At 64.5% G+C, this 915299-nt stretch carries 843 protein-coding genes, 6 tRNA genes, 6 pseudogenes and 1 riboswitch (2 of these 856 cut by a window edge); of the genes and pseudogenes, 380 read left to right on the forward strand and 475 right to left on the reverse strand.

Translation table 11 applies throughout. The features are described 5' to 3' along the window. From KY496_RS09150 to KY496_RS09175, 6 genes are all read right to left on the reverse strand, one after another. On the reverse strand, positions 1–208 hold the start of the coding sequence (locus KY496_RS09150) for a 3-oxoacid CoA-transferase subunit A (RefSeq protein ID WP_219864551.1). Its footprint begins 440 nt before the window's first position; only the first 208 of its 648 coding nucleotides appear in the window; its start codon is at positions 206–208; its stop codon lies beyond the left edge, outside the window. Beyond that, on the reverse strand, positions 205–1407 hold the full coding sequence (locus tag KY496_RS09155) for an acetate/propionate family kinase (protein ID WP_071362126.1): 1203 nt from the start codon (positions 1405–1407) through the stop codon (positions 205–207). The genes KY496_RS09150 and KY496_RS09155 overlap by 4 nt, the downstream gene beginning before the upstream one ends. 4 nt (positions 1408–1411) lie before the next feature. Continuing rightward, on the reverse strand, positions 1412–2350 hold the full coding sequence (locus tag KY496_RS09160) for a phosphate acetyltransferase (protein ID WP_219864552.1): 939 nt from the start codon (positions 2348–2350) through the stop codon (positions 1412–1414). A gap of 11 nt (positions 2351–2361) precedes the next feature. Beyond that, positions 2362–4761 carry a DUF3141 domain-containing protein gene (locus tag KY496_RS09165; RefSeq protein WP_219864553.1) on the reverse strand — a complete coding sequence of 800 codons (2400 nt, stop codon included), beginning with the start codon at positions 4759–4761 and terminating at the stop codon, positions 2362–2364. A 446-nt stretch (positions 4762–5207) separates the two neighbouring features. After that, positions 5208–5666 carry a hypothetical protein gene (locus KY496_RS09170; protein WP_184238268.1) on the reverse strand — a complete coding sequence of 153 codons (459 nt, stop codon included), beginning with the start codon at positions 5664–5666 and terminating at the stop codon, positions 5208–5210. 12 nt (positions 5667–5678) lie between these two features. Continuing rightward, positions 5679–6218: a lysozyme gene (locus KY496_RS09175; protein WP_005666679.1), complete on the reverse strand. Its 540-nt coding sequence runs from the start codon at positions 6216–6218 to the stop codon at positions 5679–5681. Positions 6219–6343: 125 nt separating this feature from the next. Between KY496_RS09175 and KY496_RS09180 the strand changes: the two genes are divergently transcribed. Then, a complete protein-coding gene (locus KY496_RS09180; protein ID WP_005666678.1) occupies positions 6344–6835 on the forward strand; it encodes a type VI secretion system tube protein Hcp in 492 nt (163 codons plus the stop codon). 431 nt (positions 6836–7266) lie between these two features. Here KY496_RS09180 and KY496_RS09185 read toward each other — a convergent pair whose 3' ends face one another. The 15 genes from KY496_RS09185 to flhD all read right to left on the reverse strand — a co-directional run bounded on the left by KY496_RS09185 (position 7267) and on the right by flhD (position 19817). Then, the gene (locus tag KY496_RS09185; protein WP_005666676.1) at positions 7267–8481 is read right to left on the reverse strand and encodes an EAL and HDOD domain-containing protein; all 1215 of its coding nucleotides are present in this window, start codon (positions 8479–8481) and stop codon (positions 7267–7269) included. A gap of 32 nt (positions 8482–8513) precedes the next feature. Next, positions 8514–9155, reverse strand: a complete 642-nt coding sequence (cheZ, locus tag KY496_RS09190) for a protein phosphatase CheZ (RefSeq protein ID WP_005666675.1) — start codon at positions 9153–9155, stop codon at positions 8514–8516. Position 9156: 1 nt separating this feature from the next. Continuing rightward, on the reverse strand, positions 9157–9555 hold the full coding sequence (gene cheY, locus KY496_RS09195) for a chemotaxis response regulator CheY (protein WP_005666673.1): 399 nt from the start codon (positions 9553–9555) through the stop codon (positions 9157–9159). A gap of 141 nt (positions 9556–9696) precedes the next feature. Next, positions 9697–10761, reverse strand: a complete 1065-nt coding sequence (locus KY496_RS09200; RefSeq protein ID WP_005666672.1) for a chemotaxis response regulator protein-glutamate methylesterase — start codon at positions 10759–10761, stop codon at positions 9697–9699. A 23-nt stretch (positions 10762–10784) separates the two neighbouring features. Beyond that, on the reverse strand, positions 10785–11384 hold the full coding sequence (gene cheD, locus KY496_RS09205) for a chemoreceptor glutamine deamidase CheD (protein ID WP_005666670.1): 600 nt from the start codon (positions 11382–11384) through the stop codon (positions 10785–10787). Between the two features lie 15 nt (positions 11385–11399). After that, positions 11400–12254 (reverse strand): CheR family methyltransferase, encoded by an 855-nt coding sequence (locus KY496_RS09210; protein WP_005666669.1) that lies wholly within the window; start codon positions 12252–12254, stop codon positions 11400–11402. An 80-nt stretch (positions 12255–12334) separates the two neighbouring features. Beyond that, a complete protein-coding gene (locus KY496_RS09215; protein ID WP_005666668.1) occupies positions 12335–12838 on the reverse strand; it encodes a chemotaxis protein CheW in 504 nt (167 codons plus the stop codon). Between the two features lie 12 nt (positions 12839–12850). Beyond that, the gene (cheA, locus tag KY496_RS09220) at positions 12851–15028 is read right to left on the reverse strand and encodes a chemotaxis protein CheA (RefSeq protein ID WP_184238266.1); all 2178 of its coding nucleotides are present in this window, start codon (positions 15026–15028) and stop codon (positions 12851–12853) included. Positions 15029–15076: 48 nt separating this feature from the next. Continuing rightward, entirely contained in the window at positions 15077–15442 is a 366-nt protein-coding gene (locus KY496_RS09225; RefSeq protein WP_005666664.1) for a response regulator, read from the reverse strand. A gap of 68 nt (positions 15443–15510) precedes the next feature. Next, positions 15511–16059: a hypothetical protein gene (locus KY496_RS09230; RefSeq protein ID WP_005666662.1), complete on the reverse strand. Its 549-nt coding sequence runs from the start codon at positions 16057–16059 to the stop codon at positions 15511–15513. A 26-nt stretch (positions 16060–16085) separates the two neighbouring features. Beyond that, the gene (motB, locus tag KY496_RS09235) at positions 16086–17015 is read right to left on the reverse strand and encodes a flagellar motor protein MotB (RefSeq protein ID WP_219864554.1); all 930 of its coding nucleotides are present in this window, start codon (positions 17013–17015) and stop codon (positions 16086–16088) included. A gap of 52 nt (positions 17016–17067) precedes the next feature. Next, on the reverse strand, positions 17068–17922 hold the full coding sequence (motA, locus tag KY496_RS09240) for a flagellar motor stator protein MotA (protein WP_005666659.1): 855 nt from the start codon (positions 17920–17922) through the stop codon (positions 17068–17070). 147 nt (positions 17923–18069) lie between these two features. Continuing rightward, entirely contained in the window at positions 18070–18876 is an 807-nt protein-coding gene (locus KY496_RS09245) for a trans-aconitate 2-methyltransferase (protein WP_219864555.1), read from the reverse strand. Continuing rightward, positions 18833–19432, reverse strand: a complete 600-nt coding sequence (gene flhC, locus KY496_RS09250; protein ID WP_071362117.1) for a flagellar transcriptional regulator FlhC — start codon at positions 19430–19432, stop codon at positions 18833–18835. Before flhC ends, KY496_RS09245 begins: the two co-directional genes overlap by 44 nt. 67 nt (positions 19433–19499) lie before the next feature. Next, on the reverse strand, positions 19500–19817 hold the full coding sequence (gene flhD, locus KY496_RS09255; protein WP_005666655.1) for a flagellar transcriptional regulator FlhD: 318 nt from the start codon (positions 19815–19817) through the stop codon (positions 19500–19502). Between the two features lie 600 nt (positions 19818–20417). Between flhD and kynU the strand changes: the two genes are divergently transcribed. The 8 genes from kynU (at position 20418) to KY496_RS09295 (ending at position 26545) form a co-directional block, all read left to right on the forward strand. After that, positions 20418–21692 carry a kynureninase gene (kynU, locus tag KY496_RS09260; protein WP_219864556.1) on the forward strand — a complete coding sequence of 425 codons (1275 nt, stop codon included), beginning with the start codon at positions 20418–20420 and terminating at the stop codon, positions 21690–21692. A gap of 12 nt (positions 21693–21704) precedes the next feature. After that, on the forward strand, positions 21705–22553 hold the full coding sequence (gene kynA, locus KY496_RS09265; protein ID WP_184238258.1) for a tryptophan 2,3-dioxygenase: 849 nt from the start codon (positions 21705–21707) through the stop codon (positions 22551–22553). 59 nt (positions 22554–22612) lie between these two features. Then, positions 22613–23764 carry an acyltransferase gene (locus KY496_RS09270; protein WP_219864557.1) on the forward strand — a complete coding sequence of 384 codons (1152 nt, stop codon included), beginning with the start codon at positions 22613–22615 and terminating at the stop codon, positions 23762–23764. Next, complete coding sequence (locus tag KY496_RS09275; protein ID WP_219864558.1) at positions 23754–24302, forward strand: alpha/beta hydrolase; 549 nt, start codon at positions 23754–23756, stop codon at positions 24300–24302. Before KY496_RS09270 ends, KY496_RS09275 begins: the two co-directional genes overlap by 11 nt. Further along, complete coding sequence (locus KY496_RS09280; protein ID WP_005666646.1) at positions 24299–24826, forward strand: GNAT family N-acetyltransferase; 528 nt, start codon at positions 24299–24301, stop codon at positions 24824–24826. Before KY496_RS09275 ends, KY496_RS09280 begins: the two co-directional genes overlap by 4 nt. Next, positions 24823–25221: a GFA family protein gene (locus KY496_RS09285; protein WP_005666645.1), complete on the forward strand. Its 399-nt coding sequence runs from the start codon at positions 24823–24825 to the stop codon at positions 25219–25221. Before KY496_RS09280 ends, KY496_RS09285 begins: the two co-directional genes overlap by 4 nt. 7 nt (positions 25222–25228) lie before the next feature. Next, positions 25229–26125, forward strand: a complete 897-nt coding sequence (gene yddG / locus KY496_RS09290; protein WP_005666643.1) for an aromatic amino acid DMT transporter YddG — start codon at positions 25229–25231, stop codon at positions 26123–26125. A 132-nt stretch (positions 26126–26257) separates the two neighbouring features. Then, positions 26258–26545 carry a DUF3325 family protein gene (locus KY496_RS09295; RefSeq protein WP_040776157.1) on the forward strand — a complete coding sequence of 96 codons (288 nt, stop codon included), beginning with the start codon at positions 26258–26260 and terminating at the stop codon, positions 26543–26545. A gap of 52 nt (positions 26546–26597) precedes the next feature. On the opposite strand, the gene htpG is transcribed toward KY496_RS09295, so the two are convergent. Next, the gene (htpG, locus tag KY496_RS09300) at positions 26598–28517 is read right to left on the reverse strand and encodes a molecular chaperone HtpG (protein ID WP_219864559.1); all 1920 of its coding nucleotides are present in this window, start codon (positions 28515–28517) and stop codon (positions 26598–26600) included. Positions 28518–28718: 201 nt separating this feature from the next. Between htpG and KY496_RS09305 the strand changes: the two genes are divergently transcribed. Continuing rightward, entirely contained in the window at positions 28719–29210 is a 492-nt protein-coding gene (locus tag KY496_RS09305; RefSeq protein WP_005666638.1) for a VOC family protein, read from the forward strand. 5 nt (positions 29211–29215) lie between these two features. Here the strand turns inward: KY496_RS09305 and KY496_RS09310 are convergent, their stop codons facing one another. Continuing rightward, positions 29216–30625 carry a PLP-dependent aminotransferase family protein gene (locus KY496_RS09310; protein ID WP_219864560.1) on the reverse strand — a complete coding sequence of 470 codons (1410 nt, stop codon included), beginning with the start codon at positions 30623–30625 and terminating at the stop codon, positions 29216–29218. Positions 30626–30737: 112 nt separating this feature from the next. Between KY496_RS09310 and KY496_RS09315 the strand changes: the two genes are divergently transcribed. The 4 genes from KY496_RS09315 to KY496_RS09330 all read left to right on the forward strand — a co-directional run bounded on the left by KY496_RS09315 (position 30738) and on the right by KY496_RS09330 (position 35077). After that, entirely contained in the window at positions 30738–31658 is a 921-nt protein-coding gene (locus KY496_RS09315) for a DMT family transporter (protein ID WP_219864561.1), read from the forward strand. Positions 31659–31733: 75 nt separating this feature from the next. Beyond that, positions 31734–32195 (forward strand): RidA family protein, encoded by a 462-nt coding sequence (locus KY496_RS09320; RefSeq protein ID WP_219864562.1) that lies wholly within the window; start codon positions 31734–31736, stop codon positions 32193–32195. A 162-nt stretch (positions 32196–32357) separates the two neighbouring features. Beyond that, on the forward strand, positions 32358–33551 hold the full coding sequence (locus KY496_RS09325) for a PLP-dependent aminotransferase family protein (RefSeq protein ID WP_005666631.1): 1194 nt from the start codon (positions 32358–32360) through the stop codon (positions 33549–33551). Between the two features lie 212 nt (positions 33552–33763). After that, positions 33764–35077: a diguanylate cyclase gene (locus KY496_RS09330; RefSeq protein ID WP_219864563.1), complete on the forward strand. Its 1314-nt coding sequence runs from the start codon at positions 33764–33766 to the stop codon at positions 35075–35077. 182 nt (positions 35078–35259) lie between these two features. On the opposite strand, the gene KY496_RS09335 is transcribed toward KY496_RS09330, so the two are convergent. Both KY496_RS09335 and KY496_RS09340 read right to left on the reverse strand, forming a co-directional pair. Next, positions 35260–36870, reverse strand: coding sequence for a glycerol-3-phosphate dehydrogenase/oxidase (locus KY496_RS09335; RefSeq protein ID WP_219864564.1), 1611 nt, complete (start codon positions 36868–36870; stop codon positions 35260–35262). After that, a complete protein-coding gene (locus tag KY496_RS09340; protein ID WP_219864565.1) occupies positions 36867–38474 on the reverse strand; it encodes an FAD-binding oxidoreductase in 1608 nt (535 codons plus the stop codon). The genes KY496_RS09335 and KY496_RS09340 overlap by 4 nt, the downstream gene beginning before the upstream one ends. Before the next feature lie 88 nt (positions 38475–38562). Here KY496_RS09340 and KY496_RS09345 point away from each other — a divergent pair, with 88 nt between their 5' ends. The 5 genes from KY496_RS09345 (at position 38563) to KY496_RS09365 (ending at position 48089) form a co-directional block, all read left to right on the forward strand. Then, positions 38563–39603 carry an AraC family transcriptional regulator gene (locus KY496_RS09345; protein WP_219864566.1) on the forward strand — a complete coding sequence of 347 codons (1041 nt, stop codon included), beginning with the start codon at positions 38563–38565 and terminating at the stop codon, positions 39601–39603. 253 nt (positions 39604–39856) lie between these two features. Next, entirely contained in the window at positions 39857–42019 is a 2163-nt protein-coding gene (locus KY496_RS09350) for a TonB-dependent siderophore receptor (protein WP_219864567.1), read from the forward strand. Positions 42020–42029: 10 nt separating this feature from the next. Next, entirely contained in the window at positions 42030–43910 is a 1881-nt protein-coding gene (locus KY496_RS09355) for an arylsulfatase (protein ID WP_219864568.1), read from the forward strand. Positions 43911–43925: 15 nt separating this feature from the next. Continuing rightward, positions 43926–44912: an SUMF1/EgtB/PvdO family nonheme iron enzyme gene (locus KY496_RS09360; RefSeq protein ID WP_373889481.1), complete on the forward strand. Its 987-nt coding sequence runs from the start codon at positions 43926–43928 to the stop codon at positions 44910–44912. A 96-nt stretch (positions 44913–45008) separates the two neighbouring features. After that, a complete protein-coding gene (locus KY496_RS09365) occupies positions 45009–48089 on the forward strand; it encodes a sensor histidine kinase (protein ID WP_219864570.1) in 3081 nt (1026 codons plus the stop codon). On the opposite strand, the gene KY496_RS09370 is transcribed toward KY496_RS09365, so the two are convergent. Next, complete coding sequence (locus tag KY496_RS09370; protein WP_219864571.1) at positions 47975–48748, reverse strand: YoaK family protein; 774 nt, start codon at positions 48746–48748, stop codon at positions 47975–47977. The genes KY496_RS09365 and KY496_RS09370 overlap by 115 nt on opposite strands. Before the next feature lie 147 nt (positions 48749–48895). Here KY496_RS09370 and dapC point away from each other — a divergent pair, with 147 nt between their 5' ends. The 7 genes from dapC to KY496_RS09405 all read left to right on the forward strand — a co-directional run bounded on the left by dapC (position 48896) and on the right by KY496_RS09405 (position 56856). Then, positions 48896–50110, forward strand: coding sequence for a succinyldiaminopimelate transaminase (dapC, locus tag KY496_RS09375; RefSeq protein WP_219864572.1), 1215 nt, complete (start codon positions 48896–48898; stop codon positions 50108–50110). 43 nt (positions 50111–50153) lie between these two features. Beyond that, positions 50154–50978 carry a 2,3,4,5-tetrahydropyridine-2,6-dicarboxylate N-succinyltransferase gene (gene dapD / locus KY496_RS09380; protein ID WP_219864573.1) on the forward strand — a complete coding sequence of 275 codons (825 nt, stop codon included), beginning with the start codon at positions 50154–50156 and terminating at the stop codon, positions 50976–50978. Between the two features lie 80 nt (positions 50979–51058). After that, positions 51059–52210, forward strand: a complete 1152-nt coding sequence (locus KY496_RS09385; protein WP_208277835.1) for a PilT/PilU family type 4a pilus ATPase — start codon at positions 51059–51061, stop codon at positions 52208–52210. Positions 52211–52352: 142 nt separating this feature from the next. Beyond that, positions 52353–52712 (forward strand): ArsC family reductase, encoded by a 360-nt coding sequence (locus KY496_RS09390; protein ID WP_219864574.1) that lies wholly within the window; start codon positions 52353–52355, stop codon positions 52710–52712. Next, the gene (dapE, locus tag KY496_RS09395; protein WP_219864575.1) at positions 52709–53845 is read left to right on the forward strand and encodes a succinyl-diaminopimelate desuccinylase; all 1137 of its coding nucleotides are present in this window, start codon (positions 52709–52711) and stop codon (positions 53843–53845) included. The genes KY496_RS09390 and dapE overlap by 4 nt, the downstream gene beginning before the upstream one ends. Before the next feature lie 32 nt (positions 53846–53877). Continuing rightward, positions 53878–54771, forward strand: a complete 894-nt coding sequence (gene prmB, locus KY496_RS09400) for a 50S ribosomal protein L3 N(5)-glutamine methyltransferase (protein WP_219864576.1) — start codon at positions 53878–53880, stop codon at positions 54769–54771. A gap of 78 nt (positions 54772–54849) precedes the next feature. Continuing rightward, the gene (locus KY496_RS09405) at positions 54850–56856 is read left to right on the forward strand and encodes an ATP-binding cassette domain-containing protein (RefSeq protein ID WP_219864577.1); all 2007 of its coding nucleotides are present in this window, start codon (positions 54850–54852) and stop codon (positions 56854–56856) included. Between the two features lie 2 nt (positions 56857–56858). On the opposite strand, the gene KY496_RS09410 is transcribed toward KY496_RS09405, so the two are convergent. The 3 genes from KY496_RS09410 to KY496_RS09420 form a co-directional block, all read right to left on the reverse strand. Next, positions 56859–57386, reverse strand: coding sequence for a chemotaxis protein CheW (locus tag KY496_RS09410; protein ID WP_219865090.1), 528 nt, complete (start codon positions 57384–57386; stop codon positions 56859–56861). Between the two features lie 106 nt (positions 57387–57492). Further along, on the reverse strand, positions 57493–59409 hold the full coding sequence (locus tag KY496_RS09415; protein ID WP_219864578.1) for a flagellar assembly protein A: 1917 nt from the start codon (positions 59407–59409) through the stop codon (positions 57493–57495). A gap of 280 nt (positions 59410–59689) precedes the next feature. Further along, positions 59690–60055, reverse strand: a complete 366-nt coding sequence (locus KY496_RS09420; protein ID WP_229520486.1) for a hypothetical protein — start codon at positions 60053–60055, stop codon at positions 59690–59692. Positions 60056–60255: 200 nt separating this feature from the next. On the opposite strand from KY496_RS09420, the gene ompR reads away from it, so the two are divergent. The 4 genes from ompR (at position 60256) to KY496_RS09440 (ending at position 63195) form a co-directional block, all read left to right on the forward strand. Next, positions 60256–61023 carry a two-component system response regulator OmpR gene (ompR, locus tag KY496_RS09425; protein ID WP_219864579.1) on the forward strand — a complete coding sequence of 256 codons (768 nt, stop codon included), beginning with the start codon at positions 60256–60258 and terminating at the stop codon, positions 61021–61023. Further along, a complete protein-coding gene (locus KY496_RS09430; RefSeq protein WP_005666591.1) occupies positions 61023–62396 on the forward strand; it encodes a sensor histidine kinase in 1374 nt (457 codons plus the stop codon). The genes ompR and KY496_RS09430 overlap by 1 nt, the downstream gene beginning before the upstream one ends. Before the next feature lie 267 nt (positions 62397–62663). After that, entirely contained in the window at positions 62664–62963 is a 300-nt protein-coding gene (locus tag KY496_RS09435; RefSeq protein WP_081589899.1) for a type II toxin-antitoxin system Phd/YefM family antitoxin, read from the forward strand. Then, positions 62938–63195 (forward strand): Txe/YoeB family addiction module toxin, encoded by a 258-nt coding sequence (locus KY496_RS09440; RefSeq protein ID WP_005666589.1) that lies wholly within the window; start codon positions 62938–62940, stop codon positions 63193–63195. Before KY496_RS09435 ends, KY496_RS09440 begins: the two co-directional genes overlap by 26 nt. Before the next feature lie 81 nt (positions 63196–63276). Here KY496_RS09440 and KY496_RS09445 read toward each other — a convergent pair whose 3' ends face one another. From KY496_RS09445 to KY496_RS09465, 5 genes are all read right to left on the reverse strand, one after another. Continuing rightward, complete coding sequence (locus KY496_RS09445; protein WP_219864580.1) at positions 63277–64245, reverse strand: threo-3-hydroxy-L-aspartate ammonia-lyase; 969 nt, start codon at positions 64243–64245, stop codon at positions 63277–63279. A 112-nt stretch (positions 64246–64357) separates the two neighbouring features. Next, positions 64358–64891, reverse strand: a complete 534-nt coding sequence (locus KY496_RS09450) for a hypothetical protein (RefSeq protein ID WP_071362088.1) — start codon at positions 64889–64891, stop codon at positions 64358–64360. Continuing rightward, positions 64888–65340: a hypothetical protein gene (locus tag KY496_RS09455; protein WP_071362087.1), complete on the reverse strand. Its 453-nt coding sequence runs from the start codon at positions 65338–65340 to the stop codon at positions 64888–64890. The genes KY496_RS09450 and KY496_RS09455 overlap by 4 nt, the downstream gene beginning before the upstream one ends. A gap of 89 nt (positions 65341–65429) precedes the next feature. Then, entirely contained in the window at positions 65430–66419 is a 990-nt protein-coding gene (locus KY496_RS09460; protein WP_219864581.1) for a 2-hydroxyacid dehydrogenase, read from the reverse strand. 34 nt (positions 66420–66453) lie between these two features. Beyond that, positions 66454–67086: a transcriptional regulator gene (locus KY496_RS09465; RefSeq protein ID WP_219864582.1), complete on the reverse strand. Its 633-nt coding sequence runs from the start codon at positions 67084–67086 to the stop codon at positions 66454–66456. A gap of 143 nt (positions 67087–67229) precedes the next feature. Between KY496_RS09465 and KY496_RS09470 the strand changes: the two genes are divergently transcribed. Beyond that, positions 67230–67610 carry a hypothetical protein gene (locus KY496_RS09470; RefSeq protein WP_005666579.1) on the forward strand — a complete coding sequence of 127 codons (381 nt, stop codon included), beginning with the start codon at positions 67230–67232 and terminating at the stop codon, positions 67608–67610. A gap of 15 nt (positions 67611–67625) precedes the next feature. On the opposite strand, the gene KY496_RS09475 is transcribed toward KY496_RS09470, so the two are convergent. Next, positions 67626–70565 (reverse strand): bifunctional diguanylate cyclase/phosphodiesterase, encoded by a 2940-nt coding sequence (locus tag KY496_RS09475; RefSeq protein ID WP_219864583.1) that lies wholly within the window; start codon positions 70563–70565, stop codon positions 67626–67628. A gap of 256 nt (positions 70566–70821) precedes the next feature. Here KY496_RS09475 and KY496_RS09480 point away from each other — a divergent pair, with 256 nt between their 5' ends. From KY496_RS09480 to KY496_RS27115, 4 genes are read left to right on the forward strand one after another with little or no spacing between them, the layout of a single operon-like run. After that, positions 70822–71640: a DUF2092 domain-containing protein gene (locus KY496_RS09480; protein WP_005666575.1), complete on the forward strand. Its 819-nt coding sequence runs from the start codon at positions 70822–70824 to the stop codon at positions 71638–71640. Between the two features lie 14 nt (positions 71641–71654). Continuing rightward, positions 71655–72134 (forward strand): hypothetical protein, encoded by a 480-nt coding sequence (locus KY496_RS09485; RefSeq protein WP_219864584.1) that lies wholly within the window; start codon positions 71655–71657, stop codon positions 72132–72134. Then, positions 72131–72634, forward strand: a complete 504-nt coding sequence (locus tag KY496_RS27110) for a hypothetical protein (protein ID WP_229520487.1) — start codon at positions 72131–72133, stop codon at positions 72632–72634. The genes KY496_RS09485 and KY496_RS27110 overlap by 4 nt, the downstream gene beginning before the upstream one ends. Then, positions 72635–72964, forward strand: a complete 330-nt coding sequence (locus tag KY496_RS27115; RefSeq protein ID WP_229520488.1) for a hypothetical protein — start codon at positions 72635–72637, stop codon at positions 72962–72964. 42 nt (positions 72965–73006) lie between these two features. Here the strand turns inward: KY496_RS27115 and KY496_RS09495 are convergent, their stop codons facing one another. After that, the gene (locus KY496_RS09495; RefSeq protein WP_071362080.1) at positions 73007–73855 is read right to left on the reverse strand and encodes a MipA/OmpV family protein; all 849 of its coding nucleotides are present in this window, start codon (positions 73853–73855) and stop codon (positions 73007–73009) included. 232 nt (positions 73856–74087) lie between these two features. Between KY496_RS09495 and KY496_RS09500 the strand changes: the two genes are divergently transcribed. Continuing rightward, complete coding sequence (locus KY496_RS09500) at positions 74088–74474, forward strand: DUF1622 domain-containing protein (RefSeq protein ID WP_219864585.1); 387 nt, start codon at positions 74088–74090, stop codon at positions 74472–74474. Between the two features lie 49 nt (positions 74475–74523). On the opposite strand, the gene KY496_RS09505 is transcribed toward KY496_RS09500, so the two are convergent. From KY496_RS09505 to KY496_RS09530, 6 genes are all read right to left on the reverse strand, one after another. Beyond that, positions 74524–75306: a hypothetical protein gene (locus KY496_RS09505; RefSeq protein ID WP_005666566.1), complete on the reverse strand. Its 783-nt coding sequence runs from the start codon at positions 75304–75306 to the stop codon at positions 74524–74526. A 188-nt stretch (positions 75307–75494) separates the two neighbouring features. Beyond that, on the reverse strand, positions 75495–76331 hold the full coding sequence (locus tag KY496_RS09510) for a PhzF family phenazine biosynthesis protein (RefSeq protein WP_005666564.1): 837 nt from the start codon (positions 76329–76331) through the stop codon (positions 75495–75497). Positions 76332–76359: 28 nt separating this feature from the next. Beyond that, on the reverse strand, positions 76360–77514 hold the full coding sequence (locus KY496_RS09515) for an MFS transporter (RefSeq protein ID WP_005666562.1): 1155 nt from the start codon (positions 77512–77514) through the stop codon (positions 76360–76362). A gap of 180 nt (positions 77515–77694) precedes the next feature. Next, positions 77695–79752 carry a glycoside hydrolase family 97 protein gene (locus tag KY496_RS09520; protein ID WP_005666561.1) on the reverse strand — a complete coding sequence of 686 codons (2058 nt, stop codon included), beginning with the start codon at positions 79750–79752 and terminating at the stop codon, positions 77695–77697. Positions 79753–79765: 13 nt separating this feature from the next. Next, complete coding sequence (locus KY496_RS09525) at positions 79766–81145, reverse strand: alpha-amylase family glycosyl hydrolase (RefSeq protein ID WP_219864586.1); 1380 nt, start codon at positions 81143–81145, stop codon at positions 79766–79768. A gap of 17 nt (positions 81146–81162) precedes the next feature. Further along, positions 81163–84024, reverse strand: coding sequence for a TonB-dependent receptor (locus KY496_RS09530; protein ID WP_005666557.1), 2862 nt, complete (start codon positions 84022–84024; stop codon positions 81163–81165). Positions 84025–84183: 159 nt separating this feature from the next. On the opposite strand from KY496_RS09530, the gene KY496_RS09535 reads away from it, so the two are divergent. Continuing rightward, positions 84184–84834, forward strand: coding sequence for a response regulator transcription factor (locus KY496_RS09535; protein ID WP_229409785.1), 651 nt, complete (start codon positions 84184–84186; stop codon positions 84832–84834). Next, positions 84827–86209: an ATP-binding protein gene (locus KY496_RS09540; protein ID WP_219864587.1), complete on the forward strand. Its 1383-nt coding sequence runs from the start codon at positions 84827–84829 to the stop codon at positions 86207–86209. Before KY496_RS09535 ends, KY496_RS09540 begins: the two co-directional genes overlap by 8 nt. Before the next feature lies 1 nt (position 86210). Here KY496_RS09540 and KY496_RS09545 read toward each other — a convergent pair whose 3' ends face one another. Together KY496_RS09545 and KY496_RS09550 are read right to left on the reverse strand one after the other, a co-directional pair. Next, positions 86211–87101, reverse strand: a complete 891-nt coding sequence (locus KY496_RS09545; protein ID WP_219864588.1) for an alpha/beta fold hydrolase — start codon at positions 87099–87101, stop codon at positions 86211–86213. 49 nt (positions 87102–87150) lie between these two features. Continuing rightward, positions 87151–88485, reverse strand: a complete 1335-nt coding sequence (locus KY496_RS09550; protein ID WP_229520489.1) for a serine hydrolase — start codon at positions 88483–88485, stop codon at positions 87151–87153. A 322-nt stretch (positions 88486–88807) separates the two neighbouring features. Between KY496_RS09550 and KY496_RS09555 the strand changes: the two genes are divergently transcribed. Continuing rightward, a complete protein-coding gene (locus KY496_RS09555) occupies positions 88808–91303 on the forward strand; it encodes a TonB-dependent siderophore receptor (RefSeq protein ID WP_219864590.1) in 2496 nt (831 codons plus the stop codon). Between the two features lie 169 nt (positions 91304–91472). Beyond that, positions 91473–93785 (forward strand): bifunctional diguanylate cyclase/phosphodiesterase, encoded by a 2313-nt coding sequence (locus KY496_RS27365; RefSeq protein ID WP_219864591.1) that lies wholly within the window; start codon positions 91473–91475, stop codon positions 93783–93785. On the opposite strand, the gene KY496_RS09565 is transcribed toward KY496_RS27365, so the two are convergent. Then, positions 93782–94678: a LysR family transcriptional regulator gene (locus KY496_RS09565; protein ID WP_219864592.1), complete on the reverse strand. Its 897-nt coding sequence runs from the start codon at positions 94676–94678 to the stop codon at positions 93782–93784. The genes KY496_RS27365 and KY496_RS09565 overlap by 4 nt on opposite strands. Before the next feature lie 109 nt (positions 94679–94787). On the opposite strand from KY496_RS09565, the gene KY496_RS09570 reads away from it, so the two are divergent. After that, entirely contained in the window at positions 94788–95990 is a 1203-nt protein-coding gene (locus KY496_RS09570) for an MFS transporter (protein ID WP_219864593.1), read from the forward strand. 20 nt (positions 95991–96010) lie between these two features. Further along, on the forward strand, positions 96011–96811 hold the full coding sequence (gene dkgB / locus KY496_RS09575) for a 2,5-didehydrogluconate reductase DkgB (RefSeq protein ID WP_219864594.1): 801 nt from the start codon (positions 96011–96013) through the stop codon (positions 96809–96811). Positions 96812–96971: 160 nt separating this feature from the next. Here the strand turns inward: dkgB and KY496_RS09580 are convergent, their stop codons facing one another. Then, positions 96972–97685: a glutathione S-transferase gene (locus KY496_RS09580; protein WP_219864595.1), complete on the reverse strand. Its 714-nt coding sequence runs from the start codon at positions 97683–97685 to the stop codon at positions 96972–96974. A 177-nt stretch (positions 97686–97862) separates the two neighbouring features. Here KY496_RS09580 and KY496_RS09585 point away from each other — a divergent pair, with 177 nt between their 5' ends. Next, positions 97863–98135, forward strand: a complete 273-nt coding sequence (locus KY496_RS09585; protein ID WP_157225554.1) for a hypothetical protein — start codon at positions 97863–97865, stop codon at positions 98133–98135. Positions 98136–98165: 30 nt separating this feature from the next. On the opposite strand, the gene KY496_RS09590 is transcribed toward KY496_RS09585, so the two are convergent. Beyond that, on the reverse strand, positions 98166–98348 hold the full coding sequence (locus KY496_RS09590; RefSeq protein WP_005666539.1) for a hypothetical protein: 183 nt from the start codon (positions 98346–98348) through the stop codon (positions 98166–98168). Positions 98349–98919: 571 nt separating this feature from the next. After that, positions 98920–99348, reverse strand: a complete 429-nt coding sequence (locus KY496_RS09595) for a hypothetical protein (protein ID WP_219864596.1) — start codon at positions 99346–99348, stop codon at positions 98920–98922. A gap of 72 nt (positions 99349–99420) precedes the next feature. Between KY496_RS09595 and KY496_RS09600 the strand changes: the two genes are divergently transcribed. Beyond that, positions 99421–100679, forward strand: a protein-coding gene (locus KY496_RS09600) for an IS3 family transposase (protein WP_373889476.1) whose coding sequence is annotated in 2 segments (ribosomal slippage) — positions 99421–99751 and positions 99751–100679 — 1260 coding nt in all. Because the reading frame shifts where the segments join, the coding sequence is not laid out codon by codon here. Positions 100680–100713: 34 nt separating this feature from the next. On the opposite strand, the gene KY496_RS09605 is transcribed toward KY496_RS09600, so the two are convergent. After that, positions 100714–101106 carry a type VI secretion system tube protein Hcp gene (locus KY496_RS09605; RefSeq protein WP_219864597.1) on the reverse strand — a complete coding sequence of 131 codons (393 nt, stop codon included), beginning with the start codon at positions 101104–101106 and terminating at the stop codon, positions 100714–100716. Positions 101107–102012: 906 nt separating this feature from the next. On the opposite strand from KY496_RS09605, the gene KY496_RS09610 reads away from it, so the two are divergent. Both KY496_RS09610 and KY496_RS09615 read left to right on the forward strand, forming a co-directional pair. Continuing rightward, complete coding sequence (locus KY496_RS09610) at positions 102013–102918, forward strand: DUF535 family protein (RefSeq protein ID WP_219864598.1); 906 nt, start codon at positions 102013–102015, stop codon at positions 102916–102918. A gap of 59 nt (positions 102919–102977) precedes the next feature. Beyond that, positions 102978–103075, forward strand: a riboswitch (TPP riboswitch). An 81-nt stretch (positions 103076–103156) separates the two neighbouring features. Then, positions 103157–105298 carry a TonB-dependent siderophore receptor gene (locus KY496_RS09615; RefSeq protein ID WP_005666535.1) on the forward strand — a complete coding sequence of 714 codons (2142 nt, stop codon included), beginning with the start codon at positions 103157–103159 and terminating at the stop codon, positions 105296–105298. A gap of 274 nt (positions 105299–105572) precedes the next feature. Here KY496_RS09615 and KY496_RS09620 read toward each other — a convergent pair whose 3' ends face one another. From KY496_RS09620 to KY496_RS09630, 3 genes are all read right to left on the reverse strand, one after another. Beyond that, positions 105573–107261, reverse strand: coding sequence for a class I SAM-dependent DNA methyltransferase (locus tag KY496_RS09620; RefSeq protein ID WP_005666533.1), 1689 nt, complete (start codon positions 107259–107261; stop codon positions 105573–105575). Positions 107262–107288: 27 nt separating this feature from the next. Next, positions 107289–107945, reverse strand: a complete 657-nt coding sequence (locus tag KY496_RS09625) for a hypothetical protein (RefSeq protein ID WP_005666532.1) — start codon at positions 107943–107945, stop codon at positions 107289–107291. A gap of 912 nt (positions 107946–108857) precedes the next feature. Then, a complete protein-coding gene (locus KY496_RS09630) occupies positions 108858–109727 on the reverse strand; it encodes an HDOD domain-containing protein (RefSeq protein ID WP_229409783.1) in 870 nt (289 codons plus the stop codon). 397 nt (positions 109728–110124) lie between these two features. Between KY496_RS09630 and KY496_RS09635 the strand changes: the two genes are divergently transcribed. After that, positions 110125–112398 (forward strand): TonB-dependent receptor domain-containing protein, encoded by a 2274-nt coding sequence (locus KY496_RS09635; RefSeq protein ID WP_219864599.1) that lies wholly within the window; start codon positions 110125–110127, stop codon positions 112396–112398. A gap of 21 nt (positions 112399–112419) precedes the next feature. After that, positions 112420–113571: a hemin-degrading factor gene (locus tag KY496_RS09640; protein ID WP_219864600.1), complete on the forward strand. Its 1152-nt coding sequence runs from the start codon at positions 112420–112422 to the stop codon at positions 113569–113571. A 3-nt stretch (positions 113572–113574) separates the two neighbouring features. On the opposite strand, the gene KY496_RS09645 is transcribed toward KY496_RS09640, so the two are convergent. The 3 genes from KY496_RS09645 to KY496_RS09655 all read right to left on the reverse strand — a co-directional run bounded on the left by KY496_RS09645 (position 113575) and on the right by KY496_RS09655 (position 116988). Next, positions 113575–114096, reverse strand: coding sequence for an AAA family ATPase (locus KY496_RS09645; RefSeq protein ID WP_219864601.1), 522 nt, complete (start codon positions 114094–114096; stop codon positions 113575–113577). After that, positions 114093–114695 (reverse strand): nicotinamide riboside transporter PnuC, encoded by a 603-nt coding sequence (gene pnuC, locus KY496_RS09650; protein ID WP_005666521.1) that lies wholly within the window; start codon positions 114693–114695, stop codon positions 114093–114095. The genes KY496_RS09645 and pnuC overlap by 4 nt, the downstream gene beginning before the upstream one ends. Positions 114696–114849: 154 nt before the next feature. Beyond that, the gene (locus KY496_RS09655) at positions 114850–116988 is read right to left on the reverse strand and encodes a S46 family peptidase (RefSeq protein WP_219864602.1); all 2139 of its coding nucleotides are present in this window, start codon (positions 116986–116988) and stop codon (positions 114850–114852) included. A gap of 159 nt (positions 116989–117147) precedes the next feature. Here KY496_RS09655 and KY496_RS09660 point away from each other — a divergent pair, with 159 nt between their 5' ends. Next, positions 117148–118449 (forward strand): diguanylate cyclase, encoded by a 1302-nt coding sequence (locus tag KY496_RS09660; protein ID WP_219864603.1) that lies wholly within the window; start codon positions 117148–117150, stop codon positions 118447–118449. Here KY496_RS09660 and KY496_RS09665 read toward each other — a convergent pair. The 10 genes from KY496_RS09665 to KY496_RS09710 all read right to left on the reverse strand — a co-directional run bounded on the left by KY496_RS09665 (position 118442) and on the right by KY496_RS09710 (position 135203). Continuing rightward, positions 118442–119254: an EcsC family protein gene (locus tag KY496_RS09665; protein WP_219864604.1), complete on the reverse strand. Its 813-nt coding sequence runs from the start codon at positions 119252–119254 to the stop codon at positions 118442–118444. The genes KY496_RS09660 and KY496_RS09665 overlap by 8 nt on opposite strands. Before the next feature lie 38 nt (positions 119255–119292). Then, positions 119293–120261, reverse strand: a complete 969-nt coding sequence (locus KY496_RS09670) for an HDOD domain-containing protein (protein ID WP_219864605.1) — start codon at positions 120259–120261, stop codon at positions 119293–119295. 51 nt (positions 120262–120312) lie between these two features. After that, positions 120313–121746, reverse strand: a complete 1434-nt coding sequence (locus tag KY496_RS09675; protein WP_219864606.1) for an efflux transporter outer membrane subunit — start codon at positions 121744–121746, stop codon at positions 120313–120315. Further along, complete coding sequence (locus KY496_RS09680) at positions 121743–125012, reverse strand: efflux RND transporter permease subunit (RefSeq protein ID WP_219864607.1); 3270 nt, start codon at positions 125010–125012, stop codon at positions 121743–121745. Before KY496_RS09680 ends, KY496_RS09675 begins: the two co-directional genes overlap by 4 nt. Then, a complete protein-coding gene (locus KY496_RS09685) occupies positions 125009–128104 on the reverse strand; it encodes an efflux RND transporter permease subunit (protein ID WP_219864608.1) in 3096 nt (1031 codons plus the stop codon). The genes KY496_RS09680 and KY496_RS09685 overlap by 4 nt, the downstream gene beginning before the upstream one ends. A 37-nt stretch (positions 128105–128141) precedes the next feature. Continuing rightward, complete coding sequence (locus KY496_RS09690) at positions 128142–129479, reverse strand: efflux RND transporter periplasmic adaptor subunit (RefSeq protein ID WP_219864609.1); 1338 nt, start codon at positions 129477–129479, stop codon at positions 128142–128144. A gap of 249 nt (positions 129480–129728) precedes the next feature. Then, on the reverse strand, positions 129729–131585 hold the full coding sequence (gene sppA / locus KY496_RS09695; RefSeq protein ID WP_219864610.1) for a signal peptide peptidase SppA: 1857 nt from the start codon (positions 131583–131585) through the stop codon (positions 129729–129731). 17 nt (positions 131586–131602) lie between these two features. Next, the gene (locus tag KY496_RS09700) at positions 131603–133087 is read right to left on the reverse strand and encodes a sodium:solute symporter (protein WP_219864611.1); all 1485 of its coding nucleotides are present in this window, start codon (positions 133085–133087) and stop codon (positions 131603–131605) included. A 92-nt stretch (positions 133088–133179) separates the two neighbouring features. Beyond that, positions 133180–133611, reverse strand: a complete 432-nt coding sequence (locus tag KY496_RS09705; protein WP_005666503.1) for a hypothetical protein — start codon at positions 133609–133611, stop codon at positions 133180–133182. Between the two features lie 110 nt (positions 133612–133721). Beyond that, positions 133722–135203: an NYN domain-containing protein gene (locus KY496_RS09710; RefSeq protein WP_219864612.1), complete on the reverse strand. Its 1482-nt coding sequence runs from the start codon at positions 135201–135203 to the stop codon at positions 133722–133724. Positions 135204–135475: 272 nt separating this feature from the next. Here KY496_RS09710 and KY496_RS09715 point away from each other — a divergent pair, with 272 nt between their 5' ends. Both KY496_RS09715 and KY496_RS09720 read left to right on the forward strand, forming a co-directional pair. Further along, the gene (locus tag KY496_RS09715; RefSeq protein WP_219864613.1) at positions 135476–137407 is read left to right on the forward strand and encodes an ATP-binding protein; all 1932 of its coding nucleotides are present in this window, start codon (positions 135476–135478) and stop codon (positions 137405–137407) included. Between the two features lie 81 nt (positions 137408–137488). Further along, positions 137489–137914: a hypothetical protein gene (locus tag KY496_RS09720; RefSeq protein ID WP_005666497.1), complete on the forward strand. Its 426-nt coding sequence runs from the start codon at positions 137489–137491 to the stop codon at positions 137912–137914. A 2-nt stretch (positions 137915–137916) separates the two neighbouring features. On the opposite strand, the gene KY496_RS09725 is transcribed toward KY496_RS09720, so the two are convergent. Beyond that, positions 137917–138333 carry a DUF1810 domain-containing protein gene (locus tag KY496_RS09725; RefSeq protein WP_005666494.1) on the reverse strand — a complete coding sequence of 139 codons (417 nt, stop codon included), beginning with the start codon at positions 138331–138333 and terminating at the stop codon, positions 137917–137919. Between the two features lie 65 nt (positions 138334–138398). Between KY496_RS09725 and KY496_RS09730 the strand changes: the two genes are divergently transcribed. The 3 genes from KY496_RS09730 (at position 138399) to KY496_RS09740 (ending at position 140459) form a co-directional block, all read left to right on the forward strand. After that, positions 138399–138620 (forward strand): DUF3820 family protein, encoded by a 222-nt coding sequence (locus KY496_RS09730; RefSeq protein WP_071362040.1) that lies wholly within the window; start codon positions 138399–138401, stop codon positions 138618–138620. 73 nt (positions 138621–138693) lie between these two features. After that, positions 138694–139092, forward strand: coding sequence for a response regulator transcription factor (locus tag KY496_RS09735; protein ID WP_005666489.1), 399 nt, complete (start codon positions 138694–138696; stop codon positions 139090–139092). Positions 139093–139142: 50 nt separating this feature from the next. Then, the gene (locus KY496_RS09740) at positions 139143–140459 is read left to right on the forward strand and encodes a hypothetical protein (RefSeq protein WP_005666488.1); all 1317 of its coding nucleotides are present in this window, start codon (positions 139143–139145) and stop codon (positions 140457–140459) included. Positions 140460–140475: 16 nt separating this feature from the next. Here the strand turns inward: KY496_RS09740 and KY496_RS09745 are convergent, their stop codons facing one another. Beyond that, the gene (locus KY496_RS09745; protein WP_219864614.1) at positions 140476–142758 is read right to left on the reverse strand and encodes an ATP-binding protein; all 2283 of its coding nucleotides are present in this window, start codon (positions 142756–142758) and stop codon (positions 140476–140478) included. Between the two features lie 222 nt (positions 142759–142980). On the opposite strand from KY496_RS09745, the gene ribA reads away from it, so the two are divergent. The 3 genes from ribA to KY496_RS09760 all read left to right on the forward strand — a co-directional run bounded on the left by ribA (position 142981) and on the right by KY496_RS09760 (position 146250). Beyond that, entirely contained in the window at positions 142981–143676 is a 696-nt protein-coding gene (gene ribA / locus KY496_RS09750; protein ID WP_005666484.1) for a GTP cyclohydrolase II, read from the forward strand. A 73-nt stretch (positions 143677–143749) separates the two neighbouring features. Next, positions 143750–145219, forward strand: a complete 1470-nt coding sequence (locus KY496_RS09755) for a serine protease (protein ID WP_005666483.1) — start codon at positions 143750–143752, stop codon at positions 145217–145219. Beyond that, positions 145216–146250 carry an FHA domain-containing protein gene (locus KY496_RS09760; protein ID WP_219864615.1) on the forward strand — a complete coding sequence of 345 codons (1035 nt, stop codon included), beginning with the start codon at positions 145216–145218 and terminating at the stop codon, positions 146248–146250. Before KY496_RS09755 ends, KY496_RS09760 begins: the two co-directional genes overlap by 4 nt. Before the next feature lie 38 nt (positions 146251–146288). Here the strand turns inward: KY496_RS09760 and KY496_RS09765 are convergent, their stop codons facing one another. Next, positions 146289–148739: an ATP-binding protein gene (locus KY496_RS09765; protein WP_219864616.1), complete on the reverse strand. Its 2451-nt coding sequence runs from the start codon at positions 148737–148739 to the stop codon at positions 146289–146291. 130 nt (positions 148740–148869) lie between these two features. Here KY496_RS09765 and KY496_RS09770 point away from each other — a divergent pair, with 130 nt between their 5' ends. From KY496_RS09770 to KY496_RS09780, 3 genes are all read left to right on the forward strand, one after another. After that, positions 148870–149940: a sensor histidine kinase gene (locus KY496_RS09770; protein ID WP_229520491.1), complete on the forward strand. Its 1071-nt coding sequence runs from the start codon at positions 148870–148872 to the stop codon at positions 149938–149940. Beyond that, on the forward strand, positions 149928–150653 hold the full coding sequence (locus KY496_RS09775; protein ID WP_219864618.1) for a LytTR family DNA-binding domain-containing protein: 726 nt from the start codon (positions 149928–149930) through the stop codon (positions 150651–150653). The genes KY496_RS09770 and KY496_RS09775 overlap by 13 nt, the downstream gene beginning before the upstream one ends. A 79-nt stretch (positions 150654–150732) precedes the next feature. Beyond that, positions 150733–151953, forward strand: coding sequence for an acyltransferase family protein (locus tag KY496_RS09780; protein ID WP_219864619.1), 1221 nt, complete (start codon positions 150733–150735; stop codon positions 151951–151953). On the opposite strand, the gene KY496_RS09785 is transcribed toward KY496_RS09780, so the two are convergent. Next, complete coding sequence (locus KY496_RS09785; RefSeq protein WP_219864620.1) at positions 151954–152541, reverse strand: phasin family protein; 588 nt, start codon at positions 152539–152541, stop codon at positions 151954–151956. It abuts the gene before it with no gap. Positions 152542–152738: 197 nt separating this feature from the next. On the opposite strand from KY496_RS09785, the gene KY496_RS09790 reads away from it, so the two are divergent. Then, positions 152739–153551, forward strand: coding sequence for a hypothetical protein (locus KY496_RS09790; RefSeq protein ID WP_219864621.1), 813 nt, complete (start codon positions 152739–152741; stop codon positions 153549–153551). A gap of 48 nt (positions 153552–153599) precedes the next feature. Here the strand turns inward: KY496_RS09790 and KY496_RS09795 are convergent, their stop codons facing one another. Continuing rightward, positions 153600–154511 (reverse strand): ion transporter, encoded by a 912-nt coding sequence (locus KY496_RS09795; RefSeq protein ID WP_219864622.1) that lies wholly within the window; start codon positions 154509–154511, stop codon positions 153600–153602. 33 nt (positions 154512–154544) lie between these two features. Next, complete coding sequence (locus KY496_RS09800) at positions 154545–155099, reverse strand: NADPH-dependent FMN reductase (protein ID WP_005666471.1); 555 nt, start codon at positions 155097–155099, stop codon at positions 154545–154547. 292 nt (positions 155100–155391) lie between these two features. On the opposite strand from KY496_RS09800, the gene KY496_RS09805 reads away from it, so the two are divergent. After that, complete coding sequence (locus KY496_RS09805; protein WP_005666469.1) at positions 155392–155751, forward strand: NADH-quinone oxidoreductase subunit A; 360 nt, start codon at positions 155392–155394, stop codon at positions 155749–155751. A 6-nt stretch (positions 155752–155757) separates the two neighbouring features. Further along, the gene (locus KY496_RS09810) at positions 155758–155943 is read left to right on the forward strand and encodes a hypothetical protein (protein ID WP_005666467.1); all 186 of its coding nucleotides are present in this window, start codon (positions 155758–155760) and stop codon (positions 155941–155943) included. 36 nt (positions 155944–155979) lie between these two features. Here the strand turns inward: KY496_RS09810 and KY496_RS09815 are convergent, their stop codons facing one another. From KY496_RS09815 to KY496_RS09945, 27 genes are all read right to left on the reverse strand, one after another. Continuing rightward, complete coding sequence (locus KY496_RS09815; protein ID WP_005666464.1) at positions 155980–156288, reverse strand: hypothetical protein; 309 nt, start codon at positions 156286–156288, stop codon at positions 155980–155982. Positions 156289–156290: 2 nt separating this feature from the next. Continuing rightward, positions 156291–157571, reverse strand: coding sequence for an MFS transporter (locus KY496_RS09820; RefSeq protein ID WP_219864623.1), 1281 nt, complete (start codon positions 157569–157571; stop codon positions 156291–156293). A gap of 53 nt (positions 157572–157624) precedes the next feature. Further along, positions 157625–158146 carry a 2-C-methyl-D-erythritol 2,4-cyclodiphosphate synthase gene (ispF, locus tag KY496_RS09825; RefSeq protein WP_005666461.1) on the reverse strand — a complete coding sequence of 174 codons (522 nt, stop codon included), beginning with the start codon at positions 158144–158146 and terminating at the stop codon, positions 157625–157627. A 19-nt stretch (positions 158147–158165) separates the two neighbouring features. Beyond that, entirely contained in the window at positions 158166–158903 is a 738-nt protein-coding gene (gene ispD, locus KY496_RS09830) for a 2-C-methyl-D-erythritol 4-phosphate cytidylyltransferase (protein ID WP_005666459.1), read from the reverse strand. Then, on the reverse strand, positions 158900–159613 hold the full coding sequence (locus KY496_RS09835) for a hypothetical protein (protein WP_219864624.1): 714 nt from the start codon (positions 159611–159613) through the stop codon (positions 158900–158902). The genes ispD and KY496_RS09835 overlap by 4 nt, the downstream gene beginning before the upstream one ends. Positions 159614–159618: 5 nt before the next feature. Then, positions 159619–160176 carry an NUDIX domain-containing protein gene (locus KY496_RS09840; protein WP_219865092.1) on the reverse strand — a complete coding sequence of 186 codons (558 nt, stop codon included), beginning with the start codon at positions 160174–160176 and terminating at the stop codon, positions 159619–159621. Positions 160177–160295: 119 nt separating this feature from the next. Next, on the reverse strand, positions 160296–160622 hold the full coding sequence (locus tag KY496_RS09845) for a DUF2818 family protein (protein ID WP_219864625.1): 327 nt from the start codon (positions 160620–160622) through the stop codon (positions 160296–160298). Between the two features lie 9 nt (positions 160623–160631). Further along, the gene (gene nuoN / locus KY496_RS09850; protein WP_005666451.1) at positions 160632–162146 is read right to left on the reverse strand and encodes an NADH-quinone oxidoreductase subunit NuoN; all 1515 of its coding nucleotides are present in this window, start codon (positions 162144–162146) and stop codon (positions 160632–160634) included. 6 nt (positions 162147–162152) lie between these two features. Then, on the reverse strand, positions 162153–163655 hold the full coding sequence (locus KY496_RS09855) for an NADH-quinone oxidoreductase subunit M (protein ID WP_005666449.1): 1503 nt from the start codon (positions 163653–163655) through the stop codon (positions 162153–162155). A gap of 22 nt (positions 163656–163677) precedes the next feature. After that, on the reverse strand, positions 163678–165792 hold the full coding sequence (gene nuoL, locus KY496_RS09860) for an NADH-quinone oxidoreductase subunit L (protein ID WP_005666447.1): 2115 nt from the start codon (positions 165790–165792) through the stop codon (positions 163678–163680). A gap of 39 nt (positions 165793–165831) precedes the next feature. Then, positions 165832–166140, reverse strand: a complete 309-nt coding sequence (gene nuoK, locus KY496_RS09865) for an NADH-quinone oxidoreductase subunit NuoK (RefSeq protein WP_005666445.1) — start codon at positions 166138–166140, stop codon at positions 165832–165834. Beyond that, positions 166137–166817: an NADH-quinone oxidoreductase subunit J gene (locus KY496_RS09870; protein WP_005666444.1), complete on the reverse strand. Its 681-nt coding sequence runs from the start codon at positions 166815–166817 to the stop codon at positions 166137–166139. Before KY496_RS09870 ends, nuoK begins: the two co-directional genes overlap by 4 nt. Positions 166818–166840: 23 nt before the next feature. Next, positions 166841–167329 (reverse strand): NADH-quinone oxidoreductase subunit NuoI, encoded by a 489-nt coding sequence (nuoI, locus tag KY496_RS09875; protein WP_005666441.1) that lies wholly within the window; start codon positions 167327–167329, stop codon positions 166841–166843. A 10-nt stretch (positions 167330–167339) separates the two neighbouring features. Beyond that, positions 167340–168431 (reverse strand): NADH-quinone oxidoreductase subunit NuoH, encoded by a 1092-nt coding sequence (gene nuoH, locus KY496_RS09880; RefSeq protein ID WP_005666438.1) that lies wholly within the window; start codon positions 168429–168431, stop codon positions 167340–167342. Beyond that, on the reverse strand, positions 168431–170773 hold the full coding sequence (gene nuoG / locus KY496_RS09885; RefSeq protein WP_219864626.1) for an NADH-quinone oxidoreductase subunit NuoG: 2343 nt from the start codon (positions 170771–170773) through the stop codon (positions 168431–168433). Before nuoG ends, nuoH begins: the two co-directional genes overlap by 1 nt. Before the next feature lie 21 nt (positions 170774–170794). After that, positions 170795–172090 (reverse strand): NADH-quinone oxidoreductase subunit NuoF, encoded by a 1296-nt coding sequence (nuoF, locus tag KY496_RS09890; RefSeq protein WP_005666435.1) that lies wholly within the window; start codon positions 172088–172090, stop codon positions 170795–170797. Beyond that, complete coding sequence (gene nuoE / locus KY496_RS09895; RefSeq protein ID WP_005666433.1) at positions 172087–172563, reverse strand: NADH-quinone oxidoreductase subunit NuoE; 477 nt, start codon at positions 172561–172563, stop codon at positions 172087–172089. Before nuoE ends, nuoF begins: the two co-directional genes overlap by 4 nt. A 21-nt stretch (positions 172564–172584) precedes the next feature. Beyond that, on the reverse strand, positions 172585–173838 hold the full coding sequence (locus KY496_RS09900) for an NADH-quinone oxidoreductase subunit D (protein WP_005666431.1): 1254 nt from the start codon (positions 173836–173838) through the stop codon (positions 172585–172587). After that, positions 173838–174431, reverse strand: a complete 594-nt coding sequence (locus tag KY496_RS09905; RefSeq protein WP_005666430.1) for an NADH-quinone oxidoreductase subunit C — start codon at positions 174429–174431, stop codon at positions 173838–173840. Before KY496_RS09905 ends, KY496_RS09900 begins: the two co-directional genes overlap by 1 nt. A gap of 18 nt (positions 174432–174449) precedes the next feature. After that, the gene (locus KY496_RS09910; RefSeq protein ID WP_005666428.1) at positions 174450–174926 is read right to left on the reverse strand and encodes an NADH-quinone oxidoreductase subunit B family protein; all 477 of its coding nucleotides are present in this window, start codon (positions 174924–174926) and stop codon (positions 174450–174452) included. A gap of 3 nt (positions 174927–174929) precedes the next feature. Further along, complete coding sequence (locus KY496_RS09915) at positions 174930–175289, reverse strand: NADH-quinone oxidoreductase subunit A (RefSeq protein WP_184239390.1); 360 nt, start codon at positions 175287–175289, stop codon at positions 174930–174932. 173 nt (positions 175290–175462) lie between these two features. Beyond that, a tRNA-Leu gene (locus KY496_RS09920) sits at positions 175463–175547 on the reverse strand. 302 nt (positions 175548–175849) lie between these two features. Beyond that, entirely contained in the window at positions 175850–176314 is a 465-nt protein-coding gene (gene secG, locus KY496_RS09925; RefSeq protein ID WP_005666424.1) for a preprotein translocase subunit SecG, read from the reverse strand. A gap of 101 nt (positions 176315–176415) precedes the next feature. After that, a complete protein-coding gene (tpiA, locus tag KY496_RS09930) occupies positions 176416–177174 on the reverse strand; it encodes a triose-phosphate isomerase (RefSeq protein ID WP_184239392.1) in 759 nt (252 codons plus the stop codon). A 160-nt stretch (positions 177175–177334) separates the two neighbouring features. Next, complete coding sequence (locus KY496_RS09935) at positions 177335–178321, reverse strand: NAD(P)H-quinone oxidoreductase (RefSeq protein ID WP_071362014.1); 987 nt, start codon at positions 178319–178321, stop codon at positions 177335–177337. 72 nt (positions 178322–178393) lie between these two features. After that, a complete protein-coding gene (locus tag KY496_RS09940) occupies positions 178394–179344 on the reverse strand; it encodes an MYG1 family protein (protein WP_219864627.1) in 951 nt (316 codons plus the stop codon). 72 nt (positions 179345–179416) lie between these two features. Beyond that, on the reverse strand, positions 179417–179935 hold the full coding sequence (locus KY496_RS09945) for a hypothetical protein (protein ID WP_219864628.1): 519 nt from the start codon (positions 179933–179935) through the stop codon (positions 179417–179419). A 241-nt stretch (positions 179936–180176) separates the two neighbouring features. Here KY496_RS09945 and KY496_RS09950 point away from each other — a divergent pair, with 241 nt between their 5' ends. Next, positions 180177–181481 (forward strand): SGNH/GDSL hydrolase family protein, encoded by a 1305-nt coding sequence (locus KY496_RS09950; protein ID WP_219864629.1) that lies wholly within the window; start codon positions 180177–180179, stop codon positions 181479–181481. Between the two features lie 4 nt (positions 181482–181485). On the opposite strand, the gene KY496_RS09955 is transcribed toward KY496_RS09950, so the two are convergent. Continuing rightward, positions 181486–182109 (reverse strand): tetratricopeptide repeat protein, encoded by a 624-nt coding sequence (locus tag KY496_RS09955; RefSeq protein ID WP_071362011.1) that lies wholly within the window; start codon positions 182107–182109, stop codon positions 181486–181488. 24 nt (positions 182110–182133) lie between these two features. After that, positions 182134–182922, reverse strand: a complete 789-nt coding sequence (locus KY496_RS09960; protein ID WP_005666407.1) for a GIN domain-containing protein — start codon at positions 182920–182922, stop codon at positions 182134–182136. 276 nt (positions 182923–183198) lie between these two features. Here KY496_RS09960 and KY496_RS09965 point away from each other — a divergent pair, with 276 nt between their 5' ends. The 3 genes from KY496_RS09965 (at position 183199) to KY496_RS09975 (ending at position 186405) form a co-directional block, all read left to right on the forward strand. Beyond that, positions 183199–184584: a pitrilysin family protein gene (locus KY496_RS09965; protein ID WP_229520492.1), complete on the forward strand. Its 1386-nt coding sequence runs from the start codon at positions 183199–183201 to the stop codon at positions 184582–184584. A 10-nt stretch (positions 184585–184594) separates the two neighbouring features. Beyond that, a complete protein-coding gene (locus tag KY496_RS09970; protein ID WP_219864631.1) occupies positions 184595–186004 on the forward strand; it encodes a pitrilysin family protein in 1410 nt (469 codons plus the stop codon). A 119-nt stretch (positions 186005–186123) separates the two neighbouring features. Further along, the gene (locus KY496_RS09975; RefSeq protein WP_005666401.1) at positions 186124–186405 is read left to right on the forward strand and encodes a PAAR domain-containing protein; all 282 of its coding nucleotides are present in this window, start codon (positions 186124–186126) and stop codon (positions 186403–186405) included. Between the two features lie 6 nt (positions 186406–186411). On the opposite strand, the gene KY496_RS09980 is transcribed toward KY496_RS09975, so the two are convergent. Further along, positions 186412–187224, reverse strand: coding sequence for a TOBE domain-containing protein (locus KY496_RS09980; RefSeq protein ID WP_219864632.1), 813 nt, complete (start codon positions 187222–187224; stop codon positions 186412–186414). Positions 187225–187325: 101 nt separating this feature from the next. Between KY496_RS09980 and modA the strand changes: the two genes are divergently transcribed. The 3 genes from modA to modC are packed head-to-tail and all read left to right on the forward strand — an operon-like array spanning position 187326 to position 189830. After that, on the forward strand, positions 187326–188069 hold the full coding sequence (gene modA / locus KY496_RS09985; RefSeq protein WP_219864633.1) for a molybdate ABC transporter substrate-binding protein: 744 nt from the start codon (positions 187326–187328) through the stop codon (positions 188067–188069). A gap of 4 nt (positions 188070–188073) precedes the next feature. Continuing rightward, a complete protein-coding gene (gene modB, locus KY496_RS09990; protein WP_219864634.1) occupies positions 188074–188757 on the forward strand; it encodes a molybdate ABC transporter permease subunit in 684 nt (227 codons plus the stop codon). Continuing rightward, entirely contained in the window at positions 188754–189830 is a 1077-nt protein-coding gene (gene modC / locus KY496_RS09995) for a molybdenum ABC transporter ATP-binding protein (protein ID WP_219864635.1), read from the forward strand. Before modB ends, modC begins: the two co-directional genes overlap by 4 nt. Positions 189831–189948: 118 nt before the next feature. Here modC and KY496_RS10000 read toward each other — a convergent pair whose 3' ends face one another. The 11 genes from KY496_RS10000 to KY496_RS10050 all read right to left on the reverse strand — a co-directional run bounded on the left by KY496_RS10000 (position 189949) and on the right by KY496_RS10050 (position 202830). After that, positions 189949–191850 carry a response regulator gene (locus tag KY496_RS10000; protein ID WP_219864636.1) on the reverse strand — a complete coding sequence of 634 codons (1902 nt, stop codon included), beginning with the start codon at positions 191848–191850 and terminating at the stop codon, positions 189949–189951. Beyond that, positions 191847–193232 (reverse strand): sensor histidine kinase, encoded by a 1386-nt coding sequence (locus KY496_RS10005; RefSeq protein ID WP_219864637.1) that lies wholly within the window; start codon positions 193230–193232, stop codon positions 191847–191849. Before KY496_RS10005 ends, KY496_RS10000 begins: the two co-directional genes overlap by 4 nt. Then, on the reverse strand, positions 193229–194257 hold the full coding sequence (locus tag KY496_RS10010; protein ID WP_219864638.1) for an ATP-binding protein: 1029 nt from the start codon (positions 194255–194257) through the stop codon (positions 193229–193231). Before KY496_RS10010 ends, KY496_RS10005 begins: the two co-directional genes overlap by 4 nt. Next, positions 194245–194712: an anti-sigma regulatory factor gene (locus tag KY496_RS10015; RefSeq protein ID WP_184239411.1), complete on the reverse strand. Its 468-nt coding sequence runs from the start codon at positions 194710–194712 to the stop codon at positions 194245–194247. The genes KY496_RS10010 and KY496_RS10015 overlap by 13 nt, the downstream gene beginning before the upstream one ends. Next, entirely contained in the window at positions 194712–195068 is a 357-nt protein-coding gene (locus tag KY496_RS10020) for an STAS domain-containing protein (protein ID WP_005666383.1), read from the reverse strand. The genes KY496_RS10015 and KY496_RS10020 overlap by 1 nt, the downstream gene beginning before the upstream one ends. 10 nt (positions 195069–195078) lie before the next feature. Next, positions 195079–195942 carry an STAS domain-containing protein gene (locus tag KY496_RS10025; protein WP_219864639.1) on the reverse strand — a complete coding sequence of 288 codons (864 nt, stop codon included), beginning with the start codon at positions 195940–195942 and terminating at the stop codon, positions 195079–195081. A 129-nt stretch (positions 195943–196071) separates the two neighbouring features. Continuing rightward, positions 196072–199257 carry an efflux RND transporter permease subunit gene (locus KY496_RS10030; protein ID WP_219865093.1) on the reverse strand — a complete coding sequence of 1062 codons (3186 nt, stop codon included), beginning with the start codon at positions 199255–199257 and terminating at the stop codon, positions 196072–196074. Between the two features lie 34 nt (positions 199258–199291). Further along, a complete protein-coding gene (locus KY496_RS10035) occupies positions 199292–200482 on the reverse strand; it encodes an efflux RND transporter periplasmic adaptor subunit (protein ID WP_219864640.1) in 1191 nt (396 codons plus the stop codon). After that, positions 200479–201720, reverse strand: coding sequence for a TolC family protein (locus tag KY496_RS10040; protein ID WP_219864641.1), 1242 nt, complete (start codon positions 201718–201720; stop codon positions 200479–200481). Before KY496_RS10040 ends, KY496_RS10035 begins: the two co-directional genes overlap by 4 nt. An 80-nt stretch (positions 201721–201800) precedes the next feature. Then, entirely contained in the window at positions 201801–202142 is a 342-nt protein-coding gene (locus KY496_RS10045; protein WP_005666373.1) for a DUF2946 family protein, read from the reverse strand. A gap of 145 nt (positions 202143–202287) precedes the next feature. Beyond that, positions 202288–202830 carry a LysR substrate-binding domain-containing protein gene (locus KY496_RS10050; RefSeq protein WP_267877519.1) on the reverse strand — a complete coding sequence of 181 codons (543 nt, stop codon included), beginning with the start codon at positions 202828–202830 and terminating at the stop codon, positions 202288–202290. A 13-nt stretch (positions 202831–202843) separates the two neighbouring features. Here KY496_RS10050 and KY496_RS10055 point away from each other — a divergent pair, with 13 nt between their 5' ends. Beyond that, positions 202844–203443: an SDR family oxidoreductase gene (locus KY496_RS10055; protein ID WP_219865094.1), complete on the forward strand. Its 600-nt coding sequence runs from the start codon at positions 202844–202846 to the stop codon at positions 203441–203443. 48 nt (positions 203444–203491) lie between these two features. On the opposite strand, the gene KY496_RS10060 is transcribed toward KY496_RS10055, so the two are convergent. From KY496_RS10060 to rpsO, 4 genes are all read right to left on the reverse strand, one after another. Then, on the reverse strand, positions 203492–203872 hold the full coding sequence (locus tag KY496_RS10060; protein WP_219864643.1) for a hypothetical protein: 381 nt from the start codon (positions 203870–203872) through the stop codon (positions 203492–203494). A gap of 2 nt (positions 203873–203874) precedes the next feature. Beyond that, entirely contained in the window at positions 203875–204285 is a 411-nt protein-coding gene (locus KY496_RS10065) for a hypothetical protein (RefSeq protein ID WP_005666367.1), read from the reverse strand. A gap of 161 nt (positions 204286–204446) precedes the next feature. Beyond that, on the reverse strand, positions 204447–206549 hold the full coding sequence (pnp, locus tag KY496_RS10070; RefSeq protein WP_005666366.1) for a polyribonucleotide nucleotidyltransferase: 2103 nt from the start codon (positions 206547–206549) through the stop codon (positions 204447–204449). A gap of 176 nt (positions 206550–206725) precedes the next feature. Then, positions 206726–206995 (reverse strand): 30S ribosomal protein S15, encoded by a 270-nt coding sequence (rpsO, locus tag KY496_RS10075; RefSeq protein ID WP_005666365.1) that lies wholly within the window; start codon positions 206993–206995, stop codon positions 206726–206728. A 186-nt stretch (positions 206996–207181) separates the two neighbouring features. On the opposite strand from rpsO, the gene KY496_RS10080 reads away from it, so the two are divergent. Together KY496_RS10080 and bamE are read left to right on the forward strand one after the other, a co-directional pair. Next, a complete protein-coding gene (locus KY496_RS10080) occupies positions 207182–207673 on the forward strand; it encodes a hypothetical protein (protein ID WP_219864644.1) in 492 nt (163 codons plus the stop codon). A gap of 5 nt (positions 207674–207678) precedes the next feature. Next, positions 207679–208164: an outer membrane protein assembly factor BamE gene (bamE, locus tag KY496_RS10085; protein WP_219864645.1), complete on the forward strand. Its 486-nt coding sequence runs from the start codon at positions 207679–207681 to the stop codon at positions 208162–208164. A 3-nt stretch (positions 208165–208167) separates the two neighbouring features. On the opposite strand, the gene KY496_RS10090 is transcribed toward bamE, so the two are convergent. The 10 genes and pseudogenes from KY496_RS10090 to KY496_RS10135 all read right to left on the reverse strand — a co-directional run bounded on the left by KY496_RS10090 (position 208168) and on the right by KY496_RS10135 (position 218535). Then, entirely contained in the window at positions 208168–209088 is a 921-nt protein-coding gene (locus tag KY496_RS10090) for an alpha/beta hydrolase (protein WP_219864646.1), read from the reverse strand. Position 209089: 1 nt separating this feature from the next. Further along, on the reverse strand, positions 209090–209956 hold the full coding sequence (pssA, locus tag KY496_RS10095) for a CDP-diacylglycerol--serine O-phosphatidyltransferase (protein ID WP_005666359.1): 867 nt from the start codon (positions 209954–209956) through the stop codon (positions 209090–209092). Between the two features lie 130 nt (positions 209957–210086). Further along, complete coding sequence (locus KY496_RS10100; RefSeq protein WP_219864647.1) at positions 210087–210857, reverse strand: SIMPL domain-containing protein; 771 nt, start codon at positions 210855–210857, stop codon at positions 210087–210089. A gap of 248 nt (positions 210858–211105) precedes the next feature. Then, a complete protein-coding gene (gene ilvC, locus KY496_RS10105) occupies positions 211106–212122 on the reverse strand; it encodes a ketol-acid reductoisomerase (protein WP_005666356.1) in 1017 nt (338 codons plus the stop codon). A 97-nt stretch (positions 212123–212219) separates the two neighbouring features. After that, positions 212220–212711: an acetolactate synthase small subunit gene (ilvN, locus tag KY496_RS10110; protein WP_005666354.1), complete on the reverse strand. Its 492-nt coding sequence runs from the start codon at positions 212709–212711 to the stop codon at positions 212220–212222. Continuing rightward, complete coding sequence (locus tag KY496_RS10115) at positions 212711–214438, reverse strand: acetolactate synthase 3 catalytic subunit (protein ID WP_219864648.1); 1728 nt, start codon at positions 214436–214438, stop codon at positions 212711–212713. Before KY496_RS10115 ends, ilvN begins: the two co-directional genes overlap by 1 nt. A gap of 472 nt (positions 214439–214910) precedes the next feature. Further along, positions 214911–215786 (reverse strand): ABC transporter permease, encoded by an 876-nt coding sequence (locus KY496_RS10120; protein WP_219864649.1) that lies wholly within the window; start codon positions 215784–215786, stop codon positions 214911–214913. Next, positions 215786–216636 (reverse strand): annotated as a pseudogene (locus KY496_RS10125) (ABC transporter ATP-binding protein). Before KY496_RS10125 ends, KY496_RS10120 begins: the two are co-directional and overlap by 1 nt. Before the next feature lies 1 nt (position 216637). Further along, positions 216638–217642 (reverse strand): ABC transporter substrate-binding protein, encoded by a 1005-nt coding sequence (locus tag KY496_RS10130; RefSeq protein WP_219864650.1) that lies wholly within the window; start codon positions 217640–217642, stop codon positions 216638–216640. Between the two features lie 17 nt (positions 217643–217659). Next, the gene (locus KY496_RS10135) at positions 217660–218535 is read right to left on the reverse strand and encodes a TauD/TfdA family dioxygenase (protein ID WP_219864651.1); all 876 of its coding nucleotides are present in this window, start codon (positions 218533–218535) and stop codon (positions 217660–217662) included. A 218-nt stretch (positions 218536–218753) separates the two neighbouring features. Between KY496_RS10135 and KY496_RS10140 the strand changes: the two genes are divergently transcribed. From KY496_RS10140 to KY496_RS10160, 5 genes are all read left to right on the forward strand, one after another. Further along, a complete protein-coding gene (locus tag KY496_RS10140) occupies positions 218754–219326 on the forward strand; it encodes an RNA polymerase sigma factor (protein WP_005666345.1) in 573 nt (190 codons plus the stop codon). Next, positions 219323–219739 carry a DUF3619 family protein gene (locus KY496_RS10145; protein ID WP_005666344.1) on the forward strand — a complete coding sequence of 139 codons (417 nt, stop codon included), beginning with the start codon at positions 219323–219325 and terminating at the stop codon, positions 219737–219739. The genes KY496_RS10140 and KY496_RS10145 overlap by 4 nt, the downstream gene beginning before the upstream one ends. Beyond that, positions 219736–220560 (forward strand): DUF3106 domain-containing protein, encoded by an 825-nt coding sequence (locus KY496_RS10150; protein WP_005666343.1) that lies wholly within the window; start codon positions 219736–219738, stop codon positions 220558–220560. Before KY496_RS10145 ends, KY496_RS10150 begins: the two co-directional genes overlap by 4 nt. Continuing rightward, positions 220547–221083 (forward strand): RDD family protein, encoded by a 537-nt coding sequence (locus KY496_RS10155; RefSeq protein ID WP_219864652.1) that lies wholly within the window; start codon positions 220547–220549, stop codon positions 221081–221083. The genes KY496_RS10150 and KY496_RS10155 overlap by 14 nt, the downstream gene beginning before the upstream one ends. A gap of 91 nt (positions 221084–221174) precedes the next feature. Continuing rightward, positions 221175–222176 (forward strand): SDR family oxidoreductase, encoded by a 1002-nt coding sequence (locus KY496_RS10160; RefSeq protein ID WP_005666340.1) that lies wholly within the window; start codon positions 221175–221177, stop codon positions 222174–222176. Here KY496_RS10160 and KY496_RS10165 read toward each other — a convergent pair. From KY496_RS10165 to KY496_RS10240, 16 genes are all read right to left on the reverse strand, one after another. Further along, positions 222170–223819, reverse strand: a complete 1650-nt coding sequence (locus tag KY496_RS10165) for a choice-of-anchor I family protein (protein ID WP_219864653.1) — start codon at positions 223817–223819, stop codon at positions 222170–222172. The genes KY496_RS10160 and KY496_RS10165 overlap by 7 nt on opposite strands. A gap of 67 nt (positions 223820–223886) precedes the next feature. Next, positions 223887–224393, reverse strand: a complete 507-nt coding sequence (locus KY496_RS10170) for a hypothetical protein (RefSeq protein WP_071361978.1) — start codon at positions 224391–224393, stop codon at positions 223887–223889. Between the two features lie 12 nt (positions 224394–224405). Then, positions 224406–225092 (reverse strand): RNA pseudouridine synthase, encoded by a 687-nt coding sequence (locus KY496_RS10175; RefSeq protein WP_219864654.1) that lies wholly within the window; start codon positions 225090–225092, stop codon positions 224406–224408. After that, positions 225092–226126 (reverse strand): low-specificity L-threonine aldolase, encoded by a 1035-nt coding sequence (gene ltaE, locus KY496_RS10180; protein ID WP_040776425.1) that lies wholly within the window; start codon positions 226124–226126, stop codon positions 225092–225094. Before ltaE ends, KY496_RS10175 begins: the two co-directional genes overlap by 1 nt. 4 nt (positions 226127–226130) lie before the next feature. Beyond that, the gene (locus tag KY496_RS10185; protein ID WP_219864655.1) at positions 226131–227012 is read right to left on the reverse strand and encodes an SAM-dependent methyltransferase; all 882 of its coding nucleotides are present in this window, start codon (positions 227010–227012) and stop codon (positions 226131–226133) included. A 7-nt stretch (positions 227013–227019) separates the two neighbouring features. Then, positions 227020–227361, reverse strand: coding sequence for an ISC system 2Fe-2S type ferredoxin (gene fdx / locus KY496_RS10190; RefSeq protein ID WP_005666331.1), 342 nt, complete (start codon positions 227359–227361; stop codon positions 227020–227022). Between the two features lie 77 nt (positions 227362–227438). Further along, positions 227439–229328, reverse strand: a complete 1890-nt coding sequence (hscA, locus tag KY496_RS10195) for a Fe-S protein assembly chaperone HscA (RefSeq protein ID WP_219864656.1) — start codon at positions 229326–229328, stop codon at positions 227439–227441. Between the two features lie 92 nt (positions 229329–229420). Next, positions 229421–229936 carry a Fe-S protein assembly co-chaperone HscB gene (gene hscB / locus KY496_RS10200; protein WP_219864657.1) on the reverse strand — a complete coding sequence of 172 codons (516 nt, stop codon included), beginning with the start codon at positions 229934–229936 and terminating at the stop codon, positions 229421–229423. A gap of 3 nt (positions 229937–229939) precedes the next feature. Further along, on the reverse strand, positions 229940–230263 hold the full coding sequence (iscA, locus tag KY496_RS10205) for an iron-sulfur cluster assembly protein IscA (RefSeq protein ID WP_005666326.1): 324 nt from the start codon (positions 230261–230263) through the stop codon (positions 229940–229942). Positions 230264–230292: 29 nt separating this feature from the next. Next, positions 230293–230685 carry a Fe-S cluster assembly scaffold IscU gene (gene iscU / locus KY496_RS10210; RefSeq protein ID WP_005666324.1) on the reverse strand — a complete coding sequence of 131 codons (393 nt, stop codon included), beginning with the start codon at positions 230683–230685 and terminating at the stop codon, positions 230293–230295. Positions 230686–230707: 22 nt separating this feature from the next. Continuing rightward, positions 230708–231964: an IscS subfamily cysteine desulfurase gene (locus KY496_RS10215; RefSeq protein ID WP_071361973.1), complete on the reverse strand. Its 1257-nt coding sequence runs from the start codon at positions 231962–231964 to the stop codon at positions 230708–230710. A gap of 19 nt (positions 231965–231983) precedes the next feature. After that, on the reverse strand, positions 231984–232460 hold the full coding sequence (gene iscR, locus KY496_RS10220; RefSeq protein ID WP_005666320.1) for a Fe-S cluster assembly transcriptional regulator IscR: 477 nt from the start codon (positions 232458–232460) through the stop codon (positions 231984–231986). Positions 232461–232663: 203 nt separating this feature from the next. Continuing rightward, a complete protein-coding gene (locus KY496_RS10225; RefSeq protein ID WP_219864658.1) occupies positions 232664–233446 on the reverse strand; it encodes a uracil-DNA glycosylase in 783 nt (260 codons plus the stop codon). A gap of 79 nt (positions 233447–233525) precedes the next feature. Beyond that, positions 233526–234275: a PEP-CTERM sorting domain-containing protein gene (locus KY496_RS10230; protein ID WP_219864659.1), complete on the reverse strand. Its 750-nt coding sequence runs from the start codon at positions 234273–234275 to the stop codon at positions 233526–233528. A gap of 438 nt (positions 234276–234713) precedes the next feature. After that, complete coding sequence (gene maiA, locus KY496_RS10235; RefSeq protein ID WP_184239448.1) at positions 234714–235358, reverse strand: maleylacetoacetate isomerase; 645 nt, start codon at positions 235356–235358, stop codon at positions 234714–234716. A gap of 43 nt (positions 235359–235401) precedes the next feature. After that, on the reverse strand, positions 235402–236427 hold the full coding sequence (locus KY496_RS10240) for a fumarylacetoacetate hydrolase family protein (RefSeq protein ID WP_219864660.1): 1026 nt from the start codon (positions 236425–236427) through the stop codon (positions 235402–235404). 92 nt (positions 236428–236519) lie between these two features. Here KY496_RS10240 and KY496_RS10245 point away from each other — a divergent pair, with 92 nt between their 5' ends. Together KY496_RS10245 and KY496_RS10250 are read left to right on the forward strand one after the other, a co-directional pair. After that, positions 236520–237419 (forward strand): LysR family transcriptional regulator, encoded by a 900-nt coding sequence (locus KY496_RS10245; RefSeq protein WP_005666313.1) that lies wholly within the window; start codon positions 236520–236522, stop codon positions 237417–237419. Between the two features lie 52 nt (positions 237420–237471). Further along, complete coding sequence (locus KY496_RS10250; RefSeq protein WP_005666311.1) at positions 237472–238053, forward strand: gamma-glutamylcyclotransferase; 582 nt, start codon at positions 237472–237474, stop codon at positions 238051–238053. Here the strand turns inward: KY496_RS10250 and KY496_RS10255 are convergent. Beyond that, positions 238034–238600, reverse strand: coding sequence for an AAA family ATPase (locus KY496_RS10255; RefSeq protein ID WP_229520493.1), 567 nt, complete (start codon positions 238598–238600; stop codon positions 238034–238036). The genes KY496_RS10250 and KY496_RS10255 overlap by 20 nt on opposite strands. 186 nt (positions 238601–238786) lie before the next feature. On the opposite strand from KY496_RS10255, the gene KY496_RS10260 reads away from it, so the two are divergent. Beyond that, entirely contained in the window at positions 238787–239404 is a 618-nt protein-coding gene (locus KY496_RS10260; protein ID WP_005666309.1) for a DUF5710 domain-containing protein, read from the forward strand. 8 nt (positions 239405–239412) lie between these two features. Here KY496_RS10260 and KY496_RS10265 read toward each other — a convergent pair whose 3' ends face one another. The 6 genes from KY496_RS10265 to KY496_RS10290 all read right to left on the reverse strand — a co-directional run bounded on the left by KY496_RS10265 (position 239413) and on the right by KY496_RS10290 (position 246825). Next, positions 239413–240654, reverse strand: coding sequence for an MFS transporter (locus tag KY496_RS10265; RefSeq protein WP_307160570.1), 1242 nt, complete (start codon positions 240652–240654; stop codon positions 239413–239415). 210 nt (positions 240655–240864) lie between these two features. Continuing rightward, entirely contained in the window at positions 240865–242040 is a 1176-nt protein-coding gene (locus tag KY496_RS10270; RefSeq protein WP_229520494.1) for a PA0069 family radical SAM protein, read from the reverse strand. Positions 242041–242098: 58 nt separating this feature from the next. Then, positions 242099–242713 (reverse strand): tRNA-uridine aminocarboxypropyltransferase, encoded by a 615-nt coding sequence (locus tag KY496_RS10275; protein WP_219864662.1) that lies wholly within the window; start codon positions 242711–242713, stop codon positions 242099–242101. Next, positions 242695–244077, reverse strand: coding sequence for an efflux transporter outer membrane subunit (locus KY496_RS10280; RefSeq protein ID WP_219864663.1), 1383 nt, complete (start codon positions 244075–244077; stop codon positions 242695–242697). The genes KY496_RS10275 and KY496_RS10280 overlap by 19 nt, the downstream gene beginning before the upstream one ends. Next, positions 244074–245150, reverse strand: a complete 1077-nt coding sequence (locus tag KY496_RS10285) for an HlyD family secretion protein (RefSeq protein WP_005666303.1) — start codon at positions 245148–245150, stop codon at positions 244074–244076. The genes KY496_RS10280 and KY496_RS10285 overlap by 4 nt, the downstream gene beginning before the upstream one ends. Before the next feature lies 1 nt (position 245151). Then, the gene (locus tag KY496_RS10290) at positions 245152–246825 is read right to left on the reverse strand and encodes an MFS transporter (RefSeq protein ID WP_184239470.1); all 1674 of its coding nucleotides are present in this window, start codon (positions 246823–246825) and stop codon (positions 245152–245154) included. Positions 246826–247023: 198 nt separating this feature from the next. Here KY496_RS10290 and KY496_RS10295 point away from each other — a divergent pair, with 198 nt between their 5' ends. Next, positions 247024–248298 (forward strand): dienelactone hydrolase family protein, encoded by a 1275-nt coding sequence (locus tag KY496_RS10295; RefSeq protein ID WP_219864664.1) that lies wholly within the window; start codon positions 247024–247026, stop codon positions 248296–248298. A 164-nt stretch (positions 248299–248462) separates the two neighbouring features. Beyond that, positions 248463–249656, forward strand: a complete 1194-nt coding sequence (locus tag KY496_RS10300) for a triacylglycerol lipase (protein ID WP_005666300.1) — start codon at positions 248463–248465, stop codon at positions 249654–249656. A 10-nt stretch (positions 249657–249666) separates the two neighbouring features. Here KY496_RS10300 and KY496_RS10305 read toward each other — a convergent pair whose 3' ends face one another. Further along, a complete protein-coding gene (locus KY496_RS10305; RefSeq protein ID WP_184239474.1) occupies positions 249667–250206 on the reverse strand; it encodes a DUF2325 domain-containing protein in 540 nt (179 codons plus the stop codon). A gap of 97 nt (positions 250207–250303) precedes the next feature. Beyond that, on the reverse strand, positions 250304–252211 hold the full coding sequence (locus KY496_RS10310; protein WP_219864665.1) for a PAS domain-containing sensor histidine kinase: 1908 nt from the start codon (positions 252209–252211) through the stop codon (positions 250304–250306). 237 nt (positions 252212–252448) lie between these two features. Between KY496_RS10310 and KY496_RS10315 the strand changes: the two genes are divergently transcribed. Together KY496_RS10315 and KY496_RS10320 are read left to right on the forward strand one after the other, a co-directional pair. Beyond that, positions 252449–254692: an ATP-binding protein gene (locus KY496_RS10315; protein WP_219864666.1), complete on the forward strand. Its 2244-nt coding sequence runs from the start codon at positions 252449–252451 to the stop codon at positions 254690–254692. 11 nt (positions 254693–254703) lie between these two features. After that, a complete protein-coding gene (locus KY496_RS10320) occupies positions 254704–255159 on the forward strand; it encodes a response regulator (protein ID WP_219864667.1) in 456 nt (151 codons plus the stop codon). Here KY496_RS10320 and KY496_RS10325 read toward each other — a convergent pair. Beyond that, positions 255141–256790, reverse strand: a complete 1650-nt coding sequence (locus tag KY496_RS10325; protein ID WP_219864668.1) for a response regulator — start codon at positions 256788–256790, stop codon at positions 255141–255143. The two genes, KY496_RS10320 and KY496_RS10325, sit on opposite strands and share 19 nt — an antisense overlap. A gap of 189 nt (positions 256791–256979) precedes the next feature. On the opposite strand from KY496_RS10325, the gene KY496_RS10330 reads away from it, so the two are divergent. Genes KY496_RS10330 through KY496_RS10340 form a run of 3 tightly spaced genes read left to right on the forward strand, consistent with a single transcriptional unit; the run spans position 256980 to position 258211 of the window. Further along, positions 256980–257270, forward strand: coding sequence for a hypothetical protein (locus KY496_RS10330; RefSeq protein WP_005666294.1), 291 nt, complete (start codon positions 256980–256982; stop codon positions 257268–257270). A gap of 60 nt (positions 257271–257330) precedes the next feature. Further along, on the forward strand, positions 257331–257771 hold the full coding sequence (locus KY496_RS10335) for a YeeE/YedE family protein (protein WP_219864669.1): 441 nt from the start codon (positions 257331–257333) through the stop codon (positions 257769–257771). After that, entirely contained in the window at positions 257768–258211 is a 444-nt protein-coding gene (locus KY496_RS10340; RefSeq protein WP_005666292.1) for a DUF6691 family protein, read from the forward strand. The genes KY496_RS10335 and KY496_RS10340 overlap by 4 nt, the downstream gene beginning before the upstream one ends. A 334-nt stretch (positions 258212–258545) precedes the next feature. Here KY496_RS10340 and KY496_RS10345 read toward each other — a convergent pair whose 3' ends face one another. The 7 genes from KY496_RS10345 to KY496_RS10375 form a co-directional block, all read right to left on the reverse strand. Next, the gene (locus tag KY496_RS10345) at positions 258546–258803 is read right to left on the reverse strand and encodes a PAAR domain-containing protein (RefSeq protein ID WP_219864670.1); all 258 of its coding nucleotides are present in this window, start codon (positions 258801–258803) and stop codon (positions 258546–258548) included. A 31-nt stretch (positions 258804–258834) separates the two neighbouring features. Further along, positions 258835–259971 (reverse strand): T6SS immunity protein Tli4 family protein, encoded by a 1137-nt coding sequence (locus KY496_RS10350; RefSeq protein WP_229520533.1) that lies wholly within the window; start codon positions 259969–259971, stop codon positions 258835–258837. A gap of 11 nt (positions 259972–259982) precedes the next feature. Next, on the reverse strand, positions 259983–260216 hold the full coding sequence (locus tag KY496_RS10355) for a hypothetical protein (protein ID WP_005666287.1): 234 nt from the start codon (positions 260214–260216) through the stop codon (positions 259983–259985). A 31-nt stretch (positions 260217–260247) separates the two neighbouring features. After that, positions 260248–261393 carry a T6SS immunity protein Tli4 family protein gene (locus tag KY496_RS10360; RefSeq protein WP_219864671.1) on the reverse strand — a complete coding sequence of 382 codons (1146 nt, stop codon included), beginning with the start codon at positions 261391–261393 and terminating at the stop codon, positions 260248–260250. Between the two features lie 81 nt (positions 261394–261474). Next, positions 261475–262620, reverse strand: coding sequence for a T6SS immunity protein Tli4 family protein (locus KY496_RS10365; RefSeq protein ID WP_219864672.1), 1146 nt, complete (start codon positions 262618–262620; stop codon positions 261475–261477). Then, the gene (locus tag KY496_RS10370) at positions 262617–264449 is read right to left on the reverse strand and encodes a hypothetical protein (protein ID WP_219864673.1); all 1833 of its coding nucleotides are present in this window, start codon (positions 264447–264449) and stop codon (positions 262617–262619) included. Before KY496_RS10370 ends, KY496_RS10365 begins: the two co-directional genes overlap by 4 nt. Next, positions 264446–267055, reverse strand: coding sequence for a type VI secretion system Vgr family protein (locus KY496_RS10375; RefSeq protein WP_219864674.1), 2610 nt, complete (start codon positions 267053–267055; stop codon positions 264446–264448). Before KY496_RS10375 ends, KY496_RS10370 begins: the two co-directional genes overlap by 4 nt. A 158-nt stretch (positions 267056–267213) precedes the next feature. Here KY496_RS10375 and KY496_RS10380 point away from each other — a divergent pair, with 158 nt between their 5' ends. Beyond that, positions 267214–268404 carry a hypothetical protein gene (locus KY496_RS10380; RefSeq protein ID WP_219864675.1) on the forward strand — a complete coding sequence of 397 codons (1191 nt, stop codon included), beginning with the start codon at positions 267214–267216 and terminating at the stop codon, positions 268402–268404. On the opposite strand, the gene tssG is transcribed toward KY496_RS10380, so the two are convergent. Genes tssG through tssE form a run of 3 tightly spaced genes read right to left on the reverse strand, consistent with a single transcriptional unit; the run spans position 268368 to position 271807 of the window. Then, positions 268368–269498, reverse strand: a complete 1131-nt coding sequence (gene tssG / locus KY496_RS10385) for a type VI secretion system baseplate subunit TssG (protein ID WP_005666281.1) — start codon at positions 269496–269498, stop codon at positions 268368–268370. The two genes, KY496_RS10380 and tssG, sit on opposite strands and share 37 nt — an antisense overlap. Continuing rightward, positions 269462–271312 carry a type VI secretion system baseplate subunit TssF gene (gene tssF, locus KY496_RS10390; protein WP_005666279.1) on the reverse strand — a complete coding sequence of 617 codons (1851 nt, stop codon included), beginning with the start codon at positions 271310–271312 and terminating at the stop codon, positions 269462–269464. The genes tssG and tssF overlap by 37 nt, the downstream gene beginning before the upstream one ends. 21 nt (positions 271313–271333) lie before the next feature. Next, complete coding sequence (gene tssE / locus KY496_RS10395) at positions 271334–271807, reverse strand: type VI secretion system baseplate subunit TssE (RefSeq protein WP_219864676.1); 474 nt, start codon at positions 271805–271807, stop codon at positions 271334–271336. Positions 271808–272006: 199 nt separating this feature from the next. On the opposite strand from tssE, the gene tssK reads away from it, so the two are divergent. Then, a complete protein-coding gene (tssK, locus tag KY496_RS10400) occupies positions 272007–273338 on the forward strand; it encodes a type VI secretion system baseplate subunit TssK (RefSeq protein WP_005666277.1) in 1332 nt (443 codons plus the stop codon). Between the two features lie 329 nt (positions 273339–273667). Here tssK and KY496_RS10405 read toward each other — a convergent pair. Then, positions 273668–273743: transfer RNA gene (locus KY496_RS10405), tRNA-Asn, on the reverse strand. 143 nt (positions 273744–273886) lie between these two features. Between KY496_RS10405 and purT the strand changes: the two genes are divergently transcribed. The 3 genes from purT to KY496_RS10420 all read left to right on the forward strand — a co-directional run bounded on the left by purT (position 273887) and on the right by KY496_RS10420 (position 276064). Further along, positions 273887–275101: a formate-dependent phosphoribosylglycinamide formyltransferase gene (gene purT / locus KY496_RS10410; protein ID WP_219864677.1), complete on the forward strand. Its 1215-nt coding sequence runs from the start codon at positions 273887–273889 to the stop codon at positions 275099–275101. Positions 275102–275217: 116 nt separating this feature from the next. Continuing rightward, on the forward strand, positions 275218–275685 hold the full coding sequence (locus KY496_RS10415) for a penicillin-insensitive murein endopeptidase (RefSeq protein ID WP_081589892.1): 468 nt from the start codon (positions 275218–275220) through the stop codon (positions 275683–275685). 7 nt (positions 275686–275692) lie between these two features. Beyond that, the gene (locus KY496_RS10420) at positions 275693–276064 is read left to right on the forward strand and encodes a hypothetical protein (RefSeq protein WP_157225550.1); all 372 of its coding nucleotides are present in this window, start codon (positions 275693–275695) and stop codon (positions 276062–276064) included. 45 nt (positions 276065–276109) lie between these two features. Here the strand turns inward: KY496_RS10420 and KY496_RS10425 are convergent. From KY496_RS10425 to KY496_RS10440, 4 genes are all read right to left on the reverse strand, one after another. Next, positions 276110–276185: transfer RNA gene (locus KY496_RS10425), tRNA-Asn, on the reverse strand. Between the two features lie 66 nt (positions 276186–276251). Beyond that, complete coding sequence (locus KY496_RS10430) at positions 276252–277010, reverse strand: alpha/beta fold hydrolase (protein WP_071361936.1); 759 nt, start codon at positions 277008–277010, stop codon at positions 276252–276254. Between the two features lie 86 nt (positions 277011–277096). Continuing rightward, positions 277097–277172 (reverse strand) — tRNA-Asn (locus KY496_RS10435). A gap of 114 nt (positions 277173–277286) precedes the next feature. After that, on the reverse strand, positions 277287–278498 hold the full coding sequence (locus tag KY496_RS10440) for an amino acid aminotransferase (protein ID WP_219864678.1): 1212 nt from the start codon (positions 278496–278498) through the stop codon (positions 277287–277289). Positions 278499–278605: 107 nt separating this feature from the next. Between KY496_RS10440 and uvrB the strand changes: the two genes are divergently transcribed. Next, a complete protein-coding gene (gene uvrB, locus KY496_RS10445) occupies positions 278606–280702 on the forward strand; it encodes an excinuclease ABC subunit UvrB (RefSeq protein ID WP_229520496.1) in 2097 nt (698 codons plus the stop codon). 145 nt (positions 280703–280847) lie between these two features. Here uvrB and KY496_RS10450 read toward each other — a convergent pair whose 3' ends face one another. The 19 genes from KY496_RS10450 to ndk all read right to left on the reverse strand — a co-directional run bounded on the left by KY496_RS10450 (position 280848) and on the right by ndk (position 301416). Further along, a complete protein-coding gene (locus KY496_RS10450) occupies positions 280848–282854 on the reverse strand; it encodes a PAS domain-containing protein (RefSeq protein ID WP_219864679.1) in 2007 nt (668 codons plus the stop codon). Between the two features lie 97 nt (positions 282855–282951). After that, a complete protein-coding gene (locus KY496_RS10455) occupies positions 282952–283584 on the reverse strand; it encodes a PEP-CTERM sorting domain-containing protein (protein ID WP_184239702.1) in 633 nt (210 codons plus the stop codon). Positions 283585–283688: 104 nt separating this feature from the next. After that, a complete protein-coding gene (locus tag KY496_RS10460) occupies positions 283689–284285 on the reverse strand; it encodes a MarC family protein (protein ID WP_005666267.1) in 597 nt (198 codons plus the stop codon). Between the two features lie 128 nt (positions 284286–284413). Next, positions 284414–284953, reverse strand: coding sequence for a phosphoribosyltransferase (locus KY496_RS10465; protein ID WP_005666264.1), 540 nt, complete (start codon positions 284951–284953; stop codon positions 284414–284416). A gap of 24 nt (positions 284954–284977) precedes the next feature. Further along, positions 284978–286294, reverse strand: coding sequence for an adenylosuccinate synthase (locus tag KY496_RS10470; RefSeq protein ID WP_219864680.1), 1317 nt, complete (start codon positions 286292–286294; stop codon positions 284978–284980). A 3-nt stretch (positions 286295–286297) separates the two neighbouring features. Further along, entirely contained in the window at positions 286298–287452 is a 1155-nt protein-coding gene (locus KY496_RS10475) for an ATP phosphoribosyltransferase regulatory subunit (protein WP_219864681.1), read from the reverse strand. A 253-nt stretch (positions 287453–287705) separates the two neighbouring features. Next, positions 287706–288584: a protease modulator HflC gene (gene hflC / locus KY496_RS10480; protein ID WP_005666260.1), complete on the reverse strand. Its 879-nt coding sequence runs from the start codon at positions 288582–288584 to the stop codon at positions 287706–287708. Then, on the reverse strand, positions 288584–289870 hold the full coding sequence (hflK, locus tag KY496_RS10485) for an FtsH protease activity modulator HflK (RefSeq protein ID WP_005666258.1): 1287 nt from the start codon (positions 289868–289870) through the stop codon (positions 288584–288586). The genes hflC and hflK overlap by 1 nt, the downstream gene beginning before the upstream one ends. Before the next feature lie 3 nt (positions 289871–289873). Beyond that, positions 289874–291085, reverse strand: coding sequence for a GTPase HflX (hflX, locus tag KY496_RS10490; protein WP_081589930.1), 1212 nt, complete (start codon positions 291083–291085; stop codon positions 289874–289876). A gap of 32 nt (positions 291086–291117) precedes the next feature. Continuing rightward, on the reverse strand, positions 291118–291357 hold the full coding sequence (hfq, locus tag KY496_RS10495) for an RNA chaperone Hfq (RefSeq protein ID WP_005666255.1): 240 nt from the start codon (positions 291355–291357) through the stop codon (positions 291118–291120). A 158-nt stretch (positions 291358–291515) separates the two neighbouring features. Further along, entirely contained in the window at positions 291516–292853 is a 1338-nt protein-coding gene (gene der / locus KY496_RS10500; protein WP_005666254.1) for a ribosome biogenesis GTPase Der, read from the reverse strand. Positions 292854–292861: 8 nt separating this feature from the next. Then, positions 292862–294016, reverse strand: coding sequence for an outer membrane protein assembly factor BamB (gene bamB, locus KY496_RS10505; RefSeq protein ID WP_219864682.1), 1155 nt, complete (start codon positions 294014–294016; stop codon positions 292862–292864). Positions 294017–294100: 84 nt separating this feature from the next. After that, positions 294101–294787, reverse strand: a complete 687-nt coding sequence (locus tag KY496_RS10510; RefSeq protein ID WP_071361926.1) for a tetratricopeptide repeat protein — start codon at positions 294785–294787, stop codon at positions 294101–294103. Between the two features lie 47 nt (positions 294788–294834). Beyond that, positions 294835–296184, reverse strand: a complete 1350-nt coding sequence (hisS, locus tag KY496_RS10515; protein ID WP_219864683.1) for a histidine--tRNA ligase — start codon at positions 296182–296184, stop codon at positions 294835–294837. 66 nt (positions 296185–296250) lie between these two features. Continuing rightward, positions 296251–297570: a flavodoxin-dependent (E)-4-hydroxy-3-methylbut-2-enyl-diphosphate synthase gene (gene ispG / locus KY496_RS10520; RefSeq protein WP_005666247.1), complete on the reverse strand. Its 1320-nt coding sequence runs from the start codon at positions 297568–297570 to the stop codon at positions 296251–296253. A gap of 21 nt (positions 297571–297591) precedes the next feature. After that, on the reverse strand, positions 297592–298668 hold the full coding sequence (locus KY496_RS10525; RefSeq protein WP_071361924.1) for a RodZ domain-containing protein: 1077 nt from the start codon (positions 298666–298668) through the stop codon (positions 297592–297594). 49 nt (positions 298669–298717) lie between these two features. Continuing rightward, positions 298718–299539 carry a type IV pilus biogenesis/stability protein PilW gene (gene pilW, locus KY496_RS10530; RefSeq protein WP_219864684.1) on the reverse strand — a complete coding sequence of 274 codons (822 nt, stop codon included), beginning with the start codon at positions 299537–299539 and terminating at the stop codon, positions 298718–298720. Further along, positions 299539–300708 carry a 23S rRNA (adenine(2503)-C(2))-methyltransferase RlmN gene (gene rlmN, locus KY496_RS10535; RefSeq protein ID WP_005666242.1) on the reverse strand — a complete coding sequence of 390 codons (1170 nt, stop codon included), beginning with the start codon at positions 300706–300708 and terminating at the stop codon, positions 299539–299541. The genes pilW and rlmN overlap by 1 nt, the downstream gene beginning before the upstream one ends. 282 nt (positions 300709–300990) lie before the next feature. Beyond that, positions 300991–301416 carry a nucleoside-diphosphate kinase gene (gene ndk, locus KY496_RS10540; protein ID WP_219864685.1) on the reverse strand — a complete coding sequence of 142 codons (426 nt, stop codon included), beginning with the start codon at positions 301414–301416 and terminating at the stop codon, positions 300991–300993. 269 nt (positions 301417–301685) lie between these two features. Between ndk and KY496_RS10545 the strand changes: the two genes are divergently transcribed. Beyond that, positions 301686–302372, forward strand: a complete 687-nt coding sequence (locus tag KY496_RS10545) for a Bax inhibitor-1/YccA family protein (RefSeq protein WP_219864686.1) — start codon at positions 301686–301688, stop codon at positions 302370–302372. Positions 302373–302418: 46 nt separating this feature from the next. Here KY496_RS10545 and KY496_RS10550 read toward each other — a convergent pair whose 3' ends face one another. From KY496_RS10550 to KY496_RS10590, 9 genes are all read right to left on the reverse strand, one after another. Further along, positions 302419–304011, reverse strand: a complete 1593-nt coding sequence (locus KY496_RS10550) for a PQQ-dependent sugar dehydrogenase (protein ID WP_219864687.1) — start codon at positions 304009–304011, stop codon at positions 302419–302421. A gap of 34 nt (positions 304012–304045) precedes the next feature. Further along, on the reverse strand, positions 304046–305959 hold the full coding sequence (locus KY496_RS10555; protein ID WP_219864688.1) for a PAS domain-containing sensor histidine kinase: 1914 nt from the start codon (positions 305957–305959) through the stop codon (positions 304046–304048). 105 nt (positions 305960–306064) lie between these two features. Further along, positions 306065–307477 carry a 23S rRNA (uracil(1939)-C(5))-methyltransferase RlmD gene (rlmD, locus tag KY496_RS10560; RefSeq protein ID WP_219864689.1) on the reverse strand — a complete coding sequence of 471 codons (1413 nt, stop codon included), beginning with the start codon at positions 307475–307477 and terminating at the stop codon, positions 306065–306067. A gap of 147 nt (positions 307478–307624) precedes the next feature. Next, positions 307625–308665: an RNA polymerase sigma factor RpoS gene (rpoS, locus tag KY496_RS10565; protein WP_219864690.1), complete on the reverse strand. Its 1041-nt coding sequence runs from the start codon at positions 308663–308665 to the stop codon at positions 307625–307627. Between the two features lie 7 nt (positions 308666–308672). After that, positions 308673–309533, reverse strand: coding sequence for a peptidoglycan DD-metalloendopeptidase family protein (locus KY496_RS10570; RefSeq protein WP_005666231.1), 861 nt, complete (start codon positions 309531–309533; stop codon positions 308673–308675). A gap of 55 nt (positions 309534–309588) precedes the next feature. Continuing rightward, the gene (locus tag KY496_RS10575) at positions 309589–310455 is read right to left on the reverse strand and encodes a protein-L-isoaspartate(D-aspartate) O-methyltransferase (protein ID WP_219864691.1); all 867 of its coding nucleotides are present in this window, start codon (positions 310453–310455) and stop codon (positions 309589–309591) included. After that, positions 310452–311201, reverse strand: coding sequence for a 5'/3'-nucleotidase SurE (surE, locus tag KY496_RS10580; protein ID WP_184239724.1), 750 nt, complete (start codon positions 311199–311201; stop codon positions 310452–310454). Before surE ends, KY496_RS10575 begins: the two co-directional genes overlap by 4 nt. Before the next feature lie 632 nt (positions 311202–311833). Beyond that, positions 311834–314353, reverse strand: coding sequence for a tetratricopeptide repeat protein (locus KY496_RS10585; protein WP_219864692.1), 2520 nt, complete (start codon positions 314351–314353; stop codon positions 311834–311836). Positions 314354–314361: 8 nt separating this feature from the next. Further along, entirely contained in the window at positions 314362–314970 is a 609-nt protein-coding gene (locus KY496_RS10590) for a toll/interleukin-1 receptor domain-containing protein (RefSeq protein ID WP_005666225.1), read from the reverse strand. Between the two features lie 177 nt (positions 314971–315147). On the opposite strand from KY496_RS10590, the gene KY496_RS10595 reads away from it, so the two are divergent. Next, a complete protein-coding gene (locus tag KY496_RS10595) occupies positions 315148–316122 on the forward strand; it encodes an NADPH:quinone oxidoreductase family protein (protein WP_219864693.1) in 975 nt (324 codons plus the stop codon). 17 nt (positions 316123–316139) lie between these two features. On the opposite strand, the gene KY496_RS10600 is transcribed toward KY496_RS10595, so the two are convergent. Together KY496_RS10600 and KY496_RS10605 are read right to left on the reverse strand one after the other, a co-directional pair. After that, on the reverse strand, positions 316140–318188 hold the full coding sequence (locus tag KY496_RS10600) for an ATP-dependent DNA helicase (RefSeq protein WP_370660078.1): 2049 nt from the start codon (positions 318186–318188) through the stop codon (positions 316140–316142). Positions 318189–318219: 31 nt separating this feature from the next. After that, complete coding sequence (locus KY496_RS10605) at positions 318220–318420, reverse strand: YdcH family protein (RefSeq protein WP_005666222.1); 201 nt, start codon at positions 318418–318420, stop codon at positions 318220–318222. A 181-nt stretch (positions 318421–318601) separates the two neighbouring features. Here KY496_RS10605 and KY496_RS10610 point away from each other — a divergent pair, with 181 nt between their 5' ends. After that, entirely contained in the window at positions 318602–319387 is a 786-nt protein-coding gene (locus KY496_RS10610) for a PP2C family serine/threonine-protein phosphatase (protein ID WP_005666221.1), read from the forward strand. On the opposite strand, the gene KY496_RS10615 is transcribed toward KY496_RS10610, so the two are convergent. The 6 genes from KY496_RS10615 to KY496_RS10640 all read right to left on the reverse strand — a co-directional run bounded on the left by KY496_RS10615 (position 319384) and on the right by KY496_RS10640 (position 327332). After that, on the reverse strand, positions 319384–320073 hold the full coding sequence (locus KY496_RS10615) for a hypothetical protein (RefSeq protein ID WP_005666219.1): 690 nt from the start codon (positions 320071–320073) through the stop codon (positions 319384–319386). The two genes, KY496_RS10610 and KY496_RS10615, sit on opposite strands and share 4 nt — an antisense overlap. A 14-nt stretch (positions 320074–320087) precedes the next feature. Beyond that, positions 320088–321185, reverse strand: a complete 1098-nt coding sequence (zapE, locus tag KY496_RS10620) for a cell division protein ZapE (RefSeq protein ID WP_005666217.1) — start codon at positions 321183–321185, stop codon at positions 320088–320090. 82 nt (positions 321186–321267) lie between these two features. Continuing rightward, a complete protein-coding gene (gene lpdA, locus KY496_RS10625) occupies positions 321268–322704 on the reverse strand; it encodes a dihydrolipoyl dehydrogenase (RefSeq protein WP_184239732.1) in 1437 nt (478 codons plus the stop codon). A 15-nt stretch (positions 322705–322719) separates the two neighbouring features. Beyond that, positions 322720–323073, reverse strand: coding sequence for a PspC domain-containing protein (locus KY496_RS10630; RefSeq protein WP_109346952.1), 354 nt, complete (start codon positions 323071–323073; stop codon positions 322720–322722). Between the two features lie 60 nt (positions 323074–323133). Continuing rightward, positions 323134–324393, reverse strand: a complete 1260-nt coding sequence (gene odhB, locus KY496_RS10635) for a 2-oxoglutarate dehydrogenase complex dihydrolipoyllysine-residue succinyltransferase (RefSeq protein WP_184239734.1) — start codon at positions 324391–324393, stop codon at positions 323134–323136. An 83-nt stretch (positions 324394–324476) separates the two neighbouring features. Next, positions 324477–327332: a 2-oxoglutarate dehydrogenase E1 component gene (locus KY496_RS10640; protein WP_040776094.1), complete on the reverse strand. Its 2856-nt coding sequence runs from the start codon at positions 327330–327332 to the stop codon at positions 324477–324479. Positions 327333–327654: 322 nt separating this feature from the next. On the opposite strand from KY496_RS10640, the gene KY496_RS10645 reads away from it, so the two are divergent. Genes KY496_RS10645 through KY496_RS10665 form a run of 5 tightly spaced genes read left to right on the forward strand, consistent with a single transcriptional unit; the run spans position 327655 to position 332104 of the window. Then, positions 327655–328365 (forward strand): PepSY-associated TM helix domain-containing protein, encoded by a 711-nt coding sequence (locus KY496_RS10645; RefSeq protein WP_005666209.1) that lies wholly within the window; start codon positions 327655–327657, stop codon positions 328363–328365. Positions 328366–328390: 25 nt separating this feature from the next. Then, positions 328391–328903 carry a DUF2271 domain-containing protein gene (locus KY496_RS10650; RefSeq protein ID WP_219864694.1) on the forward strand — a complete coding sequence of 171 codons (513 nt, stop codon included), beginning with the start codon at positions 328391–328393 and terminating at the stop codon, positions 328901–328903. A 29-nt stretch (positions 328904–328932) separates the two neighbouring features. Continuing rightward, positions 328933–329748, forward strand: a complete 816-nt coding sequence (locus tag KY496_RS10655; RefSeq protein WP_219864695.1) for a DUF4198 domain-containing protein — start codon at positions 328933–328935, stop codon at positions 329746–329748. A gap of 38 nt (positions 329749–329786) precedes the next feature. Next, a complete protein-coding gene (locus tag KY496_RS10660; protein ID WP_229520497.1) occupies positions 329787–330764 on the forward strand; it encodes an FAD:protein FMN transferase in 978 nt (325 codons plus the stop codon). Further along, positions 330761–332104 carry a sulfite reductase subunit alpha gene (locus KY496_RS10665; protein WP_219864697.1) on the forward strand — a complete coding sequence of 448 codons (1344 nt, stop codon included), beginning with the start codon at positions 330761–330763 and terminating at the stop codon, positions 332102–332104. Before KY496_RS10660 ends, KY496_RS10665 begins: the two co-directional genes overlap by 4 nt. Before the next feature lie 59 nt (positions 332105–332163). Here the strand turns inward: KY496_RS10665 and KY496_RS10670 are convergent, their stop codons facing one another. Continuing rightward, complete coding sequence (locus KY496_RS10670) at positions 332164–332547, reverse strand: KGG domain-containing protein (RefSeq protein WP_005666199.1); 384 nt, start codon at positions 332545–332547, stop codon at positions 332164–332166. 706 nt (positions 332548–333253) lie between these two features. On the opposite strand from KY496_RS10670, the gene KY496_RS10675 reads away from it, so the two are divergent. The 13 genes from KY496_RS10675 to KY496_RS10735 all read left to right on the forward strand — a co-directional run bounded on the left by KY496_RS10675 (position 333254) and on the right by KY496_RS10735 (position 349373). After that, complete coding sequence (locus tag KY496_RS10675; protein ID WP_219864698.1) at positions 333254–333640, forward strand: hypothetical protein; 387 nt, start codon at positions 333254–333256, stop codon at positions 333638–333640. A gap of 59 nt (positions 333641–333699) precedes the next feature. Continuing rightward, the gene (locus KY496_RS10680; RefSeq protein WP_229520498.1) at positions 333700–334503 is read left to right on the forward strand and encodes an alpha/beta fold hydrolase; all 804 of its coding nucleotides are present in this window, start codon (positions 333700–333702) and stop codon (positions 334501–334503) included. A gap of 111 nt (positions 334504–334614) precedes the next feature. Continuing rightward, on the forward strand, positions 334615–336381 hold the full coding sequence (locus KY496_RS10685; protein ID WP_219864700.1) for a GMC family oxidoreductase: 1767 nt from the start codon (positions 334615–334617) through the stop codon (positions 336379–336381). A gap of 87 nt (positions 336382–336468) precedes the next feature. Beyond that, the gene (locus KY496_RS10690; protein ID WP_005666189.1) at positions 336469–337824 is read left to right on the forward strand and encodes an MFS transporter; all 1356 of its coding nucleotides are present in this window, start codon (positions 336469–336471) and stop codon (positions 337822–337824) included. Positions 337825–337828: 4 nt separating this feature from the next. Continuing rightward, entirely contained in the window at positions 337829–340852 is a 3024-nt protein-coding gene (locus KY496_RS10695; protein WP_219864701.1) for a molybdopterin cofactor-binding domain-containing protein, read from the forward strand. Then, positions 340849–341667: a xanthine dehydrogenase family protein subunit M gene (locus KY496_RS10700; protein WP_005666187.1), complete on the forward strand. Its 819-nt coding sequence runs from the start codon at positions 340849–340851 to the stop codon at positions 341665–341667. Before KY496_RS10695 ends, KY496_RS10700 begins: the two co-directional genes overlap by 4 nt. Then, positions 341664–342257 carry a (2Fe-2S)-binding protein gene (locus tag KY496_RS10705; protein ID WP_005666186.1) on the forward strand — a complete coding sequence of 198 codons (594 nt, stop codon included), beginning with the start codon at positions 341664–341666 and terminating at the stop codon, positions 342255–342257. Before KY496_RS10700 ends, KY496_RS10705 begins: the two co-directional genes overlap by 4 nt. 39 nt (positions 342258–342296) lie before the next feature. After that, complete coding sequence (locus tag KY496_RS10710; protein ID WP_219864702.1) at positions 342297–343856, forward strand: AMP-binding protein; 1560 nt, start codon at positions 342297–342299, stop codon at positions 343854–343856. After that, complete coding sequence (locus KY496_RS10715; protein WP_219864703.1) at positions 343853–345319, forward strand: UbiD family decarboxylase; 1467 nt, start codon at positions 343853–343855, stop codon at positions 345317–345319. The genes KY496_RS10710 and KY496_RS10715 overlap by 4 nt, the downstream gene beginning before the upstream one ends. After that, a complete protein-coding gene (locus KY496_RS10720; RefSeq protein ID WP_219864704.1) occupies positions 345316–345930 on the forward strand; it encodes a UbiX family flavin prenyltransferase in 615 nt (204 codons plus the stop codon). The genes KY496_RS10715 and KY496_RS10720 overlap by 4 nt, the downstream gene beginning before the upstream one ends. A 31-nt stretch (positions 345931–345961) precedes the next feature. Then, positions 345962–346768, forward strand: a complete 807-nt coding sequence (locus KY496_RS10725) for an enoyl-CoA hydratase/isomerase family protein (protein WP_005666182.1) — start codon at positions 345962–345964, stop codon at positions 346766–346768. Positions 346769–346782: 14 nt separating this feature from the next. Further along, positions 346783–348234: an aldehyde dehydrogenase family protein gene (locus tag KY496_RS10730; protein ID WP_219864705.1), complete on the forward strand. Its 1452-nt coding sequence runs from the start codon at positions 346783–346785 to the stop codon at positions 348232–348234. 38 nt (positions 348235–348272) lie between these two features. Beyond that, positions 348273–349373, forward strand: coding sequence for a porin (locus KY496_RS10735; protein WP_219864706.1), 1101 nt, complete (start codon positions 348273–348275; stop codon positions 349371–349373). A 19-nt stretch (positions 349374–349392) separates the two neighbouring features. Here KY496_RS10735 and KY496_RS10740 read toward each other — a convergent pair whose 3' ends face one another. Continuing rightward, a complete protein-coding gene (locus tag KY496_RS10740; protein ID WP_219864707.1) occupies positions 349393–350328 on the reverse strand; it encodes a LysR family transcriptional regulator in 936 nt (311 codons plus the stop codon). A gap of 147 nt (positions 350329–350475) precedes the next feature. Between KY496_RS10740 and KY496_RS10745 the strand changes: the two genes are divergently transcribed. Both KY496_RS10745 and KY496_RS10750 read left to right on the forward strand, forming a co-directional pair. Further along, positions 350476–350940: a DUF421 domain-containing protein gene (locus tag KY496_RS10745; protein WP_005666178.1), complete on the forward strand. Its 465-nt coding sequence runs from the start codon at positions 350476–350478 to the stop codon at positions 350938–350940. A 166-nt stretch (positions 350941–351106) separates the two neighbouring features. After that, positions 351107–351709, forward strand: a complete 603-nt coding sequence (locus KY496_RS10750; RefSeq protein WP_071361886.1) for a CHRD domain-containing protein — start codon at positions 351107–351109, stop codon at positions 351707–351709. Here KY496_RS10750 and gluQRS read toward each other — a convergent pair. The 4 genes from gluQRS to KY496_RS10770 all read right to left on the reverse strand — a co-directional run bounded on the left by gluQRS (position 351681) and on the right by KY496_RS10770 (position 354604). Beyond that, a complete protein-coding gene (gluQRS, locus tag KY496_RS10755; RefSeq protein ID WP_219864708.1) occupies positions 351681–352616 on the reverse strand; it encodes a tRNA glutamyl-Q(34) synthetase GluQRS in 936 nt (311 codons plus the stop codon). The genes KY496_RS10750 and gluQRS overlap by 29 nt on opposite strands. 4 nt (positions 352617–352620) lie before the next feature. Beyond that, the gene (locus KY496_RS10760) at positions 352621–353112 is read right to left on the reverse strand and encodes a nuclear transport factor 2 family protein (protein ID WP_083415322.1); all 492 of its coding nucleotides are present in this window, start codon (positions 353110–353112) and stop codon (positions 352621–352623) included. Between the two features lie 76 nt (positions 353113–353188). Next, positions 353189–353596 carry a nucleoside diphosphate kinase regulator gene (gene rnk, locus KY496_RS10765; protein WP_005666172.1) on the reverse strand — a complete coding sequence of 136 codons (408 nt, stop codon included), beginning with the start codon at positions 353594–353596 and terminating at the stop codon, positions 353189–353191. A gap of 333 nt (positions 353597–353929) precedes the next feature. Next, a complete protein-coding gene (locus tag KY496_RS10770; protein ID WP_219864709.1) occupies positions 353930–354604 on the reverse strand; it encodes a thiol:disulfide interchange protein DsbA/DsbL in 675 nt (224 codons plus the stop codon). A gap of 201 nt (positions 354605–354805) precedes the next feature. On the opposite strand from KY496_RS10770, the pseudogene KY496_RS10775 reads away from it, so the two are divergent. Both KY496_RS10775 and KY496_RS10780 read left to right on the forward strand, forming a co-directional pair. Next, positions 354806–354991 (forward strand): annotated as a pseudogene (locus tag KY496_RS10775) (helix-turn-helix domain-containing protein); the annotation flags it as partial. A gap of 324 nt (positions 354992–355315) precedes the next feature. After that, the gene (locus KY496_RS10780) at positions 355316–355666 is read left to right on the forward strand and encodes a hypothetical protein (RefSeq protein WP_219864710.1); all 351 of its coding nucleotides are present in this window, start codon (positions 355316–355318) and stop codon (positions 355664–355666) included. 76 nt (positions 355667–355742) lie between these two features. Here KY496_RS10780 and gltA read toward each other — a convergent pair whose 3' ends face one another. The 7 genes from gltA to KY496_RS10815 form a co-directional block, all read right to left on the reverse strand. Further along, positions 355743–357044, reverse strand: coding sequence for a citrate synthase (gene gltA / locus KY496_RS10785; protein ID WP_184239774.1), 1302 nt, complete (start codon positions 357042–357044; stop codon positions 355743–355745). Between the two features lie 95 nt (positions 357045–357139). Next, entirely contained in the window at positions 357140–357418 is a 279-nt protein-coding gene (locus tag KY496_RS10790) for a succinate dehydrogenase assembly factor 2 (protein ID WP_005666165.1), read from the reverse strand. 262 nt (positions 357419–357680) lie between these two features. Beyond that, on the reverse strand, positions 357681–358391 hold the full coding sequence (locus KY496_RS10795) for a succinate dehydrogenase iron-sulfur subunit (protein WP_005666164.1): 711 nt from the start codon (positions 358389–358391) through the stop codon (positions 357681–357683). A 51-nt stretch (positions 358392–358442) separates the two neighbouring features. Beyond that, the gene (gene sdhA, locus KY496_RS10800) at positions 358443–360221 is read right to left on the reverse strand and encodes a succinate dehydrogenase flavoprotein subunit (protein WP_005666162.1); all 1779 of its coding nucleotides are present in this window, start codon (positions 360219–360221) and stop codon (positions 358443–358445) included. 2 nt (positions 360222–360223) lie between these two features. After that, complete coding sequence (sdhD, locus tag KY496_RS10805) at positions 360224–360592, reverse strand: succinate dehydrogenase, hydrophobic membrane anchor protein (protein ID WP_005666160.1); 369 nt, start codon at positions 360590–360592, stop codon at positions 360224–360226. Between the two features lie 3 nt (positions 360593–360595). Beyond that, the gene (gene sdhC, locus KY496_RS10810) at positions 360596–361021 is read right to left on the reverse strand and encodes a succinate dehydrogenase, cytochrome b556 subunit (protein ID WP_005666158.1); all 426 of its coding nucleotides are present in this window, start codon (positions 361019–361021) and stop codon (positions 360596–360598) included. A 269-nt stretch (positions 361022–361290) separates the two neighbouring features. After that, entirely contained in the window at positions 361291–362055 is a 765-nt protein-coding gene (locus tag KY496_RS10815) for a GntR family transcriptional regulator (protein ID WP_005666157.1), read from the reverse strand. 320 nt (positions 362056–362375) lie between these two features. Between KY496_RS10815 and KY496_RS10820 the strand changes: the two genes are divergently transcribed. The 4 genes from KY496_RS10820 to acnA all read left to right on the forward strand — a co-directional run bounded on the left by KY496_RS10820 (position 362376) and on the right by acnA (position 367822). Further along, positions 362376–363365: a malate dehydrogenase gene (locus KY496_RS10820; protein ID WP_219864711.1), complete on the forward strand. Its 990-nt coding sequence runs from the start codon at positions 362376–362378 to the stop codon at positions 363363–363365. A gap of 85 nt (positions 363366–363450) precedes the next feature. After that, complete coding sequence (locus tag KY496_RS10825) at positions 363451–364440, forward strand: CoA ester lyase (protein ID WP_005666155.1); 990 nt, start codon at positions 363451–363453, stop codon at positions 364438–364440. A gap of 8 nt (positions 364441–364448) precedes the next feature. Next, on the forward strand, positions 364449–364994 hold the full coding sequence (locus KY496_RS10830; RefSeq protein ID WP_005666153.1) for a hypothetical protein: 546 nt from the start codon (positions 364449–364451) through the stop codon (positions 364992–364994). Between the two features lie 119 nt (positions 364995–365113). Then, positions 365114–367822 (forward strand): aconitate hydratase AcnA, encoded by a 2709-nt coding sequence (gene acnA, locus KY496_RS10835; RefSeq protein ID WP_219864712.1) that lies wholly within the window; start codon positions 365114–365116, stop codon positions 367820–367822. Positions 367823–367954: 132 nt separating this feature from the next. On the opposite strand, the gene KY496_RS10840 is transcribed toward acnA, so the two are convergent. The 6 genes from KY496_RS10840 to KY496_RS10865 form a co-directional block, all read right to left on the reverse strand. Continuing rightward, entirely contained in the window at positions 367955–368212 is a 258-nt protein-coding gene (locus KY496_RS10840) for a PAAR domain-containing protein (protein WP_219864713.1), read from the reverse strand. Between the two features lie 22 nt (positions 368213–368234). Continuing rightward, entirely contained in the window at positions 368235–369914 is a 1680-nt protein-coding gene (locus KY496_RS10845; RefSeq protein WP_219864714.1) for a phospholipase effector Tle1 domain-containing protein, read from the reverse strand. After that, positions 369911–370531: a DUF3304 domain-containing protein gene (locus KY496_RS10850; RefSeq protein WP_219864715.1), complete on the reverse strand. Its 621-nt coding sequence runs from the start codon at positions 370529–370531 to the stop codon at positions 369911–369913. The genes KY496_RS10845 and KY496_RS10850 overlap by 4 nt, the downstream gene beginning before the upstream one ends. Positions 370532–370587: 56 nt before the next feature. Further along, a complete protein-coding gene (locus tag KY496_RS10855; protein ID WP_005666143.1) occupies positions 370588–371415 on the reverse strand; it encodes a DUF4123 domain-containing protein in 828 nt (275 codons plus the stop codon). After that, positions 371412–374069 (reverse strand): type VI secretion system Vgr family protein, encoded by a 2658-nt coding sequence (locus KY496_RS10860; protein WP_219864716.1) that lies wholly within the window; start codon positions 374067–374069, stop codon positions 371412–371414. The genes KY496_RS10855 and KY496_RS10860 overlap by 4 nt, the downstream gene beginning before the upstream one ends. Positions 374070–374227: 158 nt before the next feature. Then, positions 374228–374911: a Fe2+-dependent dioxygenase gene (locus tag KY496_RS10865; protein WP_040776078.1), complete on the reverse strand. Its 684-nt coding sequence runs from the start codon at positions 374909–374911 to the stop codon at positions 374228–374230. A 397-nt stretch (positions 374912–375308) separates the two neighbouring features. Here KY496_RS10865 and KY496_RS10870 point away from each other — a divergent pair, with 397 nt between their 5' ends. Further along, a complete protein-coding gene (locus KY496_RS10870) occupies positions 375309–376562 on the forward strand; it encodes a DUF2863 family protein (RefSeq protein WP_005666138.1) in 1254 nt (417 codons plus the stop codon). Positions 376563–376568: 6 nt separating this feature from the next. On the opposite strand, the gene KY496_RS10875 is transcribed toward KY496_RS10870, so the two are convergent. Continuing rightward, positions 376569–377543: a LysR family transcriptional regulator gene (locus KY496_RS10875; RefSeq protein WP_219864717.1), complete on the reverse strand. Its 975-nt coding sequence runs from the start codon at positions 377541–377543 to the stop codon at positions 376569–376571. 134 nt (positions 377544–377677) lie between these two features. On the opposite strand from KY496_RS10875, the gene KY496_RS10880 reads away from it, so the two are divergent. After that, on the forward strand, positions 377678–378421 hold the full coding sequence (locus KY496_RS10880; RefSeq protein WP_219864718.1) for an SDR family oxidoreductase: 744 nt from the start codon (positions 377678–377680) through the stop codon (positions 378419–378421). Positions 378422–378432: 11 nt separating this feature from the next. On the opposite strand, the gene glf is transcribed toward KY496_RS10880, so the two are convergent. The 6 genes from glf to KY496_RS10910 form a co-directional block, all read right to left on the reverse strand. After that, on the reverse strand, positions 378433–379587 hold the full coding sequence (glf, locus tag KY496_RS10885; RefSeq protein ID WP_005666133.1) for a UDP-galactopyranose mutase: 1155 nt from the start codon (positions 379585–379587) through the stop codon (positions 378433–378435). 205 nt (positions 379588–379792) lie between these two features. Further along, complete coding sequence (locus KY496_RS10890; RefSeq protein WP_219864719.1) at positions 379793–380962, reverse strand: serine hydrolase; 1170 nt, start codon at positions 380960–380962, stop codon at positions 379793–379795. Continuing rightward, on the reverse strand, positions 380962–381438 hold the full coding sequence (locus KY496_RS10895) for a CYTH domain-containing protein (protein ID WP_219864720.1): 477 nt from the start codon (positions 381436–381438) through the stop codon (positions 380962–380964). The genes KY496_RS10890 and KY496_RS10895 overlap by 1 nt, the downstream gene beginning before the upstream one ends. Before the next feature lie 4 nt (positions 381439–381442). Then, positions 381443–382564 (reverse strand): M14-type cytosolic carboxypeptidase, encoded by a 1122-nt coding sequence (locus tag KY496_RS10900; protein WP_005666127.1) that lies wholly within the window; start codon positions 382562–382564, stop codon positions 381443–381445. 139 nt (positions 382565–382703) lie between these two features. Continuing rightward, a complete protein-coding gene (locus KY496_RS10905; RefSeq protein ID WP_005666125.1) occupies positions 382704–383108 on the reverse strand; it encodes a hypothetical protein in 405 nt (134 codons plus the stop codon). 149 nt (positions 383109–383257) lie between these two features. After that, positions 383258–383584, reverse strand: coding sequence for a KGG domain-containing protein (locus KY496_RS10910; protein WP_005666123.1), 327 nt, complete (start codon positions 383582–383584; stop codon positions 383258–383260). 341 nt (positions 383585–383925) lie between these two features. Between KY496_RS10910 and KY496_RS10915 the strand changes: the two genes are divergently transcribed. From KY496_RS10915 to KY496_RS10925, 3 genes are all read left to right on the forward strand, one after another. Continuing rightward, a complete protein-coding gene (locus KY496_RS10915; protein ID WP_005666121.1) occupies positions 383926–384861 on the forward strand; it encodes a hypothetical protein in 936 nt (311 codons plus the stop codon). A gap of 183 nt (positions 384862–385044) precedes the next feature. After that, positions 385045–386064, forward strand: a complete 1020-nt coding sequence (locus KY496_RS10920) for a glycosyltransferase family 2 protein (RefSeq protein WP_219864721.1) — start codon at positions 385045–385047, stop codon at positions 386062–386064. A 4-nt stretch (positions 386065–386068) separates the two neighbouring features. Next, positions 386069–386668 (forward strand): HAD-IIIA family hydrolase, encoded by a 600-nt coding sequence (locus tag KY496_RS10925; RefSeq protein ID WP_005666117.1) that lies wholly within the window; start codon positions 386069–386071, stop codon positions 386666–386668. Positions 386669–386708: 40 nt separating this feature from the next. Here the strand turns inward: KY496_RS10925 and KY496_RS10930 are convergent, their stop codons facing one another. Next, positions 386709–387437, reverse strand: a complete 729-nt coding sequence (locus KY496_RS10930; RefSeq protein WP_184239788.1) for a cation transporter — start codon at positions 387435–387437, stop codon at positions 386709–386711. Positions 387438–387498: 61 nt separating this feature from the next. Between KY496_RS10930 and cadR the strand changes: the two genes are divergently transcribed. Beyond that, complete coding sequence (cadR, locus tag KY496_RS10935; protein ID WP_005666113.1) at positions 387499–387906, forward strand: Cd(II)/Pb(II)-responsive transcriptional regulator; 408 nt, start codon at positions 387499–387501, stop codon at positions 387904–387906. A gap of 21 nt (positions 387907–387927) precedes the next feature. Here the strand turns inward: cadR and KY496_RS10940 are convergent, their stop codons facing one another. Further along, on the reverse strand, positions 387928–388197 hold the full coding sequence (locus KY496_RS10940) for a hypothetical protein (protein WP_184239790.1): 270 nt from the start codon (positions 388195–388197) through the stop codon (positions 387928–387930). Positions 388198–388447: 250 nt separating this feature from the next. Here KY496_RS10940 and KY496_RS10945 point away from each other — a divergent pair, with 250 nt between their 5' ends. The 3 genes from KY496_RS10945 to KY496_RS10955 all read left to right on the forward strand — a co-directional run bounded on the left by KY496_RS10945 (position 388448) and on the right by KY496_RS10955 (position 394253). Beyond that, positions 388448–389467 carry a transporter gene (locus tag KY496_RS10945; protein ID WP_219864722.1) on the forward strand — a complete coding sequence of 340 codons (1020 nt, stop codon included), beginning with the start codon at positions 388448–388450 and terminating at the stop codon, positions 389465–389467. 129 nt (positions 389468–389596) lie between these two features. Next, positions 389597–391312 (forward strand): FAD-dependent oxidoreductase, encoded by a 1716-nt coding sequence (locus KY496_RS10950; RefSeq protein ID WP_219864723.1) that lies wholly within the window; start codon positions 389597–389599, stop codon positions 391310–391312. A 112-nt stretch (positions 391313–391424) separates the two neighbouring features. Then, positions 391425–394253 carry a PAS domain S-box protein gene (locus tag KY496_RS10955; RefSeq protein WP_219864724.1) on the forward strand — a complete coding sequence of 943 codons (2829 nt, stop codon included), beginning with the start codon at positions 391425–391427 and terminating at the stop codon, positions 394251–394253. Positions 394254–394472: 219 nt separating this feature from the next. On the opposite strand, the gene KY496_RS10960 is transcribed toward KY496_RS10955, so the two are convergent. The 22 genes from KY496_RS10960 to KY496_RS11065 form a co-directional block, all read right to left on the reverse strand. Continuing rightward, the gene (locus tag KY496_RS10960) at positions 394473–395594 is read right to left on the reverse strand and encodes a tyrosine-type recombinase/integrase (RefSeq protein WP_219864725.1); all 1122 of its coding nucleotides are present in this window, start codon (positions 395592–395594) and stop codon (positions 394473–394475) included. After that, positions 395591–395809: a DUF4224 domain-containing protein gene (locus KY496_RS10965; RefSeq protein WP_219864726.1), complete on the reverse strand. Its 219-nt coding sequence runs from the start codon at positions 395807–395809 to the stop codon at positions 395591–395593. The genes KY496_RS10960 and KY496_RS10965 overlap by 4 nt, the downstream gene beginning before the upstream one ends. A gap of 9 nt (positions 395810–395818) precedes the next feature. After that, positions 395819–396007, reverse strand: coding sequence for a hypothetical protein (locus tag KY496_RS10970; protein WP_219864727.1), 189 nt, complete (start codon positions 396005–396007; stop codon positions 395819–395821). Beyond that, complete coding sequence (locus KY496_RS10975; protein WP_219864728.1) at positions 396004–396672, reverse strand: hypothetical protein; 669 nt, start codon at positions 396670–396672, stop codon at positions 396004–396006. The genes KY496_RS10970 and KY496_RS10975 overlap by 4 nt, the downstream gene beginning before the upstream one ends. Next, the gene (locus KY496_RS10980) at positions 396665–396967 is read right to left on the reverse strand and encodes a hypothetical protein (RefSeq protein ID WP_219864729.1); all 303 of its coding nucleotides are present in this window, start codon (positions 396965–396967) and stop codon (positions 396665–396667) included. Before KY496_RS10980 ends, KY496_RS10975 begins: the two co-directional genes overlap by 8 nt. Positions 396968–396976: 9 nt before the next feature. Continuing rightward, positions 396977–397225: a hypothetical protein gene (locus tag KY496_RS10985; RefSeq protein ID WP_219864730.1), complete on the reverse strand. Its 249-nt coding sequence runs from the start codon at positions 397223–397225 to the stop codon at positions 396977–396979. Next, entirely contained in the window at positions 397203–397889 is a 687-nt protein-coding gene (locus KY496_RS10990; RefSeq protein WP_229520499.1) for an HNH endonuclease, read from the reverse strand. The genes KY496_RS10985 and KY496_RS10990 overlap by 23 nt, the downstream gene beginning before the upstream one ends. Then, positions 397886–398086, reverse strand: coding sequence for a hypothetical protein (locus KY496_RS10995; protein ID WP_219864731.1), 201 nt, complete (start codon positions 398084–398086; stop codon positions 397886–397888). Before KY496_RS10995 ends, KY496_RS10990 begins: the two co-directional genes overlap by 4 nt. Continuing rightward, complete coding sequence (locus KY496_RS11000) at positions 398080–398283, reverse strand: DUF551 domain-containing protein (protein ID WP_219864732.1); 204 nt, start codon at positions 398281–398283, stop codon at positions 398080–398082. The genes KY496_RS10995 and KY496_RS11000 overlap by 7 nt, the downstream gene beginning before the upstream one ends. Continuing rightward, a complete protein-coding gene (locus KY496_RS11005) occupies positions 398280–398669 on the reverse strand; it encodes a hypothetical protein (RefSeq protein ID WP_219864733.1) in 390 nt (129 codons plus the stop codon). The genes KY496_RS11000 and KY496_RS11005 overlap by 4 nt, the downstream gene beginning before the upstream one ends. 2 nt (positions 398670–398671) lie before the next feature. After that, complete coding sequence (locus KY496_RS11010; protein ID WP_219864734.1) at positions 398672–399187, reverse strand: hypothetical protein; 516 nt, start codon at positions 399185–399187, stop codon at positions 398672–398674. A gap of 3 nt (positions 399188–399190) precedes the next feature. Then, positions 399191–399433, reverse strand: coding sequence for a hypothetical protein (locus KY496_RS11015; protein WP_219864735.1), 243 nt, complete (start codon positions 399431–399433; stop codon positions 399191–399193). Between the two features lie 2 nt (positions 399434–399435). Next, positions 399436–399699: a KTSC domain-containing protein gene (locus tag KY496_RS11020; RefSeq protein WP_219864736.1), complete on the reverse strand. Its 264-nt coding sequence runs from the start codon at positions 399697–399699 to the stop codon at positions 399436–399438. Positions 399700–399728: 29 nt separating this feature from the next. Further along, a complete protein-coding gene (locus KY496_RS11025; RefSeq protein ID WP_219864737.1) occupies positions 399729–401399 on the reverse strand; it encodes a YqaJ viral recombinase family protein in 1671 nt (556 codons plus the stop codon). 26 nt (positions 401400–401425) lie between these two features. Then, complete coding sequence (locus KY496_RS11030) at positions 401426–402271, reverse strand: recombinase RecT (protein WP_219864738.1); 846 nt, start codon at positions 402269–402271, stop codon at positions 401426–401428. A gap of 114 nt (positions 402272–402385) precedes the next feature. Continuing rightward, positions 402386–402622, reverse strand: coding sequence for a hypothetical protein (locus KY496_RS11035; protein WP_219864739.1), 237 nt, complete (start codon positions 402620–402622; stop codon positions 402386–402388). Beyond that, complete coding sequence (locus KY496_RS11040; protein WP_219864740.1) at positions 402619–402870, reverse strand: hypothetical protein; 252 nt, start codon at positions 402868–402870, stop codon at positions 402619–402621. Before KY496_RS11040 ends, KY496_RS11035 begins: the two co-directional genes overlap by 4 nt. Before the next feature lie 399 nt (positions 402871–403269). Further along, entirely contained in the window at positions 403270–403467 is a 198-nt protein-coding gene (locus KY496_RS11045) for a hypothetical protein (protein ID WP_219864741.1), read from the reverse strand. Continuing rightward, positions 403464–403808 carry a hypothetical protein gene (locus KY496_RS11050; protein WP_219864742.1) on the reverse strand — a complete coding sequence of 115 codons (345 nt, stop codon included), beginning with the start codon at positions 403806–403808 and terminating at the stop codon, positions 403464–403466. The genes KY496_RS11045 and KY496_RS11050 overlap by 4 nt, the downstream gene beginning before the upstream one ends. Before the next feature lie 435 nt (positions 403809–404243). Further along, entirely contained in the window at positions 404244–404741 is a 498-nt protein-coding gene (locus KY496_RS11055; RefSeq protein WP_229520500.1) for an SEC-C metal-binding domain-containing protein, read from the reverse strand. A gap of 227 nt (positions 404742–404968) precedes the next feature. Continuing rightward, positions 404969–405310: a hypothetical protein gene (locus tag KY496_RS11060; RefSeq protein WP_219865186.1), complete on the reverse strand. Its 342-nt coding sequence runs from the start codon at positions 405308–405310 to the stop codon at positions 404969–404971. Positions 405311–405580: 270 nt separating this feature from the next. Further along, positions 405581–406336, reverse strand: coding sequence for a helix-turn-helix transcriptional regulator (locus KY496_RS11065; protein ID WP_373889478.1), 756 nt, complete (start codon positions 406334–406336; stop codon positions 405581–405583). A 91-nt stretch (positions 406337–406427) separates the two neighbouring features. Here KY496_RS11065 and KY496_RS11070 point away from each other — a divergent pair, with 91 nt between their 5' ends. The 33 genes from KY496_RS11070 to KY496_RS11230 all read left to right on the forward strand — a co-directional run bounded on the left by KY496_RS11070 (position 406428) and on the right by KY496_RS11230 (position 432252). Continuing rightward, on the forward strand, positions 406428–406625 hold the full coding sequence (locus KY496_RS11070) for a helix-turn-helix domain-containing protein (RefSeq protein ID WP_229520501.1): 198 nt from the start codon (positions 406428–406430) through the stop codon (positions 406623–406625). A 93-nt stretch (positions 406626–406718) separates the two neighbouring features. Next, positions 406719–406964, forward strand: coding sequence for a hypothetical protein (locus KY496_RS11075; protein WP_219864745.1), 246 nt, complete (start codon positions 406719–406721; stop codon positions 406962–406964). Between the two features lie 48 nt (positions 406965–407012). Continuing rightward, positions 407013–407189, forward strand: a complete 177-nt coding sequence (locus KY496_RS11080; protein ID WP_219864746.1) for a hypothetical protein — start codon at positions 407013–407015, stop codon at positions 407187–407189. After that, positions 407186–407389: a hypothetical protein gene (locus tag KY496_RS11085; RefSeq protein WP_219864747.1), complete on the forward strand. Its 204-nt coding sequence runs from the start codon at positions 407186–407188 to the stop codon at positions 407387–407389. Before KY496_RS11080 ends, KY496_RS11085 begins: the two co-directional genes overlap by 4 nt. Next, positions 407386–408264 carry a DNA adenine methylase gene (locus KY496_RS11090; RefSeq protein ID WP_219864748.1) on the forward strand — a complete coding sequence of 293 codons (879 nt, stop codon included), beginning with the start codon at positions 407386–407388 and terminating at the stop codon, positions 408262–408264. Before KY496_RS11085 ends, KY496_RS11090 begins: the two co-directional genes overlap by 4 nt. Then, positions 408261–409181: a YdaU family protein gene (locus KY496_RS11095; RefSeq protein ID WP_219864749.1), complete on the forward strand. Its 921-nt coding sequence runs from the start codon at positions 408261–408263 to the stop codon at positions 409179–409181. Before KY496_RS11090 ends, KY496_RS11095 begins: the two co-directional genes overlap by 4 nt. Next, positions 409135–409836 carry a hypothetical protein gene (locus tag KY496_RS11100; RefSeq protein ID WP_219864750.1) on the forward strand — a complete coding sequence of 234 codons (702 nt, stop codon included), beginning with the start codon at positions 409135–409137 and terminating at the stop codon, positions 409834–409836. Before KY496_RS11095 ends, KY496_RS11100 begins: the two co-directional genes overlap by 47 nt. Positions 409837–409888: 52 nt before the next feature. Further along, positions 409889–410365: a hypothetical protein gene (locus tag KY496_RS11105; protein ID WP_219864751.1), complete on the forward strand. Its 477-nt coding sequence runs from the start codon at positions 409889–409891 to the stop codon at positions 410363–410365. Beyond that, positions 410362–410544 (forward strand): hypothetical protein, encoded by a 183-nt coding sequence (locus tag KY496_RS11110; RefSeq protein WP_219864752.1) that lies wholly within the window; start codon positions 410362–410364, stop codon positions 410542–410544. The genes KY496_RS11105 and KY496_RS11110 overlap by 4 nt, the downstream gene beginning before the upstream one ends. Continuing rightward, entirely contained in the window at positions 410541–410915 is a 375-nt protein-coding gene (locus tag KY496_RS11115; RefSeq protein WP_219864753.1) for a hypothetical protein, read from the forward strand. Before KY496_RS11110 ends, KY496_RS11115 begins: the two co-directional genes overlap by 4 nt. Positions 410916–410960: 45 nt before the next feature. Continuing rightward, positions 410961–412157 carry a hypothetical protein gene (locus tag KY496_RS11120; protein WP_219864754.1) on the forward strand — a complete coding sequence of 399 codons (1197 nt, stop codon included), beginning with the start codon at positions 410961–410963 and terminating at the stop codon, positions 412155–412157. 608 nt (positions 412158–412765) lie between these two features. After that, positions 412766–413194 (forward strand): hypothetical protein, encoded by a 429-nt coding sequence (locus tag KY496_RS11125; RefSeq protein WP_219864755.1) that lies wholly within the window; start codon positions 412766–412768, stop codon positions 413192–413194. Beyond that, complete coding sequence (locus tag KY496_RS11130) at positions 413181–414698, forward strand: hypothetical protein (protein ID WP_219864756.1); 1518 nt, start codon at positions 413181–413183, stop codon at positions 414696–414698. The genes KY496_RS11125 and KY496_RS11130 overlap by 14 nt, the downstream gene beginning before the upstream one ends. Further along, positions 414698–416806 carry a hypothetical protein gene (locus tag KY496_RS11135; protein ID WP_219864757.1) on the forward strand — a complete coding sequence of 703 codons (2109 nt, stop codon included), beginning with the start codon at positions 414698–414700 and terminating at the stop codon, positions 416804–416806. The genes KY496_RS11130 and KY496_RS11135 overlap by 1 nt, the downstream gene beginning before the upstream one ends. Next, positions 416799–417104: a hypothetical protein gene (locus KY496_RS11140; RefSeq protein ID WP_219864758.1), complete on the forward strand. Its 306-nt coding sequence runs from the start codon at positions 416799–416801 to the stop codon at positions 417102–417104. Before KY496_RS11135 ends, KY496_RS11140 begins: the two co-directional genes overlap by 8 nt. Continuing rightward, a complete protein-coding gene (locus KY496_RS11145; protein WP_219864759.1) occupies positions 417094–417531 on the forward strand; it encodes a hypothetical protein in 438 nt (145 codons plus the stop codon). Before KY496_RS11140 ends, KY496_RS11145 begins: the two co-directional genes overlap by 11 nt. Positions 417532–417642: 111 nt before the next feature. Beyond that, positions 417643–418590 carry a hypothetical protein gene (locus tag KY496_RS11150; protein WP_219864760.1) on the forward strand — a complete coding sequence of 316 codons (948 nt, stop codon included), beginning with the start codon at positions 417643–417645 and terminating at the stop codon, positions 418588–418590. A gap of 9 nt (positions 418591–418599) precedes the next feature. After that, the gene (locus tag KY496_RS11155; protein WP_219864761.1) at positions 418600–419544 is read left to right on the forward strand and encodes a DUF5309 domain-containing protein; all 945 of its coding nucleotides are present in this window, start codon (positions 418600–418602) and stop codon (positions 419542–419544) included. Positions 419545–419593: 49 nt separating this feature from the next. Continuing rightward, positions 419594–419911 (forward strand): hypothetical protein, encoded by a 318-nt coding sequence (locus KY496_RS11160; RefSeq protein WP_219864762.1) that lies wholly within the window; start codon positions 419594–419596, stop codon positions 419909–419911. A gap of 7 nt (positions 419912–419918) precedes the next feature. Further along, a complete protein-coding gene (locus KY496_RS11165; protein ID WP_219864763.1) occupies positions 419919–421643 on the forward strand; it encodes a glycoside hydrolase family 55 protein in 1725 nt (574 codons plus the stop codon). Between the two features lie 8 nt (positions 421644–421651). Beyond that, on the forward strand, positions 421652–422287 hold the full coding sequence (locus tag KY496_RS11170) for a hypothetical protein (protein WP_219864764.1): 636 nt from the start codon (positions 421652–421654) through the stop codon (positions 422285–422287). A 17-nt stretch (positions 422288–422304) separates the two neighbouring features. Beyond that, positions 422305–423162, forward strand: a complete 858-nt coding sequence (locus tag KY496_RS11175; RefSeq protein WP_219864765.1) for a hypothetical protein — start codon at positions 422305–422307, stop codon at positions 423160–423162. After that, positions 423159–423677 (forward strand): hypothetical protein, encoded by a 519-nt coding sequence (locus KY496_RS11180; RefSeq protein ID WP_219864766.1) that lies wholly within the window; start codon positions 423159–423161, stop codon positions 423675–423677. Before KY496_RS11175 ends, KY496_RS11180 begins: the two co-directional genes overlap by 4 nt. Before the next feature lie 7 nt (positions 423678–423684). Then, positions 423685–425250 (forward strand): hypothetical protein, encoded by a 1566-nt coding sequence (locus KY496_RS11185; RefSeq protein ID WP_219864767.1) that lies wholly within the window; start codon positions 423685–423687, stop codon positions 425248–425250. After that, positions 425251–425520: a hypothetical protein gene (locus tag KY496_RS11190; RefSeq protein WP_219864768.1), complete on the forward strand. Its 270-nt coding sequence runs from the start codon at positions 425251–425253 to the stop codon at positions 425518–425520. It abuts the gene before it with no gap. A gap of 33 nt (positions 425521–425553) precedes the next feature. Next, positions 425554–426861, forward strand: coding sequence for a hypothetical protein (locus KY496_RS11195; RefSeq protein WP_219864769.1), 1308 nt, complete (start codon positions 425554–425556; stop codon positions 426859–426861). Positions 426862–426870: 9 nt separating this feature from the next. Beyond that, positions 426871–428118: a hypothetical protein gene (locus KY496_RS11200; RefSeq protein ID WP_219864770.1), complete on the forward strand. Its 1248-nt coding sequence runs from the start codon at positions 426871–426873 to the stop codon at positions 428116–428118. Beyond that, a complete protein-coding gene (locus tag KY496_RS11205; RefSeq protein ID WP_219864771.1) occupies positions 428118–430253 on the forward strand; it encodes a hypothetical protein in 2136 nt (711 codons plus the stop codon). The genes KY496_RS11200 and KY496_RS11205 overlap by 1 nt, the downstream gene beginning before the upstream one ends. A gap of 136 nt (positions 430254–430389) precedes the next feature. After that, the gene (locus KY496_RS11210; RefSeq protein ID WP_219864772.1) at positions 430390–430635 is read left to right on the forward strand and encodes a hypothetical protein; all 246 of its coding nucleotides are present in this window, start codon (positions 430390–430392) and stop codon (positions 430633–430635) included. 5 nt (positions 430636–430640) lie between these two features. Continuing rightward, the gene (locus tag KY496_RS11215; RefSeq protein WP_219864773.1) at positions 430641–431102 is read left to right on the forward strand and encodes a D-Ala-D-Ala carboxypeptidase family metallohydrolase; all 462 of its coding nucleotides are present in this window, start codon (positions 430641–430643) and stop codon (positions 431100–431102) included. Positions 431103–431198: 96 nt separating this feature from the next. After that, a complete protein-coding gene (locus KY496_RS11220) occupies positions 431199–431594 on the forward strand; it encodes a DUF1353 domain-containing protein (RefSeq protein ID WP_219864774.1) in 396 nt (131 codons plus the stop codon). After that, positions 431594–431791, forward strand: a complete 198-nt coding sequence (locus KY496_RS11225; protein WP_219864775.1) for a hypothetical protein — start codon at positions 431594–431596, stop codon at positions 431789–431791. The genes KY496_RS11220 and KY496_RS11225 overlap by 1 nt, the downstream gene beginning before the upstream one ends. A gap of 107 nt (positions 431792–431898) precedes the next feature. Then, a complete protein-coding gene (locus KY496_RS11230; protein ID WP_219864776.1) occupies positions 431899–432252 on the forward strand; it encodes a hypothetical protein in 354 nt (117 codons plus the stop codon). A 7-nt stretch (positions 432253–432259) separates the two neighbouring features. On the opposite strand, the gene KY496_RS11235 is transcribed toward KY496_RS11230, so the two are convergent. The 3 genes from KY496_RS11235 to KY496_RS11245 all read right to left on the reverse strand — a co-directional run bounded on the left by KY496_RS11235 (position 432260) and on the right by KY496_RS11245 (position 434753). Beyond that, complete coding sequence (locus KY496_RS11235) at positions 432260–432580, reverse strand: hypothetical protein (protein ID WP_219864777.1); 321 nt, start codon at positions 432578–432580, stop codon at positions 432260–432262. 116 nt (positions 432581–432696) lie between these two features. Then, positions 432697–432773: transfer RNA gene (locus tag KY496_RS11240), tRNA-Pro, on the reverse strand. Between the two features lie 90 nt (positions 432774–432863). Beyond that, entirely contained in the window at positions 432864–434753 is a 1890-nt protein-coding gene (locus KY496_RS11245; protein WP_219864778.1) for an MFS transporter, read from the reverse strand. A gap of 267 nt (positions 434754–435020) precedes the next feature. Here KY496_RS11245 and KY496_RS11250 point away from each other — a divergent pair, with 267 nt between their 5' ends. Then, the gene (locus KY496_RS11250) at positions 435021–435200 is read left to right on the forward strand and encodes a hypothetical protein (protein ID WP_005666101.1); all 180 of its coding nucleotides are present in this window, start codon (positions 435021–435023) and stop codon (positions 435198–435200) included. Between the two features lie 57 nt (positions 435201–435257). Here the strand turns inward: KY496_RS11250 and KY496_RS11255 are convergent, their stop codons facing one another. Together KY496_RS11255 and KY496_RS11260 are read right to left on the reverse strand one after the other, a co-directional pair. Then, on the reverse strand, positions 435258–436577 hold the full coding sequence (locus KY496_RS11255; RefSeq protein ID WP_005666099.1) for a homoserine dehydrogenase: 1320 nt from the start codon (positions 436575–436577) through the stop codon (positions 435258–435260). A gap of 39 nt (positions 436578–436616) precedes the next feature. Next, the gene (locus KY496_RS11260) at positions 436617–437840 is read right to left on the reverse strand and encodes a pyridoxal phosphate-dependent aminotransferase (protein ID WP_184239804.1); all 1224 of its coding nucleotides are present in this window, start codon (positions 437838–437840) and stop codon (positions 436617–436619) included. A 131-nt stretch (positions 437841–437971) separates the two neighbouring features. Between KY496_RS11260 and KY496_RS11265 the strand changes: the two genes are divergently transcribed. The 7 genes from KY496_RS11265 to KY496_RS11295 all read left to right on the forward strand — a co-directional run bounded on the left by KY496_RS11265 (position 437972) and on the right by KY496_RS11295 (position 444368). After that, positions 437972–438346: an Mth938-like domain-containing protein gene (locus KY496_RS11265; protein ID WP_005666095.1), complete on the forward strand. Its 375-nt coding sequence runs from the start codon at positions 437972–437974 to the stop codon at positions 438344–438346. 188 nt (positions 438347–438534) lie between these two features. Continuing rightward, positions 438535–438999 carry a peroxiredoxin gene (locus KY496_RS11270; protein ID WP_005666093.1) on the forward strand — a complete coding sequence of 155 codons (465 nt, stop codon included), beginning with the start codon at positions 438535–438537 and terminating at the stop codon, positions 438997–438999. Between the two features lie 263 nt (positions 439000–439262). Next, entirely contained in the window at positions 439263–441095 is a 1833-nt protein-coding gene (locus KY496_RS11275; RefSeq protein WP_219864779.1) for a PhoH family protein, read from the forward strand. Between the two features lie 151 nt (positions 441096–441246). Next, complete coding sequence (locus KY496_RS11280; protein ID WP_219864780.1) at positions 441247–441603, forward strand: YciI family protein; 357 nt, start codon at positions 441247–441249, stop codon at positions 441601–441603. A gap of 95 nt (positions 441604–441698) precedes the next feature. Beyond that, entirely contained in the window at positions 441699–442097 is a 399-nt protein-coding gene (locus KY496_RS11285; protein ID WP_219864781.1) for a YciI family protein, read from the forward strand. Next, on the forward strand, positions 442094–443368 hold the full coding sequence (locus KY496_RS11290) for an RNA polymerase sigma factor (protein WP_219864782.1): 1275 nt from the start codon (positions 442094–442096) through the stop codon (positions 443366–443368). The genes KY496_RS11285 and KY496_RS11290 overlap by 4 nt, the downstream gene beginning before the upstream one ends. Before the next feature lie 109 nt (positions 443369–443477). Next, entirely contained in the window at positions 443478–444368 is an 891-nt protein-coding gene (locus tag KY496_RS11295; protein WP_219864783.1) for an MBL fold metallo-hydrolase, read from the forward strand. A gap of 64 nt (positions 444369–444432) precedes the next feature. Here KY496_RS11295 and KY496_RS11300 read toward each other — a convergent pair whose 3' ends face one another. From KY496_RS11300 to rpsF, 7 genes are all read right to left on the reverse strand, one after another. Further along, positions 444433–445443 (reverse strand): inorganic phosphate transporter, encoded by a 1011-nt coding sequence (locus tag KY496_RS11300; protein ID WP_071361852.1) that lies wholly within the window; start codon positions 445441–445443, stop codon positions 444433–444435. A 22-nt stretch (positions 445444–445465) separates the two neighbouring features. Continuing rightward, the gene (locus KY496_RS11305; protein WP_005666076.1) at positions 445466–446092 is read right to left on the reverse strand and encodes a DUF47 domain-containing protein; all 627 of its coding nucleotides are present in this window, start codon (positions 446090–446092) and stop codon (positions 445466–445468) included. A gap of 90 nt (positions 446093–446182) precedes the next feature. Further along, complete coding sequence (locus KY496_RS11310; protein WP_005666075.1) at positions 446183–447580, reverse strand: replicative DNA helicase; 1398 nt, start codon at positions 447578–447580, stop codon at positions 446183–446185. Between the two features lie 109 nt (positions 447581–447689). Continuing rightward, positions 447690–448142, reverse strand: coding sequence for a 50S ribosomal protein L9 (gene rplI / locus KY496_RS11315; RefSeq protein ID WP_005666073.1), 453 nt, complete (start codon positions 448140–448142; stop codon positions 447690–447692). A 38-nt stretch (positions 448143–448180) separates the two neighbouring features. Further along, positions 448181–448471, reverse strand: coding sequence for a 30S ribosomal protein S18 (gene rpsR, locus KY496_RS11320; protein ID WP_219864784.1), 291 nt, complete (start codon positions 448469–448471; stop codon positions 448181–448183). 31 nt (positions 448472–448502) lie between these two features. Continuing rightward, on the reverse strand, positions 448503–448793 hold the full coding sequence (gene priB / locus KY496_RS11325; RefSeq protein WP_005666070.1) for a primosomal replication protein N: 291 nt from the start codon (positions 448791–448793) through the stop codon (positions 448503–448505). Between the two features lie 41 nt (positions 448794–448834). Then, complete coding sequence (rpsF, locus tag KY496_RS11330) at positions 448835–449227, reverse strand: 30S ribosomal protein S6 (RefSeq protein ID WP_005666068.1); 393 nt, start codon at positions 449225–449227, stop codon at positions 448835–448837. A 284-nt stretch (positions 449228–449511) separates the two neighbouring features. On the opposite strand from rpsF, the gene lexA reads away from it, so the two are divergent. After that, positions 449512–450141 (forward strand): transcriptional repressor LexA, encoded by a 630-nt coding sequence (gene lexA, locus KY496_RS11335; RefSeq protein ID WP_005666067.1) that lies wholly within the window; start codon positions 449512–449514, stop codon positions 450139–450141. A 47-nt stretch (positions 450142–450188) separates the two neighbouring features. On the opposite strand, the gene KY496_RS11340 is transcribed toward lexA, so the two are convergent. From KY496_RS11340 to accD, 7 genes are all read right to left on the reverse strand, one after another. Continuing rightward, positions 450189–450905 carry a tetratricopeptide repeat protein gene (locus KY496_RS11340; protein ID WP_219864785.1) on the reverse strand — a complete coding sequence of 239 codons (717 nt, stop codon included), beginning with the start codon at positions 450903–450905 and terminating at the stop codon, positions 450189–450191. A 120-nt stretch (positions 450906–451025) separates the two neighbouring features. After that, on the reverse strand, positions 451026–452267 hold the full coding sequence (locus tag KY496_RS11345; RefSeq protein WP_219864786.1) for a cystathionine gamma-synthase family protein: 1242 nt from the start codon (positions 452265–452267) through the stop codon (positions 451026–451028). 3 nt (positions 452268–452270) lie between these two features. After that, the gene (gene purF / locus KY496_RS11350; RefSeq protein WP_005666063.1) at positions 452271–453794 is read right to left on the reverse strand and encodes an amidophosphoribosyltransferase; all 1524 of its coding nucleotides are present in this window, start codon (positions 453792–453794) and stop codon (positions 452271–452273) included. 64 nt (positions 453795–453858) lie between these two features. Continuing rightward, a complete protein-coding gene (locus KY496_RS11355; RefSeq protein WP_005666062.1) occupies positions 453859–454347 on the reverse strand; it encodes a CvpA family protein in 489 nt (162 codons plus the stop codon). Between the two features lie 14 nt (positions 454348–454361). Next, a complete protein-coding gene (locus KY496_RS11360; RefSeq protein ID WP_219864787.1) occupies positions 454362–455327 on the reverse strand; it encodes an SPOR domain-containing protein in 966 nt (321 codons plus the stop codon). Positions 455328–455354: 27 nt separating this feature from the next. Next, positions 455355–456653, reverse strand: a complete 1299-nt coding sequence (gene folC, locus KY496_RS11365) for a bifunctional tetrahydrofolate synthase/dihydrofolate synthase (RefSeq protein WP_219864788.1) — start codon at positions 456651–456653, stop codon at positions 455355–455357. A 79-nt stretch (positions 456654–456732) separates the two neighbouring features. Beyond that, positions 456733–457605 carry an acetyl-CoA carboxylase, carboxyltransferase subunit beta gene (gene accD, locus KY496_RS11370; protein WP_071361846.1) on the reverse strand — a complete coding sequence of 291 codons (873 nt, stop codon included), beginning with the start codon at positions 457603–457605 and terminating at the stop codon, positions 456733–456735. A 370-nt stretch (positions 457606–457975) separates the two neighbouring features. Here accD and KY496_RS11375 point away from each other — a divergent pair, with 370 nt between their 5' ends. Continuing rightward, the gene (locus KY496_RS11375; protein ID WP_005664362.1) at positions 457976–458989 is read left to right on the forward strand and encodes an IS110 family transposase; all 1014 of its coding nucleotides are present in this window, start codon (positions 457976–457978) and stop codon (positions 458987–458989) included. A gap of 148 nt (positions 458990–459137) precedes the next feature. Here KY496_RS11375 and KY496_RS11380 read toward each other — a convergent pair whose 3' ends face one another. The 13 genes from KY496_RS11380 to KY496_RS11445 form a co-directional block, all read right to left on the reverse strand. Continuing rightward, entirely contained in the window at positions 459138–459410 is a 273-nt protein-coding gene (locus tag KY496_RS11380; protein WP_219864789.1) for a hypothetical protein, read from the reverse strand. 279 nt (positions 459411–459689) lie between these two features. Beyond that, on the reverse strand, positions 459690–460490 hold the full coding sequence (gene trpA, locus KY496_RS11385; protein ID WP_219864790.1) for a tryptophan synthase subunit alpha: 801 nt from the start codon (positions 460488–460490) through the stop codon (positions 459690–459692). 73 nt (positions 460491–460563) lie between these two features. Then, on the reverse strand, positions 460564–461820 hold the full coding sequence (gene trpB / locus KY496_RS11390) for a tryptophan synthase subunit beta (RefSeq protein WP_219864791.1): 1257 nt from the start codon (positions 461818–461820) through the stop codon (positions 460564–460566). Beyond that, complete coding sequence (locus KY496_RS11395; RefSeq protein WP_005662686.1) at positions 461786–462496, reverse strand: phosphoribosylanthranilate isomerase; 711 nt, start codon at positions 462494–462496, stop codon at positions 461786–461788. The genes trpB and KY496_RS11395 overlap by 35 nt, the downstream gene beginning before the upstream one ends. Positions 462497–462516: 20 nt before the next feature. Further along, on the reverse strand, positions 462517–463317 hold the full coding sequence (gene truA, locus KY496_RS11400) for a tRNA pseudouridine(38-40) synthase TruA (protein WP_219864792.1): 801 nt from the start codon (positions 463315–463317) through the stop codon (positions 462517–462519). Continuing rightward, a complete protein-coding gene (locus KY496_RS11410) occupies positions 463314–466373 on the reverse strand; it encodes a FimV/HubP family polar landmark protein (protein WP_229520502.1) in 3060 nt (1019 codons plus the stop codon). The genes truA and KY496_RS11410 overlap by 4 nt, the downstream gene beginning before the upstream one ends. A gap of 236 nt (positions 466374–466609) precedes the next feature. Then, entirely contained in the window at positions 466610–467737 is a 1128-nt protein-coding gene (gene asd, locus KY496_RS11415; RefSeq protein WP_219864793.1) for an aspartate-semialdehyde dehydrogenase, read from the reverse strand. A 27-nt stretch (positions 467738–467764) separates the two neighbouring features. Then, the gene (gene leuB, locus KY496_RS11420) at positions 467765–468835 is read right to left on the reverse strand and encodes a 3-isopropylmalate dehydrogenase (RefSeq protein ID WP_219864794.1); all 1071 of its coding nucleotides are present in this window, start codon (positions 468833–468835) and stop codon (positions 467765–467767) included. A gap of 13 nt (positions 468836–468848) precedes the next feature. After that, positions 468849–469496, reverse strand: coding sequence for a 3-isopropylmalate dehydratase small subunit (gene leuD / locus KY496_RS11425; RefSeq protein WP_219864795.1), 648 nt, complete (start codon positions 469494–469496; stop codon positions 468849–468851). Between the two features lie 38 nt (positions 469497–469534). Further along, complete coding sequence (locus KY496_RS11430; protein ID WP_005662697.1) at positions 469535–469657, reverse strand: entericidin A/B family lipoprotein; 123 nt, start codon at positions 469655–469657, stop codon at positions 469535–469537. Positions 469658–469700: 43 nt separating this feature from the next. Continuing rightward, entirely contained in the window at positions 469701–471101 is a 1401-nt protein-coding gene (gene leuC, locus KY496_RS11435) for a 3-isopropylmalate dehydratase large subunit (RefSeq protein WP_219864796.1), read from the reverse strand. 248 nt (positions 471102–471349) lie between these two features. Further along, positions 471350–473230: a chemotaxis protein CheA gene (locus KY496_RS11440; protein ID WP_219864797.1), complete on the reverse strand. Its 1881-nt coding sequence runs from the start codon at positions 473228–473230 to the stop codon at positions 471350–471352. Beyond that, positions 473230–474105 (reverse strand): protein phosphatase CheZ, encoded by an 876-nt coding sequence (locus KY496_RS11445; protein ID WP_219864798.1) that lies wholly within the window; start codon positions 474103–474105, stop codon positions 473230–473232. The genes KY496_RS11440 and KY496_RS11445 overlap by 1 nt, the downstream gene beginning before the upstream one ends. A gap of 378 nt (positions 474106–474483) precedes the next feature. Here KY496_RS11445 and KY496_RS11450 point away from each other — a divergent pair, with 378 nt between their 5' ends. From KY496_RS11450 to KY496_RS11475, 6 genes and pseudogenes are all read left to right on the forward strand, one after another. Continuing rightward, entirely contained in the window at positions 474484–474951 is a 468-nt protein-coding gene (locus KY496_RS11450) for a universal stress protein (RefSeq protein WP_005662701.1), read from the forward strand. Positions 474952–475041: 90 nt separating this feature from the next. Beyond that, positions 475042–475398 (forward strand): annotated as a pseudogene (locus KY496_RS11455) (response regulator transcription factor); the annotation flags it as partial. 106 nt (positions 475399–475504) lie between these two features. Continuing rightward, on the forward strand, positions 475505–476956 hold the full coding sequence (locus KY496_RS11460; protein ID WP_219864799.1) for a site-specific integrase: 1452 nt from the start codon (positions 475505–475507) through the stop codon (positions 476954–476956). Beyond that, the gene (locus tag KY496_RS11465; RefSeq protein ID WP_219864800.1) at positions 476953–478860 is read left to right on the forward strand and encodes a hypothetical protein; all 1908 of its coding nucleotides are present in this window, start codon (positions 476953–476955) and stop codon (positions 478858–478860) included. The genes KY496_RS11460 and KY496_RS11465 overlap by 4 nt, the downstream gene beginning before the upstream one ends. Next, on the forward strand, positions 478857–480896 hold the full coding sequence (locus tag KY496_RS11470; RefSeq protein ID WP_219864801.1) for a hypothetical protein: 2040 nt from the start codon (positions 478857–478859) through the stop codon (positions 480894–480896). Before KY496_RS11465 ends, KY496_RS11470 begins: the two co-directional genes overlap by 4 nt. Beyond that, on the forward strand, positions 480880–481281 hold the full coding sequence (locus KY496_RS11475; protein ID WP_219864802.1) for a hypothetical protein: 402 nt from the start codon (positions 480880–480882) through the stop codon (positions 481279–481281). The genes KY496_RS11470 and KY496_RS11475 overlap by 17 nt, the downstream gene beginning before the upstream one ends. A gap of 300 nt (positions 481282–481581) precedes the next feature. Here the strand turns inward: KY496_RS11475 and KY496_RS11480 are convergent. Continuing rightward, positions 481582–482356, reverse strand: a pseudogene (locus KY496_RS11480) (IS5 family transposase). 376 nt (positions 482357–482732) lie between these two features. On the opposite strand from KY496_RS11480, the gene KY496_RS11485 reads away from it, so the two are divergent. From KY496_RS11485 to KY496_RS11510, 6 genes and pseudogenes are all read left to right on the forward strand, one after another. Continuing rightward, on the forward strand, positions 482733–484070 hold the full coding sequence (locus KY496_RS11485; RefSeq protein WP_219864803.1) for an AAA family ATPase: 1338 nt from the start codon (positions 482733–482735) through the stop codon (positions 484068–484070). After that, complete coding sequence (locus KY496_RS11490; RefSeq protein ID WP_219864804.1) at positions 484070–485029, forward strand: DUF4435 domain-containing protein; 960 nt, start codon at positions 484070–484072, stop codon at positions 485027–485029. Before KY496_RS11485 ends, KY496_RS11490 begins: the two co-directional genes overlap by 1 nt. 270 nt (positions 485030–485299) lie before the next feature. Further along, positions 485300–487012, forward strand: a complete 1713-nt coding sequence (locus KY496_RS11495) for an ATP-dependent endonuclease (RefSeq protein WP_219864805.1) — start codon at positions 485300–485302, stop codon at positions 487010–487012. Continuing rightward, complete coding sequence (locus tag KY496_RS11500; RefSeq protein WP_219864806.1) at positions 487005–488441, forward strand: UvrD-helicase domain-containing protein; 1437 nt, start codon at positions 487005–487007, stop codon at positions 488439–488441. Before KY496_RS11495 ends, KY496_RS11500 begins: the two co-directional genes overlap by 8 nt. A 186-nt stretch (positions 488442–488627) precedes the next feature. Then, a pseudogene (locus tag KY496_RS11505) lies at positions 488628–488933 on the forward strand (response regulator transcription factor); the annotation flags it as partial. 421 nt (positions 488934–489354) lie between these two features. Continuing rightward, on the forward strand, positions 489355–490149 hold the full coding sequence (locus KY496_RS11510) for a Crp/Fnr family transcriptional regulator (RefSeq protein WP_040774805.1): 795 nt from the start codon (positions 489355–489357) through the stop codon (positions 490147–490149). 61 nt (positions 490150–490210) lie between these two features. Here KY496_RS11510 and KY496_RS11515 read toward each other — a convergent pair whose 3' ends face one another. The 15 genes from KY496_RS11515 to KY496_RS11585 form a co-directional block, all read right to left on the reverse strand. Next, positions 490211–490966, reverse strand: a complete 756-nt coding sequence (locus tag KY496_RS11515) for a hypothetical protein (RefSeq protein WP_219864807.1) — start codon at positions 490964–490966, stop codon at positions 490211–490213. A 102-nt stretch (positions 490967–491068) separates the two neighbouring features. After that, complete coding sequence (pdeM, locus tag KY496_RS11520; protein ID WP_071361831.1) at positions 491069–491719, reverse strand: ligase-associated DNA damage response endonuclease PdeM; 651 nt, start codon at positions 491717–491719, stop codon at positions 491069–491071. Beyond that, positions 491716–494187: a ligase-associated DNA damage response DEXH box helicase gene (locus KY496_RS11525; RefSeq protein WP_219864808.1), complete on the reverse strand. Its 2472-nt coding sequence runs from the start codon at positions 494185–494187 to the stop codon at positions 491716–491718. Before KY496_RS11525 ends, pdeM begins: the two co-directional genes overlap by 4 nt. Next, on the reverse strand, positions 494184–495818 hold the full coding sequence (locus KY496_RS11530) for an ATP-dependent DNA ligase (protein WP_219864809.1): 1635 nt from the start codon (positions 495816–495818) through the stop codon (positions 494184–494186). Before KY496_RS11530 ends, KY496_RS11525 begins: the two co-directional genes overlap by 4 nt. Next, on the reverse strand, positions 495811–496848 hold the full coding sequence (locus tag KY496_RS11535) for a ligase-associated DNA damage response exonuclease (RefSeq protein WP_219864810.1): 1038 nt from the start codon (positions 496846–496848) through the stop codon (positions 495811–495813). The genes KY496_RS11530 and KY496_RS11535 overlap by 8 nt, the downstream gene beginning before the upstream one ends. A 9-nt stretch (positions 496849–496857) precedes the next feature. Continuing rightward, complete coding sequence (locus KY496_RS11540) at positions 496858–498570, reverse strand: ATP-dependent DNA helicase RecQ (protein ID WP_219864811.1); 1713 nt, start codon at positions 498568–498570, stop codon at positions 496858–496860. A gap of 460 nt (positions 498571–499030) precedes the next feature. After that, positions 499031–500599, reverse strand: coding sequence for an alkyl hydroperoxide reductase subunit F (gene ahpF, locus KY496_RS11545; protein ID WP_005662711.1), 1569 nt, complete (start codon positions 500597–500599; stop codon positions 499031–499033). A gap of 103 nt (positions 500600–500702) precedes the next feature. Then, complete coding sequence (ahpC, locus tag KY496_RS11550; RefSeq protein ID WP_005662712.1) at positions 500703–501266, reverse strand: alkyl hydroperoxide reductase subunit C; 564 nt, start codon at positions 501264–501266, stop codon at positions 500703–500705. Between the two features lie 235 nt (positions 501267–501501). Beyond that, complete coding sequence (locus tag KY496_RS11555; protein ID WP_071361826.1) at positions 501502–502713, reverse strand: hybrid sensor histidine kinase/response regulator; 1212 nt, start codon at positions 502711–502713, stop codon at positions 501502–501504. Continuing rightward, a complete protein-coding gene (locus tag KY496_RS11560; protein WP_005662714.1) occupies positions 502710–503315 on the reverse strand; it encodes a chemotaxis protein CheB in 606 nt (201 codons plus the stop codon). The genes KY496_RS11555 and KY496_RS11560 overlap by 4 nt, the downstream gene beginning before the upstream one ends. Next, complete coding sequence (locus tag KY496_RS11565; protein ID WP_051205044.1) at positions 503312–504103, reverse strand: protein-glutamate O-methyltransferase CheR; 792 nt, start codon at positions 504101–504103, stop codon at positions 503312–503314. Before KY496_RS11565 ends, KY496_RS11560 begins: the two co-directional genes overlap by 4 nt. Positions 504104–504138: 35 nt before the next feature. After that, positions 504139–507621 carry a response regulator gene (locus KY496_RS11570; RefSeq protein WP_219864812.1) on the reverse strand — a complete coding sequence of 1161 codons (3483 nt, stop codon included), beginning with the start codon at positions 507619–507621 and terminating at the stop codon, positions 504139–504141. A 174-nt stretch (positions 507622–507795) separates the two neighbouring features. Next, positions 507796–510333: an excinuclease ABC subunit UvrA gene (gene uvrA / locus KY496_RS11575; RefSeq protein ID WP_219864813.1), complete on the reverse strand. Its 2538-nt coding sequence runs from the start codon at positions 510331–510333 to the stop codon at positions 507796–507798. A gap of 78 nt (positions 510334–510411) precedes the next feature. Further along, the gene (locus KY496_RS11580; protein ID WP_219864814.1) at positions 510412–511659 is read right to left on the reverse strand and encodes a glycosyltransferase; all 1248 of its coding nucleotides are present in this window, start codon (positions 511657–511659) and stop codon (positions 510412–510414) included. A 17-nt stretch (positions 511660–511676) separates the two neighbouring features. Beyond that, a complete protein-coding gene (locus KY496_RS11585) occupies positions 511677–512213 on the reverse strand; it encodes a pyridoxamine 5'-phosphate oxidase family protein (RefSeq protein ID WP_219864815.1) in 537 nt (178 codons plus the stop codon). Between the two features lie 420 nt (positions 512214–512633). Between KY496_RS11585 and KY496_RS11590 the strand changes: the two genes are divergently transcribed. Beyond that, positions 512634–515216, forward strand: coding sequence for a P-loop NTPase fold protein (locus KY496_RS11590; protein ID WP_219864816.1), 2583 nt, complete (start codon positions 512634–512636; stop codon positions 515214–515216). 47 nt (positions 515217–515263) lie between these two features. After that, a complete protein-coding gene (locus KY496_RS11595; RefSeq protein ID WP_219864817.1) occupies positions 515264–517768 on the forward strand; it encodes a hypothetical protein in 2505 nt (834 codons plus the stop codon). 4 nt (positions 517769–517772) lie between these two features. Here KY496_RS11595 and KY496_RS11600 read toward each other — a convergent pair whose 3' ends face one another. Together KY496_RS11600 and KY496_RS11605 are read right to left on the reverse strand one after the other, a co-directional pair. After that, positions 517773–518255: a DUF1854 domain-containing protein gene (locus tag KY496_RS11600; RefSeq protein WP_184240356.1), complete on the reverse strand. Its 483-nt coding sequence runs from the start codon at positions 518253–518255 to the stop codon at positions 517773–517775. Continuing rightward, positions 518256–520535 (reverse strand): ABC transporter ATP-binding protein, encoded by a 2280-nt coding sequence (locus KY496_RS11605; protein WP_081589822.1) that lies wholly within the window; start codon positions 520533–520535, stop codon positions 518256–518258. Positions 520536–520830: 295 nt separating this feature from the next. On the opposite strand from KY496_RS11605, the gene cphA (KY496_RS11610) reads away from it, so the two are divergent. Further along, positions 520831–522999, forward strand: a complete 2169-nt coding sequence (cphA, locus tag KY496_RS11610; RefSeq protein ID WP_219864818.1) for a cyanophycin synthetase — start codon at positions 520831–520833, stop codon at positions 522997–522999. Positions 523000–523022: 23 nt separating this feature from the next. After that, positions 523023–525602, forward strand: coding sequence for a cyanophycin synthetase (gene cphA, locus KY496_RS11615; RefSeq protein ID WP_219864819.1), 2580 nt, complete (start codon positions 523023–523025; stop codon positions 525600–525602). Between the two features lie 51 nt (positions 525603–525653). On the opposite strand, the gene KY496_RS11620 is transcribed toward cphA (KY496_RS11615), so the two are convergent. Next, on the reverse strand, positions 525654–526301 hold the full coding sequence (locus KY496_RS11620; protein WP_005662732.1) for a hydrolase: 648 nt from the start codon (positions 526299–526301) through the stop codon (positions 525654–525656). Positions 526302–526539: 238 nt separating this feature from the next. Here KY496_RS11620 and KY496_RS11625 point away from each other — a divergent pair, with 238 nt between their 5' ends. Together KY496_RS11625 and KY496_RS11630 are read left to right on the forward strand one after the other, a co-directional pair. Next, the gene (locus KY496_RS11625; RefSeq protein ID WP_219864820.1) at positions 526540–527322 is read left to right on the forward strand and encodes a MaoC/PaaZ C-terminal domain-containing protein; all 783 of its coding nucleotides are present in this window, start codon (positions 526540–526542) and stop codon (positions 527320–527322) included. Continuing rightward, the gene (locus tag KY496_RS11630; RefSeq protein ID WP_219864821.1) at positions 527319–528218 is read left to right on the forward strand and encodes a hypothetical protein; all 900 of its coding nucleotides are present in this window, start codon (positions 527319–527321) and stop codon (positions 528216–528218) included. The genes KY496_RS11625 and KY496_RS11630 overlap by 4 nt, the downstream gene beginning before the upstream one ends. Before the next feature lie 32 nt (positions 528219–528250). Here the strand turns inward: KY496_RS11630 and KY496_RS11635 are convergent, their stop codons facing one another. Together KY496_RS11635 and KY496_RS11640 are read right to left on the reverse strand one after the other, a co-directional pair. Further along, positions 528251–528709 carry a hypothetical protein gene (locus tag KY496_RS11635; RefSeq protein ID WP_219864822.1) on the reverse strand — a complete coding sequence of 153 codons (459 nt, stop codon included), beginning with the start codon at positions 528707–528709 and terminating at the stop codon, positions 528251–528253. 10 nt (positions 528710–528719) lie between these two features. Continuing rightward, a complete protein-coding gene (locus KY496_RS11640; protein ID WP_051204999.1) occupies positions 528720–529253 on the reverse strand; it encodes a lysozyme in 534 nt (177 codons plus the stop codon). A 130-nt stretch (positions 529254–529383) separates the two neighbouring features. Between KY496_RS11640 and KY496_RS11645 the strand changes: the two genes are divergently transcribed. After that, on the forward strand, positions 529384–529878 hold the full coding sequence (locus KY496_RS11645) for a type VI secretion system tube protein Hcp (protein WP_184239344.1): 495 nt from the start codon (positions 529384–529386) through the stop codon (positions 529876–529878). Positions 529879–529915: 37 nt separating this feature from the next. On the opposite strand, the gene KY496_RS11650 is transcribed toward KY496_RS11645, so the two are convergent. Genes KY496_RS11650 through KY496_RS11660 form a run of 3 tightly spaced genes read right to left on the reverse strand, consistent with a single transcriptional unit; the run spans position 529916 to position 533560 of the window. Further along, a complete protein-coding gene (locus KY496_RS11650) occupies positions 529916–530812 on the reverse strand; it encodes a pirin family protein (RefSeq protein ID WP_219865103.1) in 897 nt (298 codons plus the stop codon). Between the two features lie 34 nt (positions 530813–530846). After that, entirely contained in the window at positions 530847–531746 is a 900-nt protein-coding gene (locus KY496_RS11655; protein WP_005662745.1) for a LysR family transcriptional regulator, read from the reverse strand. A gap of 50 nt (positions 531747–531796) precedes the next feature. Further along, entirely contained in the window at positions 531797–533560 is a 1764-nt protein-coding gene (locus tag KY496_RS11660; protein WP_005662747.1) for a monovalent cation:proton antiporter-2 (CPA2) family protein, read from the reverse strand. 282 nt (positions 533561–533842) lie between these two features. Here KY496_RS11660 and KY496_RS11665 point away from each other — a divergent pair, with 282 nt between their 5' ends. From KY496_RS11665 to proX, 4 genes are all read left to right on the forward strand, one after another. Next, positions 533843–534709, forward strand: a complete 867-nt coding sequence (locus KY496_RS11665; RefSeq protein ID WP_219864823.1) for an AraC family transcriptional regulator — start codon at positions 533843–533845, stop codon at positions 534707–534709. A 349-nt stretch (positions 534710–535058) separates the two neighbouring features. Beyond that, on the forward strand, positions 535059–536294 hold the full coding sequence (gene proV, locus KY496_RS11670; protein ID WP_219864824.1) for a glycine betaine/L-proline ABC transporter ATP-binding protein ProV: 1236 nt from the start codon (positions 535059–535061) through the stop codon (positions 536292–536294). Continuing rightward, entirely contained in the window at positions 536291–537403 is a 1113-nt protein-coding gene (gene proW / locus KY496_RS11675; RefSeq protein WP_184239341.1) for a glycine betaine/L-proline ABC transporter permease ProW, read from the forward strand. Before proV ends, proW begins: the two co-directional genes overlap by 4 nt. A 17-nt stretch (positions 537404–537420) precedes the next feature. Continuing rightward, the gene (proX, locus tag KY496_RS11680) at positions 537421–538470 is read left to right on the forward strand and encodes a glycine betaine/L-proline ABC transporter substrate-binding protein ProX (RefSeq protein ID WP_184239339.1); all 1050 of its coding nucleotides are present in this window, start codon (positions 537421–537423) and stop codon (positions 538468–538470) included. 74 nt (positions 538471–538544) lie between these two features. On the opposite strand, the gene KY496_RS11685 is transcribed toward proX, so the two are convergent. The 3 genes from KY496_RS11685 to KY496_RS11695 are packed head-to-tail and all read right to left on the reverse strand — an operon-like array spanning position 538545 to position 540026. Beyond that, positions 538545–538868, reverse strand: coding sequence for a hypothetical protein (locus KY496_RS11685; RefSeq protein WP_005662756.1), 324 nt, complete (start codon positions 538866–538868; stop codon positions 538545–538547). Continuing rightward, a complete protein-coding gene (locus KY496_RS11690; protein WP_005662758.1) occupies positions 538865–539482 on the reverse strand; it encodes a T6SS effector amidase Tae4 family protein in 618 nt (205 codons plus the stop codon). The genes KY496_RS11685 and KY496_RS11690 overlap by 4 nt, the downstream gene beginning before the upstream one ends. Further along, positions 539475–540026, reverse strand: a complete 552-nt coding sequence (locus KY496_RS11695; protein ID WP_005662760.1) for a PAAR domain-containing protein — start codon at positions 540024–540026, stop codon at positions 539475–539477. Before KY496_RS11695 ends, KY496_RS11690 begins: the two co-directional genes overlap by 8 nt. Positions 540027–540750: 724 nt before the next feature. On the opposite strand from KY496_RS11695, the gene KY496_RS11700 reads away from it, so the two are divergent. From KY496_RS11700 to KY496_RS11735, 8 genes are all read left to right on the forward strand, one after another. Beyond that, positions 540751–540993 (forward strand): hypothetical protein, encoded by a 243-nt coding sequence (locus KY496_RS11700; RefSeq protein WP_219864825.1) that lies wholly within the window; start codon positions 540751–540753, stop codon positions 540991–540993. A 168-nt stretch (positions 540994–541161) separates the two neighbouring features. Further along, positions 541162–541641, forward strand: a complete 480-nt coding sequence (locus KY496_RS11705) for a hypothetical protein (RefSeq protein ID WP_219864826.1) — start codon at positions 541162–541164, stop codon at positions 541639–541641. Beyond that, positions 541641–542018, forward strand: a complete 378-nt coding sequence (locus tag KY496_RS11710) for a hypothetical protein (protein WP_219864827.1) — start codon at positions 541641–541643, stop codon at positions 542016–542018. The genes KY496_RS11705 and KY496_RS11710 overlap by 1 nt, the downstream gene beginning before the upstream one ends. Beyond that, complete coding sequence (locus KY496_RS11715; RefSeq protein ID WP_219864828.1) at positions 542018–542284, forward strand: hypothetical protein; 267 nt, start codon at positions 542018–542020, stop codon at positions 542282–542284. The genes KY496_RS11710 and KY496_RS11715 overlap by 1 nt, the downstream gene beginning before the upstream one ends. A gap of 593 nt (positions 542285–542877) precedes the next feature. After that, on the forward strand, positions 542878–543120 hold the full coding sequence (locus tag KY496_RS11720; protein ID WP_219864829.1) for a hypothetical protein: 243 nt from the start codon (positions 542878–542880) through the stop codon (positions 543118–543120). Between the two features lie 200 nt (positions 543121–543320). After that, positions 543321–543629, forward strand: a complete 309-nt coding sequence (locus tag KY496_RS11725) for a hypothetical protein (RefSeq protein WP_219864830.1) — start codon at positions 543321–543323, stop codon at positions 543627–543629. Beyond that, a complete protein-coding gene (locus KY496_RS11730) occupies positions 543629–543964 on the forward strand; it encodes a hypothetical protein (RefSeq protein WP_219864831.1) in 336 nt (111 codons plus the stop codon). Before KY496_RS11725 ends, KY496_RS11730 begins: the two co-directional genes overlap by 1 nt. Before the next feature lie 62 nt (positions 543965–544026). Next, positions 544027–544530 carry a hypothetical protein gene (locus tag KY496_RS11735; RefSeq protein WP_219864832.1) on the forward strand — a complete coding sequence of 168 codons (504 nt, stop codon included), beginning with the start codon at positions 544027–544029 and terminating at the stop codon, positions 544528–544530. A 28-nt stretch (positions 544531–544558) separates the two neighbouring features. Here KY496_RS11735 and KY496_RS11740 read toward each other — a convergent pair whose 3' ends face one another. From KY496_RS11740 to KY496_RS11885, 30 genes are all read right to left on the reverse strand, one after another. Next, on the reverse strand, positions 544559–544948 hold the full coding sequence (locus KY496_RS11740) for a hypothetical protein (protein ID WP_219864833.1): 390 nt from the start codon (positions 544946–544948) through the stop codon (positions 544559–544561). 133 nt (positions 544949–545081) lie between these two features. After that, a complete protein-coding gene (locus tag KY496_RS11745) occupies positions 545082–545342 on the reverse strand; it encodes a hypothetical protein (protein ID WP_219864834.1) in 261 nt (86 codons plus the stop codon). Between the two features lie 257 nt (positions 545343–545599). Then, positions 545600–545875, reverse strand: a complete 276-nt coding sequence (locus KY496_RS11750; RefSeq protein WP_219864835.1) for a hypothetical protein — start codon at positions 545873–545875, stop codon at positions 545600–545602. Next, a complete protein-coding gene (locus KY496_RS11755) occupies positions 545872–546342 on the reverse strand; it encodes a hypothetical protein (protein ID WP_219864836.1) in 471 nt (156 codons plus the stop codon). The genes KY496_RS11750 and KY496_RS11755 overlap by 4 nt, the downstream gene beginning before the upstream one ends. Positions 546343–546466: 124 nt before the next feature. Next, positions 546467–546754 carry a hypothetical protein gene (locus tag KY496_RS11760; RefSeq protein WP_219864837.1) on the reverse strand — a complete coding sequence of 96 codons (288 nt, stop codon included), beginning with the start codon at positions 546752–546754 and terminating at the stop codon, positions 546467–546469. Positions 546755–546766: 12 nt separating this feature from the next. Next, positions 546767–547567 (reverse strand): glycoside hydrolase family 19 protein, encoded by an 801-nt coding sequence (locus tag KY496_RS11765; protein WP_219864838.1) that lies wholly within the window; start codon positions 547565–547567, stop codon positions 546767–546769. A 58-nt stretch (positions 547568–547625) separates the two neighbouring features. Further along, entirely contained in the window at positions 547626–547880 is a 255-nt protein-coding gene (locus KY496_RS11770; protein WP_219864839.1) for a hypothetical protein, read from the reverse strand. A 67-nt stretch (positions 547881–547947) separates the two neighbouring features. After that, positions 547948–549633 (reverse strand): helix-turn-helix domain-containing protein, encoded by a 1686-nt coding sequence (locus KY496_RS11775; protein WP_219864840.1) that lies wholly within the window; start codon positions 549631–549633, stop codon positions 547948–547950. Positions 549634–549759: 126 nt separating this feature from the next. Further along, complete coding sequence (locus KY496_RS11780) at positions 549760–550293, reverse strand: hypothetical protein (protein ID WP_219864841.1); 534 nt, start codon at positions 550291–550293, stop codon at positions 549760–549762. 8 nt (positions 550294–550301) lie between these two features. Continuing rightward, on the reverse strand, positions 550302–550862 hold the full coding sequence (locus KY496_RS11785) for a hypothetical protein (protein ID WP_219864842.1): 561 nt from the start codon (positions 550860–550862) through the stop codon (positions 550302–550304). A 761-nt stretch (positions 550863–551623) separates the two neighbouring features. Continuing rightward, entirely contained in the window at positions 551624–552184 is a 561-nt protein-coding gene (locus KY496_RS11790; RefSeq protein ID WP_219864843.1) for a hypothetical protein, read from the reverse strand. 65 nt (positions 552185–552249) lie between these two features. Continuing rightward, entirely contained in the window at positions 552250–552657 is a 408-nt protein-coding gene (locus KY496_RS11795) for a hypothetical protein (protein WP_219864844.1), read from the reverse strand. A 108-nt stretch (positions 552658–552765) separates the two neighbouring features. After that, a complete protein-coding gene (locus KY496_RS11800) occupies positions 552766–553215 on the reverse strand; it encodes a hypothetical protein (protein ID WP_219864845.1) in 450 nt (149 codons plus the stop codon). Positions 553216–553325: 110 nt separating this feature from the next. Continuing rightward, positions 553326–559484 (reverse strand): LPD38 domain-containing protein, encoded by a 6159-nt coding sequence (locus tag KY496_RS11805; RefSeq protein WP_219864846.1) that lies wholly within the window; start codon positions 559482–559484, stop codon positions 553326–553328. 83 nt (positions 559485–559567) lie between these two features. Continuing rightward, complete coding sequence (locus KY496_RS11810; RefSeq protein WP_219864847.1) at positions 559568–561220, reverse strand: hypothetical protein; 1653 nt, start codon at positions 561218–561220, stop codon at positions 559568–559570. A 95-nt stretch (positions 561221–561315) separates the two neighbouring features. After that, on the reverse strand, positions 561316–563217 hold the full coding sequence (locus tag KY496_RS11815) for a hypothetical protein (RefSeq protein ID WP_219864848.1): 1902 nt from the start codon (positions 563215–563217) through the stop codon (positions 561316–561318). A gap of 35 nt (positions 563218–563252) precedes the next feature. After that, positions 563253–564845: a hypothetical protein gene (locus tag KY496_RS11820; protein ID WP_219864849.1), complete on the reverse strand. Its 1593-nt coding sequence runs from the start codon at positions 564843–564845 to the stop codon at positions 563253–563255. 77 nt (positions 564846–564922) lie between these two features. Beyond that, positions 564923–567148 (reverse strand): hypothetical protein, encoded by a 2226-nt coding sequence (locus KY496_RS11825; RefSeq protein ID WP_219864850.1) that lies wholly within the window; start codon positions 567146–567148, stop codon positions 564923–564925. A 7-nt stretch (positions 567149–567155) separates the two neighbouring features. Further along, entirely contained in the window at positions 567156–567614 is a 459-nt protein-coding gene (locus KY496_RS11830) for a hypothetical protein (RefSeq protein ID WP_219864851.1), read from the reverse strand. 44 nt (positions 567615–567658) lie between these two features. Next, on the reverse strand, positions 567659–568864 hold the full coding sequence (locus KY496_RS11835; protein ID WP_219864852.1) for a hypothetical protein: 1206 nt from the start codon (positions 568862–568864) through the stop codon (positions 567659–567661). Positions 568865–568876: 12 nt separating this feature from the next. Further along, complete coding sequence (locus tag KY496_RS11840; RefSeq protein WP_219864853.1) at positions 568877–569530, reverse strand: hypothetical protein; 654 nt, start codon at positions 569528–569530, stop codon at positions 568877–568879. 41 nt (positions 569531–569571) lie between these two features. Continuing rightward, the gene (locus tag KY496_RS11845; RefSeq protein WP_219864854.1) at positions 569572–569988 is read right to left on the reverse strand and encodes a hypothetical protein; all 417 of its coding nucleotides are present in this window, start codon (positions 569986–569988) and stop codon (positions 569572–569574) included. Positions 569989–570042: 54 nt separating this feature from the next. Next, the gene (locus KY496_RS11850; RefSeq protein ID WP_219864855.1) at positions 570043–570444 is read right to left on the reverse strand and encodes a hypothetical protein; all 402 of its coding nucleotides are present in this window, start codon (positions 570442–570444) and stop codon (positions 570043–570045) included. 74 nt (positions 570445–570518) lie between these two features. Then, a complete protein-coding gene (locus KY496_RS11855; RefSeq protein WP_219864856.1) occupies positions 570519–571640 on the reverse strand; it encodes a N4-gp56 family major capsid protein in 1122 nt (373 codons plus the stop codon). 252 nt (positions 571641–571892) lie between these two features. Continuing rightward, positions 571893–572972: a hypothetical protein gene (locus tag KY496_RS11860; RefSeq protein ID WP_219864857.1), complete on the reverse strand. Its 1080-nt coding sequence runs from the start codon at positions 572970–572972 to the stop codon at positions 571893–571895. Positions 572973–573023: 51 nt separating this feature from the next. Next, positions 573024–575222 carry a genomic island protein gene (locus KY496_RS11865; protein WP_219864858.1) on the reverse strand — a complete coding sequence of 733 codons (2199 nt, stop codon included), beginning with the start codon at positions 575220–575222 and terminating at the stop codon, positions 573024–573026. A gap of 38 nt (positions 575223–575260) precedes the next feature. Further along, positions 575261–576724: a terminase large subunit domain-containing protein gene (locus KY496_RS11870; RefSeq protein ID WP_219864859.1), complete on the reverse strand. Its 1464-nt coding sequence runs from the start codon at positions 576722–576724 to the stop codon at positions 575261–575263. A 7-nt stretch (positions 576725–576731) separates the two neighbouring features. Beyond that, entirely contained in the window at positions 576732–577469 is a 738-nt protein-coding gene (locus tag KY496_RS11875; protein WP_219864860.1) for a hypothetical protein, read from the reverse strand. Between the two features lie 152 nt (positions 577470–577621). Then, positions 577622–578149, reverse strand: coding sequence for a RusA family crossover junction endodeoxyribonuclease (locus tag KY496_RS11880; protein ID WP_219864861.1), 528 nt, complete (start codon positions 578147–578149; stop codon positions 577622–577624). A gap of 398 nt (positions 578150–578547) precedes the next feature. Further along, positions 578548–578931, reverse strand: a complete 384-nt coding sequence (locus KY496_RS11885; RefSeq protein WP_219864862.1) for a hypothetical protein — start codon at positions 578929–578931, stop codon at positions 578548–578550. Positions 578932–579103: 172 nt separating this feature from the next. On the opposite strand from KY496_RS11885, the gene KY496_RS11890 reads away from it, so the two are divergent. From KY496_RS11890 to KY496_RS11945, 12 genes are all read left to right on the forward strand, one after another. Continuing rightward, complete coding sequence (locus tag KY496_RS11890; protein ID WP_219864863.1) at positions 579104–580081, forward strand: plasmid recombination protein; 978 nt, start codon at positions 579104–579106, stop codon at positions 580079–580081. A gap of 189 nt (positions 580082–580270) precedes the next feature. Next, complete coding sequence (locus KY496_RS11895; protein WP_219864864.1) at positions 580271–581257, forward strand: hypothetical protein; 987 nt, start codon at positions 580271–580273, stop codon at positions 581255–581257. A 143-nt stretch (positions 581258–581400) separates the two neighbouring features. Further along, positions 581401–581871 carry a hypothetical protein gene (locus tag KY496_RS11900; protein WP_219864865.1) on the forward strand — a complete coding sequence of 157 codons (471 nt, stop codon included), beginning with the start codon at positions 581401–581403 and terminating at the stop codon, positions 581869–581871. A gap of 14 nt (positions 581872–581885) precedes the next feature. Continuing rightward, positions 581886–582533 (forward strand): hypothetical protein, encoded by a 648-nt coding sequence (locus KY496_RS11905; protein WP_219864866.1) that lies wholly within the window; start codon positions 581886–581888, stop codon positions 582531–582533. Positions 582534–582544: 11 nt separating this feature from the next. Further along, positions 582545–582964: a hypothetical protein gene (locus tag KY496_RS11910; RefSeq protein ID WP_219864867.1), complete on the forward strand. Its 420-nt coding sequence runs from the start codon at positions 582545–582547 to the stop codon at positions 582962–582964. A gap of 10 nt (positions 582965–582974) precedes the next feature. Then, positions 582975–583562 (forward strand): hypothetical protein, encoded by a 588-nt coding sequence (locus KY496_RS11915; RefSeq protein ID WP_219864868.1) that lies wholly within the window; start codon positions 582975–582977, stop codon positions 583560–583562. A 20-nt stretch (positions 583563–583582) separates the two neighbouring features. Next, positions 583583–584026 (forward strand): hypothetical protein, encoded by a 444-nt coding sequence (locus tag KY496_RS11920; protein WP_219864869.1) that lies wholly within the window; start codon positions 583583–583585, stop codon positions 584024–584026. Between the two features lie 39 nt (positions 584027–584065). Then, the gene (locus KY496_RS11925; RefSeq protein WP_219864870.1) at positions 584066–584386 is read left to right on the forward strand and encodes a hypothetical protein; all 321 of its coding nucleotides are present in this window, start codon (positions 584066–584068) and stop codon (positions 584384–584386) included. Next, positions 584383–584637 carry a hypothetical protein gene (locus KY496_RS11930; RefSeq protein ID WP_219864871.1) on the forward strand — a complete coding sequence of 85 codons (255 nt, stop codon included), beginning with the start codon at positions 584383–584385 and terminating at the stop codon, positions 584635–584637. The genes KY496_RS11925 and KY496_RS11930 overlap by 4 nt, the downstream gene beginning before the upstream one ends. Before the next feature lie 67 nt (positions 584638–584704). Beyond that, a complete protein-coding gene (locus tag KY496_RS11935) occupies positions 584705–585127 on the forward strand; it encodes a hypothetical protein (protein WP_219864872.1) in 423 nt (140 codons plus the stop codon). Between the two features lie 28 nt (positions 585128–585155). Continuing rightward, positions 585156–585917, forward strand: coding sequence for a hypothetical protein (locus KY496_RS11940; RefSeq protein ID WP_219864873.1), 762 nt, complete (start codon positions 585156–585158; stop codon positions 585915–585917). Between the two features lie 135 nt (positions 585918–586052). Beyond that, entirely contained in the window at positions 586053–586619 is a 567-nt protein-coding gene (locus tag KY496_RS11945; RefSeq protein ID WP_219864874.1) for a hypothetical protein, read from the forward strand. Between the two features lie 123 nt (positions 586620–586742). Here KY496_RS11945 and KY496_RS11950 read toward each other — a convergent pair whose 3' ends face one another. Together KY496_RS11950 and KY496_RS11955 are read right to left on the reverse strand one after the other, a co-directional pair. Next, positions 586743–587039 (reverse strand): hypothetical protein, encoded by a 297-nt coding sequence (locus tag KY496_RS11950; protein WP_219864875.1) that lies wholly within the window; start codon positions 587037–587039, stop codon positions 586743–586745. 43 nt (positions 587040–587082) lie between these two features. Next, a complete protein-coding gene (locus KY496_RS11955; RefSeq protein ID WP_219864876.1) occupies positions 587083–587586 on the reverse strand; it encodes an LPD29 domain-containing protein in 504 nt (167 codons plus the stop codon). Between the two features lie 228 nt (positions 587587–587814). On the opposite strand from KY496_RS11955, the gene KY496_RS11960 reads away from it, so the two are divergent. From KY496_RS11960 to KY496_RS12005, 10 genes are all read left to right on the forward strand, one after another. Then, positions 587815–588162: a hypothetical protein gene (locus KY496_RS11960; protein WP_219864877.1), complete on the forward strand. Its 348-nt coding sequence runs from the start codon at positions 587815–587817 to the stop codon at positions 588160–588162. 169 nt (positions 588163–588331) lie between these two features. After that, positions 588332–588817 carry a DUF3780 domain-containing protein gene (locus KY496_RS11965; protein ID WP_219864878.1) on the forward strand — a complete coding sequence of 162 codons (486 nt, stop codon included), beginning with the start codon at positions 588332–588334 and terminating at the stop codon, positions 588815–588817. Positions 588818–588953: 136 nt separating this feature from the next. Beyond that, entirely contained in the window at positions 588954–589739 is a 786-nt protein-coding gene (locus KY496_RS11970) for a DUF4942 domain-containing protein (protein WP_219864879.1), read from the forward strand. 547 nt (positions 589740–590286) lie between these two features. After that, a complete protein-coding gene (locus tag KY496_RS11975; RefSeq protein WP_219864880.1) occupies positions 590287–590517 on the forward strand; it encodes a hypothetical protein in 231 nt (76 codons plus the stop codon). 132 nt (positions 590518–590649) lie between these two features. Then, a complete protein-coding gene (locus tag KY496_RS11980) occupies positions 590650–591135 on the forward strand; it encodes a DUF3780 domain-containing protein (RefSeq protein WP_219864881.1) in 486 nt (161 codons plus the stop codon). 691 nt (positions 591136–591826) lie between these two features. Beyond that, positions 591827–592087, forward strand: coding sequence for a hypothetical protein (locus KY496_RS11985; protein WP_219864882.1), 261 nt, complete (start codon positions 591827–591829; stop codon positions 592085–592087). Positions 592088–592689: 602 nt separating this feature from the next. Continuing rightward, positions 592690–593022, forward strand: coding sequence for a hypothetical protein (locus KY496_RS11990; RefSeq protein ID WP_219864883.1), 333 nt, complete (start codon positions 592690–592692; stop codon positions 593020–593022). Positions 593023–593096: 74 nt separating this feature from the next. After that, the gene (locus tag KY496_RS11995) at positions 593097–593456 is read left to right on the forward strand and encodes a hypothetical protein (protein ID WP_219864884.1); all 360 of its coding nucleotides are present in this window, start codon (positions 593097–593099) and stop codon (positions 593454–593456) included. Continuing rightward, positions 593456–593671, forward strand: coding sequence for a hypothetical protein (locus tag KY496_RS12000; RefSeq protein ID WP_219864885.1), 216 nt, complete (start codon positions 593456–593458; stop codon positions 593669–593671). The genes KY496_RS11995 and KY496_RS12000 overlap by 1 nt, the downstream gene beginning before the upstream one ends. A gap of 223 nt (positions 593672–593894) precedes the next feature. After that, positions 593895–594245 (forward strand): hypothetical protein, encoded by a 351-nt coding sequence (locus KY496_RS12005; RefSeq protein WP_219864886.1) that lies wholly within the window; start codon positions 593895–593897, stop codon positions 594243–594245. Between the two features lie 4 nt (positions 594246–594249). Here the strand turns inward: KY496_RS12005 and KY496_RS12010 are convergent, their stop codons facing one another. Further along, on the reverse strand, positions 594250–594711 hold the full coding sequence (locus KY496_RS12010) for a hypothetical protein (RefSeq protein ID WP_219864887.1): 462 nt from the start codon (positions 594709–594711) through the stop codon (positions 594250–594252). A 294-nt stretch (positions 594712–595005) separates the two neighbouring features. Between KY496_RS12010 and KY496_RS12015 the strand changes: the two genes are divergently transcribed. Then, complete coding sequence (locus KY496_RS12015) at positions 595006–595635, forward strand: hypothetical protein (protein WP_219864888.1); 630 nt, start codon at positions 595006–595008, stop codon at positions 595633–595635. Between the two features lie 6 nt (positions 595636–595641). Here KY496_RS12015 and KY496_RS12020 read toward each other — a convergent pair whose 3' ends face one another. The 4 genes from KY496_RS12020 to KY496_RS12035 all read right to left on the reverse strand — a co-directional run bounded on the left by KY496_RS12020 (position 595642) and on the right by KY496_RS12035 (position 598653). Then, positions 595642–595887 (reverse strand): helix-turn-helix transcriptional regulator, encoded by a 246-nt coding sequence (locus tag KY496_RS12020; protein ID WP_219864889.1) that lies wholly within the window; start codon positions 595885–595887, stop codon positions 595642–595644. A 77-nt stretch (positions 595888–595964) separates the two neighbouring features. Continuing rightward, a complete protein-coding gene (locus KY496_RS12025) occupies positions 595965–596567 on the reverse strand; it encodes a helix-turn-helix domain-containing protein (RefSeq protein WP_219864890.1) in 603 nt (200 codons plus the stop codon). Next, positions 596551–597102 carry a hypothetical protein gene (locus KY496_RS12030; RefSeq protein WP_219864891.1) on the reverse strand — a complete coding sequence of 184 codons (552 nt, stop codon included), beginning with the start codon at positions 597100–597102 and terminating at the stop codon, positions 596551–596553. Before KY496_RS12030 ends, KY496_RS12025 begins: the two co-directional genes overlap by 17 nt. 12 nt (positions 597103–597114) lie before the next feature. Beyond that, positions 597115–598653 (reverse strand): tyrosine-type recombinase/integrase, encoded by a 1539-nt coding sequence (locus KY496_RS12035; protein ID WP_219864892.1) that lies wholly within the window; start codon positions 598651–598653, stop codon positions 597115–597117. A 360-nt stretch (positions 598654–599013) separates the two neighbouring features. Here KY496_RS12035 and mutS point away from each other — a divergent pair, with 360 nt between their 5' ends. Then, positions 599014–601647: a DNA mismatch repair protein MutS gene (gene mutS / locus KY496_RS12040; protein ID WP_219865104.1), complete on the forward strand. Its 2634-nt coding sequence runs from the start codon at positions 599014–599016 to the stop codon at positions 601645–601647. Further along, positions 601647–602603 carry a hypothetical protein gene (locus KY496_RS12045; RefSeq protein ID WP_184239262.1) on the forward strand — a complete coding sequence of 319 codons (957 nt, stop codon included), beginning with the start codon at positions 601647–601649 and terminating at the stop codon, positions 602601–602603. Before mutS ends, KY496_RS12045 begins: the two co-directional genes overlap by 1 nt. A gap of 46 nt (positions 602604–602649) precedes the next feature. Here KY496_RS12045 and KY496_RS12050 read toward each other — a convergent pair whose 3' ends face one another. Further along, complete coding sequence (locus KY496_RS12050; RefSeq protein ID WP_005662765.1) at positions 602650–603183, reverse strand: peptidylprolyl isomerase; 534 nt, start codon at positions 603181–603183, stop codon at positions 602650–602652. Between the two features lie 77 nt (positions 603184–603260). Between KY496_RS12050 and KY496_RS12055 the strand changes: the two genes are divergently transcribed. The 3 genes from KY496_RS12055 to KY496_RS12065 all read left to right on the forward strand — a co-directional run bounded on the left by KY496_RS12055 (position 603261) and on the right by KY496_RS12065 (position 605447). Next, positions 603261–604382, forward strand: coding sequence for a cupin domain-containing protein (locus tag KY496_RS12055; RefSeq protein WP_219864893.1), 1122 nt, complete (start codon positions 603261–603263; stop codon positions 604380–604382). Between the two features lie 14 nt (positions 604383–604396). Continuing rightward, positions 604397–604876 carry a hypothetical protein gene (locus KY496_RS12060; RefSeq protein ID WP_184239260.1) on the forward strand — a complete coding sequence of 160 codons (480 nt, stop codon included), beginning with the start codon at positions 604397–604399 and terminating at the stop codon, positions 604874–604876. Positions 604877–605168: 292 nt separating this feature from the next. Further along, positions 605169–605447, forward strand: a complete 279-nt coding sequence (locus tag KY496_RS12065) for a hypothetical protein (protein WP_081589823.1) — start codon at positions 605169–605171, stop codon at positions 605445–605447. A gap of 136 nt (positions 605448–605583) precedes the next feature. On the opposite strand, the gene bamC is transcribed toward KY496_RS12065, so the two are convergent. The 8 genes from bamC to KY496_RS12105 form a co-directional block, all read right to left on the reverse strand. Then, the gene (gene bamC, locus KY496_RS12070) at positions 605584–606786 is read right to left on the reverse strand and encodes an outer membrane protein assembly factor BamC (RefSeq protein WP_005662770.1); all 1203 of its coding nucleotides are present in this window, start codon (positions 606784–606786) and stop codon (positions 605584–605586) included. Positions 606787–606832: 46 nt separating this feature from the next. Further along, positions 606833–607711 (reverse strand): 4-hydroxy-tetrahydrodipicolinate synthase, encoded by an 879-nt coding sequence (dapA, locus tag KY496_RS12075; protein WP_219864894.1) that lies wholly within the window; start codon positions 607709–607711, stop codon positions 606833–606835. A gap of 53 nt (positions 607712–607764) precedes the next feature. Then, positions 607765–608334: a bifunctional 2-polyprenyl-6-hydroxyphenol methylase/3-demethylubiquinol 3-O-methyltransferase UbiG gene (locus tag KY496_RS12080; RefSeq protein WP_229520536.1), complete on the reverse strand. Its 570-nt coding sequence runs from the start codon at positions 608332–608334 to the stop codon at positions 607765–607767. Positions 608335–608365: 31 nt separating this feature from the next. Then, complete coding sequence (locus KY496_RS12085) at positions 608366–609019, reverse strand: site-2 protease family protein (protein WP_071361793.1); 654 nt, start codon at positions 609017–609019, stop codon at positions 608366–608368. Between the two features lie 63 nt (positions 609020–609082). Beyond that, the gene (locus KY496_RS12090; protein ID WP_005662778.1) at positions 609083–609706 is read right to left on the reverse strand and encodes an L-threonylcarbamoyladenylate synthase; all 624 of its coding nucleotides are present in this window, start codon (positions 609704–609706) and stop codon (positions 609083–609085) included. Between the two features lie 18 nt (positions 609707–609724). Next, entirely contained in the window at positions 609725–610600 is an 876-nt protein-coding gene (htpX, locus tag KY496_RS12095; protein WP_005662780.1) for a protease HtpX, read from the reverse strand. Positions 610601–610704: 104 nt separating this feature from the next. After that, positions 610705–611817 (reverse strand): PHB depolymerase family esterase, encoded by a 1113-nt coding sequence (locus KY496_RS12100; protein ID WP_219864896.1) that lies wholly within the window; start codon positions 611815–611817, stop codon positions 610705–610707. Position 611818: 1 nt separating this feature from the next. Beyond that, entirely contained in the window at positions 611819–612250 is a 432-nt protein-coding gene (locus tag KY496_RS12105) for a hypothetical protein (RefSeq protein WP_005662784.1), read from the reverse strand. Positions 612251–612532: 282 nt separating this feature from the next. Here KY496_RS12105 and KY496_RS12110 point away from each other — a divergent pair, with 282 nt between their 5' ends. Together KY496_RS12110 and KY496_RS12115 are read left to right on the forward strand one after the other, a co-directional pair. Beyond that, entirely contained in the window at positions 612533–612991 is a 459-nt protein-coding gene (locus tag KY496_RS12110) for a hypothetical protein (protein ID WP_005662786.1), read from the forward strand. Between the two features lie 3 nt (positions 612992–612994). After that, complete coding sequence (locus tag KY496_RS12115) at positions 612995–614926, forward strand: RiPP maturation radical SAM C-methyltransferase (protein WP_219864897.1); 1932 nt, start codon at positions 612995–612997, stop codon at positions 614924–614926. Between the two features lie 92 nt (positions 614927–615018). Here KY496_RS12115 and KY496_RS12120 read toward each other — a convergent pair whose 3' ends face one another. Both KY496_RS12120 and KY496_RS12125 read right to left on the reverse strand, forming a co-directional pair. Further along, positions 615019–615852 (reverse strand): 3',5'-nucleoside bisphosphate phosphatase, encoded by an 834-nt coding sequence (locus KY496_RS12120; RefSeq protein WP_219864898.1) that lies wholly within the window; start codon positions 615850–615852, stop codon positions 615019–615021. Positions 615853–615915: 63 nt separating this feature from the next. Next, positions 615916–616776 carry a LysR substrate-binding domain-containing protein gene (locus tag KY496_RS12125; protein WP_219864899.1) on the reverse strand — a complete coding sequence of 287 codons (861 nt, stop codon included), beginning with the start codon at positions 616774–616776 and terminating at the stop codon, positions 615916–615918. 80 nt (positions 616777–616856) lie between these two features. Between KY496_RS12125 and KY496_RS12130 the strand changes: the two genes are divergently transcribed. Further along, positions 616857–617924 carry a nitronate monooxygenase family protein gene (locus tag KY496_RS12130; RefSeq protein ID WP_219864900.1) on the forward strand — a complete coding sequence of 356 codons (1068 nt, stop codon included), beginning with the start codon at positions 616857–616859 and terminating at the stop codon, positions 617922–617924. 251 nt (positions 617925–618175) lie between these two features. Here KY496_RS12130 and KY496_RS12135 read toward each other — a convergent pair whose 3' ends face one another. Beyond that, positions 618176–618721, reverse strand: coding sequence for a FlgO family outer membrane protein (locus KY496_RS12135; RefSeq protein WP_229520503.1), 546 nt, complete (start codon positions 618719–618721; stop codon positions 618176–618178). Positions 618722–618725: 4 nt separating this feature from the next. Next, the gene (locus KY496_RS12140; protein ID WP_219864901.1) at positions 618726–619421 is read right to left on the reverse strand and encodes a hypothetical protein; all 696 of its coding nucleotides are present in this window, start codon (positions 619419–619421) and stop codon (positions 618726–618728) included. A gap of 418 nt (positions 619422–619839) precedes the next feature. On the opposite strand from KY496_RS12140, the gene KY496_RS12145 reads away from it, so the two are divergent. From KY496_RS12145 to KY496_RS12155, 3 genes are read left to right on the forward strand one after another with little or no spacing between them, the layout of a single operon-like run. Next, positions 619840–621075, forward strand: a complete 1236-nt coding sequence (locus tag KY496_RS12145; protein ID WP_219864902.1) for an efflux RND transporter periplasmic adaptor subunit — start codon at positions 619840–619842, stop codon at positions 621073–621075. Between the two features lie 44 nt (positions 621076–621119). Beyond that, positions 621120–621818: an ABC transporter ATP-binding protein gene (locus tag KY496_RS12150; protein WP_219864903.1), complete on the forward strand. Its 699-nt coding sequence runs from the start codon at positions 621120–621122 to the stop codon at positions 621816–621818. After that, the gene (locus tag KY496_RS12155; protein ID WP_219864904.1) at positions 621815–624247 is read left to right on the forward strand and encodes an ABC transporter permease; all 2433 of its coding nucleotides are present in this window, start codon (positions 621815–621817) and stop codon (positions 624245–624247) included. Before KY496_RS12150 ends, KY496_RS12155 begins: the two co-directional genes overlap by 4 nt. On the opposite strand, the gene KY496_RS12160 is transcribed toward KY496_RS12155, so the two are convergent. Then, on the reverse strand, positions 624240–625121 hold the full coding sequence (locus KY496_RS12160) for an alpha/beta fold hydrolase (RefSeq protein WP_219864905.1): 882 nt from the start codon (positions 625119–625121) through the stop codon (positions 624240–624242). The genes KY496_RS12155 and KY496_RS12160 overlap by 8 nt on opposite strands. Before the next feature lie 140 nt (positions 625122–625261). On the opposite strand from KY496_RS12160, the gene KY496_RS12165 reads away from it, so the two are divergent. Together KY496_RS12165 and hslO are read left to right on the forward strand one after the other, a co-directional pair. Next, positions 625262–625786, forward strand: coding sequence for a gamma carbonic anhydrase family protein (locus KY496_RS12165; protein ID WP_005662807.1), 525 nt, complete (start codon positions 625262–625264; stop codon positions 625784–625786). Positions 625787–625789: 3 nt separating this feature from the next. Beyond that, complete coding sequence (gene hslO, locus KY496_RS12170; protein ID WP_005662809.1) at positions 625790–626758, forward strand: Hsp33 family molecular chaperone HslO; 969 nt, start codon at positions 625790–625792, stop codon at positions 626756–626758. Positions 626759–626921: 163 nt separating this feature from the next. On the opposite strand, the gene KY496_RS12175 is transcribed toward hslO, so the two are convergent. Both KY496_RS12175 and abiEi read right to left on the reverse strand, forming a co-directional pair. Then, entirely contained in the window at positions 626922–627836 is a 915-nt protein-coding gene (locus KY496_RS12175; RefSeq protein WP_219864906.1) for a nucleotidyl transferase AbiEii/AbiGii toxin family protein, read from the reverse strand. Continuing rightward, positions 627829–628368, reverse strand: coding sequence for a type IV toxin-antitoxin system AbiEi family antitoxin (abiEi, locus tag KY496_RS12180; protein ID WP_005662812.1), 540 nt, complete (start codon positions 628366–628368; stop codon positions 627829–627831). Before abiEi ends, KY496_RS12175 begins: the two co-directional genes overlap by 8 nt. A gap of 310 nt (positions 628369–628678) precedes the next feature. Between abiEi and KY496_RS12185 the strand changes: the two genes are divergently transcribed. Further along, positions 628679–629194 carry a Dps family protein gene (locus KY496_RS12185; RefSeq protein ID WP_005662814.1) on the forward strand — a complete coding sequence of 172 codons (516 nt, stop codon included), beginning with the start codon at positions 628679–628681 and terminating at the stop codon, positions 629192–629194. Between the two features lie 60 nt (positions 629195–629254). Here KY496_RS12185 and KY496_RS12190 read toward each other — a convergent pair whose 3' ends face one another. The 5 genes from KY496_RS12190 to KY496_RS12210 form a co-directional block, all read right to left on the reverse strand. Further along, entirely contained in the window at positions 629255–629539 is a 285-nt protein-coding gene (locus KY496_RS12190; RefSeq protein WP_005662816.1) for a hypothetical protein, read from the reverse strand. 9 nt (positions 629540–629548) lie between these two features. Continuing rightward, positions 629549–629908, reverse strand: a complete 360-nt coding sequence (ftsB, locus tag KY496_RS12195; RefSeq protein ID WP_005662818.1) for a cell division protein FtsB — start codon at positions 629906–629908, stop codon at positions 629549–629551. Between the two features lie 73 nt (positions 629909–629981). Further along, positions 629982–631268: a phosphopyruvate hydratase gene (eno, locus tag KY496_RS12200; protein WP_005662820.1), complete on the reverse strand. Its 1287-nt coding sequence runs from the start codon at positions 631266–631268 to the stop codon at positions 629982–629984. 86 nt (positions 631269–631354) lie between these two features. Continuing rightward, positions 631355–632209 (reverse strand): 3-deoxy-8-phosphooctulonate synthase, encoded by an 855-nt coding sequence (gene kdsA / locus KY496_RS12205; protein ID WP_219864907.1) that lies wholly within the window; start codon positions 632207–632209, stop codon positions 631355–631357. Then, positions 632206–633894 carry a CTP synthase gene (locus tag KY496_RS12210; RefSeq protein ID WP_005662823.1) on the reverse strand — a complete coding sequence of 563 codons (1689 nt, stop codon included), beginning with the start codon at positions 633892–633894 and terminating at the stop codon, positions 632206–632208. The genes kdsA and KY496_RS12210 overlap by 4 nt, the downstream gene beginning before the upstream one ends. 288 nt (positions 633895–634182) lie before the next feature. On the opposite strand from KY496_RS12210, the gene KY496_RS12215 reads away from it, so the two are divergent. After that, the gene (locus KY496_RS12215) at positions 634183–635916 is read left to right on the forward strand and encodes a methyl-accepting chemotaxis protein (protein ID WP_219864908.1); all 1734 of its coding nucleotides are present in this window, start codon (positions 634183–634185) and stop codon (positions 635914–635916) included. Positions 635917–635970: 54 nt separating this feature from the next. Here KY496_RS12215 and KY496_RS12220 read toward each other — a convergent pair whose 3' ends face one another. Further along, complete coding sequence (locus KY496_RS12220) at positions 635971–636522, reverse strand: hypothetical protein (RefSeq protein WP_219864909.1); 552 nt, start codon at positions 636520–636522, stop codon at positions 635971–635973. 215 nt (positions 636523–636737) lie between these two features. Between KY496_RS12220 and KY496_RS12225 the strand changes: the two genes are divergently transcribed. Continuing rightward, entirely contained in the window at positions 636738–638126 is a 1389-nt protein-coding gene (locus KY496_RS12225; protein WP_184239229.1) for an MFS transporter, read from the forward strand. Between the two features lie 20 nt (positions 638127–638146). Continuing rightward, entirely contained in the window at positions 638147–640492 is a 2346-nt protein-coding gene (locus KY496_RS12230) for a GH36-type glycosyl hydrolase domain-containing protein (protein WP_219864910.1), read from the forward strand. A gap of 1 nt (position 640493) precedes the next feature. On the opposite strand, the gene KY496_RS12235 is transcribed toward KY496_RS12230, so the two are convergent. After that, entirely contained in the window at positions 640494–642275 is a 1782-nt protein-coding gene (locus KY496_RS12235; protein WP_219864911.1) for a family 16 glycosylhydrolase, read from the reverse strand. Between the two features lie 245 nt (positions 642276–642520). Continuing rightward, positions 642521–643039: a gluconokinase gene (locus KY496_RS12240; RefSeq protein WP_219864912.1), complete on the reverse strand. Its 519-nt coding sequence runs from the start codon at positions 643037–643039 to the stop codon at positions 642521–642523. Positions 643040–643341: 302 nt separating this feature from the next. On the opposite strand from KY496_RS12240, the gene KY496_RS12245 reads away from it, so the two are divergent. The 4 genes from KY496_RS12245 to cynS are packed head-to-tail and all read left to right on the forward strand — an operon-like array spanning position 643342 to position 646999. Then, entirely contained in the window at positions 643342–644736 is a 1395-nt protein-coding gene (locus tag KY496_RS12245) for a CmpA/NrtA family ABC transporter substrate-binding protein (protein ID WP_219864913.1), read from the forward strand. Between the two features lie 18 nt (positions 644737–644754). Continuing rightward, positions 644755–645630 carry a nitrate ABC transporter permease gene (gene ntrB, locus KY496_RS12250; protein WP_219864914.1) on the forward strand — a complete coding sequence of 292 codons (876 nt, stop codon included), beginning with the start codon at positions 644755–644757 and terminating at the stop codon, positions 645628–645630. Continuing rightward, positions 645620–646516, forward strand: coding sequence for an ABC transporter ATP-binding protein (locus tag KY496_RS12255; protein ID WP_219864915.1), 897 nt, complete (start codon positions 645620–645622; stop codon positions 646514–646516). The genes ntrB and KY496_RS12255 overlap by 11 nt, the downstream gene beginning before the upstream one ends. Before the next feature lie 33 nt (positions 646517–646549). Beyond that, entirely contained in the window at positions 646550–646999 is a 450-nt protein-coding gene (cynS, locus tag KY496_RS12260) for a cyanase (RefSeq protein WP_219864916.1), read from the forward strand. A gap of 16 nt (positions 647000–647015) precedes the next feature. Here the strand turns inward: cynS and KY496_RS12265 are convergent, their stop codons facing one another. Continuing rightward, the gene (locus tag KY496_RS12265) at positions 647016–648044 is read right to left on the reverse strand and encodes a LacI family DNA-binding transcriptional regulator (RefSeq protein WP_219864917.1); all 1029 of its coding nucleotides are present in this window, start codon (positions 648042–648044) and stop codon (positions 647016–647018) included. Between the two features lie 222 nt (positions 648045–648266). Here KY496_RS12265 and KY496_RS12270 point away from each other — a divergent pair, with 222 nt between their 5' ends. Continuing rightward, on the forward strand, positions 648267–649889 hold the full coding sequence (locus KY496_RS12270) for a PAS domain-containing methyl-accepting chemotaxis protein (RefSeq protein WP_219864918.1): 1623 nt from the start codon (positions 648267–648269) through the stop codon (positions 649887–649889). On the opposite strand, the gene KY496_RS12275 is transcribed toward KY496_RS12270, so the two are convergent. Then, entirely contained in the window at positions 649890–653090 is a 3201-nt protein-coding gene (locus tag KY496_RS12275) for an error-prone DNA polymerase (protein ID WP_219864919.1), read from the reverse strand. A gap of 90 nt (positions 653091–653180) precedes the next feature. Beyond that, positions 653181–655322 carry a hypothetical protein gene (locus KY496_RS12280; RefSeq protein WP_219864920.1) on the reverse strand — a complete coding sequence of 714 codons (2142 nt, stop codon included), beginning with the start codon at positions 655320–655322 and terminating at the stop codon, positions 653181–653183. A 321-nt stretch (positions 655323–655643) separates the two neighbouring features. Between KY496_RS12280 and KY496_RS12285 the strand changes: the two genes are divergently transcribed. Both KY496_RS12285 and KY496_RS12290 read left to right on the forward strand, forming a co-directional pair. Continuing rightward, a complete protein-coding gene (locus tag KY496_RS12285) occupies positions 655644–657812 on the forward strand; it encodes a serine/threonine-protein kinase (protein ID WP_219864921.1) in 2169 nt (722 codons plus the stop codon). Continuing rightward, positions 657812–658390, forward strand: coding sequence for a hypothetical protein (locus KY496_RS12290; protein WP_219864922.1), 579 nt, complete (start codon positions 657812–657814; stop codon positions 658388–658390). Before KY496_RS12285 ends, KY496_RS12290 begins: the two co-directional genes overlap by 1 nt. A gap of 11 nt (positions 658391–658401) precedes the next feature. Here KY496_RS12290 and KY496_RS12295 read toward each other — a convergent pair whose 3' ends face one another. Further along, positions 658402–659940 (reverse strand): sigma-54 dependent transcriptional regulator, encoded by a 1539-nt coding sequence (locus KY496_RS12295; protein ID WP_219864923.1) that lies wholly within the window; start codon positions 659938–659940, stop codon positions 658402–658404. A 227-nt stretch (positions 659941–660167) separates the two neighbouring features. Between KY496_RS12295 and KY496_RS12300 the strand changes: the two genes are divergently transcribed. The 4 genes from KY496_RS12300 to KY496_RS12315 all read left to right on the forward strand — a co-directional run bounded on the left by KY496_RS12300 (position 660168) and on the right by KY496_RS12315 (position 664625). Then, positions 660168–660959, forward strand: a complete 792-nt coding sequence (locus tag KY496_RS12300; RefSeq protein WP_219864924.1) for a PhzF family phenazine biosynthesis protein — start codon at positions 660168–660170, stop codon at positions 660957–660959. A 156-nt stretch (positions 660960–661115) separates the two neighbouring features. Further along, a complete protein-coding gene (locus tag KY496_RS12305) occupies positions 661116–663494 on the forward strand; it encodes a TonB-dependent siderophore receptor (RefSeq protein ID WP_229520537.1) in 2379 nt (792 codons plus the stop codon). Positions 663495–663614: 120 nt separating this feature from the next. Then, the gene (locus KY496_RS12310) at positions 663615–664391 is read left to right on the forward strand and encodes a hypothetical protein (RefSeq protein ID WP_219864926.1); all 777 of its coding nucleotides are present in this window, start codon (positions 663615–663617) and stop codon (positions 664389–664391) included. An 84-nt stretch (positions 664392–664475) separates the two neighbouring features. Then, on the forward strand, positions 664476–664625 hold the full coding sequence (locus KY496_RS12315) for a hypothetical protein (protein ID WP_005662852.1): 150 nt from the start codon (positions 664476–664478) through the stop codon (positions 664623–664625). Positions 664626–664677: 52 nt separating this feature from the next. Here KY496_RS12315 and KY496_RS12320 read toward each other — a convergent pair whose 3' ends face one another. From KY496_RS12320 to KY496_RS12340, 5 genes are all read right to left on the reverse strand, one after another. After that, positions 664678–665808 (reverse strand): branched-chain amino acid ABC transporter substrate-binding protein, encoded by a 1131-nt coding sequence (locus KY496_RS12320; RefSeq protein ID WP_229520504.1) that lies wholly within the window; start codon positions 665806–665808, stop codon positions 664678–664680. A 60-nt stretch (positions 665809–665868) separates the two neighbouring features. Further along, the gene (locus KY496_RS12325) at positions 665869–667209 is read right to left on the reverse strand and encodes an ATP-binding protein (RefSeq protein ID WP_184239206.1); all 1341 of its coding nucleotides are present in this window, start codon (positions 667207–667209) and stop codon (positions 665869–665871) included. Next, positions 667206–667868 (reverse strand): response regulator transcription factor, encoded by a 663-nt coding sequence (locus tag KY496_RS12330; protein ID WP_005662855.1) that lies wholly within the window; start codon positions 667866–667868, stop codon positions 667206–667208. The genes KY496_RS12325 and KY496_RS12330 overlap by 4 nt, the downstream gene beginning before the upstream one ends. A gap of 42 nt (positions 667869–667910) precedes the next feature. Continuing rightward, positions 667911–669443, reverse strand: coding sequence for a Do family serine endopeptidase (locus KY496_RS12335; RefSeq protein WP_184239204.1), 1533 nt, complete (start codon positions 669441–669443; stop codon positions 667911–667913). 224 nt (positions 669444–669667) lie between these two features. Further along, a complete protein-coding gene (locus tag KY496_RS12340; protein ID WP_005662858.1) occupies positions 669668–670138 on the reverse strand; it encodes an Hsp20 family protein in 471 nt (156 codons plus the stop codon). A gap of 220 nt (positions 670139–670358) precedes the next feature. Between KY496_RS12340 and KY496_RS12345 the strand changes: the two genes are divergently transcribed. The 3 genes from KY496_RS12345 (at position 670359) to KY496_RS12355 (ending at position 674484) form a co-directional block, all read left to right on the forward strand. Continuing rightward, entirely contained in the window at positions 670359–672272 is a 1914-nt protein-coding gene (locus KY496_RS12345; protein WP_219864927.1) for a M61 family metallopeptidase, read from the forward strand. Positions 672273–672455: 183 nt separating this feature from the next. After that, a complete protein-coding gene (tyrS, locus tag KY496_RS12350) occupies positions 672456–673697 on the forward strand; it encodes a tyrosine--tRNA ligase (protein ID WP_219864928.1) in 1242 nt (413 codons plus the stop codon). 49 nt (positions 673698–673746) lie between these two features. Then, positions 673747–674484 carry an AAA family ATPase gene (locus KY496_RS12355; protein ID WP_005662864.1) on the forward strand — a complete coding sequence of 246 codons (738 nt, stop codon included), beginning with the start codon at positions 673747–673749 and terminating at the stop codon, positions 674482–674484. A gap of 13 nt (positions 674485–674497) precedes the next feature. On the opposite strand, the gene KY496_RS12360 is transcribed toward KY496_RS12355, so the two are convergent. The 3 genes from KY496_RS12360 to KY496_RS12370 form a co-directional block, all read right to left on the reverse strand. Continuing rightward, positions 674498–674866 (reverse strand): hypothetical protein, encoded by a 369-nt coding sequence (locus tag KY496_RS12360; RefSeq protein ID WP_219864929.1) that lies wholly within the window; start codon positions 674864–674866, stop codon positions 674498–674500. Between the two features lie 69 nt (positions 674867–674935). Further along, the gene (locus KY496_RS12365; protein WP_219864930.1) at positions 674936–675541 is read right to left on the reverse strand and encodes a flavodoxin family protein; all 606 of its coding nucleotides are present in this window, start codon (positions 675539–675541) and stop codon (positions 674936–674938) included. Next, positions 675538–676023: a DUF2938 domain-containing protein gene (locus KY496_RS12370; protein WP_005662869.1), complete on the reverse strand. Its 486-nt coding sequence runs from the start codon at positions 676021–676023 to the stop codon at positions 675538–675540. Before KY496_RS12370 ends, KY496_RS12365 begins: the two co-directional genes overlap by 4 nt. An 83-nt stretch (positions 676024–676106) precedes the next feature. On the opposite strand from KY496_RS12370, the gene KY496_RS12375 reads away from it, so the two are divergent. Then, positions 676107–676550, forward strand: a complete 444-nt coding sequence (locus KY496_RS12375; protein WP_219864931.1) for a helix-turn-helix domain-containing protein — start codon at positions 676107–676109, stop codon at positions 676548–676550. Here the strand turns inward: KY496_RS12375 and KY496_RS12380 are convergent. From KY496_RS12380 to KY496_RS12410, 7 genes are all read right to left on the reverse strand, one after another. After that, positions 676539–678173 carry a DNA polymerase Y family protein gene (locus KY496_RS12380; protein WP_229409698.1) on the reverse strand — a complete coding sequence of 545 codons (1635 nt, stop codon included), beginning with the start codon at positions 678171–678173 and terminating at the stop codon, positions 676539–676541. The two genes, KY496_RS12375 and KY496_RS12380, sit on opposite strands and share 12 nt — an antisense overlap. Next, the gene (gene imuA, locus KY496_RS12385) at positions 678103–678810 is read right to left on the reverse strand and encodes a translesion DNA synthesis-associated protein ImuA (protein ID WP_005662877.1); all 708 of its coding nucleotides are present in this window, start codon (positions 678808–678810) and stop codon (positions 678103–678105) included. The genes KY496_RS12380 and imuA overlap by 71 nt, the downstream gene beginning before the upstream one ends. 111 nt (positions 678811–678921) lie before the next feature. After that, entirely contained in the window at positions 678922–679959 is a 1038-nt protein-coding gene (locus KY496_RS12390; protein WP_005662878.1) for a DUF2955 domain-containing protein, read from the reverse strand. 2 nt (positions 679960–679961) lie between these two features. Further along, on the reverse strand, positions 679962–681134 hold the full coding sequence (locus tag KY496_RS12395) for an HlyD family secretion protein (RefSeq protein WP_005662880.1): 1173 nt from the start codon (positions 681132–681134) through the stop codon (positions 679962–679964). Beyond that, the gene (locus KY496_RS12400) at positions 681131–682696 is read right to left on the reverse strand and encodes an efflux transporter outer membrane subunit (RefSeq protein WP_219864932.1); all 1566 of its coding nucleotides are present in this window, start codon (positions 682694–682696) and stop codon (positions 681131–681133) included. The genes KY496_RS12395 and KY496_RS12400 overlap by 4 nt, the downstream gene beginning before the upstream one ends. Positions 682697–682698: 2 nt before the next feature. Then, the gene (locus tag KY496_RS12405; RefSeq protein WP_219864933.1) at positions 682699–683844 is read right to left on the reverse strand and encodes an AI-2E family transporter; all 1146 of its coding nucleotides are present in this window, start codon (positions 683842–683844) and stop codon (positions 682699–682701) included. Between the two features lie 24 nt (positions 683845–683868). Beyond that, a complete protein-coding gene (locus KY496_RS12410) occupies positions 683869–684651 on the reverse strand; it encodes a 3-hydroxybutyrate dehydrogenase (protein WP_219864934.1) in 783 nt (260 codons plus the stop codon). Positions 684652–684827: 176 nt separating this feature from the next. Between KY496_RS12410 and KY496_RS12415 the strand changes: the two genes are divergently transcribed. The 5 genes from KY496_RS12415 to KY496_RS12435 all read left to right on the forward strand — a co-directional run bounded on the left by KY496_RS12415 (position 684828) and on the right by KY496_RS12435 (position 693440). Further along, positions 684828–685247 carry a DUF86 domain-containing protein gene (locus KY496_RS12415; RefSeq protein ID WP_005662888.1) on the forward strand — a complete coding sequence of 140 codons (420 nt, stop codon included), beginning with the start codon at positions 684828–684830 and terminating at the stop codon, positions 685245–685247. Between the two features lie 126 nt (positions 685248–685373). Further along, the gene (locus tag KY496_RS12420) at positions 685374–685958 is read left to right on the forward strand and encodes a DUF2760 domain-containing protein (protein WP_219864935.1); all 585 of its coding nucleotides are present in this window, start codon (positions 685374–685376) and stop codon (positions 685956–685958) included. Continuing rightward, on the forward strand, positions 685955–687811 hold the full coding sequence (locus KY496_RS12425; protein WP_219864936.1) for an Hsp70 family protein: 1857 nt from the start codon (positions 685955–685957) through the stop codon (positions 687809–687811). Before KY496_RS12420 ends, KY496_RS12425 begins: the two co-directional genes overlap by 4 nt. Further along, positions 687808–690621, forward strand: coding sequence for an Hsp70 family protein (locus tag KY496_RS12430; RefSeq protein WP_219864937.1), 2814 nt, complete (start codon positions 687808–687810; stop codon positions 690619–690621). The genes KY496_RS12425 and KY496_RS12430 overlap by 4 nt, the downstream gene beginning before the upstream one ends. A gap of 98 nt (positions 690622–690719) precedes the next feature. Next, positions 690720–693440, forward strand: a complete 2721-nt coding sequence (locus KY496_RS12435) for an HAD-IC family P-type ATPase (protein WP_219864938.1) — start codon at positions 690720–690722, stop codon at positions 693438–693440. Here KY496_RS12435 and KY496_RS12440 read toward each other — a convergent pair. Continuing rightward, positions 693433–694098 carry a class I SAM-dependent methyltransferase gene (locus tag KY496_RS12440; RefSeq protein ID WP_219864939.1) on the reverse strand — a complete coding sequence of 222 codons (666 nt, stop codon included), beginning with the start codon at positions 694096–694098 and terminating at the stop codon, positions 693433–693435. The two genes, KY496_RS12435 and KY496_RS12440, sit on opposite strands and share 8 nt — an antisense overlap. Positions 694099–694212: 114 nt before the next feature. Here KY496_RS12440 and KY496_RS12445 point away from each other — a divergent pair, with 114 nt between their 5' ends. The 3 genes from KY496_RS12445 (at position 694213) to KY496_RS12455 (ending at position 697174) form a co-directional block, all read left to right on the forward strand. Further along, on the forward strand, positions 694213–694854 hold the full coding sequence (locus KY496_RS12445) for a DUF4230 domain-containing protein (protein WP_071361739.1): 642 nt from the start codon (positions 694213–694215) through the stop codon (positions 694852–694854). A 78-nt stretch (positions 694855–694932) separates the two neighbouring features. Then, positions 694933–696048, forward strand: a complete 1116-nt coding sequence (locus tag KY496_RS12450) for an alpha/beta fold hydrolase (protein ID WP_184239171.1) — start codon at positions 694933–694935, stop codon at positions 696046–696048. A gap of 181 nt (positions 696049–696229) precedes the next feature. After that, positions 696230–697174, forward strand: coding sequence for a tripartite tricarboxylate transporter substrate binding protein (locus KY496_RS12455; protein ID WP_229410137.1), 945 nt, complete (start codon positions 696230–696232; stop codon positions 697172–697174). Between the two features lie 66 nt (positions 697175–697240). On the opposite strand, the gene KY496_RS12460 is transcribed toward KY496_RS12455, so the two are convergent. After that, positions 697241–698836 carry a mechanosensitive ion channel family protein gene (locus KY496_RS12460; protein WP_219864940.1) on the reverse strand — a complete coding sequence of 532 codons (1596 nt, stop codon included), beginning with the start codon at positions 698834–698836 and terminating at the stop codon, positions 697241–697243. 192 nt (positions 698837–699028) lie between these two features. Between KY496_RS12460 and KY496_RS12465 the strand changes: the two genes are divergently transcribed. Together KY496_RS12465 and KY496_RS12470 are read left to right on the forward strand one after the other, a co-directional pair. After that, positions 699029–700054, forward strand: a complete 1026-nt coding sequence (locus KY496_RS12465; protein ID WP_229520506.1) for an SDR family oxidoreductase — start codon at positions 699029–699031, stop codon at positions 700052–700054. 350 nt (positions 700055–700404) lie between these two features. Beyond that, positions 700405–701070, forward strand: coding sequence for a PRC-barrel domain-containing protein (locus tag KY496_RS12470; RefSeq protein WP_005662923.1), 666 nt, complete (start codon positions 700405–700407; stop codon positions 701068–701070). Between the two features lie 628 nt (positions 701071–701698). Here the strand turns inward: KY496_RS12470 and hrpA are convergent. Further along, positions 701699–705760, reverse strand: coding sequence for an ATP-dependent RNA helicase HrpA (hrpA, locus tag KY496_RS12475; protein WP_219864941.1), 4062 nt, complete (start codon positions 705758–705760; stop codon positions 701699–701701). A 54-nt stretch (positions 705761–705814) separates the two neighbouring features. On the opposite strand from hrpA, the gene argA reads away from it, so the two are divergent. Then, positions 705815–707128 (forward strand): amino-acid N-acetyltransferase, encoded by a 1314-nt coding sequence (argA, locus tag KY496_RS12480; protein WP_040774841.1) that lies wholly within the window; start codon positions 705815–705817, stop codon positions 707126–707128. Positions 707129–707166: 38 nt separating this feature from the next. Then, a complete protein-coding gene (locus tag KY496_RS12485) occupies positions 707167–707439 on the forward strand; it encodes an oxidative damage protection protein (RefSeq protein ID WP_005662929.1) in 273 nt (90 codons plus the stop codon). Between the two features lie 59 nt (positions 707440–707498). On the opposite strand, the gene KY496_RS12490 is transcribed toward KY496_RS12485, so the two are convergent. Both KY496_RS12490 and rpiA read right to left on the reverse strand, forming a co-directional pair. After that, positions 707499–707801: a hypothetical protein gene (locus KY496_RS12490; protein ID WP_219864942.1), complete on the reverse strand. Its 303-nt coding sequence runs from the start codon at positions 707799–707801 to the stop codon at positions 707499–707501. A gap of 13 nt (positions 707802–707814) precedes the next feature. Continuing rightward, positions 707815–708492, reverse strand: a complete 678-nt coding sequence (rpiA, locus tag KY496_RS12495) for a ribose-5-phosphate isomerase RpiA (RefSeq protein WP_219864943.1) — start codon at positions 708490–708492, stop codon at positions 707815–707817. Positions 708493–708680: 188 nt separating this feature from the next. Here rpiA and KY496_RS12500 point away from each other — a divergent pair, with 188 nt between their 5' ends. The 4 genes from KY496_RS12500 (at position 708681) to KY496_RS12515 (ending at position 713083) form a co-directional block, all read left to right on the forward strand. Continuing rightward, a complete protein-coding gene (locus KY496_RS12500) occupies positions 708681–709898 on the forward strand; it encodes an efflux RND transporter periplasmic adaptor subunit (RefSeq protein ID WP_219864944.1) in 1218 nt (405 codons plus the stop codon). Continuing rightward, on the forward strand, positions 709895–710632 hold the full coding sequence (locus tag KY496_RS12505) for an ABC transporter ATP-binding protein (RefSeq protein ID WP_005662937.1): 738 nt from the start codon (positions 709895–709897) through the stop codon (positions 710630–710632). The genes KY496_RS12500 and KY496_RS12505 overlap by 4 nt, the downstream gene beginning before the upstream one ends. Beyond that, entirely contained in the window at positions 710629–711852 is a 1224-nt protein-coding gene (locus KY496_RS12510) for an ABC transporter permease (protein WP_229520507.1), read from the forward strand. Before KY496_RS12505 ends, KY496_RS12510 begins: the two co-directional genes overlap by 4 nt. Positions 711853–712153: 301 nt before the next feature. Beyond that, entirely contained in the window at positions 712154–713083 is a 930-nt protein-coding gene (locus KY496_RS12515; protein WP_219864945.1) for an IS5 family transposase, read from the forward strand. A 118-nt stretch (positions 713084–713201) separates the two neighbouring features. Here KY496_RS12515 and KY496_RS12520 read toward each other — a convergent pair. Together KY496_RS12520 and KY496_RS12525 are read right to left on the reverse strand one after the other, a co-directional pair. Next, positions 713202–713426 (reverse strand): annotated as a pseudogene (locus KY496_RS12520) (cupin domain-containing protein); the annotation flags it as partial. A gap of 12 nt (positions 713427–713438) precedes the next feature. Then, a complete protein-coding gene (locus KY496_RS12525; RefSeq protein ID WP_229409764.1) occupies positions 713439–713756 on the reverse strand; it encodes a helix-turn-helix domain-containing protein in 318 nt (105 codons plus the stop codon). On the opposite strand from KY496_RS12525, the gene KY496_RS12530 reads away from it, so the two are divergent. Together KY496_RS12530 and KY496_RS12535 are read left to right on the forward strand one after the other, a co-directional pair. After that, positions 713743–714510: a dipeptidase gene (locus tag KY496_RS12530; protein ID WP_219864947.1), complete on the forward strand. Its 768-nt coding sequence runs from the start codon at positions 713743–713745 to the stop codon at positions 714508–714510. The genes KY496_RS12525 and KY496_RS12530 overlap by 14 nt on opposite strands. Positions 714511–714808: 298 nt before the next feature. Beyond that, positions 714809–716479: a methyl-accepting chemotaxis protein gene (locus KY496_RS12535; protein ID WP_229520508.1), complete on the forward strand. Its 1671-nt coding sequence runs from the start codon at positions 714809–714811 to the stop codon at positions 716477–716479. Between the two features lie 207 nt (positions 716480–716686). On the opposite strand, the gene KY496_RS12540 is transcribed toward KY496_RS12535, so the two are convergent. Then, the gene (locus KY496_RS12540; RefSeq protein WP_184239154.1) at positions 716687–717616 is read right to left on the reverse strand and encodes a LysR family transcriptional regulator; all 930 of its coding nucleotides are present in this window, start codon (positions 717614–717616) and stop codon (positions 716687–716689) included. 107 nt (positions 717617–717723) lie between these two features. Here KY496_RS12540 and KY496_RS12545 point away from each other — a divergent pair, with 107 nt between their 5' ends. From KY496_RS12545 to KY496_RS12560, 4 genes are read left to right on the forward strand one after another with little or no spacing between them, the layout of a single operon-like run. Beyond that, on the forward strand, positions 717724–719067 hold the full coding sequence (locus KY496_RS12545) for a CitMHS family transporter (protein ID WP_267877525.1): 1344 nt from the start codon (positions 717724–717726) through the stop codon (positions 719065–719067). Between the two features lie 31 nt (positions 719068–719098). Continuing rightward, a complete protein-coding gene (locus KY496_RS12550) occupies positions 719099–720442 on the forward strand; it encodes an acyclic terpene utilization AtuA family protein (protein WP_184239345.1) in 1344 nt (447 codons plus the stop codon). Position 720443: 1 nt separating this feature from the next. After that, complete coding sequence (locus KY496_RS12555) at positions 720444–720743, forward strand: hypothetical protein (RefSeq protein WP_184239153.1); 300 nt, start codon at positions 720444–720446, stop codon at positions 720741–720743. 53 nt (positions 720744–720796) lie between these two features. After that, positions 720797–721888, forward strand: coding sequence for a porin (locus KY496_RS12560; RefSeq protein ID WP_005665988.1), 1092 nt, complete (start codon positions 720797–720799; stop codon positions 721886–721888). 3 nt (positions 721889–721891) lie between these two features. Here KY496_RS12560 and KY496_RS12565 read toward each other — a convergent pair whose 3' ends face one another. From KY496_RS12565 to edd, 3 genes are read right to left on the reverse strand one after another with little or no spacing between them, the layout of a single operon-like run. After that, entirely contained in the window at positions 721892–722458 is a 567-nt protein-coding gene (locus KY496_RS12565; protein ID WP_219864950.1) for a Rhs element Vgr protein, read from the reverse strand. Between the two features lie 15 nt (positions 722459–722473). Then, positions 722474–723097 carry a bifunctional 4-hydroxy-2-oxoglutarate aldolase/2-dehydro-3-deoxy-phosphogluconate aldolase gene (gene eda, locus KY496_RS12570; protein WP_184240489.1) on the reverse strand — a complete coding sequence of 208 codons (624 nt, stop codon included), beginning with the start codon at positions 723095–723097 and terminating at the stop codon, positions 722474–722476. A gap of 31 nt (positions 723098–723128) precedes the next feature. Then, positions 723129–725048: a phosphogluconate dehydratase gene (gene edd / locus KY496_RS12575; protein ID WP_219864951.1), complete on the reverse strand. Its 1920-nt coding sequence runs from the start codon at positions 725046–725048 to the stop codon at positions 723129–723131. Between the two features lie 229 nt (positions 725049–725277). On the opposite strand from edd, the gene pgi reads away from it, so the two are divergent. From pgi to KY496_RS12590, 3 genes are all read left to right on the forward strand, one after another. Next, positions 725278–726921: a glucose-6-phosphate isomerase gene (gene pgi, locus KY496_RS12580; RefSeq protein ID WP_219864952.1), complete on the forward strand. Its 1644-nt coding sequence runs from the start codon at positions 725278–725280 to the stop codon at positions 726919–726921. Between the two features lie 18 nt (positions 726922–726939). Beyond that, on the forward strand, positions 726940–727836 hold the full coding sequence (locus KY496_RS12585; protein ID WP_229520509.1) for an SMP-30/gluconolactonase/LRE family protein: 897 nt from the start codon (positions 726940–726942) through the stop codon (positions 727834–727836). An 86-nt stretch (positions 727837–727922) separates the two neighbouring features. Further along, positions 727923–729011: a PHB depolymerase family esterase gene (locus KY496_RS12590; protein WP_219864953.1), complete on the forward strand. Its 1089-nt coding sequence runs from the start codon at positions 727923–727925 to the stop codon at positions 729009–729011. Positions 729012–729023: 12 nt separating this feature from the next. On the opposite strand, the gene KY496_RS12595 is transcribed toward KY496_RS12590, so the two are convergent. Next, positions 729024–730469, reverse strand: a complete 1446-nt coding sequence (locus KY496_RS12595) for a methyl-accepting chemotaxis protein (protein WP_219864954.1) — start codon at positions 730467–730469, stop codon at positions 729024–729026. A 259-nt stretch (positions 730470–730728) separates the two neighbouring features. Here KY496_RS12595 and zwf point away from each other — a divergent pair, with 259 nt between their 5' ends. The 6 genes from zwf to tal all read left to right on the forward strand — a co-directional run bounded on the left by zwf (position 730729) and on the right by tal (position 737461). Then, complete coding sequence (zwf, locus tag KY496_RS12600; RefSeq protein ID WP_005665964.1) at positions 730729–732198, forward strand: glucose-6-phosphate dehydrogenase; 1470 nt, start codon at positions 730729–730731, stop codon at positions 732196–732198. Between the two features lie 27 nt (positions 732199–732225). After that, the gene (locus KY496_RS12605) at positions 732226–733080 is read left to right on the forward strand and encodes an SIS domain-containing protein (protein ID WP_219864955.1); all 855 of its coding nucleotides are present in this window, start codon (positions 732226–732228) and stop codon (positions 733078–733080) included. A gap of 80 nt (positions 733081–733160) precedes the next feature. Then, on the forward strand, positions 733161–734879 hold the full coding sequence (locus tag KY496_RS12610; RefSeq protein ID WP_219864956.1) for a S41 family peptidase: 1719 nt from the start codon (positions 733161–733163) through the stop codon (positions 734877–734879). A gap of 101 nt (positions 734880–734980) precedes the next feature. Continuing rightward, the gene (locus KY496_RS12615; protein ID WP_219864957.1) at positions 734981–735979 is read left to right on the forward strand and encodes a hypothetical protein; all 999 of its coding nucleotides are present in this window, start codon (positions 734981–734983) and stop codon (positions 735977–735979) included. Positions 735980–736007: 28 nt separating this feature from the next. Further along, entirely contained in the window at positions 736008–736505 is a 498-nt protein-coding gene (locus KY496_RS12620) for a GAF domain-containing protein (RefSeq protein ID WP_005665956.1), read from the forward strand. A 26-nt stretch (positions 736506–736531) separates the two neighbouring features. Continuing rightward, positions 736532–737461, forward strand: coding sequence for a transaldolase (tal, locus tag KY496_RS12625; RefSeq protein ID WP_219864958.1), 930 nt, complete (start codon positions 736532–736534; stop codon positions 737459–737461). A gap of 59 nt (positions 737462–737520) precedes the next feature. Here tal and KY496_RS12630 read toward each other — a convergent pair whose 3' ends face one another. Further along, positions 737521–738138 carry a TetR family transcriptional regulator gene (locus tag KY496_RS12630; RefSeq protein WP_184240476.1) on the reverse strand — a complete coding sequence of 206 codons (618 nt, stop codon included), beginning with the start codon at positions 738136–738138 and terminating at the stop codon, positions 737521–737523. Positions 738139–738305: 167 nt separating this feature from the next. On the opposite strand from KY496_RS12630, the gene KY496_RS12635 reads away from it, so the two are divergent. The 3 genes from KY496_RS12635 to KY496_RS12645 are packed head-to-tail and all read left to right on the forward strand — an operon-like array spanning position 738306 to position 744255. Then, on the forward strand, positions 738306–739628 hold the full coding sequence (locus KY496_RS12635) for an efflux RND transporter periplasmic adaptor subunit (RefSeq protein WP_005665950.1): 1323 nt from the start codon (positions 738306–738308) through the stop codon (positions 739626–739628). Positions 739629–739651: 23 nt separating this feature from the next. Beyond that, entirely contained in the window at positions 739652–742810 is a 3159-nt protein-coding gene (locus tag KY496_RS12640; RefSeq protein ID WP_219864959.1) for an efflux RND transporter permease subunit, read from the forward strand. Beyond that, positions 742807–744255: an efflux transporter outer membrane subunit gene (locus KY496_RS12645; RefSeq protein ID WP_005665946.1), complete on the forward strand. Its 1449-nt coding sequence runs from the start codon at positions 742807–742809 to the stop codon at positions 744253–744255. The genes KY496_RS12640 and KY496_RS12645 overlap by 4 nt, the downstream gene beginning before the upstream one ends. 113 nt (positions 744256–744368) lie before the next feature. Here the strand turns inward: KY496_RS12645 and KY496_RS12650 are convergent, their stop codons facing one another. The 4 genes from KY496_RS12650 to KY496_RS12665 are packed head-to-tail and all read right to left on the reverse strand — an operon-like array spanning position 744369 to position 750526. Further along, positions 744369–744629, reverse strand: coding sequence for a PAAR domain-containing protein (locus tag KY496_RS12650; RefSeq protein ID WP_081589879.1), 261 nt, complete (start codon positions 744627–744629; stop codon positions 744369–744371). Continuing rightward, positions 744622–746022 carry a T6SS immunity protein Tli4 family protein gene (locus KY496_RS12655; protein ID WP_219864960.1) on the reverse strand — a complete coding sequence of 467 codons (1401 nt, stop codon included), beginning with the start codon at positions 746020–746022 and terminating at the stop codon, positions 744622–744624. Before KY496_RS12655 ends, KY496_RS12650 begins: the two co-directional genes overlap by 8 nt. Continuing rightward, positions 746019–747758 carry a triacylglycerol lipase gene (locus KY496_RS12660; protein WP_219864961.1) on the reverse strand — a complete coding sequence of 580 codons (1740 nt, stop codon included), beginning with the start codon at positions 747756–747758 and terminating at the stop codon, positions 746019–746021. The genes KY496_RS12655 and KY496_RS12660 overlap by 4 nt, the downstream gene beginning before the upstream one ends. Positions 747759–747781: 23 nt before the next feature. Continuing rightward, the gene (locus tag KY496_RS12665) at positions 747782–750526 is read right to left on the reverse strand and encodes a type VI secretion system Vgr family protein (protein ID WP_229520511.1); all 2745 of its coding nucleotides are present in this window, start codon (positions 750524–750526) and stop codon (positions 747782–747784) included. 267 nt (positions 750527–750793) lie between these two features. Between KY496_RS12665 and KY496_RS12670 the strand changes: the two genes are divergently transcribed. Continuing rightward, entirely contained in the window at positions 750794–751636 is an 843-nt protein-coding gene (locus KY496_RS12670; RefSeq protein ID WP_219864962.1) for a hypothetical protein, read from the forward strand. A 3-nt stretch (positions 751637–751639) separates the two neighbouring features. On the opposite strand, the gene hemW is transcribed toward KY496_RS12670, so the two are convergent. The 5 genes from hemW to KY496_RS12695 form a co-directional block, all read right to left on the reverse strand. Beyond that, positions 751640–752875, reverse strand: coding sequence for a radical SAM family heme chaperone HemW (gene hemW / locus KY496_RS12675; protein WP_219864963.1), 1236 nt, complete (start codon positions 752873–752875; stop codon positions 751640–751642). 1 nt (position 752876) lies between these two features. Next, positions 752877–753467 carry an RdgB/HAM1 family non-canonical purine NTP pyrophosphatase gene (gene rdgB, locus KY496_RS12680; RefSeq protein WP_005665933.1) on the reverse strand — a complete coding sequence of 197 codons (591 nt, stop codon included), beginning with the start codon at positions 753465–753467 and terminating at the stop codon, positions 752877–752879. A gap of 61 nt (positions 753468–753528) precedes the next feature. Further along, positions 753529–754260 (reverse strand): ribonuclease PH, encoded by a 732-nt coding sequence (rph, locus tag KY496_RS12685; protein ID WP_005665932.1) that lies wholly within the window; start codon positions 754258–754260, stop codon positions 753529–753531. Positions 754261–754285: 25 nt separating this feature from the next. Then, positions 754286–755212, reverse strand: coding sequence for a PP2C family serine/threonine-protein phosphatase (locus KY496_RS12690; RefSeq protein WP_219864964.1), 927 nt, complete (start codon positions 755210–755212; stop codon positions 754286–754288). Between the two features lie 2 nt (positions 755213–755214). After that, positions 755215–756213: a serine/threonine-protein kinase gene (locus tag KY496_RS12695; protein ID WP_184238963.1), complete on the reverse strand. Its 999-nt coding sequence runs from the start codon at positions 756211–756213 to the stop codon at positions 755215–755217. A gap of 94 nt (positions 756214–756307) precedes the next feature. Between KY496_RS12695 and KY496_RS12700 the strand changes: the two genes are divergently transcribed. The 4 genes from KY496_RS12700 (at position 756308) to KY496_RS12715 (ending at position 760615) form a co-directional block, all read left to right on the forward strand. After that, positions 756308–757195, forward strand: a complete 888-nt coding sequence (locus KY496_RS12700) for a YicC/YloC family endoribonuclease (protein ID WP_005665927.1) — start codon at positions 756308–756310, stop codon at positions 757193–757195. A 163-nt stretch (positions 757196–757358) separates the two neighbouring features. After that, complete coding sequence (gene gmk / locus KY496_RS12705) at positions 757359–758006, forward strand: guanylate kinase (RefSeq protein ID WP_005665925.1); 648 nt, start codon at positions 757359–757361, stop codon at positions 758004–758006. A gap of 82 nt (positions 758007–758088) precedes the next feature. Beyond that, positions 758089–758292 carry a DNA-directed RNA polymerase subunit omega gene (gene rpoZ, locus KY496_RS12710; protein ID WP_005665923.1) on the forward strand — a complete coding sequence of 68 codons (204 nt, stop codon included), beginning with the start codon at positions 758089–758091 and terminating at the stop codon, positions 758290–758292. A 79-nt stretch (positions 758293–758371) separates the two neighbouring features. Then, positions 758372–760615 carry a bifunctional (p)ppGpp synthetase/guanosine-3',5'-bis(diphosphate) 3'-pyrophosphohydrolase gene (locus KY496_RS12715; protein WP_005665921.1) on the forward strand — a complete coding sequence of 748 codons (2244 nt, stop codon included), beginning with the start codon at positions 758372–758374 and terminating at the stop codon, positions 760613–760615. A gap of 147 nt (positions 760616–760762) precedes the next feature. Here KY496_RS12715 and KY496_RS12720 read toward each other — a convergent pair whose 3' ends face one another. Both KY496_RS12720 and greB read right to left on the reverse strand, forming a co-directional pair. Beyond that, a complete protein-coding gene (locus tag KY496_RS12720; RefSeq protein WP_219864965.1) occupies positions 760763–761356 on the reverse strand; it encodes a biliverdin-producing heme oxygenase in 594 nt (197 codons plus the stop codon). A 28-nt stretch (positions 761357–761384) separates the two neighbouring features. Then, complete coding sequence (gene greB, locus KY496_RS12725) at positions 761385–761951, reverse strand: transcription elongation factor GreB (protein ID WP_184238970.1); 567 nt, start codon at positions 761949–761951, stop codon at positions 761385–761387. Between the two features lie 111 nt (positions 761952–762062). Between greB and KY496_RS12730 the strand changes: the two genes are divergently transcribed. The 13 genes from KY496_RS12730 (at position 762063) to KY496_RS12790 (ending at position 776600) form a co-directional block, all read left to right on the forward strand. Then, positions 762063–763181, forward strand: a complete 1119-nt coding sequence (locus KY496_RS12730) for a sensor histidine kinase (RefSeq protein ID WP_219864966.1) — start codon at positions 762063–762065, stop codon at positions 763179–763181. Further along, positions 763178–763825 carry a response regulator transcription factor gene (locus tag KY496_RS12735; RefSeq protein ID WP_005665914.1) on the forward strand — a complete coding sequence of 216 codons (648 nt, stop codon included), beginning with the start codon at positions 763178–763180 and terminating at the stop codon, positions 763823–763825. Before KY496_RS12730 ends, KY496_RS12735 begins: the two co-directional genes overlap by 4 nt. Before the next feature lie 134 nt (positions 763826–763959). Next, positions 763960–765588: a GGDEF domain-containing protein gene (locus KY496_RS12740; RefSeq protein WP_219864967.1), complete on the forward strand. Its 1629-nt coding sequence runs from the start codon at positions 763960–763962 to the stop codon at positions 765586–765588. Positions 765589–765650: 62 nt separating this feature from the next. After that, positions 765651–766883, forward strand: coding sequence for a flagellin lysine-N-methylase (fliB, locus tag KY496_RS12745; RefSeq protein WP_005665911.1), 1233 nt, complete (start codon positions 765651–765653; stop codon positions 766881–766883). A 321-nt stretch (positions 766884–767204) separates the two neighbouring features. Continuing rightward, complete coding sequence (locus KY496_RS12750) at positions 767205–768656, forward strand: flagellin (protein WP_005665909.1); 1452 nt, start codon at positions 767205–767207, stop codon at positions 768654–768656. A gap of 85 nt (positions 768657–768741) precedes the next feature. Further along, positions 768742–769089 (forward strand): flagellar protein FlaG, encoded by a 348-nt coding sequence (locus KY496_RS12755; protein ID WP_005665907.1) that lies wholly within the window; start codon positions 768742–768744, stop codon positions 769087–769089. 179 nt (positions 769090–769268) lie between these two features. Further along, positions 769269–771908, forward strand: coding sequence for a flagellar filament capping protein FliD (gene fliD, locus KY496_RS12760; protein WP_219864968.1), 2640 nt, complete (start codon positions 769269–769271; stop codon positions 771906–771908). A gap of 22 nt (positions 771909–771930) precedes the next feature. Continuing rightward, positions 771931–772383, forward strand: a complete 453-nt coding sequence (gene fliS / locus KY496_RS12765; protein ID WP_005665903.1) for a flagellar export chaperone FliS — start codon at positions 771931–771933, stop codon at positions 772381–772383. 5 nt (positions 772384–772388) lie between these two features. Further along, positions 772389–772727, forward strand: coding sequence for a flagellar protein FliT (locus KY496_RS12770; RefSeq protein WP_229409760.1), 339 nt, complete (start codon positions 772389–772391; stop codon positions 772725–772727). A gap of 15 nt (positions 772728–772742) precedes the next feature. Beyond that, entirely contained in the window at positions 772743–773876 is a 1134-nt protein-coding gene (locus tag KY496_RS12775; protein ID WP_219864969.1) for a flagellar hook-length control protein FliK, read from the forward strand. Further along, positions 773869–774228, forward strand: a complete 360-nt coding sequence (locus KY496_RS12780) for an EscU/YscU/HrcU family type III secretion system export apparatus switch protein (RefSeq protein ID WP_005665898.1) — start codon at positions 773869–773871, stop codon at positions 774226–774228. The genes KY496_RS12775 and KY496_RS12780 overlap by 8 nt, the downstream gene beginning before the upstream one ends. Beyond that, complete coding sequence (locus KY496_RS12785; protein ID WP_219864970.1) at positions 774221–774970, forward strand: flagellar brake protein; 750 nt, start codon at positions 774221–774223, stop codon at positions 774968–774970. Before KY496_RS12780 ends, KY496_RS12785 begins: the two co-directional genes overlap by 8 nt. An 82-nt stretch (positions 774971–775052) precedes the next feature. Further along, positions 775053–776600, forward strand: a complete 1548-nt coding sequence (locus KY496_RS12790; protein WP_184238988.1) for an HD domain-containing phosphohydrolase — start codon at positions 775053–775055, stop codon at positions 776598–776600. A gap of 57 nt (positions 776601–776657) precedes the next feature. On the opposite strand, the gene KY496_RS12795 is transcribed toward KY496_RS12790, so the two are convergent. Further along, complete coding sequence (locus KY496_RS12795) at positions 776658–777284, reverse strand: response regulator transcription factor (RefSeq protein WP_219864971.1); 627 nt, start codon at positions 777282–777284, stop codon at positions 776658–776660. Positions 777285–777443: 159 nt separating this feature from the next. Between KY496_RS12795 and KY496_RS12800 the strand changes: the two genes are divergently transcribed. Then, positions 777444–777893, forward strand: coding sequence for an Rrf2 family transcriptional regulator (locus KY496_RS12800; protein WP_005665891.1), 450 nt, complete (start codon positions 777444–777446; stop codon positions 777891–777893). 37 nt (positions 777894–777930) lie between these two features. On the opposite strand, the gene KY496_RS12805 is transcribed toward KY496_RS12800, so the two are convergent. Next, entirely contained in the window at positions 777931–778833 is a 903-nt protein-coding gene (locus KY496_RS12805; RefSeq protein WP_219864972.1) for a LysR family transcriptional regulator, read from the reverse strand. A 106-nt stretch (positions 778834–778939) separates the two neighbouring features. On the opposite strand from KY496_RS12805, the gene sugE reads away from it, so the two are divergent. The 3 genes from sugE to KY496_RS12820 all read left to right on the forward strand — a co-directional run bounded on the left by sugE (position 778940) and on the right by KY496_RS12820 (position 782225). Then, positions 778940–779260, forward strand: a complete 321-nt coding sequence (gene sugE, locus KY496_RS12810) for a quaternary ammonium compound efflux SMR transporter SugE (protein ID WP_184238993.1) — start codon at positions 778940–778942, stop codon at positions 779258–779260. Between the two features lie 392 nt (positions 779261–779652). Beyond that, positions 779653–781764, forward strand: a complete 2112-nt coding sequence (locus tag KY496_RS12815; protein WP_219864973.1) for a protein kinase — start codon at positions 779653–779655, stop codon at positions 781762–781764. A gap of 50 nt (positions 781765–781814) precedes the next feature. Continuing rightward, positions 781815–782225, forward strand: coding sequence for a hypothetical protein (locus KY496_RS12820; protein ID WP_219864974.1), 411 nt, complete (start codon positions 781815–781817; stop codon positions 782223–782225). On the opposite strand, the gene KY496_RS12825 is transcribed toward KY496_RS12820, so the two are convergent. Further along, positions 782199–783710, reverse strand: coding sequence for a sigma 54-interacting transcriptional regulator (locus tag KY496_RS12825; RefSeq protein WP_219864975.1), 1512 nt, complete (start codon positions 783708–783710; stop codon positions 782199–782201). The two genes, KY496_RS12820 and KY496_RS12825, sit on opposite strands and share 27 nt — an antisense overlap. Before the next feature lie 308 nt (positions 783711–784018). Between KY496_RS12825 and KY496_RS12830 the strand changes: the two genes are divergently transcribed. Beyond that, on the forward strand, positions 784019–785380 hold the full coding sequence (locus KY496_RS12830; protein WP_219864976.1) for a hypothetical protein: 1362 nt from the start codon (positions 784019–784021) through the stop codon (positions 785378–785380). A 62-nt stretch (positions 785381–785442) separates the two neighbouring features. Continuing rightward, complete coding sequence (locus KY496_RS12835) at positions 785443–785670, forward strand: hypothetical protein (RefSeq protein ID WP_184239002.1); 228 nt, start codon at positions 785443–785445, stop codon at positions 785668–785670. 114 nt (positions 785671–785784) lie between these two features. Here KY496_RS12835 and fliE read toward each other — a convergent pair whose 3' ends face one another. Then, positions 785785–786162, reverse strand: a complete 378-nt coding sequence (gene fliE, locus KY496_RS12840; RefSeq protein ID WP_005665880.1) for a flagellar hook-basal body complex protein FliE — start codon at positions 786160–786162, stop codon at positions 785785–785787. Positions 786163–786351: 189 nt separating this feature from the next. Between fliE and fliF the strand changes: the two genes are divergently transcribed. The 14 genes from fliF to KY496_RS12910 all read left to right on the forward strand — a co-directional run bounded on the left by fliF (position 786352) and on the right by KY496_RS12910 (position 798915). Continuing rightward, positions 786352–788052, forward strand: coding sequence for a flagellar basal-body MS-ring/collar protein FliF (fliF, locus tag KY496_RS12845; RefSeq protein ID WP_219864977.1), 1701 nt, complete (start codon positions 786352–786354; stop codon positions 788050–788052). Continuing rightward, positions 788045–789049, forward strand: coding sequence for a flagellar motor switch protein FliG (gene fliG, locus KY496_RS12850; protein ID WP_005665878.1), 1005 nt, complete (start codon positions 788045–788047; stop codon positions 789047–789049). The genes fliF and fliG overlap by 8 nt, the downstream gene beginning before the upstream one ends. Beyond that, a complete protein-coding gene (locus tag KY496_RS12855; RefSeq protein WP_005665877.1) occupies positions 789049–789789 on the forward strand; it encodes a flagellar assembly protein FliH in 741 nt (246 codons plus the stop codon). The genes fliG and KY496_RS12855 overlap by 1 nt, the downstream gene beginning before the upstream one ends. Then, positions 789789–791213 carry a flagellar protein export ATPase FliI gene (gene fliI / locus KY496_RS12860; RefSeq protein WP_184239149.1) on the forward strand — a complete coding sequence of 475 codons (1425 nt, stop codon included), beginning with the start codon at positions 789789–789791 and terminating at the stop codon, positions 791211–791213. Before KY496_RS12855 ends, fliI begins: the two co-directional genes overlap by 1 nt. A gap of 36 nt (positions 791214–791249) precedes the next feature. After that, positions 791250–791693 carry a flagellar export protein FliJ gene (gene fliJ / locus KY496_RS12865; protein ID WP_219864978.1) on the forward strand — a complete coding sequence of 148 codons (444 nt, stop codon included), beginning with the start codon at positions 791250–791252 and terminating at the stop codon, positions 791691–791693. Positions 791694–791700: 7 nt separating this feature from the next. Continuing rightward, positions 791701–792975 (forward strand): flagellar hook-length control protein FliK, encoded by a 1275-nt coding sequence (locus tag KY496_RS12870; RefSeq protein ID WP_219864979.1) that lies wholly within the window; start codon positions 791701–791703, stop codon positions 792973–792975. Between the two features lie 199 nt (positions 792976–793174). Continuing rightward, positions 793175–793699, forward strand: a complete 525-nt coding sequence (fliL, locus tag KY496_RS12875) for a flagellar basal body-associated protein FliL (RefSeq protein WP_219864980.1) — start codon at positions 793175–793177, stop codon at positions 793697–793699. A gap of 23 nt (positions 793700–793722) precedes the next feature. Next, positions 793723–794706, forward strand: coding sequence for a flagellar motor switch protein FliM (fliM, locus tag KY496_RS12880; RefSeq protein WP_005665871.1), 984 nt, complete (start codon positions 793723–793725; stop codon positions 794704–794706). A 61-nt stretch (positions 794707–794767) separates the two neighbouring features. Further along, positions 794768–795211: a flagellar motor switch protein FliN gene (gene fliN / locus KY496_RS12885; protein ID WP_005665870.1), complete on the forward strand. Its 444-nt coding sequence runs from the start codon at positions 794768–794770 to the stop codon at positions 795209–795211. An 83-nt stretch (positions 795212–795294) separates the two neighbouring features. Beyond that, complete coding sequence (fliO, locus tag KY496_RS12890) at positions 795295–796092, forward strand: flagellar biosynthetic protein FliO (RefSeq protein WP_229520513.1); 798 nt, start codon at positions 795295–795297, stop codon at positions 796090–796092. Beyond that, positions 796082–796819, forward strand: coding sequence for a flagellar type III secretion system pore protein FliP (gene fliP, locus KY496_RS12895; RefSeq protein WP_005665868.1), 738 nt, complete (start codon positions 796082–796084; stop codon positions 796817–796819). The genes fliO and fliP overlap by 11 nt, the downstream gene beginning before the upstream one ends. Before the next feature lie 10 nt (positions 796820–796829). Continuing rightward, on the forward strand, positions 796830–797099 hold the full coding sequence (gene fliQ / locus KY496_RS12900; RefSeq protein ID WP_005665867.1) for a flagellar biosynthesis protein FliQ: 270 nt from the start codon (positions 796830–796832) through the stop codon (positions 797097–797099). Between the two features lie 7 nt (positions 797100–797106). After that, complete coding sequence (gene fliR, locus KY496_RS12905) at positions 797107–797952, forward strand: flagellar biosynthetic protein FliR (protein WP_005665866.1); 846 nt, start codon at positions 797107–797109, stop codon at positions 797950–797952. Positions 797953–798003: 51 nt separating this feature from the next. Next, positions 798004–798915 carry an alpha/beta hydrolase gene (locus KY496_RS12910; RefSeq protein WP_219864982.1) on the forward strand — a complete coding sequence of 304 codons (912 nt, stop codon included), beginning with the start codon at positions 798004–798006 and terminating at the stop codon, positions 798913–798915. On the opposite strand, the gene KY496_RS12915 is transcribed toward KY496_RS12910, so the two are convergent. Next, complete coding sequence (locus KY496_RS12915) at positions 798912–799874, reverse strand: bifunctional helix-turn-helix transcriptional regulator/GNAT family N-acetyltransferase (RefSeq protein WP_005665864.1); 963 nt, start codon at positions 799872–799874, stop codon at positions 798912–798914. The genes KY496_RS12910 and KY496_RS12915 overlap by 4 nt on opposite strands. A gap of 208 nt (positions 799875–800082) precedes the next feature. On the opposite strand from KY496_RS12915, the gene KY496_RS12920 reads away from it, so the two are divergent. After that, a complete protein-coding gene (locus KY496_RS12920; RefSeq protein ID WP_157225466.1) occupies positions 800083–802110 on the forward strand; it encodes an AsmA family protein in 2028 nt (675 codons plus the stop codon). Here the strand turns inward: KY496_RS12920 and flgL are convergent, their stop codons facing one another. The 11 genes from flgL to flgB form a co-directional block, all read right to left on the reverse strand. Next, the gene (gene flgL / locus KY496_RS12925) at positions 802111–803334 is read right to left on the reverse strand and encodes a flagellar hook-associated protein FlgL (protein WP_219864983.1); all 1224 of its coding nucleotides are present in this window, start codon (positions 803332–803334) and stop codon (positions 802111–802113) included. A gap of 25 nt (positions 803335–803359) precedes the next feature. After that, entirely contained in the window at positions 803360–805327 is a 1968-nt protein-coding gene (gene flgK / locus KY496_RS12930) for a flagellar hook-associated protein FlgK (RefSeq protein ID WP_219864984.1), read from the reverse strand. Between the two features lie 90 nt (positions 805328–805417). After that, positions 805418–806371, reverse strand: a complete 954-nt coding sequence (flgJ, locus tag KY496_RS12935; RefSeq protein WP_005665860.1) for a flagellar assembly peptidoglycan hydrolase FlgJ — start codon at positions 806369–806371, stop codon at positions 805418–805420. 15 nt (positions 806372–806386) lie between these two features. Then, a complete protein-coding gene (locus KY496_RS12940; protein ID WP_005665859.1) occupies positions 806387–807499 on the reverse strand; it encodes a flagellar basal body P-ring protein FlgI in 1113 nt (370 codons plus the stop codon). Positions 807500–807514: 15 nt separating this feature from the next. Beyond that, positions 807515–808168, reverse strand: a complete 654-nt coding sequence (locus KY496_RS12945; RefSeq protein WP_219864985.1) for a flagellar basal body L-ring protein FlgH — start codon at positions 808166–808168, stop codon at positions 807515–807517. A 10-nt stretch (positions 808169–808178) separates the two neighbouring features. After that, on the reverse strand, positions 808179–808961 hold the full coding sequence (flgG, locus tag KY496_RS12950; protein ID WP_123067758.1) for a flagellar basal-body rod protein FlgG: 783 nt from the start codon (positions 808959–808961) through the stop codon (positions 808179–808181). A 64-nt stretch (positions 808962–809025) separates the two neighbouring features. Next, positions 809026–809766, reverse strand: coding sequence for a flagellar basal-body rod protein FlgF (gene flgF / locus KY496_RS12955; RefSeq protein ID WP_219864986.1), 741 nt, complete (start codon positions 809764–809766; stop codon positions 809026–809028). Between the two features lie 175 nt (positions 809767–809941). Then, positions 809942–811492 (reverse strand): flagellar hook protein FlgE, encoded by a 1551-nt coding sequence (locus KY496_RS12960; protein WP_219864987.1) that lies wholly within the window; start codon positions 811490–811492, stop codon positions 809942–809944. A gap of 39 nt (positions 811493–811531) precedes the next feature. Further along, the gene (locus tag KY496_RS12965) at positions 811532–812248 is read right to left on the reverse strand and encodes a flagellar hook assembly protein FlgD (protein WP_005665853.1); all 717 of its coding nucleotides are present in this window, start codon (positions 812246–812248) and stop codon (positions 811532–811534) included. Positions 812249–812262: 14 nt separating this feature from the next. Beyond that, on the reverse strand, positions 812263–812664 hold the full coding sequence (gene flgC, locus KY496_RS12970; protein ID WP_005665852.1) for a flagellar basal body rod protein FlgC: 402 nt from the start codon (positions 812662–812664) through the stop codon (positions 812263–812265). A 9-nt stretch (positions 812665–812673) separates the two neighbouring features. Beyond that, entirely contained in the window at positions 812674–813090 is a 417-nt protein-coding gene (flgB, locus tag KY496_RS12975) for a flagellar basal body rod protein FlgB (RefSeq protein ID WP_071361649.1), read from the reverse strand. Positions 813091–813255: 165 nt separating this feature from the next. On the opposite strand from flgB, the gene flgA reads away from it, so the two are divergent. The 4 genes from flgA (at position 813256) to KY496_RS12995 (ending at position 816293) form a co-directional block, all read left to right on the forward strand. Continuing rightward, positions 813256–813957: a flagellar basal body P-ring formation chaperone FlgA gene (gene flgA, locus KY496_RS12980; protein WP_071361648.1), complete on the forward strand. Its 702-nt coding sequence runs from the start codon at positions 813256–813258 to the stop codon at positions 813955–813957. Positions 813958–814074: 117 nt separating this feature from the next. Next, complete coding sequence (flgM, locus tag KY496_RS12985) at positions 814075–814389, forward strand: flagellar biosynthesis anti-sigma factor FlgM (protein WP_005665849.1); 315 nt, start codon at positions 814075–814077, stop codon at positions 814387–814389. 3 nt (positions 814390–814392) lie between these two features. Continuing rightward, on the forward strand, positions 814393–814863 hold the full coding sequence (locus KY496_RS12990) for a flagella synthesis protein FlgN (RefSeq protein WP_071361646.1): 471 nt from the start codon (positions 814393–814395) through the stop codon (positions 814861–814863). 248 nt (positions 814864–815111) lie between these two features. Then, positions 815112–816293 (forward strand): diguanylate cyclase, encoded by a 1182-nt coding sequence (locus KY496_RS12995; RefSeq protein WP_219864988.1) that lies wholly within the window; start codon positions 815112–815114, stop codon positions 816291–816293. Between the two features lie 175 nt (positions 816294–816468). Here KY496_RS12995 and KY496_RS13000 read toward each other — a convergent pair whose 3' ends face one another. Continuing rightward, positions 816469–817353 carry a LysR family transcriptional regulator gene (locus KY496_RS13000; protein WP_184239037.1) on the reverse strand — a complete coding sequence of 295 codons (885 nt, stop codon included), beginning with the start codon at positions 817351–817353 and terminating at the stop codon, positions 816469–816471. Between the two features lie 115 nt (positions 817354–817468). On the opposite strand from KY496_RS13000, the gene KY496_RS13005 reads away from it, so the two are divergent. The 10 genes from KY496_RS13005 (at position 817469) to KY496_RS13050 (ending at position 832981) form a co-directional block, all read left to right on the forward strand. Beyond that, on the forward strand, positions 817469–818584 hold the full coding sequence (locus tag KY496_RS13005; protein WP_219864989.1) for an NADH:flavin oxidoreductase: 1116 nt from the start codon (positions 817469–817471) through the stop codon (positions 818582–818584). A 97-nt stretch (positions 818585–818681) separates the two neighbouring features. Further along, positions 818682–819119 carry a hypothetical protein gene (locus KY496_RS13010; RefSeq protein ID WP_219864990.1) on the forward strand — a complete coding sequence of 146 codons (438 nt, stop codon included), beginning with the start codon at positions 818682–818684 and terminating at the stop codon, positions 819117–819119. 142 nt (positions 819120–819261) lie between these two features. After that, positions 819262–820605, forward strand: a complete 1344-nt coding sequence (locus tag KY496_RS13015) for a chloride channel protein (RefSeq protein WP_219864991.1) — start codon at positions 819262–819264, stop codon at positions 820603–820605. A gap of 513 nt (positions 820606–821118) precedes the next feature. Then, positions 821119–822150: a DUF4214 domain-containing protein gene (locus KY496_RS13020; protein WP_219864992.1), complete on the forward strand. Its 1032-nt coding sequence runs from the start codon at positions 821119–821121 to the stop codon at positions 822148–822150. A gap of 171 nt (positions 822151–822321) precedes the next feature. Then, positions 822322–824187, forward strand: a complete 1866-nt coding sequence (locus KY496_RS13025; RefSeq protein ID WP_219864993.1) for a glycosyltransferase family 2 protein — start codon at positions 822322–822324, stop codon at positions 824185–824187. Positions 824188–824202: 15 nt separating this feature from the next. Continuing rightward, positions 824203–826536, forward strand: coding sequence for a glycosyltransferase (locus KY496_RS13030; protein WP_219864994.1), 2334 nt, complete (start codon positions 824203–824205; stop codon positions 826534–826536). Positions 826537–826650: 114 nt separating this feature from the next. Next, entirely contained in the window at positions 826651–828987 is a 2337-nt protein-coding gene (locus KY496_RS13035) for a glycosyltransferase family 2 protein (RefSeq protein ID WP_219864995.1), read from the forward strand. Beyond that, on the forward strand, positions 828984–830729 hold the full coding sequence (locus KY496_RS13040) for a glycosyltransferase family 4 protein (protein WP_219864996.1): 1746 nt from the start codon (positions 828984–828986) through the stop codon (positions 830727–830729). Before KY496_RS13035 ends, KY496_RS13040 begins: the two co-directional genes overlap by 4 nt. Before the next feature lie 30 nt (positions 830730–830759). After that, positions 830760–831944: a polysaccharide pyruvyl transferase family protein gene (locus KY496_RS13045; protein WP_219864997.1), complete on the forward strand. Its 1185-nt coding sequence runs from the start codon at positions 830760–830762 to the stop codon at positions 831942–831944. Continuing rightward, positions 831941–832981: a phytanoyl-CoA dioxygenase family protein gene (locus KY496_RS13050; protein ID WP_219864998.1), complete on the forward strand. Its 1041-nt coding sequence runs from the start codon at positions 831941–831943 to the stop codon at positions 832979–832981. Before KY496_RS13045 ends, KY496_RS13050 begins: the two co-directional genes overlap by 4 nt. Before the next feature lie 171 nt (positions 832982–833152). Here the strand turns inward: KY496_RS13050 and rfbC are convergent, their stop codons facing one another. The 5 genes from rfbC to KY496_RS13075 all read right to left on the reverse strand — a co-directional run bounded on the left by rfbC (position 833153) and on the right by KY496_RS13075 (position 839459). After that, a complete protein-coding gene (gene rfbC / locus KY496_RS13055) occupies positions 833153–833698 on the reverse strand; it encodes a dTDP-4-dehydrorhamnose 3,5-epimerase (protein WP_219864999.1) in 546 nt (181 codons plus the stop codon). Beyond that, entirely contained in the window at positions 833698–834591 is an 894-nt protein-coding gene (gene rfbA / locus KY496_RS13060) for a glucose-1-phosphate thymidylyltransferase RfbA (RefSeq protein WP_219865000.1), read from the reverse strand. The genes rfbC and rfbA overlap by 1 nt, the downstream gene beginning before the upstream one ends. Then, a complete protein-coding gene (gene rfbD, locus KY496_RS13065; protein ID WP_219865001.1) occupies positions 834588–835493 on the reverse strand; it encodes a dTDP-4-dehydrorhamnose reductase in 906 nt (301 codons plus the stop codon). The genes rfbA and rfbD overlap by 4 nt, the downstream gene beginning before the upstream one ends. After that, positions 835490–836566, reverse strand: a complete 1077-nt coding sequence (rfbB, locus tag KY496_RS13070) for a dTDP-glucose 4,6-dehydratase (RefSeq protein ID WP_219865002.1) — start codon at positions 836564–836566, stop codon at positions 835490–835492. Before rfbB ends, rfbD begins: the two co-directional genes overlap by 4 nt. Before the next feature lie 316 nt (positions 836567–836882). Continuing rightward, a complete protein-coding gene (locus KY496_RS13075) occupies positions 836883–839459 on the reverse strand; it encodes an EAL domain-containing protein (protein ID WP_219865003.1) in 2577 nt (858 codons plus the stop codon). 309 nt (positions 839460–839768) lie between these two features. Between KY496_RS13075 and KY496_RS13080 the strand changes: the two genes are divergently transcribed. Next, a complete protein-coding gene (locus KY496_RS13080) occupies positions 839769–840818 on the forward strand; it encodes a M35 family metallo-endopeptidase (RefSeq protein ID WP_219865004.1) in 1050 nt (349 codons plus the stop codon). Positions 840819–840844: 26 nt separating this feature from the next. Here the strand turns inward: KY496_RS13080 and KY496_RS13085 are convergent, their stop codons facing one another. The 9 genes from KY496_RS13085 to KY496_RS13125 form a co-directional block, all read right to left on the reverse strand. Then, entirely contained in the window at positions 840845–841348 is a 504-nt protein-coding gene (locus KY496_RS13085) for a hypothetical protein (protein WP_208279123.1), read from the reverse strand. 99 nt (positions 841349–841447) lie between these two features. Then, positions 841448–842203, reverse strand: coding sequence for a flagellar motor protein MotD (motD, locus tag KY496_RS13090; RefSeq protein WP_219865005.1), 756 nt, complete (start codon positions 842201–842203; stop codon positions 841448–841450). 14 nt (positions 842204–842217) lie between these two features. After that, positions 842218–842961 carry a flagellar motor protein gene (locus tag KY496_RS13095; protein WP_219865006.1) on the reverse strand — a complete coding sequence of 248 codons (744 nt, stop codon included), beginning with the start codon at positions 842959–842961 and terminating at the stop codon, positions 842218–842220. After that, positions 842943–843671, reverse strand: coding sequence for an RNA polymerase sigma factor FliA (locus tag KY496_RS13100; RefSeq protein ID WP_005665822.1), 729 nt, complete (start codon positions 843669–843671; stop codon positions 842943–842945). The genes KY496_RS13095 and KY496_RS13100 overlap by 19 nt, the downstream gene beginning before the upstream one ends. Before the next feature lie 46 nt (positions 843672–843717). Next, positions 843718–844539 carry an antiactivator of flagellar biosynthesis FleN protein gene (locus KY496_RS13105; protein ID WP_219865007.1) on the reverse strand — a complete coding sequence of 274 codons (822 nt, stop codon included), beginning with the start codon at positions 844537–844539 and terminating at the stop codon, positions 843718–843720. Next, positions 844532–845908, reverse strand: coding sequence for a flagellar biosynthesis protein FlhF (flhF, locus tag KY496_RS13110; RefSeq protein ID WP_219865008.1), 1377 nt, complete (start codon positions 845906–845908; stop codon positions 844532–844534). Before flhF ends, KY496_RS13105 begins: the two co-directional genes overlap by 8 nt. Before the next feature lie 822 nt (positions 845909–846730). Continuing rightward, entirely contained in the window at positions 846731–848848 is a 2118-nt protein-coding gene (gene flhA / locus KY496_RS13115; protein ID WP_219865009.1) for a flagellar biosynthesis protein FlhA, read from the reverse strand. A 21-nt stretch (positions 848849–848869) separates the two neighbouring features. Then, positions 848870–850045, reverse strand: a complete 1176-nt coding sequence (gene flhB / locus KY496_RS13120) for a flagellar biosynthesis protein FlhB (protein WP_184239095.1) — start codon at positions 850043–850045, stop codon at positions 848870–848872. Between the two features lie 129 nt (positions 850046–850174). Next, on the reverse strand, positions 850175–851461 hold the full coding sequence (locus tag KY496_RS13125; RefSeq protein ID WP_184239097.1) for a glycosyltransferase: 1287 nt from the start codon (positions 851459–851461) through the stop codon (positions 850175–850177). A gap of 271 nt (positions 851462–851732) precedes the next feature. Here KY496_RS13125 and KY496_RS13130 point away from each other — a divergent pair, with 271 nt between their 5' ends. Then, a complete protein-coding gene (locus KY496_RS13130) occupies positions 851733–852911 on the forward strand; it encodes a hypothetical protein (protein ID WP_219865010.1) in 1179 nt (392 codons plus the stop codon). Positions 852912–852934: 23 nt separating this feature from the next. Here the strand turns inward: KY496_RS13130 and KY496_RS13135 are convergent, their stop codons facing one another. The 3 genes from KY496_RS13135 to KY496_RS13145 all read right to left on the reverse strand — a co-directional run bounded on the left by KY496_RS13135 (position 852935) and on the right by KY496_RS13145 (position 855976). Beyond that, positions 852935–853927: a fumarylacetoacetate hydrolase family protein gene (locus KY496_RS13135; protein ID WP_219865011.1), complete on the reverse strand. Its 993-nt coding sequence runs from the start codon at positions 853925–853927 to the stop codon at positions 852935–852937. A gap of 55 nt (positions 853928–853982) precedes the next feature. Next, a complete protein-coding gene (locus KY496_RS13140) occupies positions 853983–855068 on the reverse strand; it encodes a phospholipase A (RefSeq protein WP_229409757.1) in 1086 nt (361 codons plus the stop codon). Between the two features lie 191 nt (positions 855069–855259). Continuing rightward, positions 855260–855976 (reverse strand): pseudouridine synthase, encoded by a 717-nt coding sequence (locus tag KY496_RS13145; protein ID WP_005665810.1) that lies wholly within the window; start codon positions 855974–855976, stop codon positions 855260–855262. Positions 855977–856211: 235 nt separating this feature from the next. Here KY496_RS13145 and KY496_RS13150 point away from each other — a divergent pair, with 235 nt between their 5' ends. After that, a complete protein-coding gene (locus KY496_RS13150) occupies positions 856212–856634 on the forward strand; it encodes a hypothetical protein (protein WP_157225465.1) in 423 nt (140 codons plus the stop codon). 350 nt (positions 856635–856984) lie between these two features. On the opposite strand, the gene KY496_RS13155 is transcribed toward KY496_RS13150, so the two are convergent. The 4 genes from KY496_RS13155 to KY496_RS13170 form a co-directional block, all read right to left on the reverse strand. Continuing rightward, positions 856985–857980, reverse strand: a complete 996-nt coding sequence (locus KY496_RS13155) for a S49 family peptidase (RefSeq protein ID WP_005665809.1) — start codon at positions 857978–857980, stop codon at positions 856985–856987. Between the two features lie 27 nt (positions 857981–858007). Then, the gene (locus tag KY496_RS13160) at positions 858008–858385 is read right to left on the reverse strand and encodes a Rieske 2Fe-2S domain-containing protein (protein WP_005665808.1); all 378 of its coding nucleotides are present in this window, start codon (positions 858383–858385) and stop codon (positions 858008–858010) included. Between the two features lie 16 nt (positions 858386–858401). Next, complete coding sequence (locus tag KY496_RS13165; RefSeq protein WP_005665807.1) at positions 858402–859061, reverse strand: HAD-IIIA family hydrolase; 660 nt, start codon at positions 859059–859061, stop codon at positions 858402–858404. 61 nt (positions 859062–859122) lie between these two features. Continuing rightward, entirely contained in the window at positions 859123–860106 is a 984-nt protein-coding gene (locus KY496_RS13170; RefSeq protein WP_005665806.1) for an RluA family pseudouridine synthase, read from the reverse strand. A 691-nt stretch (positions 860107–860797) separates the two neighbouring features. Between KY496_RS13170 and KY496_RS13175 the strand changes: the two genes are divergently transcribed. The 3 genes from KY496_RS13175 (at position 860798) to glp (ending at position 867139) form a co-directional block, all read left to right on the forward strand. Then, positions 860798–863998: an Rne/Rng family ribonuclease gene (locus KY496_RS13175; RefSeq protein ID WP_219865012.1), complete on the forward strand. Its 3201-nt coding sequence runs from the start codon at positions 860798–860800 to the stop codon at positions 863996–863998. 133 nt (positions 863999–864131) lie between these two features. After that, a complete protein-coding gene (gene moaA, locus KY496_RS13180; RefSeq protein ID WP_005665803.1) occupies positions 864132–865244 on the forward strand; it encodes a GTP 3',8-cyclase MoaA in 1113 nt (370 codons plus the stop codon). Positions 865245–865255: 11 nt separating this feature from the next. Then, a complete protein-coding gene (gene glp, locus KY496_RS13185) occupies positions 865256–867139 on the forward strand; it encodes a gephyrin-like molybdotransferase Glp (RefSeq protein ID WP_219865013.1) in 1884 nt (627 codons plus the stop codon). A gap of 74 nt (positions 867140–867213) precedes the next feature. On the opposite strand, the gene rmuC is transcribed toward glp, so the two are convergent. Genes rmuC through KY496_RS13205 form a run of 4 tightly spaced genes read right to left on the reverse strand, consistent with a single transcriptional unit; the run spans position 867214 to position 872574 of the window. After that, positions 867214–868533 (reverse strand): DNA recombination protein RmuC, encoded by a 1320-nt coding sequence (rmuC, locus tag KY496_RS13190; protein ID WP_005665801.1) that lies wholly within the window; start codon positions 868531–868533, stop codon positions 867214–867216. A gap of 8 nt (positions 868534–868541) precedes the next feature. Then, positions 868542–868955 carry a group II truncated hemoglobin gene (locus KY496_RS13195; protein ID WP_005665800.1) on the reverse strand — a complete coding sequence of 138 codons (414 nt, stop codon included), beginning with the start codon at positions 868953–868955 and terminating at the stop codon, positions 868542–868544. A 57-nt stretch (positions 868956–869012) separates the two neighbouring features. Further along, positions 869013–871544, reverse strand: coding sequence for an ABC transporter permease (locus KY496_RS13200; protein ID WP_005665799.1), 2532 nt, complete (start codon positions 871542–871544; stop codon positions 869013–869015). Between the two features lie 22 nt (positions 871545–871566). Beyond that, positions 871567–872574: an adenosine deaminase gene (locus KY496_RS13205; RefSeq protein ID WP_005665798.1), complete on the reverse strand. Its 1008-nt coding sequence runs from the start codon at positions 872572–872574 to the stop codon at positions 871567–871569. Between the two features lie 74 nt (positions 872575–872648). Between KY496_RS13205 and KY496_RS13210 the strand changes: the two genes are divergently transcribed. The 19 genes from KY496_RS13210 (at position 872649) to KY496_RS13300 (ending at position 894694) form a co-directional block, all read left to right on the forward strand. Then, the gene (locus tag KY496_RS13210; RefSeq protein ID WP_157225464.1) at positions 872649–873047 is read left to right on the forward strand and encodes a hypothetical protein; all 399 of its coding nucleotides are present in this window, start codon (positions 872649–872651) and stop codon (positions 873045–873047) included. Between the two features lie 126 nt (positions 873048–873173). Then, the gene (locus tag KY496_RS13215; protein WP_005665796.1) at positions 873174–875096 is read left to right on the forward strand and encodes a PrkA family serine protein kinase; all 1923 of its coding nucleotides are present in this window, start codon (positions 873174–873176) and stop codon (positions 875094–875096) included. Between the two features lie 180 nt (positions 875097–875276). After that, a complete protein-coding gene (locus KY496_RS13220) occupies positions 875277–876548 on the forward strand; it encodes a YeaH/YhbH family protein (RefSeq protein ID WP_005665795.1) in 1272 nt (423 codons plus the stop codon). Between the two features lie 49 nt (positions 876549–876597). Beyond that, entirely contained in the window at positions 876598–878124 is a 1527-nt protein-coding gene (locus KY496_RS13225) for a SpoVR family protein (RefSeq protein WP_005665794.1), read from the forward strand. A 913-nt stretch (positions 878125–879037) separates the two neighbouring features. Further along, on the forward strand, positions 879038–879700 hold the full coding sequence (locus tag KY496_RS13230) for an energy transducer TonB (RefSeq protein WP_005665793.1): 663 nt from the start codon (positions 879038–879040) through the stop codon (positions 879698–879700). A gap of 85 nt (positions 879701–879785) precedes the next feature. Further along, entirely contained in the window at positions 879786–880727 is a 942-nt protein-coding gene (locus KY496_RS13235; RefSeq protein ID WP_205289006.1) for a MotA/TolQ/ExbB proton channel family protein, read from the forward strand. Between the two features lie 3 nt (positions 880728–880730). After that, the gene (locus KY496_RS13240) at positions 880731–881150 is read left to right on the forward strand and encodes a biopolymer transporter ExbD (protein WP_005665791.1); all 420 of its coding nucleotides are present in this window, start codon (positions 880731–880733) and stop codon (positions 881148–881150) included. A 75-nt stretch (positions 881151–881225) separates the two neighbouring features. Beyond that, positions 881226–881660: a biopolymer transporter ExbD gene (locus tag KY496_RS13245; protein ID WP_005665790.1), complete on the forward strand. Its 435-nt coding sequence runs from the start codon at positions 881226–881228 to the stop codon at positions 881658–881660. Between the two features lie 70 nt (positions 881661–881730). Further along, positions 881731–882960, forward strand: a complete 1230-nt coding sequence (locus KY496_RS13250; RefSeq protein ID WP_005665788.1) for a tetratricopeptide repeat protein — start codon at positions 881731–881733, stop codon at positions 882958–882960. 195 nt (positions 882961–883155) lie between these two features. Beyond that, positions 883156–884127, forward strand: a complete 972-nt coding sequence (locus tag KY496_RS13255) for a bifunctional riboflavin kinase/FAD synthetase (RefSeq protein ID WP_219865014.1) — start codon at positions 883156–883158, stop codon at positions 884125–884127. A gap of 99 nt (positions 884128–884226) precedes the next feature. Next, positions 884227–887124, forward strand: a complete 2898-nt coding sequence (gene ileS, locus KY496_RS13260; protein WP_219865015.1) for an isoleucine--tRNA ligase — start codon at positions 884227–884229, stop codon at positions 887122–887124. Positions 887125–887205: 81 nt separating this feature from the next. After that, positions 887206–887742 (forward strand): signal peptidase II, encoded by a 537-nt coding sequence (gene lspA / locus KY496_RS13265; RefSeq protein WP_071361599.1) that lies wholly within the window; start codon positions 887206–887208, stop codon positions 887740–887742. 17 nt (positions 887743–887759) lie between these two features. After that, positions 887760–888980, forward strand: a complete 1221-nt coding sequence (gene coaBC, locus KY496_RS13270) for a bifunctional phosphopantothenoylcysteine decarboxylase/phosphopantothenate--cysteine ligase CoaBC (protein ID WP_184239115.1) — start codon at positions 887760–887762, stop codon at positions 888978–888980. 19 nt (positions 888981–888999) lie between these two features. Then, entirely contained in the window at positions 889000–889449 is a 450-nt protein-coding gene (gene dut / locus KY496_RS13275; protein WP_005665781.1) for a dUTP diphosphatase, read from the forward strand. 18 nt (positions 889450–889467) lie between these two features. Continuing rightward, entirely contained in the window at positions 889468–890562 is a 1095-nt protein-coding gene (locus KY496_RS13280) for a M48 family metallopeptidase (protein ID WP_005665779.1), read from the forward strand. A 123-nt stretch (positions 890563–890685) separates the two neighbouring features. Then, a complete protein-coding gene (locus tag KY496_RS13285) occupies positions 890686–891681 on the forward strand; it encodes an XdhC family protein (protein ID WP_005665777.1) in 996 nt (331 codons plus the stop codon). A 94-nt stretch (positions 891682–891775) separates the two neighbouring features. Then, positions 891776–892684 (forward strand): DMT family transporter, encoded by a 909-nt coding sequence (locus KY496_RS13290; RefSeq protein WP_040775270.1) that lies wholly within the window; start codon positions 891776–891778, stop codon positions 892682–892684. After that, positions 892684–893562 carry a DNA-3-methyladenine glycosylase gene (locus tag KY496_RS13295; protein WP_184239117.1) on the forward strand — a complete coding sequence of 293 codons (879 nt, stop codon included), beginning with the start codon at positions 892684–892686 and terminating at the stop codon, positions 893560–893562. Before KY496_RS13290 ends, KY496_RS13295 begins: the two co-directional genes overlap by 1 nt. A gap of 79 nt (positions 893563–893641) precedes the next feature. After that, the gene (locus KY496_RS13300) at positions 893642–894694 is read left to right on the forward strand and encodes a glycosyltransferase family A protein (protein WP_219865016.1); all 1053 of its coding nucleotides are present in this window, start codon (positions 893642–893644) and stop codon (positions 894692–894694) included. Positions 894695–894736: 42 nt separating this feature from the next. On the opposite strand, the gene KY496_RS13305 is transcribed toward KY496_RS13300, so the two are convergent. Beyond that, positions 894737–895150 (reverse strand): T6SS immunity protein Tdi1 domain-containing protein, encoded by a 414-nt coding sequence (locus tag KY496_RS13305; protein ID WP_005665771.1) that lies wholly within the window; start codon positions 895148–895150, stop codon positions 894737–894739. 206 nt (positions 895151–895356) lie between these two features. Next, a tRNA-Met gene (locus tag KY496_RS13310) sits at positions 895357–895433 on the reverse strand. Positions 895434–895619: 186 nt separating this feature from the next. Between KY496_RS13310 and KY496_RS13315 the strand changes: the two genes are divergently transcribed. The 5 genes from KY496_RS13315 to KY496_RS13335 all read left to right on the forward strand — a co-directional run bounded on the left by KY496_RS13315 (position 895620) and on the right by KY496_RS13335 (position 900033). Continuing rightward, positions 895620–896201: an NUDIX hydrolase gene (locus tag KY496_RS13315; protein ID WP_005665769.1), complete on the forward strand. Its 582-nt coding sequence runs from the start codon at positions 895620–895622 to the stop codon at positions 896199–896201. Between the two features lies 1 nt (position 896202). After that, positions 896203–897021 carry a leucyl/phenylalanyl-tRNA--protein transferase gene (gene aat, locus KY496_RS13320; protein ID WP_005665767.1) on the forward strand — a complete coding sequence of 273 codons (819 nt, stop codon included), beginning with the start codon at positions 896203–896205 and terminating at the stop codon, positions 897019–897021. A gap of 63 nt (positions 897022–897084) precedes the next feature. Next, positions 897085–897813 carry an arginyltransferase gene (locus KY496_RS13325; protein WP_005665766.1) on the forward strand — a complete coding sequence of 243 codons (729 nt, stop codon included), beginning with the start codon at positions 897085–897087 and terminating at the stop codon, positions 897811–897813. A gap of 109 nt (positions 897814–897922) precedes the next feature. Then, positions 897923–898984 carry a quinone-dependent dihydroorotate dehydrogenase gene (locus KY496_RS13330; RefSeq protein ID WP_219865017.1) on the forward strand — a complete coding sequence of 354 codons (1062 nt, stop codon included), beginning with the start codon at positions 897923–897925 and terminating at the stop codon, positions 898982–898984. 2 nt (positions 898985–898986) lie between these two features. Beyond that, a complete protein-coding gene (locus tag KY496_RS13335) occupies positions 898987–900033 on the forward strand; it encodes an aldo/keto reductase (RefSeq protein WP_219865018.1) in 1047 nt (348 codons plus the stop codon). A 52-nt stretch (positions 900034–900085) separates the two neighbouring features. On the opposite strand, the gene KY496_RS13340 is transcribed toward KY496_RS13335, so the two are convergent. From KY496_RS13340 to KY496_RS13375, 8 genes are all read right to left on the reverse strand, one after another. Beyond that, positions 900086–900832, reverse strand: a complete 747-nt coding sequence (locus KY496_RS13340; protein WP_219865019.1) for a hypothetical protein — start codon at positions 900830–900832, stop codon at positions 900086–900088. A gap of 292 nt (positions 900833–901124) precedes the next feature. After that, on the reverse strand, positions 901125–902054 hold the full coding sequence (locus KY496_RS13345) for a CysB family HTH-type transcriptional regulator (RefSeq protein WP_219865020.1): 930 nt from the start codon (positions 902052–902054) through the stop codon (positions 901125–901127). Then, positions 902051–903124, reverse strand: coding sequence for a sulfate/molybdate ABC transporter ATP-binding protein (locus tag KY496_RS13350; protein ID WP_005665761.1), 1074 nt, complete (start codon positions 903122–903124; stop codon positions 902051–902053). The genes KY496_RS13345 and KY496_RS13350 overlap by 4 nt, the downstream gene beginning before the upstream one ends. Before the next feature lie 19 nt (positions 903125–903143). Continuing rightward, positions 903144–904049, reverse strand: a complete 906-nt coding sequence (gene cysW, locus KY496_RS13355) for a sulfate ABC transporter permease subunit CysW (protein WP_219865021.1) — start codon at positions 904047–904049, stop codon at positions 903144–903146. Next, positions 904046–904915: a sulfate ABC transporter permease subunit CysT gene (gene cysT / locus KY496_RS13360; protein ID WP_219865022.1), complete on the reverse strand. Its 870-nt coding sequence runs from the start codon at positions 904913–904915 to the stop codon at positions 904046–904048. The genes cysW and cysT overlap by 4 nt, the downstream gene beginning before the upstream one ends. Positions 904916–905032: 117 nt before the next feature. Next, entirely contained in the window at positions 905033–905806 is a 774-nt protein-coding gene (locus KY496_RS13365) for a sulfite exporter TauE/SafE family protein (protein ID WP_005665757.1), read from the reverse strand. Between the two features lie 208 nt (positions 905807–906014). Continuing rightward, a complete protein-coding gene (locus KY496_RS13370; protein WP_005665756.1) occupies positions 906015–906653 on the reverse strand; it encodes a peroxiredoxin in 639 nt (212 codons plus the stop codon). A 56-nt stretch (positions 906654–906709) separates the two neighbouring features. Further along, complete coding sequence (locus KY496_RS13375; RefSeq protein WP_040775263.1) at positions 906710–907096, reverse strand: diacylglycerol kinase; 387 nt, start codon at positions 907094–907096, stop codon at positions 906710–906712. Positions 907097–907247: 151 nt separating this feature from the next. Between KY496_RS13375 and KY496_RS13380 the strand changes: the two genes are divergently transcribed. Then, positions 907248–908033, forward strand: coding sequence for an IclR family transcriptional regulator (locus tag KY496_RS13380; protein ID WP_184239129.1), 786 nt, complete (start codon positions 907248–907250; stop codon positions 908031–908033). Between the two features lie 7 nt (positions 908034–908040). On the opposite strand, the gene pbpG is transcribed toward KY496_RS13380, so the two are convergent. The 3 genes from pbpG to KY496_RS13395 all read right to left on the reverse strand — a co-directional run bounded on the left by pbpG (position 908041) and on the right by KY496_RS13395 (position 910969). Beyond that, on the reverse strand, positions 908041–909198 hold the full coding sequence (pbpG, locus tag KY496_RS13385) for a D-alanyl-D-alanine endopeptidase (protein WP_370659800.1): 1158 nt from the start codon (positions 909196–909198) through the stop codon (positions 908041–908043). Between the two features lie 167 nt (positions 909199–909365). Next, on the reverse strand, positions 909366–910064 hold the full coding sequence (locus KY496_RS13390; RefSeq protein WP_219865024.1) for a nitroreductase: 699 nt from the start codon (positions 910062–910064) through the stop codon (positions 909366–909368). Further along, entirely contained in the window at positions 910061–910969 is a 909-nt protein-coding gene (locus KY496_RS13395; protein WP_051205040.1) for a DMT family transporter, read from the reverse strand. The genes KY496_RS13390 and KY496_RS13395 overlap by 4 nt, the downstream gene beginning before the upstream one ends. A gap of 317 nt (positions 910970–911286) precedes the next feature. Here KY496_RS13395 and KY496_RS13400 point away from each other — a divergent pair, with 317 nt between their 5' ends. Then, positions 911287–911871, forward strand: a complete 585-nt coding sequence (locus tag KY496_RS13400) for a phasin family protein (RefSeq protein WP_005665748.1) — start codon at positions 911287–911289, stop codon at positions 911869–911871. A 102-nt stretch (positions 911872–911973) separates the two neighbouring features. Here KY496_RS13400 and KY496_RS13405 read toward each other — a convergent pair whose 3' ends face one another. The 4 genes in view from KY496_RS13405 to KY496_RS13420 are tightly spaced (at most 26 nt apart) and all read right to left on the reverse strand, a layout consistent with a single transcriptional unit that may run on beyond the window. Then, positions 911974–912696, reverse strand: a complete 723-nt coding sequence (locus KY496_RS13405; RefSeq protein ID WP_219865025.1) for an ABC transporter ATP-binding protein — start codon at positions 912694–912696, stop codon at positions 911974–911976. Further along, the gene (locus KY496_RS13410; protein ID WP_184239132.1) at positions 912696–913466 is read right to left on the reverse strand and encodes an ABC transporter ATP-binding protein; all 771 of its coding nucleotides are present in this window, start codon (positions 913464–913466) and stop codon (positions 912696–912698) included. The genes KY496_RS13405 and KY496_RS13410 overlap by 1 nt, the downstream gene beginning before the upstream one ends. A 26-nt stretch (positions 913467–913492) precedes the next feature. Further along, positions 913493–914704 carry a branched-chain amino acid ABC transporter permease gene (locus KY496_RS13415; RefSeq protein ID WP_005665745.1) on the reverse strand — a complete coding sequence of 404 codons (1212 nt, stop codon included), beginning with the start codon at positions 914702–914704 and terminating at the stop codon, positions 913493–913495. A 16-nt stretch (positions 914705–914720) separates the two neighbouring features. Further along, positions 914721–915299: the 3' portion of a branched-chain amino acid ABC transporter permease gene (locus KY496_RS13420; RefSeq protein ID WP_184239136.1), read on the reverse strand. It continues 351 nt past the right edge of the window; 579 of the gene's 930 nt are visible here — the last part of the coding sequence; its start codon lies off the right edge, out of view; its stop codon occupies positions 914721–914723.

Below are 915299 nucleotides of genomic sequence, written 5' to 3' on the forward strand. Positions count from 1 at the left end.
TGCGCACGGCCCCGGCCGTGACCAGCTTGCCAATGCCACGGCCTGGGGTGGCGGTGTCGTTCGCGATCACGGTCAGCTCGCGCTTGCCCTGGCGCGCCAGTTCGTCGACCACCCGCTGCGGCGTGCCGACGCCCATGAAGCCGCCGATCATGAGGCTGGCCCCGTCCGGTATCATGGCGACCGAGTCCTCCAGCCTGACCGTTTTCATGCCGCCGCCCTCACTGCTTCCTTGCGCACGACTGCTCTCGTATGGCGCGCGATCATCAACTCCTCGTTGGTCGGAATCACCCAGGCCGAGACCTTGCTGCCCGCCGTGCTGATGCGCGGCCCACCGGCCGCATTGGCGGCCGGCTCGAGGTCGACCCCGAGCCAGCGCGCCGCGCGGCAGACCCGTTCGCGGATCAGCGCCGAATGCTCGCCGATGCCGGCGGTGAACACCAGGGCGCCGATGCCCTCGGTGGTGGCGGCCAGCGATCCGAGTTCGCGGCCGATGCGGTAGACGAACAGGTCGACCGCGAAGCGCGCCCGCGCATCGTCGCTGTCCAGCAAGGTCCGCATATCGCTCGAGATGCCCGACACGCCGAGCAGGCCCGACTGCTTGTAGATCAGGTCTTCGATGGCGCGCGCATCCATCTTGAGATAGTCGATCAGGAACAGCACCACGCCCGGGTCCAGGTTGCCGCAGCGGGTGCCCATCGGCAGGCCGTCGACGGCGGTGAATCCCATGGTGCTGGCCACGCTCTTGCCGCCCGCCAGCGCGCACAGGCTCGAGCCATTGCCCAGGTGCGCCACCAGGGTGGCGCGGGCGGCGCCCAGCTCCGGATAGGCCGGCAGCACCGACGCGATGTATTCGTACGACAGGCCATGAAAGCCATAGCGCCGCACCCCCAGCCTGGTGATGCTGTCCGGCAGCGCATAGGCCTGCGCCACCTCGGGCTGCGCGCGGTGGAAGGCGGTGTCGAAGCAGGCCACTTGCGGCAGGTCCGGCCGCGCATCAAGCAGGGTGCGGATCGGCGCCAGGTTGTGCGGCTGGTGCAGCGGCGCGAGCGGCGTCAAACGGTCGAGCGCTTCGATCACGGCCGGGGTGACGAGCGCCGCTTCGGTGAACTGCACGCCGCCATGCACAACGCGGTGGCCGACCGCCACCAGCCGGTGCTCTGCGCGGTGGCTGCGCAGGAAGTCGCCGATGTAGTCGGTCGCCTCCTGGTGTCCGAGCGCGGCGTCGGCTTCCCAGCGCCGCTCGCCGATCAGCGCCCCGTCGGCGTCCTTCGCGCTGAATTTCGCCGCATTGTAGAGCCCTTCGACCTGGCCGTGGAGCACGAGCTCGGGTTCGGCCGGGCCGGCGTCGAAGGCGCGGAACTTGATGCTCGACGAGCCGGCGTTAAGCACGAGAATGAGGTCGGCCATGGCGTCACCTCACCGGCTTGCCGCTCTCGCGGCGCGCCTTGACCACCAGCGTGGCGACCGCGCACGAGGCCAGCCGGGTCACCATCGAGTCGGCGCGGCTGGTGAGGATGATCGGCACCCGCGCGCCGAGGACGATGCCGGCCGCATCGGCGCCGGCCAGGAAGGACAGGCTCTTGGCCAGCATGTTGCCGGCCTCGAGATCGGGCACCAGCAGCACGTTGGCGCGCCCGGCGACGGGCGAATCGATCTTCTTGATCCTGGCCGCATCCGGGTCGATCGCGTTGTCCAGGGCCAGCGGGCCGTCGACCAGGGCGCCCTGGATCTGGTGACGGTCGACCATCTTGCACAGTGCGGCCGCCTCGACCGTGGAAGGCACTTTCGGGTTGACGGTTTCCATCGCCGACAGCACCGCCACCCGCACTTCCCTGAACTGCAGGGCGTGCGCGAGGTCGATGGCGTTCTGCAGGATGTCCATCTTTTCTTCCAGCGTCGGCGCGATATTCACGGCGGCATCGCTGATGACCAGCGCATCGGCATACCCGGGCACGTCCATGACGAAACAGTGGCTGACGCGGCGCGCGGTGCGCAGCCCAGTCTCGCGCTTGACCACCGCGCCCATCAGCTCGTCGGTATGCAGGCTGCCCTTCATCAATGCTTCGGCTTTCCCTTCGCGTACCAGCTCGACGGCCTTCGCCGCCGCCGCATGGCTGTAGGCCGCCTCGACGATCGGCACGTCGCCGATCCGCAAGCTGTTCTCTTGCGCCACCGCCTCGATCCGTGCGCGCGGCCCGACCAGGACCGGCGCGATCAGGCCGATCCGCGCGGCTTCCAGCGCGCCGGTGAGCGAGCTGGCGTCGCAGGGATGGACGACGGCGGTCGGCAGCGGCGGCAGTTCCTTGCAATAGTCGATCAGCCGCTGGTATTTCTCGTGCTTCGGTTCCATGTCGGGTCCTTTCAATGAAGGCGCGTGGAGGTCGGCGCGTCGGGGACAGTCCGGAACGCGGGCCGCTCGCCGGCCTGGCCATCGGGTTCGCCCTTGTGTTCGCCCTCATGTTCGTCACTGAGCAGCGCATGCAGCCGCTCCACCATGGCCAGCTGGGCGCCGGTCGGCGGCGTCGCCTGCACCCGCTCGTCGGCCATCAATTCGTCGACCAGGTGCAGCAGCCGTTCGCGGTCGCCACGGTCGCGCAACAAGGTCGGCAAGGTGGCGATCGCCTTCTCGGGCTCGTAGCTGGTGATGATTTCCTGCTCGCCGCGCAGGCGGCGCCACTGGTCGAGCGGCACGTCCGGCAGATAGTCGGCGTAGTCCTGCGCCAACTCCTTGCGCTTGACCAGGCGCGACAGCGGCAGCAGCGTGCCCTGTTGGGCGCGCAGGCTGGCCAGGCGGGCGAAGGCCTCGGCATAGCCGCCCTCGGCGATCGAGTCCAGCGCTTCCTGGACGTAAGGCAGCGCGCGCGCATCCTGCGTCTCCGGCGCCGCCTGCGCCGGCGTCCGGTCCGCCAGGTAGAGCGAATACATGTTCGCGTAGATGCTGAAGAAGCCCGCTTCGGTGGCGGCGTCGCGCACGGCCCGGTACAGGTCCAGCGACGCACTGGTCAGCTCGGCGCCGGCGTCTTCCAGGCGCCGCCAGGGGTCGCCTTCGCCCAGTGGGTGGCGCTGCTCCCGAACCAGCCGCGCCGCCGGTTCGAGCCACGCCATCCAGGGATTGCGGCTCGACAGCGCCCAGTTCTGCACGCGCAAGGGATGGAACACGCGCAGCAGGCGCGCGCTCAGGTCGTTGGACATGGCCTTCACCAGCGGCTGCACGAACAATTCGTAGCCGCGCTGGTTGAAGTCGGAGAGCGCCGCCACCGCCTCGAACGGCTGCTCGTCGACGCGGTTGAAGCGATTGAACTGGGTGCTGACGTCCTCGAGCCGGCGTTCGTGGAAAGTGACCTCGTATTGCGGCTTGCCGTCGGCGCTCCCGTCCCTGGCTTCGGTGATCTGCATGCCGTACAGCCCCGGCGGCAGCAGCTCGACTTCATTGAGCACCGATACCAGCTGCGTGTATTCCTTCTTCGCCACCTTGCCGGAGACGAAAATGCCGAGATGGCCGATGTCCTGGTGCAGCAGGCCCACGATCACCTGGCCGCGCGCCTTGATTTCCTCGGTGCTGCCATAGATGTCGGCCACCCAGTTGAAGGCCTGCTCGGGCGGCGTGATGTTGTCCCCCATCGACGCGAACAGGACGATCGGCATCTCGATGGCGCGCAGGTCGAAGGCCTGGCCGGTATGGCCCTTGACGTCGCCGGACCATAGCTTGTTGCCGACGAACAGGTTACGGGTGATGAATTCGATCTCTTCGCGGTTCAGCAGGTAATAGGTGCCCCACCAGCGCTCGAAGTCGAGGTAGCGCGCCGGTTCGGTGTCGGCCTGCCGGTACACCTTGTAATACTTGTCCCACAGCGAATTGGCCGGGTTCAGGTTTTCGAAGTTCTGCACCAGGTGGGCGCCGTCGAACACGCCGTTGCCGAGGTCGGCGACGAAGGAGGACAGCCACGTGCCGCCCAGCATCCCGCCGGCATAGCGCATCGGATTGTCGCCCTCGCCTTCGTTCCAGGCGCCGCTCACGTACGACATCGGCGCCCCGTTGATGAGGAGCGGCCCGGTATCGTCGGGGCTGGACGCGGCCAGCATCATCGCCGCCCAGCCCCCCTGGCAGTTGCCGATGATGGCCGGTTTCTCGCTGGCCGGGTGCAGCGCGCGCACGTGTTTCACGAACTGCCCCTCGGCGCTGCACACGTCCAGCAACGTTTGCCCGGGTTCCGGGTCGCGGAAGAAGCTGACGAAGTACACCGGATGGCCGGCGCGCATCGCCACGCCCGCCTGCGAATCGTCCTTGAAGCCGCCGATGCCGGGGCCATGGCCGGCGCGCGGATCGATGATCAGATAGGGGCGCTTGGCGGGGTCGAGCGTGACGCCGGCCGGCGGAACGATCCGCAGCAGCGCATAGTTGACCGGCCGCGCGAAGCCGCGCCCGTCGAGGACGGTTTCGTAGTCGAAATGCAGGACCGGCGCCGATCCCTTCGCCGCGCGCTCGAGGAAGTTGTCTCCGCGCTGGCGCAAGGTGTCCCAGAACAGGATGGAACGCTGGAAGGCGTCGACCGCATAATGCTGGTACGACCAGGGATTGAGTCCGGCCATCCAGGCCGCAGGCCCAACCTTGGCGTCCGGGACCTTGTCGCCCGCCGCCTCTTCCACCGCCGCCCGGGCGCGCTGGCCGAACTGCGCCAGCGCGGTCTTCACGCGCTTTTGATGGATGAGACTGATCTTGGTGCCGATCTCATGGCTCCGTGCAAGGTGCTTAGTGTCCATGTACGAACCTCAAAGGGAGGAAAGCCGTTGCTCGGGAAACGAAGGTGCGTGCCGCTTGATCCGCTGCAGCTCCCATTCTCGGCTTATCTGATCAAGCCACAATCAGACCATGGTCCCACTTTGCCGCCGCTTCATGGCGGTTGCGGGCGGGCCGGTGCGCCGGCTGTTCAGCCGAAAAGTATGGGAGTGGAAGTCGCACGCGCCCTGGACACGTCGGGCTGCGGATAAGTGATGGCACGGATGGGAAGCAGTGTCAGCTCGCTGCGAATCCGTCCTTACAATTAGATGTCCGCGATGGCTAACTACTCGCATCGAACGCTCAGGATTCGGCCTTATCGGGGAACGCGCCGAATCTGTGCGATGAGTCTTTGAACTGATACTGAAAATTATTTCGCCGGAGCATCTGGAATATTTGCGCAGATACCCGGCGCAATGCAAGCCGCTGATTACTTCCTTACTCGCACGGCATCAAAGAACCAACCGTCCCAGAATATAACAAGCCTGTTCCGATTTCTAATAAAAACTGAGGTGCAACTAATTTCAACAACCGTAACCGGATTGGGGAGTTTGAGCCCTTCGACGGTTGAGTTAAATGCTTTACGCAAGTATAGGGTCGGCTCAACTTTCTTTGCTTCAAACTCGGTCTCTCCGCAGTCCTCCTTACCGAACGCGACTTTATCTTTCCCTATCGTAAAAATTTGGCCGACTAGCTGCGCTGCCTCACGGTCATCGAGAGAGGTGACATTAGCGCTATCAATCGGCTTGGTAAATCGCCATTTACCCGTTACCATACGTTCTATCGAGTCTGAGGCTTTGACTGAAGGCGCTGCCACAAGAACAAGTAACAAGAAGAATTGCAGAATACTGGCGCGTCGGATCAAGGGTAAAAGTCGAAGCAACGACATTTGCAGTTCTCCTTAGTTGCGAGTGGCGGTGGTGGCTTTCTCGTTCCGGAATGGCGCGCTCTCTTCAGCACGTCTCTTGATAAGTCCAGGAGCTATCACGCGCTTTTTTCTGCCTTTCTCGACTACCGTGACGTTAATCAGTGACGACATATTGTTGGCGGCTCCGGCAAAATCTCCACGATTCACATATCCGAAAGTTTTGCTGGCGCCGGTTGCTCCCGTGTTATAAGCGAGACTGCAAAGCGCATCAAACTGTGCCTGATTGAGTTCGACTCTAATATTGCGGTGAATGATTGCCTCGGTCTCTGCAATCTTGCGTTCGAATTCCTGGTCAACCATTTCGACCGATACCTTCTTTTCCAGCTCCTCTTTTGTGCAAACGCCCTTGTGAGCGAGAATGCCTACTCCCCAAGTGCAATGCCCCTTGTTTTTCCCCATATCATTGTAATATCGATATATCGCCTTTTCAGTTGCTCGGAGGCGAGCGCGCCCCTCAGGAGACATTCTCATTTTGGCAGTAGGCCTTACGGGGGCGGGCTTGTTGCTAGTCATATTTCGCTCCATAGTGATGGAGATAATCAAGCTATCATTACGGACGAAAGAGCTATTGACTCTGCACAAGTGGACCCGGCATTAGCTGAGGCAGCATAACAGGCTCAACAAACACCGGAGGAATCATGGCAATCGATGTTTATCTGCAAATCGATGGGATTAAGGGCGAGTCGCAGGATGACAAGCATAAGGATTGGATTGAGTGCGCGTCGGTGAACTGGGGACTCATTCAACCCCGCAGCGCAACCGCATCGACCGGCGGGGGCCATACGGCAGAAAGAGTCGAACTGGAAGAAGTCACGTTCAGCAAAATGGCGGACTTGTCGTCGCCAATTCTTATGCAGACCTGCGCAATGGGAAAAACCATACCAAAAGCCAAGTTCGAATTCATGCGCGCCGACGGGAACGGAAATCCAATCAAGTATTTCGAAATCGAACTGGATAACGTTCTCATCGGCGCCATTTCGCCCGGCATCGAAGCCGGTGCGATTTTACAGGAGCATGTAAGCCTGAAATTCTCCAAGGTAAAATGGAAATACACTCAACAGAAGATCGGCGGAGGCGGAGGTGGCTCGACTGTCGGCGGGTGGGATTTAGCGGCTAATAAAGTCGCGTAAGCAGGGAGTATATTAGAAGGCCCGGAATGCTCCGGGCCTATTTGCTTCACCACCTTCGATTTGTCACGAAGCAAAGAAAAGCGCCCCGGCGAGAGTTTTCGGGGCTTTTTATTTTCACTTCGCGAACAGCATCTTACTTACACATGTAGAAACTGCTTAAAAGCAGATGCAGAGAGTTTTCCACCGAGTAGCCCTGGCCCAGTGAAGAGGGCATGAGGGGGAGGAGCGATGGGTAACTCGCGCCGGGGTCGCGCTGCCTCATCCGTGCCGCCCACGGCGCGGCAATCGACCGCGAAAGCGGCGCGAGCGAGAGCGAGCGTTCTCGCCCCAGCGAGAAACGGCGGGGGGCGCTGGTGGACGACATCCAGCCCCAGCGGCATTCGCCTTCAGTGGGACGCAGCCCGGGGCGACCGGAAGCCCTTGGTCAAACGCTAGTTGTCGACTGCCACGCTCTGCGCCCAGGCCAGCGCCGACAGATGGGCCTGGTTGACTTCGGAGGGCGTGATCGCGAGCGCATCGGCCAGCGACGCCACCAGGTTCGAGTTGAGCTCGCAGGCTTCGGCCAGCGCCAGGTAGGGCCCGTACGGCCCTTCGCGCCGCGTCAGCGCCTGCACCACCCCGTCGGGCAGCTGGATGGTCTCGAGCACCTGCTGCATGCTCAGCCCCAGCAGCCGGTCGAGCAGCGAGAACATGCCGGCCACGAACAGGTTCTCCGCCTCGCCCTTACCCAGATACTTTTGCCCCAGCAACTCGGCCAGGCGGCCGCGCACCACGGCGGTTTCCATCAGCACCGGCGAATAGCCGCTCGAGCTGGCCGTGGCCAGCAGCAGCACCAGCCAGCGGTACAGCGGCGCATAACCCAGCAAGGAAATCGCCTGGCGCAGCGACTGCACTTCGCGCCCGGCGCCGAAGCCCGCGGTATTGATGTAGCGCAGCAGCTTGTAGGTCAGGGCCGGGTCGCGTTTCAGCACGCTTTCGAGCTTGGGCACGTCCTCGTTATTCTGGACCAGCTGCATCAGCTGCAGGATCACGTTCTGGGTCGGGTTCATGCCCTTGACCGGATTGCCCGGCCGCGGCGTCAGGTGCAGCTTGCCCACGAAGGCGTCGAGCCCGAGCGCGGCGCAGGCGTCGAAGTCGGCCCAGGTGCCGACCGGCCGCCCCACCATGCGCAGCGACGAATGCTTGGCGGCGGCGTAGGTGCGCGCCTGGTCGGCGACATTGGAACCGGTGAAGCGCACCTCGAGGTAGGACGCATACGGCGCCAGGTTGCGCCCCAGCAGGTTGATGTCGCAGCCGCGGATCGCCACCCCGACGCCGCCCGCGCGCACGGCTTGCACGGCGGAGCGCACATCCTGGTCGGTCAGCTGGCGGATATCGAAGGCGAGCACAGTGCGTTCCGGCGGCAGCGCGTGCAGCGCGTCGGTCGACAGCATGGCCGGCACGGCATCCAGGAACAGGATCTTGTCGCGCAACAGCCAGCCATGTTCCTGGTGGTTGACGTGTTCTGCCACGAAACCGACCAGCCCTTCCAGGTCATGGTCGGTGGGAATGCGTCCGTCGTGCTGCTGCCACGACAGCTCATAGCCGAGAACGCGCTGCTTTGGATCGAGCAGCGGTTCGCGGACGATGAAGTTGGTGCGATGCATGAAGACGCCGTAAGTGAATGCGCGGCGCCGGTTCAGAACCCGAGGCTGTCGAGCAGATCGTCGACCTGCCCCTGGTTGGCCACGACTTCGGTGCCGGTCGGCTTGATCTGCGGCCCGTTCAGCAGGCCGTTGTCCAGCTCGCGCTTGATCTCGCTCGGCGCGAAATCGATCAGCACCTGCACCAGTTGCTTCTCGAGGTTTTGCGCGATGCCGGTGATGCGGCCGATCACCTGGCCGGTCAGGTCCTGGAAATCCTGGGCCATCATGATGTTCATCAGCTCGCCGCGTGTGGCGACCGCGCCGGCCGCCGACTCGTTCAGGCTGGCGATCGTGCGCTGGGCCATCGCGCGCCATTCGGCCTCGCTGGCGCCCTTGTCGAGCAGCGCCTGCCAGCCGTCCGACAACTCGGCCGCGCGGGTCTCGATGGCGTCCTGCAGGGGGCCGGCCGCGTCGGTCGCGTCCAGCACCTTCTTGGCCGCCTGTTCCGACAGGCGCGCCACGTAGTCCAGGCGGTCGCGCGCATCGGGGATGTCGCTCGCCGCCTTCTCGATCAGCTTGTCCAGTCCGAGCCCGCGCAGGCTTTCATGCAGCGCGCGGGTCATGTGGCCGATCCGGCTCAGCACCTCTTCGTTCGAGGCGGCCCCGGCGTCGAGCGCCGAGTTCATCTCACCCATCTCAGGCTCCGGCTTTGTCCAGTTTCTCGAAGATCTTGTTCAGCTTCTCGTCGAGGGTCGCGGCCGTGAACGGCTTGACCACGTAGCCGCTGGCGCCGGCCTGGGCGGCGGCGATGATGTTCTCCTTCTTCGCTTCCGCGGTCACCATCAGCACCGGCAGCTTGGCCAGCGCGGGATCGGCACGGATGTTCTGCAGCATGGTCAGGCCGTCCATATTCGGCATGTTCCAGTCCGACACCACGAAGTCGAACGATTCGCTGCGCAGCTTGGCCAGCGCCATCACGCCGTCTTCTGCCTCGTCGACGTTGGCATAACCCAGTTCTTTCAACAGATTCCGGACGATGCGGCGCATCGTCGAGAAATCGTCAACAACCAGGAAACGCATCTTTGGATCAGCCATGAATAACTCCGTTTGAATCTTATACTGTGGTTTGTTGGGTGAGCTGCCCTGGTGGGCTCGATAACAGGCTCAAGAATAGCATTTTTGTTGCCTTACGGCGATAAAATAGCCCCTAAAGCCTGTCACCAGTTCTAATTCGGATCAAACACGCAACGCCCGGCCGCCCTGCGCCGCCAGATGGTCGAGCACCATGCGCGGCAAGGCCGGCAAGGGGCCGACGTCGTGGGCGGCGCCCAGCGCGATCGCTTCGCGCGGCATGCCGAACACGACGCAGCTGGCTTCGTCCTGGGCGAAGTTGTGGGCCCCGGCCTGGCGCATCTCGAGCATGCCGGCCGCGCCGTCCTTGCCCATGCCGGTCAGGATAACACCAACGGCGTTTTTACCGGCCGCCTGCGCGGCGGAGCGGAACAGCACGTCGACCGAGGGACGGTGGCGGTTGACCGGCGGCGACTGTTCGATGCGGGTCATGTAGTTGGCGCCGGAGCGGGTCAGCAGCAGGTGCGAGTGGCCCGGCGCGATGTAGGCGTGGCCGGGCAGCACCCGCTCGTTGCCGGCGGACTCGACCACACTGATCCTGCACAGCGAGTCGAGGCGCTTGGCGAAGGAACTCGTGAAACCCTCCGGCATGTGCTGGGCGATCAGGATGCCCGGGCAGTCGGACGGCATCTGCATCAGGAATTCGCGGATCGCTTCGGTGCCGCCGGTCGAGGCGCCGATGATGATCAGTTTTTCGGAAGAAATCAGGGGACTCCTCAGGGCCGACAGCGGCGCGCTGGGCACCGAGGGCGTGCGCGAACGCGGCGCGATGCGAGCGCGCGCGGCGGCGCGGATCTTGTCGGCGATCATGTCGGCATACTCGCGCATGCCGGTCTGGATCGAGATCTTGGGCTTGGTCACGAAATCGACCGCGCCCAGCTCGAGCGCGCGCATCGTGATTTCCGAGCCGCGCTCGGTCAGCGACGACACCATCAGCACCGGCATCGGCCGCAGGCGCATCAGCTTTTCCAGGAAGTCGAGGCCGTCCATCTTGGGCATCTCGACGTCCAGGGTGAGCACGTCGGGGTTATGCTTTTTGATCAACTCGCGCGCGACCAGCGGATCGGGCGCGGTGGCGACCACTTCGAGGTCGGGCTGGGAATTGACGATCTCGCTCATCACGCTGCGGATCAGCGCCGAGTCGTCGACGATCAGCACCTTGGTCTTCATGCTTATTCCTTTCAACTAACAGGTCAGAACAGGTCGATGGCGCCGCCGACGGGTTCGACCTTGAGTCGCTTGGCGTAGTCGAGTTCGCGCTTGGCCAGCGTGTCGTTCTGGGTTTGCATCAGTTTCTTGACCAGCACCTTGCCCGTGCGCGGGAAGAAGAACACCTTGCGCGGGTAGATGTCGTTCAGGTCTTCGGCCAGCACCGGGATGCGTTCGGTCTTCAGGAACTGCATCACGAAGGCGGCGTTGCGCTCGCCGACGTTCATCGCCGTGAAGCCGCGCAGCACGGCGCCGCCGCCGAATACCTTCGCTTCAAGGTGTTCGCGGCGGGCGCCGGCCTTGAGCAGGTCATTGATCAGGATCTCCATCGCGAACGAGCCGTAGCGCATCGAGGCCGAGACCGGGTTGCTGCCGGCGTCCGCCCCCCCATCGGGCAGCATGAAGTGGTTCATGCCGCCCAGGCCGGTCAGGCGGTCGCGGATGCAGGCCGAGACGCATGAGCCGAGCACGGTGGCGATCAGCATGTCCTTGCCGGTATAAAAATACTCGCCCGGCAGGATCTTGGCCGCATCGACGTTGAAGGTGCGGTCGTGATAGAGATTGGTGGCGAACTGGCTGTTCATGGTCGTCCCACGCCTTCAGGCACTGCGTCCATCGAGTTCATACACCGTCTTGCCGCGCAGGCGCAGCGCGTCCGACACGTACAGGAAGTTCTCGGAGTGGCCCGCGAACAGCAGCGCATGCGGCTTCATCAGCGGCACGAAGCGGCCCAGGATCTTGCGCTGGGTCGGCTTGTCAAAATAAATCATCACGTTGCGGCAAAAGATGGCGTCGAACTGTCCTTCCAGCGGCCAGCCGTCGGCCAGCAGATTGAGCTGCTTGAAGGTGACCAGGTTGCGCAGCTCGGGGCGCACGCGCGCCATGCCCTCGTGGGCTCCTTTACCCTTCAGGAAGAAGCGGCGCAGGCGCTCCGGCGACATCTTGTCGAGCCGCTCCATCGGGTACACGCCATTCGAGGCGGTCGACAGCACATTGGTGTCGATGTCGGTGGCGACGATGTGCACCGGCGGCGTGAGCGTGTTGAAGGCCTCGCAGGCCGTCATCGCGATCGAATACGGCTCTTCGCCGGTGGACGCTGCCGAGCACCAGATCGTGAGCGGCCGCGTGTCCTTCTTGCGCACCGCGACCAGGTGCTCGAGCAGGAGCGGAAAGTGATGCGCCTCGCGGAAGAACGAGGTCAGGTTGGTCGTCAGCGCATTGGTGAACGATTCCCACTCGCGGTCCATGCGGCCCGCTTCCAGGTCGTCCAGGTAGGTGGCGAACGACTGGATGCCGGTCGCGCGCAGGCGCCGCGCCAGGCGGCTGTAGACCATTTCCTGCTTGCTGTCGGCCAGCGAAATGCCCGCGCGCTGGTGAATCAGCGCACGCACCCGTTCGAAGTCACGGCGGGTGAAGTCGAATTCCTTGACCGTCTCTGTTTTCTGCTGCGGCACGTTTGTTGCCTTATGAATGCTGGTTGGTCCGCGCCGTCATGGCGCGGTCCGGATGGTTGGTGCTGCGTGCCGCCGCGAAATCAGGCGGCCAGCTTGTCGATCAGGCCCATTTCGCCCGACGACATCAGCTTGTCGATGTCGACCAGGATCAGCATGCGCTCGTCGACCGTGCCCAGGCCGATCATGTAGTCGGAGTTGAAGGCGGTGCCCATCTCCGGCGCCGGCTTGATCTGGTCGGCGGTCAACGTGGTCACGTCGGACACGCTGTCGACCACCATGCCCATGATGCGGCCACCGATGTTCAGGATGATCACGACGGTGAACTGGTCGTACACCGGGGTGCCCAGGTTGAACTTGATGCGCATGTCGACCACCGGGATGATGATGCCGCGCAGGTTGATCACGCCCTTGATGAATTCGGGCGCGTTGGCGATGCGGGTCACCGCTTCGTAGCCGCGGATTTCCTGCACTTTCAGGATGTCGATGCCGTATTCTTCCGAGCCGAGGGTAAAAGCCAGGAATTCGTTGCCGGCGCCGTCGTTCGCGGTCCCGTCAGCCGAGGTGGTGTTTGCCAGGTTGGACATGGGATTTCCTTCTTATTGAGTAAAAATTGATGGGACGACGGGGTCGTCGGCCAACTGACGCGACGAGCGCACCAGCGCCGCCACGTCGAGGATCAGGGCGACGCCGCCGTCGCCCATGATGGTTGCGCCGGAGATCCCGGCCACTTTGCGGTAATTCGCTTCCAGGTTCTTGACCACCACCTGCTGCTGGCCCACCAGCTCGTCCACGAACAGCGCCGCCTTCTTGCCCTCGGTCTCGAGGATGACGACGATGCCGTCGCTCGGCTCGCGGTGGCGCGGCTCGATGTCGAACATCTGGTGCAGCGGAATCAGGGGCAGGTATTCGCCGCGTACCTTCAATACGCGCCCGCGCCCTGCGATGTCGCGCACGTCTTCGGGCGCCGGCTGCAGCGACTCGACCACGAAGGACAGCGGCAGGATATAGATCTCGTCGCCGCTCCTGATCGACATGCCGTCCAGGATCGCCAGGGTCAGGGGCAGCGAGATCGAGATCGTGGTGCCGAAACCGGCCGCCGAACGGATGTCGACCGTGCCGCCCATGGCGGTGATGTTGCGCTTGACGACGTCCATGCCGACCCCGCGGCCGGAGACGTCGGTGACCACTTCGGCGGTCGAGAAGCCGGGCGCGAAGATCAGCTGCCAGACTTCCGAGTCCGTCATGTTATCGGACACCGCCAGGCCGTTCGAGGCCGCCTTGGCCAGGATCTTCTCGCGATTCAGGCCGCCGCCGTCGTCCGCCACTTCGATCACGATGTGGCCGCCCTGGTGGCCGGCCGACAGGAACAGGCGCCCCGCTTCCGATTTGCCGGCGGCGACGCGCGCGGCCGGCATCTCGACGCCGTGGTCGATCGAGTTGCGCACCAGGTGGGTCAGCGGATCGACGATGCGTTCGATCAGGCCTTTATCGAGTTCGGTGGCGGCGCCGTGGGTGATGAAGTCGACCTTCTTGCCGAGTTTGCCGGCCAGGTCGCGCACCATGCGCGGGAAGCGCGAGAACACGAAGTCCATCGGCATCATGCGGATCGACATCACGGCCTCTTGCAGCTCGCGCGTGTTGCGCCCCAGCTGGCTCACCGACGACAGCAGGCGCTCGTGCAGGATCGGGTCGAGCACATTGCTGCGCTGCTCGAGCATGGCGTTGGTGATCACCAGTTCGCCGATCAGGTTGATCAGCTGGTCGACCTTCTCGACCGAGACCCGGATCGACGACGATTCGTTCTTATCGTCCTTCTTCGCGGCCTTTTTCTCGGCGCTCAGTTCGGCCAGGTGCTCGACCATGTTTTGCGCCTGGGCCGAGATGCTGGCGGCCACGGGTTCCGGCGGGGCGGCAACGATGCCGGCCGCGGCGCGGATCTGCTCGATCGGCTGGAAGAAGCCATAACCGAGATCGTCTTCCGACAGCTCGCCGCCGGCCGGGCTGATATCGTCGTCGGGACCGAAGAAGCCGTAGCCCTGCGCATCCTCGATGCGCTTGCGCTCGGCCGCCTCGATCGCGCGCTGTTCCGGCGTGAGCGCCGGCGCCTCGAAGATCTTCAGGTCGTCCGGGTCGAGCACGAAGGAGCAGATCGCGATGATGTCGTCCAGGCTCTCGTGGGTGGTGATGATCAATGCCGTGCGCCCGCCCTCGAGCGGCGCCACCGAGACGCGGCCCATCAGGCCGAGTTCATCGACCAGGGCGTTGATGTCGCGCTGGGCCACCTGCGGCAGTTCGATCTTGTAGCGGTGCGCGCCTTCGATCTGGTGCTCGGTGCGCGGCTGGGCCGTCAGGTAGGACGGCGCCACCACCGGCGCGGCCGGCACCAGGCCCTCGGCCAGGTCGTGCAGGGCCATGCGCACGTTGGCGATGGCCTCGTTGTCGACGTGCGCCCCATGGCGGTGGCCGTCGAGCTGCATCTTGAGCCCGTCCTTGGCCGCCAGGAAGGCGTCCACGTGGTTCGAGGTCAGCGCCATCTCGCCCTTGCGGATGCGGTCCAGCAGCGACTCCAGCACGTGGGTCACGTCGCACATGTCGGTCAGGCCGAAGGTCGATGCGCCGCCCTTGACCGAGTGGGCGGTGCGGAAGATCGCGTTCAGGTCTTCCGCATCGGGCGCGGCGACGTCGACGCCCAGCAGCAGGCGTTCCATTTCGGCGAGCAGTTCTTCTGCCTCGTCGAAAAAGACCTGGTAAAACTGGCTGATGTCGATGGTCATGATGCCGTCCGCTCGAGTGAAAGCATGGTCAGGGCGTCGCGCATGGCGTCAGCCGATCACTTTTTTGACCACCTCGATCAGGCGCTGCGGATCGAAGGGCTTGACCAGCCAGCCGTTGGCGCCGGCGGCGCGACCCTTGTTCTTCATCTCGTCCGACGATTCGGTGGTCAGCATCAGGATCGGCGTCTTGGCGTAACCCGGCAGGGTACGCAAGGTTTTAATCAGCTGCAGGCCGTCCATCTTCGGCATGTTCTGGTCGGTCAGCACCAGGTCGACGTTCTGCAGCTTCGCCTTGTCCAGGCCATCCTGGCCGTCCACCGCTTCCACCACGTTGTAGCCAGCCGCCTTGAGGCTGAAGGCCACCATCTGGCGCAGCGAACTGGAATCGTCGACCGCGAGAATCGTTTTTGCCATTTTATGCTCCTGCTATTTTGTATCCGGCTCCGCGCCGGTTGAATTATTCGTTAATACGCCGACAGCGCTCAGAACAGCTCGACGTCGCCGCTTTCCAGGTGTTTCTGCTCGACCGAGCGGCGCAGCATGCTGCGCAGTTCGAGCGACTGGATCGCCAGCGCCATGCTGACCTTGCCGAGCCGGTCGACGATCTCGTCGCTGTCGGTCTCGGGCGCGATGTCGGCGCCATGCTCGCTGAGCGTGCCCAAAAAGTCGCGCAGCCCCGCCACGCGCCGCAGTGTACGTTCAATCAGTTGCGCCGTCATGTCCTGGAACTGCATGCTGGTGATCGCCGTGTTCACGTGCGCGCCCACTTCGGACGACATCGACGACAGCAAGGATCGATCTTCAAGCGATAGCGCACCGCCCTCCAGCAGCCGCTCGATCGCTTCCTGGCGCGCGCCGACCGCCGTGTGCACCGCCATGAAGCTGGCGGTCAGCTTGTCGATCGCTTCTTCCAGCAGCAGTTCGGTCTGCAGCAGGTCGGTCTCGACCTCGGTCAGGTGGCGCCGCCCGTGCATGGACACGCCCGACAGCAGGCGCTTCACATGCGAACCCAATATTTTTTTTCTTGTCATTTCACTCTCTCCAGTCCTGCCCTGGCTTACTTTGTCACTGCTTCCAGCGTGGCGGTGGCCGCCGCTTCGGCATCCGCCGGCACGTCCAGCGTCGCCGCGTCGCGCCGCACCGCGTCTTCGGTGCGCTTGTTCATGACGATGATGCTGATGCGGCGGTTGACCGGGTTGAACGGGTCCTTCGCATCGAGGTGGGCGGCCGAGGCCAGGCCCACCACGCGCAGCACCTTGTCGTCCTGCAGGCCGCCCAGCACCATCTCGCGGCGCGAGGCGTTGGCGCGGTCGGCCGACAGTTCCCAGTTGCTGTAGCCGGCGTCGCTGTAGTACGGCGTCGAATCGGTATGGCCCGAGATCCCGATCTTGTTCGGCACTTCGTTCAGCACCATGCCGATGATGTGCAGGATTTCCTTGGTATATGGCTGCAGCTCGGCCTTGGCCAGCGCGAACATCGGACGGTTCTTCTCGTCCACGATCTGGATGCGCAGGCCTTCGCTGGTGATGTCGAGCAGCAGCTGGTTCTGGTACTTCTTGAGCATCGGGTTGACCTCGATGGCCGACTCGATGCGCGCCTTCAGCATTTGCAGTCGCTGCCCTTCTTCGCGCGCCAGCGCGGCCTTGGCCGCCTGCAGGTCGTAGGTCTTCTTCTCGGGCACCGAATCGCCGCGCTTGACCTGGCCCTGGGTACGGGTCAGGTCTTCGCCGCCGCCCTTGATCACCGACGACGAGTCGCCCGAACCGGAGCCGCCCGCCATCGCCACCTTCAGCGGCGTCTTGAAGTATTCGGCGATGCCGACCAGGTCGCCCTTGGCGGTCGAGCCCAGCAGCCACATGAGCAGGAAGAACGCCATCATCGCGGTCACGAAGTCGGCGTAAGCGATCTTCCAGGCGCCGCCGTGGTGGCCGCCGGCCACCTTCTTGATGCGCTTGACGACGATGGGCCGCGCGTTGTCGTCAGCCATGCGCGCCTCCCTTCATGCAGCCGGGGGTGAAATCGAATGCGGTCATCGCGGCTTACTTCTTCTTCTTGATGTGCTCTTCGAGCTCGGCGAAGGTCGGGCGCTCGGTCGAGTACAGCACCTTGCGGCCGAATTCGACGGCCAGGGCCGGGGCATAGCCGTTCAGGCTCGCCAGCAGCGTGACCTTCACGCACTGGAACATCTTGGTCGATTCCTCGAGCTTCTGTTCCAGCACGCTCGCCAGCGGGGTGACGAAGGCGTAGGCCAGCAGGATGCCCAGGAAGGTGCCGACCAGCGCCTTCGCGATCAGGATGCCCAGCTCGGCCGGCGGCAGGCCGACCGATTCCATGGTGTGGACCACGCCCATCACCGCCGCCACGATGCCGAAGGCCGGCAGGCCGTCGCCGACCTTGGCGATCACGTGGGCCGGCACGGCGCCTTCGTGGTGGTGGGTCTCGATCTCGTTGTCCATCAGGTTTTCGATCTGCATCGCGTCCATGTTCCCCGACACCATCAGGCGCAGGTAATCGGTCATGAATTCGATGATGTGATGGTCGGCCAGCACCGCCGGATACTTGGAGAACAGCGGCGACGATTCAGGCGCCTCGATGTCGCCCTCGATCGACATCAGGCCTTCCTTGCGCACTTTCGACAGCACGTCGAATTGCAGGGCCATCAGCTCCATATACATGTCTTTGGTGAACTTCGAGCCCTTGAAGACACTCGGCAAGGCCTTCATGGTGGCCTTGATCGACTTGCCGTTGTTACCGACAAAGAAGGCGCCAAAGGCGGCGCCGCCGATCATCAACAGCTCGATCGGCTGCCACAGCGAAGCCAGGTGGCCGCCGGCGAGCGCAAACCCGCCGAACACGCAGGCGCAGACGATGATGTAACCAACAATCACTAACAAGGGATTTTGCTCCAGAAAAGCCTGTTCCGACCTCGTCCTGAGGACCCGAAACCGGTAATTTCAGAAAAAGTTTATTCAGGGAACTACTCTAGCTGGAGAATGGTCCACGGGCAAGTAAAACCACCCCGAATACTCACCATTTGTCGCCTAAAAGTCCCACATGTACAGCGCCGGCCCGTCTGTGGCCGGATGGATAACGCGGCTCGGCGGCCGGTCTTCGATGACGAATTCGTAACTGAAAAGCGTCGACCCGGGCCGCATCTCGCGCGCCGCCTTGCGCCACAGCGCGCTCATCGCGGCCGGCGACAGATAGGCGAACACCGCGTCGTAGTCGCCGAGGTCGAGTTGTTCGTAGTCGCCGCGGATGAAGCGCGCGCGGCTACGGGTGGCCAGCGCGCGCAGGTGGCTGGCCAGCCAGGGCAGCGGCGCCAGCTCGATGCCCTCGAAGCGCGACTCCGGCCGGCGCCGCTGCAAGTCGAGCACCAGGCCACCGATGCCGCTGCCGATGTCGATCACGCGCACCGGCCGGTCTTGCGGCAGCGCGTCCGCGACCGCCGCCCACACCTTGCGTCCGGACGGGTAATACGGCACTTGCGTGCGATAAGTCGACCAGTACAGCAATAACAGGAGCAGGAAGACGGCGAGAAAGGCGACCGGCGGAAGTTCGAGCGCGCTGGCGCCCGGCAACGCCAGCGGAAAGCCGAACTGGATCGCGCGCCACCAGCTGGCCAGGCCGCGCCACCAGGACAGCAGCGCGGCCAGCACGCCCTGCACCAGGGCGACGTGCCAATACGACAACATCAAGCCGCTGCTGGCGAGCAGGTAGACGATGGCGAGCGTGAGTGGAAAGGCGGCGACCTGGATCAGGAGCGCCCGGACCGCCGGATAGCGCAACAGACGCGGCGCCAAGTCAGGCGCTGTCCCGGCCGGCGGAATCCTCGTCGTCGGCCGCATCGGCGACGGCGCGCTCGGCCGCCTCGCGGGCATCCTTGGCCTTGCGGGTCTTGCCGGCGCGCGAAGGCATGTGGCACAGGCCGCACAGGTAGTCGGCGTTCAGGTCGAGGGCGTTGACGATGAACTTGCCCTGGCAGCGGCTGCACGGGGCCAGCAGCAGCATGCCGCTCTGGAAGAAACGCACCAGGGTCCAGGCGCGCGTGAGCGACAGCAGCGGCTCTTCGCCCGGCGCCGGCGGCATCTGTTCGAGGTAGAGTTGATAGGCCTTCATGACGGCCTGGATGCCGGAGGCGCCGGCATGCTCCACCAGGAACTGGTGGATGTTCATGAACAACGAGGAGTGGATGTTCGGTTGCCAGGTCAGGAACCAGTCGGTGGAGAACGGGAGCATGCCCTTGGGTGGAGAGACACCCTTGAGCTCCTTGTACAGCTTGAGCAAGCGTTCGCGCGACAGCGAGACCTCGGTTTCCAGCAACTGCAGGCGTGCGCCCAAATTGATCAGTTCGATCGCGAGCTGGATTTCCTGCGCTTCGGATACGACGCTTTTTTTGCTCATGGTTTGTTGCTCATCCGCTGCTCCCAGCCTGTTCGGCGCGGCCCCACCAAGTGGCCGCTGGCAGGGATTATACGATCTCTTCGACCGGCTGGCCCGCCATCAGGATGGCTGCGTGCGATTGCGCCAGGCTGCGTTCCTTGGTGTGGCTGGTCAGCATGCCCAGGATCGCGGTGTCGTCGAAGCGGAAACGGGCCAGCATCATGTTGCCGCCGGCGAGCTTCAGGATCTGGGCATTGCTCATGCCTTCGATCAGGTCGGCGATTTCGGCCGACACGCCCAGGCGGAAGATGGCGGTGACTTTGTCGGCACGAATCATCTGCTGGGCCAGCATCAGGTAGCTCAGGTTTGCGTCGCGAATCTCAGCCATCATGTCGTTCATCGTCATCTTCTCTCTCCGTTAGTTGTTTCGGCGCTGTTTGTGTTGCCGACGAGATAGATTCTGACTGTGGGGAAACTTTTCAGGAATTGGACAAAACCTGTATTTTGGGTAGGCGAACGACGAGATGGAGCCGTAGGAGTTTGTCTGACAAACGCCTCTGGCTCCCTATGAAAACCCATGAAAAAACCGGGCTGAAATGGCGCCGGGAAGCGCCTTGATCTGGGTCTACGTCAGACGTCGTCTGTCGCAGAATCACTACAGGTTTTGCTGAATTTACTGCTGGAAACTCAGAATTTTCAGCTTTGTCGTGGCTGCGAGTGTCGCTTTTATGCACTCCACTCATCCATTAACGGCAGCCCGACGACGGACTTTAGGGCTGTTTGAAAATATTTTTTAATATTTTTTTCGACGCCTTGCCGCCCTTCTGACTCGTTATCGGACAGCTCATCAGGAACTTTAGGGTTGGCTGCAAAAAAATTTCAAAATTTTTTCGTCAAGACATTTAATGTCGTAACAGCAACATCCAGCTGTCGACGCAAGCTGGAACTTGCTACACTGCCGACCTGCGCGCATTCTTGAAGCGTCAACTATTCATATGGGACCGGCATGACCGCACCAATCCTCACCCGCGCCGATTGCCTGGCGCGCGACGCGCTCGACCCGCTGGCCGGGTTGCGCACCCGCTTCGACCTGCCCGACGGGGTCATCTACCTGGACGGCAACTCGCTCGGCGCCCGCCCCCGCGCCGCCCTGGGCCGCGCCCAGGACGTGGTGGCGCGCGAATGGGGAACCGACCTGATCAAGAGCTGGAACAAGGCCGGCTGGTTCGACATGCCGAAACGCCTGGGCGATCGCCTGGCCCCGCTGATCGGCGCCGGACCCGGCGAAGTGGCCGTCACCGACACCACCTCGCTCAACCTGTTCAAGGCGCTGGCTGCGGCGCTGCGCATCCAGTCCCAAGGCGCCAGCGCGGCCCGCCGCGGTGACGACCGCCGCACCATCGTCACCGAACGCAGCAACTTCCCGACCGATATCTATATGGCCGAGGGCCTGAGCCGCTGGCTGGAACGCGGCTACCGGGTGCGCCTGGTGGACAGCGTGGACGAGATTCCGGCCGCGCTCGACCACGATGCCGCGGTGCTGATGCTCACCCACGTCAACTACCGCACCGGCCACCAGCACGACATGGCCACGCTGACCGGCCTGGCGCACGAGGCCGGGGCGCTGGCGGTCTGGGACCTGGCCCACTCGGCCGGCGCGGTGCCGGTCGACCTGCGCGCCGCCGACGCCGACTTCGCCGTCGGCTGCACCTATAAATACCTGAACGGCGGACCGGGCGCCCCGGCCTTCATCTGGGTGCCGCAAAGACACCAGGCGGGGTTCGACCACCCGCTGTCGGGCTGGTGGGGCCATGCCAGCCCGTTCGCGATGGCGCCCGCCTTCGCCCCGGTGGCCGGCATCGGGCGCGCGCTGTGCGGCACGCAACCCATCGTCTCGCTGGCGCTGGTCGAGTGCGGCCTCGAGATCTTCGAGGCGACCGACATGGCGGCGGTGCGCGCCAAGTCGCTGGCCTTGACCGACCTGTTCATCGGCCTGGTCGAACGCCGCTGCGCCGGCCATCCGCTGGGCCTGGTGACGCCGCGCGAACACGCGCGCCGCGGCAGCCAGGTGAGCTTCACCCACCCGCACGGCTATGCGGTGATGGCGGCCCTGATCGCGCGCGGCGTGATCGGCGACTACCGCGAGCCCGAGATCATGCGCTTCGGCTTCACGCCGCTGTATACCAGTTACGCGGACGTCTGGGATGCGGTCGAGATCCTGAAGGACATCCTGGACCGCAACGACTACGACGTGGCCGCCGCGCGCGGCGCCGTCACCTGACAAGGCGCCGACATGAACAAGGAACAGAACGAGGGCCAGCCGGCCGAATGGCATGGCGCAAAAATGGACTTCCGCGAAGCCATGAGCTACGGCGACTACCTGGGCCTGGACCAGATCCTGAACGCCCAGCATCCGCGCTCGCCGAATCACAACGAGCTGCTGTTCATCATCCAGCACCAGACCAGCGAACTGTGGATCAAGCTGATGCTGCACGAGCTGCAGGCGGTGCGGCGCCACATCCGCGAAGGCAACCTGCCGCCCGCCTTCAAGATGCTGGCGCGGGTGGCGCGCATCATGGACCAGCTGGTGCACGCCTGGGACGTGCTGGCCACCATGACCCCGCCCGAATACACGGCGATCCGCCCCTACCTGGGCGCCTCGTCGGGCTTCCAGTCGTTCCAGTACCGCGAACTGGAATTCATCCTCGGGAACAAGAACCCGGCCCTGCTGGCGGTGCACGAGAAGGCCCCTGACGCGCATGCCATCCTTGCGCGCGAACTGGCCCTGCCCTCGATCTACGACGAGGCGGTGATGCTGCTGGCGCGCAGCGGTTTCGCCATCGACCCGGCGCGGCTCGACGCCGACTGGACCGGGCCGACCCGCGCCGACGACTCGGTCAAGGCGGCCTGGCTGCAGGTGTACGGCGACACCTCCCGCCACTGGGCGCTGTACGAGCTGGCCGAGAAGCTGGTCGACCTGGAGACGGCGTTCCGCTTCTGGCGCTTCCGCCACGTCAGCACGGTCGAGCGCATCATCGGCTTCAAGACCGGGACCGGCGGCACCGCCGGCGTGAGCTACCTGCGCAAGATGCTGGACGTGGTGCTGTTCCCGGAACTGTTCGCGCTGCGCACCGAGCTCTGACTGCCGGCGGCGGACCGGTTGGCGTCGCCATCGGTCCGTTTTGCATTAATATAAACGCCATGCGCGCCGCCCCCTCCCCACTCGACCAGCCGTTCTCGGTCTACCTCGACCTGGTCCGCTTCCTGGCGGCGCTGGCGGTCGTGGCGATGCACGTGCGCCAGTTCGGCCTGGTGGAAGCGCCCGGCGCCGACCACCTGACCCTGTTCGGGCGCGAGGCGGTGATGGCCTTCTTCGTGCTGTCGGGCTTCGTGATCGCCTATACCACCGCGCAGCGCCGCCCGAGCGCGCGCGAATACGCGCTGGCGCGCGCCGCCCGCATCTATTCGGTGGCGCTGCCGGTGCTGCTGCTGGCCTTCGCCTGCGCCAGCCTGGTGCGCGGCCACCTGATGACCGGCATGGACCTGCATTACCAGCTGGCCAAGCCCTGGCTCTACATCCCGTTCCACCTGCTGTTCCTGGGCGACCTGTGGGCCCTGGCCGAAGTGCCGCCCTGGCTCGGCCCCTGGTGGTCGCTCAACTACGAGGTCTGGTACTACGTGCTGTTCGGCGTCGCCTGCTACGTGCGCGGGCCGTGGCGCTTGCCGGCCCTGGGCCTGGTGCTGGCCGTCATGGGCATCAAACTGTGGCTGCTGCTGCCGGTCTGGCTGGCCGGGGTCGCGCTCTACCACTGGCAGGCGCGCCACGCGCTCCCATGCGCCCTGGCGCGCCTCGGCTGGATCGCCAGCCTGGTCCTGCTGGTGCTCTACGAAGCCAGCGGGATCGAGGAAACCCTGCGCGCGGCCGGCCGCGCTTCCTGGCTCGGACAAGCCTTCACGCTCGGGAATGCCGACCGCTTCCTGGCCGACTACGTGTTCGGGCTGATCGTCTGCCTGAACTTCGCCTGCGCGCGCTTCGCCCGCTTCGACGCCCTGCTGCGCTGCGCGGCGCCGATCCGGCGCCTGGCCTCGTACACGCTGACGCTCTACCTGTCGCATGCGCTGGTGCTGATCGCCTGGCCCGCGCTGTATCCGCATGACCCCGGCAGCATGATGGATCTGCTGGCCCTCGGCCTGGCCGTGGCCGTCGCGACCGCCGTGCTCGGCATGCTGACCGAGCAGCGCAAGGACGTGTTCCGGCGCCTGCTCGCGCGCCTGGCGGCGGCGCTGTGGCGCCCTGCCCGGCTGGCTCCCGCCTGCGCTGCCCCCATCAAGGAGAAGCAAGATGAAGTGTGATGTCCTGATCCTGCCGGGCCTGTGGAATTCCGGCCCGCGCCACTGGCAAACGCTGTGGCATGAACGCAACCCGCACTGGCGCCGCGCCGCGCACCGCGACTGGACCAATCCCCATTGCGACGAATGGGTGGCCGAGCTGGACGCCGCCATCGCCGACTGCCAGGGCGCGCCGATCCTGGTGGCGCACAGCCTGGGCTGCATGCTGGTCGCGCACTGGGCGCTGTCCGGCTCCCCGCTCAAGGTGGCGGGCGCCTTCCTGGTCGCGCCGAGCGACGTCGAGGCGGCGACGTATCCGGCCGACCTCAATTGCTGGGCGCCGATTCCGCTGCAGCAGCTGCCCTTCCCCAGCGTGGTGGTGGCCAGCGCCAACGATCCCTTCGCCAGCCTTGACCGCACGGGCGCCTTCGCCGGCGCCTGGGGCAGCCGCCTGGTCGAGATCGGCGACGCCGGCCACCTGAATGCCGATTCGGGCCATGGCGACTGGCCCGAAGGCCTGCGCCTGCTGGAGCAGTTCTGCGACGAGGTCTCCAGCACATGACGGTCCTGCACAGCGCAAGGCTGCGCTTCGAGCCGGTGACCGATGCGCACTACGACGGCATGCGCCTGCTGAACGGCGATCCCGAGGTCATGCGCTACATCAGCGGCCAGGCCGAGACGCCCGAGGAAACCCGCGCCGTCATCGCCCGGGTCAAGGCGCGCTGGGAGACGATCGGCTACTCATGGTGGAATTTCATCGAACATGACACGGGAGAACTGGTCGGCGCCGGCTGCATCCAGCACCTGGCGCAAGACCCCGCCAACCCGCACGAGATCGGCTGGCGCCTGCGGCCCGACCGCTGGGGGCGCGGCTACGCCATCGAAGCCGCCGAGCGCATGGCGCGCTTCGCCTTCGATGAACTCGAGGTCCCGCTGCTGTGCGCGATCTGCGATCCCGGCAACCTGCGCTCGGCACGCATCATGGAAAAACTCGGCATGCGGTTTCGTGGCGAGGAAGTCTGGCATGGCCGTCCGACGCTGGCGTACGAGATCGGCCGCGCCGCGTGGCAGGCGCGCCAGGCATGAAGACCTACCACGGAAGCTGCCACTGCGGCGCGGTGCGTTACGCGGCCGACATCGACCTGGCGCTCGGCACGGTCAAGTGCAACTGCTCGATCTGCAGCAAGATGCGCTTCTGGGCCGTCCAGCTCGCGCCGACGGCCTTCCGCCTGCTGCAGGGCCAAGGCTTCTTGCGCGAATACCGCTTCCATACGCGGCGCGACGGTCACCACTTTTGCGGCGAATGCGGCATCAATGTGTTCTCGACCGGCGCTGCGCCGCGCTCGGGTCCTTTCGTGGCCGTCACGGTCGCCAGCCTGGACGACCTGCCGGTCGCCGATCTGCTGGCCGCGCCGGTGCGCCATATCGATGGACGCAACGACAACTGGATCACGCCACCGGCCGAGATCCGCCACTTATGACGTAAGCATGCGCAGTACGAGCAAGACCACGCGGGCCACACTGATCGGCCTGCTTGCCATCCTGTTGTGGAGTTCCATCGTCGGCCTGATCCGCGGCGTGAGCGCGAGCTTCGGCGCCACCGGCGGCGCCGCGCTGATCTATACGGTCGCCTCGATCCTGCTGCTGCTGACAGTCGGCCCGAGCAAGGTGCGCGCGTTTCCGCGCGCCTATCTGGTATGGGGCAGCCTCCTGTTCGTCGCCTACGAGATGTGCCTGGCGCTGTCGATCGGCTACGCCAATACCAACCGCCAGGCGATCGAAGTCGGCATGGTGAACTACCTGTGGCCGGCCTTCACCATGGTGTCCGCCATCGTGTTCAACGGCCAGCGGACGACCTGGCTGATCGCTCCCGGACTGGCGCTGGCGATCGGCGGCGTGTGCTGGGTGCTGGGCGGCGACGCGGGTCTGGACCCGGCCGCGATGGCGGCGAACGTGCGCGACAACCCGCTCAGCTATGGCCTGGCCTTCATCGGCGCCCTGATCTGGGCCAGCTACTGCACCGTCACCGCGCGCATCGCCAACGGCAGCAATGGGGTCACGCTGTTCTTCATGCTGACCGCCACCGCGCTGTGGATCAAGTACCTTGCGTTCGGCGGCGAGCCGATGCGGGTCGACCTGCGCGCGCTCGTCTACCTGGCGCTGGCCGCCGCGGCCATGGGCTTCGGCTATGCGGCCTGGAACGTGGGCATCCTGCACGGCAACGTCACGGTCCTGGCCGGCGCCTCGTACTTCATACCCGTGCTGTCCGCCGCGCTGGCGGCGCTGGTTCTGCAGACGCCGCTGTCGCTCGCGTTCTGGCAAGGCGCGGCGATGGTGTGCGCCGGTTCCATTCTATGTTGGCTGGCCACACGCAGAAAGGCCTGAGCTTGCATATTGCATAAAGTTCACATATATATCATGCTGCGAATAATTCTCATTTGCATTCTCACTAATCTAAGGGGGCTCGATGCCGTCGCTGCTTGCCACGCTGTTCGGCCTGTCCGCCTCGCCGCGGCGGTGACCGGCTTCCTGGCGCTCGGGCTGGCGATGGAGCGCCACTGGCGCGATGCCCGCGGCGCCCAAGCGCTCGGCGCGTTGGCCCTGCTGGTGTCGCTGCTGTACTGTCGAGCGTTGCGCGCGCAGGGATACGGCTTCGTGCCGTGGATCGGCTGCCTGACGGCGGCGGCATGGATCGCGATCGGCCTGCTGTCGCATGACGTGGCGATAGCGACGCGCGCGGCGCGCCTTGCCGCTGCCGCGGCGGCGCTGGGCGGCATGGCGGCGCTGGCACTGCGCTTGGGATGAAAAAAAGCCGGGACATCGCTGTCCCGGCTTTCTGTTTACCTCGCGCTCAGGCTTATTTGCCGCCCGCCAGCAGCATCTCGTTCAGGCGCTTCACGAACGAGGCCGGATCCGCCAGGCTGCCGCCTTCGGCCAGCGTCGCCTGGTCGAACAGGATGTGCGACCAGTCGGCGAAGCGCGCGCCGCTCGCGTCCTCGTACTTCAGGCGCTGCACCAGCGGGTGGTTCGGGTTGATCTCGAGGATCGGCTTCGACTCCGGCGCTTCTTGCCCGGCGGCCTTCAGCATGCGCAGCAGATTGCCCGACAACTCGTTTTCGTCCGCCACCAGGCAGGCCGGCGAGTCGGTCAGGCGGAAGGTCACGCGCACGTCCTTGGCCTTCTCGCCCAGGGCGCCCTTCATGCTCTCGACCAGCTCCTTGTAGCCGGCTTCGGTTTCGGCGTGCTCCTTCTTTTCGAGCTCGTCTTCCAGCGCGCCCAGGTCCAGGCCGCCCTTGGCGACCGACACCAGTTCCTTGCCTTCGAACTCGGTGAAGAACGACAGCATCCACTCGTCGACGCGGTCGGTCATCAGGATCACCTCGACGCCCTTCTTGCGGAAGATCTCGAGGTGCGGGCTGTTCTTCGCCGCCTGGTAGTTGTCGGCGGTGACGTAATAGATCTTGTCCTGGCCTTCCTTCATGCGGCCGACGTAGTCGGCGAACGACACGGTCTGCTCGGCCGAGTCATTGGCGGTCGAGGCGAAGCGCAGCAGCTTGGCGATGCGGTCCTTGTTGGTGGCGTCCTCGCCGATGCCTTCCTTGAGCACCTGGCCGAATTCCTTCCAGAAGGTCGCGTACTTGTCCTTGCCGGCCTGTTCCTCGGAGTTCGCCATTTCCTCGAGCATGCCCAGCACGCGCTTGGTCGAGCCTTCGCGGATCACGCGCACGTCGCGCGACTCCTGCAGGATCTCGCGCGAGACGTTCAGCGGCAGGTCGGCGGAGTCGATCACGCCCTTGATGAAGCGCAGGTAGGTCGGCATCAACTGCTCGGCGTCGTCCATGATGAACACGCGCTTGACGTACAGCTTGATGCCGCCGCGCTTGTTGCGGTCCCACAGGTCGAACGGCGCGTGCGCCGGCACGTACAGCAGCTGGGTGTATTCGCTGCGGCCTTCCACCCGGTTGTGGGTGTAGGTCAGCGGGTCCTGGAAGTCGTGCGAAACGTGCTTGTAGAACTCGTGGTACTGCTCTTCGGTGATGTCGTTCTTCGAGCGTGCCCACAGCGCGCTGGCCTGGTTCACGGTCTCGAGTTCGTCCTTGAGAACCGTTTCTTTCTTCTCTTCGTCCCACTCTTCCTTCTGCATCACGATCGGCAGCGAGATATGGTCGGAATACTTGCGGATGATCGATTTCAGCTTCCACGACGACAGCAGCTCTTCCTCGCCTTCGCGCAGGTGCAGGATCACATCGGTGCCGCGGCCCGTCTTCTCGATCTGCTCGATCGAGTAGTCGCCCTCGCCGCGCGATTCCCAGCGCACGCCCTGCTCGGCGAAGGCGCCGGCGCGGCGGGTATTGACGACGATCTTCTCGGCCACGATGAAGCCCGAGTAGAAGCCCACGCCGAACTGGCCGATCAGGGCCGCGTCCTGCTGCTGGTCGCCCGACAGCTTGCTGAAGAATTCCTTGGTGCCCGACTTGGCGATGGTGCCCAGGTGGGCGATCACCTCGTCGCGGCTCATGCCGATGCCGTTGTCCGAGATCGTGATGGTTTTCGCATCCTTGTCGAACGAAACCTTGATCTTCAGTTCATGGTCGTTGCCGTACAGGGCGTCGTTGTTGATCGCCTCGAAGCGCAGCTTGTCGGCCGCGTCGGACGCGTTCGAGATCAGTTCGCGCAGGAAGATCTCCTTGTTCGAATACAAGGAGTGGATCATCAGTTGCAGCAGCTGCTTTACTTCTGCCTGGAAGCCAAGGGTTTGTTTTTCGGCGTTCGCCATCTTGTTCCTCGTTAAAAACATGGGGTTGGTCAGACTCGGAGGCATATAAGGATGCCAGGGAGGATTTCAAGAGGTCTTTTTGATAAGAAATAGGATGAACTGAAGAAAATCGCACTTTCATGCATCCGCCATGTCGAATCCTGCCCCGCCCATTCGTCGTGGAGATGGCAGCACCCCATCCACACAACCCAGGAGAACACCATGAACCAGGCAGTGCGTCCCATCCCGGAAGGCTACCGTACCGTCACCCCGCACCTGGTGTGCGACAAAGCGGGCGAAGCGATCGACTTCTACAAGAAAGCGTTTGGCGCCGTCGAGCTCGCCCGTATGCCCGGACCGGACGGCAGGATCATGCATGCGGAGCTGCGCATCGGCGACTCGGCCATCATGCTGGCCGACGCGTTTCCCGAATTCGGCAGCCAGGGCCCGCTCGCCCTGAAGGGCTCGCCCGTGACCATCCATTTGTACGTGAACGATGCCGACGCCGTTTGGGCTAGGGCGCTGGAAGCCGGCGCCCGGCCGACCATGGAACTGGCCGACATGTTCTGGGGCGACCGCTACGGCCAGGTCGCCGACCCGTTCGGCCACCTGTGGTCGATCGCCACCCACAAGCGCGACATGACGGACGAGCAGATCATGGAAGCGATGCGAGACATGCAGCCCGGCGATTGTCCCGCCCAGCAGGCCGGCTGACCCGGTCAGCCGGCCCGCGCCTCGAGAAAACGCCATACGGCCGGATCCTGCAGCGCCGCCAGGTTCAGCCGCATCCGGGTCGACGGCTGCTGGCTGGGCGAGAACAGGCTGCCCGGCGCCAGCAGCAAGTCCTGCCGCATGGCGCGCGCGGTGAGCGCATTGGTGTCGGCGCCGACGTCGACCCACAGGAACATCCCGGCCGCCGGGGCCGGGTCGACCCGCATCCCGAGCGCCTCGAGCCGGCGCAGCGCGCCCGGCCGCGCCGCATCCAGGCGGCCGCGCACGCGATCGAGGTGCTTGCGGTGGTGGCCCTCGGCCAGGATTTTATAGACCACGCGCTCGCCGATGTCGCTGGTGCTGAGCGTGGCCAGCATCTTGCGGTCGGCCAGCAGCGCGGCCCGTTCGCGCGAGGTGGCGACGAAGCCGACCCGCAGGTTGGCCGCCATCGACTTCGAAAAACCGCCCAGGTAGATCACGCGCCGCAAGCCGTCCAGCGCGGCCAGGCGGGTGGCGCCGCCCGGGTGCAGGCCGCAGTAAATGTCGTCCTCGACCACCAGGAAGTCGTGCTGCTCGGCCACGCGCAGCACCTGGAAAGCCTTGGCCGCCGACACCGAGGTCGAGCTGGGATTGTGCAGCACCGAGTTGATGACGAACAGGCGCGGGCGATGCAGGGCGGCGAGCTCCTCGAGCCGCGCCAGGTCGGGGCCGTCGGCCAGGCGCGGCACGCCGACCACCTTCAGGCCCATCGCCGCGAACGAACCGAACATCAGGAACCAGGCCGGATCGTCGACCAGCACCGTGTCGCCCGGCTGGCAGAACGCGCGCGCCACCAGGTCCAGCGCCTGGGTCACGCCCAGCGTGGTCACCAGCTGCTCGGGCGCGGCCTCGATCTCGAGTTCGGCCAGCGTCCGTTGCAGCTGCTGGCGCAATGGCAAAAAACCGTGCGGCAAACCGTAATTGAGCAAGCCGTCGCAGTTCTGGCGGCTGAGCGCGCGCAGCGCATTGGCCACCGCCGCGCCGTCGAGCCAGTCGGCCGGCAGCACGCCGGAACCCGGCGCCAGCCCGAGCGGGGCCTGGCGGAACATGCTGCGCACCAGCCAGGCGATGTCGAGTTCGGCCGGAACCGGCGCCGGCTGCGATGACGGCGGCTTGTGCGCCGGCGCCTGGCGCTCGCGCACGAAGAAACCGGCGCCGCGGCGCGATTCCAGGTAACCCTGCGCCACCAGCCGGTCATAGCTGGCCACGACGGTGAACGGCGACACCCCGTGGCTGGCGGCGAAGCGCCGGATCGAGGGCATGCGCGCGCCGGGGCGCAGCAGGCGCTCGTCGACGCGCGCCGCCACCGCGCTCACGATCTGGTCGGCCAGTGGCGCGCCGGCGTCGCGCGCCAAGGCGAAGGCGAGTGTATCGGTCATTTCACCACCACAGTCGGCAAATTATCGGTAGAAGTGTACTGGGACTGTATTGGTCCGTGCGGCTAGGATAGACCCACTGCCGCGTTGCCGCAAGCCCGACCAAGGACAACCGATGACCACCCTCGCCCGCCCCATCCCGACCGCCAGCCGCGACGAAGCGCGCGGCATGCTCCTCGGCCTGGCCGGCGTGGCGATGTTCAGCCTGACCTTGCCGTTCACCCGCATGGCGGTGGCCGAACTCGATCCGCTGTTCATCGCCCTCGGGCGCGCGCTCGGCGCGGCGCTGCTGGCCGGCCTGTGGCTCGGATGGCGCCGGGCCCCGCTGCCGCCGCGCGCCGCGCTGGCGCCGCTGGTCCTGGTGGCGCTGGGCGTGGTGATCGGCTTTCCGCTGCTGAGTTCGATGGCCCTGCGCTGGGTGCCGGCCACCCACGGCGCGGTGCTGGCCGGCCTGCTGCCGCTGCTGACGGCCCTGTACAGCGCCATGCGCGGCGACGAGCGGCCATCCGCCGCCTTCTGGCTGGTAGCCGTGTTCGGCGCGGCGCTGGTGATCGCATTCGCCCTGTCCCAGGGCGGCGGCGCCCTGCACCTGGCCGACCTGCTGATGTTCCTGGCTGTTGCGGCCGGCGCCGTCGGCTATGCCGAAGGCGGCAGGCTGGCGCGCACCCTGGGCGGCCCGGAAACGATTTCGTGGGCGCTGCTGCTGGCCCTGCCGCTGGTCGCGCCGCTGCTGGCCTGGCACTACATCCCGCGGCCGGAGGCGTTCGCCGGCGTCGGCGCCGCGGCCTGGGCGGGGCTGGCCTATATGACGGTGTTCTCGATGTTCGTCGGCTTCTTTTTCTGGTACCGCGGCCTGGCCCTGGGCGGGATCGCCCGGGTCGGCCAGGTGCAGCTGCTGCAGCCCTTCATGAGCCTGGTCGGCGCCGCCCTGCTGCTGGGCGAACCGCTGACCCTGCACGACAGCCTGTTCGCATTGGCCGTGATCGGCGTCGTGTTCGCCGGACGGCGGCTGCAGGTGCGGCGCCGGCCTGGCTGACCGAGCCGTTCGATGTGCATGGTCCCCGCTCGACGTACAATACCGGCTTCATTCACGCAACTTATGGAAAACACCATGTCCGTCTACGACAAACTCAAGGAACTGAACATCACCCTGGAAGCGCCGGCGACCCCGGCCGCGGCCTATGTCATGTACGTCCGGACCGGCAACCTCGTGTTCATCTCGGGCCATATCGCCAAGAACAAAGATGGCAGCATCAATGCCGGCATCCTGGGCCGCGACAAGACCACGGCGGACGGCCAGGCCGCCGCGCGCTCGGTCGCGATCGACCTGATCGGCACCCTGCAGGAAGCCGTGGGCGGCGACCTGAACCGCGTCAAGCGCATCGTCAAGCTGATGAGCCTGGTCGCGTCGACCCCGGACTACAACGAACAGCATCTGGTCACCAATGGCGCCTCGGAACTGATCGGCGAGGTGTTCGGCGACGCCGGCAAGCACGCGCGCTCGGCCTTCGGCGTCGCGTCGCTGCCGCGCGGCACCTGCGTCGAGATCGAAATGATCGTCGAAGTGGCATAAAACAGCCAATCAGGCGGCAACTACCGGCGTTAATTTGTCTTCAATTCAATTAATGTTGTGCCCTCGGGTGGGGCTTACCCGGCTCCATTCGCCGACAGAAGCCGCCTACCGGCGTGTTTTATAATGGCCCGGCACGACCGTGCCCCTTCCTGTGAGAGAAGTATGAAAATCGAAAACCCCAATCCCATCCAGTGGCAGTTCTCGGAACGCGCCCAGCAGCTGCAGAGCTCGTTCATTCGCGAGATCCTGAAGATCACCCAGCGTCCCGAGATCATCTCGTTCGCCGGTGGCCTGCCGTCGCCAGCCACCTTCCCGGTCGAGCGCATGAAAGCCGCTTACGACAAGGTCCTGAGCGACAACGGCAAAGTGGCGCTGCAATATGGCCCGACCGATGGCTACGCGCCGCTGCGTGAGTGGATTGCCGGTTCGCTGTCGACGGAAGGTTCGACGATCCTGCCGGAACAGATCCTCATGACCTCGGGTTCGCAGCAGGCGCTCGACCTGCTGGGCAAGGTGCTGATCGACGAAGGCAGCCGCGTGCTGGTCGAGACCCCGAGCTACCTCGGCGCGCTGCAGGCGTTCTCGGTCTACCGTCCCGAGTTCAAATCGGTCGACACCGACGAACACGGCCTGGTGCCGTCGTCGCTGGAAGGCATCGCGCAAGGCGCGCGCATGCTGTACGCGCTGCCGAACTTCCAGAACCCGACCGGCCGTTCGCTGTCGGTCGAGCGCCGCCAGGAACTGGTGGAAACCTGCGCCCGCCTCGGCGTGCCGCTGATCGAGGACGATCCCTACGGTTCGCTGAGCTACAAGGGCGCGCCGAGCCCGAAAATGGTCGCGATGAACCCGGACGGCGTGATCTACATGGGCTCGTTCTCGAAGGTGCTGACCCCGGGCATCCGCCTGGGCTACGTCTGCGCCCCGCTGCCGCTGGTGCGCCGCCTCGAGCTGGCCAAGCAGGCGGCCGACCTGCACACCGCCCAGCTGACCCAGATGGTGGTGCACGAGGTCGTCAAGGACGGCTTCCTGGACCAGCACATCCCGACCATCCGCCAGCTGTACGGCGACCAGTGCCAGGTGATGCTGGACGCGATGCAGGAACACTTCCCGGCCGGCGTGAGCTGGACCAAGCCTGAAGGCGGCATGTTCATCTGGGTCACCCTGCCGCAGCAGATCGACGCCATGAAGCTGCTGGAACAGTCGCTGGCCGCGCGCGTGGCCTTCGTGCCGGGCGCGCCGTTCTACGCCAACGACCCTGCCACCAACACGCTGCGCCTGTCCTTCGTGACGGTGCCGCCGGAGCGCATCCGCGAAGGCATCGCGGTCCTCGGCAAGCTGATCGCCGGCATGCTGTAAGATCCCACGGGGCCGCGAATGCGGCCCTGTTTCTTTGTCGACGGTCAGTCGATACCGGTATCAGCCTGCCTGGGCAATACCGGCGCAATGGCGGGTCAGTTGCGATAGTGCAACAATTGCATCAGGTAGTGGATTTTAGGCAAGGTGTGTGTCCAAAATCTCCGTGTAAAAGAGTATGATTCATCGACACTGATGAGGTCTGCCCGCCACCGATGATGCATCCTGCCCTAGCGCTCGCCGCACCGGCGCGCCAATCCGCGATTCTGATCGTCGACGACGCTCCCGACAGCCTCGGGCTGCTGCAGGACATGATGCGCCAGCAGGGCTACCAGACCTTCGTCGCCAATACCGGCAAGCGCGCGCTCGACATCGCCACCCGCATCCAGCCCGACCTGATCCTGCTCGACGTCATCCTGCCCGACCTCGACGGCCTGGAAATCTGCCGCCGCCTGAAGCGCCAGCCCGACACCGCCCACATCCCCGTCATTTTCGTCAGCGCCTGCGGCGAGACCGAGGACATCGTCGCCGGCTTCGACACCGGCGCCGCCGACTACATCGCCAAGCCGGTGCGCATGGCCGAGGTGTGCGCCCGCGTGCGCGCCCAGCTGCGCCTGCGCAGCAGCAGCGAAAGCCAGAAGCAGCAGGCCGAGCGCCTGCAGCTGATCGTCGACGGCATGGACGAGGGCCTGATGCTGGTCGACTGCGAGGGCCGCGTGGTGTACGCCAACCCGGCCTGCGAACGCTTCCTGTCGCAGCCCAAGGAAGTGCTGGAAGGCGAGCTGCTGGCCGACCTGGTCGAGCCGCCCGCCGCCTGCGACTACGCCGACTATTTCTCCCGCCCGCTCGACGCCGAGGCGACCGCGCGCTGCCGCGGCACACGCGAAGTGCTGGTGCGCCAGTCGGACGGCACGATGCGCGCGATGGACCTGAGCCTGTCGCCGGTGGCGGGCGGCGAAGCGCTGTTCGTCGCCCTGCTGCACGACATCACCCACCACAAGCAGTCCGAGACGGCGCTGCAGCGCGCCGCCCTGATCGACCCGCTCACGCGCATCGCCAACCGCCGCCACTTCGACGCCTTCCTGGACAAGGAATGGCAGCGCGCCATCCGCAGCGGCCAGCCGCTGTCGCTGATCGTGCTCGACGTCGACCATTTCAAGGGCTACAACGACAGCCTGGGCCACGCCGCCGGCGACGCCTGCCTGCAGGCCATCGCCGAAGCGCTGCAATCGCATGCGATGCGCCCGACCGACCTGGCCGCGCGCTACGGCGGCGAGGAATTCGTGGTGCTGCTGGCCGACACCGCGTCCAGCGCGGCGGCGCGGCTGGGCGAGGCGATCCGCGCCCATGTCGAGCGGCTGGCGATCCCGAATCCGCGCGCCGAAGGCGCCGGCGTGGTGACGGTCAGCATCGGCGTGGCCTGCATCGTGCCGACGCTGTTCAACGATATCCGCTCGTTCTTCATCTCGGCCGACCGGGCGATGTACGAGGCCAAGGCGCGCGGGCGCAACCAGGTGGTGGCGGCGTAGGCGGGGGCGGCGTGGGAGCAGGCGCGGGGTGGGATGGCGCATTGACATCCGGCGCCCACATTCGATACCAGGCACATAATCATGCGCGACTCACATTACCCCCAATCCGGCGCCCCGATCGTCTTCTTCGATGTTGAAACCACTGGCCTCTGCGCCAACAAGGATGTGATCATCGGGCCCGGTCAGGCGACAGGCGGAACCCCGTACTGCTTGCCCCACTCGGCCAGGTAGCGCCGCTCCTGCGCTTCCCAGCGCGCATCGTCCCAGCCGAGCTCCGGCTGGCAGATGGCGCGGATGCGCGTCATCTGATCGAGGCCGCCGTTGGGCAGCTGAATGCCGAGCCGGGTGCGGCGCAGCAGCAGGTCGTCCAGCTGGTAGACCTGCTCGGAACGGGCAGCCCAGCGCAGCTCGGCCCACAGGGTCTGCGTGCCCGGGATGCATTCCAGCTCGCCCTTGCGCGCCGCCAGCAGCAGCGGCTTGGCCTGGGCGCCGTAACGGCCGGCCAGCCGGCGCAGCACGCCGGGCGGCAGGTCGTGGCGCGCCGGCACCGACACCCGCGCGAACACCGGCCCGCGCTCGGCGCGCAGCTGCCAGCCGGGCAGCTGCTGCGACACGTGGCGCAGCACGTCGAGGGCGATCGCGCGGAAGGTGGTCAGCTTGCCGCCGGCCACCGAGACCAGGCCCGGCTCCGACCACACGAAATGGTCGCGCTTTTCGGACGACGGCGCGCCAAGCTGGCCGCCGTCGATCACCGGCCGCACGCCCGCGAAGGTGGCGACGACGTCCTGCTCGCTCAAGCCCAGCTGGGGGAACTGGGCGTGCAGGGCCGCCATCAGGTAGTCGAATTCGGGACGGGTGATGCGCGGCTCGGTGTTCAAACCCTGCTCGTGGTCGGCGTCGGTGCCGACCAGGGTCACGCCTTCCCATGGGAAGGCGAACACGGGCCGGCTGTCGGCCGGGTGCAGCAGGCTGACCGCCTGCGCCAGCGGCAGGCGCCGGGCCGGCAGCACCAGGTGGCTGCCGCGCAGCGGCCGCAGGCGCGGCGCGCGATCGGGCTTAGTGCTGCCTGCCTTGCCGCCTGCCTTGCCGCCTGCCTCCCCGCCCGCCGCGCCGCCGAGCAAATCGGACCAGGCGCCGGTGGCGTTGACCACCACCCGCGCGCGCACCGCCGTCTCGGCCTGGCTGCGTTCGTCGCGCAGCATGGCCCCGTGCACCTTGCCGCCGTCGCGCACCAGCGCCTGCACGGTCACGTAGTTGCAGGCGACCGCGCCGTGGGCGCGCGCCTCGTCGATCACGCGCAGCACCAGGCGCGCGTCGTCGGTCTTGGCGTCGGTGTAGCGGATGCCGCCGGCCAGGCTGGCTTCCGGGCTATTCGGCGACGGCATGCGGGACGATTCCGGGCGTTCCCAGTGCGGCTCGCGGCGGCCGGCCAGCACGTCGTACACGCGCAGCATGGAAAGAAATCCCAGCCGCCGCTTGACGTCTGTACCATGGTCGGCAAAGGCGAAGCCCTGCGGCTCGACCAGTCCGGGCGCCGCGCGCAGCAGCGACTCGCGCTCGCGCACGGCGTCGCGCGTCAGGCGCAGGTTGCCGGAAGCCAGGTAACGCAGGCCGCCGTGCACCAGCTTCGACGAGCGGCTCGAGGTGCCCCAGGCGAAGTCCTTCTGCTCGACCAGCAAGGTCTTGAGGCCGCGCCGCGCGGCTTCGAGCAGGATGCCGGCGCCGGTGATGCCGCCGCCGATCACCAGCAAGTCCCAGTCGCGCCCCGGCGGAAAGACGTTGGCCCCGCTCATGGCGTCACCAGCTTGCCCGGGTTCATGCGGCATTCGGGGTCGAAGTGACGGAACAGCGCCCCCATCGCGCCCAGCCCCAGCTCGCCCTTCTCGGCCGCCAGCCACGGCGCGTGGTCGACGCCCACGCCGTGCTGGTGGCTGATGGTGCCGCCGCAGCCGACGATCGCGCTCGAGACGCGGTCCTTCAGTTGGCGCCAGCGCGCCAGGTCGGCCTGGTAGTCGCCCGCCAGCCGGTAGACGAAGGTCGAATACACGCTGGCGCCCTGGGGATACAGGTGCGACAGGTGGCTGTAGGCGTGCACGCGCTCGCCGAACGCCTCCAGCGCGGCCGCCGCGGCCTGCTCGATCGCGGTCACCGCCTGCGTCACGTGCGGCCAGTCGAGCGCCGTCTCGACCGTGTCGATCGCGTAGCCCTGCTCCCAGGCCGCGTTGCGCAGGTAGACGCTGCGAAAGCGGTTGCGGCGCCAGCGCTCGCCCAGCGCGCGTCCGACGTGCACGCCGTGCAGGCGCCGCGCCAGCGCCACCGCCGTGCGCAGCGCCTCGCACGCCTGGCCCCTGGCGCCGCTGGCGCCGACCAGCAGCATGCATTTGGACTGGCCGCAGCCGCGCCAGCCCAGGTAGCGCTCCAGCAATCGCACCCGGCGACCATGGCCGGCCAGCGCCAGCATGGTGCGCGTCTCGCCGGCGTTCGACAGGCGCAGCATCGACAGTCCCAGGCGCGCCTGGGCCAGCATGCGCGCCGCCTGCACCGCATGTTCCCAGTCGGGGAAGAACAGCGCGTGGAAGGCTTCGTGCTCGGGCAGGCGGTTGATGCGCACCACGGCGTGGGTCAGCACGCCCATGCGGCCCTCGGAGCCGAGCACCATCTCGCGCAGGTCGATGCCGCTGCTCGAAGCCGGAAAGGTCGGGATGTCGAGGGTGCCGGACGGCGTCTCGATGCGCCCGCCCGCGAACATCTGCTCGATGCGCCCGTAGCGCAACGACTGCTGCCCCGACGAGCGGGTGGCGATCCAGCCGCCGAGCGTGGAGTATTCGAACGATTGCGGATAGTGGCCCAGGGTATAGCCGTGGGCGCGCAGCTGGGCTTCGAGATCGGCGCCGGACACGCCGGCCCCGAAACAGGCCAGCTGCGCCTCGCGGTCGAGCGAAATCATGGCGCGCATGCGGCACATGTCGATGGAGAGGCTCGGGCGCAGGCCGCCGTTGGAACTGTGGCCCACGTCGAGGTGGCCGGCCACGCTGGTGCCGCCGCCGTAGGGGATGACGACCGCGTCGTGCAGGGCGGCGAAGGCCAGCAGTTCGCGCACCTGCGCGCCGGATTCGGGAAAGGCCACGCCGTCCGGCACCTTGCCCAGGCGGCCGTGGCGCAGGCGCAGCCAGTCCGGCAGGCTCTGTCCATGGGCGTGGCGCGCGCGCGTGGCGCCGGTGGCGTCGATCAGCGGATGGGGCGGCAGGCGGCCAGGGGGCAAGCCGGCGCAGGCTTGTTCGAAGGTCGCGTCCTGCGGGGCCGTCCCCCGGCCCAGCCGTGCGCCGAGGAAGGCTCTGGCCTCTCCTTCGAGCTGCACCGTAATCGACTCGTCACCCCAACCGTTCCAACGCCGCATCAATGACTTTCCGTTATACTTCGAGTTGCTCTTTTTATCACCTCAAATAGCACATTAAAGTCGCTCCCGCCAACCGTATTGCGCTTTCATGACACAGCCTTGCTCAATCACGCCACTGCCGCCCGATGACGCGCGCGTGACCGGTTCCTATCTGCAGCCCCTGCTGGAAACCGCCCTCGAGCGCGGCCTTGCCCTGCCCGTATTGGCCCAGGCCGCCGGCCTGGCCGCTGGCGCACTCGATCCGCTGCCCGAGAGCCTGCCCGCACGACGCTACATCGGCTTGCTCGAAGCCGGCGCGCGCCTGGCGAACGATCCGTTCTTCGGCCTGCACGTGGGCGAAAAAGCGCGTCCGGCCACCTACAGCGCCTACGGCATGCTGCTCCTGGCCTGCAACAGCTTCGGCCATGCGCTGGAGCTGACCCAGCGCTACGAATCGCTGGCCCACGACCTGGGCCGCAGCCGTCTGGCGCAGCATGGCGCCCAAGCGCATTACGAGTGGATCAGCCACTATCCCGACGCCACCCGGCACCTGGTGGAAAGCGTGTACGCGGGCATTCGCGTGTTCGGCAGCTGGCTGGCCGGGCGGCCGCTGATGCCGCTGGCGCTGCGCTTGCGGCATCCCGACCCGGGCCACGGCGACGCCGAATACCGGCGCGTGCTGGGCATCGCGCCGGAGTTCGGCGCGCCGCTGAACTGCGCCGCCGTCGATGCCGCCCTGCTGGCGATGCCGGTGCCGAACGCCGACACCAGCGTGTACCCGCTCCTGCTGCACCACGCCGAACGGCTGCTGGAAGAACGCGCCGCGCGGCAAGAACCCATCGTAGCGCGCGTGCGGGCCGCGCTGCTGCCGCGCCTGGCCAGCGGCGAGGCGCGGCTGGCGCCGGTGGCGGCCGAGCTGGGGCTGTCGGCGCGCACCCTGCAGCGCAAGCTGGCCGATGCCGGCTCGAGCTTCCAGCAGGTGCTCGATGCGGTGCGCTACGGCCTGGCCCAGGACTACCTGCGCCGCCGCGAACTGGGCCTGGTCGACGTCGCCTTCCTGCTCGGCTTCCGGGAACAGAGCGCGTTCACGCATGCGTTTCGCGAGTGGAGCGGCATGAATCCGGGCGCATGGCGCGAGCAGGCCGCGTGAACACGGTTCATGCCGCATCTTATTTCCGCATATCGATCATCGTAATCAATCGTTCTACACGCAGCGTGTAGAACTTACCATGCCAACTCATCAACGCGTCGCCGTTACCCACGGCGCGCTGCATCGGCTCGCATGCCCGCCCGGATTCGCTGCACGCAAGCGCCGGGCCCGCGGCCCGCCGGACCTTCGAACCTGCCACATCCGTATGGTGCGACGTCCTGCAACAAGCCCTCGATAACGACAGGAACTCATCATGCAAAATCTTACCCAGCCGCGCCGCAGGCGCCTCGGGCTGATCGTCGCTGGCGCATTGGCGGGCGCCGCGCAAGCGAATGCGCAAGGTCCGCTCGCCGCTCCCGACGCCGCCAGCGTCGAACCGCTGCAAGTGCAGACCGTGACCGTCAACGGCGAGCGCGCCCGCGACGAGCGCGGCGCCCTCGGGGCCCTCGGCAACCGCTCCGACCTCGATACGCCATTCGCCACCGCCAGCGTCTCCAGCCAGCAGATCGAGGATCGCCAGATCGCCACGCTGGGCCAGGTGTTCGCCGACGACGCCTCGGTCAGCGCGCAGGGCGGCACCTACACCCAGGCCGCCCACGCGGTGAACGTGCGCGGCCTGCGGCTCGACTTCACCAACGGTTTCAAGATCGACGGCCAGCCATTCCAGATGTTCGGCGTCGAGCTGCCCCTCGAAACCGTCGAGTCGGTGCAGCTGCTCAAGGGAGCCTCGGGCTTCCTGTACGGCTTCGCCGCGCCTGGCGGGATCATCAACTACATCACCAAGAAGCCGACCAGCGAGACGCTCCTGAGCGCCGACGTCGGCTGGTCGAGCGCGAGCCTGAAACGCGCGCACGTCGATGCGGGCGGCCGCTTCGGCGCCCAGGGCCGCTTCGGCTACCGCGCCAACCTGGCGCGCGAGGAAGGCGGCACCTATAACGGCGCCGCACTGGAACGCCAGGCCGCCTCGCTGGCCGTGGACGCGCGCCTGACGAGCGACCTGACCTGGAGCGCGAACTTCCTCTACCAGGAGCGCGACATCGACGGCGCCGTGCCGACCGTCTCGCTGCAGAACTACCCGGCCCGGACCGGCCTGCCGGCGCCCGTGGACGGCCGCAAGGACCTCGGCGCCTATGACAGCTCCTACTACAACTCGACCTTGTGGATGGGCGCCACGGCGCTCGACTGGCGCATCGGCCGCGCCTGGCAAGCCAGCCTCAGCTATGGTCACACCGTCAAGCGCATCGACAGCGCCAACGAGACGCTTTATCTCAGCAACCAGCGCGGCGACTACAGCAACCGGCTGGCGCCGTTCTACCGCCCGAACCTGACCTATGACGCGCTGCAGGCCAGCGTGGAAGGCAAGTTCGATACCGGCCTGCTGCGCCATCGCGTGACCTTCGGCGCCGGCTACCAGACGCTCGAACGCACCCTGAATCCCGAATCGAACCTCAGCCTGTTCGGCCCCGCCACCGTCGGCAACCTGTACGCGACGCCACCGGTGCTGGTCGACACCTCCACCTTCGACCGCAGCATCTTCTACAAGATCTCGGAGTGGACCCACAAGTCGGTGTTCGCCAGCGACACCATCGAGTTCGGCGACCACTGGTCGGTGCTGCTCGGCGCGCGCCATGTCGACTACGAAAACCTGAACTGGAACGCGCGCGGCGCATCCACCTCGCGCTACAACAAGAAGCCGCTGTCGCCGAGCGCCGCCCTGCTCTACCAGCCGACGTCCTACGCGACCGTCTACGCCAGCTACGTCGAGGCGATGGAAGATGGCGGCACGGTCGGCACCACCTATGCCAACGCCAACGAAGTGCTGGCGCCGCTGACCAGCCGCCAGGCCGAACTCGGCGTGAAGGTCGACCAGGCCGGCTGGGGCGCGAACGCGGCCCTGTTCCGGGTCAAGCGCGGCGCCGCCTATGCCGACTACGGCAGCGATCCGCGCGGCGTCTACACGCAGGGCGGTGAACTGAGCTACCGCGGCCTGGAAGTCAACGCGCGCGCCGACCTCGCGCGCTGGCTGAAGGCCAACGGCGGCGTCACCTGGCTCGACGCCGAGTACAAGGCCACCAGCCCCGCGTTGATCGGCAACCGGGTCGAAAGCACGCCGCGCCTGCAGGCGGTGCTGGGCCTCGAAGCGCGGCTGCCGCAGGTCGACGGCTTGTCGCTGTACGCCAACGCCAGCTACCTGGGCGAGCAGGAAGCCAACAGCGCCAACACGATCCAGGTGCCGTCGATCGCCCTGTTGCACGCGGGCGGCGCCTGGCGCACCCGCGTCCAGGGCCGCGACCTGACCTTGCGCCTGCAGGTCAACAACCTGGCCGGCAAGGATTACTGGTATTCGGCGGGCTCGAACTCGCTGCAGATCGGCGCGCCGCGCACGGTCTCGTTCAACGCCCGCATCGACCTGTAGGAGGAACACCATGAAAACATCGACACCCGTGCTGGCCCTGGTCGCGGCAACCCTGCTCGCGGCCTGCCACTCCGCGCCCACGCCGACCCTGCAGGCCAGCGCGCAGGGCGCGCCGGCGGCGCCTGCCGCGCCTGCCAAGCGCCCCAACATCCTGTTCATCATGGCGGACGACCTGGGCTACTCCGACATCGGCGCCTTCGGCGGCGAAATCGACACGCCGAACCTCGATGCGCTCGCGCGCGACGGGCGCGTGCTGTCGAACCACCACACCGGGCCGGTGTGCGCGATCACGCGCGCGATGCTGATCTCGGGCACCGACCACCACCTGGTCGGCATGGGCTCGCAAGGCGCGCCGCGCGACGAGCGCAAGGGCGCGCCCGGCTACGAGGGCTACCTGAACGAGAACGCGCTGTCCTTCGCCGACCTGTTGCAGGACGCCGGCTACCATACCTATATGGCGGGCAAATGGCACCTCGGCTTCGGCGACGGCCGCGGCAAGACGCCGGACCGCTGGGGCTTCGAGCGCAGCTACGCGCTGCTGCCGGGCGCCGCGCGCAACCACTTCGGCAAGGAAGCGCCGGACGCGCGCAACTACGTCGAGGACGGCAAGCACGTGCAGCCGGGCGCCGGCTTCTACTCGACCGACTTCTACACCGACCGCCTGATCTCCTACATCGACGCCAACCGCGCCGACGGCAAGCCGTTCTTCGCCTACGCCGCCTACACCTCGCCGCACTGGCCGCTGCAGGTGCCGGAGCCGTACCTGAGCAAGTACAAGGGTCGCTACGACGCCGGCTACGACGCCATCCGCCTGGCGCGCATCGAACGCATGAAAAAGCTGGGCATCATCCCGGCCGACTTCACGCCGTGGGCCGGCGCACCCGACAGCCCGGTGCGGGCGCCCGCGTCGCCCAACAACGACACGCCGGAAGCGCGCTATGTCAACGCGCTCAAGGGCGCGGCCGAGGGCCACGCCGACCACGGCCAGGGCCGGGTCGACAAGCAGTGGGACAGCTTGACCCCGCTGGAAAAGAAGGCGCAGATCCGCTACATGGAGATCTACGCCGGCATGGTCGACAACCTCGACCACAATATCGGACGCCTGGTCCGGCACCTGAAGGACATCGGCGAATACGACAACACCTTCATCCTGTTCCAGTCGGATAACGGCGCCGAGGGCTGGCCGATCGATTCGGGCGCCGACCCGAAAGCCACCGACGAGGCCAATGCCGCGCCCGAGGTCTATGCCAGGCTGGGCACCGACCAGGTCAAGCGCATCCAGTACGGCCTGCGCTGGGCCGAAGTGAGCGCAGCGCCGCTGCGCAACGTGAAGAGCATGCCGCACGAAGGCGGCGTCTCGACGCCCCTGATCGCCAAGCTGCCCGGCCAGCGCGGCCCCGCCACGCCGGCGCCGGTGCTGCACGGTTTCACCCACGTCACCGACAACGCCGCCACCTTCCTGGCGCTGGCCGGCGTCACGCCGCCGCACGAGCCCGCGCCGGCGGACATCGACCCGGCGTCGGGGCGCGACCGCAACGCAGGCAAGGTGGTCTACAAGGGCCGCAACGTGTATCCGGTCACCGGCACGTCGCTGCTGCCGCTGCTGCAAGGGTCAAACATCGGCCAGCGCGGCCTGCCGGCGGCCGGCGAAGCCTATGGCCGCGGCTATGTGTTCAGCGCCGACGGCCGCTGGAAGGCGGTCTGGATCGAGCCGCCCCACGGTCCGCGGGATGGACACTGGCAGCTGTTCGATATCCAGGCCGATCGCGCCGAGAACAATGACCTTTCGGCGCGCCACCCGGACATCGTGGCCCGGCTGGTGCAGCGCTGGAAAGACTATATGGCGCAGGTCGGCGGCGTGAATCCGGTGCGTCCGGCCAGCTTTTACTAGGACGGCGACATGCGCATGACCGAATGCCTGCTGGCGCTGGCCGGCGCCGGCGCCCTTGCCAGTGCCGCGCTGGCGGTGACCGATGCCAGCCCGGCGCCGCCCCTGGCGAAGCTCGGCACCGAGACCCTGTGCGCGGCCGGGACCGGCCTGCCGCCGGGCTGGGGCCGGGATGCGCGCGCCGGCATGGTGCGCCTGGCCGACGGGGAATTCGTGTTCGGCAGCCTCGCGGGCTATCCGGACGAACGCCCGGCCAGCACCGCGCGCCACAAGGTCGACGGCTTCTGGATCGACCAGACCGAGGTCACCAACGCCCAGTTCGAACGCTTCGTGCAGGCCACCGGCTATGTGACCGAGGCCGAGCGCGAAGGCGCCGCCGTCGTGTTCGACACGCCCGATGCGGCCGAGCTGCGGCGCCGTCCCTACGCCTGGTGGCGCTATGTACGCGGCGCCAGCTGGAAGGATCCGCACGGCGCGCAGGCGCCGGCCCCGAACGCGCCGGTGACGCTGGTCACCCAGGCCGACGCCCTCGCCTATGCACGCTGGCTGGGCCGCGACCTGCCGACCGAGGCGGAGTGGGAATACGCGGCCAAGGCCGGCCGCGACGACGCCGGGCTCGATGGCGCGCCGGTCGATGCGCACGGCCGTCCGACCGCCAACTACTGGCAGGGGCCGTTCCCGCTGGCCGACAGCGCCCAGGACGGCCACGCCGGCCTGGCGCCGGTCGGCTGCTACGCCGCCAACGCCTTCGGACTGCACGACATGATCGGCAACGCCTGGGAATGGACCAAGGATGGCTACAGCGGCGCGCGCCAGCCGCACGCGAACGGCGACACCGCCGTGGCGGCGGCGCGCCGGCCGGCCGCGCCGGTCGTGATCAAGGGCGGCTCGTTCCTGTGCGCCCCGACCTACTGCCTGCGCTACCGCGCCTCGGCGCGCGAATCGCAGGAAGCCGACCTGGGCGCCAGCCATATCGGCTTTCGCACCGTGCTGCGCGATGCCTGAGAATGGCGCGGGATGAATCGGAGGACATGATGTCACCAGGCGCCTGAACGGCCCCGACGACTGGACCGGCAAGCATTTAGCTGCAACAATTCGGGAATGAGTATCATTTACCGATTCCACCTGTGGCTGCGCACGACGCTGGTCGTACTGACCTGCGCTTTCGCGCCGGCCGCCCTCGCCCTCGACCCGGCCATCGCGCTGGACGGCTATCGCCATGAACGCTGGGGCGAGCTGGAAGGCGCGCCGCGCTACGTCGACGCGCTGGCGCGCAGCCAGGATGGCTGGCTGTGGGTCGGCAGCCGTTACGCCGGCCTGCTGCGCTTCGATGGCCTGCGCTTCCTGCCGTTCGAGACGGCCGACGGCAGCCGCCTGCAAAACAACAATATCAGCGCGCTGCGGCCCGGCCCCGGCGGCGAACTGTGGATTGGGCACGGCAGCGGCGGGCTGAGCGTGCTGCGCAAGGGACGTTACCGGCACCTGCTCACGCCCGAACAGAGCGGCAGCGTCTTCGCCATCTCCCTTGGCGCCGATGGCGCGCCCTGGATCGCCGGCTGGCGCGGCCTGTTCCGGGTCGAGGGCGATCGCGTCGTGCGCATCGGCCCGGAACTGGGCTACGACGCCGTCCGCGCCGAATACGTGCTGGCCGACGGCGCCGGCCGGGTCTGGGCCACCGACGGCGCGGCGCTCTACCTGCGCGAGGCCGGCGCCCAGCGCTTTCACAGGCTGCGCGCGGTGCGCGGCGATGCGATGCTGCTCGAGGCGCGGGACGGCAGCGTATGGCTGGTGCTCGGCAAGCAGTTCGAGCGGGTGGCGCCGCCGTCGCCGCGCAGCGTGCCCTTTCAACCCGGCAGCGCCAACACCTACCAGTCGCTGTTCGACCGCGACGGCAACGTCTGGTCCGGCAACTGTCCGGTCGGCATTTGCGTGCTGCGCCCGGCCGACTGGCAGCGCGGCGGACGTTTCACGCCGGTTGGCGCCGCCGAGCGGCTCGACCAGTCGTGGCAGATGACCAGCCTGTCGGTGCTGGCGCTGATGGAAGACGGCGACGGCAGCATCTGGGTCGGCACGCCGTCGGGACTGGAGCGGCTGCGCGACCACGCCGTGCACATGGTGCCGCAACTGCTCGACCGCGGTATCTCCCACCCCGCCCGGCACCCGGACGGTGGGATCGTCGCGGTACGGGTCCAGCGACTGGACGGTACGGCCGGCCTGGTGCGCCTCGAGAACGGCAGGGTAAGCGACCTGCCGGACTCCATCGCCACCCACGTGCTCGACCGCGCCCCCGACGGCACGCTGGTGCTCGGGGGCCGGTACGGCATCGAGCGGCACGGCCGCGCGGGCGTCGAGCGCATCGCGCTGCCGCCCGCGGTCAGCGCGGCCGCCGACAGCATCCGGCCCCGGCGCCTCACCGCCGGCAACGACGAGATCTGGCTCTGGACCGGGCGCATGGGCGCCTGGCATTACCGCAACGGCGCCTGGACCCGGCCGCCGGTCAAGGAAGACCAGCCGCAGGAAGTGGCGTTCGACGCCGCCGGCCGCAGCTACCTGGGCCTGCACGGCAACCGCCTGCACATCGTCGACGGCGAGACGGTGCGCGAGTACGGCGCCCAGGATGGACTGGATGTCGGCAAGTTCAGCCTCATCGTGCCGGGCACGCCCTTGGTGGTCTCGGGCGAGGATGGCATGCAGGTCCTGGAAGGCAACCGCTTCCGGCGTCTCCCCGTCGCCGCGCCGGACGGCATCGGCGCGGCCAGCGGCATCGTCACCGACGCCGCCGGCGTGCGCTGGATCAATGCCGAGCGCGGCATCTACCGCGTCACGCTTGACGACTGGACGCGTTCGATGAACGACCTCGGCGCCCCGCTGCGCGGCCGGCTATTCGATGCCGCCGATGGCTACCTGGGCGGCGGCGTGTCGCGCCTGCTGTCGCGCACGGCCGCGATGGCCAGCGACGGCACGCTCTGGTTCGCCGGCGAGCGCGGCCTGGCCTGGATCGATCCGCGCAAGACCGCGCCCAATCCGGCGACGCCCGCGGTGGAGGTGGTGGCCGTCTCGAGCGGCGCGCGCCACTACGGTGCCGGCGCGGGATTGACACTCGACCAGGGCACCGAGAACGTACAGATCGACTACACGGCGCCCAGCCTGCGCATGCCGCAAAAGGTGAGCTTCCGCTATCGCCTGGCCGGCAGCCAGGACTGGGAAGAAGCCGGCACGCGGCGCAGCGCCTTCTTCCAGCGGCTGGGGCCCGGGACGCATACGTTTGAAGTGATGGCCATCAACGAGAGCGGCGTGGCGGGTCCGGTCACGAGCCTGGCCTTCCATATCCCGCCGCGCTGGTTCCAGACCTGGTGGTTCCTGGCCGCCTGCCTGCTGGCCATCGTGCTCATGGCCGCGTGGACCTACCGGCTGCGCACCCGGCGGCTGGCCGAGCGCATCGAAGGCGAGTTGATGGCGCGCATGCGCGAGCGCGAATCGATCGCCCGCTCGCTGCACGACACCTTCCTGCAGGGCGTGCAGGGGATGCTGCTGCGGATGCACTCGGCGCTGACCGGGCTGCCGGCCGACAGCCCGGTGCGCGCCGAGCTCGAGCGCGTGCTGGAAGACGCCGAACAGGTGCTGGAAGAAGGCCGCGACGAAGTCCAGGGCCTGCGCCAGGGCTTCGCCAACATCGACGCATTCTGGCAGGGTCTGGTGCGCGACGTGGAGCTGATCCTTCCTGGAGGAAGCCAGCGCCTGGCGCTGGCGGCGGCGCCGGGATCGGTCGACCGGTTGCCGGTGCGCCTGCGCCGCGACGTGCATGCGATCGTACGCGAAGCCCTGGTCAACGCCCTGCGGCATACACCCGGACCGGTCCGGCTCAGCGCCGACGCCGGCCAGCGCGACGTGACGCTGACCGTCGGCGACGAAGGAAGCGGCGGCTGCGCCATGGACAAGCCAGGCCACTTCGGCCTGCAAGGCATGCGCGAGCGCGCGCTCCAGATCGGGGCCAGGCTGCGCATCGACAGCGGCCCCGCGGGCACCCGGATCACGCTGGCGATTCCGGTCGGGCCGGACCAGGCGGATCAGGCGTCGCGCCCCGTCCCGCCCTGTCCGCCGAGCACGCGCACGGCATCGTCGACCACCGGCACGATCGCCAGCACGCACAGGAAGGCGGCCAGCGGCACGGTCGACAGATAGCCCAGGTGCTTGAAGCCCAGCGCTCCCACCACGCCGCCCAGACAGAACGCGCCCAGCAGCGACAGCATCAGCAGCAGGCGCCCGAGGTTGGCCGTGACTTTCGGCTGGCGCAGCGGGCCGTCGGCGTTCCAGTAGGCCATCTTGCCCAGCTCGATGCCGATGTCGGTCACGATGCCGGTCATGTGGGTGGTGCGGATCTCGGCACGCGAGACCTTGGTGATGACCGCGTTCTGCAGCCCCATCATGAAGCACAGCAGCATCACGGTCAGCGGAATGAAAAAGGCGTCGATCCCGGCCAGGCGCGCGCCGAGGATGCCGAACACCAGCAGAAGCACGGCTTCAAGCAACAGGGGCAGCGCAAAGCCACTATGGAGGCCGCGGCGCCGGATGTAGTTGACCAGGATCGCGGTGCAGGCCGCGCCGAGCAGGAAGCTGAGCAGCGCGCCGAGCGCGGCCAATACCAGGTCGGTCTCGCCCAGCACCAGGTGGTCGGCCGCGCTGGAGACGATGCCGGTCATGTGCGAGGTGTATTCGCGCACCGCCAGGAAGCCCCCGGCATTGATGGCGCCGGCAACGAAAGCCAGCGCCACGCCCAGGTGCCGGTTGGCGCCGGGCGTGCGTTCATGTCCTGTCAGGCTGCGCGCGTAACTGATCGGCACGGCGGATGGCTCTCCAGAAAAATCGCTGGTCGGTAGACGATTAATGTTACCGCAAATCACTTGCCGCACGCTCGAACGTTCTTCCATTCATAGAGCTATAATAAAAAATTATCGAAAAGCGCACACCGTTGTGCGCCCAAGACTGCCGTGAATCCCCATCTCGACAAGCTCCATCCTTACCCGTTCGAAAAGCTGCGCCAGCTGTTTGCCGGCGTCACCCCGAACCCGGCCTATTCCGCGATCAGCCTGGGCATCGGCGAACCGAAGCATCCGACGCCGGCCTTCATCGAAAAAGCGCTGACGCATTCGGTGGCCGGCCTGGCCAACTATCCGAGCACGGTGGGCGGCGAGCCCCTGCGCGCGGCGATCGCCGGCTGGCTGGAACGCCGTTACGGCATCCCGGCGCTGGACCCGGCCACCATGGTGCTGCCGGTGAACGGTTCGCGCGAAGCGCTGTTCGCGATCGCCCAGTGCATGATCGACGCCTCCAGGCCGGATGCGCTGGCGATGTGCCCAAACCCGTTCTACCAGATCTACGAAGGCGCGGCCTACCTGGCCGGCGCCGCGCCGTACTTCGTCAACTCCGAACCCGCGCGCAACTTCGCGCCGGATTACGGCAGCGTGCCGGAAGACGTGTGGCCGCGCGTGCAGCTGCTCTACGTCTGCTCGCCCGGCAACCCGACCGGCGCCACCCTGTCGCTGGACGACTGGCGCCAGCTGTTCGAATTGTCCGACCGCTGGGGCTTCCTGATCGCGGCCGACGAGTGCTATTCCGAGATCTATACCGGTTCGGCGCCGCCGCTGGGCGCGCTGGAAGCGGCGCACCAGCTGGGAAGGAGCGGCGGCGAGCAGCCGTACCGCAACCTGATCGTGTTCTCGAGCCTGTCGAAGCGCTCGAACGTGCCGGGCATGCGCTCCGGCTTCGTCGCCGGCGATCCGGTGGCGATGAAGAAATTCCTGCTGTACCGCACCTATTGCGGCGGCGCGATGTCGCCGCCGGTGCAGGCGGCCTCGATCGCGGCCTGGAACGACGAGCAGCACGTGATTGAGAACCGCGCGCTGTACAAGGAAAAATTCGCCCTCATCACCCCGCTGCTCAAGGGCGTGATGGACGTCGAGCTGCCCGACGCCGGCTTCTACCTGTGGGCCGACGTGCGCCGCACCGGCCTGTCGGATACCGACTTCGCACGCCGCCTGTACGCCGACTATAATGTGACGGTCCTCCCGGGCAGCTACCTGGCGCGCGAAGCGCACGGCCAGAATCCGGGGCGCGATCGTATCCGCATGGCCCTGGTGGCCGGCGTCGACGAAGGACTGGAGGCGGCGAACCGCATCGTCCAGTTCTGCCAGGGCCTGAAATAACGGCCCACGAATACCTGTTTTCATTTCAACCAAGACCAGCATCATGACCCAACAACTGCAAACCATCATCGACACCGCCTGGGAACAGCGCGCCGACATCAGCCCGAACAACGCCAGCGCCGAGGTGCGCGACGCCGTCGCCCACGTCCTTGCCGGCCTCGATGACGGCAGCCTGCGCGTGGCGCAGAAGGACACCGGCAGCTGGGTCGTGAACCAGTGGATCAAGAAGGCCGTGCTGCTGTCGTTCCGCCTCGAGAACAACGTGCCGGTGGCCAGCGGCGACATCCAGTTCTACGACAAGGTGCCGACCAAGTTCGCCGACTACACACCGGAAGACTTCGCGCGCGGCGGTTTCCGCGTGGTGCCGCCGGCCGTCGCCCGCCGCGGCAGCTTCATCGGCAAGAACGTGGTGCTGATGCCGTCCTACGTCAACATCGGCGCCTACGTCGATGAAGGCACGATGGTCGACACCTGGGCCACCGTCGGCTCCTGCGCCCAGATCGGCAAGAACGTCCACCTGTCGGGCGGCGTCGGCATCGGCGGCGTGCTGGAACCGATGCAGGCCAACCCGACCATCATCGAAGACAACTGCTTCATCGGCGCGCGCTCGGAAATCGTCGAAGGCGTGATCGTCGAAGAGAACTCGGTGATCTCGATGGGCGTGTACATCGGCCAGTCGACCAAGATCTACAACCGCGAAACCGGCGAAGTGACCTATGGCCGCGTGCCGTCGGGTTCGGTCGTGGTGTCGGGCAGCCTGCCGTCCGCCGACGGCAAGTACAGCCTGTACTGCGCGGTGATCGTCAAGCGCGTGGATGCGCAGACGCGTTCGAAGACCGGGATCAACGAGCTGCTGCGCGGCGTTTAAGCTGGCTGGACGCGTTGGCGGCTTCGCCGCCGACGCATCCAACCGGCCCCGGAATACCCGAAACAAACGGAGACGATGCGATGGCCATGGACCGCCTGTTCCAGCTGATGAAAGAGAAGAACGCTTCCGACATGTTCTTCGCCGTGAACTCCCCGGTGCACATCAAGATCAACGGCGCGCTCATCCCCATCAACCAGCATCGTCTCGAACCCGAGAACATCCTGTCGCTGCTGTCCGAGGTCGCCACGCCCGAACAGCTGCTCGAACTCGAACGCGACAACGAATTGAACATGGGCGTGTCGGTCCCGAACCTGGGGCGCTTTCGCCTGTCGGCCTTCCGCCAGCGTGGTTCGATCTCGGCCGTATTCCGCTTCGTGCCGGCCGACATCCCGCCGCTGGGCGGGCTCGGCCTGCCGCCCGTGCTGTCCGAACTGATCATGGAAAAGCGCGGCCTGCTGCTGGTGGTCGGCGCCACCGGCTCCGGCAAGTCGACCACCATCGCCGCCATGCTCGACCATCGCAACGAACAGCGCACCGGCCACATCCTCACGCTCGAAGACCCGATCGAATATCTGTTCAAGAACAAGAAATCGATCGTCAACCAGCGCGAGATCGGCAGCGACGCCAGCAGCTTCGGCATCGCGCTGAAGAATTCGATGCGCCAGGCCCCCGACTGCATCCTGATCGGTGAGATCCGCGACCGCGAGACGATGGCCGCGGCACTCGCTTATGCCCAGTCCGGCCACCTGGTGCTGGCCACCCTGCACGCCAACAACAGCTATAACGCGCTGAACCGCATCATCAGCTTCTACCCGATGGAAAACCGCGCCGCCCTGCTGCAAGACCTGGCCTCGAGCGTCAAGGCCATCGTCTCGCAGCGGCTGGTGAAATCGGCGGCCGGCGGCGCGCGCCAGGCGGCGGTCGAAGTGATGCTGAACACCCGCTACATCGCCGACCTGATCGAGAAAGGCGAGATCGGCCAGATCAAGGAAGCGATGGACAAGAGCCTGTCGCCCGGCTCGCAATCGTTCGAGGGCGCGCTGTTCAAGCTGGTCAAGGATGGCCTGGTGACCCAGGACGAGGCCCTGGCCAATGCCGACTCGGCCACCAACCTGCTGTGGCTGCTCAACAATGGGCCGGAGAGCCAGGTCCAGCAGACGCAAGAGCAGGAGCGGGAAAAACCGGCGGCGCCGCAGGGCGCCTCGTTCACCGAGTTCACGCTCAACTCCTGATCCGGCGCCCGATGTCCCAGGCGGCGCGCCCGTCCGCCTCATCTGTGTACAATCGGCCGAAGCACCTTGTGCGCCGCCGCGCGCATACACTATCCTCACGCCTTTTCGAACGACCACGCCGCCCCGGCGGCCAAGATTACCCATGACTACGACTCTCTACGGCATCCCCAACTGCGACACCGTCAAGAAGGCCCGCACCTGGCTGGCGGACAACGGCCACGACTTCACCTTCCATGACTTCAAGAAACAAGGCCTGAGCCGCGAACTGGTGCAGGGCTGGCTGAAGGACCTCGACTGGGAAACCCTGGTCAACCGCAAAGGGATGACCTGGCGCAACTTGTCCGATGAGCGCAAGGCGCAGATCACCGACGCAGACAGCGCAACCGAGCTGATGCTGGAAAACCCGTCCGTCATCAAGCGCCCGGTCCTTGCCGGCGTCGGCCCGGTCTCGGTCGGCTTCTCCGCCGACCAGTACGCCAGCAAGTTCGAGGGCGCCAAGTGAAGCCTTCCCGCACCCTGCTGCTGACCGAAGAGCTGATCGCGCTCGATTCGATCACGCCGCACGACAAGGGCTGCCAGCAGCGCCTGATCGAGCTGCTGGCGCCGCTGGGCTTTCGCTGCGAGACCATCGAGTCGAACGGCGTGACCAATCTGTGGGCGCGCAAGGGCAGCGAAGCGCCAGTATTCGTGTTCGCCGGCCATACCGACGTGGTCCCGGCCGGCCCGCTGCACCAGTGGGAATCGGAACCCTTCGTGCCGACCCAGCGCGACGGCAAGCTGTATGGACGCGGCGCCTCGGACATGAAGACCTCGATCGCGGCCATGGTGATCGCCTGCGAGGAATTCATCGCGCACCACCCCGACCACAAGGGCTCGATCGCCTTCCTGGTCACCAGCGACGAGGAAGGCCCGGCCGTCGACGGCACCGCGGTCGTGGTCGACCTGCTGGAAGAACGCGGCGAGACGCTCGACTACTGCCTGGTCGGCGAGCCGACCTCAAACCACGTGCTGGGCGACACCATCAAGAACGGCCGCCGCGGTTCGCTGTCGGGCCACCTGGTCATCAAGGGCATCCAGGGCCACATCGCCTATCCGCAGCTGGCGCGCAACCCGATCCACCAGGCCGCGCCGGCGCTGGCCGAGCTGACCGCCGAGGTCTGGGACGAAGGCAACGAGTACTACGCGCCGACCAGCTGGCAGATCTCGAACATGGCGGCCGGCACCGGCGCCACCAACGTGATCCCGGGGCAGCTGACGATCGACTTCAACTTCCGCTTCTCGACCGCCAGCACCGCCGAGGGCCTGGAAGCGCGCGTGCACGCCATCCTCGACCGCCATGGCCTGGATTACGACCTGGAGTGGACGCTGTCGGGCCAGCCCTTCCTGACCGAAAAGGGCACGCTGTCGGACACGATCTGCGGCGCCATCAAGGAAGAGCTGGGCGTGCAGGCCGAACTGTCGACCACCGGCGGGACCTCGGACGGCCGCTTCATCGCCCGCATCTGCCCCCAGGTGATAGAATTCGGGCCACCGAACGCCAGCATCCACAAGATCGATGAACATATCGAGCTGCGCTACATCGATCCCCTGAAGAACATCTACCGCCGCACGCTCGAACGCCTGCTGGCTGCCTGATCGGGGCGCTGAACCAACACGAGAACAAGACCATGACCAACACCACCTTCAGTACGCCGCGCGACCTGCTGCGCTATGCCGTCACCCGCTTCAACGGCGCCAAGCTGTTCTTCGGCCACGGCAGCGCCGAGGCCTTCGACGAAGCCGCCTACCTGATCCTGCACACCCTGAAACTGCCGCTGGACCGCCTCGAGCCCTTCCTCGACGCCAGGCTGCTGCCCGACGAAGTGCTGCAGGTGCTGGCCGTGATCGAGCGCCGCGTCACCGAGCGCGTGCCGGCCGCCTACATCACCAAGGAAGCCTGGCTGGGCGAGTACCGCTTCTACGTCGACGAACGCGTGCTGGTGCCGCGCTCCTTCATCGCCGAGCTGATCCCGCAGCAGTTCAGCCCATGGCTGACCGACCCGGACGGCGTCGAGAACGTGCTCGAACTGTGCACCGGCAGCGGCTGCCTGGCGATCATGGCGGCCGACATCTTCGAGAACGCCGTGGTCGACGCGGTCGACATCTCGAAGGATGCGCTGGCCGTGGCCGAGCACAACATCCGCGAATACAAGATGGAAGGCCGGGTGAACCCGATCGAGTCCGACCTGTACGAGAACGTGCCGTTCAAGAAGTACGACCTGATCATCTCCAATCCGCCGTACGTGAATTCGGAATCGATGCGCACCCTGCCGCCGGAGTACCTGAACGAGCCGCAGATCGCGCTGGCCGGCGGCGAAGACGGCATGGACCTGGTGCGCAAGATCATCGCCGGCGCCGCCGAGCGCCTGACCCCGGACGGCATCCTGGTGGTCGAGATCGGCAACGAGCGCGAGTTCGCCGAAGCCGCCTTTGGCCACCTGGGCCTGACCTGGCTGACCACCAGCATCGGCGACGATGCGGTGTTCCTGCTGACGGCCGAGCAGCTGCAGACCGCGCAGTAAGCGATCCGGTCATCTATCCGTGGGGTGGACGGCTTGCCGTCCACCCCACTTTGTCATCCAATTATTCAGCGCCCCACCATGATCCGTATCCAGAACGTCAGCCTGATGCGCGGCACCAAGCCGCTGCTCGTCGACGCCGACCTGACCCTCAACCCGGGCGACAAGATCGGCCTGATCGGCGCCAACGGCGCCGGCAAATCGAGCCTGTTCGGCCTGCTGCGCAACGAACTGCATCCGGACCAGGGGCAGATCGACTTCCCCGCCAAGTGGCGCATGGCCTATGTGGCGCAAGAGACCCCGCCGCTCGAGCGCGCCGCGCTCGACTACGCGATCGATGGCGACGTCGGCCTGCGCAAGTTGCAGGCCGAGCTGGAAGAGCTGGAATCCCACCCCGATGCCGACGCCCACGGCATGCGCCTGGGCGAGCTGCATGCGGCGCTGGCTGACGCCGACGCCTATACCGTGCAGTCGCGCGGCGAGCAACTGTTGCTGGGCCTGGGCTTCTCGCTGGCGCAGATGAACCAGCCGGTGGCCAGCTTCTCGGGCGGCTGGCGCATGCGCCTGAACCTGGCGCAGGCGCTGATGTGCCCTTCCGACCTGCTGCTGCTCGACGAACCGACCAACCACCTGGACCTGGACGCCATCATCTGGCTCGAGGACTGGCTCAAGCGCTATCCCGGCACCCTGATCATCATCTCGCACGACCGCGACTTCCTGGACGAGATCGTGAACGTGGTGGTGCACATCGACGACCGCAAGCTCAAGCGCTACAGCGGCAACTACTCGGCCTTCGAGCGCCAGCGCGCCGCCCAGATGGTGCTGCAGGCCTCGGCCATCGAGAAGCAGCAGCGCCAGCGCGCCCACCTCGAATCCTTCATCAACCGCTTCAAGGCGCAGGCCACCAAGGCGCGCCAGGCGCAGAGCCGGATCAAGGCGCTCTCGAAGATGGAAGAACTGGCGCCGCTGCGCGCCGCCGCCGAATTCTCGTTCGAGTTCCGCGAGCCGCTGGCGGCCCCGAATCCGCTGCTGGTGCTGGAAGGCGTCGACGCCGGCTACCCGCTTCTCGACGCGCACGGCGACAAGGTCGGGGCCAAGACCATCGTCAACCACATCGACTTTTCGCTGCAGATCGGCCAGCGCATCGGCCTGCTGGGCGTGAACGGCGCCGGCAAGTCGACCCTGATCAAGACCGTCGCCGGCGAACTGGCGCCGCTCACCGGTCATGCCACACTCGGCAAGGGCCTGTCGATCGGCTACTTCGCCCAGCACCAGGTGGAGATGCTGCGCCATGACGAATCGCCGCTGTGGCACCTGGCGAAGATCGCGCCGACAGTGCGCGAACAGGAGCTGCGCAACTTCCTCGGCAGCTTCAACTTCCCGGGCGATATGGTGACCAGCCCGATCAAGCCGTTCTCGGGCGGCGAAAAGGCGCGCCTGGCGCTGGCGCTGATCGTGTGGCAGCGCCCGAACCTGCTGCTGCTGGACGAACCGACCAACCACCTGGACCTGGAAACGCGCGAGGCGCTGACGATGGCCCTGGCCCAGTTCGAGGGCACGCTGGTGGTGGTGTCGCACGACCGCCACCTGCTGCGCGCCACCACCGACCAGTTCATCATCGTGGCCGACGGCCGCCTGCAGCCCTTCGACGGCGACCTGGACGACTATAAGGACTGGCTGTTCAAGACCAAGCTGGGCAAGGGAGGCGACGCCCTGCCCGGCCAGGCCGCGCCGGCGAAGGCGGCCCAGCCGTCCGCCAGGGCCAGCGCGCCCGCGCCGAGCCCGGCGGCGTCGCCGGCCGAGCGCAAGGAACAGAAACGCCTCGAAGCCGAAGAGCGCCAGCGCCTGGCGGCCCAGCGCAAGCCCCTGGAAAACCGGGTCAAGCGCCTGGACGAGCAGATGGCCAAGCTGAGCGCCAAGAAAGCGGCGATCGACGCCGAGCTGCTCGATCCGGCGATCTACGAAGCGGCGAACAAGGATCGCCTCAAGACGCTGGTGGCCGACCAGGCCTTCGCGGCGCGCGACCTGGAAGCGCTCGAGATGGAGTGGCTCGACATCCAGGAGCAGCTGGAAGCGTTGACGGCGTAAGGTCAGGCGGCCCGCAGCGGCCGCCGCGGCGACAGCGACATCAAGCGATCGATGTCGATCAGCACCACGCGCCGCCCATCGATGCGGGCCATGCCGATCAGGTAGCCCGCGCTCGGCGCGCCCGGCAGGGGCTGCACCGCCTCCGGGCGCACATGCACGATGCCGGTCACGCTCTCGACCACCATGCCGACGATCCCGCTCGACAGGCGCAGGATGATCACGTCGGTATCCGGCGCCGACCGGCCTGGCCCCGTACCCGCGGCCTGGGCGCCGCCCGCGCGCATGTCGACCACCGGCATGATCACGCCATGCGACAGCGCCACGCCGCCGATGATTTCGCCGTCGGCGGCGAAGCGTTCGAGGGATCCCAGCAGCTTGAGCTCCTGCACGCGCGCGCAATCGAGCCCGTATTCCTGCCCGTCGAGCATGAAGCTGAGGAATTCCCGTGAGGCGCTGCTGCGCGGCGCCGGGTAACGGGGGACAGAAGCGCAAGGGGCTGAAGCGTGAAGCATGCTGGGCGAGGTGACCATGGCGGATCCTTTATGGGTGCGATCACCATCGTATGCCTCGTCCCCGGCGCTGATGTTGACTGTAGTCAACTTCAGCCTTGGACGCGTCCCGCGCCGCGGGACAAATTCAGGACGCGGCCTGCGCCTCTGCCGCGGCCATGGACGTGTCCCACGACCAGGCGCCCTCGCAGCCCGCGTGCAGCACTTCCGCGCCCTTGGTGTCGCGCAGGCGCAGCTTGATGTCGCGCGCCGTCATCTCCCACACGCAGCCCAGGTCCGGTTCGTAGGGCAGCGCCAGCACCTGCACTTCGCCCGCCAGCATGCCGAGCGCCACCCCGGCCGCGCCGACCCGCTCGAAGCGCTGGGCCTCGAGCCGTTTCAACAGCGCCATGCCGGCCTCGCGCTCGCCGTCGAGCGACTTCGCTTCTTGCGACAGCCGGCCCAGCTCCTTGAGCGCCGGCGCCACGCTGGCCGCCAGGCGCCGGAACTGCGGTTCCTGTTCCGGCGTCAGCACCAGCTCGCCCTTGCGCAGGCGCGGCGCGATCAACAGGTATTTGCGCATCTCGGGCTGGCCGGTGAGGGTTTCCATCGCGCTGCGCCGCTGCGCCGCCAGTTGACCGAACTGGTCCACCCGTTGGCGCACCTGCGCCAGCGCCGCGTCGACGCGCGCGCAGTCCGGGCGCAGCAGCCAGGCCAGCATCTCGCCCTGCTTCCACGGCCCCGCGCGGCCGATCGCCACGCGCCGCCCGGCGATGGCGCTGCCCTCGGCATGCGCCACCTCGACCTCGTCGCCGATGATCTCGCAGTTGATGGCGGTCTCGATCCGGATGCGCGCGCCCGAGATCACGCAGTTTTCGGCGCGCTCGAGCCGCACCTCGCCCTTGGTCGCCTGGATCGTCGCCTGGGACGCGACGCCCAGCACCCGCACGCCGCCATCCAGGTTGCGCGCGCTGCCGCCGACCAGGTTGCGGCGCAGGAGGATCGCGCCGCGGCGCGCGACCAGGTGGCCATATACGTCGCCGTGCACGGTGATGCTCTCGGCCTCGATGATGCGCTGCTCCTGGACTTCGCCGAATTCCTCGTAGTCGCCCGCCAGGTGCAGGTTGCCGGTGGTCCTGGCGCTGACGCCGTCGCGGCTGACGATCTTGTCGGTGATGGCGATGCGGCTGCTCTTGGGGTCGACGCTCAGGAAGCCGTCCTGGCGCGCGACCAGGAACTCGCCTTCCGGCGCCAGCTCGACCGTCGTGCCGTCGGCCGCATAGGTGGCCAGGTCGAGGTCCTTCGCCACCTCGGGCGCGATCGGGATGCCGTTCAGGTCGAAGCCGGGACTGCCGCTGGTCCGCGGCACCTTGCGCAGCAGGCGCGTGCCGGCCGCCACCTGCGGGAAGCGGTTCTGGAAGCTCATCAGGTCGAGCTTGCCGTTGGCGAGCTGGCGCGGGGCATCGCTGCGATGCAGGTCGCTGGTGACCTCTTCCACGCGGGCATCCATGCCGGGCAACGGCTCGAGCCGGCGCGCCACCACGTAGCGACCGGCCGCGCCGCTCTCGATATGGCTGCGGATGGCTCCGACCTCGGCGCCGAAGCGGATGCCCTTCGCCCACATGTCGGCGACGAACTCGTCGACGTCGAGCCGGGTCTGGCGCTCGCCGCCTTCCTCGTCGCGCTCGAACACGGGTTCGAAATAGTATTCGGCCTGGCCGTCGGCGATCTTGACCGAGCGGTACAGGGCCTGGCGCTGCGGCGTGAACGGCACGATGTCGGCCGCGATGCGCACTACGGCCCGGCCGGCCGCATCGCGCGGCAGCTCCGGCCCGTGGCCGTACAGGGCCTTGATCAGGACCGGATAATCGAGGCCGGCCAGGTAATGGCTGGAGCGCAGGATGCCGTCGACCGCCGCCACCAGCGTGGTGCCGAGCACTTCGGGATCGGCATACACGCCGTCGTCGCGCCTGGCGATGCAATGTTCGGGCCCCGTCGAGTCGAAGCGGACGGCGGGCGCCGCCGTGGCGGGCGCTGCATCGGGTAGTACGGCAAGGTCGGACACGTTCACGCTCCACTTGGCGATAAATGTTGGCGACGCAGACCCTGCCAACAGTAAGGTGGACGTAAAGATAGCATGTTGCGCAATCTAAATAAACATATGGCAACTAGATTTCTAAAAAGAAAATTTGTGACGCGACCGACACCATTGCCCAGCTGGGCATTTGTGCCCGGATCCGGCAAAAACGCACGAGGTACGCCAGCATGACGCCTTGGGAAATGTCAAATTCCAGAAACGACAACGGCGCCATCGGCGCCGTCGTTTTACATTGCAAGCCGCATACTCAGCGGCGGCGGGCGTTCGGATAGAGTTCCGAACCTTCCTTGATCTGGCGCCGCAGGTCGCGCCGCTCGTCCGGCGACAGCCGGCCGCGACGGCGTTCTTCACGGGCCGCGTCGGCCTGCGCCTCCATGACGCGACGGTCCTGGTCGCGCATCTCGTAGACGCGCGTGTCTTGCTGGGCCTGCATTTGATAACGGTCGCGCAGCGCCGCTTCGTCGCGGCGCGGATCGCGCTCCTGGTTCTGCGCCAATGCGCTGGCCCCGGTACCTGCCAGCACGCAGGCGATCACACCAAGGCGCGCAAGCCGGGCGAGCCGGCCGCCATTGGCGCCGAATCCTGCTGGTTTGTCGTTGTGCGCGTGGTTCATGGTGTTCCTCTTCCGCGATGCCTGATAAACGGATAAGCTGTGTTGATCACTTGTCGCCAGTGTAGGTGCATACCGAAAGCGGAGTAAGACTTATTGGGTAAAGTTTGTAACACATTGTAATGGCTGGGCTGAGTCGTGCATCCGCCCTACCCATAAGAAGTTACCATAGCGACATTCATCTGACAATTCTGGACAGTTTTATGACTTCAACGACTTCGAACAATAACGCGGGTGCGGGCGCTGCATCGGGCCACTCCGCCAAGATCATGGTCGTGGACGACGACGTGCGCCTGCGCGACCTGCTGCGCCGTTACCTGACCGAACAGGGCTTCCAGGTCGTCACCGCCGAAAGCGCGCCGGCGATGAACAAGCTGTGGCTGCGCGAGCGCTACGACCTGCTGGTGCTCGACCTGATGCTGCCCGGCGAGCACGGCCTGTCGATCTGCCGCCGCCTGCGCGGCGCTGGCGACCAGACCCCGATCATCATGCTGACCGCCAAGGGCGAGGACGTCGACCGCATCGTCGGCCTCGAAATGGGCGCCGACGACTACCTGCCCAAGCCGTTCAACCCGCGCGAGCTGGTGGCCCGCATTGGCGCCGTCCTGCGCCGCAAGGGCCCGGACGAGATCCCCGGCGCGCCGTCCGAAACCCCGCAGACCTTCGAGTTCGGCGACTTCGTGCTCGATCTGGGCACGCGCACGCTCAAGAAGAATGGCGAGACGGTGCCGCTGACCACCGGCGAATTCTCGGTGCTGAAGGTGTTCGCGCGCCATGCGCGCCAGCCGCTGTCGCGCGAGAAGCTGATGGAACTGGCGCGCGGCCGCGAATACGAGGTGTTCGACCGCTCGCTCGACGTCCAGATCTCGCGCCTGCGCAAGCTGATCGAGCCCGATCCATCGAGCCCGCTGTACATCCAGACCGTGTGGGGCCTGGGCTACGTGTTCATCCCTGAAGGCCAGCCGCGCTAGTGTTTACCCCGATCGCCCAGGCGCGGCGCGCCCTGCGCTTCGCCTGGTTCAAGAGCGGCCTGTTCTGGCGCACCTTCTTCCTGATGTCGGTGCTTACCGCGGCCTCGATGCTGGCCTGGATCGGCATGATCAGCGTGTTCCAGCGCGACAAGCAGGTGCAGCAGACGGCGGAGCTGGTGGTGTCGGTGGTGACCATCACCAAGGCCGCGCTCACCCACTCGGCGCCCGACCTGCGGCGCGAGCTGCTGCTCGAACTGGTGTCGAACGAAGGCATCCGCATCTTCACGCTGGAAGACACGGACGTGGTCGACCCGCCGCCGCACAATCCCCTGATGCCCGAGATCGCCGCCATCGTGCGCGAACGGCTGGGGGCCGACACGCGCTTCTCGAGCGGCGTGAACGGCGTGCCGGGCTTCTACATCAGCTTCAATATCGAGGACGACAAGTACTGGCTGATGCTCGAACGCGAGCGTCTGACGGGCCTGACGCGCGAACAGTGGCTGGGTTGGGCCGTGGTGGTGGGCCTGCTGTCGGTGCTCGGCGCGGCGCTGATCTCGAGCCTGGTGAACCGCCCGCTGGCGCGCCTGACGGCCGCCGCGCGCGCCATCGCCAAGGGCGAGCGCCCCGTGCGCCTGCCCGAGAAGGGCTCGCAGGAGATCATCGAGGCCAATCGCAGCTTCAACCAGATGGTGGAAGACCTGGCGCAGGTGGAAAAGGACCGCGCCGTGATCCTGGCCGGCATCTCGCACGACCTGCGCACGCCGCTGGCGCGCATGGGGCTGGAGGTCGAGATGGCGAATCTCTCGACGGAGGCGCGCGAAGGCATGCAGTCGGACATCGCGCAGATGGACGCCATCATCGGCCAGTTCCTGGACTACGCCAAGCCGACCGAGGCGGCGACCTTCGTGCCGGTGAACCTGTCCGAGATGCTGTCCGACGTCGGCCGCGAGGCGGCCCGCATCCCCGACCTGCACGTGAAGACCGACCTGATGCCGGGCGTGCACGTGATGGGCAACGCGACCGACCTGCGGCGCGTGATCAACAACATCATCGAAAACGCGCGCCGCTACGGCAAGACGCCGGGCACCTCATGCACCGACATCGACATCGTGCTGCGGGTGAAGGCCACGGGGCACGGGCGACGCGCCGTGATCGAGATCGGCGACCATGGTGTCGGCGTGCCGGCGGACCAGATCGCACAGCTGATGAAGCCCTTCACTCGGCTGGATAGCGCGCGCGGCCAGGCGAATGGCGCCGGGCTAGGCCTGGCGATCGTGGAGCGCGTGCTGACCCGGCATAACGCGGGGCTGGAAGTGCGCAATCGCGAAGGCGGCGGGTTCTTGCTGCAGGTGGCGTTGCCGCTGGCGGCGTGATCTGCTCTATTTCCTTGCCATCTCCGAAAACCGCGCTATACTCCTACATGTACAACTTATCGTACATGTATATCCTTTCGATAACACGCTTACAACTATTGCTAACGCCTGCGAATACTGCTGACGCCTGCGACCACTGCTCACGCCTGCGATTATTGCTACCAACGACCTTTGCTAACGCCTGCGACAACTGCTAACGCCCGCGATCATTGCTTACGCCTGCGACTATTGCTAATGACTACGACTATTGAGCGATTGGAGTAATACATGAGAATCATTAACTTTTCCGATGCTCGCAACAGTCTTCGGACCGTCATCGACCAAGTGGTTGAAGATGCTGACGTCACCGTCATCTCGCGCCGCGATGCGCCGGACGCGGTCGTCATGTCATTCGATCACTACAGCAGTCTTATGGAGACTGTGCATTTGTTGAGCTCACCGGCGAATGCGGCTCACCTCGCCAAGTCAATTGCACAGGCCCGCTCTGGTCGAGCGCAGCATCGGGAATTACTCGATATATCCGACGCTGAGGAATCGCAACATGCGCCACTTGAAGTTCACGGATGAAGGCTGGGATAGCTATATTTACTGGCAGACGCAGGACAAGAAGACGCTCAAGCGTATCAATGATTTAATCAAGGATGTTCAAAGAGACCCCTTTGCGGGAATAGGCAAGCCCGAAGCCTTGAAACACAGCCTCAGTGGTTGCTGGTCACGGCGAATAGATGAGACGAACCGCCTCGTCTACGAAGTGCAGGATGAAGAGTTGATCATCCTGTCCTGCCGCTACCACTACTGATCACCAAGGGAGCAGATATGCTCCCTTTTTTCTTGCCGGTCTGACCTCCAGTAGAACTCACGACCGTTTCGCAGAAGTCAATCAATCGCCGATCAGGCTCGCAAACCGCCCGAGATCGATATTCCCGCCACTAATCAGGATCCCGACCTTCTTCCCTTTCAGCTGTTCCTTCATCCTGCGCGCCGCCGCGAAACCGAGGCAACCGGTCGGCTCCACCACGATCTTCATGCGTTCGGCGAAGAAGCGCATGCAGGCCACCAGCTCCTCGTCGCTCACGGTGAGGATGTCGTCGACGTCGCGCTGGATGATCGGGAAGGTCAGCTGGCCCAGGTGCTGGGTCTGGGCGCCGTCGGCGATGGTGCGCGGCGTGTCGATGTGGACGATCTCGCCGGTGCGCAGCGACTGCTGGCCGTCGTTGCCGGCTTCCGGCTCGACGCCGTACAGCAGGCAGCCAGGGGACAGCGCGCGCGTGGCCAGCGCGGAGCCGGACAGCAGGCCGCCGCCGCCCAGGCACACGAAGAAGGCGTCCAGCGGACCGACTTCCTCGAACAACTCCTTGGCCGCCGTGCCCTGCCCCGCGATCACGTCGGCGTGGTCGTAGGGCGGAATCAGGGTCAGGCCGTGCTTCTCGGCCAGCTCGCGACCGATCTGCTCGCGGTCTTCGGTGTAGCGGTCATAGGTCACCACGGTGGCGCCATAGCCGCGCGTGGCGGCGACCTTCGCGGCCGGCGCATCCTGCGGCATCACGATCGTCGCCGGCATGCCCAGGATCTTGGCCGACAGCGCGATCGCCTGCGCGTGGTTGCCTGATGAGAAGGCGACGACGCCGGCGCGGCGCTGTTCGGGGCTGAACTTCGCCAGCGCGTTATAGCCGCCACGGAACTTGAAGGCCCCCATGCGCTGCATGTTCTCGCACTTGAAGAATATCTCGGCGCCGAATTCCTCGTTGACGGTGCGCGAAGTCAGCACCGGGGTGCGGTGGGCTACGCCCAAGATGCGCTCGGCGGCCTGGGCGACGTCTTCGTAAGTGGGGAGCAATGCTGCGGTCATGGCGCAATCCTTTCAGGTCACTGCGGTCGGTTTAACGATTCATCCAATATTGGACATATTATCCAAACATGGATGAAGCGTCAAACCACAGCGATCTCCGGTCATGCCGTCGCTACGGCCACCAGCGGAGGATGTTCAACACGCCCGTCAGCCACGTTTTCCCGGTCTTCCCGATCCTGGGTCCGTTGCCCGGTGGCGCGGCCGGCGGGATGTCGCGCAGTGCCTGGTCGACCAGTCGGTTGCGTTCGCGCGCCCGCCGCACGAAGTACACCGACGCCCAAAGGAATAGCAGCAAGGCCGCCAGCGCCGCCCAGCCGCCGAAGACCAGCAGCGCGCCGAAGACGATGAACGGGCCGAACCAGTACAGGGCCCAGGCCTGTTCGCGCGCGACATCCCAGGCCGATTCGGCGAGCACGACGTCCGGGGTGGACAGGTCACGCCAGCCCACGATCTTCTGCCAGTTGCCCTGCTCGACCAGTGCGGCCGCATAGCGCGAACCATCGCGCGGCACGGTGCCATCAAGGAGCGTGACGCTGTAATGCTTTTTGCCGCCGCTTTCGAAGCTGAAGGTGCCTCCCTGCACGTCGAACACCCGATCAAACGTCACTTGGACGATATGGGCGAAATCTTCCAGTCGGGCAGTCATGGCCTCACCTCCGTATCGACAAAAGCATCGGCGCCCCGCAAGATCTTTGCGGCCCGGCGGTTGCGCGTCACGGCCCGCCCGGCGTAGGCAACAGCACCCAGCAGCACCAGCACCGCCAGCGACAGAAAAGCTTTCGATGCGCCGGGTTTATCCGCAACGGCGAACACGCCCGGCACTAGCGGAGCCACGAGAGGCAGTGGCTGCGTGACGGCCGCCAGCGAGCTTCGCCGCAGCGTCACTTTCGACGTGGACAGGTCGCGCCAGCCGACCACCGTTTCCCAGTTGCCGCGCTCGTGAAAAGCGACCGCATAGGTCGCGCCTTCGCGCGGAATGCCCAGGCCGAGGGCGCTGACGCCGTAGACGGGCCAGCCGCCCTCCTCGAAACTGAATTCCTTGAGGCGCTGCCGGACGTCGAACACCCGGTCGAAACGAACCCGCTCTACATGCATCTGGCTTTCCTCGTGACTGGCAATGCCGAGAACCGTAACGCACGCAAGCCTCGCCTGTCCAGCCCACGAACGAAGTCATGCGCCCTGCATCAATCCGGAATCCGATTGACCAGTTCCTCTCCCCGCTCGAAAGCGCCGATGCTGTCGATGGTCGTGCGCATGATCTGCCCGATCGCCTCGACAGTGAAAAATGCCTGGTGGCCGGTCACGATCACGTTCGGAAACGACACCAGGCGCTGGATCACGTCGTCGGTGATGATGGTCGACGACAGGTCCTGGAAGAACAGGCTCGCTTCCTGCTCGTAGACGTCGATCGCCAGGCCGCCCAGCTGGCCGGTCTTGAGCGCCTGCACCGCGGCCTCGGTGTCGACCAGGCCGCCGCGGCTGGTGTTGACCAGCACGCAGCCGCGCTTGACCCGCGCCAGCGCCGCCGCATTCACGATGTGATGGGTCTCTTCCAGCAGCGGGCAATGCAGGGACACCACGTCGCTGCAGGCCAGCAGCTCGTCGACGCCGATATAGCGCCCGCCCAGCGCCTCGAAGGCCGGCGTCGGGTAACGGTCGTAGCCGACCAGGGTGCAGCCGAAACCGGCCATGATGCGGGCGAAGATGGTGCCGATCTTGCCGGTGCCGATCACGCCGACCGTCTTGCCGTGCAAATCGAAACCCATCAGGCCGTCGAGATCGAAATTGCCTTCGCGCGTGCGCACGCTGGCGCGCGCGATCTTGCGGTTCACGGCCAGCAGCAGGCCGACCGCGAACTCGGCCACCGAGTTGGGAGAATAATCGGTGACCCGCACCACCGCGATGCCCAGTTCGCGCGCGGCGTGCGCATCGACGTGGTTGTAGCCGGTCGAGCGCGTCGCCACCAGGCGCGTGCCCTGGCTCGCCAGGATGCCCAGCACCTCGGCGTCGACGGTGTCGTTGACGAACACGCAGACCGCCTCGCAGCCCTTGGCCAGGATGGCGGTCTCGCGGCTCAGGCGGTCTTCGAGGAAGCGCAATTCATGGCCGGCTTCGTTGGCCTGGGCCAGCATGGTCTTGTCGTAGCGGCGGGCGCTGTACACGGCTGTCTTCAAGAGTGACTCCCCTGATAAGTGGCACCGCTGAATTCTATTTAATGTCGTTGTAAGCCGTCGCCCGCGAAATGCCGAGGTGGCCGGCCGCCACTTCCATCGCGCGCCGCACTTCGAGATAGCCGCCCTCCTTCAGCTCGCGCATCAGCGCGCGCCGTTCGTGCGCCTTGAGCAGCTGGGGCGAGGACGCCAGCCGCGCAGCAAAGGCGTCGATGCGGCGCCGGATGGCGTCGGCGTTGGCCGGATCGAGCGACTCGCCCACCGGCGCCTCGCCCAGCGCATTGAACTGTTCCAGGATGCCCTGCATCGAACGGAACAGGGTCAGGTCGACGTTCAGGCACAGGGCTGCGACATAGTTGCCGTCGGCGTCCTTGATGCCGATCGAGGTGCTTTTCGCCGGGCGGCCATCCGGAAACTGGTTCGGATAATTGGCGACGACTTGCGGGTAGGCGCTGTCGGCGATGCGCGCCAGCCCCAGCTCCGTGGCCGGATCGCCGGCGGCGCGGCTGGAGAGATTGTTGTGGATCGCCAGCACCGCATGGCCGGGGTCGCGCAGATCGTGCACCACCACTTCGCAGAACGGGGCGAAGGTCTGGGCCAGGCCCTCGGCGATGTGCCGGACCTGCTCGATGAGCGCGGACTCGTCCTTGCTTGGCAATGTCTTGGTCATGCTGGACATTTTATCCAAGACTGGCGGTTCTGTAAAAAACGACGGCGCGCAGGCCTACACCGCCACGTGAAGTGGCGAACAGAAGCGTAGTGATGCAAGGAAGACAATGAAATCCCGAACATGGATCCGTCCAGGAGCCAATCATGAAGCGTCAACTGAGCATCTGCCTGCTGGCCGCCGCCGCGATCGCCGCGCCGAGCGCCTATTCCGACACCGTCATCGTCAAGTGCATCGACGACGCCGGCCGCGTCACCCTCACCGACCGCCCTTGCGAAGCCGGCGCCGTCACCGTGCGCACGGCCAGCATGCCGTCCAGCGAGGGCGTGACCCGGCTTGCTCCCTATCCGCTGGCGGCGCGTGCAGACGTGCTGCCGCCGCCGCGCGAGCTGCAGCGCCGCGCCGTTCCGATGCCGCGGGTCAAGGCCGAGCCGCTGGCCAGCGACGTCGCCACCCTGAAGGCGGCGCGCGCGCAGTTCCTGCTCGACGACGTGGGCAGCAGGGAAACCCTCGCCGGCCTCGAGTGATTCAGAGCAGCCGGCTCAGTGCAGCCTGCTCACGCTGGCCAGGTGCGGCGCCGGAGGATTCTCCAGCTCGCGCAGCAGCTCCAGCAAGTCCTCGTCCCTGATGAAGCCGGCGCTCGAGCGTCCTTCCAGTAAACGCTCGGGCGGCATCGAGCGCGCCACCACATAGCCCTGCACGTAGTCGACGCCGATCTCGTGCAGCGTCTGCACGGTGGCCGCGTCTTCGGCCCATTCGGCGATCGTCTTCATGCCCAGGTTGACGGCCAGGCTGACGATGGCTTCGACGATCGCCACGTTGGCCGGGTGGGCGTTGATGTTGACGATGAAGTTGCCGTCGATTTTCAGCACGTCGGCCGGCAACTCCTTCAGGTACGAGAACGAGGTGTAGCCGGCGCCGAAGTCGTCCAGCGCCACCTTCACGCCGAAGCTGCGCACCTGGTCGATGAAGCGGCGCGTGTTGTCCAGGTCGTGCAGCGCCACGCTCTCGGTGATTTCCAGGCACAGGCGGCTGGCCACGTGCACGTAGCGGCCCAGGATATCGAAGGTGTCCTGCACGAAGCGCTCGTCGTTGAGCGAGGCTCCCGACAGGTTCATGCACACGAAGCGGGTATTGACCAGGTCTTCGGTGTGCTCGGCGATCCAGGCCAGGGTGGTGGTGAGCACCCAGCGGTCGATCATGCTGGCGCGCCCGCTCTTCTCGGCGGCGGCGATCACGGCGCCGGCCGGCACCACGCGCCCATCCGCCTCGCGCATGCGCAGCAAGACTTCGAAGTTCATCGATTCGTGCGGCGCGCGCAGCGACATGATCGGCTGCATCTCGAGCAGCAGGTTGTCGGTCGCGTCCGGGCCGGACAGGCGCTCGACCAGGTCCAGTTCGGCCGCGCGCTGGCGGAAGGCGTCGGCGCCGCGTTCATACACCACCAGGCCGTCGCCCAGGCCGGTCTTGGCTTCGCGGCAGGCGCGGTCCGAGGTCGACACCGCATCCTTCATCGGCATGCCCGGCACCACCTCGATCAGGCCGACCGAGGCGCGCACGTGGAAGGCCTTGTCGCCCACCCGGTACGGGGTGTTGCCGAGGCGGTCGACGATGCCGCGGCAGATGATCGAGGCCAGCGGGATCGCCGTCTCGGGCATCACGATCACGAATTCGTCGCCGCCCACGCGGCCGATCTGCTGGCCACCGGCCAGCATCGTGCCCATCCGCTCGCACACCTGCTTGAGCACTTCGTCGCCCGCCGCATGGCCGAACAGGTCGTTGATCAGCTTGAAGCGGTCGAGGTCGACGTAGGCCAGCGCCATCGGCCGCCCGGCGGCCAGGCTGGCGGCGGCGCCCGAGAATTCGCGTTCGATGCCGCGCCGGTTGTAGACCTTGGTCAGCGGATCGTTGTTGGCCATGAAGCGCAGCTGCTCGGTGGCCTTGTGTTTTTCGGTGGTGTCCTGCAGCACGCCCTCGATGCGCGAGCGCGCCAGGGTGGCGCTGACCAGGAAGCGCTGGTTGCCGTCGCGGCTGGCCAGTTCCATCTCGGCCTCGGACTTGGCATGCACCTGCTCGTGCAGGTTGGCCCAGCTGGCTTCGGTGAAGAACTGGCGCCAGGCGGTGCGGCCCGGCGCGAAGCCGCTCATGCCCAGCATCTTCTGCAGGGCCGGATTGACGCTCAGGAAGTGGCCGTACATATCGAGCGTGAACAGGCCGACCGGCATCGCCTGGTAGGCGTGCTCGAGCTCTTCCTGGGCTTCCTGGCGCTTCTCGGTTTCCATCCGCATCTGCTCGGCCACGGCCAGCGCCGCCAGCAGGCTCGACGCGAGCGCGGCGGTGACGCTGTTGATCACGCCCAGCAGCTCGCGCATGCCGAGCGCGGCCGACAGGACCTCGGCCAGCGACGCCAGGAAGGTCACCGCGAACGAGGCCGCGAACCAGGCCGCGACCCGCGTGCGCGATTCCACGATGATCTTGAACAGGCCGACCGTCATCAGGGAGAAGCAGCACACCAGGATGCCCCACAGCAGCGGCAGGTACATGCCATACGGCAGCAGCATGGCGGCGGCCAGCATCGGCATGCACAGCCACTGCATGACGCGCATCGGCAGCAGGTAGCGCATCTCGGCCAGGTGCTCCTTGAGCAGCGCCTGGTACAGGGTCAGCGTGGCGATGCCGTACAGGGTGATCGTCACGGCGCGGCTGCGCAGCAGCCATTCGGAAGGCACGGTCTGGCCCAGCCACTGGATGTCCCAGCCGGCCGACAGCGCGCCCACGCGCAGGTTCAGGATCAGCCAGCCGGCGAACAGCACGTACACCGGCTGGCGGTTGATCAGGGCCGTGATGATGATGAACAGGGCCAGCACGATCATGCCGCCGTCGAGCAGGCCCGATTTGCGGTGGTATTGCTTGACCGACAAGGCGAACTGATCGGCCGGCCATTGCAGCACCGACAGGCGCGCCGGGCCCGAGAAGGTGGCGCGGCACAGCAGCTGGCGCGGCAGCGGCGCCAGGCGCATCGCGAAACCGGCCTTGTCGGCGCGCAGGGCGCCGTCGTCCGTGCTGCGGGTGGCGGCGCCGAGGGGCTCCAGGGTATTGGCATTCCAGCAGCCGATGTCGAGCGCGTGGCGCGACGGGAATTCGATCACCTGCTCGCCGGCGCGCGGCATCGGCTCGAAGACGAACCAGACCGGCGCTTCGGACAGGTGGGTATCGTGGCTATTGATCAGCGGCGTGGCGCGCGCCAGGGCCAGCGCGTCGCCTGGCGCCAGCGCCGCGGCCCGGTCGACCGTGACGTGCATCGCAAGCGGCACGTCGCCGCTGGTGCGGTATTCGTCATGCCAGAAGACGAGCGCGATCAGCGAGACGACGCCGATCCCGACCGGAATCAGATAGTAGGCAAATATCTTCAGGACCAGCTCGACAGCCGCATGGAGCGCGGCCGGCAGCGTTGCACGGAGCTGATGATTGACGTTGGGCATGGACGATCTTGGGTGGCACTGGTGGCCCGGCGCGACGAGCGGCGGGCCATTAAAGCGCAAGGATACCGCTTTACGCTAGTGCCGTCATGCAATTATTAGGCCAGCCAGGGCGATTTCACAACGGTTTGTCATTGACAGTAAGGCTTAGGTCCGATTGCGCGCCTGCCGCGTCGATGGCTCACTAGTGCCATGGCGGCCGGTCGCACGGCGCATCAAACGGCCCGGCGTAGTCTGTTCGCAAACGAAAGGAAAGTCTATGCGGGCTGTCCCGATCCGATTCCTGTGCGCCGCGGCCTGGATGCCGCTGGCCTGCCTGGCGGCGCCGCAGAACGCGCCACCGGCGCAGTCCACCGCGCCGGCCCCGCCCCCAGCCCCGGCCCCGGCCGCGCAGCCCGATCTCGAGCCCGAGGCCGTTTCCGCCCTCGGCGCCATGGGCGCCTACCTGCGCACCCTGCCCGCTTTCGAAGTCGTCGGCCGTGCCACCACCGAGACCGTGATGGACGACGGCATGAAGCTGCAGTTCGACAGCACGGCGAACCTCAGGGTGCGCCGGCCCGACCGCCTCCAGGTCGACGTCGCCAACGACCGCAAGCAGCGCCAGATCTTCTATGACGGCAAATCGGTGACCGTCTACGGCCAGCGCCTCAAGTACTACGCCACCGTCGCGGCGCCGCCGACCCTGCGCGAGACCGTCGACGCGCTGGGCACGAAATACGGCATCGAACTGCCGCTCGCCGACCTGTTCTATTGGGGGACGGAACAGGCGCCGGTGTCCGACATCCGGGCCGCGCATTACATCGGCCCGGCGACGGTCGGCAGCCTGAAGGCCGGGCACTACGCCTACCGCCAGGAAGGCGTGGACTGGCAGGTCTGGATCCAGGACGGCAAGACGCCGCTGCCCCTGAAGCTGGCGATCACGGCCAGCGGGCAACCGGGCGAACCGACCCATACGGTGTGGCTGCGCTGGAACCTCGCGCCGCGCTTCACCGATGCCACTTTCTCCTTCCGGCCGCCGCCGGGCGCGATGAAGATCGCGCTGCAGACGGCCGACGGCAAGGTCGCGTCCATCAAATGAACGGGGGAGAACCCATGCCGCTCACTCCAGGACATCGGCGCGTCATCGGTGTGCTGCTCGCGCTGGCGGTCGTCCTCATCGCCTACGAGGCCGCCGCCCAGCGTGGCGCGGGACGCGTCGGCGGCGCGGCGGTCAGCCGCAGCGGGAGCGCCCAGGTGCATCGCGGCGCCTATGGCGGCAATTACCACGCCTCGAGCAGCGTCAGCCGCACCTCGGTCAACGGCCACGCCAACGTCAACCGCAACGTCAACGTCAACCGCAATATCAATGTGGATGTCGACCACGATTACTACCGCCCCGGCGCGGGGCTGGCGGTGGCCGGCGCGGTGGCGGTGACGGCGGCGGCGATCGGCTCGGTGGCATATTCGATCCCGTCGTCCTGCGTGGCCGTGGTCCGGGCCGGGGTCACCTACCAGCAGTGCGGCAGCACCTGGTACCAGCCGCAGTACGCGGGCACCAGCGTGAACTACGTCGTGGTCGCGCCTCCAGGATGAGAACGAGGCGCGCTTGCGCGACGGCGGCCGGCCTGGCCTGGCTCTCCTGCCAGCCCGTCCGCGCGCAGGAGGAACAAGAGCTGGCCAGGAAGCTCGCCAATCCCGTGGCCGCGATGATCAGCGTGCCGCTGCAATCCAATTATGACCGGCACGATGGTCCCACGCGCGATGGCCGCAGGTACACCATGAACGTGCAGCCGGTGGTGCCCGTCACGCTCAACCCGGATTGGACCCTGATCAGCCGCACCATCGCGCCGCTGGTCAGCCAGCACGACCTGGCGCCCGGCGCCGGCGGCCAGCACGGCATCGGCGACATCACCCAGAGCTTCTTCATCTCGCCGTCGCGGCCCGCGGCGCACGGCATCGTCTGGGGCGCGGGGCCCGTGTTCCTGCTGCCCACCGGCAGCGAGAGCGCGCTCAGCGCGCGCCAGTGGGGCATCGGCCCGACCGGCGTGGTGGTCAGGCAGCACGGCCCGTGGACTTGGAGCCTACCCCGGTAGGTGGGAGGCTCTCATGGCGCGCTGGCCAATCACATCTGGTCCTTCGCCGGCCATGACGACCGGCCGAACGTCAGCGCCACCTTCGTCCAGCCCTTCCTCAACTACACCACCAGAACCGCCTGGACCTTCGGCATCAACACCGAGTCCAGCTACGACTGGAAGCAGGAACAGTGGTCGGTGCCGGTCATCGTCACCGCCAGCAAGCTGATCAAGGTCGGCCGGCAACCGATATCGATCGGCGCCGGCCTGCGCTACTGGGCCGACAGCCCGAGCGGCGGGCCGCGCGACTGGGGCCTGCGCCTGAGCGTGACCTTCCTGTTTGCCAGGTAGGCGATGCGCCGGCGGGTTCGAAAGCCCGCCGGCATGCCATTCTCAGAACAGGTAGGAGAACGCGATCCCCACCGTCCACTGGTCGGCGTCGCCACGGCCCTCCACCACCGGGCTGTCCTTGGCGTCGTCCAGCAGCCGCTCATAACGCCCGCCGACCGTCATCAGCCATTCCGGGTTCAGCTGGGTCGTCAGGCTGAAGGGAATCTTGATCGAGGTGACCGACGGGTCGGGGTCATAGGGCACGCCGAGCCGCTCCGGGTACAGGAAATCGTCGCCGCCCCCGACGCCGAAGTACTTGCGGTTGAAGTCGTTACTGGCGAAGAACAGGCCAAAACCGATGCTGCCGATCAGCTGCATGCCGGCGACCGGCTGCGGGAAGGGGTGGATGTAGTTGACGCGCACGTTGCCGGTGGCGCCGTTGTACACATTATTGGTGTTGCCGACCACGTCGGCGCTGAACACCAGCTTGTGCATCGGCTGGCCTTGCGTCAGCGGCATGTGATAGGCGACGAAGGCGCCGATCTCGGTGGCCGTGGCGACCGGACGCATGCGCGAGACGATCTCGTCGTCGACATCGTCGTCGCGCCGCATGCGCCAGCGAATCAGCGGACCGGCGCGCCAGTCCTTGCGCGGCACCAGGTTGGCCATGATCTCCGGACCGAGCACCCGGACGTAGCGGTCGGATCCGAAGTTGTAGTGCAACACCGGCGCCACGGCGGCCTGGTAATCGGACGAGCCGTAATAGTCGGGCACCGCGAACACACCCAGGCCCACCAGATTGCGTTCCTCGAGTAACTCGACTGGGAGCACGTCTTGCGCCGCGGCGAGCGGTGAACAGAGCAGCGCCGCGGCGATGGCGAGGCTGCGGGGGCTGTGCGTGAATGTCTTCATGACTGACCTCTCGGAGCTAGGGGGTGGAACATCAGGGCCGCCCCGGCGCCATTCGCCGGTGCGCTTCGCACTGCTGATGGTGTGTAGACAGTCGGCGCCGCGTTTTGTGCCCCTGCCTCGTCAAGAACGTCGTGCGTCGACAGCGCTACGGCCAAGGTCCACTACCGCGCGCACCCGCAGAATGCTTATGATCGTGACTGGCCCAAAATGAAAGAGCGGGATGGAAGCGCTGGTGCATGCGACCGCCGGCTGGATCGCGCTCGCCCTCGACGCGCTCGCGGTGCTGACCGTGGCCGCCGGCGCGCTGGAGGCGCTGGCGCGCGTGCTGGCACTGTGCCTGCGGGGCGCCGCCACGCCGGCGCGGGTGCACGCGGCCTTCATCGGCTTCGGCGACTGGCTGGTGGTCGCCCTCACCTTCCAGCTTGCCGCCGACATCGTCGGCACCACGATCGCGCCCGGCTGGGACGAACTGGGACGGCTGGCCGCGATCGCGGCCATCCGCACCTTCCTCACGTTTTTCCTGGACCACGACCTGGCCCGGGCCCTCGCACGCGAGCTGGCCGAGCAGGAACGCAACGGGGCGCAGCCCGTCAAGGCTGCGCCCCGCGATCCCGGCTGACGGCGTCACCGCCGGACCGGAACACGATCAGGAGAGAATCAGTCGAACATCAGGCGAACGCCAGTTCGACGCGTGGCCGGCTGGCCGGCGGCAACGGGCGCTGCGGCAGCGCCAGCGATGACGGCGCGACCGGACCGACGTCGATGTCCGGATGGTGGGTATTGAAGAAGAAGTTCAGCATCGGGTGGCGCGCCTCGGCCCAGCGCTGCTGGAAGGTGGCGATCTCGAACGCCATGATGCGATGCGGGATATTGCCCACGTGACGCAGCGGCACCAGACCCAATTCAGGGAACACGTCGACGAACATCAGCTGATCGTATTGCCTGTCCACGGGTGGACGGCCGGTCGCCACCGAGTAATCGATAGCGTTGTCTTCGCAATACATGAAGCAGGCCTTGATCAGTGCAATCTTGACCATGCGGCCGACCCGGCCTTCGTCGATGCCGAGGCGGGTCGCCTCGACCAGGCGCTTGCCCTGCAGCCAGGCGGGCAGGACGATCGATTCCTCGACGCCCAGGGGGCGGTAGAGGTTGGTGCGGATGCGGGTGCTCCCGATCGGCGTGCCGTCCAGCTTGGACTCGGCCAGCAGGACGATGGTGTCGGCATCGTAGTCGGCCGCCTCGGGCTGCGCCAGGCTGCGGGCGAAATCCGGGACATGGCGGGCATAGGCGGCGTGGCGGATGCGCACGGCCTTGAGAAGATCCGCTTCGGTTTCTACCCGGCGGACGGTGAACGGCAAACGCTCGATCGCGCCTCCAGCGACCGGCGCGCGCGCGGTGCGCGGACGGGTCGCTTTCGGGGGGGTGAACACGGCTGCTGGAAACAGCTCCATGGCGGTACTCCTGGTTGGTAAGTTGAAACAGGTTTGGTCTGGATCAAATTATCAATCCGCTCACGGAAATTCGAACTGTTGAGCAGGCGTGCTTTTTGCCCTCTATTTAATAGTAAGTACACCAGTAGTTTTATGACAAAGTTGTTGGCTTTGCCCAACGAAAACCACCAGAAATCACAAGTATTGCTTTACATCAACCTCGCCGTTCCTGACACGCGGATCGAACCGCCCGCCTCGTCGCCGATCTCGGCCGTCAAACGCGAACGCGCGCCCATGTCTTCGCCCTGGACGATCTCGATCCGTCCGCCATGCGGCCAGCCGATGTCGCGCAGGTAGCCGGCCAGTGCCGCGGTGCCGGCGCCGGTGGCCGGATCTTCATAGACGCCGCCCGAGGCGAAGGGATTGCGGGTGTGGAATAGCTGCGGATGCTCGGCCCAGACCAGTACAACCGTCACCAGGCCGTGTCCCAGCATCAGCGCCCGGCCGGCGTCCAGCTCGTAGCGCATCGCCGCGAGCAGCGCGCGGCTCGACAGCGCCAGCACCAGGTGGTCGGCGCCGCCATGGGCCAGCGCCGGCGCGATGCGCGGATCGAGATCGGCCCGGGTGTAGCCGAACAGCGCCAGCGCCGCATCGACCAGTTGCGGCTCGGCCGCCCGGCTCCAGGTCGGCGGCGACTGCAGCGCCGCGTGCACCCGCTCGCCCTCGCGCCGCCCCTCGACCGTGATGCTGGCCGCGTTCAGGGTCAGCGCGTAGCGGCCGTCGCCGTGGGCGCGGGCCAGCGCGGCGCCGAGGGCGATGGTGGCGTGGCCGCAGAACGGCACCTCGGATTCGGGCGAAAAATAGCGCACCCGCCAAGCCTCGCCCTCCGGCGCGGCGAAGGCGGTTTCCGAGAACCCGACCGCGTGCGCGATCCGGGCCATCTCGGCGGCCGGCGGCAGGGCGGCGCCGATCCAGACGCCGGCCGGATTGCCGCCCTGGCCGTTGTCGTCGAAGGCGGCGATGCGCTGGATGTCGTTCAGGTTCATGGCAATCTCCCTTGGTGAATGCACGATACTACCGCTTCGCCCCTTCGATCTTCGGCAGCAGCGCCGCCATGATGCCCAGCAGCGGCAGGAAGGACGCGATCCGGTACACCTGCTCGATGCCGTGGATGTCGGCGATATGGCCCATGGCCGCCGCGCCGACGCCGCTGATGCCGAACATCAGGCCGAAGAAGATGCCCGAGATCAGGCCCACCTTGCCCGGCACCAGCTCCTGGGCGAAGACGACGATGGCCGAGAAGGCCGACGACATCACCAGCCCGATCACGACCGACAGCACGCCGGTCCAGAACAGGTTCGCATACGGCAGCATGATGGTGAACGGCGCCGCGCCCAGGATCGAGAACCAGATCACGCGCTTGCGGCCGATCTTGTCGCCGATCGGGCCGCCGGCGAAGGTGCCCGCGGCGACCGAAGCCAGGAACAGGAACAGGTAAAGCTGGGCGGTGCCGACCGGCAGGTGGAATTTCTCGATCAGGAAGAACGTGTAATAGGTCTGCAGGCTGGCCATGTAGATGTACTTGGAGAAGACCAGCAGCGCCAGCACCACCAGGGCCTGGACCACCTTCTTGCGCGGCAGCTTTGGTCCCGCGTGCTGCGCGGCCTTCTTGACCATGTTCATCAGGTGGTTGCTGTACCAGCGGCTGACGCCGACCAGCACCGCCACCGCGACCAGCACCAGCAGCATGAACCAGGCGATCTCGCCCTGCCCGCGTCCGACCACGATGGCCGCCGCCAGCAGCGGTCCGAGCGCCGAGCCGGCGTTGCCGCCGACCTGGAACAGCGACTGGGCGAAGCCGAAGCGCCCGCCCGAGGCCAGGCGCGCCACGCGCGAGGCCTCGGGGTGGAAGGTCGAGGAACCGATGCCGATCATCGCCGCCGCGGTGAGCAGCATCGGGAAGCTGCCGGCCCAGGCCAGCAGGCCGACGCCGAGCAGGGTCACGCACATCCCGGCCGGCAGCAGGAAGGGGATCGGACGCCTGTCGGTGTACAGGCCGATCCAGGGCTGCAGCAGCGAGGCGGTGCACTGGAAAGTCAGGGTGATCAGGCCGACCTGGGCGAAGGTCAGGTCGAATTCATGCTTCAGGAGCGGATAGATCGACGGCAGCACGGCCTGCACGCAGTCGTTCAGCAGGTGAACGAAGGCGACCGAGAACAGGATTTGCATGACGGTGCCGGAAGCGGCGGGGGATATCGTGGAAGGTGAAGACGGTGATGTGGACATGGGACGACGGACTCGGATTGCGCCAACGCGGTATGGACAATCCGACAGCATATGCCAAATCCGCCGAACGCGCAGGGCCGGTGCTTCCGGTCCATGCGCGTTCGCGTCGTGCGCGACGTTCCGTTACTTCACGGGCACAAGGCGAATCGCCTGCCCACCGCCCGGCGCCAGCACCATCTTGATGGTGTCAAGGCTGGTGACGTTGCGCTTCTCGATCACGATGTCGAAGCGGCGCTTGTCGTCGCGGTAGTCGGCGTTGTCGCCGTCGCGGTAGATCTCGGCCACGTAGGTCTTGCCGGCGTCCAGGAAGTCCAGCTTCAGGTCCAGCGTGCGCCTGGCGCCATCGGTCACCGAGCCGACGTACCAGGCGCTTGACGCGCGGTCCTTGCGCGCGATGGTCACGTATTCGCCCACCGCGCCGTGCGGCACGCGGGTGTCTTCCCAGTCGGTCGGCACGTCCTTGATGAACTGGAACGGGCCCGGATAGCGCTCGTAGTGCTCGATCAGGTCGGCCGCCATCACCACCGGCGAATAGATCACGACAAAGTTGGCCAGCTGCTTGGCCTGGGTGGAGTTGAACGGCTTCTTGTCCTTGCCCTCCAGGCTCAGGATGCCCGGCGTGTAGTCCAGCGGGCCGCTCAGCATGCGGGTGAACACCAGGTTGGCCTCGTGGTCGACGCTGTTGACCGGATTGCCCCAGGCGTTGTACTCGACGCCGCGCGCGCCTTCGCGCGAGATCCAGTTCGGATACGTGCGGCGCAGGCCGGTGTCCTTCACCGGCTCATGGGTGTTGATCGCGATCTTGTAGCGCGCCGCCTCCTCGACCACCTTCTGGTAGTGGCGCACGCCCTCTTGCGAATCGGTGTAGCCGAAGTGGACCTTGCCGTTCTTGCCCATGAACTGGGCCGCGCCGCCGTCGGTCACGTAGCCGGTCTTGATGCTGTCCACGCCGTGTTTCGCGTACAGCTTGAAAGCCGCGTCCATCTGCTTCTCGTAGTGCGCGACATTGCCGCCGGTCTCGTGGTGACCGATCAGGTGCACGCCCTTCTTGCGCCCATAGTCGGTCACGGCGGCGATGTCGAAGCTCGGATGCGCCTTCGTGAAGTCCATGTCGGCGCCGTTGCCGGCCCAGTCGCTGTCCCAGCCCGGGTTCCAGCCCTCGACCAGCACGCCGCGGAAACCGTTCCTGGCCGCGAAGTCGATGTAGCGCTTGGTGTACTCGGTGGTGGCGCCGTGTTTCGGACCCGAGGCCCACGACTTGGTTTCCAGGTGCATGTCCCACCACACGCCGACGTACTTCGACGGCTTGACCCAGGAGACGTCGCCCAGCTTGTTCGGTTCGTTCAGGTTCAGCACCAGGTCGGACATGTACAGGCCGGCCGCGTCGTCGGCGATCTGCATCGTGCGCCATGGCGTGGTGAAGGCGCCGGTACGCACCACCGGGTTGCCGGTGGCGGACGGGGTCAGGTGCGCGCGCAGGCGCTGGCCCTCGACCCGGCGCAGCCACATCGAGGCATAGTCGACCAGGGCCGCCTCGTGGAAGGCGATGTGGGTGCCGTTCTCCATGCGCACCGTCATCGGGGTGTTGGCCATGCCCACTTCACGCAGGGGCGACTTCTGGATCGGGTATTCCAGCGCCCAGACTTCGCCCGCCTGCTGCCACCAGGCGGTGGCCGGCTGCGCGACCACGAACTCGGTCAGCTCGTCGGCGATGTGCAGCGCGCGGTTGTTCGGCTGCTTGGGGAACTCGTAGCGGAAGCCCAAACCGTCGTCGAACACGCGGAACACGATCGCCAGGCGGCGGCCATCGTTCTTCTTGACGTCGACCCGCATCTGGCGGTAGTGGTTGCGCACCGTGCGGCGCTCGCCCCAGGGCTGCTCCCAGGTGCTGTCATGGTCGGTGACCACCTGGCGCTCGATCTTGAAGCCCGAGTCGAGCGGCTTGTCGCTGCCCAGCACGAAGCCCAGGCGCGACGGCGCGATCACCTGCTGGCCCTTGCGTTCGACCTGGTACGACAGGCGTCCGTCCGGCGCGACCTGCACCGACACGTTCAGCACCTTGCCCGGCGACTCGACGCTCGCGCTCGTCGCATCAAGCGCGAAGGCGCTCGAGCTCACCACCATGCCCAGCACCACGCAGCAATGCGTGGCCAGGCTGACATTCATGAATCTGGAAACCATATCTCTCCTTGTTTTACTTCACCAGCACGCGGTAACTCCACGGTGCCATTTCAACATCAAGCGATCCGCCCACCTCGACCTTCGCGCCGGTGGCGAAGTCGCGGTACGACCCGTGATGCAGCGTCTTGTCGAAGCTCGCCTTGACCGGCTTGTCCGACAGGTTCAGGGCGACGAACACCTTGTCCTTGTCGTTGGCGCGCACGAAACTCAGGACCTGGGCCGGCGCATTGTTCGGCACCTGCACCATCCGCGCGCCGTATTCGCCGTTCCACAGCGCCGTGTTCTGTTTCTTCAATGCGATCAGCTTCTTGTAGAGCGCCGTGTAGGGCGACGCCTTCCACTCGATCGGGTCGCGCTCGAAGAAGGCCAGGCGCTTGGTGTTGCCCGCTTCCTGGCCGTTGTAGACCAGCGGGATGCCTTCGCTGACGAAACTGAACACGATCGCCGCGTCGACCGCCGGGCCGAAGGCTTCGAACTCGGTGCCGTCCCAGGCGTTCTTGTCGTGGTTCGTCGTGTACAGCATGCGGTAGGCCTGGCGCGGATAGAACTTCGCGTTCCAGGCGTAATACGCGTGCAGGCGGGTGGCGTCCGAACGGCCGCGCGCGATGTCGTGCAGCGCGTCCCACCAGGTCCAGGCATAGCTGGCGTCGAAGGCGTCGCGGTGCATGTCGCGGCTCTCCCACTCGGCCAGCATGAACACCGGCTTGATCGCGCGCAGCTCGCGGCTGGCGTGGTCCCAGAAGTCCTGCGGCACCAGTCCGGCGGCGTCCACGCGATAGCCGTCGATGCCGGCCTCCCGCACCCAGAACTTCATCGCATCCGTCATATAGCGGCGCAGTTCGGGCTTGCCGTAGTCGAGGTCAATGATGTCGTCCCAGTTGAACCAGGGCGTCGGCTGCGGCTTGCCATCGGCGCCCCTGGCGTACCACTCCGGGTGCTGCGTCATCAGCACGTTGTCCCACGAGGTGTGGTTGCCGACCCAGTCGATGATCACGCGCTGGCCCAGCGCATGGGCGCGCTCGACGAAAGCGCGCAGGTCGGCCATCGTGCCCAGCTCGGGATTCACGGCGCGGAAGTCGCGCACCGCGTAGGGACTACCCAGCGACCCCTTGCGCTTGACTTCGCCGATCGGGTGGATCGGCATCAGCCACAGGATGTCGACGCCCAGCTCCTTCAGACGCGGCAGCTGGCCGGTCGCGGCCTTGAACGTGCCTTCCGGCGTGAACTGGCGCGTATTGATCTGGTAGATGGTGGCGTTCTTCGTCCAGTCGGCATGCTGGAACTGGACGTACTCCCGCGGCTGATAAAGATCGGCGGCCGGCGCCGCCAGCGCCGCCGGCGCGGCGGCCAGCAGCGCCAGCGTGGCCAGGGCATGGACAAGAACGGGTTTCATGGGCAGTCCGGTCATGGTCAGAACTTGTAGTTGAGACCCGCCGAGTAGGTGCGGCCGAAGGTGACGGTGTTGGTGTACACCGTCGGATCGCTGGTGTACTCGCGGAACGGTTCGTTGGTCAGGTTATGCCCTTGCAGGAACACCGACCAGCCCTGCAGCATGCCGCCCCGGAAATCGTAGGACACCTGGGCGTCGGCAATCGTCTCGCCCTTGATGAAGGTGAACTGCGATTCGCTGCGGTAGTCGAGGATCTGGCCGATGAAGCTGGAGCGGCGGTAGGCCGCCAGCGACACCTGCAGGCCGTGCTTCTCGTAGTACAGGCGCAGGCTGGTCACGTTGCGCGACAGGCCCGGCAGGCCGATCTCGGACACCGCGCCGTTGAACACCGGCGCATTGCTGCCGGTGACGAAGGCGCTGGTCGGCAGGCGCACCGAGGAATCGGTATGCGAATGGTTCACCTGCACGCCGAAGCCATCCAGCGCGTTCACGACCAGGCCGAACGGCAGGTTGGCCGACAGCTCGATGCCGCGCATGATGCCGCCCTCCCCGTTCTGCGGCATGGTCAGGAAGCCGATCGTCGAGCCGGCGTACTGGCCGGTGGTCGGCAGCGGCGTGCTGGCGCTGGTGTACTGGGCGAAGTCGAACATCTGCGGCGCATTGATCACGTAGTTGTCGAGCTTCTTGTAGAACAGCGCGGCGCTGACATAGCCCTTCTTGCCGAAGTATTTTTCGTACGACAGGTCGAGCGCGCGCGCTTCATAGGGCTTGAGTTCCGGATTGCCGGCGAAGCCGGTCAGCGCCGGGTCCTCGGCGGTGGCGCTCTGCAGGCCGAAGTTCATGCTGGCCTTCAGGTTGTCCAGGTTGGCGCGCGAGACCTGCTTGCCGGCGCCCAGGCGCAGCAGCTGGTCGTTGCCCAGGTCGAAGGTCAGGTTCAGGCTGGGCAAGACCTCCGTGTAGTCGACGCCGCCGGTCTTGACGACCGCCGGGCAGGTGTCGGTGGTGATGCCGGTGCAGTTGGCCAGGTCGACCTGGTTGCCGCTGGCGCGCTGGCGGGTGTCGACCACCTGCACGCCGATATTGCCGCTGTACGGCAGCGACATCAGGGTGCCGTCGAGTTCGCCCATCAGGTAGGCGGTGGTGACCTTCTCGCCCACCGTCCAGTCGCGCGCCAGCACGGTGGCGTCGACCCAGCGGTTCAGTTCATACAGCGAGCCCAGGCTGCCGGTCGGATCGAACGAGGCGACCGGGATGCCGGTCGGGCCGGCGACCTCGATGCCGCTGCCCGGCATCGGGATGCTGGCATAGCCGTCGCCGCCGCGCACCGACAGGCGGCCCTCTTCGCCCAGGCGCGACTTGTCGCGCTTGGTGTAGTTGACGCCGAAGCGCACCGCGGCCAGCGGGCCCCAGTCGGTGTCGCGCTCGGCCGACAGGCGCACCGCCTGCACCTTGTCGTCGATGGTCGGCAGCGCCAGGTAGCCGGCCTGCGGCGACAGCGGGCCGCCGCCCCAGCCGGCGACGTCGGTCAGCACGGCCACGTTGCGGTCGGCGTAGTTCAGGCTCGGGCTGTAGCGCACGTCGGCGAAGTTGTTGCCGTTGAAGCCGCTGTAGCTGATCGAGCCGAGCTGGCTCTCGGGCGTGTTGCCCGGCTGGCCGGCCATGGTCTCGAAATTGCTGATGCGCTTGGTGCCCTTCGAGTACGACAGGTCGTTCACGATGCGCCACTCGCCCACCTTGAGCTCGTTGTTCACGCCGAGCGACAGCAGGCGGTCCTTGTTCGAGAACAGGTGATTGCGCACGTCGCCCTTGTAGTTGCTGAAGGTGCCGGCGGTGACGATGCCGTTCTCGATGGTGGCGTCGGTGAGCACCGCGTTCGGATCGTAGATGCCGGTGCCGCCGACGATCGCGCCTTCGAGGCCGGTCTTCTTGGTCGCCTCTTCGCCGCGCGAGTAGAACGCGTCGAAGGTCGAGCGGAATTTGTCGTTGGGCCGGAACTGCAGGGTGACCGAGGCGCCGTCGCGCTCGGCCTTGCGGCGCGAGGTCTCGGCCATGAAGCCGTTGATCGCCTTGACGGTCTGGCCGTTGTAGTCGATGTCGGCGGTGTTGGCGCCCCAGCTGTCGAATTTGAGTTCGCCGCCGTTGTCCTGCTTGAACGAGGTGAGGCCGACCGACAGGCCCAGCTTGCGGCCGAAGTACTGGTCGACGTAGGTCAGCGTCTTGCGGTGGCCCGAGCCGAGGTCGGAACCGGAACCGAAGCCGATGCGCTCCTTGCGCGCATTGGCGGCGAACATGCGCTTGCCGAAATCGAGCGGGCGCAGGGTGCGCAGGTCGATGGTCGAGGCCAGGCCCTGGCCGATCAGGCTGGCGTCCGGCGTCTTGTACACCAGCACGCTGCCGGTCAGCTCGGACGGGAACAGGTCGAATTCGGGGCTGCGCGCATCGCTGGTGGAGGCCTGCTCGCGGCCGTTGAGCAGGGAGCCGTTGAAGGTCGGCGACATGCCGCGCACGCTGACCTCGGTCGCCTTGCCGTTGATCTTGCTGCGCTGGGTGGTCACGCCCGACAGGCGCGAGATCGACTGGGCGACGGTGGTGTCGGGCAGCTTGCCGATGTCTTCGGCGGACACGGCTTCGACAATCGACGTCGCGTTGCGCTTGATCTCGATGGCCGCCTCGATGCCGCGCCGGATGCCGGACACGTTGACGGTGGCGATCGGCGCCTCGCCCGAGACGGTCGCCGCGGGCCGGACCGCGTCCTCGGCGTCCTGGGCGCCGGCTTCCTGCGCGTGCAGGGGCGCCGCCATGGTCATCAACAGCGCACAGGCGCCTGCAACCGGATGCAACTGGAAAAGCTGGCGCCGCGCGCCATCCCGACGTGTCGTCATGTCTGTCTCCTGATTATATTTATTCCAACTTGGTGTTGGTTGGATGCGATGGTCCAATATCACGCGGGCGGGGTCAACGCATGCGCTGAAGCGAATCTGAAGATTCACCAAAGCCCTGTCGCTACGCCGCGCTGGTAAACTCGCGCCATGAAAATTCTCATGATCGAAGACGATCTCGCCATCGGCCAGGCGCTGTTGTCGGTATTCCAGGACGAGGGCCACACGGCGGTGTGGCTGCGCCTCGCGGCCGACGCCGGGGCGCGCATCCGCGACGAGGCCTTTGACGCGGTGGTGCTCGACCTCGGCCTGCCCGACGGCGACGGCAACGACCTGCTGCGCGCGTTGCGCGCCGACGGCGTGCGCCTGCCGGTATTGATCATCAGCGCGCGCGACAGCCTGCAAGACCGCCTGAAGGGCTTCGACCTGGGCGCCGACGACTACCTGATCAAGCCGTTCGAGATCCCCGAGCTGCTGGTGCGCCTGCGCGCCATCGTGCGCCGCAGCCACGGCACGCTGGAAGAGAACCTGTGGACATCGGGCGACATCGTGCTCGACGAAAACCGCATGGCGGTGACGCGCGGCGGCCAGCCGGTCACCCTGTCGAAGACCGAGTTCGCGCTGCTGCTGACGCTCATGAAGCAGGCCAACCGGGTATTGACGCGGGTCGAGCTGGAGCGGCGCGCGCTGCCCGCCGGCGAGGGCCAGAGCCAGACCCTGGACGTGCACATCTTCAACCTGCGCAAGAAGATCGGCGAAGGCGTGATCCGCACCGTGCGCGGCGTCGGCTACATGGTGCAGCAGGATGCTTAGGCGGCTGGCGAACCGGCCGTCGTCGCTGTTCCAGCGCCTGATGTTCAGCTTCACGGGCGTGATCATCGGCGTGGCCATCATCGGACTGGTGTGGGTATTCCTCGAGGCCAAGGCCACCCAGCGCAGCCGCACCTTCAGCGAGAACAAGGCTCACACCGCCAATATCCAGGCCCACCTGTCGGACGTCGGCCCGGATGTGGCGCGCATGCTGCCGGTATTGGCGGAGATCGAGGCGAACCGCGTGCGCATGTTCCAGGAACTGGATTACCACTCGCACGTGCGGGTGCGCGTCTGGCTGCACGGCCGCCTGATCTACAACTCGGCGCCGCAGTGGCCCGACCGGCTGCCCGAAGTCGCCACCCGCGACGCCTATTCCTGGGTGCGCTGGGAAGCGCACGACAAGGCCCAGGACATCCTGGTCGAGCGCAGCCACGAAGTCGACGACGAATGGATGTTCTCGATCGGCGGCGTCGGCTTCCTGCTGTCCTCGACCATCTTCAGCCTGCCGCTCCTCCTGATTCCCGCCTGGCTGATCGTCGGCATTGGCCTGCGTCCGCTGCGTTCGATCGCGTCAAGCATCGCCCAGCGTTCGGACGGCGACCTGACGCCCCTGCCCGATTCCATCTACCGCGAACTGTCGCCGCTGGTGGACGCGATCAACGGCCTGATGGCGCGCCTGTCGCAGCGCATCGAGCACGAACACGAGTTCCTGACCGACGCCGCCCACGAGCTCAAGACGCCGCTGGCGGCGATCCAGATCAATGCCCACGTGCTGCTCAGCCGCGCCGGCAGCGAGATGGCCGAGCGCTGCGCCGAACCGGCGGCCGGCCTGCGAAGCGGCGTGGCGCGCGCCACCCACACCGTGCACCAGCTGCTGGCCCTCGAGCGGGCGCGCGCCGAGCCGCAGGTCGACCATCCCTGCCCGCAGACCGACGTCGCCGAGTTCGTGCGCGACCGGGTGGCGGCGGCGGCCCACCTGGCGGTGCAGCGCAATATCGAGATCGAGTTCCACGCCGATGGCGACGGCAGCGTGCCGCTGCACCTGGAAAGCATGGCGTCGGCCGTCGATAACCTGATCAGCAACGCGATCAAGTATTCGCCGCAGGACAGCCGCATCGCGGTGCGCCTCCACCGCATCGGCCACATCTATCGGCTGGCGATCGCCGACCAGGGACCGGGCATCGACCCCGACCTGCGCGACAAGGTGTTCGAGCGCTTCTACCGGGTGCCGGGACAGGAGCAGTCGGGCAGCGGCCTGGGACTGGCGATCGCCGAACGCGGCGCCGCGCGCAACGGCGGCATCATCGTGCTGTCGGACGGCGAAGGCGGCCGCGGGTTGACGGCGACCATCGAGTTCGCGGGCGCCGCCGCCTGAGTCACTCCCCGAGGAACGGCAGCACGCGCCCGAGCAGCAGCTCGGGCGCTTCTTCCGCGATGTAGTGACCGCAGGGCAGCGCCCCGCCCTGCACGTCGTCCGCCACGCGTTTCCACTCCGCGATCGGCTCGAAACAGCGCCCCACCACGCCCTGCTCTCCCCACAATGCCAGCAGCGGCATCGTGAGCTTGCGGCCGGCGGATCGATCAAACCGGTCGTGTTCGAGGTCGATCGTGGCGGCGGCCCGGTAATCCTCGCAGATGCCGTGCGCCGCGCCCGGCAGCGCCAGGCAGCGCTGGTATTCGCGCAGCGCGCGCGGATCGAACGGCGCCAGGCCGGCGCTGCGCTTGCCCATCACGTCGCGCACGTAGGCGGCCGGGTCGGCCTCGATCAGGCGCTCGGGCATGGGCGCCGGCTGGATCAGGAAGAACCAGTGCCAGTAGGCGCGCGCGAACGCTTCCGAGGTCTGTTCGTACATCGCCAGGGTCGGCGCGATATCCAGCAAGGCCATCCGCTCGACTGCCTGTGGATGGTCCAGCGCCAGCCGGTGCGCCACGCGCGCGCCGCGATCGTGGGCCAGCACCTTGAAGGTTTCGAAGCCCAGCGAACGCATGACGGCCAGCGCATCGAGCGCCATCGTGCGCTTGCTGTAGTTGGCGTGATCAAGCGCCCCTTGCGGCTTGCTCGAGTCGCCATAGCCGCGCAGGTCGCAGGCGACCACCGTGAAACGCTCGGCAAGCTGGGGCGCGACCTTGTGCCAGATCGCGTGGGTTTGCGGGTGGCCGTGCAGGAGCAGCAAGGGCGGGCCCTCGCCGCCGACGATGCCATTGATAGTGACCAGTGGGTCGACTTCGACCCGCAAGGCGCGGAAATCCGGGAACAGTGCTGTCATCTTGCCTCTGCCAGTGTGAAGATTCGTAGGCTACCACCAGGACTATACGTCACTCCGGCAACAGCTCGACATTCTCGATCTCGCCGGCCTTGTTGAGCGAGAACTTCATCGTGACGTCGTCATGCGCGAAGCGCGCGCGGTAGACATACAGGCGCTTGCCGTTCTTCTCGCCGCGTTCCATCGGCTGTACCTCGGACAGCTTGCCGAAGTCCCGCATGTCCGCCCGCACCCAGCCCATGAACTGGGGCGAGAAGAATTCCCTGGCCGATGCCGACAGCCCGGGTGGCTGCTCACCGCGCTCGAAATAAGCCAGGATCTCTTTCGCGCGCGCGGTGGCTGCAGGCTCGGTGTCGGCGATCGGATGCTGCACCAGGGCCGGCAAGACCATGCGGGCGACCTGGTTGCCGATCTTTTCCACCGGCGCCGAGGTCGAATTGGCCAGCACGATCACGGCGAGCCGGTCGTCGACGAAGCGGTGGATCACGCTGCGAAAGCCCTGCCAGCGGCCGTTGTGCCAGACGCGCCGGTGGCCGTTGACCGGTTCCAGGCTCCAGCCGAAGCCATATGGCTGGGTGCTCCCGTCCTTGAGGGTGACCGGCGTCCAGCTGGCCTGGCGGATGCGCGCGGTCAACGGCTTGTCGCCATACAGCGCCAGGTCCCACAGGGCCAGGTCGTGCGCCGTCACGTACAGGCTGCCGTCGGCGGTGGCGTTCATCGTCGGCGATACCCATTCCTGGTTCTTGACCTGCCCGTCCACCAGCTCGTAGCCAGCCGCACGATGCGGCACGATATCGCGCTCGCTGATCACGCGCGCCGACATGCCCAGCGGCGCGAAGATCCGCTCGCGCAGCTGGTCACCATAGAACTTGCCGCCGACCTTCGTGCACAGGTAACCGAGCAGCTGGTAGCCGACGTTGCTGTATGCCCAGTCTTCACCCGGCTGGAAATCCAGCGGCAGCGCGCCGGCGATCGCGATCATTTCGTCGTCCGTGTAATCCTTGCGCAGGTCGATTTTGTCGCCCGGGTCGGCCAGGCCCGAGGTATGCGTCAGCAGGTGGCGCACGGTGACCTTCTTCCAGGCCGGCGGCGTGTTCGGCAAGTGGCGCGCGACCGGGTCGTCGAGCCCGAGCTTGCCATCCTCGACCAGCAGCATGACCAGCGCGGCCGTGAACTGCTTGCCGATCGACGCGGCCTGGAACAACGTCGCTGGCTTGACCGGCACCTGGTGTTCGAGGTTCGCCAGGCCATATGCCTGCTCGCGGACGATCTTGCCATCACGCACGATCGCCAGGCTCAGGCCAGGCGTCTGGCTGCGCTGCATTTCCGCCTTGATGAAGTCATCGATGGGATCGGCGCGGCCCCATGAAGAGGCGAGGAAGAGCAAAACGGCTAGCAATGTCCACAAACGCATAGGGTATCCTCGGTCAATTGGATGGAGTGAATTACTTCCCAACAGTAGCATTTAACATTGCCATGCAATAGCAACATTCTTACATGAAGATAAATTCATGCGCACCGCATGAGCTTTGATTATGCATTCCACATGTTCTTACATAAACCTGACATTTCGATAATTGTTGTAAAGATGCACGGCGGCGGTTTTAACGAATTGACACCATGAATGGTGCTGCGCAGTATGGACCAGAGGCAACCGCCTCGCCCTTTCCCAGGACCACCGCCGTAGAACAAAAAAAGGAATCAGCACCATGCAGAAAGCCAGGACGGAAAAAACAGCACTAGCTCTCGCCATCGCCGCGCTGTGCGCGGGCGCCGCCCATGCCCAGGAGGCCGCACCACAGGCCGAGACGGCCAGCAATGCCGCCACGGTCGTGGTCACCGGCACCCGCGTTGCCAACCGCACCGCGCTCGACACCGCCGCGCCGGTCGACATCATCTCGTCCGACACCCTCAAGAATGCCGGCAGCACCGAGATGAACCAGGCGCTGTCGATGGCCCTGCCCTCGCTGAACTTTCCGCGGCCCTCGCTGACCGACGGCACCGACACCATCCGTCCCGCCACCCTGCGCGGCATGGCGCCCGACCAGACCCTGGTGCTGGTCAACTCCAAGCGCCGCCACGCTTCGTCGCTGGTCAACGTGAACGGCTCGATCGGCCGCGGTTCGGCGGCGGTCGACCTCAACACGATCCCGACCGCGATCGTGAAATCGGTCGAGGTGCTGCGCGACGGCGCTGCGGCGCAATACGGCTCGGACGCGATCTCGGGCGTGGTCAATATGCGCCTGCGCACCGACCGCGATGGCGGCGAAGCGAGCGTCACCTATGGCGCGCGCAAGTCCGAATACGATTTGTGGAACGATGTGGCGCCCGCCGGCGGCACCTGGAGCGGCCCGGATTCGCGCAAGCGCACCGACGGCCAGACCGCCACCGTCAGCCTGTGGAAGGGCCTGGCCCTGGGCGAATCCGGCTTCCTGACCATCGCCGCCGAATACCGCGACCAGAACCGCACCGAGCGTGGGGGCTACGACATGCGCCAGCAGTACCCACGGGTGAACGGCGCCTTCGATCCGCGCGAGAACACGATCGACCGCTTCAACGCCTGGACCGGCGAACCTGACCTCGACCAGGCCACCTTGTTCGCCAACGCCGGCAACAACCTGGGCGGCGGCGTCAAGGTCTATGGCTGGGCGAGCTACCAGGACCGCGACGCCACCTCGTCCGGCTACTTCCGCCCGCCGCAAGACGCCCGCAACATCCTGTCGATCTATCCGGACGGCTTCCTGCCGCTGATCTCCCCCACCGTCAAGGACTTCTCGATGACGGGCGGCGTGACCTGGCAAGCCGGCCAGTGGGACATGGACGCCTCGCTCGGCTACGGCAAGAACAAGATGGAGTACACGATCGAGAACACCCTGAACCGCTCGCTGGGACCGACCAGCAAGACCGAGTTCTACGCCGGCGGTTATTCGTACGACCAGGCCGTGTTCAACCTGACCGGCGTGCGCAGCATCGAGCTGGCATCGCTGTCCTCGCCGCTGAACGTGGCGGTGGGCGTCGAGGCGCGCCGCGAAGGCTATGAGCTGTTCGCCGGCGAAGAGCAGTCGTGGAGCTATGGCGGCGAGGTGCTGCCCAACGGGACGCCGGCCGCGCCGGGCGCCCAGGTGTTCCCGGGCTTCCGCCCGGCCAACGAGGTCGACGCCCACCGCAACGCGGTTGGCGCCTTCATCGACCTCGAAGCGAACGTCACGCCCGAGCTCCTTGCATCGGCCGCGGTGCGCGCCGAAAAATACTCGGACTTCGGCAACAGCGTGGCCGGCAAGCTGGCGCTGCGCTACGATTTCAACAAGGCGTTCGCGCTGCGCGGCGCGATCCAGAACGGCTTCCGCGCGCCGTCGCCGCAGCAGCAGCACTTCACCGCGACGTCCACCAACTTCATCAACGGCATCCCCTACGAGATCACGACCTTCAAGCCGTCCGATCCGGTGGCGGTGGCCCTCGGCGCCAAGCCGCTCGACGCCGAGGAATCGGTCAACGCCTCGCTCGGCGCCGTGCTGCGCCTGGGCGGCGTGAGCGTGACGGTCGACGCCTACCGCATCGACATCGACGACCGCATCATCCTGTCCGAGAACCTCACGCAGGCCAATGTGCGCGACTACATCGCCAGCCAGGGCTTCATCGGCGTGGGCGGCGGGCGCTTCTTCATCAACGGCGTCGACACCACGACCAAGGGCGTGGACGTGGTGGTCAACTGGGCGCACAACGCCGGCGCGGCGGGCCGCTTCGACTTTACGCTGGCCGGCAACTTCACCGACACCGAGGTGACCAAGGTGCCGGTGACCGAGCAGCTGTCGAGCCTGAGCCCATCGCCAGTCCTGTTCGACCGCGTCAACGTGCTCTCGCTCGAGAAGGGCCAGCCGAAGAACAAGATCAGCGCCAACGTCGCTTGGCGCCTCGGCCCATGGGGCGCGACCCTGCGCGCCACGCGCTATGGCGAGGTGCTGTCGCCGGGCACCACGGCGGCCTTCGACTTCGAGCTGGGGGCCAAGACCGTGGTCGACCTGGAGGGACGCTACGCCGTCACGCCCAAGCTGACCCTGGCCCTGGGCGCGGACAACGTCTTCGACCAGTATCCGGAAACGCTGCCGCCGGCGCTCAACACCACGGGCAATACGCCGTTCTCGACCTATGCGCCGTTCGGCCGCTCGGGTCGGTATATCTACGGGCGCGCGACCTACGCGTTCTGACCACGAGCACGGTATGGGCGGCAGCCGCTCGCGGCCTCGCCGCCCATGTGCACGGAAATCGCGCCGCTGTTCAATTGAACGCCCCAGTAGCGGCAGAGCTGGTATGATGTTTCCATAAGACAATGCTCATTGTCATAATGAAATCATCCCCTCTCAAGCGAAAGTAATCATGCTGGCTCACGACGATGTCGCGCAGTGGCGCGCACGTGTTTTCACGTCATTGATGTCCGTCGTCCTGGTGCTGGCCCTGATCGCGGCAGTGCCCAGCGCGGCGCTGGCGGTCTACCGCGACATCCCGGCGGTAGCCCTGATGGACACCGCCGCACTGGCGTGGATCCTGGCGATCTGGCGCATGGATCGTCTGGCCTACCGGACCCGCGTCCTGAACTTCCTGGCCATGCTGTACGGCGTAGGCATCGGTTCGATGCTGGCGGCCGGTGCGATCGGCCTGTTCTACCTGCTGGCGGCGCCCGCGCTGGCCGCCGTCCTGCTGGGTACGCGGCAGGCGATCGCCGCGCTCGCGCTCAGCGCCGCCACGCTCATGGTGCTCGGCCTGACCGGACAGACCGACATCCCGGTCGGCCACTATGCGCACGATTCGCTGCCCAGCGTGCTGATCCTGACCCTGAACTTCACCTGCGTCGGCGGCCTGATCACCCTGAGCTGCGGCACCCTGCTCAAGGGCCTGGCCGGTTCGCTGAAGGACGTGCGCACTTTCGCCGGCTCGCTCGAAGAAGGCCAGAGCCTGCTGCGCGCGATGAACGGCGAGCTGCGGCTGACCTCCGCCGCGCTGGCGGGCCTCAACGAGATGGTATTGATCGTCAAGGTGGACGACCGTCCCGGCGCCATCCAGCCCATCATCTTCGCCAACCGCGCTTTCGAGCGCCGCAGCGGTTATCGCGCCGACGAGATCGTCGGGAGCAGCATGCGCATGCTGGACGGGCCCGACACCGATCCGGCAGTGGTGGCGCGCATCGTCGAGGCCATGGGCAGGCGCGAGCCGGTGTCCGCTGAGCTGGTGAACTATTCGAAGTCGGGCGAACCGTACTGGGTCGAGATCGACATGGTGCCGTTCGCCGGCGCAGGCGGGCCGATCACGCACCTGGTGGTGGTGGGACGCGACATCACCGAGCGCCGCCGCTCGGCCGACGCGATCGAGCAGCTGGCCTTCTTCGACGTGCTCACCGGCCTGCCGAACCGGCGCCTGCTGATGGAGCGCCTGCACGCGATGGTGGAGGGGGCGCACGCGGGCCGCGGCCTCGGCGCGGTGCTGTACATCGACCTCGATAATTTCAAGAGCGTGAACGATGCGCGCGGCCATGCCACCGGCGACGCCCTGCTCAAGCACGTCGCCGCCCACCTGGTCGACGCGGTGCGCGAAGGAGACACCGTGGCCCGCCTCGGCGGCGATGAATTCGTCATCCTGGCCGCGAATCTCGGCAGCGACGGCGCGTCCGCCACCGCCGCCGCCCAGGATCTGGCGCAAAAGGTCGGCAAGGCGCTGCGCCGTCCGGCCATGATCGACAACCAGGTCTACCATTCATCGGGCAGCATCGGCGTCGCACTGCCGCTGCGCCAGGGTCAGACCACGCACGACCTGCTGCGCGAAGCCGATACCGCGATGTACCACGCCAAGGCGGCGGGTCGCAACGGCGTCGCGCTGTTCGAGACCACGATGCTGGCGGCGGCCGAGAACATGCTGACGCTCGAGCGCGACCTGGCCGATGCGCTGGCGCGCAACGAACTGGCGCTGCACCTGCAGCTGCAGGTCGACCCCGCCGGCGCGCCGGTCGGCGCCGAGGTGCTGCTGCGCTGGCGCCGCGCGGACGGCGTGCTGGTGCCGCCCGATGTCTTCATCCCGGTCGCCGAAGAAACCGGCCTGATCGTGCCGCTCGGCGCCTGGGTCCTGCGCCACGCCTGCCTGGCATGGCGCGAGCTGGAACGCGCCGGCCATGCGCTGCCGCTGTCGATCAACGTCAGTCCGCGCCAGTTCCGCCAGCCCGATTTCGTCGCCATGGTGCGCGCGGTGGTCCAGGAGACGGACGTGCCGCCGCGGCAGCTGATCTTCGAAGTGACCGAAGGCCTGCTGGTGAATGACATCGACGACACGGTAAGCCGCATGCAGGAACTGGCGCACATGGGAATCCGATTCTCGATCGACGACTTCGGCACCGGCTACTCGAACCTGGCCTACCTGCGCAAGATGCCGCTGTACGAACTCAAGATCGACAAGGGCTTTATCCGCGACATGCCCGACGACAGCAACGGCACGGCCCTCGTGCAATCGATCCTGGCGATGGCGGGCCAGCTCGGCCTGCGGGTCGTGGCCGAAGGCATCGAGACCTCGGCGCAGGCGCGCTTCCTGGCCGAACACGGGCAGCCGTGCATGCAGGGCTACCTGTTCTGCCGTCCGATGCCGCTGCAGGACCTGATCGAACGCCTCGCAAGCGCCGAGGTGGGCGCCGCAGACTCCCTGGCCTAGGTGTCGAGCACCTCGCCCAGCCTGCGCGCGAGGAAGTCCACCAGCGCCGCCACCCGCGGCGCCAGCGCGCCCTGCTTGTAGAACACCGCCCATACGGGCTGGGTCCACGGCAGGGTGTGCTCTTCCAGCACCGGCGCCAGGCGCCCCGCCGCCAGGTCCGAGCGCACCAGGAATTCGCCCACCGATGCGATGCCTGCCCCGTGCAGGGCCAGGTGGCGCACCGTCTCGCCGCTCGAGGCCAGCACCTGCGGCGTGACGGTCCAGCCCTCGCCGCCGGCATGCAGCAGCGGCCAGGTGTTGAGCGAGGCCGGCGCCGTGAAGCCCACGGTGCGATGCAGCGCCAGCTCGGCCGGCTCGCGCGGCACGCCGTACTTGTCGATATAGGCTGGCGCCGCCACCACCCGCAGCCTGCCGCTGCCCAGGCGCCGCGCATTGAGCGTCGAATCGGGCAGCGCGCCGATGCGGATCGCCAGGTCGGCCCGCTCCTCGATCAGGTCGACATAGGTTTCGCCGCTGGTCAGCTCCAGCTGGACCAGCGGATACGCCTCCAGGAAATCGGGCAGCAGGGGCGCCAGCAGGTGGTCCAGGGCCGGGGTCGAGGCATTGACCCGCACCAGGCCCGAAGGCTGCGACCGGCGCGCCTGCGCCTCGGCCTCGGTATTGGCCAGGTCCTGCAGGATGGCGCGGGCGCGCTCGAGCAGCCAGGCGCCTTCTTCGGTCAGTTGCAGGCGCCGCGTCGTGCGGTGCATCAGCGTCATGCCAAGGCCATCCTCGAGCCGCGAGATGGTGCGCGAGACTCCCGATGGCGTCTGCCCCAGGCGTTCGGCGGCGGCCGAGAACGAGCCGGAATCTATGACGGCGGCAAATACAATCAAGGCGTCTACATCGATCATTATTGACTCGGAGTCAAAAGTCCATTGTACAGCGGCCTATTTTTCCTTGCACCCTGGCACGGCACACTGCATGCCTGGCTCCAGCCACGTCAACAACAAGGAGAATCACATGCCACTCGCACTCTGGGCGCTCACCTTGAGCGCCTTCGCCATCGGGACGACCGAATTCGTGATCGTCGGCCTGATCCCCACCATCGCCGCCAGCCTGGGCGTCTCGGTGCCCTCGGCCGGCCTCTTGGTCAGCCTGTACGCGCTGGGCGTCGCCATCGGCGCGCCGGTGCTCACCGCCCTCACCGGCAAGCTGCCGCGCAAGCACCTGCTGCTCGGCCTCATGGTCCTGTTCACGCTCGGTAACCTGGTGGCCTGGATGGCGCCGAACTACGAAGCGCTGATGGCCGCGCGCGTGCTCACCGGCCTGGCGCACGGCGTGTTCTTCTCGATCGGTTCGACCATCGCCACCAGCCTGGTGCCGAAGGAGAAGGCCGCCAGCGCCATCGCGCTGATGTTCACGGGTCTTACCGTGGCGCTGGTCACCGGCGTGCCGCTCGGGACCTTCATCGGCCAGCACTTCGGCTGGCAGGCCACCTTCCTCGCCGTGTCGCTGCTGGGCGTGATCGCCGTCATCGGCAGCGCCATCCTGGTGCCGTCGACTATCGCGGGCAGCAAACCATCGAGCCTGCTGACCCAGCTCGCGGTGCTCAAGAAACCGCGCCTGCTGCTGGTGTACGCCATGACCACGCTCGGCTACGGCGGCAGCTTCATCGCCTTTACTTACCTGGCGCCGGTGCTGCAGGAAGTCTCGGGCTTCGCGGCGTCGACCGTCAGCCTGGTGATGCTGGTGTATGGCGTCTCGGTCGCGGCCGGGAATATCTGGGGCGGCAAGCTGGCCGACCGCCATGGCCCGGTGCCCGCGCTGCAGATCGTGTTCGCCCTGCTGGCCGTGGTGCTGCTGGCACTGACCTTCACCGCGCCGAGCAAACCGCTCGTGTTGATCACGGTGCTGGCCTGGGGCGCGGTCGCCTTCGGCAACGTGCCCGGCCTGCAAGTCTATGTTGTGCAGCGCGCCGAGCGCGACGCGCCGCAGGCGGTGGACGTCGCCTCGGGCCTCAACATCGCCGCCTTCAACGTCGGCATCGCGCTGGGCGCCTGGGGCGGCGGCCTGATCGTCGCCCACCTCGGCCTGATGGCCACGCCCTGGATCGGCGCCCTGGTCGTCGTCGGCGCCCTGCTGCTCACGACCCTGGCCGGCTGGCTCGACCGGCGCGAAGGCGCGCCGGCCAAGGCCGTGCGCAGCGCCGCCGCCACCCATTAACTCATTTCAAAGGACACATCATGAAGATGCCACAACTGGGTCTCGGGACCTTCCGCCTGCAAGGGCAAGCCGCGATCGACTCGGTCGCAACCGGCCTGGAACTGGGCTACCGCCACATCGACACCGCCCAGATCTATGGCAATGAAACGGAGGTCGGCCAGGCGCTGCGCGAATCCGGCGTGGCGCGCCGCGAGGTTTATCTCACCACCAAGATCTGGACCGAGCACCTGGCGGCCGACAAGCTGGCCGCCAGCCTGAAGGACAGCCTGCGCAAGCTGGGCGTCGAGCAGGTCGACCTGACCCTGGTCCACTGGCCCTCGCCCGGCGCCGCCGTCCCGGTGGCCGAGTCGATGCAGGCCCTGCTGGCGGCGCGCGACGCCGGCCTCACGGGCGCGATCGGCATCTCGAACTTCCCGGTGGCGCTGATGCGCGAGGCGATAGCCGCCGTCGGCGCGGAGAATATCGCCACCAACCAGGTCGAGCTGCACCCCTATCTGCAGAACCGCGGCGTGGCCGACTTCGCGCGCGCGGCCGGCATCCACGTCACCGCCTACATGCCGCTGGCCTATGGCAAGGTGATGAGCGACCCGGTGGTCAAGGAGATCGCGCGCCGCCACGGGGCCACGCCGGCCCAGGTGACGCTGGCCTGGCTGCTGGCCAAGGGCTACGCCGTGATCCCGTCGTCGACCAGGCGCGAGAACCTTGCGAGCAACCTGCGGGCGACTGAACTCGTGCTGGGCCGGGAGGACAGCGCCGCCATCGATGCGCTCGACGATGGCGCTCGCCTGGTCAGCCCGGATTTCGCCCCGGCCTGGGATTGATCAGAGCCTATCCCGGTAGGTGTGGGGAAGCTCGTGGCGATGCATGGCTGGCGTGGGCAAGGCGCGAGGAGGCCGCATGGCAAGCCATGCAACGACGAGCAACGCAGCCCACGTCTGCCAGGCGCGCCAGGAGCGACTCACACCTACCGGGGTAGGCTCTTTACTGATCCAGCTCCGGATAGCGGCGGAAGATACCTTCCTCGTTGAACGGGATGCGCCGTTCGGACGCCAGGTAGGCGGCGATGTTGGGCCGCGCGGCCACCCGGTCGCGCAGGCTTGTCAGCACCGGATGCTCCTGCTCGATCTTCTTCATCGCGTTCGGAAAGGCATAGCGCAGGCCTTCGATCACCTGGAACAGCGACAGGTCGGCGTAGGTCACCTTGTCGCCCGTGAGGTAGTCGCGCGGCTCGGGGTTGGACAACAGGCGCGCGAAATAGGCCATGAACTTGGGGATGCGCGACTCGACGAAATCGGCCGAGCGGCGCAGCGCCTCGGGCTTCTGGTCTTCGTAGTACAGCGCGGACGCGATCGGGTGATGGGTGTCGTGCGCCTCGGTCACCAGGTCGGCGATGGTCAGCTGCAGCTGGTGCACCCACAGGCGGCCCGGGTCGGTGCGCGGCGCCAGGCCGTGCTGCTCGCCCAGGTAGAGCAGGATGTTGGCCACCTGGCCGATGACCAGCTCGCCGGCCTTCAGGAAGGGCGGCGCGAAGGCCGGATATTCCTCGACGTCGAGCGCCGCCATCAACAGGTCGACCCCGCCCTCGCGGCGCGCCACGTCGACGTAGTCGGCGCCCGCTTCTTCCAGCGCCAGGCGGACGAATTCGCCGCGGCCCTGGATGCTCGGCCAATAGAATAGCTTGTACGGTTCCACCATGATAAATTTCTCCGATGTCTTCAGGTCGGCCCATGGTATCCGCAGTAGACCGTACACGATGCACGGCATGGTTGATACTGCTGAGGGCGTCGTAAGTAGCGGCAATTGATCGGACTGCTAGCGTCACGACACGGAACCACCAAGAGAAATAGTTGCTCGGAATGCAAATTTGGTTCTTTGAAGAGACTGTCGAGCCTCGTACAATCGACGCTCCATAACTCATCAGGAGGTCTCTCGGTTGATCTCAAAGAATCCCAAGCAGCAAACGCCGAACGCATCGCCGAACAGTTCCTGCTGGTTCGCAAGCAGCTTGAACATAGAGTGGAAGAGGCCGATCTGAATGGCATTGCCGCGACGTTGACGGCGGCCCTGTGGTCGAGCGATGAAGGGGCGAAGGCTAATGGTCTGACAAAGGGTAAGCTTATCTACCTTGCCCCACCTCGCGGTTGATTGCTCGTACTTGAAGGGCAGTTACCAATATCAGCGGTGACGGCCCCGAAACATCAACACCAATGCGGTGAGAATGCCCGAGCCGAAAAACGCGTAGAAGATGATGCCAAATGCCTTTTCAACGTTCATTCCGGGGTCAAGGAAGAGTATTGAGATATAGACAATTGCCACCGCTAAGAGTGCGACGCCAAATGAAATTAGCATGGTTCTCATGCGAATGGCTCCGCAATAGGGCAATTGAAATACTGTCCGGCTTTACTGCCGCCTGCCCGTACAACTTCTTCCGCAAAGGACGTGCAGTTATGCGCCACGCGTACAGGACGTTATTGCATTCGATCCAGTTGCGGTGCCGCTCGTCTTCGGATTCCCCATTGATGCCTCCACTATAAGGATTCAACGGTGATTCTTGCCCGAACAAGAACAATGTTGGCAGGTGTCAAAAAATACGCGAGGAAGCTCAACAAGACGATTGCTTATGAGCCGGTAATATAGATTGACGGTTGCACCATGATAAATTTCTCTCGTGTCTGTAAGCGGGCCATGGTAGCTCTAGCGGCCTGCGCACGCTGCACGGGACACTGTTAAAGCTCTCTACCGAGGTCATATCAGCGGTGGCGATCCCTTAGCGTCAATAGCAGTGCAGTGAGGACTACCGAGCCGAGAAACGAGCCAACGATCAGGCTATAAGCTGTGTCGAGATTCATCCTCGGAGCAAAAATGATGATCGAAGCCCAGACAAGTACAGCTATCAACAAGGCGCTTAGGAGTGAAATGAATGCGGTTCTCATGCGAATGGCTCCGCAATAGGACAGTTGAACATCTGATAGGCGTTGCTACCGCCTGCCCGCACCACGTCTTCCACAAAGGAAGTGCAGTTGTTCACTATCCCGCCCCAGAACCAAGGCTTATCGATGAGTTCATGCAGCTTGTCACGCGCACCCTTAGGGTTGGGCAGTTTGATATCCCAGCGGCGAATCTCACGCTTGTTGTTCTCCTTTAAGTACCGCATGTAATTACTTTCAGGGATGAACTTGGGCAAATTGTATGGGCCAGCGATATGGACATACCAACTCCAACTTTCACCAACATGGAGAAGAGTATGGCCGCATTTGTTGAGCTTATGACCCGAAACGATGACAGCACATACGTGCCGCCAGTCAGATAGTTCAAGCGGGCTGATAAACATTGATGCGCCCTGGTAGGGGGTGGACATAGTGAGATAGCCCCTTGATTCACCAGACACAGTCGATGTTGTATCCTTACGGATAGGAATAAGACTGTGAGTATGACTAGTAACAAGCAAACCATCGAAGTCGTGACGGTGTCCGAAGAGCGACGCCGGCGCTGGTCAGTGCAGGAAAAGGCTGCGCTGGTCAAGGAAACGTACGAGCCAAGCATGAGCGTATCGCTGGTGGCCCGCAAGCACGGCATCAGTGCCAGCCAGCTGTTCAACTGGCGCAAGCTCGAGCGAGAAGGCGCCTTGGTCGCGGTGCATTCTGGTGAATCGGTCGTGCCGGCCAGTGAGCTGGCAGCGGCACGCGCCCAGATCGCACAACTGCAGCGCATGCTGGGCAAGAAGACGATGGAGGCGGAGATCCTGCGCGAAGCGGTCGAGCTGGCTCGCGAAAAAAAGTGGATTGCGCGCTCACCCTTATCGGACAAGGACGGGCAGTAAAGCCTGTCTGCGTTGTCCTCGGTGTAGCGCGCTCGCACGTGATTGACCTTCTTGCCCGACCTGCAAACTGGGTCGACAAGCGCACCATCGTCAAGCTTGATCCTGTCGCTGACGCGATGATTGCCGACGCTGTACGCGCCGAGATCACCGCGCTGCCGACCTACGGCTATCGCCGTGCCGGCGCCTTGGTGAATCGTACGCGCAGCTTGATAGGTCTGCCGCCCGTAAATCACAAGCGCATGTACCGCGTGATGAAGCAGCAGGGTTTGCTGCTGCCGAAATCGCCTAGGCGTAGTGACAGCGGCCGTGCTCACGATGGCAAAGTTTTGGTTAAGGAATCGAACCAGCGTTGGTGCTCTGATGGCTTCGAGATTGCCTGCGACAACGGCGAAGTCGTGACTGGCGTTTTCATGAAGGACTGCTGCGACCGCGAGATCATCGCGTGGCGTGCCTGGATTGGCCGCGGCCTGCCTGGCGAACCGGTGCGCGACATGATGATCGAGGCCGTGGAAACGCGTTTTGGTAGCACCGATGTGCGGACAATCACTGTTGAATTCTTGAGTGACAATGGCGGCGCTTTCCGGGCAACTGAAACGCACGCCTTGGCCCATGAGCTGGGCATCAAGCCGGTGCATACACCAGTGAACAGCCCGCAGTCGAATGGCATGGCAGAGAGTTTCGTGAACACGTTTAAACGCGATTACGTCGGTTGCATGGACCGCATTAGCGGCGCTGCCGTGCTTGCCCAGTTGCCCGATGCCTTCAGGCACTTCAACGAGGTGCATCCGCACTCGGCACTTGGCTATAAATCGCCACGCATGTTTAGGAAAGAGCGACGCCGTCAGGCTCTGGAAACTGACGCTAACTGAACATCAGGCTGTGTCCGGGAATAGCGGGGCAAGATCACGCAAGCTGGACCCTCTCAGTAATGATCCCGCCTTCGCCACTATCTGGCTTGATGCTGGCGATCATTACGCTTTCCAGTTCGATCTTAAAGTAAGGGATGGGCTTGCCGTCGCCGTCTGCCCTCATGAACTCAAAGCAGGCTTTCGGGATAGTCTTGCCAGTTGCACAAGTTTGCAGGAGAACGGGCGAGGCTAAGTCAGCAAGCTTGCTGAAGCTGATCGGGTAAAGGTCGGCTCGCCCGGTGCTATGCCCGCCTGCGGTCGAAACGACATCGGCTCTTGGCTGGTGGACTGCATAGACGACGTTATTTACTTCGATCCAGTTGCGGTGCCGTTCGTCTTCCGACTCGCCATTAATGCTTTCGATCTTGAGGTATGCGTCGTTCGCCATGCTGTTCTCCGTGTCGTTGAGCAAGTCGTAACGATTCTGATCGGATGCGCCCGGCAGAGCTTGTTACTGGTCAGCACGGCAGTAGAACGGGATCAATAGAAGTTGATGTATTGGCAAGCCCATTTCTGGAATCTTGAAATTATCTAAAAATTTTTTGGCAACTTGACCCTGTCGGACTTTCTCCAGCCCGAATCTGAAAAAGTATTCAGAAGGCCGATTCTGAAAAGTAGCGCGAGCGACTGCCCGAGTGAATGCCAGTAATGACGTAGATGAACGCTCCTGTTATCAAATTTAAATATCCGATAGGAAGCGCTTAGAAGGCCGCTGACGGGCTTTTTGGCGGGATGGTGGGGTGTGAGGGTCCACCCCGTTCGTTTACTGTAGGACTGCTCTAAGCCGCCTGTGCGGCTTTCATGAGACGAGAGACGGTTGACTTATGCCATTCACCGCCATTCACTTGCAGGGCTGCTAACGCATCCTTGGTCCGCTGGCCGACCAGGCGTCGCTCTTGCTCTCCCACTGCGGCGTGAATGTGCAGAGTGAACGTATCAACATCAACGCCGTGCGTAGCTGTGTAGAACGGCACTCACACGCCAGCTGCTTCCTCCATTGCTGATTGGTTTCGGCGCATTATCGATGATGAATGAAGAAGCGTAACGCGCGGCAAACATGGTAGTCTTGTCGTGCATGCCTAAAAACAACCATAAGTCAACACGTCCAGAGAGAGTCCCATGACAGATCACGCCAGCCTTGGTTCCCAAGCACTGTTTGCACTTCGTCCGGGCACGAGTTAGCAATTCGGCAGATAATTGCAAAACGGAATTATTTCTTGCTCTTGCCGGGCGTGGCCAACCATCGCGCGCAGCCCGGCAAGGCAACGTCCCTTTACGCCGAATGGAGCGCTCGATGATCTTCGCTCGTCTCACCCAACGCTGGCATGCGCTGCGCTACTGGCGCGAGCACCAGTCCCTGTCCCGCCTCAAGCTGGTGCACCGCCTCGAGAACGCGCCCGCCGACGACCTGTTCCGCCAGGTGAGCGGCCGCGACTACCTGGCCCGCGGCATGAAAGTGCGCGAGCGCATGCGCTGCGTGCTGGCCCACTACCGCTTCGAAGAGGCCACCTTCAACAGCGCCTACCGGCACGCCGCGCACCACGGCGGCCTGGTCCTGTGGCAGCACCGGGGCGAGCAAGAGGGTGACGAAGGCAACTTCATCATGCGGCTCGAGCATGCGCCGCGCATCGACCCGCAAGGCGAGCTGACGCTGTCCCTGATCGTCGACGGCACGGTGCTGCACCGCCTGTCCTGGACCTGGGTCGAGGGCGCGGTGGTGGGCGTCGACCTGCCGATCGTTCCCTTCGTCACCCGCAACGCCGGCCTGTGGCGCGATGCCGGCGGCGCCTTCGAGGCCTTCGAGCGCGTGTTCCCCAACAATTCGCCGAGCTTCTTCTGCTTTGCCGCCCTGCAGGGCGCGGCGCAGGCGCTCGGCTTCGACCGGGTGGTCGCGGTGCGCAGCAGCGCCCACGTGGCCTACGAGGCGGCGCAAGACAAGGCTTTCGAGAACGCCTACGACGGCTTCTGGCGCATCCTGGGCGGCGTTGATCTGGACGCGCGCAGCTTCGTGGTTCCGCTGCCGTTCTACCTCAAGCCATTGCAAGACATGCCATCGAAGCACCGCAAGCGCGCGGCGCAGCGGCGCGAGCACTGGCGCGCCATCGGCGACGCGGCGCGCGCCGTGCTGCTGCGCCATATGGCGACGCCGGCCGTCAGCGAGCCTGCGGCGGCCGAGGCGCCGTCGACCGCGAAAGCCTGAGCGGCGCCGCTCGAACAGGTTGACAGATTCACCACGGCCGCGCGGGCCGTGATACACTCGCGATTCGCTAGGGGTCCTGGAACGCTGTTCCGGGTGAGAGATACCCTTCGTACCTGATCTGGATAATGCCAGCGAAGGAAAGCGCAAAGCAGCATCCCCATTCGTTTGCCCTTCCCCCACGTTGGCTCCGGCTTTGATAAAAGCGGCGCGCCACGCTGCGCGCGAAAAAGAGCAAACCATGACATTCACCTCGAAGCACACCATCCTCGCCTGCGCCATCGTGCAGGCGTTCTCCCTGTCGTCCCAAGCCGCCGCGCAGGACGCTGCGCAGTCGGCCATATCGTCGGTCGTCGTCACCGGCAGCAAGTGGATCGCGCTCGATCGCGCCAGCGTCGGCGGCTTCTCCGACGTGCAGCTGCTCGATTCCCCGGCTTCGATCTCTTCGATCAGCCAGGGCCAGATGCAGGACCTGTCGATCCGCAGCGCCACCGACGCCGCGCGCTACGACGCCTCGATCGGCGACGCCTACAATGCGATCGGCTACGCCGAGCAGTTCTCGATCCGCGGCTTCGCGCTCGACAACGCCACCAGCTACCGCAAGGACATGATCGCGATCTCGGGCGACACGCAAATCCCGCTCGAGAACAAGGAACGCATCGAAGTCTTGCGCGGCCTGGCCGGCCTGCAGGCCGGCGTCGCGGCGCCGGGCGGGATGATCAACTTCGTCACCAAGCGCCCGACCAGCGCCCCGCTGCGCCAGGCCACGGTAGAGGTGCGCGAGCGCGGCACCGTGTACGGCGCGGTCGACCTGGGCGGCCGCTTCGCGGACCGCCGCTTCGGCTATCGCATCAACGCCGCAGCCGAAGACCTGAAATCCTACGTACGCGGCGCCGACGGCGAGCGCCAGTTCGTGTCGGCCGCCTTCGACTGGCAGATCACGCCGGACGCGCTGTTCCAGATCGACCTCGACCACCAGCACAAGTCGCAGGTCACGGCGCCGGGCTACCAGCTGATCCGCGACGAAGTCCTGCCGACCGGCGTCTCGCCCAAGACCCTGCTCAACGACCAGCCGTGGACCAGGCCGGTCGACACCGACAGCAGCAATCTCGGCCTGCGCTTCGAGTACCGCCTCAGCGACGCGTGGAACGCCACCGTGAGCGCCAACAAGCATTGGTTCAAGCGCGACGACTTCACCGCCTTCCCCTACGGCTGCAGCAACGAGGGCGACGGCTACTATCCGGGCTACTGCTCGAACGGCGACTACGACGTGTACGACTTCCAGAGCACCGGCGAGCGCAAGACGCCGTGGGGCCTGCAGGCGATGCTGCAGGGCCGCTTCGCCACCGGCGCGGTGCGCCACTCCCTCACCATCGGCGGCTCGTATGCCGAACGCCATGACAGCTTCGGCGAATACGTCTACGACTACGTCGGCTCCAGCAATATCTGGAACCCGAGCGTCGTGCCGCCGGTATCGGGCGACCGCGTGACCGGCCCCGTGATGGAGCGCCGCGCCACAGAAGAGCGCTCGCTGTTCGTGCAGGACGTGCTGACCTTGTCGCCGCAATTGACCTTGCACGCCGGCGTGCGCTACGTGAAGCTCAAGCTCGACGCGCTGGAAGAAATCGAAGGCGGCTGGGTGCACACGAAGGATTCGTTCGCGCTGCCGAACGTGGCGCTGGTGTACGCGCCGGCGCGCGACTGGCGCGTGTATGGCTCGATCAGCCACGGCTTGCAGTACGGCGGCATCGCGCCGATGGAAACCAGCAACCAGAACACCGCCCTGCCGCCGAGCCGCTCGAAGCAGCTGGAGTTCGGCGTCAAGCGCAACGTCAACGAGCAGCTGGCGCTGTCGGGCGCGCTGTTCGAGATCCGCCAGGGGCTGGAATACACGAACGCCGCCAACACCTTCGTGCGCGCCGGCGAGCAGACCCACCGCGGCGTCGAGCTGTCGGCGATGGGCCGCGCCACGCCAAACCTGAACTACAGCCTGTCGCTGATGGCGCTCGACACCGACCAGAAGGACACGGGCGACGCGTCGACCGAAGGCAAGCGCGTGACCAATGTGCCGGAGCTGCGCACCACCGCCTGGATCGAGTACGCGGTGCCGCAGGTGGCGGGGCTGAAGCTCGACGCGCAGTGGCAGTATTCGGGCAACAAGGTGTTCGATCCGGCCAATCGGGTGAAGGTGTCGGCTTATCACGTGGCGGGCTTCGGGGCGTCCTACCTGCTGCGCGCGGGTGGACTGAACACGATTATCCGCGCGCGGGTCGACAATGCCTTCGACAAGTTTTATTGGCGTGATGTGACGCAGTCGCTGGGCGGCTACCTGCTGCCGGGGGCGCCAAGGACGTTCAGGCTGTCGGCGCAGATCGATTTCTGATCTGGTGAGCTTGCCTCATAACTAAATTAGTCATGAGGCAACGTACGACTAAATTCCACGATAGCCAGTTGACGATATAAATTCAGAATCTCAGGAATCTCGTCATCATCGTGTGGCTTGGCCTAACGCAATCTATGTGCTGCGCCATGCATTGCAAAGCAGGAAAATGATCAATGAGATCTGAAAAATTTGCCGCAACTACAACAAATCCACCACACCCGCGTGGCCAATTTCAATTCCAGATTAAATCAACCACCACCACAACCAAAATTCTTTAAGTGCAACGCTGCACATGCACTCTCGAAGTTATTCCAATTTCGCCCCCCTCAAACTTTACCGCTATCAAATTCTCGACATATTGGCTTAAATCCGCCATTACCTCTATTTCAGCGCAATTTGTCTGCCTCTGCAGGCGCATCTCCAAGTCCAATCGCACAAGATAGCTGTTGAGCGTAGATATTTCCGCGTCGCTTAATATCCTAATATCTGGAATTTCTATACTAAGGAGGTCGTTCGGTTGAAATTTCAACAACCCACCGCCAAGAACCCTTAGATGATCTACAAATCTCTGCTGTATTGGCGAAGAGTTGAGCAAACAAACCATCGCCGCCAATTGGACATCGGTGAGGTTATCAGGATAAATACAATGATATGTAGTCAGATTTACTGCGGAGCTACGATTCCAAATAAACCGCACTTGACCACGACCGAATGACGCCGCCCATATTGGGGCAGGCGCGCGCTGCTCATTTTTATACCAAGGACGACGTCTAGCAAGCAGAAAGCGTTTGTGGAATCCCTTTCGTTCGCCCTCCTCGATATATTCTTCTTCGGCGGGAGATATGTCACCGGAGAAATTCACCAATTTCGTTCGCGCGCCAAACGCTGCAAGATCTTTTAGATCTTGGTCTGAAAATATCACCCCTAAAACATCCTTCGCATTTCCAATACATGGGAGCAGATTAGAATGTGAAATTCTCGCTTTTGAAACTTCGCCATCTGTCAGATGAAAAAATTCATTAGCTCCAGTTGCCAGACCACGTTTTGTTTTTGCTATTGTGGATAAATTAATTAGGGAATCATTTTTTTTAGATGACCTACCAAGCAAAATAGAGTTCCATTTTGGAGCTGTTTCCAAATCCTTCCACAGGACAGTCCGTGCTTCGATTAGTTCAATTTGATCAGAATAATGTTTAACAACGAACTCCTCATCTGCAACTTTGTTGTTATCGAATAATAAAACAACGGAAGTAGTAATCGCACCATCAATATGGTGACCGTGCTCATCGAGATAGAGTATTTCTTTTACAATGCGACGATCAATCAGGTATTCACGAAAACATCGCGCCGCATTCGAACTCATCCAATCAGCTGGGACCAGCACAGCCGCACGCCCTCCTTCGGACAACAGCCTGCAGATTTCAAATAAAAATAAAATGTATAAATTGCAAGCCTTCGAAATAGAAATGTTATTTCGAAAGCCTATTTCCTCATATATATTTTTTTCATATGAAATATCGTGATGTCTTAAATACGGAGGATTTGCAAGAATCCCATCGAATTTTTCCCTCATGTTTAGAAGGAGAAAATCGGCATGTAAAAAGTTACACGAAAGATGAGCTGGAGCAGATTTTCGCGCCAATTGCATTGGCGAAAGATCAATATCTACACAGGTCACCTTTGATTCGATGACAAATTCGCCTACTGCTCGAAGTAGTACGCCTGTTCCTACAGACGGCTCAAGAATATTCTTTGGATTAACGCTTGCAACCCAATCAGCCATCATTACGGCAATCGGTCCAGGGGTAAAAAACTGTCCAAAATGTTGACGGCGCTCTTCGCCTGTATGCTCAATATACGATTTTTCGGGCGTTAAATTATTTTTCGGATCCCATTGGATCTCTAAATGCTTAAATTCCGCCACATTTGCCAAACGAACTTTTTTCTCACCTGCTCTTGCCATTCCCACATCCAGATCCGTCTCAATATATTAGAGTGGCAACTCATCAAGCTTAGTTTTTCTGACTTTTTTCTGGTCTGCCACCTCTATAGCGCGCTTTAATTCGTCAACAAATTCGTCATTAGTCCTAATTATCGCATTGTTTATATTCTTATATTGGCTCGACTGAAGGTTCGCATTATTACTAGGATTGACGTATATATCAGGAAGCCATGCGGTCGGAACGACGGAAACGTTTACGAGTGATACACTCATATCAACGTTAAAACGAAGCGAAACTGTCGCAATGAATAGCTCATGAGTTGGATTCGTCTCATAGAACTTTAACAAGCCTCTGGCCTTGGAAATGTCATCCTTATTAGTTCGACCACCTTCAACAGCTGACTTGATATTAACATAAATCGGGTTGGAAAATCCTTCCAAGTGAATCTCAAAGTCGTAGACGCCGACTTCACTGCCAGGAAGTCTGATATTCAATATGCCAAACTCGTGCCCATGCTTCTTGAGATTTTGCGTAATCAGTTCTTCAAGTATGCGCCAAACGCTTCTACCTTTTCCTGCCGTCCCCCATCCATACGGGAATTGCTCTGACGTCCCAACCTGAACATTGCTTATTTTCTTAATTAATCCTTTTAATGCCACCTCTAACGAAGCTCGAACAGCCACTGTTACATTTAGATCATTCATAATTTTCTGATGTGAGAGATGTATGTTTAACACCAACGCGTATCACGCCCTCAATGGGGTATCATTCCGTTTTGCGTGGCCAGGACGTGAGGTTAATATCGCCCACGCAATAACTACAACCATCAATAGCATAGGAAATCACCATTGCCGTAGAGTCACGCAACATGCCTTTGAGATCAGTCTATTTCGCATTACTATAGTTTATGGAGACGCATTCTCTCATGTCGAGACATGAACGCGCCCGTCTGAACCATATTAAATAACCTCATGGCCGATAGTTTCACGAAAGGCACCTTCTCAAGCAACAAAATTAATATAATTAAACCAATATCTAGCCGCCGAAAGCGTCTCAAGTTAACAAGATGGTATTTATCAATGCAGATGGCAAACATCCATTTTCAAGCGCGCATGCTTGAGTAATCGATTTCGGCAACCTTGGTTGAATAACAGCTTTTTTTTGGCTCTGTTACATTAATCTATCATTACCGAATTATCGTCAGGTATCAATACATTAGCTTAGACATGTACGGACCCGGAACGAAAAACATTGACCAGTCACTAGCGTGATAAGTACGAATTTCTAAATCAACGTCGTGCGCCTTGCGCCAAAAAGGTGATTAGACGACTCTTCGATCGGAGGCTACCCTGGGCGCTGTTTTCGTCCCGATTGCTCCAATGAGTGCCACTGAGATTATAGTGGCTTTAGCCATGTCCCACTAGCGTTTCCGCGTTCTTTGCCACGAGAGCAAGTCTTACGTTGTGTCAAAAACCACGGAGTCAAGACGAGGATCTAAGCTAGCTAGCCAACAGAAAACAGCGTCACCTCCGAGCACCACGTCCGATGTAATATTTACAACTCTCTAAACTTGCGTAATGTTAACGATAGATTAGCAGGCACTTAATTCGCGTCGCTCAGTCCGACAAGTCACTCAGCTTGCCCAAACAACGCCGCTGGAAGCCATTGAGCCCCTTCGTAACGAGCGTATCGTCGTCATGGATCACCTCGGCATCGAGCAGCAACCGCAGCTTGGCGATGCGGTCGCCCTGTGCCAGCGCCTGCGCCAGGTGCGAGCCATCCGCTTCGCCAGCCTGCTCGATCGCCTCGACCACTTCGGGCGGGAAGTCCCAGTGGTTGGCGATCACCGACGACAGCTGGCGGCTGGCCGCGAACAGCGCGACGCCGAATTCGCTGGAGCCGGGCACCCTGCCTTCGCAGATGCGGTCGGCCACCTGGAAGGCGACCTGCAGGCCCAGGTTCTGCATCAGGCCGGCCAGGTAGGATTCGAACACGCCGGCCGACAGGCCCGGCGCCATCACGCTGGCGGCGAATGCGCAGCGTTCGGAATGCTTCCACACATTGGGCGCCACCTGGCGCGCCACGCCCTGCACCTTGACCCGCACCAGCGGCCGGAACGCGATGCGCGCCAGCAGCATGCGCAAGCCGTTCAGGCCGAGCATCGTCACCGCGCCTTCCAGGGTCTCGATCGGCGTCACCGGCCGGTAATAGGCGCTGTTGGCTTCGCGGATCACTTCGGCCACCAGCACCAGGTCGCGCCCGACCTGGGCCGACAGTGCGCCGGTCGAGATGTTTTCGTCGGACAGCGCGGTGAGCAGCTGCGACACGAGCTCGGGGATGCGCGGCACCAGGCCGGAGGCGCAAACCGGATCGGCCGCCAGCGAACGGACCTCGGCCAGGATCTGCGCTTCCTGCTCGGGCTGGGCGTTGAAGCCGCTGGACGCGGTGAGCCAGCGATAGAAGGTGGCATGGACGTCGTTCGCCATGTCCTCGTCGTGTTCGATCGTCGCCGCCGCGCGGACGCTTGCCGCAGCTTGTGTCTCTTTTTCTGAACCGCCCAAAAAGCGTCCTATCCAGTTTTTCATAGCGCCCCGCCGTACGTTCGAATCCAATGATTGTAATGCCTTCTAGAAACAAATAGTCATGAGGAGGTAAACATTTATTGTTCGTAACGACATCGAACCTCGGTTCGTATCTGCGCCCTATGCGCTCGGTCAAGAAATCGCTGTCAAAAAGTCGAACGACCTAGCTGCAAATGATAATGATTATCATTTAGTATATATCGCAAATGAGAATCATTCTCATCAAAGAGCCCGTTTGAGCACGCCTGCCTGCGCACGCGTGCCGGGCGGAGCATGTGCAACCCCTCTTGACTGGACCACCATGGCAGCAACCCTACCCGGCTTGCGACGACGCCCCGCGCTGTTCGCCAGCACCTTCGCCTGCGCCTTCGCCACCCAGGCGCTGGCCTTTGATGCGCCCGCCGCGCTTGACGCAAGCACTCCGCTCGACCCCATCGTCATCACCGGCCAGCGCCTCGACAAGGCCGGCACCGTGACCGTGCTCGATGCGGCCGCCCTCACCCGCCAGGGCGTGACCGACATGCAGAACATGGCGCGCTATGCGCCGCTGGTCAGCGTGCCGGGCGCCGCCAGCGGCAGCGGCAACGTCTGGGACGGCGCCGGCAATACCGGCTTCAATATCCGCGGCGTCGAAGGCAACCGGGTGGGCCTGGACCTGGACGGCATCGAACTGCCCGAGGCCGCGCCGAAGCCCGACGCCTCGACCCTGAACGGCTTCGGCGTCGGCCGCGACTATGTCGATCCCGAGACCTTACGCTCGGTGACCATCCAGTCGGGCACCGCGCCGGCCGGCGCCGGGGCCCAGGGCCTGGGCGGCAACGTCTCCTTCGTCACCAAGGCGCCGGAAGACTACGTCAGCGAAGCCCGCCCCACCTATGCCGAATACAAGTTCGGATCGAACCGCGCCAACGACATGCGCATGCACGCGCTGACCGGCGCCGCGCAGTCCGGCGCACTCAAGGCGCTGGCGGTGCTGGTCCACCGCGACGGCAAGGAACTCGACTCGACGGGCAGCGCGCCGCTCAACCCGGACGACTGGGATTCGGACGCCCTGCTGGCCAAGCTGTCCTGGACGCCGTGGAGCGGGCACCGCTTCACGGCGACGATCGACGCCTTTCGCGCCGAGCACGACCGCGAATACGACAACAAGCAGGGCGCCCTCTACCCTGAAGGCGCGACCCAGGCCGGGCGCACCCGGCGCGACCGCTTCGGCATCGACCACCTGTTCCAGGGCGCCGGCGCATGGTTCGATACGCTCGAGAGCCGACTCTACATCCAGGACAGCGAAGTCGAAGACGTCACCAGGGCGCGCTACATCACCATGGGCCAGCCGGTGCTGCGCCATATCGCGACCAGCTTCGACAACCGCAGCGTGGGCTTCGCCAGCAACGCCAGCAAGCGGCTGGGCAGCCACGACCTGGCCTATGGCATCAATGTCGAGCAGACCGACACCGCGCGTCCATGGCGCGAAGACCGCACCGTCGTCAACAGCGGCGCCCAGCAGGTGACCAACAAGAACCGCATGGCCGACATGCGGTCGTTGCGCTTCTCCGCCTTCGCGCGCACCGACGTCGCCCTGTCGTCCTGGGCCAGCATCACGCCCGGCCTGCGCTACAACTGGCGCGAACTCGAGCCCAACAGCACGGACAACTACGCGATCGGCATTCCCAACGCCAGCCGCGAGCTGAAAAAGGAAACTGACAGCTACCTCACGCCGAGCCTGGGCTTGACCGCGCAGCTGGCGCCGAACCTGGAAACCTACCTGCAATACAGCCGCGGCACCCGCCTGCCGACCGCCGCCGAACGCACCGGCACCTACGATTCGCTCAGCTACACGGCAGTCGGCAACGCCTACGCGGTGATCGGCAATCCGAACCTGGACAAGGAAACCAGCAACGCCTTCGAGCTGGGCCTCAAAGGTCAGGTCGCGCGCGGCCTGCGCCTGCATGCGGCCCTGTTCAATACGCGTTACAAGAACCTGATCGAATATGCCTCGCAGCCGGCCGATCCGGTCAACTACCCGAACATCACCTTCGGCCTGTTCCGTCCCGAGAACGTCGGCAGCGCGCGCACCTGGGGCGGCGAGCTGACGCTCGACGCCGACCTGGGCCAGTGGAATCCATCTTTCAAGGGCGGCAAGCTGACCCTGGCGAGCGGCGTCCAGCGCAGCAAGGCGAAGAACAGCCGCACCGGACTGGAAAGCGAGCTGGCCTCGACCCTGCCGAAAAAGACCAGCCTGATCGCGGCCTGGATTGACCCTGCCCAGCGCGGCGGCATTGCCTTCGCCGCGGTCCATACCCGCGCCAAGCAGGCCGAACGCGACGTGATCGGCGGCGTGAACACGACCTTCTTTGCGGTCCCGTCAAGCACCGTGCTGGACCTGACCGGATACTGGAACATCAACGCGCACGCGTCGATCACCGCCGGCGTGTACAACCTGGCCGACAAGAAGTACTGGGACTACGCCTCGTCGCGCAGCCTGCCGGCCGCCACCACGGCCATCACCGCGGCCGACATCGAACGCCAGGCGCGCCCCGGGCGCCATGCGGCCGTCACCCTCAAGCTGGTCTATTGAACGAACAAGGAGAACACATTCATGAAACTTACCTGCCACTTCCTGGCCGCCGCCATCGCCCTGGCATTGGTCCCGGCGCAAGCCGCCCCGCAACTGGCGCAGCAGTGGGCCGAACTGAAGGCCAAAGAACCGCGCCTGCAGACGCGCGACGCCGCGCGCCAATTGAAGGTATCCGAGGCCGAGCTGCTCGCCACCGGCATTGGCAGCACCGTGGTGCGCCTGAAGGAAAGCGACCATGCGCCGCGCGAGATCATGCGCCGCGCCCTCGACCTGGGCAAGGTGATGGCGCTCACCCGCAACGAGAACGGCGTGATCGAGACCACCGGCGTGGCCATGCGCATCCCGAAGCAGGCCGAGAAAGGCAGCGCCGACGAGGCCGAACGCGAAGCGCGCAACCTGAACATCGCCGGCGGCTACCTCGGCGGCCCGATCGACCTGCGCTTCCAGTTCGCCAAATGGAAGTACGCCTTCGCCGTGACCCAGCCCGGCCGCGACGGCGCCATCAACCGCAGTCTGCAGTTCTTCGACGCCAGCGGCAACGCCGTGCACAAGCTCTACCTGCGCGACGACGCCAATGTACCGGTCTTCGACAAGCTGGTGGCCGACTTCCGCCATCCGAGCCAGAACGCCCAACTGGATGTGGCGCCCGTCGCGCCAAAGCCCGCCGAAAAACCCGACAACGCGGTCGACGTCAAGGAATTCCAGACCGTCTGGCAAGAGATGACCGACGTCCACCAGTTCAACCGCATCGTGTCGGAATTCGGCCTGACGCGCGAACAGGCGCTGCGCCTGGCCCCGGGCGGCGTGGTGCAGAAAGTGGCGCCGCAGGCGGTGCGCAAGCTGCTCGGGGATGCGGCGAAGAACGGGGTCGCGATCATGGCCTTCCTCGGCAATGGCGCACTCACGCAGATCTACAGCGGCAAGGTGAACAAGGTGATGGCGGCTGAAGGCTGGTTCAATGTGCTCGATCCGGACTTCAACCTGCACCTGCGCGACAGCGCGTTCAGGAGCGGCTACGTGGTGCGCCGCGCCGGCGTCACCTCGGTCGAGTTCTTCGACGACCAGGGCGAGCTGGTGGTGACCTTCTTCGGCGTGCGCGAGCGCGGCAAGCCGCAGCCGCAGTCGTGGCTCGACCTGGCGGCCAGCCTGCCGAAGGCATCAGCTCCGGGCTGACCTTCAGGGCTGGCCGAGCAGCCCTTCGACCTGCCGCATGCGATGCGGCAGGTCGCCTGCCAGCAAGGTGTAGGCGATGCCGCGCGCGGCCAGCGTCTCCACCAGCATCCGGTGCACCATCTGGCGCACCTCTTCCGATTCGCGCTGCAGGCCGTCCGGCTCCCACGGGGTGTCGGGCGCGGTGACGAAGGTCCAGGCGTAGTCGTGGCGCGCGTCGAGCGCCGCCAGCTGCGCATCCACCCTGCCCCAGTATACGCGGCTGTACAGCGCCGTCATCAGGGGCGTGGTGTCGCAAAACAGCAAGCGGCTTGCCTCGGCCGCCGCGGCATCCTCGCGCGCACGCTGGGTCAGCGCGATGCCATACTGATCCTCCTCGTGCGGCACCCTGCCCTGCGCATCGACGAATTCGCGCAGGTATTCGGGCACCCACAGCGTGCCGTAGTGGCGCGCCAGGGCCTCGGACAAGGTCGACTTGCCGGACGACTCGGCGCCGAGGATGGCGATGCGAGCTGCCTCGACACTCATGCGCGCTCCCGCGCCAAGGCAGCCCAGGTGCGCAGGCCGGCGATCGCCAGCAGCACGAACACGCCGTACAGCACGGCGGTCAGCACCAGGCCCTTGTACAGGTAGAGGCCGACGTACAGGATATCGACCGCGATCCATACATGCCAGTTCTCGACCTTCTTCTTCGCCAGCAGCAGCTGGCCGACCAGGCTGCCGGCGGTCAGGAAGCCGTCCGCGTGCGGCACGTCGGTGTCGGTGAAGTTGTCGAGGAAGGTCGACAAGAGCACGAAGCCCGCCAGCCAGGCCGCCAGCGACCAGGCGCGGCCGCCCGGTTTCAGGAAGGTAGGGAGCAGCGGCGCCGTACTAACTCCGGCAGCGCCGTGCAGCCACTGGTACCAGCCCCAGACCGAGGCCGCGATGAACACGAATTGCAGCCCCATGTCGCCGTACAGGCGCGCGTCGTAGAACACCACCGCATAGGTTGCGGATGAGGCGATCGAGAACAGCCAGGCCCAGTGCTTCTGGCGGATGTTGAGCACGACGGTGGTGACCGCCAGCAGGAAGGAGATCAATTCCAGCGGCGAGGTCGCGAGACCGGCGATGACGAGGGGTTCGTTCATTCTTGTTGGCGGAAAAACCGTCGTCCCCGCGCAGGCGGGGACCCAAGTGCTCTCGGCGCAGTCGCAGCGCTGGCAAACTTGGGTTCCCGCCTCCGCGGGAACGACGTGCAAGGTGTACGTCAGGGTGACAGTACACCACGTGGCAACGTCCCGATTACTTCTTCGGATACTTGATCGTCATTTCCTTGAGCAGGTTGTCGGCATGGTCGACTTCCTTCATCACCCACAGCATGTAGCGGATGTCGACGTGGATCGCGCGCGTGATGGCGGTGTCGAAGTACCAGTCCTTGGTGATCGATTCATAGGTCGAATCGAAGTTCAGGCCGATCAGTTCGCCGTTCTTGTTCATCACGGCCGAACCGGAGTTGCCGCCCGTGGTGTCGGCGCTCGACAGGAAGTTGACCGGCACCGTTCCCAGCGCCGCATCCTTGAACACGCCATAGCGCTTGGCCTGGATCGCTTCCTTGAGCGGGGCCGGCACGATGAACGGATCCTTGCCGGTCTCCTTTTCCAGGATGCCTTCGACCGTGGTGAACGGGCCCTTGACCAGGCCGTCGCGCGGCGAGAACGGCGACACGGTGCCGTAGGTCACGCGCAAGGTCGAGTTGGCGTCCGGGTAGACCGGTTTGCCCTGCGATTTCTTCCATGCGATCACGGCCGCCATGTATTGCGGGATCACGCGTTCGAGGTTGCCGTCGATCTCGTTGCGGCGCTCTTCCAGCGCCATGCCGGCGTCGTGCAGGCGCACCGCGAGCGCGATGAAAGGATCGTCCGACTTGCGGAAGGCGTCGGCGTCCTTGCCGATCCAGGCCAGGCGCGTGGCGGTATCCGACAGCTGGCTGGCCTTGTACATGCCAGCGAGCGCATCCTGCGCCGGCAGCAGCGCGTCCACGCCTGGTGGACGGACCTTGGCGTCGATGCCGGCGTAGCGCGCGAGGGCCGCGGCGTAGCGTGCCTGGTCCACCTGCGGCACGAACGACTGCTCCAGGCGGGTCAGGCGCGCCTTGATGAAGCCGAGGTCGCGTTCCTGGTAGCCGCTTTCGCGCTCGGCGTCCGGCTTGCCGCGTTCCAGCGCCAGGCGGTACAGGGTACGCGCGCTCTTGAGCAGGTCGCTGTGGGTGGCTTCGAGCCAGGCGGCTTCCTGGCGCTGCAGCGCCATGTCCTGGGCGATCACCGCGTCCAGTTCGGACAGCAGGCCGGCGTTGCCGTCCGCATGCGCCTTCTGCCAGGCGCGGAACTCGGCATCCTGCACGTCCTTGATGGCGGTGATGTCCTTGCGCGCGAAGCCGTCGAGCAGGCCCCTGGTCTTCTTGAGCACGTTGTTCAGGCCCTTGTCGACGCTCGCATAGCGCACGGTCCAGGACGGATTGCCCTGGGTCGCGGCGGCGATCACCGACAGGTCGGCGGTGATGCCCGCGGCCTTGGCCGGCAGGTCGACGTCGCGCGCGAAGCGGATCTCGCTCGGCAGCTTGTAGCGGCTGGTGCGGCCAGGATAGCCGGCCAGCAGGATAGGATCGCCGTTCTTCAGGCCCTCGGCCGAGACGACCAGGAAGTCCTTCGACTTGTAGGGCACGTTGTCGGGCGACGGGTCGGCCGGACGGCCGTCCTTGCCGACGTAGGCGCGGTAGAAGGCGTAGTCGCCGACGTGGCGCGGCCACTCGTAGTTGTCGATGTCGCCGCCGTAGTTGCCGATGCGGTCGGACGGCGCGTACACCAGGCGCACGTCGCGGATCATCAGCTGCTTGATGCGGTAATACTCGAGGCCGCGGTGGAAGGCCGGCACCGAGCAGCGCGTCGATTTGTCGGTTTCGCATTCGGCCACCAGGGCCTTGATGCGCGACTGGACCAGCGCGTGGCGCTCGCGGCCCGATAGGGACGGATTCAGGCCCTGGAGCACGCGCCCGGTCACGTTCTCGACCTTCTCGGTCACGTACACCAGCGTGTTCGGGCCGCCCGGCAGTTCGTCGGCGCGGGTCTTGGCCAGGAAGCCGTCGACGATGTAGTTCTTCTCGGCGCTCGAATTGCGCTGGATGGCGCCATAGGCGCAGTGGTGGTTGGTCACCACCAGGCCGTCGGGCGACACGAAGGACGCCGAGCAGCCGCCCAGCGAGACGATCGCGCTCATGGGATGCTTGCCGAGGTCGGCCAGCTTCTCGGCCGGCATGGTGATGCCGATGCGTTTCAGTTCGGATTTCAGTTGCGGCAGCTGGTGCGGTTGCCACTGGCCTTCGTCGGCGAAGGCGGCGCTCGCCGCGCCCAGGAGGGCGACGGGCAGGACGATCGATTTGAACAAGACAAGTCCTCGAGGTGAAAAAAGCAATGCGCGAGTATAGCCCCGTTGGGTGATGCCCGTGCGATTTTCTGGGGTATTGACGGCCGTCCCGGCGGCGTCAACATCACGTCATATTGGCGTGGCAAGATGTCACATCATGCAGAAAGAAGGCAGGCAGACATGCGCACCGAGGCCCCCCTGTACCGACACCAGGTCCTCTTCCTCTCCCAGAGCTTCTTTATCAAGGACAACCGCGCCGAATTGCTGCTGCACGCGCACAAATACGATTTTGACATCCGTTTTTTCAGCGAAGCGGCCGAATTCACCGCCGCCGTCGCGGCCGACCGTGGCGCCAGCCTGTTCGTGATCGACCTCGACGCCCTGCACAATATGCAGGCCGACCTGCACGACAGCCGCAAGACCCTGATGCTGGGCGAGCTGCTCGAACGCCTGCCGCCCGGCCATGAATACGTCTACCTGCAGTCGAGCCGCCAGGGCAGCCGCTTCCTGCTCCAGCAACGCCTGGTGGACAGCAACTGCCTGGCCTATGCCGAAAAGCCGATCGCCAACGACGTCCTGGTCGACAGGCTGTTCAACCTGTTGGCCCGCACCGGACGCGGCGACCCGGTGTCGCTCGTTTACCTCGGCGCGCCGGGCGACCTGGATACGGCGGCGCTGCTGGCGCAGCGGGTCGAAGTGGTCCATCACCCGGACGCGACCACGCTGCACCTGCGCGTCAAGGAGCTGCAGCCCGACCTGGTCGTGATTCTCGATGACGAGTACCGGCGCCTGGACGCGCTGGCGCGGGTCATGAAGAAGAACATCGAGGCCGATCCGGTGCGCGAGATCGTGCTGCTCCAGCGCCGCCCCGACGATGCGCTGGCGCGGCGCGCGCTCGGCGACGGCTTCGACACCGTCCTGCAGGCCAGCGGCGGCCTGGTCGAAGCGCAGCTGGCCAGCCGCGCCGCCAGGATCCGCGTCAGCAAGGACCTGATCGGCAAGGACCGCGCCACGGGCCTCCTGAACAAGGTGGGCCTGCAGCGCAAGACGCAAGACCTGATCCGGCAAGCCACGCTCGAGGGCAAGCCGCTCGCCTTCGGCGTGATCGACATCGACAAGTTCAAGACCATCAACGACACCTGGGGCCACCACTTCGGCGACATCGTCATCAAGCGCCTGTGCCTGTGCCTGGCGCCGCGAATGGGCGAGCGCGACCTGCTGGCGCGCTTCGGCGGCGAGGAATTCGTGGTCGTGTTCTGGGACTGCGCGCTCGACGCGGCGTGGCGCCGGCTCGACGCGCTGCGCCAGGCCTTCGGCGCGGTCGGGTTCCAGGTGGCGCCGGGCGAGGCGCGGCATTTTTCGTTCAGCGGCGGCCTGGCCGCGTTCCCCGAGCACCGCAGCGAGAACGCGCTGTTCCTGCGGGCGGATGCGATGCTGTACACAGCCAAGGAGACCGGCCGCAACAGGATTTGCTCTACATGAGCAATCCCGTCGTCTCGTCGGCCAGCACGATCGCTTCGTATTGTCGTCGCACCATCCCCTCGCCATACAGGCGCTCCAGCCGCCGCACCGCGAAATGCCCGCGGCTCATGTTCTGGAAATGGTCGACGAACAGCAGGTTGATGGTCGCGCCGCCCACCGCGCCCAGGGCCGGCACCAGCATCGCGGCGCCTTTTTGCGTCACGTGCACCTGGAAGCGCGCCGCCACCGTGGCGATCAGGCGCAGCAGGGCCGGCGTCGTGGCGGCGTTGGCCGACCTGGCCGCCAGCGCCTGGGCGGCGTCGCTCACCGCCCGCGCCAGCGCGATGCGCATCGCGAAATAGCCGGAATCGGCGGCATCGTCAGCGCCGCCCGGTCCGCCCATGGCCAGCACGCGCAGGCATTCCAGCCGGGTTTCGACATCTTGCGGACGTTCGCCATTGGCGCGCGCGATCTCGGCGATCGAGCGCAGCATGATGACGGTGGACAGCGGCAGGTCGACCAGGAGGCCCGGAAGGCCGAACACGCCGCCCACCCCGCCCGACACGCTCGCCGCGAACTTGTGCAGGCGCGGGTACGATGCCTCCTTGCCGCCGTCGGGCAGCGTGGACAGCGCTCCCGTCATCGCATACTGCAGCGCATGCTCGGTGGCCTCGCCCACCCGCTTTTGCCACGGCGCCGGCAGGCGCTCGATGGCCGCTTCGATCGGCGAGCCGACCAGGTTGCTGATGCGCGCGGCCAGGCCGGGGGTCTCCAGCAGGCGCTTGGCCTCGTGCAGCTCGGCCAGGTGTCCGGCAGTCATGTTCATGGCGATTTCCTCTCGAAAAAACGCGATGCAATGCAGCGTTAGCCCGGCAAATCGGTCAACTTGCCCAGGCAACGGCGCTCGAAACTGTCCAGGCCTTCGGTGACCAGCGCATCGTCCTCCAGCACCACGTGGGCGTCGAGCAGCAGCCGCAGCTTGGCGATCCGGTCGCCGCGTTCGAGCGTGCGCGCCAGTGGCGAGGCATCCGGCTGGCCGACGCCGGCGATGCCTTCCACCACGTCGGGCGGGAATTCCCAGTGGGCGGCGATGGTCGACGACAGGCCGCGGCTGACGTCGAACAGGCGCCGGCCGAAGTCGCTGGAGCCGGGAATCTTGCCGTTCTCGACCGCCCGCTCGGCCAGGCGGAAGGCCACCACCAGCCCCAGGTTCTGCATCAGGCCGGCCAGGTAGGCTTCGAACACGCCCGCGCCCAGGCCCGGCGCCATCAGGCTCGAGGCCAGCGCGCATTTCTCGGACTGGTTCCACACCAGCGGCGCGGCGTGGCGCGCGAAGCCCTGGTCGGCCATCCGGATCAGGGGCCGGAAGGCGATCCGGGCCAGCAGCATGCGCAGGCCATTCTGGCCGATCATCATGAGGGCGGCGTCGAGCGACTTCACCGCCTGCAGCGGCCGGTAATAGGCGCTGTTGGCCTCGCGGATCACCTCGGCCACCAGCACCAGGTCCTGCTCGACCTGGCGCGCCAGGTCTCCGGTCGAGACCTCGTCGTCGGCCAGGTCGCGCAGCAGCTTCGGGATCAGCTCAGGGATACGCGGCACCAGGCCGCTGGCGGCCAGCGGGTCGGCGGCCAGCGTGCGCACCAGGTCGAGGATGTGTTCCTCGACCTCCGCTCCGGCCTGGTAACCGCCGGATGCGGTCAGCCAGCGGTAATAGGCGGCGTCGACCTGGACGCCGTAGTCTTCCCCGAGCTCGTCCGCCTGCGGGGCGGCGCCGGCGGCGGCGTCAGGCGCCTTGTCGGCGCCGCTCAACATGCGATTAATCCAGTTTTTCATGGCGTGTGCCTGACTATCGATAATCGCAGCATTGTAATGCCTCATGCATGCTTACTGCACGACGCTAGCCAGCCTTTGTTCCTGCCAGCCGCCGCCCAGCGCCTGGATCAGCGACACCGCCGCCGTCTGGCGGTCGGCCTGCACCTGCACCAGCGAGCGGCGCGCGCTCAGGGCCGTGACCTGGGCCTGCACCACCTCGGTATAGCTGACCTGCCCCGCCTTGTAGCGGTTCAGGATCTGCTCTTCCACCAGGCCGGCCGCCTCGGCCGCCTCGGCCCGCAACTGCTGCTGCTGTTCCAGCACGCGGGTGGCGGACAGGCCGTTCTCGACGGCGGCGAAGGCGTCCAGGGCCACCTGGCGGTAGCGCGCCACGGTCGCCTGGTGGCGCGCCTCGGCGCCTTCGACGCTGGCGCGGGTGGCGCCGGCATTGAAGATGGTCTGGGCCGCCGACAGGCCGAACGACCAGGCCGCGGCCGACGCCGAGAACAGGTCGCCCACCCGGCTCGTGTTATTGCCGTAGGAAGCGGACAGGCCGAAATTCGGGAAGTAGGCCGAGCGTGCGACGCCGATGTCGGCATTGGCCGTCGCCACGTCGCGCTCGGCGGCGGCGATGTCGGGACGGCGCTGCAGCAGGGTCGAGGGCACGCCGACCGGCACGTCCGGCACCGACACATGCCATGGCGCCGGCGGCAGCGAGAAGCTTGAGGGGGTCTGGCCGACCAGCACCGCGATCGCGTGCTCGAGCTGGGCGCGCTGGTTCTGCAGGCCGAGCGCTTCGCTGCGCGCATTGGCGAGCTGGGTCTGGGCCTGCAGCACGTCGGAGCGCGCCGCGATGCCGGCCTCGAAACGGTTCGAGGTGATCTGCAGCACGCGCTCGTAGCCTTCGATGGTCGTGGCCAGCATCTCGCGCTGGGCGTCGGTCTGGCGCAGCGAGAAGTAGTTGATCGCCAACTCGCCCTGGGCCGCAAGGACCGCGCTGGCCAGGTCGGCGGCGGTGGCCTGGGCACTGGCCTCGGCGCCGGTCACGGCATTTCTCAGGCGGCCGAACACGTCCGGTTCCCAGCTGGCGCCGATCTGCAGGCGGTATGCATTATCGGCGCTGCGCTCTCCCCCGCCGGCGCGATCCGCGCCGGCGCCCAGCGACACCACCGGGAACAGCGAGGCGCGCTGCTGCGCCACCAGCGCGCGCGCCTGGGCGTAGTTGGCGACCGCCACCGCCACGTTCTGGTTCGCGGCCTCGACCTGCCTGGCCAGCCGATCGAGTTCGGGGTCTTCGAACAGGGTCCACCAGGGGCCGCGCTCGAGCGCGTCGGCCGGCACGGCCGGCACCCAGCCTGCGGCCTCCTTGTAGGCGCCCGGCAGCGCCGCACCGGCGGCAAGCGGGTCCGGGCGTTCGTAGGCCGGACCGACGGCGCAGCCGCCTAGGACCAAGGCAAGGGCAAGCAGGGAAAGACGGAATGGAAGCTGTTGTCGCATAGTGGTCATGGTTTGGCCAGTGACGGACCACCTTCGTCTTCATGAGGGTGGCGCGTCAGATTGTGTTCATCGGGTTTGCGCGTGCGCAGCTTGTCGAGCAGGACGTAGACCACCGGCGTGGTGAGCAGGGTCAGGAGCTGGCTCGCGACCAGGCCGCCGATGATGGCGATGCCCAGCGGGCGGCGCAACTCCGAGCCTTCGCCGAAGCCGATCGCCAGCGGCAGCGCGCCCAGGGCCGCGGCCAGGGTCGTCATCAGGATCGGGCGGAAGCGCAGCATGCAGGCCTCGCGCACCGCCTCGGTCGCGGAGAGGCCGCGCGCGCGTTCCGCTTCGAGCGCGAAGTCGATGATCAGGATCGCGTTCTTCTTGACGATGCCGATCAGCAGGAACACCCCGATCAGGGCGATGATCGAGAACTCCATCTTGAACAGCAGCAGCGCCAGCACCGCGCCGACGCCGGCCGACGGCAGGGTCGAGAGCACCGTCACCGGGTGCACCAGGCTTTCGTACAGGATGCCCAGCACGATATAGATAACGATGATCGCGGCCAGGATCAGGAGCGGCTGCTCCTTGCTCGACTCTTGCGCCGCCGCCGCCGTGCCCTGGAAGCTGCCGCGCACATTGATCGGCATGCCGATGTCGGCCTCGGCCTGGCGCACCGCGGCCTCGCCGTCGGTCAGCGAGAAGCCCGGGTTCAGGTTGTACGACACCGTGGTCGCCAGTTCCCCGTCCTGGTGGTTGACCGAGGTCGGTGTGGCGCTTTCGGCGAAGCGCGCGATCGCCGAAAGGGGCACCATGGTGGCGGCGGCGCTGGCCAGGGCCTGCCCGCCGGACGGGTCGCGCGCCGCGGTGAGATAGGCGGTCGACGAGGTCGAGGCGCCGGCGGCGCCGGCGGCGGCGGCCGTGCCGGTGCCGGTGGAGACCGCGCTCGAGGCCCCGCCGGTCGGCCGCGCCGGGACGTAGACGTCCTTCAGCGCTTCGGGCGACTGCGCGTATTTCTGGGCCACGCCCATCACCACGTGGTACTGGTTCAGCTCATCGTAGATGTTCGCCACCTGGCGCTGGCCGAAGGCGTTGTACAGGGCATTGGTGACGTCGCGCGTGGTGATGCCCAGGCGCGCCGCCGATGCCTTGTCGATCGTGACATAGGTCTCGACGCCGTTCTCGGCCTGGTCGGTGTCGACGTCCACCAGCGCCGGCTGCGCCTTCATGGATTCGGCCAGGCGCGTGGCCCACACCTTGAGGTCTTCGGCGTTGTCGCTCTTGAGCGTGTACTGGTAGGTCGAGTTGCTGGAGCGCCCGCCCATGCGCAAGTCCTGCACGGGATTCAGGAAGATCGTGATGCCGGTGACCTTCGCCATCTGCGGACGCAGGCGCGCGATCACGGCCTGCGCCGCGACGTCGCGCTCGCCCACCGGTTTGAGGTTGACGAACATGAAACCGCCGCCCGCGCGCCCGCCGCCGGTGAAGGCGACGACCGTGTCGACCGCCGGATCCTTGCGGATGATCTCCACCAGCTGGTAGATCTTCTGCTGCATGGCCTGGGACGAGATGCTCTGGTCGGCGCGGATGCCGCCATTCATCTGGCCCGAGTCCTGCTGCGGGAAGAAACCCTTGGGGGCGCTGGAGAACAGATAGACGTTCAGCCCCACCGTGAACAGCAGGATGATCATCACCAGGAGTTTACTGTCCAGCGCCCAGTCGAGCGCATGCTCGTAGACGCGCAGCACGCGCGCAAAGCCAGATTCGGACCAGCGCGCGAGGCGCCCCGGCTGCTTGTCCTTGTCTTCCTTGCGCAGCAGCCAGGCGCACATCATCGGCGTCGTGGTCAAGGAGATCACCAGCGAGATCAGCACCGCCGCCGACAGCGTCACCGCGAACTCGCGGAACAGGCGTCCCACCTGCCCGCCCATGAACAGCAGCGGAATGAACACCGCCACCAGCGACAGCGAGATCGACAGCACCGTGAAGCCGACCTCGCGCGCGCCCAGCAGCGCGGCCTGCATGCGGTCCATGCCGTTTTCGATATGGCGCGCGGTATTTTCGAGCACCACGATGGCGTCGTCGACGACGAAGCCGGCGGCCACCGTCAAGGCCATCAGCGACAGGTTGTTGAGCGAGAAGCCGAGCGCGTACATCACGCCGAAGGTGCCCAGCAGGGACACCACGGTGGCCACCGCCGGCACCACGGTGGCGCGCAAGGACCGCAGGAACACGCTGACCACCGCCACCACCAGCACGATCGACAGCACCAGGGTGAACTCGATCTCGTGCAGCGAGGCGCGGATCGAGTTGGTGCGGTCCGAGGCCACCGCCAGGCTGATGTCGCCCGGCAGCTGCGCCTGCAGGGACGGCAGCAGGTCGCGGATCCCGTCCACGGTCTCGATCACATTGGCCTCGGGCTGGCGCGTGACCAGCACGATCACCGCCGGCTGGCCGTTGAACAGGCCCAGCGTGTACACGTTCTCGGGACCGTCGAACACGGTGGCCACGTCCGACAGGCGCACGGCGGCGCCGTCGCGCCAGGCCACCACCAGGTCACGATAGTCGCTGGCGCTGCGGCCGTCGCCGCCGGCCGGCTGCGAATAGATCTGCAGCCGGTTGCCGTTGCCCTCGATCTCGCCCTTGGGGCGGTTCGGATTGCTGGCCTGGATCGCGGCGCGCACGTCTTCGCTCGAGACGCCATAGCGGTTCATCGCATACGGCACCAGCTCGACCCGCACCGCCGGCAGCGAGCCGCCGCCGATTTCCACTTCGCCCACGCCCTTCACCTGGGCCAGGCGCTGCTGGACCAGGTTCGACACCGATTCGTAGATCTGGGCCGGCGACTTCGTCTTGGAGGTCAGCGCGAGAATGATCACCGGCGCGTCCGACGGATTGGCCTTGCGATAGGTCGGGTTGCTGCGCAAGGTCGCCGGCAGGTCGGCGCGCGAGGCGCTGATCGCCGCCTGCACTTCGCGCGCGGCGGCGTCGATCTGGCGGTTCAGCTCGAACTGCAGGTTGATGCGGGTCGAGCCGGTGCTGCTGCTCGATGTCATCTCGTTGACGCCGGCGATCACGCCCAGCCGCCGCTCGAGCGGCGTGGCCACGCTCGATGCCATGGTTTCCGGGCTGGCGCCCGGAAGCGAGGCCGACACCGACACGGTCGGATAGTCGACCTGGGGCAGCGGCGCCACCGGCAGCACGAAATAGGCGCCGATGCCGGCCAGCGCCAGGCCGATCGTCAGCAGGACCGTGGCGATCGGGCGCTCGACGAAGGGGCGCGACAGGTTCATGCGCCCGCCCCTTCGGTTTTGTGCGGCGCCTTGCCGGTCCAGCGCCGCGCGGTGCGGTCGAAGGCCAGGTAGATCACCGGGGTGGTGAAGAGGGTCAGCAACTGGCTCAGGATCAGGCCGCCGAAGATGGCCAGGCCGAGCGGCCGGCGCAGCTCGGCGCCTTCGCCGGTGCCGAGCATCAGCGGGATGGCCGCGAACAGCGCCGCCAGCGTCGTCATCAGGATCGGGCGGAAGCGCAGCAGCGCGGCCTGCCTGATCGCCACCAGCGGCGACTTGCCCTCCTCGCGCTCGGCCTCGATCGCGAAGTCGATCATCATGATGGCGTTCTTCTTGACGATGCCGATCAGGAGGATGATGCCGATGATGCCGATCACGCCCAGGCCCTGGCCGCTGACCCACAACGCCAGCAGCGCGCCGACGCCGGCCGACGGCAGGGTCGACAGGATGGTCAGCGGGTGGATGTAGCTCTCGTAGAGCACACCCAGCACGATGTAGACGCAGACGACGGCGGCCAGGATCAGCCACAGCTGGTTCGACAGCGAGGCCTCGTAGGCGCCGGAGGCGCCGAGGAAGGTCATGCTGACCGAGGCCGGCATGCCGATCTCCTCGGCGGCGGCGCGGATCGCGCTCACGGCCTGGCCCAGCGAGGCGCCGGAGGCGGTGTCGAAGCCGACCGTCGCCGCCGGGTACTGGGCCACGTGGATCACCTGCAGCGGCGCCTGGCGTTCGCTGATGGTGGCGATCGCCGACAGCGGCGTCGGCTGGCCGGAACCGGTGCGCAGCTGCAGGCGGCCGAGCGCGGCGATCGACATCTCCTCGTCCTGCTGCGCCTCCAGGATCACGCGGTACTGGTTGGTCTCGGTGAAGATGGTGGACACGATGCGCTGGCCGAAGGCGCTGTACAGCGCGTCGTCGATCGAGGCGGCCGTGATCGACAGCCGCGACGCGGTGTCGCGGTCGATGTCGATGAAGGCGGCGGCGCCCGTCGCGCCGGCATCGGTGATCGCCGTGCGCAGCTCGGGCAGGCTGCCGATCTTCTGCGTCAGCCGGCGCGCCCACTCGTTGACGGTGTCCTCGTCCGCGCCTTCGATCGACAGCCGGTACTGGGTCGGGCCGCTTTCGGCGTCGATGGTCAGGTCCTGGGTCGGCTGCAGGAACAGCTGCAGGCCCGCCACATTGGCCACGCGCTGGCGCAGGCGCTGCATGGTCTCGAGCTGGTCGCCGCGGTCGGCCTTCAGGTTGATCAGCATGGTGCCGGTATGCAGCATGGTGTTGTTGGCGGCGTCGACGCCCACGTAGGACGCCACCGAGGCGACTTCCGGGTCAGCCATGATTTGCCGCGCCGCTTCCTGCTGCAGTTTCGCCATGTCGGTGTACGAGATCGATTGCCGCGCCTGCACCCGCGCCTGCAGCTGGCCGGTGTCCTGGGTCGGGAACAGGCCCTTCGGGATGACCGTCCACATCAGGGCGGTCAGGACCAGGGTACCCAGCGCCACCAGCAGGGTCAGGCCCTGGCGCTTCAGGACCCAGCCGAGCATCACGTCGTAGCGCTCGATGACGCGGTCAAAGAAGGCCTGGAACCGGATGGCGAACCTGCTCGGCTTTTCTTCCTCGTGGCTGCGCAGCCAGCGCGCCGACATCATCGGCACCAGCGTCAGCGACACCACGCCGGAGATCAGGATCGTGATCGCCAGCGTGACGGCGAATTCGCGGAACAGGCGGCCGACCACGTCGCCCATGAACAGCAGCGGGATCAGCACCGCGATCAGGGACACGGTCAGCGAGATGATGGTGAAGCCGATCTGGCTGGCGCCCTTGATCGCGGCCGCCATCGGTTTTTCGCCCTTTTCGATATAGCGCGCGATGTTCTCGATCATGACGATCGCGTCGTCGACCACGAAGCCGGTGGCGATCGTCAGCGCCATCAGCGACAGGTTGTTGAGGCTGTAGCCGAGCAGGTACATCACGCCGAAGCTGCCGATCAGCGAGATCGGCACGGCGAGACTGGCGATGATGGTCGCGCGCAGGCTGTGCAGGAAAGCGAAGATCACCAGCACCACCAGCACCACGGCCAGCAGCAGTTCGATCTGCACGTGCTTGACCGAGGCCCGGATGCCGGTGGTGCGGTCGCTCAGCACGTCCATGCGCAGCGCCGTCGGCAGGCCGGCCTGCAGCTCGGGCAGGCGCGCCTTGATCGCGTCCACGGTGGCGATCACGTTGGCGCCCGGCTGGCGCTGGACGTTGAGGATGATCGCCGGCTTCATATTGGCCCAGGCGCCCAGGCGCACGTTCTCGGCGCTGTCGACCACCTTCGCCACATCGAGCAGCTTGACGGGGGCGCCGTTGCGGTAGGCGACGATCAGGTTTTGATAGTCGGGGACGGTGACCAGCTGGTCGTTGGCATTGATCGCATACGAGCGGGTCGGGCCGTCGAAACTGCCCTTGGCGCTGTTGGCGTTGGCGGCGCTGATCGCGGTGCGCAGCGTGTCCAGCCCCAGGCCATACGACGCCAGCGCCTCGGTATCGGCCTGGATCCGCACCGCCGGCCGTTGGCCGCCCGACAGCGAGACCTGGCCCACGCCCGAGACCTGGCTGATCTTGAGCGCAAGGCGCGTGTTGACCAGGTTCTGCACCTCGGTCAGTGGCAGGGTGTCCGAGGTGATGGCCAGGGTCAGCACCGGCGCGTCGGCCGGGTTGACCTTGGCGTAGACCGGCGGCGCCGGCAGGTCGGTCGGCAGCAGCGAGCCGCCGGCGTTGATCGCGGCCTGCACTTCCTGCTCGGCCACGTCGAGCGTCTCGCCCAGCGCGAACTGCAGGGTGACGATCGAGACCCCGGCGGCGCTGGTGGAACTCATGCGGGTCAGGCCGGCCATCTGGCCGAACTGGCGCTCCAGCGGCGCGGTGACGGTGCGCGCCATGACCTCGGGACTGGCGCCCGGGTACAGGGTCTGCACCTGGATGGTCGGGAAGTCCACCTGCGGCAGCGCCGACAGCGGCAGGAAGCGGTAGCCGACCAGGCCCGACAGCACGATCGCCAGCATCAGCAAGGCGGTGGCGACCGGGCGGTTGATGAAGGGAGTGGAAGGACTCATCGGATGCTCCCCGCGCGTTCATCGCGGCGCCGCAACATCATTGCTGCGCTCCCTGGGCCGGACGGCCTGTACCCTGACCACGACCCTGGCCCTGGCCCTGCCCCTGGCCGCGCGCGCCGGCGCCGGCCGGACGATCGCCCGGCAACACCACGCTGGCGCCGTCGCGCAGGCGGTCGGCGCCTTCGGTGATCACCTGCTCGCCCACCTTCAGGCCGCTGGCGATCTGCACCTTGTCCACGGTCGCCTGGCCGCGCTGGACGATGCGCAGCGCCACGGTGCGCGCTTCCGGATTCAGGACATACACGAAGTCGCCGTTGGCGCCATGGCGCAGCGCCGTCACCGGCACCACCACCGCGTCGCGCAGGGTGTCGACGGTCAGGCGCAGGTTGACGAACTGGCTCGGGAACAGCTTGTTGTCGCCATTGGCGAAGCGCGCCTTGGCGCGCACGGTGCCGGTCTGGGTGTCGACCTGGTTGTCGAGCGCGATGAAGCTGCCGGTGGCCAGCGCCTCGGTGCGGGTGCGGTCCAGCGCGGTGGCCGGCAGCTTCGCGTCCTGCGCGATGCGTCCCTGCAGCGTCGGCAGGTGGTCTTGCGGCACGGCGAATTCGACGTCGATCGGCGACAGCTGGGTGATGACGGCGATGCCGGTCGCATCGCCGCTGCCGACCAGGTTGCCCACGTCGACCGTGCGCAGGCCGACGCGGCCGCTGATCGGGGCGCGCACCGTCGCATAATCCAGGTTCAGCTGGGCCGTGCCTTCGGACGCCTTGTCGGTCATCACCGTGCCTTCGAGCTGCTTGACCAGCGCGGCCTGGGTATCGACTTCCTGGCGCGCGATCGAATCCTGCTCGAGCAGGGTGCGGTAGCGCGACAGCATCAGGCGCGCGCTCTCCAACTGGGCTTCGTCGCGCTGGCGCTGGCCGCGCGCCTGCAGCAAGGCCATCTCGAACGGGCGCGGGTCGATCGTCGCCAGCACCTGCCCCTGCTTGACCAGCTGGCCTTCGGTGAAATGGATCTTCTGGACCACGCCCGAGACTTGCGGACGCACGGTGGCGGTCGCCGCGGCGACCACGGTGCCGAGCGCGTCCAGGGTCACCGGCAGGTCGGCCTGCTGGGCGGTCGCCACGCCGACCGTGGTGGCCGGGCCGCCCCGTCCACCCGGACCGCGCCCGCCGCCCGGGCCGCCGGGGCCGCCGGCCGCCATCCCCGGCCCGCCCGCGCCACCGGGGCCGCCCGCCGGCTGGTGGGTGAGCCACCAGGCGAGGCCGCCCAGCGCCACCATCGACAGCACGGCGATCACCCCGCCGATGAGGCGGGCGCGCCGGGTGCGGGCGGGACGGTCGGTGATTGGATGGGGCGGGAGATGCTGGTCCATGCTTGTCCTTGTTCTATAGATTTGATACTTGCGCAATACGGGTCACAATGACTTTAGCATGGCCGTTTCACTCACAATGTTTCGTAACGTACATTGCTCTTCCACTGAAACCGTGCGTTTCCACCCGCCTTAACGCCGATTTACACAGTTCGCCCCTATTTAGGCGACGTAAACCAAAAACGGGCGCGAGATTCCGCTCGCGCCCGCCGAAACACTGTATTAATCAGTTACAAACTGCTTACAAGACGCTCACCAATTGCCGCAGAAGCAATGGGCCACCGCCGCGAACGGCTTGCGCTCCTGCGTCAGTTCGGACAGGAAGGCCATGTCTTGCGCCACCTGGCCGACCGGGCCCGCCGGAATCGCCTGTTCGACCAAACCCAGCTTGACCTGGATCGTCATCGCCTGCGCCGCCGAGGCGCCGGCCATCTGCAGGAAGCGCTCCACGCGCGTGACCGGACGCTCGACGTAGACCACGCGGTAATCCTTGGCCAGCTTGGCGCGGCCGGCGGCCGAGGCCAGGGCGTCGTTGTAGCTGCCCAGGCGGTCGACCAGGCCGCGCTCCTTGGCCTGGGCGCCGGTCCAGACGCGGCCCTGCCCCACTTCGTCGATCTTCGCCTGGGTGGTCTTGCGCGCCGCCGCCGCCTTGCTGGTGAAGTCGGCATACACGTTGTTGATGCTCTGCTGGACCAGCTTCTCGAAACGCGGGTCGAGCGGACGCAGCGGATTGTAGGCATCGGCCAGCCAGGTGGTGGTCACGCCCTCGGTGCGCACGCCCAGCTTGTCGGCCACCTTGTCGGCGGTCGGCAGCAGCGCGAACACGCCGATCGAGCCGGTGATGGTGGCCGGGTCGGCGATGACTTCGTCGGACGCCATCGAGATCCAGTAGCCGCCCGACGCCGCCACGCTGCCCATCGACACCACCACCGGCTTGCCGGCGGCGCGCGTCAGCTCCAGCTCGCGCCGGATCAACTCGGAACCATAGGCGCTGCCGCCGGGAGAATCGACGCGCAGGACCAGGGCCTTGATCGAATCGTCTTCGCGCGCCTGGCGGATCAGGTTGGCCGTGGCGCGGCCGCCGATCACGCCGGGGCCGCCGGCGCCGTCGGTGATGGTGCCGGCGGCCACGATCACGCCGACCGCGTCGCCGAAGGCTTTCTGCGGATGGCGCGCCAGGTATTCATAGAAGCTGATCTGGCGGAACGACTTGATGTCTTCTTCGTAGACGCCGCGCTTGACCATCAGCGCGCGCAGCTCGTCGCGGGTCTTGAGGCCGTCGACCAGCTTGGCCTGCAGGGCGACCCTGGCGGCGCTGCCGCCGGCCGCTTCCATGCGCTCGGGCAGCGTGTCGATCATGCTGGCCAGCGCTCCGTCGGGCAGCTTGCGGTTCTTTTCGACCAGGCCGGTGTAGCCGGCCCACATCGCGTTGTACAGGTAGGCGTCGGCCTCGCGCGCGGCGTCCGACGGGCCGTTGGCGATATACGGCTCGGCCGCGCTCTTGTAGGTGCCGACCTTGACCAGGTTGACCGTCACGCCGACCTTGTCGAGCGCGTCGCGGTAGTAGTTGCGGCGTCCGCCGAAGCCCTCGATCAGCACCATGCCCATCGGGTGCACGTAGACTTCGTTGGCGTGCGAAGCGACCAGGTAGCGCTTCTGGTCGTACTGGCCGCTCCAGGCCACGACCGTCTTGCCGGCCTTCTTGACGCGCTCCACCGCAGCGCCGAACTCGCGCAGCATGGCCATGCCGCCGCCGTTCATCTCGTCCAGCAGCAGCACCACGCTGGTGATGTTGGGGTCGCGCGCGGCGTTGTCGAGCACCTGGGTCACGTCGCGCAGGCGCACGGTGCGCTTGCTGTCGCCGCCCACGTTGTCGAGCACCGTGTCGCGCAAGGTGGTCTCGTACTGCTCGACCAGGTCGCCCTTCACCTCGACCACCAGCGCCGTTTTCTCGGACAGCGGCTTGACGCCGCCGCCGAAGAACATCGCGACGATCAGGACGAGGATCAGCAGGAACAGCAGGTTGAAGAAGGTGCGGCGGGTCACGTCGAGCGCGGTCCACAGGAACACGAACCCGCGCCGCAACGCGCTCAGGGGCTTGAAGGCCATCGAAACTCCAGTCTAGGTCAAGGAAGCGGTCGGGCGACCTGCCCGTCCCCGGCGACGCCAGGGACGCGATGCGAGATCGCATACAAGCCGGCAAACACCAGTATGCCGTTAATCAACAGTAATTCCAGCCCGAGGCGGTAAGCGCCGAGCAGATAAGCCTGATTGTACTCAAGGATCGCGCACAGGACGGGCGCGCCGATCGTTACCAGCGGGACCAGGCGGTCGTTCGGCATGCGCGCGGTCAGCATGCCGAAGGCGAACAGGCCGAGCAAGGGGCCGTAGGTATAGGCCGCCAGCTTGAGGATCACGCCGATCATGCTCGGGTTGTCGGCCGCCTTGAAGCCTAGCACCAGCAGCAGGAACAGGAAGGCGAAGCCCAGGTGCACGCGGCGGCGCAGGCTTTCGGCCTGGGCCTGGGTCAGGTCGGTGCGGCGCTTGATGCCGAGCAGGTCGATGCAGGTCGACGAGGTCAGCGCCGTGATGGCGCCGTCGGCGCTCGGGAACAGGGCCGAGATCAGGGCGATCAGGAAGATGATCTGCAAGGCCGCCGGCAGGTGGCCCATCACCACCGCCGGGAAGATCTTGTCGCCCGTGGCGGTCACGCCCACCAGCGGCGCATACAGGTACAGCAGGCCGCCCAGGAACACGAAGGACAGCAGCACCACGACCAGCACCGCGGTCAGGGTCAGCATGTTCTTTTGCGAATCCTTCAGGGCCTTGACCGAGATGGTCTTCTGCATCATTTCCTGGTCCATGCCGGTCATGGTGATCGTGATCAGGGCGCCGGCGATGATCTGCTTGAGCCAGAAATTGGGGCTGTCGACGTCATGCGTGAAGACGTTGGCCAGGCCCTGCGACTGCATCTGGTTCAGGCTTTCCGGGATCGACATGTTCAGTTCGCCCAGCAGGATCCAGACGCACGCGAACAGGCCGAACAGCATGCAGCTGGTCTGCAGGGTGTCGGTCCAGACGATGGTCTTCACCCCGCCCTGGTAGGTATACAGCAGGATCATGCCCAGCACGACCAGGGTGCTGAGCCAGAACGGCACGCCCAGGCTGTCGAGGATGATCGCCTGCAGGATGTTCACCACCAGGTACAGGCGCGCGGTGGCGCCCAGCAGGCGCGAGACGATGAAGAAGCCGGCGCCGCTCTGGTAGGCGCGTCGCCCCAGGCGCACGTCGAGGTAGTGATAGATCGAAGTCAGCTGCAGGCGGTAGTACAGCGGCAGCAGCACGTAGGCCACGGCGATGTAGCCGATCACGTAGCCGATCACGATCTGGGCATAGCCGAAGCCGTCGACGCCGACCGCGCCCGGCACGCTCACGAACGTGACGCCGGACAGGGTGGTGCCGACCATGCCGAAGGCGACCAGCATCCAGTTGCTGCTCTTGTTACCGATGAAGAAGCTGTCGTTGTTGGCGCCTTTCGAGGTGGCCCAGGCGACGCCGAGCAGCAATGCGAAATAAGCGATGAGGATGCAGAAGAGGAGTAGCGGGGACATGGGATGCCGAGGTTGACGTTTCGCTCAGCAATATACACCCTGCGCCGCGCTGGCCCAAGGGCCGGCGCTCAGGCACGCCATCGATCCGCCGCTCAGATTTCTTCGCCGCGCACCCGCGTGAAGGGGCCGATGCAGGCCTCGATCGAGGCTTCGGCGCACAGCAGGAACAGCGTGCCGGACGGATGGAAGCGCACGAAATGGGTGGCGTTGGCGCCCGGCTTCATGACGTTGCCGGAGCAATCGGGCTTGCCGTTGTCCTTGGTGACGCGGTCGGTCAGGCGATAGAAGCCGTCGGGATCGGGCTCGTTGGGGATCGTGTAGACGCTCTCGGAAATCTCGGCGGCGCTGGTGACCAGCGTGGTGCCGTCGGCGCGGAAGCGGTAGGTTTCGAGGCAGTGGGTAGCGGGCACCGCGAGGCGCCAGATGCCGAGGATCGGATGGTCGGCGGCCGGGCCCTTCTGCGCCAGCGCCGGCGGGCAGGCGCCCAGCAGGGACAACAGCAACAGGCTGGCAACTGTGCGCATGGCGGGCTCCTTCGCGGCCGGATGGCGCCTGCCCGGGGCCGGACAGGCGATGCCATTATTGCATCGGCGCGGCGGGGATGGCGCACGCGCCATCCCTCCCCTTCGACGGATCAGCCGTTCTCGGCGCCGGTCTTCGGCTTGGCCGGGCGGCGCGCGCGCGGCGCTGCCTTGCGCGCCGGCGCCTTGTGGGCCGGACGGGCCGTTTTCTTGCGCGCCGGCTTGGCGTCGTCCTGGGTTTCGTCGCGGGTCTCTTCCGACACCGGCTCGGCTTCCGGCTGTGCGGCATCGGCCTTGGCTTCGGCTTCGGCCGCTGCCGGCACGGCGGCGGCCTCCTCGGCCACGACCGCCAGCGCGGCCTGTTCCGCCAGCTTCTTGGCGGACGGCTTGCGCGGCGTGCGGCGGCGTTCCTTGACCGGGGCCGCTTCGGCCGGCGCAGCTTCGGCCGGCGCTGCGTCCTGGGCGGCGGGCGCTTCCGGCTCGCTCACGAACAGCGTCGGCTGCGAGGCGGGCTGCCCGAGGGCCTCGGCGTCGGTCACGACCGGTTCCAGCAGGGCCGGGATCGGCGCCGAGGTCGGCGCCGCTTCGGCGCGACCACCCTTGCGGCCACCGCGGCCACGGCCCCGGCGGGTGTCGGGCTTGGCCGCTTCTTCGGCCACGCCTTCGACCGGGGCGATGGCATCGACCAGGTCCTGGACCACGGCGTCCGGCGCCTGGGCGACATCCTGCGCGGCAGTGTCGACGCTCGGGACCAGGGCCGGCGCGTTGGCGCTGCGGTAGACGTAGGTGCCCGACTTCTCGTCGCGGCCGAACTCGAACAGGCCGCGGGTCTGCGCTTCTTCGAGCAGGTTGCCGAAGGTGCGGAAGCCGTAATAGGTCTCGGAAAAGTCCGGACGGCGGCGCTTGAGGGTATCTTTCAGCAGCGAAGCCCAGATCTTGCCGGTGTCGCCGCGCTCGGATACCAGGGCGTCGAAGGTCTCGACCACCATGTCCAGCGCCTGCACCTTGCGCGCCTCGAGTTCTTCCTTGCGCTTGTCGTCGCTCGCATTGGGGCGCCGCGTCGACTGGCCCTTGCGCGCCTCCTGCTCTTCCTTGCGCTTGGCGGTGGCGCGGTTCTTTTCGCGCACCAGGTCGTCGTAGAAGATGAATTCGTCGCAGTTGGCCACCAGGAGGTCGGAGGTCGACTGCTTGACGCCGACGCCGATCACCTGCTTGGCGTTCTCGCGCAGCTTGGAGACCAGCGGCGAAAAGTCGGAGTCGCCGCTGATGATGACGAAGGTATTGACGTGCGACTTGGTGTAGCACAGGTCGAGGGCGTCGACCACCAGGCGGATGTCGGCCGAATTCTTGCCCGACTGGCGCACGTGCGGGATCTCGATCAGCTCGAAGTTCGCCTCGTGCATGGCCGCCTTGAAGCCCTTGTAGCGGTCCCAGTCGCAGTAGGACTTCTTGACCACGATGCTGCCCTTGAGCAGCAGGCGCTCCAGCACCGGCTTGATGTCGAATTTCTCGTAGTTGGCGTCGCGCACGCCCAGTGCGACGTTTTCGAAGTCGCAGAACACCGCCATGCTGATGTTGTCGGAAGATGAGGCCATGAGTTGTTGTTTTCTGGTAATAAGTGGACAAGCTAACGGCGATTATACGCAACCGCCGGGGCTTTTCACCGTCCCGCTTGCTCACATGCCCGCGCGCATTGGCGCGCCACCGTTTCCATGCCGGCATCCGGCGACGTTCCGACTTGTTTCATTCGACGAAGCAAGGCATTTACCAATCGTGCATACAAGAAGCGTGACCGCTTCAATTGTACGTTTAACACGCCCGCTTCTGCCCTATAATTCCGGCTCCTTCAACCGGTTTTCGGGCGACGATGCTCTCTGCCACCCTGTTCGAGTCAGCCTTCAACAGCTCGCCCTTCGGGCACTACCTGCTGTCGCCCACGGCTGACGCGATCATCCTCGCCGTCAACGATGCCTTCCTCAAGGCCTCGTCGCGCACCCGCGAGGAACTGCTCGGGGTCAGCCTGTTCACGGCCTTTCCCGGCAACCCCGACGATCCGGAAGATACCGGCGAAGCCGACCTGCGCGCCTCGCTCGCCAAGGTGCGCGCGACCGGCCTGCCCGACACCCTGCCGGCGGTGCGCTATCCGATTCCCGTGGTGCTGCCCGATGGCCGGACGGTGTTCGAGGAACGCTTCTGGACCTCGACCAGCACGCCGATCTTCGGCCCCGGCGGCGAACTGACCTGCATTTCGCACAGCAATAACGACGTCACCGCCCAGGTGCGCTCGGAGGCGGCCGTGCGCGAAAGCGAGAAGCGCTTCCGCGCGCTGACCAATGCGACGGCCGAAGTCATCTATCGCATGAATCCCGACTGGACCCAGCTGCGCCATCTCGAAGGCCGCGGCTTCCTGAAGGACACGGACGACGCCAACGGCCTCTGGCTCGAAGAATATGTCCCGCCCGAGGACCAGGGCCGGCTGCACCAGGAGATCGCGCGCGCCATCCGCGACCGCTCGGTGTTCGAGCTCGAGCACCGGGTGCGGCGCGCCGACGGCAGCAGCGGCTGGACCCTGTCGCGCGCGGTGCCGATGTTCGACACCGCCGGCGAGGTCTACGAATGGATCGGGGCCGCCAGCGACATCACCGAGCGCAAGGCGGCCGAAGAAAAGCTGCGCGAGGCCGACCGCCGCAAGGATGAATTCCTGGCCATGCTGGCGCACGAGCTGAGAAATCCCCTGGCGCCGATCGGCGCCGCGGCCGAGCTGCTGCAGCGCATGAAGCTGGACGAAACGATGATCAAGCGCACCAGCCAGATCATCGGGCGCCAGGTCGGCCACATGACGGCGCTGATCGAAGACTTGCTGGACGTCTCGCGCGTCACGCGCGGCCTGGTGCAACTCGACAGCGAGCCGCTCGACGTCGGCGCCGTGCTGCACGAGGCGGTGGAACAGGTCATGCCGCTGATCCAGGCGCGCCGCCACGACCTGGCGTTGCGCCTGCCGCCGCCGGGCACGCTGGTCGCGGGCGACCGCAAGCGCCTGGTGCAGGTGGTCGCCAATCTTCTCAACAACGCCGCCAAATACACGCCTGAAGACGGACGCCTCGAGGTCGCATCGTTCATCGACGCCGAACGGCGCCTGTGCATCGACGTCGTCGACAACGGCATCGGCATGGCGCCCGAGCTGGCGGCGCGCGCCTTCGAACTGTTCGCCCAGGCCGAGCGCTCGTCCGACCGCTCCTCGGGCGGCCTGGGGCTGGGCCTGGCGCTGGTGAAAAGCCTGGTCGATCTGCATGGCGGCGCGGTCGCCTGCGACAGCGCCGGCCCGGGCCGCGGCAGCCGGTTCTCGGTCTGCCTGCCGCTGCTCGAACGCCAAAGCGACGCCGCCGCCCCGCCCTGCGACGAACCGCGCAGCGCCGCGCCACCGGGCTCGCTGCGCGTGATGGTCGTGGACGACAACGTCGATGCGGCCGTCACCCTGTCGATGCTGCTGGAGTCGGGTGGGCACCAGGTCGCGGTGGAGCACGATGCGCTGCGAGCGCTGGAATGCGCGCAGCAGTTCAGTCCCCAGGTCTGCCTGCTCGACATCGGCCTGCCCGGCATCGACGGGCTCGAACTCGCGCGGCGCCTGCGCGCGCTGCCGCAAGCGGCCAACGCGCTGCTGGTCGCGGTCACCGGCTACGGCCAGGCGCGCGACCGCGACCAGATCCTCGGCGCCGGCTTCGACCACCACCTGGTCAAGCCGATCGACACCGGGCGCCTGTACGCGCTGCTGGAAGGCGTGGCCGCGCCGGCCGCTTGAGCGCCGCGCGGCCTTCCCCGATCGGCGCCGTGAGGCGATAATGCCGCGCATTTCAATCGGCAATCATTCGACCATCTCATCATGCAAGCACACAAAGCCCATTACCTGCAGCTGCGTCCCCACGACGCCCTGCCCGACCTCAAGCATCTGGCGCCGTTCATGGCCGTGGTCGTGATCGACGACGACAGCGACGAGATGTGGCGCTGGGACGTCGCACGCTGGCTGGTCGATTCCGGCTGCCGCTACATGCTGGCCTGGGGCAAGGAATGCGCGAGCTGGAACGAGGCGGTCGAGGATGCCGCCCTGGAAGCGTTCGACTACGAAGACGTCGCGCCGGAACAATCCGTGCTGACGACGGCGCACGAGGATGAGGACCTGGACGAAGTGTTCTGGTTCGCGCGCCACCGCGCCAGCCACCCGGCGCTGCGCTTTTCCACCGCGGTGATCCTGCACGTGGCCATGCGCGGCCGGCCCGACGAACTGCTGGCGCAGTTCGCCGACGCCTGAAGCTACACCCGCGCCAGCGTTTCCGGGTCGGCCTCGCCGTCGAAATACTTGTCGATGCAGGCCTGGAACACGGCTTCGTCGGGCGCCACGTCGGCGAACAGGGTCATCGACGAGCGGAATTTCAGCTCGTCCGGATGGCCGAAAATCTCGTGCGCAGTCGGCCCGTCGAGCGCGGCGACGATGCCGGCGCATTCGCGCAGGCGCCGGCCCAGCACCGGATGGGCCAGGTAAGCCGCCGCCTCGTCCTCGGAGCCGATGGCATAGCGCTGCGCCATCTCGCTGCTGCCCAGCCCCTTGAACTGCGGAAAAACGAACCACATCCAGTGGCTGCGCTTGTGCCCTGCCCGCAATTCGGCCAGCACATTGGCGTAGACCGGCTCCTGCGCCTCGACGAAGCGCGTCAGGTTGAAGTCATCCATGATGTTTCCCTCCCCTCGTCACCGAAATGCTACAACGCCGTCGTTGTTTGCTAAAGTGCCGCACGATGAACGCCGAACACCTCTCCCTCCTCCTCGTGCGCGAAATGCCCTACGGGAAATATAAAGGCCGCAAACTGGCCGACCTGCCGGGCCATTACCTGGGCTGGTTCGCGCGCGAAGGTTTTCCACGCGGCGAGCTCGGCCAATTACTGGCCCTGATGGTCGAACTCGACCACAATGATTTGCGCGGCCTGCTCGATCCGCTGCGTGGACCGTCGACTAGGTGATACCCTCTAGCAATACACACGCCAATATCCTCCTGGGCATCGGTATAATCGAACATTCAACGAAGAATCCGCCATGCTCAACGAACACGCTCCCGCGCCCCTGGTGCTGGTGGTCGAGGACGACGACCACATTGCCCAGGTATTGCGCTTCATGCTCGAACGCCAGGGTTACCGCGTCCTGCACCTGGCCGACGGCCGCGCCGCGAGCGAGTACGTGGCCGCCAGTCCGGAAATTCCCGACCTGGTGCTGATGGACGTGATGCTGCCCCATCTCGACGGCTTCGAGATCGTCGCCCTGGCCCGTGCGCGCGCCGAGTGGGCGGCGGTGCCCATCCTCATGCTGACCGCCAAGAACACCGAGCGCGACACCGTGCGCGCGCTCGACGCCGGCGCCAACGACTTCGTTAGCAAGCCGTTCCAGCCCAACGAATTGCTGGCGCGCGTGCGGCGCCTGCTGTTGCCGGCCGCCTGAGTATCCCTAAGCGGGCGCTGCGAATCGTCCGGCTCGCTTACACTCGGGGCATGTCGCGCTCCATTTTCCTGCTTCCGCTTCTGCTGTCATCGCTGTCCTTGCCGGCCCAGGCCGCCACCTTGCTGCTGTGCCCCGGCGCTCCGCTCGCCTCGCCCGGCGCCGTGACCGAGGACTACACCACCGCCATGGGCGCCCGCATGCGCGCCATCGTCACCGAAGCGCCGGGCAAGCCCGATCCCGGCTGCCGCGCCGTGCCGCTCAAGGTGGCCGCCAGCGGCGTCCAGGCGCTGCACTTCCTGCCATTGGACGCGGCGCCGGGCGAGACGATCCTGCTGCGCGGCGAACAAAGCGGCAAGGAGTTCACCGTCACCGGCCACACGCTGGGCGCGCCGCCGCCCCTGCCCGCCTCGCAGCCGGGCCTGGCCACGCAAGCCCCGCTCGACGCCGCCGACGTGCGCCGCCGCGCGCCGCGCGCCACCTGGGCCTGGAGCCCGAACGCCTGGCGCGAACGCGCCGACGCCATGCTCGACTGGGCCGCGGAGCAAGGCATGGGCGAATTGTTCATCAACGTGCCGGTGCGCGCCGGCACGGTCGCCGAGCCGCAGGCATTGGCGGCCTTCGTGCGCCAGGCGGACAGCCGCGGCATCGCGGTGACCGCCTTCGAGGTTGGGCCGGACCTGATCCTGCCGACCGCGCGCGCCGACGCCGTCGGCCGCATGCGCGCCTATGCCGCCTATAACGCGCAGGCCGGCGCGCGCGCGCGCCTGAAGGGCGTCCAGTTCGACGTCCAGCCCCAACTGCTCGATCCCGACAAGCTGCCGAAGGCGGCGCGCGACAACCATTACCTCGACCTGCTGGCCGCGCTGCGCGGGGCCGCCGGCACGATGCGGCTCGAGGCCGTGGCGCCGGCCGCCTGGAGCGGCGAGGACGCGCTGCTGCGCGGCCTGGCGCGCCATGTGGATGCGCTGACGGTGCGCACCTACCGCACCGACCCCGATGAGATACGGCGCCATGCGGCGCCCTTCCTGGACTGGGGTGTCCAGCACGGCAAGCGGGTGCGCATCGCGCTCGAGGCCGGACCGGCCGGCGCCGGCGTGGAACGCCAATACCGGCGCCTGGGGCCGGGCGCCAAAGGCGACCTCTTGATGTTCGACCTCGACGGCCAGAAGGTGCTGATGCTGCTGCAGGTGCCCGCGGCCCAGGACGAGGCGCAGGCCTACGCGCTGGCCGACCGGCGCGAGATCGCCGGCTCGGCCACCACCTTCCACTTCGACAAGCCCGCGCTGATGCGCCTGCTGCCGCGGCTTGAACAGTCCTTTGGCGCGTGGAAGAGCTTCGGCGGGATGGCGGTGCACGCGCTGCGCTAGCGCGCTCGCGCGCCAGTCACCCCAGCGGCAACTCCACCGTAAACCGCGTCCCCAGCCTGGCCCGGGTCTCGAAGCCGATCGTGCCGCCGTGCTCCTCGACGATCGCCTTGCTGATGCTCAGCCCCAGCCCGGTGCCGCCGCGCTGGCGCGTGTCGTGGGCGTCGGCCTGGGCGAAGCGTTCGAACACGCGCGCCTGGAACGCGGGCGGGATGCCCGGCCCCTCGTCGGTCACGCTCAGGCGCGCCCAGCCCGGCCGCTGCGCCAGGCCCACCGTCACCGTCTGGCCGGACGGCGTGAACTTGATCGCGTTCGACAGCAGGTTGCTCAGCACCTGCACCAGGCGGTCATGGTCGATCGCGGCCTGTACCCCTTCGGCGCCCGGCGGCAGGTCGAGCCGCAGCGTCACGCCGGCCTGGCGCGCCTGGCCCTCCATCGCCTCGGTCGCGTGCCGCAGCACCGGCGCCAGCGGCTGCACGCTGCGCCGGTATTCCATCTGGCCCGCCTCGATCTTCTGGATGTCGAGCAGGTCGTTCACCATCCGCATCAGGCGGTCGCAGCTCTGGCTGGCGATGTGCAGCAGCTTGGCCACGTCCGGCGGCAATTCGCCGGCCATGCCGGTGTCGAGCAGCGACAGCGAGGCGTGGATCGAGGTGAGCGGCGTGCGCAGCTCGTGCGAGACGGTGGACACGAATTCGCTTTTCATGCGCTCGACCTTCTTGCGCTCGGAGATGTCGTGCAGGAAGATGCTGAAGAAGGCATCCGCGCCCTCGCCCGCCAGCGCCACCGTGGTCTCGACCGTGAATTCCGCGCCCTGGCGGTTGACCACGATCCGCTCCAGGCGCCGGTCATACGAAAACGCCGCGCCCTGGTGGAAGCCGCGCAGCGCCTTGGCGATGCTGGCGCGGTAGCGCTCCGGCAGGATCATCTCGGCCAGCGGCCAGCCGACCGCCTCGTGGCGGCTCCAGCCGAACATGCGCTCGGCGGCCGGATTCCAGTCCAGGATCATGCCGCGCTGGTCGGCCGCGATGAAGGCGTCCTGCGCCGCCCCGACGATGGTGGCCATGCGCTGCTCGCTGGCGCGCACCGAGGCCAGCGCGCGTTCCAGTTCCAGGGTGCGCTGCTCGACCCGCTGTTCGAGGGTGTCGTTCAGCGCCTGCAGCTCGGCGCGCCGCTGCACCAGCGCCGTCACCAGCGCATTGAGCGCGCCGGAGAGCTGGCGCACTTCGGTATACCCGCGCCGCGCCGGCACCAGCTCCTGGCTGTCGCCGCGGCGCAGGCGGTCGGCCGACGCGGCCAGGGCCTGCAAGGGACGCGTGATGCGGCGCGCCAGCAGCAGGCCGGCCAGCGAGAACAGCAGCGCCAGCGCGGCGCCGCTCCACAAGGCGCGTGCACGCAGCTCGCGCACCGGGCGATAGGCGTCCTCGAGGTCCTGGCGCACCAGCACGTGCCAGCCCAGGCCCGGGTAGTCGCCCACCGCGCGCGTGGCGGCGTAGCCGACCAGATAGTCGCGCCCGTCGTCCCAGCGCTCGGCCGCGTAGCCGGTGCGTCCCTGGCGCGCCTCGCCCAGGCTGGCCAGGTCGACCCTGGTGTCCTGCAGGCCTTCGGGGCCCAGCAGCACCACGCCTTCGGCGCTGACGATCAGGGCCTGCACCCGGTTTCGCGCCTGCACCGGGGCGATGATCGAGCGTTCGACGTCGCGCGCCCACTCCCACGACAGGTGGGTGCCCAGCACGCCGGCCGGCTTGCCGTTCGCGTCCAGCCAGGGAAAGGCGACGTCCACGAAGCGGCGCGGCTCGCCTTCCTGCACCGGCAGCAGCTTGGCCAGCAGCACCGCCTCGTGCACGTCGCCGACGTAGGTGCCCTTCAGGGCATTGATGAACCACGGCCGCTTGGCCACGTTCTTCCCTTCCAGCAGGCCGCGCGCCTCGACCAGGACCGTGCCGTCCAGCGCGGCCATGCCGATCCATTCGTAGTAGCCGTAGGTCGACTGCATGTCGCCCAGGATGCGGCGCCGTTCGGCATGCGAGGTGCCGGGCGCCATCAGGTCGCTGCGGCGCGCCATCAGCCGCACCTCGCGATAGCGCTCGTACATGCCGCGATCGAGCTTGTCGGCGGTCTGCATTGCCATCTCGCCCAGCCCGCTGCCGATGCTGCTCTTGACCTGGTCGGTGGCGGCGCGCTCGACCACCTCGACCAGCAGCAGGGTCAGGACCACGGTCAGCGCCGAGAACGCGAGCGCGAGCCAGGCGCCGAGGCCGCGCGGGCTCAAGCGATGCAGGAAAGGTCGGGAATGCGGCATGGAGGCACCTGGGACTATCGTTAATACGGAGCGTACCACGGTGACAATGGTGCTTGGCAATACGAAACTTGGTCATCCGCGCAGCTCGACCGTTCGCCAAGCGCTCTCCGCCTCCTGGCGCAGACGCCGCCCGGGGCCGGCGAAAAGCGGGTGATTCCGCACGGCCATGCCCGATTTCCGGTAAACTTGACGGCTATAAGTACATCGATTGGAAACACCGTCATGCAAGCCACCGCCGCCCTCACCCCGCCTTCCCTGCTGGACTATGCCACCTCGTGCGCGCTGCCGACGCCGTGGGCCCAGTTCACGCTGCACGCCTGGGTCGAGCCGGCCACCGGCAAGGAACACCTGGCGATGGCTCTGGGCGACCTGTCGACCGGCGAGCCGGTGCTGGCGCGGGTGCACTCCGAATGCCTGACCGGCGACGTGATGTTCTCGCAGCGCTGCGACTGCGGCGCCCAGCTCGAAGGCGCGCTGCAGCGCATCGCCGAGGAAGGCCGCGGCATCCTGCTCTACCTGCGCCAGGAAGGCCGCGGCATCGGCCTGGTCAACAAGATCCGCGCCTACCGCCTGCAGGAAGCCGGCGCCGACACGGTCGAGGCCAACCTGCAGCTGGGCTTCCATGCCGACGCCCGCAACTACGAGCTGTGCCGGCCGATGCTGGAACAGTTCGGCATCAAGTCGGTGCGCCTGATGACCAACAACCCGCGCAAGATCGACGCCCTGAACCGCATCGGCGTCACGGTCGCCGAGCGCGTGCCGCTGCTGGTCAACCGCAATGCCTACAACAACAGCTACCTGAACACCAAGCAGGCCAAGCTGGGCCACATGATGGCGCCGCTGACCGCCGTCGAACAGGGCGAAAAGGCACTGGTCGAACCGGCCAATACCCCTGAATCGACGCCGACATTGCCGTAAACGTGCGCTAACGCGCGCAACGCTCGTTGATCCAGTGGCAAGATAGTATTTCATACTGCCATCAAACTATTGCATGAAACGAGCTGTCCTGGCACTCCTGCTGACCTGCATCGCCGTCGGCGCCGCCCTCGAGGCGACGTCGCCGCCGGCCGCTGCCCAGCCCCAGCCGCAGAATCTGGCGCAAACGGCGCCGCGCGCGAGCCAGAACACGGCCGGCGTCGGCACCGGCGCCGCCATCGGCGCGCCCCAGATGCCGGTCGATACCGCGCCCGCGGCCACGCCGAACGCGCCGCTGCCGGGCGAGACCGAGGCCCAGGACGCCCTGCCCGAGCCTTCGCTGGCGGCCCAGGACCTGTACGATTCCGCACGCGGCGACCTGCTGCAGATCCGCATGCTGCTCAAGAACGGCCGCACCCAGTCGACGGTCGGCTCGGGCTTCCTGGTCGGCACCAGCAACCTGGCGCTGACCAATTACCACGTGGTGTCGCAGATGGCGCTCGACCCCGCGATCTATACGGCCGAATACATCGACACCGACGGCAATACCGGCCCGGTCGAGCTGATGGCGGTCGACGTGCTGCACGACCTGGCCGTGGTGCGCATCAACCGCAACGGCAGCGGCTTCTTCAAGGTGCCCGAGCAGCCGGTGCGGCTGCGCCAGGGGCAGCGCCTGTACTCGCTCGGCAATCCGCTCGACCTGGGCTTCGCGATCTCGGAAGGGGCGTATAACGGCGTGCTCACGCGCAGCTTCTACGATCGCCTGATCTTTTCCGGCCCGATCAACTCGGGCATGAGCGGCGGGCCGAGCGTGACCGCCAGCGGCACCGTGGCCGGCATCAACGTCTCGCGCCGGCGCGACGGCGAATCGGTCAGCTTCCTGGTGCCGGTCAAGCATGCGCAGGAGTTGCTGCGCAAGGTGGCCGAGCAGGCCGCCCCGCCGGCCGACTTCAATCCGCTGATCGGCAAGCAGCTGCTGGCGCACCAGGGCAATATGGTCGACAAGCTGCTCGAGGAACCCCTCACGCTCAAGGGCATGGGCCAGTACCTGGTGCCGGTGCGCGAGTCTGGCGAGGTGCGCTGCTGGGGGCGTTCGAATGCGCGCGGCGCGGTCTACAGCACCGACTCGATGAGCTGCGTGATGCAGTCGGCGGTGTTCGTGTCGGATGTGCAGCAGACCGGCAACGTGGCCATGACCCACCAGTACATCCGCAGCGGCACCATGGACCCGATGCGCTTCGCGACGCTCGCCAGCGACACCTTCCAGGTGAACAACCTGGGCAGCACCGGCGACCCGCGCCTGACCAAGCCGTTCTGCACCGAGCGCTTCGTGCATACCCGGACCCTGCCGCTGCGCGCCGTCACCTGCGTGCGCGCCTATCGCAAGTTCGAGGGCCTGTACAACTTCACCCTGCTCACGGCCAGCACCGACGCCTCGCAATCGAGCCTGCAGAGCCGCCTGGACGTGTCCGGCGTCTCGTATGAAAACGGCCTGCGCGTCACGCGCGCCTACCTGGGCGCCTTCGGGCGGAGTGGACGGCGATGAGCGAGCACACCAGCCAGCCATTGGACAAGCCGACGGGCGCGCCGACCAGCGCGCCGATAGGCGGGCCAATGAGCGCCGAGTCGCTGCGCGGCCCGTGGACCATCGAGACCCTGGCCCGCAACGGCGAGGTGCTGCACCGCCACCGCGTGGCGGCGCTGCCGATCCGCATGGGCCGCGCCTACGACAACGACTTCATCGTCGACGACGATTACGCGGCCGCCCACCACGCCGTGGTCGAAGCCGGGCCGGATGGCCGCCTGCGGCTGCGCGACCTCGGCAGCCGCAACGGCATCGTGCACAAGAGCCGGCGCATCAAGGACGAACTGGCGCTCGACGGCGACACCGTGGTGCGCATGGGCCACACCTCGCTGCGCATCCGCGGCGCCGCGCAGCGGGTCGCGCCGGAGATGGTCGATCGCACCATGCACGGCTGGGAAGGCATGCTGCCGGGCGGCGCCGGCATCGTATTGGCCGTGCTGGCGGCGCTGCTGGTGGCCTGGCTGACCGACGCCAGCAACGACCTGGAGCGCTATGCCCTGTTCCCGGCCGCGGCCAGCGGCATCGGCCTGGCCTGGGCCGGCCTGTGGGCCTTCGGCAACCGCCTGTTCGGGCGCCGCGCGCGCCTCGGGCGCCACCTGTTCATCTATGGCTGCGCGCTGGCGGCGCTGGTGGGCCTGCGCCTGCTGGCCAGCGTGGTGGCCTATGCCTGGTCGCTCGAATGGCTGACCGCGTATGCCTCGCACGCGGCGGTGGCGACGGTGGCGGTGGCGGTCTACTTCCACCTCGCCACCGTCACGCCGCAGTACCGGCGCCGGCTGCGCCTGGCCTGCGGCGCGCTGGCGCTCCTGGTGTCGAGCCTGATCCTGGCCGGGAACATGCAGCGCCACGGCCGCACCGCCGACGAGCTGTACATGCCGGTGCTGCTGCCGCCCGAGCTGCGCGCCAGCCCGGACGTGCCGGTGGCCGATTACATCGACCAGGTGGGGGCGATGAAGAAGGAGATCGACGCCGAGCGTAGCGGTGGCAACTGAATGGCAGCTGAGCGGCAACTGAACGGTAAGCGGGCGCGCTAGCCGAGCTGGCCCAGCAGCCGGCTCAGCGTCCCGGCCGCGATCGGCTTGGTGAAGTGGTGGTCGAAACCGGCTTCGCGCGCGCGCAACTGGTCTTCGCCGGAACCCCAGCCGGTCACGGCGACGATGACCGTGCGCGCCAGCGCCGGCAGCGCGCGCAGCCGCGCCGCGAGCTCGTAGCCGTTCATGCCCGGCATGCCGATGTCGAGGAAAGCGATGTCGGGCGTGAAGTCGCGCACCAGCGCCAGCGCGTCGCGGCCATTGGTCGCGCTGCGGATCTCGTGGGCGTTCATCTGCAGCAGCAGCGACAGGCTCTCGGCGGCATCGGTGTTGTCGTCCACCACCAGGATGCGAAAACTGCGGCGCGGGACCGCGCGCTGCTCTTGGCGCGCCTCGGACAAGACCTCGTCCGGCCCGGCGCCCGGCCGCGCGCCGAGCGGCAGGCGCACGGTGAAGGTGCTGCCCTGGCCGGCGCCGGCGCTGTCCACCTCGATGCGGCCGCCGTGCAGGGCCACCAGCTGGCGCACCAGTGACAGCCCGATGCCCAGCCCGCCCTGGGCCAGGCCGCCATGGTCGCCGACCTGGCTGAACATCTCGAAGATCGCCTCACGGTGCTCGGGCAGGATGCCGACGCCGCTGTCGCTCACCGCGACGATCGCCATGCCCGTGGCCTCGCCCGCCGCCCCGCTCGCGCCCTTGCTCACGTCGAGGCGGATGTCGCCGCCGGGCGGGGTGTACTTGGCGGCATTGGTCAAGAGGTTGCTCACCACCTGGGCGACGCGGATCGGGTCGATGTCCAGCAACAGCGGCTCGTGCCAGAGCCGCACGTCGAGCCGGTGGCGCGCGCCCTGGATGACCGCCGTGCTGGTCTCCACCGCGCTCGTCACCACCCGGTTGAGGTCGACCAGCTGCTTGCGGATCTCGATCTTGCCGCTGCTGACGCGGGCGACGTCGAGCAGGTCGTCGACCAGGTGCGACAGCTGGTGGGTCTGGCGCTCGAGCATCTCGCGCACGCGCGCCAGGGTGTCCGGATTGTCGGCGCGCAGGCGCATGATCTCGAGGCCGGTGCGGATGGTCGCCATCGGGTTGCGCAGCTCGTGCGCCAGCACCGCCAGGAACTCGCTCTTGCGCCGGCTCGCCTCCGAAGCCTCGCGCGCCAGGCGCCGCATGTCTTCCTCGATGCGCTTGCGTTCGCTGGTGTCGCGAAACACCAGCGCCACGTGGCGCGCCTCGGGCGCGCCGATGCGCGAGGCGTTGACCTCGAACCAGCGTTCGAGCTTGGGCGAATATTCCTCGAACAGGATCGATTCGCCGGTGCGCGCCACCGCGCCGTAGCGTTCCAGCCAGACCGATTCGAGGCCGGGCGCCAGCTCGTGCACCGAGCGTCCCTTGGCGTCAAGAATGCCGCTCTGGATCGCGAACATCGGGTTCACTTCGATGAACACCAGGTCGCAGGGGGCGCCGCCGGCGTCGAATTTCACTTCCAGGATGCAGAAGGCTTCATCGACCTCCTCGAACAGCTTGCGGTATTTTTCCTCGGACTCGCGCAAGGCCGCCTCGGCGCGCTTGACGCGGTCGATGTCGGTGACCACCGAGACCTGGCCGTTGACCTGTCCATCGGCATCGCGGATCGGCACCGAACTGATATGGGTCCAGACCTCGCGACCGTCGTCCTCGCGGTACAAGGCCTCCATGCCCGGCACGACGCGCTCGCCGCGCAGGGCGCGGGCGCCGGGAAAATCCTCGCGCGCCACCGGCGCGCCATCCTCGTCGAATATCGTCCAGCGCGCGAAGCCGCGCTCATCGCGCGACGGCATGCGGCGCGTCGGCAGGTAACGCTCCATCGCGTCGTTCGCCAGCACGATCACGCCGCTGGCGTCGCTGACGCCGACCCCGACCGGCAGGCTGTCGAACAGGGCCGACAAGCGCGCATCGCTCGCCCGCCGCGCCTGATCGGCGCGGCGCGCCTCGAGCACCCGGCCGGTGGTCTCGAAAGCGGTATGAACGAAACCGCCCGCCACGCCGTCGAGGCCGCGCAAGGGCACGTAGGATGCGGCGAACCAGCGCTGGCATTCCTGGTCTCCCGGCGGCAGCGTCACGCACAAGTCCTCGACATGGCCGGGCCGTCCCGCCATGGCGGCGTCGGCCAGCGGCTTGACCTCGGGCCACATGGTCGGCATGACCTCGCTCAGCGGCCTGCCGAGCGCGCCCGGATGGGCATGGCCGAGCAGCGCCGCATAGGCGTCGTTGTACAGCATCAGGTAACGCTCGCTCCAGCACACCAGGGTCGGATGGGGCGCATCGAGCATCAGGTCGAGCGCCACCCGCAGCTCGACCGGCCAGCCGCCCGGCTCGCCCATGGGACTCGACGACCAGTCATGGGCCGCAAGCAGGGCCCGCATCTGGCGCCGGTTATCGGCATCGTCGCTGTGGTGACCAGGAATGTTCATGGCCCATTGTCGCACGATGGGCTTGCAGGCACGGCAATGGTCACCAATTGTCACATTTACCACGGCGCGCCGTTTTGACAAGCGTGGGCCGATGCACGATGATCGGGTCTTTCTCAGATGGAACCCATCCGTGCCCTCTTTTTCACACCGCGCAAACCGCAGCCTCATCGTCGCCGGCATTGCCTGGATGCTGTTCTGGAGCCTGATGGTGCTGGTCGCGCTGGAAGACTATCGGCGCGACGGCGGCACGGCCCTATGGCAACCGGTGTTGTGGGAGACCTCGTCCGCGGTGGTGGCGACGCTCCTGTTCCTGGTCCAGCGCCGGTCAAGCAGCGGCGACGATGCGCTGGTCGCCACGCCCCGGCGCTGGTTCGGCCGGCAACTTCGCTGGCTGCCGCTGTACTGGTTCGGCTTCACGCCCATCGTGTTCGCGATCCGGCACGGCATCTATGCGCTGGCCGGCGTCCGCTACGAACACCAACCCTGGTCCGACGTCTTCGTCTACGAGGCGCTCAAGATCTCGGTGTTCTTCGGCCTGTTCACGACGATCGGCTTCGGCCTCCTGTCCTACCGCGAAATGATGAAGGAGCGCGTGCGCGCCGAGCAGGCCGGCGCGCTGCTGCGCGAAGCCCAGCTCGAACGCCTGACGCGCCAGATGCAGCCGCACTTCCTGTTCAACGCGCTGAACACGATCTCTTCCCTGATGCATACCGACGTGGCGCGCGCCGACGCCACGCTGGTGCGCCTGGCGGACGTGCTGCGCGCCACCCTGGCGCTGGGCGAGCGGCCGCAGGCGCGCCTGCGCGACGAGCTGCGCCTGGCCCAGGGCTATGCGGCGGTGATGGCCGAGCGCTTCGAGGGACGGGTGACGCTGGCGTGGGACGTCGACCCGGCCGTGCTTGACGTGATGCTGCCCGCCATCAGCCTGCAACCGCTGCTCGAGAACGTGTTCAAGCACACCGTTGGACGGCGCCGCGAGGCGACCGCGATCCGGGTCGCGGCCGCCGTCGACGGCGGCGCCATGGTGCTGCGGGTCGAGGACGACGGCGGCATGCTGGAAGAATCGAGCGCGCCCGGCATCACGGTGGCCAACCTGCGCACGCGGCTGGCCGCCCTGCACGGAGAACACGCGAGCCTGGCCTTGGTCGCATTGGCGCCGGCTGGCGTGCGCGCGGAAATGAGGCTGCCATGCACGTGCTGATCGTCGACGACGAACGCCCGGCGCGCGACCGGCTGCGCCGCATGCTGGCTTTGGCGCCAGGCATCGCGTCGGTGCGCGAAGCGGTCGATGGCGTCGAGGCCCTGCGCATGGTCGAGAGCGAACGGCCGGATGCGCTGCTGCTCGATATCGAGATGCCGGAGCTCTCGGGCATCGACCTGGCCGCCTCGCTGCCGGCGCCGGCGCCGCTGGTGGTGTTCGTCACCGCCCATGAGGATTATGCGCTGCGCGCCTTCGACAGCGAAGCGGTGGACAATCTGCTCAAGCCCTTCGACCAGGAACGCCTGCACCGGGCGCTCGAACGGCTGCGCGCGCGCCTGGCGGCGCCAGTGCAGGCGGCATCGCCGCCGCCCAGTCCCCCGCGCCAGTTGCTGGTGAGCGAACGCGGCGCGACGCGCGTGGTGCAGGTGGCCGATATCGAGTGGCTCGAGACGGCCGACAACTATGTGGCGCTGCACACGTGCGCCGGCGCCCCGCTGCTGCGCCAGACCCTCGGCGCCCTGCTCGGCCAGCTGGGAAGCGCCTTCATGCGCTGCCACCGGCGCGCGGCGGTGCGCCTCTCGGCCATCGACCGCATCGAGCCGCTCGACAAGGGCGATTGCGAACTGGTGCTGCGCAGCGGCGCGCGGGTGCCATGCAGCCGCCAGCACCGCCCCGCCCTGCTCGCACGCCTGGACCCGGCTCGCCCCACGTAAGGCCCGGTTCGCCCCCTGGCGCTGGCAGCGATCCCGCCTGCGCGCGATGCTGGCGTCTCCATCATCACCAGAGCGCGCCATGCAGCCAACCACTTCCGCCGGCAATCACCGCCTGTATTTCCTCGACTGGGTCCGCATCCTGGCCTTCTTCGTTCTGATCGCCTACCACGTGGGCATGTACTACGTGAGCTGGGGCTGGCACGTGAAGAGTCCGCATGCCGGCGCCGGTCCGGAACCGTTCATGCTGCTGTCCTCGCCGTGGCGCCTGAGCCTGCTGTTCTTCGTGGCCGGCGCGGCCTCGCATTTCTTGCTGCGCAAGATGGCGCCGGGGACCTTCGTGCGCCGGCGCAGCCTGCGCCTGCTGCTGCCGCTGCTGTTCGGCATGCTGGTCATCGTGCCGCCGCAGCCCTGGCTGGAGGTGGTCGAAAAGCTTGGCTACGCCGACGGTTTCATGGCGTTCATGCGCCTGTACCTCGTCGGCTACGGCGGCTTCTGCCAGGACGGCTGCCTGGTCTTGCCGACCTGGAACCACCTGTGGTTCGTCGCCTACCTGTGGGTGTACACGCTGGTGCTGGCCGCCTGCGCGGCATTGCTGGGCAACGCCCGCATCGAGGCGCTGGCCGCGCGCAGCGCCGGCATGGTGAGCGGCTGGAAGCTGATCGCGCTGCCGGCGCTGTTCCTGGCGATCGTGCGCATCCTGCTGGCCGACCGCTTCCCGGGCACCCACGCCCTGGTCGACGACTGGTTCAATCACGCCACCTACCTGCCGATGTTCCTGCTCGGCGCCCTGGTGGCGCGCAGCCGCCCGGTGTGGGAACACATGGAGAGCGTGCGCTGGAGCGCCCTCGGCATTGCGCTGGCCGGATGGGCCGCGCTCGTGGCCTGGCACGCCGCCCCGCACCATGAACACAGCGCGCAGATGATGGCGTTCTGGGTCCCCGTGATGCGTTGCGTGTATGCGCTGTGCGCCTGGAGCGCCATCGTCGCCGCCTGCGGTTTCGCGCGCCGCCACCTGGACCGCGACGGGCCGGCGCGCCGCTACCTGACCGATGCGGTGTTCCCGGTCTATATCGCGCACCAGACCCTGATCGTCGTGATGGCGCATGCTTTCAAGCCGCTTAACCTGGCGCCCGGCGTCGAGGCCCTGCTGCTGATGGTCCTGACCGCGACCGGCAGCTTCGCGCTGTACGAAGCCGTGCGCCGTATGCGCTGGGTGCGCCCGCTGTTCGGCCTGGCGCCAGAGGCGAGAACGGGAGGCATGCCGCCCCTGGCGCACGGCCAGGCGACGGCGCCGCGCTGATCAGTGTGTCGCCAGCGCCTGGCGTCCCTGCTGGCCGGCCTGGAGCGCCTGCGTGGTCTGCTGGGCCGCCTGCTGGCTGGTCTGCTGGGCCGGCTGCGCCGCGCCGTCGGCGCGCGCGTTGCCTGCACCATCGGCGCGCGTGAACGGGTCGGTCATGGTGCGCAGCGCCTCCTGCTGGCTACGAATGCCGCGCTCGGTTTCCTCGGCCGAGGTGCGCGCCACCTCGTCGACCACGGCGCGCGCGGTGCGGGTGGTGGCCTGCACGTGCTGCTCGGCCACGCGCGCCAGCTCGACCTGGGCGTCGGTGGCCAGGCGCGAAATGTGCTGCTGGTAGGCGCGCAGCTTTTCGGTGGCCGGCTGGGCCCGCGCCGAGGCCGCGCCCAGCAGTTCGGACTGGCGGTCGACATTCAGCACGTGCTGGCCGGCCAGCGTGGTCTCCTCGAGCATGGTCTGGGCCAGCTGGATGTTGAGTTCACACATCTGCTGGAAGGAACGGAACAGGGATTTGGACATGTCGTTGACGAAGGCGGTCTGGGCGTCCAGGTGGGTGCGCACGGCCGGCGTCACGGATTGCGGAAACGGATACATGCAAAGCCTCTCTTTGAGTGGAATTGAACGTGAAATGAATGAGTCGCGTGCCTGGGCACGAACAACGAACATTAAAGCGCTACCGTTCCTGCACAGTTGAGGTGCACCAAACGTGCAGGCTCCCTGATATTCGGGCTGGCCCGATCCTTGCATGTCAGAAAGCACCCTGGATTCCAAGGGCTTTGTGGGAGGTAAAGATGATTGGACAGAACGATGTAGTCGAATTCGCGGGCACGCCCGGGCGCACGGTCCGCGTGCTGTGGATCGACAAGCCGCGGGCGCTGGCCTGGACCTATCAACTGGGCAGCCATGCGGCCATGCCCGAGCCGACGCCGCTGGCGGTGCTGGAAGAAGCGCTGGCGTCCGGCCAGGCGCGGCGCCTGCTGGTCGACCCGTTCGCGGCGGCGCCGCCGCGCGAACCGGTGCCGCAGGGCTACCTGAACCTGCAGGCCAAGGCCTGGTCGGCCGTGCGCGCCCTGCACGCCGACCGCCACGCACTGGTCGATCCGCGCCAGCGCGCCACGCTGATGGCCGCCTACGCCGCCGCCCACGGCATGTCGAAATCGAGCATCCTGCGCTACCTGCGCCGCTACTGGGAGCGCGGCCAGACGCCCGACGCCCTGCTGCCGGACTACGGCAATTCGGGCGCGCCGGGCCGCACCCGCGCGGTCACGGCCGGCATCAAGCGCGGACGCCCGCGCAAGGGCGCCGGCACCGGCACCAATGCCGACGAGCGGATGCGCGCGATCTTCCGCGCCGCCGCCGCGCGCTATGCGGCCAGCCATGACGGCTTCTCGCGCCGCGCCGCCTATCGCCAGATGCTGGAGGACTTCTTCCAGGACGTCGACGCCGGCGCGCTGCCCAGCTTCGGCCAGTTCAATTACTGGCTCGAGCGCGACGCCGCCGTCCCGCCGCCGGTCACGCTGGCGCGCCCGGCGCCGCCGCGCCCACCGGTGCATGCACCGATGCATGCACCGTCGCGGTTCACGCAGCACGCCGCCATGGCCTGAGCGATCGCGGTGCACCGCACGCCGTCATGGTGCGCGGTGCGCGTAGCGCTACCCTTGCGCCGGCGCCAGCGGCGCGCCGCAATCCTTGCAGAAGCGGGCGCGCGGATCGTGGTCGCCGCTGCCGCAGGCGCCGCATTGGCGCGGCGTGCCGCGCGGGGCGTGGCGCGACATCTTCTGCGACGTCATCTCGGCCGAGACGATCCCCGTGGGCACCGCCAGGATGCCCCAGCCCAGCAGCACCATGAACGAGGCGATCGCCTTGCCCACCGGCGTGTGCGGCACGATGTCGCCGTAGCCGACGGTGGTGATGGTCACCGTGGCCCAGTACATCGACATCGGAATGCTGGTGAAGCCGTTCTCCGGCCCCTCGACCACGTACATCACGGTGCCGAGGATCAGGATCAGCATCAGCACCACCGACAGGAACACCATGATCTTGCGCCGGCTGGCGACCAGAGCCTCGCCCAGGCGCGTGTATTCCTCGATGTACAGGGTCAGCTTGAAGATGCGGAATACGCGCAGCAGGCGCAGGATGCGCACGTCCAGGAACACCTGGCTGCCGGGCAGCAGCAGCGACAGGTAGGTCGGCAGCACCGACACCACGTCGATGATCCCATAGAAGCTGCGCGCATAGCGCAGCGGGCGCTGCACGCACACCAGGCGCGCGATGTATTCGATCGTAAACAGCAGCGTGAAGCCCCATTCGAGCACCGAGGTCACGCCAGAATACTGGCTGTAGATGGCCGGCACGCTGTCGAGGATCACGACCAGGATGCTGAGCAGGATCAGGATCACCAGCACGATGTCGAAACGGCGCCCGGCCGGGGTGTCGGTGCCGAAGATGACGTCGAACATGCGAGCGCGCCAGCCGTCCGGCGGCCGGCCCAGCAGCGTGGGCAGGTCGCGCGGCGGCGTCGGCACGAACTTGCTGTCGATCTTGCTGTCGGTCGCGCGGATCATCTGGGGTGAAGTCCCGCCGGCGAAGGCGAACCCTTATCTGGCATGCTGCTCCACCCAGGCGGCAAAGGCGGCCATGAATTTCTGGAAGAAGGCGCGCGACGATTCGTCGACCAGCTCATCCCCCTCGTACTTGCCGGCGACGCCGCCGACATAGGCTTCCGGCGCCGGCATGGTCGGCATGTTCAGGAACGGCAGCATCTGGCGCAGGTGGTGGTTGGCGCCGAAGCCGCCCAGCGCGCCTGGCGAGACGCTGACGATGGCGCAGGGCTTGTCGGCGAAGGCCGCCTTGCCGTAAGGGCGCGAGCCGACGTCGATCGCGTTCTTCAACGCGCCCGGCACCGAGCGGTTGTATTCAGGGGTGCAGAACAGGATGCCGTCGGCCTGGCGGATGGCGTCGCGAAAGGCCGCGAATGCGCTTGGGGGCGGATCGGTCTCGTCGTCCTCGTTATACAGCGGCAGGTCGCGCAGCTCGACGATCGCGAGCTCGAGTCCTTGCGGCGCCAGCGCGATCAGGCTGTGGGCGACGCGGCGGGTGTACGAGTCCTTGCGCAGGCTGCCGACGAGGACGGCGATTTTTTTCGAGGCCATGATATTCCTTTATTGGATGAGGTCGTTTTGCCAACCTCCGATGATAGCGGCTTTCGTTCGCGCGGTGCGTCGCACACGGAAAACACCTGTAAATACCCTCGTAAACACAGCAACTGCATGGTAACTGCACGGAAATGCCTGGTTGGCAACAGGATCATATCCAGTTAGAATCGGGCCCGACCTTGCCCGTCGGGGCCGCATGCGATGCCGGACCGACACGGCGCAGCGTTCCAGGAAGGAACACCACACTACCGACTTTATCAACCCACGCGCCTGATCGCGCAGCAGAACCATGAACCTCGAAGAATACTTCCCCGTCCTCATGTTCATCATCATCGGCATCCTGGTCGGTGTCGCGCCCCAGGTCCTGGGCCGCGTCCTGGGGCCGCATCGCCCCGATGAACAGAAGCTGTCCGCCTACGAGTGCGGCTTCGAGGCCTTCGGCGACGCCCGCATGCAGTTCGACGTGCGCTTCTACCTGGTCGCGATCCTGTTCATCCTGTTCGACCTGGAAGTGGCCTTCCTGGTGCCGTGGGCGGTCGTCGTCACCGATATCGGCTCGACCGGTTTCTGGGCCATGATGGTGTTCCTGGGCCTGTTGACCATCGGCCTGGCCTATGAGTGGAAAAAAGGCGCGCTGGACTGGGACTGATCGGCCATGGACGCCATGCTGTTCGTGAACCTGGTGATCGGCATCGGCCTGCTCGACGCCGCCTGGCGCTCGCACAAGAACGCCAGGCCGCGCACGGCGGCGCTGCTGGCGACCATCGCCGGCGCCGGCATCGCCCTGAGCCTGTTCGTGCTGGCCACCGGGACCGGCGTCCCTCCTCCCAGCGTCGACTAGACCGCGACGGCCGCGCTCCGCGGCCTTTTTTCTCGCCTACAGCCGCAGGCGCCGGTACATCTCCAGGAAGCGCTTCACCTGCGGCTTGCTCATGACGGCCACCGGGTCGCCATGCCAGGCATACAGGAAAGGCTCGCCGCCCTGGCGGTCGGAGATGCGCACCGACAGCAGGAAGCGCGTGCCCAGGGGATAGCGCGCCGTGTCGAGCAGGCTGCGCGAACACTGCACCCGCATATCGGTCGCGAAGGCTTGCCCCGACACCGGCCGGATGCGCGGCTTGCCGGTGCGCGCATCCAATGCCGATTCGACCGCCACCTCGCGGTAAGCCCAGGCGTCGCGCGCCACGCCTAGGCCCCCGCCAGCTTGGGCGGGCGCACCACCGCCGCTTCGCGGATCGGCAGGTTCACCAGGGCCGCGGCCAGCGCCAGCGCCATGTCGGCATACCACATCCAGCTGTAGTCTCCCGTGTGCACGATGGCCAGGCCGCCCAGCCAGGCGCCGAAGAAGCCGCCGATCTGGTGCGACAGCAGGGTCATGCCGAACAGCGTGGCCAGGTAGCGCACGCCGAACAGCTTGCCGACCAGGCCGGCCGTCGGCGGCACGGTGGCCAGCCAGGTAGCGCCGAGCGCGGCGGCGAACAGGTAGAAGGTCCATGCGGTCTTCGGCGCCAGCAGGTACAAGGCGACCAGCATGGCGCGGCTGGCATAGATCCAGAACAGCAGCGACTTCATGCGGTAGCGCGAGGCCAGCATCCCGGCGCCCAGGCTGCCGGCGATGTTGAACAGGCCGATCAGGGCCAGCGCCGTGGCCGAGACGCTGGCCGGCAGGCCGCACAGCGCGACTTCGCCCGGCAGGTGGGTGACCAGGAAGGCGATGTGGAAGCCGCAGGTGAAGAAGCCCAGGTGCAGGCAGATATAGCTGCGGTCGCGCATGGCCTGGCGCAGCTGCTGGCCCAGCGAGATCGAAGGCGCAGCCGGCTGGGACGCGGCGGGCGCGGCGCCGGCAGCACTAACGGGAGAAGCGGCGGCGGCTTTCCTGCCGCGCAGCGGCCAGGCCAGCGGAATGGTCAGCAAGGTGGCGGCGGCCATGGTGAGCATGGCCCAGATCCAGCCGGCGCCGGCGATGATCGCGCCCATCAGCGGCGCGAACACGAACTGGCCGAAAGAGCCGCCGGCGTTGATGAAACCCGAGGCGAACGCGCGCCGCTCGGCCGGCAGGCGCTGCGCGGTGGCGCCGATCAGGATCGAGAAGCTGCCGGCGCCGGCCCCGGCCGCCGAGAGAAAACCCATGGTCAGCAGCAGCGCCCACTGCGAATCGACGAAGGGCGTGGCGGCGGTGCCCACCGCCAGCATCAGGCCGCCGAGGGCGATCACCCTGCCCGGCCCGTACTTGTCGGCGACGGCGCCGAAGACCGGCTGGGCCGCGCCCCACATCAGCTGGGCCACCGCCATCACGAAACTGATGCTGGCCACGCCGAGCCCGGTCGCGGTGTTCAGCGGCGACAGGAACAGGCCGCTGGTCAGCCGCGCGCCCATCGTGATCATCATGATGGCGCTGGCGACCAGGATCAGGGTCCAGGCCGCGCGCGGAGATGGATCGAACGGCGGTGTCGGGTTGGCGTTGGTCATCAGGCAATTATAGATTGCCTTTTCGACCTTTGCCGAAGCCCGTCAATACCGCTTCAAGACGCCTCGTTGGCGGCCCGGATCAGCAGCGCGGTCGAGTGCGCCGCCATGCCCTCTTCGCGGCCCAGGTAACCCAGCTTCTCGTTGGTCTTGGCCTTGATGTTCACCTGCTGCGGCGACACGCCCAGGTCTTCGGCGATGCGCGAGACCATCAGCGGAATGTGCGGCGCCATCTTCGGCTGCTGGGCGATGATGGTGGCGTCGATATTCCCGATGGTGTAGCCCGAGTTCAGCACCCGGTGCGCGACTTCGCGCAGCAGGGTGCGCGAATCGGCGCCGGCGAACATCGGGTCGGTGTCCGGGAAATGCTTGCCGATGTCGCCCAGCGCGGCCGCGCCCAGCAGCGAATCGATGATCGCATGCAGCAGCACGTCGGCGTCGGAATGGCCCAGCAGGCCCAGGCGGTGGGGAATGGTGACGCCGCCGACGATCAGCTTGCGGCCTTCGACCAGCGCGTGGTTGTCGTAGCCGGTGCCGATGCGAAACGGAGGATGGGGGTTGTAGGATGCGAGTGCCATGGTATGTGGTTCGTGTCGGTCAAATGGTGGAATCGAGCGCCAGGTACATCTCGGCGATGCGGATGTCGGATGGCAGCGTGACTTTCAGGTTGCGCGGATGGCCTTCGACCAGTCGCGGGGCCAGGCCCAGCGCCTCGACGGCGCTGGCGTCGTCGGTGATCGCGGCCGGGTCGAGCGCCGCGTCGAGCGCGCGGCACAGCAGCGCGTAGGAAAACATTTGCGGGGTCTGGGCCAGCCACAGCCCGTCGCGCGGGACGGTGGCGACGCCGTCGTCGCCCCGGCGCTTGACGGTATCGACCACCGGCAGCGCCAGCAGGCCGCCGGCCGCGTGGTCGCCGGTCTCGACGATCAGGCGTTCGATCAGCGCGGCGTTCAGCCCCGGCCGGGCGGCGTCGTGCACCAGCACGCGGTCTTGTGCGCCGAGCACGCCGGCCAGCGCATGCAGGCCGTTGCGGATCGACTCCATGCGGGTGGCGCCGCCGCAGCGCAGCACGGTGACCCGGCTGCCCGGCTCCCTTGCGTCGGGCAGCACGCCGTCGATGAAGGGGTCGTCCGCGCTCACCACCACATAGGTGTGGGCGATGAGCGGGCTGGATAGAAACGCGTCGACCGTGTGACGCAGCATGGGCTTGGCGCCGATGGCCAGGTATTGCTTGGGACTGCCGGCCGCCATGCGGGCGCCGACGCCGGCCGCCGGAATGAGGGCGACATGCTGCTGCACTGCCGTGTTCGTTTCGTTTGCTTGTTCGGTGGTCATGAACTGCTTCGTGATGCCTGTCTAAGCAAAGACTGTACCTCACCTGCGCAAACCTTGCCCAGGCGGGCGTATTCCTGCGGCGTATCAATGGCCGCCTGCAATACTTCGACTTTTTCCATCTCACGTTTAATGTAGGGCATCCAGCTGCGGTCGACTTCGCGCTGGAGCAGAGATCGTGCCTGGCCGATCGGCGCATACAACGGCTTGCCGGCGAAGCGCGCCGCCAGGCGGGCGCGCACGATGGCTTCGGCCTTCGGCAGGAAATCCTGGTAGGTCTGCAGGTGGCGCATCTCGTGGGCCAGCACTTCCCGGTACGAACACGATCCCGGCGGAAACTCGCGGCTGACATAGATCACGATCGGCGCGTAATACAGGTTGACGTCCATGCGCGGCGCCACGCATTCGTAGCCGCTGGCCCCGTCCGTCAACATGCGCCCGCCGACCTTGATGCTCACCCGGGCCTCGGTATGCGTCAGGCCCAGCACCCAGGACCCACGGCGCACGCTGCCTTTCAGGCGGGTCAGGTCGAAGTAGGAACGCGTGTTGTCGATGCGGTAGCCTTCGCTGCGGCTGGACAGGACCGAGATCGTCTCGCCGATGGTGTCTTCGCATTGCGCCTGGAAAGGAGTGCGGGCCTGGGCCGAGGCCGGGGCGGCCATGACGACCGACAGCGCCGCCGACAGCGCGACCAGGCTCCGACGCGGCCGCATGATGCTCAGGCAGGCGTCCAGTCGCCGGCCAGGATCTTCTCGAGCCAGAAGGTGCCGATGATCGTTTTCACGTCGGTGATCTCGCCCTTGCGCACCATCTCGAGCAGCTCGGGCACGGTGGCGCTGAAGAGCTCCAGGAACTCGCCGGCGTCGAGCTGCTGTTCGCCCGCGCTCAGGTCTTCGGCCAGGAAGATCTCGAGGTGCTCGTCCGAATAGGCGATCGCGTTGTGGATGGTGCAGACGAAGCGCCAGCGTCCCGCCGTGTAGCCGGTTTCTTCCCGGAGCTCGCGCCTGGCGCATTCGAGGTGGTCTTCGCCCGGGTCGATCTTCCCGGCCGGGAATTCGATGAAGACCTGCGCGTTCGGATAGCGGAACTGGCGCTCGAGCAGCACGCGGCCGTCGGGCAGCAGCGGCAGGATCACGACCGCGCCGGGATGGCGCAAGAACTCGCGCTGGCTTTCCGAGCCGTCCGGCAGGCGGATGCGGTCTTTCTCGACTTTCAGGAAATGGCCGTCGTAGACGACGCCGCCGTCGATGCGGGTTTCTTTCAGATCCGACACTATGGGCTCCAATGTTACGCAGATGGGAAATATCATAAGCCAAACGCGTCGGCGGCGGAGCGCCAACCCTGCTTGCCGTAGGGTTGGCGGCTCCGCCGCCGACGCGTTCAAGGAACGGGAATTCAGCCGCGCCGCTTGCGCATATACCGCATCACGAAGCCCGGAAACGCCAGCACCAGGAACATGCAGCCGGTGACCGCATAAAACTCCCAGGTCTGCACGAACACCGAACCGATGCGCGATTCCAGCAGCCTGGCGACCAGGCCGACCACGAAGTACAGCACCACCAGCTCGAGCAGGCGCAGCGCGAAGACCTTGTTGCGCGGCTCCCCTGCCCCCTTGCCGCCGGGGACCGGCACGAGCCCGAACAGGCGCTCGTTCACGAACGGCAGATTGGCCCCCGCCAGCGCGAGGGCAATCACCAGCAATGCGGCCAGCGAGCTATCCATTGGTCAGCCTCAGTTCGCCAGGGTCGCCTGCATGGCGCTGTAGCAGATCGCCAGCAGGCCGCCCGGGACGATGCCCAGCACGACGATGGCGACGCCGTTGAGCGACATGATGACGCGCATGTCCGTCGGGGTCGAGATGGCGGCGGTGTCCACCGCTTCGTCGAACCAGATCGTCTTGACGATGCGCAGGTAGTAGAACGCGCCGATCAGCGAGAACATCACGGCCACGACGGCCAGCCACACCATGCCGGCGTTGGCGACGGCCTGGATCACGGCGTACTTGGCGATGAAGCCCACCATCGGCGGCACGCCGGCCAGCGAGAACATCAGGATCGTGGCGACAATCGCGAACCATGGGCTGCGCTTGCCGAGACCCTTGAAGTCGCTGATCAGTTCCGCCTCGTGGCCGGCGCGCGCCAGCATCATGATCAGGCCGAAGGTGCCCACCGTGGTCAGCACGTAGATGATGGTGTAGTACATCGCGGCGCTGTAGGCAGCGGCGGCATTGGTGGTGTCGCCGTCGACGTTGCCGACCACCAGGGCCAGCACCACGAAGCCCATCTGCGCGATGGTCGAATACGCCAGCATGCGCTTGATATTGGTCTGCGCGATCGCGGTGACGTTACCGAAGGCCAGCGACAGCACGGCGACCACCAGCAGCATCTGCTGCCAGTCGAAGGCCATCGACGGCAGCGCTTCGGCCAGCAGGCGGATCACGATGGCGAAGGTGGCGATCTTCGGCGCGCCGCCCAGCAGCAGGGTCACGGCGGTCGGCGAACCCTGCACGACGTCCGGCACCCACATGTGGAACGGCACCACGCCCAGCTTGAAAGCCAGGCCGGCCACCACGAACACCAGGCCGAACACCAGGATGGTGCGATTCGCGCCTTCGGCTGCGGTGATCTGGGCGATCGCATTGATGTCGAGCGAACCGGTCGCGCCGTAGATCATCGAGATGCCGTACAGCAGGAAGCCCGATGCCAGGGCGCCGAGGATGAAGTACTTCATCGCGGCTTCGGTCGAGACCGCGTGGTCGCGGCGCAGCGCAACCAGCGCGTACAGCGACAGCGACATCAGTTCCAGGCCCAGGTAGATCGACAGCATGCTGTTACCCGAGATCATGATCATCTGGCCCAGCATCGAGAACAGCGCGAGCGAATAGAACTCGCCGCCCAGGTTACCCGACATCATGCCGCGGTCGCCGGCGTACTGGCGCGAGTAGACGATGGTCATGGCCGTGGCCAGGTAGGTGAACAGCTTGAGCAGGTTCGACATCGGATCCGACACGTACATATGACTGAACGTATAGACAGTCGCGCCGCCGTTGAAGTCGATAAAGGAAAAGATCGCGCAGCCGCCGATCGCCAGCAGCGACAGGCCATAGGTCAGGTTGCGCTTGCCTTCCTTCAGGAACAGGTCGATCAGCAAGATCGCGGACGTCGCGATCAGCAGGAAGATTTCGGCATAGACCGGCGCCAGATTGGTGTCGGCAGCCGATAACAGGGTCGAGTTCATTTCATTCATGGCGTTTTATTGAGGCACTTTGCTGACTGCGACGTGCTGAAGCAGGTCGGTGACCGACACTTGCAGGGTCTCGGCGATCGGCGCCGGGTACAGGCCCATCGCCAGGGTGGCGATTGCCAGCACCGACAGGATGGCGAACTCGCGACCGTTCAGGTCGGTCAGCTCGGCGACTTTCTTGTTGGCGACAGGGCCGAACACGACGCGCTTGACCATCCACAGCGAGTAAGCCGCGCCCAGGATCAGGGCGGTGCCCGATGCGACGCCGGTCCAGAAGTTGAACTCGACCGCGCCCAGGATCACCATGAACTCGCCGATGAAGCCCGAGGTCGCCGGCAGGCCGGCATTGGCCATCGAGAACAGCACGGCGAAGGCGGCGAACTTCGGCATGGTGTTGACCACGCCGCCGTAGTCGGCGATTTCACGCGAGTGCACGCGGTCGTACAGCACGCCGATGCACAGGAACATCGCGCCCGACACGAAGCCGTGCGAGATCGCCTGCATCAGGCCGCCCTGCACGCCCAGGTCGTTGAACATGAAGAAGCCCAGGGTCACGAAGCCCATGTGCGCGATCGACGAATAGGCGACCAGTTTCTTCATGTCTTTCTGCACCAGGGCCACCAGGCCGATGTAGATCACGGCCACCAGCGACAGACCGATGACGACCGGCGCCAGGTATTGCGATGCGTCCGGGGTGATCGGCAGCGAGAACCGCAGGAAACCGTAGGCGCCCAGCTTCAGCATGATCGCGGCCAGCACGACCGAACCGCCGGTCGGCGCTTCGACGTGGGCATCCGGCAGCCAGGTGTGCACCGGCCACATCGGCACTTTCACGGCGAAGGCCATGAAGAAGGCGATGAAGATCAGGATCTGCTCTTTCATCGTCAGCGGCAACTGATGCCAGGCCAGGATGTCGAACGTTTGCGACTGGGTGTACAGGTAGACGATCGCGACCAGGGTCAGCAGCGAACCGAAGAAGGTGTACAGGAAGAACTTGAATGCCGCATACACCCGGTTCGGGCCGCCGAACACGCCGATGATGATGTACATCGGGATCAGGGTGGCTTCGAAGAAGAAGTAGAACAGCAGGCCGTCCAGCGCGCAGAACACGCCGATCATCAGGCCCGACAGGATCAGGAACGAGCCCATGTACTGGGCCACGCGCTCTTCGATCACCTGCCACGCCGCCAGCACCACGATGATGGTGATGAAGGCGGTCAGCGGCACGAACCACAGCGACAGGCCGTCCACGCCGAGGCGGTAGAAGACGTTGAAGCGCTCGATCCAGGCCGCCTGTTCATAGAACTGCATGCCGTGGGCGGCGTTGTCGAAATTGGCGATCAGCGGGATCGTCGGCAGCAGGCTGACGACGGCGCCGACCAGCGACATCATGCGCACCATCCCGGCGTTCTTGTCGCGGCCGATGGCCAGGACCAGCACGCCGAACAGGATCGGGAGCCAGATCGCCAGGCTCAGGTACGGTGGAAACGTAGAAATTGTTGACTGCATCATTTTTCTTTATCTCTGCCTGTGATTAACCGCGCCAGAACGGGAAGAAGTACAGCATCGCTGCCAGTACGCCGACGATCATCACGAACGCATAGTGATAGATGTAACCGGTCTGCGCGCGCTTGGTGATGGTCGAGAACCAGGCCACCAGTTTGGCGCTGCCGTTGACGACCAGGCCGTCGATCAGGCCGCGGTCGCCGACATTCCACAGGCCCTTGCCCACGCCGAGTGCGCCGCCAGCGAAGAACTTCTGGTTGAACGCATCCATGTAGTACTTGTTGTCCAGCAGGGTGTGCAGCGGCTTGAGCTTGGCGTAGAACCAGGCCGGCACGCGCGGATTGACCATATAGCAGTAGTAGGCGGCAACGACGCCTGCCAGTGCCAGCCAGAACGGTGCGGTCTGCAGGCCGTGCAGGGCCATCGCGCCGGCGCCATGGAACATCTCGCCCAGTTCCGCCATCGCAGGGTGAGCAGGATTGACGGTGATCACGCCATCGAAGAAGTTACCGTGCAACATAGGACCGATCGCCAGGTAGCCGACGATGACCGACGGGATCGCCAGCAGGATCAGCGGCAAGGTCACGACCCAAGGCGACTCGTGCGGCTTCTGGCCCGGGGCCAGACCGTGGTGGTGATGGTCGTCGTGCGCGTCTTCCTCATGGTGCGCGCCCGAATCGTGCAGTGCGTGCGGATCGGCGTGGTCGTGCGCGGCGGCTTTGGCATGCGCATGATCGTCATGATGATCGTGTGCATGTGCCTTGCCAAAACGCTCTTCGCCATGGAACACCAGGAAATACATACGGAACGAGTAGAACGCCGTGACGAACACGCCGGCCAGCACCGCGAAGTTGGCGAAGCCCGAGCCCGGCAGGTTACTTGCGTGCACCGCCTCGATGATCGAGTCCTTCGAGTAGAAGCCCGAGAACAATGGGGTACCGATCAGGGCCAGCGAACCGATCAGCGAAGTGATCCAGGTGATCGGCATGTACTTGCGCAGGCCGCCCATGTTGCGCATGTCCTGGTCGTGGTGCATGCCGATGATGACCGAGCCGGCGCCAAGGAACAGCAGCGCCTTGAAGAAGGCGTGGGTCATCAGGTGGAAGGCGGCGACCGAGTAGGCCGACACGCCCAGCGCCACGGTCATGTAACCGAGCTGCGACAAGGTCGAGTAAGCGACCACTCGCTTGATGTCGTTCTGGATGATGCCCAGGAAGCCCATGAACAGCGCGGTGATCGAACCGATGACGATGATGAAGGAGAGTGCGCCATCCGACAGCTCGAACAGCGGCGACATGCGCGACACCATGAAGATGCCGGCGGTAACCATGGTCGCGGCGTGGATCAGTGCCGAGATCGGGGTCGGGCCTTCCATCGAGTCAGGCAGCCACACGTGCAGCGGGAACTGCGCCGACTTGCCCATCGCGCCGATGAACAGGCAGATGCAGGCGGCGGTCAGCAGTGGCCAGTCGGTGCCCGGCACGGTCATGGTGGCCAACTGGTCGGCTTGCGCGAACACTTCGGTGTAGTTCATCGAACCCGACGCGGCCAGCAGCAGGCCGATGCCGAGGATGAAGCCGAAGTCGCCGACACGGTTGACCAGGAAGGCCTTCATGTTGGCGAAGATCGCGGTCGGACGGGTATACCAGAAGCCGATCAGGAGGTACGAGACCAGACCCACCGCTTCCCAGCCGAAGAACAGCTGCAGGAAGTTGTTGGACATGACCAGCATCAGCATCGCGAACGTGAACAGCGAGATGTACGAGAAGAAGCGGTTGTAGCCGTCGTCTTCCGCCATATAGCCGATCGTGTAGATGTGGACCATCAGCGACACCGAGGTCACGACGCACATCATCATCGCGGTCAGGGTGTCGATCTGGAAGCCGACGGCGAGCTTCAGCGTGCCGACCGTCATCCAGGTGTAGATGTCTTCATTCAGCTTGAAGCCGTCGAGCGTGGCCATCAGGGTCTGCACCGAGATGATCAGCGCGATCAGCACGCCCAGGATGGTCGCCGTATGCGACACCTTGCGACCGACCACATTGCCCAGGAACTTGGTACCGAGCAGGCCGGCGATCGCCGAGCCTGCCAGCGGCGCCAGAGGCACCGCCAGTAAGAGTGAGGTTGAAATTTGCCCCGCCATGTTGAACCTTATTCGTTATGTGTTATCGAGACGAGCTCATCAGCCTTTAAGGCTGTCGAGGTCTTCCACGTTGATCGTGTCCAGGTTACGGAACAGGACCACCAGGATTGCCAGGCCGATTGCGGATTCGGCGGCAGCGACGGTCAGGATGAAGAACACGAAAATCTGCCCCGCCGCGTCGCCCAGGTAATGGGAAAACGCGATGAAGTTCAGGTTCACCGCCAGCAGCATCAATTCGATGGCCATCAGCAGGATGATGATGTTTTTCCGGTTCAGGAAGATGCCGACCACCGAGATCGCGAACAGGATCGCGCCCAGGATCAGGTAGTGTGCGAGCGACAAGGTCATTTTGGCTCCTTCGGTTCTGCGGCGGCAGCGGCAGCAGCAGCGGCTGCGGCGGCCTTCTCGACGTTCGCTGCGTCGATGGCGCGCTGGTTGACCGTTTCGACCTTGACGATCTTCAGGCGGTCGTTACGCTTGACGCGAACCGCTTGGCCCGGGTCGATGGCTTTGGTGTCCTTGCGCTTGCGCAGGGTCAGGGCGACGGCGGCGATGATCGCCACCAGCAGCACCACGGCGGCGATCTCGAAGCCGTAGATGTACTTGGTGTAGATCTGCAGGCCCAGTTCCTTGGTGCCGCCGATGTTCAGGGCGGCCGCTTCCGGCGTCTGCTCGAAGTCGACGAAACCGCGCCACAGGACGGCGGCCATCTCCAGCACGATCAGGGCGCCGATGCCGGACGCCAGGGGCAGGTAGCCCCAGAAGCCTTCGCGCATGCGGTCGATATTAATGTCGAGCATCATGACGACGAAGAGGAACAGCACCATGACGGCGCCCACATAGACCAGCACCAGCACGATGGCGAGGAATTCGGCCTTCAGCAGCAGCCAGATGCCGGCCGCGTTGAAGAAGGCCAGCACCAGGAACAGCGCGGCGTGGACCGGATTCTTGGCGGTGATGACGCGCAGTGCGGCCAGCACCATGATGGCCGCAAACACGTAGAACAGAACAGTTGTAAATGTCATGACTTACCCAGGACCCTTATGTTTTAGCGGTACTTCGCGTCCGCCTCGCGGGCGGCGGCGATGTCGGCTTCGTAGCGGTCGCCGACGGCGAGCAGCATCTCTTTGGTGTAGTAGAGATCGCCGCGTTTCTCGCCGTGGTATTCCAGCACGTGGGTTTCCACGATCGAGTCGACCGGGCACGATTCTTCGCAGAAGCCGCAGAAGATGCACTTGGTCAGGTCGATGTCGTAGCGCGTGGTGCGGCGGGTGCCGTCATCGCGCTGCGCTGATTCGATCGTGATCGCCATGGCCGGGCACACCGCTTCGCACAGCTTGCAGGCGATGCAGCGCTCTTCCCCGTTGGGGTAGCGACGCAGCGCATGCAGGCCGCGGAAGCGGTTCGACATGGGGGTCTTTTCTTCCGGGTACTGGACCGTGATCTTGCGCGACAGCGCATATTTCCCGGTCAGGGCAAGGCCCTTGATCAACTCGGTCAGCATCAGGCTACCGAGGATTTCTTTCATTCTGGACATTGTGCGTTCCTTACTTCCAAATATTCCACGGCGTCTGCATCCAGACGGCGACGACGACCAGCCAGATCAGGGTCAGCGGGATGAACACTTTCCAGCCCAGGCGCATGATCTGGTCATAGCGGTAGCGTGGGAAGGTACCGCGCACCCAGATGAAGAAGGTCACGAACAGGAAGGCCTTCAGGAACAGCCAGAAGAAGCCGATGAAGCCGCCAATGGTGCCGCCCACTTCGAGGAAGGCGAACGGCGCCGACCAGCCGCCCATGAAGAACAGCGAAGCCAGGGTACCGATCAGGATCATGTTGCCGTATTCGGCCAGCATGAACATCGCGTACGACATGCCCGAGTACTCGACCATGTGGCCGGCCACGATTTCCGATTCGCCTTCGATCACGTCGAACGGGTGACGACCGCACTCGGCCAGGCCCGACACGAGGTAGATGATGAACAGCGGGAACAGCGGCAGCCAGTTCCACGACAGGAAATTGATGCCCATGTCGGCGAACATGCCCACTTGCTGGCCGGCGACGATGCCCGACAGGTTCAGGGTGCCCGACACCATCAGCACGACCACCAGCACGAAGCCCATCGGGATTTCGTACGAGATCATCTGGGCCGAGGCGCGCATCGCGCCCATGAACGAGTACTTCGAGTTCGAGGCCCAGCCGGCGATGATGATGCCGTAGACTTCGACCGAGGTGATCGCCAGCAGCAGCAGCACGCCGGCGTTGACGTCGGCCAGCGCGAACTGCGGGCCGAACGGCACCACCGACCAGGCGGCCAGCGCCGGCATGATGGTCATGATCGGGCCGATGACGAACAGGTTGCGGTTCGCCTTGGCCGGGATCACGATTTCCTTGATCAGCAGCTTCAGGCCGTCGGCCATCGGCTGCAGCAGGCCGCCAGGGCCGACGCGGTTCGGGCCGATACGGATCTGGATCCAGCCGATGAATTTACGTTCCCACAGGGTGGCGTAGGCGATCGCGATCATCAGCGGCGCGACGACGGCGACGATCTTGATGATGGTCCAGACCAGCGGCCAGACCGGGCCGAGCAGGTCGGCGCCGCCGGCGTTGAATGAATCGATGTAACCGGGCGTTGCCATTACTTGCCCTCCCCTGCTTTTTCAACTTGGATGGAACCGAACATGGCGCCCAGGCCGCTCACAGCCGGATGGCCGGCGGCGACACGCACCGCGTTCGACGGCAGCGTCTTGTCGATATTCGCGACCAGGACGGCCGAGCCGTTGCCTTGCGTGACCTTGACCTTGTCGCCGGCATTCACGCCGATCGATTCGGCGACCGCTTTCGACAGGGTCACCAGCGGCGCATTCGCGTCGGCGGTGCGCTGCAGCGGCTCGGAGCGGCGCGATAGCGCATCGGTGAAGTACACCGGCACGTCGGTCAGGCGCTCGAGCTGGCCGGCCGGGGCATAGCTGCCCGCGGTTGGCGCCAGGCTCGCCTTGTTGTTCAGCTTGGCCGACAGGTCGGTATTGCCCTTGCCGAAGGCTTCGTCGCGGATCGATTCCGAGGTCTCGTAGTCGAAGCCGGTCAGGCCCAGCAGGTTGCCCAGCACGCGCAGCACTTTCCAGGCCGGACGCGCGTCGCCCAGCGGACGCACGGTGCCGTTGAAGCTCTGTGCACGGCCTTCGCAGTTGACAAAAGTGCCCGAGGTTTCCGAGAACGGCGCGATCGGCAGCAGCACGTCGGCGTAGTCCATGCCGTGCTTGAAGGCCGACATCGCGACCACCATTTCGGCTTGCTGCAGCGCGGCGACGGCTTGCTGCGGGTTGGCCGCATCCAGTTCCGGTTCCGCGTTCAGCAGCACATAGGCTTTCTTCGGCGTCGCGAACAGCGATTCCTTCTTGCCCGAGGTGGCGCCCACCAGGTGGCCGCCGACCGAGTTGGCGGCTTCGACCAGGTAGCCGAACGAGCAACCGGTCTGCTCGGCGATCCATTGCGCCGCAGCGTGGATCTTCGAGGCTTGCGGGTGTTGCGCGGCGGCGTTGCCCAGCAGGATCGCGCCCGGCACCTCGACGTCACCGACGACGACCAGCGAGGCGGCGATGGCTTTCGCCTGCTCCGACGCTTCGATGTTCTCGAAGCCGGCGGGGACGGCGATGTTCTTGTCGGCGGCGATGGCGACCACGACTTCCGACAGGGCGACCAGCCAGTCGCTCGGTGCGGCGACCAGCTTGTGAGCGACCTTCATCAGCAGTTCTTCATCGCTGCCACCCAGCACCGACAGGCGCAGGCCGGCCTTGGTGGCGGCGCGCAGGCGGGTGGTGGCCAGCGGGTGATCCTTGCGCAGGAAGGAACCGATGACCAGCGCGCGCTTCAGCGTCGACAGTTGCGCGATCGGCATGCCGAGCCATGGGGTCACCTGGCCGTCCAGTGCGAAATCGCTCTGGCGCAGGCGGAAGTCGACGTTATCCGAGCCGAAGCCACGGAAGGCCTTGTTCAGCAGGTACAGCTCTTCCACGGTCGAGTGGGCGGTGGCGACGGCCGCGAGGCTGTCGGCGCCGTGCTCGTGGCGGATATTGCGCAGGCCGTGGGCGACATATTCAAGGGCGGTCGACCATTCGGTCTCGATCCACTTGTTGTCCTGCTTGATCATCGGCTTGGTGAGGCGATCGGCATTGTCCAGCGCCTCGTACGAGAAACGCTCCTTGTCCGACAGCCAGCACTCGTTGACCGCTTCGTTCTCGAGCGGCAGCACACGCATCACCTTGCCGCCCTTGACCTGGACGATCAGGTTGGCGCCCAGCGAATCGTGCGGCGACACCGACTTGCGGCGCTGCAGTTCCCATGGACGTGCCGAGTAGCGGAACGGCTTGCTGGTCAGCGCGCCGACCGGGCACAGGTCGATCATGTTGCCAGACACTTCCGAGTCGACGGTCTTGCCGACGAAGGTGGTGATCTCGGAGTGCTCGCCGCGGCCCAGCATGCCGAATTCCATGACGCCGGCTACTTCTTGGCCGAAACGCACGCAACGGGTGCACTGGATGCAGCGCGACATCTCTTCCATCGAGATCAGCGGGCCGGCCTCTTTCGGGGCCACCACGCGCTTTTCTTCTTCGTAGCGCGAGCCGCTCTTGCCGTAGCCGACGGCCAGATCCTGCAGCTGGCATTCGCCGCCCTGGTCGCAGATCGGGCAATCCAGCGGATGGTTAATGAGCAGGAATTCCATCACGGACTTCTGCGCCTGCACCGCCTTGTCGCTGTGGCTGCGCACGACCATGCCCGGCGAGACCGGGGTGGCGCAGGCTGGCAAGGGCTTGGGCGCCTTTTCCACTTCGACCAGGCACATGCGGCAGTTCGCGGCGATCGACAATTTCTTGTGATAGCAGAAGTGCGGAATGTAGGTGCCGAGTTTGTTTGCGGCGTCCATCACCATGGAACCTGGTGGGACTTCGACTTTCTTGCCGTCTAATTCGATTTCAACCATTTGATCGTTACCTGACCTGGTTTAAAGGTATGCGGGCACGAGGCAGTGCTTGTGCTCGATGTGATATTCAAATTCCTGGCGGAAGTGCTTGATCATCGCCTGGACCGGCATCGCTGCCGCATCGCCGAGCGCGCAGATGGTGCGGCCCTTGATGTTGTCGGCGATATTGTTCAGCAGGTCCATGTCTTCCGGACGGCCCTGGCCGTTCTCGATGCGGTGGACCATGCGGTACATCCAGCCGGTGCCTTCGCGGCACGGGGTGCACTGGCCGCACGATTCTTCGTAATAGAAGTACGACAGGCGCAGCAGCGACTTGACCATGCAGCGGGTCTCGTCCATGACGATGACGGCGCCCGAACCCAGCATCGAGCCGGCTTTCGCGATCGAATCGTAGTCGAGGTCTGTCTGCATCATGAGGTCGCCCGGCACCACCGGCGCCGACGAACCGCCAGGAATCACAGCCTTGATCTTCTTGCCGCCGCGCATGCCGCCAGCCAGTTCCATCAGGGTCGCGAACGGCGTGCCCAGCGGGACTTCGTAGTTGCCCGGACGCTCGACGTCGCCCGAGATCGAGAAGATCTTGGTGCCGCCGTTGTTCGGTTTGCCCAGCGCCATGTAGTTCTCGGCGCCGATGTTCAGGATGAACGGGACGGCCGCGAACGTTTCGGTGTTGTTGATCGTGGTCGGCTTGCCATACAGGCCGAACGAGGCCGGGAATGGCGGCTTGAAGCGCGGCTGGCCCTTCTTGCCTTCGAGCGATTCCAACAAGGCGGTTTCTTCGCCGCAGATATAGGCGCCGTAGCCGTGGTGCGCGTGCAGCTGGAAGCTGAACTCGCTGCCCATGATGTTATTGCCCAGGAAGCCCGCCGCGCGCGCTTCTTCCAGCGCTTCTTCGAAACGCAGGTAGTCCTGGAAGATCTCGCCGTGGATGTAGTTGTAACCCACGGTGATGCCCATCGCGTAGGCGCCGATGGCCATGCCTTCGATCAGCGCATGCGGGTTGTAGCGGATGATGTCGCGGTCCTTGAACGTGCCCGGCTCGCCTTCGTCGGTATTGCAGACGAGGTATTTCTGGCCCGGGAACTGGCGCGGCATGAAGCTCCACTTCAGGCCGGTCGGGAAGCCGGCGCCGCCGCGGCCACGCAGGCCCGAGGCTTTCATGTCGGCGATGATCTGTTCCGGCGTGATCTTTTCTTCGATGATGCGGCGCAGCGCCGAATAGCCGCCACGCTTGACGTAGTCGGCCAGGTGCCAGTTTTCGCCGTTCAGGTTGGCGAGGATCAGCGGTTTGATGTGACGGTCGTGCAGGCTGGTCATTTCTTGAGTTCCTCTACCAGGGCGTCGATCTTGGCGTCGCTCATGAACGAACACATGCGGTGGTTATTCACCAGCATGACCGGCGCGTCGCCGCAGGCGCCCATGCACTCGCCTTCGAGCAGGGTGAACTGGCCGTCTTCGGTGGTGTCGCGGTAATCGATGCCCAGCTTGTCCTTCAGGAACTGGCCGGCGCGTTCGCCGCCCGACAGGGCGCATGGCAGGTTGGTGCACACGGTGATCTTGTGCTTGCCGACCGGCTTGATATTGAACATATTGTAGAAAGTCGCCACTTCCTGCACGGCGATGGCCGGCATGCCGATGTAGTCGGCGATCTCTTGCATGGTGTCAGGCGACAGCCAGCCCAGTTCGACCTGGGCGTGGGCCAGCGAAGCCATCACGGCCGACTGGCGTTGATCGGCTGGGTACTTGGCCAGCTCGCGATCGATTTTTTGATAGCACTGCGCGGATAACATAGTCTTCTCTCTGCCCTTTTCTTATCGGTCGATACTGCCGAACACGATGTCCTGGGTACCGATGATGGCCACCGCGTCAGCGATCATGTGGCCGCGTGCCATCTCGTCGAGGCTCTGCAGGTGGACGTAGTCCGGAGTGCGGATTTTCAGGCGGTATGGCTTGTTGGCGCCGTCGGAGACGATATAGATGCCGAACTCGCCCTTCGGGTGTTCGACCGCGGCATAGGCCTCGCCCTCGGGGACGTGGAAGCCTTCGGTGAACAGCTTGAAGTGGTGGATCAGCGATTCCATATTGGACTTCATGTCCATCCGGCTTGGCGGCGCGATCTTGTTGTTGTCGATCATCACCGGGCCCGGGTTGGCGCGCAGCCAGGCCAGGCACTGCTTGATGATGCGGTTCGACTGGCGCAGTTCTTCCACGCGCACCAGGTAGCGGTCGTACGAGTCGCCGTTGGTGCCGACCGGGATGTCGAACTCGACCTTGTCGTAGGCGGCGTACGGCTGGTGCTTGCGCAAGTCCCAGGCGATGCCCGAGCCGCGCAGCATGGCGCCGGTGAAGCCCATGGCTTTCGCGTCTTCCGGGCTGACCACACCGATGCCGACGGTACGCTGCTTCCAAATCCTGTTATCGGTCAACAGGGTCTCGTATTCGTCGACATAGCCGTCGAAACGCTTGGTGAAGGCGTCGAGGAAGTCGATGACCGAACCCTGGCGATGTTCGTTCAGCTCGGCGATCGCCTTGGCGCTGCGGATCGGCGATTGCTTGTGCTGCGGCATGGTGTCCGGCAGGTCGCGATACACGCCGCCCGGACGATAATAGGCCGCGTGCATGCGCGCGCCCGACACCGCTTCATACACGTCGAACAGGTCTTCGCGGTCGCGGAAGCAGTACAGGAACGGGCCCATGGCGCCGATGTCCAGCGCGTGCGCGCCCAGCCACATCAGGTGGTTCAGGATGCGGGTGATCTCGTCGAACATGGTGCGGATGTACTGGGCGCGGATCGGCGCTTCGATGCCGAGCAGCTTTTCGATCGCCAGCACGTAGCCGTGCTCGTTGCACATCATCGACACGTAGTCGAGGCGGTCCATGTAAGGAACCGACTGGAGGTAGGTGCGGGTTTCGGCCAGCTTCTCGGTACCGCGGTGCAGCAGGCCGATGTGCGGGTCGGCGCGCTGGATCACCTCGCCGTCGAGTTCCAGCACCAGGCGCAGCACGCCGTGCGCTGCCGGGTGCTGCGGACCAAAGTTCAGGGTGTAGTTCTTAAGCTCAGCCATTATTTCGTCCCGTAGGTCTCTTCGCGAATCACGCGCGGGATGTTCTCGCGCGGCTCGATCGTGACGGGTTGGTAGATCACGCGTTTCTGTTCCGGGTCGTAGCGCATTTCGACATAGCCCGAGATCGGGAAGTCCTTGCGGAACGGGTGGCCGATGAAGCCATAGTCGGTCAGGATGCGGCGCAGGTCGCCGTGGCCGTCGAACAGGATGCCGTACATGTCGAACGCTTCGCGCTCGAACCAGTTGGCGGCGCGCCAGATGCCGGTGATCGATTCGACCAGCGGCATGTCGTCGTCCGGGCAGAACACGCGCACGCGGACGCGCCAGTTCTTCGCCAGGGAAAGCAGGTGAACGACGACCGCGAAGCGCGGACCTTCATAGGTGCCTTCGCCATAGGTCGAATAGTCGACGCCGCACAGGTCGATCATCTGTTCGAACGCCAATTGCGGATCGTCGCGCAGGGTGGTCATGGTCTTGATGTAATCAGTTGCCTTGACCACCACCGTCACTTCGCCCAGCGCCGCCGAAATGGCAGCGCCCTCGCCCAGTGCATTTTTCAGGGCGAGTTCAAGGGTCTCGAGTTTTGTCGTCATGGAGTACGCCGTCCGTTTTTAGCGCGCGATGGTATTGGTGCGCTTGATCTTGTTCTGGAGCTGCATGATGCCGTAGAGCAGAGCTTCGGCAGTCGGCGGGCAGCCTGGCACGTACACATCGACCGGGACGATGCGATCGCAGCCGCGCACCACCGAGTAGGAATAGTGGTAGTAGCCGCCGCCGTTGGCACAGGAACCCATCGAGATCACCCAGCGCGGCTCGGCCATCTGGTCGTAGACCTTGCGCAGCGCCGGCGCCATCTTGTTGCACAGCGTGCCGGCGACGATCATCACGTCGGACTGACGCGGCGATGGACGGAACACGATGCCGAAGCGGTCCATGTCGTAGCGGGCCGCGCCCACGTGCATCATCTCGACCGCGCAGCAGGCCAGACCGAACGTCATCGGGAACATCGACCCGGTACGCGCCCAGTTGATCAGCTTGTCGGCTGTGGTGGTGATGAAACCTTCGTTTAATACGCCTTCAATTGCCATGGCTTATTCCCAATCAAGGGCACCTTTCTTCCAGATGTACCAGAAACCGACCACGAACTCGGCGATGAACACCATCATCGTGATGAAACCGGTCCAACCCAGCTCGCGCATCGAGACGCCCCATGGGAAGAAGAATGCCGTTTCCAGATCAAACAAAATGAACAAGATCGCGATCAGGTAGTACCTGACGTCGAACTTCATGCGTGCGTCTTCGAAGGCTTCGAAGCCGCATTCATACGGGGACAGCTTGGCTTCGTCGGGCTTGTGCGGGCCCAGCAGGCGGCCAAGCACCTGCGGGGCGACACCGACGCCGATGCCAACCAGGATAAAGAGAAGAACGGGGAGATAGTTTTCGAGGCTCACAGCTGAAGCTTCCTGAACGATCGGTTAATGAAATGCTGCGTAGGGATGCAGCACCGAATCGTGCGAACCTGGCTTCAAGCCTGCCACCAGGACCGGACGACGATCCTCGTAAAAAAGCCAGCTCAGGCATGAGGAAAAACTCGTGCGCCCTTGCTGGCTTTCTTTCTAAATTTTGGTGCCGACGGCGAGACTCGAACTCGCACAGCTTGCGCCACTACCCCCTCAAGATAGCGTGTCTACCAATTTCACCACGTCGGCTGGAGACCAGTATTTTACCCTGCCTTAGCATTACTTATCAATGCTCAAATTGCGTAATCACAAGGATATTTGCGAATTTTTTGAATCACGTCGCCGATTATTCGATGAGCCGGCAATTACTTGCCCACTCGTGGCGACATTCTTCCCGCAGGTGCGCGATCAATGTCCTAGCCGCACTCACCAGCGGATTCGGCAAGTCCATTCACGCGCCGCAATATTCTACGCCTAAAAAGACAAACGCGCCGATAAAACGGCGCGTTTGCATGTTGTTATTGTGGCGCGTTAGCCGCGCCGGGCGACAATCACTTCGCCGGAGCTGCCGGCGCAGGCGCTGCCGGGACCTCGGTTGCCGGAGCGGCCGGGGCCGGGGTTGCTGGAATGGCTGCGGCCGGTGCGGCATTGTTGGCCGGCAGGGTCGGCACGTCGGCCGGTGCGGTCTGAGCCGGTGCGCCGCCAGGGATGCCAGTAGCTGGCGCCTGGCTCGACGGCACGGTGACGCGGCCCATGACGCCGCCGCCGCTCTCGCCGCTGCCGCTGTTGCCGATATAGGCCAGGGCCAGGGTCGAACCGAAGAAGATGGCGGCCGCCACGGCGGTCGACTTCGACAGGAAGTTCGACGAACCCGAGGCGCCGAACAGGCTGCCCGATGCGCCCGAGCCGAAGGCCGCGCCCATGTCGGCGCCCTTACCGTGCTGCATCAGCACCAGGCCGATAATGGCCAGGGCCGAAACAACCTGCACGACGATAATCAAATTGAACCAGATCATTGCAATTCCATTCCAAGTTTAAAACAACGTTTTTAAATTTCTTATATTTTCAAAAGATTCGAAAATTCGTGATGCTTTGAAGCAGGTTTTATTCAGCTTGCTTAGCGCTCCGCCTGCGCGGCCCGAATAATCCCGAGAAAATCACTCGACTTTAATGCAGCCCCACCGATCAGGCCGCCATCGATATCCGGCTGCGCCATCAGATCGCCTGCATTCTCCGGCTTCATGCTGCCGCCGTAAAGGATTTGTACGTTTTCGGCCGCCTCGGCGTTGCGGCTGCGCAATTTATCACGCAAGAAGGCGTGTACTTCCTGGGCCATCGCCGGCGTCGCCGTCTTGCCGGTGCCGATCGCCCACACCGGCTCGTAGGCCAGCACCAGCTTCGGCACGGCATCCGCGCCCACCACTTCCAGCACCGCGTCGAGCTGGGCGCCGACCACGTCTTGCGTGGCGCCCGCCTCGCGCTGGTCCAGCGTTTCGCCGACGCACACGATCGGGGTCAGGCCGGCATCCAGCGCCGCCCTGGCCTTGCGCGCGACGAGGTCGTTCGATTCACCATGGTAGGCGCGGCGCTCGGAGTGGCCGACGATCACGTAACGGCAGCCGAAATCCTGCAGCATCGAGGAACAGACTTCGCCGGTGAAGGCGCCGCACGGCTCGGTCGCGACGTCTTGCGCGCCCCAGGCCATTGCACTGCCTGCGAGAAGTTGTTCACACTGGAACAGGTAGGGAGCGGGGACGCAGACGGCGCTCGCGGCGCCCGCCTCGTTCAATCCAGCGAGAATACCTTGCAGCAGCTGTGCATTGGCTGCACGGCTGCCGTTCATCTTCCAGTTACCTACGACGAGTTTGGGACGCATACTACCCCATGTCAAATAACCCGCTATTCTAGCGGTCGATCATATGGCGGTCAAACAAAGGCTGAGCTGCTCAGCTCGCTGATTTTTGCCTGGAAACCGCCGCCACTGCGTGCCCGCGAGGCCTTCCTGGCCCGGCCGGCACGCCCCTTTTTCAACCGTGTCAGCCTGGCTGCACCTGCAGCACGATCTTGCCGACGTGGGTGCTCGACTCCATCAGGGCATGCGCCTGAGCCGCCTGCGCCAAGGGGAAGACCTGATGGATCACCGGCTTGATCTTGCCCTGGGCGAACAGCGGCCAGGCGTGCTCGCGCAGCTGGCGCGCGATCGCCGCCTTGAAGTCGACCGGCCGCGGACGCAAGGTCGAGCCGGTGACCGTCAGACGGCGCCGCAGCACCTGCCCCATGTCGAGGTCGGCGCGCGCGCCGCCCAGCAGCGCGATCACGACCAGGCGGCCATCGTCGGCCAGGCAATCGATCTCGCGCGCCACATAATCTCCCGCGACCATGTCCAGAATTACATCGACACCTTTGCCGTTCGTGAGTTCCTTGACCACGGCGACGAAATCCTCGTCGCGGTAATTGATGCCGCGTTCGGCGCCGAGCGCCTCGACGGCGCGGCATTTGTCCGCGCTGCCGGCGGTGGCGAACACACGGTGGCCCAACGCCCTGGCCAGCTGGATCGCGGTCACGCCGATGCCCGAGCTGCCACCCTGCACCAGCAGGCTCTCGCCCGCGGACAGGCGGGCGCGGTCGAACACATTGCTCCACACCGTGAAATACGTTTCCGGCAAGGTGGCCGCTTCGAGCGCGCTCAGGCCTTGCGGCACCGGCAGGCATTGCGCGAGCGGCGCGGCGCAGTATTCGGCATACCCGCCGCCCTGCACCAGCGCGCACACCAGGTCGCCCTTCTTGAAATCGCTGCCGTCCAGGTCGCCGTCGACGATCTCGCCCGCCACTTCCAGGCCCGGCAGATCGGAGGCGCCGGGCGGCACCGGGTATTTACCCAGGCGCTGCAGCACGTCGGGCCGGTTGATGCCGGCCGCATGGACCTTGATGAGCACTTCGCCGGCTTTCAGGGCCGGCGTCGGGCGCTCGCACAGTTGCAGGACTTCCGGCTTGCCGGGCTGGGTGATCTCGATGGCGCGCATGGTTGCTCCCGTGTTAGCAAAACCGTAATTGTACGGGAGTCGGGGCCGGCTTGCGCGCCGCCGTGCGCGTTGCTAGGCGCCCTGCTCGACAGCCGCCAGCGCCTGGCGCGCCATGGCGAGGGCGCCGGCATAGCTGCGGGCGGCGGCGATGAAGCGGCCAGTGTGGCAGAACACGGCGTCCTCGACGCCGGTGACGGCCGCCAGCTCGGCTTCGCGCAGGCCGGCCCAGGCTTCCGGCAGGTCGGCCCTGGCGTCGAAGCTCTCGGTGTCGACCGAGACCGTGTGCAGCATGTAACGCTGTTCGGTCAAGCTGTGGCTGATGACAAACAGGACCTTCGGCATTTCCTTGCGCACCACACTGCTCCAGGGCAGCGCGGCGTTCTTCAGGAACAGGAGCCTGCCGTCTTCGAGCACCTCGGCCTGGCGCACCTGGGTTACGGCCAGCATCGCGCCGACGCGGTAGCGCACGGCGTTGCCCATGATATCGGTCAGGAACTCGACGGCGCGCATGAACTGGCCCATGCGGTAGACCTCCACCGCCTCGCCATAGCCCAGGCGCTGCTCGTCGAGCCAGCCGGGATTGAAGCCGGACACCACTGCCGACAAGCCATAGCTGCCCGGCGCATTCTTGGCCACTCCGACGTCCGACAGGTCGAGGTATTGCACGATGTCGGCATCGATCGCGTAGGCGATCTGCTGGGCCGTGTCGTCCGCCAGCCGCTCGCCGGTATGGCGCTCGGCCAGGGCGGCGACGCAGCGCGCGCCATACTCGCGCCAGACCAGGCCGGCGCTGGCATAGGGCACGCCGGATGCGCGGGCGCCGTCGAATTCCTTCTGGTGGTGGTCGAAGCGGCCAGTGGCCGGGTCCCAGACCCCGCCGACGTCGATCGCGAAGTCGGCGGCATCGATCCTGGCCTGTTCGCGGGTACGGACGACGTCCGCCTCGGGGAACAGCACCTTCAGGACGGCGACCGCCCACGCATCATCCGCGTGGAATTTGCCGCCGTGAGTGGCAATCAACATACATGCTCCAAATGGTCGCCGCGCCATTGCCACTGTATTGACAGGCGCGCGCGAGTGAATCGAAGCCGAAGCCTACCATGCGGACCTGTCCCGGCGCGCCCTTCCATCGCTGTTTTGGGCAATTTCCTGGCTTTGCGCGCCCAGTGCGCGCGCCAGCATCTTGTGCCGGTGCGCGAACAGCAGCTTGACCATGGCGCGCACGACCGGCGTGGCGAAACGGGGCGCGAACGACAAATGATCGGTGATCAGGGCGCCGCGGCCGTCGGCCGCCGGCGTGATCACGCGCTCATGCCGCCAGGCGTGCATCGAGAGCAGTTGCGACTGCTCGACGAAGCGGTGGCCCGGCACGATCTCGGTAAACGTCAGCTTCGACATATCGACCGGAAACAAGCCGAACAGCAAGAACTGGCACCGGCCCAGCGACTTGCCGAGCATCGTATTGGCGCCGATATCCGTCATCCCCTTGGGAAACACGAGCTTCAGCAAAGGCCGCATCTCGGCGCGCACGCTCTGGAGCGAGGTCGACCAGGCCCAGGCTTCCTGGGTCGAGACCGGCACCTGGGTCGTCATCGTCAATTCAACATCCGCCATCGTCATCTCCTCATCGATGTATGCAGCCTCATGCTGGACCGCATCGGCAATCTGCTCAGTTCGCCAGATCGCTTACCGCCAACTTTAGATGATCGGAATTTTCTTGCTGGAATCGCAATCAAAGTGGCCTTCGATTTCGCGCAACGAACTGGCCGCTTGCCATCTTTTCCACATCGCCCGACAAGACTAGATTGTCATTACGAGCTCATGCGTATCGCATGGGCGCCCGATGGAGCAGCACATGAACCGTTTCCTGTCCGCCCTCGCCGCGGCCGCGCGCCGGCTATTGCCGCAGGTTTACCTCACACCCGCATTGCGCCGCCTGCTGCTGGCCAGCGCCATGCTGGCCGCGGCCATCACCCTGGCCGGCCAGCCGGCGGCAGCCCAATCATGGGACACCAGCCACTGGACCGCGAGCTGGGGCGCGGCGCCGGCCGGACCGCCTGCGGACGCCAGCCCGCACACCTTCACTGACCAGACCCTGCGCCTGGTCGTCCAGTCCAGCGTGGGCGGCAACCGTGTGCGCATCCGCCTGTCGAACGAGCTGGGGTTGACGCCGCTGCGGATCGGCGCCGCGCGCATCGGCCTGCGCGCCCAGGGTTCGGACGTGGCGCCCGGCACCGACCGCGCACTGACGTTCGGCGGGCGCGCCAGCGTGACGATCCCGGCCGGCGCGCCGGCGCTGTCCGACCCGGTCGAACTGCACCTGCCGCCGCTCGCCCAGGTGGCCGTCAGCCTGTACCTGCCGGGCGCCGTGCAGGCGCCCACCCTGCACGGCCAGGCGCGCCAGACCAGCTATGTGTCGTCCACCGGCGACCATACCGCCAGCGCCAGTCTGCCGGTCCAGCGCACGATCACGGCCTGGCCTTTCCTGACGGCGCTGGAAGTCGACGGCATGCGCGGCGCCATCGTCGTGCTGGGCGACGCGCTCACCGACGGCGCGCGCAGCACCAGTGACGCCAACCGGCGCTGGACCGACGTGCTGGCGCGGCGCCTGCAGGCCGAGCGCGACGCCGGTGCGCGTCTTGGCGTGATCAACCGGGGCATCGCCGGCAACCGCCTGCTCGCCGACAACCCGGCCAACCCGCTGGCCGGACGCAGCGCCCTGGCGCGCTTCGAGCGCGACGTGCTGGCCACGAGCGGCGCGCGCCAGCTGGTGCTGATGGTCGGCATCGAGGATATCGGCAACGGGTCGGCGGCCAATCCGGTCACGCTGGACGACATGGTGGCAGGCTATCGCCAGCTGATCGCGCGCGCCCGCGCCGCGCGCATCGCGGTGACCGGCGCAACGCTGGCGCCGTTCGAAGGCGCGGCGTCGCATTCGATCCAGTATTCGGTCGAGAAGGAAACGCTGCGCCAGACGGTGAATGCCTGGATCCGCAGCAGCGGCGAGTTCGATTCGGTGTTCGACGCCGACCGCGTGCTGCGCGATCCGGCGCGTCCGAGCCGGCTGCTGCCGGCCTATGACAGCGGCGACCACCTGCACCCGAACGACCGTGGTTACCAGGCGCTGGGCGAGGCGATGCCGCTGCCCAATACCCGCTGAATGCCTACAGGTTGGCGCCGGTCTTCGACGCGACCGGCAGGGCCGTGCCCACTTTCCAGGTGCGCGACAAGGCCTGCGCTTCTTCAACCTGTTCCTGCGTCATTTTCTTGGCGATCGCGGCGCGCTGCTCGACGGCATTGCGGTGGCCGCCGGCCGCGGCCAGGTTGTACAGCATATAGGCCAGCACCGCATCCTGCGGCACGCCGGCCACGCTGTAGCGGTACATCAGCCCGAGCGCGTGCTGGGCGTCGGGGTTGCCCTGCTCGGCCGCCTTGCGGAACCAGCCCACGGCGTGTTTCTGGTCTTGCGGCACGGCATTGCCGGTGTAATACATGGCGCCGACCACGTACTGGGCGTCGGCCTTGCCCTGCTCGGCCGCCTTCAGGTGCCAGGCGAAGGCCTGCTTGTAGTCGCGCGTGACGCCGCGGCCCATGTAATACATCAGGCCCAGCAGGTGCTGGGCGTCGGGATTGCCGGCCTTGGCCAACGGACTGATTTCTTTCAATGCCAGTGCATAGTTGCGGGCGTTGTAGGCGCTCGCGCCCTCCGCAAAGCCGGCCCGGGCGCTCGCCTGCAGGCCGAGTTGCAGGCCGATGGCAAGTAGCGTCACAAGGAGTATTTTTTTCATGTCTCGTGCACAGAATCTGGATCGTTATTTCCAGTTGACCTTGCCCAGGCCATCGAGGGCGACCTTGCGATTGGCCGGCTTGCCGAACACCGTCACCGATCCCATGCCCGACAGCGCGAGGTTGGCGCTGCGCTGCGCGTTGACGGTGGCGTTGCCGAGACCGGACAAGTCCAGCGTGACCGCCTCGACCGTGCAGGCCTGGGCGTCCAACCCGCCCAATCCGCCGAGTTCGGCCCTGAGGTTCTTGCTGCGCCCGCTCAGGGTCACGTAGCCGGCCCCGCCCAGGCTCAGGTCGACGTGCTCGCTGTTGACGCCCTGGATCTTGAGGTTGCCGACGCCGCCCAGGCTGGCCTTGATGGTGCGGTATTCCGACGATGATACATACATCGAGCCCGCCCCATCGAGATTGATGTTCAGCGTCTCCCCGGCAAACCCGCTGACGACGGTGGAACCGACGCTTTCCGACGACACCGCCTGCAGGTTCGGCAGCACCAGTTCGGCCTGCAGGCCGGACGAACGGCCGAAGCTGAAGCCGGCATTGCGGCCCTCGGTCTCGATGTTCAGGGTATCCCCTTTCTGCGACGTCGTGGTTCGCGACAGCAGGCGCGCATCGCCGGTGAGCACCAGGGCCGGGGTCGCCCCCTGCCGGATCCTCAGGTCCCCCACCCCCTCGAGCTTGACGCGCACCACCCGCGCGTCGATCGGACGGGTCTCGCTGCTCGTCTCCGGCGCGGCCTCGGCGACGCCGATCGCCGCACAGAACAAGGCGCACGGCACGGCAATGGCGGCGCCCAGCTTGATCAGGTGGTTCATCCATTCTCTCCAGTAAATTCTTGCGCCGGCCTCGCGCCGGGACTTGTCATGTTGCAACTATAGCCTGAAAGCCAGGCGGGTCGATGGCCGATGCGACGAACTGCACGAATCGCCGCCCGAAATGCACACGCCGGCGATGGATGCCGTCTGCATGACGTCAGCATAAGATGCGATGGCACAATAAAAAGACCACTTAACAACATGCCATTGCGCTAAGATGAGCCGCCGACGGCTCGCCGCCGTCGTCCTACCATTCATCATGAGGTCTCCATGCGCATGCGCCAATTACCTGTCCTGATGGCCGGGCTCACCCTGTCGATCTCGGCCTTCGCCGCCCCGAGCGACCAGTGGACCCTGCCGGTCAATACCAAGAAGCTCGACAACGGCCTGACCGTCATCGTGTCCGAAGACCGCAGCTCGCCGACCGTCGGCGTCTCGGTCGTGTATCACGTCGGCATGCGCCTCGAGCCGAAGAACCGCACCGGCTTCGCCCACCTGTTCGAACACCTGATGTTCCAGGGCACGCCGAACGCGCCGAAGGGCGTGTTCGACACCACCATCACCGCCGGCGGCGGCTGGAACAACGGCTCGACCCGCCCCGACTTCACCAATTACATCGAGACCGCCCCGGCATCGAGCCTGGAGCCGATCCTGTGGCTGGAAGCGGACCGCATGAAGACGCTGGACTTCAACCCGACCACGCTGAAGAACCAGCAGGACGTGGTCAAGGAAGAGATCCGCGTCAACGTCAAGAACCAGCCCTACGGCGGTTTCATGTGGATCGACATCAGCCAGCACGCCTTCCAGAAATGGGAGAACAACCACGACGGCTACGGCAGCTTCGAAGACCTGGAAAACGCCAGCCTGGACGACGTGCGCGCCTTCCACCGCGACTATTACGGCCCGAACAATGCGGTGCTGGCGATCGCCGGCGACATCACGCCGCAGCAGGGCTTCGCGCTGGCCGAGAAATACTTCGGCGGCATCGCGGCGCGCCCGGTGCCGAAGGGCACCGATTTCTCGGAGCCGCTGAACACCGCCGAAAAACGGCTGGAGCAGAGCGACGCCCTGGCCCAGGTGCCGGCCATCGCGGCGGCCTGGAAGGTGCCGGAACGCGGCAGCCTCGACCAGGCGCCGATCGCGGTGCTGGCCGAGCTGCTGGGCGGCGGCGACGCCTCGCTGTTCTACCAGGGCCTGGTGAAGGGCCGCGAGATCGCCCTCAACGTCGACACCATGTTCGGCCTGACCAGCCCATGGGAATACAACGGCCCGACCCTGATGACCGTGTTCGCGCTGTACAAGCCGGACAGCAGCGCCGACGCCGTGCTCAAGGCGATGGACGAAGAGATCGCCAGGATCGCGAAGGACGGCGTCGACGATGCCACCCTGAAGCGCGTCAAGACGCGCATGCTGGCCGACTGGAACAACAAGCTGGAAAGCTTCGTCAACCGCGCCGACACCCTGGCCAAGCTGCAGACCCTGTGGGGCGACGCCAACGTGGTCAACAAGATCCCGGGCTGGATCGAGGGCGTGACCTCGAACGACATCCAGCGCGCGGTCAAGACCTACCTGGTGCCGGCCAACCGCACCGTCATCGACCGCAAGCCGGCCGCCATGATCGAAGCGGCCAAGACCGCCTCGGCCACCACCAACACCAAATAAGGAGCGCATCATGAACAAACTGATGCTCGCACTTGCCGTTTCTCTCGCATTCGCGCCGGCGGCCTACTCCGCCGACGTCAAGACGCCGTCCGGCATGCCGGCCTATGGCCAGGAAAAATCGATCCCGGCGCCGAAGATCGCCAAGCAGACCCTCTCCAATGGCCTGACCGTGTGGGTCGTGCCGCGCGAGGGCCTGCCGCGCGTGGACTACGTGCTGGCGCTGCGCGGCGCCGGCTTCGCGGCCGACGCGCCGAACCAGAGCGGCTTTGCCGCCATGCTGGCCGGCATGCTCAACGAAGGCACCGCCAAGCGCGACTCGCGCGCCATCGCCGAAGCGGCCCAGGGCATGGGCGGCGAAGTGGCGGCCAGCCCGGCCGCCGACGGCATCATCCTGTCCGCCAACGCCCTCGCCTCGCAGGCGCCGGCCATGCTGAACCTGATGGCCGAGATCGCGCGCCAGCCGTCCTTCCCCGAGAACGAAGTGGCGCTGGCCAAGGCCAATGCGCTGCAGTCGCTGCGCGTGTCCGAGACCCAGCCGACCTTCCGCGCCGAGCGCGCGATCAAGAAGGCCGTGTATGCCGACCACCCGTATGGCCGCACCGACCCGACGATCGAATCGATCAATGCCGTCAGCGCCGCGATGCTGCGCGCCGAGCATGCGAAACGCTTCCGTCCCGACCGCGCGCTGCTGGTGGTCACCGGCCGCATCAGCGAGGCTGAGGCCATGAAGCTTGCCAGGGCCGCCTTCGGCGACTGGAAGGCCAGCGGCTCCGCCCTGCCCGATACTCCGGCAGCCGCGACCGGCGTGAAGCCCGCGCGCATCCTGCTCAAGCGCGACGGCAGCGTGCAGTCGACCTTGCGCCTGGGCAGCCCCGGCATCGCGGCCAGCGCGGCGGACCAGATCCCGCTGCGCCTGACCAGCACCATCCTGGGCGGCGGGTTCTCGAGCCGCATCAACACCAATCTGCGCGAGGAAAAGGGCTATACCTATGGCGCCTCGGCCGGCGCGCGCATGAGCCGCGCGGGCGGCATGATGGTGGGCGGCGCCGACGTGCGCAATGAAGTCACCGGCGCTTCGCTGGAAGAGTACTTCAAGGAATACAAGCGCCTGGGCGCCGAGCTGGTGCCGGCCAAGGAAATGGACATGAACAAGCGCTACGTCGCGGGCGGCTACCTGCTCAGCAACCAGCTGCAGCGTTCGGTCGCCAATACCCTGGCCGCCAACTGGCTGGTCGGCCTGCCGCCGGAATTTTTGGGCGAATACGTGCCGCAGATCCAGAAGGTCACGCCGGAGCAGGTGCGCACCGTGGCGCGCAAGTATTTCGCGCCCGAGAACCAGTCGATCGTGGTGGTCGGCGATCCGTCCAAGCTCGAGGAACAGCTCAAGCCGTATGGCGCGTTCACCGTGACGGACAAGTAATCCAAAGGCACATCCTGGCCCGAAGGCCCCGCGACCCTCGCGGGGCCTTTTTTATGGGTTGTCAAGACCGGGACCCGGGTCCATCCTTATGCTGCAGCCTTGCATACAAGGAGTGAGACATGGCAACGCGCTACTACATCACGCTTGGCGCCTCGACCACGGCCGGCGGCACCGTGACCTCGGCCAGCTCGCTGCTGGCGCTCGATGGCGTGAAGGTCGCGCTCGAAGGCGACCAGGTGTCCTGCCCCGTCTGCGGCACGACCGGCATCATCGGCCTCGACGGTCCGCGCCTGCCGGCGCGCCACGACGGCCGGCAATACGCCCTCGACGGCGACCTGTGCCTGTGCCGCTGCGATCCGCCGCCGCGGCTGGTCGCGGTGCAGCACCTGTGCGGCCAGTAACCGACGCTAGTCCGGCACGCCCAGGATCACGCTCGAGGCCTTGAACAGGGCGGTCGCCGCCGCGCCCTCGGCCAGCTCGAGCGCATCCACGCTTTCATTGGTGATGGTGGCCGCCACGCTGCCGCCGCCCGCCAGCGCGATCACGACCTCGGAGTTGACCGCGCCGCGCATCAGCCGCGTGACCTGGCCCTGCAGCCGGTTGCGCGCCGACAGCCGCGCGCCGTCGCCGGCCGTCATCACGATCACCGACGACGATTTGATCAGCGCGAAGGCCTGCCGGCCCGGCGCCAGCCCGAGATTCTCCGCGCTCTCGCGCGTGACGATGGCGACGATCGTCTGCCCGCCCGCGATCTCGAGCTCGACCTCGTCGTTGACGGCGCCGCGCGCCACCCGGGCCACCGTGCCGAAGAACTGGTTGCGTGCGCTGGTCCTCATCTTGAACCTCGTAAAAAGTGCCAGGTCGTCGACCACGTCGCCGGCCTGGCGGTTGAGTCGGTCGAGAAAGTCATGGTGCACCTGCTCGATCATCCTGAAATTGTCCACCAGCTGCCGGCCACGCGCCGTGAGCCGCGTACCGCCGCCCCCCTTGCCGCCGGTGACGCGCTCGACCAGCGCCTCGCCCGCGAGATTGTTCATCGTGTCGATCGCATCCCAGGCCGCCTTGTAGCTCAGGCCGACCGCCTTGGCCGCACCGGTAATGGAGCCGAGCTGCCCGATCGCCGCCAGCAGTTCGACCCGGTTGCCGCCGCCGAGGTTCTCGCCGCCGACCGTCATCCAGACCTTGCCGTCGAGGCCGATGCGCTTGTCATCTGTGCTCATCTATTGTCGCCTGCCGTTTCGTTATATACTTAAGTAAATAGCGCTTGCTCATCAGACCAGCAGGCTACCACGATGTTCCCATCCTTATCTGGAGAAATGACATGAAACGCCTTGCCAGCCTGATCGCCATACTGACTGTCATGGGGACGGCGCACGCCGGCGAGGTGCAGGTCGCGGTCGCCGCCAACTTCGCCGGTCCGATGGAAAAGCTGGCCGAGCAATTCCAGCGCGACACCGGCCACAAGGCCGTCGTCGCCACCGGCGCCACCGGCAAGTTCTACGCCCAGATCCGCAACGGGGCGCCGTTCGAGGTGCTGCTGGCGGCCGACGACGACACCCCGGCCAGGCTCGAAACCGAGGGCCACGTCGCGGCCGGCAGCCGCTTCACCTACGCGGTCGGCCGCCTGGTGCTGTGGTCGGCCAGGGGCGGCGTCGTGGATGCCGGCGGTAATGTGCTCAAGACCGGCAGCTACAAGCACCTGGCGATCGCCAATCCGAAGACCGCGCCGTACGGCGCCGCGGCGGTCGCCACCCTGCGCAAGCTTGGCCTGTACGAGAGCGTGCAGCCGCGCATCGTCCAGGGCGAGAACATCGCCCAGGCCTGGCAGTTCGCCAGCACCGGCAATGCCGAACTGGGCTTCGTGGCCCAGGCCCAGGTCTGGCGCGACGGCAAGTTCACGTCGGGTTCGGGCTGGATCGTCCCGGCCACCATGCACGCGCCGATCCGCCAGGACGCGGCGCTGCTGGCCAAGGGCGCCGGCAACCCGGCGGCCCAGGCGCTGCTGCAATACCTGCGCACCGACAAGGCGAAAGCCCTGATCCGCACCTTCGGCTACGAAGTCTGAACGGATGCTGGATGGTTCGGATCTCGCCGCGATCTGGCTGACGCTCAGGCTGGCCACGGTCGTCACCCTGCTGTTGCTGGTCTTCGGCACGCCGCTGGCCTGGTGGCTGGCGCGCACCCAGTCCAGGCTGCGGCACGCGGTCGGGGCGGTGGTCGCGCTGCCGCTGGTGCTGCCGCCGACCGTGATCGGCTTCTACCTGCTGCTGGCGATGGGCCCCGATGGTCCGCTCGGCCAGTTGACCACGGCGCTGGGCCTGGGCACGCTGTCCTTCACCTTCACCGGCCTCGTCATCGGTTCGGTGTTCTATTCGCTGCCTTTCGTGGTGCAGCCGCTGCAGAATGCCTTCGAGGCGGTCGGCGCGCGCCCGCTGGAAGTGGCGGCCACGCTGGGCGCCACGCCCTGGGACGCCTTCTGGTCGGTGGTGGTGCCGCTGGCGCGGCCCGGCTTCGTCACCGGCGCCATCCTCGGCTTCGCCCACACCATCGGCGAGTTCGGGGTGGTGCTCATGATCGGCGGGAACATCCCCGACAAGACGCGCGTGGTCTCGACCCAGATCTACGACCACGTGGAAGCGATGGAATACGCGCAGGCCCACTGGCTGGCCGGCGGCATGCTGGTGTTCTCGTTCGTGGTGCTGCTGGTGTTGTACACGCTGTATCCGCAATCTGTCAGGGGGACGCGCCGATGAGCGGCATCCGCATCAAGGCAAGAATCGATCGGGGCGCTTTCACCCTCGACGCCGACCTCGACCTGCCGGACCACGGCGTGAGCGCGCTGTTCGGCCATTCCGGCTCGGGCAAGACCACGCTGCTGCGCATCCTGGCCGGACTGGAACGGGCGCCCGGCGCCGTCATCGCCGTGGGCGACGAAACCTGGCAGGACGATGCGCGCGGCGTGTACGTGCCGACCCACCGGCGCGGCATCGGCTACGTGTTCCAGGAGGCGAGCCTGTTCGACCATCTCGACGTGCGCGCCAACCTGGAGTTCGGCCTCAAGCGCCTGGCGCCGGGCGCGCGCCGCTTCGAGCTCGGGCCCGTGACCGAACTGCTCGGCATCGGGCACCTGCTGGACCAGCGCCCGGCCACGCTGTCTGGCGGCGAACGCCAGCGCGCCGCGATCGCGCGCACCCTGCTCGCCTCGCCGCGCCTGCTGCTGATGGACGAGCCGCTGGCGGCGCTGGACATGAAGCGCAAGCAGGAAATCCTGCCCTATCTCGAGCGCCTGCACGACGAGCTGGCGCTGCCGGTGGTCTATGTCAGCCACTCGGCCGACGAAGTGGCGCGCCTGGCCGACTACCTGGTGGTGCTGGAGCAGGGACGGGTGCTGGCCAGCGGACCGCTGGCCGACACGCTGGCGCGGCTCGACCTGGCGGCGAACTTCGAGGACGATGCCGGCGTGATGATCGAGACCGTGCTCGCCGAACGCGACGCCGACGACCTGTCGCACCTGGCGTTTCCCGGCGGCGTGCTGCTGGTCGGTCGGCGCGACGCCGCCATTGGCAGCCGGGTGCGCTGCCGCATCCATGCGCGCGACGTCAGCCTGGCGCTCGAGCGCCCGCGCGGCAGCAGCATCACCAACATCCTGCCGGCCGTCGTCGATGCGGTGGGTCCGTCCACGACGCCGGGCCAGGTGCTGGTGCGTTTGAAGATCGGCGCGACCGTGCTGCTGGCGCGCATCACCGAGCGCTCGCGGCGCGAGCTGGCGGTGGAGCCGGGATGTGCGCTGTGGGCGCAGGTGAAGGCGGTGGCGCTGCTGGCGTGATCGTCGTTCCCGCGAAGGCGGGAATCCAAGCTTGCACGCACTGATGCTGCGCCACGGGTATCGACTGCGCACGTTTACTTAGGTTCCCGCCTTCGCGGGAACGACGTTGCTGGTGATGTCAGCCCCGCAGCGCCGCTTCGAGGTCCGACAACTCGGCCGGCTTGACCAGGTGCGCGTCGAAGCCCGCCTCCTGGGCGCGGCGCCGGTCTTCGGGCGAGCCGTAGCCGGTGTGCGCCACCAGGCGGATGTGCGCCAGCGCCGGATTGCCCTTGATGCGGCGCGCGACCTGGTAGCCGTCCACGCCCGGCAGGCCGATGTCGAGCACGATCACCTGCGGCTTGTGGCGCAGCGCCAGCGCCTCGATCTCGCCGGCGTCGGCCGTGGTGACCGGCTGGTAGCCCATCTCGGCCAGCAGGAAGCCCATCATCTCCATGGCGTCGACGTTATCGTCCACCAGCAGCACGCGCATGCCGGATGCGTTGGCGTCTTCGGCTTCCTGCGGCGCGGCCACGGGCGCGCCGGACGCGGCGCGCAACAGCGGCAGTTCGATCGTGAAGGTGCTGCCCTGGCCGACGCCCGGGCTGGCCGCTTCCAGCCGGCCGCCATGCAGCTCGGCCAGGTGCGACACCAGCGACAGGCCGATGCCCAGCCCCTCCGGCGCGCGGTCCGGCGGCACCGCGGCCTGGGCGAACATGCCGAAGATGCGCGGCAAGTTGTCGGCATCGATGCCGATCCCGTTGTCGCGCACCGAGATGCGCACACGCTGGCCAGCGCCTTCGCCGCTCACTTCCACGCCGAGGGTGATCGCGCCGCCGGCCGGCGTGAACTTCGCCGCATTGTGCAGCAGGTTGCCGACCGACTGGGCCAGGCGCACCGGGTCGCCCGTCACCCACAGGTCTTCCTGCGGCTGGCGCACGTCCAGGCTGTGCTCGCGCGCGGCGATCAGCGGCGCCGCGGTCTCGATCGCCTGCGCGATGACGCCCTTCAGGTCGACCTCTTCGTTGCGCAGCACGATCTTACCTTCGGAGATGCGCGCTACGTCCAGCAAGTCGTCCACCAGGTGCGCCAGGTGGTCGACCTGGCGCGTGATCACGTCGCGCGCGCGCGCCTGGCGCTCGGCCGCGCCCTCGCCGCTGGCGCCCAGCAGGGCCGCCGCGTTACGGATCGGGCTCAGGGGATTGCGCAGCTCGTGCGCCAGGGTGGCCAGGAACTGGTTCTTGTTGCTGTCGGCGGTGCGCAGCAGCGCTTCCATTTCCTTGCGCGCCGTGATGTCGCTGCTCATGCGCGCCACCCGGTACACCTGGCCGCGGACGTCACGCACCGGGAACAGGCGGTCGCGCACCCAGCGCAGCTGGCCGTCGGCGCCATGGATGCGGAATTCCTCGTCGTAGTGGGGTTCCTCTGCCAGCCGCTCCCAGCGGCCGGCCAGGCGCGCGCGGTCGTCGGAATGCACGGCGTGGAGCCAGCCGGTCGGCTCCTCGCGCAGCGCCTCGGCGCTGCTGCCCCACACCGCGGCATAGGCCGGGCTGACGTAGACCAGCCGGCGGCCCGGCACCGAAAACATCCAGAACACGTCGTCGATATTGTCGGTCAGCTGGCGGAAGCGCTCTTCGCTGTCGCGCAGGTCGACCTGGATGCGGCGCATGCGCAGCAGCGCGTTGACGTTGGCGATCAGTTCATCCGCCTCGATCGGCGCCGCCAGGTAGTTGTCGGCGCCGCCCTCCAGGCCGCGGATCTTGTCGGCGCGGCCGGTCAGCGCGGCCGAGGTCTGCAGCACCAGCACGCTGCTGCTGTCCGATTCGGCCTTGATGCGGCGGCACACCTCGATGCCGTTGATGTCTGGGAGCTTGACGTCGAGCAGCACCAGCGCCGGCATGTGGCGCTTGACCATCTCGAGCGCGTCGGTGCCGTTGGCGGCTTCGATGACGTCGAAGCCGGCGCTCTGCAGGATGCGGGTCTTGGCGTAGCGGGCACCGTCGTTGTCGTCGACGTTGAGAATCTGGGTCGGATGACTATTCATGATGCGGTTCCATCAGGATCCATGGTCGCTTGGGGCGATATATTTGGCAATGTGTGTGGCGGCGTGCGCGGCAGGGTCAGCGTAAACGTCGTGCCCACGCCCAGCGTGCTCGATACGTCGACCCGGCCACCCAACAGGTCGGCCAGCTTGCGGCACAGCGGGAGGCCAAGTCCGGTGCCCTTGCTGCGGCGCTGCAAGGGGTTCTCGATCTGGCTGAACTCCTCGAAGATCAGCTGCAGGTTGTCGGGACTGATGCCGATGCCGGTGTCGGCCACCGCGAAGGCGATGGTGTCGGCTTCCGGATCGTGCGCGGCGAACACCAGCACCGAACCCTGCTCGGTGAACTTCAGCGCGTTCGAGATGAAGTTGCGCAGGATCTGCGAGATCTTGCCTTCGTCCGAATAAAACGGCTCTTCGATGCCGGACGGCTCGAAGATCAGTTCCACCCGCGCCTCGTCGACCAACGGGCGCAGCATGCCCTTGAGCGCGCGGAACAGGTTCTCGACCACCACCGGCTCGACGTGGGTCTCGACCCGCCCGGCCTCGATCTTGGCCAGGTCGAGCAGGTCGTTGACCAGTTCCGACAGGTCGCTGGCGGCATTGGCGATGAACGTCACCTGCCGTTCCTGTTCCTCGGTCAGGTCGCCGTCCATGCGGTCGAGCAGCAGCTGGGCCAGCGCGCGGATCGACGACAAGGGCGTCCTCAATTCGTGGCTGGTGTTGGACAGGAAGCGCGATTTCATTTCGTCGGCGCGGCGCAGGCGCTCGGCCTTGTCCTCGATCTCGGCGTACAGCGCCACGATGCCGCGGTTGGTGTCTTCCAGCTCGCGCGTCAGCGACAGCAGGTCGTCCTGGCGTTCGCGCAGCTCGGCCAGGGTGGCCAGCAATTCCTGGTTCTGCAGTTGCAGCTCGTGCACCGGGTTCGACACCGGGCTGTCGGCCAGGCGCGCGCCGATCTCGGCCAGGCGGGCCGAAGTGACGTGCTCGTGGCGCGGCAGCGCCTTGCGCACGGTGACGGTGGAGGCGCCGGCATCGCCCGGATCGACCTCGCAGGCATCCATCAGGCGGTGCGCGGTGATGATCGCCAGCTCGCGCAGCGACTCGGTTTCCGGCGCGTCGGCGCTGGGCGGGCGCGTTCCGCCGCTGACCAGCACCTCGAGGTGCTGGCGGCCTTCGTTCTCGCGCAGCTGGAACTGCGCGCGTCCGCCCGGTCCCTGGTGGCAGGCGCCGCGCGCCACTTCCGAGACGGCGGTGCCGATGCGCACCTGGTCCTGCTGCGAAAAGCCCAGCAGCGCCGAGATCTGGCGCGCGCGCTGGCGCACCAGCACCACGTCCTGGTCGCTGTCCAGGCCGACGCTCAGGATGCGCATGGCGCGGCTCATGCGCGCCCCGCCATGCGGCGCACCACCAGCACCATCGCGTCGTCGCGGCCGCGGATGTGGTCGCGCATCAGGATCGCCGCGATCAGCGCCGGGCTGCGGCCCTGCAGTCCCGGGTACTTGTCCAGGTCCCAGCGGGTTTCGATGCCGTCCGAATGCAGGATGCACAGCGCGCCGGGACCGAACGGCACCGCGAACTCCTGCACCTTGCGCACGTTGTGGCCGACGATGCCGTTGTGCGACACCAGCGCGCGGCGCGTCTCGTCGATCGCCACCGCGCCGATATTGCCGACGCCGGCGAAGCGCAGCTCGTCGGCCGCGAAATCGATGCGCGCGACCGCCAGCGCCGCGCCGCGCGTGGGCCGCAAGGCCTCGTGCGCCGCATGCACCAGCTCTCCCGCCGCGACCGGACCGCGCTCGTCCAGCGCCCGGATCGCCGCATTGGCCGCGCGCGCGGCGTCCGGACCGTGGCCCAGGCCGTCGGCCGCGAGCAGGGTCGCGCCGCCGCCGGCGCAGGCGACCGCCCAGCCGTCGCCGCACACGTCCTCGCCCCGGATCGGGCTCCACAGCGCGCCCACTTCGACCCCGCACGGGTCGGGGCCGGGCACGTCGCGCCACAGGCGCATGAAGAAGGCGGCGCCGTCGCCGCGCGTCGAATACACGTCGAATTCGTCGGACAGGCGGTGCAGCGCGCCCAGGCCGGTGCCGGCGGTGCCGGCGGTCGAGACGCCGTCGACGAGGCTGCTGGCCAGGTCGACGATGCCCGGCCCGCGGTCGAGCGCGAGCACGTCGACGCCGATGCCGGCGGGCGACTGCGCCGGGCCGACGTGGATCTGGCCTTCGCCGGCGTGCTTGAGGATATTGGTGGCTGCTTCGGTGATGATCAGGGCCAGCTGGCCGGCGCGGGTCTCGTTGAAACCCAGCGACTCGGCCAGCTTCTGTCCGGCGCGGCGCACGGCGGCGACGTCGCTGGCGTGGGATACGGCGAACACGTGCTGCGGTGACTGGGAACTGATCAGCGCTTCCATTTGACGATCAGCACCGCGGTGCCCTCCTTCGCACGGCTGTCGATGTCGAACTCGTCGACCAGGCGCTTGGAGCCGCCCAGGCCCAGGCCCAAACCGCCTCCGGTAGTAAAGCCATCGCGCAGGGCGCTGTCGATATCGGGAATGCCCTGCCCGGCATCGACGAACAGCAGGCCGATGCCCTTGCGCAGGCCGTCGTCGAGCGCGTCGAGGTGGACTTCGCCGCCGCCGCCGTACTTGATGGTGTTGCGCGCCAGTTCGCTGGCGGCCGTCACCAGCTTGGTCTGGTCGACCAGCGACAGCGCGAGCGCCACGGCGCGTTCGCGCACCTGCTTGCGCAGGCCCACCACGTCCTCGTCCGAACGCAGCGGCAGGGTCAACCGGCCGGTGCGCTGCTGGCGGTGATGATCGAGCAGATGCGTCTCGAACAGGACGGCATCGGTATGCGCGTCGACCATTATCTGTAGCTCTTTCCGAGCAGGGCCATGCCCTTCTCGACGTTCAGCGCGGTCTTCACGCCATGCAGCGTCAGGCCCAGCTCGACCAGGGTGATCGCCACCGCCGGCTGCATGCCGACCACCACGGTGCGGGCGTCGAGCACGCGCGCCATGGCGGCGGTGTTGCTGATCATGCGGCCGATGAAGGAGTCGACCAGGTCGAGCGCCGAGATGTCGATCAGGACGCCCTTGGCGCCGTCGCTCACGATGCGCTCGGTCAGGTCGTCCTGCAGCTGCATGGCGAGACGGTCATGCATGTCGACCTGGATCGTCACCAGGAGCAGGTCGCCCATGCGCAGGATCGGAATGCGTTCCATGGCGCTGGCCTCAGGCGTGCTTGATGGTGATCGACGCGCCGGTGCGCTCGAGCGCCACCAGGAAGGCGTCGGCCAGGGTGGCCTTGGTGATCACGTCTTCCAGGTTCACGCCCAGGTGCACGATGGTCTGCGCGATCTGCGGACGGATGCCGCTGATGATGCAGTCGGCGCCCATCAGGCGCGCGGCGGCGATGGTCTTCATCAGGTGCTGGGCCACCAGGGTGTCGACGGTCGGCACGCCGGTGATGTCGATGATCGCGATCATGGCGCCGGTGTCGACGATCTTTTGCAGGATGTTTTCCATCACCACCTGGGTGCGGGCCGAGTCCAGGGTGCCGATCAGCGGCAGCGCCAGGATGCCGTTCCACAGCTTGACCACCGGCGTGGACAGCTCCAGCAGCTCCTGCTGCTGGCGCACGATGATCTGGTCCTTGGTCTTCTGGAACACCTCGATGGTGTACAGGCCCAGCTTGTCGAGCAGGGTGTTGACGATCCACGATGCCGCGGCCAGGCCTTCGGCGTCGCCGGCGAATGCCGCCTGCAGGCGCGCGAACAGCGGCTGCTTGAGCGAGAACACGAAGGTGGCGGTCTCGCTCGGGGTCGAGCCCGACTTGGCGCGGGTCGACGAGATCTCGGCCAGCAGGTCGCGCAGTTCGTCCCACGAACGGTGGTCGATGTTTTCGAGTTCGCCGCCGCGGGTGGCAGTGGCGAAGGCTTTCAGGAAGTGGTTGCAGTGCGAACGCAGTTGTTCGCGCGCGGCGGCGTTGCTGCGCACGCTCAGCGCTTCGAGCTGGGAGAGCCATTCGGCGCCGATCGCGGCCTCCTGGTCCAGGATTGTCTGGCTGATGCGATCCGCGTAATCCTTCATGCTCATCTGTCTTATCCCTTGAAATGGTGATTGGCGCCGCGCCTGGGGCCGCTTTCCGCCGCCGGCGCGGACAAATTTCTGTTAAACATCCAACTATACCATTTTCATATAGAGCAATACGTGGCGCACGGTTGTCTATGGGATATTTTCACTGTTTCGGCGAAAAAACGCGCGCACGAATGGCAAAGAAGCCCGCGCGGGTCGCGCGCGATGCGTCCATTCATATAAAACCGGCAACAAAAGCAGCGTCAGGACGGTCGACGACAATACCCCGCCAATCACCACCGTGGCCAACGGCCGCTGGACCTCGGCCCCGGTGCCGACCGCCAGCGCCATCGGCACGAAGCCGAGCGAGGCGACCAGCGCCGTCATCAAGACCGGCCGCAGGCGCGCCAGCGCCCCCTGGCGCACCGCGTCCGGCAGCGCCATGCCGTCCTGGCGCAGGCTGCGGATGAAGGAAATCAGCACCAGGCCGTTGAGCACGGCCACTCCGGACAAGGCGATGAAGCCGACCGCCGCCGAAATCGACAACGGGATGCCGCGCGCCCACAGGGCCGCCACGCCGCCGGCCAGGGCGAACGGGATGCCGGTGAACACCAGCAAGCCGTCGCGCACATTGTTGAACACCAGGTAGAGCAGGACGAACACCAGCAGCAGCGAGGCCGGCACGATCAGGCGCAGGCGCTCGGCGGCCTGGGTGAGGTGCTCGAACTGGCCGCCCCAGGCGATCCAGTAGCCGGGCGCGATGCGCACCTCCCGGGCGATGCGCTCCCGGGCCTCGGCCACAAAAGATCCGATGTCGCGCCCGCGCACGTTGGCGCTGACCACCACCCGGCGCTTGCCCTGCTCGCGACTGAGCTGGTTGGGGCCGGGCGCCACCTCGAAGCTGGCGATCTCGCCCAGGGCGATGAAGCTGCGCATGCCTTCAGCACTGCCGGGCAGCGCCACCGGCAGCCGGCGCAGCGCGTCGATATCTCCGCGCACGGCTTCCGGCAGGCGCACCACGATGTCGAAGCGGCGGTCGCCCTCGAACAGGGTGCCGGCGGCGCGGCCGGCGGTGGCGGTGGCGATCATTTCCTGCACGTCGCCGATGTTCAGGCCCATCCTCGCGGTGCGCTCGCGGTCGACCCGGATCTGCAGCATCGGCAGGCCGCTGGTCTGCTCCACCTGCACCTCGCTGGCGCCCGGCACCCGGCGCAGGGCGGCGGCGATCTCGCCCGCGGTGGCGCCAAGCACGTCCAGGTCGTCGCCGAACAATTTGACGGCGACGTCGCTGCGCACGCCCGAGATCAGTTCGTTCACGCGCAGCTGGATCGGCTGGCTGAATTCGTAGTTGTTGCCGGGCAGGCCTTCGAGCGTCGCGCGGATCGCGCTTTCGACTTCGGCGCGCGAACGCCTGGGCTTGGGCCACTCCTTCTCGGGCTTGAAGATGATGTAGCTGTCGGCCACGCTGGGCGGCATCGGGTCGGACGCGATCTCGGCAGTGCCGATGCGGGCGAACACGCGCGCGATCTCGGGGAACTCGCTCTTCAAGACGGTCTCGATCTGCTGCTGCATCCTGACCGACTGGGTCAGGCTCGTGCCCGGCACCCGCATCGTCAGCACCGCCATGTCGCCCTCGTCGAGATTCGGCGCGAACTCCGTCCCCAGGCGCGTGGCCATCAGGGCGGCCAGCGCGATCACCACGCCCGCGAACACCAGCATCACGGCGCGGTTGGCCAGCGCATAGTCGAGCGCCGGCGCATACCAGCGGCGCGCCGCGCCCATCACGCGGCTTTCCTTTTCCTCGACCGAGCGGCCGATGAACAGCGCCACGGCGGCCGGCACGAAGGTTACCGACAGGATCATCGCGCCCAGCAGCGCGAACACCACGGTGAAGGCCATCGGGTGGAACATCTTGCCCTCGATGCCGGTCAGGGCGAAGATCGGCAGGTAGACGATCATGATGATCAGCTGGCCGTAGATGAGCGGCCGGCGCGCCTCGCGCGCCGCCTCGAACACCTCCGCAAAGCGCTCCTCGCGCGTGAGGATGCGCCCCAGCCGGTGCTGGGCGGCGGCCAGGCGCCGCACGCAGTTCTCGACGATCACCACGGCGCCGTCGACGATGATGCCGAAGTCCAATGCCCCCAGGCTGAGCAGGTTGGCGCTGACCTGGTTAGCCACCATGCCGCTGAAGGTGAACAGCATCGACAAGGGGATCACCATGGCGGTGAGCAGCGCCGCGCGCAAGTTCCCAAGAAAGAAGAACAGCACCGCCACCACCAGGATCGCGCCCTCGACCAGGTTCTTGCGCACCGTGGCGATGGCCCGCTCGACCAGGACGGTTCTATCGTAGACCGTGACGGCCTTGACGCCCTTCGGCAGGCTGCGGTTGATCTCGAGCATGCGCGCGTCGACCGCTTTCGACACCGCGCGGCTGTTCTCGCCGATCAGCATCACCACGGTGCCGAGCACCACCTCCACGCCATTCTCGGTGGCGGCGCCGGTGCGCAGCTCCTGACCGATCGTCACCTCGGCCACGTCGCGCACCCGCACCGGGATGCCGCGGATGCTGGTGACGACGATATTGCCGATGTCGTCGATCGACGCGGCCTGGCCCGGCGCGCGCACCAGGTACTGCTCGCCTTCGCGCTCGATGTAGCCGGCGCCGACGTTGCTGTTGTTGCGCTCCAAAGCGTTCACGATATTGGCCAGTTCAAGGCCATACGACGACAGCGTGGCCGTGTTCGGGGCCACCAGGTATTCCTTGTCGAAGCCGCCGATCGAATTGATCTCGGTGACGCCCGGCACGGTGCGCAGCTGCGGCTTGATGATCCAGTCCTGGATCTCGCGCAGGTCAGTGGGCGTATAGGGCGTGCCGTCCGGCTTCTTCGCGCCCGGTTCGGTCTCCACGGTCCACTGGTAGATCTCGGACAGGCCGGTCGCGATCGGACCCAGGGTCGGGACGACCCCGGCGGGCAGCCCTTCGCGCGCATCCTGCAGGCGCTGGCTGACCAGCTGGCGCGCGAAGTGGATGTCGGTGCCCTCCTCGAACACCACCGTCACCTGCGACAGGCCGTAGCGCGACAGCGAGCGGAACTGTTCAAGATTCGGCAGGCCCGACAGCACCGCCTCGACCGGATAGGTGATGCGCTGCTCGGTTTCGAGCGGCGAGTAGCCCGGCGCCGCGGTATTGATCTGGACCTGGACGTTGGTCACGTCCGGCACCGCGTCGATCGGCAGCCGGCCATAGTTGTAGACGCCGATGCCGGCCATCGCCAGCACGGCCAGCATCACCAGCCAGCGGCGCGCGATCGCAGTCGCGATCAGGCGGTCGAACAGGGTCGATGGTTTGATCAAAGGTTTGGTCGAGTTCTCAATGTTCATGGCTGCCCTCCGCCTTGCCCTGCTCCGCCTTGACCGCGAAGCTGCCGGCGCCCGCGTAAGCCTCGCCCGCACGCAGGCCGGCCGTGATTTCGACGAAGCGCCCATCCGAGCGGCCGGTGGCCACCGGCTGCGCGACAAATCCTTCCTTGACCCGCTTGTAGACAACTTGCCGCCCATCCGCCGTCTGGATCGCCTCGCGCGATACCGCCACCGGCACGTCGTTCGATCCGGTGACGATGTCGATGTTCACCGCCAGCCCCGGCCGCCAGGCCGCGCCCGGGTTGTCGAGCACCACCCGCGCCTTGGCCGAGCGCGATTCCTCGCCCACCAGCGAGCTGACGTAGGACACCTTGCCCGGCGCCGTCGTGTTGGAGGCAATCGAGCGAATGACGGCATCGGTGCCGACCCGGACGATCTCGAGGTCGCGCGCCGGCACCACCACGTCGGCCCATACGGTCGACAGGTCGGTGAGGGTGAACACGCGGGTATCGGCGCCGACGACTTCACCCATCGTGATATGTTTTTCGACGATCACGCCGTCGAACGGCGCCCGGATTCTGAGGAGGTTGGACGAGCCGGCGTCAACGGCGCCGAGCGCCTGCAGCTGCTGGCGCGCGCTCTGGACGGCGATCTGCGCCTCGTTCAGTTCCTGCTCGGCGCGCAGCAAGTCCTGGCGGGGCGAGATCTGCTCTTCCCACAGCATTTTTTCGGACGCATGGACCTTGCGCGCGTATTCCAGCCGGCGCTCGGCCGCCGCCAGCGCGCCGCGTTGTCCCGCCACTTCGGCGCTGGCGACGCTGGCCAGGACCTGGTCCTTGCGCACCTGCTGGCCGAGCGTGGCATTGACCTCGCTGACCGCCCCGGCGGCGCGCGGCGTCACGTGGGCGGTGCGGTCTTCGTTGAGCGCGATCTGGCCCGGCATGCGGATGAAGGTGTCCAGGTGGACCGGGCCGGCGGTGGCGATCGTGATGCCGGCCACGCCGACCTGCTGGTCGGTGAAGCGGATCACGCCGTCGTCCGCGTGCCCTTCTTGACCGTGCTCGTCCGCGTGTTCCCGTTCCTCTTGATGACCGTGTTCCTCGACACCGGCTGGGGAGCGGTCGCGCACCAGCACGATGGCGGCGATCAGAATGGCGATCGCCAGCATGATGGCGATGACCTTGCTTTGCTGCTTGTTCATGGATTCTCCTGGACGGCTGCGTGTCCCAGCAGCCGTGCGATATCGGCCGCCGCGCGATGACTCTCCGCGACGGCGTTCAGGTATTGGTTCTTCGATTGCGCCAGCACGCGCTGGGCATCCAGCACGTCGATCAGGCCGAACTTGCCGAGCTCGAAGCCGCGGTTGGCGGCGCGCTCGGCGTCTTCTGCGCCGGACAATATCTCGGTCGAGATCAGCGCGCATTCGGCCAGCGCCGCCGTGAGCCGCGCATGGGCCTGCGCCAGCTCGGCGCGCAGGCGCACGCCTTCGGCGTCTTGCTGGTCGCGCGCCTTGTCGACCCGGCGCAGCGCATCGAGCACGGCGCCGTCGTTGCGGTTGAACAGCGGCAGCGGCACCGACAGGCCGAGCACTGCGCGGTTGCGGGTATCCGGCCCTTCGCGCTGGGCGCCGACGATCACGTTGACGTCGGGCGTGCGACGCGCGCGTTCGAGCCGGGCCAGCGCCTCGCGCTGGCCGACCTGGGCGCGCGCATGGCGCATCGCCGGCGATCGGTCGAGTTGCGCCAGCAGCTGGTCCAGCGGCGGCGCCGGGGGCAACGCGGCGGTCTGCGGCGCATGGATGCTCAACTGGCGCGCGTCGCCGCCCCACAGGGCAGCCAGGCGGATGCGCGCGCCTTCCAGGTCGCGCCCCGCCTGCAGCGCCTCGATCCGGGCGCTGCCCTGGGCCACGCGGGCGCGGGTCTCCTCGACCGGAGACAAGGTCCCAGCCTCGACCCGCTTGCCGGCGGCGGCCAGCGCGCGACCGGCAAGCTCCACCAGTTCGCGGGCCATGCGTTCACGCTCCTGGGCCGCGACGACGTCGTGGAAGGCGGCGGCGGCATCGGCGCGGACCTTGTCCCGTTCCGCTTCCAGTGCGATGGCGGCAAGCGCGCCTTCCTGGCGCGCCGCCTCGACCCGCGCGGCGCGCTTGCCGCCCAGTTCGATGGGGATGTTCAGGGTGGCGGTCATGGTGCGGCTATCACCGCCCTCGCCTTCGCGCAGCAGCTCGAGCTCGGGATTGGGCAGCGCCCCGGCCTGGGCCAGCGCGCCCTCTTGCGCCGCCACTTCGCTGCCGGCCGCGCGCAGGGTCGGATTGGCGCGCAGCGCCAGGTCGATGGCCGCTTCCAGGGTCAATGGTGCCGACCATGCCGCGGCCGAAGCGCTGGCAAACCCGCAGGCGAGCGCGAGCGCCGCCAGCAGCGGTGTCAAACGATGTTTCATGATGATGCTCCGAACGGGTGGATGTCCGGCGGGGCAAGCGATGCGCCGCACGAGGCGACGCCGATGAGGTTCCCGCCGCCTTAGGCGCGGCGCGGCCGGTCTGGCGGAGGAATCAGGTCGGGAACGTGGGAAACGTAGCGCCGCAATTCGCCGCGCATGTGCGGGGCGCCCTTGGGCAAGGGGAGATTGGGTTGCGCGGACAGGACCGCGCTGGCCGACAGGTGGTGGCAGGCGTCGCAATCGTCGCAATGCTCGTCCCGGGTTCCATCATCCTGATCCTGGTTGCTCGATGGCGGATGCTTGTGGACGTGGTGCCCCGGATGCATGGTCTGTTCGTCATGACTGCAATACGGAGCGCCGGCGGCCCAGGCGGCCTGGAGTGGCATCATGAGCAGCAGGAGGATCAGGATCAGGCGTCGCATTGCGTCAGGGTGGTCAGGTAGCGCAGGGCCGGTCGGCCAATTTTTGCTACCAGCTATTAAATACCCTGTAGCCGCTACAGGGTCAAGCACATTCGTGCAGTTCGCTGCGATTCCCGCATATCGCGTAAGGGAATCGGTCCGCCATTCACGCCGGTGCGTACACCTCCTGCAGCACCCCGATGAAGGCGCGCAGCGCCGCCGGCACGTGGCGATGACCGGGATAGTACAGCGCAAGCTCGGACGACGGCTGGCACCAGTCCTGCAGCAAGGGCACCAGGCGACCTTCCTGCAAATGATCGCGCACGGTCGTGTCCGGCACGTAGGCGATCCCTCGTCCCGCCAGCGCGGCTTCGGCCATCAGCCCGACCTGGTTCAGGATCAAGGCGCCCGGCACGTCCAGCGCGAACGCCTGGCCATGGCGCGCGAATTCCCAGCGATAGATCTTCCCGCTCTGCATGCGCATGCGGATGCACTGGTGCTGCCGCAGATCGTCGGGCGTCTGCGGCGTGCCGCGCGCCGCCAGGTAAGCGGGCGATGCGACCGGCATGAAACGCACCGGCGCGCCGAATGGCGCGACATGCATGTCGTGCTTCGTCGGCCGCCTTGCGAAAGCTGCGGCGATGGACGATGGCCACGAAGGCGCGCAGGCTGTCGAGGTCGGGCTGGGGCATTGATGGCGATCCTTCACTAATGCATACGGGATTGGAGTCGTCAGCAATGCGGCCTATGGCCTGTTCGGCGCGGCCGAAGAGCTGACCGTCGCGCAGGTCAAGCGCCAGCTCGATACCAATCTGCTCGGATCGATCGGGCTGATCCGCGCCGCCCTGCCCCATCTGCGCAAGCAAGGTGGCGGACGGGTGATCCAGGTGTCGTCCGAGGGCGGCCAGATGGCTTATCCGAACTTCAGCGTGTATCACGCCACCAAATGGGGGATCGAAGGTTTCGTGGAATCGGTGGCGCAGGAAGTCGCGCCGTTCGGGATCGAATTCACGCTGGCCGAGCCAGGGCCGACGCCGACCAATTTCGCCGCCGGCCTCGATGCCGCGCCGGCGATGGACGAGTATGCCGATACGCCGTCGGGCGGGGTGCGGCGCGCGCTGGCCGACGGCAGTTTCAAGCTCACGGGCGACCCGGTGCGGATGGTGGAGATCATGATCGACTCGGCCGATCAGGCGCCGGCGCCGCGCAGAATTACCTTGGGCTCGACTGCGTACGAGTCGATTCATGCGGCGCTGACCGATCGTCTGGCGCGGCTGACGGCGCAAAAGGAGCTGGCCGTGAGTGCGAATCTGGACGCATGACGACGCGATATCCTGTGATGGCCCGCAGACGACTGCACGCCTGGCCAGTCACTCTTCGACGGACGGGACCAATCGCAGCTGTTGAATACGGCCTGTCTTCTTGTCCGTCACGAATATCAGCAAGTATCCCTTGCCGTATTCGCTCTCGACATTGGACGGACCAACGAAATAGGCGAGGTTTTCGTCATAATCGGCATATCCCGTCGATTGCCCCAGCAGTGCCCTGACCTGGTCTGCGCTGAGTTCTTTCACCGGGTGCTGGCGCAGGAAGGAAGCCAGCATCCGGCCACGCCCCAGCCGATCCGCGGCGGCCCATGCCTTCGGCGTGAACTCGTCATTGCCGAAGGCCCGGCTTTGTTCTTCCACAGACCTTTGCGTGCAACCTTGCAGGAAAAGGATGGTCAGCACGAGGACGGCTGAGGTTCGCATCGTCACTTCACCTGCAGGGTCTTGAGTTGGCCAGTTTTCAACGCTGCCATACAGCGCCGGCTGAGCGCCTCGTTCGTTTGCTTCGACGCACCAATATTCAAGCCGATGCTGTTGTTATGCAAATCCATCGCACGTTCCTTCGGCGGGTTCCTTAGGGACGATTCATGCGCCGTCGTGTAGAGGCGCGCTTTGGTAATTCCGATATCGCGTGCCAGTTGAGCAGACCACAAGCAGTGGCGAAAAGCGTCCGAATGGTCGTTATGGCCGCTGATCGAAAACAGCCGCCTGGCCTCACTCTGTGCAAATTCGCGCGCCCTCATGATGACAGGCACGTGATGCGGATGCGATCGCAAGTAAGCTCGCTCTTGCTCCGTGAGCTGATTGAACAACGCAAGGGCTGACTGTATCGGCATGGTTTCTCCGGAAGCAGAAAAAGTCAGGTTCCATTATTCTCGGGTCCGCATGTTGCAGATTGGGCGTGCGCAATACTGAACGCTGAATGAAAAAACCGCCAGGCTCACGCACTGGCGGTTTTTTCATCGAGCGGCGAACCGCTCACTTGCTTGCAGCTTGATTACTGCGCCGCGCCTTCGACCGGATCAGCCGCCTTCATCGACAGCTTCAGACGACCGCGCTCGTCGGTCTCGAGGACCTTGACGCGCACTTGCTGGCCTTCTTTCAGGTAGTCGGCCACGGCGTTGACGCGCTCGTTGGCGATCTGCGAGATGTGCAGCAGGCCATCTTTACCAGGCATGACTTGCACGATCGCGCCGAAGTCCAGCAGCTTGAGCACGGTGCCGTCGTAGGTCTTGCCCACTTCGACCGATGCGGTCAGCTCTTCGATGCGGCGCTTGGCTTCCTGGCCGGCGGCGGCGTCGACCGACGCGATGGTCACGATGCCTTCGTCGGTGATGTCGATCTGGGTGCCGGTCTCTTCGGTCAGCGCGCGGATGACGGCGCCGCCCTTGCCGATCACGTCACGGATCTTTTCCGGGTTGATGCGGATGGTGATCAGGCGCGGTGCGAAGTCCGACAGCTCGGTCTTCACGGTCGGCATGGCCTTCTGCATCTCGGCCAGGATGTGCTGGCGGCCATCCTTGGCCTGGGCCAGCGCCACCTGCATGATTTCCTTGGTGATGCCCTGGATCTTGATGTCCATCTGCAGCGCGGTGATGCCTTGCGCGGTGCCGGCCACCTTGAAGTCCATGTCGCCCAGGTGGTCTTCGTCACCCAGGATGTCGGTCAGGACCGCGAACTTGCCGCCTTCCTTGATCAGGCCCATGGCGATGCCGGCCACGTGCGCTTTCATCGGCACGCCGGCGTCCATCAGCGCCAGGCAGCCGCCGCAGACCGACGCCATCGACGACGAGCCGTTCGATTCGGTGATTTCCGACACCAGGCGCACCGAGTAGCTGAAGTCTTCTGGGTTGGGCAGTGCGGCGACCAGCGCGCGCTTGGCCAGGCGGCCGTGGCCGACTTCGCGGCGCTTCGGGGTGCCCACGCGACCGGTTTCGCCGGTGGCGAACGGAGGCATGTTGTAGTGCATCATGAAGTCGTCGGTGTACTCGCCCATCAGCGCGTCGATCTTCTGGCTGTCGCGGGCGGTGCCGAGGGTGGCGACCACCAGTGCCTGGGTTTCGCCGCGGGTGAACAGGGCCGAGCCGTGGGTGCGCGGCAGGACGCTCGAGCGGATCGAGATCGGACGCACGGTGCGGGTGTCGCGGCCGTCGATGCGTGGCTCGCCGTCCAGGATCTGCGAACGCACGACCTTGGCTTCCATGTCGAACAGGATGTTGCCGACGTCGCCAGCATCGGCGGCGATGCCTTGCGCCGACAGCTCGGCCATCACTTCCGACGACAGCGACTTCAGCTTCTGCTGGCGGGCCGACTTTTCGCGGGTCTGGTAGGCGTCACGGATCTTGGCGCCGGCCAGTTCGCCGACGCGGGCGATCAGTTCTTCGTTCTTTGGCGCCGGCGCCCATTCGACTTCCGGCTTGCCGCCTTCGGCGACCAGGTCGTGGATCGCGTCGATCACGGCCTTCATTTGCTCGTGGCCGAACACGACCGCGCCGAGCATGACTTCTTCGGACAGTTGCTGGGCTTCCGATTCCACCATCAGGACGGCGGTTTCGGTGCCTGCCACGACCAGGTCCATCTGCGAGGTCTTCAGCTCGGTGGTGGTCGGGTTCAGGATGTACTGGCCGTTCGCGTAGCCGACGCGCGCGGCGCCGATCGGACCGGCGAACGGGATGCCGGCGATGCACAGGGCGGCCGAGGCGCCGATCATCGATGGGATGTCCGGATCGATTTCAGGGTTGACCGACAGCACGTGGATGATGACCTGGACTTCGTTCAGGTAGCCTTCCGGGAACAGCGGGCGGATCGGACGGTCGATCAGGCGCGAGGTCAGCGTTTCTTTTTCGGAAGGACGGCCTTCACGCTTGAAGAAACCGCCAGGGATCTTACCCGCAGCGTACGTTTTCTCCATGTAGTCGACGGTCAGCGGGAAGAAATCCTGGCCCGGCTTGGCGTCTTTTTTGGCAACGACGGTTGCCAGAATGACGGTATCCTCGACCGACACGACGACGGCGCCGCTGGCCTGGCGCGCGATTTCACCCGTCTCCAGGGTGACCGTGTGTTGACCGTACTGGAAGGTTTTCGTAACTTTATTAAACATTGGGTAATCCCTTTCATTTTACCGACAGATTTTCAGGAGCTGTCGTTCACCTCTCACCACGGGCCATCAAGAAATGGCCTTGTAACAAACAACAAGACAGCAAAAACGAAAAATGCCCGCGTCAGACAACTGGCGCAGGCATTTTTGACTAAACCGTCTGAAGCAAGAACTTGCGATTACTTACGCAGGCCCAGCTTGGCGATCAGGTCGCGATAACGATTCAGGTCCTTGTTCTTCAGGTAAGCCAGCAGGCTCTTACGGCGGTTGACCATCATGATCAGGCCACGACGCGAGTGGTGATCCTTCTGGTGTGCCTTGAAGTGGCCGTTCAGTTCGTTGATGCGTGCGGTCAGCAGTGCGACCTGGACTTCCGGCGAACCGGTATCGTTCTGGCCACGTGCGTTGTCCGCGATGATTGCGGCTTTGTTGATGTTTTCAACCGACATGATGTTACCTTTCACATGCGGTGCAAGAGTCGGAACCCCAGGCACCGTGATTTATCAAATAGCTGTCCGGATTGGACAGACCCGCCAGTATAGTGCAAAACGGCGGCTCGAACCAGTGTTTGCTATCCTTCTTCCGCGGTTGGACAGGGCTACCGCTTGCTGGCAAGCTCGACACAGGTGAGAAAAATGAACAAGATAAACATATTTACAACACTGACCGCCTTGCTGCTGGCCGGCTGCGCCATGCGCACGGCGCCGACTCCGGGCGACCCGCTGGACGTGGTGCAGTCCAAGATGGGCACGCCGACGGCGGTGTACACCGACGGCGCGGCGCGCACCCTCGAATACGCCACCGGCCCGATGGGCCAGTACACCTGGATGGCGCACCTGGGCCCGGATGGCCGCCTGACCTCGTATGAACAAGTCCTGACGAGCGAGAAGTTCGCCACCGTCAGGATCGACCAGGCGACCAAGGACGACATGCTGCGCACCTTCGGCCATCCGGCCGAGGTTTCGCGCGTCGCCATGCGCGACTACGAGGTGTGGTCGTATCGCTACAAGGAAGCCGGCGTGTGGAACTCGCTGATGCACGTCCACTTCGACGGGCAAGGCGTGGTGCGCCAGATGATGAATGCGTCGGATCCCATGTACAACCCACAGGATCGCGGCATCTGGTGAACACGATGATCAAATTAACTCCACTCATCGCCGCACTGCTGCTGACGGCATGCGCCATGCACACGCCGCCGAACCCGGGCGACACGCAGGACGTGGTCCAGGCCAAGCTGGGAATGCCAACCGCAATGTATGCCGATGGCGCATCCCGTACTCTCGAGTACGCCACCGGCCCCATGGGCCAGTTCACCTGGATGGCGCACCTCGGCCCCGATGGCCGCCTGCTCTCCTACGAGCAGGTGCTCACGAGCGAGAAATTTGCCACGATTAAAATTGGCCAGGCGACCAAGGACCAGGTGCTGCGCACCATCGGCCGCCCCGCCGAGCGATCGCAGGTCGCCATGAAGAATTATGAAGTCTGGTCCTATCGCTACAAGGAAGCCGGCGTCTGGAATTCGCTCATGCACGTCCACTTCGACGGGCAAGGCGTCGTGCGCCAGATGATGAATGCGCCCGATCCGATGTACGAACCGCGCGACCGCTTCGGTTTTTAGGCCTTACCTTGCCGGCGCGGCACGGCGGCCACCGTCGCTGCGCACGAAATCCTCGACCGCGTCCAGGCTCGGCGCCAGGCGGCGCAGCGTGGACGACAGCGTGGCGACCAGGGTGGCGTGGTTGACGTTGTCGTAGTACACCTCGCGCACGGGCACGCCGGCACTACGCATCCTGGCCGCGAGCATGCCGGTATTGCGTTCCGGGTTCACCGTCGTGTCGTTGCGGGCGGCGATCAGCAGCGCCGGAGGCGCCCCGGCCGTGACGTGAGCGACCGGCTGCGAGTCGGCCGGCGTATCGGGATAGTGGAACACCGGACGCGTGGTCTCATTCTCGACGGGCAAGAAGTTATACGGACCCGCCATACCGATCCAGCCGCGCAGGATGTCCGGGCTGCGCCCCTGTTCGCGCAGCCAGCGTGGATCGAGCGCCAGCATCGCCGCGTTATAGGCGCCCGCGCTATGTCCCATGAGAAACAGGCGTTTCGGATCGCCGCCATAGGCCGCGATCCGGCGTTCGGTCCAGACGACGGCGCGCGCGCCATCATGCAAAAAGTCGGGATAGCTGGCCTGCGGATACAGGCGATAATCGGGAATCACCACCACGAATCCGCGCTTGGCCAGCGAACGGCCGACGAAGGCATAATCGTCGCGCTCTCCACTGACCCAATTGCCGCCGTAGAAGAAGACGATCACCGGCGCCTTGCCTGCGCCAGACGCGGGCCGGTAGATGGACAGCACGTGGCGCGGGTCGGGACCGAAGGCCGCCGTCGCGACCGAACGCGCCGTCCCGCCCGGCGACACCACATTGACCAGGGTGAGCGGCGAACAGGCGCTCAGGGCGCCGGCCAGGACCAGGACGGCCAGCGCCAGCGCCGCGCCAGCGAGCGTCTTCGTCGAAAGAAAACGGCCGCTATGCACCGGCATGTCAGCGACGGATATCGTCCGGCTCGTCGTCGAGCGGGATGATGCTGACCGGCTTGCCCTTCGCCTTGCGCCAGACATACACGGCATAGCCCGACAGGCCATACACCACGAAGATCGGCCACAGCACCTTGGGCGGATCGATCGCCAGCAGCGCCAGCACCAGCGCGATCAGGAACACCGCGATGAACGGCACCGACTTCCTGAAATTGATGTCTTTAAAACTGTAGAACGGCACGTTGGACACCATGGTCAGGCCGGCGAACACGGCGATACACCACGACACCCAATCCACCTTGCGCGCGCTGACGCTGATGTCGGGGTCGATCATCATCATGATGAAACCGATCACCAGTGCGGCGGCGGCCGGGCTCGGCAAGCCCTGGAAGAAGCGCTTGTCCACCACCTGGATATTGGTGTTGAAGCGCGCCAGGCGCAACGCCGCGCAGGCGCAGTAGATGAAGGCCGCGATCCAGCCCAGCTTGCCCAGGCCGCGCAGCGACCATTCATAGATTACCAGCGCCGGCGCGGCGCCGAACGAGACCATGTCGGCCAGGCTGTCAAACTGCGCGCCGAACTCGGACTGGGTATTGGTCAGGCGCGCGATGCGCCCGTCCAGGCCGTCGAGGATCATGGCGATGAACACGGCCCAGCAGGCATGCTCGAAACGCTGGTTCATCGCCATGACGATGGCATAGAAGCCGCAGAACAGGGCCGCGGTGGTGAAGGCGTTGGGCAGGAGATAAATGCCGCGGCCACGTTCGCCGACCTGGCGGTCTTCCGCGCGGCGGCCGAAACGCTTTTTCAGGCGGGAGAATCGTGGACCCTTTGGCGTTGTCCCTGGTGTTCTTCTTCGTGGAAAGGTTGGCATAAGGAATCGTATTCAAGGTAGTCGCCGAGCGACAGTTCCCCCACATTATAGAGGTGGGGACACGTGTTAGCGAAACACTACGCTAACCCGACTGGCGATTGCCTGGCGCTTACTTGAACTCAGCCGTCCTTTACTTGAACTTGACCTTGCCCACGACGCGCATCTGCAGTGTGGTTTCGCCTGGTTCGAAGCTCGGTTCGGACATCTCGTCGGCCATCTCGCGCTTAGCGCTGCGCATCATCATGGCCTGCGGCGCGGCGGCATCGCCCGCGTAGTTGCCCGAGCCTTCGAAGTCGACCGTGTCGAGCACGGCGTCGGTCGGCTGGCGGCCCATGGCCTTGGCGATCGAGACGATGCGCTCGTTCAGGTTGCGGTAGGTCGCAGCGATGCGCTGGTCGTCCAGGCGCTTCTCGAGCTCGGGGCTCAAACCGAAGTTGACGCCATTGATCTGCAGCACCTTCTGGGCGGCGGCGGCGGTCTTCGGCAGCGCGGCCAGGTTGGTGGTCTTCACTTCCAGGTACTGGCCGACGCGCCAGGCGATCGGCACCGGCTTGACCGGTTGCTGCGTGGTGCGGCCGACCGGCTGCGGCGGCACTTCCGGATAGACCGGGTAGGTGTAGTAGCCCTGGGTCTTGAGTTCGGCATTCGGATCGGCGCGGCGCACGATCTCGGTGCCCTCCTTCATCTTGCGGTTGACGCGATCGGCGGCGGCGTTCTTGTCCTTGTCATGCTCTTCGACGGCGAAGACGACGGTGGCCTGGTCGTTGGCGTGCTTGACTTCGCCAAAGGCGGGGACCACGACCATGGTGCCGCTGGTAGCCGGCGACGGCAGGTTTTGCGCGTGGGCGGCGCTGAAGGCGAGGACCAGGGCGGCGACGACGAAGGATTTAGAAACGGCCATTTATTGTTCTCCTATAAGTTGCGACAGATGTCTGACAGCACTTATACGATACCAATCGCCAGGATTCCATCGTGATTTTGTAATGGACAGTTGCAAATAAGTAGGTTTGGGGAAGGATTTGTAACAGCCGCAGCCAAAATAAAAGCGGGGTCAGGTCTGACATTCAGACACGACCCCAGCCATGGAAACGCTTAAAGTCGAGACCGTGTCCGAATGTCAGACCTGACCCTCGCTTTACTCCAGGAACATCAGTTCTTCGACTGATCCACCAGCTTGTTCTTGGCGATCCACGGCATCATGCCGCGCAGCTTGGCGCCGACTTCTTCGATCTGGTGCTCCGCGGTCAGGCGGCGGCGCGAGATCAGGGTCGGGGCGCCGGCCTTGTTTTCCAGGATGAAGCTCTTGGCGTATTCGCCGGTCTGGATGTCCTTCAGGCACTGGCGCATTGCGTTCTTGGTGTCTTCGGTCACGATGCGCGGGCCGGTCACGTACTCGCCATATTCCGCGTTGTTCGAGATCGAGTAGTTCATGTTAGCGATGCCGCCTTCGTAGATCAGGTCGACGATCAGCTTCAGTTCGTGCAGGCACTCGAAATACGCCATTTCGGGCGCGTAGCCGGCTTCGGTCAGGGTTTCGAAGCCCGCCTTGATCAGCTCGACGGCGCCGCCGCACAGCACGGCCTGCTCGCCGAACAGGTCGGTCTCGGTCTCTTCGCGGAAGTTGGTCTCGATGATGCCGGCGCGGCCGCCGCCGTTGGCCATGGCATACGACAGCGCGATGTCGCGCGCCGCGCCCGATTTGTCCTGGTAGACGGCGACCAGGTGCGGCACGCCGCCTCCTTGCGTATAGGTGCCGCGCACGGTGTGGCCCGGGGCCTTCGGCGCGACCATGATCACGTCGAGGTCGGCGCGCGGCACCACTTGGCCGTAGTGCACGTTGAAACCGTGGGCGAAGGCCAGCACGGCGCCCTGCTTGGCGTTCGGCGCGACGTTCTTGTTGTAGACCTCGGCGATGTTTTCGTCCGGCAGCAGGATCATGATGACGTCGGCGGCCTTGACCGCCTCGTCGACCTCGGCGACCTTCAGCCCGGCCTGCTCGACCTTGTTCCACGAAGCGCCGCCGCGGCGCAGGCCGACGGTGACGTTGACGCCCGATTCAGAGAGGTTCTGGGCGTGGGCGTGGCCTTGCGAGCCGTAGCCGATGATGGCGACGTTCTTGCCTTTGATGAGGGAGAGGTCGCAGTCTTTGTCGTAGAAAACTTTCATTTGGGTATCCTGTATATAAGTAATGTAGTGGTGTTCGGGCGTAACGCGTCGGCGGCCGAGCCGCCAACCCTACGTCGTTTATTCAGCGTTTTTCTTGTCAGACTTTGAGGATGCGTTCGCCGCGTCCGATGCCCGAGCCGCCGGTGCGGACCGTCTCGAGGATGGAAGCCCGGTCGATCGAGTCGATGAAGGCGTCCAGCTTCGACTTGGCGCCGGTGAGCTCGATCGTGTAGGTCTTTTCGGTGACATCGATGATGCGGCCGCGGAAGATGTCGGCGGTGCGCTTCATTTCTTCGCGCTCCTTGCCGACCGCGCGCACCTTGATCAGCATGAGCTCGCGCTCGATGTGCTGGCCTTCGGTCAGGTCGACCACCTTCACCACCTCGATCAGGCGGTTCAGGTGCTTGGTGATCTGCTCGATGATGTCGTCCGAACCCGAGGTGACGATCGTCATGCGCGACAGGGTCGCGTCTTCGGTCGGGGCCACGGTCAGCGTTTCGATGTTGTAGCCGCGCGCCGAGAACAGGCCGACCACGCGCGACAGCGCGCCGGCTTCGTTCTCCAGGAGGACAGAGATAATGTGTCGCATCACAGGTCCTCCGAGCCGAGCAGCATCTCGTTCAGGCCACGGCCCGCCTTGACCATCGGCCAGACGTTCTCGCTCTGGTCGGTGATGAAGTTCATGAAGACCAGGCGGTCCTTCATGGCGAACGCTTCGCGCAGCGAACCCTCGACGTCGCCCGGCTTTTCGATGCGCATGCCGACGTGGCCATAGGCCTCGGCCAGCTTCTCGAAATCGGGCAGCGAATCCATGTACGACTCGGAATAGCGCGAACCGTAGTCGATCTGCTGCCACTGGCGCACCATGCCCAGGAAGCGGTTGTTGAGCAGGATGATCTTCGGCGTCAGGTGGTATTGCTTGCAGGTGGCAAGCTCCTGGATGCACATCTGGATCGAACCCTCGCCGGTGACGCAGGCCACCGTCGCATCCGGATTGGCCATCTGCACGCCCATCGCATACGGCAGGCCGACGCCCATCGTGCCCAGGCCGCCGGAGTTGATCCAGCGCCGCGGCTTGTCGAAGGCGTAGTACTGCGCGGCCCACATCTGGTGCTGGCCCACGTCGGAAGTGATGAAGGCGTCGCCATCCGTCACGCGGTGCAACTGCTCGATCACCGCCTGCGGCTTGATGACCGTATCGGAGGTCGGATACTTGAGGCAGTCGCGACCACGCCATTCGGCGATCTGTTTCCACCAGCCCTGCAAGGCATTGGTATTGGTCTGGACATTGCCCGCGTCGAGCTGCGACAGCAGTTCGACCAGCACGTCCTTGACGTTGCCGACGATCGGGATGTCGACCCGCACCCGCTTCGAGATCGACGAAGGATCGATGTCGATGTGGATGATCTTGCGCGGATTCGAGGCGAAATGCTTCGGATTGCCGATCACGCGGTCGTCGAAGCGGGAACCGATGGCGATCAGGACGTCGCAGTGCTGCATCGCCATGTTCGCTTCATAGGTGCCGTGCATGCCCGGCATGCCGACGAAATGCGGATCGGAAGAGCGCGATCCGCCCAGGCCCATCAGCGTGTTCGTGATCGGGAAACCGGTTTTCTCGACCAGGCGGTTCAGTTCGTCCGAGGCATTGGCCAGGATCACGCCGCCGCCCGCATAGATCATCGGGCGCTCGGCGTTCTGCAGCAGCTGGACCGCCTTGCGGATCTGGCCGGCATGGCCCTTGTCGACCGGACGGTACGAGCGCATCTCGATCTCGCGCGGGTACTCGTACAGGCATTTATTGACCGTGATGTCCTTCGGGATATCGACCAGCACGGGGCCGGGACGGCCGGTGCGGGCGATGAAGAAGGCTTTCTTGATGGTCGAGGCCAGCTCGCGCACGTCCTTGACCAGGAAGTTGTGCTTGACCACCGGACGCGTGATGCCGACGGTATCGCATTCCTGGAAAGCATCCTGGCCGATCGCGTGGCTGGGCACCTGGCCCGAGATCACGACCATCGGAATCGAATCCATATACGCGGTGGACAGGCCGGTGACGGCATTGGTGACGCCGGGGCCGGAGGTGACCAGGGCGACGCCCACGGTGTTCGAGCTGCGCGAATAGGCGTCGGCGGCGTGCACCGCGGCCTGTTCGTGGCGAACGAGGACGTGCTGGAATTTATCCTGGTTGAAGATGGCGTCGTAGATATAGAGGACCGCGCCGCCCGGGTAACCGAAGACGTGCTTGACGCCCTCTTCTGCCAGACAACGGACCACTATCTCAGCGCCCGTGATCGGGACTGCTGAATCGTTACTCATGTACATTCCTTTCAAAACCCAATGGGAGATTGATCGGATGCCCGTTCCTAACGATATGCGTCTTTGCGCGACAACCCTCAGGCTTGACTACTTTCTGCGTGCACGTCGATGTTTCGGACACCGTAGGGTCCTTACGCACCGGCGCTGGGCGCAACTCGTTGAGCGTGAGTGTTTGTAGCGGTCTTACGCATCTCTCGCGCTTGTGGCGCGGGTCGGAGCAAACTGCCTACAAATGAAAGCGTGTCACAACCGGACTGGGCCTTGTGTGCCGACTCCGGATGACGTAAAAGCCTTGGGGATGCAAAGCGTGAGAGACACCTTACCGCGCCGCACCATTTTGGTCAAGAAGGAAAGATAAAAATCGCTGCATTCCCAAAAGTGGTGCAACAAATTCGGCGAAAGCCAAATAATGTGCGCCGTTTTTGCGTAACGCACCGTGATCGTAGGGTGGACGGCGACGCCGCCCATGCATTCAGCGCTGCATGCCCCAGCGCCGCACTGTCACGCGTTCCAATGCCTGGAACACGAAGTGCTCGATCGCCAGCCCGATGAGGATCACGGTCGCCAGCCCCGCGAACACTTTATCGGTAAACAGCTCATTACGGCTCTGGAAGATATACCACCCCAGCCCGCCCTGCCCCGAGGTGCTGCCGAACACCAGCTCGGCGGCGATCAGGGTGCGCCAGGCGAACGCCCAGCCGATTTTCAGGCCCGACAGGATGGCCGGCAGCGCGGCCGGGATCAGGATCTGCAGCACCATGCGCAAGCCGCCCAGGCCATAGTTGCGGCCCGCCATGCGCAGGGTCTCGGGCACGGCCCGGAAGCCCGCGCTGGCATTCAGGGTCAGCGGCCACACCACCGAGTGCACCAGCACCATCAGCAGGCTGCCCTTGCCGAGCCCGAACCACAGCAGCGCCAGCGGCAGCAGCGCGATGGCCGGCAGCGGATTGAACATCGAGGTCAGGGTATCGATCAGCGCGCGTCCGAAGCGGTTCGACACCGCCAGCCAGGTCAGCAGGAATGACCCGGCCACGCCCAGCAGGAAGCCCTGGCTCAGGATCGCCAGCGACACCGACACATAGCCGACCAGCTCGCCCGACAGCATGCCGTCCACGAAGGCGCGACCGGTCTGCAGTGCCCCCGGCAGCAGCAGGTCGTTGTCGAACCAGCGCGCGAGCAGTTCCCACACGACGGCCAGCGCCAGCAGGATGGCGGGTTTTCTCAGCCAGCCGAAGCGGTCCAGCGCGAAGGAAACGGAGGGCGCCGCGCCGGGCGCCGGCACGGCCAGGGCCGGCTTGAACGGCAACACGTATTCGGGACGGATCGGCGGTTCGCGCAAGGTCGTCATCAGTGCGCCTCCGCCATGCGATCTGCATCCCGGCGCGCATCCGGCGCTGCATCGCCATCGAACAACAGAGCATGGATGCGCTGGGTGGCGGCCTGGAATTCCGGGCTGCCGGCGCTTTGCAGGCTGAACTGGTGGCTATTGAGCTCGGCCCGCACCCGGCCCGGATGGGGCGACAGCAGCAGGATGCGGTTGCCCACCACCAGCGCTTCCTCGATCGAGTGGGTCACGAACAGCATGGTGAAGCCGATTTCATCCCACAGCGCCTGCAACTCTTCCTGCATGCCGCGCCGGGTCAGCGCATCGAGCGCGGCGAACGGCTCGTCCATCAGCAGCACCGCCGGCTGCATCGCCAGCGCGCGGGCAATGGCCACCCGCGCCTTCATGCCGCCCGACAGCGTGTGCGGATAGGCGTCGGCAAAGCGCGCCAGCCCGACCTTGCCCAGCCAGTGGCGGGCACGCCGGTCGGCCTCGCCACGCGATACGCCGCCCGCCAGCAGCGGAAACATCACGTTCTGCCGCACCGTCTTCCATGGCGGCAGCTGGTCGAATTCCTGGAACACGACGATGCGGTCCGGTCCGGCCCCGTGATCGGCTTGCCGGACAGGCTGAGGCTGCCTGCACGCGGCGCGATGAAGCCGCCGATCGCTTTCAACAAGGTCGACTTGCCGCAGCCGGACGGCCCCAGCAGCACGAAGCGGTCGCCGCGGTGGACGTCGAAGCTGACGTCGTCCGTGGCGCGCACGATGCCGCGTTCGCTGGCGTACTCGAGCGTGACGTGCTCGGCGCGCAGCAGCGGCTCGGCCGTTGCCATATTCCGGACGAGGTTCAGTGGTTTAACGGGGGTAATCATGTCAGCTCCCGTTGGCGATGACCGGATGCTCGAAGAAGTAATCCTTCCACGACGCCGGCTTGTTCCTGATGGCGCCGACCTGGTGCAGGAACTGCGCCAGTCCCAGCGTATTCTGCGGCGCCACGCGGAATTGCGTCTTCGGGTCCTTGATCACCTTCAGCAGCAGCGCGCGGTCGATATTGCCCTTGTTGACGCGCAGGTAGGCATCGGCCGCGCCTTCCGGATTGGTCGCGATGTACCGCGCCGCCTCGGCCAGCGCATCGAGGAAAGCGCGGTAAGTCTTCGGGTTTTCCTTCACATATTTTTCAGTGGCATACAGCACCGTCGCGGATGCCGGCCCGCCCAGCACCTGGTAAGAATCGAGCACGATTTTCGCGTTCGGGTTACCGGCAAGTTCTTGTTCCTGGAATGGCGGCCCGCCAAAGTGGGCGTTCAGTTCGGTCTTGCCGGCAATCAGGGCCGCGGCGGCGTCCGGGTGCGGCACGGTCTGGGTGATCGGATCGAGTTTCTTGAATTGGGCATTGCCCCACTGCCTGGCGGCGGCCATCTGCAGGATGCGGGCCTGCACCGACACCGTCACCGCCGGCAAGGCGATGCGGTCTTTCGGGCCGAAGTCGGCAATGGTCTTGACCGCCGGATTGGTGCTGACCAGGTAATACGGGAAGCTGCCCAGCGAGGCGACGCCGCGCACGTTCTGGCGGCCCTTGGTGCGGTCCCAGATCGTCATCAGGGGGCCGACGCCGGCCCCGGCGATATCGATCGAGCCCGACAGCAGCGCATCGTTGATCACGGCGCCGCCGGACAGCTTGACCCAGTCGACGTCGACGTCGACGCCCTGCTTCTTGCCATGCTTTTCGATGAGTTTCTGGTCTTGCGCCACGTTCAGCAGCAGGTAGACCACGCCGAACTGCTCGGCGATGCGGATCTTGCCCTCGGCCTGGGCGAATGATGGTAGCGCCAGGGCCAGCGCCGCGCCGACGGCAAGGATCTTCTTGTGGAGTGTCATGGGTTTCCCGGATTGAGTCAGAACGGAACGTCGCCTTCGATGGTCGTGCGGTACAGCTTGCGGCGCAGGTGGTCGGGACAGCCGGCCGCCAGGTGCATCAGCGAGCGGTTGTCCCAGAACACCATGTCGTGAGGCCGCCACTGATGGCGATAGACATGTTGCGGGCGCGTGCCATGGTCGAACAGCGCGTCGAGCAGTTCGCGGCTGCGCCGCTCGGGCACGCCCAGGATGCGGGTGGTGAAGTGCTCGCTGACGAACAGGGCCTTGCGGCCGGTCTCGGGATGGGTGCGCACCACCGGGTGATTGACCGGCTTGACCTCGTCGATCTGGGCCTGGGTGAGCTGCGGGCGGAACGGGTTCTTCTGGCGCAGCGCTTCGTACTTGGCCAGATACCAGTGCTCGGCCTGCAAGCCTTCGACTTCGCGCTTCAGGTCGTCGGGCAAGGCTTCCCAGGCCGTGTGCTGGTTCGCGAACAGGGTATCGCCGCCTTCGGCCGGCAGCTCTTGCGCATGCAGCATCGAGCCCAGGCTCGGCGTTTCCTTGTACGACAGGTCGGAATGCCAGAAGTGGCCGGCATCGCCCAGGCCGATCGGCTGGCCGTTCTCGCGGATGTTCGAGACGATCAGCACTTCGGGGTGGCCCGTCAGCTGGAAATTGCGCAGCACATGGATCTGCAACTGGCCGAAGCGGCGGCTGAACGCCACCTGCTGGGCCGGCGTGATGTGCTGGTCGCGGAATACCAGCACGTGGTGGTCGAGGTGGGCGCGGTGCAGGCGGCTGAAGTCTTCCGCCCCGAGCGGACGCGACAGGTCGAGGCCGACGACTTCGGCGCCCAGCGGAGCGCCGATGATGGGGTGGACAGCAAATGCTTGACGAGGAATATCGAGCGGCATGATGGCGGAGGCGGGATGATCGTGTTGACAGCCTAACCACGCTTCCATAGGCGAACAACGAATGATTTCGCGTATCTTCATGCAGTTTTTGAACGTTATGTAAATAGCATTGCCGCCTCCCGGCCCTGCGCGTTTACGGTGCAGGCCAGGACGTTTTTTGCTAGGATGCGAAAGTTTTCCCTAAAGCACGAGCAAGACGAGCGCTTCCTTGAACCCGCATGGCCACAGATAAAGAACTCAACGACTTCCTTGCGAATGTCGAACGGCGTGCGTTCAAGCAGGCGGTGTATGCGGTGCGCAAGGACGAGTCGGCGCTGGACATCGTCCAGGACGCCATGATCAAGCTGGCCGAAAAGTATGGCGACAAGCCGGCCGCCGAATTGCCGATGCTGTTCCAGCGCATCCTGCAGACGACCATCCTCGATTACTTCCGCCGCGAAAAAGTGCGCAACACCTGGGTCAGCCTGTTTTCGGGCTTCAGCCGCGGAGAGGGAGGTGACGATGACGACTTTGATATACTTGCCTCATACGAGGCCGAAGAAGGATCGGCCGCCGCAGAGTCGAGTGCGGACCAGATTGAGCGTGAACAAACCTTGCGCTTGATCGAAGAAGAAGTACAAAAGCTCCCAACGCGTCAACGGGAAGCCTTCCTCATGCGTTACTGGCAGGATATGGACGTGGCCGAAACGGCCGAAGCGATGGGATGCTCCGAAGGCAGCGTCAAGACACATTGCTCCCGTGCCACCCACGCCCTCGCCGCAGCGCTCAAGGCCAAGGGAATCACATTATGAATACCGACGACATCAACCTGGCGTACAAAATCCGCCATGCACTGAACGAACAGCTCGACACCTTGCCGGCCTCGACGACCGACCGGCTGGCCGCCGCGCGCGCCGCCGCGCTCGCGCGCAAGAAGGCGGACGCGCCGGTCGAGTATTTCAAGCCAGCCCCTTCCGGCTGGCGCGAGATGCTGGCCGGCTTCGGCAATCTCGTGACGGGTCCGGCCATGTCGCGCCTGGCGGTCGCCGTGCCGATCCTGGCGCTGGTGATCGGCATGGGCGGCGTCTACCAGCACGAACAGCAACAGCAGATCGCCGAGCTGGCCGACATCGACGCGGCCGTGTTGTCCGATGAACTGCCGCTCAATGCGTATCTCGACCCGGGCTTCAGCGCTTACCTGGAGTCGCAGCAGCGCCGGCAATGACGAAGAACGACGCTTCACAGTCTCGCGCATCGAAGCCCGGCGCCGCGAAATCCCGGTTCCCCGTCCTGAAAACGGTGGCCGGGGTCCTGGTGGCGGGTGCAATCGCCTGGGTCATCGTCGACCGTTTCGACACCCCGTCCGTCCTGCCGTCGGTGGCCGATGCCGTCGATGGCGAACGCGCGTCGCCCAAAAGCTTCGACAAGCCCCTGTGGAACGAACTGAGCAGCGCCCAGCAAGTGGCGCTGGCGCCGCTGGAACCCGAGTGGAACCAGATGGAAGGACCGCGCAAGCGCAAGTGGATCCAGATGTCGGCCCGCTTCGCCTCGCTGCCCGCGTCCGAGCAGCAGCGCGTGCACGAACGCATGCGCCAGTGGATGAAGCTCACCCCCGCGCAGCGCGAACTCGCGCGCGAGAACTACAGCCGCACCAGCCGCCTGGCCCAGGGCGGCGACAAGGCGGCCGACTGGGAAAACTACAAGCAGCTGTCGGCGGAACAGAAACGCCAGCTGGCCAACAGCCCGGCGGCGACGCGCCACAAGAGCATTCCGGTGGCGCTGCCTGAAGCGCCGATGCTGGTCACGCCGACGCCCTGCCCACCGAACACCACCCGCCGCGGCGCCGAATGCATCCTGATCGGCACGGATACCGTGGTGCCGACCGCGACCGCCAGCGTGCCGCCGCCAGCGCAGCCCGGCGGCGCCGGCCCTGCTCCCGTCGTGACGCCGGGTCCGGCGGTCAGCTCCCCTGGCGCCGATGGCGGCGCGATCGCCGCGCCTGGCGGCCAGCAGGCACCCGCGCAGGCCGCCAATGCAAGCAACTGAGCCGGTCGCCACCAGTCCGGTGCACGCGCCGCCCCAGCCGGCGCCGACCATCAAGCGCCGCGTGACGGTGATGGTCTATGAATTCTTCCTGCTGTTCGCCGTCGAGATGCTGGCGGTGCTGGTCTACCTCCTCCTCACAGGCAACCGCCAGGAGCCGCTGTTCCAGCATGGGCTCAAGCTCTGGCTGTTCCTGGTGACGGGCCTGTACTTCACCTGGTGCTGGCGCGACAGCGGCCACACGCTGGCCATGAAGACCTGGCGCATCAAGGTGGTCCAGGCCGGGCACGCGCGCCTGCCATGGCGCACCGCCATCGCGCGCTACCTGCTGGCCTGGGGCTGGTTCGCGCCGGCGCTGCTCGTGTGCGCCGCGTTCGGCCTGCACGCCAGGGGCGAGATCGCCATCGCGCTGGCGCTCGGCATCGTCCTGTGGGCGCTCACCGCCCTCCTCGACAAGGACCGCCAGTTCCTGCACGACCGCCTGGCCGGCACCCGCCTGGTCCAGCTCCCCAAGATCAAGCGCTGACCGGGCGCGAGCTTGCTGCGCGGCATTCGAACGCGGCGACATCCTGAATCGCGGAATAATCGGCCTTTTCACTGTGAATGAAAGGTCAACGATGAAGCGATCGAATCTCCGCGTGGTGATCATGGGCGCCTCGAGCGGCATCGGCGCCGCGACCGCTGTCGCCTTTGCCCGCGAGGGCGCCGACCTGGTGCTCGGCGCGCGCGGCAAGGAAGGCCTCGACGATGTCGCCCGCCGCTGCTTCCAGGCCGGCGGCCGGGCCGAAACGGTGGTGGTCGACGCGACCGACGCCAGGGCGGTGGACGCCTTCGCGCGCGAAGCGCGGTCCATCCTGGGACAGATCGACCTGTGGTTCAGCAATGTCGGCGCCGGCGTGGTCGGCAAGTACCACGACGTGCCGATGGCCGACCACCGCCAGGTGATCGAGACCAACCTGCTCACCCACATGAACGACGCGCACGCGGTGCTGCCGATCTTCCTGGAGCAGGACCACGGCATCTGGGTCAACATGATCTCGTCCGGCGGCTACGTCGCCGCGCCCTACGCCGCGGCCTACTCGGCCAGCAAGTTCGGCCTGCGCGGCTTTTCCGAAGCCCTGCGCGCGGAGCTCGGCAAGCGGCGCCGCATCCACGTCTGCGACGTGTATCCCACGTTCGTCGACACGCCCGGCTTCAGCCACGCGGCCAACTACACGGGCGCCCACCTCTCCTATCCGCCGGGTGCGCTGGCGCCGGAAACGGTGGCCGATGCCGTCGTCAAGCTGGCCCGCAGCCCGCGCGACACGACCGCGGTCGGCGCGCCCGCCGCCGCCATGAAGGCCACCCGGCTGGCGCCGAACCTCGTCGCGGCCGGCATGAACCGCTTCATGGATGCGTGGGCAAAACGGGCCGAGCGCACGGGCGACACGCGCGGCGCGCTGTACGAACCGCCGCACGGCGCCAGTGGCGTGCATGCGGATGCAAGCCGACTCAATCAGCCACGACCTCAGCCAAAAGCGCAGCCAAGCCAGCCGGCCAACAAGGCGCTGGTGGCCGGCGCGGCGGTGGTCGCCGCCGCGATCGGCATGCAGTTGCTGAGAAAGCGCGCGGATCAGTAAGTCAGGTTGATCTGCATGACGGCGGTGGTGCCGCTGACTTCGTTACCGACGATCAGCAGCGGCTTGCCGTTCGGCGACTTGTACGCCGGGATCAGGGTCAGTCCTTCCGGACCCAGGTCGCCCTTGTCGCCGTCGCGCGTGTTGAGGTAGGTGACGAAGGAAGCCTGGGCCGGCTTGCTCACGTCATACACCATCACGCCGCCGACGCGCTCCAGGCCGATGAAGGCATAGTGCTTGCTGCCGAACTTGCCGACCACGGCGCCTTCCGGCTCCGGGCCCTTCGAAGCGCTGCGGTCTTCCAGGTCGTCGTTGTCGTTGCTGGCGTTGAATTTGACGTTCGGCAGCGCCTTGGTGCGCTGCTCGAATTCGTCGCCCGAGTCGTAGACACGCTTGATGTCGGTGTCCCAGATCGAGAACGAACGGCCGCCGAAGGTGTACAGCTCGGTGCACTGGCCGGCAGCGTTCTTGCCCGTGATGCCGCCGTTCGGCGTGGTCGTGATGCGCAGGCGGCCGAGGTTCGAATCGAAGATCCGGTTGGCCGCATCCGGGAAGACGGCGGGGTCCAGCCCTGCCGTGCAGTGCGCACGCACGCGGCTCTCTTCGTTGAAGCCCGGCCAGTCGGCGCGCGCGTCTCCCTCGTTGGCGGTGATCAGGTAATGCTTGCCGTCCACCGAGTAGCTGGCGATGGCGTCCGGCAGGTACATGCCTTTCACCGGCTGCGGGCCGATCTTGATGGCAGGCGAACCGCTGTTGGTGTTGGCGCCGCCATCTTCGTCCGACGCATCCAGCCCGAAGCCGGCCACACTGTGGTCCTTGAAGCCGAGCGGCTTGACCGCCGTGACCTTGGCCGTCGCCACGTCGACGATGGCGATCGCATTGTTTTCCTGCAGGGTCACCCAGGCGGTGCGGCCGTCGTCGCTGACGGTGATGTATTCCGGCTCGAAGTCCTGGGCGGCGCTGGCGTTCGGCCCATAGATGCGGATGCCCTGCGCGCGCAGCGCGGCTTCCTGGCCGTTGAAGGCGCGCAAGTCCGCTGTCGCCACCGAGGGCGCGCCGCCGCGGTTGACGGTGATGACGCTGACCGAGCCTTCCGGGTCCGTCGTGCCGGCCACGCCATAGCCGCTCGGCTCGCCCTCGTTCGCGACCAGCACCTTGCTGCCGTCGGGGGTGAAGGTCAGCATGTCGGGCAGCGCGCCGACCTTCACGCTATTGATCAGTTTCAGGTCGGCCGCATTGTAGAAGGCGACGGTGCCCGGCTGGGTCTTGGGATCCGATTCGATCGCCAGCGCCACCAGGCCGTCGTGCACGGCGACGCTGTTGACCGCCTTGCCCATGCTCGCCACATTGATGGTGCCGATCAGCTTCGGCGTGCCTGGCGCCGCCAGGTCCAGCACATCGACCGTGCCGTTGGCGCCGTTGACGACGAACAGGCGCCGGCTGCCGGCATCGTAGGCCGTGATCTCGGCCGCGCCCACCGCCCCGCCGCTATAGCTGCCGATTTTCTCCAGCGCGAGCGTGGTCGGGGTCGGATCGTCGTCGTCGCCACCGCAGGCCGCGAGCGTGCAGGCCAGCGCGATCGCGCTCAGCATCGGGAGGTAACCCGGAAGGTAACGGGAAGGTGTGGCGGGACGGCGCAGGAACATGGTTGTCGATTTTCCAAAAGTAGAAAATCGACAGCATATGGACGCAAGATGACAGCCGTATGACTTCTCAAGCCCGTTCGACGGCGCGCTGCATCAGCTTGCGCGACCAGGGCAGCAGCTGGAACAGGACGCCGCAGGCCAGCGCCGGCAGGATGAACAGCTCGATCACCATATAGGCGCGGATGATCTTCCATGGATCCGGGTTGTTCGGATCCATCCCGCCCAGCAGGTCGCCGTAGGAATGGCGCGCGATGTACAGCGTGGCGGCGGTCATCGCCAGCCCGCACAGCAGCGCCGCGCCCGCCCCCAGCAACACGCGGCGCGGCGTGGTCTGCAGGCGCCGGCGCAGCGGTTCCAGCTTGACGGCCAGCGCCATCAGCATGCCGTGCGCCAGGCCGAGCGCGCCCGCGATCAGGGCGCCGAACAGCAGCGCCGCCAGGTAGAAGGACGGCATGAGCTCGATGCGGCCCTTGGTGAACAGGGTGGCCAGCGTAAATTCGATCACCGGGATCACGGGGCCGAGCAACAGGAAGAACAGGACGCTGGTCGCGACCAGGCGGAAGGAACTTGGCATGGCAGGAATGACTCAGAAGCGCTCGACGTCGCGCAGGTAACGCCAGCCGCCCGGCGGCAGGCTGCCCATGGAAATACGGCCGATGCGCAGGCGGCGCAGCGCGGTGACCTTCAGGCCGACGTCGCCGCACAGGCGCTCGATCTGGCCGCGCTGGATGTTCTTGCCGGCGATGCGCAGGCGGGCTTCGCTTTGCCAGCTGGCGCGGAACATGCGGCCCAGTTTATCGAGGCCGCCGTCGGCGATCTGTCCTTCGACTTCGGCCACGTATTCGTACTCGTTGCGCGGCGCGTCCTCGACGAGTTTGCGCATCACGCGCCAGTCCTGGCTGAACACGACCAGGCCCGAGGCCATCGTTTCGAGCGGCGTCGCCAGCGCCAACTTGAACAGGTGCCGGCGCAGGAACGGCTTGCCGAAACCATTGTCCAGCACTTGCGTGTCGGCGCCGATCGCGGCCAGCAGCGCGTCCTGTTCGACGCCGGCCGGCTTGTGCAGCAAGATGGTGACCGGCTCGGGCTCGACCGGGGTCGCGCCCGGCAGCAGCGCGACGGTTTGCGCCGGCGTCACGCGGGTGGCCGGGTCCTCAGCCAGCGCGCCATCGACGCTGACCCAGCCGCCGGCGATATAACGTTCTGCCTCGGCGCGCGAGCACCCCGCCACTTCGGCGACGCGCTTGGCCAGGCGAATACCTTCGTCACTCATCAGGCCCGCCAATCCGCGAAGAACGCCGTGAACACCTCGACCGTGCGCTTCACGTCGGCGTTCGAGATGTCGAGGTGGGTCACCAGGCGCATTTTCGGGCCGACCGTGGCGCGGATGCCGGCGCGCGCCAGCGCTTGGCGCAGCGGCGCGCAGGCGGCTGCCGGCACGTCCATCCAGAAGATGTTCGTCTGCGGTGTGCCGACCTTCAGCTGTTCGATCTTCGCCAAGCCCTGCGCCAGTTCCGCCGCGTTGTCATGGTCGTTGGCCAGCAGCGCGACGTTGTGCTCGAGCGCGTAGTGGGCCGCGGCGGCGATCACGCCGGCCTGGCGCATGCCGCCGCCCAGCATCTTGCGCCAGCGCTTGCCCTGCTCGATGAAGGACTTCGGTCCCAGCAGGACCGAGCCGACCGGCGCGCCCAGGCCCTTGGACAGGCAGACCGACACCGTATCGAAGCCTTTTACCGCATCGACCAGGCTGATGCCCTGCTTGACGGCGGCGTTGCAGATGCGCGCGCCGTCGAGGTGGGTCGCCAGGCCCTTGTCGTGGGCGAGCGTGGTCGCGGCGGCGACGTATTCCTGGCTCAGCACGCGGCCACCGATGGTGTTTTCCAGCGCCAGCAGACGGGTGCGCGCGAAGTGCATGTCGTCCGGCTTGATATAGGCCTCGATATCGGCCAGGGCGATCGAGCCGTCCGGCTGGTTCGCGATCGGCTGCGGCTGGATGCTGCCCAGCACCGCGGCGCCGCCGCCTTCGTACTTGTAGGTGTGCGCTTCCTGGCCGACCAGGTATTCGTCGCCGCGACCGCAATGGGTCATCAGGGCGATCAGGTTGGTCTGGGTGCCGCTCGGCGCGAACATGCCCGCTTCGAAGCCGAACAGCTCGGCCGCGTAGTCCTGCAGGCGGTTGACGGTCGGGTCGTCGCCGTAGACGTCGTCGCCGACCGGGGCGGCCACCATGGTGGCGCGCATCGCGGCGCTCGGCTGGGTCACGGTGTCGCTGCGCAGGTCGATCCAGCGCTGTTGATCTTGGCTCATCTTCTTATTCCGTAGTCTCGGCCTGGGTATAAAAACGGCTCTTCATCTCGTCGAGGCCGACCTCTTGCAGCACTTCGTGCAGGCGTTCGCTGGGCCGGCGGCGCGGCAGGTTTTTATAGGTGGCGACGATCAGCTCGTTCTTCATCGAGTGTTCCCAGCCCACCAGTTCGGTGACCGTCACCTGGTAGCCATGGGCCTCGAGCTGCAGGCAGCGCAGCACATTGGTGATCTGGCTGCCGAATTCGCGGGTGTGGATCGGATGACGCCAGATCTCGGTCAGCGCACTGCGCTTGATGTCCTTGCCCTTGTTCTTGCGCAGCACGGACGCGACTTCGGCCTGGCAGCACGGCACCAGCACCATGTGCTTCGCCTTCTTCTTGAGGGCGAAGTCGATGGCGTCGTCGGTGGCGGTATTGCAGGCGTGCAGCGCGGTGACGATGTCGATCGTCTCGGGCAGCTTGCTCGACGTGGTGGACTCGGCCACCGACAGCGGCAGGAACGACATGCCGCTGAATCCGAGGCGCGCGGCCAGTTCAAGCGATTTGCTGACCAGCTCTTCGCGGGTCTCGATGCCGTAGATGTGGCTGCCCTCGCCCTCGGCCTTGACGAACAGGTCGTACAGGATGAAGCCGAGATAGGACTTGCCGGCGCCGTGGTCGACCAGCGAGACGCTGCCTTTTTCGCTCTTGACGTCGCGCAGCAGCGGCTCGATGAAGTTGTACAGGTGGTAGACCTGCTTGAGCTTGCGGCGGCTGTCCTGGTTCAACTTGCCGTCGCGGGTCAGGATGTGCAGCTCCTTGAGCAGCTCGATCGATTGGCCGGGACGAACCTCCGGCGGCAGTTCCTGTGGTGCCGGGACTTTCCTGGCTTGCTCAAGACGCTTCATGGACGGCTCAGTGATTCTTTTCGGCGGCGTGGTTGATCGTGTATTTCGGGATCTCGACCACCAGGTCTTCTTCCGCGACGATCGCCTGGCACGACAGGCGCGAATTCGGCTCCAGGCCCCAGGCCTTGTCGAGCATGTCTTCTTCCTTCTCTTCCTGCTCGTTCAGCGATTCGAAGCCTTCGCGCACGATCACGTGGCAGGTGGTGCAGGCGCAGACGCGGTCGCAGGCGTGCTCGATCTCGATGTCGTTGTCGAGCAGGACGTCGCAGACCGACTTGCCGGCTGGGGCTTCGAGCACGGCGCCGTCCGGGCAGAACACCGGGTGTGGGAGGATGACGATTTGTGGCACTTGGGTTACCTCGGTTGATTGGATAATCCGATTATCCGTTGTTCTTGATATTGCGTATGCGAGCCGTCGGGGGAGGCTCAGACCTCGTCCAGCGACTTGCCCGCCAGCGCCTTGCGCACGCTCTTGTCCATGCGGCGGGCGGCGAATTCCTCGGTGCCCTTGGCCAGCGCCTGCACCGCGGCGTGCAGGGCGTCCTGGCGCTGGCCCGGCGCGGTCGACGCGTCGTTCGACGCCGTCACCGCGTCGCGCACCGCCTGCAGTTGCTGGCCAATCGCGGCCTGCTCTTCCTGCGACAGCAACTCGACGTCGGCGTCGAGCGCCGACTGGGTGGCCAGCAGGATGCGCTCGGCCTCGACCTGCTCTTCGCGCAGCGCGCGCATCTGCATGTCGCTGGAGGCCGAGCTGTACGACTCCTGCAGCATGCGCGCCACGTCGTCGTCGCCCAGGCCATAGGATGGCTTGACCGTGATCGATGCTTCCACGCCCGAGCGCATCTCGCGCGCCGCCACCGACAGCAGGCCGTCGGCGTCCACTTGATACGTGACGCGGATGCGCGCCGCGCCGGCCGCCATCGGCGGAATGCCGCGCAGCTCGAAGCGCGCCAGCGAACGGCAGTCCGACACCAGCTCGCGCTCGCCCTGCACCACGTGCACCGCCAGCGCGGTCTGGCCGTCCTTGAAGGTCGTGAATTCCTGGGCGCGCGCCACGGGAATCGTCGAATTGCGCGGGATGATCTTCTCGACCAGGCCGCCCATCGTCTCGATGCCCAGCGACAGCGGAGTCACGTCCAGCAACAGCCAGTCGTCACCCTCGGCGCGGTTGCCGGCCAGCAGATTGGCCTGGATCGCGGCGCCCAGCGCCACCACGCGGTCAGGGTCGATATTGGCGTGCGGGATGGTCTGGAAGAATTCCGAGACCGCGCGGCGCACGTGCGGCATGCGCGTCGCGCCGCCGACCATCACGACGCCGTCGACGTCCTCGACAGTCACGCTCGCATCGCGCATCGCCTTGCGGATCGCGTTCATGGTCTTGCCGACCAGGTGCTTGGTGATCTCGGAGAACACCGCGGCGGTGACCGTCACCTGCACGATCTCGCCCGACTTGAGGATTGCCTCGACCGTCGTTTCTTCATTGGTCGACAGCAGTTCCTTGGCCTGGCGCGCCTTGACCATCAGGGTCGCGGTGTCGTGCTCCGACAGCGGCGCCAGCTTGGCCTGCTCGGTGATCCAGCAAAACAGCCTGTGGTCGAAATCGTCGCCGCCCAGGGCCGAGTCGCCGCCGGTCGACAGCACCTCGAACACGCCCTTCGAGAGCTTGAGGATCGAGATGTCGAAGGTGCCGCCACCCAGGTCATAGACCGCGTAGACGCCCTCCTTGCCATGGTCGAGGCCATAGGCGATGGCAGCGGCGGTCGGCTCGGACAGCAGGCGCAGCACGTTCAGGCCGGCCAGCTGGGCCGCGTCCTTGGTGGCCTGGCGCTGGGCGTCGTCGAAATACGCCGGCACCGTGATCACGGCGCCGACCAGGTCGTGGCCCAGCGAATCCTCGGCGCGCTGGCGCAGGGTGGCCAGGATCTGGGCCGACACCTCGACCGGGCTTTTCACGCCGGCGACGGTGTTCAGCTGGACCATGCCCTCGCCCTCGACGAAGTCGTAGGGCAGGTTCTCGGCGTGGGCGATGTCCTTGAGGCCGCGCCCCATGAAGCGCTTGACCGAGACGATGGTGTTCTTCGGGTCGGTCGTCTGGTGCACGCGCGCCTTGTGGCCGATGTTGGCGTGACCGTTCGGCAGGTACCGCACGATCGACGGCAGCAGCGAACGGCCCTCCTCGTCGCTCAGCACTTCGGGGCTGCCGCTACGGACCGTGGCGACGAGCGAGTTGGTGGTGCCCAGGTCGATGCCCACGGCCAGGCGGTGCTGGTGGGGGGCGGTGGACATGCCGGGTTCGGCGATTTGGAGGAGTGCCATAGTCGTGATACCAGTGTTATTTTTGTGTGCCCCGGATGATACGCCCGTTTGCGTTCATCCGTCGGCCAAACCATCCCGCCTCGCGCGGGACGTTACGCCTCGATCGCTTCGAAGGCGTACTGCACTTCGTCGCCGAATTTATCGAGGAACATCAGGCCGCGCACGCCTTGCGCGGCGCCGTTGAAGTCGCCGGCGTCCAGCTGGCTCGCAACGGCGGCCAGCATGTTCTTGCGCTCGGCGCGCAGCTGCGCTTCGAGCCGGTCGAGTGCGATGGCGTCCTTGGCCGCACGCGCGTCCTCGAGCTCTTCGCGCCACTCCATCTGCTGCATCAGGAAGCTTGGCGGCATGGCCGTATTCGATTCGGTCTGCAGGTCGACCCCGTTCAGCTCGCACAGGTATTGCGCGCGCTTCTGCGGGTTGCGCAGGGTCTGGTAGGCCTCGTTGGCGCGGGTCGCCCACTGCATCGCGACGCGCTTTTCGGCGTCGGTCGCGTTGACGAAACGGTCAGGGTGCACGCGGCCCTGGACTTCGCGGTAGGCCGCATCGAGGGCGTCCTGGTCGATCTCGAAACGGGCCGGCAGCTGGAACAGGTCGAAGTGATTCTGCATCGCTTAGATACGGAAGCTTTCGCCGCAGCCGCAGTTGTCCTTGACGTTCGGGTTGTTGAAGCGGAAGCCTTCGTTGAGCCCTTCGCGGGCGAAATCGAGCTCGGTGCCGTCGATATAGGCCAGGCTTTTCGGGTCGACGAAGACCTTGACGCCGTGCGACTCGAACACCGCGTCTTCGGCGGCGCTCTCGTCGACGTACTCGAGCTTGTAGGCCAGGCCGGAGCAGCCGGTGGTGCGCACACCGAAGCGCAAGCCGATGCCCTTGCCCCGGCGTTCGAGGTAACGGTTGACGTGTTTCGCGGCTTTTTCGGTCAGGGTGATTGCCATGTGCTTCTCCAGCTCTGTTCTAAAAATGCTTACGCTGCTGCCTTCTCGTGCTTCGCCTTGTAGTCGGCGACTGCGGCCTTGATCGCGTCTTCGGCCAGGATCGAGCAGTGAATCTTGACCGGCGGCAGGGCCAGTTCTTCGGCGATCTGCGTGTTCTTGATCGCCAGCGCTTCGTCCAGGCTCTTGCCCTTCACCCATTCGGTGATGAGCGAGCTCGATGCGATGGCCGAACCGCAGCCATAGGTCTTGAACTTCGCGTCTTCGATCAGGCCCTGGTCGTTGACCTTGATCTGCAGTTTCATGACGTCGCCGCACGCCGGCGCGCCGACCATGCCGGTGCCGACTGCATCGTCGCCCTTGTCGAAGGCGCCGACGTTGCGCGGGTTTTCGTAGTGGTCCAGTACTTTGTCCGAATATGCCATGGTGATGCTCCTTAATCTTGATTTAGTGGGCTGCCCATTGGATCGAGTTCAGGTCGATCCCCTCTTTGAACATGTCCCACAGCGGCGACAGTTCGCGCAGTTTGCCGACCTTCGATTTCAGCAGGTCGACGGCGAAGTCGATCTCTTCCTCGGTCGTGAAACGGCCGATGGTGAAGCGGATCGAGCTGTGCGCCAGTTCGTCGCTGCGGCCCAGGGCGCGCAGCACGTACGATGGTTCCAGGCTGGCCGAGGTGCAGGCCGAACCGGACGACACGGCGATGTCCTTGACCGCCATGATCAGCGACTCGCCTTCGACATAATTGAACGAGACGTTCAGGTTGTGCGGCACGCGGTGGTCCATGTCGCCGTTGATGTAAACTTCTTCGATCTCGAGCAGGCCCTTGGCCAGGCGGTCGCGCAGCGCGCGGATACGCACCAGCTCACCTTCCATCTCTTCCTTCGCCAGGCGGAACGCTTCGCCCATGCCCACCAGCTGGTGGGTCGGCAGGGTGCCCGAGCGCAGGCCGCGCTCGTGGCCGCCGCCGTGCATCTGCGCCTCGAGGCGCACACGCGGCTTGCGGCGCACGTACAGGGCGCCGACGCCTTTCGGGCCATACACCTTGTGCGCGGTGAAGGTCATCAGGTCGACCTTCGATTTTTCGAGGTCGATGACCACCTTGCCGACGGCTTGCGCGGCGTCGCAGTGGAAGATGATGCCCTTCGAGCGGCACAGCGCGGCCAGCTCTTCGATCGGCTGGACCACGCCGATCTCGTTATTGACCAGCATGACCGAGACCAGGATGGTGTCCGGACGCAGTGCGGCTTCCAGCTGCTCTACGGTGATCAGGCCGTTGTCTTGCGGTTCGAGGTAGGTGGCGTCGAAGCCGACGCGCTCGAGTTCGCGCACGGTGTCGAGCACCGACTTGTGCTCGGTCTTGACCGTGATGATGTGCTTGCCCTTGGTCTTGTAGAACTGGGCCGCCCCCTTGAGCGCCAGGTTGTTGCTCTCGGTCGCGCCCGAGGTCCAGATGATCTCGCGCGGGTCGGCGCCGACCATGTTCGCGACGTTCTGGCGCGCTTCTTCGACCGCGGCTTCGGCGCTCCAGCCATAGGCGTGGCTGCGCGAGGCCGGGTTGCCGAACTGCTCGCGCAGGAACGGGATCATGGCATCCGCGACGCGTGGATCGACCGGCGTGGTGGCCGAGTAGTCCAGGTAGATCGGGAAATGGGGCGCAGTCGCGAAGCTCTGCTCGGTTTTCTTGTCCAAAGGCGCGTTCATCAATTCACTCCAGTAAGCTTCAGTTTGTTCCGACGGCGGCCGGGGCGCCGCGGTGCACATGCACGACGTTCTGTTCTTTATGGCGCTGCTGGTCGACCAGGTCTTGCAGCGACACCGAATCGAGGTAGTCGACCATTTTTTCGTTCAGCGTGGTCCACAGTTCGTGGGTCATGCAGCGGGCGCCATCGGTATGGGCGCCGTGGCAATTCTCTTTGCCACCGCACTGGGTCGCATCCAGCGGCTCGTCGACGGCGATGATGATGTCGGCCACCGTCACCTTGCCCGCCGGACGGGCCAGGCTGTAGCCGCCACCCGGGCCGCGGATCGATTCGACGATCTCGTGGCGGCGCAGCTTGCCGAACAGCTGCTCCAGGTAGGACAGCGAAATGGCCTGGCGCTGGCTGATGCCCGACAGCGTGACCGGACCATTGCCTTGACGCATGGCAAGATCGATCATCGCGGTAACAGCAAAACGGCCTTTGGTGGTCAGACGCATTACAACCCCGGTTAATGTTAAAATATTCCTCTTGTCCAACTACGCCGCAGCACTCTGCAACTTCTCTTGCGGGACCGGCTAAAAACCGGATTAGTTGAACGATTTAGTCAAGTATAGCAAATCGCGGACATCTTGTCTTGGCGGCCCCGAAAAACGGCGGCCGCCCCACTCCCCCTGTCGTTTGAACGCCGTCGCGGCGGCCGTTATCGCTTGCGCAACAGCTCCATGGGGCCGAACAGCTGCTGCATCCCCTGGTGACCGATGAAGCTCAGGTTGTAGGGATGCTCGGCCAGCGCCTGCGGGAAGGCGGCCGTCTCGGGCAGCTTTTTCAATTGTTCGGCGATCTTGCCCCACAGAACCAGGGTCGGCGGCTGCGGCCGTTCGGCCAGCGCCGCCAGCACCGTCTGCAGGAAAGGCAGCCAGGCGCGCGCATCGATCGCCGGGGCAACGTGCTTGCGGAACACCAGCGCCGCGTTCAGCAGCAGGAAGCCATGGCCGTGCAAATTGTCCTGCAACTCGGCCAGGGTCTGGATCGTGCCGTCGCGTCCAGCCGCCTGCGCGATCGGCGCCAGCGCCGCGCCGCCGGTCGCATCCGGCTGCAAGCGGCCGCTGGCCACCAGCAGCATCTTCATGAAGTTGCGCAGCGAGGTCGCGCGGTTGACCGGTTTCGACAAGCCGCTCTCGCACCACAACTCCCCTACCGCGCCATCCATGAAACAGACGCCGGTCGCGCTCGCGGCGCGCGGATAAGGGCCTTCGCCGACCAGCACATGGCGAACCTTGTCCAGTGGCTGGGCGAAGGCGGCGAACAGGCGATGTTCGGTGGGCAGGTAGTCGTCAACGGCCAGGGCCGGCAGGTAGCCCGGGTTGGCGCGGGCGACAGCCGCGAGACCGGCTTCGAGAATGGGGCGCCAGGAGGCGTCGGCCAGGTCGAGGGCGTGCAGGATCGGGGCGGGGATGGGTGCGGGGGCGGCGGTCGAGGTCATGAGGTACCGGTGAAAGAGACGAGGCAGAGACGAGGCCGGATTGTATCCCGCCCCGTCGATCCGCTCCGCCAGCCTGTGGTCAAGCCATCGGCGTGGGACGCGAGCGGCGGCGCGCCATCCAGCCCAGCATGCCGAGACCGCCGAACATCAGCGCGACGCTCGACGGCTCCGGCACCTCAGCCGCACCGGCGCTGACCGAAATATTGTCGATCGCGATATCGAAATCGGTGAAGCCGTAGAACCAGCCGGGAACGAGGGTGCTGAATACCAGTTCGTCCACGCTCGACAGCACGTCGGCGAAGGTACGGCCGGGCGGCAGGCCCGGTCCCTGGGCGTCATCCGTCGTGCCGTATCCGCCCCAACCGGCCGGCAGGGCCGCCATGGTCGTGTCGGCGATCGTCACCGACAGGTGCTGCCAGCCGAGGGTGGCATCGATGACGCCCAGGTCGAACCAGACGCTGGAGTAAGGCATGCCCTCCGGCGTATTGTCGTAGTCGCGCAATTCGACGACCAGGTTGCGCGAAACCTCCTGGCCAACGTAGCGAATCGAATTGGCGATGATGTCCAGGCCGATGGTCACGCTGCCCAGCTTTGAATAATCCCCCACGTAATTCTGATTGCGGTTGCTGAAACCGACGCCGAAGTTTTCCATCACGGTGTGCAGCGCGGGAGCGCCATTCCCCAGGCTGGTGTCGATCCATGACCCGCCCACGCCATTGGCAGGCTGCGATCCTTCCCATCCCTGGGCGCCATTGGAAAAGTCGACGAATGAGCTTGCCGGTGCGGCCTTGACGACGGTCGCAGCCAGAGAAAGCGCCAACACAAACATTAATTTATGCAAGGTCATGATCTTCCCTATGAATATTAAAGAAAAAGGCGAATATCCACCCCTTCCAGCCAGAACCGGAATTGATTTTCAGTGCGCCGAATTAAATGCAGGGGGAATGGATGAGTGATTCTAGAGCCGCCATATTCCTCGGTCTACGGCATCTCGGCACTAAATTGTCATAATTATGTAGCAAATTTACTATTGGAAATTTAATTATTCCCCATAGAAATCATTACTGTGATCGGGAATCGATTAATAAAGTTCGGGCGAATAAAGCGTCTTTGTTTAGTAAAATTAATTGGACGTTTAGCGCGTTTATTAAATGAATTGGCGATCCCGAATATGGACAATCCGGAATGTCATGAATATCTGGCGGGGAGAGATGCGGCGATGTGATGGGCGGCGCCGATACCGGGCAGCGTGGCTGCCCGGCGCGATTTACTCGGTATCCGGCTGGTGCGACGGATGCGCCGCCCTGAACGCCGGCAGCTCGATGCACAGCGAGTTGATGCGGTCGATGTTCGGATAGGCCGAGACGTCGATATTGAAGCGCTGCGCATTGAAGACCTGCGGCACCAGGTAGCAGTCGGCGATGGTCGGATGGTCGCCATGGCAGAACGGCCCGGCGCCCGGATCGCGCGCCAGGTGCGCTTCGAGCGACTGGAAGCCTTCGATGATCCAGTGGCGGTACCACTCGGTCTTGGCCTGGTCCGACAGGCCCATGTGCTTGACCAGGTAGTTCAGCACGCGCAGGTTGTTGATCGGATGGATGTCGCAGCCGATGATCTGGGCCAGCTCGCGCACCCGGCCGCGGCCCGGCGCGTCCTTCGGCAGCAGCGGCGGCTCGGGATGGATCTCGTCGAGGTATTCGATGATCGCCATCGACTGGGTGAGCGTGATGCGGTCGTCCTGGAACGACGGCACCAGCCCGCTCGGGTTGATCTTGCGGTAGTCGTCCTGCAGGTGCTGGCCGCCGTCCTTCAGCAGGTGCACCGGCACCGCGTCGTAGGCCAAGCCCTTCAGGTTGAGCGCAATACGCACCCGGTATGCGGCCGAGCTGCGAAAATAGGTGTAGAGCTTCATCGCTGCCTCACTTGCTGTCTCATTTGCTGTCTCACTTGCTGCCTCATTTGCGCTTTTCCTGATAACGCATCACTTCCTGGTCGATCGCCCCGAAGATGCTGGCGCCATCGCCATCCAGCATCTCGATGCGCACCGTGTCGCCGAATGCCAGGTACGGCGTCTTCGGCTTGCCCTCTTCGATGGTCTCGTACATGCGCACCTCGGCCAGGCAGCAGTAGCCGACACCGCCGTTCTCGACGCTCGAACCGTGCAGGCTGCCCTGCTTGTTCGACACCGTGCCCGAACCGATGATGCTGCCGGCGCACAGCTCGCGCGTTGCCGCAGCGTGCGCGACCAGCTGAGCGAAGCTGAAGGTCATGTCTTCGCCGGCGTTCGGACGGCCGAAGGCGGCGCCGTTGAGCGTCACCAGCAGCGGCAGGTGAAGCTTGCTGCCCTGCCAGGCGTCGCCCAGCTCGTCCGGCGTGACCGCGACCGGCGAGAAGGCGCTGGCCGGCTTGGACTGGTAGAAGCCGAAGCCCTTGGCCAGTTCGTTCGGGATCAGGTTGCGCAGCGAGACGTCGTTGACCAGCATGACCAGGCGGATCGCGCTCGCCGCCCGCTCCACGCTGGCGCCCATCGGCACGTCGCCCGTGACCACCGCCACCTCGGCCTCGAGATCGATGCCCCAATCCTCGGACAGGGCCGCGATCGGATCGCAGGGGCCGACGAAGGAATCGCCGCCGCCCTGGTACATCAGCGGATCGGTATAGAACGAGGCCGGCACCTCGGCATTGCGCGCCTTGCGCACCAGCTCGACGTGGTTGATGTAGGCCGAGCCGTCGGCCCACTGGTAGGCGCGCGGCAGCGGCGAGTGGCATTCCTGTTCGATGAAGGATTCGGCGCCGTCCGCATTACCATCGTTGAGCTGCTCGTAGACCTTTGCCAGGTGCGGCGCGACCGCGTCCCAGTCGTCCAGCGCGGCCTGCATGGTGCGCGCGATGTCTGGCACGGCTTGATACGTGACCAGGTCGCGGCTGACGACGACCAGGGCGCCGTCGCGGGCGCCGGATTTGAGGGTGGCGAGTTTCATGGGCGTTTCCTTATTGCTGAGTAGCCACCATTACAAATCAAAAGCCACTATCATACAAACAGTATTTTCAACCCGATTTATCAGGTTTTCTTATGAATCCCACCCTGCGCCAGATGCGCGCCTTCGTCGCCCTGGCCAAGACCGGCAATTTCACCCTTGCGGCGCAGGCGATCCACGTGACGCAGTCGGCGCTGTCCGGGCTCATCAAGGAGCTCGAACAGACCCTCGGGGCGCGCGTGGTCGACCGCAGCACGCGCCGTATCGTCCTGACCGACATCGGGCGCGAACTGTTCCCCTTATTTAGCCAGATGATCGATGACCTGGACGGTGCGCTGGCTAACGTGGCCGATCACACGCGACTCAAGAAGGGGCTGGTGCGCGTCGCGGCGCCGCAACTGATGTCGTGCACCCTGCTGCCGCAGGCGATCGCCGCCTACCGCGCCGAGCATCCCGCGATCGAGGTGCGCCTGAGCGATACCGAGGTGGAGGGCGTGATCGCGCGCGTATTGTCGGGCGAGGCGGACGTCGGCATCGGCCCCGAGCGGGTGCCGGCGCCGCCGCTGGAGGCGCGCGAACTGTTCGAGATGCCGTTCGCGCTGGTGTTTCCGGAGAATCACCCGCTGGCCGCGCTGCCGCGCCTGACCTGGCAGGACGTGGCGCACCACCCCTTCATTTCGCTGCAGGGCCAGTTCACCGAGCGGCTGCTCGATGACATGCATACGTCGCTGCGCGAGACGCCCATCAAGCCGGCGCACGAGGTGACCTTCATGACCACGGCGCTGGCGATGGTGAGCGCCGGGCTCGGGGTGACGGTCTGCCTGCCGTATGCCGAGCCGCTGGTGAAGCTGCATGGCCTGGTGCTGCGGCCACTGGACGAACCGGTGCTGACCCGGCGTTTCTTCATCTACACCCGCCCCGGCCGCTCGCTGTCGCCGGCGGCCGAGAGTTATATCAATTTCCTGTTTGGATATGTAAAACGGTCGCAACGCTGACGGCGCCTGGCGCGCTACAATGAACGGCATCTGTCTTTGCCCTGCCCTCACGATGTCCCACAATACGATCGCGATCAACCAGCGCATGAACAAGTTCGACGGCCACAAGAGCGTGTGGCTGTTCGGTTACGGTTCGCTGATCTTCAAGGCCGATTTTCCCTATCTCGACCGGCGCCCGGCCCATATCGGCGGCTGGTCGCGGCGTTTCTGGCAAGGTTCGCACGACCATCGCGGCACCGAGACGGCGCCGGGGCGCGTCGTCACCCTGGTGCCCGACGCCGGCGCGCTGTGCCACGGCATGGCCTATCTGGTGACGCCGGAAGAATTCGCGCACCTGGATCACCGCGAAAAGAACGGCTACCTGCGCCTGGCGACCGAGATGCACTTCGACGACGGCAGCAGCGACGAGGGGATCGTGTACATCGCCACGCACGAGAACGAGGCTTATCTCGGGCCGGCCGACGAAATCGACATCGCACGCCAGATCGCAACGGCGCGCGGCCCGAGCGGGCCGAACAGCGAATACCTGCTCGGCCTGGCGCAGGCATTGCGCGAACTCGGCAAGCCCGATCCGCATGTGTTCGCGCTCGAGCGGCACCTTGCGGATTTCGGGGTTACGCAGCTGCGCGCTTGAGCTGCCGCTCCTGTTCGATCCGGGACAGGACTTCCGTCACCTTCACGGCGCGCGCTTGAAGCGTGCCCGTCAACACCGTGTATGCAATGCCACGGCGGTCGAGGTCTTCCAGCACCAGCGTCTGGATGTGCGTGCGCCAGGCGGCGTTCTCGCGCACGCCGGGCTCTTCTTCATACGGGATGTCGTCGGCGCAGACGAAATGGTGCAGGTAGCGCGTGCGGCAATCGTCGGCGTAGCGCAGCAGCGCGGGCGGCGCCGGCTCGGTGACCTGGCCGAAGCACAGGCCGAGCAGCAGCGTGGTGAGCGCATTGGTGTCGACGAAGACCCAGCGGCCGGATGCCTGTCTCACCGCCTCGTCTTCGGCATCGCGGTGGCGTTCGGCGATCTCGACGTAATCGTCGGCAGTGAGCTGGCCCTGTTTTTCTTCCCAGATGAAGCGGCCGATTTCGGGGACGAAGCCAGCGTTGGACTGGCTCGCCAGATGCAGCGCCAACGTCGACTTTCCGGTCGACTCAGCACCGACGAATACCACCTTATTGACTTCCATCGATTTCATATTCCGACGTTCATCTATTCTTCTCGTCTGACGAAAAATCCGTATCTCCGCTACAGATAATGTAGTCTCAACACAACGAATAGGTCAGTGATAGCATGATCCGCAGCCCCCTTGGGTTGCTTAGTGCGGAACATTACGTTGAGAAACCCCTTAACATTCTAACTTGGAAGCTGAGTCATGCGAGTCGATTTACTTGTGCCCTTCTCTGAAAAAGACGATGCCAAGAAGCTCGGTGCACGCTGGGACGTAGCCAACAAAGTTTGGTATGTACCTGACGGCATAAACGCCGAATTATTTTCCCGTTGGATTCCTCAAGCTCCGCAATGGGGTATCCGTTCGAACCGCTATTTCATAGGTCAGACGAAGGAGGCTTGCTGGAAATGCGGCGATCTAACACACGTCTATTGTTTTGTGTTGCCCGAAGGGCATGAGACATTCGAGCCTGACATGGAGGAGGAACTTGGAACACCGTGGCTGAGACACGACTACAGTGCAATTCTTTCCTATGTCAGTGACCTTATTCCAACGGCAACAAGGCACATGCTGTCATTCACATCAAACTTCAGACGCGACTTCAGCAAGACTACCAACAGCTCGTACTGGATGAACCATTGCGAGCACTGCGGCATGAAGCAGGGGGATTTCAATATGTTCTCCGAGCCAGGAGGCGCTTTCTTCCCCGTCGATGAACGAAGCGCTTCTTCGATCACGCTATATGCGATTAACGAGCCTTTCGGCTGCGATGCAAGCGTCGGATATGGCGATAACTTCTTCGAATTCATGCGTCGAGCTTGACTGCTCCATCAATCGAGCGCCCGCTGGCGCGACTCGGTGTCGACGCACAAAACCGCGACCGCCCCCACCAGCAGGAAGCTCGACAACATCACCAGTGCCAGCGTGAAATGCGTGGTCATGACCGGTGCCACGATCGCCGGCGCGAACAGGCCGCCGAAGCGGGCGACGGCACCGGCCACGCCCATGCCGCTGGCGCGCAGCCTGGTCGGATAGACCTCGGGCGTGAACGCATACAGGGCGCCCCAGGTGCCCAGCAGCGCGAAACTCATCAGGAGCGTCGATCCCACCACCAGCGCGGTGGAACTGCCAAGGCTATAACCGAGGCAGCCGATGCTGCTCAGCAGCAGGAAACCGACCAGCGTCGGCTTGCGCCCCCAGCGCTCGACGCCATAGGCGGCCAGCGCGAAGCCGGGCAACTGGACCAGCGCCAGCACGATCAGGAATTCCTGGCCACGCATGAAGCCGAAGCCTTCGGCGCCCAGCTTGATCGGCAGGTAGACGAACACGCCATAATAGGCGATCGAGATCAGCGCCCATGCGAGAAACAGCGAAACGCTGCGGCGGCGCAGGCCGTCCCTGAACAGCGAAAGCAGTGACGACTTCTGGCGGCGCTCGGGCTGCAGCGCCGGGATGTCGACCGCGCGGCCATTGGTCCTGGCCACCCGCCCCAGCACTGCGCGCGCCTCCTCGAGCTTGCCGCTGCGGTGCAGGTACATCGGCGACTCGGGAATATAGAACCGCAGAACCACGCCGACCAGGGCCGGCAAGCCGGTGACGAAGAAGATGACGCGCCAGGCGTCGTCGCCCCACTGCACCGCCCACAGCGCCAGCACCGCCAAGCAGATCGTCCCCAGCGCCCAGAACGACTCGAGCAGCACCAGCCAGCGCCCGCGCCGGTCGCTGGGCAGGAATTCGGCCATCATCGTGTAGTCGACCGGCAGCGTCGCGCCGACGCCAATGCCGGTCAGGAAGCGCAGTGCCAAGAGCCAGGTGAAATCGGGCGCGAATGCGGACGCGACGCCGAAGCAGGCGTCGATCACCACCGCCATCATCAGCACCGGACGCCGGCCGATCCGGTCCGCCAGCCGGCCGAAGACAAAAGCGCCGATCAGCATGCCGACGAAGAACAGCGTTCCCGTCTGCAGGGCTTGCGGCATGGTCAAGCCGAAGGTCTTGGCGATCGATGGCGCGGAAAAGCCGATCGACAGTACCTGCATGGCGTCGGCCAGCCAGACCAGGCCGAAGATCATGAAGATGCGGTACTGGAAGCGGCCGACGCCGGCGGCTTGCAGGCCATGCTCCACCGACGCTGCGACTGCGCCCTGCCCGGCGGGATTCGCGGGATGTCCGCTCTGCGTTGCAGGAACTGAGGTGGCCATAGGATGTAGAAAAGAGCAACAGACGGCATTGTACGCTGGAGTCCGCAAGCGCACGTGCCGGCGTGCCGTCAACCCCGCATCCTAGAACAAATCCAGCTGCCCTGCTCCCTTGGCGTCCCGCTTCTGCATCTGCGGCACCACCAGCGGCCGCCTGAACTGCGACCCATCGAGCCGCCCGAAGCGCCCGCGCAGGTCCGAGAACCCGAGCCGCGCGGACGCCTTCTCGAAACGCTGCCGGATCAGGTCGGCCCACACGCCCTCGCCTTTCATGCGGGTCGCGAAGTCGCTGTCGTAGTCCTTGCCTCCGCGCATCTCGCGGATGCGGTTCATCACCCGCTGCGCACGGTCCGGGAAGTGCGCCTGCAGCCACTCTTGAAACAGCGGATTCACCTCGTGCGGCAGGCGCAGCACCGTGTAGTGCGCGCCGACCGCGCCGGCGTCGCGCGCCGCCTCGAGGATGCGCTCGATCTCGGGCTCGGTCACGAACGGGATGATCGGCGCCACGCTGACGCTCACCGGGATCCCGGCTTCGGTGAGCGTGCGGATGGTGCGCAGGCGCCGCATCGGCGCCGCCGCGCGCGGCTCCAGCGTGCGCGAGATCTCGGCGTCGAGCGTGGTGAGCGTGATGGCCGCGCACGCCAGGCCTTTGGCGGCCATCGGCGCCAGGATGTCGATGTCGCGCTCGATCAGCGACGATTTGGTGATCAGGCCGGCCGGATGGCGGCACTCGGCCAGCACTTCGAGCACCGCGCGCGTCAGCTTGCGCTCGCGTTCGCACGGCTGATAGGCGTCGGTGTTGACGCCGATCGCGATGTGTTCGGGCACGTAGCCAGGCTTCGCCAGCTCGCGCCGCAGCAGCTCGGGCGCGTTGACCTTGGCGAACAGGCGGCTTTCGAAATCGAGTCCCGGCGACAGGCCGAGGTAGCTGTGCGTCGGCCGCGCGAAGCAATAGATGCAGCCGTGCTCGCAGCCACGGTAGGGATTCAGGGAAACGCTGAACGGGATGTCCGGTGATGTATTGCGCGAGAGGATGCTCTTGGCGATCTCGTCGGTGACCACGGTCTTGAACGCCGGCGCATCGTCGTCGTCGATCGCCCAGCCATCGTCGAAGCGCTCGCGGCCGTTGACCTCGTAGCGGCCTTGCAGGTTCGACACCGCACCGCGCCCCTTGCGCGCCAGCGGCGGCGGGGACGGCGCAAGGGCGATATGTCCGTCGTCGAACGGTTGGCGCTGGAGTGGAAAATCGATGGTGCCCATGGCTGGCGCTCCGATACTGTATATTTGTACAGTATATTACGCCGCCCGGGTGCCGAATTCAAGCGCGCACGTACGCTGCCTGTTGTGAAACAAACCCATCGAAGGCGTCCAGCAGCGCCCCGTAGCGCGCGCCATCGCCTTCGAGCTGGCCCAGCGCCTGCGCCGCCGCTTCCAGGCTCGACAGCTGGTGCGGTGCATGCGCCTTGCGGATGCGGTAGTTGGACGGCGCCACGTCGGTCAGCGCCAGCCGCGGCAGCTTCTGCAGCGCCGGATTCAGGTACAGCATCTTGCGGCTCTTGCGCCAGGTGGCGTCGAGCACCACCAGGCGCAGCAAGGACGCGGGCAACGCAGGAAACGGCAGTGGCAGGCTCGGGTCGTCCGGCGTGTGCGGATACAGCAGCACCGGCGTGCGTCCGCCGGCATGCAGCAGGCCGTCCAGCGCGTCCGCATCGAACGCTTCACCGACCGCCAGCTCGCTGCCCGCCACGCTCAGGTGCAGCAGCCGCCCGCTGTTCTTGGCGTTGCCGACCTCGAGCGGATGGAGCAGGACCAGCAGCGCGGCCTGGGGCGCGACCGGCGCGATCCAGCGGCAGATGCAGGCCGACTGCGCGCGCAGGCACATGGCGCAAACCGCACGTTTCGCGACGACTGCACTCACTGCGCCGGCGTCCATCCACCGCCCAGCGCCCGGTACAGGTCGACGTGGGCCGCCAGCAGGCTGGTGCGCAGCTGCAGCGCATTCAGGTCGGCGTTGAAGGCCGTGCGCTGCGCGTCGAGCTCCTCCAGATAGGAAGCGTAACCGTTGCGATAGCGGTTGCCCGCCACCCGCAGCACCTCGCCCGCCGCCCGGCGCCGCGCCTCGGCCTCCACCAGCTGCCGTTGCAAGCCGTCGATCGAGGCCAGCGCATTGTCCGTTTCGGCGAACGCGGTGCGCACCACGGTCTCGTAGGTGTACACCGCGCGGTCGCGCACCGTGCCCGCGATCTCGGCCTGCGCGCGCAGCCGGCCGGCGTCGAACAGCGGCGCCAGCACGCTGCCGCCGATGCTCCACAATTCGGTCGGAGAGCGCAGCAGCTGCGACAGGCTGTGTCCCTGCGCGCCCAGCGAAGCCGTCAGGCGGATCGACGGCAGCAGCGCATCGCGCGCCACCGCCAGGCTGGCGTCGCTGGCGGCCACCAGGCGCTCGGCCTGGGCGATGTCGGGACGCCGGCGCAGCAGTTCCGACGGCAGCCCCGGCGCCGGCCGCGGTTCGTGCAATGCCTTGAGTTCGGCGCCGCGCGCCACCGGGCCGGGACTGGCGCCGAGCAGCACGTTCAGCGCCTGCTCCTGCAGCGCGATCTGGCGCTCCAGCTGCGGCACGGTGGCGGCGGTCGAGTGCAGCTCGGCCTCGGCCTGCGACATCTCCAGGCGCGAGCTGTAGCCGACCTCGAACTGGTGGCGCGCCAGTTCGAACGAGCGCTCGCGCGATTCCAGCGTCGCGCGCGCCAGCGCCAGCTGGGCGTCCAGGCCGAGCAGGTTCAGGTAGCCGGACGCCGTGTTCGCGGCCACCGCCAGCGCCGCGGCTTCCAATGCCGCTTCCTGCGACAGCGACTCGAAGCGCGCCGCCTCCACGCTGCCGGCGATGCGGCCGAACAGGTCCAGCTCATAGCTGGCCTGCACCGCGCCGACCACCGAGGTGGTCTCGACCGGGTCGCCGAACGGGCCGATCGTGCGCGCGCGCGTCGGTCCCAGCGACAGGTTCAGTGCCGGCAGCCGCGCGCTGTCGGCCACGCGGATGCGCGCCTGGTATTCCTGCAGACGCGACCTGGCGATCTTCAGGTCGCCGTTATTGTCGAGCGCGCGCCGCACCAGGGAGTCGAGCACCGGATCGCCGAAGGCGCGCCACCAGTCGCGCTCGATGGCCGCGTTGGCGCCATCGCTCGCGGTGCGCCAGGCCGGCGGCACGGTGAGCGACGGTTCTGGCGCCGGCTGCGGCGCCATCGCGCAGGCCGACAGCAGCCACGGCAGCGCCGCCAGGACGAGACCACGCCGGCTCACCGCGCGGCTCCGACTTGCGCCGTATCGATCGTGGTCACCACCGACATGCCCGGCCGCAGGCGCGCGGCCAGCGGCTGGTTCGGATCGATGCTGATCCGCACCGGAATCCGTTGGGCGATCTTGACGAAGTTGCCGGTGGCGTTGTCCGGCGCGATCACCGAGAACTCCGAGCCGGTCGCCGGCGAGATGCGTTCGACGTGGCCGCGCAGCCGCGCATTGCCCAGCGCGTCGACGCTGAAGGTCACCGGCTGGCCGACGGCCACGTTGGCCATCTGCGTTTCCTTCATGTTGGCGATGACCCACATCGTGTCCGGCACCAGGGCCGTGAGCTGGGCGCCGGCATTGACGAACGCCCCCAGGCGCACCGTCACCTGGCCCAGTTGGCCGTCGCGCGGCGCGGTGATGCGGGTGTTGGCCAGGTCGATCTCGGCCAGCTTCACCGCGGCTTCGGCATTGGCGACCGCCGCCTCGAGCGCGGCGCGGTTGACGTCGACCGAGCGCAAGTTCTGGCGCGCGATCTCGATCGCGGCGCGCGACTGGTCGCGGCTGGCGCTGGCCTGGGCCTGCGTCGCGCGCGCGGCGTCGAGTTCGCGCGCCGACAGCGAACCGTCGGCGGCCAGCTGTTCCACGCGGCGCAGGTCGGCCTGGGCACGCCGGGCCTGCGCCTCGTTCGACGCCAGCAGCGCCTGGTTCTGGGCGATGGTGGCGCGCGCGCTCGACTGGCTCTGGGCGAAATTGGCGAGCGCCGCCTGGCGGTTGGCCAGTTCGGCGCGTGCCTGCGCCAGGCGCTGGGTGGGAATGCGCTCGTCGATGCGCATCAGCAGTTCGCCCTGTTTGACGTGCTGGAAATCCTGCACCCGCACCTCGACCACGTAGCCGCTCAGCTGCGGACTGATGATCGTCACCTGGCCGCGCACCAGCGCATTCTCGGTGCTCTGCAGGGTGCTGCGAAACGGCGGCAGGTTCCAGGCATACAGCACGATCAACACGCCGACGATGGCGATGGCGCCGAACGCGAGTGCGCTCAGCAGGATGCGTCTGGAACGGTTTGGTACGGTCGATGGTTCTGGCATATCAGTCGGTCACGGGGTCGGGTGGTGGTGGGGTTCCCGGCTTGGGCGCAGGGGTCGGCACGGCTTGCACGGCCGGGAAGCAGTGCAGCCACACGGCATGCAGGAAGATCCAGGCCGCGCTTGCGGCAGCCAGGGCGGCCAGCACCAGGAACACGTCGTTGTAGGCGAGGATATTGGCTTCGCGGGTCGCGGTCGCCGACAGCGATTGCAGGCTCTGGCGCGTCGCGGCGGCGGGGTCGGCCAGCAGGCGCCCGGCCGCGGCGGCGCCGGACTGGATGCGGCTGGCCACCAGCGGATCCAGGCTCGAGAGGCCCTCGACGATCAGCGAGGAATGGTATTTTTCGCGGATCACCTGGAAGGTGCCCACCAGGCTCGAACCAAGCAGGCTGCCCAGGTTCTGCGTGAGGCCGAACAGCACCGAAAAGCTGATCAGGTTCTGCGGATTGGGGATCACGGCGCCGAGCAGCGACACCACCAGGGGGCCGAGGAACAGCGTGCCGCCGAAGGCGAGCAGGCTCTGGCTCAGGTACATCTGCTCGGGCCGGGTCTGGTTGCTGGCATGGGCATCGATCCAGGCGCCCAGCGCCATGCACAACAGCGCGATCACCTGCGGCGCCACCAGGTGCTTGACGTTGATGGTGAGCGCCGACACCACGATCCCGGCCACCGTGGCGGCCAGCACGATCGCGTACAGGGTCTGCAGCTGGTCGTTGTCCAGGCCCACGGCGCGCAGGAAGCCGACCGCGCCCACGCTCTGCTCCGACAGCACGATGCGCACCAGCAGCATCGACAGCGCCAGGCGCGCGATATTGCCGCTGGCCAGCCAGCGCAGGTTCAGCAGCGGATTGACGCGATTGTGCTCGACGCATAGCGCGGCCGCCAGCAGCAGGATCGCGCCGGCCAGCGCCATCCCGATCCAGGCGCGCTCGAACCACCACTCCACCCGGCCGAAGCTGATCGCCGCGCACAGCAGCGCCATGCCCGGCGCAAACAGCGCGAAGGTGACGAAGTCGGTCGGCCGGAAGGCCTTGATGTAATCGCCCGGCGGCAGCTTGAGCAGCAGCACGGCGCCGAGCGACACCAGGGCCAGGCCCAGCTCGAACAGGTACAGGCCGCGCCATTCGGCGATCTGCAGCAGGTCGTTGGAAAAGATGTAGGCCAGCGGCAGCGCCAGCTGGGCCGCGCCCATCGCCAGCGCCACCCCGCGCAGGCGCCACTCCTTCTTGAACCCTTGCAGGATGTAGTACAGGCCGAGCGGCGACACCGCCGCCGCCAGCATGCCGTGGGCGGCGCGCACCGCGATCGCCGAAGCGAGGTCGCCCGCGAACAGGTGGGCGAAGGTCACCAGCGCATACAGCACCAGGAAGATCTCGGTGAACAGGCGCAGGCCGAACTGTTGCCGGAATTTCACCAGCAGCAGGTTCATCGAGGCGTTGGCCATCACGTAGGCGGCCGGCAACCAGGTGGTTTCGGTGGAATAGGCGCCCAGCACGCCCTGCAGGTGAACCAGGTTGACGGTCACCAGCGCATTGCCGAGACCGCCCGTAATCGTGATCAGGATGCCGACGAACAGGTAGGCGAAGCGCAGTGGGGTCGGATGTGCCGGCGTGGACGGCGAGCCGGGCATCATCGGCCTTTCGTCGGGTGCCCACTCGCGCGGCGCATACTTGCTCATGCGTAATTTCCCTTACCACTCATAGGGAGGCGATGATACTCCTTTGTAAAAAAACGCGTCGGATGTCACTTTCGCCACACACAAAAATATACCTGTCGATCTGGTCAACCGGATATTGCTCTCAAGATTTACTCGTCCTAGACTCGGGTTTATGCCGTAAGGAAATTGTTCCGTATGGCAGCATTACCAGAGTCATCCATGTCGAGAACACCGTCCATCCGCACCCTGATCTCCACTTCGATTGCCGTGCTGGCCATGCTGCCAGCCGTGGCGCACCTGCAGGAACTGCCGGCTGCCGCCCCTGCCCAGCTCGATTACCGCATGAACGAGCACGTCGTTCAGGTCCCGGCCGGCGATGGCGGCGTCACACTCGAGACCACCGTGTTCCAGCCGGACGGTCCCGGTCCTTTCCCGCTGATCGTCATCAACCATGGCAAGGATCCCGGCCGCCCCAGCCTGCAGCCGCGTGACCGCTTCTATTACATGGCCAGCGCCTTCGTGAAGCGCGGCTATGCGGTGATGGTGCCGATGCGCCAGGGCTTTTCGAAGTCGGGCGGCCGCTACCGCGACCATGGCTGCGACATGACGGCCAACGGCTATACGCAAGCCGAAGACATCCGCTCGACCCTCGACTATGCGCGCCGCCAGCCCTGGGTCGACGGCGAGCGCATGGTGGTGGCCGGCCAGTCGTATGGCGGCCTGGCCACGATCGCCCTCGGCACCGAAGACTTGCCGGGCGTGCGCGGCCTGATCAATTTCGCCGGCGGCCTGCGCGACGACAGCGACCGCTGCGCCTGGCGCTCGCAGCTGGTGTCGGCCTTCGCCGAATACGGCGCCAGGGCCAAGGTGCCGAGCCTGTGGATGTATGGCCAGAACGACTCGCTGTTCGGCCCGGAACTGGCGGGACGCATGCATGCCTCTTACGTCCAGGCCGGCGGCCGCGGGCGCCTGGTGGAATTCCCGTCGTTCAAGCGCGATGCGCACGGCATGCTGGCCAGCCGCGACGGCGAGAAGGTGTGGCTGCAAGATACGGAACGGTTCCTGAAAGAGATCGGCATGCCGACCGCGGTCGTGGTCGACGTCCCGCCTCCGCCGAGCCAGCCGCGCACCGATTACGCCGGGGTCGACGACGTCGACGCCGTGCCCTTCCTGTCCGAGCACGGCCGCCGCGCCTACCGTGACTACCTGACCAAGATGACGCCGCGCGCCTTCGCCGTGTCGCCGAGCGGCGGCTGGACCTGGGCCGAGGAAGGCGAAGACCCGGAAGGCCGCGCGCTGGCCACCTGCTCGGCCAAGAGCAAGGACCCGTGCCGCCTGTACTCGGTCGACGACTACGTGGTGTGGACCGACGGCCGCCTGGAGCAGGCCGAGAAGGCTGCCGCCACCGCATCGACCGCGCCGGCGCCGGGCGCCACGCCGGCGACGGCGGTCTCGGAGCCGACCACCTCGGTCGGCAGCACCACGGTGCGCTGACCATGTGAGTAATAAACACAGGGAATATGACACGGCATTGTCAAGCGGCATGCGCATGTTTCCTTGCGTGAAGTTTAATTCCTTCGCCGCGGGTCGACACAGCGCAAACCCGACCGTCGTCCTACCTCCGACAATGTGCTTGACGCATTTATCGGAGAAGCCAGATGGTTCGATTCGCTCGCGCCTGCGCCGCCCTGCTGGTTGCGCTGGGCATGTTCGCCGCTCCCGCCTGCAGCGCGGCGAATAACTATCCCGTCATCCTCGTCCACGGCTTCCTCGGCTTCGGACCCGAGGAATTCCAGCACAGCGGCTTCAATTACTGGGGCGGCTATGGCGACATCGCCTCGCAGATGCAGATCTACCGCGGTCCACGCGCCGTGTTCGCCGCGGCGGTCGGCCCGATCTCGTCCAACTGGGACCGCGCGGCCGACCTGTATGCCCAGATCAAGGGCGGCTGCGTCGACTATGGCAAGGCCCATGTGCGCGACCACGGCTTGCCCGGCCAGGTGCAAAAGCCGCCCGGCAAATGCTGGGCCGCCGACCCGCGCAACAACCCGCAAGACTATCCGCTGGCCCTGTACCCGGCCTGGGACCAGGACCACCCGATCCACATGATCGGGCACAGCCAGGGCGGCACCACGATCCGGGCGCTGATCGAGCTGCTCGAACACGGCTCGCCGCAAGACGAAGGCGACGGCGAACTGTTCAAGGGCGGCAAGGTCGGCTGGATCCGCAGCGTGACCACGATCTCGGCGCCGCACAACGGCACCACCCTCACCGATGCCGTGTTCAACATCCTGCCGGGCATCCGCCTGCCGCTGCGCGACGTGCTCGGGCACCGGGTGGCGGGCTGGGAACTGGCGCCGGACGGGGCGCGCGAATTCAATCTATGGGCGCGCACCTCGCCGCACATCTATTATTTTTCGGTCGGCACGGTAGCCACCGAGGGCGGCGCCTGGTGCTGCAACGGCACCGACCGCGTGGTCGCCCCGGTCCAGACCACGCTGTTCCAGTATGCGCGCGCCGACATGATCCCCTATTTCAAATCCTTTGCCGGCGAGTGGATCGTGCCTTCGGTGGCGCAGCGCGGCATGGGAAGCTATACCCTCGACCTGCCCAACCGCGTGAAGATCGACAGCGACTGGTTCTCGAACGATGGCGTGGTCAACACGATCAGCATGCGCTCGCCGAACGGCCACCCGGCGCGCGACTACGACGGCACGGCCGTGCGCGGGGCCTGGAATTTCCTCGGCAACTACAAGGGCTACGACCACTTCGACATCCTGAACTGGCCCAACCAGGGGCCGTCGGCCGACAAGCTCTATGAGCAGATCAGCGACATCATCTTCGCCCTGTAAGTTGGAGAATTCAGGCGAGGCTCTCGATGCGCACGATGTGCACCCGGTCGGGCTGGTCGACCAGCATGCACACCTTGCCGCTGCGCTTGCAGTGATCCTGCACGCGCCAGTAGTCGCCATGGCTCAGGCAACCGGTCTGGCAGATCACCAGGTCGGCCGCTTCCAGGCTGGCTTCGAGGCTGGCGTCGAGTGCGCGCGGCAAGGCGTCGTCGGCCCGCGCAGCATGACCGGCCAGTTCGCCTGCATGCAGCCGGCGCGTCAGCTCGTGCACGCGCGCCTGCAAGGCCTCGACCTGGCGGCCCATGGCGGCGCGCCGCTTCAGGCCAGGCGCCGCTTGCTCGAGCGCGGCGCGGTCTTCGCGTTCCCAGGCCAGCGCGCTGAGGCTGCGGATCGCCGCCGCGCGCGTGCGCATTAGCTCGGCATCGAGCCGTCGGATGCGCTCGGCCTGCTCGTGCAACAGGGCCGTGCAGCGCGCCTGGAGTTGGGCATGGGCGCGCAACAGCGTCCCATGCTCGCATAGCAGTCGATCGACGTCCCGTTCGGCCAGCATCGGCACCCCCTGTGAAGAACCACGGCGCACCGCGCGCCGTAGGCGCCATATTAAATGAGAATGATTCTCATTTCAATGCAAACGCTTCGCCAGGCGCCTAGTGCGCGCTGCGCAGGCTCCTGGCCAGGTCCGACAGCCGGTACGGCTTGCTGACGAAGGCGAATTCGCCCAGCCGCGAGCGGTCGAGCTTCAATGCCGGCTGCGGATAGCCCGAGGCCAGCATCACCTTCACGTTCGGGTAGTTGTTGCGCGTGTAGGCGGCCAGCTCGATGCCGTTCATCCCGTTCGGCATCACGACGTCGGTAAACAGGATGTCGACGTCGCGGCTGGCCAGCAGGTTCAGGGCGTCGCTGCCGCTGGCGGCGGTCATCACGTCGTAGCCCATGCTCAGGAACAGCGAGGAGGCGACGTCCAGCAGGTCGGGCTCGTCCTCGACGATCAGCACGGTCTCGGCCTCGATCTGCGCCAGGTCGTGCGCGTGCGAGGTCACGGCCGGCAGCCAGATGACGATGCTGGTGCCCTCGCCCACCGTGCTCTCGATGGTCACCTCGCCGCCCGACTGCTTGATGAAGCCGTACACCTGCGACAGGCCGAGGCCCGTGCCCTTGCCCACTTCCTTGGTGGTGAAGAAGGGTTCGAAGGCGCGCGCGATGGTCTCCGGCGTCATGCCGGTGCCGGTGTCGCTCACGCTCAGGCGCAGCCAGGGGCCGGCCGCCAGCGCCGCGTGTTCGCCCTCGGCCAGCACCACGCCCGCGGTCTCGACCACGATGCGCCCGCCGCCCGGCATGGCGTCGCGCGCATTGACCACCAGGTTCAGCACCGCCGACTCCAGCCGCGCGGCGTCGATCACGGCGTTCGGCGCCTTGGGATCGAGCTTGAGCACGAAGTTGATCGACGAATTGGCGGCTCGCCGCAGCACCGATTCGAAGCCGCTGATGATGCGGTTGACGTTGCGCGTCTCGGGTTCGAGCGGCTGCTGGCGCGCGAAGGCCAGCAGTTGCTGGGTCAGCGTGGCGCCGCGGTCGATCGCGCGCCGCATGCTGTCGAGCGTCTTGGCGTCGCCGCCCGGGCTGCGCTGCATGCTCAGCACCTCGAGGCCGCTCGAGATCACCGACAGCAGGTTGTTGAAGTCGTGCGCGATGCCGCCTGTGAGCTGGCCGATCGACTCCATCTTCTGGGCCTGGAACAGCGCCGCCTGGGCCTTGTCCAGCGCCTCGGCCGCCGCCTTCTTCTCGGTCAGGTCGCGCGTGATCTTGGCATAGCCCAGCAACCGCCCGTCGTCGCCGCGGATGGCGTCGATGACGACGTTGGCCCAGAACCGGGTGCCGTCCTTGCGCACGCGCCAGCCCTCGGCCTCGTAGCGGCCGACGTCGCCGGCCGCCGTCAGCGCGCGCGCCGGCAGGCCGCGCAGGCGGTCTTCGTCGGTGTAGAACAGCGAGAAGTGGTGGCCGACGATGTCGTCCTGGCTGTAGCCCTTGATGCGCTGGGCGCCCAGGTTCCAGTTCGACACCACGCCCTCGGGCGTGAGCATGTAGATCGCATAGTCGGTCACGCCCTGCACCAGCAGGCGGAAGCGCTGCTCGCTCTCGCGCAGCAGGTCCTCGGCCTGCTTCTTCTCGGTGACGTCGCGCGTGATCTTGGCAAAGCCGATCAGCTCGCCGCGGTCGTCGCGGATCGGGTCGATCACCACGTGGGCCCAGAAGCGACCGCCGTCCTTGCGCACGCGCCAGCCTTCGGATTCGTAGCGGCCGTGGGCCAGGGCATGGGCCAGCGCCTGCGCCGGCAGGCCGCTGGCGCGGTCCTCGGGCGTGTAGAAACGGGAGAAATGCTGCTGCAGGATCTCGTGCTCGAGGTAGCCCTTGAAACGCTGTGCACCGGCATTCCAGCTGTTGACGTATCCCTGCGGATCGAGCATGTAGATCGCGTAATCGCTGATGCCCGCGATCAGGTACTGAAAACGCTGCTCGTCGGTTAACGGCTGCTTGACGGGTAGTGAGGTGTCCATGGGCAGTGCGACTTCCTGTCTGCTGAGTCCGGTAAAGTGGCCTATGATACATCTGCTTTGCCACAATATGCCACGCAACTGTATGTGCATTAGCAACAATATAGGGTATCAATATGTAACACCTGCGATAACACAAAGCCCAGTAAATCGCGAAATGTGACAAGCAGTATAGAAATTGCAGCAAGCTTTCACGCTACAATAGAGACTCGTTTCTCCCGCTCGTCAGCACACCGCATCATGACCCAGCCACTCCCCGACCATCTCGACATCGCCGGCTGCGACAAGGAACCCATCCGCACGCCCGGGAGCATCCAGCCGCATGGCTTCATGCTGACCCTGTCGCCTGCGCTCGAGGTGTTGCAGGCCAGCGCCAACCTCGCCCACTGGAGCGGCGTCGACGTGCAGGCAGTGCTCGGCCGGCCGCTGGCCGAGGCAATCGGCGAGGCGGCCAGCGAACGTCTGGCGCTGGAGCTGGGCAGCGGCACCCTGGGCCAGCGTCCTGGCTACCTCGGCACCGTCACGCTGGCCAACGGCCGCCATTTCGACGTGCTGGGGCATGCCTGGGACGGGTTGATCATCGCCGAATTCGAAACCGTCGAGCGCGCCCAGCCGGCCGAGTTCCGCCACCTGTATCCATTGATCACCGATTTCCTGGCGCGGGTCAACGAGCACGCCTCGATTCCCGCCCTGTCCGACCTGGCGGCGCGCCATGTGCGCTCGGTGACCGGCTACGGCCGCGTGATGGTCTACCAGTTCGACCCCAGCGGCCATGGCCGCGTGGTGGCCGAGTCGAAGGCGCCCGATTACGATTCCTACCTGGGGCAGTCGTTCCCGGCCAGCGACATCCCGGCCCAGGCGCGCGAGCTGTACACCTTGTCGCCGATCCGCCTGATCCAGGATGCGAACTACGAAGCTGCACCGCTGGTCCCGGGCGCCAATCCGGTCACCGGCAGCCGCAACGACCTGTCGTTCGCCGCCCTGCGCAGCGTCTCGCCGGTGCACCTGCAGTACATGCGCAATATGGGCACGCTGGCCTCGATGTCGGTGTCGCTGATCGTCAAGGGCAAGCTGTGGGGCCTGATCTCCTGCCACAACGCCGAACCCTGCCCGGTGTCGGTCGAGAAGCGCACCGCCTGCGAGCAGCTGGGCCAGATCCTGTCGCTGTGCATCGAGACGCGCGAGGATGGCGCCGAGCTGCAGTTCCGCCTCGACGTGCGCCGCATCATGGTCGAGATGCTGGGCCACCTGACCAAGGGCGCCGACTTCCTCGACAACCTGAGCGGCGTGTTCCCCGAGCTGCTGCGCTTCGCCCGCGCCGGCGGCGTGGCGGTGGTGGTCGACGACCGCATCCTCACCTATGGCGACACGCCTGACGACACAGCGATCCGCGCACTGTCGACCTGGCTCGCCGTGCACGGCCATACCGAGCTGTTCCACACGAACCACCTGGCCGGCGCGTACCGGCCCGCGAGCGCGCTGACGGGCGTCGCCAGCGGCCTGCTGGCGCTGCCGATCTCGCGCATCCACCAGCACTACCTGCTGTGGTTCCGCCCGGAACTGGTGCAGACCGTGGAATGGGCCGGCAATCCCCATGAAAAGCAGGCGCCGCCTGACGCTCCCACCCAACTGTCGCCGCGCCAGAGCTTTGCCGCCTGGCGCGAAACCATCCACGGCCACAGCCTGCCCTGGCACGCGGCCGAGATCGAGCTGGCGATCGAGTTTCGCAGCGCCTTGCTCGGCATTGCGCTCGAGCGCGCCGAGCAGATGGCCGAACTGGCCGAGGAACTGACGCGGGCCAACAAGGAACTCGAGGCGTTCTCGTATTCGGTCTCGCACGACCTGCGCGCGCCACTGCGCCACATCGTCGGCTTCTCCGACCTGCTGATCGAAGCGGCCGGCAGCGAGGACGCCGCCATGCGCGAGCGTTTTTTGAAGAACATCAAGCAGTCGGCCCGCCTGGCCGGCAAGCTGGTCGACGACCTGCTGTCGTTCTCGCAGATGGGCCGCGCGGCCCTGCGCCCGACCCAGGTCGACATGACCGAACTGGTCTCGGGCTGCATCGACAAGCTGGACCTGGAAATCGGCCAGCGCAAGATCGACTGGCACATCGACCGCCTGCCGACGGTGTGCGCCGACCCGAGCTTTTTGCACCTGGCGATGTTCAACCTGCTGTCGAACGCGGTCAAGTTCACCGGCGCGCGCGAGCAGGCCGTGATCCGCGTCTGGCACGAGGACGCCGGCCACGACTTCGTGTTCCACGTGGCCGACAACGGGGCCGGCTTCAATATGGACTACGTGCACAAGCTGTTCGGCGTGTTCCAGCGCCTGCACCGCATGGAAGACTTCCAGGGCACCGGCATCGGCCTGGCTAACGTGCGGCGCATCGTCGAGCGCCATAACGGCCGCGTCTGGGCCAACTCGATACCCGGCGAAGGGGCAACGTTCTCCTTCAGCCTTCCAAAACAAGACTCATCCAACTAAGGCGATTTCCCATGCTCAAGCCCATTCTCCTGGTGGAAGACAATCCCCACGACCTGGAGCTGACGCTCATCGCGCTATCGAAAAGCCAGCTGGCCAACGAAGTCGTGGTGGTGCGCGACGGCGCCGAAGCGCTCGATTACCTGCACCGGCGCGGCGAGTTCGCCGAGCGCCAGCAGGGCAGTCCGGCCGTGATCCTGCTCGACCTCAAGCTGCCCAAGGTCGACGGGCTCGAGGTGCTCAAGGAAATCCGCAACAGCGAGGGGCTCAAGTCGGTTCCGGTGGTGATGCTGACCTCGTCCAAGGAAGAACAGGATGTGGTGCGCAGCTACCAGTTGGGCGTCAACGCCTACGTGGTCAAGCCGGTGGACTTCAACGAGTTCGTGCGCGCGATCGGCGACCTCGGCATCTTCTGGGCGGTGCTGAACGAACCGCCGCCGGGCTCGCGCCGCTACATCAAGCCGAAGTGAGTCGGCGCTGACGACCGGTTCGCGGCGCGCTTCGCGCGCCGCAGCAGGTGACGGATGCGCGCGCTGAGCGCGTCCGGGTGGTAGGGTTTCTGCAGCAGGTGGACCGACGAATCCAGCTTGCCTTCATGCGCCAGCACGCCCTCGGCATAGCCCGAGGTGTACAGCACCTGGCATTCCGGCAGGTGGCGGCGCACGATCTCGCCCAGCTGCAGGCTGCTGACCGGCCCCGGCATGATCACGTCGGTGAATACCAGGTCGACATGGCGGCCACTCTCGACGATGGCGGCCGCCTCGGCCGCATCGCCGGCTTCCAGCACCTCGTAGCCCAGCGCCGACAGGATGCCGCAGGTCGACGAGCGCACCTCTTCTTCGTCCTCGACCACGAGGATGGTCTCCAGCCCGCCGGCCAGCGGCAGGTGCGACGCGTGCTCCTCGCTCGCCGCAGGCGCAGAACTGCTGCGCGGCAGGTAGATGCGCACGCTGCTGCCCTTGCCCTCCTCGCTGCGCAGCACGATCTCGCCGCCCGACTGCTTCACGAAACCGTAGGCCATCGACAGGCCCAGGCCCGTTCCCTGCCCCGTCGGCTTGGTGGTGAAAAAGGGCTCGAAGGCGCGCCGCAGCACATCGGGCGGCATGCCCTTGCCGGTGTCGGCGATCTCGAGCATCACGTAGTCGCCCTCCGGCACCTCGGCCGGCAGCTCGTCGTCGGCGCCGATGTTGGCCCCGCGGATGGTGAGCGTGCCGCCATCGGGCATGGCGTCGCGCGCATTGATGACCAGGTTCAGCAGCACGTTGTTGAGCTGGTTGGGGTCGATCATGGTGCTGCCGAGGCCATGCGCGATCTCGGTGCGCACCAGGGTGCTGGCGCCGAGCACGCGGCGCGCCATATCGTCCATCTCGCGCAGCAGGTGACCGGGATCGATCACCACCGATTGCAGCGGCTGGCGGCGCGCGAAGGCAAGCAGGTGCGCGGCCAGCTTGGCGCCGCGCTCGACGCCCGACAGCGCCGTCTCGACCCGCGCCCGCGCTGCGTCGTTCAGGTTGCCGACCAGCTTGAGCAGCTGCAGGTTGCCGCCGATGATCTGCAGCACGTTGTTGAAATCGTGGGCCACGCCGCCGGTGAGCTGGCCGATCGCTTCCATCTTCTGCGCCTGCTGCAGGGCCGACTGGCTGGCGGCCAGCTCTTCCTGGCTGCGGCGCAGCGAAGCGAACGCCTGGTCGCGCTCGCGCCGCGCGATACAGGCGCCGCTGTGGTGGCGCACGCGCGCCACCAGCTCGCGCGGATCGGGCCACTTGACCATGTAGTCGCTGGCGCCGACGGCGAAGGCCTTGGCCTTGATGTCGGGATCGTCCTCGGACGAGAGCAGGATGACCGGGATGTCTTCGGTGTCGCGATGGGCGCGCAGCCGGGCGATCACGGCGAAGCCGTCGAGGCCGCCGGGCATGCGCAGGTCGACCAGCACCACGGTCGCGTCGATCTGCCGCGCCACCTCGACGGCGCGCTCCGGGCTGGATTCGTACATCAGCTGGTGATTGGCACAACCCTTGAGGCCGTGGGCGATGATGTCCTGGGCAAACGATTCATCGTCGATCAACAGCACGGAACAGCGGGTGGAGTCGTCCTCGATCATGCAACGGCGTCGCTTTCAGGGCTGGTGGAACGTTATTGCAAACTTGTAAGGGTTAATTTTACCTCAATGCCATTTAACAAGAGGGAGTTATCCCTGTTTTCCTTATTGAAATTAGCGGGACAAGTCTTGCGCAGCTATTGATTACGCACCATATCTCATAGAGCAAGCAAAAACAACCCGGAGTGATACGTGGTCGATAACCTCTGCCCGCTGTGCGGGCGCATCCTGGGAACGGTCAATATCGACCGCCATCACCTGATCCCGAAGACTTTCAAGGGCAAGGAGCAGTTTGCGATCCACAAGATCTGTCATCGCAAAATCCACTCGGCGCTCACCGAGCGCGAGCTGCTGCAGAGCTACCATACCTGGGACGCGCTGCGCGGGCACGAAGAGATCGCAGCCTTCATCGCCTGGGTGGCGAAAAAGCCGCCAGATTTCTATACGCGTACTTACACATCCAATAAGAAAAAGAGCCGCTGAGCGATAGGCTGCCAACAACTTCGGCGCGCGTTCGCGGTCCAAGGTGGAGTGGAGGACGCGATGGACATCGACTGGGTCAATTTTACGCCGTGGCCGGCGCTGGCCGGCGGACTGCTGATCGGCCTCGCGGCAGGCGGCCTGCTGCTGTTCAACGGGCGCATCGCCGGCGTCAGCGGCATCCTGGGCGGCCTGCTGCGTCCAGCGCCCGGCGAGAGCGGCTGGCGCCTGGCGTTTCTCGCCGGCCTGGCCGGCGCACCGCTGCTCTACACCCTGGTGGCGGCGCTGCCGCAAGTCGAGGTCGATGCGGGCTGGCCGGCCCTGATCGTATCCGGCCTGCTGGTCGGCATCGGCACCCGCTACGGCGGCGGCTGCACCAGCGGCCACGGCGTGTGCGGCATGGCGCGCGGCTCACCGCGCTCGCTGGCGGCGACCGTGGCCTTCATGGGCGCCGGCTTCGCCGTCGTCTACCTGCTGCGCCATGTGTTCGGGAGCGCTTCATGAAAATCCTGTTCGCCCTGTGGGCCGGGCTGCTGTTCGGGACCGGGCTGATTCTCTCCGAAATGACCAATCCGGCGAAAGTGCTGGCCTTCCTCGACCTGGCCGGCGCCTGGGATCCGTCCCTGGGCATCGTCATGGGCGGCGCGCTGCTGGCTGCGATGCCGGCGTATGCGCTCGCGCGGCGCCGGCGGCGCTCCTTGCTGGGAGAGCCGCTGCAGTTGCCGACCGCAACGCGGATCGACCGCCGGCTGCTGGCGGGCAGCCTGGTATTCGGCGCCGGTTGGGGACTGGCCGGGTATTGTCCCGGGCCGGCGGTGGCGTCGATTCTGGTGGGCGGGGGCAAACCGCTGCTGTTCTTCCTGGCGATGGTGGCGGGGATGGGTGTGTTCGAACTGCTGGGACGGCGCGGAAAACGCGATGAGAAACAGCGCGCGGCGGCGTGAGCATACTGCAAAAGCAAAAAGGGCCGCATTCGCATGCGGCCCTTCCTATTCTGGCCCCCTGCCCTGACTCGAACCAGGGACCTGCGGATTGATAGTCGCAGGGGCAAGGTAGAAAATGTTTTTATGTGACGGCGGCATTAACGGGCCTGTGCCTTTCTGAAGCACGCATAAAATGGGCAACCAAGGCCCTTGCACTGCTCACATGTACGAACAGTGCGGGCGATCTATTTGGGCGAGCCGCTCGTGCCCCTCTGTCGGTTCATCGTCCGCCTACATCCACGTGGAAGTAGATGCAGCGCTGTGAAGGTGGGACATCGTTGTCGCTGCAACAGGATCAGTCAATAGAACTGATTAGGCGGGCTCCGCACTCGGTAACATCTCCATCGTAGGCGTATGGCTTGCCTTTGTGCTTTGCACCGGCACCATCCGGTTTAATCGCAAATTTCCCTTTGCATGCCGGACAAAAGGTCATGTCGTCCTGGATTGCCGCTGCTTTGCCTATAGCAATCGTCTCCGACGAGGCACTGATGACCTGGCCGCCATGATCAGTCTTGTCATCCAGGCGAATCACGCCTCGGCCCTGATGTTTCATCACCGCTCCCAATTATAGTTTCGCCGCATTGTCACTTGGCGGCAGACGTATCCGGTTGGCCTTTTGGGTAAATGTAGGAACCTTCGGGTGCGCCGGGCACTTTGACTCGGAACTTCAGGCTGGAAAGAAGTTTGTCCCATACCGCGACCGCCTCGTCGTCGGTGACCGATGCCTTCTTAGCGGCCCCGACCATATTGTCCTTAACCTTGGTAAACATGGCGGCATGAAACTCGGATGGATTGGCCACGTCTGTCGGCGTGCCGACAAAGGCCCACTCGAAATCGTGAGTGCCGTCGGGCCTGCGAATGAGCGATTCTTCGCCCTTCCAATGTTGTACGTCCCGTTTGCCCTCGCGCAGAACGTCACGCTTGGGGTACGACGCGCCTTGGGTTTCTTGGGCGCCCTTAATGCGGGCAAGCAGGGACAGTTCATCACGCTTCATCTGCTCGAATTCAGCTTTGTCATAATCGGCGTAAGCGTCTTTGTTGGAACTGACGGAGAAGGTAACATCCGAAAGACTGGGCAAATAAATTCCCGCACTGATCGTTTCCTGAGCCACATAGCGATCGCTCGGCATGAAGCCGTGTTCGACGCAAAAACCCGGCTCAGTCGGTAGTGCCTCTGCAGCGCGCAATCTCAAGCGTTCGGCCCGAGCCAGCTGTCGGGCGATTACCGTGCTTTCGTTCTCTCCTTTTGAGATCGAATCATCTAACACGAATGTGATTTCGCCCTTGCTTATGTACGTGTAAAAAAAAAGCGCATTGCGTTCTTTATTGTACTTATCTTCGAAATAGCGAACTTGCCAGCTATCCGCGATCGGCCCCGGGCCGCTATAGGTAATCTCAGCAGTGTCGTCTTCCCACTTCACTTTCCTTATTTTCGCGTCGGCGCGGCGCTTTGCCTTTTCTAATCCGCCGGAAACAACCTCAATGCCAGAGTCGAGAACGGCACTCCCCGGTATGAGCTGCGCCTCCTGAGGCACTTCGATCGCATAGCGGCCGAAACAAAGGATTTTTGTCCTTTCAAACAGTGCCTGCAGGCGCGGGCTGAGCTTGACTTGTTCGGGCATGACGGTCTCCATGTAAGTGTAATTGCGGGAATTTACACACAACGACACCAAGGCAAGCAGCAAGAGGGCCAGGATCGTACCGCGCTTCAGGTAAGTCATAGTTTTCACGATTACTTCCATTTCGCTGTCTTGGCGATTTGAACAACGGAATACAGCAGGGACGCCAGGACGTCTTGGTTGGCGTAGCTATTTTGGTGCTCATAGCTTTTTCCTTTCGTCTCGCCGTGCACAAACAATTTCCCAGTGACCTGTTTGTCGGAACGGGCGGCCGGAACGGTTTCGTCGCCCGGGGCCGTTGGAGGCTTGTCATCCAGGCGAATCACGCCTCGGCCCTGACGTTTCATCACCGCTCCCGATTATAGTTTCACCGCATTGTCACTTGGCGGCAGACGTATCCGGTTTGCCTTTTGGGTAAATGTAGGAACCCTCGGGTACGCCGGGTACTTTGACCCTGAACTTCAGGCTAGAGAGAATTTTGTCCCATACCGCGACTGCCTCGTCATCGCTTACCGACGCCTTCTCAGCGGCGCCCACCAAACTGTGCTTAACCTTGGTGAACATGGCGGCGCTAAACGAAGACGGGTTAGCCACTTCTGTCGGCGTACCGACAAAGGCCCACTCGAAATCGTGGGTGCCGTCGGGCCTGCGAATGAGCGATTCTTCGCCCTTCCAATGTTGTACGTCCCGTTTTCCTTCGCGCAGAACGTCCCGCTTGGGGTAAAGAGCGCCCTGCATATCTTGGGCACCCTTGATACGGCCAAGCAGGGACAACTCGTCGCGCTTCATTTGCTCGAACTCAGCCTTGTCGTAATCGGCATAGGCGTCCTTGTTCGAGCGGATCGAGAACGTAATGTCCGGGAAGCTGGGCAAATAGATTCCTGCATTTACCTTCTCTGAATCACCGTACCGATCACCTTTCATGAACCCGTGTTCGATACAGAAGCCCGGTTCGGTCGGCACCTCCTCCGCTGCGCGGAGCCGCAAGCTCTTGGCTTGCGCGAGCTGTCTGGCGATTACCGTGCTTTCGGTCTCGCCTGTCTCGATGGCATCGCCCAGGACGAAGGTGATCTCGCCCTTGCTGATATACGTGTCGAAAAAAAGAGAATTGTCCTCCTTTGCGAATTCGTTCTCGAAATAGCGTGTCTGCCAGCTATCCTCGATCGGCCCTACGTCGTTGTAAGTAATTTCGGAAGTACGCTTCTCGCGTTTCAATTTCACAATTTTTTCTTCCGCCCTGCGTTTCGCTTTCTCGATACCTCCCGAAATAATATCTATATCTGAAGGAAACGAGGCGCTCCCCCAAACAAGCTGGGCTTCCTGCGGCACCTCGATCGCATAGCGGCCGAAACAAAGGATTTTTGTTTTCTCGAACAGCGTCCGCAGGCGCGGACTGAGCTTGACTGGTTCGGGCACGGTGGTCTCCTTATAGGCATAGGTACTGGAGTTTCCAGCCAACGACACCAAAACAATCAGCAAAGCAGCGAACACTGCGCCACGCTGCAGGGTCGAGGTGATCTTCATGCAGCCTCCCACTTTGCGGACTTGGCGATTTGCACGACCAAATACTGCATCGTCGCTCCTGATTACAGTTTCGCCGCATTGTCACTTGGCGGAAGTCGCCTCGGGTTTGTCCTTAGGTAAATAGTAGGAACCCTCGGGTGCGCCGGGCACTTTGACCCGGAATTTCAGGCCGGACAGGAGCTTGTCCCACAGCGCGACTGCCTCGTCGTCGGTGACTGATGCCTTATTAGCGGCCCCGACCAGATTGTGCTTGACCTTGGTGAACATGGCAGCGCCAAACGAAGACGGATTAGCCACATCTGTCGGCGTACCGACAAAGGCCCATTCGAAATCGTGGGTGCCGTCGGGCCTGCGAATGAGCGATTCTTCGCCCTTCCAATGTTGTACGTCTCGTTTGCCTTCGCGCAGAACGTCCCGCTTGGGGTAAAGAGCGCCCTGCATATCTTGGGCACCCTTGATACGGCCAAGCAGGGACAACTCGTCGCGCTTCATTTGCTCGAACTCAGCCTTGTCGTAATCGGCATAGGCGTCCTTGTTCGAGCGGATCGAGAACGTAATGTCCGGGAAGCTGGGCAAGTAGACTCCTGCATTCGCCATCTCCTGATGATCGTACCGATCACTGGCCATGAAGGCGTGTTCGATGCAGACGCCTGGTTCAGTCGGCACTTCGTCCGCAGCGCGCAGCCGCAAGCTCCCGGCGCGCGCGCGCTGTCTGGCAATTACTGTGCTTTCGGTCTCGCCCTGCTTGATGGAATCGCGCAGCACGAATGTCATCTCGGCTTTGCTGATATACGTGTCGAAGAACAGCGCGTTGCGCTCTTTTTTGTATTTGTCTTCGAAATAGCGCGTCTGCCAGCTGTCCTCGATCGGCCCTACATCGTTGTAAGTGATTTCGGCAGTAGCGTCTTCCCACTTCATTTTTGCAATTTTTTCTTCGGCCCTGTGTTTTGCTTTCTCGATTCCACCGAGAAACACCCTGACGGTTGATGGAAACGAGACTTCTCCCATAATGAGCTGGGCTTCTTGGGGTACTTCGATCGCATAGCGGCCGAAACAAAGGATTTTTGTTTTCTCGAACAGCGTCCGCAGGCGCGGACTGAGCTTGACTGGTTCGGGCACGGCGATCTCCTTGTAGGCATAAGTACGAGAATTTCCAGCTAATGACACCAAAGCAATCAGCAAGGCAGCGAATATGGCACCACGCTGCAGGGTCGAAGTGATCTTCAAGCTGCCTCCCATTTCGCCGTCTTGGCGATTTGTACGACCGAATACAGCAGCGAGGCCAGCACATCCTGGTCTGCATAGCTGTTCTGGTGTTCGTAGCTCTTGCCTTTGGTCTCTCCATGCACGAACAGCTTGCCCGCAATCTGTTTGGCGGAGCGGGCGGCGGGGACGGTTTCGTCGCCGGGGGCGGCTGGCGGTTGCAGGACGAGCGTCAGCACGCGGCTGGCGGTCTGGACTTTCAATGTACCCTGGGCGTCATCGCTCAGCAGCTTCCAGGTCTCTACTGGGGACAGCCTGATGTGCCGGCTGTCCCATAAGTCGGGGTCGGTCGCCTTGAACACGATCTCGCCATAGCTGAGGCGTTCCTGCGACGAACAGAAGCTGCCGTAGCAACTGGTCGGATGGAAGGTGGTCTTGATGTCTTCAATAAATTCACTGGCTTTTTTCAGGCGCTCCATAACGGCAGAGATACCCCCGCCATCCTCTTCTATTACGCGCCCGGGGTTGACCCAATTCGGATTGATGAGTCGCCACCATCGATCGGCGGGTTGCAGGTAAATGCTCTCCAAGGCGCTCGCTTTGTCGCCCGGCCAGCTCCACATCTCGCGCCCGGACCCGTCCACGACCTTCAGCCACGATTTGCCGTAAGCGGAACCGGGAAACAGTTCCAGTGCGGCAGGCGCGTTGGCGAGGATGGCGGTGGCATGTTTCCCATTGAGGCCGAAAATGCTGGCCTTGGTTTCGGGAAACAGCAACGCCTTTTCCAGGAACCCAAAACGCATGCGTTTATAGGATGCGGCGGCGCCCATGGTCGGCATCACGTTATGGTAGATGCCGAGCATCTTGACAGCGGGGTCGTTCAGCAGGTTCCCATACTTTGGATGGATGAGCGCCCGCGCCAGCAGGCCACCCATGCTGTGCGTGACGATAATTACCTCGTCGCACTTGAAGCCCCGCTTCTGGTAGCCCTTGGCAAGCCCGCGGATCCGCTCCGCGATCGTCGTCGCGGTTTTTCCGTTGCTCTTCAAAAAGTTGTATCCCATGGCATGGACGGGATACCAGCACGCGGCGATTTTCTTCAGGTCCTGCTCCGTCAGTGCCGAGCCTGCATTTACGCCGCCAAAAGTGCGTGGATCGGCGAAGAAGGGTTTCCACATTGGGTTGGCCGCATCTCCTACCACCATATTGTTGAGGTGGCTTTCAGCCGTTTTCAACATCTTCCCGTAAGCTCCGGCGAACAGGACCTCGCTCCAGCCGCGCCACCTTGCGATCTGTGCTGGTGTTTCGCGTTTCTTCACCAGAGGACCGCGCCTGAAGTTCCGTCCTGTTACCGCACGCATTCCTATCAGGGGTGGAATGGGTTCGAGGCTGTCGGGGACGTTTTGATGCAATTTGTCCGAAGCCAGCGTTTCGGCGCCTTCGGGATCGAAGCGATCTTCGCTTTCCGTATAGTTGTAGTACTCGACCTCCGTCTCGTTCGGGTCGAGCATGAGTTGCCGCTGTTCCGGCGAGGCATTCTTGTACCAGCCGACCAGCCCGGCACCAACAAGGGCGGCCCCGCTATTGATGCCGACCATGTCGTCCGGTCGCCACGAACGGTTATCGGGCCGATCAAGTTCTTCCTGTCGTTTTTTGCTCAGCCGAAGATTGCTGCCCATCACACCGGGCAGGAAGATCACGGGAATCACTTTTTTGGGCGGGAGCTTGACGTCGTGGCGGATCGTGTCGGACGTCTTCGTCATGTGGACCGTGTATTCCGCCCACCCGCCGACACCCTGCGTGAATTCGCCCTGATAATTGCCGCGCTCGTTCAGTTCGGATTGATCGCTCATGGTAGTTCGCCCTTGTAGCGGATGGTATAGGAGTCGAAACCGCCGGATTTCTGTACCTCGGTGCTGCCGCTGGCCGCCGTTTTCCCGTCCATGACCGTTCCATCTCCGCGCACGAGTTCGTAGGCGACGGCCTTCTCGGGCTTCAGGTTCGCGTCGACGAAGTTGACCTCCTGGTCGAACTGGTAATCCCGGGAGCGTTCGTTGAACGCCTGCGACACGCTTTTTGGCGGCAGCGTCTCGAGATTGCCGTGGAATAGCACTGGCGCCGCGGTGAAAAACTGGACTTGCTCGCCGATCTCGACCATGTTCTTGCCGCCGCCGTACATGCGGATCCCTTTCTTGCCGCGGATGTTCACCCACTCCGTGTCGCTGATCATCTCGAGCACCTTATTGGCGATGATTTCCACGTCGTCGGTCTGCGCCTGCACCGACACCTTGCCGGCGGCCGCAATCAGCTTCATTCCCGCCTTGTGCACGAACAGCCTGAAGGTCTTGCCCACGCTGGCGAACAGGCTGTCGACGCTTGCGAGCGAAAGACTCTTGCCGCTTGTGATCGCGGTGTGGCGTTCGCTGGCGATGTGGGTCGACTGGGCGCTCGTGAGCTCGATGCCGGCAGGGCTCGCCATGACAAGATGCGGCTCAGAGAGCTCGGGGGACGACCCCTTGGCTGCCCCGCGGATAGCCGAGTTCTGGGCTTTGACGTCCTCCGCAGCCTCATCCTGTTGGCCGCTTTCCTGCGCTTCGTGATCGAGCGCCATCGCGGCCAGCTGTTCCTGAATCTGCGCCGCCGATGCCAGCCGCTGTGCGGTCTCGCCCAGGTCCTTCGCATGGGACGCCGCGTTCAGCCGCGCTTCGGTGGTAATGAGCATCCCCTGGGCGGCGCGGGCGACACCCCAGGCATTGGTCGTGAGTTCCCAGCCTTCCCCGCGCGCGTCCTTGCGCCCGCTCGTGTCTTCGATGCGTGTAATATGTCCCAACGAGAGCTGGCTGCATTGATGATCGCTTTTCAGCTGCGCCTGGATCTGCTCCTTCGTGTCATCCAGGATCAGGTGATTGCCGCGCGCGCCGCCGCCGAGTTCCCGGCTGCGCAGGCCGGCCAGGGCACTTTGCTCCGGAAGCTTCCAGGGCGGCATGTGTTTGCCGTTGTAAACTGCGCCAAGGATCAAGGGGTGGTCGATATTCCCATTGGAATAGACGACGCCCACTTCCTCACCCACGCGCGGCAATCGGACCTGCCCGAATTCATTGCCGGCGGCGGGGGTCATCACCCGGATCCAGGGCGAGCTGTTCTCGTCGTATTTTCCCAGCCGGTCCCAGGGAAACTGCAGCTTGACTCTTCCATAGCCGTCCGTATGGATATCGGCGCCGGCGGGGCCGACCACGGTCGCGGTGTGCAGCCCCATGTAGGTGCCGGGCGCGCTGTTGAAGCCGGGGCCTGGGCGCCAGCGGATGTCCTTGCGGATGCAGGTGAAGCGGTTCTCGTATTGCGAGGGCGCGCCGACCCCGGCCTGGTAGTTGTTGGTCGCTTCGTGTTCGACGTCCAGGATCAGGTAGCGGCGGTCGCCGATACTGCGGCGCGGCTCGGGATCGTATTCGGGCGAACGCGGCTCTGCGCTGAAATGGTCGCCGAGCTTGAAGGTGCGGCCCGGCAGCACGCTCCTGTCGTTGCCCGCCGCCTCGAAATACTGCCTGTTCTTGTCCTGCTCTTCCATGCGTTGCGCTGCCAGTTGTTCGCCGTCGCTGCGCATGCGAAAGCCGTACGCCCCGGTGTCCTCGTAGATCTCGTAGGGGAAGACGTCGCCTTGCTGGTTGCCCGAATCGACGCTGGCACGCTGCGCCCCCGGATTCTTGTAATCCGTGCTCGCCAGCGTGACCTGGCCCGGGCCAAGGCGCCGGATCGCCGTCCACTCGTGGATGCCGTCGTCCTCGCGCGAGCCGCCCTTGTCGTGGAACGGGATCAGGTAGGCTTCCTCGTCGATCGGCTCGGCCAGGAAGCTGTTGTCCGAGATCATGAGCTTGTGGCGGCCAAATTCATGCTCGTACCAGTAGTGCAGGCCGAGTGCTTCCCAGCGCCGGTGCAGGTGGTTGTAGTCGGTCTCGTTGTACTGGTTGGCGACGGTCAGCTTCGACTCGTCGACCGGGTACATGTGCCAGTCGGCCGGGCGGTAGTGCTTCAGGGTGTCCTCGGTGATCTCGCGCACGCTCTTGTTGTGGAACGACATGCTGTTCTTGCGCAGCCGCGTGAACGCGAGCCAGGGTTCGAGCACCATCTGGTAGAAAGCGAAGCCGCCGTCGCTGCGGACAAAACGGAACTCGGTGACGTAGCCGTTGAAATAGCGCAGCGACCCGTCTTCCCGCACCAGGGAGATCGTCACCATTTTGCCCATCACTATCTTGAGGGGGATGCGCGGGTCGTCCGACAGCGCCTCGACCACGATGCGGAAGCAGCGCGACACTGCCTCGGAAACCTTCAGCTTGTTTGGAAGCAGGATGGCGGGGGGGCCGTCCTCGAACGGAAAATCGAGCCGCATGATGCGGTTGTGCTGGGATGCGCCGCTGAACGCCGAGCGCGCGGCGCCGGCCGCGATTGCCTGGATTTCCCCCACTGATTGCCTCCGATCGCCGCGAATTAGAAAAAGTCCAACGGCTACGTTACCTTGACGTCGCTAGGCTGAAATTGACCAGAGTCAATGCGTTTCCGTAAGCCATGTCTACAGTTTCCCGAGAGTCTTCTGCGAATCGATCTTCTCTAGGCGAATCTGACATGCTGAAAAAACTGGCACAACGAGGACTGGCCCGAAACGATGGTGTCATCGCGCCTGGAAGGCAGTCGCTGGAGCACCAACTGATCGACATCGGTCCAGCGGTGGACTGCAGCCGGGTGACGACTCTGCGCGGGCGGCCCTACCCGGTCGAGTTTCGCAATCAAGGGGCAATCGACGCCTGGACGCGGGCGCTCGGGCACACCGAGGTCTGGCGCCGCTGGCAAGATCAGAGCACGCTGTGCTGGCAGATCAGGAAGGAGATCCTCCGGCAGTTCGAGCACACACGGCCCGAGCGCCCGCTATCCGGAGCGATGGCCGAGATGCTCGCCGAGGACCTGCAAAGGCTCGCGGTCGAGATCAGCGTGAACCTGAAATACCATTTGCAAAAGGGGACGGTAATCGAGGCCACGCCGGCACTGGAAACGCTGCTGACGAACTCGGACGTAGACCTCAGCCTGCCGATGAGCATGGTGGCTCTGCCTTATCCGGCCCAGTACTTACGCTTTGGAGACACGGCGATGCGCTACCTGAAGGTGCCGGTTTCGCAGGCCGAAGACCATTTGTTCGATGGCGTTTTCTGTTTCCTGACCCCACCCGCCGAGCTTTGCGCCGACGGGGAGTCTCGCTGGACGCTGGAACTCATCTTTGCCAGCAAGCGCCAGGATCTCTACAGAGGCCATGTATCGCTGCTCGGCGAGACCGACAGGGGAAACACCACAGTTGGCGAATGGTTGACCAGGGTTCTTGGCGCTGTCAAAGAACAGGCGGACGGGGATTTCCATCGGCCGATGCACGCCGCGGTCAGCTACGTTGTGAGGGTGTTCTTGTATATGGCATTGAAACAGGCGCGCGTCGCGGAGCACCGTGACCACGATGCGGCGCTGCGCCGTGCCGCTGGCTTGGGCGAGCGCAAGCGCGCCAAACTCTTGCAGAGATCGGCCTCCCTGTACGACGGCATCATGGTTGGTCCCGAGTCCTTGCCGTTAAGCGCGCCGACGTGTGCGTCCGGAGGCAGCGTGACGCCTCATTGGCGCCGGGGGCATTTTCGGATGCAGCCCTTTGGCATCGGAAACCTGCAGCGCAAACTCATCTTTGCCGCGCCGGTACTGGTTCATGCGGAACAGCTGCAGGGCGAGGTGCCCGCGCCCAAATCCTACCGGGCCGGTGCCGCCGCAGTCACCGCCGCTTGACCCGTTCCCCCTCCCTGTGCCGGGAGAGCGACGCGCGCCGGCAGGCGCAGCATCGACCTGATTTCTGGACGCCTGGCGACGCCGTCAGTCCCGGTCAGGAACGTGTTCCAGCCAAGCCGGCGTGGCGCTGTCCTCGTGCTCAAGGTGAAGCGCTTGATGCAGGGAGGCGCGAGCAGCAGCCGTAGTTCGTAACGAACGGTTGGCGTCGCAAACAGGCTGGCCATCTCCGCCAGGGCGGTCAGCGCGTCTCCGCCGGGAAGAAATCCCGCTACGTGCGCATCGTCGAGAGGGCCGATGTGCAGCTTGGCGCGCAGGTCGTGGCGCCACTGGCGCACGCCGAGCGCCGCACTGACGCCAAGCGTCGGCGCCGTGACGCCGAGCGTACTGCGCCGGTTCAAGGGGACCGGCGCCCAGCAGCCCACGAACTGCTCCAGCTGGACCGGTAGCCCGAAGTAGGCGCTCAACACTTGTTCGACTGTGCCTGCCGAGACCGGCCGGGTCCTGAGCAGCCCCGAAAAGTAGGCTGCAGTCTCCTGCTTCACCTGGCCAGCCGGGTACATGTGTCCGGATGCCGATCTTACGCCCGCCATGGCGGTCAGCATTGGAAGCAGGCGGTCCTGGCCCTGGACGTCGAGGCTATGCTCGACCCGGTACTTGGCCCAGGCTTCGTAGAACATCCCGATCAGGCGGTTCGACAGCACATCAAGCAGTTCGCGCTGGCTGGCATCGCCGGCATGCGCCTTCTGGGCGGCGATCCGCTCGGTGTCGTGCATGGGAAGGGTGCCGCCAGCCCCCAGCAGCCCGATGAATGCCGGCGTGATCCGGATGCGCTTCAGCTCCCCCATGCGCAGGGAAGCGAGAGAATCCGGCACGTCCGGCTCGACCTCGAGCGAATGCACTTCGCTGGCCGGGAACGAGAGCGACAGGTTGTTCTGGAACCTGAGCACCTCGCGCATGGCTCGCTCGTAGGGAATACCCTGGCGCCGCAGCTCGCGCAGCAGGAGGTTGAGCAACTGTGTGAATTCGAACTGGTGCGGTTCGGCCAGCAGCACGCCGATCACACTAGATTCATGCGTCCGCTTCGTGGCTTGCATCGGAACAGTTCCTTTCCGCTTTGCTGAGACAGGATGACGAGCTCGACAAAGCTGTTGATATGCACGTACAGCGCGAAGAACTGGTCGAGAACCTGCACGAACAAATGCAGGCCGGCGCCGGCGTAGGCTTCTTCGTCGAGCGTGAGGCGGATCTCGGTGCCATGCACCAGGGAGGAACCGCGCTTGTGCCGCATCCAGGCCGTGGTCTCGCTCTGATCGAGGGAGACAATGCCGCCGATCTGCCGGCGCGAGACGGGCGACGGTGCGAAGTCGTACAGTGCCAGCATCTCCCGCAGGCCGTGCGCCCCTTCCAGCACCAGCGAATGGTGGTTGAGCGCGAGGTGGGAGATCAGGCGCCAGTGCATGCCAGGTGTGTTCGCCAGCCGAACCGGACGGGTCGGCCTGCGCAACAGGCGGATCACGTTGCCACCCGTTGCGCCGGGAATGGACAAGTCTCCGTCCGGCGCGCCGATCTTGAGCGAGCATGGCAGGTCGCGGTTGGTGCAGTTCAGATCGATGGACAGGACGTTGCGTTCTATTTCGAGCGGCTCGCAGTCGGCGTTGACGAGTGTGATCGATTTTTCATGGCCGGGACTGCAAATGGCAAGGGTTTCGTCATGGTGCATCAGCCAGTAGCGTCCACGTCCCGTCAGGCTTTCGTCGCCATGCTGAAGCGAATAAAAGGGGCGAAATTCGGTGACGGTCGCGCCCGAGCCTTGCTGGCGCACCAGGTGCACCTGGTCGACCGAGTACACCTCGTACGCTTGCGGATGATTGCCGTGCGCTAGCAGGGTGTAGTCGGCCGATAGCTGGTCATAGGTGATCGGCACGCCCGGTTGCCTGAACAGGTTCACTACCGGCGTGCAGCCGGCCAGAAGATGCTGTTTCGACAGGCTTGCCAGCATTCGCGCCTTGTCGCCCTCGTGACGTATGTCGGCGATCGCCAGGCGCAGCGTGAAGTGCGTGCGCCCGGCAGGGATGCGGCGGAGCAGGACTGGAATGTCGATGTCGAAGAAGTTGAATTTCTCGGGAAAGGCGAAATACTCGGCGAGGAGACGGTACGCCGCGTGGGCGCGTGCTTCGAAGGGAATGAGCGCATCGTCATCAGCGAATCCGGCTGGCGTGACCGGGACGAGCGGCAATCGTTCCCATGGCCCCTTGTCGTCCAGTTGCACGTATGCGGCTCGGGTGTGCATGAAAAGGGTGTCGCGCAGCGCAGCGCAGAACGAGGCATCGCCATCGGCGTACAGGCGCATGGCGGTAGCGGTTGCCGCGCAGAGCGGCTCGCCCGGCCGCGCTGATGCGAACTTTAGCGTCAGCGTCGCGGTGACACTCTCGGGCAGGCGCGTCGCGACAGGGGCGCAGACGGCGGTGTCGAAGCTCGCTTCGGAAAGCACGACGCCCGAAGGCTTGACGTCGTAGACAGTCTTGAACGTGCAAGCCACGCCGGCTACTGGCGCGGATGCGAGCAGGGTGCCACGCGGCATGTCGGGAATCGTTCCTGATTCTTTCTTTCCGCCTGGCTCGCCCAGCACGCGCGCGATCGCGCACGAGGGAAACGGTCGCAGGTAGTGAGGAAACAGCAGATTGAGCAGCGCTTCGGTGAACTGCGGATACGAATCGTCCACGCGCTTCGCGACGCGTGCGCTGAGCAAGGCGACGCCCTGGATCAAGCGTTCCACGTGGGGGTCGTCGCACGTGTCTCCTCCCAGCTGCAGTTTCGCCGCGACCTTGGGGTAGCGCTGCGCATACTCCCGGCACAGCGACCTGAGGGTGACGAGTTCGCGCTCGTACTTCGTGAACAGTTCATCCATGGGATCGGTGCTTTTCGCGTTTTAGTCCGTGCCTTCGATCGAATACTGCTGGAGGGAAGGCCGGAACACGGCGTTGAAGGATATCGGTTCGCCCAGGTGCGCGCCTTTGAGCCGGGCGGTGATGACGAAGTCGACGCGGTTGATCGCACCCTGCCTCGGGCGCAGGGTCACCGCCACCTGATGCAATCGCGGCTCGTGGCGTACGATTGCCAGCTGGACGGCCTTGCAGATTTCCTGCTGATCGTTGTCGCTGCCCATGCACATGCTGGCGAAGTCGATGAGGCCGTAGTTCACGATCGATCCGGATACTGCCGAATAGGACTCCAGCGACGCCAGCGACAGGGCCGATCGGGTATTGAGGAGCGCCTGCAGGTCGCGCGTGACGCTGCGTATGGCCTCTTCCATTGCCCGCGCGCGCGTTTCGCGCTTGTTGCCGGAAGGCAGGGCGTCATCATCGTCGAGGCGATCGAACAAGCCGCGGGTAAAACCTTGCATGGTGTTCTCCTCCAAGGGGCCCCGAAGCGACCACGGCAGCCATTATCGAGCCTTGCATGTGAAAAACGTTGCGCATTCACAATGGAGTGGCGTGAGCAGGCCGATGGCACAACAGGATGAGCAAGATCAACGACTGCGAAGGGTTGCGAAGTCATGCTTCCAAGAATCTGTCTGGTAAAAACACTTCGTGGAGGAGCTCATGAGCGCGGCATCCAAGATCATGTGGTCGGAAGGCCTGACGTTAGGTCCGCAACACTTCCAGCGCCAGGATCTCTACCACGAAGCGCGGCTCAAGCGGATAGCCTCGGCCCTGAACCCGTACTTCTGGGGCGTGTGCGCGGTGCAGTGGAATCTGGCCGGGCTGGAAAATAACCGCCTTGGTGCGAGCACAATGTCGATCATCTTTCCGGATGGCGAGATCTATGAGGCGCCGGAGGCCGACCTGTTGCCTGAGGTGGTCGACCTCTCGCGCCTGCCGGCTGACATTAATACGTTCACGTTTTACGCCGCGCTTGCCCTCGTCAAGCCGCACGGCGGCAATGCCGACGAGAATGGGCGCTACGCGTGCCGAGAAATCGAAACAAGCGATCTGTTCAGCGAGGCCCTGGCGATCGAAGTGCCGTTCCTCAAAAAGCAGCCGAGGTTAATCACCCACGCCGAGACGAGCGGCCTGCATGACAGCGTTTCCGTGGTCCGGATCCGGCGCGCGCCAGAAGGCGGTTTCGAGATAGATCCTTCATTCGTCCCGCCGAGTGTTACGATCGGCGCCGCTCCGGCCCTCCGGGGCTTGCTGGATGAGCTGGTTAGCGTGATGACGGCGAAGATCGAATCGCTCCAGCGTACGCACCGCAAGGCGAGTAGCGAAGTGTACGAAGTCGGCGCGGGCGACATTTCGTCATGGTGGATGCTCAATATCCTGAGCACGGCCAACGCCCAACTGATGCACTGCTCCCGGTCCCCGGGCTTGCATCCGGAAGCCATGTTTCGGCAAATGCTCTCCGCCGTAGGCGGCCTGATGACGTTTTCCGACCGCTTCAAGACAGCCGATTTGCCGGCCTACCGCCACGAAGCACTGGGCGAGGTGTTTGCGGAGCTCGATGGATTGTTGCGCGACCTGGTCGATACGGTGATTGGGACAAAATATTTCATCATTCCGCTGGTCGCCGAACCGGGCCGGCGTGCGTATTCGCAGGCGGTGCTGGACCCGGCAAGAGTCACTCAACAGACGCAGCTATGCCTGGGAGTCACCGCCGATATGCCCGGACTCGAACTGGTGGCGACAGTGCCCATCCGGCTCAAGGTTGCCGCACCCGATGCCATCGAAAGTATAGTCAAGTCGGCGTTGCCGGGCGTGCCGCTGGCGCATATGCCTCAGGTACCGCCAGCAATCCCGGTGCGGCCAAATACCTATTACTTTTCATTGTCGACCAAAAGCCCTCTCTACGAAAAGGCATTGCACGCTGGAGCGCTGGCGGTCTACGTGCCGGACGGAATACCGGGGCTAAAGATCGAGCTGATCGCCATTACGTGATCAGGGCCACGGTGTACTTCGACCCGCGTATTCTACCTCTATGCCTGACTGTGACCCTTCCAATGCATCCCGATCGTGCTTACGTGCTATCGGTTTCGACTGAAAATAATTCAGCAATGCTCCTCCAGGGTTCCAAGAGGTGACCGGGGCATTAATGATCCGGTGCGGAACCTCGACGATGTCAGGGTTATACATTGGCTGCTGACAGCAGCCAAGTGGCAGCAAGAGGCGGCCTTCTGCACGTCACGATTACAGCACAGCGGGATGAGGCACTCGCCGTTCCGGAAATAAAAAAGAGCTCATATCACTATGAGCTCCCCTTCGTATTCTGGCTCCCCGACCTGGACTCGAACCAGGGACCTGCGGATTAACAGTCCGTCGCTCTACCGACTGAGCTATCAGGGAATTGAGGCAATATTATAGCCGGGCGTTTGCAGTTTGACCAGTCCCGTATGCGAATCGCTTTCGCCACCGATCCCGCGCCGCCCGCTTTGCTATAGTTTCGGCTTCGCCGCCAGCTGCGGCCTGCTACTTTTCACAGACAAACCATGACCACTCCCCGCACCCTCGGCACCCCACTCTCCCCTTCCGCAACCAAAGTCATGCTGCTCGGCTCCGGCGAGCTCGGCAAGGAAGTGATCATCGCCCTGCAGCGCCTGGGCGTCGAAGTGATCGCCGTCGACCGCTACCCGAACGCGCCCGGCCACCAGGTGGCGCACCGCGCGCACGTGATCGACATGACGGATGGCGCCGCGCTGGAAGCGCTGATCGACCAGGAGCGCCCCGACCTGGTGGTGCCCGAGATCGAGGCCATCGCCACCGACAAGCTGGCCGAACTCGAAGCCGCGGGCCGCATCACCTGCATCCCGACCGCGCGCGCGGCCCAGCTGACCATGAACCGCGAAGGCATCCGCCGCCTGGCGGCCGAGGAACTGGGTCTGGCGACCTCGCCCTACCGCTTCGCCAGCAGCCTGGCGGAACTGGAAGAAGCCTGTGCGGCGGTCGGCTTTCCCTGCGTGGTCAAGCCGGTGATGTCGTCGTCGGGCAAGGGCCAGTCGAAGCTCGATTCGGCCGCCGACGTGCAGCATGCATGGGACTACGCCGCCGCGGGCGGCCGGGTCGACGCCGGCCGCGTGATCGCCGAAGGCTTCATCGATTTCGACTACGAGATCACCCTGCTGACCGTGCGCTCGCTCAGGCAGGACGGTCAGGTCGAAACGAGCTTCTGCGAGGCGATCGGACACAAGCAGGTGCAGGGAGACTACGTCGAATCGTGGCAGCCGCATCCGATGCAGCCGCTGGCGCTCGAACGCGCGCGCGACATCGCGGCCAAGGTCACCGCCAACCTGGGCGGCCTGGGCGTGTTCGGCGTCGAGCTGTTCGTCAAGGGCGATATGGTGTGGTTCTCGGAAGTGAGCCCGCGCCCGCACGATACCGGCATGGTGACGATGGCGAGCCAGGTGCAGAGCGAATTCGAGCTGCACGCGAAAGCCATCCTCGGCCTGCCGGTGAACCCGGCATTGCGCGCGCCCGGTGCTTCCGCCGTGATCTATGGCCAGCTGGACGAAGCCGGCATCGCCTTCGAGGGCGTGGCCGAGGCGCTGGGCGTGCCGGGCGCCGACCTGCGCCTGTTCGGCAAGCCTGAATCGTTCGCGCGCCGCCGCATGGGCGTGGCGCTGGCCACCGCCGACGACGTCGAAACCGCGCGCCGGCGTGCGCTCGAGGCGGCGTCGAAGGTCAAGCCGGTGTCGAGCAAGCGCTGATCGGCGCAGCGGGCTACCGCGTACACTTCCGTACGCAACATGCTTGCGCCGCGCTAATACTGCAGAGGGCTGGACCGGCATGATGGGATGCATTGCAGCCATCGCAGGAGTGATCGATGCATCCCCAACCGCAGGACAGCCGAGGTTATTTCATGTTGCCTCAAGGGCCGGAAGGCGCCGGCTATTACGTGTATGGAACGCCGGGTCGAGGTGCCGGCCAATATGCGCATCCGGCAATGATGAACTTGCTCCTGTACGTCGAGAGGGTCTGGGCAACGCTGGATTCCCGCAAATTCGGGATAGGAAACATCAGCTTGGCGGGTGGAAAACCTTATGACAAACACAGATCGCATAAGACGGGGCTTGAAGTCGACGTACGGCCCATTCGAAAGGATGGCAAGCGACAGGCCGTATATTGGCAGTGGACTGATCAATACGATCAGGCAGCCACTGCACGGCTAATCGAACTCTTTCGTCATTTTCCTGGCGTGACGAAGGTCTACTTCAATGACCCAGCGCTCCGTCATCTGGCGCGCCCCTTGGGCGGCCATGACCACCATTTTCACGTAGAGGTGAGAGGCTGAAATGAGAATGCCAATAGCCGCCATCCTCTGCATCGCCGGCTTATGCTCGGTCGCTTTTGCCGCAAAACCATGGGACGGCACATACAGCGATTTCAAGGGCAGTTACCTCATCTATTCTGGCGACCTCGGCGAAGAAGCGGCGCCGACATCGAGCGATCACAAAGCCGCACTTTCCATCCAGGGCGACATGGCGAAAGTCTTGTTCGACTCAATCGGACCGGACTTGAAAGACGCATGCGGGGCGTCGGCCGACATACGCGTGCGCGAGAAAGGCGATCTTGACTGCGTCCATGACAAGGGGGATCGAGCTTCGCCCTACGTCTGCCATTTCGGCATCAATCTGCGAACGGGCAAGAGCATGCGTGGATCAATCTGCTAGCCAAATACAAAAAGGGCCGCATTCGCATGCGGCCCTTCTCAATTCTGGCTCCCCGACCTGGACTCGAACCAGGGACCTGCGGATTAACAGTCCGTCGCTCTACCGACTGAGCTATCAGGGAAAGGAGGCCGCATTATACCTGCTGATTTCGATTTCGCAAGTGTTCACACGACGAAAAAACGGGAAACTAGACCCTCGCCCGCGCAACCAGGCGCTTCAAGGCGTCCAGCACCACGTCCGGCTCGGTCAGTTGCGGGAAGTGGGCGCTGCGCCTGGCCTCGATCCGCTCGCCCAGCGGCGACAGCGCCGCCAGCCCCAGCTGGGTGCGCTCGCGCTCGCGCACCAGGGCGGCCGGCACCATCCAGCGCGGCAGGCGCTTCGTGCCGGACAACACCGTCACCGGCACCGGAGGAAACGCCGGCGCTTCCTGGATGTCCTTCACGGTCTCGAGTTCGTTCCGGATCTCGTCGAACTGGTCGCGCGGCGAGATGCGGTCGAGCAGCTTGATGAAGCCGCGCTGCAGCGGTGACTGGAATTGCTTGAGCGTGGTGACGTCGTCGGGCGCGGTGGCCTCCAGGAACAATACACCGGCCACTTCGTCGGCGAAGGCGCGCGCGAACAGGTTGGCGTGCAGGCCGCCGAAGGAATGGCCGACCAGCACGAACGGCGGCTCGACGCCGGCCGCCTGCAGCAGCAGGCGCAGCTGAGCCACCACGGTTTCCCCATACTGCGCTTCGCGCGGCTTGGGACTGCCGCCGACGCCGGGCCGGTCGTAGGCGAACACCGTGCCCAATTGCTCGATCTCGGGATACAGCTTGTACCAGCCGTCGAGCGGGCCGCCCGCGCCATTGATCAGCACGATCGACGGCTTGCCCTGCCCCGACTTCATCAAGCGGAACATCTGCCCTTCGATCAGGGTGGCATGGCTTTTCGGCAATTGCTTCACGCAAGAATCTCCTGTAACCAACGACGCCTTGGCACGCGCCGCAAAGCAAAAAGGCCGCATCTCACGACGCGGCCTTTTCAGTATTCTGGCTCCCCGACCTGGACTCGAACCAGGGACCTGCGGATTAACAGTCCGTCGCTCTACCGACTGAGCTATCAGGGAATTGATGCTTGCATTATATGGCTGCTGAAACGTTTCTGTCAAATTTGCCCAGATCGCAAGCGCCACTCCTGCTGCTCTCCGCACACGCCGTAACGCTTGCGGAGAGCCGGGATTTTAGAGAACTTTGGCAACCGCGTCAACGACGCGATCGATATTGGTCGAGTTCAGTGCGGCAACGCAGATGCGGCCGGTGTCCACGGCGTAGATCGATTCGTCGCGCAGCTTGCCCACTTGTTCCTTGGTCAGGCCCGAGTACGAGAACATGCCGACCTGCTGGCGCACGAATTCGAAGTCGTGGCCCGGGGCCCTGGCCTTCAGTTTCTCGACCATCGCGCCGCGCATTTCGCGGATGCGCACGCGCATGCCGGCCAGCTCTTCTTCCCACAGCTTGCGCAGCTCGGGGTTCGACAGGACGGTGGCGACGACCTTGCCGCCATGGGTCGGCGGGTTCGAGTAGTTGGTGCGCACCACGCGCTTCAGTTGCGACAGCACGCGGGCCGCCTCTTCACCGCTGGTGGCGACGATCGACAGCGCGCCGACGCGCTCGCCGTACAGCGAGAACGACTTCGAGAACGAGTTCGACACCAAGAGCGGCATGCCGGTCGCGGCGAAGCGGCGCACGACGGCGCCGTCTTCATCGATGCCGTTGGCGAAGCCCTGGTAGGCCATGTCCAGGAACGGCACCAGGCCGCCAGCCTGCACGGCGGCAATCACCTCATCCCACTGCGCTTGCGACAGGTCGGCGCCGGTCGGGTTGTGGCAGCAGGCGTGCAGTACGACGATCGAGCCGGCCGGCATCGCCTTCAGCGCGGCCAGCATGCCGTCGAAGTTGACGCCACGCGTAGCAGGGTCGTAGTAGGCGTAGTTGTGGACGGTGAAGCCGGCGCTCTCGAACAGCGCGCGGTGGTTTTCCCAGCTCGGATCGCTGATGTAGACGTCGGCGTGCGGCAGGAAGCGCTTGAGGAAGTCGGCGCCGATCTTGAGCGCGCCGGTGCCGCCCAGGGCTTGCACGGTGATCGCACGCTTCTCTTGAATTACCGCGCTGTCGGCACCAAATACCAGTTCTTGCACGGCCTTGTCGTAAGCCGCCAGGCCGTCGATCGGCAGGTAGGTGCGCGGCGCAGGCTGCTCCATCAGTTTCGCTTCCGCTTTCTGTACGCACTCCAACAGTGGCACCTTGCCGTTATTGTCATAATAGACGCCTACTCCAAGATTGATCTTGGCGGGATTGGTGTCGGCATTGAAGGCTTCGGTAATACCCAGGATCGGGTCGCGCGGGGCCATCTCAATGGCGCCAAAAAGGCTGGCGGAGGCAGTGGAAGTCATCGTGATAAACTCAGTTGTTTCGGCTGGGTTGACAGCGGTTGTATAGACAGCGGCCCTTGTATTGAAAGGCCGCGAGCGGATTCTCATTCTAACAAAGGTCTGTAAGTATGGCTGATTTATCCATCGCAACTTCACCCGAACCGACGGTCCTCACCTTCCCCGATTCGCCGTTCAAGCTGCACCAGCCCTTCCCGCCGGCCGGCGACCAGCCGACCGCGATCGAGGGCCTGGTCGAAGGCATCAACGACGGCCTGTCCTACCAGACGCTGCTCGGCGTGACGGGCTCGGGCAAGACCTATACGATGGCCAACGTGATCGCGCGCGCTGGCAGGCCGGCGATCGTGTTCGCGCCGAACAAGACGCTGGCGGCCCAGCTGTATTCGGAGTTCCGCGAATTCTTCCCGCAGAACGCGGTCGAGTATTTCGTCTCCTACTACGATTACTACCAGCCCGAAGCCTATGTGCCGCAGCGCGACCTGTTCATCGAAAAGGACTCGTCGATCAACGAGCACATCGAGCAGATGCGCCTGTCGTGCACCAAGTCGCTGATGGAACGGCGCGACGTGGTCATCGTGGCCACCGTGTCGGCGATCTACGGTATCGGTAATCCGAACGAATACCACAAGATGATCCTGACCCTGCGCCACAAGGACAAGGTGGCGCAGCGCGACATCATCGCGCGCCTGATCCAGATGCAGTACACCCGCAACGAGATGGATTTCTCGCGCGGCAGTTTCCGCGTGCGCGGCGACACCATCGACATCTTCCCGGCCGAGCACGCCGAGCTGGCGATCCGCGTCGAGATGTTCGACGACGAGATCGAATCGCTGCAGCTGTTCGATCCGCTGACGGGCCGCGTGCGCCAGAAGATCCCGCGCTTTACCGTGTATCCGGGCTCGCACTACGTCACGCCGCGTTCAACCGTGCTGCGCGCGGTCGAGTCGATCAAGGCCGAGCTGCGCGACCGCCTCGAAGAATTCCGCCAGCAAAATAAACTCATCGAAGAACAGCGCCTCGAACAGCGCACCCGCTTCGACCTCGAGATGCTGGCCGAGATCGGTTTTACCAAGGGCATCGAGAACTACTCGCGCCACCTGTCCGGCGCGATGCCGGGCGAGCCGCCGCCGACGCTGATCGACTATCTGCCGAAAGACGCGCTGATGTTCATGGACGAGTCGCACGTGATGATCGGCCAGCTCAACGCGATGTACAACGGCGACCGTTCGCGCAAGACCAACCTGGTCGACTATGGTTTCCGCCTGCCGTCGGCGCTGGACAACCGGCCCTTGAAGTTCCAGGAGTTCGAAGGCAAGGCGCGCCAGACGATTTTCGTCTCGGCCACGCCGGCCGAATACGAACAGCAGCGCGCCGACAACGTGGTCGAACAGGTGGTGCGCCCCACCGGCCTGGTCGATCCGCAGATCATCGTGCGCCCCGCCCTGTCGCAGGTCGACGACCTGATGAGCGAAATCAACGACCGCATCGCCAAGGACGAGCGCGTGCTGGTCACCACGCTGACCAAGCGCATGGCCGAGCAGCTCACCGAATACCTTGGCGACCACGGCATCAAGGTGCGTTACCTGCACAGCGACATCGACACGGTCGAGCGCGTGGAAATCCTGCGCGACCTGCGCCTGGGCACCTTCGACGTGCTGGTCGGGATCAACCTGCTGCGCGAGGGCCTGGACTTGCCTGAAGTGTCGCTGGTGGCGGTGCTCGATGCGGATAAAGAGGGCTTCCTGCGTTCCGAGCGTTCGCTGATCCAGACCATCGGCCGCGCCGCGCGTAACCTCAACGGCGTGGCGATCCTGTACGGCGACCAGATCACCGATTCGATGCGGCGCGCGATCGACGAGACCGAGCGCCGCCGCGCCAAGCAGATCGCCTTCAACGAGGCCAATGGCATCACGCCGAAGGGTGTGCAGAAGAAGATCAAGGAAATGATCGACGGCGTGTACAGCAGCGCCGCGCAGAAGGCCATGGTCGAGGGCGTGCACGAGGATGCGGCGACGGCCAAGGTCGATTCGATGAGCGAGAAGCAGATCAGCAAGGAGATCAAGCGCCTCGAGAAGCTCATGGTCGACCATGCCAAGAACCTCGAGTTCGAGAAGGCGGCGCAGGTGCGCGACCAGCTGCATGTGCTCAAGCAGCAGGCGTTCGGGGCGCCGGGGGCGGATAACGTGGTGTCGATGTTGGGCAAGTAACGCGGCTGCGTAACCAGGGTGCAGGGTGGGGCTGGCCTCGGCGGCCCCGCGCTTCGCCGCCGACGCGGTGATGGTTACCGGTTCCTTTCCTGGCCGGATGACCTCGCCGCCAACGATCACCGCGTCGGCAGCGCCGCTGCCAACCCTACGCTACTCCCGCCAGCAATTCCAGCAATTTCGCCAAATCCGCCGGCTTGGCCATGTGATGGTCGAACCCGGCCTTGTACGCCCGCCGCTGGTCTTCGACCTGCCCATATCCCGTCAGGGCTACCAGCACCGCCTGCGTGGTCTCGGGCATCGCCCGCAGCCGGCGCGCCAGTTCGTGGCCATCAATGTCGGGCAATCCGATGTCGAGCAGAGCCACGTCCGGCGGCGCCTGCACCGCGCTCGCCAGCGCGCCCTTGCCATCGTAGGCGATGCTAACCTCATATCCATTCATCTCGAGCAGCGTCGCCAGCATCTGGGCCGCGTCGACGTTGTCGTCGACCACCAGCACCCTCAGCCCGCGCGCGCCGCGCGGCTGCACGTCAAGCGGCGGCGGGCTCACTTCCGGCGCCTCGGCCAGGCATGGCAGGTAAACGACGAACTCACTGCCCTTGCCCAACCCCGCGCTGTGCGCCTCCACCCGTCCGCCATGCAGCACGGCCAGGCTCTTGACCAGCGCCAGGCCGAGCCCCAGGCCGCCCTGCGAACGGTCGGGCGTGCGCTCGGCCTGGATGAACAAATCAAAAATGTAGGGCAGGATCGGCGGATCGATGCCCTGCCCGTTGTCGCGCACCGCGACCCGCACCAAGCCCGACTCGATGCGTGCGCTGAGCACGAGGCTTCCACCCGCCGCCGTGTACTTGGCGGCGTTGTTCAGGATGTTCGACACCACCTGGATCAGGCGCGTGCGGTCGCCCTCCACGCGCAAGGGGCTCGCTGCGATTTCGCACTGCAGTGCGTGGCCGCGCGCATCGATCAACGGTCGCACCTGCTCCACCGCCTCGTGCACGATCTCGCGCATTTCCAGCGCCTCTTTCGAGATGGTCACCAGGCCGCGCGTCACGCGCGAGACGTCGAGCAGGTCGTTGACCAGGGACGTCATGTGCTGGGCCTGGCGCGCGATGATGTCGCTGGCGCGCTGGATGCCGGGTGCGTCCATCTGGCCGCGCTGCAGCAGCTGGGCCGCCGTGGTGATCGGCGCCAGCGGATTGCGCAGCTCGTGCGCCAGCATCGCCAGGAACTGGTCCTTCTGGCGGTTGGCGGCGCGCAGCTCGTCCTCGATGCGCTTGCGCGCCGTGACGTCGCTGCCCTCCACGAAGATGCCCGAGACCTTGCCGTGCTGGTCGTGGATCGGCTGGTAGACGAAGTCGATGAAGCGCTCTTCCAGCGGCGCGTTGGGGTCGCGCTGCACGCGCAGCGGCACCGCGTGGCCCACGAAAGGCTGGCCGGTCCGGTACACGTGGTCGAGCAGCTCGAAGAAGCCCTGCCCCTGCACCTCGGGCAGCGCGTCGCGCACGGCCTTGCCGACCAGCGCGCGGTGGCCGACCAGCTGCAGGTAGGAGCGGTTGGTGATCTCGAATACGTGGTCCGGGCCGCGCAGCACGGCGATGATGCCGGGCGCCTGCTCGAACAGGGTCACCAGGCGCTCGTTCTCCTCCTCGCGGTAGCGCTGGGCCAGCACCTCGCCCGTCATCTCGACGCAGGCGCAGAACATGCCGGCCACGGTGCCGTCTTCGTCGCGCACCGGCGAATACGAGAAACGGAACCAGGTGTCCTCGTCGTAGCCGTGACGGCGCATGCGCAGCGGCAGGCGGTCCATATAACTGGCCTCGCCCCTGAGCGCGCGTACGATCAGCGGGTGGATGTCGTGCCAGATCTCGGCCCAGACGTCGTGGAAACGCTTGCCGAGCGAGGTCGGATGCTTGTCGCCCAGGATCGAGATATACGAGTCGTTATAGAGAAACCCGAGTTCGCCGCCCCAGGCGACGAACATCGGGAACTTCGAGTTGAGCATCAGGCCGACCACGGTGCGCAGCGCCTGCGGCCACTGGCGTGGCGAACCCAGGGGCGACGCGCTCCAGTCGTGGGCGCGCATCATGGCGCCCATCATGCCGCCACCGCTGAGGAAAGGCAGCCATTCGGAGGGTGTCGCTGGTTCCTGTTTCATTCATGGTCCGGGAGTCGCGCGCAATCTGCGCGACTGCAGTGTGCCAGATTTGGGGCAACGACTCCCGCACGGATGCCCGGCACAGGCTGCTTGCGGCTCAGGCAGCGCGTGCGCGCCGCCACCTGCTGAGGCCAAGGCAGCCGAGCGCCATGCCGAACAGCGACAAGGTTCCGGGTTCGGGGATCTGGCTGACCGCCAGCTCGACCGAGATGTCGTCGAAGAAGATCCCCGAAGGGTCGTGGTAGCCGGACAATTGCAGGATGGTCGATGCCGATGTCGCCAGCAGGTTGCGGACGATGATCTGCGTGGACGGGCCGCCCGTCCCGATATCGGTGGACGTGTTCGTGGTCGGGAAATTGTAGATGGTCGTCGCGATCGCGTCCCCGAACATCACCCTGATTCCATTGTCAAACTGAAAGATCGGAAAGCCATCCGGGCCGATCACGCCGTCCGCATACAGCCAGAAGCTCAGGTCGTAGCGCTGGCCGGTCGTCGTCGGCAGGGCCTGGGTGGCAAAGCAGGAAAACTCGGGACCGAAGCAGCCGGTACTGAGCGAGTTGAGGCCGCTGCTCGCGCCGCGCCCGGCGTCTCCCAGAAACCAGCCTTCGGTGAGTTCCCAACTGCCATCGTTCAGTTCAAAATCGCCGTCGCGGACAATATTGGCGCTTGCCGGCACGGCGACTGCCACCGCAAGCAGGATTGCGGCGGCAAGGCGCATTACAGCGTTCATCGAGACCTCCTCTGAGCAGACCAGAGTAAACGATGATTGATTGCCGCAAGGACGATCTGATGGGAGTCAATGCGGCAGGGGATCCATTGCCGCCCGCCGTCCGCTTACAGGCTCTGTACGAACTCCCGGATACCACCCAGCAGCATCTCGATGGACATCGCCGTCAGGATCAGGCCCATCAGGCGCTCGAAGGCGGTCATGACTTGCGGGCCGAGTTTCTGCTGCAGCTTTTCGGCGCTCAGGAACACTGCCAGCCAGACCACGCCCACCGCCGCCAGCGCGGCGACGTGCACCATCGTGTCGGTGAAGCTGGTCGACGAGAACAGCAGCACGGTGGCCAGCGCCGACGGCCCGGCCAGCGCGGGAATCGCCAGCGGCACGATGAACGGCTCGCCGCCTTCGCTCTTGCCCAGCACGCCGTCGGGGTGCGGGAAGATCATGCGAATCGCGATCATCAGGAGGATGACAGCGCCGCCGATGCGCAACGCGACCGGGCTCAGGTGCAGGGCCTCGAGGAAGTGCTTGCCGAAGAACATGAATACCAGCAGCAACAGGAACGCAATGCCGCATTCGCGGATCACGATCTTGTTGCGGCGCTCGATCGGGGTGTCTTTCAGGGCGGCAGCAAACAGGGGGACGTTACCAAAAGGGTCGGTGACGAGGATGAGGAGAATGAAGGTCTGGAAGAAGCTTTGGGTCATGGCTTGTTATTGTTGGGTTGCCAGAAATGTTAACAGCGCAATATTAGCAGCCGCCACCTCGGCCGACGAAAAAAAACAGGGAAAGGCTTGTACCCTTCCCTGCTTCGATTCGATCGCGCGGACCGGTATTACTTCTCGAACTTCTTCAACCACGCCGCCAGCTGATGCGGACGCAGGCCGTCATATTCTTCGAACGGCTGGTGGATCCACGGATTGTGCGGCAGGTCGTCCAGGTAGTAATCAGGACGGATCGAAGACGTGCCCTTGACCCAGATGACGGCCGATTTCACTTCGGTGACATCCTTGTAGTTCTCGGTCAGGTGCTCGCTGACCTTGCGCAGGGTGACGCCCGAATCGGCCAGGTCGTCGACCAGCAGCACGCGGCCGGCCAGCGGGCCCTTGGTCATGGTCATGTACTTCGAGATGTCCAGGTCGCCCTGCTTGGTGCCGGCTTCTTCGCGGTACGAGCTGGTCGACAGGATCGCCAGCGGCACGTCGAAGATGCGCGAGAACACGTCGCCAGGACGCACGCCGCCGCGCGCCAGGCACAGCACTTGATCGAACTTCCAGCCCGATTCATAGACCTGCAGCGCCAGGCGCTCGATCAGGCGGTGGTATTCATCCCAGGAGACCCACAGGTCCTTGTCGGTCGATACGGGGGTATTCATCTTCTACTCCAGATTCTTCTTGGTTTACGCTGCGAACGGGTGACGCAGGACGATGGTTTCTTCACGGTCCGGGCCAGTCGACACCATGTCGATCGGCACGCCAACCAGCTCTTCGATGCGCTTGATGTAGGCGCGGGCATTGGCCGGCAGCTCTTCCATCGACTTGGCGCCGACGGTTGATTCGGTCCAGCCCGGCATTTCTTCGTACACCGGCTCGCACAGGGCGGCTTCTTCGGCGCCGACCGGGAAGATGTCGACGTCGCGGCCGTCGATCTTGTAGCCGGTGCACAGCTTCAGCGATTCGATGCCGTCCAGCACGTCCAGCTTGGTCAGGCACATGCCCGACACGCCGTTGATCTGGACCGAGCGGCGCAGCAGGGCGGCGTCGAACCAGCCGCAGCGGCGGGCGCGGCCGGTCACGGTGCCGAATTCATGGCCGACGCGCGACAGGTGCTCGCCCACGCCTTCTTCGGTCGGCAGCTCGGCCGGGAACGGGCCCGAACCGACGCGGGTGGTGTAGGCCTTGGTGATGCCCAGGATGTAGTGCAGCATGTTCGGGCCGACGCCGGCGCCGGCGGCGGCATTGCCCGCCACGCAGTTCGACGAGGTGACGAACGGATAGGTGCCGTGGTCGACGTCGAGCAGCGAACCCTGCGCGCCTTCGAACAGCAGCTTGCCGCCTTGCTTGTGTGCCGCGTACAGCAGCGACGACACGTCGGCGACCATCGGACGCAGGCGCGGCACCAGGGCCATCGCGTCATCATAGGTGGTCTGGAAGTCGATCGCTTCGCCGCCCAGGTAGTTGACCAGCACGTGGTTGTGGTAGTCCAGGTTTTCCTTGAGCTTCTCGGCGAAGCGCTCGGCGTTGAGCAGGTCGGCGATACGGATCGCGCGGCGCGCGACCTTGTCTTCGTAGGCCGGGCCGATGCCCTTGCAGGTGGTGCCGATCTTGTTCTCGCCGCGCTTGGCTTCGCGCGCCTTGTCGATGGCGACGTGGTAAGGCAGGATGATCGGGCAAGCCTCGGAGATCTTCAGGCGCGACACCACTTCGATGCCGGCGGCCTGCAGCTTGTCGATCTCGCGCATCACGTCGGGCACCGAGACCACGACGCCGTTGCCGATGTAGCAGGCCACGCCTTCGCGCATGATGCCCGAAGGGATCAGCTGCAGCGCGGTCTTCTGGCCCTTGATGACCAGGGTGTGACCGGCGTTATGGCCGCCCTGGAAACGCACCACGCCGGCGGCGTGGTCGGTGAGCCAGTCGACGATCTTCCCTTTGCCTTCATCGCCCCACTGGGTGCCGATGACAACGACGTTCTTTGCCACGTTAGTATTTGACATCACTTAACCTAAGTTTTTGAGAATCCAATTTCCGTTTTCGAGGACGAGCACGCGGTCGCACTCGAACTCGTCCTGAACATTGTCGTGACCAGGCATGCTCTGGATCACGACTTCGCCTGCCTTGCGCAGGTCAGCGATTTTTTCCTTCAGCTCGGGGGCATTGCCCCACGGCGCGCGGATGGAATGCTTGCGCTCGGCCGTCGGCAGCAGCCGGGCCAGTTCGCGCAGGTCGAGCGAGAAGCCGGTCGCCGGACGCGCGCGTCCGAAGGCTTCGCCGACGTGATCGTAGCGCCCGCCCCTGGCGACCGCGTTCGGCAGGCCCGGCACGTACAGCGCGAACATGGCGCCGCTTTCGTACTGGTAGCCGCGCAGGTCGGCCAGGTCGATCGCCACCTCGGCGCGACCGATGGCGCCCGCCGCCAGCGCGGCCAGTTCGGCCAGCGCGCGCTGTATGCCCGGCAGCGCCGGCAGCTGTTCGCGCGCCTTGGCCAGCACCTCGACGTCGCCGTACAGGTGCGGCAGCGCCAGCAGCGCCTGGCGGGTCTGCGGATAGTAGTTCGTCGAGATGGCGTCCAGGCCCGGCGCATCCTTGGCGCGCAGCAGGCAGTAGATCTGGGTTTCGTCACGCTTGGCGGCCGGGTCTTCGGCCAGCAAGGCGCGCAGCACGCCGACGTGGGCCAGGTCCAGGCGCACGTTGGTGAAGCCCGCCAGGGCCAGCGAGCCGAGGGCCAGTTCCTGGATCTCGGCGTCGGCTTCCAGGCCGGCATGGCCGTAGATCTCGGCGCCGATCTGCACCGGCTCGCGGGTGGCGTGCAGGCCCGATGGACGGGTATGCAGCACGCTGCCGGCGTAGCACAGGCGGGTGATCGATTCACGGTTCAGCAGGTGCGCGTCGATGCGCGCCACCTGCGTGGTCATGTCGGCGCGCAGGCCGAGCAGGCGGCCCGACAGCGGATCGACGACCTTGAAGGTCTTGAGGTCGGTATCTTCACCGGCGCCTGCCAGCAGCGACTCGGTATATTCGAGCAGCGGCGGCATCACGAGCTCGTAGCCGTAGAGTCGGAAGTTATCGAGCATCAGGCGGCGCAGCTCCTCGATCTTGCGCGCTTCGGACGGCAAGACATCGGCAATATTCTCAGGCAATAGCCAGTTCGGCATGGGCAACAGATGGGAGTTGGGATAATTAGCTGCGACTGGCAGGGACGACGATAGACGTGCCAACGCATGGCGCGAACGCCGAATCGGTGATTTTACCCGAAAACCGCGCGGGTGAGGCAGGGAATGCTGGTTCGACACCTTGCCGGGTTAACAATCTGCCACGTCACGGATGCCTATACAAGCTGGCAAATCCCATGAAAAACGGGCTCCCGTTGTGCGGGAGCCCGTCCTGGGCCAGGCCTGGGAACGCGGTTCAGCGACCCGACGCCGCCGGCTGCTTGAAGTACTTGAAGAACTCCGAGTTCGGATCCACCACCAGCACGTCGCTGCGGTCCTTGAAGCTGGCGCGGTAGGCTTCGAGCGAACGGTAGTAGCGGGCGAATTCCGGGTTCTTGCCGAAGGCTTCGGCGTAGATCGCCGAGGCTTTCGCGTCGCCGTCACCCTTGACCTTCTCGGCGTCGCGGAAGGCTTCGGCGATGATCACGGTGCGCTGGCGGTCGGCATCGGCGCGGATCTGCTCGGACTCGGCGGCGCCGGTCGAACGCAGCTCGTTGGCGACGCGGACGCGCTCGGCGCGCATGCGTTCGTACACCGAGTTGTTGATCTGCTCGATGTAATCCACGCGCTTGAGGCGCACGTCGACGATGCCGACGCCGATTTCCTTCGCTTCGGCCACGACCTTGGCCTGCACCGCCGCCATCACCGCGGCGCGCTCGCCGGAAATCACTTCGCGCACGGTGCGCTTGGTGATCTCGTCGTTCAGGGCCGCCTTGATGATCTGCGACATGCGGTCGCGCGCACGGCTTTCGTCACCACCGAAGCTGACGTAGTACAGGCGCGGATCTTCGATACGCCATTTCATGAAGGCATCCACCAGGATGTTCTTCTTCTCGGCCGTGATGAAGCGGTCGGCGTCGGGCGTGTCCAGCGTCAGGATGCGCTTGTCCAGGTAGATCACGTTCTGGAACGGCGGCGGCAGCTTGAAGTGCAGGCCCGGCGTCGAAATCACTTCCTTGACCTGGCCGAGCGCGAACACGATCGCGAAGCGACGCTGGTCGACGACGAAGATCGTGGACGACAGCAGCATCAGTGCGATGAAGCCCGCGACGAAAAGAGTTACGAGGCGGTTCATCAGCGGGTCTCCCTGTCACGTGAGGAATCGCGGCTGCGCTCGTCTCGCTGGCGCACCGCTTCCATGGCCTGGCTCACTTCGGCAGGTTGGCCGGACTGCGGCAATTGCACCGGACCCGATTTGCTGCCGATCTGGGCATCGTTGGCTGCCTGCTGCTGCATCAGCTTGTCGAGCGGCAGGTACAGCATATTGTTGTTGGCGCGCGAGTCGACCATCACCTTGGTGGTGCTGGTGAAGATCTGCTGCATGGTGTCGATGTACATGCGGTCGCGGGTCACGGCCGGGGCGCGCGAATAGGCGGCCACCACCTGGTCGAAGCGGGCGGCGTTACCGGTCGCGTTCTCGACCACCATCGAACGGTAGGCTTCGGCGTCCTGCTGCAGGCGGAAGGCCTGGCCGCGCGCCTGCGGGATGATCTGGTTGGCATACGCCTCGCCCTCGTTGCGGGCGCGGGCGCGGTCCTGGCCTGCGCGCACGGCGTCGTCGAAGGCGCTCTGCACCTGCTCCGGCGGCTGCACGCCCTGCATCGTCACGTTGGTGATCAGGGCGCCGAGCGCGTAGCGGTCGCCGATCGCCTGCATCATCGAATGCACGTCGGCGGCGACCTTCTCGCGGCCTTCGTACAGGACGAAGTCCATCTTGTTGCGGCCGACCACTTCGCGGATCGCCGTCTCGGCGATCTGGCGCACGCTGTCGTCCTGGTCGCGGTTGTTGAACAGCCAGGCGACCGGGTCTTTCAGCGTGTACTGCACCGCGAACTGGATGTCGATGATGTTTTCGTCATCGGTCAGCATCAGCGATTCTTGCGGCTGCTTGTTGCGCACGTTCGCCCGGTAGCCGATCTCGGCGGTACGGATCTGCGAGGTGTTGACGGTCTCGTGGGCCTGGAACGGATACGGCCAGCGCCAGTTGAAACCCGGCGTGGTCGAGTGGCTGTACTTGCCGAAGGTGGTCACGACGCCGACCTGGCCCTCTTGCACGATGAAGGCGCCGCTGGCAAGCCAGATGAAGCCGACGATGATGGCGATCACGCCGGCGCCGATGCCGGCGCCGCGCATTTCGCCGCGCGGGCCGCCGTTGTCGCCGCCGCCGTTATTGTTGCCGCGGCCGCCGAACATGCGGTTCAGGCGCGCATTGAAATCGCGCCACATCTGGTCGAGGTCGGGAGGACCGTCACCGGGGCGGCGACCATCCTGGGCCTTGCGGTCGTCTTCGGGGTTGCGTCCCCAGCGTGGGTCGTTCAGCGACAATTTGACGCCGAATCTTTTTAGTAGAGAAACAAGCATAGGCTAGTTGGGCCTGACATGGGTGGAAGTTGGCATATTGTCGGCAAGACCGCCGGGGTGCGCGTCCACCGACGCGTCTTCCTCGGCGAGCCCGAAGGCTTCGTCGTGCTCTTCGTTTTCTGGGTTGCTGTACCCGCCTGGGCCCGGCGCGGACTTGGCCGCCTCGGCGATTGCCGAACGCAGCAGATCCAGGCCGGCGCCACTGTGGGCGCTGATGAAAACCCGGTTGATCTTATCATACTCATCACGCTCGACCCCAGGTTCCAGCCCGGCGGCATCGATCTTGTTCCACACCAAAATTTGCGGAACATGATCTGCGCCAATCTCGCGCAAGACTTCATTGACCTGTTCGACCTGCTCCATGCGCGTCGGGGAGGCGCTGTCGACCACGTGCAGCAAGAGGTCGGCATGGATGGTTTCTTCCAGCGTGGCGCGAAACGCCGCCACCAGCTGGTGCGGCAGTTCGCGCACGAAACCGACGGTGTCCGAGATCACGACGCTGCCCACCTCGTCGCCCAGGTACATGCGGCGGCTGGTGGTGTCGAGGGTCGCAAACAGCTGGTTCGCCACGTACACGCCGGCTTTCGTCAGCGTGTTGAACAGGGTCGACTTGCCGGCATTGGTATAACCGACGAGCGACACCGAGAAGGTCTTGTTGCGGCCGCGCTGGCGGCGCTGGGTCTCGTGCTGCTTGCGCAATTTGCCGAGGCGCGCGCGCAGCATCTTGACCCGCTCGCCGATCAGGCGGCGGTCGGTCTCGAGCTGGGTTTCACCCGGACCGCGCAGGCCGATACCGCCCTTTTGACGTTCCAGGTGGGTCCAGCCGCGGATCAGGCGCGTGGCCAGGTGCTGCAGTTGAGCGAGCTCGACCTGGAGCTTACCCTCGTGGCTCTTGGCGCGCTGGGCGAAGATATCGAGGATCAGGCTGGTGCGGTCGATCACGCGCAGCTGGAGGCGACGCTCCAGGTTGCGCTGCTGGGCGGGAGAGAGAGCGTGGTTGAAGATGACGATCTCGGCGCCAAGGGCCTTGGCGTCGAGGGCGATTTCGTCGGCCTTGCCGCTGCCAACGAAATGCGCGGGGTCCGGGCTGCTGCGCTTCGCCGTGATCGTGGTGATCGGATCGGCGCCGGCGGAGCGCGCAAGCAGCGACAGCTCATCGAGACTGGCGGCGAAGTCGCCAGTCCCGAAGTCGATGCCGACCAGCGCTGCGCGCAGGGTTGGAGTGCCGGGGGCGTCAGCCATCGGCCTTACTCGGCTTCGTTGGAGTCGAGGTTAAGGTTGACGGCACGGGCCGGCACGACAGTGGAAATGGCATGCTTGTAGACCATCTGGGTCACGGTATTACGAAGCAAAACGACGTATTGGTCGAAGGATTCGATATGACCCTGGAGTTTGATACCGTTGACGAGGTAGATCGAGACAGGGACGTGTTCCTTGCGCAAGGCGTTGAGGAATGGGTCTTGTAACAGTTGCCCTTTGTTGCTCATAACAGCTCCGTAATGTTGTTGTAGTTAAAAGTTTGAGGCGATTTGCCGGTTTTCAAGTAGTTAGAGCCATATTCTGCGTGAGCGAATGCAGCCCTAAGCCTACTGTAACCTGTTTTGCCGCTTTTTGTCGTACTGCTACGACTTTCAGCCTAAACAATTCAGTCTTTTGCGAACGGATTTTTCCCGCTGCGCAGCTCGATCCTGAGCGGGGTGCCGACCAGGTTGAACGTGTCACGGAAATGCTTTTCCAGATAGCGCTTATAAGGCTCGGTGATCCCCTCCAGCGCATTGCCGTGGATGACGATGATCGGCGGATTCTGACCGCCTTGGTGGGCATAGCGCATCTTCGGACGCGAGGTGCCCTTGCGCTTCGGCTCCTGCTTCTCGACCGCCTCCTGCAGCGCGCGCGTCAGGCGCGGCGTCGACAGGTTGGCCGTCGCGGCGGCATACGCCGACTCCACCGACTTGAGCAGCTGGCTGATGCCGGTGCCGCGCAGCGCCGAGACGAAGTGGGTCTTGGCAAAGCCCAGGAAGTCCAGCTTACGGTCGAGGTCGTTCTTGACCTGGTCGCGCTGGTCGGTTTGCAGGCCGTCCCACTTGTTGACGGCCACCACCAGCGCCCTGCCCGATTCCAGGATGAAGCCGGCGATGTGGGCATCTTGCTCGGAAATATCTTGCTGGGCGTCGAGCAGCAGGATGACGACGTTGGCATCCGAGATCGACTGCATGGTCTTGACCACGGAGAATTTCTCGATAGCCTCGAAAATCTTGCCGCGGCGGCGGATGCCGGCGGTGTCGATCAGTGTGTACTTCTTGCCGTCGCGCTCGAACGGCACTTCGATCGCATCGCGGGTGGTACCCGGCATGTCGAAGGCGATCACGCGCTGTTCGCCGACCAGGGTATTGATCAGGGTCGACTTGCCGACGTTCGGGCGGCCGACGATGGCGATCTTGAAGCCGTGATCGGCCGGTTCCAGCTCTTCCGGTTCGTCGGGGCGCTGGGCGAAGGCGATGTCGAGCGCCTCGTTGACCAGGTCGTGCACGCCGTCGCCATGGGCGGCGGAGATCACGTACGGGTCGCCCATGCCGAGTTCATAGAAGTCGGCGGTGACGGAGGTGTACTTCATGCCTTCCGACTTGTTCACCACCAGCATGACCTTGCGGCCACTCTTGCGCAGGTAATCGGTGATGGTCTTGTCGTGCGGGGTCAGGCCCTGGCGGCCGTCCACGATGAACACGACCACGTCGGCCTCGGCCACGGCCTGGCGCGTCTGCAGCGCCATTTCATGCATGATGCCTTCTTTGGCGACCGGCTCGAAACCGCCCGTGTCGATGACCAGGAATGGCCGTTCGCCAATCCGGCCTTCGCCATAGTGGCGGTCGCGCGTCAGGCCAGGGAGGTCGGCCACCAGCGCGTCACGCGAACGGGTCAGGCGGTTAAATAAGGTCGATTTCCCGACGTTGGGACGACCTACGAGTGCGATTACCGGCTTCATGTTTTATTCTATTCGACCGCGATCGCGGTCACAGTTCCATTTTGTGTTTGAAAAATCAGGTTCGTGCCGGCCACCAGCGGCGTGCCCATGATCGGGCTGCCATCGGTCGCTGCGCGCGCCAGGAAAGATCCGTCCTCGCGCGACAGGAAGTGCACATAGCCTTCGAAGTCGCCGACCGCGACGGCGCGGCCATACGACAGCGGGGTCGACAGGCGGCGGAAGGCCAGCTTGTCGTTCTTCCAGCTGGAAGAACCCGTGTCGCGGGTGAAGGCATGCAGGGCGCCCTTGTCGTCCGGTGCGAACACGTACAGCTGGTCGACGGCGACGCCGGCATCGGACGACAGGTCGCGCGTCCACTTGGCCGAACCGGTGACCAGGTCGAAGCAGCCTACGCGGCCTTGATAGGACACGGCGCACACCTCGTTCTCGAACAGCACCGGGGCGCCGCCGATATCGGTCACGCGCTCCAGTTCGGTGGCGCCGCGCGAGACGCCCACCTCGACGTCCCAGCGCGGCGCGCCGGTGGCCAGGATCATCGACGACAGCTTGCCGCCCGGCTGGGCCACGATGACGTCGGTCCCGGCCACGATCATGCCCGGCGCATTGCGCAGGGTGAGCGGAGGCGCGACCTTTTGCACGGTCCACTTCGTCTTGCCGTTGGCGGCATCGATGCCAACGATGCGGTTGTCGATCGAGCGCGCTACCACGATGCCCTGCGACACCACCGGCGCCGACAGGATTTCGCTCGACAGTTGGCTCGTCCACAGTTTCTTGCCGTCCATGTCGAAGGCCAGCAACTGGCCCTTGTCGCCGCCGACCACGATCAGGTTGCCGTCGGTGCCGACGCCGGCCGACAGTTCGGTGTCGGCCTTGATGCGCCACAGCTGCTTGCCGCTCTCGGCTTCGACGCGCGCGATGGCGCCATCGGCGCCGGCCACGACCACCGTGTTGCCGGTCAGCGCAGGCGAGAAGGTGTAGCCGCGCGCCTTGCCGATATCAAGTTTCCATGCAGTACGCACGGCCATGCTGCCTTTCAGCTCGACCAGCTTGGCCGGCTGGTCGCCCTTCTTATCCGACGCGAATGGATTGAGCGAATTGAGGGTCGAGCAACCCGTCATCAGGGCCAGTACGCCGACACCAACAAGCTTGCTGCAAATACGCATTTTGTTCTACCTTGTTCCTGGACTATAGAGGACGCAAGGCCCGCGCCGCCGTCAGGCGTGCGCGGGCCCTCTCATGGGGGAGGATTACGCGGCTGCCTTTTGCTCGGCAGCTTTTTCTTGTTCCGATTTCTTGTCGGCCGGCACCGTGCCGCCGATCGCTTCGAGCTTGATCTGCACCAGCTGGCGGCCCGGCGCGGTCGGATCCATGGCGGCGATCGCCGCGACATAGGCCGCGCGCGCTTCGTTCAGCTTGTTCTGCGCGACCAGCACGTCGCCCTTGCGGTCGTTCACTTCCGAGGTGAACTGCGGCAGGAATTTGCCGTTCAAGACCTTCAGCGCTTCGTCGAATGCCTTCTCGTCGAGCAGCACGCCGGCCAGGCGCAGGTTGGCGATCGACTTGTATTCGTCATTGCCGTGCTCGGCCGCCCACTGCAGCTGCGCCTTGGCGGTCTTGAGGTCGTTCGCTTCGAAGGCGGTCTTGGCCGCCGCCAGCGCCGCCATCGGGGCATAGGCCGACGATTCGTACTTGGCGCGGATGTCGCCCGCCACGCGCTGCACCTTGGCATTGTCGTTCGCCAGCAGCGAGGTCTGCAGCTCGTCATACAGCGCCGACGCCTCGACCGACTTGTTGCGCTGGTGGGTTTTCCAGTAATTCCAGCCGGCGTAGGAGCCGAGCGCGAGAATCAGGACCCAGATGATGATGTTGCCGTACTGCGACCAGAACGCCTTGAAGGAATCAAGCTGTTCCTGTTCCTGGTGATCGTATGCCATGTGCGTATTCTTGTATTAAATGGTTGATTGGTGGTGCCGAACGCCGGTTACGGGTGGTAGTGCACGTGATCGTGGTCGTGGCCGTGGTCGTGGTCGTGACTGCCGACGATCTGGTCGACCAGGTAGTCGACCACTTCCTCGAACGGCACGGCGGCCTGCTGCTGCTCGCCCACTTCGCCGCGCATGGTCTTCACTTGCGCGGCATTGTTCGCGATCTCGTCCTGGCCGATGATGACGGCAAAGGCGGCGCCGCTGCCATCGGCCTTCTTCATCTGGCTCTTGAAGCTGCCAGCACCTGTTGGCGTTGCGCAATGTAACACAACATCCAGGCCGGCATCCCGAATCCGCTCGGCCAGGATGAAGGACTGCAGCTGGGCCTCTTCTCCCTGGTGGACCATGTACACGTCGCACACGTTCGGCTCGGCCGGTTCGCCCAACCCTTTCATGAGCTCGATGATGCGTTCCATGCCCATCGCGAAACCGACCGCCGGGGTCGGCTTGCCGCCGAAGGTTTCGATCAGCGGATCGTAGCGGCCGCCGGCGCAGATCGTGCCCTGGGCGCCCAGCTCGTCGGTGACCCATTCGAACACGGTGCGGTTGTAGTAGTCCAGGCCGCGCACCAGGCGCGGGTTGACGGTGTACTGCACCGCGTTCTTGTCCAGCAGCGCCTTGACGCCGTTGAAGTGGGCCAGCGACTCTTCGCCCAGGTAGTCCAGCAGGCGCGGGGCGGCGTTGACCATCTCTTGCATCGCCGGGTTCTTGGTGTCCAGGATGCGCAGCGGATTGCTGTGCAGGCGGCGCTTGGCCTCGGCATCGAGGATGTCTTCGTGTTTTTCGAGATAGGCGATCAGGTCGGCGCGGTGGCGGTTGCGCTCTTCGGCGTTGCCGATCGAGTTCAGCTCGAGGCGCACGTTCTGCAGGCCCAGGTCATCCCACAGGCGGCGCGACATCATGATCATCTCGGCGTCGATGTCCGGGCCCGAGAAGCCGATCGCTTCGGCGCCGAACTGGAAGAACTGGCGGTAGCGGCCGCGCTGCGGGCGCTCGTGGCGGAACATCGGGCCCTTGTACCACAGGCGGCGCGGGCCGTCGTAGACCAGGTTGTGCTCGAGCACGGCGCGCACGACGCTGGCCGTGCCTTCCGGACGCAGGGTCAGCTGGTCGCCGTTCATCGAGTCTTCGAAGGAATACATCTCCTTCTCGACGATGTCGGTGACGGCGCCGATGGCGCGCGAGAACAAAGCGGTCTGCTCGACGATCGGGGTCACGATCTTCTGGTAGCCGTAGCTCTTCAGGATCGTTTCGGTGGTGTTCTCGAACAGCTCCCACAGCGGCGCGTCTTGCGGCAGGATGTCGTTCATGCCTTTGATGGCGACGATTTTTTCTGGTTTGGACATGGTTTTCTTTCTCAATTCTTGGCGCTGCTCGTGGGCGCAGGTCGGCCAGCTCTCCCAGCCCCAGGCTTACGCCTGGGTCGCTGCGCCGGCGAGCGACATGTCGCTCGAAACCCCGGCTCGCCCGTAATTTTTCTTCACATAATCCAGCACGATGGTCTTGAACTCATCGACGATGCGCTCGCCGCGCAGGGTCGCGAATTTCTGGCCGTCGACGAACACCGGGGCGGCCGGCGATTCGCCGGTGCCCGGCAGGCTGATGCCGATGTTCGCGTGCTTCGATTCGCCCGGACCGTTGACGATGCAGCCCATCACGGCCACGTTCATCGCCTCCACGCCCGGATACGTTTTCTTCCATTCAGGCATCTGCTCGCGCAAGAAGCTCTGGATGTTGTCGGCCAGCTCCTGGAACACGGTCGAGGTCGTGCGGCCGCAGCCCGGGCAGGCGATCACCATCGGGGTGAACTTGCGCAGGCCCATGGTCTGCAGGATTTCCTGGCCGACCACGACCTCCCTGGTGCGGTCGCCGCCCGGTTCCGGCGTCAGCGAGATGCGGATGGTGTCGCCGATGCCCTCTTGCAGCAGCACCGACAGCGCCGCGGTCGAGGCGACGATGCCCTTGCTGCCCATGCCGGCCTCGGTCAGTCCCAGGTGCAGCGGATAATCGCAGCGGCGCGCCAGTTCGCGGTAGACCGCGATCAGGTCCTGCACGCCCGACACCTTGCACGACAGGATGATCTTGTCGCGCGCCAGGCCGACTTCTTCGGCGCGCACCGCGTTCTCGATCGCCGACGTGATCAGCGCTTCGTACATCACCGCCTGGGCGCTCCACGGATTGGCGCGCGCGGCGTTCTCGTCCATGATGCGCGCCAGGAGCGTTTGATCCAGACTGCCCCAGTTGACGCCGATGCGGACCGGCTTGTCATACCTGGCGGCGATCTCGATCATCTGGGCGAACTGGGTGTCGCGCTTGGCGCCCTGCCCCACATTGCCCGGATTGATGCGGTATTTCGACAGCGCCTGCGCGCATTCAGGATAGTCGCGCAGCAGCAGGTGGCCGTTGTAGTGGAAGTCGCCCACCAGCGGCACGTCGACTTCCATGCGGTCGAGCTGTTCGCGGATCGCCGGCACGGCGGCGGCCGCCGCCGGGGTGTCGACCGTGATGCGCACGATCTCGGAACCGGCGCGCGCCAGCTCCTTGACCTGGATCGCGGTGCCGATCGCGTCGGCGGTATCGGTATTGGTCATCGACTGCACCACCACCGGGGCGTCGCCGCCCACCCAGACCGTGCGCTGGCCGTGCGAAACGGCCACCTTGCGGCTGGCGCGGCGCGCCAGCGGGCCGGACGGGATGGCTTCAGGAGTGCAGGCTTCGTTCAACGAATTCATTTGGTGTATTCCAGCTTCAGCTTATTTCAGCGCCACGCGCGCGATGGTGCGGCCCGACTGCTGCGGCAGCGCGACGTTGGCGCCGCGCAGGGTCGCGGTCACGCCGCCAGGGGCGCCGACCACCAGGGTCGCCGGGCCGCTCAGCTCGACCGACTCGGTGCTGCCGCCCTTGACCAGGCGCGAGATCAGCGGACGGCCGCCGGCGCTCGGACGCACTTCGATCCAGGAATCCTCGCGCACGTTCAGCACCAGGGTGTTGGCGCCGGCGGCGGGGGCCACGGCGGTGACCGGTGCGGCAGCGGTCGAGATGTTCGGGGCCGGCGTCACGCCAGGCGCGGCCGCGCTCGGCGTTCCCGCCGCCGGTGCGTTGGCCGGCGCATTGGCCGGCGCGTTGGCCGGCGGCGGCACGGCCGGCACCGGTGCGGTCGGGGTGGCCGGCGCGGCGCCCGGCGCCGAACCCGGCGCTGCCGCCGGCGGCGCAGTTTCGCCGGCCGGCGCCGGCACCGAGATCAACGGCACCGATGGATTGATCAGGCCTTGCTGGGCGCCGGCCGCGGGCGCCGAGCCTGGCGCGACGACGCCGGCGGCCGGGTTCTCGAGCACCGTGGCGTCGCCCGCCTGGCCGTCGCGCTGCAAGTTCGGAATCAGGTCGAACTGCCAGGCTGCAACGGCGGCGCCGGCCACCACCACGGCGGCGGCGATCCAGCCCAGCGGCAGGCGGTTGCGGCGGCCGGCGATCGGGAAGCGGGTCTCGGAGAACGTGGCCGGACGCTGTTCGCGGCGCACGGCGCCGGTGTTGATGGGCGCGCCGGCCTGGGCTTCCGGCGGCATGTTCAGTTCGATCATCGACACCAGCGGCGCGGCGTCGATCTTGAGCAGCTTGGCATAGACGCGCACGAAGCCGCGCGTCACGGCCGGGCTCGGCAATGAAGCGTAATCCCCGGCTTCCAGGGCCACCACCTGGCGTGGGGCCAGCTTCAGCTGGTCCGCCACCTGTTCCACACTCCAGCCCATCGCTTCGCGCTGGGATTGCAGGGTCTTGCCAGGGATGCCGGGCTGGTTGCCTGGCGTAGCCGGCTGATCTGCTTGCTCGTTCATTGTCCTCGTCCTTGTCCGTGTGAGCTTCTAGTTGAGCTTGTTCTTGTGCTTACTCGTCGAACGCGCCGCGCTCGAACGCCGCGTATTCGGGCGAACCCGGGAAACGCCGGCGCAGCTGGGCCGCGAGCGTCGCCTCATGGGTCCGGTCGCCCAGCTTGCGCTGCACGCGCAGCGCGAGCCAGAGCGCGTCGGCCGGCAGTGTCTCGATGCTGGCCGTCTCGATCAGGCGATTCACGAAAAAACCGGCGCGCTGCATGTCGCGCCGCTCGTAGTACACCCGCGCCAGGCCGGCATTCACGGCCGGCAGCGCCGGGCTCAAACGCAGGGCTTCGAGCAGGTAGCGCTCGGCCGCTTCGATATTCCGGTTCTTGATGCTGCACGCACCCGCATTGACCAGCGCGGAGAGCGGCGTCTGGTAGGCGGGATTCTTGAGGGCGGCGTCGAAATAGCGCAGCGCGTCGAGCGGCCTGTTCACCGACTGGCACAGGAAGGTGCCGTAGTTGTTCGCGAACTCGGGATTGCCCGGTTCGAGGCGCAGCGCGTGGCGATGGTTCTCGTCGGCCAGCGGGAACTGACCCATCGAGGTATAGATCAGGGCCCGCAGGCCATAGGCGTCGGCGTAGTTCGGATCGGCCGCCAGCGCCTGCTTGACTTCGTCGAGGGCGATCTCGTGCTTGCCCTCCTGGTAGTAGCCGACCGCCAGCTGCACCCGGATCGAGGCGCGCTTTTCCAGCGCGGTCTGGTCCGAGGCGGTCTTGAGTTCGCCGTCGCGCGTCGTCGTCGCGCCGCCCGACCCCGTGCCGGCGCAACCGGCCAGCAAAGCGAGGGACAGGGTCGATGCGAATGCGAGCCAGGCGGCGGCGAATTTCATCAGGTCGGGATCTCCACGATGCGGCCGAAATCGGCGCCGAATTTCTTCTGGTACTCGGCCATCTTTTCCATGCGCTCGGCCACGCGGGTGCGGTCCTTGACCTCGCCCGCCAGCTGGCCGCAGGCGGCGTCGATGTCGTCGCCGCGCGTCTTGCGCACGGTGGTCACGATGCCGGCGTTCATCAGGACTTCGGCGAAGGCCTTGATGCGCGGGTTCTTGGAGCGGGTCAGGCCCGACTCGGGGAACGGGTTGAACGGGATCAGGTTGAACTTGCAGTTCACGCCCACCACCGGATCGTTCACCAGCGCGATCAGTTCGCGCGCGTGCTCGTCGCTGTCGTTGAAGCCGTCGAGCATGCAGTACTCGAAGGTGATGAAGTCGCGCGGCGCGAATTCGAGATAGCGCTTGCAGGCGGCCATCAGCTCGCGCAGCGGATATTTCTTGTTCAACGGCACCAGGATGTCGCGCAGCGCATCGTTCGAGGCGTGCAGCGACACGGCCATGGCCACCGGCACGTCTTGCGACAGCTTGTCGATATTCGGCACCACGCCCGAGGTCGACAGCGTCACGCGGCGGCGCGACAGGCCGTAGGCGTTATCGTCGAGCATCATTTTGAGCGCGGTGACGGTCGGCTCGTAATTGAGCAGCGGCTCGCCCATGCCCATCATCACCACGTTGGTGATCTGGCGCTCGCCTTTCGGGCCCGGTTCGATGCCCTTGGTACGGCGCAGCTCGAATTCGGCCATCCACAACTGGCCGATGATCTCGGCGACCGTCAGGTTGCGGTTGAAGCCCTGCTTGCCGGTCGAGCAGAAACGGCAGTTGACGGCGCAACCCGCCTGCGTGGAGATGCACAGCGTGCCGCGGTTTTCTTCCGGGATGAACACGGTCTCGACCGCGTTGCCGTTGCCGACGTCGACCAGCCATTTGCGGGTGCCGTCGCTGGCCGTCTTGTCGCTCACGATGGCCGGCGCACGCACTTCGGCGCGCGACTTCAGCTTTTCGCGCAGCGACTTGGCCAGGTCGGTCATGCTGTCGAAATCCGACGCGCCGAACTGGTGTATCCAGCGCTGCAGTTGCTTGGCGCGGAACGGTTTCTCACCCAAGTCGGCGCAGTAGGCGACGAGTTGCGCGGGATCAAAGTCCAGCAGATTGGTGAGAGTTGTCATGTCGTAATCCTATATTTCCGAACCTGCTCGCATCGCCCCGGGGGCGCAGGCGAGCAGGTTACTCATTTGGAGCCTTCCCTAGCAGGTGGTAGTCGCTGCTAGCGCGCCTGGCAAGCGTGGGCGGCGTTGCTCGTCGTTGCATGGCTAGCCATGCGGCCTCCTCGCGCCTTGCCCACACTTGCCATGCATCGCTATCAGCTTCCCCCCACCTGCCAGGAAAGGCTCCTATTAGTCCGGGGGAATCGATCCGGGGAACGCCCGGACTGCGCTCCCCCTTACTAATTAACGCGAGTAGACGTTCAGTGCCGGGAAGTAGTAAGCGATTTCCACAGCGGCGGTTTCGGCAGCGTCCGAACCGTGAACGGCGTTGGCGTCGATCGAGTCGGCGAAGTCGGCGCGGATGGTGCCGGCGTCGGCCTTCTTCGGATCGGTAGCGCCCATCAGGTCGCGGTTTTTCAGGATCGCGCCTTCGCCTTCCAGCACCTGGATCATCACCGGACCCGAGACCATGAAGTCGACCAGGTCCTTGAAGAACGGACGCGCAGCGTGCACTGCGTAGAAGCCTTCGGCTTCAGCGCGCGACAGTTGCACCATGCGGGCAGCCACGATCTTCAGGCCGGCTTCTTCGAAACGGCTGTAGATTTTGCCGATCACGTTTTTTGCAACTGCGTCCGGCTTGATGATGGACAGGGTGCGTTCGATTGCCATGAGAAAACTCCAATAAAAGAAAGGTTTTGAACTGAGAAATTCGTTTGAACTTTGGGACTCAATCAACCTTTAATTTTACCATACCTGCCCCAGATATCCGATATTGCGGTAGTGGCAAGCATGGTGTTACAGTGGCGGCAAAAGTCCGCCCAGTTCCTGCCCAATCTTCATCTTCAGTTAAGAAAGATGCGCTAGGATCAAGCTGACGTACCTTGCGCTGCAGTTGCACGTACCATCGCACGACCCATTTATTTAACCGGAGGCACTATATGTACCCTAGTACCCAACAGCAAAGTACCATCGACCTGAGCAAAGGTGGTCAGGCCACGCGTAACAAAGTGTTACGCAACACGTATTGGCTGCTGGCGCTGTCGATGATTCCTACCGTGCTCGGCGCGGTCGCCGGCATGTCCTTCGGCATCGCCTTCACCGGCATCATGGGCTTCGTGATCTTCCTCGCGGTTGCCTTCGGCTTCATGTGGGCCATCGAGAAGAACAAGGATTCCGGCCTGGGCGTCGCCCTGCTGCTCGGCTTCACCTTCTTCATGGGCATGATGCTGGCCCCGCTGCTGACCCACACGCTCAACTACTCGAACGGCGCCAGCCTGATCATGACCGCCTTCGGCGGCACCGGCGCCGTGTTCGCCGTGATGGCCAGCATCGCCACCACCACCAAGCGCGACTTCTCGGGCATGGGCAGCTGGCTGATGGCCGGCGTCGTCGTGCTGCTGCTGGCGGTCGTCGCCAACATCTTCCTGCAGATGTCGGTGCTGTCGATCGTGATCTCGGTCCTGGCGATCGGCATCTTCTCGGCCTTCATCCTGTATGACGTGCAGCGCATCGTCAACGGCGGCGAAACCAACTACGTCACCGCCACCCTGTCGATCTACCTGAACGTGTTCAACATCTTCACCAGCCTGCTGCGCCTGCTGGGCATCGTGGGCGGCGACGACTGATCGATCCCTACCCCAAAAGAAAACCGGCCTTCGCGGCCGGTTTTTTTTATGGTGGACGCAAACGCAGCAGGCGGGCGTCCAGGCCATCCGTCAGGACGTAGATCGCGCCATCCCGACCGACCTTGACGTCGCGCAGGCGCTGATTCAATTCTGCCAACAACGTCTGCTGCCCGACGATCCTGCCGCCGTCGCGCACGACGCGGTGCAGGGCGCGGCCTCGCAGCGCCGGCACCAGCAGGTCGCCGCGCCATTCCGGAAACAATGCGCCATCGTAGACAGCCAGGCCGCTCGGTGCGACCGACGGCGTCCACTCCAGCAGCGGCGCCTCGAAGCCGGCCAGGCGGCTGAACGGCGTGACGCGGCCGAACGGGTAATCGATGCCGGCCGTGACCAGCGGCCAGCCGTAGTTCTTGCCCGCCACGATGCGGTTGATCTCGTCGCCGCCGCGCGCGCCATGCTCGGTGAGCAGCAATTCGCCCGTGCCCGCGTCGACGGCGATGCCCTGCGGGTTGCGGTGACCGAGGCTGTAGACCTCGGGCGCGGCGCCGGGGCGATTGACGAAGGGATTGTCGGCCGGCGCCCTGCCGTCGCGGTCGAGCCGTACGACGGTGCCCAGGTGGTTGGCGGGGTTCTGCGCCTCTTCGCGGCGCCAGTTGCCGTCGCCGACCGTCAGCGCCAGCGTGCCGTCGGGCAGGAAAGCGATGCGGCCGCCGTTATTGCCGGCGCGCGGCTTGGGCGTGGAACTGAACAGGATCCGGACGTCTTCCAGCCGGTCATTCTCCAGCCTTGCGCGCACCAGGCGCGTGCCGTTGGCGCCCTCCTCGCCATGACCCATCGTCAGGTACAGCAAGCCATTGCGTGCGAATGCGGGGTCGGGGGCGACATCCATCAGGCCGATGGTGCCACCGCGCTGGAACACGGGTGGCAGGCCATCCGTCGCGATCGGCGTCGATGCGCCATCGGCGCCGATCGCCAGCAGGCGCCCGCCCATCTCGGTGACCAGCATGCGGCCGTCCGGCAGGAAGGCCAGCGACCATGGCCGCTCGAGTCCCCGCGCGACCGTCTCGACGCGGTAGCTGGCCGGATCGACCGCATCGAGCCGCCCGGCGGCGCCGGGAGACGTCGCCAGGAACAGCAACGCCGGGACCAGCGCCAGCATCGCCGCCAGCGCGGCGTGGCGCCGCGGGTCGCCAGGGCCGCGCGCCGACGCGCTCATGCGGGCGTACAGAAGGCCGCCGACGATACCCGTCGCGGCCATCAAGGCGTGATCGGCGCTGCCGCGGGTCGCGGCGATGGCCGGCATGGGAATCACGTGCAGCATCAGCCAGAACGCCACCCACAGGGCGACGACCGCCGCCAGCGCGAAGATGGCGGCGCGCCATGGGGGCGGCGCGCGCCGCGCCAGCAGGCGCCCGGCGCCGAACGCCGGCAACAGCGCGACCAGCGCGATGCCGGTCATGACCGCGCCAAAGCCGGCCAGGTCGCCCAATGTGACCCGAAGCCGCTCCGCCAGGCCGATCGACGCGCCGAGCGCGCTGAGTTCGCCCAGATTGATCTGCGTCTGCACGACGCTGGCGACGACCGCGGTCGCCACCGCGGCGGCCAGCCAGTCGGCGAGCCGCCGGGTGAACTGCCTCATTTCATTCCTTCCGATGTCTCGGCGGCCGGACGCTTCAGCGCGCCTCGACCAGCTCCTTGATCCGCACCGCCAGCGCGTCCACCGCGAACGGCTTGGTCAGCACCTGCATTCCCGGCATCAGGTGGCCGTTGCCGATCAGGCTGTTTTCGGCGTAGCCGGTGATGAACAGCACTTTCAGCTCGGGCCGGCGCTCGATGCCGGCTTCCGCCATCTGGCGACCGTTCATGCCGCCAGGCAGGCCGACATCGGTCACCAGCAGGTCGATGCGCGTGTCGGACTGCAGCAGCTTGAGTCCGGCCACGCTGTCGGCCGCTTCGAGCGCCACGTAGCCCAGGTCTTCCAGCACCTCGGTCACGAGCATGCGCACCGACGGCTCGTCGTCGACCACCAGCACCGTCTCGCCCTGGCCGGCGGGCGCTTCCGGCGCCGGCGGCAGGCCGATGTCTTCCGGCTTGAGTTCGCCATAATAGCGCGGCAGGTAGATGCAGACCGTGGTGCCTTTCCCCACCTCGGAATAGATGCGCACCTGGCCGCCCGACTGGCGCGCGAAACCGTGGATCATCGACAGGCCCAGGCCCGTGCCCTCGCCCATCGGCTTGGTGGTGAAGAACGGTTCGAACACCTTGGCCACGATTTCCGGCGTCATGCCGGTGCCGGTATCGGTCACGCACAGCGACAGGTACTGGCCTTCCGGGATGTCGTGCGCCCTGGAGGCCGAATAGTCGAGCCATTTGTTGGCGGTCTCGATCGTGATGCGGCCGCCGTCGGGCATGGCGTCGCGCGCATTGATGCACAGGTTCAGCAAGGCGTTCTCGAGCTGGCCGGCATCGACCAGGGTCGGCCACAGTCCCACCGCGCCGACCACCTCGAGCGTGATCTGGGGCCCGATGGTGCGCCGGATCAGCTCTTCCATGCCCGACACCAGCGCATTGACGTCGACCGGCGTCGGGGCCAGCGTCTGGCGCCGCGAGAAGGCCAGCAGGCGGTGCGTGAGCGCGGCGGCGCGCCGGGCGGCGCCCTGGGCCACCGCGACGTAGCGCTCGAAGTCGCCGAAGCGCCCCTGGCGCATGCGGATCTGCATCAGGTCGAGCGCGCCGGTGATCCCGGCCAGCAGGTTGTTGAAGTCGTGGGCCAGCCCGCCGGTGAGTTGCCCCACCGCCTCCATTTTCTGGGCCTGGCGCAGCTGCTCTTCCAGGTGGCGCTGGGCCGTCGTCTCGATCCCGACGCCGGTGCGACGCAGCGGCTGCCCATGCTCGTCGAGATAGGTGCGCCAGCGCGAATGCACCCAGCGCACGACGCCGTTCGGATGCCGCAGGCGGTACTCGAAATTGGCGTCCTTGCCGGAGGTGAGGCTGCCCGCGATCTCGGCCATCAGTGCCGGGCGATCGTCCGGATGGATGTTGGCCATGAGTTCCTCGGCCGGCAAGCCGCCGGCGGCGCGCACCGGATCCACGCCGTACAGGTCGGCGATCGCGGCGTCGCAGACATAGGTGCGCGCCTGCAGGTCGGCGGTCCAGATGCCGACGCCGCCCACCGAATGCAGGGCCAGGCGGGTAAAGTCCTCGGCGTCCTGCAAGGCTTTCTCGCGCCGGTGCTCGTGCGTCAGGTCGCGCCCGGCGGCATACACCTTGCCCTCTTCGAAGGCGCCGGTCCAGCCGAACCAGCGCCACGAACCGTCCTTGTGGCGGAAGCGGTATTCATAGGGCGTCGCCAGCGGCCGCTCGAGGATGCCCGCGAACACGGCCAGCGTGGCATCAAGGTCGGCCGGATGGGTGAACTCGATGAACTTCCGGCCGACGATCTCGTCGCCGGCATAGCCCAGCAGCTTGCTCCATGCCGGATTGACCGCCTCGATCGTCCCATCTTGCGCGGCGACGACCAGCAGCTCCTGGGAAAACCGCCAGAAGCGTCCGCCATGATGTCCTTCGTTATTGCCGTGTTTGGTCATGTCCCACCTCTGTTTCCCAACAGTAAAACCGAGATGGATGGCGTGGTCTGTACGGTGTCGCTCATCCGTTACAGCTGCTTACCAAAACGCGGCAGCTTGCGGACGTCAGGCGGCGTCCGGCGTCGCGGGCAGGTCGGCCGGCACATATTGCGCGCCATCGGCGGGCCGTACCGGCTTGTCTCCCAGCTCGAACACGCCGATCGACTCGACGTGCGAGGTGTGCGGGAACATGTTCACCACGCCCGCCTTCTTCATCACATAGCCCGCCTTGTGCACCAGGATGCCGGCGTCGCGCGCCAGGGTCGACGGGCTGCACGAGACGTAGACGATGCGCTGCGGCATCAGGTCCTCGTGGGTCTCGCGCAGTTCTGCCAGCGCCAGCGCCAGCGCCATGGCGCCGTCGCGCGGCGGGTCGATCAGCATGCGATCGAACTTGCCCAATGCCACCAGGTCGTCCTTGGTGACTTCGAACAGGTTGCGGGTCGAGAACGACGTTTTCTCGGCCAGGCCGTTCGCCCTGGCATTGTCCAGCGCGCGCGTGGTGAGCGCCGTGCTGCCCTCGATGCCGACCACCTCGCGCGCCTGGGTCGCCAGCGGCAGGGTGAAGTTGCCCAGGCCGCAGAACAGGTCGGCCACGCGGTCGTCCTTCTGCACGTCGAGCAGGCGCAGCGCCTTCGACACCAGCACGCGATTGATGTGGTGGTTCACCTGGGTGAAGTCGGTCGGCTTGAACGGCATGCGGATGCCGAACTCGGGCAGCGTGTAATACAGCTCCTTGCCCAATGGGTAGAACGGATAGGCGGTGTCCGGGCCCTTCGGCTGCAGCCACCACTGGATGCCCCACTGGTCGGCGAAGGCTTTCACCAGGGTCTCGTCGGCGGCGCTGAGCGGCGCCATGATGCGCAGCACCAGCACCGTGGTCTCTTCGCCGATCGCCACCTCGATCTGCGGCATCTGGTTGTAGATCGACAGGGCGCCGACCAGCTCGCGCAGCGGCACCAGCAGGCGCGCGACGTGGTCCGGCAGGATCTCGCAAGTGGTGATGTCGGCCACATAGGACGAGGCGCGCTCGTGGAAGCCTACCAGGACCCCACCCTTCTTCGCCACGTGGCGCACCGACAGGCGCGCGCGATAGCGGTAATCCCAGGTCGGGCCATACATCGGGCGCATGATCATCTCGGCCTTCACTTTACCGAGGTGCCACAGGTTGTCTTCCAGCACGCGGCCCTTCATCGCCACCTGCGCGCTCGGCTCCAGGTGCTGCATCGAGCAGCCGCCGCAGTAGCCGAAATGCTGGCATTTCGGCTCGACCCGCATCGACGAGGCGCGCTGCAGGGTGACCATGCGGCCTGCTTCCCAGTTCTTTTTCTTGCGCGTCGTCTCGAAGCTGACGCGCTCGCCCGGCAGCGCGCCTTCGACGAAGATCACCTTGCCTGGCGAGCCGTCCTCGTTTTCGAGGTGGCCAACGCCGCGCCCGTCCATGTCGAGGGATTTGATGTCGATGAAGATTTCTTGCATGGTGATGAGAAAGTGGAGTGAAGGCAGGAGCCGGCCCCGGCCGGCGGCGCATGCTTCAAAGGCCGCGCATAAAAGAAAAATGGCCGAAACGGCCCGGCGGGCATGATAGCAAGGAATCGAAGTGGGCGCTACCTGGTAGGGTTGCCGTTACAACAATGAATCGCGCACCACGCCGCGCGCCGCCATCGCGCGCTTGAGCTTGACCAGCGCTTCCTGCTGGATCTGGCGCACCCGCTCGCGCGTCACGCCCATCTCTTCGGCCAGGGTTTCCAGGGTGGCCGGATCGTCGTTGTCGAGGCCGAAACGGCGGGTGACGACCAGGCGCTGCTTGTCCGGCAGCCGGGTCAGCCAGTCGCGCACCAGCAGCGCCACCTCCTGCTGCTCGGCGTGGGCGTCGGGGCTGCCTTCGCCGTCGTCGGGCAACATGTCCATCAGGCTCGATTGCGGATCGTTGTCGAGCGGCGCATCGAGCGAGGTCGCGTGCTCGGACAGGGTCAATATGTCTTGCACTTCCTCGACCGGGCGGCCGACCAGGCTGGCGATGTCCTCGCTCGAGGCTTCCTTGCCGTCGTGCTTCTGGGCCTCGAGATGGTATTTGGCGCGCAGCACGCCGTTGAGCTCACGCACCATGTGCACCGGCAGGCGCACGGTGCGGGCCTGGTTCATGATGGCGCGCTCGATGCTCTGGCGGATCCACCAGGTGGCATAGGTCGAAAAGCGAAAGCCGCGCTCGGGCTCGAACTTGTCGATGGCGCGCATCAGCCCAATATTGCCCTCCTCGATCAGGTCGAGCAGGACCACGCCGCGGTTGATGTAGTGCTTGGCGATCGAGACGACCAGGCGCAGGTTATGCTCGATCATCTTCTGGCGCGCGCCGAAGTCGCCGGACTTGGCCAGGGTGGCGAAGTGGACTTCTTCGACGGCCGTGAGGAGCGGCCTGGCGCCGATCTGGTTCAGGTAGTGCTGGGTGGTGTCGGTCGCGAGCTCGGCCTGCAAGACCTTGCGCAGCTCGTCGACCGTCTCGATGCTGGCGTGGCGCGCCAGCGCATCCTCGCCCGCCGCGCCGGCCGCGCCGTCGACGCGGTCGGCATGGTCGAGATCGTCATCGGCATGCGCGCGCCCGCTTTCCGGCTCATCCGGAAACTCGTCCGTATCCTCCTGGTCCAGCGGGTGCGGCGGCTGCGTCATACCGTTCCTAACGAACGGGCAAGAACCTCGTCGGGTCGACCGGCTTGCCCTGCTGACGAATCTCGAAGTGCAACTTGACCGCGTCGGCGTCGGAGTCGCCCATCTCGGCGATCACCTGGCCACGGCTGACGTTGTCGCCCTCCTTGACCACGATCTTGCGGTTGTGGGCATAGGCGGACAACAGGCTGTTGCTGTGCTTGACGATGACGAGATTACCATAACCGCGGATGCCGCTGCCAGCATACATTACCTTGCCCGAGCCGGCGGCGACCACCGGCTGGCCCATCTTGCCGGCGATGTCGATGCCCTTGTTGCGGCCATCGTCGAAGGTGGCGATGACGCGCCCCTCCGAAGGCCACATCCAGCTCAGGCGCGCTTCGTCGCTGGCGGCCGGGGCGGCAGGCGTGGCCGGCGCGGTGGTGGCCGGCGGCGTGGCGGTGGCCACCTTGCCTTCGCTGTAAGGGGTCTTGTCGGCGCGCGGTTCGGTCTTGCGCGGCACGCTGGCCGACGGCGGCATCGGTACCGGCTGGGTCTGCACATTGGCGCTGCGCTCGCCTTCCGGCTGGGTCACGCGCAATACCTGGCCGACCTTGATGTCGTCCGGATTGGCCAGGTTGTTCCAGGTCACCAGGTCGCGGTAGTTCTGGCCGAAGTCGAGCGCGATGCGCAGCAGGGTGTCGCCCTTGCGCACGGTGTACATGCCGCGCTCGTCCTGTTTCGGCGCTTCTTCCACGCGCGCTGGCGCTGGCCGGCTTGGCGCGGCGGTGACGGGGCGCTCGACGACCGGCGCCTGGCGGGTGGTGGTGGAACAACCGGCCACGAGGCCGATGAGGATCGTCAGGAGGGCTAAACGCGGTGCTTGTGTCATTGGCATTCTATTGTCTTATCGGCGTACGGCGGGCCTGGCGGCCCCTGTTGGGTTTTCAGATGGTGCCTGGGCGCAGCGGCACGAAGTGGCACGCTTCCAGCGTTTCGCTGGTCCACTCGGATTTGCCGGTGCGGGTAATACGGTGCAGGTGCTGCACCTGGGCGCCGACCGGCGCCACGAGATGCGCGCCGATGGCCAGCTGCTCGAGCAGGGCCCGCGGCACCTCGAGCCCGGCGGCGGCGAGGATGATGCCATCGAAAGGCGCGACCTGCGGCAAGCCTAGCATACCATCCCCATACTGCAAACGCAGGTTCGATATCCGCAGCGGCCGCAGATTGGTCTTCGCGAGCTCGTGCAAGGGCTTGATGCGCTCGATCGAATACACCTCTTTTGCGACGAAGGACAGGACCGCGGCCTGGTAGCCGCAGCCGGTGCCGATCTCGAGCACCTTCCCCAGCGTGGCGCCGGGACGCATCGCTTCGCGCATTGCTTCGATCATGCGGGCGACGATATAGGGCTGGGAAATCGTCTGGTTATGGCCGATCGGCAGCGAGGCGTCGACATACGCCTGGCCGGACATCGCCGGCTCGATGAACAGGTGGCGCGGCACGGTTTCCATCGCCATCAGGACCTGCGGATCGCGCACGCCCTGGCGCGCGACGCGGCCGACCATCGCGCGGCGCACCGCCTCGGTGGCCGCCAGGTCGGAACGCTGGGCGGCCGGCGCGCTGCTGGCCGCCTGCACATAGCCTGGCGTGCGTGGCGCCGGCCCCGGGGACGGCGGCGTCCTGGCGCCGGTATAGGTGGTGGCGTTGCGGGTGGCGGTCTGCGGCGTCTGCACCGGCGCCGGCGTGCCGGGCTTGCGCACGCCGCTCGTCACCGACGACAGCGGCAGCGGAAAATTCGGTCGCGCATCCTTCATGCCAAGCCTCCCGCCAGCAGGGCCAGCTGGGTCTTGTGGGTCAGGTCGATCTGCAGCGGCGTGATCGACACGCGGCCCTGCGCGGTCGCGTGGAAGTCGGTGCCCTCGCCGGCGTCGCGGCAGGCGCCGGGGGCGCCGATCCAGAAGATCTCGCGGCCGCGCGGATCCTGCGCGCGGATCACGGGCTCGGCCTGGTGGCGGCGTCCGAGGCGGGTCGGGGTCAGCGGGCCGATGTCCTCGTACGGCAAGTTCGGGATGTTCACGTTCAGCAGGAAAGGCTTGGGCAGCATGTCGAAACCGCCGGCGGCGAAGCGCTCGACGATGTCGCGCGCGACCCGGGCGGCCGAATCGACGTGGGCCCAGCCGCCGTGCACTTGCGAAAACGCGATCGCCGGCAGACCGAACAGGAAAGCTTCGGTGGCGGCGGCGACGGTGCCGGAGTACAGGGTGTCGTCGCCCATATTCTGGCCATTATTGATGCCGGAAACCACCAGATCGGGCGGCGCATCGGACATGCCGGTCAGGGCGATGTGCACGCAGTCGGTCGGCGTGCCATTCGTGAAATAGAAGCCGTTGGCCGATTTGTAGACCGACAGCGGTCGGTCCAGGGTCAGCGAATTCGAGGCGCCCGAGCGATTGCTGTCGGGTGCGACGACGACGATGTCGGCGATCGGCGCGAGCGCGTCCGCCAGCGCCTGCAGCCCAGGCGCCAGATAACCGTCATCGTTACTGATCAAGATTCGCATGGCGGAGATTTTACCCGAAGCAACGCCTGTATCGACGCCCGGCAGCAGAAATTCACGCCCGGATTTCACAATCCGGGACGGCCGATGAACCGTCTGTTAACAGTGCGGCGGCCATGCGACAGTTTACTGGACAGGCTGACAAGCTCGGCGATAACCACGCAATGCCGTCCTGTCAAGTTGCTTGTCCCGCAGTTAATGCGGGGCGTGGTGCGGTAGCGATGGCAAGTCGGCGCAGCGCGATGCGAAGCCGGCCAGGCTGCTGTGGACTGGCGCCGCGCAATGGATGTCGGTTCGATGCCGTCGAGCCAGGGCCGGTGAATCCGGGCTGGCAAGTCGACAAGTTGGCGCGGCAAGGGCTCGGCGGGACGGCGGCCCGTTGGACTGGTGGACTGGTGGACTGGTGGACTGGTGGACTGGTGGACTGGCGGACTGGCGGACTGGCGGACTGATGGTCTGCGGGCAAGCGGGGCCGGTCGGCGGCTCGGCGCCCGGCGATCCGGGCATACGGGCGCCGGCATACGGGCGCCGGCATACGGGCGCCGGCATACGGGCACCGGCATACGAGCGCCGGCGCAAGCACTTGCCCGGACCATGCCGGGCGTCGAGGCTGGCGCAGCGCCCGCACCGCGCTGTCAGCGCATCGCCATCGGATTGTCGCGCGCCGCCTCGATCAAGGCCCCTTCGAGCAGCGACACTTCGTCCTGGGTGAAGGACAACAGTGCATCCTTGTCGCCCTCTTGCAGATAGACCTGCTTGATCATGGCGGCGCCGCGTCGGCGCAGCGGATGGGCGGCGCTGGGCATGAGCACCGAGGTGCGCAGGCTGTCGGCCAGCGCCCTGGCTTCTTCAGGACTGCGGCTGTCGATCAGGTTCTGCAACTCAGTGAGCTTGTGGCCCAGGTTATCGGCCGCATGACTGGTTTCGGCATGCTCGCGCGGCGCCGCAAGTTCATGCTGGCCGTGCGCTGCAACGCCGTCCGCCACAGGCGGCGACGATGACAGACCGGGCGCCACGCCGCCCGGCGACAGGCTGGAACCGGATGCCCCGCTGTGCGCCCGCATCTGGTCCCGCATCTGGTTTGTCAGCTGCGCCTGCGCGGCATCGTCCAGGGCGCTGCCGGGCGGCGGCGCGCCTTCGACTTCGCGCAAGTGCTGGCGCAGCTCGGCCACCTGTTCGCGCAGGCGGCGCGCGGCTTCGGCCTCGCCCTGCTGGCCCAGGGTCGAGGCCAGCCGCAGCTGCATATTGAGCGTTTCGGGATGGCCGGCCCCCAGGTGTCGCTCGCGCGTGCGCGCCAGCGATTCCTGGATGCTGCGCACCGCCGCCAGGTCGCCCTGCGCCGCCAGGATCTCGGCCAGCGCCTCGCGCGCCGACAGTGTGCCGGCGGCGTCCAGGCCGTCGTGACGTTCATGGGCCCGCAACACCGATTCGAGCATGCGCCGCGCGTTGCCCAGTTCGCCCGTCTCGCCCAGCAGCAGCGCCAGCCGCTGGCCGCAACGCAGGGTGTCGGCATGCTCGCTGCCCTGGCGCCGGCGACGGGCGTCGAGCACCCGTTCGACCACGATGCGGGCGCGTTCGAATTCGCGCTGCTGCACCAGGCTGTGCGCCAGGTCTTCGAGGCAGTCGAGCGTGACCAGGTGTTCGGCGCCGAGCGCGCGTTCGCAGGTGGACACCACCTGCTCGTGCAGCGCCAGCGCGCGCTCGCCCTCGCCCAGCGCGGCCAGCGCGCGCGCCAGCTGCGAGCGCGCCGCCAGCGTCTCGGGCGCATCAGGGCCGGCCGTGCGCGCGCAGGCCTGGACCAGCAGGTCGTAGTGGCGGCGCGCCTCTTGCACGACGCCGCTGTCGAGCAGGAGCGCGGCCAGCGCGAGGCGGACCTGGCGCGTGGCCGCGTGGTCGTCGCCAAGCAGGCGTTCGCGCACGGCCAGGCTTTCTTCGAGGCAGGCGCGGGCTTCGTCGCGGCGCCGCTCGCGGCGGCACAGCTCGCCCAAGCGGGCGAGGTGATCGGCCAGCGACGGTGAGCCGATGTCGTCGCCGCCGGCCTGGCGGCGGGCCTGCGCGACCGCCGCGCGCAGGCGCACTTCGGTCAGCGACTGCCAGGGGAAGCGGCCCGGCGCCAGCCATTCGGCCAGCAGCGCGGCATGGCGCGCCAGCGCACGGCGGTCGCCGGCCGGACCGGCGGTGGACAAGGCGTCGGCCAGCGCCAGCTGGGTCTCGTCGAACCAGCTGTCGAGGTTGACGCGCGACCAGCCATAGCTGGCGCGCAGCAGCGCCTCGATGCGCGGCTGGTAACCCGGGCCATGGCGCGCATCGCCACGCCGCCAGCGCGCATGCGGATCGCTGCGCGCGCCGTCGGCCGTGCAGGCCAGCGGATAGAGCAGCAGCGGACGCTGTTCTTCTTCGTGGGTGCAGCGGTAATCGATGGCGCGCCGCAGCATGCCTTCGATGCCTTCGATGCTGCCCGGCGCCGGCGTGAACAGGCCTACCAGGCGGTCGGGCACCAGGGTCGAGCACACGCTGACGGCGGCCGAGCGCCCGGCGGCGGTGGCGACCAGCACGTGGCCGAAGTGCTGCGCCAGGCGCGCCGCGAAGCGGCGGAACAGCGCCGGGCAGGCGTCGAACAGGGCCGGGTAGTCGAGCCGGCCCGCGCGCTCAGCATAGCTGCCGTCGAAGCGTCCGGCGCGCAGCAGGTAGAGCGGACGGCGGCCGTCGGCGCGCTCGAGATAGGCCTGCCAGCCGACGCCGTCGATCACGCGGTCGGCCAGCTCCTCGCCGCGGCCGGCGGTGTTGCGCAGCCGGGCGCGGCAGGCCTCGAGGAACTCGAGCAGGCCGGGCCGGACCGCGTCGCCGGCTTCGTCGTCGGTGGCATGCGCGCCCGCAGGCGCCGCCGGGTGCGCGGGCGCCGGCCCGGCGCCATGCAGGGAAACAGGCAGGTCGGCAAACGGTTCATCGGCCGGCACTGCGAAATGGCGATGCAGCGCCGGCGCCTCGAGATCCCAGTCGATCACCAGCACCGGCGCCTCGGCGTCCCCACCCGCCAGCTGCAGCGCCAGCGCCGCGAGCACGGCATTGCGCGCCGCGCCGCCCTCGTAGGCATAGAAGCTCGTCACCGCGCCTGGCGTGGCCAGCGGCTGGAGCGAGATACCTTGTTGGTCCATATGGCTCCTCATTCTTTTGGAAACGTCAGTTCTGGAACATCGCGCCATTCGGGTGGGACAGCGGGAAGCACGAATTGGTTGCAGTCGTGGTCGAGCGGCGTATGCTTTTTTTGACATGCATAATGGGCTGCAATCCGCTTGACCATCTTGTCAATGTCCGGCAAGAAGTCTGGATTCGACATCAGATCGGGCGTGGCCATCGTGTAGTGCGAGAAGTCGACATAGAAGCGCGCGTCGCTGATCTGGGGCGGCAGGGATTCGGGGTGGCGCGTCATGACGACCGGGATGATCAGGCGGCTCGGCAGCGTGTACCACTTGCCGCGCTCGGCCTCGATCAGGCGCATGGCCTCGTACTCGCGCCGCGTATAGGCGTGGGCCTCGTACTTGGGCGTGTAGATGAGGATCATGCAGACGCTCTCGCACATGGCGCGTGCGATCTTGCGGTCGAGATCGTCGCCGCCGCCCAACTGCTCGGTATCGACAAACAGTTCGTCTTCGTTGTCGAAGTAGGGTTCGAGATAGCAGCGCAGGGCGTCGGCCAGGGCCGACTTGAAGCGCTGCATCAGCGCGTGTCGGCCGTGGGCATAACTGAAGAAACAACCGTAACGGATTGCCATGCTTGTCCTCTGGTCCCGGCGCGCGTGGCGCCCGCATCCCAAGACTCTAGCGCGCAGTCCCTTGCCGGCTTTGCGGGCGGACAAGCAGACACGGGCCTTGCGGACGAAGATTCGCTCTGTTTCTTAAGGCATAATTCGCCCCGCCAATAACCCCGCTAATAAAACTGTGAGGAAGCAATGAAAGCCGTACGCTGCACCGCTTGGGGACCACCAGACAGCCTGGTGCTGGAAGACTTGCCGGAACCGGTCGCCGGCCCGGGCGACGTCGTGGTGGACGTGAAGGCGGCCGGCGTCAACTTCCCCGACGTGCTGACGGTCCAGGGCAAATACCAGGTGCGTCCTCCCCTTCCCTTCACGCCGGGCAACGAGTTCGCGGGCGTAGTGCGCGCCGTCGGCGCCGACGTCCGCGGCTTCGTCCCCGGCCAGCGCGTGATCGGTTTCACCCGCACCGGCGCCTTCGCCGAGCAGGCCGTAGCCCCGGGCAGCGCCTTCCTCCCGATGCCGGACGACATGGACTTCGACGTCGCCGCCGCGATCACGCTCACCTACGGCACCTCGTACCACGCGGTCGCCGACCGCGCTGCCTTGCAGCCGGGCGAAACGATGCTGGTGCTGGGCGCGGCCGGCGGCGTGGGCCTGGCGGCGATCGAGATCGGCAAGGCCCTCGGCGCGCGCGTGATCGCGGCCGCGTCCAGCGACGAGAAGCTGGCGGCGTGCAAGGCGCACGGCGCCGACGTGCTGATCAATTATGAAACCGCGGACTTGCGCGAAGCGCTGCGCGCCGCCACCGATGGCCGCGGCCCGGACGTCATCTACGATCCGGTCGGCGGCAAGTACAGCGAACCGGCGCTGCGCTCGATCGCCTGGCGCGGGCGCCACCTGGCGGTGGGCTTCGCGGCCGGCGAGATCCCGCGCCTGCCGTGGAACCTGATGCTGCTGAAAGGGGCGTCGGTGGTGGGCGTGTTCTGGGGCGACTTCACGCGCAAGGAACAGGATGCGCACCTGGCGGCGATGGAGCGCATCACCGGCTGGATCGCGGAAGGGAAACTGCGGCCGCTGGTGTCGCGGCGCTATGCGCTGGCCGACACCGCGCAGGCCTTGAACGACATGGCGGCGCGCAAGGTCATCGGCAAGGTGATCATCGTGCCCTGACGCCGCTCAGGCCGCGCTCATGCCGCGCTCTGGTCCGCCTCTTCGACCGGCCGGAAGAACTGGATCACCTCTTCCTGCACCCGGGTGCGCTTGAACGACGGCAGGCTCTGCCAGATGCGGCGGCCATACGGCTTGGTGATGATGCGCGGATCGCAGATCATCAGCACGCCGCGGTCGTCGACGTCGCGGATCAGGCGTCCGGCGCCCTGCTTCAGGGTGATGATCGCCTCGGGCAGTTGGTGGTGCATGAAGCCGTTCATGCCCTGCTTTTCCATCACCTCGATGCGCGCGGCCAGCACCGGATCGTCGGGCGGCGCGAACGGCAGCTTGTCGATGATCACCAGCGACAGCGCATCGCCGCGCACGTCGACGCCTTCCCAGAAGCTCTGGCTGCCGACCAGCACCGCATTGCCCGCATTGCGGAAGGAATCGAGCAGTTCGGTACGGCCGCGCTCGCCCTGCACGAACAGCGGGAAATCCCAGCCGCGTTCGGCGAACTCGGCGCGCAGGCGCTCGGCCACCTTGTTGACGGCGCGGATCGTCGTGCACAGGAAGAAGGTGCGGCCGCCGGCGGCCTCGATCACCGGCAAGGCGGCATCGACCACCGCGTCGGTGTACACGGCCGCCTGCGGCTCGGGCAGGCCGGTCGGCACGTACAGGATGCCCTGGTTCTGGTAGTCGAACGGGCTGGGCCAGGTCTTGGCCGGCTCGCCGGTCAGTCCCAGCTGGTCTGAGAAATGCTTGAAGTCGTTCTTCACCGCCAGCGTGGCCGAGGTGAAGATCCAGCTGCGCGGCGTGCCCTCTCTCTGGCTGGCGAAGATCGGCGCGATCGACAGCGGCGTCTTGTGCAGTTGCAGCGAAGACGAGAAGGCCTCGGCCCACAGCACCGCCTGCTCGTTGGCCGGCGCCTTGTGGTCCGGCTTCCAGGCCTCGAAGGCGGCGGCCAGCTCGTGCGCACGCACGCGGCAGGCTTCGATGGTTTCGGCGCGCGCGGAATTTTCCTCCAGCACCGTGATCATGCCGGCGATTTCTTCTTTGAGCTTTTCAAGTGCCGGGAAGAACTGGGAGGTCGGCATGATCTGCGGCAGCGACAGGCGCAAGTTGCCGTCGCCGAAGGACAGGCGCAGGTCGCGCGCGGCCTTCTCGACCACGGTCACCACTTTGGCCCAGTCCGGGCCGCCGCGCGCATGGGCCAGGCCTTCGGCCAGCACGTCGCGGCACAGTTCCAGCACTTGCGAGGTCGAGACCGACTGGCCGAAGAACAGGGTCGCGACGTCGGGCAGCTGGTGCGCCTCGTCGAAGATGATGGTATTGGCCGACGGCAGCAGCTCGGCCACGCCGGTATCCTTCAGCGCCACGTCGGCGAAGAACAGGTGGTGGTTGACCACCACGACATCGGCCTGCTGCGCTTCCCTGCGCGCCTTCATCACGAAGCAATCCTGGTAGTACTGGCATTCGGCGCCCATGCAGGTGTCGCGCGTGGAGGTGACCAGGTTCCAGACGGTGGCGGTCTCGGGCACCTTGGCCAGCTCGGCCTTGTCGCCCGAGCTCGTCATCTTGATGAAGCGCGAGATCTCGCGCAGGTGGCCGACGTCGTCGCGCGAGGTCAGGCGCCCGTTCTGCAGGGTGCGCTCGAGGTGGAAATGGCAGACGTAGTTCGAGCGGCCCTTGAGCAGGGCGACCGAGACCGGCGCGCGCAAGGCGGCGCGCACGGTCGGGATATCGCGCAGGAACAATTGATCTTGCAAGTTCTTGGTGCCGGTCGAGACGATGGTCTTGCCGCCCCACAGCAGCGCCGGCACCAGGTAGGCGAAGGTCTTGCCGGTGCCCGTGCCGGCCTCGGCCATGAGCACTTGCTGGTCGGCGATGGCCTGGGCCACGGCCTTGGCCATCTCGGTCTGCGACTGGCGCGGCTTGAACGTGCCGACGGCGGGTGCGAGCGGGCCGCCCGCACCGAACAGGCGATCGACGTCGGCGTCGTACTTGCCGGCGGGAGCCTGGGATTCCGGTGTTGCGGGAGCAATAGTCTCTACCGCATCCGGAGAAGCAGAAAGTTGGTCGGTCAAAATACGTGGTTTCGTTGGGCCTGGGAATGAATCAGGCCGGGATATCGGGTACCAGCTGCATCTTCAGCAGCGTAATATGATCTTTGAGCTGCAGTTTACGCTTCTTGAGGCGGCGCAGTTGTAACTGGTCGGCATGACCGTCCGCCGTCAACAGGGAGATGACGGCGTCGAGGTCGCGGTGCTCCACATCGAGTTCGATAATACGGCGCTGGATGTCCTGTACGTCAGTCATGTTGGATGCAGTTACGGGAAAGAATGGCGAAAAGCGCCGGCCAGGGCGGGCGCTCCGGATTATGCTATCTTGTTGCTACAAGATTAACTTGCAAGCTGGTGGCTTCTCAGTGCATAGTTTAATCGAGGCGGAGGTTGCCGCCAACAAAGATTGGCGTTAGCGTCCTGGAAAACACGGATTTATGACTTCTTACAAGATCGAAGCGGGCACCGCGCAACACATCGGGAACCGCCCCCAGCAGAACGACCGCGCCGCCCTGTTCACCGGCGCCCGCGCCCCCGGCTACGTGCTGGCGGTGCTGTCGGACGGGGTCGCCAGTCCGGCCGGGGCCGACCAGGTGCTGCACACGGCGCGCCAGGTCTTCGACGAATTCAAGCCCGGCGACCGTCCCGGCATCGAGCGCCTGGCCCAGCTGCTGCACGAGATGATCAGCGAGACCCACACGGTGATCAAGATGAATGCCGTGGCCACGCAGGCCGAGATCCACGCCAGCTTCGTCGGCCTGGTGATCAGCCCGCACGGCGAGGCGGTCTGGGCCCACGTGGGCGATTCGCGCCTGTACCGCTTCGAGCACGGCAAGTGCGCGGTGCGCACGGGCGACGCCGCCTATGTCGAGCACCTGGTCGCCAGCGACCGCCTGCCGCCGGAGGCGGCGCGCAACCACCGCCGCTCCAAGCTCTTGCTCAATGTACTAGGAAACAGCCGCAAGGAACCTTTCGTCACGACCGGCAGCCATACTGGGCTGGCCGCAGGCGACAGCTTCCTGCTGTGCTCGGACGGCCTGTGGCATTTCTTCACCGACGCCGAGCTGGCGGCCGTGACCGCCAGGACGACGCCGCGCCAGGCCTCCGAAATGCTCATCAACAAAGCCACCGAGCGCTCGCAAGGCAAAGGCGGCAATTGCACCATGGCCATCGTGAAGCTGGTCAAGCCGGCCCAGGACGGGTCGTTCGCCGGTCAGCGCTAGTTCGTTGGCGCCGGCTGATTGCCGTTCGCCCGCTTCGCTTCCTCGGCCGCGCGCTGGGCCGCCTTGGCTTCGCGCTCGGCCACGCGGCGCGCCACTTCTTTCTGGCGTTCTTCCGACTTGCGACGGCGCTCTTCATAGGCCGCGACATTGGCCGCGCGCTCCGCGGCTTCCTTCTCGGCGTTCGCCGCATTTTCCTGGGCCCGCTGCTGGTTGCGCACCACGCGCGATTCGCCCGGCTTGGTGCGTGGCGGCGGCAGCGCGGCGGCGGCCGAGTCCTTCGCCGGCGCCGGATCGGCGGCCAGCCTGGCTTCTTCTTGCGCATAGGCGGCATCGGCTGCGGCGATCGCCTTGTCGCGCTCCTCGACCTTGAGGCGACGCAGATAGTGCGAGGCCTCGATCTCGATCGCGCGCTGCGTCACCAGGGCCGCGCGCCGCACTTCGCGGGCTTCATCCAGGCAGCGGTTGACGAAGAATTTGTCGTAGCAAACCACTTCGCGCTCGGCAAAACGGGCCTCGATCGCGGCGCGCTCGGCCGCGACCGCGGCCAGGCGCTGTTCGGCCTGTTCGGGCGACGTGGTGGGCGCCGGCGGCGCCTCCTGCTGCGCCAGCTCGGTGCTCGAGCAAGCCGCCAGTAACAGGGTAAATGCGGCGGCTGCGGTAGCGCGCAGCATCGGTTGTCTTGTCATGGTGTTCCTTTCGATCATGCAATGGCGTCGGCCGCGCCGCGCCGTTCGGCCAGCAGGTACTCGCGCGACTGCATCTCGATGATACGCGATACGGTCCGGTGGAATTCGTTCGCCAGCTGGCCCTTGGTGTACAGCTCTTCCGGTTCGACTGCAGCCGACATGATCAGCTTGACCTTGTGGTCGTAGAACACGTCGATCAGCCAGGTGAAGCGGCGCGCCTCGGACGACTGGGCGGCCGACATCGCCGGGATGCCGGACAGGATCACGGTGTGGAACTGGCTGGCCAGTTCCAGGTAGTCGTTCTGCGAGCGCGGGCCGCCGCACAGGGTGGCGAAATCGAACCAGATCACGCCGCCGGCGCGGCGCAGCGCGCGGATCTCGCGCTTTTCGATGGTCACCACCGGCGCTTCGTCGGCGGTGTCGGCCACCCTGGCATAGGCGTCGCGCAGCGCCTTGTCCGACGCCGCGTCGAGCGGCATGTAATAGGCCTCCACCTGCTCCAGTGCGCGCTTGCGGTAGTCATTGCCGGCGTCGACGTTCAGGACGTCGAGTTTTTCCTGCAGCAGCGCGATGGTGGGCAGCATGCGGTCGCGGTGCAGGCCGTCCGGATACAGGGTCGACGGCTCGTAATTGGAAGTCATCACGAAGCTCACGCCGTTGTCGAACAGGGCCTTGAGCAGGTTGTACAGGATCATCGCGTCGGCGATGTCCGAAACGTGGAATTCGTCGAAGCAGATCAGGCGATATTTCTTGGCGATGCGCTTGGCCACTTCGTCGAGCGGATCGGCCACGCCTTTCAGCTCATCCAGCTGGCCGTGCACGGCGCGCATGAACTCGTGGAAATGCAGGCGCGTCTTGCGCACCACCGGCACCACCAGGTAGAACGAATCCATCAGGAAGGATTTGCCGCGCCCCACTCCGCCCCACATGTACACGCCCCTGGGCACGTCGGGCCGGTTGATCAGGCGCTTGAAAGCGGACGACCGCTGGGCCTTGTAGTGGACCCAGTCGTCGTACGCCTGTTGCAGGCGGTCCACCGCCATCTGTTGCGCCGGGTCTGACTTGAAGCCGCGCTCGTTCAGCGCGTGCTGGTAATACTCTTGGACATTCATGATCGAACCATCAAACGATGTGGGGTGGACGGCACGGCCGTCCACCCCACATTTTCTCTTGAGCCTTGCTAAAGGCCAGGATTTAGAAGTTCAGCGAACGCTTGTCGACTGCCAGCGCGGCTTCCTTGGTCGCTTCCGACAGCGACGGGTGCGCGTGGCAGATGCGGGCGATGTCTTCCGACGACGCCTTGAACTCCATCGCGACCACGGCTTCCGAGATCAGCTCGGAGGCCATCGGGCCGACGATGTGCACGCCCAGGATTTCATCGGTCGTGGCATCGGCCAGGAACTTGACCATGCCCGAGGTGTCGCCCAGCGCGCGCGCACGGCCGTTGGCCATGAACGGGAAGGTGCCGGCCTTGTACTGCACGCCTTCGGCCTTCAGCTGCTGTTCGGTCTTGCCGACCCACGCGATTTCCGGCGAGGTGTAGATCACCCATGGAATCGTGTTGAAGTTGACGTGGCCATGCTGGCCGGCGATGCGCTCGGCAACCGCCACGCCCTCTTCCTCGGCCTTGTGCGCCAGCATCGGGCCGCGCACGACGTCGCCCACCGCCCACACGCCCGGCAGGCTGGTGCGGCATTCGTCGTCGACCACCACGAAGCCGCGCTCATCGAGCTGCAGGCCCACGGTCTCGATGCCGAGGCCGTTGGTGTTCGGCACGCGGCCGATCGAGATGATCAGGCGGTCGAAGGTAGCCTTCTGTTCGGCGCCGGTCGAATCGGCGTATTCCACGGTGACGTCGTTGGCGCCCTTGGTGATCGCGCCGATCTTGCAGCCCAGGTTGATCTTCAGGCCCTGCTTGGTGAACAGCTTGTGCGCTTCCTTGGCGATCTGCTCGTCGACCGCGCCCAGGAAGGTCGGCAGGCCTTCCAGCACCGTGACGTCGGCGCCGACACGGCGCCACACGCTGCCCATTTCCAGGCCGATGACGCCGGCGCCGATCACGCCGAGCTTGCCCGGCACGGCGTCGATCGCCAGGGCGCCGGTGTTCGACAGGATCAGTTTCTCGTCGAATTCCGCGCCCGGCAGCTGGCGTGCGTTCGAACCGGTCGCGACGACCACGTTCTTGGCGGTGATGGTGTCCGTGGTCGGGCCGCTGACGTTGATGGTGTAGCCAGCATCGCCTTCCGCCTTGCCGGCGAAGGCGCCGCGGCCGTGGAAGAAGGTGACCTTGTTCTTCTTGAACAGGAACAGGATGCCGTCGTTGTTCTGCTTGACGATGGTGTCCTTGCGCTTGAGCATGGTGCCCAGGTCGAGCTCCAGGCCCGAGACCTTGATGCCGTGGTCGGCGAAGGCGTGGCCGGCGTGTTCGAAGTGTTCCGACGATTGCAGCAGCGCCTTCGACGGGATGCAGCCGACGTTGGTGCAGGTGCCGCCCGGGGCAGGCTTGCCGGCGGCGTTGCTCCACTCGTCGATGCAGGCGGTCTTGAAGCCCAGCTGGGCTGCGCGGATGGCGGCGATGTAGCCGCCAGGACCGCCGCCGATCACGACGACGTCAAATTGTTTATCGCTCATTACTTTGATTCCTTTTTATTCTTCCGGAATGAATACCCACAGCAGCAGGTATATCAGGATGCCGAAGCCGAACGTCAGGACGAACAGCACGAAGATCAGGCGCCAGACCCACGATTCAAGACCGTAGGTGCGCGCCAGGCCGCCGCACACCCCGCCCAGCCAGCGGTCGAGCCGCGAGCGGCGCAGACCGCTCAGCAGGTCGTCGCGGTGCTGGTCGAAAGAAATCCGCTCGGTGGTGGGCGGCTCTTTGCTGAGGCTGACGGTCGAGGCGCCCGACAGGATGCGCGCCTTGGCCTGCTCGAACTCGGCATCCGACAGCGCGCCGGCCTGGTGCAGCTCGTGCAGCCGCTTGATTTCGTCTGACAACATCGCGTTCTCCGGCAAACAGCAAGCCGGCGCCACCATGGCGGCGCCGGCACGTGACGAGAATTACAGGTCCAGCAGCAGGCGGGCCGGATCTTCCAGCGCATCCTTCATCGCGACCAGGCCCAGCACGGCTTCGCGGCCGTCGATGATGCGGTGGTCGTACGACATTGCCAGGTAGTTCATCGGACGGATGACGATCTGGCCGTTCTCGACGACGGCGCGGTCCTTGGTCGCGTGCACGCCCAGGATCGCCGACTGCGGTGGGTTGATGATCGGGGTTGACAGCATCGAGCCGAACACGCCGCCGTTCGAGATCGAGAAGGTGCCGCCCGACAGGTCGTCCAGGGTCAGCTTGCCGTCCTTGGCTTTCTGGCCGAACTCACCGATCTTCTTCTCGATTTCGGCGATCGACATCTGGTCGGCGTTGCGCAGGATCGGCACCACCAGGCCACGTGGCGAACCGACGGCGATGCCGATGTCGAAGTAGCCGTGGTAGATGATGTCGTTGCCGTCGACCGAGGCGTTCAGGATCGGGTACTTCTTCAGCGCGGCAACGGCGGCCTTGACGAAGAAGGACATGAAGCCCAGCTTGACGCCGTGCTCTTTCTCGAACTTGTCCTTGTACTTGTTACGCAGTTCCATGACCGGAGCCATGTTCACTTCGTTGAAGGTGGTCAGGATGGCGTTGGTCGATTGCGATTGCAGCAGGCGCTCGGCGATACGGGCGCGCAGGCGGCTCATCGGCACGCGCTCTTCCGGACGGTCGCCCAGGTTGGCAGGCGCCGGGGCGGCGACTTGCTGCAGGGCTGGCTTAGGAGCGGCAGGTGCGGCGACTGGCGCGGCGGCTGGCTTGCCGGCGACGGCGGCCAGGGCATCGCCCTTGGTCACGCGGCCATCGCGGCCCGAGCCTTCGACGTTCGAAGCGCTCATATTGTTGTCGGCCAGGATCTTGGCGGCGGCCGGCATGGCGACGCCTGCTTTCGACTGGTCTGCGGCTGGTGCGGCGGCCGGTGCGGCGATCGGCGCGTTCGGCGCTGCCGATGGGACGGCCTTGACGGCGATCGGGCTGGTCTGCGCCGATGCTTCGGTATCGATGATCGCGATGACTTCGCCCGCGACGACGGTATCGCCGTCGGCTTTCAGCAGTTGCACGATCACGCCGGCGCTCGGCGCCGGCAGTTCCAGGACCACCTTGTCGGTCTCGATGTCGATCATGTTTTCGTCGCGCGACACGGACTCGCCGACTTTCTTGTGCCACGACAGCAGGGTTGCTTCAGCAACGGATTCCGACAGAACAGGTACCTTGACTTCGATTTGTGCCATTTTTTAAAACTCCAGTAATTATTCTTTGCAAGTGCCCCCGCGCACGGGACGCGGGGGGCGTGGTTTTACTTACCCGGCCGTGATTACTTGGTCAGGATGAAACCCTTGAGTTTCGAGAACGCAGTCTCCAGCAGTTCTTTTTGCTGGGCGATGTGCTTGTCCGCATAACCCACGGCCGGCGATGCCGACGCGGCGCGACCGGCGTAGGCCAGGCGCTGGCCATCTTCCATGCCTTCGAAGATGTTGTGCTGGATCTGGAACCATGGACCCTGGTTCTGCGGCTCGTCCTGCGCCCACACCACTTCGGTCGCGTTCGGGAACTTCTTGAGTTCGGCGGCGAACGACTTGTGCGGGAACGGATACATCTGCTCGATACGGATGATCGCGGTGTCGGCGCTGTTACGCGTCTTGCGTGCGTTGACCAGGTCGTAATAAACCTTGCCCGAGCACACGATCACGCGCTTGACCTTGCCTGCGTCGATCTTGTCGTCGCATTCGCCGATGACGGTCTGGAAACCGCCCTTGGTCAGGTCGGTCAGCGGCGAGCCGGCATCCTTGTTACGCAGCAGCGACTTCGGCGTGAAGATCACCAGCGGCTTCCTGAACTGGCGCACCATCTGGCGGCGCAGCAGGTGGAAGATCTGGGCGGCCGTGGTCGGCTGCACCACTTGCATATTGTTGTCGGCGCACAGTTGCAGGAAGCGCTCGATACGGGCCGACGAGTGCTCCGGACCCTGGCCTTCGTAGCCGTGCGGCAGCATCATGACCAGGCCCGAGGCGCGGCCCCACTTCACTTCGCCCGAGGCGATGAACTGGTCGATGACGACTTGCGCGCCGTTGACGAAGTCGCCGAACTGGGCTTCCCAGATGGTCAGGGTGTTCGGTTCGGCGGTCGAGAAGCCGTATTCGAAGCCCAGCACCGCCTCTTCGGACAGCACCGAGTCGATCACGGTGAAGTCGGCCTGGTTGTCGGAGATATTGGCCAGCGGCAGGTAGATGCCCTGGTCCCAGCGCTCGCGGTTCTGGTCGTGCAGCACGGCGTGGCGGTGCACGAAGGTGCCGCGGCCGGCATCCTGGCCCGACAGGCGGATCGCATAGCCCGACGACAGCAGCGAGGCGAAGGCCAGGTGCTCGCCCATGCCCCAGTCGAGGTTCACTTCGCCGCGGCCCATGGCGGCGCGGTCGGCCAGCACTTTTTCAACCAGCGAGTGTGGTTTGAAACCCTCCGGAACCTTGGTGATGCGTTCGGCCAAGCGCTTCAGTTCGGTGACCGGCACCGCGGTGTCGGCGGCATCGGTCCACTTCTTGTTCAGGAACGGCGCCCAGTCGACGGCGTACTTGCCCTTGAAGTTGGTCAGCACCGGATCGACCGTGTGCTTGCCTGCATCCATGGCGTCGCGGTAGGCGGCCACCAGCTTGTCGCCGCCGTCGGCTTCGATGGTGCCTTGCGCGGCCAGCTTCTCGGCGTACAGCTTGCGGGTGCCCGGGTGCTTGGCGATCTTCTTGTACATCAGCGGCTGGGTCAGCGCCGGGGTGTCCTGCTCGTTGTGGCCCAGCTTGCGGTAGCAGATGATGTCGACCACGACGTCCTTGCCGAACTCGGCGCGGTAGTCGAGGGCGATCTGGCTGGCCAGCACGACGGCTTCAGGATCGTCGGCATTCACGTGCAGCACCGGCGCTTCGATCATCTTGACGACGTCCGAGCAGTACAGGGTCGAGCGCGCGTCGCGTGGATCCGAGGTGGTGAAGCCGATCTGGTTGTTGATGACGATGTGGACGGTGCCGCCGGTGCCATAGCCGCGGGTCTGCGCCAGGTTCAGGGTTTCCATGACCACGCCCTGGCCGGCGAACGCGGCATCGCCGTGCACCAGAATTGGCAGCACTTCCTTGCCCTTCTTGTCGCCGCGACGCATCATGCGCGCCTTGACCGAGCCTTCGACGACCGGGTTGACGATCTCGAGGTGGGATGGGTTGAACGCCAGCGACAGGTGGACCGGGCCGCCCGGGGTCGAGATATCGCTCGAGAAGCCCTGGTGGTATTTCACGTCGCCGGCCGGCAGGTCGTCGGCGTGCTTGCCTTCGAATTCTTCGAACAGGTCGGCCGGGCTCTTGCCCAGGGTGTTGACCAGGACGTTCAGGCGGCCGCGGTGGGCCATGCCGATCACGATTTCCTGGATGCCTTTTTCACCGGCGCGCTGGATCACTTCGTCGATCGAGGCGATGAACGATTCGCCGCCTTCCAGCGAGAAGCGCTTGGCGCCGACGTACTTGGTGTGCAGGTAGCGTTCCAGGCCTTCGGCCGCGGTCAGGCGCTCGAGGATGTGTTTTTTCTTCTCGCCGCTGAAAGTCGGGGTCGAGCGGATCGATTCCAGACGCTCTTGCAGCCAGCGCTTTTCGGTCGGATCGCTGATGTACATGAACTCGGCGCCGATCGAACGGGTGTACGTATCACGCAACATGTTCAGGATGTCGCGCAGCGGCGCGGTTTCCTGGCCAAAATAGGTGTTGCTGATATTGAAAACGGTGTCGAGGTCGGCTTCGGTGAAGCCGTAGAAGGCGGGGTCGAGCTCTGGGAGGGGTGGGCGTTCCTGGCGCTGCAGCGGGTCCAGATTGGCCCAGCGCGAACCGAGGTAGCGGTAGGCGGCGGTGATCTGGGTGACGGCGACGCGTTTGCGGCCCAGTTCGGAGTCGGCCGAAGCGACGACGGTACGGATCGGGCCCTGCTTGGCGCGTTCCGCGAACGAGGCCACCACCGAGGAATGCACCACATCGGGGCGGTTCGAGCCGTCGACTGCCGGCACGTGTTGCATCTGGTCGAAGTAGGCGCGCCAGTTTTCGGGCACCGAGGTCGGATTATCCAGATAGGCCTCGTACAACTCTTCCACGTACGGGGCATTGCCGCCGAACAGGTAGGAGTTGGCGTTATATTGTTGCATCATTCTTGCTCACCTTTCTTTTCGCGCTTCGCGAGGTTTGGGCGGGTTGTTTAAAACCTTCCGCGACACGGCCTGACCGGTTAGCGGATTGCACTTCAAGACATCAAGTTGTGGGGGAAGGACTGTTCGGTACTAAAAAATACGTGTGCAAAATCCTGCCAATTTGCGCACATTATTGTAACGCATGATCTCGGCCAGGGCAGACTCCCTTCCAAGAAATTATTTATTACAAAATGTGTATTTCTGAGTCGCACTTTTGGAACGAATCCCGCATTGCGCTCATTGCTGAGTTGACCATGTAAATGATAATCGTTATCATTTAAAGATGCCTTCTTCCGCAACTCCTCTCAAGAATAAAGCCGAGCCGGCCATCAAGGCCGAGCCCGCGCCTGCCGCCGCCGCGGCTGGGACCGCCCTGCCCGGCGCTCGCCGCGCTATGTGGCTCAAGCAGTTGCATCAATGGCATTGGATCAGTTCGGCCATCTGCCTGATGGCCATGCTGCTGTTCAGTTTTACCGGGCTGACGCTGAACAACGCCACGCTGATCGAGGCCAAGCCCGTCGTCACGCGCCTGAAGGCGACGCTGCCCGAGCCGCTGCGCGTCCAGCTGCAGGCCTTTGCCGAAGACCACGTCGACGCCGAAGTGCCGCTGCCGAGCGAGATCGCGGACTGGACCAATGGCGCCTTCCCGGTCGACGTGCGCGGCAAGCGCGCCGAGTGGAGCGAGGAAGACGCGTATGTCGCCCTGCCCCGTCCCGGCGGCGACGCCTGGCTGCGCATCGCGGTCGACGGCAGCGCCGAGTTCGAAAAGACCGACCGCGGCTGGATCTCCTGGCTCAACGACATGCACAAGGGCCGCAACACGGGCGTGGTCTGGAGCTGGTTCATCGACCTCTTCGCCGTGGCCTGCGTGGTGTTCTGCATTACCGGTTTCCTGATCCTGAAGTATCACGCGGCCAAGCGGCCGTCGACCTGGCCGGTGGTCGGTTTCGGCATCGTGCTGCCGATCGTGCTGGCCCTCCTGTTCGTCCACTGATCCACCTACCGAGAGAAGACCAAGAATGAAACTGTCCCATTCGCTCGCCCTCACCCTCCCGCTCGCGTCCAGCTGGGCCATGGGCGCCGACCTGTCCGTCAAGTTCGACGTGCCGCAGCTGAACGTGGCCGAATACCACAAGCCCTATGTGGCGATCTGGATCGAGAATGCCGACCAGAACATCGCCTCCAACCTGGCCGTGCTGTACGACGTCAAGATGAAGGACAAGGGCGGCGAGAAATGGGTCAAGGACTTGCGCACCTGGTGGCGCAAGGCGGGCCGCGACGCCGCCCTGCCGATCGACGGCGTCAGCGGCGCCACCCGCGCGCCCGGCACCCACACCATGAAATTTGACGGCGCCAGATATGGCATCGACAAGCTCCCCCCCGGCGACTACCGGCTGGTGGTGGAAGCGGCGCGCGAAGCGGGCGGCCGCGAAGTGGTCAAGGTGCCGTTCACCTGGACCGGCAAGGGCAAGCTGGCGGCGAACGCGGCCGGCAAGGACGAACTGGGCGCCGTGTCGCTCCAGATCCAGTAACGACGAATAAATACAATCAGGAGAACCCCATGCAATCGAATAAATTCTACAAGGCCGCCATCGTCGGCCTGATGCTCGCCGGCGCCTCGATGACCGCCCAGGCCCACCGCGCCTGGATCCTGCCGAATACCGCCATGGTCGATGCGAAGGAAGCCTGGGTCACGATCGACGCCGCGATCTCGAACGAGGTGTTCGAGTTCAACCACCACCCGCTGCGCCTGGACAACCTGGTGATCACCGATCCGGACGGCGTGCAGGCCAAGGCCGAAGGCGCCGTGGTCGGCAAGTACCGCAGCACGCTCGACCTGCGCCTGCCGAAGGACGGCACCTATCGCCTGTCGATCGTCAACAACAACGTGATGGGCAGCTACAAACTGAACGGCGAGACCAAGCGCTTCCGCGGCGCCGCCGGCAGCCCGGCGGTGGCGATTCCCGCCGGCGCCAGCGACGTGCAGACCACTGCCGTCCACTCGCGCAACGAAACCTTCGTCTCGGCCAACAAACTGAACGACACCGCCCTGAAGCCGACCGGCGAAGGCCTGGAAATGATCCCGCTGACCAATCCGTCCGACCTGCGCGTCGGCGAGCCGATCCGCGTGCGCTTCCACCTTGACGGCAAGCCGGTCGCCAACCTGCCATTCAGCATCGTGCAAGGCACCGTCAAATACCGCGGCTCCTCGGGCGAGCAGCGCCTGAGCACCGACGCCAAGGGCGAAGCCTCGTTCACCGTGCCGGCGGCGAATATGTACTGGCTCAGCGCCGGCTTCCCGTTCGGCGAAGGAAAACCGCAGCCGGGCGCCAAGCGCTACAGCTACGCGGCCACGCTCGAAGTCCTGCCGCAATAAGCCGGATGCGCGAGGTTCTCGTTCCGTTGGAAGTCGACATGGCGCTGCCGCCCGGCGGCAGCACCCTGTACACGACGTCGGGCACGGCGATGGGCACCGGCTGGTCGGCGCGGCTGATGCTGCCGCCCGGCGCCGACGGCGCTGCCTTGACGCTCGCCCTGCAGCGTGAACTCGACGAGATCGTCGCGCAGATGAGTCACTGGGAGCCCGACTCCCTGCTGTCGCGCTATAACGCGGCGCCGGGCGGCAGCTGGCACGATCTGCCGCCGCACTTCTTCGACGTCGCCGACTACGCGCTGCGGGTGCACCAAGACAGCGGCGGCGCCTATGATCCGGCCGGCGGGCAGCTGGTGAACCTGTGGGGTTTCGGCGCCACCCGGCGCTACGACCAAGCCGGCTTCTACGCGCCGGATGCCGCCGCGATCGGCGCCGTGCTGGCGCAACGCGGCGCCAGTCAACCTGTGCTGGACCGGGCCACGCGCCGCCTGCTGCAGCCGGGCGGCGCCCTCCTCGATTTCTCTTCCGTCGCCAAGGGCTATGCGGTCGACTGCATGGCGCGCTGCCTGGAGCAGCGCAGCGTGCGCCACTACGTGGTCGAGGCCGGCGGCGAGCTGCGCGGCGCCGGCGCCAAGGCCAATGGCGAACCGTGGTGGGTGGAGATCGAAGGGGTTCCGGATGCCGATGGCGCCGGCGCCGGGGCCGTGGTCGCCCTGCATGGCCTGGCGATCGCCACCTCAGGCGACTACCGCCGCTACTTTCAGCACGGCGCCCGGCGCGCCGCGCACACCCTCGATCCGCGCAGCGGCTATCCGGTCGCCAATGGCGTCGCCTCGGTGACGGTGCTGGCGCCCACCTGCATGGCGGCCGATGCGCTGTCGACCGCGCTCACCGTGCTGGGCCCTGCAGACGGCCTGGCCTTCGCCGAGGCGCGCGGCATCGCGGCGCGCTTCCTGGTGCGCGCGCCTGGCGGCCTGCTCGAGACCACGTCCAGCGACTGGCGCGCCCTACTGCAATGATGTTGACGATCGACCCCCTGCGCCTGGGCGGCGCGCTCGCGCTGTCCGGCGCCTATCTGGCGATGTGCCTCGGCATCTGGCGCAGCCGCCTGGCGCGCACCAGGCCTGCCGACGACGCGGCCGACTGGCTCGTGGTCCACGCCAGCCAGACCGGCAGCGCCGAATTCCTGGCCGAGCGCACCGCCGCCACCCTGGCCCTGGGCGGCCTCGACGCGCGCGCCGTGTGCATGTCGACCCTGGATGGCGCCCAGCTGGCGGCCGCTTCGCGCGTGCTGTTCATCTGCAGCACCTACGGCGAAGGCGACGCGCCCGACACGGCCGCGCGTTTCGCCGCTCACACGATGGGCGAAGCGCCCGACCTCTCGCACCTGCATTACGGCGTGCTGGCGCTGGGCGACGCGACTTATGCCAATTACTGCGGCTTCGGCCGCGCACTGGACGCCTGGCTACGCGAGCGCGGCGCCGCCCAGCTGTTCGACCGGATCGACGTCGACCGCGGCGCGCACGCGGCGCTGGCCGCCTGGCAGCACCAGCTGAGCCATCTGGCCGGCACCAGCGATGCGCCCGACTGGGATGCGCCGGCCTACGGCGAATGGCGTATCGCCAGCCGCATCCACCTCAATCCCGGCAGCGCCGGCGCGCCACTGTACCGCATCGCCCTGGCGCCGCGCGCCGGCGCGCTGCCCGCCTGGGAAGCCGGCGACCTGGCCCAGGTCAGCGCGCCGCTCGATCCAAGCCATCCGCGCGAATATTCGATCGCTTCGGTGCCGGGCGAAGGGAAGCTCGAACTGCTGGTGCGTCTGCAGACGCGCGACGACGGCACGCCCGGCGCGGCGTCCGGCTGGCTGTGCGTGTGCGCGGACCAGGACGACACGATCCGCCTGCGCGTGCGCGCCCATGCGCGCTTCCGGCTGGGCACGAATGCCGGGCGGCCCCTGATTGCGATCGGCAATGGCAGCGGCCTGGCGGGACTGCGGGCGCTACTCAAGGCGCGCATCGATACCGGCATGCATCGCAACTGGCTGCTGTTCGGCGAACGCAATGCGGCCCACGACTTCCTGTGCCGCGAAGAACTGACAGCATGGCGCGATGGCGGCATGCTGGCGCGGCTCGACTTGGCGTTTTCACGCGACCAGGGCAAGGCGCGCTACGTGCAGCACCTGGTGGATGCGCACCAGGAAGAACTGCGCCGCTGGGTCGCGGATGGCGCGGCGGTCTATGTCTGCGGCAGCCTGCAAGGCATGGCCGGCGGCGTGCACGATGCGCTCGTGTCGGCGCTCGGACTCGACACGGTCGACGCCATGGTAGCGGATGGCCGCTACCGGCGCGACGTCTACTAGACGTCAAACAGAACCGCCGGCAATGCCGGCGGATCGATCAAGCTGGCGCCTCAAGGCGGTCAGCGGTTGTCGTTCTTGTGGCTTTGACGGCCGGCCTGGGCATGCTGCTCGGACGAGCCGCCGCGTTGGCCGCTCTGCTGGTTGCTGCCCTGGTTGGCGCCACCCTGATTGCCGCTCTGCTTGTTGCCATCGTTCTTGTGGCTCATCGAACCGGCCTCGCGTGCTTCCTGCGAATTGAACTCGTGCGCATTGCCCGATGCGTGCGCCGCGCGGCCGCCTTCGCTGGCGATTTCACGCTGGCGCTGTGGATCCATCGATGCGAAACCCTGGTTGCCGCTGCCGCCCTGGTTGCCCTGATTACCCTGGTTGCCGCTCTGCTGGCTACCTTGCTTGGTGAACTGGTTGTTACCTTGCGGGTTGTTGTTTTGCGACTTGTTTGCCATGATTGCCTCCTTACATGATGAAGAAAATGCCAGCAGTAAGCTGACTCGAAGGACCCCATGGTAGGCCTCCAATATCGGTCTGAACACCAAAATACGGCAGTCGGCTTGTAGGACCGGGCCTTGCCGGACTACCGGCATTGGCCGTCATCCTGAAAGAAAAATCTATTATGGATCGATCAATTTATAGAAAAATAATTATGAAAATAGAACTTGAACAGCATGAATTGGCTACGTTAGTCGGCTCGAATTTCCACGCCAACACATGAACATTGGCATCGGATATCTTTGTTCGGCGCCGTCCTGCTGGACATTCTGACAGTGGCGGGAGCGGAACTCTAGTCGCGGTTTTGAGGTCTGATGATACGTAAGCTGGCAAAGCGGATCACTATCAGAGTGCTCATCTATGGCGCGAAAACCAAGCGCAGCAAATGGGGACGTAGATGGGACGCCATACTTGCCTACTGCACTATACAAATGAGATGCGGCTCGCCACCGGTGCCTGTGCGGCACGATCGGCGCTACCCGTGGCGAATCTGGCGGCGACGTCAGATACTGTCACCGGCATGTTGCCGGTGGGAGGCGGGAAAGTAACGCCTGTCAGGTACGAATGCGGTCAGCAGGACGGTTCGGGGCAGGAAGAAGACGCTGAGCACATTTGCTCACGTCTTTGATAGCAGCGGGTGTTCTGTTGCTGCGGCAAAACGTCATGCAGCACTTCGGCGACTATGCGCAAGCCATCGAACTCGACCGCCTGGACGAGTTGTCGGCGTCCCTCGCGCGCCAGTATGGGCGGCGCGGCGACTGGATGTTCATTCCCGCCGCGGAGCGGCGCGCCCGGATATCGACCGAGCTTGCACGCCTGCAGGCCGTGCGCAGCGTGCCTCTGCCGCCAGTCGCACCGATCGCACCCGTAGCGCCGGCCGCACTCATCCTCCCCGCGATCCCCGACGCCATGCACGAGGCCTGTGCCGACAAGAACGATGGCAGCAGGCTGAGCATGACGCTGCGCCCCGGTGAAACGATGGCCGGCATCTGTGAACGCGAAGACGGCAGAATGGTGTTTCAGTTGCGCAGCTATCGCCTCGACGACTGAGCGGCGCCTGGCGAAGGCGATGTCGTGCTTGCTGTAGCATGTTCACCATGACACAGCCCATGCCAGACCATCAACCGTTCTTCGTCGACCTTCCGTGGCGCGACCAGCGCATCCAGCTGGAGGCGCAGTGGGTCGGCGCCCCCGCGTCGCCGGCCGCGACCGTCGTGTTCCTGCACGAAGGTCTCGGATCCGTCTCACACTGGAAGAACTTTCCCGATGAATTTTGCCGCGCACACGGGTTGCGCGGACTCGTGTTCTCGCGCTTCGGCTACGGCCGCTCGAGCGCGCGCACCGCCGCCCTGACGCCGGACTATTTGCACCAGCAGGCGCATGAAGTCCTGCCCGCGCTATTCGCAAAGCTGGGCATCGTGCAACCCTGGCTCTTCGGCCACAGCGACGGCGCCTCGATCGCGCTGCTGTACGCGGCGCGCCACAGCGCCGAGCTGAGCGGGCTGATCGTCGCCGCGCCCCATCTGTACGTCGAGGATTGCGCGCTGGAAGCGATCGCGGCGGCGCGCGACGCCTACCGCGACGGTTCGCTGCGCGCGCGGCTGGCGCCCTACCATGCCGACGTCGATGCGGCCTTCCGCGGGTGGAACGACATCTGGCTCGACCCCGCCTTCCGCGACTGGGACATCCGTGCGGACGTGGCTGCGATCACGGCCCCGCTGATGGCGATCCAGGGCGAGGACGACCCCTACGGCACGCTCGACCAGGTCTACACGACCGCGCGCCTCGTTCCGCATACGCACCTGCTGGTCTTGCCCGGCTGCGGGCATTCGCCCCATCGCGAGCGCGGCGCGGAAGTCATCGCCGCTGGCGGCCTGTTCATCGCTGGCGGCGGACATGACAGGGAACCCTGAGCCATGAAGTATCATAAAGCGTGATATTACGGATCATTAAACATTATTAGAATAGATAAAGATTCCACGTTAATCTTCTTGCATACAAGTAGCAACACGACGAACACGGCGATGTTGCACAGCAAGGAGACATGTGTGAGCAAGGCAAGTGAACACTATGATTACCTGATCGTCGGCGGCGGCTCTGCCGGTTGCGTGCTGGCCAACCGCCTGTCCGAAGACCCCGCCGTGCGGGTCGCGCTGATCGAGGCCGGCAGCGACACCCCACCAGGCGCCGAGCCGGCCGAGATCCTCGACAGCTACCCGATGCCGCTGTTCTGCGGCGACCGCTTCATCTGGCCCGACCTCAAGGCGCGCGCCACCCCGACCGCGCCGCTGAAGACCTACGAACAGGGCCGCGTAATGGGCGGCGGCTCCAGCATCAATGTCCAGGCGGCCAACCGCGGCCTGCCGCGCGACTACGACGGCTGGGCCGGCCAGGGCGCCGCAGGCTGGAGCTGGAACGAGGTGCTGCCTTACTTCCGCAAGCTCGAACGCGATCTCGATTTCGGCGCCTCGCCGCTGCACGGCGACCGTGGTCCGATCCCGATCCGCCGCATCGCCCGCGCCGACTGGCCGCGCTTCTGCCACGCGTTCGCCGGCGGCATGCAAGCCAACGGCCTCGCCTACATGGACGACCAGAACGCCGACTTTCGCGATGGGATGTTTCCTGCGGCGTTCTCGAACATCGACGACCGCCGCGTGTCGAGCGCCGCCGGCTACCTGGACGCGGCGACGCGGGCGCGGCCGAACCTGCGCATCCATGCGGGCCTACGGGTCGAGCGCGTCGTCATGGCCGGCCGCAGCGCACGCGGCGTGCAGGCGCGCGACGGCGCCGGGCATCTATTACATATCGACGCGCACGAGGTGATTCTTTGCGCGGGAGCGCTGCAGTCGCCTGCCCTGCTGCTGCATGCCGGCATCGGCGACGCCGCCGCCCTCGGCCGGCTCGGCATCGCGGTCGTGGCCAACCGCCCCGGCGTCGGCCGCAACCTGCAAGACCATCCTTCGCTCACCTTCTGCCATTTCCTGGCGCCCGAATTCCGCATGCCGCTGGCGCGCCGCCGCGCCAGCATGACGGCGGCGCGCTTCTCCTCCGGGCTGGCCGGCTGCGACGCGTCCGATATGTATATGTCGAGCTCGACCCGCGCCGCCTGGCATGCGCTCGGCAACCGCCTCGGCCTGTTCTTCCTGTGGTGTAACCGGCCGTTCTCGCGCGGCCAGGTGCGCATCGCCTCGCCCGATCCGCTCGCGCCGCCCGAGGTCGACCTCAACCTGCTGAGCGACGAACGCGACCTGCTGCGCATGGCGATCGGGGTGCGCAAACTGGCCGCGGTGGTCATGGGCAGCGAGCTGCACCACCACGCCGGCGACTTCTTCCCGGCCTCGTTCTCGCCGCGCGTCAAGGCGCTGAGCCGCGTGACGCCGGCCAACGCGCTGCTGACGAAGGCGCTGGGACTGGCGCTCGACACTCCGGCGCCGCTGCGGCGCTGGATCATCGAGCGTTTCGTGACCGGCGGCCAGCGCATGGGCGCGCTGCTGGCCGACGACGCGGCGCTGCATGCCTTCATCCGCAAGGCCGTGTTCGGCGTCTGGCATGCCAGCGGCACCTGCCGCATGGGCGCCGCCGACGACCCGGCCGCGGTGACCGACGCCGAAGGGCGCGTGCACGACGTGGCGGGCCTGCGCGTGGTCGACGCTTCACTGATGCCGAGCCTGCCTTCGGCGAACACCAATATCCCCACGATCATGATGGCCGAGAAAATCGCCGACGCCATTCGCGCACGCGGCCGCAACGGCGGCGCGCCGCGCGAACCGGCCCTGGCGGAGGATTACTGAGGCCCGCAAGACGGCACGCACGCAGTCGAGACCACCACCACGGCGCCCCGAGGCGCCGGGACCATAACCATTCAACAGGAGACAACCATGGCGCTGGCATCATCCGATACTGTAATGACCGCAAAGGAGAACGACCGCAACACGTTCAGGGCCGTGGTGGCCTCGTGCGTCGGCTGGTCGCTCGACCTGTACGACCTGTTCATCCTGCTGTACGTGGCGCCGATCATCGGCCGCCTGTTCTTTCCTTCCGAGCACGCGATGCTGTCGCTGGCGGCGGTGTACGCCTCGTTCGGCGTCACCTTGCTGATGCGCCCGCTCGGCTCGGCGCTGTTCGGTTCCTACGCCGACCGCAAGGGCCGCAAGGCCGCCATGATCGCCTCGATGATCGGCGTCGGCGTCTCCACCGCCGCCTTCGGCCTGCTGCCGACGGTGGCCAGCATCGGCGTCATGGCGCCGGTGCTGTTCATCATCCTGCGCCTGGTCCAGGGCGTCTTCGTGGGCGGCGTGGTCGCATCGACCCACACCATCGGCACCGAATCGGTGTCGCCGCGCTGGCGCGGGGCGGTTTCGGGCCTGATCGGCGGCGGCGGCGCCGGCCTGGGCGCCCTGTTCGCGTCGTTCACGTTCTGGGTCCTGTCCTCGATCTTCCCGGGCGAGCAGTTCGACGAGTGGGGCTGGCGCTGGATGTTCTTCACCGGCATCATCAGCGCGGTGCTCGGCATCACCATCTTCGGCAAGCTCGAAGAGTCGCCGATGTTCAAGAAGCTGCAGGCGGAAAAGGCGCGCAACAAGGCCACCGCCGCGCCGACCGCCAACCCGATCCGCACCCTGTTCACCGGCAAGTACCGTAACGTCCTGCTGGTCAACCTGCTGCTGACCCTGGGCGGCGGCGCCGGCTACTACCTGACCTCGGGCTTCCTGCCGACTTTCCTGAAAGTGGTCAACGGCACGCCTTCCGAGACCGCCGGCTTCATCCTGATGCTGGCCAGCGTCGGCGTCATCATCGCGTCGATCGCTACCGGCCACATCAGTACCTTCATCGGCCGCAAGAAGACCTTCGTGTGGGTCGGCGTGCTGCGCCTGATCATGTTGCCCGCCATCGCGCTGCTGATGCCTGGCGTGACCGACACCTTCACGCTGGCCGTCTACGTCATCGTGTTCAGCATGCTCGGCAGCATGGGCTATGCGCCGATCCTGATCTTCCTGAACGAACGCTTCCCGACCGAGATCCGCGCCACCGGCACCGGCCTGTCGTGGAATATCGGCTTCGCCATCGGCGGCGTGCTGCCGACCTTCGTGTCGCTGGCCTCGCCCATGCCGTCCGACGTGCCGATGTCGCTGGCGCTGTTCCTTGCGGGTATCAGCGTGATCTTCCTGATCGGCGCCCTGATCGTTCCCGAAACCATCGGCAAGCTCGACGAACCTGCCGCCCCTGGAGCCTGACAGCATGGAAACGACAAACGCTCGATCCATCGAGCGGCAGCCGTCGGCGCCCTTCATCGGGCGTTCGCTGCAACGCATCGAAGATGTGTCGCTGCTGACCGGCCGCGGCCAGTTCGGCGACGACGTCGGCGTCAAGCCCGGCACGCTGCACGCGGCGATCGTCCGGGCGCCGCACGCCCACGCCCTCATCAACGGCATCGACAGCACCCGGGCCGAGCAGGCGCCGGGCGTGCGCGCGGTGCTGACCGGCGACGACCTGGCCGACTGGTCGAAACCGTTCGTCGTCGGCGTCAAGGCGTCGATGGAAATGTGGGCGCTGGCGCGCGAACGGGTGCGCTATGCCGGCGAGCCGGTCGCGGTGGTCGTCGCCGACACCCGCTACCTGGCCGAGGATGCGGCCGACCTGCTGGTGGTCGACTATACCCGGCTCGAGCCGGTCACCTCGATCGACGCCGCCATCGCGCCGGACGCGCCGGTGCTGCACGATGGCGTCGGCAGCAATATCGCGAGCGACCGGAGCTTTCGCTATGGCGACCCGGAAGCGGCATTCGCCCGCGCCGCGCACACGGTCGAACTGAGCGTGCGCTACCCCCGCAACTCGTGCACCCCGATCGAGTGCGCGGTGGTGGTCGCCGACTACCTGTCGCCCGAGGAAGGCTATGACGTCGCCTCGAACTTCATGGGTCCGTTCTCGCTGCACACGGTGATGGCGCTGGCGCTGCGGGTGCCGGGCCACAAGCTGCGCCATCGCACCTTCCGCGATTCGGGCGGCAGCTTCGGCGTCAAGCACGCGGTGTTCCAGTATGCGGTGCTGATGTGCCTGGCGTCGCGCAAGGCCGGGGCGCCGGTGAAATGGGTCGAAGACCGCCTCGAGCACCTGGGCGGCCTGACCTCGGCCACCAGCCGCCAGTCCACCATCCGCGCCGCGGTCGAGGCCGACGGGCGCATCACGGCGCTCGACTACGACCAGTTCGACGACGTCGGCGGCTACCTGCGCGCGCCGGAGCCGGCGACCTTCTACCGCATGCACGGTTGCCTGACCGGCGCCTATGCGATCCCGAACCTGGCGGTGCGCAACCGCGTGGTGCTGACCAACAAGACGCCCGCCGGCCTGGTGCGCGGCTTCGGCGGCCCGCAGGTGTACTTCGCACTGGAACGCCTGATGCAGCGCATCTCGGTCGAACTGGGGATCGACCCGGTCGACCTGTACCGCCGCAACTTCATCCCGGCCGACGCCTTCCCCTACCAGGCCGCGGCCGGCGCCCTGATCGACTCGGGCAACTACCAGCGGGCGTTGGAGCTGGTCGCCGGCGAAGGCGGCTTGGCCGATCTGTATGCGAAACGCGAACGGGCGCGCGCCGAGGGCCGGCTGTACGGCATCGGCTTTGCCGCCATCATCGAGCCGTCGATCTCGAACATGGGCTACATCACCACCGTGCTGCCGAAGGAAACGCGCGCCAAGGTGGGGCCGAAGAACGGCGCGATCGCCTCGGCCACCGTGGCCATCGATCCGCTGGGCGGCGTCAACGTGACGATCGCGTCGGCGCCGGCCGGCCAGGGCCACCGCACGGTGTGCGCCCAGGTGGTGGCCGACGTGCTGGGCGTGGATCCCGACCAGGTCGCGGTGAACGTCGAATTCGACACCCAGAAGGATGCCTGGTCGGTCGCCGCCGGCAATTATTCGAGCCGCTTCGCCGGCGCGGTGGCCGGCACCGTGCACCTGGCGGCCATGCGCATCCGCGACAAGCTGGCCGCCATCGCCGCGCCGCAGCTGGGCGCCGACGCCGCCGACATCGTGTTCGCCGGCGGCGCCGTGCACGTCAAGGACGACCCGGCGCGCGCCCTGCCCTTCCCGCGCATGGCCGCCAGCCCGCACTGGGCGCCGGCGCTGCTGCCCGAGGGCGTCGGACTGGGCCTGCGCGAAACCGCGTTCTGGAGCGCGCCGCAACTGGGCGCGCCCGACGACGACGACCGCGTCAACACCTCGGCCGCCTACGGTTTCGCCTTCGACGTGTGCGGGGTCGAGATCGACCGCCACACCGGCCGCGTCACGATCGACAAATACGTCACCACCCACGACGCCGGCAAGATCCTGAATCCGGCGCTGGCCGACGGCCAGATTCGCGGCGCCTTCGCCCAAGGGCTGGGGGCGGCGCTGATGGAAGAATTCCGCTACGGCGAAGACGGCAGCTTCCAGTCCGGCACCTTCGCCGACTACCTGGTGCCGACCACCTGCGAGGTGCCCGAGCCGCACATCATCCACCTCGAGACGCCGTCGCCGTTCACGCCGCTGGGCGCGAAAGGCCTCGGCGAAGGCAACAACATGAGCACCCCGCCCTGCATCGGCAATGCCGTCGCCGACGCGCTCGGCGTGGCCGATATCGTGCTCCCGCTGACGCCGTCGAAAGTCATGGCGCTGATCGGCGCCGACGAACCGCCGCCATCCGCGGCCGTGCGCCAGGCGCTGCCGGCGCCCGTGCCCGCCGCCGGCGGCAAGGGCGGCAAGGCGCTGTCGGCGCGCGGCGAAGTCGTGCTGGCGGCGCCGCCGGAGGCCGTGTTCCGGGTCTTGCTCGACCCGGTCGCGCTGGCCAAGGTGATCCCCGGCTGCAACGCGCTGGAACCGGCCGGCGAACACCGCTACCGCGCCGATGTCAGCGTCGGCGTGGGCATGATCAAGGCACGCTACGCGGCCGAGGTGGCGCTGTCAGAGCTCGATCCGCCGCGCAGCCTGCGCCTGGCCGGCTCCGGCCTGTCGGCGGTCGGCAGCGCCAGCGGCAGCGGCCTGGTGACGCTCGAACCCGCCGACGGCGGCACCCTGCTGCGCTACGACTATTCGGCCGAAGTGTCCGGCAAGGTCGCGGCGGTGGGCAGTCGCATGCTCGAAGGCGCGGCGAAGATCGTCCTCGGCCAGCTGTTCGAACAGCTCGGCCGCGAAGCCGGCGGCCAGGGCGCACTGCCGCAGGCGAGCGCCGATCAAGGGCGCGGCCTGTGGCGGCGCCTGCTGGCCCTGTTTGGAGTAACACGATGAAACCACAAGCATTCGACTACGCACGGCCCGACAGCGCCGACGAAGCGGTGGCGCTGCTGGCCGAGGCCGGCGACGAGGCCCGCATCCTGGCCGGCGGCCAGTCACTGATGGCGGTGCTGAACCTGCGCCTGGCCCAGCCGGGCATGCTGATCGACATCTCGCGGGTCCCCGACCTGAACTATGTGCGCGCCGGCGCCACCCATCTCGCGATCGGCGCCGCGACCACCCAGGGCGCGGTCGAGTGGCGCGCGCAACTGGCCACCGAGGTGCCGCTGCTGGCGCAGGCATTCCCGCACATCTCGCACTTCCAGATCCGCAACCGCGGCACCGTGTGCGGCTCGATCGCGCATGCCGATCCGAGCGCCGAGCTGCCGCTGGCGCTGCTGGCCCTGCAGGGCGAGGTGGCGCTGCGCAGCCGGCGCGGGCGGCGCGTCGTCGCCGCCGCCGATTTCTTCCAGGGCATGCTGATGACGGCGCGCGCCGCCGACGAACTGGTGGAGGAAGCGCGCTACCCGCTCGCGCGTGCCGGCGAACGCTACGCGTTCGAGGAATTTTCTAGCCGCCACGGCGACTTCGCCGTGTGCGCGGTGGCGGCGGTGGTCGGCCCCGACGGCATCCGGCTGGCGGTCGGCGGCGTGTCCGACCGCCCGCGCGTGAAGACCTGGCCGCGGCTGGCCGGCGCCGACCTCGAACACGCCATCAACGACTTCGCCTGGGAACTGGAGGCGAAGGACGACCATCACGCCTCGGCCAAGTTCAGGCGTCAACTGGTGCGCCACCTCGGCGCCACCGCGATCCGGAGAGCATCCACATGAAGACCTACCGCAAGAACGACGTCGTGCGCATCGCGCTGGTGCTCAACGGCCAGCCGCGCAGCGGCACCTGCGAGCCGCGCACCCTGCTGTCGGACTTCCTGCGCCAGGAACTGGGCGCCACCGGCACCCACGTCGGCTGCGAGCACGGCGTCTGCGGGGCCTGCACGGTCACCGTCGACGGCGTCGCCGGTCGTTCGTGCATGACGCTGGCGGTGCAGGCCGAGGGCTGCAGCGTCGACACGGTGGAAGGCCTCGACCGCGCGCGCAAGGCCGCGGGCGAAGACGGGCTATCGGACCTGCAGGAAGCGTTCCGCCGCAATCATGCGCTGCAGTGCGGCTTCTGCACCGCCGGGATCATGATGTCGTGCAGCGACTACCTGCGCCGCAATCCCGATCCGAGCGAGGACGAGGTGCGCGCGATGCTGTCGGGCCACCTGTGCCGCTGCACCGGCTACACGAATATCGTGCGCGCCGTGCTGGAGACCGCCGCCGACCGGCTGGGCAAGCCGCGCGCGCCCGGCGCCCGGCCGGATGAGCCGGGCCACGCCGCCATCGGCGCGGCCGAGCAGGCGCGCCTGGTCGACGCCTGACGCCGACACCCCTATCACAACAACGACAAGGAGAACATCGTGCTCGATCTTGGACGCACATTCCTGCAAAGCGTCGAACGCAGCCCCCACGCGCTGGCCGTCGTCGACGGCGCGCAGCGTCTCACCTACGCCGAATGGCATGACCGGATACAGCGCGTCGCCCACGGCCTGTCGGCGCTCGGCCTGCGGCGCGGCGACCACCTGCTGCTGGTGCTGCAGAACCGCATCGAGATGGCGACGCTGCACTGGGCCTGCCAGTTCCTGGGCGTGATCGCCACGCCGCTCAACTGGCGCGCCAAGCCCGACGAGGTCGAGTACTGCGCCGTCGATTCGGGCGCGAAGGCGGTCGCGTTCGAACCCGTCAGCGCGCCGGCCGTGGCGGACAGCCTGTCGGCCAGCGCACTGCCGCGCATCGCCGTCGGCGGCGCCGAAGGCGGCACGCTGGCCTTCGACGACCTGCTGGCCCAGGCGCCCGCCGCGCCGATCCTGCAGGCCGGCAGCGACGACATATCGCTGATGCTGTACACCTCGGGCACGACCGGCAAGCCCAAGGGCGTGCCGCGCCGTCACCGCGCCGAACGCGCCGCCGCGCTCGGCCATGTGGCGCAAAACATGTACCGCCGCGGCGAGTGCACGCTCGGCGTCATGCCGCTCTATCACACGATGGGCGTGCGTTCGCTGCTGGCGATGGCGCTGGTCGACGGCCGCTTCGTGTGCGTTCCCAAATTCGACTGCGCCGCCGCGTTCCGTTCGATCGAGCAGGAACGCGTCAGCAACCTGTACCTGGTGCCGACGCTGTACCACGACATGCTGGCCTGGCGCGAGAAGCATGGCGCGGACATCTCGTCGGTGACCAAGCTGGGCTTCGCCGGCGCGCCGATGCCGGACGGGCTGCTCAAGCGCCTGACCGAGACCTTCCAGCCCGAGCTGTTCGTCAACCACTACGGCTCGTCCGAGGTCTACACCTTCGCGATCGACCAGGATGCCACCCGCAAGGCCGGCAGCGCCGGGCGCGCCGGCATCAACACGCGCCTGCGCGTGGTGCCGCTCAGCGCCGAGGGACCGGACAGCCTGGCGGCGCCCGGCGAAGAGGGCCAGATCATCTGCGACCTGCAGGGCGACGAATCCTTCGACGGCTACTGGAACCGGCCCGATGCCGACGCCAAGTCGATCCGCGCGGGCTGGTACTTCACCGGCGACACCGGCTACCTCGACGCCGACGGCGACCTGTTCGTCACCGGCCGCATGGACGACATGATCATCAGCGGCGGCGAGAACATCTCGCCGGTCGACATCGAATCGGTGCTGTCGCTGCATCCATCGGTCGACGAAGTCGCCGTGGCGGGCCTGCGCGACGAGCGCTGGGGCCAGAAGGTGGTGGCCTTCGTCAAGGCGCACGGCGAAGTCAGCGCCGAAGCATTGAACGAGTACTGCCGCAATTCCGACCTGCTCAACTTCAAGCGCCCGCGTGAATACGTGTTCGTGCGCGACATCCCGAAATCACCGGTCGGCAAGATCCTGCGCCGCAAGCTGGTCGCCGGCGAATACGAATCGATGGCGGCGCCGGGCGCCAACGAACATGGAGACACCAAACAATGAACAACGCCGAGCTTCCGAACCACAAGGCGCGCGACCTGCGCCATTGGCTGGCCCACCTCGAAGCGACCGGCCGCCTGGCCGTGATCCGCGAAGGCGTGCCGCTCAAGCACACGCTGGCGGCGATCGCCAAGCGCCTCGACGGCAAGCAGGCTGCCTTCTTCCCGCGTCCCGACGGCCATGACATCCCCGTCGTCTCCGGGTTCGTGGCGCGCCGCGCCTGGATCGCCGAGGCCATGGGTGTCGAACAGGCCGGCCTGCTCAGCGCGTTCCGCCGCGCGGTCGACCATCCGCTGCCGTGGCGCGAGGTCGACGCCGCCGATGCTCCCTGCCAGCAGGTGGTGCACGACTTCGGCGCGACGGCCGGCGACCTGCACGCGCTGCTGCCGATCCCGACCCACAGCGAACATGACAACGGCCCCTACATCACCGCCGGCCTGGTCATCGCCCGCAATCCCGTCACCGGCGTGCAGAACGTCTCGATCAACCGCATCCAGGTGCACGGCCCCGACCGCATGGCGATCCTGATGCTGCCGCGCCACCTGCTGGCGTTCTACAAGGCGGCCGAGGAACAGGGCCAGGCGCTGGACGTGGCGGTGGTCATCGGCGCCGATCCGCTCACCCTGCTCGCCTCGCAGGCCATCACGCCGATCGATTTCGACGAACTGGAGATCGCCGGCGCCCTGCATGGCGCGCCGCTGCCGGTCGTCAAGTGCCGCACCAGCGAGATCCGCGTGCCGGCCGGCGCCGAGATCGTCGTCGAGGGCAAGCTGCTGCCGAATGTGCGCGAGCCCGAAGGCCCGTTCGGCGAATTCCCGAAATACTACAGCGCGCGCGAGAACCGCGAAGTGATCGCGGTCGACACGGTGACCCACCGCCGCCAGCCGATCTTCCATACCATCGTGCCGGCCGAGATGGAACACCTGCTGCTCGGCTCCATCCCGCGCGAGGCGACCATGCTGGCGCACCTGCAACGCAGCTTCCCGAACGTGCTGGACGTGCACCTGTCGGTCGGCGGCGTCGGCCGCTACCACCTGTTCGTCAAGTTCCGCAAGCAGCGCGAGGGCGAGCCGCGCAACGTGATCCTCGGCGCCTTCGGCGCCCACTACGACATCAAGCAGGTCACGATCGTCGACGAGGATGTCGACGTGCACGACCCGCAGCAGGTCGAATGGGCGGTGGCCACGCGCTTCCAGGCCGACCGCGACCTGATCGTCATCGCCGGCGCCCAGGGCTCGGCGCTGGATCCCTCGACCACGGTCGGCCAGATGCAGGACGGCGAAGCCGCGCCGCCGCACCTGCAGGGCATCAGCGCCAAGATGGGGCTGGACGCGACCAAGCCGGTGGCCTACCACGGCCACGTTTTCACCAAGGTCAGCATTCCCGGCGAGCGCGAGATCGATCTCGACCGGGAAATCGTGCGCGGCGCCACGATCGACTGGAACGACGCGGCGGTGCGCGCATGAACCGACCGCGCCTGATCGTCGCGATCACCGGCGCCAGCGGCGCGGTGTACGGCGTGCGCCTGCTGCAGCAGCTGCGCGCGTCCGGCGTCGCCGAGACCCACCTGGTGATGTCGGCATCCGGCGTGATGACCGCGCAGCAGGAACTCGACCTGCGCCGCGCCGATATCGAGGCGCTGGCCGACGTGGTGCACAACGTGAAGGACATCGGCGCCACCATCGCCAGCGGCTCGTTCCGCTCGGCCGGCATGGTGGTGGCGCCGTGTTCGATGAAGACGCTGGCCGGCATCGCCCACGGCCTGGCCGACAACCTGGTCACGCGCGCCGCCGACGTGGTGCTGAAGGAGCGCCGCAAGCTGGTGCTGGTGGCGCGCGAGACGCCGCTCAATCTCGCGCACCTGCGCAACATGACGGCCGTGACCGAGATGGGCGGCATCGTGTTCCCGCCGGTGCCGGCCTTCTATACCCGGCCAGCCTCGCTCGACGAGCTGGTCGACCATACCGTCGGGCGCCTGCTCGACCTGTTCGACCTGCCCCACCAGGGCCTCGTGAAGCGCTGGGAAGGCATGGGCAGGGCCGGCGCCGGGGGCGCCGAACGAACCGACAATTCTTGACCATACAAACCGATCATACCAGGAGAACCGCATGACCCAACTGAACCACCCCGCCCACAGCCTGCTGGCCAATCTCGAAGGCTTCCGGGTCGAGATCGACGCCGCGCGCCAGCGCGCCGACATCGTCCTGTCGAACGGCCCGTTCAACATCATCTCGATGACGCAGCGCGAGCAGCTGCGCCTGGTGTTCGAGTCGCTCGACGCCGACGAGCGCGTGCGCGTGATCGTGCTGCGCGCCGACGGCCAGCACTTCTCGAGCGGCGGCGACATCCGCGGCTTCCTGGAGGCCAGCCCCGAGCATGTGTCGAAGCTGGCCTGGAACGTCGCCGCCCCGACCCGCTGCAGCAAGCCGGTGATCGCCGCCAACCGCGGCTTCTGCTTCGGCGTCGGCTTCGAGATCTCGCTGGCCTGCGACTTCCGCCTGGTCACCGACACCACCTTCTATGCGCTGCCGGAACAGAAGCTGGGCCAGATTCCCGGCTCGGGCGGTTCGGCGCGCCTGCAGAAGATGGTCGGCATCACCCGCACCAAGGACATCGTGATGCGCTCGCGCCGCATCCCCGGCCAGCAGGCCTACGACTGGGGCGTGGCCACCGAGTGCGTGCCGGACGCCGAACTGGAAGCGGCCACCGACCGCCTGGTCGACGAACTGCGCGCATTCTCGCCGATCGCCCAGCGCACCGCCAAGAAGCTGCTGAACGACACCGAGGATTCGCCGCTGTCGATCGCCATCGAGCTGGAAGGCCACTGCTACAGCCGCCTGCGTTCGTCGAACGACTTCCGCGAGGGCGTCGAGGCGTTCCACGCCAAGCGCCCTCCGGTGTTCGACGGCTCCTGAGGGAGAGCGCCGACATGAGCGATCTGCACGCACAGAACTATATCGATGGGCAGTGGCAAGAGGCGGCTTCGGGCGCCACCGGCGCCAGCCACGATCCGGCCAGCGGCGCCGCCATCGGCCGCTTCGCCGCCAGCGCCGGGGAGGATGCCCGGGGCGCCATCGCCAGCGCGCGCCGGGCCTTCGACGAGTCGCACTGGGCCCACGATGCGCGCCTGCGCCAGATGGTGCTGCTGCAATGGGCCGACCGCCTGGAGCGCAACACCGGGCTGGCCTCCCTGCTCACCCTGGAAAACGGCAAGGTGCTGCCCCAGGCGCACGGCGAGATGGCGGCGGCCATCTCGGAGATCCGTTACTACGCGGGCCTCGCGCGCCACATTCCCGGCCATTTCATGGAAGTCGAGCCGGGCGCCTATTCGGCGACGCTGCGCGAGGCGGCCGGCGTGGCGGGCTTGATCATCCCGTGGAACGCGCCGGTCGTGCTGCTGATCCGGTCGCTGGCGCCGGCGCTGGCGGCCGGCTGCACGGTCGTGGTCAAGCCCGCGCACCAGAGCGCGCAGATCAGCGCCGCCGTCCTGCGCGAGCTGGCCGCCGTCGAGACGCTGCCGCGCGGCGTGCTGAACCTGGTGCTGGAACAGGGCAGCGAGGCCGCCCAGGAACTGACCACCTCGGCCGACGTCGACGTGCTGAGCTTCACCGGCTCGAACCTGACCGGCCAGCGCATCATGGCCGCGGCCGCGCCGACCATGAAAAAGCTGTCGCTGGAACTCGGCGGCAAGTCGAGCTGCCTGGTGTTTCCCGATGCCGACGTCGCCGCGGTCGCGCGGCGCTTGGCCACGGCGGCGACGATCATCTCGGGCCAGCAGTGCACCGCAGCCCGGCGCGTGCTGGTGCATGCGGCCTGCTACGACGCCATGAAGGAAGCGCTCAAGGGCGCGCTGGCGGCGATCGTGGTCGCGCCGGGAACCACCCCGGGCGCCGGCATGGGACCGCTGATCGACGCCGACGCCTACCTGCGCGTGTCGGCCGACGTGGCGCGCGCGCTCGACCTGTGCGACGAGGTCGTACTGCGCGGCGGCCGGCCCGACGGCGCGCCGCCGGGCGGGCATTTCATGACGCCGACGCTGGTGGCGCATGCCGACGCCTCGGCCTTCTTCACGCAGGAAGAGATCTTCGGCCCGTTCGTGGTGCTGGAACGCTTCGAGGACGAACGGCAAGCCGTGGCGCGCGCCAACGACACGGTGTTCGGCCTGTCGGCCAGCGTCTGGACCGCCGACGGCGACCGCGGAATGCGCCTGGCCCGCGCGCTGCGCAACGGCACGGTCTGGATCAACGACCACAACCGCCTGTTCGCGGAAGCCGAAACCGGAGGATACCGGCGCAGCGGCATCGGCCGCCTGCATGGCTACGAGGGACTGGCGGACTTCCTGGAGACCAAGCACATCTTCCGCGACGCGGGCCTGCTCTGATCAGCGCCCGGTAAAAAACTACAACGACTGGAGACACCATGAACCACCTCACCAGAGGCGCGCTCGCGCTCGCCTGCGGCATTGCCACGTCCTGCGCCGCGTCCAGCGCCAGCGCGCAAACCTCGGTCCAGATCTACGGCATCGTCGACAGCGGCGTGGTCCACACCACCAATGCCGACGCCGAGGGCGACTCGATCACCAAGGTGCCGTCGCTGACCGGCTCCTTCCCGTCGCGCATCGGCTTTCGCGGCACCGAAGAGCTGGGCGGCGGCCTGCAGGCGTTTTTCGTGCTGGAAAGCGGCATCGCCATGGACAGCGGCGCGCTCGGCCAGGGCAACCGCCTGTTCGGCCGCGCCGCCCATGTCGGCCTGAAAGGCGACTGGGGCACGCTGACGGTCGGGCGCCAGGTGAACATGACGTATATCGCGACCATCAAGACCGACGTGATGGGGCCGAACCTGTTCGCGATCAGCAGCATCGACGGCTACCTGCCGAACGCGCGCTCGGACAATGCGATCGGCTACATGGGCAACTTTGGCAGCCTGGTGGTGGGCGCCACCTGGAGTTTCGGACGCGACGCCTCCAGCGCTGGCGGGCCGGCCGCCACCAACTGCGCAGGCGAGGTGGCGGGCGACGCGAAGGCCTGCCGCCAGTACACGGCTCTGGTGGGCTGGGAAACCAAGCAATGGGGCGTGATCGGCTCGTACGACAAACTGCATGGCAACGGCGGCGCCGCCTTCGGCCTGACCAGCAGCGCGCACACCGATGTGCGCACCACCCTGAACGGTTACCTGATGCTGGGACCGACCCGCCTCGGCGCCGGCGTCATCCACCGCGACACCGATGCCGCGACCGGCCAGGCGCTGTCGAACCTGTGGTACGTCGGCGCAAGCCACCCCATGGGACCGTTCACGCTCGACGCCCAGTGGGCCAGGCGCGACCTCAGGGATTCGCCGTCCGACGTGACGATGCTGGTGGCGCGGCTGACCTATTCCTTGTCCAAGCGCAGCCACGTCTACGCCGCGGCAGGACGCATGGACAACGACGGCGCGTCGGCGGTGCCGCTGGACGCGGGCGGCACGGTCGGCGTCGGCATGGCGCAGAACGGCGTCATGGTGGGCCTGCGTCACCACTTCTGAGCGGGATGTCTGGCGTCGGCTAGTCCGCGGCTTCGGGCGTCTCGGTGGCGGCGCCCGGGGCGCGCAGGCGCAGGTTCGCCGCCAGCATCGAAATGAACAGCCTGGTGGCGGGACTGAGCGGCCGCCGGGGGTTGGACACGCTCACCACGCGCCGCACCAGGCGCGGCGACACGATGCCGTGGGCGCGCAGGCTGCCGTCATACAGTTGGCGGTGCACCGCCACGCGCGGCACGATGGTCGCCATCCGGGTTTGCTCGACCAGCTTGATCGTCGCGACCAGCGAATCGATCTCGAACTTGGGCGCGAGCTCGATGTTCTCGCTCTCGAAGAAGCTGTCGATATTCGCCCGCAGGCCGTGGCCGCGGGTGGGCAGCACCAGGTCGAGCCCGATCCCCGCCATCTGGCGCAGCGTCATGCTGGGCGCGAGGCTGCCTTCGAACCTGTGGCCGACGACCAGCACCATCTCTTCATCGATGATGTGTTCGACGTCGAGCGCCAGCGGACGACGCGGCTTGTTGACGATCGCGGCATCGAGGCGCCCTTCAGCGACCCGGTCCGCCAGCACGCTGGTGTAGCCGTCGCTGACCGACACGTCGACCCCGGGATACTGGCGCGAAAACGCGCCGAGCGTCTCGACCAGCACGCCTTGCGTGATGGAGGCGATCAGGCCGATATTGACGTGCCCGCGGATCTCTCCTTCGCTGCTCAGCATCTGCGCCTCGGCATTCGAGAAGTCGCGCATGATCGGCAGGAACAGCCGGTACATCTGGCGCGCCGCGTCGGTCGGCACCATGCCATGCTTGGTGCGCTCGAACAGCTTCTGGCCGAGATGCTCTTCGAGCCGGCCGATCTGCATGCTCAACGCCGGCTGGACGATGTGAAGACGGTGCGCCGCGCGGGTGACCGTGCCCTCCTCGTACAGGGAAATGAAGTAATGAATCTGACGGAAGTCCATGGGCGAAACAGTGCGCGCCGGAGCTGACTGAAAGGAACATCATACCTTAGCCAGAACCGCTGGCCGGAGGGACGCGCACGCTTGAACAGAAAATTGTTAATAAAGTGCTTACAATTGACTGAACAGACTCATGCTTGCGGAGGCCATATGTTCGAGCTCGATCTTGATTGGTGGGAACTAGTCGCGCGTGGCGCGATCGTCTACTGCGCGCTGCTCCTGATGATGCGCCTGTCCGGCCGGCGCACGGTCGGCCAATTCACGCCCTTCGACCTGCTGGTCGTGATGCTGCTGTCCGAGGCAGTCTCGAACTCGCTGACGGGCGGCGACGATTCGCTGTTCGGCGGCCTGATCATCGCAGCCACGCTGGTGGCCCTGACCGTGCTGTTCGCCTTCCTCACCTCGCGCAGCAAGAAGATCGAACGGCTGATCGAAGGCAGCCCGGTGCTGATCGGACGCGATGGGGTATTCTTCGAGAACGTGATGAAAGGCTGCCGCTTGTCGCAAAGCGATATCGAGGAAGCTTTGCGCGAGGCCGATTGCCCGCGGCCCGAGATGAAATGCGCCTTCCTCGAAGCCGACGGCCGGATCAGCATCATGCGCAATCCCCAGTGAACGGGCGGCGATTTGCCGCGCCGCTCTTGTCTCAACTGCCGAGATTTCTCAGCAGCCTTTGACCACCCGTACGGTGTGGGCGGGCTACTCTTCCTGTGCTAATTTTTTGGGCACCGCCGCCAATCCGGCGGCGCGATTGGTTTCTTTCCTGATCAGGAGGTCTACCATGAAACGAGCCCTCACCGTATTCGCGCTGGCCGCGTCGACCCTGGTCGCCGCCACCAGCCAGGCCGCGCCGGTCTACTACCGCGCGGTTGCCAGCGGCCCCGCCGAAGACATTCCCAACGGTTCGCCCGGGTCGAGCGTCGCGGCCTTCGAGATCGACGACCTCACCCTGCGCGCCGAGGTGCCGTTCCGCGACCTGTCCAGCCCGACCATCAGCGCCCACATCCATTGCTGCACGGTGGACGCCTTCCGCGGGGTGGCGCCAGTCGCCATTCCCTTCGCTGACTTCCCGCTGCAGGTCACGGCCGGCGTCTACACGGCCACCTTCGACCTGGGCGACCCGGCGGTCTACAACCCCGACTTCCTGGCCGAAAACGGCGGCACGCCGCAGCTGGCCAGCGGCGCGCTCATCAATGCGTTCAACGGCAACCAGGCCTACATCAACATCCACAGCACCGCTTATCCAGCTGGCGAAATCCGAGGCTTCGCGGTCGCGGCCCCGATTCCGGAACCGGCCACCTGGGCGATGATGGGGCTGGGACTGGGCATGCTGGCGCTGCTGGCGCAGCGCCGTTTTACTCCGCGGCCGCGTCTCGCGAAATAGTTGCCGCGGCTGCGCGGCGCGCCAGCAGGCGGCCCCAGGCGGGAATCGCCACCTGCCAGAAGGCCTGGCGCGAGCGCGGGGGCGCCAGCGCGAAGTCGAGCTCCAGGTCGAGGAAACGCGCCGCCTGCACCAGTGCGGCGACGGCGGCGGGTTCGTCCCCCGCCGTCACCGCCAGCGCACCAGTTTGCTTAGACAATTTCTCGCCGTTTTCGTTGCGCACCACCGGCACATGCAGGTAGCGTGGCGTCGGCACGCCCAGCAGGCGCTGCAGGTAGATCTGGCGCGGCGTGGAATCGAGCAGGTCGGCGCCGCGCACGACGTCGGTCACGCCCTGCTCGGCATCGTCCACCACCACCGCCAGCTGATAGGCCCAGAAGCCGTCGGCGCGTTTTAGCAGGAAGTCGCCCGAGTCGTGCGCCAGGTGCTGGGTGACCTGGCCCGCGAAACGGTCGATGAAGGTGATTTCGTCCGCGCCGGCCTCGGGCACGCGCACGCGCAGGCTGCGCATGGTGCGGCCCGGCCCGAGGCCGTGGCGGCAGGTGCCGGCATAGATCGCCGCGCCGTCGGGCGCGAAGCCCAGGCGCGAATCGGCGATCTCGCGCCGGTTGCAGCCGCAGGGATAGGTGTCTTGCCGGATGCGGTCCGCCGCCGCCTGGTACAGGTCCTTGCGCCGGCTCTGCCAGACGATCTCGCCGTCGGCATGCATGCCCAGCGCATCGAGCAGCGCCAGGATGCCCTCGGCCGCGCCAGGCACGCTGCGGCCTTCGTCGATGTCTTCGATGCGCACCAGCCAGGCGCCCTGGTGCCAGCGCGCGTCGAGGTAGCTGGCCAGCGCCGCCACCAGCGAGCCGGCGTGCAGCGGGCCGGAGGGCGATGGGGCGAAGCGGCCGATATACGGTTGGCTCACTGGCTTATTTCTTGGCTTTCTTTTCGTGCTCGGCGATGATGCCGGTGACCTGGTCGATCACTTCGTTCGGCACCGCCAGCGAGAGCTGGTAATGGACGATCTCGAACCCGTTCGCCGTCTTGCGGATTACGCCGCTGGCCATCGCATGGCCCATGTTCTTGGTGTCGAGCAATTCGTCGAACCAGATCAGCGACTTGTCGGCGGAAGCGTAGACGTTACGGCGGGTCGCCTTGAAAGTCCAGGCCGATTTGGCGTCGAAATACTTCTTCGACCAGGCCTTGAATTCGTCGCGCGTCCACAGCTCGCTGCGGTCGGTGCCGATGTAGACACCGTCCTTGGCGATCTTGTCGAAATAGGCCATCCGCGTATTGGCCGCGTCGTCGTGCCATCCGTCGACGAAGGCGTTGACCTGCTTCGTCAGTTCGGCATCGGTGGCGGCGTTGGCAGCGCCAATCAAGCCCAGGCACAGGAAGCAGGCGGTCAGGAAGCGTTTCACGGAATGTCCCTTCGTTGGAGTTGTTGAGCGCGGTTATTGTACACATGGAAATGTATCGAACCACGCTCCCACCCTGCTATCGGTGCAGCTCACCTGCCCGTTCCGGCTGGTAGTCGATGTCGAGCACGGTGGCTTCGAAGGTGCCGCCGCCCGGGCGTTGCCAGGTGATGCTGGCGCCGACGCGCAGGCCCAGCAGGGCGGTGCCGACCGGCGTCAGCACGGAGAGCTGCTCGCCGCTGTCCTTCATGTCCTTGGGGTAGCTCAGGGTCATGGTCACGTCTTCGTCCGAGCCCGCGAAGCGGAAGCGCACGCGCGAATTCATGGTGACGACGTCTGGTGGCATGTCCCATGGTTCGACCATTTCAGCACGCTCGAGTTCGCTCAACAGGGCGTCGCGCGCATTGGCTTGCGCGGCGGGAAGGCGGTCGAGGATGCGTTCGAGACGCTCGAGGTCGAGCCAGGATACGACGATGGATGGTTTCATGTGTACTCCACAAAATGACCGGATAAGGTCGAGATTGATGACGGCGCAGCATGGTCGATGCGGCGCTTCAGTGAATGGAGGCGGCCCGGGAGGATGGGCAGGCGCTGGCCTGCCGTGTTTCCTCACCGAGCCCGGGAAAGCCGGGCGAGGTCGAGGCTGGAAAGGTGCGCCGCTCGGCGCGATGCCACGCACGTGCACACGCCACCTGCGCTCAGGAGCGATGCGGCGGCAAATTGTGACAGGCGTGCTTGGTTCATGGCGGGCGGCGAAGGCGATTAACGCAGTATAGCCCGCTTTGTCGTCCAGTCAACCGGCGGCTGGACGATCGCTTGATTACTTGGTGGCAGCGGCCTTGCTCACGAGGGCGTCGAGCACCTGGCCGGTGGCCGTCATCAGCTGGCCCACGTCCTGGATCTTGTTGGCCTGGCGCACCGCATCCGGCGACACGACGTACCTGCCGTCGATGACCACCGTCGGCGTGCCGCTCACCTTGTAGGCATTGGCGATCTGCGACAGGCGCTTGAGCCTGGTCTGCACGCCGAACGAATTCCAGGCTTCCATGAATTTCGCCTTGTCCAGGCCGTTCGCTGCGGCCCAGGCGATGATGTCGTCGTCCTTCATCAGGCGCTTGCGCTCGACGTGCACGGCGCGAAACACGCGGTGATGGTATTCGTCGAGCTTGCCCATCGCTTCCAGCGTCAGGAACAGGCGCGCTTCCGGGTCGAGCGGGCCCTGGAACGGTAGCGGAATGCGGCGCATGACGATATTGTCGCCCTGCTTCTTCGCCCAGTTGACGAGGGTCGGCTCGAATGCGTTGCAGGCGCCGCAGTGGTAGGCGAAGAACTCGATCACCTCGACCTTCTTGCCCACGGCCTGGGTTGCCTGCGGCGCGGCCAGGGTGGTGAATTCGGCGCCGTTGCGCGGGTCGAGCGGCGACGCGTTGGCGACGCCAGCCGCCAGTGCGGCCGCAGTCAGGACAAAATGCGGGGCAAAACGCATGAGACGCATATCTTTCCTTCGGCAAATATGTAGACGAAGGCGAGATTACCACTTTTTCAAGTGTCGACGGCCGCCTAATACAGGTCGTGACGCACTGCGTGCGCATAGTGCGTGTCGAGCTGGGCGCCTTCTTCCTGCGAGATGCCGGTGAGCCGGGCCAGGACCTGGCCGGGCGTGGGCACCATGCTGCGCTCCAGCCGGCTTTACGGCAGCGCCTGGCGCCAGCGCGCGCGGCTGGTGCGCGCGCTCGAAATGCTGGCGGCAGGCGAGCCGCTGGGAACGGTCGCGCTCGACCTGGGCTATTCCACGGCCAGCGCTTTCATTGCCGTGTTCCGGGAAGCGTTCGGGTGTACGCCAGCGTTTACCAGCGTCGCCTGCTGGCATGGGACGTTGTGAATTAACTGTTTAGCCGCAAGACCTCACTAGCACAGTTGTTCCATGCTTCCTGTCGTCAAAGCAACCTTTCGAATGAGGGGGCTTGTGCTTCATGTGAACAGGTACGGCTACATTGTCAATGCGCGTGTCCGGGTGGCGCTGGCTGGTTACCGAGCTCACGTCAACATTCGGAATACCGATGACTGAGATATTCCGACACCCGGTCGTCTCCCGCAAAGCCCCGACTGAAGCGAGAAGCGCGTTATGGTAATTGCTCCATTTCTCCTTGCCCTCGCAGCAGGCGCACCCCCGGCTACGGTCGATGGTGTAGGGACTGAACCAAATATGGGCAACACGTATCTCTCCCCGATCAGCACGATCACGATCCGAAACAGTGGCACAACATCCCCCGCATCAGGTGAACCGGCGGACCAGTGCGCCGATTTCAAGCTCAGTTATCATGAAATCCGTGCCTACATCGGCAAGGCGTCCCAAGTCACCGAACATGATTACCTGCACATGCTCGACTGGTCCCCCTGCCACGCGAGCGGCGAGATAACCTTTCATAATGGCCTCACGGGTACCTGGGCAATCCAGCGGTATCGCGCCGGTTCGCTCAAGCTGAGCGACGGCCGGACGCTCTACCTGTATTGTCCTCGATGCCAGGCGAAAGCCTTCCCGATGACGGACGAATGATCGGCCACTGTCTGCCGGTGCGACGGGCACAAAAAAAGCGGACCGAAGTCCGCTTTTCTAGTGACAGCGCGTCAAATCAACGCTTGTCGATGCTCGGCACGTCGCGCACCGGCGAACCGACGAACAGCTGACGTGGACGGCCGATCTTCTGTTCCGGATCGGCGATCATTTCGTTCCACTGGGCGATCCAGCCGATGGTGCGGGCCATGGCGAAGATGCCGGTGAACATCGAGGTCGGGATGCCCAGGGCCGATTGCACGATGCCCGAGTAGAAGTCGACGTTCGGGTACAGCTTGCGCGACACGAAGTATTCGTCGTTCAGGGCGATCTTTTCCAGTTCCATCGCCAGCTTGAACAGCGGGTCGTCCTGCAGGCCCAGCTCGTTCAGCACTTCGTGGCAGGTTTCGCGCATCAGCTTGGCGCGTGGGTCGAAGTTCTTGTACACGCGGTGACCGAAGCCCATCAGCTTCACGCCCGAGTTCTTGTCCTTGACCTTCTCGATGAAGGCCGGGATGTTCTCGACCGAGCCGATTTCCTTCAGCATGTTCAGTGCGGCTTCGTTCGCGCCGCCGTGCGCCGGGCCCCACAGGCAGGCGATGCCGGCTGCGATACAGGCGAACGGGTTGGCGCCCGACGAACCGGCCAGGCGGACGGTCGAGGTCGATGCGTTCTGCTCGTGGTCCGCGTGCAGGATCAGGATGCGGTCCAGCGCGCGCACCAGCACGTCGTTGACCTTGTACTCTTCGCACGGGTTGGCGAACATCATGTACATGAAGTTGGCGCTGTACGACAGGTCGTTGCGCGGGTACATGAACGGCTGGCCGATCGAGTATTTGTAGGCCATGGCTGCCAGCGTCGGCAGCTTGGCGATCAGGCGGATCGCCGAGATTTCGCGCTGCTTGGCGTCGTTGATGTCCAGCGAGTCGTGGTAGAACGACGCCAGCGCGCCGACGGTGCCGACCAGCACCGACATCGGGTGCGCGTCGCGACGGAAGCCACGGAAGAAGAAGTTCATCTGCTCGTGGATCATCGTGTGCTTGGTCACGGTGTCGCTGAACTCTTCTTTCTGCTTGGCGTTCGGCAGTTCGCCGTTCAGCAGCAGGTAGCAGGTCTCCAGGAAGTCGCAGTTGACGGCCAGTTGCTCGATCGGGTAGCCGCGGTACAGCAGTTCGCCCTTGTCACCGTCGATGTAGGTGATGCTCGAGTTGCACGAAGCGGTCGACATGAAGCCAGGATCGTAGGTGAACTTGCCGGTCTGGCCGTACAGCTTGCGGATGTCGATGACGTCCGGGCCGATGGTGCCCTTGTAGATTGGCATGTCGACCGACGGGCTGCCGTCCGAGAACGACAGGGTGGCTTTGGTATCAGAGATGTTCATGGCACTTCCTTCTTGTGGGAGTGGGTCTACAAAATAAAACGAAACCGGAGGGCGCCGCGACCAGCCCGCGAGACAGACCGGATGCCCAATTTCGCTTACGCTTGCCGCAACCGCGCCAGCAAGGCACGCACATGCGGCAGGTCGACTTCGCCGGAAGGCTCGGAGCGTCCCAGCAGCAGGTCCATCAACGGGTTGTCCGCCAGATCGAGCAGACGGGTCAGCGCATCGACCTCTTCGTCGGTCAGTTCTTCTTCGTGCGCATCGAGGAAGCGCGTGAGAATCAGATCGTTCTCGAGCAATCCCCGGCGTGCGCGCCAACGCAGGCGGGCACGGTTGGCGGGATCGGATTGATGCGCGTTTGCACTAGGTTTCACACTAGAGTCCGTTGTTGGTTCGACATCATACTCCGGCTGCCGCGATTCGGCAGTACGGTACTTTTACTGTATTGCTTCGGCATATTTGGTGCCGAGGCGGGTGTGCACACGTTCGTTGAACGCGTCGGCGGCAGAGCCGCCAACCCGTGGGGTGGACGGCTTGCCGTCCACGCGTTCAACCTGCGGTGAAATACCACATCGGTCAACGCACGTCTGCACACCGCATGCGGCGCCAAACCGGCCGCCGCATGCGTGACACGCCTTAAATGGCGCGACGAACCAGCAGTTCCTTGATCTTGCCGATCGCCTTGTTCGGATTCAGGCCCTTCGGGCACACGTCCGTGCAGTTCATGATCGAGTGGCAGCGGAACAGGCGGTACGGGTCTTCCAGGTTGTCCAGGCGGTCGTTGGTCGCTTCGTCGCGCGAGTCGGCGATGAAGCGGTAGGCCTGCAGCAGGCCGGCCGGGCCGACGAACTTGTCCGGGTTCCACCAGAACGACGGGCACGAGGTCGAGCAGCAGGCGCACAGGATGCATTCGTACAGGCCGTCGAGCTCTTCGCGCTCTTCCGGCGACTGCAGGCGCTCTTTCTCGGGCTTGATCGAGTCGTTGATCAGGTACGGCTTGACCGAGTGGTACTGCTTGAAGAAGTTGGTCATGTCGACGATCAGGTCGCGCACCACCGGCAGGCCCGGCAGAGGACGCAGCACGATCGGCTGGGTCAGCTCGTTCAGGTTGGTGGTGCAGGCCAGGCCGTTCTTGCCGTTGATGTTCATCGCGTCCGAGCCGCACACGCCTTCGCGGCAGGAGCGGCGCAGGGCCAGCGAATCGTCGACGTCCGACTTGATGCGCTGCAGGACGTCCAGCAGCATCTTGTCGGTGTCTTTCAGCTCGACGGTCACGTCTTGCATGTATGGCTTCGAATCCTTGTCCGGATCGTAGCGGTAGATTTTCAGTTGGACGGTGCGTGCCATTTGATTACCTGTTGTATCGGGCCGGTGCGCGATGCCCCGACCCAGTCAATATTAGAAAGTACGGGCCTTCGGCTTGAAGGTGTCGACGGTCAGCGGTTTTTGCACCACCGGCTTGTACTCGAGGCGGTTGCCTTCCGAGAAGAACAGGGTGTGCTTCATCCAGTTCGCGTCGTCGCGGTTCGGGTAGTCGCTGTGGGCGTGGGCGCCGCGCGATTCCGGACGGGCCGCTGCCGACACGATGGTGGCCTTGGCGGTCTCGATCAGGTTGTCCAGTTCCAGCGCTTCCACGCGGGCGGTGTTGAACACCTTCGACTTGTCCTGGAACGACACGTGCTTGCGACGCTCGTCGAGCTTCATGATTTCCTTCACGCCCGTATCCAGCAATTCCTGGGTACGGAACACGCCGCAGTATTTCTGCATCGTGGCGCGGATGTCGTTGGCGACGTGCTGCACCTTCTCGCCACCGGTCGAGGTCTCGAGCTTGTTCAGGCGCGCCAGCGCGAAGTCGGCGGCGTCCGCAGGCAGTGGCTTGTTCGCCTTCTGTTTCAGGTTCGAGGCCACCACGTGGTTGCCGGCCGCGCGGCCGAAGACCACCAGGTCGAGCAGCGAGTTGGTGCCCAGGCGGTTCGCGCCGTGGACCGAGACGCAGGCGCATTCGCCGATCGCGTACAGGCCATTGACGATCTTCTGGCCGCCAGTGCCGTCAGGCGCGACGACTTGACCGTGGATATTGGTCGGGATGCCGCCCATCTGGTAGTGGATGGTCGGGACGACGGGAATCGGTTCCTTGGTCGCGTCGACGTTGGCGAACTTGTGGCCGATTTCCAGGATCGAAGGCAGGCGCTTCTCGATGGTGTCCTTGCCGATGTGGCGCAGGTCGAGCAGCACGTGGTCTTTATTCGGGCCGCAGCCGCGGCCTTCCTTGATCTCCTGGTCCATCGAACGCGACACGAAGTCGCGCGGCGCCAGGTCCTTCAGGGTCGGCGCATAGCGCTCCATGAAGCGTTCGCCGTTCGAGTTGATCAGGATACCGCCCTCGCCGCGCACGCCTTCGGTGATCAGGACGCCGGCGCCCGAGACACCGGTTGGGTGGAACTGCCAGAACTCCATGTCTTGCAGCGGCAGGCCGGCGCGCGCCGCCATGCCCATGCCGTCGCCGGTGTTGATGAAGGCGTTGGTCGAGGCGGCAAAGATGCGGCCTGCGCCGCCGGTGGCGAAGATGGTGGTCTTCGCTTCCAGGATCATCACGTCGCCGGTTTCCATTTCCAGGGCCATCACGCCGACCACGTCGCCTTCGGCGTCGCGGATCAGGTCGAGGGCCATCCACTCGACGAAGAAGTGGGTGCGGGCGCGGACATTACGCTGGTACAGGGTGTGCAGCAGCGCGTGGCCGGTACGGTCGGCCGCGGCGCAGGCGCGCTGGACCGGCTTCTCGCCGAAGTTGGCGGTGTGGCCGCCGAACGGACGCTGGTAGATGGTGCCGTCGGGGTTGCGGTCGAACGGCATGCCGAAGTGTTCGAGCTCGTACACGACCTTCGGGGCTTCGCGGCACATGAATTCGATCGCATCCTGGTCGCCCAGGTAGTCGCCACCCTTGACGGTGTCGAACATGTGCCAGTACCAGTCGTCCTCGCTCATATTGCCCAGCGAGGCGCCGATCCCGCCCTGCGCCGCGACGGTGTGCGAGCGGGTCGGGAAGACTTTCGACAGGACCGCGACGTTCAGGCCGGCTTCGGCCAGTTGCAGCGAGGCGCGCATGCCGGAACCACCGGCGCCAACGATGACCGCGTCAAAACGACGGGTAGGAATTGCAGTTTTGATTGCTGCCACGATTACACACTCCAGAGAATTTGCACGGTATAGGCGACGCAGCCCACCAGCCAGAAGATGGTGATGAATTGCAGCGTCAGGCGCAGGCCGACGTTCTTGACGTAGTCCATCCAGATATCGCGGATGCCGACCCAGGCGTGGTAGTACAGGCCCAGGAAGGTGACCATCGACAGCAGCTTGAACCACTGTTTCGCGAACAGGCCGGCCCAACCTTCATACGTGAAATTCTGGCCGGACAGGAACATGGCCAGCAGGACGACGGTGTAGACCGCCATGAGGATCGCGGTGACGCGCTGGGCCAGCCAGTCGCGGAAGCCATAATGGGCGCCGACGACGAGGCGACGCTGGCCAATATTATTCTTGCTTGCCATGGTTTAGAACACTCCGAACAGTTTCAGGCCGACCAGGGCGGTCAGCAGCAGGCTGATGATCAGCACCCAGCGCGCGGTCTTCTGGGCGGCGTCCTTGTCCAGGGCAAAGTGATTGTCCATGAACAGGTGGCGGATGCCGGCGGTGAAGTGGTGCAGGTAAGCCCAGGACAGGCCCAGCAGGATGATCTTGACCAGCGGGTGCGAGACGATGCCGGCGAAGTAGCCGAACGACGATTCCGACAGCAGGCTCTGCTGGAACAAATACAGCAGGAACGGCAGCAGCAGGAACAGCCCGGCGCCGCTGACGCGGTGCAGGATCGACACGATCGCCGATGGCGGCATGCGATATTTCGTCGTGATATCGCCGATTCCGACGTTGCGATACACCGGCCGCCCTTTCTTGCTTGCTTCTCTCACGGCTTCCGACATGATGGTACACCTCCCATTTATGACAAATTTTTGTATGAACCCTGCATTCTTGCCGATTTCAAGGCCCGGTCCGGGAAAGTGGGACCAAGCCAGCGGGACAGCGAGCGGCGAACCGGGTCATGTCCGTCGCGTACCCAAAACCAATATATTTTAATCGCATTCACGCGATCGCCGCAGAGGGGAGTTTTATTCCGCTTGCTATTTTCCGAATTATTTGAAAAGACAGAAAACAGAGAATATTTACTCGTCTATTTACTGTTTTATTCTCCTTACGACAACTCGTTCAAATAATGGTGTTTCGCGGTCGAGTACAGCTCGCGGCGCAGCTCGACCGCCTTGTCGCCGTAGGTGAACGACACCCGCTCGCCCAACAGCAGCGGCGTGCCGGGCGCCACCTTCAGGTGCTCGGCCGTGGCCGCGTCGGCCGACACCGCCCGGATCTTTTCGGTCGCGCGGATCATGCGCGTGCCGAATTCCGTCTCGAACAGGCCGTACATCGGCCCCTTGTATTCCTGCAGCCGCTCCGCGCTCAGGCCCTTGAACAGCTGGCCCGGCAGCCACAGCTCTTCCAGGATGGTCGGCTGGCCGTCGAATGACTGCACGCGCTTGATGTAGACCACGGCGTCGCCCGACTTGAGCTCGAGCAGGCGCGCGACCTCGGCCGGCGCACGGATGCGCTTGACCTCGAGGAAGCGGTTCTCGGGATGATGGGGGACGCCTTCATCGGGCATCAGTCGCAGGAAGCGGAAATGGGCGCGCTCTTCGGCGTGGCTGGCAACGAAGGTGCCCTTGCCCTGGCGCCGCACCACGAGGTTCTCGGCGGCCAGTTCGTCGATTGCCTTGCGCACGGTGCCCTGGCTGACCTTGAAACGGGCCGCCAGCTCGACTTCGCTCGGCATGAGTTCGCCAGGTTTCCATTCACCGGCCTGCAGGCTCTGGGTGATCAGTGCCTTGATCTGCTGGTACAGGGGCCGGAACGACGGCGAGCCACTGCTGACAGGATCAACGGCCGGATTGGACGGGGCGGAATTCATAGACCGCGATTTCACCACAAAAGAGCATGACCGTCCAGTATTAGAGGTCTTTAGATATGTGTCTTATATAAGACATATGATATTGAATTGACAGACCAAACGGCAGAGGAATACACTCATGGCCGACCGGGAGTCGGCGCCACTCTTGACATCATTGTACGCGCGCGACACCCGTCATTCGACCTTGAAGGCTTGAAGTGCGCTTTTGGTATCATTGCAGCTTCATCAAACCGCAGTGAAAGTAACTTGTAACCAGACAGGCGTATGCTCGGCGTCGACCTCGGCGCAAACCGTTTTCATTCCCACTTTGGAGATTCATCATGGCTAAAACCCCAATGCGCGTCGCCGTCACCGGCGCGGCCGGCCAGATCGGCTATTCCCTGCTGTTCCGCATCGCCAACGGCGACATGCTGGGCAAGGACCAGCCGGTCATCCTTCAGCTGCTCGAGATCGACAACGAGAAGGCGCAGAAGGCGCTCAAGGGCGTCATGATGGAAATCGACGACTGCGCATTCCCGCTGCTCGAAGGCATGACCGCCCACTCCGACCCGATGACCGCCTTCAAGGACGCCGACGTCGCCCTGCTGGTCGGCGCCCGCCCACGCGGCCCGGGCATGGAGCGCAAGGACCTGCTGGAAGCGAACGCCCAGATCTTCACCGTGCAAGGCAAGGCCCTGGACGCCGTCGCTTCGCGCAACGTCAAAGTGCTGGTGGTCGGCAACCCGGCCAACACCAACGCCTACATCGCGATGAAATCGGCCCCGAACCTGCCGGCCAAGAACTTCACCGCCATGCTGCGCCTGGACCACAACCGCGCCCTGTCGCAAGTGGCCGCCAAGACCGGCAAGGCCGTCAAGGACATCGAGAAGATGGTCGTTTGGGGCAACCACTCGCCGACCATGTACGCCGACTACCGCTTCGCCACCGCCGGCGGCGAGTCGATCAAGGACCTGATCAACGACCAGGAATGGAACGCCAACACCTTCCTGCCGACCGTCGGCAAGCGCGGCGCCGCCATCATCGAAGCGCGCGGCCTGTCGTCGGCTGCGTCGGCCGCCAACGCCGCCATCGACCACGTGCGCGACTGGGTGCTGGGCACGGGCGGCAAGTGGACCACCATGGGTATCCCTTCGGATGGTTCCTACGGCATCCCTGAAGGCACCATGTTCGGCTTCCCGGTCACCACCGAGAATGGCGAATACACCATCGTGCAGGGCCTGGATATCGATGCGTTCTCGCAAGAGCGCATCAACCTGACCCTGAAAGAGCTGGAAGAAGAGAAAGCCGGCGTCGCTCACCTGCTGGGCTGAGTTTGAATCATGGCGCGCGGCATTTGCCGCGCGTCGACCGTGCCGTGCCATTCACCTGGCACGGCCGTTTCATGTTGCGAGAGATATGCACCCTTCCGAGGTTTTATTCCAGGGCAAACGCCAGCCACTCCTTCTCCCCGCCTGCGACCACTACGCCGGCTCCGAGAAGCTGATGCGCAAATCGATGGCCCTGCAACAAGAGCTTGGCCCCCTGTTCGACATCACCTTCGACTGCGAAGACGGCGCCACCGCCGGCAGCGAACTGGAACACGCCATCCTGGTGGCGCAGCTCGTCAACAGCGACGACAACCATTTCGGCCGCATCGGCGCGCGCCTGCACGAGCCGGCCAGCCCCCATTTTGCGAAAGACGTCGAATTCATCGTCGGCGGCGCGGCCAAGCGCCTCGCCTACGTGGTGCTGCCGAAGGTGGAAAGCGCGATGGAAGTCACGCGCGCGATCGACCTGATCAACCAGCACGCCCAGGCCGCCGGCCGGCCAGACCTGCCGGTGCACGTGCTGATCGAAACCCACGGCGCGCTGCGCGAAGCCTACGACATCGCCGCCCTGCCCCAGGTCGAGTGCCTGTCGTTCGGCATCATGGATTTTGTGTCGAGCCACTATGGAGCCATCCCCGCGAGCGCGATGCGCACCCCGGGCCAGTTCACCCACCCGCTGGTGGTGCGCGCCAAGCTCGAGATGGTGGCGGCCTGCCACGCCCACGGCAAGGTGGCGTCGCACAACGTCACGACCGACATCAAGGACAGCCCGACTGTCGCCAACGACGCCCAGCGCGCCGGCGCCGAATTCGGCTTTACCCGGATGTGGAGCATCCATCCGGACCAGATCAAGCCGATCCTCAAGGCGTTCACGCCGCGCCTGTCCGAGGTGAATGAAGCGACGAATATCCTGACGGAGGCGATGGCGGCGGACTGGGGACCGATTGCTCAACATGGCCGCTTGCACGACCGTGCGAGCTACCGATATTATTGGTCGGTGTTGCAGCGTGCCAAACTGGCGGGCCTCGCGCTGCCGGAAGCCGCTGCGGCAATCGTCAACCTCCCCGACAGCGAATAATCCGACCCATGTCCACCCTTCTCCCCAAATTCGTCGCCGCCTGCGCTGTCGCGCTCGCGGCCGCCGTCGTGTGTGCGCCGGCAAGCGCTGCAGCCGCCAAGGAAACGCATCCGAAAGCGGAGAAAGTCCTGAAGGCGCAAGCCAAGAAGAAACCGTCGAAGAAGGCGCAGGCTGCGGCGGCGGCTGCAGCGGCTGCCGCGGCTGCCGCCGCGGCGGCCAATCCTCTCGAAGTCGACGAGCCGGACATCACCGACACCAAGGTGACCGAATACGCTTGCGAACTCGGCAACAAGATCACGATCTATACCAACGACGCCGATGACAGCCATATCGCGCTGCGCTGGAAGCAGCGCCTGCACCGCCTGGCCCGCATCGGCACCACCACCGGCGCGTTGCGCTTTGAAAATCCGCACTATGGCCTGATCTGGATTGGTATCCCGTCCAAGGGCATCCTGCTCGATTCGAAGCTTAACCGCCAGTTGGCCAATGAATGCAAGAACGCCGAACAGTCCGCGATCGTGGCGACCGCGGAACCGGAGGCGAGCAAGACTTGAAAGTGCGGCGCGGATTTTCCCGGATCTCCGCGCCGTTCTGTCGCCCGAAGTTATATCTGGTCCGTTATTTCCGTGAACGCTGCTGTTGAAATAACAATATTCCCACTGAAGGAGAGATTATGTCTCGCAACACTCTGAACACACTGAAGGAATTCCCGATCGGCGCAGGCCAGAGCGGCCAGTTCCATTCGCTGCCGGCGCTGGCGGAAAACCTCGGTGTGAACCTGTCGCGCCTGCCGGTGTCGATCCGTATCGTCCTCGAGTCCGTGCTGCGTAACTGCGACGGCAAGAAGGTCACCGAAGAGCACGTCAAGCAAGTCGCCAACTGGGGCGCGACCGCAGAGCGTACCGACGAGATCCCGTTCGTCGTGGCCCGCGTCGTGCTGCAGGACTTCACCGGCGTGCCGCTGCTGGCCGACCTGGCCGCGATGCGCAACGTCGCCGCCAAGATGGGCGCCGATCCGAAGAAGATCGAGCCGCTGGTGCCGGTCGACCTGGTGGTCGACCACTCGGTCACCATCGACCACTTCCGCGAGCCGGGCGCGCTCGACCTGAACATGAAACTGGAATTCCAGCGCAACAACGAGCGCTACCAGTTCATGAAGTGGGGCATGCAAGCCTTCGACACCTTCGGCGTCGTGCCGCCGGGCTTCGGCATCGTCCACCAGGTCAACCTGGAATACCTGGCGCGCGGCGTCATGAAGCAGGGCGACATGTACTACCCTGACACCCTGGTCGGCACCGATTCGCACACCACCATGATCAACGGCGTCGGCGTCGTCGGCTGGGGCGTGGGCGGCATCGAAGCCGAAGCCGGCATGCTGGGCCAGCCGGTCTACTTCCTGACCCCGGACGTCATCGGCGTCAACCTGAAGGGCAAGCTGCGCGAAGGCTGCACCGCGACCGACCTGGTGCTGACCATCACCGAACTGCTGCGCAAAGAGAAAGTCGTGGGCAAGTTCGTCGAATTCTTCGGCGAAGGCACCCGTTCGCTGTCGACCACCGACCGCGCCACCATCGGCAACATGGCGCCTGAATACGGCGCGACCATGGGCTTCTTCCCAGTGGACGAAGCGACCGTCGACTACTTCCGCGGCACCGGCCGTACCGAAGAAGAACTGGCCGCCTTCGAAGGCTACTACAAGGCCCAGGGCATGTTCGGCATCCCGCAGGAAGGCGAGATCGACTACACCCGCGTGGTGGAACTCGACCTGTCGACCGTGACCCCATCGCTGGCCGGTCCGAAGCGTCCGCAAGACCGTATCGAACTGGGCCACGTCAAGAACACCTTCACCGAACTGTTCAGCAAGCCGACCACCCAGAACGGCTTCAACAAGAACCCGGACGACCTGCACAAGGTCTACGAGACCACCAACGGCGTGCGCGTGAAGAACGGCGACATCCTGATCGCCGCCATCACCTCGTGCACCAACACCTCGAACCCGAGCGTGCTGCTGGCTGCGGGCCTCTTGGCCAAGAAAGCCGTCGAGCGCGGCCTGACCGTGGCGCCGCACATCAAGTCGTCGCTGGCGCCGGGATCGCGCGTGGTCACCGAGTACCTGACCGCCGCCGGCCTGCTGCCTTACCTGGACAAGCTGGGCTTCGGCGTGACCGCCTACGGCTGCACCACCTGCATCGGCAATGCCGGTGACCTGACCCCGGAACTGAACGCCGCGATCACCCAGAACGACGTCGTCGCTGCCGCCGTCCTGTCGGGCAACCGCAACTTCGAAGCACGTATCCACCCGAACATCCGTTCGAACTTCCTGGCCTCGCCACCGCTGGTCGTCGCCTACGCGATCGCCGGCAACATGACGAAGGACCTGATGACCGAGCCGGTGGGCAAGGACAGCAACGGCGTCGACGTCTACCTGGGCGACATCTGGCCGTCGTCGCAGGAAATCGGCGAACTGATGCGCTTCGCGATGAACTCGGACGTCTTCAAGAAGAACTACGCCGACGTCAAGGGCAACCCTGGCGCGCTGTGGGAACGCGTGTCGTCGACCGAAGGTCAGGTGTACAACTGGCCTGAATCGACCTACATCGCCGAACCGCCGTTCTTCGCCGACTTCGAGATGACCCCGAAAGCGGCCGCCACCGGCATCACCGGCGCCCGCGCGCTGGGCGTGTTCGGCGACTCGATCACCACCGACCACATCTCGCCGGCCGGCTCGATCAAAGAAGACGGTCCAGCAGGCAAGTGGCTCAAGGAACATGACGTCCTGAAGGCGGACTTCAACTCCTACGGCTCGCGCCGCGGCAACCACGAGATCATGATGCGCGGCACCTTCGCCAACGTGCGTATCAAGAACAAGATGATCCCGCCGAAGGCAGATGGCTCCGCGGTCGAAGGCGGCATCACCCTGCACCAGCCGACCGGCGAACAGATGTCGATCTACGACGCTGCAATGAAGTACGTGGCCGCGGGCACCCCGACCATGATCTTCGGCGGCGAAGAATACGGCACCGGCTCGTCGCGCGACTGGGCTGCCAAGGGCACCCAGCTGCTGGGCGTGAAGGCCGTGGTCGTGCGTTCGTACGAGCGCATCCACCGCTCGAACCTGGTCGGCATGGGCGTGCTGCCGCTGCAGTTCATCGGCAACGACAGCGTCGAGTCGCTGGGCATCACCGGCAAGGAAACCTACGACCTGAAGGGCCTGGAAGGCGAGATCAAGCCGCAACAACTGGCGACCCTGGTGATCCACCGCGAAAACGGCGAATCGCAAGAGGTGCAGGTGCTGCTGCGTATCGACACCCCGATCGAAGTCGACTACTACAAGCATGGCGGTATTCTGCCGTTCGTGCTGCGTCAGCTGCTGGCTGCCTAAATTGAGGAGCCCGCTGCGGCGGGCTGCTTGACAAGCAAAAGGGCTGGAATCCTCGCGGGTTCCAGCCCTTTGTTTTTGCATCATCCTGTCCTGCCAGGCATTTTCAAGAGCATCGCCACATGGCAGCCGGACTCATATTGAAGAGATGAGCTTGGCGCCGCACGCAGTAAGGTCCTGATCATAGGCGACTTGCTTGCCGCGATGCTTGCGGGTGCTGCCGCCGGGCTGAATCGGGAACTGGCCTTTGCATTTGGGGCAGAAGGTAGTGTCGCCTTCTACTGCAACGCACTTGCCGAGTACCTTGAAGTCCTTCACTGCAGAGATCACCTCGCCGCCATGCGTGGTCTTGTCGCCGAGTCGGATGACGCCTCGTCCGTTTTGATCTTTCATAGGCGCACCTGTTTTGTGTGGGTCATGCGGCGCTGCGTGCCGTATCGTCACCCTGGTTTGCCGCGATGACGTGATCATCGGTACCGAGGAAGACTCGACGATAACGCCAGTAACCAGGCATTTCCAGGCTTGGTGAGTTGAAGCCGGCTAGCGAATCATGCACATAGTTATCAAAGAACGCAGCAAGAGACGGCGGTGTCGGAGCGGATTTTTGGGCTAGCGCAAGTACTGATCGGGCCTCTGGTTCGAGGAACGACGTCGTCACCAGATCCTTTCTGGCCCCCGTGAACAACACATCTTTAAAAACTGCAAGCGTTCGCTTGCTGATACTCATCCCGCCGCTTCGCGTCATCGCAGCAGCATCGCTGATCAAACTCTTGTTAAAGGTTAGCAGGATATCCTTATCGACCTGATTTGCTCGCTTGACTTGGTTGGTCGTGTGAAAGCGGTCGCGCACCTGCCATCGCCAGTTAAGGTATGGCTGGAGCCATTCGTACATTGGACGTGGCGCTAACGTGGTACCTGAGAGGAAGTCGTCAAATGCCTGGGCCAGTTCGGGATGAATCGCAAACGAGTTAAAGCTACCGGGGCTGACTACAGGCTTGGTGACCGGAACGCCAGCTGCTATCGCACAATCCAGCATATGATTCAGCGGTATTTGAGATAGCTTTTGAGAATCATCCCCTACCGCAAGACCCAGTTCACCAGGCCCGTAGCCGCCGCCTACATCGCTGTGTGCGCCTGGATACGCAAACTGGAAACATCCGGGCTGCAGCTTACCGTCGACTCCTATCGCGTCTAAAGGAAAATTCCGACGTAGCTCATGCATTGCCACCATGTGCACGCAGTTTTGCACTGACGCTGGAATAAGTAGCGCATCTGCACTTGCCCACGCACCATGCCCCCCAGTTGAGTTCATAGCCAGTGCCGTTGTACCGGACCAGAATCCCGCTGATGCGACAGTATCTACGATTCCCACGAATCGAAACTGCAGTGGTACACCGGCGAAACGACCGCCGATCAGCAACTCATTCAGCCAACTACAAAACACCCGTGCCTCTGCAGCACCTCTGGAAAAGCCAAAAACATCGAGGAAGCACTCGACGACACGAACCTTGCTGTTCTTGAGTCTTGCTTCCAGATTTCCAGCCTGTTGCACGAGAAAATCACGACGAATACTGGTGCTTCCCAAGTTCGGTTGTAACAACCCACTGTTTGTTCCGAATTTGGCAAGCCACTTCCGATCATTTGAGTCAATTATGTTGGGGCCGTTCCGGCAAAGTGCCAGAATTTCGTGCTGATCAAACATCCTGCTTCTCAAAGACCGCAATTGCAAGAAATTAAAAATCGCTAACAAACCAAATATTGCTCGTCCTTCGCAACCAAAAGCACACCCTTTCCCAAGGTTGCTTTCCTCATGCTCACCAATCTCTGGAAACTTCGTACCAACCCCTGGAACATACAGTCGACTATATCCTGTGTCGGTACTGTCTTTATATGTATCATACAATCTTACAATATTAGTATCCGACCGAATTTTTGCATCACGCTCCATATTGTTATTGGTTCCGTCGAAAAATATCCCTATGTTTATCTGAACCTCACATTTCTTAAAATCTGGATCAAACCGTGGCCTGACCAGCTTTATTTTTGATGCTGGAGAAATTTTAGAAGGAGATACAAGAACGTCGCTACGCATCATCGCCAATCTCCGTATTTCTTCCTATCACGATCGATTTCACGCCGGGCCTCAGCGATTTCCTCGTCTGTGAACATTGTTTCGATACGATAACCCATAGTCGCATTCTCGCCAGCATGGGTACCCTCCGTTTTAGCTGGATGTCCTTCGCCATTTGATGGTATGTCACTAACAACAATGCGTACGCGTTTTTCTGGAAAGAAATGCACATAAAAGCTACCTGATTCCGCATAAGGCTCAATTGGCACCTGCGCCCGATATATCCCTTCGACCTCTCCGGTATCGTGCGTAGTGGCATCAGGAGCTCTCAAAATGTGGATAACCTCCCAGCGAACATCCGCCGTCAATTCAGGACTCCACTTTTTTGGCAGGCTCAAACAACAAACGTTACTGCCCCCACCGCCGCCTTCACCTACGCTGTCGTTAATACCTTTATTAATGTAGAATCTCTTGATATAGTAGTCTGACCCAAGATGATGAACACCAGTCAGAGTAGTGGAAAAATTTTTATCCACCGAGAAGGTTTTATAAATCAGCACGCCAATCCCCAACATTGCCCCGATAAATATTAGTAGCACAACAATTCGCCACCAAACGAAACTCGGAATGAATAATTTCATCAGCTGCCCCATTATGACACCGAAGTAAAATTACTTGCCGCAATCAGCAGGCTAGCTCAACGACGCGCTATTCGCGCGACAAGTTCTTTCAATCGAGCAGCGAATGTATCAACATCGATTAGTGCAAGACAGTCTCGAGCCTCCTCCTTATTTAGAATGGTTCCTCGCGTTATTAACGCCGCCTCGGTCAAAAGTGTCAGGAACAGAGGATTCGAGTTGCCTACTGCGCGCCATACCTCAAGAGCGCCTCGTGCCCATGCATGCTGCTCCACGGCATTGCCAGGAAAATCGCCGCCGTGGCGCTTCAATTTCGCTTTCGCGATAAGGTGGTCAGGTTCACTGGCCTCGTCAAGCGCCGCCAACTGTTCCCAATCCAGAATAAAGGGCGTCGGTGCAGGAGCATCCGATTCGATCGGGGGTAACTGAATCATCGCTCCTGATCTATCGTGTATTGTCCAGCGCGCAATCGGCCCTCTCATTTCCGCCCATTGTGCCGACGTCAATAGAGATGCGAGCGGCGCGAGCACCGCACAATCGGCATACCTGAGCGTGAACTGCTTGCCGTTGGGGTCGACAATGAAAATAAAGCGGCGCAGATGATGGGCGAGCTCACCAAGTTTCAAGTTGCACTCGATGATCGACGCGTGCAATGCCGGCCTACCCGCACTCACATAACCCATGACTTTCTCGATGTCTCCGGCTTCATAAGCCGCCTCGACATCGATCAGGAGCGGACTAACCTCCAATGCCCGTTCCGCATAAACTGGTTCCAGCCAGACCGGGCGGCTCTTTGCATCGGCCTCTGCATAACCAGCCGACACGTCCTGCAACAGGCCGTTATCGATCAGAAGATATACGAACAGTTCTCCGTTGCTGGCACTCATTCCGCCTCCACCAGTGGACTATGCGCACGCGCCGCCGCGAGCATGCAGGGAATGCAGATATCGTGGTGCGGCAACTCGTCAGGGAACTGCACCTCGGAAGCCTTCTTCGCAAAGGTCTGATGATCGGCTGCGTACATATGGTTGTTGCCGGTCGTATTGCCGACAATGCCTTCAGCGCTGATCTTCAATTCACTGCCACCGCCGTAAATCCGAACACCCTTTCTGGCCTTGATGTTGATCCAGTCGGTATTGCTGATCAGCTCCATCACCTTCTTTGCAATCAGATTGAGGGCGCCATCCTGCGCCTCGGTTTGGACATCGCCTCGCGCCGCAACCTGCTTGATGCCACCGTCATTCGTAAAAGCGCTGAGCCCCATGGCCGCACGCATCAAGGTCCTGCCGCCGGCAGTCAGATGCGTGTCCGCAGCCGTAATCAGGTCGATATTCTTTTCGGCCCCCAGCGCCATGCTTTCCGAACTCGCCATGACAATTCCCGCTGGTCCGGTGACGGCGACGATGGGTGCGCCGCCCGCACTGCCCTCGGTCACATTGGTTCCGTGATCCAGATGCCTGAGTTTGTCCACAAGCTGATTCAGCAGAGGTCCATTGCCAGGATCCTTGGCATGGGTTTCGGCGAGTTTTGCCAGCTGGTCCGCGATATCGCGCAATCCGTCGGCAAGCCCAATCAGCTCGGCCCGATCCAGTTGATTGCCTTCAGCCTTGGCACTGCCATTGGCACTGATCAGCACACCTTTACCGCCGCGAATCGCCACGGCATGGTCGCTGCGCAGCTCCGCGCCTTCGCCACGGGGCTGGCGGCGCTCACCCCTCGGATGCGTCAGCCACCCCAGATTCAGTTGCGACGCGCCGTCGTCGCTCGCCAGCTGCGCGCTGATTTCGCGCGGCGTGTCGTCGAACCGAAGTTGATTGGCGCGCCATCCCTGAATCTCCTGGCTTCGTATGCCGGACAAAAACCGCGTCGTCGGCAGGTTCGCGTTCTTGCTCAAAGGTGGCGGCAAGGCACGCGCGTTGTAAAGCTGAGAGATGATGATCGGTTTGTCCGGGTCGCCGCCGATGAACGCGACCAGCACCTCGGTCCCGACTCTCGGCAGAGTCAGATTGCCGCAATGTGAATCTCCCGTCCCAGCCCATTGGCTTGCCACCCTGACCCAGGCTGAATCCGTGTCCGTGTCCGACGCGCCGGCGCCGCCAGCGTGCTGATGATCAACCGGACGTGTTGCTGGAAACCGGATCTTGACGCGGCCATATTCGTCGCAGTGAACGACCTCGTTCTGTCCTCCGACCACGAGTGCGACCTGAAGACCAGGGTCGCGCAGATCATTCCATGGGTCGAATGCCGGGACAATCGGAATGGCTCGTCGTACGGCTTCGAATCGCATCTGGAATGGATTCGTGCTCCAGCCTTCGGCAGGCTCGCCTTGCTTGACCTCCCAGCCATTGCACGCGAACAGACGCTGCACCCGTTCTTCAAGGCTTCTCGGCAAGTTGTTTCGCGCCCTGACGTCGAGCGCGGTGATGACGAAATCGCGCTCTCCCACGGGATGGCTGTCAATCTCGGGATGATTCATGATCGTGAAGTACTCCCCTACGCGAAAATCGCGCACGGTTCCCTCACCGATAAAGCATTTCGAATCAAGTTCTTTGCGCTGCATGCGCAATAATCCGTGGCGGTACAGTTGGTCGCTGTCCGTTGCGACATGCGGAGATTCGACAATGTATTCCTGCACCGCGCAGGCCAGCGGGTTGCCTGATCGCCCTTGATCGATCTTTCCCGGCACCTCGGTAACCATGACCGGAACATTGCCCGGTTGTTTGTAGTCCCAGCTGAATACACTCGCATTGCCCGCCTGGAACTTGCGCACTGCTCCCCAACGCGTGACGGAATCGCGCTCTTCGGTGGCATCATCGCGGTGATAACGGACTACGCCCGCATCGTTCCGGGCAAGCGTGCTATGGGCGTCGAACAGCACCAGCGTGTGGGCTGGCGTGGATTCGCTCGCCTGACCGTTCTGTTGCAAGACGCGGCTACTGCCGGGTCGGAAGAACCAGGCAATACCGGAACGGCCGAGAAGCCGCCGCACGAATGCCGCATCGGATTCGTTGAACTGTATTGTCTGCTCACGCTCGGGATAGTTTTCAAGACGAAAACCGTCTGCGAACTCGTAGTCGAAGGCCCCAGCCTGCGCACTATATATCTGAAGCCATTCTTTCAGCACGACCACTACGATTTGAGGCCAACTCAAGCGCCGGAAGACGCGCGTATTGACGCGCTGGTCCATGATCGTCATTACATCGCAAAGGATGACGCGATAGCTGGAGATCGCCCCGTCGGATTCACCTGAACTGGCTTGCGCGATGACCCCACTAACTTGTCTCAGCCGTCCCCGGTCAGTGACGAATTCGAGGGTAGCCGGCAGTCCGATAAATTCCTTCAGTGGGAGCCGGCACGAGCTTGCTACACAATCGATCTGGTATTTGAACCCACCGCATACGGTTTCCGTACCATGAATGGATTGAGGGAGCAGGATATTGCTGTTCTGTTTGTCCTGGCCAAATAGCCTCAGCCTGATTGGACGGTTATCGGCAGTCAGGCCGCTTTCATACTGCAGGAGACTGCTGAGGTCAGGAGCCATGCCCACGCTATCCTCCAGTTATTTCCCACCGGAACAAGCATAGATTCTGGCAACTCCTGAGAGAGCATCTTTGAGAACGGGCAAATTTCTCGACACTGCTTTACAGAACGAACTACCAATGTCTCAAAAACGAGCGGCGAAGGTCCGCCTTGTAGACATCACACCTCGGCCCACATCCTCAGCAGATTGTGATAATGCGCCGTCAGCCCCACCGTAATCTCCGACTCCCCGTGCTGCGCGCGCAGCTTCTGGATCTGGGTATCGAGATCGAACAGCATCGCCCGCTTGCCGTCGTCGCGCACCATGCTCTGGGTCCAGAGAAAAGACGCCACCCGTTCGCCACTTGTCACCGGCCGCACCTGGTGCACGCTGCCCGACGAATACACGATCGCATCGCCCGCCGCCAGCTTGACCTCGTGGGTGCCATAGAGGTCGACCACTTCGAGCTCGCCGCCCTCGTATTCTTCCGGCTCGCTCAGGAACACGGTGGTCGAGACGTCGGCCCGCACCGGCGCCCCCCCGCCGCGCTGGGCGCGGATGGCGCCATCGACGTGCAAGCCGTAGTGCTCGCCGCCGCCGTAGGCATTGAAGTAAGGCGTCAGCATCCGCAGCGGCAGCGCGCTGGAAAAGAACATGGGGTTCGCCATCAGGGCCGCGCTCACGATCTGGCCAAGCTCGACGGCCAGCGGCGTGCCCTCGCCCAGCTGGCGGTTGCGCTTGACCTTCGCCCCTTGCGGGCCGACGCTCTCGCGGCCATCGAGCCATTCCGGCGCGCCGGCCATGCGCGCGCGGAGATGGGCCACCTGGTCCGGCGTCAGCACGCCGGGAATATGCAGCATCATGTCGTTCTTCTTTTGTCGAACCAACAAAAAAATCCCTCCTGACATAGCCAGGAGGGCAGAATCCGGTTGCCCGGCGGGGGTGGTACTCCGTGAGAAACATCCGCCAGCGCTTTCCCGGTCGCCGGCGGCTACTGCAACACAAGCTGGAAACACAACTTGATGAACACTCCAATCGCTCTTCCCAAACATGTTTGAATGAGAATTATTCTCATTATGTACCCTGTTCGCGCATTGTGCAAGCGTTTGCGTGCGCGCCCGTCATATGGCTTTCGTCCTGCCTCCATGACAGCCATTGTTCATGACCTGTGGCCGAATCAACTACAATACCGGGGATATGGGTTTATCATCAACCCCTCGGACTTTCGAAACATTCACTGACAAGAGACCCACCAGCGCCATGCGTCGTCCTTCCAAAGATTCAACTCCAAAACTTTCCGCAGAAAGCCAGCGCCTCGTCAGCCTCTCGCAAGCCCTCATGCAAGCCGCCAGCCGTGCCGAAGAGCGGGCGTGGGAACGCCAACTCGACACCTGCCTGCAAAAGCTGCTCAAGACCAATCATCAGGACAGCATCGATGCCGCCCTGAACGCCCTGTTCAAGGACGACCTGGCCTCCTACGACGTGCTGATGGATACGGTCGAGGCCGTTAGCGAATCGGCCACCATGGTCGAACAAGGCGAGCACGGCGACGTCACGTGGCAGGCGCTGCTGGTCGCGGCGCCGATCCTGGCCTGGACCCGGTTCTCGATCGCCACCGGCGCCATCCCGAACGACCTGCTGTCGACCCTGGGCGCCCACTTCTCGGCGCACCTGCTGGCCGACGGCACCAAGATGGCAATTGCGCCTACCTTATATTCGCTCGACCAGCTGCCGCGCACCCACGCCGAAACCGCGGCGCTGACGCAGAAGCTGGCCGCCGCCGCCCACAAGGGCGGCACCATCAAGCCGGCCCAGCACCTGGACGAAACCGCGCCCTTCCTGGCCGATACCCGCTACCTCCTGATCGCGATCGTGGCCCCGGCCGGCGAGCCGCTGTTCCGCTGGCAAGAGCCGCAGCACCACGTGCGTTTCGCCGAAGAGCGCAATCGCAGCCTCGAGCAGTGGCGCGCCCAGGCCACCGCGAATATCGCGCGCCTGCTGCCGGGCTGCGGCATCGAGCTGCTGCTGCCGGAAGCCTATTACGTGGCCTGCCGCGAAGCCGATAAACTGATCCGCCCGATCTCGATCCGCGCCGCCGTGCACTACCTGACCAATACGCTGGGCGTGGAAGCGTCCGACCTGCGCGCCGTGATCGCCGGCTTCGGCGAAGAGTCGCCGGACATCCAGATCGACGAGTACCGCGTCTCGTTCACCATGCGCCAGAGCGCCGACGTGGTGTATGGCATCGTCTGGCCGCTGTATGGCCAGGAAGACGAGAACGGCACGCCGATGGAAGGCCCGCTGGCGGTCACCGCCACGCCGCTGTCCCCGATCAACGAGATCGCGGCCCACCTCAACGACGCCGGCATCGCCCACATCAAGCGCATTAACGAGCGCTACGTGGCCGAGTACTGCGACGACTGCGGCGCGCCGCTGTTCGCCGACCCGACCGGCGAGCTGGTGCATGCCGAGATGCCGGAAGACGCGCCGGCCGGCACCGAGCACTTCCACTGACGTAGTTCAGGCTCCCGCCGCGGCGGGAGCGTCACCTCCCTCCCCTGCTCCCCCTTCCGGCGTGATGAACTGCCGCGCCAGACCCTGCTCTTCGAAACGCGCGACGACGAAGTCGATGAACACCCGCGTCTTGGCGGGCAACAGCCTGCGGCTCGCGTAATACAGGCAGAGCGCCCGCCCCTCCACGAACCAGCCCGGCAAGACGTCGACCAGTGTCCCGCCGCGCAGGAACGGTTGCGCATGCGGCAACGGCAGCACCGCCACGCCGATGCCGGCCAGCGCCGCCTGCGCCATCGCCTCGGGATCGTCGCACACCATCACCGTACGCAGGTCGACCGGCGCCTGCCGGCCGTCGTCATGGCGCAGGGTCCAGGACAGCAGCCGGCCGCTGCCCACGGCGCGGCGGGCGATGCCGTCGTGTCTTGCCAGGCCGTCCGGATCGTGCGGCCAGCCGCGCCGCTCAAGGTAGGCCGGACTGGCCACGACGACGCTGCGCACCCTGGTCAGTTCGCGCGCCACCATGCCCTCGTTCAGGTCGACGCCGCCGCCGATCGCCACGTCGAAGCCCTCCTTGACCAGGTCGACCTGGCGGTTATCGAAATGCAGGTCGGGAACGATGGCCGGATAGCGTGCGAGAAAATCTTCCAGCATCGGCACGAAATAGGTCCGCCCGACCAGCGGCGCCATGCCGATTTTCAGGGTGCCGCCGGGCTGGCCGGCGCCCTGGCGCGTGGCCTGGGTCGCCTCCTCGATCCGGCGCCAGGGCTCGGCCACTTCGTGCAGATAGCGTTCGCCCTCGGCCGTGAGCCGCAGCTGGCGCGTGGTGCGCTGGAACAGGCGCACGCCCAGGTGCTGCTCGAGGCGGGCGACGTTCTTGCTGACCGCGGCCGGACTCAGGCCGAGGCGGCGCGCGGCGGGCGAAAAGCCGCGCTCCTCGGCGCTGTAGATGAACGAGACGAGGTGACTGATCGATTCCGGCATGGCGGTGTCTGGATGGTGACGATCCGGAGATTTTATACCTCTGGTTGAAAGTCATACGACTTTGGACCGGCTAGTTTCAACTCCTGGTCGGCAGCATACTGCCGACTCGTCCAATCATTCTCAGGGAGTCCATCATGAACAAAGCATTCGAAGGCAAGGTTGCCGTGGTCACCGGCGGTTCGCGCGGCATTGGCGCGGCGATTGCGCGCCGGCTTGCCAGCCAGGGCGCGCACGTGGCGCTGACCTACCAGCAATCGGCCGGCGCCGCCGAGACGCTGGTGGCGGACATCCAGGCCCAGGGAGGCAGCGCCGAGGCGATCCGCAGCGATGCCGCCGATCCGGCCGCGATCGACGCCGCGATCGCCCATGTCGCGCAAGAACGTGGCCGCATCGACATCCTGGTCAACAATGCCGGCGTCGCCGTGTTCGGGCCGATCGACGATTTCACGCTGGAAGATTTCGACAAGACGGTGGGCGTCAACGTGCGCGCCGTGTTCGCCGGCGTGAAGGCGGCGCTGCCGCACATGAAGGAAGGCGGACGCATCGTCAACATCAGCAGCACCAATGCGCTGCGCATGCCGATGGTGGGCGGGTCGGTGTATGCGATGAGCAAGTCGGCGCTGAGCGGCCTGACCCAGGGACTGGCGCGCGAACTGGGGCCGCGCGGCATCACGATCAATAATGTGCTGCCCGGCCCGGTCGACACCGACATGAACCCGGAAAAGACCGAGTTCGGCGCCGGCCTGCACGACTATATGGCGATCAAGCGCCACGGCCGCCCCGAAGAGATCGCGGCCATGGTCGCCTACCTGGCCGGACCGGAAGCGGCCTACGTCACCGGCGCCGACCTGTTGATCGACGGCGGTTTCGCTGCGTGAGCTTGACGGCCTTACGCCATCGGATCGATGGTGAAGGCCGGCATGCGCTCGCCGTTCTTCGCGGTCTCCAGGAATTTATCGGAAGTGAGCAGCGCTTCGTGGATGGTGACGTCCATGTCCAGGTAGCGGTAGGTGCCCAGGCGGCCGACGAAGGTGACGTTGTCTTCGTTCTTCGCCTTGTTCACGTACAGCTCCAGCTGCGCCTTCTCGCGCGTCTGGCGGATCGGGTAGTACGGGACGTCCTTTTCTTCGCACTGGCGGCTGTACTCGGCGTAGCAGATGGTTTTCTCGTGCTTTTCCCACGGCGAGAAGTGCTTGTGCTCGGTAATGCGGGTGTATTTCTTTTCGTCGTCGCAGTAATTGATAACGGCATTGCCCTGGTAGTCACCATCGGCGCGGAAGGTTTCGAAGTCCAGCGTGCGGTAAGGCAGGCGGCCCTCTTCGTGCTTGAACCAGGCGTCGATCGGGCCGCTATAGAACACGTGGGCGTAGTTGCCCTTCTCAAGCGGGTCGAAGGCCGTGCTCAAATGCACGGTCACGCCCGGCACGTCGAGGATGTTCTGGACCAGCGCCGTGTAGCCGTCGGCCGGCATGCCCTGGTATTTGTGGTTGAAGTAATTGTCGTCGTAATTGAAACGCACCGGCAGGCGCTTGAGGATGCTGGCCGGCAGCTCGCTCGGGTGCAGGCCCCACTGCTTGATCGTATAGGTCTTGAAGAAGGCTTCGTACAGCTCGCGACCGACGAAGCGCAGCGCCTGCTCTTCGAAGGTGGTCGGGTTCTCGATCGACTTGTCGCCCAGGTTCTGCAGGAATTCCTGCGCCTCGGCCGGGCCCATGGTCTTGTTGAAGAACTGGTTGATGGTCAACAGGTTGATCGGCAGGGTGAATACCTTGCCACCGGTGATGGCCTTGACGCGGTTGACGTAGGGCTTGAACTCGGCGTAGCGGTTGACGAACTCCCAGGCGCGCTCGTTATCGGTGTGGAAGATGTGGGGGCCGTAGACGTGGACCATGACACCGGTCTCGGCATCGCGTTCCGAATAGCAGTTGCCGGCGATATGGGGACGCGATTCGAACACGTCGACGGTATAGCCGGCCTGCGCCAGCTGGTTTGCGATCACGGCCCCGGAGAATCCAGCGCCAACGATGGCGATATTCTTGCTCATTCTTGTGTGTCCTGGTGGTGTTGGCAATGCCGGAGCGTATGCCTGACCTCGACCCGACCGGCCGACTGCAAGAACAAATTGTCGGGTCTAACCAGAGGACACACAACACCGCATCGCGGGTGGGATTAATGATAAAAATATATCATTCAAGTCCCGTTTTGCCCCGCACAATTGGAGCGGCCCACGTTGCGGATATGGAACGTCTTTACTTACGGATCGCGGCGATCACGCGCGTGGCGAACTCGGCCGCGTTACCGGCATGCCAGCGCCATACGATCACCAGGTCATGCTCCGGCGACACGACGATGTCGTTGCTGCCCGCGCCCAGCGCCGCGAAGGCGGTGGCCGGCATGCCCGGCAGGTTCTTGCCCTTGGTATTGAGCCACCACAGGTAGCCATAGTCCGGACCATGGGCGCTCGGGGTGAGCGCTTCCTTCACATAAGAAGCGGGCAGGATCTGCTTGCCGGCCCAGTTACCCTGATGCAGCCACAGGTAGCCGAAGCGCGCCATGTCCCAGCTGTCGATCCACATGCCGCCGCCCCAGCGCGTGCCGCCGCTGACCGATGGCACCTGCTTGCCGTTCACTTCCACGTAGCTGTTATGGTAAGGAACCCACTTCCAGGTCGACGAGGCGCCGATCGGATCCATGACCTGCTGCTGGAACACGTCCGGCACCGACTGGCCGAACACGCGCAGCAGCGACAGGGCGAAGCGGTTCACGCGGGTGTCGTTGTACTCGTAGAAGCTGCCCGGCGCCTTGATCGCGCGCGGCTTCTTCTCGCCTTTACCGAAAGCTTGCTTGCCGATGAAATTGGAGTGCTTGCCCCACAGCTCGCCTTCCCACTCGGATTCCTGCTGCAGGTGCTGCTTCCAGGTCACTTGCGCATTGTGCGGCGTAGCATAACCGCCGTCATCGACCGTCTTCGCGACCGGGTCGCCGACCCCGATGCGGCCATCGCGCACCGCCACGCCGGCGACGGTGGCCAGCATGCTCTTGGCCACCGAATAGGTGGGATCGACGAAGCGCGTGTCGCCGAACTCGGCGACGACATAGCCTTTGTAGATCACCACGCCGTTGGTATGGGCGCGCCTGGTGGGCATCGAGCCCAGGCGGGCGCCGAAGATGGCTTCCTGGTCGGACAGGTCGAGCGGACGCTCGGTCTCGCGCGATTGCGCGAACTGGACGGCCGCGGCCAGGGCCGCCGGGTCCATGCCCAGCTGGGCCGGGTCCTTGCGGGCCCATTCGCCGGCCGGTGGAAAGTAAGCATTATCGGCGGCAAACGCGCCGGCGGCCGGCAGCGTCAGGCCCAGTGCGGTGGTGAGGGAAAGTGCGAGCAGTCTGCGGCGTAGCATGGTGGGCGAAGCGGTCGTCATTATTCGGTATCGGTCCAGGTGGAATACGGAGAACGGATCAGGTTGGAGTTGTAATAGCGCTTGTCGCTGGTGACTTCCTGGCCGATCCAGTCCGGCTTGTCGAAGACGGCGTCTTCGGCCGGCAGCTCGATCTCGGCCACCACCAGGCCCGCGTTCTCGCCCAGGAACTCGTCGACTTCCCAGACGAAGCCGGCATGCTCGATGCGGCGCCGGTATTTTTCGACCAGCGGCCGCTCGCACAGACGGTCGAGCAGTTCGGTGGCGTCTTCGAGCGGGATCGGATACTCCCATTCCCCGCGCGACGCCCCTTCGCTCTTGCTCTTGATGGTCAGGACGCCCCGCTCACCCTCGATGCGCACGCGCACCGTGCGCATCGGGTCGGCCGTCAGGTAGCCCTGGCGCAGCAGGACGGGCGTGCCCAGCTGGCGCCAGGCCTCACTCGCGAGCAGGAACTTGCGTTCGATTTCGACGCCCATGGAATCAGCCCAGGGCCTGCAGGATCGGCTGCAGCATCGCCGCGCCCAGGCCGGCGCTGCGCGCGCCGTTCCAGCCGACGTGCGGGTCGGGCAGGTTGGCGTTGTCCTTGAACGGCATCTCGAGCGTCAGCGACAGGCATTTGTAGTGGTGGCCGACGTATTTCGAGGCCAGCGTCAGCAGCTCGTCGTTGTACTTGCTGGCGGCGTAACCGTATTCCTTCTGGAAGTCCGGGCTGCACGAGATATAGCGATCGATGAAGGTGCTCTGCTCCAGCGCGCGCTCGGCGGTGAAGTCTTCGAGCATTTCGCAGCCGGCCACGAAGTTGTAGGGCAGCGCCTCGTCGCCATGGATGTCGAAGAACATGTCGATGCCGACTTCCTCGATCTTCTTCTTGACGCAGTACACTTCCGGGCTGCGTTCGAGCGATGGGTTCATCCACTCGCGGTTCAGGTTGGCGCCGGCGGCATTGGTGCGCAGGTTGCCGCGCACCGAGCCGTCCGGATTCATGTTCGGCACGATGTAGAACACCGCGCGCTGCAGCAGCTTGCGCGCCACCGGATTGGCGTTGTCGAGCAGCGCATCCATCATGCCTTCGACGAACCACTCGGCCATCGATTCGCCCGGGTGCTGGCGGGCGATGACCCAGATCTTTTTCTCTGCCTGCGGATTGCCGATCACGACCAGGTTCATGTCGCGGCCGTCGACCGTGCTGCCGATGTCATGCACGCGCGCGATCGGGTTCTCGGCCACTTCGCCAAGCAGGCGCAGGTGGCGCTCCCAGGTGTAGGGCTCGAAATAGGCGTAGTAGACGCTGTCCAGTTCCGGGGTGTGCTCGACCGTCATCACCTGGCCGTCGAAGCTGGTGGGAACGCGGAACCAGTTCTCGGTATCGTAGCTCGCGACAGCCTGGTAGCCCTCGAAGCCCTTCGGATAGGTGGCCTGGCCGGCGTTCAGGAAGCGCATCGTGACCGCCTGGCCGCGCGCGCCCTGCAGGCGGAAGTGGAACCACTGGTGGATGTCGGCGTGCGAATCCTTGCGCAGGTTCAGGTCGATCTGTTTGGGATTGTCGGCGCGGACGACGTCGATCGAGCCGGAGTCGAACATCGTGCTGATCTTGATGGGCATCGTGGGATCCTTTCATGGCCCGTCGCGGTGGACGGTGTGCAAATATCGGAAGCGTCGGGCGCCAGCCCGACGTTGGCCCGGCCATGATACCGGATCGGCCACGCCGACCGCCGATCCCGGGCCGGGTGGGAGCGCGTGTTTACTGCGCGTCGAGGTCGATCAGGTCCTTGGTGTACATGGCCATGATCTGGCGCATCAGTTCGACGTTGCCGCGGTCGAGGACGACGGTCAGCTCGGGCTTGCGGTCGAGCACGAAGGTCATGCGGATCGCGCCCGGCAGTTCCTTGCAGTTCACGTATTGCGCGCGCGGCACGTAGGGGCTGTCCCAATCGGCCTGGGTGATGCCGGGACCAGCGGGCGGCGCCTTCAGTTGCGGATCGCGGTTGACCGGCAGGTGCTTGAGCAGCCAGAACACGATCGAGGCCGGGATGTGGATGCACAGGTCGCTCGCGCCCTGGCTGGAGAACTTGGTGAGCAACAGGTTGCCGACCCGGTCGCAGGACATGGACAGGCTCTTGACTTGACGGATGACCGCTGGTTTCACGACTTGATCCTTGGGGAAGGTTGAAAAAGGCGCTGCGATTCTAACCTATCCCCTTCCCGTTTTGTGTGTATTAGAGGCAAAACCAAAGCAAAACGGGGAGCCCATGGCTCCCCGTTTCTTGGCTGTCGCCGGCTCAGCCGGCCGCATGCTTACTCTTTCGAGCCGCCGCTGCGGTTGCCGCCCTGGGCGCTCTGGCGGTTGCCGCTCTTGCTCGAGGAGCTCGAGCTGCGCGACGCGCCGCCGGCGCTGGCGTTGGCCGACTGACGATTACCGTGGCTCAAGCTACCGGCGCGGCGTGCTTCTTCCGACGTGAATTCGTGGGCGGTGCCCTTGGCATGGGCGGCCTTGCCGCCCTGGCTGGCGATTTCGCGCTGGCGCGCCGGATCCATCGAGGCGAAGCCGCGATTGCGGGTGCCGCTGCTCTGGCTGTTGCCTTGGTTGCCCGATTGCTTGTTACCTTGATTGCTTGAGGCCATGATGACGTTCTCCCTTATACAGCACTTGTGGAAACCGCCGCGTCCTGCGGCAGGCTTGAGACCCGATCGCCGCCGGCCATTCGCCGGCGAACGATGAGTCGAAGCCCATCTTAGGCAGCCATCTCCGATGCGGCTATAGGAGCATTTCAGATGACTTTGTAGGACTTTGAGCGACAAATAATGCACTTCGAAAAATAACTGCCAGTAGTCAACAAACTCGTCAGGACCAGTCCTACATACCTCCCCTACCTCTTCCTATTCTGTGCCAGGCTGTCGGCGCGCATCATGGTGTTATCCGGCAGGACTTCGACCTGCCCGCTCACCAAGCACAGGAGACCAACATGGACGCGAATCAACGTAGCGAAACCAATAACCAGACCAATAATGGCGCCAATGAAAAATGGACGCCAGGTTCCAAAGGAAATACCCAGAGCGGCCCGATGGACCATACCTACCCGCGCGGCGCCAGCGAACAGGGTGGCCAGTCGGGCACCGGCATGGCGCATGCCGGCGGCCACGACCAGGCCGGACTGGGCGGCAGCCCGGACGGCAGCGGCCAATCGCGCCAGGGCGACCTGCCGGGCGGCTCGATGCAGACCCAGCAGACCGGCGGCTCGGGACCGCAACAAGGCATCACCGACAGCCACCAGCGCCAGATGGAAATGCACTCGGATGCCTGGGGCAAGCTGGAGCAGCCGGTGGGCAACCGCCAGCGCGACACCGGCGTCTCGCTCAACGAAGACGTCGCCAACCGCCAGGGCGCGACCCGGACCACCGACACCCTGAATCCGCAAGACCCGGCGCAGCCGGAACTGCACGGCAACGAGCCGGGCCGCGACGGCCGCGTGCCGGGCACCGTGGCGCCGGACCCGCTCGGCACCGAGGCCGGCGTGCCGGGCGTGCAGCACGGCGACATCTACGGCAACCGCCAGGGCGCCGACGACAACCGCGCCGACACCCAGGACGCCAGCGCCAGCGCAGTCCAGCAAAGCACCGACCGCCAGGGTTCGCAGACCGGCGCCGGCGCGCGCGATACGGGCAGCGAGAACGTGCACCAGTCGAACAATGTGTCCGGCGGCCTGCCGCGCAGCCCGGGCAACTCGGGCCCGCGCACCGAGGGCGAAGGCTATCAGGTGGGCGGCAGCATGCATGCCGATCCGAATCCGGTGCACCAGTCGAACGACGCCGCCGGCGGCTACCCGCGCAGCCCGGGCGGCGCCAACAAGCTGGCGGGCGACCGCAAGATGGACGACGACACCGGGTTCTCGCGCGGCTGAGCGGCCGATCTACCGTAGGGTTGGCGGGTAACCCGCCGACCCTACGAGACCGCCCTTCCTTGATCCATCTCCAAACCGTACCGGAGCGCAGGAACCGCGTCGTACGCAAGGCAATCGAACCGCTCGACATCGCCACGATCGTGCCGTGGCGCGAGACCAGCGGAGAGAACGAGGAGACCTCGCATGCCTGCAACGGACGACACCTCAAATAGCGCCACGCCCGCCGCCATCCCCGCGGTGTCGGTCGTGCTGCCCGCCTGCGGCCGCATGGACCTGCTCGACCGCAGCCTGGACGCCCTGATGCGCCAGAGCGTCGATCCGCGCAGCGTCGAAGTCATCGTCGTGGACGACGAACCCAACCACAATACGCTGCACCTGGTGGCCGGCTGGCGCACCCGCACGCTCGACCGTGGGCCGCGGCTGGCCTATGTCGCCAACACCGGCCCGCGCGGTCCCGGCGCCGCGCGCAACCGCGGCTGGCGCGCGGCGCGCGCCAGCGTCATCGCCTTCACCAGCGACGACGCCGTGCCCAGCCCCGACTGGCTGGCCCAGGGGCTGGCCGCCTTCGACGGCGGCGCCGCCGTCGTCTGCGGGCGCATCGAGACCCCGGTGCCGGCGCGCCCCACCGACCGTCAGCGCAGCGCGCATGCGCACGAACTGGCCGATTTCACCAGCGCCAACTGCTTCTTCCACAAGCCGGTGCTCGAACGGCTCGACGGCTTCGACGAGCGCTTCAGCGTCCAGCGCGGCAGCGACGCCGACCTGCACTTCCGCCTGCTCGAACAAGGCATCCGCATCGTGCGCGCGCCGCAGGCGCTGGCCGTGCACCCGGTGCGTCCGGCGCCCTGGGGCGCGAGCCTGCTGCAGATCCGCCATGCCGTGTTCGACGCGCTGCTGTACAAGAAGCACCCGACGCTGTACCGCGAACGCATCGAAGCGCGTCCGTGCTGGGACCACTACGCCATCGTCGCCGCCCTGCTGCTGGCCCTGCCCTGCTGGGTGCTGGGCGTGCGCTGGCTGGCCCTGGCCGCCACCCTGGTCTGGCTGGCGCTCACGGTGCGCCTGTGCCTGCGCAGGCTGAAAGGCACGGCCCACAGCGCCTCGCACGTGGCCGAGATGGCGATCACCTCGGTCCTGCTGCCGCCACTGTCGGTGTTCTGGCGCCTGGCCGGCGCCGTGCGCTACCGCGTGCGTTTCGCGTAAGCGCATGAAAGCCATCTTTCTCGACCAGGAGGGTACGCTGGTCGACGACATCCCATTCAATGCCGAGCCGCGCCGCATCCGCCTGGTGAGCGGCGCCGGCGCGGCGCTGCGTCTGCTGGCCGAGCTCGACTATCGCCTGTTCGTGGTCTGCAACCAGTCCGGCATCGCGCACGGCTGTTTCACCGAAGCGGCGATGGGTCCGGTCTCCGACCGCCTGCACGACCTGCTGTTTCGCGAGCAGCTCGCCCTCGCGGGCTATTACTATTGCCCGCACCATCCGCTCGGCACCGTCAGCGACTATGCCTTCGCCTGCGCCTGCCGCAAGCCCTCGCCCGGCATGCTGCTGCGCGCGGCGCACGAGCATGCCATCGACCTGCGCGCATCCTGGATGATCGGCGACATCCTGCACGACGTCGAGGCCGGCAACCGCGCCGGCTGCCGCACCTTGTTGATCGACAACGGCGGCGAGACCGAATGGCGCCTGGGGCCACGCCGCCTGCCCACGCGCATCGCGCCGGACCTGTACAGCGCGGCCATGCTGATCGCCGAGCACGGCGAGCGCGAGGACCTACGGCCGCAGGCGGGTTCACGGTCGCCGGGCTGACGGGGACTGGCGGCATTTGCTGGCGCCCGGATGCCCCCGTTCAGCGGCGCCGGATCTCGACGATCGACACCGGCGACGACGCCGGCGCTGGTGTGGGCAGGGTCGCTGGCACGGGCATCGGCATCGGCGTCGCCACCGGCGAGCGTGCCGCCGCCTGCGCCCGCAGCTCGGCGCGCGCCTGCCGCATCACTTGGCGCGCCGCCGACAGGCCGAGGCACGCCATGATGCTCGCCACCACGATGTCCGGCCATCCGGCGCGGGCGCCGAACACGCCCAGCGCCGCCAGCATCACGGCCAGGTTGCCGATCATGTCGTTGCGGGTGCACAGCCACACCGAGCGCATATTGGCGTCGCCGTTGCGAAACGCATAGAGCATGGCCGCCACCGTGCCGTTGGCGGCCAGCGCCAGCAGGCTGACGGCTCCCATGGTCTGGGCATGCGGCAGGTGGCCGTCAAGGCCGAGCCACAAGGCGCGCGCCAGCACCAGCACGCCAAAGACGCCCATCACGACGCCCTTGGCGTAGGCGGCGCGCGAACGCCACACCACGGCCATGCCCAGCACGAACAGCGACACCCCGTAATTGGCGGCGTCGCCGAGAAAGTCGACCGAGTCGGCCAGCAGCGACACCGAGCCTGCCGCCAGGCTGCTGGCCAGCTCGACGCCGAACATGATGAAATTGATGAGCAATGCCGCCCACAACACCTTGCGGTAGCGCCCGTCGGGCGGCGGCGTGGTCGGACTGCAGGATCCGGAACAGCAAGCGGACATGATCGCACCTCCAATGGCAATAACTCCATTAGAATCCCTGTAGTAACTACAAGGTCAAGGGATGAACATGCTGATGCGTATTGGTGAACTGGCGAAACTGACGGGCTGCCAGTCCGAGACAGTCCGTTTCTACGAGCAAAAGGGATTGCTGCCGCCGCCGGTCAGGTCGCAGGCGAATTACCGCATGTATGGCGCCGACCACGCCGAGAGGCTGCATTTCATCCGCCGTTGCCGGTCGCTGGGCATGTCGCTCAGCGAAGTGGAAACCCTGCTCGGCTACCAGGACCAGCCGGAACGTTCCTGCAGCGGCGTCAACGCGCTGGTCGACCACCAGCTGTCCGAGATCGACCGCCAGATCCTGGAGCTGAGGGCGCTGCGCGCCGAACTGTCGCGCCTGCGCGCGCGCTGCGATTCGACGCGGCCCGCCGGCCAGTGCGCGATCCTGCGCGAACTGACCGAGCACGCCTGAACCCCGGCTGCAGGCCCTCGACTACATCCTGGGATCGTCGATCACCGCACGATCGTCGAGCGCCGTCCGGTCGTCGCCGCGCACCTGCTCTCCCATCAGCACGCGGTGGATCACCGCGCCGTGCACGCCATGCTGCTTCAGGAATTCGACGGCGCTGCGGGTGCCCAGGCTCGCCTGGATCAGGATGCCCTGGCGCACCACGTGGGTTGCGCCCGCATAGGGATTGGCAAGGCTATTGTCAGCCATGTCGCCCGGCGCCGCGCCGCGGCGATCGATCTGAGAGATGTGCATCTGTTTCCTTTCCTCGAGACATCCCATGCGCGCCGGGAGCCTCACATAAAAAAAAACCGCCGACCGTGAGGCCGACGGAAAAACGCAGTATCCGGTTGAGGGATCACGCGGAGAGACACAGGAGCAATCTTAGCGGCCGATGGTTTCAACTTGATGACATCGCAAGGTTGCCACGCACGTCGCCGACAGCCAACATCGCGCCGTCAGAACGCTCTACAATTGCCCATCGTTCATTCATCCAGGAAGGTCAATGGCGCAGATGGCGGCTCCCGGCTTCAGTTACGGCTCCGACGATTCGGGCCTGGTATGGGGCTTCCTGTTCCGGCGCGACACGACCGCGACGCCGATCGGCGTGCACGAGGCCCTGGCCTGGATGCGCGAACCGCAACCGGAACAGTTCATCTGGCTGCACTTCAACCTGTCGAACACCGCCAGCGAACGCTGGCTGCGCGGCCACGCCATGCTGGCCGACGAGTTCTACGAGACGCTGCACCAGGGTTCGCGCTCGACCCGCCTCGAGCTGGCCGACAATGCCCTGATCGCCGTCGTCAACGACGTGCTGCATGGTTTTTCGCTCGACAGCGCCGAGATCTCGACCTTGTGGGTCCACGTCACGCCGCAGGTAGCGATCAGCGCGCGCAGGAAGCCCCTGGCCTCGATCGAGCGCCTGCGCCAGGACGTGCGCCAGGGCGCCCCGCTGCGCTCATCCAGCGAGCTCCTGATCCACCTGCTGCGCGACCAGGCCGACGTGCTGGTGAACATCGTGCGCGAGGCGGTGGCGCGGGTCGACACCATCGAAGACCGGCTGCTGGCCGGGCGCCTCACCCGCCAGCGCGAAGACCTCGGTTCGCTGCGCCGGGTGCTGGTGCGCCTGCAGCGGCTGCTGGCGCCGGAACCGGCCGCCCTGTTCCGCCTGCTGCAGCGCCCACCAGGCTGGGTCGATGGCGACGACCGCCAGGACCTGCGCCAGGCGACCGAGGAATTCACGGTGGTGCTGAGCGACCTGGCCGCGCTGCAGGAGCGCATCAAATTGCTGCAGGAAGAAATCGCCGCCCGCGTCAACGAGGACAATGCCCGCAGCCTGTATCTGTTGACGATCGTGACCGTGATGGCGCTGCCGATCAACCTGATCGCCGGCCTGCTCGGCATGAACGTGGGCGGCATCCCGCTGGCCGACGAGCGCCACGGCTTCTGGATCGCGCTGGGCCTGGTCGCGGCCTTCACCACGGTGGCCGGCTGGCTGCTGTTGCGACTGCAGCGCCAGCGCTGAACCGGCGGCGGCTTACCAGTAAAAATAAACCATGGCGCACCCACCCCAGGAGATAGCGCACAAAACGGCCCGGCTGCATTACCATGCATTCGCCTGCGTCAGATCCGACGCGACCAGCCGAGAGCCGCCATGAACGACACGCCAGAATCCCTGCCGGAACCGTCCATCATCGATCCGCTCTACCTGATCGACCTGAAAACGCGCGGCCACCAGGTCTATCCCGTCCTCGGCGAAGACGATCTCAAGCGCATCCGCCGTTTCGCCACCGAGCGCGCCTGGCACGACGGCGACGTCGTGTTCCGGGCCCTGGTCGATTCTCCCGGCATGGTCGTGGTGCTGTCCGGCCAGTTGCGCTGCAGCCGCAGCAATGCCCTCGGCCACCGGGTCGAGGTGCACCTGTTCGAACCGGGCCAGTTCACCGGCGAAGTGTCGCAGCTGTCGGGCCGGCCGCCGCTGGTCGACGGCGTGGCGGTCGGCCGCCTGGAAGCCCTGGTGCTCGATCCCGAGGCGCTGCGTGCGCTCCTGATGGCCGAGGCGGTGCTGGGCGAGCGCGTGATGCGCGCCTTCATGCTGCGCCGCGCGCGCCTGATCGGCGAACAGCCGACCGGGCCGATCCTGATCGGGCCGTCCGGCCATGCGCGCCTGTTCGAGCTCGAGAGCTTTTTGTCGCGCAATGCGCAACCCTATACCCGGCGCGACCCGGACTCCGACCAGGACGCCGCCCAGCTGGTGCGCGAGCACTGGCGCCAGGAGCACGACTGGCCGCTGGTCGCCATGCCCGACGGCTTCGTGATCAAGAACCCGAGCCTGCTCGAGATGGGCCGCTTCCTGGGCACCATGCCGCGCATCACGCGCGACATGGTCTACGATGTGCTGGTGGTCGGCGCCGGCCCGGCCGGCCTGGCCACGGCCGTGTACGCGGCCTCGGAAGGCCTGTCGGTGCTGGTGCTGGAACAGCGCGCCTATGGCGGCCAGGCCGGGGCCAGTGCGCGCATCGAGAACTTCTTCGGCTTCCCCACCGGCATCTCGGGCCACGCCCTGGTCAGCCGCGCCTTCGTCCAGGCCAGCAAGTTCGGCGCCGAGATCGCCATTCCGGCGCCGGCGATGCGGCTGCTGTGCCGCGAACGGCCGCTGCGCGTGGAACTGGACGACGGCGCCTGCGCGCGGGCGCGCAGCGTGGTGCTGGCGGCCGGCGCGCGCTACCGCAAGCCCGACCTCGCCGACCTGGCCCGCTTCGAGGGTCGCGGCGTGTACTACTGGGCCTCGCCGGTCGAAGCAAAGGTGTGCCGCCGGCAGACCGTGGTGCTGGTCGGCGGCGGCAACTCGGCCGGCCAGGCCGCCGTCTACCTGGCCGCGCACGCCAGCACCGTGCACCTGATGGTGCGCGGCAACGGTCTCGAGGCCAGTATGTCGAGCTACCTGATCGAGCGCATCCGGGCGAGCGCGAACATCGTGCTGCACACCCGGCTCGAACTGGCCGCACTCGAGGGCACTGACGCCGGCCTGGAGCGGGTGCACTGCCGCAGCCGCAGCGGCGGTCAGCCAGTCGTGTTCGATAGCCACCACCTGTTCCTGTTCATCGGCGCCGATCCCAACAGCGATTGGCTGCGCGAATGCGGCGTGGAACTGGACCGCAAGGGCTTCGTGCTGACCGGCTATGAGGCCACGGGGCGGCATGGCGGACGCGATCTCGAGACCAGCGTGCCGGGCGTGTTCGCCGTGGGCGACCTGCGCGCCGGCTCGACCAAGCGCGTCGCCGCGGCGGCCGGCGAAGGCGCGGCCGTGGTGGCCCAGATCCACAGATACCTGGCCGAGCAGCAGCAGGCCGACGGGGCGACCGGCTGAGCACCGCACCGGAGGACGGCCGCCGAGCAGGTATTACCGCACACCATTACAATTGCCGGTGGATCAGTCACGCCGTATCGTTTACGGTTTCCCACCTTTTATTCCACACACTTTGAATTCGAGTTTCAGCTTCCTGGCCGGTGGCGGCGAGATGGGCGCCCTCATGCGCGCCTACGATTGGAACAACAGCCCGCTCGGCCCGCCCGATGGCTGGCCCTCGACCCTGAAGACCGTGCTGCGGGTCCTGCTGTCGAGCAATCATCCGATGTTCATCTGGTGGGGCGACGACCTGATCCAGTTCTACAACGACGGCTACCGCCAGACCCTGGGCCCGGAGCGCCATCCGGTCGCCCTCGGCCATCCCGGCCGCCCGTGCTGGGAAGAAGCCTGGGACCTGATCGGACCGGACATCGAGCGCGTCATGCGCGACGGCGCCAGCGCCTGGTACGAGGACCGCCTGGTCCCCCTGACCCGCAACGGCCGCCGCGAAGACGTATGGTGGACCTACGGCTACAGCCCGATCGAGGACGAAGCCGGCATCCACGGGGTGCTGGTGATCTGCAATGACGTCACCGAAGACCACCTGCTGCGGCAGCGCCTGGAGCAGACGAACCATGCGCTGATCGAGACCATGGACGATGCGTTCTGCCTGATCGACCTGGTCCACGATGAACAGGATCGTGCGGTCGACTATGTGTTCGTGGAAGCCAACCACGCCTTCGTCCGCCATACCGGCCTGGTCGACAGCGTGGGCAAGACCGCGCGCCAGCTGGTGCCGGACCTGGAACAGCGCTGGATCGCCACCTACGACGAGGTCGCGCGCACCGGCGTGGCGCGCCGCTTCGAGGAATACTCGCAGGCGATGGGCCGCTGGTTCACCGTCTACGCCAGCCCGATCGCCCATCCGGTCAAGCGCCGCGTGGCCCTGCTGTTCACCGACATCACCGACCAGAAGAACGCCGAGCGCGCGCTGCAGGCCAGCGAGATGGCGGCGCGCGCCGCGGCCAGCCAGGCCGAGGCCGACCGCCGCCGCCTCGACGCCCTGCTCAGCTCGGCCCCGGTGGGGATCGTCTACGTGGACGAGCATGGGGCGCTGTCGTCCGTCAATCGCATGAACCGCCAGCTGTGGGGCGATCACCCGATGCCGACAAGCCAGGACCAGTACGCCGAATGGCGTGGCTGGTGGGCCGACGGCTCGGAGCGCCACGGCAGGCAGATACGGTCGGACGAGTGGGCGCTGGCGCGCGCGCTGCGCGGCGAGCAGGTCGAGGCCGACGTGGTCGAGATCGAACCCTTCGGCCGCCCACTCGAGCGCCGCATCCTGCTCACCCGGGCCACCGCGATCCGCACCGAGGATGGCGCCATCACCGGCGCGGTGGCCGCTTCGATGGACCTCACGGCCCAGGTCGACACACAGCGCGCGCTGCGCGAGAGCGAAGAAAAATTCCGCACCATTACCGATGCGATGCCGCAGATGGTGTGGTCGTGCCGGGCCGACGGCGCGAACGATTATACGAACCGGCGCTGGAGCGACTTCACCGGCTTGTCGAACGTGGATCCGACCGGCTGGACCGCCGCCATCCATCCCGACGACCTGCCCGCGTTGCTGGCGCTGTGGGCCGGCAGCGTGGCAAGCGGCGCCTTGTTCGAGCTCGAGCACCGGCTGCGCCACCATGGCGGCGAATACCGCTGGGTGCTGAACCGCGCGCTGCCGGTGCGCGACGAGGCCGGCCGCATCATCCGCTGGATGGGCACGGTCACCGACATGCACGACCAGAAGCTGGCTGCCGAAGAACTGAAGGCGGCGAATGCGCGCAAGGACGAGTTCCTGGCCATGCTGGCGCACGAGCTGCGCAACCCGCTGGCGCCGATCAGCACCGCGGCCCAGATGCTGAAACTGTCCGGCGCCGACCCGAAGCGCATCGCCCACGCCAGCGACGTCATCGGGCGCCAGGTGCGGCACATGGTCGAACTGGTGGACGACCTGCTCGACGTCTCGCGCGTGACGCGCGGCCTGGTCGAGCTGGAGCGCGAACCGGTCGCCCTCAAGTCGGTGATCCAGAACGCCATCGAGCAGGCGCGCCCGCTGATCGAAAAGAAGGGCCACACGCTGTCGACCCGCCTCGGCGCGGCCAACGTCACCGTCACCGGCGACCGCAAGCGGCTGGTGCAGGTGATGGCCAACCTGATCAACAATGCGGCCAAGTACACGCCGGACGGCGGCGAGATCACGGTGTGCGCCGATGCCATGCCGGACGCCGGCCAGGTGAAGCTGAGCGTGAAGGACAATGGCATCGGCATCGATGCCGCGCTGCTGCCCGATGTGTTCGAGTTGTTCACGCAGGCCAAGCGCACGCCGGATCGCGCCCAGGGCGGTCTCGGCCTGGGGCTGGCGCTGGTGCGCAGCATGGTCAACCTGCATGGCGGGCAGGTGCAGGCGCACAGCGACGGGCCGGGACGGGGCAGCTGCTTCAGCGTGGTCCTGCCGCTCGGCGTGGATGGCGCTGGTGACGACGCGAGGCGACGCGAGGACGACGCCGCGCTGGCGGCGCATTCGACGCTGCGCATCATGATCGTCGACGACAACCGCGACGCCGCCGAATCGCTGGGCATCGTCCTGTCGGCGGTGGGGCACCGGGTGCAGGTCGAGGATTCGTCGACGGCGGCGCTGCGGCGGGTGCAGAAAGACAGTTTCGACGTCTGCTTGCTGGATATCGGCTTGCCGGATATGGATGGCTATCGGCTGGTGCGAGAGCTGCGCGCGGCGCCGCTGGTGGCCGGCGCCGCCATGATCGCGCTGAGCGGCTACGGCCAGCCGCAGGACATGGCGGCGTCGAAACGGGCCGGGTTTACCAGGCACCTGGTCAAGCCGGTGGACGTCGGCCAGTTGCTGGGCGTACTGGACGAGCTGGCGCCGGGGTCGCGAGGATTAGGGTCTTGACGTGAAAATGGACGTAAAAAAGCCAGCTCGAAAGCTGGCTTTTTCACTGATACTTTGGTCGGGGCGAGAGGATTCGAACCTCCGACCCCGTGCACCCCATGCGCGGACGCGACCGCCCGAAACCTGCATGGATACTAGCTCTGCGCTAGAGACATCTAATATACAGTGGTGCACGACCAGCCATCTATGCCCCGAAAAACCTGGTCCCGGCAGCCAGTATTAGATGGATTTCCAGGGCAGTTTGATGTCGATCGCCGACACGTCCGGGATCGCTTCCTTGATGTAAATCTCGCTGGTCTTCCGAGAGGTGTGCGCCAGTCGGGTCTGAATCTCACCCATCTGCTTGCCTGCCCTCGCCGCATCGGTGGCGCCAAGGGCGCGTAGATCCTTGAATGTCACGTCGTCGGTGATGCCCGCACGCTCCCGTGCCCTGTCCCACATTGAAATCAGGCCCGTCTTCGCGTATGGCGTGCCTTTCTGGCTTGGGAACAGGTAGGGCGAGATGATCTCGTACCCCTTCTTGATGGCGCGCGCCCGGTCGATCACATCCTGAATAGCTGGCGTTATCTCGATATCGACCACCTTCCCGCTGCTCTTCTTCGTCTTGCTCGGCTGCAGGCGGATGCGGCCCTCCTCGATCTGGCTTTCCTTCATCGTCCGGATGTCGATCGCGCGCGCCCACAGCAAATAGGCCATGTCGATCAGGCAGGCGAACATCGGCCCGCTCGCCGTCGGGATGGCCTGGCCGGTGTCCTTGCGCGGCTTGCTGAACATGCCGGCGGCGCGAATGCGCTGCACCTGGTCGTGCGTCAGCAGCACTGTGCGGCGCTGCGTCTCGAAGTCGCTCAGGTCGAGCTGGTCGATCGGGTTGTCCTGGCGCAGCCCGAGGCCCGACACCGCGTACCGGAAGAGCTTGCTGGCCAGAGCGCCGTATTTGCGCGCGGTGTTCGGCTTGTCGCTGAACTTCTCGCGCAGGAAGTCGGCGAATTCCTTGGTCGTGACCTCGACCACCAGGAAGGCCTCGAACTCGTCGGCGATCACATTCAGGAACCGTGAATACTGCTCCTGCGTCTCCGCACTGTACTTCCCCAGCTTGTTCTGCTTGAACTCCGCGCACAGGTGCGGAACCGTGCCCTGGACATGCGTCTTGCTGCCCAGGAGTTCGGCCAGCCGGTTCAGCATGGCCACCTCCCCTTCCTCCACACCACATAGCCGGATCCACATCTTCAGTTCCTTCGTCTTCGGGTCGCGGATCTTCTCCGGCGCGACGTAGTAGTACGCGTTGAACTTGATGTAGACCCGGCGCGGGAGCCCGCGGTTCGTCTTGCGCTGCCTGTTCATTGCCTTGCTGATTTCCTTTTGGGTCCGGTGGGAGCGGCCGGCGCCTGCGTGCCGGCCGGGTTCTTCACGTATGCGCGCAGCACGCACACCGTATTGTCGATCCTACGCAGCTGCGCCGGGATACCCAGCGCCTGGAGGGCTGCAAGCTGCTTCTTCGGGAGCTTGTAATGCGTGATCGCGTAGATCTCGTCGCTCGATAATGTGAGGTCTTCCATCGTCCGCTCCTATTCCATTCCCGAATCCAGATACTGCCGGCGCTCGCGCAGCGGCCGCGCTTCGCCGACACCTGGGCGGATCATTCCTGCGGTGCTGGGCTTCACCAGCGCGCGGCGGTCGAAGCCGTCGCGGCGTTCGGGCAGCAGCTGCCCGGGGCCAGCATCGCGCCAGCGGCGATCGGGGCCGCGCGCGTTCACGGCGCCACCCGTTTGAACTCGACTACCCACACCCAGGGATTGGCCAGCCAGCTGTCCGGACCGTTGATCTGGCCCCAGAGGTAGGCGTAGGCGTCACGGTAGTCCGGCATCGGGAAGCTGCACGCGCACTTCGCTTCCGGCTCGCCGCAGTTCGTGCAGCCCGGGTCAGTGATGCCCTCGGCGGCGGCGTCCTCCTGGCTGATGTCCTGCAGGCGCTCGACATGCACCGACACCACCTCGAGCAGGATGCGACTGGCTGCGCGCGGCATGTGGATGCTCGGCTTCCATCCGGTCCATGCGCCCTCGAGGTGAGGGCGATCGGGCTCTCCATCGGCGCGATACTTCCAATCGATGTGCCAGCGCTCGGTCGGAGCGCCTGGCATTTCCGGATGGTCACACCAGTCATACACCTCGCCAAAGGTCTCACGCACCCACAGGCGGTCGCCGGGTTGACCATAGGGGCAGTTCAGCCGGATCTCGTTATTGTCGTAGGTGGGGCTTTCGCCGTCATCGCTGCGGTAGGGCCACCAGCCGTCACCCCAGTCAGCGCATACGAAGCAATCCCAGCTTGGCGGCATCTTCACCGCTCGCCGCGTCTGCGTCTTGCGGCCATCGAGCAGCGCACGCACCATGGCGCCGTTGAACAGAATCGGGCGTTCAATCATGGTGGCCACCTTCGCTTTCGTCGAACTCGACGTCGGCCGCCACCTTCTTCGGCGCGCCGTAGCCCATGTCGTTCTCCTGGGCGATGTCGACCAGCTCCTGCAGCGCTGCATGCTTTCGCTGGTGCGCTTCGTCCTGCAGCAGCTTCGTGATCGTCGGCGCCGGCCCGACCGCCACGAACAGCGGCGGGTCGGTGTCCGGTACCTGGATGACGCAAGCGGCGGCGCGCTCGAGCGCCAGGTGCTCCAGGGCCGCGGCAAGCAGCTTGCGGCGGGATGGGGTTTCGATGTGTTCCATATCGTCCTTTCAACCAAGCATCCGGTGCTGGCGAATCCCGGTTATCCCCGCCGGCAGCTCCTCGGCCTTCTCCAGGAAGCTGCTGCCCTTCTGCCCGGTGGCCTGGGCATACTTCACCTCGACGGCGGCCGTGTTCACCATCACTTGGGACAGGTCGCCGATCACCTTCGCGCGCTCGACGTCGAGCGTCCCGGCCTTCACCCCTTCGATCGTGCTGAACAGCAGCTCGCGCAGGTCATCGATGTTCTTCTTGCTCATGACTTTTCATCCTCTTGTTGATCTGGCGGGTGAGCACAGCGCGCAGCTGGATCACCTCGTTTAGTTCGGGCGGCAGGTTGTGCCGCGTGTGTCGCTTCATGTGCTCGGCACGGCTGATGCATTCCACCTTGTCGATCGTGATCTCCTCGAGCACATTGGTGCGCATGCCGGGACGGAACACCACCATGTGCTTCGGCGGTACCGGGCCATTCACCTCGATCCAGACCAGCTCGTGAACACTGCGCCAGCGCTTATTGTTGGCGCCCTTCGCGTCGCTGATCTTCCGTTGCAGCGTGCCGTCCGGATCCAGCCTGTAGGCGCCGATCGGCGCCGTGTTGTATGGCATCTGCCCGGGCTTGAACTGCGTCTGCTCGCCGCCGGTGTGCACGCCCTTCGTGCCCTTGTTCCAGCTGGTGTGTCCCTTCTGGAACCTAGTGGCGCCGCCCCGGATCCCGTCGAGCCGGCCGGCGTGGCCACTGGCGAGGAACTCGGCCGACTTCTTCAGGCCCAGGCTGCTGGCCTTTCGGTACGTCGATTCGAGCGAATGGCCCACCAGGAACGCAACGTTCTCCGTCTTGTAGTTCGGATAGAGCGTGCGCAGCATGTCCAGCTGCTCCTCGGTCCACGCGGCGCGCGGGCCCAGGATGCCGCGCGACTTCGTCATACCGTCCTCCACTGGCAGGCCGGCTGCTCGCAGCGCGCCAGCACCGTCTCGCCGGCGACCAGGCGCATTGCCGACTTGCCGGCGCCCCCCACCTCGAGCAGCGCCGCGGCCGCGACTTCGACGCGATCGCGCTGTTCGGCCGGGAAGCTCAGCACGTTGCGCCAGGCGCCCGAATCCTTGATCTGCAGTTTCAGCATGCCGGCACTCTCGGTGGCGCCGGCATCGACATCCAGTGCGTCACGCGCTCGCCGGTGATCGGCATCGCATCGGGGTAGCGCCAGGTATCGCCGTCGAGAAAGCCTGGCCACACATCATCATCGTTCAGCGCGAGCAGCACCAGGGTGTCGGCGTCAGGCAGCGCCGTGGCCACATCGGCCCAGGTCGGCGCGCTCATGCTGCAACTCCCCGCGCGGGCCCGAACAGCGCCGCCACCAGTTGATCGCGCCACATACCGACCTGGCGCGCCGGCACGGTCCTGGTCTGCTGCTGGTCGGCGGCCGACAGCGTCAAGTCCTCGCCCAGCTCCCACAGGAACGCGCGGCGGTCGTCACGCTGGCCAGACCTGCGCACCTCGCGCAGCTCGAGCATCATGAAATTGAGCGCCGCATAGGTGGCCGAGCTGCTAACGCCCAGCGCCTTCTTCACGTCGAAGGTGCTCATCGGGCCATCGGCCAGCACCTCGCGAATGCGAAGGATGCAGGCGGTGCGCATGGCGCGCTTCTCCGCGCTGCAGCCGGCCCGGCCCACGCCGGGGATGGTCACGGTAGAAACGCGCGCCACGGTCAGGCGGCCTCGCCAAACAGCTCCTGCACCGTGGTCGGCTCAGGCGGCGTGATGCTCAGCACGATGTCGCGCTGGATGAAGTTGCACAGCGGGCCGATCACCTTCTCGTCCGGATGCGCGATGATCCGGCACTGCACGGTGACGGTACCGCCTTCCTGCGCGGTGAACTTGAACTTGTCGACCTTCACGTCGCCCAGCACGATGTTGCTGTCGCCGCCCATGCCGTAGTCGACCACCACGGTGTAGCCGCTGTAATCCTGGTCCCATTTGAGCGCGCCCAGCTTCGGCAGGCGCAGCGCGGTCAGGCTCTCGCCCTCCAGCTGCTCGACCAGGTCGGGATCTTCGTCCTTCTTGTAGAGCATGGCGCGCAGTTCCGGGTGGAAGTCGTTCAGCACCGTGCTGGCGCAGGCCACTTCGATCATCAGGTCGAAAGCTGGCTTGGGCTGGTCGCCATGCAGCTCCGCACGCGGGTTCACGTTGGTCAGTTTGGCTTTGTGGTCGGTCAGTTGAAACATCGGTCATTGCTCCTGGGTGATGTGGTTCTTCGGGTCTTGGCAAAAAAGCAGAAATGGCTTGCGGATAAAGTCGTGGAAGCGCTGCGCGGCCGTGGGGTTGCGGTCGATTTCGCCGCGCGACTTCACCTCGCAGATGGCGCGCACGCTGTGCACCGCCGTTTGCTCGTCCGGCACGCGCAGGAACCGCTGGAACAGCGGCCCCCGGCAGCGCAGGGCCAACCAGGTGGAGAGGCGCTGCGTCCGCATCGTCAGTCCATCTTTTGGTACGGGAACTTCTCGGCGAACGGCTTGATGTGCTTGTAGAAGTGCGAGCCGATCGATTCCGCGCCCTGGAACTGCTGGAACTGCTCGGCGTCGACGTTCTGGTAGTGGTAGACCGGGCCGGCGACGTCGCCGCGCTTGAACTGGATAGCGAGCGTGTTCGACTCGGGTGCGTGGCCGATGGCCACGATGCGCGACGATTCGACCGGGGTCATGGTGATGCCGTGCAGGGCGTTACTGGTGGTGGACATGCGGTTTCTCCTTCGTTGTTGGTAGGTGATTACGCTGCAGCGCGGGCGCCGCGCACGTTGGTGATATGGCCGATCAGTGCGGTGCAGATGGCCGGGAAGTCGGCTTCGTGGTACAGCACCGCGGCGCGATCGCGGCCGGCGGCGGCGAAGCCCAGGCTGGCCAGGAAGTCGGCAGTGAGCGAGAAGCCCAGGCGCTCGGCGATCTGGCCCAAGCGCAGGCTTGGCGGCGTGGTGCCGACGGCGGCCGGGCGCGCAGCCGCTATCGGTGTGGCTGGCGCCGCCTCGATGATCTGCATGGTCGGGCTGACGTGGGTGACCTGGGCGGCTGTCGCGTTCGCTGCCAACTCTGCCTGGGCCTGTGCCGCGGCCTCCGCGCGCTGGCGCGCCGCCTCCTGCTCCTGGCGCAGGCGCTCGGCCTTCTCGGCTTCCTGCCGCTTGTGGTTCTCGATGCGCGTGTTCACCGCCAGGCGGAAATCCTCGTCCGGCTTCTGGATCACGGTCTGCAGGTCGGCGAACAGGAACTCGTGGCCGGCCGCGTGCTCGCGATACCAGGCCAGGCGCGCGCGCACGGCGGCGGCGATCGCGTCGACGGCGATCTTGCCGTTGGCCAGTTCGGTGTCGACGGCGTCCTGCAGCGTGGCCAGCGTGCGCTTGTTCTTCATAACGCCGGCGAAGTCGCGGGCCTGGAACACCAGGCGCAGCGGCGCGATTTCCTTGTCGAGCGCTGCGACGTGGTCGGCGAAGTCCTGCTTGGCATTGCCCAGGATGCCGGCCTTGATCAGCTCCTTCTTGTCCTTCACGGTCTTCTGCAGCGTCAGGCGCTTGCCACGCAGTTGCTCGGCGATGTGGTCGATGGTGCGCATCAGGTCCGCGATGTCGGCGGTTTGCTCGAGCGCCGCGCGCTTCGCTTGCTCCAGGTCGGCCTCGGCCTTCTCGCAGAACTTCACGGTCGCTTCCGCGTTGGCGAAGTCCTCGTCGGTGACCAGGTCGGTCTTGATGCTGGCGATGAAGCGTTCGGCCTTCGCCTTGAAGGTCGGCAGGTTGGTGGTGGCCACCTCGCCGCGGATTTCGATGCGCAGCGCCGGCAGCGCCATGATCGGGTCGGCCTCCGGCTTCGGCGCGTAGGTGGCCGGTTCGTAGGTGGCCAGGTCCTTCTCGAACTGGGCCCAGCCGGCGTCGATCCGCTCCTGCCAGGCCGGGTCCGGGAAGACGTCCATGTGCACGAAGTTGTCGAGCGTGCCGTCCGAGCACACGAACACCACCTTGCTGCAGCCGGTCACCATCATGATCTGCTGGCATTGCGGCATGTACTCGTCGGGCAGCTCGCCGGCGGCGACTGCGTCGGCCAGCGCCTGGTTCCATTGCTTGTGCTCGAAGGCGACGTCGCCGGCCATCGTGAGACCGTCGCAGGACGCCGACTTGCGGCCCAGGGAACAGGTCACCGGATACAGCTCGGTACCGATCAATTCTTCGACCAGCGGGCGCGCCAGTGCCTCCACGTGGTGGCCGTAGTCCAGGATGTTGGCCTGCACCCAGTCGCTGAATTCCTTCGGCGTGCCGGTATGCTTCATGTGCAGCAGCTCGGTGCGGCGCACGCGCGTCGAGATGCCCAGCATGGCGGCCGCCTCGCTGGCGCCGAAGCGCTCCAGGCGGAACAGGTCCCAGTCGCTGCTGCCCTGGACGAGGTCATGAATTTGCATCTTCTTCTCCGTATCGTGGTGATGGTTCAGTCGTTTTCGTGGGCCCAGCTGTCGATCGTCAGCTTCTGGTCCTCGGTAAGGGTCTGGCGGGTCTGGATCATCGCTACCAGCTGGGCCGGCGTCTTCCTGCCCGACTGGATGAGGTCGCGCCATTCGGCCGTCTTGGCCTCGAAGTGTTCCGGGGTGCACATCGGAATATCTTGGGCGCTCTGCTCCACCACGCTGGCCTGGCGCACGTCGGCACGCTGCGGCTCCTGGGTGATCGTGTAGCTCCCGTCGGCCGAGATATCGATCACGTCCTGCATTTCTTCCGCGGTGCTCAGGCCCATGCTGATCTCGGGTGCGTACGCGCGCTGCCAGAACGCAGCGGCGCGGTAGATGAACATCTGCTCGGGCATCGTCTTCCACTTAGAGCCGTTCTTCTTGTCCCAGCCCTCGGCGCGCACCATCGACCAGTCGACCCACGCACCATCGAGGCGCTCGCCGCTCTCGCGCTCGATCGCCCATGCCCGGCAGCCGAAATCAGCGGCGTTCTTCTCGCCGCGCCATTCGTAGCGCAGCGCCGAGAACCGGCCGCACGTGTTCACGCTGGCGATCAGGAACTTCGACGACCAGCCCGGGTTGCCGTGCACGATGTACAGGTTCTGCATCACCATCAGCTCGTCGGCCTTCAGGCGCTGCGCGAGGTTCAGGGCGATCATGCAGTTCGCAACCTGGTTCTGATACTGCGCCGGCACCAGCGTCGAGCTGGAGAAGGCCTTCGCCACGCGCTGCATCAGGTCGAATCCTGCGGCATCGAAGAAGCCGGCGCGCACCGGCATGTTTTCCTGGCGAGTGGCCAGCGCGTTGGAAGTGGTCTGTGGTGCGTTCAAGTTTCTCTCCTGGTCAAAAGCCGAAAACGTAGGTGCGCAGCGCGCGGGTGATTGCCTTGCGCGGGCCGAAGCCGGCCAGCAGGGACAGGCGGTACTGGGTGCGGATATGGCGGATCATGCGAAGCCCTGCTCGATCTGCTGGCGGCGCTGCATCAGCTTCACCTGGCGGCGGTGCTCGGCGTGCAGCATCGAGATCGCCTCGACGCGCGCTTCTTCCAGCGCGCGCACGTTGCCCTCGGACAGGGCCAGCTGGTGGCGGATCACGGCCAGGCGCAGCGGCTTGAGCAGCTTGCGCGCCAGGCGGCGCACGACACGGTACGGGCCGCGGTGGATGCGGGTGGCAGCGATCATTTGGCGGCCTCGTCGCCTGCTGGATGGATAGGCAAGATTGCGGTCCGATGCGTCTTGGAGCACTCATTGCACAGCACAGCCCAGTCGCCCAAGTAGCCGAGGCGGTAGCCCCAGCCGCCGGCATCCTCACCTGCAACCCGGTACGGCTCGCGGTCCGGAGCGTCATGCTCGGTTTCGTAGCTCAGGTGCGCGTCGTAGAAGGCCTTGCCCTCGCATACGTCGCACAGTCGGTAGTCTGCTGCTGCCATCTCTGCCCTCCTTCGTCAGCGCCGGCGCGGCCGGCTTCGGTATTGGTGCCGGTTACGTCTCCGGCGCCGCTGGTGCGGCCGTGCATGGCTTTGCCTTTACGCGGAACTGTGTTGCTCCATGCTTCCCCGCATGTGGTGGCCGGGCGCCACTCCGGCATGGCACTGTCGACACGTGCCCCAGTAGTCAGCCGCATGGTTTCGGTAGCGGCTAAACTGCTTTCTTCCCCGGTTTAGCATCCCGGCATATTTCCGACTTTGGGCGCCGCTTAGAAACTTCGCCCACTCACCACACAACTGCGCTCTACCGGGGCTACCGGAGCCTTCGCTGCCGCCACTCACCCTGTCGCGGTAGGTAAAGCGCATGTGTGTGGTCACCGGTTACGCCGGTGAGGCGCCCTGCTATTTCGCCGCTGCTGCGGCCTTGCCGTGCTGGTAGATCAGCCAGATCGACGACTCGCTGCCGTACTGGATGCGTTCGCGTGCTGCCCATGCCTCCAGGGCCGCGCGCTCAGTGGCCACATCGCAGTGCGAGCAGTCCAGGTAGCCTTCGAGGTCTTTCGACAGGCTGCCGGTGTCGTCGCAGTGCACGCAGGTCATGCCGCCACCGAATCCAGGTAGCGGTGAATCCGATCTTCCGTCGACAGCTCGCGCGCTTCACGCTGCAGCGCCGCCAGCTCGCGCTCGGCCAGCTGCTCGGCTTCGGTCCAGATCAGGTCGGTGATGACGCCCTGCAGGCTGTTGGTGCCGGCGAGCGTTTCGCGCACCAGGGTGGCAGCGGCTTGGTTGTCGGCCATGTATTCAGCCAGGCAGTCGAGTACGAGCTTCGTCGGATCTTCCTTGCTGGCACGGATGGCGGCGAGCATCGAAGCAGTTTTCTCGCGGGTCAGGTCGATCAGTTGCTGCTCGCGCTGTTCTTCACGGGATGCGGTACGGGTCATGGCGTCTCCAGTCGGCTGCTCGGCGGGCGCTGAGCTTGATTGCGATGGAGTGAATATTAAAGGTAACTTGAATTTGGAGTCAAGTAGGCTTGAGAATTATTTTCAAGTGAACTTTAGTTTTCTACGGATCGCCGGTAGAATTACTGCGAAGCGCGGAGAGCCGTGCGCAGCCGGCCCTGGCGTAGGGGCGTAAAAAAGCCCGCGCGTGGCGGGCTTAGACGGTGTGATAACGTACTACTGGGGATTCTGGCGACCTCTAGTTAGCCGCCACCATTTCAGCAAGTCACATCCGAAGGCGACCATGGTGAGACCAGTAGCGGCCAAGGCACAGGTGAGTGCTACATGCGAGTCCGGCCGGACACCGAACGTTGCCCAACCGATAAGAACTGCAAGGATAGCAAGTACGCGGAATTGTGGCTGCATAGAGCCATTATGTCAGATGCAGCACTTCTTGTGCTTCTTTCCGCTCATGCAAGGACACGGGTCGTTCCGTCCGACTTTACACTTTTTGCGCCGCACCTGCTCAGTCTTGCTAACTTTAGAGGAGTTGCGTTGCGCCTCGGCGAAGGTATCCCTCATCGCCTGCATCGTGATCTGGCGTACTTGGGCTTGTGTCAATTGCTGGGGAGGTGGGTCAGATAATAGGGGCTGCATTGCTAGAATCAGGCCTATCACTGACAGCAAGAAGCTTAAATACCCGAACAAATCGCCACCTGATTTTGGCGTGAAGTAATTTCGCATCCACGTCGCGAAAGCGGCCAGTTCGGGAGTGGTGGCGATCTCAGTAGCAACTGATTCGATATCAGCATGATCTTGACGGGCCACCTCAATAACACGCTTCAGTCGAAGAATTTCCGGAATCGACAGCCCATCTGTTAATCGTCTGACTGTCTCGCCCATTACTCTGAAGGTCCCATCGGCAATTTCACCCATTGCCCCGCAGACTGGACATGGCCCCGCTGCGACCCCTTCAAAACTTACGCTACCAGAATTTGGCAGTTGAAGTGCTATCGAGCTTGGGAAAACTGCGAAGCAAGCTTTGCATACCGCGGGGACGCTAACACCTTTGGAGTCACTCATTATTCTAAATATTTAGCTGTTATAAAAAAACTTATCGCCGCGTAATCCTCAACACTCCCCGCCACAGCGGGGATTATTTTTTAGTAGCGCTGGCTCGGCTGATACAGTGGCTGACTCGGTGGCGGTGCAGGCTGTGCGTACGGATTCGCAATCGTGGATGGCTGAGAATAAATGGGCTGTGCCGGTTGCGAAGGTGGGGTGTAGTAGCCATTATCAGGGGCTTTTGTACCTTCCTTGCCGGTATAAGGATTCACGTTGCCCCTGGTGCTGTAGTTATCATTACGTGTCGAGTTCGGAGACGACCTATAATGCGGCGCCACGTATGTCCCGTCTTTTTTTGTATAGCCCCGAACATGAGTTTGAGCCATGACCGATGCACCAAGCGCCATCAGCATAACTGCGAGAATTGCTTTAGTTTTCATTGTTATTCCCTAGTCGGCATAATGGCGTGCCGGTTCGCCACGACCCGGATTACCGGGTTCGTTGAATTTTTACGAGCTCATCTTCCAGTCTAGTGATGTTGCGCTGAAGCTTATCGATCTTCTCGAATATCAAATACGAAAAATACAAGGCCCATGCGATCGCAAAGCCGATCCATCCGACACTGGATCTTGATATTCCGTCAGCCATGTAAATTATCAGAACCGCTAAGGCAATCCATGACACTGCCTTAATCATCCATCCCACGACCTTCATAACCCACCTGTTCCGCTTTTATCGCGCACTCGGCCAATAATTGAAATATGCTCGTTTGCCATTTCAGCCGAAACCTCTTCGTCCTTATAAGCGTCGTTCTTACTTCGCAGTATGAGTGCTCCATCTAGGCGCTTACTGAGGAATTTCACTCGCAGCTCATCGCCATACCGAAGCGCGTAAAGACGACCGTCCACGATATTGGTCTCGTCCAGATTTACGAGGATCGTGTCCCCTGCAAAAAGCATTGGCTCCATGCTGTCGCCAGTTACGCGAAATCGTCGAACACGGTCAGGGTTCATGCCGTGCTTTTGAAACCAGCTGCGACGGTATGTCGCTGGTTCCTCGTCCTCCAATAGCTCGTAGTGCGCAGTGCGGCCATTCCCTGCCGAAAACTCTATGCGAGATTCTGGTACCGAGACGAAATCGTCCGCCGGGACGTCTTCGGGATCGCGAGCCTGAATGGCTCGATCGATCGGTGCAGCCCCCGCTTGCGACTGAGGCCACTGCCTGCCGCCCGCTTGGTCGTAATGACCAACACCGGTCTCCAGCCACACAGCATCAACGCTCAGACACTCCGCAACAGCCCGCGCGTTCGCAGCATCCATGCCGTGATCACCCTTCAACCAGTTGCCAACCGCAGTCGCCGACACTCCAGCGGCTCGAGCCAGTTCCGATGCAGTAACGCGCCTCCCGTTTCGGCGTGCGCGCTCACGCTCCATTGCCCAAATGAGTCTTTCCGATAATAAATTCATCAAGGTAGCTTAACAAAAGTAGATTCAAGCTGGCTTGACTATTAACTCAAGCTGACTTACGATTGCGCTTAAAGTCAACTTGAGAATCGACATGAACGCTACCGAAATCATCCAGCGCCTTGGCGGCACCACCCGAACGGCAGAGCTGTGCGAGGTATCAGCACAGGCAGTTTCCCAGTGGCGAACCAAGGGCGTGCCAAAGGCGCAGCTGAAGTTCTTGCGCCTTGCTCGTCCCGAACTGTTTGAAGAGGTGGTCGACCAGCTTGACCCTTCGTCCCAACCGCAGTAACCCCTGCGGTTTTTTTGCGGCCAAGCCGTTGCCTATGGGCTCTTGCCCGCACCCACCACCCGAAGTCCTGCACCACGAACATAGGAAAACACCATGTCCCCACGCAACATCGAAGTGAAGACCCTGCTCAATGCCGACGAGTTCGTCGACCTGGAGCGGGAATGCAAAGCCGCCGACGTCACCCGCAGCAAGCTGCTGCGCGACCTGGCGAAGGGCTGGATGGCCGACCGGAAGGATAGCCGGCGCCAGCACCAGGCGGAACGCCCCGGCTATGGCCAGAACATGGCCGTGTTCCTGCCGAGCCGCGCCGCACGCCCGCGCATGCACATGCGTCTTTGAGGCGGGTGGCGCATGGCAGATCGAAGCAGTCTCGTAACCGAGGAAAGTATGGAAAGCACACGCAAGGCGACGCCGAACGAGAAGATCGTCGTGCAGTCGCACACCTGGCGCCGCGCCGACAAGGAAGCGATCGCCGACAAGCAGAACGTCGAGAAGCAGCGTGCCGAGTATCGCGCGCGCCGCGAGCTGGCCAAGGCCATCGACGACGCGGGAGAGCGGCCATGAGCGATCAGATCATCAGCATCGCCATGATCGAAGAGAAGGCCCGCCGCGCATTTAACCGCGGCGCCGGCCGCGACGAACACGGCTTCAACTGGCATTCGCCGGCGATCGAGGCCTGGCAGGCCGAATGGGATCGCTGTGCGCTGGCCTGGCACGCGGCCACGCAGCTGCAGGCCCAGGTGGCGAAGGTATCGCCGCCATGACCGTCCTCGCCAATTCCAATAAAGCGCCGGCCCGCCCGGTGCTGCGCTACCACGGCGGCAAGTTTCGACTGGCGCCGTGGGTCATTCGCCATTTCCCGCCGCACCGCTGCTACGTCGAGCCATTCGGTGGCGCGGCCGGCGTTCTGGTGCAGAAGGACCGCGCCTACGCCGAGGTCTACAACGACCTGGACGGCGACATCGTGAACGTGTTCCGCGTCCTGCGGGATCCAGGCGACTGCGCGCGCCTCATCCAGCTGCTGCAGCTCACCCCGTACGCCCGCGAAGAATTCGACGCCGCCTACGAGCCAACCGACGACCCGATCGAGCGCGCCCGCCGCACCCTAGTCCGCGCCGAGATGGGATTCGGTTCGGCTGGCGCCACGAAGGGCACGACCGGCTTCCGTATCGACACCCGGCGCAAGCACGGCACCGCGCAGCAGCTGTGGTTCCGCTTTCCGGAATCTCTCGCTCGAGTATGCGATCGCCTGTCCGGCGTGATGATCGAGAACCGCCCTGCCCTGAGCATCATCGACCAGCACGACGCCGACGACACGCTGTTCTACGTCGACCCGCCCTACGTCATGGACACCCGCAACGTCGGCGCGCGCCATGGCCGCTACTACGACTGCGAGATGAACGATGCTGACCACGCCGAGCTGCTGGAGAAGCTGCTGACTGTGAAAGGCATGGTCGTGCTGAGCGGCTATTCGAGCGCCATGTACCTGGGCGCGCTGCAGGGCTGGGCCATGGCCAGCACCGAGGCCCGAATCTCGGCGGCCCGCGGCACCGCCATGCGCACCGAATGCCTGTGGCTGAATCCCGCCGCCTCGCGCGCGCTCGATCGCACGGGCCTATTCGCCCAGGTGATGCCATGAACTACTACGAGCACCACATCGGCGACTACGCCGAGGCGACCAGCCACCTGACCTTCATCGAGGACGCGGCCTACAGCCGCCTGATCCGCAAATACTACGCCCAGGAGAAGCCGCTGCCGGCCGACCTCAAGGCTGTGCAGCGCCTGGTCGGCGCACGCACGAAGGAAGAACGCGAGGCCGTCGACACCGTGCTGAACGAGTTCTTTCAGCTGGATGAGGATGGATGGCACAACGGCCGCTGCGACGCTGAGATCGCGCGTTACATGGGTAAGACGGACGGTCGCGAGGCGAAGCGCGCGAACGAGCGGGAACGTCAACGGCGGCATCGCGAGCGCCGCAAGGAGCTGTTCGAACAGCTGCGCGGTCACGGCATTGTCCCGGATTTCGAAACGTCTACTGATGACTTAGTAACCATGTTGTCACGCGCTCAGTCACAAGATGTCACGCAACCTGTCACGCGTGACGCAACGGCTACCCAGTCTCCAGACACCAGTCACCAGACACCAGACAAGGGAAACAGCGCGTCTACTCAACCGGAGTTGCGCGGGGAAAGCGAGTCGGCAAGTGCGGCCCAGCTCAGCGGCGCCATGATCCGCGCGGGCATCAGCGCCCAGTCCGGAGACCCGAGGCTAATGGCCCTTGCTGCCCAAGGCGTGTCCGTCGAAACCGTGCTGTCCGCCTGCCGCGAGGCCCAGGTGTCGAAGCCCGACGAGGCCATCAAGCCCGGCTACGTGTTCGCCATCCTCGAGCGCTGGTCTGCCGACGCCGCGAAGCTGCGCGCCAACGGCGCCGCGCCACCACGCACCACAACCCGCCAGGCCGGCCAGGCCAACATCCAACGCCTCAACGACCGCATCAACGGAGCAACCCATGACGACGACCATCGCATCATCGACATCAACGACCGCCCTGCCTGAGGCATGGGTCGAGCGCCTGTTCGAGCGCATGTTGCTCGAGTACGGCAAGCGCTTCGCCGACCAGTGGGCACAGGCCGACATGGACAAGCTCATCGCCTACTGGGCGCAGGAGCTGTCCGGCTACAGCAGCAACGAGCTCAAGCGAGGCCTGGACGCGCTCAGCCAGCGCGACTGGCCGCCCACCCTCCCCGAGTTCAAGCGCCTGTGCAGGCCCAGGGTCGACCCGGTCGCTGCGTACTACGAGGCCGTGACCGGCGTGCAGGCCCGCTTCGCCAACGAGCATGGCAAGTGGTCCCATCCCGCGATCTACTGGGCCGCCATGCCCATGGCCAGCGAGCTGCAGCAGCAGCCGTACAGCGCCGTCAAGTCGCGCTGGGAGGCATCCCTCGACAAGCAGCTTGCCCTGGGCGCATGGGACGAGATCCCGAAGCCGATGCTGCAGTTGACCGCGCCGGGCCAGTCGACCACCACGACCGAGAAAGCCCGCGCCGCGATCGCGCATGCCGTGCGCTGCGTCAGCCACAAGGGGCCGAATCACGACCACCTGGGCTGGGCCCGGCGTCTCGTGGCGCGCGAGCAGGCTGGCGAGGCGCTGTTGCCCTACCAGGTGCAGTGCGCGCATGAAGCGTTGGAGCGTGAGGCCAGCGCCACCTGACCGAGACCACTTCGCGCGCGAGCGCGACCACAACGACAAGGAGAACCACCCCATGAACATCCTGGCCATCGACATCGGCACCACCACCGGCTGGGCCCGCACCGACCGCAACGGCATCGTGCACGGCGGCAGCGAGAAGTTCGCGCCGCTCGCCATGGAGAAGCCCGGCCACCGCTGGCTCAAGTTCCGCGCCTTCCTGGGCGAGCAGCGCGCGGCCGGCGAGATCCACGCGGTCTACTACGAGGACGTGAAGCAGCACGCCGGCACTCTGGCCGCCCACGTCTACGGCGGCTTCCTCGCATGCCTGGAGATGTGGTGCGCGGCCAACAACGTCCCGCTGCGCCCGGTCGGCGTCGGCCAGGTCAAGAAGCACTGGACCGGCAAGGGCAACGCGGACAAGACCGAGATGGTCGCGACGGCGCGCGCCAAGGGCTTCCGCCCGGTCGACAACAACCACGCCGACGCGCTGGCCATCCTGGCGCTGGCCCAGCACATCGAGGGCGTGGCGCCTGTGCGGGAGGCAGCATGAGCACCGCTATGGCCGACAAGAGCGACGTCGAGCTGGCCGCCGACGCGCGCATGATCGTGGCCGCGCTGACCAGGATCCGCACTGAACTGCACCGGCGCGGCATCGAGGCCGATCTGCTCACCTGGAGCGAGGGAAAGGTCGAGGTGCAGATCGAGCGTGTGACGAGGGAGAGGCTTTGACCGACCGTCGTGACATCGGCTGGCGCCTGGAAAACTGGGCGCGGGTCTACCGCCCTACCCGCACCGTCGGCGTCAGCGCCACCGGCAAGTTCTGCGACCAGCTGCAGCGCGAGGCCGAGGGCGAGAAGTCCAGCGGCGAGCGCCGCAAGGTCGACGAGGCCGACGCGCACGCGATCGAACTGGCCATGCGCCACATCACGCGGCGCGACCGGTTGCTGCTGCGCTACTGCTACATCGACCAGTCCCGGCCCGAGGAGGTCTGCCGCAAGCTGTCGATCGCGCACCGGCCGGCGACCGTGTTTGTGACCGTGTTCCGGCTGGCGCAGGCCGCAGTCGAGATGGCGGCCGCCAATACCGATGTGTTCAGATAGTCAACGGATATGGCATGCTGTGCTCTTTCGGCAATGGGGCTCCCGATGAAAGACACAACACTACAAACGCTGATCACGGCACGCGCACTTTTCGAACAAGCTCAAAAACTGTGTCTGGAAGGAGATCGCTATCTGGCCACTGCAGGGCTGATCGTCCTGCAGGACGCCTTCGAGCTTATTCTTTACGCTACTTTGGTCGAGCTGGGCGTAGATGAATTGAAAAAGCTGGAAAGCTTGGATTTCGACGGAATGGTGACTGAGGTAGGAAAACAAGGGATCAAAGTTCCGAAATCGGGAACTTTGAGGGCAATGAATAAGCTTCGGGTCACAGCAAAACATTATGGCCAAGTAATGGAGCCCCGAACTGTACAGGACCATCTAAATACAGTTCGCTTGGTGAGTGATGTGATTCTAAAAGAATGCACAGGAAAAGCACTGAATGAAATCTTCTTGACTGAACTTATCAGTCGATCCCCAGCCCGAGATCACCTCGACCAAGCCGCAATATTACTTTCAGCAAACAACTTTCACGGCGCCCTGATCGAAACTAGGAAAGCCTATTATTTAGAGTTTATCGAGCCGTATAACATCTACGGATACCGAGATAAGGCGCTAGATCTTGATCGTGCGGATGGCTTTATGCTGTTAGCAATTGGGGGAATTAAGGCACCCGCCCACACGCGCAATCCTGAGTGGATCGCGACACACGTAAATACTCCTTTCGACTACATTCAGATCGACCGAGAGACATGGCGTGTCGATGCCATAGAGTGGGGCATTACTACGCGAACTCTGCTTGCTATTGAGGTCTTAACACCGGTTGTAATTCGCTTGCACCGGAATGGTGATTGGCTGCACAGGGAATATGAGGTTTTTTTAAGAGTTGATCCAACGCGTGAAAATGCTACTTCCGCCTTAGATTTGACTGTCGAAGTCATCCGTCGGAAGCAGGAACATCAAAAACTCAACAGAATTCCGGACGCAAAGTATGCTGCCCGCCTGTCGAACGCGTACATAGGAATGCCGGTTTATTGCAAGGCTGATAAAAGTAGCGAGATTACCTACACCATTGCCGAACATGACATGACAAACGTTTTCGAAACTGTTGACGGCTTCAAAGATGGTGAACGCTATCACTTCGTCTTTTGTCATGATTCAGATAATAGAATGAATCATGGCTTTATCCCGGTTATACCGGGCGAGTCACTAAAATTCATGGACCAAACGCAACATCACCCTTGACAGAAGGCAATCTCAGCAGTAAATTCTGCTCCACAACTTAATTCCGTCCAGAAATTCGACGTGTAGAGCTTCCCTGATGGGAGCCCCCGGCGTGAAGGACGAAATACGAAGCCCCGCAGTCAGCGATGACGCGGGGCTTTTTGTTTTCCGATCGATGACCAGCGAGGGCCATATGCACAAGTAAGCCATGATCGGTCGTTCTGCCGCACGCCGGCAGCGTAGAGCGCGACGAAACGCGCACGGGGCCAGACCTGCCCGAGGAGTGCCGGAGCGCCCCGCCCGGCCAGACTTCGATGACGGCACCCACGACCACGAGAACATGACCTGGCGTTGGCCAGACAGCCGGCGCGATACCCGCGCTGCCGGCGCCGGACGCTGTAACCGGCCCCTATTCCCCACCCGGAGCATCCATGCCCTTCCAGCTATCCATCCCCGACGAGCGGCGCTGGCTGCTGGTGCTGCTCCAGCTCGAGCGCATGCGCATCGCAGCGCTCACCCGGGCGGCCAGGTAGCTGCCCCACCGTGTTCTCCCCTGCTCCGCCCGACGATCGGAGCCTTCCGCCCCGGCCAGCCCAACAACTGCCGGGGCATTTTTTTGACCGAATACCATGACCGCGACCACTTACAACCCGGAGCTGGCCGCCACCTTCTGCGCCGCGATGGCGTCGACCACCGATAGCATCGCGACCATCTGCAAGCGCAAGGGCATGCCCAGCAAAGCGACGGTCTTCCGCTGGAAGGCCGAGCACCCGCTGTTCGCCGCGATGTACGACGCCGCCAAGAGCGCGCAGATCGACACCCAGTTCGACGAAATCGTCGAGATCGCCGACAACTGCAAGAACGACAAGGACTCGATCCAGAAGGCCAAGCTGCGCATCTACGCGCGCATCGAGGCGGCCCAGCGCCTGAAGCCGAAGCAGTACGGCCTGAAGGTCGCGCACGGCGGTGCCGAAGACCTGCCGCCGATGAAGACCGAGTCGACCGTGACCGTCACCGCCGAGGAGGCGTACAAGAGGATGCTCGATGGCAGCGCTTGACTGGTTCGATTTCAAGGCGCCCGACTACGAGCGCGTGTACCAGCTGCGCGCCGAGCGCCTGCAGCGCCTGCGCACCGACCCGGGCATCCTGCCGGGCCTGAAGGAGCACTACAAGGCCAACCCGATCGACTTCATCAACGACTGGGGCATGACGTTCGACCCGCGCAACGCCGAGATCGGCCTGCCGAGCATCATCCCCTTCATGCTGTTCCCGAAACAGGCCGAGTTCGTTACCTGGGTGCGAGAGCGTTGGCTCGGCCGCGAGGATGGCCTGGCCGAGAAGTCGCGCGACATGGGCATCTCCTGGCTGTGCGTCGGCATCGCGGTCTGGATGTGGACGTTCTACCCGGGCGTGGTCATCGGCTTCGGCAGCCGCAAGGAGGAATACGTCGACAAGCTGGGCGACCCGAAGTCGCTGTTCTGGAAGGTGCGCCAGTTCATCAAGCTGTTGCCGAACGAGTTCCGGCCGAAAGGCTACATCGAGAAGCAGCATGCTCCGCACATGCGGATCCTGAACCCCGAGACTGGCGCCGCCATCATCGGCGAGGCCGGCGACAATATTGGGCGCGGTAACCGCACCTCGATCTATTTCAAGGACGAATCGGCCTTCTACGAGCGGCCCGACGCCATCGATGCGGCGCTGTCGCAGACGTCGAACTGCAAGATCGACCTGTCTACCGTCAACGGGAACGGCAACCCGTTCTACCGGAAGCGGCACAGCGGCAAGGTGAAGGTCTTCACGTTCCACTGGCGCCAGGATCCGCGCAAGGACGACGCCTGGTACCAGAAGCAGCGCGAGAGCCTGGACCCGGTCATCGTGGCCCAGGAGATCGACATCGACTACAACGCGTCGACGTCCGATTCTTGGATCAGTGGCGAATCCATCCAGGCCGCCCAGGGCAAGGGGCCGGCCGACGTGGAAGCGCTGGGCGACTGGCGCATCGGCGTGGACGCAGCGCACTTCGGCAACGACGAGAGCGTGATCCACAAGCGCCGCGGCCGGCTGAACCTGCCGCAGGTCACGCGCCGCGGCCTCGATGGCATCGGCCTGGCCGCCGTGGTCAGCACCGAGTGCGACGACCTGGTTGCCGCCGGCGGCAAGATCGGCGTGATCGTCATCGAGCTCGACGGCCCGGGCGTGTCGTGCCACGACCAGCTCAAGGCTGGGAAGTACGCCGAGAAGGTGGTCGGCATCCACACTGGCGCCCGCCAGCAGGATGGCAAGAACTACAACCTGAAGGCGCGCATCTGGCGCGACGCCAGGGACTACCTGGCCGATCCGCCGGTATCGATGCCGCAATGCGGTGAGCTGCGGTCCCAGCTCGCATCCGTCAAGTACAAGTACAAGGATGGGCTGCTGCTCATGCAATCGAAGCAGGAATACAAGGCGCTGTACGGCAAGTCGCCAGACCGGGCCGACGCTTTCGTGCTGACCTTCGGCGCCGAGCCGCAGGCCGCCGAGTGGGGTAGCCCGCTCAACTATGGAAAACTGGGAATTGTGTAATGGCCAAGATCGCCGCTGAAACCTTCGACAAGCTGCTCGACCACGAGATCGAGCAGGCCACCACTTGGCAGAACCACGCCATCAACCCAGAGCGCGAGCGCAACTATGCCCTGTACCTGGGCCTGCCGGACGGGAAGGAAGTCGAGGGCCGGTCCCAGGTGGTGAGCTGGGATGTGTTCGAGGTGGTCGAGAGCGCCCTGCCCTCGCTGCTGGACGTGTTCCTGTCGGGGGACAACGTGGGAGAGTTCGAACCGGTCGGGCCAGAGGATGAAGAGTTTTCTGGCCAGGCGACCGACTACATCAACCACATCGTCAAGAAGCAAAACCCTGGCTTCCTGATCTTCAACACCTGGTTCAAGGATGCGCTGCTGGCCAAGGTCGGCGTGGTGCGTGCGTTCTGGAACGATGCCGACAAGGTCACCCGCGAGAAGTACAAGGGTCTCGACCAGATGCAGCTGACCCTGCTCATGCAGCAGGAGGGCATCGAGGTGATCGAGCACCAGGTGTATGCGGATCCGGATGACGTGGCGCAGCGCGCGCAGCTCGAGGCCGGCCTCATGGCCATGGCGCCGGAAGCAGCAGCCCAGGCGCAGGCGCAGCTGGCCCAGCCGCCACGCATGCTGTACGACGTCGACCTCAAGGTCACCCGCAAGAAGGGCCAGGTCCAGATTCGCAACGTCCGACCGGAGACCTTCCTGGTGTCCCGCCGCGCGTGCTCGATCTACGAGTCGCCCCTGGTCGGCCAGTACGCGGTGCTGCGCCGCTCCGACCTGGTCGAGATGGGCATCCCGAAGGCCGACGCGTTCGCCGTGCAGAGCTACGACATGAACGCGCACGTCGACGGCGCCGAGTCGATGAAGTCGCTGGCCGACGACGAGACCGAGATCCTGGACGACCACCAGGCCTTCGACAAGGCCATGGAAGAGGTCACCCTGTTCGAGGGCTACATCCAGTGCGACCACGACGGCGACGGCATCGTCGAATGGCGGTACGTGCTGCGCGGCGCGAACATGACGCTGAAGAACGAGGAAGCCGACGGCCACGACTACTGCCTGATCACGCCGATCCCGATCCCGCACCGCGTGCATGGCCTGGCCCTGGCCGACGTGACGGCGCCGATCCAGGCGACCAACACCGCCCTGACGCGCCAGTACCTGGACTCGCTCTACCTGGCTAACAACCCGCGCACCTACGTGAACGTCGACGCCGGCGTGAACTTGGGCGACCTGCTGGACAACCGGATCGGTGGCATCGTGCGCGGCAAGCGGCCGATGATGGAAGCTGTCTCGCCGCTGGTCACCAACGTAGTGGCCGCGCCGGCGCTGCAGGGCATCGAGTTCATGGACACCCGCCGCGAGATCCGTACCGGCATCACCAGGTACAACCAGGGCCTCGAGGCGGACAGCCTGAACAAGACCGCCACCGGCGTAAGCAAGATCATGACGGCCAGCCAGCAGCGCATGCAGATGATCGCGCGCATCATGGCTGAGACGGGCGTGAAAGACCTGTTCAAGCTGCTGCTGAAGCTGGTGTGCAAACACCAGGACAAGGCCGCCACGGTGCGCATGCGCGGCAACTGGGTGACGTTCGACCCACGCACGTGGTCCGACGAGATGGATGCGACCGTCAACGTGGGCCTCGGCACCGGCGACAAGGCCGAGACGGTGATGAACCTGCAGATGGTCATCAACGAGCAGAAGCAACTGGCGCAGACCGGCTCGCCGATGTTCGACCCGATGAAGCTGTACAACGCCTACCGCGCGCTGCTCAAGGCGATGAACATCAAGGGCATCGACCAGTTCTTCAACGACCCGAGCAAGACGCCGCCTCCACCGCCCGCGCCGCCGGCACCGATGCCAGAGCAGATCCTGGCCGACGCCCAGGTGAAGGCCGAGGAGATCAAGCTGCAGGGCCAGCGCGAGAAGATCGCAGCCGACAAGGAGATGCGGCAGCTCGACCTGCAGATCAAGGGTATCGAACTGCAGATCAAGGAGCGCGAACTGGCCCTGAAAGAGGCCGTTGCCCAGCGCGAGCAGGACCGTAAGGACATCGAGGCCGCGAACCGCCAGCCACCGGCGCCGGCCGCACCAGGAGCTTTCCATGAATGACGAGCAGTACGTCGCAATCAACCGCGCCGAGGCCGCCAAACGGATCATGACCGATCCGATGGTGGTCGAGGCGCTGAAGACCATCGAGGACGGCATCACTGAAGCCTGGAAGGAGGTGCCGCTGCGTGACGTGGAAGGCCGCGAGCACCTTCACCGGCTGCTTCAGGCGAAGCGCCGCTTCGAATCCGTGTTCGAAATCGTCCTGCAGGAAGGCGAGCTGGCCAGCGCCGAGCTGCGCGCCGAAGAGGAACGCAAATCCATCATGACCCGCGTAAAGGAGCGCATCTATGGCAGCTAAAAAGACCGCTGCAGCAGCACCGAAACCCGCCGCGCCGTCGCCGGTCGCGCCAGCCATCATCGAAGCCGCGGCCACGCCGCCTGCGGACGACCAGGCAGCACCGCCACAGGCTGACGATGCAACTTCCGGCCCTCCGGATGCAACGAGCCCGCCCGAAACTGCAACTGAGCAGCTCGAGCAGCCCGCCGAAGCACCTCCGGTCGAGGTCGAAAAACCGGAAAACGTCGCGCCGACGCCAGCCGTGGCCGTGCCCGACCTGGACGACTTCATCACCGGCCACGAGCGCGCAGCGCAGGCGGTCGACCTGGTCGTGACCGCGATCAGCCATCCCGACGCGAAGCCGCGGCACCACAACGGCGTGTACTCGGGCTTCCCGATCACCAACGGCGAGCTGCTGGCCACGTACAGCGACGGCAGCACGCACTGAACCGCACGGGCACGTCGCGCGCCCTCGAGCGCGACCCGAGAAAAGACCAACCCAAGGCCCGCCACGCGCGGGCTTTTGTTTGGGAGTCACATTCCTTTGGAAGGATGAGCAATGGCAGCAGAAACCGAAAGCATCACCAGCATCGACCAGCTCGCGGCCGCCCTCGAGGCGGACGATTCGCAGGACCAGCCGGATCCCGACCACGCCCAACCCGACGCGGAGGCGCAAAGCGGCGATCCTGATGGCCAGGCCGAGCAGGAAGGCGACCAGCAGCAGCCCGTCGAGGGTGAAGGCGATCAACCGGCCAACGCACCGGAATCGCTGGACGACACCGTTGTGAGCTGGGAGACCGCGAGCGGTGAGAAATTCGAAGTCCCCGTCGCCGAGATGAAGCTCGGCTACATGCGCGACCAGGACTACCGCCACAAGACGCAGACGTTTGCGCAGGAGCGGGACCAGACCATCCAGCACATCCAGCAGCAGTACCAGGTGGCCGAGACCTTCGCCGCCGACCTGGGTCAGCTGCATGCCGTCAACGCGCAGATCGCAGCGCTCGAGCAGGCGATCCCCACGATCGACCGCAACAGCGACCCGGCCGGCTACATCGACGTCATGACCCACTTGCAGCAGCTACGCGACACGCGCGGCGCCGTCGCCGGCCGCGTGCAGCAGGCGCAGCAACAGCAGCAGGCCCAGCAGCAACAGCAGTTCCAGCAGGCCCAGCAGCGCATGCTGTCCGACCTGCAGACGTCGATCCCTGGCTTTAACCAGGAAATGCTCGGCAAGCTGAGCACCACGGCCCGGGACTACGGCTTTACCGACCAGGAGCTGGGGCGCATCACCGACCCGCGCTTCGTCCGCCTGGTGCACGACGCCATGCAGCACAAGACGCTGCAGGCCAAGGCGCCCGGCGCGGTCAACAAGGTAAAGGCGGCGCCGGTGAAGCCGGCCAAGCAGGCCGCAACTCCGGTTGAAACCGGCGTCGAGCAGAAACTCAAGGCATATAGCAAAAACAAGTCGCTCGCGAATTTCGCAGCACTCTACCAATCCACCCTTTAAGGACGAACCATGGCACAACTCGCAAACTCGATGGCCACTTTCAGCGCAGCCGGCCTGCGTGAGCAACTGGCAAACGACATCTACAACATCTCGCCGGAAGAAACCCCGTTCCTCGCCATGATCGGCAAGGAAAAAGCAAACGGCGTGCTCGAAGAATGGCAGACCGACAGCCTGCGCGCGGCGGCGAACAACAAGCGCGAGCAGGGCAACGAGGCCGCGCCGGCCACCCGCACCCCCACCAAGCGCGTGGGCAACCGCACGCAAATCTCGGACGACACTTATGCTGTGACCGGCACCCAGGAAGCCGTCCAGAAGGCTGGTCGCAAGTCGGAAATCGCCTACCAGGACGCGAAGATCATGGTGGAGCTAAAAAAGGACGTGGAATTCGGCGCGATGCAGAACACCACCTCTATCGCGGCTGCCGCGGGTGTCGCTCCACAAGCGCGCGGCGTGCTCGGCTGGCTGGAAACCAACGCGAACTTCGGCGCAACCGGCGTCAACCCCGACCCGGACACCAACACGGCGCCGACCGATGGCACGCTGCGCACCTTCACCGAAGCCATGCTGAAGGACGTCGCGCAGAAGTGCTGGACCTCGGGCGGCAATCCTGATCGCCTGTTCGTGCCGGCCGCCCTGCGCTCGACCGTCGACGGCTTCACCGGCGGTGCGACGAAGTTCGACAAGACCGAGGACAAGACCCTGCACGCGACCGTCGAAGTGTACGTCGGTCCATTCGGCCGCTACTCGATCATCAACAGCCGTCATCAACGAGACCGCGACGTGTTCCTGCTGGACACCAGCATGTTCGCGCTGATGACCCTGCGTCCGATGAAGGGTAAGGACCTGGCGATCACTGGCGACAGCCATAAGCGCCTGATCAACACCGAATGGACCCTCAAGTGCAAGAACGAGGCAGCCTCCGGCGTGATCCGCGATCTGCAACCAGCGCCGTAATACGGCCAGCAACCAATGGGCCGCTCGGAGCAATCCGGGCGGTTTTTTTATGGGCAAACGACTTATCGGCTTCGACGGCGCAACCGCCAAGTACCTACATGAAGATCAGGACGGGCGATGCGCTATCGAGACCGTCACCAACGTGAAAAGCGTGCTCGAGCGCGCAAAGGCGCTCCACAACGAGGGATTCCACCGCACCGGGATGGGGGACAGCCACACTGCATCGATTCCGATCACGGTCATGGATGCCTGGGCACGTGCGCGCGGCAAGACCTTCGGGGACGTGATGAACGACGCAGCCCTGATGACGCGCTTCCTGCGTGACCCCGACAACTCCTATTTCGTCATCGACAAGAAGTCCATCTGAGGCCAACATGCTGAAATTCGAAGAAAACCTAGCATCCCGCGTCAGCGGCGCGCTGCAGCCCATGCTGGGCGTCCAGGTCACCGTGACCGCGAAGAATGGCCTGCTGGCCACGCTCTACGCTGACGACGAGTCGACCGTGCTGGCCAACCCGCTGACCACCGACGCGAACGGCTACTTCGGATTCAAGGCGGCCAATGGCGATTACACGCTGACCTTCGCCGGCGCGCAGATCGAGACGGCGGCGCGCAAGATCGAGCTGTACGACGCGGATGACGACCCGCCTCTCACTCTTGCGCAGGCAGCAGTTCCGACCGCCGCGAGCCGCCTGGGCTTCCAAGCCGACGGCGATGGCGCGCAAGGTCGCACGGTCGAGAACAAGCTACGGGACACGGTGAGCGTCAAGGATTTCGGCGCAGTCGGTGATGGCGTGGCTGATGATACGGCGGCGCTTCAAGCGGCGATCGATCATGTGCAATCGCTGCAATTTGGGGGCGGCATCCTGATTCCGGTCGGAAAGTACAAAATTACCGCCTCGCTGGTGGTGGGCAATAAGCGCATCGGGATTGGTGGCGCGGGCTGCGGTAGCGTTCTCATCCCGCATGGTCTTGCCGGTGCGGCCGTCATCAAGATTGAAGGTGGCGTCGATTCCAACCTGTCCGTGATGCAGGATTTCCAGATTGTGGCGCCGACCAGTGGCACCGCAATGGGTATCGACGCAATCGGCGCAACGGCCTGGACATTTCGCGAGATCCTTATCAACGGCATGACTGTTGGTATGCAGTTCGACGATAGTTTCGCCGTGTGCATGAAAGACATGTACGTCGGCAACTGCAGCGATTCTGCCTTCCGCTTCAACGGAATGGCACATAACTGCTCCCTGCGCGACACCGCGATCTACAACTGCGGCGTAGGCGCTGCAAAGCCAATGGTCGACTTCACAGAGTTCGGGACTGAGAATTTCCTGATCGACGGTTGCGATTTTGAAGTGGGATACCAGGCAATCGGACTAAAGGCAAATACGGCGTTTACTTTGTCGAACACTTACATCGAGCAAATCAGTAACTCGATCTTCAAGATGAACGGTACGCCATCGTACGCAGTGCGGGTCATCGGGAACTACATCGGAATCGCAGGCGGATATGTAATCGAACAAATCAACGGCGGGGCAATCGAGGGCAACCACTTCTACGACATGCCGGTTTCGGTCGGCGCCACAGCTTCGAATATGCGCTATGGCGTCAATTACAAGAACGGCACGGGCAATGAGTTAATAAATCGGCTCGCTATTGCTGATGCGTCGGATACTGGCAATCCATCGCTGGCGGCCCTAGGCTTCGCGCCGAACATCCAGATCAACTACCGATCGAAAGGTGCGGCGGGACACGTCTTTACGACGAACGGTGGCGCAAGTGTTCACCTCGAGGTCAGCGGCCAGAACACAGACGCGACGCATCGCGCCATTGTTAGCGGCACATCCTCGGCATCCAAGCGTGTCGAAATAACCGCTTTCAGCAACGTTGACGCAGATTCCAGCCTGCTGTTCCGCGCCTCGGGAGCCGGGCTGGTCCGGTCTGGCTCGCCGTTCCGCTTTGACACAACCGTGGGATTCAACGGCGCGAACCCGATTGCAAAACCGACAGTATCTGGTTCGCGCGCGGGCAACGCTGCGCTCCAATCGCTGATCGCCGCGCTGTCCAGCTATGGCCTGGTAACCGACTCCACGACCGCATAAGGCACCCCATGACCATCATCGTTACCGCCATCGGCACCAACGCGAGCCGGGATTACGCCTGGCTGCTCGACGTGGTGCCGCGCCGGCTTCACCGCGACGACCTGGGCGAGGATCTGCCCGACTTCGTGATGCTGGCCGAGAAGCGCATCAACGGCGACCTGCGCGCGCAGCTGCAGGACGCGATCGCCACGCTGTCATCGACGGAAGGCGCGAACTTCATCGCCCTGCCGACGCCGATCCTGTCGATCAAGGCCCTGTCGATTCCTGGCATCGGCACGGTCGACTACATGTCGCCTGCGCAGTTCAACACGCAGTACGCGCGCGACCAGGGCGGCGGACAGCCGCGCCACTACACGCAGATCGGTTCGGCCCTGTACCTGGGGCCGGCGCCGCAGTCCGTCGTGACGCTATCGGCGGTGGTGCGGTCGACCGTGCCGGCGCTGGCCGATTCGGCGGGCACGAACTGGCTGATCGAGCAGCACCCCGAGGTGTACCTGGCCGCCACGATGTGCGAGGCCCTGCTGCACATCCGCGATTACCCGAACCACGCGGTCTGGGATCAGAAATACAACGTGGCGATCGCCGCGCTCGACACCAACGACTGGGAAGCGCCGGGGACCATGTCCCTGCGCGCGCCCACCTGACCCACGAAGGACAGATCATGGCAGTAGAAAACGTTACCTACCTGGGCGACCTGAATCCGGCCATGCCCACTGGCGCAGAGCCGAAAAGCGAAGGCGATGACCACGTCCGGAACATCAAGAAGGGCCTGCGCCAGAGCTTCGCGGGCTTCCTAGGCGCGATCCTGGTCACCGGCGCCGACGGCGGCGCAGCGAACACATACACGCTGACGCCCGCGCAGCCGCTCTTGGCCTACTCAGCCAAGATGCTCGCTGTATTCGTCCCGACGGCCAGCAACACCGGCGCCACCACGCTCAATATCTCGGGCCTGGGTGCCAAGGAAGTGGTGAGCGTTGCCGGCGTGCCGCTGGTGGCTGGCGACCTGACTGCCGGCCGCTTCTATACCGCGTTCTACGACGGCACGCGCTTCCGCCTTGACAACGTGACCCAGAACTACGTCGACCAGCTGGTGATCTCGGGCACGGTGCCGGGCGTGAACGACCCGGCCAACAACGGCAAGGTGTTCGCCAGCCAGAACGGCGTCGGCGCATGGATCGGCCTGGACGGCCGCGGCGACCCGGTGTTCGACAACGGCGAAGTCGGCAGCGGCACCGCCGTCATCGACCACAGGAAGGGCGACGGCCAGAAGATCAAGGCTGTCGGCCAGCACACGCTGACCGCTACCGGCTTCCCTGCTGGCCGCCTCGCCGGCGTGCTGCTCGAGCTGACCAACTACGGCACCATCGCACTCACCACCACCGGCATCACCTGGATCAAGGCCGACGGCGCCGAGACCACCAACTTCGCTCAGTCTGGCATCACCTTCCCGGCTGCCGGGCGCGGGCGGGTCGTGCTGTACTCGTTGGGCGACGGCGTCATCTACGGGAAGCGGGCATGAAGGCCTGGCTCATGGCCCTGGCGTTCAGCCGGCGCGCGCAGCCGGTCACCGCAACGTTCGACAAGAACGGGCCGCTGGTCGTGCCGGCTGGCGTCTCGTCGGTGAGCATCTCCGGCTATGGAGCGCGTGGTACGGATGGCTTCTCGGGCACGGTCAGACGGTACCGTAGAACTCAGGTCATTCACCGGTATGTCGACTACGTCTACCGCCGGACTGATACCGATCTGGGTTACGGATTTGGCTCGATGCCAGGATCGTACTGCGAGCCGGAGACCATTTTCTCGCCTGGTAACTCGGTGCAGGAGTGCATGATCTATTCGGACGCGTCATACACCGAGAACAAGCCGCCCACCACCGGGACATCTGCGACTGGTCTCGGAAAAACCTTCCCGGGCAGCTACGGCGACACCGCGCCAGCGAAGACGTCGCTCCCCAGCGTGCCAGTCACCGGCGGCGCCAGCTACAACATCGTGGTCCCGGCCGGCGGCCTGGTCACGGTCACCTACTACCTGTGAGGGCCGCATGGCCAATCCAATCAAATTCGACAACGTCGGAGCAATCGGCGTGGTCCGCGACATCGCGGCCGCCGAGCTGCCGCAGGGCGCGTGGTCGGACGCGCGCAACATCCGCTTCCTGGATGGCGCGGCGCTGCAGTTCCTCGGCCATGGCCAGGTGTACCTGACGCCACCCGAGCCGCCGCAGTTCCTGCTGCAGGCGAACGTCGCCGGCTCGCGCTACTGGCTGTATGCAACAGCTGGCAAGCAGTTCGCCGCGTCCAATGCCTCGGGCGCATCCGTGCACACGAACATCAGTCACGCCACCGCGCGCGTCGGTAAGGTGAACGCCTGGTCGGGCTGCGTGTTCGGCGGGATCCCGGTACTCAACGCCGGCGACGGCAAGCCGCCGATGTACTGGGACACGGACCTGACGCACAAGTTTGTCGACCTGCCGGCCTGGCCGGCGGCGACGTCGTGCAAGGTGCTGCGCCAGTACAAGAACATGCTGATCGCGCTCGGGATCACCCGGGGCGGTGCGCGGCTCGATTACATGGTGAAGTGGTCGTCGCTGGCGGTGGCCGGTTCACTGCCCACCACCTGGGACGAAGCCGACTTCACCCAGGACGCCGGCGAGTTCGACCTGGCCGAGGGTCAAGACCCGATCGTGGATGGCCTGGGCCTGAAGGACAGCTTCATCGTCTACAAGGAGGCCAGCACCTACGCGATCGACTACATCGGCGGCCAGTTCATCCTGAAGCCGCGCAAGGTGTCGGGCATGAGCGGGCTGCTGAACATGAATTGCGCGGTCGAGTTCGAGGCCGGCTTCGGCGCCATGCACTTCGCCGTGACCGGCTCGGACATCGTGCAGCACGACGGATTCTCGGCCCGGTCGGTGCTGGACAAGAAGGCGCGCAGGTTCTTCTTCCAGGATATCGACGTGGCGCACCAGGACAAGGTGTTCGTCTTCAAGAACCCGTTCCTGAACGAGATCCTGGTGGCCTATCCCTCGATCGGTGCCACCTGGTGCGACACGGCCCTAGTCTACAACTACGTCGACGGCACGGTCAGCTTCCGCAGCCTGCCGAACGTGACGCACGCGGCCTACGGCCCGGTCGACAACTCACTGGCCGGCAACTGGAACCAGGACGATGCTCCGTGGGACACCGATCTGACCGCATGGAACGGCCCTGACTTCACGCCGGACACAGCGCGCGTGATGATGGGCAGCGCTGACACGAAGCTGTTTCTGCTCGACGCGTCGACGTCGTTCGACGGTGCGCTGCCAGACGCCTACCTCGAGCGACGCGGCCTGTCGTTCGGCGCGCCTGAGCGCATCAAGATCGTGTCGGGCGTGCGGCCGCGCATCACTGGCAACCGCGGCGGCACGGTGATCGTGCGGCTGGGCGCGGCCAACGGGCCCGACGATGAACCGAAGTGGGCGAAGCCGATCACCTTCACGATCGGCACCAGCCTGAAGCTGGACCGGTTCATCTCGGGCCGCTATCTGGCGATTCGGTTCGAGACCGGTACCGCCTTCAGCTGGAAATTGGACGGATTTTCACTCCTGATCGATGACGCCGGAGAATTTTAGATGCGCAACGCAAGCACGAATGCAGTCAGCTACCAGCCGGGCGACCCGCCAGCGGATCCGGCGCAGATGCAGCGCTTCCTGCGCGAAGAGCTGCTGCGGCTGAAGGCCGCGCTCGACGCGGTGTCGGACGGCTTCCTGCCGGTGGTGTACGCGGCGCCGGCGAAGCCGCGCGACGGGATGCTGCGCAACGCCGACGGAGAAATGTGGGACCCCGGCAGCGGCGCCGGCCTGTACCGATACGGAAACAACACCTGGAATTACCTCGGCTGACACCCAGCCGCATCACCCTTTGAAAGGAACATCATGGGCTTCTTGAAAGACCTCGTGGGCATCGCCGCGCCCATCGCCGGCACCATCATCGGCGGCCCGGTAGGCGGCGCTATTGGCGGCGCGCTCGGTGGCCTGGCCAGCGGCAGCGGCCAGCCGAAGTCGCACACCACCACCCAGCAGCAACAGCTGGATCCGCGCATCGAGCAAATGCTGTTCGGGAATGGCGGCGACAACAAAGGCCTGCTCTCGCAATACCAAGGCTTCATGAACCAGCCGCGATCGGACGCGGCGAACAACTTCGCCAATGCGAACGCGAACTACCTGAGCAATTACGGCGGCGCAGATCTCGACCAGGCGCGACAAGCAGCGATGCGCGCGATGCAGGGCAATACCGCGCCATCGATGCAAGCGGCGCAATCCGCCGGCGCCACGGCCAGCCTGCCGGCGTATGCGGTCGGCACCCAGGTGCAGGCGCCGAGCCAGAACAACATCGACCTGTCCGGCTCCTACAACAGCCTGATCAATGGCGCTCCTGGGGCGAATCCGTACCTCACGGGTTCGATTCAAAAAGGTATCAACCAGAGCTCGAACGCCTTCGGCAACATGGTCACCGACGCGAAGGCGGCTACCCAGGATGTGCTGGGCAGCATCCGGGGCAACTCGGTGCTGGCTGGCCAGTTCGGTGGCTCGCGCCAAGGCATCGCCGAGGGCAAGGCGATCGACAGCATGAACACGAACCTGGCGCGCGCTGCGTCACAGTTCGGCCAGAACAACACCGATGCCGCCGTGGCGGCGCAGGCCGGCGCCTACGACGCCGATCGCAACCGCCAGCTCGCGGCCACCCAGGGTCTCGGTGCGCAGCAGTACGGCGTCGCACAACAGAATGCGGCCTACGCCCAGCAGGCGCAGATGCAGAATGTGCAAAACTCGTTCGACGCCAGCAAGACGAATGCCAGCCTTGCCCAGCAAAACCAGCAGTTCAACGCCGGCCTCCAGCAGCAGACCGGCCTGGCCAATCAGCAGTCGCAGTTGGCGACGAACAGCCAGAACACGAGCGCAGGCCTCGCGGGCGCCGGCCTCCTGTCGGGCCTGCTCGGCAACGCGTCGAACCAGGTCAATGCCAACGACAACTGGGGCCTGGGCCGCGCGCAGGGCGTGAATTCGCTGCTGGCGCCGTATCTGGGCGCGAATAGCTCGAGCAGCAACACGCAGCCGGTCTACAACAACCAGGGCGGCAATGCGCTCGGCGGTGCGATGCTGGGTGGCCAGCTTGCCGGCATGTTCGGCAGCGGTGGCTTTTCTTCTCTCTTCGGCCCGGGCACCATCGGTGCGGGCTTCTAAGGAATCGATATGGCAGGACTACTCGACCTATTCGGCGGCAGCCCACAAGCCCAGGGCTTGCTCGCCGCGACGGCGCAGATTCTCCAGGCCTCGGGCCCATCGTTCCGCCCGACCAGCTTTGGCCAGATCCTCGGCGGCGGGCTGCAGGCTGGCCAGGAAGCGACGCAGCTGGCGCGCGCACGCGACCTGCAGTTCCGTGGCGCCGAGGCGGACCTGGCGGCCCAAGATCGCGCACGCGCCATGCAGGAGCAGGAGCTGGCCGCGGCGCGCGGTGCTATCCGGACGCCTGGCCAGCAGGCTGCGGCCCTGCCCGGCGGGCCGACAGCGGAGAATGCCGCGCGCATCGGCGAGTTCCCGCAGCAGTTCGATCCAGACGCCTATGTCGCCGCGATGATGCAGATCAACCCGCTGCGCGCGCTGGAAATCAAGCGGTCTCTGGCCAAGGCCGGGCCCGAGTTCGACACAAAGCCGCAGGTCGCGACCGACGACATGGGCAACGTGTTCCAGTACTTGGTGGCCAAGGACGGCTCCATCCGGAAGCTCGACGGTGTAAAGCCGCGCGAGAAGCTGTCGACCGTGAACCTTGGCGGCAAGACGGGCTTCGTGGACGACTACACCGGAAACCTGGTGAGCTCGCTGGACAATTCGGTGTCGCCAGATGCGCAACTGTCGTCCTGGACGCAACAGCGCGGCCAGAACATGACCGACCAGCGTGCCCGCGAGGCGAACGATGTGAACCGTATGGGCCAGCGCACCCAGATCGTCAACGATCCGGTGCAGGGCCCAATGCTGGTGGATAAGGGTACCGGCCAGGCGCGTTCCGTAATGATGAATGGTCGGCCCGTGCTGGGTGAAACAGTGGCCAAAAAAGAGGCGGCGGCGAAGAGCCTGATGCCGCTAATCACCGATGCGGAAAAGCTCATCAAGGGCGCGACCGGCTCCTATCTGGGGGCTGCTGCTGATCACGCTGCGCGCTGGTATGGCCACGCAACGCCGGGTGCGCAGAATATCGCTCAATTAAGCGTCCTCGAAGGCAACCTGATGATGGCGCAGCCACGCATGGAGGGCCCACAGTCGAATATGGACGTCGCGCTGTACAAACAGATGGCAGCACAGATCGGTGACCCGACCGTGCCGTACGCCACCAAAAAGGCGGCACTCACTACTCTGAAGTCACTGTACAAGAAATATGTGCCAGACACCCCAGCCGAGTCCAGTGGCGGTGCCGGTGACATCAAATTCCTAGGATTCGAATAATGCCTATCGCACGTTTTGAAATGCCCGATGGCCGGATCGCGCGGTTCGAGGTTCCGGAAGGGACCACTCCCGAACAGGCGCAGCAGGCCATCGCGGCGCAGCTCGGCCAGCAGAAAGGCGCGGCGCCAGCGCGCAGCAAACCATTCGGCGAAGACCTGGACGATGCGCTGGCCGACGTCCCGCGCCAGGTCGGGCTGACCGCGCGCCACGCGCTGGAAGGTGTCGGCGATGCCTTCGATTCCTTCGTCGGCAACCCGCTGCGCACGCTGGCCAGCCCGATCCTGGGCAACAAGCCGACCGCGCGCACCGGCGCGGCAGTCGCTGACCTGGTTGGCCTCCCGCAGCCGCGCACGTCGACCGAGCGCATCGTTGGCGATGCCTCGCGGCTGGTCGCCGGCGGCGCCGGTATGCTGGGCAGCGCAGCGAAGGCCGTCGAAGCCACCTCGGGCGTGCCGCAGGCCGTCGCGCGGCTGCTGGCGTCGAATCCTGGCCAGCAGCTGGCGTCGGCCGGCGCGGCAGGCCTTGCCGGCGGCTACACGCGCGAGACTGGCGGCGGCGACGGCGCGCAGTTGGTCGCCTCCCTGGCGGCTGGTGTGGCGGCGCCGGCGGCGATCGGTGGCGCACAGCGCGCGGCCGCGGCTGTGGCGCGCCATGCCCGGCCGGCGGCGCCGACGCCCGAGCAAACCCAGCAGATCAACATCACGATCAACAACGCGCTGCAGGATTCCGGCATCAAGCTCGAGGAGCTGCCGCGCCAGGTGGCGCAGAGCATCCGCAACGACGTCGCCGCGGCCTTCCGCACCAGCGACCAGGTGTCGCCCGACGCAATCCGGCGCCTGGCCGACTACCGCTTGACCGGGCTGACGCCGACGGCCGCCGGTCTGACGCTGGATCCGGCCGTGGTCACCCAGCAGAAGAATCTGGCGAAGCTGGGCGTGAACAGCAAGGACACCACCGCGCAGTTTTTGGGGCAGACCGAGAACCGGAACAACCGCCAGTTGACCGCCGGCCTGAACAGCCTTGGCGCGGATGCAACCGACGACGCCTACGCCGGCGGCCAGCGCATCATCGGCGCGCTGGCCGGACGTGACGCGCGTGCACGCCAGTTGATCGGCGACCGCTACACCGCGGCTCGGGCGGCCGATGGGCGTAGCGCCCTGCTCGATCCGCACGCTTTCACGCAGCGCGCGAACGACCTGCTCGACGAGGCGCTGCTGGGCGGAAAGCTCCCCGGTGACGTGCGCAACCTGCTGAACAAGGCGGCCACCGGCGAAATGCCGATGACCGTCGATGTGGCCGAGCAGTTCAAGACGCGGATCGGCGACCTGCAGCGTTCGACCACCGACATGGCCGAACGCAAGGCGCTCTCGCTGGTGCGCACGGCGCTGGACGACGCCCCGCTGCAGCCTGGCCAGCAGATCGGCCAGGAGGCGATCGACGCGTTCAACCGTGCGCGGACGCTTAATCGGAAATGGATGGGGATCGTCGACCGCACCCCGGCTCTGCAGGCCGTGCGCGACGGCGTCGAGCCCGACCAGTTCGTCCAGAAGTTCATCGTCGGGACCGGCAAGGACGCCAGCCTGCTGAGCGTGGCGCGCATGCGCGACTCGATCAAGGCCAGTCCGGACGCCATGCAGACGGTGCGCGAGCAGATCCTGGGCCACCTGAAAGGCCGGGCCCTGAATGGCCAAGCCGACGAGGTGGGGAACTTCAGCAGCGCGGCGTACACCAAGGCGCTCGATGCGATTGGGGACCGCAAGCTGCGCCTGTTCTTCAAGCAGGACGAGATCAACCAGCTGAAGGCCCTGGGCCGTGTGTCGCGGTACGAGCAGTTCCAGCCGGCCGGCGCCGCGGTGAACAACTCGAACACGGCCGGCGCACTGGGCGGGCTCGCGGAACGCATCCTGAGCCAGTCGGTGCTGTCGAAAATTCCATTCGGCCAGGCCGCGATCGGCGAGCCGCTGCAGAACATCCAGGTGGGCTTCCAGTCGGGACGGGCGCTCGATGTGCCGCGCACGCTGGCCGGGCCACGTCAGGCGGTACCGGCCGGGCAAGGCGGCCTGTTGCTGTCGCCGGCGGCATTCATGGGAACGGAAACGGAGGAGGATCGGCGGCGCCGGCTACTTACGCCGTGACGCCCACCAGGCATTGAAGATGAACGCGAGCATCGCGCCCAGCTGAATCGGATCGAAGTGCATTCGCTACCCCAAGAAGTTTCAACAATTATACGGCCACCTTCGGGTGGCCTTTTTATTTCCTGAAAGGGTCCACGTGACCACCACGACCGAACAACAAAACGCGATCAACGTCGCCGCCATCCAGGTGGAAGTCGCCCACCTCAAGCTGGCCGTAGCCGAACTGCGTACCGCGAACGCCGAACTCGACCGCAAGGTCGACCTGGTGCTGGCCCAGCTGGCCGAGGCCCGCGGCGGCTGGCGCACCCTGATGCTGATCGGCGGCGCCGCCGGCTCCCTGGGCAGCGGCATCACCTGGCTCATCTCCCACCTGAAAGGCTGACCATCATGCACCTGACGCCCCACTTCACACTGCAGGAACTGACCGCGTCGCAGACGGCCGCACACCGCGGCATCGACAATCGTCCGAACATTCAGGAGACGCGCAACCTCACCCGGCTGGCGGAGACGCTCGAGCAGGTTCGCGCGCTGGTCGGCCGTGCGGTCCTCGTCTCCAGCGGCTACCGCTCGCAGGCGCTGAACAAGGCCATCGGCGGCAGCGCCACCAGTGCGCACATGCGCGGCCTCGCCGCCGACTTCTCGTGCAACGGCATCACACCCGTCGAGCTGGCGCGCCGGATCGCCGCCAGCGACATCGTGTTCGACCAGCTGATCTTCGAGGGCACCTGGGTGCACCTCGGGCTGTCGGCCGGAAAACCGCGCCGCGAGGTGCTCACAGCGCACTTCGGCGGCGGCCGCACCGCCTACACCAAGGGCCTCCCTCTCTCCACCACTAAGGAAATCGCATGAAACGCATCCTGCTGCTCGCCGCCCTGCTCGCCCTGGCCGGCTGCTCGAACCTGGTCCTGCAGTGCAGCGGCACCTACACCGGCGAGGAGGTGCGCAATGCAGCCCCGCGGTAAGGCGCGGTTCCTGTCGACCCTGCGCACCGACCGCGTAGGCCTGGCCAGTGCCGACCGGCTGCTGCTCTCGCCGCTGGTGTTCGAGTCGATCCTGCTCGATCGCCAGATCCATGTGCCTACCGGCTTCGTCACCGACTTCGCCAGCGTCCCGCGCGCGCCGCTCACATACTGGCTGTTCGGCGGCGTGGGCGACGAGGCGGCCGTCGTGCACGACTTCCTCTACGAGAAAGCCCTGGTGACGCGCGACCTGGCCGACCTGGTATACGGCGAGGCGCTGGAGGCCTGCGGGGTGGCGCGCTGGCGTCGCGCTGCCATGGTGTTGGCGGTGCAGCTGTTCGGCGGCTCCCGCTACGGCGCGAACGTAGCGGCGGCGCCGTGATGGAGTTCGACATCTATGCGCTCACCCCGGGCGGCGGCGGGCACGTCCTGACCGTCCGGCAGGAGCGCAGGGACGCCGGGCCACGGCTGGTCGTCATCGCGGGCGGCGAAGTCCCGGCGCCGGGCGAGGCGATGATGGAGCGACTACTGGGCGAGCCGCTCGACGCCGCTCCGGCTGCAGCAGCACCCGCCAGGTAAGGTCGAAGGGGATGCCCTGCTCATGCAGCGCGCAGGCGCCCTCGGCGATCGCCATTATCACCGCCCGGTCGACCAGCATCGCCGTTTGCACATCGGTTCGTTTGTCCATGGCCGATGATCGCAGGCGGCGGCCGGCCGGCGGTGACGCTGCTCAACAGTGCTACACTTCGGCGATGCGTGCCAAAGTGAAACGACTTCGAGAACGAAATGGACGGCTGTCCGACCAGCAAATCGCCTCGGCTATTCCGGTCGAAGGCGAGTTTGTTGTCCATACCGTGGCCGGCGTACGGATTGCTCAGTTGCAGCAGCCAAACAACCAAGTTGCCGATCCACTCCTTCTGCTTCATCATGCAGAGCTGACGACTATGCATGGCCCTGGCATGCTGCTCAAGGGCGAGGAATGGCCACAGGGTGACCAGCGGCGGGCCTATGTTCAGGAATGGTCGGTGCGATTCGAATAGGTCGGGCTCAGCCCTTATCCCCAACCTCAAGATCCTCGATCATCTTTTCAAGCGACTCAAGCGCCTCACGCTGGCCAACTCGCTTGAACAGAGCCAGTGCAATACCAAACCCTTCCAGCACACCCTCCTTACGAGCTTCCTCTAGCAGGGTGCGCATGCGTTCAGCACCGTGGTCCCTTGCCGGCTCCAGAACACGATCCGAAAACTTTGGAAACGATGTCCCGGCATATCTGCGGACCGCTTGATTGAGCGTTTCAGTCAACTTTCTGTCGGCCTCGGCTTGCTCTTCCGCTGACTTGGGAGGTTGTGCAAAATCTTCAATATTCATTACATTCCCCATGTAGATAAGTGAATAGCCGAAAAAAAAGCACTGCGTATTAGATGAACATCTAATATACAGTGCTGTTCTCCCATACAGCTGTCGCTGTAAGCTCTTGATTCTATTGGTCGGGGCGAGAGGATTCGAACCTCCGACCCCGTGCACCCCATGCACGTACGCTACCAGGCTGCGCTACGCCCCGACTAGTCGATAATTATATCAGAGCCAGCGAAAAAATCTTGCGTTTTTGCCATACCGTGCAAGATCTTCACTGGACAGGGTTTGGCAGGCTCTACTTCCACTCTCCACGCAGCGCCATCACCTGCTGTTGCAGGTAGGCCGGCGTCGCCAGCTCGGGCGCGACCGGCTGGCCGACCGCCAGCGCCAGCTGCGAGCGCATGCCGCGCGAAATCCTGCGCTCGAACAGATTGCTCTTGTCGCGGGTAAACCAGCTGCCCCACAGGCCACGCAGCGCCATCGGGATCACCGGCACCTTGCTGCGCTCCATGACTTTCGTGATGCCGTGGCGGAACTCGTTCATCTCCCCAGTCGAGGTCAGGCGCCCTTCCGGGAAGATGCACACCAGCTCGCCATCATGCAGCGCATGGGCGATGTCGACGAACGCCTTTTCCATCGTCCACGGATCTTCCTTGGCCGGCGCGATCGGGATCGCGTTCACCGCGCGGAAAATCCAGCGCAGGAACGGCGTTTTAAAAATGCGGTGATCCATGACGAAGCGGATCGGGCGTGGGCTGGCGGCATTGATCACGATCGCGTCCACGTAGCTGACGTGGTTGCACACCAGCACCGCCGGGCCTTCGCTCGGGATGCGCGCGGTGTCGATGGTGCGCACCCGGTACACGGTGTGAATCAACAGCCAGGCCAGGAAGCGCATCAGGAATTCCGGCACCAGCGAGAAGATGTACACCGCCACCACCGCATTGAGCAGGGCCGTGGTCAGGAACAGTTCCGGGATGCTGAAGCCCTGCCCCAGCAGCAGGATGGCGACCCCGGCCGATGCGACCATGAAGATCGCGTTCAGGATGTTCATGCCGGCGATCGTGCGCGACACGTGCTTCTGGTCGCAGCGGGTCTGGATCAGGGCGAACAGCGGCACGATGAAGAAACCGCCGAACACGCCGATCATCACCAGGTCGCCCAGGATGCGCCAGGCGCCGGGTTGGTTCAGCAGGCCGGTCCAGTCCACCACCGTCGTGCTGGCAATAAAGGCTTCGCTGGCGAAATACAGGTCGATGCCGAATACCGACAGGCCGATCGAGCCGAACGGCACCAGGCCGATCTCGACCTTGTGGCCCGACAGGCGCTCGCACAGCAGCGAGCCGAGCCCGATGCCGAGCGAGAACACGGTCAGCAGCAGCACGAACACGCTGTGGTCACCCATCAGATAGTCTTTCGAGAACACCGGGAACTGGGCCAGCAGCAAGGCGCCATAGAACCAGAACCAGGAATTACCGAGCATCGACAGGAACACGGTGCGGTTCTGGCGCGAATACGCCAGGTTGCGCCACGATTCGGCGATGAAATTGCGGCTGATGCGCAGTTCGGGCGCCGGCGCCGGCGATGGCGGAATGCGCCAGGCGGCGGCCAGGCCCAGCACGGCGAATAGCAAGGTTGCACCGGCCACCAGCATGATGCCGTTGGGCTTGTAGCCGACCAGGATCGCGCCGGCCACTTCACCCAGCAGGATGCCGACGAAGGTCCCCATCTCGACCACGCCATTGCCGCCCACCAGCTCGTCGGGCTTCAGGTTCTGCGGCAGATACGCGTATTTCACCGGACCGAACAGCGTCGAATGCATGCCCATGCCGATCACCGCCGCGATCAGGAGCCACAGCGTGTGCGTCATCCAGCCGATGCCGGCCACCAGCATGATCGCAATCTCGGCGATCTTGACGATGCGCGCCAGCTTCGCCTTGTCGAACTTGTCGGCGATCTGGCCCGAGGTGGCCGAGAACAGCACGTAGGGCAGGATGAACAGCCCCGGGATCAGGTTGTTGAGCAGGGAGGGATCGAGCGTGGTCCAGTTGATCGCATCATAGGTCATGACGACCAGCAGCGCGGTCTTGAACAGATTGTCGTTGAAGGCGCCCAGGAACTGGGTCCAGAAGAACGGGCCGAAACGGCGCTGGGTCAGCAGGGAAAACTGATTCGGTTGGCTCATGCTCGAAAGCTCGGCTGTGATGGAGTGCGTAATGTACAACGGCAGGCATGGCGGAACAAACGCTGTTTCTCACATTCATGCTTGCGTATCCGCATGTAATACCGCCGGTCTTGCTCTACAGTACGAAGCATTTGCGCGAGCACAAACCGCGGCCGACGGCAAGCGTGCGCACCGAAACAGTGCCATGCGGGCGATTGACGATTGAAGCCGGTCAAATTGGGCTTGATCTGGCACATTGGTGCAATGCAGCGCAGGTAGAATCCGCGGATGACTTCCGCCAACTTCCACATCAGCTACGCCAGCGTTGCCAATGCGCTGTTCGAGCACATCGAGCAGGACTTGCTGCTCCTCACCACCGCCCTCCTCGACGATGACGAGGAATTGCCGCGCCGTTTCGAGCCGTATCCAGCGACGTTGCTGGCCCATGAAGGCATGCCGCCGCCATGAAAAAACCGCCGTTGCCCAGCACGGGCAACGGCGGCTCCAGTGGCATGGCCGGTCAGGTCAGCCCAGCGTTTCCAGGCGAATCCGCGTCACCTTGCCGATCACCGCCGGTAATCCTTCGATCTTGGCGATCGCCGCGTCGATGTTCTTTTCGCGCGTCTGGTGCGTCAGCATGATGATGTCGATATCAAGCTGGTCGCCCGGCTCCTTCTGCAGCACGGCGTCGATCGAGATGCCGGCGTCGGCCAGGATGCGGGTCAGGTCGGCCATCACGCCCAGCTTGTCCTGCACGTGCACGCGCAGGTAATAGCTGCTGGTGATCTCGGACATCGGCATGATCGCGACGTCGGTCATCTGGTTCGGCTGGAACGCCAGGTGCGGCACGCGGCTGTACGGGTCGGCGGTCAGGAGGCGGGTCACGTCGACCAGGTCGGCGATCACGGCCGATGCGGTCGGCTCCGATCCGGCGCCCTTGCCGTAGTACAGCGTGGCGCCGACCGCGTCGGCCTGCACCAGCACCGCGTTCATCGCGCCTTCGACATTGGCGATCAGGCGCGCGGCCGGGATCAGGGTCGGGTGCACGCGCAGCTCGACGCCCTCGCCCGACTCGGTATGGGTGCGGCGCGTGATGCCCAGCAGCTTGATGCGGTAGCCGAGCTGTTCGGCGTAGCGGATGTCGGCCGCCTGCAGCTGGCTGATGCCTTCCACATAGGCCTTGTCGAACTGCACCGGAATGCCGAAGGCGATCGCCGACATGATGGTCAGTTTATGGGCCGCATCGACGCCCTCGATGTCGAAGGTCGGATCGGCCTCGGCATAGCCCAGCTCCTGCGCCTGCTTGAGCACGGTCGCAAAATCCAGACCCTTCTCGCGCATCTCGGTCAGGATGAAATTGGTGGTGCCGTTGATGATGCCGGCCACCGATTCGATGCGGTTCGCGGTCAGGCCTTCGCGCAGGGCCTTGATGATCGGCACGCCGCCGGCCACGGCCGCCTCGAAGGCCACCATCACGCCCTTTTCCTGGGCGGCGGCGAAGATCTCGTTGCCGTGCAGCGCCAGCAGCGCCTTGTTGGCGGTCACGACGTGCTTGCCGTTGGCGATCGCCTTCAGCACCAGCTCGCGAGGCAGTTCGTAGCCGCCGATCAATTCGACGACGATGTCGATGTCCGGATGGTTGACCACCGCAAACGGGTCGCTCACGATCTCGACCGCACCGCCGGTCACTTCGCGCGCGCGTTCAATATTGCGCGCCGCAATCATTGCAATCTCGATGCCGCGTCCGGCGCGGCGGCGGATGTCTTCCTGGTTGCGTTGAAGGACGTTGAAGGTACCGGCACCCACGGTGCCGATGCCCAGGAGGCCAACTTGAATCGGTTTCATAAAATCTGTATCTCTTGATGGTCAGGACGCCCGTCCGGTTCAGGCGTGGCGTCGTCGGTAACCGTCGAGGAAGCGCGCGATGCGTCCGCAAGCGTCGGTCAGGTCGTCGGAATTGGGCAGGAACACCAGCCGGAAATGGTCCGGGGCGATCCAGTTGAAGCCGGTGCCTTGCACCAGCAGCACTTTTTCCTCGGACAGCAGTTCGCAGATGAACTGCTGGTCGTCCGTGATCGGATACATCTTCGGATCGAGGCGCGGGAACATGTAGAGCGCGGCTTTTGGCTTGACGCAGGACACGCCCGGTATATCGGTAAGCAATTTATGCGCGAGGTCGCGCTGCCTCAAGAGGCGTCCGCCCGGCCCCACCAGGTCGTTGATGCTCTGGTGGCCGCCAAGGGCGGTCTGGATGGCGAACTGCCCCGGCGCATTGGCGCACAGGCGCATCGAGGCCAGCATGTTCAGGCCGTCGATATAGCCTTTCGCGTGGCGTTTCTCGCCCGAGACCACCATCCAGCCGGCGCGGTAGCCGCAGGAACGGTAGTTCTTCGACAGGCCATTCAGGGTCACGAACAGCACGTCGTCGGCCAGCGAGGCGATCGAGACGTGTTGGGCGCCGTCGTACAGGGTCTTGTCGTAGATCTCGTCGGCGTAGACGATCAACTGGTGCTGGCGCGCCAGCTCGATGATGTCGAGCAGCACTTCGCGTGGATACAGCGCGCCGGTCGGGTTGTTCGGATTGATGACGACGATCGCGCGCGTGTTCGGCGTGATCTTGCGCCGCATGTCCTCGATGTCGGGCAGCCAGCCGGACTGCTCGTCGCACACATAGTGCACCGGCGCGCCGCCGGCCAGGCTCACGGCCGCGGTCCACAGCGGGTAATCGGGCGCCGGCACCAGCACTTCGTCGCCGTTGTTCAGGAGCCCCTGCATCGACATCACGATCAGCTCCGAGGCGCCATTGCCCAGGTAGATGTCGTCCATGCCCACGCCGGCGATGTTCTTCTCTTGCGTGTAATGCATGACCGCCTTGCGCGGCGCGAACATGCCTTTGGAATCGGTATAGCCGGCCGCGCCATGCATATTGCGGATCATGTCGCTGACGATCTCGTCAGGCGCATCGAAGCCGAACACGGCGAGGTTGCCGATGTTGAGCTTGATGATCTTCTGGCCGTCTTCTTCCATCTGGCGCGCCACGTCCAGGGCCGGCCCGCGGATTTCGTAGCAGACGTCGTCGAGCTTGTTGGATTTGGCGATCGGTCTCAAAATTTCCTCAGATGTGAGCGTGCTCTGTTGCAGTGCGAAAAATACCATTCTGCCGAAAGCGCCCCGTTTAGGCAACCTTGCCGATCCGGTTACAATGGGCCTTTGCCAGCCCACCGGATTCAGCCAACGCCATGAAGCTTCATTCCGACAACACCCAACAATACCAGACCGTGACCGGCTATGACGCCTCGGGCGTGGAAATCAATGCCGAACGCTTCAATTACAGCCTGACGGTGCTCCCGGAGATCCCGCCGCGGCCGTGGAACGTGACCCGCTTCGACGACCTGACCGCCGCCCACTTCGAAGAAATCGCGAAGGACGCGCCCGACGTCGTCATCCTCGGCACCGGCGAGCGCCAGCGCTTCGTGCACCCGCGCCTGGTAGCCAGCCTGTCGGCCATGCACGTCGGCGTCGAAAGCATGGACAGCCAGGCCGCCTGCCGCACCTATAACGTGCTGATGGGTGAAGGACGCAAGGTAACGCTGGCCCTGATTATCGGCGCCTGATTTCGTTAGCCGGATCTTAAATCTCCAGAAACATTTCCAAATCGGGGTAAATAGTGTGATTCTGGCCAGCCGGAGCACTAGCGGCAGGTGGCACCGCCGGATTATCATGCCAGTGCCGCTCCCCGCCACCATGCGCCGGGAGGTTAATATTTGCAGCGCAGCGCGCTGTCACTGCCCAGGAGAAGCCCGTGGCCGAGAGCCAAGCAACCATCGCCCCATTTTCCGCCCCGATGACCGGTGGCCAGACTTTCGAGCTGGCTGGCCGTCCCGCCAGGTACACCGTGCTGTACTTCTACCCCAAGGACAATACGCCGGGCTGCACCACCGAGAGCATCGCCTTTCGCGAAGCCTGGCCCGAGTTCCAGGCGCTGGGCGCCGAGATCGTTGGCCTGAGCCGCGATTCGCTGCGCTCGCACGAGAACTTCAAGGCCAAGCTGGGCCTGCCCTTCGAACTGATCTCCGATCCGGACGAAACCGTCTGCACGCAATTCAATGTCATGAAGATGAAGAATATGTATGGCAAACAAGTGCGTGGGGTCGAGCGCAGTACGTTTGTCATTGACGCTCAAGGCCGATTGGTGAAAGAATGGCGTGGCGTGAAAGTCAATGATCACGTCACCGAAGTGCTGGAATTTTTGAAGAGCCAGCCCTGAATTACGGATGGCTCCAGTTTGTTCAACCTGCTGGATCGCTACCCCTTATTTTGAGTCAACCCGTAATTCATCCACATTCTTCCAATCTGGTTTCCCGCCGGGCCGGAGCATTTCCGGGCTCGGCCGTACTGCAGACATTTTTCCTCGCAATCACCCCGGCGGCTCATCCGCCATTCCCGTTAGTAGCATCGACTCCGTGCGGCAGCGCGCCACGTGGCCCGCGCGCGCACGGCCATCCAGACTTTTTTTAGATTGAGAACCTGATGCCACTGCCAAAGATGCCTACCCAGCCAGCGACCATGCTGCTGGCAAAAGATTACCCGAAGGCCGAACCCGGCAAATCGCCGGTACGTCCCGTCTCGGCCCAGGCCAACGACGACGTCGAAGACCTGATCAGCGGCCAGGCCGTGCCGACGCCGAAATCGCGCGCACGCCGCAAGGCGCAAGACACCCTGGCCGCGGCGCAAGCGCCCGCGGCTGCCAAACCCGTCGCAGCCGTTCCAGCCGTCGCCGAACAGGCTGGGCAACCGGCCCGCAAGACCGCCAAGCAAGGCAAGCAGAACTGGCCTGGAGCCGCCCCTGCGCAAGCCAGGCTGCGCGAGACCGACGCCGATCAACCGCATCCGGCCAAGCACAAGCCGGTCGAAGTCACCATCAAGTCGTCCACCAGCCGCAAGGCCGACCGCTCCGGCGCCACCAAGGTGTTCGTGCTCGACACCAATGTGCTGATGCACGATCCGACCTCGCTGTTCCGCTTCGAAGAGCACGACGTCTACCTGCCGATGATGACGCTCGAGGAGCTGGACAACCACAAGAAGGGCATGTCCGAAGTCGCGCGCAATGCGCGCCAGGTCTCGCGCACGCTCGACGCCCTGATCGCCAACGTCGACGACGACGCCATCGAGTCCGGCATCCCGCTGTCCAAGCTGGGCAACAAGGATGCCAAGGGCCGCCTGTTGTTCCAGACCCGCCTGAACAGCGCCGCCCTGCCCGAAGGTCTGCCGTCGGGCAAGGCCGACAACCAGATCCTGGGCGTCGTGCGCGCGCTCGAGCAGCAGATGGCGGGCCGCGCCATCGTGCTGGTGTCGAAAGACATCAATATGCGCATCAAGGCGCGCGCCATCGGCTTGCCGGCCGAGGATTACTTCAACGACCACGTGCTGGAAGACACCGACCTGCTGTACTCGGGCATCGTCCAGCTGCCGGACGACTTCTGGGACAAGCACGGCAAGGACGTCGAATCCTGGCAGGAAAACAAGAACGGCAGCTCGGCGACCTACTACCGCGTCACCGGTCCCTTGATCCCGACCCTGCTGGTGAACCAGTTCCTGTTCCTCGAGCCGAAGGATGGCCAGTCGCCGCTGTACGCGCAGGTCAAGTCGATCAACGGCAAGACCGCCGTGCTGCAGACCCTGCGCGACTATAGCCACAACAAGAACAACGTCTGGGGCATCACGGCGCGCAACCGCGAGCAGAACTTCGCCCTCAACCTGCTCATGAATCCCGAGGTCGACTTCGTCACCCTGCTGGGCCAGGCCGGCACCGGCAAAACCCTGCTGGCCCTGGCGGCCGGCCTGGCGCAAGTGCTCGAGACCAAGCTCTACAACGAGATCATCGTCACCCGCGTGACGGTGCCGGTGGGCGAGGACATCGGTTTCCTGCCGGGCACCGAAGAAGAGAAGATGTCGCCATGGATGGGCGCCTTCGACGACAACCTCGAGGTGCTGATGAAGTCGGACGGCGATGCCGGCGACTGGGGCCGCGCCGCCACGCAAGACCTGATCCGCTCGCGCATCAAGATCAAGTCGCTCAACTTCATGCGCGGCCGCACCTTCGTGAACAAGTTCCTGATCATCGACGAGGCGCAAAACCTGACGCCGAAGCAGATGAAGACCCTGGTCACGCGCGCCGGTCCCGGCACCAAGATCTTGTGCCTGGGCAATATCGCGCAGATCGACACGCCTTACCTCACCGAGGGTTCGAGCGGCCTGACCTATGTGGTCGACCGCTTCAAGGGCTGGAGCCACGGCGGCCACGTGACCCTGGCGCGCGGCGAACGCTCGCGCCTGGCCGACCACGCCAGCGACGTGCTGTAACGCCGCAGGCCGCCTGCAAGAGGCGGCAGTGCCGCCAAACGCCCGCCCTCACCGGCGGGCGTTTTTTTGCCTGAACCGCAAACAGCGCTACCATAGGGTGGTCGGCCATGCCGTCCACGCGTCCAGACAGATCCCGCCCAAAGGAGACCTTATGCCCCATATGCTGCTCATCCACGAGCCGATCGGCCAGCGCGCCACCCGCAGCGACGCCGAAGGACGCGCCGCCTACGAGCGCATGCTGCGCTGGGGAGAAGACCTGAAGGAGCGCGGCCTGTTGCTGGCGGCCGAGTCGCTCGCATCCCTCGACAGCGCGGTGCGGGTGACCGTCCCCGCCGGCAAGCCGCGCATCGTCGACGGCCCGTTCGCCGAGGCCAAGGAAATGGTGGGCGGGTTCTTTTTGGTCGACGTCGACTCGCGCGACGAGGCGGTCCTGCTCGCCGCCGAGTGCCCGGCCGCCGCATGGGCCACGGTCGAAGTGCGCGCACTGGCGCCCTGCTTCATGCGGTGATTATTTTTTCAGGGCTGTCGAATACGCTGAGCGCCGTTCGTCGTGGACCATGAAGGCCTGCCGCCGCGGGCCACTCACCACCACCGGAGAACCCCATGCGATTCATGATCATCGTCAAGGCCAGCGCCGCGTCCGAAGCGGGAGAGATGCCGCAAGAGCCGCTGCTCGCCGAAATGAACGACTACCACCAGGAACTGGCGCGCGCCGGCGTGCTCCTCGACGGCAATGGGCTCAAGCCCACCAGCCAGGGCTGGCGCATCCGTTACGAAGGCGACGGACGGCGCGTCGTCGACGGCCCGTTTGCCGAGACCAAGGAGCTGATCGCCGGCTATACCCTGATCCAGGTCCGCTCGCGCGAGGAAGCGCTCGAATGGACGCGCCGCTTTCCCAACCCGCGCGGCCCCGGCCTGGAAGCCGAGATCGAGGTGCGCCAGCTGTTCGAGCTGGACGACTTCGCCCCCACCGAAACCATCGAACGCATGCGGGCGCAATGACAGGCAGGGTCGAGGACACCATCGCCGCGCTGTGGCGGATCGAATCCGGCCGCATCGTCGGCAGCGTCGCGCGCATCGTGCGCGACGTCGGGCTGGCCGAGGAGCTGGCCCAGGACGCCCTGGTGGCGGCGCTGGAGCGCTGGCCGCACGACGGCATCCCCGACCGTCCCGGCGCCTGGCTGCTCACGGCCGCGCGCAACGGCGCCTTCGACCTGCTGCGGCGCGACCGCAGCCTGCGCCAGAAACTGGAACAGATCGGCCTCGACCTCGAGGCCCAGGAGGCCCTGACAGTGCCGGATTTCGTGGACGACCTCGACGCCCGGCGCAACGACGTGGTCAAGGACGACCTGCTGCGCCTGATGTTCACCGCCTGCCACCCGGTGCTGTCGCTCGACGCGCGCCTGGCCCTGACGCTCAAGCTGCTCGGCGGCCTGGCCACCGCCGAGATCGCGCGCGCCTTCCTGGTGCCAGAGAGCACCATGGCCCAGCGCATCGTGCGCGCCAAGCGCACCCTGGGCGAGGCGAAGGTGCCGTTCGAACTGCCGCCACCAGCCGAGCTGGGCCAGCGCCTGGGCGCCGTGCTGGAGGCGGTCTACCTGATCTTCAACGAAGGCTATACCGCCACGGCGGGGGACGACTGGATGCGCCCGGCCCTGGTCGACGAGGCGCTGCGCCTGGGTCGCATCCTGGCCGAGCTGGCGCCGAACGAACCCGAGGTGCATGGCCTGGTGGCGCTGATGGAACTGCAGGCGTCGCGCATGGCGGCGCGCCTGGACGCGGCCGGGCGGCCGGTGCTGCTGCTCGACCAGGACCGCGCGCGCTGGGACGGCGTGCTGGTGCGGCGCGGCCTGGCCGCCCTCGAGCGCGCCGCGCGCATTGGCGCCCCGCGTGCTTCCTATGTGCTGCAGGCCGAGATCGCCGCCTGCCACGCGCGCGCGCATCGTGCCGGGCTGACCGACTGGCGCCGCATCGCCGACCTGTACGGCGAACTGGCCGTGGTCCAGCCCTCCCCCGTCGTCGAGCTCAACCGCGCGGTGGCGGTGGGCATGGCCGACGGCCCCGCGGCCGGCCTGGCGCTGGCCGACCGGCTGCTTGCGGATGGCCGGCTGGACGGCTACCACTGGCTGCCGAGTGTGCGCGGCGACCTGCTGTTCAAGCTCGGCCGCCGGCCGGAAGCCCGCGCCGAATTCGCGCGCGCGGCCGCGCTCGCCGCCAATGCGGCCGAGCGCGAACTGCTGCTGGCGCGGGTGCGCGATGCGTCCGATGCCTGATCCTGAACAAATACTGCGCGTTAATTGATGTCTATGCCGGAAGGATACATACCGCTATGATCGAGGCTGGATAGAATAAAACTCAAGTGATCGTGACGGGAGAGCAGCAATGAAATTCCGGTTCTGGGGAGTGCGTGGATCGATCCCTTCGCCGGGTCCGCGCACCGCGCGCTACGGCGGCAACACCACCTGCATCGAGGTGCGCACCGACGCCGGCGCCCTCCTGATCCTGGACGGCGGCACCGGGCTGTTCCCGCTGGCCCAGCACCTGGTCCAGCAAGGGCCGGTGGCGGCCAATATCTTCATCACCCACAGCCATTGGGACCACATCCACGGCCTGCCCTTCTTCGCGCCCTTGTTCGTCAAGGGCAACCGGGTGCGCCTGCACGGCGCCCACGACGAAATCACGGGCTACGGCATCGAACACGTGATGAACGCGCAGCTGCAGAACAGCTATTTTCCGGTCGGCGAAGCGCAGATGAGCGCCACCCTCGACTATCGCACGCTCGATGTCGGCGTGCCGATCGCGCTGGAAGACGCCGTGGTGTCGAACGTGGCGATGAACCATCCGGTGCTCAATCTCGGCTACCGCATCGACTGCAACGGCAAGTCGCTGTTCTTCACCGGCGACCATGAGCCCTGGCCCAACCCGCACCCGGCCGGAAGCGCCGAGCACGCCGCCTGCGAGGAACAGCTGCGCGAGCGCGAACGCCGCATGGACGCCGTCATGCGCGGCGTGGACGCCCTGATCGTCGATTGCTCCTACACGCGCGAGGAATACCCGTCCAAGCTCGGCTGGGGCCACGGCACCTTCGACGGCGCGTTCGACATGGCGCTGCGGGTGGGCGCGCGCACGCTCTATTGCACGCATCACGAACCGACGCGCGGGGACGACGAACTGGAAGCGGTGTTTGCCGGGGTGATGGCGCGCTACGAGGGGCGGCTGGATGGCTTGCAGGTCTTCCTCGCCTACGAGGGACTGGAAGTCGATCTCGGGTAGATCGCGCAAGGCGTAAAAAAAGCGGAGCCATTCAGCTCCGCTTTTTCGTTGCGCCCAGCGCTTGTCACATGATGTGGGTGCCCACCCACCACGCCACCGCGGCGATGAACGCCGATGCCGGAATGGTGAAGATCCAGGCCCACACGATGTTGCCGGCCACGCCCCAGCGCACGGCCGAGGCCTTCTGCGCGGCGCCCACGCCGACGATCGCGCCGGTGATGGTGTGGGTGGTCGACACCGGGATGCCGAAGGCGCTCGACATCAGGAGCGTCATCGCGCCGCCGGTCTCGGCGCAGAAGCCGCCCACCGGCTTGAGCTTGGTGATCTTCTGGCCCATGGTCTTGACGATGCGCCAGCCGCCGAACAGCGTGCCGAAGGCGATCGCGGCGTAGCACGAGATGATGACCCAGGCCGGCGGATGGGCGTCGTTGGCGCTGACGTAACCGGCGGCGATCAGCAGCATCCAGATGATGCCCATGGTTTTTTGTGCATCGTTGCCGCCGTGGCCCAGCGAGTAGGCCGCGGCCGAGACCAGCTGGAGTTTACGGAACAGGCCGTCGACCTTGCGCGGCGTCGCCTTCACGAAGACCCAGGCCACGATCAGCATGATCACCGAACCGAGCACGAAGCCCAGCAGCGGCGCGACCACGATGAAGGCGACGGTCTTGAGCAGGCCGCCGGAGATCAGCGAGCCGGTGCCGGCCTTGGCCACAGCGGCGCCCACCAGGCCGCCGATCAGGGCGTGCGAGGACGAGGACGGGATGCCGTAATACCAGGTGATCAGGTTCCAGGAAATCGCGCCGACCAGGGCGCCGAAGATGACGTAGTGATCGACCACGCTCGGGTCGATGGTGCCCTTGCCGATGGTCTGCGCGACCTTCATGTTGACCACGAAGATCGCGATGAAGTTGAAGAAGGCGGCCATCGCGACGGCATGCTGCGGCTTCAGGACGCCGGTCGACACGACGGTGGCGATCGAGTTCGCCGAGTCGTGGAAGCCGTTCATGAAGTCGAAGATGAGTGCCAGCACCACCAGCATGCCCAGCACATAAATGCTGATGTTAACAGTATCCATGGTTGTTTCGCTCGAACGACGCTTACGCGTTTTCGACGATGATGCCTTCGATGATGTTGGCCACGTCTTCGCAGCGGTCGGTCACGGTTTCCAGGATCTCGTAGATCGCCTTCATCTTGATCAGGTTGCGCACGTCCGGTTCGTCGCGGAACAGCTTGGACATGGCGGCGCGCATCACATGGTCGGCGTCCGACTCGAAGCGGTCGATCTCTTCGCAGATGGCGACGATCTTTGGCGCATTGTCCATGTCGTGCAGCATCGAGACCGCTTCCTGCACCTTCAGGCAGCACGACAGGCACAGCTCGGCCAGGCGCTTCGCCTCCGGCGTCACCGCATGCAGGTCGTACAGGGAAACGGTCTGGGCCGCGTCTTCCATCATGTCCAGGATGTCGTCCATGCGCGTGATCAGCTTGTGGATGTCGTCGCGGTCGAGCGGAGTGATGAAGGTCTTGTGCAGCAGGTCGACCGTGGCGTAGGTGATCTTGTCGGCCTGTTTTTCGATCGTTTCGACCGCATGGGTACGGGTTTCCAGATCGTCGAAATTGGTCATCAGGCCGACCATTTCATGGGCACCCTTCACGCACAAGGCCGCGTGCTGGTTGAACAGTTCAAAGAAATTGCCTTCTTTAGGCAAAAAGCGTCCAAACATTGTTTTTCTCCGTTTTTCTCTCGGTATTGCCGACGCTCCGGGAAAAGCGACGGCATGGTATGCGGCGTGACGCTGGCCGCGCTATGCGGCTTAGTCGCCCTGGTAGATAGACAGGTTGCCGCTGTAATTGCCAAACTTGGTGTATTGGCCAATCCAGGTCAGACGAATCGCCCCGATCGGGCCATTACGCTGCTTGCCGATGATGATCTCGGCGGTGCCTTTGTCAGGCGAATCCGGGTTATAGACTTCGTCGCGGTACAGGAAGATGATCACGTCCGCATCCTGTTCGATAGCGCCGGATTCGCGCAGGTCGGACATCACGGGACGTTTGTTGGGGCGTTGTTCCAGCGAGCGGTTCAGCTGCGACAGCGCGATCACGGGGCACTGCAGCTCCTTCGCCAGGCCCTTGAGCGAGCGCGAGATCTCGGAAATCTCGGAGGCGCGGTTGTCGCCCGGCTTCGAACCCTGCATCAGCTGCAGGTAGTCGACGATGATCAGGCCCAGCTTGCCGCACTGGCGCGCCAGGCGGCGGGCCCGCGCGCGCATCTCGATCGGATTCAATGCGGGGGTTTCGTCGATGTACAGCTGGGCATCGTTCATCTTCTGGATGGCGTGCGTCAGGCGCGGCCAGTCCTCGTCGTGCAGGCGGCCGGTACGCAGGCGGTGCTGGTCGAGCTGGCCGACCGAGCCGAGCATACGCATGGCCAGCTGGGCGCCGCCCATCTCCATCGAGAACACGGCGACCGGCAGGCCGGCCTCGATCGCGACGTTCTCGCCGATGTTCACCGAGAACGCGGTCTTGCCCATCGACGGACGGCCGGCGACGATGACCAGGTCGCCCGGCTGCAGGCCGGAGGTCATGCGGTCGAGGTCGATGAAGCCGGTCGGCACGCCGGTGATCTCGCCCTGGTTCTCGCGCGAGTACAGTTCGTCGATGCGCTCGACCACCTGGGTCAGCAGCGGCTGCACCGCCAGCCAGCCCTGGGCGCCGCGGGCGCCCTGCTCGGCGATGGCGAAGATCCGCGATTCCGCCTCGTCGAGCATCTGCTTGACTTCCTTGCCCTGCGGATTGAAGGCATTGCCGGAAATCTCGTCGGCGACGGTGATCAGCTGGCGCAGGATGCCGCGGTCGCGCACGATCTCGGCGTAGCGGCGGATATTGGCGGCCGACGGCGTGTTCTGCGCCATCGCGTTCAGGTATTGCAGGCCACCCACTTCCTCGGCCTTGCCGAGCTGGTTGCAGGCTTCATAGACCGTGATCACGTCGGCCGGCTTGCCGGCGTTGATCAGGCGGACCATCTGTTCGAAGATGATGCGGTGATCGTAACGGTAGAAGTCTTCCGCATGCATGAAGTCGGCGATGCGGTCCCAGGCGGCATTATCGCGCAGCAGGCCGCCGATGACGGACTGCTCTGCTTCGATGGAGTGCGGGGGGATGCGCAGGGCTTCGATCTGCGGGTCTGAGGGTGCTGCGTTCATGGGCGGCATTATACCTTCTCCTGTCACACGGCTGTCATAATTGGTGAGTTTCAAAAGCAAAAAAGCCGGGAGAACCCGGCTTTTTCGTGTACTGCTTTTACTTCAGTTCAGCATTCGCTTAGGCAGCTTCGCCCACGACAGCGATGGTGATTTCCGACACGACGTCGGTGTGCAGGGCGACTGCAACCGGGAATTCGCCGGTGGTCTTCAGCGGGCCGTTCGGCAGGCGAACGGCAGCTTTTTCGACCGGGAAGCCCTGCTTGGTCAGCGCTTCAGCGATGTCCGCGTTGGTGACCGAACCGAACAGACGGCCGTCGACGCCGGCCTTCTGGCCGATGGTGACGGTCAGGCCGCTCAGCTTGTCGCCTTGGGCTTGGGCGGCTGCCAGCTTCTCGGCGGCTGCTTTTTCCAGTTCGGCGCGCTTGGCTTCGAACTCGGCCACTGCCGACGCGGTAGCGCGGCGTGCCATCTTTTGTGGGATCAGGAAGTTACGTGCGTAACCATCCTTGACTTTGACGACGTCGCCCAGGTTGCCGACGTTGATAACTTTTTCCAACAGAATAACTTGCATGTTTTATCTCCAGGATATCTGACTGTCGTGACCGACGATTAACCGTGGTGCAGGTCGGTGTACGGCAGCAGCGCCAGGTAACGGGCGCGCTTGATGGCGGCGTCGACCTGACGCTGGTAGTGCGCCTTGGTGCCGGTCAGACGTGCTGGCATGATCTTGCCGTTTTCCTGGACGAAGTCCTTCAGGGTGTCGACGTCTTTGTAGTCGACCTGCTCAACGCCGGCGGCGGTGAAGCGGCAGAATTTCTTGCGCTTGAACAGCGGGTTCTGCTGCTTGCGCTTCAGTTTTTCTTTGGCTTTGTTTTTGTCGAACTTTTTACCGAATGCCATTTCGAGGCTCCTGTATATCTAAATTGCCGAACTAGGCGGCACTGAAATCAATGATGTGAAACACCAGGGCTTTGCTGTTGCGATTTTTTCGTGCGAGGAATCCATCGAAGCGGTAGCTGGCGCCGAGCTCGGCGTTTCCGAACCTGCCCGAAATCTCGCCCGCGGCGAACGCGGGAACTTCGAACTCGACCAGGCGATCGATCCCCGCCTCGCGCTGATGCGAACTGTGCATCAGGACGGCTGAAACGATCGGCACGCCGGCCGGGGTGTAGCGCAGTACGTCACGCTCGGCGATGGTCGCCACGAGCTGGAGCTGATTCACCCGGTTCTACTACTGCTTGTTACGAATTCCTGGAAAAAATCTTAGGCAGCGGCGGCCGGGGCAGCTGCAGGAGCGGCTGCTTCTGCACGGTGGCTCTTGGCTGCGTCTTCGCGCTGCACCGATTTCATCATCGGCGACGGTGCGGTTTCTGCTTTCTTCATCTTGACGGTCAGATGACGCAGAACGGCATCATTGAACTTGAATGCGGTTTCCAGCTCGACCAGGGTCTCGTTGTCGCATTCGATGTTCAGGCAGATGTAGTGAGCTTTTGGCAGCTTCTGGATCTGGTAAGCCATCTGGCGGCGGCCCCAGTCTTCCACGCGATGGATGTTACCGCCGCGGCTGGTCACCGTGGTCTTGTAACGCTCGATCATCGCCGGGACTTGCTCGCTCTGGTCCGGATGGACGATAAAAACGATTTCATAATGACGCATGCATTACTCCTTGAGGACGTTTTACATAAATGCCCACCTCGGCGTCAAGACGAGTGTGGGAAGGGAACAGCCAGCTAGTATAGCGTGAAATGGGCAAAAAGGGAACTTGGCTGTCAAGCGCCCCATCGCGGCGCCGCGCTCACTCGACAATTAGGCCCATGGAAGCCCTATTTTTTGTCTTGTGCGCGCTTTTTTTGCGCTTTTTCGTGTATATCACTTGCGTATAGCAGAATACTGTACAAAAATACAGTCTACCTCTACAACCCGTTGCTGCAAGATTATTTATGCTCAAGCTCACTGCAAGGCAAGAACAGATCCTTAACCTGATCAAGGAAGCGATCGAGAACACGGGTTTCCCTCCGACCCGGGCCGAAATCGCGGCCGAACTGGGCTTCCGTTCGGCCAATGCGGCCGAAGAACACCTGCAAGCCCTGGCGCGCAAGGGCGCGATCGAGATTTCGCCGGGCACTTCGCGCGGCATCCGCCTGGTCGGCGCCAGCGTCGAGCAGATCCCGATGCCGCCACCTTCCCTGATGTCGCTGCCGCTGGTCGGTCGCGTCGCCGCCGGCAATCCGATCCTGGCGCAAGAACACGTCGAAGCGACCTATAACGTCGACACCGCGATGTTCGCGGCGCGGCCCGACTTCTTGCTCAAGGTAAAAGGCTGGTCGATGCGCGACGCCGGCATCATGGATGGCGACTTTTTGGCGGTCAAGAAAATCGATAGCGCCAAGAACGGCCAGATCGTCGTCGCCCGCCTGGGCGAGGAAGTCACCGTCAAGCGCTACCGCAAGACCGGCGACCTGGTCGAACTGCTGCCCGAGAACCCCGACTTCAAGGTCATCGAAGTCACGCCCGACGAAGAGTTTGCGCTCGAGGGACTGGCGGTTGGGTTGATGCGTAGCTGGAACTGATCGGCTTCACCTCTTGAGCACGCCGGCCTGCGGGCCGGCATTCACTATTATTGCTTGGCCTTGTTGACCACCGCATTATGCTGGTCCACGAAGGCCTCGGTCGCGCTGCGCCAGGCGGCGAAATCGGCCAATACCATCTTCGAATTGACTTTCGCTCCCTCGGCGATGTTCTGGCGCACCGCCTCCAGATAGGCGGTCGAGGCCTCGGTTTCCTGCTTGTTCATCAGCTTGGCGATGTCGGGCGGGATGCGCTTGGTCAGCGGCGACTGCGCGTTCAGGTTGGTCACCATCTTGTTGTAGCAATCCTGCCAGCTGGTCACGGCGTTGTTCACGCGCTCGATCTCTTCATTGATCTTCGACACCGCCGGGATGCGCGGCAACGGGCAGCGGTATTCGCCCGACTGCAGCTCGGCGCCATCGTAGCCCTTGATCCAGTAGTCGATCTCGGCGCGGCGAAGGACGCGCTGCTGCATGATCACGAGCGAGTCGGCGGCGACCTTATTGCCCTTGGCGGCCGACTTTTCGAACCACTCCTTCGCCTTTGCCTCGTCGACCGCGCCGGCTTCGCCATACCAGTACATCTGGCCCAGCTGCTGCTGGGCCTGTGGATTGCCGGCATTGGCCAGCTTGGTGTACAGCTTGAGCGCGCCCGCATAGTCCTTCTTCTCGAACAGGGCGTTGGCATCCTCGAGTTCGCCGGCGAAGGCGGCGCCACCGCTTGCGAAGGACACCGCGAGGAACAGGCAGGACAGGATTCGTTTCATGGGCATACCGTAAGGCTGGGCTGGTAAAAGTCCATGATAGCCGTGTTTTACGGCTGGGCTCAACCGCAAAAATGACGAGGCCGGCATTTGCCGGCCCGATCAGGACAGTTTTACCTGGCTTTACGCATCCAGCGCCTGGCGGAAGTCGCCGACCAGGTCGGCGGTGTCCTCGATGCCCACCGACACCCGGATCAGGCCTTCCGCGATGCCCATGCTGGCGCGCCGCTCGGGGCCCATCTCGAAGAAGATCGTGTGCGCCACCGGAATCACCAGGGTGCGGTTGTCGCCCAGGTTCGAGGCCGGGATCGCCAACTTGAGGCGGTTCAGGTAGTCGAACGGGTCGATCTCGTCCTTCAGCTCGAAGCTCAAGAGCGAGCCGCCGGAGCGGAACAGCGTCTCGACGATCGCATGCTGCGGGTGCGAGGCCAGGCCCGGGTAATGCACGGCGGCGACCCGGTCGTCGGCTTGGAGCATCGTCGCCAGCGCCAGCGCATTGGCGCAGGTGCGCTCCATGCGCAGGGCCAGCGTCTCGGCGCCGACCGCGATGTGGTGCGCCGCCTCCGGCCCCAGCGCGGCGCCGAAGTCGCGCAGCGCCTTGGCCCGCAGCTGGGCCATGCCTTGCGCGGCGCTCGGCTGCTTGCGGAAGTTCTGGGCGATGTTCGGATACGCGGCCCAGTCGAACAGGCCCGTGTCGGTCAGCGCGCCGCCCAGCGCGATGCCGTGGCCGCCGATCGACTTGGTCAGCGAATTGACCACCAGCCCGGCGTGCACGTCCCTGGGACGGAACAGCCAGGGCGTGGTCATCGTGTTGTCGACCACGTACAGGATGCCGCGCGCGCGGCACAGTTCGCCGATGCGCGCCAGGTCCGCCACCTGCGTGCGCGGATTGGCGATGGTCTCGACGAACACCATACGGGTGTTCGGCTGCAGCGCCGCTTCCACCCGGGCCACGTCGGTGGCGTCGACGAAAGCGACGTCGACGCCTTGGGCCGCCACCGTCTGCCACAGGCTGTTGGTGTTCCCGAACAGGAAGCTCGACGAGACGATGTGGTCGCCGGCTTTCAGGAGCGCCTGGAACAGCGCGCCGATCGCCGCCATGCCGGTGCCGAAGCACAGGGTGGCGACGCCGTCTTCCATCCTGCTGATCTTGTCTTCCAGGGCCGACACCGTCGGGTTGCCCTGGCGGCCGTAGCGAAAGCCCGGCTCCTTGCCCTGGAATACCGACGCCAGCTGGCGCGCATCGGCATAGCCGAAGGCGACCGAGGTGTGCACCGGCTTGTGCAGCGAACCCTGCTCGATCGTCTTGCGGCGATCGTTGTGCAGGATGGTGGTCGTGAAACCGTAGTGCTTGTTATCCGACATGGTTTACTCGGCCGCCACCGGCGGATTCAGGTTGAGCTGGGTGCGCACCTTGTCCTCGGCGTCCTTCGACTTCGGATTGTGACGCGCCGATTCCTGGCGGTCCAGGTATTCGGGGGTCACGTCGCCGGTGACGTAGACGCCGTCGAAACACGAGGCCTCGAAGTTCTTCAGCGCCGGATTGACGTCCGAGATCGCGCGCTTGAGCGCGTCGACGTCCTGGTACACCACGCGGTCGGCCGTGATCTCGCGGCACACTTCCTCGACCGTGCGGCCATGGGCGATCAGCTCGTCGCGGGTCGGCATGTCGATGCCGTACACGTTCGGGTACAGCACCGGCGGCGCGGCCGAGGCGAAGAACACCTTGCGGGCGCCGGCTTCGCGCGCCATCTGCACGATCTCGCGGCTGGTGGTGCCGCGCACGATCGAGTCGTCGACCAGCAGCACGTTCTTGTCCTTGAACTCGGAGCTGATGGCGTTCAGTTTCTGGCGCACCGACTTCTTGCGCATGCCCTGGCCCGGCATGATGAAGGTGCGGCCGATGTAGCGGTTCTTGATGAAGCCCTCGCGGTACTCCACGCCGAGTTTCAGCGCCAGCTGGATCGCGGCAGGGCGCGAGGAATCGGGGATCGGCATCACGACGTCGATCTCGTCGACCGGGATCTCCTTGCTGACCTTGTCGGCCAGGTACTCGCCCATGCGCAGGCGGGTGGCGTACACCGAGGCGCCGTCGATCACGGAATCCGGACGGGCCAGGTAGACGAACTCGAAGGCGCACGGGTTGAGCGACGGGTTCTCGGCGCACTGGCGCTCGTGCAGCTGGTTGTTTTCGTCGATGAAGACCGCTTCGCCCGGCGCGATGTCGCGCACGAAACGGAAGCCCAGGCCCTCCAGGGCGACCGATTCGCTGGCCACCAGGTACTCATTGCCCTGCTCGGTCTCGTTGACGCCCAGGCACAGCGGGCGGATGCCGAACGGATCGCGGAAGGCCAGCATGCCGTGGCCCGATATCTGCGCCACCACGGCGTAGGCGCCGCGCACGCGGCGGTGCACGGCGGCGACCGCCTTGAACACCGCATCGGCGTCGAGCGTATAGCCGTCGGCCGCTTCCTGCATCTCGTGGGCCAGCACGTTGAGCAGCACTTCGGAGTCGGAATCGGTGTTGATGTGGCGGCGGTCGTTGCGGAACAGCTCGTCCTTCAGCTGGGCCTGGTTGGTCAGGTTGCCGTTGTGGGCCAGCGTGATGCCGAACGGCGCATTGACGTAGAACGGCTGCGCTTCTTCCTCGCTCGACGAACCGGCGGTCGGGTAGCGGCAGTGGCCGATGCCGCTATTGCCCGACAACGAACGCATATTGCGGGTGCGGAACACGTCCCGGACCAGGCCGTTGGCCTTGAACATCGAGAACATGCTGCTGTGATTGGTCGCAATGCCCGCCGCATCCTGGCCGCGGTGCTGCAGCAGCAGCAATGCGTCATACAGCAACTGGTTGACGGGAGAGTGAGAGACGACGCCGACGATGCCACACATGGTGTGCTCCTAAAAGCTTGAGTGCTTGATTACAGAAAAAAGTTCTACGACTGAGGAATGCTGGTCAAAAATTCACGTGCTGCGCCATGGCAGCGGGCAGGAAGGGCTTGACGGTACGGGCGCCGGTCTCGGCGATCGGCGACAACAGGGCCTCTTGCCAGAATGCCTGCTTCGGAATGTCCGTCATCCCACACAATATGACGCCGGCCAGCACGATTACAACGCCGCGCGCCAATCCAAACAATCCCCCGAGGCCGCGGTCCGCCAGCGAGAGCCCGGTGGCTTCCACCAGGGCGCCGATCGCCAGCGACAGCAGGCCCATCAGGATACGCACGCCCAGGAACAGCGCGATGAAGGCCACGATCAGGCGCGCCGTGTCGCCGGGAATCACTTCCGGCAGCAGCGGCGCGAGCCCGGCGCCATAGGCATTGGCCACCACGAAGGCGACGATCCAGCCCAGCAGCGACAGGATTTCCTTGACCAGGCCGCGCAGGGTGCTGATGACAACGGAGGCGATCAGCACGAACAGCACCAGGTAATCGAAAATCGTCACGCTTCAGAGCAAGATCAGAGCGGCACCATGGTGCCGGACAGGCCGATGCCGCCCAGCTTGGCGCGCGTTTTCTCGGCTTCTTCCTTGCTGAACGGACCGATCCGCACACGGATCAGTTCGCCCGACTTCTGGGTGAACGACGCGATGCCGGCGCCGCGCAGGCGCTCCTGCAATTCCGCGACCTTTTCCTGGCTGGCCAGGGCGGCGACCTGCACCACGAAGCGTGGCGCCGGGCCTTGCGCCTTCTGCGGCTCGGCCGCCTTGCCTTCGAGGATGGCCATGGCGCGCGCGGCGTCGTCCTTCGGCGCGGGCTTGGCGACCTGCTCGGCCTTCGGATGGGTCTCGGCCGGTTTCTTCGCTGGCTCGGGTTTCTTCTCGGGTTTCGGTTCCGGCTTCGGCTCAGGCTTCACCGGTTCGGGCTTCGGTTCGGCCTTCGGCTTGACCGGTTCGGGCTTCGGCTCGGGTTTTGGCTCCGGTTTCGGCGGCTCGGCCTGTTCCAGCATGCGCATCGGCGGCGGATCGTTGGCCGCCGGGGCCGTCACGCGGGCGTCGGTTGCGGGGACACCGGCCGCAGGGCCGGTGGCCGCAGGCGCCGGCTCGATGATCTCTTCGTCGCTGTCGACGCTGGCCATCGGCGCCACCTGCTCGGACGGCACCGGCAGCGGCGCTGCCTTGTCCTTGTCCGGGATGTGGATGGCGATGTCGGTGGCCAACGGCTTGGGCTCGGAATCGAGCAGCATCGGCAGCGCGACGACGGCCGCCAGGACCAGCGCGATGGCGCCGACGAGGCGGCGGCGGGCGCGCTTCTTTTCGGGCAGGATCGGGTCGCCGCGGCTGGTGCGGCGACCCGCCTCGCCCGCGGAACTTGCACGCTTGGAGCGGGCGCGCTCGGTATAAGCGGCGTCGTCGTCCTTGACGAAGTGCCCGCTGTCCCGGACAGTTTCTTGCTTGTTTTTATTGCCGAACGAGAACAAGCCCATGTGGTTCAGGTAATAGGGTGAAGAAGGTCAGTGAAGACTCGATTTACGCGCCGCCATGACGCCTGCAACCGTGTAGAAAGAGCCAAAGACCACAATTCTATCATTCTCCCCTGCCCGGCTCAGCGCATTCGCATAGGCCTCGGCTGGCGTTGCGAAACTGCTCACAGAAAAATCGTCATCCTTGGCGCCGGCCGGCTTCAGTTCGCGCAGCTTGTCGGCCAGCGCTTCCGGCTCGGCCGAGCGCGGCGAATCGAGCCCGGTCACGCACCAGTGATCGATCAAGCCGGCCATCGGCGCGATCACCGCCTCGATGTCCTTGTCGTCCATGATGCCGAACACGGCGTACGTGAAGCGGTGGAAGCCCATATTGCCCAGGTTCTGGGCCAGGGTGGCGGCGGCGTGGGGATTGTGGGCGACGTCCAGCACCTGGGTCGGACGGCCCGGCAGCACCTGGAACCGGCCCGGCAGTTCGACCAGGGCCAGGCCGGCGCGGGTTTCCTGGGCGCCGCACGGCAGCTGCATGCGCAGCGCCTCGAGCGCGGCCAGCGCGGCCGAGGCGTTGAGCAGCTGGTTGGCGCCGCGCAGGGCCGGATAGGCCAGCGAGTTGCGGCGCTGGCCGCGGCCGCCATAGCTCCACTGCTGCTGGTCGCCCTGGTAGTTGAAGTCGCGGCCGAGCAGCCACAGGTCGGCGCCGATTTTCTCGGCATGGTCGATCAGCGATTGCGGCGGCACCGGGTCGCTGCAGATCGCCGGCTTGCCAGGACGGAAGATACCGGCCTTCTCGAAGCCGATCTGCTCGCGCGTATCGCCCAGGTAGGCCGTGTGGTCGATATCGATGCTGGTGACGATGGAAACGTCGGCGTCGATGACGTTGACCGCGTCCAGGCGTCCGCCCAGGCCGACCTCGAGGATGGCGACGTCGACGCCGCTCTTCGAGATCAGGTGGGCGATGGCCAGGGTGGTAAATTCGAAATACGTCAGGTCGGTGCCGGCGCGGGCGGCTTCGACCGCATTGAAGGCATCGACCAGCGCTTCACTTGATGCCATCTCGCCATTGATGCGGGCGCGCTCGTTAAAGTCGAGGAAGTGCGGCTTGATGTAGAGGCCGACGCGGTAGCCGGACTGCAGCAGCACCGATTCGAGCATCGCGCAGGTGGAACCCTTGCCATTGGTGCCGGCGACCATGATCACCGGGCAATCGAAGGCCAGCTGCAAGCGCTCCTTGACGGCGCGCACGCGGTCCAGGCCCATGTCGATATGGGTTTCGGCATGGCGCGACTCGAGCAGGGCCAGCCAATCGGGCAAGGTGGTGGGAAGTGGGGACATGGTGAATACGATCGATGTGCTCGGCGGCCCTGCACGGGCGCACAAGCTGAAAGGGCGACCGAAGTCGCCCTTGTGTCTATCAGGCCAGGACTTCGGTCGCCTGGTTTTGCAGCAGGGCCAGCAGGCGCGCGATTTCTTCGCGCATCTTGCGGCGGTCGACGATCATGTCGACGGCGCCCTTGGTGACCAGGAACTCGGCGCGTTGGAAACCTTCTGGCAATTTCTCGCGCACGGTGTTCTCGATCACGCGCGGACCGGCGAAGCCGATCAGGGCCTTCGGTTCGGCGATGACGACGTCGCCCATGAAGGCGAACGAGGCCGAGACGCCGCCCATGGTCGGGTCGGTCAGCACGCTAATGAACGGCAGCTTCTTTTCGGACAGCTTGGTCAGCATGGCGGTGGTCTTGGCCATCTGCATCAGCGACAGCAGGCCTTCCTGCATGCGGGCGCCGCCGGTGGCGGTAATGCAGATGAACGGCACTTTCTGCTCGAGCGCCACTTGCGCGCCGCGCACGAAACGTTCGCCGACGACGGAACCCATCGAGCCGCCCATGAATTCGAATTCGAAGCAGGCCACGACGACCGGCAGGCTCATGATCGAACCGCCCTGCACGATCAGCGCATCGGTTTCGCCGGTGGCGTCCATGGCCGCCTTCAGGCGATCCGGATATTTCTTGCTGTCCTTGAACTTCAGCGTATCGACCGGCAGGGTCTCCTGGCCGATATCGTAGCGGCCGCCTTCATCGAGCAAGGCGTCGAGGCGGTCGCGGGCGCGGATGCGCATATGGTGGTCGCACTTCGGGCACACGTGCAGATTGGACTCGATGTCCGCACGGTACAGCACCGACTCGCACGACGGGCACTTGACCCAGAGGCCTTCCGGCATGGTCTTGCGGTTAGCGGCATCGGAGCGCTGGATCCGAGGGGGCAGCAGCTTTTCCAACCAACTCATGTTCTCTCCTTTGCGGCAAATCTTTCAGGTGGCGGTAGTGTAGCCGCTCAAGCCCGGCTTGTCGAATCGTAGCAAGCTGCCAATTGCCTGTTTGACATCCCCACCTTCCCGCCCGCAAAGCAGGGTCAGAGTCGAATTGTTTGACAACTTTCGGAGTTACCCGATAAATCGACTCTCGTATATTGAAGGTGCCGCGGCGGAGCTGGTCTATGATGGCGACGAAGCGGTCGGGCGGAGTGATGCCGAACGACTCGAGTGCCGTTGAGCACGTGGGTCAGATAGGTGCCTCTGCCCGTTTCATTTTGTTAGTCCGAACGGTATCTTGGGCCATCGCACACGGCGTGGAGCCCGCATACGAGAGAGGCCAAAAATGAACACGACACGTAATGACGTGCTGGGAATCGATGTCAGCAAGAAGAAGCTAGACTTGGCCTTGCTGATCAATGGGAAGTTGAAGGCGAAGGTATTCGATAACACATCCGCAGGGCATCGTGCGCTGGTGGAGTGGTTACGTGACTCCAAAGCATCGCTGGCGACGCTGCACATCTGTATGGAGGCGACAGGTGTGTACTACGAGGCGATCGCCACGACGCTCCACGCTGAGGGATTCAAGGTCAGCGTGGTTAATCCAGCCTGTATCAAGGGCTTTGGATCGGGCGAGAACATCCGCAACAAGAATGACGAAATCGACGCTGCCTTGATCGCGCGTTATTGCGCGGCGATGAATCCGGAGCCTTGGGTTGCGCCGCCGCTTGAGCAGCGCCAGCTGCGTGCATGGACCTTGCGCGTGCAGTCCCTGAAGGACATTCGGCAGCAGGAACAGAACCGCATAGAAGCGCACATCGTGGCAGGCTTACAAGACGTTGCCGACAACGTCGCTGAGCACATCAAATGGCTTGATGCCGAGATTCGAAAGCTGCAGGATGATATCGACGATCACATTGATCGCCATCCAGGATTGAAGAACGATGCCGCACTCATCGCCAGTATCCCTGGGCTGGGGATGACGACGGTTGCCCGCATACTTGGCCATCTTGGCGACATTCGTCGCTTCAAAAACGCGAAAGCCTTCGCTGCCTTCCTGGGCGTCACACCCAAACAGCGAACCTCGGGCACGTCGCTCAAAGGCCGCACAATGCTCTGCAAAACCGGCAGCACATCGCTACGGGCAGCGCTTTTCATGCCCAGTATGGTCGCACGCCGACACAATCCAATCCTGCATCAATTCGCCGAACGCCTATTAGCGAACGGCATGGCCAAGCGAGCAGTGATCAGCGCTGTTACCCATAAGCTAGCGCATCTGATCTACGGCGTCGTTCGAACCGGCAAGCCATTTGACGCCAATTACCTTCACAAAAACCTTGCAATCCAAGACGGTATCTGACCCTCGTCGTTCTTTTTTTAATACAAATTCCTTTCACTCATATTAGGGACAGGGTCACGCGCTACTAGAAGGTAATCAATAGCCCAACAATGAGGGTCAGCATCGAATTATTGGCCAATATGTCTGTAGTAATGTGTCGACTACCGGCTCAGGAGGTGATTTCCGCCGTGGTGTACTCGAAACCACCAATCCGATCGGCCACGAGGTTATAGATCCACGCACTTAACAGCCCAGCCAGGTAGCTGACGAATGCGTAAACGAAAGGAAGCAGTATCAGGCCGCCGATGCCGATGCTGGCCTTCCCCGTTGCCATCGCCAGCAGCAAGACAATGGCAACGATGGGCAGCGAAATGACGAAATAAATCCCGGCAATCATCTTGGCGCATTGGGCGACGCCGACGCGTTTGATGCGAATGTTCACTGAGTCCTCCCGAAATTGAAAATGGAAGACACAATTTACTTGAAGCAACTTCTAAAAGAATAGCGCAGGAGCAAACCTGAGCTTGCGGGATGACAATTAACGGCGAATGAGAATGGGTTGCATGAACAGACCAACGAAAAGTTGTCAAACAAGTCGACTCTGCCCCTCATTGTTGGGTAATGTCTGCTACGAAACCTCAAGGAGGGTCAGTGTCGAATTAAATGACAATACTGAGCCAAGAAATTGCTCAATAATTCGACGCTGACCCTCATTAGCGGCTTAGCGCGCGTCGAGGGCGGTGCGGATGCCGGAGGTGAAGCTGCGGACGGCCTCCACGGCCTCGCTTGCGGGGTGCGCTTCGATTTCCTGGATGATGCGGCTGCCGATCACGACCGCGTCGGCCACCTGCGCCACCGCCTTCGCGGTCGCGCCGTCGCGGATGCCGAAGCCGACGCCGATCGGCAGCTTCACGTGTTCGCGGATGGCGCTCACGCGGCGCGCCACGTCGTCGGTGTCGATCGCGCCGGAGCCCGTCACACCCTTGAGCGAGACGTAGTAGCTGAAGCCGCCACCGTACTGGGCCACCTGCTTCACGCGCTCGGTGGTCGACGTCGGCGCCAGCAGGAAGATCAGGTCGAGGCCGTTGTCGCGCATGGCGGCGGCGAAATCGGCGCATTCTTCCGGCGGATAGTCGACGACGATGGCGCCGTCAGCGCCCGCCTCTTTCGCGCAGCGGATGAATTCAGACTGGCCGATGCGCTCGATCGGGTTGGCATACCCCATCAACACGACGGGAGTGGTGGCGTCGGTCTGGCGGAATTCGCGCACGAAGGCGAACACGTCCTTCAGGCCGATATTGAACTTGAGCGCGCGCTCGCAGGCGCGCTGGATCACCGGGCCTTCGGCCATCGGGTCCGAGAACGGCACGCCCAGCTCCAGGACGTCGGCGCCGCCCGCCACCAGGGCGTGCATCAGCGGGACGGTCAGCTCTGGACCGGGGTCGCCGGCGGTGATGAAGGTCACCAGGGCGGTTTTGTCTTGCGCCTTGAGCGCGGTAAAAGTGGATGCGATGCGGGACATGCTGTTTTCCTTATGAAATACGAATGGTGCGGCGCTCCAGCCGAATGCGGCTGGAGCCGGATGAAACGGGATTTCAGCCGAAATCCATCCCCATCCGCTGCGCCACCGTGTGCATGTCCTTGTCGCCGCGGCCCGACAGGTTGACCAGGATGATCTTGTCCTTCGGCAGGGTCGCCGCCAGCTTCACGCCATACGCGATCGCATGCGACGACTCCAGCGCTGGAATGATCCCCTCGATGCGGCAGCAGTCGTGGAAGGTCTGCAGCGCCTCTTCATCGGTGATCGACACATACTGCGCGCGCGCCGAATCCTTCAGCCAGGCGTGTTCCGGACCGACGCCCGGATAATCGAGGCCGGCCGACACCGAGTGCGTCTCGATGATCTGCCCGTTCTCGTCCTGCAGCAGATACGTGCGGTTGCCGTGCAACACGCCCGGCATGCCGGCCGTCAGCGAAGCCGCATGCTTGCCCGAACCGAGCCCCTCGCCCGCCGCCTCGACGCCGACCAGCTGCACGCCCGGCTCACCGATATACGGGTAAAAAATACCCATCGCGTTCGAGCCGCCGCCGATGCAGGCGACCACATAATCAGGCTGGCGCCCGGCCATGGCCGGCATCTGCACGCGGCATTCCTCGCCGATCACCGACTGGAAGTCGCGCACCATCATCGGATACGGATGTGGGCCCGCCACCGTGCCGATGATGTAGAAGGTGTTTTCGATATTCGTGACCCAGTCGCGCATCGCCTCGTTGAGCGCGTCCTTCAGGGTCTTGGAGCCCGATTCCACCGGCACCACGGTCGCGCCCAAGAGCTTCATGCGGTACACGTTCTGCGCCTGGCGCTTGACGTCTTCCGCGCCCATGTAGACCACGCACTCCAGGCCGAAGCGCGCGCAGATGGTGGCGGTGGCCACGCCGTGCTGGCCGGCGCCGGTCTCGGCGATGATGCGCTGCTTGCCCATGCGCCGCGCCAGCAGGGCCTGGCCGATCACGTTATTGATCTTGTGCGCGCCCGTGTGGTTCAGGTCTTCGCGCTTGAAATAGACCTGGGCGCCGCCGGCGAGCTCGGACCAGCGCCGCGCGTGATACACCGGCGACGGACGGCCGACGAAGTGGGCCAGCTCGTAGCGGAATTCCTCGAGAAACTCGGGATCCTGCGCATACTTCGCATAGGCCTCGTTCAGCTCGGCCAGCGCGTGCGACAGGGTTTCGGCGACGAAGCTGCCGCCATAGGGGCCGAAGTGCCCGACCGCATCGGGCAGGGCGTAATCCGGGGTCTTGAACAGGGGCGCAGCGTTAAGCTGGGCCGTGATGGTGTCTTTGGTGGTCATGGTGCGACTCGCTATCGATGGTGGCATCGGCTGCCCGCACCGCCGCCACGAAGGCGGCGATCTTGCGGGCATCCTTGATCCCCTTCGCTTCCTCGACACCACTGCTGATGTCGACGGCAAAGGGACGAACACGTTCGGTCGCCTCAAGGACGTTGTGTACGCTCAACCCACCACTCAAAACGACCCGAGGCGCGAGCTCTTTTGGAATAAGAGACCAATCGAAGACCTTTCCTGCGCCGCCGTAAGCATCCACCCAGGTGTCGAGCAGGAGGCCCGAGAACCATGGACTGGCGGCGCGGTATGCAGATTCGCATTCTAGCAAAGCCGCGGGCGGCGTGTCAGGCTTGATGCGGTAGGCGCGCACGAAAGGCCGCTCTACTTCCGCCGCGATGGCGGCGCACTCCTCGGCCGTTTCGTCGCCGTGGAACTGGATCAGCCCCAGCGGCATGCTGCCTGCCACCGCGCGCACCTCGTCCAGGGTCGGGTTCACGAACAGCGCGACGCCGCTCACGAACGGCGGCAGGATCGCGCACAGCTCGGCCGCGCGCGCCGGCGTGATGTAGCGCGGGCTCTTCGGATAGAAGACGAAGCCGAGCGCGTCGGCGCCCTGCTCGACCGCCGCGCGCAGGTCTTGCTCGCGGGTGATGCCGCAGATCTTGATTCGGGTACGTCGCATGGCTATTCCTGGAAAATCGATCACAGCCACGGCAGGGGCGTGGCGTCCTCCTGCGGCAGCTTCCACTTCGGATCGTACTCGATCTTCGCGAAATACAGGCCGTCCGGCATGAAGGTCGGCGCGGCGGCGTCGCGCGAACGGGCTTCGAGCACCTCGCGCATCCACGCCGGCTCGTTGCGGCCGGTGCCGATATAGATCAGCGAGCCGACGATATTGCGCACCATATGGTGCAGGAAGGCGCTGGCGCGCAGGGTGAACACGATGATGTCGCCATGGCGCGCGATGCTCACCTCGTGCATGTCCTTCACCGGCGTGTTCGCCTGGCAGCCGCTGGCGCGGAAGCTCGAGAAATCGTGGGTGCCGATCAGGTGCCGCGCGCCTTCGCGCATGCGCTCGACGTCGAGCGGACGGAACACCCACCCTGCCCGCTTGGCCAGCAGCGCCGACGGGTTCGGATGGTTGTAGAGCACGTAGTGATAGGTGCGCGAGCGGGCCGAGAAACGGGCGTGGAAATCCTGCCCTTCCGCGTCGGGCTCCACCACGGCGGCCCAGCGCACCACGATCGACTCGGGCAGGAAGGCATTCACGCCGCGCACCCACGACTGGGCCGGGCGCGCCAGGTCGGTATCGAAATGGACGACCTGCTCGATGGCGTGCACGCCGGCGTCGGTGCGGCCGGCGCACGTGGTGTGCAGCGGGACGCAGGCGAACTTCTCCAGCGCGATCTCGAGACGGTCCTGGACGGTGTTTCGTTCCGGCTGTTTCTGGTAGCCGTTCCAACCGGTGCCGATGTACTGGACACCCAAAGCGATACGGGTCACGCCAGCAGTTCCCTCATCGCGCTGGCCTTGCCGACCTGTTCGGGATTGCCGCCCTTGATGACTTCGTCCAGCAGCTCGCGCGCGCCTTCCTTGTCGCCGATCTCCTGATAGGCGATGGCGAGATCGAGCTTGGTCTCCATCTCCATGTGCTCGGGCGACATCTGGCCCGGCGCTTCGGCGGTCGCACCGGCCGCATCCAGCGGCTGCGCGGTGGCTGGCTCGGGCGGCAGGTCGAGGTCGAAGTCGGCCAGGTCGAACGATGGCGCGGCCTTGTCGTCGGCTGGCGCCGAAGGGGGAGCCGAAGCAGGTTCGAAGGCATCGCGGGCCGACACTTCCTGCGGCGCCGGCACCGGGGCCGGGGCCTCGGGCAGGTCGAACATGTCGAACGGATCGTCTACGCGCGCACCGAAGTCCTTCGGTTCGGCGCCGCCTGCCGTGCGCGCCTCGTCCGGCGTGCCGAAGTCCATGCTGTCCAGGTCGAACAGCGGATCTTCCGACGTGCTGGCCGGCGCCGGGCGCGCAGGAGCCTCATCCAAGCCTGATGCGGCCGGCGTCACCGGCGTGGTGGGAGCGGAAAAATCCATGGCATCGAGGTCGCGCAGCGGATCGGCTTGCGCCACGGTCGGCTGCGGTGTGCTGCCCGGCAGCGGCGGCAAGCCGTCGAAGTCCCTGGCCAGGCCGGCCATGTCGACCGGGGTCGCCTGCACTTGCGACTGCGGCGACAGGTCGAGCGTGAAGTCGTCGTCGTCGTCGACCGTGGCTGCGGTCGCCGCCGGCTGGGCGGTCGCCGGGGCGTCGAAGTCCATGTCGAAATCGAGGTCGTTCGCGTCCGGCGCGGCCTTGCCCTGCTCTGGCGCGCTGCCTGGCGCGGCGAACGGCGCCATATCGAATTCCAGGTCCGGCACGGCGGTCGCATCCGGGTCAGGACGGCTGGCCGCCGGCGGCGCCGCGTCGGTATTCGTCACCGGCTCGAAAGCCAGGCCGCCGAGGTCGAAGTCGAGCGTGTTGTCGTCGTTGCGCGCTTCGGTGCGTTCGTCCGGCGCAAGGTCGGCCTGTGGCGCGGCCGTGCGGTCTTCGTCGTCCTTGTCCAGGGCCATGGCACCGGCGCCGGCCGCAATGCCGGCAGCCGCGCCGGCTGCGGCGCCCGCGCCCACCGACGGGCCGCCACGGAAGGCGTCCTCGAACTGCTGCGACAGGATCGCCTGCTGGTTGCGCTCCTGCGGCGACGGCGTCGGGCTCGAAGCCGGGGCGGCGTTCGCATACAGCGGATTGTTCGGGTCCAGGCTCAAGCCCAGCGCCGCGGCCTGGGCCCATTCGTCGCCCTGGCCGCCGGTGAAGGCATGCAGCTCCCGCGCCTGGGCTTCGAAGGCGCGCACGTCCTTGCGGGTGGCATAGATCTCGAGCAGCTTGAGGCGCACCGGATGGCGTTCCGGATGAACGCGCAGCGCTTCCTTCAGGATTTCCTCGGCCTGGGCGTCGCGGCCATAGGCGATGTAGACGTCGGCTTCGGCGACCGGGTCGACCTCGTTGGTGTCGAGCTGGCTGGCCGATGGCGCGAAGCTGGAGTTGAACACGCTGTTGTTCGTGTCCACGCTCTGGCCCCCGCTTTCGGCGAACAGCGAGTGGGCGCTGGCGCCGGGCACGCCCAGCACCGACGGTTCGGCCGGCACCGGCTTGACCGCCTGCGCATTGCGCTTGCGGCGCTGGGAAATGCCGAGCGCGGCCAGCAGCAGCACCAGCGCGCCGGCGCCGATGTAGAGCATATTGTCCAGGATGGTGTCGACGAAGCTTTTTTCCTCCGCCGGGGCCGGCTTTGGCGGACGCGGGCGCGGCGCGGGCTTGGCCGCCGGCTTCTCTGCGGCGGCCGTGGCCGCAGCGGCGGCGGCGGCCTGCTCGGCCTCGGCGCCGCCACGGCTCGGCACCGTCATCAGGTTTTCGAGTTCGTTGACGTTGCGTTCGAGTTCCTTCACGCGCGCCTCGGCCTGCGCCAGTTCGCGCTCCTTGGCCACCGTGTCCTCGACGCTGGCGGTGCCGTCGGCCGGCGCGCCGGCCCCTCCCGGCGTCGCCTTGGACAGCTGCAGCTTGTCCTGCGCTTCGCTGACGGCGGTCGGCTGCTGCTCGACGCGGGCGGTGACGCGGCCGCTGGCGCTCTGGCCGCCCTGCGGCGTGGCGCTCGGCGCGCTGCTGGCCACCTGGCCGGCCAGCTTGTTGCGGTAGGCGTCGAAGTCGGCCGCATGGGCCACCACCACGCCGCGCGCCTCGCCCTGGCTGGCGCCGCCGCGCACCGAATCGGCATCCGGGATGCTCAGGATCTGGCCCGACTTCAGGCGGTTCATATTGTTGCCGATGAAGGCGTCGGGATTGGCGCGGTACAGCGCCACCAGCATCATGTCGAGCGAGATGTCGGCCGGCTTGACGTCGAGCGCGATCCCGCTGAGCGTGTCGCCGCGGCGCACGCGGTAGCTGTCCTGGGCTGCGCGCGCCTGGGCTTCGCGCGCCTGGCGTTCGGCGCCGCGGCGGGCGGCGGCGATGCGCGCCTCTTCCGCCGGAGCCGCAGTTGCAGCCGAGGCAGCCGGCGCGGCAGGCGTGGACGACGCGCGCGGCGCGGCGGGCCGATTCTGCGGCGCCGCCGCCACCTGGGCCGGCTGCGTCGTGCGCATCTCGGCCGGGTCGAGCAGGAAGGTGTATTCGCGCACCAGGCGGCCGTTATTCCAGGTCAGCTCCAGCAGCATGTCGACGAAGGGCTCGTTGAGCGGCTGGGTCGAGCTGACCCGGATCACCTGGCGTCCGCCCCGCTCTTCGACCGCGAAGCGCAGCGACAGCAGGGCCGGGTTGAATTCGATGTTCGCGGCGCGGAAGGCTTCGGGCGAAGCCAGCTTGACCGCCATGCTTGCCGGGTCTTCGCCGGCGCCGGCCGTCAGCTCGATCTCGGCGCGCAGCGGCTGGCCAAGCGCCGACAGCACCGTCAATTTCCCCAGCCCGGCTGCAGTGGCGGCGGAAGTGAGGAACACTGCACTGGCCACGGCGGCGGTGATCGATTTCAGCGCGGTTGCCACGAGCGGAGATTGGTGCGAAGAATGCATAGTTAGCAGCGAAATGAGTTGGCCGAGGGAAAGGCGGTTTCCCGGAGTCTCAACATAACATCATGCTCTGGAGCACGCAAGGTCTCGACGCACCCGGACGACGGGAGTATGCACCTTCTTCAAAGCGAATGCCCCGTAGACGGGGCATTCGATATTCGGATTGCATGTCAGTTGCCATCAAGGCAACGATCGGGAATGGTTTCCCGGGATCAGCGCTCAAGCACGATGCGCAGCATGCGGCGCAGCGGTTCGGCCGCGCCCCACAGCAGCTGGTCGCCGACCGTGAAGGCCGACAGGTAATCGTCGCCCATCGACATCTTGCGCAGGCGGCCGACCGGGATGCCCAGGCCGCCGGTGACGGCTGCCGGCGACAGGTCACGCATCGACGCTTCGCGGGTGTTCGGGACCACCTTCACCCACTGGTTGTGCTTGGCGATGATGTCATTGACCTCGTCCAGCGGCACGTCCTTGGTCAGCTTGATGGTCAGCGCCTGCGAGTGGCAGCGCATGGCGCCGATGCGCACGCACAGGCCGTCCACAGGGATCGCCCTGGTATCGAAGCCCGCGCCGCGGCCCAGGATCTTGTTGGTCTCGGCGCCGGCCTTCCACTCTTCTTTCGACTGGCCGTTGCCCAGGTCCTTGTCGATCCACGGGATCAGGTTGCCGGCCAGCGGCACGCCGAACTGCTTCGTTTCATCGCTTGATAAGCCATGCTGGGTCGCCAGCACGGTGCGGTCGATCTCGAGGATGGCCGAGGCCGGATCGTCGAGCAGCGACTTGACCGAATTGTTGATCGTGCCGAACTGGGTCAGCAGTTCGCGCATGTGCTGGGCGCCGCCGCCCGATGCCGCCTGGTAGGTCATGGAGGTCATCCACTCGACCAGGCCTTGCTCGAACAGGCCGCCCAGGCCGATCAGCATGCACGACACGGTGCAGTTGCCGCCGATGTAGTTTTTCACGCCTTTCGCCAGCGCGGCGTCGATCACGCTGCGATTGACCGGATCCAGCACGATGACGGCGTCATCGTTCATGCGCAGCGTCGACGCGGCGTCGATCCAGTAGCCGTTCCAGCCGGCCGCGCGCAGCTTCGGGAATACTTCGCTGGTGTAGTCGCCGCCCTGGCAGGAGATGATGATTTCGCATTTCGACAGTTCAGTAATGTCGGTCGCGCTTTTCAGGGTAGTTTCGTTTTTCGCCATCTTCGGCGCGGCGCCGCCCGGATTCGAGGTGGTGAAGAACACCGGCTCGATGTGGTCGAAATCGCCTTCCTCTTGCATGCGCTGCATGAGGACCGAGCCGACCATGCCGCGCCAACCTACCAGACCTACTAATTTCATCATCTTCCCTTGGAGTTGTAGAGTACTTTATGAGAGCGCCGCGACCACCGCGTTGCCCATCTCTTCGGTGCCCACTTTCGTGGAACCTGCTTCGAAAATATCCGGCGTACGCAGCCCTTGCGCCAGCACGCGCTTGACGGCGTTCTCGATGCGGTCCGCCTGTTCGGTCAGACCGAGCGAGAAGCGCAGCATCATCGCCGCCGACAGGATCGTCGCCAATGGATTGGCCACGCCCTGGCCCGCGATGTCGGGCGCCGAGCCGTGCGACGGTTCGTACAAGCCTTTATTGCTGGCGTCGAGCGAGGCCGACGGCAGCATGCCGATCGAACCGGTGAGCATCGCGGCGGCATCCGACAAGATATCGCCGAACATATTACCAGTAACGATCACATCGAACTTTTTCGGGGCGCGAACCAGCTGCATTGCCGCGTTATCGACATACATGTGTTCGAGCGCGACGTCCTGGTATTCCTGGTGTACCTCGGTGACGATGTCGCGCCAGAACTGGAAGGTTTCCAGCACGTTCGCCTTGTCGACGCTGGTCACTCGGTTTCCGCGTTTCCTGGCGGCCTGGAAGGCGACGTGGGCGATGCGGCGGATCTCGCCTTCGGCGTAGCGCATCGTGTCGAAGCCTTCGCGCTGGCCCTTGAACGGGCCGTCCGGGCACTCGCGCACGCCGCGCGGCTTGCCGAAATAGATGTCGCCGGTCAGTTCGCGGATGATCAGGATGTCGAGGCCAGAGACGACTTCGGGCTTCAGGGTCGAGGCGCCGGCCAGTTCCGGATACAGGATCGCCGGACGCAGGTTGGCGAACAGATTCAACTCGCGGCGCAGGCCGAGGATGGCCTGTTCCGGACGCAGCGCGCGCTCGAGCGTGTCGTACTTGTAGTCGCCGACGGCGCCGAACAGCACCGCATCGGCCTGTTTCGCCAGCTTCAGGGTGCCTTCCGGCAGCGGATGGCCGTGGGCCGCATAGCCGGCGCCGCCGACTTCCGCGCTTTCCATCTCGAACGATTCGCCGAGGGCGTTCAATACCTTCACTGCTTGCGCGGTGATCTCCGGGCCGATGCCGTCACCCGGCAGGATCGCGATTTTCATTCAGCTGCTTTCTTCAGATGGTGTTGGCGAGCCACGGCTGGGCCGCGACGTGGCGTTGCTCGAAGGCGCGGATCTCGTCCGCATGGCGCAGGGTCAGGCCGATGTCGTCCAAGCCGTCGAGCAGGCAGTACTTGCGGAACTCGTCGATGGCGAAAGCGAACGACAGGCTGCCATCGGCGCTGCCGATACGCTGCTTTTCCAGATCGATCACGAGCTGGAAGCCGGGGTTGGCTTCGACCGCCTGGAACAGCGCTTCGACTTCTTCTTCGGAGAGCGCGATCGGCAGCAGGCCGATCTTGAAGCAGTTGTTGAAGAAGATGTCGGCGAAGCTCGGCGCGACCACGGCGCGGAAACCAAACTGCTGCAGCGCCCACGGCGCGTGCTCGCGCGAGGAGCCGCAGCCGAAGTTCTTGCGGGTCAGCAGGATCGAGGCGCCGGCGTAGCGCGGCTGGTTCAGCACGAAGTCCGGATTGACCGGACGCGTGCTGCAATCCTGGCCCGGCTCGCCGTGGTCCAGGTAGCGCCACTCGTCGAACAGGTTGGGACCGAAGCCGGTGCGGCGGATCGATTTCAGGAACTGCTTGGGGATGATGGCGTCGGTATCGACATTGGCGCGGTCGAGCGGCGCCACCAGGCCCTGGTGTACGGTGAATTTGTCCATTTAACGTCATCCCCGCGCAGGCGGGGACCCAAGTTTAATTATTTACCACCAGCGCTGGTGACGACCTGGCCCACTTTCGACACGTCGCGGCCGATGCCCGAGATGGTGTTGCAGCCGGCCAGCAGAACAGTGATGAGGGACAGTGCGAGTGCTTTTTTCATGATCTTCCTGTTACTTGATATACGGTCGTGTCCTGTTAACGCGTCAGAGCGCACGTACGTCGACAAAGCGGCCGGCAATGCCCGCCGCCGCCGCCATCGCCGGCGACACCAGGTGGGTGCGTCCGCCCTGGCCCTGGCGGCCTTCGAAGTTGCGGTTCGAGGTCGAGGCGCAGCGCTCGCCCGGCTCCAGGCGGTCGGCGTTCATCGCCAGGCACATCGAGCAGCCCGGCTCGCGCCATTCGAAGCCGGCATCGACGAAGATGCGGTCCAGCCCTTCGCGCTCGGCCTGCTCCTTGACCAGGCCCGAACCCGGCACCACCATGGCCAGCTTGACGTTCGGCGCGCGGTGCCGGCCGCGCACCACCTCGGCGGCGGCGCGCAGGTCTTCGATGCGCGAATTGGTGCACGAGCCGATGAATACCTTGTCGATCGCGATGGCGTCGATCGGGGTGTTCGGCGCCAGGTCCATATAGGCCAGCGCCTTTTCGATGGCGCCGCGGCGCACCGGGTCGGATTCATTTTGCGGATCGGGCACGCGGCCGTCGATCGCGGTGACCATCTCGGGCGAGGTGCCCCAGGTGACCTGCGGCTGGATGTCCTTGGCGTCGAGTTCGACCACGGTGTCGAACACGGCGCCCTCGTCCGTGTGCAGGGTGCGCCAGTAGGCCACGGCCTGGCTCCACTGCTCGCCCCTGGGCGAGAACGGACGATCCTTGACGTAGGCGATCGTGGTGTCGTCGACCGCCACCATGCCGGCGCGCGCGCCCGCTTCGATCGCCATATTACAGACCGTCATGCGGCCTTCCATCGACAGCGCGCGGATGGTCGAGCCGCCGAATTCGATGGCGTAGCCGGTGCCGCCGGCGGTGCCGATCCTGCCGATCACGGCCAGCACGATGTCCTTGGCGGTCACGCCGGCGTTCAGCGCGCCCTCGACCTTGACCAGCATCGACTTCGATTTCTTGGCCAGCAGGGTCTGCGTGGCCAGCACGTGCTCGACCTCCGAAGTGCCGATGCCGTGCGCCAGGCAGCCGAAGGCGCCGTGGGTCGAGGTGTGCGAATCGCCGCAGACGACGGTCATGCCCGGCAGGGTCGCGCCCTGCTCCGGCCCGATCACGTGCACGATGCCCTGGCGCTTGTCGTTCATGTCGAAATAGGTCAGGCCGAACGCTTTGGTGTTGGCGTCGAGCGTCTCGACCTGCAGGCGCGAGGTCGGGTCCGCGATGCCTTGCGCGCGGTCGGTGGTCGGCACGTTGTGGTCGGCCACGGCCAGGTTCGCGGACACGCGCCATAGTCCACGGCCTGCTTCGCGCAGGCCGTCGAAGGCTTGCGGGCTGGTGACTTCGTGCACCAGGTGGCGGTCGATATAGAGGACTGTGGTGCCATCGGCGTCGGCACGCACGACATGGGAATCCCAGAGTTTGTCGTAGAGCGTTTTTTGCATGGTCGATCCAGTGTTGCGGTGAAGTGAGGCGCGGCCCGCCATCGTGCGACAGGCGGGACGGTTTTCGATTATGCCATAGTTGTGCAGTGCCGCACCAAGGCGGGGCAGCGCCAGTTTATGCCAACGACCTTACCACGCAGCAAATAATATTTGCAAGGGGTTTGCTGGATGCAAATAAAAAAAGCCTGTGTCGAGGACACAGGCTTTTGTCTGCGCTTTTGGCGCGGATCGCGATATTGCGAATTACCTCAGGCTGCGAGCCTGACGCTGCTGCGGCAGCCATCCATCAGGAACGACAGGCCAACGACCAGCACCAGCTCGCCCTCGGCCGAGCGCGCGGTGCCGGTGATGCCTTCGACCGTCAGCGCGGTCATCGGCTTGATCACCAGGTCGGCGGTGCCGTCCACCGCTTCCATCGCCAGGATGTAAGGCTGCGGCGCGTTGATGACGATGCCGACCTTCTCGGAAGCGGCCTCGTAGCCCAGCGCCAGCGCCAGCGAACGCACCGGCAGCGGGCGGCCCTGGTCCTTCAGCACCGGGGCGCCGCCGACGCAGGCGAAATCGTCCGGCAGCTCGACCACGCGCTCGACGACGGCCATCGGCAGCGCCAGTTGCGCGCCCGAGGTCGACACCAGCATGGTCGGCACGATCGACAGCTCGATCGGCAGGCGGATCGCGAAGCGCGTGCCCTTGCCCAGCGAGGATTCGATACGGATGGCGCCGCGGTTCTTCTCGACCGCCGTCTTGACCACGTCCATGCCCACGCCGCGGCCCGACACCGAGGAAGCCACTTCCTTGGTCGAGAAGCCCGGCAGGAACACGAGCTGGTACGCGTCTTCGTCGCTCTGGGCGCCGTTCTCGCCGATCAGCCCCTTGTCGACCGCCTTCTTGCGCAGCTTGACCGGGTCCATGCCCTTGCCGTCGTCCTGCAGCACGATCATGACGCTGTTGGCCTCCTGCCAGGCTTTCAGCAGGATGAAGGCCTTGGCCGGCTTGCCGGCGGCGACGCGTTCCTCGGGCGATTCGACGCCGTGGTCGAGCGCGTTACGCAGCATGTGCACCAGCGGATCGTACAGGCTGTCCACCACCACGCGGTCGACTTCGGTCTCGGCGCCTTCGATGGTCAGCTCGACGTCCTTGCCCAGGTCTTTTGCCAGCTCGCGCACGAGGCGCGGGAATTTCTGGAACAGGCGGCCCACCGGCTGCATGCGGGTCGCCAGCGTGGCGCGCTGCAGCTCGGCCGAGTAGCGCGAGGCGCGCTCCAGGGTTTCGGTGAGCGTGGCGATCAGCACGGCGGCCTGGCCTTCGAACTTGAACTGCTGCAGGCGTTCCAGCAGCACGGCGGCCTGGTTGGCGGCCTGCACCGACTCGCCTGCCACTTCGAGCAGCGCGTCGAGCTTGACCGCGTCGATACGGATGCTTTCGTCCTTGGCCGGCGCGGCGGCGGCGGGCTTGGTGTCGGTGCGGCGCTCGACGCCGTCCCAATTCTTGGCGGGCGCGGCAGCGGCAGGGGCGGCAACCGGGGCGGCGACGGCCACCGCGGCGGCAGCGGGGGCAGCAGGAGCAGCCGCGGTTGCGGCGCTCGCGTCGATCGCGTTCGCGGCCGGGACCACGGCGTTGTACATGCCGGTCCAGTCCAGGCCATCCTCGCCGGCGGCGGGCGCGGCGGCAGGCACGGTTTCCGGGGCAACCGCAGCCGCCACCGCGGCGACCGGCGCCGGTGCGGCAGCCGCCGGAGCGCTGTCCTTGCCTTCGATCGCATCCATCAGGATGCGTTCGAGGTCGCCCGGCATCTGCGCCAGGCCTTCCGGCGGCGTGCCGTTGTTCAGGTCACCCAGCTGGTCGGCAACGAAGCCCGACGCCTGCAGCGCGGCCTCGACCGCGAGCGGCGTCACCGGCGCGGCGCCGGTGCGCAGCGCGTCGAACAGGTTCTCGGTCAGGTGGCAGGCCGCCACCAGCGCCGGCAGGCCCATGAAACCGGCGCCGCCCTTGATCGTGTGGAACGAGCGGAACACCGCGTTCAGCGTTTCCTTGTTATCGGGGTCGCGTTCGAGGCGCAGCAGGTGCTCTTCTACGTTTACCGCCAGATCCATCGCCTCGACGACGAAATCCTTCAGCATATCGTCCATTAGAATCCCAGATCGGCAAGAAGATCGTCAACATTGTCCTGGTTCAGCGCCGCGTCCGGCACCGACGGGCCCTGCATCAGCGGCGCCGGAGCGGCCGCCGGCTGTTCTTTCTTGGCCAGTTTTTCCTTGATATCGGCCGGCGCGTGGTCGCGCAGCAGCTGAGCCAGCTCGCTTTCGACGGTCTGCGTGATCTTGACCACTTTCTTGATCAGCTGGCCGGTGATGTCCTGGAAGTCCTGGGCCATCATGATCTCGAGCAGGCGCGCCCGTTCGGCTTCGGTCGCTTCGTTGACCAGCGCGGCGAACTGGCGCGAATCGCCGGCCAGGGCCTTGAATTCGTCCAGGCTCAGCTTGCCCTCGAACAGGTCGGCCCAGCGGGTCTCCATGTCCTTGGCCTGCTTTTGCAGCTGGTCTTGCGCGGGCATGCCCTCGTCCAGGGTATTGAGCACCTTGTTGGCGGCCTGTTCGGTCAGCGTGGCGACGTATTCCAGGCGGTCCTGGGCGTCGACAATCTGCGACGACGCCTCGGTCAGCGCCTTGTCGTAGCCCAGCTCGCGCAGCGAGTCGTGCAGCAGGCGAACGATGCCGCCCAGGCGCTCGAACATGCCGTTTTCGTGGCCGTCGTCGGCATGCGTTCCAGCGGCCGGTGCGGCGGCCGGCGCCACGGTGGCGACCGCGGCAGTGGCGGCCACGGCGGCGACAGCCGGCGCGGCGGTGGCGGACACCTGGTCGAACAAGGATTCCAGGTCGTCCTCGTCGTTGCTGGCCGCGGCCAGGGCCGGCTCGGCCGCGGCGGAGGGGCCGGGCGGTGCGCTGGTGCGCTGCGCCGCCACTTCCTCGAATAGTGCGTCGAAATCGTCAGCGGCGTCGGTCATAATCCCTGCTTCTCCATAATGTATAAATGTGCAATCAGCTCTGCAATCCGGGGGTTCTGCTGCATCCACCGGGCCGGTTCGGCCGTAAAAAGTGCGGTGGAGTAATTGAAGCGAGTGTAGCAGTGTGGTTGCCGTAGGTAAATCTCAGAGAAGGCAATGCAACAAAATGGACAGGGAAACTTAATTCCGCGACAATTAAAACCGGGTGTTCCTGATGCTTTTCATAAGCATGGTGTTGTATTTTGTAATCGTAGGTCGGTTTTCCCGTCGCAGCGCAGCAGTGTTTGTTCATTTGATAGACCTCAACTGTTTGCGTCTCAGAAATCGCCATCCTGCACTGAGTCGTCAGAATGGGCGTGGCAAGGAGGAGGAAACATCATGTACCGCAAGATCCTGATCACCACCGACGGTTCGGCCGTGTCGCAGCACACCGCCTGCGCCGGCGTCAAATTCGCGCAGCAGATGGGCGCCGAGGTGCTGGCCCTGTTCGTCGCTCCCGAGTACCAGTACCCCGTCTACGTCGAGATCATCCCGCCCTCCTATCCCAGCGAAGAGGATTACATCGCCCAGATGCGGCGCATGGGCGAGGAATACATGGGCAAGATCACGCGCTCCTGCGCCGGCGCCAATCTCCAGTACCAATGCATGACGGCGTTTTCCGATTCGGCGGCGCTCAAGATCGTCGACGTCGCCGAGCAGGAAGGCTGCGACCTGATCTTCATGGGCTCGCACGGCCGCAGCGGCTGGAACCAGCTGCTGCTGGGCAGCGTCACCAACAAGGTGTTGTCGCATACGACCAAGCCGGTGCTGGTGCACCGCCTGATCGCCGAGCCGGCGGCTTCCTGACCCCGCCGCCCACGCGCTCTTGTATTTACAGCTACAATAGTTTTTTTGCTGATCAGGGTAGGAAACCGCTTCAGGCTCGAGGAAACGATAATGGTAAGAATCGTCATCGCCGATGACCACACGATCATGCGCGAAGGCCTCAAGCGCATCCTGGACGGCGCCGAGGAAGTCGACATCGTGGGCGAAGCCACCAATGGCTTCGAAGTCTTGTCGCTGGTACGCCAGGGCGGTTTCGACCTGCTGCTGCTCGACCTGTCCATGCCCGGCCGCAGCGGCGTCGACCTGATCCGGCAGGTGCGCAGCGAAGCGCCCAAGCTGGCCATCCTGATCCTGACCATGCACGAAGAAGAGCAGTACGCGGTGCGCGCGATCCGGGCCGGCGCCCAGGGCTATCTCACCAAGGAAAGCGCCGGCACGCAACTGGTGGGGGCGATCCTACGCATAAGTTTCCTCTAGACGCCTTGACTTGGCGGTTATCGTAAAATGGACAGGCTCGTAGAGATGACCTATCCTTAAACCGAGCCGCCAACATTCAAAAGCGAATACTCCCGTCATGACCGACGAAAAGGCAAGATCGCTCGCATCGAAAATCGTCCTTCCACGATTCACACTCACGGAGGTTTGTGCATGTGATGAACCAGGCGCAACGGAACGCGTTATAACACCCACCGGGGCGGAAAGTACTGGCTATTTCTTTCGCCCATCTGCCCGGCCTGTAGCATATTCCCAAACGGGGTCCTCGTATTCCTACAACCTCATGCCGGTTGTTCTTGATGGCGCCGGTGCCCCTTGGGCTGACGCCAACCTGTATCTGCTTGCGCGCATCGAGGGTGTGCTTTCGCCATCCATGACCACTTACCATGGTATCGCCGACGACCTAGCTGCGTTTTATCGCTTCCTGGAGGAAGACGGTCTCGACTACAAAGCATTTCCGCGGCGCCGGCTATTGCGGCCAACCTACCGCTACCGAGCCTACCTGCAGCAAAGGATCATGGCGGGCGAGATAGCTCCGACGACCGCCCGCCGGCGTATATCCACAGTCATCGGATTCTACAGATGGCTATCGGCGGAGAATGTATTCGTTCCTGACAACCCGCCCTGGGAAGAGCACGACGTCTACATTCAGCTGAATAATGACGTCGGCTTTCGGCGGTCAAAGGTGGTTGTGGCCACAGATATTGGTGTGCGGGTTCCCGTCCAGAATGACCCTTATACAGGAACCATCGAGGATGGCGGGAAGCTGCGCCCATTGCCGATCGATGAACAGCAGCACTTGCTAGATTCATTGCTGGATCTTGGCAATACCGAAATGACCTTGTTACACATATTTGCGCTCTTTACTGGGGCGCGCATACAAACAGCACTCACTCTGCGCGCACGGTACTTCCAGTCTGAACTTCCACCAGCTGTTAAAGAGTTTCGCCTTCCGGTTGGCCCAGGCACCTCGATAGACACGAAGAATGGGAAGCGCATGGTTTTGCATATTCCTGCTTGGCTGTATGAGAAGTTGCGCATCTACGCAGCGAGCCCGCGAGCTACAAAGCGCCGAATTCGCGCGGGTAGCGATACATCAGACCAGTATCTATTCTTATCGTCTCGTGGCGTTCCCATGTATTCGTCCAAGGTGGACCAGAATCGCTTTAATGACGCCTCAACGCTCCGCCATGAGAAGCATGGCCAAGCGGTGAGACAATACATCCGCGAATTCGTTATCCCTGCAGTATGCAGAAGGCTTGGTCGGTCATTTTATTATCGGTTTCATGATCTCCGGGCATCGTTCGGGATGAATCTCACTGATCACCAGCTGGCCATTGCGCGAAGCGGCAAGGTGACTCTTCATCAGGTGCGCGAGTTCGTGAAAGTTAGGATGGGTCATGAGAGCTCAGCGACGACTGATTTGTACTTGCAATTCCGCCAGCACGCGGCAATGGTTGAACGGGTACAACAGGGTTATGATCAGCACCTACAGCACTTGATCAATACCGTTATTGATGGCGAGTTATGACTCAGTTCGTGAAGAGGCAGGTAGAACTTATCGAACTGCCGATGCCAGTCGAGTTGTTCATCTTACGCCCTGAGAATGCAATGGTGGTTGCGCCTGGGAGCGAAGGGGCTGTTGATCTTGGCGCGTCGTGCTATCTGAGGCGGCATCCTTCAGGGAAAATGAGGCTTCAACTTCATGGTGGTCGGTCTGTTGACTTATCGAGCCTGATATTGGCGCGCACTAAACAAATCCGAAGCGTGATCCAGGAAATGTCAGATGACCTGCGCCTCGGGGCCGCATCTCGTACCGTGTTTTTCAATGCCAGAAACTTCTGTCGATTTCTGGACTGGGCCGATTCCAGTGGACTGCCAGATGTGCTAGGGGAAGTTAATGACGCTAGAGACGCATTTGCAGCATACGTGGAATATTTGAGAGAGCGGGTGCGCCTGAATAGTATGTCTGTCAATTCCGCCGCACATTATCAACGGAGCGTCCACCGTACCCTGTCGCGGCTGTATGCCATCGACGATTTATCGGCCGGGGTACGCAAAGTGCGGCACTCACTAGCCGCCCAGGAAATTACTGGCCTGCCAGATGACACACAGCAAGGTCGGATCCTTGCGCTTTGCTCCGCGCTGTTTTCGAGCTTCACAGACTTTGTCGTTGAATCCCAACCCTTCCCTTTCTTACTCTCGCTACCAGCCCGCGCTGATGATGCTAGCCTTGCAGTTTGGGTTTTTCCGACTGCCAATAAATTTCACTTGCCTTGGGAAGGTGAGTTGCCGTCCCCCACTAGTCAGCCCAACGTCGGGTTCAACTACGCGGATGGATCACTACGGACGGCAGATCAAATCCGAAGCACTGCACCGCATCGAGGCGACTTCAAGCTAGCAGCTAAATTAGCCGTCAAGGCGCTGAACGATGCCAACGCAGATACTCGACACCATCGACGCTTGCGCTTGGCTGTGACCGCTCATAACGCGTTTGTAATGCTGTTTGTCGCGCATACCGGAATGAACTGGGCTCAAGTAGAAGCTCTGGCCTGGTCTGACAATTTTTCGGTTTCCCCTGAGCGCCAGGGCTTTCGTGCGATTAAATATCGTGCTGGCGGCAAGATCGTATCTTTCCAGATTGGCGCCGGCTTTCTCCCATTATTCAGGCGGTTCCTTGCGTTGCGCGACTACCTCCTTGGTGGGGCTTCTTTTGAGTTCCTGTTCTTCTCATTTGGGTCAAAGCTACCGGCAGCACCTGCCCAAATCGACCTCGATGTGGTTTACAGTTTCAACAAATTGCTTCGCCGACTCGATCCTCAGATCCAGCCGATTAACCTTCGCCAATGGCGTGCCGCAAAGGCTGATTGGCTTATTCGAAATACTGACCCGGCCACTACCGCATTACTTCTTCAAAATACCGAACGGACGGTCATGCGACACTACGCGGCCGGATCGGAGACCCAGACGGCACTGGAGTTTGGTCAATATTTCGACCGGTTGGAAAATGTAGTGACCGATGCCACGGTGCCAATTGCAAAGACCAGTGCGGTTGGTAGTTGCATTAGCTTTGGTTCACCAAGTCCTGATTTGTCGGCTACCGCCATAAAGCCAGATTGTAAGCAGCCAGAGGGGTGTCTGTTTTGTACTCACTTTGCAGTGCATGCTGATAAAACCGACGTACGTAAACTTTTGAGCTGCCGGCACTGCATCTTGCAGACTGAGCACATGGCAGATTCGCAGCAACATTTCCAGGATCTGTTCGGACCTGTGATCCAACGTATCGACGCGATCATCAACCATATTAGCGGAAAGTCCGATCAACATCAGCGCCTTGTCGAGCTGGTTCGCTCCCAAGTAGAAGACGAAACCGGACTCGACCCGTACTGGGAACGCAAGATGGAAATGCTAGTCAGTTTAGGGATGATTGCATGACGACCAATAGCCGCAGGACCTTGGCTATTCAGCCAGGCGATGGAATTGAAGTTTCGCTCGACGGCTGGACAAAGGAACGCCCGCCACCGGCAGACTTCGTTATCAGCCGCAAGCGTGACGGCAGCGCTGCGTCGAAGTATGGTGACGACACATGGGACTTCTCGGCATATCATCCTCTCAGCCGGTCCGCGCGGATCAACATGACAACATTGGGTCCAGTTGAGGCGGACCAGGGCATTTCTAGGACGATCACCATTGACATCCGATGGCTCCTGTTTGTGTTGATGGCATTGCGACATGGCCCACCGTTGTCATTGGCCACTATTCGATCGTATCTTCGACTTTTAAGGACAATGGGGCGCTTTGCACTGCGTCACGAACAGTCCATTATTAGTTTGATTGAAAATGTAGCACTTATGCGGGTATTTATATCCGAGGCCTGCGGCGCTGACCTCGCTGCCACAAGAAGTCTGCTGAAAACGCTGCACGAGCTGGGTGAAAGCGCAATTGGATTCAAGCCTGTGAGTCTCCATGCCGTGTCCACACTTGAAACCTTGGCCGCCGGCCTCAGGGGAAAACGGCGACAGCACCCACCGATCCCCACTAGGATCTATACGCAGATTATCTCCAGGCTGTCCGGCGCCATCACGTCCTTCCATGCCGTTTCGGCACGTTATGTCGCACTGGTCCAAGCCTGTCATGCAAGCCCTACGCTGGGTAGAAGCATTGTTTTACAGCAGAGATGGAATCGCGCAATCTCCAGCATTGCCGGCCCACAGGAACAGTTTGCAAACCTACTCGCTCGATTCCGGCTGACGGACTACTTCAATGAGTGGGGTTTGGTCCAGACAGTGCAGGGAATGGGCAAAGGGTTGAGCGACGTGCAGCTGGTATGCAAGCTCCAAATCCAATTGTTCACCGGCATGCGCTCCGGCGAAGCCTTGAGTCTTACTTACTCATGCCTGGCTGAACGGCGGACTAATGGTCGCGAGCATTTGGAGATACAAGGCCAGACTACGAAACTCAATAATGGCACGGCAAAGAGTGCGAAGTGGGTAACTTGTGGGGATGGTGCCCATGCGGTCCGGTGCGCCCAGTCTATTGCGCGGATAATTTATGCCCTGAATGGTGTATCGGTCCAGGAGCTGGACTCGCGCGGCGACGAATACCCGCTTTTTGTCAGTGCCAGCTACCTTGGTTTTGCCGGAGTCATCCCGCACTCACCGACGGGTACCTTTGCATGTAGTCACCTCGATACATTTAACATGAAGGAGCTTTTCACGCGCATCGTGCCGGCCATCACCGATGAAGATCTTTGCGAACTGGAGCAGGTCGATCCTCACAGAGCATGGCGAAGCGAACAGCAATTCGAAGTCAGCAGACTTTGGCCGCTTACGTCACACCAGTTTCGTCGCTCGCTCGCCCTGTATGCGTCGAGGTCTGGCCTGGTCACCCTGCCGTCGCTACGTCGACAGCTGCAACACATTACGGAAGCGATGTCTCGGTATTATGCGACCGGAAGCGCATATGCTGTGGACCTGCTTACCGGTCATGCTGGTCATTTCGGCGTAGAGTGGCAAAAGACGCAGCCTGAATCCGAAGCCTTGGCCTACTTCAAGAACGTGCTCTTGAGCGACGACCGCCTGTTTGGCGGGCATGGCACTTGGGTGGAGTTGCATGGCCAGCTGACAGGGGCGGCGCTACTGGAGGAGCGCGAAAAGACAGTGAAGTTATTTAAGAAGGGCGAGCTGTCCTTCCGTGAAACTCCACTTGGCGGTTGCACGAGCGTACAAGCTTGCGACAAGCGCCCGTTGCGCTCTGTCGTCTCATGCCTAGACTGCGGCAAGGCTGTGATCAAGATGCCCAAACTTGCCATGGTAATTAGTGCGCAGGAGAGCTTGGTTCGCAGCTTAGATCCGGGGACCGTTGAAGGCCGCTCCGAAAGCGATGACCTCGGCGTCATGGTGGCGACATACACGCGGTTAGAGCTGCAGAGCAGATCAAAAAAGAGGACTGAAATTGACAACGGCACTTGAAGAATACTACGAAGCCTTGGACCGTCTGAAAGGTAACCGACCACTTCGCGCCCCCAAGGGTACAAGGATCACCAATGATGCTGTTTCGTTGGAAGCTGGCAGGGGCAAGGGAAGCATCAAGAAGTCTCGCGCATTGTTTGCTGATCTCATCTTCGCGATCGATGCCGCGGCTGCTGAACAGGTGGCACCAGCCGCAGACGGCCAAGAAAAATTAGCCAAGACCAAGGCGCAGGTGGAGCGTTATCGTGTGCTCTACGAAGAGGCTATAGCGAGGGAAGTTTCCCTATTAAAGGAAAACTTCGAATTGAAACGGGAACTTAAAAGGCTGGGTGGGCCGACCATCTTAGCCTCGGGTAGGGAGCGGGTGCTGCAGGATGTGCCTTGACTGACGGCTCAGCAGCGGGTCTAGGTGAACTCTAAGCTATCAGCCCCCATTGCAGGTGGTATCTCGACTACGATGGATGCTTTCATCACTACCTTCTAGTCTCACTGACCGCCGCCCCCGTTCTCATGCGTTGCGGTTCAGATGGGGCGCGACGAACTGTGTTCGCCCTTCGGCGGTCGAAACAGCCACGACCACCCGTCTGGGTCACTGTGAGGTGTTGCCATAGGTTAAGAAGTGAGAGTTTTTCAATTGAGCAAGCTGATATCCTGACGTTTTTAGCGCGCGAGATAATAAGAGTGCCTAACAAAACCTCTCGACATACCGCCAACAGATGAGCGAGCAGGCAAGCGACAGGAGAGCCTGGTGCACATCTGATCTCCGCTCATGCCGGATGCGCAATCTGCGGAAGCGGTGTAGCCAACCCAACGTTCGCTCGACGACCCAACGCCACCGACTAAGCCTTTCGCGCGACTCGACGCCGTAGCGCGCGATACGAGCTGCGATGCCCCGACTGCGCAGCCAAGCCCGATGGGCTCTCGAACCGTACGCTCGATCGGCATGCAGCTTACCTGGACGTTTGCGGGCGCGCCTGCCAGCCCCTTAACTGCTGGGATTGACTCTACCAGCGGGATGAGGAAGCGCGAGTCGTGCACCTGTGCGCCCGGGATCTGGGCCACTAGGGGAAGCCCACGCTCATCCACCAGCAAATGGTGTTTGCAGCCGAGTTTGCCGCGATCAGTTGGATTTCGGCCCGTGTGCTCGCCTCCAGCCGGTGCCGGTACGCTTGCAGCGTCAACGCAAGCTCGATCCCACATGATCTGGTCGTGCTCTCGGAGCCGTCGAAGAATCACCTCGTGGATGCGCTGCCAAACGCCGCTAGCATCCATTCGTGAAGGCGGCGCCAGCAAGTCATGCGGCTGCCGCAGCCGAGTTCGCGCGGCAGGTACTCCTACGGTATTCCAGTCTTGAGAACAAACAGGATTCCAGTCAAGGCCGCGCGATCATCAATGCGCGGGCGCCCGCCTTTCGGCGATGGCCGACGGGTTGGAAGATGAACTGCGATAAGGGACCACAGTTCTCCGGGAAGAAGTGCTTAGGCCATGCCATTAGTCCGTCTACGAACGCGCACGCCATGTTAGTGCCCTGACTGGGTTAGCGTACGTCCGCTATCGACCCAAAGCGACCTTCGCTTGACGGGACTCGCTTGCCACGAAGCTGAGCACGCCATTCCTCAGCACGAAATCTATGCCGACGCCTCGAATAGAAATGAGTTTGACTCGGCCACATCACGGTGATAATTGTAGATCTTTGCACGAAAGCAAGATGGTATCCTAATGCATTGTGGTCCAAGGATCAATCATCAACCCACTCATCATAGACTCATACTAGTGGATTTTTTAAAACCAGTAAATTTTCCAACAAATAGCAGTAATTATACTAATAGGATTTTTATGCCTTCACTTCAACGATTGAAAATAAATGGTCTATACGGCGAACGGGATATTGATATTCCATTTCTTGACAACATCAAGATTATCGTTGCAGAGAATGGCTATGGGAAAACAACTGTATTGAATGCATTGTATGCTTTGGCTTCGGGAAATATTACTAGGTTAAGGAAACTGCCATTTGAAACCATCGAAGTTAATTTCGATGATGGTTCAAAATACTTAGTGGACAAAAAGGCTTTGACTTTCACTGGAAAAATGATAGAAAAAAACCCATTTTTCGAGCATATAAAGCGGATTTTGGGTGAGGATGAAGCCGTATTGCTAGCTGAAAGCTTTTTGCAAAAATCTCCTGGCGAATTTAGATCTTCTCCCCAATTTCAAGCAGCCCGCAGGAAAATAGACATCCCAGCCAGTGCATTTTACGAATACTTAGGTGAAATAAGAAAATCCGTAAACAATGGTACAGTTATCTCTAAAGCTCGCGATACTTTAAAATCTATCAGACAAAAACTTGGATTCAATGTTTTGTACCTTCCTACATATCGTCGTGTAGAACAAGATTTTCGCGATCGAAGAAGTTCTAGTGAAAATAACGAAAATTCGGATAACCCATATGATGATACTATCAATTTTGGAATGGCGGATGTCGACTCCCGTATTAAAGAGTTAACCTCGGAAATTCTATCATCGTCCGTTGAATGGTTTTCTAAAGTCAATGGAGAAATGTTGGGTCAACTTGTTGAAGGTTTTAAAGTTGACGAAAACCTAAAGAAAAGCATACAAGATCCCGACGCAATCAAAATTGTACTGGATAGGATCGGCGCAAACGTAAAAATTGAACAAAAAAAACAGATTCTTAAATTAATCGAAACTGGCGACATATTTCACGGCCACGATCCCCTAATATACTTCATTTCGAATCTTGTTAAAGTTTACGAACAACAGAGAGAGAACGATAGATCTATTCAAGCATTCACCGAAGTCTGTAATCGCTATCTTGGAGACAAAAAGCTTGAGTACAATGAAAGTCTAGTATCCGTCCGCATTGTCCGTAGAAAAAATAATCGAGAGGTGGATATTGAAACCTTGTCATCTGGAGAAAAACAGATTATTTCGTTATTCTGTTCTCTTTACTTGAAGCGAGAAACGAATGTTGCAATATTTTTTGACGAACCCGAATTATCCCTATCCCTTGAATGGCAAAAAACTTTGCTCCCAGACGTAATGAACTCTGGACGTTGTGGATTCCTTTTCGCCACTACACATTCGCCATTTATTTTTGAGAATGATCTCAGCCGTTATGCGGTAGATTTGGGTCATTATATCAAGGAGCGTTAATGGATCGGGTCACTGCAATGCAAGCTGCTGGGCAATCCTACTCTGTAAAATTTCTTGAAATTACGCGAGCGTTTGGAAAAGACCCGAATTTATTTATTTGTGTTTTTGAGGGGGAGGATGGTAAATATTATTCGCCTAGGGTCAGTTTTGCTTTAGGTGCAGAAAAATGGTATGGCGTCAATGCTGGCGGAAAGGCAAAAGTCCTCGAAGTCCACGAGATTCTAACGAAACATCCGTTATACAAATTTTTTCGCTTCGCCTGCTTTATCGATGCGGACTATGATCACTGGACCGATCATTCTAAAAAGACGAATTTATACTGCACAAAAACTTATTCAATTGAGAATTTTTACACAACTCCTGATGCGATTAGAGAAATAATTGCTAACGAATTCGGAGTTTCTGAGTTTGGTGATGAAGCTGCGGACTTTAATAAAATAATATATACCTATCTGGAAATCTTAGATATAACCTGCTCCGCGTTGAGCGAATTCAATTACATTGCAAAAGCGCACCGTATAATGGAGCGTGATGAGAAAACAAAATTCAAGTTAAACTTGAGCAATGTAAAACTATCCGATCTTATTCAGGTGGGTTTAGATGACATTGTTATTGTTTATAATGTTGAAAATCCCATTACGGTTTTCAAAGATGCTAAAAATCTCGCCATAGACGATGTCGCACTGGAAGAAGCAAAGATCACCCTTCCGAAAAAGTCTTGGCCCGATAGTTTCAGAGGTAAGCAGCAGATTGACTTTCTACGCACTTGGCTTTCAATTTTGAAGCAAGATCGATGCTCAAAAAATCCGTCTTTCTGTGAAAAGCCAGGGAATGTGAAACTTTCCCTTTCGAAAGATAATTGTCTTTCTGAATTGTCACAATACGCGACAACTCCCCAGTGCCTTAGGGATTTCCTTGCGGCATTTGCGCTTGTACCGGAGCCATCTCGCGTACATTGAACGTCATTGGTTTGTTAGATCGGTTCGCTACTACTCAAGATAGTGGTAGCGAGCGTAAATCTAGGCTGCAGGAGAAACTGAATGATGCCTAGGATAGGTCTGCTTTTGGACGAGCGCGGACGGTCGGCACTGCTCAGTGTATTCGGCTGTTGCCTGCTGAGCAACTACAGGGTTTTGTTAGGCGCTCTAAGTCTCGAGCTTCATGATGCCGCGCCAGAATTCGGTTAGTCGCTGTCGGGTCAAACAATAAACATAGTTTGAGAGGAATCGATGAAAATCAGAAAAATATCGATCAATAATTTTCGGGGAATAAAAAAGCTTGAGTGGTGTCTTCCAACCGCGGACATTTTCTGTTTGATCGGAAAGGGTGACTCTTCAAAGTCCTCAATCCTGGAGGCGATTAGATACGTCTTCTATCCGCAATGGAATTTAGCTTTCAGCGATTCAGACTTCTACATGAGCAATGTTGAAGAGCCCGTCGTCATTGAAGTTTCTATCGGTGAGCTGGCAGAGGAGTTCTGCTCGTTGACGAAGTATGGACACTGTTTGCGAGGCTGGGACGCCAAGAAACTTTTGCTCCATGCCGAACCAGATGACCATCTGGAACGGATTCTGACTGTAAGGCTGACGGTGAATAAGGATCTGGAACCGAGGTGGCAGGTGGTGAGCGATGGCAAGCCAGAAGGTATAGATTTCAAAACGGCGGATCGAAACAAGGTGAGCGTCGGCCTCATCGGTGCCTATAGTGAAAAGCAGCTTTCCTGGGCCAATGGCACCGCGCTCGCTAAGCTTACAGAAGCACAGAGCTTGAATGAGCTTCTTGCGAAGACCTCACGAACAACTCGATCGTCGCTTGATGCGCACAGAGCTGTCAATTTGAAAAATTTCGATGCGGCTGCCGCCAAGTCGCAGGTGCTTGCAAAGGAACTTGGGGTTCCTGTTCGTGATGCCTATAGGGCTCACTTGGACACTAATGCGATCAACCTGAAGGTGGGAGGCCTTGCGCTCCATGATGGAGAAATTCCATTGCGACAGTTGGGTTTGGGATCACGCAGAATGCTCTTATGTGGCATTCAAAAGATGGGGTTGGAAGACGGTCACATTACCCTGTTTGATGAAGTTGAATTTGGGCTTGAGCCCTTCCGAATCACGCGACTAATTAAGCATATAAGGGAAGACGAGCGTGGGCAGTATTTTCTAACAACGCATTCGCCTATCGTTCTGCGAGAATTTACTGTCAAAGAGCTTCATATCGTTCACAACAAGGCCGGGATGGTGCAGATCATTCCTGCTGCTGACGAAAGCCTTAAAGAACACCAAGTTCAAGGCAAGATCAGATTAAATGCAGAAGCCTTCCTAGCGAAGAAAGTAGTTGTCTGTGAAGGTGCCACAGAAGTTGGTTTCGTGAGGGGTTTTGACGATCATCAAATTGAACAAGGCAAGGACGCGCTTTCCTATCATGGCGTTGAACTTCTTGACGCCAAGGGAGGGGCTAAGATCAAAGCGCTGGCGAAGGCACTGAAGTCTCTTTGCTATGACGTGTCCGTGCTCGCTGATGCTGATGCCCCGGACCAATTCTCTCCTGCAGACGAGGCTGAGCTGATAGAGCTTGGAATCACAGTGGTGGTATGGGGCGACAAGCAATCGCTGGAAGAACGGGCTATTCAAGATTTACCTTGGAATGCGATTCAAGCGAGCTTGAAACTTGCGCAGAGTGAATTTTCTGTTCCAGTACGTGATCACGTTTTGGCACGGCTGACAGATAAATTGGAGCTTGATAAAAATACGGATAATTGGGTTGACAGCGCAAATCTTAGAAAGGCTATCGGCATCGCTGCCAAGAAGTCTGAATGGTTCAAGAGCGTGTCCAAAGGTGATCTATGGTTCAAGGCGATTGCTCCTGCGTACAAAACCGCCGAATTCGCAAAGAAGGATTTAGCCGTGAAACTGAACAAGTTCTGGACATGGGTAGAACATGTCTGATGAACTCGCAATCACGCTAAGTAAGTGCACCACCAAGGGGTATGTCATTGCCCCAGCTGGCTTTGGCAAAACCCATTTGATTGCGTTGGCGGTGAAGGCCTCCACTCAGCGTCAGCTAGTTTTGACGCATACATTTGCGGGCGTGGCTTCTATCAAGACCAAAATGAACGACCTTGGTGTTCCGGCTGCAAAATTCCAACTGGACACCATTGCCAGTTGGTCGCTGCGACTTTGCCTCGCATATCCCAAAACGTCAGGCTGGGACATCGAGAATCCATCAAGCAAAGAATGGGAAAAGCTTTATGTGTGCTGCTCGAAATTGCTTAAAAAGGAGTTCATTCGCCATATCGTCAAGTCTACCTACTCTGGGGTGTATGTTGATGAGTATCAGGATTGCTCTGACGTCCAACACGGTTTGATTTTTGAGTTAGCGCAGTTTATGCCAAGTCGCATCTTGGGCGATCCGTTGCAGGCCATATTTGACTTTGATAGTGTCGGAAAGCCTGTAGATTGGGACCTCAAGATCTATCCGCACTTCAATTGCCTTGGGGAGTTAGAGGTGCCGCACCGATGGAATAATGCAGGTGCCCCTGAACTTGGGACCTGGTTAAAGAAGGTCCGTAAGAAGCTGGAACTTGGACAGCAGATTGACCTTCGGAACGATGTGCCCGCGTGTGTGAAGAGAGATTACACAACGCCAGAGTACTTAGGCAACAAACAGTATTCGGTGCTGTGCGATTTCCTTGGGCTCGATAGTTCGGTTATTGCCATTCATGGCGGCGATCAGGAGTCCAAAAATAAGACACACCTCCTTGCCCGGACAATGGCTGGCCGTTTCTCTTCGATTGAAGAAGTTGAGGGAAAGGCACTTTTCTCGTTCATTAGAAAGTTTGAAAAAGCCAAGACAGTCAAGGATGGGTTCTTGCTGGCCTTAGAATTCGCTAAAAAGTGCCTTACAGGAGTGGACAAGTCCCTAGCGGCTGGCACGAAGAAGGGGGAGGTGGCCAAGCAAATCAAGACCACAAGATATCCCGTGGTGTTGAGTAGTGCAAACCTCTATCTCAGCGCACCGTCTGCATACAACCTCAGAGCATTCTTCCTTGCGTTGCAAGCTTGCCCGGAGACGTCACCGTACAGGCGAGACTTGCTGTACCGCTTTCTAAATGTACTGAAACTCCAGATCGATAGAGAGACGACTACTTTAATCGAGGCCGCGCATCAGTACCAACGTGATCTTAGACATACAGGAAGACCTATTCTCCACAGAAAAATAATCGCAACAACACTGCTGGTAAAAGGGCTTGAGTACGATCATGCGGTAGTGCTCGATGCCGATTCACTTAGCGCCAAAGACTTGTATGTGGCAATGACTCGTGGGTCGAAATCGCTCACGCTTATTTGCACCGGTAAAGGTATTCTAGGTAAATAGTGGGCGTTAGAAAATCTATTTTGCGCGGATCTAAAGCTCAGGGTGTTTGAAGTGCGTGCAGAGAAAATGGACTCGTATCTCAGCGCGTGTCCATTTTTCCTTGTCGAAAAATGGACAGGAACCAATGTGTCTGGTTGCCCCGTCCGCCTATGACGTGTCCGTGTCCATTTTCACGAACTTTGCAGTACCGCGCGCAAGGTCGCCTCGGGACGGCCCTACATCAGTACCGAAGTGGCCGAACAACTGGCGCTGAACATCATGGCGCCAAGCGAACAGTTGTTGCACAAACAGTTGTCGGACCGCGAATTCGAGGTATTCTCGCTGCTGGTCAGCGGCAAGTCGATTACCGAGATCGCCAACGGCCTGCACCTGTCGGTGAAAACCGTCAGCACCCACAAGACCCGCATCATGCAGAAAATGGGCATGAGTTCGCTGTCCGAAATGGTGCAATATGCCGTCGCACACCGCCTGTTGTCGCCACTGAAGGCGTGACTCGCTGATTTCCTTTGACCGCCGCGCGTGGTTTTCGTGCGGCGCGCGCCTCTTTTCGCAGGCTGGCGCCGACACCCGGACACACCCCATCTGTTTCTGTTGTGTCACCTTCCGTCATTCGGGCGGCGTTCCTGGTAGTAGGAGTATTCCTACAACCACACCATCTGTCCTACCTACATATTCAGGCAACGCTGATATTCGTGCCGGACTCGTGTTGGCATACTGAATTCAGCGTTTCGACTTGCTTGCGATCCAAGTCACGGCGTCAGCCATATAAAACCATGGCATGGCAGACGCGCTTTCCGCACGCTGCCGTGCCGCCGGGGTCGCGTGAAACCTGAGTTCCTTACCGGAGATGAGCATGCAGTCCCAGCCACCGTCAGATCAACGCAACGTTACCCAGCCTACCCTGCATTCCCCGATGGAAGCCGGACGCCAGCGCCAGGGTCGCCTCTGGTCCAACCTGAAAGAAGTGTGCGACCTGCTCCGTATTCCAGCCAGCGTGTCGGTGAGCTCCGAAGAATTATTGTTCCAGCACGTGCAGTTCAAGACGGGCCAGCGCGTGCACACGATCGGCCAGGCCTTCGACACCCTGTACATCGTCAACTCGGGCTTCCTCAAGACGGTGCTGATCGACGAATTCGGCAACGAACAGGTGCTGAGCTTCCCCATGAAGGGCGATATGCTCGGCGTCGACGGCATCCACACGCGCCACTACGCCTCCGAGGCCGTGGCGCTGTCCGACTGCGACCTGATCCTGCTGCCGTTCAAGAAACTGACCGCACTGGGTCGCGTCCACAGCGAGCTCGAGAACATGATGTACGGCGTGATGAGCCGCGAACTGGTGCGCGAGCAGACCATGATCGGCATGCTCGGCGCCCTGTCGGCCGAGGCGCGCGTGGCCCGCTTCCTGGTCTCGCTGGCCGACCGCTTCGCCGCGATGGGTTATTCCAGCAAGCTGTTCAACCTGCGCATGACGCGCCACGAGATCGGCAGCTACCTCGGCCTCACGCTCGAGACCGTCAGCCGCACCTTGTCGGCCTTCAACGAAATCGGCCTGATCACCGTCGACCAGCGCACCATCGGCATCAAGGATGCCGAATCGCTCAAGACGCTGCGCCGCCTGCCGCCCTCGCGTTCGCGCACCAAGGGCAGCGCCAAGCAGAAGGCCGAGCTCGACCAGCCCGGTGACGACCAGGTGCTGGCCACCGTCTAACCATCCCTCATCAAGCCAACGACGATGCCCGCCCAGGCGGGCATCTTCATTGCCGCCTGCCTTACTCCTTGTCGAGCGACAGCACCCCGTCATTGACACGCACCCGGTCGCCCTTGCGGTAGCCCGGATTGTTGTCGTATTCGATCGCCTGCGTCGCTTCCGTGGTGTCGAAGCGAACGGTTACCCGGTAACGCTGGGCGGCCTGCACGTCGCTGGCCAGTGGCCGCGCCCCCCCGGTTGCCTCACGCACGATCTCGACCTTCTCGACGACCGCGCAACTGGTGCAGTAGCGCGCCACGCGCGGACGCTCGGTCGTGCGCGGCGGTGGCGGTGGCGCGGCGCCCGGCGCCGCGCTGGCGACGCCGGCCTCCTTCGAGGCCAGTTGCCGCGCCGGTTCTTGCGCCTGCGCCGAGGCCGCCGCGCCGCTCACCAGGCCGTCGCGCAGCACGGTGGTGGCGACCTGGCTGCCCAGCCGCATTTCGGCGGTCACCGGGCTGTTTGGCTGGAAGCGGTCGTGGTTGCCGATCACATAGCTGCCGCTGTACTGGCCGGGATCGGTTTCCTGCATCTGGACGCCGCGGGTGGCGCCGTCGATGGTCACGTTCACCAATGCGTTCCGGGTGCCGTAGACATGGAAGTGCAAGGCGGCGCCCTGCTCCAGGCGCGCGACCTTCTCGACGTGGAAGCCTTCGATGGCGGGCGTCACGGTGCGGCCGGGCGGCGCGGTCTGCGCCAGGGCCGTGCTGCTCGTCGCCAGCAGCATGCCGGCCGGCGCCAGGGCAGCCACCAGCGAACACATCAGGATGCGTTTTTTCATGGCAATCTCCTTCGGTTGGCAGACGGCATCACACCGCCTTCAGTTCCAGGAGACAGTACCTGTACGAAAGAGCCAGGTCCGTACGGTTACGAACCAATAGCCTCAGCGCACGGCGTGGACCGCATCGCCCGAGGTCACGTAGATGCGGTCGCCCGGCCCCGGCTTGACCGCGTGGCCGCCGGTAAACGCGCCGAAGGACGGCAAGATCAGTCCCTGCTCGCCGACCACGAAACATGGCAGGCGCAGCGCATCGAAGCGGGTCGCCAGCACATACACCGGGTGCACGTGGCCGGCCAGGCCATAGCCGGGCGCGTCGACGCCGGGATGGTGGCAGAAGGCGAACGGCCCGATCGCATGCGGCTCGTCCACCAGCGCGATTCCCAGCGCCGCCGCCGGGTCGCCCGCATGCAGGTCGTGGTTGCCGCGCACCAGCATCAAGCCGAGATCCGGATGGCGCTGGCGCCAGGCCAGCATCGCCAGCTGGGTCGAGCTGGCGTGCGCGGCGCGCGCATGCAAAAAGTCGCCCAGGAAGGCCACCTGGCGCGCGCCGTGGGTGGCCACCAGGGCGTCGAGGCCGGCCAGGTTTTCCGAGGTCGTGCCGCGCGGCACCGGCACCCCGAGCGAACGAAAGGCGGCCGCCTTGCCGAAGTGGATGTCGGCGATGATCAGCATCCGTTCGCGCGGCCAATAGATCGCCTTCTCCGGCAACAGCAGGAGCGATTCGCCGGCCACCTGCACCATCGCGCCGCTCATGCCGCCGCCTTCTCGAGTTCGCGCAGCATGCGCGCCACGCGGTCATTGAGCTTCTCGGTGCTGACCTTTTCGCGGAAGCGCTCGACCATCAGGGCAAACCCGAACGGCGTCGCCCGCTTCACCTCGCGATAGGCGATCCTTCGCGCGTGCAGCTCGGCCAGCGTGTCGCGCAGGCGCGTCAGTTCGAGTTCCTGCTCCATCACCTCGCGCTCGGCCTGGGTGAGCAGCAGGTTGCCGGCATCGTGCTTGCGAAACACCTCGAAGAACAGCGAGGACGAGGCCTGCAGCTGGCGGTTCGACTTCGGCTGGCCCGGATAGCCCGAGAACACCAGGCCGGCGATGCGCGCCACCTCGCGAAAGCGCTGCTGCGACAGCTGGGTCGCGTTCAGGCTGTCGATCACGTCTTCCAGCAGGCGCGCCGTATCGAACAGGTCCACGCCGGCGCCGGTCGGCGCGTCGAACATGCGCGCCCAGTCGACCGGCTCGGGCGCCATCAGCTCGAAGCCGTAGTCGTTGATGGCGATCGAGAACGTGATCGGCTGCGCGCGGCCGACGCGAAAGGCGATCAGCGACGCCAGGCCCATGTGCACCGAGCGGCCCGCGAACGGATACACGAACAGGTGGTAACCCTCGCGGCTCTTCATCGACTCGAGCACCAGCACCTCGCTCGTCGGCAGCGCCGACCAGCGCTGCTGGATGGCGATGAGCGGCTCGATGGCGCGCATCTCGGGGCCGTCGAACACGCCCCCGTCGGCCAGGCGCAGCTCTTCCAGCGCGGCGTGGGCCAGCTCGTTCGACATCGGCATCTTCGCGCCCTGCCAGCGCGCGATGGCGCCCCGGGTGCCGCTGGCGCGTTTCACGAAGGCGGTCAGCTCGTGCACGCGCACGAATTCCAGGATGCGCCCGCCGAACAGGAAGCGGTCGCCGGGCTTGAGGCGCGAGATGAAGGATTCCTCCACGCTGCCAATGCGCCCGCCACTCATGTACTTCACCTGGATCGTGGCGTCCGACATGATGGTGCCGATGCCCATCCGGTGCCGGCGGCCGATGGCGCTGTCGGGGACGCGGTAGACGCCCTCGTCGTCCGGCAGCACGCGGCGGTATTCGGGATACACGGTGAGGCTCTGGCCGCCGCGCGCGACGAAGTCGAGCGCCCACTGCCATTCCTCCTCGGTCAGGTGGCGGTAGGACCAGGCCTGGCGCACCTCTTCATACAACTCTGCGGAGCGAAAGCCGCCGCCCAGCGCCACCGTCACCAGGTGCTGCACCAGCACGTCGAACGGTTTATTCGGCACGTAACGGCCTTCGATGCGGCGCGCCGCCACCGCCTTTTTCGCGCCGGCCGCCTCCAGCAATTCCAGGCTGTTGGTCGGCACCAGGGTCACGCGCGAGACCCGGCCCGGCGCATGGCCGCTGCGGCCGGCGCGCTGCAGCAGGCGCGCCACGCCCTTGGCGCTGCCGATCTGCAGCACGCGCTCGACCGGCAGGAAGTCCACGCCAAGATCGAGGCTGGCGGTGCAGATCACCGCTTTCAGGATGCCGTTCTTGAGGCCCAGCTCGACCCACTCGCGCACCTCGCGGTCGAGCGAGCCGTGGTGCAGCGCGATCACGCCGGCCCAGTCGGGCCGCGCCTCCAGGATGTTCTGGTACCAGATTTCGGCCTGCGAGCGGGTATTGGTGAACACCAGCGTCGCCTCGTGTCCCTCGATCTCGGCGATCACCGGTTGCAGCATCTGCAGGCCCAGGTGGCCGCCCCAGGGAAAGCGCGAGACGTTCTCGGGGATCAGGCAATCGACCACGATCTTCTTGCGCGTATCGCCTTCGACCAGCACGCCCGCGTCCGCTCCTTCCTCGCCTCCCAGCAGCACATGGCGCGCGAGGTCGAGATTACCCATCGTCGCCGACACGCCCCACACCAGCAGTTCGGGACGCCAGCGCCGCAGCCTGGCCAGCGCCAGCTGCACCTGCACGCCGCGCTTGCTGCCCATCAGCTCATGCCACTCGTCGACGATGACCATGTCGAGATGGCGGAACTGTTCATGGGCGGCGGCATTGCTGATCATGAGCGACAGGCTCTCGGGCGTCGTCACCAGGGCCGCCGGCATGCTGCGCGTCTGGCGCGCCCGCTCGGCCGACTTGGTGTCGCCGGTGCGCGCGCCGATGCGCCACTCGGGCAGCAGCTCGGCGGCGGAGTCTTCCAGCGCGCGCTGGGTGTCGGCCGCCAGCGCGCGCATCGGCGTGATCCACAGCACGCGCAAGCCCGCCCTGGCCCTTCCCGTGTCGAGCCCGGCGCGCTGCAGCGCCGCGAACCAGACCGCGAAGGTCTTGCCGGCGCCGGTATTCGCATGCAGCAGGCCCGATTCGCCCTTCAGCGCGGCCTTCCACACCGCGCGCTGGAAGGGAAAGGCGGTCCAGCCGCGGCTGGACAACCAGGCGTCGATGCGGGCGCTTACCGGATTACGGCTCATGCGGTGGCCGCCTCCAGCAAGCCCTTGAGCGTGTCGAGCGTATCGGCTTCTTCCACCGGCTTGTCGAGACGCCGGCGCAGGATGCGCGGAAAGCGCACCGCGATCCCCGCCTTGTGGCGCGGCGACAGCGCGATGCCCTCGAAGCCGATCTCGAACACCATGGTCGGCTTGACCGAGCGCACCGGCCCGAATTTCTCGATGGTCGTGCGCCGGATCGTGTTGTCGACCTGGGCGATCTCGGCGTCGGTCAGGCCCGAATACGCTTTCGCGAACGGCACCAGCTTGCGCTCGGCGCCGTCGCCATCCCACACGGCAAAGGTGTAGTCGGTGTAGAGCGAGGCGCGCCGGCCGCTGCCCGGCTGGGCGTACAGCAGCACGGCGTCGATGGCGTAAGGGTCGATCTTCCACTTCCACCAGGTGCCGACGTCCTTGGTGCGGCCGACGCCATAGTGGGCCGTGCGGCTCTTGAGCATCATGCCTTCGACGCTGCGCGCGCGCGAGCCGGCGCGCAAGGTCGCCAGCGCTTCCCAGCTGTCGGCGTGGACCAGCGGCGACAGGCGCAGCTGCGGCTGGTCGAGCTTCGCCACCTCCACTTCGAGCAGCGCGCGCCGCTCGTGCTGCGGCAGGCCGCGCAGGTCGACGCCGTCGAGCTCCAGCAGGTCGTAGCAGCACAGCACGGCCGGCAGCTCACCCAGCAACTTGGCGGACAAGGTCTTGCGCCCGATGCGCTTCTGCAGGTCGGCGAAGGGCGACGGCATGTCGCACCCCGGCTGCCAGATCAGCACCTCGCCGTCGAGCACCATCCCGTCGGGCAGGCGCGCCGCCGTCAGCTCGGGAAAGCGTTCGGTGATCAGGTCTTCGCCGCGCGACCACAGGAAGCTCTGGCCGTCGCGCCGCACCAGTTGCGCGCGGATGCCGTCGTACTTCCATTCGACCAGCCAGTCGTCCAGTTCGCCCAGGCTGGCCGGGTCGCCATTCAGTTGGTGCGACAGGAAGAAGGGATACGGCTGGCCGCCGCGCAGCTTGTGTTCCTCGTCCGACTGTTCGGCGATCAGTTGCAGGAAGCCTGTCGCTGTGGGTTTCACGCGGCCGTCGGTCCAGCCCATCAGGCGCTGGGCAATCAATTTGCTGTCGACCGCCGCGATCGCCGCCAGCGCGCGCGTGACCAGCAGCTTCGAGACGCCGACGCGGAAGCCCCCGCCGATCAGTTTCACCAGCAGGAAGCGCTCGCGCCAATCCAGCTCGTTCCAGTACATGAACAGCGCTTCGCGGATGCGGCCCGGATCGGCGCCGCGCAAGGGCCCGATGCGCTGCTCCATCCACTCGGCCAGGCCGACGTCCGAACGCTCAGTCGGCGGCGGCAGGATGTGGGCGATGGTTTCGGCGAAGTCGCCCACCGCGTGGTAGGACTCATCGAACAGCCATTCGTCCAGGCCCGCGTACTCGATCGCGAACTGGCGCAGCAGCTTGGTCGGCACCGCCTGGCGCGGTTTGCCGCCGGCCAGGAAGTAGACAGCCCAGGCCGCGTTCTCGGGCGCGGCATTGGCGAAATAGCCCTGCAGCGCGTCGAGCTTGCGGGTGGTCGACGTGGTTTCGTCGAGGTCGGCGTACAGGCGGGCGAATTCACGCATCGGCTGCTCCTGCTGCCGGCGGCGATGGCTTCTCCACTGCGTCGTCCTCTTCCTCGTCGCCATATTCGGTTTCGAAGCCCGACGCATCCAGCCCGTTCTGGCACAGCCAGCGCACCAGGATCGGGATCGAGCCGTGGGTGACGATCACGCGTTCGGCCTCGGTCGACTTGATGGCGCTCATCAGGCCTGGCCAGTCGGCGTGATCGGACAGCACGAAGCCACGGTCGACGCCGCGCCGGCGCCGCGCGCCGCGCAGCAGCATCCAGCCGCTCGCGAAGGAATCGCTGTAGTCGCCGAAGCGCTTCATCCACGGCGAGCCGCTGGCGGACGGCGGCGCCACCACCAGCGCGCGCCGCAGCGCCGCCTTGTCGACGTCGCTCACCATCACGGTCGGCGGAATCTCGACGCCTTCCGCGCGGTAGGCGCGGTTGAGCGGCTCGACCGAGCCGTGGCAGACGATGGGACCGATCGATGGATCGAGCCCGGCCAGGATGCGCTGCGCCTTGCCGAAGGAATAGGCGAACACCACGCTGCAGCGGCCCTCCTCGGCGTTCTTGCGCCACCAGGCATTGATCTCGTCCATCACCTGCTGCTCCGGCTGCCAGCGGTAGATCGGCAGGCCGAAGGTCGATTCGGTGATGAAGGTGTCGCAGCGCACCGGCTCGAACGGCGCACAGGTTTTATCCGGTTCTACCTTGTAGTCGCCCGACGCCACCCAGACCTCGCCGCCGCATTCCATGCGCACCTGGGCCGAGCCCAGCACATGGCCGGCCGGGTGCAGCGAGATGGTGACGCCGTTATGGGTGATTTTTTGGCCGTAATCGAGCGCATCGACCGAGATATCGCCCAGGCGCGACTTGAGCACACCGATGCCGGGCGCCGCCGCCAGGTAGTGGCCGTGGCCGACACGCGCGTGGTCGCCATGGGCATGCGTGATGACGGCGCGCGCCACCGGCCGCCATGGGTCGATGTAGAAATCGCCTGGCACGCAGTACAAGCCCTCCTTGCGGACGACGACCATGTCTCCCATCGGCATCCCTTACGTGGCTACCTGATCGAGGAAATCGGCCATGAAGCTGCGGCTTTCGCCATCAGGGAAGTCGACCGTCACCTGCTCGCCGGCGATGGCGACCACCACCCCTTCACCATATTTGGACGACCTGGCGCGTGCGCCGACCTCGAACTTCGGCGCTGGCGCTTCCTCGGCCGGCTCGCGGTCGAATTCGTCGTCGCGGATCTCGATGTCTTCGGAGAGGCTCAGCGCCGGCGGGTTGAGGCAGTTGTCGCACTTGCAGCAGCTTTCGAACCCGGCGACCTGGTCGCCGAAGTAATCGAGCAGCAGCTTCCAGCGGCAAAAGCCGCTGACGGCATAACTGACCATCTGGTCCAGCGCCTCCTTGTCGCGTTCCTGCTTCTGGACGTACACCTGGGCCAGGCGCGCATACACGCCGGGACGCGGCTCGGCCGCGCTGGGCAGGTATTCCAGCTTGCGGTTCTGGCGCACCAGCTTGGCATCCTTGAGCAGCTTGAGACAGACCTTGATATTGGCGTCGGCGATGTCTTCCAGCGCGTCCTCCAGACGGCGGCCAGTGACGGCGCCCTCCTCGGCCAGGGTGCGCACGGTCTCGTGCACCAGCTGCAGCTCTTGCGCATCCGGATAGTGCTTGACCAGGAAGAACTGCTGGATGCGCTTGTCGTCCTGCAGGAACAGCAGGGTACATTCGGCGTCCAGGCCGTCGCGGCCGGCGCGGCCCGATTCCTGGTAATAGGATTCGAGGTTGGCCGGGATCTGCAGGTGGATCACGAAGCGGGTATCGCTCTTGTCGATGCCCATGCCGAAGGCATTGGTGGCCACCATCACGCGCCGCTCGCCCTCCATGAACAGGTCCTGGTTCATCTTTCGCTCGGCTGCCGACAGCTTGCCGTGGTAGAGCGTGACCGATTCGCCGGCTTCTTCGAGCACGGCCAGCATCTCCTCGGCCACCTTGACGGTGGCGGCGTACACGATGCCGACGCCTGGCGTCTCCTGCACCAGGCGCAGCGCCTCCTGGTATTTCTCCCTGGCGCTGGTGACTTGCCGCACGCGGTAATGCAGGTTGGGACGGTAGATGCCGGTATTGATCACGTTCAGCTTGCGGCCCAGCTGTTTGCCGATGTCGGCGATCACCTCGTCGGTGGCGGTGGCCGTGAGCGCCAGCACCGGCGGGCGGCCGATCGCCTCGATCGCGGCGGCCAGGCCAATATAGGCCGGGCGGAAGTCGTGGCCCCATTGCGAGATGCAATGCGCCTCGTCGATCACGACGATGTCGAGCGTGACCTTGCGCAGCACGTCGATGAAGTCGGGCGAGACCAGGCGTTCCGGCGTGCAGAACACGATCTCGCAGGATTCGCTGGCGATCGCCTCGAGCGCCGCGTGTTCTTCTTCGGCGCACAGGCTGCTGTTGACCTGGACCGAGCGGATGCCGATCTCTTCCAGCTTCTCGAGCTGGTCCTTCATGAGGGAGATGAGCGGGGAAACAACGACCGTGATCCCCTCCAGCATCTTGGCCGGGATCTGGTAGCACAGCGACTTGCCGCCGCCGGTAGGCATGATGGCCAGGGTGTCCTTGCCGTCGAGCACGCTGTCGATCACGCGCTGCTGGCCTTCGCGCAGCTGCGCGATGCCGAACACGGCGTTCAGGAGGCGTCGGATGGTATTGCGGCGCACGGCGAGCAGGCCGCGGTGCATGAGGGTGGGATCGTGTCGGGTCATGATGACGCCGACTTTATTAGTACGGCGACAACTCGACTATAGGACGCCACCTACTTCAAGCGTAGGAGGTCAACTTTTGGCGGGGTCGTCACGTTATGGGTGTAGTGCCACGGCTACTTGTGTCAATTGTGCGACACAAATTCTCGACAAGGTTTAGTCCTACAACCCGACGGATATTTGACCGATGCCGGGTGTCCAGCTAGACATTTACTATTGTGACCATCATTCACCTATCCGCCATCTTCAGGAGAACCATCATGTCGCGCCGCCCTATGACCTGGACCGCAGTCCACCTGGCCCTTGCCAGCGCGGCCACCTGGTTCCTGCTGGAGTCCGGCGCGCTGTCGTCGGCCTTGCTGTTCTCGTTCCACTAATTCTCACTGCATAAAAAACGCCGCCTTCCCAAGGGAAGACGGCGTTCATTTCCTTGACATGGCGGGCCGCGTGGCCCGCCCGGTCATCAAGCAGCTTTCTGCTCTTCCTCTTCCACCGGCAGGCGGATCAGGTGGTCAAAAGCGGCCAGCGATGCCTTGGCGCCCTCACCCACCGCGATCACGATCTGCTTGAACGGCACCGTGGTCACGTCGCCGGCAGCGAACACGCCTGGCAGCGAAGTGTGGCCGCGGGCATCGACTTCGATCTCGCCGTGCGCCGACAGGTCGATCGTACCCTTGAGCCATTCTGCGTTCGGCACCAGGCCGATCTGCACGAACACGCCTTCCAGGTCCAGCTTGTGCAGCTCACCGGTATTGCGGTCCTTGTAGCTCAGGCCGTTGACGATCTTGCCGTCGCCATGGATCTCGGTGGTCTGGGCCGACTTGATTACCTTGACGTTCGGCAGCGAGTAAAGCTTGCGCTGCAGGACCGCATCGGCGCGCAGTTCATTGCCGTATTCGATCAGGGTCACTTCCTTGACGATGCCCGCCAGGTCGATCGCCGCCTCGACGCCGGAGTTGCCGCCGCCGATCACCGACACGCGCTTGCCCTTGAACAGCGGGCCGTCGCAGTGCGGGCAGTACGCCACGCCGTGGTTCTTGTACTCTTTCTCGCCCGGCACGTTGATCTCGCGCCAGCGGGCGCCGGTCGCCACGATCACGGTCTTCGACTTGAGCACCGCGCCGCTCTCGGTATGCACCTCGATCATCTTGCCGCCCACCAGCTTGCTGGCGCGCTGGGTGTTCATGATGTCGACGTCATATTCCTTGACGTGTTCTTCCAGGGCGACAGCGAATTTCGGACCGTCGGTGGCCTTCAGCGACACGAAGTTCTCGATCGCGAGGGTGTCCAGCACCTGGCCGCCGAAGCGGTCGGCCAGCACGCCGGTACGGATGCCCTTGCGAGCTGCGTAGATCGCGGCTGCCGCGCCGGCGGGGCCGCCGCCGACGATCAGCACGTCGAATGGGTCTTTCTGGCTCAGTTCCGCAGCCTTGCGCTCACCGCCCTTGACGTCGATCTTCGACAGGATCTCTTCGACGTTGGTGCGGCCCTGGCCGAAATGCTGGCCGTTCAGGAACATCATCGGCACGGCCAGGATCTGCTTGTCTTCCACTTCCTTCTTGAAGACGCCGCCATCGATCGTCACGACCTTGATGCGCGGGTTGATGACCGACATCGTGTTCAGTGCCTGCACGACTTCCGGGCAGTTATGGCACGACAGCGAGATGTAGGTCTCGAAAACATAATCGCCGTCCAGGGCTGCGATCTGGTCGATGACGGCTTGTTCCAGCTTGATGGTGTGGCCGCCGACGTGCAGCAGGGCCAGCACCAGCGAGGTGAATTCGTGGCCCAGCGGAATGCCGGCGAAGCGCACGCCGATATCGGTGCCGACGCGGTTGATCGCGAACGACGGGGTGCGCTCGTTGGCTTCCTGACGCACGGTGATCTTGTCGGACAGGGCTGCGATCTCGTTCAGCAGCTCGTCCATTTCGCGCGATTTTGGCGAATCATCCAGCGATGCAACCAGCTCAATCGGCTGCACCACTTTTTCCAGATAGGCTTGCAACTGTTTCTTGAGGGTTGCGTCCAGCATGATGTTTTTCCTTTTGTTTATTTCACTTAACTTGCACAGACCGGGCGTGCAACGGGCCGCCGCAGCGGCCCGTTCACGGGTGCTACTTAACTACAGGTATTGCTTAGATCTTGCCGACCAGGTCCAGCGACGGGGTCAGGGTTTCTGCGCCTTCGGTCCACTTGGCTGGGCAGACTTCGCCTGGGTGCGAAGCGACGTACTGGGCTGCCTTGACTTTGCGCATCAGTTCCGAAGCGTCGCGGCCGATGCCGTTGTCGTGCACTTCCATGATCTTGATCTGGCCTTCCGGGTTGATCACGAAGGTGCCGCGCAGTGCCATGCCTTCTTCTTCGATCATGACTTCGAAGTTACGCGACAGGACGCCGGTTGGGTCGCCGATCAGCGGGTAGTTCACTTTCTTGATCGCGTCCGAGGTGTCGTGCCATGCCTTGTGAGCGAAGTGGCTGTCGGTCGAGACGCCGTACACATTGACGCCCAGCTTTTCGAATTCCGGCTGGAATGCGGCCAGATCTTCCAGTTCGGTTGGGCAGACGAAGGTGAAGTCTGCCGGGTAGAACATCACCACCGACCAGGTACCCTTGAAGTTCTCTTCGGTCAGGTCGATGAACTTGCCGTTGTGGTAAGCGGTTGCTTTGAACGGCTTGATCTGGGTGTTGATGAGGGACATGTAATCTCCTGTTTGGGGGTTGATGAAACGTATGACAAGCAGTTTACCGCCCCGCTCGTCGTTTGTGAAATTGATTGATTCGATACTCTTGATTGATTTTGGCTATCAGTCAAGTGCGGTCTTGCCGTCCTGATAAAGGAGGGCCTCGAAGCAAACCCGGACAGTGTGTCGTAAATGGCAAGCGGGTGCAACCGGCGTCTCTCCAGGACGCCACATGCACCCGCCTATGGATGGGTCAAACGTCGGCTTCGGCGCACACCGGGACGTCGGTGCACGGCAGCACCAGGCTGAACACCGAACCTTCGCCGGGCTTGCTCGTCACGCGCAGTTCGCCGCCGTGCGAGATGGCCAGCTGGCGCGAGATGTACAGGCCCAGCCCCAGGCCTTTCGGCTCGCCATTGCGGGCGCCCCGTTCGTAAGGCTCGAAGATGCGTTCCAGGTCGGACGAAGCGATGCCCTTGCCCTGGTCGCGCACGTCGATCCGCACCATGTCGCCGCTGCGCTCGACGCTGACCTCGACCGGCTGGCCGCAGCCATAGCGCAGCGCGTTGGTCAACAGGTTGACGATCACCTGCTCGACGCGGAATTCGTCCCAGCAGCCGGTCACGCCGTCGTGCGGGCGCAGGGTCAGCGAACTGCCGGTGGTGGCGGCCTGCAGCGACAGGTCGCTCACCACCCGTTCCAGCAGGTTCATCAGCTCGACCTGGGCCGGGCGGATCGACAGCTTGCCGCTGCGCATGCGCGAGACGTCGAGCATGTCGTCGATCAGCCGGATCATCGACTTGATCTGGCGCTCGTCGCGCTGGATCATCGCTTCCATCTGCTGGGCGCCGAAGGCGGCCGTGTTGCCGCGCTTGAGCTGCAGGCTGCGCATCTGCGTTTCCAGGAACAGCGTGTTGAGCGGCGTACGCAGCTCATGCGCCACCAGCGACATGAATTCGTCGCGCATGCGCAGCGAGCGCTGCAGCTCCTGCTGGGTCTGGTTCAGCTCGCGCAGCAGCACCTCTTGCTCCTGCCGGCTCTGTTCCAGCGCCAGCATCTGGCGCCGCGTCTCGCGCCGCTGCTGGTCGAGCGCCACGAAGACGTTGACCTTGCTGCGCACCGCGTCGGCGTCGAGCGGCTTGTACATGAAGTCGACCGCCCCGCTCTCGTAGCCCTTGAAGGCGTAATCGAGTTCGCGCCCGGCGGCCGAGACGAACACGATCGGAATGTGGCGGGTGCGGGTGGTCGAGCGCATCACCTCGGCCAGCTCGAAGCCGTCCATGCCGGGCATCTGCACGTCGAGGATCGCCAGCGCGAACTCGTGCTCGAGCAGCAGCGCCAGCGCCTGTTCGCCGGACCCCGCCTGGTAGATGACGCGCTGGTCATGGCGCAGCAGCGCCTCGAGCGCCTGCAGGTTTTCCGGCAGGTCGTCGACGATCAGTATCTTGCTTGGGTCCTGGTTCATGGGGTCTCCAACAGGGGCAGCACGGTGCGGATGCCGGCCAGCGGCAGCACCAGGTGCGGGGCACAGCGCCGGATCGCCTCTTCGGGCATCGTACTGGCCTGTGCTTCTTCAGGGTCTTGGACGATGGTCAGGCCGCCGCGCTCGCGGATGCGGCACATGCCGTCGGCGCCGTCGTAATTGGCGCCGGTCAACAGTATACCCGCCAACGCCGGACCATACACGTCGGCGGCGGATTCCATCAGTATATCGATCGCCGGCCGGGCGAACTGCACCGGCGGCTCGCAGCTGAGCGAAAAGCTGCGGTCCTGTTCTATCGACAGGTGGTAGCCGGAACCGGCGAAATACACGGTGCCGGGCTGGATCGGTTCCTTGTCCTGCGCTTCGCGCACCGGCAGCGCCGCGCGCATGGCGAACAGCTCGGCCAGGCGGCTGTCGCGGTCCGGCGGCACGTGCAGGATGCAGGTCACGGCCGGGCCGAACCCGGCCGGCAGCGCCGGCACCAGGCCGACCAGCGCGTCGACGCCGCCGGCCGAGCCGCCGATGACGACCATCTCGATCCGGCGCGAACCCATGGCCGCGGCCAGTTGCTGTGCGGGGCTCATGGGGACACCTTGCGGAACAGGCGCTCGCGCTTGGCCAGCGCCTCGAAGCGGTCGGCGTAGCTGGAAAAGTCGATGCTTTCCTTGCTGCCCAGGCCCAGGAAGCCGCGGTGGCACAGCGAGTCGTGGAACAGGCCGAGCACGCGATCCTGCAGGCGCCGGTTAAAGTAGATCAGCACGTTGCGGCAGCTGACGAAGTGGGTTTCCGAGAACACGCTGTCGGTCGACAGGCTGTGGTCGGCGAAGGTCACGTTGTCCATCAGGCTGCGCTCGAACAGCGCGCCGCCATAGGCGGCCGTGTAATAGTCCGAGAACGCGGCCTTGCCGCCGGACTTCTGGTAGTTCTCGGTATACAGGCGCATGCGCTCCAGCGGGAACACGCCGCGCCGCGCCGCTTCCAGCGACTCGGGATTGATGTCGGTCGCATAGATGATGCTGCGCTCGAGCAAGCCCTCTTCCTTGAGCAGGATGGCCAGCGAATACACCTCTTCGCCGGTGCTGCAGCCGGCCACCCAGATCTTGAGCGACGGGTAGGTCTTGAGGAAAGGCGCCACCTGCTCGCGCACCGCCAGGAAGTACTCCGGGTCGCGGAACATCTCGGTGACGGGGATCGTCAGGTATTGCAACAGCTGGGCGAAACCGTTCGGCTCGTGCAGCACCTTCGACTGCAGTTCCGACACCGTGTCGCATTCCATCTCGCGCATGGCGACCAGCACCCGGCGCTTCTGCGAAGCGCCGGTGTAGTCGCGGAAATCGTAGTTGTACTTCAGGTAGACGGCTTCGACGAGCATCCGCAGTTCGATGTCGAAGTCGCTCGGGGGTTGGCTCAAATTCGCTCCAGGGTAGGCATCCAGACCCGCAACAGCGAGTACAGGCGGGAGAGGTCAATCGGTTTGGCCAGGTAATCGTTGGCGCCGGCGGCCAGGCACTGCTCCTGGTCGTCCTTCATGGCCTTGGCGGTGATGGCAATGATCGGCAGGCGGTCGAAGCGGCCGTCGGCGCGAATGCGGCGCGTCGCTTCCAGGCCGTCCATGCCCGGCATCATGATATCCATCAGCACCAGGTCGATCCCCGGCACTTCATCCAGTTTCGCAATCGCTTCGAAGCCATTCCGGCCGACTTCGATCTTCGCCCCGCGCTGCTCCAGCGCGGAGGTCAAGGCGAACACATTGCGCACGTCGTCGTCGACCAGCAGGATGGTGCGGCCTTCGAACACGCGGTCGCGTCCGCGCACCGCCTTGAGCATGCTCTGGCGCTCGGTCGACAGCTCGGACTCCACCTTGTGCAGGAACAGCGTCACTTCGTCCAGCAGGCGCTCCGGCGAGCGCGCGCCCTTGATGATGATCGAGCGCGAATAGCGCAGCAGTTCGGCCTCTTCGTCGCGCGTGAGGTTGCGGCCGGTGTACACGATCACCGGCGGGAACGAGCACAGCTCTTCATGCGACATGCGCTCGAGCAGCTCGCCGCCCTGCATGTCGGGCAGCTTGAGGTCGATGATCATGCAGTCGAAGACTTCGTTCTTCAGGTGCGTGAGCGCCTCGCTGGCGGTGCCCACGGCCGCGATCTCGACGTCGTCGTCGGCGATCAGGGCCACCACGCTCTCGCGCTGGCGCTCGTCGTCCTCGACCAGCAGCACGCGCTTGATCTTCTGGCTCGATTTCTCCTGCAGCTTGCGGAACACGTCCTCCAGCTCTTCGCGGCTGGTCGGCTTGAGCGCATAACCGATCGCGCCCAGGTGCAGCGCTTCGCCGCCGTTCTCGATGCTCGAGATGACGTGCACCGGAATGTGGCGGGTCGACGGATTGTCCTTCAGTTGCTGCAGCACGGTCAGGCCCGAGCGGTCCGGCAGGCGCACGTCCAGCAGCACGGCGTCCGGACGCTGGCTGACGGCCAGCGCCAGGCCCTCGTCGGCGCTCATCGCCACCAGGCAGCGGTAATCAAGTTCGCGCGCCAGGTCGTACAGGATGCGCGCGAACGGCGCCTCGTCCTCCACCACCAGCACGGTGCGGCGGCCGTCGGCCGGCTTGTCGCGGTCGTCCGGGAAGCTGTTGACCGGCTCAAGGCTGGCCGCGGGCGCAGCGGACGCCGGAGCGCTCGGCGCCGGCGCCGGCGTGTAATGCGGCAGCGGGGCCGAGGCGACCGGCAGCTCGGCCGGCGCCGGCACCGCCGGGATCCCGCGCGGCAGGACCAGCGTGAACACACTGCCCTCGTTCGGCGCGCTCGACACGGCCACGCTGCCGCCCAGCAGGCGGGTCAGGTCGCGCGTGATCGACAGGCCCAGGCCGGTGCCGCCGAAGCGGCGGCTGGTGGTGCCGTCGGCCTGGTGGAAGGCGTCGAAGATCTTGTCCTGCTGGTCGGACGCGATGCCGATGCCGGTGTCCTGCACGCGGAAGGCGATGTCGCCTTCAGGCGTGGTCGACACCGACAGGCTGACCGCGCCGACCTCGGTGAACTTCACCGCATTCGACAGCAGGTTCTTGAGGATCTGCTCCATGCGCTGGCGGTCGGTGTGCAGGCTGGCCGGCACGCCGGGATCGACGGCGACCTTGAACTCGAGCTGCTTCTGGCGCGCCAGCGGCTCGAAAGTGCGCGCCAGGCCCTCGACCACGCGCCGCACCGGCACGTCTTCCGGCACCAGTTCCAGCTTGCCCGCCTCGACCTTCGAGATGTCGAGGATGTCGTTGATCAGCTGCAGCAGGTCGTTGCCGGCCGAGTAGATCGTCTGGGCGAAGCGCACCTGTTCGTCGGACAGGTTGCCGCTGGTGTTGTCGGCCAACAGCTTGGCCAGGATCAGGGAGCTGTTCAGCGGCGTGCGCAGCTCGTGCGACATATTGGCCAGGAATTCGGACTTGTAGCGGCTCGCGCTTTCGAGTTCGACCGCGCGCTGGTGCAGCTGCTCCTGGGCCGATTGCAGGGCCGAGTTCTTCATGTCCAGGTTCAGCGCCTGCTCGGCCAGCTGGTCGTTGGTGGTGCGCAGCTCGGCCTGCTGGTTTTCCAGCGCCGACTGCGACTCTTCCAGCGCGCGCGACTGTTCTTCCAGCTCTTCGTTGGCGGTGCGCAGCTCTTCCTGCTGCACCTGCAATTCCTCGTTCAGGGTCTGGCTTTCTTCCAGCGCGTCCTGCAGGCGCTGGCGGTACAGCACCGCAGCCATGGCGGCGCCGACCGATTGCGCGATGAAGCCCAGGAACTCGCGGTCGCGCTGCTCCACCGGACGCAGGAAGGCGATCTCGAACACGCCCTTGACCTTGCCGTGGTTGTGGAACGGCGCGATGACCACGGCGCGCGGCGGCGTGTCGCCCAGGCTCGAACTGACCTTGATGTAGTCGGGCGGCAGCTGGTCGAGGACCATCAGGCGGTTTTCTTCGGCGGCCTTGCTGGCCAGCGTGGCGCCCGGCGCGATGATCTCGGCGCGCTCGGTGTCCGTGTGCTTGAAACCATAGGCGCCGATGCGGCGCATCGCGCCGTCGTCGCTGCGCACGTACATGGCGCCGATCACGCCGTCGAGGTACTTCACCACGTAGGGCAGCACGGCCTCGGCCAGCGGCTCCAGGTTGATCTGGCCGGCGCTGCGCACATTGAGTTCGTTCTGGCCGGTGCGCAGCCAGTCCTGGTGGCGCAGCTTGTCGTTGTGCTCGGCCTCGTGCCGCAGCACCTCGTTATAGGTGTCGGACAGGCGCACCAGCTGGCGCCGGCCGAAGGCGGCCAGGCTGCCGCCGACGATCGCGGACAGGAGCAGGAAGGCCGCCACCGACCAGAACGTGGTGCTGCGCGCCGAATCGCTGCGTTCCTGCAGCAAGCGCATCTCGGAGGCCAGCACCAGGTCGAAGTTGCGGCGCATCTCGTCGGTCAGCGCCTTGCCGCGGCCGCTGCTGACCGCATCGATATAGCCGATGTCATTGGCCCGGCGGCGATCGATCATCTCCTGGGCGAAGGCTTCCCACTGCTTCTGGATCTGGGTGATGCGGGTCAGCCGCTCGGCCTGGGCGAGGTTATCCTCGACCAGTTCGCCCAGCGAATCCAGGCTGGACGCCATGCGCTGCCTGGACAGGACGTAGGGAGACAGAAATTCCTCGTCGCCCGCCAGCAGGTAGCCGCGCATGCCCGATTCCATCTCGGCCGACAACTTGCGGATTTCATGGGCGCCGCCGATGACTTTCTGGGAATGCTCGACCCAGGTCAGGCTGTTGATCAGGTAGGCGATGATGCCCACAAACACGATCGCGCTAACAATACTCATGCCCAGCGGCAGCGCGACGTTACGGGTGAGAATGCGGCGAAACTCGCTGTTTTCGATGGTTGGACCGGCCATGCCTGTTGTTCTGTTAGAAAAAAAATATCCTAAGTGTAACGCAAACGTGAAATGTCGCGCACACGAAAGCGGCACGGTCGTGCGTAAGCGCGTCCCGTCTGGCGAAGGAACGATCTTATCAAAATGCACACATAACCGGCGCACCGCTCGGCTCGCCGGTTTCTATCACTTTCATTAAATTATCTGCGCAGCCAGGTAGCGCGCAGTGCGACTTTTCTTGTTGCGTGCGACTTCCTGGGGTGGACCGGAAGCCACCACCGAACCGCCTTCGTCGCCGGCGCCGGGGCCGACGTCGATCACCCAATCGCTGCCGGCCACCACCCGCATCGTGTGCTCGACCACGATCACGGTGTTGCCGGCATCGACCAGGCGGTTCAATTGCACCATCAGGCGGTCGGCGTCGACCGGGTGCAGGCCGGTGGTCGGCTCGTCCAGTACATACAGCGCATTGCCGCGTGTCGCGCGCTGCAGTTCGGAGGCCAGCTTGATGCGCTGCGCCTCGCCGCCGGAAAGCTCCGTGGCCGGCTGGCCCAGGCGCAGGTAGTCCAGGCCGACCTCATTGAGTACTTCCAGCGAGCGCTCGACGGGCGCCTCGTCCTTGAAGAAGTCGATCGCCTCGCCCACCGTCATGCCCAGCACCTCGGCGATGTTCTTGCCGCGATAGGTCACCTCCAGCGTCTCGGCGTTGTAGCGCGCCCCTTCGCAGGTCGGGCATGGCGCGTAGACGCTGGGCAGGAACAGCAGCTCGACCATCACGAAGCCCTCGCCGGCGCAATGCTCGCAGCGGCCCTTGGCGACGTTGAACGAGAAGCGGCCGGCGTCATAGCGGCGCTTCTTCGCATCCTCCGTGGCGGCAAACAGCTTTCTGACCTGGTCGAACAGGCCGGTATAGGTCGCCAGGTTCGAGCGCGGCGTGCGGCCGATCGGTTTCTGGTCGACCCGCACCAGGCGCCGCACGCCCTCCATGCCGGACACGATGCGGCCCTCGAGCGGCAGTTCCTCGTCGCGTTCCAGGTCCGGCTCGTCCGGCTGCTCGTCCTGCGCCGCGCCGCCCTGCCCCAGGGCCTGGCCCACCAGTTCGACCAGCACCTGGCTCACCAGGCTCGACTTGCCGGAGCCCGACACGCCGGTCACGCTGGTCAGCACGCCGAGCGGGAAAGCGACTTCCAGGTCGTTCAGGTTGTTGCGGTGGATGCCCGCGAGCTTCAGCCAGCCGGTGGGTTCGCGCGGGGTGCGCTGGGGCGGCGGCGCTTCGCCGAACAGGTAGCGCCGGGTCTGCGACTTCTCGACCTTGCGCAGCCCGTCCGGCACGCCGCTGTACAACACCTGGCCGCCACGCTCGCCGGCGAGCGGGCCGACGTCGACCAGCCAGTCGGCTTGCCGGATCACGTCCAGCGCGTGTTCGACCACGAACAGCGAGTTGCCGGCCGCCTTCAGCTGGGCCAGCGCGTCGAGCAGGGCTTCGGTGTCGGCCGGGTGCAGGCCGCTCGATGGCTCGTCGAGCACGTACACCACGCCGAACAGGCTCGATCGCACCTGCGTCGCCAGGCGCAGGCGCTGCAGCTCGCCCGGCGACAGGGTCGGCGTGCTGCGCTCCAGCGCCAGGTAGCCCAGGCCCAGCGCCAGCAGCACTTCCAGGCGCGCGGCCAGGTCGGCGGCAATGCGGCGGCGCACGATCAGCTGCTCGTTGTGCAGGTGTCCATCATCCTTGTCCTTTCCCTGTGCGTAGGGCTGGAGCAGTTCGGCCAGCCGCGCCAGCGGCAGGCGCGAGATCTCGGCGATATCATGGCCGGCGAAGGTGACCGACAGCGACTCGCGCCGCAGGCGCTTGCCTTCGCATTCCGGACAGGCGGTGCTGACCATGTAGCGCGCCACGCGCTTCTTCATCGAGGCGCTTTCGGTATTGGCGAAGGTCTGCATCACGTAGCGCCGCACGCCGGTGAAGGTGCCCTGGTAGCTGGGCGTGTCCTTGCGCTTCAATGCCGCCTTCGTTTCCTTGGGCGTGAGGCCGGCGTACACCGGCACCGTCGGGCTCTCGTCCGTGTACAGGATCCAGTCGCGGTCCTTCTTCGGCAGCTCGCGCCATGGAGTGTCGACGTCGTAGCCGAGGGTGACCAGGATGTCGCGCAGGTTCTGGCCATGCCAGGCCGGCGGCCAGGCGGCGATCGCCCGCTCGCGGATCGTGAGGCTGTCGTCCGGCACCATCGAGTGTTCGGTCACGTCGTAGATGCGGCCCATGCCCGAGCAGCGCGGGCAGGCGCCTTGCGGGGTGTTGGGCGAGAAGGATTCGGCATACAGCAGCTCCTGCCCTTTCGGATAATCGCCGGCGCGCGAATACAGCATGCGCAGGGAATTGCTCAAGGTGCTGACGCTGCCGACCGACGAGCGCGCGGTGGGCGTGCCGCGCTGCTGCTGCAGGGCGACGGCCGGCGGCAAGCCTTCGATCTCGTCGACCTCGGGCACCGGCATCTGGTGGAACAGGCGGCGCGCATAGGGCGAGACCGATTCCAGGTAGCGCCGCTGGGCTTCGGCGTACAGGGTGCCGAAGGCCAGCGACGACTTGCCCGAGCCGGACACGCCGGTGAACACCACCAGCTGTCCGCGCGGGATGTCGAGGTCGACGTTCTTCAGATTGTGTTCGCGCGCGCCGCGCACATGGACGTAGCCGTCTTCGGCCATGTTTTTTTTCTTGTTGGAAGTTTTGTTGGGCATCTGCCCTCCGGCATCATCGAGAAAGCCTCATTGGACGCCTGCCATCGCCCGACGTCGGTGCGCTTGCCAACAATGCGGTCAAGCCAGGGTTTCCAGGCGCGCACAGACCCCATCGACGCCGCCCTGCCCCGCGAAGCGCGCGGCGAGCGCGGCGCTCTGCGCCGCGACCTGCGGGTTCCCGACCACGCGCTGCAAGGCCTTCGCCATGCGCGCCGGCGTGACGCGCGCCGCATGCAGGCTGGCGCCGGCGCCCATCGCCACCACCCGCGCCGCATTGTCGAACTGGTCGTGGGCCAGCGGCACCACCAGTTGCGGCGTGCCCGCGCGCAAGGCTTCGGCCGTGGTGCCGATGCCGCCGTGATGGACCAGGGCCGCCACATGGGGCAGCAAGGCCTTCAACGGGACGTATTCCTGCCAGCAGATGCTGGGGGCGAGCGTGGCCGGCAACTGTTCGACGTGCGGCGTCAGGAACACCGCGCGCAGGCCGAGTTTGGTCACCGCCTGCGCCGCCGCTTCGAAATAGCCGCGCGCCTGGCGGTTGCCGGTGCCGGGCGTGAACACGACCGGCGGCGCGCCGCCGTCAAGAAACGCGCGCAGCCGGGCGCTCGGCGCGGCATTCGGGTCCGGGTCATAGAGCGGGAAGCCGGCCTGGTAGAGCGGCCGGGGCCAATCCGGTGGCGGCGCGGCGAACCAGTCGGGGAACAGGGCCAGCGACAGGTCGGGGATGGACGGGATGGTATTAACCATGCTGTCGACTTGCGGCAAGCCCCGTGCCACGCGCGCCGTGTTCAGGCTGGGCAGCGCCACCGGGTCGAGGAAGCGCGCCGCCAGCGCACGCCACAGCCAGCGGCGCGCGCCATGCGGCACCCAGGTGGGCACCGGCCAGGGGCCGAGCAGCAGCGGATCGTGCACGGTCGGCAGGTTGGACGGCGCCAGCCAGGCCGCCGCGATCTTCAGGCCGGGACAGGCGTGGCGGCAAAGGTCGGCTTCCGGCAAGGCCAGCGGATGCACCAGCAGCACGCGCCGCTCGTTCGGCTGTTTGCGGGCGAGCGCCTCGACCACCCGCGGCAGCTGCGCCATCGCCGGCCGCGTCGCTTCCCACACCACGGCAAGGCCGCGGGTGGCGTGCCACAGGTCGGGATGGTCGAGCACCGCCATGTCGGCCGGCAAACCGTGGAAAGTGAGCCCGGCCGCCTCGACATATTGCGCATGCTGCTGCGGGCCGAGGAAATCGACCCGGTTGCCGCGCTCGCGCAGCGCGCGGCCGATCCAGAGGAAGGGAAACAGGTCGCCGGCCGAGCCGATCGTCGCCAGGATGAAATGCACCCGCCCTCCTCTTTATATTAGAAGGACAGTGTACCTTCGATCGAATCATCCAGCGTCTTGCCGATCACCGCGCCGACCGCGACCTTGACGCCGGCCACCGTGTCGCCGTGCTTGTTGTCCCAGTAATAGCCGGTCCTGGGCGTGATCTTGATGACGGTGATGCGCGGATCGTCCTCGCCCTCGGTGAACCAGGTCTTGAGCACCGAGTTCCACAATTGCTTGATGCGCGCCTTGTCTTGCGAGATCTCGGCGTGGCCGTCCAGCTCCAGGAAGCCGGAATGCTTGCCCGACTGGAAGAACAGCTTGACGCTCGGATTGGCCTGCAATTCCTGGTTCTTGTGGCTGTCGATGCTGCTGAGGAACCAGATGGCGCCGGCGTCGTCGGTCTCGCGCACGCTCATCGGACGCACGCCGCGGCTCGGGCCCTGGCCGTTGCCGGTGCAAAAGAAGCACGAATCGGCGTCGTCGATCATGTCCTTGATACGCTCGATCGCGTCCACGCCGGCCAGGTCGCGGCGGTTTTCTTCGGGTTGGTTGCGGTTGATGGAATCCATCGTCTTCTCCTAATGTTGATTGCAGACTTAATAAAATCATTTTATTCGTCCGCAGCGACAGGTTACGTTAGGAGACACACCTATTACCCCTACGTGGAGTCAGATCCATGCGATTTACATAACAGAACGTTAGACGCCGCGCTCAACTGCGAAGTGTTTGTAGGCTGCTGGACGCGAGGCCCTACCAAGCTCCGCAAAACTAAACGCGTAAAATATTGGATTTCCAATGTTAATGCTATTGACAACGCATGTGGTAACGACGAACATTTAATATTGTGCCAGAACGCGACAAGAGCGCAAATTATGTGATTTGAATAAAGTAGCTTTTCCCTCCACTTTCCGCCCCATTAATAGAACGAATTTGGTCGAGATTAAATTTAATGCCCATACCCAAAGAAGTTCAAATTTCAAATATTTTCCATGAACAAATCAAATTCTCGACATACTTCATCGATAGAAACAATCCAAATCAATCTCGACGCTAGTGACATTAGCAGTCCTGTTATCGCATCGGAATTGATTCAACGCCTCGCCTACGATAATTTGCTTCAAGAAATCCGCGACGACTTAGCCGCGAATAGATCTATGGCGAACGCTCCAAATCCGCCGGGAAGCGGATATGTCTATTTCATCGATGGGACTAGAGGAGCAGGCAAATCAACATTTTTGCAGTCAGCGTACCGCGCACTACCAACGGAGGCTCGTATCGAGGCCCACTCCTTAGCTTATATTGACCCGAGCAGAATTGAGATAGGTGAAATCATTCTGTTGCCAGTCCTTAAATCAATTCAAGAGCTTATCGAGAGGCATATTCATCAAAACTCATCGTTCGGACTCGAATCAACAGCTGAGAATCTGCGACATAAATTCCGACGTCTCGCTGGAGGCTTAAGCCTTTTCGCCAAGAATTCAAACCGAATCGGAGATATCGATCCGGAGCTATTCCTTGATTGGGGTCTAGACCGTGCAGCGTCCGGCACAACTTTCCGCGAAAATCTCCACGATTTAATAAAATCAGCCTGCGACCTTCTAAAAGTGAAGGCTTTAATTTTGGCATTCGATGATGCAGACACAAATGCAGTGCACGCACGCGAGGTATTGGAATGCATCCGAATGTACCTCGACACTCCAAACCTGTTGATTTTAGTAACAGGTGACATGGAATTGTACTCACAAATCGTCAGGGACCATTTTTATAGCAATCTAGGCGACCGACTAAATAAACTTGACTCTGAGCGAAACGAACAACGGGTCAGGATGATTGACCACCTTGAAGAACAGTATTTACTTAAGTTGTTTCCAATTCGGCGTCGAATTCAACTGCGCCCGCTGTGGAACCTCCTTGAACTAAATTCATCACCTAAGAGAAATGTATATCAGTTCGAGTTCACTAGCGAAAGGTGGTCGCCACGTTCTCCGAAGTCGGTGATTCATGAGATCTTGCGTCGTGGACTGCGTATCAACGATTCCAGAGATATTTTATTACATTATGAATTTCTCCTAAAGCAACCTCTTCGCTCAATATTACAAGTTCTATCACGCTGTTCTCGATCTTTGGAAATTGACGACAATGATGGAGATAAAAGCTCAGCTTGGGACTACGACTTATCAGAACTAGTAAGTCACAGTTTACGCACGATGGCACTTGGCAGCCTGTATAAATACAACATTGACGTTGATTCAATTAGCGCGCACGAGTTGCCTACGCTAATAGAAGCTGTTTTTGAACTAACTCTGATTAACGGCGATGTTGACACGGGGTCTTATCTACGACCACAACCGAGTAATCCCGCCTTAAAAAATTGCTTCTCAGCACTTTCGGCAGACATGGCATTGCTCTGCGCAGAAAAACCAGAAGCGTTACTAAGATATATTTTCTCCGGCCCTGGCAGCGTGTCCCTCTATAGTCACACATACCAGCAGAATCAAGGACGTTCAGACCCAGCAAAACTGCGCGCACAGTTTAAGGAATATCTTGGGATTGGACGTAAAGAGGACGCCTTAAACTGGGCCTGGCACGCGACCGCAGTACTTTCGCCGATGTACGTACCAGCACCTCCTCGCCCAGTCGTCGACTTTGGAATCATTGGCCTCAACAAGCGTAAGCCTCATCGAGCAACCGACGAGAATTACACAACGGTTAAGCGGTCGTTAGAAAACTGTATAGCTTCAACGGCCCGCATCCCAACGTTTGCATTCAGCTTAGTAGATGTGTCTGGACAAGGCAGCCGAACTTATGCATCAATCTTCAACATCCTTGGGCTTATCGATCGCCTTTTAAGCCTTGCCCCCGGTGCGGGAGCAAGACTTAAGAATGACGTCGCCAAAATTATTACGAAGGTAGCAAAAACTCCAACCATTTCACGCCCTAGTTGGGAAAATTCTTCTCCAGTTGCCCCAGATGATGATGAAGACGATGGAGTCTTCGATCCCGACTTGTTAGCTGAACTTGAGGTCGCGGGCTTAGAAGAGATTGTCGGCAACGTTGTTGACTGGATCAAAGCAACTGCTGATCTCAGAAGCGAGATTCATCCCTCAGCAATCTTAGCTGGGAAGATATGGACAAGACTATATTTTAGCTTAGAAAAGGCATCTGAGAATGGTCGCGGCATGGTCTCAGCAGCTAGCCTGATGGAACGCTTTGCATTATGCGCGATCAACGCTTGCTTAGTTGAAGAATGGGATCACCACCTACTTAGCAATTCGATGCAAAATCGCAGTAAAGCAGGAATGATCGATCGGTCTAATCCTCAGACATCCCCATCGGTCGTCGTCAATAAATTTAAGAGCCCACTAGTTAACAGGGATAACTTACCACTCACATTCCTAATTGCTAGCTGCCCGCTAATCTTGGGTCTTTTGCGATCAAGTCTGTTATATGCCCCAATGCTAGATCGACTAATTCCAAATATGAGCGAGGATCGAAAGCAAAGCCGGCTCTGCGACGAATCGCATTGGGAGTTCATTGAAAACACATATATTGCCGGATGGAAATGGCAGTGAAATAACAGAAACACAAAATAATATAATTATTACGGCCAGTTATAATAATGAATGACAATTCCGCTTCAGTCCATAGCCTTATTGCCACCTTATCACTTGGCAGCCATAGCATTTTAAAGTCCTTGAAAAGGATCTCGCTGCAGCGGCCATTTTTAGAGGTTGAACTCAGAGAGGCGACCTACTTGAGCTATCTTTCATGGGAGGCACGGTTACCGGATCACGTTTTCGAAAGCGCTTGGCGAAGAATTATAGAATCTGAAGAAAAGCCTGGAAAAGCACACTCGAATTGGTGCCGCTTGGCATTGACTAGTCTTGCCCATGAATTCATTGAGCAAAAACATGGGCGTCAGATCTTAAAAATTTCAAAATTCAATAAGTGGCAACAAGGCATTCTAAGCCGAATGAGCGGCTTGCCGATTCAATCAGCAGCAGAAGCATGCTTTTCCTTCCCTGGTAATGTACAGGGAAAATCTAGTCTTGATTCAGCACCACTCTACTCGCCATTAATCTCGCCTGAAGATGCCTTGGTAGAAGACTATATAAATCATGAAGGCTTAAATGAAACTCACCTACATCTCAATGGCAGCACCCACGCTGAAATTTGCTGGCTTCGCGCTTTAATCGACCCACAGCGCGAGACGAGAGATTTCAACAAGCAATGGAACAATATTGCCAATCCCAACTCATCAAAGATAAAGGAGCTGGCTAAGTCTATCAATCCAGACCTAAACCCGAGCGAGCTCTACAATCAATTAATTGTTGCTCGAAACGCCAGACTCTGGCTAATAGAATTTGCAAGAAATAACATTAGCGCAAACGCCATTCTCCCTAGATCCTACACGTGCCTTTTAAATAATATTCCACCCGCGCCGCTAAGTACAAATGGTGGAAAAATTAAATCAGATGCACTTCGAATTTCAGAAGAAAAATCATGGATGACTGAAGTCATTCGAAGACTAGGGAATACAGTAAGTACTACTGCTGACCGCTTGCTTCACATCTATTTGCTCATACAGAGCCAATATTACCGTCTTCTTGTACAGAATGAGGAGCAGTCAGGTTTTGATCAGTTTCAAAAACTAACATTCACAGACCTCCGAGAGCCAGCTGAACAGCAATATTTCTTTAGATTCATGGCCATGCATGGGAGCAACACTGGTAAATCGCGAATAAACTACCTAGAAGGACGCTTTGCGCCGAAATCAAGCCTCAAGAAAAATTATGAGCTCGTCTATTCCATATTATCTGGATACCTAAACTATTTATATTCCGCAACAACTGGGTACTCTTGCAATAATTCTTCGAAGTCTCTCACATTACTACTTGACCGATTGGAACAATTCTTCTTATCGAGTCAGCCCAATATTACGCGACACCAACGGCTAGCTTTAGTTTCCCACTTCATCAAACAGCCTTGGTCACACGAGAATTCAAGTAAATCCGGTCCTTATAGATTTTATTCTCTGAGGCGAGATTTGGAGGCCAAATCTAATACGCTTCTACTGATGTTTAGTCATTGGCCAAAGCTTCATAACTGGATTCGTGGGATCGACGCCGCAGCTAATGAACTGCATGCTCCACCAGAAGTTTTTGCGAGTTGTTATAGGGTTCTTCAGCGCGCTGGAATAACCCGTCGATCCTATCACGTCGGAGAGGATTTCCCACACATTCTTACTGGAATAACGCAAATTCTAGAGGCAGTTGAATTCCTAGACCTGCGCGAGGGAGACCGTATAGGCCACGGCACTGCCATGGGTATTTCACCTCAACTTTGGATCGATCGGATGCCCAGCCGGCTTTTTATAAAAGCTGGTGAATGGATGCTTACATTGCTCGCCACGTGGCGTCTGCTTCGCAGACTACCTGATGCTGTCGCGGAGGCGTACAAAGTCGAATGTGATTTGGCAGACACCGCGAGTCACATATTTGGATTAGATATAAGTTGCTCGCGCCTCGCTAGAAGCATGGAGTTGCGAATTCTAAATATCCGTTACCTTATGGATTCTGCCGATCCGGATTGGAACTGGCGTAATGCCTCAACAAGTGACATCTGGCGTGAAGAGGCACGTCTGGTTGCTGATGCCCGTTTGCACCGGACAGATGATCTGGAATATTTGAATATGTGGCTTACCGACCCTGGCCTGTGGGCTCGAAGTGAAGCGATGATACCTGTTGACACAGGTTATTTATCGCCAAACGTGTATGTGCGAGTCCAACAGGCACTAATGGAAGAAATTAAGGTCAGAAAAGTGGTAGTAGAGACATTACCATCAAGCAACGTTAGGATTAGCTTATACAATAGCTTCAAGGAGCATCACTCTTTGCGTTGGATGCGTGTCCCCGGCCACCTAAAAGATGGCGATCCGGAAATTATGGTATCACTAGGATCAGATGATCCGGGCATATTCGCTGGCGACCTGAATAGTGAGTTCTATCAATTATATGCAACTTTGAGAGAAATTGGATTGGGTGATAAATCAGCTATGCAATATTTGACGCCTATTAATGAACGAGGACGGCAATATCGCTTTCATCACCCATTACTGCGATAGATTATTATAAGAAGCGGTCGAGGATCTTGCGGCTGTGCTTGTCGATCTTGAACATATCGCGCACCAGGAAGTTGATGCCGTGGTTGTCCGCCACCAGCAGCGAGGCTTCGCCGATGCGGCGGATGTCCTCGTCCACCTTCAGCACGAACTCGGTGTCGCCGCGGTCGGTTTTCACGAACCAGGTGCAGGGGGTGGCGAAGCTCGACACGTCCATGATGGCCAGGATCTCGGGAATGAACTCGCGGCCTTCGATTTCCTCGCGGATCAGGGTGCGGATCGTGTCCGGCATGTCGGCCAGGTCGTCGATCCAGGCGACTTCCTTGCCGCCGTCGCGCACCAGCGAGATGCCCTTGGTCGGCGCCTGGATCGGGAAGGCGCGCACCGGCGTCACGCCGACCCATTCCTCGCCGTTTTCCAGGGTGATGACGAGTTTGCCGAAGCTGTCGCGGCGCAGCTGGAAGGCCGTATTCAACGTAGTCGATGTCATTTATGCGTCCTTGTCGTCCAGGTCCTGGTCCACGTTGCGCGCCTGCGCTTCGTACAACCGGTGGTAAGCGCCTTCGCGCGCCATCAGCTCGTCGTGACTGCCCTCTTCGACCACCACGCCGCGGTCCAGCACCACCAGGCGATCGGCCCGGTGCAGGGTCGACAGGCGGTGCGCGATGGCGATCGTGGTGCGGCCCTGCACCAGGTTGTCGAGCGCCTTCTGGATTTCCTTTTCGGTTTCCGAGTCCACCGACGAGGTCGCTTCGTCCAGGATCAGGATCGGCGGATCGATCAACAGCGCGCGCGCGATCGAGATGCGCTGGCGCTCGCCGCCCGACAAGCCCTGGCCGCGCTCGCCGACCATCGAATCGTAGCCCTGCGGCAGGCGCAGGATGAATTCGTGGGCGTGGGCAGCGCGCGCCGACGCGATGATCTCTTCGCGCGTTGCGTTCGGTTTGCCATAGGCGATATTCTCTGCGATCGTGCCGAAGAACAAGAACGGCTCCTGCAGCACCAGGCCGATGTTGCGGCGGTAATCGGCCACGGCAAACGAGCGGATGTCCTGGCCATCGAGCAGGATCGCGCCTTCGGCCACGTCGTAGAAACGGCAGATCAGGTTGACCAGCGTGCTCTTGCCCGAACCGCTGTGGCCCACCAGACCGACCATTTCGCCGGCCTTGATCTTGAGCGAGATGCCGCGGTTGACCGCGCGGTTGCCGTAACGGAAACCGACTTCGCGCAGCTCGATATTGCCCTCGATCTTGTCGACCTTCACCGGATTGACCGGGTCCGGCACGCTCGAGACGTGGTCGAGGATGTCGAAGATGCGCTTGGCGGCCGAGGCCGATTTTTGCGTCACCGACACGATGCGGCTCATCGAATCCAGGCGCACGTAGAAACGGCCGCTGTAGGCGATGAAGGCCGACAGCGTGCCCACCGTGATGTCGCCGCGCGACACCTGCCAGATGCCGAAGCACCAGATCACGAGCAAGCCGAGTTCGGTCAGGAACGACACGGTCGGCGAGAACAGCGACCACACCCGGTTCAGCTTGTCGTTGACCGCCAGATTGTGCTTGTTGGCTTCGCGGAAGCGGGCCGCCTCGCGCTTTTCCTGGGCAAAGGCCTTCACCACCCGGATGCCGGGGATGGTGTCGGCCAGCACATTGGTCACCTCGCCCCAGACGCGGTCGATCTTTTCGAAGCCGGTGCGCAGCTTGTCGCGCACGATGTGGATCATCCACGCGATGAACGGCAGCGGCAGCAGGGTCACCACGGCCAGCCACGGGTTGATGGTAAACAGGATGAGGCCCGTCATGATGATCATCAGGACGTCCGACAGGAAGTCGAGCAGGTGCAGCGACAGGAAGACGCAGATCCGGTCCGAGCCGCTGCCGATACGCGCCATCAGGTCGCCGGTGCGCTTGCCGCCGAAAAATTCGAGCGACAGCCGCATCAGGTGTTCATAGGTGGTCGAGCGCAGGTCCGCGCCGATGCGTTCGGACGCCAGCGCCAGCACATAGGTCTTGGCCCAGCCCAGCAGCCAGGCCAGCAGTGCGGCGCCGAACAGGCCGCCCATGTATAAATAGACAAGACTGGTGTCGATCGCCTGCCCGTTCTGGTACGGGATCAGGACATTGTCCATCAGCGGCATCGTCAGGTACGGCGGGATCATGTGCGCGCCGGTCGAGCCCAGCATCAGCAGGAAGCCCAGCAGCAGCTGCCCTTTATAGGGCTTGGCGAAGCGCCACAGGCGGAACAAGGTCCAGGTCGACGGCGGCGTATGCAGCACTTTTTCGCAGATCGGGCAGTCTTCCTGGTCCGGCTCGAGCGGTGCCTTGCAACTTGGACAAGTGTGCTGGTCGGGCGGCAGCACGGGCACGCCGGTGGCCACGCTATGGACCTGGTCGCGGAACTGGTCGGCGACGCGGATCGCGTGCAGGTTCTGGCCCAGGGTGAAGCGCCAGGCGGCCAGTAATCCGCCTTCGTCGACCAGCTCGAGATGCCCGACGCCGGCGTGGTCATGGTGGCGCAGCGCGGTGCCGGCGCGGTGCGGCCAGTCACGCCACGCGGTCTCGCCCGGCGCGCGCGCCAGCAGGCGGCGATTCGTCACCAGCAACAGGCCTTTTGAAAAATGTAATTTCGCGTCGAGGTCAACCTCCACGCTGCTTAAAACGTTTTCCCCTGGTGCAAGCTGTTTCGCGACGTCACTTTGCCACCGTTCAGGTACGGAACTGGCGGCTACCGCAAGCGACGGTGGAATAGCAGGTTGTTGAGTTGTCATGTATTGCGCCCGATAACAGGCTTTTGTTCTCTAAGGGTGGACATGGCGCCGAACCGGCGATGCACAAGGACCGTCGTTACGCCGTTGCGTGAAACGCTCCACAGAGCGCTAGAACGTTTGTGCGTATCGTTTGGATGACACGAGAAACGTGTTAGTAGGAATGTTGCGGCGCAGCAGGCCGGCAAGTGTACCTGTATTCGGCGGGTCGCGGCCGCTTTCGGCACCGTTTTGGAAGTCGGGCAGACAAGGACAAGTCGCCAGCGCGAGAGAGGCGCCAGGTGGCAAAAGTGATTACATGACCAAGAAGAATGACATCAAATTCCTGCGCGTGAGCTACCTGCGCGGACCGAATATCTGGACCTACCGTCCGGTACTCGAGGCCTGGCTCGACATCGGCGAGCTGGAAGACTACCCCTCGAATCTTCTTCCCGGCTTCACCGAGCGCCTGATCGCCTGGCTGCCCGGACTGGTCGAGCACCACTGCGGCGTCGGCTACCGCGGCGGCTTCCTGGAGCGCCTGCGTGACGGCACCTGGGCCGGCCACATCCTCGAACACATCGTGCTCGAGGTGCAGAACCTGGCCGGCATGAAGACCGGCTTCGGCAAGACCCGTTCGACCGGCGAGCACGCCATCTACAAGATGGCCTTCCGCACCCGTGATGAAACGGTCGGCCGCGCCGCGCTCGACGTCGCCCACCGCCTGATGATGGCCGCGATCAACGACGAGCCGTTCGACCTTTCCAGTGAAGTCGCGCGCCTGACCGACATGGTCGACCGTCACTGCCTGGGTCCGTCCACCGCCCACATCGTGGACGCCGCCACCGATCGCCGCATCCCCTCCATTCGCCTGACCGACGGCAACCTGGTGCAGCTCGGCTATGGCGCGGCCCAGCGCCGCATCTGGACCGCCGAGACCGACCGCACCAGCGCGATCGCCGAAGGCATCGCCAGCGACAAGGACATGACCAAGTCCCTGCTCGCCTCCTGCGGCGTGCCGGTGCCGGAAGGCGCGATCGCGCGCAGCCCGGACGACGCCTGGGAAGAAGCCCAGGACATCGGCCTGCCGGTGGTCGTGAAGCCGATCGACGCCAACCACGGCCGCGGCGTGTCGCTCAACCTGATGACCGAGGCCGAGGTCAAGGCCGCCTACACCATCGCGTCGCTGGAGGGTGAGAGTAAATCCGTGCTGGTCGAGCGCTACGTCACGGGCAACGAACACCGCCTGCTGGTGGTCGGCCGCAAGGTGGTCGCTGCCGCGCGCGGCGAATCGGTCTGGGTGACGGGCGACGGCCGGAGCAACGTGGCCGCGCTGTGCGACGCCCAGATCAACATCGACCCGCGCCGCGGCGAGAGCGAGGAATTCCCGCTCAGCCCCGTCAAGCCGCGCGAGAGCGAAGAAAACCAGCTGCAGCTGCAGCGCCAGGGCCTGACCCCTGATTCGGTTCCGCCCGAGGGCCAGAAAGTGCTGATCCAGGTGAACGGCAACGTCGCCGACGACGTGACCGACCTGGTGCACCCCGACGTCGCCCACGCCGCCGCCCTGGCCGCGCGCATCGTCGGCCTGGACATCGCCGGCATCGACCTGGTGTGCGAAGACATCTCGCGTCCGCTCGAGGAACAGCGCGGCGCCGTCATCGAAGTCAACGCCAGCCCGGGCCTGCTGGCCCACATGAAGCCGGCCAGCGGCACAGCGCGCAACGTCGGCAAGGACATCGTCGACCACCTGTTCGCCGAGGGCGAAACGGCGCGCATCCCGGTGGTCGGCGTGACCGGCTCGAAGGGCTGCAGCCTGATCACGCGCCTGGTCGGCTGCCTGGTCAACATCACGCGCAAGGAAGTCGGCGTCGCCAACGGCGAAGGCCTGTACCTGAACGCGCGCGCCATCTCGCACCGCGATTCGACCGGCGTCGAGGCGGCCCAGCGCATCCTGATCAACCGCAACGTGCAAACCGCCGTGTTCGAATCGAACGCGCGCTCGATCCTGCAGGAAGGCCTGCCCTACGACCGCTGCACGGTCGGCGTGGTGACCGACATGAACGGCATCGAGGACGTGGCCGAGTTCTACGTGCGCGACGAGGATGCGATGCGCAATGTGATCCGCAGCCAGGTCGACGTGATCCTGCCGGACGGCGTGGCGGTGCTGAACGCGGCCGACGGACGCGTCGCCGGCCTGGCCGAGCTGTGCGACGGCAGCGTGATCTATTACGCCGCCGACGAGACCAACCCGATCCTGGCTGCGCACCGCCAGAACGGCGAACGCGTCGTGTTCGCGCGCGAGGGCCGCATCGTGCTGGCTGCGGGCGAACAGGAAACGCCGCTGATCGCGCTGTCGGCGATGAAGCCGTCGACCGTGAAGTACCCGGAAAACGTGCTGGCGGCAGTGGCGGCCGCATGGGCCCTCGGCGTGCCGAGCGACCTGCTGTGCGGCGGACTGCGCGCCTTCGACGCGACGCCGAAGAAGTAATCCCTCATAAAGGAAGACGGTTTATGGAAGTATCTCGCGTACGGGCCCTGCGTGGCCCCAATCTCTGGAGCCACCACACCTCGGTCGAGGCGATCGTGGCGTGCACGCCGGAGGAAGCATCGATCGACGGCCTGGCCGGTTTCGAAGCGCGCCTGCGCGTGCGCTTCCCGCAGATGGGCGCCCTGCAACCCTATGGACATAACGACACGGTGCCGCTGGCGCAGGTGCTGGAACTGGTGGCGCTGACGCTGCAGGCCGAAGCCGGCTGCCCGGTGACCTTCAGCCGCACCACCGCCACGCTGGAAACCGGCATCTACCAGGTCGTGGTCGAATACAGCGAGGAAGACGTCGGCCGCCTGGCTTTGGCCCTGGCGCAGCAGCTGATCCAGTCGGCCCGCGACGACACCCCGTTCGACCTGGCCGCCGCGCTCAAGCAGCTGCGCGATACCGACGAAGACGTGCGCCTGGGCCCATCGACCGGCTCGATCGTGCAGGCCGCCGTGGCCCGCAACATCCCGTTTCGCCGCATGACCGAAGGCAGCATGGTGATGTTCGGCTGGGGCAGCCGCCAGCGCCGCATCCAGGCCGCCGAGATCGACGCCACCGGCGCCATCGCCGAGTCGATCGCCCAGGACAAGGAACTGACCAAGAAGCTGCTCGACGCGGCCGGCGTGCCGGTGCCGCAGGGCCGCAGCGTGGTCGACCCCGACGACGCCTGGGCCGCCGCCCTGGAAATCGGCCTGCCGGTCGTGATCAAGCCGAAGGACGGCAACCAGGGCAAGGGCGTGACGGTCAACGTCACCACCCGCGAGCAATTGGACGCCGGGTTCAGGGCCGCCAGCGAGTTCCGCGACGACATCCTGGTCGAGCGCTACCTGCCGGGCCACGACTACCGCCTGCTGGTGGTCGGCGACAAGCTGGTGGCCGCCGCGCGGCGCGAACCGCCGCAGGTGATCGGCGATGGCAAGCACACGGTGCGCGAGCTGGTCGACGAAGTGAACCGCGACCCGCGCCGCGGCGACGGCCACGCGACCTCGCTGACCAAGATCCGTTTCGACGACATCGCCCTGGGCACCCTGGTGCAGCAAGGGATGAACGCCGACTCGGTCCCGGCCCTGGGCCAGCGCGTGGTCCTGCGCAACAACGCCAACCTGTCGACCGGCGGCACCGCCACCGACGTGACCGACGACGTTCATCCTGAAGTGGCCGAGCGCGCGATCGCCGCCGCCCACATGATCGGCCTGGACATCTGCGGCGTCGACCTGGTGGCCGACAGCGTGCTCAAACCCATGGAAGACGTCGGCGGCGGCATCGTCGAAGTCAATGCCGCCCCGGGCCTGCGCATGCACCTGGCGCCGTCGTTCGGCAAGCCGCGCGCGATCGGCGAAGCGATCATGGACACCCTGTTCAAGGATGGCGACGACGGCCGCATCCCGGTGGTGGCCGTGACCGGCACCAACGGCAAGACCACCACCGTGCGCCTGATCGCGCACCTGCTCACCGCGTCCGGCCTGCGCACCGGCATGACCAACACCGACGGCGTCTACATCGAAGGCCGCCGCATCGACAGCGGCGACTGCAGCGGCCCGCGCAGCGCGCGCAACGTGCTGCTGCATCCGGACGTCGACGCCGCCGTGTTCGAAACGGCGCGCGGCGGCCTGCTGCGCGAAGGCCTGGCCTTCGACAAGTGCCAGGTTGCGGTGGTGACCAATATCGGCGCCGGCGACCACCTGGGCCTGAACTACATCACCACGCTGGAAGACCTGGCCGTGCTCAAGCGCGTGATCGTCCAGAACGTGGCCGTGGGCGGCATGGCGGTGCTCAACGCCGCCGACCCGACCGTGGCGGCGATGGCCGAGAAGACCCGCGGCGAAGTCACCTTCTTCGCCCAGGACGTGAGCAACCCGATCATGGCGATGCACCGCGCCCAGGGCCGCCGCGTCGTCTTCGTCGAGGAAGGTTACCTGGTGGCCGCTCAGGGCAGCTTCGTGGAGCGCATCGACCTGAAGGAAGTGCCGATCACCCGTGGCGGCGTGGTGGGCTTCCAGGTCGAGAACGTGATGGCGTCGGTGGCGGCCGCCTGGGGCGTGGGCACGTCGTGGGACGCGATCCGCCTGGGCTTGAAGACTTTCGTGGGCGAGAGCGACAACGCGCCGGGCCGTTTCAATGTGTTCGACTACCGCGGCGCCACCGTGATCGCCGACTATGGCCACAATCCGGACGCGATCGCGGCGCTGGTCAATGCGGTCGAAGGCATGCCGGCCAAGCGCCGTTCGGTGGTGATCAGCGGCGCCGGCGACCGCCGCGACCAGGACATCCGGCAGCAGACCGAAATCCTCGGCAAGGCCTTCGACGACGTGCTGCTGTACCAGGACCAGTGCCAGCGCGGCCGCGCCGACGGCGAGGTGATCGCGCTGCTGCGCGCCGGCCTGGCCGGCGCCACCCGCACCGGGCACGTGGAAGAGATCAATGGCGAGTTCGTCGCCATCGACCGCGCGCTCGACCGCCTGGACGAGGGCGACCTGTGCCTGGTCCTGATCGACCAGGTCGATGCGGCGCTGGCGCACATCACCAGGCGCGTGACCCAGGCCAAGGCGGCCTGAGTCGTCTTGCCGCCGGGGACGGCCAGTTGCTGGCCGTCCCCGACAATCCGGTCAGGCCGAATTCCTGGCGCGGGTTGCCAGCAACTGCGTTTCCCACGACAGGGCCACCGAGGCGGCGCCGCCGTTTTCGAAAATGAGGTTGGACACGCCCTCGAGCGTGCTCTCGCGCGCATAATCGCGCTGCCATTCGGCCGCCACGGCGAACCAGGTGATCGGCGTGCAGCCGGCTTGGACCATGCGCCGTACGGCCATCTCGTGCGCTTCCTCGCTCACCCCTCCGGATGCATCGGTGACGACGAACACGTCGTAGTCTTCGCCCGCAGCCTGGATGGCGGGCATCGCCAGGCAGATCTCGGTGTACAGCCCCGCGAGCACCAGCTGCTTGCGGCCGCTCTTCTTGACGATGTCGGTCACCTTCGCATCTTCCCAGGTATTGATGAAGGTGCGATCGATCGGCTTTTGTTCAGGGAAGACTGCCTGCAGTTCCTTGATGAGGTAACCGCCACGCTCTTCCAGCACGGTCGTCAGGATCGTTGGCACATCGAATACCTTCGCCGCCTTGGCCAGACCGACCACGTTATTCATGATCATGGTCGGCTCATGGCTTTTCAGGCAGGCGAACTGAAATGGCTGGTGATCGATGAGAACGACGATGCTGTCTTCCGGACGCAGCAGCGCCTTGAGTCCATTCTTGCTCATTTTATCTATCCCTTAAATTGACCAAGCGCCGGGGCGCGCCTGGGATCAATAAGGTAGCAACGCGATGATCGAGCGGCAATGACGGTTCCTGCGGTTTGCAGGCCGATCCTGCTGTGTCGGAACCGGATCATCGCCAGCTAACGGCCGGATCGTAGCGGGTTGGCAACGATGGTATCCTGCGCGGATGAGCCCTGCCCACCTCGCTTCCCTGCCCTCTCTTCCTCCGTTTGGCGCGGCCATGCTGCTGCGGGCGCTGCTCAAGCATCCGGCGCGCCGGCCGACCGGGCAGGTCGGCGCCACCTGGCGCCTCGAGCGGATCGACCTCGATCACGTGCGCCGCTATAACGCCGCGTTCGGCTTCGCGGGCGACGCTATTGCGCTTACCTTCCTGTATCTGCTGGCGCAGCGCGCGCAGCTGGCGACCATGCTGGCCGGCCCGATCCCTTTTCGTATTCCGGGCCTGATCCATGTCGAGAACCGCCTGGCGATGCAGGGGCCGGTCGTGCCTGATGCGCCGCTGGCGGTGACGACCAGCTTGCAATTGCCTTCTGCCGCCCCGAACGGCGCCCTGCATTGCGTGCTGGAGACGCGCGCTTTCGATGGCGAACGGCTGGCCTTTTCTTGCGACAGCACCTATCTGATCCGGCGTGGAAGCCGCTCCGGCCGCGCTACGCCGCCGCCCGAGCCACCACGTGGCCAGGCGCTCGGCGGGTGGACGGTCGCGCATGACGCCGGCCGGCGCTATGCGGCCTTGTCGGGCGACTGGAACCCGATCCACTTGTGGCCGTGGTCGGCGCGCCTGATGGGCATGCGCGCGCCGATCATCCACGGCGCGCACACGCTCGCGAAAGCATGTTCGCTATTACAGGAATCGACGGGCCGCGATATCGCGGCGGTCTGGTGCCGCTTCCGTCAGCCGGTGGCGCTGGGCGCCGACGTCGCGTTGCGGGAAGGTGATAGCGACGGCGAGTTCACGGTCATGTGCGACGGTCGTATCGCCATGGAAGGAAGGTATTCATGAAAGGCTTTCTTGTCATCGTTCTGCTCGCAGCCGCTGCAGCAGGCGCCGCGGCCACGCCGATCGGCGATCGCTTCCAGCGCTTCGATGCCGAACTGAAGGCGTGGGACGACGCCCAGACGCCGGAAGCGAAGGCGAACAGCGTTTCATTGGCTTACCAGCAGATGAAGAAAGGCCTCGATTACCGGCTCGTCCTGCCTGACGCCGGCACCGCCGACCTGCACCTCCTGTTCCAGGCTGCGAATGGCGCGCACTTTTACACGCCCTCGAGCGAACATGCGCTCGACATGCTGGCGGTGGCGCGCGAGCTCACGGCGCGGCGGGCCGCAAGCGCCAGGCAATTCGACGACACGTACTACGCACTCATCGCCGCTCGGGAATACGGGGCCGCGCGCGCGTGGCGCACCCAGCATGCGCTCACGGTGGATCAGGTGGCGTTGCACGAGGTGGACCTGCCGCCACTCCCGCCCGGCCAGGCGGCCGAGCTGCTCTTCACGGACGGCAAGCGCAGCGCGCGCACGTTTTCCTTTCCAAGCGGCGCTTACGTGATCGTCGTCGCCGATCCGCATTGTGGCTTCACGCGCGATGCCGTTGCCCGGATCACGGCGGACCAGCCCTTGATGGCCGCGCTGGAGAACCGGATCAAATGGCTGGCACCGCAGCAGACCGAACGTTCGCTGCAAGCCTACCTGGACTGGAACGGGCGCTATCCGCAGGCCCCGATCTCGCAGGCCTACAAGAACGAGGACTGGGATGCGCTCAGGAACCGGCAGTTCCCGGTGTTTTACTTTTACCGCGACGGCGCCTTGCAGACGCATTTCGCGGGGTGGCCGAAGGAAGGCCGCATGCGCGAACTCACCGAAGCACTTGAATTGATCGGGATCGCCGCGCAGCAGTAAGCATCTGGACGATTGTGCGCAGCACGCCACGGTTACTCATTCTTCACCGCGTCGAAGAAAAATCCTTTCCAATACACGACAATCTTGTTGTAGCCCTTGATCAGCGCTTCAGTACACGACAACTCGACAGCTTCCACGGTCGTCGGAATGCCCAGTCGGTCCACCGGCGCGTGCGCGGTTTCCCGGATATATCGTGCGGCGTCCTCGTAATGGCGCGCGAATGTGGGACGTTTGCGGCAGCTTTCTCCCGCGACTGTTATCTTGTCCGGCGCGATCACCAGAGCCTTTCCAACCAGGTCTGCGGCCTCTGTATCGTCGATTGATGCGATCGAGGAGGAATCAAGGACTTTTGTAAGGGTCCAGGTGCCCACCAGCTCATTACTATTATTCGATACGTCAGCCCACCCCGCCTGCGATGCAGACGCGATCATCAGGATCACCGTAGCCCGCGACAACGTCTTGGGACGCACAGCTGATTTCAGAAATGACATTGCAGTATCCTCACTTTCCGACGGTCTGCGCTTCAGCGGCTTCCAGGAATGGCGCCGCTTCCTCTCTTCGCCGGTACACCAGACCGCGTGCAATGACCTTCTTGCCCTTGACCGTCGTTCTCGTCATTTTCAAGATGTTGGCGGCGGCGCCTCTGAGGTCACCGCTATCGACCAGATCAAAGGTCGTGCCTGCACCGCGCTCACCAGCGTTGTACGCAAGACTCACCAGGGCGTCGAACTGTGCTTGAGTCAGCGCCTGAGTGATGACGTTCCGACGCACTACCCGTTCCATATAGGCGACCCTGCGCGCAAACTCTGCATCTGCCTCAGCCCGGCTAACCGGCCGGTTTAACTCCTTCTTCGTACAAGGCCCGCGATGCGCCAGGATACCGGCCCCCCATGTACAGTTACCTTTTCCTGGGCCCATATCGTCGTAATAGTTCAATACGACCACCTCTAGCCGTTGCATCCGTTTTCGCGCTTCTCCGCTCATACTCAAATGGTCGTTTGCTCCCCCGATTGCTCCGCTGGCTGCTTGCCCCATAGTTCCTCCTGCAGAATCGCTAGTGGTCCAATCTATCTGCCCTAGCATGCTCGTCTGTTGTGGGGCCACAAGCGATGTTTGCTACTGCTGGCGAATAATTGCAGCCGTACCTGACATAGAGGAGCAAATCGTGGCCATCGATGTATATCTGCAGATTGACGGCATCAAGGGCGAGTCGCAGGATGCCAAGCACAGGGACTGGATAGAGTGTACGAGCGTGCACTGGGGCATTCTTCAACCAAGATCAGCGACTGCTTCGACCGGCGGGGGCCACACTGCGGAACGTGCGGAGTTAAAGGAGATTTCGTTTACCAAGATCGCAGATCTGGCCTCACCCATCCTGATGCAGACCTGCGCCATGGGCAAGACAATCCCCAAGGCAAAGTTCGATTTCATGCGCGCCGACGGCAATGGCGAACCCATCTGCTACTTCCAGATTGAACTGGAAAATGTACTCATCGGAGGTATCGCGCCCGGTATCGAGCCCGGCACCATTCTCGACGAGCACGTCAGTCTCAAATTTTCCAAAGTGAAGTGGCGCTACACCCAACAGAAGATCGGCGGCGGTGGCGGCGGCAGCACTGTCGGCGGATGGGACTTGGCGGCGAACAGAGTCGTGGCATGACCGGCTCACTGCATCTCCACCGCCGCCGACATTAGTGCTAGGACATGGCCGGCGGCGCCGGCGGTGGCGGCGCATCCGGCAACGGAATGAACTCCTTGTCGTCCGCATCCGGCAGCTTCATCCTGCCCGCCTGCCAGTCGGCCGCCGCCTGCGCCAGGCGGTCCTTCGACGACGACACGAAATTCCAGTACAGGTGACGCTCGCCGACCGGCTCCCCGCCCAGCACCATCACCGTCGCGTGCTCCAGCGCCTTGACGCGCGAGGCCGTCGCCCCCAGCACCAGCATCCGGCCGCTCTCGTGGCGCATGCCGTCGAGCTCCACCGCGCCGGTGGCGATGTACAGCGCGCGCTCCTTGTAGCCGCCGGGGATCTCGGCGGTCGATCCCGGCTGCATGTCGAGATGGGCGTAGAACAGCGGCGAACACGTCTTCGCGCCGGCGCAGAGGCCATAGGCGCTGCCGGCGATGAGTTGCCCGGTGACGCCGCCATCCCGCCACTGCGGCAGGTCGGCGCCGGAATGGTGCGAGAACGACGGGTTGACTTCTTCCATCCCGTTCGGCAGCGCGACCCAGGCCTGGATGCCGTGCAGGTGGTCGCCGTGCGCCCGCGCGTGCTCGAAGCGCTCGCTGTGCGTGATGCCGCTGCCCGCGGTCATCCAGTTGACTTCGTGCGGGTGGATCTCCTGTTCGACGCCCAGGCTGTCGCGATGCATGATCCGGCCCGAGAACAGATAGGTCACCGTCGACAGGCCGATATGCGGATGCGCGCGCACGTCGACGCTGCGGTCGATGCCCGGGGCCAGGTCGAGCGGTCCGATGTGGTCGAAGAAGATGAACGGCCCCACCATGCGCCGCTTGGCGAACGGCAGCACGCGGCCGACTTCGAAACTGCCGCCCAGGCTGCGGCGGCGCTGCTCGATGATCATGTCAATCATGGTTTTCATGGCTCCATAGTGGATTGAAGGAGCGCTAGGCACGGGGCCAGGCGCGGGCGATCGGCGGCTTGCTGTCGAAATACGCCACCAGCAGATCGGTCAGGATGCGGATCTTGCGTGCCGGATGCTGGCCCGGCGGACGCACGACGTAGGCGCCGGCCGGCGGCGGGGGATAGCGCGTCATGACCGGAACGAGCGCGCCGGCATCCAGGTATTCATGCATCAGGCCATAGGGCAGATAGGCGACGCCCAGCCCCGCTAGCGCGGCTGCGACCAGCGCCGTGCCGTTGTCCGCCTTGAAGCGTCCCTGGGGCCGGACCGACACGATCTTCTCGCCATCCAGGAACTGCCAGGCCTCGGTGCCCTGCATCAGGGCCTGGTGCGACAAGAGCTGGTCTGGCGTCTCGGGCGCCCCGTGGGCCGCGATATAGGCGGGACTCGCGACCGTGAGCCCATGGATCGGCCCGATCCGCCGCGCCACCAGGTTGGAATCCTGCAGGTAGCCGAGCCGTATCGCGCAGTCGTAACCGTCCGCGATGAGGTCCACGTTGTGGTCGCTGTAGCAGGTGTGGATGTGCAGCCTCGGGTGGAGGCGCGCCATGTCGGCCAGCACCGGCGCGAAGTGGGTCGGTCCGAACGACAGCGGCGCGGCGATGCGCAGGCGGCCGCGCAGTTCGCCGGCGGGCAGGATCGTTTCGCGCGCCAGGGCGATCTCGGCGCAGACCCTGGCCGCATAGTCGCGGAAGGTCGTGCCGGCTTCGGTGAGCGCCGCGCCGCGCGTGGTGCGCGACAGCAGCTGGATGCCCAGCTCTTCCTCGAGGCGGGCGAGGCGCCGGCTGACGATCGACTTCGATACGCCCAGCCGCAGCGCCGCCGCCGAAATGCCGCCGGCATCGGCAACTTCCACGAATGTCTGCAACTCTTCGATATCCACTTGCCTGCTCCCGGTTGTGCCACACGGCGTCGCTGAGATGATACTGCCGTCTAGGCCGCGGGCTTGCCGAGCGGCTCAGGCATGACGGGCAGGTGCAGGTGGTCGCGGCCCGACAGCTCGTCGCCGTGGATCTGCTCGGACAGCCGCTCGGCGTCGCGCCGGCGGATGTCGAGCGACGCCTCCTGGACGTCGGCTTCGGCAAAGCCCAGCGCGCGCAGGCCCTCGGCGCCCATCAGGTAGGCCGATTCGACGGTCTCGCGCACCTGGACATCGACGCCGGCGCGGATCAGGGTGATGGCGTGCCCGCGATCGTAGCTGCGCACCAGCAGCCGGGCCTGCGGGAACTCGCGCCTGGCCAGCGCCACGATGTCGTTCGCGGCCTTGGGCTCGTCGACGCACACCATGATCGCATCGGCTTCGGCGGCGCCGGAATGGCGCAGGGTATCCATCCTCGTGCCTTCGCCAAAGAATACCTTGAAACCGAAGCGCTGCGCATCGCGGATGCGGTCGGGGTCCTTGTCGATCACCGTCAGCTTGACCCTGCTCGCCAGCAGCACCTGCGAGGCGATCTGGCCGAAGCGGCCGAAGCCGATGACGAGCACCCGCCCCTTCAGGTCGCGCGCATGCTCGACGCCGTCCATCGACTTTTCATGCCGCAGCAGGCGGTCGGTCACGAGCGTCAGGAGGGGCGAGAGCGCCATCGAGAGGATCACGACGGTGGCGAACAAGGCGTTCTCGCGTTCGCCCAGCACGCCGGCCGAGAGCGCGGCGGCATACAGCACGAAGGCGAACTCGCCGCCCTGCAGGAACATCGAGGTGCGGTGCAGGGCCTGGTGGTTGCTGGCGCCGAACAGGCGCGCGACCACGTGGACGACGATGCCCTTCGCGACCATGAAGCAAAACAGCATGGCCAACAGCAGCCGCCATTCGGCCGCGACGATGGCCAGGTCGAGCGACATGCCCACCGCCAGGAAGAACAGCCCCATGAGCAGGCCGCGAAACGGCTCGATATCGCTTTCGACCTGGTGCCGGTAGCTCGAACTCGACAGCATCACGCCGGCCAGGAAGGCGCCCATCGCCATCGACAGGCCGGCGAATTCCATCAGCAGCGCCGCGCACAGCACGACCAGCAGCGCACCCGCGGTCAGGACTTCGCGCGTGCGCGACCTGGCCAGCAGGGCGAAGAACGGGTCGAGCCCCCAGCGCGCCACGGCCAGCAGCCCCGCCAGGGCGGCGATCGCCAGCAGCAGGCCGGACCAGCCCTGCCCCTGCTGCCCGGGAAGCTGCGGCGCCAGGAAGGCGACCACCGCCAGCAGCGGCACGATCATCAAGTCCTCGAACAACAGGATGGCGACCGACTTCTGCCCCTGCTCGCTCGCGATCTCGCCCCGGTCCTGCAGCGCGGTCATGATGACGGCGGTCGAGGACAGGACGAAGCCCGCGCCGGCAACAAAAGCGGCCGGCCCGGACAGGCCGAACAGCGCATGGCCGGTCAGCGCCAGCGCGGCGGTCGCAGCGAAGACCTGGGCCAGGCCCAGGCCGAAGATCTGGCCGCGCATCGCCCACAGCTTGTGCGGCCGCAGTTCCAGCCCGATCACGAACAGGAACATCACCACGCCGAGCTCGGAGAAATGCAGGATCGAGCGCGCATCGGTGACCAGGCCCAGCACCGACGGTCCCACCAGGATGCCCGCCCCAAAATAGCCGAGGACCGCTCCCAGGCCGAGCCGCCTGAACAACGGCACGGCGATCACGGCCGCCCCCATCAGGACGACCACGGGGCCGATCGTCTGCCCCAGGCTTGCTCCAGCCATCAACTCTCCTCGCTCATCTCATTCATTCGATGCATTCATCTGCTATCGCGCCACGCGCAACGGCAGGCGCAGGCGTTCCCGATTGCGCAACACAGCGTGTCCGGGAACGGCACTAGCGCGTACGCCGCATGGCCAGCAGAATCGTTCTTGCGCCCAGGCGTTGGAGACAGAACGATACCAATCCGATATCGGCGCGGCAATGTCCAATCCTGCTATCGATGGTTCATTCCTGCTGCGCCGGATCCACAATGACAGTCTTAGGAGAACATCATTCCCGCCCCAATGGTCATTGACTCGCTCCCCGCCAACGTGACCGGCCTGACGCAGGCGCAGCGCGGGTGGAGCGGCGTCCAGCTCGTCGTCACCGGCTACGACTGTGACGGCGAAGGCACGAGCCCCTTGCCGCATCGCGACCAGCCGCGCCTGAGCGTGGTGCTGGAAGAGCACGGGGGCGCATGCGAGCCGCGGTTTCATCCGAATCGCCCCTGCCCTGCCGAGCATGTGCCGCGACATATGTATTTCGCGCCGGCCGGCATGGAGATATGGGGCTACACGAAAAACGCGCGGCGCGTCGTCGACGCCGTGCTCGTATTCGACACCGATATCCTGAGCGAACGCCTGGAAACCACATTGGACCCGGACAGGATCGGCGCCCCGAGGCTGCGCTTTTCCAATGACCGGATCTGGAACCTGGTCAAGCTGCTTGCCGAGGCGGTCCATAACCCCGATCCGTCGATGCATTTGTATGGCGACGGCATCATCACCGCCGTGTCGTCCCAGCTGTTCGCGGCGCCGCGCATCACGGAGTTCAAAACGGGCGGACTCGTGCCATGGCAACTGCGGCGGGTGATCGACTATATGGAAGCGCATCTCCCACACCGCATCGAGCTGGAAACCCTGGCGGGACTGGTCAATCTGTCGCAAGCCCACTTCAGCCGCGCGTTCAAGATATCGACCGGGCTGGCGCCCTACCAATGGCAACTCGACGCCCGCATCCGACGGGCGCAGCAGTTGCTGTCCGCTTCCGATGCGAGCCTGGGCGAGATCGCGCACGCCATGGGCTTCGCGGACCCGGTCCACTTCGGCAGGACGTTCCGAAAAATGATCGGCGCGTCGCCGGGCGCATGGCGAACCGAACACAAACGATAGACGCTCCGGCTTCGCAACGTCGAATAAATAAATCAAATTGACTTATCATTCGCCTTGCTCTATAATTCATGCCCACTAGACAATAGTTACTCTTAGCAACACCCCTGCTGCACCATATTTGCCATCCGCTGGGTGGGAAATAGCTCTTAGGCCAAGCGCCTACATCCCGACATCGTTTGACGACACTCTCGTCAGCATCCGTCGCGCCGGCAAAGCGTGCCTGCCCTTTCCGCCGCCTGGGCGCTTATCGCGCCATTCGCACCGCCGACGGCTCGGGGCCATCGATTCCCATGAACGCCAATGGCTGCAGGGTTTCATTCCATTCGCCAAATCGAAGGAGAACAACAACGTGGCAAAACAAATCATCATCGACCATGTCTTCAAGGTGTACGGCGACCAGACCGACGACGCCCTGGCGCTGGTCCGCCAGGGCGCCAACAAGCAAGACATCCTGGCCAAGACCGGCTGCACGATCGGCGTGTTCGACGCCACCTTCACCATCGAAGCGGGCGAGATCTTCGTCATCATGGGCCTGTCCGGCTCGGGCAAGTCGACCCTGGTGCGCATGCTGAACCGCCTGGTCGAACCCACCGACGGCCGCATCCTGGTCGACGGCAACGACATCAACACGCTGCCAGACGCCGAGTTGCGCGCCTTGCGCCGCAAGGACATCAGCATGGTGTTCCAGTCGTTCGCGCTGCTGCCGCATATCACCGTGCTCGACAACACCGCCTTCGGCATGGAGCTGGCCGGCATTCCCAAGGCCGAGCGCCATGCGCATGCCCGGCAAGCGTTGGAACAGGTCGGTCTGGCGGCGTATGCCGCCAGCTATCCCGACGAGCTGTCCGGCGGCATGCAGCAGCGCGTCGGCCTGGCGCGCGCGCTGGCCAGCGATCCATCGATCCTGCTGATGGACGAGGCGTTTTCGGCGCTCGACCCCATCATGCGCACCGAGATGCAATCCGAGCTGCTGCGCCTGCAGCAAATCAAGCGCCGCACCATCGTCTTCATCTCGCACGACCTCGATGAGGCGATGCGCATCGGCGACCGGATCGCCATCATGAAGGATGGGCACGTGGTGCAGGTCGGCACGCCCGAGGAAATCCTGCGCAAGCCCGCCAATGACTACGTGCGCAATTTCGTGCGCGGCGTCGACGCGGCGGCGGTCTTCAAGGCTGGCGACATCGCCCGCAAGAGCCAGATCGTGGTGTCGGAATCGCCGTCCCGCGGTTCGCGCGCGGCGCTGTCGATGCTCGAGGAGCAGGACCGGACCTACGCCTACGTCGTCAATCCGCAGCGCGAGTTCCTCGGCCTGGTGTCGGTCGACTCCCTGCGCAGCGCCCTCGACGGCCATACCGGCCCGCTGGGCCTGGCGCATGCCTTCCTGCCGGACGTGCAGACCATCAAGGCGGACGAACCCGTCGCCGGCCTGTTCGGCCAGGTGGCGCAACTGCCGTATGCGGTGCCGGTGGTGGGCGACGACGGACGCCTGTGCGGCGCGATCAGCAAGACCACCTTGCTGAAATTCCTCGACCCCGACACGCCCGCCATCCCCGAGGCCTCGATTCAGAAAGGACAAGCATGAGCACGACCGACAACAGCATCACCGCAGTACAGCCGGCCGCAGCGCAGGCTGCAGACGCGGCGGCCCAGGCCAACCCCTGGCTGCCGACGCCGCCGAGCGACACCTCCTGGCTCGACGCCGCGGCGCCGGCCGCCACGCCCGAACACGCCAGCAGTTTCGACCTGGCGCACGCCCTCGACGGCGCGCTGCCGCTGCAATCCTGGATCAACGACGGACTGGGCTGGGTGGTCGAGCATTTCCGCCCCTTCTTCCAGGCCGTGCGCGCGCCGATCGATGCGACGCTGACCGGTTCCAGCGAACTGCTGCTGGCCGTGCCCTCCCTCGTCCTGATCGCCATCATCGGCCTGCTGGCATGGCAGTTCACCAACCGCGCACTGGCCGTCGGCACCGTGCTGGCGCTGGTGGCGGTCGCCATGCTGGGCGTGTGGCCGGAAGCGATGATCACCCTGTCGCTGGTGCTCACCTCGCTGGTGTTCTGCCTGATCATCGGCCTACCGCTGGGGATCTTCCTGGCCAGCAGCGACCGCGCGCAAAACATCCTGCGCCCGCTGCTCGACGCCATGCAGACGACGCCCGCCTTCGTCTACCTGGTGCCGGTGGTCATGCTGTTTGGTATCGGTAATGCGCCGGGCGTGATCGTCACCATCATCTTCGCCCTGCCGCCGCTGGTGCGCCTGACCAACCTCGGCATTCGCCAGGTACGTCCCGACCTGATCGAAGCGGCGCGCGCCTATGGCGCCTCGCCCTGGCAGCTCTTGACGCGCGTGCAACTGCCGCTGGCAATGCCGTCGATCATGGCCGGCATCAACCAGTCGCTGATGCTGTCGCTGTCGATGGTGGTGATCGCCTCGATGATCGCGGTCGGCGGCCTCGGCCAGATGGTGTTGCGCGGCATCGGTCGCCTGGACATGGGCCTGGCCACCGTGGGCGGCCTCGGCATCGTCCTGCTGGCCATCATGCTGGACCGCCTGACCCAGGCCATGGGGCAACCGCGCCGCGGCGTGCGTCACTGGTACCAGACCGGTCCGGCCGGCTTCGTCCTGCGCCTGGTCGGCGGTGCCGCCCGCCCCGAGGCGGCGCCAAGCACCAAGCCCGCCACCGCACAATAAGATTAGAAAGGATACCGATGCGTCAAACCGAACACTTCAACGCCACCTATAAAACGCAGCGCGCATTCCGCTGGATCTCGGCCCTGGTGCTTGCCGGGCTCGCCCTGAGCACCGGCATCGCGACGGCGCAAACGGCCAGCGCCGACCTGCCCGGCAAGGGCATCAAGGTGCAGGCCCTGCAAGGCCCGCTGGCCGAGGAAACCTTCCAGACCATGCTGGCCAATCGCGCCTTGGCCCAGCTGGGCTACGAAACGCAGCCGATCAAGGAAGTCGCCTACCCGACCGCGCACATCGCGATCGGCAACGGCGACGCGACCTTCCTCGCGGTGCACTGGGACCCGCTGCACAGCGACTATTACGACAATGCCGGCGGCGACGCCAAGCTGCTGCGCACCGGCCAGTATGCCGGCCCGGCCGCCCAGGGCTACCTGATCGACAAGGCCACGGCCGAGAAGCACAACATCACCAATATCGACCAGCTGCGCGATCCGGCCATCGCCAGGCTGTTCGACCACGACGGCGACGGCAAGGCCGACCTGACCGGTTGCGATCCGGGCTGGGGCTGCGAGGCGATGATCGAGTACCACATGGACGGCTACAAGCTGCGTTCGACGGTCACGCATGTGCAGGGCAGCTATTCGGCGCTGATCGCCGATACGATCGGCCGCTACCAGCGCGGCGAATCGATCCTGTACTACACCTGGACGCCGTACTGGGTGAGCAGCGTGCTCATCCCAGGCAAGGACGTCGTGTGGCTGCAGGTGCCGCACTCGTCGAATCCACAGAACGCCGATACCCGGATGGCCGATGGCAGCAATTATGGCTTCTCGGTCAACACCACGCGCTTCGTCGTGAACCGCGCCTGGGCCGAGAAGAATCCGGCGGCGGTCAAGCTGTTCGAAGTGATGCGCCTGCCGATTGCCGACATCAATGCGCAGAACGAGCGTGTGCGTAATGGGCAGGGGTCGCAGGAAGACATCGCGCGCCATACGGCGGGGTGGATCAAGTTCCACCAGGCGCTGTTCGATAGCTGGATCGCGCAGGCGAAGGCTGCGGCGAAACCGTAATCGTTGGGAAGATGGCCGGCTGATGCCGGCCACCGACGTTCCGGACGAAAAACTCCCGTCGTCCAAGCGGTGAGCTATCGGGACGCGACCATGACCAGGGAGTGCGCGACCACTAGCGCGGCGAGAAGTCCCAGCCATGCTGGCAATGACCGCCTCCGGCCGCCAAACACAAATGCACTAGCCGCGAACACGACACTTGGGCCGGCCCAGACCGCAAGCCGCAGAATATTCAGGCGCTCATCGCCCTCGCACACGTCGATGGGGCAGTAAATGGCCGCGACACAGACGAAGAAACGCGCGCAAAGCCACTGGCTCACCACGTCAGCCACCAGCAGGCTGGCGACGCCCAGCAGCGCGAACACCATGCCGATGGCAAGCCGATTGGCCTGGTGGATCATTCGATCTCCCAGAACAGGATCTCGGACGATCTTCCCAGATCTGAATAGCCCCACGACGTTCCCGCACCAAGCGAATCGAGGCCGAGGCGCCGGCCCATCGTGGAAAAGAAGCTCATGCCCGTCGCGGTCAGCCTGGCCCCATTCCACAGGTCGATGTGATCGCCGGTGGGCTTGCCACTGGCCTTCTCCCTGCCGTTTCTGGCCCAATAGTCCGCAAAGTACACAATGCCCGTCCGGCCGCGGATCTTGTTCTGCCAGTCGGCGCCGGTCACATTCTCCGCCGACGTTGGCAGGCCGCAGAACGGCTGCTGTTTCAGCCAGGCTGCCAGTTGGGACGCGAGCAATGCGGCGGGCAGGCCGTTCACCTTTTCGGCCGCGCCGCGGAACGACTTCATTTCGACGCCGACGCCGTGAATCGCTACGCTCACCTTGATCGCGCACTGGTTCTCGTAGCCTGGTGGCGGCTTGCCCGTCCTGGGATCGACGAAGGGAGGGTTGTCCGGATAGGATGCCCACAACGTCGAGAACTCGACCGCTTTCACCAGGACACTGCACACCGATTCCTTCCTGGTGTTGGTGCGGACCCTGGCCTTCTGGACCAGCGTGCTATTCATGCGTCGGCTCTTCCTGCAGCTTGGCCAGGGCGTCGTCGCCCCACAGGACTGTGTATTCATCCTCACCAAAGGTATCGACCCGTGGCAGCAAACCGTCCGGCCCGATCCGGCCTGAAAAGACACGGCCGTCCATCGTTTCGATATGGTAAGGCAGCCCGTCGGCGCGCTGGTGCATCAACAAGACCTGCTCGTCGTAAGAGTGCTCGCCGAGCGCCGGCGCGGCGTCCGTCCAACGGCCGTCCGCATTCATGAAGAAGCTGGTCGCGACCGGACCACCGTGGTTGCTCACGCCGTTCAGGTCGTTAAGGGTCGACACCAGTGGGCAACCGCCGCTCGTTCGCATGCCATGGATGACCGAGGCGCGACCATTCATGAGCATGCGGCGGCTGAGTCCGTCCGTGATCGAGCACTTCTTCGTGCAGGCCATCTGGGCACCCTGGAATGCGTAAGCCAGGCCCTGCCCGCGGCATAGCGGGTCTCCCTCGGCCACCACGCCACCGCAAGCCGCTTTGTCTCCTTCCCGAATCCAGCCGATGATCTTCATGCGTCCGCCCATTGGTCAAGACTGAAAAACCAATCTATCGGAACGTGACGACAATTCATTACTCATGCGCAAAAAGCCAGCGCATTGACGCCGCACACCACCATATGGATCATTCGGCAAAAAACTCTTGAGCAACAACGATCTTTGCAGCGAGCTGCCGGGTCGATCGGGTTAAAATGTCAAGTCCTGGCCTTTCACGCGCCAAGCCGTACCGAATCACGAAGACATGACCACCGCCCCCAAAGAAATCAACGCCGCCGCCATCAAGAACAGCGCGACGGAAAAGCTCACTCCGATGATGCAGCAATACCACGGGGCGACTTAACTCCCCTCTGAGAATCGGGCTTTCAGCGCCTTGAATCTCGACGCAGTCCCCCTCCACTCCCCCGCCGGCCGCGGAAACTCTGCGGCACTTTGCGGCGCCAAAACCCCGAGTCAACCCACGCTTCCCATCTAAGCGGCCCCTGCTTTGCGGCCGTTCGTCCGCTCGTTCGCCAATCGGCCGGCTGGCCTTGGCTATGCGCGTCGGCCGTGGGATGGTGAAAGGAGGCAAACTTTTGGAGAGGGAGATGAAGAGGCCACGTTACGGGCGGCGACGCAAGATGCAAATCCAACAGCAGATCATCGAGTGCTGGGACGAAGCCCACCGCATGAACGAAGCATTCGATCTGAGGGCCGCATGCCAAGAGCCCGCCGCGCAATCCAAATCGCAAGGGAGGCTGTGATGGCTGTGAACATTTCCAAAGAAGGCATTGATCAGGTCTTGAAAGATCTCTACAACGCCGGGAATTACTACGGCATTCCTTCCCCAATCACACGGGCAACTACCCGGGGAGCTGAACTCATTTTGAAGCTCAGCGAAGCCTACGATGGAATTCGGGCGATTCGAGACCGGCTTGAAGATGAGCTGCACATTGCCAAGGCCGCAAAGCCCGCCGCCGAATCAAAACCGCAAGGGAGGCTGTAATGAGCTGTCGCGGAACTTGGCACACCGACCGGATTTATTGCGACGACTGCCTCGCCGCCATGGAGAAGTTGGCGGCCGTTCGTCCGCTCGTTCGCCAATCGGCCGGCTGGCCTTGGACTTGGATGGCGGGCGTGGGATGGTGGAAGGAGACCAACTTGGGAGAGAGCGATGGTGAGCAGGCAAGAGTGGGATGAGCTTTATGCGGAAGTCGAAGTGGAGATTCAAAAGCTGCGCGAGGCATCAATGGAAGGAGGTCCATTCATGATCTTCTATCGCCCGGCAATCCAAAGCCATTGGTATCTGCATGGGACGGAGGCGAGTCTCTACGACATCGTCAATTTAAACAAACAGCTCGCCTTTCTTCCCGACGACGATCTTGAAATCGCCGTGGTGGCATCGAAGACCATGGAGGTTGTCGCCCATGGGGAAAACTCTTTTTGGCCTTGCTGTCAATCTTATATGCACTCAATCGACGAGGGCAAAGGGTGGAATACCACCCATCCGATCTTTGGCACGATGCTCTATACCGGGGAAGAGGAAGTCGTTAAAAGAATCACTGGATTATTCCAGGCCCAGCAAGAAGAGATCGCCATCGCTTTGGCATCCAATCCGCCCGCCGCCCAATCCAAACCAAAAGGGAGGCTGTGATGAGCTATCGCGGAACGTGGCACACCGATCGCATCTACTGCCAAGACTGTTTGGCAGCCTTGCAGAAGGTCGCCGACAAGACCGAATACACCAAATACTTCTCGATGGATCGCGTCGGTGAGGCAAAGATGTTCGCCGGCATTTCATCCGACACGCACGAAGAGGGAATATTCGAATCGATCGAGTTTGGGCTTTTTGAGGAGCTTCGACCGCACGTTTGCCACCATATTAGCTTTTGCGTGATGGGCGAGGACTGCGACGATGTCCGGCATATTGAATTCGAGCCCGACCCTGCCGTGCATGCCGCATGGGAGCGCAAGAAACTTGAAGAGGAGTCCAAGCCCGGCTTGACCTCCAAAATCATGGGGAGGCTTTGATGGATCTGATGTCGTGCCATAACTGTCATGAGGGCGAGGCACTTTTAACCACCCGCAGAGGCCCCCGCTACCAATGCAATGTCTGCGGAGTTTCGGGGCAATGGGGCGAATTTACTCTTCGAGGTGAGATCAATCCCAGCTTGATGGAGCAAACGTCGGAAGCTGGACGCGGATGGAACGCTCTCCAAACTAAACTCGCCCGCCTGGAGCTGCTGGCAGTCACGCTCAAATCGGATGCGCCGAAACAAACCAAAGGGAGGCTTTGATGGAATGGATGCCATGCCACTCCTGCGGGAAAGAACCTGCGATGCGAGATTGGAATTGCGTCTACGCGTTCTGTGAAGTGGGTTACTCAGCGGACTCAGCGGCCTGCAAAGCCTACGGCGTATCTATCGACACACTCCCCGGCGAAAAATGGGAAGAAATAGAAGCGCGTCTTTTCAAGGCATGGAATGACCTTCAAGCCCAGCGAGCCCGCCTCGAACTACTCGAAGCCATGCTCCAATCGGATGGGCCAAAGCAAACCAAAGGGAGGCTGTGATGAAGCATTACAAAAATCAAAGCCGACGCGACAAAGCTCTCCATCAATTCAACATGGCATTGTTAGCCCACCAGATGAAAAGCTGCAGAAACTCGATTGAGTATGCTCGACTGGAGAAAATCTTGCTACGGAACGGACTGAAAAGAGTTCGGAAGTCGAGAATGCAAACCAAAGGGAGGCTGTGATGGAAAATATGTCGCCAGCCCTTGCCGACTTGTTTGCTCTTTACATGAAGGCACTGCATGACCCAAAGACCTCTATGGCCTTCATCAAACAGATTGAATCATTGATTTCCGATCAAATGAGAAAGGAGCGGTCATGGAGCTGATGCCATGCCAGATGTGCAAAGGGCGCCCACGCGAGGCTTGGATGAGAGGTGTTGATTTCACTACTCTCGAATGTGATTGTGATGGTTCTGGGCTTTTTCATGACGAGAGTCACTACTACCGCATGAAAGCCGGTCTTCACTGGAATGTTCTTCAAACCAAACTCGCCCGCCTGGAATATCTCGAAGCCATGCTCAAATCGGACGAGCCGGAGCAAACCAAAGGGAGACTTTGATGAAAAGACGTCGTCCAATCCCATCCACGTTTTTGAATATCTCCAAAGGCGTGGAGCCATGCTACCGATGCGGCAATGGGGCAACCCAAATCAACAGCCACCACACGAACGATAAGATCAGCAAGCATGAGTCAGTCCGAGTTCAATGCGGAAAATGCGGTCGATCGGGGCCAAAAGTTTCACGCTTGTTTGAATACAAGATGAAGGTCGAAGATATTCTCAGCCATAAGGCGGGCAACGTATTCGACAAGGCCGGCAATGGCCTGTCACCGGCAGACGCCGAAGCGATCCGTCGATGGAATGAGGATCAGATCACGATCTCGAATGCATTGAACTTCCAGCGACAGCGTGCGGCTGCCGTCCCAAAATCGATTCTCGACACTCCGCTTAAAGATGTCGTCGAAGCGTGGAAGTCGATGCAGGCCCAGCGAGCTAGGCTGTCTCAACTCGAAGCCATGCTCCAATCCCAAGATGCGGCCGCGGGGAAGAAAACTGGCGGGAGGATTTGATGGCGAAACGGCGCGACTTCACAAACAAGTTTGGAGCTAAGTCCGTTGCCGAGCCTTCTCGGGTAAATCTTCGCTCCAAGGCACTCGCTGAAATGAGCTATGGCGACCTTCAAGTCATGGTGAGGAATATGATCTTGAGGGGCCTTCCTCCATGGCTTGAAGATAACGGCAGCCCGTTCTACGTGGCCCGCACCTTTTATGGCGATCAAAAAATCACTATTGACGGGGTCCCCTACGCAGTCATCGACGAAGCCTATCGCATGAATGAAGAGCTCGACTTGCGAGCAGCTTGCCAAGAGCCGCGCGGTTCCAAGACGCAGCAAGGGAGGCTGTAACCCACTGCGCGGCCACCTGTGCAGGTATCATTGCCGGACCTTTACACGTTGAGCGCATCCCAATGACATCGCTTCCGAATCCCCGCCTGCCGCTGGACACCGTCGAACAGATGTTCGAGAAGTTGAAATGGGAGGAGGCGAGGCTCAAAGAGTCGTGGAGCGTTTACGACTCATTCAACTTTCTCGTCACTGCCCACCATCTATGGTTCGACTGGCTTGGACATGCCGGTAGTCCCGAACAGCAAGCCCGCGCGAGCGATCTTCCCGACGACGCCAAGATGGTCTTCCAAGCCGTCGTCGACGTTTCAAACGGGACCAAGCATTGGTTGATGGAGCGCCCGGGGTCGAAGAAGCGGCAAGTCGTCGCCGAAGTCACCGAGCCCTTGTGCGCGGGCTGGGATTCCTATTTCTTTGGCGACATGGTCCACTTCGAGTTTGGCGACTATTTCGTCAGCATGTCCGAAATCTCCGCCCTGGTCATGGGCTACCTCGAATGGATCATCTACGGCGCCGGGGCGAAATCTGTCGACGAGCTTTGCGCCGCGTTAAGCGCCATGAAAAAATAACCCGCAGCGTAGCGGGACGCCACGCCTGCTAGCCGTGCGGCAGGCCTTTCTTCCACATGTTCGAGCGGTAGCGGAGCGGGTTGCTCTTGCTCGACGAGGACGGGAACGGCTCATGGATGCGCGAGTATCCGATCACGATGACCGAGTCCTGCTGCTTTGCGTAGTGATAGACCGGCCCTGAGGTCCGTCCATCATTGTTCTCCGAAAGCAGGCTGTCCGTCATCTGATGGTTGCGCGGATACGAGCCTTCGTATGGGCCGCAGTGGTAGTGCCAGATGTTGTTTTGCTTGTAGACCTTCGCCGCGGCCAGCTCCAAGCCGCGGAACAGCCAAGACGGCTTGTTGAGCCCTTCGTGCTCTACGCCTTCGCCCACATTCCGCATCCACAGGGCGAGACGAACCTGCTCCTCAGGAGTCATGAACCTCAGATCGACAAGGCTCGGCCCGTTGCAATTGCCGTCTCTGAACCCGGGATGGGCGTAGGCGTATTTTATTTTTGTCATATAAAAAAGGGCCCGACACGCGGACCCTCTTCAATGGATTTCGATCGGATTACAGCATCGCGTTCGCCGCTTCCAAGCTGATGCCAAGCAGCGCTGCGAGGGATTGCGCATGGCTCATGGAACCATCGATGCGCACCATGTTGCTGACATCATAACATGCGCTTGCGCGACCGGCCAGCTCCGCGTGGGCTTGGTCGAATGGGCGCGCCGTCGCCTTGGCCTTCGCCGCCGAGGGACGGTGGTAGCGCCTTACTCCAACAGTGGTCGTGGTCTTCTTTTTTGGTTGCGGGTGCCCAACTAATGCGTTCATGTAGTTCGCCATAGCCCTCCCCCTTTTTTAAAATTCTAAGACGCAGCGAGTTTAGCATGCATTAATCAAATCCGGTTAACCTGCCTCAGGCCGGACGCGTTTTGTGTGTTTGAGGCAACCGTTCTACATTGCCAAGAGCGTTCCGTCGCATGCTAACGGCCTCACTTCTTTGAAGTGAGGCTGATGACATGTTTTTCAAGGCTTCATTCCAACCGCATGAAAAGGCTTGGCGCGGGCAAAGTCCGTGTCGAGGCCCACTATTTCGTCGCGTTCGCCGCCCGCTCTTTCAAGATCCAGTCGACCAGTTCCGCTTTGTCAGCGACGCACATGCCGAATTGCTCAGCGGCCTTGGCGACCCACATTTCCAGCTCTTCCCGCGATCCCGTTGAGATCATATCGAGTGGCTCGTCCACACGCATGGCCTGCTCGGGCAGCGGCCGGCGGATGGCGTCGACCGTCACGGAGACCGGCGTGGTTTGGCATCCAGTGAGCAGCACGCACAGGCATGCCATCGCATAGCTCATACGCTTCATTCCCCGGCTCCCGAAAGTTGTTTGTTCGCCAGCCCGATCCGAGCATTGGCGGCCTTGATCGCCTCGTTGAGCAACGCCTTGTCTTCGGCCGGCGCATCGCACTCGGGCATGGGAGCTCGCTTGGCAAGCTGTGCGGCGAGCTTTGCCCTCAAGTTCGCAGACTCCTTCGCAGCGGCTTGATTCCGTGCCATAAAAGCCGCGTTCGCTTTAGCCTGGTCGGCCTCGGCCTCGGCCTGCTTCTTGCTACGAGCCGCGTCAGCCTCCGCTTGGGCCTTCACCCGTGCAGCCTCCACCTTGGCATGGGCGGCGTTCGCCTTCGCCTCGCCTTGGTCAAACCCGCGGCCGTGCGCCCAGTGGTAGAACCCGCCAACCGCCGCGACGACGGCGACCGCCAACGCCAATGCGCGCCACGCCGCCGGCGAAATCGAGCTCAGCTTGGCGAGCAGCCATGGAAGGAAAACAGGCATTGCTATCTCCGGGGAACCGAGCCCACCTCGCCGGATGGCTTGAAGCCTGCGGCGCTCACTGATCCGCTGCGCGGGGCTAAATCGGCTGGGTGGGTGTGGTGGTGGTTTTAAGCGGTGGCGATTTTCAGGCGGATGGGGTTTGATCCGAACCCGCCTTCGCGTCCTTGCGGCGGCGGGCGGCTTTGAGCATCAACCCAACAACCCCTGCGATTGCGATGAATTTACCGATCATCGCCATCGTTTCAGCGTCGGCCAGCGGCTGCAACTGCGTGATCGTCGCGGGCGCGCTGGCGACGAAATCGCTGAGCGTGTCCGAGAACGCCGTCAGCGTCGACCCCATCACAGTGGCGATCTCGCTCTTCAACTTCGACAGCCGGGCTTTGATCTCAGCGAGTCGGGCTTTGAATTCCATGTTGAGTCTCCCTTATTTGAAGTCGGCGAAGACGACCTTCGCCTGCTTCCAGTGTTTTTCGCGCGAGGCGAGGTTGTTGTATCCACCGTTGACGCGCTTCGTTATCACCTTGACTTGCTCGAACGTGTCGACATCGGCGAGCGCATTGCAACGGCCCTGGTCTCGCCAATACCAGCCCGCCGACATCGCCGCCCACTTAGGCTCTTCGAGAAGCTCGGGGTGGCTCACGAGATCAAGCCCAAGCACCTTCCCGCACGGCTCATAGTTCCCGAAGAACGTGATTTGAATCAGGCCGCGGCCGCTGAACTTCCAACCATCGCCCGGCTCTTTATTCCCCAGTCGTCCGCCATACATCTTGTTTGCGAGGGCCGCTGGATTCATCGTGAAGCCCACCGTCGATTCCACCGTCGGGAATGTCTTGGGCCACACGCGCATGCAAGCCTTGGCGTCGTAGTTGAGGTTCTCCCGCACGACGCGGAGGTTGCCGCTCTCTTCGAAGATCTGTGCGATGAAGTGGCAGATGCGAGAGCGGGTATTGATCTCAAATTTGGCGCATGTTTCGTTCAAGTGGTCGACGTATTTAGCGGCGTTTGCGGCAGTCGCACCCATCTTCGTGAGGTGCTCTACAGTGATCCCCACGCCCCTGGCCGGGGCGGGCTTGACTGGTTCAACCTGCGGCGCCGCTCCCACCGCCGCTTGCGCGGACGGGGGTGGGTTTTGCGGAAGGGGTTGGGCGATGGGAGGTTTGACCGGCGATGGGGCGGCCGGCTTCGCTTTGCCGAAAAAGCTCAGCAACGCTTGGATGAAGCCCACGGGATTTTCTCCTCTTGTTCTTGTGTGCGCGAACCCTACTTTTTTGTAGGGTTGTCATTCACTTCATGAAGCTGCGACGGATCTCAATCAACGCGTCCTCGGCATCGATAAGGCATTCACCGAGAGTTCGCTCTTGGCGGAGCCTGAGGCTCTCCAAAAATTCGGGCGCCACATAGATGTCGGTATTGGCCCCCATCGCGACGGCTACATCAACTCGGGGCCAGTCCGCCATGGCGATCGCCATGAGCATTTCGAGCGTCCAAACATCCAACTTTTTGGCGCTCACGGCGGCCTCCATCAGTTCATGCTTCAACGATACCGCCGGGCAACGCAAAAGCAAGCCCCACCGAAGCGGGGCCAAAGCGGCGCGGTTCCAAAACTTAGAGTCCCGCCCGCTTCAAGAACGCCTTGCGAGCTGCCGGCGACACGCGCGCGCGCCACTTGCCGTTGATGATGTTGATCATCTGCCGCTTGCCGTTAGGCCAGATGATGCAGTGGGTGTGCATCCAAGAAGACGGCCCGCCGGTGTAGCTCAAATCGAAGAGCGACGACGTGCCGACCGTGTAGCATCCGAGGCGGATTGATGGCGAGTGGGAGTGGCCCACGATCGACTTGAACGGCAGCCGCGAGAACCCATTCGGCGAGCCCTTCGCACCGTTCGGGCCTTTGTCGCCGTGCATCGAAATCTCGACGCCGAGGATCTTCACGCTGAGCCGGCGGTCGTGGAACGTCATCCGCTTGGCGAGGTGCGCGAATTCACTGTTGTGCATCCACAGTTCAAAGAGACTTGGGATCTCGTTGCCCGCGGGGCCGAGCTTCATTGCGTCGAGAATGAGTATCGAGCACTGGCACCACAGTCGCAGATTCGCCGCGCTCATCTTCTTTGGATCGGCAGTCGTCAGCCACTTGTAGAAGGCGTCGTTGTGGTTCGCTCCGATCATGTCGATCGCGATCCCAAGGGCGGCCGGCACCAGCTCTTCGATTCGCTTGCACGTCTTCGCCAGCTCGCCATGCACGCTCGCAATGCCATGCATCTGCTTGCCAAGCTTTTGAAAGTGGTCATGCTCGTCGTGATGGTTCTGCGATTGGAAATCCAGCGCGTCGCCCATGACGATCCGCTTGGGGTTCAGCGTCCGCATGATCGAGTCGGCGTTGGAGAACGTCGCCGCCTCAACGTCCGGGTCGCCCACGGTGAAGTGAGAGTCGCCCAAGTAAAGGCCAGCGATGCGCGCGGTTCCAAGAGGCTTGAAGCCGTCCTTTGAGAAGTAGCCCTCGGCCCCCTCCCCGAAGTCGTAGAAGCCGCCCTTGTCGTCGCAGTTGAGGTTCCGGATGTGGAAGGAGTCGCCCGGCCCGAACTCGACGACCACGGCGCCAATGCTGTGATTGAATTCCGCCTTATGCCCGGTCTTGGTCGGAAGGTAGGCGTTGTTTGGTTTGGAGATCGTCGACGTCGTCCACATCTGCGCCGGCGATCCACCCAGCGTCGCCATCGTCTTCATCGCCATCTGCGGGTGGGGGATGATGACGGTGTGGCCCTTGGAGAGCCCGTCGAGCCCGGCGAACGGGTCGACAATGGTCGGGCTCACGTTGAGCTTGGCGAGAAGCTTCAAGCCCTTGCGAAGCGAGACGTTTTCGAGGAGTAGGTGTTCCGGGTCGACGTGGAATTTCGAGTCTTGCTTGAAGAAGTATTTGCTGCCGCCGACATACAGTTTGAAGTTGCGCAGCTCGCAGTATTTGACGAGCGATTCGTATGCGCGCTTGTCGCTCGGCGTGTCGTTCATGATGCACGTCGCCACGACGCCGTCATAGCCCGCCAAGTCTTTGTCGAGGGGCTCGGCGAAGCGCGCCGCTTTTCGCACTTGGCTGACCGTGATCCCCTGCCCTGCTTGGGCCCGCCACCGGCGAGCGGTGCGCCCGGGGACGCCAAGCTCCGCCGCCACCTGGTTGATCTCGCCGCCCTCCTTCAGCATCGCGAGGAAGGTCCTTCGTTGAGAATCGGGCCTCCCCGCTGCCCCAAATTCGTTGCCCCGCCGCGTGCTCACGGTCTGTTTGGCTTTGCTTTTCACTGGTCTCTCTCCCTGAACGCGCGAGATTTTCGCGCCTGATTCAGTCTTACCCATGGGCAACAGGCAAAGTCAAACGCCTACCAGCCCGCTCGTCGGCAGGCTCGCTTATGCGCTTGCGGATGGGGATCAGTTGCGTTTAGCTGGCGGCTTTTTCGCGGCAGGCTTCGCCCTGGTGGTGAGCTTCACCGCCGGCTTGGGGGCGGGCTTACGTCTTGGAACCGCGCGCGGGGCAATCGCTTTATAGGTCTTGCTCACGATCGTCCCGCCCGTGCCCGGGTCAAGAGCCGCCGCCACGGCGATCGCCTCTTCAATCGTGCGGCCACAGTGGAGCGCGCCAAGGGCATACCGCGACCCGCTTCCCATGGAGAAGTAGCGGCCCGTCACTGAGATCGCCATGCATGCACCATCCCAGCAATGCACGCCATTCGCCCCGACAGTCATGGCCTCGAAGTCGCCGGAGAACGTGGGGATCGCCGCCATGTCGCAGCCGCGGCGGACCCAGTCGACGAACTTCAACGCATCGTTGACGATGCCGCAGATGCCGACGAGCGTCCCGTCGTCGAGCGTGAAGATCTTCTGCGTTTCAAACGTGGTGTGGCCTGTGCACTGCGAATCGCTCGCGATCGCCATGCGCTGAGTGTCGACGACGACGGTGGTCATGGCCGGCCTCAGGAGAAGAATTTCGCGATGATGTGGGGATGCTCCACGGCCCATTTGACGGCGCCGACCACTGCAAGCACAACGGGCACGACGATCTTGATCGTGTGCCAGCTTCCCTGCGCCTTGTCCGCCATGCCTTTGAGTTCTTTGACGACCGTGACGAGCTCGGCGATCTGCCCGGCGAACGTCGCGACTTGGGCGCCGATCAAGTCGATCTGCCCCTTCAATTCGTGCGTCGTCTTCGACAGCGACTCGAATTTCTCGATGACTTCTTTGAGCCGCGACTCCAAGCCGTCGACGGCCCCCTTCATCTCGCTGCGAAGATCTTTCGCGAGCTGATCCATGTCTTTCTTCAACTGAACGTTGAGCTTGTCGATCTGTTCCAGCGCATAATCGCGCACGCTCTTGTCCACGTCCGTCAAGCCCTGGTGGAGCGTGCGGAAGTCCTCGGTTGAATACTTGCGAATGATCTCTTCGAGCTTCGCGTGCAGCGCCACGACGTCATCAATGCTTTTTTCAATCAGAGCCAGCCGGACTTCCACGTCCAGTGCTCGGGAGTTCTGCGTCATGTCGCTTTCCTTTGTGGCCCTTTGGTGGGGGCTCTTGTTGTAGTCGGAGCGCGACATTGGCGCCCATATGCTGGTCTGCGTCTTTGCGCATTCCAGTGAATGAGGCGGGCAAAGTCTTGCCCGACGGCACCCTCATTCAATCAAAAGAGCGATGGCCGCGCAAGGAAAGTGGCGGGCGCGCGGCGAAAGGGATGCAAGAGCCCGGCAAGCCGGCTGGTCTCGTCCCCCGGGCGATCCAGAGGCCCGCTTCGCGGCTGGTCGTGTCCTTCGGCACTCCAAAGGGCTCGCTTTGCGACTGGTCTCGTCCGGTGGCGATCCAAGGCCCATGGGCGTGAACCCTGCGAAAAAATCAGATCCTCCCGGAGGGCCCCTCCAATTTCTACTACGGGTTCACGCCCATGGCTGGTCGCGTCCTGCGGCGCTCCATCCCCGCTGCGCAAAAAACAGGCCCCCCCATTTTTCACTACGCGGGGCACGTCAAGGGCGGCATGGGATGCCTCATGGGGAGATTGAACATAAAAGGGAATTTTCCGAAGAACCCTTGGCCTTGGGGCCATGCCTTCGGCACCGGGATTCATCGCAAAATTTCTTTTATGTCTTGCGCCCTGCAACCTTGTCCCCTTCGGGGCACATCACTCCGGGGGATTCCTCGAACCCCTCCCCCTGCGCAATTCAAGGTCTAGGGTAAATCCCCCATGACGCATTCCGCCATCGCTTTTGGCGACGGCAAAGACCACGTCAAGAGCACGACCCGCAAAGCTTCAATCGGAGGCGTTCTTGAACCCGAACGCAAGCCCTGGCGGCATCTCGATGCGCAGCTCCGGCCTGCGGCGCTCCGCAACACGCACCGCGATTGACGCCAAACCCAGCTCGCCGACCATTTTGCGCAGCGGGTCTCGACGCGCGAGCTGGAACCCGAATCGGCCTTGCGGCGCGATCGACAAGCTCAAACGGCGCGGCGGCAGAAGCGGAACAGCCCGCCCCGCCATCCATGCCACGTCATCCGCCTCCAACATCGAGCCGGCCACTGCGGCACGAGCCACCCCGGCCGCATCGAGGCTATCGGCCCTTTCGGAGAGCTCGGCAGATCCGCACCCTACGACGACCCCATCGGCGTCCATGGTGTCAATATTTTCTTCTAACGTAGCCGTTACGCTGGCAAAAACTATGCTAGAACCGAATAGAGCATCGCTTTTGTCTTGAAAATCGCCACCGCCGTTTTTGGGCTGCGCTCCTGTGCCCGCCATCCCATCAACGGCCTCAACAAGCAGACCCAAAGCGGAAAACGAAAGCATCCCAAAGGCCCGCATCGCATCCGACAATCTCGTCCCCAATGAGCGGCACGAAGAAAGCCGAAGCCAGCCCGCGAGAGTTTACAGTGCGCGACTCAGTTGCCGGCGGTGATCTTGATCTGCTCGATGAGCACGGGCTGATCAGTCTTGATCACCGCATCGGGCATCATCACGAAGTCCTTTCCGGGGCCGACTTCGAAATCGATGACGCCAACCCCAGCGGAATTCGAGATGCGTCCCCAAGTCGCTACCGTTCCCGACGCAGTCGCGTGCTCAGTGCCGACGCCTTGGGAGATTGGGTTGGCGGTCAGAACTGCTGTCGTCGGCGTCGACGCGAACGTCGAAGCCGCTTCGCACGTCGCCAGAGGTTGAGTGCCCGGGACCGCGTCGGGACTCGCCGGCCGGGTGCCCGCATAAAGCGAAACGATTCCATTGGCGCCGATCCGAGCATTTGCAGCGCTCAACCGATCGATCTTAAGGGCGAGAGAGTAAGTGAGTGCCATTCGATGCTCCGGGGGTTATTTTATTCTGAGACTCACCATCAACGCGCGGTAGAGGGCAATGCTCCACAATGAGGAAAAAGGGCCGGAAGAACCGGCCCGCAGACAAACTCAGTTGCCCGCAAAGATCGTGAGCGTCCCGATGAACATGTCGCCGCCTTTGGTGATCGTGCTGTCAGGATACATCTTCATCGCCGCACCGCTCCACTGATCGCCGACGGTGAAATTGAGCACGCCGACTCCAGCCGAAGTCCGGATCTGGCCCCACGTGGCCTGAACGGCATCCGGGGCATGCTCATTGTAGAACGGGCCGGCCACTGGAAAGAAATCCATCTGACCGTTGGCGGCAGGCTGAAACACCGCCACGCTGCAAATGAATGCGACCAGCTCGCGCATGTCCGGGTCGAGAGGTGCTTCGGGGTCTTCGGGGAAATACTGCCCGTCGAGAAGCACGATCTGCGCCTCGCCTCCCAAAATCTCCGTGATTTTGTCGAGACGCGCGTTCTTGACGGGGGTGCTGTATCGCAAGTGCACGACGCCATCGCCGATTTCTACTGGCATTTCTTTCTCCTGATGTTTTTATTGTTCTGCGAGGGCTCGCCACTGAACTCATGCTATAAAAAGCGAAGCGACAAGGCAATGGCATCCGCCAGTGCCCGAACCGCCCCACATTACGCCCCTTCGTCTTTGAAGCGATCGATCAACCGACGCTGAGCCTGCGCGATCTGATCGCCCAGCTCCTTCACCCGCTCTTTGTCGCCGCGCTCTGTCGCTTTCTTGCGCGCTTGGCTCAGCTTCTTGACCTGGCCCTCCACGTTTTTCGCCACCGGGATCAAACGGGCATGCGGGTTGTCGGCGTAGTAGCCGGCGACGTCGCCCTGGTCTTTTTTGCGTCCCTCGACTTCGAGCTCGTGCGTATTGATCGTTTTGAGAGCCTCATGGTAGCGAGCGGACACCGCACCATTGGAGTCCGCGTTCGAATAGTAGCCCGACAGGATCGGCATCTTGCCCGGGTCGAGCTCTTCTCCGGTGGCGACCGACTCCGCCGCGTTGCCGATCCGCAGACCTTCACGGAATAGCCCGCCCCCGAGCGTGCCCAGGAAGAAGTCGATCTGATCCGGCGTCGGCGACACCGCGCCCGGCTTGTAGTCGGTCCCTCCCGTGAGGCTGTTCAACGCTTGCGAGCCCCACTTGGAGAAAGCGGTCGCCGAGTCCTTCGACCTAGTGTGGCCCGGGGTGGGGTCGTCGCGGCTCAAGTTCTCGCGGTAGATCTGATTCCCTGCGAAGTCTTTGTTTTCGGTGAGCTGCACGAAGGGGTCGAGGAACGTCGGCGCCAAAGTCTGCGACAGAGTCCCGCCGGAGCCGATCGGGTTGAAGCCATCGGTCGTTGCCTCGATCGTTTTCGCCAAGCGATCGAGCGGCTTGCCGTAGACAATCGCATTGAAGACTTGGCGTCCCATCGTCGGCAACACCGAGTAGCCCTGCGGCAGGGGGATGCGCAGATATTCTTTATCCCCCAACGGCAGCAGCAGGTTCTTCGACGCGTCGTTCTCGCGGATCTCATCATCGTCGAAGCCGGCGGCAGCCATCAGCGCGGCTTGGGCCACGCCAGCGAGGATGCCGCCCACGAGGATCTTCTTCCCTGCCGGGGTCAGCGAGAACGGCATGCCGTAGGGGCCCGTCTTGTCGGTGTCGAAGATCGTCCGCCCCACCGACGTCGTGCCTTGGATCGCCGCATTGAAGAACCCATAGAAGCTCGTGAACAGCGTCGTGTCGGTGCCCTTGCGGCCGAAATTCACCGTCAAGTTTTGCGCCAAGCTGATCGCCTGCGCCTCACTGACGCCATTCTCGCGTGCCGTTTTGTAGATCGCAAAACGCGTCCCGTTTTCAAGCGCCTCGTTCCAGATCTCCAAGCCGGCGGCCAGCGGGCGGCCTACCTTGTCGACGAAGGCGCTCAGCGGCTTGTCGAGCATGACTTTTTCCAGCCCGCGACCGGCGGCATTGTCGAGGAACCAGTCTTTGTCGAGCTGCTTTTTCAGCGCGTGGATCTGATCCTCCGCGTTCCCGTAAATCCTCGAGAAGTCCATCTTCCCGCCCAGCTCGCGGAAGCGATTGAACTCGGCCCGCAGCGCTTGCGACGCCGCGCTGCTGCGCTTCGATCCCGAGAGCTCGGCGAAGACCGCCCGGGTGCCGAGGGCTTGGTTTCGCAAGAGCTGCGCTTGCTTGCCAGCGAGCGGCGTGTTTTCGATCGCGATCGCGGCGTGCCCGGTGTCGCGGATGATGTTTTTGATGCCGAAGAACGGGTTGAGCGACGTGTTGATCTGCGAAATGTAGCGCGTGAACTTGCTGATCATCTTGATGACCTCAGCATCCGCCTTGAAGTCATTCACCCCTGTGTATGCGGCGGCGATCGTTCGCGCCAATGGCGAGTCCTGGTTGAACTCGATGGCGTAGTCCTTCCCGTCGACGCGATAAGCGACGAAGTTCGGCTTGTCTGCGAAATACGGATCGTCTTGCAGAAGAGCCTCGACGATGTTGCCATCTTCGTCGGTCCGGAATGCCGGTTTCTGTGGCAATCCATATTCCGTCGTGTCGCCTTCGGCCGGGCTCGTGATGTGGCCCTCGATCTGCGTCGGCTTGACCAGCCGGGCGACGTCCTTCTTCAGATAGCGCTTGGTGAACGCCGCCATGACGACGAGAGCATCGTTGTCAGCAGCCCGCTTGATCGTTTTCACCGTGTCGTTGATCGCGTGCGCGATCACATTCTCCACGGGCCGGCTCGACCCGGACGCCTCGCGAGTCAGCGACCCGCCGGTGCCTTGGCTCGGGCCGTTACCCCGCAAGATGTCGTCGTATCCCTCGCGTTTGAGAGGCACATAGAAGTCATACTTGCCATCCCACGAGTCGACAGTTTTCTTGGTTTCAATGCCGGCCGCGACTTGGCGACGGCGGTTGTCTTCGATGATGCCTTCCACCATCGCCGACGCGCGTTGCAACGCGGGATGGAGCTCATCGAGCCTCTGCATCGCCGCGTCCCGCGAGAGGCCCGCGATGTCCACCCCGAGGATTTGCGCCGACTGCTCGTTCGACATGCCGGACAATGCCTCATTGTTGGCACGGTTTGGGTTGATGCGCTTCATCTCCGCGTTGCGCTCGGGGGCGTGGCGAGCCTGCATGTAATCCGACAGCGTTTCGAGCGGAATCTTCTGCTCTTTCAAGAATTCGAGCAGTGGCTCGACATGCTTCTCGTTGAAGCGCCGCGATTCGTCCCCGGCGATCGACGCCGCTTTGTCTTGGGCGAGCGATGGATTTAGTTCGTCGGGGATCGACTTGCCGAGGCCTTTTTCGACATCGCGCACGAGCTTGCGCATTGTCGTGAATTTATCGACATACTTGACCTTGGCTTTGGTCCGCTTGGTGGTCTCCGCGGCCGCATCCACTCCCGCCGTGCGATCGGCAGCAGGCGCCGGATCTGCCGCCCCTTCCGAAAACAGGCGCTCGCCGCTGGACCGGGACGAGACGTCGCCGTCTTGACGCTTTGCGCCGTAGTCGACATGCCCAACGAGAGCATCCGTTGCCATATTCAAGAGCTCGGTGGACGTCAGCTCGTTGACCCACTTGTTGAAGCGGCCGGTCTCGGAGATCTTCATGCCCCTCGTCAGCATCCGGAGCGACTGTCGGAACCACTCGACGACGCGCTCGGCGATCGACGACTTCGGGTTCTGCTCGACGTAGTAAGCGAGCATCTCTTCGTAGACATGAAGCGGGTTGGTGTTTTCCGGCACCGCTTTAAATGCCGCCGTAGCCCTTTTGTCCCCGCTCCGGAGCAGCTCGACCATCCGACGCTCAATGGCTTCGAACTCGCTCTTGCTCTTGCCAAGCTGAGCCGCGTGGACGCCGACTTCGTGCAGGACCAAACCTTTGATCCGCTGGTCCGACCAGTCCGCAGGGATGTTGTCGAACGCAATGCGAACGCGCGACACGCTGCCTTGCGTCTCGCTCACGCCATACGTGCGGGGGCCAATGCCGCCGATCTCCGCGGCCGTCTCCAAGGTAAAATCGGTCAGCTTCAACAAGTCGGTGCCGAGGCCTGGCTTGACACCGTTGAAGATGGTTTCGATGCGAGACGCCAGCTCCTCGCGGGAGATAGTTTGCGGAGCTTGGCTGGTCGTCGGCTGGGCGCCGGCAGACTCCAAACGAGTGGCATCGCCCGAAGCCGGCGTCGCCACGGCGGCGGCAGCGTTTTGCGCCGCCCCCGGGGTGAACATGTCTCGCATCGCCGCTTGATCGACCAGCGACTGGACGGGCTTGGGGAGCTTGCCTTCGGCGTCGCGGCGGGCCATCGAAACCACGCGATCCAAGCTCGCTCCTTGGCGGACGAGCGCCGCGGCCAGCGTGTTGTTGTTCGTCGCGAGAGCCAGTTGCAGAGCAGTGAACCCATTCCCGTCGACTGCCTCCAGATCCGCACCGGCCCGGGCAAGCCTTGCTGCCGCTTTGGTGTCGCCCGCCTCGATCGCGGCAGTCAGTGGCGTGCGCCCGCTTTCACCGATCGCGTTGAGGTTGGCTCCACTCTCCCCGAGGCGGGTCAGCATTTGCGGGGTGGCATCCTTGGCTGCGGCCAGCTCCATCACGGCGTTGTGGTCCACCACGGGATCTTTTCCGTAGACTTGGGCCGCCTCGCTGGCGGGAGCAGCGCTGAATCCACTGTTGCCTTGGTCGTCGACCGTCGGCACGGCGAAATGCCGCTCTCCGCTTGTTTGCTCCATGCGAGCAGCTTCCGCGCGGGCCGAGGCCCCGTCCGCATAAAAAGCCGGACCGACGGGCTCGACAGGCGCTTGCTGTTGCACCGCGGCGGCAGCCTGTTGCTGGGCTCGCGAGATGCTCCCATTCGCCAGCTCGGCAGACACCGCGGCGGACGACATCGGGCCAGCGGTCGGGTCAAGCGTCACCGACGTGCCAGCCACGGCATTCGCGATCGTAACTGTGCCGCTCGCAAGATCAACCGACGAGCCAGCCTGCACGTTCGGCGGGATGGCTTGAACTGCCGGCTCGGGGGCGGCCGGCTGAGGCGCCGCTTGCGGCTTGATCACATCCGCATAAGGCACGTCCACAATGCCGCGTTCGCTATTCGTGTCGATACGGACACGGCCGAAGCGCAGCTTTTCCACCGTCCCCGAGACGTCTTGATCGCCAACGCGAGCTTGAACGGCATCCCCCGGACGAATCCTTGCGGCCTTCACTGCCTCGGCCTGCCGCTCCTTGTCAGTCAGCGCGCCGGTGATGCGACGACGCTCAGCGGAAAGCCTGAGCCCAGCCGCCTTTTTCGCCTTTTCGATCGTCGAGCGGGGGTAGACCTCCGGAAGCAGGCCCGCCAAGCTGCGGCTGTGATTTTCATCTGCCGCCGCCCATGCCTGCCGTTGTTCCGGTGTGAGAATGAAGTCCTGTCCATTCACGCGGACGGCCCCCTCGGCGGGCCCAGCGGGCTGAGTTTGGGCCTCAGCGGGACCAGTAGCAGCCTGAGCCGGCTCAATTGCGGCGGGAGCCTCCACATCCGCGAGAGTGGCATCCGATGCTGGCGCGGGGATCGGTGGTTCTTGCGCCTCAGCGATCGCGGCGGGGGCCTCTACGGCCGGCCCGGTGGCCATGTCGCCGAAGATGTCTTCCTCAGGCTCGATTGCTCGCGACGGGACTGGCTGGCTCGCGCTGGGAGCGGCAGCAGCCGGGCCGGCGGGGGCCTCGGGTTCGGCATCCGGAATGGCATCTTCGCTTGAGAAGCCGCGCCCTTCCATAGCTGATGCCTCTTGCGGGAGAGGCCCCGCGACTGGTGGCACGGGGCTCCCCGCCGCCTCGGGAGGGACGTCCGTTGGCACGGGTGCGCCGTTGCGAGAGCGAATGCCCGCGACCGCATTCCCTCCGGCCCCCATCACACCGCCAAGGATAGCTCCGGCAGCAGCCGCTTTGCCCACCCCTTCATCCCACTGGCGGTCGAGCGCAAGGTTTTGAGCGACTTGCTCTTGAACGGACTGCGGAAGCTCTTCGATAACCCCCTCGGTCAAAGCCCCCTCCCCGATCCGACGGGCGATACCCTTCCCGCTGGCAGAAGGCACGCTCGGAGCTCCCGCGATCAGCTCATCAACGTCGGCGATGCCAAGCCGGCGCGAGAGGTTGCCGGCCGCCGCGCCAAGAGTCCCAGTCAAAGCTCCGGAGCCCGCGGCGATTGCTGTTTGACCCAACGTCAAATCGCCAGACGCAGTCTCTTGGCGAATCTGCTCCGCGGTCTGCCCCCCAGAGATGGCCCCCTCGCCAATGCCGGCAGCAATGCCACGACTGATCGTAGGCGCCGCCTTCATGACGCCCTTGGCGACCGCACCGCCCGCAAACATGCTCGGGAGCGACTCTCCCGCAGTGGCAGCCAAAGCTCCGGGGTTCGCGAGATAGGCTTTGGCGGTGTCGGTAAAGCCGTCGACCGCATCCACGTTGCCTTGCTGCTCGTTCAACGCATCCGAGCGGTAGCTGTCGAGCTGCTGTCTCGCGGCCTTGGGATCGTATCCAACCGACGACAGGGCTTTGCCCGCTCGTCCAAGCGTTGGAATGTTCGCGAGACCAACAACCCCCTCGCCAACACCGATCACGCCCTTGGCGGCGGTGACGCCAACGTCGCGGGCGAAGTCCCCTATTCCATATCCGCGGCTGGGAGCCGGCACGTCATCAAGTCCAGAGAATGGATTCGGGGCTGACGATGATGCGGCCGGCGAAGGCGATGCAGCGCCGGAGCCGCCGACCGGGTCGAGCCCCTCGAACGGGTTGGGGATCTTCTTTTCGTTTGCCATAGCGTCCCTTATCCGCCCTCGAATGGGGCGATGGGTTCAGATTACCGAGGCGCGGCGGCCGCCGCAATGCCACCGCCTTAGGATCACTTCGACAGATACTTGGTCGCGTCTTCGCCGAACGTCTCCGACCAGCGGCGCAGCAACTCGGTTTTGAGGGCCGAGTTTTTTGCGTCGTCGGCCGCGGCGTAGCGGTCCTGCAGCTCTTTCACGATGTTTGCTGCCGGCTTTGGGAAGTCGACTTTACTCTTGCCGTATGCGGCACGACCTGAGTCAGAGAGTGAATTGATATACATCTGCTCAGAGCGAGGCTGCCGACCCGAATCGGTGTAACGCTTCACATCGTCTTGGTAGGCCTTCTGGAATGCCATTTGCCTGGACAGATCGAAGTCCTTCGAGCCGACGTTGGCCTCAGCCAAACTCTTCAATGTTTCCTTCGCACTTGCGTCCCCGTTGAGCACGGCCAGCTCCAATTGAGACCGGCGCTGTGCGAGCGGAGCCTCCGCCGCTGCACGGGAAGCCGTCGCCCGGGCGGCCTGAGCCTGCGCTTCACGCTCGGCGATCTGCGATGGCATGCCTTGCGCACGCAATTCAGCTTCGAACATGTCGATGCGGGTCCGGGCGTCCGCAGCCCTGCCCTGGTTCGCCGTTTGCGCGGCTTGGTTTTGCAGCCCAAGCGAGGTCGCCAAGTTGCGGTTGTAGGCCTTGGCGTCGGCGTATTCACCGATCGACATCGTGCGACTGTTGAGCTCTTTGAACTGCGGCAGGCGCGGCGCGGCGCTTGGCTCGTTTCCACCGATGACGGAGAACGTGCCAATCCCGCCGGGCGTGCCGTTCGTGATCATGTTGATCTCTTGCTGCGAGCGTCCCGCGCGAGCGGCGGGAGCCGATGCGGCGCCGGCGGGCGGCTCGACGAAGCTCGCGATCCCGCGCACGGTGGGTCGCTGCTCGGGAGGCGTTCCAATCGTCGGGGTTTCGATCGTTGGCGCCGATCGGGCCATCTGCGCGGCTTGCTCCGGCGTCACTGACCGGCTGCCTTCCGATGCTGGCCGGGTGAACGCCGCATACGGCTGGGGGGCGTTCGGGATGGACGCGCCTGCGGCCGACGCGCTTCCAATGCTTGGCGATGATGCCGACGAGATAGCCGGCGCCGATGGGGCGGCGGGCCTTGCCGGAGACGCGGAGTCCGGCGGCTTGGACATCAGCCCCTTTGACTTCGCGTATGCGTCGATCTCCGCCTGGCTAGGAGCCGCGCTGGCAGAGCGAAGGGACGGTCCCACACCAGAGAAACCTTCGGCGAGCTGACTTGCGGCAGTCGACGCAGTGCCCTTGGTGGTGTTATAGACGTCCCCGGCAAAGTCGGAGATGGCGCGGCGCGACGTGTTCAGGTTTTCGAGCGTGGCCGAGCCGCTGTCTCGAACAGCGGCAAAAGGAGTTGCGATGCCAGCAGCCGTCGCCCGCGCGACTTGCCCGATGCCCCGAGCGACGTTGCCTTGGTCAAAGCTGTCTGCCGCGCTGGCCGTGGACTTGTTGAAGTCCGCGATGCTTGCCGCCGTGCGTGGAGCCGATGCATTGAAAATCGCTTCCTTGCGGCGACGCTCCGCTTCTTGTGGCGACGGGCCAGCCATGCCATCGGGCCCATACGTGGGAAAATTCAAGCCTTGGCGAGGGTCGTCGACCGGATCGCCCGGCTTGCGCTTGCGCCCATTGTTGAAGCTGCTAATCCCGTTCGTCGCCATGTCGTCCTCTTGTTTTTCAAGCCGTCTTCGCGGCCCTGGTCAATCCATCTTATGCACGAAAGCGCCCAAGCTCAACAAAAGCAGGGGCCACTTCGTTACGAACTGGTGTTCACCGTCGTCGCCGCGAGCGACACCACGCCCGACATTGCCGCGCTGGCCGCCCCCTCGACCGTGCGGCCCAGCGAGGTCGTGCCTTCGGCGATCGCCTTGGTTTTTTCCAGCATCAGCCGGCCGCGGTCGAGACTTTGCTGAGTGAAGAGGCGGGCTTGCTCAATCCCTACCTGGTTGACGCTCGTGTAGTAGCTTGCCCGGCTTTGCGCCTCCGCAACCGCCGCGGCGGCTTTGACTTGGAAGGCTTGCACTGCGAGCGACTGGTTCGCCAAATCGTTGCGGGCCACCTCGCCGCGAGCCGACACAATCGACGTGAACGCGCTGATGTCAGCCGCGTATTGCTGCGAGATCGCCTCGTTGCGGCGGATCTCCGCATCGAGCTGTGCAGTTTGAGCGTCGATCTTCGCTTGAAAGCCTGCGAGTTCCGTTTGATATGCCCGAGCCTGCGAATCGAAGATCGCAATTTTTGCCTGCTCGCCTTGGATCGCGGCCGAGTAGCCAGACCATTCAGCATTCTTTGCCTGAGCTTGCGTCGCATAGACCTGCGCCTCGGTCTGAAAGATCTCCAATTTCAGCTTTTCCAAGTCGGCTTTGGCAACCACGGCGTCGACCTGCGTCTTGTAGACGTTCGCTTGGGTTTGCAGCCCTTCGAGCTGGGCGGTGTAGATCTCAACCTTCGCTCGGTCAACGTTCGTGAGAGCCTCCAAGGCGTCGATGTCGGCCTTGTAGACCTCTACCCCGGCCAGAGCCATGCGCAGCTTCGTTTCGAGCACGGAAGCGATCGCTTGATAGCGGCCCAGCCGGAATTTGAAGCCTTCGAGCTCCGCGTTGTAGCCTTCGATGATCATGTCGACCGCGATGCGCGACATGTCGATCGCGGCGCTATTCACTTGGATCATGTTGCTCTCTTTTGTGAGAGCGGCTTGCAGCATCGTCGTGCGCATCTGGCTCGACGCCGTGACTGCGAACTGCAAATTGGCTTGTTCGCGTTGGGCTTGATCGGTCGCGATTTCGATCGATGAGCGCGCGAGATTGTCGCCAGCATTCACCCGCAGCTGGAGCCGAGCGGCGTTCATCGCCACCGTGGGGATCGTGAACCCACGGCGGGCCCCGTCAGCGTCGACGGCCGCGATGTTGCGCAGGTATTCAGACGAGATCTTGTCGCGCGAGCGCTCATAAATCGCATTCTCGACTTCCGGCTTCAATGCCGTCCCGCCAGAGAAATACTTTGCGAGCTGCCCTTCGATCATCGAGAGTTGGGCGTGGTATTGCGGGTTGTATTTCGCGACGAAGCTGTCCATTTTCGACTCGATCGCGGACATCATGGCCGGCGCTTGCTCGCGATACGTCGCCACGAACTTAGACGAAACATCGCCCAACACGGGAAGATCGCCGCTTGGCGCCACTTCATCGAACGTTGGCAGCGAGATGTCGGGTCGCACCGGCATTGCGTAAGAGCCGATCGTCGGGGCCTCGAAGTTCGGGCTTTCCAGCGCGGCGGGCGGCGTCGGAAACTTCGCATCGATGTTGAGCTGCGGCGGCGCCGTCGTGAACGCCCCAAGCTCCGCTGGCCGGGATGGCAGCGTAAGCGTCGGCGCGACCACGCCAAACGTCGGCAGGTCCCCGATCACTAGCGGCGAGATCTGTTGAATATCGCCCGGCTTTACCGGCTCTGCCGGGATCTCGAACGCGACGGAGTGAAGCTCAGGGCTTTCAATCTGGTCCGGCTCTTTGAATGCTTGAGCGAGCGGGATCGAATAATCGATCTTGCCAGAGTCGATGTTGTTGATCGCCTCTTGCGCGGAGTCCGTGAGAGCCTGAGCCCGGTCCACAAGATTCGATGCCCACGCGATGCTTTGCGACTGAAGCTGGTCAGGAGTTGCCACGCTCTACCTCTTTTTATTTTTCTTTTCGGTTGCGATCACTTGCCGCGGCCGGTGACGTCAAACTCAATGTCGATCGCATCGACATCGATCCGCTCGCCCATGGCATTCGCCAGCCCAAATCCATAATACCGCGACCTAGTGCCACGTCCACCCAGCACGCGGCCATTTTGGGGCTTTTGCGAGCGGTCGTTGGTGTTCGCATGGCTTTGCGGATCATCATCCCCTGGAATGATCTGTCCGGTGTATCCACCACCGAGGCGGCCCCCAATATACATGTAGCGGATCTGCTTCAAGTTGCGCGAGCCGAGATCACTGAAAGCGGTCTGCATCTCCCAAGAGATCGGCTGGCCGTTGTCTGTCGAGCCGGCGTGCTCGTAGATCGCGTCGTCAGTGATGACGAAGTGCTTTTCCCCATGGCGCACAATCTGACGAGCGTTTGCAAAGCCAGCGTATGACGTAACTTCGTTGACGAAGACAGGCTGCGGAGCCTGATCGACCTTGTGCTGAAGGTTGATCGCGAAGGTTTGATAAGCGACTGCCGCGCCGTTGGTCCCGCTCGCCAAAAGCCTCGGCATCGGCACGACGAACGCCGCCTCGCCGGTGCCGGCGATCACGGGCATCGGGAAGGCTGCGACGAAAGTGCCAAACTGCGGAACCTCGCCCGACGCCGACATCGTCGGCATTGGTGCCACCGCGGAGATCGTCCCGACCGCTGCGATAAAGCCCGACGCCGACATGGTTGGCATCGCCGCGCGCGCTCGGATCGTGCCCCCGCCATACGCCACCATCGTTGGCATCGGCGCGGTCGCGGCAAAGCTCATCAACGCGGGAATGTCGCCAGTCGCGGATAGCTTCGGCATCGGGAACGAGGCGACGAACGAGCCGGACGCCGGCAGCTCTCCCACGGCCGACATCGTTGGCATCGGCACGCGCATGCGAATGAAACCTGAACCGTAAGCCGTGAGGGATGGCATCGGGAACGCCGCACGAATCACCCCGCCCACCGCCCCGGAACCCGAGAGCGTCGGCATCGGCGCGGCCGCGCGGAAGACGCCGGTGGTGAAGCTGCCCTGGTCGCCATTCAGGGCTCCCCCACTCATCGAGTCGCCCAACTCGATCATGTTGCCCGATCCGACGGAGCTCACCGGAGAGCTTCCTGCCGTGCCTGCTGCGGACATCACATCGCCAAGCTCGATGGCATCCATTGAGCCCGTGCGATCGATCTGCTCTTCCCCGTTCGTGACCTGCGCCGAAAACGTGTCCGGCGATTCCATCACACTGAAAATAGCCTCGATCGGGCCGGCTTCGATCACTTGCTGGATCTCGGCCTGAAAGACGTCGTCCGCCTCTTTGACATAGAAAGCGGCTTCGGTATAGCTGATCGGTTGATCGCCCTGATTCGCTGTTGCGTTGAAAACATCCGACGGCTCGAAAAGATAGCAATACGCCTCTTGATCGCGGACGGGGGCGTTTTTCTTGACGAGCACGCCAAGCCGGTCGTGCGCCTCAACGATGAAGCAATTCGCCTCGCGCACGATGACGGGAGCGACGTTTGAGATCGAACCATTGAAGGCATCCGCGGACTCGGTTACGACGAGCGTTGCTTCGATTGGTGAATTTTCAGCCACGCTTTTCTCCGAGCGGTCTTCGCCGCCTTGGTTAGAGCCAGAGGGCTCCTCCGATCAATCCAGACTACATGAAGCAGTCAGGAATATCCAACCCAGCCGAGCATGAGGGGTGTTGTCGCGGCCTCAGAAAAAATGGCGACAGGCTCAGCCGTGGATAGAGGCTCGCCGTCCATGGCATCAAGATTCAGCGTCGAGTTGGGGATGTGAGGTGAGGGTGTTTTCGTGTTATAGCTAGATCTTAAGAATGCTGAGCGACCCGATGCTGCGTAGCAACCCGTGGGAGTTACCTTTGATGTCTGATTTGACTGGTCAACTGCGGCCGAAAAATCAATAAAAAAACCGGCGAAAAGAGTCTCCGTCCACAGCGGGACAATTCCACTCAACCCGCTGAACCTAGTGCGCCAGCCGATGGACCTTATTTTCAAGAAATCCACCCACGACGAAATGTCGTAAGTGCGTTCTCCTTGCGGACTGGCGTGTGTCAGCGAGGCTGATGACTCATGGGTTGCGGGATATTGAGTAATAACTTCACTCTCCAGCCTGAGATAAGCAAAGTTGGCCTCTGCACTGGCGGCCGATGGGCCGAAAATCCCTCCCCCACCCGGCGGGATGCCTACGGGCGGAAAGGCGGCAGGGAACCAAAGATATTCTTTGCCGTCGTGGATAGTCATAACCGCCACGACCTTAAAAATGGAAATTTGAGGAGTGAAAGTGGGAGAGTTATTGATAATGAAAACGCTCGATCGATCGTAGCTCGGAATAAGCAGAGTATTGCTCGAAAAACTCTTGGGCGCTGGCTGCACCGCTTCTGTGACCTTCGCGTATATCCCGACAGTAGCCTCGAACTCTCCTGGCCCCGGGTTGTAGCCAGCATATTTTTCAAAGTATGGATCGACCTTAGGCGGATCGCCTGGTGGAGTTTGGCTGTCTAAAACCGAGAACGGTTGACTCTGACCCAAATAGACAACACTCTCTTTGGATTCCGGTTCTAAGATCGCAGACGCTTTATGCGGAGGAACTCCTGGCCCAGAAAAGTCGCATGAGTAGACTGCTCCTGGATGCCCCTCATTACCCGGGAAAAAATCGCGCGCAGGCTGACCGGAGAACCGCAAACCATCATTTGAGTAGATGTCTTGATAAAAAACTTGCTCAATACCGCCGTCATCATAGAAGACGAACACCGGAGCGCGACTGGGAGCCATTTCCGTCGCAACCACTTCACCAAGCGCGAGCTCGCCGAAAGAGAACTCGTCGTCACGGCTAAAATTCTTTCCCAGCATCTCAGGCTCATCGGAACCGAAAAACATTCGAGTCCCATCGCAATAACGCGACTCGACATTCCCATCCGCATCATGATACCCAGAATACTTTCGGATTCCGTAACCCTTTCCACTGTCTTGGAGCATGATGGTGGCAGCCGTAGGTCCATCCTCTGACGTGGAGATTGCGATCCTAAATCGAAAAGACGCAGGGGCGGTGCCAATTAACCCAATAGCAACATTCTGACACTCGGAGCCGTCCGGGTTGAAGGCCCACCCAATGTGATCCCGCATCGGTTCCTTTGTATAAAAATCCGAGAGATCTTCGGCCGAGGCCAAGCGAAGCACGGCTCCGCTCATGAGAGCCTCATTCAATTTCTCCGCAGACGATGGGAATGATGTAAAGCCCGGCAGGAACCCGAGCGAATTTTGGACCGCGCTCTCCGTTGCTTTCGGCTTGACCCCTTTGGAAAGAGGGAACTTCATAGCGAGGACGCCATTATCGGCAGAGACCTCAATCAGCCACGGCCTGCTCATTATGTCAAAATGAACTCCATGTGTTTTATTCCACTTCCAGCTCCATGGAATCGGTTTGTTTGCGCCAAGTGCAACCGACACGACCTTCTCCATCGCACCGGTGAACATTGTTGACCGCAACGTAGTAGCCTGTGCATAAGGAGTGAACTGGAGATCGGCAGGTCGATAATTCAGCTTCACCGTTTCAATCCACGCTCGCTTATCGGGGTCGGCCTGAATCGATCCCGGGTAAAAGCGCCTGAACTTGCGAGGAGTTGGAGGGTCGGTGGGCAGGCTGAGAGTGCCAATATTCACAAGCCCGGAGGACACCTCCAAGCCATTGCTGTCGATCTTGATGCGATCGACGCTCGGGCTGACATGAACCTCAATCGTCGTGTCCTGGTCTGGCTGAATGATTTGCGTGCGCGTGTGCAGTGGGCTAGCGCTCGCTTTCAACGCCCGGAAGCGTTGCATTGCGAGCGTGAGCCACTGCTCTCCACCGTTGATGATGGGCTTCGGGACGCGCATAGAATGCTTACTGCCGAGGGAAAGTGATGAGCAGCTCTTGAATGAAGCCGGGCTGGCCCATCACGATGTTTTGCGTCGACAGCTTGACTTCGCCGCCAGCCGAAGCCACCGAGCCGTCGAAGCGGGGCAAAGTCGTCGACACGCCACCGTTGTCCGCGGCATTGCCCATGAAGCGAATCCAACCGGCCGTGCCCTCGGCCACCGGCGTGAACTTCCACGTATCCGTCGACTTCGAGACGCTGGCGTTGACCGGGTCCGTGTAGGTCAAACCGTTCGTCGGCGAGCCCGCAGTGAATGGCAGACCATCTTTCGTCAAGATCGCCAGCAGTGGCCCAGTCGGAGCGGCGTCCGCGGTGGCCGGTTGAGCGCCGCCGTAGATGTAAGCGACGCCGGATTGCATTGCTCCTTTGAAGCCGGTCTCGCCCACGATCGCGTTGACCAAGCCGGTGGACATTTTGAATGACATGTTGATTCCCGTTTGTTGTTATTGTTTTTGGGTTCTCTTGCTGCTCACCGGCCGCGCCACGCATTCCACGGCGATCCGCCTGGTTGCAACGACACGACGTAACGCTTGTCGCCATCTCGCTCGACGAATCCACCGCCCGCGGAAAGCCCTGGCGGGAAGCTCACTTGGGGCGACAGCAGCTCGTATGGCATCGCGCGAGCCGGCCCGCGACAAGTCAAGAATACCGCGTTGCCACCGTCATCCGCAACTGCGTTTTGCCCGTCGATGGTGCCATAGTTTGCGAGCTCGGTGAGCGTGTCGCCATCGGCCCCGGATTGGTATGCGTAGATCTTGTTCCCGTCTTGCCAGTCCGTCCCGACGATGAGCGCTCCATCAGTCTCGACGAGCTGATTGATCCGGCCTTGAACAGTGACGACGCAATCCGCCCACAGATCGAAGAGGTGGAATTGCAGTGGCTTGGAACGCCACACCACCGACACGCCGTCGGCCGGCGAGAACATCGACGCGTAAAGGCATCCCCGCCAGAATGCGATCTCCTCCGCCCCATCGGGCAGGCAAGACAGCGCGAACGTCCGCAACTCCACGCCCAGCCTGGTGGCCGGCAGGGACCACGTCGCGGCGGGGCCGGCCCCCTCGAAAGCAAGCTGGAAGACCGTCGAATTGGCGGGGGCGACGTAGACGCACGAGAGAGCCCCCTGCGCCTGCGGGATCTCGCTGAAGATGAGCGAGCCGCCTTGGGGGACGTCGATCTCGACGACATCGCCGGAGCCCGTCTCACGCCCATCCGGCAGCAGGAACGTGCAGCAAGCGCGGTAAAGCCCGGCGTCCAGCGATCCGGAGCCCACCCCCACGCGAGGCGGCGGCGGAGTGTCAAATTTCAGCGGCAGCACGGCGCCACCCGCGATGACGCCGGCATCCACACCGTTGTTGAAGAAGACCTGCTTGTTGATCTCGGCCCAACGCATCGGCGCCGTCGAAAGCCCATCAACGAGCGGCCGGAATGCGCCGGAGGCGGCATCTCGTTCTTCAAGCACGCCGCCACGCACGACGAACATGCGCTCCGCCCCCTTGGTGCCATACGCCCCACTGAAAGCACCGGCGGAGACTTGGACAAGTCCCTCCCGAGTCGAAAGACGTCCGGCGTTCGTGATGTTCAAGTTGACCGCGCTGGTCAGCCACGAGTTGCCCAACTCAAGCGGATCGCTCGTGTTGTTGAGCCCCTTGAACGTCGTGAGTATTTTCTTTGCCATGAGCCCGCCCGATTACCAGTTCACGCGGGTCTGATGCCGACGCGAGAGCGACTTCGAGACGCGAGCGGCGACGTTAACGCTCGGACCAAACTCCCGCTCAAACGCCTGCTCGTGGCGGACGGCGTCGCCTTGCCGCTCGACTTCGAGATCTTCCTTCTCCTTGAGGAGCTTCATCGCCCAAAGCAGAAGCTTCCGGTGAATCGATCCGGTATCGTCCGGAACCTCACACTCGGCTTGATCGTCAGCCATCGCCGCGGGGTAGCGGCACCCTTCAAATTTGACCTGGTATTCCTTGTTTGGCGCCTTATCGAAATGAAGACGCCCATCGTCGCCCCGGAACCATTCGCACGGCTTGCCAACCGACGGAGTGACGCAGCGGCGGCGCTCAACGTCTTCCTTGGTGGTTTTGGGGATTTCACGGCCGCTCACCAGCACCCGGTCGATGCGGTAAAACAGGCGGCTGATGGCATAGCCGTCGACCCCAGCCACGGTATTGAACGTCGTCGTTGGGGTGTCTTTCTCGAAGATGAGATTGCAACGATACGCGGCTTCGCATTGAGCATCCTGAATCGCGTCCTCCAATTCTTCGTCTTGCCAGAGGTAGTCGAGGACTTCGTCTTGCAGTTTGCGCCGCAAGTATGCCTTCATTTCACCACGATTCATCATGCCTCCAAAAAACTAGGGCCGCCGCAGCGGCCCTGCTTCGATCACTCCGCGGCTTCGTCCGGCGGGAGCTTCTCGACGTCTTGCTGGACCAAGTTCCACGCCTGGATCATCTCAGTGCGCGGCACGTTGTAGCCAGCTTTCTTCACCAAGCGGCGAAGGTCCGGCAGGCCGGAGGCCGTGAAGTCGCCCTCCTGCGGGTTGCGGATCATGCTCAGCAGGATCTCTTTGAGCTCTTCGACGGGGTCGAGCTCCTCGAATTCCTCTTCGCGCTGGATTTGGAATCCCTCGGCGGCGCAGCCTTTTTGCAGGGCCATGGTCCAGAAGCGTTGATGAAGATCGCTCCCTTCGGGCTTTACGTAAGCGATGTGAACGCCAGTGCTGTCATGAACCTGCACCGGAAAATCGGTCGGCGAGTAAAACCGCTTCGTGCTGATGCTCGCTTTTTTTTCTCCGCTCATGCTCTTCTCCTGGTTGATTGAAAGGGCGGGCGAACCCGCCCTCTCGTGAGGCTATCAACCGTGGGTGAAGTCGGCAATGCCCTTGCCGATGTAGTGGACTTCGAGGCGGAAAGATCCGCTGGACGGCGCGGCACCGGTTCCGGTCCACGTCACGCGCACCGAGCCATCGGCGCCGGTCACGAAGCCCGTGGGGGCCAGAGCGGTGCGGCCGGCCGCGGCGATCGAGGTGGCGCCGAGATAGCGATTCGCCACAGCGGCATCGCCCACGACCAGCGAATCGGAAGTAGCCGAGTTGAAGGGAGCGGTAACAACCAGCGCGCCGCCGGTGATGATGCTGTTCGGGGGAAGCTTGATCGCCAATTGCGACTGGCCCGACAAGCCGGACAAGTTGGCTGCCGAGACTTCCAAGACGGCGACCTTCAAGAATTGACGCCCGGATTTTGGAGTGATTGCCATGATTTATTCCTGTTTGATTGAGTGCTGTTGATCTCTTCGACATTGGCCCCCGGTTTCCCGGGGGCTCTCTCCGGTTAAGGAGCGATGTAGTGGTCGATGACCATCGAGCCGAAGTCCTGCACCGTGCCGTTGTCGAAGTCCGACTTGAACTGCGGCTTCACGAACCCGAACATCAGCGCGAGGGAGATCATCGACTTGTTGTCGTGGTCTTTCTTGCCCTCGAACCAGATGCCCTTGTCCCACAAGTCGGCCATCCCGAGAGCTTGAGCACCCAAGAGCAACGAGCGGGTGCCGTTGACGTTGCCGTTCGAGCCCCACCTCGAGCCGTTGGCGGCGCCGCTGGTGTGGAAAACGCGCAGACTGGTGGCGATCACCAAACCGTCCATGGTCACGACAGCGCCGGTGAAGATCGGGTTGTTTTCGCTGCGGGGCAATGCGTTTTGCAGCGCGTTCTTGAAGTCCGCGTCCTTCTGCAACTGCGCGAAGGCCTTCGGGTGGCACAAGAACAAGTGGTAGCCACGCCCGCCGGCCATGAATGGCTTGATGCCGCGGCTGACCGCTTCGGCCTTGGCATCCACCAAGACTTTGTAGCTCAGCACCGATGCTTGGGCGATGCCGCTGGTGTCGCCGGCAACGAAGTTGCCGTTGCCGTCAACGATGAAGTGGCGACCCGAGCTCGGGGGAGTGACCAAGTCAGCGAACTGCAACGACAAGAGTTGGTCTTGGTCCGACAGCGCGCGGGGCGAACCGTCCATTTTGAGGCTGTAGCTGATGCCGGACACCGTCGAGATCATCAACTGATCGACGATGTTTGCGCGCCAGCGAGCCAGCTTCTCTTTCGACTGCACGCGGAAGTTGATCACGGACTTTTGGTTGTCCATGCGGCCCTTCGACGAGGTGCCGTGGCGCAGCTGGTCGATCTGGATCTCGCACCAGGACGAATCAAGCGCCTCTTCGCGGCCTTCGAGCTGATTGTCGCCGGTGACGCCGGACTGTTGCAAGTCAGCGACCAGAGCGAAGCCGGCGCGGTCGCCTTTTTCGGTTTCGGTCAGTTCGGTCACGAGCATGACGATGCTGTTCTCGTCCGTGCCGGTGTATTTCATGAGCTCGGAATGCTCGAAGAACGAGTTGACGACTGCTTTTGCCCAGACTTTCTTGGCCTGCGGTTGCAGTTCGCCCAATGCGGAGTAAGACATGGATGTCTCCAGTGGATTTGAGATTGTTTTTGTTGTTTGGCGCACGGCCACCGGCATTTGTTGTCCGCCGCTTGCCTGCGGCTCAAATCGACTGTTCTGGCTAGGCCAAGGGAGCGACCCTCGCGGTTTGATTTCGCTGTCCGCACAGCGATGACATGGGTTAGAGAGACCAAGACTCTTCAAAACGTAAGCCCAGCTTATCGCCGGGCTTATATGAAATCAAGCGCTTACGCAAACGCGCTTCGAGGCATTTCAGAGGTTCGCAAGCAGGTCGTTGAGCTGATCTTTCGACATCTTGCGCATGTCCGAAACAGACAGATTCGCGACATCTTTGGTTGCCGGCGCTGCGCGGTTGCCCAACCCAACTTCGGTCGTGTTGGGCGGTTGCTTGGAGGCGGCGTCAACAGCGCGTTTGATGTGCGCCTGCGAGACCGGCGCTCCTGCTTTCTTCGACGGCTTGGCGTCATCCTCGGAGGTCTTCGACGGTTTCACTTTCGAGAACTTCGACATCGACATCACGAGCTCGACGGCCTCGCTCAATGCCTCGGATGCGGGAGATCCTGCCTTATTGAAGCGACGGGCATACTTGTCTACCTCGTCGATGGCCTCGCGGTTGGCATCTTCCGAGTCCGCATCCAGCTCCGGATACTGCTTGAGCGAATCGCGAACCACTGCTTTGAAGCGAGCCTCTTCTGCGGCGGCTTCCCGAGCGGCTTCGCGCTCAGCCATCATCCGCTCCATGCGCGCGACGGCTTTGGCCTCGGCCGACTTCTCCGCCTCAACCCGAATTTGCTTTTGCAGCTTCGCCGCCTCGCGGGGGTTATTCTCCGACAGAAGCAGAGCCACTTGCTCTTCTGCCGCCTCGAAATCGAACTCCGGTTCCGCCGACTTCGCCGACGCCTTCTTCAATGCGTCCAACTCCGCGGCCAATGCGTCGGCTCGCGCTTGGGCTTCTGCCTTTTCGCGGCGCTCGCGATTGCGCTCCTCGGTGATCTCTCGCACGCGCCACTCGGGAATCCGGTTGCCGCCCTTGCGCTTCGCTTCCTTGGGGGCGGGCTCGCCCTCATCTTCCTCGTCGGCCTCGGCGGCCTTCGACTTCGGCTCTGCATCCGCTTCGCCCTCGTCATCCTCGTCGTCCTGGTCTTCATTCTCGTCGTCGACGTTGGCCGCGGCCGGCGCTTTCTTCGCGGGCTTGGCCGGGGGAGCGTCATCCTCGCCGTTTTCGTCTTCAGTTTCCCCGCCGTCGTCAAAGCCTTCGCCCGAGTCGACCATGCCGATCATTTCGCGCTCTTCCTTGCTCAAACTGTCGAGGAATTGTTGTTGAGTGCTCATCGCTTCTCCTTGTTTTTATTGTGCGCGGAGCTCCGCCCCACTCCCACAGAGTTACCTTACGCTGTCGGCGCGCAGGGTTTCAATGCCGCCGTTCATGCCGTTCGTCGGCGACTCAGGGTTTGCTCCGGGTTGGGGCTGAGCCGTGGTCTGATTGAACGATCCGATCGAGGGCTGAACACCGGGCCCGACCTCGGCCGCCGCCGCAGACATCGCGCCGCCCTGGTAAGCGGGCACGATCGGGCCGGAGTCGCGGTCGACGAAGCCTGCCGAGCCAAGGAGCTTGTCAGAGAGCGGCGAAGCCTCCGGAGCCCCGATGATGACTTGCGACGTCTGAGCCGCGGTGAACATCGTCTCCACGCCAGTCTTGACGGTAGCTGCCTGAACCTGCTCCGCCTGCGCGCGCAGCAACGCAGCCTTGGCTTCAAGCGTCGGGTCCGCGGGTGGCTGCTGCTGGCCTTGGGCCGCCATGCGAGCCATGATTTCGCCTTTATCCGAGAGCATCGAGTATTTGACCGGCACTTCTGGCGGCAGAGGCACGCCGGCGCCGATCAGCTCCATGGCCTGCTCGAACTGCGACTGCCCGAACGTCACTGTCGTTGGCTGCTCGTTGAGCGCGATGTCGTAATCGCCCGCCGACAGATCGTTGAACGTCGTCCCGTCGCCCGCCGGCTGATTGAGTGCGATCTCTTCATAGTTCGCACCGCTGATCGCGTCCTGTTCAGTGATACGCATGACCATCGGATGCGTGTAGAAGCGCTGAATGATCGAGATAATCCGCCGGCCGACCATTTGTTGTGTGCGAGCGAGGTTGTCCAGCGGAAGAGCGAGCTGCTGCTGCGCCGCAAACTGCCGGGTTTGCAGTGCGATGCCGGACACCTCAACGCCCTCGCCGCCGGTTCCCCGCGCGACTTCGGGAATCGTGCTGTCAGTCAGAGCCCCCTTCGACAGCGAGATCATTTCCGAAATCCCTTGCGGGACAGGGTTTGGCAACGTCTTCTTCGGCGGCGTCGCGCCCTTCGCATACTCGACCACACGACCGTTCCTAGCGCCGGTAGCCTCGAACTCTTCCATTGTCATGTTCGTGATCGAGCCCTGCTCCACTTCCCAGCCGCTGTTCGACGCACTGTTGATCGTGTGAAGAAACTGCACCACCGCTTTGTTGAGCGCGACCTGAGGCCCAATCGCATTCTCAACCATGCCCATCGTCAAACCGCGGCGGAAGTTGAAGAAGAACGGGACGATCGTGAAGTGATCGTAAAGACTGTATTCATTGAACAGAACCGTAGACATCGTCGTTACGGTCCAGCGGATTCGACGCATCACTCGACGCGTCAACGTGGCGCCGGCCTGCACCAATTCCGCAAGCTTCTCCGCCGGCAGGCCCTCCACCACGCGCACGTCGTTCTCGTTGAAGACAGCGCACAGGCAAAGCTCGCGGACAAAGTATTGGCGGTCGATCACGCGGTAACGTCGGGTCGAATCATCGTCGACGAATTCGGACTCAAACGAGAAGTAGCTGTTTGACGTGCCGAAGCGATTGCGCCGCGCCGACGAATCGCCTTCGCCAAAGTCCAAATTCTGCTCGCCCTTGGCTTCCAGCTTCACTCGCTTCGCCACCTTGTCGCCGAAGATCTGGCCGATCTCCGCGATGGTCATCCAGCGCAGAACGTGAACGTCGGCCCAGTCGTCAGGGTCGTAAGACTTCGCATCGGGATCAGGAATGACGTCCATCGGATCGGGCACCGAGATCTTGAGCCGGCCCATGACCGAGCTGCTGTAATCCATGCGGAGGTCGAAGAAACCGCGCCCTTGGATCTCGCCGTCGAAGAAAACCGACGTTTTCAAACGCTGATAGTCGTTCAGCGTCATGATCTGCTTGATCACTTTCGACATGATCTCCGCAGTGTTAGAGTCCGACTCGCCGCCGACAGGGACCGCCGCCATCTCCAATCGGCTGTTGATTTGGTAGCCCGCTACCGAATCGACCGCTGGCTTAATCCCATTGAATTCGACAGTCGGGAGCCCCTGCTCTTCCATGAATTCGCGGTCTCCCTCCGACCACTGACCGCCAGCCCCTCGATACATCTCTTCGCAATGCTTCGCGACCCGGCAGTATGCGTCATGCCCGCGAGCCTTGACATGCTCATAACGAGCCCACTGGTCACGCGCTGTTTGAATGTCAGCAACGGACGACTCGTCAACGTCTTCGCCCTTCTCGATGTCCTCGAAGATGTCGTATCCCTTCGCCATGTCTTCCCCTGTTTTTATTTTTCTTTTGGGTCGGCTCGTCACCAGCCGGAGGTTCCGCGACGCCTAGTTGATTGCAGTCCCTTGCGCCACTCCGGAACCTTCTCGACATCCGCAGCAAAGAATCGCCTCATCATGAGCGCGTAGCGCATGGCAGAGATAGCGTCGTCATTTTCTTTGACGATGAGCCCCTTCAGTCTGTGATACTGCCGCATCTCTTGCAAGAGGCTCTGACACGTTTTGAAGATTTTGAGCTTACCCGTCGAGAGCATCTCGATGATCTCCATGACCCCCGCCTCCAAGCTATTCCCACCCTCTTCGTGCGAGACCTGTTCGTGCCACATCTTCATGCCGCGGTCGCCATACTGCTTGGCAAGCGGGAGGAGTGAACCTTTATCCCGCTGCAGGCCGTCGTGGGGCCAGAACCAGCGCAGCTCTTTACCCCAGTCTTTCACCGACTCAGCGATCATCATTGGCGTTTGGTCTTTTTTCACATGCTCGTCGACGACGTAATACGTGTCCGAGTCGGTATCGTGAACCACCTTGATGCAAGCGGTCGGGTGTGAGACGCCGAAGTCAATGCCCGCCCCGCGCCGCCAGTGCTTGGGGATCTCGAAAGGATCAACGGTATAGCTCTCCTCGGCCATGTTGATCACAAGCCCCTCGCCGAACTGCGGCACGCCATACATGCGCGCGTTGCGTTCATGCTGCGGATATTTCGACATCATCTTTTCGATGTCTTCTTCCGTGTAATGCAAAACATCCTTCACCCCCATCTGAATGAAGGCACATGTTGGCGCGGTCGGCGTCGGGTAAAAGCGCTTCACGACCTCCGAAATACCATGCAGAGGCGTGAACGTGATCATGATCTTGCCGCGGGTCGCGTTCGTCCGAGTGATGCCTTCCATGTAGACGTCCCATGGGGGTTCTTCATCGAACCAGACCAGGTCGACGGTGTCCGCTTGCCACTTCTCTTGCCCCTGCTCGTATGAGAGAAGCTTCAAGACCGAATAGCCGCCCGAGACGTGCTTGACCAAGATGCTGTCGATAGCGTGCTTGACGCCGGTCTTCATCGTGATGTCGCCGAAGCACTCGAACGGAATCGCCCCGGTGCCCCATTCTTTGCGAACCTCGGGCTTGCCGATCAACATCCGCTGCACGCCTTTGCGAGTCAGCTCGCCGGTGACAGAGCCAGCGAGGGCCACAATCGGCTTTTTAAAGCGATGCCCCGGCCAGTCGTCCGGATAACGCCCCGTCAAGTGGATCGCCATCTCGTAAGCGCCTGCTAGCGTTTTTCCGATTTGGTTTCCGCCAAGCAACATCGATTCGTCGTAGGTCTTGAGTGACGAATGGAATTCGATCTGCTTGGGATACGGCCGGTATTCCGCCAGCTTGTTTCGATTGCGGCGGGTGTCCAGCTCGACGATGTATTGATAGAGCTGTGCTTTCACGTCGTCGGGCTGCGACATGATCCACGCCTGAACTTCATCGTCGACGAGCTGCATCTGCATCTCAGGCCCCCGGCTTCTTCAAACCAAGCTTCGCGGCGATGTGTGTCGGGATTGCTGGCATGTGGACCTTTGCTTGCTCGGGCTGCTCGCGGACGAAGCGCTCGGCGACCGGGTCGAGCTGGTCGGCCTGCATCTCTTCTTTCGTGCGTCCCCCACGCCGCGGAGGGTCCAACTCGTTGAGCGCCTTGGCTTTTTCGATGAGCTCGTGTTTCGTCGGCAGCTCGGGGGCCGGCTCCGGCTTCTTCGGCGCAACCTGGTCCACGAGAGATGCGGACGCCGGCGCGGTGGCTTTGAGCAGCCCGGGCAAGTCGACTTTGCCGAGCAAGCCCGCCAAGCTCTTGTCGAGCTCCTCGCCGGTGAGTGGCTTCGACGTGTCGGCTTTGTTCGCCCCGATGAGGCCTTTGAGCTCGCACTTCAAGCGAATCGCCCCAAGCATCGCCGTCGGGTGCTCGCAAGTCTTCGCGAGCGACATCGCTTCATTGATCTCGTGCAGCGCGTCCTTGACCTCGTATTCGATCTCCGTCGCGACCTTGGATGCGTATGCCGCTTTGTAGAATTCAATGCGAGCGTGGACGTTCGGCTTGTTCGCGAGCCGGGAGCCGTTCGCCTTCGTCTGCGCGCCTTTGGATTCGTGCCCGTATGCGATCGCATACGCAGACGATTGATTCTCGCCGCGCGCTACGAGCCGAGCGAAGTTCTCTTCGCGCTCGTTGAGCGGCGAGTTAGCGGTGATCGCCATTTCTTCTCCGAGAAATTTCTGCGCCCCATGGATGGGGTCTGGTGCAACTCAGGCTATCAAACGACGAGCGGTTCGCAAGCTTTTGATGCGCATGTCAACGCGTGCGGTGGTTGTGTATGTCGCGCTGTGATTATTCCGATCCCGTTTGCCGATCAATCGTCGTCAAACGGCACCGGCTCGATGCCTGCGGCGCCGCGGCCGGGGGCCTTTCGAGAGAGCTTCACGAACCCGGCTCCGTCGTCGAACTCGTCGCCATCGAAGAGACCAAGTTGAGATACGCGAACATGGACGCGGGGCGATGGGCTGTAAAGCTTGCGCTGCGATCCGGCGACAACCTGCGCGTCGTCTTTGTATGCGACGCCATTCATCGCATCCATCTGGAGCTTGGCGGCATTATCTATATCCGGTTTAACAGTGCACCACATCGTCTCCGCCGACGCGAGCTGTCGTTTCCAGTCAGGCCAGCTTTGCGGAATGGGGTAGAAAAGATCGATGTCGACACTGATTGGGCCTTCCAACGCATCCCAGAGCCCGGCCTTGGACATCGCATCGGAGCAGGCCATGGCGACAGCTTCTTCCTCGTCCTTCGTCTCTTGCGGCGTGTAAGCCCTGCCACGCGACAGCCTTGGCCGTTGCTTCCCAAAAGGCGGACGGTGAAGAGTGAACTCGAACGATGCCACTTCGCCACTCCCAAAAAAACAGGGCTGCCGAAGCAGCCCTTTGCATCACGAAGCGCACCAACGAGGAGTGAGAGAGAGAGCAGTTGCGCTTCGTAGTTCGACGCTGTTCTTCGGCGCGTCTTGAATTCAAGTTATCAAGCCGGGATCTCGAAAGCAACGCATCAGGCATCAATTTCGCAGGCAGGCGCCGGACGGTAGTCGGCGGGCAGGAGCGGTGCCGGGACGCGGAGCCGCGCTGCGCGCGAAAGGCACTCTTGGACCGGGCCGCTGCGCGTCCACGTCGCGGCGATCGGCTGCGCCTCACCGCCGGAAAACCTTGGGGCGGGCTGGAGCTGGCCCGACTTTTGGCCTGGTGAAGTGGCGTGAAGCCCTGGTAAAGCACGTCGAGCATTCATCGCTCACAAAAAAACCGCCGCGGTCAACATGAAACGTTTCACCCCTCCGACACCCGCTTGCACGCATGTGAAACGTTTCACGTCGTTTCTGAAACGTTTCACATGGCCATTTTGGTGGTCGCCGTGTTCAGGTTTGCCGGCGAAGCCGTCCGACGACCCGTCGGGGCGTCGTTGTTTCGCTGTTTTCCCTGTGGTGCAGTTGCTTTTCGATGACTGCGGTTTTTGGTTTTTCCTTATACGCGTGCGCGCTTGCGCGCGGACGCGTGCGCGCCGGCGTGGCGCGTCGCCACGCGCGCGCAGCGGGCGCACCCGGTTTTTGTTTTTGTATTTAGGTTTTAAGGTCTTAAGGCTTTTGATTTTAGAGATTGTTAAGAGAGTCGGCCTCACGCGCACACGAGGAGGCCAAGGGCGGGCTGGAGCAGGACGAACTGACGACGAAGTCGGAATCCCAAAAAAACGGCGCCGCCGCTCGCCGGCCGGTCCGCCCCTGCGCTTTCGCCGGCCGCCTCATCGCGAGATGATGAACCGGAGAGAGCAGCACCCGCCCAAGGAGACCGCCATGCCAACGTCCGCATCCCCCCGCCGCCCCCGCCCAGCTCAGAAGGTCGGCTTCATCCGCTTGGAGAGCTACGGCTTCAAGTCGTCCAGGGGCCGCCGCACCATCCCGGGAGTCATCAACGAGATGACCCGCCGGCCCTCGGCGATTCCGCACGTTTCCGCACCCATCGCAGAAATACCCCTTTTTTGCCCTTTCGGACCACCTTCCGGTGCCATCCACCTAATTCGCCAAAAAATCGTCGAATTCGATAGCCTGAGCCCCCAAAGGTTGCGGAAAGATGCCCAATTGCTGGTGGCGGGTGTCGCAAGCTATCCGGTGGAGAGCGCGGAGATGCTCGAAAGTCCCGCGGAGTGGCGCGCGTTCGGCGACTTCTGCGAATACACCGTGAGCTTTCTCCGCGAAGAGTTCGGCGAGCGCGTCCACTCGGTCGTTGCTCACATCGCTGACGAGCGCTTCCCGCACATCCATTTCATGCTGCTGCCTTACGCGGTGCCGGAGAATGGCGGGAAGCTCGGGATTGGAGCGAACCACCCCGGCAAGCACGCAGACGACCGTGGCCCGAACCGGCGCCAAAAATACAAAGCCGCGATGAAAGCCTTCCTCGATCGCTTCCACGAGCGCGTCGGCAAGCTCATGGGCTGGGCTCGCATCGGTGCCGAGCCGCGGCAGCGCAATCCCAATCGCAAGCAATACCTATGGTTCCGTGATCTTTGGGAGAAGCTGACGAGCACCGGCGAGTCCGCTGCGCACGCCAACCGGCCCGACGATCTCGACGATCTCGACCTGGTCGGACCGCCCGCGCTCGCCCCGACGCCGGCTCCATCCCCTTCCCTGGTGCAGCCCGAGGAGCCGACGCCAGCCGCCGAAATCGAAGACATGCAACGCGATGGAAACGCAGAAGAAACGCTCAAGAAACAACGTGAAACGTTTCACTTGCCCGAAAAAAGGTCCACTTCCCCAATGAGACGCCGTTTTTGATCTTGCCGGTTTTGCTCCCGTTTTGATCTCAAACGCTTCCCGGTTTGCTCCGAAAACCGATCGCCGCCCATGCCATGAATCGTGCCGCCCGTCCAGAAAAAATGCTCTCGGGCACGCTTTCCGCTGGACAACGGACGGGCTCGGCTGTTTATTGAAGAGCGAGAGAGCAAACCAACGGGAGCAAGCATCATGTCGAAAAAGTCGGACCATTTCCCCCTCCGGGTCAGCCGCGGCATCGCCACCAGCGACGAATACGCTGAATTGACGGACCGCGAGCGTTCGGTGTTTTGGACCGCCGCCGCGCTGTCGTTCGAGCCGCTCACGTTCAAGCGCCTCGCACGCACGATGAACTCGAAGATCGTCGACGTTGTCGGCCGGCTCGTCGACCAAGGATTTCTCGAAATCGAAGCCGAGGAGATCCGGCTCGCCGCCCGCTGGGCGAAGGTCGACATGAGCACTGACCGCGTCAACGCATGCCGCGAACGCAAACGGGCCGCCAAGGCCTCGACTACGATTGCCGCCCCAATCCCCCAGCCAGCCCCCGATCTCGCCGTGGCGGCCCCGCAAATCGCTTCCCAGCCGTCTTCGGTGCCACAAGCCCAGTCCGCCCCAATCAAGATCCCCGAGAGCCGCATTCCCACCTTCCCGCCGGCCGAGAACTTTGAAGACGCGATGCCATACACCGACGACTGGGATGACTCCGACTTTGGTATTGATCTTGGCGGGCTCGCAGCCACCAGCGCATTTGACCTAGCCCCGGTCGACCCCGCCCCCATCGAAGCCGCTCCGGTGGTCGCCGAGCAGGCTCCCGCCCTGGTTGAACCCACCGCTGTCGCCGTGCCGACGAAGGCCGCTCGCAAACGTGAGAAGGCCATGTCCGAGGCGGACCAAGTCGCCAACATTGAGCTCCCTCCCTTCATCCCTCGTGAACTCTACCTCGGATTCGTCGAAAGCCGGATTCGGATGGGAAAACCCCTCACGCTGCTTGCTGCCAAGCTTTTTATCGGCGAGTGCACCCGAGCTCACGAAGACAAGCACGACGTCGCCGCCCTGATCACGAAAGCGGTGATCGGCGGATGGCAGAGCATCTTCATCCCCGAGCGCCGCAGCGGCTACGCCGACAAGGCCACGGCTCAGCAAGCTGAGCGCAAGCGCACCGGCGGCGTCGCCCTTTGACCGCCTGTCGCCTATATGACCATCTGTCCGTCTTGAACATGGCTAAGTGTTGACCATGGGCAACGACGGTGATTTAGTGAATACGTGGGGCAGCGACCTCACCCGGAAAGAGAGAGCCGGCCAACAACAACGAGGAGAACGACATGGGATTCAAAGCAAACTTCGACAGCAACAAGCCATCCCCAGCAGTGCAAGCTCAGATCGACGCTGCACCTGGTGCGGTGAAAACCGCAGCGGCGTTGGAGAACCTCAAAGCGGTGGCCCCTGGTGTGATGACGGCGTCTGAGTTGGCGCGCAAGCAGGCTGCCCAAGCCGCGGCAAAGTCTGAATACGCCCCGGAGCCTTCGGCGCCTGCAGCTCCCGCCAAGATTGATCCCGCTACCGTCTCCAAAGCCGACATGGTCGCCGCGATGCAAAACATGATCGCTCACATGAAAGCCGCCGAGCGTCGCATCAAGTCGCTCGAAGAGCGTGTCGAGCGAAGCGAAAAGAAAGCCGCTCAGTGGGAAGAGGCGTTCGACGAAGTCTCGATGGCGGCATACAACCAAGCCCGCCAAATCGCCGCGCTGCGCACGAAGTTCGGCAAGCTGACCGAAACCGACTTCGACGACTAAACCCGGAGAATTTTGTGAGCAAACCTTTGAACATCGATAGCGCGAAGCTTGAAGCCCTCGAAGCTCATGCGCGGTCGGTGACTGAACAAGCGAACGCCGGCAATGCGCCGGCGTCGCCGCGTAGGCTCCCCCCGAAAGTCCGCTCCGCCGATCTGCCATCGGACATCTTCAAGCTGATCTCCAGCCGTCCGCGCACGACGCACGATGTCTGCCGGTTTTTCGGTGAAAACATCGAAAAAGTCGAAGACATACTTCGGGAATTACTGAAAGAAGGATTCGTCGAGATCTACAAACTCTCGCCAAGCGAGTCGTTTTGGTGCGCGATCGATGCGGCCCGCGGCCGGAAAGTGACCATTGCTCCCCCGGCCCCGCCACCGCCGCCGATTCAAGACATCGGCGCTTGGCGCGAAATGCGCGCTTTCAAATCGGTGCGTGGCAAGCCGGTGGAAGTTCAAGTGAGCTGTCCGGCGCATCTCGCCGATCCCAAGTCCGCCCAGTTGATTCAACAGCCTGACCAACCCGGCTCGGGCATCCCGCTCGACGCAGACATGTCAAAGATCTTCGAATATCCGATGTCCGAGATCGTGAAAGCCGCGCGCGAAGAGTGGATTCGTCGCCATCCCAAATCACCAAAAGCCCAGCCGCCCCGCCGCGGTCAATAACGGAGAAAGCCATGGACCGCCGCGCGCTCGATCGTCGCAAGCTCGAATCGATCGATCTGAGCAAAGTAGTCATCGATACAGAGATCGTGCGCATCGCGACTGCAAAATATCTGCGCGGCTTGCCTGCTCTCTTTGAAGTGTATCCGTCGCGCTCTCAAGTCGACGAATGGGACCAAGCGCTGCTCGGTGGGGAATGGCGCGAGTGGGCTGAGAATCATGGCTACAAGACGACGTTCGATGTGCCCGACGAGATCCGTCACTTGCTTGCTCCCCACGTCGACTTCGCCGCGTTCAAAGACTTCTGGAACGAGTCCCACTTTCAAGTCCGGCTCGTGAACCCGGATTTGTCGTTCATGAACACGTCGAAGACGTGGGCCGATCACATCGCAGGCTACATCAGCCACACCAAGTTTCTCAAAAAACAAAAATAAGGAGACAGAGATGGAAGTCTATGACGAGTATGAGCAGATGCTAGCGAAGAAGCGGGCCGCAGATGCATCGGCCTGCGCTGCCACCCCCGAGGCCATGGGCATGGTCTTGAAGCTGTCGCACGAGCTGAACAGTGCAAAGAGGCAGATCCGCACGATGCGCGACACGCTGCGCGCCGCGAAGCTCTTGCCGGCGGAGACCGATCTCGCCCGCGCCGCTTACGAGTATGCATGCGACGGTATCGGCAAAGACAACCTTGACTGGTTCCAGCTCGTCGATGTCTTGCAGATCCCGGGCACGACTTACCGCGAGCCCGCCATCGTTCTTGAAGTCGCACTCACAAGCGCGCTGTTCGCTTCTGGCGATCCGCAGCAAGGCATTTATCTCGAAGAAGTCGTTCGGCAGTTCGCTCAATTTCGGCGACGCGTTTTCGATGCTTATGAAGAAGCATCGGGCGATACGGAGTTGAGCATCCGGCTCACCCGCCTCGACCTCAGCAGCCAAGCCGATGGCGCGTTTGAGCGCTGGGAAAAGCACTCGCTCGCCCAATCCACGCCATCCGCCCCAATCACCATCGGCCCCAAGGCCAAGTCGCTGTAAAACAAGAAAAAGGAGACAGCATGAACAAGAAAATCGTCGACGCCCGCGGCAACGATCTGCCCACCACCCTCGAAGCCGCCGCTGCGGAAGTGAGCCCGGCCACCGCGCTCTTCAATGAGATCTTCATGAACCAAGCGATGTTCGGGCGCAGCCTGCGGCTGGTCCAAGGCGCTGCGCACGAGATCGCCGCCCGCTTGGGCATGCCGGAAGACGAAGCGGAGCGGGCAGTCAGCAATCCAGACCACCCGCTTCAGGCTAACATGATCGACCCGATGATGGCCCTTGTCGCTGACCTTCTCGAGCTGTCGTTCAACGAGATGATTCAGCATGCCGAGTTCGCCGACCGCGCCGAAGCGTTCGATCGCAAGTTCAAAATCGTCAGTGCGCTGCCGGACGCGAACGGCGACGGCATCCCGGTCTTCGCCGTCGGCCGCGGGAAATCCGGGAAGCCCTGGAAGAACTGATCCGCCCCCAACGCCATCGATAAAAACAAGGAGAAAAGCATGGCATCGAAACAAAAACGGATCACTCGCACGGAATTCGCCTCGCTCGTTGCGATAGCCAAAGGCTCTGGCCGGACCGACTTGCACGACCTTTTCAAAACGGTGGCGCTCCCCGACGGCAAAGGCGCCCGCTCGACGTCGACCGGCGGCTCGTGGGTTTTGGAGATCAACGGCGTGATCATGTCGAGCGCTCGCAACAAAGTTCGTCGCTTCGCATCGCTCGACAAGCTGCAAGAAGAGCTCGCGGAGATCGGCATTCCGCACTTCATCGTTGTCAACGCGCCGTGCCCGGCCGGCAAATCGATCGGTGGTGCCGCATGATCAGTGACGAAGAGATTTTCTATGCGTTGCGCGATCTGCGCTGGGATTTCGACGCGCTTGACGGCCGGCTGGCGTCGCTTGAAGTGCGCGTCGAAGCGATCGACGAAGAGCTCCAAAAGCAAGCCGCCAAGGCCGCCCGGGGCCGGCAAAAGCTAAAGCGCGAAGAGCGGGCGGACGATGTCGAACAGAAGCTCTTGGCCCTTCGCGACCGCGTGTTCAGCAAAAAGACGCCGCCGGACGCCGCCGAGTAGACCGCTCAACCCCAGCTCACGGGCCGCCCATCTGGCGGCCCTTTGTTTTGGTTGGGCGGCTATTGCCATGCCCCGCGAAGTGGGCGAAGTTGATCTCAACACTGCCCCGGCAAGCGGGCTAACAGATAGCAGCGAGTCGCGCATGAATCGAAAGCCGAACACCGATCTTCTCGAAATCGAAGCCGCAGGTTTCTGCGTCGAGATCCGCTCTGGCAAGAACAACAGCGCGAAGGCCTACATCGCGCACAAGTCCGGCTTCCGCAGCCAGATGCCCGTCCTGTTCCGAAGCAACGGACGGCGGGCGGCACAACTTCAAGAAGCAATGGCATTCGCTCGCCCATGGCAGCACCTCGGCAAAGCCCTGCGCTCACTGCGCGACGACTGCCTGCCCTTGGCCGCCCAAGAGTTCGCGGACTGGGAGACTCTCCGGATGCTTGGCGCGATCGAAGACCCCACACCCGCCCCCCGCAGCAAAGCTGGCCGGCTTTAAAAAAGATTACCAAACCGAGGAGAAAAGAGTGAACACAAAAAATAAAACCAACGGACATGACCAATACATCGACAGTCTTTTCCGTCTGGACTCGAACAAACCGGCGGCCCCGTTGCGCCGCGGCCCAAAGCCGACTGTCGATTACTCACACGTCGTCGCCGATCGCGCGAAAGGTCTTACGCTTCGCGAAATCGCGGCGCTGCACGGCATCAGCTACGAGCGGGTCCGGCAGATCATCTACGAGCAAAAGAAATTGAAATCAGAGCGAGAATCCAAGCTTAAGGATCTCATTGCTGAGCGCGCGGCGAAAGAAAGCGCTTATCAGATCAAAATCGCAAATCGAAATGCGCAGATCGCAAAAGAAAGAAGCGCCGGCATTCCGGTCTCAGAGATCGCCGATCGCTACGGCATCTCGCAAAATCGAGTTTGGGACGTGATCAACTCGCTGAGTTATGCAGCAGCGTCGATCAGCCAAGAATCGCCCGTCGACGTGCCTCCCGCCGCGCATCATGAGGCGCGTGAAGAAGATCGATTCATGAAAATCGAAGCGATGCTCGACACCCTCGTCAAAACGATCAATCAACACGCAGATGACGGCAACGATGATCAGAAGCGCATCGTTGAGCTTGAAGAGCGTGTCGCCAATCTGCAGTCGGAAAATCGGTTGCTGTGGAAGCGGCTTGAAGGGATCAATCAAGAGCTCAACGAAATCGAAGACTTTCCGCCCGCTCGCAGGGTAGAGTCGAAGCCCTGGTGGCGTCTTTTCGGAGCCAACGGATCGTCCTCTTGATGCTATCCCTGCGCCGTTCAGATGCCGCATCTTGCCGTCCAGCCGGGCGGCAGTTGTTTTGGGGTGCCGTGGGCGCTTACATCAAATAGACGCGCTAGCTACGGTGCGCAAGCAAGACAAACGACGGGGTGGACGATGGATCTTGAATACGAGTTCGAGCAGAAAAGCCGAGAGGTCGGCCGGGAGTTGTTCGATGAAGTGCTGGGCATGATCAAGCGAGGGGACGGTGCCAAAGTCGGCGACAAGCTGCATCTGCTCGCATACGAGTTCACTGATCGCATGGTTCCAATCCCCACCATCGAGCTCTGGAAATATGTCGAATTCCTCGACGAGCACTGGGACGACGTCGATCGCGATGGCACGCTCGATCAAGCGTTTCGCCAAGCGGTCTTCTACAAAGCAAGCAACTACGTCTCGCACGAGTTTGAGAAGCGGGGCTCAGAAGAACAACTCGACGCGCTCAACGATGCATACAAAGCCGCCGCCGAAGCCATGATCGCGCCTAACCCCCAAGCCAAATACGAAGCCGCCGCGGCGACCTTCCCCAAGCAGTTCGAGACGCTTGGATGGGCGCCGGCGTGGCCCCCAGTGGAGCCGTCGCTCTTGAAAATCTTCGAGGACAACCAAGACCCCGAAGAACCAGCGCCTCACACGCCGGCGCCGCGGCTCAACCTGGTGCGCAGACCAAGCGGCCCCCGGTAAGCGGGGGAAGGCGACTTGCCCACCCTATTCCTCGCCCATGGTCTGCTCATGGACCGGCTTCGGAAAGCGTGGACAAGTCGCTTGAAAAAGAGCCCGCTCCGGCGGGCTCTATCTCGTTTGCTCTCAGCCATTCATCTTTCTCAAGATCGCATTGACGCGACCCGCACTCAATCCATGAGACGCGGCGATCTCCGAAACCTTTTTGCCGCCCAGTCGCTCTGCAACGATCGTTTCGTTTCTCTTCTTAAAACAAGTGTCGGCGCGCCTCACGCCAACTTCTTGCATGATGTTGATCACGACCGGGCGTTTTAGTCCAAATGCCGCCGCGAGGCTCTCTGTTGACTCGCCGGCAGCGTAGCGCGCTGCCATCTCTTGGTTGCGCTTGTCGCGCCCTGGTTGCGGCTTGCGTCCTGCTGGCATTGTATTCTCCTGTTGTTGTTATTTTTGGAGCGGACAACTGCGATCAAAGAGCCATGCTGCGGGCCTTGCGAGCCGTGCCGGTTTTCGAGCACAAGCGCAAGGCCTCAGCGGTCCGCTGCGCTTGAATCTCTTGGAGCCTGGCCTGCAGCGACTCAAACTCCTCTTCACCATCCCACTTCACAAAGCTCTCTAAGGTCGCGGATACGTGCTGCAATGCGCTGTCCGTTTCGTCCGACCAATCCGAGTTGCCTTGTCGAGTGGCGCTGATGTAGTCGAACTCGCTGATGAACTCCAACTCTTCAGCTTTTATCATCGTGATCGGAGCAGCCTCTTCGTAGCGAATGTTCTCGTAGTCGCTGCACGGCATCTCAAACCAAGCAGTGATCGAGTGTATGGCTTTCTCAGACGGTCCGTCGGTCCAAGAGAGATCGATGCGATTCCAGCTGTCAGCCTTGATGCTAAATTTCGTTGCGGGGAAGGACTCTTTCAAAACCTTCGCGAGCAAGGCCTTGGTTTCTTTTGCGTTCAGGGTTTGGGGGTAGACCATGTTGTTCTCCTGGTTGTCTCGTGCCCGGCTCTCTTCCGGTGAAACCAACATCTCAAACGCCAAACTAAAAGGCAATCGTTTTATCACTGCAATTGACGGGCGGTCGATTTGCGCCGCTCATCCTGCTTGCCGCTCGTCGCGGATCGGTGGCCTTGCGAGTCGGTGGCCGGGATGCGAGATTGGATGTGTGCCGAGAGAGAGCACGACAACCAACCCAAGGAGACCAACATGAACATCAACGAAAAAAGCCTGCGCGACTACGTCTTCGGTGTCGACACGGACGCCGGCATTGAGATCCTGCAGCTCCCCAGCCGGCAGGCCTTCAAGATCTCCGGCCGCAAGGCGGATCGCGAGGAGTTCGCAACGGTGATCGAGGCATATCTCGACAACGAGCAGTTCGAGTTCGACACGAGCGACGGGTCGAGCTTCTACGACTTCGAGAAGCAGCAAGAGGAACACCAAGAGGCGGTCGCCGAGCTGCTTTTCGCTCTCGAAGACGCCGCCCTGGTCGACGAGCTCTACGCTGAATATGAAGAGCGTTACGCGCACTGGGAAGACGAGCTGGCCGACGCTTGATCGAACCGGCAGACGCGAAGCCCTCCGATTGGAGGGCTTTTTGCCGTTCATGGCCTCGAACTGACCGCTCGTCAATTGCGATGATAAAACGATTGCTTTTCGGTTTGGCGTTTGGGAAGCTGAATTTGTGCCGAGAGAGCACGAACAACAAACCAACAGGAGACTCGACATGAACGACTACATCAACAACCAGCTTGCCGCCCACAAAATCCCATCGAAAGGCTTCGGCTTTGGGTCGGGCGACAGCATGCGCTTCTATACCGTCCATTGCGAAGGCGGCGACGCGACGATCTACGAGGCGACTTTTAAAGGCAATAGCTGCCGGCTAAGCATCGATCCAGTCGCAAAAATTGATGGAGACATTTGGGCGGAAATATCGCCGAGTCTTGCCACGAGCTTTAACGATGCGCTCGAAAAGCGTGGTCAAAAGAAGGGAAAATTTCGCAAAGGGCACACGCCACTCGCCGAGCATTTCGGACATCAGATCCTGCCCTTGGTTTGGGTTTTGGAAGATCTCCGAGCTGCCGATATTGACAAGGTATGGGTTGCCCTCGTCAAATGGGAAGCCCTCGCCCCTGAAGAGGCTTGGTGGCTTTTCTTGAAGGCCTCAGCCGATCCCTCGTGGAAAGCGGCCGTCAAAGTCGCTCTCGCCTGATCCCTTCGATTGGCCCTCCAAGCCGAGGGCTTTTTTACAACAGTCCAGCCTCGCCGAGTTTACTTTGTATGGTTTTCGCGAGATGTTGATCTGAACAGAGAGAGAGTCTGCCACCCAACCCTACGAGGAGCATTACATGGAACTTGTCAAAAGCATCAGCATCGCCAACTTGGTCAATCAGCGCAACGCCTTTGTTGAGCGCGTCAATGCCGCCCGCGCTTCAATCGGTGAGGCCCGTGAAATCCTCCGCGCCAGCGGCTTCGACCGTGGGGGAAGGCATCCGGAGATGTATGAGATTGAACTTGAGAGTATCAGCGGCTTCCGTCATGCCGTTCAAAACGACAAGGTCTTTGACATGCTGATCTCGGGCTATGACGCGAAGGCGTGGGATCACTTGATGCATGAAAGCGGCATGCTTTCGTTCATGAGCGCCAAAGACGTCGAGGACTGGGGGCAAAAAATTCAGAAGCGCGAGATTCCCGCGCTCACGATGGATAGCATCAAAGCCACGTTTTCAGAGCTTCATGCGAAGCGCAAGCAGATGATGAACGACGGCATCGAGCAGTTGTATCGAGCGCTCTCGTGGTCGCACAAGACCAATTCACCCGTCGCTTTCGGCAAGAAGATCATTCTCCAGGGGCGGAACGATTGGCCATGCAATCGGAACCGAGCGCACGTCGACGATGTCATTCGCTTCATGCATGTCATGGACGGCAAGCCCCAACCGGATCATCGAGACAACTTTTCAATGTTCTCGGATTTTCAGCCGTCTTCGGCATTTCAGTCGGATTACGTCTCCGTTGTTGGCTTTCAAAATGGGAACTTGCACGTCTACTTCAAGCGGCCCGACCTCGTCGCGAAGATGAACGCCGTCTTGGCTTCACGCTACCCGGCCGCCATCCCCAAGCCAAAGGCGGCTTGACCTCCTCCCAGCCAAACGCGACGCCCTCCACTCGGAGGGCTTTTCTCATAGCGGGGCGGCGTGGGGGCGGGCTGGAGGTGGGGCGTGTTTGAGGAATTAAAAAAAAACCGCGAGCTCCCGGCATCAGTCTGAGTGTTTTCTAGAGCGTGCGGAAGTCACCTCTAAACCAAAAGAGTTGCGTATATCATCAAAATCAACGAACACCCACCCTCGCTCACCATTCCCGCCGCCCTCCCCTCCCCGCCATCAATCGCACGCCAATCAAAAGACCCGCCGCCACCTCACCCCACGCACGCCCACACTCCCAGCCCGAGCCCGCCGCCCCCGCGCGCCTTTTTCTTAGCGATCGCCGCCCGCCAAATGCAGACCATGGCCTCTATGCTGACTTGATAGCCCGCCACGTCTCCGCGAGATTGCAAGCCGCGAAAATGACCTCCGCACGCCCTGGCAAACACCCGCCCGACCAGCCATCGATCTGACAGCCGGACTTGCTCTGAAAGTCTCGCAAGGCGATAAACGAAGCAGTAAAAAACACTTGGGGGGCGTAATGCTTGCAATTATTTTGGCCGGCTTGCTGGCTATGGCAATTTCCTTGGGAATCATCCTCGCGATCATCTTCCCAGTCTGGCTTTTGTGGTGCTGGGTCGTGCCGCAGGTCTTCATCGGCTGGCCTGAGCACATCGCGTCGCCCGGATTTTTGCTGTTTGCGGCGTGCTGGATTTTGGCGGGCTTCGTTGGTCGCCTGATCTTTGGCAGTCGAAGCAAGCAAGCCAAGTGATCCACCAAGGGGCCTTCGGGCCTCTTCTCTTTCGCCCGCTCGTCGACCTGATCGCCGGCCATTGATCTCCGCCACGGTTATGAGATGTTTGAAGGGCGGAAAGAGAGCCGCGAATAATCTGAGGGGAGAGACATGATCGACTACATCAACCACCAGCTTGCCGCCAACAAGATCCCATCGAAAGGCTTCGGTTTTGGGTCGGGCGACAGCATGCGTTTTTACACGATCCACTGCGATGGCGGGGATGCCACGATTTACGAGGCAACGTTCAAGGGGAATAGCTGCAGGCTGAGTCTTGATCCAATCGCCAAGATTGATGGAGCTGTTTGGGCCGGAATCTCTCTGAGCCTTGCTGGGGTTTTGAACAATAGTCTCGAGAAGCGTGGGCAAAAAAAAGGGAAATTCAGCAAAGGCCACACGCCACTCGCCGAGCATTTTGGGAACCAGCTTTTGCCCCTGATTTGGGCTGTGGAGGACTTCGGATCTGCTGACTTGGATAAGGCATGGGTCGCTGCCGCCAAGTGGTCGGCCCTCGCTCCTGAAGAGGCTTGGTGGCTGCGCCTGAGAGCGGCCGCCGATCCCTCTTGGAAGGCAGCCATCAAAGTCGCTCTCGCCTAACCCCTTCGGGGGTTTTCTTTTTTTTAGCCGCCCAGCCATCGACGCCGCCCATCGAGCTGACCGGCGGACTTGGAATTCATCGAGCGGTGGGCGATAAACGAAGGGAGAGAAGCCCTTTGGGAGAGCGAGATGGAGAGCAAGGGAGTGAAGATCAAGCGGGTAGTTTTGAGATTCAAATTTCGCGCAAGAGACGAATTTTGTATGACGCTGCACGTCCTTCTCGATGACGATCTTTTTCACGTGGCCTCAGCAGCTCGCTCAGCAGCTCGCTCGGCAATGCGCAACGGCGGGCACTCGACGATGCCCAGTGGTGTTGGCTTGCGTGTCTGCTGCGCCGAGCGGCACCTTCGCTCCCGCCAAGAGATCCAAGCCGACTGGGATGCCCGAGCATTGCGCCGTTCATCCACTCAGCCGCCTGCCCAATCCAAAACCAGCGGGAGGCTTTGATGTGTGGACCGATCTACGATGCAAAACAGGACAGGCGAATCGATCGGCTTGAGTCCGCATCCATCTTTGCAATTGACCAGAAGTTGGCGGAGACCGGATTTGTCTGGCCCTGCCGCGAGATCGTCCAACGACGCTGGGACGCTCGCCGTGCTCAACGCGAGGCCCGAGCTCTCCGCGCTGAATGCAAGGAGCCGGACGAGAAACCCAAAACGACAGGGAGGCTTTGATGAGTTACGAGGTCCGCATGAAGATGCTTCTGAAAATCAATCCGTTATTCAATGACGTCGAAACTTTCTACGAAGCCGCCAACCATCGAGACATATCTCGAGCATTTTCTCAGCACGATTTTGAGCTGGGTTGCCTCCACGAGGTCGCGGATCGCCGTTGGCAGTGCGCAGATGTCGTTCAACAACGCTGGGACGCCCGCCGCGCTCAACGCGAAGCCAAAGCCCTGCTCGCTGAATGCGTGGAGCCGGCCGCGGGGAAGACAGGGGGACGGCTATGAGCCACATCACGCGCCAAGAGGTCATGTCTAAATTCGGAATTCCCATACCGCTTGCGTTCAACGAGGCGAAAGAATGCAGGAAATTTTCACGCAAAGAATCTGGATACATGCTGCTGTATGCCCCCATTGCGGCGGCTCAATATCCATGGCCCGCCCGCTCCGAAGTCCAACGCCGCTGGGATCTCCGTCGTGAGCGCATGGCCCTGCGATCGCAATGCCAAGAGCCCGCCGCGGTGGGGAAGAAAGGAGGCAGGCTGTGAATCATATTGTGCTCACTGAGCTTGCCCGCCGCGAGCGTCTATCAAGAGCAAAGCAGATGCGTCAATGGCAGCGAGAGAGCGCTGTTATCCACTCGCTTCGGATTGACGGCGTCGTCGTCGTATTCTCTGCCCCACGCGAAATCGTGCAAGCCCGCTGGGATGCGAGAGCCATCCGCCAGTCGACCAACGCGAGCGAGGCGGCGACAAGGAAAGGAGGCAGGCTGTGACTGAAGAAGAAAGCACGTATCAATTCATCATCGCATCAATCACTCGGCGAATGATTAGAGAGAATTTTACATATTACGACCCTCTCAAATACGCTCGCTTTATGACGAGAAGCGCATGGCCTACACGAGAGCAAACGCAGGCAGCATGGGATGCAAGAGCCATCCGCCGGGCATCGGGAAGCGGCGCCGAGAAAAACAAAAACACAGGGAGGCTTTGATGGATGAAGAATTGAACAGCTCTTGGATTCAGGCGGGACGGCTTACGGATCAGAAGTCAGTCATCGATTATCGCAAGACGGCGCGCGACAAGTTGGCAGTCTGGCGTGCGGTAATGAGCAACGAAGGGCTCATCAATCAAACATGGGACGAGGCCATTGCCATGAACGAAGCATTCGACCTCGAACACAGCACGCCCGCCGCCCCCGTGAAACCAGCAGGGAGGCTTTGAGCCCCGACAGCCGGCCTCGACTTCCCCATGCAGCCCGGTGATGATCAACTCATCAACAAGCTACGGAGAGAGCCATGCTCAAACGCCTAAAAGCCGCCATCCTCGCTCTCCTCGGGGAGCCGGCCAAGGTTGAAAAAAAACGAAAAAAACGATCGGACGGATTGGTGCAATTGTCGACTTCGCCTATCGGCGTCGACTGCTCATCCGGCGGCGAGGAGTCTGGCTTTGATCATGGCACGTGGCACCGCCTCTCCAATCTCTTTCACATGTATCAGTCGATCAACGAGATCGGCGACGCCAAGTCCATGGTCGACCGCATGCGTCGGATGGCGATCGGCCACATCGAAGACAAAGAGCGCGCCGAGCACCGCGACGAGATCGCCTCCGCCGCCAACCCGGGCCAGCCTGGTCAGGGCAACCATGGGAGGCTTTGATGGATCAGTCGAAAAAAGCAAAAGGCCCGAAGAAGCCTTCGTGGATGGTCGACCCCGAGCAGTTCAAGAAGTGGCCCTATCCTGAGGATTTCGCCGACATTGAGCTTCGCAAGCCCAAGATCGCTCCGGCCGTCGACGTCGCCAAGGCTATGGCTCACTTCATCCAGCACGATCAGGAGCGGATGATGGAGCTTACTCGTCAAGGGAGGCTGTGATGTGGAAGATGAGTCCTCAGTTGTTCGCGAAAATGACTCTTTCGACTTCGGGCGTCCCTCGGGGTGTTCGACGAGGTATTCGAGCTGCTAACCGCCTTCTTGATAACCCGTCTCAAATTGCTTCTGACGCTCGCACCCAAGCCCGCTGGGACGCCCGCAAAGAAGCACGAGCCTTGCGAGCCGCATGCAATGAGCCGGGCTCGATGGCAAAGGGAGGGAGGCTATGATGAATCCATTGGACGAATTCAAACAACGTTGCAGAGACGCCGCCCCCGCCTTGGTCGATGAGCTTGTCTCTCGCATGCGAACGGGAGGCGGCGAGTTTGAGAAGATCTGCTATGAATTCACCGAGCGGCTCGTGCCCAAAAACCCCGTCGAAATTCGTAAGCTGTCCGGATGCCTGTTTGAATTTTGGGATCAAATCGATCGCAGCGGGACGGCCTCCGAAGCGTTGAGCGAGGCGGTGTTTTTCTGCGCAAGCTTTCAAGTTCTCGGCGAGATGCAAAAGATCTACCACGAGCGAGCCCTCTCGCCAAAGCTGGGTTCTAAGCCCAAGGGAGCCGGCCTCTCGTGAGAAGTCAGCCAACAGCATCCAAGCCCGCGAGTCGGGCTTTTGCTTTTGAAATCACTTCCGTGTTTGCGAACGATGGGTCATCTTCGGCTACGTTCAAGAGCATCTCCAAAAAGATCCGCTGCCGCTCTACTTCGCCCAGTCCAAGCCTCGACGCGAACTCACGGGCAAGCCGCCGAAAGCCTTCGTGAGAATGCCTCCACTCCGTCAAAAGCCTTTCCAGCTTTTGGTTCGCAATGGTCTGTTGAAGCAACTTCTCGTTCAACGTGTCGACATGCTTTCGCAATGACGAGATGAGCTGGCGGTTGTGCGACTCGTTGCTCGACGCTTGTTGAGTCATCATGTTCAACTGTTCTTGCGTCATTCGAGCCTTGGACTCCGCGGCGGCCGCGTCCGCTTGGGCGAGACCTGCTCTGAGATTCGCCGATCGAGACTCCTCGAAAAGGATATTTTTGGTGATGTCTTCCATGGCGACTTCCTGTAGTGAGTTCGGGGCGCCGACTATAGCGCAATTCCCGGGACCGCGCGCGCGCCACGCAGCAAACCAGACCAGTTGCCCGTTGACAACGGTTCTGAGACGGCGCTACGCTTGAGGTTGTCTCGCTGTATAGCGCTTGAAAAATCAGGGCCGTGGGAAGCCCTCGAAGTGCGCTCCGGATGATGTCGGAGACTTCGATTATGGTTCAAGGCCCCTTTCCCGGGGCTTTGTTTTTGTATGGGCGTCGGCAGTTCTGATACCATCAAACCCTCACTTGGAGGTAGCATGGCGGCCGATCAAAAAGACGTGGTAGACATGGACGAATACGAATGGCGGGCTTGGCTTCGCAGCGTGACGCCGTTCATCGATGGGGACATGGTGCGCTACCTCTTCAAAGGGTATGAGCCCGACGATTTCCTCTCCATCGAGATATTTGGCGATAGCCGGGCTTTCTGGACGCAACTCCCCGGCATGGATCTCGACGGGGTCTTTGATTATTTCACAGTGCATTGCATCAACTGGCGAGATCGGCGCGACGCCGTCTATGCGGTTCACACGAACGTAAAGAAATCATCCGCGGGACGCGTCATCGAAATCAAATACTGGCCGCATATGGGAGCCCTGCTCAATCGGCTTGGCTATGAGAATGGGGAATGCTTACTCAAGAATCAGTGGGATGGCACGGCTCTTAGTCATGTAGGCCCGCTCGACTTGGTTACACTGCCCGCCTTCTTCCATAATGATCCCCAGCGGGCCGAGGGAGAGACAGGAAACGATTTGCTCATGATGATCGAGCACGAGATCAACTCCGCATGGTTTCACGAGCCGGCCGATCTTGAAAGGGAAGCGTTGCGCGAGGAGTCGGAAAAAGCAAACCCGGCGCCGAAAGACTCGGGCCGGGCTGGCAGGTTGTAGAGCGGGTCAGCGGGAGCAAAGTTCGCCGTCGGGTCTACCCATGGCGTTGCGGACATCTGAGAAGCTAAGCCCGCCCTTCTCCATCGCAATCAGCAGCACGGAACCGCTCATGTTCATTGCCCCATGGCGGATCTTGCTGATAACCGGCGGCGACACGCCGAGAAATCGAGAGACGTCCGCGTCTCGTTTCAAGCCATGCCGTTCCATCAGCAGATCGAGCACGCCGTGAGCAATATCGACTTTGCGTCCCATTTTCTTCTCCAAGTTGTTGAGGGGTTTAACTACATTTACCCTCTCGCAATCTTCTTGAAGATTCAACGCCGCCCGTCTTAATCCCTGAGCGGCGCTCTCGCTGGCGGAGCGTCTGCAGCAACCTCACTCAATGCGGTGCGCTCCACCCCCGCGACCACACCCGCCGACGCACTGCTCAGTTTTTCCTGAACATGGCGCCCGAACTCTTCGTGAGCGTCGGCCGCGATCCAATCCCGCGAGCATGCCGCCTCGATCGCCGGGAGCCATTCCACCTGGCATTCAGCGAGCAGTCTCGGGACGTCAGTGATGGGAGTGCTTTCAACCGCCCCGATGATCAGCCCGCTCTCAGTCACCCAAAAAGCGGACTCTTCGACCAAAGACGCCAGCGCGAAGACGATGCCGTTGCGGACGGCGTTCTCCGCCACGGAGCCGAGCTTGTTATTGCCGATCCACGCCAGCAGATCGCCTTTCTGATACAAGCATGGGCGGTTCGATCCGCCGGGGGCTTGGGCATACGCCGGCCCCTCGCCACTGCGCCGAAGATCTTCAAGCGTCCGAAGCGACAGCCGCAGAAAAACCGCAGCCTCTTTGCTGCTCAGGACCATCGAGTCGGGCAGCATGTGAAGCCGGGCGGCGGCGTCAAGATCGGCAAGCATCTTTTCATCAAGCATGGCGGCCATCCCCTCTCTCAACACGAGCATGAATTAAGGTTGACGCGTCCCTCAGCATCGGCAGCACTCTTTCGACATATCTCGCATATTCCTTGCCGAAGGACCATTCCCATTCGGTAACCGCTTCGACAACTGGAATCCACTTGATATTGAATTCCACGATTCGGGCTTCAAAACATTCGCTCGGAGTGCTCTCGACGGCATCAACGATCGCGTTGCCAGCAGTCCAAAACGCTTCATGCCGGTTCAGCTTGATGATGTTCAGCGGAAGTTTGAAAAAAGCGGCGTCGTCTTCGTAGGTGTCGAAGGGGTTCGAGTCCACCCAAGACAGTAGATGCTTCTTTTTGAAAGCGGGGAAGCTGTATCCTTTTTTCTTCTTTTCATAAGACTTCGGTCCCAAACCGTCGCTCACGCACTTATTGAAATCACGTAGCGACAAGCAGGTCAGAACAGCGGCTTGGCATTCAACTATCAACATCGAGTCCGGAATTAAGCTCAGCCTTTCGGCCGCAGTGAGTTCCGACAGCATCTTTGAATCGGTCATTGCTAATATCTCTCAGTTTTCGACAGCGGGTTGGATCTTCCTCGGGCGACCTGTCCTTGGCTTGGGCGGGCGGCACACATGAGGCTCAGGGGCCGGCAATGGAGGCCATTCGACAGGCTTCAACGCATTGTAAACGTTCGGAGCTTTCATCAAGATGGCTTGCTCGATTTTCTGCATCCACTCCCGCCGCATGTCCCATTCGGCCGGCGTGTAAATCTCCGTGACGCTCGACGCGGCGTGATTGAAGAAGCCTTTCTTGATTGGCTCGGGAGCGTGCAGCGTCGTCATGATCGCCCCAAAGCTGCGACGCAAATCGTGATTAGTCAGCTTAGCGATTCCAGCCTCTTCGATGATCGCGCTGCGAAGATCAGTTGAGTCTGAATAGTGTCCCGTTTTCGATTGCTTAGATCGGGCCGGGAATACGAACTGGCGGGACTTTAAGCCAAAACCACGGCTCGCCGACTCCTCGGCCCCGGCCCGCTGTCGTTGACGCATGAGCTCCGCCGCCATTGGAGTAAGCGGCAGGCGGTGAGCCCTAGTATTTTTCGTTTTGTGGAAATAGACGTGCGGGCCCCATGTCGGATCGTTATTCAAATCCACGTAGCTCATTTCATTCTCTTTGCCGGCGGGGACGAACTCGCGCCAAACGCATGGAGCATGCTCCGATTTGCGGCAGCCCCACAAAAGCATGGCGAGCAGATAATCAACGCCGGTCGCATTGTCGTTCGTCGAGCGTTTCGCCCATGCGACTTCAAGGAACTCGCCGAACGATTTGGAAGGCGTCAGCGGATTGCGCGTCCCCTTCTTTTGATATTGCAATTCTTTCTCTTCGCGGGTGAGGAATTGGCTATTCATCGACAGCGTGCTAAACGGATTCGCACGGATGGCGACTTCGCGGCCGGCAACGCTCGCGTCAAGCGCTTCGTTTTTCATCTTCCAATTCAGCGCTGCGATTGCCAGACGAAAGGCTTGCTCGGCAGCGACTGGAAACTCCTTCGATGCCTTGTCGAATTCCCGGAGAATCTCTTCCGAATTGAACTCGTCGACTTTCCGCTTGAGCCATCCAAGCGATTCAAATCGGCGGACGCTTCGATCAAACACGCGCAGCGTTTCTTCGCTCGCAGGCTTGCGTTTCTTTGTCGAGACGTGCTCGCGATACAGCGTGAAAAGCTCGCCAAGCGTGGGGATCAGCGTGAGTGCTTTGCGGGCCTCGACGTTCGGATTCAATCCAGTTAACAAGATGCCTTCGACCAGCTTGGCGGCGGCTTGCCGGGCCTCGGTGAGCGGGCTCTTGGCTCGCATGAAGTCCGCGACATTGCCCACAGTCGGCTGCACGGATTTGCCATTGACCTTGCGCCGAACGATGAACGTCTTTTTGCCAGCGACCTTGACGCCAAACCCGGGCGGGGCGTCCTGGCTGGCGTCGTAGAGGATGTAAGGGGCATTGCTTGGGTCCGCTTCAAAGACAAGCTTCCCCGCCGAATCAATTCCGACCGGCTTTTGCCCAAGCTTCAGGGCTTTGATGAGCGGCATGCTCAGTTCGATCTTCACGTCTGCCTTTCTCCACGGGGGACCGCGGGTCAAAAGTCGCCCGGGCTGGTAATTCTAACCGGGGGACTGGCTCGTTTGTCGTATAATCCACCGTCTTGGATTTGCTCCAAGGGGGACTGAGAAACCGAAGCAAGTGGTTGATTTCACTGGGATTTGAAGTCAGCCAATCTTCGGGGGACTGGAATGCTCATTGTAGCGCGAAGCTGGCCCCCGCGGTCCCCTCATAGCGCGCCTTTTTGAGAAGAAAACGTGCGGGACTTTGCGGGACTGCGCGGCAAATCGCGGAGCCGGGGCGGGCTGGATGAGGTTCAAGTTGTTGATTTTAAGGGGAAAGCAGTGAAAGCGGAGTCATTCAAGGGCATGGAAAATGGATCGGTGAAAGTCACTCCCATGATGCAGCAATACATGAGCATCAAGGCAAATTATCCGACCATGCTGGTGTTCTACCGCATGGGCGACTTCTACGAGCTGTTCTTCGACGACGCCGAGAAAGCCTCGCGCGTGCTGGGCATCACCCTCACCGCGCGCGGCAAGTCGGGCGACCAGCCGATCAAGATGGCCGGCGTGCCCTTCCATTCGCTGGACGGCTACCTGGCCAAGCTGGTCAAGCTGGGCGAATCCTGCGCCATCTGCGAGCAGATCGGCGACCCGGCCCTGTCGAAGGGCCCTGTCGAGCGCAAGGTGGTGCGCGTGGTCACTCCCGGCACCCTCACCGATTCCGACCTGCTGCCCGAAAAGGCCGAACGCCCGCTGCTGGCGCTGTGCCTGATCAACCAGCGCAAGACGGTCACCGCAGGTCTCGCCTGGCTGTCGCTCGCCAGCGGCAACCTGCGCCTGATGGAATTCTCGGGCGACGCGCGCGCCGTCGAACAGCGCCTGGCGCACGAACTCGAACGCATCTCGCCGGCCGAGATCCTGCGCGCCGATTGCGCCGACATGTTCGAGACTGATGGTTCCAATGCCCACCTCCAGCGTGTGCCCGAATGGCATTTCGACGTGCTCAAGGGCCACGGCGCCCTGCTCGAGCAACTGGGCGTGGCCACCCTCACCGGCTTCGGCGCCGACGGCATGGGCGCCGCCTTCGGCGCGGCCGGCGCGCTGCTGCGCTATGCGCAATCGACGCAAGGCCGCGGCCTGCAGCACGTGCGCGGCCTCGCCTGCGAAACCGAGAATGAATACATCGGCCTGGACGCCGCCACCCGCCGCAACCTGGAACTCACCGAGACCATCCGCGGCCAGGAGTCGCCGACGCTGTTCTCGCTGCTGGACGGCTGCCGCACCGCGATGGGCTCGCGCCTGCTGCGCCACTGGCTGCACCATGCGCGCCGCGACCAATCCGTGGCGCGCAGCCGCCACCAGTCGATCGCAGCGCTGATCCAGGCCGAGGCCATTGATGCGCTGTCGTCGACCCTGGCCCAGGTGCCGGACATCGAACGCATCACGACGCGCGTGGCGCTGCTCACCGCGCGCCCGCGCGACCTGGCCGCCCTGCGAGATGGACTGAAAGCCCTGCCGGTGGTGCGCGAACAGGTGGCGCGCTGCTTCGTCCCAGGCGACACTTGCCTGCTGCGCGAGATCCACGACGACCTGGCCACGCCGGGCGAATGCGTCGACCTGCTCACGCGGGCCGTGATGGAGGAACCCGCCGCGATGGTGCGCGACGGCGGCGTGTTCGCGCGCGGCTTCGACGCCGAACTCGATGAACTGCGCGCGCTGTCCGAGAACGCCGGCCAGTTCCTGGTCGACCTCGAAACGCGCGAGCGCGCCCGCACCGGCATCGCCAACCTGCGGGTCGAGTACAACAAGGTGCACGGCTTCTACATCGAAGTCACCAACGGCCAGGCCGACAAGGTGCCGGACGACTACCGCCGCCGCCAGACCCTCAAGAACTGCGAACGCTACATCACGCCCGAACTGAAGGCCTTCGAAGACAAGGCCCTGTCGGCGCAAGACCGCGCGCTGGCGCGCGAAAAAATCCTGTACGACCAGCTGCTTGGCGACCTGGCGCCGCACATCGGCTGCTTGCAGACCATCGCGCGCGCGCTGGCCCAGGTCGACGTGCTGGTGGCCCTGTCGAGCCACGCGCTGCGCCATAACTGGTGCGCGCCGGTCCTGAGCGACGCGCCGTGCCTCACCATCGTCGAAGGCCGCCATCCGGTGGTGGAAAACCAGATCGAGCGCTTCATCGCCAACGACTGCAAGCTGTCCAACGACAGGCGCCTGCTGTTGATCACCGGCCCGAACATGGGCGGTAAATCGACCTTCATGCGCCAGGTGGCCCTGATCACCCTGCTGGCCTACGTCGGCAGCTACGTGCCGGCCACCAGTGCCACGATCGGCCCGATCGACCGCATCTTCACCCGCATCGGCGCCAGCGACGACCTGGCCAACGGCCGCTCGACCTTCATGGTCGAGATGACCGAATCGGCCGCGATCCTGAACGGCGCCACCGAGCACTCGCTGGTGCTGATGGACGAAGTCGGCCGCGGCACCTCGACCTTCGACGGCCTGGCGCTGGCCTGGGCGATCGCGCGCCACCTGATCGACACCAGCCGCAGCTTCACGCTGTTCGCGACCCACTACTTCGAGCTGACCCAGCTGCCCGAGACCTATCCGAGCGCCGCCAACGTGCACCTGTCGGCGGTCGAGCACAAGGACAGCATCGTGTTCCTGCACGCGGTGCAGGACGGCCCCGCCTCGCAGAGCTACGGCCTGCAGGTGGCGCAGCTGGCGGGCGTGCCGCAACCGGTGATCAAGGCCGCGCGCAAGCACCTGGCGCGCCTCGAAGCGCAGGCGCTGGATGCGACGCCGCAGCTCGACCTGTTCGCGGCGCCAGTTGCCGAGGAAGAGATCGGCGAGGCGCCGGCGCCGGCGCTTGCGGCGGAACCACAAGACGACGGCCTGCGCGACGCGCTCGACGCGATCGATCCGGACGCGCTCACGCCGCGCGAAGCGCTCGAACGTCTCTACGAGCTCAAGCGCCTCGCCGCCTGATGCAAGCACGGCGCCGATCACTGCTGCTGGCAGCCCTCCTGTCCTTCACGTCGCTCGCCGGCGCCAGGGACAAGGTGGACGACGGTGCGCACCGGTTCGCGGTGATCGGCAACAGCGCAGGCAGCCAAGGCGACGACGACGGCGAGGCGCGCCTGAAACAGGCGCTGGCCGATTCGTCCGAAAAATCGCTGGCCTTCGTCGTCATCAACGGCATCAAGGGCGAGAAGGAAAGCTGCGGCGACCGGCTGTATCAGCAGCGGCGCGACATCATCGAGCGCGCCCGGCGGCCGACCATCGTGTCGCTGGCCGGCAGCGACTGGACCGCCTGCCGCAACTCGGCCAACCGCACCAATGCGATCGAGCGTCTCAATCGCCTGCGCGAACTGTTCCACGGCGAGCCGGAGTCGCTGGGCCGCGTAAAGATCCACCTCACCCAGTTGTCGGCCAGCCCGCGTTTTCGCAGCTATGCCGAGAATGCGCACTGGAAGGTGGGCAAGGTGCTGTACGCCACCATCAATCTCCCGGCCAACAATAACCACTACCTGGAGGCGGCCGGCCGCAACAGCGAGTACGAAGACCGGACGGTCGCCAACCGCTTCTGGCTGAACCGCCTGTTCGCGATCGCGCGCAGCGACAAGGCCGAGGCGCTGGTGCTGTTTTCGGAAGGCGCGGTGCGACCGTTCTATCTGGACCAGCCGGCGGGACTACGCGGCCTGCTGCGGCGCGATCCGGTGGAGAAGGACGGGTTCGAGGCGGTGCGACGCCAGGTGCAAGCGCGTGCGGTCAAGTTCGAGGGCAAGGTGCTACTGGTCGACAGCGGCACGCCGCACGGCAAGAAACCCGGGATCGAGTGGAAGGACAACCTGGGACAGCTGTCGGTGGGGACGAAGGCGGTCGAGGTGAACGTGAAGTTCGGAAAAGAAGCGACGTTCGCGGTCGAAGACGCGAAGCAATGAGCATCCGCGGCCCCGCATGACGCAGGGACCGCGAACGTATCCGTGATTACTGCAGCGGCTGGCTACGGAAGTGGTCGCCTTCTTCGCTGTCATCCATCTCGTGATGATGACCGCCCGCGCCATGCACGTGTCCGTGCTGGATTTCCTCGGCGGTGGCCGCGCGCACGTCGATCACCGACAGCTCGAAGCGCAGCGCCATGCCGGCCAGCGGGTGGTTGCCGTCCAGGACCACCTTGTCTTCGGCGATCTCGGTCACGGTGAAGATCACCGGCTCGTCGTCGCCGCCTTCGGCCACGCCTTCGAACTGCATGCCGACTTCGATCGGCTCCGGCAGGCGCGCGCGGTCTTCGACCTTGACCAGCTCTGGCTCATAGTCGCCAAACGCATCGTCCGGTTCCACCTGGATCGTCGACGAATAGCCGACTTCCTTGCCGTCGAGCTCTTCTTCGATCTTTGGCAGGGTGTTTTCGTAGCCGCCGTGCAGGTAAACCATCGGCTGCACGCCTTCTTCGATCAGGTTGTTCTGGGCATCCGACAGCTTGTAGTTAACCGTCACGACCGTGTCTTTGGCAATCTTCATCGCACATCCTTTCGTTGTAAGGGGCCGATTATACCCCCGATGGGTTCCCCACCTTGTCCGGCTGGTTATAATGACGCATGAAAAAATTACCGCTTCTCGGGAATATCACTCCCGCCGAGTTTCTGCGCGATTATTGGCACAAGAAACCGCTTCTGATCCGTGGCGCCATCCCCGGCTTCAAGCCCCTGCTCAAATTCGAAAAACTGGCCGAGATGGCGCGCCAGAATCACGTCGAATCGCGCCTGGTCACCCAGAAGGGCGGCAACTGGGACATGCAGCACGGTCCCCTGGCCGAGCTCCCTGCGCGCACCGAACCGAACTGGACGATGCTGGTCCAGGGCGTGAACCTCTACGACGAGCGCGCCGACGAGCTGCTGCGCCAGTTCCGCTTCGTGCCCGATGCCCGCCTGGACGACCTGATGGTCAGCTTCGCCACCGACGGCGCCGGCGTCGGTCCCCACTATGACTCGTATGACGTATTCCTTCTGCAGGCCCACGGCAAGCGCCGCTGGAAGATCGGTTCGCAGCAAGACCTGACCCTGGTCGAAGGCTTGCCGCTCAAGATCCTGGCCAATTTCAAGCCCGAAGAAGAATTCGTGCTCGAGCCGGGCGATATGCTGTACCTGCCGCCGCATTATGCCCACGACGGCATTGCCGAAGGCGAATGCATGACGTATTCGATCGGTTTCCGCTCGCCTTCGTTCCAGGAACTGGGCGAAGCCTTCCTGCAATTCATGGCCGATTCCATCGATTTGCCTGGCCGTTATGGCGATCCGGAATTGAAACCGGCCAAGAACCCGGCCGAGATTCCGCGCGATATGCTCGACACCGTCACCGAAGAATTGAGCAAGGTGCGCTGGGACCAGGAAGACGTGACCGTCTTCCTGGGCGAAACCATGTCCGAGCCGAAGCATAATGTGTTCTTCACCGGCCCGGCGAAACCGCTGACCGTGGGCCGCTTCATGGAAAGCGCCGCCAAGCGCGGCATCAAGCTGTCCAGCAAGTCCCTGATGCTGTACCGCGGCAAGCATGTCTTCATCAACGGCGAATCGTTCGCCGTCGGCCGCGCCGACAAGGTGGTGCTGGACGTGCTGGCCAACGAGCGCCGCATTGATGGCGCCGTGCTGGACAAGGCCACCGACGACGTGCTCGAAGCCCTGTACACCTGGTATCAGGACGGCTGGGTCGAGCTGGGCTGAAGGACGAGGTGTCGGTGAGCGAACCACGCACGATTGCCTTCGACACCCGTCTCGACTGCGAGACGCACTTTCTCGCTTGCATCGAAGCGGCACAGGCCACCCTGGTCGTTGTCGATCCGGATGCCGCGGTCTTTCCACTCGGCAGCACCAGGACCGATACCGCGCTGCGGGCCTTTCTTGCCCGCGGCGGCCGGCTGCGCCTGGCGCTGCACGATCCCTCCCACGTCGAGCTCCACTATCCGCGCTTCTTGCGCTTGCTGCGCGACTACAGCCACCTGTGCGAGTGCCGGCAAACGCCACGCAGCCTGCGCCAGCTCACCGATTCCTTCTGTATCGGCGATGAGCGGCACATCGTACGCCGCTTCCACAGCGACCACATGCGTGGCGAAGCGGCCTTCGCCCATCCTGCCGCCTGCGAACTGTCTCAACACCGCTTCGAGGCGATCTGGCAAGAGTCACATCTCGTATTGCAAACGTCCACTACTGGCTTATGAGCAGCCTCAATCGCTGACTGAAAAACGCCACATAGTTACATATTGCCGTGTTTCTTAGCCACGTTGCATCTTGTAACAATATGAAGCTTATTCGCCCGCAAATTTCTTTCGCTACGGCATGTGTTCGCTATTGCGAAACAGTAAAATTGTCTATAATATCAATCAGGAAGGTTCCGTTGCGTCTATGGCGTTAACGCTATTTGTGAAGGCACGAGAATTCCACAGAGAAATAATTACCGGTAATTATTAATCGCAACAAGTGTTCGACTCTTGTAAATACTAAGGAAAAATCATGAAAAAAACCCTGCTGATCGCCTCCCTGTTCGCTGTGACCCTGGCTGCTTGCGCTAAGAAAGAAGAAGCGCCAGTCGCACCAGCTGCTACCGAAACCCCAGCAGCTGCTGCACCAGCTGACGCAACCGCAACCCCAGCTGCTGACGCAACCGCACCAGCTGCTGCTGACGCTGCTGCCGCTGACGCTGCTGCTGCTGCAACCACCGCAACCGACGCTGCTGCTGCTGCTCAGACCTCGGCTGACCAGGCTGCTGACGCTGCTGCTACCACCAAGTAATTCGTTACTTCGGTAAGAAGAACCGGTCTGCGGACCGGTTTTTTTTCGCCTGTCGATATCACGACGGGGGCGATATCAGGTCGCCCCATGAAAAAACCGGCCACGCAGGCCGGTTTTTTCATGCACGAGGGGAAGGTTACTTCAGCTCGGTATGCAGCAGGTTCAGGATCTTGCCCGCGGTCGGCGAGGTATCTGCCTGGCCTTCGTTGTTCTGCACCGTGACCTTGCTGACGTTGGCGCCCTGCTCGGTCTTGACCAGCACGCGGTAGCGCTGGGCTTCCTTGAGCTCGTCTTCCGACTTGCCGCCCCACGAGAACAGGCGCTTGAAGAAGCCTTCCTTCTGCTCGGCCGCGTCCGGATCGACGTAGCGCACGAAGTAGATGCCCTGCACGCGATCGCGGTCTTCGACGGTGAAGCCGACGCGATCCAGCGCCAGGCCGACGCGGCGCCAGGCGCGGTCGAAGCCTTCGTCGACCTCGACCGTGTCACCCACCAGCTTGGCGTGCTGCGGCGCCACCGGTGCGTTGGCGACCGTCGCTTCGGCCGTCGCGACTTCCTTGCTGCCGGTCAGCATCGCGACCATGCGGCCCAGGAATTGCGATTCCAGACCCGGATCGTTCGGGCGCGAAGTCCAGGTGGTGGTTTCGTTCTGCGGGCCGGTCAAGACTTCCTCGGCGCCGCGGTGGCTGACCCAGACCTCGGTCGAGCCGTCCGGCAGGCGCTCGAGGCGGGTGCGGAACTTGTCGCGCTCGCCAGTCGAGTAGGCGCGGTCGAACACGCGGCCGATGGCGTTACGGATGAAGTCTTGCGGGATCTTCGAACGGTTCTCGACCCAGGCGGTTTCCATGGTGCCGGTCGTGGACGACTCGGTCTCGATGGCGAAGCCCTGCTCTTCCCAGAACTGGCGCAGCTGCGGCCACAGTTGTTCCGGGGTCTGCTTGACCACCAGCCAGCGCTGGTCGCCGTTGCGCTGCACGCTGACGGCGTCGGTCGAGATCGGGCCGATCTGCTGGTTGCTCGCCACGGCGCCAGGCACGAAGCCGCCGCCCGTGCCGGCGGCAGCGGCCGCCTGGCCGGATGCGGTGGCGACGCCACGGCCGTCAGGGATGGCGTAGCGGTTGTCGCGCTGCAGCTTGGTCAGATCGGGCGGCACGTCCAGCGGCGCGGCTTTCTTGGCGCCCTTGTAGTCGACCTTGTCGCCTTCGAAGATGGTGGTGCAGGCCGCCAGGCTGAAAGCGAGCGCGGTCAGCGTCAGCACGCGCGCGGCAGCAGGAGCGGAAACCAGGGGCGAGAAGTTGGAACGCGCGGAGTTGAATCCCGAGTACTTGCTTTTAGTCATGTCGTTCGATATCAGGTCAGGAACCCGAACCCTTGCGGGCCCGGGATTAGGAATGAACGCCGGCTTCCACCAGGGCGGCGCGCACGGTCTCGTGGTACTGGGCGGACAGCGGCGCGAGCGGCAGGCGCAGGCCGGCCGGCATCTTGCCCATTTCGGCCAGCGCCCACTTTACCGGCACCGGGTTCGGTTCGACGAACAGCTTGCCGTGCAGGCCGAGCACGCGGTTGTTGATCTCGACCGCACGGGCGACGTCGCCGGCCATCGCCGCCACGCACAGCTCATGCATCGCGCGCGGGGCGACGTTGGCCGTCACCGAGATATTGCCGGCGCCGCCGCAGAACATCAGGGTCATCGCGCTCGGATCATCGCCCGAATAGACGGCGAACGATTTGTCGACCATCTTGAGCAGCTCGATGCCGCGGCCGATATTGCCGGTGGCGTCCTTGATGCCGACGATGTTCTCGATCGGCGCCAGGCGCGCGACGGTCTCGTTGGCCATGTCGGCCACGGTACGGCCCGGCACGTTGTACAGGATGATCGGCAGGTCCACGCTTTCCGCGATGGCGCGGAAATGGCGGTACATGCCCTCTTGCGTCGGACGGTTGTAATAGGGAACGACCTGCAGCGAGGCGTCGGCGCCGCATTCCTTCGCATGGCGGGTCAGCGCGATCGCTTCCGCGGTCGAGTTGCCGCCGGTGCCTGCGATGACCGGGATGCGGCCGGCGACGTGATCGACGGCCAGCTTGACGAGTTCGCAATGCTCTTCCGGCGACACGGTGGCGGATTCGCCCGTCGTGCCCACGATGACGATCGCGTCCGTGCCTTCCGCGACGTGCCAGTCGATCAGCTTGCGCAAGGAATCGCGGCCAAGACTGCCGTCTTCGAACATCGGAGTGACGAGTGCTACGATACTGCCCTTAATCATAATCTTGGCCGTGCCATTCAATAAAAAATCTGATTGTAGCGGATAGCCCGCCGCTATGGTTCATTCCTGACCACAATATGGTCGAGCCGGGCCTCGGTTTTGGCAAAAGCCGGGCCGCCCGCGCACAGGCGCTGCACCTGGGCCGGATGCGGCCGTTCCACATGGCCATCCTCGTAGGCCAGCACCTGCAATCCACCGTCTTGCGCCAGCCCCAGCAACTCGCCGGGCGCCAGCAGGAAGGCGGGATTCGATGGCTTGCCGTAGATCTGGTTGCCTTGCGCAAAGGTTTCGTAGATCAGGATGCCGTCCGGCCGCAGGCTGGCCGCGAGCTGCGCGAACAAGGGCCGGTGCAGGTAATTGGTGACCACGATCGCCGAGAAACGTCCCGCCTCGAAGGGCCAGGGCGAACCCTCGGCCTCGAGGTCATAGGCCATGGTCGTGACGTTGTGGCCGGCGCTGGCGGCCAGCGCCTCGGGCTTGAGGTCCAGCGCCAGCACCTGCAGGCCGCGTGCCGCCAAGAGGCGCGTGTGACGGCCATTGCCGCAAGCCAGGTCGAGCGCCTCGCCCGGCGGCGCCAGGGAAATGAAGCGCTCCACCCACGGCGACGGCGGCAGAGTCTGCATGTTCACGCGTGGCGCGTCGACTGGCATGGCGTCAGAACAGCACGAAGGTGAACGGCAGGACCATCAGGTCCACGATCCAGCGGCCCAGCTGCATCACCGGCACCACCCAGTAGCCCACCAGTTGCAGGAACACCAGGCCCAGCACGATGAAGAAGCCGTAGGGCTCGATGCGGGCGAATTTCCAGGCCAGGCTGTTGGGCAGCATGCTGGTCAACACCCGGCCGCCGTCCAGCGGCGGGATCGGCAGCAGGTTGAAGGCCATGATCAACAGGTTCGTGAGGATGCCGGCTTCGGCCATGCGGCGCGGAAACGCCTCGCTGACGCCGAAGAACACCAGCAGCGCCGCGAACAGCAGCCACAGCGCGGCCATGATGAGGTTGGCGATGGGGCCGGCCAGCGCGACCCAGGCCATGTCGCGCTTCGGATTGCGCAGGCGGCCGAACTCGACCGGCACCGGCTTGGCGTAGCCGAACACGAAGGGCGTGAACAGATACATCATGATGGGGATCACGATGGTGCCCCAGATGTCGACGTGCACCAGCGGATTCAGGCTCATGCGGCCTTGGGAATATGCGGTGTTGTCACCGAAATATTTAGCGGCGTAGGCGTGGGCGGCTTCGTGCAGGGTAATCGCAAAAAGGACGGGCAGCGCGTAGACGGCGATGTTACGTATCGTTTCATCCATAAGGGGGATTCTATCAGAGGCCGGTACGCACTTGTCCTGTGGAATTCTTAAGCCGGCATTACCTTACAGGCCGAAGGCCGCCGGATCGCCCCTGCCCTCGCGCACCAGCTCCGGTTCCGGGCCGGTCAGGTCGATGATGGTGGTCGCCTCCAGCATGCCGGCGCCGCCGTCGATGATCAGCTCGATCTGCTTTTCCAGCCGCTCGCGCACTTCTTCCGGGTCGGACAGCATATGGTCGTCGCCCGGCAGTTGCAGGGTGGTGCCGATCAGCGGCTCGCCCAGTTCCTCGAGCAGGGCCAGCGTGATGCGGTTCTCGGGCACGCGCAGGCCGATGGTCTTGCGCGACGGGTGCGACAGCCGGCGCGGCAGTTCGCGCGTCGCTTCCAGGATCACCGTGTACGGGCCCGGCATAGTGGCCTTGAGCAGGCGATATTGTGAGTTGTCCACGCGCGCATATTGCGCGACCTCGGACAGGTCGCGCACCAGCAGGGTCAGGTGGTGCTTGTCGTCGACGCCGCGGATGCGGCGCAGCTTGTCGACCGCCGTCTTGTCGTCCAGGCGGCAAACCAGCGCATAGGCGGAATCGGTCGGCAAGGCGACGATGCCGCCGCTGCTGACGATCTGCGCCGCCTGCTTGATCAGGCGGGCCTGGGGATTCTCGGGGTGGATCTGGAAATATTGGCCCATCTAAACGTCCTTGATTGATTAGCGCAGTTGCTGGAGCGCGGCGATACGCTGCTCCATCGGCGGGTGGGTCGAGAACAGCGCGCCCCAGCCGCCGCCGCTGCCGGAAATGCCCGACGCCGCCATCGTCTTCGGCAGCGCGCCCGGCGCGAAGCCGCCCAGGCGGGCCAGCGCATGCTGCATCGGCACCGGGCTGCCCATCAGTTTGGCGGCGCCGGCGTCGGCGCGGAATTCGCGCTGGCGCGAGAACCAGGCAACGATGATCGAGGCCAGTAGGCCGAACAGGATCTCGAGCACGAACACACTCGCGTAATAACCGATGCCGGGGCCCTCGCCCTCCTTGCGGAACAATACCTTGTCGACGAAGAAACCGACCACACGCGCGAGGAACACGACGAAGGTGTTGACCACGCCCTGGATCAGGGTCAGGGTGACCATGTCGCCGTTGGCGATGTGGGCCACCTCGTGGCCGAGGACGGCTTCGACCTCGTCCTGGTTCATGCTCTGCAGCAAACCAGTGGAGACGGCGACCAGCGCCGAGTTTTTAAACGCGCCGGTGGCAAAGGCGTTCGGCTCACCGTCATACACGGCGACTTCGGGCATGCCGATGCCGGCGCGCTCGGACAGGCGGCGCACGGTCTGCACCAGCCATTGCTCGGTGGCGTTGGCCGGCTGCTCGATGACGCGCGCGCCGGTCGACCACTTGGCCATCGGTTTGCTCATCAGGAGCGAGATGAAGGCGCCGGTGAAGCCGATCACCACCGACAACACGGCCAGTTCGCCGACATTGATGCCCTGCGCCGAGACACCTCGGCCCAGGCCGAACAGATTGATCACCAGCGTCAGCACCAGCACGACGGCAAGGTTGGTGGCAAGGAACAGAACAACACGCTTCATGGCAGACATCTCCAGTGAGTTCATGACAGGATGCCAAGATTGGGCTGGACCAGCGAAAAATCAAGGGCACAGCCATTAGCGGACCGGGCCGTGGCGCCTGGGCATTATCTTTGCAGGAAGAAGCGCAGCATCTCGCGCGAGGCGCAGGGGCCGAGCGCATCGGTGTGCGAGCCGGCCGCATCGCCGCCCGCCCAGGTGTGGCCGGCGCCATGCAAGATCCAGTGTTCCGCCATCGCCCGTCCCTCCTCGTCGCGCCAGATGCGCTGGGTAGCGCGGCGTCCGCCCTGCGTGGATGCCGTTTCGCTCGCATGCAGCGGCGTGGCGCGCAGGCCGGCGTGGGCGCCGACGAATTGCTTCAGCACCGCTTCGCCGTTGCCCGGATCGACCACATGGTCGGCATCGCCATGGAAGACGATCACCGGCACCGCCTCGCGCAGGCTGCGCGCGCGGCCCGGTTTCTTCATCGCCTGCAGGCCCGTGATCATGTCGCGCGCGCTGCCAGCCGGCAAGCCGGAATGGACGCCGATCGCGGCGAACAGTTCCGGATACTCGGCGCCGAGCACCGCCGCCATCGCGCCGCCGGCCGACATGCCGGCCACGAACACCTGCGACGGCTCGGCATCGTATTCCCGTATCACCTGGCGCGTCATGTCGGCAAGGATGCCGGGCTCTCCCGCATCGCGCGCCTGGTGGCCCGGCTCGAACCAGTTCCAGCAGTGGGAACGGTTGGCGCGGCCGTCCTGCTCGGGGTACAGCACCAGGAAGCCGAACTCTTCGGCCAGCGCGTTCATGCCGGTGCCGATCGCGAAGTCGTCCGGGTTCTGGGTGCAGCCGTGCAGCATGACGACCAGCGGCCGGCGGCCCTCTGCCGGTTGCGCGGGGATGTACAGCTTGTAGCGGCGGCTGCCCGCTTCGCCGCCGTGGCTGCCGGCGATGAAGCGGCCGGGCGCCGTTTTCCTGGACGCCGGTTGGCGGGCAGCGGGCCGGGGCGGGACGGAGCGCCCGGTCGTATGCCGGCTCCAGTCGGGCGCCGGGTTCAGGTCGACGAATTCCGGCTGGCGCGCAAACGCGCTGGCCGACGGGTGCGCCTCCGGGGTGGCGAGGCCCGCCTGCGCCAGCGCCTGCTGGATCACGGCGGTCGCTCCGGACACATCCTTGGCGCGCGCCAGGCGCGCCGATTCCAGCATCTGGCCGATAAAACGATCGAGGTTTTTCATGTCAACTCCCATAACGGGTGTAAATGCGGTCTGCCAGCGCTTGCCGGACCGCCGGAGCGGCAACGAAGGCGCCAAGCACGTGGATCGAGGCGATCGCCTGGACGGCAAGCTCGACCGGGACGTCGTCTTCGATCACGGCCAAACCCAGCACATTGATTTCAAGCTGCTCCCCCTGAGCCACGACCTGCTCGAGTTCGCGCAGCGAATAACGGTGCAAGCCCATGACGTAGCGCTTGCGCACGACGGCCTGGCGGATCACATCGGCATGTTGCTGCAACAGGTTGCGAATTGCCGCGCGGACGAGGTCGGTACGATTGGAATAAAAGCCTTCGTCGACCAGCAGGTCGACCTGGGCCAGGTCGACCAGGCCGACATTGACGGTGACCTTGTCGCTGTCTGGCAGCCTTGCTTGTGAAAGTGCGCGCTTTGCCATCCCCTGATACTCCTCTCATACTCCAATTGGAGTATATTATGCCGATAGATGGTGGCTTACAAGCTTTTCCTGGCGCTGCATCGGTATCCGCGTGCCGGCGGCGCAACATCGTCGTGCGCACGGCATTGCGTGCGACTGCCTGTGTTCCACTGAGCGAAAGTTCCGGGAGCAGGTCTGCGTTGTGAGAGGAGTCAAGGTCGTCCCCTTCCTGCATACGCGTGTATTGAAGTGCGTCGAGCGGTCCATTAGGCTCTCCTTATCACGTCATTTCGGGGGCTCATCATGGACTGCAAGTCGACTGATCGCATTGCCTTCAAGCAGCAGCTATTTGCCCGTGAAGAACTTTCCCGACGCTGGCCGGCACTGAACAAATACATCAGTTCCACGACCGCGCTCGAAGCGGCCTATGTCAACACCGAACAGCTGGTGGGCAACCGCCTCGACATCTCGCGCGGCACCGCCCAGGAAGCACTCGACTTCTACAACAAGGTGGTGCAAGACGGCCGCTATATCGACCGCCTGCTCGAAGCGCCGCAAGAAGTGGCCGAGAAACTGAAACTGCCGCTTTCCAAAGAAGCCATCGAACGGCTGGTCACCGTCAACCAATTGCTTCCACCCGGAAGCACGGTGATGAACATCGCCGTCGTGGCCGTCGCCGTGGCCGTGACCGTCGTGATCGTCAAGGGCATCGATCCGCTGGAAGAACTCGTCATCGACCAGCGCGGCCTGGTGAGACTGTAGGGCATGGAGACATCGGCGCCGAAGGTCGTGCTGGCCAGCCTGCCGTGGGCTACCTACGCCGAGCCCTCCCTGGGCCTGGCGACATTGAAAGCGGAGCTGGACAGAGCGGGCATTGCCTGCCGGGTTCGCCACTTGAACCTGCGATTGCTGCGGTATGTCAGTGCGCAATCGTGTTCGATGCTGGCCACGTTCTGGGGCATCAATGAGTTCCTGTTCACGGGATTACTCGACGGCGAACTGGACGACGAGCAAGCCGCATGCCTTGCCGAGCGCTGCGCGGTGCATGCGGCGACGGTCCAGCAAGACCGCTACCGCTCGACCGAAGCGCTGCTGCATCTCTGTCTCCGGCTGCGCGACGACGTCATGCCCCAGTACCTGGCCGAGTGCGCCGACGACATCCTGGCCTTGCACCCCACGCTGGTGGGGTTCACCTGCATGTTCGACCAGACCATCGCCTCGGTTGCCCTGGCACGCTTGCTCAAGATGCGGCGCCCCGACCTGCCCGTGATCCTGGGTGGCTATGCGCTCGAAGGAATACCTGGCGATAACGTGCTTCGCAGCTTCCCATGGATCGATGCCGTGGCGCGCGGGGACGGCGAACCGCAAATCGCGCGCCTGGCCTGGGCTTCGGTGGGGAAGGATGACCTTGCCCGCATTCCCGGCATTCAGGTGCGCGCCGGGCCGGGAATCGTGCCCCCATCCGCCGCCAAAGGGCTGGCGGCTGAACTGAACCGCAATCCGCCGCCCGACTACACCGACTGGTTCGCCGACCTCGATGCCCTTCGGTCCGAAGAATCCATCACCGTCCACAGCAAGGTGTTGCCGGTGGAGGCGTCACGCGGTTGCTGGTGGGGCCAGCACAAGCACTGCGTCTTCTGCGGCATCGACGAGGACAGCCTGCGGTATCGCGCCAAATCGTCCGGGCAGGTGCTGGCCATGCTCGACGCCATGCGCCAACGTTATGGCGATCGCATTTATCGTTTCTCGGATTACATCCTTCCTCGCCAGTACTATCACGACATGCTCGATTGGCTGGCGCAGACCTCCCCCCGGCTGCGCCTGATGGGAGAAATCAAGGCCAACCAGAGCGACGAGCGCCTGGGCCGTTTCGCGGCAGCGGGCTTCGTCGAGCTTCAACCCGGCATCGAATCGTTCTCGTCCGAAGTGCTCAAGCTGATGGACAAGGGGGTGCGCGGCATTCACAACGTCCTGACCCTCAAATCCGGCTACCGGCACGGGATTCAGATCAATTACAACATCCTGTATGGTTTGCCCGGCGAGCAGGCGGCGTGGTATCGCGCCATGTTGCGTCAATTGCCCAAGCTTTATCACCTGACGCCGCCAGTCAGCCGCACCGAAACGATCGTCACCCGCTTCGCGCCCTTGCAAGCCGACCCGGCGCGCTTCGGCCTGTCGAGCAAGCCGCGCCATCATCGCTGCTATGACGTCATGTTTTCCCAAGCCTTCCAGGAAGAACACGACTTTCGGCTGGACGACTATGCCTATTATTTCGCCCGCGGCTTCGAATACCCGCAAGAACTCGGGACGCTCTATCGGATGCTGGTGGAGCAGGTCGACCACTGGAAGGCACAGCATCGCGACCGGGATGTCTATCTTTATTATGTCGATGATGGCGAAGCGCTGACCGTGCACGACAGCCGCTTCGGCGCCGAATGCACGCGGTGTTTCGACGGCCTCGAGCGGCGCCTGCTGCTGGCCTGCGATGACGCGACCCAGACACTGGATGCCATCACACTGGCATTGCCGGAATTCCACCGAGACACCATCGCGCCTGCCGCCCAGTTGCTGGCGGACGAGTATCGCCTGCTCTGGCGTGAAGGCGAACACTATCTGTCCCTGGCGGTGCCCGAAGAAGTCTGGCAGCGCCATATCGCGAGCAACTGGCCAAAGAGCTGGACTGCGAACTACTGTTAGCCGGCGCTACCGGTTCATGCCAGCGCCCGTGCCGCCGCACCAGGCGAAGATGCCTGTTTCATTTCCTGACGGTACGGTGCGTGCGGGGGCTTTCAGAACCAGTCGTGCCACACCGGCGTCACGCCAGACGGCAAAGGCGGCAGCTCGGCAAACTCGACCCGCGCCTCGCCCGGCGCATGGAAGTCCGTCCCGCGCGATGCCAAAAAGCCGTAGCGCCGCGCTACCTCGGCATAGGTCTGGTACTGGTCCGGCGTGTGGCTGCCGGTGACCACTTCGATGGTCTTGCCGCCCAGCTGGCGGAACTCGTCGAACAGCACGCCTTCGGCGGTGGCGCTGAATTTGTAACGCCCCGGATGCGCGATCACGGGAATGCCGCCGGCGCCGCGGATCCAGCCCATCGCCTCGCTCAGGGTGGCCCAGCGGTGCGGCACATAGCCGGGCCGGCCTTCGGTCAGGAAGCGGCGGAATACTTCGGAAGTGGTGTCGCACACGCCGATCTCGCACAGGAAGCGCGCGAAATGGGTGCGCGACATCAGGTCGGGATTGGCGACGTAGCGCAGCGCGCCCTCGTAGGCGCCGGGAATGCCGGCCTGCTCCAGCTGGGCCGCCATCTCGCGCGCGCGCTTTTCGCGGCCATTGCGGGTCGCGGCCAGGCCGGCGATCAGGGCTGGATTGTCTTCGTCGACCTGCAGGCCCACCACGTGCACGGTCTCGTTGGCCCAGGTGACCGATATCTCGACCCCGGCCACGAAGCGCATGCCCAGCTCACCCGCCGCCTTGCGCGCGGCCTTGATGCCGCCGACCTCGTCGTGGTCAGTGAGCGCCCACACGTCGACCCCGCCCTTGCGCGCATAAGCCGCCACGTCGGAAGGAGCGAGTACGCCGTCGGAGACGGTGGAATGGCAGTGGAGGTCGACTTTCAGCATGGGGCAAATGAGGTATCTGGAACGACACATTGTACGCGCATTTGCCCGCACTTCACCGGCGCCTCACGCCGCGCGCAGCCGCTCGGCGAACGCACGGAATGCCGGCGTCGCGAAGCCGTCGCGCCAGACCAGGCAGGTGTCGAGGCGCCCCAGCGGCACGGTCTTGAGCGCGGCCGGCGCCCCGCTCAGCGCCAGCACGCTGGCCGGCAGCACCGTCACGCAGGCGCCGGCGGCCACGCAGGCGATCATCGCGTGATACGAGTTCATTTCCTGCACCCGCCAGGCGGTGGCGCCGGCGATGCCCAGCCGCTCTTGCGCCAGGCTCCGATAAGTGCACCCCTGCGGGAAGGCGGCCAGCGAGCGCGCCCTTACCTGCCGGGCGTCGTCGACGTCCGCCTCGCCGGGCGGCAGCAGCAATGACAATTCCTCGGCCCACACCGGCATCGACCGCAAACCCATCTCGGCAAGGTCTGCGCCATCGTCCGGGAAAGCGGCGAAGGCGCAATCCAGCGCACCGGCCCTCACCTGCTCGACGATCTCGCGCGAGGGGCCGGTGCGCAAGACCAGCTGCGTCGCCGGATGGTCGACGTGGAAGGCAGCGAGCACAGCCGGGAGGCGGCTGGCCGCCGTGCTTTCCATGCTGCCGATCCGCAGGACGCCGCCCGACGCGCCATCCGACACGACCTGGCGCGCCTCGTCTTCCAGCGCCAACAGCCTCTCGGCATAGGCAAGAAACTGTTCGCCCGCGGTCGACAAGGAGATACGCTTACCCACGCGTACCAGCAGCTCGGCGCCGAGGTCGGCCTCCAGTTGCTGGATGCGTGTCGTCACGTTCGACGGCGCTCGCCCGAGCCGCGCGGCGGCCTGCGTCACACTGAGTTCCGCAGCCACGGCGCAAAAAATCCTTAAAGATTCAGTTTCCATATATCTTTTCTCAAAACAGAATGATACCATCACTTCATTCTCGATTTTAGAATACAAGTCAAGCGCCAAAGGAGCCAGCCATGCAGTCGTTCCACCCATTCTTCAGCCAGCTGTCCATCCAGCATCCGATCATCCAGGCGCCAATGGCAGGCACGTCGACGCCGCGGCTGGCGGCGGCGGTGTCGAATGCGGGCGCACTGGGTTCACTGGGAATCGGCGCGAGCACGGCTGCCCAAGCGCGCGCGATGATCGAGGAGACGCGGGCGCTGACCGGCAAGCCGATCAATGTCAACGTGTTCTGCCATGCTCCGGCGCGGCGCGATGCCGGCGTCGAAGCCGCCTGGCTGGCCCACCTGGCGCCATTGTTCGATGAAGCCGGCGCGGCCCTGCCAGCGTCGCTCGAGGAAATCTATCGCACTTTCAACGATGACGAAGAGAGCTTCCGGATGCTGCTCGCGCTGCGCCCGGAAGTCGTCAGCTTCCACTTCGGCCTGCCTTCGGGCGAGCGCCTGGCGGCGTTGCGCGCGGCCGGCATCCGCACCATGGCCACCGCGACCAACCTGATTGAGGCGCTGCGCATCGAACGGGCGGGAGTGGACGCGATCGTGGCGCAAGGCATCGAAGCCGGCGGCCACCGCGGCATGTTCGATCCGGAGGCGACCGACGAACGGCTGAGCATGGCGGTGCTGGTGCGCCTGCTGGTCAAGCGGACAACGCTGCCGGTGATCGCAGCCGGCGGCATCATGGATGGCGCCGGCATCAGGGCGGCGCTGGACCTGGGCGCGGCCGGCGCCCAGCTCGGCACCGCCTTCATCCTGAGCCCGGAATCGGCGGCGAACGACGCCTACCGCGCCAACCTGCAGAGCGCGCGCGCCGCCACCACCGTCCTCACCGCGGCGATCTCGGGACGGCCGGCGCGCGGCATCGTCAACCGCTTGAGCGCCCACGGCGCGTCCGGCGTCCCGGCCGCCTACCCGGTCGCCTATGACGCGGCCAAGCAGCTGCACGCCGCGGCGGCAAAGGCGGGCAACCACGAATATGCGGCGCACTGGGCCGGGCAAGGCGCGCCGCTCGCGCGGGCCATGCCGGCGGCGGAACTGGTGGAGACGCTGGTGCGCGAACTGCATGCCGCCGGCAACCCGGCCTGATGCGGACCAGCCCGCCCTCGCTGTGTATCTGATGGGCGAGTTGCAGCGCTATCGCGCGCAAGGCGGGCCGGTCGGCCCGGTGGCGCAGCGCTTCGTGTCCGCGATCGGGAACGCGGGCGCCGTCTACGGGATCGAGGCGGATGTGCTGGAGAGGATGGCTGCGCTGGCGCTGGCGCCCGAGCCGCTGGAAGAAGCCGCGCTGCGCTGGATGCGCAACCAGTTGCCGGAGATCGTACGACGGGTCGTCTTGTTTAGTCCGGCACCAGCATGGAACGGATCGTCCCCTGCTTCGCCAGCACGTAGTCATGCCCCGCCAGCACCAGATTCGTGGTCGGCTGGATCACCTTGACGTTGATGAAGATGGTGTCGCGCGTCTCGGCATACGAACCCACGACCACCGCCTGCGCATTGTGCGTGCCGGCCACTTCGCCCAGCTCGCGGGTGAGCATCAGCTCGCCCTGGTTGCGCTTCAGGTAGACGCTGTTGCGCAGCTTCATTTCCAGCACCGGCAGGCCGCCCTGGGCCAGGCGGGTGGCGATCTGCTCCGACACCACGCGGCCCAGCATCGAGCTGCGCTCGAGCGCGTCGATATTGACGAGGGTGGCCATGATCAGGGGCTGGTCGCCGCCCAGCTTGCCGGCCAGCTGGGCCTGCAACGCGTCGGCCGCGCGATAGTTGGCGGCGACGAAATCGTTGGCGCTCACCGAGGTGTAGTTGGGCTGCTCGACCAGCGCGCAGCCGCCCAGCAGCAGGGCCAGGCCCAGCGCGGCCGCCGATAGTGTCAATGTGCGCATCATCAGCTCAATGGTCCTTGACGGCAAAGGTCTTCGATGGCTGCACCGGTGCGGCCAGTTTCGCCGCCAGTGCGGCGTCGTACAGCGACAGGTCTTCATCGTTGGTGTAGTAGACCGAGGTATTGCGCGCGTAATAGCGCTGCTCGTCCGCCACCGAGACGGTCACGATCATTTCGGTCTTCGGCGTATCGCCCGGCGCGAACTGGGCGGTGAACCAGCGATGGGCGTCGTAGCCGTAGATGCCGGCCGTGACGAGCCACTCGGGGCTGTGCTGGATGCTGGTCAGGACCCAGGCGCCGCTGGCCAGCGCGGTCGGCAGGCCGGCGTAGCGGTACTGCGGACGGTCGGCCGAGAAGGCGACCACCTGCGTGTCGAGCTCGATCTTGAGGGCGCCCGGCACGGGATTCTTGACGACCACGAAGCCATCGTTGACCAGGGCCGTGATCAGATGCGTCTTCACGCCCTCGCCGAAGGTCGACGCTTGCAGCGGCTGCACGTACAGGGAGCGGCTCGGCGCCGTCTTCAGGGTCGGACCCAGTTCGGTGGCCATATGGCGCGCGATCACGCCCCAATGGGCCGCGGCCTGCACCTTGAGCTGGTGGGTGCTGGGGAAATTGCTGGCCACGGGGGCCGGGCTGTAGGGCATGGCGCAGCCTGCGAGCAGCAGGCCGGCGGCGAGTGCGCAGGCGCCTCGGTAAGCCATCGTGAATCCTGTGTGGTCTGTGGTGCGACCGGACTTGGCGCACGCTCGGGGGCGACTGTATCACAGCAGTTTCCCACCGGCAATTTATCCCTCTAGGATGAGGTGTGATTACAACGGCAACGGCGCATGTCGTGACCATTCTGCCGGCGCATCCCAGATCGCATGCGACATCTTGAACATCTACGATGGGGCAAGAAATACGTTAAACATGTGGCATGCATAAATTCATCTTTAAAGAGCTTTTATTTCTACAATCGGGTAGTTTTCAGTGCTAACCAACAGAATTACCGTGCTAAGCTAATAACACACATCAGGGCAAGGGGAATCCAGGGTGAGCCAGCCGGACAAATGCAGCGGGCAGGATAGGAACCAGGCGGACCTTGACCCTGTCCGCACCGGCCCGGCAACGGGAGCGGCCATGGATGCTCCCATCACCGTCCGGCGCCTTCCCTGGCGCGCCCTTGCCGCCGCCGTGCTGGCCGGCGCCGCCGCCGCCGGTTACCTCGCCTGGCCGCGCGGACTCCAGGTGGCGCGCGCCGACGTGCACATCGCCACCGCCGAACTCGGCGCGTTTCGCGACGAGCTGGTGGTGCGGGCCCAGGCCGTAGCGCTGACCTCGGTGATGCTCGACTCGACCGAATCGGGCCGGGTCGAGGAAGTGATCGCGCGCGACGGCCTCGTCGTGACCAAAGGCGAACTGCTGTTTCGCCTGTCGAACCCGCAGCGCCACCTCGACTTGCTGGCCCGCCAATCCGAGCACGCCCAGCAGATTTCCAACCTCGCAAGCATGCGGGTCGCGCTCGAAACGAGCCGCGCCGACCACCAGCGCCGCATCTCCGAACTCAGTTATGAAACGGCGCAGGCGGGCAAGCACCACCAGCGCGCCGCCGAACTGGCTGCCAAAGGCTTCCTGTCGCCGGCCCAGGCCGAAGAAGCGTCCGACCGCCTGGCCCAGCAGCGCCACCTGCTGGCCGAGGCCAACAGCGCGGCGCGCACCGACCTGGCCATCAAGCAGGATGTGGTGCGCCAGATGCAAAAGGCGATCGCGGGCCTGGAAACCGGCCTGGCCCTGGTCGGCAACACGGTCAATGCGCTCGCCGTGCGTGCGCCGGTGGCCGGCCGCCTGACCGACTTCCGCCTGCAGGTGGGCGAAACCGTGCGGCCCGACCAGCGCATCGGCCGCATCGACGACCCGGCGCGCTTCAAGCTCACGGCCCAGGTCGACGAGTTCTACCTGACGCGCGTGGCCATCGGCCACCGGGGCAGCGTCGAAGTCGACGGGCGCAGCTATCTGGTCGAAGTCAGCCGCATATTCCCGCAGATCAAGGATGGCCGCTTCGTCGTGGAGCTGGTCTTTGCCAGGGCGCAGCCCGGTTCGCTGCGTCCAGGCCAGAGCGCCGATACCCGCATCACCCTCGGCGCGGCCAGCAAGGGCCTGCTGTTGCCCAATAGCGCCTTCGTCAACGACAGCGGCGGCGCCTATGCTTATGTGGTGGCGGGCGATGGCCGCAGCGCCGTGCGGCGACCGATCCGGGTCGGCCGACGCAGCAATAGCCAGATCGAACTGCTCGACGGCATCGCTGCCGGCGAGCGGGTCATCGTGTCGAGTGTCGCCGCGTTCGGCAAGGCCGAACGCCTGCGATTGGTCGACTAGTCTTGCCCCACGCGGCGCGTCCGCATCGTCCAACAGGAGAACACATGCTCAAGCTTGTCAACCTCAGCAAGTCATTCATCGGCGGCGAGGTCAGAACGACCGCCCTGGACCATATTTCGCTCGACATCCAGGCCGGCGAATACGTGGCCATCACCGGCCCGTCCGGGTGCGGAAAATCGACCTTGCTGTCGGTGCTGGGCCTGTTCGAAACCTGTGACAGCGGCCAGTACTGGTTCGATGGCCAGGACGTCGCGGGCCACAGCGAGATGGCGCTCAACGCCTTGCGGCGCGGGCGCATCGGCTTCATTTTCCAGGACTTCAACCTGCTCGAAGAATTGACGGTGGCGGAGAACGTCGAGCTGGCACTCGCTTACACCGGGGTGTCGCGGCCGGAGCGGCGCGAGCGCGTCGCGGCGATCCTGGAAAAACTCGGCGTCGGCCATCGGGCCCGGCACCGCCCATCCCAGCTCTCGGGTGGCCAGCAGCAGCGCGTGGCCATCGCGCGTGCGCTGGTGGCGCGCCCTGCCCTGTTGCTGGCCGACGAACCCACCGGCAACCTCGATACCGGGCACGGCGATGAAGTCATGCGCCTGCTTCGTCAGATCAACGACGAAGGCACCACCGTGGTCATGGTCACCCACTCGCTCGAGCACGCGGCCCAGGCCGGACGCATCGTGCGCCTGCTCGACGGCCGGATCGAAGCCGCTTCCGCTGATGCCGTCCTGGCGGAGGTGGCGCCATGAAGCTGGACGATTTCCGGATCGGGCTGCGCCACCTGGTGCGCGAGCCGGGCTACAGCGCCATTGCCATCCTGGGCCTTTCCGTCGGCTTCGCGGCCTGCCTGCTGCTGCTCGGCTTTGTCCAGTACTCCTGGCGCTACGACGCCCACGTGCCGCAGGTCGAACAGGTCTACGTCGTCAAGCAGCGCTTCAACGTCGACCCCGTGGCGCCCTGGTTCGACCAGGCCCCGCTGCTGCTGCGCACGATCGCACGCGAGACCCCGGGGGTGGACGACGCCACCGCATTCTTCCGCCCGGACCCGCCGACCGTCAAAGTGGGCGCCACCCTGCACAAGATGCCGAGCCTGCTGGTGCTGCCCCATTTCGCCCAGGTGCTGGGACTGCGCGCGCTCGAGGGCGACCTGGACGCGGCCCTGACCCGGCCCGAAGGCCTGGCGCTGACGGCATCGACCGCCCGGCGCCTGTTCGGCGCCGCGCGTGCGCTCGACCGGACCGTCCAGGTCGGCGACAAGGTGCTGCGCGTGGCGGCGATCGTGCCCGACCCTCCGGCCAATACCACCATTCCCTTCGAGGCCCTGTACGGCGTGGGCTCCGTCTTGAACGACCCGGGCATGCGCACCGAGCTCCAGACCGGCGAGCATGGCGCCTGGGGCCGCCTCCTGCTCCGCATCGAAAACCCGGATGCGGTGCCGCAAGTGGCGGCGGCGCTCCAGCGCGCGCTCGACACCGCGCCCGCGGTCCAGGGCGTGCCGCCGGACGTGCGCGCGCGCCTGGGCGAACGCAAGGTGATGGACCTGGCGCTATCACCGCTGCGCGAAGCGTATTTCGACCGTGACGTGGCGCGCAATCCCGTCTCGCCGCCCGGCGATCGGGGCGACCGCGCCACGGTGACCGGACTGGCCGTGGTGGCGCTGCTGATCCTGGTCATCGGCGCCATCAATTACGTGAACCTCGCCACGGTGCGCGTCCTGCGGCGCCAGCGCGAAATCGGCATGCGCAAGGTGCTGGGCGCGAGCGTGCGCCGGATCGTGCTGCAATTCATGGCCGAGTCGCTGCTGGTGTCGCTGCTGGCGACCTTGCTGGGCCTGCTGCTGGCCTGGTTCGCCCTGCCCCTGTTCGCCGAACTGGTCAACCGCAAGCTGGATGGGCTGTTCGCGCCCGCCAACGTGGCGGCGGCGCTCCTGATCGGCATCATGCTGGGCGTGGTCGCTGGCCTGCAGCCAACCTGGACGGCGCTGCGTGTGCGCCCCGCCCAGGCCCTGGCCGGACGCGCCAATACCGAATCGCGCGCCGGTGCGCACCTGGCAAAGGCGCTGACCGTGCTGCAGATCGCCACCGCCGTCGGCCTGGCCAGCCTGGCCATGGGCATCGCGCTGCAAACCCGCTTCGCGATCAATGCCTCGCCCGGCTTCGACGCGTCACCGCTGCTGATCGTGGACTTACCCGAGCGCGGCAAGAAGAACGAGGCCGTGCGCGGCTTCATGACGGCGCTCGGCCAGCAGCCCGGCGTGCACGGCATGGTGCTGTCCGAGCACGTGGTCGGACGCTCCGGCAACGGCCTGATCCAGGACATCAAGCGCGACGGCGGCGCCAGCGTCTCGGCAGAAACGAAGATGGTCGACACCAATTTCTTCGAGGTGTATGACCTGAAACCGGTGGCAGGCCGCCTGTTCGATCCGCGCCTGGACCAGGAAAACGCGGTCGGGCCGGTCGTGATCAATGCCATCGCCGCGCGCCAGCTCGGCTTCGCCACTCCCCAGGCCGCAGTGGGCCAGACCTTGCTACACCCGGGGGACGACGGCAAGATGATTCCTTATCGCGTGCTCGGCATCGCCCCCGAACTGCGCTTCCGCTCGCTGCACGACGAGCCGCGCGCCACGCTGTATGTGCTCAATACCGACTGGGCCGCCGTGCTCAGCGTGCGCAGCACCGCGTCGATGCCCGACGCCGAGCGCGCCGTGGCGGCGCTATGGAACCGTTACTTCCCGCATGCCATCATGCACACTGAGCGTGCGGCCGACGTACTGGCCGCCAATTATGCCGACGACCGCCGCCTGGCCCGGCTGCTGGCGCTGGCCACCCTGATCGCGCTGGCGATCACGGCCTTCGGCATGGTCGCGCTGTCGGCCTCGATCGTGCAGCGGCGCGCGCGCGAAATCGTGCTGCGCAAGCTCTACGGCGCCGGCCGCGCCCAGATCGCCATGCTGCTTGGACGCGAACTGGGCAGCCTGGTCGGGGTGGCCGCCGTGCTCGGCCTGCCACTGGCCTTCCTCGCGCTCGGCCATTACCGGGCCGGCTTCGTCGAGCATGCGCCGCGCATGTATTCGATGCCCTGGCTGGCGCTGGCCGGGGTGGCGCTGGTGACCTTGCTGGCCACGCTGCGCCACACCTGGAGTGCGCTGACGATGCGGCCAGGCAAGGTGCTCAGGTGACGGCCAGGAATTCCTCGACCATGCTTGCCAGCAGTTCCGGCTGGTCATGATGCAGCATATGGCCAGCCTGCGGCACCATGCGCGGCGTCACGTCCTTCAGGTAGGCCATCCTGCGGTCGACCTCGGCGCGCGCCTGCTCCTTGGCGCCCATCCAGCGCCACATATCGGTGTCCTCGGCCTCGACCCACAGCACCGGCGCCGTGATCGCGCTCCAGCAAGCCATGATCTCGTCGACGTGGTACAGCAGCGGCGAACTCATTTTATGCGCCGGATCGCCCAGGATCTTCCACAGGCCGTCGCGGTCCTGCTCGGCCCAGTGGGCGGCCAGGAAGGCCGCGCGCTCGGGCGCCAGGCGCGGATTGGTCTTGCGCAGGCGCGCCGCCACTTCCTCCAGGCTGGCATAGCCGCGCATCTCGGGAGGATCGCGCAACTCGTCCAGCCACTTGGCCACGCGGCCCGGATACTGCTTCGGGTGCGTGGTCGGCAGGCCGAAGCCCTCCAGGTTGACCAGCTTCGCGATGCGCTGCGGCCGCACGCCGGCATAGATGCCGGCGATATTGCCGCCCATGCTGTGGCCGAGCAGGTTCACCGCCTCGTCCGGGGCGTAGTGGTCGAGCAGGACGTCGAGGTCGGCCACGTAGTCGGGGAACCAGTAGGTATCGAAGCCCGAACGCGCGCTCTGGCCGAAGCCGCGCCAGTCGGGCGCGATCACGTGCCAGTTCCCCTGCAGGCAATCGACCATGAACTGGAACGAGGCCGACACGTCCATCCAGCCGTGCAGCATGAACAGCTTGGGCGCGCCGGGCGTGCCCCAGTGGCGTACGTGCATGCGCAGGCCGCGAACGGTCAGGAATTCAGAACGGGAAGGTTTCATGCTGTTCCTAAATTAGTACGGTCGTTCGGATGATTATACGGGCCGGCAGTTGAATTCGCGCGCCGCGGCCCCATCTGCCGGACTTCGGGACAGGACGGTGGCGGTAAAATAGCGGCATTTCCACCTCCGCGAGCACATCCATGGCGATTTACCAGCTGGGCGAGCATGCGCCCGAGATCGATCCGTCGGCCTTTGTCGCCGACACGGCCACCCTGGTGGGCAAGGTCACGCTTGCCGCGAATGCGTCGGTGTGGTTTGGCACCACGCTGCGCGGCGACAACGAGCGCATCACGATCGGCGAGAACAGCAATGTTCAGGAAGGCACCGTGATGCACACCGATCCGGGCTACCCGCTCGACATCGGCAGGAACGTGACGATCGGCCACCAGGCCATGTTGCACGGCTGCACGGTGGGCGACGGATCGCTGATCGGGATCCAGGCCGTGGTGCTCAACGGCGCGCGGATCGGCAAGGGTTGCCTGGTCGGCGCCGGCGCCCTGGTCACGGAAGGCAAGGAATTTCCCGACCACTCGCTGATCCTGGGTTCGCCCGCGAAGGTGGTGCGGACACTGACACAAGAAGACCTGCTGCGCCTGGAAGGCACCGCCGCGAGCTATGTGGCGCGCGGCCAGCTGTTCAAGGCGCAGCTCAAGAAAATCGGATAAAGAATGACGACTACGGATACTGGCACCACCAACAGGGACACCCTGCAAAAATTCATCTTCGACAATGCGGCCGTGCGCGGCGAGCTGGTCGAGATTTCGGACACCTGGCGCGAGATCCAGGCCCGTCATGCTTACCCGAAGGCGGTGCGTTCGGTGCTGGGCGAGATGGTGGCGGCCGGCGCCCTGCTGTCGGCCAACCTCAAGTTCAACGGCGCGATCGTGATGCAGATCCATGGCGACGGTCCGGTGCGCCTGCTGGTGGTCGAGTGCGACGCCGACCTGCGCATGCGCGCCACGGCCAAGCTGGCGCCCGACGTCGAGATCGCCGACGACGCCACCCTGGGCCAGCTGTTCAATGTGAACGGCAAGGGCCGCTTCGTGATCACGCTCGACCCGGCCGACAAGGTCCCGGGCCAGCAGCCCTACCAGGGCGTGGTGCCGCTCGACGGCGACGACATGGCGACCGTGATCGAGAACTACATGCTGCGTTCGGAACAGATGGACACGCGCCTGTGGCTGGCGGCCGACGACCAGGTCGCGCGCGGCCTGCTGCTGCAAAAGCTGCCGCGCCACAGCGGCAAGGAAGACCAGACCAAGCAGGCCACCGAGGCCGAAGACCTGGAAACCTGGAACCGCGCCGCCATGCTGGGCCAGACCGTCAAGCGCGAAGAGCTGCTGTCGACCGACATCTCGACCCTGCTGCACCGCCTGTTCTGGGAAGAGACCATCCGCGTGTTCGACCCGCTGCACCCGCAATTCCACTGCAGCTGCAACCGTGAAAAGGTCGGCAACATGCTCAAGATGCTGGGCCAGGAAGAAGTCGAATCGGCGCTGGCCGAGCTGGGCGAACTGGGCATCAACTGCGATTTCTGCGGTAAGCACTACGCCTTCGACAAGGTCGATTGCGCCCAGCTGTTCGCCAGCGACAGCCCGGTGCAGACCATGATGCCGCCGAGCGGCAGCACGCACTGAGATCGCTTGCGCCGGGAACGCCGGCGCACCGGTCCGGTCAGCGCACCGCGGCGCCCTCGCTCGACGATGTCGACAGCGATCAGTCCACGCCGTGGTGCCGCCGAACATTACGCCTGTCCAGGGGGGCGCATGGCAAGTGCATCGAGCTGGGACGCACTATCGGCTACATCCTGAAACCGTGGGCGAGCGCACCCTGCTCTCCATGAAGATGGGCCGCCATGGCGCTAAGCACCTGGCTGACCGTACTCTTGAGATAGACCGAAAACCTGGAGTCGCCCAGCGTCCGTGCGATCGTGTCCGCATCGATAAATCTGATCATTTGCTCGACGAAAGGCTTGCCATCGACCAGCCCGGGAAGCCTGGCGATCGCGTCATCCAGTAGTCCCACGTAGCCATCGATATGGTAGTCGGCGACCTTGCGCTCGACGAGCGAGGGCTCCAGTGCCGCTCCCTGCTGGACGAGCCAGGCAATGTCCCAGATGTCCCGGTAGCGAATATTCTTGACCGAGGCCGGGAAGGCCACCACTTTGTCAGCCAATACTTCATCGATCGATTCGGCATTGACCAGCAGCTGACCGTAACCCAACAGGAAGTCATAGTTCTGCCGTAATGGCACCAGCTCACGCGTATAGGCGGGAACGTTCGCGATCTCCAACTTGATACGCTGGCGTGGAAGGTCACGCCGCTCGGGAGACGTCTCGACACTGACCTGCCATTTGTCGACACGTACGTTCTCGTAGTCTGGCAGGGCAGCCATTTCCTTGGGTTCCTTAACCTCGACCAAGAGTCCATATCTTCCGCCCAGATGCTTTTCGATACAGGCTTTGATTGCCTGCATTTTTTGCGACGTAAAGTCCCGGCCTCCCGCGAAGTCGAGATCTTCGCTGAACCGGTTCGATCCGCGGCAGAGCCGCAAGGATGTCCCGCCCTGGAAGACCAGGTCATTGAGCAAACCGGCCCGGTCGAGCGAATAAAAGATATCGTAGTGAAGAATCTCTTTCTCGACGACGGGACGCATGGCCGTGCGGCCTGGCTGCTGCATTGCCAGGTCGACCAGATCATTGAAGTTTTCAGGCATCGGAAAGCTCTCTTGCGTCGATCATATTGGTGTTTCGCCCGGAGCGCATGAGGTCGGCAACAGCCGCCCGCCTCGTAGCGATACGCAGCGGGCGCCCTTTCATCGACGTCGTGCGTTTGACGAGTTCCGCTGGCGGGCGCTTGGTATGCGTGAATTCGATGACGCCGTACGGGGTCTCATATACGCCGTTTGCACCTGTCGTCATGAGGGTGATCCGGCTCACGGGAACTTGAGAGATAACACCGTACTCGGACAGCATCGACTCCCTGCTCACATACGAAAAATGACCGCGCCTCAAGACAGACGCGATGTCCTCGATGACCCGCCCCTTCATGGATCTGGCCATGGGATTGATATAGACGCCCTTCGCGACCCGCTCGAGGATTCCATCGGATACCAGTCGTTGCAAGGACTTTTCAAGGGCCTTTTCTTTTTCGCTCGGAAATGCCTTGGCAAGGTCGCTCTTGGAAAAGACGTACACGCCCCGCTGGTCCAGCACAGAAAGTGTCTTGATGGCGTCAATCTTGTTCATCGCTCGATTTTCCTGCCAACGGATCGTAGTGGAGGCAGCCAGGTTGCCAATAAGTAGGTAGCCAAGAAGCCAGCCAAGCAAGTAGCGGGCAGCGTTAGGTATCATAATACCCTAATAAATATTAGGGTAGCAGACGACTTATCATGGTCCCTCTCCTTGTATCCGACTAGTGATGGTTTGCTGGAGCAGGCTTACTCCGCCTGATGTCCTACGACTTTTTCGCCGAAGTGGTAAGCTGATGCATCTTTGACACTGTTGCATTTTCGAACAGCGACACCATCTAGACATCACTGACTTACGGAGGAAGCACATGAACATCGATATTGGCATCAGCACCGAAGACCGCGCAAAAATCGTCGACTCGCTGTCGCACGTCCTGGCCGACAGCTACATGCTGTACCTGAAGACCCACAACTTCCACTGGAACGTGACCGGCCCGATGTTCCAGACCCTGCACGTGATGTTCCAGGAACAGTACACCGAGCTGTGGAACGCGCTGGACGACATCGCCGAGCGCATCCGCGCCCTGGGCCACTTCGCACCGGGCACCTACAAGCGCTACGCCGAGCTGTCGACCATCAAGGAAGAAGCGGACGTGCCGGGCGCGCAAGAAATGATCCGCCAGCTGGTCGCGGGCCAGGAAGCGGTGGCGCGCACCGCGCGTGCGGCCTTCCGCATCGCCGATGCCGCCGACGACCAGCCGACCGCCGGCATGCTGGCCAATCGCATGGAAGTGCACGAGAAGAATGCGTGGATGCTGCGCGCCTTCCTGGAGCAGGGCGCGGGCCATACCCAGGGTGAAGCGTCGTCGGATTCGAAGAACTGATGATGTGAGGTTGCGGTCCGCAGGGGCCGCAACCAGCGTTGAACCGGACGTGCAAGCGGCTCAATCGCCGCTGCGCCCACCACTCATATGCAAGTCGACCACCTTCATGATCTCGAGCGTGAGATCGAGGTCGAACTCGCCCGACGCCAAGGCAGCGCCCAGCTGCTCGCGCGGCACGCCGACCGCGGCGGCCAGCGCGCCCAATCCCGGCGCCTGCGACACCGCCTTCAACGCCGCGCCGACGACGGCGCCGTCGCCATCTTCGAAGGCATCTGCCAGGCAATCCGCGATCGCATCGAGCGAATCGAGGCCGGCGGAATCAAACGGGGAATGCTGTTCACTCATGGGGATTGACTAGTTGGTCGGGGTCGCGCCATGCTTGGCGCCATCCTTTGCCGGTGGCGGCGGAGGCGGCACGGTCATCGACTCGACCGGCTGCTCGTTCTTGCGCAGCACTTGCACGAAGATCTCGCCCTGCTTGATCATGCCCAGGTCGTAGCGCGCGCGCTCTTCCACCGCCCCCAGGCCTTCGCGCAGGTCTTCGACCTCCGAGGCCAGCTTGGCGTTGCGCGCGGTGAGCTGTTCGGTCTTGAGCCGCGTGGCATCGACCTGGCCCCGCATGTCGGCCACGGACAGCCAGCCGCCCTTGCCGAGCCAGAGTGGGTACTGGATCAGCACGAGCAGTGCGGCGAGGGCGATCGTGATCAGGCGCATGGCGGCAAAAAGGATGCGATCTGGCCGGAGAACAGGAAGCGCAAGCGCCCTCCCCGCCCGCCGGCCAGGTGGATTACTTCAGGTTGTAGAACGCGTCGCGGCCAGGATAGCTGGCGATGTCGCCCAGGTCTTCCTCGATGCGCAGCAGCTGGTTGTACTTGGCCATGCGGTCCGAACGCGACAGCGAGCCGGTCTTGATCTGCAGGGCGTTGGTGCCAACCGCGATGTCGGCGATGGTCGAGTCTTCGGTTTCGCCCGAACGGTGCGAGATCACGGCGGTATAGCCGGCGCGCTTGGCCATCTCGATGGCGGCGAAGGTCTCGGTCAGGGTGCCGATCTGATTGATCTTGATGAGGATCGAGTTGGCGATGCCCTTCTGGATGCCCTCTTTCAGGATCTTGGTGTTGGTAACGAACAGGTCGTCGCCCACCAGCTGCACTTTCTTGCCCAGCGCCGCGGTCAGCGTTGCCCAGCCTTCCCAGTCGCCTTCGGCCATCGCGTCCTCGATCGAGATGATCGGGTACTTGTCGCACCAGGTCGCCAGCATATTGGTGAAGTCGGCTGCCGACAGCGCCAGGCCGCCTTCGCCTTCCAGCACGTACTTGCCGTCCTTGAAGAATTCGCTGGCGGCGCAGTCCAGGCCCAGGGCGATGTCCTGGCCGGCCACGTAGCCGGCCTGCTCGATCGCCTGCATGATCAGCTTGATGGCTTCTTCATGGTTCGCGACCGACGGAGCGAAGCCGCCTTCGTCGCCGACGGCAGTGTTCAGGCCCTTCGAGTGCAGGATCTTTTTCAGGGTGTGGAACACCTCGGCGCCGTAGCGGATCGCTTCCTTGAACGAAGGAGCGCCGACCGGGATGATCATGAATTCCTGGATGTCCAGGTTGTTGTCGGCGTGCGCGCCGCCGTTGATGACGTTCATCATCGGCACCGGCATCTGCATCGCGCCCGAACCGCCGAAGTAGCGGTACAGCGGCAGGCCGGCTTCTTCGGCGGCGGCCTTGGCGACGGCCATCGACACGGCCAGCATGGCGTTGGCGCCCAGGCGGCTCTTGTTTTCGGTGCCGTCGAGATCGATCAGGGTGCGGTCCAGGAAGGCTTGCTCATTGGCGTCCAGGCCCATGATCGCTTCGGAGATCTCGGTGTTGATATTCTCGCAGGCCTGCAGCACGCCCTTGCCGAAGTAACGCTTCGGATCGCCGTCACGCAGTTCGATCGCTTCGCGCGAACCGGTCGAGGCGCCCGACGGCACCGCGGCGCGGCCCATCACGCCCGATTCCAGCAGCACGTCGCATTCGACGGTCGGGTTACCGCGCGAATCAATGACTTCGCGGCCGATAATATCAACGATAGCACTCATGTTTCTCAGTCTCCAGAAAGGGTAGAAATGGGTGACGGGCGCGCGCGTGCAGTCTGCTGGACCTGCGCGGCGCGCCGAAGTTGCGATTACTTGAACTTGGTTTCCATGAAACCGGTCTTCTTGACGATGCGGTCGATCTCGACGAGCGTGGTCAGGAGTTCCTTCATATGCCCCAGCGGCACGGCGTTCGGGCCATCCGACATCGCATTGGCCGGATCAGGGTGCGTCTCCATGAACAGGCCGGCGATGCCCGCCGCCACGGCGGCGCGCGACAGGACCGGGACGTGCTCGCGCTGGCCGCCGGACGAAGTGCCCTGGCCGCCCGGCAGCTGCACCGAGTGGGTCGCATCGAACACCACCGGGCAGTTCGATTCGCGCATGATGGCCAGACCGCGCATGTCCGACACCAGGTTGTTGTAGCCGAACGAGGCGCCGCGTTCGCAGGCCATGAAGTTATCTTCCGGCAGGCCGGCTTCGCGGGCGGCGGCGCGCGCCTTGTCGATCACGTTCTTCATGTCGCCAGGGGCCAGGAACTGGCCCTTCTTGATGTTGACCGGCTTGCCCGAACGCGCGCAGGCGTTGATGAAGTCGGTCTGGCGGCACAGGAAGGCCGGGGTCTGCAGCACGTCGACGACGCTGGCGACTTCAGGGATCATCTCTTCGTCGTGCACGTCGGTCAGGACCGGCACGCCGATCTCCTGGCGCACGGCGGCCAGGATTTCCAGGCCCTTTTCGCGGCCAGGGCCGCGGAACGACTTGCCCGACGAGCGGTTGGCCTTGTCGAACGACGATTTATAGATGAACGGGATGCCCAGCGCCGAGGTGATCTCTTTCAGCGTGCCGGCGGTGTCCATCGCCATCTGGCGCGATTCGATCACGCAGGTGCCGGCGATCAGGAAGATCGGGTGCTCGAGGCCGACGTCGAATCCAGCGAGTTTCATGCTGCATCTCCTTGCAGTGCGGGCGCCGCATTGGCCGCGCCTGCCGCGGTATTGGTGTTGGAAGCCTGGTGCGCCAGCGCCGCCCGGATGAACGAGGTGAACAGCGGATGGCCATTGCGCGGCGTCGACTTGAACTCGGGGTGGAACTGCACGCCCATGTACCACGGGTGCACGTCACGCGGGAGTTCCATGATCTCGCACAGGTCTTCGTTCGGGGTGCGCGCCGACACGGTCAGGCCGGCCGCTTCGACCTTCGGCAGGTAATAGTTGTTGCCTTCGTAGCGGTGGCGGTGACGCTCGGTCACGACGTTGCCGTAGATCTCGGCCGCCAGCGTGCCCGGATTGACGGCGCAGGTCTGGGCGCCCAGGCGCATGGTGCCGCCCAGGTCCGAACTCACGTCGCGCTTCTCGACCTTGCCGTCGTGGTTCTGCCACTCGGTGATCAGGGCCACGACCGGCTGGTCGGTTTCCGGATCGAACTCGGTCGAGTTCGCGTTCGGCAGGCCGGCCATATTGCGGGCGTACTCGATCAGCGCGACCTGCATGCCCAGGCAGATGCCGAGGTAAGGAATCTTGTTTTCGCGGGCGTAGCGCGCGGCCATGATCTTGCCTTCCACGCCGCGCTTGCCGAAGCCGCCCGGCACCAGGATGGCGTCGTACTTGGCCAGGTGTTCGCAGCCGCGGGTTTCGATCTCTTCCGAATCGAGGTACTCGATATTGACCCGGCTCTCGGTGTGGATGCCGGCGTGGCGCAGCGCCTCGGTCAGCGACTTATAGGATTCGATCAGGTCGACGTACTTGCCGACCATGCCGATGGTGATCTCGTGCTTCGGATTTTCCAGCGTGTGAATCAGCTTGGTCCACATCGACAGGTCGGCCTTCGGCGCTTCGAGGCCCAGGGCTTCGAGGATGATGTCGTCCAGGCCCTGGTCGCACAGCACCTGCGGCACCTTGTAGATGGTGTCCACGTCCCACACCGAGATCACGGCCTGCTCTTCGACGTTGGCGAACAGCGAGATCTTGGCGCGTTCGTCGTCCGGGATGCGGCGGTCGGCGCGGCACAGCAGCGCGTTCGGCGAGATGCCGATCTCGCGCAGCTTCTGCACGCTGTGCTGGGTCGGCTTGGTCTTGAGTTCGCCGGCCGATGCGATGTACGGCACCAGGGTCAGGTGCACGAAGGCGGCGCCCTTGCGGCCCGAGCGCAGCGACAGCTGGCGCGCGGCTTCCAGGAACGGCAGCGATTCGATGTCGCCCACGGTCCCGCCGATCTCGACCAGCGCGACGTCGACGCCTTCGGCGCCGCGGCGGATGTAATCCTGGATCTCGTTGGTGATGTGCGGGATGACCTGCACGGTCTTGCCGAGGTATTCGCCGCGACGCTCCTTGCGGATCACCGATTCATAGATCTGGCCGGTGGTGAAGTTGTTCACCTTCTTCATGCGCGTGCTGATGAAGCGCTCGTAGTGGCCGAGGTCGAGGTCGGTCTCGGCGCCATCATCGGTGACGAACACTTCGCCGTGCTGGGTCGGGCTCATGGTGCCCGGGTCGACGTTGATGTAGGGATCGAGCTTGAGCAGGGTGACTTTGAGGCCGCGGCTCTCGAGGATCGCGGCGAGGGAGGCGGCCGCGATCCCTTTGCCCAGGGAAGACACGACGCCGCCAGTGACGAATACGAATTTGGTCATTGTGCTGATGGTGCCGAATGGCACGCGCGGGAAATAGAAATTATACCTTAATCCTGCAAATACTTCTTCATATCAAGACGGCAAGTTCCCAAAAAACAGTGTCGTGGACCGTTCACAAAACCACTATTCCGAGTGCATTTTCGTTTCAGTTGGGCAATAATTGTAACCGGTCGGACGAGACAATATTTTACCGACAACATTTGTACAGACAGTTCTGGTGTCATAAGACAAACGCCGCACGGATGCCGCCATTCCGGCGGAAAAAACCCTATCTCAATTACACAAAACATGGGCAATTTCATCAAACTCAACATCGGTACGCGCCTGGCCGCCGGCTTCGCCCTGACGCTTCTGATGACCGTCATCATCGCTACCGTCGGCGTCTGGCGCCTGAACCAGGTCGCCCACGAGACAGAGGCGATTCTGGCAGAACCGCTGGCGAAGGAGCGCATGATCGCCGAGTGGTATACCCAGATCTTCGCCGCCGTGCGCCGCACCGCCGCCATCGTCAAGAGCAGCGACCCGTCGCTGACCGAGTTCTTCAAGGAAGACTCGGCCGCCACCGGCAAGCTGTCGGCCGACCTGGTCAAGCAGATCGAACCGTTGATCAGCGGCGACGACGAAACCGCCCTGTTCAAGTCGGTCATGGAACACCGCGCCGCCTACAGCAAGGCGCGCGATGGCGCGGTCAAGGCCAAGGCCGAAGGCAACGTCGAACTGGCGGAACAGATCCTGACCCAGCAATTCAATCCCACGGCCAAGGCCTACCAGGAACGCGTGAAGGAACTGGTCGACCTGCAGCACAAGCGCATCGCCGCCAGCGCCGGGCTGATCGCCAGCACCGCGGCCCGCGGCAACGTCGTGATCGGCTCGCTGGCCGCCGGCGCCCTGTTGCTGGGCGGCGTGTTCGCCTGGCTGCTGACCCGCTCGATCACCCGTCCGCTGCGCCAGGCGGTGCACGCGGCCGAACAGGTGGCGGCCGGCGACCTGACGGTCGAGATCGACACCAGGGCGACCGATGAAACCGGCGCCCTGCTGCGCGCGCTGGGCCATATGAATACGTCCCTGTCGAAGATCGTCGACGAAGTGCGCAGCGGCACCCAGACCATCAGCGGCGCCTCGAGCGAGATCGCGGCCGGCAGCTTCGATCTGTCCAGCCGCACCGAACAGCAAGCCGCGGCGCTGGAAGAAACCGCCGCCTCGATGGAAGAACTGACCGGCACCGTGCGCCAGAACGCCGACAACGCCCGCCAGGCCAATCAGCTGGCGATCGCCGCCTCGAGCGTGGCCACCCAGGCCGGCCAGGCGGTCGACCAGGTGGTCGCCACCATGGGCTCGATCAACGATTCGTCGCGCAAGATCGTCGACATCATCGCGGTCATCGACGGCATCGCCTTCCAGACCAATATCCTCGCGCTGAACGCGGCCGTGGAAGCGGCGCGTGCCGGCGAACAGGGCCGCGGCTTCGCGGTGGTCGCCTCGGAAGTGCGCACGCTGGCGCAGCGCTCGGCCGCCGCCGCCAAGGAAATCAAGCAGCTGATCGGCGACTCGGTCGAAAAGGTCGACACCGGCACCAGGCTGGTCGACCACACCGGCGCGACGATGCGCGAAGTGGTCGACTCGATCCAGCGCGTGACCGACATCATGGGAGAAATCTCGTCGGCCAGCCAGGAACAGATCACCGGCATCGATCAGGTCAACCAGGCCATGGGCCAGATGGACAATGCGACCCAGCAGAACGCGGCGCTGGTCGAGGAAGCCACCGCCGCCACCGCGGCGCTGCAGGATCAGGCGCAGCGCCTGGCGCAGGTGGTCGATGTGTTCAAGCTCGATGCGCGGTATGTGACCCCGGCGGCGCCGGTGGTTGCGGTGAAGCGTCCGCCCGCACGGCCGGCGTTGGCCAAGCCGGTGGCGCGTGCGGCGGCCAAGCCAGCACCTGTCGCCAAGCCGGCAGCCGCCAAGGCCACCGGCAAGCCTACTGCACCAGCCAAGGTCAATGAGGCAGAATGGGAAGAGTTCTGACCGTCTCTCGCCGCTAAATGAAGCCGCCGTCCCTTTTCAGGCACGGCGGCTTTTTCATTGGCTCCGGCTTTCCAGCTGTTCCCTCACGTAGGCCAGCCACCTGTCGTCTGGATTGGGCTGGCCGCGCACGGTTTCGATGTACTCGAAGCTGCGCCAGGTGGCGGGCCTGCCGCGGAAAATCAAATACATTTCGCCGATCTCGAAGTTCGGTCGCAGCACGCAGTCGGAATCGTTGTACAGGCGTCCCCCTCCACGTTCCCAGAACTTTTCATCACTGTGGTCAAGGGATGACGGCGGCGATCGCGTCTCTCCCGCCGCGCCAACGACAATGAACCGCTGTGCGGGGAAGCCCCGGATGCGCTCTTGCACTTCGAATTCGTATTCAACGGTCAGGCGTCCTCCACCTCCGCGGATCGATGTGGGCGTCGCTCTGACGACTTTGGCGACGGAGACATCCGTGGCCATGGCGATCTGCGCTTCAGGTGTGACCATCTGCTCGAGTGGAGGCGCGTAACAGGCGAGGCTGGATGGACTTGCCAGGATGCCGAGCAGCAAAGTAGCGTACAGTTGGCTCTTCAAGAAAGTTGTTGATGGCGGTGCGAACACTTTGCCTCTCCTGTGGGCTGGACAGTTCATGCTAGCAGTCGCCTGCCTCATCAAGATGCGCGCACTGTCACATCCCGGCTGAAACAGACGCAACTCGTGTGTTGACATTCCATTCACCCCGCCGCATACTTGCCGTTGATGTTAGCGTTATCATTCAAGGCACGGTGGACGTTTCCTCTCCGTCGTCGCACAAAAAATACACACGGAGACAAACCATGCTCAAGCGCGCGCCTGAAGCCCTGGTTCCTGAAGAAAAAAGCATCGGTCATGCTCTCGGCTGGCGCGAAAAGCTCAGCTATGGCGTAGCCGATATGGGCTTCAATTTTTATTGGGCCAATATCGCGACCTTCCTGCTGATTTTCTACACCGACACCTTCGGCATCTCGGCGGCCCAGGCTGCCACCCTGCTCGCCTCGATCAAGCTGATCAACGCCTTCACCGACCCGCTGATCGGCGCCGCCGCCGACCGCACCAGCACCCGCTTCGGCAAGTTCCGCCCCTATCTGGTCTGGATGTCGATCCCGCTCGGCGCCGCCGCTGTGCTCACCTACACCACGCCCGACCTCGACGCCGACGGCAAACTCGTCTGGGCCTACGCCAGCTACCTGGCGATGATGGTGTTCTACACCTGCGTCAACATCCCCTATAACGCGCTGTCCGGCGTGATGTCGGCCGACCCGCAGGAGCGCTCGACCATCAACGGCCTGCGCTTCATCTTCGCCTTCGCCGGCTCCACCCTGGTAACGGCCGCCACGCCGGCCATGGTGGGGTGGCTGGGCGGCGGCGACGATGAACGCGGCTGGCAGCTGACCATGGTCGCCTGGAGCATCGCCGCCGCCCTGATGTTCCTGATCACCTTCGCCAACACGCGCGAGCGGATCGCCCCGCCGCCCGGCCAGAAGAGCGACGTGCTGCGCGACATTCGCGACCTGGCCGCCAACCGTCCCTGGGTGGTGCTGTTCGTGCTGGCCCTGGTGATCATGGTGACCATCACCCTGCGCACCACCACCTCGGCCTATTACTTCAAGTATGTGGTCGAACGCCCCGAGCTGATGGCGAGCTTCGTGCCGACCTATATGATCTTCGCCGCCATCGGCGCCGCCTGCACGCCGCTCATGACCCGCTTCGTCGACAAGAAACTGCTCATGATCGTGCTGATGAGCGCGACCGCCGTTTTCTCGGCCGCCTTCTTCCTGATTCCCAGCGACCGCATCGACCTGATGTTCGCGCTGCAGGCGGCCACCGGCTTCGTGCTCGGCCCCAAGTCGCCGCTGGCGTTCTCGATGTATGCCGACACCGCCGACTACAACGAATGGACCACCGGCCGCCGCGCCACCGCCATGACCTTCGCCGCCGCCACTTTCTCGCAAAAGCTCGGCACCGCGGTCGCGGTGAGCGTGATCGGCGCCGTGTTCACCGCGCTGGGCTACGTGCCCAATGCCGCGCAGACGACCGGCTCGCAGGCCGGCATCGTGTGGCTGATGTCCTTCGTGCCGGCCTCGTTCGCCCTGCTGGCGGTGCTGGTCATGTGCTTCTATCACCTCGACGGCAAGCTGCTGGCGCGCATCCAGCTCGAGCTGGCGGCGCGCAAGGCGGCGCCATGAAAACATTGGAGACTCCATCCATGCTGCACCCGCAAGACGACCGCTACGTGCTCACCAGCCCCACCGCGATGCCGCAGGCCGGCGGCTTCCTGTGGAACCGCAGGATGATGATCCAGTCGACCTGCCGCGGCTATGCCACCGCCCAGTTCATGCAGCCGGAGCCGAGCAAGTATTCGCATGCGCCGAACATGCAGGCCAAGTCCTTCATGCAGCCGGAGCAGCACTACTACGCCCACCATCCGGGCCGCTTCTTCTACGTGAAGGACGAAGACACGGGCGAGCTGTTCTCGGCGCCCTACGAACCGGTGCGCGGTGGCGTCGACCGATTCGAATTCTCGGTCGGCCGCCACGACCTGCGCTGGACCGTCGAGAAGTTCGGCATCCGCATCGAACTCGTGCTCAGCCTGCCGGTCGACGACGTCGCCGAGCTGTGGTCGATGGATGTGACGAACCTGTCGGACCGCCCGCGCCGCATCAGCGTCTACCCCTATTTCACGATCGGCTACATGTCGTGGATGAACCAGTCTGCCGAGTACCGTCACGACCTGGGAGGCATCGTCGCGTCCAGCGTCACCCCCTACCAGAAGCTGGAAGACTATTTCAAGAACCGCCTGTTCAAGGACCGCACGGTGCTGCTGTGCGAACAGGCGCCGGATGCGTGGGAGGTTGGCCAGATCGCCTTCGAGGGCGAAGGCGGCCTGCACGCGCCGTCCGCGCTGGCCGGCGAACGCCTGGGCTGCGGCGACGCGCGCTACGAGACGCCCGCCGCCGTGGTCCAGTACCGGCTGGCGCTGGCGCCAAACGAAGCGGCCACGCGGCGCTTCCTGTTCGGCCCCGCCTTCGACGATGCCGAGATCGCGTCCCTGCGCGACACATACCTGAGCGAACAGGGTTTCGCCGCCGCCGCGCGCGACTACGCGGCCTATATCCTGGAGGGCGAAGGCGTGCTGCGGATCGCGACCCAGGACCGCGAGCTCGACAACTTCGTCAACACCTGGCTCGCGCGCCAGGTCTATTACCACGGCGACGTCAACCGCCTCTCCACCGACCCGCAGACCCGCAACTACCTGCAGGACAATATGGGCATGGCCTTCGTCAAGCCGGCGGCGGCGCGCGCCGCCTTCCTGCATGCACTGAGCCAGCAGGAAGCCAATGGCGCGATGCCGGACGGGATCCTGCTGTTCGAAGGCGCCGAACTGAAATACATCAACCAGATCCCGCACACCGACCACTGCGTGTGGCTGCCGGTATGCCTGCGCGCCTATCTCGACGAAACGGGCGACGACGCTATCCTCGATGCGCCGGTCGCCACCCACGACGGCGACGTGAAAACCGCGTTCGAACGCATCTCGCTGGCGATGGACTGGCTGTTGCAGCGGCGCGATGCGCGCGGCCTGTCCTATATCGAGCAGGGCGACTGGTGCGATCCGATGAATATGGTCGGCTACAAGGGCCGCGGCGTCTCGGGCTGGCTGACGGTGGCGGCGGCTTATGCCCTGAACCTGTGGGCCGACGTGTGCGCCGCGCGCGGCGACGCCGCGTCGCTGACGCGCTACCGCGCGGGCGCCGAAGCGATGAACGGCGCCGCCGAAGCCCATCTGTGGGACGGCGCCTGGTTCGCGCGCGGCATCACCGACGACGACGTCAAGTTCGGCGTCGCCAGCGACACCGAGGGCCGCATCTACCTGAACCCGCAAAGCTGGGCCTTCCTGTCGGGCGCCGCCAGCGCCGAACAACGCGCGCTGATGTTGAAGGCGATCGACGAACAGTTGCGCACACCCTACGGCGTGCAGATGTTCGCGCCGCCCTACAGCGCCATGCGCGAGGACGTCGGCCGCGTCACGCAGAAGCATCCCGGCTCGGCCGAGAACGGCGCCGTCTACAACCACGCCTCGGTGTTCTACATCTACAGCCTGTACACGATCGGCGAAGCCGACCGCGCCTTCGACGCGCTGCGCAAGATGATTCCCGGCCCGGGCCTGGACGACTATCTGCAGCGCGGCCAGCTGCCGGTGTTCATCCCCAATTACTACCGCGGCGCCTACAAGGAATATCCGCGCACCGCCGGGCGCTCGAGCCAGCTGTTCAACACCGGCACCGTGGCCTGGGTCTACCGCTGCCTGATCGAGGGGCTGTGCGGCCTGAAGGGCGACCTGAAAGGCCTGACGGTGGCGCCGCAGCTGCCGTCCGGCTGGGATGGCATGACGGTGACGCGGCGCTTCCGCGGCGCGACCTTCGAGGTCGACATCAGGCGCGGCGCGGTCGACCGGGTCGAGGTGACATGCGATGGTGTGGCCCTGCCTGCGGCCCGCGTCGACAACATCGAAGCGGGCCGCACATACCGGCTTGAGGTAAGAGCGCCCTAGATTACTGCATCGTGTGCGTCTGCTGCTGCGTATCCACCGCGAAGCCGCGTTGCGCGTCCCAGTAGGTGAACCAATACCGCACCACATCCCCGATCTTCAGCCCGCCCGCCGTGTACGTGTTGTTGGCGCCGCTGAGCTGCATCCGCACGTTCTGCTGCGCCCCGTTATTGACGGTGTAGTGCACGTCGGCCCAGCCGCCGGTGGTGGTGCGGAACTGCAGCATCGTCGACGAGGTCTGGCTGACCGAGGTCGGGCCGCTCGGCTCCGGCTGCGGCGTGGCGCCGCCGCCGCCCGACTCCCACACGATGTCGTCGATCGCGAACTGGAAGCTCGATGACGGCAGCGCGCCGTCGATGCTCGAGATCATGAAGATGTCGTGAAGCGACTGCGCCGCAACCAGCGGCCCGAGCAGGGTCGAGACGGGAATCGAGGCCTGCGCCCACTGCCCGTTGCGCGTCAATCCATAGGCGGTGGTATTGGCCGGGAAGTTGACCCAGTTCTGGTTCGTGTAGGTGTCGCCGATGCCGATCCTGAAGCCCACATTGGCCGGGATCCGGATGCGGAACTTGACGGTGCCGTTAGCGCGGTAGTTGCTCAGGTTGCGCGCCTGGCGCGCCTGGATGCCGCCGCCGAACCACTGGCCCGGCGTGGTGTAGTTCCAGGCGATGACGTTGTTGCCCTCGAACGGCGCGGTGTTGCCGGCGCCGGTGGAGGCGGCGTTCCACAGGAAGATGTCGGAGCTCGTCCCCGCCACCAGCTTGTTGTTGACCGCCGTGGTGTCGGTGAACACGCCGAACTTGCCGGCTACTTCCGGCACGGTCTGGTCGCCCAGCTTCACCTGGCCCTTGCCGTCCATCTGATAGACGCGCACGTAGTCGACGTACATGGTGGCGGGCAGCGGCGCCGTGACCTGGCCCGGGTTGGCGGCGTCGGTAAAGTTGCCGCCCACGGCCATGTTCAACAGCAGATAGAACGGCGCCTGCAACGCGCTCGAATTGACCGGCAGTGGCGCGTTGTACATATTGTGCTCGACGCCGTTGTCGACCGTCGTGAAGCGCATCTGGCTCTCGTCCCAATAGAAGCGGTAGGTGACGAAGCGGTTCGCGAGCGAATTCTGGGGCACGTACCAGTTCTTGGTCTGCCACGCGGTCGAGGCGGCGCAGCTTTCGTTGCCGGGCACGCAGGCGGCCTGCTGCCAGGTGATCACGTTCGAGCCGACGAAGTGGTTCGACGACGGCGCCCCGCCCTCGGCGCGGCCGGACGCCTTGTGGCCCATCTCCATGATGTCGATCTCGCCGTTGCGCGGCCAGGTCTGCGGACTGACGCCCAGCATCCACGCGGCCGGCCACAAGCCGGTGCCGAGGTTCGGCGTGGCCATGCGCACCTCGATCATCCCGTACTGCACCTGCACCTTGTTCTTGGTGTCGAGCCGGGCCGAGGTGAAGACATTGCTGCCGATCGTCTGGCTGCGCGCCTGGATCGCCAGCGCGCGCGTGCCCGATTCGAAAGGCACGTTGACGATGCTGGCGTTGTTGGGGCTATAGTACTGCAGCTCGGCATTGCCGTAGCCGCACAGGCCGATCTGGCAGCCGTTACCGTCCTGCAGGTTCCACACGCCGGTGTTCACGCTGTTGCCGTTGAACTCGTCCGACCACAGCAGCTGGCCGATGACCGGATTGGTGACGCTGGCCGCGGCCTGCGCGCCGCAGGCCAGCAGGATGCCGGCGGCGATTGCGTGGAAAGGTTTCCATCTCGAGCCATATTTCTGGTTCTGGTTGTTCACGTCGACTCCTCTTATCTCACTACAAGAAATGCGGCCGTGCCGGTTGGCCGTGCCGCGGCTTGCCAACTTGCTCGTTGGTCTCGAATGATGTCGTGCGGATTCGTGTGGAATACGGGATTGGAAACCTTTCCAAACCGGAAAGTAAAATATAGTCTGATTTTCTGGACGTGTCCATTCGATGCGAATGGTGCGTGCGCGATTACCCCGCCGGCATATGCATGCGGCGGGGAAGCGGGTGGCGCTGCTTATGCGCGGACGCTGGCGAGGATTTGCGCGACCAGTTGTTCCTGGCTGTCGCGGATGTCGAGGGTAATGCCGGCTTCGTCCGGCTGCAGGGGTTCGAGCGTGCTCAGCTGACTGTCGAGCAGCGATGGCGGCATATAGTGGCCGGGGCGATTGCTGACGCGCTCCAGGAGCAGGCTGCGCTCGCCGGCCAGGTGCGCGAAGCGCACGTCGCCGCCGGCGCTGCGCAGCAGGTCGCGATATGCGCGCTTGAGCGAGGAACACGACAGCACCGCCCCGCCCTCGCGTGCGGCGAGCTTGTCGCGCAAGGTCAAGAGCCAGTCGCGGCGATCGTCGTCGGTCAGCGCGGTGCCGGCCGTCATCTTGGCGATATTGGCCTGCGAATGGAAGGCGTCGCCCTCGATGAACGGCACGCCGAGCGCGGCGGCCAGCTTTTCGCCGATGCTGGTCTTGCCGCAGCCGCTCACGCCCATGACTACCCAGGCCGTTCCCTTGTTGTCGTCTCGCGCTTGTGTCGTCATTTCCCTATGTTAACGCTAACATCGATATGGGCGATTGTAGCGTCTACGCACGAAGGATGTAAAGCGGTCATGCACCACGGTTGGGCGGATGCGCGCTGTCAGTGCCTGTCGACGAAAATCGCGGGCGCTGTCCTGCCGGTGCTTGCCGACGCAAAAAAGCGTGTTTCGTCTTTGAAATGAATGACTTGGCCGCGCACGATTCCGGATGGCACAGCTCTTGCTGTTGACAATGCTCAAGCATCGTCATGCCCGCCTCGCCGTTTCATTTTTTGCGTCATCACCACTACCAGGGATCTTCGCCAATGAAAGATGAGAATCTGTACCGCCCTTATTCGACCGAGTCTTCACTCAACGGCTGCCCCTGCGGCAGGCATGGTTCCCAGGACGAGCACGATCGCGAAGCGCAAGCCGCCAGGCTGCGGCGCGCCGGCGATGCCGAAGCGCTGTCCGGTGACTTCGTCGAGGCGGCAGCGGTGCGCGCCCTGTTTCCGCATGAAGCGACGCGCCGCAACCTGATCAAGGCGGTGGGCGCGCCGACGCTGATGGCGGCGATCGGTTCGCTGCTGCCGCTGGCCAGCCTGCAGGCCAATGCGATGGAAAAAACGGGCGCGCTCGAGAAGAAGGACCTCAAGATCGGCTTCATCCCGATCAACTGCGCCACGCCCCTGATCATGGCCGACCCGATGGGCATGTACAAGGCGCAGGGCCTGAACGTCACCCTCAGCAAGACCGCCGGCTGGGCGCTGGTGCGCGACCAGATGATCAACCGCGAGCTCGACGCCTCGCACTTCCTGGCGCCGATGCCGCTGGCGATGTCGATCGGCCAGGGCGGCACGCCGCAGCCGATGCGCGTCGCCACCATCCAGAACATCAACGGCCAGGCGATCACGCTCGGCCTCAAGCACAAGAACAACCGCGACCCGCGCAACTGGAAGGGTTTCAAGTTCGCGATCCCCTTCGAGTACTCGGTCCACAACTTCCTGCTGCGCTACTACCTGGCCGAGCACGGGCTTGACCCGGACCGCGACGTCCAGCTGCGCGTGACGCCGCCGCCCGAGATGGTCGCCAACCTGCGCGCCGGGAACATCGACGGCTTCCTCGGCCCCGATCCGTTCAACCAGCGCGCCGTGTTCGACCAGATCGGCTTCATCCACATTCTCACCAAGGACATCTGGAACGGCCATCCCTGCTGCGCCTTCGGCGCCTCGCAGGCCTTCATCGACCAGAACCCGAACACCTTCGCCGCGCTGTACCGCGCCATCCTGAATGCCACCGCGATGGCGCACAAGGCCGGGAACCGGGCCGAGATCGCCAAGGCGATCAGCAAGCCGGCCTACCTGAACCAGCCCGAGACCGTGGTGCTGCAGGCGCTCTCCGGCCGCTTCGCCGACGGCCTGGGCAAGGTGCGCAACGAGCCGGACCGCGCCGACTTCGACGCCCTGCCCTGGTATTCGATGGCGACCTGGATGCTGACGCAGATGAAGCGCTGGGGCTACCTGAAGGGCGACGTCAACTACAAGGCGCTGGCCGAGCAGGTGTTCCTGCTGACCGATGCGCGCAAGCAGATGGCGGCCCTCGGCATGCCGGCGCCGGCCGCCGCGGCAAGCGGCTACCGACCGTTCACGATCATGGGCAAGACCTACGACCCGGCCAAGCCGCAGGCCTACCTGGACAGCTTCGCGATCAAGCGCGCCTGAGTTGGAACGAAAGAATCCATGCACAAGCAAATGAAGTTCAAGGCGGCGCTGCTGTCGCTGGCGCTGCTGCTGGTCTTGCTCGGCGTCTGGCATATCGCCACCGCGCCGCGCGCCGCGGCGCCGGTGGCGGCGATGAGCGCCGAGGAAGCCGAGTACGCGGCCCTGATGGGACAGGCGCCGGTGGCCGCCGCGGATCCGGCGCCTGCCGCCGGCAGCGGCTTTCCCACGCCGTCGCAGTTCGCGCAGATAGCGGGCGGCCACCTGGCCGACCCGTTCTACGATCGCGGCCCGAACGACCGCGGCGTCGGCATCCAGCTGGCGCATTCTCTGGTGCGCGTCGCCCTGGGCTATCTGCTGGCGATGCTGGTGGCGATCCCGCTGGGCTTCGTGATCGGCATGTCGCCGCTGCTGTACCGCGCGATCGATCCGTTCATCCAGGTGCTCAAGCCGATCTCGCCGCTGGCCTGGATGCCGATCGCGCTCTACACGATCAAGGATTCGTCGATCTCGGGCATCTTCGTGATCTTCATCTGCTCGATCTGGCCGATGCTGATCAACACCGCCTTCGGCGTGGCCGGCGTGCGCAAGGACTGGCTCAACGTCGCGCGCACGCTCGAAGTGTCGCCGCTGCGCAAGGCCTTCCTGGTGATCCTGCCGGCGGCGGCGCCGACCATCATCACCGGCATGCGCATCTCGATGGGCATCGCCTGGCTGGTGATCGTCGCCGCCGAAATGCTGATCGGCGGGAACGGCATCGGTTACTTCCTGTGGAACGAGTGGAACAACCTGTCGCTGGCGAACGTGCTGTTCGCCGTGCTCATGATCGGCATCGTGGGCATGGCGCTGGACCTGATGTTCGCCGCCCTGCAAAAGAAGGTGACCTATGCCGAATGACCGCTTCGTCCAGGTGGACGGCCTGGCCAAGACCTACCGCGCCGGCCAGCCGCCGGTGTTCGAAGGAGTAACCTTCGCGATCGAGCGCGGAGAGTTCATCTGCATCATCGGCCATTCGGGATGCGGCAAGAGCACCATCCTGAACGTGCTGGCCGGGCTCGAAGCGGCCAGCGCCGGCACCGTGATCATGGATGGCCGCGAGGTGACCGGCCCCGGCCTGGACCGCGGCGTGGTGTTCCAGAACCACGCCTTGCTGCCTTGGCTGAGCGTGGAAGACAATATCGGCTTCGCCGTGCGCTCGCGCCATCCCGACTGGCCGCGCGACAAGGTGCGCGAGCACGGCGCGCGCTTCATCGAGATGGTGGGCCTCTCCGGCGCGGCGCGCAAGAAGCCGGCCGAGCTCTCGGGCGGCATGAAGCAGCGGGTGGGCATCGCGCGCGCCTTCGCGGTCGAGCCCAAGATGCTGCTGCTGGACGAGCCGTTCGGCGCGCTCGACGCCCTCACCCGCGGCACGATCCAGGACGAGCTGCTGGGCATCTGCGCGGCCACGCGCCAGACCGTCTTCATGATCACCCACGACGTCGACGAGGCGATCCTGCTGGCCGACCGCATTTTCTTGATGAGCAACGGGCCCCAGGCGCGGATCGCCGAGATCGTCGTCAACACGCTGCCGGCCGACCGCAGCCGCGCCACGATCCACCGCGATCCGCAGTTCTACAAGATCCGCAACCACCTGGTCGACTTCCTGGTGCGCCGTTCGAAGATGCTGCAGCAGTCCGGCGCCGACGGCGCCGAGCCCTCGGCGACGCGCATCGTACGTCCCGGCCTGGAAGACGATGCCGTGCCCGCGGCGCCCGACCACTACCCTGCCCGGGCTTCGGCCTGAGCGTTCGCCTTTACCCAATCGATGGAGCCAAACATGATTTCATGCCGTGAAGACGTCACCAAGATGATCCTGTCCGCCAAGGTCCGCAAGGGCATCAAGTGGCGCGACGTGACCGAGGCCACCGGCCTGTCGAAGGAATGGACCACCGCCGCCTGCCTTGGCCAGATGACCTTGACGAAGCCGCAGGCCGAGGCGGTCGGCAAGATCTTTGAACTCTCTGACGAAGCCATCGCCTGGCTGCAGATTGTGCCCTACAAGGGATCGCTGCCGACGGCGGTGCCGACCGATCCGCTGATCTACCGCTGGTACGAGCTGGTGAACGTGTACGGCACCACGATCAAGGAACTGATCCACGAAGAGTTTGGCGACGGCATCATGAGCGCCATCGATTTTTCGATGGACATCCAGCGCGCCGAAGATCCGAAGGGCGACCGCGTCAACGTGGTCTTGTCCGGTAAATTCCTGCCCTATAAGAGCTATTGAATCACGCGCCTGAAGGTCAGGCGCTCTCGCGCTCGCGCAGGGTGAAGCCCAGGTCGATGCGCTTGCGTTCGGGCTCCTGGCCCTTGATCACCTGCAGCAGCAGGCCGGCGGCTTCGAAGCCGATCTGGTAGCGCGGCGTGTCGATGGTGGTAAGCGACGGCATCATCCAGGCCGACGCTGGCAGATCGTTGAATCCGCAGACGGCAATCTCCTGCGGGATGCGGATGCCGTGGCGCTGGCAGTGGTAGACGGCGCCGTGGGCCAGGTCGTCGTTGCAGCAGAAGACGGCGTCGCAGTCGGGCATGTTCGCCATCATCTGCCCCATCAATTCGGCGCCGAGCGCGATCGTGGAACGCTCCGGCACCATTAGCTCGAGCCGTGGGTCGGCCAGGCCCGCCTCGACCATGGCGGCCCGATAGCCGTCGGCGCGCCGCAGGGTGCGCTCGTCCAGCTGGGCGCCGATGAAACCGATGCGGCGGTAGCCCTTCCTGACCAGGTGGCGCGTCATCTCCATGCCGGCCTCGAATTGCGAGAAGCCGACCGACAGCGCGCCGGCATCGTCCGACAGGTCCATCATCGACACCGACGGCACCTGCGACGCTTCCAGCATCTTCGTCACGGCCGGGCTATGGGTCTGGCTCGAGAACAGGATGCCGTCCGGGCTCGATTGCAGATAGGTGCGCAGCAGCTTTTCTTCCTCTGCCTGCGAATAATAGGTATTGCCGATCAGGAGCTGGTACTGGCCCGGTGCGACGGCATCGTGGATGCCTTCGAGGACGGCGGTGAACACGGCGTTGGAAAACGACGGCACCAGCACCACGATCACATGCGATTGCGACGAGGCCAGCGCGCGCGCGGCGCGGTTGGGCACGTAGCCGAGTTCCGCCACCGCCCGCTCGACCTTGACGCGAGTGACCTCGGAAACCATCTGCGGCTGGCTCAGCGCGCGCGAGGCGGTCATGATCGACACGCCGGCCATGCCCGCCACCTGCTCGAGCGTCGCCCGTCCCGTTCCCCTGCCCCTGCTGCGGCTCGTCTTATCCATTGTCATCCTGTCGTGGCGTTCTTCATCCCTGGTTCCATTCTATCAACAACGGACTGGCCTTTCGTGGCTGCCTTGGCCAGCGCAAAAAACGACCGAAAAGTCATATATTGGATTTACTGATTTTATTGTTGTTTTTTTGCTGAATTATACCCCTCCCCCGCAGACGACCTCCTCGGCGATGGCTATACTTTTCCTGCTATGTTGCCCTAGTGAAAGAATCGTATGCGCCTGAATACCCCGATCACCAATATCGAATACCAGCTCGCCGACGGCAAGACCATCGTCTCGACCACGGATTTGCAGGGCAATATCCGTTACGCGAACCCTTATTTCGTGCAGGTGAGCGGCTTTACCGAGGAAGAGCTGATCGGCGCGCCGCAGAATATCCTGCGCCATCCGGACATGCCGGTGGAGGCCTTCGCCGACATGTGGCAGGCGATCCGCGCCGGACGGCCGTGGAGCGGCATGGTCAAGAACCGCTGCAAGAACGGCGATTATTACTGGGTGTACGCCAACGTGACGCCGGTGCTCGAGAACGGCCAGGCGACCGGCTATATGTCGGTGCGCACCAAACCGACCCGCGAGCAGATAGCAGAGGCGACGGCGCTGTACGGCGAATTCAAGGCCGGCAACCCGCGCGGCCTGGTCTTGCGCAACGGCCGCGTCGAACACGGCGGCCTGCGCGGCCGCCTGGCGGCGCTGGGCCGGCTGCCGCTGCGCACGCAAGTCAACGGCGGCATGGGCCTGTTGACGCTGCTGCTGGCGGCGATCACGCTCCAGTGCTGGCGCGACGGCCTGCCGGCATGGGTCTTGTTGTCGCTGGCCGCTTCTCTGGCCATGGTGCTGGGCCTGTGGGCCAGCCTGCGCCGCAACGTGCTGGCGCCGCTGGCCGATGCATCCGGCTTCGCGCGCCGCCTGGCCGGCGGCGACCTCACCTGCCGCCTGGCGCCGCGCCGCGACGACGAGATGGGCCAGCTGGTGGCGGCCCTGCGCCAGTCGGCCGTGAACCTGTTCAGCGTGATCGGCGACGTGCGCGCCAACTTCGACGAGATCCGCCACGCCACCGGCGACATCGCGACCGGCAACCTGGACCTGTCGAGCCGCACCGAGACGCAAGCGTCGAGCTTGCAGGAGACGGCGGCCAGCATGGAGCAGCTCACTCACAACGTGGCGCAGAGCGCCGACAGCGTGAACGCGGCCAGCGACCTCGCGCGCCGCGCCGCCGCGACGGCCGGCAACGGCCAGCGCACCGTCACCGAGGTAGTGAGCACGATGGAAGCGATCAGCGCCTCGTCGCACAAGGTGCTCGACATCGTCGGCATGATCGACGGCATCGCCTTCCAGACCAATATCCTGGCCCTGAACGCCGCCGTGGAAGCGGCGCGCGCGGGCGAACAGGGCCGCGGCTTTGCGGTGGTGGCGGGCGAGGTGCGCACGCTGGCCCAGCGCAGCGCGGGGGCGGCCAAGGAGATCAAGGCGCTGATCGACGCGTCGATCCTCGACGTCGACAACGGCAACCGCCTGAGCGTGGCGGCCGGCGCGGCGATCCAGGAAGTGGTGGGCGCGGTCGACCAGGTCACCCGCGTGATGGACGAAATCGCGGGCGCGACGCGCGAACAGTCGGGCGGCATCGGCCAGGTGAACCAGGCGGTGACCCAGCTCGACGCGATCACGCAGCAGAACGCTGCGCTGGTGGAAGAAGCGGCCGCCGCGACGGCGACCTTGGCGCGGCAGACCGACGAGGTGTCGCAGGCCTTGCAGGTGTTTCAGTTGCAGGCAAACGCGCCGGGACGCAGCGCCCGCGCGGCCGCCGGCAAACACGCCATGAAATTGGCCGCGGCCTGATCAACAAAAATCCCTGCTGCGCGCATCCAGCCCGCCCAGCAGGTGCGACATATCGACCAGCCGCTTGGCCACCAGGTGGCGCACCTCTCCCTGGCGCTGCCAGATGCCGTACACCCCGAGCAGCGGCGCATTGAGCACCTCGCGCCGCTGCTGTTCGACCAGGGTCGGCCACACGATCACATTGACGTTGCCGGTCTCGTCTTCCAGCGTCATGAACAGCACGCCCTTGGCCGTGCCGGGACGCTGGCGCACCGTGACCAGGCCGCAGGCGCGCGCCAGCTGGCCGTCCTGGAAGTCCATCAGGCTTGAAGCCGGCATGAAGCGCTGCTTGAGCAGGCGCTCACGCAGCAGCGCCAGCGGATGGCGGCCGAGCGTCAATCCCTGCGCGCGGTAGTCGCCGACGATCTCTTCGCCTTCGCTCGGCGCCTGCAATGCCGGCGTCTCTTCGCGCGGCACGGTCGGGCGCAACAGATCCTTGTCGGGCGCCGCGCCCGAGGCCTGCCACAGGGCTTCGCGCCGGTGCCCGGCCAGCGACCGCAGGGCGTTGGACGCGGCCAGCACCTGCAGGTCGCCCCGGTCGAGATGCGCGCGCCGCGCCAGGTCGGCCACGCTGTCGAACGGCCGTATGGCGCGCGCCTGCTCGATGCGCTCGGCCGCCTCCTGCTTCAATCCGCGTTGCAGCGAGAAGCCCAGCCGCACCGCCGGCTGGCGCGAGCGGTCGACGGGGTCGTACTCTTCCAGCGCCGAATCCCAGCCGCTGACGGCGACGTCGACCGGCCGCACCTCGATGCCGTGGCGGCGCGCATCCTGCACCAGTTGCGAGGGACTATAAAAGCCCATCGGCTGGCTGTTGAGCAGCGCGCAGAGAAAAGCGGCCGGCTCGTGGCACTTGAGCCACGAACTCGCATACGCCAGCAGCGCGAAGCTGGCCGCGTGCGATTCGGGAAAGCCATACTCGCCGAAGCCCTGGATCTGGCTGAAGATTGCCTCGGCGAATTCCTGCTTGTAGCCGCGTTCGAGCATGCCGCCCACGATGCGCTCGTAGTATTTTTCGAGGCCGCCCTTGCGCTTCCAGGCCGCCATCGCGCGCCGCAGTTGATCCGCCTCGCCCGGCGTGAAGCCGGCGCCCAGGATCGCCACCTGCATCACCTGCTCCTGGAAGATCGGCACGCCCAGGGTGCGCCCGAGCGCGACCTTCATCTCAGGGCTCGGATATTCGATCGGCTCCAGCCCCTGGCGCCGGCGCAGGTAGGGATGGACCATGCCGCCCTGGATCGGGCCGGGACGCACCACCGCCACCTCGATCACCAGGTCATAGAAGCGGCGCGGCAGCATGCGCGGCAACATGCTCATCTGCGCGCGCGACTCGATCTGGAACACGCCGATGGTGTCGGCCTGGCAGATCATGTCGTAGGTGGCGCTGTCCTCGAGCGGGATGTCCTGCATCTCGAACACGTCGCCATAGCGCTGGCCGACCAGCTCCAGGCCGCGCCGCATCATCGACAGCATGCCCAGCGCCAGCACGTCGACCTTCATCAGGCCCAGTTCTTCGAGGTCGTTCTTGTCCCACTGGATGACGCTGCGATCGACCATCGTCGCGTTCTCGATCGGCACCAGGCGCGAAAGTTTTCCTTTCGCGATCACGAAGCCGCCCGGGTGTTGAGAAAGGTGGCGCGGGAAGTTCAGCAGCGACTGCGCCAGCGTGGCCCACTGGCGCGACAGCGGCGCCTCGGGATCGAGGCCACTTTCGGCCAGGCGGCCCAGCAGATCCGCGCGGCTGTCGAACCAGTGGTGGGTCTTGGCCACCTTCTCGACGATGGCGAGATCGATGCCGAGCGCGCGCCCGCTGTCGCGCAGCGCGCTCTTGGGCCGGTAGCTGATCACCACCGCCGCCAGCGCCGCCCGCTGGCGGCCGTACTTGTTGTAGATGTACTGGATGACTTCTTCGCGCCGCTGGTGTTCGAAGTCGACGTCGATGTCGGGCGGCTCGTTGCGCTCGCGCGAAATGAAACGCTCGAACAGCAGGCTGGCGCGGGCCGGGTCGACCTCGGTGATGCCGAGGCAGTAGCACACCGCCGAATTGGCGGCCGAGCCGCGGCCCTGGCACAGGATGTGCTGCGAGCGCGCGTAGCGCACGATGTCGTACACCGTCAGGAAGTAGTGTTCGTAGCCCATGTCGGCGATCAGTTCGAGCTCGTACTCGATCTGGGCCTGCACCTTGGCCGGCACGCCGTCGCGGAAGCGCCGGTGCGCGCCGATCCAGGTTTCGCTGCGCAGGTAGCTGCTGGCATCGTGGCCTTCGGGAACCACCTCATCCGGGTATTCGTAGCGCAACTCGTCGAGCGAGAAGGTGCACAGGCGCGCGATGCGCACCGTCTCTGCCAGCGCCTCGCGCGAATAGATATTGGCCAGGCGCAGGCGCGCGCGCAGGTGCTGCTCGGCGTTCTGCGCCAGGCCGTAGCCGCAGGCGCCCACCGGTTTGCCAATGCGGGTCGCGCTCAGGGTGTCCTGCAAGGGTTTACGCGAGCGCACGTGCATGCAGACGTGGCCCAGCGCGACGATCGGCAGGCCATGCTGCCAGCCCACCTCTTCCACCGTGGCGCGGTGGGCGTCGTCGAAAGCGCGGTGCAGCTGGGTGAGGCCGAGCCAGGCGCGGCCCGGGAAGGTGGTGGCCATCCATGCGGCCTGGGCGTGCAGGCGGTCGACGTCCTGGGCTTCGTGGCCGGGGTATGGCGGCAGCAGGATCGCCAGGCAGTCGGGCATGTGCTGCAGGTGCGCGTATTCCTGGACGGGATTGGCCAGGTCGTCGGGCGTGAGCAGGTAGGTGCCCTTCTCGCTGCGCGTGCGGCCGATCGTGATCAGTTCGGACAGGTTGCCGTAGCCGTTGCGGTTTTGCGCCAGCAGGATCAGGGAGGGTGCCGGCGTCAGAGCGTCGTCGAGGCTCTTGAGGTGGAAGTGGGCGCCGATGATCAGGGGCAGGCCGGCGTTTTTCGCTTCGGCATGGGCGCGCACGACGCCGGCCAGCGAGCATTCATCGGTGAGCGCCAGCGCGAAGTAACCCAGCTGCACCGCGCGCGCGACCAGCTCCTCGGCGTGCGAGGCCCCTTGCAGGAACGAGAAGTTCGAGAGGCAGAACAACTCGGCGTAGGGGGGCAGCGCCTGGGGGGATGGGGGCTGGGCGGTGGGGGTGGGCTTGGTCACGCTGGTGGGCTGTCAAACAGCCAATACTGTATAAAAACACAGTATAACCGAGCCGACCACGTCGGCGAAAAAACCTACGACTCAGGCTACTCAGGCGTGTGTGGGAAAGGGGCGCGGCATGGGTCCGAGGGACGCCCCTGAAGGATCTTGCACTCCCATCCGCGCACGCAGACTGGACACGCCACCACCGTGCGCACGGCGCATGACCTGCTGGTCGGCGCCAATCATGCGCTCATACGCCAGCATCAATGCCGTACCGCCCATTGAATTGATGTAATCGAGCATATCCATCGTGGTCTCGTAAGCCCAGCCAGAAAAGCTCTCGCCCAGTTCGCCCCCCGCCGCCGCACCGGCACTCGTGACGCCGCCCTGCACTTTCGTCAGGATCGTGACGATGGCCCACGAAATCGCCATCCATCCAGTCGTCGCAAGCGTCATGCGCAGCACCGGCATGAGAATGCCCGCTTCGTGGATCGCCTTGAGCACGCCGAGCAAGGCGCCGGCCGGCATTGCGCGGTTGCAGTCGATGGTTGCGATCAGGATCGCGATCTTGTTCATCACGCCAGGATAGCGCCGCAGAAAGCGGTACAAGGCAGGACCGATCTGCTGCTGGTCGCCAAGCAGCCGACCAAGACCGGCCGCTAGAAAGCAGCCGCCAGTGAGCTTCCACACCACTTTCACCAGCTTCATGTCGACCGGACCATCCATCATCGTCGCGCTGGCGAAGGTTTGCAGATGGCTGCCATTGCCGGCATGCGTAGGGCTCAGCAGCAGATTGAAGCAGGTGGAAAAATTGGGGTCGTAGCTGCCGTCCACCGCGATGGCGCCGCTCGCGGTCACCGCGATGAACGGCGCTACCGCTCCACCGACGACGCCGATATTGATGGCGCCATTGGCCTGGAGCGATGCCATCAACTGGAGTGCCTCCTGCGCGCTGCCGCCTGCACGCAGGAGGCCGTCGCTATTCGCGATCACGTAGCTGCCGTCACGGCATTGCAGGGTGATGGCGGCGGCATCCTGGGCCTCGGGCATGCCGATGGTAAACACCTCGGCCGCATCGCTCGAGGTCTCGAGCGCCGTGATCTGGCCGTCGGCGGCGATCGACCAGTAACCGCCTGCCGCGGTCTGGAGCTTGATCTCGTCGCCGGCGGCGAGCAGCCCGGCCAGCGAGACGTAGTTTCTGTCAGTGGTGAACGCGGGCTCGGGCTGCGTGATCGAGACCGGCGTATCTTCGGGCACGTTAACGCTCGAAACGGCCGCCACGCCCCAGCTATAGACCATCGAGAACGACTTGACGGCGGCCGGCCAGGTGTCGCCGAAGGTCAGGCTGTCGGCCGTGAACGACAGGCTTGCGTTTTCCACCAGCGCGGCGACCTTCTCCGTGACGTCGACCGGTCCGTAGGCGGCGGCGATGATGTTCAGGGCGCGGGGGTCGAGCGACGCCTGCCCGGCGGGAGCGGCCGGGTCGTAGTCGATGTGGAGAATCTGGTTCTCGGTGGTCGCGGCCATTTGCGGCTTGCGGTCGGCGTACTGGTAGACCACGTGCAGGGTCTTGCGCATGGCCGGCCAGCCATCGCCGAATACGCTGCTGGATGCGGCGACCGACAGCCTGCGCCGGCTCACGCTGGCGCGGACGATGTCGGTGACGTCCTTCAGGCCGTAGAAGGCGCTCAGGATGTGCAGCGGGGGACGGTAGCTGAGCGCATAGGGATTGCCCTCGACGACGATGTCGACGAACGGCACCTGGCCGCTGTAGCTGGCCACGATGACGAAGGTGTTGCGCTTCTCCTTGCTGGTTTCGCCGAGGGTGGTGCTGTCGGCGACCAGGGACAAGCTTCCGGTCGAATGGTCGGCCAGGTTGCGCACTGTCGCGCTTACGTCGGCGGAGCCGAAGCTGGCGCCCCACACGGTCAGCGCCGGCTGGGCGGTGCTGTCTTCCGAGGTTGAGGCAGGGGTTCGGATGGCTTGCTCGAACTGCTGTGCGCCGATGTTCAGCGTCTGGCCTTCCGAAGCCGTTGCCACGAACGTCGGGCCGCCGTCATAACGATAAACGACCGTCAGCGTCTTTTCGTGGCCAATCCAGGTGTCGCCGAACGCCCGATTGCTCGCCAAAACACACAGGGTTTCTGGAAAAGACTGACGGTTGACTTGCTTGATGACCTGAGCGGTGACCTGCTTGAGTCCGTAAGCCGCGCCAACGATCTGCAGAACGCCTGTGCTTTGGATAGCCATACTTGAATCTTCTTTCCGGAATGAATAACATGCTTTGCGACAATTGCGATGGCAGGCGCGACGATCTTCGTTGCGTCCCCCCTTGTTGATACGCAATAGTTTGCAAACTCCGTGCCACGTTGAAACATGGTGTGGAAGCAACAGAATCGAGGATTTAGTCGACTAGCTATGCCTGTTGGGTGTAAAACAGCGGGTGTTTTTACATGTCAACGAAGAAGTTGACACGCCGGTTGCCTGAATCGCGAAATTAGGAATGTGTATTCGGCAAGTTTCTTTCCCTGTAGTACTTACGGCGCCTGCGCCGACCAAACGAGCCGCCAAATGACTTCATCGCCTGACCTGCTTGCCAACCCCAGCACCGAGCGATATCGCCTCGGTAGGTTGCTTGGCAATGGCGGCTTCGGTGACGTGCATGAGGCGTGGGACCCGGCGCTGCAGCGCAGCGTTGCCATCAAGCGCCTGAAGCCTGACCTGGTGCGCGACCAGCCGGATAACCTGCTTCAGGAGGCGCGCCTGGCGGCCTCGCTGCGGCATCCTGCTTTCATCCAGATCTATTCGCTCGAAGACGACGGCCATAGCAAGTCGATCGTGATGGAGCTGGTTGGGGGGAAGACGCTGCATCAGCTGCTGGCCACGACCAAGCTGGCGCGGGATCAGATACTCGATATCGTTTGCCAGTTGGCGGATGCGATGGCGCAGGCGCATGCGGCTGGGTTGATTCATGGTGATTTGAAGCCGGCTAATCTGATGATCGAGCCGTCGGGGCAGGTCCGCATCATGGATTTTGGGCTGGCGCGCAAGATCGATCCGCTGGCGACCGAGTCGGGGGATGTGCTGCAGACGCAAGGGACGATTGCTTATCTAGCGCCTGAAATCTTGAATGGCAAGCATCCAAATACGCTCAGCGATATTTATGCTGTCGGTGTGCTGATGTACGAGATGATGCATGGGGAGAGGCCGTTTGCGCATCTGCATGGACTGGCCCTGGCCGCAGCTCAGGTACAGTCATCCTGTTCACAATGGAATTTTGCGGCAGACGCCGATCAAGGTATGGTCGCTTTAGTGCGTGCGATGTGCGCGCCAGACCCAGCTATGCGCATCCCAACAATGGAAGCAGTCAAGCAGGCTGCACAAACATTGCGCCAACCGGGTGCTAAAACGTCAAAATTATCTTCATCACCTACGACGACTAATACACCCGTGTCGCCACATGGTATTTGGCGGAGAGTCGGATTTGGCTTGGTAGCATTTATGCTCGTACTGGGAGGGACATATTTTGCACGCGTGGATAACTCGAGGCCCCAGTGGTTACCTCCAGCATCTAACGCTGCAAAAATGTCGAATGGCATGACAGCATTACGTCACTTCGACCGTGACGGCAGCTTAGATATCGCAATTGCAAATTTTAGTGGTATCTTGGAGAAGCAACCCAATCATGCCGCTGCAGCTGCAGGTATAGCGCTCGCATATGCTTTACGCTATTCGGGTGATCGTGGGGATGCAACTTGGCTAAAACGAGCAGACGCCAGTTCACAAGTAGCTCTCTCACTCGACGATCAGTTGGCACTTGGCTATGCCGCTATGTCTCACGTACGCGGACAGCAAGGTCGTTACGAAGAAAGCCTGCAACTTACTCAGCAAGCACTGCAGCTTGATCCATCCAATTTATTTGCCCTTAACTCCAGAGGTGAGGTGTTGATGCGAATGCAGCGCTACACAGAGGCTGAGCGCAACATTGAAATTGCACATAATGCATATCCAACGGAACGCTTGTTTGTCGATCAGTTAGGGGAGTTGCATGCGCGTAAAGGGGATTACATTAAGGCAGAGCAGGCCTTCCGGGATAGCATTCGATTGGAACCGGACGCAGTTTATGCTTATGCAAATTTGAGCGCAGTGCTGCAGCGACAAGGACGCGAGAAGGAAGCATTACAAGTGCTACAAGAAGGATTACAAGTTCGGCCGAGCGGAGTTCTTTATAACAATCTTGGAAATGCACTGTTCAATCGAGGCGATTACGTCGGCGCAGCAAAAGCATTTGAACATGCTGTCTCCGCCTCGAAAGGCAACAACATCGCATATTTACGATGGGCTAATCTTGCTGACACTTTACGCTGGATTCCAGGACGCGAGCGCGACTCTCAACAGGCCTATCGCAATGCAGCAATTCTAATGAAACCCCTACTCGAACACGCTCCAGACAACGCCACACTAACCTCGCGTATGGGGTTGTATTCCGCCAAGCTAGGTGACAAGGCCGCTGCATTAACTTTGAGTAAACAAGCAGTACTTGCCAAACCTGACAATCCAGATATCCGTTTCCGAGCGGCTGTCGCATACGAAGTAACAGGCAAGCGTGAGGCCGCATTGGCTGAACTAGCCAACGCGCAGCAACTTGGCTATCCGACAACACTGATCAGTACCGAACCTGATTTGTTGGCGCTGCGGAGTGATCCGCGGTTTGATTTACTTCGAATGGAAAGGAAATAATGACACAACCATTAATGACGTTGACCGCACGCTTCGATGTCAACCAAATAGACGACGGGGTCGATTGGGTTTTTGCTGATCTTGACTCGGCCATTGAAGCCCTTCACTCCCCAATTGAGGCACAATGGAATCGCGACATCCAGTTCTCAGCTGGCCAAGAATTCAAGATCGCCATTACAGCAAGCGATAAGGACAAAACTGGATTTGAGTCGTTAGAGGTCGTGGATTGCTGCCTGATTACCCGCCCCCATATCCTGTCCTGCGGACCGAATCAGCGCACCCGCTACGCTCCTCCTTCCCTCTTTGCATCCAGCAGCAGTCAGCAGCTCGGCGCCCTCTATAGAATTGAACCTTCGGCATTCACCGTACACAGTTCGGGGATCGATCCAGCGAAAGGAAAACGGATTACTCTACTATGGGACGGGAACTTGACTGTAGGGCCTTATAACGGCCTGTGGGAATTGTCTTTTTATTTGACAGTTCGCATCAAGCGAAGTGGTGATGAGACTGAACAGCTGCGGGTATTTTACTTCGATCCTGAAACCGAGATTGGTAACGGTACATTCCCTCCAAACTAGTATCGAAAGATTTAAACTCTTTCGCTCAGACCTAACAGGCCAACATGCCGCCTTAATGCTTCCGCCGGCGTCATAAGCCGCGAAGCACACCGCTGGAGATCCCCCTCACAAGCCTCCCAGGCCGCACGAATCTCTTCCTCCGAAATATTGGCAGGAAAACGAATCCGAGGGTGAGCCTCCAGCAATTTGTAAACCGTCGGCCGCGAAATCCCCAGCATCCTGGAAGCAGCCAGAATTTGCCACTGACTCTTTTCCATCGCCTCCACAAGATCGTCGTCGCTCAACTCCGACATCTTGCGCCGCACCGGCCTCGAAACAGCAGACGAAGAAGCCACGGCAGCATCGGGAGGAGCAACTACCTCCGCCACCACAGGCAGCCCCACCGCCTGTTCCAACACCGGCACATTCCCCGCTTGCAAATCCAGCGTCACCCGCCGCATTGCATGCCCCAGCTGCCGCACATTCCCCGGCCAGTCCCCATTGAACACCTGGCTCAGCAACTCGAACGGCAGATTCCACCCATCCCCCGGCGCCTCGGCCTCCAGAAAATGCCGCACCAACACACCAAGATCCTCACGCCGCTCACGTAACGCCGGCACCCGAATCACGAACGCCTCGAGACGCCGCCGCAAGGCCTGATTGAACCCACCCTCTCCCAGATCCTGGTCGGTCGCCGCAACGATCCGCGCATTCGACCTCGCATCCGCGCCCGCCCCAAGCGGCCGATACTCGCCGCTCTCCAGCACGCGGAGCAGCATGGCCTGCACCGACGCCGGCGTATCCCCGACCTCGTCCAGGAACAACGTGCCATCCTCGGCCTCGGCAAACCACCCGCGCCGAGCACTGGTCGCCCCGGTGTACGCCCCTTTGACCGCGCCAAACAATTCGGCCGCCGCCAGCGACTCATTCAAGGTCGCCATATTGATTGCAACAAACCGCCCGCTCCGGCGCCCACTGAGGGCATGAATCGCCTGCGCCGCCACCTCCTTGCCGCTGCCGGTCTCGCCCAGCAACAGCACCGGCATGCTGGTCCCGGCCACCTGCGCAATCGCTTCGCGCATCTTGATCGCCCCGTCGCCAACGCCGATCAGTCCCGGCACGTTCGCCGCGCGCGGCAGGCTGCGCATCAGATGCAGGCACACGAAGATCTGGCTCCCCAGCCCGATCACGATGCCGCGCTCGAGTTCATCCGCCGTGAAGCGGTCGGTCCCGTTCGATGGCCGCCCATTGAGTTCCAGCCCCATCTTGCCGCGCACATGATCGATCTGGATCCCGCTCTCGGCGACGAAGCGGATATGCACCGGCTCGCGCGTGATCGAGCGCTCGCCCAGCGGCGTTCCTTCATGCCCCGCGCAAGGGCGTACGGAAAGCGGCGCGAACAGCGGCGCAAACCGGTTCAGCGCGATCGCGCCGCCCGCGGCTGGCCCCAGCATCTGTTCGCCGATGCGCTCACGCTGCGGGTGCCACAGGATCGTGATGCCGAGCACCGGCGCCGATGCGAAGTCCTCGGCCATCCCATAGCTGGTCAGTGTCGCGTCGGGATCGCTCACGCTTGTCCACTCACGAAGTAGGCGCCGAGGGCATCGAGATATTCCTGAAACATGGGCTAAATGGGCACAATCCGCCTGATGAAAGATATACACAAATTCTAACCGATCGGAACGCCTCGGCGGCCTCTGGAAACCCAGCAAATTGTCGTGATTTGACCAGCCCCTGACAGGCCAATCCAGCTATGATCCATCCAGCTTCGAGCGCCATGCCCGACAGAAGGAAACCCATGCACATCCACACCCTGCGCTGCTTCGGCGCCACCGCCAACACGGGCAACCCCGCCATCGTCATCGAAGGCGATCCGTCACGCCTAGATGCACGCCAGGCCTTCGCGCGCGAGCGCAACACCACCTGCGTCTGGATCGATCCGCCGCAGGACAAGGGCATGGCGGCCATCGTCGACTTCTACTATCCGCACATGCGCAGTCCCCTGTGCCTGCACGCCACGCTGGCCGCCGCTGCGCGGCTGTTCGCCCGCCCAGGCGCCAATCCACCATTAACGGTGAAGACCGCCATGCACGGCCTGCCGCTCGCACTGACCCGCGAAGCAGAACACCTGTTCGTGCGCCTGGCGCCGCAGCCCGCCCCGCAACCGGCACTTTCGCCGGAGCTACCGGCACGCCTGCTCGGCATCCCTACGTCAGCCATCGTCGCAGCGCCGCAAGTCGCCTCGGTCGGCAGCCCGAAACTGCTGGTGCGGGTGCGCGACCCGGCCACCCTGCACGCGCTGGCGCCCGACCTGGAAGCGATCGCGCAGTGGGGCAAGGAACACGGCGTCAACGGCCTGTACGCCTACGCAGGCGACGCCGATGCGCAGGCCTTTGAAGGCCGCAACTTCAACCACCTCGACCCACGGCTCGAAGACAGCGCCACCGGCGTCGCGGCCGGCGCCCTCACCGTCCTGCTCGGCCACGCATTGACCGTGCGCCAGGGCCACGCCACCGGCCACGATTGCCTGATCCGCACGCGGATCGAAGATGGCGCGATACTGGTCGGCGGCCGTGTCGAGATGATTTGACAAGCAGAATTGTCATGCTTTGTCATCACTTGGTCGAATAAGTTTTAGCTATAGCAGCACACCGTTGTGTTATTGCTACATTACGATGGTTACCGAAGAAACAATTGAGTAATATCCGAATTTCCTTCGGAGAAAATTGTGATTAAACTCAAAATAATGTCTGGTTCGGTGCTGTTGGCCTTATATGGTAGCGCCGCCCTGCTTTCCCTCGTCCCCGCTACCGCCCACGCGCAGACCGCGCCAGGCGTCGCCAGCGGCGATGTGATCCCCAGCGTCAGCGTGGTCGGCTCGCGCCGCGTCGGCGCCGCATCGAGCACCGATACCCCGGTGGCGATCGACTTCATTCCGATGACCAAGGCCGCCGAGCAAAGCGGCCAGTTCGACCTGGCCCAGGTGCTGACCAATCTGTCGCCCTCGTTCAACTCGACCCGTCAAACGGGCGCCGACGGCGCCGACCTGATCGACTCGGCCGCCCTGCGTGGGCTGGGTTCGGACCAGACCCTGGTGCTGGTCAACGGCAAGCGCCGCCACACGGTGGCGCTTGTGAACCTGTTCGGCGCGCGCAACCGCGGCAATACCGGCACCGACATGAACGCGATCCCCGTGATGGCGATCCGCGAAGTGCAGGTGCTGCGCGACGGCGCCGCCGCCCAATACGGCTCGGACGCGATCGCCGGCGTGATCAACATCGACCTCAAACGCAGCCTGGGCTGCGAATCGGTGCTCGGCTACGGCCAGTACACCGCCGGCGACGGCGAGAACTGGCTGGCGTCGGCCTATTGCGGCGTGGCGGTGGCCGGCGGCGTGCTGGGCATCACCGGCGAATACTACGATCGCGGCCGCTCCAACCGCTCCGAAGCGGGCAATCCGCGCATCATCGGCGACACCAAGTCCGAGAACCAGACCGTCTACCTGAACGGCGAATTCCCCACTGGCCCCGGCAAGCTGTATTTCACGGCCGGCGCGCAAAAGCGCGACGCCTCCTCGGCCGCCTGGGCGCGCGAAGGCATCGGTTCCGAAGACATCCCGTCGCGTAACTCGGCGGCGATGTACCCGGACGGCTTCGTCCCCTTCATCGACGGCGACGTCGACGACCGCTGGGGCACCGTCGGCTACCGCTGGGCGGTCGGCGAATGGAATGCCGACGTCTCGCAGACCTATGGCTACAACCGCCTGAAGTACGACATCAACAATACCCTCAACGCCTCGATCGCCAACCTGGACCTGATCAACGGCGGCCCGGGCGTCAGCGCCAGCCGCTTCTACGCCGGCGGCTTCTCGTTCCAGCAGTCGACCACCAACCTCGACATCAGCCGCTTCTACGGCGACGTATTGAAGGGCATGAACGTGGCCTTCGGCCTCGAGCACCGCCGCGAGAACTACAAGATCTTCGCCGGCGAGGCCGGCTCGTGGATCGACGCCGACGGCGTGGGCATAGGGGGCAACGCCGGCAGCCAGGGCTTCCCGGGCTTCCAGCCGGGCGACGAGACCGACGCCGACCGCCATAGCAACGCCGCCTACCTCGACATCGAAACCGACGTGACGGACCGCTTCAAGGTGCAGACCGCGCTGCGCCACGAACGCTATTCGGACTTCGGCTCGACCACCACCGGCAAGCTGGCCGGCGCCTACCGCGTGGCGCCGAACGTGCTGCTGCGCGGCTCGGCCAGCACGGGCTTCCGTGCGCCGTCGCTGCAGCAGATGTACTTCTCGTCGACCTTCACCGACTTCGTCGGCGGCCAGCCGCTGGACGTGGTGCTGGCGCCGAACGGCGGCCCGGTCGCCAATGCCGCCGGCATCCCGCAGCTCAAGGACGAGGAATCGAAGAGCTACACGCTGGGCCTGACCTGGTCGCCGACCGGCGCCACCTCGGTGACGGCCGACCTGTACCGCATCGACATCGACGACCGCATCGTGCTGTCGGGCCGCTTCGACGCCGACAACTACCCGGCGCTGGGCGCCACCCTGCAGCAGCTCGGCGTGGGCCAGGCGCAGTTCTTCGTCAACTCGGTCGACACCAAGACGCAAGGCCTGGACCTGACCGTGTCCAACCGCCGCAAGGTGGGCATCGGCAACCTGACCACCTTCCTGGCCGTGAACTTCAGCAAGACCGAAGTGCAGCGCGTGAAGGCGCCGGCGGCGCTGGCAGGCTTCGAAGACGTGCTGCTGTCGGAACGCGAGCGCCTGTTCATCGAGGAAGGCGCGCCGCGCCGCAAGGCCACGCTGGGCCTCGACTGGACCCAAGGCCAGCTCGAAACCTCGCTGCGCGTGATCCACTTCGGTCCGCAGACCCTGGGCACCTTCTCGGGTCCGCCGGTGCCGAACCAGCACTATGAGGCGAAGACCTCGGCCGACCTGTCGTTCACCTGGGCCTTCACCGAGAAGACCCGCCTGACCGTGGGCGGCACCAATATCTTCGACGTCAAGCCGACCCGCCAGGATCCGAACGAGACCGACAACGGCTTCAAGTACGAGAGCGTGCAGTTCGGCCTGAACGGCGCATCGATGTTCGCGCGCCTGGCGCACAAGTTCTGATCGCCCCCTGATCGGACAGCAACGGCCCGCGATCATCGCGGGCCGTTTTCATTTGGAACGGTCCACCGCTCGGCCGGCGGGCGAGATATCATGCTTTTCTTTTGATGCTCCAAGAATGACATGCAAAAACTGATCGCCGAACTGATGCGGCTTTACCTTCCCGCCGACGCGCCGCCGGCCGACGTGCTGACCCTGCACGTGCTCGGCCAGCAGAACGTGCCGATCAGCCTGACGAGCGGCGACGGCCTGACGCGCGCCATGATGATCCCTTTTCGCAAGACCAAGGGCCTCGAGGGCGACGCCCACTGGCTGCGGCTGTGCGAGGTCGCCAACACGCTGCAGGACACGCTCGGCCTGCCCGCGCCGGCGGTGAGCATCTCGGGCGGCGACGCTTATTACCTGTGGCTGTCGCTGGCCGAGCCGGTGCCGGCCGACCAGGCCCAGACCTTCCTCGAACGCCTGCGCGACGCGTACTTCCCCGAAATCGAACTGGACACGGACGCCGTGCGCGCACCGATCGCGCTGCCGCCCTGCCTGCATCCGCGCACCGGCAAGTGGGCGGCGTTCATCCATCCGGGCATGGGCGCCTCGTTCGCCGACGAGCCGGGGCTGGACCTGGCGCCGCCGCCGCTGGGCCAGGCCGCCTTCCTCGAAGGGCTGGAAAGCATCGGCAAGGAACAGTTCGAGCAGGTCTTCCAGGCGCTCGAACCGGCGCCGCAACCCGCGCCCGCGAACGTGCCGCTGGTTGCCGCGCCGGCGCCTGCGGTCGCGCCGCACGCGCCAGTTCCAGGCCTGCTGCTCAAGGATGCGACGCTGGAAGACATCGTCCGTCACCTGCATGCGCTGCATATCGAACCGACGTTCCGCCACCTGATTCCACCGCCACGCCGCGACTGACGGCGCGTCCCAAGCGGGACGCCGCCCGATCGGCCGTCATGCGACACTGGCCATCCTTGAATCCTGCATGTGAAGGAGAGCCTCATGACGACAGACCAGCAAAAACCGGAACAGCCGCCGACCGTCCAGCCGGCCGATACCGATGGACTGAAGAACAAGAAACCCGAAGAGTTGACGCCGGAAGAACTGCGCCTGATGGCGGATACGATGCCCGGCGAGGGACCGGGAGACTGAAGCAAACAGGCCCGCAGCGCCAAGCTGCGGGCCTGTTTGCTTCTTGTAGCGTTTACTTCGTGACGGTCAGCAGCGAACGCTTGCCGCCCTTGAAGGTGTACAGCGTGATCGTGCCGTCGCGGATATCGCCGCGCTGGTCGAAGGCGATCGGGCCGGTCACGCCCTTGTACTGGATCTTCGCCAGCACCGGCAGATACCTGGCCGGCGCCGCCGAGCCGGCCTTCACCATCGCCTCGGCCATGGCCATCGTCGCGTCGTAGGCATACGGCGCATTGATCTGCACGTCGATGCCGAAGCGCTTCTTGTAGTCGGCGCGGAACTTGTCCATGCCGGCCTTGGCGTCGCCCTGCACGCCACCCGCTTCCGCGCACACTACCTGGCCATCCGCCATGGTGCCGCCCGACAGCTTGTAGATCTCGTCCGAGCAGATGCCGTCGCCGCCCATCATGCGCACGTTCATGCCCAGCTGTTTCATCTGGCGCAGCATCGGGCCGGCGGTCGCGTTCATGCCGCCGAAGAACACCAGGTCCGGCTTGGTGGCGCGGATGCGGGTGACGATGGCGCTGAAGTCGGTCGCCTTGTCGTTGGTGAATTCGCGCGCGACGACGCTGCCGCCGGCTTTTTGCAGGCTGCGCGAGAACTCGGTCGCCAGGCCCTGGCCGTAGGCGGTGCGGTCGTCCACCACCGCCACCCGCTTCGCCTTCATGGTGCCGGTGGCGTAGCGGCCCAGGGCCTGTCCCAGCTGCACGTCGTTGGCGATCACGCGGAAGGCCGTGTTGAAACCCTGCTGGGTGTATTTCGGGCTGGTGCTCGAGTGCGAGATCTGCGGGATGCCCGCAGTGTTGTAGATCTTGGAGGCCGGGATCGTGGTGCCCGAGGTCTGGTGACCGATCACGCCGTTCACCTTGGCGTCGACCAGCTTCTGGGCCACGCTGGTGGCTTGCTTCGGATCGGCCGCGTCGTCCTCGGCCACCAGCTGGAAGGTGACCTTCTTGCCGCCGATGGTCACGCCGCGCGCGTTGAGCGCCTCGATCGCCATGCGCGCGCCGTTCTCGGTGTCCTTGCCAAAATAGGCGACCGGGCCGGTCAATCCCGCCACGTGGGCGATCCGCACCACTTCCTGGCTCGAGGCCACGCCGGCCAGGGTCGACAGCACGGCTGCCATGATTATCTTCTTGTTCATCGATTCCTCATCCATTGCGATGCGGGCCAGGACCATGGTTGGCCCGCGGAACCGATCATTCTACCGCGAGGACGAACTGAACGTGACGACCGCCTTCAATCCACCCAGACGCGTCGATGCGTCCAGCATCAGCGTCGCCCCGTGGCGCTCGGCGATCGCCTTGATGATGGCCAGGCCCAGGCCGCTGCCGGCGGCATCGCTGCCGGCCACGCGGTAGAAGCGGTCGAACACGCGCTCGCGCTCATCCGGCGGAATGCCCGGCCCGCTGTCCTCGACCTGCACCACGATCTTTTGCCCATCGTGCTGGACCGAGATGTCGACCGTGCCGTCGCCCGGCGTGTACTTGACCGCATTGTCCACCAGGTTGCGCAGCAGGATCTGCAGCGCGTCGGGCTGGCCAAGGACGGTGGCCGGATCGGCCTGCTGCACGCCCAGGTCGACGCCCTTGGCGGCGGCCACGCCGGCCAGGTCGGCCACGGTGCGGCGCGCCAGGTCGGCCAGGTCGACCGGGCGCGCGACCGCGCCCTCGGCCGCCGTCGCCTCTTGCCGCGCCAGCACCAGCAGCTGCTCGACCAGGCGCGTGGCGCGGTCGATGCCGGCGGTCAGGCGCGCCACCGCGACGCGGCGCGCTTCCGGGTTGTCGGCGCGGTCCAGGCTCTGCGCCTGCAGGCGCAGGGCGGCCAGCGGCGTGCGCAGCTCGTGCGCGGCGTCGGCCACGAAATGCTGCTGGGCCTCGAAGGCGGTTTTTACGCGGCCGAACAGCAGGTTCAGCTCTTGCACCAGCGGGCGCACCTCGTCGGGCAAGCCGTTGTCGGACACCGGAGACAGGTCGTCGGCCTGGCGCGCGGCCACCTGCGAGCGCACCCGCGCCACCGGCTGCAGCGAGCCGCTCACGACCCACCACACCACCAGCATCAGGATCGGCATCATCACCGCGATCGGGCCCAGGGTGCGCAGGGCCAGATTGCCGGCCATGTTGCGGCGCACGGCCAGGTCTTGCGCGACCTGCACGGTCTGGTTCGAGGTCTGGATCGAGAACACGCGGTAGGTGGTGCCGTTGGCGCGCACATTCGAAAAGCCCAGCACCGCGCGCTGCGGCAGGCGCGCGCGCGAGACGCTGTGGAACATCTGCACGCCGTCGGGAGACCACATCTGCACCACCATGTCGTCGTTGCCGCTGGCGCTGCTCTCGGCTTCCATGCGCGCGCGCGCCTCGTCGTTCGACAGCGGCGTGCCGGAGCGCAGCGACAACGCCATCTGCTGCATGTGGTAGTCGAAGATCTGGTCGGCGTCGTGCAGCGCGGTGCGGTAGGCGATCGTCGCCTGCGCCACCGCCGCCAGGGTGATCGCCGCGAGCAGGAACCAGAGCAGGCGCCCGCGCAGCGAGTGCGTCATTTTCATGCCTTGGGCACCATATAGCCGACGCCGCGCACGTTCTGGATCAGGTCACTGCCCAGTTTCTTGCGCAGGCCGTGGATATACACTTCGACCGCGTTGCTGGAGACTTCGTCGCGCCAGCTGTACAGCTTCTCTTCCAGCTGCGCGCGCGACAGCACCGCGCCGGGCCGGGCCACCAGCGCCTCGAGCACCGCCCATTCGCGCGCCGACAGCGACACCTGCGTGCCATCGACCAGCACTTCACGGGTGGCCGGGTTGATGCTGATGTTGCGGTATTCGAAGATCGGCTCGGCGCGGCCGGCGGCGCGGCGCAGCAGCGCGCGGATGCGCGCCAGCAGCTCGTCGAGGTCGTAGGGCTTGAGGACGTAGTCGTCGGCGCCGGCGTCGAGGCCGGCGATGCGCTGCTGGACCGAGTCGCGCGCGGTGGCGACCAGCACCGGGGTGCGGTCCTTGCGCGTGCGCATCGAGCGCAGCACTTCGAGGCCGTCCTTGCGCGGCAGCCCCAGGTCGAGCAGCACCAGGTCGTAGTTCTGGTTCTGCAGCAGGGCCGTGTCGGCCATTTCGCCGTCCTTGACCCAGTCGACGGCGTAGTGCTCGGCCCTGAGCAGGTCGAGCACCACTTCGCCGATCATCGTATCGTCTTCCACCAGCAGTAGCCGCATGTGTTTCCCTAATATGAAGCCCGTGCGGGTCGAGGACGCTTTTTAGCCGATCCGCACCGGAATGAAGATTTTGTCACCACCGCGCTGGATCAGCAAGGCCACCGACTTGCTGGCCTTGGACACCATGTCGCGCACCTGCTCGACCGAATTGACCTGACGGCCGTTGACCGAGATGAGCACGTCGCCCGGCTCGATGCCGGCCATCATGGCGGCGCCGGAGGCGTCCTCGATCACCAGGCCCGACGGGATGCCGCTCTGGCGGCGCTCGACCGGGGCCAACGGCCGCAGGGTCAGGCCCAGCTTGGCGCTGTTGTCGGCCACCTCGGCCAGTTCCTGTTCACGACGCGGCTTGTCGGCGGCATTGCCCAGGGTCGCATCGATACGCACCAGTTTACCTTCGCGCCAGACATCGAGCGCCACCTTGTCGCCTGGCTTGGCCAGGGTCAGCATGGCCGGCAGCTCGATCGACGAGACGATGTTCTTGCCGTTGGCACGGCGGATCACGTCGCCCGACTTCAGGCCGGCGCGTTCGGCCGGGCCGCCGCGTTCGACGCTGAAGACCAGGGCGCCTTCGACCGTCTCGAGCTTGAACGAGTCTGCGAAGGCCTGGCTGACCTCCTGCACGCCCACGCCCAGCTTGGCATGCTGCACCTTGCCGGTGGCGACGATCTGGTCCTTGATGCGCACCGCGAGGTCGATCGGGATCGAGAACGACAGGCCCTGGTAGCCGCCCGTCATGCTGTAGATCTGCGAGTTGATGCCGACGACTTCGCCGCGGGTATTGAACAGCGGACCGCCCGAGTTGCCGGGGTTGACCGCGACGTCGGTCTGGATGAACGGCACGTTGGAATCGCCCTGGATCGAACGGCCGGTGGCACTGACCACGCCGGCGGTGACGGTGCTTTCGAGGCCGAACGGCGAACCGATGGCCAGCACCCACTCGCCCACCAGCAGCGACTGCGATTTGCCGATCGGCGCCACGGGCAGGCCCTTGGCATCGATTTTCAGCACGGCCACGTCGGTGCGCGGGTCGGAGCCCAGGACCTTGGCGCGGAATTCGCGGCGGTCCTGCAGCTTGACGGTCACTTCGTCGGCGCCTTGCACGACGTGGGCGTTGGTGAGGATGACGCCGTCCGGGCTTACGATGAAGCCCGATCCGGCGCCGAAAACGGGAGTCCCACGATCGCCGCCGCGTTCACCGCGTGGATCCTGGAACTGTCGGAAAAATTCATAGAACGGATGGCTCGGGTCGAGGTTCGGCAAGCCGCCGCGGTTGGCGGTCTTGGTGCCGCCGACGACGCGGATATTGACCACCGCCTTGCCCTGCTGGGCGGCGATGCGGGTGAAATCGGGGAGCGCGACGGTCGACGCTGGAGCGCCTGCGGCCGCGGCCGGCGCGGGTGCAGGGGCCGGCGCAGCTGCAACGGCAGGCGCGCTTTCGGCCGCGGCACTGGCGACGGCATTATTGTGATTGACAGCGATGGCACCGACCGCGCCACCGATGACGCCCGCGGCACCCAGGGCCAGCATGAGGCGTTTGGCAGTGATGGCAGTAACGGCACTTGGGTTCGACATGGTGTGTGCTCCTGGTGAAAATGTGTTGAATCGATGTTGAGCATCGATGGACGTATCTTCGCGCAACCGCCTTAGATCATGCTTAAGTTGACAAGGCGTGGGGCTTAGGCGCGCCTTAAGATGAGCGGACGCGGGCGGCCCGGACGTACGAAGGGCGCCCCGACTGCGAGCGCCCTTCTTTCAAACGACTACCGGGCCGTTACCGTTGCTGGCATTGCCAAGCCTTAGGCGGCTTCGCGCTGTTCCAGGGTCTTGACGTTGTCGCCGCTGATGACGCCGGCGGCGTCGCCGATGGCGATCTTGCGCGGCTTCAGGGCTTCCGGCACTTCGCGCACCAGTTCGATGGTGAGCATGCCGTTGTCGAACGACGCGGTGGTGACCTTCACGTGGTTGGCCAGCTGGAAGCGCTGCTCGAAATCGCGCGCGGCGATACCGCGGTGCAGGAAGGTGCGCTGGACGTCATCCTTCTGCTTGCGGCCGGTGACGTGCAGGCTGTCACGCTCGGTGACGATCTCGATCTCGTCGCGGCTGAAGCCGGCGAGCGCCATCACGATACGGTATTGGTCTTCGCTCACCAGTTCGATGTTGTACGGCGGGTAGCTCGGCTGCGCTTCGGCGCGTTGCTCGAGCAGGCTGGCCAGGCGATCGAAACCGATGGCGGAACGGTACAGGGGAGTCAGGTCGAAAGTACGCATGATGTCATATCCTTTTGAAAGTTAAGCGATAAGGGACGGAACCTCTGTTGAGCATTCCGTTGGGACCAATCTAATGTCACGCCAAACGATTTTCAAGTGATACGAAATACGGATTTTTAAGCATTTTTGCAAATTTTATTTGCATGATGTATCAACGGAAATTTGTATCAGGATCGGGTGCTACACTCGCCGGCTTCCTCTCAGCTTTTCCCGCTCCACGATGACTGCCTTCCCCTTCCTCGCCCGCGCCGCCCGTCAGGCAGGCGCCCTCGCTTTCGCGCTCGCGCTTGCCCTGCCCGCTTCCGCCCAGGTCCCTGCCGTTGGCAACGCCCCGTATCCGGGCACGATCGCGCTGCACGTCGACGCCAGCAACCTGTCGCAGCAGATCTTCAGCATGCGGCTGTCGATGCCGGCGCAAGCGGGTCCGATGACCCTGCTCTATCCCCAGTGGGCGCCGGGCAACCACGGCCCCAATATTCCGCTGACCCAGCTGGCCGGCCTGAAGTTCAGCGCGGGCGGCAAGCCGCTCGAGTGGACGCGCGACCCGGTGCAGGTCCACGCCTTTCATGTGACGGTGCCGGAAGGCGCCACCGAACTGGTGGCCGAATACCAGTTCCTGTCGCCGCTGGACACCAGCCAGGGCCGCATCACGATGACCGACGACATCCTCGGCGTGCAGTGGCAATCGGTGGCGCTGTACCCGGCCGGCTACCACGCGCGCCGCATCACGGTGCAGCCGACGCTCACCCTGCCCGCCGGCTGGCAGTTCGCCAGCTCGCTGGCGGTGGAAAGCCGCACCGGCGACGAGGTGCGCTTCAAGCCGCACGACCTCGACACCCTGGTCGATTCGCCGCTGTTCGCCGGCCGCTATTTCAAGCGCATCGACCTGGCGCCGGGCGCCAGGAATCCGGTGATGCTGAACGTGGTGGCCGACAATCCCGAGAACCTGGAAGCGAAGCCCGAGCAGGTCGCGCTGCACCGCGCGATGGTCGACCAGGCCATCAAGCTGTTCGGCTCGCGCCACTACAAGCAGTACGACTTCCTGTTCGCGATCTCGGACGAATTCGGCGGCATCGGCCGCGAGCACCAGCAGTCGAGCGAGAACGGCGTGCGGCTCGGCTACTTCACCGACTGGGGCCGCAACGAAGCCGGCCGCGAACTGCTGCCGCATGAATTCGTGCACTCGTGGAACGGCAAGTTCCGCCGTCCCGCGGGCCAGGACGTGGCCAACTTCAACACCCCGCTGCAGAACGAGCTGCTGTGGGTGTACGAGGGCCAGACCCAGTTCTGGGGCAAGGTGCTGGCGGCGCGTTCCGGCCTGGTGTCGCAGAACCATGCGCGCGAAGCGCTGGCAATCGACGCGGCGCGCTACGACAACACGCAGGGCCGCGACTGGCGCGCGGTGCAGGACACGGTCAACGATCCGATCATCAACGGGCGCAAGCCGATCGGCTGGGGCAACTGGCAGCGCAGCGAGGATTACTACACCGAGGGCATGCTGATCTGGCTCGACGTCGACACCAGGATCCGCGAACTCTCGGGCGACAAGCGCAGCCTGGAAGACTTCGCGCGCGCCTTCTTCGGCGTCGAGGACGGCAGCATCGAGACGGTGTACTACACCTTCGACGACGTGGTGGCCGCCCTGGGCAAGGTGCAGAAGTTCGACTGGGCGCCGTTCCTGCGCGCGCGCCTGGACGGCCATGGCCCGGGCGCGCCGCTCGACGGCCTGGCCCGCGCCGGCTGGAAGCTGGTGTACGGCGACACCCCGAGCAATGCCGTGCGCGCTGTCGAAGAACGCAGCCGCAGCGCCGACTTCACCTATTCGCTCGGCTTCTCGGTGCGCAGCAATGGCGACGTCACCGGCGTGGTGTGGGACGGCGTGGGCTTCCGCGCCGGCCTGGCGGCCAACACCACCATCGTGGCCGTCAACAACCGCGTGTACAAGGGCGACGTGCTGAAGGCGGCGGTGCGCGCCAACAAGGACGGCAAGGCGCCGATCGCGCTCCTGGTACGCAAGGGAGACAACCTGCGCACCATCACGCTCGACTATCGCGACGGCCTGCGCTATCCGAAGCTGGAGCGCATTCCAGGCACGAAGGATCGCCTGGACGCCTTGTTCAAGGCCGTCAAATAATCTTGACCTGTCTTTGCCGCTGCGGCTAAGATGGACTCATGACTTTCATCGTGACCTCCCCTGCCAGCTATTACGCCTACCGCACCTCGCGGCGGTAGGGGCTGTCACGCAACCCGGTCCGCCTCAGGCGGACCACGCATGGGCAATCGGTCATCCTGGGGCGTTCCACCACCAGGAAACCACATGACCCACACTTCCGACCTGCCTGATTTGCTGCAGCTGCTGCAAGAACGCGGCTTCATCCACCAGTGCACCGACGCGACCGGACTGCGCCACGCCCTGGCCAGGCCGCTCACCGCCTACCTCGGCTTCGACGCCACCGCCGACAGCCTGCACGTCGGCCACCTGCAGGGCCTGATGCTGATGCGCTGGCTGCAGCGCGCCGGCCATCGCCCGCTGCTGCTGATCGGCGGCGCCACCACCCGCATCGGCGACCCGAGCTTTCGCGACACCTCGCGCCCGGTGCTGGACGCCGCCGCCATCGACGCCAATATCGACGGCATCAAGGGCGCCTTCACGCGCTACCTGGGTTCGGATGTCAGCGTGGTCGACAACGCCGAGTGGCTGGACGGCCTGGGCTACCTCGACTTTCTCGGGCAGGTCGGACGCCACTTCAGCGTCAACCGCATGCTGACCTTCGACGCGATCCGCTCGCGCCTCGAACACTCGCTGTCCTTCCTCGAATTCGGCTACACCCTGCTGCAGGCCTACGATTTCGTCGAACTGGCGCGCCGCCACGGTTGCACGCTGCAGATCGGCGGCGCCGACCAGTGGGCCAATATCATCAACGGCATCGATCTCGGGCGACGCCAGTCCGGGCTCGACCTGTACGGCCTGACGATGCCGCTGCTGGCCACCAGCGACGGCAGGAAGATGGGCAAGTCGCTTGATGGCGCGGTGTGGCTGAACGCCGATCGCCTGTCGCCCTACGGCTTCTGGCAATTCTGGCGCAATGTCGACGATCGCGACGTCGGACGCTTCCTGGCGCTGTTCACCGAGCTGCCGATGCACGAGGTGCGCCGACTCGGCGCACTGCAGGAGGCGGAGCTGAACGAGGCCAAGATCGTGCTGGCCAACGAGGCGACGCGGCTGGCGCACGGGCAGGATGCGCTCGACGCGGCGCAACGCGCGGCGGCGGCGGCCCTCGGCGGCGCGGATCGGGGCGATATGCCGACGCATACGATCGACGCGGCGCGCCGCAGCGCGGGCGTGACGCTGGCGGAGCTGGCGGTGCAAGCCGGGCTGGCGGCATCGCGCGGCGCAGCGCGCCGCCTTGCCGCGGGCGGAGGCCTGCGGCTGGACGGCGTGGCGATGATGGATGCCGATGCGCCGCTGGCGGGCGATCGCGCCGAATGGGTGTTGTCGGCGGGCCGCAAGCAGCACGTGCGCATCGTGGTCGCCGCCGGGGAACAGGAAATTCGCTAGGTGCGCACGCTGTGGCACACTGGCGGCACGCATTCTTCTGTCATCGCTCATGAACAAGTTCGCCGCCAAACCCTACCTGCAGCGCGTCTGGCCCGATTTCGGCGACGACGTCGATTTCGACGCCTTCCCGTTCAACATCCCGGCCGTGCGCGACCTGCAGGCGATCGAGTTCCATGCCGACGTGACGTTCTTCGTCGGCGAGAACGGCAGTGGCAAGTCGACGATCCTGGAAGCGATCGCACTGGCGCTGGGCTTCGGGGTCGAAGGCGGCACCATGGCCGTCCAGCTGCTCAATACCCAAGGAGAGAGGTCGCCGCTGGCCAGGCATGTGCGCATGTCGCGCAGCGTGCGCCGCCCCAGGGACAGCTATTTCATGCGCGCAGAAAGTTTTTATAACGTCGCCACCTATATGGACCAGCAGATCGGTTCAGCCAGTTATGGCGGCAACCTGCATGCACGCTCGCACGGCGAGGCCTTCATGAGCGTCCTGCTCGACAAATTCAAGGGCAACGGCCTGTACCTGCTGGACGAACCCGAGGCGGCGCTGTCGCCCAATCGCCAGCTGGCCGCCCTGCGCGCGATCCACCAGCTGGTGCAGCAGCAGTCGCAGTTCATCATCGTGACCCACTCGCCGATCCTGCTGGCCTATCCGGGCGCGAAGATCCTCGCCTTCGACGCATCCGGCATCACCGAGATGGCGTACGAGGACACCGAGCACTATGCGGTGACGCGCGACTTCCTGAACCACTATCCGCGCCGGATCGATCAGTTGCTGGCGCCGGAGTGAGTTCAGGCCGGGATCACTTCCATTCGCCGCGCTGGCTCACCAGCGTCTTCCTGCCTTCGGTGACCACCAGGCGGCCGTCGGCGAACACGGTATAGGTCGCGCGGCCGGACTTGAACACATAGCCCTGGAAGGCGCCGGGCGTGACGCCGTCGGCGGCGAGCGAGTGCATGGTCTTGCCGCGCAGGGTGATCGCCTTTCCCGACTTCTTGCTGGTGCCGACGTAGCGCACGTCGTCGCAGGTGACGTTGCCCTCTTCGCACTGCTGCGTGATCCTGACGGTGAAGCCCGGCGTTTCCAGGGTCTGCTGCGCCTGGGCCTGGGCATGGCTCGACGCGGCCAGCGTCAGGGCAGCCAGGGCTGCCAGGTTCGTGAGTCGCTTCATGGTTCCTCCGGTCGGCTTCGATGGGCGGATTATGCCTTACCAGGACGGCGCGACCGTTCGCCAGGTCGCTCATGGCTCGACGCGGCCCAGGCGATGCAAGGTGGCGGCCACGTGCTGGCCGAACATGCGGGCGGTCTTGATGTCGCCCGGAGGGAAGTCATGCGCCGGCGCGCCGTGTCCGGCCTGGGCCATCATGCCCGTCCACGATCCGAGCCGGTTCGCCGCTTCTGCCTCCGGCACGCCGGCATGCTGCTCGGGCAGGAAGGGATTGCCGACCCAGAGCATCCCGTGCTGCATGCAGAAGGTGAGCATCGACAGCAGCGTGGACTGCTTGTCGCCGGCCGGCAGCGAAGACACGGTGAAGCCGGCCGCCAGCCGGCCTGCAAGGCGGCGCGAACGCCACAGTCCTCCGGTCGCATCCATGAACAGCTTGAACGGGCCGGAAACGCCGCCCAGATAGGTGGGCGAGCCGAAGATATAGCCGTCGTACTCGACCAGCATGGCGCTCTCGCGCGCCACGTCGCTGGCTTGCAGGAGCACGGCGCTGGTGCCGGGGACGGACTCGGCGCCGGCGGCCACATGGCTGGCGATGTGCGCGGTGTGGCCATGTCCGCTGTGGTAGACCACGGCGAGCGTGCGGGCCGCCGGGGCGGACGACGGCGCTTGCGGCATCATCGCGCCACCCCGGCCACGAGCCTGGCGCACAGGTAGAGGGCGAAGCCGAACAGGATGTGGTTGACGACACTGCGCAGGCAGTTGCGCAGCGGCGTCGGCGTCCTGGAGGCGGCGATGCCGGCGCCCATGGCCGGCTGCATCACGAACAAGGGCGCCACCACCGTGACGAAGCCGAAGGCCAGCGCCGGCGCCAGCTTGGGGTCGTGCAGCCAGTCGATGCCGGCCAGCGCCACCAGGGCGGCGGCGAAGCCGATGCCGATCGCGTAGTGCGCGATCCAGCCGAAGGCCGTTTCATGGCGCACCGGATGCGCCTTGCCGATCGCCGCATGCCGTACGCGGCCGCGCAGCAGATGGCCGATCCAGCGTCCCAGCAGCGCCATGCCGAGCGTCGGCGTGCCGAGCCGGCGCAGCAGCGCCAGCCAGGCGTCGAGCAGCGCGGTGGCGCCGCAGCCGATGAGCACGATCGCGATGATCTCGTTCATGTTGATTCTCCTTCGTGGTTGACGGGGCAAGCGATGCGTCTCACTATAGAAGTTGAAGTCAACTTCAAGTCAAGAGGGATTGCGTGGATATTGCTGAGGTCGCGAAACGAACGGGCGTGCCGGCATCGACGCTGCGTTACTACGACAAGCGGGGCCTGATCGTTTCAAATGGACGGCAGGGATTGCGGCGCACGTTCACGCCCGAGGTGCTGGACCGGCTGGCGCTGATCGCGCTGGGGCAGGCGGCGGGTTTGTCGCTGGACGAGATACAGGCGATGTTCGGGGCACGCGCCCAGCCGGAGATCGACCGGCGCATGCTGGCGGCGAAGGCCGACGAGATCGACGCGCTGGTGCTGCGATTGACGGCGATGAGCAAGGGCTTGCGGCATGCGGCGGCTTGCCCGGCGCCGAGGCATATGGAATGTCCGACGTTCAAGCGGCTGCTGGCGGCGGCGGGGTCTAGAGCCCTGGAGCGGCGCCATCGACTCGCGACGTCGCTCGCGCGAAGGCCTTCATCACCCGAATAGTCCATGCAGGAACCAGCGCGGCGCCGCATCCTCGCCGGTGCCGTTGATGCGCTCGCGATAGATCCAGTACAGCGCGTGGTCTTGCCCCTCGGCGATGAAGTAGTCGCGCGTTTGCGTCTGGCTCCACCATCCGGCCTCGATGCGCTCGGGATTGGACGCTACCCGCAGCGGCGAACCGTAGAACGGCCGGTGGTCGCGCATCAGGAGCGCGATCGGCTTGGCCAGCAGCCAGGTCGGACGCGGCAGGCTCCGCACATCGGGCGGCATCTGCGCCGCGCGCGCGGCGGCGCTCACCTTCTGCTGCACCGGCACCCAGGCGTTGGCGACTTCGGGCCGGTAATCGGCCATCGGCAGCGCCTGCAAGACATTGTCTGCCCCCAGGCGCGCCACCAGCAGTTCGATCATGCGCATCCGGTCTTCCTCGCTGCCGCCGGGATCGGGGAACAGCGAGTCGGTGGGCGGGGCCATCGCCTGCAATTGCTGCGCCTCCAGGCCGATGCCGATCACGGGCGCCTCGAGTTCGAGCTTGGCCAGGCGCTCGCGCAGCAGGCGCAGCAGGTGCTCGTCGCGCCAGGTGGGTTCGGCCAGCGCCACCTCGACCAGGGTCGGTGGACGCGCCATGCGGCCGCGCTCGTGATCGAGCGACAGCCGGATGCGCTCGACCGCCAGCTGGCGCGCGCACAGCCAGCCCGTCATCTGCAGCACCAGGCGATGGGCGCCGGCCAGCAGCAGTTCGGCCTGTTCGAGCCGGTCGAACAATTCGAGCCGCGCATGGAAACGCTCGGGCGGCGCGACCCACTGGAACAACTCGGCGTGCATGCCATAGGCGGCGTCGAGCATGTCGAGCAAGGCCCGCCCGCAGCGCCGCTGCAGGCCGGGCCGCGGCAGGCGCCGCAGCTCGTCCAGGCGGCGGCAGCCGATGCCCTCGAACCAGCCGGCGAACGGCCGCGCCGGCGGCAGCAAGCCCACCGGCAGGCGGTCGAGGCGCCGCACCAGCGAGTCCATGGTGAGGGCGCGCCCCGCATTACGGCGCGCCAGCAGCCAGGCCCCGCGCGCGGTGGGCGCGCAGGCGATGCAGGCCGTGAAGCCGAGCGCCGCCATATTGGCGCGCACCCGCTCGCACAGGCGCCGGATGCCGCCGAACAGGCGCAAACTGGCGCCGATATCGAGCAGCAGCGTCGCTTCTTCGGCCAGCGCCACCTGCGGCGTGTACTGCAGCATGGTCATGGCCACCGCCTCCATGGCCTCGGCCTCGCGCTCGTGGCTGCGCAGTTCGATGCGCGCCTCGGGCATCAGCATCAGCACGCCGCCGCGGCGCATGCCGATCTGCACGCCGGCAGCGCGCGCCGCCGGCGACAGCGCCATCACCCGCTCCTGCTCGAGGATGACGCTGCCATGGTCGCGGCCCGGACCGCCATGGCCATCAGCGCCAGGCGCGCTGCCATCCGATCCGCCAGCCGGGCCAACAGCCGGGCCAACCGCCGGATCAACAACCGAGCCAACTACCAGCCCCCCAATCGGGCCACCGACAACGCCGCCGGCCTCGCTCGCCTCACTGAACCAGCGTGGGCTGAAGACCTCGAGCGGTAGCTGGGGCAAATACAGGCCGATCCAGAGGCGCATGGCGTTGCAGTAGTGAAGATCCAAGAGGAAGGAACAGCGGCGCCTCGCGCTGCGGTCCCCGGCGTTTGACGAAGTCGATATTCATGCCGCCGGCCGCCGGCCGCAACGCAAGACGCAAAGGCGCGGGAGATGCATCTTGCGCCGCGGCCAGCGGGCGGAGCATGAAAAACAGCGTTTCGCCACCTTGCGCCGCCAGGTGCAGGCGGCGCAGATTGTCGTTACGCATATGGTTGGCCCAGAACAGCAAGGCGCCGCAACTGCCGCTACGCAACACCTGCTCGGCCGCCCAGAGTGCATCCGCGGTGCGCGTCGTGCGCAGCCACAGCAACTGGGATGGCTCCAGGCCGAGCGCGGCAAGCGCCAGGGCCTGGGGTGGATGGGGCGGTTGCAGCAGCACGATGCGGCGTTCGGCGCAGGCGGCCAGGGCCGGCCGCAGCAGGCGCATCTCGCCGATGCCGGGCTGCTGCAGGTGCAGGTCGACCAGGGTGCCGCCGGGCCAGCCGCCGCCGGGAAGCTGGCTCGAGAGCGTCGCGTGGCCGGTGTCGATGCAGCGCGTGTCGGCATGCGCCAGCTGCGACGCGCGCCACAGCGATGGGTGCACTGCCTCGGGTGCGGCAAGGATGGCTGAATGGGTCATGTCAGGCTTATCAGACAAATACTGTATAAACGTACAGTACTCGCTGAAGTCGCGTTTTGCAAGACCTATTCGTTTTGGCTATACCAATTGGGTCACTGGTATTGACTAAAATTAAACGTCCTGTTGCTTATTCACTCGCCCGAGCCGCAGCGCCCTCGCTGTGCGCCACCATTCCAGCGCCCACACGACGGCCCAGGCATACAGCGCGAGCGCGATGAACAAGCTCACCCGCACGAGCGAGGCGTGGCCGACGTCCTTCCCCACCACGCTGTCCTCGATGGCCGGGCCCAGCAAGATCAGCATGGTCACCAGGGCATTGCTCCAGAACGAGGGCGGCAGCGCCGAGGCCTTCAGGCCGAAGATCCGGGCCCCGCTCCACAGCGCCGCGGCGGCCATCCACAGCACCAGCATCCACAGGGTCGGCAACACCGCCAGGCCGAACCAGGCCAGGGTCGCCATGCCCGCGCCCGCCAGGGTCGAACCGACCAGTATCCGCCCCGCCGAACGGGCGCCGGTGGAGCCGGCCTGCTGGCCCAGCAGCACCGACTTGATGATGGCCGACAGATAGAAGGCCGGGTTGACCAGGGCCAGCACCAGCACCGGCATCACCACCAGCGTGGCCTGCACGGCGCGCCATCTGGCCGTGTGCGCGGCAACGGCGGGGGGCGCCGGCCTGGCGGCGGGGTCCGCTCCATCCGGGAACAAGGCATGCGACAGGCTGCCGACCAGCACGCCGACAAACAGCCCCAGCGCGATGGCGGTGCTGATCGCCGGCACCAGGGCCTGGTCGACCACCCCGGCCACCGGAATCAGGGTGAAAGCAATCGCCACGATATTCGCCAGCGGGCTGCCGCTTTGCAGGCCGATGAAGAATACCGTGTACAGCAGCAGCGCCGTCAACACCAGCGCGACGCTGGCGTAATGCTCCAGCAGCGGCACCATCAGCACGCCGGCCGCCAGCACCGCGGCGACCAGCAGGGCCACCACCATCCCCTTGAGCAAGGGCATCGGCGGCCCCGGCTTGCTCAACATCAGCACGGTCATGACGCACAGCACGAACGGCGACGACAGCGCCAGGCCATAGGCGAGCAGCACGGCCAGCGCCAGGCCGATCGCCAGCCGCAAGACCGCCTTGTCAGCGCGCTCCATCGTCAATAAAGATAAGAAAGGTAGCTCATCAGGCGGATGAAGACGGCGCCCAGCCAGTTCATCACCGTGTAGTCATCCGTATACACCAGCACGTCGGCCTGCCCGCCGATCCTGGCCGCGCGCAGCTGCGCGCGTTCGGAAGGGTCGAACTCCACGGCGACCGGGAAGCGCTGCGCCTGCCGCAGCCAGTCGCGGCTGTTGTCGATCTCGGGCAAGGTGCCGGCCTTGGCCTCCCGGCCCGCATTGACCCCGCTGCCCACGCTGCGCACCCGACCCTTCAAGACCTGGCCCGGCACCACGTCGAGCACGATCGCGACCTCGTCGCCCGGCGCGATATTGCCGAGGTTATTCTCGGTCATGTCGGCGCTGATCCAGAGGTCGTGCACGGCGATCAGGGTCATCGCCGCCGAACCGGCCTGCACGACCTGGCCGACATCGGTGCGCAAGTCGGTCACCAGACCGCGCGCGGGTGCGGTCACGGCCGTACGCTCCAGATCGAGCTCGGCCTTCTCGACCGCCGCGCGGGCGCTGAGCAGCTGCGCATTGCGCTCCCCTTCATCGCCGGCCGCCTCCTCGGCGCGGCGCAGCTCCGCCTGGGCGGCGATTTCCTGGCTGCGCGCCGTGGCCAGCGACGCGCGCGCATTCTGCACCCGGCGGATCGACAGCGCGCCGGGGTCTTCGGCAAAGATCTGTTCCAGCCGGCCCGCATCCTGCTTGGCGAACACGTGCATGGCCCTGGCGGCCTGCAGCGCCGCATCGGCCGCCTTGACCGCCAGCGCCGAGGCATTCACCGAACGCCGCACCGATTCATAGTCCGCCAGGCTGCGGCGCAGGGCGATGCGGTAGGTGCTGGGGTCGATATGGAACAGGAGCTGCCCTTCCTCCACCTCGTCGTTGTTCTTGACGTAGACCTCCTGCACCATGCCCGTCACTTCGGACGCCACCGGCACCACGAAGGCTTGCACCCGGGCCTGCGAGGTATATGGCGTCAGGCGATCCGCCACCAGATACCAGCCCAGGCTGGCCACGATCAGGGCCAGCACGATGGTCAAGCCCAGCCGGCTTTTCCTGCCCGGCCGCGCCGGCGCCGGCGCGCCCGATGCCGCCGGGATGGGCGTCGGCGCCGCGTCGCCGGGCGGCGCCGTCTGTTCGAGCTTGACCGGGTCCGGACTCATGGTTTGCGCTCCCCGCCGGGCGCCGGCAAGGGCGCGCGCAGGACGTCCTTCCAGTCGCTGCGCCGCTCCATCACGGCGCGGGTCGCCTCGTCCACCGGCGGCCGGCTCCTGCCCTGTTCCCAGCCGCCGCCCATGGCTTTATAGAGGGCGATCAGGTTCTGCACCAGGCTGCCCCGGGTCGTGGCCAGGAGCTCTTGCTGGCTATACAAGACGCGCTGGGAATCGAGCACGCGCTGGAAATCGGTCAAGCCCTCGCGATACTGGAAGCTGGCGATATCCAGCGACCGCTGGGCGGCCTTGACGCCATCGGCCAGCAGCACGATCTGCGCGCCCGTCCGGGCAAAGCCGGCGGCCGCATCGTCGACCTCGCGCGCCGCATTCAGCACCGCGCCCTGGTACTGCTCATAGAGCTGCTGGAAGCGGGCATCCTGCACCAGGACGCCGTTGCTCAGGCGGCCATGGTCGAACACATTCCACAGCAGGCCCGATCCGAGCGCCCAGTTCAGCACCCGCGGCGCGCCATCGAGCGAGGTGGCCGACAGGCCCACCGATCCCAGCAGCGAGATCGAGGGATAGAGCTCGGCCGCGCTCACGCCGATCAGCGCCGACTGGGCCGCAAGCTGCATCTCCACCGCCCGCACATCCGGGCGGCGCCGCAGCAGATCGGCGGGCAGTTCGGTGATCAGGTCGGCCGCTAGGTCCATAGGCAGCCTGGTCATTGTGTGCCGGCCCGCCTCACTTGCGTTCATCTCGGGCAGCGGGCCGGGCGCGCGCGCCAGCAGCGTGCTCAGGGCGTTCTGCGCCTGGCGCAGGCCGATCTCGAGCGGAGGGATCGTGGCGAGGGTGCCCAGGTACAAGGTCCGGGCCTGCTGCACATCCAGCTCGGCCTCGTTACCGCCGCGAAACAGCAGCTCGGTGATCTGCAGGCTGCGTAGTTGCAAGGCCGCATTGTCGCGCGCGATCGCCAGCCGCGCCTCGGTGGTGAGGATCGTGTAATACAGGCTGGCCACCTGGGCCGCCATCAAGACTTGCACGTCGTCGTAGCGGGCGATGCTGGCCAGGTAGCCGGCGTCGGCCGCCTCGATGCCGCGCTTGAACTTGCCCCAGAAATCGAGTTCCCAACTGATGTCGACACTGGTGTTGAAGTCGGTCAGGGTGCTGTCCCGCCCTCCTGCCCGCCGCTGTCCCACGCGCAGCAACTCGCTCCTGAACTGTTGCCCCTGCGGATAGAGCGTGCTGCCGGCGATCCCGAGCTCGGCGCGTGCTTCCATGATGCGCAGGCCGGCGGCGCGCACCGTGGGGTTCACGCGCTGCGCCTCCGCGATCAGCGCGTCGAGCACGGCATCGTCGAAGCTGCGCCACCATTGCTGGACCGATGCGCTCCCCTGCGCGCCGGCGCGCGGGTTCAGGGAAGCCAGCGAGCCGCCGTCCCAGCCGGCCAGCGCGGCCGGCATGCCGGGACGTTCGAAGTCGGGTCCGACCGTCGTGCAGGCGCCCAGCAGCGCCGCGCCCGCCAGCGCCAGCGCGCCCCTGCCCGACCACTTCCCGAGCGCGCCGCACACGGCTACTCCGGCGGCGCCGCCGCAGGCACAGGCACCGGCGCAGGCGCCGGCGGCGCCACGGCATCGGGGCTGTTCGCCACCCACCACATGAAGGCCTGGTAGCTCAGGGCAAAGAAGACCGCGCCGACGAACATGCCCAGCAGGCCGGCGCTGGCCAGGCCGCCCAGCGCGCCGAGCAGGATCACGGGCATCTGCGCATCCACGCCGCGTCCCAGCAGGAGCGGCTTGAGCACATTGTCGAGCGAGCCGGCGACCAGGAGCAGCACGGAATACGTGACCGCCTGCGTGCCGCTATAGCCGCCGCTGGTCCAGATATAGATAATCACCGGCAGGGTCGCCAGGATGGCGGGCACCTGCACGATGCCCAGCACCAGGATGAGCAGGGACAGCAGGCCGGCGAACGGCACGCCGGCGATGATGAACACCAGCCCGATCACGATGGCCTGGATGAAGGCCACGCCCAGCACCCCCAGGGCGACGGCCCGGATGGTCGCCGTGCACAGCACGGCGAACTCTTCGCCGCGCTCGAAGCCCACCATGCGCACGAAGATGGCCCGGATGCCGTTGGCGCTGGCCCGGCCCCAGGCCATGATGATGCCGGCGACGATGAACGAGAACAGGAACAGCAGCATCGCGCCGGCGATGCTGGCCACCACCTGCAGCGCCCTCCTGGTCAGGTCCGCCACCTGCGCCTGCCTGCTGCGCAGCAGCGCCGGCAAGTCGGTATAGGCCTCCGACCACACTTCGTGGATGCGCTTGCCGACCAGCGGCCATTCGGCCACATTGGGCGACGGCGCGGGCACCTTCAGGGTGCCGGCGCGGACGCTGGCGACGGCATTCTGCAGCGATTCGCCGAGCGAGGTCATCAGGATCGCCGTCGGCACCCCGATCACCACGATGGCGACCAGCACCAGCAGGGTGGCCGCCAGCCCCTGCTTGCCGCGCAGGCGCTGCGCCAGCTTCTGGTGCGCCGGATACAGGGTCACCGCCAGGATGATCGACCAGGCCACCAGCGCCAGGAAGGGGGCGAAGATGCGGTAGCTCAGCAGCGCCAGCCCGAACACGATGCCGGCCCGGATGAACACATCCAGCAGCTTTCTCGACAGGCGTTCTTCGAGGTTGCTATCGAGCTCGTAGGGTGCGTTCACGGGGCGGTCCTTTTCTATCGTTGCCTACTCCATGAACCACCCATGGCTCACGATCAGCGACTGGCCGGTGAGCGCATTCGACGGGAAGGCGGCGAAGAACAGCGCGACCCGGGCCACGTCCTGGACCGTCGTGAACTCGCCGTCGACGGTTTCCTTGAGCATGACGTTCTTGATGACCTCGTCCTCGGAAATGCCCAGCTCGCGCGCCTGCTCCGGAATCTGCTTGTCGACCAGGGGCGTGCGCACGAAACCCGGCGCGATCAGGTTGGCGCGCACGCCGTGCTTCGCGCCTTCCTTGGCCACGACCTTGGTCAGGCCTTCCAGTCCATGCTTGGCCGTGACATAGGCCGACTTGAGCACCGACGCTTCTTTCGAGTGCACGGAACCGATATAGATGATGCTGCCGCCACGGCCGCCCGCGTACATATGCCGCACGCAGGCGCGCGTGGCGAGGAAGGCGCCGTCGAGGTGGATCGCCAGCATCTTGCGCCAGTCGATGAACGGATACGCCTCGATCGGATGCACGATCTGGATGCCAGCATTGCTCACCAGGATATCGATGCCGCCCCATTGGGCGACCACCGCCTCGATGCCGGCCTCGACCTGGGCTTCATTGGCGACGTCCATGCCCACGCCCAGCGCCTGGTGGCCGGCGTCGCGCATCCCGGCCGCGGCAAGCTCGGCCGCTTCCAGGTCGAGGTCGGCGATGGCGATGCGCGCGCCTTCGCGCGCATAGGTGAGCGCGATTTCCTTGCCGATGCCGCTGGCGGCGCCGGTGATGACAGCAACCTTTCCTTCGAGCTTCATGAGGCCTCCGTGGAATGTCTGTCACATGCTCGACCGCTCGCACGGTTCAGACAATTGGACCTTGGTCGCATGATCCGGACAAGACGGGCGCCGCGTCTTGTTTATTGACGTACTGGCACCATCTGCATGGTTTGCCCCTTGTTGGGCGCACGATGACCACCGAAAACGGAGGCGCCATGGATGACGACATTCTGATCAGCAAGGCCGGCACCATCGAACGCTGCTGCCGGCGTGCCCGCGACGAGTATGAAAAAGACCCAAATACTTTCCCTGATGACATCACGCGCCAGGATGCCGCCACCCTGAACGTGATTCGCGCCTGGGAAGCGGCGATCGAGATGGGCGACTATGTGATCGGCAACGCCCGCCTCGGCCTGCCGCAGGACGAGCGCGAAGTCATCACCTTGCTGGCAGAACATGGCTGGATCACGCCCACCCTGGCCGAAGACCTCAAACGCACCGGCGAGTTCTGCCGCGCCGAATGGGATCATCAGGCGTCGCCGCTGCCGGCGCTGGTGACCATCATCAAACGCGGCCTCGACGATTTCACCGATTATTCGGCCGCCCTGGTGGGCGGTGTACGACTCATCGAATAAACTTATCCCCCAGTTGTCGGCGCGAAAAACAGGCGCCAACTGGTATGATTCGCCTTTTTCCGGGGGTGGCTCTCCCATTGTCCGACATGACAGGCAGCCATCCCGCACCTGATTACCAAGAAAAAAATGAGCACACCTTCCAATCTGCCTGGCTTCTTCAGCCGCCTGTCGATCGCCTTCGGCGCCCTGTTCAAGTCGCTCGGCGACGCCGAGTTCGCCGCGCGCGTGCGCGATGACGGCGTCGGCCCGACCGCCGCGCCAGCCCCGGCGCCTGCCCCCGTCCCGACACCAACTCCAGCACCTACCCCGGCCCCGGCGCCACTGCGCGCCCCGACCCCGGATTCGGCCCTGCAACTGCTGAGCCTCTTCCAGCGCGAAGCGCGCCTGATCGACTTCGCCCACGAAAACCTGTCCGCCTATTCGGATGCCGACATCGGCGCCGCCGCCCGCGTCGTGCACGAAGGCTGCGCGCGCGTGCTGCGCGAGCATTTCGCCATCGAACCGGTGCGCAACGAAGCCGAAGGCAGCCGCGTCACCCTCAACGAAGGCTTCGACGCCGCCAGCGTGCGCCTGACCGGCAACGTAGTCGGCAAGGCGCCGTTCACCGGCACCTTGAGCCACCGCGGCTGGCGCGCGGCCAAGGTCACGCTGCCGCAACTGGCCGAGAGCCACGATGCGCGCGTGCTGGCCCCGGCGGAGGTGGAACTGTGAGCCAGCTTGACAACGCACGCTATGCCATCGGCATCGACCTGGGCACCACCCACAGCGCCCTCTCGTATGTCGACCTGCAGGCCAGCGACGGCGAGAAGGCCGTCGAGTCGGTGCTGCCGATCCCGCAGCTGACCGCGCCCGGCACGATCGAGGCGCTGCCGCTGCTGCCGTCCTTCCTCTACCTGCCGCATCCGGACGAGATGCCGGCCGGCGAACGCGCCCTGCCCTGGAGCCAGGGCGAAGAAACCGCGGTGGCCGGCGAAATGGCGCGCAGCCGCGGCGCCACCACGCCGATCCGCCTGGTGTCGTCGGCCAAGAGCTGGCTGTGCCACCCCGGCGTGGACCGCCGCGCCGCGATCCTGCCGCAGGACGCGCCGGACGAAGTGCCGCGCGTGTCGCCATTGGCCGCATCGACCCGCTACCTCGAACACCTGCGCCAGGCCTGGAACGCGGCGCACCCACAAGCGCCGTTCGACCAGCAATCGGTCACGGTCACCATCCCCGCCTCGTTCGACCCGGCCGCGCGCGAACTGACCGCGGAAGCGGCGCGCCAGGCCGGCTTCGCGCCCACCCTGCTGGAAGAGCCGCAGGCGGCCCTGTACAGCTGGATCCAGGGCAGCGGCGGCCGCTGGCGCAAGCAGGTAGCACCGGGCGACATCATCCTGGTGGTCGACGTCGGCGGCGGCACCAGCGACTTCTCGCTGATCGCGATCCTGGAACGCGACGGCAAGCTCGAACCGCACCGCGTGGCCGTAGGCGACCACATCCTGCTGGGCGGCGACAATATGGATCTCGCCCTGGCCCACTTCGTGGCGCGCAAGCTCGCCACCAATGGAACGCAACTGGACGCCTGGCAGATGCGCGCCCTCACCTATGGCTGCCGCAGCGCCAAGGAAGAATTGCTGGCCAATCCGAACGCCACCACCCACCCCATCGTGGTGCCGAGCCGCGGCTCGAAGCTGATCGGCGGCTCGATCCGCACCGAACTCACGCGCGAAGAAGTCACGTCCTTCATCACGGATGGTTTCTTCCCGCGCGTGGAAGCGAGCGCACGTCCGGCCGTGCGCGCCCGCGCCGGCCTGACCCAGCTCGGCCTGCCGTATGCGCAGGACGCCGCGATCACGCGCCACCTGGCCGCCTTCCTGGCGCGCCAGGCCGGCGCCACCGCCGAACTCGAAGGTTTCCAGGGCCGCGTGAATGCGGAACACACCTTCCTGCATCCGAGCGCGGTGCTGTTCAACGGCGGCGTGTTCAAGTCCGGCATCCTGGCCCAGCGCGTGATGGACACCATCAACGACTGGCTGTACATGGAAGGCGCGGAGCCAGCGCGCATGCTCGAAGGCGCCGACCTCGACCTGGCAGTGGCGCGCGGCGCGGCCTATTTCAGCTACGCGCGGCGCGGCGGCGGCGTGCGCATCCGCGGCGGCACGGCGCGTTCCTACTACGTCGGCGTCGAATCGTCGATGCCGGCCATCCCCGGCATGGAGCCACCGCTGGAAGCCTTGTGCGTGGCGCCGTTCGGCATGGAAGAAGGCAGCGAGCTCGAACTGCCCGGCCAGGAATTCGGCCTGGTGATCGGCGAGCCGGTGACCTTCCGCTTCTTCGGTTCGACCGTGCGCCGCCAGGACCGCATCGGCGAGGTGCTCGAATTCTGGGGCACGGACGAGCTGCAGGAACTGAACGAGATCCAGGCCACCTTGCCGGCAGAAGGCCGTGTGGCCGGCGAAGTCGTGCAGGTCAAACTGCATGCGCTGGCGACTGACGCGGGCACGCTGGAACTGGCGGCCGTCGCCCGTGACGGCCAGCGCTGGAAGGTCGAGTTCGACGTTCGACCCGCCTCCGACGCACAGTGACGTACCTGGTAGGCATCGACCTTGGCACCACGAATACGGTGCTGGCCTTTGCCCATGACGGCAAGGGCGCGATCGAGCTGTTTTCGGTCGACCAGCTGGTGGCGCCCGGCGAAGTCGCCGGCGCGCCGCTGCTGCCGTCGATGCGCTACCACCCGGGCGCGGACGAACTCGCGCCCGGCGAGCTGCAACTCCCCTGGCATGCCCTCGATGTCGCCGGCGTCGAACGCGTCGCCCTCGGCCGCCTGGCGCGCGCACTCGGCGCGGCCACGCCGGGGCGCCTGGTGGCCAGCGCCAAGAGCTGGCTGTCGCATCCCGGCGTCGACCGCATGGCGCCGATCCTGCCCTGGGGCGCCGAAGGTGACGTGGCCAAGGTGTCGCCGGTGGCGGCCAGCGCCAGCTACCTGGCCCACCTGCGCGCCGCATGGAACACGCGCTTCCCCAAGCAGCCGCTGGAACGCCAGCAGATCGTGCTCACGGTTCCCGCCTCGTTCGACGAAGGCGCGCGGGCGCTGACGCTGGAGGCGGCGAAGCAGGCCGGCCTGCCGGACGTGCGTCTGCTGGAAGAACCGCAGGCCGCGCTGTACGACTGGCTGTACCGGCATCGCGCCGACCTCGGTGCGCAGCTTTCCGATACCCGCCTGGTGCTGGTGGCCGACGTCGGCGGCGGCACCACCGACTTCAGCCTGGTCAAGGTCGAGGCCAGGGATGGCGAACCCTCGCTCACCCGCATCGGCGTGGGCAACCACCTGATCCTGGGCGGCGACAATATGGACCTGGCGCTGGCCCACCTGGTCGAAGCGCGCATGGCGGAACAAGCCGGCGAAGACGCCACGCGCACCCGCCTGTCGAGCGCGCGCCTGGCCCAGCTCACCGAACGCTGCCGCGCCGCGAAAGAACAGCTGCTGGCCGACGATGCACCTGGCCACGTCACCGTCACCCTGCTCGGCGCCGGCAGCCGCCTGATCGGCGCCAGCCGCAAGGCCGACTTGCGGCGCGCGGACATCGAGCGCATCGTGCTCGATGGCTTCTTCCCGCTCAATGCGGCGCAGGAGGACGCCAAACGCGCACGCGCCGGCATCGTCGAATTCGGCCTGCCGTATGCGAGCGACCCGGCCATCACGCGCCACCTGGCCGGCTTCCTGCGCCAGCACGCGGCCGCCGCGCGCGAGGCGCTTGGCCTGCCTGACGACGGCACGCTGCCAGTGCCGGACACCGTGCTGCTCAACGGCGGCGTGTTCCGCGGCGCGGCGCTGGCGCAGCGGCTGGTCGACACCCTGGCGGCATGGCGTGGCGCGCCAATGCGCGTGCTGCACAACGAAAACCCCGACATCGCCGTCGCCCGCGGCGCCGTGGCCTATACGCTGGCGCGCCAGGGCCTGGCCCCGGCCATCGAAAGCGGCGCCGCGCGCAGCTATTACCTGCTGCTCGATGGCGAGGCGCAAGGAGACAAGCTGCGCACCGTCTGCCTGCTCCCGCGCGGCACGCCGGCCGCGCTCGAGGTGGCTTTGGAGGACCGCAGCTTCGCGCTGCGCGTGGGCCGTCCGGTACGCTTCCACCTGGTGTCGACCATCGCCGACAGCGGCGCGCCGCCGCAGGCCGGCGACCTGGTCGACCTCGATCCCTCCGAGGTGGTGCGCCTGCCGGCGATCGCCACTGTGCTGCGCGCAGCGCGCGGCGCGCCAAGCGAGACCCCGGTACGGCTGGTGACGACCCTGAGCGAAGTCGGCACGCTCGACGTGCATTGCGTGGCCGAGGATGGCGGCCAGCGCTGGCAGCTCGCCTTCCAGCTGCGCGGTGATGACGACGGCGACGCGCAGGAAGAAGCGCTGCCGCTCGAACTCGACGCCGCGATCGAGAAGATCGAGCGCGTGTTCGGCGCCCGCTCGAAACAGGTCGACCCGAAGGAAGTGAAACAGTTGCGCGCCAGCCTGGAGCACCTGCTGGGCGGGCGCGAACGCTGGACCACGCCCCTGCTGCGGCGCCTGTTCGACGCCCTGCTGGCGCGCGCGAAAGGCCGACGCCGATCAAGCGAGCACGAGCGCGCCTGGCTGAATCTGGCCGGCTACTGCCTGCGTCCCGGCTTCGGCCATCCGCTCGACGAATGGCGCATGGAGCAGCTGTGGGCGATGTTCGAGGGCGGCGTCCAGCACCACAAGGACAGCCAGGTGCGCGCCGAATGGTGGACGCTGTGGCGCCGGGTGGCGGGCGGCCTGTCGACTGAATCCCAGCTGCGCGTGCTGGACGATTTCGCCTTCAACCTGCAGGCCGACGAATCCGAACGCGGACGCCGGCCGGTCACCCTGGTCGACGGCAGCGAAGAAGACATGCTGCGCGTCGGCGCCTCGCTCGAACGCATCCCGTCGGCCTACAAGGCGGAGATTGGTGAATGGCTGCTGGGCCAGATCGAAGCCATCCCGTCCGCCGGCAAGCTCGATGCGCGCGCCGGCGCGCGCTATAGTCGCTATCTATGGGCCCTGGGCCGGGTCGGCGCGCGCCAGTCGTTCCAGTCGAGCGCCCACGAAGTGGCGCCGCCCGAGGTGGCCGAGAGCTGGCTGGTCAAACTCCTGCAACTGGACTGGCGCAAGGTGGAGCCGGCCGGTTTCGCCGCCGCCCACATCGCGCGCATGACGGGCGACCGCTCGCGCGACATCGGCGAGGAAGTGCGCGCGGACGTGCTGCGGCGCCTGGCCGCCAGCGGCGCGCCGCCGATGTGGACGGCGATGGTGCGCGAGGTGGTGGAGCTGGACCAGGCGGTCGAGACGCGCCTGCTGGGCGATGCCCTGCCGCCGGGATTGAAGCTGCTGCGCTGACGCCGCCATACCCGAGCGCCAAGGTCGGGACACCTTGATGACCAAAACTTACTATGCTAAGTTTTGCTCATCAGGTAATCAGGGAGCTGTTTCCTTGCATGTCCATGACCACGTCCTCCATCCCTTCCGCGCCGGTCGCCGACTGGCATGCGATGCCGGCCGACGCCGTCCTGCGCCAGCTGGCTTCGGTCCCCGACGGACTCGCACCGGATGAAGCGGCGCGGCGCCTGGCGCTGCACGGCCCCAACACGCTGCCATCGCCACCGCGCACGCCCGCCCTCCTGCGCTTTCTGCTGCAATTCAATAACGCGCTGATCCTGTTCCTGCTCGCCGCCGCGGCGCTGGCCGCCGTGCTCGGGCACTGGGTCGACGCGGCCGTGATCGTCGGCGTGGTCACCGTGAACGCCATCGTCGGCTTCGTCCAGGAAGGCAAGGCGGAGCAGGCCCTCGGCGCCCTGCAAGCCATGCTGGCGCCCACTGCGCGCGTCGTGCGCGCCGGCCAGCACGCGACCGTCCCGGTGGCCACGCTGGCGCCGGGCGACGTGGTGCTGCTCGAAGCGGGCGACCGCGTCCCCGCCGACCTGCGCCTGCTGCGCGCCCGCGCCCTGCTGGTCGACGAAGCGATCCTCACCGGCGAATCGGTGGCCAGCGTCAAGACCGGCCACGCCGCCGACGCCGGTGCGGCGCTGGGCGACCGCGAAGGCATGGCGTATTCCGGTACGCTGGTCGCCGCCGGCCAGGGCCTCGGCCTAGTGGTCGCCACCGGCAGCCATACCGAGATCGGCCGCATCAGCACCATGCTCGGCAAGGTCGAGCCGCTCACCACGCCGCTGCTGCGCCAGATCAACGGCTTCGGGCGGCGCTTCACGGTGCTGTCGATCACCGTCGCCGCGTTGCTGTTCGCCTATGCGGTCGGCTTGAAGAGGATGGACTGGGTCGAGGCGCTGATGATGGTGGTGGCGATCGCGGTGGCGCTGGTGCCCGAAGGCTTGCCGGCGGTGATCACCATCACCCTCGCCATCGGCGTGCAGCGCATGGCCGCGCGGCACGCCATCGTGCGCCGCCTGCCGGCGGTGGAAACGCTGGGCGCGACCACCGTGATCTGTTCCGACAAGACCGGCACGCTGACCCGCAACGAGATGACGGCCTGCCGCGTGGTGACCGGCGCGGGCAGCATCGGCGTGAGCGGCGCCGGCTACGCGCCGCTGGGCGCGTTCGCGCTGCCCGGGGACGGCGCCGGCCTGCCGGCCAATGCGCGCCGCCTGGTCGAAGCCGGCCTGCTGTGCAACGACGCCCACCTGCGCCAGGCCGCGGGCGGCTGGCATGTGGATGGCGATCCGATGGAAGGCGCGCTGGTGGCGCTGGCGATGAAGGCCGGGCTCGAACCGGACGCCTTGCGCGCCGGCCATCCGCGCGCCGACGAGATCCCGTTCGACGCCCAGCACCGTTTCATGGCCACGCTGCACGGCCTGGCCGACGGCGGCGCCGAGCTGTTCGTCAAGGGCGCGCCGGAACGCGTGCTGGCCATGAGCGGCGCGCAACTCGACGCGTCCGGAGCCACCATGCCGCTGGATACCGCTTACTGGGAAGGCCACGTCGCGGCGGCGGCCTCCAGCGGCGAGCGCGTGCTGGGCTTCGCCCTGCGCCGCTTCGCGCATGCGCCGCCGCAGCTGGACTTCGACGCCGTGGACGAGCTGGTGTTCCTGGGCCTGGTCGGCTTCATCGATCCGCCGCGGCCCGAGGCGCTGGCCGCGATCGCCGATTGCCGCAGCGCCGGCATCGCGGTCAAGATGATCACCGGCGACCATGGCGCGACCGCCGCCGCCATCGCCGCGCAACTCGGCCTGGCCGAGCAGCCGGTGGTGGCGACCGGCCAGGACGTCGACGCCGCCTCCGACGCCGGGCTGCGGACCCTGGCGCGCCGCACCCACGTCTTCGCTCGCACCAATCCCGCCCACAAGCTGCGCGTGGTGCGCGCGCTGCAGGCCGAGGGCGAGGTGGTCGCGATGACCGGCGACGGCGTCAACGACGCGCCGTCGCTCAAACAGGCCAACGTCGGCATCGCCATGGGCAACAAGGGCACCGAGGCGGCCAAGGAAGCGGCGCAGATCGTGCTGGCCGACGACAACTTCGCCTCGATCGTGGCGGCCGTGAGCGAGGGACGCACCGTCTACGACAACATCCGCAAGGTCATCGCCTGGACCCTGCCGACCAACGGCGGCGAGGTGCTGGCCATCGTCGCGGCGCTGGTGCTGGGCCTGACCCTGCCGATGACGCCGCCGCAGATCCTGTGGATCAACATGATCCTGACCATCACGCTCGGCCTGGTGCTGGCCTTCGAGCCGGCCGAACCGGGCGTGATGGGGCGCCGGCCGCGCGACCCGCAAGCGCCGCTGCTGTCGCCCTTCATGCTGTGGCGGGTGGCGTTCGTGTCGGTGCTGTTCACCGCCGGCGTGTTCGCCGTAATGGCCTGGGCCGAACGCCGCGGCCTGGACACCGAGGCGGCGCGCACGATGGTGGTCGACATGCTGTGCGTGCTGGAGATCTTCTACCTGTTCAACGTGCGCTACCTGCACATGCGCTCGTTCACCTGGCGCGGCGCCCGCGGCACGCCGGCGGTGCTGTGGGCGATCGCCGTCGTGGTGGTCGCGCAGCTGGCGTTCACCTACCTGCCGTGGATGCAGGCGTTGTTCGATACCCGCGCCGTGGCGCTCGCGGACGGCGTGGCGATCCTCGGCATCGGGCTGGCGTTCATGGCGGTGCTCGAAGTCGAGAAGCTGCTGCTGCGGCGCTGGAAGGTGTTCGCGGAGATCAGCTGACCCCGGCCAGGATCAGCGACACCGGCTTGCCCGTGCGCGGATGCAGCGGCTCGCGCATCTCGACCACGCGCAGGCCGTGCCGCTCGAACAGCGCGATCCAGCTCGAGATCGTGCGGAAGTACCAGGGCGGCGCGTCCTGAAATTCGTCGCTGAAGCCAGCCCAGCTGCCCGCGCGCCAGCCGTCGACATACGGCGCGTCGCCGCAGGCCATCACCGGATGCACGGTCTGCACGACCAGCGTGCCGCCCTTGCGCAGATAGGTCGGTGCGGCGGCGAACAGGCCGTCGACCGCTTCATGCCCGATCAGCGAGAAGTTGGCGACCGCGACGTCGGCCGCCAGCGCCAGCGCGCCGGCCGCGATCTGTTCATACGACAGCACGCGAAAGTCGCCGCCGCCGGCGGCCCGCGCCTGTTTGATGAGGCCCTCGATCGCGTCCACGCCGACCATCGTCACGTCGGGCAGCGCGCGCACCAGCCAGCCTTCGCCGCAGCCGAGATCCACGCCGGTGCGCGGCGCATGCGCACGCACCGCATCGACGATGGCGGCGTTGGTCACCAAGGTGCGGCTCTCGATTTCTCCGCCACGCACTGCGCTGGTCCAGGGAGTCGCATTGCGCGACCAGGATGCGAGGATTGCGGCGTCGGTGTGATCGGTCATGGCGTCTCCTTTGGGCTCATTATGCATGAGACGGCGGGCTAGCCCCAGGCATGCGGCGGCCATCGCGATCATCCAGTAGACTGGCCGGGTTCCAACGCACCCGCCCTGCCGTCCATGAAATCTCCGCAACGCCTGCCGATCCTGCTCGTCGCCGTCACGGCCGCCGCCATCACCTTCGCCTTCATCAAGAAGCCGCCCGAGCAGGAGGCGTTGCCGCCGCCGCTGGTCTCCCTGGAAAAGATGGGCCACCTGGTCTCGCTCAAGATGAATTATTCGGACGTCATCGAGTTCACGCAACCGAATGCGGTCGACATTCCCTGGTCGCAATGGGAAGTCCGGCTGGGCAGCACCCGCGTGCTGCTGGTCGCGCGCGGCGACTGCACGATCGCGACCGACCTGCGCCAGGCGCGCTACGAAGACATCGACGAGCGCGCGCGCACCCTCAGCGTCGTGCTGCCGCCGCCGATGCCGCTGCAGGCGCGCATCAGCCACGAGGCGCGCAACCGGGGCGGCTCCTATTTCTATGCGGTCACCGAACAGGGGCTGCAAGCCTTCATCCCTTCCGCCCAGACCCGCACCAATGCGATGAACAATGCGCTGCAGACGGCGCAGAAGGCGGTGCAGGCGGCCTGCAGCCAGCCTGCCGTGCTGAATACGGCCAAGGAAAACGCGGCCACCGTCATGCAGGCCACGCTGGCCGCCACCGGCTGGATGCCGACCGTCATCTGGGAGCCGCTTTCCCCAGCAAGTCCCTGAGCGATCCAGGCTTTCGATTCTTGGGCGCCTTGCCGGGTTGATGGATAATATTCCATTACTCTTCAGCAAGAATTCCAAATGATTAAGAGTCTGGCCACCCTCCTGTTCACCATCCTCGCCGCTGCCGTTCACCTTCCCGCAGCGGCCCAGAAGCCCGAAAGCCGCGCCGAAGCGGTCAAGATCGTGGCCGACATGCGGCGCCTGGTCATGCCGGGCGCCATCGAGCGTACCGAAGCGGTGCGCATCGGCGGCATCGACCAGTGGATCTCGGTGCGCGGCGTCGACCGCCGCAACCCGGTGCTGTTGATGATCCACGGCGGCCCGGGCTATGTGTCGATGCCCACCAGCTGGTATTTCCAGCGCGGCTGGGAAGACTTCTTCACCGTGGTGCAATGGGACCAGCGCGGCGCCGGCAAGACCTACGCCGCCAACGATCCGGCCGTCGTGGCGCCGACCATGACGCGCGCGCGCATGGTCGCCGACACCGAGGAAATGGTGCAATGGCTGCGGCGCGAGTTCGGCAAGGAGCGCATCTTCGTGCTCGGCCACTCCTGGGGCAGCTCGCTCGGCATCGAACTGGCCAGCAAGCATCCGGAGTGGCTGCACGCCTACATCGGCATGGGCCAGGCTACGGACGGGCCGGAGGGCGAACGACGCGGCCTGCGCTTCGCGCTCGACGCCGCGCGGCGCGACAACAACGCCAAGGCGGTGCAGGAACTCGAATCGCTCGGCCCCTACGCGGCGCCGGGCCGCCCGATCGTGCTCAAGGACCTGTACCTGCAGCGCAAGTGGCTGGGCTACTACGGCGGCGCGGTGCACGGCCGCAAGGACTTCGCCCACGAAGGCGCGGCGGCGCGCCTGGCGCCCGAGTACACCGACGCCGACCTGCGCACCATGTGGAAGGCCAATGACTTCTCTCAGGAACACCTGCTGGCTGAAGTCATCTCGACCGACTTCAGCGTTCATAAACGCTTCGACTGCCCGATCGTCATCTTCAACGGCCGCTACGACTACAACGTCTCATCCAGCGTGACCGCCGAGTGGTTCGAGACGGTGAAGGCGCCGCACAAGAAACTGGTGTGGTTCGAGCACTCGGGCCACGAGATGTTCAACGAAGAGCCGGGCAAGATGCTCGACGCCCTGCTGCGCCACGTGCGGCCGATCGCCGAGAAGGCGGGCGACGTGGCGCCGTAGCGACGGACCGTGTAAAGACAACACACATTGCGGGAACGTACTACTACGTACGCAATCCGCATGAGCATTCGTGTAAAATCGTTTCAGCAGGTTATCGAAGCAACCGCGAACAACCGCGAAATAATTTAACTATATAGGTGACAAAACCATGCGAGTCTTCCCGTCCAAAGGAAAATCCCTCGTGTTCGCTCTCGCAGCAACCGTCCTCTCCGCCAGCGCCTTCGCCCAGAACTGGCCAACCGGCACCGTGACCGTGGTCGTGCCATGGCCGGCCGGCGGCCCGTCCGACATCGCGGCGCGTCCGCTGGCGAAAGGCCTGACCACCGACCTGAAGCAGTCGTTCGTGATCGATAACCGCGGCGGTGGCGGCGGCAACATCGGCACCCTGGCCGTGACCCGCGCCAAGCCGGATGGCCAGACCCTCCTGATCACCTCGAGCGCGCCGATCGTGATCAACCCGAGCCTGTACAAGAAGATGGCCTTCGACCCGGCCAAGGACCTGATCCCGGTCACCAACCTGCTGCGCGCGCCGCTGGTGCTGGTCGCCCACCCATCGGTGCCGGCCAAGAACGTCAAGGAACTGCTGGCCCACATCCAGTCGAAGAAAGGCCAGTTCTCGTACGCGTCGGCCGGCAACGGCACCCCGCAGCACCTGACCGGTGAACTGTTCCGCGGCGTGACCAAGCTCGACATGGTGCACGTGCCGTACAAGGGCTCGGCGCCGGCGATTTCCGACCTGCTGGGCGGTCACATCCCGATCATGTTCGACTCGACCATCGCGATCATGCCGCACATCAAGAGCGGCAAGGTCAAGCCGATCGCCATCTCGGGCAGCAAGCGCTCGCCGCTGCTGCCGGACGTGCCGACCTTCGCCGAAGCCGGCCTGAACATCGAGTCCTACGCCTGGTACGGCCTGTTCGTGCCGGCCAAGACCCCGAAAGCCATCGTCGACAAGATCAACGCCGAATCGCAGAAAGTCATGAAGCAGCCGGACTTCCAGCGCGTGCTGGCCGACACCGGCACCGAGTACGTGGGCGATACGCCTGAGAACTTCGCCAAGTTCGTGCAGGCCGAAAGCGCGAAATGGTCGAAGATCGTGAAGGACAGCGGCGCGACCGTCGACTGATCCACTCGATCCTGTAGTACCCCACTAAAACGGGTGACGCGGCATGGCCGGTCACCCGTTTTTTCATCAAGCCCGCTTTTCCGTCAGCGTCACGCGGTGGAAGTGCGACGACGTCAGCCCGACGCCCGCCGCATCGAACACGTCCAGCACGTTCTGGTGCAGATGGTTGCGCACCTCGGCCCGCCCGCGCGGGCTGTCGGCCGAGGAATGCGCGCACAGCCGGTATTCGACATAGAAATCCGACAGCGCCGCCTGCACGATGAAGGGTTTCGGTTCGGCCGCGATGCCTGGCGTCGCCGCGGCAGCCTGTTCGAGCAGCGCGTGCGCGGTGCGCCACGGCGTCTCGTAGGCGAGCGTCACCTTGACCTCGGTGACGAAACCGTCCTCGATCACGCCGTCGCGCGAGAAGTTGCTGGTGGTGTTGGACAGCACCCAGGCGTTGGGCATCAGGACTTCTTCGCCGCTGCCGGTGCGCAGGCGCGTCTCGAACATGCCCATGTCGACCACGGTACCCTCCTTGTCGCCCACGCGCACGTATTCTCCCTTGCGCAGCGAGCGGGTGTACATCAGGATCAGGCCAGCGGCGCCCTGCGCCACGATGCTCGAGGCGCCGATCGACACCATCAGGCCGGCCAGCACCGTCACGCCCTGGAAGGCGGCCGTGTGCGAACCGGGCAGGTAGGGATAGGACATCGCCAGCGCGAACAGCCCGATCACCAGGTTGACCAGGCGCCGGGTCGGCGCCGCCGTGTCCTGGTCGAGCCAGCCCACCTGCAATTCGCCGCTCTCGACCCGCTTGAACACCGAGGCCGCGGTCAGCATCACCAGGCGCGCCAGCGCGGCGATGACCAGCACCACCAGCAGGCCGGGAATGGCGGCCGCCATCGACTGCCCGATCCCCACCGCCAGCTCCACCAGGTAACCCTTGAGCCACTCGCCCCAGCTGCGGGTGTAGGCGAATTCGCCGAGCAGGAAGCTGATCCAGATATAGGTGGCCAGCAGGCGCAGGCCCCATACCACCGCCATCGTCACCTGGCGCAGGAAGCTCACATACAGCTGGGCGTCGAGCAGGCGCACGTTGCGAAAGCTCACCCGCGCCAGGCGCACGCCGAGCAGGCGCTCGAAGCGGCTCTTGACCGCGCTGCGCAGCAGCACCAGCGCGCGCAGCACGACGACGTAGGCCAGGGTGGCGGCGACGCACAGCGCGGCGGCTTCGACCAGCACGCGCGGGTCGCTCGCCTCGCGCCGCGCGGCCAGCGCGCGCTCCAGCTTGCCCGCGCTGTCGTGCGCGACGTCCTGGGGCGTGTCGCCGGCCAGCACGTTGACGTCGGCCGGCGTCACCAGGAAAAGCGGCGCGCCGTCGAGCAGCACCTGGCTGCCCTCCGCCAAGCCGTTGACGGTGACGCGCTGCGGGCCCTTGCCCGACAGGGCCTTGTCGAGGCGCCGCTGGGCCGCTTCGAGGCGGTCTTGCGGCGAGTGGCCGGCCAGGGTGGCGCGAAACACGAAGACCTTGCGGGTGGCGACGGTGAAGTCGGCGCGCGCGGTCGGCTGGGCCGGCGCGGCCGCAGCCGCGGCGGCCGACACAGTGTCGGCCTGGGCGGCCTGGGCGAAGGAATACAGCCCCAGCAAGGCAAGGACAAGGAATGCGCGGATGATTGCCATGGGAAAACACAAATCGGTAAAAACGAAATGTTACCCCAGATCACTTCTACTCAGCAGGCAAAGTACCCACTTACAACAGCCCAGCACCAGATCTTGCCAACAAGCTACCGTGTTCCGTGTCTTTTCGATAACGACTAACATCTTCGCCACTACCTGGCTGCGTTGGCAGCCCCACCCCATCAAGGAGCAAGCATGAGTTCGGAAGACCAGAAGCCAGAAGGCGTGACGCCGTCGCGCCGCCGTTTCGTGAGCACCGTTGCCGCGGGCGTGGCCGCCTCGGCCGCCGCCGTCCCGGCCCTGGCCCAGCAGGCGGGCGGCGGCAACCAGCCGGCGCCCGGCGCGATGCGCGAAGCGGCCAAGCGCTATCCGCGTCCGCCCTTCCCCAAGCAGGACCAGCCGTGGCCGGCCCTGGCCAGCAAGATGACGCCGCGTCCCGATCATGGTGAAACGACGTATCGCGGCAGCGGCCGCCTGGCGGGACGCAAGGCCCTGATCACCGGCGGCGACTCGGGCATCGGCCGCGCCGCCGCGATCGCCTATGCGCGCGAAGGCGCCGACGTCGCCATCGGCTACCTGCCGGCCGAGGAACCCGATGCGCGCGAAGTCATGCAGCTGATCCGCGACGCGGGCCGCAAGGCGGTGGCCATTCCCGGCGACATCCGCGACGAGGCCTTCTGCAAGAAACTAGTGGAAACGGCGGTGCGCGAACTGGGCGGCCTGGACATCCTGGTCAACAATGCCGCGCGCCAGCAGAACAACGCCTCGATCCTCGACATCACCAGCGAGCAGTTCGACTGGACCATCAAGACCAATATCTACGCCGTGTTCTGGATCACCAAGGCGGCGATTCCGCATATGTCGGCCGGCAGCGTCATCATCAATACCTCGTCGCAGACGGCCTACGATCCGCCGGAAAAACTGCTCGACTATTCGGGCACCAAGGCCTTCGAGGTGGCGTTTACGAAGTCGCTGGCCAAGCAGATGGCATCGAAGGGAATCCGCGTGAATGCGGTGGCGCCGGGTCCGGTGTGGACGCCGCTGCAGCTGGCGGGCGGCAATTCGCCGGAGGGGCGCGAGAAGTTCGGCGAGGACACGCCGATGAAGCGTCCGGGCCAGCCGGCCGAGCTGGCGACGATCTACGTCACGCTGGCCTCGGACGAGGCGAGCTACACCACCGGCCACGTGTATGGCGCGGCGGGCGGAGGCGGGCAGCCGTAAGCACTTGCTTCGGCCTGCCCGGTGCTGCCGGGCGGGCTTCAGCCGCGACGCAGCAGGCGCGTCAGCAGCGAAACGAAGGAACGGGTGCGGATCTGCTGGCCCAGCGGGCCGGCATTGGTGCAGCGTGCAATGACGGTCATCTCATTTCCTCCTAGACATAGCTTGGCAGATTAGCCATGCCACGCGTACTCATCTGTGCGCTGGATCGCATAAGGCTCCAGCCTGCTCGACGCTAGCGCGCGCGCCCCGATCCGGTAGCGTCCTATCATGAACCCTTCGTAGGGCGAGGGTCTGCTCCAATCGGAGTGACCGTCGCATTGTTCGCAACGTCAATAGACAAGGAGGAACATATGGGCTACGCAGACCGCGATAAATACGGTATCTACAAGGACAGCACCAGCGCAGGTCCGGGACCGTCCCTGATGGGCGCCGACACCTTGATCGGCGACAGCGTCGTCAATGCCGCCGAGGAAGACCTGGGCGACATCAAGGAAATCATGCTCGACATGCAGACCGGCCAGGTGGCCTATGCCGTGCTGGCTTTCGGCGGCTTTCTGGGCGTGGGCGAAAAACTGTTCGCCGTGCCCTGGCAGGCGCTGCACCTCGACACGGTCAACAAGCGCTTCGTGCTCAACGTCGAGAAAGACCGCCTGAAATCGGCGCCGGGCTTCGACAAGGATGCCTGGCCGGACATGAGCGACCTGAGCTGGGCCAGCGGCATCCACAGCTTCTATGGCACCGACCCGAACCGTTCGGGCGCACCGACCATGGGGCCGGGCGTGCCGATGGGCGGCATGGTCGGCGGCGCCGGCACCGGAAGCAGCACCTATGCGGGCGGCGCGATGGGTTCGAGCGTTGGCGCCGGGCACGCCGGTTCCAGTAGCCTGGGCGGCGCAGGCGCCGGCATGGGCGATTCGCGGGCGAACCAGGGCCCGGGGTCCAGCATCGATCCACGCTCGGGCAACCTGGGCGATGACGACGACCTGAGCCGTATCCGCGGCAGCAATATCGGATAAGGCCGGGCTGAATGAGGAGGTGTCGGCACGAGGAGAGCATCAGCGTCCCCTCGTGTCGAGACCATAGGCCCGCGGCGCCAAGCCGTCATAGTCCATGAGTACCATGTTGACGGCAGAGTCTGCACTCTACTTGGCGAGCAGATACCTCGCCGATTTCGCAAGGCACGCCACCGTGATCATGATCCAGACATGATCGACTGCTTTTGAAGACGTGAGCAAACATGCTCAGCGTATTCCTTCCTGCCCCGAATCGTCCTATTGACCGTATTCGTACCTGACAGGCGTGACTTTCCCGCCTGCCACTAGCAGACGCCAGCAGCAGTGTCTGACGTCGCCGTCAAACTCGCCACGGGTAGCGCCGTTTCACCGTACAGGCATTGGTGGCGAACCCTCTTCTATCACTTCTTTCATTAAACCGGTACTGACGGACGGTATGCGTTACTTTATTGCCGCTTGGGTTTCGCGGCACAAGTAAGCATTTTCGATGATGTCCTCCGAGCTTATATGATGCAGACACCAGATACTGACTGAAGTTCCGTTTAATACGCACAGACATCTGCCATGGGCGTGAAACAACGTCCAAAAATGACGGACAACGTCAGTTGTGCCCCGTCCAAGTCACAAGCAATTACCGCAACATCGACTCCCACACCTTCTGCAGCCGCTTGGCCGACACCGGCATCGGCGTCCTCAGCTCCTGCGCGAACAGCGACACCCGCAGCTCTTCCAGCATCCACCTGAACTCGACCATGCGCGGATCGTTGTTCTTGCCCGCCATATTCTTGAGCGTGCGCTGGAACTGGCTGGCCGCGTTCTGCCACTCGGCCATCAGCTGCGCGTCGCGCGACGGATTGCCGCGCAACTTCTCGAGACGGACGTTGATCGCCTTCAGATAGCGCGGGAAATGCGCCAGCTGACTATATTCGTTGTCGGCGATGAAGCGCTTGTGCACCAGCGCCTGCAGCTGCGCCTGGATATCCGACGCCACCGCCGAAGGCAGGGCCTGCACGCGCTTGGGCAGGCCGTGGTACTCGCCCAGAATCTGGCCCGCCAGGCGCGCCACCTCGTTGATGAGCAGGCCAATGCGGCCCTTGCCCTCGTCCTTGCGTTTGTTGAACGAAGCCGCATCGACCGGCAGCGGATCCTGCAGGCAGGCGATGTCGATCGCCTTGGCCACGATCTGGTCGCGCAAGTCTTCCTGCGAGCCGATATTCATGAACTGCATGCCCATGCCCTGCAGGCCGGGGATGTTCTTCTCGGCGAACTTCAGTTGTTCCTTGAACTGCAGCGCGAACAGGCGGCGCAGGCCAACGCGATGGGTGCGCGCGGCCACGTTCGGGTCGTCGAACACCTCCAGGTCGCAATGCGTGCCCTTGTCGACCAGCGCGGGGAAGCCAATCAGGGTCAGCTTGCCCTGGTTGATCTCCAGCAGTTCCGGCAGCTCGCCGAAGGTCCAGCTGGTGAGACCGGTGTGCTGGCGGCCCGATGCCGCTTCTTGCGCAGGGGCGGTCTGCGGCGCATTGCCCTTCCCCTTGCCTGCGGGTGCCGGCGGAGCGCTCGGCGCAGCCGCCACCGGCCGCGCCGCCTGCGCACGCCCATTGGCCGCAGATGGCGTCGCTTCCGCCATCTTCTGGAAGCTCTGGCGCGCCTGTCCGCCCAGCTCGGCCTGGAGCGTCGCCAGATTGCGCCCCATCTCCAGCTGGCGGCCATGCTCGTCGACGACCTTGAAGTTCATGAACATGTGCGCCGGCAGGGTCTCGAGCTTGAAGTCGGCGGTCTTCACCGCCACGCCCGTTTGCGCGCGCACGTCCATGATCAAGACGTCGACCAGGTCGCCGCGCCCGAAGGCGTTCGCCGCATGGATGCGATCGACGAACCTGGCCGCGTATTCCGGCAGCGGCACGCAGTGGCGGCGCAGCTTCTGCGGCAGCGATTTGAGCAGCAGGTGCACCTTTTCCTTGATCATGCCCGGCACCAGCCAGGCCGGCTTCTCCTGCGGGATCTGGTTCAGCGCGAACAGCGGCACGGCGAGCGTGACGCCATCGCGCACGCTGCCCGGCTCGAAGTGGTACGTCAGGCCCATCTCGATGCCGGTGACGACCATCGTCTTCGGGAACAGCTCGGTGGTGACGCCGGCCGCCTCGTGCCGCATCAGCTCTTCGCGGTTCAGGTACAGCAGTTTCGGATTGTCGCGCGCATGGTCCTTGTACCACTTCTCGAAACCGGCGCCGTTGACGACGTCGAGCGGAATCTCCTTGTCGTAGAAGGCCGCGATCAGCTGGTCGTCGACCAGCACGTCCTGGCGGCGCGACTTGTGCTCGAGGTTCTCGATATCTTTCACCAGCTTGTGGTTATGGATATAGAACGGCAGGCGCGTCTCGTAGTCGCCCGCCACCAGCGCGTCGCGGATGAAGATCTCGCGCGCCTCGCGCGGGTTGCGCTGGCCGTAGTTGATGCGCCGGCCGCCATAGATGACGATGCCGTACAGGGTCGCGCGCTCGAGCGCCGTCACTTGCGCCTGTTTCTTTTCCCAGCGCGGCTCGCCCCACGATTTCTTGAGCAGGTGGCCGCCGATCTTTTCGACCCACTCGGGCTGGATCTGGGCGATGGTGCGCGCATACAGGCGCGTGGTCTCGACCAGTTCGGCCGCCATGACCCAGCGTCCCGCCTTCTTGCCGAGCGTCGAGCCGGGCCAGATGTGGAACTTGATGCCGCGCGCGCCAAGATAGACGCCGCCCTGCTCGTCCTCGGACTTGAAACCGATATTGCCAAGCAGGCCAGTGAGCAGCGCCAGGTGCAGCTGCTCATAGGTGGCCGGGCTTTCGTTCAGGCGCCAGCCCTGCTCGCGCACGATGGTGAGCAGCTGCGAATGCACGTCGCGCCACTCGCGCAGGCGCAGCTGCGACAGGAAGTTGGCGCGGCAGTTGTCCTGCAACTGGCGATTGGTCTTCTTGTGCGCGATCGCGTCCTCGAACCAGGCCCAGATCTTCAGGTAGCTCAGGAATTCGGATTTCTCGTCCGCGAACTTCTTGTGCTTCTCGTCGGCCTGCTGCTGGTATTCGATCGGGCGGTCGCGCGGGTCTTGCGTCGACAGGGCCGAGGCCACGATCAGCATCTCGGTCAGGCAGTGATTGTCGAGCGCGGCCAGGATCATGCGGCCCACGCGCGGGTCGAGCGGCAGCTTGGCCAGCTTGCGGCCCAGCGGCGTCAGCTCGTTGTTGTCGTCGACCGCGCCGACTTCCTGCAGCAGCTGGTAGCCGTCGGCGATCGCGCGGCCCTGCGGCGCCTCGATGAAGGGGAAGGTCTCGACGTCGGTCAGGCGCAGGGATTTCATGCGCAGGATGACGGCCGCCAGCGACGAACGCAGGATCTCCGGTTCGGTGAACTTGGGGCGCTTCTGAAAATCGTCTTCCTCGAACAGGCGGATGCAGACGCCGTCGGCCACGCGGCCGCAACGGCCGGCGCGCTGGTTGGCCGCCGATTGCGCGATCGGCTCGACCTGCAGCTGCTCGACCTTGTTCCGGAAGCTATAACGTTTTACGCGCGCCAGGCCGGTATCGACCACGTAGCGGATGCCCGGCACGGTCAGCGAGGTCTCGGCCACGTTGGTGGCCAGGACGATGCGGCGCGCGTTGCCGCTCGGGCGGAACACGCGGTCCTGCTCTTCCACCGACAGGCGGGCGAACAGCGGCAGGATGTCGACGTGCGGCGGATGGTGCTTGCGCAGCGCCTCGGCGCAGTCGCGGATCTCGCGCTCGCCCGGCAGGAACACCAGCACGTCGCCCGAGCCGATGCGGCACAACTCATCGACCGCGTCGACCACGCCATCCATCAGGTCGCGCTTCTCGCGCGCGGCCTGGGCCTTCGGCAGCGGCTTGGTCGGGTCGACGGCGGCGGCGCCCGGCACCGGGTCGCGGTCGATCGGGCGATAACGCACCTCGACCTGGTACAGGCGGCCCGAGACCTCGATCACCGGCGCCGGCTTGTCGTTGGCGGCGAAGTGGCGCGCGAAGCGCTCGGCGTCGATCGTCGCCGAGGTGATGATCACTTTCAGGTCCGGCCGGCGCGGCAGCAGCTGCTTGAGGTAACCGAGCAGGAAGTCGATGTTCAGGCTGCGCTCGTGCGCCTCGTCGATGATGATCGTGTCGTAGTTGCGCAGCAGCGGATCGGTTTGCGTCTCCGCCAGCAGGATACCGTCGGTCATCAGCTTGACCGACGCGCCTTTTTGCAAGGTGTCGTTGAAGCGCACCTTGAAGCCGACGTGCTCGCCCAGCGGCGAGCCGAGTTCCTGCGCGATGCGCTTGGCGGTCGACGACGCCGCGATGCGGCGCGGCTGGGTGTGGCCGATCAGGCCTTTACTGCCGCGGCCCAGTTCGAGGCAGATCTTCGGCAGCTGGGTGGTCTTGCCCGAACCGGTCTCGCCCGAGACGATGACCACCTGGTGCTCGAGAATGGCTTTCGCGATCTCGGCGCGGCGGCCCGATACGGGGAGGTCTTCGGGAAAGGTAATCGGCGGCAGCGGATTGCGCACCACCGGCGCTTCTTCGCGCGGCGCGCGTTCCTGGCGTGGACGCGACTCACCGCGCTCGCCCTGTGCACGACGGGGACGGCGTTCGACGGAGGCTGCGTTGGCGGTGGCGCTCGCTTCGCGCGCCGGCTGTTGCGAAGGCTTGTTACTCTGTTCAGACATTGATTTTTACAAGGATTTGGTGCGCACAACGCGCAGCGAATTATAATGCGGCAAATGGAAACTCCTACCCAATTCGTCCAGTGGCTGCGCTCGGTCGCGCCGTATATTCATGCGTTCGGTGGCAAGACCTTCGTGGTCGCCTTCCCGGGCGAACTGGTCGCCTCCGGCGCCCTGCCGGTGCTGGCGCAAGACTTGTCGCTGCTGGTCGGCCTCGGCATCCGCATCGTGCTGGTGCACGGTTCGCGGCCGCAGGTGGCCGAGCAGCTGGCGCTGCGCAACGTCGAAGGCCGCTTCCACGACGGCGTGCGCATCACCGACACCGCCGCGCTGGAATGCGCCAAGGAAGCCGCCGGCGAGCTGCGCCTCGACATCGAAGCCGCCTTCAGCCAGGGCCTGCCCAACACGCCGATGTCGAACGCCCAGATCAGCATCGTCTCGGGCAACTTCGTGGTGGCCCGTCCGCTGGGCGTGATCGACGGCGTCGACTTCGAGCTCACCGGCGTCACCCGCAAGATCGCCGCCGAGAAGATCCACCCGATCCTGCAGACCGAGGACAACCTGGTGCTGCTGTCGCCGCTGGGCTTCTCGCCGACCGGCGAGATCTTCAACCTGACCATGGAAGACGTGGCCGCGTCGGCCGCGATCGCCCTGCACGCCGACAAGCTGATCTTCATCACCGAATCGCCGATGATGAAGGATGCCGGCGGCGCCGAGCTGCGCGAATTGTCGTCGCACATGGCCGAAGCCGTGCTGCAGGCGGGCTTCCTGTCCGATTCCGCCGCTTTCTACCTGCAGCACGCGATCAAGGCCTGCAACGCCGGCGTCGACCGCGCCCACATCATCCCCTACGAGATGGACGGTTCGGCCCTGCTCGAGGTGTTCACCCACGACGGCGTGGGCACCATGATCAGCCACGAGAACCTGGAAAGCCTGCGCCAGGCCACAATTGAGGACGTCGGCGGAATTATCAAGCTCATCGAACCGCTGGAAGCCGATGGCACCCTGGTGTATCGCGGGCGCGAGCTGATCGAGCGCGAGATCGACCAGTTCTCGGTGATCGACCACGACGGCGTGATCTTCGGCTGCGCGGCGCTGTATCCGTTCCCCGAGTCGAAGATGGGCGAGATGGCCTGCCTGACGGTGAGCCCCGATGCGCAAACCCAGGGCGACGGCGAGCGCATACTCAAGCACATGGAAAACCGCGCGCGCGCCGCCGGCCTCACGAAACTGTTCGTGCTGACCACGCGCACCTCGCACTGGTTCAAGAAGCGCGGCTTCGTGCCGGCCACCGTGGACGATCTGCCAAAAGATCGGCAACACATGTACAACTGGCAGCGCCGGTCACAGGTGCTGATCAAGACTTTATAATACCGGTTTTAGACTGTCACGGATAACAGGAGTACACGATGGCCCGCACCGTCCACTGCATCAAACTGAACAAGGAAGCCGAAGGCCTGGATTTCCCGCCGGTCCCAGGCGAGATGGGCAAGAAGCTGTATATGTCGGTCTCGAAAGAGGCATGGCAGCAATGGCTGAAGCATCAAACGATGCTGATCAACGAAAACCGCCTGAACCTGGCCGACGACCGCGCGCGCAAATACCTGGCGACGCAGATGGAGAAGCATTTCTTCGGCGAAGGCGCCGACCAGGCGATGGGCTACGTGCCGCCGACCGCCTGATCGACGCGCATCATCCATGAAAAATCCCGCTTGCGGCGCCTGCCGTCAGCGGGATTTTTTTACATCTTGCGGCACTGGCGCAATTCGCAGCGCGCCATGAACACCTTGCCATCCTGGCACTGCATCCGGTAGACCTCGATCGGCCCCGGCTCCGTGATCAGGCCGGCGCCCTGCTCGCTGGCGCAGGCCTGCGCCCTGGCCAGCTGCTCGACCGTGGTCGACGACACGCCGACCTTGAACGGCACGCGCTGGATCTCGACGACGTCGGGTGATGCGACCACCGTCGGCTCCGACAAATCTACCCCGGTCGAACACCCGCCCAGCAGGACGGCCGCGAGCAGGGGTACCAGCGCGTATTTCATGGCCGGTCCCCGATCAGAGCGACAGGGTCTTGACGCCGTCAGCCGTGCCCAGCAGGCAGACGTTGGCGCCGGCCTTGGCGAACAGGCCCACGGCGATCACGCCGGTGATCTGGTTGATCTGCTCTTCGAGCGCTACCGGGTCGGTGATCGACAGGCCGGCCACGTCGATCAGTTCACCGCCGTTGTCGGTGATGAAAGGCTGGTCGGTGCCGGGTTTCAGGCGCAGCTTCGGCTGGCCGCCAAGCGCCGCCAGCTTGCGCATCACGACCGCACGTGCCATCGGGATCACCTCGACCGGCAGCGGGAATTTACCCAGCGTGTCGACCAGCTTCGAACCGTCGGCGATACAGACGAACTTCTTCGACACCGATGCCACGATCTTCTCGCGCGTGAGCGCCGCGCCGCCGCCCTTGATCATCGCGCCTTGCGCATTGATCTCGTCGGCGCCGTCGATGTAGACGGCCATCGATTCGACGTCGTTCAGGTCGAACACCGGGATGCCGTGGCCGCGCAGGCGGGCGGCGGTGGCTTCGGACGAGGCCACGGTGCCCTTGATGCGGCCCTTGATCTTCGCCAGTTCGTCGATGAAGAAGTTGGCGGTCGAGCCGGTGCCGACGCCGATGATTTCACCGTCGACCACGTAATCGATGGCGGCGCGCGCCACTGCTTGTTTCAGTTCGTCTTGAGTCATGATGCGGGTTGGTAAATGAAAAGAATGCGCCATTTTAGCGGATTACACAGCACGTCATCCCCGCGAAGGCGGGGACCCAAGTGGTTCTTCCCATATATGCATGCCACGATCATGCAATCTGCATTTGCTAATCTTGTAACGAAGCATCACACTCGACGTTTGTTACAACGTTCGTTTGCCTGGAACCAATGAAAATCTTTACCAAGAAACGCATCGTCATCGCCACCGCCCTCCTCGTCGCCGTCGCGACCGCCGCGGTGCTGCTCAAGCCCAAGGACAACGTCGTCCCGCCGTCGAAATACCGCAGCACCGCGGTCGACCGCGGCGCCATCAACCAGACCGTGACCGCCACCGGCACCATCAACCCGGTGGCCCTGATCAACGTCGGTTCGCAGGTCTCGGGCACCGTGGCCGAGCTGCACGCCGACTTCAACGACCGCGTCAAGAAGGGCCAGGTGCTGCTCAAGCTGGAGCCGACCATCTTCAACGCCCAGGTGGGACAGGCCGAAGCCAGCATCGCCTCGGCGCGCGCCAACCTGCAGCTGGCCCAGGCCACCTACAAGCGCAACGAGCAGCTGGTGGCGCAGAACTTCGTCTCCAGCCTGGCGCTCGACCAGTCGCGGCGCGAAATGGACGTCGCCGCCGCCAACCTCAAGCTGGCCCAGGCCCAGTTCGAGCGCGCGCGGGCGGACCTCGACAACAGCGTGATCCGCTCGCCGATCGACGGCGTGGTGATCAAGCGCACCATCGACCTGGGCCAGACCGTGGCGGCCTCGTTCAACACGCCGAACCTGTTCCAGATCGCCAACGACCTGACCAAGATGCAGATCGACACCAGCGTGTCGGAAGCCGACGTCGGCCTGCTCAAGGACGGCTTGCCGGCGCGCTTCGTGGTCGACGCCTATCCCGACCGCGAATTCAACGCCACCATGCGCCAGTTCCGCCTGGCGCCGAACGTGGTGCAGAACGTCGTGACCTATAACGTCGTGCTCGACGTCGACAACGCCGACGAACTGCTCAAGCCCGGCATGACGGCCCAGGTGCGCCTGGTGGTGGCGAACCGCCCCGACGTGCTGCGCATCCCGACCACGGCGCTGCGCTTCCGCCTGTCCGAAGAAGAGCAGGCGGCCGAGCGCAAAAAAGCGAAGGCAACGGACAAGGACGTGAAGCAGGTGGCCGCCAAGCCGGCGCCGGCCGCCGCCCAGGACGACGACGTCGCCTTCCGCAGCGCCAGCGAGACCGCGCGCATGTTCAAGATTTACAAGCTCGATCCGATGAACCAGCCGCAGCCGGTCGACATCCGTACCGGACTCTCCAACTTCCGCTACACCGAAGTGCTGTCGGGCGACCTGAAACCGGGCGACCGCGTGGTGACCCGTGCGCTGTCCCAGCCGGAGAACCAATGACCGGGCCACTGATCGACATCCGCGGCGTCACCAAGACTTACCTCAGCGGCAGCGTCGAGACGCCGGTGCTGCATGGCGTCGACATGACGGTCGAGCGCGGCGACTTCGTGTCCATCATGGGCGCATCGGGTTCCGGCAAGTCGACCCTGATGAACATCCTCGGCTGCCTCGACCAGGCCAGCGGCGGCACTTACCTGCTGGACGGCGTCGACACCCGCAGCCTGGGACGGCCGCAACTGGCCGACATCCGCAACCGCACCATCGGCTTCGTGTTCCAGAGCTTCAACCTGATCAAGCGCATGTCGGTGGCGGAGAACGTCGCCCTGCCCCTGATCTACGGCGGCGTGGGACGCGGCAAGGCCCACGCGCGCGCCATGGCCGAACTCGAACGGGTGGGATTGGGCGCGCTGGGACAGCGCACGCCGAGCCAGCTCTCGGGCGGCCAGCAGCAGCGCGTCGCCATCGCGCGCGCGCTGGCCACCGATCCGCCGCTGTTGCTGGCCGACGAACCGACCGGCAACCTCGACACGCAAACCAGCGACGACATCATGCACAGCTTCCAGCAACTGAACCGCGAGCGCGGCATCACCATCGTGCTGGTGACCCATGAAGCCGACGTCGCCGCCTACAGCCGCCGCCTGGTGCGCCTGAAGGATGGCCGGGTGCTGTACGACGGGCCGGCCGCCGAAGGCCTGCGCCAGTTCGCGGGCGTGCAGATCGGAGTCGCACCATGAACCCGATCCAGGTATTGATCGAATCGTTCCGCTCGATGGCGGCCAACCGCCTGCGCACCGCGCTGACCATGCTCGGCATCGTGATCGGCATCGCCTCCGTCGTGCTGCTGCTGGCGCTCGGCGACAGCATGCAGCGCTTCATCGGCAAGCAGCTGCAGATGCTGGGCACCAATATGGTCTACATCATGCCCGGCGGCGACCGCACCGCGGCCCAGCGCGCCCGCGAAGGCAAGGTCGCGGTGCTGACCCGGGGCGATGCCGAGGCCCTGAACGCCCTGCCCAGCCTGACCGGCGCGGCGCCCGCGTTGCAGGGCAGCTTCAAGGTCAGCGCCGGCAACGAAAACCTGAGCAGCACCGTGCTCGGCGTGACGCCGGCCATGTTCACGATCCGTAACTGGAAAGTCGACCAGGGCACCTTGTTCGGCGAGGCCGACGTGCGCGCCGGCGCGCGGCTGGCGGTGATCGGCCAGAAGGTGGCCGACCAGTTCTTCTACCGCGCCGACCCGCTCGGGCGCTACCTGCGCATCGAGAACGTGTCGTTCCAGGTGATCGGCGTGCTGGCCGGCGAAGGCCGCCAGCCCGACGGCACCGACCTGTCGGAACAGATCGTGGTGCCGATCACGGCGGCCAGCGCCCACCTGGTCAAGTCGCCGTTCCCGCAGAACGTCCACTACATCAATGCCCAGGGCCGCCCGAACGTGGCGATGACCGATGCGATCGAGGACATGAAGGAAGTCCTGCGCGACCGGCACCGGATCCGGGTCGACGATCCGGACGACTTCCGGATCCAGAACCTGAGCGAGATCGCCGACACGGCCAACAAGATCAGCGCCGGCGTCGCCCTGCTGCTCGGCCTGATCGGCGCGATCTCGCTGCTGGTGGGCGGGATCGGGATCATGAACATCATGCTGGTGTCGGTGACCGAAAGGACGCGCGAGATCGGCATCCGGATGGCGATCGGGGCGCGCCCGAACGCCGTGCTGCTGCAGTTCCTGGCCGAGGCGGTGGTGATCTGCCTGGCCGGTGGATTGGTCGGGATCGCGATCGCGGCCGGCGGCGCGGCGCTCATCACGACGTTCGCGGATTTCGAGGTGTACCTGACCTTGTCGGGCATGCTGATCGCGTGCGGGTTCGCGACGGCGGTCGGGATGTTCTTCGGGTTTTATCCGGCGCGCAGGGCGTCGCGACTCTTGCCCGTAGACTGTCTCAGATACGAATAACCAGAAGTATTGCCTTCTCGATAGTCACCTCGCAGTAATTAGGAACTCACATGGGCCCACGTTACGATCTGAAGAAAATAATATTCCTATTGGACCGATTGCATTCAGAAAATTCACCTTGGAATGATGAGTATGAGTTTACTGATTTCATTACTACGCGAAATGGACTTGAACGACATTTTACACGTGATGCAAAAAAACATCTTCGTGAGCTAGCCAGAGCACTACACATCCAAAGGGCTTTGTTGCATAAATCAGGCTCGGCCAGCGTAGAACGCGTAGCTCTGGTAGCCTGAACGGGATGAAACCAGCTCCACAGAAGTACCGCACGACCAATTGGAAAACGTACAACGAAGCGCTCAAGGCACGCGGCTCGCTACTCATCTGGCTTGACACGACGATGAACTGGCACGGCCAGCCGAGTGGTAAGCGAGGGCGCAGCCAGGCGTTCAGCGACGAGGCGATCCAGTTCTGCCTGAGCATCAAGTGCTTGTTCAATCTACCGCTGCGCCAGGCCATGGGCATGACGCAAAGCTTGCTGCACTTGGCTGGGCTGAACTGGGCGGTGCCGGACTACAGCACGGTCAGCCGGCGGCAAAAGACGCTGCAGGTGGCCATCGGCGCCGTGCCGACCACGACAGGCTTGCATCTGCTGGTGGACAGCACCGGCATCAAGATGCTGGGCGAAGGCGAATGGAAGACCAAGAAACATGGTGTGGACTACCGTCGCCAATGGCGCAAGGTGCATCTCGGGATCGACGCGTCCACACTCGAAATCCGGGCCATGGAGGTGACCGACAACAGCATTGGCGATGCGCCTGTCCTGCCAGCGTTGCTTAGCCAGATTCCTGCTGACGAACGCATTGCCAGCGTTAGCGGCGATGGCGCCTACGACACGAAGGACTGTCACGAGGCGATCGCGTTGCGCGAAGCGCATGCCATCATCCCAACCCGCAAGAACGCCAAGTTCTGGAAGGCAAACCGTTGTGGTGCCGATGCACGTAACGACATCCTGCGGACGACAAAAAGGGTGGGACGGGCAATATGGAAGAAATGGAGCGGCTACCACCGGCGCAGCCTTGTCGAAACCAAGATGCGCTGCTTCAAGCTGCTGGGCGAACGTGTCATGGCGCGAGACTTCGACCGTCAGGTCGCCGAGTTATACGTGCGGGCTGCCGTGCTGAACCGCTTTACTCGGCTGGGAACCCCGGTTACGGTCCCAGTGTTATAAAACGAACTACAAATAGCGTCAGCTCGGCCTTCGCTCGATTTGCTCAACAAAGCCTAGCGATAGGCTAAAGTGAGGTAAACGAAATCGCTCACTTAGTACCATTACGCTTACGTGGATTTTATTTAGAATCTAGCAGTTGCGTATGGGCCGCGTGGATGATTGACTGGTCCAGGTCCCCTTCTGAACTAGTCATCACCGTCAGCATTTCCACCTGGTCGCAGCCTTCTGCCACCAAGTAGGCATGTCCCATGCTCGAATCAAAATAGATCGACTGCCCTTCCTTAAGCACCACCGGGTCATAGAACTCGGTGTGCAGCACCACCGTCCCCTTCATGACGTACGAGAATTCCTCCCCCTAGTGATGCACCAGGCTGCCGAATTCATCGAGCGTCTTGGCGCGTGGCCGCGTGATCACCGGGATCATCAGCTTGCGCCTCAGCTCCGCGCACAGGTAGTGGTAATCGTAGTTGGGCGTTTCGACGCGCACCGCCGATTGCAGGTCGCCCAGGCTGCGGAGCGCCGTGACCGGCGGTTCGGCCTCGGGCTCTTCGGCGAACAGTTCCGACATACGCATGCCGAGCTTTTGGCTCAGCTGGTACAGCTTGTCGTAGGTCAGCGTCAGCTGGCCGTGCTCCACCTTCGACAAGGTGGATACCGGGATGCCGCTTTTCACGCTCATTTCCTTCAGGGGCCAGCCCTGGCGGCTGCGCAGGCTGCGGAGCAATGCACCGAGCGTTGGGGATTCAGTCGTCCACAGCAAGAACAACCAGTTCGCCGATTCGTCGACCGACGAGCCGACGTGGAACGGCCTGTCGCCGCTCGGGCGCGACTGGGTGCGCGAGATGAACCGGCTGGGCATCGTGATCGACGCCAGCCACGCGTCGGATGCGACGGTCGACCAGCTGCTGGCATCGTCCGCCACCCCGCTGCTGCTGTCGCACTCGAACTCGCGCACCAGCTACGACCACCCGCGCAATATCGACGACGAGCGCATCCGGAAAATCGCGGCCGGCGGCGGCGCGATCTGCGCCTCCACCATCTACCTGAGCGAACTGAAGATGGGACCGCAACGCGCGGCGCTGTTCGACCGGCTCGAACACATCGGCAAGCTGGCGCCGCCCGAGCAAGCCGCGCTGGGCAAGGAGTGGCTGGCGCTCGATACGGTCGAACCGTTGTGGCAGACCAGCTTCGAACAGTACATCGCCTCGCTCAAGCACCTGATCGCGGTGGCCGGCATCGATCACGTGTGCATGGGCGCCGATTTCGACGGCGGTGGCGGCCTTACGGGACTGGACAACGTGGCGCACCTGCCGCGCATCACCCAGCGCCTGAAGGCGGATGGCATGTCGGACGCCGACCTGGAAAAGCTCTGGAGCGGCAACCTGCTGCGCGTGCTGGAAGCGGCGGAAAAACACTCGTCCTTGTAGGCGATTGTCGAAGATTTGTTAAAAATAGGCCCCGGCCATATATATGATGGCACTATAAATCCATACCCGAATTATATTGAATAGTAGATAACTCTAATATGTAAGTGTTATTGGCCAGTAACATCCATACATTATTTCGTTTCCTGTTCGCAACATCGGAGGCAAAAACCACACTTTTGGGTTTCCCACGGCCAGCTACAACGTGTACTTTTGACCGAACTCAGTGACGTTGCTCTGGCGTCACATGCCTGGATTTAACAAGTCACTGGCCGGCCTTTTGTTCTCGGAACTGGAAACCATGAAAATCAAAGATCTCAACATCGGCGTTCGCCTCGGCGCCGCCTTTGCCGTCATCCTCGCCATGATGGTCATCATGCTGGGCACCGCGCTCTGGCAGCTGAAACATATCACCGACGCCAAGGAAGAGATGGCGACGGCCACCGAGAAAGCCAAGCTGGCCCAGGAAATGCGCGCCGGCATCATCACCAACGCCGTCAGCACGGTGGCGAAGATCCGGGCCATCGACCCGGCCGACGAGCAGTCGTACGAAGAGGGCATGAAGGCGATCAGCAAGCGCGCCGGCGAGCTGCAAAAAATCTTCGAACAAGTGATCGTCGCCCCCGGCGGCAAGGTGCTGCTGACGGCGCTGATCGAACAGCGCGCCAAGTACAGCGCGGCGCGCAACCAGGCCTACAAGATGAAGACCGAACTCGGGGCCGGCAATCCGGAACTGCTGGCCTTCCTCGACACCAAGGTCATGCCCGAGATGCGCGCCTATACCGAGGCCGCCGGCAAGCTGGCCGACTTCCAGGAAAAGATGGCCGCCGATGCCAATGCCAGCATCGACGCCATCAGCGCCTCGGTGCAGCGCACCTTGATCCTGATCGGCGTCGCCGCGGTCGCCATTGGCGCCGTGTTCGGCTGGCTGCTCACCCGCAGCATCACCCACCCGCTGGCGCGCGCCGTCGGCCTGGCCCAGCAAGTGGCGTCGGGCGACCTGACCGCCGACATCCACGTCGATTCGCGCGACGAACTCGGCGCCCTGACGGGGGCGCTCAGGACCATGAACGAAAGCCTGCTCAAGACCGTTACCGCAGTGCGCGCCGGCACCGAAACCATCGTCACCGCATCGCAGGAAATCGCCTCGGGCAACCTCGACCTGTCGTCGCGCACCGAGCAGCAAGCCAGCTCGCTGGAAGAAACCGCCTCGTCGATGGAAGAGCTGACCGGCACCGTGCGCCAGAACGCCGACAACGCGCGCCAGGCCAACGTCCTGGCCAAGAACGCGTCCCAGATCGCCTCGCACGGCGGCGAAGTGGTGTCGCAGGTGGTGGCGACCATGGCGTCGATCAATGAGTCGTCGAAGAAGATCGGCGACATCATCGCCGTCATCGACGGCATCGCCTTCCAGACCAATATTCTGGCGCTCAACGCCGCGGTGGAAGCTGCGCGCGCAGGCGAACAGGGCCGCGGCTTCGCGGTGGTGGCCAGCGAAGTGCGCAACCTGGCGCAGCGCTCGGCCGGCGCGGCCAAGGAAATCCGCGGCCTGATCACCGACTCGGTGGCCAAGGTCGACGCCGGCGGGCGCCTGGTCGACGAAGCCGGTACGACCATGCAGGAGATCGTGGAGGGCATCACCCGCGTGACCGACATCATGTCCGAGATCGCCTCGGCCAGCGCCGAGCAGACCATGGGCATCGAGCAGGTCAACGAAGCCATCACCCAGATGGACAGCGTGACCCAGCAGAATGCCGCGCTGGTCGAAGAAGCCGCCGCCGCGGCCGGCTCGCTGCAGGAACAGGCGAGCGCGCTGGCGCAGATCGTGAGCGTGTTCAAGGTCGGCGACGAGACTGCCGTGCGCAGCGCCCGGCGCGCACCGGGCGGCCACGCACTGGTCGTGCGCAAGCCGGCCTCCCGCCGTGTCGAGCGCACCTTGCAGGAAGAAGTCGAAGAAGACGCGATCGCCTGATCCGCCTTGCCTGTCACCCCTGTCGCGGCGACCTACCACCTGCGCGTCGCCGCGTACACTAACGACCTCGGGCGCATTCGCCTCATCGCTCGGCCAAAAAGCCACCAAACGGACGTCCACGAAACCATCAAATTACTTCGTAAATAGACCTGTTCGTGCAAGGCCGTCCCCACGGACGGGCGACGTCACGCCGCGCCGGCCGGACGACTAGACGTCCACCGGCGCCGCGCCGCGTGGCCGGCCGTGCGTGGAAAGCCGTGTCTCGATCAGTTCGAGCATCCCCTGGGCGGCACTCGACAAGGCCCGGTCCTTGCGCTGCACGATCAGGATCGGCCGCACCACGGCGGCCGTCTCAAGCGGGATGGCGACCAGGTCCAGGCTGCGGAACTGGAACAGCGTCAGCTCGGGCACCAGGCTGACGCCCAGGCCGTGGCCGATCAGGCCGGCCACGGTGGCCAGATGTTCGACCTCGAGCCCGGAATGGCGCACCGCCAGATCGCGCGTGAGCTGGTCGACGTGCTGGCGCACGCTGGTCGACGGCGCCAGGTGGATCAATTCACAGCCCGCCAGGTCGGCCACCCTGATCTTGCGCTTGCGCGCCAGCGGATGGTCGCGCCGGCACACGAAGAAAAACGGATCGCTGCACAAGGTGCGGGTATCGAATTCCGACAGGTTGGCTCCCGGGGCGGTGAGCGCCAGATCGACCTTTCCCTGCCGCAGCAGGTGCAAGCACTGGTCCGACAGCGCGTCGAACAGCTGCACCGTGATGCCCGGATAGCGCGCCTTGTATTGCGCGATCACCTCCGGCAGGCCGTTCGCCGCCAGTGAAGGCAGGACCGCCAGCGCCACCCTGCCCTTGCGCCGGGCTATGAAATCGCTCATGTCGGTGAAGGCGGCGTCCAGGTCGGACAGCAGCGTGCGCGCCACTTCCACGAACAGTTCGCCTTCGGTGGTCAGCGTGACGTTGCGCGTGTCGCGCTGGACCAGCCTGGCGCCGACGGTCGCTTCCAGCTTCTGGATCACGGCGCTGAAGGCCGATTGCGACAGGTGGCAGCGTTCGGCCGCCTGCGTGAAATGACGGTGCTGGTCCAGCGCGAGAAAAGCCTGCAGCTGCCTGGTGGAGATATTCGGAAGCATCGTCCCGGCCACTTATCGAAAAAACCGCATAATCAATCGGAAAAATCCATTTTACAAGAAAAACCAAGCGACCCCAGAATGGACTCAAGTGCTGCATCGACAAGCACATCAAAAAAGATTGGAGACTTCCCATGCTGGCCTTCCTCGGCTTCGTCACTATTTTCGCGCTGCTGTTCGTCATCCTCGGCAGGAAGATGTCCGCACTGGTCGCATTGATCGCGATCCCCGTGCTCACCGCGCTGGCAGGCGGCTTCGGCCCCCAGGTCGGCACCTTCATCACCGACGGCATCCGCGCGATCGCGCCGATCGCCGGCATGCTGGTGTTCGCCATCCTGTTCTTCGGGGTGCTGACCGATGCCGGCATGCTCGACCCGATCGTCAATGGGGTCCTGAAAATCGTCGGCACCCATCCCGCCCGCATCACGCTCGGCACCGCCGTGCTGGCGGCGATCGTCCACCTCGACGGCTCCGGCGCGGTCACCTTCCTGGTGGTGGTGCCGGCGATGCTGCCCTTGTATATCAAGCTGCAGATGGACAAGCGCATCCTGGCCTGCATCGTCGCCATGGCCGCCGGCGTCGCCAACGCCCTGCCCTGGGGCGGACCGACGCTGCGCGCCTCGGCGGCGCTGCACATCCCGATGTCCGAGCTCTACCTGCCCATGGTGCCGGTGCAGATCGCCGGCATGCTGTTCGTCTTCGCCTGCGCCTGGCTGATGGGCATGCGCGAACAGCGCCGCCTCGGCCTGGCCGGCGCCATGCTGGCCGGCGCCAGCGCCGGCGCGGCAAGCCATCATGTGCACGAGATCGACGAAGAACAGCTGAAGCTGCGCCGGCCGCGGCGCTTCATCGTCAACGTGCTGCTCGTGATCGTGGTGCTGGCGACGATGATCACCAACACGCTCGATCCGGTCGCCTGCTTCATGCTCGGCACCGTGGTGGCCCTGTTGATCAACTATCCGGACGTCGCCGAACAGCGCAAGCGCGTCGACGCGCACGCCAAGGCCGCCCTGATGATGGCGAGCCTGCTGTTCGCGGCCGGCGTCTTCACCGGCATCATGAAAGGCACCGGAATGCTGACCGCGATGGCCCAGCTGCTCGCGGCCAGCATCCCGGCCAGCCTGGCCAGCCACCTGCCCTTCGTCACCGGCCTTGCGTCCATGCCGCTGAGCCTGATTTTCGATCCCGACTCGTTCTACTTCGGCGTGCTGCCGGTGCTGGCCGAAGCCGGCGCGGCCCTCGGCGTGCCGCCGGTGCAGCTGGCCCAGGCCTCGCTGATGGGCCAGATGACCACCGGTTTCCCGGTCAGCCCCCTGACCCCGGCCACCTTCCTGCTGGTCGGACTGGTCGGCATCGACCTCGGGGAGCACCAGCGCTTCACGATCCCGTACCTGTTCGCCACCACGGTCTTCATGACCTGCGTCGCGGTGCTCGTCGGCCTGTTCCCCTTCTGAAGACCCCATTGACCACATCCAGGAAACCATGATGAAAACCCTACGCATCGGTGGCGGCGCCGGCTATTCGGGCGACCGCATCGAACCGGCCCTCGAACTGGCCGAACGCGGCGAGCTCGATGTCCTCATCTTCGAGTGCCTGGCCGAACGCACCATCGCCCTGGCCCAGCAGGCCAGGATGAAGGATCCGGCGCTCGGCTACGATCCGCTGCTCGAAGCGCGCATGCTGGCGGTGCTCGAGACCTGCGCCGCCAAGGGCATCAGGATCATCACCAATATGGGCGCCGCCAACCCGCTCGCGGCCGCCGCCAAAATCAAGGAAATCGCCCTCTCGCTGGGCATCGAGGGCCTGAAGATCGCCGCCGTCACGGGCGACGACGTCCTCGATCAGCTGCGCCAGGGCGACTACCTGGACGATACCGGAGAACCGGTCAAGGCCCTGGGCGAGCGTCTGCTGTCGGCCAATGCCTATCTCGGCGCGGCGCCGCTGGTCGAGGCGCTGGCGCAGGGCGCCGACATCGTCGTCACCGGTCGCGTGGCGGACCCCGCCCTGGTGCTGGCGCCGGCGATCCACGCCTTCGGATGGGCGATGGACGACTGGGAGCGGCTGGGACAGGGCACGCTCGCCGGCCACCTGCTCGAATGCGCCGGCCAGGTCTGCGGCGGCTACTTCGCCGATCCGGGCCGCAAGGACGTCCCCGACCTGGCGCGGCTGGGCTTCCCGATCGCCGTCATCGGCGACGACGGCAGCCTCGAGATCACCAAGGTGGCCGGTTCCGGCGGCAGCGTGACCACCGCCACCTGCACCGAACAGCTGCTGTATGAAATCCACGATCCGGCCGCCTACCTGACGCCCGACGTCGTGGCCGATTTTTCCGCTGTGACCATGCGCCAGAGCGGGCCGGATCGCGTGGCGATCGACGGCGCCGGCGGCCATCCGAAGAGCGGCATGCTGAAGGTCTCGATCGGCTATGTCGACAGCTATGTCGGCGAGGGCCAGATCTCCTACGCCGGGCCGGGCGCCCTGGCGCGCGGGCGCCTGGCGCAGGAGATCGTGGCCAGCCGGCTCGCGCTGACCGGGGTGGCGCTGACCGAAGTGCGCTACGACCTGATCGGCGTGAACAGCGTCAACCCGCTGCAGGGCGAGAGCCTGGCGCCGGGCGCCGAGCCGCTCGAGGTGCGCCTGCGCGTGGTGGGGCGCGCCGACAGCATGCGTGAGGCGGTCCGCGTCGGCAACGAAGTCGAGACCCTGTACACCTGCGGACCGGCCGGTGGCGGCGGGGCCACGAAGTCGGCGCGCGAAGTGGTCGCCATCCGTTCCACCCTGCTGCCTGCCGCGCAGGTCGCCCCGGCCATCCACTTCGAGGAGACCTGACATGAAACTACGCGATATCGCGCATTCGCGCGCCGGCGACAAGGGGGACATCTCGAACCTGTCCCTGATCGCTTACCGCCAGGAAGACTACGCCCTGCTCGAACACTTCGTTACGGCGGAGCGGGTGCGCCGGCATTTCGCCGGCATCGTGCACGGCGAGGTCACGCGCTACCTGCTGCCGCAACTAGGCGCGATGAACTTCGTCATGCAGCGCGCCCTCGGCGGCGGCGTGACCCGTTCGCTGGCCCTGGACGCCCATGGCAAGTCGCTCAGCTCGGTGCTGCTCGACATGGATATCTAGCCACCGTCGTCCAGCAGCACGCTTCACCCATAAAAAAATCGAAGGAGACAGGCATGAACACATCGGCGGCGATTCGCATCGCCATGCTCGCACTCGCCTATGGCGCCGCCAGCAAAGCGGCGACGGCGCAATCGAACCTCACGATCTATGGCGTCGCCGACGCCGGCATCGTGTCGGAACGCGGCGGCGCGGCCGGCAATATCACGAAGGTCAGCAGCGGGGTGGCGTCCGCCTCGCGCCTGGGCTTTCGGGGCTCGGAAGACCTGGGCGGCGGCGTCTCGGCGCTGTTCGTGCTCGAGGCGGGCATCTCGATCGACACCGGCGCCCTGGCTTCTTCGAGCCAGGCCTTCAACCGCCAGTCCTTCGTCGGCCTCAAAAGCCGCGAGTCCGGCAGCCTCACCATCGGCCGCCAGTACACGCTGACCTACAACGCCCTGGGCCAGGTGGGCGATCCTTTCGGCAGCGGCATGTCGGGGAGCGCCAAGAACCTGTTCCCGGTCGCGGGCGCCAACCTGCGCGCGAACAATTCGATCATCTACGCGACGCCGGTGAAGAACGGCTTCAGCGCGGAAGTTTTGTATTCGCTGGGCGAAGTCAGCGGCGCGAGCAGCGGGGCCGGACGCCAGTACAACGTCGGCCTCAATTATTCGAAGGGAGCGGTCAACGCCCGGCTGGCGCACAACCACCGCAACAACGACAACGCCACGCTCGCCGGCACGGCCAGCGGACGCAACACGCTGTTCGTGGCCAATGTCGACTTCAAGGCGATCAAGGTGTTCTTCGCCTACAGCCGGGACCAGGGACCGAACAGCGCGCCGCTGAACAATGCCACGCCGCTGCCCTATGGCCGGGAGTTCAATCCCACGCTCGAGGGCGACGACACGCTGGTCGGGGCCACCATCCCGGTGGGCGCCGCCGGCACCTTCGTGACCTCGGTCATCCGCAAGAACGACAAGACGGCGCTGAACCAGGACGCCGTGCAGTACGCGGTGGGTTACCTCCACGCCCTGTCCAGGCGCACCAGCGCCTATACCTCGTACGGGATGATCGACAACAAGAATGGCGCCGGCTACACGGTGGGTAACAACGCCGAGGCGGGTTCAGGCGACCGGGCTTTCAATATCGGCTTGCGGCACAGCTTCTAGGGCCTAGGCAGGCCGCAAGCGCAGCGCCAGCCAGCGCGCCGGCCCGCGGTGCAGGTTGGCGCGGTCGCCCGGGTCGCGCAGGAACGGCGCCAGCACGCGCTCGAACAGGGCCATGCTGTCGCGGTAGCGCTGCTGGCGCATGGCGCCGGGCTTTCTCAAGAATTTCAGCACGAAATAATCGGCCAGCAGGTCGCCCTGGGCTTCCATATTGTAGTCGGCCAGGGTGGCGTCGTCGTGCAGGGTGTAGCCGTAGGACAGGCCGATGCGGAAAGCCCCGCGCAGCCGCACCGGATAGCCCAGCTGGTGCTGCCAGACGTGCACCATCTCGTGCATGAACCAGTGGATCGCGGGCGGATCGCCGCGCGCATAGTCGGGCAAAAAACAGGAGGGATGGAAATACATGCTGCCGTTCGGCGTCATCGCGCAGTTACGCGGCTGGAACGGCATGTAGCGCCGGTTGTACACCCGTACCCGGCGGTAGTCGATGGCGTCGCCGAACAGCAGCGACGCCATCGCCGTCTCGCCCTCGCTGAGCGGGCGAAAACGGGAGGGATAGCGCGATCGCAGCATGCGATCTCTCGAGCGTCAGGCCGCGCGCAGCGCCGCCGCGGCCTTGGCCAGCTCGGTGATGTGCGCCCAGTCGCCGGCCGCGATCGCATCCTTCGGGGTCAGCCACGAGCCGCCCACGCAGGCCACGTTCTTGCAGGCCAGGAATTTCGGCGCGCTCTCGATCGAGATGCCGCCGGTCGGGCAGAAGGTCACGTCAGGCAGCGGGCCGCCGATCGCGTTGAGCATGCCGACGCCGCCCGCCGGCACCGCCGGGAACAGCTTCAGTTGCCGGAATCCCTGCTCGCGCGCCGCCATCACTTCGGACGGCGTCATCACGCCCGGCAGCAGCGGCAGGCCGCTCGACTTGGCCGCGTCGATCAGCGACTGGGTCAGGCCCGGCGAGACGCCGAACACGGCGCCGGCGTCGCGCGAGGCGGCGAATTCTTCCGGCTGGGTCAGCGTGCCGACGCCGACGATGGCGCCTTCGACCTGGCTCATGGCGCGGATCGCGCCCAGGCCGTGCTCGGTGCGCAGGGTCACTTCCAGCACGCGGATGCCGCCCGCCACCAGGGCCTTGGCCAATGGCACGGCGTGGTCGGGGTCGTCGATGGCGATGACGGGGATGACGCTCGCCGAGCGCATGATTTCAAGTAGGGTCATTGGTTGGCTCATTGGTTGACTCATTGATGGCTCACTTAGTGGTCCTGAAAAGATGGTCTTCGTCGGAGCCGGGGATGATCTCGCCGGCGTCAATGCCATCGTGCAGCGGCACGACGGTCTGTTTCGGCGACGGCAGCGGGAAGGTGGCTGCACCCTCCTCCGCCGCGCTGATCGAATTGCGGAACATGGAAAACAGTTCGCGGCCCATGCCAATGTGGCTCGAGGTCAGGTCTGCCGTGGCCTGCTTGCGCTGGGCCCAGACGTCCGCCGGCACCAGCGCTTCCATGGTGCCGGTATTCGCGTCGACACGGATCATGTCGCCGTCGCGCACCAGGCCCAGCGGACCGCCGGCCAGGATCTCGGGCGACACGTGGATCGCCGCCGGCACCTTGCCGGACGCGCCCGACATGCGGCCGTCGGTGACCATCGCGACCTTGTAGCCGGCATCCTGCAGATTGGCCAGCGCCGGGGTCAGCGCGTGCAGTTCCGGCATGCCGTTGGCGCGCGGGCCCTGGAAGCGGACCACGGCCACGAAGTCGCGGTTCAGCTTGCCGTCTTTATAGGCGTGCATGAAGTCTTCCTGCGAATCGAAGGTCAGCGCCGGCGCTTCGACCGCGTAGTGTTCTTTCTTGACCGCCGAGACTTTCATTACCGCGCGGCCCAGGTTGCCCTTCACCAGCACCATGCCGCCGTTGTTGTTGAACGGGTTGGTGGCCGGACGCAGCACGTTCTCGTCGCCGCTCACTGGCGCGGCGTCGCGGAACACGACCTTGCCGTCTTCGCCCAGGAACGGCTCCTTGCAGTGATTGCGCAAGCCGCGGCCGAGGATGGTGTTGACGTCCTCGTGCGCCAGGCCGGCGTCGAGCAGTTCGCGGATCACGAAGCCCGGGCCGCCCGCGGCCTGGAAGTGGTTCACGTCGGCGTCGCCATTTGGATAGATGCGGGTCAGCAGCGGCACCACTTTCGACATCTCGTCGAAATCGTTCCAGTCGATCACGATGCCGGCCGCGCGCGCGATCGCCACCAGGTGCAGCGTGTGGTTGGTCGAGCCGCCGGTGGCGTGCAGCGCGGCGATGGCGTTGACGATGCTTTTCTCGTCCACGATGTGGCCGATCGGCATGTAGTCGCCGCCCTGCTGCGAGATCGCGACCGCGCGCTGGGCCGCGGCGGCGGTGAGCGCGTCGCGCAGCGGCGTGCCCGGCGTGATGAAGGCCGAACCCGGCAAGTGCAGGCCCATGACTTCCATCAGCATCTGGTTGCTGTTGGCGGTGCCGTAGAAGGTACAGGTGCCGGCGCCGTGGTAAGAAGCCGACTCGCCTTCGAGCAGTTCTTCGCGGGTGGCCTCGCCCTTGGCGTAGCGCTGGCGGATCGCGGCCTTCTCCTTGTTCGAGATGCCGGTGGTCATCGGGCCACCCGGCACGAAGATGCCCGGGATGTGGCCGAAGTGCAGCGCGCCGATGAGCAGGCCCGGCACGATCTTGTCGCAGATGCCCAGGTACAGGGCGGCGTCGAACATATTGTGCGACAGGCCGACCGCGGTCGCCATGGCGATGGTGTCGCGCGAGAACAGCGACAGCTCCATGCCTGGCTGGCCTTGCGTCACGCCATCGCACATGGCCGGCACGCCGCTGGCGAACTGGGCCACGGCGCCGACTTCGCGCACGGCTTGTTTGATCACCTTCGGGAAATACTCGAACGGCTGGTGCGCCGACAGCATGTCGTTATAGGAAGAAACGATGGCGACCGACGGTTCCTTGTATTCGCGCAGCTTCAGCTTGTCGTTGGCCGGGAAGGCGGCAAAGCCGTGGGCCAGGTTGGTGCACGACAGGGCGCCGCGCTGGACGCCCTTGATGCGGGCCGCTTCGAGATGTTCGAGATAGGCTGCGCGCGAGCGCTTGCTGCGCTGGATGATGCGATTGGTGACCTGTTCTACTACGGGGTGGAGCGCCATGTTCGTTCCTTCCTGAATTTAGTATCTGAAATTTTACTACAGATTAGTACGCTGCGCTCATCTCCAGACCGTTTCTCTATGGCGGCGGAACGATTGCGCGGCGCTCTACAGAGGGGAAAAGCATCCGGCAAATTGGATTCGCGCTGTTTTTTGTAGTGAATTTACGCGCAGATGCTTGTATTATTCGATAATCTATTATTGCCAACATTGTGCCACGCACCCCGACCCCATGCGCCAGCCTCCTTTGACCAGCACCGCCAGCTTCCAAGCCCTCGCCCAACACGCCGACGTCGCCAAGACGTGGCAGATGCGCGACCTGTTTGCCGCCGATCCCGACCGCTTCGAGCGCTACTCGGACGAGGCCGCAGGCCTGTTCCTAGACTATTCAAAAAATCGCCTCGACGGGCGCACGCTTGAACTACTGGTCCAGCTGGCGCGCGAGCGCGGCCTCGAGGCGCGCCGCGACGCGATGTTCGCCGGCGAAAAGATCAACAACACCGAGAACCGCGCGGTGCTGCACACCGCCCTGCGCGCGCCGCGCGGCGCCACGCTGGTGGTCGACGGCCAGGAGGTCAATGCCGACATCCACGCCGTGCTCGAGCGCGTGAAAACCTTCACCGACGCCGTGCGCAGCGGCGAGTGGCTGGGCCATACCGGCAAGCCGATCACGGATATCGTGAACATCGGCATCGGCGGCTCGGACCTCGGCCCCAAGATGGTGGTGCTGGCCCTGCGCCACTACGCCCACCCGCGCCTTCGCATGCACTTCGTGTCGAACGTCGACGGCCACGACATGGACGCGGCGCTGGCCCAGGTCGATCCCGAGACCACGCTGTTCATCGTGGCCTCCAAGACCTTCACCACGGCCGAGACCATGATGAACGCGCAGACCGCGCGCGCCTGGTTCCTGCAGCATGCGCAAGAAGAAGCGCTGGCCAGGCACTTCGTCGCCGTGTCCACGAATACCGAGGCAATCAAGACCTTCGGCATCGACCCGGCGAACATGTTCCCGTTCTGGGACTGGGTCGGCGGCCGTTATTCGGTGTGGTCGGCGATCGGCCTGCCGGTCGCGCTGGCCGTGGGCTTCGGTTACTTCAAGGACTTCCTGGCGGGCGCGCACGAGCTGGATGAACACTTCCGCACTGCCCCGCTCGAGCAGAACCTGCCGACGCTGCTGGCCCTGATCGGCTTCTGGAACCGCCAGTTCCTGGATTGCGCCTCGGTGTCGATCGCGCCCTATCATCAAGACCTGAACCGCTTCCCGGCCTACCTGCAACAGCTCGACATGGAAAGCAACGGCAAGCGCGTGACCCGCGACGGCCAACCGGTCGACACGCCGACCTGCCCGGCGATCTGGGGCGAGTGCGGCACCAATGGCCAGCACGCCTATTTCCAGCTGTTGCACCAGGGCACCGACGTAACGCCGATGGACTTCATCGCCGCCCTGCGCCCGGCCCACGAGATGGACAACCACCACACCGCCCTGCTGGCCAACTGCTTCGCCCAATCCGAAGCGTTCATGAAGGGCAAGACGGCGATTGAGGTGCGCGCCGACCTGCAGGCCCAGGGCCTGGCGGCGGAAGAGATCGAGCGCCTCACGCCGCACAAGACCTTCCCCGGCAACCGTCCGAGCAACACCATCCTGATGGAACGCCTGACGCCATCGACCCTGGGCGCCCTGATCGCGCTGTACGAACACAAGACCTTCGTGCAGGGCGTGATCTGGGATGTCAACAGTTTCGACCAGTGGGGCGTTGAGTTAGGTAAAGTGCTGGCGAAGAAGATCGAAGCCGAGCTGGCCGGAGAACCCGCGCCCGGCCAGCACGACAGTTCCACCAACGGCCTGATCGCCCGCGCCAAGGCTGCTTTCTGAAACCTTCACCATCACACTATGGCAACGGAAAAATTTGAGGTAGTACACGATGCGCCGATGCTGGTCGGCGAATCCGCGATCTGGCACGAAGTCGAATCGGCGCTGTACTGGGTCGACATCGAGGGCTACACCGTCAACCGCCTGCACGCGGCAAGCGGCAAGTTCACCTCGTGGAAGATGGGGTCGAACCCGTCGGCGCTGGCGATCGATGACAACAACTTCCTGGTCGTGGCCACCCGCCACGGCCTGCTGCGCCTGAACACCACCGACGGTTCGGAGTCGCCGATCACGGACGCGCCCTACGATCCATCGAAGGTGCGCTTCAACGACGGCCGGGTCGATCCGGCAGGCCGGTTCTGGATCGGCACCATGTACGAACCGCGCGACCAGCCGGCCGCCGAGATGTACGTGCTGGACAAGGATCAATTGCGCCGCGCCTGGAGCGGCGGCATGACCAACTCGAACGGCCTGGCCTGGAGCCTGGACGGCCGCACGATGTACCACGCCGACACCACCACGCACCGCATCGACTGCTACGACTTCGATCCGGCCCTTGGTGAGCAGAGCAACCGGCGCACCATCGTGACCTTCCCGAGCGACAAGTCGGCGCCAGACTATGGCGGCCGTCCGGACGGCGCCACGATGGATGCCGAGGGCATGTACTGGGTGGCGATGTTCGAAGGCGCGCGCATCCTGCGCATCGCGCCAAGCGGCGAGATCCTGCGCGAGATCAAGCTGCCGGTGAAGTGCCCGACCTCGGTCGCCTTCGGCGGGCCGGACCTGCGCACCCTGTACATCACCAGCGCCAGCCATGGCAGGTCGAAAGAAGAGCTGGAACAATATCCGCTCAGCGGCAAGGTGCTGTGCCTCAAAATGGACGTGGCGGGGCGCGAAGAGCCGGAATACCGCATGTGATGCCGGCGCGAGCGGCGTGAGCCAGCGCACCGAAGAAGTCTGCCTTCGCAGTTATATTGCACTGCAACATAACTGCGGAGGTAGCCGTGTCAAAATCTACCCCAACGACCCGCTTGCTGCGCGACCTGACGCGCGCTGCCAGATCGCAACGCAAGCTGGTTGCCAAGCTATTCGACATCTACAGCGCGAAGCCGAGCGCGCGTTCCGTGGCCAGGCCACCCAAGCCGGCGCGGCCGAAGACGGCACCCCCGGCCCAAGCGCGCCTGCCAGTCGCCTCGGGACGGTGGATCGAGGGCCATCATCTGCTTCCCTACTGGCTGTATCTTCCGCAACGCACACCCGAGCACGCCGCACTGACCGGCTGGCCGCTGGTCGTCATGCTGCACGGCTGCCATCAGACCGCGCTCGAATTCGCGCAAGGCACGCGCATGAACCGGCTGGCGCAGGCCAAGGGCTATGCGGTGCTGTACCCGCAGCAACCGGCGAGCGCGCAGGCGCAGCGCTGCTGGCGCTGGTTCGACCGCGCCGCCCAGGAGGGCCGCGGCGAGACCGGCGTGCTGGCGGCGCTCATCGATCATGTGTGCGCGGGGCACCGCATCGACCGCCGCCGCATCTATGCGTGCGGCCTGTCGGCCGGCGCCGGCATGGCCGCCATGCTGGCCCTGAACCATCCCGAGCTGATCGCCGCAATCGCCCTGCATTCCGGCCCGGTGTTCGGCGCCGGCCATACATCGCTGGGCGCCCTGCACGTGATGCGCCATGGCGCGGCGGCGCAGGCCGATGCGGCGATCCACGGCGTGCTGAAACGCCGCGCCACGCACTTGACTGCCGAGGCGATGCCCCTGATGCCGGCGCTGCTGATCCATGGCGAAGACGATCCGGTGGTCAGCCAGGTCAACCAGCAACACCTGACACGCCAATGGCTCCAGTTGAACGGTCTGCCTCCGGGGCCGGCCAGCCGCGTCGTCGCGATGCCGGCGGGACGCGGCGGCAGCCGCAACGCGCATGAAATCCAGGACTTCACGGCGCGCCGCAAGCTCGTCCTGCGCGTGGTGCGCATCGCGGGCCTGCGCCACGAATGGAGCGGCGGCGACCCGACGCTCAGGTTCAATGCGAAAGCGACGCCGAACGCCAGCCGCCTGGCGCTCGAGTTCTTCGGCAGGCACCGGCGATGAATGCGACCGTCCTCAGCGCCCCATCATGCGCGCCGAGTCGTAGCCGATCCTGACCGCACCCCAGTGCTTCCCCTGGAACACGATCGGCATCGACAGGTCGTTGATCACCTCTCCCGTATCGCGCAGATAGGTCTGCAGCAGGAAGGGTTCGCGGTTCTTCGCCAGCCGGATGCCCACCGGATCGTCGAAGATGCGCTTGTTGCGGCAATACACGAGATCATGCTCGCGCTGCCCGGTCGACGGCCGCGAGAACTTGGTGTTGTGGGTAGGCGCATAGCCCCGGTTGTCGACCGCCAGCGCATAGGCGGCGCCCGGCAGTTCGGTCAGCACGCGGTCGAACAGCTGCTGCAGGTCGCGCTCCACCGCGCGGTCGTACGAGGTCGTGAAACGCGGCGGATCGGATTGCGCGATTGGCCGGTACTCCTGGTCGAAGATGTTGGCGCCGCCGGCCGCGTGGCTGCTCAGGCAGGCCAGCACCTGGTCGCGCAGCGCGGTGGTGCCGTCCACCAGCGCGTCGAAGGCCGTGCCGCCGGTGCGAAAGCCCGCCAGCACGCCCTGCAGCTCCTCGGTGGCCACCCGCACTTCGTCCACGCGGCGCGAAGCGTCCTGCATCGTGGCCTTGGCGCTGGAGGCGTTGTGCGCCACCTCTTCCACTTTCGCATTGATCTGCTGGTTGACGCCGTCGAGCGACTGCATCGCCGCCGCCATCTGGTCGACGGTGGCGGTCATGCGCTCGAAGTCGGCAACGAAAGCGGTGAGGTGGCTGGCCGCGCTGCCGGCTTCGCGCGCCGACACGTTCACGCCGTCGAGAATGCCGGCGGTGGCGCCGGAGGTCGACGTCACCAGCGCGCGCATGGCATTGCTGGCGGTGGCGATCTTGACCGCCTCGGCATTGACCACCTGCGACAGACGCCGCACTTCGGAAGCGACCACCGCGAAGCCGCGCCCGGCCGGGCCGGCGCGCGCGGCCTCGATCGCGGCATTGATGGCCAGCAGATTGGTCTGGTTGGCCACGTTCTCGATCACGGTGCCGAACTCGCCGATCTCGCGCAGGTGGCCGACCAGCTGGGTCACGGTGCCGGAAAAGCCCTGCACCTGTTCCTCGATCAGCTTCATGCGCCGCTCGAGGCTGGCCAGTTCTTCCATCGATTCGCGCGCTTGCCCCAGGTTGCGCTGGGCGGTGTCGGCGATGCGCACCGTGCCGGCATTGACGTCGGCCGACAGCGCGGCCACTTCGCGCGCGCTGGCCGCCAGCGCATCGGCCGCCGCGTGCTGGCGCGCCGCCTGGGCCTGGGCCTGGTCGACTTCCTTGCGCAGGCGCGCGGCGTTGATCGCCGTGCGGATGCTGCCGTCGCGCGCCTTGACCACCAGCGTGCGGACGTTGCCGGACAAGGAGCGTCCATTGAATGGCGCCGCGACCTGCCGCAGCGCACGACCGATTTTATGCAACCACACCATGTCCCCTCCGTTCGCTGCTCGATTGGCAGCGATGTTTTCGTAAGGAAACTATAGTCGCATTTCCTGCAACTGTCATGCACATCCACTACCCACGTCGCATCCACGCCACCTCGGATGCGACCGGCATGAATCGGATATGGCACCATGGTGCGATACCTGACGCCACGTAGTAAATTTACTTGCTATCAAGGTATTTATGTAGTAAATTTACATCGATATGCTTTCCGGTTCCAACCCCTTTATGCACCGACGACCGACCATGGCCCTTTCCGATTTCGATCTCGTTTTCTTTGGCGGCAGCGGCGACCTTGCGATGCGCAAGCTGTTGCCCGCGATGTACTCGCGCGACGTCTGCAACGACCTGCCCGACGCCAGCCGCATCATCTGCGTCGGCCGCGACGACGCGACCCAGGAAGAGTTCCTGCGCATGGTCGAAACGAATTCGAAACCGCACATCAAGGACGGCCCGGATGAAGCCAGTTGGGCGCGCTTCCTGAAGCGCATCACCTACGTCGCGCTGAACGCGACCGACGTCTCGACCTACCAGGCGCTGGTCGAGGCCCTGCGCCATGACGCATCGCTCACCCGCGTGTATTACCTGGCCACGCCGCCGCAGCTGTTCGCCAAGATCTGCGACAACCTGGCCGCCACCGGCCTGGCCACGCCGAATTCGCGCGTGGTGCTCGAAAAGCCGCTGGGCCGCGACCTGGCCTCGGCCAAGCAGATCAACCTCGACGTCGGCAAGGTGTTCGCCGAATCGCAGATCTACCGCATCGACCACTACCTGGGCAAGGAGACCGTGCAGAACCTGCTGGCGCTGCGCTTCGGGAACATCCTGTTCGAGCCGCTGTGGCGGCGCGAATGGATCTCGGACGTGCAGATCACGATCGCCGAAAAGATCGGCGTCGGCAACCGCCTGGGCTACTACGACAATTCCGGCGCGCTGCGCGACATGCTGCAGAACCACCTGCTGCAGCTGCTGTGCATCGTGGCGATGGAACCGCCGACCTCGATCGCGCCGGACGCCGTGCGCGACGCCAAGCTGCAGGTATTGAGGTCTTTAAAACGTTTTACCCCGACCACGCTGTCGCAGAACATCATCCGCGGCCAGTACCGCGCCGGCTACATCGACGGCCAGCAGGTGCCGGGCTACCGCGAGGAACCCGATGCGCCCAAGAGCTCGCGCACCGAGACCTTCGTGGCGATGAAGGCCGAGATCGACACCTGGCGCTGGGCCGGCGTGCCGTTCTACCTGCGCACCGGCAAGCGCATGGCCGACCGCCTGGCCGAGATCGTGGTGCGCTTCAAGCCGATCCCGCACTCGATCTTCAACCAGCCGACGTCGAGCTTCCAGCCCAACAGCCTGGTGATCCGCCTGCAGCCGGACGAAGGCCTGTCGATGAACCTGATGGCCAAGACGCCGGGCGATTCGATGCGCCTGAAGCAGGCCGAACTCGAACTCGATTTCCGCGAACAGTTCAAGGCGCCCCGCATGGAGGCGTACGAACGCCTGCTGCTCGACGTGCTGCGCGGCCAGCTGACCCTGTTCATGCGCGGCGACGAGCTGGAAGCGGCCTGGGAATGGGTCGAGCCGATCCTCGAGCACTGGGAGCAGGACGACAGCGCGCCGGCGCCGTACACCTCGGGCACCTGGGGCCCGGCGGCGGCCAGCGCCCTGATCGGCCGCGACGGCCTGCAGTGGCGCGAAGAATCGCTGCCGGAAGACTGACGCTCGAGACCTGCTGGATACTTACTTATGCTGCTCGACTCGATCCGCACCCAGCTCGACACGTTCTCCAAATCGGAGCGCAAGGTCGCGCTCGCGGTGCTGGCCGCCCCTTCCGCGACCGTGAGCCAGAACATCACCGCCCTGGCGCGCAATGCCCAGGTGTCGGAACCGACCGTGGTGCGTTTTTGCCGCACGCTCGGCTACGACGGCTGGCACGAGTTCAAGCTCAAGCTGGCGCAAGGCCTGGCGCTGGCGCTGCCCGGCGCCAGCGAGGCGCCGCACCAGGACGACCTGGCGTCGGACCTGATCAACAAGATCTGCAGCCGCTCGATCAACACCCTGCTCGACCTGCGCAACAACCTCAAGCCGGAACTCGTCCAGCAGGCGCTCGAGATCCTGGCGCGCGCCAACAAGATCGAGTTCTACGGCCAGGGCACGTCCGGCTTCGTGGCCGCCGACGCCCAGCACAAGTTCTTCCGCTCGGGCGTGCCGACGGTGGCCTACACCGACCCGTCGATCCATTCGATCGCGGCGGCCCTGCTGCGCGAAGGCGATGCACTGGTGGCGATCTCGCAGCGCGGCAACAACCCGGCGCTGACCCGTTCGGCCAAGCTGGCCAAGGCCGGCGGCGCCGACGTGATCGTGCTGGCGCCGTCCGGCACGCCGCTGGCCGAGATGGCCACCCTGCTCATCCCGATCGACCTGGTGTTCGCCACCGACCCCTACACGCCGATCTCGGCGCGCCTGGCCTACCTGGTGGTGATCGACGTACTGGCGGTGGGCCTGGCGCTGCGCCGCGGGCCGGAGTTCCGCAAGAAGATGCAGAACGCGCAGAAGGCGCTGCAGGAGTTCGACATGCAGTTCGATTCGTTCATCGGCTGATCCACTGCCGTGGAAAAGGGTGAATTTTTCACCCTTGCATCCTTGTACACTTTTCGGCATACCAACTGCCGAGTACCTCGATGCCCCGTCATCCCCTTGCATTTCTCCTTTGCGCCATCCTGTCCCTGCCCGCCGGGGCCGGCGAGCAGCTCGGCTATTCTCCGGCCCAGGCCAGTTACGACTACGCGCAAACGGTGCGCAACGAGGTAAGTGCCGCGCTCAAGGAGCACCCGGACCGGGCCAGCCTCGAACAGGCGGCGTCGCGCCTCGAGCAGCTGCTCGCCTGGCTGGACACGCCCCTGACCCGCGACCTTGGCACCGGTTCCCGCGCCCTGTACTTCCGCGGCCTGGACGTGCAACGCGAGCTGGCCATCATCCATCTCCGGCTGGGCAATACCGACAAGGCGCTCGATGCGCTGGAGAGCATGCTCGATTACGGCTGGCTGGGCGACGCGATGGTGGCCGTGCTGGGCGACGAAGCGTTCGCGGCGATCCGCGGCGAGCCTCGTTTCCAGGCCATCCTGCGCACTTCCACCACCCCGCAGCGCATGCTGAAGGATCTTGGCGCCGACTCCCCTTATCGCGAACGACTTCCGGTGGAGGAACGCATCGCCGGCCTGACGCAATTCTGGTCTGATGCGCGGCAGTACTTCGTCCACTTCGACAATGCGCCGGAACTGGACTGGAACAAGACCTATCTCGAATTCCTGCCCAGGGTGATGGCGGCGGAAACCACCGCCGACTATTACCAGGTGCTGATGCAGCTGGCGCCGCTTTTGCGCGACGGCCACACCAATATCTTTGCGCCGCAAGAACTGGAAGAACGCTTTTACGCGCGCCCGCCGATCGTGACGGAGCTGGTGGGCGACACCGTGCTGGTGGTCGCCGTGAACAGCACGGCGCTGGCGGGACGGCTGAAGGTCGGCGACGAGCTGGTCGCCGTCGACGGCGTGCCGGTCAAGCGTCATGCCGAAGAGAAGGTGGCGCCGTTCGTGAGCAGCTCGACGCCGCAGGATCACGCGCTGCGCACTTATTCCTACCAGCTGCTGGCGGGCGACGCGGCCCGGCCGGTGCGCCTGACCCTGCGCGACAGTGCCGGACGCCAGCGTGAAGAAAGCGTTGCGCGCGGCCAGCAAGACCTGAACAGCCATGAAAAATTCGGATTCCGCATGCTTGCGGGCGACGTCGCCTATATTTCGCTCGACCATTTCGAGAGCGACGAGGGCGTCAAGGCATTCACGAAAGCCCTGCCGCAGATCATGCGCGCCAAGGGCCTGATCATCGACGTGCGCAGGAACGGCGGCGGCTCGGGTGTCCATGGCGAGCGCATACTCGAACACCTGACCCGGCAGGCAATCCCGCGCGCCATGAGCTTCATGCGTGGCACCAGCATCGTGGCGGGCGCGCAATCGCGCCTGGTGACCTGGGAACCGGTGGCGCGCTCCGCGCCTGCGCACAGCCGCGACGGCGATGTCTACGAAGGACCGGTGGCGGTGCTGACCAGCGCCGCCACCTTCTCCGCCGCCGAAGATTTCGTCCTTGCCTTCAATGCCCTGGGGCGGGGCGCCACGATCGGCGCCACGACCGGCGGCAGCACCGGCCAGCCGATGAGCATCCGCTTGCCGGGCGGCGGCTGGGGACGCATCTGCATCAAACGCGACCTGCTGCCCGACGGCGGAACGTTCGTCGGCCGCGGCCTGAAGCCGGACATCGAAGCCGGGCCGACCGTACAGTCGATCCGCAAGGGCGTGGACCCGGTGCTGGAGCGGGCACTGGCCCATCTCAGGGGCCTGCGCTGACGGCAAGAAACGCATTGGGTCTAGAATGGGCGGTTCCTGACCCTTGCCGATCAACCCATGGATCTCGATCTTTCAATGGCCGATCGGTCCTGACTAGTTAAATGCCGACGTTCTACAAGCTACTCCTGTCGACCCTCGTTGCGGCCGGCGCCCTGACGATGTGCATGGCCAAGTCCGAGCTGCAGCTGCCCGCTCCGATCGTGATGCGCGCCGTGAGCGGCGTCGAGAACGTCGAATTGCGCCACATCGGCTTCGACCAGCCCGGCGCGGGCCCATTCCAGCCGCTGTTCGGCCTTGACGACGCATTGTGGGCCAACTATCCGTCCGTGCTATATCTCGACAAGGTCTATCGCCGTGCCGGTCCGGGCAGCTTCGTCGTGCATCCTCGCGGCGACGTCCGCGCGCGCTACGTGGTCGAGGAACACGCGGACCGGTCCGAAGAAAGAATTGACCGCATCACCAGCCTGTCCATCCACGACCGCGACAGTGACGAACTGCTCGGCCGGAAATACCTGCGCGCCCGGCAGATCGATGCCGGACGCGTCCCGGTCGGCGAAGAGGCCATGGCGTTCGTGCGCAGGGTGCTGGGCACGGCGGCCCCGGCCGGCGGCCGGCCCGACCAGCCGCCGTATGGCGCAGCGCCCGTCACGCACACGCCGCTCCGGGCCGGCCGCGAAGATCCTCCCATTCAAGGAGGCGATGGCTGTCCGCCGTCCTACCGGATCGCGACGGCGGCGTCGCCCCGGCAGTTCGAGGCCGGCGCGTGGTCGTTCCGGCCATGGTCCGACGTCGACAGCTTTGCCTGCACCGGCAACTTCATCCTGGTGGCGTCGGGCGACGGCGCGCGCCTGCTGCTCGACCTGCTGGACCCGACCGGCAAACACCTGTTCCAGACCGAGGTCGCGATGCCCCTCGACGCGCGCGCCGAAGCGACGGTGCAACGCCTGCGGGTGAACGGCGAGCGCCTGCAGGTCGATGTGCATTATCGTCCTGGCAAGCTCCCCGACGGCAAGCCGAGGCTGCGCCAGCGGTTCAGGATGGTTATTTCGATGACACCGCCGGAGCCCGGAGCGCCTGCGGCAGCGGTGGCTGTAAAATAGCGGTTTTCGACCAGCATTTTCGCCTGACATGCATATCAATCCCGAACGCAGCGACCGTCCCGACTATGACCTGCTGGTGCGCCAGGTCACCAGCGTCCTCGAGGGCGAACGCGACCTGACCGCCAATGCTTCCCAGTTCTCGGCCCTGGTCTACGACACGTTATCAAGCCTGAACTGGGCCGGCTTCTACTTCACGGTTCCCTCGAAAAAAGGCGAAGGCCAGGACCTGCTGGTCGGCCCGTTCCAGGGCAAACCCGCCTGCGCCCGCATCCCGTTCGGCCGCGGCGTCTGCGGCACGACCGCCGTCAAGCGCGAGACCATCGTGGTGCCGGACGTGCATGCCTTCCCAGGCCACATCGCCTGCGATTCGGCGTCCGCCTCGGAAATCGTCATTCCGGTGATCAAGGATGACAAGCTCATTGGCGTGTTCGATATCGACAGCCCGAAGCCGGACCGTTTCTCGGAAGAAGATCGCGCCGGCCTCGAAGCCATGCTCGCGGCATTCATTGCCGCCACCGATTTCTAATTGCGCCACACCATCCAGAGACCCACATGAACCAACTCGAACAGCTCAAGCAGTACACCACCGTGGTCGCCGACACCGGCGACTTCCAGTCGATCAAGGCCTATGCCCCACAGGACGCGACCACCAACCCGTCGCTGATCCTGAAGGCCGTGCAAAAGCCGGAATACCGTCCGCTGCTGGAAAAGGCGATCGCCGATGCGCCGGGCGCGTCGACCGAAGCGATCGTCGACAGCCTCCTGATCGCTTTCGGCGTCGAGATCCTGAAGTACGTGCCGGGCCGCGTCTCGACCGAGATCGATGCCGCGCTGTCGTTCGATACCGAAGCGACCGTCGCCAAGGGCCGCGAGCTGATCGCCCTGTATGAAAAGAATGGCGTGTCGCGCGAACGCGTCCTGATCAAGATCGCGTCGACCTGGGAAGGCATCCGCGCCGCCGAGATCCTGGGGAAAGACGGCATCCACTGCAACCTGACCCTGCTGTTCTCGCTGTGCCAGGCGGTGGCCTGCGCCGAAGCCGGCGTCAAGCTGATCTCGCCGTTCGTCGGCCGCATCTATGACTGGTACAAGAAATCGACCGGCACCGACTATCAAGGCGCCGACGATCCGGGCGTGCAGTCGGTCAAGCGCATCTACCAGTACTACCGCAAGTTCGGTTACGACACCGAAGTGATGGGCGCGAGCTTCCGCAATACCTCGCAGATCCTGGAACTGGCCGGTTGCGACCTGCTGACGATCTCCCCGGACCTGCTGCAAAAGCTGGCCGACAGCGACGCGCCGGTCGAGCGCAAGCTGGTCAAAGACGACAGCGCCGATATCGAGAAGATCGCGATGGACGAAAAGACCTTCCGCTTCATGCTGAACGAAGACGCAATGGGCACCGAGAAGCTGGCCGAAGGCATCCGCGCCTTCGTCGCCGATTCGCTCAAGCTCAAGCAGATGATCGAAGGCATGCGTTAAACGCTGCGGCGTTAACGACGAACCCGGCCGCGGCCGGGTTTTTTATTGGGAATGCGCGTTCAGCGCGCCTTCAACCCCGCCAGGAAGGTATCGATCACCTCCCCGCCCAGCGCCATCAGGTCGAACGATTCCAGGTCGAACAGCCAGTTGCGCAGCAGGCCGTCGAGCATGATCCACATGCAGGTCGCCGCATTGTGCGGGTCGACGCTGGCCGGCAACTGGCCATTCGCGCGCGCCTCGGTCAGCTGCGCTTCCATGCGCGCGCGCCACTCGGCCACCGCTTCGCGCTTGCGCACGCGGGCCGAATCGACCTCGTCGGTGAACTCGGTCTTGAGGGTGGCGATCTCGAACACCCGGCGCGCCTTCTCGTCGCTGACGACGATGTGCAGCACCGCCATCAGCTCGTCGCGCAAGCGCTGCAGCGGGTCGGCGACCTCGCGCTCGCCCAGCTGCTGGATGGCGGTGTCCATCGGCATCGTGGCGCGATCCATCATCGCGCTGAACAGCGCGCCCTTGTCGACAAAATGCCAATAAATCGCCCCGCGCGTTACACCCGCCGCAGTCGCGATGTGCTGTAATGTCGTTCGCGAAACGCCTTGTTTAGCGAACAAGATCTCTGCTGCATCAAGAATGCTGTCGCGGGTCGCCGCTGCTTCTTCCTTCGTCCTGCGAACCATTTCTTTTGAGTAACCCTCGAATTAAAGGTGCTTAAACATTTTACATGCAGTCGTGATAGTATATAAAACTATTTGCAAAAGCCAGCGTTGATCTCACATCCCGTGCATATGTTAGTGACTGGGGTGTGACATCGGCAAGTATTTCTAACTAGAAGGATGCACACGTAATGCGCTCTGCCAACTCCTCATCCATGTCCCTCACCCGGGTCGCGGCGGCCACCATGGCTGCGGTGGTCCTGCTGTCTGCCTGCGGCAAGAAAGACGATCCGGCCAAGGCCGGCGCCCCCGCCGGCCAGCAGATGCCGGCGCCCGAAGTCGGCGTCGTCACCGCCGCCTTCCAGACCGTCGCGCTGCAGAACGAACTGCCGGCGCGCGTGGAACCGATCCGCACCGCCCAGGTTCGCGCCCGCGTCGACGGCGTGGTGCTCAAGCGTTCCTTCACCGAGGGCAGCATCGTCAAGCAGGGCCAGTCGCTGTTCACCATCGACCCGGCGCCTTACCAGGCCCAGCTCGCCGCAGCGCGCGCCGACGTCGCGCGCGCCGAAGCCAACCTGGTAGCCTCGCGCGCCATCGCCGAGCGCTACAAGCCGCTGGTCGAAGCCAATGCCGTCAGCAAACAGGAATTCGACAACGCCGTCGCCGCCCAGAAGCAAGGTGAGGCCGAAGTCGCCGCAGCCAAGGCCCAGCTGCGCGTTGCCCAGATCAATGTTGGTTACACCAATGTGAACGCTCCCATCACGGGCCGCATCGGCCGCGCGCTGGTGACCGAAGGCGCGCTGGTGTCAAGCACCCAGTCGACCGAGCTGGCCCTGATCCAGCAGACCGACACCATGTACCTCAACATCACCCAGTCGGCCACCGAGCTGCAGCGCCTGCGCAAGCAGGGCGGCGGCGCCAACGACGTGCCGGTCACCGTGCTGCTGGAAGACGGCTCGGTCCTGCCGCAGCGCGGCAAGCTGCTGTTCTCGGACGTGACCGTCGACCAGGGCACCGGCCAGGTCACGCTGCGCGCCACCGTGGCGAACCCGAACAACGCCCTGCTCCCGGGCCAGTACGTGCGAGTGCGCATTGCCCAGGCTTCGCTGCCGAACGGCATCCTGATTCCCCAGCAGGCGGTCACCCGCGGCGGCCAGAACGGCGACACCGTGACCGTCATCGGCGCCGACAACAAGCCGGTCCCGCGCCAGATCCAGATCGCTTCGCAGCAGGATGAGAACTGGGTCGTCACCGGCGGCCTGAAGGAAGGCGAAAAAGTGATGGTCGACGGCTTCCAGAAGCTGCAGATGCTGCCGCCGGGTACCCCGGTCAAGCCCGTGCAGTGGACGCCGGCAGGCGCCCAGCAGGCGCCGGCCCAGGCAGGCGCAACGGCGGCCCAGCCGAACGCGGCCGGCGCCAAGGCGGCTGCCACCGCCGGTGCCGGCGATACCCGCACCCCGGATGCCGGTTCGCCGGTCGCGGGCGCGACCACGCCGGCCGACAGCAGCCGCTAAGAACAAAGGAATAGGACTTTCCAATGGCACGTTTTTTTATTGACCGCCCGATTTTTGCCTGGGTGATCGCGCTATTCATCATGGTGCTCGGTGGCGTCGCCATCAAGCAGCTGCCGATCGCGCAATACCCGACCGTGGCGCCACCCTCGATCGTCATCAACGTCGCCTATCCGGGCGCATCGGCGCAGACGCTTGAAGACTCCGTCATCTCGATCATCGAACGCGAGATGAACGGCGCCCAAGGCATGATTTACATGGAATCGACCAGCCAGGCCAACGGCACCGGTTCGATCACCGTCTCGTTCGAGACCGGCACCGACCCGAACCTGGCCCAGGTCGACGTCCAGAACCGCCTGTCGCGCGCTACCCCGCGCCTGCCGCCGGCGGTGACCCAGCAGGGCGTGCGCGTCGACCAGGCGCGCTCGAACTTCCTGCTGTTTACGATCCTGTCGTCGGATGACCCGAACATCGGCAATATCGAGCTGGGCGACTATGCCTCGCGCAACGTGCTGCCTGAAATCCAGCGCATCACCGGCGTTGGCCAGGCCCAGCTGTTCGGCACCGAGAAGGCGATGCGCGTCTGGATCGACCCGACCAAGCTGGTCGGCCTGAACCTGTCGCCGGCCGACGTCACCGCCGCGATCTCGCAGCAGAATGCCCAGGTCGCTTCCGGCACCATTGGCGACCTGCCGGTCGCCAAGGGCCAGCAGATCAGCGCCACCGTGATCGTCACCGGCCAGCTGTCGAACGTCGAACAGTTCGGCAACATCGTGCTGCGCGCGAATCCGGACGGCTCGACCGTGCGCCTGAAGGACGTGGCGCGCATCGAAATCGGCGGCCAGGCCTATGCCACCACCGCGCGCCTGAACGGCAAGCCGTCGGCCGGTATCGGCGTGCAGCTGGCGCCGTCGGGCAACGCCCTCGAGACGGCGGAACTGATCAAGGCGCGCATGGCGGAGCTGCAGAAGTACTTCCCGAAAGGCATGAAGTACTCGATTCCTTACGACTCGACCACCTTCATCGACATCTCGATCGAGCAAGTGGTGCACACCCTGTTCGAAGCGATCGTGCTGGTGTTCCTGGTGATGTACCTGTTCCTGCAGAACATCCGCTATACCCTGATCCCGACCATCGTGGTGCCGATCGCACTGCTGGGCTCGTTCGCCTGCCTGCTGGCGCTGGGCTTCTCGATCAACGTGCTGACCATGTTCGGCATGGTGCTGGTGATCGGTATCGTGGTCGACGATGCGATCGTGGTGGTCGAGAACGTCGAGCGCATCATGAGCGAGGAAGGTCTTCCCCCACTGGAAGCGACGCGCAAGGCGATGGGCCAGATCTCGGGCGCCATCATCGGCGTGACCGTGGTCCTGATCGCCGTGTTCGTGCCGCTGGCCTTCTTCGCCGGCGCGGTCGGCAACATCTACCGCCAGTTCTCGGTCGTGATGGTGACCTCGATCGGCTTCTCGGCCTTCCTGGCGCTGACCCTGACCCCGGCGCTGTGCGCGCACCTGCTGAAACCCGTCGAAGCCGGCCATCATATGGACAAAAAGGGTTTCTTCGGCTGGTTCAACCGCAATTTCACGGCCGGCGCCAAGAAATATGAAGGCTTCGTCGGCGCCATCCTCAAGCGCGCCGGCCGCTGGATGGTCGTGTTCGCGCTGCTGGTCGCCATCGTCGCCCTGATGTTCACCCGCATGCCGAACGCCTTCCTGCCGAACGAAGACCAGGGCTATGTGATCGCCAACATCCAGCTGCCGCCAGGCGCCACCGCCGAGCGTACCGGCACCGTGCTGCGTTCGCTGGAAGAGTTCGTGATGAAGCAGCCCGAGACCGCCAACATCGTGGCCGTGACCGGCTTCTCGTTCTCGGGCCAGGGCCAGAACATGGGTCTCGCGTTCATTCCAATGAAGCCGTGGGACGAGCGCAAGGAGCAAGGCCAGGACGCGCAATCGTTCGCCGGCCGCATCACCGGCCACATGGGCGCGGTGCGCGACTCGTTCATCTTCGTGGTCAGCCCGCCGCCGATCCCGGAACTGGGCACCGGCACCGGCTTCTCGTTCCGCCTGCAGGATCGTGGCGGCAACGGCCACGCGGCACTGCTGGCCGCGCGTAACCAGATGCTGGGCATGGCCATGCAGAGCAAGGTCCTGACCGGCATGCGTCCGGAAGGCCTGGAAGACGCGCCGCAGCTCAAGCTGAACATCGACCGCGACAAGGCGCAAGCCCTGGGCGTGACCTTCGGCGCGATCAATACCGCGCTGTCGACCTCGCTGGGTTCGTCGTATGTGAACGACTTCCCGAACGCCGGCCGCCTGCAGCGCGTGATCGTGCAGGCCGATGCGCCGCAGCGCATGCAGCCGGACGACCTGCTGCGCATCAACGCCCTGAACACCCAGGACCAGCCGGTGCCGCTGTCGTCGTTCGCGACCACCGAATGGACCACCGGCCCGATGCAGACCAACCGCTACAACGGCTATCCGGCGATGAAACTCACCGGCGAACCGGCTCCGGGTTATTCGAGCGGCGATGCGCTGGAAGAGATGCAGCGCCTGGCAGCCCAGCTGCCGGCCGGCTTCGCCTTCGAATGGACCGGCCAGTCGCGTGAGGAAATCCTGTCCGGCTCGACCGCGGGCATCCTGATCGCCTTCTCGCTGCTGGCGGTGTTCCTGGCCCTGGCCGCGCTGTATGAAAGCTGGACGATCCCGGTCTCGGTGATGCTGGTGGTGCCGCTGGGCGTGCTCGGCTCGCTGATCGCGGCCAATATGCGCGGCTTGCCGAACGACGTGTACTTCAAGGTCGGCCTGATCACCATCATCGGCCTGGCGGCGAAGAATGCGATTCTGATCGTCGAATTCGCCAAGGACCTGCAGGCCGAGGGCAAGACGCCGTACGAGGCGGCGCTGGAAGCGGCGCACCTGCGCTTCCGCCCGATCATCATGACCTCGCTGGCCTTCATCCTCGGCGTGCTGCCGCTGGTCATCGCAGGCGGCGCCGGTTCGGCATCGCAGCGCGCCATCGGCACCGGCGTGATGGGCGGCATGATCACCGCGACCGTGCTGGGCGTGATCTTCGTGCCGGTCTTCTTCGTGGTGGTCCGCACGCTCTTCAAGGGCAGCGACCGCCAGCAGAAGATGTACGCGACTCAACATCAGAAGCATGTAGAAGAAGGAAGCAAACCATGATCAAGCACATCAAACTGGCGACGCCGCTGGCACTGGCGATGACGCTGGCAGGCTGCATCTCGCTGGCGCCGGACTATGAACGTCCGGCGGCCCCGGTGGCTGCGGCCTTCCCGGAAACCCCGAAGGCGGCGACCGAGTCGACCAGCCCGGTGCTGAACGCCGCCCCGGCCACGGTGGCCTGGCAGTCGTTCTTCACCGACGCCCGCCTGCGTTCGCTGATCGACGCGGCCCTGGTGAACAACCGTGACCTGCGCGTGGCGATCGCCAATATCGAACAGGCGCGTGCGCAATACCGCATCACCCGCGCCGACCGCCTGCCGAGCGTGGGCCTGGGCATCAGCGGCAACCGCCAGACCACCGGCGAAGACCAGCCGATCGAAAGCGTGTACCAGTCGGGCCTGTCGGTCTCGGCCTTCGAGCTCGACCTGTTCGGCCGGGTGCGCAACCTGTCCGAAGCGGCGCTGGCGCAATACCTGGCGACCGAGGAGGCGCGCAAGGCCACCCAGATCAGCCTGATTTCGTCGGTGGCCAGCGCCTGGCTGCAACTGCTGGCCGACGAAGAGCTGCTGCGCATCACGCAAGACACGCTGAACACGCGCCTGGAATCGGACAAGCTGACCCAGCTGCGCTTCGAGAACGGCGTGGCCTCGCGCCTGGAACTGCAGCAATCGCGTTCGCTGGTCGAGACGGCCCGCGCCACCCTGGCCCAGCAGCAGCGCCTGCGGGCCCAGGACATCAACCTGCTGACGCTGCTGGTCGGCGGCCCGCTGCCGGCCGACGTGAGCGCCGGCGCCACGCTGGCCAAGACCGAGCTGCCCGACATCCCGGCCGGCCTGCCGTCCGACCTGCTGACCAACCGTCCGGACATCCGTTCGGCCGAGCAGCAGCTGATCGCGGCCAACGCCAACATCGGCGCGGCGCGCGCGAACTTCTTCCCGCGCATCACGCTGACCGGCACCGCCGGCAGCGCCAGCAACGAGCTGTCGGGCCTGTTCGACAGCGGCACCTGGGGCTGGACCTTCGCGCCGCAGGCGATCCTGCCGATCTTCGACTACGGCCGCAACAGCGCCACGCTGGGCAGCGCCAGGGCCCAGCGCGACATCGCGGTGGCGCAGTACGAGCAATCGATCCAGACCGCGTTCCGCGAAGTGGCGGACGCGCTGGCCGGCCAGGCGACCTTCAGCGAACAGCTGCGCGCGCAAGCCGCGGTGACCGAGGCCGAAGCCGACCGCTTCAACCTGTCCGACCTGCGTTACCGCAGCGGCGCGGCCAGCTACCTCGACCTGCTCGATGCGCAGCGTTCGCTGTTCCAGTCGCAGCAGTTGTCGGTGCAGGCGAATCTGCTGCGCTTGCAGAATCAGGTGACCTTGTATCGCGTGCTGGGTGGCGGATGGACGGAGCCGGCGGCGCCGGCCGACGGCGCCACGCCGGTGGCGGCGCGCTAAGCTGCTGAAAGTGCTGTCATACGGACCGGGCCCATGTGGCCCGGTTTTTTTTGGGGGCAGCGATAAAGAAGAATACCGTTTGATCTGACATCGCTACGGAAATCCGCTCCTGATCACTTGTGGTTGAAGTTGTTCACTGTTGATACCAGCGTCGCACCACAGCTGGTCTTGTGGCCTTCATAAGCGACGGGAAGACCGCCAATGGTGTGTTTTGCCTCTCCTTCCACAATAGTGACTGGACCATGTACAGGGCAAGTACATGTGTCGCCGACACACGCCACGGCAAGACCGCCGACAGTGAAGTGCGTAGCGGCGACTTTGCTTACTTTTCCGCCGTGACTGGTGGGGTCGTTCAAGCGAATCACGTTAGGCATCGTCTACCTTCGCATCGTTGCCTGCTTGTGGAATTCCAGCGCCTTTTGTCTCGACCGAGAATACAGATGGCAGGTCATATTCGACTAACTTCCACTCCACCGTTGCTATTTGGTGCGTGTTACCGATCAGCGTATTCCATAAACTCGCACCGCCATCAGCCAACACAGGTGGCAACTTGTCGCCTGCCGTGAAGAGTCGACGCCTTTCTCCCTCAATTTTCCGCTTTTCCAGGCATTCCCACCAACCCGATTGAGGACATATATCTCCAGACTTCCTTACACTTTCAAGCGATACCGTGGGCGGCGGTGCAGGCGGCGGCGTGGCGTCGCTTGGCCGGCGCACACGGATAGTCGGGAGGAGCTTGTCCCACAATGCCAATGCCGCCTCGTCGGTAAGGCTCGGCCTGACACTTGCCTTGGCGTTTTCCTTTACGCCAGTATCCATGCGAATATCCAGTAGCGGGTGCAGGGCGTCGTGACGCTGGCCCACACTGAAGAACCTAAATTCGTGCGCGTCGGTATCGTCTTTGTATTCCGGTCTTCTGGTCAGAATTTCTTCACCTTCCCAGCCGTCAAGTTGACGACGACCTTCGCGCAGTGTTGTGATGCGTGCGAAGAAGCTTGCGAGCTGAATAACACTAGCGCGCTCCCTGGCACTCTTACGCATGGCCGAGGGACTGCTGCTTTCCTGCAAATAATCACGATTTTTTAGCGTCTGTATCGAAAAACGGACATCCGGGAACTCTTTGAAACGAAGACCAAAAGCAGTGTTTTCATATTCTGGCTGAATATCGACAAATCCTCCATCGACACAAAATCCCTGTCCAACTGGAATTTCGTAATCATCACGCGGGCGCAGTTGCGTAGCAAACCGATTCATCTCTCGAACTGCTTCCTCTGCCTCTGCCACATTTCCTCTCTCCAGAATAAACAAATCTCTTCCTATCGGCATGTAAGAATGGATAGTATAGCCGATCGAACTTTTCGCCCCAAATACCAATTTCTGACCAGGCAACACTCCATCTCTTATTTTTCCGACCAATGGAAAATCCTGGACTTGATCTTCTGGAATATAATCCTTTTCCTCTTTTGCTTCGCCAAGCCGAGACGAGGCAAATTCCGCAAGCCTATCAGCCTGATCTCGATAAACACTGAAACTGCCATTTAACTCTGCCGGCCCATGCACCATGATCGCGCCATCCGGCACGGCAATGACAAATCGTCCGAAGCATACGAGACGAGTCTTTTCAAACATTTCACCAATGCGGCCATGTGACTTACTCATCAATTCTCCAGCGAATATAGAAAATCCGTAGCTCACCCCGGAAGCAATGACTAATGAAAAAATCGTTGCAGTCACCCACGAATTTGGGGATAACGAAAGTTTTTTCATTTTTCAGACCATCTCATTGTAGATATGATTTTTAATAAGCTGTACAAGGTAGCATCTATCACTGCCTTATCGTCATAGCTTGCCTGGTGCTCATACCCAGACTGTCTGAAAATTCCCTTGAATTTTCCGCTCCTAAGCTGAGCATCGCCTGAGTGTAGCGGGACAGTTTGGTCTCCCGGTTCTGCGGCAGCCTGCATATCAGCATCGAATACCTTGTCGGGAGATTTCTCGGCTATCGTCTTATCTAGCAGTTTCAATTCTCCCTTCTGGTCATCTTCGACGATGCTCAATGCTTCAGCATCACGAAAAACCGCTGTATCATCTGCTCGCCATACAACTTTATGCCATGCTTTCCTTTCGGCATCCGCACCATAATGAGCGTAGCTATTTTCATGGTATGTATTTTCGATGTGTTCATGAAATTTCTTAGCCTCGTCCAAATGACGGAGAGTTTGCGAAATTCCAGCCGTATTCAAACCAGCCGGGTTAATCCACTCTTCGCGAAATAGACCATACCATTTTCCTCTTTTCTTATATATCTCCTCATAGGGACATTCTTCGGGCCAGCTCTTTACCATCTCGTCATTCTTTCTAAACTCCAACCAGTGCTTTCCATAAAGTCGACTGGGAAGTAATTGCAGCACTCCTGGAGCACCCGCGAGGACGGCAGTAACATCCTTTCCATTATTTCCTAGGATTGCCGCGCCTATGGTAGTTGGAAGGCTGTACCACGTACTCTCAACACCGCAGCGCATACGTTTATATGCAGCGCCCGCTCCGACAGCGGGCATGACCCCGTGTATGACACCAAGTACTTTGTCATTGATTTTTCCTATCTTAGGATGAATTGCGGCGCGGGCCACTAATCCACCCATGGAATGGGTTACCAAGACTACTTTCTCACACCGAAATCCCTGCTTTTGATAATCATCTATAAGACTATTAATTCTTCTTGCGATATCAACACCAGATATTCTATTACTCCTAAGCCAGTTATACCCCATGGCGTGAACAGGAAACCAGCACCCTCTAACAGCAACCCGGATGGCACCCACATCGATTGCGGTCATTGATGATTTTTTATGCGCCCCCCATTTGGCAGGATCAACATTAACGATATGCTTGCTTAAATACGTTTCAATATTTCCGTTCGAAAATGCTGAATTCAGCTTGTTTTCGCAAACCGCCAGAATAGACTGATAGCTACCGAAATACACCTCACCCCAGCCCCGCTCCCGGGCCTTCTGGTCTTGAGTTCGACCATTTTTTGCACCAGGAGGATCTCCCTGTAGTAGAGGACCGTCAAGTCGCCTCCATCCGCCATAGCCCCATGAATAACGCACCGCCTCGTTTCTCTGATCAGAGCTTTCGCTTCGATTCCCGGTTTTGTTTTTTACCGGATCATATGTATCTACCTCAGTAACTTCCGGATCGAGGCGCAGTTGCCGCTCTGCAGGACTGTCATCATATTGTTGAATCGTGACAGAGGAATTATCGGGGCGCCACGATATATTGTGATCCTGCCCTATTTTCTCTTGCCGATCCATCCTTAAGCGCAGATTTGACCCCATAATTCCGGGGATAAAAATAATAGGCAGCACCTTCCTAGGTAAAGTACATTTTACTTGTGGAGTTCGATCTTGTCGTGGTGTAACGAAGCCGTGAGAAACGTTTCCTTGCCTGTTTTTCGGATTCACTGGAAGCTTGTATCCATAAGGCCTGAAAGAAGAATTCATATCGCACCTCCTCGCCAAAGCATTCAGTCATCGAGTGCTTCGATAGTGTAACCACCGAACGGGATATCAGTTTTAAAATTCTCCGTCATCCCGTCGGCGGTGGTACGCCCTTCAATGACCTGTCCATCTTCTAATGTCACCCGATAACGCTGATTGCCAAGCGGCTCACCAGTCGATAGATCCGCCAACCGCACGCGCTGGTCATGTTCAACCATGCTCTTCGGCATGCGCATGGAAAGCGAACCTCCGTCACCAGCACCTGGAAACTCGGTTTTCGAAGATTTGACTGTGAAACTGCCAGTGCATTGATGCGTAATTGCGCCATCCCCGAGTGCCACTTGCGCACCTTGGGTCACAACCGTCACCTTCGGGGATTGCAAGACGATTTCTTCGGTGGCGGAAAGGACGATACGTTTCGCCGATGTGATCTCCACGTTCTCATCCTGCGCCTCGATTTCAACCTTTCCGCTTCCCGCAACCAACTTGGCCCCCAGTGAATGCGCAAACAAACTGATTCCCTGCAGGGCATGAAGGATCAACTTGCGTCCGGCCGAAACCTGCGTATTTCGAACGCTGACCAGATCGATATGGCTCTGCGCCCCAATCGCCACGCCCGCCTGACTACCCAGCAGCACTCCGGCCGGCGCTTCGATAGCGACAATCGGCTTCCCGCACTCTCCCGACGCCGATTTGCCCGCTGCGTTGCTGCCATCCTCCCATTGCTCAAGATGCGACTTAAGCTGCGCCAGCGATTCTCCTTCGACTGCATCCGTCTCATGCGTCTCGGCCAGCTCTGCCAATTGCGTCTGTATAGTCGACAACGCCTCTGCGAGGCCAGCCAATCCATCGCGATCGAGCAACCGCCCCACAGCGCGCAGTGACGCATCCGCACTGATAAGAATCCCTTGCCCGCCCCGCAAGGACAACGCTGCGTCAGTACGCAGTTCTGCACCTTCACCACGCGGCTCGGCCGAACCGTCACGCCTTGGCTGCGTGAGATAACCGAGATTCAGCTGGCTATGCGCGTGTTCGCTCCCAAGCTGCGCACTGATCTGCCCCGGCGTATCGTCCATGCGAAGCTGATTGGCCCGCATCCCTTGCCCTTCCTTGCTCACGATTCCAGAAAGGTGCTTGTCGCCGGGAAGAACGCTATTGCGGCTGAACGAAGGTGACGGCGTTCGAGCGCCATGGACGTTCCCGATGATGAGGGGTTTGTCCGGATCGCCGCCCAAGAACACGACGACGACCTCGTCGCCGACGCGCGGCAGGGAGATAGCCCCATATCCGTTACCCGCCCACCCTGAAGCAACGCGCAACCAGGCCGAATCACGATCACTGCCGGAAGCGCCAGCGCCATCCGCATGCGCATGGTCTTCCGGCCGGCACGCAGGGAATCGGACCTTGATCCGACCACGCTCGTCGCAGTGGATCTCTTGATTCACAGGTCCGACCACGATAGCGGTCTGCGCCTCGGTTCGCGGAAGCTCGATGCGCGGATCGTAGGCGGGAACGATCGGGATCCCCCGCCGCACACACGTAAATCGGTTCGTGTAACGCACGCCGCGTTCAGCACTGGCATGCATCAAGGCGGCGCGATCGCCGCTCCAGCGGTTCAGGGCGAACAGACGCCCGGCCTTTTCGTCGAGCGTTTTCGGCAAGTTGTTTTCGGCTTCCACCCGCAGCTCGGTGCAGACGAATTCCCGTTGATCAGCTGGATGGGTATCGATCTCCGGATGCCCATCGATGCGACGCCACTGCCCAACCCGCATGTCCCGATCGCCGCTTTCTCCCTGGAAGAACTTGGCCTCGTATTCCTTGCGTTGCATGCGCAGCACGCCAAGGCTCCGATAGTCGTCGCCATTGTCACCAGCATGTGGCGAATCGATCAGGTACTCATCGAGACTGGCAGCGAACTGATTCCCCATCGCTCCCTGATCGACGAGACTCGTTTCCTGGCTAGTCATGGACCACGTCTGAGCGTAATCCCAGCTATGGCGATTGACACGCCCAGCCGTCAGGTTACGTACCGCATGCCAGGAGGTGATACTGTCGCGTTGCTCGGTACCGTGATCACGGTGGTAGCGCGCCGCACCGGCCGGATTCTGCTCCAGCGCGTTAGGACTATCGAAAAGGACCAGCGTATGGACCGGGACATCGCTGCTTCCTCGTTCATTCGAGGCGCCCGCCTTGATGAACCATGCGATACCCCGACGCTTCCAGAGACGCCGCAAGAAAGCAGCGTTGGATTCGTTGTACTGCATCGTAAACTCGCGTGGTGGATACTGCTTCAACCCGCCCCACTCGAAACGAAATGCGGCCGCCGCGATCGGATTGGCCTGGCGCCACTCGCGCAAGATGGTTTCGGTGATGTCGATCTCGTTGCGATTGCGGAAAACCCGTGTATTGCAGGTTTGCTCGAGCAGCGAAACAGCGTCCCGAATCATCAACTGGTAAGTTGCAAGCCCGCCGTCGCTCTGCCCTTCGATCACGCCACCGATGATCCCGCATACGGTACGAAGCTTGCCCGAGTCTGTCACGAATTGAAGTTCGACCGGATTGGCGATGAAGCGCTTGAGCTCCATGCCCGCCTGAAGTGACACGCACTGCAGCGCATATTCAATCCCCCCGCAGATCGTCTCGACCCCGCTGACATATTTCACCAGCAGCAGATCGTCGACGATACCGCTTGGGGTGGACAGACGCAGCCGTATGGCGCGGTTCATGTCGGTCAAACTACCAGCAGCGGCGGCAAACTTATCGATAATCACGGTATCCACCTCATGTGAGCAGTTCGCTAATGCCTATGAGCAAACCCGATCATAGCCATGGCACCTTTCCACGAGGTTGATGGTGCGCAACTCTCCACTGGCACCGCAGCCGGGCGCGCCTGCGCGTGGGACAACGAAAACCGGCACGTTCCGTCTTGTCCAAGTTGTAACGCGGAATTGCCAGTGCGGCGGGGCGTGCGGCCAGCGATTTGGATACACTGGCTCCATCGACTGTCGACGATGCGCCCCGCGGCGCAGTGTGACGCCATGCGCAATTTTTTCAACTCACACTGGAAAGTCATCCTCGCGATCCTGCTGGCGATCGTGCTGGCCCTGGTGACCCTCGACACCAGGTCGAGTGTGCCGCCGCTGGCGATGCGCCTGCAGATGCACACCCAGGCGCTGGCGTCCGCCGCGTCGGCCAAGCCATACAGCGCGCTGCGCCATGTCGAAACCTCGTTGCGGCGCTACGGTTACTCCCCTCACGTACGGCAAGGCGGCGACGCGGCGCATCCGGGCCGCAGCATCGAGGTGGCGGTGTCCAGGCTGGCGCCCGGCGAGCGCCCCGCCCGCACCTTCATCGTCGGCGCCCACCTCGACCAGGATGCCCCTGCGGGGATCGCCGGCGCCGCCGCCGTGCTCGAACTGGCGCGCGCGGCCAGGACGCTGCATCCCGCCTACGGCACCGAAGTCCGCTTCGTCTTTTTCGTGAATGATGAACCTGCCGCAGGAGCGGACCGGCGCGCCATCGCCGCGCGCCGCGATGGCGGCAACTTCATGGCCTTCATTGGAACGCGCGAATCGTCGACCCAGGTGCGCCAGGCGCTGGCCGCCTTGCGCAACGATCCGATGCAAGCCCGGCAAGGACTGGCGGCGCCGGCCCACGTGATGGGACTCACCCTGTCGGGGCATGGCAGCGGGCCGGAAGACGGGCCTGCGCTGGTGATCACCGATGCCGGCTTCCTGCGCTTCCCTTATTTCCACGCCGGGGCTGAGCCCGACCAGGAGCAAAACCGGACGCAGGATCGCAACGACTACGACGGCATGGCGCGCATCGTCGGTGGTCTCTCCCGCACCCTGGAGGCGCTGGCCGGCGCGGTTGAAATCTAGGTCTTACTCGGCCAGGAACATCTCTTGCAGGTCGTTCAGGAAGCGCTGCCCCAGCTCGGTCGGCTTGATCAGCTTGTGGTCGCGGTAGATCAGCCCTTTCGCCTCGGCCTCGTTCAGCGCCTTCGTGATGGCGCCGATGTTCATGCCGGTGCGTTCGCCGAACAGGTTCGGATCGAAGCCGCCGGTCAGGCGCAGCGCGTTAAGCATGAATTCGAAACCCATGTCGGCGCGGCCGATCTCGTGTTCTTCCTGCACCGGATTGCCGCGCCTGGCGGCCTCGATGAACGACGCCGGCTGCTTGAAGCGCGCCTGGCGCAGCACGCGGTGCGGGAACGAGAGCTTCGAGTGTGCGCCGGCGCCGATGCCGAGGTAGTCGCCGAACTTCCAGTAGTTCAGGTTGTGGCGCGCGCGCCGGCCCGGCTGGGCATAGGCCGAGACTTCGTAGTGTTCGTAGCCCGCGGCGCCCGTCACCTCGGCGATCATGTCCTGCATGTCGGCGCTCAGGTCGTCGTCCGGCAGCGCCGGCGGATACTTGGCGAATACCGTGTTCGGTTCCATCGTCAGGTGGTACAGCGACAGGTGCGGCGGCGCGAACGACAGCGCCGTTTCCAGGTCGCGCCGTGCCTCTTCCAGGGTCTGCGACGGCAGCGCGTACATCAGGTCGAGGTTGAAGTTCTCGAAGGTGTTCTTCGCGATCTCGACCGCGCGCAACGCTTCGTCACCATCATGGATGCGGCCCAGCGCCTTCAGGTGCGCCGGATTGAAGCTCTGGATGCCGATCGACAGCCGGTTGATGCCGCTCGCGCGGTAGCTCTTGAAGCGCTCGGCCTCGAAGGTGCCGGGATTGGCTTCCATCGTGATCTCGGCGTCCAGCTCCAGCGGCAGCAGGGTGCGCAGGTCGGACATCAGGCGGTCCAGGCCGGCGGCCGACATCAGGCTCGGCGTGCCGCCGCCGATGAAGACGGTGTGGATCTTGCGGCCCCAGATCAGCGGCAGCGATTGCTCCAGGTCGAGGCGCAGCGCGTCCAGGTAGGCCTGCTCGGGCAACTCTCCCTTCGCCTCGTGCGAATTGAAGTCGCAGTACGGGCATTTGCGCACGCACCAGGGCCAGTGCACGTACAGCGACAGCGGCGGCAAGGCGGAGAGGTTGAGCGCGCCCGGCTGCAGGTATTGCAGCGCGGCGCTGGCCGGCGAACGCGGCTCGCCCGGCCCGGGGGCGGCGACTTTAATCGGGATCATGTCAGGCGGACTTCAGTTTCTCGACCAGCGCGCGCAGCGCCTGGCCGCGGTGGGACAGTGCGTTCTTCTGTTCCGGCGCCAGCTCGGCGGTGGTCTTGCCGAGCGACGGGATCAGGAAATGCGGATCGTAGCCGAAGCCGTTCTCGCCGCGCGGATTGGCGATGATCTCGCCATTCCAACGGCCGTCGGCGATCACCGGCTGCGGATCGTCCGGATGGCGCACATAGACCAGCACGCAATAGTAATAGGCCGATTTGTCGGCAAGCCCTGCCAGGTCGGCGACGAGCTTCTGGTTGTTGCGGGCGTCCGATTTCGGCTCGCCGGCAAATCGCGCCGAATACACGCCCGGCGCGCCGCCGAGCGCATTCACGCACACGCCCGAGTCGTCGGCCAGCGCCGGCAGGCCGGTCAGGCGCGACGCGTGGCGCGCCTTGGCCAGCGCGTTCTCGACGAAGGTGCCGAACGGCTCTTCCGCCTCCGGCACGTCGAATTCGCCCTGCGGGTGCAGTTCGAAACCGATGGGGCCGAGCAGCTGGGCGAACTCCTTCAGCTTGCCGGCGTTATTGGAGGCGAGGATCAGGCGTTGGGTCATGGTTATGCGGGTTGGATTGGATAAGCCGGCTATTTTACCGGCTTCACACACCCCATGCAGGTCACAGGAGCCGCAAGGCCTGCTTCTGCAGGTGGATCAGGTCGGCGATGCCCTGCTGCGCCAGGTCCAGCAGGCGGTTCATGCCGGCGCGGTCGAACGCCGCGCCTTCGGCCGTGCCCTGCACTTCGATGAAGTGGCCGGCCTCGGTCATCACCACGTTCATGTCGGTATCGCAATCCGAATCTTCCGGATAGTCGAGGTCGAGCACCGGCTCGCCGCGATACACGCCTACCGATACCGCCGCCACGAAGTGGCGCACGGGGATCGCCGGAATCAGGCCGGCCGCCACCAGCTTGCCGAAGGCGTCATGGGCCGCCACCATGGCGCCGGTGATGCTTGCCGTGCGGGTGCCGCCGTCGGCCTGGATCACGTCGCAATCGAGGTGCAGCGTGCGCTCGCCGAAGGCTTCCAGGTCGAAGGCGGCGCGCAGCGAGCGGCCGATCAGGCGCTGGATTTCCTGGGTGCGGCCGCTCTGCTTGCCGCGCGCGGCTTCGCGGTCCATGCGGCTATGGGTCGAGCGCGGCAGCATGCCGTATTCGGCGGTCAGCCAGCCCTGGCCCTTGCCCTTCAAGAAGCCCGGCACCTTCTCTTCGATGCTGGCGGTGCAGATCACCCTGGTGTCGCCGAACTCGATCAGCACCGAGCCTTCGGCGTGGCGCGTGTAGTTGCGGGTGATGGAGACGGGACGCAGCTGGTCGACCGCGCGGCCGCTGGGGCGCTGTTCAAATGTCATGATGGTTGCTTTCTTGTTTGCTTGTTTACTTGATGACCTGGGATGACTTCTCGATCGCCGCACGGATCTCGGCGATCGCTTTTTCGATGTCGTCGTCGCCGAAGGCGTCCGCGCCACCCGGGGCGGCCTCGGCCCCGACGATGGTCGACCTGACCATGTCCTCGCCCAGCAGCTGGGTCGAGATCACATTGGGCAGGCCGGCCTGCGCGGTGTCGGCGCCCTGCCAGGCGATGGCCAGCGCGGTCGTGTTGTCGGCCTGGGCGCCGCCGACGGCGGCCGCGGTCTGCACCATCGCGGGCACGGCCTGCACCACGCTGCCGGTCGCCAGGCGGTGCACGATCTCGGCCTCGGGCAGCATCGACCACAGGCCGTCGGAGCACAGTAGCAGCACGTCGCCCGGCTGCAGGCTGACCTGGTGCGACAGCTCGATCTTCGGCGCGCTCGAGGCGCCCAGGCAGTTGTACAGCTTGTTGCGGTCGGGGTGGGTCGCGCGCTCGCTCGGATCGGCGCGCCCGCGGTCGACCAGGTATTCGAAATGCGAATGGTCGCGCGTGCGCGCCAGCACCTGGTTGCGCCGCACCCAGTACAGGCGCGAGTCGCCGGCATGGGCCCATACCGCGCAGTTGTGCTGCACCAGGCAGGCGACGACGGTCGTGCGCGGCATCTCGGGCAGGCCGTGGGTGGCGGCATAGGCCTGGATGTCGTGGTGGGCCTGCAGCAGCGCTTCTTCCAGGAAGCGCTCGGGGCGTTTGACGTAGGGACGCGCCTGCATGCGGAACATCATCGACACCGTCTGCAGCGCGATGGTCGCGGCGATCTCGCCGTTCATGTGCCCGCCCATGCCGTCGGCCAGCAGGAGCAGCAGCGAGTCGCGCGTGAAGCAGTAGCCCATGCGGTCCTGGTTGACCTTGCGGCCGCCGATATGGCTTTGCTGGTAGACGGAGAATTGCATGATTACCCCTGGCCGCGCCCGAAGGCGCCGAGACGGTCGACGAGTCCGCGCCAGCCGCCGCGCGCCTGTGCCGGCGCCGATGGGGACACCGATGCGGACGCCACCGCGCGCGGCGCCGCCGGTGCGGCCTGCAGCGCTTTCTGGATCGCGAACACGCTCTGCGGACGCGCGAGCGGATCGAGCGCCAGGCAAGATTGCACGAGGTCGATCAGCTCGGGCGAATAACGTCCCACCAATGTATCCAGCTGCTCGAGCAGCCGGTCGCCGGCGCGCCGGGCCTCGACCGACTGCGGCGTCGTGGCGCTCATGCAGGCCAGCATGGCGGCGCCCAGGCTGTAGATATCGGTCCACGGTCCGAGGCTGGCGCCGCGCGCGGACAGCTCGGGCGCGGCGAAGCCCGGCGTGTACATCGGCGCCAGCATCGGCGCATCGCTGTGCAGGGTCTGGCGCGCGGCGCCGAAGTCGAGCAGCAAGGGGGAGCCGTCGGTGCGCAGGTAGATGTTGGCGGGCTTGAGGTCGAGGTGCAGCAGCTTGTTGGCGTGCACCTCGCGCAGGCCGGCGCAGACGCCCGTAAATACCTGGCGCACGAACCCCTCGCCCAGGCGGCTGCCCTTGGCGGCGGCGCGCGCGATGTGTTCCTGCAGCGAGTGCCCGGATTCGTAAGCCATCACCATGTAGACGGTGTCGTGGGCGCGGAAGAAGTTCAGCACGCGCACCACATTCGGGTGCACGATGCGCGCGAGCGCCCTGCCCTCTTCGAAAAAGCACTTGAGGCCGATACGGAACACGGCCAGGTGGGGCTTGGCGACGACGGGCACCAGTTCGCCCGGCTGGCGCAGCGCGAGCGCGCTCGGCAAATACTCCTTGATGGCGACCGCATTGCCCTCGCCGTCATAGGCAAGGTAAACAATACTGAACCCACCGGACGCAATTTTCTTTACAATGCGGTATCCGGCAATGTCCAGCCCATCGGGCAGGGGAGCGTTATTCTGTGCAGCCATCCAAGTGGGTTTCCTTGCTAAACAGGGCGATTGTGTGGATAAATGTCGGCTTTGTAAAGAATAAAAACCGGGGATCCCATTGAGCATTTCAAGCATGACAGGTTATGCGGTCGCCACCAGCGAAGGCGCTGCAGGAACCCTCACGATCGAAATCAAGAGCGTCAATTCGCGCTTCCTCGATCTCCAGTTCCGCATCAATGACGAATTGCGCGCGCTGGAACCCGACCTGCGTTCGGCGATCATGGCCGCGATCACGCGCGGCAAGGTCGAGGTGCGCCTGTCGTTCGGCCGCAAGGTCAGCGGCGGCTCCTCGGCGCTGAACCAGGAACTGCTGGCCGACCTCGCCCGCCTGCAGGGCGAAGTCACGCGTCACTTTGCCCAGGCATCCCCGATGACGGTGGCCGAGCTGCTGCGCTGGCCCGGCGTCATCGAAGAATCGACGATCGGCCAGGAGTCGCTCCAGCTTGATGTGGCCGCCCTCACCGCCACCACCATCGCCGCTTTCGTCGACAGCCGCAAGCGCGAAGGCGCGGCGCTCGAATCGATGCTGCAATCGCGCATCGAATCGATGGAAGCCATCGTCAAGCGCATCACGCCGCTGATCCCGCAAGTCATTTCGCAATTCCAGCACAAGGCGGTCGAGCGCATGCAGGACGCCCTGGGCCTGGCCGGCCACGGCAATCCGTCGACGCTCACGCGCCAGGAAGTGCTGGAGCGGATCCGGCAAGAAGTGACGCTGTACGGCATCCGGATCGACGTCTCCGAAGAGCTGTCGCGCCTGTCGGCCCACCTGAACGAGACCCGCCACATCCTGAAAAAAGGCGGCCAGGTCGGCAAGCGCCTCGACTTCATGATGCAGGAACTGAACCGTGAAGCGAACACGCTGGGCGCCAAGGCCTCGGTCAAGGAGCTGGCGGATGCGTCGATGGAACTCAAGCTCCTCATCGAGCAGATGCGGGAGCAGGTGCAGAATCTGGAGTGATCCGGCAGTAAAAGATTTTTCGGCTGATCCAGGGCCGGTTGAACGCGTTGACGGGAAACCCGTCAACCCTACGTGGGGTTGGCGGCTACGCCGCCGACGCGTTCAGCGTTTACATGAACTACCGCGGCCCGCGCCGCACCAACGTATTGACAAAGGATTTACCATGCTCCCACACGCCTTCTCCGGCAGCCTGTTCATCGTCGCCGCCCCGTCCGGCGCCGGCAAATCGAGCCTGGTCAACGCCCTGCTGGCGCAGGAACCCGGCATCAAGCTGTCGATCTCGACCACGACCCGCAAGCCGCGTCCGGGCGAGCTGGATGGCGAGCATTACCACTTCACTACCGCCGAGGATTTCGTCACCCGCGCCGAACGCGGCGAATTCCTGGAATGGGCCGAGGTGCACGGCAATTACTACGGCACGAGCCGCCTGACCGTCGAACAAGAGATGAAGAACGGCACCGACATCCTGCTCGAGATCGACTGGCAGGGCGCGCGCCAGGTGAAGAAACTGTTCCCGGACGCGGCCGGCATCTTCATCTTGCCGCCGTCGATCGAGGCGCTGGAAGAGCGCCTGCACAAGCGTGGCACGGACGAGCCGCACATCATCACGCGCCGCCTGCTGGCGGCCGGCGGCGAGATGGCTCACGCTCCGGAGTTCGAATATGCTATCATCAACGAAGAGTTTAACGTCGCCCTGGCCGAACTGCAGGCGATTGTCAAAGCGACACGTTGCCGGTTCGCCCAACAGGCCGCCCGCAACGCTACGCTGTTTGCCCAGCTGGGAATCCACGCGCATCAACCTCAATCGTGATCAGCGCGCCATTCAGGCGCGCTTTTCACCGTTGTCGTTACCCGTTTTGAACTGAATTTTTTCGCATATCAGGAGCACACACATGGCCCGCATTACCATCGAAGACTGCCTCAAGAACGTCCCGAACCGCTTCCAGCTGACCCTGGCCGCTACCTACCGTGCTCGTCAGTTGCTGCAAGGCCACACCCCGAAGGTCGAAGCGAAAGACAAGCCGACCGTCGTCGCCCTGCGCGAAATCGCCGCCGGCAAGGTTGGCCTGGAAATGCTGAAAAAAGTGCCGATGTAATTCCCTTCGGGGTTGCCTGGATTAGCGTTATCCCGTCTTCTGTTATTCTGTGATCACTACGGCTTGACGATTTAACGTAATGAACCTGTCCCCAGATTCGACCAATACACGCAACCCTGCTGCTCCACGCGAGCGGCGTGCCGACAATCGTCCTCCCGATTACCTCGAGCCCGTCGCTCCCGGCGTCGCATCGGTCACGCAGCTGATCACGATGCTGTCCGAATACCTCACGCCCGCCGAACTCAAGAAGGTCAAGGAAGCCTACCGCTTCTCCGACGAGATGCACCTGGGCCAGGTCCGCAAGTCGGGCGAGCCCTATATCTCCCATCCGATCGCCGTCGCCGAGATCTGCGCCGAGTGGAAGCTCGATGCGCAAGCCATCATGGCCGCCCTGTTGCACGACGTGATCGAAGACCAGGACGTCAAGAAAGACGAACTGATCGAGCGTTTCGGCGCCCAGGTCGCCAACCTCGTCGACGGCCTGTCCAAGCTCGAAAAGATCGAATTCCAGAGCCAGCTCGAAGCGCAGGCGGAAAATTTCCGCAAGATGCTGCTGGCGATGGCGTCCGACGTGCGCGTGATCCTGATCAAGCTGGCCGACCGCCTGCACAATATGCGCACCCTGGGCGTCATGGTGCCGGCCAAGAAGCGCCGCATCGCCGGCGAGACGATGGAAGTGTACGTCCCCATCGCCCACCGCCTCGGCCTGAACAATATCTACCGCGAGCTGCAAGACCTCTCGTTCTCGCACCTGTATCCGCTGCGCTACCAGACGCTGTCGAAGGCGATCAAGGCCGCGCGCGGCAACCGCCGCGAAGTGGTCAAGAAGATCCTCGAGGCGGTCAAGAACCAGCTCGCGACCAGCGGCCTGCAGTTCGAAGTCTATGGCCGCGAAAAGACGCTGTACGGCATCTATAAAAAGATGCGCAACAAGCACCTGTCGTTCTCGCAGGTGCTCGACGTGTATGGCTTCCGCGTCGTCGTCGACAGCGTGCCCAACTGTTATGTGGCGCTCGGCACCCTGCACGCCCTGTACAAGCCGATGCCCGGCAAGTTCAAGGACTATATCGCGATCGGCAAGATCAACGGCTACCAGTCGCTGCACACCACCCTGATCGGCCCCTACGGCACGCCGGTCGAGTTCCAGATCCGCACGCAAGAGATGCACCGCACCGCCGAGAGCGGCGTGGCGGCGCACTGGCTGTACAAGACGGGCGACTCGAACATGTCCGACCTGCAACAGCGCACCCATGCCTGGCTGCAGTCGCTGCTCGACATCCAGCAGCAGACCGGCGACTCGGCTGAGTTCCTCGAACACGTGAAAGTCGACCTGTTCCCGGATTCGGTGTATGTGTTTACGCCCAAGTCGAAGATCATCGCCCTGCCGCGCGGCGCCACGGCCCTGGATTTCGCCTACTCGATCCACACCGGCATCGGCGACCACACGGTGGGCGTCAAGATCAACAACGAAGACCAGCCGCTGCGCACCGAGCTGCACAACGGCGACATCGTCGAGATCATCACCGACCCGGAATCGCGCCCAAGCCCGACCTGGCTCACTTTTGTGCGCACCGGCAAGGCGCGCTCGGCGATCCGTCACCACCTGCGCGCGATCGACGTCAACGAATCGGTCGACCTGGGGCAGGAATTGCTGGCCCAGGCGCTGGCCGTACGCAATATCAAGCCAGACCTGTCGGACGCCGTCATCGAGCGCCTGCTGGCCGAAACCTCGGCCAAGTCGATGGAAGAAATGTATGCCGACATCGGCATCGGCAAGCGCATGCCGGCCCTGGTGGCGCGCCATATCTTCGGCCTGATGGAGGGCGACCCCGAACTGCTGCCGTCGAGTAAACCCCTGCCCGCCAGCGAGATCGCGCCGGTCACGATCTATGGCAGCGAAGGCGTGGCGGTGCAACTGGCGCCCTGCTGCCTGCCGATCCCGGGCGACCAGATCACCGGCCAGCTGCGGCGCGACCAGGCGCTGGTGGTCCACACCTGCGACTGCCTGCCGGCCAAGCGCATCCGCGCCAAGGAACCGGACCGCTGGATCGCGGTGCAGTGGGGTGACGAGCTCAACCGCCGCTTCGACTGCCGCATCCGCCTGTTGATCAACAACGAAAAAGGCATTCTCGCCCGCGTGGCCGCCGAGATCGGCGAGTCGGACGCCAACATCACCTATGTCGGCATGGACGAGGATGACGAGCACAGCATGACGCAGCTGCGCTTCACGATCCAGATCAAGGATCGGGTGCATCTGGCGCAGCTGATTCGCAACTTGCGCCGGGTGGCGGGGGTCAATCGCGTGGAGCGGGAGCGGTCGTAACGATCGGCGACGTGCTTGACCACGTCGTTCCCGCGCAGGCGGGAACCCCAGTCTTCTGCCGCGAGTTAACATCAACCGTAGCCGTTGCTCGAGCGGTCTTGGGTTCCCGCCTGCGCGGGAAAGACGCGCTGAGGATGTGGGCCGTTGTCAGGCAGCCTTGCCGACGACGCTTAGCGCCAGGATGCTGTCAAACGCCGCACACGCCCCCGCGCACGCGTCGGCAATCTCGTCCGGCGACTTCACGTGTTCTTTCAGCGCCAGCATGAACGCGCGCCAGCGCGGCCCCGGGCCTTCGTCGGCCCCGCGCAGGTAGCGCAGTGGATGCGGCGCCAGCCGTTCCGAGAGCTTTCCGTACAATACCTTCCCGCCCAGCTGGGATCCTTCGATCACGTAGGCCACGCCCCAGCGGTAGGCGGCGCTGGCATCCTGCGGCCAGGCATGCGGGTGGGACGGCGCGCGCAGCGGCGGCATGCCCGGCTCATTCAGATCGGCGTCGATCAACGCCAGCCGCCCGAGCGCCGGCAAGACCGTCTGCGGACCGTCGGCGAAGCCGTCCAGCCAGCCCTGCAGCGGCGCCAGCCAGTCGCGCACCATCGTCAGGTGCGTGGCATAGTCGTGCACATCGGGGGCAGGACCGGACAACGGCAAGCCGCTGTCGAGCCGTTCGTGGCGTGCGGAAGTGGCGGCGCGCAGCGCGGCCAGGGCGTCCAGGTCGGACGCCGGGTCGTGAGGTCGGTTCATGACCTCATCTTAGCAGCCAACCCGGAACTCAGTCGGCCACGGGTTCGGGATAATCGACCGAGATAATCTCCAATTCGTCCATGCCGAGCGGGGTCTGCAGCGGCACCACGTCGCCCTCGCGGCACTTGGTCAGTGCGCGCGCCACCGGCGACACCCAGCTGATCTTGCCCTTCAAAGGATCGAGCTCGTCCACGCCGACGATGGTGACGGTGTGCTCTTCGCCGGCCTTGTTGATATAGCTCACCGTGGCCCCGAAAAAGACCTGGTCGTTGCCGTAGTGAACAGTCGGGTCGACCACGAAGGCCGAATCCATGCGCTTGGTGAGAAAGCGGATGCGGCGGTCGATCTCGCGCAGGCGGCGCTTGCCGTAGATGTAGTCGCCGTTCTCGGAACGGTCGCCGTTCGACGCAGCCCAGTGCACGATGCGCACCACCTCGGGCCGGTCGACGTCGATCAGCTGCAGCAACTCGTCCTTGATGCGCTGGTAGCCGGCCGGGGTGATGTAATTCTTGGCGCCGGCAGGAATCGCCTGCGCCAGGGCCAACGCTTCTTCGTCGTCGTCGTTATCGGACTCTTTTACAAATGCCTTATTCATGACCTTATTGTAACGAGACTTGGCGTCGCCTGCGCCGGGATTCGCGCGCTTTTATCGTATGATGCAGACAAGCCAAAGCAGTGCGCGCAAAAGAAGCGACGAGACAAAACGATGAGCCTGCCCTCCCCTTTCCACACCGAACATCCTCCCACCTCCGGCCTGGTCTACCAGTTCGTCCTGCACCCCGACGGCAGCACCAGCTTCCCGTGCCTGAACGAAGGCTGCGCCGCGCTGCTCGGCCTGGCGCCCGGCGAGCTGCAGGACGACCCCGCCCTGTTCGAAAACCTGATCCTGCCGGAAGACCGCCGCGCCTACCACGAGGCGATGCGGCAGTCGGCCGCCGCCCTGGCGGCCTGGAACTGGGAAGGACGGATCCGCATCCCGGCCTGGAACGACGTCAAGTGGATCAACCTGCGCGCCACCCCGCATACCCGCGAGGACGGCGCGGTACAGTGGGATGGCATCATGACCAATATCACGGCGAGCAAGCAGGAGCAGGAAGAATCGCACCGTTCGCGCGAGCGCCTGGCCGAGCTGACCGCGCATATCGAGCAGGCCAAGGAAGACGAGCGCACCCGCATCGCGCGCGAGATCCACGACGACCTGGGCGGCAACCTCACGGCGATCAAGATGGCGCTCGCCATGCTGTCGGCGCGCCTGCCGCCAGACCAGCCGGACCTGCACGACAAGGCGAACTACGTCGACGGCCTGGTCGACCGCACCATCGAGGCGGTGCACCGCATCTCGCTCGACCTGCGCCCGAGCACGCTCGACCTCGGCATCGTCGCCGCACTGGAGTGGCAGGCGCGCGAATTCGAGAAGCAGATGGGGATCGCCGTCATCATGCGCTGTCCGCATCGAGACGACGATGGGGACCTGGAACTCGAGCCCGACCATGCGAGCGCGCTGTTTCGCATCTTCCAGGAAGCGCTCACGAACGTCGCCAAGCATGCCAATGCGACCCGGGTCACGGTGTCGCTGCGGCGCCAGCGCAACCTGCTCACCCTGGCGATCTGCGACAACGGCCGCGGCATCCAGCCCGCCGACCGCCTCAAGCCGCAATCGTTCGGCCTGCGCGGCATGAGCGAGCGCGCCAGCGCGCTGGGCGGCACGCTGGCCTTGTCGTCCGCGCCCGGAGGTGGCACGATGGTGACCATCAAGACCAGGCTGGCATCGAAGGCTTCCGCCCAGCAGGCGGCGGCCCACAAGGCAGCGCAAGAAGAAGAATGACCGACAAAGTAAACATCCGCGTTTTCATCGCCGACGACCATGCCATCGTGCGCGAGGGCCTGAAGCAGATCCTGGCCGAGCAGCGCGACATCAACGTCGCCGGCGAGGCCGAGAATGGCGTCGACGCCGCCCGGCTGGTGGGCAAGTCCAAGGCCAATGTGATGCTGCTCGATATCTCGCTGCCCGACCGCAACGGCATCGACGTGCTCAAGCAAATAAAGAAAGACCGGCCCGAGCTGGCGGTGCTGATGCTGTCGATGCACCGCGAAGACCAGTACGCGATCCGCGCGCTGAAGGCCGGCGCGTCCGGTTATCTCACCAAGCAGAGCGCGCCGCGCGAGCTGGTGACGGCCATCCGCCAGGTGGCGGGCGGGCAGAAATACGTGAGCGCGGCGCTGGCCCAGACCCTGGCCAGCTCGATCGGCGCCGACCACGAGGCGGCGGTGCACGAAGGCCTGTCCGACCGCGAGTACCAGACCCTGACCATGATCGCCTCCGGCATGACCGTCAGCGAGATCGCGCGCGAGCTGTCGCTGTCGGTCAAGACCATCAGCGAATACCGCGCTCGTTTATTGGTCAAAATGAAACTCAAGACCAGCGCCGAGCTGACGACCTACGCCATCCGTAACGGTTTGGTGGACTGAATGTGACATTTTCGTTGCGCTGCGGCGGCAACCGGTGCGCTCAAGGACTGTGTTACTGTTTTTTAATTGATGCATGGCAAAAAAGCTGATTATCATGTCGCCAATCCCGCGAATTCGTCATTGCGCAGTAATCCATGTCCATCTCGTCCACTCCCGCCGCGCCCGCCGTGAACCAGCCAGCCAATCCTGCTGCGAATCCCGCTGCGAATCCTGCTGCGAATCCCGCTGAAATCGCACGCGAGGCGTTCCGCCGCCTCGCCACGCGCCGCATCGCGCCGACGCCGGACAATTACCGCGCCATCTATGACGAGATCGCCGGCATTCCGCCGGCGCCGCCGGCAGCAGCTCCCGCGCCGGCGCCGGACTCGGGCGCGATCGAGGTCCTGGCCGGCTTCGCGCGCCGCATGGCCGAGACGCCGGGCGAGCTGTCGGAGTACGGCCGCCGGATGACGCGCGCGGTCAAGCTGGAAGACTGGACCGGCTATACCCAGGCGCTGGGACAAATGTCTGAGCGTCATTTGCGCCGCAACACCCCGGTGATGGCCCTGGGCGACGAGGAACCGGACACCGTCCTGCTGCGCGAGATGCTGGCGCGCACCCTGTCCTTCGCCTGCGCCTCGCTGCTGAGCGGCGACGCCGAACTGTCGGCCGAGGCCGAAGCGCTCGGCGCGGCGGTCAAGACCGCCGTCGGCGAGTCCGAACTGCAGGACATCGCGGCGCGCCTGAAGCAATTGTGCTTCCAGATCGAATTGCGCAAGGACGACGGCGCCGAACGGCAGGACCTGCTGCTGCGCCTGTTCCGCCTGCTGCTCGACAATATCGAGGGCCTGCTCGACGACGACAACTACATGCGCGGCCAGGTGCTGGTGGTGCAGGAACTGATCAAGGGCCCGCTCGACACGCGCGCGCTGGAAGACGCCACCCGCGGCCTGAAGGACGTGATCATCAAGCAGGGCCACCTCAAGCACGGCATCGACGACGTGCGCGGGGCGATGAAGAACATGATGATGACCTTCATCGACCGCCTCGGCTCGGCCGCCGCCGCCACCAGCGACTACCACGCCAGGCTGGGCGGCTTCTCGGAACGCATCGGCAAGGCCACCGACGTGAACGAGATCAACGGCGTGCTCGACGAAGTGCTGCGCGAGATGCGCAGCGCCCAGGACGAGGCGCTGGCCTCGCGCGACCGCATGGTCAGCGCGCATAAAGAGGTGCAGGAGGCCGAGCAGCGCATTCGCGAGCTGGAAGCCGAGCTCCAGCATATGAGCGAACTGGTGCGCGAAGACCAGCTGACCGGCAGCCTCAACCGCCGCGGCCTGGACGATGTGTTCGAACGCGAGAGCGCGCGCGCCGACCGGCGCAAGACGCCGCTGTGCGTGGCCCTGCTCGACCTCGACAATTTCAAGCGCCTGAACGACACCTATGGCCATATGGCGGGCGACGCCGCGCTCAAGCACCTGGTGAAGGTGGTGCGCGAGACGCTGCGCTCGATGGACGTGATCGCCCGCTTCGGCGGCGAGGAATTCCTGATCCTGCTGCCGGAGACCACGGTCGAGGCGGCGGCGGCGGCGATGGTGCGGGTGCAGCGCGAGCTGACCAAGCACTTTTTCTTGCACGATAACGAGAAGATGCTCATCACGTTCTCGTGCGGGGTGGCGCTCCGGGTGCCCAACGAAGAGCAGGCGTCGCTGTTGGCGCGCGCCGACAAGGCGATGTACCAAGCCAAGAATAGCGGGAAGAATCGGGTGGTGATCGCGGATTGAGGGAAGACTTGCTTGGCATACACTACGCGGTGTTATGTCCAACCAGATCGACTGTCCAGACCATGCCCATCCTGCATCGCACCCAGACCCTGTCCGCCCTCATGCCGCGCTTCGTGGAGCGCTTCCGCTGCATTGGACCGAGCTGCGAAGATACGTGCTGTTCTGGCTGGATTGTTCAGGTAGACAAGAAAACGTACAAGGCCTACCGTAAGGAATCAGTCCCCGCACTCGAAAACATGGTCGCCAATACCGTGCGCCTGGATGAAATGACATCGAACGGCGGCTATGCTGTCATCAGACCGGTTGGTGAACTCAAGCAATGTCCTGCGCTCGCTGATGGCATGTGCTCGGTGCAGTCGAACCTGGGCGAATCCTATTTGCCCAATGTATGCCATTCCTATCCTCGAACTAACCGCAGGCTCCACGGCCAGGTTGAGCAGACGATTACCTTGTCGTGCCCCGAGGCAGCGCGTCTGGCATTGCTGGCTGAGGATGCATTCGAATTCGTTGAGACACCGGTCCATCTGCGTGGCTCCGCGCTCCTCGAGGTAAGCCAATGCGCCGGTGTGACACCCGAGTTGATGGTCGAAACCCGGATTTTCTGCCTGAACCTGATGCGTACGCGCGAACTCGCCTTGTGGCAGCGCCTTGCGATACTTGGCACGTTCTGCGATGCCTTGACCCATCTCTGCATCAGAAACGAGCAGGCCACTATCCCTGCCTTGATCAACGATTTTGTGCACTTGATCGAAAACGGCGAGCTATTAGCAACGCTGAATAGCATCCAGCCAAATCACGAAGCCCAAGCAATGGTTTTTGCCACACTGTGGGCTGCCAAAGGATTCGATACCGTATCGCCTTTCCAAAAGAGCATGATCGAACAGATCGCGTCCAAATTTGGAGCTGATGTGTATGGCCAGGTCAGCGCTGAGCGGTTGGTCACGGCCTACCGGCATGGTCTGGAACGCCTGGATGAAGCGCTGTTGGAGGCCCCATGGTTTCTTGAGAATTATGTTGTGAATGAGATGTTTAGCCAGCTTGTTCCATTCAACGGCAACAATCCCTATGAAAGCTACTTGCGCCTGATCGCGCGCTTTGGCCTGCTTCGCACGCTGCTGGCCGTGCAGTGCAATACGGCAGGCGACGTGCCACCGTTAGCCACCTTGGCGGCGACGGCGCAGATGCAGTGTCGCCGGTTCCAGCATGATCCCGCCTACTCCAATCGCGTCAAGGATTCCTTGTTCGAAAGCGGATGGGCGGAAATGAGCAAGCTATATACATTACTCCGGACCTGATCCGGACCATCGGTCACTGCAAGCGCGACAACAAATCAGCTGAGCTCGGCCCTGCCCGGCCAGTTGCGGAAACAAATTTAGCCTGCAAAAAAAACTTTTTTATCCCTAAAGTTCCTCATTCAATTGCCGCCAAGAGACGCCATGCTTGGCCGATGTGCTTGAAAACTCTCAATTTTTTCAAACGTGGCCCTAAACTTTTTCCATAGGGCACCGTTACCAGCAACAACAGCGGTTTGAACGTCGCGGAACAGCGCGACGGACCAAAGTACACAGCAGCAAGGTCGCTGCACCCTGAAAGACCACGTCTCTGGAGTAGACACCATGGCATCCGTCATCAATACCAACGTTGCATCCCTCAACTCGCAGCGTAACCTGTCGTCCTCGCAAGCTTCCCTGAACACCTCGATCCAGCGCCTGTCGTCGGGTCTGCGCATCAATAGCGCCAAGGACGACGCCGCCGGCCTCGCGATCTCCGATCGCATGCAGTCGCAGATCAAGGGCATGACCCAAGCCACCCGCAACGCCAACGATGGCGTGTCGATGGCCCAAACCGCAGAAGGCGCCCTGGCAAGCTCGGGCGACATCCTGCAGCGTATCCGCGAGCTGGCAGTGCAATCGTCGAACTCGTCGAACTCGGCCAGCGACCGCAAGGCCCTGCAGACCGAAGTCACCCAACTGACCTCGGAACTGAACCGTATCGCCAACACCACCGAATTCAACGGCCAGAAGCTGATGGACGGTTCGATGGGTACCGCGAACTTCCAGGTCGGCGCCAACGCAGGCCAGCTGATCTCGATGACGGGCGCGAACTTCAACACTACGACCTACGGCAACAACCGCCTGGAGAACAATGCAAAAGCGGCTGGCACCACTGCCCTGACCGGCGGCGCCTTGGTGATCAATGGCTCGGAAGGTTCCAAGACCCACACCGTCGGTGCTGGCGAAACGGCCAAGACCACTGCAGCAGGTATCAACAAGCTGAGCGGCGACACCGGCGTGACCGCCACCGCAAAGACCGAAGCACTGCTCAAGGCTACCACGGCAGACAAGTCGTACACGTTCACGCTGAAAGGCGACAACACCACCGACGCGGTCACCATTTCGTTCTCGGTCGGCAAGCAGGACGCGAACGGCTATGCCGCAGCCATCAGTGCCTTCAATGCGCAATCGGCCAAAACCGGCGTTACCGCGTCGTACGACGAATCCGGTGGCGTCAAGCTGACCCATGCGGAAGGCAATGACATCCAGCTGACCAACACCACCGTTGGCCAGACCGCAACCCTGGACACTTACAAAACCGATGGCACCTCTGTTGGCGCGGCAACCATGGCAGCTGCCGGCGGCGCTGCTACCGCCAAGGGAACCATCACCATGGACTCGGAAAAGAGCTTCTCGGTGACGGATGCAAGTGGCTGGGGTCTGGCTGCCGGCACTACCAGTGGTGCATCGGCTCTGAAATCGGTGGCTGACCTCGACATCAGTACCTTTGACGGCGCCCAGCTGGCGATCAAGACTGCTGACGCAGCGCTAGCCTCGGTCAACAGCAAGCGCGCTGAATACGGCGCACTGCAGTCGCGTTTCGAATCGGCGATCTCGAACCTGGGTTCGTCGACCGAAAACCTGTCGGCATCGCGCAGCCGCATCGTCGACACCGACTTCGCTGCCGAAACCGCGAACATGACCCGTGGTCAGATTCTGCAGCAGGCTGGCACCTCGATGCTGGCCCAGGCCAACTCGCTGCCGAACGGCGTCCTGTCGCTGCTGCGTGGCTGATCGCCCAGGCAGTAACGACAACGCGAAGTAAGCGGTTCCTCGGCTGAAGAAATTCAGCCGGGGAATTTTTACTAGGGGAATCGACATGCAGATCCAATCAATGGGTTCGTCGCCCGCACCGAAGCTGGATGAACGTCCAGCCGCGGTGGCCGGGCAAGCTGCGGTCGTGGGGCGCCAGCAGGCCCCCGACGCGCCAGCCTCCGCACCGGGCAAGGAAGAAGTGTCGGCCGCCGTCAAGAAGCTCAACGAGGCCATGCCGCCTTCGGCCCAAAGCCTGGAATTCGAGATCGACGAGGATAGCAAGCAAGTCGTCGTCAAGCTCATCGACCAGAGCACCAAGGAGGTGGTTCGCCAGATCCCCACCGAAGAAGCCCTGGAAATGGCCAAGTCGATCGACAAGATGCAGGGATTGCTGATCCGGCAAACCGCCTGACCGCCAGCGCCGCCATGAAGCGCCACATCCGCGAGGATGTGGCGCTTTTTTCATCGGCATACCGCGCCGGTTACCGGATGCTGTTCAGCAAAATCAAAATAAAGCCGCATTTACCGCTCTTAAGTCCGCTTTGTTTCTGTCGATAATCACATACGATATCGCTTTCACGGGAGAAACAAGTGGCCGTCAGTTCAACCTCGCTAGACATCAACACCATCGTCAGCCAGCTGATGCAGGCCGAGTCCGCGCCTCTTGCCAACTATGACAAGAAGACGGCGGCATTCCAGGCCCGCGCGGCGGCCCTCAATCAGGTCAGCGCTGCCGTCGGCGTGTTCCAGGGCGCGTTGACGTCGCTGAACCAGCCGGCCACCTTCCAGGGATTGAGCGCTTCCTCCGCCAACAAGGACATCCTTTCCGGCACCGCCGGCAACGGCGCCGTGCCGGGCCGCTACAAGGTCAACGTGACCCAATTGGCCCAGGCCCAGAGCCTGAAGACCAGCGGTTTTGCCACCACCACCGCCACCATCGGTTCCGGCACCCCGACCACCCTGACCTTCCAGTTCGGCACCGTCACCGGCGGCACGTTCGGCGCCACCGGCGCTGCGCTGGGCGCAGGCGCCGCAGGCGGCGGCATCGGCAACGGCTCCCTGAGCCTGAACGGGATCGCGATCAGCACCGGTCCGACCACGCGCAGCGCGCGCGCCCTGGCCGAGGCCATCAATGCACAGAGCGACAAGACCGGCGTCGTCGCCACCGCCGGCACCACCACCACCCAGAGCGGCCTGTTCGACAACTTCGGCCAGGTCAGCATGGACAACGGCGCCAGCTATGCGCTGTCGGTCGGCGGCGTGCAGCTGGCCAGCCTGAACAGCAGCAGTGCGCCACTGACCGCGACCGACCTCGATACCGCCCTGGCCAGCGCCGGCACCCGCAATGCGCTGGCGGCCGCCAACATCACCGTCAGCGGCAGCGCCGAAGACGGCACGCTGCAGTTCACCGCGTCCGACGGCTCGACCATCGACATCACGGAGACCGTGACCGGGACCGTGCGCGGCGGCATCGGCAAGGACCCTGCCGATGCCAATGCGGGTTCGACTTTCAGTGCGACGGCCGGCGTCACCCTGCGCTCGAACGACGGCAACCAGATCGTGGTCGGCGGCACCAACCCGGCTGCCGCCGGCTTTACCGCGGGCAGCGTCGGCTCCCATTTGGACTCCGCTTTCTCGCTCAACGGCGCCATCAACAGCAAGACCATCACCCTGGAAGCGGGCGACCAGTCGCTGCAGGGCATCCGCGACGCCATCAACAAGGCCGACATGGGTGTCACGGCGACCATCGTGTCGGATGGCAGCGCCAAGCCCTACCACCTTGTGCTGACCTCGAACAAGACCGGCGAGGCAACGACGATGAAGATCAGCGTCGCCGGCGAGGACGGCGATGCGGGCGATCCAGCCATTGCCGCCATGCTCGGCTACGACCCGGCGGGCGTGCAGAACCTGACGCAGACGGCCGGCGCCCAGAGCACGAAGCTGAACATGAACGGCATCGAGATCAAGAGCGACAGCACCACTGTCACGGATGCGATCCAGGGTGTAACGCTGGACGTCACCTCGCTCGGCAGCACGACGCTCACCGTGTCCAAGGATACGGCGGCGATCACCACTGCGGTGAACGACTTCGTCAAGGCATACAACGACCTGAACAAGACGATTACCGGCCTTACCAGCTACAACGCCGAAACCGGCACGGGCGGGATCCTGCAGGGCGACGCCAGCGTGCGTTCGATCCAGAGCCAGTTGCGGCGCCAGATCAGCGCCGTGATGGAAGGCACCGGCGGCAAGCTGAACTCGCTGACGCAGATTGGCATCGGTTTCCAGCAGGACGGCAGCCTGAAGGTGGATTCGACCAAGCTCAACAAAGCGATCACCGAGAACGCGGCCGACTTCGGCGGCCTGTTCGCGGCAATGGGCTCGACCACCGACAACATAATCAAGTTCGACAAGTCGAGCGCAGCCACCAAGCCGGGCACGTATGCGATCAGCATCACCAGCCTGGCGACCCAGGGCAACCTGGTCAGCAGCGCCGCCCTCACCGGCTCGACCACGATCGCCCCGAACACCGTCTGGCGCGTCACGCTGAACCAGACCGACCCGGTCACCGAAAGCAAGACGCAGGAAATCAAGCTCCAGGCCGGCACCTACAGCAACGACGACCTGGCCGCGCTGATCCGCTCCGCGATCAACGGCAACTCCACCTTCGCCGGCGCCGGCGACACGGTCGAGGCCTCGGTCGGCGACGATGGCCGCCTGACGCTGTCGTCGAGCAAGTACGGCGATGTGTCGAATATCTCGATCGCCGGCGTCAGCGGCAGCCCGGTCGACAGCATCTTCGGCGGCGCGACCCCGACCAAGGGCAAGGACGTCGAAGGCACCATCGGCGGCGTCGCCGCCACCGGCAATGGTCAATCGCTGACCGCAGCGCCCGGCTCGTCTGCCGAAGGCATCCAGGTGTCGATCACCGGCGGCCTGGTGGGCGACCGCGGCTCGGTCACCTTTTCGCAGGGCTTCGCCTACCAGCTCAACAACCTGGCGACCGGCTTCGTCGGCAAGGACAGTCTGCTCAAGAGCAAGACCGACGGCCTGAACGCCTCGATCAAGTCGGTTGCCGAACAGCGTTCGCGCTTCGAGACGCGCCTGGAAAGCATGGAAAAGCGCTACCGCGCGCAGTTCGTCGCGCTCGACGCCATGCTGGCCTCGATGCAGTCGACCTCTAACTATCTTACCCAGCAGCTGGCGACCCTGTCGGCCAACTGGGGTTAATTGAGCATCACTGGAGAATCACATGTTTGGAACCCCTAAACGCGGCGTCGGCGCTTATGCCACGGTCGGCCTGGAAACCGGCGTCGCTTCGGCCTCGCCGCACAAGCTGGTGGTCATGCTGTACGACGGCGTGATCGTCGCCCTGCTCAGCGCGATCAACGGCATCAAGTCGTCGAACATCGCCACCAAGGGCGCCTCGATCTCGAAGGCCATCACGATCATCGACAACGGCCTGCGCGCCTCGCTCGACAAGAAGGCCGGCGGCGAAATCGCCGCCAATCTCGACGCCCTGTACGACTACATGAGCCGCCGCCTGCTGGAAGCGAACATCAAGAACGACGCCGCCATCGTCGAAGAGATTCACGGCCTGATGGCGAACCTGCGCGAAGCCTGGGTCCAGATCGGCGAGCAGCAGGCCGCGGCCGAGCCGATGCCGCCCGCGATCCAGAAAGCCCCTACCCTGATGAGCGCCTGAGAGAGATGACGACGATGACGATGAGCGGACAGGAAGTCGTGACCACCTATGAAACCATGGTCGGCATCACCGAGCGCATGCTCGATGCGGCCAGCGCCAACGAGTGGGACCGCCTGGCCGAACTGGAGCAGGAATGCGCGCGCCATGCGAATCGGTTGAAAGCGAATGAAGGCGGCGCGCCGCTGGGCGGCCAGGAGCGCCTGCGCAAGGTCAACGCGATCCGCCGCATGCTCGACACCGACCGCCAGATCCGCGACCTCACCACGCCATGGATGGCGCACCTGTCGTCGCTGATGAAGAGCACCTCGACCGAACGCCGCGTCGTGCGCGCCTACGGCGTCTGATGATGGGAGGGCTGGATGCTGCCGCGTGAACTCGTCGGCAGCGTCACGCCTGTCACTGCGGCCCGGCCGGCCGAGCAGGCCGCCGATCCGCGCCAGCAGGCGTTCGCGCGCGAGATCGCGCCGCTGCTGGGCAAGGCCATCCACGGCGCGGTCCAGGCCCGGCTGCTGGATGGCACCTTCGTCGTCAAGTTCGCCGACACCCAGGCCCGCATGCAGCTGCCTCCCGGCGCCCAGGTCGGCGCCGACGTGCCGATGACCCTGGTCGGCCTGCATCCGCGCCCCACCTTCCAGGTCGGATCGCAAACAACGACCGCCTTTGCCGAAGCCGGCCCCGCGCCGCAAGAAGACGCCGACGGCGCGCATGCGCCGCTGTCGTACCGCGAAGGCGCCGCCGTCGGCCGCGCCGGCGCCCTGCTGGCATCCGGCGCCGCGCTCGGCGCGCAAGCGTTCGCCGGCGGCACCGAGGCGAAGAACACCACCTTGAGTCCCACCGCCCAGGCCCTGGCCGGCGTGCTGGCCGCGGCCCAGAAGGCCGACAGCCAGCTCTCGAGCATCGTCGGCCGCGCGCCGCTGGCGCCCGGCCCCGGCACCGATCCGGCCCTGCTTGCCGCCGGCCTGCAGCAGGCGTTCGGCAAGAGCGGCCTGTTCTACGAATCGCACGTGGCCGAATGGGCGCGTGGCGCCCTGCCCCTGTCCGAACTGGCGAACGAGCCGCAGCAGCAGGCCGCGCAGGGCGGCGCACGCCCAAATGCGCAGGATCCCGCGACTGCGCAATTCATCAGCATGCAGCTGGCGGCCCAGGAGCAATCGCACCTGGCCTGGAAGGGCCAGCTGTGGCCGGGCCAGCCGATGGAATGGGACGTGCAGCGCGAGGGCCATGGCGATGGGGGCGACGGCGAACAGGCGATCTGGCATTCGCGCCTGCGCCTGCGCTTTCCGCAGCTGGGCGAACTCGAGGCGCAGCTGCGCATGGTGAACGGAAGCCTGCAGGTGCAGTTCGCGGCGGCCGACGACGCCACCGCCGGCCTGCTGCGCGAGCACATGCCGGAACTGGCGAGCGCCCTCGATGCGGTGGGCACGCCGCTGGCCGGCTTCGATGCGCGCGCGCGCGCCGGCAAGCCGGATGCGAAGGATGCGGGCGATGCCTGAATCGGCCGACAAGCGGCGCCAGAACGCCGTGGCGCTGGCCTATGGGGCAGGCGAGCGCGCGCCAACCGTGGTGGCCAAGGGTTCCGGCATGGTCGCCGAGCAGATCATCCGGCGCGCCCAGGATGCCGGCGTGTTCGTGCACGAATCGAAGGAGCTGGTGTCGCTGCTGATGCAGGTGGATCTCGACCGCGAGATTCCTCCCGCCCTGTACCGGGCAATTGCGGAACTGTTGGCATGGCTATATCATATCGAGTCGGCTCGACAACATGGTGGGCTGTTGCCTCCCGCGCCCGATCCGACGCCCCACCTCCCAACGGAATTAGCGGCAAGGACAGATGCAAGCGATGATTGAAGCAGAACTGGAAGACTGGCACGACTACGAAGTAGGATCGCGCCGCGAGATCGTGGCCCTGCTGCGCCAGATCGGAGAAAAGAACCAGCTGATTCGCATGCTGATCAAGGGCGAGGCCGACGTCTGCGTCACCTCGATCCTGGCGGTCGACGAGGACAGCGGCGCCGTGGTGCTGGACCGCTCGGTGGACCGCGCCCAGAACGACCGCATCGTGGCCGCCGGCCGCGTGAAATGCGAAACCACGCTCGACAAGATCCGCATCCTGTTCGGCGCCGACGGCTTGGGCCCCACCACCTGGCGCGGCGAGCCCGCGCTGCGCGCCGATATCCCGCCCACCCTGATCCGCCTGCAGCGGCGCGAGTACTACCGCATGCCGACCCCGGTCAGCAATCCGGTGCGCGCGCTGGTGCCGGTGCCGCTGGACGCCGGCGGCGGCATGGGCGTGTTCCCGCTGCACGACATCAGCGTCGGCGGCGTCGCCCTGCTCGACAACAAGCTCCAGCTGGGCGCCAGCGTCGGCCGCGTGATCGAGGGCTGCCGCATCGAGCTGCCCGAGATCGGGCCGATCGCGACCTCGCTCGAGATCCGCAACTCGCTCGACCTTACCCTGCTGAACCACAAGACCAGCCGCCGCCTGGGCTGCCAGTTCGTCGACATCTCGCGCGGCGGCCTGGCCGCGGTGCAGCGCTACATCACCAAGCTCGAACGCGAGCGCAACGCCAAGCTCGCCGGTCTGGCCTGAACCTTCAGGCGGCCTGCGGCGCCGGCGCCGTGTAACAGGCGCCGGCGCCGCATCGGACATGCCCCCCATTAAACGACGATCGATGGACCCGGCCGCGCGCGCATCCGCCCCCTCCCTGTCGCTTCCCGCGGCTGCCCTGCACGGCCACGACACCGCAACCCTGTCCCAGGCCATGGGACTGCTCGCCATCGTCGGCGACCTGAGCATGGGCCAGCCGATCGACGGTTCGGAGCGCGCCGCGCGCCTGGCCGCGCGCGTGGCGGCGGCGGCCGGCGCCAACGCCGCCGCCTGCGAGCATGCGCGCATGGTGGCGCTGCTGCGCTGGTCGGGCTGCACCGCCAACGCGGCCGGCTTCGCCGCGATGCTGGGCGACGACGTCGGCGCGCGCCACGCGCTGGTGAGCAGCACCCTCGATGCCCGGCAGGCGGCGCGCCTCTCCGACACCACCGGGCTGGCCGAAGTCCACTGCGAAGTCGCGGGCGACATCGCCGCCATGATGGGCTTGCCGGCCGCGGTCGAAAGCGGCTTGCGCCACGTGTGGGAGCACTATGACGGCAGCGGCGTTCCGCTCCGCCTGCGCGGCGACGAAGTGCCGAACGTGGTGTACCACGCGGCGCTGGGCGGCGACCTCGAGATCCTGGCGCGCGTGCATGGCGTCGAGCGCGCGCTGGACATGATCGCGCAGCTGGGCGACGTCAAGTACCCGGCGCGCCTGGTGGCGCTCGTGGCGCCGCACGCGCGCGCCTGGCTCGACGAGCTGGAGTCCACCGAAGCGCCATCGCCGCAGCCGGATTTTCTTCCGGTGTCGGCGCCGCTCACCCTGGTGGCCGACATGATCGAACTGAAACTGCCCTGGCTGGCTGGCTATTCGCGCCGCGTCGCGCTGCTGGCGCAGGAGGCGGCGCAGCTGGCGGGCCTGCCCGAGGCGCAGCAGCGCCTTGTTGCGCGCGCCGCCCTGCTGCACGGGATCGGGCGCGCGGCGGTGACCAACACGGTGTGGGAACGCAGCGGCAGGTTGAGCGCCGCCGACTGGGAAGCGGTGCGCCTGGCGCCCTACTGGACCGCGCGCGCCGGCAGCCGCATCGACGGCCTGGGGCCGGACGCGCAACTGGCCTCGCACGTCTACGAGCGGCTGGACGGCAGCGGCTACTTTCGCAGCCTGGACGCGAGCGCCCTCGGCGCGCCGCAGCGCCTGCTGGGCGTGGCCGCCGCCTGGACGGCGCTGCGCTCGCCGCGCCCATGGCGCGCAGCCCACGAGCCGGCGGCGGCTATCGCCCTGCTCGAGGCCCAGGTGACGGGCGGCCGTTTCGACCGCGCCACAGTCGACGCCGTGCTGGCCGCGGCGGCGGACGTTCGCACCACGCCGGCACATGGAACGGGAACGGCGGGCGCGGGGGCCGCAGGTGGCGCCAACGGCAGCGCCGGCGCGCCGGTGCGCGCCACGCTGTCGGCGCGCGAGGCCGAGGTCTTGCAGCGCATCAGCCTCGGGGAGAGCAACAAGGAGGCCGCGCGCGCCATGCGCATCAGCCCCGGCTCCGTGCGCACCCACGTCGAGAGCATCTTCCGCAAGCTCGATTGCTCGACCCGCGCCGCCGCCACGCTCAAGGCCCTGACTCTCGGGCTCATCTAAGAGCCTGTCGTGTTCTTTTGCTTGCCCCAGGACCATCGAGGGCCGCATCCCGATCGATCAGTTATAGGCGCTGCGGATGCCGCTGCCCGGACGGATCAGGCCGCGCTGCGTGGCGACCACCACCGCATGGGTGCGCGCGGTGGCGTCGAGCTTGCTCATCACGCCCTTCACATGGGTCTTGACGGTGCCGACGCCGATGCCCAGCCTGCGCGCAATCGACTTGTTGCAGCAGCCCTCGGCCAGCAATTGCAGCACGTCGGTCTCGCGGCCGGTCAGGGTTTCGCGGCTGAGGCTATCGGCCACGCTGCGCGTCACCGATTCGCTCAGGTAGCGCTGGCCCTGGGCCAGCGACGCGACCGCCTCGAGCAGCTCGTCCTGGCTGCACGACTGCAGCACGTAGCCATGCACGCCCGCGTCCATCGCGAGACGCACTTCCCATTCCTTGTCGAGCTGGGTGACGATCAGGACACTGGGCCGGCGCAGGCCCGCGTGCTCGGGCTGGCGCGCCAGCGCGAGGCCGGTATCGTAGTCGGCGACCAGCACCCGCGCCGCCTGCCGCGCCTCCGGCTGGCTCGGGTGGGTGCTGACGCGCCATTCCTGGCGGTCGGCCAGGATGGCGTGCAGGCCGGCGGTCATCACCGGATCGGTGTGGATGATATGAACGGCGGATGGGATGGTCGGCATGGTGTACTCCTGATTTGGCTGCGTCGGGCACGCTACCCGTTCGTTCATATTGGAACGACAAGTTAAGTCCGGCAAGTTAAACCATGTAAAAAATGCGCCGGCAGGCGCCGGGCGGCGCTTCGATAGGCTGGCATGCGAATGCGTTATACTTGGGCGATCATGCGTCTGACCTCCTTCACCGATTACACGTTGCGCACGCTGCTGCACCTGGGCAGCAATCCCGGCCGCCTGGTGACGATCCAGGAGATCGCAGACCTGCACAGCATCTCTAAAAACCACCTGATGAAGGTGGTGAACGAGCTCGCACGCAACGGCACGATCGAAACCATTCGTGGCCGCAACGGCGGTTTTCGCCTGGCGCACGAACCGAAGGACATCAATATCGGCGCCATCGTACGCATGAGCGAGAGCGACTTCTACATGGCCGAGTGCTTCGACCCCAACGGCACGCCGTGCGGCCTGGTCAAGGCTTGCGGCCTGAAGAGCGTGCTGGGCAATGCCACCGCCGCCTATCTGGCCGAACTCGACCGTCACACCCTCGCTTCCCTGCTGCCCGAGCCGCGTCCGCGCGACATGCCGGTCACGGTGCACCGGCGCAAGGCCGCCTGAACCTTCAGCGTCGACCGCGCTTCCTCCATCTACCGCGTCAGGACGAATGCGTGCGGCGCTCGTTCAGCAGGGTCACGAAGCGGCGTGCCGCCAGGCCCTGGGGACGGCTGTTCGCCCACACCACGTCGACGAACAACTTCATGATGTTGGTGAAATTGGCGGAAGGGATTTGCAACAGCTGGCCATCCGCCAGCGGCGCACGCACGAAGCCGGCGGGCAGCCAGGCCCAGCCCAGCGCCGCGGTTACCAGGCTCAGCGCGGCGACCGGATTGTCGGTCTTCCACTGCAGGCGCGACATGGCGATGCGCTTGTCGACCTGGTCGGCATGGCGGCCGGCCATCACGATCTGGCGCTCGCCCAGCAGGTGCTGGTCGCGGATCGCGCCGGCCGGCACGCGCGCCAGCAAGGGGTGGTCAGGCGCCAGCACCGCCACCAGGGTTTCCTGGGCCACTTCCTGGAAACCTTCGCGCGGATCCATGCCGTAGCGCTCGAACACCAGCGCCAGGTCGGCGCGGCCATCCTGCAACATCGCCAGGGCATCGGCTTGCGCGGCGCTCAGCACATTCACTTCCAGCAAGGGAAACTCGTCGGACAGGACCCGCAGCGCATCGTGCCAGGGCGCGGCGGCCATCAGCTCGGGCACCAGCACCAGGGTCAACGAAGGCTCGAGGTCCTGGCTCAGCGACAGCGCGTGCTGGTTCAGCAGCCGCAATTGCTCGACCAGCAGCCGCGCCTGCGGCAGCAAGGCCAGCGCGTGGTCGGTGGGACGCGGCTCGCGGCCGCTGCGGTCGAACAGTTCCAGGCCGAGTTCGGCTTCCAGGTTGGCGATGGACATGCTGATGGCCGAAGGGACGCGCCCGAGCGCGCGCGCGGCGGCCGAGAACGAGCCGCCATCGACAGCGGCGAGCAGGATGCGCAAGTGGTCGAGATCGAAAGCCATCTATCAATCATACTGACAGCTGCTGACTTTTTCCATCACCCTGATTCACATAAGATGCGCTTTTTATCAGCGGCAACGTCTGCCGCGTCCAGTCGAGGAGAGCATCATGGTGTGGTTGGTATTGTTTCTGGCAGGGTTGTTCGAGGTGTGCTGGGCGGTCGGCCTGAAGTACACGGAAGGATTCACCCGCCTGTGGCCCACGGTCGGCACCGTGGTGGCGATGGCGATCAGTTTCGGCCTGCTGTCGCAGGCGATGAAGACGCTGCCGCTGGGAACGGCCTATGCGATCTGGACCGGCATCGGCGCGGTCGGCACCGCCCTGGTGGGCATCGTCCTGTTCGGCGAGTCGGCCAACCTGGCGCGCATCGCCTGCATCGGCCTGATCGCGGCCGGCATCATCGGACTGAAGCTGGCAACGCCGGCCTGAAAACGCCCGGCGATCCCGGACCACAATGGCACCCGGCGGTATTACGCCAGCACAGGAACTGGCGCTGGCGGCACGCTGTGGGAGCGCTGGGATCGCCAGCTTTTGATAAAAATCAACGGTCAATCCGACAAAATTTTCCCTGGAGCCGGTTTTACGTACTATGCACCTTGATCTTGATGTTCCGAAATTTCAGGTGGTCATGTAGCAGAAAACATCCTGCCGCTGACCGCGCGAGATCGCTGTAACGGCCATGACAGGCGCCTGGCATAAGGTGCGCCGGCGCCCCACCCGATAACCATGCGCGACTTTCCATGATCGCAAAGCTCTGCTCTTTCAGCGAAATGCCAGCGGAGGCGCTTCCGGCAAGCACGGCGCTTCCCAGCCATTACGAATTGGGCGCGCGCCTCGGCGCCGGGGGCTATGGCGAGGTGTACGAGGCCTGGGACAACAAGCTGCAGCGCAGCGTGGCGATCAAGCGCATCGAACGCGCCGCCCATGCGGCCGCCCACGCCGACCCGCTGCATGAAGCGCGCATGGCGGCGTCGCTGCACCACCCGTCTTTCGTCACCGTGTATGCCATCGAAGAAGATGCGTCCGGCGCGTCGATCGTGATGGAACTGGTGCAGGGCCGCACCATCGGGCAGCTGGCCCAGAAAAGCCGCATCGCCCGCGCCACGGCGCTCGACTGGATCGGCCAGATCGCCGCCGCCATGCAGGATGCCCACGCGGCAGGCCTGGTGCACGGCGACCTGAAGCCCTCCAACCTGATGATCGAGCCGTCCGGGAAGGTGCGGATACTCGACTTCGGCCTGGCCTCGCGCTGCGACCAGCTGGCCACCGGCGCGGTCGACTCGACCGGGCCGGTCGGGACCATCGCCTACATGGCGCCGGAACGCCTGATCGGACACCGCGCCGACGCACTGTGCGACATCTACGCCGTCGGCGTGCTGCTGTACGAACTGCTGGCCAGAACCCGCCCGCACAGCCACCTCAGCGGCCTGGCGCTGGCGGCCGCGCATATGCAGTCGAGCTCGGCCAGCTGGCACTATCCCGAGACCATCGATGCGCCGCTGGTGGCCCTGATCCGGGACATGACGGCGCAGCAGCCGGCGCAGCGGCTGCCCGGCATGGCGCAGGTGGCGCAGCGGCTGGCCGAAATCGCGTCCCTGCAAGCGCCGCATCCGCCGCCGTCCCCGCGCCGCCGCCGCTGGCAGGGCCCGGCGGCGGTGCTGTTGGCGCTCGTGCTGGCGGGCGGCATATGGCGGCTCGGGACCGAATCCGCGGCGCGCGCGCCGGTCCATCCGGCGGCGCCCGCGCCGGTCCATCCGGCGGCGCCCGCGCCGGTCGATTCGCCGGCGCTCGCGATGCAGCGGGGGCTGGCGGCCCTGAAGCATTTCGACCGTCCCGGCAGCCTGGACGCGGCCGAGCGCCACTTCAGCGCGGTGCTGGCAGGCGACGGCGGCCATGCGGCGGCGGCGGCCGGCATGGCGCTGGTGCAGACGCTGCGCTACCGCGGCGACACCCAGGACGAGGTCTGGCTGCGCAAGGCCGACGCCAGCGCCCAGCAAGCCATGAAGCTGAACGATCAGCTGGCGCTGGCGCACATCGCCCGCGGCTGGGTGCTCGCCAGCCAGAGACAGCACGAACGCGCCGGACAGGCCTTCAAGCGCGCGCTGCAGCTCGACCCGGCCGATTTCTTCGCCTGGTACGGCAAGGCCCAACTGCTGCGCCACGCCGGACGCGACGCGCAGGCGTTCGAGACGCTGCGGCTGGCCCAGGCCCGCTTTCCGCGCGAGCGCGTGTTCTTCGACGAATTGGGCAGCCTGCTCTACGAGCGCGGCGATCATGCCGGCGCCGAGCAGGCCTTCCGCCGCAGCATCGCCGTGCAGCCCGACGCGGTCGCCGGCTATGCCAACCTGAATGCCGCCCTCCTGCGCCAGGGCCGCGCCGACGAGGCCCTGCGCGTGCTGCAGCAGGGATTGCAGGTGCGCCCGAGCGCCACCCTGTACGCCAACCTCGGCAACGCGCTGTTCCTGCGCGGAGACTACGTCGGCGCCGCCGCCGCCTTCGAGCATGCGGTGTCGCCGGTGCGCGGGGCGCCGGGCGAATACCTCAACTGGGCCAACCTGGCCGATACCCTGCTCTGGATTCCGGGACGCGAGGCCGAGGCCCGCCAGGCCTACGGCGAAGCGCGCCGCCTGCTCGCGCCCATCCTGCAGCGCGCGCCGCACGATGCGACCCTGGTCTCGCGCATGGGGTTGTACGCCGCCCGCAGCGGCGACCGGGACGCGGGCATGCAGCTGGCGGCGCGCGCCACAGAGCTCGCGCCCGACAGCGCCGACGTGCAGTTCCGCGCCGGCCTGGTGCGTGAGTTGCTGGGTGAGCGCGAGCTGGCGCTGGAATCGATCGCCAGCGCCCGGCGGCTGGGATATCCCGCCGCCTTCATCGACGCCGAGCCCGACCTGCTGGCACTGCGGCGCGACCTGCGCTACCGCCATCCGTGAACTCTCCTTGCCCCAATCCTGTCCGTTTCTTCCACCAGAAAGGCGATACCATGAGCGAAATCAGTCAGCCAGTTCCGACCACCGACCACACCTTCCAGGTCTACTACAGCAAGGCGGACCGCCAGATCCGCTGGAAATTCGATGGCGCCGACGACATCGACACCTGCAAGGTGCACACCAGCGACAGCATCGCCTTCTCCATCCAGCCCGAGGCCGACGACAGCGGCGGCGCCGTGGTGCAATCGGTGTTGCTGTCCGGCTCCCAGTCCGACCAGACCAAGGGCGCGCCGTTCGAGGAAGGCGCGTTGATCGACCTGAGCCAGACGATGAAGCTCAAGGTCGGCACGTCGACCGGGCTGTGGGGATTCAGCATCGCGTTTACCGTGGCCCACGCGGACAGCACCACCTCGTTCTATTTCGTGCCCGATCCGGAGCTACAGGTCGGTTCGATTCGCGCCTGAACGCTCCAGCAGCCCCAGTTTGTTGAGCTGGCGGCGCAGCGGCGCGGCCAGTGTCTTGAGGGCCGCGGCGCAGCGCTCGACGTCGCCCTGCGCCCCCGCCCAGGCACGGCCGATGTCCCGGGCCTCGATGCCCTCGGCGCGCCGGATCAACGGGTGCCGGTCGAGCAGCTTGTACAGGCTGGGGCGGGAGATGCCGAGCGATTCGGCGGTGCTGCGCAGGATCCAGCCGTGGCGCGACAGCGCCGCGACCAGTTCATCGTCGCTCAGCGCGGAGGGCTTGCGGCGCGCCGCGCGCGCCCCCGCGAGCTTGCCGGCATCGGCCGCGGGCGGCTCTTGCACCAGCTGGTCGAAGCGCGGCGTGACGCCGCTCCTGACCATCAGCGCGGCGCGCTGCAGGACGCGCGCCAGCTGGCGCACATTGCCCGGCCAGTCGTAGCACGCCAGTTCGGCCACCAGTGAACACGGCAGGTCCACGCGCCCATCGTCGGCCGGATACAGCTGCCGGATCAGCACGCCGATGTCCTCGCGCCGGCTGCGCAGCGGCGCCAACTGGATGACCACGCCTTCCAGGCGGCGCAGCAAGGCCTGGTTGAAGTGCGAGCCGTCCAGGCGCTGGTCGGTCGCCGCCAGGATGCGCGCGGTCGAGCGCAGTTCTTGCACCGATCCCAGCGGCCGATAGTCGCCGCCCTCCAGCACCCGCAGCAGCATCGGCTGGACGCAGGCGGGGGCGTTGCCGATTTCATCGAGGAACAGGGTCGCCCCGTTGGCTTCGCCGAACAGCCCCTTGCGCTCGCCCTGGGCGCCGGTGTAGGCGCCCTTGACCGCGCCGAACAGTTCAGCCGCGGCCAGCGACTCGTTCAGGGCCGCCATATTGACCGTCACCAGCCTGGCGTCGGCGCGTGCGCCGAGCGCATGAATGGCGCGCGCCACCACTTCCTTGCCGGTCCCGGTTTCCCCCAGCAACAGCACCGGCAGATCGCTGCGGGCCACCATGCGGACCTGGTCGCGCAGCATGACGGCGGCGCTGCCGACGCCGTGCAGGCCGCGCACCTCGTTCGCTTTCGGCAGCACCGTACTCCAGTGCAGGCACAGCAGCACGGTCCGTCCCAGCGCGATTACCTGGCCGCGTTCGAGGTCGGCATGGTCCAGCGCCACGCCGGCGCCGATCTCGCGGCCATTCAATTCGGTGGTCATGCGGCTCAGCGGCGCCTGCAGCGAGACGCCGTCGTCGACGCGCACGATGCGCAGCGGCTCGCGCGAGATGGCGCCATGCCCGAGCGGCAGGCCTGCGGCGCCGGGACGGCTGAACAGCGGCGCGTAGCGGCTCAGTTCCAGCACGCCGCCGGGCGCGCTGGCGATGCACTGCTCGCCGATGCGGGCGGCGTCCGGATGCCAGAGGATGGTCAGGGTCAGCAAACGGCTGGCGGCGCCGTCCGCGTGCATCAACGGCGCGGTCAGCGTACGGGCGTCATTGAGGTCATGCATGCGCGGTCCTCACAGCGGCCATGTCCGGGTCCCTGGCGATGTATATGTCGTGGAAACAGGAAGTCAATTTTACACTCCCTTGACAATGCCGAAAGCGGTAAACCAGCCACATAACGCCCTGTTCGCATGCGCCGCGCATGAAATCGCCTCTTCATGCGCGCGACAGCCTTGCGTACGGCGCTGGCACACCCCTTGCGATAGATGGCCTGCGGACCGCGCTGGCGGCCGCACCGGCCGGCAGCTTGACGCCGGTCCATTCCAACCACTGGGGAACACACGAAGTCCTCGCAACTTTCTGGAGAACGATCATGGCTGTCAATCAAGCAAGCATCATGTGGCAAAAATTCGTCCAGGGACTGAACTCGTCGAGCGCCGGGGCCGGCCTCGACCCGAAAACCTTGATGCCTACCGGCGGGCTCACCAACGCCGACTGGCAGTACATGGACGTGACCGGCCTGCCGGCTGCCGCCGGCACCCCGCCGGTGCCGGGCAGCACCGTGGTAAGCGGGCTGGAGAACTGGGCCAACGTCATGCCGGCATGGTCGCCGTCGTACGCGCCGTCGTCGATGAATTTCTACGACCAGTACAAGGCCTTCCTGTTCGCCATCGCCCTCAAGGGCGGGAATCCGGCCCTGCAGCAGATCGCCGACGGCTATGGGGCCAAGGTCATCGCTGCCCAGAAGGCGCTGTCGACGACGACCACCAATTGCATGACCGCCTGGGTCGCCTTCAACACGGCCCAGTCCAGCCTGCCGCCGTCGGCCCAGTCCACCTATACCCAGTGGTATCAGCAGAACGGCTGGAACCAGGTGATCACCAGTGCCCAGAACGCGGTCTCCGCCCAGGTTACCCTGTACAACCAGGCCCTGGAGCAGGTCGGCGGCCCGGACTACCAGACCATTTCCGCCGCCCAGGCCAAGGTGGTGCTGAGCCCCGCGGCGGGCAACGGCATCGCCGATCCATCCGGCAATCTGCAGCCGGCGTATGTCATCACACCCGGCCTCAACGACTGGTACGTGAGCGCACTCCAGACGCTGGCCAGCAGCGCGCCGCCGCAGATCTCGATGACCATCAAGCTCGACGATTCCAACAGCAGCAACCTGGTGGTCAGCAGCTTCCTGGACGTCTCGGCGTCCGGCACCTACGACGCATTCTTCTGGGGCGGTTCGGCCTCGACCTCGTATTCGCAATCGAGCGACGCCCAGGATTACACGAGCCTGGTCCAGGGCATGACCATGACCTATACCGCGCAGGCTGCCCAGCTGTTTTCGATCGTCCCCGGGGCCTGGTTCGATTCGAGCATCGTGGCCGACTTCTACGACCAGGTTTCGCCGACCTCGGCCCTGGCCAACAAGCAGCTGTTCGGCCCCGATGGCATTCTGAACCTGCGCGCCGGCAAGCTGCTGGTGGTGCTCAAGCCCTCGGTGACCCTGACGTCGGACACCCAGAGCATCCAGGCGCTGTTCTCGAAGATGTCGCAGAACAGCGCGAGCAGCATTTCCATCGGCGGCTTCTGCTGGAGCGCCCAGGCCAATATGTCGCAAGGCGCCAGCAGCTTCAGCCAGGATGTGACGATGTCCGCCGACAAGACCTCGATCACCATCACCGACAACACCAACTCGCCCAAGGTCATCGCCGTGGTGCCGATCACCATGGGTAAAAGCGCCTGAGCACGCCATCGGCCACGGCGCTTCCTTCAACCCCTTCGCTCTTCAGGCATTATGGAGATGACATGCCTCTTTACATGACCCAGAAAACCAGTTCCGGCACCCTGCCGGCAATCACCTACTACCGGCGCCAGACCCAGCCGCACGTGTCGCACGTCGAGAGCGGCGCCTTCACCCAGGCGGCCCAGGTGGCTTATGCGACCACCAACCGGGTGCCCGTCGGGGACGTGGAACTGGGGGCCTACAAGTCCGGCCAGGGCGTTCCCACCGGCGGGAACGTCGAGCAGATCTAGGAAGCAGCACCGCTGGAGGACGCCCGGAGACCTGCTCGCAGAAGTCTCCCGGCGCCTCCGGCACCATGGGACGGTCGGCCATGACTGGCCTGGCTCGACGTCCCGCCGCCGGCATCACACCTGCATGTTCATGATGTCGTGATAGGCCGACACCAGCTTGTTACGCACCTGCACCGTCGCCTGGAAGGCGATGCTCGATTTCTGCATCGCGACCATGGTGTCCGACAGGCTGACCGTGTCGTCGCCCATGGTGAAGCGCCGGCTCAGCGCCTGCGCCTCGGCCGAGCGGTTGCTCACGCCCTGCAGGGAATTGTGCAAGGCTTCCGCGAAGTCGAGCTTGACCGCGGACTTGCCGCCCACCGCGCTGGCATTGCCGAGCCCACCAGGGGCGACCGGTCCCGCCGACTCCGGCTTGGTGGCCGCCGCCTTCAACTGCTCCATCATGGCCTGGATGCGGCTGCTGTCGATGCCGCCGATACCGCCAATACTCATGTTACCCTCCTGCATGTTATTGCCTTGTAGAATCATCTACAAATGCACTCAGGAAAGCAGAATAGCAGCGCGGGCGCCCATTTCACGTACGAGTTAAAGCGGTAAACGCCCCCTATTTCGGGGTTTGAATGTTGCCCCAGGGCTCCATAATGCTGCCTGTCCCCACCCATTCACCTGAATCCATCGAACATGGCAGCAACTGCGGAAGACCTTCTCGACACCACCCAGGGCCAGCCCCCGGCTGCGCCCCCGTCGTTTTTCCAGACGACCATGGGCAAGCGCGTCGCCATCGGCGGCGGCATCGCGCTGATTCTGGCGCTGATGATCGCTGTCTGGATGTGGAGCCAGGCGCCCGAGTATCGCGTGCTGTTCTCCAATTACAGCGACCGCGACGGTGGCGCCATCACCGCCTCGCTCGACCAGATGGGGGTGCAGTACAAGTTTTCCGAAGGCGGCAGCGCGATCCTGGTGCCGGCCGAGCAGATCCACGACCTGCGCCTGAAGCTGGCCGCGCAAGGCCTGCCGAAGGGCGGCAATGTCGGCTTCGAGCTGATGGAAAACCAGAAGCTGGGCGTGTCCCAGTTCCTGGAACAGGTCAATTACCAGCGCTCGCTCGAAGGCGAGCTGGCGCGTTCGATCCAGTCGCTGGGCTCGGTGAGCGCCGCGCGCGTCCACCTGGCGCTGCCGAAGCCGTCCGTGTTCGTGCGCGACCAGCAAAAGCCGACTGCCTCGGTGCTGCTCAACCTGCAGCCGGGCCGCGCCCTGGACCAGGGCCAGGTCAGCGCCATCTCGCACCTGGTCGCGTCCAGCGTGCCTGAACTGACCATCGGCAACGTGACCGTGGTCGACCAGAACGGCACCCTGCTGTCCGAGCAGGCCAACAAGGGCGCGGGCGGCAAGACCCTGGACCCGACCCAGCTGAAATACGTCGACCAGGTCCAGCAGAACATCATCAAGCAGGTCGAATCGATCATCAAGCCACTGGTCGGCGAGGGCAATGTGCGCGCCGAAGCGACCGCCGAGGTGGACTTCGCCCAGGTCGATACCGCGGCCGAGATGTACAAGCCGAACTCGCCGCCCGAGCCGCAGGCCATCCGCAGCCAGCAGACCTCGGAAACCCAAGGCGCCGGCGCCGGCCCGTCGGGCATCCCGGGCGCGCTGTCGAACCAGCCGCCGGGCGTGAACACCGCGCCGATCGACGGCGAGCCGCCGGCCGAAGCGCCTGCCGCGACCGGCCCGAGCACCAAGAATTCAACCACCAACTTCGAAGTCGACAAGACCATCCGCTACGAACAGCGTCCGATGGGCGGCATCAAGCGCCTGACGGTCGGCGTGGTGGTGAACTACCGCCGCATCGTCGACCCGGCCACCGGCAAGGTCACCGTGCGTCCGCTCGCGGCCAACGAAGTGGCCCAGATCAACGAGCTGGTCAAGCAGGCGATGGGTTACAGCCAGGCCCGCGGCGACACCCTGAACGTGACCAACGCACCGTTCGACGGTGTGGACAAGCCGGCCGATCCGGTGGTAGAACCGGACTGGTGGCGTGACCCGGCGAATATGCCGCTGTTCAAGGACCTGGCCCGCTACGCTTTCGTGTTCGCCGTGATCGCCTTCCTGTACTACCGCTTCCTGCGACCGCTGCTGCGTCCGGCGATCAAGAAGTTCGACGAAGCCACCGCCATCCCGGAAGAGCCGAAGGAAGACGAGAAGACCGAAGGCGGGGAAGGCGAAGAGGAAGCCGAAGAAGACGAGGAAGACCTCGAGGAAGAAGAGAAGATTCGCCGGGACATGGGTTACCGCGCCAACCTGAAGTTGGCGAAAGACCTGGCAAACGAAGATCCGCGCATCGTCGCAAACGTCATCAAGGCATGGTTGGGTTCAAATGAGTGATAAAGACAAGGACGGCACGAACAAGGCGGCAATCCTGATGCTGGCCCTGGGTGAAGCCGAAGCGGCCGAGGTGATGAAGTTCCTCGGCCCGCGCGAAGTGCTCAAGCTGGGCGCCGCGATGGCGCAGATGAAGGCGGTGCAGCACGGCCAGGTGGTCACGGTGCTCGAAGAGTTCGTCGAAGAGACCAATCTGCACTCGACCGTCGGCCTCGATTCGGACGAGTACATCCGCCAGGTGCTGACCAAGGCGCTGGGCGACGACAAGGCGGCAGTCTTGCTGAACCGCATTCTCGGCGGCAAGGACGCCTCGGGCATCGAGAGCCTGAAGTGGATGGACTCGGTCTCGGTGGCCGAGCTGATCCGCAACGAGCACCCGCAGATCATCGCCACCATCCTGGTCCACCTCGAACGCGACCAGGCCTGCGAAATTCTGGCAAACTTTACCGAACGACTGCGCAACGACGTCGTGCTGCGCATCGCCACGCTGGACGGCGTGCAGCCGGCCGCCCTGCGCGAGCTGAACGACGTGCTGACCAAGCTGTTGTCGGGTAATGAACACATCAAGAAGTCCTCGCTGGGCGGCGTGCGTACCGCGGCCGAGATCCTGAACTTCATGAGCGGCGAGCAAGAGCAAGCCGTGATGGACAATATCAAGAACTACGACAACGACATGGCGCAGAAGATCATGGACGAGATGTTCGTGTTCGACAACATCATCGACATCGACGACCGCGGCATCCAGTTGCTGTTGCGTGAAGTGCAGTCCGAGATGCTGATCATCGCGCTCAAGGGCGCCTCGCAGGACTTGCGCGAGAAGATCTTCAAGAATATGTCGCAGCGTGCCAGCGAAATGATGCGCGAAGACCTGGAATCGAAGGGTCCGGTGCGCCTGTCCGAAGTAGAATCGCAGCAGAAGCAGATCCTGCAGATCGTGCGCCGCCTGGCGGACGAAGGCCAGATCGTGCTGGGCGGAAAAGGTGAGGATTCGTTCGTCTGATGGCAATACCGAAAGAACAGCAGAGCGCCTACCAGCGCTGGGAAATGGCGTCGTTCGGCGACGATCGTCCCAGCACGCTCGCACGCCGCGCGGCCGAGGCCGCGGCCGCGTCCAGCGCCTCCCCTTCTGCTGACGCCACGCCCGCCCTGCCGCCGGGATTTTCCCTGCCGAGCGTCGAAGAACTGGAAGCGATGCGCGAAGCGGCGCGCCAGGAAGGCTTCGCGCAAGGGCTGGAAGAAGGCCGCGCCCAGGGCCATCACGAGGGCCGCGCACAAGGTTACGCCGAAGGCGCCGAGGCCGGCCAGCGCGAAGCCGCGGCCGAGCTGGCGCAGTTGCGCCAGGTGGCCGCCAGCTTCGGCGACGCCATCGCCCAGGCCGACGAGACCATCGCGCGCGACGTATTGGAACTGGCCCTGCGCCTGGCGCGCGGTATGGTGCGCACCGGTTTCGACGTGCGTCCCGAACTGATCCTGTCGGTGGTGCGCGACGCCATCGACCAGTTGCCCGTGCTGCAACAGCCGGCCGTGCTCACCCTGAACCCGCTGGATGCCGAACTGGTGCGCCATGGCATGGCCGAGGAATTGAGCAAGGGCGGCTGGCGCATCGTCGAGAACGGTTCCATCGCGCGCGGCGGCTGCAAGGTCGAGACCGCTACTAACCAGATCGACGCCCAAGCCGCGGCGCGCTGGAACCGCCTGACCCACGCGCTGGGCGCCAACGTCGAATGGCTGGGCGACTGATGGACGACCACCAGCACCACCAGGAAGGCACTGGCAGCGGCGACCCGCACACCGGGCGCTGGAAATCCTTCCTGCGCGATTGCGACACCCTGGTCAGCTTCGCCGATCCGCTGCAAGTGTCGGGCCGCGTCACGCGCGTGGCCGGGCTGGTGATGGAATGCGTCGGCCTGCGCCTCGCGGTCGGCGCCGCCGCCACGATCCCCACCGCCAGCGGCTTCATCGAGGCCGAAGTGGTCGGCTTCGAGGGCGAACGCCTGTTCCTGATGCCGCAAAGCGATACCGAAGGCGTGGTGCCCGGTTCGCGCGTCTTCCCGGTCGAGAGCGTGCTGCCGCCGCCGGGCACCGTGCCGCACGGGCGCCGGCGTCCGCAAGACCGCGCGCGCCACCTGCCGGTCGGCATGCAGCTGCTGGGCCGCGTGGTCGATGGCGCCGGCCGCCCGCTCGACGGCCTCGGCCCGCTCGGCACGAGCGAGGTGGGACCGCTCAATGCGCGGCCGGTCAATCCGCTCGACCGCGCGCCGATCAAGGACACGCTCGACGTCGGCGTGCGCGCCATCAATGCGATGCTGACCGTGGGCCGTGGCCAGCGCCTGGGCCTGTTCGCGGGCACCGGCGTCGGCAAATCGGTGCTGCTCGGGATGATCGCACGGTATACCGAAGCCGACGTCATCGTGGTCGGACTCATCGGCGAACGTGGCCGCGAGGTCAAGGAATTCATCGACCAGATCCTGGGCCCCGAAGGCCGCGCCCGCTCGGCCGTCGTGGCGGCCCCGGCCGACTCGCCGCCGCTGCTGCGCCTGCAGGGGGCGGCCTACGCCACGGCGATCGCCGAACATTTCCGCGACCAGGGCAAGAACGTGATGCTGATCATGGATTCGCTGACCCGCTACGCGATGGCGCAGCGCGAGATCGCGCTGGCGATCGGCGAGCCGCCGGCCACCAAGGGTTATCCCCCATCGGTGTTCGCCAAGCTGCCGGTGCTGGTGGAACGGGCCGGAAACGGCCTGGAAGGCGGCGGCTCGATCACGGCTTTCTATACCGTGCTGTCCGAGGGCGATGACCAGCAGGATCCGATCGCCGATGCGGCGCGCGGTATTCTCGACGGCCACATCGTGCTCAACCGCCACCTGGCCGAGGCCGGGCATTATCCGGCGATCGACATCGAGCAGTCGATTTCGCGCGCGATGCACTCGATCACGACGCACGAACACCAGCTGGCGGCGCGCAAGCTCAAACAATTGTATTCGCGCTATCAACGCTCGCGCGACCTGATCAATGTCGGCGCCTATGCCGCCGGCAGCGATCCGGTGCTCGACCAGGCCATCGCGAAGCATGGGGCCATCGAAGAATTCCTGTGCCAGGAAATCCACGACAACGCCACGCTTCCCCAGAGCTTGGGGCAACTTTCCTCGCTATTCAACTGATCGGCGAGAATTGTCCAGCGTTAAAATCGCTGCACCATGGCCCAATTATCCGCACTTGAAACACTGATCGACCTGGCGCAGAAGGATTCCGATGCTGCCGCCAAGCGCCTGGGCGCGGCCAACAAACTGGTCGAGGAAGCCGAACAGAAGCTGGAAATGCTGGTCGGCTACCGCGACGAATATGCGCGCAAGCTCGATGCCGCCCAGGTGGCCGGCATCACGCCTTTCGCGTACCACAACTTCGTTGCCTTTATTGGCAAGCTGGACAGTGCCTTGAATGGCCAGCGCGACGTGTTGAAGCATGCCCAATTCAAGGCGGAATCCGAGCGCAAGACTTTGCAGGAAAGCGAACGCAAGCGCTTGTCGTATCGCACGCTGAACGAACGCGCCGCGAGCGAAGCGCTCAAGGTGCAGAACAAGCGCGACCAGAAACTGATGGACGACCACGCGGCGCGTGGCGCCCGCTACAAACAACGCTGAGCGAATCATGACGACGCAGACCACGAATCTCCTGTTCCAGACCACGGGCGCCAATGCCAGCGCGCCACGCAGTGCGAGTCAGGACCGGCTGGCCGACAGCGCACGCAACAATGGCGCCTTCGGCGCCACCCTGTCGCGCGAACTGGCGGCGCGCCAGCAGGCGCCGCAGCCGCAGGCGCCGACCCCGGCTGCCCAGCAGCCGAAGCCGGCCGCGCAGCAGCAATCGAAACCGAATGCCGCCGACAAGCCCACCAACCGCGAGCCGGTGCGCGAACAGGCCAAGTCCGGCGTCAAGCCGGCCAGCCACGAAGGCGAAGCGAAGACCGCGTCCGCCGAGGGCGCGGAAGAATCCGGCGCGGCCGAAGCCGCCGCCGCGGCCACGACGCCGGTCACCGACATGCTGGCCTTCATGGCCAGCCTGACCAGGCCCGCAAGCGCCGACGCCGCTGCCGTGCCGCTCGACGCGGCCGCTGCCGGCGACCTGCAATCGAAGGCGCTGGAAAGCGCGCTGGAGCACATGACCGGCGCGGCCGGCAGCGCGGCCGGTGACGCCGCGGCCGGCGCCGCCGTCACCGACGAGCTCGGCAAAGGCGTCTCGCTGGCCGCCGGCGTGCAGCGTGCCCCGGTCGACCCGAACGCGCCCCAGGTCCAGGCCGGCGCCCTGCCGGAAGGTCAGCAGGATGCCGCCCAGTTCCAGACCCAGCTGCGCGAAAGCCAGCAGCAACTGGCAACGGCGGTCGAGGAAGCCCCGGCCCCGCTGGCCCAGCTGCAGGCCCAGGCCGCCAAGATGGCGGACGCGGTCGGCAACCCGGCCGCCGTGCCGGGCGACCGCATCCCGGCCCGGGTGGGCAGCCAGGCCTGGGACAACCAGGTCAGCCAGCGCATCGTCTACATGGTCGGCAAGGAGCAGGCCGCCACCCTGACCCTGAACCCGCCCGACCTGGGCCCGGTCCAGATCGTGCTCAACGTGAGCAACGACCAGGCCAGCGTGGCCTTCTCGGCCGAGCAGCTGGAAGTGCGCCAGGCCCTGGAAAACGCCCTCCCGCGCCTGCGCGAGATGATGAGCGAGAGCGGCATCGCCCTGAATAACGCGACGGTCGACGCCGGCGCACGCCAGCAGCAACAGGATGACCAACGCCGTGCGTCCGGCGGCACGGGCGCCAATGGCAACCTGGCCGGCGCTGGCGCCGGCAACGAGGGCGAGCCCGCAGTGAACGAAGTCGCGCCACGCACCCGCACCGTGGGCCTGGGCGAGCGCGGAATGGTCGACCTGTTCGCGTAATCCGGCCGGGACGGCGCGCAAGGGGCGGCCCGACGGCCGCCCTTTTCCATTCCGTCATCGCGCGCCTGCAACAATTCCGGATTTACTGCCTCTTCCTCCCTCTTTTCTAGGCTTGCCCGGGTGCATCTTTCCGCGACAATGCCATAATGTTGTACCCATTAACCAGCACTGAAGACCTATTTTGAAAGCGAATCCGAAAATGAAGGCTGATCCGAAAGCGGACGCGGCTGCAGCAGCGGCGCCGGCCGGCTCGAAGAAAAAGCTCATCATCATGATCCTCGCCGCGATCCTCGTGCTTGGCGCGGGCGCCGGCGGCGGCTGGTATTTCAGCCAGTCCTCGGCCGCCCATGGCGAAGAAGAAGCCCCGGCCAAGGAAACCAGGAAGAAGAAAAAGAAAGATCCGGACTCCAAGCCGGAATACGTGCCGATCGAGGCCTTCACCGTCAATCTGCAGCCCGAGAACGGCGAGCAGTATTTGCAGGTACAGTTCACCCTGCAGGTCGACGGCGCCGAACAGGCGACCATGGTAAAAGACAATATGGCGATCGTGCGCAACCGCGTGCTGCTCCTGTTGTCGAGCAAAAAAGCGTCCGAAATCAATACGGTAGAGGGCAAGCAGCAACTGGCGTCCGACATCCAGGCGGCGATCACCGAGCCGTTCGAGAAACATGGCGACGAACAGGAAGTGTCCGACGTATTATTCACTTCGTTCATCATCCAGTAAGCATTCAGTAAACACGAAGAAACATGGCCGATAATTTCCTCTCACAGGAAGAAGTCGATGCCCTCTTAAAAGGGGTCAACGGCGATCAGGACGACATTGCGACGCCTGAAGACACCTCGGGGGTACGCACCTATAACCTGGCAACGCAGGAGCGCATCGTGCGCGGCCGCATGCCGACGCTCGAGATCATCAACGAGCGTTTCGCCAGGTATCTGCGGGTCGGCCTGTTCAACTTCCTGCGCCGCAGCGCCGAGGTCTCGGTCGGCTCGGTGCGGGTCTCCAAGTACAGCGAGTTCATCCGCAACCTGGTGGTCCCGACCAACCTGAACCTGATCCACATGAAGCCGCTGCGCGGCACCGCCCTGATGGTGTTCGATCCGGGCCTGGTGTTCCTGTTGGTGGACAACCTGTTCGGCGGCGACGGGCGCTTCCATACCCGCGTCGAGGGCCGCGACTTTACCCAGACCGAGCAGCGCATCATCATGCGCATCCTCGACATCGTGTTCGAGGCCTACGGCAAGTCGTGGGAGCCGGTGTATCCGATCGAGTTCGAGTACATCCGCTCCGAGATGAACACGCAGTTCGCCAACATCGCGACCCCGAACGAAGTCGTGGTGTCCTGCACCTTCACGGTCGAGCTGGGCTCGGTGTCGGGCCAGATCCACTTCTGCATGCCCTACTCGATGATCGAGCCGATCCGCGACGCGCTGACCTCGAGCATCCAGGGCGAAGCGCTGGAAGTCGACAAGCGCTGGGTGCGCCTGCTGACGCAACAGATCCAGGTCGCCGAGGTCGAGCTGGTCGCGGTGCTGGGCAACGGCAAGGCGAACTTCGACGAGATCCTGAACATGAAGATCGGCGACGTGATCCCGATCGTGGTGCCCGACATGCTGCAAGCCACGGTCGACGGCGTGCCGGTGATGGATTGCAGTTACGGCGTGCACAACGGGCAATATGCGCTGAAGGTCGAGAAGCTGCTCGCCAATAGCGACACCTTCAGCAAGTAATCGATATGATTGGCCAGGCGCAGGGCGCCGGCCGAAGCAAGAAGCAATACAGGAGAACACCATGTCGGACAACCAGGAAGACCAGGACCACATCGACGACGATTGGGGCGCGGCGATCGCCGAGCAGGCCGCGGCAGAAGCCGCGGCGCTCGAGCGCCAGCAACAGCAGCAGGCGACCGCCCCGGCCGCGGCTGCCGCCGTGTTCAAGGATTTCTCGAACAAGGGCGCGCGCAACGAGACGCCGAACGACATCGACTTCATTCTCGACATCCCGGTGCAATTGACGGTGGAACTGGGCCGCACCAAGATCGCCATCAAGAACCTGCTGCAACTGGCGCAGGGCTCGGTGGTCGAGCTGGACGGCCTGGCCGGCGAGCCGATGGACGTGCTGGTCAACGGCTGCCTGATCGCCCAGGGCGAGGTGGTGGTCGTGAATGACAAGTTCGGGATCCGACTCACTGATATCATCACGCCATCTGAACGGATTCGCAAACTGAATAAATGACCCTGCCGCGCGCCCCTGCCTCTGATCACTTCCCTGCCGTGGGGTGGACGGCTTTGCCGTCCACGCGTTCAACGAACGTCTTCTTGCCACACAAGGGGCTGTGCGTGCGCTGGCTGGACGCGTGGGCGGCGAAGCCGCCCACCCTACGAGCCTTCACCGCCTCGTTATTGCTCGCCCCCTGCCTGGCCTTCGCCCAGCAAACCACCGACACCACCTCGAAGCCGGCGACGCCGGCCAGCATGGCCGGCACCTCGACCGCGCCGGCCCCGGCCGCCCACGAGGACGCCGAAACCCCGCGCCGTCCCGGCGAAACTACCACCGGCCGTCCACCTGCGCCGGCCGTGCCGGCCCCGGCGACCACGCCCACCGCGACAGCCCCGCCGACCGCCCCGCTGCCGGGCGATGCCGCCGCGACCACCGATACCACCCCGCCGGTCGCCACTGCGCCCGTGTCGCCCACGTCCCCCGCGCCGCTGAGCGAAGCCCCGCGTGTGTCGATGCCCGCCCCGATGCCCACCTCGTCCACCGCCAGCCCCGGCGCGGGCGGCCTGCTCAAGACCATCATGGCCTTGACGCTGGTGCTCGGCCTGCTGGCCGGCCTGGCCTGGATGATGAAACGCTTCGGTCCCAGGATGGGCGGCGGCAGCGCCAACCTGCGCGTGGTCGGCGCCCTGAACCTGGGCGGTCGCGAACGCATCATGGTGGTCGAAGTCGGCGACCAGTGGATCGTGGTCGGCGCCGCGCCGGGCCGCGTCAACGCCCTGCATACCATGCCGCGCCAGGAAGGCGAACTGGCCCCGACCGCCGCCCACGGCGCACTCCCGGCCACTCACTTCTCGGACTGGCTCAAGAAGACGATCGACAAACGCAATGCGAGCTAAACACCTTTTGTTGGCCGGCGCACTGGCCCTGCCGCTGATCGCGGCGGCCCAGCCCGGCATCCCGGCATTCCAGAGCAGCCCGGCGCCGGGCGGCGGCACGTCGTACTCGCTGCCGGTCCAGACCCTGCTGCTGCTGACCTCACTCACCTTCCTGCCGGCCGCGCTGCTGATGATGACGGCGTTCACCCGCATCATCATCGTGCTGTCGCTGCTGCGCCAGGCGCTGGGCACCCAGACCGCGCCGCCGAACCAGGTGATGGTGGGGCTGGCGCTGTTCCTGACCTTCTTCGTGATGGGACCGACGTTCGACCGCATCTACAGCGAGGCCTATCTGCCGCTGCAGCGCAACGAGATCCAGATGACCGATGCCATGAACCGCGGTGCGGTGCCGCTCAAGGAGTTCATGGTCAAGCAGACGCGCCAGTCCGACCTGGCGCTGTTCGTCAAGATCTCGCGTTCCGAAGCGCTGCAGGGGCCCGAAGACATTCCGCTGCGGGTCCTGATTCCGGCCTTCGTCACCAGCGAACTGAAGACGGCGTTCCAGATCGGCTTCGCGATCTTCATCCCCTTCCTGATCATCGACATGGTGGTGGCGTCGGTGCTGATGGCGATGGGCATGATGATGATGTCGCCCGCCGTCATCGCCCTGCCGTTCAAGCTGATGCTGTTCGTGCTGGTCGACGGCTGGCAGTTACTGCTGGGCTCGCTGTCCCAGAGTTTCTACTGAGGAGGCGGCCATGACACCCGAAAGCGTGATGACGATGGGCCGCACGGCCATGGAAGTGACGCTGATGATCTCGGCCCCGCTGCTGCTGGTGGCGCTGATCATCGGCCTGATCATCAGCATCTTCCAGGCCGCGACCCAGATCAACGAAGCGACCCTGTCCTTCATCCCGAAGCTGGTCGGCGTATTCGTCGCCCTGGTGGTGGCCGGGCCGTGGATGCTGTCGGTGATGCTCGACTACATGCGCCAGGTGTTCACCGGGATTCCGGGCTTGATCGGGTAAGGCCCGCGTGCTGACGCTGACCTCGGTCGAGATCAACGCCTGGATCGCCGCCCTGCTGTGGCCGCTGTCGCGCATCCTGGGGCTGATCGCCGCCGCGCCGCTGTTCGGCAACGCCGGCGTACCGCTGCGCGTCAAGGTCCTGCTCGGCGTGTTCCTGGCGCTGGTGATCGCGCCGCTGGTGCCGGCGGTGCCGGCAGCCGATCCCACGTCATGGGCGGGCCTGCTCATCCTGGTCAAGGAAATGATCATCGGGCTGGCGATGGGCTTCGCCATGCGCCTCGTGTTCGCCGCCGTCGAGTACGCTGGCGAGGTGGCCAGCCAGACCATGGGCCTGGGCTTCGCCATGTTCTTCGATCCCAGCACGCGCGGACGTTCGTCGGCCATCAGCCAGTTCATGGCCCTGGTCGCGACCATGGCCTTCCTGGCCGTGAACGGCCACCTGGTGCTGCTCGAGGCGCTGGCCGAAAGCTTCGTCACCATGCCGATCACCGAGACGCCGTTTTCGTCCAACGCGGCGCTGGAACTGGCGCGCTGGGGCGGACGCATCTTCTCGGCCGGCCTGCAGATCGCGATGCCGATCATCGCCGCCCTCCTGATCACGCAGGTCGCCCTCGGCATCCTGACGCGCGCCGCACCGCAGCTGAACATCTTCGGCATCGGTTTCCCGATCACGCTGGGCGTGGGCTTCCTGACCCTGAGCCTGGCCCTGCCCTACCTCAGCGCGCCGATCGTCAACCTGTTCAACCAGGGCATCGAAACCACCCGGTCGCTGCCGCGCGCCGGCAATCCACAGCCGGGAGCGGCGGGAGCGGCCCCGGCGCAACCGGCGCCGGTGGTGCCGGCGCCTGGCTGATCACAGGAAACAAGGTTAGAATGAGAATAATTCTCATTCATCTTGTTGCATATGCCCGATTCCCTGCTTCGCCGCCGCCTGCTCGGCGCCGCCGCCGTTACCACCCTGGCCGGCCTCGCCGCGCCGCTGGCGCGCGCCGCCGAAGGGTGGCAGACCGCCACCCTGCCGCTGGCCCGGCAACATGACCTGACATCCGCCATCACCGGCCAGCACTACCGCATCTTCGTCGCCGTGCCGCCCGGCGCGGCGCCCGCCGCGGGGCATCCGGTGCTGTATGCGCTGGACGGCAACGCCACCTTCCCGACCCTGACGCTCATGGCGCGCAGCGCCGGCGTGCGCAGCCGCGTCACCGGCCAGACGCCACCGGTAATCGTCGGCATCGGCTATGCCGGCGACCAGCCCTACAGCAGCGCGCGCGGCCGCGATTACACGCCGCCGACCGGCAAGGCGGGACCGGCGACCGAAGGCGGCGCCGACCTGTTCCTCGACTTCATCGAGAAAGAACTGAAACCGCTGGTGGCGACGCTGGCGCCGCTCGACCCGGCGCGCCAGGCGCTGTACGGGCATTCGTACGGCGGCCTGTGCACGCTGCACGCGCTGCTCACCCGCCCCGCGATGTTCCAGACCTATCTCGCGGCCAGCCCGTCGATCTGGTATGGCGAACGCGCGGTGCTGGCGGGCATGGAGGGATTCGCCAAACGCCTTGCTTCCCTGCCGGCGAAACCCTCCCTGATGCTGGCCGTGGGCGAGCTGGAACAGCCGGCGGCGAACGGCGCCGCGCTGGAAGGCCGCCAGGCGATCGCGGCCAGGCGGCGCATGGTCGACGAGGCGCGCGAGCTCGCCGAGCGGCTGCAGGCGGACCAGACGCTGGCACGGGTCCGGTTCCACCTGCTGGCGCATGAAAACCATGGCTCGGCGATGTTCCCGGCCATGGCGCGCGGGCTGGAGTTTTTCCTCGCTTAGCGCGCCGGCGCGCGGTAGCGCATCGCCACGTCGCAGCGCGCATAACGCGCGCCGTAGTCCGCCATGATGCCGGCGTCGTGTTCAAAACCCAGCTTCTCGTACAGGTGGATGGCGGCGGCGCACCGGGCGTTGCTGAGCAGGTAGAGCGGTTCGGCCCCGAGCCCCATGGCGCGGGCGATCATCGCCTCGAGCAGGAATTCGCCGGCCTTCAGGCCGCGCGCGCTTTCGCGCACGCCCATCTTGGTCAGCTCGAAACTGCGCGCGCCGGTCTTTTGCAGCGCGCAGGTGCCGACGATGCCCAGTCCGCGCGCTTCCACGAACAGGATCGCGCCGCCCGGGTCGACGATCTTCGCGCGCGGATTTTCCAGCACCTCGCGGTCGGTCGCCTCGAGCTTGAACATGGCGTTGATCCATTCGGCGTTGATGTCGTGGAAGTGACTTGCCAGCTCGTCGCTGAACTCGTGGATCGTGAGAAGTTGCGGCGTCGAGCGCGCGGCCAGCGCATCGATGGAATGCTCCGCCAGCGCCGCCTCGATGGCGGCGATCTGCTCCATGAACTCTTCAGGCCGGCCGCCGAACAAGGTCTTGACCGCCTCGCCGATCTGCGGCCACACATACAGCTTGGCGCGCGCCAGCACGGCATTGCCCTCGGAAGTCAGCGAAATGGTGCGCTGGCGCCCATCGCCGTCCCTGTCCTGTTGCGACTCGACCAGGCCCAGGTCGGCCAACTGGCCGATGCCGCGCGTGATGCCGGGCTGGCTGACGCCGACCACCTGGACCAGTTGCCCGATGGTCAGCGCCTGGCCGTCGAGCGCGGCCAGCAGCGGCATGTGGGCCGGCTGCACCGGCAAGCCCGCATCCGATGCGACCCTGGCGGCCCCCGCCTGCATCCGTTCGCCCAGGCGCTTCAGGCGGCTGCCCAGGAAGGTCGGGCCCAGCTCTTTCAATAAATCCGACATCGGCAATCTCCATAACGCGATATATAACAGTGTATATTCATGCCAACCAGATCGTCAACGCTTCTCCCCCTTCGATGCCGCATGCCTGAAACGCCACCTTTTGGCCCGTAATGCTACTTAGCCAACAAACAAAAGCGCACGGCAGGGGTAGCCTGAACATCCTAGGGCGTAGCGCCTCCACCAAGCCATGCATGTGGCCGCTATCGACATGAAAACATCTAGACCTCTCAAGATCGTCGGTTGGATCCTGCTTGGAATCACGGTCATCGTGATCCTCTTCTTCCTGCTGTTCGACTGGAATATGCTGCGGCCGTATATCAACCGCAAGGTATCGGAAACCACGGGCCGTGAATTCGCGATCCGGGGCGACCTGGACGTCAAGTTCCAGCGCGGACTGGACAGCGAACGCGGCTGGCGACGCTACGTGCCGCGCCCGTACATCAGCGCCAACGACGTCACCATGAGCAACCCGACCTGGAGCACGGTCGGCCCGCAAATGGCCGGGGCGCAGCGCGTCGAGGTGGGCCTGCACGTGCTGCCGCTGCTGCGCAAGGACGTCGTCATCACCGACCTGCGCCTGGCGGCCCCCGACATCGCCGTGCAGCGGCTCGAGGATGGCCGCAACTCCTGGACCTTCAAGGACAACGGCCCGTCACAGTGGAATGTCGACATCCAGCGCCTGTCCTTCAACAGCGGCAAGCTGCGCTATGCGGACGAGCCGCTCCGCATCGACCTGCGCGCGGACGCGCGCACGATCGACGGCCAGCAACCCGCGCCGGCCGCGGGCGTGCCGCCGTACGGCCTGGCCTTCACCCTGTCGGGCACCTACAACAAGGCGAAGATCACGGGCGGCGGCAAGGCCGGCGCGGTGCTGTCGCTGACCGGCGAAGACATCACCTTCCCGATCGAGGCCGAGGCCAGCGCCGGCCAGAACAAGCTCGGCCTGCGCGGCGTAGTCCGCGATCCGCGCTCGCCGTCCGGCTTCGCCCTCAAGATGGAGCTGGCCGGCGCCAGCATGGCCGACCTGTACGGCCTGACCGGCGTGCTGCTGCCGGAAACCCCGCCCTACTCGACCCGCGGCGAACTGCTGGGCAAGAAGGACGGCGACTTCTGGAGCTTCACGTATAAAGACTTCACCGGCAAGGTCGGCGCCAGCGACCTCGCCGGCACCCTGACCTATGCCCAGCGCAAGCCGCGCCCGTTCCTGAGCGGCGCCCTGACCTCCAAGCAACTGCGCCTGGCCGACCTGGGGCCGACCGTCGGCGCCGACACCGGCGCCGGCACCAAGGAAGCGGGCCGCATCAAGGCGCCGCCGCCCGGCAAGGCCTTGCCGGTGGAAGGGTTCAATACCGAGAAGTGGGGAGCGCTGGATGCCGACGTCAAATTCTCCGGCAAGCGCATCGTGCGCACCCATGACATTCCGCTGGAAGACCTCGAGACCACCATCCGCATGAAGAACAAGGTGCTCACCCTCACCCCGCTCAGCTTCGGCATGGCGGGCGGGCGCATCACCTCCAACATCCGCCTCGACGGTAGCGGCAAGACGCTGGACGCCGGGGCCCGCCTGGCGGCGCGCGGCCTCAAGATCCGCGAATTGTTCCCCAAGCTGCAGTCGATGCAGGCCAGCTTCGGCGAGGTCAATGGCGACGGCGTGCTGGCCGGCAAGGGCAATACGGTGGCGGCCATGCTGGGCACCTCGCACGGCGAAATCAATGCCGTCGTCACCGAGGGCACGGTCAGCCAGTTCATGCTCGAACTGGCCGGCCTGAACGTGGCCAACGCCATCTTCGTCAAGATCTTCGGCGACAAGCAGATGATGCTCAATTGCGTGGCGGCCCAGACCACGGTGCGCAATGGCCGCGCCAACATCGACCGCTTCGTGCTCGACAGCGAGGATGCGGTGGTGAACATGTCGGGTTACGTCGACCTGGCCAGCGAACGCCTGGACCTGGACGTGCGGCCGAAAACCAAGGGCGCGCGCGTGCTGTCGCTGCGCACGCCGCTGTATGCGCGCGGCACCTTCACCGAGCCGAAGGTCGGACCGCAGGCGGGTCCGCTGGCGCTGAAGGCCGGCGCGGCCGTGGCGCTGGCCACCGTGAATCCGCTGGCCGCCCTGCTGCCGCTGATTAACGTCGACAAGGCGCCGGACACCAATTGCGGCGCCGAGATCAGGGAGGCGACCAAGCCGCCGAAAGTGAATGCGAAGACGCCGCCGAAGCCGGTGGCGGCGCGCTGATCAGATGACGTTGAACAGCGACAGCCCCGACATCGTCTTGAACGACATCTGCGCCGCCTGCAGGGTCAGCTGTTGCTGGGAAAAGTCCGAGATGGCCTTGACCGTGTCCAGCCCCTGCAGGTCGTCCAGCGTGGTCGCATACTGGATGTCGAGGTCGGAACCGGCGCTGTCCAGGTAGTCGAGTTCGTTCATGTGGGCGCCGACCGAGGCCTGCACGGTCAGCACGTTGTCGTGGGCGTTCTTGAGGTTGTCGAGCGCCGAGTTGAGCTGGTTGGTCAGCGCCGCCTTGCCTGCCGCGCCGTCGCCCGGCATGCGCAGCGTCTTGATCAGGTCGGTCACGGTGGTGAACACCGACTGCTTCTGGCTCGGCTCGACGCTGAACTTGTCGCCGGCTGCCGGCACGCCCTTGATGTCCATCGCCATGCCGCCGAAGGCGATCTGCTGGCCTTCCTTGTAGGGAACGCCTTCCTGGAGGGGCTCGTCGCTGCTCGGATCGGTCCGGTACACCGAGTAGGTGGTCACCGGCGGCGTGTCCGCGCTCACGTCGAACACGATCTCGTACTTGCTGCCGTCCAGTCCCTTGCGGTCGACCACCGAACCCGACGAGATGATGGCGGCGCCGGTATTGTCGGTATCGGCCTTGGTCTGGAACGTGCCGTTGCCGGTCGGGATCGACTCGAACACGGCGCTGCCCGAAGCCGACAGCGGGACCTTGCGCGACTCGCTCACCTGCAGCTGGCGCACGCCCGAGTCGCCCTGGTAGGCGGCGCCGGTCGGCGTCGCCGTGAACGGCTGGGTGGTGGTCTTGAAGCCTGAGAACAGGTAGCCGCCGGCGCCGTCGGCGGTATTGGCCACGCCCAGCAGGTCGGCCAGGCGGCCCTCGAGTTCGGTGGCCAGCTTCTCGCGGTCGCTCTGCAGCATGGCGCCATTGCCGCCATCCACCGTCAGCCGCTGCATTTCCTGCAGCAGGTCGCCGGCGTTCTGCAGCGCCGATTCCACGAAGCCCATCGACGATTTGGCGCTGCTGCGGTTGGTGGCGAACTGGGCGTTGACGTTCTGCGATTGAGTCACCTCCAGCGCGCGCGCCGACGCCACTGGATCGTCGGCCGGGGTCAACAGGCGGCGGTCGGTCGACAGCTGCATCTGCGTGCGCGCCAGCGCCGACTGCAGGTTGTTGAGCTGGTTGGTCGAAGTGTTGTACAGGTTCAGGGTACTGATGCGCATGATGGTCTTTGCTCGGGGTCAGGCGTTAGCGGCCGATCGACAGCAGCGAATCGAAGATCGTGCCGGCGATCTGCATCACCTTGCTGGCCGCCTGGTAGGCCTGCTGGTACTTGATCAGGTTGGTGGCTTCCTCGTCCAGGTTGACGCCGGCGACGTCGGCCTGGGCGCCCTGCGCCTGCGCCAGCAGGGCATTGCTGGCCGAGGCATTGATCTGGACTTCGCGCGTCTTGTTGCCGACTTCGCTCACCATCTGGGCGTACGACGACTGGATGGTCGCGGTGCCGCCGTTGAAGATGTTCTTGGTCTGCAGCTCGCCCAGCGCCGCGATGTTGCGGGTGTCGCCGACGCCGCTGCTGTTGTCGGCAATCTCGAACTTGTCCCCGCCGCCCGGGGCGCCGGTCATGGTCACGGTGATGCCGCCGAAGCTGTAGGTGGCGCCATTTTCGAACTGGACGTCGCCCTCGATCAGCGTCTTCTCGCCCTTGTCGTCCACCCTGTAGACAGGCTCGCCATCGGGAAAACCCGTCAGCGTGCCGGGCTCGTCGCCGGCGCCAGCATTGAACGTGAGCGTGATCGGCAGCGTGGGCGGCGTGTCCAGGAATTCTTTTTCGACCTTGACTTCGCTGATCTTGCCGCTGCCGGTGTTGGTCAAGGGTTCCTTGCTCAGGACCGGAGCCGCGGCCGCGATCTGCGACACGTCGGTGGCCAGCACCTTGAAGTCGGAAGCGCCGTTGATGGTCGGGCGCACCAGGAAGGTGTCGCCCTCGCGCGCGCTCTTCGAGAAGCTCATCTCCACGCCGCCGACCTCGAAGGTGGCGTTGCCGTCGGCATCGGGCTCGACCGACCCGACCGAGGTGCGGTCCGGCAGGCTGACCACGTGGTAGCGGCCTTCGGAGAACTTGACCTCGTAGTCGTTGTCGGTCAGCTTGGACGGATCGACGACCTTGGCCGTCAGTTCCGACGTGCTCAGCCGCGAGCTGTTGACGCTCTTGCCGACGTAGGCCGGCGCTTCGTTGAAGAAGGCCTTGCCCGGCTCGCCGTTCTGGTCCAGGCCCAGCTCGTGCTGGCGGTTGAACTCGAAGGCCAGGCCGATCGCGATCTTGCCGAGCTGGCTCTGGGCCTTGTCCAGCGTGTTGCTGCGGAAATCGAGTACGCCGCCCAGCTTGCCGCCCGGCAGCGCGCCGTCGGGCAGCACCGACACCTTGTCGCCGACCTGATAGCCCACTTCCAGGCGCGTCAGGTCGGTCGGCGACTGCATCGTCGCCAGCTGGAAGGAATCCTGGCCCACCACCAGCGGCTGGCCATTGCCGATCGAAACCGTCAGGCTGTTGTTATCGCCCGGCAGCACGGAGGCCTTGACGTATTTGTTCAGTTCGAGCACCAGCTGGTCGCGCTGGTCCAGCAAGTCGTTCGGCGGACGCTGGGGCGACGAGGCATAGTTGCCGATCTGCTCGTTGAGCTTGGCGATCTGCTGGGCGTAGGTGTTGATCGCGGTGACGCTCGACTCGATCTCGGAATTGACGCCCTCGCGGATCTCGCCCAGGCGCGCATCCAGGCCGTTCAGGCGCGTGGCCAGCGATTCGGCGTTCGACAGCATGGCCTGGCGCGACGGCACCGAGGCGCGGTTTGCGGCCATGTCCTGCACGCCCTTGAAGAATCCCTGCATCGCCGGGGTCAGGCCCGACGTGGTGTCGGCCAGCAGGTTGTCGATCTGCTTGATCTGCGAATAATACGATTCCAGGCCGCTGCTGCTGGCCTGGGCGTTGCGCACCTGCGTGTTCAAAAAGTCGTCGCTGTAGCGCTTGATCTGCGCGATCTGGGTGCCGGTGCCCATGAAGCCGACGCCGGTGTTCAGGGCGGCCGAGGTGGCCTGCACCACCACCTGGCGGCTGTAGCCGGCCACGTTGGCGTTGGTGATGTTGTGGCCGGTGGTGGACAGGGCCGCCTGGGCTGCGTACAGGCCGGTCTTACCGATGGCGAGAAGGCTACTCATGACTTTTTTCTCTCTTTAACAAGTCCGTCTACGGCAGCTTTTGGAAAAACTTGACGGTCATTTGTAACGACATTTTTCTGGGCCAGCGCTTCAGGCCAGCGAGTTCTTGATCAACCGGGTCAGCTTGGCCGCGTAATTCGGGTCGGTCGCATAGCCGGCGCGCTGCAGGCCCTTGGCGAAGGCTTCGGCGTCGCCGCCGCTGGCGATGACTTTTTCGTAACGCGGATTGTTGGCGATCAGCCTGGCGTAGTCGCGGAACGAATCGGCGGGCGAATCGTAGGCGCGGAATTTCTCCACTTTCGTCTGCGGCTTGCCGTTCACGTACTCGGTCGTCACGGCGGTGGCGACCTTGCCCTTCCAGCTCGGACCGGCCTTGATGCCGAACAGGTTGTTGCTGCTGGTGCCGTCGGCATTCTTGATCATGCGCTTGCCCCAGCCCGTCTCGAGCGCGGCCTGGCCCAGCATGAACTTGGCCGGGATGCCGGTGCTCTGCTCGGCCGCGTGGGCGTGCTCGTGCAGCTTTTCCTGGAAGGCGCGCACGTGCGGCGCCTGGGTGCGGCCATTCTCGAGCGTGGCCGGCAGCGCCGGCGCCTTGCCGGCGCCTTCCGTGCCGGCGCTGTTCTGGTACATGGCGGCGCCATTCATCGCGCCCGGCAGGCCGCGCGTGCCCATGCCGGTGCTTGCGCCGGCGCTCACGCCGTCGGCGCCGATCGCCAGCGCCTGCTGGCCCATCTGCTGCGAGCTCAGCTGGCGCACCAGCACGTCGGCCAGGCCGACGCCGCGCTTGGCCAGGTTCTGGCTCATCTGCTGGTCGAGCATGGTGGTGAAGGTCTTGGTCTGCTGGTTGTCCATCAGACCTTCCTGCGGCGTGGCGTCGCGCATGCTCTTCATCATCATATTGATGAACATCGCCTCGAACTGGGTCGCCGCTTCCTTGAGGGCGGCCGGCGAGCCGTCCTTCGCGCTCTGCCGCAAGCCGTTGAGGCTGTTGGTGTCGAGCGCGAGCTTGGCGGTCTGGTCGTTGGAGAGGCGCGAGGCGATCATGCGTGGCTCAATGAATTAGATGATTTCAAGTTCGGCGCGCAGCGAACCGGACGCCTTCAGCGCCTGCAGGATGGCCAGCAGGTCTTGCGGGGTGGCGCCGATCGAATTCATCGCCTTCACCACTTCGGCCAGCGAAGCGCCGCCCTTGACGTTGAGCACCTGGCCCGGTTCCTTCCTGATCTCGACGCTCGGATTCTGGGTCACGACGGTGGCGCCCAGGGTGCCCGGATTCGGCTGGCTCACCTGCGTGTCGGCGCCGATCGTCACCGACAGGTTGCCGTGCGAGATCGCGCAGTTTTCCAGCATCACGGCCTGGTTCATCACCACCGAACCGGTGCGCGCATTCATGATCACCTTGGCCGAGGCCAGCGGCTGCTTGACGTCGATCTGTTCCAGCTGGCCCAGGAAGGCCACGCGCTGGTCGCTCGACGACGGGGTGCGCACGCGCACCACGCGGCCGTCGAGGGCGGTCGCCACGCCGGGACCGAACTGGTCGTTGACGGCTTCGACCACGCGCGCCGCGGTGGCGAAGTCGGTCTCTTTCAGTTCCAGGCGGATCTGGTTGTCCGCGCCGAGGTTCGACGCCACCGCGCGCTCGACGGTCGCGCCGCCCGAGATGCGGCCCACCGACAGGTGGTTGACCTGCACCTGGGCGCCGCCGCCCGGGGCTTGCGCGCCGACGCCGCCGACCACCAGGCTGCCCTGGGCCATCGCGTACACCTGGCCGTCGGCGCCGTGCAGCGGCGCCATCAGCAAGGTGCCGCCGCGCAGGCTTTTCGCGTTGCCGATCGACGACACGGTGATGTCCAGCGTCTGGCCCGGCTGGGCGAAGGCCGGCAGCGAGGTGGTGACCATCACCGCCGCCACGTTCTTCAGTTGCAGCTGGACGCCGGCCGGCAGGTTGATGCCCTTCTGCTGCAGCATCGCCTTGATCGACTGCACGGTGAACGGGGTTTGCGTGGTCTGGTCGCCAGTGCCGTCCAGGCCCACGACGATGCCGTAGCCCGACAACTGGTTCTGGCGCACGCCGGCGATGGTCGCCAGGTCCTTCAGGCGCTCGGCCTGGGCCACTGGAGCAGTCCCCGCAAGCGCGGCGGCGAGCAGCATGAAGACGGTGATCTTACGCATGAATGACTCTTTAAATTAGAACGGCAGCATCGACAGGAAGAAGCGCGACAGCATCGAGGTCACCTCGGCGCGGTCGAGACGGCTGTTGGTGCGGTATTCGACCCGCGCATCGGCGATCACCGCCGACGAGACCGTATTGCCGGCCTGGATCGTGTCCGGGCTGACCATGCCCGAGAAACGGATGAACTCGGTGCCCTTGTTCATCGCGACCTGCTTTTCGCCGGCCACGATCAGGTTACCGTTGGGCAGCACTTCGGTGACGGTCACGCCGATGGTGCCGCTGAAATTGTTCGAGGCGCTCTGGTTGTCGCCGTCGGCATACTTGGTGCCCGACTCGAGGTCGACGCCGGCGCCGATCTTGCCGGCCAGCAGGCCAGGCGCGGTGAAGCTGGCGCTGCCGGTCTTGTTGCCCGAGCTGGCGCCGGTCTTGGTGGCGCTGGTGCGCTCGCTGATGTTCACGGTCAGCAGGTCGCCGATGTGGCGCGCGCGGCGGTCTTCGAACATCGGGCGGTAGCTGTTGACGTTGAAGATGGCGCCGTCGGTGGCTGGGGTGGTGTCGACCAGCATCGGACGGGCGCTGGTCGGGCCTTGCACGATAGTGGTCGGCGCGGTGTTGCAACCGGCAAGCAGCGCCACCGCGGCGAGGAAGGACAGAGACAGGGTTTTCATGAGGACTGGATTAGAGCTGCGACAGTTTCTGGAGCATCTGGTCGGAAGTCGTGATCGCCTTGCTGTTGATCTCGTAGGCGCGCTGGGTCTGGATCATGGCGACCATCTCTTCGACCACGTTGACGTTCGACGCTTCGACATACCCTTGCATCAGGTTGCCTGCGCCATTGGTGCCTGGCACGTTGAGGTTCGGCGCACCGGAGGCGGTGGTTTCGACGTACAGGTTCTCGCCGCGCGACTCGAGGCCGGCGGGGTTGATGAAGGTGGCCAGTTGCAGGGCGCCGATCTGGGTCATCGCGGCTTCGCCGGCGATCTTGACCGACACGGTGCCGTCGCGGCCGACGCTGATCGATTCGGCGTTCACCGGCACGGTGATCGCCGGCTGGACCACGAAGCCGCTCGAGGTGACGAGCTGGCCGTTCTGGTCTTTCTGGAAGGAGCCGTCGCGGGTATACGCCTGGGTGCCGTCCGGCATCATGACCGGGAAGTAGCCGGGCCCGTTGACCATGACGTCCTTGTCATTGCCGGTCAGCTGCGGGTTACCCTGGGTGTGGATGCGCTCGGTGGCGACGGTGCGCACACCGGTGCCGATCTGCAGGCCCGATGGCAGGTTGGTCTGCTGCGACGACTGGGCGCCTGGCTGGCGCACGTTCTGGTACAGCAGGTCCTCGAATACGGCGCGCGACTTCTTGAAGCCGTTGGTGCTGACGTTGGCGAGGTTGTTCGAAATGACGTCCAGGTTGGTCTGCTGGGCTTCCAGGCCGGTCTTGGCGATGTACAGCGAACGAATCATGGCATTCTCCTATTGGTGGCAGGCGAACACCGCCACGCACAATAGAATTATGCCGGGGCAACTATCAATTCAAAGCGAGGATCTGGGTCGCTTTTGCGGCGTTATTCTCGGCGTTCTTCAACAGGCTCATTTGCGTGTCGAACGACCTTGCCAGGGAGATCATATCGACCATGCAATCGACCGGATTGACGTTGCTGCCCTCGAGTGCGCCGCCGGCCACCTGCACCGTGGGGTCGAGCTGGGCGTTGCCGCCATCCTTCAGGCGGAACAGGCCGTCGTCGCCGCGCACCAGGTCGCCTTCGGGCGGATTGACCAGCTTCAGGCGGCCCAGCACGGCCGGGGCGGCCGGCGAGTCGACGTTGGAGATGGTCGAGATGGTGCCGTCGCCGCCGACCGTCACGGTGGCGTCGGGCGGGATCGTGATCGGGCCGCCCTCGCCGGCGATGGTCTGGCCCGACGCCGTGGTCAGCACGCCGTTCGGGCTCATCTGCAGCGAACCGTTGCGGGTATACGCCTCGGTGCCGTCCGGCATCTGCACCGCCAGCCAGCCCTGCCCCTTCACCGCCACGTCCAGGTCGCGGCCCGTGACCTGCAGCGCGCCCGACGAGAAGTCGTTGCCGGCGGTCGAGTCGACCACGAAGGCGCGCGTCGGCAGGCCCGGGCCCTGCACCGGCGCCGAACGGAACACGTCGAGCTGGGCGCGAAAGCCCGTGGTGCTGACGTTGGCCAGGTTGTTCGAGGTCGTGGCCTGCTGTTCGAGGATGTGCTTGGCGCCGGAGGCGGCGGTGTAGATCAGGCGGTCCATGGTTGGTCCTTTGGTTGTTGCGGTAGTGCGGCGTCGTGTTGCGTCGTTGGTGTGCGAGCGTGCGTTGAACGCGTGGACGGGAGACCCGTCCACCCCACATTCGACGCCGGCGTTGACTCGTGGCGTGGACGGCTTTGCCGTCCACGCGTTCAACCACCGCCGGCATGTTCAATCATTAACGCAGGTTCACCAGCGTCTGCATTACCGAATCCTGCGTCTTGATGGTCTGCGAGTTGGCCTGGTACACGCGCTGCGCGGTGATCATGTTGACCAGTTCGGCGGTCAGGTCGACGCTCGACGCTTCGGTGGCGTTCGACTGCAGCACGCCCATCCCCCCGGTGCCGGCGATGCCGATCAGCGGCACGCCCGAGTTGGCCGATTCGGCCCAGGCATTATTGCCCAGCGGTTCCAGCCCGTTCGGGTTGGTGAAGTTGGCCAGCACGACCTGGCCCAGCGCCTTGGTCTGGCCATTGCTGTACTGGCCCAGGATGGTGCCGTCGGCGCCGGTGGTGAAGCGCTGCAGCGCGCCCGGCTTGTAGCCGTCCTGCTCGATGCGCTTCTCGCTGGTGGCGGTGCCGTACTGGGTGGTGCCGGCGAAATCGATCTGCACCTTCAGCAGCGCATCGGCGCCGGTCGCCGGCACCACCGGGATGGCGAAGTCGAACTTGCCGTTCTTGCCTTCCGAGTTGCCGCTTTCGGCCATGTTCAGCGAGCCGTTGGTATTGAATACCAGGGAGCCGACTTTCGCCCCTTCCATTTTGAGTTCCTTGGCGATCGCGGCATCGATGTCGGCCGGGGTCGCGCCCGGCACCGCGGCCGCAGCGAGCGCGGCTGCGCTGACCTCGGCGGCATTGCCCGACGCCGCATACTTCACATCGAGTTCACCTGCCTTAGCCGCGATCGCTGCTGCGGCGGCGCGCGCATACCCGGCCGCCGCGCCAGCAACGGCGGTCGCGTCTTTCGGCACCGCGTTGTTGGCGGTGGTCCACGTCGCGTTCGCCGCGACCGATGCTTCGTCGGTCTGGGTCACGCCGACGGCTGCCAATGCGTTCAGTTCGGTGCCGTCCTTCGACGCGTAGACATTCCAGACTTCCGGATTGTCCTTGTCGCGCACGTAATAGGTCGACAGCGTGTGCGCATTGCCCAGCGTGTCATACACGGCCATCGGCACCTGCTTGTTGTAGGTGGTCGGGTCGCTCGGGTCGAACTCCAAGTCGGCCGGCGCGCTGGAGCGCGAGTCGAGCTGCAGCTGGATCAGGCCCTTGGTGGTGACCTTCGGCGGCTGGTCCGAGGTGTCGATGCGCAGCGGCACCGGCGCGCCGGCGGCCAGCTGGCCGTTGGCGCCGAGACCGTAACCGGTCAGCTTGGCGCCCTGGGGGTTGACGATATAGCCCTGCTTGTCGAGCGAAAACTGGCCGTTGCGCGAATATTGCACCACGCCGGCCTGCTCGACGCGGAAGAAACCGGAACCGTTGATGGCGATGTCGAGCGGATTGTTCGTGGTTTCGATATTACCTTGGGTGAATTGCTGGGCAATGGCTGCGACCTTGACGCCGATACCGGCCTGGGTGCCGCCCGCGCCGTTGAGCGCGCTCGCATAGACGTCGGCGAACTGGGTGGTCGACCCTTTGAAACCCACGGTGCTGGCGTTGGCGATATTGTTGCCGATAACGTCGAGCGATTTAGCTGCAGCATTCAAGCCGCTCAAGCCTTGTTGGAAAGACATGGTAGTACTCCTGAATAAGGGTAGAGTAAGCAGCTAGGCTTACATGACTTGTTTGATATCGGCCAGGGTGACAGCGCCCTTGCCCGGCAGGTTCAACTTGACGCCATCCTTGCCACCGGTGGTGACGCTGGCGACGCTGTCGAAGGACAGGGTCTTGGCATCCTTGAGGACTTCACCGCCGCGGCTGGCGATCACGCGGAAGGTGTAGGCGCCGTCGGGCAGCACGATCGGCTTGCCGTCGGCGTCGACCTTGGTGGCGTCCGGCACGCCATCCCAGGCGATCGGCACGATGCCGGCATCCTGCTCGCCCAGTTCCAGCGACGCCACGTCCTTGCCGGTCTTGGAATCGACGACCACGACCTGCACCTTGTCGGCCGGGGTTGCCAGCTCCACGCCCAGGATCGCCTGGCTCTTGTGCAGCAGGATGTCTTCGCCCTCGACCAGCACGCCGTTGCCGATCAGCTGGGTGGCCTGCAGCGACTCGGTCGACTGGTAGCTGGCCTTGAGCGACTCCAGGGTCGTGTTGAGCTTGTTCACGCCGGTCACGGTCTGCAGCTGGGCCAGCTGGCTGGTCATCTGCGCGTTGTCCATCGGGCTGAGCGGATCCTGGTTCTTGAGCTGGGTGACCAGCATGGTCATGAACTTGTCGGTGTCGGCCTGGACGCTGTCGGTCTCGGTCTTGGCCTTGGCGTTCATTGCCGCCTGCAGGTCGGCGATATTCGAAGTCGGGCTCTGGGAGCTGATCGGGCTGGTCATGGTAGATAGGAAGGTTATTGGCCGATGGTCAGGGTCTTGAGCAGCATGGTCTTGGCTGCGTTCATGGTTTCGACGTTGGTCTGGTAGGAGCGCGAGGCCGACAGCATGTTCACCATCTCGTCGACCACATTTACATTAGGCATCGCTACATAGCCCTTGTCGTCGGCCATCGGATGCTTGGGATCGTAGACCTGCTTGAGCGGCGACGGGTCTTCGACCACTTCGCGCACGCGCACGCCGGTGGCGCCCGAGGCGGTCGGCACCGACTCGAACACGACCGCCTTGGCGCGGTAGGCTTCGCCGGTGGGCGAGGTGGCGCTGTCGGCATTGGCCAGATTGCTGGCGGTGGTGTTCAGGCGCTGGGCCTGGGCGCTCATCGCCGAGCCCGACACATTGAAGATATTAAATAGCGACATGGTCAGTCCTTATTGGCTCTGCAGCGCCGTCATCAGGCCCTTCAGCTGGCTGTTGATCATCATGATCCCGGCCTCGTAGCGCAGCGCGTTGTCGGCGAACTGGTTGCGCTCGACGTCCATGTCGACGGTATTGCCATCGACGCTGCCCTGCACCACGCCGCGATACAGCACCGGGGTGCCATTCGCCAGGGTGTCGCCGGTGGCGGCGCCGCGCGGGATGTGGCCGTTATTGGTGGTGTTCATCGCGCCGGCGTTCTTGCCGCCCGCCATCGCATTCTGCAGGGCGCTGGCGAAGTCGATGTCGCGCGCCTTGTAGTTGGGCGTGTCGGCGTTGGCGATGTTCGACGCCAGCAGTTCCTGGCGCTGCGAGCGCAGGGACAGTGCGGTTTCATTGAAACGCAGGTAGTTGTCGAGATTGCCGATCATGCTGCCTCCGAGGGTGGCTTGTTGGGACAGAAGCGATGATACGGACCCGGCTTGCCGGCCAATCGACGGATAAGGAGGTGGAAATCCCCCGCTATTCAATGTTTCGCTACGGAATCATTCGACCTAAGATGGCAGCATTCCGATCTCCCATCAACTGGAATCTCCATGAAACAGCAACTTGTCGCCTTTTCGCTGCTCGCCCTCGTATTCGGCGGCGCGCAGGCGCAACAGACATCCGGCGCCGGGCGCCAGAAGGCGGAAAGCGTGCGCGCGGTCGCCGAACAGTTCCTGAAGACCCAGAGCGCCGGCCTGCCGGGCCAGGTGACGGTGAAGGTGGGCGGCGTCGACCCACGTCTGAGCCTGCCCGCCTGCCCGGCGCCGGAAGCCTTCCTGCAACCCGGCGCCCGCCCCTGGGGCAAGACCACGGTGGGCGTGCGCTGCGCCGCCCCGTCCTGGTCGCTGTACCTGCAGGCGCAGGTGAGCGTGGTGGCCGACTACGTCGCCGCCGCCGTGCCGCTGGCCCAGGGCCAGCCACTGGACGCGTCCCAGCTGGTGCTGGTGAAGGCCGACATCGCCGCCATGCCGAACGGCATCATCACCGACATCGCGCAGGCGATCGGCCGCACCCCGACCATCTCGCTGCCGGCCGGCACCGCGCTGCGCACGGACACCTTGCGCGCGCAGCAGGTGATCAAGCAGGGCCAGGCGGTACGACTGGTGTCGCGCGGTTCGAACTTCTCGGTCACGAGCGAGGCGAAGGCGATCAACAACGCCAGCGACGGCCAGGTGGTGCAGGTGCGCACCCAGTCCGGCACCGTCGTCAGCGGCCTGGCGCGCAACGGCGGGATGGTGGAAATAGTTCTATAAAGAAATGTGATTTTCGCGGCATCGAAATCGTGATTGATCGCTAAAGTTTGTAAAGGCGCAGCCGTTACATCAAGCAGATCCCGGAGCTTGTAGCTTCGAACCGAGAAGGATGATGCTGTGAAAATCAACGATACGCTCAAGGGCAACCCCGGCCTCCAGCCGGCGACCACGCAAACGAATACCGCGCGTGGCGCCGACAAGGCCGCAACGACGGCGCCGACGACCCAGGCGCAGACCGACAGCGTGCGGCTGTCCTCGCAAGGCCAGGCGATGGCCAATGCGGTGGGCGGCGGCGCGCAGGTGTTCGACGCGAAGAAGGTCGAACGCATCAAGATGGCCATCGCCGATGGCCAGTTCCAAGTCAACTCCGAGAAAGTGGCGGACGGCTTGCTAGAAACCGTACGCGACTTGCTCCATTCAAGACAACGCTAAACCATGACTCCGAGCCCGACCCAGACCATTGCAGCCGAACACCAGCACCTCGACGCCCTCGTGGCATTGATGAAACAGGAACAGCAATCCCTGGTCGCGCTCGACGCCGACGAACTGTCCAGCCTGACCACGCAGAAGAACGCCCTGCTGGCCAGCCTGTCGAGCCTGTCGCAACAGCGCCACGCGGCGCTGCGGGCAGCCGGATGCGAGGGATCGGAAGCGGGCATGGGTCCATGGCTGGCCGCCAGCGACGATGGCGGCGCGCGGGAACAATGGGAACGCATGCTGGACGTGGCCCGCGAAGCAAAAGAACTCAACCGCGTCAACGGCATGCTGATCAGCAAGCAACTGGCGCACAACCAGGGCGTGCTCAACGCCCTGCGCACCCCCACCAATGCGCCGACCGGCGCGATCTATGGCGCCAGCGGCCAGACCGTGGGGCTGGGGGCGTCGAAGCGGTATGTCGTTGGCTGAAAAGCCGACATAAACATTCCCGCCGGCAAATTTTCAAGGGCATAATACCGCCTCACGCCATCGGCCGAACACCAAAACGTCGTTCCCGCGGAGGCGGGAACCCAAGTATGCATGAGCTGCCGCAGTCTTCAACTTACCGTGGCTGCGCTAAGACCTTGGGTTCCCGCCTCCGCGGGAACGACGGCGTTTGCCGCTAATGACCGAAATTTCCCTGCTATCTGAACGCTCCGAGCGCACAGGCCTGTCACATGCTCGCCACCCAGCAGATCTTCCTGATCGCCGCCCTGCTCTGCTTTCTCGTCTTCCTGGCCCTGCTGGCCGCGGGATCGGAGAACGTGCGGGGCATGCGCGCCATGCTGGCCTCGGCCGTGCTGGGCCTGGTGGGCAATCTGCTGTACGCCTTCGGGCGCGAACTGCCGCCGCTGCTGGCCTATGAAGTGGCGAACATGGCCTATGCCGGCGCCGGCGCCGCGCTGGCGGCCGGCTACCGCCAGTTGGCCGGCCTGCCGGCGCGCCTCGCGCCGCTGGCGCTGCTGGTGGGCGCGGTCGGCCTGCTGATCGCGCTCTTTCACTACCGCTTCGATTCCTTCGCCGCGCGCAGCGCCGTCGCCTCGCTGTTCCAGGCCGCCGTCTGCGCCGACATCGCGCGCAGCGTGCTGGCGCCCGCCGCCCTGAACAAGGTGCAACGCTTCGTGCTGCTCATGTGCGGCCTGGTCGTGGCGGGCCACGCCGTGCGCATGGCCTGGCTGCTGCTGGCGGCCGAACCGCCAGATTCGCTGCTGCAGCCGAGCAGCGCCAGCCTGGCGATCCTGACCGCCGCCGCGCTGGCGCTGCCGGCGCTGACGCTGGGCGGCCTGTTGACCATGCACCGCTACATCCTGCAGCAGGCCGAGTACGTCGCCAACCACGACCACCTGACCGGCGCCTGGTCGCGCAAGGCCTTCTTCGACATCGCCGAGCGCGAGCTGGCGCGCAGCCGGCGCAACGGCCAGCCGCTGGCCCTGATGCTGATCGACCTCGACCATTTCAAGGAAATCAACGACGGCGGCGGCCACGAAGCCGGCGACGTCGCCCTGCAGCTGGTGGCCGAACGCGCCCGCGCCTCGCTGCGCGCGGCCGACTGCATGGCGCGCCTGGGCGGCGACGAGTTCGCGGTGCTGCTGCCCGAAACCACCCTGGCCCAGGCCTGCACGGTGGGCGAAAAGCTGCAGGCCGAGCTGCGCCAGCTGGCCGCCACCCTGAAACGCCATGGCGGACAAGCCCCGCTGACCCTGAGCATCGGCGTGACCGCGACCCAGGCCGACGAGCCGTTCAAGGCGACCCTGGCGCGCGCCGACGCCGCGCTGTACGCGGCCAAGTCGGCCGGCCGCGACAAGGCGATCGCGCTGGCGCCGCAACTGCAGCCGGCGCGTCCGCGCCGGGCCGGCTGATTTAGCGCCTATCCCGGTAGGTGGGGGGAAGCTCATGGCGACATGCGCGTAGGCGATGCATGGCGGGCGTGAGCAAGGCGCGAGGAGGCCGCATGGCGAGCCATGCAACGACGAGCAACGCAGCGCACGCTTGCCAGGCGCGGCAGGAGCGACTCCCACCTACCGGGATAGGCGCTTAGCCGCCCAGGCGGGCCAGCTCTTCCTCCAGCGCACCCAGGAACACCTTGACCCGTTCCGGCACGTAGCGCCGGGTCGGGGTCACGGCCCACACCGACAGCTCTTCCATCGCCGCGTCCTCCAGCGCGACGCGCACCAGGCTGCCCGCGCGCAGGTGTTCATGCACGTCCCAGAACGTCAGCATCGCCAGGCCGAGCCCCTGCACGGCGGCGGTGCGCGCGGCGTCGACGCTGCTGGTGAGCACGCGCGCGTCGACCCGCCGCCGCTGCAGGCTGCCGTCCACCATGAAGGGCCAGCGTGCCACCGCATGCAGGCCGATGCACTGGTGGTGTTCGAGATCGGCCAGGGTGGCGGGCGTGCCGTGCGCGCGCAGGTAGCGCGGCGCGGCGCACAGCAGGCGCGGATTGGCGGCCAGGCGCCGCGCCACCAGTTCCGAATCGCCCAGGGTGGCCACCCGCAACGCCAGGTCCAGGCCCTGGCCGACGATGTCCTGCACCCGGTCGGACAGGTCGAGGTCGACGCGCAGGTCGGGATGGCGCTCGAGCAGGGACGGCAATAATGGCAGCACGATGGCCTGGCCGAACACGCTGGGCGCGGTCAGGCGCAGCAGGCCGGAGGCGCGGGCGCCGCTGGGCCGCAGCGCGCCGCGCGCACTCTCGTCGGCCTCGGCCAGGGTGGCCGCATACGGCGCGAAGGCTTCGCCCTCGGCAGTCAGCGCCAGCGAACGCGTGGTGCGGTGGAACAGCCGCACGCCGAGGTCGGCCTCGAGCGCGGCGATGCGGCGCGACGCCTGCATCGGGCCGATGCCGAGCTGGCGCGCGGCCGCCGACAAGGTGCCGCCGGCCGCCACCGCAAGAAAGATGCGCACATCCGAAATCTGCATGTTTATAACTGAATATGTTAAAGCGGCTGCACACCCGCCCGTCTTTATCGCCCGTCGGCGCTCGTCTACCATGGCTTCATCGTCGCCAAGCGACACCAACCGAGCGAAGACCAGCATGAGCGATTCCCTGAACCCGATTCTATCCGCAACCGATATAAAAGGCGCCAAGCTGCGCAACCGGCTGGCCGTGGCGCCGATGACCCGCGTTTCCGCGACGCCGGAAGGCGCGCCGACCCGGGCCATGCATGACTATTACCTGCGCTTCGCCCGCGGCGGCTTCGGGCTGGTGATCACCGAGGGCCTGTACACCGACCAGGCGTTTTCGCAGGGTTACCTGAACCAGCCCGGCCTGGCCGACGACGAGCAGGCGCGCGGCTGGGCGCCCATTACGGAGGCGCTGCGTGAACAGGGCGCCCTCACCTTCGCCCAACTGATGCATGCCGGCGCCCTCAGCCAGGGCAACCGCTTCCGCAGCCACGGCGTGGCGCCATCGGCCGTCCAGCCGAAGGGTAAGCAGATGACTTTTTACCATGGCAAAGGCGAGTATGCCGTGCCGCACGAGATCAGCGAGGAAGAGATCGCGCAGGTCGTGCAGGGATTCGTCGATAGCGCCGTGCGCGCGGTGCGCATCTCCGGTTTCGACGGCATCGAGATCCATGGCGCCAACGGCTACCTGCTTGACCAGTTCCTGACCGCGCATACCAATCTGCGCACCGACCGCTGGGGCGGCCCAGTCGAGCACCGCGTCGGCCTGCTGGCCGAGGTGCTGGCCGCGGTGAAGGCGGCCGTGGGCGACCAGGCCCTGGTCGGCATCCGCATCTCTCAGGGCAAGGTGAACGATTTCACCAGCAAGTGGCCCGGCGGCGAGGCCGATGCGCAGGCGATCTTCGGCGCGCTGGCGCGGGCCGGGGCCGACTTCATCCACGTCACGGAATTCGAAGCGTGGCAACCGGCCTTCGCCGATGGCGGCGACAGCCTGGTGGCGCTGGCGCGCAAATATGCCCCTGGCGTGGCGATCATCGCCAATGGCGGCCTGCATGACGTGCAGCGTGCCGGCGAGGTGCGCGCAGCCGGCGCCGACGTGCTGGCGCTGGGGCGCGGCGCGCTGGCCAATCCCGACATGCCGACATTGTGGCAGCGCGAACTGGCGCCCCGCGTCTTCGACAGTGCCATCCTGGGTCCGATCGCCGACATCAAGGAAAGCGAGCTGGCGTTGGCTGTGATCGATTGAACGGAAAGTCCTACGCGCAGGCGCTCCGCCCTCCTATTGGGAACGATGACTGGTGAACCCAGATGTTCATTTTGTCAGCTGTGCCAAGGAGAGCATCATGGAAGATAAAAAACCGCAGGACATCCAGCAGGACGATCAGGACCAGGGCCTGCGCCAGGGCCGCGCCGATTCCTATGCGGGCTTCGTGACCGACGACATGAGCGGCACGTCGAGCATCGGCTCGGGCAACGGGCAATCCGGTATCCAGAGCAATTTCGCCAAGGCTTCGCCTGAAAGCAATGTCGGCCCGGCCGGCGCGGCGCAGAGCAGCCATGGCAATGCATCCGGGCCAATTCCCGGCGGCGTGCTGGGCAAGTCCGAAGACAGGCAGAACGGCCAGTCGGCGATCGGCGGCGCGGCGACCGGCGGCTCGCCGGGCACCCACTACGACCGGGCGACGCAGGATTATGTGGGACGTGCCAGCGACGACAAGATCAGCGAGCGGCTGGCCGAGGGCGCCGAGAGTTCCGGAACGCCGGGAGACGGGCCACGGTAGTTGAGCAGGCTGCATGCCAGCATGCGTGTCGCCCCGCCAGGAAAGTGGCGGGCGACATTTTCCGGGGTCCTGATTGCACGCCGAACAGCAATACATTCGTGCAAATGTTTATAATGATGGCTCCGATAAATTCCCGGCCATCATGGCGCCCGAACCCTCTCCGCACGATGTGCGCTCCGCCTTCCGGCGTGAATTCGTTTCTCCCCACCTCTGGCGCACCCGGATCGTCGTGGTCAGCATGGCCGCCATCGCCGGACTGGTCGTGGTGGCCTTCACCTGGCTTGCCGAATCCGCCTTCGGACAATTCCAGCAACTCAATGAAATGGCATGGTGGGCGCCGCTGATCTGGACGCCACTGTGCTGCGCCGCCATCGTCTGGGTGACGCGCCGTTATGTGCGCGGCGCCGGCGGCTCCGGCATCCCGCAAGTGATGGCGGCGCTCGATCCCACGCTGTCGGGCGGTCGCCGCCCCCTCCTCGTATCGCTCAAGCTGAGCCTGGCCAAGATCGGCCTGACCTCGGCCGGCCTGCTGGGCGGCTTGTCGCTGGGGCGCGAAGGCCCGTCGGTGCAGATCGCGGCCGGCGTGATGCTGTCGGCCCGCCGCTGGCTGCCCCGGCGCAGCGGCATCAGCGCGCACTCTTTATTGGTGGCGGGCGGCGCGGCCGGCATCGCCGCCGCCTTCAACACCCCGCTGGCGGGCATCATGTTCGCGATCGAAGAGCTGTCGCGCACGCCCGAGCAGCGCAATAGCGGCCTGATCGTCGCCGGCATCGTGCTGGCCGGCCTGATCGCCGTCTCGGTGCATGGCAACGGCCCCCACTTCGGCGTGATCCATCCCGGCCCCATCGGCCTGGCCTTGCTGTGGCCGGGATTGCTGGCGGCCGTGGTGTGCGGCTTCGCCGGCGGCCTGTTCGCGCGGCTGCTGCTGGCCAGCTTGCGCGGAACGTCGCCCGACCTGCCCAGCCGCTGGCGCGCCCGCTACCCGGTGCGTTTCGCCCTCGGCTGCGGCCTCGTGGTCGCCGTCATCGGCATCGTCAGCGGGGGCGCCACCTATGGCAGCGGCAACGAGGCGACCCGCGGCTTGCTCGAGAACGAAGCCAGCGTGCCGGTCGCATTCGCCCTGTTCAAGTTCGTGGCCACCTGGCTGACCGCCTGGTCGGGGGTGCCGGCCGGGATTTTCGCGCCATCGCTGTCGATCGGCGCCGCCCTGGGCCATGACATCGCCGTGCTGACGGGCTATCCGCATGCGCCGGCGCTGATCGCGCTGGGGATGGTCGGATTCCTCGCTGCGGCGACCCAGGCGCCGCTGACGGCCTTCATCATTGTCATGGAGATGGTCGACGGGCATGGCATGGTGCTGAGCCTGATGGCTTGCGCGGTCGTGGCGAGCACGGTGTCGCGCGTGCTCGGCCCGCCGCTGTATGGGGCGCTGGCAGCGATCCAGTTGCCGCCGCGGCCGCTGCGGGATACAAACGACCGCGCCTGATACCAGCGATTCCGGCCGACATGATCGATGGTGATCCAAAAAATATCGATGCGGCACGGCATCAATTTTGCCGGAAAATGTTTCAAAAAAGGAATGCTATTGGTATAGTGCATGTATCTGTTCGTAATTTTGTTTCATTTGTGCGTAAATACATTGTGCGCAATTGATCACATTTTATGGGCATGAAACAATCGGAGAGTTTTGTCGAAGAACGATCCATGTAGAATCCCCGACGATTGCGCACTGCATCATGGAAACTCCGTGAATCGGTGGGGCCAAGGTTGTTGGCCTGTATTGATAACGCTCTCAACTTAGCCCATGGCAATGCCGGCGAAGCTCGTGCCGAACTCTTCGATTTGTATCGATTTCCCGTTAGCAGCATTGCATCGGGAGCCGCCCCTGTCACGACGGGCCCACGATATCTAGGGTGCGCAAGCAAGGTCCACAGGCAGTGCTTGTGCGCCTGGAGCGTCCGGTCTTACCGGGAATTTTGATCCTACTTAGGAGTAGTACATGTACGATACCAACGCCACCGCGATCAGCAACCAGCTGAAAGCTACCTCGGCGCAATTCTTCAGCGATGAAACCATTGCAAGCATTCTGGACCTGCTGCCAGCAAGCGGCACCGTCGTTGCTGACAATGTCACCGCCGCCAACAATGCCACGATCACCCCGGCAGCAGGCGTCGATGTCGTGTTCATCGAGACCTCGCCTACCCAGCAGACTACCGTTACCGTGACCGGTGACGTCCCTGCCATCTTCTTCCAGGGCAATGGCGGCGTTGACGCAACCATCGGCACCGCACCAGCACCAGCTGCAACCGGCAACTCGTCGGCAGCGACCGTGGCCGGCGAAGAAATCGCGCGCGTCGTGGTGGGCACCGCAGGCGCCGACACCATCACCATCGCCGATGGCGTGAACACCCAAGTGGTCGCCGGTGACGAAGACACCGTCGTCGCAGGTTCGGGCCGCACCCTGGTGATCGCAGCCGAAGGCAGCAGCACCGTCGTGGGCAACGACAAGACCGTCGTCCAGGCAGTGGGCGCCGAAGAAGACTTCGTCATCACCACCGAAGGCGGCAAAGCCACCATCGTCAACGCCGCGACCGGCGTGTCGGTGACCATGAGCGACGTCGACTTCGTCCAGCTGGATGGCGACGACGTGTTGATCTTCGCTGCCAACGAGAAGCAGGCAGCCGTGGCCAACCTGTACCACGCACTGCTGGGCCGTAACGCGGACGCCGGCGGCCTGGAGTTCTGGTACGACCACGCCGATGGCACCACCACCCTGCACACGATCGCTTCGGGCTTCCTGGAGTCGGCCGAGTACACCGCCCTGGACCAGGATGACGCCGAGTTCGTCGACGCCCTGTACGAAGGCCTGTTCGGCCGCGACGCCGACACCGCCGGCGCCGAGTACTGGCTGGAGCGCCTGGAAGATGGCGCGTCGCGCGCAGACGTGGCAACCGCGTTCGCGGAAGCGTCGGTCGACGGCGACGAAGTGGAGATCGTCGGTACGGTCACCATCATCGACCCAACCGTGTAATTAAGTAGCTCTATGCAACACCCAAAAGGGGGCCCTGCCCCCTTTTTCCTCTCTACGTGCACGTCCCGCCTGCGGGACGATGCACTTCTGACGCGAGCTGTGGAATTGTTCACGGCTGGCCAGCACGCCGATGCGCTGTTGGCTGCCGAATACGTATGCCGCCGCTTGCCCATGAACCGCATTCCCGCCATCCTGCGCGCCAAGATCCTGCAAACGGCCTATCCGTTCATGGCCTCCCGCGCCTGGCACGCCGCATGGCTGAGCGAAGCGGAGAATCCCCTGCTGCAGGACGTCATGCTGCAGGCCTGGCTGAAGGACGGCGGCCGCGCCGACGTCGCCAGCCTGGGCCCGGCCTTCCTGCCCGCGCGCTGCCGCGCGGGGCGCCACGAAAGCCTGATGCCCATCCTGCGCGCGGCCGGCGTCACGCATACCGGCGCTTGCTGGAAGAACGACGACGCGATCGAGGCGATGGTTTTCCTCGGCAATGGCGCGCCACGCGCGACCCTGCTGCTGTCCGACGAGACCACCCAGTACCAGTTCGAGGTGCCCGGCGACGGCGCCCGCGTGCGCTTGACGCCGCCGCGCCCCGGCGCCGTGTGGTCGATCACCCTGCTGCAACCCGACGGACGCCGGCAACTGCTGCCCGGCTCGCCGCTGGCGTTCTACGAGACGCCGACCGTTCGCGCCGGCTCGGAGCCGGCCGCGACGAACCCTGCCGATACCGCCGTGCGGCCGGTATCGGTCGTGATCCCCGTCTACCGCGAGCTGGCGCTGGTGCGCGCCTGCATCGACAGCGTGAAGACCAGCCTGCCGCTCAACGGCACGCCGGCCAAGATCGTGGTGGTGGACGACTGCAGTCCCGAGCCCGCCCTTTCCGCCTGGCTCGACAAGCAGGCGGCGGCCGGCGCCATCACGCTGCTGCGCAATGCCTGCAACCTCGGTTTCATCGAGACGGTCAACCGCGGCATGCGCGCCCATCCGGACCACGACGTGCTGCTGCTCAATGCCGACACCCAGGTGCACGGCGACTGGATCGACCGCCTGGCGCGCGCCCTGTACGCGACGCCGGACGTCGCCTCGGTCACGCCCTGGACCAATAACGGCGAGATCAGCAGCTTCCCGGTGATGAGCCAGGCCGCGCCCGCCCCGGACACGCGCGAACTCGCGCTGCTCGACCAGGTGGCGGCCGAAGTGCGCGCCGCCCCGGGCGGCGCCGACATCGAACTGCCGTCCTGCTGCGGTTTCACGATGCTGATCCGGCGCACGGTGCTCGACGCCATCGGCATGCTCGACGGCACCGCGCTGATCCGCGGCTACGGCGAAGAAGTCGACTGGTGCATGCGCGCCCGCGCCGCCGGCTGGCGCCACCTGCAGGCCACCGGTGTGTTCGTCGCGCATGAAGGCACGGTGTCGTTCCGTGCCGAGAAGACGCTGCGCGTGGCGCAGAACCGGGGCGTGGTCGTTGCACGCTATCCCGACTATTACGGAGAATTCGCCGCCTTTGTCCGCAACGATCCGCTGTCCGGTGCGCGCGATCAGTTGCGCGATGCACTCGCCCAGTCGCGCGCGGCGGGCTGGCTTTGCAAGGCCGATGCCGCACAGCATACCGCCGCCCTGCCGCAAACCGTGGCGAAGAAACCGTTGCCGGCTACGCTGCCGACACTGCCTTCATCCATCCAACGGATCGCCGTCTGGCGGCATGATCCGCTGTCCCCTGCGGCACGGAAAGTGCTGGCGCTGGCACGCATGATCGCCAGCCGCCCGCAGCTGCGTTTGCGGCTGCTGGTCACCGGCCGTTCAAGCGACGCGCTGGTGCACACCGGTGTCGTCGATCACATCCCGGAACTCAAGGGCGATGCCCTGTCGTTGCTGGACGATGTGCGTCTGATGCAGGCATCCGGCTGCCGTGCCGTGCTAACCGATGACCCTGCGGGACTGCCTTCCAAGCTGCGTCCCGTGCTACTCGACGATGGCTTCGATGCCGCCGCCTGGCTGAACGACTGGCTTACCCGCAACGCAGGCGCAAAGGCCGCCTGATACCTGCTCTTCCGAATGAAAAACGAATCCGAAATTCTTGATGAGGCGACTGCCGACGCCACGCGTTGGCATGGCGCGCTCGATGGCATGTACAAACAGTTGGTGTACGGCTGGGCCTTCGATCGCATGTTTCCCGATGCCCGCGTGATCGTGGAAATCTGCCGCGACGATGTGCCGGTCGCCTGCATCCTGGCCGACGTGGCGCGCACCGACTTGGCTGCGGAGCTGGAAGCGCTCGGCGCGCCTGACCTGTGCCATGGTTTTGTGGCCGATCTCGGCGCGCTGCCGGCTTCGTCCGGCGGCGTGATCTCGGCACGTGTGGCAAATACGACGGCCACGCTGGCGGGCAGCTTTCGGCTGGAGGAATCGAAAGAGCCGCCAGCAGCAGCCATTAACAGTGTCGTCGGCGATGGGGGTTTGCGCCTGCATGGGTGGGCACTCGATCCGGCCGATCAGAAACGCACCGTCACGGTGCGCGCCTTCGTAGGCAACGAGATGGTGGCGCAGGCTGCCGCCAACATCATTCATCCATCGATGCGCGGCTATGTAGATGGCGCCCACGGCTTTGACCTAGCCCTGCCGGCGTCGCTGGCCAATGGCGCCGTGCATAGCGTGCGCGTGGTGGATGACGAAGGAAGGCCGCTGAATGGCAGTCCGTTGACGTTATGCTGCTCGATGGATGGCTTGGTTGGGCTGCTACCGGACGATTCTGACGAATTGCTACTGAAGGTGGCCGATATCTATCAGCGGCATTTGCCGCGCAGCGTTCCCATGTCGGCCTGGCCGGAATGGTCAGCACGATTTGATCGCGAAGGCCCGGCTGTCCTGCCGACACTGACGACCGCCGTCATCGTGACGGGTGAGGCGGATGCGGCGGCCCTGGAGCGCACGCTGGACAGCGTGCAGTCGCAGCATGGCATGACGGTGCAGACTTTTTCCGGCCAACCATTCGCGGACCTGCTGGCGCAGGCGCTGGCGTCGGGCTGCGATGTGGTTTGTTGCGTGCGCGCAGGGGATACGCTGGTGCCGCATGCGCTGGCCTACGCCCTAGAAGGTTTCGCGCTGCCGGGCACGCAACTGATCTATACCGACAGCGAAGCAAATGGACGCCCATGGTTCAAGCCAGCCTGGAACCCCGACTACGCGCTGGCCAGCGACTACCCGCTCGACCTGCTGCTAGTTCGCGCCTCGACCGCCCGCACGCTGCTCGAAGCTCACGACGCAGCCAGCTTCGCTTGGTCGGCGCTGGCTGTGGCATGGCCGCGAGGCTTTGAAGCTATCGTCCATGTGCCGCGCGTGCTGCTGCGCATGGCGTCGCCGCCGAATGCGGCCGAGCGCGCCGCACGCCTTGCTGCCGCCAGCCGCGCACTTGCCACCTTCGCACCGCAGGCCGTGCTAGAAGAACTGGACGGCTTTCCGCCGGGCAGCGCATATGCCGCGCGCCGTGTACGCCATCCGCTACCGGCCGACACGCGCGACCTCTCCGTCAGCCTTATCATCCCGACACGCGACCGCTCCGACCTGCTGCGGCGCTGTATCGACACCATCCGCCGCTTCTCTGCCTGGCCGAAACTGGAGATCATCGTAATCGACAACGGCTCTACGGAAGAAGTCACCCATGCCTACTTCGCTGAAATCGCGGCGCTAGGCGTTCGGGTGCTGCCGATGCCCGGTCCATTCAACTACGCGAACCTGAACAACCGCGCGATTGCCCAAGCCAGCGGCGACATTATCGGTCTGGTCAACAACGACATCGAAGCGCTACACGCTGACTGGCTGGAAGAGATCGTGGCCCAACTACTTCGTCCTGACGTCGGTGCCGTCGGCGCCAAGTTGCTCTGGCCAAACGGTATGGTGCAGCATGGTGGAGTATTACTCGGTGTAGGCAATGTCGCCGGCCACTTCGGCAACCGCCTAGCGGATGCGGACTGGGGCGACCATGGCCGCAACCAGCTAGTACAACAGGTTAGCGGCTGCACCGCCGCCTGCCTGTTCCTCAGGAAGGAAGATTACCTCATGCTTGGCGGTATGGACGGAAATGCGTTTCCAGTAGCTTTCAACGATGTTGACCTTTGCCTGAAGGTGCGGGCAGCGGGCAAGGCGATCGTGTGGACACCGCATGCGAAGTTACTGCATGCGGAGTCAGCGAGCCGGGGGCATGAGGATACAGCACAGAAAAAGGCACGGGCGCAGCGGGAGATGGATCAGTTGCGCATAAAATGGGGGAATGTATTGATGCAAGATCCGACGTATCACCCGGCGATGAATTTGGATCCAAATAGTCATGCGTTTGGAGGATTAGCGATACCGCCGCGGTTGCGTCTTCCGCGCACCGCCTCATTGTTCTAATAATTATGCATGCACGTTGCGATTAAGTCATGAATGCATCTCTCTTTCAGCATAAAGCACCGTATGCTCTGTAGATTTAAATAAGCTATCCAATAAGTACTTCGACAAAAAACCATGTCCAAAATATCTCTGGAATCAAGCAGTAATCCGGCAAAGAAAGTCGCAATATCTGTCCTCATGAACTTCCATCGTGAAGGGTTTCTCGCACAAACAACGATTGCTTCGGCAAAAGCCGCTGTTACCTACTTCAAGAATCGTAGACTAGGTGACGTACAGGTTATAGCCGTTATTGATTCCGGAAGCAATATTACCGATGATGTCGTCCAGCGAAATGCTGACTTTATCGACGTGATTGAGCGAGTCGACTACCGTGATCTGGCACAGTCGCGTAACCATGGTGTACGTGCAGCCAGCGGTAAATTTGTAGCTTTTCTCGACGGCGACGACCTCTGGGGCGAATCCTGGCTTGCGCGCGCGTATGCATATATGGAAACCCTCACGTCTCCCATTGTACTGCACACGGAATTCTTCATCGCATTTGGCCGAGAAAATTTTGCACGTGTCCAGTGGGACTCGTTTGCACCGGAATTCGACGCCCTGACTTTGATGCAGAACTGGCACTTCTGTAACAACTCTTTTGCTTCCAGAGACCTATTACTCGCAAACCCATTCATTTCCTATGATCACGACTCCGGGTTCGGATCGGAAGACTGGCACTGGTCTTGCGAAACACTCGCACGTGGTATTCGCCACGCTCCAGTTCCGGAGACAGCCTATTTCTACCGAATGCGTAACGACGTTATGGCATGCGGCGGAGATAGTCATTTGGGATTGGGCGCGAAAGGCGGCTTGCTGGTACGGCCATCGGCATTGTTCACGCCTGAAGCAAAGCAGTTTAAAAGGCATCATGGCCTAGTACAAGATCTACTAATACTGCCGCCTGGAGAATTGCCTCAGCAACTGAAAAGCGCGCCGACTGAATTGCCAGACTCTATTCTTGAGGAGTGGCGCCTGAGTGGAAAGATTGATCCTGATTGTTTCCCCACCAAGCACATTCGTGACACCTTAAACATTTTCCGTCCGGACATCCACTATAGTCTGACGCGGCTTTACAGAAAATTCTTCGCCCAAGTACATGACTGCGAAGATTTCATTTTCCTCGAATTCCGCTCGCACAAAGAAACTTTGGAGGCCATGAATGCAGTGCTAGGCAAGGTAAATAGGCGCACTGCAGTATTCGTCATGTCTGAAATTGAATTGCATGAGGATGCGGTCGATGAAAATATCGTAGTAGTGCCGCTCTGGAAAACCTCGATGTCTGCTCTGATTGGCGGCAATGAGATTGTAACACTCATCACCCGACTACTGCTTCAACTCGTGCCTCGTAACGTCATCAATCTGTGGTCTTCGTTTGCATCCGAAGCAGTACTAATCCCATATGCGCGTGCGTTCGAAACGCTTGGCATCCAAATCCACAACGCCGTCTACAGCGACAAGACGACCGACCTATTCAACCAGCGCTTCCGCTCTGAATGGTTGGCAGCAAAGAGGATGGGCGGGACGAACACGACGATTCTTACGCCGCATCCATCGGGGGCAGACGTGATCAACCACCGTTCTCTGCTGGCTGAGGTACAATCGGTCAAATGCCTTTTCGGCGGACATGAAAATATTGCAAATAACGCCAAAACAGTTTTGACTACAGCGCCGACCGCAGGCATCGATATTAGTTGCGTCCTTAACGTACATCGCGAGAAGGACGTGATGAAGCCTACAATTCTCTCCTTGATAGAAATGCTTAAATACACACATGTAGACCATGCGTGTGCTTTGGAGTTGATTATTGTATTAGACCGGACCGATAAAGCGACACGTGAGCTTGTCAATTCCGCGAAGAGTGAAATCCCGTGCCCGCTCATTATTAAAGAGGTAGATAACGGTAATCTAGCCATTTCGCGCAATGACGGAATTTCCGCTTCATCAGGAAAATATGTCGCGCTTTTTGATGCTGATGATCTATATGGGCGTAACTGGCTGACGAAAGCGATGGACTCCCTAGCGCATTCCGAGAACCCGGAGAGAGCCGTCATGCACCCTCAATATAATATTTACTTCGGTGCAGAAAAACGCATCTTCGAACATAGGCCGCTGCACCCTGGCGATTCAGGTGCCTTTGGTCTGGCTTTTACTAATTACTGGACATCTCTGCTGTTCGCTCAGCGAGATTTATTGCAGTGGCTGCCATTCGATCCAATCGATTTCTCCCGCGGCTTCGCCTTTGAAGACTGGAGCTGGAACTTGAAAGCCCTCCGCCATGGTGTTAGCCATCTCGTCGCGCCTGATACCGCGCATTACATCAGACTGAAAAAGCACGGTAGCCTGAATGCGGCGAGCGTGAATGCCGGCGCCATCTATCGCCCAGCAGGACTCTTCAAGGAATCATTTAAATGAACGACATGACCACTAAACAGTTGAATTTTCCAAACGGTTGGGACGAGGAGTTTTATCTCTTTGAGAATCCGGACGTTAAAGTGGCAATTGCGGGCGGATTACTTAGCTCTGGCTACGCGCATTTTATGCGCTTCGGCGCACTGGAAAATCGTCAGTTCCGTTTTTTTTCCGCAGCCAATGCACCGCTGGACTGGTCTGACTCGGATTACTTGCTCGCCAACCCAGATTTACCGAAGCCAGATTCCAAGAAGCATTCTGCCAACTCCTTTTTCGACCATTGGAATCGGATTGGGCGTTTTGAAGGAAGGAAGCGAGGGCGGGACCAGGTCGTCGAGCGTGCAACATCACAAACTTCTATATCCGCGAATGTAGTTCAAGAAATGTATATGCAAGCGCAGTTTGAGCCAAATATGTTTCCTGACGACTATTTTAATGAAGATGTTGCCGTCACAAGTCTCGATTGGATGACCTACAAAGGAAATGTGTTGCGTGCGTTCTTAAATGAACTGCGGATGGCTGATAATGACGGGCAAGGCCAGAAGACACATTCTTCCGATTCCAGCACCGAACACTATGAAGAAGTTACCAAGAATTCGCATTATACTGTCGGAACTGAAGAACTGCATTTCACGCATGTTTTTTTGGCGCCTTGGCTAAAGACAGGTGGGGCGGACAAGGCTGCAATTCTGTTTGCCAACTCTGTCGCAGAGCAACCTGGCAACAAAGTATTGTTTCTCACTACTGAGGTAACGGGCTCTCCTTGGGCCAAGCGACTTCATCCTTCAATTACCTATTTTGATATTGGAAACTACCTTGGTCGCCCCGGGAAAATTCCCGTCAGCTTGGCTTTTACTGAACAACGAGAACTACTAGCGGCATTTCTTTTGGATCATGCACCAGCGAAAATTCATGTGATCAACAGTCATCTTGGATGGTTCCTGTTCGGAAAGTATGGGATGGCATTAAGTCAAAATACTGATTTATACGTATCGCTGTATTGCTACGATTACACATCTGAATCCGAACCAGTGGGATACGCACGTTACATCCGCCTAGTTGCTCCTTATCTCAAGGGTATCATTAGCGACAACACACGCTTTCCTCTCGAACTAGCCAAAAATTTCGGTATTAGCTTAGAAGCCTGTACTACGACGTGGCATCCAGCTGCGATCGGAAGTAATATTCGACCGTTTCCAGTAGATCCGACCAGTACAAATGTACTGTGGGCATCCCGTCTCGATCGTCAAAAGCGTCCTGATGTGCTACTGCAGATCGCTAATGCGTGTCCTGAACTCGATTTCCATGTTTACGGCGATAGTGTAATGAACGATGCCTCTGCCGCCACATTCCTCAAGGCTATTCAGAGACATCATAATATTCACTACCATGGCGCGTATCAGTCGCTCAATGAAATCAAGCGAATTCCGTATCGCGCGTTTCTGTACACCTCCCAGTGGGACGGCCTGCCGAACATCTTGCTCGAGTTCGGCCTATTGGGACTCCCGATCGTAACCTCCTCAGTTGGCGGCATCGATGATCTGATTACGCCAAGTACTGGGTATACGGTATCCCACCACGAGAACGTTCCTATATATGTGTCGATCTTGCGCAGCCTCGCAACCGATCCCGAGGGGACTCTTGCCCGCGCCGCTGCATTGAAGGATTTAATTGTTGAACGTCATAACGAAACCACTTTTGTAGAGACGCTTGCGTCGATCGGCTACCTCGAATCCACGCGATAAATTTATTTTTCTCGATAAGATAATTAACCCATGCAAAAACGAATAGCAATTCTGGCTCCATCTCACTCCGAACTGGAAGCTTCATTTCATAAGCCAACGTCGAAACTGAATCCCGCAGTGGACAATCTGGGCAATCTGATGTTCAGATATGCCACCAGCATGCACGTTAGGGATTTCGAGTACATCGATGACTCGATGGCTCCGGAAATGATTCGAGAAAAATTCGATGTAATCGTGATGCCCTTAGCTAATCTTCTTCATCCATGGGCTACTAGTTGGGAAAACTGGGCTATGCACACACGGAAGTTTATTGAAGAATGCGGATTGCCACTTGTACCTGTTGGGATGGGTTCTCAAGCGTTGTCTGGACAGCAGGATCCGAATATCGGGCTACCAGAGTTCATCTGCGATCTGGCACGCTGCATCGCTGATCATTCCATCACTATTGGCCTACGGGGTTCATTCACGGCCGAGGTCCTTGATGCCATTGGCGTACGCAACGTCGTAGTAACCGGATGCCCGTCGAACTTTATTTCCCCCAACATGACCCTCGGTCGTGATATCGAGTCCCGAAGCGCGGTCGAATTCCCACAACGTCTCTGTGTATCCGGGAACGATTTCTATGTCAGTAGAACTGGGGTCGAGCAGGATGCGCAGCGTAAGTTGCTCGACTACGTTGAACTTCATGACGCTTTCTATCTCGTCCAAGCGCCTGAGGAACTCGTAGCACTGACGCGCCGCGATCACCTGTCCCACCTTGGGCAGAGTCGGTTGGAGGAACTTCGTCGCTATCTGCGCCCATCGTATGTCAGCTCGCGGTTCAACGAACTGGTGCGCAAACGTTTCCTGAGCATCCCAGCACTGGAATCATGGCTTGAGTTTTCAGCCGGTTGCGACCTGTATATCGGAATGAGGATTCACGGCGCTATGGCAGCAATTCAGGCCGGCACGCTGCCAATATGTATCACGCATGACCGTCGGACAGAAGAACTTTGCGAAACTATGTCTATACCTAGTATTGCTATCAGTGAGTTTGTGCAGAAATCAGACCTATTCGACGTTGTCGAGCACGTAAAGTTCGATGGTGCAGCGTACGATGCAAGACGCATACAACTCGCACATATATATCGGGAGATTTATGCTGCCAATGGAATTCCATGCCATCTGCCGCTTGATATCGACGCTGAAAAAAAACCGGCTGTAGTGCATTCATGACGCGATTATCTGGCATTCCGCACATCGAATCTCCCTTCTTCTCGTGTATTTTTAATCGAAATGATGTAGATGATGAGACGCGTCGCGTGGCGTTCGAGCTCGCGGCCAAAGGCTTTGCCGTCATCGACTTTCCTGATCCCGAAATAAGCTTTGAGGCCATCAAGGAGAATCTGAGGACACACTACGACTTTAACTCCTGGCGCGCCCATGGTCACGAAGCCGGCATTAGCTTGCGCATCCAGGACGCCTGGTCCTTTAACGAAGACGTCAAGCGCATCGCCTGCAATGAGCACATTATCGCCCTGCTCTCGCGCCTCTACGGCCGCCAGGCCTGGCCCTTCCAGACGTTAAACTTCCCGGTCGGCACCCAGCAGCACTTCCACACTGACTCAGTCCACTTCAGCTCGAGTCCGGAACGTTTCATGTGCGGCGTTTGGGTGGCGATGGAAGACATCGACGAGACTAACGGTCCATTGATGTATTTCCCTGGCAGCCACCGCTGGCCGATCTATACCAACGAGCACATTGGCAAGTGCGTGGCCGAGCTTGGCGATACACCAACCCAAGCGATCTACGAGGCAATGTGGCGCGACTTGGTCGCGGCGCATGGCGTGCAACCCGAATACTTCCATGCAAAGAAGGGGCAAGCACTAATCTGGGCCGCCAACCTAATGCATGGTGGAACGAAGCAACTCGACCCGGACCGCACCCGCTGGTCGCAGGTTACTCACTACTTCTTCGACGACTGCGCCTATTACACGCCGATGATGTCCGATCCTTTTTACGGCAGCATCGCGTTCCGCACCCTGACCAACATCGTGACCGGCAAACCGGTTCCCAATCGCGTGGCCGGGCACGAGGTGCCAGCGCGCTTCGTTGAGGCGACGATGCCGGGCCAAACGAAGTGGCAGGAAGAAGAAGTATTCGACCCGCAGCTATATCTGCTTGCTAATCCGGACGTAGCTGCTGCCGGCGTCGATCCGGCTCAGCACTACTTGCTGCACGGCATACATGAGAAGCGCCGGCTACGTCCCTGAACGTTGACCTAGCGCCGCAGAAGGAGAAACGGGCCAGCACGCTGGCTCGCTTTCATTGCTGAAGTTGCTTTTTACAGGCGACTGAACGTTGCCGCACCGCCCCTGCCTGTAAAGTATCGACCATATATGACTAGTTCCACCTGACTAGCAACTTACCGACGAGAGCGACGCTCAGGCGAAGGTTTCAGCGTTCTCTAATAGTAGGCCGCATCTGTCCTTGGCCGACATCGTCGGCGGCTGCCGAACAGGCCATATGACACCGACTGTCGGATCATTCCAGACGAGGCAGCGCTCTTGCTCAGGTGCGTAGTAATCGGTCGTTTTATAGACGAATTCGGCGGATTCCGATAGCACAACAAAACCGTGGGCGAAACCTTCCGGGATCCACAGTTGTACCTTGTTCTCGTCGCTGAGCACTTCGCCCACCCAATGCCCGAAGGTCGGCGAAGAGCGTCGCAGATCGACGGCAACATCGAACACGCTGCCCGTAACCACACGCACCAGCTTGCCTTGAGCCTGGCGCAGTTGATAATGCAGGCCGCGTAAAACGTTGTGTGCCGATTTCGAATGGTTATCCTGGACAAAGTTGACCTTACGGCCGACTGCGTCCTCAAAGCTGTCTTGGCGGAAGCTTTCAAAGAAAAAGCCGCGCTCGTCGCCGAACACGCGGGGTTCGATACGCAAGACGTCGGGAATGGCCAAGCGGGTAATCTGCATCAAAACACCGTTTCTTTCAAAACACGCATCAAGTATTGGCCGTAGCCGTTCTTTTTCATTGGGTCGGCCAGCGTTTTAAGCTGGGCCGCGTCGATCCAGCCCTTGCGGAAGGCGATCTCTTCCGGACATGCCACCTTCAGTCCCTGCCGATGCTCGATCGTCGCGATGAACTGGCTCGCGTCGAGCAGCGACTCGTGAGTGCCGGTATCGAGCCAGGCGTATCCGCGTCCCATGATCTCGACGTGCAGCTTGCCCATCTCCATGTACAGGCGATTCAGGTCCGTGATCTCGAGTTCGCCGCGCGCGGACGGCTTGAGCGTGCGCGCCAGCCGCGCGACGCTCTCATCGTAGAAGTACAGCCCCGTGACCGCGTAGTTCGAGCGCGGCACGGCTGGCTTCTCTTCCAGGCTCACGGCCTTTCCTTCGCGATCGAATTCGATCACGCCATACCGTTCGGGATCCTGAACATGATAGGCGAAGACGCTGGCGCAATCGGTACGGGTGTTCGCGCGGTCGAGCAAGGTATGGAGGTTATGCCCATAAAACAGGTTATCGCCCAGGACCAGGGCCGACGGCGCATCGCCAAGAAAGCGTTCGCCGATCAGGAAAGCCTGCGCCAGGCCGTCCGGCGATGCCTGCTCGGCGTACGACAGGTTCAGGCCCCAGCGCGCGCCGTCGCCCAGCAGTTGCTGGAAGCGCGGCGTGTCCTGCGGCGTCGAGATGATCAGGATGTCGCGGATCCCGCCCAGCATCAGCGTGCTCAGCGGATAGTAGATCATCGGCTTGTCGAATACCGGCAAGAGCTGCTTCGAGATCGCCAGCGTCGCCGGATGCAGCCGGGTGCCGCTGCCGCCGGCCAGGATGATGCCCTTGCGTTTCACGGGTTCGCTCATAGGTTTCCTTGCGCCGACAACTCGGCGATCATGCGGTTCACGTGGTAGCGCCAGTCGGGCAGCACCAATCCGAAACGCGCGCAGAATTTGCTGCAATCCAGGCGCGAGTTCGCCGGTCGAACGGCCGGCGTCGGAAATGCGCTGGTCGCGATCGGCTGCACGGCATCCGGCGCCACGTTCAACACCGCGCCATGCGCCTGCGCCTGCGCCAGCACATGCCTGGCATACGCATGCCAAGTCGTGCCGCCACTGGCAGCGACGTGATAGGTGCCGGACAGGCGGCGCGCGTCAGCCCCCAGGACCGCGATGCGATGCAGCGCCAGCGCCGTGGCATCGGCCAGCAGTTCGGCGCCGGTCGGCGCGCCATGCTGGTCCGCGACCACGCTCAGGGAGTCGCGCTCCTTTGCCAGGCGCAGCATGGTTTTGGCAAAATTGCCGCCGCGCGGAGCGAATACCCAACTGGTGCGCAAGATCAGGTGCATGGCGCCGCTCGCGCGAATCCGTTCCTCTCCGTCGACCTTGGTCTGGCCATATACCGACAGCGGATTGACGGCGTCGGTCTCGACCCATGCGCCCTCTTTCGATCCGTCGAACACATAGTCGGTCGAATAGTGCACCAGCCAGGCGCCAAGGGCAGCGGCTTCTTCTGCCAGCACGCCGGGCGCGACCGCATTGCAATCATGCGCGGCGTGCCGGTCGCTTTCGGCCTTGTCCACCGCCGTGTAGGCCGCGGCGTTGACGATCACGTCGGGCGCGACATCGCGCACCAGCGCACGGAGCGACTCGGGGTCGGCGAAATCGGCTTCGCCACGGCCACATGCATGCAGCTCGCCCAATGGCGCCAGCGCACGCTGCAGTTCCCAGCCGACCTGGCCATCCTTGCCGAGCAACAGGATCTTCATGCAGCCGGCCGTCCATCGGCATATTGCCGGTCGACCCACTCGAGGTAGGCGCCGCTGGTGACGTTGCGCACCCACTCCCCATTGGCCAGATACCACTCGACGGTCTTGCGGATGCCGGTCTCGAAGGTCTCCGCCGGACGCCAGCCCAGCTCGCGTTCCAGCTTGCCCGCATCGATCGCGTAGCGGCGGTCGTGGCCTGGACGGTCCTTCACGAACGTCATCTGCGTTGCATACGATGCACCGTCGGCGCGCGGGCGCAACTCGTCGAGTATCGCGCACAAGGTGCGCACCACGTCGATATTCGCCTTCTCGTTGCAGCCGCCGACGTTATAGGTCTCGCCCAGCCGGCCCTCGGCCAGCACGCGGCGGATCGCGCTGCAATGATCCGTGACGTACAGCCAATCGCGGATCTGCTGGCCATCGCCATAGATCGGCAGCGGTTTGCCCGCCAGCGCATTGTGGATCACTAGCGGGATCAGCTTTTCCGGGAAGTGGAACGGGCCGTAGTTGTTGGAGCAGTTGGTCGTCAAGACCGGCAGCCCATACGTGTGGTGGTAGGCGCGCACCAGGTGATCCGATGCCGCCTTGCTGGCCGAGTACGGACTGTTCGGCTCATAGCGGTTCTGCTCGTTGAAGGCCGGCGCGTCGCTCGAGAGTGAACCATAGACTTCGTCGGTCGACACGTGCAGGAAACGGAATGCGCCGCGGGCCTTGTCCTCCAGCCCGTTCCAGTAGGCCCGCACCGCTTCGAGCAGATTGAACGTGCCGACGATATTGGTCTGGATAAAGGCTCCCGGGCCTTCGATGGAACGGTCGACGTGGCTCTCGGCCGCAAAGTTCAGTACCGCGCGAACCTGGTGTTCGGCCAGCAGGCGGCCCACCAGGGCGCCGTCGCCGATGTCGCCGCGTACGAAGCGGTGGCGCGGGTTGCCTTCGAGGCTGGCGAGATTCTGGAGATTGCCGGCGTAGGTCAGTTTGTCGAGATTGACGACTGGCTCATCGTGTTGGGCCAGCCAGTCCATGACGAAGTTCGAGCCGATGAAGCCCGCTCCGCCCGTCACGAGGATGGTCATTCCTGCGTTTCCTGGTAGATGTGTAGAGATCGGCAGCGCCAGGGCGCATACCCGAGCCCGAGGATTACCGTAACATTTTCGGCGCGATCTGGCCGGATTGTCAATGTGACGGCGACTTGTGAACGGTGCTGGTCATCGCCGTGCGAGAAGGCTCTGCCATCGCGCTAGGTATATAAACTGTCAACTATCACCGCGTGGACGGGAAACCCGTCCACGCTACCATCACGTGGCCGATGGATTAATCCGCCGTGCCGCTACAGGCCATAAGCATAACAAATGCCGGGTGCATGAAAATACGCGGATTCCCACCCCGGGTTTACGCCGCCTCGGCCGCCTTCAACAACGCCTCGATCCCCTGCGGCTCCACCGGCCTGCTGAAACAATACCCCTGCATCTGGTCGCACCCATGCTCGTGCAAAAAGGCCAGCTGCTCCGACGTCTCCACCCCTTCCGCGATCACGTTCAGCTTCATCGAATGCGCCAGCGCGATCACCGCGTTGACGATCGCGGCGTCGTCCGCGTCCTGAGTCAGGTCGCTCACGAAAGAGCGGTCGATCTTCAGGCTGTGGATCGGGAAGCGCTTCAGGCTCGCCAGGCTCGAATACCCGGTCCCGAAATCGTCGATCGCCAGCTGCACGCCCATGTTCGCCAGCCGGGCCATGGTCTCGGCGGCGGCGACCGGGTTCTGCATCAAGACGCTCTCGGTGATCTCCAGCGTCAGCCAGCGCGGATCGCAGCCGGTCTTGTTCAGCAACTCGGCCACGCGCTGGGCCACGTCCTGGCCCAGGAACTGGCGCGCCGACAGGTTCACGCTCACGCGCACCGGCGGCAGGCCGCGGCGCAGCCAGGCCACCTGCTGCGCCATCGCGGTTTCCAGCACCCATTCGCCGATCGGCACGATCAGGCCGGTTTCCTCGGCCAGCGGGATGAAGTCCGATGGCGCCACCATCGGCCGGCCGTGCGGCTTCCAGCGCAGCAGCGCTTCCACGCCGCTCACGTCGCCGCTCGCGATGTCCACCACCGGCTGGTAGTGCAGCAGGAATTCCTGGCGCTGCAGCGCGCGTTGCAGCGCGCCCTCCATGCGCAGGTGTTCCACCGACTGGGCGCCCATGTCGGCGACGTAGAAACTGTAGTGGTTGCCGCCCGTGCCTTTTGACTGGTACATGGCGCTGTCGGCGCACTTGAGCAGGGTCGCGGCGTCCAGGCCGTCGCGCGGATACATCGCGATGCCGATCGAACCGGTCGGGAAGACCTCCTGCCCGCACAGCATCAGCGGCTGGAACAGGTTATCCAGCAGCTTCTGCGCCACCTTGGCCGCATCGGTTTCGCCGCCCAGCTCGGGCAGCACCACCACGAATTCGTCGCCGCCCTGGCGCGCCACCGTGTCGCTCTCGCGCAGGCTGCTCGCCAGGCGGCGCGCGATCTCGACGATCATCTGGTCGCCGGCGTCGTGGCCCAGGCTGTCGTTGACGTGCTTGAAGCGGTCCAGGTCGATGAACATCACCGCCACCTGCGTGCCGGCGCGGTGCGCGTGCACGATGGCTTGCGCCAGGCGGTCCTGCAGCAGCACCCGGTTCGGCAGGCCGGTCAGGGCGTCGTGGTTGGCCATGCGCAGCAGCGCTTCTTCGGCGCTCTTGCGGCGCGAGATGTCCTCGACCACCGAGATGAAGCGCTGGTTGCCGTTGGCGTCGCGCATCATCGAGACGCTGATGTTCACCCAGATCGGCGTGCCGTCGCGCCGCAGCAGGCGCCGCTCGCGCTGGTAGTCGCCGATTTCTCCGGCGCGCAGGCGTTTTACCAGCGCCAGCTCGTCGGGCAGGTCGGCTTCATGGGTCAGTTGCTGGAAGAAGCGCTGCAGCAGCTCCACTTCGCTGTAGCCCAGGATCTGCGCCATCTTGCGGTTCACGCGCAGCAGGCGCCCGTCCGGGCCCAGCAGCACGATGCCCACCGCGGCCTGGCTGAAGGTGAGCCGGAAGAACTCCTCGCTCTCCTGCAGGCGCAGGCGCGCCTTGCGGCGGAACGTGATGTCCTGGCCGATCAGGAGCAGCATGTGGCCGCCCGCCTGCCGGGTGCGGCGGATGTTGAACTCGACGTAGCGCACGCCGTCGGCGCGGCCGTCCAGCGTCACCAGCACGTTGTCCTGCGGCGCGCCGGTGCGCAGCGCCTCGTCGACGCGCGCCGCCAGCTCGGGGGCGGGCAGCCATTGCTCGAGCGGGTGCCCGGCCGCGGCGGCTTCTTCCGGCGCGCCGACCAGGTCGGCCATCGTGCGGTTCATCGAGCGCACCTTGCGGTCGGCATCCACCACCACCAGGCCGGCCGGCATGCCGTCGATCACCTGTTCCAGGTAGTCGCGGTTCTGGCGCACATTGCGCTGGTCGGCGTGGGCGTAGGTGTCCAGCGCCAGCCCCATGTCGAAGCAGACCACCTTCAGCACCGCATCCCAGGCCTCGATGAAGCGCGCCGGATCGTGGTCCAGCTTTTGCCACAGCAGGCTGGACAGTTCAGAGAGGTACTTGCGGTAGGCGCCGATATACCATTTCGGGTCGAGCCCGATGCGCTGGTGGGTGGCGCCCACGCGCAGGCGCTCGTGGATGTAGGCCGGGCCGTAGTCGCCGGCCGTCAGGCTGCTGAAGTAGCCGGCCTGTGCGCGCCGCAGGCGTGAGGTGGTTTCGCTGTCGGCCAGCAGCTCGCGCAGGCGCGGGAAGGCCAGCAGGTGCGCATAAAAACTGTCCGAGAAGGTGTCGCGCTCCTGGTCCAGCAAGGCGTGCACCTCGCGCAGGACGGCGGCGTCGCGCTCGTCGAATTGCAGAAAACTGCGGCGCGCCGCGATTTCTTCGTCGTCCAGGCCGATCTCTCGTGCGAGGGCGTCGATCATTTCCCGGGTTTCCCTCATGCAATCCTCCGCGCCTGCAAGAACCGCACCGACCTGGCCGTACCACTTCTCATCTGGGTAATCATGGGAAACGCCTCTGGTCAATCGTCTTGACCAAGAATTAATAACCTGCTGGATATCTTAGTTGCATGATAGCAAATAGCTTCATGGCGGTCTGTCACTTACTGGCGATCTGTTGTTTATTTGTCTTAGTGTTCGCCGGCCTATTAACTTGGTTTAAGTCGAGAAGCGATGGACGTTGCACCAGCACAAGATGCAGCGCAGGGATGGGGTGACAGTGGGGAATCGTCATCATTTCAGGAGCCCGCCATGTCCCCCCACCCTCTCTTGCCTTCGGCCGCCGCCACGGCCCTGGTGCTGGCGTTGTCCAGCAGCCCCGCGGCCGCCGTCGACGTCATCGTCACACCCGTAAAGCCCACCGTCGAGCGCGGCGACGACGTGATGGTGCGCGTCACGCTCACCAATTCGTCGGGCGCCGCCCAGCACCTGCTGCGCTGGCGCACGCCGCTGGATGGGGTGGAAGCGCCCTTGTTCGAGGTGCGGCGCGACGGCCAGCCGGTGCGCTATCTCGGCCGGCGCATCAAGCGCGCGGCGCCCGGTCCGGCGGACTACGTGCGCCTGGATCCCGGCGCTTCGCTCAGCAAGACGGTCGAGCTGTCGCGGCTGTACGAGATGAGCGTGACCGGCAGCTACACGATCCGCTACCACAGCGCGGCCATGCCGGCGCCGGGCGCCGGCGTCCAGGCGGTGGTCGGTGAGCTGGTCTCGAAGCCGGTCAGCATCTGGGTCGACGGCCGCCTGCCGCGCGGCGCCAAGCCGGCCGCCATGGCGCCGGAGCCGGGCGGGGCCGGCCTGAGCTACGCCAACTGCTCGAACGCCCAGCAGGAGCAATTGGTGACGGCGATGGACGCGGGCCGCGCGATGACGGCCGACAGCCACGCTTATCTGACGTCCGGCAAGCAATATGGCGAGCGCTACACGACCTGGTTCGGCGCCCTCGACGCCGCGCGCGGCGCCAAGATCACCAGCAATTTCACGGCCATCAAGGACGCGTTCGAGAACAAGCCGGTCAAGATCGACTGCGATTGCGACGAGCCGTATTTCGCCTATGTGTACCCGGCGCGGCCCTACACCGTGTGGGTGTGCAGGGCGTTCTGGGCCGCGGCCGTGACCGGCACCGATTCGCGCGGCGGCACCCTGCTGCATGAACTCAGCCATTTCGACGTGGTGGCGGCGACCGACGACCACGTGTACGGCCAGGCCGGCGCCGCCGAACTGGCGCGCACGGCGCCGGAGCGGGCGATCAACAATGCCGATTCACATGAGTATTTTGGGGAGAATACGCCGGCGCAGCAGTGATGGCCGGACCGGTTGGGCAATGGGCTCTACCGCTGCGTAAACGAAAACTTCACCGGAATCGCCGGACTGCTCTTGATGCTGGCCGCATCGAGCTTGCCCAGGCTACTCAGCCACGGCCCGGCATAGCGGATCTCGTAGCTGTGCTGCCCCGGCTTGAAGGCATAGGCCTGGGTGATGTCGATCGTGTTCAGGTGGGTGGTCTGCGGCTTGACCTCGAGGTAGTCGGCCGGGCCCGGCGCGGCGCGCTTGACCATGCGGCCGGTGTAGGCCACTTCTTCCCCGGGTGTGCGCAGGTTGAAGCGCGGGGCGGTCAGGTCGTCGCCCAGCGCGATCTCGCGCGGGATCCACACCGACTGGTCGCCGCGGTTCTCGATCAGCACCCGCACCTTGACCGACTTGGCGCCGGTCTCGACCTCGAGCCGGTGATGCACGTTCACCTTGGCCTCCACGGCCTTGACCGCGCCGACCAGGCCGCCCAGCGCCAGCAACGTCGCCAGCACAGCTGCCGGCATGCTTCGTTTGACATGCATCTCGTCTCCTTACGACACGGGGCCACCATGGTTTTCAAAAAAGGGCTGCCGCGAGCGCGGCAACCGCCTTTCGATTATGACATGAGTTATCGCTGCAGTTCAGGGAAGAATGTTACCGCCTGTTTCAGGCAAGGCCGCCAGGATGGTCACCGCCACCCGCCGGTTGCGGGTCTGTCCGGCCACGTCCGTGTTCGGCGCCACCGGCCGCGTGTCGGCAAAGCCGATCGCCGACAGGCGCGTCGGCGGCAGGCCGTTGTCGATGAACAGGCGCACCACGCTCGATGCGCGCGCGGTCGACAGTTCCCAGTTCGACGGATACACCGGGCTGGCGATCGGCATGTCGTCGGTATGGCCCTCGACCTCGATGCGGTGGGTATCGTCCCTGAGCAGGCCGGCCACGGCGCCCAGCACTTCGCGCGCCTCCGGGTCGAGCGCCGCTTCGCCCTGCTCGAACAGCACGCTCGCATTGATCTCGACGCTGACGCCGCGCGCGTTCTGGGTCACCCGCACCTGGCCCGACTTCACCAGCGGCAGCAGGGTCGCCGACAGCTCGCGCGCCATCACGCCCATGCGCTCCTGCTCGCGGCGCGCGGCCTCGTTGCGCTTGCGGTTGATGATGTGCGACAGCGGCAGCACCGGCTCGACATTGGTATTGACCTGCGTGGCCGCGCCTCGTCCGCCGAAGGCGTCGCCCAGGGCGTCGGACAGCACCTGGTACTTTCCCTCGTTGACGATGGAGATCGCGTACATCACCACGAAAAAGGCGAACAGCAAGGTGATCAGGTCGGCGTAGGAGATCAGCCAGCGCTCGTGGTGCTCTTGCGGGACGTCGTCGTCGTAGCGCTTGCGGGCCATGATGTCGCCTGTCGTCAGTGGCGCGCCAGCAGGCTGGCGACGCGCTCGTCGACCACGCGGCCGTGGTCGCCGCCGGCGAGATCGGCAAAGACTTCGGCCAGGATCTCGTACTGCGAGACCCGGTCGTTGACGATCGCCTTGAGCTTGTTGCCGACCGGGTAGAAGAACAGGTTGGCCAGGCCCACGCCGTACACGGTCGACACGAAAGCGACCGCGATGCCCGAACCCAGGCGCGCCGGGTCGGACAGGTTTTCCATCACGTGGATCAGGCCCAGCACGGCGCCCAGGATGCCGATCGTCGGCGCATAGCCAGCCGCCGATTCCCAGATGCGCGCCGCCTGGCGCTGGGCGAATTCATAGCCGTTGATCTCGTGTTCCAGCAAACTGCGCAGCTTGTCCGGCGCGATGCCGTCGACCACCAGGCGCAGGCCCTTGGCCACGAACGGGTCGGCCTTGTTCATGTACTGCTCCAGCGACAGCAGGCCGTCGCGGCGCGCCGACTGGCTCCACAGCGTGATGTCGCGCGACAGTTTCTGGCGGCCGTTCTTCGGCGGCACGAACACCCAGCGCAGCATGCCGAGGCCGCGCAGGAAGGTGCGGGTTTCGCTCTGCAGCAGCACGGCGCCGAAGGTGCCGACCACGACAATGGCGAAGGCGGCCGGCTGCATCAGCGATGCAAACTTGCCGCCGTCGAGCGTGTAGCCGAGGAAAATGCCGGCTATCGCCAGCACCAGGCCGCCTACGCTGGCCCAGTCCATATATGCTCTCGCAAGGTGGTGCGCAGGCGCGCGACGGCCTGGGTGTGCAGCTGCGACACCCGCGATTCACTCACACCCATGACGGCGCCGATTTCCTTCAGATTCAATTCCTCTTCGTAGTACAAGCCCATCAACAGTTTCTCGCGCGGCGGCAGGTTGTCGATGGCCTCGATCACCGCGTGGCGGAAGTCGGTCTCCATCAGGCCGCGCAAGGGGTCGCTGTCGTCCACCGCGTAGCGGTCGAGGAAGTTGCCGTCGCCGTCGTCGTCATGGAAGTCTTCGTAATAGACCAGCTGGTGGCCGCCCGAGTCGGCCAGCATCTCCTGGTAATCCTCGAGCGAGAGCTTGAGCGACTTGGCCACTTCAGATTCGCTCGGCGGCCGGCCCAGGCGCTGCTGCAGCTCGTGCATCGCGGTCTCGACCTTGCGCATGTTCTGGCGCGTGCTGCGCGGCATCCAGTCGCTGCTGCGCAATTCGTCGAGCATGGCGCCGCGGATGCGCAGCACCGCATAGGTCTCGAACTGCGCGCCATGGTTGTCTTCGTAGCGGTTGATGGCGTCCAGCAGGCCGATCATGCCAGCTTGCACCAGGTCATCCACCTCCACCGAAGGCGGCAGCTTGGCCTTCATGTGGTGGGCAAGACGCTTTACCAACGGCATATGCTCCGTCAGCAAAGAATTCTTGTCCGCTTTCCCTTTGACCGTGTACATGCTGGTGTCAGTCTTCTCTCTGCTTGTGTTCTATTGCCGATGTCGATTACGAGCCAAAGTGGGCCGCGCTCCCCTGCTTGCCGAACTGCGGCATGGCGTGCAGCGCGAACTTGCCTGCCAGCTGGCGAAACGCCACCGACGCGCCGGCCAGCGGGAAGGCGTCGACCACGGCCCGGCCCAGGCGTGCGGCCCGGTGCAGGTACTCGTCGGCTGGCACCGAGCCCATGAAACTGAGCTTGACGGCAAGGTAACGTGTTGCTGCTGCTGACATATTATCGTATACCACCTTGGCCTCTGCCTCTGTCGCACCGGTAACAAGGATACCGAATGGGCGCCGGCCCAGTTGCTGCGACAGCCGCTTGATCAGCGCATAGGCGTTCGTGATCGACGCCGCGCTGGTGGACACCTGCACCACGATCTCGGAATCGAGCATCGAGGCCACCGGGAAATCGCCGTCCGGGCCGAGCTCGGCGTCGACGATGACGATGCCGGTTTGCAGCGCCAGCACGTCGAAGGTATTGCCCAGGCGGCGTGCCTCGGCTGCGGTTTCGGGCGCGCCCATCGGCACCACCGAAAAACCTTGCGGCGCCGGGCGGATCACCTGGTTCAATGCGCTTTCCTGGCGCGCCACCTGCAGCAGCGAAGCGCGCCGGTTCATGCCGAGCCGGCGCGCGACGCCGTATTCCACTTCGCAGGCATCGACGATCAGCACGTCGTTGCCGGCCTGGGCCAGCGAGGCGCCCAGGTTGACCAGCATGGCGCCCTTGTCGTCTTCAGGCGTGGCCGACAGGAAGGTGACCACGCGCGGACGCGGGCCCTGCAGCATGCGGCGCAGGCCTTCGGCCTGGTCGAAATCGAAACTAGCCACGGTTCACCTCGCGCGCGGCTTGTGCCGCAGCCATCATCAGCGGCATGTCGGCTTCGTTTGCGCCGTTGCCGCGGTTGCGGAAAGCGCGGTCGACCAGCAGGTTGCGGTCGGCCACGTGCAGGTCTTCCGGCACGCGCTGGCCGTTCGAGATGTAGTGCAGGTTCAGCTTCTGGCGGATCACGACGTCGAGCACGCCGCCGATCGATGCGGCTTCGTCCATCTTGGTCATGATGGCGCCGTGCAGGCCGCTGCCCTGGTAGGCGCGCACCACTTCGTTCAGCGTTTCGTTGGTCGAGGTCGAGTTCAGGCACAGCAGGCGCTTCACGTCGGCGCCCGAGCCGGACAGCATGGCGACCTGCTCGGCCACCATGTGGTCGCGCTGCGACATGCCGATGGTGTCGATCAGCACGGTGTGCTTGTTGCGCAATTCCTTCAGGGCGATGCGCAGGTCGGCCTCATCCTTCACCGAGTGCACCATCACGCCCAGGATCTTGCCGTAGATGCGCAGCTGCTCGTGGCCGCCGATACGGTAGGCGTCGGTGGTGATCAGGGCCAGCTTGTCCGGGCCGTGGCGCATCACGCAGCGCGCGGCCAGCTTGGCGGTGGTGGTGGTCTTGCCGACGCCGGTCGGGCCGACCAGGGCGTACACGCCGCCCTGCTCCAGCAACGCGTCTTCGTTGCCGATGGTGGTCAGGTTACGCGCCAGCACCGTCTTCACCCAGCGCATGGCTTCCGCGGCATCCTTGGTCGCCGGCATTTTTTCGATCAGGAAGCGCGCCAGGGTGGCCGAGAAACCGGCGGCCAGCATCTCGCGCAGCACGGTCGCCTTGTGCGGCTCGCGCTGGGCGGTGGCGTTCCACGACAGCTCGGCCAGCTGGGTTTCCATCAGGCCGCGCATGGCGCGGATCTCGCTCATCATGCCGTTCATCTCGGCGGCGGCCGATTCCTTGGCCTGGGCGATGGCGGCGCTCATCATCGAGGTCATGGCGCTCATGTCGATGGTCGGCTCCGGGGCCGGGGCGCGGCGCTCGGCGTAGGTCGGGGCAGGTTCGGCGTAGGCTGGCGCGATCGGCGCGGCCGGGGCGGCGTCCTGCAGGCGGCGCGACAGGAAGGCCGGGGCGGCGGCGGGGGCCGCTGCCGGCACTGGGGCCAGGTCGTCGAAGTGCTGCAGTTGCGGCGCCGGCTGGGCCATTTCCGAATCGGCGGCCGGCGCGGCCAGCGAGGCCACGTCATCGTTGTCCAGCGCCAGGATCTCGACCTGGCCGTCGACTGGACGGTTGGAGAGGATGACGGCATCCGGACCAAGGGCTTCGCGCACCTTGCGCAATGCATCTCGGGACGTTGCTGCCGTAAATTTCTTAACCTTCATCTGGTTCTCCGCGCTTCAATCTGGTTCTGCATGACGGGCACGATGCCCATCGATAGGAAGCATTATTGACGATGCCCTCAGGAAACCATCAGGGGAAAAGGATGGGGAAAAGGGCCTATTTCATCGGAATCGGCAAAAGCGATACCTTTTGACCGGATGACAAGCGGAGGGTTGTCGTCAACAGGCGTCCGGGGCCGGGCGATCTTTGCCCCTGAAGAGAGGTCCAAGTATGCAAGACAGGCCGCCTGTCGCTGGCGCCGGGAGGACACCATGGTCAAATCGATTCGACTGTTGTATCGCAACATCCAGGGCCGCGTGCGATGCAATTACAACTGGGACTGGCAAAAGATGTGCGAGCGCTCCGCCGTCATGGTCACCGCCGTCGAGTGGAGCGGTGGGTGCGGCACAGGTGCTGTGACCTATACCCACGACTGCTATCAAAGACGTGAGCAAATGTGCTCAACGTCCTCTTCCTGCCCCGAGCCGTCCTGTTGACCGTGTTCGTATCTGACAGGCGTGACTTTCCCGCCTCCCGCCGACAAAGTTCGGCAGCAGTGTCTGACGTCACCGCCAGACTCGCCACGGGTAGCGCCGTTCTCGCTACAAGAGCGATGGTGGCGGGCCGTGTTTCATATGCCAAGTCGTTATTCACCGCATGCCATGCACATCCAACGTCTTTGATCTCTGTCGCTTGGTTTTCGCGGCAAGGATGAGTTATGTGATGGTGTGCTTCCATACCAGCATACATAGCATCAGACACCGGTGATGGAGCCAGAGTTCCGCTCCGACTGACCGGGCGGCATACGAACCGCCCTTCCCCCATTACATCGGCACACCCACCAGGCTGGTCACCCGAATCGTCTTGGTCTCCGGCACTTCTGCATGCGACAGCACCTTCAGCTGCGGCACGGCGCGGCGCAGGAAGCGCGACAGCAGCACGCGCAGCGGGGCCGGCACCAGCAGCACCGGGGTGTGGCCCATCTGCTCCTGCTGGTTGGCCGAATGGGCCGCCTGCTGGGCGATGGTGTCGGCCAGGCCCGGCTCGATGCCGGTGCCGTCGCCGCCGGCGCCCATCGCCTGCATCAGCAGACGCTCGAGGCGGTTGTCCAGGGTCATCACCGACAACTCGTTCTCGCCCGGGAACAGCTGCTGGACGATGGCGCGGCCCAGGGCCACACGCACCACGGCGGTCAGTTCCGACGGGTCCTGCGTCATGTTCGCGTGCTCCGACAGCGCCTCGATGATCGAGCGCATGTCGCGGATGTGCACACCTTCGACCAGCAGGTTCTGCAGCACTTTCTGCAGGGTCGACAGCGACACGACCTTCGGCACCAGGTCTTCGAGCAGCTTCGGCGTTTCCTTGCCCAGGTGGTCCAGCAGCGCCTGCACTTCCATACGGCCCAGCAGTTCCGAGGCGTGCATCGTGATCAGGTGGTTCAGGTGGGTCGCCACCACGGTGCCGGCGTCGACCACGGTGTAGCCCATGCTCTGCGCTTCGTCGCGCAGGCCGGCTTCGATCCAGGTGGCCGGCAGGCCGAAGGCCGGATCGGTGGTCACCAGGCCAGGCAAGGTGCCGCTGGCCATGCCCGGGTTGATCGCCAGGAACTGGCCGTTCAGCGCTTCGCCGCTGCCCACTTCCACGCCCTTCAGGGTGATGCGGTAGGCCGATGGCTTGAGTTCCAGGTTGTCGCGGATGTGCACCGGCGGCGCCAGGAAGCCCACTTCTTGCGCGAACTTCTTGCGGATGCCCTTGATACGCTTGAGCAGCTCGCCGCCCTGGTTCTTGTCGACCAGCGGGATCAGGCGATAGCCGACTTCGAGGCCCAGGGTGTCGACCGGCATGACGTCCTGCCAGGTCGCTTCTTCGCTCTCGGCCGGGGCCTGCTTGGCGGCGGTGGCCTCGGCGGCGGCCGCGGCGGCCGCTTCTTCCTTGGCCGGCGCTTCCTTGCGGCGCTTCGAGATCAGGTAGCCGGCGCCGGCCAGCGAGCCCGCCAGCAGCAGGAACACCAGGTTCGGCATGCCCGGGATCATCCCCAGGCCGCCGATGATGGCGGCGGTGATGTACATCGTCTCGGGCTTGGCCATCAGCTGGTTGGTCAGCTGCGAGCTCACGTCTTCGTCGTTGGCGACGCGCGACACGACCATACCGGCCGCGATCGAGATGATCAGCGATGGAATCTGCGCCACCAGGCCGTCACCGATAGCCAGCAGGGTGTAGATCTTGGTCGCTTCACCGACCGCCAGGTCGTGCATCACCACGCCGACGATCAGGCCGGCAACCACATTGATCACGGTGATCATGATGCCGGCGACGGCGTCACCCTTCACGTATTTCGAGGCGCCGTCCATGGCGCCGTAGAACTCGGCTTCCTGCGCGACTTCCTGGCGGCGCTTGCGGGCTTCGGCTTCGCCGATCAGGCCGGCGTTCAGGTCGGCGTCGATCGCCATCTGCTTGCCAGGCATCGCGTCCAGGGCGAAGCGTGCGCCGACTTCGGCGATACGGCCGGCGCCCTTGGTCACGACCGAGAAGTTGATGATGGTCAGAATGATGAAGACGACGATACCGACGGTGTAGTTACCGCCAATCAGGAAATGGCCGAAGGCCTCGACCACCTTGCCGGCCGCCGCCGAGCCGGTGTGGCCTTCGGTCAGGACAATTCGAGTAGAAGCCACATTGAGCGCCAGGCGCAACATGGTCGAGACCAGCAGGATGGCCGGGAAGGCCAGGAAGTCAAGCGGCTTGACCGTATACAGTGCGGTCAGCAGCACGATGATCGACAGCGCGATATTGAAGCTGAAGAACACGTCGAGCACGAAGGCCGGCAACGGCAGGATCATCATTGCCAGCAGCATGATGATCAGGATCGGCGCGGCTGCCGCCTTGCCGCCTCGTGCACCGAGGCCGCTCATCCAGGCTGGCAGTTTCATGCTGTTGGTCATTCAGTTCACTCCGTGTTCAGTTCAATTCGGCCCCCCTGGCTTGGGTGGCGCTGGCTGTTGCGACGCCGGGTTCAGCGGGTCCATCTCGTCGGGCACTTTCAACTTCGTCGGGCGATCCGGGTAATCCCCTTCTCCCTTCTTGTAGGCGCGCAGCTGGTAGACATAGGCCAGCACTTCCGCCACCGCCGAGTACAGCTTTTCCGGGATCTCTTCGTCGATATCGGTATGCTTGTACAGGGCGCGGGCCAGGGCCGGGGCTTCCATCAGCGTGACCTTGTGTTCCTGGCCCAGCTCGCGGATCTTGGCGGCCACGTCGTCGATGCCCTTGGCCACGACCCGCGGCGCGCCCTTGCCGTCCGTATACTTCAGCGCCACCGCATAGTGGGTCGGGTTAGTGACGATCACATCTGCAGTAGGTACATTTTGCATCATCCGTCCCCGGGCCATTTCGCGCTGCAACTGGCGAATCTTCCCCTTAATCTGAGGATTGCCGTCCGACTCCTTGGATTCCTGGATCATTTCCTGGCGCGTCATTTTCAGTTTGTCTTTCCAGTGCCACAACTGGTAAGGACCGTCGATCAGGGCAATGAAGCCCAGCGCGCCGACGATGAACAGGAAGGATTTGCCGATCATGGCGCCCACGTGGGCGCTGCTTTCATTGAGGGGCTCGACCGCCAGGCCCAGCATCGCCTCCTTCTGGCCGCTGACGACGATATACGCCACCACGCCCACGACGATGGTCTTGGCGACCGCCTTGAGCAGCTCGACCAGGGCGTTTTTCGAGAACATATTGCCAATACCCTTGATCGGGTTCAGCTTCATGAAGTTGGGCATGAAAGCCTTGGACGAGAACAGCCAGCCGCCGATCAGGAGCGGCGAGACCAGGGCGATGACCATGATGGCGCCGGCGATCGGCAGGCAGGCCAGCAGCACGGCGACCAGGTCATTGAGAATGCGCTCGAACAGGATGGCGGGATTGAAGACCTGTTCGCGGTCGAGCGACAGGCCGGACTTGAGCGCCAGGCTCAATTTGCCTACGAGCATGCCGCCAAAGGCCCACAGGCAAGCCCCGGCAGTCATCAGGACGGTAAAGGTGGCCAGCTCCCGCGATCTGGGAACGTCGCCTTCCTCGCGCGCCTTCTCGATCTTCCGGGGCGATGCGTCTTCTGTCTTTTCTGCGTCGCTATCTTCCGACATGCCTACTCCGCCAAACTATGTCACATGCGCCTTTGTACCGCGCAAATGAAATTATCGCCGGAATTGCCGTGCGGCTAGCTATAAAACAGGATGGGAAAGCGGCCGCTGTTCGCGGCCGGATGCCTGACATTACATGCGGCGGCGGACGAAGGCCGGGGCCGGCTGCTCGCGGCCGAGGTCGGACAGCGGGGCCGGCTGGTTGGCCGCGGTCGGCTTGGCGATGCGGGCGGACACGATCACCGGCGCAATCACCGGAGCGATCGGGGCGACCACGGGCTTGACCACCTTGACGGTGGACGTGGTGGCCGGCGCCAGCGGGGCGGCGGCCACGTGCGCCGGCAGGCGGCGGCGGGCGCGCCAGGCGGCGACCACCAGGCCGTACACGACCAGGTACAGCGCGAAACTGGCGACCACGCCCTGCATCAGCACGGCAGGGGTATTCGCATGGTTGACTGCCAGCGCGGCCGGCACCAGGGCGATGCTCCACGACACCGGCGACACGCAGGCATTGCGCAGCGGCGCCGGCAGCATGCGCAGGTAGCGTGCGGTGATCGCCGTCTTGACCAGGCTGTGCAGGTGCCAGCTGTCCGGATGGCCCGGATGGCGGCGGCACCACAGGCGGCGGCAGATGGTGAACAGGGTTTCGAAGACCGGATAGGCGCAGGCCAGCAGCGGGGCCCAGGCCGAGACCGAGGGATTGCGGTAGACCAGCATCACCGACAGCCAGGCCAGCAGGAAGCCCAGCAGGTAGGCGCCGCCGTCGCCGAGGAACAGTTTGCCAAACGGGAAATTGACGACGAAGAAACCGGCCGTCACGGCGCAGATCACGAAACACAGCTGGGCCAGGTGGACGTCGCCGGCGCCCAGGGCGATCAGGCCCAGGGTGGCCAGGCCGATCACGACCGTGCCGCTGGCCAGGCCGTTGAAACCGTCGATGATGTTGACCGCATTGGCCACGCCGCCCACCGCGAAGGCGGTGAACAGCACCGAGAACGGCAGCCAGCCCAGCAAGCCGTCGAGCGGCGCCAGGCCGGTGTACTGGAGGGTGACGCCGGTCAGGAACCAGCAGACCGCGCCGCTGGCCATGGTCGCCAGCAGGCGCGCGCGCACCGACACGGTGCGGGTCAGGTCTTCGGCCAGGCCGAACACGAAGGCCGGCAGCGAGGCGATCAGCACCGGCAGCAACAGTTCCTGCTGCGCCTGCGGCAGCACGCCCAGCGCCATCCACAGGCCGATCATGATCGCGGCGCCGCCGATGCGCGGGGTCGGGGTGATGTGGAATTTCTGTACACCGCGCGTCGCGTCGAGCGAATAGCGCCCGTGCCAGCGTGTGGTGAACACGAGCAGGAGGGAGCAGATCAGCGATGTGGCAAAGCCGATTTCCAGGCCAGCCATGGGCAGGTTATTAATACTCATAGAACCACTTTGTTAACTCGTCAATTCTAGCGCATTTCTTGTTGATCTTCCGGCAAACGTGCTCGGCCACGGATTCTATCCCAATGTCACAAACGCACTGTTACGTCATGCAAGCTATTGATTGTGCAAGAACAATTCGACGATTCTAGGGACGTTGCGATCTGTCAATCAATCGCCCTGAAACTTCTCCTAATATTTCTCGACAAATTGTTACACTTTTCTTCAGTGATATTTAGATAGATTTATTTCTCGTTCACAAACAAGGTGAACCATGGCGAAACATAATCGCAAGCCATTTAGTTTCATTTTTTATATTGTGTTATGCCTGAGCGCGCTGCACCCGGGTCTGGCCCGGTCGCAGACCGCCTCTTCCCCCGAATTGCTGGAAGCCCAGGCCCGCCTGCTGGAAGCCGAAACCCGGCAGGCGCTGGCCGAAGCCGAGCGCGCCGAACTGCTGGCGCGCCTGCCGCCGGCCCAGGCCAAGGCATTGAGCGGCAACGTCGACGCCGCCAAACTCGGCGCCGCCGGGCTGGCGCGCGCCTTCGACCTGGCGCTGGAACTCGCCATTGAAGTCTGCGCCGGCCTGCCCCAGGACCGCCAGGTCATCCTGTACGACCCGATCGTCAGCCAGGGCGTGGTGGCGGCGCGCACCGTCGACGGCGCCCTCGCACGCACCGCGCAGGAACTGGCCGAGCGCAATCTCGAGCTGCAACGCTACATTAACGCGCACACCCCGGAATCGGCTGACCGCCGCACGGCGATACCGTTGATCTGGCTTACCGCGCCCACGGTATTACTCCGCGCCGGGGCCGACTTCGCCAGCCTGTTCAAGAGCGACGCGACGCTGGCCGGCAGCGCCTACGGCGACGGCGCGCGCGCCCTGTTCGCCAGCGCGCTGGCGCGTTCCTGCCCCGCCCGCCTGGCCGGACTGAGCGGCGGCTATATGGGCGAACTCGACATGGCCCGGCATGCCCGCCTGCTCGACCAGGTCAGGATGGTGGCGGCGGAACGGTCGGTGCTGGCCCAGCACGCGGCGCGGCTGGAAGTGCTGGCCGACGCCGCCAAAGGCGAACTCAAGAAAGAACTGCAGGCCGTCGAGGCCGCCGCCAGGGCGCAACTGAAGGCGGTCGACGCCTTCACCGAGGGCTTACGGGCAGGCGAAGCCAGTGACAAAAGCCCCTTGTTTACCGCGGCGCGCTACCTTGGCCAGGCCGAACGCAGCGCCGGCGCCCTGGTGCTGGACATCGACCTGCGGCTGGAAGGCCTGACCCAGGTGCGCGGCAACCTGTTCGGCGGCGAACGCCTGTCCCTGTCCGGCGTCGCCTTTCTCTGGTACCGGCTGCACGAGCCGGACGGCCGGCTGCTGCGCGCCGATGCGCTGCGCCGGGTCAGCCGGCCGGTCGAAGTGGACATGCGGGGCGAGCGCGACGATAGTGGATTTTGGCGGTAGGGTCGGCCAGGGCCCGCAGCCGGCTACACCGCCGGCCGTACCGTCTGCTCGATCGCCCCGAACAACGATTTGCCGTTCTCATCGAGCATCTCGATGCGCACCGTGTCGCCGAACCGCAGGTACTGGGTCACGGCTTCGCCGCCATCGATCGTTTCCTGCCAGCGCTGCGTGGCGATGCTGGCGTAACCCGGCGTGTTGCGGCGCGTCGCGCGGTTCGCGACCACGCCCGCGCCGAGAATGGTGCCGGCCGTGACCTTGCGGCCGGCGGCCAGCGCCGCCAGCAGTTGCGGGAAGCTGAAGGCCATGTCTTCACCCGTCTCCAGGGTCCCGACCGGATTGCCGTTCCACACCACCCGCAACGGCAGCGCGGCCTTGCCGCCGCGCCAGGCCTCGCCCAGCTCGTCCGGCGTCACCGCCACCGGCGCGAAAGCGGTCGCCGGCTTGGCATGCAGCAAGCCCAGGCCAGTGGCGCGCTCATTGGCCGCCAGGTTCTGCAAGGTGACGTCATTGGCCAGCAACAGCAGGCGGATCTGTCCATGCGCCGCGTCCGGCGTCGCGCCCTGCGCCAGGTCGCCGCTCACGACCGCCAGCTCGGCGCCGAAATCGATGCCCCACTCCTCGCGCGCCAGCACCAGGTCTTGCCGCGGCCCCAGGAAGGCGTCGCCGGCCGCCCGCGCCAGTTGCGGATCGTCGCGCCAGGCCGCCGGCAATTCGGCGCCAGCGGCGCGGCGTTCCAGTTCGTGGTGATGCAGGTAGGCGGCGCCGCACACGCGCCCGCTCGCGCGCGGCAGCGGGGCCATGCAGCGGGCGGGGTCGAAGTCGAAGGGACGGCGCGCCTTGCCCTCGTTCAATTGACGATAAAGAACGTCGAGCTGGGGTGCGATGAAGGCCCAGTCGTCGAGGGCGGCGCGCAGGCTGGGCGCGACGCCGTCGGCGACGTGGGCGGTTTTCAGGTCACGCGACACCACGGCCAGCTGGCCGTCGCGGGTGCCGTCGTCGAGCGTGGCGAGTTTCATGGGAGGCCTCCTGGTGCGAGGCCGCCATTCTACGGTACGGCTCAGTACTTCGGGCTCAGTACTTGACGATGATGCCGGCGCCGAGCGCACGCTGGAAGTAGTTATAGTCGATCATGCTCTGGCCATAACCGGCGAAGGCATTGACATAGCCCTTGACCGGGCCCGCCAGCGGGAAGGCCCATCCGACCTGGACCGCACCCTTGTCGGTGCTGAAGTTACGGCGCACCATGGCCGACAGCTCGTGGCCACCATTCAAGCGGTAATTGCCTTCGAGCTCGAAGCGGCCCATGTAGTCGATGATGTCCGGGTTGTTGTCGTCGTCGAACGATTCGTTGACGCGCTTCCAGACCTTGGCCGTCATGGTCAGCGGGCCGCGCTCCAGGCCGACCTGGGCATAGAACCGGTTCCAGCTGCGCGACAGCGTCGACGACTGGCCATTCGACTGGTGCACGAAGCCCAGGTTCAGGAAGCGCACGTTGACGCCCGCCAGCGCGTAGTCGAGCGGCGTGACGAACATGACCTCGGGCTGGTAATTGGTTTCGCGGAACGGGCTGGACGCCTCATGGTTGGCCGCCTGCCAGAAGCTGTTCTGGGTATAGCCGAACCAGACGTCGACCGGCAGTTCGAACAGCGTCTCGACCATCTTCATCTTGAAGCTGAGCTGGAACTCCAGCTCGGCCTTCGACAGGCCCTCGGCATCCGGATCGGCGGCCAGGAAGTCGCGGTACGGCTCTTCGTTCGGGCGGTGGGTGCGGGTCGCCATCAGGTAGCTCGGGCGGTGCGGACGGAACTTGAACACGCCACGCTTGTCGCGCGGGTCGAGCTCCCAGTGGCTGCTCAAGGTGTACTGGGACGCGGCCTGCACTACCGGATCGACCGAGGCGGTGCGGTCCACCGCGCTGGTGCGCGGAGCATCGAAAGCGCCCTCGGCCACTGGCGCCGTGGTCGGCACCGGCGGCACGGCGGCCGGGGTGGCAGGCGTGGCGACGGCGGCGGTGGCCGGACCGGCGCCGGCAGCGGCGGCCGCCTGGCTGGCGGCAACGCCGTCGAAGCAGGCCAGGCGCTGGCTGCCGTCGGCGATGGCGGCGCATTCGGCCAGGGTGTGCGGTGCGGTCTGGGCCAATGCCGGCAGTGCCAGCAAGAGAGGAACCAGGGCGATGGTATGAGAAATTCTCGGGCGATAGGCGTGCATATTTATTGTTTTATATCAAAACGTTCGCGCAGCAACTGGTATTCAGTTGCCATCGCGCGTAAGTGTCGCGGATATTTCTTGTGGGTGTCGCACGTATTGCATCCAGGCATGCAGTTAAGCCTGCCTGTTTGCGGGATCGATCAGGCAGGCACCAGCAAGTCGAGCTGGGCCTGGTCGAGGAAGCACCATTCGCCCTCTTCGAGGCCGAGCGATTCCAGCGTCAGGCCGCCGATCTGCGAGCGGTGCAGCGCGCTGCAATGGTTGCCGGCGGCGGCCAGCATCCGCTTGACCTGGTGGTATTTGCCCTGCTCCAGGACGATCTCGAGGGTGTGCTCGCCGCGCTGGACACAGGACACCGCCTTCAGGGGCGCCGGCTCGTCGTTCAGCTGCACGCCGGCCAGCATGTGGGCGACCAGTTCGGCGGTGACCGGCTCGGCGGTCGTGGCCTGGTAAACCTTGGGCACGTGGCGCTTGGGCGAGGACTGGGCGTGGATGAACGGACCGTCGTCCGACATCAGGAGCATGCCCGTGGTGTCGTGGTCGAGGCGGCCGACCGGCTGCACCTCGCGCCAGGTAAACTGTTCCGGCAGCAGGGTCAGCACACCCGGATGGTGGCTTGGTTTACGCGAGCATTCGAAGTTGGCCGGCTTGTACAGCGCGATATAGACGTGCTCGCGATACGGCCATTCTTCGTCGAACACGGTCAGGACCAGGCCATCGGTGTCGAACGTGGCTTTATAGCTGTCGACGGTCTCGCCGTTGACGGCGACGTCGCCGTCCTCGATCAGCGCGCGGCAATATTTGCGGGTGCCGAATCCCTGCGATTGCAGAATACGGTCTAGGGACAATTTACTCATGGGCCGAGACTTTACCAGATGCGCACGCCCCTTGGGAAAGCATTGCCAGGCAAGACTGTTAGCGTTATCGGGTCAATCTGTTACCGTTACCTCCACCCCATTTTGCATGCACCCGTTCATTTGAGCAGCGTCAAGCCTTTCGAAATTCGCATTGATAGACTTCAACACGTTAGGAATCCGCCTAACGGCACCTACGACGTCCTTGAAAGGGGGCGGCCATAGCCAAAGGATAGGAATGAACGTGAACGACGATCTCGACACAGCAAATGGAAAGCTTTCCGCTCATGAGGCCCATTGTGCGCGCCAACGGCTCGCCAAGGACCATGCGGCGCTTTTCCCGACCCGACTCGCCATGGCGCGCTGGCGCGGCGGCGGACTTCCCCACCTGCACGGCGGCCACCCACCGCTGCGCGCCGCCTGGTATGCCCGCACCGTGCGCGACCACCAGGCTTGGCTCGACCGTGGCGGCTTTGCCCAGCATGAAGAGCAGATACCTTTCCGAAAGCCGTCGATGTGGCATCCACCACAGGTCGGCTTGTCACAAGGTGGATTGCAGGTCTCCCGACAAAACAGCCAATACCCTACGCAGCAGAATTCGCAGCCCCCCTGCCGTTCGGATCGCGATGGCGATGCCCGTCAGTGCGGCACTTGTACCTGAACCGGCATGCCTTCCGGCAGGACGCCGGAGGCACCTCGATGAGACCGGAAAACAGGGCGACGGAAAAACTGGAGGAGCGCAGTAGCCGTACCGATGAGGTACAAACCGATGAGGTATAAATGGAAACGACGGCCAAGGCCGTCGTTTCCGTTCCTGCGGCAGGCACGCCATGCGGCAAGCCTCCCAGGGACGTACTACCGTGAGGAATTGAATTCTCTCGAAAACCGCATCGCGTGCGGTGGATAGCGTGTCGCCGTCCGGGCCGGTCGAAGCGTTTGCCCCTCTACCCTTGCTGCTCGCGCTACCGTTCCACTATAGCCGTTAGCCGTCGGTATTCAAGGACAAAATGTTCAGCGCAATTTCGGCACGGCTCCGTGGTAGGCCGCCTTGACCGCGCTTTCGCCGACCGCGGCGCCAAATTTCTTGAGCACCCGTTCTGGCAAGCCTTCGTGCGCCGTGTAGTCGACGATGTCCTCGGCCTTGACGATGTCGCGCGCCACCGTGTCGACGGTGCCGAAGGCGTCGGCCAGGCCCATGTCCACCGCCCTGGCGCCGGTCCAGTACAGACCGGAGAAGGTTTCCGGGGTTTCCTTCAGGCGCTTGCCGCGGCCTGCCCGCACCACCGCGATGAATTGCTGGTGGATCTCGTTGAGCATCTCCTGGGCGTGTTCGCGGTGTTTTTCGGATTGCGGACTGAACGGATCGAGGAAACCCTTGTTTTCGCCGGCCGTCAGCAGGCGCCGCTCGATGCCGAGCTTGTCCATGGTGCCGGTGAAGCCGAAGCTGTCCATCAGCACGCCGACCGAGCCGACGATCGAGGCCTTGTTGACGTAGATGCGGTCGGCCGCCGAGGCAATGTAGTAGCCGCCCGAGGCGCAGATCTCGTCCACCACCACGTACAGGGGCTTGTCGGGGTAGCCGCGCTTGAGGCGCTGGATCTCGTCCACGATGATGCCGGCCTGGACCGGGCTGCCGCCGGGGCTGTCGATGCGCAGCACCACCGCCGCCGAGCCGGGGTCGGAAAACGCTTTGTTCAGCGAGGGGATCACGGTATCGGCCGCGCCGCTGCCCTCGGCTTCGATCTCGCCGTTGATTTCGATCAGGGCCGTGTGGCGGCCCAGGTTTTCGACGTCGCCGCTGCCGAAATTGAAGTCGTAATATGCCCACAGCGCCAGCAGGGCGACAGTGAGGAAGCTCAGTTTGAAGAAAATGCTCCAGCGCCGGGCGCGGCGCCGCTCCTGGACGGTGGCGAACACCAGTTTCTCGAGCGTTTCGCGCTCCCAGTTGCCGATCGTCGGATTCGATGCGAGCCGGCTGTCGCCGGGGTGGTTCGTTTGGTCACTCATAAAGTCGGATGGGGTCGAAGGCGAGCGCTATCCCTGCGCAGGCGCGCGGAACCGCTCGTCGGGCAGCCAGTATATCTTGCCCGCGCCTTCGTGTACGGCGATCGGATGCAGGCGCCCGCCGCGGCACGGACCGCCGGCGCATTTGCCGCTGTCGGGCTCGTAGACCGCGCCGTGGGTGGCGCACATCAGGTACTGGCCGCCGGACTCGAAGAACTCCCCTTCCCGCCAATCGAGCTCGATCGGCACATGGGCGCAGCGGTTCAGGTAGCCATGCACCTGGCCGCGGTGGCGGATCACGAAACCGGTGGCCGGCTGTCCCCAGGCCAGCAGCGCGAAGCGGACGCCGCGGCCGCCGTCCAATAAACCCTCGGCATCGCACACGAACAGGCGCTCATCGTCCACCATCTGCGCGCTCGCGGATTCAGGCATGCTCGATCAGCCAGGCATGCAGCTCGGGAATCGAGCGCGCCGAGAACAGCGGGTGGCAGGCTTGCAGCTGGGCCACCGGGTGTGCGCCGAACTCGACGGCGATGCCGGACGCGCCGGCATTGTTCGCCATCATGAGATCGTGGGTGGTGTCGCCGATCATCACGGTGCGGCGCAGGTCCTGGCCCAGTTCACGGGTCAGTTCTTGCAGCATGGCGGGATGGGGCTTCGAGAATGTCTCATCCGCACAACGGGTCGCGTCGAAGATCGACAACAGGCCGGTGGCGTTCAGGGCCCGGTTGAGGCCTACCCGGCTCTTGCCGGTGGCCACCGCCAAAAAGTAGCCCTCGTTATCAAGATCGGCCAACATCTCCCGAACGCCCTTGAACAGCACCAGTTCATGGTCCTTGGTGAGGAAGTGATAGCGGTAGCGCTCGACCATGCGCGGGTACATGGCCGGCTGGATGTCGGGCATCACCGCCTGCATCGCCTCGGCCAGGCCGAGACCGATGACGTGGGCGGCCGAGGCGTCGCTCGGGACCGGCAGGCCGAGGTCGCGCGCCGCCGCCTGGATGCACTTGACGATGGCCGCCGTGCTGTCCATCAGCGTGCCGTCCCAGTCGAACACGATCAGGTCAAATTGTTTTCTTGCCATTATTTAGCGGCGGCCCAGGGCGCCTGTCTCCTTAGTTGTTCGATCGTGCGCAGGTGTCATATCACGCACTTGGCTCTCCCAGGCTTACCAGGAACCGTTCGCATTCTTCGGGCATCGGCGCGCGCAAGGTCATCCGCTCGCCGCTGTCCGGGTGGGTGAACGTGATCTGGTGCGCGTGCAGGAACATGCGCTTGAGCGCCCCGCGTCCCCCGCCCGCCTTGTGCAACTGTTTGTTGAAAGCGAAGTCGCCATACTTTTCGTCGCCCAGGATCGGGAACCCGCTCGAGGCGAGATGCACCCGGATCTGGTGCGTACGGCCCGTCTTGAGTTCGGCTTCGAGCAGGGCGAAATCATGCCATTTTTTCAAGAGATTGAAAATGGTGTGCGCTTCCTGGCCGCCGGCCTGGACCACGACCCGCTTTTCGCCATCCGCCGTCGTGTATTTATGCAGCGGCAATTTGACGTGCTGGCGCTTGTTCTGCCAGTTGCCCTTCACCGCCGCAAAATAACGCTTGTCGGTGGTCCCGTCGCGCATCTGGTCGTGCAGGTGGGTCAGTGCGCTGCGCTTCTTGCCGATCAGGAGCAGGCCCGAGGTTTCGCGGTCGAGCCGGTGCACCAGTTCCAGGAACTTGGCTTGTGGCCGCGCTGCGCGCAATTGCTCGATCACGCCGTAGGACACGCCGGAACCGCCATGCACGGCCACGCCGGCAGGCTTGTTAATGACGAGCAAGTGCGCGTCTTCAAACACCACCGGGAATTCGGTCCCCGGCACGGTGTCGTTGCTGGCTTTTTCGGCGATGCGGATCGGCGGGATACGCACCATATCGCCCTCGGCCAGGCGGTACAACTGGTCGATCCTGCCCTTGTTGACACGCACTTCACCCGAACGGAGGATGCGGTAGATATGACTCTTCGGTACACCTTTGCAGACACGCAACAGGTAGTTATCGATACGCTGTCCGGCGTCTTCTTCGCCGATCGTGACAAATTGCGCCTGCAGAGCCTGTTGTGATGAAGGGGGAACAACATCGTTTTGGGTCGCCATTCGCTCTGTCTTCCCAGAAATTCTCTCTAAGTCCTTCATTTTGAATATATAATCGACAGGCGGCGGTCAAACCTCTGCTGGTGTAAGAATTAAAACGATATTTTACACAGGGGCGCGCTCCATCGGCCCCGCTCATTGCAAATTCGATGGAAAGTAACGTGTACGCACATCCTTGCGCCGATCAGGGTTGCACCTGCAGTTGTAATCGGGTTGCGCGCAAAGATGCAGGATTGGATTGTCAGGATTCTTAAGGATAAGTACCGGCAAGCAAATCTTGCTTGTCGGGTGATGGTGTCGATAACGCTTGTCGTTTTCGCCGGGCCCGATGCAAGGCCGTCCTCGAGACTTGTGAGTTAGGCTGTCTTTTCGCCTCCAGGTCCTGGACGGTCGTCGGCTTCGAGCCGGGCTGGTTTTAGCACACCCCCTCGCTCCGCTGTGCCACCCCAACGTGGTGGCAGGCGGCCAGCGCAGGTCGCGGCGTGCGTGGACAATGACGTTCGGCCCCACAGCGCCCTGTTGCGGCAGCGACGCGGTGTTCACTCGCAGTTTTTCGCGGTGGTCACTGTTTTCCGCTGTATCGCACGCCACGGGCATTTCCCCTCCTGGACTCCCATCCCCGCATACATCCCTGTAGCTGCGCCGCCCGCGAGGGCGGCCATCACACGGCCCCCGGGTCGCGGAGTTTATAAAAATGAAACGTATGTTGTTTAACGCTACGCAGCAAGAGGAGCTGCGCGTAGCGATTGTCGACGGTCAAAAACTGATCGACATCGATATCGAGACCGCCGGTCGCGAGCAACGCAAGTCCAACATCTACAAGGGTGTCATCACCCGCATCGAACCCTCCCTCGAAGCCTGCTTCGTCTCCTACGGCGAAGACCGCCACGGATTCCTCCCCTTCAAAGAAGTCGCCCGCTCGTATTTCCGCGAGGGCGTCGACGTGCGCAACTGCACCATCAAGGAAGCGCTGAAGGAAGGCCAGGAAATCATGGTCCAGGTCGAGAAGGAAGAACGCGGTAACAAGGGCGCCGCCCTGACCTCGTTCATCTCGCTGGCCGGCCGCTACCTGGTCCTGATGCCGAACAACCCGCGCGGCGGCGGCGTGTCGCGCCGCGTCGAAGGCGAAGAGCGCCAGGAACTGCGCGAAACCATGGACAAGCTCGACCTGCCGCAAGGCATGTCGGTGATCGCCCGCACCGCCGGCATCGGCCGCACCGTCGAAGAGCTGCAGTGGGACTTGAACTACCTGATGCAGCTGTGGCGCGCGATCGAAGGCGCCGGCAAGTCGGCCCCGGGCGCCTTCCTGATCTATCAGGAGTCGTCGCTGGTCATCCGCGCCATCCGCGATTACTTCCAGCCCGACATCGGCGAAGTCCTGATCGACACCGACGAGATCTACGAACAGGCCCAGCAGTTCATGAGCCACGTGATGCCCGACATGGCGCATCGCGTGAAGCGCTACAGCGACGACGTGCCGCTGTTCTCGCGTTTCCAGATCGAACACCAGATCGAAACCGCCTACGCGCGCACCGTGCCGCTGCCGTCGGGCGGCGCGATCGTGATCGACCACACCGAAGCCCTGGTTTCCATCGACGTCAACTCGGCGCGCGCCACCCGCGGCTCGGACATCGAAACCACCGCCTTCAACACCAACTGCGAAGCGGCCGACGAAGTCGCCCGCCAGCTGCGCCTGCGCGACCTGGGCGGCCTGATCGTGATCGACTTCATCGACATGGAAGTGGCCAAGAACCAGCGCGAAGTCGAGCAGCGCCTCAAGGACGCCCTGCATCACGACCGCGCCCGCGTCCAGATGGGCAAGATCTCGCGCTTCGGCCTGATGGAGCTGTCGCGCCAGCGCCTGCGTCCTTCGCTGTCGGAAGGCTCGCACGTGACCTGCCCGCGCTGCTCGGGCACCGGCCACATCCGTGATACCGAATCGTCGGCCCTGCAAGTCCTGCGTATCATCCAGGAAGAGGCCATGAAAGAGAATTCGGCCGCGATCCACGTGCAGGTGCCGGTCGACGTCGCCGCCTTCCTGCTGAACGAAAAGCGCGGCGAAGTGCTCAAGATCGAGAACCGCCACCGCATCACCGTGATCCTGATCCCGAACAAGCATCTGGACACCCCGCACTACAAGCTCGAGCGCATCAAGCACGACGATCCGCGCCTGGAAGACGCGCACGCCAGCTATGCGATGGCCGAGACCGCCGACACCGACATGGCTTACGCCAAGCGCCAGAAGGAAGAAGCGAAGCCGCGCCAGGAAGCCGTCGTCAAGACCATCACCCCGGCCCAGCCGGCCCCGGTGGTCGACCGCAGCGAAGCGGCCAAGCCGGCGAAAGCCGCCGCCGCGCCGGCCCCCGCCCCTGCCCCGGCCCCGGCCGAGAAAGGTTTCTTCGCCCGCCTGCGCGACTTCTTCTTCGGCAAGCCGGAAGAACCGGCCCCGGCGCCAGTGGTGGCCGAGAAGCCGGCCGCGCCTGCGCCGGCCGAGCGTGGCGAGCGCAACAACCGCAACAAGAATGGCCGCAACGGTGGCCGCAACGGCGAGCGTGGCGAACGCGGCGCCAAGCCGGGCCGTGAGCGCGAAGAGCGCGACGCGGTGGCCACGGTCGCCAAGGGCGCGCCGGGCGAGGAAATCGCCAAGGGCGCACCAGGCGAAGAGGCCCGCGAAGGCCGCCAGCCGCGCCAGCCGCGCGAGCGCAAGCCACGCGAGCCGCGTGAACCGCGCGAGCAGGTCGAAGGCGCGGCGCGCGCCGAGGGCGCCGAGCGTCCCGAGCGTGCAGAACGCGGCGGCGAGCGCAAGGAGCGCCAGCCACGCCAGCCGCGCGAGCGTACCGAACGTGTCGAGCGCACCACCCAGGCCATCGAAGCCAAGCTCGACGAAGTCAGCGTGAGCCAGGTCGTGTCGAGCGCCACTGTTGCAGTGAGCACCAGCGGTCCGGAAGGCACCCAGGAAATCGTGCAGCAGGTCGTGAAGTCGGTGACGACGATCGGCCCGGATGGCGAGGAAATCGAAGGCGAAGGCGACGAGCCGCGCCGCCGTCGTCGCCGTGGCGGCCGTAACCGCAATCGTCGCGACCGTGACCAGGTCGAGGGCGAGGCGCTGGAAGGTGCGGACGAAGCGCCGGCATTCGCCCCGGTAGCCGATGAAGAAGCGGCCAAGGTCGCCGCCGCCGCCAAGGCCGCGAAGGCCAAGCCGGCACGCGCCGCCACGCACGATGCATGGCCGTTCCCGACCGCGGCGTCGGTGGCGGCTGCGAAGGCTGAGGCCGAGCAGGCTGCCGCTCCTACGCCTGCTCCCGCTCCTGCTCCTGTCGCACCGGCGCCGGTTGCTGCCGAGCAGATCCCGTTCCCGACTGCAGCTTCGGTTGCCGCTCAACAGAACCCGTTCCCGACCGCAGCCTCGGTTGCCGCTCAACAGAACCCGTTCCCGACCGCAGCCTCGGTTGCTGCGCAGCAGAACCCGTTCCCGACCGCGGCGTCGGTTGCCGAAGCACGCGCCGAGGCCGCTCAAGCTGATGCACCTGCGGCTGCTCCGGCGCCGGCGCCCGTCGTCGACACCGCGCCGGCAGCCGAACCGGTCGCCGCGTCGGCGGTCGAGCCGGCGCCTGCAGCCGCACCGGCGGTCAGCGTCGCCCCGACGCCAGCCGCCGCGCCTGTGGCCAGCGCACCTGCGCCGGGCGCCGCCCTGGCGGCTGCGCCGGTCGAAGCCCCGGCCAAGCTGGACGAAGTGCTGGCCCAGGCCGGCCTGCAACTGGCATCGACCGACCCTGAAAAACTGCGCGCCGCCCAGGAAGCGGCCGTGGCGCCGCCGGTCCGCCTGGGTCGCGCCCGCAAGCCGGTGGTCGCGCCGGTAGACGAGCCGCTGGTGCAGGTCGATACGCGCCAGTAAGCAATCATCGGCTGCGCCATCACGTCGTTCCTGCGCTTGCAGGAACGACGTTTTTTATTGGAGCAGCAAGCAGTAGCATTTCCATCTGGATCTGGTACGGGCAGCTTCATCAGCCCCGTGCTATCGTACTGAAATGGCTGAAAAAATCATTCTGATCAATGACCTGCGCTCTTCCGCGCTGCAGGTCCCGGCCGTGCCCGAAGCACCGACTGGCCTGCTCAGCGACGCGCTGGGCCGGCCCCTGCACGACCTGCGCATCTCGGTCACCGACCGCTGCAACTTCCGTTGCGTGTACTGCATGCCGAAGGAAGTCTTCGACAAGGATTACCAGTACCTGCCGCACGGCGACCTGCTGTCGTTCGAGGAAATCACGCGCGTGGCGCGGCTGTTCATCGCGCACGGCGTCGAAAAGCTGCGCCTGACCGGCGGCGAGCCGCTGCTGCGCAAGAACCTCGAGCGCCTGGTCGCGATGCTGCGCGCGCTGCCGACGCCGAGCGGCCGTCCGCTCGATCTCACGCTCACCACTAACGGCTCGATCCTGGCGCGCAAGGCCCAGGCCTTGAAGGATGCGGGCCTGGACCGCGTCACGGTCTCGCTCGACGCGATGGACGACAAGGTGTTCCGCAGCATGAACGACGTCGACTTCGCCGTCGCCGACGTGCTGCACGGCATCGACGCCGCCCACGCGGCCGGCCTGGGGCCGGTCAAGGTCAATATGGTGGTCAAGGGCGGCACCAACGACGACCAGCTCCTGCCCATGGCGCGCCACTTCAAGGGCTCGCCGACCATCCTGCGCTTCATCGAATTCATGGACGTCGGCGCCTCGAACGGCTGGAATATGCGCGAGGTCGTGCCGTCGCAAGAAGTGGTGCGGCGCATCTCGGCCGAGCTGCCGCTCGAACCGGTCGCGGCCAACTACAGCGGCGAGACCGCCTCGCGCTGGCGCTACGTGGATGGCGGCGGCGAGATCGGCGTCATCTCGAGCGTCACCCAGGCCTTCTGCGGCGACTGTTCGCGCCTGCGCCTGTCGACCGAGGGCAAGCTGTATACCTGCCTGTTCGCCACCCGCGGCCACGACCTGCGCGCGCTGCTGCGCGCGGATCGCAGCGACCTCGAGCTGTCTGGCGCCATCGCCCAGCTGTGGCGCGGACGGGCCGACCGTTATTCCGAGACGCGCACGGCGGAGACCGGCATCGGGCAGCGCGACGGCGCGCGCAAGGTTGAAATGTCCTATATAGGCGGATAATGGAACAAGGGATGATCAGCGGACTGGTATTGGCGGGCGGCCGCGGCTCGCGCATGGGCAATGTCGACAAGGGCTTGCAGCCCTTCCGCTCGAGCACCATGGTCGAGCACGTGCTGGCGCGCCTGCGGCCGCAGGTCGGGCCGGTGGCGATCAGCGCCAACCGCAACCTGGATGCCTACCGCGCGTTCGACGCGATGGTGCTGCCCGACGAAGTCGCGGACGGGGTGGAACCCTATCCCGGGCCGCTCGCCGGTCTCGAAGCCGGCCTGCGCCATTGCGCCACGCCCTACCTGCTGGCCGTCCCTTGCGACTCGCCCTTCCTGCCGGCCGACCTGGCATCTCGCCTGTTCGCCGCGCTGCAGGAAGCCGATGCCGACGTCGCCTACGCCGCGACGCAGGAAGCCGGCAAGCGCGCGCAGCCGCATCCCGTGTTCTGCCTGGTGCGCGCCGAGCGGCTGCCGCAGCTGTCGGCCTACCTGCTCGAGGGCGGGCGCCGCGTCGACGGCTGGCACCGCGACCTGAAGGCGGTCGAGGTGGTCTTCGACGACGCCGACGCCTTCCGCAACATCAATACCCTGGACGAGCTGCGCGGACTGGACGACCCTTCTCCGCCCTTCCCTGCCAGCCTGGCCCAGGTGGCGAGCTGCATCAACGGCTACGATCCGGACGCCCTGCGCGTGCAGGACGCCCAGCGCATCATCCGCGACTTCGTGCAACCCGTGCGCGCGGTGGAAATGGTGGCTTTGCGTTCATCCCTCGGCCGCGTGCTGGCGCGCGACCTGGTCTCGCCGATCAACGTGCCGGCGCACGACAACTCGGCCATGGACGGCTATGCGCTGCGCGGCGCCGACCTGCCGCTAGAGGGCACGGTCACGCTGAAGGTGGTCGGCGTCGCCTACGCCGGCAAGCCGCTCGACATCACGCCAGGACCTGGCGAATGCGTGCGCATCATGACCGGCGGCGTGATGCCGGCCGGCTGCGACAGCGTGCTGCCGCAGGAATTCGCGGAAAGCACTACCGATGACACGGTCACCCTGCGCGCGGGCGCGATCCGTCCAGGGGACAACCGCCGCCTGGCCGGCGAAGACCTGAAGGCCGGCAGCGCCGCCCTGAAGGCCGGTCGCGTCATCCGCCCGGCCGACCTGGGGCTGTGCGCCTCGCTCGGCTTCGCCGAGATCCCCGTGCAGCGCCGCCTGCGGGTGGCCTTCTTCTCGACCGGCGACGAGCTGCGCTCGATCGGCGAAACGCTCGACGAGGGTTGTGTGTATGACAGCAACCGCTACACGATCTACGGCATGCTGGCCCGCCTGGGCTGCGAGATCATCGACATGGGCGTGGTGCGCGACAGCCCCGAGGCTTTGGAAGAGGCGCTGCGCACCGCCTGCGAGAACGCCGACGCCATTATTACTTCGGGCGGCGTCTCGGTCGGCGCGGCCGACTACACGAAGCAGGTGATGGCCGAACTGGGCGACGTGACGTTCTGGAAGATCGGCATGCGTCCGGGCCGGCCGCTGGCCTTCGGCCGGGTGTCGTCCAACGGCCGCAGCGCATTTTTATTCGGCCTGCCGGGCAATCCGGTGGCGGTGATGGTGTCGTTCTACTTCTTCGCGCGCGAGGCGCTGCTGCGCATGATGGGCGCCGAGGCGCCGCTGCCGCTGCTGCGTGCGCGCTCGATCGAGGCGATCCGCAAGAAGCCGGGGCGCACCGAATACCAGCGCGGCATCGTCGCGCGCGGGGCCGATGGCGAGCCGGAGGTGCGCATCACCGGGTCGCAGGGCTCGGGCATCCTGCGCTCGATGTCGGAGGCGAATTGCATGGTCGTGCTGCATGATGGGCAGGGCAGTGTCGCGGCGGGGGAGATGGTGGATATCTTGCCGTTCGAGGGGTTGTTCTGACAGCTTGATAGGCACTGAACTCGTGGCATGGGCGGCGGAGCCGCCCATGCCACATGCTTCACATCATTCAACAATCAATCGTCCCGCTCCAGGCCATCCGGCCCAAGCATCAACTGCGCCGCCTCGCTCGGCAACGCCTCCACCGATTTCAATTTGCGCGCCATCTGGCGGCTGCGCACCTCGGCGCTTTCGATGTTCTTGGCCGCCTTTTCCAGCGTCAGCTTGGTGGTGGCCAGCACGTCGCCGAACTTGGTGAACTCGGTCTTGACCGCCCCCAGCACCTGCCACACCTCGGACGAGCGTTTTTCCAGCGCCAGGGTGCGGAAACCCATCTGCAGGCTGTTGAGCAGCGCCGCCAGCGTCGACGGCCCCGCGATCGTCACCCGCAGGGTGCGCTGCAGCTCGTCGGCCAGGCCGGGACGGCGCATCACCTCGGCGTACAGGCCCTCGGTCGGCAGGAACAGGATGGCGAAGTCGGTCGTCTGCGGCGGCGACACGTATTTATCGCAAATGGTGCGCGCTTCGCCCCGCACCGCCCGTTCCAGCTCGGCGCCGGCGCGCGCCACGCCATCGGCATCGGCTTCATCGCTGGCCAGCAGCAGGCGTTCGTACTGCTCCTTGGGGAACTTGGCGTCGATCGGCAGCCACAGCGGCGCGCCGCCGTCGACCACGCCGGGCAGCTTGATCGCGAACTCGACCCGCGCGTTCGAACCGGCCACCGTCTCGACGTTCTTGGCGTACTGGTCGACGGTGAGCACCTGCTCCAGCAGCATCTCCAGTTGCACCTCGCCCCATGTGCCGCGGGTCTTGACGTTGGTGAGCACCCGCTTCAGGTCACCCACGCCGATCGCCAGCTGCTGCATCTCGCCCAGGCCCTGGTGCACTTTTTCCAAGCGCTCCGACACCTGGCGGAACGATTCGGACAGGCGCGTCTCCAGCGTCGCATGCAGTTTCTCGTCGACCGTCTGGCGCATCTCTTCGAGGCGTTTGGCATTATCGCTTTGCAGGTCGCGGATCTTGGTTTCGAGCGTGTTGCGCACCTCGAGCATGCGCTGGGCGTTCGATTCGGTCAGATTGCCCAGCGTCTGCTGCAGGGTGTCGGCGAAGCGCTTCAGCGCGCGCGCCTGTTCCTCGCGCCCGCTACTGGAGTGCAGCTGCATCTGCTGGCGCATGCTGTCCAGTTGCTGGACCGTGGCATTGTGATATTGAGCGAGGTGAGCGGCCAGTTCCTGGCGCGTCGCCTGGGCGCTCGATTGCAGCTCCTGGCGCAGCTCGCGTTCCAGGCGTTCGACGTGGGCGCCGTCGCCATTGCCGCGCATGCGCAGCAGGACGACAACCAGCAGGCCGGCCACGACGACGAGGCCGACCAGGATGAGGATTTCGGCGACGGTCATGGTGGCGCTCAATCAGGTTTGTTGCGCATCCAGTCCGCGGTCTGGAAGAAGGAATTCATCATGCGCACACGCAGCGTGTCGTCGTAGCCCAGGTCTTCCATGGCCCAGGCCATGCAGCGCAGCCACTGGTCGCGCTCCGCGCTGCCGATCGCGAACGGCAGGTGGCGCGCGCGCAGGCGCGGGTGGCCGTAGCGTTCGATGTACAGGTCGGGGCCGCCCATCCAGCCGGACAGGAACATGAAGGTCTTTTCGCGCGAGCTGTCGTTGGGCACCGGGTGCATGGCGTGGATGCCGGCGAAATCGGGCTCCAGCTGCATCAGGTCATAGAAGCGGTCGACCAGCGCCCGCAGGCGCTCGCCGCCGCCCATCATCTCGTACAGGGTCTGGGATTCGGCGGGGGTTTCGGTGTGATGTTCGGACATCCCGCCATGATAGCGCAGGCGCCGCGGACCGTGTCCTCGGCGCCTGCATTATCGCGCTTACGCTTCGCGCAGCGTTTGCAACGGCGGCTGCCGCAACACCCCGCGCAGGCCCAGCCAGCCGCCGACGATCGCGCACAGCGCGCCGACGAACAGGCCCGCGATCCATACGCCCGGCTCGAACACCCACGGGAACTTGAACTGGTAGGTGGCCAGCGCCCAACCCAGCGCCGCCGCGCCGCTCGCCGCCAGCAGGCCCGCCAGGCCGCCCACCAGCACGAACTCGATGCGCTGCGCCTGCGCCAGCTGCTGGCGCGTGGCGCCCAGCGCGCGCAGCAGGCCCGCTTCGCGCGTGCGCTCGGATTGCGATCCCATCAGCGCCGCATACAGCACCAGCACGCCGGAAGCGAGCGTGAACAGGAACAAAAATTCGACCGCCGTCACCACCTGGTCCAGCACGTCCTGCAGCTGGCGGATGATGCCCGAGACATCGATCACCGTCAGGTTCGGATGGTTGCGGGTCAGCGCATTGCCCAGGTTCGCCCCCTCGGGCGGCACATGGAAGGCGGTCATGTAGGTGGTCGGCGCATCGGCCATCGCCGCCGGATTAATGATGACGAAGAAGTTGGCGCGCATCGAGCCCCATTCGAGCTTGCGCACGCTGGTGATCTTCGCGTCGACGAGCAAGCCCGCCATGTCGAAGCGCATGGTGTCGCCCAGCTTCAGGCCGAGGCGCTCCATGATGCTCTGCTCGACCGAGGCCTCGGCCACGCCCGGCGCGTCCCTGAACCATTCGCCCTGCACCACCTCGTTCGCCTGCGGCAGCACATTGGTCGTCGACAGGTTGAATTCGCGGTTGGCCAGGCGCCGCGCCTCGCCGTCCTGGAAGGTGTCGCGCGTGATCGCGTTGCCATTGATGGCCGTCAGGCGGCCACGGATCATCGGGTACAGCACGGGTTCCTTGACGCCGGCCGCCAGCAGCTGGCCTTCGACCGCCTGCTTCTGCTCGGGCAGGATGTTGATCACGAAGCGGTTCGGCGCATCGGCGGGCGTGGCCAGCTGCCAGGCCGCCATCAGGTCGCCGCGCACCACGGTCAGCAGCAGCAGCGCCATCAGGCCCAGCGCCAGCGACACCACCTGCACCACGGTGGCGCCGGGACGGCGCTGCAGCGAGGTGACGGCGAAGCGCCAGCCCTGGCTCTTGAACGCGCCGCGCATCCGGCGCAGCCCTTGCAGGCCGAGCCAGGCCACCAGGGCGAAGAAGGCGAAGCCGCCCAGGAAGCCGCCGGCGGTGATCAGGGCCAGGGTCGGGTCGCCCGCCTGCCACAAAAGCAGCAGGAAGAACACGCCGACGCCGAGGCCATAGGTCGCCAGCGCGGCCGGCTGCGGCGCGCCCTGCTCGCGCCGGATCACCCGGTTGTGCGGCACGTTGCGCAACTGGAGAATCGGCGGCAGCGCGAAGCCGACCAGCAGCATCAAACCGGTCGCCACGCCCTGCAGCGCGGGCAGCATCGACACCGGCGGCAGCTCGGTCTTGATCAGCGAGGCGATCATCTCGAGCAGCACGAAGTGGGCGCCGAAGCCGACCAGCACCCCGATCACGCTGCCCAGGAGGCCGATGAATCCGAATTCGAGCAGGTACAGCACGGTGACCTGGTTCTGGGTCAGGCCCAGGCAGCGCAGCATGGCGCAGGCGTCCAGGTGGCGGCCCATGAAGCGGCGCGCCGCCATCGCCACCGCGACCGCCGCCAGCATCGCCGACAACAGGCCCACCAGCGACAGGAACAATCCCGCGCGATCGAGCGTCGCGCGCATCTCGGGGCGGCCGTTTTCCAGCGTCTCGATGCGCACGCCCTTGATGTTGTTGTCGCGGATCTGGGCGCGTATCCACTGTTCGTAGTCGCGCACCGCGGCCATGTCGTTCACGTCCTTCGAGGCGACCATCAGGCGGAAGCTCACGCGCGCGAAGTCGTCGACCAGGCCGGTGGCCTGCAGGTCTTCCAGCGCCAGCATCACGCGCGGCGCGAAGTTGGCGAACGAAGCGCCCTTGTCCGGTTCGGTGGCGATCAGCTGGGCGATGCGGAACTGGCTGTTGCCCAGGGTGAGCATGGCGCCGACCTCGGTGCGCAGCTGCGGCAGCAGGCCGGGATCGACCCAGACCGTGCCGCGCGCCGGCACCTCGCGCGTGGGCGTGCCCTGCGCGCCGCCGGCGGCGACAGGGTCCGTCGTGATGCTCATCTGGCCGCGCAGCGGATAGCCTTTTGACACCGCCTTGATCGACGACAGCTGGGCCAGCGAGTCGTCGCCCTCGCCGGCTTGCGCCATGCTCGGGAAGGTGACAGTGTCGGCCAGCAGCAGGCCACGCTTCAACGCTTCGGCGCGCCACTCCTGGCGCACCGGGTCGTCGGTATTGACCAGCAGGTCGGCGCCGAGCAGCTGGTGGGCGTCGCGGTCCATGCCGGAGCGCATGCGGTCGATGAAGAAGCCGACCGAACTCAGTGCCGCGACCGCGACGATCAGCGCCACCAGCAGGAAGCGCAGCTCACCGGCGCGCCAGTCGCGCGCCGTCATGCGAAGAGCCTGGACGAACATGGATCCGCTCCGTTCTTGAAGGTCAGGCGTTGGCGAAGAAGCCGTCGACTTCGGCCAGGAAGGCGCGCTTGCGCTCCGGGTCGACGAAGGCGGCCTGGAAGCTGTTGCGCGCCAGCTGGCGCGCATGACTTTCGTCCAGCGGCAGCGCCTCGAAGGCGGCGAAGTAGTTCTCGTTGACGTAGCCGCCGAAATAGGCCGGATCGTCCGAGTTGACGGTCACCGCGAGATTGGCGTCGAGCAGGGTGCGCAGATTGTGCGAACCCATCACGTCGAACACGCGCAGCTTGATGTTCGACAGCGGGCACACGGTCAATGCCATCTGCTCGCGCGCCAGGCGCTCGACCAGGGCCGGGCTTTCCAGGCTGCGCACGCCGTGGTCGATGCGCTCGACCTTGAGCACGTCGAGCGCGCTTTCGATATACGCCGGCGGGCCCTCCTCGCCCGCATGCGCGACCAGGCGCAGGCCGAGCGAACGGGCGCGCTCGAACACGCGCGCGAATTTCTCGGGAGGGTGGCCGACCTCGGACGAATCGAGGCCGACGCCGATGAACTTGTCGCGGTAAGGGAGCGACTGCTCGAGCGTGGCGATGGCTTCGTCTTCGGACAGGTGGCGCAGGAAGCACATGATCAGGCTGGCGCTGAGCGGCGCATCCTGGCAGGCGCGCCAGATGCCGTTGATGACGGTCTCGAACGGCACGCCGCGCGCGGTATGGGTTTGCGGATCGAAGAAGATCTCGGCGTGGCGGACATTGTCGGCATGAGCGCGCGCCAGATAAGCCGCGGTCATGTCGTAAAAGTCTTGTTCCTTCAGCAGCACGCTGGCGCCGGCATAATAAATGTCGAGGAAAGACTGGAGATCGGTGAAAGCGTAGGCCTCACGCAACGCTTCGACCGAGCTATAAGCGAGGTCAACGCCGTTTCTTTGCGCAAGCTCAAAAATCAGTTCCGGTTCGAGCGAGCCCTCGATGTGGATGTGCAGTTCTGCCTTGGGCATGTTCTGCAGCAGGTTGCGCAGGCGTTCGTCGAGCATGGTTTTCTCCAACAGGTACATCGGTAAATATTCAATAGTGCGGGTCAGGTTGACCCGACCGACAAGTGTAACGCATGCCGGCTTTCCGCCTGCGCCAAGGCGAAAATGGCTGCGTTCGGCTTTATGACATGCACGATTCGCGTGCGCCGCGTGTTGAGCAGTTCGTGCACTATCGGCGCACAACGGAAGAAAATGGAGATGCCGCCGGCATGCCGATCTTTCGTTCAAACCGGCCTCGACGCCGTGTTCCGGCCTCACCTTCCCAGGGCCGCCGCGACGCCTGCAAAAACCGACTTTCAATAGTTGAATCAAGCACTTGGTACCGCTTCAACAGCTCGCACGACACTGCTTTGACTTCGGAAACTAATAGGCACATAATAAATTTCATAAACGCAAAAAAGGCGTTCTCCACCACGCAAGGATTTGGCTATCCGCCGAATCGACAAGACGCAATCGCACGTGAATTCCTTTAACGGCGCCGGCCATCCCGGCGCGGCACGTGACGACCGAACAAGGAGACCGCGATACCGGGGCCCCGGGCAGCTTCGACAGTGGCTGCTGTGACAGTGATTCGTTGTTGGCACATTAAAGGAACTTCAATGAGCATCTTTGAAAACTACGCGGCCCGCTATGAGCGTACCCGGGAAGAGGAATACTCCCTGGCGGAATATCTCCAACTGTGCAAGAAAGACCCGCTGACCTATGCCAGCGCGCCGGAACGCATGCTGGCCGCGATCGGCGAGCCGACCCTGGTCGATACCCGCCTCGATCCGCGCCTGTCGCGCATCTTCGCCAACAAGGTGATCAAGATCTATCCGGCCTTCCGCGAGTTCTACGGCATGGAAGAAGTGATCGAGCAGGTGGTGTCTTATTTCCGCCATGCGGCGCAGGGACTCGAAGAGCGCAAGCAGATCCTGTATTTGCTCGGTCCGGTCGGTGGCGGCAAATCGTCGATCGCCGAAAAACTCAAAAGCCTGATGGAACTCGTGCCCTTTTATGCGATCAAGGGCTCGCCGGTGAATGAATCGCCGCTGGGCCTGTTCAGCGAAGAAGAAGACGGCACCATCCTCGAAGAAGACTACGGCATTCCGCGCCGCTACCTGCGCGCCATTCCGAGCCCGTGGGCGGTCAAGCGCCTGCACGAATACGGCGGCGACATCAACAAGTTCCGCGTGGTGAAGCGCTATCCGTCGATCCTGAAACAGATCGCGATTTCCAAGACCGAACCGGGCGACGAAAACAACCAGGATATTTCTTCGCTGGTCGGCAAGGTCGATATCCGCAAGCTCGAGGATTTCCCCCAGGACGATCCGGACGCCTACAGCTATTCCGGCGGCTTGTGCCTGGCGAACCAGGGCCTGATGGAATTCGTCGAGATGTTCAAGGCGCCGATCAAGGTGCTGCACCCGCTCCTGACCGCCACGCAGGAGGGCAATTACAAGGGCACCGAAGGCTTCGGCGCGATTCCCTTCGACGGCATCGTGCTGGCGCACTCGAACGAATCCGAATGGAAGACCTTCCGCAACAACCGCAACAACGAGGCGTTCCTCGACCGTATCTATATCGTGAAGGTGCCGTATTGCCTGCGCGTGTCCGATGAAATCCAGATCTACGACAAGCTGCTGCGTAATTCCTCGCTCGACAAGGCGCCATGCGCGCCCGGCACCCTGCGCATGATGTCGCAGTTCGCCGTGCTGTCGCGCCTGAAGGATCCGGAGAATTCGAGCATCTTCTCCAAGATGCTGGTCTACGATGGCGAAAACCTGAAGGACACCGACCCCAAGGCCAAGTCGCTGCACGAATACGTCGACTATGCCGGCGTGGACGAAGGCATGAACGGCCTGTCGACCCGCTTCGCGTTCAAGATCCTGTCCAAGGTCTTCAACTTCGACAATACCGAAGTGGCGGCCAATCCGGTGCACCTGCTGTACGTGCTCGAACAGCAGATCGAGCGCGAGCAATTCCCGCCCGAGACCGAGCAGCGCTATCTCTCGTATATCAAGGAACACCTGGCGCAGCGCTATGTCGATTTCATCGGCAAGGAAATTCAAACCGCCTACCTGGAAAGCTATTCCGAGTATGGCCAGAACATCTTCGACCGCTATGTGACCTTTGCCGACTTCTGGATCCAGGACCAGGAGTTCCGCGATCCGGACACCGGTGAAAGCTTCGACCGCGAATCGCTGAACGCCGAGCTGGAAAAGATCGAAAAGCCGGCCGGGATCTCGAATCCGAAGGATTTCCGCAACGAGATCGTCAACTTCAGCCTCAGGGCACGCGCCACCAATGCTGGAAAGAATCCGGCCTGGACCAGCTATGAGAAGTTCCGCAGCGTGATCGAGAAGAAGATGTTCTCGAATACCGAGGAACTTTTGCCGGTGATTTCCTTCAATGCAAAAGCGAGCGCCGAGGATGCGAACAAGCACGCCGACTTCGTCGCCCGTATGGTAGAGAAAGGCTATACACCAAAGCAGGTGCGTCTGTTGTGCGAATGGTATCTGCGTGTGCGCAAGTCGTCGTGACAAGGCGTGTTGCCGAATGGCTGCAGGCCGCCACCGGCAAGACGCGACGCTGCGCGTGCGCCGCACGCTCGTTCGCGCAGCGTATTAAGATAGGGGTGCCGTCGCATGCGACGGCGCCAGAGCGCGAGCGGTAGATCTTGTGCCGACAGTTCCGCGCTTATACTAAGCAGGAGGCCTGTTTTGACTTACCTCATCGACCGTCGCTTGCAGGGCAAGAACAAGTCTGCGGTCAACCGCGAACGTTTCCTGCGCCGCTACAAGGCGCAGATCAAGGATGCTGTCGGCCGCGCCATCAAGGGCCGCTCGATCACCGACATCGAGAACGGTGAAAAAGTCACCATTCCCGTCAAGGACGTGAACGAACCGCATTTCGGCCACGCCCATGGCGGCGTGTATGAAACCGTCAACCCCGGCAATACCGAGTATCAAAAGGGCGACCAGTTCAACCGGCCCCGCGGCGGCGGTGGCGGCGCCGGGCGCGGCCGCGCCGGCAACAGCGAACAGACCGTCGAAGACGATTTCATCTTCGAGCTGTCGCGCGAAGAATTCATGAATTACTTCTTCGAGGATCTCGAGCTGCCGAACATGGTCAAGACGCAGCTGACCCAGACCATCGAATACAAGAACCAGCGCGCCGGCTACAACGTGTCCGGCACGCCCTCGAACATCCACGTGCTGCGCTCGCTGCGCGGCGCATTGGGGCGCCGCATTGCCATCGGCGGCCCCGCGCGGCGCGAACTGGCGGATGCCGAAGAAGCGCTGCAGGCGCTGCTCGACCAGGGAGCGCCGTCCGACGATGAACAGGTGGTCGCGCTGAAGGACCGCATCCATCACCTGCACATTCGTCTGAACGCCATTCCGTTCATCGATCCGTTCGACCTGCGTTACGCAAACCGGATCAAGGTCCCCAAGCCCAGCACCCAGGCCGTGATGTTCTGCATCATGGACGTGTCGGGCTCGATGGACGAGACGCGCAAGGATACGGCCAAGCGCTTCTTCATCCTGCTGTATCTCTTCCTCAAGCGGGTCTATGAAAAGATCGACGTCGTCTTCATCCGCCACCACACGGCGGCGGCCGAGGTCGACGAGAACGAGTTCTTCCATTCGCGCGAGTCGGGCGGCACCGTCGTCTCCTCGGCGCTGCATCTGCTGCAAAAAGTGATCACCGAGCGCTACGGCAGCGCCGACTGGAACGCCTACGTGGCGCAAGCGTCGGACGGCGACAACTGGGACAACGACTCGGTGCTGTGCAAGCAGATTCTCACCAGCGCGATCATGCCGCGCGTGCAGTATTACACCTATGTCGAGATCACCGATGGCCCGCCGCAGAACCTGTGGGAGCAATATTGCGACGTCGCCGCCCAGCACCGCAATTTCGCGATGCAAAAGATCGTGACCCCGGCCGACATCTATCCGGTATTCCGGGAACTGTTCAAGAAGCAGGCCAAATAGCCTGCGGACGGGTCAAAAGACATACCTGCAGTCAACAGCGAGGCGCCCCATGCCAAGAGATCCAAGCAATCCGCGCGCCCTGCCCGAACAGTCGGAGTGGACCTTCGACCTGATCGAGCAGGCGCACGAAGAAATCAAGCGGGTGGCCAAGCGTTACGGCCTGGACACCTATCCGAACCAGCTCGAGATCATTACCGCCGAGCAAATGATGGATGCCTACACGTCGGTAGGCATGCCGGTCTCCTATAACCACTGGTCGTTCGGCAAGCATTTCCTGAGTACCGAGAAAAGCTACCGCCGTGGCCAGATGGGCCTGGCCTACGAGATCGTCATCAACTCGAATCCCTGCATCGCCTACCTTATGGAAGAAAACAGCCTGACGATGCAGGCGCTGGTGATCGCCCATGCCGCCTACGGCCACAATTCTTTCTTCAAAGGAAACTACCTGTTCCGCAGCTGGACCGATGCCGACGCCATCGTCGACTATATGGTGTTTGCCAAGAACTATATCGCCGAATGCGAGCAGCGCTATGGGATCGATGCGGTCGAGGAGTTGCTCGATTCCTGCCATGCGCTGCAAAACTATGGCGTCGACCGCTACAAGCGGCCGGCCAAGCTGTCGGTGGCGCAAGAGGCGGCGCGCACCAAGGAGCGCGAGGAATACGCCCAATCCCAGGTCAATTCGATCTGGCGCACCCTGCCCCAGCGCGAAGAACAGGTGGCGGCGGATGCGCCGACCCACCGCTTCCCGCCCGAGCCCGAGGAAAACCTGCTGTATTTCATCGAGAAATATGCGCCGCTGCTCGAACCCTGGCAACGTGAGCTGGTGCGGATCACGCGCAAGATTTCGCAGTATTTCTATCCGCAGCGCCAGACCCAGGTGATGAACGAGGGCTGGGCCACTTTCTGGCACTACACGATCCTGCAAGACCTGTATAAAGAGGGGATCGTCGGCGACGGCTTCATGCTCGAGTTCCTGCAAAGCCATACGAACGTGGTTTATCAACCGCCGGCCAACAGCCCGTATTACAGCGGGATCAATCCCTATGCCCTCGGTTTCGCGATGATGACCGATATCCGGCGCATCTGCGAAAACCCGACCGATGAAGACAAAACCTGGTTCCCCGACATCGCCGGCAGCGACTGGCTCAAGACGCTCGACTTCGCGATGCGCAACTTCAAGGACGAGAGCTTCATCGCCCAATACCTGTCGCCCAAGCTGATTCGCGACTTCCATTTCTTCGCCGTGCTCGACGACGACCGCAGCGACAAGCTGACCATCTCGGCCATCCACGACGAGGCCGGCTACCGCTACGTGCGCCACAAGCTGGCCGAGCAGTACAACCTGGGCAGCCGCGAGCCGAACATCCAGGTCTGGCAAGTCAATACGCGCGACGACCGCGCCCTGACCCTGCGCCACACGCAATACAACCGCCGCCCGCTCAATGGACAGGCGCAAGAGGTGCTCAAGCACGTGGCCCGGCTGTGGGGCTTCGACGTGCGGCTCGAAACGGCCGATCCGGCCGGGCACGTGGTCAGCTTCCTCGAGTGCCGGCGCGAGAAACGCGGGCGCTGAGCGGCGCGCACGGCCTGGCTTATTGTTGACTACCGCGACCGTGGCGTGGACGGCTACGCCGTCCACGCGTCCAATCCAGGCTCGCACGGCGACTCACGCCTTGCTTGACTACGTGGGCAGTAGAGCCGCCTCCCCCCCATGATTTCGCGGCTAACCGTTCCTGCCGGCGGTTTTGCCCTACCTTTTATTCCGCATTAACGCCCCACTGCGCGGCGCCAGCACCTTGCCTTGCCTATGCATGTTCAATTAGGCTCATCTGCTATCGCCAACATACAGATTTCATGGTATGTTCCCGACATCACATGTTAGCGCTGTCACAACCAAGTCATGGTAATTTGACGGTGAAGGACCTAGCACTAACTAAGTAATATAGTTTGTCGCAGAAGGTGTGGGAGCGCGCAGCTTTCATTCCTGTCGAGACGAAGCATCAAATGGCGCACGGTTGAGCCATCGCAAGCAGTCTAAGGCGTATCACTTTTATCTATACCTATGTACGCGCGGGACGGCTTCCAGGGAAATCCGAGGAGGCCGGAGGGTAATAAGAATTGGCTATTGTTTGCAGAAAGACCATTGTCGAGTCATATTAAATTTGCCAAGCGACTGATTTGGCATCAGAAATTTGGCAAACATGACATCTACACTGATCTTCCACGCGATGAGGAGAATCGATACATAAAACTACACATTTTCCGGCCTTCCGGACCCCTCAAACCGACCTCGCCGGGCTTGTATAGATGAGCTTGTTTGCCTGCATTTACAGGTAGTTAGCGCACCTTTCGCTGCTGTAAAAATGTATGTGCAAAAAAGAATTCGTAGGTATAATTCTTCGATGTCCCGGATGCGGCTCTAGGCTTTTGTCGTGTTTAGTGGGTTTGGTAGCAACAAAAAAGAGTTGGTATTGGAGAAATATGGCATGAATTTTTCGAATGAGAAGCAACCCGGGAAAAATTTCACAGGCTTCATCGTAGTCGTCATCCTTCACATCATCGTGGGATGGGCGCTCGTCGCTGGCCTGGGTACCCGGATCGTCAGCACGGTGACCGAAGCTGTGGAAACCAAGCTGATTGAAGAGACCGCGCCGCCGCCGCCGCCGGAAACTCCGCCGCCGCCGCCGCCGCCAGAAATGAAAGCGCCGCCGCCGCCGTTCATCCCGCCGGTCGAAGTGCAGGTGCAGCAACCGCCACCACCGCAAAACACGATCGCTACCGCGACCAACACGCCGCCGCCAACCACCCAGCTGGCTCCGCCGGCGCCGCCAGCTCCTCCGGCTCCGCCGGCGCCGCCGGCACGTGGTCCTAGCCGTACCGAGGCAGTGGCTGACTTTAATACTTGCGCACGTCCGGAATATCCACGTTCGTCGCAGCGCAATGAAGAAACCGGTACCACGACCCTGCAGTTCCTGATCGGTGTCGATGGTCGGGTGATGGAAGCCAAGCTGGCGAAGTCGAGTGGCTTCCGTGACTTGGACCGAGCCGCGCAATCGGCTCTGAGCAAATGCCGATTCAAGCCCGCCATGATCGATGGCAAGCCGGAACAGGCGTGGACAGCGGTGCAGTACGTCTGGACGCTGGAATAAAACCGAGACAGGTCACCGTCTCAAACTTTGATTGTCGTTGTCGTTAAGTTCAGCGAACTGTCTATTTAATATCTTTGGAGGAAGCATGTTTAAGAATACCCGTTTGTCCGCTTTCCTGGCGGCTGTCCTGTTGTCGGTAACCGCAGCATCGGCTCTGGTGTCCGCTCCGGCCTTCGCTCAAGAAACCCCGGCAACCGACGCAGCTGCGCCAGCGGCGACCGACGCAGCTGCACCAGCTGTTGACCCAGCTGCTGCTCCTGCAGACGCTGCCGCCGCTCCTGCAGACGCTGGCGCGCCAGCCGCTGCTCCAGGTGGCGAGCAAACCGAAGAAGTCTACAACCCGTACGGCCTGCAAGCGATGTGGGAACACGGCGACTTCGTCAACAAGGGCACCCTGATCATCCTGTCGCTGATGTCGATCGGTTCGTGGTACATCATCATCACCAAGCTGATCGATCAGCAGAAGATCATGAAGCAGTCGAAAGACATGCAAGCCAAGTTCTGGAAAGCACCGTCGATCGCTGCTGGTTCGGCTCAGCTGAAAGAAGGTTCGCCATTCCGCTTCATCGCTGAAACCGGCACCAAGGCAACCCAGCACCACGACGGCGCCCTGCTCGAGCAGATCGACCTGTCGACCTGGGTCACCATGCAGATCCAGCGCGCAGTGGACCGCGTCCAGTCGCGTCTGCAAGACGGCCTGTCGTTCCTGGCAACCGTCGGTTCGACCTCGCCGTTCATCGGTCTGTTCGGTACCGTCTGGGGCATCTACAACGCACTGACCGCCATCGGCATGTCGGGTAACGCATCGATCGACAAGGTCGCAGGTCCAGTCGGTGAAGCACTGATCATGACCGCTTTCGGTCTGTTCGTTGCAGTTCCTGCCGTTCTGGGTTACAACTGGCTGGTGCGTCGTAACAAGACCGTCCTGGAAGACATCCGTTCGTTCTCGGCTGACGTTCACTCGGTCCTGATCTCGGGCGCAATGTCGACCTCGAACGCAGCTGCCGCAGCTAAAAAGATTGGATAAACTATGTCGATGAGTGTCGGTTCCGATTCCGGCGAAGATGCACTGAATTCAGAGATCAACACGACGCCACTCGTTGACATCATGTTGGTTCTTCTGATCATCTTCCTGATCACGAGCCCGGTGGTGCTGAATCTGCAGAAAGTGACCCTTCCTTCAGAAGAGAACCAGGTCACCCTGACCAAGCCGGAAGATGTGAATATCACCGTCAATAAAGACGGCGAGATGTACTACAACCAGACTCACCTCGCGAACACGGACGAGCTGTTCAAGTTCCTCGCGGAGCAGTCGGTGAAAGTGCCGCAACCGGCGGTGAAAGTTCGTGGCGACCAGGAAACCCGCTACGAAGCGATCGGCCGCGTGATCTACACGGCACAACGTGCTGGTGTGCAGAAGGTTGGCTTCGTTATCGAGCCACCGGGCTGATAGCCCAGCATGCGGCGCCTGGCTTTCGAGCCGGGCGCCGTAACCTTCTCCCCAACATTAGATAAGGACACACCCATGAGTATGAACGTAGGTGGAGGCGGCTCCGCAGCAGCAGCCGATCCGGAACCGATGATGGAAATGAACATGACGCCGTTGATCGACGTCCTGCTCGTTCTGATCATCATGCTGATTATCACGATTCCGAAGCAAAACCACTCCGTCAATCTGAACATGCCAGTTGGTAACCCGCCGCAAAGCGATATCAAACCGGTGGTGATCACGATCGACGTCGACTTCGACGGTACCATCCTCTGGGATGGCGAAGTCATCCCGGATCGCGCGACGCTCGAAGCCAAGATGAACGCCGTTGCAGCCATGGCCGACCAGCCTGAAGTGCACCTGCGTCCGAATAAGCTGGTAGAGTACAAGGTAGTTGCCGGTGTCATGGCATCCGCCCAGCGTATCGGCGTCACCAAAATCGGCATGGTCGGTAACGAGCAGTTCCAGTAATCGTTCCATGTTTGAACCAACACGGCAGGGCTATCCCTGCCGTGTCCATTTTGAAATAAGGATTTTTCAGATGATCAAGTTCCGTCTCGCTCACCTCAGCCTTGCAATGGCCGCTCTGGGCTTTACCGCGCTCACCCCGGTAATCGGCCTGTCTTCCGCCGTCGCGCAGGAAGCAATGCGCCCGGAGATTGGCAAACCGCTGCAGCAAGCCCAGGCCCAGATGAAACAGGGCAAGCACAAGGAGGCACTGGCTACCCTGCGCGGACTGGACAAGGTGGGCAACAAGACCGCCAATGAAAGCTACCTGATCGAGCGCGTGCGCGCCGGGGCTGCTTCGTCGGCCGGCGATTACGATACCGCCGCCAAATCCTTCGAAGCCCTGCTCGCGTCGGGCAAGCTGAGCGCCAACGAGCGTTCGCAATTCGCCGAAGGCCTGGTGGGCATCTATATGCGTGCAGGCGACCTGAACAAGGCCAACGCCACCATCCAGAACTTGCTCAAGCAGAAGGATGATCCGAAGCTGCGCGCTTACCTGCTGCAGAACTATTACAAGCAAGGCAACACCGCCGCCCTCGAGCAAGAACTGCGCACCATCGAGAAAAGCGGCCGCCTGAGCGAAGACCAGCTCGGCATGCTGGCCAATATCCAGCTCAAGAAGAACGATACCGCCGGCTACGTGCGCACCATCGAGAAGCTGGCCGCCAGCTATCCAAAGGCGCAGTACTGGACCGACCTGCTGAACCGCGTGCAGCGCCAGCCGGGCTACTCGCAGCGCCTGAACGTCGACGTCTATCGCCTGAAGCTGGCCAACAACCTGCTCAAGAAGCCGAGCGAGTACATGGAAATGGCCCAGCTGGTGCTGCAGGCGAAAGCCCCGGCCGAAGCGATCAAGATCATCGACAAGGGCTACAAGGCCGGCGCCCTGGGCACCGGCACCGACGCCGCGCGTCACCAGCGCCTGAAGGACCTGGCCGAGAAGAACCTGGCAGAGCAGAACAAGAACTTCGCTGCGCTGGAAGCCGAGCACACCGCGGTCAAGGACCAGGACTCGCTGGTGGGCCTGGGTTACGCACTGGTGCAGGCTGGCCAGGCCGACAAGGGCCTCAAGATGATGGAAGCGGCCATCAAGGCCGGCGGCCTGAAGAACCCTGAAGACGCCAAGCTGCGCCTGGGCGAAGCCTACGCCGCTGCCGGCAAGAAGCAGCAAGCCATCGCCACGCTCAAGACCGTGGGCGGCAAGGACGGCACCGCCGAACTGGCCCGCTACTGGATCCTGGCGATCAACAATCCGCTGTCCTGATCGAGCCTGTCCCCGCGCAGGCGGGGATCCAAGCTGCGAAAACGCCGCCTTCGGGCGGCGTTTTTTATTGCGCCATTCGATAACATGAATGAGCCGATCCATGGCCATCGCCTCGGTGCAACAATCGCTTTACCGTATAATCAGGGTTTTGGCGCCGCTCCATTGTCGCGCGGCTTGCAACCGGACCCAGATTTGATGAAGGTATTTCGCGGACTTCCCAACGACAGGGCGCGCGCGCCCTGCGCGCTCACGATCGGCAATTTCGACGGCGTCCATCGCGGCCACCAGGCCCTGCTGGCCCATGTGCGCAGCGCCGCCGCGGGGCTCGGCCTGGAAGCGGCCGTGATGACGTTCGAACCCCATCCGCGCGAATACTTCGCCCGCAAATCCGGCGACCTGTCGCGCGCCCCGGCCCGCATCGCCAACCTGCGCGACAAGCTCGAGGATCTCGACCAGGCCGGCATCGACCGCGTCATCGTCGAGCATTTCAACGAACAGTTCGCCGCCATGTCGCCGCGCGACTTCATCGAGCGCGTGCTGGTCGACGGCCTGCACGTCAAATGGCTGATGGTCGGCGACGATTTCCGCTTCGGCGCCAGGCGCCAGGGCGATATCGCGATGCTGGTCGAGGCCGGCCGCGAATTCGGCTTCGACGTCCACACCCTCGACGCCGTGATGCACGGCGACCAGCGCATCTCGTCCTCGGCCGTGCGCGCCGCCCTGCTGGAAGGCGATTTCGTCCGTACCAAGGAATTGCTCGGCCATCCGTATGCGATGTCGGGCCATGTGATCCATGGCCAGAAGCTGGGCCGCACGCTGGGCTTTCCGACCATGAACCTGCGGGTGGCGCACCGCCCTGCTCTCTCGGGCATCTTCGTCGTGCAGGTGCACGGCCTGGCGGACGCGCCGCTGCCGGCCGTGGCCAGCCTGGGCGTGCGTCCGACCGTCGAGGATGCCGGCCGTATGCTGCTTGAAGTACATGTATTCGACTACGCCCAACAATGCTACGGCAAGCTGGTGCGCGTGGAATTCCTGGCCAAGCTGCGCGACGAAGAGAAATACGACGACCTGGCCACGCTCACTGCCGCGATCGATAACGATGCGGCCCAGGCGCGCGTCTTCTTCGCCCACCGCAACAGCGCGCTGACGGCGACCGACCGAATTTGAGCGCGCTTCCCGAGCCGCGATGGCTTGCCGGAAGCGCCTCACCCGACTCTGCCGCGGCGCGCTGCGCCGTGCACACCGAACACTTACCAGAAGAAGCTTATGTCCGATACCAAACAAAACAGCGGCCAGTCCCAGGCACCTAAGGGCCAGAAAAAGCCTGAAAGCAAATACCCGGTCAATATGACCGATACCCCATTCCCGATGCGCGGCGACCTCGCCAAGCGCGAGCCGGGCTGGGTCAAGCAATGGCAAGATAAAAAAATCTACGAGCGCGTGCGCAAGGCCGCCGCCGGCCGTCCGACGTTCATCCTGCACGACGGTCCGCCGTACGCCAACGGCGACATCCACCTGGGCCACGCCGTCAACAAGATCCTGAAAGACATGGTCATCAAGTCGCGCACCATCGCCGGCTTCGACGCGCCGTATGTGCCGGGCTGGGATTGCCACGGCATGCCGATCGAGATCCAGATCGAAAAACTGTACGGCAAGAACCTGCCAACCGCCGAAGTGCTGCAAAAGGCGCGCGCCTATGCGCTCGAGCAGATCGACCGCCAGCGCGCCGGCTTCATCCGCCTGGGCGTGCTGGGCGAGTGGGACAATCCGTACATGACCATGGCCTACAGCAACGAGGCCGACGAGCTGCGCGCGCTCGGCACCCTGCTGGAAAAAGGTTATGTGTACCGCGGCCTCAAGCCGGTGAACTGGTGCTTCGACTGCGGTTCGGCGCTGGCCGAGGCCGAAGTCGAATACCAGGACAAGCGCGACCCGGCGATCGACGTCGGCTTCCCCTTCCACGAACACGACAAGATCGCCGCCGCCTTCGGCCTGGATAAACTCCCGGTCGACAAGGGCTTCATCGTGATCTGGACCACGACCCCGTGGACCATCCCGTCGAACCAGGCCCTGAACGTCGGTCCGGAAGTCGGCTACTCGCTGGTGCGGGTCGAGCGTGACGGTCAGCCGCAGCTCCTGATCCTGGGTTCGGAGCTGGTGGAGTCGGTGCTGGCCCGCTACAAGCTGGAAGGCACGGTCATCGCCACCACCGTCGGCGCCAAGCTCGAAGGCATCCGCTTCAAGCACCCGCTGCACGCCCAGGATCCGTTCTACGACCGCCTGTCGCCGGTCTACCTGGCCGACTACGTGACCGTCGACAGCGGCACCGGCGTGGTCCACTCGGCCCCGTCCTACGGCCTGGAAGACTTCCAGTCGTGCAAGGCGCACGGCATGAAGGACGACGAGATGCTCAAGCCCGTGATGGGCGATGGCCGCTTCGCCTCGAGCCTGCCGCTGTTCGGCGGCATGACCATCTGGGAAGCCAGCAAGCCGATCTGCGGCGCGCTGACCGAAGCCGGCACCCTGTTCGAACTCAAGATGTTCGACCACAGCTACATGCACTGCTGGCGCCATAAAACCCCGATCGTCTATCGCGCCACCAACCAGTGGTTCGCCGGCATGGACATCACGCCGAAGGACGGCGGCCCGACCCTGCGCGAGACCGCGCTGGCCGGCATCGAGAAGACGCAGTTCTTCCCGGACTGGGGCCAGGCGCGCCTGCACGGCATGATCGAGAACCGTCCGGACTGGACCCTGTCGCGCCAGCGCCAGTGGGGCGTGCCGATGGCCTTCTTCGTGCACAAGGAAACCGGCGCCCTGCACCCGCGCACCCCGGAACTGCTGGAGCAGGTGGCCAAGCTGATCGAAGCCGGCGGCATCGACGCCTGGCACAATCTCGACCCGGCCACCCTGCTGGGCGAGGACGCCGCGACCTATGAAAAGAACAAGGACACGCTGGACGTCTGGTTCGATTCGGGCAGCACCCACCAGACCGTGCTGCGCGGCTCGCACAAGGCGCAGTCGAGCTTCCCGGCCGACCTGTACCTGGAAGGTTCGGACCAGCACCGCGGCTGGTTCCACTCGTCGCTGCTGACCTCGTCGATGCTCAACGGGACCCCGCCCTACAAGGCGCTGCTGACCCACGGCTTCACCGTCGATGAGAACGGCAAGAAGATGTCCAAGTCGCTCGGCAACACGATGGCGCCGCAAAAGATCTCGGACACCCTCGGCGCCGACATCCTGCGCCTGTGGGTGGCTTCGACCGACTACACGGGCGAATTGTCGATCGGCGAAGAGATCCTCAAGCGCGTGACCGAGTCGTACCGCCGCATCCGCAACACGCTGCGCTTCCTGCTGGCGAACACCTCGGACTTCGACCCTGCCCTGCACGCAGTGCCGATGCCTGAATTGCTCGAGATCGACCGCTATGCGATCGCCTCGATGGCGCAGCTGCAGAACGACGTCGCCGGCCACTTCGAGCGCTACGAATTCCACCCGGTCGTGTCGCGCCTGCAGAACTACTGCTCGGAAGACCTGGGCGGCTTCTACCTCGACATCCTGAAGGACCGCCTGTACACCACCGGTGTGGAGTCGCAGGCGCGCCGCTCGGCCCAGACCGCGCTGTGGCACATCGCCCACTCGCTGCTGCGCGTGATGGCGCCGATCCTGTCGTTCACCGCCGAAGAAGCGTGGGAAAAGTTCGCAGGCGCCGAGGCGTTCGCCGCCAGCGACGAGACCATCTTCACCCAGACGCTGTGGTCCTTCCCGGAACTGCCGGATGCCGAGGCTCTGCTGGCGAAATATGCGCTGCTGCGCCAGGTCCGCACCGACGTCACCAAGCAGCTCGAAGAAGTGCGCGCCTCGGGCGCCATCGGTTCCTCGCTGCAGGCCGAGCTGGCGATCAAGGCCGCGGGCGAGAAGTACCGCGCGCTGGCCAGCCTGGATGACGACCTGAAGTTCGTCTTCATCACCTCGCAGGCGACCGTCAGCGAAGTGGCGGCCGAAGCCGACGAAGCCGTGGAAGTGGCGCCGTCGACCTTTGAAAAGTGCGAGCGCTGCTGGCACTACCGCCGCGACGTCGGCCACGACCACGCGCATCCGACCTTGTGCGGCCGCTGCACCAGCAACCTGTTCGGCGCCGGCGAGAAGCGCCGCTACGCCTAAGCTCCTGCGGGTCGATCGACCCGCGGGTTTTCCGCCATGCCGCCGTCCCGGGCGGCATGGCGCGCACCGACACCACACACCATGGCAACCAAAAAGAAACCAGCCGCATCCGCATCCGGTCCCAAACTTGTCACCCGCAGCACCAGCGCCAGCCTGTTCCCCTGGATCGGCCTGTCCCTGATCATCGTCCTGCTCGACCAGGTCACCAAGATCACCGTCGAACGCACCTTCGCCTATGCCGAGACGCTGCCGATCACGGGCTTCTTCAACCTGATCAAGGTGTACAACCCGGGTGCGGCGTTCAGCTTCCTGGGCGACGCCAGCGGCTGGCAGCGCTGGCTGTTCCTCGGGATCGCGATCGCCGCCGTGGTGTTCTGCATCTACATGATGTCGAAGAACGCGAGCCAGCGCCTATTCTGCTTTGCCCTGGCCCTGATCATGGCCGGCGCGATCGGCAACGGCATCGACCGCGTGGTGCATGGCCACGTGATCGACTTCCTCGATTTCTACTGGACCGGCATCGGCCACTTCCCGGCCTTTAACATCGCCGACATCGGCATCTCGGTGGGCGCGGTCCTGTTCGTCCTCGACGAGCTGCGCCGGGTGAACAAGTCCTAGTCGCAAGGAGATTCAACATGGAGCTGAAAGGCAAGCGCATCGTCCTCGGCCTGACCGGCGGCGTGGCCTGCTACAAGGCGGCCGAGCTGTGTCGCGCCCTGGGCAAGCAGGGCGCCAGCGTGCAGGTGGTCATGACCGAAGCGGCGACCCATTTCATCGGCGCGGTCACCATGCAGGCCCTCTCTGGCCAGCCGGTCTACCTGGACCAGTGGGATGCGCGCATGGCCAACAATATGGCCCACATCGACCTGACCCGCAACGCCGACGCCATCCTGATCGCGCCCTGCTCGGCCGACTTCATGCGCAAGCTCGCGCACGGCGCGGCCGACGACCTGCTGTCGCTGCTGTGCGTGGCGCGGCCGCGTCACGTGCCGCTGCACGTGGCGCCGGCGATGAACGTCGAGATGTGGGAAAACCCGGCCACCCAGCGCAACGTCGCCCAGCTGCTTGAAGACGGCGTCAAGCTGTTCGGCCCCGGCTGCGGCTCGCAGGCCTGCGGCGAGACGGGCCTGGGCCGCATGCTCGAAGCCGAGGAACTGGTCGAAGAGCTGATCGCCTCGTTCCAGCACAAGGTGCTGGCCGGGCGGCGCGTCCTGATCACGGCCGGCCCGACTTTCGAGCCGATCGATCCGGTGCGCGGCATCACCAATCTGTCCTCGGGCAAGATGGGCTATGCGCTGGCGCGCGCGGCGCGCGAAGCGGGCGCCGAGGTGACCCTGGTCTCGGGCCCGGTGTCGCTACCCACGCCGCATGGCGTGCGCCGCATCGACGTGCTGACCGCGCAGCAGATGCACGACGCCGTGATGGCGGGCGTGGAAGGCCAGCACGTGTTCATCGGCGTGGCGGCGGTGGCCGACTGGCGCGTCGCCAATGCCAGCGACCAGAAGATCAAGAAGACGGCGGACGGCGCGCCGCCGCAACTGGAATTCGCACAGAACGCCGACATCCTGGCCGCGGTGGCGGGCACGGTGTCGTTGTCGGGCTGGCCCTACTGCGTGGGCTTCGCGGCCGAATCCGAGCAGCTGGAACAGTACGGCGCCGCCAAGCGCGAAAAGAAAGGCATCCCTCTGTTGGTGGGCAATATCGGCCACCAGACTTTCGGGCAGGATGACAATACCGTGATCCTGTTCGACGAGAGCGGCCACACGGTGCTCGAGCGGGCCGACAAGCTCACCCTGGCGCGCCAGCTGGTGTCCGAAATCGCCAAGCGCATCGAACAGCGCTCCCTGCTCACCTAAAACACATAACAAGCATCACATGAAGAATATCGACCTCAAGATCCTCGACCCGCGCATGAAAGAACTGCTGCCGGCCTACGGCACCCCTGGCAGCGCGGGCCTCGACCTGCGCGCCTGCCTCGATGCGCCGCTCACCATCGAGCCTGGCCAGACGGTGCTGGTGCCGACGGGTCTCGCCATCCACATCGGCGATCCGGGCTACGCCGCCATGATCCTGCCGCGCAGTGGACTCGGCCATAAGAGCGGCATCGTTCTGGGCAATCTGGTAGGCTTGATCGACTCCGATTACCAGGGCCAGCTGATGGTCTCCACCTGGAACCGCAGCGCCGCCACCTTCGTGCTGCAGCCGATGGACCGGCTGGCGCAGCTGATCGTGGTGCCGGTGCTGCAGGTCGGCTTCAACGTGGTGGAGGAGTTCGCATCGAGCGACCGTGGCGCCGGAGGCTTCGGCAGCACCGGCAAACAATAACAACACGTGAGGAGGACCATGATCCCAATGCACCGTCTTCAACGCTTCAAGTCCGCGGCCCTGATCGCGGGCACGGCGGCCTTGCTGGCCGCCTGCAGCACGCCAGGCCAGATGCAATCGTCGAGCACGCCGGGCGTGATCCCGAGCCAGGCGTCGGGCAAGCCCGAAGTGACGCCGCAGATGGCGGCGGCAGCCGACACGCTCACCCGCATGGCGACCCAGCACGACCGCCTGTACCGGATCGCGGCCCCCCTCCTGATCGACAACGCCCAGCTGTGCACCAAGCACGCGCGCAACCTGCTCGGCTTCACCGCCAAGAACCGCTACACCTATCCGGGCCAGTACAACGAGGCGGCCTGGGTGGTGCTGGGCATGGGCGAGCGCCTGCAGGTCACCAACGTCCTCGCCGGCAGCGGCGCGGCGCGCGCCGGCCTGCGCCAGGGCGACCGCCTGGTGGCGGCCGGCGGCACGCCGCTGCCCGAAGGCCCGAACGCCCTGTCCCAGGCCGGCGCAGTGTTCGGCCCGATCATGTCGAAGCAGGCCAGCCTGCCGCTGTCGATCGAGCGCAACGGCAACCAGCGCGACCTGACCATCCCGGTCACCCGCGCCTGCGCCTTCGCGATCGAGCTGGGCAACGCCGACAACATCAACGCCTACGCCGACGGCTCGCGCGTGATGGTCACCCGCGGCATGCTGGGCTTCGCCCAGAACGACGACGAGCTGGCCTACGTCGTGGCGCGCACGATGGCGCACAATATGCTGGGCCACGCGGCCACGCAGCGCAACGCCGCCACCATCGGCAGCATCATCGACAACCTCACCGCGATCACGCCCGACACCTCGATGCTGATCGGCAGCGGCGGCATCAAGGCCATGCCGGTGGCCGACGACGTGGCGGCCGACCGCCTGGCCATCTACCTGGTGGCGCGCGCCGGCTACCGCATCGACGGCGCGTCCGCCTTCTGGAAGCGCCTGGCGGCCACCTACCCGGCCCGTATCCTCAACGGCTACACGGCCAACCACCCGTCGACCACGCAGCGGATCGCGGCGATCGACAAGACGGTGGCCGAGGTGAAGGCCAAGCAGAGCGGCAAGAAACCGCTGGTGCCCTGAAAGCCCGGCCATGCCGGCGTGCGCGGCGCTCCCATGCCGCGCACGCCGGCGCCAGCGCCCTCCGCGCTTTTTTTGTATGATTGTCCATCTTGTATCTATACCGCATACGGCGGCGACCACACCATGGACAGCATCGACCTCGACGTACTGAAAACCTGCGCCGCCTGGCTTGCCGGCGGCCAGCGCTGCCAGCTGGTCACGGTGATCAAGACCTGGGGCTCTAGCCCGCGCCCGGTCGGCGCCACGCTCGCCATCTGCGAGGACGGCCAGGTGGTCGGCTCGGTCTCCGGCGGCTGCATCGAGGACGACCTGATCGCCCGCGTGCGCGACAACGGCATCGAGATCACCCTCCCCGAAATCATCAGCTACGGCATCAGCGCCGACGAGGCGCACCGCTTCGGCCTGCCCTGCGGCGGCACCATCGAGCTGGCCATCGAGCCGCTGTCGATCGAGAGCCGCATTCCCGAACTGCTGGCGCGCCTGGATGGCGGCGAGCTGGTCGAGCGCCGCGTGCACCTGGCCAGCGGCGCGGTCAGCCTCGAGCAGGCCCAGGCCAGCGCCATCCAGCGCATCGAGGATGGCGTGCTGCACACCCTGCACGGCCCGCGCTGGCGCCTGTACATCATCGGCGCCGGCCCGCTGTCGCGCTTCCTGGCCACGATCGCGGCCGGCATGGATTACCGCGTCACCGTGTGCGATCCGCGCGAGGAATACCGCAGCGGCTTTTCCATCCCCGGCGTGAGCCTGGTGCACGCCATGCCCGACGACCTCGTGATCGAGGCCAGGCTCGATGCGCGCAGCGCCGTGGTGGCCCTGACCCACGATCCCAAGCTGGACGACCTGGCGCTGATGGAAGCGCTCAAGTCCGACGCTTTCTATGTCGGCGCCATCGGCTCGCGCGCCAACAACGCCAAGCGGCGCGAGCGCCTCAAGCTGTTCGACCTCACCGAGGCCGAACTGGCGCGCCTGCATGGCCCGATCGGCATCTACATCGGCAGCAAGACGCCGGCCGAGATCGCGATCTCGATCATGGCCGAGATGACGGCCGTGAAGAACGCGGTGCCGCAGCAGATGCTGGTGCCGCACGCCGCGGCGCTGACGCTGGCCAGCGCGGCCTGAGTCGGTAGCGTCAATTCAAAAGCAAGGATCGGCTGGCAGGAAAGCGCCGGTCCTGCCACAATGGCCCGTTATCAGACGGGCCATCTTTTTATCAATGAACACCGCGAACATGCTGCGCCTGGTGGCGCTGGCCGCCATCTGGGGCGGCTCCTTCCTCTTCATGCGCATCGCCGCGCCCGTGCTCGGCCCGGCGGTGCTGATCGAGTACCGGGTCGGCTTCGCCGCCCTGTTCCTGGCGCTGGTGGCCTGGGTGTTCCACCTGCGCGGCAAGGGCTCCCCGCTCGGCGTGCGCCGCCACTGGAAGCACTACCTGATCCTCGGCCTGTTCAATTCGGCCCTGCCCTTCCTGCTGTTCGCCTTCGCCGCGCGCACCCTGTCGGCCTCGGTGCTGTCGGTGCTGAACGCCACCGCGCCGATGTGGGGCGCGCTGGTCGGCGCCGTGTGGGCGCGCCAGAAGGTGTCCAGGAACAGCGCGCTCGGCCTGCTGCTCGGCACCTGCGGCGTGGCCCTGCTGGTCGGCTTCGACCACGTGGCCGAACGGCCCGGCGCTGGCATCGCCGTCGGCGCGGCCCTGGTCGCGGCGTTCAGCTACAGCATCGCCAGCCAGTACGCCAAATCAGCTCCGGCGGTGGCGCCGTTCGCCAACGCCCACGGCTCGATGTGGGCGGCCGCCATCCTGGTGCTGCCGCTGGTCGCCTTCTTCCCGGCGCCGGGCGAGCCGACGCCGGGCGTCATGGCCGCCGTGCTGGCGCTGGGCGTGGTCTGCAGCGGCATCGCCTACATCCTCTACTTCAAGCTGATCGAGGAAGTCGGCACCACCTCGGCGCTCACCGTCACCTTCCTCAATCCCCTGTTCGGCATCCTGTGGGGCGCGCTGTTCCTGCACGAAGCCATCGGCTGGCACACGATCGCCGGCTCGGCCATCGTGCTGCTCGGGACTGCGCTGGTGACGGGCTTCCGGCCGCGCTTTGGACGCGCAGCCGCGCCGGCGGGCGGCAAGTGATGGAGACGACGCAGGAGATTGCCCTGCCGCCAGGCTACCGCGTGGCCGACGTCATCGCCTTTCATGGCCGCGACGCCGAAGGCCTGGCCGAGCAGGTCGGCCCGGACGGCTTGCGCAAGGGCGTGCTGCTGGACGGCGTGCCGACCCTGCTCGACATCCGCTTCGACGGCAATGCGGCCCGCTGCCGCCTTGCCTTCGACGCGCCCGTCACGCCCGTGCTCGCAGCGCTGGCCCGGGACGCGCTGCTGAACGTGCTGGGCCTGCGCATCGACCCGGCCGCCTTCGCCGCCTTCGCGCACGACGATCCCGTGCTCGGCCCCGTGCTCGCGCGCCAGCCGGGCCTGCGCATCGTGCAATCGGCCACCGTGTTCGAGGCCCTGACCTGGGCCATCATCGGCCAGCAGATCAACCTGACCTTCGCGATCGCCCTGCGCCGCACATTGATCAAGCTGGCCGGTCGCCCGCATTCGCGTGGCTTGTGGTGCTATCCGGAAGCGACCGACGTCGCCCGCCTGACGCTGGAAGACCTGACCAGCCGCAGGTTCTCGACCGCCAAGGCCGAGACCGTGCTGCGCGTGGCGCGCATGGCGGTCGACGGCAGCCTGGCGCTCGAGCGCCGGCGCGACGCCGCCCAGGTGAGCCAGGAACTGCTGGCGATCAAGGGCATCGGCCCCTGGACCGTCAATTATGTGTTGCTGCGTGGCTATGGCTACACGGATTGCTCGCTCGAAGGCGACGTCGCCGTGCGCACCGCCCTGCACAATCTGACCGGCAGCGCCCAGCGGCCGACCCTGGCCGAAGCCCAGCGCCTGCTGGCGCGCTATGCGCCGCACCGCACGATGGCGGCCGCCTACCTGTGGGCCAGTCTCGCCGAATAGCAGACGGCGAAGCCGTGCACTGTTTTCAATTGGAAAGACAAGGGGCGTTACACCACGAGCGTGTGATATATTCAGCAACATGAGCACCCCGATTTTCACTACTTCCAGCAGCGCGGACCATGCTGCAGCGACGCCGGCGAGTGCACCGATCGCCGTCGTGATTCCTTATTTCCAGCGCCAGGAAGGCGTCCTGCAGAAGGCGCTGGCATCGATTGCCGGCCAGCAGCTGTACCCCGCCGAAGTCATCGTGGTCGACGACAGCTCGCCGGTGCCGGCACGGGGCGAGGTGCAGGCAGTGAGGGCGCGCTGGCCGAACCTGAACGTACGCGTGATCGAACAGCCGAACGGCGGACCCGCCGGGGCGCGCAACAAGGGGCTCGACAGCGTGTCGCCGCAATGCGACTACGTGGCTTTCCTGGATTCCGATGACGAGTGGCACGATACGCACCTGCTGCACGCGAGCGCCGCCCTAGCGCAGGGCAACGACTTTTATTTTTCGGATTTTTTCCGCCTTGGCCATTCGACAACCGTGTTCGAACAGAGCGCAGTGTTCAAGAAGGACGCGCACCCGGTGCTGCCGGGTGGCTACCCGGTCGCGCAGTACCAGGGCGACATGACGGAACAGATCCTCGGCGCCAATGTCATCGGCACGTCGACCGTCGTGTACCGCTTCCGCAAGTTCGCCAATCTGCGTTTTCGCGAAGAATTCGTCTATGCCGGCGAGGACTTCCTGTTCTGGCTGACACTGAGCACACTGACGAAGGCGTATGTTTTCGGCACCACGCCGGAAGTGACCTATGGTCGCGGCGTGAATATCTACGCCGGCTCGGGCTGGGGCACTGAGAAATCGATGGACCGCCTGCACTACGAAACCAAGCTGGAACTCGCACTGCCGCGCCTGTTCAAGCTCAACGCCGAACAACAGGGACGCAACCGCGCCAAGCTGCGCTTCCTGCGCCACACCATGGTCAAGGACATCGTCCACCGGCTGACGCACCGCAAACCCATCAACGGCCCGCTGCTGTGGAAGCACCTGGCCATGGACCCTAAACTGCCATTGTATGTGCCGGCGGTGGGCTGGCAGATCGTTGCCGGTCGCCTGCGCACCCAGGCCGCCCCGCGCAAGGAATGAGCGGCTGGCGCCGAGAGGGCCTCGGCGCGGCCGACTGCGGCATCAGTTCCAGCGCGGCAAACCGTCGAACTGCTGCGCGCCCTCCCCCGAGAACCGGATGAGTTCGGCCAGCGGCACGGTGGCCAGGTTGTCGCAGCCATAGTGGCCGCCCAGCGCGCTGGGAATCTTGAGGCAGTATTTGCGCCCCTCGGTCAGCGGCCCCAGCGCGGCTTCGGCCAGGCGCACCGCCTCTGGCATGTACCAGTCGTTGAGGAAATCCTGGTTGTAGGCCAGCGCGTCGAGCGCGGCGCGGCTGCGCGCCAGCGGCTCGCAGACCAGTTCTTGCGGACGCAGGCACCAGAAATGGTCGTCCTCGTCGCGGATGATGAGGTTGCCGAAGGCATTAGCCCCGAGAACTTCGACGGCGCTCATGCCGACCCAGCCCCAGGCCTCGTTGATGTCGTCTACATCGATCATGGTCATCGCCCCTGAATGTCGCCATGGCGCATGCGCGCGGCGGTTCGCAGGGTTGGACAGGCCGGGCCCGTGTGCATTGCAGCAGAGGCGAGCGGGTTTGACCTGCGTCGAGGCCGTTAAGACGGAGAAAGGGCGTGCCTGCTTGAACAACGCCGGTTTGACAAACGGAAAAGCCGCTGACTCTTGCGAATCAGCGGCTTCGAATCTGGTTGCGGGGACAGGATTTGAACCTGTGACCTTCGGGTTATGAGCCCGACGAGCTGCCAGACTGCTCCACCCCGCGTCTGATGAAATGAATTATACGCCCATTCCCCTTATTAGGCAAATGCAATACTGCGGCCATGTGCGATTGCAACACGATATAACGCATGGTCTGCGCTGAAAACAGGTCGACCCCACCCGTCGGGCGCTGCCCTATCGCCCCCGCATTCAGTGTAAAGTAAGGGCAATGCCAATTCGTCACACGACCATGAAATTCTGCTCCGAGTGCGCCCACCCCGTCCTGCTGACCATCCCCGAAGGCGACAACCGGCCGCGCTACGTCTGCACCCATTGCCACACGATCCACTATCAGAATCCGAAACTCGTCATCGGCTCGATTCCCGTCTGGGAGGCCGACGGCCGGCTCCAGGTCTTGCTGTGCAAGCGCGCGATCGAGCCGCGCTACGGCTACTGGACCCTGCCGGCCGGCTTCATGGAAAACGAGGAGACCACCGGGCAGGCGGCGGTGCGCGAGACCGAGGAAGAAGCCGGCGCCAACATCGAGCTCGGGCCCCTGTTCACCCTGCTCAACGTGGCCCACGTGCACCAGGTCCACCTGTTCTACCGCGCGCGCCTGCTCGACCTCGACTTCGCGGCCGGCATCGAAAGCCTGGACGTGCAGCTGTTTACCGAAGACGAGATCCCCTGGGACGACCTGGCCTTCCCCACCATTCGCACCACGCTGGAACTGTTCTTCGCCGACCGGATCAAAGTGCGCGAGGGCGGCAGCTATGGCTTTCACAGCCGCGACATCCATCGCCCGATGATCGCCCCACGCGAACCGGATTGAGATGATTCCCTGGCTCGAGACCGATACGCCGTTTCCCGACGTATCCAAGGCACTGACGGTCGAAGCGCCGGGCCTGCTCGCGGCCGGCGCCGACCTGTCGCCGCCGCGCCTGCTGCAGGCTTACCGCAACGGCATCTTTCCCTGGTTTTCCGAAGGCCAGCCCATCCTGTGGTGGAGCACCGATCCGCGCATGGTGCTGTACACAAGCGACTTCAAGGTGAGCGACAGCCTGGCCAAGACGCTGCGCAAGGTCGAGCGCAGCCGCCACGAGGGGGGCCGTTGGGACGTGCGCTTCGACTCCGCCTTCAGCGACGTCATGCGTGCCTGCGCCGCGCCGCGCCGCGACGGCCCCGGCACCTGGATCTCCAGCGAGATCATCGACGGCTACAGCGGCCTGCATGCGCTGGGCTATGCCCACTCGTCCGAAGTCTGGCTCGACGGCGAACTGGTCGGCGGCGCCTATGGCGTCTGCATAGGCCGCATGTTCTATGGCGAATCGATGTTCGCGCGCGTGTCCGACGCTTCCAAGGTCGCGCTGGCCTACCTGGTGGCCTTCCTGCGCGGCCACGGCGTGCGGATGATCGACTGCCAGCAGGAGACCGGCCACCTGGCCTCGCTCGGCGCGGCGCCGATCCCGCGCAGCCGCTTCCTGGAGCACCTGCGCGCCGCCATCGCCGAGCCGCCCATCCGCGACTGGACGGTCGGTGCGCCGCTGGCGGCGCCGGGCGCCGGCGCGCCGGCCGCATCCGCAGCGTCCGCAGGGTCCGCTGCAGCGGCCGACAAATCCGGCAATTCGCCCGCGATACCGTTGGATGGCTAACGGTATCGCGGGCGGGTTTTCGCTAGAATAGGTTCATCACACGTCGTCTCGAGAGTTTTTTGCATGACGCACCTACACGACCTGCCCTTTGCGACGCTGCAGTTCTACACGACGGCGCCCTATCCCTGCAGCTATCTCGATGCGCGCCAGGCGCGTTCGCAGGTCGCCACGCCATCGCACCTGATCAATGCCGACGTGTATTCCGAGCTGGTCAAGAACGGCTTCCGGCGCAGCGGCATCTTCACCTACCGCCCCTACTGCGACGGCTGCCAGGCCTGCATCCCGGTGCGCGTCAAGTGCGAGGACTTCACGCCCAACCGCACCCAGCGCCGCGCCTGGAAGCGCCATGGCAACCTGGTCGCGATGGTGGCCAACCTGGCCTTTTCCGACGAGCACTACGCACTCTACCTGCGCTACCAGACCACGCGCCACGTGGGCGGCGGCATGGACCAGGACAGCCGCGACCAGTACGCCCAGTTCCTGCTGCAAAGCCGCGTCAACACGCGCCTGGTCGAATTCCGCGAGCCGGACGGCACCCTGCGCATGGTGTCGATCATCGACGTGCTGTCCGACGGCCTGTCATCGGTGTACACCTTCTTCGATCCCGACATCGAGAATGCCTCCTACGGCACCTACAACATCCTGTGGCAGGTGAACCAGGCGCACGAGCTCGGACTGTCCTACGTGTATCTCGGGTACTGGATCGAACAGAGTCCCAAGATGGCCTACAAGATCAACTTCCGGCCGCTCGAAGCGCGCATCGACGGCGAATGGGGCGTGCTGCAGCGCTAGGCCGGGTTGTCGCCGTGTGATACAAGTGCTAACAAAGTCGTTGACACTCAACTACGTATGCCGCAGCGCATCACGTTAGAATGATGGGGAGATCCTTTTTGAGTTCCCCATGCCCGACAAATTCCTGTACACCCTCGTCCGCCCCGCACTGTTCTCGCTCGATCCCGAGACGGCCCACAACTTCACGCTGCCCATGCTGTGTCGGGCAGCCGCGCTCGGCCTGACGGGCGCGTTCAGGAAACCGCTGCCCGACCCGCGCACCGTCATGGGCATCACCTTCCCCAACCCGGTCGGCCTGGCCGCCGGCCTGGACAAGGATGGGGCCTACATCGACGGCCTGGCCGCGCTCGGCTTCGGCTCGATCGAGATCGGCACCGTGACCCCGCGCGGCCAGGCCGGCAACCCCAAGCCGCGCATGTTCCGCCTGCCGCGCGCGCGCGGCATCATCAACCGCATGGGCTTCAACAACGGCGGCGTCGACGCCTTCGTGGCCAACGTGCAAGCCTCGCGCTTCTACCAGGAACGCCAGGGCGTGCTGGGCCTGAACATCGGCAAGAACGCCGACACGCCGATCGAGCAAGCCGCCGAGGATTACCTGCACTGCCTGCGCAAGGTCTATCCGTATGCGAGCTACGTGACGGTCAACATCTCGTCGCCCAACACCAAGAACCTGCGCCAGCTGCAGGGCGCGTCCGAACTGGACGGCCTGCTGTCCCAGCTGAAGGCCGAGCAGACCAAGCTGGCCGACCACCACGGCCACTACGTGCCGATCACGCTCAAGATCGCGCCCGACGTCGACGGCGACCAGATCCGCGACATCGCCGGCGCCCTGCTGCGCCACAAGATCGACGGCGTGATCGCCACCAACACCACGCTCAACCGGCGCGACGTCGAAGGCATGAAGCACGCACAGCAGGCCGGCGGCCTCTCCGGCGCCCCGGTGTTCGAGCAGTCGAACATCGTGATCCGCGCGCTCAAGAAGGAGCTGCGCGACGACATCCCGATCGTCGGCGTGGGCGGCATCATGCGCGGCCAGGACGCGAAGACCAAGATCGCGTCCGGCGCCAAGCTGGTGCAGCTGTACAGTGGCCTGATCTACGCCGGCCCGGCCCTGGTGCGCGAATGCGCCGACGCGCTGCGCGACAACGGCGCGAAGAAGAAAAAGCAATGAGCATGCGGCGCAAGACACTGGGCCGCACCGACCTCGAGGTGAGCACCGTCTGCCTCGGCACGATGACCTTCGGCGAGCAGAATACCGAGCAGGAAGCGCACGCCCAGCTGGACTATGCAATCGGGCGCGGCATCAACTTCATCGACACCGCCGAGCTGTATCCGGTGCCGCCGAGCGCGGCCACCCAGGGTTCGACCGAGCGCTTCATCGGCTCCTGGCTCAAGGCGCGCGGCGGGCGCGACAAGCTGGTGCTGGCGACCAAGATCGCCGGCCCGAACGGCAACCAGGCCTGGATCCGCGGTTCAAAACACAATCTCGACGCCGCCAACCTGCGCGCCGCCGTCGACGCCAGCCTGCGGCGCCTGCAGACCGACTACATCGACCTCTACCAGCTGCACTGGCCGAGCCGCAACGTGCCGATCTTCGGCGCCAATCAGTTCGATCCGCGCAAGGAACGCGACGGCGTGGCGATCGAGGATACCTTGCGTACCCTGGCCGACCTGGTCAAAGAGGGCAAGATCCGCCACATCGGCGTGTCGAACGAAAGCCCGTGGGGCGTGTGCGAATTCGTCAAGCAGGCCGAACTCCGCGGCCTGCCGCGCATCGCCACCATCCAGAATCTGTACAACCTGACCGCGCGCGCGTTCGAGACCACCTTGCTGGACGAAGTCTGCTACCGCGAAGACGTCAGCCTGCTGGCCTACAGTCCCCTCGCCTTCGGCCAGCTGAGCGCCAAGTACGTCGACGACCCGCAGGCGCGCGGCCGCCTGACGATCTATCCGCCGACCTGGAGCCCGCGCTACCTGCGGCCGGCGGTGTTCGAGGCCACCCGCGCATATGCGGCGCTGGCGCGCGAGCACGGCTTGACGCCGGCGCAGATGGCGCTGGCCTGGTGCTATTCACGCTGGTTCGTGGGATCGACCATCGTCGGGGCGACCACGCTGGCGCAGCTCGAAGAAAACATCGATGCGGCGCAGATCGTGCTCAGCGATGAGGTGGTGCGGCGGATCGACGAAATTCACGCCAGGATAACTAATCCGGGACAGTAATCGGCATAAGTTATCTGATGGCAGCCTGACCTCGTTCGCTCTTCCAGTGCCGTCACAGTCCTATCTCATTATATGTAGTGACGCGCCGCCCCATTGAACATGCCGCGGTTGATTCCTTAGCCAGGCCGACGAAGTAGTGCACGCGGCCTGACACTGGTCCGTTTGGCGTATCGAATTGCTCGGCCGATCCATGGAACTCATGGGCATAGATACTACACGTCCGCTGCGCCCACTCTTCGAGTGCAGCGTATCCAACCTCAGTCGTCGCGTCGTATCCTGTTCGCCATTTGCGCAAGTCACCATTACGATCATAGGCGTAACAGCTGATGAAGCGGAACGCTTCGAAAGATTCGCGAGGCCCATCGGGAAGACAATCAAGCTCGGTGTACACACCGACCTGGATTAGTGGTACGTCGACGCCCTCATACTTTCTCCGGTCCTGTTCCAGAAAGCTGAGTAATGGCTGCAGACTACTCTGTACCCGACTGTAGTGTTTCAACTCAATGGCGCACACCCGTGCAAAGTCGTCGTCCAGCACCATGATGTCAACGCTGCGGCCGTTCTTCCAGAAACCGCCGAGACTGGAAGCAAAGCTGTGCAGGCGATACTCCAGCACGGCATTCTGGTCTCTGGACTTAAGATAGGCGAGCAGTTCACCTTGAATGGTACGCTCGGGATTGCCAACGCAGGCCGTGCGCAGCAGACTGCCTTTCATGTCAGCCGCTCTCGGCAGAGATCCGAATCCGCTGCGCTGCGCAAAGAAAGCCGTCACCAAATTGAAGACATGGGTGGCCGACATGAACGATTGTAGATGGATGGGCATTAGTGTGGAAATATGCGAACTATGAATTGTCAGACCGTGCGTACGCGTTTGCAGGGGCCGCATTGACTGCGGCCCCAAGCAACACAAATCATATGCTACCTTGTTAGACACACATGGCCCAGCAACCAGGCCATGGACGATACAGGTAGATAGCGTCCAACACGCTTTCTAATTCGATTGTTGCTTTTGATTACACTGGCTGTTCGTAGGCAAGGCAGGAGAGCGTCAGACTGCATGGCGCAAAGCTGCATCCATTCCTGGCATAGCACTACTCCGCCGTCGCGATCGCCTTCTCGATATCCGCCCGCGTATACCCTTGCGCGAAACGCTCAATGAAGTGGAATGCATACGCCCGCAGATACGAGCCGCGCCGCACCGCCAGGCGCGTCACGTTCTGCGCGAACAGGTGCGAGGCCTCGATCGCGCGCAGCCCCTTGTCGCGGCCGTGGTCGAAGGCCATCGAGGCCACGATGCCCACGCCCAGCCCCAGCGACACGTACTGCTTGATGACGTCCGAATCCATCGCGGTGAGCACGATGTCCGGCGCCAGCCCGGCTTCGACGAAAGCGGCGTCGATGTGGCTGCGGCCGGTGAAGCCGACATCGTAGGTGATCAGGGGATGCTCGGCCAGGTCTTCCAGGCGCAGCGGCGAGCCTTTGGTGAAGATCGGGTGCCCCTCGGGCGCCACCACCAGGTGGCTCCAGCGGTAGCACGGGAAGGACACCAGGTCGGGGAAGGCCGACAGGCCCTCGGTCGCGATCCCGATGTCGGCCTTGCCCGAGGCCACCCATTCGGCGATGTGCTCGGGCGCGCTTTGCTGCAGGGCGATGCGCACGTTGGGGAAGGCGGCGCGGAATGACTGCACCACCTGCGGCAACGCGTAGCGCGCCTGGGTGTGGGTGACGGCGACGGTGAGCGTGCCGCTGTCCTGCGCGGCGTATTCGCGGCTGGCCTGCTGCAGGTTCTCGGCTTCGACCAGCAGCTTTTCGACGATGCGCAGGATGCCCTTGCCCGGCGGCGTGAGGCCCGTCAGGCGCTTGCCGTTGCGCTCGAAGATGACCACGCCCAGCTCTTCCTCGAGCTCGCGGATCTGGCGCGACACGCCCGGCTGCGAGGTGAACAGGGCGTTGGCGACTTCGGTCAGGTTGAAGTCGCGCCGGGCCGCTTCGCGGACCGAGCGCAGCTGCTGGAAGTTCATATCGCGTTTCCTTCGTCGACGAACACTTCGATGCGGCGCGGACGCACGACCAGCGTCTCGCCCTCTTTCAGTCCCAGGCTGGCGAAGCGCTCGTTCGGCATCACCGCCTCGATCAGCTGCTGGTTGTCGGCGCGCTCGAGGTCGAGCTGGGCCAGCGGGCCGATCGCATGCGCGCGGCGCAGCTTGGCCACCACGCCTGCGGCGCCGGGCGTGTAGCGCTCGACGTCCAGGTCGTGCGGACGCACGTAGCCGATGCCGGCGCCATCCACCACGCCGGCGTGCTGCGGCGCCTGGAAACGCACGTCGCCGCTGGCCAGCACGCCGTCGTTGACGCGGCCGTGGAACAGGTTGACGTTGCCCAGGAAGCCGTACACGAAGGGCGAGGCCGGGTTGTTGTACACCTGGTCCGGGCTGCCCAGCTGCTCCACGCGGCCCTTGTTCATCAGGACCACCTGGTCGGCCACTTCGAGCGCCTCTTCCTGGTCGTGGGTGACGAAGATCGAGGTCACGTGCAGGTCGTCGTGCAGGCGGCGCAGCCAGCGCCGCAGCTCCTTGCGCACCTTGGCGTCGAGCGCGCCGAACGGTTCGTCCAGCAGCAGCACACGCGGTTCGACCGCGAGCGCGCGCGCCAGGGCGATGCGCTGGCGCTGGCCGCCCGAGAGCTGCGGCGGATAGCGGTCGGCGATCCAGTCGAGCTGCACCAGTTCGAGCAGCTTCTTGACCTTCTCGCGGATCTGGGCTTCGCTCGGGCGCTCCTTGCGCGGCTTGACGCGCAGGCCGAAGGCGACGTTCTCGAACACGGTCATGTGCTTGAACAGCGCATAGTGCTGGAACACGAAGCCGACCTGGCGCTCGCGCACGTGGCGGTGCGAGGAATCCTGGCCGTCGAGCAGCACGGAACCGGAGTCCGGATATTCGAGGCCGGCGATGATGCGCAGCAGCGTGGTCTTGCCGCAGCCCGAAGGCCCCAGCAAGGCGGTCAGCTCGCCGTCGGGGAACTGCAGCGAAACGTCGTCGAGCGCCGTGAACTGGCCGAACTGCTTGCGGATATGTTGTACTTCGATCGTCATGCGTGGCTCCGGCGTTGTTTCAGTGAGGGGCGTCCGTCGAAGCCTTACGGGCTTCGTGCAGGCGCCATTCGATAAAGGACTTGACGGCCAGGGTCACCAGGGCGAGCAGCGCCAGCAGCGATGCGACGGCGAAGGCGGCCGTGAAGTTGTATTCGTTGTAGAGGATCTCGACGTGCAGCGGCATGGTGTTGGTCTCGCCGCGGATGTGGCCCGACACCACCGACACCGCGCCGAACTCGCCCATCGCACGGGCATTACACAGGATCACGCCATACAGCAGGCCCCATTTGATGTTCGGCATCGTCACGCGCCAGAAGGTCGACCAGCCCGAGGCGCCCAGCACCAGCGCGGCCTCTTCTTCTTCGGTGCCCTGCTGCTGCATCAGCGGAATCAGCTCGCGCGCGACGAACGGGAAGGTGATGAACACGGTGGCCAGCACGATGCCCGGCACCGCGAACAGGATCTTGATGTCGTGCTCCGCCAGCCATGGGCCGAACCAGCCCGAGGCGCCGAACAGCAGCACGTACATCAGGCCCGCGATCACCGGCGAGATCGAGAACGGCAGGTCGATCAGGGTCAGGAGGATGCTCTTGCCGCGGAATTCGAACTTGGCGATGGCCCACGCCGCCGCCACGCCGAACACCAGGTTCAGCGGCACCGAGATCACGGCCGCGATCAGGGTCAGCTTAATCGCCGACACCGCATCCGGGTCCAGGATCGATTCGACGTACAGCTCCCACCCTTTTTCCAGCGCCTCGGTGAACACCGCCGCCAGCGGGATGAACAGGAACAGCGTCAGGAAGATCAGCGCGATGGCGATCAGGGCCACGCGCACCCAGCGCGGCTCGAGCACGCTGGTGTCGAGGCGCTTGTTGTTGGCGGCGCGCTTGGCCGGCGGCGCCACCTTGTCGAGGACCGCGCTCATGCCTTGCCCGCCCGTTTGCGCGTCCACGCCTGAAGAAGGTTAATCGCCAGCAGCAGGATGAAGGAGAACACCAGCATCACCACCGCGATCGCGGTCGCGCCGGTATAGTCGTACTGTTCCAGCTTGGAGATGATCAAGAGTGGCGTGATCTCGGACACCATCGGCAGGTTGCCGGCGATGAAGATGACGGAACCGTATTCGCCGGTGGCGCGCGCGAAGGCCAGCGCGAAGCCGGTCAGGAGCGCCGGCACGATGGTCGGCAGCACCACGCGGATGAAGGTCTGCAGCGGCGGCGCGCCCAGGCTGGCGGCGGCTTCCTCGAGTTCGCGCTCGGCTTCTTCGAGCACCGGCTGCACCGTGCGCACGACGAACGGCAGGCCGATGAAGGTCAGCGCCACCACCACGCCCAGCGGCGAGAACGCCACCTTGATGCCCAGCGTCGCCAGGTACTGGCCGATCCAGCCGTTGTGGGCGTACAGCGCGGTGAGCGTGATGCCGGCCACCGCGGTCGGCAGCGCGAACGGCAGGTCCACCAGGGCGTCGATCAGGCGCTTGCCGGGGAACTGGTAGCGCACCAGCACCCAGGCGACGATGCCGCCGAAGACGACGTTGATCGCGGCCGCGATCAGCGACGCGCCGAAACTCAGGCGGTAGGACGCCACCACGCGCTCGGACGTGACGGTCGCCCAGAAATCGGCCCAGCTCATGCTGGAGGTCTTGAGGAATACCGCCGACAGCGGGATGAGGACGATCAGCGCCAGGTAGAACAGCGTGAAGCCCAGCGAAATGCCGAAGCCGGGAATGACCCGGCCCGGTCGCTTGGGCTTGGTTGCTGCCGCGTTGCCCGGCAATGCAAGCGAAGTCATGCGATTCCTTATTACAAATTCTTCTATCGGAGTCGCATATTCTCACGCTATGTTCATAAAGCAAACGAAAGAATACTTATTTGCATAGACAGTAATTGCTATTTGGTAGGGCGCAATTTACAAGACGAGCTTCGCCGCCACCGCCGTCAGGGTGGTGGCCAGCAAGGCGCGCAGGAAGCGCTCCGGCACGGCGCGCGCCGCCATGGCGCCGAGGGTAATGCCGGGCAGCGAACCGACGAGCAGGGTCAGCAGCAGCATCCAGTCGATCGAGCCGAGCCACCAATGGCCGAGCGCGGCGATGGCGGTCAGCGGGACCGCGTAGGCGATGTCGGTGCCGGCCACTTCGGCCGGGCTCAGCTTTGGATACAGGAACACCAGCAAGGTCGCGCCGATGGCGCCGGCGCCGATCGAGGACACCGTCACCAGCACGCCCAGCACGGCGCCCGAGATGATGGTGGCCGCCGCCAGGCCGCGGCCCTGCAGCTGGCGTTCCGGGTGGGCATGGATCCAGGCCAGCAGGCGGCTGCGCAGCAGCAGCGCCACCACGGTCAGCATCACCGAGACGGCGATCGTGTAGCGGATCACCTGCCCCAGCTGTTCGCTGAGCGCGCCGAAATGGTTGAGCGCGATCGCCGCCAGCACGGCCGCCGGCAGCGCCCCCAGGCACAGGCGGCCGACGATCTGCCATTGCACGGTGCGGGTGAAGCGGTGGGTGATGGTGCCGGCGCTCTTGGTGATCGCGGCGAAGGCGAGGTCAGTGCCGACCGCGACCGATGGCGAGACGCCGAACAGCAGGGTCAGCAAGGGCGTCATCAGCGAGCCGCCACCGACGCCGGTCATGCCGACCAACAAACCTACCGCGAATCCTGCCATCACATACGTCATCGACATGCCGAGCTCTCCTGTGGAGCACAGGGTAAGGCTCGGGCTGCCGTTTTCCAAACGACAGCTTTCTCATTTGCTTATGCAGAGATATTCGTCCCACGACGATGATCATCGCGAGTTTGTTGCCTGGATACCACGAAAAAAAACGGCGAACCCAGGTTCGCCGTCTTGCGGTAGACATGGCATGGGGCAAGCCTCGCCCCTGCGCTGCCGATTACTTGTTCGGCTGCGGCGTCAGGCGCAGGTAAGGACGCGGCGCCTCGAAGCCTTTCGGGTACTTCTGCTTGATGACGTCGGGATCGGTGACGGTCAGCGGGATAATGACCGGGTCGCCATCCTTCCAGTTGCCCGGCGTGGCGACGGTGTAGCCGTCGGTCAGCTGCAGGGCGTCGATCACGCGCAGCACTTCGTCGAAGTTGCGGCCGGTGCTCATCGGGTAGGTGATGATCAGGCGCACTTTCTTGGCCGGGTCGATCACGAACAGCGAGCGCACGGTGGCGGTGGCCGAGGCGTTCGGGTGGATCATGTCGTACAGCCCGGACACGGTCTTGTCGGCGTCGGCCACGATCGGGAAACCGACCACGGTTTGCTGGGTTTCCTCGATGTCCTTGATCCAGTCGACGTGCTTGTCGGCCGGGTCGACCGACAGCGCGATCGCCTTGACGTTGCGCTTGTCGAACTCCGGCTTGAGCTTGGCGGTCAGGCCCAGTTCGGTCGTGCACACCGGCGTGAAGTCGGCCGGGTGCGAGAACAGCACCACCCAGGAATCGCCCGCCCACTCGTGGAAGCGGATCTTGCCGATGCTGGAATCCTGCTCGAAATCGGGAGCGGTGTCGCCGAGGCGTAAGGTCATAGTCTTCTCCATGGTTGATTCATACAGCGCCGTCCGCGGACGACGCAACGCAAAGCCTACATAAAGCGGTTGTACAGCACGACGGCCCAGGTGGCGCCCGCCAGCAGCAGGGTCAGCGCCACCGCGGCGCTGCCCAGGTCCTTGGCCGCCTTGGACAGCGGATGGCGCTCCAGCGAGATGCGGTCGACCACCGCTTCGATCGCCGAATTGATCAGCTCGACCACCAGCACCACGACCAGCACGCCGACCAGGGCCAGCTTCTGGAAGCCGGACACCGGCAACAGCAGCGCCACCACGCTGGCGATGACGATCACCACGACCTCTTGCCGGAACGCCGCTTCGCTGCGCCAGGCCCAGCGCAGGCCGTCCCAGGTGTTGCGGCAGGCGGCGCCGATGCGCTCCAGGCCGCGCAAGGTCTTGAATTCGCTGATCGGGTTTTCCATCGTTCTTGGCATTCCAACATGCAGGAACGACATTATGCCCCGTCCGCGCACAAGCATGTGGCAAGTTGGCCCGCGACGCAAGCCGCCGGTTTGCATGGTCTTTTCACATCATGGTATAAAGAGAACGATACTGCACTGCACCAACCACATCATGAAAATGGAAACCCCTACTCCAGCCAAGACGTCGATCCAGGTCATCGAACGCATGATGGCGCTGCTCGATGCGTTGGCGAGCTATACCGATCCGGTCAGCCTCAAGGAATTGGCGCGGGTGTCTGGATTGCATCCCTCGACCGCGCACCGCATCCTAAACGACATGGTCGTCACGCGCTTCGTCGACCGGGTCGAGCCGGGCACCTACCGTCTCGGCATGCGCCTGCTGGAACTGGGCAATGTGGTCAAGAGCCGGCTGTCGGTGCGCGAAGCGGCGCTCGACGCCATGCGCGCCCTGCACCGCAAGACCCAGCAGACGGTCAACCTGTCGGTGCGCCAGGGCGACGAAATCGTCTACATCGACCGCGCCTTCTCGGAGCGCTCCGGCATGCAGGTGGTGCGCGCCATCGGCGGGCGCGGCCCGCTGCACCTGACCTCGACCGGCAAGCTGTTTTTATCCGTGGACGACGTCAAGGCGATCCGCGCCTATGCCACCCGCACGGGGCTGGCCGGCCACACGCGCAATTCGATCACCGAACTGGCGCGGCTGGAACGCGAACTGAGCCTGGTGCGGGCGCGCGGCTATGCGCGCGACAACGAGGAACTGGAACTGGGCGTGCGCTGCATGGCGGCCGGCATCCATGACGACAGCGGCAAGCTGGTGGCGGGATTGTCGATCTCGGCGCCGGCCGACCGCTTGCAGGAAGACTGGCTCGAAGACCTGGTGCAGACGGCGTCGCGGATTTCGTCGACGCTGGGTTACCGGCCGATCGCGCCGGTGTGATCGAGAATTAATGCAATGCCGGCGCGCTGGCCGTGATGGTCGGCGTGCGCACCGCATCGACGTCCATGCGGTCCGGCAGCGACTCGATCCAGCGGCGGATGCGGCCGGCGTCGGCCGTGCGCGACATCTTGCCTTTCGAATCCAGGAACACCATCACCACATTGCGGCCATGGATCATGGCCTGCATCACCAGGCAGCGTCCCGCTTCGTTGATGAAGCCGGTCTTTTGCAGGCCGATGTTCCAGTCGGGCAGCGACACCAGGTAGTTGGTGTTCGCGTAATGCATGGTGCGGCCGCTGGCCTTCACGGTCGATTTCGGCGTGGTGGAGAATTCGCGCAGCAGCGGGTCTTCGTGGGCCGCCATCACCAGCTTGACGAGGTCGCGCGCGCTCGAGACGTTGCGGCTCGACAGGCCGCTGGAATCGACGTAATGGGTGTCCATCATGCCGAGCTGGCGCGCCTTGGCGTTCATCGCGGCGACGAAGGCCTCGATGCCGCCCGGGTAGTTGCGGCCCAGCGCCGAGGCGGCGCGGTTCTCGGAACTCATGAGGGTGATGTGCAGCAGTTCGCGCCGCGTCATGCGCGCGCCGACCGGCAGCCGCGAGCTGCTGTACTTCAGGCGGTCGACGTCGGCGTCGGTGACGCGCAGCACTTCGTCGAGGTCTTGCTTGGCTTCCATGACGACCATGCCGGTCATCAGCTTGGTGATCGAGGCGATCGGCAGGGCGACGTTGGCGTTCTTTTCGAACAGCACTTCGGCGCTGTTCTGGTCGACCACGTAGGCGACGCTGGAACGCAGGGACAGCGGATCGTCGGTCTTGTTCAGGCCGGCCCTGTCGCCGGCCGTCGCCACCGCCGCCACGGCGACGGCGCCCGCCGCGGCGCGGGCCGGGTGGTAGGTGACGACGCGCTTGCCGTTGACGGTGCGGACCCGGCGCACCATGCGCTGGCCGTTGTCGCCGGCGCTGGCGACTTCCTTGCGCTTCCTGGTGGTCTTTTTCGCCTTCGCTTTGCGCTTGGGCTTTTTCTTGGCAGCCTTGGCAGGCTTGGACTTCTGCGCTTGTTCGGTCGCGCCCGCCCCTGCGCCCGCCCCGGCACCGGATGCCTGCATTGGTGCAATAGCGAACAACGCGGCGGCAACTGCAGCCAAAGCAAGTTTAAACATCGAAACGCCCCTGGACCAAACCGATGAGATACAGATGAAAGTGTAGCGGAACGACGCTCGATCGCAAGAGAAAAGAACATTCCGTGCGGAAATAATCTGCGAAAACCAACACCTCCCGTGAATGCAAACTTTCGTTTGATATCAATGAGATATTGTTGGTTATTACGTTACTCCATGAAGCGGGCGAATATGTGGCTGGGTTCGCGCTCGGTTTCCAGGGTGTTCTCGATCCGCGCCGGATCGGCCCAGCCCAGCGCCATGCCACACACGACCATCTCGTTCGCCGGCAGCGCGAGTTCGGCCGCGATGATCCGATGATACTGCGTAAAGGCGGCTTGCGGGCAGGTGTCGAGTCCCCTCGCCCGCGCCGCTACCATGATGTTCTGCAAGAACATCCCGTAATCGAGCCAGGAGCCCTGCTCCATGATGCGGTCGATGGTGAAGATCATCCCGACCGGCGCATCGAAGAAGGTGAAGTTGCGCCCATGCTGGGCCGCCATGCCGGCCTTGTCGTCGCGCGTCAGGCCCAGCAGGCCATATAAATCCCAGCCGACCTTGCGGCGCCGGTCGATGTACGGCGACACCCATTCGCGCGGATAGTAGGGATATTCCTCCTGGTGCTGGGCGGCCTGCTCGGGGTCGGCATACGCCGCCAGGATCGCGCTTGACAGGCGCTCTCGCGCGGCGCCGGTCAGCACATGGACTTTCCACGGCTGGGTGTTGGTGCCGGACGGCGCGCGCGCCGCGACGTCCAGGATGCGGGCGATGTCTTCGCGCGCGACCGGCTTGTCCAGGAAGGCGCGGATCGAACGGCGCGAGGTGATGGCGGCGTCGACGGCCGCCTGGCCAGGGTTCTCGATGGTCATGTGGTCTCCGGTGGTTTGCGCACGACGAAGGCGACGCCGGTGACGGCCACCGCCATGCCCGCCAGGCCGAGCGCGTTGAAGGCTTCGCCGAACAGCAGCCAGGCCATGATGGCGGTGGTCGGCGGGGTCAGGTACATCAGGCTGGTCACCTCGGTGGCCTGGCTGCGCCCGATGAGTTTGAACAGCAGGAAGATGGCGCCGATCGACAGCGCGAACACCGACCACAGCCAGGCGATGACGAAGTCGGCGCTCCAGGTAACCGTCGAGAACGCCGGGTCGAGGTCTTCCAGCCACACCGCGATCGGCGCCAGCACCAGCACCGTGGCCCCGAACTGGATCGCGGTGCCGCTGCGCAGGTCGAAACGCGGGCAGAAGCGGCGCTGGTACATGGTGCCGGCCGTGATGCAGAGCAGCGCGAACACGCACAGGCCGAGGGCGGCGGGCGACAGCCCGGCCAGGCCCAGCTTGGCGTAGACTACCAGCGCCACGCCGGACAGGCCGAGCAGCAGGCCCAGCCACTGGATCGGCCGCACCCGCTCGCCGATCAGCGGGGCACAGGCGGCGGTGAGGATCGGCTGCATGCCGACGATCAGGGCGGTCAGTCCCGCCGGCATGCCGAGCTTGATGGCGGCCCACACGCCGCCCAGGTAGCCCGCCTGCAGCAGCACGCCGGCCACGGCGAGATGCAGGACCTGGCCGCGCGGCCATGGCGCGCGCCAGAGCAGCATCAACGGCAGCAGCACCGCCAGCACGCCCAGGCAGCGCACGATGAGGAAGGTCAGCGGCGGCGCATACGGCAGGCCGAGCTTGGCGACGATGAAACCCGTGCTCCAGAGGAAGACGAAGAACAGCGGCACGGGCGACAGCCAGGAGCTGCCGGGCATGGAAGTGGCGTGGGTCGACATGATGCTGGCAATGCGCGCTGCACGGCATTGAATAAATCGCAAGCATCGAGTCTAGCATGTCTCTACCATGGAGTTTTGACCGGCTGAAAGATGCACAGGGTTTGCGCGAGATCAATTGACTTTTATTGCATTAAATGCATTCTAGAAAATTATGTATCTTGGATGGTGCGTCGCATCAAAAACGCTTGACGCTTCAAACGAACTGACAGAAAATCTGCCCTGTTGCGGTGCACAAAAAGAGTTTCGTTGCGTTTTAATGAAGAACCTGTCTCACAGAGCAATAGTCCATTCTTGAAACGACATATTTGGAGAGCCACATGTTTGCAATCCCTGAACAATTTTCGAACGCTACCAAGGCCAGCCTCGATTCGCAATTCGCCCTGTTTTCGGCACTGACCTCGAAGACCTTCGAAGGCGTGGAAAAGCTGGTTGAACTGAACATCAGCACCGCGCGCTCGACCCTGGAAGATTCGTCGGCCGCCGCTCGCCAGCTGCTGGGCGCCAAGGACCCACAAGAATTCTTCTCGCTGACCGCCTCGCAGGCGCAGCCGAACGCCGAGAAAGCCCTGTCGTACAGCCGCCAGCTGGCCTCGATCGCCACCGGCACCGGCGCCGAGTTCTCGAAAGCCGCCGAAAGCCAGATCGTCGAAGCCAACCGCAAGGTCATCTCGCTGGTCGACGAAGTGAGCAAGAACGCCCCGGCCGGCTCGGAAAGCTTCGTCGCCGCCGTCAAGACCGCGATCAGCAACGCCAACGCCGGCTACGAGCAATTCAGCAAGACCTCCAAGCAGGCGGTCGAAGCGCTCGAAAGCAATATGAACGCCGCCGTGTCGCAATTTTCTGCGACTGCTGCTAAAGCTGGCAATGCTGCCAGCGCTGCCACGGCTGCCGCTGCGGCCTAAGCTGCGGCTGGTGAAGTAATAAGCCCAAGACAAAAAAGCCGACAGACGCAATCGCGTCTGTCGGCTTTTTTTCGTTCGCGTGCCGGTCACGCGATCGGTGCGTCACTCGCCCAGGTATGCCGCCTGCACCCTCGGATCGTCGAGCATGTCGCGCGCATTGCCGGTCATGGTGATCGCGCCCGACTCCATCACGTAGCCGCGGTGCGCGGCCTGCAGCGCCAGCTTGGCGTTCTGCTCCACCAGCAGGATCGTGATGCCCTGCCGCGACACGTCGCGGATCACCTCGAAGATCTTCTCGACCATGATCGGCGCCAGGCCCATCGACGGCTCGTCCAGCAGCAGCAGGGTCGGATGGCACATCAATGCGCGCGCCATCGCCAGCATCTGCTGCTCGCCGCCCGACAGGGTGCCGGCCAGCTGGCTGGACCGCTCTTTCAGCCGCGGGAAGACGGTGTACCACTTCTCGATGTCGGCATCGATCGCGGCCTTGTCGTCGCGCGTGTAAGCGCCCATCAACAGGTTTTCGTGGATCGACATGCGGGTGAACACGCCCCGCCCTTCCGGCACCATGGCCAGCTTCTGGCGCACCATCCGGAACGACTGCGTGCCGCCGAGCGGCTGGCCGAGATACTCGATCGTCCCCTCGACCTTGCACGGCGGGAGCGTGCCGGTGATGGCCTTCAGGGTCGTGGTCTTGCCGGCGCCGTTGGCGCCGATCAGCGTCACCAGCTCGCCTTTCGCCACCTCCAGGTCGACGCCCTTGACCGCCTTGATGCCGCCGTAGGCGACCTTCAGGCCGGCGATTTTCAGAACGGGATCGAGCATCAGTGGGCACCTCCAAGGTAGGCGTCGATCACGGCCTGGTTCTTCTGGATCTCGGCCGGCAGGCCTTCGGCGATCTGCTTGCCGTATTCGAGCACCGTAATGCGGTCGCACAGGCCCATCATGAGCTTGACGTCGTGCTCGATCAGCAGCACGGTCCGGCCCTCGGCCTTGATTTTCACGAGCAGCTCGCGCAGCGCCAGCTTTTCGGTGGCGTTCATGCCGGCCGCCGGTTCGTCCAGCGCCAGGAGCTGCGGATCGGTGGCGAGCGCGCGCGCGATTTCCAGGCGGCGCTGGTCGCCATAGGACAGGAATCTGGCGGTGCGGTTGGCGAATTGGCCGATGCCGACGAAGTCGAGCAGTTCCTGCGCGCGCAGGCGGATCGCGGCTTCCTCGTCGCGCGCCGCCTTGTGGCGCAGGATCGCGCCCAGCACGCCCTGCTTCGTGCGCACGTGGCGCCCGACCATCACGTTCTCGAGCGCGCTCATCTCGCCGAACAGGCGGATGTTCTGGAAGGTGCGGGCGATGCCCGCCCTGGCCACGTCATGCGGCGCCGATGGCGAATAGGGTTTGCCGGCCAGCTCGAAGGTGCCGCTGTCCGGTTGATACAGGCCCGTGATCACGTTGAAGAACGTGGTCTTGCCGGCGCCATTGGGGCCGATCAGGCCATAGATCTGGCCCTGCATGATCCGGATGCCGACGTCGGTCAGCGCCTGCAGGCCGCCGAAGCGTTTATTGACACCCTGGATATTCAGGAGGATTTGTTCGCTCATGGTCTGCTCATGTGTCTGTACACTCATCACGCGGTGGACGCTTCTTCTTCCTCGCGCGCCAGGGCGGCGTTGGGACGCTCTTCCCTGTTCGGCGACGGCCACAGGCCGGCCGGGCGGACCAGCATGATCAATACCAGGGCCAGGCCGTACAGCAGCTGGCGCAGCACCTCGGCTTCGATGATCACCTTGCCGAACACGGCCTGTTGAAGCGGATCGACCACGTGGCGCAACACCTCGGGCAAGGCCGCCAGCAGCACGCCGCCCAGCACCACGCCCGGGATGTGGCCGATGCCGCCCAGGACCACCATCGCCAGCACCGCGATCGACTCGGTCAGCGAGAACGACTCGGGCGAGACGAAACCCTGGAAGGCGCCGAACATCGCGCCGGCCACGCCGCCGAACGACGCGCCCATGGCGAAGGCCAGCAGCTTGACGTTGCGGGTATTGATGCCCATCGCCTTGGCCGCGATCTCGTCTTCGCGGATCGCCACCCAGGCCCGGCCCAGGCGCGAATGCTGCAGGCGGCCGGTGATGAAGATCGTCGCGATCACCATGGCCAGGAACAGGAAGTAATAGGCGTTCACCGACGGCATCGCGTAGTCGCCGATCATGACGTTGGCGCCGGAGCCCGGCTCGCCCGCCAGCGACACCCCGAACACGCGGATCGGGTCGATCATATTGATCCCCTGCGGCCCGTTGGTGAAGTTGATCGGGTCGTTCAGGTTGTTCATGAAGATGCGGATGATCTCGCCGAAGCCGAGCGTCACGATGGCGAGGTAGTCGCCGCGCAGCTTGAGGGTGGGGGCGCCCAGCAGCGCGCCGCACAGCGCGGCGCACAGCGCCGCCAGCGGCACGATGGCCCACAGCGACAGGTGGATGCCGTTGGCGGCGATCTCGGGCCCGAAGAAGGCCACCAGCGCTTCGCCGAGCGCCGGCGAATAATAGATGAGCGACTCCAGCAGCGCCGCGAACTGCGGCGACGAGAACAGGCCGACCAGGTAGGCGCCGACCGCGAAGAAGGCGATATAGCCCAGGTCGAGGAGGCCCGCGAAGCCGACCACGATGTTCAGGCCCAGCGCCAGCATGATGTACAGCAGCGCGATGTCGATGATGCGCACCCACGAGTTGCCGAATTGCGAGGCGACGAAGGGGAAGATCAGCATCAGGATCAGGACGGCCGCCATGCTGATGGCGGCCTGGCGCGGCTTGTGCTGGGTGTCGAAGGTCAGGAGTGCCATGGTGTGCTCCTCGTGCTCAGGCGCGGTCGGCCACGCGTTCGCCCATGATGCCGGACGGACGCAGGGTCAGGACCAGGATCAGCACCACGAAGGCGAAGATGTCCTGGTAGTGGCTGCCGAGGAAGCCGCCGGTCAGGTCGCCGATGTAGCCGGCGCCGAGCGCCTCGATGATCCCCAGCAGCAGGCCGCCGATCATGGCGCCATAGATGTTGCCGATCCCGCCCAGCACCGCGGCGCAGAAGGCCTTCAGGCCCGGCAGCACGCCCATGGTGAAGGTGATCGAGGCATAGTTGGCGCCCCACATCACGCCGGCGACGGCCGCCAGCGCGGCGCCGATGGCGAAGGTGGCGACGATCACGCGGTTCGCGTCCACGCCCATCAGGCCGGCCACGCGCGGGTTTTCGGCCACGGCGCGCATCGCGCGGCCCATCTTGGTGCGCTCGACCAGCAGCACCAGGGCGCCCATGGCGACGGCCGCCAGCACCAGCAGCAGCACTTGCGTCTGCGAGATCATGGCGCCGCCAATCATGATCGGTTCGGACGACAGCAGTTGCGGGAACGGCAGCGGGCTGCGGCCCCAGATCATCATGGCGAA

It is taken from the genome of Massilia sp. NP310, from assembly GCF_019443485.1.
GTDB classification, from domain to species: domain Bacteria; phylum Pseudomonadota; class Gammaproteobacteria; order Burkholderiales; family Burkholderiaceae_D; genus Telluria; species Telluria timonae.

What these genes read in the sequence shown, in the direction of transcription:
- KY496_RS09945 (WP_219864628.1), bottom strand. Translation starts at nt 179,935, where the DNA reads ATGGCGGATGTTGAATTGACGATGACGACCCAGGTGCCGGTCTCGACC.
- KY496_RS10555 (WP_219864688.1), bottom strand. Translation starts at nt 305,959, where the DNA reads ATGACCAAACACGGCAATAACGAAGGACATCATGGCGGACGCTTCTGG.
- ribA (WP_005666484.1), top strand. Translation starts at nt 142,981, where the DNA reads ATGCAAGCCACCGCCGCCCTCACCCCGCCTTCCCTGCTGGACTATGCC.
- hemW (WP_219864963.1), bottom strand. Translation starts at nt 752,875, where the DNA reads ATGATCCCGATTAAAGTCGCCGCCCCCGGGCCGGGCGAGCCGCGTTCG.
- KY496_RS13170 (WP_005665806.1), bottom strand. Translation starts at nt 860,106, where the DNA reads ATGGCGACCCAAAACGATGTTGTTCCCCCTTCATCACAACAGGCTCTG.
- KY496_RS13050 (WP_219864998.1), top strand. Translation starts at nt 831,941, where the DNA reads ATGACGCGATTATCTGGCATTCCGCACATCGAATCTCCCTTCTTCTCG.
- KY496_RS11120 (WP_219864754.1), top strand. Translation starts at nt 410,961, where the DNA reads ATGAAAGACACAACACTACAAACGCTGATCACGGCACGCGCACTTTTC.
- KY496_RS10545 (WP_219864686.1), top strand. Translation starts at nt 301,686, where the DNA reads ATGTACCCTAGTACCCAACAGCAAAGTACCATCGACCTGAGCAAAGGT.
- KY496_RS10350 (WP_229520533.1), bottom strand. Translation starts at nt 259,971, where the DNA reads ATGACTTACCTGAAGCGCGGTACGATCCTGGCCCTCTTGCTGCTTGCC.
- pbpG (WP_370659800.1), bottom strand. Translation starts at nt 909,198, where the DNA reads ATGTTTAAACTTGCTTTGGCTGCAGTTGCCGCCGCGTTGTTCGCTATT.
- ahpF (WP_005662711.1), bottom strand. Translation starts at nt 500,599, where the DNA reads ATGCTGGACGCAACCCTCAAGAAACAGTTGCAAGCCTATCTGGAAAAA.
- KY496_RS11245 (WP_219864778.1), bottom strand. Translation starts at nt 434,753, where the DNA reads ATGAGCCAACCGAATCAGTTTTCCCTGCTGACCCAGCGCCGTTTCGGC.
- KY496_RS11140 (WP_219864758.1), top strand. Translation starts at nt 416,799, where the DNA reads ATGAATGACGAGCAGTACGTCGCAATCAACCGCGCCGAGGCCGCCAAA.
- KY496_RS12825 (WP_219864975.1), bottom strand. Translation starts at nt 783,710, where the DNA reads ATGCATGACCTCAATGACGCCCGTACGCTGACCGCGCCGTTGATGCAC.
- KY496_RS10680 (WP_229520498.1), top strand. Translation starts at nt 333,700, where the DNA reads ATGCCAGACCATCAACCGTTCTTCGTCGACCTTCCGTGGCGCGACCAG.
- KY496_RS12340 (WP_005662858.1), bottom strand. Translation starts at nt 670,138, where the DNA reads ATGCGTACTTTCGACCTGACTCCCCTGTACCGTTCCGCCATCGGTTTC.
- KY496_RS11560 (WP_005662714.1), bottom strand. Translation starts at nt 503,315, where the DNA reads ATGAGCCCCGCACAGCAACTGGCCGCGGCCATGGGTTCGCGCCGGATC.
- KY496_RS10040 (WP_219864641.1), bottom strand. Translation starts at nt 201,720, where the DNA reads ATGAAACATCGTTTGACACCGCTGCTGGCGGCGCTCGCGCTCGCCTGC.
- fliG (WP_005665878.1), top strand. Translation starts at nt 788,045, where the DNA reads ATGAGTGATAAAGACAAGGACGGCACGAACAAGGCGGCAATCCTGATG.
- KY496_RS09345 (WP_219864566.1), top strand. Translation starts at nt 38,563, where the DNA reads ATGACACAGCCTTGCTCAATCACGCCACTGCCGCCCGATGACGCGCGC.
- KY496_RS10780 (WP_219864710.1), top strand. Translation starts at nt 355,316, where the DNA reads ATGGGCAACACGTATCTCTCCCCGATCAGCACGATCACGATCCGAAAC.
- KY496_RS11960 (WP_219864877.1), top strand. Translation starts at nt 587,815, where the DNA reads ATGAACATCAACGAAAAAAGCCTGCGCGACTACGTCTTCGGTGTCGAC.
- KY496_RS11285 (WP_219864781.1), top strand. Translation starts at nt 441,699, where the DNA reads ATGCGATTCATGATCATCGTCAAGGCCAGCGCCGCGTCCGAAGCGGGA.
- lexA (WP_005666067.1), top strand. Translation starts at nt 449,512, where the DNA reads ATGCTCAAGCTCACTGCAAGGCAAGAACAGATCCTTAACCTGATCAAG.
- KY496_RS12125 (WP_219864899.1), bottom strand. Translation starts at nt 616,776, where the DNA reads ATGGAAACTGAATCTTTAAGGATTTTTTGCGCCGTGGCTGCGGAACTC.
- KY496_RS09805 (WP_005666469.1), top strand. Translation starts at nt 155,392, where the DNA reads ATGAACCTCGAAGAATACTTCCCCGTCCTCATGTTCATCATCATCGGC.
- KY496_RS10265 (WP_307160570.1), bottom strand. Translation starts at nt 240,654, where the DNA reads ATGATCTTCGGCCTGGTCTGGCTGGCCGACGCCATGCAGGTACTGTCG.
- KY496_RS10160 (WP_005666340.1), top strand. Translation starts at nt 221,175, where the DNA reads ATGAAGCGATCGAATCTCCGCGTGGTGATCATGGGCGCCTCGAGCGGC.
- KY496_RS11485 (WP_219864803.1), top strand. Translation starts at nt 482,733, where the DNA reads ATGCCTTCACTTCAACGATTGAAAATAAATGGTCTATACGGCGAACGG.
- KY496_RS10960 (WP_219864725.1), bottom strand. Translation starts at nt 395,594, where the DNA reads ATGAACAGGCAGCGCAAGACGAACCGCGGGCTCCCGCGCCGGGTCTAC.
- KY496_RS10595 (WP_219864693.1), top strand. Translation starts at nt 315,148, where the DNA reads ATGAAAGCCGTACGCTGCACCGCTTGGGGACCACCAGACAGCCTGGTG.
- KY496_RS11920 (WP_219864869.1), top strand. Translation starts at nt 583,583, where the DNA reads ATGAACAAGAAAATCGTCGACGCCCGCGGCAACGATCTGCCCACCACC.
- KY496_RS10355 (WP_005666287.1), bottom strand. Translation starts at nt 260,216, where the DNA reads ATGAAACGTCAGGGCCGAGGCGTGATTCGCCTGGATGACAAGCCTCCA.
- KY496_RS12225 (WP_184239229.1), top strand. Translation starts at nt 636,738, where the DNA reads ATGCTCAAGCGCGCGCCTGAAGCCCTGGTTCCTGAAGAAAAAAGCATC.
- KY496_RS09590 (WP_005666539.1), bottom strand. Translation starts at nt 98,348, where the DNA reads ATGAGAACCATGCTAATTTCATTTGGCGTCGCACTCTTAGCGGTGGCA.
- KY496_RS13415 (WP_005665745.1), bottom strand. Translation starts at nt 914,704, where the DNA reads ATGGCACTCCTGACCTTCGACACCCAGCACAAGCCGCGCCAGGCCGCC.
- mutS (WP_219865104.1), top strand. Translation starts at nt 599,014, where the DNA reads ATGGAAAATGGATCGGTGAAAGTCACTCCCATGATGCAGCAATACATG.
- KY496_RS10310 (WP_219864665.1), bottom strand. Translation starts at nt 252,211, where the DNA reads ATGGACACCTCACTACCCGTCAAGCAGCCGTTAACCGACGAGCAGCGT.
- KY496_RS10300 (WP_005666300.1), top strand. Translation starts at nt 248,463, where the DNA reads ATGGTTCGATTCGCTCGCGCCTGCGCCGCCCTGCTGGTTGCGCTGGGC.
- ahpC (WP_005662712.1), bottom strand. Translation starts at nt 501,266, where the DNA reads ATGTCCCTCATCAACACCCAGATCAAGCCGTTCAAAGCAACCGCTTAC.
- KY496_RS11715 (WP_219864828.1), top strand. Translation starts at nt 542,018, where the DNA reads ATGGATCTGATGTCGTGCCATAACTGTCATGAGGGCGAGGCACTTTTA.
- KY496_RS09535 (WP_229409785.1), top strand. Translation starts at nt 84,184, where the DNA reads ATGATCGAAGACGATCTCGCCATCGGCCAGGCGCTGTTGTCGGTATTC.
- KY496_RS11780 (WP_219864841.1), bottom strand. Translation starts at nt 550,293, where the DNA reads ATGACCACCGTCGTCGTCGACACTCAGCGCATGGCGATCGCGAGCGAT.
- KY496_RS12020 (WP_219864889.1), bottom strand. Translation starts at nt 595,887, where the DNA reads ATGGGACGCAAAGTCGATATTGCTCACGGCGTGCTCGATCTGCTGATG.
- KY496_RS09200 (WP_005666672.1), bottom strand. Translation starts at nt 10,761, where the DNA reads ATGAAGACCAAGGTGCTGATCGTCGACGACTCGGCGCTGATCCGCAGC.
- KY496_RS11265 (WP_005666095.1), top strand. Translation starts at nt 437,972, where the DNA reads ATGAAGCTTCATTCCGACAACACCCAACAATACCAGACCGTGACCGGC.
- nuoK (WP_005666445.1), bottom strand. Translation starts at nt 166,140, where the DNA reads ATGACCTTGTCGCTCGCACACTACCTGATCCTGGGCGCGATCCTGTTC.
- KY496_RS10460 (WP_005666267.1), bottom strand. Translation starts at nt 284,285, where the DNA reads ATGACCCAAAGCTTCTTCCAGACCTTCATTCTCCTCATCCTCGTCACC.
- KY496_RS11970 (WP_219864879.1), top strand. Translation starts at nt 588,954, where the DNA reads ATGGAACTTGTCAAAAGCATCAGCATCGCCAACTTGGTCAATCAGCGC.
- KY496_RS10730 (WP_219864705.1), top strand. Translation starts at nt 346,783, where the DNA reads ATGAGCGATCTGCACGCACAGAACTATATCGATGGGCAGTGGCAAGAG.
- KY496_RS09725 (WP_005666494.1), bottom strand. Translation starts at nt 138,333, where the DNA reads ATGGATGACTTCAACCTGACGCGCTTCGTCGAGGCGCAGGAGCCGGTC.
- KY496_RS12450 (WP_184239171.1), top strand. Translation starts at nt 694,933, where the DNA reads ATGATTAAGAGTCTGGCCACCCTCCTGTTCACCATCCTCGCCGCTGCC.
- leuB (WP_219864794.1), bottom strand. Translation starts at nt 468,835, where the DNA reads ATGAAAATCGCGATCCTGCCGGGTGACGGCATCGGCCCGGAGATCACC.
- KY496_RS11160 (WP_219864762.1), top strand. Translation starts at nt 419,594, where the DNA reads ATGGGCAAACGACTTATCGGCTTCGACGGCGCAACCGCCAAGTACCTA.
- KY496_RS09980 (WP_219864632.1), bottom strand. Translation starts at nt 187,224, where the DNA reads ATGAGCACAGATGACAAGCGCATCGGCCTCGACGGCAAGGTCTGGATG.
- KY496_RS12030 (WP_219864891.1), bottom strand. Translation starts at nt 597,102, where the DNA reads ATGACCGATTCAAAGATGCTGTCGGAACTCACTGCGGCCGAAAGGCTG.
- KY496_RS12015 (WP_219864888.1), top strand. Translation starts at nt 595,006, where the DNA reads ATGGCGGCCGATCAAAAAGACGTGGTAGACATGGACGAATACGAATGG.
- KY496_RS11700 (WP_219864825.1), top strand. Translation starts at nt 540,751, where the DNA reads ATGGCTGTGAACATTTCCAAAGAAGGCATTGATCAGGTCTTGAAAGAT.
- KY496_RS12000 (WP_219864885.1), top strand. Translation starts at nt 593,456, where the DNA reads ATGGATCAGTCGAAAAAAGCAAAAGGCCCGAAGAAGCCTTCGTGGATG.
- KY496_RS12010 (WP_219864887.1), bottom strand. Translation starts at nt 594,711, where the DNA reads ATGGAAGACATCACCAAAAATATCCTTTTCGAGGAGTCTCGATCGGCG.
- KY496_RS12245 (WP_219864913.1), top strand. Translation starts at nt 643,342, where the DNA reads ATGAAAGATGAGAATCTGTACCGCCCTTATTCGACCGAGTCTTCACTC.
- KY496_RS11535 (WP_219864810.1), bottom strand. Translation starts at nt 496,848, where the DNA reads ATGGGAGACATGGTCGTCGTCCGCAAGGAGGGCTTGTACTGCGTGCCA.
- KY496_RS10695 (WP_219864701.1), top strand. Translation starts at nt 337,829, where the DNA reads ATGGAAACGACAAACGCTCGATCCATCGAGCGGCAGCCGTCGGCGCCC.
- fliE (WP_005665880.1), bottom strand. Translation starts at nt 786,162, where the DNA reads ATGAGTATTGGCGGTATCGGCGGCATCGACAGCAGCCGCATCCAGGCC.
- KY496_RS10610 (WP_005666221.1), top strand. Translation starts at nt 318,602, where the DNA reads ATGACTTCTTACAAGATCGAAGCGGGCACCGCGCAACACATCGGGAAC.
- der (WP_005666254.1), bottom strand. Translation starts at nt 292,853, where the DNA reads ATGAAGCCGGTAATCGCACTCGTAGGTCGTCCCAACGTCGGGAAATCG.
- KY496_RS10795 (WP_005666164.1), bottom strand. Translation starts at nt 358,391, where the DNA reads ATGGCACGCACCGTCCAACTGAAAATCTACCGCTACGATCCGGACAAG.
- KY496_RS11825 (WP_219864850.1), bottom strand. Translation starts at nt 567,148, where the DNA reads ATGCGCGTCCCGAAGCCCATCATCAACGGTGGAGAGCAGTGGCTCACG.
- leuC (WP_219864796.1), bottom strand. Translation starts at nt 471,101, where the DNA reads ATGCAAAAAACGCTCTACGACAAACTCTGGGATTCCCATGTCGTGCGT.
- KY496_RS11510 (WP_040774805.1), top strand. Translation starts at nt 489,355, where the DNA reads ATGGAAGCCGGACGCCAGCGCCAGGGTCGCCTCTGGTCCAACCTGAAA.
- KY496_RS12730 (WP_219864966.1), top strand. Translation starts at nt 762,063, where the DNA reads ATGAGCCTGCCCTCCCCTTTCCACACCGAACATCCTCCCACCTCCGGC.
- KY496_RS09355 (WP_219864568.1), top strand. Translation starts at nt 42,030, where the DNA reads ATGAAAACATCGACACCCGTGCTGGCCCTGGTCGCGGCAACCCTGCTC.
- rpoS (WP_219864690.1), bottom strand. Translation starts at nt 308,665, where the DNA reads ATGACGCAGCCGCCGCACCCGCTGGACCAGGAGGATACGGACGAGTTT.
- KY496_RS10155 (WP_219864652.1), top strand. Translation starts at nt 220,547, where the DNA reads ATGCAAGCAACTGAGCCGGTCGCCACCAGTCCGGTGCACGCGCCGCCC.
- ntrB (WP_219864914.1), top strand. Translation starts at nt 644,755, where the DNA reads ATGCACAAGCAAATGAAGTTCAAGGCGGCGCTGCTGTCGCTGGCGCTG.
- kdsA (WP_219864907.1), bottom strand. Translation starts at nt 632,209, where the DNA reads ATGAAACTCGCTGGATTCGACGTCGGCCTCGAGCACCCGATCTTCCTG.
- KY496_RS10025 (WP_219864639.1), bottom strand. Translation starts at nt 195,942, where the DNA reads ATGAGCATGAAGGATTACGCGGATCGCATCAGCCAGACAATCCTGGAC.
- KY496_RS09905 (WP_005666430.1), bottom strand. Translation starts at nt 174,431, where the DNA reads ATGACGACAAAACTCGAGACCCTTGAACTCGCCCTGAAAAATGCACTG.
- pgi (WP_219864952.1), top strand. Translation starts at nt 725,278, where the DNA reads ATGCGCCAGCCTCCTTTGACCAGCACCGCCAGCTTCCAAGCCCTCGCC.
- KY496_RS09480 (WP_005666575.1), top strand. Translation starts at nt 70,822, where the DNA reads ATGCGGGCTGTCCCGATCCGATTCCTGTGCGCCGCGGCCTGGATGCCG.
- KY496_RS11725 (WP_219864830.1), top strand. Translation starts at nt 543,321, where the DNA reads ATGAAGGTCGAAGATATTCTCAGCCATAAGGCGGGCAACGTATTCGAC.
- iscR (WP_005666320.1), bottom strand. Translation starts at nt 232,460, where the DNA reads ATGCGTCTGACCACCAAAGGCCGTTTTGCTGTTACCGCGATGATCGAT.
- KY496_RS11500 (WP_219864806.1), top strand. Translation starts at nt 487,005, where the DNA reads ATGTCTGATGAACTCGCAATCACGCTAAGTAAGTGCACCACCAAGGGG.
- tssE (WP_219864676.1), bottom strand. Translation starts at nt 271,807, where the DNA reads ATGCAAGGTTTTACCCGCGGCTTGTTCGATCGCCTCGACGATGATGAC.
- KY496_RS09670 (WP_219864605.1), bottom strand. Translation starts at nt 120,261, where the DNA reads ATGAAAAACTGGATTAATCGCATGTTGAGCGGCGCCGACAAGGCGCCT.
- modC (WP_219864635.1), top strand. Translation starts at nt 188,754, where the DNA reads ATGAGCGGCATCCGCATCAAGGCAAGAATCGATCGGGGCGCTTTCACC.
- KY496_RS10295 (WP_219864664.1), top strand. Translation starts at nt 247,024, where the DNA reads ATGTCGAGAACACCGTCCATCCGCACCCTGATCTCCACTTCGATTGCC.
- KY496_RS11165 (WP_219864763.1), top strand. Translation starts at nt 419,919, where the DNA reads ATGCTGAAATTCGAAGAAAACCTAGCATCCCGCGTCAGCGGCGCGCTG.
- KY496_RS09465 (WP_219864582.1), bottom strand. Translation starts at nt 67,086, where the DNA reads ATGACCAAGACATTGCCAAGCAAGGACGAGTCCGCGCTCATCGAGCAG.
- KY496_RS13345 (WP_219865020.1), bottom strand. Translation starts at nt 902,054, where the DNA reads ATGAACTTCCAGCAGCTGCGCTCGGTCCGCGAAGCGGCCCGGCGCGAC.
- KY496_RS13175 (WP_219865012.1), top strand. Translation starts at nt 860,798, where the DNA reads ATGAAACGTATGTTGTTTAACGCTACGCAGCAAGAGGAGCTGCGCGTA.
- KY496_RS12620 (WP_005665956.1), top strand. Translation starts at nt 736,008, where the DNA reads ATGCATATCAATCCCGAACGCAGCGACCGTCCCGACTATGACCTGCTG.
- KY496_RS09645 (WP_219864601.1), bottom strand. Translation starts at nt 114,096, where the DNA reads ATGAGTGTCGAGGCAGCTCGCATCGCCATCCTCGGCGCCGAGTCGTCC.
- KY496_RS12650 (WP_081589879.1), bottom strand. Translation starts at nt 744,629, where the DNA reads ATGCCTAACGTGATTCGCTTGAACGACCCCACCAGTCACGGCGGAAAA.
- KY496_RS10640 (WP_040776094.1), bottom strand. Translation starts at nt 327,332, where the DNA reads ATGATGCAACAATATAACGCCAACTCCTACCTGTTCGGCGGCAATGCC.
- KY496_RS11965 (WP_219864878.1), top strand. Translation starts at nt 588,332, where the DNA reads ATGAACGACTACATCAACAACCAGCTTGCCGCCCACAAAATCCCATCG.
- KY496_RS12605 (WP_219864955.1), top strand. Translation starts at nt 732,226, where the DNA reads ATGCTGCTCGACTCGATCCGCACCCAGCTCGACACGTTCTCCAAATCG.
- pnuC (WP_005666521.1), bottom strand. Translation starts at nt 114,695, where the DNA reads ATGAACGAACCCCTCGTCATCGCCGGTCTCGCGACCTCGCCGCTGGAA.
- KY496_RS11205 (WP_219864771.1), top strand. Translation starts at nt 428,118, where the DNA reads ATGCCTATCGCACGTTTTGAAATGCCCGATGGCCGGATCGCGCGGTTC.
- ftsB (WP_005662818.1), bottom strand. Translation starts at nt 629,908, where the DNA reads ATGCGCCTGATCACGATCGCCCTCGCCGCACTGCTCGTGCTGATCCAG.
- KY496_RS09330 (WP_219864563.1), top strand. Translation starts at nt 33,764, where the DNA reads ATGATGCATCCTGCCCTAGCGCTCGCCGCACCGGCGCGCCAATCCGCG.
- KY496_RS13125 (WP_184239097.1), bottom strand. Translation starts at nt 851,461, where the DNA reads ATGAGTATTAATAACCTGCCCATGGCTGGCCTGGAAATCGGCTTTGCC.
- KY496_RS11685 (WP_005662756.1), bottom strand. Translation starts at nt 538,868, where the DNA reads ATGATCCACCAGGCCAATCGGCTTGCCATCGGCATGGTGTTCGCGCTG.
- KY496_RS10975 (WP_219864728.1), bottom strand. Translation starts at nt 396,672, where the DNA reads ATGATTGAACGCCCGATTCTGTTCAACGGCGCCATGGTGCGTGCGCTG.
- KY496_RS10090 (WP_219864646.1), bottom strand. Translation starts at nt 209,088, where the DNA reads ATGCCGGTGCATAGCGGCCGTTTTCTTTCGACGAAGACGCTCGCTGGC.
- bamB (WP_219864682.1), bottom strand. Translation starts at nt 294,016, where the DNA reads ATGCGTATTTGCAGCAAGCTTGTTGGTGTCGGCGTACTGGCCCTGATG.
- KY496_RS11570 (WP_219864812.1), bottom strand. Translation starts at nt 507,621, where the DNA reads ATGGCCGGTCCAACCATCGAAAACAGCGAGTTTCGCCGCATTCTCACC.
- pssA (WP_005666359.1), bottom strand. Translation starts at nt 209,956, where the DNA reads ATGCCAACCTTTCCACGAAGAAGAACACCAGGGACAACGCCAAAGGGT.
- KY496_RS09855 (WP_005666449.1), bottom strand. Translation starts at nt 163,655, where the DNA reads ATGATGCAGTCAACAATTTCTACGTTTCCACCGTACCTGAGCCTGGCG.
- KY496_RS10130 (WP_219864650.1), bottom strand. Translation starts at nt 217,642, where the DNA reads ATGACACTCCACAAGAAGATCCTTGCCGTCGGCGCGGCGCTGGCCCTG.
- rnk (WP_005666172.1), bottom strand. Translation starts at nt 353,596, where the DNA reads ATGAAACCATCCATCGTCGTATCCTGGCTCGACCTCGAGCGTCTCGAA.
- KY496_RS10830 (WP_005666153.1), top strand. Translation starts at nt 364,449, where the DNA reads ATGTCCACCCTTCTCCCCAAATTCGTCGCCGCCTGCGCTGTCGCGCTC.
- KY496_RS12160 (WP_219864905.1), bottom strand. Translation starts at nt 625,121, where the DNA reads ATGAAACCTTCCCGTTCTGAATTCCTGACCGTTCGCGGCCTGCGCATG.
- imuA (WP_005662877.1), bottom strand. Translation starts at nt 678,810, where the DNA reads ATGACCCATTCAGCCATCCTTGCCGCACCCGAGGCAGTGCACCCATCG.
- KY496_RS12530 (WP_219864947.1), top strand. Translation starts at nt 713,743, where the DNA reads ATGCCGCTTTTCACGCTCATTTCCTTCAGGGGCCAGCCCTGGCGGCTG.
- KY496_RS11255 (WP_005666099.1), bottom strand. Translation starts at nt 436,577, where the DNA reads ATGAAACCGATTCAAGTTGGCCTCCTGGGCATCGGCACCGTGGGTGCC.
- KY496_RS13155 (WP_005665809.1), bottom strand. Translation starts at nt 857,980, where the DNA reads ATGAGTGACCAAACGAACCACCCCGGCGACAGCCGGCTCGCATCGAAT.
- KY496_RS09755 (WP_005666483.1), top strand. Translation starts at nt 143,750, where the DNA reads ATGAAACGAGCTGTCCTGGCACTCCTGCTGACCTGCATCGCCGTCGGC.
- KY496_RS09280 (WP_005666646.1), top strand. Translation starts at nt 24,299, where the DNA reads ATGACGGTCCTGCACAGCGCAAGGCTGCGCTTCGAGCCGGTGACCGAT.
- KY496_RS09455 (WP_071362087.1), bottom strand. Translation starts at nt 65,340, where the DNA reads ATGCATGTAGAGCGGGTTCGTTTCGACCGGGTGTTCGACGTCCGGCAG.
- KY496_RS12100 (WP_219864896.1), bottom strand. Translation starts at nt 611,817, where the DNA reads ATGAAAAACCTCGATCGTTTTATCGGCCAGATGCTGGAATCGGCGCGC.
- KY496_RS10455 (WP_184239702.1), bottom strand. Translation starts at nt 283,584, where the DNA reads ATGAACGCTGTAATGCGCCTTGCCGCCGCAATCCTGCTTGCGGTGGCA.
- KY496_RS10380 (WP_219864675.1), top strand. Translation starts at nt 267,214, where the DNA reads ATGCTGAAAAAACTGGCACAACGAGGACTGGCCCGAAACGATGGTGTC.
- KY496_RS09325 (WP_005666631.1), top strand. Translation starts at nt 32,358, where the DNA reads ATGAAAATCGAAAACCCCAATCCCATCCAGTGGCAGTTCTCGGAACGC.
- KY496_RS11650 (WP_219865103.1), bottom strand. Translation starts at nt 530,812, where the DNA reads ATGATTGACATGATCATCGAGCAGCGCCGCCGCAGCCTGGGCGGCAGT.
- KY496_RS10670 (WP_005666199.1), bottom strand. Translation starts at nt 332,547, where the DNA reads ATGGCAAACAAGTCGCAAAACAACAACCCGCAAGGTAACAACCAGTTC.
- KY496_RS12690 (WP_219864964.1), bottom strand. Translation starts at nt 755,212, where the DNA reads ATGCAATTCTCCGTCTACCAGCAAAGCCATATCGGCGGCCGCAAGGTC.
- KY496_RS10015 (WP_184239411.1), bottom strand. Translation starts at nt 194,712, where the DNA reads ATGGTCGACGCGCATACCGATGCCGTCCTGTTCGAGACGCATCTGCTC.
- KY496_RS11460 (WP_219864799.1), top strand. Translation starts at nt 475,505, where the DNA reads ATGACCGACGAAAAGGCAAGATCGCTCGCATCGAAAATCGTCCTTCCA.
- modB (WP_219864634.1), top strand. Translation starts at nt 188,074, where the DNA reads ATGCTGGATGGTTCGGATCTCGCCGCGATCTGGCTGACGCTCAGGCTG.
- aat (WP_005665767.1), top strand. Translation starts at nt 896,203, where the DNA reads ATGATTCCCTGGCTCGAGACCGATACGCCGTTTCCCGACGTATCCAAG.
- KY496_RS12720 (WP_219864965.1), bottom strand. Translation starts at nt 761,356, where the DNA reads ATGAACCGACCTCACGACCCGGCGTCCGACCTGGACGCCCTGGCCGCG.
- hfq (WP_005666255.1), bottom strand. Translation starts at nt 291,357, where the DNA reads ATGAGCAACAAAGGGCAACTGTTACAAGACCCATTCCTCAACGCCTTG.
- KY496_RS13080 (WP_219865004.1), top strand. Translation starts at nt 839,769, where the DNA reads ATGTCCCCCCACCCTCTCTTGCCTTCGGCCGCCGCCACGGCCCTGGTG.
- KY496_RS10940 (WP_184239790.1), bottom strand. Translation starts at nt 388,197, where the DNA reads ATGCACATCTCTCAGATCGATCGCCGCGGCGCGGCGCCGGGCGACATG.
- tal (WP_219864958.1), top strand. Translation starts at nt 736,532, where the DNA reads ATGAACCAACTCGAACAGCTCAAGCAGTACACCACCGTGGTCGCCGAC.
- KY496_RS10910 (WP_005666123.1), bottom strand. Translation starts at nt 383,584, where the DNA reads ATGGCCTCAAGCAATCAAGGTAACAAGCAATCGGGCAACCAAGGCAAC.
- fliJ (WP_219864978.1), top strand. Translation starts at nt 791,250, where the DNA reads ATGGCCCAATTATCCGCACTTGAAACACTGATCGACCTGGCGCAGAAG.
- KY496_RS12695 (WP_184238963.1), bottom strand. Translation starts at nt 756,213, where the DNA reads ATGGCTGCACAGAATAACGCTCCCCTGCCCGATGGGCTGGACATTGCC.
- KY496_RS09615 (WP_005666535.1), top strand. Translation starts at nt 103,157, where the DNA reads ATGACATTCACCTCGAAGCACACCATCCTCGCCTGCGCCATCGTGCAG.
- KY496_RS11100 (WP_219864750.1), top strand. Translation starts at nt 409,135, where the DNA reads ATGACGACGACCATCGCATCATCGACATCAACGACCGCCCTGCCTGAG.
- abiEi (WP_005662812.1), bottom strand. Translation starts at nt 628,368, where the DNA reads ATGAACAAGATTGACGCCATCAAGACACTTTCTGTGCTGGACCAGCGG.
- KY496_RS09360 (WP_373889481.1), top strand. Translation starts at nt 43,926, where the DNA reads ATGACCGAATGCCTGCTGGCGCTGGCCGGCGCCGGCGCCCTTGCCAGT.
- KY496_RS12185 (WP_005662814.1), top strand. Translation starts at nt 628,679, where the DNA reads ATGAACATCGATATTGGCATCAGCACCGAAGACCGCGCAAAAATCGTC.
- secG (WP_005666424.1), bottom strand. Translation starts at nt 176,314, where the DNA reads ATGATCTGGTTCAATTTGATTATCGTCGTGCAGGTTGTTTCGGCCCTG.
- sppA (WP_219864610.1), bottom strand. Translation starts at nt 131,585, where the DNA reads ATGGCCTTCAAGCCCCTGAGCGCGTTGCGGCGCGGGTTCGTGTTCCTG.
- KY496_RS12115 (WP_219864897.1), top strand. Translation starts at nt 612,995, where the DNA reads ATGGAGACATCGGCGCCGAAGGTCGTGCTGGCCAGCCTGCCGTGGGCT.
- htpX (WP_005662780.1), bottom strand. Translation starts at nt 610,600, where the DNA reads ATGAAGCGTGTTGTTCTGTTCCTTGCCACCAACCTTGCCGTCGTGCTG.
- uvrB (WP_229520496.1), top strand. Translation starts at nt 278,606, where the DNA reads ATGGCTGATTTATCCATCGCAACTTCACCCGAACCGACGGTCCTCACC.
- KY496_RS12135 (WP_229520503.1), bottom strand. Translation starts at nt 618,721, where the DNA reads ATGATGCGCACATTGACACTATCGGCGGCCGCGCTGGGCCTGGCCCTG.
- fliI (WP_184239149.1), top strand. Translation starts at nt 789,789, where the DNA reads ATGGACGACCACCAGCACCACCAGGAAGGCACTGGCAGCGGCGACCCG.
- iscU (WP_005666324.1), bottom strand. Translation starts at nt 230,685, where the DNA reads ATGGCATATTCGGACAAAGTACTGGACCACTACGAAAACCCGCGCAAC.
- KY496_RS09350 (WP_219864567.1), top strand. Translation starts at nt 39,857, where the DNA reads ATGCAAAATCTTACCCAGCCGCGCCGCAGGCGCCTCGGGCTGATCGTC.
- KY496_RS11595 (WP_219864817.1), top strand. Translation starts at nt 515,264, where the DNA reads ATGAATGACAATTCCGCTTCAGTCCATAGCCTTATTGCCACCTTATCA.
- KY496_RS11430 (WP_005662697.1), bottom strand. Translation starts at nt 469,657, where the DNA reads ATGAAAAAAGCACTCGCACTGTCCCTCATCACTGTTCTGCTGGCCGGC.
- KY496_RS11155 (WP_219864761.1), top strand. Translation starts at nt 418,600, where the DNA reads ATGGCACAACTCGCAAACTCGATGGCCACTTTCAGCGCAGCCGGCCTG.
- KY496_RS10740 (WP_219864707.1), bottom strand. Translation starts at nt 350,328, where the DNA reads ATGGACTTCCGTCAGATTCATTACTTCATTTCCCTGTACGAGGAGGGC.
- KY496_RS11070 (WP_229520501.1), top strand. Translation starts at nt 406,428, where the DNA reads ATGAACGCTACCGAAATCATCCAGCGCCTTGGCGGCACCACCCGAACG.
- KY496_RS11800 (WP_219864845.1), bottom strand. Translation starts at nt 553,215, where the DNA reads ATGCCAGTAGAAATCGGCGATGGCGTCGTGCACTTGCGATACAGCACC.
- flgG (WP_123067758.1), bottom strand. Translation starts at nt 808,961, where the DNA reads ATGATTCGTTCGCTGTACATCGCCAAGACCGGCCTGGAAGCCCAGCAG.
- KY496_RS11710 (WP_219864827.1), top strand. Translation starts at nt 541,641, where the DNA reads ATGAGCTATCGCGGAACGTGGCACACCGATCGCATCTACTGCCAAGAC.
- KY496_RS09410 (WP_219865090.1), bottom strand. Translation starts at nt 57,386, where the DNA reads ATGGTCACCTCGCCCAGCATGCTTCACGCTTCAGCCCCTTGCGCTTCT.
- KY496_RS13280 (WP_005665779.1), top strand. Translation starts at nt 889,468, where the DNA reads ATGATCCCAATGCACCGTCTTCAACGCTTCAAGTCCGCGGCCCTGATC.
- KY496_RS11015 (WP_219864735.1), bottom strand. Translation starts at nt 399,433, where the DNA reads ATGCGGACGCAGCGCCTCTCCACCTGGTTGGCCCTGCGCTGCCGGGGG.
- KY496_RS13025 (WP_219864993.1), top strand. Translation starts at nt 822,322, where the DNA reads ATGAACCGCATTCCCGCCATCCTGCGCGCCAAGATCCTGCAAACGGCC.
- KY496_RS12265 (WP_219864917.1), bottom strand. Translation starts at nt 648,044, where the DNA reads ATGGATAAGACGAGCCGCAGCAGGGGCAGGGGAACGGGACGGGCGACG.
- KY496_RS11890 (WP_219864863.1), top strand. Translation starts at nt 579,104, where the DNA reads ATGCCAACGTCCGCATCCCCCCGCCGCCCCCGCCCAGCTCAGAAGGTC.
- greB (WP_184238970.1), bottom strand. Translation starts at nt 761,951, where the DNA reads ATGAATAAGGCATTTGTAAAAGAGTCCGATAACGACGACGACGAAGAA.
- KY496_RS12505 (WP_005662937.1), top strand. Translation starts at nt 709,895, where the DNA reads ATGACCGGGCCACTGATCGACATCCGCGGCGTCACCAAGACTTACCTC.
- KY496_RS10655 (WP_219864695.1), top strand. Translation starts at nt 328,933, where the DNA reads ATGCAATCGAATAAATTCTACAAGGCCGCCATCGTCGGCCTGATGCTC.
- KY496_RS09965 (WP_229520492.1), top strand. Translation starts at nt 183,199, where the DNA reads ATGCGCCAATTACCTGTCCTGATGGCCGGGCTCACCCTGTCGATCTCG.
- KY496_RS09975 (WP_005666401.1), top strand. Translation starts at nt 186,124, where the DNA reads ATGGCAACGCGCTACTACATCACGCTTGGCGCCTCGACCACGGCCGGC.
- cysW (WP_219865021.1), bottom strand. Translation starts at nt 904,049, where the DNA reads ATGAGCGCGGTCCTCGACAAGGTGGCGCCGCCGGCCAAGCGCGCCGCC.
- KY496_RS11660 (WP_005662747.1), bottom strand. Translation starts at nt 533,560, where the DNA reads ATGGCTGGAGCAAGCCTGGGGCAGACGATCGGCCCCGTGGTCGTCCTG.
- KY496_RS10890 (WP_219864719.1), bottom strand. Translation starts at nt 380,962, where the DNA reads ATGACGACCGCTTCGCCCACCATGCTACGCCGCAGACTGCTCGCACTT.
- KY496_RS12335 (WP_184239204.1), bottom strand. Translation starts at nt 669,443, where the DNA reads ATGTCGAACCCAAGTGCCGTTACTGCCATCACTGCCAAACGCCTCATG.
- KY496_RS13200 (WP_005665799.1), bottom strand. Translation starts at nt 871,544, where the DNA reads ATGTTCGTCCAGGCTCTTCGCATGACGGCGCGCGACTGGCGCGCCGGT.
- KY496_RS11310 (WP_005666075.1), bottom strand. Translation starts at nt 447,580, where the DNA reads ATGCCGCCCATGAACGCAGCACCCTCAGACCCGCAGATCGAAGCCCTG.
- KY496_RS10825 (WP_005666155.1), top strand. Translation starts at nt 363,451, where the DNA reads ATGCACCCTTCCGAGGTTTTATTCCAGGGCAAACGCCAGCCACTCCTT.
- KY496_RS12165 (WP_005662807.1), top strand. Translation starts at nt 625,262, where the DNA reads ATGGCGATTTACCAGCTGGGCGAGCATGCGCCCGAGATCGATCCGTCG.
- KY496_RS12360 (WP_219864929.1), bottom strand. Translation starts at nt 674,866, where the DNA reads ATGAAGCGACTCACGAACCTGGCAGCCCTGGCTGCCCTGACGCTGGCC.
- KY496_RS11125 (WP_219864755.1), top strand. Translation starts at nt 412,766, where the DNA reads ATGACCGCGACCACTTACAACCCGGAGCTGGCCGCCACCTTCTGCGCC.
- KY496_RS12635 (WP_005665950.1), top strand. Translation starts at nt 738,306, where the DNA reads ATGCGCTCTGCCAACTCCTCATCCATGTCCCTCACCCGGGTCGCGGCG.
- KY496_RS09705 (WP_005666503.1), bottom strand. Translation starts at nt 133,611, where the DNA reads ATGCGCACAGTTGCCAGCCTGTTGCTGTTGTCCCTGCTGGGCGCCTGC.
- hisS (WP_219864683.1), bottom strand. Translation starts at nt 296,184, where the DNA reads ATGTCCAAACCAGAAAAAATCGTCGCCATCAAAGGCATGAACGACATC.
- KY496_RS12585 (WP_229520509.1), top strand. Translation starts at nt 726,940, where the DNA reads ATGGCAACGGAAAAATTTGAGGTAGTACACGATGCGCCGATGCTGGTC.
- KY496_RS13330 (WP_219865017.1), top strand. Translation starts at nt 897,923, where the DNA reads ATGCCCGACAAATTCCTGTACACCCTCGTCCGCCCCGCACTGTTCTCG.
- KY496_RS09870 (WP_005666444.1), bottom strand. Translation starts at nt 166,817, where the DNA reads ATGACATTTACAACTGTTCTGTTCTACGTGTTTGCGGCCATCATGGTG.
- accD (WP_071361846.1), bottom strand. Translation starts at nt 457,605, where the DNA reads ATGAGTTGGTTGGAAAAGCTGCTGCCCCCTCGGATCCAGCGCTCCGAT.
- KY496_RS10575 (WP_219864691.1), bottom strand. Translation starts at nt 310,455, where the DNA reads ATGAAGGATGCGCGACCGAATTTTCCGCTGCCGCTGTCGTCGGTGACG.
- KY496_RS12805 (WP_219864972.1), bottom strand. Translation starts at nt 778,833, where the DNA reads ATGGCTTTCGATCTCGACCACTTGCGCATCCTGCTCGCCGCTGTCGAT.
- KY496_RS13290 (WP_040775270.1), top strand. Translation starts at nt 891,776, where the DNA reads ATGAACACCGCGAACATGCTGCGCCTGGTGGCGCTGGCCGCCATCTGG.
- rfbC (WP_219864999.1), bottom strand. Translation starts at nt 833,698, where the DNA reads ATGCAGATTACCCGCTTGGCCATTCCCGACGTCTTGCGTATCGAACCC.
- KY496_RS11495 (WP_219864805.1), top strand. Translation starts at nt 485,300, where the DNA reads ATGAAAATCAGAAAAATATCGATCAATAATTTTCGGGGAATAAAAAAG.
- KY496_RS09450 (WP_071362088.1), bottom strand. Translation starts at nt 64,891, where the DNA reads ATGACTGCCCGACTGGAAGATTTCGCCCATATCGTCCAAGTGACGTTT.
- KY496_RS12915 (WP_005665864.1), bottom strand. Translation starts at nt 799,874, where the DNA reads ATGTCGGATTTATTGAAAGAGCTGGGCCCGACCTTCCTGGGCAGCCGC.
- maiA (WP_184239448.1), bottom strand. Translation starts at nt 235,358, where the DNA reads ATGAAGCTCTACACCTATTTTCGCAGCTCGGCCGCATACCGGGTGCGT.
- KY496_RS10120 (WP_219864649.1), bottom strand. Translation starts at nt 215,786, where the DNA reads ATGACGACCTTGCGCGAACCGCCGATCCGTCCCGAATACGTGTTGCCG.
- KY496_RS09950 (WP_219864629.1), top strand. Translation starts at nt 180,177, where the DNA reads ATGAACCGTTTCCTGTCCGCCCTCGCCGCGGCCGCGCGCCGGCTATTG.
- KY496_RS09760 (WP_219864615.1), top strand. Translation starts at nt 145,216, where the DNA reads ATGAGCGAGCACACCAGCCAGCCATTGGACAAGCCGACGGGCGCGCCG.
- KY496_RS09690 (WP_219864609.1), bottom strand. Translation starts at nt 129,479, where the DNA reads ATGGACCAGCATCTCCCGCCCCATCCAATCACCGACCGTCCCGCCCGC.
- odhB (WP_184239734.1), bottom strand. Translation starts at nt 324,393, where the DNA reads ATGGCACAAATCGAAGTCAAGGTACCTGTTCTGTCGGAATCCGTTGCT.
- KY496_RS10570 (WP_005666231.1), bottom strand. Translation starts at nt 309,533, where the DNA reads ATGACACAAGCACCGCGTTTAGCCCTCCTGACGATCCTCATCGGCCTC.
- KY496_RS12655 (WP_219864960.1), bottom strand. Translation starts at nt 746,022, where the DNA reads ATGAAAAAACTTTCGTTATCCCCAAATTCGTGGGTGACTGCAACGATT.
- KY496_RS10240 (WP_219864660.1), bottom strand. Translation starts at nt 236,427, where the DNA reads ATGAAACTCGCCACCCTCAAATCCGGCGCCCGCGACGGCGCCCTGGTC.
- KY496_RS09765 (WP_219864616.1), bottom strand. Translation starts at nt 148,739, where the DNA reads ATGAACATTCCTGGTCACCACAGCGACGATGCCGATAACCGGCGCCAG.
- KY496_RS11145 (WP_219864759.1), top strand. Translation starts at nt 417,094, where the DNA reads ATGGCAGCTAAAAAGACCGCTGCAGCAGCACCGAAACCCGCCGCGCCG.
- ilvC (WP_005666356.1), bottom strand. Translation starts at nt 212,122, where the DNA reads ATGAAAGTTTTCTACGACAAAGACTGCGACCTCTCCCTCATCAAAGGC.
- KY496_RS09420 (WP_229520486.1), bottom strand. Translation starts at nt 60,055, where the DNA reads ATGAACCACGCGCACAACGACAAACCAGCAGGATTCGGCGCCAATGGC.
- KY496_RS10715 (WP_219864703.1), top strand. Translation starts at nt 343,853, where the DNA reads ATGAACAACGCCGAGCTTCCGAACCACAAGGCGCGCGACCTGCGCCAT.
- KY496_RS12565 (WP_219864950.1), bottom strand. Translation starts at nt 722,458, where the DNA reads ATGCTGCGATCGCGCTATCCCTCCCGTTTTCGCCCGCTCAGCGAGGGC.
- KY496_RS11975 (WP_219864880.1), top strand. Translation starts at nt 590,287, where the DNA reads ATGCTTGCAATTATTTTGGCCGGCTTGCTGGCTATGGCAATTTCCTTG.
- KY496_RS10735 (WP_219864706.1), top strand. Translation starts at nt 348,273, where the DNA reads ATGAACCACCTCACCAGAGGCGCGCTCGCGCTCGCCTGCGGCATTGCC.
- KY496_RS12290 (WP_219864922.1), top strand. Translation starts at nt 657,812, where the DNA reads ATGACACAACCATTAATGACGTTGACCGCACGCTTCGATGTCAACCAA.
- sdhD (WP_005666160.1), bottom strand. Translation starts at nt 360,592, where the DNA reads ATGGCAAGCAAGAATAATATTGGCCAGCGTCGCCTCGTCGTCGGCGCC.
- KY496_RS12780 (WP_005665898.1), top strand. Translation starts at nt 773,869, where the DNA reads ATGCCTGAATCGGCCGACAAGCGGCGCCAGAACGCCGTGGCGCTGGCC.
- KY496_RS09170 (WP_184238268.1), bottom strand. Translation starts at nt 5,666, where the DNA reads ATGTCGTTGCTTCGACTTTTACCCTTGATCCGACGCGCCAGTATTCTG.
- KY496_RS10450 (WP_219864679.1), bottom strand. Translation starts at nt 282,854, where the DNA reads ATGAAACAGGAACCAGCGACACCCTCCGAATGGCTGCCTTTCCTCAGC.
- fliP (WP_005665868.1), top strand. Translation starts at nt 796,082, where the DNA reads ATGCGAGCTAAACACCTTTTGTTGGCCGGCGCACTGGCCCTGCCGCTG.
- kynA (WP_184238258.1), top strand. Translation starts at nt 21,705, where the DNA reads ATGAACAAGGAACAGAACGAGGGCCAGCCGGCCGAATGGCATGGCGCA.
- dapA (WP_219864894.1), bottom strand. Translation starts at nt 607,711, where the DNA reads ATGATTAAGGGCAGTATCGTAGCACTCGTCACTCCGATGTTCGAAGAC.
- KY496_RS11445 (WP_219864798.1), bottom strand. Translation starts at nt 474,105, where the DNA reads ATGACCGACGCCGCTGACGATTTCGACGCACTATTCGAGGAAGTGGCG.
- KY496_RS11010 (WP_219864734.1), bottom strand. Translation starts at nt 399,187, where the DNA reads ATGTTTCAACTGACCGACCACAAAGCCAAACTGACCAACGTGAACCCG.
- KY496_RS13335 (WP_219865018.1), top strand. Translation starts at nt 898,987, where the DNA reads ATGCGGCGCAAGACACTGGGCCGCACCGACCTCGAGGTGAGCACCGTC.
- KY496_RS11915 (WP_219864868.1), top strand. Translation starts at nt 582,975, where the DNA reads ATGGAAGTCTATGACGAGTATGAGCAGATGCTAGCGAAGAAGCGGGCC.
- KY496_RS11290 (WP_219864782.1), top strand. Translation starts at nt 442,094, where the DNA reads ATGACAGGCAGGGTCGAGGACACCATCGCCGCGCTGTGGCGGATCGAA.
- prmB (WP_219864576.1), top strand. Translation starts at nt 53,878, where the DNA reads ATGACCAACACCACCTTCAGTACGCCGCGCGACCTGCTGCGCTATGCC.
- KY496_RS09440 (WP_005666589.1), top strand. Translation starts at nt 62,938, where the DNA reads ATGCGCCACTTGAAGTTCACGGATGAAGGCTGGGATAGCTATATTTAC.
- KY496_RS11530 (WP_219864809.1), bottom strand. Translation starts at nt 495,818, where the DNA reads ATGCGTGAATTCGCCCGCCTGTACGCCGACCTCGACGAAACCACGTCG.
- KY496_RS09665 (WP_219864604.1), bottom strand. Translation starts at nt 119,254, where the DNA reads ATGAACATGACTGCCGGACACCTGGCCGAGCTGCACGAGGCCAAGCGC.
- KY496_RS11130 (WP_219864756.1), top strand. Translation starts at nt 413,181, where the DNA reads ATGGCAGCGCTTGACTGGTTCGATTTCAAGGCGCCCGACTACGAGCGC.
- proW (WP_184239341.1), top strand. Translation starts at nt 536,291, where the DNA reads ATGAGCACGACCGACAACAGCATCACCGCAGTACAGCCGGCCGCAGCG.
- surE (WP_184239724.1), bottom strand. Translation starts at nt 311,201, where the DNA reads ATGCGAATCTTGATCAGTAACGATGACGGTTATCTGGCGCCTGGGCTG.
- fliN (WP_005665870.1), top strand. Translation starts at nt 794,768, where the DNA reads ATGTCGGACAACCAGGAAGACCAGGACCACATCGACGACGATTGGGGC.
- KY496_RS11760 (WP_219864837.1), bottom strand. Translation starts at nt 546,754, where the DNA reads ATGGAATTCAAAGCCCGACTCGCTGAGATCAAAGCCCGGCTGTCGAAG.
- KY496_RS13030 (WP_219864994.1), top strand. Translation starts at nt 824,203, where the DNA reads ATGAAAAACGAATCCGAAATTCTTGATGAGGCGACTGCCGACGCCACG.
- KY496_RS10230 (WP_219864659.1), bottom strand. Translation starts at nt 234,275, where the DNA reads ATGTTTGTGTTGGCGCTTTCTCTGGCTGCGACCGTCGTCAAGGCCGCA.
- KY496_RS09310 (WP_219864560.1), bottom strand. Translation starts at nt 30,625, where the DNA reads ATGACCGATACACTCGCCTTCGCCTTGGCGCGCGACGCCGGCGCGCCA.
- KY496_RS13040 (WP_219864996.1), top strand. Translation starts at nt 828,984, where the DNA reads ATGAACGACATGACCACTAAACAGTTGAATTTTCCAAACGGTTGGGAC.
- KY496_RS12380 (WP_229409698.1), bottom strand. Translation starts at nt 678,173, where the DNA reads ATGCGCCTCTGGATCGGCCTGTATTTGCCCCAGCTACCGCTCGAGGTC.
- KY496_RS09570 (WP_219864593.1), top strand. Translation starts at nt 94,788, where the DNA reads ATGCCACTCGCACTCTGGGCGCTCACCTTGAGCGCCTTCGCCATCGGG.
- leuD (WP_219864795.1), bottom strand. Translation starts at nt 469,496, where the DNA reads ATGGACAAATTCACCGTACACCAGGGCCTGGTGGCGCCGCTCGACCGC.
- KY496_RS10260 (WP_005666309.1), top strand. Translation starts at nt 238,787, where the DNA reads ATGCGAGTCGATTTACTTGTGCCCTTCTCTGAAAAAGACGATGCCAAG.
- KY496_RS13145 (WP_005665810.1), bottom strand. Translation starts at nt 855,976, where the DNA reads ATGAGTAAATTGTCCCTAGACCGTATTCTGCAATCGCAGGGATTCGGC.
- acnA (WP_219864712.1), top strand. Translation starts at nt 365,114, where the DNA reads ATGTCTCGCAACACTCTGAACACACTGAAGGAATTCCCGATCGGCGCA.
- KY496_RS12820 (WP_219864974.1), top strand. Translation starts at nt 781,815, where the DNA reads ATGAGCGAAATCAGTCAGCCAGTTCCGACCACCGACCACACCTTCCAG.
- KY496_RS09230 (WP_005666662.1), bottom strand. Translation starts at nt 16,059, where the DNA reads ATGACAAGAAAAAAAATATTGGGTTCGCATGTGAAGCGCCTGCTGTCG.
- KY496_RS12055 (WP_219864893.1), top strand. Translation starts at nt 603,261, where the DNA reads ATGAAAAAATTACCGCTTCTCGGGAATATCACTCCCGCCGAGTTTCTG.
- KY496_RS11840 (WP_219864853.1), bottom strand. Translation starts at nt 569,530, where the DNA reads ATGATGAATCGTGGTGAAATGAAGGCATACTTGCGGCGCAAACTGCAA.
- KY496_RS12320 (WP_229520504.1), bottom strand. Translation starts at nt 665,808, where the DNA reads ATGAACAAGAAGATAATCATGGCAGCCGTGCTGTCGACCCTGGCCGGC.
- KY496_RS10675 (WP_219864698.1), top strand. Translation starts at nt 333,254, where the DNA reads ATGCAGCACTTCGGCGACTATGCGCAAGCCATCGAACTCGACCGCCTG.
- KY496_RS11540 (WP_219864811.1), bottom strand. Translation starts at nt 498,570, where the DNA reads ATGACCCGACACGATCCCACCCTCATGCACCGCGGCCTGCTCGCCGTG.
- hslO (WP_005662809.1), top strand. Translation starts at nt 625,790, where the DNA reads ATGACGACTACGGATACTGGCACCACCAACAGGGACACCCTGCAAAAA.
- KY496_RS12355 (WP_005662864.1), top strand. Translation starts at nt 673,747, where the DNA reads ATGAACAAGTTCGCCGCCAAACCCTACCTGCAGCGCGTCTGGCCCGAT.
- KY496_RS11810 (WP_219864847.1), bottom strand. Translation starts at nt 561,220, where the DNA reads ATGGCGACGAACGGGATTAGCAGCTTCAACAATGGGCGCAAGCGCAAG.
- KY496_RS11565 (WP_051205044.1), bottom strand. Translation starts at nt 504,103, where the DNA reads ATGCTCGTCGAAGCCGTCTACCTGAAGTACAACTACGATTTCCGCGAC.
- KY496_RS11860 (WP_219864857.1), bottom strand. Translation starts at nt 572,972, where the DNA reads ATGAGCACTCAACAACAATTCCTCGACAGTTTGAGCAAGGAAGAGCGC.
- KY496_RS12300 (WP_219864924.1), top strand. Translation starts at nt 660,168, where the DNA reads ATGCACATCCACACCCTGCGCTGCTTCGGCGCCACCGCCAACACGGGC.
- pilW (WP_219864684.1), bottom strand. Translation starts at nt 299,539, where the DNA reads ATGAAATTCGCCGCCGCCTGGCTCGCATTCGCATCGACCCTGTCCCTC.
- KY496_RS13135 (WP_219865011.1), bottom strand. Translation starts at nt 853,927, where the DNA reads ATGAAACTCGCCACGCTCGACGACGGCACCCGCGACGGCCAGCTGGCC.
- KY496_RS09735 (WP_005666489.1), top strand. Translation starts at nt 138,694, where the DNA reads ATGCTCAACGAACACGCTCCCGCGCCCCTGGTGCTGGTGGTCGAGGAC.
- hflK (WP_005666258.1), bottom strand. Translation starts at nt 289,870, where the DNA reads ATGCTTGTTTCTCTACTAAAAAGATTCGGCGTCAAATTGTCGCTGAAC.
- KY496_RS13130 (WP_219865010.1), top strand. Translation starts at nt 851,733, where the DNA reads ATGGCGAAACATAATCGCAAGCCATTTAGTTTCATTTTTTATATTGTG.
- KY496_RS09660 (WP_219864603.1), top strand. Translation starts at nt 117,148, where the DNA reads ATGCGCACCGAGGCCCCCCTGTACCGACACCAGGTCCTCTTCCTCTCC.
- KY496_RS10870 (WP_005666138.1), top strand. Translation starts at nt 375,309, where the DNA reads ATGCGTCGTCCTTCCAAAGATTCAACTCCAAAACTTTCCGCAGAAAGC.
- KY496_RS12210 (WP_005662823.1), bottom strand. Translation starts at nt 633,894, where the DNA reads ATGACCAAATTCGTATTCGTCACTGGCGGCGTCGTGTCTTCCCTGGGC.
- KY496_RS13165 (WP_005665807.1), bottom strand. Translation starts at nt 859,061, where the DNA reads ATGGCAAGAAAACAATTTGACCTGATCGTGTTCGACTGGGACGGCACG.
- kynU (WP_219864556.1), top strand. Translation starts at nt 20,418, where the DNA reads ATGACCGCACCAATCCTCACCCGCGCCGATTGCCTGGCGCGCGACGCG.
- KY496_RS10475 (WP_219864681.1), bottom strand. Translation starts at nt 287,452, where the DNA reads ATGCCGAACTGGCTATTGCCTGAGAATATTGCCGATGTCTTGCCGTCC.
- KY496_RS12755 (WP_005665907.1), top strand. Translation starts at nt 768,742, where the DNA reads ATGCAGATCCAATCAATGGGTTCGTCGCCCGCACCGAAGCTGGATGAA.
- KY496_RS13405 (WP_219865025.1), bottom strand. Translation starts at nt 912,696, where the DNA reads ATGCTCGATCCCGTTCTGAAAATCGCCGGCCTGAAGGTCGCCTACGGC.
- KY496_RS13295 (WP_184239117.1), top strand. Translation starts at nt 892,684, where the DNA reads ATGGAGACGACGCAGGAGATTGCCCTGCCGCCAGGCTACCGCGTGGCC.
- KY496_RS10965 (WP_219864726.1), bottom strand. Translation starts at nt 395,809, where the DNA reads ATGGAAGACCTCACATTATCGAGCGACGAGATCTACGCGATCACGCAT.
- rlmD (WP_219864689.1), bottom strand. Translation starts at nt 307,477, where the DNA reads ATGCAAGAAATCTTCATCGACATCAAATCCCTCGACATGGACGGGCGC.
- KY496_RS10550 (WP_219864687.1), bottom strand. Translation starts at nt 304,011, where the DNA reads ATGAGGCAGTTCACCCGGCGGCTCGCCGACTGGCTGGCCGCCGCGGTG.
- KY496_RS11835 (WP_219864852.1), bottom strand. Translation starts at nt 568,864, where the DNA reads ATGGCAAAGAAAATACTCACGACGTTCAAGGGGCTCAACAACACGAGC.
- KY496_RS10845 (WP_219864714.1), bottom strand. Translation starts at nt 369,914, where the DNA reads ATGATGCGTAGCGACGTTCTTGTATCTCCTTCTAAAATTTCTCCAGCA.
- KY496_RS10345 (WP_219864670.1), bottom strand. Translation starts at nt 258,803, where the DNA reads ATGAAACATCAGGGCCGAGGCGTGATTCGCCTGGATGACAAGACTGAT.
- KY496_RS11050 (WP_219864742.1), bottom strand. Translation starts at nt 403,808, where the DNA reads ATGACCCGTACCGCATCCCGTGAAGAACAGCGCGAGCAGCAACTGATC.
- KY496_RS12500 (WP_219864944.1), top strand. Translation starts at nt 708,681, where the DNA reads ATGAAAATCTTTACCAAGAAACGCATCGTCATCGCCACCGCCCTCCTC.
- cadR (WP_005666113.1), top strand. Translation starts at nt 387,499, where the DNA reads ATGAACATGCTGATGCGTATTGGTGAACTGGCGAAACTGACGGGCTGC.
- hrpA (WP_219864941.1), bottom strand. Translation starts at nt 705,760, where the DNA reads ATGTCTGAACAGAGTAACAAGCCTTCGCAACAGCCGGCGCGCGAAGCG.
- KY496_RS09635 (WP_219864599.1), top strand. Translation starts at nt 110,125, where the DNA reads ATGGCAGCAACCCTACCCGGCTTGCGACGACGCCCCGCGCTGTTCGCC.
- KY496_RS12510 (WP_229520507.1), top strand. Translation starts at nt 710,629, where the DNA reads ATGAACCCGATCCAGGTATTGATCGAATCGTTCCGCTCGATGGCGGCC.
- KY496_RS11020 (WP_219864736.1), bottom strand. Translation starts at nt 399,699, where the DNA reads ATGTCCACCACCAGTAACGCCCTGCACGGCATCACCATGACCCCGGTC.
- KY496_RS11225 (WP_219864775.1), top strand. Translation starts at nt 431,594, where the DNA reads ATGGAGTTCGACATCTATGCGCTCACCCCGGGCGGCGGCGGGCACGTC.
- flhF (WP_219865008.1), bottom strand. Translation starts at nt 845,908, where the DNA reads ATGAAGGTTAAGAAATTTACGGCAGCAACGTCCCGAGATGCATTGCGC.
- KY496_RS11555 (WP_071361826.1), bottom strand. Translation starts at nt 502,713, where the DNA reads ATGAACCAGGACCCAAGCAAGATACTGATCGTCGACGACCTGCCGGAA.
- KY496_RS09605 (WP_219864597.1), bottom strand. Translation starts at nt 101,106, where the DNA reads ATGGCGAACGACGCATACCTCAAGATCGAAAGCATTAATGGCGAGTCG.
- KY496_RS12740 (WP_219864967.1), top strand. Translation starts at nt 763,960, where the DNA reads ATGTCCATCTCGTCCACTCCCGCCGCGCCCGCCGTGAACCAGCCAGCC.
- KY496_RS13365 (WP_005665757.1), bottom strand. Translation starts at nt 905,806, where the DNA reads ATGTCGATGACGTATGTGATGGCAGGATTCGCGGTAGGTTTGTTGGTC.
- KY496_RS09795 (WP_219864622.1), bottom strand. Translation starts at nt 154,511, where the DNA reads ATGATCCGCGCGACCGACAGCAAGATCGACAGCAAGTTCGTGCCGACG.
- KY496_RS10115 (WP_219864648.1), bottom strand. Translation starts at nt 214,438, where the DNA reads ATGAGTAACGATTCAGCAGTCCCGATCACGGGCGCTGAGATAGTGGTC.
- KY496_RS09545 (WP_219864588.1), bottom strand. Translation starts at nt 87,101, where the DNA reads ATGACAGCACTGTTCCCGGATTTCCGCGCCTTGCGGGTCGAAGTCGAC.
- KY496_RS12240 (WP_219864912.1), bottom strand. Translation starts at nt 643,039, where the DNA reads ATGACGACACAAGCGCGAGACGACAACAAGGGAACGGCCTGGGTAGTC.
- KY496_RS12310 (WP_219864926.1), top strand. Translation starts at nt 663,615, where the DNA reads ATGCAAAAACTGATCGCCGAACTGATGCGGCTTTACCTTCCCGCCGAC.
- KY496_RS09185 (WP_005666676.1), bottom strand. Translation starts at nt 8,481, where the DNA reads ATGCATCGCACCAACTTCATCGTCCGCGAACCGCTGCTCGATCCAAAG.
- KY496_RS10945 (WP_219864722.1), top strand. Translation starts at nt 388,448, where the DNA reads ATGGCGCAGATGGCGGCTCCCGGCTTCAGTTACGGCTCCGACGATTCG.
- KY496_RS11215 (WP_219864773.1), top strand. Translation starts at nt 430,641, where the DNA reads ATGCACCTGACGCCCCACTTCACACTGCAGGAACTGACCGCGTCGCAG.
- KY496_RS10175 (WP_219864654.1), bottom strand. Translation starts at nt 225,092, where the DNA reads ATGAGTGACGAAGGTATTCGCCTGGCCAAGCGCGTCGCCGAAGTGGCG.
- KY496_RS10080 (WP_219864644.1), top strand. Translation starts at nt 207,182, where the DNA reads ATGAACAAGATAAACATATTTACAACACTGACCGCCTTGCTGCTGGCC.
- cheZ (WP_005666675.1), bottom strand. Translation starts at nt 9,155, where the DNA reads ATGGGTGAGATGAACTCGGCGCTCGACGCCGGGGCCGCCTCGAACGAA.
- KY496_RS13255 (WP_219865014.1), top strand. Translation starts at nt 883,156, where the DNA reads ATGAAGGTATTTCGCGGACTTCCCAACGACAGGGCGCGCGCGCCCTGC.
- KY496_RS10060 (WP_219864643.1), bottom strand. Translation starts at nt 203,872, where the DNA reads ATGCGAACCTCAGCCGTCCTCGTGCTGACCATCCTTTTCCTGCAAGGT.
- KY496_RS11300 (WP_071361852.1), bottom strand. Translation starts at nt 445,443, where the DNA reads ATGGATACTGTTAACATCAGCATTTATGTGCTGGGCATGCTGGTGGTG.
- KY496_RS11605 (WP_081589822.1), bottom strand. Translation starts at nt 520,535, where the DNA reads ATGACAACTCAACAACCTGCTATTCCACCGTCGCTTGCGGTAGCCGCC.
- cynS (WP_219864916.1), top strand. Translation starts at nt 646,550, where the DNA reads ATGATTTCATGCCGTGAAGACGTCACCAAGATGATCCTGTCCGCCAAG.
- purT (WP_219864677.1), top strand. Translation starts at nt 273,887, where the DNA reads ATGACCACTCCCCGCACCCTCGGCACCCCACTCTCCCCTTCCGCAACC.
- KY496_RS11045 (WP_219864741.1), bottom strand. Translation starts at nt 403,467, where the DNA reads ATGACCTGCGTGCACTGCGACGACACCGGCAGCCTGTCGAAAGACCTC.
- KY496_RS10150 (WP_005666343.1), top strand. Translation starts at nt 219,736, where the DNA reads ATGACGAAGAACGACGCTTCACAGTCTCGCGCATCGAAGCCCGGCGCC.
- KY496_RS09640 (WP_219864600.1), top strand. Translation starts at nt 112,420, where the DNA reads ATGAAACTTACCTGCCACTTCCTGGCCGCCGCCATCGCCCTGGCATTG.
- KY496_RS10270 (WP_229520494.1), bottom strand. Translation starts at nt 242,040, where the DNA reads ATGGGCACCATCGATTTTCCACTCCAGCGCCAACCGTTCGACGACGGA.
- KY496_RS10165 (WP_219864653.1), bottom strand. Translation starts at nt 223,819, where the DNA reads ATGTTCCTGCGCCGTCCCGCCACACCTTCCCGTTACCTTCCGGGTTAC.
- coaBC (WP_184239115.1), top strand. Translation starts at nt 887,760, where the DNA reads ATGGAGCTGAAAGGCAAGCGCATCGTCCTCGGCCTGACCGGCGGCGTG.
- KY496_RS11025 (WP_219864737.1), bottom strand. Translation starts at nt 401,399, where the DNA reads ATGCAAATTCATGACCTCGTCCAGGGCAGCAGCGACTGGGACCTGTTC.
- KY496_RS11280 (WP_219864780.1), top strand. Translation starts at nt 441,247, where the DNA reads ATGCCCCATATGCTGCTCATCCACGAGCCGATCGGCCAGCGCGCCACC.
- KY496_RS12595 (WP_219864954.1), bottom strand. Translation starts at nt 730,469, where the DNA reads ATGGTGTGGTTGCATAAAATCGGTCGTGCGCTGCGGCAGGTCGCGGCG.
- KY496_RS09740 (WP_005666488.1), top strand. Translation starts at nt 139,143, where the DNA reads ATGTCGCGCTCCATTTTCCTGCTTCCGCTTCTGCTGTCATCGCTGTCC.
- KY496_RS13210 (WP_157225464.1), top strand. Translation starts at nt 872,649, where the DNA reads ATGCCGGCTTTCCGCCTGCGCCAAGGCGAAAATGGCTGCGTTCGGCTT.
- pnp (WP_005666366.1), bottom strand. Translation starts at nt 206,549, where the DNA reads ATGTTTAATAAAGTTACGAAAACCTTCCAGTACGGTCAACACACGGTC.
- flgC (WP_005665852.1), bottom strand. Translation starts at nt 812,664, where the DNA reads ATGTCGCTATTTAATATCTTCAATGTGTCGGGCTCGGCGATGAGCGCC.
- KY496_RS12560 (WP_005665988.1), top strand. Translation starts at nt 720,797, where the DNA reads ATGAACACATCGGCGGCGATTCGCATCGCCATGCTCGCACTCGCCTAT.
- KY496_RS11040 (WP_219864740.1), bottom strand. Translation starts at nt 402,870, where the DNA reads ATGGCAGCAGCAGACTACCGACTGTGCGACGTATGCGAGGGCAAGGCC.
- KY496_RS12145 (WP_219864902.1), top strand. Translation starts at nt 619,840, where the DNA reads ATGGATGCTCCCATCACCGTCCGGCGCCTTCCCTGGCGCGCCCTTGCC.
- KY496_RS12855 (WP_005665877.1), top strand. Translation starts at nt 789,049, where the DNA reads ATGGCAATACCGAAAGAACAGCAGAGCGCCTACCAGCGCTGGGAAATG.
- KY496_RS09800 (WP_005666471.1), bottom strand. Translation starts at nt 155,099, where the DNA reads ATGGCCTCGAAAAAAATCGCCGTCCTCGTCGGCAGCCTGCGCAAGGAC.
- yddG (WP_005666643.1), top strand. Translation starts at nt 25,229, where the DNA reads ATGCGCAGTACGAGCAAGACCACGCGGGCCACACTGATCGGCCTGCTT.
- KY496_RS09970 (WP_219864631.1), top strand. Translation starts at nt 184,595, where the DNA reads ATGAACAAACTGATGCTCGCACTTGCCGTTTCTCTCGCATTCGCGCCG.
- zwf (WP_005665964.1), top strand. Translation starts at nt 730,729, where the DNA reads ATGGCCCTTTCCGATTTCGATCTCGTTTTCTTTGGCGGCAGCGGCGAC.
- KY496_RS13240 (WP_005665791.1), top strand. Translation starts at nt 880,731, where the DNA reads ATGTCGATGAGTGTCGGTTCCGATTCCGGCGAAGATGCACTGAATTCA.
- KY496_RS09780 (WP_219864619.1), top strand. Translation starts at nt 150,733, where the DNA reads ATGCAGCCAACCACTTCCGCCGGCAATCACCGCCTGTATTTCCTCGAC.
- KY496_RS10585 (WP_219864692.1), bottom strand. Translation starts at nt 314,353, where the DNA reads ATGGACCAACAAGGTATCTCGCTCCAGCCGCTGGCCACGCCAGGCGCG.
- KY496_RS09700 (WP_219864611.1), bottom strand. Translation starts at nt 133,087, where the DNA reads ATGTCCCCGCTACTCCTCTTCTGCATCCTCATCGCTTATTTCGCATTG.
- KY496_RS12215 (WP_219864908.1), top strand. Translation starts at nt 634,183, where the DNA reads ATGGGCAATTTCATCAAACTCAACATCGGTACGCGCCTGGCCGCCGGC.
- KY496_RS11275 (WP_219864779.1), top strand. Translation starts at nt 439,263, where the DNA reads ATGCCACTGCCAAAGATGCCTACCCAGCCAGCGACCATGCTGCTGGCA.
- KY496_RS13250 (WP_005665788.1), top strand. Translation starts at nt 881,731, where the DNA reads ATGATCAAGTTCCGTCTCGCTCACCTCAGCCTTGCAATGGCCGCTCTG.
- KY496_RS10745 (WP_005666178.1), top strand. Translation starts at nt 350,476, where the DNA reads ATGTTCGAGCTCGATCTTGATTGGTGGGAACTAGTCGCGCGTGGCGCG.
- KY496_RS12610 (WP_219864956.1), top strand. Translation starts at nt 733,161, where the DNA reads ATGCCCCGTCATCCCCTTGCATTTCTCCTTTGCGCCATCCTGTCCCTG.
- KY496_RS11525 (WP_219864808.1), bottom strand. Translation starts at nt 494,187, where the DNA reads ATGAGCCGTAATCCGGTAAGCGCCCGCATCGACGCCTGGTTGTCCAGC.
- KY496_RS10360 (WP_219864671.1), bottom strand. Translation starts at nt 261,393, where the DNA reads ATGAAGATCACCTCGACCCTGCAGCGTGGCGCAGTGTTCGCTGCTTTG.
- KY496_RS11930 (WP_219864871.1), top strand. Translation starts at nt 584,383, where the DNA reads ATGATCAGTGACGAAGAGATTTTCTATGCGTTGCGCGATCTGCGCTGG.
- gmk (WP_005665925.1), top strand. Translation starts at nt 757,359, where the DNA reads ATGCTCCCACACGCCTTCTCCGGCAGCCTGTTCATCGTCGCCGCCCCG.
- KY496_RS09435 (WP_081589899.1), top strand. Translation starts at nt 62,664, where the DNA reads ATGAGAATCATTAACTTTTCCGATGCTCGCAACAGTCTTCGGACCGTC.
- KY496_RS09630 (WP_229409783.1), bottom strand. Translation starts at nt 109,727, where the DNA reads ATGGCGAACGACGTCCATGCCACCTTCTATCGCTGGCTCACCGCGTCC.
- KY496_RS09620 (WP_005666533.1), bottom strand. Translation starts at nt 107,261, where the DNA reads ATGGCAAGAGCAGGTGAGAAAAAAGTTCGTTTGGCAAATGTGGCGGAA.
- KY496_RS12155 (WP_219864904.1), top strand. Translation starts at nt 621,815, where the DNA reads ATGAAGCTGGACGATTTCCGGATCGGGCTGCGCCACCTGGTGCGCGAG.
- KY496_RS12615 (WP_219864957.1), top strand. Translation starts at nt 734,981, where the DNA reads ATGCCGACGTTCTACAAGCTACTCCTGTCGACCCTCGTTGCGGCCGGC.
- KY496_RS12795 (WP_219864971.1), bottom strand. Translation starts at nt 777,284, where the DNA reads ATGCCGACCATCCCATCCGCCGTTCATATCATCCACACCGATCCGGTG.
- KY496_RS11900 (WP_219864865.1), top strand. Translation starts at nt 581,401, where the DNA reads ATGGGATTCAAAGCAAACTTCGACAGCAACAAGCCATCCCCAGCAGTG.
- KY496_RS13400 (WP_005665748.1), top strand. Translation starts at nt 911,287, where the DNA reads ATGTTTGCAATCCCTGAACAATTTTCGAACGCTACCAAGGCCAGCCTC.
- KY496_RS12120 (WP_219864898.1), bottom strand. Translation starts at nt 615,852, where the DNA reads ATGCTGAAAGTCGACCTCCACTGCCATTCCACCGTCTCCGACGGCGTA.
- KY496_RS09475 (WP_219864583.1), bottom strand. Translation starts at nt 70,565, where the DNA reads ATGCCCAACGTCAATCATCAGCTCCGTGCAACGCTGCCGGCCGCGCTC.
- KY496_RS12365 (WP_219864930.1), bottom strand. Translation starts at nt 675,541, where the DNA reads ATGATGCCGCAAGCGCCGTCGTCCGCCCCGGCGGCCCGCACGCTCGCC.
- KY496_RS12515 (WP_219864945.1), top strand. Translation starts at nt 712,154, where the DNA reads ATGAAACCAGCTCCACAGAAGTACCGCACGACCAATTGGAAAACGTAC.
- KY496_RS11830 (WP_219864851.1), bottom strand. Translation starts at nt 567,614, where the DNA reads ATGTCATTCAAAATGTCCACCGGCTTGGTCAACGCGATCGTGGGCGAG.
- KY496_RS12445 (WP_071361739.1), top strand. Translation starts at nt 694,213, where the DNA reads ATGAAATCTCCGCAACGCCTGCCGATCCTGCTCGTCGCCGTCACGGCC.
- KY496_RS09365 (WP_219864570.1), top strand. Translation starts at nt 45,009, where the DNA reads ATGAGTATCATTTACCGATTCCACCTGTGGCTGCGCACGACGCTGGTC.
- KY496_RS10250 (WP_005666311.1), top strand. Translation starts at nt 237,472, where the DNA reads ATGTCCCACAATACGATCGCGATCAACCAGCGCATGAACAAGTTCGAC.
- KY496_RS11440 (WP_219864797.1), bottom strand. Translation starts at nt 473,230, where the DNA reads ATGGACGATATGCTGAAGGATTTCGTCGTCGAGGCGATGGATCTGGCG.
- KY496_RS11090 (WP_219864748.1), top strand. Translation starts at nt 407,386, where the DNA reads ATGACCGTCCTCGCCAATTCCAATAAAGCGCCGGCCCGCCCGGTGCTG.
- bamC (WP_005662770.1), bottom strand. Translation starts at nt 606,786, where the DNA reads ATGACTAAAAGCAAGTACTCGGGATTCAACTCCGCGCGTTCCAACTTC.
- KY496_RS11720 (WP_219864829.1), top strand. Translation starts at nt 542,878, where the DNA reads ATGGAGCTGATGCCATGCCAGATGTGCAAAGGGCGCCCACGCGAGGCT.
- KY496_RS11635 (WP_219864822.1), bottom strand. Translation starts at nt 528,709, where the DNA reads ATGTCATTTCTGAAATCAGCTGTGCGTCCCAAGACGTTGTCGCGGGCT.
- KY496_RS11895 (WP_219864864.1), top strand. Translation starts at nt 580,271, where the DNA reads ATGTCGAAAAAGTCGGACCATTTCCCCCTCCGGGTCAGCCGCGGCATC.
- KY496_RS12440 (WP_219864939.1), bottom strand. Translation starts at nt 694,098, where the DNA reads ATGACCGATCACACCGACGCCGCAATCCTCGCATCCTGGTCGCGCAAT.
- KY496_RS11185 (WP_219864767.1), top strand. Translation starts at nt 423,685, where the DNA reads ATGGCCAATCCAATCAAATTCGACAACGTCGGAGCAATCGGCGTGGTC.
- KY496_RS10925 (WP_005666117.1), top strand. Translation starts at nt 386,069, where the DNA reads ATGAAAGCCATCTTTCTCGACCAGGAGGGTACGCTGGTCGACGACATC.
- KY496_RS09955 (WP_071362011.1), bottom strand. Translation starts at nt 182,109, where the DNA reads ATGAAAAAAATACTCCTTGTGACGCTACTTGCCATCGGCCTGCAACTC.
- KY496_RS12490 (WP_219864942.1), bottom strand. Translation starts at nt 707,801, where the DNA reads ATGAAATACGCGCTGGTACCCCTGCTCGCGGCCGTCCTGCTGGGCGGG.
- ndk (WP_219864685.1), bottom strand. Translation starts at nt 301,416, where the DNA reads ATGGCAATCGAACGCACCCTGTCCATCATCAAGCCGGACGCAGTTGCA.
- KY496_RS10065 (WP_005666367.1), bottom strand. Translation starts at nt 204,285, where the DNA reads ATGCCGATACAGTCAGCCCTTGCGTTGTTCAATCAGCTCACGGAGCAA.
- KY496_RS10145 (WP_005666344.1), top strand. Translation starts at nt 219,323, where the DNA reads ATGAATACCGACGACATCAACCTGGCGTACAAAATCCGCCATGCACTG.
- KY496_RS10315 (WP_219864666.1), top strand. Translation starts at nt 252,449, where the DNA reads ATGACCCAGCCACTCCCCGACCATCTCGACATCGCCGGCTGCGACAAG.
- KY496_RS12640 (WP_219864959.1), top strand. Translation starts at nt 739,652, where the DNA reads ATGGCACGTTTTTTTATTGACCGCCCGATTTTTGCCTGGGTGATCGCG.
- sdhC (WP_005666158.1), bottom strand. Translation starts at nt 361,021, where the DNA reads ATGTCGGAAGCCGTGAGAGAAGCAAGCAAGAAAGGGCGGCCGGTGTAT.
- KY496_RS12670 (WP_219864962.1), top strand. Translation starts at nt 750,794, where the DNA reads ATGCGCAATTTTTTCAACTCACACTGGAAAGTCATCCTCGCGATCCTG.
- KY496_RS10440 (WP_219864678.1), bottom strand. Translation starts at nt 278,498, where the DNA reads ATGACTTCCACTGCCTCCGCCAGCCTTTTTGGCGCCATTGAGATGGCC.
- KY496_RS10665 (WP_219864697.1), top strand. Translation starts at nt 330,761, where the DNA reads ATGATGTTGACGATCGACCCCCTGCGCCTGGGCGGCGCGCTCGCGCTG.
- KY496_RS09785 (WP_219864620.1), bottom strand. Translation starts at nt 152,541, where the DNA reads ATGTATCCGTTTCCGCAATCCGTGACGCCGGCCGTGCGCACCCACCTG.
- KY496_RS10290 (WP_184239470.1), bottom strand. Translation starts at nt 246,825, where the DNA reads ATGAGCAAGTATGCGCCGCGCGAGTGGGCACCCGACGAAAGGCCGATG.
- KY496_RS10855 (WP_005666143.1), bottom strand. Translation starts at nt 371,415, where the DNA reads ATGAGTGCCAGCAACGGAGAACTGTTCGTATATCTTCTGATCGATAAC.
- KY496_RS09215 (WP_005666668.1), bottom strand. Translation starts at nt 12,838, where the DNA reads ATGTCCAACCTGGCAAACACCACCTCGGCTGACGGGACCGCGAACGAC.
- KY496_RS10370 (WP_219864673.1), bottom strand. Translation starts at nt 264,449, where the DNA reads ATGAGCGATCAATCCGAACTGAACGAGCGCGGCAATTATCAGGGCGAA.
- KY496_RS11955 (WP_219864876.1), bottom strand. Translation starts at nt 587,586, where the DNA reads ATGGTCTACCCCCAAACCCTGAACGCAAAAGAAACCAAGGCCTTGCTC.
- KY496_RS10420 (WP_157225550.1), top strand. Translation starts at nt 275,693, where the DNA reads ATGCCAATAGCCGCCATCCTCTGCATCGCCGGCTTATGCTCGGTCGCT.
- KY496_RS12715 (WP_005665921.1), top strand. Translation starts at nt 758,372, where the DNA reads ATGAACCTGTCCCCAGATTCGACCAATACACGCAACCCTGCTGCTCCA.
- KY496_RS10880 (WP_219864718.1), top strand. Translation starts at nt 377,678, where the DNA reads ATGAACAAAGCATTCGAAGGCAAGGTTGCCGTGGTCACCGGCGGTTCG.
- KY496_RS13350 (WP_005665761.1), bottom strand. Translation starts at nt 903,124, where the DNA reads ATGACGATCGAAGTACAACATATCCGCAAGCAGTTCGGCCAGTTCACG.
- KY496_RS10510 (WP_071361926.1), bottom strand. Translation starts at nt 294,787, where the DNA reads ATGGCATACGATCACCAGGAACAGGAACAGCTTGATTCCTTCAAGGCG.
- KY496_RS11590 (WP_219864816.1), top strand. Translation starts at nt 512,634, where the DNA reads ATGAACAAATCAAATTCTCGACATACTTCATCGATAGAAACAATCCAA.
- KY496_RS09745 (WP_219864614.1), bottom strand. Translation starts at nt 142,758, where the DNA reads ATGCCGCATTCCCGACCTTTCCTGCATCGCTTGAGCCCGCGCGGCCTC.
- KY496_RS12105 (WP_005662784.1), bottom strand. Translation starts at nt 612,250, where the DNA reads ATGGCAAAGCGCGCACTTTCACAAGCAAGGCTGCCAGACAGCGACAAG.
- KY496_RS10920 (WP_219864721.1), top strand. Translation starts at nt 385,045, where the DNA reads ATGCCTGCAACGGACGACACCTCAAATAGCGCCACGCCCGCCGCCATC.
- KY496_RS12460 (WP_219864940.1), bottom strand. Translation starts at nt 698,836, where the DNA reads ATGGCAATCATCCGCGCATTCCTTGTCCTTGCCTTGCTGGGGCTGTAT.
- flgL (WP_219864983.1), bottom strand. Translation starts at nt 803,334, where the DNA reads ATGCGCATCAGTACCCTGAACCTGTACAACACTTCGACCAACCAGCTC.
- KY496_RS12395 (WP_005662880.1), bottom strand. Translation starts at nt 681,134, where the DNA reads ATGAGTCCGGACCCGGTCAAGCTCGAACAGACGGCGCCGCCCGGCGAC.
- KY496_RS10100 (WP_219864647.1), bottom strand. Translation starts at nt 210,857, where the DNA reads ATGGCCGTTTCTAAATCCTTCGTCGTCGCCGCCCTGGTCCTCGCCTTC.
- uvrA (WP_219864813.1), bottom strand. Translation starts at nt 510,333, where the DNA reads ATGCCCAACAAAACTTCCAACAAGAAAAAAAACATGGCCGAAGACGGC.
- KY496_RS12645 (WP_005665946.1), top strand. Translation starts at nt 742,807, where the DNA reads ATGATCAAGCACATCAAACTGGCGACGCCGCTGGCACTGGCGATGACG.
- KY496_RS10690 (WP_005666189.1), top strand. Translation starts at nt 336,469, where the DNA reads ATGGCGCTGGCATCATCCGATACTGTAATGACCGCAAAGGAGAACGAC.
- KY496_RS11630 (WP_219864821.1), top strand. Translation starts at nt 527,319, where the DNA reads ATGAAAGGCTTTCTTGTCATCGTTCTGCTCGCAGCCGCTGCAGCAGGC.
- KY496_RS09515 (WP_005666562.1), bottom strand. Translation starts at nt 77,514, where the DNA reads ATGCAAATCCTGTTCTCGGTCGCCTTCGTTCACCTGCTGAACGACTGC.
- KY496_RS11490 (WP_219864804.1), top strand. Translation starts at nt 484,070, where the DNA reads ATGGATCGGGTCACTGCAATGCAAGCTGCTGGGCAATCCTACTCTGTA.
- KY496_RS12050 (WP_005662765.1), bottom strand. Translation starts at nt 603,183, where the DNA reads ATGAAGATTGCCAAAGACACGGTCGTGACGGTTAACTACAAGCTGTCG.
- KY496_RS10685 (WP_219864700.1), top strand. Translation starts at nt 334,615, where the DNA reads ATGTTGCACAGCAAGGAGACATGTGTGAGCAAGGCAAGTGAACACTAT.
- KY496_RS10045 (WP_005666373.1), bottom strand. Translation starts at nt 202,142, where the DNA reads ATGCGACGCCTGATCCTGATCCTCCTGCTGCTCATGATGCCACTCCAG.
- KY496_RS09165 (WP_219864553.1), bottom strand. Translation starts at nt 4,761, where the DNA reads ATGGACACTAAGCACCTTGCACGGAGCCATGAGATCGGCACCAAGATC.
- KY496_RS11950 (WP_219864875.1), bottom strand. Translation starts at nt 587,039, where the DNA reads ATGCCAGCAGGACGCAAGCCGCAACCAGGGCGCGACAAGCGCAACCAA.
- KY496_RS11360 (WP_219864787.1), bottom strand. Translation starts at nt 455,327, where the DNA reads ATGGGCTTGTTCTCGTTCGGCAATAAAAACAAGCAAGAAACTGTCCGG.
- KY496_RS11035 (WP_219864739.1), bottom strand. Translation starts at nt 402,622, where the DNA reads ATGATCGCTGCCACCCGCATCCACCGCGGCCCGTACCGTGTCGTGCGC.
- KY496_RS11695 (WP_005662760.1), bottom strand. Translation starts at nt 540,026, where the DNA reads ATGAAGATCATCGGCTGGATTCGGGAAGGAGACAAAGCGGCTTGCGGT.
- KY496_RS09540 (WP_219864587.1), top strand. Translation starts at nt 84,827, where the DNA reads ATGCTTAGGCGGCTGGCGAACCGGCCGTCGTCGCTGTTCCAGCGCCTG.
- iscA (WP_005666326.1), bottom strand. Translation starts at nt 230,263, where the DNA reads ATGGCAATCACCCTGACCGAAAAAGCCGCGAAACACGTCAACCGTTAC.
- KY496_RS09910 (WP_005666428.1), bottom strand. Translation starts at nt 174,926, where the DNA reads ATGGCAATTGAAGGCGTATTAAACGAAGGTTTCATCACCACCACAGCC.
- KY496_RS10335 (WP_219864669.1), top strand. Translation starts at nt 257,331, where the DNA reads ATGGACATCGACTGGGTCAATTTTACGCCGTGGCCGGCGCTGGCCGGC.
- KY496_RS11785 (WP_219864842.1), bottom strand. Translation starts at nt 550,862, where the DNA reads ATGACGCAGAACTCCCGAGCACTGGACGTGGAAGTCCGGCTGGCTCTG.
- rpoZ (WP_005665923.1), top strand. Translation starts at nt 758,089, where the DNA reads ATGGCCCGCATTACCATCGAAGACTGCCTCAAGAACGTCCCGAACCGC.
- cheA (WP_184238266.1), bottom strand. Translation starts at nt 15,028, where the DNA reads ATGACCATCGACATCAGCCAGTTTTACCAGGTCTTTTTCGACGAGGCA.
- flgK (WP_219864984.1), bottom strand. Translation starts at nt 805,327, where the DNA reads ATGAGTAGCCTTCTCGCCATCGGTAAGACCGGCCTGTACGCAGCCCAG.
- KY496_RS12700 (WP_005665927.1), top strand. Translation starts at nt 756,308, where the DNA reads ATGACAGGTTATGCGGTCGCCACCAGCGAAGGCGCTGCAGGAACCCTC.
- KY496_RS13305 (WP_005665771.1), bottom strand. Translation starts at nt 895,150, where the DNA reads ATGATCGATGTAGACGACATCAACGAGGCCTGGGGCTGGGTCGGCATG.
- KY496_RS09595 (WP_219864596.1), bottom strand. Translation starts at nt 99,348, where the DNA reads ATGTCCACCCCCTACCAGGGCGCATCAATGTTTATCAGCCCGCTTGAA.
- KY496_RS12435 (WP_219864938.1), top strand. Translation starts at nt 690,720, where the DNA reads ATGTCCATGACCACGTCCTCCATCCCTTCCGCGCCGGTCGCCGACTGG.
- KY496_RS13095 (WP_219865006.1), bottom strand. Translation starts at nt 842,961, where the DNA reads ATGGACTGGGCCAGCGTAGGCGGCCTGGTGCTGGCGATAGCCGGCATT.
- KY496_RS12230 (WP_219864910.1), top strand. Translation starts at nt 638,147, where the DNA reads ATGCTGCACCCGCAAGACGACCGCTACGTGCTCACCAGCCCCACCGCG.
- KY496_RS10275 (WP_219864662.1), bottom strand. Translation starts at nt 242,713, where the DNA reads ATGGACGCCGGCGCAGTGAGTGCAGTCGTCGCGAAACGTGCGGTTTGC.
- glf (WP_005666133.1), bottom strand. Translation starts at nt 379,587, where the DNA reads ATGAGCAAGAATATCGCCATCGTTGGCGCTGGATTCTCCGGGGCCGTG.
- sugE (WP_184238993.1), top strand. Translation starts at nt 778,940, where the DNA reads ATGGTGTGGTTGGTATTGTTTCTGGCAGGGTTGTTCGAGGTGTGCTGG.
- KY496_RS13380 (WP_184239129.1), top strand. Translation starts at nt 907,248, where the DNA reads ATGAAAATGGAAACCCCTACTCCAGCCAAGACGTCGATCCAGGTCATC.
- KY496_RS13370 (WP_005665756.1), bottom strand. Translation starts at nt 906,653, where the DNA reads ATGACCTTACGCCTCGGCGACACCGCTCCCGATTTCGAGCAGGATTCC.
- KY496_RS11450 (WP_005662701.1), top strand. Translation starts at nt 474,484, where the DNA reads ATGTACCGCAAGATCCTGATCACCACCGACGGTTCGGCCGTGTCGCAG.
- tssK (WP_005666277.1), top strand. Translation starts at nt 272,007, where the DNA reads ATGAGCGCGGCATCCAAGATCATGTGGTCGGAAGGCCTGACGTTAGGT.
- KY496_RS11750 (WP_219864835.1), bottom strand. Translation starts at nt 545,875, where the DNA reads ATGAAGCGTATGAGCTATGCGATGGCATGCCTGTGCGTGCTGCTCACT.
- KY496_RS12465 (WP_229520506.1), top strand. Translation starts at nt 699,029, where the DNA reads ATGAGTTCGGAAGACCAGAAGCCAGAAGGCGTGACGCCGTCGCGCCGC.
- KY496_RS09845 (WP_219864625.1), bottom strand. Translation starts at nt 160,622, where the DNA reads ATGGATAGCTCGCTGGCCGCATTGCTGGTGATTGCCCTCGCGCTGGCG.
- KY496_RS13085 (WP_208279123.1), bottom strand. Translation starts at nt 841,348, where the DNA reads ATGCATGTCAAACGAAGCATGCCGGCAGCTGTGCTGGCGACGTTGCTG.
- bamE (WP_219864645.1), top strand. Translation starts at nt 207,679, where the DNA reads ATGATCAAATTAACTCCACTCATCGCCGCACTGCTGCTGACGGCATGC.
- KY496_RS11190 (WP_219864768.1), top strand. Translation starts at nt 425,251, where the DNA reads ATGCGCAACGCAAGCACGAATGCAGTCAGCTACCAGCCGGGCGACCCG.
- KY496_RS10285 (WP_005666303.1), bottom strand. Translation starts at nt 245,150, where the DNA reads ATGCCAGAACCATCGACCGTACCAAACCGTTCCAGACGCATCCTGCTG.
- KY496_RS12410 (WP_219864934.1), bottom strand. Translation starts at nt 684,651, where the DNA reads ATGAAGCTCGAAGGAAAGGTTGCTGTCATCACCGGCGCCGCCAGCGGC.
- KY496_RS10305 (WP_184239474.1), bottom strand. Translation starts at nt 250,206, where the DNA reads ATGCTGGCCGAACGGGACGTCGATCGACTGCTATGCGAGCATGGGACG.
- KY496_RS12345 (WP_219864927.1), top strand. Translation starts at nt 670,359, where the DNA reads ATGACTGCCTTCCCCTTCCTCGCCCGCGCCGCCCGTCAGGCAGGCGCC.
- cphA (WP_219864819.1), top strand. Translation starts at nt 523,023, where the DNA reads ATGGAAGTATCTCGCGTACGGGCCCTGCGTGGCCCCAATCTCTGGAGC.
- trpB (WP_219864791.1), bottom strand. Translation starts at nt 461,820, where the DNA reads ATGACCACCAAAGACACCATCACGGCCCAGCTTAACGCTGCGCCCCTG.
- KY496_RS10325 (WP_219864668.1), bottom strand. Translation starts at nt 256,790, where the DNA reads ATGATCGAGGACGACTCCACCCGCTGTTCCGTGCTGTTGATCGACGAT.
- KY496_RS09505 (WP_005666566.1), bottom strand. Translation starts at nt 75,306, where the DNA reads ATGGAGCTGTTTCCAGCAGCCGTGTTCACCCCCCCGAAAGCGACCCGT.
- nuoG (WP_219864626.1), bottom strand. Translation starts at nt 170,773, where the DNA reads ATGGTTGAAATCGAATTAGACGGCAAGAAAGTCGAAGTCCCACCAGGT.
- KY496_RS12190 (WP_005662816.1), bottom strand. Translation starts at nt 629,539, where the DNA reads ATGAGTGAACAGCATTCCCCGTTTGATTCCGCCGGCCTCGATTCGCTC.
- nuoH (WP_005666438.1), bottom strand. Translation starts at nt 168,431, where the DNA reads ATGGCAACGCCCGGTTACATCGATTCATTCAACGCCGGCGGCGCCGAC.
- KY496_RS10725 (WP_005666182.1), top strand. Translation starts at nt 345,962, where the DNA reads ATGACCCAACTGAACCACCCCGCCCACAGCCTGCTGGCCAATCTCGAA.
- KY496_RS11515 (WP_219864807.1), bottom strand. Translation starts at nt 490,966, where the DNA reads ATGAAAAAACGCATCCTGATGTGTTCGCTGGTGGCTGCCCTGGCGCCG.
- KY496_RS11730 (WP_219864831.1), top strand. Translation starts at nt 543,629, where the DNA reads ATGGCGAAACGGCGCGACTTCACAAACAAGTTTGGAGCTAAGTCCGTT.
- rfbD (WP_219865001.1), bottom strand. Translation starts at nt 835,493, where the DNA reads ATGAAGATCCTGTTGCTCGGCAAGGATGGCCAGGTCGGCTGGGAACTG.
- KY496_RS11465 (WP_219864800.1), top strand. Translation starts at nt 476,953, where the DNA reads ATGACTCAGTTCGTGAAGAGGCAGGTAGAACTTATCGAACTGCCGATG.
- lpdA (WP_184239732.1), bottom strand. Translation starts at nt 322,704, where the DNA reads ATGAGCGATAAACAATTTGACGTCGTCGTGATCGGCGGCGGTCCTGGC.
- KY496_RS11295 (WP_219864783.1), top strand. Translation starts at nt 443,478, where the DNA reads ATGAAATTCCGGTTCTGGGGAGTGCGTGGATCGATCCCTTCGCCGGGT.
- KY496_RS11135 (WP_219864757.1), top strand. Translation starts at nt 414,698, where the DNA reads ATGGCCAAGATCGCCGCTGAAACCTTCGACAAGCTGCTCGACCACGAG.
- KY496_RS12130 (WP_219864900.1), top strand. Translation starts at nt 616,857, where the DNA reads ATGCAGTCGTTCCACCCATTCTTCAGCCAGCTGTCCATCCAGCATCCG.
- rmuC (WP_005665801.1), bottom strand. Translation starts at nt 868,533, where the DNA reads ATGACCGTCGCCGAAATCCTCATCCTGGTCGGCCTCGTCGTCGTGGCC.
- pdeM (WP_071361831.1), bottom strand. Translation starts at nt 491,719, where the DNA reads ATGAGCGGCGCGATGGTGCAGGTGGCCGGCGAATCGCTCCTGCTGTTG.
- KY496_RS11690 (WP_005662758.1), bottom strand. Translation starts at nt 539,482, where the DNA reads ATGAATAGCACGCTGGTCCAGAAGGCCAGGGTCCGCACCAACACCAGG.
- KY496_RS09935 (WP_071362014.1), bottom strand. Translation starts at nt 178,321, where the DNA reads ATGCGCGCCATCGAGATCACCCAGCCCGGCAAGCCGGAAGTCCTGCAA.
- ltaE (WP_040776425.1), bottom strand. Translation starts at nt 226,126, where the DNA reads ATGAGCCAAGATCAACAGCGCTGGATCGACCTGCGCAGCGACACCGTG.
- KY496_RS09385 (WP_208277835.1), top strand. Translation starts at nt 51,059, where the DNA reads ATGGCCATGGACCGCCTGTTCCAGCTGATGAAAGAGAAGAACGCTTCC.
- flhB (WP_184239095.1), bottom strand. Translation starts at nt 850,045, where the DNA reads ATGTCGGAAGATAGCGACGCAGAAAAGACAGAAGACGCATCGCCCCGG.
- KY496_RS11060 (WP_219865186.1), bottom strand. Translation starts at nt 405,310, where the DNA reads ATGAAAACTAAAGCAATTCTCGCAGTTATGCTGATGGCGCTTGGTGCA.
- rlmN (WP_005666242.1), bottom strand. Translation starts at nt 300,708, where the DNA reads ATGACAACTCTCACCAATCTGCTGGACTTTGATCCCGCGCAACTCGTC.
- KY496_RS10245 (WP_005666313.1), top strand. Translation starts at nt 236,520, where the DNA reads ATGAATCCCACCCTGCGCCAGATGCGCGCCTTCGTCGCCCTGGCCAAG.
- eda (WP_184240489.1), bottom strand. Translation starts at nt 723,097, where the DNA reads ATGACCCTACTTGAAATCATGCGCTCGGCGAGCGTCATCCCCGTCATC.
- KY496_RS10185 (WP_219864655.1), bottom strand. Translation starts at nt 227,012, where the DNA reads ATGAAGCGTCTTGAGCAAGCCAGGAAAGTCCCGGCACCACAGGAACTG.
- KY496_RS09525 (WP_219864586.1), bottom strand. Translation starts at nt 81,145, where the DNA reads ATGAAACCCGTTCTTGTCCATGCCCTGGCCACGCTGGCGCTGCTGGCC.
- KY496_RS10995 (WP_219864731.1), bottom strand. Translation starts at nt 398,086, where the DNA reads ATGCTGAAACTGCAGATCAAGGATTCGGGCGCCTGGCGCAACGTGCTG.
- KY496_RS09530 (WP_005666557.1), bottom strand. Translation starts at nt 84,024, where the DNA reads ATGACGACACGTCGGGATGGCGCGCGGCGCCAGCTTTTCCAGTTGCAT.
- KY496_RS10900 (WP_005666127.1), bottom strand. Translation starts at nt 382,564, where the DNA reads ATGCCCATCAAGATCAGCACGATGTTCGACTCCGGCTCGATCGACGTC.
- KY496_RS13020 (WP_219864992.1), top strand. Translation starts at nt 821,119, where the DNA reads ATGTACGATACCAACGCCACCGCGATCAGCAACCAGCTGAAAGCTACC.
- KY496_RS09565 (WP_219864592.1), bottom strand. Translation starts at nt 94,678, where the DNA reads ATGATCGATGTAGACGCCTTGATTGTATTTGCCGCCGTCATAGATTCC.
- KY496_RS12270 (WP_219864918.1), top strand. Translation starts at nt 648,267, where the DNA reads ATGCGCCTGAATACCCCGATCACCAATATCGAATACCAGCTCGCCGAC.
- KY496_RS12870 (WP_219864979.1), top strand. Translation starts at nt 791,701, where the DNA reads ATGACGACGCAGACCACGAATCTCCTGTTCCAGACCACGGGCGCCAAT.
- KY496_RS11740 (WP_219864833.1), bottom strand. Translation starts at nt 544,948, where the DNA reads ATGACTCCTGAGGAGCAGGTTCGTCTCGCCCTGTGGATGCGGAATGTG.
- eno (WP_005662820.1), bottom strand. Translation starts at nt 631,268, where the DNA reads ATGAGTGCTATCGTTGATATTATCGGCCGCGAAGTCATTGATTCGCGC.
- KY496_RS11200 (WP_219864770.1), top strand. Translation starts at nt 426,871, where the DNA reads ATGGCAGGACTACTCGACCTATTCGGCGGCAGCCCACAAGCCCAGGGC.
- nuoN (WP_005666451.1), bottom strand. Translation starts at nt 162,146, where the DNA reads ATGAATGAAATGAACTCGACCCTGTTATCGGCTGCCGACACCAATCTG.
- KY496_RS13375 (WP_040775263.1), bottom strand. Translation starts at nt 907,096, where the DNA reads ATGGAAAACCCGATCAGCGAATTCAAGACCTTGCGCGGCCTGGAGCGC.
- KY496_RS10645 (WP_005666209.1), top strand. Translation starts at nt 327,655, where the DNA reads ATGCCTTCTTCCGCAACTCCTCTCAAGAATAAAGCCGAGCCGGCCATC.
- KY496_RS12110 (WP_005662786.1), top strand. Translation starts at nt 612,533, where the DNA reads ATGGACTGCAAGTCGACTGATCGCATTGCCTTCAAGCAGCAGCTATTT.
- KY496_RS10340 (WP_005666292.1), top strand. Translation starts at nt 257,768, where the DNA reads ATGAAAATCCTGTTCGCCCTGTGGGCCGGGCTGCTGTTCGGGACCGGG.
- KY496_RS10255 (WP_229520493.1), bottom strand. Translation starts at nt 238,600, where the DNA reads ATGGAAGTCAATAAGGTGGTATTCGTCGGTGCTGAGTCGACCGGAAAG.
- KY496_RS12735 (WP_005665914.1), top strand. Translation starts at nt 763,178, where the DNA reads ATGACCGACAAAGTAAACATCCGCGTTTTCATCGCCGACGACCATGCC.
- KY496_RS10705 (WP_005666186.1), top strand. Translation starts at nt 341,664, where the DNA reads ATGAAGACCTACCGCAAGAACGACGTCGTGCGCATCGCGCTGGTGCTC.
- KY496_RS12420 (WP_219864935.1), top strand. Translation starts at nt 685,374, where the DNA reads ATGAGCACACCTTCCAATCTGCCTGGCTTCTTCAGCCGCCTGTCGATC.
- KY496_RS10605 (WP_005666222.1), bottom strand. Translation starts at nt 318,420, where the DNA reads ATGACTGACGTACAGGACATCCAGCGCCGTATTATCGAACTCGATGTG.
- KY496_RS09610 (WP_219864598.1), top strand. Translation starts at nt 102,013, where the DNA reads ATGATCTTCGCTCGTCTCACCCAACGCTGGCATGCGCTGCGCTACTGG.
- cysT (WP_219865022.1), bottom strand. Translation starts at nt 904,915, where the DNA reads ATGACTTCGCTTGCATTGCCGGGCAACGCGGCAGCAACCAAGCCCAAG.
- KY496_RS10415 (WP_081589892.1), top strand. Translation starts at nt 275,218, where the DNA reads ATGCATCCCCAACCGCAGGACAGCCGAGGTTATTTCATGTTGCCTCAA.
- KY496_RS09520 (WP_005666561.1), bottom strand. Translation starts at nt 79,752, where the DNA reads ATGGTTTCCAGATTCATGAATGTCAGCCTGGCCACGCATTGCTGCGTG.
- KY496_RS12085 (WP_071361793.1), bottom strand. Translation starts at nt 609,019, where the DNA reads ATGGATGAAACGATACGTAACATCGCCGTCTACGCGCTGCCCGTCCTT.
- KY496_RS10930 (WP_184239788.1), bottom strand. Translation starts at nt 387,437, where the DNA reads ATGTCCGCTTGCTGTTCCGGATCCTGCAGTCCGACCACGCCGCCGCCC.
- hflC (WP_005666260.1), bottom strand. Translation starts at nt 288,584, where the DNA reads ATGAACCGCCTCGTAACTCTTTTCGTCGCGGGCTTCATCGCACTGATG.
- gltA (WP_184239774.1), bottom strand. Translation starts at nt 357,044, where the DNA reads ATGAACATCTCTGATACCAAAGCCACCCTGTCGTTCTCGGACGGCAGC.
- KY496_RS10875 (WP_219864717.1), bottom strand. Translation starts at nt 377,543, where the DNA reads ATGCCGGAATCGATCAGTCACCTCGTCTCGTTCATCTACAGCGCCGAG.
- KY496_RS13100 (WP_005665822.1), bottom strand. Translation starts at nt 843,671, where the DNA reads ATGTACACGGTCAAAGGGAAAGCGGACAAGAATTCTTTGCTGACGGAG.
- KY496_RS10915 (WP_005666121.1), top strand. Translation starts at nt 383,926, where the DNA reads ATGGACGCGAATCAACGTAGCGAAACCAATAACCAGACCAATAATGGC.
- tssG (WP_005666281.1), bottom strand. Translation starts at nt 269,498, where the DNA reads ATGCAAGCCACGAAGCGGACGCATGAATCTAGTGTGATCGGCGTGCTG.
- KY496_RS10990 (WP_229520499.1), bottom strand. Translation starts at nt 397,889, where the DNA reads ATGACGAAGTCGCGCGGCATCCTGGGCCCGCGCGCCGCGTGGACCGAG.
- flgF (WP_219864986.1), bottom strand. Translation starts at nt 809,766, where the DNA reads ATGGACCGCCTGATCTACACCGCCGCCTCCGGCGCCAAGCACATCCTC.
- KY496_RS10850 (WP_219864715.1), bottom strand. Translation starts at nt 370,531, where the DNA reads ATGAAATTATTCATTCCGAGTTTCGTTTGGTGGCGAATTGTTGTGCTA.
- KY496_RS12315 (WP_005662852.1), top strand. Translation starts at nt 664,476, where the DNA reads ATGACGACAGACCAGCAAAAACCGGAACAGCCGCCGACCGTCCAGCCG.
- KY496_RS10215 (WP_071361973.1), bottom strand. Translation starts at nt 231,964, where the DNA reads ATGAACGCGCCTTTGGACAAGAAAACCGAGCAGAGCTTCGCGACTGCG.
- KY496_RS10170 (WP_071361978.1), bottom strand. Translation starts at nt 224,393, where the DNA reads ATGCCAAGTTCCTTCCGCCTGGTCGCGACCAGCGTCCTGTTCTTCCTG.
- KY496_RS13160 (WP_005665808.1), bottom strand. Translation starts at nt 858,385, where the DNA reads ATGGTGGACGATGAGCGCCTGTTCGTGTGCGATGCCGAGGGTTTATTG.
- folC (WP_219864788.1), bottom strand. Translation starts at nt 456,653, where the DNA reads ATGTCCCCACTTCCCACCACCTTGCCCGATTGGCTGGCCCTGCTCGAG.
- KY496_RS11990 (WP_219864883.1), top strand. Translation starts at nt 592,690, where the DNA reads ATGGCCTACACGAGAGCAAACGCAGGCAGCATGGGATGCAAGAGCCAT.
- KY496_RS12045 (WP_184239262.1), top strand. Translation starts at nt 601,647, where the DNA reads ATGCAAGCACGGCGCCGATCACTGCTGCTGGCAGCCCTCCTGTCCTTC.
- KY496_RS11585 (WP_219864815.1), bottom strand. Translation starts at nt 512,213, where the DNA reads ATGGATTCCATCAACCGCAACCAACCCGAAGAAAACCGCCGCGACCTG.
- nuoF (WP_005666435.1), bottom strand. Translation starts at nt 172,090, where the DNA reads ATGACCAGCCTGCACGACCGTCACATCAAACCGCTGATCCTCGCCAAC.
- KY496_RS11855 (WP_219864856.1), bottom strand. Translation starts at nt 571,640, where the DNA reads ATGTCTTACTCCGCATTGGGCGAACTGCAACCGCAGGCCAAGAAAGTC.
- KY496_RS11065 (WP_373889478.1), bottom strand. Translation starts at nt 406,336, where the DNA reads ATGAATTTATTATCGGAAAGACTCATTTGGGCAATGGAGCGTGAGCGC.
- KY496_RS13235 (WP_205289006.1), top strand. Translation starts at nt 879,786, where the DNA reads ATGTTTAAGAATACCCGTTTGTCCGCTTTCCTGGCGGCTGTCCTGTTG.
- purF (WP_005666063.1), bottom strand. Translation starts at nt 453,794, where the DNA reads ATGTGTGGCATCGTCGGCGTCGTCTCTCACTCTCCCGTCAACCAGTTG.
- edd (WP_219864951.1), bottom strand. Translation starts at nt 725,048, where the DNA reads ATGGCGCTCCACCCCGTAGTAGAACAGGTCACCAATCGCATCATCCAG.
- asd (WP_219864793.1), bottom strand. Translation starts at nt 467,737, where the DNA reads ATGAAATTAGTAGGTCTGGTAGGTTGGCGCGGCATGGTCGGCTCGGTC.
- KY496_RS09270 (WP_219864557.1), top strand. Translation starts at nt 22,613, where the DNA reads ATGCGCGCCGCCCCCTCCCCACTCGACCAGCCGTTCTCGGTCTACCTC.
- KY496_RS11850 (WP_219864855.1), bottom strand. Translation starts at nt 570,444, where the DNA reads ATGGCAATCACTCCAAAATCCGGGCGTCAATTCTTGAAGGTCGCCGTC.
- KY496_RS09710 (WP_219864612.1), bottom strand. Translation starts at nt 135,203, where the DNA reads ATGGCCTCATCTTCCGACAACATCAGCATGGCGGTGTTCTGCGACTTC.
- KY496_RS13285 (WP_005665777.1), top strand. Translation starts at nt 890,686, where the DNA reads ATGGACAGCATCGACCTCGACGTACTGAAAACCTGCGCCGCCTGGCTT.
- KY496_RS10650 (WP_219864694.1), top strand. Translation starts at nt 328,391, where the DNA reads ATGAAACTGTCCCATTCGCTCGCCCTCACCCTCCCGCTCGCGTCCAGC.
- KY496_RS12005 (WP_219864886.1), top strand. Translation starts at nt 593,895, where the DNA reads ATGATGAATCCATTGGACGAATTCAAACAACGTTGCAGAGACGCCGCC.
- KY496_RS09790 (WP_219864621.1), top strand. Translation starts at nt 152,739, where the DNA reads ATGATTGGACAGAACGATGTAGTCGAATTCGCGGGCACGCCCGGGCGC.
- KY496_RS11000 (WP_219864732.1), bottom strand. Translation starts at nt 398,283, where the DNA reads ATGAGCGCGCCGACCTGGGCCGATGTGGCCACGGCGCTGCCTGACGCC.
- KY496_RS12305 (WP_229520537.1), top strand. Translation starts at nt 661,116, where the DNA reads ATGTCTGGTTCGGTGCTGTTGGCCTTATATGGTAGCGCCGCCCTGCTT.
- KY496_RS27365 (WP_219864591.1), top strand. Translation starts at nt 91,473, where the DNA reads ATGCTGGCTCACGACGATGTCGCGCAGTGGCGCGCACGTGTTTTCACG.
- KY496_RS12940 (WP_005665859.1), bottom strand. Translation starts at nt 807,499, where the DNA reads ATGCGTAAGATCACCGTCTTCATGCTGCTCGCCGCCGCGCTTGCGGGG.
- KY496_RS09680 (WP_219864607.1), bottom strand. Translation starts at nt 125,012, where the DNA reads ATGAACCTGTCGCGCCCCTTCGTCGAGCGCCCGATCGCCACGGTCCTG.
- KY496_RS12370 (WP_005662869.1), bottom strand. Translation starts at nt 676,023, where the DNA reads ATGAACGAGATCATCGCGATCGTGCTCATCGGCTGCGGCGCCACCGCG.
- KY496_RS12835 (WP_184239002.1), top strand. Translation starts at nt 785,443, where the DNA reads ATGCCTCTTTACATGACCCAGAAAACCAGTTCCGGCACCCTGCCGGCA.
- KY496_RS11845 (WP_219864854.1), bottom strand. Translation starts at nt 569,988, where the DNA reads ATGAGCGGAGAAAAAAAAGCGAGCATCAGCACGAAGCGGTTTTACTCG.
- KY496_RS11395 (WP_005662686.1), bottom strand. Translation starts at nt 462,496, where the DNA reads ATGCGACGTACCCGAATCAAGATCTGCGGCATCACCCGCGAGCAAGAC.
- KY496_RS09275 (WP_219864558.1), top strand. Translation starts at nt 23,754, where the DNA reads ATGAAGTGTGATGTCCTGATCCTGCCGGGCCTGTGGAATTCCGGCCCG.
- KY496_RS10720 (WP_219864704.1), top strand. Translation starts at nt 345,316, where the DNA reads ATGAACCGACCGCGCCTGATCGTCGCGATCACCGGCGCCAGCGGCGCG.
- dapD (WP_219864573.1), top strand. Translation starts at nt 50,154, where the DNA reads ATGACCCAACAACTGCAAACCATCATCGACACCGCCTGGGAACAGCGC.
- zapE (WP_005666217.1), bottom strand. Translation starts at nt 321,185, where the DNA reads ATGAATGTCCAAGAGTATTACCAGCACGCGCTGAACGAGCGCGGCTTC.
- flgJ (WP_005665860.1), bottom strand. Translation starts at nt 806,371, where the DNA reads ATGATCGCCTCGCGCCTCTCCAACGACCAGACCGCCAAGCTCGCGCTC.
- KY496_RS11095 (WP_219864749.1), top strand. Translation starts at nt 408,261, where the DNA reads ATGAACTACTACGAGCACCACATCGGCGACTACGCCGAGGCGACCAGC.
- KY496_RS09960 (WP_005666407.1), bottom strand. Translation starts at nt 182,922, where the DNA reads ATGAACCACCTGATCAAGCTGGGCGCCGCCATTGCCGTGCCGTGCGCC.
- ispG (WP_005666247.1), bottom strand. Translation starts at nt 297,570, where the DNA reads ATGAATTCGTTGAACGAAGCCTGCACTCCTGAAGCCATCCCGTCCGGC.
- KY496_RS09320 (WP_219864562.1), top strand. Translation starts at nt 31,734, where the DNA reads ATGTCCGTCTACGACAAACTCAAGGAACTGAACATCACCCTGGAAGCG.
- KY496_RS12140 (WP_219864901.1), bottom strand. Translation starts at nt 619,421, where the DNA reads ATGGCTTACCGAGGCGCCTGCGCACTCGCCGCCGGCCTGCTGCTCGCA.
- rfbA (WP_219865000.1), bottom strand. Translation starts at nt 834,591, where the DNA reads ATGAGCGAACCCGTGAAACGCAAGGGCATCATCCTGGCCGGCGGCAGC.
- KY496_RS10225 (WP_219864658.1), bottom strand. Translation starts at nt 233,446, where the DNA reads ATGACCTCGACCGCCGCCCCCGCACCCATCCCCGCCCCGATCCTGCAC.
- KY496_RS12470 (WP_005662923.1), top strand. Translation starts at nt 700,405, where the DNA reads ATGGGCTACGCAGACCGCGATAAATACGGTATCTACAAGGACAGCACC.
- KY496_RS10035 (WP_219864640.1), bottom strand. Translation starts at nt 200,482, where the DNA reads ATGAACAAGCAGCAAAGCAAGGTCATCGCCATCATGCTGGCGATCGCC.
- KY496_RS09245 (WP_219864555.1), bottom strand. Translation starts at nt 18,876, where the DNA reads ATGCGGCCGACGACGAGGATTCCGCCGGCCGGGACAGCGCCTGACTTG.
- KY496_RS11625 (WP_219864820.1), top strand. Translation starts at nt 526,540, where the DNA reads ATGCTGCTGCGGGCGCTGCTCAAGCATCCGGCGCGCCGGCCGACCGGG.
- KY496_RS12325 (WP_184239206.1), bottom strand. Translation starts at nt 667,209, where the DNA reads ATGAAAATGACGCACTCGCTGCGCGGGCGCCTGCTCTGGTTCCTGCTC.
- KY496_RS12830 (WP_219864976.1), top strand. Translation starts at nt 784,019, where the DNA reads ATGGCTGTCAATCAAGCAAGCATCATGTGGCAAAAATTCGTCCAGGGA.
- KY496_RS12630 (WP_184240476.1), bottom strand. Translation starts at nt 738,138, where the DNA reads ATGGTTCGCAGGACGAAGGAAGAAGCAGCGGCGACCCGCGACAGCATT.
- nuoE (WP_005666433.1), bottom strand. Translation starts at nt 172,563, where the DNA reads ATGTTATCCGCGCAGTGCTATCAAAAAATCGATCGCGAGCTGGCCAAG.
- KY496_RS13005 (WP_219864989.1), top strand. Translation starts at nt 817,469, where the DNA reads ATGAGCGATTCCCTGAACCCGATTCTATCCGCAACCGATATAAAAGGC.
- KY496_RS13015 (WP_219864991.1), top strand. Translation starts at nt 819,262, where the DNA reads ATGGCGCCCGAACCCTCTCCGCACGATGTGCGCTCCGCCTTCCGGCGT.
- hscB (WP_219864657.1), bottom strand. Translation starts at nt 229,936, where the DNA reads ATGCAGAATCACTTCGACCTGTTCCAGCTGCCGGCCCGTTTCGAGATC.
- KY496_RS11795 (WP_219864844.1), bottom strand. Translation starts at nt 552,657, where the DNA reads ATGGCACTCACTTACTCTCTCGCCCTTAAGATCGATCGGTTGAGCGCT.
- KY496_RS11735 (WP_219864832.1), top strand. Translation starts at nt 544,027, where the DNA reads ATGACATCGCTTCCGAATCCCCGCCTGCCGCTGGACACCGTCGAACAG.
- KY496_RS10005 (WP_219864637.1), bottom strand. Translation starts at nt 193,232, where the DNA reads ATGAGCCGCGCCATGCGCATCCTGAGCGTCGGCCTGGACAGCGACCAG.
- KY496_RS11870 (WP_219864859.1), bottom strand. Translation starts at nt 576,724, where the DNA reads ATGCAGCTCGTCGACGATGAAGTTCAGGCGTGGATCATGTCGCAGCCC.
- KY496_RS12770 (WP_229409760.1), top strand. Translation starts at nt 772,389, where the DNA reads ATGACGACGATGACGATGAGCGGACAGGAAGTCGTGACCACCTATGAA.
- fliB (WP_005665911.1), top strand. Translation starts at nt 765,651, where the DNA reads ATGCCCATCCTGCATCGCACCCAGACCCTGTCCGCCCTCATGCCGCGC.
- KY496_RS10525 (WP_071361924.1), bottom strand. Translation starts at nt 298,668, where the DNA reads ATGAACGAGCAAGCAGATCAGCCGGCTACGCCAGGCAACCAGCCCGGC.
- KY496_RS11745 (WP_219864834.1), bottom strand. Translation starts at nt 545,342, where the DNA reads ATGAACGCATTAGTTGGGCACCCGCAACCAAAAAAGAAGACCACGACC.
- motD (WP_219865005.1), bottom strand. Translation starts at nt 842,203, where the DNA reads ATGGCCCGCAAGCGCTACGACGACGACGTCCCGCAAGAGCACCACGAG.
- KY496_RS12660 (WP_219864961.1), bottom strand. Translation starts at nt 747,758, where the DNA reads ATGAATTCTTCTTTCAGGCCTTATGGATACAAGCTTCCAGTGAATCCG.
- KY496_RS09555 (WP_219864590.1), top strand. Translation starts at nt 88,808, where the DNA reads ATGCAGAAAGCCAGGACGGAAAAAACAGCACTAGCTCTCGCCATCGCC.
- KY496_RS11470 (WP_219864801.1), top strand. Translation starts at nt 478,857, where the DNA reads ATGACGACCAATAGCCGCAGGACCTTGGCTATTCAGCCAGGCGATGGA.
- KY496_RS11235 (WP_219864777.1), bottom strand. Translation starts at nt 432,580, where the DNA reads ATGAATATTGAAGATTTTGCACAACCTCCCAAGTCAGCGGAAGAGCAA.
- trpA (WP_219864790.1), bottom strand. Translation starts at nt 460,490, where the DNA reads ATGTCCCGCATCGCATCCACTTTTACCGCGCTCAAGGCGCAAGACAAA.
- KY496_RS10320 (WP_219864667.1), top strand. Translation starts at nt 254,704, where the DNA reads ATGCTCAAGCCCATTCTCCTGGTGGAAGACAATCCCCACGACCTGGAG.
- rdgB (WP_005665933.1), bottom strand. Translation starts at nt 753,467, where the DNA reads ATGACCCAACGCCTGATCCTCGCCTCCAATAACGCCGGCAAGCTGAAG.
- moaA (WP_005665803.1), top strand. Translation starts at nt 864,132, where the DNA reads ATGGCTGAAAAAATCATTCTGATCAATGACCTGCGCTCTTCCGCGCTG.
- cheY (WP_005666673.1), bottom strand. Translation starts at nt 9,555, where the DNA reads ATGGCTGATCCAAAGATGCGTTTCCTGGTTGTTGACGATTTCTCGACG.
- KY496_RS13410 (WP_184239132.1), bottom strand. Translation starts at nt 913,466, where the DNA reads ATGAGCGAACAAATCCTCCTGAATATCCAGGGTGTCAATAAACGCTTC.
- motB (WP_219864554.1), bottom strand. Translation starts at nt 17,015, where the DNA reads ATGGCTGACGACAACGCGCGGCCCATCGTCGTCAAGCGCATCAAGAAG.
- KY496_RS12285 (WP_219864921.1), top strand. Translation starts at nt 655,644, where the DNA reads ATGACTTCATCGCCTGACCTGCTTGCCAACCCCAGCACCGAGCGATAT.
- ispF (WP_005666461.1), bottom strand. Translation starts at nt 158,146, where the DNA reads ATGGCACTCGCATCCTACAACCCCCATCCTCCGTTTCGCATCGGCACC.
- KY496_RS13300 (WP_219865016.1), top strand. Translation starts at nt 893,642, where the DNA reads ATGAGCACCCCGATTTTCACTACTTCCAGCAGCGCGGACCATGCTGCA.
- KY496_RS12485 (WP_005662929.1), top strand. Translation starts at nt 707,167, where the DNA reads ATGGCCCGCACCGTCCACTGCATCAAACTGAACAAGGAAGCCGAAGGC.
- KY496_RS13315 (WP_005665769.1), top strand. Translation starts at nt 895,620, where the DNA reads ATGAAATTCTGCTCCGAGTGCGCCCACCCCGTCCTGCTGACCATCCCC.
- KY496_RS11150 (WP_219864760.1), top strand. Translation starts at nt 417,643, where the DNA reads ATGGCAGCAGAAACCGAAAGCATCACCAGCATCGACCAGCTCGCGGCC.
- KY496_RS13340 (WP_219865019.1), bottom strand. Translation starts at nt 900,832, where the DNA reads ATGTCGGCCACCCATGTCTTCAATTTGGTGACGGCTTTCTTTGCGCAG.
- KY496_RS13230 (WP_005665793.1), top strand. Translation starts at nt 879,038, where the DNA reads ATGAATTTTTCGAATGAGAAGCAACCCGGGAAAAATTTCACAGGCTTC.
- KY496_RS09315 (WP_219864561.1), top strand. Translation starts at nt 30,738, where the DNA reads ATGACCACCCTCGCCCGCCCCATCCCGACCGCCAGCCGCGACGAAGCG.
- KY496_RS09335 (WP_219864564.1), bottom strand. Translation starts at nt 36,870, where the DNA reads ATGAGCGGGGCCAACGTCTTTCCGCCGGGGCGCGACTGGGACTTGCTG.
- KY496_RS27110 (WP_229520487.1), top strand. Translation starts at nt 72,131, where the DNA reads ATGAGAACGAGGCGCGCTTGCGCGACGGCGGCCGGCCTGGCCTGGCTC.
- flgA (WP_071361648.1), top strand. Translation starts at nt 813,256, where the DNA reads ATGAAACAGCAACTTGTCGCCTTTTCGCTGCTCGCCCTCGTATTCGGC.
- KY496_RS11055 (WP_229520500.1), bottom strand. Translation starts at nt 404,741, where the DNA reads ATGGGTGAAATTGCCGATGGGACCTTCAGAGTAATGGGCGAGACAGTC.
- KY496_RS10895 (WP_219864720.1), bottom strand. Translation starts at nt 381,438, where the DNA reads ATGGGCGTCGAAATCGAACGCAAGTTCCTGCTCGCGAGTGAGGCCTGG.
- KY496_RS12995 (WP_219864988.1), top strand. Translation starts at nt 815,112, where the DNA reads ATGCTCGCCACCCAGCAGATCTTCCTGATCGCCGCCCTGCTCTGCTTT.
- KY496_RS11220 (WP_219864774.1), top strand. Translation starts at nt 431,199, where the DNA reads ATGCAGCCCCGCGGTAAGGCGCGGTTCCTGTCGACCCTGCGCACCGAC.
- KY496_RS10000 (WP_219864636.1), bottom strand. Translation starts at nt 191,850, where the DNA reads ATGAATAGTCATCCGACCCAGATTCTCAACGTCGACGACAACGACGGT.
- KY496_RS11175 (WP_219864765.1), top strand. Translation starts at nt 422,305, where the DNA reads ATGGCAGTAGAAAACGTTACCTACCTGGGCGACCTGAATCCGGCCATG.
- KY496_RS11910 (WP_219864867.1), top strand. Translation starts at nt 582,545, where the DNA reads ATGGACCGCCGCGCGCTCGATCGTCGCAAGCTCGAATCGATCGATCTG.
- KY496_RS12415 (WP_005662888.1), top strand. Translation starts at nt 684,828, where the DNA reads ATGGATGACGACATTCTGATCAGCAAGGCCGGCACCATCGAACGCTGC.
- KY496_RS13035 (WP_219864995.1), top strand. Translation starts at nt 826,651, where the DNA reads ATGTCCAAAATATCTCTGGAATCAAGCAGTAATCCGGCAAAGAAAGTC.
- KY496_RS09720 (WP_005666497.1), top strand. Translation starts at nt 137,489, where the DNA reads ATGCAAGCACACAAAGCCCATTACCTGCAGCTGCGTCCCCACGACGCC.
- KY496_RS12800 (WP_005665891.1), top strand. Translation starts at nt 777,444, where the DNA reads ATGCGTCTGACCTCCTTCACCGATTACACGTTGCGCACGCTGCTGCAC.
- KY496_RS13215 (WP_005665796.1), top strand. Translation starts at nt 873,174, where the DNA reads ATGAGCATCTTTGAAAACTACGCGGCCCGCTATGAGCGTACCCGGGAA.
- KY496_RS10815 (WP_005666157.1), bottom strand. Translation starts at nt 362,055, where the DNA reads ATGAATTCCGCCCCGTCCAATCCGGCCGTTGATCCTGTCAGCAGTGGC.
- KY496_RS12330 (WP_005662855.1), bottom strand. Translation starts at nt 667,868, where the DNA reads ATGCGGCTACTGCTGGTGGAAGACGATACGATGATCGGCGAAGTGGTG.
- hscA (WP_219864656.1), bottom strand. Translation starts at nt 229,328, where the DNA reads ATGGCACTCCTCCAAATCGCCGAACCCGGCATGTCCACCGCCCCCCAC.
- KY496_RS09485 (WP_219864584.1), top strand. Translation starts at nt 71,655, where the DNA reads ATGCCGCTCACTCCAGGACATCGGCGCGTCATCGGTGTGCTGCTCGCG.
- KY496_RS12390 (WP_005662878.1), bottom strand. Translation starts at nt 679,959, where the DNA reads ATGGAGCGCGCTGACAAGGCGGTCTTGCGGCTGGCGATCGGCCTGGCG.
- KY496_RS11705 (WP_219864826.1), top strand. Translation starts at nt 541,162, where the DNA reads ATGGTGAGCAGGCAAGAGTGGGATGAGCTTTATGCGGAAGTCGAAGTG.
- KY496_RS12535 (WP_229520508.1), top strand. Translation starts at nt 714,809, where the DNA reads ATGAAAATCAAAGATCTCAACATCGGCGTTCGCCTCGGCGCCGCCTTT.
- flhD (WP_005666655.1), bottom strand. Translation starts at nt 19,817, where the DNA reads ATGACGATGAACGACATGATGGCTGAGATTCGCGACGCAAACCTGAGC.
- KY496_RS12175 (WP_219864906.1), bottom strand. Translation starts at nt 627,836, where the DNA reads ATGCCTGAAAACTTCAATGATCTGGTCGACCTGGCAATGCAGCAGCCA.
- KY496_RS10470 (WP_219864680.1), bottom strand. Translation starts at nt 286,294, where the DNA reads ATGTCAAATACTAACGTGGCAAAGAACGTCGTTGTCATCGGCACCCAG.
- KY496_RS09495 (WP_071362080.1), bottom strand. Translation starts at nt 73,855, where the DNA reads ATGAAGACATTCACGCACAGCCCCCGCAGCCTCGCCATCGCCGCGGCG.
- KY496_RS11110 (WP_219864752.1), top strand. Translation starts at nt 410,362, where the DNA reads ATGAGCACCGCTATGGCCGACAAGAGCGACGTCGAGCTGGCCGCCGAC.
- KY496_RS09730 (WP_071362040.1), top strand. Translation starts at nt 138,399, where the DNA reads ATGAACGCCGAACACCTCTCCCTCCTCCTCGTGCGCGAAATGCCCTAC.
- KY496_RS09340 (WP_219864565.1), bottom strand. Translation starts at nt 38,474, where the DNA reads ATGCGGCGTTGGAACGGTTGGGGTGACGAGTCGATTACGGTGCAGCTC.
- KY496_RS09900 (WP_005666431.1), bottom strand. Translation starts at nt 173,838, where the DNA reads ATGGCTGAGCTTAAGAACTACACCCTGAACTTTGGTCCGCAGCACCCG.
- KY496_RS11875 (WP_219864860.1), bottom strand. Translation starts at nt 577,469, where the DNA reads ATGGCGATCACCGCTAACTCGCCGCTCAACGAGCGCGAAGAGAACTTC.
- nuoI (WP_005666441.1), bottom strand. Translation starts at nt 167,329, where the DNA reads ATGTCCAGAATGAAAGAAATCCTCGGTAGCCTGATGCTGACCGAGTTG.
- KY496_RS09390 (WP_219864574.1), top strand. Translation starts at nt 52,353, where the DNA reads ATGACTACGACTCTCTACGGCATCCCCAACTGCGACACCGTCAAGAAG.
- KY496_RS11945 (WP_219864874.1), top strand. Translation starts at nt 586,053, where the DNA reads ATGGATCTTGAATACGAGTTCGAGCAGAAAAGCCGAGAGGTCGGCCGG.
- KY496_RS09675 (WP_219864606.1), bottom strand. Translation starts at nt 121,746, where the DNA reads ATGACCACTATGCGACAACAGCTTCCATTCCGTCTTTCCCTGCTTGCC.
- KY496_RS11230 (WP_219864776.1), top strand. Translation starts at nt 431,899, where the DNA reads ATGGCCGATGATCGCAGGCGGCGGCCGGCCGGCGGTGACGCTGCTCAA.
- KY496_RS09175 (WP_005666679.1), bottom strand. Translation starts at nt 6,218, where the DNA reads ATGACTAGCAACAAGCCCGCCCCCGTAAGGCCTACTGCCAAAATGAGA.
- KY496_RS11935 (WP_219864872.1), top strand. Translation starts at nt 584,705, where the DNA reads ATGCCCCGCGAAGTGGGCGAAGTTGATCTCAACACTGCCCCGGCAAGC.
- KY496_RS10010 (WP_219864638.1), bottom strand. Translation starts at nt 194,257, where the DNA reads ATGGAAGCGCTGATCAGTTCCCAGTCACCGCAGCACGTGTTCGCCGTA.
- KY496_RS13195 (WP_005665800.1), bottom strand. Translation starts at nt 868,955, where the DNA reads ATGTCCGAACATCACACCGAAACCCCCGCCGAATCCCAGACCCTGTAC.
- KY496_RS11865 (WP_219864858.1), bottom strand. Translation starts at nt 575,222, where the DNA reads ATGGCGAAGGGATACGACATCTTCGAGGACATCGAGAAGGGCGAAGAC.
- KY496_RS12255 (WP_219864915.1), top strand. Translation starts at nt 645,620, where the DNA reads ATGCCGAATGACCGCTTCGTCCAGGTGGACGGCCTGGCCAAGACCTAC.
- KY496_RS12790 (WP_184238988.1), top strand. Translation starts at nt 775,053, where the DNA reads ATGGACCCGGCCGCGCGCGCATCCGCCCCCTCCCTGTCGCTTCCCGCG.
- KY496_RS10020 (WP_005666383.1), bottom strand. Translation starts at nt 195,068, where the DNA reads ATGGAACGCATTCCGATCCTGCGCATGGGCGACCTGCTCCTGGTGACG.
- KY496_RS10865 (WP_040776078.1), bottom strand. Translation starts at nt 374,911, where the DNA reads ATGATGCTGCATATTCCCGGCGTGCTGACGCCGGACCAGGTGGCCCAT.
- KY496_RS13245 (WP_005665790.1), top strand. Translation starts at nt 881,226, where the DNA reads ATGAGTATGAACGTAGGTGGAGGCGGCTCCGCAGCAGCAGCCGATCCG.
- tyrS (WP_219864928.1), top strand. Translation starts at nt 672,456, where the DNA reads ATGACCCACACTTCCGACCTGCCTGATTTGCTGCAGCTGCTGCAAGAA.
- KY496_RS09155 (WP_071362126.1), bottom strand. Translation starts at nt 1,407, where the DNA reads ATGGCCGACCTCATTCTCGTGCTTAACGCCGGCTCGTCGAGCATCAAG.
- KY496_RS11805 (WP_219864846.1), bottom strand. Translation starts at nt 559,484, where the DNA reads ATGGCAAACGAAAAGAAGATCCCCAACCCGTTCGAGGGGCTCGACCCG.
- KY496_RS10660 (WP_229520497.1), top strand. Translation starts at nt 329,787, where the DNA reads ATGGCGCTGCCGCCCGGCGGCAGCACCCTGTACACGACGTCGGGCACG.
- KY496_RS12920 (WP_157225466.1), top strand. Translation starts at nt 800,083, where the DNA reads ATGAAAACATCTAGACCTCTCAAGATCGTCGGTTGGATCCTGCTTGGA.
- KY496_RS10750 (WP_071361886.1), top strand. Translation starts at nt 351,107, where the DNA reads ATGAAACGAGCCCTCACCGTATTCGCGCTGGCCGCGTCGACCCTGGTC.
- KY496_RS10700 (WP_005666187.1), top strand. Translation starts at nt 340,849, where the DNA reads ATGAAACCACAAGCATTCGACTACGCACGGCCCGACAGCGCCGACGAA.
- nuoL (WP_005666447.1), bottom strand. Translation starts at nt 165,792, where the DNA reads ATGGCGGGGCAAATTTCAACCTCACTCTTACTGGCGGTGCCTCTGGCG.
- KY496_RS09405 (WP_219864577.1), top strand. Translation starts at nt 54,850, where the DNA reads ATGATCCGTATCCAGAACGTCAGCCTGATGCGCGGCACCAAGCCGCTG.
- KY496_RS11180 (WP_219864766.1), top strand. Translation starts at nt 423,159, where the DNA reads ATGAAGGCCTGGCTCATGGCCCTGGCGTTCAGCCGGCGCGCGCAGCCG.
- KY496_RS09580 (WP_219864595.1), bottom strand. Translation starts at nt 97,685, where the DNA reads ATGGTGGAACCGTACAAGCTATTCTATTGGCCGAGCATCCAGGGCCGC.
- KY496_RS10135 (WP_219864651.1), bottom strand. Translation starts at nt 218,535, where the DNA reads ATGCCGCTCGATATTCCTCGTCAAGCATTTGCTGTCCACCCCATCATC.
- KY496_RS12965 (WP_005665853.1), bottom strand. Translation starts at nt 812,248, where the DNA reads ATGACCAGCCCGATCAGCTCCCAGAGCCCGACTTCGAATATCGCCGAC.
- KY496_RS12910 (WP_219864982.1), top strand. Translation starts at nt 798,004, where the DNA reads ATGCCCGATTCCCTGCTTCGCCGCCGCCTGCTCGGCGCCGCCGCCGTT.
- KY496_RS12945 (WP_219864985.1), bottom strand. Translation starts at nt 808,168, where the DNA reads ATGAAAACCCTGTCTCTGTCCTTCCTCGCCGCGGTGGCGCTGCTTGCC.
- KY496_RS11620 (WP_005662732.1), bottom strand. Translation starts at nt 526,301, where the DNA reads ATGAGCAAGAATGGACTCAAGGCGCTGCTGCGTCCGGAAGACAGCATC.
- KY496_RS12090 (WP_005662778.1), bottom strand. Translation starts at nt 609,706, where the DNA reads ATGGGCCAATATTTCCAGATCCACCCCGAGAATCCCCAGGCCCGCCTG.
- KY496_RS09180 (WP_005666678.1), top strand. Translation starts at nt 6,344, where the DNA reads ATGGCAATCGATGTTTATCTGCAAATCGATGGGATTAAGGGCGAGTCG.
- htpG (WP_219864559.1), bottom strand. Translation starts at nt 28,517, where the DNA reads ATGGCGAACGCCGAAAAACAAACCCTTGGCTTCCAGGCAGAAGTAAAG.
- KY496_RS13325 (WP_005665766.1), top strand. Translation starts at nt 897,085, where the DNA reads ATGACGCACCTACACGACCTGCCCTTTGCGACGCTGCAGTTCTACACG.
- KY496_RS09685 (WP_219864608.1), bottom strand. Translation starts at nt 128,104, where the DNA reads ATGAGTCCTTCCACTCCCTTCATCAACCGCCCGGTCGCCACCGCCTTG.
- KY496_RS12775 (WP_219864969.1), top strand. Translation starts at nt 772,743, where the DNA reads ATGCTGCCGCGTGAACTCGTCGGCAGCGTCACGCCTGTCACTGCGGCC.
- KY496_RS10820 (WP_219864711.1), top strand. Translation starts at nt 362,376, where the DNA reads ATGGCTAAAACCCCAATGCGCGTCGCCGTCACCGGCGCGGCCGGCCAG.
- KY496_RS12280 (WP_219864920.1), bottom strand. Translation starts at nt 655,322, where the DNA reads ATGGCTATCCAAAGCACAGGCGTTCTGCAGATCGTTGGCGCGGCTTAC.
- KY496_RS09810 (WP_005666467.1), top strand. Translation starts at nt 155,758, where the DNA reads ATGGACGCCATGCTGTTCGTGAACCTGGTGATCGGCATCGGCCTGCTC.
- KY496_RS09445 (WP_219864580.1), bottom strand. Translation starts at nt 64,245, where the DNA reads ATGACCGCAGCATTGCTCCCCACTTACGAAGACGTCGCCCAGGCCGCC.
- KY496_RS12750 (WP_005665909.1), top strand. Translation starts at nt 767,205, where the DNA reads ATGGCATCCGTCATCAATACCAACGTTGCATCCCTCAACTCGCAGCGT.
- KY496_RS12150 (WP_219864903.1), top strand. Translation starts at nt 621,120, where the DNA reads ATGCTCAAGCTTGTCAACCTCAGCAAGTCATTCATCGGCGGCGAGGTC.
- KY496_RS11170 (WP_219864764.1), top strand. Translation starts at nt 421,652, where the DNA reads ATGACCATCATCGTTACCGCCATCGGCACCAACGCGAGCCGGGATTAC.
- KY496_RS10985 (WP_219864730.1), bottom strand. Translation starts at nt 397,225, where the DNA reads ATGAGCAAGAAGAACATCGATGACCTGCGCGAGCTGCTGTTCAGCACG.
- KY496_RS10980 (WP_219864729.1), bottom strand. Translation starts at nt 396,967, where the DNA reads ATGGAACACATCGAAACCCCATCCCGCCGCAAGCTGCTTGCCGCGGCC.
- KY496_RS11085 (WP_219864747.1), top strand. Translation starts at nt 407,186, where the DNA reads ATGAGCGATCAGATCATCAGCATCGCCATGATCGAAGAGAAGGCCCGC.
- KY496_RS11665 (WP_219864823.1), top strand. Translation starts at nt 533,843, where the DNA reads ATGGTCATTGACTCGCTCCCCGCCAACGTGACCGGCCTGACGCAGGCG.
- fliQ (WP_005665867.1), top strand. Translation starts at nt 796,830, where the DNA reads ATGACACCCGAAAGCGTGATGACGATGGGCCGCACGGCCATGGAAGTG.
- KY496_RS12065 (WP_081589823.1), top strand. Translation starts at nt 605,169, where the DNA reads ATGAAAAAAACCCTGCTGATCGCCTCCCTGTTCGCTGTGACCCTGGCT.
- flgB (WP_071361649.1), bottom strand. Translation starts at nt 813,090, where the DNA reads ATGATCGGCAATCTCGACAACTACCTGCGTTTCAATGAAACCGCACTG.
- glp (WP_219865013.1), top strand. Translation starts at nt 865,256, where the DNA reads ATGATCAGCGGACTGGTATTGGCGGGCGGCCGCGGCTCGCGCATGGGC.
- modA (WP_219864633.1), top strand. Translation starts at nt 187,326, where the DNA reads ATGAAACGCCTTGCCAGCCTGATCGCCATACTGACTGTCATGGGGACG.
- KY496_RS13000 (WP_184239037.1), bottom strand. Translation starts at nt 817,353, where the DNA reads ATGCAGATTTCGGATGTGCGCATCTTTCTTGCGGTGGCGGCCGGCGGC.
- KY496_RS11305 (WP_005666076.1), bottom strand. Translation starts at nt 446,092, where the DNA reads ATGTTTGGACGCTTTTTGCCTAAAGAAGGCAATTTCTTTGAACTGTTC.
- KY496_RS11925 (WP_219864870.1), top strand. Translation starts at nt 584,066, where the DNA reads ATGGCATCGAAACAAAAACGGATCACTCGCACGGAATTCGCCTCGCTC.
- fliS (WP_005665903.1), top strand. Translation starts at nt 771,931, where the DNA reads ATGTTTGGAACCCCTAAACGCGGCGTCGGCGCTTATGCCACGGTCGGC.
- KY496_RS11080 (WP_219864746.1), top strand. Translation starts at nt 407,013, where the DNA reads ATGGAAAGCACACGCAAGGCGACGCCGAACGAGAAGATCGTCGTGCAG.
- KY496_RS12555 (WP_184239153.1), top strand. Translation starts at nt 720,444, where the DNA reads ATGAAACTACGCGATATCGCGCATTCGCGCGCCGGCGACAAGGGGGAC.
- cphA (WP_219864818.1), top strand. Translation starts at nt 520,831, where the DNA reads ATGACCAAGAAGAATGACATCAAATTCCTGCGCGTGAGCTACCTGCGC.
- tssF (WP_005666279.1), bottom strand. Translation starts at nt 271,312, where the DNA reads ATGGATGAACTGTTCACGAAGTACGAGCGCGAACTCGTCACCCTCAGG.
- KY496_RS10630 (WP_109346952.1), bottom strand. Translation starts at nt 323,073, where the DNA reads ATGTTGTCAGACGAAATCAAGCGGCTGCACGAGCTGCACCAGGCCGGC.
- dut (WP_005665781.1), top strand. Translation starts at nt 889,000, where the DNA reads ATGAAGAATATCGACCTCAAGATCCTCGACCCGCGCATGAAAGAACTG.
- KY496_RS12785 (WP_219864970.1), top strand. Translation starts at nt 774,221, where the DNA reads ATGATTGAAGCAGAACTGGAAGACTGGCACGACTACGAAGTAGGATCG.
- KY496_RS09835 (WP_219864624.1), bottom strand. Translation starts at nt 159,613, where the DNA reads ATGCGGCCGCGTCGGAGCCTGGTCGCGCTGTCGGCGGCGCTGTCGGTC.
- KY496_RS12080 (WP_229520536.1), bottom strand. Translation starts at nt 608,334, where the DNA reads ATGCAGACTCTGCCGCCGTCGCCGTGGGTGGAGCGCTTCATTTCCCTG.
- KY496_RS12990 (WP_071361646.1), top strand. Translation starts at nt 814,393, where the DNA reads ATGACTCCGAGCCCGACCCAGACCATTGCAGCCGAACACCAGCACCTC.
- dkgB (WP_219864594.1), top strand. Translation starts at nt 96,011, where the DNA reads ATGAAGATGCCACAACTGGGTCTCGGGACCTTCCGCCTGCAAGGGCAA.
- KY496_RS12960 (WP_219864987.1), bottom strand. Translation starts at nt 811,492, where the DNA reads ATGTCTTTCCAACAAGGCTTGAGCGGCTTGAATGCTGCAGCTAAATCG.
- KY496_RS09940 (WP_219864627.1), bottom strand. Translation starts at nt 179,344, where the DNA reads ATGTTGATTGCCACTCACGGCGGCAAATTCCACGCGGATGATGCGTGG.
- KY496_RS13075 (WP_219865003.1), bottom strand. Translation starts at nt 839,459, where the DNA reads ATGAGGGAAACCCGGGAAATGATCGACGCCCTCGCACGAGAGATCGGC.
- KY496_RS10950 (WP_219864723.1), top strand. Translation starts at nt 389,597, where the DNA reads ATGAACGACACGCCAGAATCCCTGCCGGAACCGTCCATCATCGATCCG.
- KY496_RS11755 (WP_219864836.1), bottom strand. Translation starts at nt 546,342, where the DNA reads ATGCCTGTTTTCCTTCCATGGCTGCTCGCCAAGCTGAGCTCGATTTCG.
- KY496_RS13205 (WP_005665798.1), bottom strand. Translation starts at nt 872,574, where the DNA reads ATGCTCGACGAACGCCTGCGCAACCTGCTGCAGAACATGCCCAAGGCA.
- tpiA (WP_184239392.1), bottom strand. Translation starts at nt 177,174, where the DNA reads ATGCGTCCCAAACTCGTCGTAGGTAACTGGAAGATGAACGGCAGCCGT.
- fliM (WP_005665871.1), top strand. Translation starts at nt 793,723, where the DNA reads ATGGCCGATAATTTCCTCTCACAGGAAGAAGTCGATGCCCTCTTAAAA.
- KY496_RS11985 (WP_219864882.1), top strand. Translation starts at nt 591,827, where the DNA reads ATGAAGATGCTTCTGAAAATCAATCCGTTATTCAATGACGTCGAAACT.
- fliL (WP_219864980.1), top strand. Translation starts at nt 793,175, where the DNA reads ATGAAGGCTGATCCGAAAGCGGACGCGGCTGCAGCAGCGGCGCCGGCC.
- KY496_RS09160 (WP_219864552.1), bottom strand. Translation starts at nt 2,350, where the DNA reads ATGGAACCGAAGCACGAGAAATACCAGCGGCTGATCGACTATTGCAAG.
- KY496_RS09625 (WP_005666532.1), bottom strand. Translation starts at nt 107,945, where the DNA reads ATGAATGATCTAAATGTAACAGTGGCTGTTCGAGCTTCGTTAGAGGTG.
- proX (WP_184239339.1), top strand. Translation starts at nt 537,421, where the DNA reads ATGCGTCAAACCGAACACTTCAACGCCACCTATAAAACGCAGCGCGCA.
- KY496_RS11345 (WP_219864786.1), bottom strand. Translation starts at nt 452,267, where the DNA reads ATGTCGGATAACAAGCACTACGGTTTCACGACCACCATCCTGCACAAC.
- KY496_RS09285 (WP_005666645.1), top strand. Translation starts at nt 24,823, where the DNA reads ATGAAGACCTACCACGGAAGCTGCCACTGCGGCGCGGTGCGTTACGCG.
- KY496_RS09470 (WP_005666579.1), top strand. Translation starts at nt 67,230, where the DNA reads ATGAAGCGTCAACTGAGCATCTGCCTGCTGGCCGCCGCCGCGATCGCC.
- ilvN (WP_005666354.1), bottom strand. Translation starts at nt 212,711, where the DNA reads ATGCGACACATTATCTCTGTCCTCCTGGAGAACGAAGCCGGCGCGCTG.
- lspA (WP_071361599.1), top strand. Translation starts at nt 887,206, where the DNA reads ATGGCAACCAAAAAGAAACCAGCCGCATCCGCATCCGGTCCCAAACTT.
- KY496_RS13395 (WP_051205040.1), bottom strand. Translation starts at nt 910,969, where the DNA reads ATGTCGACCCACGCCACTTCCATGCCCGGCAGCTCCTGGCTGTCGCCC.
- rpsF (WP_005666068.1), bottom strand. Translation starts at nt 449,227, where the DNA reads ATGCGTCATTATGAAATCGTTTTTATCGTCCATCCGGACCAGAGCGAG.
- KY496_RS13150 (WP_157225465.1), top strand. Translation starts at nt 856,212, where the DNA reads ATGAACGTGAACGACGATCTCGACACAGCAAATGGAAAGCTTTCCGCT.
- KY496_RS10140 (WP_005666345.1), top strand. Translation starts at nt 218,754, where the DNA reads ATGGCCACAGATAAAGAACTCAACGACTTCCTTGCGAATGTCGAACGG.
- KY496_RS12025 (WP_219864890.1), bottom strand. Translation starts at nt 596,567, where the DNA reads ATGGCCGCCATGCTTGATGAAAAGATGCTTGCCGATCTTGACGCCGCC.
- KY496_RS11340 (WP_219864785.1), bottom strand. Translation starts at nt 450,905, where the DNA reads ATGAAACGAATCCTGTCCTGCCTGTTCCTCGCGGTGTCCTTCGCAAGC.
- KY496_RS10615 (WP_005666219.1), bottom strand. Translation starts at nt 320,073, where the DNA reads ATGACAAGACAACCGATGCTGCGCGCTACCGCAGCCGCCGCATTTACC.
- ompR (WP_219864579.1), top strand. Translation starts at nt 60,256, where the DNA reads ATGACTTCAACGACTTCGAACAATAACGCGGGTGCGGGCGCTGCATCG.
- KY496_RS09715 (WP_219864613.1), top strand. Translation starts at nt 135,476, where the DNA reads ATGCTCTCTGCCACCCTGTTCGAGTCAGCCTTCAACAGCTCGCCCTTC.
- KY496_RS09820 (WP_219864623.1), bottom strand. Translation starts at nt 157,571, where the DNA reads ATGACCAACGCCAACCCGACACCGCCGTTCGATCCATCTCCGCGCGCG.
- flhA (WP_219865009.1), bottom strand. Translation starts at nt 848,848, where the DNA reads ATGACCAACAGCATGAAACTGCCAGCCTGGATGAGCGGCCTCGGTGCA.
- ispD (WP_005666459.1), bottom strand. Translation starts at nt 158,903, where the DNA reads ATGACCACCGAACAAGCAAACGAAACGAACACGGCAGTGCAGCAGCAT.
- KY496_RS12550 (WP_184239345.1), top strand. Translation starts at nt 719,099, where the DNA reads ATGAAAACCCTACGCATCGGTGGCGGCGCCGGCTATTCGGGCGACCGC.
- argA (WP_040774841.1), top strand. Translation starts at nt 705,815, where the DNA reads ATGGAAACTCCTACCCAATTCGTCCAGTGGCTGCGCTCGGTCGCGCCG.
- KY496_RS10590 (WP_005666225.1), bottom strand. Translation starts at nt 314,970, where the DNA reads ATGGCAATCCGTTACGGTTGTTTCTTCAGTTATGCCCACGGCCGACAC.
- ileS (WP_219865015.1), top strand. Translation starts at nt 884,227, where the DNA reads ATGTCCGATACCAAACAAAACAGCGGCCAGTCCCAGGCACCTAAGGGC.
- KY496_RS13010 (WP_219864990.1), top strand. Translation starts at nt 818,682, where the DNA reads ATGGAAGATAAAAAACCGCAGGACATCCAGCAGGACGATCAGGACCAG.
- KY496_RS09510 (WP_005666564.1), bottom strand. Translation starts at nt 76,331, where the DNA reads ATGAACCTGAACGACATCCAGCGCATCGCCGCCTTCGACGACAACGGC.
- KY496_RS12540 (WP_184239154.1), bottom strand. Translation starts at nt 717,616, where the DNA reads ATGCTTCCGAATATCTCCACCAGGCAGCTGCAGGCTTTTCTCGCGCTG.
- rpiA (WP_219864943.1), bottom strand. Translation starts at nt 708,492, where the DNA reads ATGACTCAAGACGAACTGAAACAAGCAGTGGCGCGCGCCGCCATCGAT.
- KY496_RS10860 (WP_219864716.1), bottom strand. Translation starts at nt 374,069, where the DNA reads ATGGCTCCTGACCTCAGCAGTCTCCTGCAGTATGAAAGCGGCCTGACT.
- KY496_RS11995 (WP_219864884.1), top strand. Translation starts at nt 593,097, where the DNA reads ATGCTCAAACGCCTAAAAGCCGCCATCCTCGCTCTCCTCGGGGAGCCG.
- KY496_RS10465 (WP_005666264.1), bottom strand. Translation starts at nt 284,953, where the DNA reads ATGAATACCCCCGTATCGACCGACAAGGACCTGTGGGTCTCCTGGGAT.
- KY496_RS13225 (WP_005665794.1), top strand. Translation starts at nt 876,598, where the DNA reads ATGCCAAGAGATCCAAGCAATCCGCGCGCCCTGCCCGAACAGTCGGAG.
- cheD (WP_005666670.1), bottom strand. Translation starts at nt 11,384, where the DNA reads ATGAACAGCCAGTTCGCCACCAATCTCTATCACGACCGCACCTTCAAC.
- KY496_RS11600 (WP_184240356.1), bottom strand. Translation starts at nt 518,255, where the DNA reads ATGACATCGACTACGTTGAATACGGCCTTCCAGCTGCGCCGCGACAGC.
- KY496_RS09225 (WP_005666664.1), bottom strand. Translation starts at nt 15,442, where the DNA reads ATGGCAAAAACGATTCTCGCGGTCGACGATTCCAGTTCGCTGCGCCAG.
- KY496_RS13045 (WP_219864997.1), top strand. Translation starts at nt 830,760, where the DNA reads ATGCAAAAACGAATAGCAATTCTGGCTCCATCTCACTCCGAACTGGAA.
- KY496_RS11640 (WP_051204999.1), bottom strand. Translation starts at nt 529,253, where the DNA reads ATGGGGCAAGCAGCCAGCGGAGCAATCGGGGGAGCAAACGACCATTTG.
- KY496_RS11195 (WP_219864769.1), top strand. Translation starts at nt 425,554, where the DNA reads ATGGGCTTCTTGAAAGACCTCGTGGGCATCGCCGCGCCCATCGCCGGC.
- KY496_RS13390 (WP_219865024.1), bottom strand. Translation starts at nt 910,064, where the DNA reads ATGACCATCGAGAACCCTGGCCAGGCGGCCGTCGACGCCGCCATCACC.
- KY496_RS11250 (WP_005666101.1), top strand. Translation starts at nt 435,021, where the DNA reads ATGACTTCCGCCAACTTCCACATCAGCTACGCCAGCGTTGCCAATGCG.
- fliF (WP_219864977.1), top strand. Translation starts at nt 786,352, where the DNA reads ATGGCAGCAACTGCGGAAGACCTTCTCGACACCACCCAGGGCCAGCCC.
- KY496_RS10770 (WP_219864709.1), bottom strand. Translation starts at nt 354,604, where the DNA reads ATGCGTCTCATGCGTTTTGCCCCGCATTTTGTCCTGACTGCGGCCGCA.
- flhC (WP_071362117.1), bottom strand. Translation starts at nt 19,432, where the DNA reads ATGAGCAAAAAAAGCGTCGTATCCGAAGCGCAGGAAATCCAGCTCGCG.
- rpsR (WP_219864784.1), bottom strand. Translation starts at nt 448,471, where the DNA reads ATGGCATTCGGTAAAAAGTTCGACAAAAACAAAGCCAAAGAAAAACTG.
- rph (WP_005665932.1), bottom strand. Translation starts at nt 754,260, where the DNA reads ATGACATTTGAACAGCGCCCCAGCGGCCGCGCGGTCGACCAGCTGCGT.
- rpsO (WP_005666365.1), bottom strand. Translation starts at nt 206,995, where the DNA reads ATGTCGGTTGAAAACATCAACAAAGCCGCAATCATCGCGGACAACGCA.
- KY496_RS10840 (WP_219864713.1), bottom strand. Translation starts at nt 368,212, where the DNA reads ATGAAAGATCAAAACGGACGAGGCGTCATCCGACTCGGCGACAAGACC.
- KY496_RS11980 (WP_219864881.1), top strand. Translation starts at nt 590,650, where the DNA reads ATGATCGACTACATCAACCACCAGCTTGCCGCCAACAAGATCCCATCG.
- KY496_RS09305 (WP_005666638.1), top strand. Translation starts at nt 28,719, where the DNA reads ATGAACCAGGCAGTGCGTCCCATCCCGGAAGGCTACCGTACCGTCACC.
- KY496_RS09775 (WP_219864618.1), top strand. Translation starts at nt 149,928, where the DNA reads ATGCACGTGCTGATCGTCGACGACGAACGCCCGGCGCGCGACCGGCTG.
- rfbB (WP_219865002.1), bottom strand. Translation starts at nt 836,566, where the DNA reads ATGACCATCCTCGTGACGGGCGGAGCGGGCTTCATCGGCTCGAACTTC.
- KY496_RS11375 (WP_005664362.1), top strand. Translation starts at nt 457,976, where the DNA reads ATGAACACGACACGTAATGACGTGCTGGGAATCGATGTCAGCAAGAAG.
- rplI (WP_005666073.1), bottom strand. Translation starts at nt 448,142, where the DNA reads ATGCAAGTTATTCTGTTGGAAAAAGTTATCAACGTCGGCAACCTGGGC.
- KY496_RS11105 (WP_219864751.1), top strand. Translation starts at nt 409,889, where the DNA reads ATGAACATCCTGGCCATCGACATCGGCACCACCACCGGCTGGGCCCGC.
- KY496_RS11075 (WP_219864745.1), top strand. Translation starts at nt 406,719, where the DNA reads ATGTCCCCACGCAACATCGAAGTGAAGACCCTGCTCAATGCCGACGAG.